This is a genomic window from Streptomyces sp. TLI_185 (assembly GCF_003814765.1).
Taxonomy (GTDB): Bacteria; Actinomycetota; Actinomycetes; order Streptomycetales; family Streptomycetaceae; genus Streptomyces.
The window spans coordinates 4,002,824-4,908,910 of the sequence record NZ_RKRB01000001.1 but is presented as its reverse complement, the minus strand read 5'-3'; the positions used below and the strand labels follow the sequence as shown (position 1 = coordinate 4,908,910).

Sequence of the window (906,087 nt, the reverse complement as noted above, 5' to 3'; positions counted from 1 at the left end):
CCGTCACCGCCACCCACCGCCGCCGCGGCCTGCTCACCCGCATGATGAGCCAGGACCTCACCACCGCCAAGGAGCGCGGCGACATCGTGGCCACGCTCATCGCCGCCGAGTACCCGATCTACGGCCGCTACGGCTTCGGCCCCGCCACCACGGCCGCCGAGTGGACCGTGGACGTCCCGCGCTCAGGCCTCGACCCCCGCTGGTCCCGCCCGGCCGACGGCGGCCGTATCGACCTCGTGGACCCCGAGGACGTCCGCAAACTCGGCCCCGAACTCCACGACCGCGTCCGCCGCGCCACCCCCGGCGCCGTCAGCCGCGGCGACCGGTGGTGGCTGCAGCACACGGGCGCCGTTCGGGTCGACCCGAAGTGGACCGAGCCGTTCTTCGCCGTGTACCGCGCAGCGGACGGCGAGGTCGAGGGCCTGGTCGCCTACGAGGTCGACGACAAGTGGGGCGACGCCAAGCAGCCGCTGGACACGGCGACCGTACGGAGCCTGATCGCGGCGACCCCGGCCGCCGAGCGCGCCCTGTGGAGCTACCTGTGCTCCATCGACTGGGTCACCCAGGTCAAGAGCGGACAACGGGCCCCCGACGACCTGCTCCCCCTCCTCCTCCCCGACCCGAGGGCCGCCCGCATCACCAGCGCCGCGGACTGGCTGTGGGTGCGGATCCTGGATGTCGTACGAGCGCTGGAGTCGCGGACGTACGAGGGTTCGGGTTCCCTGGTGCTGGAGCTCGCCGACCGCGCCGGCCTGGCGGGCGGCCGCTACCGGCTGGAGGCGTCGGCGCAGGGCGCGTCCTGCACGCCGACCACCCAGAGCGCCGAACTCACGCTGGACATCGCTGAGTTGGGGCAGCTGTGGTTGGGCGACGAGTCGGTCGTGCGGCTGGCGGCGCTGGGCCGGGTGCAGGAAGAACGAGCGGGCGCCGCCCGAGTGGCCGACGCCCTGCTGCGTACGTCCAGGCGGCCTTGGTGCCCGGACATGTTCTGAGCCCCTTCCTTCCGAGGACGACTGACGACTCATCCGTAGCTGTGCTCTTCAGTTGTGACCGTTCAGTTGTGACCGTGTTCTCACGGGTGGAGCTGTTCAGTTGTGGCTGTACTGATGGAGCTGTTCAGTTGTCGGTGTTCGGTTGTGGCTGTGCGCTTGGTGCAGACTGACCGGGCTCCCGGCTCCCCTCCGGAGGGGAGCCCGGCCAGCCGGATCCTGGGTCGGCGAACCCGTCAGGTTCGGCCGGGCCGGGCTCAGCCGGACTGGGCGAGCAGCATCACGAGGATGACCGCTCCGATGCCGCTGATCGTGGTGTTCCTGGCCTTGAGTCCGATGGACAGGGCGGCGAAGGCGATGATGCCCATCGGTCCGTACTTCCACTGGACGAGGTTCTCGAATCCGATGGCGAGGGCGGCGACGGCGAGGGCGATGAGCGGCATGACGGTCCCTCCTTCGGGACGGGGAGGCGGACCCCTGGTTGCGGCCAACCCTCCAGAAGTTTGACCATGTTGTTGAAGTTGGCGACCAACTTCTCTGTACTTATCTCCGCTTGGAAGCGGCTTATAACCACCTTCCCTGGAACTGCCCAAAGATGGCGGGAAGTTGTAGTGTTTGGTCGTGGACCCGAAACACGCCTCCGTCAATGGGCGGAAGAGGTCGCAGCGGCCACAGACGTCACAGACGTCACACCGAGACGTGGCAGACGAGCTGCGCGCCCGCATCAGGTCGGGCGAGCTCAAACCGGGTCAACGCATGCCCACGCAGGCGAAACTGGCCGACGAGTTCGGCGTCGAACGCGGCGCGGTACGCCAGGCCCTGCGCATCCTGCAGGCGGAGCACCTGCTGACCAACGTGTCGAAGGGCGCACCCGCGACCGTCGCCCCCGACCTGGGCCTGAGCAGGGCCCTGACCGGCCCCGGAGCCCCGCCGCTGCCGACCACGGTGGCCCTGGCCCCGCGCATAGCGGACGCCTTCGCCGCGCATCACGTGGAGATAGACGCCCTCTGTCTGACCGCGGTCTCGCTGACCCTCGCCATCGGCGAACCGCTGCGCCGGATCCATGCCGGACAGCTGAAACCGGCCAAGCTGGACGTCCGCGTACTGCTGCCGAGCCGCGACATCGATCTGGCGTTCCCGATCCCGGTGGACCCGTCCGCCGACGGCCGGCTGCAGCGCCGCTGGCTGGCCAACCGCAATGCCCAGGGCCAGGTGCTCCAGCACAACCTGCTGGCCCTGCGCGCCACCCACGGCATCGACGTGAACGTCACCTTCCGCGCCCTGCCCTTCACCCCGCCCGTGAAGCTGTACCTGCTCAACGGCATGGAGGCGCTCTTCGCGTACTACACGCTCACGCGGCGCGAGGAGGAGATCGACCACGAGTACCTGGAGATGTACGACGCCGAGGGCACCCAGTCGATGCTGTTCGCCTTCGAACAGGGCCCCGGCCTGCGCGACACCACCTTCGTCGAGCAGTCGCACCTGTGGTTCAACGCACTGTGGGAGACGATCAGTTCGGAGCTTGTGCTCACGAGCTGATGTCTCCCACAGCGACTGAGGCAGCGGCCGAACGGGCCGCGGGCCGCCTTCCGCTCATAGAGCGGGCCCCGCGACCAGCAGGGCGAGCACGACGGCCCCGATGGAGCTGACAGCCGGGTTCTTGGCCTTGATGCCTATGGTGAGCAGCAGCAGACCGATGATGCCGGTGACGCCGTACTTCCACTGAACGGTCTGCTCGATGCCGACGACGAAGACGGCGGAGAGGAGGGCGAGGACGGGCATGGTGGTTCCCCCTTCAGGCTTCGCGGGGCGGGACGGTGCGTGGGGGGTGAGGCGGATCCGAGGAAGTCCAAGTCCAAGGAAGCCCAAGGAAGTCCAAGGAAGCAAAACTTCCGCCAAGTGGACCAAGTTGGCAACCAACTTCAACTAAGTTATCCCCACTTGGCAGCCACTCATAAACAAGTCAGAAACAACTCCCCGTAGATGGATCCGAGTTGTAGCGTTTGGTCGTGACCCAGGAGAACGTGGCAGTGAACGGCAGCAGAAGGCTCTCGCCCCAGGAGATCGCCGACATCCTGCGGGAACGGATCAACAACGGCGACCTCAAGGCCGGAGACCGCCTGCCCACCCAGGCCGAACTGGCAGACGAGTTCGGCGTGGAACGCGGCGCCGTCCGCCAGGCCCTGCGCGCCCTCCAGCAAGACGGGTTGCTCACCAATGTCAGCAAGGGAAGCCCCCCACGGATCGCGGAGCCGCCGGCGCCCGCTCGGGGGGAGCCGCAGCCGACGATGGTGGGGCTGGCGCCGCGCCTCAAAGTAGCTTTCGCGGAACCGCACGTACACATCGACGTCGTGTGCCACACGGCGGAGACACTGATGGTGGCCCTCGGTGAACCGGTCCGCCAGATACACGAGGGGAGCATCCGCCCCGAGACGATCGCCGTGCGCATTCTCGTGCCCTCCCGGAAGATCAACCTCGCCTTTCCGGTGCTGGTCGAGGGCCGCAGTGACGACGACCCGGTCCACCAGCGCTGGCTGTCGATGCGCAATGCCCAGGTGCAGGTGCTCAAGCACAACCTGATGGCCCTGCGGTCCACACACGGCATCGACGTCCAGGTCACCTTCCGGGCCCTGCCTTTCACCCCGCCGATCAAGATGTACGTGCTCAACGGGGAGGAAGTCCTGCTCGGCTACTACGTCCTCACCGAACGCGAGGAGGAGTACGAGAGCCAGACCCTGGAGATGTACGACGCCCTGGGCTCCCAGTCGCTCCTCTTCTCCTTCCTGCAGCGGGCCGGCCAACGCGACGCCGCGTTCGTGGAGGAATCCCAGAAGTGGTTCGACGCCCTCTGGGAAACCATCACGACGGACCTGACACTCTCCTAGTGACTAGTGACACGACGCAGACTGATCCGATGGCGGCACAGACCGAGAGACTGCAGGAGCTGATCGGGCACGCCCGCGTCGTGCTCTGGGACTTCGACGGACCGATCTGCCGGCTGTTCGCCGGGCACTCGGCGGAAGGGGTGGCGACCGACCTGGTGGACTGGCTCGAAGGCCGGGGGCTGCACGATCTCCTCACGGAGGACGAGCGGGACACCGAGGATCCCCATGCCGTGCTGCGCGCGGTCGACCGCCGGCACCCCGCCAGCGACCTGGTGGTGGAGGTGGAGGAACGTCTCACCCAGGAGGAACTGCGGGCGGTCCCCAAGGCCCAGCCGACCCCGTACGCGGACCCGCTGATCCGCACCTGGAAGGCGGTCGGCGCACGCTTGGCGATAGCCACGAACAACTCCCCGAAGGTCGTCCACGCCTACCTGACAGGCCGCGGCCTGCTCGACTGCTTCCTCCCGCACATCTACGGCCGCACCCAGGACCTGCAGTACCTCAAGCCCCACCCCCACTACCTCAACCGCGCCCTGACAGCCATGGGCGTGGCCCCCACCGGCGCCCTGTTCATCGGCGACACCCCGACCGACTGCGAGGCGGCCCGCCAGGCCGGAGTCCCCTTCCTCGGCTACGCGCGTAACGAGCACAAGGAGAAGCTGCTCCAGGTCGCCGGGGCGACGGACATCGTGGGGTCGTTGGAGCCGTTGTTGGAGGCATTGCGGGGATGATTGCCCCGGATCGGTGCGAATAGCCACATTTCGCTCACGTGGAAAGTTGTGAGCTGGAAAGTGATGAGCTCTTTAGTCTGTCCCACAGACGGAGCCGCTAACCTCGCTCCATCATGCCCCCGCAGCCTCACGAAAAGCGCCAATCGCCAGCGCATCGCCTGGCGCATCGCCTCTGGGAGGCCCGGCGCCGCCGAGGCGCGGCTGCTGTGCTCACAGGCCACCACAACACCAACTACGTCCTGCGGGTCGGGCTGATCCTCGCCGTGCTGCTCGGCATCGCGCCCTTCGTGCGGTTCAAGTACCGGGTGCCGTTGAAGACGGTGGAAGTCGTTCCGCGTATCTGGCCCAGTGAGGTCGATGTGCTCAAGGTCGTCTGCCGCCATCTGAGTGAAGTGCCGCGCGGTTTGGCCGTACCGGGCGACCGCTCCCTGCACCGCTATCTCAGGCACAGGCCCTCAGCGAGCGGAATCCCGACGGCCGTATCGACGACGAGCTGATGCGTGAGTTCGCGGCGTTCTTCGTCCGGACTGCTCAGGTGCCGGCCGAGGAACTCCCGGCGCCCCCCGAGGACTGGCCGGCCGACGGCGAGAGCGAGAAATTCCTGCACTGGCTCGTCGACTTCACTGAGAACCGCGTACACCTACCCAACCGCGACCGATTCGGTGACCTCTTCGACGCCGTGGGGATCCCGCTGGACGCGATGACGACGTTCAAGAAGAACCACCGCGGCCTGACTCGCCGCCCCTTCGTCCTCCTGCACACCGACGTCCACCGCGCCAACGTCGTCCTCCACCGCAAGGGGATCCCGGTGATCGACTGGGAGCTGGCGATATACGGCGATCCCCGCCACGACCTGGCGACGCACCTCGTGCGGATGGGGTACAGCGAAGACGAACGGCAGCGGATGATCGCCCTGTGGGCCAAGGCCATGGAGGAGGCCGACCTCGGCCCCCTTACCGAGGGCCTGCGCGAGGACCTCGGCACCTACCTGGATTTCGAATACGCACAATCGGTGTTCCCTGATGTCATGCGGGCCGCGCTGGCCCTGTCGGCCGATGCCGGGGAGCAGCACTTCCGGGCGGCGGGAGAACGGTGAGCCGGGCCATGCACCGGGCCCGTGAGCCCCTGAGGCTCGATCATGTACCGGACCCGATGCAGATCGTGGAAGCCCTGGGGAAGTGGCACAGCATGCACGCGACCCGGCGATGACGATCGCGCTGTCATCGGACGGTGGGACACCGCGCTCCGGCCCCGGCTGATGGCAGTGCGCCTATTAGCCATTCGTTGGTGAACCGGCCTTGATTGGCCGACTGCACGCCTACCCGTCCTGGTAGTTGGCCCGCTCGCCGAGTGGCAGGGCCTGCCAGCTGCTGTCCGGTACTGGCAGCCGAAGTACCACTAGGCAGAGATCATCGGGAGCACGAGGACGAGGAGTACGGCCGCGACGGACAGACAGGTTCCGTTACGGGTCCGGATTCCCACCCCGACAAGGAGCAGGAGCAGCAGTCCGAGTCCGCCGAACTGCGACTGGGCCAGCTGGTCGAGGCCCATGAAGAATATGCCGATCGCCAGTTCAATCATCGTGGTCGTCATCGCCGGTGTTCCCCCTACCTGCAGCTTTCCTAAGAGCGATCAACTTCCAGTCCAATTGGACTGGTTGACTAATCTGGATATGCCCTTGGCTGCTGATCGAGTAACGCAGGCAGGCAAGTTGCGGTACGGTCGCGGTGTGACTGGCAGCACCTCGACCGGTGAGCGGGGCGGCAGGGAGTACGACCGCGTCGCTGCGGAGCTGCGGGCTCGTATCGCCGACGGAACGTATCCGCTGAACGGGCGCCTGCCGACGCAACGGGAACTGGCCAAAGAGCTGAAAGTCTCCCGCGACACCGTGCAGCGGGCACTCAGGGACCTCAAGAACGAGCGCTGGATCGAGTCGCGTCAGGGCAGCGGATCCCGGGTGATCTGGAAGCAGCGCATCCACTCGCCGAGAAGCGAGAAGGAGCCCGGCCACCAGGTCACATTGGGGGAGCTCGTCGCCGAAGCCTTCGAGCAAACCGAAGTGACCCTGGACGTCTTCACGTTGACGGCGGAGTCCCTGAGTGCACACATCCGCACGCAGGCGGAACGGATCCGGGCGGGGCACATCTCGCCGCAGCGGATAGCCCTGCGGGTGCTGCTGCCCTCCGAGTCGGTCGAGATGCCGTATTGGCGCACTGGTAACCCCACCCACGACGAAATCCTGAAGGAACGCTATCTGGACTTCAGGCGTGGGCTCATGGTGACACTGCGCACCCTCTTGAGCGATCTGCAGGTCCGGGAACTGGTCCCCTCGGTGGAGCTCGAGATCCGTCACATTGGACTGGTTCCGTACTCCAAGCTCTACCTAGTCAACAACGTGCAGGCTCTGGAGGGCCCGTACGAGGTGTATATGCGCACCTTCGAACTGGACGGCGGCCTGGAGGTCGAGGGCCTTGACGTGATCGGTCTGGGCGCCGGTCTCACGCACTACGTCAAGGACGACGACCCCTCCTCCCAGGGCACGGAGTTCGTGGAGAAGCAACAGGCCTGGTTCACGTCCGTGTGGGAACTGCTCGGTCGCTGACCGACTCCGCGGAGTGCCCGGCTTCGAAGAGCCTCCTGGCGGCCGCCGTCAACGGCAGGTGCGAGGAGACGACGGCATCCGATCCGTCCCTCTCCATCTCCTTGGCCTGGATCTCGTCCTGCGTCCAGCCGAGGAAACGGGTCCCGGCGGTCCGCGCTGCAGTGAGGTCGGTGAGCTGATCCCCCACCAGCAGGCAGGCCGGGGCGGGGGTGCCAAGGTGGGCGAGGGCGCGGAGGACGCAGTGGGGATCCGGTTTCATGAGCCGGGCGTCATGGGGGTCCCGGCCGAACACCGCCTCGAACTCGGGGGCCATACCCATGCCGTCGAGACACCTCAGGATTGCGCCCTCGGCGTTGTTGCTGACGACGACGAGACGCAGGTGGAGCCTGCGCAGGTGGGCCACCAGCTCCCCGAAGTGTTCCGTGGGAACGGCGTTGGCGGCAGCCGCGCTCTCTGCCTCGGCGACGGTCTTCTCGGCGAACTCGAGCGGACGGCGGCTGGGCCGCCGCTCCGGGGCCTGCTCCTCGTACAGGCGCTCGTACATGCGCCACAACGGCCGGAGGATGTGGTGGGAGTCGTCGCAGGCGCGGACGTCCCGGTCGAGAGGGCCCCAGACTTCTTCCGCTGTTCGTTTGATTTTCCGTGCAATCCCGGCAGTGGACTTGGGAAAGAGCCGGCAGACAGGCCCGTCGAAGTCGAACAGTACGGCGCTTGTGCGGGCGAGCAGGTGCAGTAGCGCTTCCTGGTCGTCGATGGTGTCCGCCATGGGATTCCTCGTCTTCGTCGCGCCCGGGTCTGCCCTCGGGGTGTCGGTTGTCAACGAGACGATCGGTGCGCGGGTACCTGGCCGGCAGCTTCGGGCGTGCGCCGGTTCGCCCATGTCGGGGACCGAAGCTGCTGATATCCGAGTTCGCGGGGCGCTACTCGGGGCCGGTGGAGTAACGTGCGTCCCCTCTTACCCCATGGGCTCCACCGGAACGAGCTGAACCCAGAAATGCCACCCCGAGTTGCCTCCAACACCAAACAACTCGCCGACGAAGTGAGCGGCGGGGAACGGGGTGTGATCAAGGGCCCGCTCAAGGGGTACCACCATGAGACTTATGTGCTTCGGCTGGACGGTGGGACGCAGATCGTCAAGGTCCGTGAGCCGCGTTCCGAGATCCTCTGGTTCGACCGGCGCTGCTTCGAGTCGGAGGAGAAGCTGCTGCGCACCCTGAAGGGGAAGGTCGACCGGATCCCCGAAGTCCTCGATGTCGCGGGCATGGGATTTCAGGGGTTCATCGAGGGGCGCACCCTCCCCACCCGGCGCTGGGCGGGCCGGCGCGTCTCCGACCAGGTCTTCGACCAGATCGTCGAGCTCTTCCGGCAGATGGCAGAGATCAGACCCGACCTGCTCGAAAGGGTGCCGCGGCGTTGCCTGCAGAAGGACCGCGCCGACGACCGTGACACGGACGGATTCCTGGAGCGTCTGATCGTCTTCATAGAGGATCAGGTCTACGAGAAGAACCTGGCGGAGTTCGGGGACCTCTTCGACCAACTCGGCGTGCGCGGTGAATCGTTCACCCGTCTGAAGAAGAAGATGTCCGGTCTGCGGCGGCGCCCTTTCGGCCTGCTGCACGCGGATCTGCACCGTAAGAACTTCGTCGTCGACTCCCGCGGCCAACTCTGGACCATCGACTGGGAGTTGGCGATGCTGGGCGATCCCCTCTACGACCTCGCCACCCATCTGTATCTGATGCGGTACCCGGAGGATCAGCAACGCCGTATGGCCGCGGAATGGAGCCGGGTCGTCGAGAAGGCCAACCCGGGCGGTTCGTACGGCCTGGTGGAGGACCTGGATGTGCTCCTCGACTTCAAGAGAGCGCAGTCGGTCTTCACCGACGTCATTCGCGTGTCGATGTCGCTGGGCGACGGGACCGGATTCAACTGGGCGGTTCTGCCCTGGGCCGCGCGGAAACTGCAGAGAGTCCTGGCCGCCGCGGCCGGGCCGCTCGAACTTGCCGAGGTGCCGAGCCACACGGAGATCATGACGGCCCTCATGCGCCGGCGGCGCGCTGCGGACGCCGGGCACCCGGGCTGATCCCTGACGCAGGTTCCGCCCAGCTCGGGCCCCGCGACGAACCAAGCCATGCGGGGCGTCGGCCGACCTCGGATGCCTCGGTGCCCATCCGGACTTCGACTACGTGCAGTCGGTGTTTCCGGATGTCATGCGGGCCGTGCTCGCCCTCCCGGTCGATGTCGGGGAGCAGCACGTTCTGGACTCGGAGCCGCCCCCTTCCTGACGGTCTGTCCAACCGGGCACCATGAGCAGGCGCGGTTCAAGTCGGCGGCTGGCAGGGGGAATCAGTGTCGGACACAAGGCCGTCCTGGAGCGACAGACTGGCTGCCGGATGGGGACGCGCGGAGTCCACGGTCACGAAGCTCTTCCTGGCCGCCGTCTTCGCACTCGGACTGCTGGCACAGTTCGTGAAACCCATCGGGGACGCGCTGGAGGACAAGGTCTACCTGGGCGGCGCCCTGCTCACTGTGGTGGGCTACCTGCTCTACGCCGAAGTGCAGCGCCTCAACGCGGCGCACACGGCGCAGCGGGAGAACGAGGATGCTCTCGACCAGGTGGTGCGGCGGCTCGACGATGAAGTGCAGCGGCTGAATGCGTTGCTGCGCCCGCGAGCGGGAGAGACGGTCACGCCGAGGGACCTGGAGCGAGAGTTCGAGGAGGCGCTCGCAGCCGGGGGAGAGGTCCGGCTCGCAGCGATGGGATTCACTGGAGAGACGTTCGCCGTCCCGCTGAGGAACGTTCTTCAAGGCCTGGGGAGGGATCCCCTGCGCACCGTGAGCCTACGATTACTGGTACCGGACTTCACCAAGGCGATCGAGGTCCCCGGCCAGGTGGACACCGGTGGCAAGATCTCCGACGCTCCTGATTTCCGCGAACAGCTGAGGCGTCAGATCGCTGAGTACGAGAGCAGTCTGACGTCTCAGATAGCGCGGATGCGCCTTCGGCAGACGGCGAGGCTGACGGTCGAATTCCGCGTGCTGCACATGTCGCCCTCGCTCAAGCTCTACTTCATCAACAACGACGTGGTGTACGAGGGGATCTACGACAGGATCGACTTACGCCCCGACTACTCGTCGAACAGCGCCCCTGAGGCCTGCGACGGCAATCTCCTGGACCTCCTCGGCTACGACTCCATGCTGACCCGCTGGTCCCTGGACAGCGGCGACCACGCACGGGAGATCATCCGGCGCCGCCGGGAGCTCTTCGAGACGCTCTGGAACGTGGCCCACGAACTGACACCGACGCCCAGCCTCCCGGGCCGGCCGGACGCTTCCTGAAGCTGCGCGAAGCGCTGCCCGGGCCAGGTGCGTAGGCTCGCAGCATGACCGAGCCCGGCCTCCGTGAACGCAAGAAACAGCGCATGTACCAAGAGGTCTCCGAGATCGCCATCCGGCTGTTCCTGGAGCGCGGTTTCGACGCCGTGTCCGTCGCCGAGGTCGCCGCCGCTGCCGAGATCTCCAAGCCCACCCTCTTCCGGTACTTCCCGGCGAAGGAGGATCTCGTCCTGCACCGGATCGCCGATCACGAGGGGGAGGCTGCTCGGGTGGTGGCCGGGGAGCCCGCGCCGCTCGTCGCGCTGCGTCGGCACTTTCTCGACGGGCTGGAGCGGGGCGATCCGGTCACCGGGCTGAACGACCATCCGCAGGTTCTCGCCTTCCACTCCCTCCTCTACGGGACCCCCGCCCTCGTCGCCCGCGTGTACGCCTACCAGCAGCGGTCCGAGGCCGCGCTCGCCGAGGCACTCGGCGGTGGGCTGGAGGCACGGCTCGCCGCCGGGCAGATCGTTGCCGTGCAGCGGATTCTCGCGATGGAGAACTGGCGGCGGATCGCCGAGGGGGAGCGGGTGGAGGACGTACGGGCCGATGCCGTGGCTGCGGCGGAGCGGGCGTTCGGGGTGCTGGCGGCCGGGCTGCCGCATCTCGCACAGCCCGATGGGTGAGACGCGGTAAAATATTTAACTCGGTTACGTTAATTCGGTAGTCTCGTCCTCATGACGTCAGCCGACCCCGCCCTCAGGAACGCCCTCCACCGCGAACGCGCCCACCACGACCGCTGCCGCACCGCCCTAGCCGCCATGGTCGACGGCGCTCAGGAGCAGGTCGTCACCGGCGAGGACGTCTCCGCCTCCGGTGCCGACGCCGAAGTGCTCGGGTACCGGCTGCGCAGCAGGGCCAAGGAGATGCGGGAGCTGCCCGAAGGGCCGTTGTTCTTCGGGCGGCTGGACACCGTCGAGCAGTCACTGCACATCGGGCGGCTGCGGATCAGTGAGGACGTCGCCGCCCCGCCACTGGTCGTCGACTGGCGGGCGCCCGTCTCCCGCGCCTTCTACCAGGCGAGCGCCGGCGACCCGCAGGGCGTCGCGGTCCGGCGCCGGTTCGGCTGGGCCCCCGGCAGCCGCGGCGACTCCGCCGACCTCACCGGTCTCGAGGACGAGCACCTCGACCGGGGCGAGTCCCGGGCGAGTGACATCGTCGCCCGGGAGATCGAACGGCCCCGCGTCGGCCCCATGCGTGACATCGCGGCGACCATCCAGCCCGAGCAGGACGATCTCGTACGAGGGGATCTGGGCGTTTCCGTGTGTGTGCAGGGCGCTCCCGGCACCGGCAAGACCGCCGTCGGGCTGCACCGGGCGGCCTACCTCCTCTACACCCACCCGCAGCGCATGAAGCGCGGCGGACTGCTCATCCTCGGGCCCAACCGGACCTTCCTCTCCTACATCTCCCAGGTGCTCCCCGCCCTCGGGGAGACCGGCGTACGGCAGTCGACCCTCCAGGAGGAGATCGCCGCGCACCCGGTGAGGGGGAGGGACAGCGAGCGGGCCGCCGTCGTCAAGCACGACGCCCGGATGGCGGAGGTGCTGCGCCGGGCGCTGTACGCGCATGTCTCCAGCGACGGGGTCGAGCCCCTGTCCGTGGACGACGGTTCGTACCGGTGGCGGGTCGGGGCCGGCGAGCTCGTACGGATCGTCGAGGGTGTGCTGGCCGAGGAGCCGCCCTACGGGATCGGGCGGGAACGGGTGCGGATGCGAGTCGTACGGAGTATCCAGCTGCAGGCCGAGCGGCGGGCCGGGCCGCAGTCGAACGCCTGGGTGCAGAGGATCTCGCGGGCGCGGGCGGTCGGGGCGTATGTCGACACCGTGTGGCCGCGGGTGCGGCCCGAGGAGGTCGTCACCCGACTGCTCACGGAGGAAGGGGTGTTGGCCGTCGCGGCCGACGGGCTGCTGGACGCCGACGAGCAGCGGGCACTGCTGTGGGCCAAGCCCCCGCGGTCGTGGAAGTCGGCTCGCTGGTCGGCCGCCGACCTGGTGCTCCTCGACGAAGTCTCCGGGCTCGTCGAGCACCCCGAGGGGTACGGCCATGTCGTCGTCGACGAGGCGCAGGACCTCTCCCCGATGGAGTGCCGGGCCATCGCGCGGCGCGCACCCTTCGGGTCGCTCACCGTGCTCGGCGACCTGGCGCAGGGGACCACGCCGTGGGCGGCGCGGTCCTGGGGCACGGTCCTGCGGCACCTGGGGAAACCGGACGCGGCCGTGGTGCCGCTGACGACCGGGTTCCGTGTGCCCCGGGCCGTCGTCACGCTCGCCAACCGGCTGCTGGAGCGACTGGACGTGGACGTTCCGGCGGGGCGGTCCCTGCGCAGGGACGGCGAGTTGAGGGTGCGGGAGGCGGGAGCCGATCTGCCGGGTGCGGTCGTGGACGCCGTACGCGATGCGCTCGGTCATGAGGGATCGGTCGGGGTCGTCGCTGCCGACGCCGACGTGGACCGGGTGACGCAGGCGCTCGGCGCGGCCGGGATCAGGACCGCGGGACCGGACGAACTGGGCGCCCGCGTGACCGTCGTACCGGCGGCGCTCGTCAAGGGACTCGAGTACGACCATGTCGTCGCCGTCGAGCCCGCGGCGATCGCGGAGGCGGAGGCGCGCGGGCTGCACCGGCTGTATGTCGTGCTGACCCGCGCCGTCTCGCGGCTGGAGGTGGTGCACGGGCGGCCGCTCCCGTTCTAGCCCGAAGGGCCGAGGTCGACAGCGGCCGCTCGCGGGTCAGGCCGAGGCGTCGAGGAGGGGGATCAACTCCTGCTCCTCGTACGTCAGATGGGCTTCGAGGTCGAGGGTGAGGCGCTCGACCTCGGCGCGTGCCGCGGCCGGGTCCTCGTCGGCCAGCGTGCGGCGCAACTCGGCCACCAGGGCGGCGATCTGCTCGTGCTCCTCGCCCAGGCGCCTGAGCACCGGGTTCGCCTCGGGGTGACGGTCGGCGAGGAACGGGAACATCATCGTGTCCTCGCCGGTGTGGTGGTTGTGCAGGCCCTGGCAGAAGGTCAGGCAGTTGACGCGCAGCTGGGCGCCGAGGGTGCCGTTGCCGGCCGTCATCTCCTTGCGGATCAGGGCGAGTTCACGGCGGAAGGCGTCGTGCACCACCTTGATCGCCTCGCCCGGCGAGGAGGCGTTGATCTTCCCCGGGCCTCCGTTCGTGATCGCGTGCAGGGCGACCACCGGGATGATCCGCTCGGTCTTCTTCTGGTACTCCGCCCAGCCGGGGTCGGCCTCCACCGCGCGCGCCCAGGCCTGCTCCCGCTCCTCGCCGGCCAGTACGACGGCCTGCGCCTCGTATGTGAACACACCGCTTTCCACGGTGACTTGGGGGTTGGCGAGGAGGTTGTGGTACCAGTCCGGGTGCTTGGGGGAGCCGGCCGCGGAGGCGATGACCAGGACGCTCCCCCACTGCTTAAAGGCGTGGGGGGACCCCCAGCCGCCGTCGGGGAGGTAGCCGACGGGAGTGGTGTGCGGGGTGCCGGTGCGGGCGCCGGTGGTGGTCAGCAGGAGCAGCCGGCCACCTGCGAAGGGGCCGCCGGCGCGGCCGTGGTGGGCGCGGAACTCGTCGATGACCTGCTGATTGAAGTCGAGGAACTTCTTGTTGTCGTCGTTGGGCATTCTCTTCTTTCTCTGCAGCTGGTGTCTTCCGAAGGATTCGAAGAACTCGAAGGATTCGAAGGCGGCGCAGAGAAACAGGCGGGCTTCGCGCCCGCCGCGACCTCACTCAGAGGCCGGGCACCCAACTCGCTCACGGCACAAGGCCGACCCGGCAGTCATGCACCGGACGATAACGTCCGACGTATGACTGATGCCACCGAGTTCCGGACCGTCCCCACCACCACCCTCGCCGACCTCCTGGGCCGCGGACAGGTCATGGACATCGGGATCCGCCCCCTGTGGGGACCGCACGGGCGGGTGGCCGGACCGGCCTTCACCGTCAGCTGCCCGCCCGGCGACAACCTGATGCTGCACGCCGCCATCCACCGCGCCGAGCCCGGCTCGGTCGTCGTCGCGGAGTCCGGAGACCTGGACTGGGCGCTCGCGGGCGGCAACGTCTGCGCCGTCGCCCAGCGGCGCGGCGTCGCGGCCTTCGTGCTGGACGGACTGATCCGCGATCTCGCCGAGGTGCGCGAGGCACGGTTCCCGGTGTTCGCCCGGGGTGTCATCCCGATCCCGGGCGCCAAGTCGGTCGTACGGCCGCTGGGCGAGCCGGTGACCTGCGGTGGCGTACGGGTCGAGGCGGGCGACATCGTCGTGGCCGACGAGGAGGGTGTCGTCGCCGTGCCCGCCGCCCGCCGCGACGAGGTGCTCACGGCGGCCCGGGCCAAGCTCGCGAAGGAGGCCGACGAGTCGCTGGACGCATGGGAGGCGGCACACCGGGCACGCATCGACAAGATCCTGGCGGAGCAGGGTTTCGAGGGCTGATGCTGCTCTTCCTCGACATCGACGGCACGCTGATCCCCTTCGGCTCGGCGCACCCGTACCCCTCGTACGAGCCGCGCTTTCCGTTGCCGCAGGCGGCGGTCGCCGGCCGGCCGCTGCTGAACCGCATCGACCCCGGGCTCGGCGCGCGACTGGCGGCGCTGGACTGCGAGCTGGTGTGGGCGACGACCTGGCTGGACGACGCGAACGTGTGTGTCGCGCCCTGGCTCGGCCTGCCCCCGCTGCCGTCGGTGGACTGGCCGGACGAGGACGAGCCGCCGACGCCTCTGCACTGGAAGACCCGGCCGCTCGTGGCCTGGGCGGACGGCCGTCCCTTCGTCTGGGTCGACGACGAGATCACCGCCGCCGACGTCACCTGGGTCGCCGCACACCATCCGGCGCCCGCGCTGCTGCACCGGGTGGACCACCGCCACGGGCTCACCGATGCGGACTTCGCCGTATTGGGGGAGTGGCTCGGGAGAAGCCGAGCCGGGCGGTAGCACGCGGCTGTCACGTTCGAGGGCCCCGCGGTGTCTTCATGCCGGACAGGCAACGTACGCGGACATACTCATACGTACACGGGAGAACACCATGGCGCTACGCGTTCCGAAGGCCGAGATCAGCAGCGAGGTCGTCGACAGCATGGTCGAGCGGTTCGGTGTCGTGCCCGAACCGCTCGAGGCGACCTGGCACAATCCCCCGGTCGCCGAGGCGGCCTCGGAGATGGGGGCCAGGGTGGCCGCCTGGGATGCGGCCGACGAGAGCCTCAAGTCGTTCGCCCACATGGCCGTCGCGGCACAGGTCGGCTGCAACTGGTGCCTCGACATCAACTACTTCCAGGCGCAGAACCTGGACCTGGACCTGGCCAAGGCGAGCCAGGTGCCGCGCTGGCGCGAGTCGGAGGTGTTCACGCCGCTGGAGCGGGACGTCATGGAGTACGCCGAGGCCATGACGAACACCCCGCCGACCGTCACCGACGAGTTGTCCAGGCGTCTGCTGGACCGGCTCGGTCCGGCGGCGCTGGTCGAGATCACCGGGTGCATCGCCTACGCCAACCTCGCGACCAGGAGCAACACGGCGCTCGGGATCGAGTCACAGGGCTTCTCCGCCGCCTGCGAGATCCCGCTGGCCGCGCGTTCATGACCGAGGATCCTCCCCCAGAGGGGGGACCCCCAGTCACCCACCGCCGCCTGCTGTTCACGGTCGCCTACGAGATGCTCGGCTCGGCGGCCGACGCGGAGGACGTGCTGCAGGAGTCCTGGCTGCGGTGGGCCGACGTCGACCGTGCGCAGGTGCGTGACCCGCGGGCGTACCTCGTCCGCACCGTGACCCGGCAGGCGCTCAACCGGCTGCGTTCGTTGTCGCGCAGCCGCGAGGAGTACGTCGGCGAGTGGCTCCCCGAGCCGCTGCTGACCAGCCCGGACGTCGCCGAGGACGTCGAACTCGCGGAGAGCGTCTCGATCGCGATGCTGACCGTCCTCGAAACGCTCGGGCCGACGGAGCGGGCGGTGTTCGTGCTGCGCGAGGTCTTCGAGCTGCCGTACGGGGAGATCGCCGAGGCGACGGGCAAGTCCGCGGCCGCGGTACGGCAGATCGCCCGCCGGGCCCGCGAGCACGTGGCGGCCCGGCGCCCGCGGGTGCAGGTCAGCCGGTCGGAGCAGCAGGCCGTGGTGGAACGGTTCCTGGCCGCGTTGCGGACCGGGCAGCTGCAGGAGCTCCTGGAGGTCCTTGCGCCGGACGTCGTCATGATCGCCGACGGCGGCGGGGTCGTGGCGGCAGCACTGGCTCCGCTCCACGGGGCCGAGGTGGTGGCGAAGCTGCTCGCGGGCGCGAACCGGAAGGTGGCGGCACTCAGGACGACGACCGTATGGCTCAACGGCGCACCCGCCGGCCGTATCGACTTCGACGGCGAACCGTCCACGGTGAGTCTCGCGGTGGAGAACGGCCGGGTCACCCGGATCTATGTGGTGAGAAACCCGCGCAAGCTGACCCGGCTGGACACACCGGCCGAACTGGCCAGGTAGGCCCGCCACCGGTCCGCCACGGTCCCGCTGCGGGCGCCCGCGCGCCCCGCTGCACCCGCCCGAGTGGCGTGGCGCACTATTGCAAGCGGCTGCTTGCAATAGTTAGCGAGGATGGTGCAAGGTGGAGGCATGGCAACGCTCAACGTCGGCAATCTCGGCGAGTACCTGCGCGAACAGCGGCGCACCGCGCAGCTGTCGCTCAGGCAGCTCGCCGACGCCGCCGGGGTGTCCAATCCGTATCTGAGCCAGATCGAGCGCGGGCTGCGCAAGCCGAGCGCGGAGGTGTTGCAGCAGGTCGCCAAGGCGCTGCGGATCTCCGCCGAGACGCTGTACGTCCGCGCCGGCATCCTCGACGCCGAGCGGGACCGGGACGAGGTGGAGACGCGCGCCGTCATCCTCGCCGATCCCACGCTGAACGAGCGGCAGAAGCAGGTGCTGCTCCAGATCTACGAGTCCTTCCGCAAGGAGAACGGGTTCGGGATCGCCGGCGCGGCGGACGAGATGACCGAGGCGGCCCCGGAGGCCGGCGCGGTGGTCCTGAGTGCCGAGCCCGGCCAGGGCGCCACGGACACACGGGACGCTCAGGACACCGACACCGCGATACGCCGTCCCCGCGAGGACGACGGCGAGCAGACCGGTGAGCGCCGCACCCGCAAGACCCGCACGGCCGGCGGACGCAGGTCCGCCACGCGCCGCACCCGCACGTCCGACGGCAACGATGCCGAACCGCACGACCCGCAGCAGCCCACCGGTTGAGCAGACCGGCCACGCTGCCCGCGGCACCCAAAACCCTCAGCTGCAAGCGACCCGGGAGGACCATCACCATGGCCATCACCGACGACCTCCGCAAGACCCTCAGCGACCCGACGCCGCTCTACTTCGCCGCCGGCACCGCCGACCTGGCCCTTCAGCAGGCCAAGAAGGTGCCCGGCATCGTGGAGCAGCTGCGCGCCGAGGCCCCGGCCCGTTTCGAGGCCGTCCGCACCACCGACCCGAAGGCCGTCCAGGAGAAGGCCCAGGCCCGTGCCAAGGAGGCCGGCGCCAAGGTCAAGGAGACCCAGGAGAACCTCCAGGCCAAGGTCACCGAGTTCCTGGCGACCCTCGACGGCGACATCAAGAAGCTCGGCTCCACCCTCGACGCCGACCTCAAGAAGATCGGCGAGTCGGCCCAGGACCTCGCGCTGCGCGGTGTCGGCGTCGCCGCCGAGTACGCAGTGAAGGCCCGCGAGACCTACGAGAAGGTCGCCGAGCACGGCGAGCAGGCCGTGAAGACCTGGCGCGGCGAGGCGGCCGAGGAGATCGAGGAGCTGGCCGTCGCCGTCGAGCCGAAGGCCGAGCCGGTCGAGGCCAAGGAAGGCGCCGCCAAGCCGGCCGAGGCCACGGCCGCCTCCACTCCGGCGAAGAAGACCGCCGCCAAGAAGGCGCCGGCCCGCAAGACCACCACCACCGCCAAGAAGACGACGCCGCCCGCGAAGTAACACGGACGGGTGATCGGTAACGGGTCGGGCACTCCTGGAGCGCCCGGCCCGTTGTGCGGGTAGCCGGTGTTCGGGAACGGGTACGGTGACCGCGTAGGAACAAGCCGAGTCTGGTGGTGGACGTAGTGCTGATGCAGGGATTTGCAGGGTTGATGTGGCTGCTGAGCATGGCCCTGATCCTTTTCAGCGGCTTCGCGCTGATCGACGCGGCCGTCCGCCGAGAGGACGCCTACCGCGCAGTCGGCAAGCAGACCAAGCCGTTCTGGCTGATCATCCTCGCCATCGCCTTCGTGGTGAACATCATCTTCCCGATCCTGTCGTTCCTGCCCGCCATAGGCCTGGTGGCCAGCATCGTCTACATGGTCGACGTCCGCCCGGCCCTACGAGGCCTGGCAGGCGGCGGCCGCAACCGCAGGGGCTCAAGCAGCGACGGCCCGTACGGCCCGTACAACGGCGGCCGCTAGAAGCCGCCGGTCAGGGGAGCGCCTTAAGGGGCCGCGGGGCTGTATCGATGTGCGGCTCCGTCGCGTGGGCGCGACCAGCCCCAACGGACGGGCAGTCGGCATCCGACAGACTCCACAACGGCGGGTTCCCGCTCAGACCCCCCGGTCCAGCAGCAGCACCGCAACGTCATCCGTCAGCTCGCCCCCATTGAGCTCACGAACCTCGTTCACGGCAGCCCGAAGCAAGGCTTCGCCCCGCAACCCCTCGGCCAGCTGCCGCCGCACCATCTCGACCATCCCGTCCTGCCCCAGACGCTCCAGCCCCTCCCCGATCCGGCCCTCGATCAGCCCGTCGGTGTAGAGCATCAGACTCCACTCCCGCCCCAACTCCACCTGCATCCGCGGCCACCGCGCACCCGGCAGCAGCCCGAGGGCGGGCCCGTTGTTGTCGTACGGCAGCAGTTCGGCCGTCCGCCCCGGCCGGGCGACCAGCGGCGACGGATGCCCGGCCAGACACAGCCCGGCCCGCCGCCCGTCCGGTGAAATGTCCACCGTGCAGAGCGTCGCGAAGATCTCGTCGTCGGACCGCTCGTGCTCCAGCACCTGCTGCAGCGTCCCGAGCAGCTCGTCACCGCACAGTCCCGCCAGGGTGAGCGCGCGCCAGGCGATCCGCAGCTCCACGCCGAGCGCCGCCTCGTCCGGGCCGTGCCCGCAGACGTCGCCGATCATGGCGTGCACGGTGCCGTCCGGCGTCCGTACGACGTCGTAGAAGTCACCCCCGAGCAGCGCCCGTGACCGCCCCGGCCGGTAGCGTGCGGCGAACCGCAGCGACGAGCCCTCCAGCAGCGGCGTGGGCAGCAGCCCCCGCTCCAGGCGCCGGTTCTCCTGCGCCCGCACCCGGCCCTCGGCGAGCCGTCGCTCGGCCGTGTCGGAACGCTTCCGTTCCACGGCGTAGCGGATCGCCCGGCTCAGCAGCCGGCCGTCCAGTTCGTCCCGGAAGAGGTAGTCCTGGGCGCCGACCCGCACCGCTTCCGCGCCGCGCTCGGCGTCGCCGGACGCGGTGAGCGCGAGGACGGCGTGCCGGGGCGCGAGCTCCAGTACGTGCTTGAGCACGGCGAGCTCGTCGTCGTCATCGCTGCGGCCGGGGGCCGGCAGCGCGAGGTCCAGCAGGATGCAGTGGACGTCGTCGGTCAGCAGCCGCGCGGCCTCGGTGAGGTTGCGGGCGGTGCGGACGCGGATCGGACGGCCGGCCGAGTCCTGCAGCTCGGGTATGACGGTGGAGCCGCCGGGATCGTCCTCGATCAGCAGCAGCGTCAGGTTTGTGGTGGTGGCGGCGTTCTTGTCGACCGTGGCTTCCTTGCGCGGGGTCTGTTTCGTGGAGGTGCCGCCATCTTGCGCGGCCTGCGCCTGACCACTCTCCGCGGCCGGGATCGCTCTCTGCCGCGGTATGGGTACGGGCATCTTGTTGAGTTCCTTCCCTCCCCCCGAGGGCACGCGGAGCGAGAGATCTCGATCCACCGACGGGGACCATAGCGGGTGCCGGCGCCGTAAAGGAATGGCGTGAGACACGCTGCTTGGCCAGGCGCCACTGTCATATGCCGCGATCTGTACCGCAGTTGGACAGGAGGGACGCGGGGCAGGAATGACGAACGTCACGTCCACCGAGGGTTTGCCGGGGTGTTCGGGGTGCAGTGGGTCACGTGACGGGGTTCACGCGTCCGCCCCACCCGCCCTCATATGTCCCTGAACCGCCCGTCCTCACGCGTCCGGCCGGACCACCCCGAGGATCGGCATCGACCCCGCGCCCGTGATCGTCACCGTCCGCCCGGGCCGTGGGGCGTGCACGATCGCGCCGTCGCCGATGTACATCCCGACATGGCTGGCGTCGTCGAAATAGATGATGAGGTCGCCGGGCCGCATGTCCTTGATGTCGACGTGCTCCAACTGCTTCCACTGCTCCTGCGAGGTGCGCGGAATGGCGTGCCCCGCAGCCGCCCAGGCCTGTGAGGTCAGCCCAGAGCAGTCGTACGTCTTCGGGCCCTCGGCGCCCCATTCGTACGGTTTTCCGATCTGGGCCGTGGCGTATGCGACCGCCTTCTTGCCCAACTCGGACGCCTTGCCGTTGATCTCGTCGAGGATCCCGGAGTCGAGCCAGGCGGTCTGTGCCTCGAGGGCGGCCTCCTGCTCCAGCTTGGCGAGGCGCTCCTTCTCCTTCTTCTCCAGCCGGTTCTCGAGCTTCTCGGCGGCCGCGATCTGTTTCTTGATCTTCTTTCGGGCGGTGTCCTTCGCCTTGCGGTTGGCCTCCAGCCTCTTCCACTGGTCGGCGGCGTCCGCGGCGTACTGCTTCAAGTCCTGCTGGGTGCGGGTCATTTCCGTGATCAGGCCCCTGGTCGCGCGCTCGCCCTGCAGCACCCGGCCCGCCCCGTCGAGGAACTGCTGCGGGTTGTGGCTGAGCAGCAGCTGGGCTTCGTCGGGCAGTCCGCCGGTGCGGTACTGGGCGGCGGCCGCAGCGCCCGCCCGCTGCTTCAACTCGTCCAGCTTCTGCTGCCCCTTGACGATCTTCTGCGCCAGGTCGACGATCGCGGCGGACTGCTGCTTGGCCTTCTCCTCGGCCGCGTTGTACGAGTCCGTGGCGACGGCGGCGTCGTGGTAGAGCTGGTCGAGCTTCTCGCGGATCGCCTCAAGGTCCTTGCCGGCCGCGGAAGTCGCGGAGGCGGACGCGTCCGGAGAGGGAGACGTGCTGGGGGAGGGCGTCCGGCCGGCATTCGCGAACGCCGTCCCCGGCGCTGCCAGCACGGTGACCGCGCAGACCACGGTCACGGCCATCGCGATGAGGCCGCGCTTGCCCGTACCCATACCACTACCCCCAAACCTGATTTACCGTCAGTAACTTACGACGCCTGGGGGATCGTGCCACGCCGACGCGCAAAGCGACAGAGCCGCACGCAAGTCGGATTTCCCCCTCCTCCTCGCCGTAAGCGATCTCCCCGCCTTTGTGACGAACGACTCACGGAGATCGTTCCCCGCAGGTCAGGGGCGGGGGCCGGTCAACCGCGGGGCGCCAACGCCTCCCAGGCCACCGTCACTTCGCCCTGCCGCCACCGCCCGGCCCCGTCCGTCACCGGCCAGTCGGCCGTCAGATCCCGCACCGCACGCATCCAGCGCTGGCGGGCGCCGTAGGAGGCATAGGGCGCGGCGGCGGACCAGGCGCGGTCGAAGTCGCGCAGGAAGGCATGCACCGGTTCGCCGGGAACGTTGCGATGGATGAGCGCCTTGGGCAGCCGCTCGGCGAGGTCCGACGGCCGGCCCAGCGAGCCGAGCCGGGTGGCGAAGGTGACCGTCCGCGGCCCCTCAGGCCCGAGCGCGACCCACACATGCCGACGCCCGATCTCGTCACAGGTCCCCTCGACCAGCAGCCCGCCGCGGGAGTGCTCGGTCGCCGGGGCCAGTCGCGCGCAGAGCCGCTGCCACACCGCGGCGACCTCGGCCTCGTCGTACTGGCGCAGGACATTGGCGGCGCGTACGAGATGAGGCCGCTGGGGAACCGGGATCTCGAACCCGCCGTGCCGGAAGACGAGCCCCTCCCGCTCGTACGGCTTCGCCGCCGTCACCCGGGCCGGTTCGATCTCGACGCCGACCACGCGCGCCCGGGGCGCCGCCGTGCGCAGCCGGGCCAGGAGCTCGACGGCCGTCCAGGGTGCGGCGCCGTAGCCGAGGTCGACGGCGACGGGATCCACGGCACGGCGCAGCTCGCCGCCGTGCATGGCCGCGATCCAGCGATCCATGCGGCGCAGCCGATTGGGATTGGTGGTCCCGCGTGTCACGGTTCCCACCGGACGGACCGTGGCGCGGGATGTCATGCGTACGAGGGTAAAGGGACCCGCATTGGCGCAACTGCGAGCAGGGGACGTGCCGGGGGTGTCCGCCCGCAGCGGCGGGCGTCCGCCGCCGGCACGTCACCGCGCACCGGCAACCGCCCGACCGAGGACGGACACCCCCGGCGCGGCCCCGACCCACGACGAACGAGTAGTGCGCGACGCGCACCCCCACTCACCCGCACAGGCCGCCGCAGGCATCCGCACTCAAGCCCTCAATGCACGCAAGCCCCCAGCGCACCCAAGCCCCCAACGCGCCCAAGCCCCGAACAGTTGAGCGACATCCGGTAATGCCCAGGCAAAAATCCCCGTCCCTGGAATGGGAGCCCTCCCCCCGATGTTGCACCCCCTTGGAGGGCGCCCCACACCCTCCCCCCGGCATGCCCGCACAAGGAGGACCGCCACGTGAGCCAGTACGTCAGCAGGCTCGGGCGACGCTCCCAGGCAACGCCCCCGCGGCTGAGGCTGCACCGCCGCCCCCGCCGCGTCGCCATGCTCTCCGTGCACACCTCACCGCTCCACCAGCCCGGCACGGGCGACGCCGGCGGCATGAACGTCTACATCGTGGAGCTCGCGCAGCGCCTCGCCGCGATCAACATCGAGGTCGAGATCTTCACGCGCGCGACCACGGCCGCCCTCCCCCCGACCGTCGAGCTGGCCCCGGGCGTCCTCGTCCGCCACGTCGACGCGGGCCCGTACGAGGGCCTGGCCAAGGAGGAGCTCCCGGCGCAGCTGTGCGCCTTCACGCACGGGGTGATGCAGGCCTGGGCGGGCCACCGCCCCGGCTACTACGACCTCGTGCACTCCCACTACTGGCTCTCCGGCCACGTCGGCTGGCTCGCCGCTCAGCGCTGGGGCGTCCCCCTGGTCCACGCCATGCACACCATGGCCAAGGTCAAGAACGCCAACCTGGCCGACGGCGACACCCCCGAGCCCGTGGCCCGCGTCATCGGCGAGACCCAGATCGTCGAGGCGGCCGACCGCCTCATCGCGAACACCGCCGAGGAAGCCGACGAGCTCGTACGGCACTACAGCGCCGACCCCGGCAAGGTCGCCGTGGTCCACCCGGGCGTCAACCTCGACCGCTTCCGCCCGGCCGACGGCCGCGCCGCCGCCCGCGCCCGCCTCGACCTCCCGCAGGACGCCCTGATCCCCCTCTTCGCGGGCCGCATCCAGCCCCTGAAGGCGCCGGACATCCTCCTGCGCGCTGTGGCCGTGCTCCTCGACGAGCGCCCGGAGCTCCGCTCCCGCATCGTCGTCCCGATCGTCGGCGGCCCCAGCGGCAGCGGCCTCGCCAAGCCCGAGGGCCTGCAGAAACTGGCGTCCCGCCTGGGCATCGCGGACGTGGTGCGCTTCCGCCCGCCGGTCGGCCAGGACCAGCTCGCGGACTGGTTCCGGGCCGCGTCCGTCCTTGTCATGCCGTCCTACAGCGAGTCCTTCGGCCTGGTCGCCATCGAGGCGCAGGCAGCCGGCACCCCGGTGCTCGCGGCCTCGGTCGGCGGGCTGCCGGTGGCCGTGAGCGACAGGGAGACCGGTTTCCTCGTACGGGGCCACAATCCGGCCGACTACGCGCGCGTGCTGTCCGAGTTCGCCGACGACCCGACGCTCCCGTCCCGCATGGGTGCGGCCGCCGCACGGCACGCGCAGTCCTTCGGCTGGGACACCGCGGCCGCCGCGACGGCGGACGTCTACACGGCCGCGATGCAGTCGTACCGGCGTCGCGTACGCTCCCACCATGGCTGATGCAGAGAAAGCGGCCCAGGTGATCGAGGGCGTCCTCAAGGACGCCGAGCTCGAATGGGAGAGCCCCGCCCCCGGCAACTACGTCGTACAGCTCCCCGGCACCCGGAAGCTCAAGACGACCGTCTCCCTCCTCGTCGGCCGCCACTCCCTCTCCGTCAACGCCTTCGTCATCCGCCACCCCGACGAGAACGAGCCCGGCGTCCACCGCTGGCTCCTGGAACGCAACCTCAAGCTGTACGGCGTGAGTTACGCCGTCGACCAGCTGGGCGACATCTACGTCGCGGGCAAGCTCCCCCTCTCCGCCGTCACCCCCGACGAGATCGACCGCCTCCTCGGCCAGGTCCTGGAGGCGGCGGACGGCAGCTTCAACACGCTCCTGGAACTCGGCTTCGCGTCCGCGATCCGCAAGGAGTACGCGTGGCGGGTGGCCCGGGGGGAGTCGACGCGGAACCTGGACGCGTTCACACATCTGACCCAGCGCTCTGCTGAATAACTCCTGCACACCCCCTTTCCGACCACGGACGCTCGTGGCATGCTCACGGCCGACGCAGATCTGAACGTCGTTCATATCCATGAAGATTCGCATGGAAGGGACGTACGGAATGAGCACGGCACACCAGGGCATGACCAGACGGAGCCTTCTCGCCGGCGCCACGGCTGTGGCCGCCGCCGCGGCGACCGGAACCACCGCCTCCGCCGCCCCGACCGGCAGTGAGGTCCCCGGCATCTGGCGGGAGTTCACCCGCACTCCCTTCACCCATCCGCAGATCCCGTACGTCGGCCGGGCCGGCTGCCTGCGCGGGGCGGCGCGCTTCCCCCGCCGCCCCGTCGTGGCCGACGTACGCGACCACGGCGCCGAGCCGGACGGTTCGACCGACTGCGCCCCCGCGATCAACCGTGCCGTCGCCGCCGCCGGGAAGGCCGGCGGGGGCACGGTCACCATCCCGCCGGGGACCTTCCGCATCGACGGCCTCATCCACATCGGGTACGACAACGTCGTGCTGCGTGGCGCCGGAAGCGGCCGTACGACGCTGTACGCGACGAAGAGCCTCACTGAGCTGATCGGTGTCTACGGTTCCCGGTACGGCGGCACCAAGTCGGCCTGGTCCTGGGCGGGAGGCCTCATATGGCTGGCGCCCACGGCCCGTTGGGACTCACTCGTCGCCGCCATCAGGGCCCAGGCCTGGCCCTTCGAGGGCTGGACCGGCAACAGGCGGGACGAGTGGGAGCCCTTGACGGCCGTGCAGCCCGCGCGACAAGGGGACTGGACGGTGACGGTCGCCGACCCGTCACGCCTGCGCCCCGGCCGCCTGGTCCTCCTGCGCATCGCCGACGACGCCGCCCACACCCTCCTCCAGCACATGTCGGGCGACGGACCCGGCCCGGCGGCGTACTACTGGCAGGACAAGACCAAGCTGCTGTCGTACGTCCCCTACGAGTGGCCGGTCCGGGTGGCCCACGTCCGCGGCCGCAGGGTCACGCTGGAGCGCCCGCTCCCGCTCGACCTGCGTCCCGAATGGAACCCCCAATTCACCACGCACGTAAGGGAGTTGACCGGATCAGGCGTCGAAGGCCTCACCCTCGACGTCATGGACACCCCTCAGTCGCCGCACCTTCTCGACAAGGGCTACAACGGGGTCGCGCTGCAGTGCGCGTACGACTGCTGGGTGGACGACGTGACCGTCCGCAACGTCGACAACGGGTTCGGCCTGGTCGCCGCGTCCTCCTGCACCCTGCGCCGCACAAAGGTCGGCGGCCGCGGCGAACACCACCCCTACTTCTGCCGCGAGGGCTCGCACGACAACCTGATCGAGGACTTCACGATCGAACAGCGCACGGTCCCGGCGCCGGAGGGGACGCAGTTGCACGGCATCAACGTCGAGGGCCTGTCCTCCTACAACGTCTGGTCGCGCGGTGACATGCAGATGGGCACCTTCGACTCCCACCGGGGCCTGCCCTTCGCCGACGTCCGCACCGACATCACCGTCAACAACAACGGCCGTCACGGCGGCGACGCGAACGCGGGTCCGCTCTACGGCGCCCGCTTCACACACTGGAACGTCCGCGTGACGAACCGCAGGGCAGGCCTGGTGAAGATCGACGGACTCGCGCCGTACTCCGCGACCGTCGGCGTCAACGAGGTCACGGAGTTCGACCAGACCGACGTGCCGGACTTCACAGGGGACCTGCATGCGCGGCTGGAGCTGTATCCCACGACGGACAGGATCCGGCCGCGGAACCTGTACGAGGCGCAGCGCGAGCTGTAGTCCGCCTCGGGCTGCTGGTCAGCTCGGGCGGAGGGTGTCGTAGCCGATGAAGTCGAACATGCGCTGCCCGGGGCTCAGGGGCCGGGACTCTCCGGCGAATCGGTGGGCTGCGACGCCGTAGCCGAGGCTGGGGTCGGACACCCACAACCGCTCGAAGTCCCGTTCCTCCAGCCAGGTGCAGATCTGGGGTACCAGGTCGGGCTCGAAGTGCCGGGTGCGGGTCCATACGACCGTGCCGCCGGGTCGGCAGAGTTGCGTGAGGTGGTCGATCGTCCGCTCGACATCGGCGTCGACCAGGTTGCCCAGCACCCCGCAGACGAGCACGAGGTCGGCGGGTACGAGAGGGGCGTAGTGGTCGGTCAACGAGGCGTCCCCGGCGAGGACTTCGACGTCCGGCAGCCCCGCGGCCCGCGCCGCGGCCCGCGCCACCGTGACGTTCCGCTCGTCCAACTCGACCAGCCGGGCGCGGACGTCGGCCCGTCGGGGGTGGTCGTGGAGCACACCGATCAGGTCGCGGCCCTGGCCGGCACAGAGGCTGACCGCGGTGAGCGGGCCGGGCGGGGCCTCGTCGAGGGCGAGCCGGATGCGTTCCTGGACGAGGGCCAGGCGCCGGCCGAGATAGGAGTCGGGTGAGTCGTACGCGTGGTGCCACTCATGCCAGTCCATGAGCCGGAAGATACGGCCGCGAGTGCCGCAAGGATGTCCTTGTCACACCTTCTTCGCATAACGCCCCGGGGTCACCCCCACCAACTTCCGGAAATGCCGGGTGAGATGGGACTGGTCGAAGAACCCGGTGGCGGTCGCGACCTCCCCCGGCGACCGGCCGTCGAGGAGGAGACGGCGGGCGAGGTCGACGCGTCGGGAGTTCAGGTACTGGTGCGGTGCGATGCCGTACGCAGTGCTGAACGCCCGTACCAGGTGGGCGGGATGGGCGTGGACGAGCCCCGCGGCCTCGTCGAGGGTGAGGCCGTCGACGACACGCTCGTCGAGGAGCTCGCGCAGGCGGCGGGCGAGGGTGGGATCGGGCCGGGGGGTGTCGGCCCCGGCGTTCGGCCGCAGCTGGGACCGCAGCCGCTCCCCGATGAACGTCAGCCTGCTCTCGGCCTCCAGCTCGTCCCCGGCGTGCGCGAGGGCGGTGTGCAACTGGCCGACGCGCCGCCGCAGCACGGGATCGCGCAGGTCCGGCTGGTCGACGGCGGCCCCGATGAGGTCCTCGCGCAGGTGCGTGGCGTCGAGATAGAGGACGCGCTTGCGAAAGCCGTGCGGGGTGGCGGGGGAGCCGTTGTGCGGGACGTGCGGCGGGAGGAGGGTGACCGTGTCGTGCGGGGTGCCGTGCTCGTGCCGGTCGAGGTCGTACCGTACGGCGCCGTCGTCCACGATGAGCAGTGTCCACGCCTCGTGGACGTGCATCGGGTAGGCGTACTCGGTGAAGTGCGCGTGGAAGACCTCCACGACGCCGGGTATCCGGGGGCGCCAGGCGGAGACCTCCTGCCGGGGGCGCTGAGCGGCCATGCAAAGAACGTACAAGACGGGGCCGTACGGCGGTCGGCAGTCTCGATGCATGAACGACGACGCACCCATCCGTTTCGACACCAAGATCGCCGTCCTGCTGCGGGAGGACCTGGAGCCCTGGCAGCGGCTGAACGTGACCGCGTTCCTGGTCAGCGGCCTGGGGACGGCGGTTCCCGAGGTGATCGGCGAGCCGTACGAGGACGCGGACGGCGTCCGGTATCTGCCGATGTTCCGCCAGCCGGTGCTGGTCTTCGAGGGGACGAAGGAGACGCTGACGGCGGCGCACGGGCGTGCGCTGTCCCGGGCGCTCCCTCGGGCGATCTTCACGAGCGACCTCTTCGCGACCGGCAACGACCGCGACAACCGGGCGGCGGTACGGGCCGTGGGGACGGGTGAGCTGGACCTGGTGGGGATGGCGGTTCACGGGCCGAAGAACGCTGTGGACAAGGTGCTGAGAGGGGCGCGGATGCATCCGTGACCGAATCTGCACAGTGAATGCGCAACCGCGGCGCGAGTGGGTTCTGTTGATGCGGAGTTGTCCTGTTCGCGGCAGCCGGGGCAATAGCTGTCGTCTTCCTGTGCGGCGCCCGGTGTAGAGAAGCTGCCCCCAATTCGTGTGCATGCCCACACGCTTCGGTGGCGGACCGTTTCAACAGCCCAGCTCCGGGCGCCTTCGCACTGGATGCCGGGCACGCTCCGTGGTTTGATCCTGCGCACCGAGCCCCGCCTTCTGTCCCCCGCGGGGCCGCTCCCCCCTCTGGCACATCCATGCGAAGGGCAGTTTCCCCATGAACTCCGCTCCCCAGGTTCAGACCGTCGAGATCTCCGACGCCGAGCTCGACGGCGTCTCCGGCGGCCTGAGCCCGCAGATCTCCCTCACCGCCGGCTCCACGACCCTCAGCAGCGCGGACGCCCTGGCCGAGCTCGACTCGCTCAAGGCGACGGCCCTGGGCAGCCTCGGCGGCACCCTCGGCGCCCTCCCGCACCAGGTCGGCCTGAGCGCCAGCTTCTGATCGCCCGGCCGGCGACCTGACAGCGCCGGCACCGGTCGACAACCACGGCGACAAGCCCTCCACCGGCACAGAACCGCAGGTGGAGGGCTTTGTCATGCCTTCTCCTACGCCCACACGGGTGGCGCCATGTGCGCCGCATTCGGGTGCTTGTGTGTGCGTCGGTGCTTCTGGCACGGGGGCGGGGCGGCATACCTCCGGCAAGCACACACCTACCGAAGGAGACGCTTATGCGTGCATCTGCCGTGCTGGCCGCCATCGCGCTCGCCGGGGCAGTCCTGCTGGGAGGCGCGGCCCAGGCCCTCGCCGACGGCCCCGACGACGACCCGCTCAACGACGTGGCCAACGTCAAGGGCGACCCCGACTTCGGCAAGTTCGAGGGGACTTTCAACTAGGCTTCCGCGCGCTGAGTGCCGGGCCGTAATTTCTTTCGCCCCACCCCGCCCCACCCCCGTTGCACCCCGCCCCGCACCGTGACGTTCATGGTGTGGGGCGGAGGATTTTCCAGGGGTACCTCCAGAGCGCGCGCAGAACGCCGTTCCTTGACGAGCCCACCGCGGTCGGCTCATTTCTGCCACCGACTGTGATCAATCAACTCCGCACAGGTGATGAAACGGTTGATTGAGGCGCTCGGAATTTTGATTGGCCCCCCGATTCGGCTCGCCGATCAACCCCCTCCCGCCGGAAAGTCGGTTGCATGCCCAACCGGACGGAAGGGAGCAGATGCCCACCTTGAGCGGAACTGCTCAAGCCGCCGGTCCGCCTCGCACCCCACGCTGAGGCGACCGCCGTGCATCACCTGGGTCCCACCCGGCACAGGGAGGACCCGGGCCCCCACATGGCGCCCATGTCCGCGCTGCACGCCAAGTCGTGCTGCCGCACGTCCGGGCAAGCGCAGGACAACGCGGGCACGGTGCGCCATCCCACATCAGGAGAAGCACATGAGTACTGAGATCGCAGTCGGCAGCCCTCTGCGCGGCCGACGCAGGAGAATGACCATAGCTACCGCAGGCGCGGTACTGCTCGCACTGTGCCTGGCCCTGCTCAGCCCCCTCGGTGCCGCGAAAGCCTTCGCGATCGATGACGCGCGTGACGTCACCTGGGACATCAGCCAAGGCCGGTCCGGCTACGCGCAGATGATCAAAGATGTCCGCGGCCGAGTCGAGCAGCAGGCGATCTACGGAAGCGGCTCGTCGGGGACGGTGTATACCACCGACACCAACGCCCAGGACTACTTCCTCGTCAACGTGTTCGACGGGCCCAACCTGCTGACCCGGCTCGTCCTGAACGCCCACAACCTGTATGTGCAGGGCTACTACAATCCCAACGACAGCACCTACCACTACACCGCGACCGCGGACCTCCGGGACGCGAACTGGCTCCCGTCCACGTCGGCGAACCCGCGGATTGCACTCCAGCTCCCGTTCTCGGGCAACTATGGCGGCACGACCAGGTTGCCGGACGGCACAACGGCGCAGGGCCTGACCAACTTCTCCGGCAACTCCAAGACGAGCCCGATATTCGCCACCCGCTATGCCCGCGACAACGCGAACGTGCTCGCCGACACGAACCAAGCAGACAGCAACAGGGCCGGAGCGCTCCTGTGGTTCGTTGAAGCTGTCGCCGAGGGCGCCCGGTTCAACGCCATCTCCGACCGGATCATCAACGGGTGGAACGACGACTGGGGATACAGCTTCGACTGGGCAGACGACGGCCTGACAACCAACTGGCAGGCGATCGGCGACAACTTCCAGCAGCGACTCAACAACCAGAATGTGCAGCCGCCCGCCTCGATCGGCCGGTACAACTTCCAGACAATCGCCAACACCGCGGCCATCTACTTCCTCATGCTGTTGTACAAATCAACCACCTGACAGCCTCTGTGCTCAGCATCAGCGTTCGCGATCCGCGCACTGGACGGCTGATGCGTCGGCCCTCGGACGACCCACCGGAGAACACCGGTGGGTCGTCCGAGGGCTCTTCCGGTGCCCGTAGTCGGCCTGAGTGCTCCCGGTGTCGGGCTCAGACGGCGGCGGCCACGGGAGTGCGGCAGTCATGGCAACGTCCTGGGGTGGGGGAGCGGAAGGCGCGATCGCAGCCGTCGCAGTTTCGCAGCGGGTGCCGGACGGTCGGCGCCGGGGCCGGGGCCCGGAACGGCGGCGGTGGTGGCAGCTGGGCTGCGAGGCGGTGGGCCAGGAGGGCCGCCGGGCGGTGCAGGGGTTCGGGTGGCAGGTCCGCGGTCAGCGCGTGACGTACGGCGGTGGGGCTGACGTCGCGTTCCAGCCAGGCGGCTACGCCCGGCGCGAGGTGGGCCGTATCGCAGGTGGAGAGCAGCAGGCGGGGGTCCTGGCGGCGGAGGTCCGAGAGGAGGTCGGTGGCCTGCTGGAGGAGGGCGGGGGCGGGGCAGACCGGCTGCGGGACGGTGGGGAGGGCCTTCTTGCGGGGTGGCCTGGGCTTCTTCGGGGTCGTGGATCCGTGGTCCTCGGCGGCCCGGCGGTGATGGCCCGGCTGGTTGCAGGAGACCGTGCGGGTGACGATACGGCCGCTGGGGGCGCGGGTGCGTTCGCGGCGCAGGTAGCCGTGGGCTTCGAGTTCGCGCAGGGCGGCGGCGATACGGGTGGCGCCTTCGGGGAAGCGGGCGGCGAGGGTCTTGATGTCGACGCGGGCCCCCTTCGGCAGTGACTGGATGTGGCACGCCAGGCCGATCGCCAGGAGGGAGAGTTCCGCGTGCTGGGTGAGGTGGTTGCCGATCACCGTGAAGCGGGTGGTGTGGCGGGCGTTGTCGTGGGTGAGGCTGCCGCCGGACGGGGAGTCCCGGTGGGGGTGGTTTTTGCCCGGGATACGGGACTGGGCGCGCGCGGGCGCGCTAGGGTTTTCGCTGTCCATCGGGAAGTCCTTACCTTCCTCGGTGGTCAGGCCCCCGCACTGGGATTGCAGTCCCGGCGGGGGCCGTCGCATGTCTGCCGCTGTGCTGTGTCGCGCTGAGCGTAGGGCAGGCAACCGGGCCGAAATCCAGCTGAGTTGGCGTTGTTCACTCGCGAGGGTGAGTGCGCGCCGCGGGCGGGAGGGGTGGGGCTTGGTGGGGTTCTTTCACCGTGGAGTTCCTTGGAAAAGAGCACCCGTCGCACCGCAGCACGGGCGACCGGGTTCCGGTGCCGGTACTGGTTCCGGGAGGGCGACTTCGGCCCAGACGGTCTTGCGCGGATACGGCCCCGGTGCGGCGCCCCAACGGTCGGCCAGCGCGTCGACTAGTACGAGCCCCCGGCCGGACTCGGCGTCACCGGACGGGAGTTGGGCACACGGGGGCCGGTCACCGCGCGTGTCGGTGACCTCGATGCGAAGGGTGCCGCCGACGACGTAGAGCGTGAGGCGGAAGTCGCGTCCCGGTACGCGGCCGTGTGTCGCCGCGTTCGCCGCCAGCTCGGCCACGATGTGCACCGCCGGGTCCAACGGCAGCCCCCAGGAGCGGAGTTGCTCGGTGGCGAGGAGACGGGCGAGGCGGGCTCCGCGGCGCGTCGGGGACAGGAGGACGCTCAAGTTGCGGACAGAGGTGGCGGTTTCTTGATTCACATCACTCAGCGTGGCGGCGTCTGCCTACTGTGAACAGTGACGACGCGGTTGCGTAGAGCGACTGTCCAAGGCTTGTCCAGGCGTGTCCAAGCTGTCGGGACGGTGCGTACGGGTAGGGGCGTCGCGGGCACGGTCGTACGACGGAGGGGTGCGGGATGTCGGTGGACGGCGAGGCGGTACGGCTCAGGACCGAGGCGGACGAGCCGGGTTGGGAGGTGGACCCGGACGACGAGTGGGGCGTGGCCGTCATCGCCACCGTGGGACGGCAGTTGAGGCTGCGGCGGGAGGCGGTGGGGATGCGCGTGCCCGAGTTCGGGGCGGCAGTCGGGTACGGCGATGACCTGGTCTACAAGATCGAGGCGGGAAAGCGGATTCCGCGCCAGGAGTATTTGGACAAGGCCGACGAGGTGCTGGGGGCGGGCGGGCTCATTTCCGCTACCTGGGAGGACGTGAAGAAGGTCCGGTATCCGAAGAAGGTGCGGGACTTGGCCGCCATGGAGGCCAAGGCGGTCGAGCTTCAGCTCTACGACCCCCTGAATGTCCACGGGCTGTTGCAGACGCCGGAGTACGCACGCGGGCTGCTCCTCATGCGGCGCCCTGCGTACACCGTGGACGAGGTGGAGCGGTTCATCGCAGCGCGCGTGGCGCGCAAGGCGGTCTTCGAGCGGGACCCGGCGCCCGAGGTCAGCTTCGTCCTGGAGGAGTGGACGCTGCGACGTCCACTCGGAGGGAAGGCGGCGCTGCGCCGCCAGCTGGAACATCTGTTGGAGACAGGGCAGTTGAGGAATGTCGAGCTTCAAGTGATGCCGATGGATCGCGAGGAGCACGCGGGACTGGCGGGTGGTATTGAGGTGCTGAAGTTCGAGGACGGCTCAGCCGTGGGGCGTTCGCCTGCCGTGGCCAACGGCCGCCCGGTATCCGAACCCAAGCAGCTCCGTATCCTTGAACTGCGGTATGGCATCATCCGGGCTCAGGCGCTCACACCACGTGAGTCGACGGCCTTCATCGAGCAACTGCTGGGGGAAACATGATCCGCAACACCTCGGCTGGGAACGCCTCCGAGCTGGCGTGGTTCAAGAGCAGCTACAGCAGCAGCAGCGAGGGCGACTCCTGCGTCGAAGTCGCGCTGGCCTGGTCCAAGAGCAGCTACAGCAGCAGCGGTGACGGCGAATCCTGCGTGGAGATCGCCATAGCCCCCCGCACCGTCCACATCCGCGACTCCAAGAACATCCATGGCCCCCGCCTCGCCTTGGCCCCCCAGGCCTGGGCCGACTTCGTGACGTACGCCTCCGAAGCCTGACCCCGCCCGGGCGGCAGGCACTGCACCTTCACCCCGCCGCGACCTCCGCCCCGGCGGCGGCCGGAACCGTAGCCGCCGCCCCCTCCGGCGGAAGCTGCCGCATAAGGGCGCCGTACCCAACAGCGGCAACCGTGCCGACGACCGCGCACACCCCCCACAACCACTCGGCCCCGAACCGGTCTATGACGACACCGGACATCAGCGGAGCGACCAGCGCGGCGAGGGACCACGACAGCGTGTACACACCCTGGTAGCGCCCACGCCCGTGCACGGGCGACAACCGCACAACCAACCCCGTCTGCGTCGGCGCGTTGACCATCTCGCCCAGAGTCCACACGCACACGGTGAGCGCGAAGACGCCGACCGACCCGGCGAAGGCGGTGAGCCCGAAGCCGTACCCGGCCAGCAGGGACGAGACCACGAGCAGCCGCCCGGGATCCCGGCGTTCGATGAACCGGGTGACAGGGATCTGCAGCGCAACGATCAGTACGCCGTTCACGGCGATGGCCATGCCGTAGTCGGCAGGAGTGAACCCGGCCTGCCCCATGGCGACGGGCAGTCCCACCGACCCCTGCTGAAACACGAGGGCGACCAGGAACGACAGCCCGACGACACCCATGAACCGCTTGTCGCGGACCACGGTGCCGAGGCCGACGTCCTCCCGCGCCCCCTTGGAGACTCCGGCGACCGGCCGTGACTCGGGCAGCTTCAGGAAGACGACAACCGCACACACCGCCGTCATCCCGGCCTCGATCAGGAACCCGGCGAGATAGCTGAACTCGGCGATGAACCCGGCGGCCATGGAGGAGACGGCGAAGCCGAGGTTGATGGCCCAGTAGTTGAGGGAGAACGCCCGCACCCGGTCCTCGGGCCGCACGATGTCGGCCATCATCGCCTGGACGGCGGGCCTGGAGGCGTTGGACGCCATGCCCACCAGGAACGCGACAGCGGCGATGGCGACGGGATCGTGCACGAACCCGAGGAGCGCGACGGAGACGGCGGTCGACGACTGGGCGATCAGCAGGGTGGGCCGCCGCCCGAGCCGGTCGGTCATGACACCGCCCCCGAGCGAGGAGACGACCCCGCCGAGCCCGTGCAGGGACGCGACGAGACCGGCGTAGGAGGCGGAGTACCCGCGGTCGATCGTCAGGTACAGAGCCATGAAGGTGGCGACGAAGGCGCCGAGCCGGTTGACGAGGGTGCTGGTCCACAGCCACCAGAACTCGCGGGGCAGCCCGGAGACGGTCTCCCGGGCGGCACGTCTCAGACTGGCGACTGACATCGAGAATCCCCCATGGACGTAAGTGGCGCAGACAGCAGGCACAACTTACGCACCAGTCGAGGGGTCGGGCCACTCAATTAACAGATGCCGTCAACTGTCCGCCTGCTGGGCGGGCCTCCTGTGGCCCGAATGCGTGGATTACGCTCTGGGACATGGCCGACGCACCGTACAAGCTGATCCTCCTCCGCCACGGCGAGAGCGAGTGGAACGCGAAGAACCTGTTCACCGGCTGGGTGGACGTCAACCTGAACGAGAAGGGCGAGAAGGAGGCAGTCCGCGGTGGCGAGCTCCTGAAGGACGCCGACCTTCTCCCCGACGTGGTCCACACGTCCCTCCAGAAGCGCGCGATCCGCACGGCGCAGCTCGCGCTGGAGTCCGCGGACCGCCACTGGATCCCGGTCCACCGCAGCTGGCGCCTGAACGAGCGCCACTACGGAGCCCTCCAGGGCAAGGACAAGGCGCAGACCCTCGCGGAGTTCGGCGAGGAGCAGTTCATGCTGTGGCGCCGCTCGTACGACACCCCGCCCCCGCCCCTTGAGGACGGCACGGAGTTCTCCCAGTCGGGCGACCCGCGCTACGCGTCGATCCCGCCGGAGCTCCGCCCCCGCACGGAGTGCCTGAAGGACGTCGTCGTCCGCATGCTCCCGTACTGGTACGACGGCATCGTCCCGGACCTCCTCTCCGGCCGCACGGTCCTTGTCGCCGCCCACGGCAACAGCCTCCGCGCCCTGGTCAAGCACCTGGACGGCATCTCGGACGCGGACATCGCGGGCCTGAACATCCCGACCGGCATCCCGCTGTACTACGAGCTCGACGCCGACTTCAAGCCGGTCACCCCCGGCGGCAAGTACCTCGACCCGGAGGCGGCCGCGGCGGCCATCGAGGCGGTCAAGAACCAGGGCAAGAAGAAGTAACCCGTACTTGTCAAGGCCCCTGCCTGCGGATCTCCCGTAGGTGGGGGCCTTCCTGCTGTGCTGGGGCCATCACGTCTCCGGGCCCCAGCGCTCCGGCCCCACCCCCCGCCAGTCGATCCACGGCGACTCCGCCACGTCCGCCGGATCGATCTCCAGTCCGGCCCGGCGGAGGAACTCCGCGACGTCGGCCACGTTGTGCGCCAGGCCGAGGATCTCGCCGTCCACGCGCACGCGTCGGCCACCCGTGGGCGACGGTGGGTGCACGATCACGCGAATCGGTCCGGACATGCCTTCAGGATCATCCGGGACGTGCGGGCCTGCATTCCAGCGCGTCATCGAGGGAGCCGCTCACTGGCGTTCCCGGGTGATCGTCCCAGGTCACGGAGGTCCCACCAGGCTGCGGGACTTGGGCGCCGGTGCTGCCAGTAGGGGTGGAAGTACAGCTGGGCCGACAGCCGGTGCAGGCGCCGGCGCAGCTCGGTGCGGCCGGGCTGCTCGGCGAGCCGGCGGTAGGTGGCACTCCAGTCCTGCTGCGCCTGGGCGAGGTCGTCGGGGAACGGTCGCATGACCGAATTCAAGCATGTGTTCGATTTTCTGGGCCACCCCGATCGCTGTCGGGTGGATGTAGGCGACTCGTCGGCGGCTGTCGGGCAGATGTAGGTGGCTCGTCGGCGGGGGCTGACACCTTCCAGGGACGGGGCCGCCCGGAGCTCGCCGGACGGCCAGATCCCTGAGGAGCCACCATGAACACACCTGTCACGATCATCGGCGCCGGACTCGGCGGTCTCACGCTCGCCCGCGTTCTGCACGTCCACGGCATCGAGGCCATCGTCTACGAGGCGGAGGCCTCCCCGTCGGCCCGCGCGCAGGGCGGGATGCTCGACATCCACGACTACAACGGGCAGCTCGCCCTCCAGGCCGCCGGTCTGATGGACGAGTTCCGCGCCATCGTCCTGGAGGGCCGCGAGGCGATGCGGGTCCTCGACCCGGACGGGACCGTCCTCTTCGACAAGGACGACGACGGCAACGGCGGACGCCCCGAGGCGATGCGCGGCGAGCTCCGGCAGATGCTGATCGACTCGCTCCCGGCGGGCACCGTCCGGTGGGGGCACAAGGTCAGCGGCACACGTGCCCTCGGCGACAGCCGCCATGAGGTCACCTTCGCCGACGGCACCACCCTGGTCACGAGCCTGCTGGTCGGCGCGGACGGCGCATGGTCACGGGTCCGGCCGTTGCTCTCCGACGCCACACCCACGTACACCGGCACATCGTTCGTCGAGACCTACCTGTACGAGGCGGACACCCGGCACCCCGCCGCCGCGAAGGCGGTCGGCGGCGGGATGCTGATCGCGCCCTCGCCGGGCAGGGAGATCTTCGCGCACCGGGAGAGCGGCGACACCCTGCACGCCTACGTGCACATGTCCAAGGCGCTGGACTGGTTCGCCGACGTCGACTTCACCGATGCCGCCGCGGCGACCGCGCGGATCGCCGCGGAGTTCGAGGGCTGGGCACCGGAGCTCACCGCGCTGATCACCGACAGCGACACCGCGCCGGTTCTGCGGGCCATCCATGCCCTGCCGACCGGACACCGGTGGGACCGGGTGCCGGGCGTGACCCTGCTCGGCGACGCCGCCCACCTCCAGGCCCCCAACGGCGAAGGCGCCAACCTCGCCATGCTCGACGGCGCCGAACTCGCCAAGGCCATAGCCGCGCACCCCGACGACACCGAGGCCGCGCTCGCCGAGTACGAGCAGGCCATGTTCCCCCGCAGCGCCGAAGCCGCCACCTTCGAAGGAGGAGAGATGCCCGGGATCGACTCCGAGGCCAACACCGCCCGCGGCCTGATCGACATGTTCACCGAGATGGGCCAATGAGCCGCCACTCGAGCCGCGAGCCCGAGCTCTCCGGCCGTGGTCCGCAAGGCGTCACTTTCCCCCGAGGAAAGTACGTGCTACTTTCCCTATAGGAAAGTTCGGTAGGTCGCGGGAAGGCAGGAAGCCTGATGAAGCCTGAGGATGCGCAAGCCGCATTGGACGACGTGCAGTTCCGGACCGAGCAGTCCCGCGGTGAGTACCTGCGGTACGGGTACTCCAGCGGCCAGCTTCTGGTCTCGGCACTGGTGTTGTTCATCTCCTTCGCCTCCTTCGACCTGCCGAACCCCTGGGGCGGCGCCGTGCTGTTCCCTGCCGTGGCGCTGCTCGTGACCCAGTTGGTCGTGTACCTGCGCCGAGCGCCCGTCCGTATGCCGCTCGGCAGCCGGGCCGCATTGCTCTCGGCCGCCGCCGGCGCCGCCCTGGTGGGCCTGTTCACGGTGCTGTCGGACGCAGCGGAGGCAGCCGGCGTACCGGTACCGCACACGATCGCCGGCGCCGTGCTGTCAGCGGTGGGCCTGCTGGTCGCGTACCGGGTGCGCGAGGGCAAGCGGCGGGGCGGGGAGTGATGGACAGCGACTTCAACGAGTTCCTTCACGTGCCCGCGCGGCTGACGATCGTGGCGCTGCTGGCGCCGGTGACCTGGGCGGAGTTCGGATTCCTGCGGGATGCCGTGGAGACCAGTGACTCGGCGCTGTCCAAGCAGATCTCCGCGCTGGCCGCCGAGGGATACGTCGACGTCCGCAAGGAGCGGGGTGTGGGTGTGCGGCGCACTCTGGTGCGGCTCAGCCCGGAGGGGCGGGAGGCGTTCCGCCGCCATGCCGCGGCGCTGGAACGCATCGCTGCCACAGCCCGCACCGGTGGACAGACGGACGCCGACGCCTCCTGACCGACGCCCGACCGGGCCCGAATCCCGACCCACGTACCAACGAGCCGGCTCCTGACCGAAGCACGGCTGAAAACGGGGATGCCAAGCATGATCGAAGTGCAACAACTCACCAAGTACTACGGGAGGACACTCGCCGTCGACGCGCTCTCCTTCCGTGTCGAGCCGGGCCGGGTGACCGGATTCCTCGGACCGAACGGCGCGGGGAAGTCGACCACGATGCGCGCCATGATCGGCCTCGACCGGCCGACGTCCGGGCGCGTGCTCGTCGACGGCAGCGGCTACGACGAACTCGCGGACCCCCTGCGCACCGTGGGCGCGCTGCTGGACGCACGCTCCCTGCACGGCAGGCGAACCGTACGCGACCATCTGCTGGGGCTGGCCCGCAGCAACCGTATGCCCGACAGGCGGGTCGACGAGGTGCTGGAGATCGTCGGCATGGCCGCCGCGGCGAACCGGCGCGCCAAGGGACTCTCGCTCGGGATGGCCCAGCGGGTCGGTGTGGCAGCGGCCCTCCTCGGTGATCCGAAGGTGCTCCTGCTGGACGAGCCGGTCAACGGTCTCGACCCCGAAGGGGTGCTGTGGATCCGGCAGTTGATGAAGAGGTTCGCGGCCGAAGGGCGGGCCGTCCTCGTCTCCAGCCATCTGATGAGCGAGATGGCGCTGACGGCCGACCACCTGGTGGTGATCGGGAAGGGCCGCCTCCTGGCGGACTCCTCCGTCGAGGAGTTCATCTCCCGCAACTCCCGTTCCGGCATCGCGGTGCGCACGCCTCAACCGGAGAGGCTGCGCGAGGTGCTGGCGGCCAGGGGCATCCAGGCCCTCGACGGACCCGACGGAACCATCGAGGTCCTCGGTACCGATGTGGAGACCCTGGGCGAGCTGGTGGCCGAGCAGCAGGTCACCGTCCACGAGATCAGCCGCAGGTCGGCCTCCTTGGAAGAAGCGTTCATGCAGTTCACCGCCGATGCCGTCGAGTTCCGCACGCAGCAGGAGGTGCGGTGACCATGACCTGGATCAAGTCCGCCGTGGCCTTCGAGTGGACCAAGGTGCGCACGCTCCGCCCGCTGCTGTGGAGCCTCGTCTGCTATGCCGCCCTGAGCGTGGCCGTCGGCCTGCTCACCGGCGTCTTCGTGGGTCGGACCTACACGCACAAGTCGGAGCTCTCGACGTTCGACCCCATCTCCACCGGCTACAGCGGGCTGCGGCTCGGCATGATCGCGCTGGTCGTCTTCGGGGTGCTGATCGTCAGCAGCGAGTACTCCTCCGGGACGATCCGCAACTCGCTGGCGGCGGTGCCCCGGCGGGGCGTCTTCTACGGCGCCAAGATGATCACCGGTGGGGCGGCGGCCCTGGTGTTCTCGCTCGTCGCCGTGGTGGCCGGCTTCTTCGGCACGCAGGCGACCATGGGCGCGAGGCTGAGCGTGTCCCTCACCGACGAGGGCGTTCTGCGGTCGCTCTTCGGAGCGGTCCTCTACACGACGCTGCTGTGCCTGTTCTGCATGGGGCTCGCCAGTGTGCTGCGGAGCTCGGCGCTCACGATGGGCATCCTGGTGCCGCTGTTCTTCACCGTCTCCACCATCCTGAGCAACATTCCGGGCGTGGAGCGGGTCGCGCAGTTCCTGCCCGATGTGGCGGGCGGTCTCGTGCTCTACCGCGACGTCCCCGGCAACACCGTCCTCAACGCCTGGACCGGACTGGGTGTGCTGGCCCTGTGGACCGTGGCGTCCGTGGCGGTCGGCTACTGGGCGGTGCGGCGCCGAGACGCCTGAGGGAGGTAACCGGGGCGACAGGCCCGGTGCCGTGACCACCGGCCGGGGCGCGAGCCTCGCAGCCGTGTGATCACGTGCACCGGGTCCTCGGCATGCCGCTCGCTAGCCGGCGTGAATGCCGGAGATGCCCACGGCCACGGTCTCGGTATCCGATCCCCGCCCGTACTTGGCCTTGCGCCTGGCCTTCTTGGCGGCCTTCTCGTCCGCCTTGCGGCGGGCGTCGTCCGCCTTCTGCTGGGCGTCCTTGGACTTCTTTCCGAACATGTCGGCTCTCCCCCTTCTCATGAGTCTGCGACTGCTTTTATCTTCCCTTCCCATGTTGCCGCACCGCATGCCCGGTGCGGCTTTTTTCTTTTCCCAGCTGTTTCTTGTTGTACGGCTTCACTGGTTCTTCACAGGGTGGTTTCTAATGCGGTGCCGATATTTGAGGTACCTCAAACAAGTGATCCAGATCACCATGTCTGATGTTGCTCGATGCATTAACGCCATGTAACTTCCAATGCGTTGCCTGACCAGCAACGACCGCACCGTCCTGACCAGCGAGTGCGAATAACGGGGATGTACGTCTGCACTTTTGCAGGCAAGACGTCCGACCATTTTTTGGTCGGAACGGGGGTGAATTACTTATGTCTTTCGACGGTGACGTCTCGCTTCTTGAGGAGATCGCCGAGCAGGACTTCGACGGTGTCGCCTACGGCGCTTGCACCACGAACACGTTCTCGCTCAGCGACGGCCTCGGCAACAACGGCGGTTGGTGCACGCTGACCAAGGAGTGCCAGCCCAACTGCAACTGACCCCTCACTGAGGCCAGTTGTCTGCCGAGCGATCTCTTCAAGGAGGTGAAAAACATGGAGAAGCAGGACTTCCTGGGCGCCTACGACGAGCTGGAGCTCATCGAGCTGGGCGAGGAGGAGGCGCACGGTGGTACCACCGTGCCGTGCTCCCTCGCGGTGTCGGTTGCTGCCAGCACCGCCTTCTGCCCCACCACCAAGTGCACCAAGCAGTGCTGATGCACAGCCGGTGAACCAGGGGCATTAAAAAGCTGATGGAGTGGGGATCGTGCAGTGATCCCCACTCCACCAGCCGACCATGGATTTTCCGTGTCCGCGCCCGACGGAGCATAGAACAATTGAATTCTCAACACAGCTTCTACCCGGAGTTCGACAGCGCGGAAATACGGGAGACGATCGAACCGCTTTCCGCGTTCGATGACGATCTGCTGTCGCATCTCACCATTCCCACACCGGAACCCGTCAGTAGTATATCATCCGCCGCTGTTCAGTGGGCGGCGGAGGACGAGCGCTACCCTTTCCAGCGGGTCATCCGTTCTCTCGCCACAGCCGTGTGCCATCCGGATCCACTGTCCCGGCACATGGAATTGTTTCACGACACTGACGAGATTATTCTTCAGCTGCTCACTCGCGCGGAAACTCGTCTCAAAGACACCTGTACCCGTTCCCTGGTTGCCGCGATCAACAAGGCATCGACCGAGGGTCGGCTGACCGGCGAGACCCCGCACGAGCGCTATATCTCCTTCGTCGGGGGTGACTGGTCCGACACGCTGTCAGACTTCCCTGCACTGCGCTCCGCATTCGGCCATCTGATCCGCAACACGGCCGCGGCCTTCGGGGAGTTGTGCGAGCGCCTGGCGGCAGACCGAGGGCTCATCGCCGATATTTTCGGCATCGCCCGGGACGACGTCGTCACCTCGATCGGACAGGCCGACGGGGACAGCCACGCGCACGGACGCAGCGTCTCCGTCCTGACCTTCGCGTCCGGTGCCCGGCTCGTCTACAAGCCCCGCGACATCTCCTGCGAGGCCGCCTATGAGCAGATCGTCGGATACGTCAACCGCACGGCGCAGACCGATCTGCCCGCGGCCAGGACCCTCGACCGCGGCGGCTACGGGTACGTGGAGTACATCCAGGCCGAGGACGTCTCGGACGTCTCCGCCCGGTTCATGAGGTCCTGCGGTGAACTCGGGGCCGTGCTGTACCTGCTGGACGCCCGGGACATGCACTTCGAGAACATCATCGCCACCCGGCGCGGCCCGGTGCCGGTCGACCTGGAGACGCTGCTGCACCCTGCCCGCGTCCACACCGGTCCCAAGCCGGAAGCGGACGGCAACGCCTACGAGACCATCGCCCGTTCCCTGTACGGCGTCGGCGTGCTGCCCCTTGTCTTCGCCGGGAAGGACGAGAACGCCGGCCATGTGGACCTCGGGTTCCTCGGCGGTGACAACCAGGGCACCGCGCCCTTCAAGGGCCTGACGTTCGAGAACCCCTTCACCGACCGGATCAGGATGGTGCTGGCGGCGCAGGAGGCGAAGCCGCGCAACACCGTCGTCCCCGCGGCCGGCGAGGAGGACATCCACGTCCTCGCCGAGCGGATGGCCGACGGCTTCACCGCGGTCGCCCACGCGGTCCTGCGCGACCAGGACGGCTGGGCCGGGATGCTGAAGCGGTGCGCCGCGCACCTGCGGATCCGCTACGTGCACAATCCGACGGCGCTGTACGCGCAGATCCTGCGGATGACCGCGTCGGCCGCAGCCATGGCCGACCCTGCCACCCAGCTCGCGCTGCTCAAGCGCATCGCCATCGCTTCGAAGACCTCGGACCGGGGCATCATCGTCTCCGAACTGCGGCAGCTGGCCGAGCGCGACGTCCCCTACTTCACCGCTGACGTCACCAGCACGGTGCTGCGGGACGCGGACGGCAACGACACCGGTGCACGCCTCGCCCAGACTCCGTTGGACCGGGCCCTGGCCAAGGCGGCCGGCCTCGACCGGTCCGCCATCGACCAGCAATTGACGCTGTTGTACTCCACCTTCTGCGCGCGCTTCCCGGACAACCACCTCACCAGCGCCAGGACCTGGGACACCGGCGCCGCCACCACCGAGCGGACCGCGCTCGAGGACCTCGCCCGTACGCTGGCCGACGACCTGGTCCGGACGAACCTGCCGGACAAGTTCGGCCACCTGCCGCGCACCTGGATCGGCCCGCTGGCCTCCGCGACGGCGGAGCGGCCCTGGCCGTGCGGTGTGCTCGGCTACGACCTGTACACAGGGCGCAGCGGACCCGCGCTCACTCTCGCGGCCGCCGCGCGGCTGTTCCAGGACGAGCGGTACGCGGAAGTGGCCAGGCAGATCTTCTCCACCAGCGCCGACATCCTGGCCGGCCGCCGGTACGAGCAGCGCAGCGTGCAGCAGACCGGGGCAGGCGCGTACACCGGCATGACCGGTCTGCTGTTCACCCTGCACGCCGCGGGCCTGCTGCTGGACGAGCCCGGCTGGGCCAAGGCCGCACAGGAGGCGGTTCCCCTGGCGGTCGGTCAGCTGGCGGAGAGCGACACGTCGGCCGACGTGATCAGTGGCGTGGCCGGAACAGCGGCGATGATCGCCGCCATCGGCGGTCCGCACGCCGAGGCCGCGGTGCCGGAGCTGGTGGGGCTGCTGTGCCGGATGGTCGAGCGGCCGCAGGCAGCGTGGTTCGAGCAGTCCGGGTTCGCCCACGGTGTCGCCGGAGTCCTGCACGCCCTCAGCGTGCTGCGCCCCGCCCTCATCGGAGAGGTCGTGGACAGGGCCGATACCGCGATCAGCACCCTGCTGGACCGGCTCGAGGCCTTCTACGACCCGACCGAGCAGAACTGGTTCTCCAACATCGCCACGCCGGAACGATTCTCCACCGGCTGGTGCCACGGCGCGGCCGGTATCTCGCTGGCCCTCGCCGCCTGCGCCGAGCACACCGGGCAGGACCGCGCCGAGCACTGGCTGAACCGTGCGGTGTCCAACACGCTCAGGCACGGGTTCGGACGCAACCTGACGTGGTGTCACGGCGACCTCGGCAACCACGACGTGCTGACCACCATCGCCGCCGCGCGTGCGGATCAGGCGCTGACCGCACGGGTCGCGGAGGTCGAGGGCGAGTGGCTGCGGCCCGGCGTGTTCCGGCAGAAGCTGGCCGACCGACGCAGCCGGTACGCGCACACCAACAGCGTCATGGTCGGCACGTCCGGCGTCCTGCTGCACCTGCTGAACCGGCTCTCCCCGGACCTGCGCAGCTCCCCGCTGTCGCTGACGATCGCGGGCCTGTGATGGGACACCGGGTACCGACCGTCACGCAGGTGACCCAGACCGAGTGCGGCCTGTGCTGCTGCGTCTCCGTCATGCGCTACCACGGCCGCAGCGAGGACTTCTTCTCCGTCCGCCAGGATCTGGAGGCGGGGCGGGACGGTCTGGGGGCGAAGCAGCTGGCCGACTTCCTGCGCTCGCGGGGCATGCAGACGAAAGCGTTCCGGGTCAAGGGCATCGACGCCCTGGCCTCCTTCACCGTCCCCGTGATTCTGTACTGGGAGGACTACCACTTCGTCGTCCTGGAGAAGTTCGACGGCCGTACCGCCACGATCATGGATCCGGCGGTGGGCCGCCGCCGGCTGAGCCGTGCTGACCTCCTGGACGGCTTCAGCGACATCGTCATCTGCCCGGAGCCGGGCCCCGGCTTCCGCAAGCAGTCGTTGCCGGCGACGAAGGACTGGCGCAGCATTCCGCTGTTCGCCGAGCAGTCCCGCTCCCGCATGGTGTTCGTGGCCCTGCTGTCGCTCAGCGGCTATCTCGCGGTGCTCGGCGTCCCGGCGCTGACGAAATGGGCGGTGGACCGGCAGGCCCACTGGCGGGACGTCACCGATCTGACCGTCGTGGTCGGCGCGGTGGCGGCGGCAGCAGCCGGGTATCTGCTGTTGTGGCTGGGGCGGGTCGTGGTCCTGTCGTCGCTGATCGCGGTCATGGGCCGCCATCTGATGGGCCACACCTTCCGCAGACTGCTGTCGCTGCCGTACAAGTTCTTCACCACCCGGCAGCCCGGAGAACTGGTGTTCCGGCTGAGCACCGTCAACGCCGTACGCGACCTGCTGTCCTCGCGGATCGCCCAGGGCGTCCTCGACGTCGGCACGCTGATCTGCATCAGCGGATACCTGTTCGTCACCGAGTGGCGCATCGGGCTCGTCGCCGCAGGCCTGTTCGCGGCCAACGCCTGTCATCTGTGGCTCACCCGCGTACGCGTGAAGGAGGTCACCGATGCGGAGATCAGCCAGCTCGCCAAGAGCCAGGTCACCCAGCTCGACGCGATCGTGTCGATTCCCACGATCAAGATGGGCGGCTACGCGGAGCAGTTCGCCGACGAGTGGGAGCAGACGTACCAGGACTCCCTCGATGCGATGCGGGCCCGCATGCGGCTCCAGCAGGGCTGGATCTCCGGCCTGGGGACCACCACCCAGATGTTCGGTCCCCTGGTGATGCTGCTGGCCAGTCTGTACTTCGTCTCCCAGGGCATGGTGTCGCTCGGCTCGGCCATCGCCGTGCAGACCGTCTCCGCCACCTACTTCTCGCTGTCGGCGTCGGTGTTCCAGATGTTCACCGAGTTCTCCGAGGCCTCCCGCTACATGGCGCGGCTCAGCGACATCACCGCGCACGAGCCGGAGCAGCCGGGCGGCAGCGTGCGCACGCTGAACGACACCTCCATCGCCCTGCACGAGGTGGAGTTCCGGTACACCCGGCACAGCAAACCGGTCGTCAGGGACGTCTCACTCGAGATCCCGGCCGGGGCCCGCGTGGCCCTGGTCGGCGCCTCGGGATCGGGCAAGTCCACCCTCGGCCGCCTGATCTGCGGTCTCCATCAGCCGACCAGCGGCCGGATCGATTTCGGCGGCCGGCCGATGAGCGACTACGAAACGGACTTCCTGCGCCGCCAGATCGGCTACATCCCCCAGGAGGTGCATCTGCACAACCGCACCATCCTGGAGAACCTGACTCTCGGTCAGGACATCGATCCGGCGAAGGTCCGCGAGTACTGCGCCTCCGTGGGTGTCCTCGACTTCATCGACGAACTCCCGATGGGCCTGAAGACCCTGGTGTCGGAGATGGGGGCCAACTTCTCCGGGGGCCAGAGGCAGCGACTGGCGATCGTACGGGTCCTGCTCCAGCAGCCCAGGATCATCGTCATGGACGAGGCGACGGCATCGCTGGACACCATCAACGAACGCCGCGTGTCGAAGCTCATCGAAGAGACGGGCGCCACGCAGGTGATCATCGCGCACCGGCTGGCCACCATCAAGAAGGCCGACTACATCTACGTCTTCGGCGACGGTCACGTCATCGAGCACGGCACCCACCACCAGCTCATGGAGAACCAGGCCGCGTACGCCGCCCTGTACGCCGACGCCGACTCCACCACCTTCATAGGCGAGACAGCATGACCGAACCATCCGTATCCATCGAGGCGTTCCTGCCGTTCTACACGCACATCCTCCCCTGGGACCGGTTCCGGCGGTCCCTCGCGCCGGAGGTCCAGGGCGTCGTCGCCGCCGAGGACCACGAGGCGATGGTGCGCCGGCTGTGGGAGGTCGTCGTCGGCACGGTCGAGGGACACTCGTACCGCACGCTGATCGGGGAGTTCCACCAGCACCGTCAGACGCGGGGGCTGCCGCCGACCGCGGACAGCGACACGGCGCTGACGTCGTTCTCCGAACTGCTGCGCGACGAGCGCCGGCGCACGGAGCTCCTGGCCCGGTACCCGGTCCTCGAACGGCGGTTGGACGGCGTCACCCGCAACATGCTCGACTCCTACCGGGAGATGCTCCGCGCGTACCGCGCCGACCGCCATGCGCTGGCCGAGACGTTCGGCCTCACGGCCGGCGAGACGATCACCGCGGTCGAGCCGTCCGGCTCCGACCCGCACAACGACAACCGCAGCGTCATGTTCGTCAGCACCAGCGGCGGCCATCACCTGGTGTTCAAGCCCCGCCCGCTGACCGCGGACGACTTCGCACGCGACCTGTATCGTGCCGCCTCCGCCCACCTGGCCCACTCACTCGAGCGGTGCGTGCCGGACTCGCTGTCCCGCACCGACCACGGATGGCAGCGCTTCACCCGTGCCGAGCCGATGGGCTCCGCCGGCCAACCTGCCCGCTACTTCTATCGGTTCGGTGCTCTGACCTGCCTGTTCAGCGCCATCGGGGCCACCGATCTGCACGACGAGAACCTGCTGGCGCACGGCGAGTACCCCTGCGTGATCGACACCGAGACCCTGCTCAGGGCCGATGCGGGCGTCGACAACGACACCCTGTCGAACACACTGATCAACCACATGAAGAACTCCGTGACGTCGACCATGCTGCTCCCGATGGTCAATCCGGACGCGGTGATCGACGTCATGGTCTCGGGCGTGGGCGTCCTCGGCGAGCAGCAGTCCCAGATGCGCAAGCCGGAAGTGGTCGACGGCACCACCGACGCGATCCGGGTCGAGTGGAACGGCTTCAGCTACAGCCACAGCATCAACGTGCCGAGGCTGGGAGAGACCGAGCTTGCCGTGACGGACTATTTCCCGGACATGATGTCCGGGTACCGGGACGCGCTGGAGTTCCTGCGCGGCGGCGGAACCGACCAGGTGCTGGCCGCCTACCCGGACCTGCCCGTACGGTGCGTACTGCGCACCACGGAGGTGTACGCCCGCTATCTGGACGCCTCCACCCATCCGAAATACCTGGGCTCCCAGTCCGAGACCGACCGGCTGTTCGGGCATCTGCACCGGTTCCCCCGGAAACTCCATGAGGAGCAGGCCGCCTGGTTGAGCCGTTCCGAGAGCGGCGCTCTGGACAGCGGCAACATCCCGTACTTCCTCACCCGCGGGTCCTCGACGGAGCTCGCCACCCACGCCGCCGCCGTCGACGGGTTCTTCAAGGTCTCCGCCCTCGACAACGCGCGCCGCGGGGTGCGCATGGCGCGCGAACGCCACGAGCGCTACCACCAGTTCCTCGTCGAGGAATGCCTCGGTGACCTGACCTCCACCCCGCAGGGCCTGTCGGAACACGGCGTGTTCGCGGGGGAGAAACTCGCGACGGCGGCCCCCGGCACCTGGGGCCTCCGCATCGCCGAGGTGATCGAGGACCTCGCCGTCCACGTCGACCGCCCCGACGGGAGCCAGGCCGGGTGGATCGGCAGCATCGGACCCGATCGCGGCGCGGCGACCATGACGCCCGGCAACTACATCTCCTTCCACGACATGGGGGGCATCCCGCGTCTGTTCCGCACTGCGGCGCGCGCCGACGAGAGGTTCGCACCCCTGCGGGACGCCGCCGACCGGGGCCTGGCCGCGCTGGCGCAGGACTATCCGCACACACTGGCCAACATCCCGGAGTCGGCGTTCTCCGGCCTCGCCTCCGTCCTGCCGGCGCGGCCCCACGCCGTGGACGAGGCCTGGCTGGACGCCCTCGTCCACGAGCTGGAACAGCGGGGCGAGAAGCTGGAGGCCGATGTCGCCAACGGGCCGGCGGGCGTGCTGATGCTGCTGCTGTCCCGAGCCGAGCAGGGGCTGCCCCACCACCGGCGGCACCTCGACGCCGTACGCCGGCTGGCGTTCCGCCCCGACCGCCCGGCACCCGACGGGACGGCGATGGAGCTCGCCCACGGCGAACTCGGCCTGTACTGGGCCAAGGCCCGCACCGGACGTGTCCTCGGGGACGAGCACCTCTCCCGGGAGGCCTTCGACTGGCTGACCGCGCATCTGGAGCAGTACGAGCCTCCGGTGATCGGCTGGTGCAAGGGGGCCGCCGGAGTCCTCCTCGCGGCCGGCGAGATCTGCCGGGCCGCCGGGCGCACCGACTGGCTCGTCGGGGGGCCGCTTCCCGAGCTGGTGCAAGCGGCGACCGCCCTGGAGGAGGGGCCGGTGGAGCTGTCGGTCTGTCACGGCACCAGCGGTGTGGTGCAGGCGCTCCTGGCCGCCGCCGCCTTCACCGGCGACGCCGGGCTCGTCGACCGGGCCCGCCACTACCAGGGCCGGGTCATCGCCCTCGCGCGCCGCCGCGGGTTCTACACCGGTGCCGCGGGCCGCTCTTCACTGCTCGGCTACATGCTCGGCTGGTCCGGCACAGCCGACACCGATCTGATGCTCGCTGCTCCGGGCCTCCCGCACGGGATTCCCGCCGCTCTGACCTGCTAGGAGGAAACCGGCGTGCGCTGCTCGATCGTTCTGCCCATCGCTGTCACCCGGCCCGAACAGGCCGTCCCCTTCGCCAACCTGGTCCGCTGGACCCAGGCCGAACGGCTCTGGCAGGGGCAGTCCCAGACCATCGACAATCATCACCTCGTCAGCTGGCTCGCGGGGTTGGGCATCCGTGTCCCCAGCGGCTTCGGGGTGAACCTGACTCCGCTGAGATCCCCTTACCAGGCGGCGGCGGAAGCGCGATCCACCGCCCTGGCCACCGGCCAACCGGTGCTTGCCGCCTACGGGCCCGGCGGAGTGGAGTTCCAGCGCAATGTCCTCGGCGAGCCGTACCGTAGCCCGTTGACTGCCGTGAGCGAGTACGTCAGTACGGTCCGCGGCCTGGTCCGCGGCGAACTGGTCCACACAGAGGGCGAGCACTACTCGACCACGGCCAGACTGGTCCCGGTGCGGGCACCGGAGGTACGGGTCGGCATCGGCGTACTGCGACCCAGGATGGCCGAACTCGCCGGGCGGGTCGCCGACGACGCGGTGACGTGGCTGTGCCCACCGGACCATCTGCGGGACGTCATCGTCCCGCGGGTACGCAAGGGCAGCGCCGACGCGGGACGGGACCCGGTCCCGGTGACGGCGATCGTCCCCTGCGCGGTCGCGCGGGAGGGACGTGACGCCCGGGAGACCGCGTTCGCCACGTTCGGCATGCATATCCAGGTGGACCACTACCAGGACACTCTGCGGCACGCCGGGATCACGGTGACCGGCGAGAAGGAGGACGCGGACAAGCTCATCGACGCCGGGCTGTTCCTGTACGGAACTCCCTCGGACATCCGTGACGGCCTGCAGCGCTTCGCCCAGGCCGGCGTAGAGGAGGTCGTCCTCAACGTACAAGGTGTGTCGGCCGTCGCCGGTGCCCGCGCCGCCGCGCAGGACCTGGAAGAGATACTGCGGGCTCTGTAGCGAAAGTGGCTGCATCCCGAGGGGGGTGCTGTCCTCCTCGGGATGAGCCGCGTCACACCGACAGCGGCACCGCATGCACCTCGTCCGCCTTGTGACCCGTCCGCTCGTGGATGCGCTGGACCGCCTCCGCCGAGGGGGCCTCCGAGAGGCAGTAGACCGTGCCTGACTCGGGGTCCGCCCAGGCCCTTTCGAAGTGGACGCCCTCGTCCTTCTCTATGGCGAGGTCGGCCTGGTGGGCCTGCAACAGCTGGTCGGCTGTGATGCCCTTCATCCCGTGGTGTACGTCCATGAACTGCGCCATGGCATCGCACCTCCTTCCGATCCTCCCGACGCCGGCTTCTTCGCTCCCCTGCTTCCATGCTGCGCTCGTACGCAGTCCACGGCGACCTCGGCACTCATGACGAAGGACCCCGGCGCTGTCACCGGGGCCCTTCACCTTCGTACGAGTCGTACGGAATCAACCGGAGCGGTCAGCCGCACTGACAGGGATTGCCCGACTGGCACCCGCAGCCGCAGCCCGAGCCGCAGCCGCACGCGCCGAAGAGCGGGAGGCTCTTGATCTCGGCGGGCTGGTCCGTCTCGCGCTCCTGCGTCGGGTCGGGCGTGGTCGGCGCTTCGGCCATGGGTCCTCCTGGAGGCCTAGAGGCTGGTGCCTGTGCCCATTGCATGCCCGCCGTGCTGGGCGCATCAACGGCGCACTGTGGCGTCCACACGCCCTGCCGTCGAGGTTCACGCCCCCCGGGATCCCCTGGCCTTACGCCCCGTCGCCCCCGCCCACCGGCTGGATCTCCGGCTGGACGTCGGCCTGCAGCTCGTCCGCGTGCTCACCCGTCACCAGGAACACCACGCGCTTGGCGACGGCCACCGCGTGGTCGGCGTACCGCTCGTAGTAGCGGCCGAGGAGGGTGACGTCCACCGCCGTCTCGATGCCGTGCTGCCAGCGGTCGTCCAGCAGGTGCTGGAAGAGGGTGCGGTGCAGCAGGTCCATCTCGTCGTCGTCCTGCTCCAGCTGGAGCGCCAGGTCGACGTCCTTCGTGATGATCACCTCGGCCGCCTTGGCCATCAGGCGCTGCGCGAGCTGGCCCATCTCCAGGATGGTCGCGTGCAGGTCGTGCGGGATCGCGCGCTCCGGGAAACGGAGGCGAGCGAGCTTCGCGACATGCTGCGCCAGGTCGCCCGAACGCTCCAGGTCGGCCGACATACGGAGCGAGGTGACGACGATACGGAGATCCGTGGCCACCGGCTGCTGGCGGGCCAGCAGGGCTATGGCCCGGGCCTCCAGGTCGTGCTGGAGGCCGTCGACCTTCTGGTCGCCCTCGATGACGCTCTCGGCCAGCTTGAGGTCGGAGTCGAGGATGGCGGTCGTGGCGCGCCCGATCGCCGACCCGACCAGCCGGGCCATCTCCACCAGACCGTCGCCGATCGAATCCAGTTCCTCGTGGTACGCGTCCCGCATCAGGGATCCCTCTCTTACGTGTCCTTCGGGGCTGCCGGGGCAGGGGCCCGTCCGTCCGTCGGCCGAAAACGGCCGTTCAGAAACGGCGCTTCGCACCCCACGCTCCCACGTTCCGGCCCGTACGCGTCCGTTTCCGTCACCCCAAATGAACCATCACTGGCTCCAAGGTGAACTCTGGGCGACGAGTGTTCGAGCTCGCACCTCGACGGCTGTGGGGATGTCGTACCCCATGCCTAACCTGTTTGCATGGACGTGAACGCGGCGGTCGCCGCAGCGGCAGCGATCGCCGGGGTGCTCACCGGCGTGATCGCCATGCTGGCGTTCCGCTGGAGCGAGCGGGAGCAGAAGCGCCCCACCCGCACCTCCCTGCATACGGACCCGGTGCTTCCACCGGGTGTGGACACCGTCCTCTCCGTGCTCCGCTCCTCGGCCGTCGTCCTCGACGAGGCCGACGCGGTCGTCAAGGCCAGCTCCGCGGCGTACGCCCTGGGCCTGGTCCGCGGCGGCAGGCTCTCCGTGGAACCGATGCTCCAGATGGCCCGGGACACCCGGCGGGACGGGGAGATACGACAGGTGGAGCTGGACCTGCCGCGGCGGGGCACAGGGCGGGGCGGCGAGGCGCTCGCCGTCTCCGCGCGCGTGGCCCCGCTCGGCTCCCGGCTGGTGCTCCTGCTGGTCGAGGACCTCACCGAGGCCCGCCGCATCGAGGCGGTACGACGCGACTTCGTCGCCAACGTGAGCCACGAGCTGAAGACGCCCGTCGGCGCTCTCTCCCTCCTCTCCGAGGCCGTCATGGACGCCTCGGACGACCCGGAGGCGGTGGAGCGCTTCGCCGGCCGTATGCAGATCGAGGCCACCCGGCTCACCAGCCTGGTGCAGGAACTCATCGACCTGTCCCGGGTGCAGAACGACGACCCCCTCGAGGACGCCGAACCCGTCCGCGTGGACGAACTGGTCGCCGAGGCCATCGACCGCTGCCGCCACCAGGCCGGCACCAAGCAGATCACCATGGCCGCCGGCGGCACCGCAGACCTGCACGTCTGGGGCAACAGGGGTCAGCTGGCCGCCGCCCTGGGCAACCTTGTCGAGAACGCCGTCAACTACTCGCCCGCCCGCACCCGTGTGGGCATAGCCGCCCGCCGGGTGACCGCACCCGGCGGTGACCACATCGAGGTCGCCGTGACCGATCAGGGCATCGGCATCTCCGACAAGGACAAGGAGCGCATCTTCGAGCGCTTCTACCGCGTCGACCCCGCCCGCTCCCGTGCCACCGGTGGCACGGGCCTGGGGTTGGCGATCGTCAAGCACGTGGCCGCCTCGCACGGCGGGGAGGTCACGGTGTGGAGCTCCGAGGGTCAGGGCTCCACGTTCACCCTGAGGCTGCCGGAGGCGGGGGCTGCCCGCGACCGCGCGAACCAACACCCCGACCTGGACGATCTCGACGACGAGGCCGACCAGAGCACCCCCCAGTCATCCCCGTACGAACCGCTTCCCGCCCCGGAGGTCCTTCCGTGACCCGTGTGCTCGTCGTCGAGGACGAGGAGTCCTTCTCCGACGCCCTGTCCTACATGCTCCGCAAAGAGGGCTTCGAGGTCGCCATCGCGACCACCGGGCCCGACGGACTCGACGAGTTCGAGCGCAACGGCGCCGACCTCGTCCTCCTCGACCTGATGCTGCCCGGGCTGCCGGGCACCGAGGTCTGCCGTCAGCTGCGCGGCCGCTCCAACGTCCCCGTCATCATGGTGACCGCCAAGGACAGCGAGATCGACAAGGTGGTCGGCCTGGAAATAGGAGCCGATGACTATGTCACCAAGCCGTTCTCCTCGCGCGAGCTGGTCGCCCGCATCCGGGCCGTTCTGCGCCGCCGCGGCGAGCCCGAGGAGGTCACCCCGGCCGCCCTGGAGGCCGGCCCGGTCCGCATGGACGTGGACCGCCATGTGGTCACGGTCTCCGGCTCCAAGGTCGACCTCCCCCTCAAGGAGTTCGACCTCCTGGAGATGCTGCTGCGCAACGCAGGCCGCGTACTGACCCGCATGCAGCTCATCGACCGGGTCTGGGGCGCCGACTACGTCGGCGACACCAAGACCCTGGACGTCCACGTCAAGCGCCTGCGCGCCAAGATCGAGCCGGACCCGGGCGCACCCCGGTACCTGGTGACGGTCCGCGGCCTCGGTTACAAGTTCGAGCCGTAGGCCGACCACGGGCCTTACGACGAAGGGCGGGACCTCTGGAGAGGTCCCGCCCTTCGTCGTACGACTGACTCAATGCCCGGCGGCCGGCTTCGACGCCGACACGCTCGCGGAGGCCGCGTCGGTCGGGGTGGCCGAGGTGGACGGCTTCGACGCCGAGGTGGACGGGTTCGGGGACGCCGTCGTGCTCTTGCTCGGCGTGGGGCTGGTGCTGGGCGCGCCCGTCGGGACCTCGCTCGGACCCCACTTCTTGAAGTAGTTGTCGGACGGGACCACGAAGGCCCGCAGGCTCACTGCGCCGGTCTGGCTGAAGGTGAACGTGATCTTCTGTGCGTTGCCGTCCTGGACGGCCTCGCGGCTGCTGGGCAGGGAGGCCGAGGCGTTGCCCTTGCCGCCGATCACGAGAGAGCCGTGGGCCGGGACGGTCAGCGGACCGCTGCCCTTGGCGGGCTTGAGCTCGGCGGTCTTGCCGGTGCCGGGCAGCGTGATCGAGTCGAGCGTCTGCGCCGTGCTGCCGTTGTTGAACAGGGTCGCGGCGATCGCGGCGGGACCCGTCGACTGCAGGTCGGGCTGGGTGATGATGAGGACGTTCTGGACCTTGAGGTTCCCGACCTTGGCCGCCGCGTTGTCCGGCTTGACCTCCAACGTCTGGGCGTCGCCGCCCGCGCCGCACGCGGCGAGCGAGGCGATCGAGAACGCGATGGCGGCGGCGGCGAGGGCGCCGCGTCGAAGGCTGCTGCTCACGGCGGCGGCAACTCCTTGACTCGAGCGTGGCGACTCATAAAGCCGCCCTAAGTGTCTGTCAGCGGCCTTAGGTTACCGAGCCGTTCCCGAGTCGCCGCACCCGACCCTCCCTCTGGCCCCGGCATGGCTCACCAGGGAGTAGTCCACAGGGGGTAGCCCACGCCCGTCCGGCATTCACATAAGTACCTCCGGCATACCCGTCCGGCGGGGCGCAAAATTTCCGTGAAGGAATGCGCGGCCGCCCCCGGAATTGATCACGACGCGGAACAAGCCACAGAACAACAGGCCACGTAGTCGGGTGCCCGTGATCAATTCCGGAATCGACGCGGAAGCGACTCCCGGCATCGAACGGAGTAGCGGAAGTCGCACACTTGGAACCGGACATATGTGGATGTTCCTCCGCTTGGAGGGGCCTCCGGATGTGTGTAACGTACGCGTTTCACCTCCCCCGGACAGCCGCTCCGACCTGCGAATACCTTCTTCCACTCGGGCCGCGCAGCACGTTCCTGTTGCTGTTGTCAAGCCCCGAGATATGCCCTGACCTGCGAAAACGCCATTCAGAACCCGCGGTTTCCGTGTTACTCTGGATAGCCACGGAAGGGGTACCTGTCACATGACGTTCAAGGTTGGCGACACCGTGGTCTATCCCCATCACGGGGCCGCGCTGATCGAGGCCATCGAAACTCGCCAGATCAAAGGCGTGGACAAGACCTACTTGGTGCTGAAGGTCGCCCAGGGTGACCTGACGGTACGTGTGCCAGCGGACAATGCGGAGTTCGTCGGCGTACGTGATGTGGTCGGTCAGGACGGGCTGGACCGGGTCTTCGAGGTGCTGCGCGCGCCGTATGCCGAGGAGCCCACGAACTGGTCCCGTCGCTACAAGGCAAACCTGGAGAAGCTCGCCTCCGGCGATGTCATCAAGGTCGCGGAAGTGGTGCGTGACCTGTGGCGTCGTGAGCGCGAGCGCGGACTGTCCGCGGGTGAGAAGCGGATGCTCGCCAAGGCCCGCCAGATCCTGGTGAGCGAGCTCGCCCTCGCGGAGAACACGAACGAGGACAAGGCCGAGGCCCTGCTCGACGAGGTTCTCGCGTCCTGAACCTGACAGCAGGCGCAAGCCCGCTTCAGCACTCAGTACATTGAAATGCCGCGGTGCCCGATGACTGTTTTCTGTCGCCGGGCGCTGCGGCATGTCCATACTCAGGCGCGCCTTGCGTACGTCCGCACTGACGGGGAGGTTCCCCCGTGATACTTGGCGTGCCGGGCCCGGGCAGCTGGCTCGACCAGTGTCACGGAAGGGTCCGGTCAAGGCGTCGCGCCCGGCACTTCCCAGGCCATACCCACGCAAGGCCAGCACACAAACCTGACAGGAACCGATGTCTGACGATTCGCGCCCTTCGCCCGCCGGAACCCGCACGGCTGCGGTGATTCCGGCCGCCGGACGGGGCGTACGCCTCGGTCCGGGCGCCCCCAAGGCGCTCCGCGCGCTGGGCGGCACCCCCATGCTCATCCATGCGGTGCGTGCGATGGCCGCGTCCCGCGCGGTCTCCCTGGTCGTCGTCGTGGCCCCGCCCGACGGCGCGCCCGAGGTGAAGTCGCTTCTCGACGCCCATGCGCTGCCCGAGCGGACCGACTTCCTCGTCGTCCCGGGCGGCGAATCGCGCCAGGAGTCCGTGAAACTCGGCCTCGACGCCCTGCCACCCGACTACGACATCGTGCTGGTGCACGACGCGGCACGGCCGCTGGTGCCGGTGGACACGGTGGACGCCGTGATCGAGGCGGTACGGGAGGGGGCGCCGGCCGTCGTACCCGCGCTGCCCCTCGCCGACACCGTCAAGGAGGTCGAACCGGCGGCGGCACCGGGCGACCCGGAGCCCGTGGTGGCCACCCCGGAGCGCTCCCGCCTCCGCGCCGTGCAGACTCCGCAGGGTTTCGACCGGGCCACGCTCATCCGGGCCCACGAGACCGTGACCGACGACGTCACGGACGACGCCAGCATGATCGAACAGCTGGCCCTGCAGGTCGTGGTCGTACCCGGCCACGAGGAGGCCTTCAAGGTCACGCGCCCGCTGGACCTGGTCCTGGCAGAGGCGGTCCTGGCCCGCAGGCGGCTGAACGATGGCTTCTGACTCCTACGGCGGGCCGTTGCCCCAGGTCGGCATCGGCACCGACATCCACGCCTTCGAGGAGGGCCGCGAGCTGTGGTGCGCGGGCCTGAAGTGGGAGGGCGAGGGCCCCGGGCTGGCCGGCCACTCCGACGCGGACGTCGTCGCACACGCCGCGTGCAACGCGCTGTTCTCGGCCGCCGGTCTCGGCGACCTGGGCCGGCACTTCGGCACCGGCCGCCCCGAGTGGTCGGGCGCCTCCGGCGTCACCCTCCTCACGGAGGCCGCCCGCATCGTCCGTGAGGCGGGCTTCCGCATCGGCAACATCGCCGTACAGGTGGTGGGCCCCCGCCCGAAGATCGGCAAGCGCAGGGACGAGGCGCAGAAGCTCCTGTCGGAGGCGGCCGGAGCCCCGGTGTCGGTGTCGGGCGCGACGACGGACGGCCTCGGCTTCCCGGGCAGGGACGAGGGCCTGATGGCGATCGCCACGGCACTCGTGGTGCGGGTGAATTGAGGCGGGTCATCAGCCCGTCCGGCGTTTGAGGACGAGGCCGCTCAGGCCGAAAGCGGGGGTGTGGGGGCGGCAGCCCCCACGGGCGCGCACCCCCCAGACACCCGCACCCCACGGCCAAACCGCCGGACGGCAGCCCGCATCCCCTTCGGCCCACTACCCTAGGTCTCGTGACTATTCGCCTGTACGACACCAACGCCCGGCAGATCCGTGACTTCGTCCCGCTCACAGCGGGCTGTGTCTCGATCTACCTCTGTGGTGCCACCGTGCAGGCGGCCCCGCACATCGGGCACATCCGCTCGGGCCTCAACTTCGACATCATGCGCCGCTGGTTCGAGCACCGTGGCTACGACGTGACGTTCATCAGGAACGTCACGGACATCGACGACAAGATCATCGCGAAGGCGGCCGAGCAGAACCGTCCGTGGTGGTCGATCGGTTACGAGAACGAGCGCGCGTTCAACGACGGTTACACCGCGCTGGGCTGCCTCCCGCCGACGTACGAACCGCGGGCGACCGGCCATGTCACCGAGATGGTCGAGATGATGCAGGGCCTCATCGAGCGCGGACACGCGTACGAGGCCGACGGCAACGTCTACTTCGACGTGCGCTCCTTCCCGGGCTACCTGGAGCTGTCGCGGCAGGAACTCGACAACCTCCAGCAGCCCTCGGGCGTGGGGGAGACCGGCAAGCGCGACCCGCGTGACTTCGCGATGTGGAAGACCGCGAAGCCGGGCGAGCCGACCTGGGCGACGCCGTGGGGCCGCGGCCGTCCCGGCTGGCACCTGGAGTGCTCGGCGATGGCGCACAAGTACCTGGGCAGCGCCTTCGACATCCACGGCGGTGGCCTCGACCTGATCTTCCCGCACCACGAGAACGAGATCGCCCAGGCCAAGGCCTTCGGCGACGAGTTCGCGCGGTACTGGGTGCACAACGCCTGGGTGACCATGGCGGGCGACAAGATGTCGAAGTCGCTGGGCAACAGCGTCCTCGTCTCCGAGATGGTCAAGACCTGGCGGCCGATCGTGCTGCGCTACTACCTCGGCACCCCGCACTACCGCTCGATGATCGAGTACAGCGAGGAGTCGCTGCGCGAGGCCGAGTCGGCGTTCGCGCGCATCGAGGGCTTCGTGCAGCGGGTGGTGGAGAAGGCCGGTCCCGTCGAGCCGTCCGCCGAGGTGCCGCCCGCCTTCGCCGAGGCGATGGACGACGACCTGGGTGTGCCCCAGGCTCTCGCGATCGTGCACACGACGGTCCGGCAGGGCAACTCCGCCCTGGCCGCCGACGACAAGGAAGCTGCCGTGGCCCGCCTCGCCGAGGTGCGCGCCATGCTCGGCGTCCTGGGACTCGACCCGCTCGACGAGCACTGGGCAGGCGAGACCGACCGCGGCGACGACCTGCACGGCGTGGTCGACAGCCTCGTGCGCCTGGTCCTCGACCAGCGCGAGGCGGCCCGCGGTCGCAAGGACTGGGCCACCGCGGACGCCATCCGCGACCAGCTCAACCAGTCGGGTCTGGCCATCGAGGACGGCCCGCAGGGTCCGCGCTGGAGCCTCGGCCCGCGCTGAGCCCGGCAGCTGATCAGAAGATCGATTGTGCCGCCCGGCCGTCCGGGCGGCACACTTCATAGACGTACGAACGCACGCTTCACCCTTTCGAGAGCAGACAGGTAGGTCATGGCAGCCAACAACCGCCGCATGTCCGGCAAGAAGGGCGCGCAGGTCGGCAGTGGCGGCCAGCGGCGCAAGGGCCTGGAAGGCAAGGGTCCGACCCCGCCCGCCGAGATGCGCAAGGGGCACAAGAAGAACCGCATCGCGACCGTCAAGGCCAAGCAGACGCAGCGCCGTCCCGTGCCGCGCGGCCGCGGCGGCAGGTCGTCGTCCGAACTGGTCGTGGGCCGCAACCCGGTGGTCGAGGCGCTGCGCGAGGGCGTACCGGCCTCGACTCTCTACGTCCAGCAGTTCATCGACAACGACGAGCGCGTCCGCGAGGCCCTCCAGCTCGCCGCCGAGCGCGGCGGGATCAACCTCATGGAGGCCCCCCGCCCCGAGCTCGACCGCATGACCAACGGCCTCAACCACCAGGGGCTCGTCCTCCAGGTCCCGCCGTACGAGTACGCCCACCCCGAGGACCTGGCGAGCGCCGCCTACGACGACGGTGAGGACCCGCTGATCGTCGCGCTCGACGGCGTGACCGACCCGCGCAACCTCGGCGCCGTCGTCCGCTCCGTCTCCGCCTTCGGCGGTCACGGCGTCGTCGTCCCCGAGCGGCGCGCGGCCGGCATGACCGCCGGCGCCTGGAAGACCTCGGCCGGTACGGCGGCCCGCACCCCCGTCGCCCGCGCCACCAACCTGACGCGCGCCCTGGAGGCGTACAAGAAGCAGGGCATCGTGGTCGTCGGTCTCGCCGCCGACGGCGAGCACGAGATCGGCGAACTGGAGGCCCTGCAGGGCCCCGTCGTGATCGTGGTCGGCAGCGAGGGCAAGGGCCTGTCCCGGCTCGTCGGCGAAACGTGCGACTTCCGGGTGCGGATTCCGATGCCGGGCGGTGCCGAGTCGCTGAACGCCGGTGTGGCTGCCGGGATCGTGCTGTACGAGGCGGCTCGGCGGCGGGTCTGACGGGCCGAGGCGGCCCGTCGGCGCGAGTGAACACGCGTCCGCACCATCACTCGTACGGGTCAATCTGGGCGTCCCGGACAACGTTGACGCGATCCGGACACATCCGGCGGGTCAAAGCAGTGTCCTAACCACACGTCACTCGGTTAGATGAGTGTGGACACCAGAACACCCCGCACACCCTCGGGGGACGGCCCGTCGGGATTCGATGACGCTCCCGCGCTGAGCATGGTGAAGGTGCCGAGCGACCCGGCGCAGGTCATCGTCAATCATGCGAGCTTCCGTGTGCAGCTCGGCGCCTCGGCCCGCACCCGATCGCCGCGGATCGCACGGCACTTGACCGCCTCCCAGGACGCCGCCCGCACGCCCGTCGCCGGTACCGCCGCGGGCAGAGCGGGCGCGGGCGCCCGCCGCCGGCCGGTCGTCTGGAGCGGCAGGTCGGCCCCCGACGACACCGGCGCGCACCGCCTGCTCCAGGCTGTGCGCGGCGGCAGCGTCCGGCACGGCGACGACCCGTCCGTCGACGCAGGAGCCACCCAGGTCATCCCGCGCGTGGAGGTCGGCGGCTACGACGAGGCCTACGACGAGCTGGAACAGACCGTAGAGACCCCGATCGTCGGCGCCCAGCGCGGCCGCCCCGTCGACGACATCGTCGGCACCCGCCTCCTCCCCGGCATGCGCACCGCCGGCAGCGCATACGACGAGGAACACGCCTACGGCGCCCAGGAGTTCGAGGACTTCGACGAGACGGGCGAGTTCGACGACCCCGAGGGGTTCGACGACTCCGACGAGTTCGGCGAGTTCGACGAGGAGACGGAGGACGCCGACCGGCCCGCCAGGCGCCAGGGCGTCGACCCGGCACGGCACGCCTACTACCCGGGCCGCCGTATGAACCTCGGCGTCGTCCTCCTGCCCCTGCGCATCTTCCTCGGCTTCATCTCCATCTACGCCGGCATGGGCAAGCTGTGCGACCCCGTCTACTTCGACGGCGGCAAGCGCGGCTCCATGGTCAAGTGGCTCAACACCCTGCATCCCTGGGAAGTCGCCGAGCCGCTGCGGCAGTTCGCCCTGCAGCACCCGGTCGGCTCCGGGCTCGTCATCGCCTTCGCACAGGTCGTCGTGGGCGTGCTCACGGTCCTGGGCTGCTGGCAGCGGGTCGCCGCCGTCTTCGGCGCGCTGCTGTCGGCCGCGCTGATCGTCACCGTCAGCTGGAAGACCGTTCCTGCCTACGACGCCCCCGACATCATCTACCTCGCCGCCTGGTCCCCGCTGATCATCGCCGGCGCCCCCGTCTACTCAGTCGACGGCCGCCTCGCCGGCAGCGCCTGGCGGCGCCTGGGACCCTGCTCCGACATCTGGGACCTGCGCGCCTACGTCCTGCGCCGCGGCGCCCTCATCACGGCGATCGTGACCGGCCTCACCCTGCTTGTCGGCTCGCTGCTCGGCGGTGCGGTCCGCGACGCCGACCGGGTGATCGTCCCCGGTCCCGGCGAGGCCCCGCGCAACGAACTGCCGGGGTCCCCCCTCCCGCAGGAGCCGCACAAGCGGCACAGCCAGTCGCCCTCGGCCTCGAATTCGCCGACCCACGGCGCCACCGCCGGTTCCACGCCTTCCGGCGCGGCGACCACGCCGGGCGCCACCACCGCGACGGGCGGCACGCCCAGCCAGACCCAGGGCACCGCGGGCCGGACCCCGCCCCAGCACTCCTCGCCGTCCGGCGGCGCCCCCAGCACCAGCTCCGGCCCCACCTCCGGCGGCGGAGACGGCGGCACAGGCTCCGGCGGCTCCTCCTCCGGCGACCCGGGCCTGGTGGGCGGCCTGCTGGGGTAGCCCCCGGCTGGGAATCGGGTCCGTACGTCCATACGGAGGGGCCCCGCACGAACACCGTGCGGGGCCCCTCCGACGTGGGGAGAACTGCAACGCCCTGCTTTTTAAGGGGCGCGGGGAACTGCGCGACAAGCCCCCACCGGCCCGCGGCCAAAAGACAACCGCACCCCCCGAGCTCTTACCGCCCCAGAGCGGCCAGCTCCTTCGCTGCCTCGGTCAGATCCTTCGCCGTATCGATGGCACGCCAATACGCGCCCTGCGGGATCGGGAAACCGGCCAGCCGCCGCTCACGGGCCAGATGGGGGAAGGTCGTCCGCTCGTGATCGCCCCGCTCCGGGAGCAGATCGGCGAACTCGGGAGAGAAGACGTACACGCCCGCATTGATCTCGAACGTTGACGGCGGCGCCTCGATGAAGTCGGTGATGTGCCCGAACCCGTCCGTCTTCACGGCGCCCCACGGAATGCGGGGGCGGGCAAGTGCCAGAGTCGCGACAGCGTCCCGCTCCGTGTGGAAGTCCGCCATGTCCCGCAGCGAGAAGCGGGTCCAGATGTCGCCGTTGGTGGCGTACCAGGGCTGGTCCGGGTGCGGCAGATGGGCGGCGGCGTACTTCAGTCCGCCGCCCCGCCCGAGCGGTTCCGTCTCGACGACCGTCGTCACCTTCACCGCCAGGTCGGCCGTCTTCAGCCAGTCCTGCAGCACCTCGGCGAGATGGCCGCAGCTGACCACCACGTCGGTCACGCCCTCCTCGGCCAGCCAGGCAAGCTGATGGCCGATGATCGGAGTCCCCGTACCGGGGATCTCGACCATCGGCTTGGGCCGGTCGTCGGTGTAGGGACGCAACCGGGAGCCCTGGCCACCGGCCAGGACGACGGCTTGAACGGGGCGGGACGCGGCGCTCGGATGGGTCATGACCGAACTGTACGGCGCGTCCCGCCCGCGTCCGGAGCCGGCAACCGTTCCTTAATCAGCCGTTACCCTCCTCCGAACTGTCCGTGGTGTCCGCGGCGGAGGAGGGACGGGTCCCAGCTCAGCTGAGCGCGCCCGCGACGCCCGAGGCGAAGGATGTGTCGCAGACCGGGCGGGCGTAGGACTGGGCGCGCGTGGGGCCGTACATGCGCACCGCGGCGCGGCCCAGGGACCGGGCGATGGACACGCAGTGCTTGGCGAGCGACGGGCGCTCGTTCACGGCCTGCTGGAGGTGCGTGAGGACCCTGCCCGGGTCCTCCTCCTGGAGCTCGCCCAGGAGCTTGTCGCGCAGCACGTCCTGCGGGGCGCGATGGGCGGCCTTGGCGTCCGAGGTGATGGCGGACGCGTCCGAGGCGGTGAGGACCGAGTCCGAGGGGTTTCCCGTCCAGTTGACTCGGGTGACCGCGAGGGTCCCGGAAAGCACCAGGACGACGGGCAGGACGAGGGCGAGCGTGCGGCCGATCCGGCGGGCGGGGCCCCGGCCGCGTCGCGTCTGTTGGTTAGTGGAGTGCTTCACGCGAGTGAGAGTAGCGCCAGGTGATGATTTGGCGACATTTAGTAATCAATTCGGGGGACGAAGAGCCGCCTCGAATGGGGCGCGAAGTTGACGCACGCTGCTCGAAATGACCGGTGTGCCGGGGTAAATGTCGACAACAAGAAGGGCCCCGCAGGGGTCTGCGGGGCCCTTCTTCGTCAACCTGGGTGAATTACCCGGGATGGGTGTTTCGGGAGTTGCCGCTCGGCCGAGTGGCCTCAGTCGGTGAGACGCTCGCCGGTGGAGGTCGAGAACACGTGGGTCTCGCCCGGGCGGGGCACCACGTGCAGGGTCGAGCCCTTCTCCGGCACCCGGCGGCCCTCGACACGGACGACCAGGTCCTTGGTCTCGCCGCCGACCTCGGCGGTGCCGTAGACGTAGCCGTCGGCGCCGAGCTCCTCGACGACGTTCACGGAGACCGCGAGACCGGCCGGCTTGTCCTCGGTGGCCTTGGAGAGGGCCGCGGCGGCGCCGCCGTTCTCCTCGACGATGTCGAAGTGCTCGGGGCGGACGCCGACGGTGACGGTGCGGTCGCCCTTGTCGGAGGCGGCCTTCAGGGCGTCACGGTTGACCGGGACGACGCTGTTGCCGAACTTCACACCGCCGTCGGTGATCGGCACCTCGACCAGGTTCATGGCGGGGGAGCCGATGAAGCCGGCGACGAAGAGGTTGGCGGGCCTGTCGTACATGTTGCGCGGCGAGTCGACCTGCTGGAGCAGACCGTCCTTGAGCACGGCCACGCGGTCGCCCATCGTCATGGCCTCGACCTGGTCGTGGGTGACGTAGACGGTGGTGATGCCGAGACGGCGCTGCAGCGACGCGATCTGCGTACGGGTGGAGACACGGAGCTTGGCGTCGAGGTTCGACAGCGGCTCGTCCATGAGGAAGACCTGCGGCTCACGGACGATGGCGCGGCCCATGGCGACACGCTGGCGCTGACCACCGGAGAGGGCCTTCGGCTTGCGGTCCAGGTACTCGCTGAGGTCGAGGATCTTCGCGGCCTCTTCGACCTTCTTGCGGATCTCCGCCTTGTTGACGCCGGCGATCTTGAGCGCGAAGCCCATGTTGTCGGCGACGGTCATGTGCGGGTACAGCGCGTAGTTCTGGAACACCATGGCGATGTCCCGGTCCTTCGGCGGCAGGTGCGTGACGTCGCGGTCACCGATGCGGATGGCGCCGGCGTTCACGTCCTCGAGCCCCGCGAGCATGCGGAGCGAGGTGGACTTGCCGCAGCCGGACGGACCGACGAGGACGAGGAACTCGCCGTCCCCGACTTCGATCTCCAGACCGTCGACGGCGGGCTTCTCGGTGCCCGGGTAGATCCGGGTCGCCTTGTCGAACGTAACAGTGGCCATGGTGATGGGCCCCCTTCTACCGGCAGGAACGTGCCGGACGATCCGTTGTAGGAAGGTGGTGTAGTCCACGACAGTGAACTGGCTCAGGACGCTACCTGGCGTTCGCCTGATCTGTCAGTACCCCCGGAGCTGTGAACTTCGCGGAAATTTTCGACAGGGGCCGCCCGGGACCTGGGTACACTGCACGGGCACGCACGCGAAGCTTGCGTGCAGGCCTCCTTAGCTCAGCTGGTCAGAGCGCCGCTCTTGTAAAGCGAAGGTCGTCGGTTCGAATCCGACAGGGGGCTCCGACAGCAGGCCGCGCTCAGCGCTTGAGCGTGAAGGTGAAGTCGTCGGCGAGCTTGCCGCTCAGCCTGACTGCCGAGACGAGCTTCCCGTCCGTGACGGGTCGCTCGGCCTCGGCCCGCGAGAGGCCGCGGCTTTCGGCGATCAGCCGCACCGGCCGGACCGGGATCCGCGCCGCGAGTCGGACCGAGACGTCGATCACCTCGCGGTCCGGGTGATCCGATCCGCCGGTGTCGAGCCGCCAGGCGTCGTCCCAGTCGAGCGCTGTGCGATTGCGGCGCCGCACGACCGCTCCTGGAGCAGCTCGGCTGCCAGAGCGGGGTCGTTGTCGTGCAGCCGGTCCAGCAGAGGCAATGACGGCGAATGAGCGGCTGAAGCGACCCGGCGCGTTCGGCTGCGGGTGGCGGTGGCGCGGTACGACGCGACCGATGCGGCGGCGGCCGTCGCCCGTGTGGCGGACGCCGGGGTCCGGGTCGTCCACTTCCCCGGGCTCTCCCTCACCGGTATACGAGCACGGCCCCGAACCGACCCTGATCCGCGAGGCGTGCCGGGCGCCGGGCGTGACCGTCGTCGCAGGAGACGGAGCGGTCGTGGCCCCCTGCCGAGTGCCGGGCACCGAGTCCTGCACGCTGACGGTGGTCGGCCGGCGGCCGGCCCTGGGCATCAGCCATGACGCGAGCTCACCCGAGCACGCCCGGGCCGCAGTGCGCTCCGGCGCCGACGCCTGTCTGTGCGGCGGGTTCATCTACGGACCGGACGGCCGCATCCCGGCAGAAGTGGTGCCCGGGAGGCGTAGCTCGTGGTGGCAGACCTCGTCGACGCGGCGCCGGCCGACCGCACGGTGGCACTCCCTGCGGTGAGTGCGTGCGTCGTGTGACTCCGAACAGGGGCAGCCCCGTTGCGGCCGCCCCTGTTCATGCCGTTCACCCGGCGAGATCGTGCGGCGCGAGTTCGCTGGCGCGCTGCTCGCCGGCCACGGTGAGGATGACGTCCCGCAGCCGCTCGACGTACAGCCGCATGTTCTTGTAGGCGATGTCGGTGTCGGGGTAGCGGCAGGTGAACCACAGGCCCTCGTGGAGCCGGTTCAGCCAGATGCACACCTGGTCGCCGTAGGACACCCGCACCAGTCCGTAGGCCGCCAGTTCGTCCCAGCGCTCGGCCCCGGGGATGCCTCGTGCGTCGACGAACGAGACGATCGAGTACAGGTCGGGCGAGGTCGGCCGGAAGTCCTCGCCGAGCAGTCGCAGTACGCGGGCGAGGGGCATGCGTGCCAGCGACCTGTTGGCCTGCAGTTCGGCGCGCACGGCGGTCAGGGCGGTGGGGAAGTCCGGCGCCTCGTCGATGGCGACCTCGATCGGGGCCCCGCCGACGTACCAGCCCACGGAGTCGGACCACTTGGACTTCACCCGCGTGTGGAACGGCACGACGGCGCGGTAGACGGGCTGTTTGCCGATCTCGTGGACGATGAGGCTGGTGGCGGCCAGAACGCCGACGAGGCTGCCGCCGAAGGGCCGGCAGTACGACTCGAACGCCGCGGCGGCGTCCGCGTCGACCAGCATCTCGCGCATCAGCTTCTGCCTGGGCAGGTCGCCGCCGGGCTCAAGCCCCAGGTCGACGGGGAAGTTGGGCAGCTTCCCGTTGCACCGCCGGATGAAGTCCCGCCAGCGGCCGACGATGGCGTGGGTGCCGTCGATCCGGTCCGCGTCCGCCCGCTCGATCTCGCAGAAGTCGACGTAGCTGCCGACCGGTGACTCCTCGACGGGGCGTCCCTCGGCGGCCGCCGTGTAGAGCTCGTTGATCTCGGCGGGCATGCGCTGGATGGAGTAGGAGTCGACATTGCTGTGGTCGAACGCAATGTACAGACTCGCGCTGTCGTCCCTGACGACCGCCGCGTAGAGGAAGTTGGGCCAGCTCAGCGCGCTCGCGGAGGCGTCGAAGCGGTCCTGGAGGTGCTGGACGAGCTGCGCAGCGTCGGGGAAGTCGCCGATGTCCTCCCGGTGGAGGAACACGTCCTCGGTGTCGAGCGTGAATCGGCGCATCTCGTCGCCGTCCCAGCGGAATCCGCTGCGCAGCGTCTCGTGCCGGAGCGTCCAGCTGCGCAGGGCGTCCTGCAGCGCGTCGAGGTCGACCCTGCCCGGGATGTCGAATGCCGTACCGACCCACGTGGGCACGAACAGGCCGTCCTCGTGCACCGATCGGGCGGTCCTGATGTGCGACTCCTGGACGTACGCCGGCGGGCGGGGGTCCTCCGGAAGGCCCGCCGCCACCGTGACGGTCGCCGGACTGAGCGCCCACTCGACGAGCTGTCCGGGCCGGACTTCGCAGCGCTGGATGTCGGTGATTCGCACGGGCGTCTCCTGTCGCAGTTGGAGCCCGAATCGGGCGGACCCGATCAAGGGAATGCCGCGACCGCGAAATGAGATACCCGGAACATGGGGTGTTCCCACTTTTGAGTGGATTGAGTGATCGGCGGATGTGCGCCAATCGGTCTGCGGAACACCGCTATTCACTGCGCCGGGCATTTCAACATACGAACAAGTCGCGTTCAAGAAGCCGGAGTTCACCCCGGCCGGGGGCGAGTAGCCCCCATTCTCGTACGTGGAGAATACGCCCTCCTTCGAACGGACTTTGCGGAAGCCGGAGTTGCCGCGCGTCGAGTGGACACGGGATATCCGGCAGTGTGGAATGCCTAGTTGTTACTGCTAGTGTTCGTCCAGTCACAGTAGGCAATCTGCCTCGACATCCAGGCAATGAAGGACCGAGGGTTTCATGCGCAAGCTTCAACAGGCCATGATCGCAGCAGCAGTGGCGGCTGGCGGTCTCTCCGTCATCGGTGCCGGCGCCGGCACCGCCTACGCCCACGGCCACGGCCATGGCCACGACGCCAAGCCGAAGGTGACCGAGCACTACCGCCCGTACCAGGAGTGCAGCCCGCAGACGGTGGCTGACGGCGACCTCCCGATCGGCGTTCTCGGTCTCTCCGAGACGTTCGACACCACCTGCGGTCAGTTCAACAACGCCTTCACTGGGTGATCGTGGACGACGCTTTCCGCGAGCCCCTCGGGGTCACCCCCCGCAGGGGCCCGTTCACGTGTGGTCGCCCGGAGCGCGAGGCCGCTCCAGTGGCCCGCATGCGTTCGTGATGGCTCTGGAAGTTCCTTCAGCAGATCAGCCCTTCACTTCGTAGGCGAAACGGGCCGGCCCGCGGCGCACGGCGCCCGGGTGCCCCTCACAAAGGAAACGGATCAGATGCTCAGTAGGAAGAAGATCGCGGCCGTCTCGGGGCTTCTGTGCGGCCTCGCCGTGACCTGCGCCGGAGCGACCCAGGCGTATGCCGCAGCGGGCCCGGGAGCCTGCACGGTGAGCGCGTCGGGTGACGTCACCTGTGTCCAGCGGTTCGCGGGCAAGACGTCCGACGGTGAGGACTTCATCGTCCGCCGGGCCAACACCTGCACACCGCAGACGCCCATGGAACTGCCCGTCATCCCCCTGCTGAACAGCGGGAGCACCAAGATCGGGCCCGAGGTGACCTGTTCGCCCAACGATCCGGGGCCGCAGGACAACGACCATCCCTCGGAGTTGCCCGGCGGTCTGCTGGGCTGAGGCCCGCACTTCCGAGCGGCGGACGGCCGGACCGGGGCGACCCGGACCGGCCGTCCGTTTTTTGTATGCCGGTTTTTCTCTGTCCGCGGCAGATGGGTGACTGCCGCACGCTGCCCGTGACTTGAGCCGGGGCAATCGTCGTTTTACGGGAGAGCGCCAAGTGCGCGACCGACCCCGTCATCAACTGCCCATCCCGCAACATCCCTTTCCCTTTCCCTCTCCCAGTCCGCGGCCGAGCGGGCGGAAGGCTGCTTTGGCATAAGCCGACACGGTGCACAGAAGGGCCCTAGATCCCAAATGACTACGTTTCGTGTGTATATGCTCACATTAAGTAGTCAAGCCAGGGCTTCCCGCCCAGCTAGGAAAGGGTCTAATCATGCGCAAGTTTCAGCGGGCCGCAGCAGTAATTGCAGCGGTCGCGGGGCTCTCCGCCCTCGGGGCCGGCGTCAGCAGCGCCACCGACGGCTGGGGAGGCGGGGCCACCGCGGTGGCCTCCTCGCAGGCCAACGCCGTGGCCTACGGGGGCGGCGGGGGATGGGCTCCGCACGACGCCCCGCAGGCGGCTCCGTATGGTGCCGCCCCGCAGGCGGCTCCGTACTTCGCGCCGATGAACGTCAACTTCGCGCCGCCGTCCGCGCCGCAGGCCGCCCCGATGGCCGCACCTCAGCCCGCGCCCCAGTACATCGCCCCCCAGTACATCGCCGCGCCGCAGTACGCGCCCCAGTACGCCGCACCTCAGCCCGCGCCGCAGTATGCCCCGCAGTACGCGCCGCAGTACGCCGCCCCGTACGGCTCCAGGTAAAGAAGCCCCCGGCGCAACGACCTGAACAAAACCCTCAACGGCAAAGGCAGCCCGGACGCGCAGAAAACCCATCAGGGTGCGCGTCCGGGCTGTACCGATATATCGATCAAAGGAACACAGCGCATGTTCAGTCGGCAGAAAATCGCAATCGTCTCGGGGATCCTCGGAAGTCTCGCCGTGATCTGCGTCGGAGCCGTGCAGGCGCAGGCTGATGAGAACCCGCGTGGCTGCAAGACCAACGCCGCAGGGGAAACCGTCTGCGTGCACAAGACCGAGAGCGTCCACAAGAACAAGCGCGGCACGTTTGTCGTCAAGCAGACGCAGAGCTGCTCGACGACGACGCGGCCGCGCCTGGTGCTGCCCGAGGACGGCATGCTCAACAACGGGTCGACGCGCGTCGGGCCGGTGGTGGACTGCACCAACAAGGCGCCGACGCCCAAGGGGTTCAAGCGGCCCCACATCAGGGCGCCGCACATCAGGGCACCCCATGTCACGACGCCGCATTTCAATTTCTGAGGTGCGATCGGCGAGTGCCGGACCGGGGCTGCTCCCGATCCGGCATTTCCGCGTTCCGGCGCCGTGAAAGCCTTGGTGCCCCGGCCGACCGGCCGGGGCACCAAGGACGGTTCTGACTTGCTGAGTTACTTGCCGACGCTGTTGTTGCAGCCCATGTCCGAGCCCAGGTGGGTGTCCTGAGCGCCCGGGTTGCCCTCGCCGTTCAGCAGGTTGCCCGCAGCGCCGTTGAGGATGCCGACCTGGCCGAGGACGTCGACGTTGGCGTCGTGCGAACGGCAGGTGGTGCTCTGCATGATGTTGAAGCCACCGCCGCGATGGCCGCCTTCGCCCGAGCCGAAGCCGCCCTGATCGGCGTGGGCGGCGCCGGCGCTCAGGAGTCCGACGCTGCTGAGGGCAGCGACCAGGACGGCAGCCTTGCGAAGCTTGTGCATGACATCTCCGGTGGAGTGAAGTGGATGCGATCCGTGACGGATCGACTTCGTGCAGTTACGGAGGCTAATAAGAAATACCCGTAAAAGACTGTGCGGCGCGCCGAATTCGAGGTGATCCTCACTGCCCTGGTCGATGCCCGGGAAATACTGCTGCCTTGACAAAAAAGGCGGTCCCGGCACCGAGTCTGGAGCTCGGTGCCGGGACCTGCTTCCCGCTCTCGGCCGTCTATGCGGCCGTCATTCGACTAGAAGGCGCTGTTGTTGCAGCCCATGCTCGAGCCGATGTGGGTGTCCTGGCCGCCGGCGTTGCCCTCGCCGTTGAGCGCGTTGCCGAGCAGGCCGTTGAGGATGCCGACCTGGCCGAGGACGTCGACGTTCAGGTCGTGCGACTTGCAGTTGGAGCTCTGCAGCACGTTGAACTTGTCGCCACCCTTGCCGCCCTTGCCCCCGTCGTCGTGAGCCTGAGCGGTGCCGGCACCGAGGAGTCCGACGGTGCTGAGGGCGGCGACCAGGACGGCAGCCTTGCGAAGCTGGTGCATGTCATCTCCGGTGGAGTGAGTGGGTGCGATCTGTAACAGATCGACTTCTTACAGTTACGGAGAATAATAGGAAATAACCGACAATCACCTAGCGACGCGCCGTGTCCTGTGATCGTGTTGCGGCAGCTCCCTGAAGTCGTCCGGCGATCCCGGTGGGCCTCTGTGGCTCTTAGTGGGCCTTGGCGAGGGCGTTCGCCTGGCTGTTGGCCTGGGTGCAGGCGACGCCCTTGGTCTCGGCGGCGGCGAGCACGGCGACCGGGAGGTTGGCGTTGAGCACGGACTGCGGGCTGCACTCCTGGGCCGGGCGGAAGAGGTTGAACTGGTCGGCGTTGCCGCCGGACTGCGCCGGTGCGGACGGCGAGGAGATGTGCGGGCTGAGCTGCGGGTTCACCTGCGGATTGACCTGCGGGGCAACCTCGGCGGGCTGCGCCGGGGCCGCCTGTCGCTGGGCGGGCCCGCCGGAGGTGTGGGCGGTGGCCTGGGTGGCGGTGAAGGCGCCGGCCATGGCGGGACCCGGGGGCGGAGCGCTATTGCCGTAGGCGACAGGAGCGTCGGCGACACTGGGGCCGACGCCGATGGCGGACAGACCGCCGGCCGCTGCTACGACGAGCGCGACGTGCTGGAACTTGCGCATGGAACCTTCGGCCCTTCATTGACCTGGCATGGAACGTACTGAAATAGCAGATGAGCCAGTGGAGTTGTGGCTGCTCTTGCTGACCTGGGCGGCTGCGGTGGGTGATGGATCATCGCTCTGTCCCCGTGGGGAACGAAGCAAGTTCGGGGCCAGTCACGGCAGTCGGGAAGCAGTCACCCATTTGCCCCCGGCGGGCCGGTAATCCGATCAATGCCAAATGGGTGACGGAATTCTGGATCCCGTGACCGCACAGAAGGAAATGTCGTTGCCAGCAGGGAGAGGGCAGCGACCATGAACCGGTGAGAGGGGCAAGGGGATCCGCTGTCGGCTCCGGCGTGAACATCAGACTGAGCGCACGCAACACAGCACTGAATACAACGGATTTCCCTGCACAGGTATTGAAGGGCCGAGGGTTCCATGCGAAAGATTCACAAGGCCGCGCTCGTCGTAGCAGCGGCCGGCGGTCTGTCCGCCATCGGCGCCGGCGTCAGCCATGCCGACTCGTACCCCGGGTACAGCGGTGGCGCTCCGGCTGCTCCCTACTACCCGGCCCCGGCGCCCCAGTACTACCCGGCGCCCCAGTACGCGGCCCCGGCGCCCGCGTACTACCCGGCCCCCGCACCGCCCCCGCAGTACTACGCGCCCCCGGCCCCGGCTCCCCAGTACTACCCGGCACCCCCGCAGAGCGCTCCGGCGCGGGCCGTTGCCGCGTCCACCGCGGACAGCACCGCGCAGTCCGGTGGGCCGCAGTCGTACTCCCAGCCGGCGCCGCAGTACGCGCCCCCGGCGCCCGCCCCGCAGGCCGCTCCGCAGCCGAGCCAGGCCACCGCCGTCGCCTCGTCGGTGGGTGGTGCGCAGGCCGGTGCACCGGCTTCCGCCCCGCAGTCCGCTCCTCAGCAGCAGCCGCTGGTCCAGCCGCAGGTCGCCCCGCAGTCGTCGCCCGAGGTCATGCCGAAGGTCGCCCCGCAGGTCGCCATGCCGCAGGTCTTCAACCCGGAGCCCGCGCCGCACGTCGCCCCCCAGGTGAACCCGCAGGTGAACCCGCAGGTGAACCCGCTCATCGACCCGCTGGTCTCGCCCGCCAGCGCGGCACCGCAGGTGCCCGGGCTCGGTCTCGGACAGGTCGCGGCGCCTCCCGTCGGGAACCTGGGTCTGCCCCGACTCGGCTGATGGCCTCCCGGTAGTTGTCCATCGTCCCAACTCGATCTGCTGCAGATCACTTCCGCTCGATCAATGGAGAAGAAATGCGCAAGCTTCAGAAGGTCGCCATCGTGGGGGCCGCTGTCCTCGGCAGCATCGGCTCCTTCGGGGTCGGCCCGGCCTTCGCACACGGCGAGCCGGGGCACGACGGCTTCGACATCACGCAGGGCATCGAGTGCCGCTCGCACGACATGAACATCGACGTTCTCGGTGACGTCGGTGCCATCAACGGCCTGCTGGGCGGCGCGCTGAACGGCGAAGGCAACCCGGGTGCCCAGGAGAGCCACCTCGGTGCGGACATGGGCTGCAACAGCAAGGCCCTCTGAGCAGCCGCGCCACACGCTTCTCGCCCAGGTCAGGAGTAATCCGGCCTGGGCTTTCGCACTTCCTGGTGGACGGCTCGGGCGAGTTCGGGGCGGGTCAGGACCTCCGTGCCGTCGACGAACTGATCGACGGAGCCGGCCGTCGGCAGTTCCTTGACCGCCGGGTCGGAGATACGGGCGATCAGCGCCTCGGTGAACCGTGCAGGCGGGCCGGACGGGGCGACCCGGTCCGTCAGTTCGAGCTGGTTGTGCAGGTCCGCGACGCTCTCGTACGCCTGCGCAAGGTGTTTCTCGCGGGTGCGCCAGTCCGTTGCCGCGAGCGTGGCGGTGAGGGCCGGGGTGAGGTGGTGGCTCGCGGAGGTGCGGGCGAAAGCGCTGCCGAGCCACTTGCCGTACGGCGGGTAGCGGCGGTCCATGAGGAGGCACAGGCGCATCAGGTCGCGGACGAGGCGGGCGGCGGAGACCGCGGAGCCGAGTTCGTCGCCGACTTCGCCGCAGCGCGCGACGAAGGGCTCCTCCCGGGAGATGCGCCGCCACTGGCAGGCCAGGACATGGAGCCAGATGTCGTGGGGGTACCAGCGCAGCGCGTGCCGTATCGGGGTGAGTTCGCGCAGGCCGTCGTGGAAGACGGCGCCCGCGGTGACCTCGGCGAGGAGCTGGGTGGGGGTGGCGAGCCAGTCCGCCGGGGTGATGTCCGGGGTGGGCGTGAAGCCGAGCTCGGTGGTGAACCAGGCCGCGATGTGGGTGACTTCGACCTCGTGGCGGACGGGGTGGCCGTGGAAGGTCCTCGGCAGGTGCGCGGCGAGGATGTGTCTGATGCGGCCTGCGTGGCGGGAGACGTCCCGGCGGTGGAGGAAGAGCTGGAGGCGCGGGCCCCGTGCGTGGCCGGCCGGGCGCGGGGTGTCGAAGCCGAGTACTTCGGAGCCGCTGCCCAGCCGGGCGGCCGAGTGGGGGATGCCGGGGGCGGCCTCCTCGAGTAAGGAGCGGACGGCTTCCGTGTAGAAGCGGCGGGAGAGTTCAAGGCCGGGGACGAACGGCGGCATATTCGTAGTGCTCATGCCAGGAAGCCGTGCCCATTCGGTGAGGGGTCATGCGGGGTGCCTTCACACCTTCACGACGTCATCCGCTTCGTGCCGTTTTTCGCCTTCACACAGTCAGTTGGTCTGTCCAGCCAGGTCCTTGAGCGGGCCGTCCGTCAGCCGGTACACCGTCCACTCGTCCTGTGGGCGGGCGCCGAGGGACTCGTAGAAGCCGATGGCCGGGGTGTTCCAGTTCAGGACGGACCATTCGAGACGCTCGTAGCCGCGCTCCACGCAGATGCGGGCCAGTTCGGTGAGGAGGGCCTTGCCGTGGCCGGCGCCTCGGGCGGTGGGGCGGACGTAGAGGTCCTCCAAATAAATGCCGTGGACGCCGCGCCAGGTGGAGAAGTTCAGGAACCAGAGGGCGAAGCCGACGGGGGTGCCGGTGGTGTCGTCGGTCGCGATGTGGGCGTAGGCGGCGGGGCGGTCGCCGAAGAGGGCCTCGTGGAGTTGGGGCTCGGTGGCCCTTGCCTCGTGCGGGGCCTTTTCGTAGGCGGCCAGTTCCTGGATCAGGGTGTGGATGACGGGGATGTCGGCGGGGGTTGCTGTGCGGATCACGTCCGTGAGGTTACGCTCCGCTGGGGGTGCCGAGTGGGGTTGGTTTTTGTCTGCGGCTTCGTCGTGGCTGGTCGCGCTCACGCGGCGGAGCCGCATATCGATACAGCCCCGCGCCCCTTAAGGGGCGCTGCCGGACCGTAGCGGACTTCGCGCTCCCCGCTTAGCGCAGGCACCTGGCGATTTCCAGGCCGTGGGGCTCCGGGACGCGGCCGTCCTCCACGTCCCAGAGGGTGTTCTGGAGGAGTCTGCCCAGGGTCCAGGCACGCGCGCGTGCGCGGTCCAGGCCGAGTACGTCCGTCATCGCGTCGAAGCGCCAGGGGATCTCGTCGGCGTCGAAGCGGTTGGCGAGGGCCGGCCAGAGGTCGAAGCCGGGGTCGCCTGCCAGGGGTTTGGGGTCGATGGCGAGCCAGGGGGCGCGGGCGGAGGCGAGGACGTTCTCGTCGTGCAGGTCCCAGTGGAGGAGGCGGTCGCCCGGTTCGTCCACTACCTCTCGTACGGCGGCCGCGCAGTCCGCGATCAGGCTGCGGGTGTCGGGGTCCGGGATGCGCTTCAACGCCCAAGGGGTCCGGTCCAGCATGGCGTGGGCGATGTCGCCGAGGCGGCGCACGCCTTCCGGGGCCGGGGTGGTGGTCAGGTGGGCGAGCAGACGGGCGATGACCAGGACCGCCTCACGGGTGTCGGGGAGCCGGGAGAGCATGCGGGTGTGGTCGAGGCGTTCCAGGAGCATGGTGTGGGTCGTCCCGTCGTGTGCGAGGAGGCGGACCGCGCCGTCGCCGTCCCACAGGCGCAGGGCCACGGGCTCGCCCTCGCTCTCCTCGTCCAGCAGCTGCAGCTTCAGCACGGCCGGGGTGCCGTCGGAGCGCAGGACCGGGAGGACGAGGGCGGTGACTCCGTGCATGGGGCGGCCGTCGAGCCGTAGCTCCCAGCGATCGAGGAACTCCTGTGCCAGGTGGGGCAGGCCTGCGATGAAGGCCCGTCCCGCCTCGCCGTTGAACTTCTCCTGTGCCGCCGCCAGCTCGCCCGGAATGTCGATCACCCTTGCGACGATACTTACGTGCGTGAATCGCCTCATGCGAATTGACCGGGGGATCGGGAAGCGGGTGTGGGCCTACGTCTGCAGCGCACCTGGCACGTATGTCTGGCTGGCGATCCTGTTCGTCACCACCGTCGCCCTGCACCACATGTCGCCGCAGTTCGAGCAGGAGTTCCTGCGGCAGCGGTCCACGAACATCCATGAGCTGTCGAACGACCCCGGGCGGGTGCTCGTGCAGAGTGCGATGTGGATCGACGGCGGCGACTGGTTTCCGTATGCGTTCCTCTACACCGCCTTCCAGTACACCGTCTTCCATGCGCAGGCCGAGCGGTGGCTGGGCACGCTGCGATGGCTGATGGTGTGCGTGGCCGCGCATGTGCTCGCGACGCTGATCAGCGAGGGTGCGTTGCTGAAGGCGGTGCGGGACGGGATGGTGTCGCACTCCGCCGTCAACTCCCTTGACTTCGGGGTGAGTTATGCGCTGGCGGGGGTGGTGGGGGTGCTGGCCTACCGGATCGCGGCGCCCTGGCGGTATCTGTATCTGGCGGGCGTGTTCTTCGTGTACGGGGCTCCGCTCGCGGACTCGCCGACCTTCACCGACTTCGGGCATTTTGTGTCGGTGCTGATCGGGCTCGCGTGTTATCCGCTGGTCAGGGGGCGGGGGAAGGCCTGGAATCCGAGGGAGACAGTTTCCGCCCTGAGGGGTTAGCTTTCCGGCCATGAGCAGCTCGGTGAGCAGTGTCGTGAACGGCGGTATCTCCTACTGGTACGCGGACGACGGCTTCCCGGCGGTGCGGGAGCCGCTCGGCGGTGACGCGTCCGCCGACGTCGTGATCGTCGGGGGCGGGTACACGGGGCTGTGGACCGCGTACTACCTGAAGAAGGCGGCGCCCTTCCTCCGTATCACCGTCCTGGAGCAGAAGTTCTGCGGGTACGGGGCCTCGGGGCGCAACGGCGGCTGGCTGTACAACGGGATCGCCGGGCGCGACCGGTACGCGAAGCTGCACGGGCGCGAGGCCGCCGTGCGGCTGCAGAAGGCCATGAACGAGACCGTGGACGAGGTCGTCCGGGTCGCGGAAGAGGAAGCCGTCGAGGCCGATGTCCACAAGGGCGGGGTGCTCGAAGTCGCCACCACACCCGCCCAGTTGGCACGGCTCAAGGCCTTTCACGAGCTTGAGCTGTCGTACGGGGAGAAGGACCGTGAGCTGTACGGCGCCGGGGAGACCGCCGAGCGGATCCGGGTCGCGGACGCGGTGGGCTCGACGTGGACTCCGCACGGGGCGCGGCTGCACCCGGTGAAGCTGGTGAAGGGGCTGGCGGCCGCCGTCGAGGCGCTCGGGGTGACGATTCACGAGCTGACGCCCGTGGCGGAGATCCGGCCGAAGCATGCCGTGACGCCGTACGGGACGGTCCGGGCGCCCTACGTCCTGCGCTGCACGGAGGGGTTCACCGCGAGTCTGAAGGGGCAGCGGCGCACCTGGCTGCCCATGAACTCCTCGATGATCGCGACCGAGCCGCTCACCGCCGAGCAGTGGGAGTCGGTGGGGTGGGACGGGCTGGAGACGCTCGGGGACATGGCGCACGCGTACATGTACGCGCAGCGGACCGCCGACGGGCGGATCGCGCTCGGCGGGCGCGGAGTGCCGTACCGCTTCGGATCGAAGACCGACAACGACGGGCGGACGCAGGCGGAGACGGTCGAGGCGCTGCGGGAGATCCTGGTGCGGTTCTTCCCCTCGCTGGCGGGGGTGGGGATCGAACATGCCTGGTCGGGGGTGCTCGGGGTGCCCCGGGACTGGTGCGCGACGGTGACCCTGGACCGGTCGACGGGGCTCGGCTGGGCGGGCGGCTATGTCGGCTCGGGGGTGGCCACCACCAATCTTGCGGCGCGGACCCTCAGGGATCTGGTGCAGTTCGACTCGGGGCAGGGCGGCCGGACCGAGCTGACCGATCTGCCGTGGGTCGGGCACAAGGTGCGCAAGTGGGAGCCGGAGCCGCTGCGGTGGCTCGGGGTGCAGGGGATGTACGCCACCTACCGGGCGGCGGACCGGCGGGAACGCGCCACGTACAGCGCCGAGTCCTCGAAGCTGGCGCAGTTCGCCGATCGGGTGGCGGGGCGGCACTGAGGATTTTTTACCCTTTGATTGCGTTCACAGGAATCTCTCACCGCAGCATTCCCGCCAATGCTGTTGGCCAGCTCGTGTCATGTACGCCACTGCTCCCAGGGGAGGGCACTTCATGGCGGCCAACGGCTGGCGAAGAAGACGGATGTGGGCGGTGCTTGCCACCACTGCCGCGCTGGGCCTGACAGTCACTCAGGCTCAGGCGGCGAACGGTGGCAGAGACCCCTTCGGCGTGCGGGAACTTCACAGACAGGCCCTTCTGCATCAGCAGCAGAAGGGCCTGTCGGCTTTTGCGCAGGCTGGGGACGACGATGACGGGGGAGAGGCACAGGAGGAGGCCGAGCAGGCGGACCAGTACGCCGAGGCGCGCACCTCACCGGGGATCGTGGCGCCGGGCGCGTACGGGGCGGCGTACGACGATCTGGTGGATCTGCCGCACACCAAGGGGAGCTGGAGCGATCTGACGCGGCTCCCCTACGACTCCGACGACCCGCGGTACCGGGACATCAACTCCAACTCCAGCGGCGGGGCCGGGAAGGTGACCGGCCGGGTGACCGGGCTCGCGGCCGACCGGCACGGCTACGTGTACGCCGGTTCGGCCAACGGCGGGGTCTTCCGGTCGCGTTCCGGTGGCGGTCACTGGACGAACATCTCCGACGGGCTGCCCGCACTGTCGACGGGCGATCTGCAGCTCGACGGACGGGGGCGGCTCTGGTACGCCACGGGCGAGGCCAACACCAGCGCGACCTCCTTCCTGGGGACGGGTGTGTACGTCCTCGCCGATCCGCGCAAGGGCACCTTCAGCCCGAGCGACCGGGTCGGCGGCGACGAACTGGAGTCGACGTCCATCAACGCCCTGCGCTTCGCCGGCGACAAGGTGTGGGCCGCGACCACCGAAGGTGTGTGGAGCCACTCCACGAAGACGCTGAAGGGCCACTGGAAGCTGGAGTTCGCGCCCAACCCGGACTATCTGCCGGGTGGTCCGAAGGCGAGCGACCCGTCGGCCGCGTACAAGAACATCACCAGCGACATCGCGATCGACCCGAAGGACCCGGGCAAGGTCGTGCTGGCCGTCGGCTGGCGCGGCGGAGACACCTACAACGGCTTCTACGCCAGGTCCGGCGGCAGCTGGCAGCGGCTGACCGGTCTCGGTGACCTGCCGGGCAACGCCGAGGACGTCGGCAATGTGACCTTCGCACGCAGCGCGGACGGATCGCGGTACTACGCCATCGACCAGTCGCCCGAGCAGACCGCGGAGAACCCGGACAGCGGTCTTGAGGGCATCTTCGTCTCCAAGTCCGGCTCGCCGACCGGCCCCTGGACGAAGATCGCCGACTACAAGCAGCTGCGGGACTCCGGCTCCGCGCTCACCGGTGCCGGATACCAGCCCGGCATCCAGTCCTGGTACGACCAGTTCCTCACGGTCGATCCGAAGAACCCGGACCATGTGTACGCCGGTCTGGAGGAGGTCTTCGAGACCAAGGACGGCGGCACGTCGTGGTCCGTGCCGGGGCCGTACTGGAACTTCGGTTTCCCCTGCTGGTCCATCGACCCGAGCAAGCAGACCGGTGACTGCCACCAGACCGTCCACGCCGACCAGCACTCCGTGGCGATCGGCAGCAACGGGGGAGCGCCGTACGTGATCGTCGGCGACGACGGCGGCACCTTCCGCCGCCCGCTGAACGGCAGCGCCGACGCCTCCGGCCACGCGACCGACTGGGCCTCCCTGAACGACGGCACGATGGACGCCCTGCAGTACTACTCGGTGGGCGTGGGCGCCGATCCGGCCGGGCGGGGTGTGGCCGTCACCGGTGGTCTCCAGGACAACGGGCAGTCCGAACTGCGGCCCGGAGACCGTGTGATGGGCTCCAACTTCGGCGGTGACGGCGGCGACACGATCACCGACCCGGCGAACGGGTGCAACATCGCCCAGGAGTACGTCTACCTCGCGGTGTCCGTCACCAACAACTGCGCGGTGAACGACGGAAGCTGGGTCACCGACCCGTCGAAGGCGACGACGTACTCCGTCGCTCCGCCCGACAACGCGACCGGTGAGGCACGCTTCATCGCCCCGCTGAACGCCGACATCAGGGACCCGAAGGTCTGGGTCGCGGGCGGCCGGCATGTGTGGATCAACACCAAGGGATACGCGATCCGCAGCGGGAGCGAGTGGTTCGGCGCGTTCGACCTGGGTGCGGGGCACACGGCCACGGCGGTGGCCTCCTCCGGCGGCAAGGTGTACGCCGCCTGGTGCGGGCCCTGCAACAACCAGGGCTTCACGCGCGGCATCGCGGTCGGCAACGCCGACGGCACGGGCTGGCACCAGCTGAGCCTGCCGGTCGACGGGACCGTCCCGAACCGCTACCTCTCCGGCCTGGCGATCGACCCGGCCGACTCCGACCACGTCCTGCTCGCCGTCAACGGCTTCTCGCGGAAGTGGACGGAGGGTCCGGGCGCGGGTGTCGGGCACCTCTTCGAGACCCGGGACGGCGGGGTCACCTGGAAGGACGTCTCCGGGAACCTGCCCGACGTACCGGCCAACTCGGTGGCCCTGCTGAAGGGCGGGACGATCGCGCTGGGCACGGATCTCGGGGTGCTGGTGCGGTTGCCTGGCTCGGCGAGCTGGAAGGTTGCCGGGGGTAATTTGCCGACGACTGCGGTGCTGCAGGTTCGGGTTGGGCCGGACGGGCGGTTGTATGCGGCGACGCATGGGCGGGGGATCTGGGCCATCGACGTGCGTCGGTTGCGGTAGCGCTCCGCGCTGGGGGCCGATATGTGGATCCGCCGCGGGGGTGCGAACGGCTCCGCCGCGGGGGTTCGATGAGTTGTCGGTCTGCGGCGTCGTCGTGGCTGGTCGCGCAGTTCCCCGCGCCCCTTCAGGGGCGCGGGGAACCGGCGGTGAATAAGGGGAGGGGCCCGCGGTCCGTGCGGCCCCTCCCCGTTCTTGTGCCCCCCTATGCGACCGGCTCCGGCACCGGTGTCTCGGCGGTTGCCCCGTGCTTCGGGGCCTTTGCCGTGACCATCAGGCCCGCGACCAGACCGGCCAGCAGCATGATTCCGGCGGCCCACCAGATGGCGACCGTGTAGCCGTGGACGACGCCCTCCTTGGCGATCAGGGCCTTCTGGGCGGGGTTGTGGAGGTGGGCGGCGATGTAGGCCGTGCTGCTGGTGGTGGCGATGGTGTTCAGCAGGGCCGTACCGATGGAGCCGCCCACCTGCTGCGAGGTGTTGACGGTCGCCGAGGTCACACCGGAGTCGTGCGGGGCGACGCCCGCGGTCGCGGTGGCGAAGACCGGCATGAAGGTCAGACCCATGCCGAGGCCCATCAGGATCAGCCCGGGCATGACCTCGGTCGCGTACGACGAGTGGGTGGTCATCCGGGTCAGGAGCATCATGCCGCCGGACGCGAGGACCATGCCCGGGACCATCAGCATGCGCGGCGCCACGTGCTGCAGCAGCCGGGCGGAGATCTGCGTGGAGCCGGTGATGATCGCGGCGGTCAGCGGCAGATAGGCCAGGCCGGTCTTCACCGGCGAGTAGTCGAGCACCACCTGCAGGTAGTACGTCATGAACAGGAACAGCCCGAACATGCCGATGACGGCGAGCATCATGGTCAGGAAGCAGCCCGCCCGGTTGCGGTCCTTGACGATGTGGAGCGGGAGCAGGGGCATCGGGGCCCGGTTCTGCCACCACACGAAGGCGACGAGGAGGAGGACGCCGCCCGCGAACAGCGCCAGCACCAGGGGGTCGGTCCAGCCCCGCGGCTCGGCCTCGCTGAAGCCGTAGACGATCGCCACCAGTCCGCCGCAGCCCAGCACCGCACCCGGTACGTCGAGGCGGGCGCCCTTGCGGCCGGGGCGGTCGTGGAGCAGGGCGAGCGCACCGAAGACGGCGATGATCGCGATGGGCACGTTGACGTACAGGCACCAGCGCCAGTTCAGGTACTCGGTGAGCAGCCCGCCGACGATGAACCCGATCGCCGATCCGCTGCCGGCCAGGGCGCCGTAGATGCCGAAGGCCTTTCCGCGCTCCTTCGGGTCGGTGAAGGTCGTGGTGAGGAGGGACAGCGCGGAGGGCGCGAGGACGGCGGCGAAGACTCCCTGCAGCGCGCGGGCGCCGAAGAGCATGCCGGAGCCGGTGGCGGCGCCGCCGAGCGCGGAGGCGGCGGCGAAGCCGATCAGCCCGAAGACGAACGTCCGCTTGCGCCCCACCAGGTCCGCGATACGGCCGCCGAGCAGGAGCAGTCCGCCGAAGGCCAGCGTGTAGGCGGTGATCACCCACTGGCGGTTGCCGTCGGACATGCCCAGGTCGCGCTGTGCGGACGGGAGCGCGATGTTCACGATGGTCGCGTCGAGGACGACCATGAGCTGCGCGAGCGCGATGATCACCAGGCCCCACCAGCGGCGGGGGTCGGCGTCCACGGGCGGAGAGGGCTCGCCTGTACGGGTGACGCTCACTCGGCCAGAAGACCATGAATCGTTGCGTATCGCATCTGCGGATGCCTTGTGCCTGGTCATGGCTCCAATACCACCTTTCCGGTTGTCCTGCGCGTCTCGAGAGCCCGGTGCGCGGCCGCCGCCTCGGCGAGCGGGAAGCGCTGCACGGCGGGAGTGAGCCTGCCTGCGGCCGCTTCGGTGAGGGCGCGCAGTTCCAGGGTCTGTACGGGGTTGGGGCCGCCGGCCTTCCGCATCATCACCGGGCCCAGGACCCGTTCGGAGACGCCGTCCACGAGGTAGGGCTCGCCGCCGCGGATGCCCGCGGCCGACCAGCCGAAGACGAGGTGTCTGCCGCCGGGGCCGAGGAGCTGTGTGCTGTGACGTGCGACCTCGCCGCCCACGCCGTCGAAGACGACGGTGGCGGGACGTCCGCCCAGCTGGGCGCGGACCTTGTCCGGCCATCCCGGTTCCTTGTAGTCGACGGCGAGGTCGGCGCCGTTGGCCGCCACGCGTGCCGTCTTCTCCGGGCCGCCCGCAAGGCCCACGACGGTGGCGCCGGCGTTCTTCGCATACTGCACGAGCAGGGTGCCGATGCCGCCCGCCGCGGCCGGGATCACGGCCACGGCGCCCGGGCCGAGCTCGGCGAACTGCACGACCCCCATCGCCGTACGCCCTGTCCCGATCATGGCGACGGCCGCGGCGAAGTCCAGGTTCGCGGGGATCTCGTGCACGCGGTCGACCTCGGTGACGGCCATCTCGGCGTAGCCTCCGGGGGCGAATCCGAGGTGGGCGACCACGCGCCTGCCGAGCCAGAGCGTGGCGACGCCCTCGCCCAGGGACTCGACGACGCCGGCGACCTCGCGCCCCGGGACGGTGGGCAGCCGTGTCGGCTCGGGCAGCGGCCCCTGTTCGCCCTCCCGGAGGGCGGTGTCGAGCAGGTGTACTCCGGCCGCCGCTACGGCGATACGGACCTGGCCCGGGCCCGGCAGCGGGTCCGCCACCTCCTCGTGGACGAGATTCTCGGCGGGACCGAAGGCATGGAGCCGGATGGCGTGCATGGTGAATCCCCCATTGACGTCGATTGCATCGACATCAATTGCTTTGACATCGATTGCTTGTCAGGAACTCCAGCCTTCGACCTCAAGCATGCTTGAGGTCAAGGGGGCCGGTGGCCCGCCGGCCGAGCGCCAGCGACACCGCGGCCAGGGCGCTGTTGAAGGAGACCTCCGAGAGGACGCCGGGGGCCGCGACCTGGTCGCCGGCCAGGTACACGCCGTCGCCGCGGTCGATGGCGGGGCGGTCGCGCCAGCTGGTGCCCGGCAGGTCGACGGCGCCCGTGCGGCCGTTCGCGACAGCCTCGCGCTGCCAGGTGACGCGTCCGCGCCAGCCCTCGAAGGCCAGGTCGAGGAGCTCCTCGGCGCGGGCGACACCGTCGGCCTTCGTCTCCTGCGGGGCGATGGGGATCTGGCCCTGGATGAGCTGCTCGCCGGCCGGGGCGAGCGAGCGGTCCTGTGCGGTGAACCTTTCCAGCCACCCGGGTTGGTCGAGGTCGCACACGGCGAAGGCGTCCCCGCGCCGGGTCCGCACCGCGAGATCGATGAGCGTCGTACGGCCGCTCGTCCAGGTCAGGGAGTCGTCCCCCAGCAGCCTGCGGGCGGCGTCGAGGGAGGTGGCGACGACGACGGGGCCGCCGGTCGCCGGAAGGGCGTCGAGGGTGTCGACGCGGGACAGGGTCTCCATCCGCACGCCCAGGTTCCATGCCCGGGCGGCCATCCGGTCGATGACGTTCGCCCAGCCGCCGCGCGGATAGTGCGCCTCCGGCGGGAGCTTGGTGGCACGGCGCAGCCGCTCCTGCACGAACGCGGCGGACAGGGCGCCGGGGTCGTGATGGAAGAGGGCGACGGCGGAGTAGTTCGCGGCGGCGCGGGCGGCCTCCTCGCCCGCGATGCCGATGGCCCAGGTCATGAAGTCGACGTCGACCGGCGCCTGTTGGAGGCCGGGGCGCAGCAGCTTGAGCATCGCGAAGGGCGGCGTGCGGCGCAGGCCGCCCTGGTGGCGGAGCCGGAGCCGGGCCGCCTCCAGGGGCGGGATCGGGGCGAGCGGTCCGATCAGGTTCCGCTGCTTGAGCCAGGTCCAGTGCGGGCCGCCGTTGTAGAGGGCGTGCGGTCCGTCGTTCGTCCGGTACGGGCCCTCTGCGGTCTGGGCTCGCCCGCCGAGGGTGTGGTGGGCTTCGAAAACGGTCACCTTGGCGCCGGCCTCGGCAGCGGTGACGGCCGCGGTCAGTCCGGCGAATCCGCCGCCGATGACGGTGATGCGGTGCATGGGTCGGGCCTCTCCCTCGTGTCGGGTCCGCCTTTCTGTGCATACGACGGATCGGGCCCCCGGAATGTGACATGGGCTGCGTTCTGCCTGGTCAGGGTGGTTGTCAGTGGCGGAGTGCACCATGGGGGCATGGCGAGGAGAGAGGCGGGCGGGATGGGCGGTTCCAGCGGTACGGCGGTGAAGGGGGCGCGGCGGCCGGAGGTGCGGCTGCCTGCGCTGGAGCCGTTCGGGGGCGGGGAGTTGGAGCCGGACGGGGACTACGACGGGCTGGAGTTCCGGGAGGCGGACCTCGCGGGGCAGGACGGCGGGGGCGCCCGATTCATGGACTGCGCACTGACGGGGTGCGCGCTGGACGAGACGGGGCTGCAGCACGCCCGGATCCTGGACTCGGTCCTGACGGGGCTGCGCGGGGTCGGCACGAACCTCGCCGAGGCGACCCTGCGGGACGTCGAGGTGGTCGACGCCCGCCTCGGCGGGGTGCAGCTGCACGGGGCGGTCCTGGAGCGGGTGGTGGTCCGCGGCGGCAAGATCGACTACCTGAACCTGCGCGCGGCCAGACTCAAGGACGTCGTCTTCGAGAGCTGTGTGCTGGTGGAGCCGGACTTCGGGGGCGCCCGGCTCGAGCGCGTGGAGTTCGTGGACTGCGTCCTGAAGGAGGCGGACCTCACCGCGGCGGCCCTGAAGGACGTGGACCTGAGAGCGGCGGCCGAGCTCGGCATCGCGCGGGGGGTGGACCGGCTGGCGGGGGCTGTGATCAGTCCGAGTCAGCTGATGGATCTGGCGCCGGTGTTGGCGGCGGAGATGGGGATTCGGGTGGAGGGTTGAGGGGACTTTTCCGCGCCGGTGGGGCTTGATCTTTCAGCCCGTCATGGGGGTCCCCCCGCTCGAGCGAAGCCGAGAGTGGGGGAGTTTGAGGACGAGGCCGTTCCGGCCGAAGCGGGGGTCTGGGGGCGGCAGCCCCCAGCAGACGGCACCGGAGGCTCACGCCACCCGCGGAAACCGGGCCTGCAGCGACCAGATCGCCGGGTTCTCCCCAAGGTCCTCATGGAGGTCGACCAGGTCGGCAATCAGATCGTGCAGAAAGTCCCGAGCCTCACGCCGCAGCTCACTGTGGGAGAAGCTGAGCGGCGGTTCCTCCGCCGGCATCCAGTCGGCCTCCACGTCCACCCACCCGAAGCGCCGCTCGAAGAGCATGCGGTCGGTCGACTCGGTGAAGTCGAGCTCGGCGTGCTGGGGCCGGGACGCGCGGGACCCCGCCGGGTCGCGGTCGATGCGCTCCACGATGTCGCACAGCGCCCATGCGAAGTCGAGCACCGGCACCCATCCCCAGGCTGTGGACAGTTCCCGGTCCGCCTTGGTGTCGGCGAGGTAGACGTCGCCGCAGAACAGGTCGTGCCGCAGCGCATGGACGTCCGCGCGGCGGTAGTCCGTCTGCGGGGGGTCCGGGAAACGGTTGGAGAGGGCATAGCCGATGTCGAGCACGTACGAGATGGTGTCACGCCGCCATAGGATCACCGGCGTGCCCAGACCCGTACCCGTCGCCCCCACAGCCCTCCGCGCTCCCATAGTCCGCCGGACCCCCGCAGTTCTCTGCGCCCTCGCCGTTCTCCTGGCGCCGGCTCTGAGCGCGTGCGGCGGCGGTGTCCATGGCACGCCGGGCGGCTCAGGCCTCCGTGACCCGTACTTCGCGAAGGCGGGCAACGGCGGATACGACGTCAGCCACTACGACCTGAAGCTCGCCTACGACCCCGACGGCGGGCACCGCCTCACCGGCACCGCGACCATCACCGCCCGCGCCACCCAGGACCTCTCCGCCTTCGACCTCGACCTCAAGGGGCTGCACGTCGACGAAGTCACCGTGGAGGGCAGACGCGCCCGCTGGAACCGCACCGGGCAGGAGCTCACCGTCCGCCCGCACGACGACCTCCGCGACGAGGAGACCTTCCGCGTCACCGTCCGCTACTCCGGCAGCCCGGTGACCATCACCGACCCCGACGAGTCCGAGGAGGGCTGGCTGCGCACCGCCGACGGCGCGCTCGCGCTCGGCGAACCCACCGGCTCCATGGCGTGGTTCCCCGGCAACGACCACCCCTCCGACAAGGCGTCGTACAACGTCGACATCACGGTGCCGAAGGGCCTGCAGGCCGTGTCCAACGGGGAGCTGACGGGCGAGACGAGCCGCGCAGGCCGTACGACCTTCACCTGGCACACCGCCGAACCGATGGCCACCTACCTCGCCACCCTCGCCATCGGCCACTACGACATCAGCCGCTACACCATCGGCAGCAAGCACCTGCCCGGGTACGTCGCCGTCGACCCGACCCAGGAGAAGGCGAGCCGGAAGGTGCTCGCGAAGCTCCCCGAGATCATCGAGTGGGAGGAGTACAACTTCGGGCCGTACCCCTTCTCCTCCACCGGAGCGATCGTCGACCGCCCGGACGACGCGGGGTACGCCCTGGAGACCCAGAACCGGCCCGTCTTCCCCGGCGCACCGGACACCGGGACCCTCGTCCACGAACTGGCCCACCAGTGGTACGGCGACTCCGTCACCCCGAAGAGCTGGCGGGACATGTGGCTCAACGAGGGCTTCGCGACGTACGCGGAGTGGCTGTGGGACGAGGACCACGGCGGCGACACCTGCCAGCAGACCTTTGAATCCCGCTACAAGGACGGCGACAAGGAGATCTGGGCGTACCCGCCGGCCGAGCCGAGCAGCGCGGCGCACATCTCCGACAGCCCCGTCTACGAGCGCGGCGCGATGGTCCTGCACAAGATCCGGCAGAGCGTCGGCGACGACACCTTCTACGACATCATCCAGGGCTGGGCCGCCACCCACCGCCACGGAAACGCGGACACGGACGACTTCACCGCGTACGTCGAGAAGAAGGCACCGGACAAGGACTTCAAGGAGATCTGGAAGAACTGGCTCTACGGGGAGGGAAAGCCGGACCACCCCTGAGGAGGCGGTGAGGGGCGGTCCGGCCGTGCAAATCCCCTTGTCCGGACGTCAGTTGACGTTGACTGCCTTCCAGGCCGCAGCCACCGCGTTGTACTCCGCGCTGCCCGCGCCGTACAGGTCGCTCGCCGCCTGGAGGGTGGCGGTGCGGGCGCCCGCGTAGTTGGTCGAGGAGGTGAAGTACGTGCTCAGGGCCTTGTACCAGATCTGGTCGGCCTTGGCGCGGCCGATGCCGGTGACCGTCGACCCGTCGTACGTCGGGGAGTTGTAGTTCACCCCGTTGATGGTCTTCGCTCCGCTGCCCTCGCTCAGCAGGTAGAAGAAGTGGTTCGCGACGCCCGAGGAGTTGTGGACGTCGAGGCGGCCGACGTTGCGCGACCAGTAGTCGGCCGAGCTGCCGTCCTTGCTGGGCTTGTCCATGTAGCGCAGCGGGGTGCCGTCGCCGTTGATGTCGATCTTCTCGCCGATGAGGTAGTCACCGGGGTCGGAGGAGTTGTTCGCGAAGAACTCCACCGAGGTGCCGAAGATGTCGGAGGTGGCCTCGTTGAGCCCGCCGGACTCGCGGCTGTACTTCAGGCCCGCCGTGGCCGCGGTCAGCCCGTGGCTCATCTCGTGGCCGGCGACGTCGAGCGAGGTCAGCGGCTTCACGTTGCCCTGCCCGTCGCCGTACGTCATGCAGAAGCAGTTGTCGCTCCAGAAGGCGTTGACGTACGCGTTGCCGTAGTGGACCCGGGAGTAGGCGGCCTTGCCGTCGCCCGCGATGCCGTTGCGGTTGAAGGCCGACTTGTAGAAGTCCCAGGTGACGGCGGCACCGTAGGCGGCGTCGACGCCGGCGGTCTGGCGGTTGGCCGGGGTGCCGTCGCCCCAGGTGTCGTCGGCGTCGTGGAAGAGGGTGCCGGTGCCGGACGTACCGCCGTTGAGGTCGTATGTCTTGTGGCCGCCGCGGCCGCCGTCGATCAGGTCGTAGCCGCCGGAGGCGGAGGCCGTGGTGCCGAGGGTCACCGTGCCGCTGTACTCGCTGGTGCCCGTACCGGTGTCGATGGCCTGGTACTCGTAGATCTTCTTGCCGGTGGTGGCGTCCGTGATGACGTGCAGCTCGCTCGGGGTGCCGTCGTGCTGCAGGCCCTTGACGACGGACTCGTAGGCGAGGACGGGCTTGGCGCCGGCCGCCCAGACGACCTTGCGGGCGGTGGCCGTCGAGGAGCGGGTGCCCGCGAGAGCGGTCCTCCTCGCGGAGGCGGCGGAGACGGCGGCGTCCGTGGACGCCACGGATATCCGCGCCTTGGTCGCCCTGCTCACACCCTTCAGCGTGCCGCTCTTCGTCACATGGGTGACCAGGTCGCCGCCGAGGACGGGCAGACCGGCGTAGGTGCGCTGGTAGCGGGTGTGGACGGTGCCGTTGGCGTCCTTGACGACGTCCTGGACGACGAGCTTCTCCTGGGCACCGAGCCCGAGCTCCCGGGCCGTGGAACCGGCCGCCTCCTGGGCGGACTTGATGGCGGCGGCGCGAGCCGAGGCGCTGAGGGGGAGCGTGGTGGCGCCGCTGTCGTGGGTGGGGGCCGCGGTGGCGGCACCGTTCTGCAGGGCGAGCACGACCATCGCCGCCGAGCCGATCAGGGCGGCGGTGCGGAGTGCGGTCTTGCGGGAGGTGCGGGTGGCGCGGGTGGCGCGGGTCTGCTGTCTCACTCGGTCTCCTTCGGGCCGGCCTCATGGTGGAGGCACAGACGTGACATAGACGTGGCACAGGTGGGGCACAGAGTTGCGGCGAGCGAGGAGAGGGTGACACCCGAAACGGCCTGTTTGACAGGCCGCCGTCAAGACTTTACGTGTTTGTATCCGAAAGCCGTTGCTGGGGATCCGTTATGCGGACGGGTGGGATCGGGTCAACTCCATGTTCGGTAAGCGCAGTTGAGGGTCAGATCGTCACACCCGGCGTTCAAGATCGGCCCGCATCGCCGCCCGCGCCGCCCAGACGGCCTGGCCGTGCTTGAGTCGTTGCTCCTGGAACTCGGGGGAGTCGAGAGCTGGGGCACCGGAGGCGAAGATTTCCTGCAACTCGCGCAGCGTGCCGTAGACGTCCTCCAGGATGTCCGCCATCTCCTGCGGCGCGCAGATCAGGGCTGATTCGCGGACCTCGTCGCAGCCCGATGTCCGGAACGCCTCCCGTACGGCTGCGTCCAGGGTGTCCTGTCCCTGTTGGGCGAGTGCGGTTGCGTGCATCGCTTCGTACGCCAGCCGGTACTTCGTCAGGCAGGTCACGTAGATGTCCCTGCGTTCCTGACGGCCGCGTTCCGTCGCGTCGCGGCGCCAGCGTGCGCGGTCTGCGAGCAGGGTCGAGCCGACGCCGATGAGCGCGCCGAGTCCGGTGCCTGCCAAGGTCGTCCAGTCCACCTCGGCATAGTGCATGGGCGGGTTGCCGCTCATGCGGGCGGGGTGCGGAGATCGTTCCGCAATACGCGCGGCGGCGAGCATGGGACGACGGTATCCGCAGCATGCGCTGACCTTTGGGAAGATTTCCCGGTAGCCACACCACGATTCCGGGGACGGAAGACGATGACGACACCGCCGCAGCCGCCGTACGGCAGTCAGCCCCAGTACGGTCAGCAGCCACCGCCCCCGCCACCGCACCCACCCGCCGCGGCGCCGGCCGGCTTCGGCCCGCCGCCACCGCAGTACGCCGCCCCGATTCCGGGCGCAGGCGCGTATGCCCCGACTCCGGCTCCGGCGCCACCTCAACCGGCTGCCGAGGGACCGGAGTTCATGGCAGTCGACGTCCACAACTCGATCGTGGTCGACATCGCGGGCGTCGCCTTCGAGGATCACGGTGCGGCCATCGAGTTCTCCTGGCAGGAGATCGGCAGCATCCACTACAAGGCGAGCCCGAACGGCAAGGCGCTGATGGTGGCGGTGGTCCTGCCGAGCGGCCAGTTCTACGAGTGCGTGGTCCAGGCGAAGCCGAGGGCGCAGCTGGGGGAGTGGTTTGCGCAGTTGGCAGCGGTGCTGGGTTATTACCGGCCGATGGGCTGGTAGTGCGGCAGGTCGTCCGTGGAGATCGTCCAGTCGCCGATGGTGACGTCCTCGCCGTAGACGAAGTCCTTGCGGTTGGCGTAGCGGGGGCCGTCGGGGGTGGTGTGGATGTCGGTGAGGACGGCGCCGGTGGCGGTGCGGGGGTCGAAGATCGCGTAGATGGGGATGCCCATCAGGGGATAGTCGCGGACCTTGTCCGCCCAGTCGTTGTCCGGGTTGGAGTTCGAGACGATCTCGATGGCGGCGACGAGGGTGCGGGGGTCGAATGTGCCGTCGCCCTCCATGTCCGCTTCGGCGATCACCATCACGTCGGGACGGCGCAGGATTCCTTCGGACTCGTCCTCGACGTCGGGTTCACCCGTGTGGGCCACGATCTCTTCCGGCATCACCTTCTCCAGGCGCTTCCGGACACGCAGCACGGTCAGCTCGTGCTGCTTCACGGGCGACATCATGTCGTGGACGATCCCTTCCTTGGAGATCTCGAACTTCCCCGGGAGGGAGTCGTCCATCGACTGAACGAAATCCCGCATGGTCCGGTACAGGTGGGAGGCGCCCTGCTGCGCGTTGTCCGGGGCGATGGTCATGGCGCTCGCTCCTCGTCTGTGCCCAGGGGCAAGGATCGTCACGTTCATGCTAGGCGGCCTCCGGAAGATCGCGTCGGCAGTCGAGGCAGCGGCCGGGTTCTGGTGCGCGAAACGCGCGGTCGCAGCCGTCACAGTTCTGTAGTGGGTGGCGGTCGGCAAACGGTGACGCGGGCGCCCGGAAGGGTGGCAGGGGCGGCAGCTGGGCGGTCAGGCGGTGGGCCAGGAGGGCGGCCGGGCGGCACAGGGGCTGCGGCGGGAGGTTTGTGGTCAGGGCTTCTCGTAGGGCCGTGGGTGTCACGTCCCGTTCCAGCCAGGCCGCGACGCCGGGGGCCAGGTGCGCCGCGTCGCGTTCGCTGAGCAGCAGGCGGCGGTCGTGGTGGTGGAGGTCCGCTAGGAGGTCGGTGGCCTGCTGGATGAGGGTGGGGGAGGGGTAGGACGGGCGCGGTACCGGGGGGAGGGGCTTGGGCGGGGTCTTCTTCGGACGCCTGGTCTTGGCGGGGCGCGGAGGGTGGTCGTCCCTGCGGTGTCCCGGCTGGTTGCAGGAGGTCGTGCGGGTGATGATGCGGCCGCTGGGGAGGCGTTCGCGTTCGCGGCGCAGATAGCCGTGGATTTCCAGTTCGCGCAGGGCGGCGGCGATACGGGTCCTGCCCTCGGGGAAGCGGGCGGCGAGGGTCTTGATGTCGACGCAGGACCGGGCCGGGAGGGACTGGATGTAGACGGCCAGTCCGATGGCGAGGCCCGACAGCGAGGGGTGCTGGGCGAGGTGGTTGCCAATCACCGTGAAGCGGGTGGTGTGGCGGGTGTTGTCGTGGACGAGGCCGCCGCCGCTCGCGTGGGGATGGTTTTTGCCCGCGGTACGGGACTGGGCGCGCGTGGACGCGCTAGGGTTTTGGGTGTCCATCGGGAAGCTGTTCTCTTCCTTGGTGGTCAGGCCCTCGCACTGGGATGCCAGTCCCTGCGAGGGCCGTTGCATGTCTGGTGCAGGTGCACGCTGCATGTCTTCGGTTGTGTTGCGGCGAGCGTAGGGCAAGCAACCGGGCCGAAATCCAGCTGAGTTGGCGATGTTCACCCAGGCGGGTGAGGGGCGCGTCGGCGGCGGGAGGAGAGGTGGGGCTTGGTATGGGTCCTTTCACCATCGTGGTTCTTGGGGGAGACGGCCCGTGTCACCGGAGTACGGGTTTCTGACGTCCGGCGGGAGACCGATTTCGGCCCACACCGTCTTGCGCGGCGGCAGGCCCGGCGCGACACCCCACTTGTCGGCGAGCGCGTCCACGAGCACGAGACCGCGGCCTGACTCGGCGTCGAGGGCCGGGAGTTGGGCGTGGGGGACGCGGTCACCTCGCGTGTCCGTCACCTCGATGCGGAGGGTGTCGCCGACGACGTAGAGCGTGAGGCGGAAGTCGCGCCCCGGGACGCGGCCGTGCGTGGCCGCGTTCGCCGCCAGCTCCGCCACGATGTGCTCCGCCGGGTCCAACGGGAGTTCCCAAGTGCGCAGTTGCTCCGTGGCCAGCAGGCGGGCAAGGCGGGCGCCGCGTGGGGTGGAGGAGAGCTGAGCGCTGAAGTTGCGGACGCGGGTGGCGGTTTCTTGATTCACATCACTCAGCGTGGCCGCCTGTGCTTACCGTGAACAGTGACGATCCCGTTGCGTACGGTGACTGTCCGGAGGTTGTCCGGTGGTGTCCGGGCTGTCGAGACCGGCCGTACGGGTAAGGGCGTCGCGGCACGGTCGTACGACGGAGGGGTGCGGGATGTCGGTGGACGAGGCGGACACGGCACGGCTCAAGACCGAGGCAGACGAGCCGGGTTGGGAGGTGGACCCGGACGACGAGTGGGGCGTGGCCGTCATTGCAACCGTCGGGCGGCAGCTGAAGCTGCGGCGGGAGGCCGTGGGGATGCGGGCCGCCGAGTTTGGGGAGGCGGTCGGCTACGGCGAGGACTTGGTGTACAAGATCGAGGGCGGGAAGCGGATTCCTCGGCAGGAGTACCTGTACAAGGCCGACGAGGTCCTGGGGGCGGACGGGCTCATTGCGGCGACGTGGGAGGACGTGAAGACGGTCCGGTATCCGAAGCGGGTTCGGGAGCTGGGCAAGTTGGAGGCGATGGCTGTTGAGATCGGTGTGTACGAGTGCAACAGCATCAACGGCTTGTTGCAGACGCCGGATCATGCAAGGGCTGTGATCTCTGCAGCCCAGCCGCCCTACTCGCCGGACGACGTGGAACGCATGGTGGCTGCTCGCTTGGCTCGACGATCGGTCTTCGAACGCGATCCGGCCCCGTCCATCCACTTCGTGCTGGAAGAGGCCGCACTGCGCCGTCCCATCGGAGGCACAATGGTGTGGCGAGGGCAGCTCGAACATCTCCTGGAGGTGGGGCGGCTGCACAACGTTGTGCTTCAGGTGATGCCGTTGAACTCCGCGGTCCACTCCGGTCTGGACGGAAGGATCGAGGTACTGAAGTTCCCTGACGGTACGGCGGTGGGGCGCTCCGACGGCGCGTTCAACGGCCGTCCGACATCGGACCCGAAGCAGCTGCGCGTCCTTGAACTGCGGTATGGCACCATCCGGGCGCAGGCTCTCTCACCGGGGGAGTCACTGACCCTCATCGAGCAACTGCTGGGAGAAACATGATCCGCAAGTCCGCTGCCGGGGAACTCTCCGAACTGGCGTGGTTCAAGAGCAGCTACAGCAGCGGCAATGACGGCAACTCCTGCGTCGAGATCGCCACCACCCCCGGCACCGTCCACGTCCGCGACTCCAAGAACACCACCGGCCCCCGCCTTGCCTTCGCCCCCTCCGCTTGGACGGCCTTCGTGCCGTACGCCTCCGCGAACTGACCGAACGCCGGAGCCCCCGGCCGCAGCAAACCGCAGCCAGGGGCTCCCGCTCAGTGCAGCGTGTGTCAGACGTTCACGCCGAAGTCCTGCGCGATGCCCACCAGGCCCGAGGCGTAGCCCTGGCCCACCGCGCGGAACTTCCACTCCGCGCCGTTGCGGTACAGCTCGCCGAAGACCATGGCCGTCTCCGTGGCCGCGTCCTCCGACAGGTCGTAGCGGGCGATCTCGGCGCCGCCGGCCTGGTTGAGGATGCGGATGTAGGCGTTGCGGACCTGGCCGAAGTTCTGCGAGCGGTTCTCCGCGTCGTAGATGGAAACCGGGAAGACGATCTTGTCGATGTCGGCCGGGAGGCCCGCCAGGTTGACGTTGATCGCCTCGTCGTCGCCCTCGCCCTCGCCGGTGCGGTTGTCACCGGTGTGGACGATGGTGTTGTCCGGGGTCTGCTTGTTGTTGAAGAAGACGAAGTGGGCGTCCGAGAAGACCTTGCCCTGAGTGTTGACCGCGATCGCGGAGGCGTCGAGGTCGAAGTCCGTGCCGGTGGTGGTGCGGACGTCCCAGCCGAGGCCCACGGTGACGGCGGTCAGGCCCGGAGCCTCCTTGGTGAGCGAGACGTTGCCACCCTTGGACAGGCTTACAGCCATGGTTGGGAGTCCTTTCCCTCGTTTGCGTACGGCGGTACGACGTACGGGCTTGAAGCTACAGCTACCCCTACCAACGCCAAGAGGGGCACCGAAGGTTCCACGTGTCTTTACTTTCTTTACCGAACTTCGGGTGAACGATATTCGCGTGACGTGTGCCGGTCAGCCGCGAGACCATGGTGGGCATGTCCGGTCCCTACCTCATCCGCGGCTCCGTCTCGCTCCCCGAGGCCGAGCTCAGCTGGCGTTTCTCGCGGTCGTCGGGGCCCGGCGGACAGCATGTCAACACCAGTGACTCACAGGTGGAGCTGCGCTTCGACCTGGCGAGGACCGAAGCCCTGCCCGAGGTGTGGAAGCAGCGGGCGCTGGAGCGGCTGGCCGGCCGGCTCGTCGACGGGGTCGTGGTCGTCCGTGCCTCCGAGCACCGGTCCCAGTGGCGTAATCGCGAGACCGCCGCCGTACGTCTTGCCGCCCTTCTCGCCGAGGCCACCGCGCCGCCGCCCAAGCCGCGCCGGGCGACCCGGATTCCCCGGGGGATCAATGAGCGGCGGCTGCGGGAGAAGAAGCAGCGTTCCGATACGAAGCGGGGGCGGTCCGGTCGGGACTGGTCGTAACACGTCGTAAGACCCGGGAAAGCGTTCGTAGAACGTCCTTTGTCACATCGCCCGCGTCCCGTCCGTCAAGTCACTGACAGCCAAGTGGCAGTGACAGTGACTTGACGGACGGGAGTGCGGGAGCTGTGGCGATGAACGAGAGCGAATTTCCGTTGGACGGCGAATTTCTTGCCCGGCGTTTCGAATCGCACCGGTCTCATCTGCGGGCCGTCGCCTACCGAATGCTCGGTTCCAGCGCCGAGGCAGATGACGCGGTACAAGAGGCGTGGTTCCGGCTGAGCCGCAGCGACACCCGGCGGGTGGACAACCTCGGGGGCTGGCTCACGACGGTGGTCGGGCGGGTCTGTCTGGACATGCTGCGCTCCCGCAAATCGCGAGCGGAGGAACCGCTGGAGAGCGGTACGGCCACCGCGCGCGTGGCGGATGCCTTCGCCGCCGACCCGGAGCAGGACGCGCTGCTTGCCGACTCCGTGGGCGTCGCGCTGCTCGTCGTACTCGAGACGTTGACGCCTGCCGAGCGGCTGGCGTTCGTGCTGCACGATCTGTTCGCGGTGTCGTACGAGGAGGTCGGGGACATCGTGGGGCGGAGCCCTGTGGCGGCGCGGCAGTTGGCCAGTCGGGCGCGGCGTCGGGTGCAGGGTGCTGAGGCTCACGATGCCGATCTGGTGCGGCAGCGGGAGGTCGTGGACGCGTTTCTGGCGGCGGCGCGGGAGGGGGACTTCGAGGCGCTGGTCGAGCTGCTGGATCCGGATGTGGTTGCGCGCACGGAGGTCGGTGTGACCACGGGGGCGGAGGCCGTCGCCAAGGGGGCGTCGAGCTTCCGGCACATCGCGGCCGTGTCGCGGCCTGCACTGGTCGACGGTGTCACGGGGCTCGCCGTGTTCATCGACGGGCGGCTGGACCGGACGCTGGCCTTCACCTTTGTGGGGGACCGGATCGCTGTCGTCGACATCGCGCTGGACGCTGCGCGCGTGGCGGAGCAGCGCGTCACCCTCGTGGACTAGGGCGGCCCGGGGCGGGTCCAGCACGCCCACCGTGTGGCCCGGGACGGGTTCAGCCCCCCGCCGCCCCTACCCGTCCCCTCACCAGGGGCTCTGCCCCTTCGACCCCGCCAGGGGCTCCGCCCCTGCACCCCGTTTCGGGGCTCCGCCCCGGACCCCGTCGGCCTGAACGGCCTCGTCCTCAAACGCCGGACGGGCTGAAAGATGCGGGCCGGGGTCCAGAGGGCGGGCCCCTGCGGGTGGCGTCGGCCTTCGAGCGGGCTGAAAGTGCGGGCCTCGGGGGTCGGCCGGGTCGGACTTGAGCGCCCAGGCGCGCCCCACGCGTGCGTGCCGAAGAGTGCGCAGCTCACCCCGGCTGTTCCGCGCTCACCCCAACTGCCGATACCGCCCCCGGAAATACGCCAGCGGCCCCCCGTCCGCGCTCGGGACCCCCGCCGTCAGCACCCGGCCGATCACCAGCGTGTGGTCACCGGCCCGTACCCGTTGTTCCGTGCGGCACTCCAGGGTGGCCAGGGCGCCGCCGACCAGGGGGGCGCCGGTGGCCTCGCCGCGGACGTACGGGATGTCCTCGAAGAGCAGGCGGTCGCTGATGCGGCCCTTCATGGCGAAGCGGCCGGCGATGTGGCGCTGGCTCTCGGAGAGGACCGAGACCCCCCACAGGGGCTGCTCGTCGAGCAGGTCGTCCATGCGGGAGCCCTCGCGCAGGCTGACCAGGACCAGGGGCGGGTCGAGGGAGACGGACATGAAGGCCGTCGCCGTCATGCCGACGTCCTCGCCGCCCGGTGCCGTCGGGTCGTCCGGGTCGAGCGGCGGCTCCTGCGCGGTCACCAGGACCACACCGGCGGCCAGCCGGGACATGGCGGCACGGAACTCCTCGTTGCTCACCCCCTCAGCATGCCCGGAGGCGGGCGGGGCAGTGATCGGGAACGTGGCAGCAGGAGTGTTCGGCACGCCCGAGACGCTAGTGTCCGGCCTGCATTGACCGCATCGGGCCCCAGGCCGATACCGGACCTGGAACGACCTAGGACCACCGACGGAGTTCGCCGACGGGGCGGTTGACTAAATGCCCAGCGAAAAGACAGAAACTCCACTCAATTGTTCATCTTTGGTAGTGACTTGAGTCACAAGAGCCATTAATTGTTGACCCTGTGTACCGAGTGGGCAGCGCGCTGTGATTCAGTGGCTGGGAAGCTGCCAATGACGATACGCCGATGAGAACCCTTGATTCGCTGCGAGGTCTCGGGGGGAGGGCGAGCATGGAGACCGAGTCGGAGCCGTACGTCCGTCTTGCGACCCTGCGACAACTTCACCAGGTCATGGCTGACATGAACACGGCCCGAAGCCTGGCGGACACACTGCAGACCGTCGCCGACGGAGTGGTCAACGGCCTCGGGTACGAACTGGCGTGCGTCAATCTCGTACGTCCGGACGGAGATCTCGTCGTCGCCGCCTTCGCCGGAAACCCGGCGGCCGAGGCGCTCATCACGGGCCGTGTCGGCTCCCGCGAGTCCTGGGAGCGCCGCCTGAGCATGGGCGAGCACTGGGGCGACCTGGTGTTCATACCGCACACCGAGGGCTGGATCCTCGACGACGACGACGTCCCGCAGTGGTACACCGACGGCCCCGCGCCCCGCTTCGAGGACGAGTGGCATCCCTCGGACCGGCTGTTCGCGCCCATGTACACGCCTGCCGCGCCCGGCGGCAGCTGCGGTGAGCTGATCGGCGTCCTGTCCGTGGACCGTCCGCGCAACGGCCGGCTGCCGGGCGCATGGGGTCGCGAAGCGCTCCAGATGTATGCGTTCCAGGCCGCCATCGCAATCAGCAACGCGCGTCTACGTGCGAATATGCAGCGGGCACTGGTCAGGCTCGAAAGGGATCAGCAGGCCCTGCGGGCAAGTGAGGAAAGCTTCAGGCAGGCCTTCGAGTACGCCCCCTCCGGCATGGCGATAGCCGAGATGGGCGGCGACCAGCACGGCCGGATCCTGCGGACCAACGACGCGCTGTGCCGTCTGCTCGGCCGCCCCGCCTCCGCGATGCGCCGCTACGCCTTCTCCGACCTCGTCCACCCCGAGGACATCGGCACCCTGCTCAGGACGTCCGCCGAGGGCGGTCGGGCGGAGCTCCGGCTCGGCCGCCGTGACGGCACGTACGTCTGGGTCAGCCTGCGCAACTCGGTCGTCGCGGACGCCGCCGACGGGCCCCGCTTCCTGCTCACCCACGTCGAGGACATAGAGGATCGCAAGCGCCGCGAGCTGCAGCTCGCCCACCGCGCCTCCCACGACTCGCTCACCGGCCTGCCGAACTCCGCCGAGCTGCGCTCCCGCCTCTCCTCCCGCCTCTGTCAGCGCGCCGACCACCCCGCCCTGGAGTCCCTGGACGCGGCCTACGGCCATCCCGTCTACGACGCCGGCGGCCACGGCTTCGACTTCCGGCCGGGCGGTGCCGTCGAGGTCTTCGACGGCTACGACCACCATGTGCACACCGCCGCCCCCGCGACCGATCACGACGACGGCACCAAGGGGCTCGCGGTCCTCTTCTGCGACCTCGACGGCTTCAAGTCGATCAACGACCGGTTCGGGCACAACGCGGGTGACGCGGTTCTCATCGAGGTCGCCCGGCGGCTGTCACGGGCCGTGCGAGACGGCGACACGGTCGCGCGGCTCGGCGGCGACGAGTTCGTGATCCTCGCGGACGGACTGGGTCGGGCCGACGCCCAGGACCTGGCCGTACGCCTGCGCAACGAGATCATCCAGCCGATCCGGGCCGAGGGGCGCGCCGTGCGGGTGGGGGCCAGCTTCGGCATCGGATGGGCGCACTGCGGCATGACTGCGGACGAAGTGTTGAAGTCCGCCGACGAGCGGATGTACGTAGAGAAACGATCTCGTCCCAAACAGCACAGACGCGCGGGCTGATCTCCAGGTCAGGGGCCGGGTCTGCGGACCGATGCGATCCGAGTCACCCGTTTGGGGCAGCGGAAGCGGGTAGGCTCGCCATTCTGACCCCACGTATCGCGTTCGACCCGCACCGCTGAGGAGTACCACGGAGATGACGTCCGGCAACAACGGCGCCAGCACGCCCGAGGACGACGACCCGTTCGGCTACCTCTATGCCGACGGGCAGGCCAACGGAGCGCAGCCGCCGTCCGGTGGCGGCGGCTACGGCTACCCCGGCTCCGTCAACCGCGTGCGAGCCGTCGGCCAGCGCCAGTACGGCCAGCCGGCCCAGGCCCAGCAGACGGCCGCCTACGGCCAGGTCCCGCAGCAGCAGGGCACGTACGGCCAGCCGAACGCCCACTACGCGGCGCCGGAGACGCAGCCGGGCGGCGGCGTCCCCACGGCCCTGCAGCAGCCGGCGTACGGCGGTGGTGGTGGTCGCCGTGGTCCCAACACCAAGGGGCTGCTGATCGGCGCGGTCGCGGTGGTCGCCGCGGTCGTGATCGGCATCGGCGTGGCGATGATGAACGGCAACTCCAACGACGACAAGGCGAACGGCGGTTCCTCCAGCACGCCGTCCACCGCCCAGAGCTCGAAGCCGAGCCAGTCGGCGAGCAGCAGCGCGTCGGCGGAACTGCCGAAGTCGGATGCGAAGGACCTCACCCTCGGCCCTGGCCTGAGCACGGCATCGGATGTCAAGGGAGCGAAGGCAGCCGGCGGTGTCTACGTGACCGGCTTCAACACTGTTGGTGCCACGGTCACGTGGAGTGTCAGCGACATTCAGAAGGCCGGTTCCTACCGTCTGTACGTGGGTTACGACATTCCCGGTGTGGACGCCAACGCGACGCTCTCGGTCAACGGCAAGGCCAACACCCAGCCGCTGGGCATGAAGAACTTCACCCACATGCCGCAGGGCGACTGGGAGAAGGGCTGGCAGTCCACCTGGGCTCCAGTGACGTTGACCAAGGGCAACAACACACTGGAGATCTCCTGCGGCCAGGGGAACCAGTGCAATGCCTTCCTAGATCAAGTGTGGCTCACGAAGGCCTGAAAAGGGTCACAGACCCGGCACACCGTTCACGCGGCCGTCACCGAGACTGGCGCCAGGAGTTTTTCGTAGGCCGCGCGGTCGAACTCCCCCGCCACCGGCGCCAGCACAGTCGCCGCCGACAGGGCCACCGCGCGTGCCAGGCGGTCCGGCCATGGGAGTTGGTCCGCCAGGCCCGACAGCAGGCCCGCCACCGCCGAGTCCCCCGCGCCCGTCGGGTTGCCGTGGATGCGGGCCGGTGGGGTGGCGCGCCAGCGGCCCTCGGGGGTGACCGCCAGGAGGCCCTCCGTGCCGAGGGACGCGACGACCGAGCGGGCGCCCCGGCGGCGGGCGTCCTGGGCGCTGCGCAGGGGCTCGTGGGAGCCGGTGAGTTCGGCCAGTTCCTCGGCGTTCGGTTTGACGATGTCCGGGCGGGCGGCGACTCCGCGGCGCAGGGGCTCGCCGCTGGTGTCGAGGAGCACGGGCACCCCGGCCGCCTTCGCGAGCCGTATCAGGCCCGCGTACGCGCCCACCGGCACCCCGGGCGGGAGGCTGCCGCACAGGGCCACCGCGGACGCCGGTGCGAGCAGGTCCTCGTAGGCCTCCTGGAAGGCGGACCACTCGGCGGGCGTGATGGTGGGGCCCGGTTCGTTGAGCTGTGTGGTGTCGCCTGTCTGGTCGTCCACCAGCGCGATCGTGCGCCTTGTCGGGCCCGTGACCGGGACGAGGGCGTCCACCAGGCCGGGTGTGGTGGACAGGTGGTCCTGGACGGTGCGGCCCGTGGCGCCGCCCGTGAAGCCGGTGACCGTCACATCGTGGCCGAGGGCCGCGAGCACGCGCGCGACGTTCACGCCCTTGCCGCCGGGCCGTTCGGTCACCTCGGTGATCCGGTGCGAGGCGTGCGGCTTGAGCGCCGGTACGCGGTACGTGAGGTCGAGAGCGGTGTTCAGCGTGACCGTGAGGATCACCTGGGCCGACCTCCCCCGAAGACGAATGCGGAACGCACGCCGAACGGACGGCGGTCGTCATATTTTCGCAGGACAACCGCCGCCCTCAACAGCGGGACAGATCAGCCCAGTTGGGGATCGACCACCCATTCGCCGCGGCGCATCACGCCTTTGAGGGCGAATTGATGGTCAAGAAGTACCAGGTCGGCGTCTTTTCCGGGCTCCAGGGAGCCGATCCGGTCGTACATCCCGAGCAGTCGGGCCGGGTTGGCGGAGATGGCGGTCACCACGTCCTCCACCGGCAGGCCGTCCACCGTCACCGCCCGCTGGAACGCCCGGTCCAGCGTGAGCGTCGACCCCGCGATCGAGCCGCCCTCCACCAGCCGCGCCACCCCCTCGGTGACCTCGACCTCCAGGGGGCCGAGCAGGTAGCGCCCGTCGCCGAAGCCGGCCGCGTCCATCGCGTCCGTGATGAGGGCGACCCGGGCCGCGCCGGCGTGATGGAACGCCAGCTGGAGGGCGGCCGGGTGCAGATGTGTGCCGTCGTTGATCAGCTCGACGGTGATGCGGTCGTCTTCGAGGAGGGCGGTGATCGGGCCGGGTGCCCGGTGGCCGATCTGCGGCATCGCGTTGAACAGGTGGGTCGCGACCGTGGCGCCCGCGTCGATCGCCGCCACCGTCTGCTCGTACGTCGCGTCGGTGTGCCCGATCGCCGCGATGACGCCGTGTTCGGCGAGGAGGCGTACGGAGTCGATGCCGCCGGGGAGTTCGGTGGCGAGGGTGACCATCTTGGCCTTGCCGCGCGCCGCGTCGATCAGTTTGCGCACCTCCGCCGGGTCCGGGTCGCGCAGCAGCTTCTCGGAGTGCGCGCCCTTGCGGCACGGGGAGATGAACGGGCCCTCGAAGTGGATGCCGGCGATGTCGCCCTGCTCGGCGAGCTCGCTCAGCAGGCCCGCTCGTTGGGCGAGGGAGTCCATGTCGTTGGTGACCGTCGATGCGACGAGGGTGGTCGTGCCGTGCAGGCGGTGGGTGTGGATGCCCTTGAGGACGTCCTCGACCGTGCCCGAGGTGAAGGAGGCTCCGCCGCCGCCGTGGTTGTGGATGTCTACGAAACCTGGCACCAGCCAGTGCCCGCTGACATCGACGGACTCGGCGTTCTCCGGAGCCGCGCCGGCGATGCGGGTGCCGTCGACGATGACGCGGCCGTCGTTGACCGTTCCGGTGGGGAGAACCACGTTTGCGCCGGACAGGATGAGGGGCGCTTTGCGGGCTGCGGGCTGCGGGCTGAGTGTGGCTGGTCGCGCAGTTCCCCGCGCCCCTGGGTCGACTGCCATCAGGCCGTTACCTCCGTGCCGTCAGTTGTAGTGAGGAGATCCCAGGCCATGAGCCCGGCACCGAGGCATCCGGCGCTGTCGCCCAGCGCCGCGGGGACGATGGTCGGCAGTTTCTGGAAGGTGACCCGCCCGCGGACCGCCTCCCTCAGCGGTGTGAACAAGGTTTCCCCCGCTTCCGCCAGCCCACCGCCGATGATCAGCGTGCGGGGGTCCAGCAGGGTGAGGGCCGTGACCAGGCCGTCGGCCAGGGCGTTCACCGCGTCTTGCCAGACCCGGACGGCGTTCGGGTCGCCGGACGCGACGGCCTTCGCGCAGTCCGCCGCGTCCGCGTCGGGGTCCCCGCAGGCCGCCGCCCAGGCCTCGCTGACCGCCGCCGCGGAGGCGTAGCGCTCCAGGCAGCCGACCTGACCGCACGGACAGGGGGCGCCCCCCGGCCGTACGACGATGTGGCCGATCTCGCCCGCGAAGCCGTGTGCGCCCGCCTCCACCCGGCCCGCGATGCCGATCGCGCCCGCGATACCGGTGCCGAGGGGCACGAAGAGGAAGCGGTCGGTGCCCTGTCCGGCACCGATGCGGCCCTCCGCCAGCCCGCCGGTGCGTACGTCGTGGCCGAGGGCGACCGGGATGCCCAGCCGCGTTGCGAGCAGATCGCGCAGGGGGACGTCGCGCCAGCCGAGGTTGGCCGCGTAGGTGGCGATGCCCCGGTCGGCGTCGACGATGCCGGGGACGGCGACGCCGGCGGCGGACGCGGGCACCCCGAAGTGTTCGGCGCCGTGCGCACTGAGCTCGGCGGCGAAGTCGAGGATGCTCTCGACGACCGCCTCCGGCCCGCGTTCGCGCCCGGTTGCCCGGCGGGCCTGATGCAGGAGCTCGCCGTCGGACGCGACGAGCGCGGCCTTCATCCCGGTGCCGCCCACATCCAGGGCGATGACATGTCTCACGAGGGACAGTGTGGCCCGAGGACCCGCAAGAGGTCTAGTCCACTTACGTGGTGTAGACCTATCTTGTCCACATGTTGAACAGCGAGACAGTAGGGTTGGGGTCAAAAGCAGTGCAGCGGCGGGGTAGGACAGGAACGATCGCGGCGGTGTCCGCACTGGGCATGACGGCGGTCCTCGGCGGCTGCGGCCTGACCGGCGGCGGCTCGGGGGAGGTCACCCTGAAGCTGATCGCCGCGGACTACGGCGACTCCGCCGACAACAGCTCCCAGAAGTACTGGGACCAGCTGGTCGAGGAGTACGAGAGCAAGCACTCCGGCGTGAAGGTCGACGTCACCGTCTACTCCTGGAACGACGTGGACCGCAAGGTCAAGGAGCTGGTCGACGCGGGCAAGGCGCCCGACATGGCGCAGATAGGCGCGTACGCCGACTACGCGGACAAGGGCCTGCTCTACTCGGCCGACGACATGCTCTCCATCAGCACCCAGGCCGACTTCGCCTCCCAGCTGGCCACCGCCGGGCAGGTGAAGGGCGTGCAGTACGGACTTCCGTTCGCCGCCTCCACGCGGCTGCTCTTCTACAACAAGACCCTCTTCAAGAACGCCGGCCTCACCCCGCCGAAGACCTGGAACGAGCTCGCCGCCGACGCCAAGGCGCTCAAGGCGCGCGGCGTGAAGTATCCGTACGCGCTGCCGCTCGGCCCGGAGGAGGCCCAGGCCGAGACGATGCAGTGGCTGCTGAGCGGCGGCGGCGGTTACACCGACACCGTCGGCACCTACGGCATCGACTCCGCGCAGAACGTCGACACCTTCACCTGGCTCAAGGACGACCTGGTCGACAAGGGCCTCACCGGTCCCGTCGCACCCGGCAGCCTCAACCGCGCCACCGCCTTCGCCGCCTTCGCCAAGGGCGACGTCGGCATGCTCAACGGGCACCCCTCGCTGATGAAGATCGCCGCGAAGAAGGGCGTGAAGTACGGCATGGTGCCGATGCCCGGCAAGGACGGCGAGAGCAAGAACGCCATGGGAGTCGCCGACTGGATGATGGCCTTCAAGAAGAACGGCCACGCCGAGCAGGTCGGCAAGTTCCTCGACTTCGTCTACGACGAGAAGAACGTGCTCGCCTTCTCCCGTGAGTACGACCTGCTGCCGGTCACCACCTCGGCCTCCGACGTCATGAGCACGGACAAGCAGGACACCGCCCTGCAGCCGTTCCTCAAGCAGCTGCCGCTGTCCGAGCTCTACCCCGTCGACAAGACCTCCTGGGCCTCGGTCGCAGTGGCCGTCAAGAAGCGCATAGGCAACGCGGTGACCCCCCGAGGCAACCCCGCCGCCACCCTCGCGCAGCTGGAGTCGACGGCGTCCATGGCGGAGAACGCGCAGTAGTCGCGGGGCGCTGTCAGTGGCGGGGGTTACGGTGCAGGACATGGACCAGGAGCAGGTGGGCGACCGCGAGCCGCTGGGCGACCGCGAGCAGGCCGTCCTCGCCCTCGAACGCCGGGGCTTTCCGGGCCCCGGCGCCAAGGAGCGCGCCATACGCGAGGAGCTGGGCCTGGCCCCCGTCCGCTACTACCAGCTGCTCAACGCCCTGCTGGACGACGAGCGGGCCCTCGCCCACGACCCGGTGACGGTGAACAGGTTGCGCAGGGTGCGGGAGACACGGCGAGCGGAACGCTGACGGCCGGCGCTCCCCTGAGCCATGGGTGCGCCCTGCCCTCCGCGGTTATGGTCACCGTATGGGCACCCATACGGACACGGACTCGACGCACTCCATGGACCCCCTGCCGACGCCCGCCACGCAGGCAGGCCGGGACGGACTCGCCGCGATCCTCGCGAACCCCGGGAAATCGGTGGTCGGCCTCGACTTCGACGGCACCCTCGCCCCGATCGTGCCGGACCCCGAGCAGGCCCGCGCCCACCCGGAGGCGGTGCCCGCGCTCGCCGCCCTCGCCCCGAGGATCGCCTCCGTCGCGGTGGTCACCGGCCGCCCGGCCGGCGTCGCCGTGCGGCACGGCGGCTTCGCCGGGGTCCCCGGCCTGGAGCACCTGGTCGTCCTCGGCCACTACGGCGCCGAACGCTGGGACGCGGTCAGCGGCAACGTCAGCGCGCCCGCGCCCCACCCCGGCGTCGCCGCGGTCCGCGCCGAACTCCCCGGCTTCCTCGACCGCATCGGCGCCTGGCAGGGCACCTGGATCGAGGAGAAGGGCCGCGCCGTCGCGGTCCACACCCGCCGCGCCTCCGACCCCCAGGCCGCCTTCGAGGCCCTGCGCGCCCCCCTCACCGACCTGGCCACCCGCCACGGCCTGATCGTCGAACCCGGCCGCCTGGTCCTCGAACTGCGCCCCCCGGGCACGGACAAGGGAGTGGCCCTCCTGGAGTACGTCCGCGAGATCGACGCGTCGGCGGTCCTTTACGCCGGCGACGACCTCGGCGACCTCCCCGCCTTCGCCGCCGTGGACAAACTCCGCTCCGACGGCGTCCCCGGCCTCCTGGTCTGCAGCGGCAGCGACGAGGTCACGGAACTGCGGGAGCGGGCGGACCTGGTGGTGGACGGCCCGGAGGGGGTCGTGCGGCTGCTGCGAGGCCTGGCGGAACAGCTCGGCTTTTCCAGCCTGTCCGGCGTTTGAGGACGAGGCCCCTTAAGGGCCGAAGCGGGGGTCTGGGGGCGGCAGCCCCCGGGCTCAGGCCTGCAACGCCTCCAGCTGCTCAAGAAACCACTGCGCCGGCGGCAACGCCGTAGCCGCAGCAGCAAGCCGCTTGCTGCGCTCGGCCCGCTCAGCCGCCGGCAGGCACAACGCCTCGTGCAGTGCCCGCGACGTCTCCATCACGTCGTACGGGTTCACGGTGATCGCGTCCTCGCCCAGCTCCGCATGGGCACCCGCCTCCCGCGAGAGCACCAGCGCGCACCCCGCTTCGGAGATCACCGGCACCTCCTTCGCGACGAGGTTCATACCGTCCCGGATGGGGTTCACCAGGGCCACGTCGCCCAGTCGATACGCGGCCAGCGAGCGGGCGAAGTCGTCCTTCAGGTGGAGCACGACCGGGGTCCAATCCGGCGTTCCGTACCGGGAGTTGATGTCCTCCGCGACTCTCTGCACCTCGGCCATGTAGTCCCGGTACACGGCCAGGTCCTGCCGCGACGGATAGGCGAAGGCGACGTGCACGACCCGCTCCCGCCACTCGGGGCGGTCGTCGAGCAGCTGCTTGTACGCCAGCAGCCCGCGCACGATGTTCTTGGACAGCTCGGTGCGGTCGACGCGCACGATCGTCTTCCGGCCCTCGCCGATCTGCGCCCGCAGGGCAGCCATCCGTTCGTCGACGTCCGCCTCCTGCGACCGCTTCCGCAGGAAGTCCGCGTCCGCGCCGAGGCCGTGCACGCCGATCTCCGTGCCCCCGAGGCCGCCCACCACCGCCGTACAGCACGCCGTGAAAGCGTCCGCCCAGCGCCGGGTCAGGAAGCCCAGCCGGTCGGCGCCCAGCATGCCGTGCAGGAGCTGCTCGGCGATGTCGTCCGGCAGCATCCGGAAGTAGTCCACCGGCGCCCACGGGGTGTGCGAGAAGTGCCCGATGCGCAGGTCGGGACGGAGCTCGCGGAGCATGCCCGGCACCAGACACAGGTGGTAGTCCTGCACCAGCACCGCCGCGCCCTCGGCCGCCTCCTGGGCCAGCGCCTCGGCGAAGGCCCGGTTGTAGGTCTCGTACGAGGCCCACTGCCGCCGGAACTCCGCGTCGAAGACCGGCTCCAGCGGCGTCTGGTACAGCATGTGGTGGACGAACCACAGCACCGAGTTCGCGATGCCGTTGTACGCGTCGGCGTGCACGTCGGCCGGGATGTCCAGCATCCGCACACCGTCCTCGCCGGCCCCGCGCCGTACCGCCTCGCGGTCGCCGTCGGACAACGCCGAGCACACCCACAGGGCGTCCGCGTCGGGCCCGATCGCGGACAGGCCGGAGACCAGCCCGCCGCCACCGCGCCTGGCGGCCAGCGAGCCGTCCTCCTGCACCTCGTACGAGACCGGGCCGCGGTTGGACGCGACCAGCACCTGATGACCAACGCCGTGCCTGGAAGCCATACGCCTCAACCTAGCCCGGCCCGGAAACGCTCAAACGTACGCCTGCGCTCTGCGGGTGGACCGTATACACCGCGTACACCGCGTAACGCGCCGCCTCAGGCGACCTTGCGGGACGCGTACTCGGCGATCTCCACCATCGGCGGCCGCTCCTCCGTGTCCACGGAGTAGGTGCGCGGCTCGAAGCCGTCCTCGCCCCGTTCGAACTGGGTGAGGGAGGGACGGATGAGGTGGCCCCGGGCCAGCCGAAGCTGCGCCGTGCGGTAGATCGCGGCGGACATCCGGCCCAGCGCCTGCCCGTCCTGGTGCCGGTGCTTGCGCACCCCGACGTCCACCTGGGCGAGCGCGTCGAGGCCCACCAGGTGCAGGGCGTCGACCAGCATGCCCAGCTCGACGCCGTACCCGACGGGGAACGGCAGCTGTTCCAGCAGGGTGCGCCGGGCCGCGTACTCGCCGCCGAGCGGCTGCACGAAGCCCGCCAGCTGCGGCCAGTGCATGTTGAGCAACGGGCGCGCCATCAGCTCGGTGACCCGGCCGCCCTGTCCCTGGGCTCCGCCCAGCGGACGGTCGTACATGCCCTTGACGAGGTCGATCCCCGGGTCGGTGAGCAGCGGTCCGACGATCCCGGAGACGAAGTCGGAGGAGAACTCCTTCAGGTCGGCGTCGATGAAGCAGACGATGTCCCCGCCGGTGACGAGGAGCGAGCGCCACAGCACCTCGCCCTTGCCGGGGACGGTCGGGATGCGCGGCAGGATGTCGTCACGGTGGACGACCCTGGCCCCGGCCGCCGCGGCGACCTCGGACGTGCGGTCGGTGGACCCGGAGTCGACGACGACGATCTCGTCGACGAGCGGGACCTGCTGCATGAGGTCGTGACGGATGATCGCGACGATGTCGCCGACCGTCTCCTCCTCGTTGAGGGCGGGCAGCACGACGCTGACCGACTGGCCCGTGCGCTGCTTTGCGGCCAGGATCTTGTGCAGCGGGCGATCGGTCAGCGACCAGGAGCGGGTGCTCAGCCAGCGCTCGACTTCTTCCAGCACGTAGGCGGCTCCTCTGCGTTCTCTCGGCGATACCGGATCATCATGTGATCCATCTCGCGGTTCGGACGGCTATCTCAACTGTCCTGGCCTTCGGTTACAGTCTTGAACAACGCTGGTGACCATCGCATGTCGGGGGTCGTCCCGCGTTGAACGAGCTAAACAACCGAATACCGCTCATCCAGAGGGGCAGAGGGATACGGCCCGATGAAGCCCCGGCAACCCTCCAGCCGGTCTCGTAGATCAATGTTGATCATTACGCGAGGCTCCCGGCTAGGGAAGGTGCCAAATCCGTCTCACGGCGAGATGCGTCGTGAGGAAGATGAGGAGAAAGGGCCTCGCCTCACATGGCTGCGCAGACTGTTGCAAGCACCACCGACTCCACGACCGTCGACCTCGGTCCCGCGGCGGCGTTGAGCTGCCGCGAGTGCGGTCATCGGGTACCCCTCGGTCCGGTCTTCGCCTGCGAGGAGTGTTTCGGCCCGCTCGAGATCGCGTACGACTTCTCGGCCTACGACACCGAGGAGCTCCGCAAGCAGATCGAGGCGGGTCCCGCGAACATCTGGCGCTACGCGCCCCTGCTGCCCGTCCCGGCGGACGTGGCGGACAAGCCGAACATCAACCCCGGCTGGACCAAGCTCGTCAAGGCCGACAACCTCGCCCGCGAGCTGGGCGTGACCGGCGGTCTGTACGTCAAGGACGACTCCGGCAACCCGACGCACTCCTTCAAGGACCGGGTCGTCGCCCAGGCCATCGAGGCCGCCCGCGCCTTCAACTTCACCACCCTGTCCTGCTCGTCCACCGGCAACCTGGCCGGTGCGGTGGGTGCCGCGGCCGCCCGCGCCGGCTTCCGTTCCTGCGTGTTCATCCCGCACGACCTGGAGCAGGGCAAGGTCGTCATGGCCGCGGTCTACGGCGGCGAGCTCGTCGGCATCGACGGCAACTACGACGACGTGAACCGCTTCTGCTCCGAGCTGATCGGCGACCCGGCCGGCGAGGGCTGGGGCTTCGTCAACGTCAACCTGCGGCCGTACTACGCGGAGGGCTCCAAGACCCTGGCGTACGAGATCTGCGAGCAGCTCGGCTGGCAGCTGCCGGACCAGCTGGTCGTGCCGATCGCCTCCGGCTCGCAGCTCACGAAGATCGACAAGGGTCTGCAGGAGCTGATCAAGCTCGGCCTCGTCGAGGACAAGCCGTACAAGATCTTCGGGGCGCAGGCGGAGGGGTGTTCGCCGGTGTCGGTGGCCTACAAGGCCGGGCACGACGTGGTGCGGCCGCAGAAGCCGAACACGATCGCCAAGTCGCTGGCGATCGGGAACCCGGCGGATGGGCCCTATGTCCTCGACATTGCTCGCCGTACCGGCGGGGCGGTGGAGGATGTCAACGACGAGCAGATCGTCGATGCGATTCGGCTGCTCGCGCGCACTGAGGGGATCTTTGCGGAGACCGCCGGTGGGGTGACCGTTGGTGTGACGCGCAAGCTGATCGAGAACGGTGTCCTCAATCCGGCCCTGACTACGGTCGTACTCAACACCGGTGACGGTCTCAAGACCCTCGACGCGGTCGCCGGCACCGGGCTCACGGCGACGATTCGCCCCAGCCTTGAGTCGTTCCGTGAGGCTGGGCTCGCCTAAGAGGTAGTTGTCTGTCTGCGGGACTGTGGGGGCCGGTCGCGCTCACGCGGCGGTAGCCGCAAATCCAACACAGCCCCGCGCCCCTATCGGGGCGCTGTACCTGACCGGAGGTCTAAAGCATGAGCGTCAACGTCCGCATCCCCACCATTCTCCGCACCTACACCGGCGGGCAGGCCGAGGTCACCGCCGAAGGTGGGACCCTCGGCGAGGTCATTGCCGATCTGGAGAAGAACCACACCGGTATCGCCGCCCGTGTTCTGGACGACCAGGGCAAGCTGCGGCGGTTCGTCAACGTGTACGTGAACGACGACGACGTGCGGTTCGAGCAGGGGCTGGAGACGGCGACTCCGGACGGGGCGGGCGTCTCGATCATCCCGGCCGTCGCCGGAGGCTGACCGAAACAGGTCGGACGACCGATTATTACCGTCGGTAACGTCGGTTACCAAGAGTTCATCGAATTGCCCCCTCCGTGAGAGAAGCGGAGGGGGCAATTCTGCATGGTTGAGCACGGTACAGTTGGGGAACCTGCTCGACTCCGCTTGCCGGATGCATATGAGTTCTCGCTTCTCGGGCAGCGAGAAGTAGCCAAAGTGTGCAGGTTTTTTGCGTCTTATGCTCCATTTATGGGGCCCGACTTGCCCTGAATTCAGGCGAATTCTCCGTAAAGTCCCGACCGGTCGTGCCCGGAATTCTCGTCCGATTGACCTGTTGCAGACGGCAGTTGGACAGATACATTCAGCCGCGGTCGACGCGTTCCGGCGCACGCCCCCAACCGTGGGGGGTGAGGTCTGACCCGGATCCGCGAAGTGTGGATCTGTGCAAGGGCCAGTAATAGGGGAGTTAGGCATGGCTCAGGGCACCGTCAAGTGGTTCAACGCGGAGAAGGGGTACGGCTTCATCGCGGTCGACGGTGGTGCGGATGTTTTCGTCCACTACAGTGCGATTCAGATGGACGGCTACCGCACCCTGGAAGAGGGTCAGCGGGTCGATTTCGAGATCTCGCAGGGCCAGAAGGGGCCGCAGGCGGACATGGTCCGACTGGCGGCCGGCTGAAGCACGCGCCGGGTTAACTGCAGCGACGTTCTTCTGTTCTTGATCGAAGGGTCCGCACCTGAGGGGGCGGGCCCTTCGGCATGCCCGGAGGACCCGGGGCGTACCCCGGAGGCGCCTGGCCAGTCCCCGAGAGCCGCTTGCACTCGCATGGGTCGAGTGCTAATCATTGGCGTTAGCACTCTGAAGGTGAGAGTGACAAAGATGGACCGGGTCGGTGAGGCCCGCAGGCCAGGTGGGGCAAGGAACCACGAGGTGTGCGAGCCGTCCGTCGCGGGCGCGGGCGCGGTCCGAAGGAATCACCCCCAGTCCTGGAGGGACCACTTCACATGGCCAAGATCATCGCGTTCGACGAGGAGGCGCGGCGCGGCCTCGAGCGCGGCATGAACCAGCTCGCGGACGCCGTGAAGGTGACGCTCGGCCCCAAGGGCCGCAACGTCGTCCTCGAGAAGAAGTGGGGCGCCCCCACGATCACCAACGATGGTGTCTCCATCGCCAAGGAGATCGAGCTCGAGGACCCGTACGAGAAGATCGGCGCCGAGCTGGTCAAGGAAGTCGCCAAGAAGACGGACGACGTCGCCGGTGACGGTACGACCACCGCGACCGTTCTCGCCCAGGCCCTCGTCAAGGAAGGCCTGCGTAACGTAGCCGCCGGCGCCAACCCGATGGCCCTCAAGCGCGGTATCGAGAAGGCCGTCGAGGCCGTCTCCGGTGCCCTGCTCGAGCAGGCCAAGGATGTCGAGACCAAGGAGCAGATCGCTTCCACGGCCTCCATCTCCGCCGCCGACACCCAGATCGGCGAGCTCATCGCCGAGGCCATGGACAAGGTCGGCAAGGAAGGCGTCATCACCGTCGAGGAGTCCCAGACCTTCGGTCTGGAGCTGGAGCTCACCGAGGGTATGCGCTTCGACAAGGGCTACATCTCGGCGTACTTCGCCACCGACATGGAGCGGATGGAGGCGTCGCTCGACGACCCGTACATCCTGATCGCCAACTCCAAGATCGGTTCCGTCAAGGACCTGCTCCCGCTCCTGGAGAAGGTCATGCAGTCGGGCAAGCCGCTGCTGATCATCGCCGAGGACGTCGAGGGCGAGGCCCTTTCGACCCTGGTCGTCAACAAGATCCGCGGCACCTTCAAGTCCGTCGCGGTCAAGGCCCCGGGCTTCGGTGACCGCCGCAAGGCGATGCTGAACGACATCGCCATCCTCACCGGTGGCGAGGTCATCTCCGAGGAGGTCGGTCTCAAGCTCGAGAACACCTCCCTGGACCTCCTGGGCAAGGCCCGCAAGGTCGTCATCACCAAGGACGAGACCACCATCGTCGACGGTGCCGGCTCCTCGGAGCAGGTGCAGGGCCGCGTCAACCAGATCCGCGCCGAGATCGAGAACAGCGACTCGGACTACGACCGCGAGAAGCTGCAGGAGCGCCTGGCGAAGCTCGCCGGTGGCGTCGCCGTCATCAAGGCCGGTGCCGCGACCGAGGTGGAGCTCAAGGAGCGCAAGCACCGCATCGAGGACGCCGTCCGCAACGCGAAGGCCGCCGTCGAGGAGGGCATCGTCGCCGGTGGTGGCGTCGCGCTCATCCAGGCGTCCTCCGTCTTCGAGAAGCTGGACCTCGAGGGTGACGAGGCGACCGGCGCCAACGCCGTGCGCATCGCGCTCGAGGCCCCGCTGAAGCAGATCGCCGTGAACGCCGGCCTCGAGGGTGGCGTCGTGGTGGAGAAGGTCCGCAACCTCACCCCGGGTCACGGCCTCAACGCCGCGACCGGCGAGTACGTCGACCTGGTCAAGGAAGGCATCATCGACCCGGCGAAGGTCACGCGCTCTGCCCTGCAGAACGCCGCCTCCATCGCCGCGCTCTTCCTCACCACCGAGGCCGTCATCGCCGACAAGCCGGAGAAGGCCGCCGCGCCCGCCGGTGGCGGTATGCCGGGCGGTGACATGGACTTCTGATCGGCCACTGGCTGATCCGGGTTCCACCGAGGGCGGCACTCCCTGGAAACAGGGGGTGCCGCCCTCGGGCGTGTTCGAGGTCATAGCAGAGTTGCTTAAGTGGGCGCAATAATGCGTGTGCACATACCAATCGGTTAACGCAGCCCCCGCCCGAGGAGCCCACCCACGTGACCACCGCCCCCTCCCGCGCAGCCGAGATACTTTCCCGGCCCACCGCGATCAACGGCCTGACCGTCCCCAACCGCATCGTGATGGCGCCCATGACGCGCATGTTCTCCCCGGGCGGCGTGCCCGGCGAGGACGTGGTGTCGTACTACGCCCGCCGGGCCGCCGCCGGCGTCGGGCTGATCGTCACCGAGGGCACCTACGTCGGCCACGAGTCGGCCGGCCAGAGCGACCGTGTCCCGCGGTTCCACGGCGAGGACCAGCTCGCCGGCTGGCAGAAGGTCGCCGAGGCGGTGCATACGGCGGGCGGCACGATCGTTCCGCAGCTGTGGCACATCGGCACGGTCCGCAACCAGGGCGAGGCCCCCTACCCGGACGCCCCCTCGCACGGCCCCTCCGGTCTGCGCGTCACGGGCGTCGAGGACGCGACCCCGATGACCCAGGCCGACATCGACGCCGTCATCGGCGCGTTCGTCGAGTCCGCGGTCGCCGCCGAGCGCATCGGCTTCGACGGCATCGAGCTGCACGGCGCGCACGGCTACCTCCTCGACCAGTTCCTGTGGGCCGGCACCAACCGTCGTACGGACGCGTACGGCGGCGACCCCGTGGCCCGTACGAAGTTCGCGGCGGAGATCGTGGCGGCCGTGCGGGAGGCCGTCTCGCCGGAGTTCCCGGTGCTGTTCCGGTACTCGCAGTGGAAGCAGGAGGCGTACGACGCGCGTCTCGCCGAGACGCCGGAGGAGCTGGAGGCCATCCTCGCGCCGCTGGCCGCGGCCGGTGTCGATGCGTTCCATGCCTCTACGCGGCGGTACTGGCTGCCGGAGTTCGAGGGCTCCGACCTCAACCTCGCCGGGTGGACGAAGAAGCTGACGGGCAAGCCGACCATCACCGTCGGGTCGGTCGGGCTCGACGGGGACTTCATCCGGGGGTTTGCCGGTGAGGGGTCGCCGATCCGGGGGATCGATGATCTTCTGGACCGGCTGGAGCGTGAGGAGTACGACTTCGTCGCTGTCGGGCGGGCGTTGCTGCAGGATCCTGAGTGGGCGGCGAAGGTGCTGGCCGGGCGGAGTGATGAGCTGAAGCCGTATGAGGCGAGTGCGCTGCGTTCGCTGAGCTGAGCTGAGGTTCGGTGCGGGGTGGTGGGGGTGCGGCCCTGGGGGCTGCGCCCCCAGACCCCCCATCGGCCTTCGGCCTCGTCCTCAAACGCCGGACGGGCTGAAATGGCGGCCTGACACTCTGGTTGCCGTGGTCAACTACGGCTAGCGTTCTGGGGCGGCTGGTTGTCACAACGGTCCCGCAGCACCCCCCGATCAGGAGTTGATGATGACGACCTCAGTCGTGCGCACCGTCGCCGGAGCCGTGCGTGGGCGCCGCGAGGACGGGCTGACGGTGTTCCGCGGCATTCCGTTCGCCGAACCGCCCGTCGGGAACGACCGGTTCGGGGCGCCGCGTCCGGTGCGGGCGTGGGAGGGGACCCGGGAGGCGTACGCATTCGGGCCGCCGCCCCCGCAGGAGTCCGGCATCCAGGGGCGCAGGGGTGTGGTCAGTGCTGCTGAGGGGGATGAGTGGCTGACCGTCAATGTCTGGACGCCCGAGGCGGATTCGGCGGCTCGACGGCCTGTGATGGTGTGGATCTACGGCGGGGCCTACAAGCTCGGTCACTCCGGGAGTCCCGGTTACGACGCCCAGCGCATCGCGCGTGACGGTGACTTGGTCGTCGTGACGCTCAACTACCGGGTGGGGATCGAGGGGTTCGCGCTCATTGAAGGGGCGCCGGCCAACCGGGGGCTGCTCGATCAGGTGGCTGCCCTGGAGTGGGTGCGGGACAACATCGCGGAGTTCGGCGGCGATCCCGGGCAGGTCACCGTCTTCGGGGAGTCGGCGGGCGCCGGGTCGGTGGCCTCGCTGCTGGCCATGCCGAGCGCGCGGGGGCTGTTCCGGCGGGCGATCGCGCAGAGCGTTCCGGGGACCTACTTCTCCGGCGAGCTGGCCCGTGACATCGCGTCCGCCATCGCCGAGGAGGCGGGGCTGCGGCCGACGACGGCCGATCTCGCGACCGTCGATCCCCGTCAACTGACCTCGGTGGGCGAGGCGTTGAGCGCGAGGATGATGTCGTACGCGGACCGGTGGGGCCAGGTGGCTCCTACGGCCACGCCCTTCTCCCCGGTGGTCGACGGCGAGGTGCTGCCGTGCACTCCCTGGCAGGCGCTGAAGGCGGGCGCGGGGAGGGATGTCGACCTTCTCGTCGGGCACAACCGGGACGAGTTCCGGCTGTTCCTGGTGCTCGGCGGAATGCTGGGCAAGATCGGGGAGGAGCAGGCGGGCTGGGCGCTGCGGACGTTCGGGCCGGGGCCGGACGGAGAGCGGGCGTATCGCGCGGCCTTCCCGGAGGCGACCCCGGGTGAGCTGTTCGAACGCGTTCAGACGGACTGGCTGTTCAACATGCCGTCACTGCACCTGGCCGAGGCGCAGATCCAAGGCGGCGGCCGCGCCCACGTCTACGAGCTGACCTGGCCGGCCCCCGGAGGCGGAGGCGGCCTCGGCGCGTGCCACGGCCTGGACATCCCGCTGCTGTTCGGCACGTTCCAGGCCGACCTGGGGCAGCTGCTGTTCGCGGGTACGGGGGCCACCGCGGAAGGAGAGGCGCTGTCGTCCCGTTTCCGGGCGTCCTGGACGGCGTTCGCGCGGACCGGGGATCCGGGCTGGCCGGCGTTCGAGGCGGAGGAGCGCCTGGCCCAGGTGCTGGATGTGGAGCCGAAGGCGCAGGTCGGGCCGTATCCGGAGGAGGCTTCGCGGCGGCTGTGGGAGGGCTACGAGTTCGCGCCGCTCCCGCTGCTCAAGTAGGACGCTCGTCAAGCAGGACGCGGGCTACAGGTTCCCCAACGGCTCGATGTCGACCTTCACCGGCGTGCCCCAGACGCGCAGCACCTCGTAGTCGGTGAACTCGTGCACCAGGCGGTACGCCATGGCGGGGCGGGGCCCGCGGCGCTGAGCGGCCAGATACAGCTCGGCCTCGCGCCGGTCCCGCCTCGGCGTCCCGCACAGCTGCCACGCCTGTCCGTTCCACGCCTCCGGCAGCCAGCGCTGCTGGGGCTGCGGGCGGTCGGCGCTGACGCCGTAGCGGGAGGGGGCGGTCTCGGTGGCGTGCGGGGGCACGGGGCCGCTGTTGAACTCGGCGCGGCGGGCCGCCCGGCGCCGGGTCTCGCAGAGCAGGCAGAGGTCGTGGGCGTTCTCGTCGACCGGGCCGTTCGGGTGCTCGGGGCAGCGGGTGGCGGGCGCGGCGCCGGTGACGCTCTCGTCGAGCAGGTCCAAGGCGCGGCGGAGGTCGGCCTTGACCTCGTGGAGCTTGGCGCCGGGGGTTTCGGCGGTGAGGGCTTCGCCGTGTTCGCCGAGGAGGCGGAGGGCGCGGCCCAGGGCGGTCAGTTGGGCGTGGTTCATGGGTATCAGTCTGCGTAGTCCTTGAGTTTCTCGGTATCCAGGGTGATGTTCACGGGGGAGGGGATCTCGACTGCGGCTCCGTACGGATACGAGGGACTCTGCCGGTACGTTCCGTTCTTCGGCGTGCTGTACACGATGAGAGTGTCGCTGTCCCGGTCGATGAGAAGGCAGATGGGGATGCCCGCTTCCGCGTCCGTAGGGAAGCTGCTTGACCAGCGTCTTTACGGAGATGTCGGCGCCGTCGGGGAGGCGGTCGAGGTACGCGGCGATGGCGGCTTCGCGGGGTGGGAGGGCGGGTTGAGGCCCTCCCACCATTCCTTGAAAAGGGGGCTCGGGGCTGGCGGCTTGAGCTTCGGGACGGTTCGTCAGGTCGCCCAGTAGTCGCGGTCCGGCAATTCCACCCAGTGGTCCGGCGGGCCGACGACCCCTCGGGCGTCGGTCGGGCGCAGACCGGCGTACGCGAGTGAGTAGGCCACCGCCTGGTTGCAGTACACGTACGAGAACAGGACCTCCTCAGAGCTGTCGCCGACGTCCGGGCCGCCGCCCGGGTGCAGGTCCCAGCCCTCGCAGACGCCGTCGCGGTGGATGCTGCCCTGGTTGCCGCTCTTGGGGTTCGCGTACAGGCCGTAGGAGACGGTGCCCGCGGAGAGGAGGGTGTGTACGCCGGGCATCGAAGGGCCGTATCCCCATGGCTGGGTGACGACGCAGCCGCCCGGCACGGTCGTCACGCCGACGAGCCGCAGGGTCTCGTCCAGGTCGTAGGCGTACGGGTCCTCCTCCAGCTCGGCCATCAGCTCGGGGTCGGCCGGGGTGGCCTCCAGGCGGCGTATCGCCTCCGCGGCGTCGATCCCGGCCACGCACGCCAGCCCCAGGCCGTCGGCGTAGAAGTCGCCGAGGGCCGCGATGAGTCGTCGGCCCTCCTCCGCCACCGTGCGCTCGGGCTCCGTGAGACCGGGCTGAGCCTCGGGCAGGGCGGCGAACAGGTCGGGATCCGGCCCGGCGAGGCCCAGGCGGGCCGGTGTCCAGCCGCCGGGCCCGGCCCACCCCGGGTCGGCGCCGGCGGCGACCAGCGCTCGCGCGTTGTCCGACCGGCCCGCCACCACCGCCTCCCACAGTGCCGTCGTCCCGCCCTCCAGTGCGTCCACGTCCGCCACGCGCCGGGCCAGGTCTGCGACGACCTCGGGCGAGCCGAACAGCGCAGCCCGGTGCAGGGGGCGCGAGCCGCCGACGCCCCACCGCTCGGGATCGGCGCCTGCGTCGAGGCGCCGCCGCACGTCCTCGTGTTCCTGCCAGCCCCGGTAGTCCATGCCCGCCCAGCCGCCACCGTCCGTGCCCGTCATTCCGTGCCCCCTCCAGCCCGTCGGTCTCCGTGCCCACAGCTTCGCAGGCACCACTGACAACGGGTTCGCCGACAGTAACCCGACTTTGTCACTTGACTAAGGCGATCGACCTACTTCAGGATGGTGCCAGCGCAAGGAGCTGTGGATCGAAGGCGGGGAACGCTCGCAAGGCCGTCGGTCCGCGTCTCGCCCCACTCCGCACCGACCAGGAGGAACTCCGATGACCGACATGATCGCCGTCGCGTACCCCAGTGAGAACGTTGCCGAGCAGGCGCTCATCGAACTGCGCGCCCTGCACACCGAACACACGGTGCATGTCGCCGACGCGGTGCTGCTCACCCGTGACCACAACGGTGAGGTGAAGATCCCCGGCAAGCCCCATCCCGCCGCCTCCGGTGCCCTGGGCGGTGCGGTGTGGGGAGGTCTGATCGGGCTGCTGCTCCTGCAGCCGCTTCTGGGCGCCGCCATCGGCGCGGCTGCCGGCGGAGCGGTCGGCGCGACGGCCGAGGACGACGAACGGACCCAGTTCATCAAGAGCCTCGGCCGGCGCCTGGCACCCGGGCACGCCGCAGTGATCGCGGTGATCTACGACGCCACCGCGGACAAGGCGCTGCCGCGTATCGCCCGCTTCGGCGGCGAGGTCCTGCACACCTCACTCAGCCAAGTGGACGAGGACGAGATCCGCTCCGCCCTGCACACCCATCAGGCGGCAACGGTTGGTTAGCGGGCCCGCACGCCCTCGACGAACGCGGCCCATGCCTCGGCAGGGTTGTTCCGCGAGGGCAGGCCGACAGCTGGCCTTGATGAGGCGGCCGCGCTCGGCCGGTTCACACTTGGTGAACTGAACCCATGAAGATCCTCACGCCCCGCCTCCTCCAAGCCCTCGAACGCTTCAACTCCGCCCACCCCTGGGACCACAACGCCCACTACCACCCGTGGCTGCTACGGCAGTTGCCCCGCCGCTTCGGCCGCGCTCTCGACGTCGGCTGCGGGACCGGTGACCTGGTGCGGCTGCTCGCGGGGCGGGCGGAGGAGGTGTGCGGGGTCGACTCGGATCCGGCGATCGTGGCCCGGGCGAGGGAGTTGAGCGGCGAGCGGTACGGCCACGTCACCTTCGCCGTCGCCGACGCGCCGGACGGGCTGCCTCCAGGGTCGTACGACGTCATCACCTGCGTCGCGGTGCTTCATCACCTGCCGCTCGCGGGGGCGCTCACGCGGTTCCGGGAGCAACTCGCGCCCGGCGGCACGCTGTTGGTCGTGGGGCTTGCTCGGGAGGAGACATGCGTCGACCACCTGCTGAGCCTCGCGTCGATTCCTCTCAACGCCGCCACCGGGTGGGTGAAGAACCGCGGGCGTACGGCGCCCCGGCCCGCCTCCATGACCGCCGTGACGCGGCCCGCGGACGCCACCTTCGCCGAGATCGCGCGGGAGGCCCGCCGCGTCCTCCCCGGCGCCCGGCTCGGGCGGCGGCTGTTCTGGCGGTACACGCTCGTCTGGAGGGCTTGAGAGCAGTAAGTACCTTTTCAGCGGGCCGCCGCCGCCAGTGCCGCCCGCAGATGCCCGTCCGAGTCCTCCAGCAGACGCGCCGCCGTGGGACCGTCCACACCGGCCAGGAGGGTGAGGATCGCGTTCTTCACCTCGCCGTCGGTGGCCGCGAGGGCGCGCTCGATCTCGTCGTCCGAGGCGCCCGTGGCGAGGGCGACGATCCGCCGCGACCGGGCGCGCAGCTTCTCGTTCGAGGCGCGTACGTCGACCATCAGGTTCCCGTACGTCTTGCCGAGCCGGATCATCGTGATCGTGGAGAGCATGTTGAGGACGAGCTTCTGCGCCGTGCCCGCCTTGAGACGGGTGGAGCCGGTCAGCAGCTCCGGACCGACGACGACCTCGATGCCGTGCTCGGCGGCCGCCGCGAGCGCGCTGTCCGCGTTGCAGGCGAGGCCGATGGTCAACGCGCCCAGCGTGCGGGCGTGCTGCACGGCGGCGATCGCGTACGGGGTGCGGCCGGAGGCGGAGATGCCGACCACGGTGTCGGCGGCGAGGAGGCGCAGGGCGTCGAGGTCGCTGCGGGCGAGCTCCGCGGAGTCCTCGGCGCCCTCGACGGAGGTGACCATGGCGTCGGGGCCGCCCGCGATCAGGCCCACGACCTGCTCGGGGTCGGTGTTGAAGGTCGGCGGGCACTCGGACGCGTCCAGTACGCCGAGCCGGCCGGCGGTGCCCGCACCGGCATAGATCAGCCGCCCGCCCCGCGCCATCCGCTCGGCGACGGCGTCGATGGCGGCGGCGATGGACGGAAGCTGCCGGGCCACGGCTGCCGGGACGGTGGCGTCCTCGCCGTTCATGAGCCGGGCGATGTCGAGAGTGGGCAGCCGGTCGATGTCGGCGAGCTCGGGGCGGAAGGCCTCGGTGGTCAGCGATTCCAACTCGGCGCGGAGATCACGGGGGTTGGATGTCGATGTCATGGCGGGCGGCTCTTTCAGATGTGCGGTCCGGTCTCTTGTCTGCGACTGCCTGCGACTACCTTCGACTACCTGCGATGCCGATGCGCCAGCGCCTCGTAGGAGGCGGACAGCGCGGGCGCCGCCGTCTCGTACGTCTTCTGCGCGACCCCCACGAACAGGCAGTCCACGACGAGGAGTTGGCTGGTCCGGGAGGACATCGCCGCCGGACGCAACTCGCTCTCCCGTGCGGTGGACGTGGTCAGCACATGGTCGGCGTACTGGGCGACCGCCCCGTCCGGCCGCCCCGTGATCGCCACCGTCGTGGCCCCACGCTCGAAGGCGACCCGCAACGGCTCGATGACGTCCCCGGTGGACCCGGAGTGCGTGATCGCGATGGCGACGTCCCCCGACCGCAGCTGCACCGCGTTCGTCACGGCCAGATGCGGATCACTGTGCGCCTGGGCTATCAGCCCTATCCGCAGCAGCTTCTGCGTGAGGTCCTGGGCGACGAGGCCGGACGCCCCGACCCCGTACACGTCGATGCGTCGCGCGACCGCCGCCGCGGCGACCGCCGCCCCCAGCTGCACCGTGTCCAGCCCCGCCGCCGTGTCGGCGAGCGTCTGCTGCTCGTCGTACGCGAGTTTCGCCACGACATCGGCGATCGGATCGTCGACCGCGATGTCGGTGGTGATGGCGGGCGCCCGCCCCGACTGCTGATGCGCCGCCAGCCCGGCGAGGGCGAGCCGCAGGTCCCGGTATCCCGGATACCCGAGCAGCCGGGCCGTCCGTACGACCGTCGCCTCGCTGGTGCCGGTGAGCTCGGCGAGACCGGTGACCGTGAGGGCCGCGCAGCCGGCCGGATCACCCGCGACGGCCTCCGCGACGCGCTGCATGGAGCGGGTCATGGAGGGCGCGAGCGTGCGCACCTTCGCGGCGAGGGCGGCGGGAGCGGGAGGCGCACTCGCCCGGCCCGCCGAGCCGGCGAAAATTTCCTTCACGTCCTGGGTCACATGTGAAAGATATTTTCGGCTCGGTGTCCCGGTCAAGAGTGCGCACAATGGGGGCATGCACCCCATCAGCCCCCTGGAGCAGGCGCTGCACGCGGCACGCGCCCTCGTACTCGCCGATCTGGCCGCGGGCGAGGTCGCCGCGGCGGACGTGGTGTCCATGGTCGAGGAGTCCGTCGTCCAGCGGCGATGGTGGGTGGAGCAGTGGCCGCAGGGCGTCGAGTACGTCGCCGGGCTGGTCGCGCAGGACGTCCAGGACGCCCTGCTGGAGGCATACGGCCGCTGGCCCCTGTGCCCGGTCTGCGGCGGCGGCGACCCGCACGCCCTCGACGTCGAGCCGGAGCTCGGCCCCGACCCGCACTGGGTCTGCCACAAGGCGGGCGTGAAGGTCGCGGCGGTCGGGACGCTGGGCTCGGCCACGGGCGGGTCGTCGTCCTCGTGACCGTGTACATCGACCCACCGACCTGGCCCGGACACGGGCGCATGTGGTCGCACCTGATCAGTGATGTGTCGTACGACGAACTCCACGCGTTCGCCGAGAAACTGGGCGTGCCCTCACGTGCCTTCGAGAGGGATCACTACGACATTCCGTCGCACCGGTATGCGGATGTGGTGGCGGCGGGGGCCGTGGAGGTCAGCAGCCGCGAGGTGGTCCGGCTGCTGACCGGCTCCGGGCTCCGCAGGCCCAAGGGACGGGCCTGGCCGGGGAGTTGACGGGGGCGGCTGAACCCGCAGCCGCCGCCCGCACAGGCCGCGCCGGCTGAGGTCGCGGTCGGCCGGCCAGGGGACTACGCACTGTGTCGGCGCTCGACCCGGCGCAGTGATGGCCGCCGCCGTACCCGCGCCGCGGCGGGCACGGTCGCGGTCCGCCGAGCGCGCCACAGCCTGCTGCGACGATCGCCCCTGGAGGGCGACCTCAGCGCCCCAGTTCGTAGGCCAGCCCCTCCTCGTCCTCGCCCGCCTTCCTGAAGCCGGCGCGGGTGGCCACCGCCTGGGACGGGACGTTGTCCCGCTCGATCGTTGCGAAGAGTGTGCGGACGTCGTCCCTTGCCAGCGCCCAGTCCGACAGTGCGCGCAGTGCCTCGGTCGCGTAGCCGTTGCCGCGGGCCGCCTCGGTGAGGTCGTAGCCGATCTCGGTGCGGCCCTCCTCGTCGGGGACGCCGTGGAAGCCGATGCCGCCGATTGCGCGGCCGTCCTCGCGGCGTACGAGGGCAAAGACCCCGAACTCCGGGCGGTGCACGCCCCCTTCGTACGCCTTCAGCATGAAGCTCGACGCCTCCCGCGTGCCCTCGAACGGGCCGCCGTCGAGCCACTCGAAGCCGCCGTCGCCGCCCGCCGCCAGGTCGCGCGCGGCCGCGGGCGTGATGCCCTGCAGGGTGAGGCGGTCGGTGGGGAGGACCAGGTTGTTGTTCCAGCGCCACTTGGTGAGGCGGGCACGGCCGGGGAGTTCACCGCGGCCGGTGGCCCACAGGAACGTGCGCCAGTGGTCGGGGCCCGGCTGGACGTGCGGGAAGATGCGGGTGAGGACGGACTCGGCCAGTGCGGCCGGGGGTTCGTACTCCAGGCCCAGGGCGCCCGCGATGTCGTACGTGTGGGCGAGGACCTCGGCGATGCCCATCGCGGCGAAGCCCTCGCGGTTGGCGCTGCGGAACGGGTACGGGTGGAAGCCGCGAGCCTCGCGCGGTGCGGTGCGGACAGCAGCGGCGAGCAGGGCGCCGGTCGCCTCGATCACATGCAGCAGGCCCGTGTTGTCGGTGCCCTCGTCGAGGGTGATCTCGAAGGGGACGTAGTCGTCCTTCGCGCGTCCGGCCAGGTTGGCGGCGTACGCGATGAGGTCCTCCGCGATGTGGAACGCCGTCTCGTGGCAGTTCCACTCCAGCCCGGCCGCCCGCACCTCCGTCCAGTCCCGGTCCACCGCCGGCCGCAGCGCTGCCACGCAGCCCGCCACGGCCTCTGTCACCTGGTCCCCGCCCCATGGATGCATGGGCCGCAGACTATGCGGCCGGGCCCGTCGGAGGCGACAGCATTTCCAGCTCGGAGGTGAGGTTGTAGCGGGCCGTCGCCTCCCACTGCGCCTGTCCGTACGGCGTCCTGAACAGCCTTGGCAGGTCGAGGAGTTGGCGCAGGACCGCGGCCCGGCCCGTGCGGAAGGCATCGCTCGGGACGAAGTGGTACTCCTCGCGTACGGCGGCCGCGTACGCGGCGTACGCGGACGGGGGCGAGGCCAGGATCGCGAGGTCCGCGTCGCACAGGACCTGGCCGTCGCGGTCGTCGTCGGCCGGGTCGTGGCTGACGGTGAGGCGGACCAGGCGCGCCACCTCGGCGGTCTTCGCCTCGGAGACGCCCGCCTCGGGGAGGGCGCGCTCGGCGAGGCGGGCCGAGCGTTCCTCGTTCTCGGAGCGGTCGGGGAAGTAGACCGCGTCGTGGAACCAGGCGGCCAGGCGCACGACGTCCGGGTCGGCCGCGTACTTCTCCAGTACGTCGACGTGGTCGAGGACCGCCGTGAGGTGCGCAAGCGTGTGGTAGTGGCGCTGCGGTTCCTGCCAGCGCGCGAGGAGGTTGTCCGCATACGGGGCCGGGTCGGGACCGGCGGCAGGGGACCGGGCTCCTTCCAGGGCGCGGGTCCAGCGGGTGCGCAGGGCATCGGCATCGGGGCGGGCGTGATCGGCCATGCGGTCATTCTCCCGCCTCTCCGGCGTCTCCGGCCTCTCCCGTCGATCACCCGTCGCCCCTAGCGTGGCCCCCATGACGACAACTGACGATGTACGCGACCCCGAACTGCCCGGACGCCTCCTGGCCGTCGAGCGTGACGCCCTGATCCCGGTCCTCCGCGCCCGCCCGGACGCGGACTTCGCACTGCCGACCACCGCGTGTCCGGGGTGGACGGTCCGGGACGTGCTCGCGCACTGTTCCTCCGCGCTGCTCCGGGTGGTGGAGAGCCGTTTCGAGGAGGGCGTCTTCTCGCCCGCCTCCAACGACCGGGACATCGCCGAGCGCGCCGACTGGACGAACCAGCAGGTCGTGGACGAGCTGGAGCGCGGGATGACCGAGGCGGGACCGGTGATCGGCAAGGCGGGTGGTGTGCTGGACCGGGTCGCGCTGGGGGAGTGGGTGCACGCGGGCGACGTACGGGACGTCTGGGGTGAGCCGGAGGCGTACGGGGGCCCCGGACTCCCGGACGCCCTCGCCCTCCTCGCCCGGATCACCCGCGAGAGGGGCCGTCTGCCGCTGCACGCCGATCTCGACGACGTGGACGAGCCGCTGCTGCTGGGGGAGGCGAGCGGGGAGCGGAACCCGGCGCGCTTCATCGGCGACGCGGCAACCCTCGTACGGCTCTACGCGGGCCGTTCGGTGCCCAAGGGCACGGCGTACGAGCTGGTGGGAGCGGAGCCGGCGGAGCTGAACATGTTCGGCTGACGGACCGCGGATCCCCTCCGCGCCGGACAGGTGGCCGACCGGGTGCCGTGCCCGTCGTGCAGGGTCCGGAGGAAGGCGTCGGCGCGCGCGGCGGTCGCCCCGCCGGCGCCTCGGTGTGAGCAGGGTCGCCGGCCCCGAAGGCGATCGCGGCGGCGTACGTCTCGCCCAGCAGCACCGGCCGGTCGAAGCCGTACGCCACGGCCGCCGCAGTGCCGGACCCGGGGGGCGATCTCGCGGTCGTCCGCCCCGCCGTCGTACCCTGAGATTGGACTAGACCTGTAGTCGCTCCAGGGGAACACCGACGGAAGGGGCCCTATGAGCATGCGTGCAGTCCTGGAGGTGATCGCCCTCGGTGTCGAGGACGCGGTCGCCGCCCAGGCCGGAGGCGCGGACCGGCTGGAGCTGGTCGCCGACATGGCGGCCGACGGGCTGACCCCGCCGGTCGAGACCTTCGCCGGGATCCGGGCCGCCGTCGACATCGACCTGCGCGTGATGCTGCGGCTGGCGGACGGGTTCGCCGCGGGAGACTCCGAGGGTGTCGCGCGGCTGGTCCGGGTCGTCCGGGAGATGCGGGCGGCGGGGGCCGACGAGTTCGTGCTCGGGTTCCTCGACGCGGACGGGCAGGTCGACCTGGACGCCGTGGAGCGGCTCGTGGAGGAACTGGACGGCTGCCGCTGGACCTTCCACCGCGCGATCGACCGGGCCACGGACCGGGACGCACTGCGCAAGCAGCTGGACGGCCTGCCGGGTCACGACACCTACCTCACGGCCGGTTCGGCCACCGGGGTGGACGACGGCCTCCCCACACTGCTCGCCGAGGCGGCGCGGTGCGGGGAGCCCGGCTATGAGCCGCAGATCATGGTGGGCGGGGGGCTGCGGCTGGACCATGTGCCGCAGCTCAAGGCCGCCGGGATCGACGCGTTTCACATCGGCGGGGCTGCTCGGCCGGGGGGTTGGGAGGGGCCGGTCTCGGCGGCGGCCGTGGCGGAGTGGCGGGCGGTGCTGGACGGGACCCCGGGCAATGGGCCCTAGTCCTTCAGGGGGCGCAGGCACATGGGCCCGGTGTGGTCCTTGTTGTACATCGGGCCGACGGGGTGATCCCCGGACGCGCACCCGCCGTCCGGCCAGGCGCGGACGCTGTACTGCGCGGCGGAGGAGTCACAGGACTCGGGCTTGATCTTCTCCGCGGGCCAGGCGGCATCGTTGCGGGCGCACGAGCCGACCGTCAGGGCCGGGTAGTCCCGGGTCGGATAGGCGGAGGCGCCGGTGCTGTCGGTGCGGTCGGTGCCGTGACCCGGCCCGACCACCAGGCCGATGATCAGAAGCAGCGGAATCGCGACCATCACGAGGCCGACCAGGCACAGCGGGATCAGCGCGAGGATGCCCGCCGGCCGCCGGAACACCGGTCTGCCGGGATCCAGCGGCGGCCGGAAGCCCGGCTTGACCGGCTCCGGGATGCGCCGGATGCCGGACAGGGCGCTGAGGTTGCCCAGCAGTGTGAAGGGCGTGATGAGCACCGACAGCGGTCCCCACCAGCCCATCACCATGGTGTCCGCCTGCATGTCCCGGAAGCTCGCCAGCGCGCAGGTACGGCAGAACATCCCCTCCCGCCGCAGGAACCGCATCATCACCACCATGCCCTGGTGGCCACGGATCGTCACCGGCGCGGCGGGCGTCGCCCCGCACACCTGGCAGGCCGCCCCCGGCCCGCCCACCGGTCCCCAGGCTCCGCCGCCGTACTGCTGCGGCCAGGCGGGAGCGGGCGGGTACGCCCCGGAGGGCTGCGGGTACGGACCTGGACCCGGTGTCTGCTGATACGGCCCAGAAGGGTGCTGATACGGCCCCGGAACCGGCTGGTAGGCAGGGTGTGAGGGTGGCGGCGTGCTCAACTGGGGCCTTTCCGAGGGGACATGCCAGAACGGAAGAGCACCCTACTCGGCCAGCTGCGGCGGCAACGGGGCCGCATGCGTCACGATCAGCCCGGACACCGCCCGGGTCAGCGCCACGTACAGGCGGCGCAGGCCCGTCCGCTCGTCGGGCTCGCCGTCCACCACCGCCTGCGGCTCGTCCAGGACCACGTAGTCGTACTCCAGGCCCTTGGCCAGCGAGGCCGGGACCAGGGTGAGGCGGGTCTCGGCGGTCGTCTCCTCACCGGGGGCCAGGTAGGTGATCCCGGCCGCCGTCAGAGCCTGAGCCAGGGCCGGGACGCGGGCGTCGGCCGCGATCAGGCCCGTCGACCCCTCGTTGCGGAGCAACTCCTCGCAGGCGGCGACGACTTCGGCCGCCCCGGAAATCGGGCGGAGGGCGAAGAAACCGGGGTTCTCACGGACCGACGCGACCGGGGTCAGGCCGGGGGCGATGTGCGGCAGCAGGCGGGAGGCGTAGGTGATGACGTCCGTCGGGACGCGGAAACCGGCCGTCAGCTCCTCGATCACGCCGTCCGACTTGCCGAGGTGGGTGAGCGCCTCGTCCCAACTCCTCGTCGCCCAGGGCGTGGTGCCCTGCGCCAGGTCGCCGAGGACGGTCGCCGAACCGGTGGTGCAGCGGCGGCCGACCGCGCGGTACTGCATGGGGGAGAGGTCCTGCGCCTCGTCCAGGACCACATGCCCGAGGGAGTGCGTGCGCTGGACGAGGTCCGTCGTCTCGTCGATCAACACCGCATCGGCGGGAGACCACTTGGCGGACTTCACGCTGCGGACAGGCTTCGCCCAGAGAATCGACTTCTGCTCGTCCTCATCCAGGACTCCGTCCGCGTGTACGGCGAGGAAGTCCGCGTCCGTGAGCAGGCGCAGGACGAGCTTGGCCGGGTCGACGGGCGGCCAGATCGCCTTGACGGCCGCCTTGACCGCCGCGTTGCGGGCCACCGCGTCCTGCACCCGGTCGTCCGGCGCCTCCCCCGACCGCTCCATCTGCACCAGCACGGCGTGCGCGATGCGCTGCGGGAGGGCCTCGCGGGCGGCGCCGTAGCGGATGCCGCGGTCGAGCAGCTCCCGGACGATGTCCTCGAGTTCGTACGCGGGCACCCGCCAGCGGCGTGAGCCGCGCACCACGACGACGGGTTCGGTCGGCATGGTGACGTGGGAGTGGACGGCCCGCCGCAGCACCTCCGCCATCCTCGCGTCGCCCTTGATGACCGCGGCCGCCGCGTCGTCGGTGCCCCGGACCTCGATGCCCTGCGCCACGAGGTCGTCGACGGTGGCCTGCTGCACCGTCAACTCGCCCAGCGCGGGCAGGACTTGCTCGATGTAGTGCAGGAAGGACCTGTTCGGCCCGATGACGAGCGTGCCGGTGCGGGCGAGCCGCTCACGGTGGGCGTACAACAGGTACGCCACCCGGTGCAGGCCGACGGCGGTCTTCCCCGTCCCCGGCCCTCCCTGCACGCACACGGTCCCGCCCAGCCCGCTCCGCACGATCTCGTCCTGCTCGGGCTGGATGGTCGCCACGATGTCCCGCATCGGGCCCACGCGCGGGCGCTCGATCTCCTGCTGGAGCAGTTTGCTGGTGCGGGTGGCCTCTGCCGGGTCGGAGAGGTGCTCGTCCTCGTACGCCGTGATGTCGCCGCGGGTGTACCCGAAGCGGCGGCGCAGCGCGATGTCCAGCGGGTCCTTCTTCGACGCCCGGTAGAACGGCTGGGAGACCGGTGCCCGCCAGTCGATGACCATGGGGTCGCCGTCGTGGTCGTGCACGTGCCGGCGCCCGATGTAGAACCTCTCGCCGTCCGCGCCCTCGGCCTGGTCGGCGCCGGGCGAGTGCAGGTAGTCGAGGCGGCCGAAGAACAGCGGGGTGTCGCTGAGGTCGGCCAGTGCCTTGATGCGCTCGTCGATCTGGCGGGCCAGGACCTCGGCGTTGACCCAGTTCGCGGTGACGTCTCTGATGTCGAGCGACTCGACGTCCTTGCGCATGGCGCGCAGGGCGGCACGGGATTCGGCGAGGTGGGTGCGCTCGCGGGAGAGGGGGTCGTCGAGAGGGGCGGGGTCGTCGACGGGCGTGGACAAGGGGGTGCCTCCGAAGGTGCTGCGGGCTGGGGCTGCGAGGTGCCGACCGGTTTCCGTCCGGGCGGCGGCGCTCCGCGGAGGGAGGCGGGCAAGAGCGGAGATTCTAGGTGAACGGGGAAGACGGAGGCCAACGATTTTTCCTCCCCCTGTCCCCCCCTTGTCCCCCCTGTCCCCTGTCCTCCCTCTGTTCTCCCTCTCAGGACCCCCTAGGGGATCTCCCCGTAATACCAGAGGGGGAGGGCCACGACCGGAGTCGTACGCGGCGACGAAGGAGGTTCGGCCCGCAGGCCGATGCCCTCTTTATGCCTGCCGATCCACCATGGATACATGAGCGCAGCGACCATCACCTCAGCCCCCGGCCGGCCCGGCCCGCCCGGCGCCACCCCCGTCCTCGGCAGTCACCGCCACCGCCTCGGCGACGCCCTGCGCGCCGTGAAGGTGTTCGCGGGCGCCGTCTTCGACGTGGTCGTACTCGGTGAGTACGGCGAGGAAGCGGGCGTACGCCGTAAGTGACGGCACAGGGTCACCGACGCGGCTTCCATGCGGGGGACTTGCTGTGCTCAGCCCTCCGCCAGGATCTCGTCCGCGTCCACGATCCGGTATGCGTAGCCCTGTTCCGCCAGGAAGCGCTGGCGGTGGGCGGCGAAGTCCTGGTCGAGGGTGTCGCGGGCGACGACCGAGTAGAAGTGCGCCTGGTGGCCGTCGGCCTTGGGGCGCAGTACCCGTCCGAGCCGCTGGGCCTCCTCCTGCCGTGATCCGAAGGTGCCCGACACCTGGACGGCGACGGTCGCCTCGGGCAGATCGATGGAGAAGTTCGCGACCTTGGAGACGACGAGGACGCTGATCTCGCCCTCCCGGAAGGCGTCGAAGAGCTTCTCGCGCTGGGCGTTGGAGGTCTCGCCCTTGATGACGGGCGCGTTCAAGTGCTCGCCCAGCTCGTCGAGTTGGTCGATGTACTGCCCGATGACAAGGATCTGCTGGCCTGCGAAACGGCGGACGATCGCCTCGGTGACCTTCCGCTTCGTCTCCGTCGTCGCGCAGTAGCGGTACTTCTCCTCCTGCTCGGCGGTGGCGTAGGCGAGCCGCTCGGAGTCGGTCAGGTTGACCCGGACCTCCACGCAGTCGGCGGGCGCGATGTACCCCTGCGCCTCGATCTCCTTCCACGGCGCGTCGAACCGCTTGGGGCCGATCAGCGAGAACACGTCCGACTCGCGTCCGTCCTCGCGTACGAGGGTCGCGGTCAGACCCAGCCGCCGCCGTGCCTGCAGATCCGCCGTGAACTTGAAGACCGGCGCGGGCAGCAGATGCACCTCGTCGTAGACGATCAGCCCCCAGTCGCGGGAGTCGAAGAGTTCGAGGTGCGGGTAGATGCCCTTCCGCCTGGTGGTCAGCACCTGGTACGTGGCGATGGTGACCGGCCGGATCTCCTTCCGCGTACCGCTGTACTCACCGATCTCTTCCTCGGTGAGGCTCGTGCGCTTCACGAGCTCGTGCTTCCACTGCCGCGCCGAGACGGTGTTGGTGACGAGGATCAGGGTCGTCGACTTCGCCTGCGCCATGGACCCGGCGCCGACGAGCGTCTTGCCCGCACCACAGGGGAGGACGACGACCCCGGAGCCGCCGTGCCAGAAGTTCTCCACGGCCTGCTTCTGGTACGGCCGCAGCGCCCAGCCGTCCTCGTTCAGCTCGATCGGGTGCGCCTCGCCGTCGACGTATCCCGCGAGGTCCTCGGCGGGCCAGCCCAGCTTCAGCAGCGTCTGCTTGATCTGCCCGCGCTCGGACGGATGCACGGCGACGGTGTCCGGGTCGATCCGCGCCCCGACCAGCGGGGCAACCCGCTTCGAGCGCAGGATCTCCTCCAGCACCGGCCGGTCGGTGGTGGTGAGCACCAGCCCGTGCGCGGGGTGCTTGCTGAGGGTCAGCCGCCCGTACCGGTCCATGGTCTCCGCGACGTCGACGAGCAGCGCATGCGGCACGGGGTACCGGCTGTACTGCACGAGTGCGTCCACGACCTGCTCGGCGTCGTGCCCTGCCGCCCGCGCGTTCCACAGCCCCAGCGGCGTCACCCGGTACGTGTGGATGTGCTCGGGCGCCCGCTCCAGCTCCGCGAACACCGCAATGGCCCGACGGCACTCGTCGGCCTGCTCGTGGTCGACCTCGAGGAGCAGGGTCTTGTCGGACTGGACGATGAGTGGACCATTCACGCGGGGCACCCTTTCCGTGGGCCGGACGTCTTGGCCAAACGTCTCGGCCAAACGTCCAGTGTGCCGCATCCGCGGATGATCACGGGCGGTCGTGAATCAGCAGTGGCCGGCCGCGGCCGCTCACTGCCGGTCGAGTTCGGTCGTGGTCAGTCTTCCGCGAGCTCGGCGACCCCGGTGACCCGGTGCAGCGGATACGTCCGCACCTCGTCCGCCGTGTGGTCGTACGCCGTCACGAAGCCGCCCTCGACGCGGATCGGGGCGATGACGCGCTGGCTGGCGGCGCCCTCGGCGTTGACGTAGCCGATCCACAGGGCCTCGCCGGTGAGGACGGCGGCCTGCATGGTGGCGAGGGTCTCGGCGGAGGTGGTGCGGGGGAGGTCGCCGCTCGGACTGGCCGACGAGGTCTGCTTGCGGGGGGTCGTGGAGGCCAGGTCGCCGGCCCGGATCGCGCGGATCGCTGCTGCCAGGAGCGTGGTGTCGGGGGTCGGCGGGCCGTCCGGGACCGGCTCGGGGGCGGTGCGGGGCGGGGTGCGGTAGGAGTCGGCGCGGCTGATCAGGACGTCTCCCTCCGCCGACTCGGCTGCCGGTGCGAAGCCCATCGCGCGCAGCCCCTCGAGGAGGGTCGCCGGGTCGGCCTGGGTGGCGAGGACGGTGGGGGCGAGGCGGCGCAGGCGCAGGGCCGCGGCGCGCTTGTCGGCCATGATCTCGTTGAGCATCGTGTCGTCGTCGCAGCGCACGTACGACGAGGCCGCGCCCACCCGCAGATGCCCGTGTTTGCGGGCCACGTCGTCGATCAGATACGTCAGCGGCTGCGGGACGGGGGTGCGGGAGTGCGCGGTCAGGAACGCGTGCAGGTCGGTGGCTGTGCGGCCCGCGTCCAGGGCGCGCCGTACCGAACCCGGTGTGAAGCGGTAGACCGTGGCCCCTCCCTTCGACTCCACGTCCGCCAGCACGTTCAGCGTGTCGGCCAGTGGGCGCTGCAACGGGCCGGGGGCGACCGCCGTCAGGTCCGCCTGGAGCAGGACGTGGTCCAGGGGCTCGGGGAGGAGAGGGGCGAGGAGACGGACGGCCGCGGCGGAGGCGGTGGCCTGTTCGGTGGGGGAGAGGGGTTCCAGAGCGACCGGCGTGTGGTGGACGGGGAGCTTGTCGCCGGGGCCCTCCTGGGCGGGTTCGGTGTCCTTCGGCGCAGGGGAAGGGGCGGGCGCGGGCGCCCCGAGCAGCGCCCTGCCGTGCGCCGACAGTGCGCCCCGCCCCGTCAGGCCCAGCGTCTCCGCCTCCGACAGCGTCCAGGTGGCGAGCCGTCCGCGCAGGTCGTCGCTCTGCTGGGGGCCGCGCAGGGGCCGTTCCCAGCGCAGCCGGGCGAGGACGGACTCGGCGGACGGGGAGGCACCCTCCGGCAGCCCGGCCAGCAGGCTCAGCACCCGGTGCCGTACCTCCGGGGCCGCGGAGCGGTCGAGGCCCGGTCCGAGCGCCGACAAGGTGCGTTCCTTCGCGTCCCGCCCCCCGACGACGCCCGCGGTCCGCGTCGCCGTCAGCCACGCCTGCGCCAGCTGCGCCCAGCGCTCGGCGGCCGGCAGCTCCAGCCACTCGTCGTAGGCCGGGGTCGCCGCATACCGCTCGTCGGCCTCCCCGTCGGACGCCAGCAGCCCCGCCGCGTACGCGAGCTCGACCCAGAAGGCGGCGACGGGCTCGGACACGTCGAGCGCGACCGCGGTGCGCTTGAGGTCGCGCACGCTGAGACCGCCCGACCGCAGCACGGTGGGCCCGCCCTCGTCCCAGTCCTTCAGCAGCTCCTCCACGGTCGTCAGCGCCGTGTAGGCCTGCCCGGCCGCCGTCGCGTCCACAACCTGTGGACGGTGCGTGGCCGTCACCTCCAGGGCGGGCGGCAGCGGCTCGGCGGCACGATGCGCACGGCCGCCGCGCAGATGCAGGGCCACTTCACGGGGGAGTACGACGGTCCCGGGCGCCGTCGGCAGCAGCAGCCCGCGGTCCAGGAGCCAGCGCAGCCGGGGCGCCGGATCGGCCGTGACCTGCCCGTACGGCGGCCCCCACAGCAGGCGGTCCAGCACCTCCCGGGACTCCGGGGGCGCCTCGGCCAGCAGTGCCGTCATCCGTGCGCGGTTGCCGTACAGGGAGGTCAGCGAGGCCACGGCGGAGACGGAGTCGTGCGTCGAGGGCAGCCCGAGCGCGGTGACGATCTCCTGGATCCGGCCCGGCGACATACCCGCCGTCGCCTCCTGCACCGTAGGCCCGAGCCCCGTCGGCGACGGATGCTGGGGCGACGGCGCGAGCAGCTCACGGGCCGTCCGCACCAGCCGCAGCCGGTCGTCGCCGCCCCACACCAGGGCCTGCTCACGCAGGGTGCCGAGGGCCCGGGGGAGCGCCGCGGCGACCGCGGGATCGCCCCCGTCGCCGCTCATCAGCCCCAGCAGCTCGTCGTACCCGGCCGGATCCGCGGCCACCGCCAGCGCCTCGGCCGTCTGCAGCGCGAAACGGTCCAGCCGCTCCAGCGCCCGCACGACCGACGCGCGCGTGCCGGCCCGGGTCGCCAGCTGGGTGAGGTCGGTGGGGACGGGCGTGATGAGATCGGGACGGGCGCGCAGCAGCTCCGCCAGGGAAGCGTCGTCCCTGAGCCGGAGTGCCTCCGCGAGAGAACGCGGGACCGGGGTGCTCATCTGACTCACGGTAGCGGGTGGGCTCGCGTCCCTGGGGGCTCCGCCCCCAGACCCCCGTCGGCCCGAAAGGCCTCGTCCTCAAACGCCGGACGGGCTGGATTGCGCTAACGGGACGTTGCCCAGATGACCCCCGGATGAACTTCAGCAGGATGATTGCGGCAACGCTGGCCCCACTCGGCACCCACTGGTCACCCTGGGCTCCCTGTCAACTGCACGGCGGTTACAGGCGATTGGGCGTGTGGCGGACACAGGGGGACTGGGGGGCCCGGGGTGAACCTCGACTTCGACAAGTGGGTTGCTCTCATCAGCGTCGGCTTCCCCTTCGCGGCGTTCCTGTGGGAGTTCGCCGTCGTCGGCCGCAAGCGGCTCGGCTACCGCGTGCAGATGGACACGCTCGCCGCGGACGCGACCCAGTCGCCGTACGCCGGAGTGCTGCGGGACATGCAGCAGGACGGCCACCACCTGAAGGATCCTTCCTTCGTCCTGCTGCGGATCGAGAACGCCGGCACCGCCCCGATCGAGGAGGGCGACTACCTCACCCCCGACAGCGACCCGTGCGGCATACGCGTCACCTTCCGGGAACGCCAGGTCGTGGCCCTGGTGGTCACCGAACTGAGCCAGGACGAACTGCGCGACTCCTTCATCCGGGACGGCCAGGCCGTCCCGGGCTTCGGCCACGACAACCACCTGCCCGAACGGCACGGCGTCATCCGGCTGCCGAAGGTGAAGCTTCCGGTGCGGGCCGAGTACAAGGTGCTTGTGGTGCTGGAGCGCTGGCCCGACGACCAGAGCAGGGAGCCCTTCCCGAAGCCCGTCTTCCGCGGTGCCGTCGGTGGCCGCCGCCGCTGGTTCGACCCGGTGCTCCGGTTCTTCCGGTTCAAGGTGGCCAGGACCGAGAGCCATGTCTTCGCGTCCCGGCCGGCCTGGTTCGGCATCGTCCTGCTGGCCCTGGCCGTCATGGTCCAGGCGGGCCTGACCCTGTTCGTACGCGACGAGCCCGCCCCGCTGGACTGCGTCGGCGGTACCCTCCACCTCGGCGGCTCCACCGCCTTCGCGCCCGCGGTGAAGGCCGCCGCCGGCCAGTACGTCAAGCTGTGCGCGGCCAAGGGCGTGCAGATCCCCCTCGACGGCGGCACCTTCCAGGGCAGCGGGAACGGCGTCGCCGCGCTGGAGAAGACCGGCGCGGGCGCCGGGATCTCGGGCGACGAGGGCCTCCGCGACCACATCGCCTTCACCGACGGCCCGGCGGAGGGCAACCACCCCCAGATCCTGCCGCGCCCGGTCGCGTACACGCTGTTCACGCTCGTCGTCAACGACGACGCCAAGGTCCGCAACCTCTCCCTGCAGCAGGTCCGCGACATCTACGCCAGGAAGATCACCAACTGGTCCGAGGTGGGCGGCGCCGACCTCCCCGTCCATCTCGTCGACCGCTACCGCAACTCCGGCACCCGCAACGCCCTCGAGAAGCGCGTCCTCAAGGGCCGACCCGTCCCGGAGGCCGACGTGAACGACTGCACCGCCCTGGACCGGAACAAGCCCGGCGTCTGCGAGGCCGACAGCACCGACAACCTGCTGGACCGCACGGCCACCATCCCGGGCGCCCTCGGCTACAGCGAGGTCAGCAGCGTGCCCACCGGCCGTCTCGTCAAGCTCCGCATCGACGACATGCCGCCCACCCTCGACGGCGTCGAGAACGGCACCTACCCGTACTGGCAGACCGAGTACGCCTACACCTACGGCGAACCGCCCGCCGACTCCATCGCCGCCGCCTTCCTGCGCTACCTCACCGACCAGGGCGGCAAGGACGTCCTGCGCGCGTACGGCAACCGCCCCTGCTCGGAGACGCGATACCCGCTGGTGTGCCGACCGACGTGACCCGCGGCCTGCGCTACCGTCGTCACGGGAAGCACCACGGGAAATCCAACGCACCCACCCCAAAGGGGACTTCGTGGGTATCGAGAGCGACAAGGTCGTCTACGAGTATCTGAGCCGCGTCGGCGACGTGGCGCAGCAGCGGCAACTGCCGTCGGCCGCACGTATGCGCCTGGTGTCGGAGCTGCGGGACGAGATCGACCGCCGCCGGGCGAAGGCCACCGTCGACAGCCCCGCCGCCGTCCGCCGCATCCTCTCCCGGCTCGGCACCCCCGACGAGGTCGTCGCCGCGGCGGGAAGCACCGCCTCGGCACCCCAGTCGCCCCCCACCCATGTGCCGGTGCAGCGGGACGACGAACCGGACGACAGCAGGCGCCTGCCGAAGAGCCTGCGCCGGGTCGTACCGCGCCCGCGCCCCGCCCAGCCGGCCCAGCCCGAGAAGCCCGCCCCCTCCCCGCCGCACATGGCGAGCGCCGAGGAACTCGGCAACAGCGCGACCCAGCCCGACTGGTGGCGGGTCGACAGCACCCCCTTCGGCGAAAGTGTCCCCGGATTCACCGGCGGCGTGGAGATCCCGGACCTGCTCAGGCCGCCGCGCCCGAAGGAACCCGAGAAGGAACCGCCACCGGCCGTCGAGCAGGTCCCGGAAGCCGAGGAGGCGGCCGCACCCGAGGCCCCCGCCCCGCGTCGCCGCCTCGCGCTCCCCGCCGGCGGCTGGAGCAACCCGCTCCTCCTGATCGCCGCCGGACTGCTGGTCGTCGGCGCGATCCTCGGCAACTGGTTCGCCCTGCTGCTCGGCTGGCTCATCGCCTACGCCTCCCGCCGGCTCACCCGCAACGAGTCGAAGTGGGCGGTCATCGGCATGCCCAGCCTCGCCATCACCGCCGGCCTCGTCTGGCTCTGGGGCAGAAACGACGGCCGCTGGGGCACCCCCATAGCCCAGGGCCACATGAACGAGGCGATCGCCCAGACCTGGCCGTGGGTGGTACGGGGGGCGGCGGTGCTGTCGGCACTCTTCATCGCCTGGCGCTCACAGAAGCGCCCTTAAGGGGGCGCCGGCATCGCTGCTGTTCACCGCTTGGCGCCCGCAGCAGCGGCTTTAAGGGGCGCGGGGCTGTGTCGATATGCGGCTCCGCCGCGTGGGCGCGATCAACCCCCACCCACCCGCAGCCGCCACACAACGAGCAGGACCGAGCTACTGGGCACAATGGCCCATATGGCCTACACAACCCCGCTCCCAGCAACCGTCGGCTTCGACCTGGACATGACCCTCATCGACTCCCGCCCCGGCATCCACGCCTGCTACGTCGCACTGTCCGAGCGAACGGGAACGTACATCGACGCCGACCTGGCCATCACCCGGCTGGGGCCACCCCTCGCCGAGGAGCTGATCAACTGGTTCCCGGAAGACCAACTGGCCGAGATGGCAGACCTGTACCGCTCGATGTACCCGACGATCGCCATCGCCGCCACGCCGGCGATGCCGGGCGCCCGCGAGGCCATCGCCGCCGTACAGGCGGCCGGCGGAAGCGCGATCGTCGTGACGGCCAAGTACGAGCCGAACGCCAAGCTGCACCTGGAGCACCTCGGCATCCACCCCGACGAGGTCGTGGGCGACCTGTGGGCGGAGCAGAAGGCGGAGGCGCTGCGCGAGCACGGGGCCGGGGTCTACGTCGGCGACCACATCGGCGACGTGCGCGGCGCACGCAAGGCCGAAGCGCTGTCGGTGGCCGTGGCGACCGGTCCGTGCAGCGCGGAGGAACTGAGCACGGCCGGGGCGGACGTCGTCCTCGCGGACCTCACGGAGTTCCCCGGCTGGCTGGCGGACTACCGCCCGGCGCGCGCCTGACGGCGGCCCGCCGCAATCGACCGCAGCACTCCGGCGCCGGCGATCAGGAAGCCGACCCCCATGAGCATGCTCAGTCCGAACATGTACGTCGGAAATGGCTTCGCGTGGAGGAACAGCGGAGCCACTGTGACGAGTGTGGCCAGTGCACCGAGGAAGAACACGATGGCACCGGCACGGATCAGTCGGTCACCGGGCTCGGCGGAATTCGTTTGGGTTTTGTCACGCACCGGACCAGGGTAGTTCCCTGCGCGAAGGAACAACCCGGCGACGTCTTGTCACCGGCCTGAAGACCATTAGCCTTGGTACCGGCGGGTCCGCGACGACCCGCCCGAGTGCTATCAAGAGCCGTTTCCGAAGCAGTTTTCCGACGAGTACGAGGACGAGGACAGACGTGCCTACCGGCAAGGTCAAGTGGTTCAACAGCGAGAAGGGCTTCGGCTTTCTCTCCCGTGACGACGGCGGCGACGTCTTCGTCCATTCCTCGGTCCTCCCCGCCGGAGTCGAGACGCTCAAGCCGGGCCAGCGAGTGGAGTTCGGCGTCGTCGCCGGACAGCGCGGCGACCAGGCGCTTTCGGTCACCGTCCTGGATCCGACCCCCTCGATCGCGGCCGCCACCCGCAAGAAGCCGGACGAACTGGCCTCCATCGTCCAGGACCTGACGACCCTCCTGGAGAACATCACCCCGATGCTCGAGAAGGGCCGCTACCCCGACAAGGCCTCCGGCGCGAAGATCGCGGGCCTGCTGCGCGCGGTCGCCGACCAGCTGGACGTATAACCCTCGACAACCCCCGTATCCACTACGGGAATTCGAGCGCATCCCGGCCGAGGGGCGGCACCAGCCCCTCGGCCGCCGCGCGTGTGAGCAGCCCGCGTACGGCTGCGTATCCGTCCACGCCGAGGTCGTGGGTGAACTCGTTGACGTACAGGCCGATGTGCTGGTCGGCGACGGCCGGGTCCATCTCCTGGGCGTGCTCCATGACGTACGGGCGGGAGACCTCGGGCCGGTCCCAGGCGGCGCGTACGGACGAGCGGATCGACTCGGCGAGCCCCGTCAGCGCCTCCGCCCCCAGCGACCGCTTCGCGATGATCGCGCCCAGCGGGATCGGCAGCCCGGTGGTGTCCTCCCAGTGCTCGCCCATGTCCGCGAGCTTGTGCAGCCCGTAGTTCTGGTACGTGAAGCGCGCCTCGTGGATGACGAGCCCCGCGTCGACCTTCCCGTCCCGCACGGCGGGCATGATCTCGTGGAACGGCATGACCACGATCTCGCCGACCCCACCGGGAACGGTGTCCGCCGCCCACAGCCGGAACAGCAGATACGCCGTCGACTTCTCGCTCGGGACGGCGACGGTACGGCCCGTCAGATCTCCGGGCCCACGGGTGAGCACCAGTGGCCCGCAGCCCCGCCCCAGCGCACCCCCGCACGGCAGCAGCACGTACTCGTCGAGGACGTACGGCAGCACGGCGTACGACACCTTCAGCACGTCGAACTCGCCGCGCTCGGCCATGCCGTTGGTGATGTCGATGTCCGCGAAGGTCACATCGAGCGCGGGCGCACCGGGGACGCGGCCGTGGGCGAGGGCGTCGAAGACGAAGGTGTCGTTCGGGCAGGGGGAGTACGCGATCTGCAGCGGCTGTGCGGGCTGCACGGGCTGTCCGGGCTCACTGGTCATGCTGCTCATGCTGTTTCCAACTCTCCAGGACGGGCGCAAGCTTCCCGAAGGCCTCCGTCAGCGCCGTGAGGGCGTCGCCGATGCGCCAGGCGGCGCGGTCGCGCGGGCCTACGGGGTTGGAGACCGCGCGTATCTCCAGCACCGGCACACCGTGCGCGGCGGCCGCCTCGGCCACCCCGAAGCCCTCCATGGCCTCGGCGAGGGCGCGGGGGTGGCGGGCGCGCAGGGCGGCGGCGCGCTCGGCGGTGCCGGTCACGGTGGAGACGGTGAGTACGGCGCCGGGACGGGCCCCGGTCGCGGCCGCGAGGTCTCGTACGAGTGCTTCCGGCGGACGATGGGTGACGGTACCGAAGCCGAGCTCCGTCACCGGGACGAAGCCGTCGGGCGTCTGAGCGCCCAGATCGGCCGCGGTGATCTCGTCGGCGATCACGAGGGAGCCGACGGGGGCCTCGGGCTGGAAACCGCCGGCGATCCCGGCGGAGACCACGAGGTGGTAGGGGGCGCCGCTCAGGGCGGCGGTGGTGAGGGCCGTCGCGGTGGAGGCCGCGGCGAGCGCCGGGCCCACACCGGCGGCGATCACGTCGACCGTGAGGGGGCCGCCTCCCGTGAACGCCCGGGCCACCGCGTCCCGTTCGACGGGGACCGCGGTGGCCACGAGGACACGTACGGAAGACACGAAGGACCCGGCGGGCTCGGCAGGCGGGGTCAGTCGTTCTTCTTGAGCTTGAAGGACCACAGACCGGTGACCGCGCTGCCGCTCTTCTTGCCGTCGCCCGCCTTGATGGTGACCAGGGTGGAGTTGCCCTGGGCGCCGTACTGGGCGTTGAAGAAGACGCTGCCCGGGATGGTCCGGTAGGTCTTGTCGCTGTCCTCGGTCAGGGGCTGACCGTTCATCAGGACCGTCCACCGCTTGTCGGCGATCTCGGGGTCGACGCCGAAGCGGACGGTGTCGTCGGGGTCGACCTTGATGGACTTGATGTCCTTGTCCTTCAGGCACTTCGCCAGGTCCGCGGTCTGCAGGGACTTGCCCTCGCCGCCGCAGGTGGCCTCCGAGCTGACGGAGGAGCGGCCGACCGTGATGGTGGACAGCGGCGTCGGCTTGTCGCACGCCGACAGGACGAGCAGTCCGGCAGAAACGGCGCCGGCGGCGGCGACGGCGCGGCGGCGTCGCACAGCGGCGCGGACATTTGCGGCTCCGCCGCGAGGCATCGAGGTCATGGCGGAAGGTTATAGGGCCCGTCCGACGCTCTCTTTACGTGGGGTGCGGCGTGCCCGTGTGTTACGCCACGCGAGGCTTCGGCGCGCCCCCTTGCCGGGCCGAGCCGAGCAGCCCGCGGACGGTGGTGACCCAGCCCAGTGCGATCACCGCGGCGGCCAGGGACAGCCCCGCAGCGCCGTTGAGCGGCATCACGATGCCGATCGCGCCGCCCAGCACCCAGGCCATCTGCAGCATGGTCTCGGAGCGCGCGAACGCCGACGGGCGCACCGTCTCGGGCACGTCCCGCTGGATCAGCGCGTCCAGCGCCAGCTTGGCCAGAGCCTGCGAGAACCCGGCGAACGCGGCGAGGCACGCCACCAGGAACGCGCCGAAGAAGATCGCGGCCGTGATCGCCACGCCGAGCACGATCGGCAGCACCGTCACGACGATGATCTCCGGCGCCCGCTGCCGCAGCCACGCCCCGACCGCCGTACCGAGCGCGTTGCCCACGCCCGCCGAGACGGCCACCAGGCCCAGCGACACCGCCGCGCTCTCGCCGGTCAGCGGATGTTCGCGCAGCAGGAAGGCGAGGAAGAAGGTCAGGAACCCGGACAGCCAGCGCAGGGCCGCGTTGGCGCCGAGCGCGTGGGTGACCGCGATGCCGACCGTCCTGAGCCCCGGCTTCTTGACCGGCTTGAGGTGCGGTCCGTGCAGATGCTGCTCGTCCGCCGCGAGCAGCGCCGTGTCCTCGCCCTTGGCCGAGTCGACCTTCGGCGCCAGCGTGAAGGACAGGAACATGCCCCAGACGTAGATCACGAAGGCGCCGTAGAGCGGCCAGCGCGGACCGATGGCATGCAGCCCCGCCCCGATCGGTGCCGCGACACCGGTGGCAAGGAGACCGCCGAGCGTGACTCTGGAGTTGGCCTTCACCAGGGAGAACTTGGGCGGCAGCAGCCGGGGCACGACCGCGCTTCTGACCACCCCGTACGCCTTCGACGCGACCAGCACGCCCAGCGCGGCCGGATACAGCTCCAGGCTGCCGCTGGCGACGGCCCCGGCGATGATCAGTGCCAGCAGCGCCCGGGCGAGCATCGAGCCCGCCATCGCGGCGCGGCGGCCGTGCGGGAGCCGGTCGAGGAGCGGGCCGACGACGGGGGCGAGGACGGTGAAGGGCGCCATGGTGATGGCGAGGTAGAGCGCGACACGCCCCCGCGCCTCGTCGGTCGGCACGGAGAAGAAGACGGTGGAGGCGAGGGCGACGGTGACCATGACGTCACCGGCACCGTTCACGGCGTGCAGTTCGATCAGCTTGCCCAGGCCGGACTCACCGGCGCCGTGCGCATGCGTGGCCTTTCTGATCCCGCGGGCGGTTCCGGTCACCGGGAAGTGCAGCGCACGGCCGACCGCGCGGACGGACCCGCCGAACCGGCCCGAACCGCCACCACGACTGCTGCCCTTGATCCCACCGACCCCGGTGGCCCCTGGGGGCGTCCTTGCGGCTGCCACTCCGTCATAGTGCCCCGAGAAACCTGTGTGTAGTGCGGTTACCGCGCGTATGGGCGCGTAGTTCCTCTGCTTTTCCCAGGTGCATGCCAGATAGTTGCCGGGCCCGCGGGGGGAAACCCCCCGTCGGTGTAGGCCGAGCGGTCGGGAGAAGGTAGCGTGCGTAGCGCGTCGTGGCGAACGTTCTCGGCCGCGCGCCTCTCAAACATCCCGCAGAATGGATGCATGAGGTGCGCCCGAGTGCGATCGGGCGCGGACGTCGACGCGGTCCCCTGGTCCGCTCCGTCCGCACCCACCGCCTTCAGGCCGGCGCACCCGAGTGACGGCGTAGGAGAGAAGCGATACCTGTGAGCGCAGCGACAACGCGAAGCCGCACCCCCGACCGCCTGTGCGCCGAGGCCGTCGACCTCGCCCGCGCCGCCGCCGAGGAGGCGGCCGCGCCAGGCGTGGTCGGCGAGCATGTCGGGCTGGAGTCCGAGGGCGACCGCGTTGTCACGCACTTCTTCGAGTGCAAGGAACTCGGGTACCGCGGCTGGCGCTGGGCCGTGACGGTCGCCCGCGCCTCCCGCGCCAAGTTCGTCACGCTGGACGAGGTGGTCCTCCTCCCCGGCCCGGACGCGCTGCTCGCGCCGGAGTGGGTGCCGTGGAGCGAGCGCCTGCGCCCCGGCGACATGGGCCCCGGCGACCTGCTCCCGACCGACGCCGAGGACCTCCGCCTGGAGCCCGGCTACGCCGGCGAGGAGGAGCCCGTGCCGAACTCGGCCGTCTCCGAGGAGATGGCGGAGCTGGTGGAGGCGGAGGACGCGGAGGTCACGGCGGGCGCCCCGGCGAGCCTGCCCGTCGTCCCGTCCCGCGGCTCCATCGCGTCGGTCGCCGAGGAACTCGGCATGCGCCGCGCCCGGGTCCTGTCCCGCTACGGCCTGCACGTCGCCGCGGACCGCTGGGAGGAGTCGTACGGCGCCAGGACGCCGATGGCGCAGGCGGCACCGGCGTCCTGCGTGAGCTGCGGCTTCCTGCAGCCGATCGGCGGTTCCCTGGGGCAGGCCTTCGGCGTCTGCGCGAACGAGTTCTCGCCGGCCGACGGCCGCGTGGTCTCTCTGTCCTACGGCTGCGGAGGCCACTCCGAGGCCGCGGTCATGCCGAAGCCACCGCAGCCGGCCCCGCCGGTGATCGACGAGACGAGGGTGGACCCGTTCCCCCTCCGACCGGCCCCGGACTCGGGCTCCGTACCGGTCGTCTCCGACGAGGACGCGGCGGAGCTGGGCCACTCGTAAGCCTGCGGGTGTCTACTGGGGGCTGCCGCCCCCAGACCCCCGCTTCGGCCCTTAAGGGGCCTCGTCCTCAAACGCCGGACGGGCTGAAATACCCTGCCCGGCGGCTCAAACGCACGGCTCGCCGCCATCCGAGGCGGCGCTCGCCATCCCGATCCCCCACCCGCCCGTCAGGGGCGGGTCCTGGGGCTGGGTTTTTGGCGCGGGTGGGCATCTTTCAGCCCGTCCGGCGTCTGAGGCGGCGCTCGCCGTCTCGATTCCCCGCCCGCCCGTCAGCGGTGGGTCCTGGCGCCGGGTTTTTGGCGCGGGTCGGCGTCTCTCAGCCCGTCCGGCGTTTGAGGACGAGGCCGTTCAGGGCGATCGGGGTTCGGGGCGGAGCCCCGGCGGGGTCGAAGGGGGAGCGCCCCTGGGGTCGGGACGGGTAGGGGCGGCGGGGGCGAAGAACAACTCGCGGTACCTTCGAGCTCACGCCGATGAGGGCCGATGAGGAGAGCCAACGTGAGCAAGTTCGTGCGGCCTGCACCCGAGGGCGCGGACCCCTTCGGGACCGCCCGCCTCAGGCGAGGCGTACTCGACGCCTGGGCCACCAGCCCCGCCCGCTTCCGCGAGGACGCCAACGCCGAGGAGGACCTCGTCCTCGGCGGCTACCGGGACCGGCTCGTCGTCGAGCTCGCCCAGAACGCCGCCGACGCCGCAGCCCGCGCAGGCGTCCCCGGCCGCCTCCGCCTCACCCTCCGCGACGGCGTCCTCGTCGCCGCCAACACCGGCGCCCCCCTGGACGCAACGGGCGTCGAGTCGCTCTCCACCCTCCGCGCCTCCGCCAAACGCGACGCCCACGACACGGCCGTCGGCCGCTTCGGCGTCGGCTTCGCCGCCGTACTCGCCGTCACCGACGAACCCGCCCTGGTCGGCCGCCACGGCGGCGTCCGCTGGTCCCTCGCCGAGGCCCGCGAACTGGCCGCCGACACGGCACGGCACAGCCCGGGACTGGGCGATGAGATCCGGCGCCGGGACGGCCACGTCCCGCTCCTCCGCCTCCCCTTCGCCGCCGAGGGCACCGCCCCCGACCCGTACGACACCGCCGTCATCCTCCCCCTGCGCGACACCGCCGCCACCGACCTCGCGGAACGTCTGCTGCACGCCGTCGACGACGCCCTCCTCCTCGCCCTCCCGGGCCTCGAAGAGGTCGTCGTCGAGATCAACGGCGACAGCCCCCGCACCCTCAGCCGCCGCACCAACGGCTCCTTCACCGTCGTCGACGACTCCCTCGGCGGCACCACCCACTGGCGTACGTCCTCCGCCCACGGCCCCCTCACCCCCGACCTCCTCGCCGACCGCCCCGTGGAGGAACGCCTCCGCCCGCACTGGTCCCTCACCTGGGCCGTGCCCGTCGACGCCACCGACAGCGCCCCCGCCCGCCCCCGCACCAGCGCCGTCGTGCACGCCCCCACCCCCAGCGACGAGCCCCTCGGCGTCCCCGCGCTCCTCATCGCCTCCTTCCCTCTCGACACCACCCGCCGGCACGCGGCCCCCGGCCCCCTCACCGACTTCCTCGTCCAGCGCGCGGCGGACGCGTACGCCGAACTCCTCGCCGACTGGCGCCCGGTGACCGAGGGCATCATCGGACTCGTCCCCGGCCCGCTGGGCAAGGGCGAGCTGGACGGCGCCCTGCGCGCGGCCATCATCGACCGGCTCCCGCGGACCTCCTTCCTCCCTCCCGCCGCCGAGCCCCGCGCAGACGACGACGACCTGCCCGAGTCCCTCCGGCCGCGCGACGCGGAGATCGTCGAGGGCGCCGGTGCCGACACCGTGCGGGTCCTCGCCGAGGTGCTCCCGACCCTCCTCCCCGCCGGACTCGAACGGCGCGTGGAACTACGGACGTTGGGCGTCGCGCGGGTGCCCCTCACCGACGCCGTGGACCGGCTGGCCGGCCTGGAGAAGGAACCCGGCTGGTGGCGGCGCCTATACGACAGCCTCGCCGGCGTCGACCCGGACCGGCTGTCCGGCCTTCCCGTGCCGCTCGCCGACGGACGGACGACCATCGGCCCCCGGCAGGTCCTCCTCCCCAGCCCGGATGCCGTTCGTATCGACCCGGAGGTGCTCGCCCGGCTCGGTCTGAAGGTCGCCCACCCGGAGGCGGCCCACCCACTCCTGGAGAAGCTCGGCGCCCTGCCCGCAACTCCCCGCGCCGTCCTCACCACTCCCCAGGTACGGGCAGCCGTAGCCGCCTCCCTGGACGACGAGGGCGGACTGGACTGGGAGCAGGACGTGCCCGACGCGGAGGAACTGGCCGACACCGTCCTCGCGCTCGTACGGGACGCCGGTCTGCAGCCCGGCGACGAGCCGTGGCTCGGCGCCCTCGCCCTCCCCGACGAGGACGGCGAACTCGCCCCCGCCGGCGAACTCGTCCTCCCCGGCAGCCCCTTCCACCAGGTCATGCGGGCGGACGAGCTCGCCACCGTAGACGCCGAGCTGGCCGACAAGTGGGGCGAACAACCACTGGCCGCCTGCGGCGTGCTCGCCAACTTCGCCCTCGTACGGGCCACCGACGTGGTCCTCGACCCGGACGAACTCGAACCCAGGGAAGGCGACTTCGCCGAACCCGACGACGCGGGCCTGCTGGACGCCGTGGACGTGTGGAGCGAGGACGTCCTCGACCGCTTCCCGGACACCCCCGTACCGCCGGTCGCCACCGAACTGGTCGCCGTACGGGACCTGGACCTGGTCGACGACGACAAGTGGCCGCAGGCCCTCGCCCTGCTCGCCCAGCCGCCCCTGCGCGACGCCCTCACCCAGCCGGTACGCATCCTGCTGCCCGACGGCACGCACGAGGTCGTACGGCCCTACACGGCCTGGTGGCTGCGCGGCCACCCGGTCCTCGACGGCCGCCGCCCCGCCGGCCTGCTGGCCTCCGGCGGTGACCCCCTCCTCCGGGGCCTGTACGACGAGGCCGACGCGACGGGCTTCGACGACGAACAGGTACTGCGGGCGCTCGGCGTACGCACGTCGGTGGCGGCGTTGCTCGACGAGCCCGGCGGCGCGGCAGAACTCCTCGACCGCCTCGCCGACCCGGACCGCCCGGTCACCGGCGCCCAACTGCACGCCCTCTACGGTGCGTTGGCAGACCTGGACCCCGAGCAGGTCACCCTCCCCGACGACCTGCGAGCCGTCGTCGACGGCCGGGTCGAGGTAGTGGACGCCGCCGACGCCGTGGTCGTCGACTCCCCGGACCTGCTCCCCTTCACCGAGGGCGTCCCGCTGCTTCCGGTCCGCCCCGCCCGGGCGGCCGAGCTGGCGGAACTGTTCCAGGTGCGGCGCCTGAGCGAGTCCGTCACGGGGTCGGTGGACTCCGAGGGCACGGAACACGACGTACCGGACTCGGTGCAGGTGCTGCTGGGCGCCCGTACCCCTGCGACGTACGTCGAACACGAGGAACTCTTCGTCGACGGCGTTGAGCTGGACTGGCGCCTGACGACCGACGGCGTACTGCACGCGGCCACCCTGGAGGGCGTCGCCGCGGGCCTCGCCTGGGCGTCCGGCCAGTGGCCGCGGCGCTTCGAGGTGGCGGCACTGCTGGAGGATCCTTCGCGGACGGAGGAGCTGGCGCGGGACCGCTGGTTCGACTGACGTGTCTGGTTGAAGGAACACGGCCCGGGCCCCGCGAGGGGGTCCCGGGCCGTTACACGTCGGTGAGCCGCGCCGCAGGAATCCCCAGCAGCCTCGCGAAGGCTTGGGGGCGGCCGTCTTTTCCGATCTTGGCAAGGGGATCGTAATCCCCGTCAAAAATCCCCTTCCGTCGTACAACTTTCCACAACCGCCACGGATCTATCACTCGAGCCAACAGGCTCCATGACCACTTTCTCCACTTGGGGAACACAATGCGCATACGTGCCACCGTGGCCGCCGTCTCCGGCGCCCTGGCCCTCTCCGCCTTCGCCGCGCCCGCCGCTCTCGCGGCCGACGGCCCGAAGGCTCCCGCGGGCGTCGCCGCCGCGAACAAGGCCGCCCACTCCGCCACGTCCGGCCAGACCGCGTTCAGCTCCGCAGTCGCCGCCGCCGGTACGCCGTACAAGCTGAACGCCACCTTCTCCGGCGTGAAGATCAACGCGGGCAAGAACATCGTCGTGGGCGCAACCGCCGTCGTGAAGGCGCCGGTCTCCTTCACGCTGACGCACGGCGCGGAGGTCAACATCCATGCCAGCGACTTCTTCTCTGCCGTCGAGCTGTACCGCGGCGAGTCCTTCGACAACGAGGACGAGTGGATCGACAGCAGCAACGCGAAGTGCACCGACACCTCCGCGACGGTCGCCAACTGCACCGCCACCATCACGCTCGACCCGGCAGCCCTGAAGAACGCCCAGTCCGGCGCCTGGAAGTCCGGCGCCTTCGCGGTCGCGTTCAACGGCGAGGACCCGAGCAACCCGAACCTGGACAACGTCGGCGTCGCCACGAAGGACAACGTCGCCACCACCAAGCTCCAGCGCCTGTCCAAGCTGACGGTCAACGCCACCCCCGAGCCGGTGAAGAAGGGCAAGACCATCACCGTCGTCGGCAAGCTCTCCCGCGCCAACTGGGAGGACAACAAGTACCACGGCTACAGCACCCAGCCGGTGAAGCTGCAGTTCCGCAAGAAGGGCTCCAGCACCTACACCACGCTGAAGACCATCAAGACGAGCACCACGGGTGACCTGAAGACGACGACCACGGCCACGGTCGACGGCTACTACCGCTACTCCTTCGCGGGCACCACGACCACCCCGGCGGTCAACGCCACGGGCGACTTCGTCGACGTTCAGTAAGCAGGCCCAGGCCTAGGCAGGAAAGCGGCGGTCGACCCACGTCCACAGCACCTCCAGGGCGACCGCCGCCACCGCCGCGATGCCGACCGCGACCCACGGCATCGTCTCGCCGACCAGCTTCAGCGCGAAGAAGTGCTGGAGCGACGGCACGATCAGCACGAAGAGGAACGCCACGCCCATCGAGGCCACCAGGGCGATGCGCCACCAGGTGTAGGGGCGGGCGATGATCGCCAGGACCCACATGGAGATCAGGAAGAGCGTCAAAGTCGCCGCGCTGGTCTCCGCGTCCAACTGGCCCGGCCCGGTGTAGTAGTGACGGGCCATCAGGTACGTTGCGAAGGTCGCCACCGCAGCCACCACCCCGCCCGGGATCGAGTACCGCATCACCCGCCGTACGAAGTGGGGTTTCGCCCGTTCCTTGTTGGGGGCCAGGGCGAGGAAGAAGGCCGGGATGCCGATCGTCAAGGTCGACAGGAGCGTCAAGTGGCGCGGCAGGAAGGGATATTCCACCTGCCAGCACACCACCAGCACCGCCAGCAGCACCGAGTAGACCGTCTTCACCAGGAACAGGGTCGCTACGCGCGTGATGTTGCCGATGACCCGCCGGCCCTCCGCGACCACCGAGGGCAGCGTCGCGAAGCTGTTGTTCAGCAGCACGATCTGCGCGACCGCCCGGGTGGCCTCCGAACCCGAGCCCATGGACACGCCGATGTCGGCGTCCTTGAGGGCCAGGACGTCGTTCACGCCGTCGCCGGTCATCGCGACCGTGTGCCCGCGGGACTGCAGGGCACCCACCATGTCCCGCTTCTGCTGCGGGGTGACCCGTCCGAACACGGTGCCCTTGTCGAGGGACTTCGCCATTTCCTCCTGCTCGGAGGGCAGGTGGCGGGCGTCCACGGTCGTGCCGGTCAGGCCCAGCTTGGCGGCCACCGCGCCGACCGACACCGCGTTGTCGCCGGAGATGACCTTGGCGCGGACGTCCTGGTCGTCGAAGTAGCGCAGGGTGTCGGCAGCGTCGGGGCGCAGGCGCTGTTCGAGGACGACGAGGGCGGCGGGCCTGGCTCCGTTCGCGGGCTCGGGATCGTCCAGATCGCGGCCGGCCCGGGCGAGCAGCAGCACCCGTAGACCCTGCTCGTTGAGCCGCCCGGTCTCCTTGAGGGCCGGGTCACCGGCGGCCAGCAGCACGTCGGGCGCCCCCAGCAGCCACGTACTCGACTCGCCGTTGCCCTCGCTGAACGTGGCGCCGCTGTACTTGCGGGCGGAGGAGAAGGGGAGTGATTCGGTGCAGCGCCAGTCCTCTACGTCCGGGTAGGCGTCGATGATCGCCTGGAGCGAGGCGTTCGGCCGTGGGTCGGACTCGCCGAGGGCGCCGAGGACCTTGCGTACGTACGACTCGTCGGCGCCCTGCAGCGGCCTGAGCTCGGTGACGTCCATGCCGCCCTCGGTGAGGGTGCCGGTCTTGTCGAGGCAGACGGTGTCGATGCGGGCGAGGCCCTCGATGGCGGGGAGTTCCTGGACCAGGCACTGTTTTCGGCCAAGTCGTATGACGCCTATCGCGAAGGCGACCGAGGTCAGCAGCACCAGCCCTTCCGGGACCATGGGCACTATGCCGCCGACCGTCCGGGCGACCGAGTCCTTGAGGCCGTGCTGCTTGACGACCAACTGGCTGACGACCAGGCCGATCGCGGTCGGGATCATCATCCACGTCACGTACTTGAGGATCGTCGAGATACCGGTACGCAGCTCGGAGTGGACCAGGGTGAAGCGGGAGGCCTCCTCGGCGAGCTGGGCGGCGTAGGCCTCGCGGCCCACCTTGGTGGCCTTGAAGGCGCCGCCGCCGGCCACCACGAAGCTGCCCGACATGACCTGGTCCCCGGGCTTCTTGACCACCGGGTCGGCCTCGCCGGTGAGCAGCGACTCGTCGATCTCCAGCCCGTCGGCCTCTACGCACACCCCGTCGACCACGGCCTTGTCCCCCGGCCCGAACTCGATCAGGTCGTCGAGCACGATCTCCGACGTACTGATCGCGGCGGCCACCCCGTCCCGCCGCACCGTGGGCCGCGCCTCCCCGATCACCGCGAGCGAATCCAGGGTCTTCTTCGCCCGCCACTCCTGGATGATGCCGATGCCGGTGTTGGCGATGATCACGTACCCGAACAGGCTGTCCTGGAACGGCGCGACGAACAGCATGATCAGCCAGAGCACACCGATGATCGCGTTGAACCGGGTGAAGACGTTCGCCCGGACGATCTCGCCCATCGACCGGCTGCTGCGCACCGGAACGTCGTTGACCTGCCCCCGCGCGACCCGCTCGGCCACCTCGGCCGCGGTCAGCCCCCGCGCCGTCACCGGAACGGGTACGGGGTGCACAGGGTCGAGCTCCGCGCCCGCGTCGATGTGCGTCATGCATTCGACGGTACGTGTGGATTTACGGCTTCACCCGCCGAGTGCCCGGAAGATCCGACCTGGGGAGGAGCCGACTCGTGCGGTGGTTGTAGGCGGGGGAGCAGCAGACGTCGTCCGAACAGGCCCCCGGCGGTGGTGCGGGCCCCGCTGGGGGTGCCGCCCCCCGGACCCCCGCTTCGGCCTGAACGGGCTCGTCCTCAAACGCCGGACGGGCTGGGGGGTGGCGCAGACTCCGCCGCGGTTGCCCTCTTGATAGCCGCGTCCCGCTTCCTCACGAACCAGACGCCGTACAGCCCGAGCACGCCCCCGGCCAGGCACGTCCACAGCCACCACGTGTGCCCGTGGTCGTCGAACCAGCCGTAGAAGGGAAGCTGCACCAGGAAGAGGACGAACCAGAGGATCGTGCCGCCGGTGATGGTGGCGACCACGGGGCCCTCAAGGGGCTCCGGCGCCTCGTGCTGGGGGGTCCACTTCGCCATGCGCACAGCTTACGAGGAGGAGAGGTCTACGCGCGGAGATAGCGCCACCGGATTCATATGTTCATACTGAAACCGTTTGTGCTCGGCGCTGTCTGCTTCTACTCGTAGGAACATCCAATGTCCACCTCGGCCCCCGCCAAGGTCCCCACCCCCGAACAGTCGGGGAAGGCGCCCGTCTCCGGCGCCCTCGACCGCTACTTCAAGATCTCCGAGCGGGGCAGCACCCTGCCGCGCGAGATCCGCGGCGGTTTCGCCACCTTCTTTGCGATGGCCTACATCATCGTGCTGAACCCGATCATCCTGGGCAGCGCGAAGGACATGTACGGGCACCAGCTCGACAACGGCCAGCTGGTCACGGCGACGGCCGTGACAGCGGCGTTCACCACCCTCCTCATGGGTGTCGTCGGCAACGTGCCGATCGCGCTCGCCGCCGGTCTGGGTGTGAACTCGGTTGTCGCGCTCCAGCTCGCTCCCCGGATGTCCTGGCCGGACGCCATGGGCATGGTGGTCCTGGCCGGCTTCATCGTGATGCTGCTGGTCGCCACCGGACTGCGCGAGCGCGTCATGAACGCCGTGCCCTACAGCCTGCGCAAGGCGATCTCCATCGGTATCGGCCTGTTCATCATGCTGATCGGCCTGGTCGACTCGGGCTTCGTCTCGCGTATCCCGGACGTCGCCCAGACCACCGTCCCGCTCCAGCTCGGCGCCACCGGACACCTCAACGGCTGGCCCGTCCTGGTCTTCGTCCTGGGCGCGCTGCTCACCCTCGCGCTGATCGTCCGCAAGGTCTCCGGCGCGATCCTGATCTCGATCGTCACGATGACGGTCCTCGCGCTGATCATCAACGCCGTCGCGAAGATCCCGACCTGGGGTCTGACGACGCCCAAGTGGCCCGGCAACCCGGTCGCCACCCCGGACTTCGGCCTGATCGGAAAGGTCAGTCTGTTCGGCGGCTTCTCCCACGTCGGCGTTCTGACCGGCATCCTCTTCGTCTTCACCGTGCTGCTGTCGTGCTTCTTCGATGCGATGGGCACGATCATGGGCGTCAGCGACGAGGCCAAGCTGACCGACGCCCAGGGCTATATGCCGGGCATCAACAAGGTCCTGTTCATCGACGGCCTCGCGGTCGCGACCGGCGGCGCCAGCTCCTCCTCGGCCACCACCGCGTTCGTGGAGTCCACCGCGGGCGTCGGCGAGGGCGCCCGTACGGGCTTCGCGAACGTCGTCACCGGCGGTCTGTTCGCCGTCGCCCTGTTCCTGACCCCCGTCGCCACGATGGTCCCGTCCCAGGCGGCGACCCCGGCCCTGCTCGCGGTGGGCTTCCTGATCCTGGCCGGCTCCGTCAAGGAGATCGACTGGGCCGACTACACGCTCGCCATCCCCGCCTTCGTGACGATGGTGATGATGCCGTTCACCTACTCGATCACCAACGGCATCGGCATGGGCTTCATCACCTTCGTGGTGCTGCGTCTGGCGGCCGGCCGGGGCCGGGAGGTCCCGGTGGCGATGTACGTCGTCGCGGCAGTGTTCGGCTTCTACTACCTGATGCCCGCGCTGGGTCTCACCTGACCGAAGGGCGTCAGGTGACGCCGTAGAACCTCTCCGTCTCCTCGACGGCGGCCTGGAACCGCTCGTCGAAGTCGTCCCGAATGAGCGTCCGGACCACATAGTCCTGGACGCTCATTCCCCTTTTGGCGGCATGGTCCCGGAGGCGGTCGAGCAGCTCTCCGTCTATCCGCAGGCTGAGCACGTGTGTCCCCATGAACACGAGGTTCGCCGCACCCTGGTGGGCAACGGGTCACTTTCCGGAGCCGACTCACTCATATGAGTGATGTGATGTTTCCTGGCGGTAGGCCCCGGGTCCCCGGGTTCAGTGGCGCGAGTCACGGGCATTCGGCGCGTCGCACCTGGTCCTTAGCGAGAGTAATGAGTTACTCTAAATACATGTCGGACCTCACCCATGGCGACGACGCTGCCGCCGTGAACTCCCTGCGATCAGCTGTCATGCGGCTGTCCCGTCGACTCAAGCACCAGCGGGTCGACGAGTCGCTCAGCCCCACCGAGATGTCGGTGCTGGGCACCCTCTCCAACTGCGGTAGCGCCACACCGGGCGAGCTCGCCCGCAAGGAGCACGTGCAGCCCCCGTCGATGACCCGCATCGTCGCGCTGCTCGAGGCCAAGGGCCTGGTCAGGCTGGAGCCGCACCCCGAGGACCGGCGCCAGAAGGTCGTCACCAAGACCGAACAGGCCGAGGCCATGCTCGCGGAGAGCCGCACCAAGCGGAACGCCTTCCTGGCCAAACTGGTCGACGGCCTCGACGAGGCCGAGTGGGCGAAACTGCGCGCCGCCGCCCCCGTGCTGGAGAAACTCGCGCATCTGTAAGCCACACCGAGGAGGCGAACTCTTTTGAGTACGGGATCCGGAGCAGATTCCGCCCCCGCACCCGCACCTACTACCCCCGCTTCACCCCCGCTTCCCCGCAAGTCCTCGATGTTCAGCTCGCTGAAGGTCAGGAACTACCGCCTGTTCTTCATGGGCCAGGTCGTCTCCAACATAGGCACCTGGATGCAGCGCATCGCCCAGGACTGGCTGGTCCTGAGCCTCACCGGCTCCGCCACGGCCGTCGGCGTCACGACGGCCCTGCAGTTCCTGCCGATGCTGCTCCTCGGCCTCTACGGCGGCGTCCTCGTCGACCGCCTGCCCAAGCGCCGTACGCTGCTCGTCACGCAGACCTCGATGGCCGTCACCGGTATCGCGCTCGCCGCTCTCACCCTCTCCGGCCACGTCCAGGTCTGGCACGTCTACCTCGCCGCCCTCGCCGTCGGCCTCGCCACGGTCGTCGACAACCCGGCCCGCCAGTCCTTCGTCTCCGAGATGGTCGGCCCGGACCAGCTGCAGAACGCGGTCAGCCTCAACTCCGCGAACTTCCAGTCCGCCCGCCTGGTCGGCCCCGCCGTGGCCGGCCTGATGATCACGGGCGTGGGCACCGGCTGGGCGTTCCTCTTCAACGGTCTGTCCTTCGTCGCCCCGGTGGCCGGCCTGCTGCTGATGCGGGCGCGTGAGCTGCACGTCGTCGAGCGGGCACCGCGCGGGAAGGGCCAGCTGCGGGAGGGACTCCACTACGTCGCCGGGCGCCCGGACCTGATCTGGACGATCGTCCTGGTCGGGTTCATCGGCACCTTCGGCTTCAACTTCCCGGTCTACCTCTCGGCCTTCGCGGACGACGTCTTCCACGCGGGTGCCGGCTCCTACAGCGCCTTCAACACGCTGATGGCGGTCGGTTCGCTGGCGGGTGCCCTGCTCGCCGCGCGGCGCGGCACCGCCCGGATGCGCGTCCTGATCGCGGCGGCGGTGGCCTTCGGCGCGATGGAGATCGTCGCCGCAACAGCCCCCTCGCTCTGGCTGTTCGCCCTGCTGATGGCCCCCATCGGCATGTTCGGCATGACGGTCAACGTCACCGCCAACACCAGCATCCAGATGGCCACCGACCCGGCCATGCGCGGCCGGGTCATGGCCCTCTACATGATGGTCTTCCTCGGCGGATCCCCGGTCGGCGCCCCCATCGCGGGCTGGATCACGGACACGTACGGCGTCCGGGCGGGCCTCGCCGTGGGCGGCGCGATCGCCACGGCCGCGGCCGTCACCATCGGCGTGATCCTCGCCCGCATGGGCAATCTGCGCCTGTCGGTCGGCTGGAACCGCGGCCACCCGCATGTGCGGTTCGTGCCACGGGAGCGGCAGGAGGAGCTGGCCGCGGTGGGGTGACCCGTGGGCCGGGGGCTACAGGCGCATCTCCAGCACCTGCCCCGGCCACTGGTGCTCGCCGAGGGTGTAGGCCTCGGTCCGGACGAAGCCGTTGCTCTCGTAGTAGCGGACGAGCTTGCCGTCGTCGCCGGCGTAGGCGTCGACCCGCAGCAGGGAGATACCGGCGCGCCTGGTCTCCTCGGCGGCGTGCGCGAGCAGGGCGCTGCCCACTCCATTGCCCTTGAAACGGCGGTCGGAGGCGAGCCAGTGGATGTAGTGCTCCGGCTCGCCGGGCGGCGGGAGGTGGGACAGGTAGGAGCCGGGCTTGTCGGTGAGGGTGAGGGTCGCGGCCGGCACGCCGTCGACCTCGGCTATGTACGCGGTGCCCTCCTCCATGTACCCGCGGACCGACTCCACCGTCTTCTGCTGCTGCGACAGCGGCTTCGTCCCCCACTGACGGGTACGTCCCTGGCCCACCAGCCACTCCACACAGCTGTCGAGCATGCCGAGCATCACGGGGATGTCGTCCGGCCCGCCTTCTCTGATGCTGATCTCCATGCCCCCATGGTGGCAGGCTGGTGTGCATGAGACTGTTCGCCGCGGTGCTGCCCCCCGAGGGAGTCGTCGATGAACTCGCCGCTGAAGTGGCGGAGTTGAAGAAACTTCCGGGGGCGGGGGCACTCCGCTGGACGGCGCGGGAAGGGTGGCACTTCACGCTCGCGTTCTACGGCGAGGTCGACGAGGACCTCGTACCGGAGCTGTCGGCTCGGCTGGAGCGGACGGCACGGCGGACGCCGCCCTTCGAGCTGGCGGTGCGCGGTGGGGGCCAGTTCGGGCACGGGCGGGCGTTGTGGGTGGGGGCGGAGGGGGAACTGCCGACCCTGCGGCTGCTCGCCGACCGCTCGGAGGCCGCGGCGCGCAAGGCCGGGGTGGCGATGGGGGAGCACCGGCGGTACAAGGCGCATCTGACGGTGGCGCGGAGCCGGGACGCGGTGGACGTACGGCCGTATGTCGCCGCTCTCGGGGAGTTCACGAGCCGTGCGTGGACGGTGGGGGAGCTGGTGCTGGTGCGGAGCGATCTGCCGAGGTCCGGGGTGCCGGGGGAGCAGCCGCGTTACGAGGCGGTCGCCCGTTGGGCGCTCGGGGGTGCCGGTTAGGCTCGGGTACGTGGACCCGAAGACCCGGAACCGGATCATGGCCGGTGCGCTCGTTCTTTTGCTGGTGGTTGTGGCCGTCGCGGCGGCCGTCAGGTAGCCAGGCAGGGGAACTGCGCGCTCGTTGCCGGGTGCGGGCCGCGTATGTGGCTTGTCGCGCCCGCGGGGCGGAGCCGCATATCGACTCCGCCCCGCGCCCCTGTCGGGGCGCTCCTGTTCCCGGCGCTACCAGGCGAAGGCCTCCGGGGACGGCCCCGGGCCCGGGAAGATTTCGTCCAGGCCGGCGAGGAGCTCGTCGCTCAGCTCCAGCTCCGCCGCCCTGATCGCCGACTCCAGCTGCTCGGCCGTGCGCGGGCCCACGATCGGGCCGGTCACGCCGGGGCGGGTCAGGAGCCAGGCCAGGGCGGCCTCCCCCGGTTCCACGCCGTGCTTGTCGAGCAGGTCCTCGTACGCCTGGATCTGGGCGCGGATGGTGGTGTTGGCGAGGGAGTCCGCGGCCCGGCCGCTCGCCCGGCGCCCGCCCTCGACCTCCTTCTTGATCACACCGCCGAGCAGGCCGCCGTGCAGCGGTGACCAGGGGATGACCCCGAGGCCGTACTCCTGCGCGGCCGGAATGACCTCCATCTCGGCGCGGCGCTCGGCGAGGTTGTAGAGGCACTGTTCGCTGACGAGACCGATGGTGCCGCCGCGGCGGGCGGCGATCTCGTTGGCCTGGGCGATCTTGTAGCCGGGGAAGTTCGAGGAGCCGACGTAGAGGATCTTGCCCTGCTGGACCAGGACGTCGATCGCCTGCCAGATCTCCTCGAAGGGGGTGCGGCGGTCGACGTGGTGGAACTGGTAGACGTCGATGTGGTCCGTCTGCAGCCGCTTCAGGCTGGCGTCGACCGCGCGCCGGATGTTCAGCGCGGAGAGCTTGTCGTGGTTGGGCCAGGCGTCACCGTCCGCGGCCATGTTGCCGTACACCTTGGTGGCGAGGACGACCTTGTCGCGGTGGGCTGCGCTCTTGGCGAACCAGTTGCCGATGATCTCTTCCGTACGGCCCTTGTTCTCGCCCCAGCCGTACACGTTGGCGGTGTCGAAGAAGTTGATGCCGGCGTCCAGCGCCGCGTCCATGATCGCGTGGCTGTCGGCCTCGTCCGTCTGCGGTCCGAAGTTCATCGTGCCGAGGACCAGTCGGCTGACCTTGAGTCCCGTGCGTCCGAGCTGCGTGTACTTCATGACCACCTAGCCAACGGCCTGGAGTGCGCTCTATGCAAGGGATCCCCGGAAAATGATCTCTCCCCGGAAATGATCTTCGCCGTGCGAGAAGAACTCAAAAGACAAAATGCTGGACTCTTAACGTATTGAGCACGGACTGGTCGGCTCTCATGACAAACGATCTAGTCGATGTTTTCGTCAAATTGGCCTCACTCGTTTGCCGCGCATCCGGAGGAGGGGACGCGGCGTTAGCGGAATATGGCGAAAGCAAGGTTCCTTAACCCGTACCGTTCCGGAGCGACAGCGGAGGATCTGCCCCCCGCCCGTGCGGTGACAGTGGGGCGCTACACCTTCACGCCCGCCGCGGCGTACTCGGCGGCTGATGCCTGCAGCACCTTGCACGGGGACGGCGCGCGGATCGAACTGCAGGTCACCGGGACCCTGTTCAGTGAATTCCTGGGAATCCTGGACACGGCTCAGGAGGAACTCGGGCGGCGGTGGAACGATCAGGGACGGTCCGGCTGCCACGCGGTTACATGACGGGGGCGGACCTCCATGAACGACGAATACCTGGATCTTTCCTTCACCCCGCACGAACGGTATCCCGGTGACTACCCCACCGGGCTGGCCACCGGCCGCCACCGGGGTCCTGCAGAGGACATGTACGCCACGGGCCCCCTGGTAGAGGGCTGGGACCCGGTCGAGGAACTCACGTCCCTCCTGCAGAACGCCGTGACGGCGGAGCAGGCGGGCACGGTGTCGCCGCCCCGTCGCGAGCCTCCGCCGCCGTCCGACGTCGACTTCACGGGCGAGTCGATGGACAACCTGGCGAGAATCACAGCCGAGTTGCCACCCATCCGGCGCCGTACCGTCCGACATCGGAAAGTGCGGTTCCGGCTGCGCTTCCGCTTCACGTGGTTGCAGACCGTCAGCTTTCTGATCGCCGCGCTCGCCGCTGTGATCGTTTCGATGGTGAGCGTCTTCGGCGGCATGGTGGCCTATGCACCTCTGCGGCACGTCGCATCGGCCACGCAGGGCGGAATACTGACCTGGTGGCCGCTTCTGGTCTACGGCCCCTGGATGGTGGCCTCGCTCTCCATCCTGCGCAGCGCCCTTCACCAACGCAGGGCCGTGCACTCCTGGTTCGTCGTTCTGCTTTTCTCCTTCCTTGCGATGTCACTCTGCGTGGCCGAGGCCGACAGGAGTTTCACCGGTGTCGCCGCAGCGGCCCTGCCGACGCTCGCGTCCCTGGCGTGCTTCCAGCAACTGGTCCGCCAGATCACTCTGACCCGGCCACCGCGGAGAAACATCTCCCGCCACCGTCATCGCCAGACGCCCACAAGTGCCAAATCCCCTGCGTCCAAGAGCGGTTCGGCCACTTCGAAGCCGCGTCCCACCGGTGGCGGCTCGGCGTCCCGAAGCTGAACGGGGATCAGGCCGGCTTCCGGTCGGCCTCCCGCGCCGTACGCTCCAGCCGGTCCCGGTGGTTCTCCCACCAGGCCGCGTCGCCCGAGGGCATGCTGTCGTTGCCCTTCTCCATCCCCACCGCGCCGTCCGTGAGTTCGCGCAGGATGTCGGCGTGCCCGGCGTGCCGGTGCGTGTCGGCGATCACGCGGACCACGGCGTGATGCAACGTCACCTCGTCCCTGCCTTCGGGCCACCACGGCACCCTGCCGACCGCGTCCAGCGGCAGCGCGTCGATCGTCGCGTCCGCGTGCGCCCACACGCGGCGGTAGAGGTCCACGATGTACTCGCGGGACTCGTCGGCGGTGGCCCACATGTCGGCGTTGGGTTCACCGCCCGCTGCCATCCAGGGAAGCGGCCCGCCGGACAACGGCCGCCCGAAGGTGTCGCCGAGGTAGCCCAACTCGGCCCCGGTCGCGTGCTTCACCAGGCCCAGGAGGTTGGTGCCGGTCGGTGTGCGCGGGCGGCGGATGTCGTACTCCGAGAGCCCTTCGAGTTTCCACAGCAGGGCCTCGCGGGCGGACTGCAGGTAGAAGTGGAGGTCGGCCTTGGCGTCAGGGGTGGGGGAGGTCATGGGGGCAGTCTGACGTCGGCACGATCTTCGGGCATCGTCTTTTCCCACCGGCTTTCCGCCGCCTGCGGGAGTGCGCCGGGTTCAGCCGCGGGGGAACTCTTCGGTCTTGAGGGTGAGGCCCACGAGGGTGTTGGTCATATCGACGTCGCCGCCGAAAGCGACGGACAGCTCAACGACGTACTCGCCGTCCTTCGGCTGGGTGTAGAGGTGGCACTTGCCCTGGTAGGGGTCGGTGATGAGGTAGACGGGGATCTCGGCGAGGGCGTAGGCGGTCCTCTTGGGGCCGTAGTCGTTCGGGGCCGTGCCCTTCGAGGTGACCTCGGCGACGAACTCGATGTCCCGGTGGGACCAGAGGCCTTTGGAGTCCTTCTTGGCGCCCTCCCGGATCATCGCCACATCCGGGGCATAACCGTTCAGGATGCCCGGGAAGTCGATGCGAACGTCCGACAGGACATTGACGTCCATGCCGAATTCGTCTTCGAGAGCCCGGACGATCCTGCGGATGATCTTCCAGTGGATATCCCGCTGCGGCGCCATGACGATGGTCCCCTCGACGATCTCGACCTTGTAGCCCTCGGGGGTGGTCCGCTCAAGCGACTCGAACAGGCTGTCCAGAGTCAGCTTGCCGCTGTATTCGGCCATCTCGATCCTGTCTTCAAGGACGGTCATCGTGGCGCTCCTCCCCGGCTGCCCCACGGACGAGCACAGCCGCGCAGTACAACGATACGCACGGTGACCAGGACACGCGGAGGCAAACACATGCCCGATCCCGAGGCCGTCGAGGGTCAGCCCTCGTAGGGCTCCCCGACGTCCCACGCCTGATACATCGCGTCCGCGAACGCCCCCGCGATCTTGTGCTCCCCGCTCGCGTTCGGGTGCGTGCCGTCGTACGTGTCGTGGTGGATGTCGTACGACGGCGGAGGCGAGGCCAGCAGGAGCGGGGAGCGGGGCTCGTCCAGGTCGGCGACCGCCTTGGCCAGGAGTTCGTTGAAGCGGGTCACCTGCGTGGCGAAGGGGCCGTCGTCGGCGGCGCGGACGTTCGGGATCACCGGCAGCACGACCATGCGGATACGTGAGTTGGCCGAGCGGGCCGCCGCCACGAAGCGGTGCACGTTCTCCGCCGTCTGTTCCGCATTCGTGTAGAAGCCCAGGTCGATCAGGCCGAGGGAGACGAGCAGGACGTCCGCGCGGCAGGAGCGCACCGCCTCCCCGATCAGCGGAGCCATGTGCAGCCAGCCCTCGCCCCAGCCCGCCAGATGGGCGCGCGGGAAGTCGGGGTCGGCGTACTCGTACGACACCGGCGCGTCCGTCGCCTTGTCGTACAGCGTCTCGCGCGGGCCGACCAGGGCGAACGGGCCGTCGTACGTCTCGCGCAGGTGCTCCCACATCCGGTAACGCCACGTGTGCTCGCCCGCGCTTCCGATCGTCATGGAGTCGCCGACCGGCATGAACCTAAGCATCCGCTCATGATGGACGATCGGGGAGGGATCAGGGAGGGGCCAATGGGACGGGTGAGGTGTGAGGCCTGCCACGCGCGCCGCCCCGTCAGCCGTCCGTGAACACGGGGCCGGGATGGCAGGCTTGGGGACATGCGCCGACCGTTCGCTCTCCTCGCCGGGGTCCTTCTCGTGGGTGCCTTCGCCGCGCCCGCATCCGCCGCCGACGGCGACGGCAAGGGTGACCAGGGGTTCACCATCAAGGACTCGCGCATCACCGAGTCCAGCGGCCTCGCCGCCTCCCACCAGCACCCCGGCATCTACTGGACCCACAACGACAGCGACGACGGGCCGTACCTCTACGCCGTCGACAGCAGTACGGGCAGGACGGTCGCCCGCGTCACCCTCCGCGGCATCGGCTCACCCCGCGACGTCGAGGCCATCTCCATCGGCCCCGACAACCAGATCTACGTCGGCGACATCGGCGACAACCTCGGCGGCAAGTGGCCGTACGTGTGGATCTACCGGCTGCCCGAGCCGAAGAAACTGGTCGACCAGACCGTGCGGGCCACGCAGTACGTGGTCAAGTACACGGACGGGGCGCGCAACGCCGAGTCGCTCGTCGTCGACCCGAAGACCGGGCGCGCCTACATCATCGACAAGAACGAGAACGGCGGGCACCTGTACGAGGGGCCGGCCAGGCTCTCCGCCTCCGGCACGAACTACTTCAAGCCCGTCGCCACCGTCGACCTCTGGGCCACCGACGCCGCGATCTCCCCGGACGGCAAGCAGCTCGCCGTGCGCGGCTACTTCGGCGGGATCTACTACGACTGGAACGGCGGGAAGATCAAACACAAGGGGCGGCTGAACGTGCCGCTGCAGGGGCAGGGCGAGTCCGTCACCTACTCCGTCGACGGCTCGAAGCTCATGTACGGCAGTGAGGGCGCCGACAGCTCCGTGTCGGCGCAGGACGTGCCGGGCGGGAGCGGTGGCTCCAAGTCGCCTTCGGAGAGCGGGAGTTCGGGTGCGTCGAGCGGGAGCGGCGGCAGTGCGGGCGGCAACCTCAAGATCGGCGCGCTCGCCGTCGCCGTCGCGGCAGCGGTCGTCTTCGGAATCCGGCGGCTGCTGCGCCGCTGACTGACGTCGTAACGCTTGACGTGTTCATGTGATGTGGCTTCCATGGAGGTGCCGGGTTGTGGGAGCGCTCCCACTCGTTCCGGGCCCGCGCCTCCCGAGAGGAAGCAGCGACATGTACCGCAGCCTGCGAAGAGCGCTGTGCGCTGTTGCCGCGGCGCTCCTGTTGCCGCTGGGGGCCGGTGCGCACACCGCACACGCGGCCGCCGTCCCCGGTGCCGGCTACTGGCACACCAGCGGCCGTCAGATCCTGGACGCGGCCGGGCAGCCGGTCCGGATCGCCGGGATCAACTGGTTCGGCTTCGAGACCGGCAACCACGTCGTCCACGGTCTCTGGTCCCGTGACTACAAGTCCATGATCGACCAGATGAAGTCGCTGGGCTACAACACCATCCGACTGCCCTACAGCGACGACATCTTCAAGTCCTCGACCGTCCCCAGCAGCATCGACTTCAGCAGCGGCAAGAACGCCGATCTGCAGGGCCTCAACTCCCTGCAGGTCATGGACAAGCTCGTGGCGTACGCCGGCCAGGACGGCCTCAAGGTCATCCTCGACCGGCACCGGCCGGACTCGGGCGGGCAGTCGGCGCTCTGGTACACGGCGGCCGTCCCCGAGTCGACATGGATCGCCGACCTGAAGGCGCTGGCGGCCCGCTACAAGGGCCAGGACACCGTCATCGGCATCGACCTGCACAACGAGCCCCACGACCCGGCCTGCTGGGGCTGCGGCGACACGGCGACCGACTGGCGGCTGGCCGCCGAGCGGGCCGGCGACGCGGTGCTCTCCGCCAACCCCGACCTGCTGGTCTTCGTCGAGGGCGTGCAGACGTACGGCGGTGTGTCGGGGTGGTGGGGCGGCAACCTGATGGGCGTCGCCCAGTACCCGGTGCGGCTCGACGTGGCGAACCGGGTCGTGTACTCCGCCCACGACTACGCGACCAGCGTGGCCCAGCAGCCCTGGTTCAGCGATCCGTCATTCCCCGCCAACATGCCGGGCGTCTGGGACAAGTACTGGGGCTACATCTTCAAGCAGAACATCGCGCCCGTGTGGGTCGGGGAGTTCGGTACGACGCTGTCCTCGACCGTCGACCAGAAGTGGCTGGCGGCGCTGGTGAGTTATCTGCGGCCGACGTCGACGTACGGGGCCGACTCCTTCCACTGGACGTTCTGGTCCTGGAACCCCAACTCCGGTGACACCGGCGGGATCCTGAAGGACGACTGGGTGAGCGTCGACACGGTGAAGGACGGCTATCTGGCGAGCGTCAAGGCGCCGCTCTTTCCCGGCACCGGTACGGGCGGCGGTGGCGGCGGTGGCGGGAGTACGGCCGCGTGCTCGGCCTCCTACACCGTCAGCAGCGACTGGGGCAGCGGCTTCAACGCCGAGGTGAAGGTGACCAACACCGGTACGAGCGCCATCGGTTCCTGGAAGGTGACCTGGACCTGGGGCGGGTCCCAGCAGGTCACGAACATGTGGAACGCGTCGTACACGCAGACGGGATCGTCGGTCACCGCTGTGAACGCCACTCACAACGGAAGTGTGCCGGTGGGTGGTTCGGTGAGTTTCGGGTTCGGGGGAGCCCCTGGGAGCGGGGGTGCGCCGAGCGTGAGCTGTACGGCTGCGTGAGGGCCGTGAGCGGGGGGCGCCCGGTGTGTGCCGGGCGCCCCCCAGGTCACAGGAATCTCAAATCTTGGGCTCATGTGTTTCTTATGTTCGTCCTTCTCCGAAAAAATCCGGCCAGGATCATTAACCTGCCGATCCTGTCCCAACCCCCCACGTTCTGAGAGAAGTTCATGAAGACAAGCGCAGCTGTGCTGTGCGGCACCGCCGTCGTCCTGGCCGGGACGCTCACGGCCGCTCCCGCCGAGGCCGGCACGACGTCCTCGGCGAACGCCGTCCAGACGGCGAAGGTCACCTGGAAGAAGTGCGCCACGGACGCCTACCCGACCCTCCAGTGCGGGACGGTGAAGGTGCCGCTCGACTACGCCAGGCCGCAGGGGCGGAAGATAACCCTGGCCCTGTCCCGGGTCCCGCACACCGCGAGGAAGTTCCAGGGCCCGCTGCTGGTCAACCCGGGCGGTCCCGGTGGCAGCGGCCTCACGCTCGCCGGATTCGTCGCGTCCACGCTGCCCAAGACGGTCGCGTCCCAGTACGACGTCATCGGCTTCGACCCGCGGGGCGTGGGCAAGAGCAAGCCCGCACTCGACTGCAAGCCGGGTTACTTCAACCCGGTGCGGCCGGCGAGCGTCCCCAGCACCCCGGCCATCGAGAAGGCCAACCTGGAGCGCGCCAAGTCCTTCGCCGCCGCCTGCGGCCGCAAGTACGCGGACGTCCTGCCGTACATCAACACGATCAGCGCCGTGAAGGACATGGACTCGATCCGCAAGTCCCTCGGCGCCAAGAAGATCAACTACTTCGGCTACTCGTACGGCACCTACCTGGGCCAGGTCTACGCCAAGCTCTTCCCGCACCGGGTGCGCCGCCTGGTCCTGGACTCGATCGTCAACCCCGACGGGGTCTGGTACGACGACAACATCGGCCAGGACTACGCCTTCGACGCCCGCCACAAGGCGCTCATGGCCTGGATCGCCAAGTACAACTCAACGTACAAGCTCGGCACCGACCCGGCCGCGATCGAGGCCAAGTGGTACGCGATGCAGGCCGAGCTCGCCAAGAAGCCGGCCGGCGGCAAGGTGGGCGCCGCGGAGCTGGAGGACACCTTCCTGCCCGGCGGCTACTACAACGGCTACTGGCCCCAACTGGCCCAGGCGTTCGCCGCGTACGTCAACGACCACAACCCCGCCCCGCTGGTGAAGGCGTACCAGAGCCTCGCCGCCATCGACGCCTCCGGCGACAACGGCTACAGCATCTACGCCGCCGTGCAGTGCCGGGACGTGGCCTGGCCGCGTGACTGGAAGCAGTGGGAGAAGGACAACTGGGCGGTGTACGCCAAGGCGCCCTTCAACGCCTGGAACAACGCCTGGTACAACGCGCCGTGCGCGTTCTGGCCCACCAAGTCGCTGAAGCCGGTGAACGTCGCGAACTCCCAGCTGCCGCCGGTGCTGCTGTTCCAGGCGACGAACGACGCGGCCACCCCGTACCAGGGCGGCGTCACCGTCCACCGCCTGCTCAAGCACTCCAGCCTGGTGGTCGAGCAGGGCGGCGGCAACCACGGCATCTCGCTGAGCGGCAACGCCTGCCTCGACAAGTACCTGGCGAAGTACCTGACCGACGGCACGGTGCCGCGCGGGCACGGCACGGCCGACGCGGTCTGCCAGAAGACCCCGGACCCGAAGCCGCAGAGCACGGCCAAGTCCGCCATGGCCACCGATCAGTCGGCCGACGCGCCGGGCAGTGACGCCCTGCACCGGATGCTGGGCTTCCGCGGCTGAGCGGTACCTGAGCACGAGAAGGGCGCCCGGCACTGTCGCCGGGCGCCCTTCATCGGCGTAGGAGAAGCAGCGGTTACAGCTTCTCGATCACGTAGTCGATGCACTTCGTCAGCGCCTCGACGTCCGCCGGGTCGATCGCCGGGAACATCGCGACGCGCAGCTGGTTGCGGCCGAGCTTGCGGTAGGGCTCGGTGTCGACGATGCCGTTGGCGCGCAGGGTCTTGGCGACGGCGGCGGCGTCGATCTCGTCCGAGAAGTCGATCGTGCCGATGACCTGCGAGCGCTTGGCCGGGTCGGCGACGAACGGGGTCGCGTACTTGGCCTCCTCCGCCCAGGAGTAGAGGCGGGTCGAGGAGTCCTTCGTGCGGGCCGTGGACCAGGCGAGACCGCCCTGGCCGTTGATCCACTCTAGCTGCTCGTTGAGCAGGAAGAGGGTGGCGAGGGCCGGGGTGTTGTACGTCTGGTTCTTGCGGGAGTTGTCGATCGCCGTCGGCAGGCTGAAGAACTCCGGTACGTGGCGGCCGGACGCGTGCACGCGCTCGGCGCGCTCGATCGCGGCCGGGGAGAAGACGCCGATCCACAGGCCGCCGTCGGAGGCGAAGGACTTCTGCGGGGCGAAGTAGTAGACGTCCGTCTCGGACACGTCCACCGGGAGGCCGCCGGCGCCGGAGGTGGCGTCGACCAGGACCAGTGCGTCCTCGTCGGCGCCGGCCACGCGCCTGATCGGCATGGCGACACCGGTGGAGGTCTCGTTGTGGGTGAAGGCGTAGACGTCGACGCCCGCCTCGGCCTGCGGCTCCGGGTGCGTGCCGGGGTCGCTCGCGATGACGGTCGGCTCGGCCAGCCAGGGGGCCAGCTTGGCCGCCTTGGCGAACTTCGAGGAGAACTCGCCGAAATTGAGGTGCTGCGACTTGTTCTCGATCAGGCCGTGCGTCGCGATGTCCCAGAACGCGGTGGAGCCGCCGTTGCCGAGGACGACCTCGTAGCCCTCGGGGAGGGAGAACAGCTCACTGATGCCCTCGCGCACCTTGCCGACCAGGTTCTTGACCGGGGCCTGACGGTGGGAGGTGCCGAGGAGGGAGGTGCCGGTCGCGGCGAGGGCGTCCAGCGCCTCCGTGCGCACCTTGGAGGGGCCAGCGCCGAATCGACCGTCGGCGGGCTTGATGTCAGCGGGAATCTGGATCTCAGCCACGGAGTGAGACTAGCCGGTGGCGGAAACGTGGGTGAAACGTCGTCCGTCCGGTGAGACGGCGGTGTCGTGACCGTCGGACCTGGGGGCTGCGCCCCCAGACCCCCCTTCGGCCTGAACGGCCTCGTCCTCAAACTCCCCCACTCTCGGCTTCGCTCGAGCGGGGGACCCCCACGACGGGCTGGGTATACCCACCCTGGGCTGATTGGCTGGAGGCATGGCAGATCTCGAGGCACGTTTGCGCGAGGTCGTCCGGGGTGAGGTGCGGTTTGACGTTGCCGCCCGGGCGCTGGTCACGATGGACGCGTCCAACTACCGGCGTGTCCCCCTGGGAGTGGTGGCCCCGCGAGACGTCGACGACGTGGCCGCCGTACTGGAGGTCTGCCGAGCGCACGGCGTGCCCGTCGTGCCGCGCGGCGGCGGCACCTCCATCGCCGGGCAGGCCACCGGCACCGGCATCGTCCTGGACTTCACCCGCCACATGAACCGGATCGTGTCCCTGGACCCCGGGACCCGTACCGCCGTCGTCCAGCCGGGGCTGGTCCTGGACCGGCTTCAGGAGGCCGCCGCCCCGCACGGGCTGCGTTTCGGTCCCGATCCCTCCACGCACAGCCGCTGCACGCTCGGCGGGATGATCGGCAACAACTCGTGCGGTTCGCACTCGGTGGCGTGGGGGACCACCGCGGACAGCGTGCGGGAGCTGGACGTGGTCACCGCGCGCGGGGAGCGGTTGCGGCTGGGGCAGGGGTGGGCCGGCGCGCCGGACGGGTTGCGGGGGCTGGTCGAGGGGGAGTTGGCGCGGCTGCGGACCGGGTTTCCTGAGCTGCCCCGCCGTATCTCCGGGTATGCGGTGGACGCGTTGCTGCCGGAGAAGGGGGCCGATGTCGCTCGTTCCTTCTGCGGGAGCGAGGGCACGCTGGGGGTGCTGACGGAGGCCGTCGTACGGCTCGTCGAGGCGCCACGCGCGCGTGCGCTGGCCGTGCTGGCGTACGCCGACGAGAACGGTGCCGCCGAGGCCGCGGCCGGGCTGCTGCCGTACGGACCGCTGACGGTGGAGGGGATGGCGGCCGATCTGGTGCCGCCCACGGCCGGGCTGCCGCGGGGCGGGGCCTGGCTGTTCGTGGAGATGGGAGGGGAGACCGAGGCGGAGGCACGCGCGCGTGCCGAGGCGGTCGTGCGGGCCGCCGATGTCGTCGACTCGCTCGTCGTCACCGATCCGGGCGGGCAGCGGGCGCTGTGGCGGATCCGGGAGGACGCCAGTGGTACGGCGACCCGGATGCCGGACGGGAGCGAGGCCTGGCCGGGCTGGGAGGACTGCGCGGTGCCGCCCGCGCGGCTCGGTGCCTATCTGCGCGACTTCAGGCAGCTGCTGACCTCCCACGGGCTGCGCGGCACCCCGTACGGGCACTTCGGGGACGGCTGCATCCACGTCCGTATCGACTTCGACCTGCTGAGCGAGGCCGGCGTCGGCCGTTTCCGGCGCTTCTCGGAGGAGCTCGCGGACGTGGTCGTGGCGCACGGCGGATCACTGTCCGGGGAGCACGGGGACGGGCAGGCGCGGGCGGAACTGCTTCCGAAGATGTACGGCGAGGACATGGTCGCCCTCTTCGAGCGGGTGAAGGGCTTCTGGGACCCGGACGACCTCCTCAATCCCGGCATGCTGGTCCGTCCGGCCCCGCTCGACGCGAACCTCCGCTTCTCGGTCCTGCCCCGGCAGCCGGTCGACGTGGCCTTCGGGTACCCGTCGGACGGCGGCGACTTCTCGGCGGCGGTGCGGCGCTGCGTGGGCGTCGCCAAGTGCCGTACGACCTCCGTGTCCGGCGCGTCCGTGATGTGCCCGTCCTTCAGGGCGACCGGCGAGGAGGAGCACTCGACGCGCGGGCGTGCCCGGCTGCTGCACGAGATGCTGGCCGGTGAACTGGTCACCGACGGCTGGCGGTCCACGGAGGTCCGGGACGCGCTCGACCTGTGCCTGTCCTGCAAGGGGTGCCGCTCCGACTGCCCGGTCGAGGTCGACATGGCCACGTACAAGGCGGAGTTCCTGCACCACCACTACGCGGGGCGGCGCCGCCCGGCCGCGCACCACAGCATGGGCCGGCTGCCGGAGTGGCTGCGGCTGGTGGACCGCACACGCACCGCCCGGCTGGTCAACTTCCTTGCTTCGGTGGGCCCGTTGGCGGCCCTCGCCAAGCGGCTGGGCGGGATCGCACCCGAGCGGGAGCTTCCGCGGCTGGCGCCGGAGACGTTCAGCCGCTGGTGGCGCAGGAGGACGATGGAACAGGCCCGGCGGATGCCGGCCGAGTTGAAGGAACAGGGGCGGCTGGGCCGTCGTCCGTGGTTCCGCGTTGCGGACGAGGAGGACGAGGACGAGGCCGTGGGAACCCCGTCCGAGGGTGAGGACGAAGACGAGGAGGAAGACACCGACGCTCAGGACTTCGCGCCCTTTGTCACCCTCTGGCCCGACACCTTCACCGAGTACCTCGCCCCCGATGTCGGCAAGGCGGCCCTGCGGGTGCTGGAGGCGGCCGGGATGTCGGTGGTGCAGACGCCGCAGAGGACGTGGAAGAAGGAAGGGCCCTCCGAGTATCAGGAGTGGGGGTACAGCGCAAACCCCCTGACGAGCCGTCGTGGCCGCGTCTGCTGCGGGCTGACATACATCTCGACCGGCCAGCTCGACCGTGCCCGCCAGGTGTTGCGCCGCACCCTCGACCTGCTGGACCCGTTCCTGGACCCCCGGCTGGGTGAGCACTTCCCGGCCTTCGTCGTCCTGGAGCCGAGCTGCGCCGCGGCCCTGCGCACGGATCTGCCGGAGCTGCTGCACGACGACCCGCGCGCCGCCCGCCTCGCCGCCTCGGTCGTGACCTTCGCGGAGGCGCTGGAGCGGTACGCCCCCGACTGGGTGCCGCCCGCCCTCGACCGCCCGGTCACCGGCCAGACCCACTGCCACCAGCATGCGGTCCTCGGTGACGGTGCGGACCGCCGTCTGCGCGAAGCGGCTGGGCTCACGGGTGAGTTGGAGGGCGGGTGCTGCGGTCTCGCGGGCAACTTCGGCTTTGAGAAGGGTCATTACGAGGTGTCGGTGGCCTGCGCGGGGGAGCAGCTGCTGCCGGCGGTGCGGGGCGCGGCGGAGGGGACGGTCGTACTGGCGGACGGCTTCTCCTGCCGGACGCAGTTGGAGCAGCTGGCGGGGGTGCGGGGGAGGCATCTGGCCCAGGTGCTGGCACAGGGGCTGCAGGAGGGGCCGCAGGAGGGGCCACAGGCGGGGCTGGAGGAGCGCCGCCCATGAGTGCGAATTCTGGGCTGTTTCACAGGGTTCAGGCGTGGCAGGCGCCGTCGTGCGCCTACGACCAGTACGTACCTGCGCCGGTCCCCACCGCCCTCCCCGACGGTCGCCCCCTCTTCCGTGACGAGGAGCCCTGGCCTGGCATCTGAGGCCGCGATGTCCACCATTCAGGACAGCTGCAAAATGTGTTCACACACCTGACCGAGTCCACTACCCTGGACCTGGCAGTGCATCGCGATGAACAAATCGTGAACCCCGAGCCGAGCACCTGGACCGCCCGTGACCAGCCCCAGCCCCAGCACCACCGCACCCTCAACGGTGCACACCGCGACGGCCCCGCACCGCCCGGGCTCCCTCGGCCCGGTCGGCCTGGTCCTGGCCGGCGGTGTGTCGGTGCAGTTCGGCGCCGCGCTGGCGGTGAACCTGATGCCGCGGGCGGGCGCGCTCGGCGTGGTCACCCTCCGCCTCCTCGCCGCGGCCGTCGTCCTGCTACTGGTCTGTCGCCCCAAACTGCGCGGCCACTCGCGCACCGACTGGGGCACGGTGATCGTCTTCGGCATCACCCTGGGCGCGATGAACGGCCTCTTCTACCAGGCGGTCGCCCGCATCCCGCTCGGCCCGGCGGTCACCCTGGAGGTCCTCGGCCCGCTCGCCCTGTCGGTCCTGGCCTCGCGCCGCGCGGTCAACGCCGTCTGGGCCGGACTCGCCCTCACCGGCGTCTTCCTGCTCGGCGGCGGAGGCTTCGACGGCCTCGACCCGCTCGGCGTCGCCTTCGCGCTCGGCGCGGGCGCCATGTGGGCGGCGTACATCGTGTTCAGTGCGCGTACGGGCCGGCGGTTCCCGCAGGCGGACGGGCTGGCGCTGGCCATGGCGGTGGGGGCACTGCTGATGCTGCCGCTGGGGATCGCGGAGTCGGGGGCGAAGCTCGCCGACCCGACGACGATCGCGCTGGGCTCGGCGGTGGCCGTCATGTCCTCGGTGCTCCCGTACACCTTGGAAATCCTGGCCCTGCGCCGCCTGCCCGCGCCCACCTTCGCCATCCTGATGAGCCTGGAGCCGGCCCTCGCCGCGGCCGCCGGCTTCCTCATCCTGGGCCAGTCCCTCTCCGCCTGGCAGGCCGCCGCGATCGCCCTGGTCATCGGGGCGAGCATGGGGGCGGTGCGGACGCAGGTGGGGCGGGGGAAGGTGAAGACGCCAGAGGTGGATTTCTGACGGTTGGTGGGTCGTGGTGGGGTGCGGCGGCATTGGAGTCGGGCTCGTGCCTGGATACCAACACGGAGGTCGAGAAGGGAGCGGCGCATGAGTCTGCAGCACACCGAGGCGTCGGGAGACGCGCCGCTGATCCCGCGGCCCGAGCGCACCCCGGCAGCGTTGCGCGCTGCCTGTGCTGTCGTTGCTCCTCAGCTGGTGGCCGCATACGACCAGGCCAAGGACCAGGCTCTTGCGGAAGCCGTCGCGCATGGCTCGTTGGGGCCCGTTCACGCTTACCTTGCCCATTGGGCGGCCCTGATCGAGATCGAACGCCATCCGGGGGCGGCGAAGGCGTACCACCGCGCCGAGTATCTCGGCCACATCGCCTCAGAGCCGACTGAGGCCCGCGAACACCTGACCATCGCCAGCGGCATCTACCGCGCCGCGGCCGAAGCGGTGCGCGCGGAGTGAGCTGGTGCTGGGAGTACGTCCCGGACGAGGAAACCGGGGCGGCCGGGGCGTTGAACGGCTCGTCGGCCGGGATCGCGACGTCGGGAGGGACGGTCGTACCGTGCGATCTCATCGACGGCATGCTCCAGTAGCCGTCAGGGTTTCTCCCAGACCGACACGTGCTGCCGGCTGTCGCTGGTGAAGGGTTCGCGGGTCCAGCCGTCCCACCGGTCGCGCAGCCGCATCCCGGCCAGCCGGGCCATGAGGTCGAGCTCCGAGGGCCAGACGTAGCGGAAAGGGACGGCGAGATACGAACCATGTCCCTCGCCGTCGACCCGCACATGATGCGAGCTCATCGACTGGGTGGCGACGTCGTACAGATCGAACCCGAGCCGTCCGTCTTCCACCCGGAACGGTACGGCGTTCTGCCCGGGCGGCAGCCGGCGCAGATCGGGGACGCCCACCTCGACGACGAAGCGGCCGCCGGGTTCCAGATGCTCGGCCACATTGCGGAAGCAGTCGACCTGGGCGTCCTGCGAGGTCAGGTTATTGATCGTGTTGAAGACGAGGTACGCCAGCGAGAACCGGCCCTCCGCCTTGGCCGTCGCGAAGTCGCCGATCGTCACGCCGATCGCGTCACCCCCTGGCTTGGCCCGCAGCCGCTCGACCATCGCCCGGGACATGTCGATGCCGTGCACCTCCACGCCGCGCCGCGCGAGCGGCAGAGCCACCCGTCCCGTCCCGATGCCGAGTTCGAGCGCGCGCCCGTTCCCGCTCCCGGCAAGCTCCGCCAGCAGCTCGACCACCGGATCCAGCGTGTCCGCCGCGAACATCTCCGCCGTCGACTCGTCGTACCCCGCCGCGACGGACTCCCCGAAGTAACCGTCCTCATCGATCACCGGAGGACCGTACTGCGGGGGCGGCGGGCGGCGCGCCTCAATTTCAGCGGGTTCGCGTTCAGCAATTCACGTTCAGCAGCTCGCGCTGTAGCGGACACAGCCGGGCGGTGGCGAGTGGTCGTGGGTCCACTCCTGCTTCGCGGCCGTCAGCGCTCCGCCGGCCAGGAGGGCCACCAACAGGTGCGCGACCACGGTCCAGCGGGCACGGAAGACTCCTGCGACCACCGCAAGGACGAGTACGGCGATCAGCAGCTCCCGTAACCGCTCCATGTGCGCGAGACCGGCCGCGTCGACCTGCGCCTGGTCGCCCTGCGCCGCCCATACCTCCAGGCCGTAGCCGTAGATCCAGTCCAGCACGAGCCACCCGGTCTCCAGCAGGAACAGGGGGATCGCGAGGGCGAGGTCCACGCCCAGCCGCGTTCTGCGCGACCAGGGACGCCGGCGGCCCGGGCGTACGAGGGTGTCGGTCATGGGTGCAGCGTGTCGCGCCGGGCGGTGACGCGCATGAGCACCCGTACTCAGCCCGCGAGGGCTCTCGACGGAATTCATGCAAGCACGCTTGCTTGTTTCTGAACCCCCTGCCATGCTCGCCCCATGGCTGACCCGACGCCCGTGATCGACGATCTCTGCGCGGAGAGCGAGGAACTCGACCTGCTCGTGGCCGAGTTGAGCCCGGAGCAGTGGGCGCTCGCGACCCCGGCACCCGGCTGGACCGTCGCCCACCAGATCGCGCATCTCGCCTGGACCGACCATTCCTCCGTGCTGGCCGTGACCGACCAGGGCGCCTTCGCCCGCGAGGTCGAGAAGGCGCTGGCCGCGCCCGGGGACTTCGTGGACAACGGTGCGGAGGAGGGGGCGGGGAAGCCGCACGAGCAGTTGCTCGCGGACTGGAGGGCGGGGCGCAAGGCCCTGGCGGACGCCCTGCGGGCGGCGCCGAAGGGGGCGCGTTTCCCCTGGTACGGCCCTCCGATGTCCGTCGCCTCCATGGCCACCGCCCGCCTCATGGAGACCTGGGCGCACGCCGGGGACGTGGCGGACGCGCTGGACGTGGCACGCACCCCCACCGACCGGCTCCGGCACATCGTCCGCCTCGGCGTCCGCACCCGTGACTTCGCCTTCGGCGTGCACGGACTGACTCCGCCGTTCGAGGAGTTCCGTGTCGAACTGACGGCGCCTTCCGGCGAGTTGTGGGTCTACGGCCCCGAAGACGCCACGGACCGCGTCACCGGCCCCGCCCTCGACTTCTGCCTCCTGGTCACCCAGCGGGCCCACCGCACCGACCTCGCCCTGCGCGCGGAGGGCACCGAGGCCGATCGCTGGCTGGACATCGCCCAGGCCTTCGCGGGCCCACCGGGTGACGGACGCCCGCCGAAGGGCGGCACCGCATGACGACCCTCCGCATCGGCAACGCCTCCGGCTTCTACGGCGACCGTTTCGAGGCCATGCGCGAGATGCTCACCGGCGGCGAACTCGACGTCCTCACCGGCGACTACCTCGCCGAGCTGACCATGCTGATCCTGGGCCGCGACCGTCTGAAGGACCCGGCATCCGGATACGCCCGCACCTTCCTCCGTCAGCTGGAGGAGTGCCTCGGCCTCGCGCACGAGCGCTCAGTCAAGATCGTCACGAATGCCGGTGGTCTCAACCCCGCCGGACTCGCCGACGCCGTACGGCAGTTGGCCGACCGGCTCGGCATTCCTGTCCGCGTCGCCCACGTCGAGGGCGACGATCTCAAGGTCAGCTACCCGGACAGCCTCGCCGCCCACGCCTACCTCGGCGGCTTCGGCATCGCGGACTGCCTCCGGGAGGGCACGGACGTGGTCGTCACCGGGCGCGTGACGGACGCGGCGCTGGTCACCGGGCCCGCCGCCGCGCACTTCGGGTGGGGGCCCAGGGAGTACGACCGGCTCGCGGGAGCCGTCGTCGCCGGGCATGTACTGGAGTGCGGCACGCAGGCGACCGGGGGCAACTACGCCTTCTTCAACGAGCGTGCGGGTGACCTCCGGCACCCCGGATTCCCCCTCGCCGAACTCCACGAGGACGGCACCTGCGTCATCACCAAACATCCCGGCACCGGCGGTTTCGTCGACGTCGGCACGGTCACCGCGCAGCTGTTGTACGAGACGGCCGGCGCCCGGTACGCGGGACCGGACGTGACGGCCCGACTGGACACGATCCGCCTCACCCAGGACGGCCCCGACCGCGTCCGCATCGAGGGCGTGCGCGGCGAGGCCCCGCCCCCCACCCTCAAGGTCGGCCTCAACCGCCTCGGCGGCTTCCGCAACGAGGTCGCCTTCGTCCTCACCGGCCTCGACATCGAAGCCAAGGCGGCCCTTGTGCGGGAACAGATGGAGGCCGCTTTCGCGGAGGCCAAGTCCCGGCCGGGCGAGGCCCGTTGGGATCTCGTCCGCACCGACCGCCCCGATGCGCCGACGGAGGAGACGGCGAGCGCGCTGCTCCGGCTCGTCGTACGGGACCGGGACGAGGCGATGGTCGGTCGCGCCCTGAGCGGAGCCGCCGTAGAACTGGCACTGGCCAGCTACCCCGGCTTCCATGTGCTGGCGCCACCCGGAAAGGGCGCGCCTTATGGGGTCTTCGAGGATGTGTACGTCCCCCATGGTGCCGTCGACCATGTGGCGGTCCTCCACGACGGGCGCCGGGTTCCTGTGGCCCCGGCCCACGACACCCTCGTACTCGAAAACCTCCCGAGCCCTGAGCTGCCCGAACCGCTCCCGGGCGGGGCCACCCGGCGCGCCCCGCTCGGTCTGGTCGCCGGCGCCCGCAGCGGGGACAAGGGCGGAGACGCCAACGTAGGCGTCTGGGTCCGTACGGACGAGGCCTGGCGGTGGCTCGCCCACGAGCTGACGGCGGACCGCTTCCGCGAACTGCTCCCGGAGAGCCGCGACCTGCCCGTCACCCGCCACGTCCTGCCGAACCTCCGCGCCCTCAACTTCGTCGTCGAGGGCATCCTCGGCGCGGGCGTCGCCGCCCAGCACCGTTTCGACCCGCAGGCCAAGGCCCTCGGCGAATGGCTGCGCTCCCGCCACCTGGACATCCCGGAGGCCCTGCTGTGACCGTTCTGCCGACCACCCTGGACACCACCGGGCCGGAGTACCGGGCCAACCGAGAAGCCATGCTCGCCAAGCTCGCCGACCTCGACGCCGAGCACGCCAAGGCCCTCGCGGGCGGCGGCGAGAAGTACGTCGCACGGCACCGCAAGCGCGGCAAGCTGCTCGCCCGCGAGCGCATCGAACTGCTCCTCGACCCGGACACGCCCTTCCTGGAACTGTCACCGCTCGCGGCCTGGGGAAGCGAGTACGCGGTGGGTGCCTCGCTCGTCACCGGCATCGGTGTGGTGGAGGGGGTCGAATGCCTGATCACCGCCAATGATCCGACCGTGCGGGGCGGCGCCAGCAACCCCTGGTCGCTGAAGAAGGCCCTGCGGGCCAACGACATCGCGCTTGCCAACCGCCTCCCCTGCATCAGCCTGGTGGAGTCGGGCGGTGCCGATCTGCCCTCCCAGAAGGAGATCTTCATCCCCGGGGGCGCCATCTTCCGGGACCTGACGAGGCTGTCGGCGGCCGGGATCCCCACCGTCGCCGTCGTGTTCGGGAACTCGACCGCCGGGGGCGCGTACATCCCCGGCATGTCCGACCACGTGATCATGGTCAAGGAACGCGCGAAGGTCTTCCTCGGCGGTCCGCCCCTGGTCAAGATGGCGACCGGCGAGGAGAGCGACGACGAGTCGCTGGGCGGTGCCGAGATGCACGCGCGCGTGTCCGGTCTCGCCGACTACTTCGCCGTCGACGAACCGGACGCACTGCGCCAGGCCCGGCGGGTGGTCGCCCGCCTCAACCACCGCAAGGCCCACGGCGATCCAGGACCGGCCGAACCCCCCAAGTACTCCGCCGACGAGCTGCTGGGCATCGTCCCGGAGGACCTGAAGACCCCCTTCGACCCGCGCGAGGTCATCGCCCGGATCGTCGACGCCTCCGACTTCGACGAGTTCAAGCCGCAGTACGGGACCAGCCTGACGACCGGCTGGGCCACCCTGCACGGCTATCCGCTGGGCGTCCTCGCGAACGCCCAGGGCGTCCTCTTCAGCGAGGAGTCGCAGAAGGCGGCCCAGTTCATCCAGCTGGCCAACCAGCGCGACATCCCGCTCCTCTTCCTGCACAACACCACCGGCTACATGGTCGGCAAGGAGTACGAGCAGGGCGGCATCATCAAGCACGGCGCGATGATGATCAACGCTGTCTCCAACTCGAAGGTGCCTCATCTGTCGGTGCTGATGGGCGCCTCGTACGGCGCCGGTCACTACGGCATGTGCGGCCGCGCCTACGACCCCCGCTTCTTCTTCGCCTGGCCCAGCGCCAAGTCGGCCGTCATGGGCCCGCAGCAGCTCGCCGGCGTCCTCTCCATCGTCGCCCGGCAGTCGGCGGCCGCCAAGGGGCAGCCGTACGACGAGGACGGGGACGCCGCCCTGCGGGCCATGGTGGAGCAGCAGATCGAGTCCGAGTCGCTGCCGATGTTCCTGTCCGGGCGGCTCTACGACGACGGTGTCATCGACCCGCGCGACACCCGCACGGTCCTGGGCCTGTGCCTGTCGGCCATCCACACGGCGCCGTACGAGGGTGCGCGCGGCGGCTTCGGCGTCTTCCGGATGTGAGGCTCATGATTACTTCTGTCCTGGTGGCGAACCGCGGCGAGATCGCCTGCCGTATCTTCCGCACCTGCCGTGAGTTGGGAATCCGGACGGTCGCGGTGCACTCCGACGCCGACCAAAACGCGCTCCACGCGCGCGTGGCCGACACGGCGGTACGGCTGCCCGGCGCGGCGCCCGCGGAGACGTACCTGCGCGGCGACCTGATCGTGAAGGCGGCCGTCGCAGCCGGCGCGGACGCCGTACACCCCGGCTACGGCTTCCTCTCCGAGAACGCCGACTTCGCACGCGCCGTCATCGACGCCGGCCTGACCTGGATCGGACCGCCCCCCGAGGCCATCGAGGCGATGGCGTCCAAGACACGCGCCAAGGAGCTCATGGGGATCGCGTCCCTGGAACGAGGGCGGATCACCGAGGCCGACCTGCCCGTCCTGGTGAAGGCGGCCGCGGGCGGCGGAGGACGCGGCATGCGCATCGTGCGCCGCCTGGAGGATCTCGACGCCGCCCTGGAGGGCGCACGGGCCGAGGCCGCGAGCGCCTTCGGCGACGGCGAGGTCTTCGTCGAGCCCTACCTGGAGCACGGCCGCCACGTCGAGGTCCAGGTCCTCGCGGACACACACGGCACGATCTGGACCCTGGGCACCCGCGACTGCTCCCTCCAGCGCCGCCACCAGAAGGTCATCGAGGAGGCACCGGCGCCCGGCCTCTCGCAGAGTCTCACGGAGGACCTGTACGCGCTGTCCGTGCAGGCCGTGTGCGCCGTCGCCTACGAGGGCGCCGGCACCGTCGAGTTCCTGGTCGCCGACGGCCGCGCGCACTTCCTGGAGATGAACACCCGCCTCCAGGTCGAACACCCCGTCACGGAAGTGGTCTTCGGCATCGACCTCGTGGCCCTGCAGATCCGGGTAGCCGAAGGCCACCGCCTGGAAAACGACCCTCCACGCGCGCGTGGCCATGCGATCGAGGCCCGCCTCTACGCCGAGGACCCGGCGCACGACTGGACCCCGCAGACCGGCACGCTGCACCGCCTGACCGCCCCCGAAGGCATCCGCCTGGACACGGGTTACGGCGACGGAGACGACATCGGCGTCCACTACGACCCGATGCTCGCGAAGGCCGTCGCGCACGCCCCCACGCGCGCGGAGGCCGTCCGCAGACTGGCCGGAGCCCTGGAGCGCACCACGATCCACGGCCCGACCACCAACCGCGACCTGCTCGTCCGCTCCCTGCGCCACAAGCAGTTCACGTCGGCCGACATGGACACGGCCTTCTACGAGCACCACCTCCCCGAACTGACGAGCAGCGGGACGGGCGACCCCTACGCCCCCTTGGCCGCCGCCCTGGCCGACGCCCGATCCCGCCCCTCCCGCTTCGGTGGCTTCCGCAACCTCCCCTCCCAACCGCAGACCAAGCGCTACGCGACGGCAGGCGAGGAACACGAGGTCCGCTACCGCCACACGCGGGAGGGCCTGACGGCCGACGGGGTGCGGGTCGTACACGCGGACGCGAGTCTCGTCGTACTCGAAGTGGACGGCGTACAGCGGAAGTTCGAGGTGGCACGGTACGGCGACGACGTCTACGTGAACACCACCCACCTCACCGCTCTGCCCCGCTTCCCCGATCCCACCACCCAGCACGCACCGGGCTCCCTCCTGGCGCCCATGCCGGGCACGGTCGTGAGGGTGGCCGAGGGATTGACCGTAGGAGCCGCTGTGAAGGTCGGAGAGCCCCTGCTCTGGCTGGAGGCGATGAAGATGCAGCACAAGATCACAGCGCCGGTCACGGGGACGCTCACGGACCTTCCGGTGACCCCGGGACAGCAGGTGACGGTCGGCATGTTGCTTGCGGTTGTACAGCTGACCTAAGGGGCGCGGGGAACTGCGCGACCAGCCACAACCAACCCGCACCCCGAAGGAGCCCTGATGGCCCTCATCGAATCCGAAGAACACAAAGCCCTCCGATCGGCGGTCGCCGCCCTCGGCAAGCGCCACGGCCGCACCTTCGACCGAGAAGCCCTCTGGGCAGAAGCAGCCAAGCTCGGCTACCTCGGCGTCAACCTGCCGGAGGCATACGGCGGCGGAGGCGGCGGCATCGCAGAACTCTCCATCGTCCTGGAGGAGCTCGGCGCCGCAGGCTGCCCCCTCCTCATGATGGTCGTATCCCCGGCGATCTGCGGCACAGTGATCGCGCGCTTCGGAACCGAGGACCAGAAGCGCACATGGCTGCCAGGCCTCGCTGACGGCACCCGAACCATGGCCTTCGGCATCACGGAACCGGACGCCGGCTCCAACAGCCACCGCATCACCACCACGGCCCGCCGCGACCCCGACACCGGCGACTGGCTACTGACCGGCCGCAAGGTCTTCATCTCCGGCGTGGACCTGGCGGACGCGACCCTCATAGTCGGCCGCACCGAGGACGCCCGCACCGGCACCCTCAAGCCCTGCCTCTTCATCGTCCCCCGGGACGTGCCCGGCTTCACCCGCCGCCGGATCGACATGGAACTCCAGGCCGCGGAGAAGCAGTTCGAGCTGACCCTGGACGACGTACGCCTCCCCGCTGACGCCCTCGTGGGCGACGAGGACGCAGGCCTCCTCCAGCTCTTCGCCGGCCTCAACCCCGAACGCATCATGACCGCCGCCTTCGCGATCGGCATGGGCCGCTACGCGCTCGCGCAGGCGATCACATACGCCCGCGACCGCACCGTCTGGAAAACCCCCATCGGCGCCCACCAGGCCATCGCCCACCCCCTCGCCCAGGCGCACATCGACCTCGAACTCGCCCGCCTGATGATGCAGAAAGCGGCATACCTGTACGACGCCGGAGACGACGTCGGCGCAGGTGAGGCCGCCAACATGGCCAAGTACGCGGCCGGGGAGGCCTGCGTGAGAGCCGTCGACCAGGCCGTGCACACCCTCGGCGGAAACGGCCTCACCCGCGAATTCGGACTCGCCTCGTTGATAACAGCCGCACGCGTGGCTCGTATTGCTCCGGTGAGCCGGGAGATGATTCTCAACTACGTCTCCCACCAGACTCTGGGCCTTCCCAAGTCGTACTAGACCGTCGTGGCCGCCTTGGAGGAACCGTGTTCCGCAGCGAGTACGCAGACGTCCCGCCCGTAGAACTCCCCATCCACGAAGCGGTGCTCGGCCGGGCCGCCGAGTACGGGGACGCGCCCGCCCTCATCGACGGAACCGACGGCACCACCCTCACGTACGAACAACTGGACCGCTTCCACCGGCGCATCGCGGCCGCGCTCGCCGAGGCCGGCGTACGCAAGGGCGACGTGCTCGCCCTGCACAGCCCCAACACCGTCGCCTTCCCGACCGCCTTCTACGCGGCCACCCGCGCGGGAGCCTCCGTCACCACCGTGCACCCACTGGCCACCGCCGAGGAGTTCGCCAAGCAGCTGCGGGACTCGGCGACCCGCTGGATCGTCACCGTCTCACCCCTGCTGGAAACGGCACGCAGGGCCGCCGAACTCGCCGGCGGCGTCGAAGAGATCTTCGTCTGCGACAGCGCGCCCGGACACCGTTCCCTGATCGACATGCTGGCCTCCGCCGCCCCCGAGCCGGAGGTCGACATCGACCCCGCAGCGGACGTCGCCGCACTGCCTTACTCCTCGGGCACCACCGGCATCCCCAAGGGCGTCATGCTCACGCACCGCCAGATCGCCACCAACCTCGCCCAGCTCGAACCCGTCATGCCGGCCGGCCCCGGCGAACGCATCCTCGCCGTCCTGCCCTTCTTCCACATCTACGGCCTGACGGCCCTCATGAACGCACCCCTCAGGCAGGGCGCCACGGTCGTCGTCCTCCCGCGCTTCGAACTCGAAACCTTCCTCGCAGCCATCCAGAACCACCGCATCACCAGCCTGTTCGTGGCCCCGCCCATCGTCCTGGCCCTCGCCAAACACCCCCTGGTCGCCCAGTACGACCTGTCGTCCCTGAAACACGTCATCAGCGCCGCCGCCCCCCTGGACGCCGGGCTCGCCGCCGCCTGCTCCCAGCGGCTCGGCCTGCCACCCGTCGGCCAGGCCTACGGCATGACGGAACTGTCACCCGGCACCCACGTCGTCCCCCTCGACGCCATGGACGAGGCGCCCCCCGGAACCGTCGGCAAACTCATCGCAGGCACCGAGATGCGCATCGTCTCCCTCGACGACCCCGACAAGGACCTCGGCATCGGCGAGTCCGGCGAGATCCTCATCCGCGGCCCCCAGATCATGAAGGGCTACCTCGGCCGCCCCGACGACACCGCCGCGATGATCGACCCGGAGGGCTGGCTGCACACCGGAGACGTGGGCCACGTCGACGCCGACGGCTGGCTGTTCGTCGTCGACCGCGTCAAGGAACTCATCAAGTACAAAGGCTTCCAGGTGGCCCCCGCCGAACTCGAAGCCCTCCTCCTCACCCACCCCGGCATCACCGACGCGGCCGTCATCGGCGTCTACAACGACGACAACAACGAAGTCCCGCACGCGTACGTCGTCCGCCGGCCCACCGCCACCGACCTCTCCGAAGGAGAGGTCATGATGTACGTCGCCGAACGCGTCGCCCCCTACAAACGCGTCCGCCGGGTCACCTTCATCGACAGCATCCCGCGGGCCGCCTCCGGCAAGATCCTCCGCCGTGAACTGCGGGAACTGCAGGAGCGCACATGACATTGATCGGACGTGCACGCGCGCGTGGCATCAGAACCCTCAGCCTCGACTCCCCGGCCAACCGCAACGCGCTCTCCGCGGCACTCGTGGGAGAACTGGCCGCCGCACTGACGGACTGCGCCAAGGACACCGACGTACGCGCGATCGTCCTCACCCACACCGGCAACACGTTCTGCGCGGGCGCCGACCTCCGCGACCCGCCGGCCCCGGACGCACTCGTCGGGTTGCTGAGGCAGATCGTCGAGCTGCGCAAACCGGTCGTGGCCCGCGTCACCGGCCACGTACGCGCAGGCGGCCTCGGCCTCCTGGCGGCCTGCGACATCGCAGCAGCATCCGGGGAGGCGACCTTCGCATTCACCGAGGTACGGATCGGCGTGGCCCCGGCGGTCATCTCCCTGCCCCTGCTCCCGCGCACGGACCCCCGAGCCCTCGCCCGCTACTACCTCACCGGCGAACGCCTCGACGCGACCGAGGCGGCCCGAATCGGCCTCCTGACCGTCACCGGCGACGACGTGGATGCCGTACTGGAACCGATCCTGGACGGACTGCGCCGAGCCGCCCCGCAGGGCCTGGCCGAGACGAAAGCGCTGCTCACAGCTAAGGTGCTCGAAACATTCGACCGGGACGCGGCCGACCTCACCGCACTCTCGGCCCGGCTGTTCGCCTCCCCGCAGGCCCGCGAGGGGATGACGGCCTTCCTGGAACGACGGGATCCCCCATGGGTGCTGTGACCACGGACAACAGTGTCGAACGCGCCGACCGCGTGCCCAAACAGGACCGCAGCCGAGCCACCCGGCAGCGCCTCCTGGAAGCCGCCGTGGCCTGCCTCGCCGAACACGGCTGGGCGGGCTCCACGGTCTCCGTCGTCGCCGAACGCGCCGGCGTCTCCCGCGGCGCCGCCCAGCACCACTTCCCGACCCGCGAGGACCTCTTCACCGCAGCCGTCGAATACGTCGCCGAAGAACGCTCGACAGCCCTCCGCGCCCTGTTCCCGCAGGGCGCGGCAGGCGACCGACGGGCAGTCGTGTCGGCCCTCGTCGACCTCTACACCGGCCCCCTCTTCCGCGCCGCCCTCCACCTCTGGGTCGCCGCCTCCAACGAGGACCAGCTCCGCCCCCGCGTCACAGAACTCGAAGCCCGCGTCGGCCGCGAAACCCACCGCATAGCAGTGGACCTCCTCGCCGCCGACGAATCCCGCCCCGGCGTACGCGAAACCGTCCAGGGACTCCTGGACATGGCCCGCGGCCTCGGCCTCGCCAACCTGCTGACGGATGACGGGGGGCGGCGGGAAGGGGTCGTGGCGCAGTGGGCTGCGCTGCTGGACGAGGCACTGGACTGAACCCCAGGGTCCACGCTCCGGCCCGCAGCCGCCCGTGTTCCTGACCGCCCTCTCAGCGGGCGATGCCCTCGTACCCCTCGATCTCCGAAGGAAGCCGCACACCCGGCCCCACATACCGCGCAGACGGCCGCACCAGCCGTCCCGTCCGCTTCTGCTCCAGAATGTGCGCCGACCACCCGGCCGTGCGGGCGCAGGTGAACATCGAGGTGAACATGTGCGCAGGCACCTCGGCGAAGTCGAGAACGATCGCCGCCCAGAACTCGACGTTCGTGGCCAGGACACGGTCCGGACGCCGTGCGTGCAGCTCCTCCAGCGCCGCCTTCTCCAGCGCCTCGGCCACCTCGAACCGCGGAGCGCCCAGCTCACGGGCCGTACGGCGCAGCACGCGCGCGCGTGGATCCTCGGCGCGGTACACGCGGTGCCCGAAGCCCATCAGCCGCTCACCCTTGTCGAGGGCCTGCTTGACGTACGCCTCAGCGTCCCCGGTCCGCTCGATCTCCTCGATCATGCCCAGCACCCGGGAGGGCGCGCCGCCGTGCAGCGGTCCGGACATCGCTCCTACGGCGCCGGAGAGCGCCGCGGCGACATCCGCCCCGGTGGAGGCGATGACGCGGGCCGTGAAGGTGGACGCGTTCATGCCGTGCTCGGCGGCGGAGGTCCAGTAGGCGTCGACGGCGGCGACGTGCTTGGGGTCGGGCTCGCCCCGCCAGCGGATCATGAAGCGCTCGGTGATCGAGTGGGCTTTGTCGATCTCCCGCTGCGGAACCATGGGCCGGCCCTGGCCGCGGGCCGACTGGGCGACGTAGGAGAGCGCCATGACGGCGGCTCGGGCCAGGTCCGCGCGGGCCTGCTCGGCGTCGATGTCGAGGAGGGGCTTGAGACCCCAGACGGGTGCCAGCATGGCCAGCGCCGACTGGACGTCCACCCGGATGTCGCCGGAGTGCACGGGGATCGGGAACGGCTCGGCGGGCGGCAGACCGGGGTTGAAGGCGCCGTCGACGAGCAGCCCCCAGACGTTCCCGAAGGAGACGTGACCGACCAGGTCCTCGATGTCGACGCCCCGATACCGGAGGGCGCCGCCCTCCTTGTCCGGTTCGGCGATCTCCGTCTCGAACGCGACGACTCCCTCGAGTCCGGGTACGAAGTCGGACATCAGGCGGCTCCTCATGATGTGTACGACAGATGTGTACGGCAGAAAAACGGCGGCTCGGCCGTTGGATCCCCGGTCGCTTCGTGCGACTCGTGGTCCTGGGTGGCCACCCTGGTGATGCCCCGTTCGGCTGGTCGCTCAACCAGAACGCACCTGCACGATATCCCCGAGTGCCAACTTTGGGGAGGCTTCGCGGCACTCAGTGCCACAGGTGCTCGCCGCCTGCGACGAGTGCCCATGCCGAAATCATGACGGACGGCATGGCGAACGGCACCTGCACATACGGCAGGATGACGGGGTGACCGACCGAGACGCCGTCCCCCTCGATCCTGCCTCGATGCGCAAGCAGTACCGGGCCGAGGGCCTCGCCGAGTCCGATCTGGCCGCCACTCCGGTGGCGCAGTTCGCGCGCTGGTTCCAGCAGGCCGCGACTCAGGCCCACCTCTTCGAGCCGAACGCCATGGTCGTCTCCACGGCGAACGCCGAAGGCCACCCCACCTCCCGCACCGTACTGCTGAAGCACTTCGACGAGCAGGGCTTCGTCTTCTACACCAACTACGACTCCCGCAAGGCCCGCGACCTCGCCGAGAACCCGTACGTCTCGCTCCTGTTCCCCTGGCATCCGATGGCCCGCCAGGTCATCGTCACGGGCATCGCCCGCCGCACCGGCCGTGACGAGACCGCCGCCTACTTCCGCACCCGTCCGCACGGTTCGCAGCTCGGTGCCTGGGCCAGCGCCCAGTCGAGCGTGATTTCCACCCGCGCCGACCTGGACGCCTCGTACGCCGAACTGGCCGCCCGCTACCCGGAGGGCGAGCAGGTCCCGGTCCCGCCGAACTGGGGTGGTTTCCGGGTCGCCCCGCAGGCGGTGGAGTTCTGGCAGGGCCGTGAGAACCGGCTGCACGACCGCTTGCGGTATGTGGCGGAGGCGGACGGGGGGTGGCGGGTGGAGCGGCTCAGTCCCTGAGAGCGCCGGAACGCAGACGACCCGCGAGCTCTGGTCCCTCCGCCTCGGCGGAGGAGCCGGCCGGACGTACCGGCGAGCTCGCGGGTCGGGTGACTGCTTGGGATTGGGCCGGCTGCACGGTTCTCTCCCGTGCCGGTCCGGCACCGCACTCGGTGTGGTGGCGAGCCGCTAGCCCGCAGTCACCTCACGCGTCCGGTATTCATACATCTGCCGAACCACCTCCCTTCTCGTGTAAGCCACACCCTAAGAACCGGTCGGCGCACGATCAACCACTTTTTTTGATGCGGGCCGGTGACCTAGCTTTCCGACCATGACGGAGCGACGCGCGATCCTCAGTGGATCGACCTTCGAGGAGCAGATCGGTTACGCACGGGCCGTGGTCGACGGGGACTGGGTGCACGTATCCGGGACCACCGGGTTCGACTACTCGACCATGACGATCTCGGACGACGTCGTCGAGCAGGCCGAGCAGTGTGTGCGGAACATCGGGGCGGCGCTCGCGGAGGCGGGGTGCGGGCTGGCCGATGTGGTGCGGGTGCGGTATCTGCTGCCCGAGCGGGAGGACTTCGAGCCGTGCTGGCCGGTGCTGCGGAAGGTGTTCGGTGAGGTGCGGCCTGCGGCGACGATGATGGTGGTCGGGCTTGCGGATCCGCGGATGAGGATCGAGATCGAGGTGTACGCGCGGCGCAGGGGGCTGCGGATCGAGGCCGTGCACGGGGAGAACATGCTGCGGGAGTGGCAGTACGTCCACAACGCGATCGTGCCGCCTGCTGCCATGTCCCTCGACGAGGCGCGGGAGCGGCTGGGGCGTTATCGGCTGGAGAACGCGTATCTGGGGGACCGGCTGGTCGGCTGTTCCACCGTGCGGCCACCGCAGGGGGAGGAGGCGGTGGCGACGGTCATCGCGCGCGTGCTGCCCGAGTATCGGGGGCGGGGGTTCGGGGCTGCCCTGTACGAGCGGGGGCTCGCGCACGCGCGCGTGCTGGGTGCGAAGGGCGTTGAGACGTGCGTTCTGGCGGCCAATGGCGACGGGCTTCGGTTTGCCGAGAAGTATGGGTTCGTCGAGGTCGAGCGGTATGTGCTCGACGGGGAAAGCGATCTGTGGGTTGATCTTCGGCTGAGGGAGGGGTGATCGTGGGGGGTGGAGGTGGCTTACAACGATTCCTTCAATCTTGGGGAACTCGGTGTGTGCTGCGTCACGTTCCAGTTAGATGATTGCGAGTGAGCGAACCGACGCGCCGTACGCGCGGACGCAGCTTGGCAGGGGGTCCAGGTGAGTGCTTCCCGGCGTAGTGGGACCACCGACGAGCTGGGGCCCGATGAGCCCGAGCGGGCTGGTCCGGTGGGGCCTGACGGCTCCGATCTGCTGGCCGCGCTGCTCGACGGGATGGATGCGGCGCTGTGTGCCTTCGACGCGGGCGGGGTCGTAACCCATTGGAATCGTGAGGCCGAGCGGATTCTGGGGTGGACCGCGGCCGAGGCGGTGGGTCGGCACGGGTTCGCGGGGTGGGCCGTGCGTCCTGCGGACGCCGAGGAGGTCGAGGGGCGGCTGATGTCCGCCATGGAGGCCCCGGGGCGGCAGGTGCACGAGTTCGCGCTGCTGACGAAGGACGGCGGGCGGGTGCTGGTGCGGACGCAGTCCGCGGCGGTGCGCGGGCCCGACGGGAAGCCCGCGGGTGTGTACTGCGCCTTCAGTGAGGTGCATGCACAGATCGATCTGGAGCGGTCGATCGCGCTCAGCGAGGCGTTGTTCGAGGACGCGAGCTGGGGTGTCGTGCTGGTCGATGCCGATCTGCGGCCCGCGGTGGTGAATGCGCATGCGGCGCGTGCGCTCGGCATCGGGCGTACGTCGGCTTTGGGGCGGCCGCTGGGGGAGTTGCTCGCCCAGGGTGTGGAGGAGCTGGAGAGTGCGCTCACGCATGTGCTGGCGGAGGGTGCGCCGCCGGCGCCGGCCGAGATCTGGGTGAGTGTGCGTACGCCGGAGGGTGATCAGCGGCGGTGCTGGCGCTGCGGCTTCGTACGGCTGGCGTCGCCGCTCGCGGAGGAGCCGGTGCCGTTGGGTGTCGCGTGGCTCTTCCAGGACGTGACGGAGGGCAAGCAGGGCGAGCAGGAGGCGGCGCTGCTGCGGTTCCGGACCAATCAGCTGCACCGGGCGGCCCGGGCGGCCGCGGAGTGCGAGGACCCGGGTGAGGCGGCGACCGTCCATCTCGACTTCGCGCTCGCCGGGTTCGCCGACCATGCGCTGATCGACCGGGTGGCGGGCGGTGCGGTGGCCGACGGGGCGGCGGAGGGGCCCGTACGGCTGGTGCGGGTCGCTGCGACGCCGTCCGGGGCGCCGGGGCCGAGTCTGCTGACCGGGCAGGCGGGGTTGCCGGTGCGGTACGGGCAGGGGCATCCGGCGTTGCAGTGCGTGGAGCGGACGGGGTCCGTGCGGGCGAGCGTGGGTGCGGTGGCGGCGGAGCAGGCGCGGGAGTGGGCGTTGGCTCGGCAGTGGCCGGAGGATGCGGTGCACGCGTTGTGTGCGGTGTTGCGGAGTCGGGGGCGGACGCTCGGGGTCGTGACGTTCCTGCGGGGGAGTGGGCGGAGTCAGTTCGAGCGGGTGGATGCCGTGTACGCGGAGGACGTTGCTGTTCGGATTGCTGCGGCGTTGGATCTGGCTGGGGTGGTGGGGCGGTAGCGCGGCCGGGCGGCACGAATGCCCTCAGGCTGCGCCGATTCCTACTGCTGGTAGAAGATCCGGTCCCCGTACTCCTCCATGACCCGGCTGTTCCACTCGTGGCCGCCGTCCACGTTCCCGGACCGGAGCAGGGGTGGCTCGATGCCGCGTTCGGCGAGTGTGCCTGCTGCTGTGGCCATGACTGCCTGCAGGATTGCGCTGGTGACGACGGTGGAGGCCGGGGCGAAGGGGGCGGGGATGGTGTCGAGGGTGAGGGTGGCGTCGCCGATGGGGATCTTGGAGTCGAGGACGATGTCGCAGTGGTCGCGCAGATAGGTGCCGGAGGTGTGCCGGGACCGGGTCTCGGTCGCGTACGCCACTGAGGTCACGCCGATCACCTTCACGCCGAGCGTGCGGGCGTGCATGGCCATTTCGACGGGGAGGGCGTTGCGGCCGGAGAGGGAGATGATCACCAGGGTGTCCCCGGCGCGGAGCGGCGAGGAGTCGAGGACGGCGGTTGCGAGGCCGTCGACGCGCTCCAGGGCGGAGCCCAGCGTGGCCGGCATCACGTCGACGCCGACGACGCCCGGTACGGCGAGCAGGTTCATCAGGGCGAGGCCGCCCGCGCGGTAGACGACGTCCTGGGCGGCGAGGGAGGAGTGGCCGGCACCGAAGGCGAAGAGTCGTCCGCCGTCCGCGACGGTGTCGGCGAGCAGGGTGCCGGCCGCGGTGATGGACTGTGCCTCCTCGTCCCGGACCCGTTGCAGGAGGTCGATCGCGGCGTCGAAGAACTGGTCGGCCAGTTTGCCGTCGCTCATGCGGGTCCTTCCGGGGCGGTGTGGGGGTCCGGGCGCGGATGTGTCGCGGATCACCGTGCGGTCTGGACCAGTGCCGTGTCAATACGGGGGTGAGCGGCCCGGCGTAACCCCGTGGTTTCAACGGCGCGGCACGGTTGTCGGTGGTATGCGTCAGAATTGAATCCAGGGCCAGCGCACGCGCCGGGAAGCTGTCGTGCTTCCGGCAGTACTCATCGAGGGGCACGTATGTCCGGACTGATCGACACCACGGAGATGTATCTCCGCACCATCCTCGAGCTGGAGGAGGAAGGTGTGGTCCCCATGCGCGCCCGGATCGCCGAGCGGCTGGACCAGAGCGGGCCGACCGTCAGCCAGACCGTGGCGCGGATGGAGCGGGACGGTCTCGTCTCCGTCGCGACGGACCGCCATCTGGAGCTCACGGACGAGGGCCGCCGGCTGGCGACGCGCGTGATGCGCAAGCACCGGCTCGCCGAGTGTCTGCTGGTCGATGTGATCGGCCTGGAGTGGGAGCAGGTTCACGCGGAGGCGTGCCGCTGGGAGCACGTGATGAGCGAGGCCGTGGAGCGGCGCGTGCTGGAGCTGCTGCGGCACCCGACGGAGTCGCCGTACGGCAACCCGATCCCGGGTCTGGAGGAGCTGGGCGAGAAGGACGGCGCGGACCCGTTCCTGGACGAGGGCATGGTGTCGCTGGCGGACCTCGACCCGGGTGCCGACGGCAAGACGGTCGTGGTGCGCCGTATCGGTGAGCCGATCCAGACGGATGCGCAGCTGATGTACACGCTGCGGCGGGCGGGTGTGCAGCCCGGTTCGGTGGTGAGTGTGACGGAGTCGGCGGGCGGTGTGCTGGTGGGCAGTGGAGGTGAGGCGGCCGAGCTGGAGGCGGACGTCGCCTCCCATGTGTTCGTCGCCAAGCGCTGACCGTCGGCGGCCCAACGGCGCGTAGTGCTCCTCACTCCGTCCCCGGCCTCGTAAGGGTCGTCAACTTCCGTTGTTCCAGGGAGGGTTGAGGCGCCCTGCGGGCCTGTCGTCGATCTCTTCGGCGCCGGAATTCGGTGCGTCGAAATCGCAGCGCTCGGACGTTTCGCGTGCGAGGCTGTCGCGTGAGGCATATGACCTGAGGGGGGTCGGCAGGATGTGCCGCAGTCGTGTGGAGGGCCCCGGCGCCGTGTGGCGCCGGGGCCTGCCCTCCCCTGTGCTGACCCGGAGCCCCGAGCTCTCAGGGTCATCCCCTTCGGACCGTTTTCCCCGAGCGGTCCGCCTCCCGCTGAAGATCTCCCCTCGGCGGCGGCGATCATTCCTCGGACGAGGTCACTCGTACGAGGGGTGTTGCCTGCAGACACAGTATTTTCGAATACCCATTCGATAGCCTTCGGTGACAGGTCACAAGCACAGGTAGCTGCACGGCACGGCAGGACACGGTTCACAGGACCGGCCGGCTCGAGCGGGAGCGAGCGGTCCGAGCGGAGCTAGGGGGGTGCCAGGACCATGGCGCGACGCATCGACGTGACCGGGGCGGGCGGCGTACGCCTCGCGGCCTGGGAGTTCGGCGACCCTCCCAAGAGCGACCCGGCGCAGCCCGCACCCGAGGACACCCCCGGTGTGCTGTTACTGCACGGCCTGATGGGCCGCGCCTCGCACTGGGCGTCCACCGCCCGCTGGCTCTCCGGGCGGCACCGCGCCGTCGCGCTCGACCAGCGCGGACACGGCCAGAGCGACAAGCCCCCGCAGGCCTCCTTCACCCGCGAGGCCTACGTCGAGGACGCCGAGGCCGCGCTCGAGCAGCTCGGCCTCGCCCCGGCCGTTCTCATCGGCCACGCCATGGGCGCGCTGACGGCCTGGCAGCTCGCCGCGAAGCGCCCCGATCTGGTGCGGGGACTGATCATCTGCGATATGCGGGCCTCCGCGCTGGGTGCCGCCTCGCAGCGTGAGTGGGCGGACTGGTTCAAGGCCTGGCCGGTTCCCTTTGCCACGCTTGCCGATGTACGCAAGTGGTTCGGTGAGGACGATCCGTGGGTGGAGCGGCCGAACCCGGCCCGGGGGGAGTTCTACGCCGAGGTGATGCACGAGTCGCCCGACGGCTGGCGCCCCGTCTTCGACTACGAGCAGATGCTCCGCTCCCGTGAGACCTGGGTGTACGACGCGCACTGGGAGGAACTCGCCGCTGTGCAGTGCCCGGCGCTGGTCGTGCGCGGGCTCGACGGGGAGCTGGGGCGGGCCGAGGCGCAGGAGATGGTCCGGGTGCTGCCGCGCGGGGAGTACGCGGAGGTGGCAGATGCGGGGCATCTCGTTCACTACGACCAGCCGGAGGCTTGGCGGGCGGCGATCGAACCGTTCCTGGATGCAGTTCTCACTGCGTGAGGCTGGGCGGGGCGCCTAGTAGCTCGGGGGTCCTGTTTGTTGGCGCGTGCGGGCCGTGTGTGGTTGCTCGCGCCCACGCGGCGGAGCCGCATATCGATACAGCCCCGCGCCCCTTCAGGGCGTTGCAGGCGCCGCCCGCCAAGGCGCCAAGTCAGCCTTTGCTGTAGGGCCCCTGTCAGCCCTTGCTTACCGCCGTCAGGATCTCCGGCAGACGGGCCGCCGTCCGTGGGGCCGCCAGGCGTAGGCCTGCCCAGGTGATCGTGGCGCCGTATGCCGCGCCCACCGGGAGCAGGAGCCAGCCCCAGTCGTCGCCGTCCTTGGCCACGTTCACCCAGATCGTGGCCACGATGACGGGGGCGGACAGCAGGGCCGCCGACACCATGCCGCCGAAGATGGAGATCCAGGCGAGGCCGGCCTGGCCGGGGGCCACGTTCTTGTAGCCCTCCTGGGGGATGGAGTACGGGAAACGGGCGGACGTCCATGCGCCGGTCGCCAGCATCGCGCCGAGCAGGGCGAAGGACAGGCCGAGTACCTCGGGCAGTCGGGGCCAGTCCCCGAGCATCGCGGTGGTCAGGACAGTCACGAGGGTGGCGTACGGGAGGGTGATCACCAGCAGGGCGAGGGCCCGCCCGCGCAGCTCGACGTAGGCGTCGTGCGTGGAGGAGATGGTCGTGGCGACCATCCAGAACGCGGAGGTGTCCTGCCCGAACTGGTTGTACATCTGGATGCCGAGCATCCCCGCGGCGAAGCACGCGAAGTAGATCGAGCCGGTGCCTTGAAGGGCGTTGAACACGGGCACGATCAGGCCGATGGCGAGCGAGGTCACCCAGGCCGCCTTGGTCTTGGGGTCGCGCCAGATGTAGCGCAGGCTGCGTTCCATGACGGTGCCGGTGCGTCCGGCGGGCAGCAGGCGGGCGAGGCCGCCGGTGGTCCGTTCGCGGGCGGCGGGTTCGGCGGCCTGGAGGGTGGAGCCGTCGGGCGAGGTCATCAGCCGGGTCAGATGGCGGGACCACACGGCGAGCAGCAGCATCAACGCGCCTACTGTCAGGGCCAGTTGGAAAGCCGCGACGCCGTACGAGCCGTCGCTCGCCGAGTCCACCGCGCCGACGGCCGACGCGGGCGGCACCCACTTCAGGACGTCCGCCACCGGGTCGAGTTGCGAGAGCCCGGAGGAACCCAGGTGCTGCGCCCCGAAGTTGACGAGCTGCGCCCCGATCGCGATGACCAGGCCGCTCAGCACCGCCAGGTCGCGGCCCTTGCGGCTGGTCAGCAGGCGGATGTTGGCGGCGGCGACGGCCCGCGCCAGGGCCACGCACACCAGCAGCCCGAGGGCGACGGCGACGACGCCGACGGCGTAGGCCGCACCGCCGTGCGCGACCGCGATCACCGACCCGGTCAGCAGAAGCAGCGTGAACAGCGGCCCGATGCCCACCAGCGAGGCCGCGAGCAGCGCCCGCACCAGCGGCCGGGGCCGCAGCGGCAGCATCACCAAGCGCGTCGGGTCGAGCGTCTCGTCGCCGCTCGGAAAGAACAGCGGCATCACCGCCCAGCCCAGCGCCAGTACGGCCACCAGCAGCGCGACCACGGGCAGGGCGTGCGTGTTCCCGTGCAGCGCGATCAGGCCGAGCAGCTGCAGCGCCCCGAACAGCACCACGACGACGGCCGAGACGACATAGGCGGCCCGCCGCCCGGCGGACTGCCTGAGCCCGTTGCGCAGCAGGGACAGCTTCAGCCGTACGAAGACGGGAGTGAGGTTGGCTTCGCCCGTCATCGTGCGCCGCCGCCCAGCCAGTCCAGGTGCGACCCGGTGTCGCGGCCGCCCGCGCCGACGAGTTCGAGGAACGCCTGCTGCAGCGAGGCCGCCTCCCCGCGCACCTCGGCGAGCGTGCCGTGGGCGCGGATACGGCCGGCGGCCATCACGGCCACCCAGTCGCACAGTGACTCGACGAGCTCCATGACATGGGAGGAGAAGACGACGGTGGCGCCCGACGCCGTGTACCGCTCCAGGACCCCGCGGATGGTCTGGGCGGACACCGGGTCGACGCCCTCGAACGGCTCGTCGAGGAAGAGCACTTCGGGGTTGTGGAGCAGCGCTGCCGCGAGGCCGATCTTCTTGCGCATGCCGGTCGAGTAGTCGACGACGAGCTTGTGCTGGGCGCCGGCCAGGTCGAGCACATCGAGAAGCTGTGTGGCCCGCTTGTCGACCTCGGCTCCGGGCAGTCCGCGCAACCGCCCGCTGTACACGAGCAGTTCACGCCCCGACAGCCGCTCGAAGAGCCGCAGCCCCTCCGGCAGCACCCCGATCCGGGCCTTCACCGCCACCGGGTCCCGCCACACGTCGTGCCCGACGACCTCGACACTCCCCTGATCGGGCCGCAGCAACCCGGTCACCATGGACAGGGTCGTGGTCTTCCCCGCTCCGTTCGGCCCCACGAGCCCGATGAACTTCCCCGCAGGCAGTTCCAGATCAATCCCGGCAACGGCAACTTGCTGCCCGAACCGCTTCCACAGTCCCTGTACGCGCACGGCGGCTGACGTCATGGATCAACCCTACGGCGCTGCAGCCGCCCCATAGGGGCGCGGGGAACGGCGCGAGCAACCACACACAACCCGCAGTCGCGAACCTACCGATCCCGCCCACACGCATAGGCAAGCGGCGAAATCAATTCCTCCGCATCCGGCAGCCACCGATTGGCGGGCGTGGGCCGGCAGGCCCACTGCACGGCACCACGGGCCCCGTACCGCGTAGGCGGCGCAGCCACATACGCGCCCTCCCCGAGCGCAACGAGATCCAGCGACGAGGGCGACCAGCCCAACTTCCGCACCAGCTCGGGCATCTTCACCGCCGCACCGGGCAGCACGAAGAAGTGCATCCGGCGATCCGGCGTCAACGTCACAGGACCGAGCGTCAACTCCATGCGCTCCATGCGCGCCAGCGCCAGGAACCCCGCGGTCTCGGCGACCTCGATCGCGTCGAACGTGCGCCCCGTCGGCAGCAGGATCGACGCCGTCGGGTGCTTCTGCCACATCCGGCGGGCGACGGTCGCACTGCCCGTCGCCAGCGCCTCCCAGTCCTCGCCCGCCGGATGCGCGCCGCGCGCGGCGCACGCGGGGTCGCCGCAGGAGCAGTGCCACACCCCGTCGACGGCTTCCAGCCAGGTGCCGGGGAAGACGTCCCAGTGGCGCTCCTCGGCGTAGCGGACGGCGGTCTCCTGCAGCGATTCCCCACGCTGCTTCGGAATCTGAGCGGCTTCGGGGCCGGCGATCGTCTCTTCCACGGTGAACTCAACTCCCGTACCTACCTGGAGTTACGGGGGTAGCGCGCGCGGGGGAGGAGCATTGATTCCGTATCTGGGGCGCATGGATGCACGTGTGGGGGCGCGCGGGAGGAACCTCGGCGTGAGCTGGGTAGCCACGTCTGGGGTCGGCTTACGCCATTACCCCGGCAATCCGCGCAAGCCTCGCATTTTAGGTCTGTCGGCGGGGCATTGATCTTCACGGCCGGATCTTTTCGCTTCAGGGAATTGTTCCCAGGGGGTACGCCATGGCCGCAAGGCCTCTCGTCGCGCGACAGCCGAACGAACGGTTGCAGGCGCTCATCCAGGAGGCGGGGTGCTCGAACGCCGGGCTCGCCCGTCGGGTCAACATGTGCGGCGCCGAGCACGGCCTCGACCTGCGCTACGACAAGACGTCCGTGGCCCGCTGGCTGCGCGGGCAGCAGCCGCGCGGACGCGCCCCGGCGATCATCGCGGAGGCGCTGGGCCGCAAGCTCGGCCGCACGGTCACGATCGACGAGATCGGCATGGCCAACGGCAAGAACCTCGCCTCGGGTGTCGGTCTCCAGTTCTCGCCGACGGTACTGGGGGCCATCGAGCAGGTCTGCGAGCTGTGGCGCAGTGACGTCGGGCGCCGGGACTTCCTGTCCGGCTCGTCCGTCGCCGCGTCCGCCTTGGTCGAGCCGAGCCGGGACTGGCTGATCTCCTCGCCCGACTCGCAGGTGTCGCGCTCGGCGGGACCGCGGGTGGGGCAGTCCGACGTGGCGGCCGTGCGCGCCATGACGCAGGCGCTGGTGGATCTGGACCATCAGTACGGCAGCGGGCATGTGCGGCCGGTCGTCGTGCACTACCTCAACAGCGTCGTCTCGGGGCTGCTGGCGGGGTCGTACCGGGAGGCCGTCGGCCGTGACCTGTTCGCCGCGGTGGCCCGACTGACCGAGCTCGCGGGCTACATGGCCGTCGACACCGGCCAACCGGGCCTGGCCCAGCGGTACTACATCCAGGCGCTGCGGCTCGCGCAGGCGGCGGGCGACCGCGGCTACGGCGGGTACGTCCTCGCCGCCTCCATGAGCCACCTCGCCGCGCAGCTCGGAAACCCGCGTGAGATCGCGCAGTTGGCGCGGGCGGCGCAGGAGGGGGCGCGTGGGCGCGTGACACCGCGCGCGGAGGCGATGTTCTACGCGGCGGAGGCGCGCGGGCACGCGTTGATGGGCGACGCGCGGGCGGCCCAGGTGGCGTCCGGGCGGGCGGTCACGGCGCTGGAGTCCGCCGATTCCGCCTCCGGGGACGACCCGGCGTGGATCACCCACTTCGACGAGGCGTATCTGGCCGACGAGTTGGCGCACTGCCACCGCGACCTCGGGCAGGCCGAGGCGGCGTCGCGGCGCGCGCAGGAGTCCCTGTCCGGGCTCCCCGAGACCAAGGCGCGCAGGCGGGCCATCGGCTACGTGCTGCTGGCCACCGCGCAGGTGCAGCAGCGTGAGATCGAGCAGGCCTGCAACACGGGGCTGAAGGCCGTGGAGCTCCTGGAGTCCCTGCGTTCCAACCGGGGCGCCGAGTACCTGGAGGACTTCCAGCAGCGGCTGGATCCGTACCGGGACGAGCCGGTGGTGCGTGAGTTCGGGGCGCGGCTCGACTTGCAGGCGGCTGCGTGAACCTGCGGGAAACGGCCGGTTGCCGGGCGGGGCGGTCGAATTGGGTGACAGATACAGCGGTCTGTAGAGCGGTTTTGTTACTGCTGTCACAGGGAAGGAGGTTGCGCCCAGAGCTGCGTGGCACCCGGCTCGGGGGACCCGGTAGCGTGAGCCGACGATTCCGAAGGTCCCCCATTCGTAGGAGTCCCGGTGACGCAGAGTGGACAGGGCGAGGAGCCCTCGCCGCGCGAAGCGCGCGAAGGCATCGTGCTGCCCTCCGACGGCGGCGAGCCCCTGCTGCCGGGCATGCTGGGCGCACAGGGCCAGAACGGCCCGCGGTCCGGCCCCTACGCCGGACCGCCTCCCGGTAACTCCGCCGGGCAGCAGGCCGGCCCGTACAACGGCCCGCAGACGGGCTCGTACGGCGGTCAGCAGCCGGGCCCCTACGGCGGCCAGGGCGGCCAGCAGAGCGGCCCGTACGGCGGCCAGCAGGCCCCGGGCGCGGCCCCGCCCGGCGGTCAGGCCTGGGGCACGCCGTGGGGTCCCGAGCAGCAGCAGAGCCCGGCCCCGTCGCCGGGCCAGGGCTGGCCGACGCCGCCGGCCCAGGCGTGGGGAGCACCCGACCAGCAGCAGTCGCCGCCCCCTGACCAGTGGGGTGCGCCCACGTCCGGAGCGCTGCCCCCTGAGGGCACCCCGGCCCCGTCGTACGGCGGGCAGCCCGCGATCTCGCAGCCCCCGGCGAACGCACCCCTGCCGCCCACCGGGCAGGGAGGATCGGCCGCGCCGCTCCCACCCGCCGCCCCCGGCGGCTACGGCTCTGCTGCCGCGCAGGGCGCGGACGCGTACGGTGCCTCGGCATCGGGGGCTGCGTCGCACGGTGGCCCGGCCGCGCCGCTGCCTCCCGCCGCCCCGGGCGGCTACGGCTCTCCCGCCGTTCCCGTGGGCCTCGGTGCTGCTCCTCTTCCACCCGCTGTCGACGAGGGAGCGACTCAGTACATACCGCCCGTCGCTGCCGTTTCCGATACTGAAGGGGCGACGCAGTACATTCCGCCCGTTGCGCCGGGGGCGTTGCCGCCCGAGGTGGGCAGGGGCGGATCGGTCTCGGAGGCGACGCAGTTCCTGGGGCGTGCGCCGCAGGCTGACGGGCCCGACTCCCAGGCCACCCAGTACATACCGCCCGTGACCGGGCAGGCGCCGTACGGCATGCCGCAGGGCGGGGACCGGCAGCCGCCTGCCGAGTTCGACAGCCTGTTCCGCAGCGGGCCGGGCAGCGAGAGCCCCGCTCAGGCCACGCAGCAGATGCCGCGTTTCCAGCAGCCGCCCCCGCAGGCCCCGCAGGGCGCGTACCCCCCGCCCGGCGACGAGGATCATGGCGGCCGATGGGGGTCCCCCCGCTCGAGCGAAGTCGAGAGTGGGGGAAGGTCGCGGGTGCCGCTCATCGCCGCGATCGGTGTCGGCATCGTGGTGCTCGGCATCGGCGCCGGCGCGCTGCTCAACGGTGGCGGCGGCGACAGCAAGGACAAGAACCAGCCCGTCTCCGCCACGGCCCCGGCGACCGACGGCTCCGCCTCGTCGGCCGGGGATCCGGCGAAGCAGCAGGCCGTCGCCCTGGACAAGCTGCTCGCCGACAGCGGTGACAGCCGGGCCTCGGTGATCCGGGCGGTGGCCGCTGTGAAGGGGTGCAAGGACCTCGGCCAGGCCGCCTCCGACCTGCGCGGCGCGGCCAAGCAGCGCACCGAGCTGGTCACCCGGCTGTCCGGCCTGTCCGTCGACAAGCTCCCGAACCACGCCGCGCTCGCCGCCGCACTCACCAGGGCCTGGCAGGCGTCCGCGGCGGCCGACAACCACTACGCGGCCTGGGCCGACCAGGTCGGCGGCAAGAAGGGCTGCAAGAAGGGCCAGGCCCGCCCCACCGGCCAGACCGCGGCCGGCAACCGCGAGAGCGGCACCGCCAGCCAGCAGAAGGTCAAGGCGGCCCAGCTGTGGAACGCCATCGCGAGGACGTACGGCCTGACCCAGCGCCAGCCGACCCAGCTGTGACGTGCACGCGCGGACGTGAGCCTCAGTTCACGTCCGCGCTCTGAAGCGTCTTCGTCACGTCCACGAACCCCTTCTCCGCCGCCACGAGTTGGCCCTGACGCACGACCTGGAGCGTCACGTCGGCGTTGACCAGGCGGGAGAAGCCGATGGCGGCCAGCGGGCTCTCGGAGGACCACTGCAGCGCCGGCGTCAGTCCGCCCGTGTCGACCTTCAGCCCGTCGTCGAGTGCCTTGCGCACCGTGTCGGCGGACACGTCGCCGCTGCCCAGCGACGCGACGACGGACCTGAACACCGTGTATGCGATCCACGTCGTCTGCACCCCGGTGTCCGAGGCGTCGATGCGGTTGTCGCCGAAGGCCTGCTCCTTGATCACCTTCTTCATGGCGTCCCAGCGCGGGTCGCTCGACACCGGGTACCAGCCGGTGACGTACGACCCCTCGTACGGTCCCGACTGCCCGCCGGACTCGTTGATCACCGTCTGGTCGACGCTGTCGAGCGTGGCGGCGGTCTTCACCGCCGGGAAGTCCTCGCGGTCGCGCCGGAAGGAGTCCATGAAGGTGTCGGTGCGGTCCCCGAGCGCGGGGATCACGCACCCCTTCTTCCCCTGGTTCCCGGTCGTGGCCGTCAGCGCCTGCTGCGAGGGCCCCGAGTACTCGGTGGTGTCGTCGGCGGCCCGCTGGTCGATCGCGGGGCGGTGCCCGCCCGTCTTCAGGCCGGAGTCGAGCATGGCGGGCAGTTCGTCGCCCGCGATGCTGTCGGGCCGTATGAGCGCCACCGGGCCGCAGCTGCCGGCGAGTTCCCTGCCCAGGCCGGCCAGCAGGGCGGGCTGGCCCCCGTTGACCGGGTAGGACATGGGGCTGGTGAACTCGGCGGTCGTGACGCCGTAGCCGCCGATGTAGGGGATGCCGGAGCCCTCCAGCTCGGGGAGGTAGGAGTCGCCGTACTGGCTGTAGGAGCCGACGACCGCGACGACGTTCTCCTTGACGGCGAGGCGGGCGCACTTCGCGGCGGCCACGCTGTCGTTGTGCTCGTTGCAGGTCAGGACCTTCAGCTTGCGGCCGTTGATGCCGCCGTGGGCGTTGATCCAGCGGGCGTAGGCCTGCGCGAAGGCCGGCATGCCGGGCTTGTTGGTCGCGTTGGTGTCCGAGGGGGCCCAGGTCATGACGGTGATCGGGGCATCCCCGGAACCCCCCGTGGTACCGGGGATGGCCCCGCAACCGGCGGCGAGCGCGGCACACGCGACCAGCGCCCCCGCCGAGAGGGCGGTGGCTCTGAGAGGCCGGGTGCGTGTGGGGAGGAAGGTGCTGCGATTGCGTCGCCTGCCGGTCATGGGCACACACGTTTCCGCCACACTGCCAACCCGGGGATGACCCTCGGTTATGGATTGGTGACGTCAAGGTGAATTACAGGGGCCGGTGGGACGCCTGAGCAGGAGAACGTACGATCGATGACCGTGCAAGGTTCGGAGAACTCTTCCCGTCGCGGCCGTCGCTCCTCCACCATGGGCGGCATGCCACTGAACGACATGCCGTGGTGGCGCTGGCGCAGCAATGTGCGCTCCGCGCTGCACATGCTCTCCGACCCGGCGTTCCAGCAGAACGTCTGGTTGGCCGGCGTCGACGGATACGGGGACGTGACCGACGCCGTGTACCGCCTGGTCGAGGACACCTGGCTGGACAACTGGTCCGCCGAGAAGTACGTCGGCACGATATTCCGGGACTCCCAGGAGGCGGCCCTCGTCGACACCGCCGTCCTCCGGGTGCTGCGGATCATGCACCAGGTCGGGCCCGACGCCCCGGTCTCGGCGTACGTCGAGAACCAGGCCTGGCCTGAGGCGGTCCGGGCGGCCCGGGACGCCCACGTCCGGATGGCGACAGCCGACGGGGAGGACCCGGACGCGCCGCCGCGCACGCTCGAGGTTCTGCGGATCATGACGAGGTCCGCGTAGCGGACTCCGCTCCGTACCGGGGCTCACTTATGGGACCCTGTCCTGCATGAACGAGCAGTCCACCCGAGCCGCGGCGCCCGACGACCAGTACGTCCTCACGCTCTCCTGCCCCGACAAGCAGGGCATCGTGCACGCCGTGTCGAGCTATCTCTTCATGACCGGCTGCAACATCGAGGACAGCCAGCAGTTCGGCGACCACGACACGGGTCTGTTCTTCATGCGCGTCCACTTCTCCGCCGAGGTACCGGTGACGCTGGACAAGCTGCGGGCGAGCTTCGCGGCGATCGGTGACTCCTTCCACATGGACTGGCAGATCAACCGGGCCGACGAGAAGATGCGCATCGTCCTGATGGTCAGCAAGTTCGGGCACTGCCTGAACGACCTGCTGTTCCGGGCGCGGATCGGTGCGCTGCCGGTGGAGATCGCGGCGGTGGTGTCCAACCACACGGACTTCGCCGAGCTGGTCGGCTCGTACAACATTCCTTTCCACCACATTCCGGTGACGAAGGACACCAAGGCGGAGGCCGAGGCCCGGCTGCTGGAGATCGTCCGCGAGGAGGATGTCGAGTTGGTCGTGCTCGCCCGCTATATGCAGGTCCTCTCCGACGATCTGTGCAAGCAGCTCAGCGGGCGGATCATCAACATCCACCATTCCTTCCTGCCGAGCTTCAAGGGTGCGAAGCCGTATCACCAGGCTCACACCAGGGGCGTCAAGCTGATCGGTGCGACGGCTCACTATGTGACGGCTGATCTGGACGAGGGGCCGATCATCGAGCAGGAGGTCGAGCGGGTGCGGCATGACGTCACGCCGGATCAGCTGGTGGCGGTCGGGCGGGATGTGGAGTGCCAGGCGCTGGCGCGGGCCGTGAAGTGGCATGCCGAGCGGCGCATCTTGCTCAACGGGCGTCGGACGGTTGTGTTCGCCTAGTAGCTCGGGGGCTTCTGCCGTCGGGCGGGTGCGGGTTGTTTGTGGTTGCTCGCGCAGTTCCCCGCGCCCCTTTGGAGGCGCCCGCGGTCGCCGACGAACCCGTAACCCGCCCCTACATCCGGCTCAATGACGCCGCCGCGAACAGCACATCCTTGATGGCCTCCCGGTCACCGACCTGACCCACCGCCGCCTCCGCCGGAGGCACATGCCCTGCTGCCAGGCGGCAGAACTCCGGGCCGTCCAGGGCGATGTGGGCCACCTCGTGCTCGGCGGAGCCCAACGCTGCGGGGGAGTCCAGCGGGATCAGCCACTCGCCGCCGCCCAGCCCCTCGATCTCCAGGCGCAGGCTGCGGCCGGGCTCGCCGGCGACGCCCAGGTGGCGGCCGTGGGCGGGTGACGCGAGGCCCGTCCGGCGCCGCTGAGCCAGCGCGGCGGGAAGGACGCGGGCCGCGAGGTCGATCATGCGGTGCATATGGCGTGGGGCGGGCGGCTCGTACGGGTAGTCGACGGCGTCGGCGATGTCCTCGGCGTGAACCCAGCACTCGAAGGCCCGGTCCAGCATCGCGTCCCGCAGCGGCAGCTCGAAGTCGCCGTAGGAGACGGCCGGCCGGGCCGGTCCCGAGTCGCTGGTGAAGGACACCGTGCGGACGAGGTCGTGGGTCTGTTCGCGCCAGGGGGACCGTACGGAACGGTTGGGCGGGAAGTGCGAGGTGCGCCAGTACGCCTCGGTGCGGGCCCGGGGTGTGGGGCCCGCCGCGGCCAGGTCACCGAGCGGGTCGTCCAGGCCCAGGGCGACCGCGACCAGCCCGTCGACCGACAGCAGGTGGGCGATGACCCCGGCGACCGTCGTACGACGGGTCATCGGGCCCTCGTCCTCGAACCAGCGCAGCCGCACGGGCGCGTGCCACTCGGCGTCCCCGATGTCCTGCAGCAGGGCGTCGAGCCGGGCGGCCTCGGCGTCGTACGGAGCCGCCCAGCCGGGCACCGGGATGCGGGGCGGGCGCCGGTCGAGGCAGCCGTCCAGGACGCGGGTGCGCAGGCCCGGGTCCAGGTCGAGGCTCTCCGGCTGGTGCAGCAGACCGACCGCCTCGCGCAGCCGCAGCGCCTCGTCGGCGCAGGAGCCGCAGTCGCCCAGGTGCTCCTCGACGGCCGCCGTCTCGTCCGGTGCGCAGGCGGCCAGCGCCCATGCGCCGAGCAGCGACTTCAGAACGCGGTGCTCCAGGACCAGCGGGGCGGGCTGCGACGCCGCCTGTGCCAGGTCGTCCAGCGTGGGCAGCGGCCGTCCGCCGTCCTCGACGGAGGTGCGGGGCATCGGTATGCGGGGCGGCTGGTCGGGGCCCTGGCCGGTGTCGTTGCCGTTGTCGTTCGCGGGTCCGCCCGGGATGCCGTACCCCTCCTGCTGCTCGGCCTTGTCCTGCTCGTCGCGTTTGTCGTTCTTGTCCTCGAAGCCGCCCTTGCCCGCCGGGCCGTTCTTGCCGTCGGGGTCGTCCTCGCCGTCGAATCCCCCGTGCTCGAAGCGGTCCGCGCTGCCTGCGTCGTTCACACGGCACCCCCGTAACCGGGCGGTGCCCCGGGCGCGGCGGCGTCGTGGGCGGTGGACAGGAGCTGCAGGCCCAGGCGCAGCCGGCGGCGGGCCTCGTCCTCGGTGACGCCGAGGTCGGCGGCGGTCTGGCGGTAGTCGCGGCGCTGGAAGTAGGCCAGGTCCAGGGCGGCGCGCAGCGGGGCGGGCATGGACGTGACGATGTAGTCGGCGCGGGCGGCGACCGAGGCGCGGCGCACCTTGCGCTCCAGGTCCTCGGCGGAGCCGCCGGAGCCCTGGGCCAGGGCGGCGGTCTCGGTGGCACGCAGCCGCTGCACGGCGAGGCGGTGGGTCAGCGTGGCGACCCAGGAGCGCAGCGGGCCCTGCTTGGGGTCGTACGCCTCGGGGTGTTCCCAGACGTGGGCGAAGACGTCGCGGGTGATGCCGTCGGCCGCGCGCTCGTCCCCGAGGACGCGGTGGGCCAGGCCGTGCACGAGGGAGGCGAACCGGTCGTAGAGCTCGCCGAGGGCGGCCGCCTCACCGCGCGCAAGTCGCTGCTGCATCTTGCGGTCCCAGCGGGGCGGTGCGTCCTTCTTCGTCATACGGCCCCCTCACCCCTGCCCGTTCGTCGGCCCGGCCTGCGTCCATCGTCTCCTCGAATGTAGTCGGCACCTACGACAGTGCACGTCGCTTTGTCGCAATGTGTGCAGCCAGCGTTCTGTGCCTGCCTACCCGCTCGACCTTCGATCAGACCTGATCGAACAGGATCGAAGTCGATTAAAACAAGCCTCTTCCGATCGGTTTCCGTTTTTCGCGTCGTGTTTCAGGGAACGGCCGCTGGGCAGCCGCGCTGCAAGGAAGCGTAGGAACGGCTTCCGTTTTGCGGGGAATCCGGCGAGCGAAGGGCATGGTGGTGGCGTTCTATGTGACCGGCGGCGAGCAGGGCGACTGGACCGTGCTCCGTGTGTCGGGCGAGCTGGACCTGGTGACGTCGCCGGTGCTGCGTCAGCGGGTGCACGACGTGGTGGCCGACGGCCGCCACGGCCTCGTCCTCGACCTCTCCGAGGTCTTCTTCTGCGACTCCAGCGGCGTCGGCGTGCTCATCGCCGCCCGTCGCCTCATCCGCTCCTGCCAGGGCACCCTGCGCCTGATACTTCCGGCACAGGGTGCGGTCGAGGGCTCGCACGTCAACCGCGTCCTGGGCGCCCTGGGCGTGCGCCGATTGTTCGACGTGTACGCCGACGTGGCGTCGGCAGTCGCGGAAGAGGCCGATCCGCTGTCCGCCTGACCTGCTTTCTGCCGGGGGTGCGGGGGCCCGCGGCGGAGCCGCTGATGTCACAGCCCCGGAACAATGCAGTACAGCTCACCTTTGTGTGCCACACAGTTGTCCCGAAATTCCCCCGGTCTTGGCACAACCGCCGCTTTCCCGCGCCCGGACGGCTTCCCGCGTCGTACGCTCCGACGAGAAGCACCCGAGATGACGTAAGGCGGCCCGAAAGACATGGTCAGCAGCGAGTACGAGCGCAGGATCGCCGCCCGGTTCGCCACCTTCGACCAGGACGGCAACGGCTACATCGACCGCGAGGACTTCAGCGGGGCGGCCAAGGCGCTGCTCACCGAGTTCGCCGTCGCGGCCCGCTCCGACAAGGGCCAGGCGCTGTACGGCGGAGCCGAGGCGTTCTGGCAGGGCATGGCCGGCATGGCGGACCGGGACGGCGACCAGCGCATCAACCGCGAGGAGTTCGTGGACGGCGCGGTCAAGCGCCTGCGCGACAACCCCGAGCGGTTCGCCGAGATCGCCCGCCCCTTCCTGCACGCGGCCCTCGACATCGCCGACACCGACGGCGACGGGGCGGCCAGCGTCGAGGACACCGTGCGCGTGCTGAGGATCCTGGGGGTCGACGAGGACATCGTCCACAGCGTCGCCGCCACGCTCGACACCGACGGCGACGGCAAGGTCGGCGAGGCGGAGATCGTCCCGGCGTTCGCCCGCTACTTCACGGTGCCTGAGTAGGGCCCTGCCCCTGGTGGACGGCGCCCTGCGCGTACCGCTCCCGCAGCTTGTACTTGAGCACCTTCCGCAGCGTCTCGCCCCGCGGAAGGGCGTCCACCACCTCCAGCTGCTCGGGCAGCTTGTGCACCGACAGCCCTTCCGCGCGCAGGTACGACGTCACGGCATCCAGGGTCAACTCCTCGGCGCCCTCCGGCTGTTCCACCACCGCGCACACCCGCTCCCCGCGCTCGGCGTCCGGCAGCCCGATCACCGCGGCGTCGCCGACGGCCGGGTGGGCGGCCAGCAGATCCTCGATCTCCTTCGCCGAGATGTTCTCGCCCTTGCGGATGATCACGTCCTTGAGCCGCCCGGTGAGGACGAGATGACCGCTGTCCGTCACGAACCCCAGGTCACCGGTGCGCAGAAACCCCTCCTCGTCGAAGGCCTCCGCGGTCTGCGCCGGATCCAGATACCCCTGGCAGACGGCCTCCCCGCGCAGCCGCACCTCCCCGTCCACGATCCGTATCTCCATCCCCTCCGGCGGCCGTCCCTCCGTGGTCGCCAGGTTCTCCACGGTGTCGTCCGGCGCCCCCATGGTGATCATCGGCACCTCGGTCATGCCGTACCCGTGGGTGAGCTGCACCCCCATCTCCCGTACGACGGCGTGGTACACCTCCGGCGGCTTCGGCGCCCCGCCGCCCGCGAGCAGCCGTAGCGAGGGAATCACCTTCCGGCCGGGCTGCTTGCGCTGCTCGGCCAGGAACATCGAGTAGAACGCCGTCGATCCGCCCGCCACCGTCACCCCGTGCCTGCGGTATCCCTCCAGCGCGCCCGGCAGCGCGAACTGCTCGAACATCACCGCCGGGAAGCCGTACAGGAGGAGCATCACCGTGTAGTCGGGCCCGGCTATATGTGCGTACGGGAAGGCCATCGAGCCCACGTCGTCCGCCGACAGCCGCAGCGCGTGCGCGAGACACGACCCGCCCGCGATCAGCGAACGGTCCGTGTGCAGCACGCCCTTGGGGTCGGAGGTCGTACCCGAGGTCCAGTAGATCCAGCGCACGGAGGTGCCGTCGGAGGGCGGCGGGGGCAGCACCCGCGGATCACCGTCCGGCAGCACGTCGTACGCCTCGAAGACCCCCTTCGCACCGAGCCGCCGCGCCATCCCGGTGTGGTCGAAACCCCGCCACTCACCGGGTACGGCGAAGAACTCGGCCTTGGACTCCCGCAGCGCGAAGCCGACCTCGCGGTCCCGGTAGAAGGGGATGACCGGAGTCTGTACGGCACCCAGGCGGGCCAGGGCGAAGGACAGCAGCGCCGTCTCGATCCGGGTGGGCAGCTGCCAGGCGACCACCGTGCCGGGACGTACGCCCATGTCGTACAGACCGGCCGCGACGCGCTCGGCACGTGCGCGCAGCTCGCCGAAACTCAGGGAGCGGTCGTCCTGGAGGAGGACCGGCCGTTCGGGGGTGAGGTCGGCGCGGCGGGCGACCAGGTCCCAGAGGGTGCGGGATGCGCTCAGTGCATGGGCGGTGTCGTTCACGGCGGCCCCCTCGTGGAGCGGACACGGAGCTGATACCGAACTGACGGGCAGTCAGATCGTGCGCAGAGCGTAGGGCTCGGCGCCTTGTCGGTCCAGAGGGGCGGGGCTAGCCTGCTCGGTGAAGCGGATCTGACGGTCCATCAGATACTGGCGGATTACCGAGTGGGGAACCCATGACCGAACTACCCCGCATCATCAGCGTCGACGACCACGTGATCGAACCCGCACACCTCTTCGACACCTGGCTGCCTCAGAAGTACCGCGACCGGGGCCCGCAGGCCCTGACTGCCGGGATCGGCGAGCTCGCCTACGTCGGCGGCAAGTACCGGATCACGATGGACCCGGAGGGCCAGCCGACCGACTGGTGGATCTACGAGGACCTGAAGTTCCCGTACAAGCGCAATATCGCCGCCGTCGGCTTCGACCGCGACGAGATGACCCTGGAGGGGATCACCAGGGAGGAGATGCGGCGCGGCTGCTGGGACCCGAAGGCCCGGCTGGAGGACATGGACCTCAACCACGTCGAGGCCAGCCTCTGCTTCCCGTCGTTCCCGCGCTTCTGCGGGCAGACCTTCGCCGAGGCACACGACAAGGAGGTCGCGCTGGCCTGTGTGCGCGCCTACAACGACTGGATGGTCGAGGAGTGGTGCGGCGACAGCGGCGGCCGGCTCATCCCGCTCTGCCTGATCCCGCTGTGGGACGTGGAGCTGGCGGTCGCGGAGATCCGGCGCAACGCCTCGCGCGGGGTGAAGGCGGTGACCTTCTCCGAGATCCCCACCTACCTCGGCCTGCCCTCCATCCACTCCGGCTACTGGGACCCCTTCTTCGCGGTCTGCCAGGAGACCGGGACGGTCGTCAACATGCACATCGGCAGCAGCTCCCAGATGCCGGCCGCCTCCCCAGACGCGCCCCCCGCCGTACAGGCGTCACTGAGCTTCAACAACGCCATGGCCTCGATGATGGACTACCTGTTCAGCGGGGTGCTGGTGAAGTTCCCCACCCTCAAACTCGCCTACTCCGAGGGCCAGATGGGCTGGATCCCGTACGCCCTGGAACGCGCCGACGACGTCTGGGAGGAGCACCGCGCCTGGGGCGGGGTGCGCGACCTGATCCCGGAGCCTCCGTCGACGTACTACTACCGGCAGATGTTCTGCTGCTTCTTCCGCGACAAGCACGGGGTCGCCTCGCTGGACGTGGTGGGCCGCGACAACGCCACCTTCGAGACCGACTACCCGCACGTCGACTCGACCTTCCCGCACACCAAGGAGGTCGCCCTCGACCATGTGAAGGGCCTCGACGACGAGACGGTCCACAAGCTGATGCGGGGCAATGCGATCCGCATGCTGGGCCTGGACCTCGACCGCTGATGGACCTGTCGTACACGCCCGAGGAGGAGGAGTTCCGGGCGCGGCTGCGGGAGTGGCTCGGCAAGGTGCTGCCGACACTGCCGCCGAAGCCCTCCCCGGAGGACTGGCCGGGCCGCAGGGCGTACGACCTCGGCTGGCAGCGGATGCTGTACGACGCCGGGTACGCGGACGTCCACTGGGACGCGTCCCCGACCGTCCGGCTGATCTTCCTGGAGGAGACGGAGCTGGCGGGTGCCCCCTACGTGGGCGCGAACTTCGTCGGGCTGCTCCACGCCGGGCCGACGATCGCCGCCGAGGGGACCGACGAGCAGCGGGCGCGCTGGCTGCCGCCGATCCTGCGCGGCGAGGAGGTCTGGTGCCAGGGCTTCAGCGAACCGGACGCCGGCTCCGACCTCGCGGCACTGCGCACGCGCGCGCGTAGGGACGGCGACGAGTACGTGGTGAGCGGGTCCAAGATCTGGACCTCCCATGCCGAAGTGGCCGACTGGTGCGAGCTGTTGGTCCGTACGGATCCGGCGGCACCGAAGCATCGCGGGATCACCTGGCTGGCCATGCCCATGTCCTTGCCGGGCATCACCGTACGGCCGCTGCGGACCCTTGCCGGGTCGGCGGAGTTCGCGGAGGTGTTCCTCGACGAGGTGCGGGTGCCGGTGGCGAACCGGGTCGGGGAGGAGAACGACGGCTGGCGCGTGACCATGGTGACGCTGTCCTTCGAACGCGGCACGGCGTTCGTGGGTGAGGTGGTGGCCTGCCGGCGTGTGCTGGGCGAACTCGCTGCGGAGGCGAGGGCCAATGGCCGCTGGGACGATCCCGTGCTCCGGCGGCGGCTCGGGCGGCTGAACGCCGAGTTCCGGGGGCTGTGGCGGTTGACGCAGTGGAACGTGAGCGAGGCGGAGGCCTCCGGCGGGGTGCCGGGTGTTGGGGGTTCGGTTTTCAAGCTGAGGTATTCGCATGCGCGGCAGGAGCTCTACGACGCTGCCGCCGAGGTTCTGGGGCCGGACTCCCTGGGCCTGGAGCGGTCCTGGATGCTCGACCGGCTGTCGTCGTTGTCGTACACCATCGCGGCCGGTACTTCGCAGATCCAGCAGAACATCGTGGCCGAGCGGATTCTTGGGCTGCCGAAGGGGAGGTGAGCGGTGCGGTTTCAACTGACGGAGGAGCAGCGGGCGTTGCGCGGGGCCGTGCGAGCCGCGATTGGTCGTCGGGCGTCTAACGGTTCGTCGTGGCTGGTCGCGCCCCGCGGCGGAGCCGCTGATTCATACAGCCCCGCGCCCCTGACCGGCGTTACACAGCCCGGCGGTGCGCAGCTACGTCTCGATCGGGCTTTGTGGCAGGGCCTCGGAGAGCTTGGGTTCTTCTCGCTGCGGTTGCCGGAAGCGGACGGCGGAGTCGGACTCGGGTTGCCCGAAGCCGTGTTGGTGTTCGAGGAAGCCGGGCGGGCGTTGGTGCCCGGGCCGCTGGTGGCCACCCATCTTGCGGCCGGGGAGGTGCCCGGTGCGGCCACCGGGGAGACGGTCGTGGCCGCCGCCGACGGCAGGCTCGTGGAGTGGCTGGCGGAGGCGGATGTGGTGCGGCCGGGTGCAGAGGGGGCCGCACCCCTGAAGTCGGTGGATCCGCTGACGCCTCTGCATCGGGTGCCGGCACCCGCCCGCACCGATCCCGTCGCCGTCCTCCTCACCGCCGCCGAGCAGCTCGGCACGGCCACGCGTGTGTGCGAGCTGGCCGTGCAACACGCCCGGACGCGCGAGCAGTTCGGGCAGCCGATCGGGGCCTTCCAGGCGGTCAAGCACCTGTGCGCGCAGATGCTGGTGCGTGCCGAGGTGGCCCGCGCCGCGGTCTACGCGGCCGCCGTCACCGCCGACCGGACCGACATCGCGGCGGCCCGGCTGCTCGCCGACGAGGCCGCCGTGCGCGGCGCCCGCGACTGCCTCCAGGTGCACGGCGGCATGGGCTTCACCTGGGACTCCGAGGTGCATCTGCATCTGAAGCGGGCGTGGGTGCGGGCGCAACGTGGTGGTGGAGTCACGGAGAGTGAGGAGCTGCTTGCGGCCGATCTGGTGGCCTGAACGGCTCCGGCCTGGGATGTCGGGGAAGCCGCCCCCGCAGTTGTCGCGGATTGTGGCATACCGGAATTACGGAGCGTTGATATCGGGTTGTGTCCTATGCGTGACCCGTCACGTCCTGGAGTCGGCGTCCCGCTCCGGTACCTTCTGTGGGATGCGAGTGGTTCCGAGCATGAGCCGTACCGGTGTTGCCCCCGGGGTGATGCCGGAACTGGCCTGTTCGAGTCCCCGCAATGAGCGTCGCACAGTATGCCGCACGGGTACTCCTTCGCGCTGGAATATGCCCGAAGCGCTTGTTGGGGTGACTGTACGTCAACCATGCTGTCTCTTAAGGGATTCACGTTCCGTGACCCTTGCTCTGGGCTCTGCACTGGCTGTTGTTCTGGTCATGCAGAAAATGGCTACGATCGTGGCCCTCGTTGCGGTGCGCGCGTGGCGCGAGGTCATGTGTCCGCCGGTTCGGATGGTGTGAGCGGTGCAGGTGCTTCAGGTGCAGCTGGAAGTCCGGCCCGACCCCGCTGAGGTGGGGCGAGCCCGGCGGTGGGCGCGTTCCCGCCTTGCCGGGTCCGGGATAGAGGCCGACGAGCCGCTCGCCGAGACGCTGATCCTGCTCGTCTCCGAACTGGTCACCAACGCCGTTGTGCACACCGGGTGTCCGGCCGTGCTGCGACTCTCCCTGCCTGGCGTGGCCGCCGAATCGGCCACCGTCCGCCTCGAGGTGGCCGACAGCAGTGACCGCGCCCCCGTGCCCCGGTGCGCCGACGGTGACGCGACCGGCGGCCGCGGCCTCGCCCTCGTCGACGGTCTCGCCGACCGCTGGGGCTGGAGCCCCGAGGGTGCAGGCAAGCGCATCTGGTGCGAACTCGACCGCTGCGCACAGACCCGGCAGAGCGCGGAGGCCTGCGTGGGCGGCGCAACGGCGTACGAGGGGCTGGCCTTCGAGGCGGTGTGACCGCGCACGGCTGCCGAAGATCCGTCAGCTCCGGTGCACGGTCGCAGAAACCGCTCTCACGCCCTGGCCGGCTGAGGCGATGCGCCGGGATGTGCTTCTGTGCGCGCCCGCGACAAATTGGGCTTAAGTAATAAATCCCCGCACGGGTGTTGACGCATCGTGTCCGTTTGATCACGCTTGTGGTCAGCGATTCGCCGTGAGGGGACGACGAGGGCTTCGGTGACGGGAGCCCTCGACGAGTGCGGATCGTGATTCGGCGTCGGCTCCCTCAGGGCCAGGAGGAGCCGATGGGGGTCCCCCCCCCGCTCGAGCGAAGTCGAGAGTGGGGGAGGGTGCGCCGAGTCGGTCGGCGGTGCGTGGTGCCGTGCTCGGGGCGGGAGCACCGCGCCGCCGGTCGGCGAACCTCACAGGATGGCGACGGGGGCCACCGGAGTCCCCGTCGCGCCGACGAAGGGCTCGGGCATCGCGGACAGCAGGAACGCGTACCGGCCGGTTTCTCCACAGGCTGTGGACAACTCTTCGAGATTCCAGTTCTGGCCCTGCAGCATCCCCATCTCCACCAGGTCGAGCGCGTGCACGGGCAGCCACAGGTCCTCGATCTCGGGCGGGAAGATCTCGAACGTGAGGGTGTCGTTCGCGACGGCGGCGACGTCGCGCGCGTGGAACCACTCCGGGGTGCGGATCGACAGGCCCGGGGAGGGATGGCCGTACGCGTGCTTGTCCCCGGCGAGACAGACCTGGATCTGCCCGGTCCGTACGAGCACGACGTCACCGGCACGCACGCGCGTACCGGCCATCTCCTCGGCGGCCTCCAGGTCTTCGGGGGTGACCGCGTGCCCGCCCTCCAGCCGGTCGACGCCACGCGCGCGTGCCACGTCCAGCAGCACCCCGCGCGAGACGACGTGCCGTGCCTTGTCGATGCCGCTGAACTCGGCGCCGCCGTGCGGGGTGATGGTGCCGGCGGGGCGGCCGTTGTAGAGCCGGCCCGAGTGCGAGACATGGGGCAGTGCGTCCCAGTGGGTGGCGGCCTGCAGCCCCATGGTCACGGCGTCGTCGCTGCACGCCACCGACCCCGGGCCGAACAGCTCCTGGTTGATCTGCACCATCGCGTGCAGGGGATTGACCCGCCCCGGGATCATCCCGGTCTGCACACCGTCCTGCTGCAGGGGCAACGCGAGGGGGATGCGGCGGCCCGTGCGGACGGTCGCGGCGGCCTCGCGGACGACCTCGTCGGTGATCAGGTTGAGGGTGCCGATCTCGTCGTCGGCGCCCCAACGGCCCCAGTTGTTCACGCGCTTGGCGATCTCGTCGAACTCGGCGGGCATCGACATCGGCTCTCCCCGGGGCTTGTCTCCAGGTATCTGGCGGGTCATAAAATCTAACGGTCCGTCAGAAACCGCGGGAAGGGGCCGGACGTGGGGAACTTCTTGGCAGGCAAGGTCGTCGCCGTGACGGGCGCCGGACGGGGCATCGGCCGTGCGGTGGCGCTGGCCGCGGCGGCCGAGGGGGCGAAGGTCGTCGTCAACGACTACGGGGTCGCCATTGACGGGGCCTCGCCCACCAGCGAGGTCGCCGAGGGCGTCGTCAAGGAGATCGAGGCGGCGGGCGGGGAAGCCGTCGCGGTGGCCGACGACGTGTCCACGATGGCCGGCGGGCAGCGGGTGGTCGACGTCGCGGTCTCGACGTACGGGCGGCTGGACGGCGTGGTGTGCGTCGCCGGGATCCTGCGCGAGCGGATGCTGTTCAACATGTCCGAGGAGGAGTGGGACCCGGTCGTGGCCACCCATCTGAAGGGCACGTTCACCGTGTTCCGGGCGGCCTCCGCGGTGATGCGGGGGCAGCGGGCGGGCACCTTGATCGGGTTCACCAGCGGCAATCATCAGGGGTCGGTCTCGCAGGCGAACTACAGCGCGGCGAAGGGCGGGATCATCTCGCTCGTGCGGAGCGCTGCGCTGGGCCTGAACAAGTACGGGGTGAGTGCCAATGCGGTGGCGCCCGTCGCTCGTACACGGATGTCGGCGAACGTTCCTGTGGAGCTGACGGAGATCGGGGAGCCGGAGGATGTGGCTGCCCTGGTCGTGTATCTGCTGTCCGACCGTGCGAAGGAGCAGGGGATCACCGGGCAGGTGTACACGATCGCCGGGCCGAAGTTGGCGGTCTGGGCTCAGCCGCGGGAGCTGCGGGCTGCTTATGCCGAGGGTTCTTGGACGCCTGAGCGGGTTGCGGAGGTTTTGCCGGGGGCGGTGGGGGTGGATCCGATGCCGATGCTTGAGCGGTTGGCGGAGATGGAACGCGCCGCCGCGCAGGGCGACAGGCCGAACGCCTAAGAACTCGGGGGACCTGTTGTGTCGCGACTGCGGGTTCGTTGTGGCTGGTCGCGCCCACGCGGCGGAGCCGCAAATCGTCACAGCCCCGCGCCCCTTCGGGGCGCTCACCCGACCGGCGTCATGAGGAGACCCCCCGTGGACTTTGCTTTCACCGCAGAGGATGAGGTGTTTCGGACGGAAGCCCGGGCGTGGCTCTCCGAGCATGCCGATCCCGTGCTCGACCGGCGTTCCTGGGAGCGCGCTCTCGGGAAGGCCGGCTGGATCGGCATCGGGTGGCCCGAAGGGGGATACGGCAACCGGAGCGCCACCCTCACCCAACAGGTCGTCTGGGCCGAGGAGTACGCGCGGTCGGGGGCTCCGGCGAGGTCCGGGCACATAGGGGAGAAATTGCTTGCCCCGACCCTCCTCGCCCATGGAACGAGTGACCAGAAGGCGCGCTTCCTCCCTCCGATCGCCGCCGGCGACGAGCTCTGGTGTCAGGGGTACAGCGAGCCCGGTGCCGGTTCCGATCTGGCGGGGGTTCGGACCGCGGCCGTGCGGGACGGGGCGGGTTATCGGATCAGCGGGCAGAAGATCTGGACCTCGCTGGCGCACGAGGCCGACTGGTGCTTCGTGCTGGCCCGGACCGAACCCGGGTCCCGTCGCCACCATGGGCTCACTTTTCTCCTCGTCCCCATGGACCAGCCGGGGCGGATCGAGGTGCGGCCCATTCGGCAGCTGACCGGGACCAGCGACTTCAACGAGGTCTTCTTCGACGGGGCACGCGCGCGCGTGGAGCACGTCGTGGGGGGTGAAGGGGGCGGCTGGAAGGTCGCCATGAGCCTGCTCGGGTTCGAGCGGGGGGTTTCCACGCTGGCCCAGCAGATCGGGTTCGCCCAGGAGTTGGGGCGGGTGGTGCGGGCCGCCGTGAAAACGGGGGCGGTCGCCGATCCCCTCGTACGGGAGCGGCTGGTGCGGCAGTGGGCCGAGCTGCGGACCATGCGGTGGAACGCCCTGCGGACGCTGGGGGGCTGCCAGGACGCGGGAGCGTCCAGCGTGGCCAAGTTGTTGTGGGGCGGCTGGCATCAGCGGCTCGGGGAGCTGGCGATGCAGGTGCGCGGGGCCGCGGCGGGGGTCGGACCGGTGGACTGGTCGCCGACGGCGCCGTACGAACTGGACTCGTTGCAGCAGCTGTTCCTGTTCTCCCGGGCCGACACGATCTACGGCGGTTCGGACCAGGTCCAGCGCACGATCATCGCCGAGCGGGTGCTCGGCCTGCCCAGGGAGCCCAAGGGGGTCTTCTGATGCGCGGTGTGGTGTTCGACGGCAAGCGGCTCGAGGTCGTGGACGACCTGGAGGTGCGGGAGCCGGGGCCGGGGGAGGTGCAGGTCGCCATCTCGGCAGCCGGGTTGTGCCACAGCGATCTGTCTGTGGTGGACGGGACCATACCCTTCCCCGTTCCTGTGGTGCTCGGGCATGAGGGGGCGGGGGTGGTGGAGGCCGTCGGCGCCGGGGTCACGCATGTGGGGGTGGGTGATCACGTCGCGCTCTCCACGCTGGCCAACTGCGGTACCTGCGCGGAGTGCGACCGGGGGCGGCCGACGATGTGCCGGCAGGCGATCGGGCGTCCCGGGCGGCCGTTCGTGCAGGGCGGGCGGGCCGTCTACCAGTTCGCCTCGAACTCGGCGTTCGCGGAGCGGACCGTGGTGAAGGCCGTGCAGGCGGTCCGGATTCCCAAGGACATCCCCCTGCCGGCCGCCGCGCTGATCGGGTGCGGGGTGCTGACCGGGGTGGGCGCCGTGCTCAACCGGGCGAGGGTGGACCGCGGGGACAGCGTGCTGGTCATCGGCACCGGCGGCATCGGGCTCAACGTCATCCAGGGCGCGCGGATCGCGGGCGCCCTGCGGATCGTCGCCGTCGACGCGAACCCGGCGAAGGAGGCGGTGGCCCGGCAGTTCGGGGCGACGCACTTCCTGACGTCGACGCAGGGGGTGAAGGAGATCCTGCCCACGGGGGCCGACCACGCCTTCGAGTGCGTCGGGCGGGTGGAACTGATCCGGCAGGCGATCGACCTGCTCGACCGGCATGGCCAGGCGGTGCTGCTGGGCGTGCCCGCGGCGACCGCGGAGGCCTCCTTCCTCGTCTCCTCCATGTACCTCGACAAGTCCATCCTGGGCTGCCGGTACGGGTCCTCGCGGCCGCAGCGGGACATCGCCGTCTACGCGGAGTTGTATCGGGCGGGGCGGTTGCTGCTGGACGAGCTGGTGACCGAGACGTACCCGATCGAGGACTTCGAGAAGGCGAAGGCGGATGCGGAGGCGGGACGGGTGGCCAGGGGGGTGCTCACCTTCTAGCTGCTCACCTTCTGGGTCCAGCTGTTCACCTGCTGGTTCTGGCTGCTCACCTTCTCGCCGGTCGGCGCCCCGGCGCGGAACGTACGGCGATACGCGGTCGGGGTGACCCCGAGGACCGTCTGCAGGTGTTGCCGCATCGACTGTGCCGTGCCGAAGCCGGACTCCTGGGACACCTGGTCGACGGACAGGTCGGTGGACTCCAGCAGGTGTCGGGCCCGCTCCACGCGCTGCTGGGTGAGCCACTGGCCGGGGCTGACGCCGACCTCCTCGCGGAAGCGGCGGGTGAAGGTGCGTACCGACATGGACTCCTGCGCGGCCATGTCGCGGAGCTGGATCGGCTCGTGCAGCCGGCCCAGGGCCCAGGCGCGCGCACCCGTCGTGGTCGCCAACTGGGGTTCGGGAAGCGGGCGTTGGATGTACTGCGCCTGACCGCCGTCGCGGTGCGGTGGTACGACGGTGCGGCGGGCGATCTCGTTGGCGACGGCGCTGCCGTGGTCGCGGCGCACCATGTGCAGGCACAGGTCGATGCCGGCCGCGACGCCGGCCGAGGTCAGGATGTCGCCGTCGTCGATGAACAGCACGTTCGGGTCGACGTCGATCTTCGGGAAGAGGCGTTGCAAGTGGTCGGTCTCCGCCCAGTGGGTGGTGGCGGGCCGGCCGTCCAGGTAGCCGGCGGCGGCCAGGACGAACACGCCGTTGCAGATGGAGGCGATCCGGGTGCCGGGGCGGATGAGCGCGAGGGCGATGGCCAGATCGTCGGTGAGGACGCCCTCCTCGAAGACCGGGCCGAGTTCGTACGACGCCGGGACGATGACCGTGTCGGCGGTGGCCAGGGCCTCGGGGCCGTTCTCGATCTGGACGGCGAAGTCGGCGTCGGTCTGCACCGGGCCCGGTGGCCGGGCCGAGCAGGTGACGACCTCGTACAGATGCCGTCCCCGGGCGTCCTTGGGGCGCCCGAAGATGCGGTGCGGGATGCCCAGCTCGAAGGGGAGCAGGCCGTCGAGGGCGAGGACGACCACGCGGTGCGGGCGGAACTCCGGGTCAGCCGGCTCACTGCTCATGGCCCGATCCTAGCGAATGCTGTCCTCCGGGCCAGTGGATGCGCTCGGTTCCGGCCTGGATGCTCTATGTCGTGACCCAGACAACCGAACCCGCAGCAGTCGAAACGGCCCCGGAGACCGGGCGATCCTCGCGCACCCGCATCCACCGGGCGTGGTTCGTCGCCGCCGTCACCTTTGTGACGATCATCGGCGCGGCCGCCTTCCGTTCACTTCCCGGCCTGCTCATCGACCCGCTGCACCAGGAGTTCGGCTGGTCGCGCGGCACGATCGGGGCCGCGGTCTCCGTCAACCTCGCGCTGTACGGGCTCACCGCCCCGTTCGCGGCGGCCCTGATGGACCGCTTCGGCATCCGCAAGGTCGTGGCCGTGGCCCTGACCGTGATCGCGGTCGGCTCGGGCCTGACGGTGTGGATGACGGCCGCCTGGCAGCTGCTGCTGTGCTGGGGTCTGCTGGTCGGCCTGGGGTCCGGGTCGATGGCGCTGGCTTTCGCCGCGACCGTGACCAACCGCTGGTTCACCGAGCGGCGCGGCCTGGTCACCGGCATCCTCACCGCCGCGTCGGCCTCCGGCCAGCTGATCTTCCTGCCGCTGCTGTCCTGGATCGTCGAGAAGCACGACTGGCGCCCGGCGGCCGTCACGGTGGCCCTCGCCGCCCTCGCGGTCGTCCCCTTCGTCTGGCTGCTGCTGCGCGACCACCCGGCGGACGTGGGCCTGAAGCCGTACGGCGCCCAGGAGTTCGTGCCGAAGCCGGAGCCGGCGGTCGGAGCCGCCCGCCGTGCGGTCAAGGTCCTGTTCTCGGCGTCCCGCACCGGCACCTTCTGGCTGCTGGCCGGCACCTTCGCGATCTGCGGCGCCTCCACCAACGGGCTGATCCAGACCCACTTCGTGCCCGCCGCCCACGACCACGGCATGCCCGTCACGGCGGCGGCCTCGCTGCTCGCGGTCATCGGCGTGTTCGACGTGGCCGGCACGATCGCCTCCGGCTGGTTCACGGACCGCTTCGAACCGCGCCGGCTGCTGGCGGTCTATTACGCCCTGCGCGGCATCTCGCTCCTCTTCCTGCCGATGCTCCTGGCCCCGAGCGTCCACCCGCCGATGCTGTTCTTCATCGTCTTCTACGGCCTCGACTGGGTCGCCACCGTCCCGCCGACCGTCGCCCTGTGCCGGGAACAGTACGGCGACGACAGCGCGATCGTCTTCGGCTGGGTCCTCGCCTCCCACCAGGTCGGCGCCGCGCTGGTCGCCTTCCTCGGGGGCCTTGCGCGGGACACCTTCGGCTCGTACGACATGGTCTGGTACGCGTCCGGGGCGCTGTGCGCGGTGGCGGCGCTGATGGCGCTGGTGATCCGGCGCAGGCAGACGGCACCCGTGCTCGCCGTATCCTGAACTCGCTTGGTTCTACTGCAAATACGGCCCGACTCGGCGTCAATCTCCGCCAGCGCCTTGACCAGCAGCTCGGCCCGCTCAGTCAGTCGCATCTGCCGCTCGATCGTCCATGTCGGCACATCCACCATGCGCCTCCCTCACGTTGCGGAACCTACGAGACGCCTTGGGCCGACCATCCCAGAACCCGCGAACCGGCCCGTGGCAGACGATCGCCTGCTGATGATCCCGTCCGCGATGTGCACGAGCGCGTCGATCTCCACCCACACGAGCGGCCCGACGCGCCGCTGCTCCCGTGGTGGCGACGGACCCGTGAGGCGGACGCTCCGCATGCCAGTCAGTCACTTGTAGATCTTGCCGGGCTCGGCCTTGGCCGGAGCGAGCAGCTGGGAGACGGTCACGAAGGTGTAGCCCTGCTTGCTGAGCGCCTTCAGGATGGAAGGCATGGCCGGCACGGTGCCCTTGTGCAGCGGGTGGAGCAGGATGATCCCGTCGCGGCCGGCGCCGTCGAGCACGCGCTTGGTTATCAGCGCGGTGTCGTCCGTCTCGTAGTCCTTCGCGGTAACCGTCCACAGCACCTGCGCCATCCCCAGTTCTTTCGCGACCTTGGAGACGCGGTCGTCGGTGCGGCCCTGGGGCGGCCGCATGAGCGTCGGCTCGCTGCCGGTGATGCCGGAGATGGCCCGTGCCGTGCGGCGCAGCTCGTCGCGGATCTGCGCATCAGAGACATCAGTCAGCACCGCGTGCGTCCAGGTGTGGTCCCCGATCTCGTGGCCGTCCTTGGCGATCCGCCGCACCACATCCGGGAACTTGTGGATGCGCCGGCCCTCAAGGAAGAACGTCGACGGCGCCTTGTACCGCTTCAGAAGGTCCATCAGCCGGTCGGTGGGTTCGCCCGGGTTGCCGTCGAAGGTGAGCGCGATGCACTTGACCTTCCGGCAGTCCGTCTGCCCCGACGGTACGCCTGCTCCAGACGCGGCCCGGTCACGTTCCTCGCGCGGGGAGAGCGTCTCCATCTTGTTCGCCTGGATGACCATGGCGACGGTCACGGTCACGGCCGCCACCACCGCCAGGGTCAGGAGTATGAGCAGGCGAGGCCGCCTCTTCAGGATCTTCACCTCAAGGAGAAGATTCCAGCGACGGAAGGGTTGCCCAGCGACCTCGACTGTTAGATAGAACACGTGTGCGCAGCGCTTTCGAGCGAGCTGCGGTGCGACCTCGGCTGCGATCCGCGTACGAGCGACGTGTGCCGGCTCAGCCGTCAGTCAGTCGCCCGAACCGTCCCCGATGGAAGATGAGAGGCTCGTCGCAGGCAGCGTCGGCGCCGAGGGCCTCCACCCGCCCCACCACGATCAGGTGGTCGCCGCCCGTGTGCACCGCGTGGATCGTGCAGTCGATCCACGCGGCCGCACCGGCCAGCCGCGGTGAGCCGGAGACCGGTGCCGCGTCGTAGGCGACCCCCGCGAACTTGTCCGCGCCGCTCACCGCGAAGCCGCGGCACAGATCGCCCTGGTGGGCGCCGAGCACGTTGACACAGAAGGCGCCCGCGCGGGCGATACGCGGCCAGGTCGTCGACGTACGGCCGACCATGAATGCGACCAGCGGCGGGTCGAGGGAGAGGGACGAGAAGGACTGGCAGGCGAAGCCGGCGGGGGCGTCCTCGCCGTCGGCGGCGGGCGCGGTGACGACGGTGACACCCGTCGCGAAGCTGCCGAGGACGCGCCGGAACTCGGCCTGGTCGACCGGCGCGCGCTCGTCCGCGCCGACGCACCGCAACTCCGGGCGCGGCAGCGCTTCTACGGGTGCCGGGGTCCCGGCCGACCTGAGGTAGCGGACGGCGGCGGCTGCCGCTCCTGCGTGTCCCATCACCCCTCCATTGAAGCTGACGGAGCGTCAGATGGGAAGGTCAGCGGCCCTTGTACTCGGGGCTTCTGCGCTCCACGAAGCTCCGAACGCCTTCCTGGGCGTCCTCGGTCGTCATGTTGATCTCCTGTGCGGCCGCTTCGGCGGCGAAGGCCGTGGCCCGGTCGCTGTCGAGGGAGGCGTTGACGAGCTGCTTGGTGAGGGCCAGGGCGCGCGTGGGGCCGGTGGCGAGACGTGCCGCCCACTCGCGGGCCGTCTTGTCCAACTCGGCATCCGGGACGACACGGTTGACCAGGCCCAGGCGTTCGGCGTCGGCGGCCGTGAGCGCGTCGCCGAAGAACATCAGCTCCTTGGCGCGGTGCGGACCGATCAGGCGGGGGAGGAGATAGGCGCCCCCGCCGTCCGGTACGAGCCCGCGGCGGACGAAGACCTCAATGAACTTCGCGGATTCCGCGGCCAGTACGAGATCGCAGGCGAGCGCGAGATGGGCGCCGAGGCCGGCCGCCGTGCCGTTCACCGCCGCGATCACCGGCTTCTCGCAGTCCAGGACCGCCGCGACGAGGCGCTGGGCGCCGAGGCGGAGGGTGCGGGCGACGTCGCCGGGGAGGCGTTCGGCGGTCACCGCCCCTCCTTTCAGGTCCGCGCCCGCACAGAAGCCGCGCCCGGTCCCGGTGAGGACCACGGCCCGTGTCTCCGGATCGGCCGATGCCTCGGCCAGCAGGTCGATCAGCCGGTCCCGGCCGCCGGGAGTGAGGGCGTTGAGGGCCTCGGGCCGGTTCAGGGTGACGTACGAGACCTGGCCTCGCCTCTCCCGCCGTACCCACGTTTCCTCGCTCACCGGCACACCGCCAGCGCGTCCAGCGCCACGGCGCCCTGCCCCCTGGGCAGCACCATCAGCGGGTTGATGTCGAGCTCGGCGAGGTCGTCCCCGAGTTCCAGCGCCATGCGCTGCACCCGCAGGACGACTTCGACGAGCGCGTCGAGATCGGCCGGGGGGCGCCCCCGGACCCCGTCGAGCAGGGCCCGCCCGCGCAGGTCGGCGAGCATGGCGTGGGCCTGGTCCTCGCCGAAGGGCGGCACGCGTACGGCGACGTCGTGCAGCACCTCGACCAGCACTCCGCCGAGCCCGACGGTCACGGTCGGCCCGAACAGCTCGTCGTGCGTGACGCCGACGACCATCTCCACGCCCCGCTCGACCATCTGGCACACCAGGACGCCGTCCAGGGAGACGCCTTCGTAGCGCGCGATGTCGGTCAGCTCCCGGTAGGCGTCACGGACCTGGCTGGCGGAGGTGAGCTCGATCTTCACCAGCCCCAGCTCGGTCTTGTGGGCGATCTGCGCACCCGACGCCTTCATCACCACCGGGTAGCCCACCAGACCCGCCGCGCGTACGGCCGCTGCCGCGCTGGTCACCAACTGCTCGCGCGGCACGCGGATCCCGTACGCCCGCAGGAGCTGTTTCGCCGCGTGTTCGCTGAGCTGCTGGCCCGGGCGCATCAGTGCCTGCGCCTTGCGGAAGGAGGGCGAGGTGGTGCGGGGGGCCTCGTCGAAGGGGGAGCGGTAGCCGGCGGTGAAGCGGTGGTGGTCGAGGTAGGCGCGGACGGCGGTGATGCAGTTCGCGACGGTGCGGAAGGTGGCCACCCGGGAGGAGCCGAGGAGGACCTCGCGGTAGGCCGGCTCGGTGCCGACCGGGGAGCCCCACACGACGCAGACCAGCTTGTCCGTCCGCTCGGCCGCGTCCACCAGATCCTGGACGAGCTTGTCGCTGAGGGGAGGGAAGGGCCCCGTGATCGGGCAGATCAGGACGCCCACCTCGGGGTCGTCCAGGATCGCGTCGATGATCTTCCGGCCGCGCCAGTCGCCGACCGGATGCCCGCCGTTGTCGACCGGGTTGGCCACGCTCAGGTAGTCCGGTATCCACTCGTGCAGCTCGGCCTGCCTGGCCTCCGAGAGGACCGGCAGCCGCAGTCCCGCCTCGGTCGCCAGGTCGGCGAAGTGCGCGCCCGTGCCGCCCGAGATCGAGTACACGACGACGCCGTCCGCGCGCGGCGGCCGGGAGCGCGCCAACAGGGCCGCGGTGTCCTGGAGTTCGTCGAGCCCGTCCACGCGGATCACGCCGAACTGCCGCATCGCCGCGTCCACCACCGTGTCCGCACCGGTCAGCTTGCCGGTGTGGGAGGCGGCGGTGCGGGCGCCCGTCTCGGTGCGGCCCACCTTGACGGCCACGACCGGCACCCCGCGCCGGGCGGCCCGGTCGGCGGCGAGCAGGAAGGACCGGCCGTCCTTGAGCCCCTCGACGTAGCAGGCGATGGCGCCGACCTCGGGCTGCTCGGCGAAGTAGGAGATGAAGTCGGCGGTCTCCAGGTCGGCCTCGTTGCCGGTGGGCGCCCAGTGGGAGAGCCGGATGCCGAGCTCCTGGAGGGAGAAGACGGGCCGGCCCTGGTGGCCGGACTGGGTGATGAGCGCGATGGCCGGTCCGTCGAGGTCGTTCCGGAACCGCTCGAAGGCGTTGAGGTTGGTGTTGGGTCCGAGCAGCCGCATCCCGGAGCGCCGCACGGCCGCCGTCAGGCGCTCCTGAGCGGCCGCACCCTCCGCACCGGTCTCGGCGAACCCGGAGGCGAAGACGACCGCGAACTTCACCTTGGCCTCGGCCAGTTCCTCGAGCACCGCAAGCGGATCGGCGATCAGCAGTACGGCGAGATCGACCTGCTCGGGCAGGTCGGCGACGGAAGGGGAACAGGGTATGCCGAAGACGGACGGGCGGCTCGGGTGGACGGGGTGCAGCCGTGCCCCGACACGTTCGGCCCAGGCCACCAGCTGTCGGGTGATACCGGTGTTGGGCCGCCCCTCGGTGTCCGAGGCGCCGACCACGGCGACGGACCCGGGCCGGAAGAACCGGTCCAGATCGGGTACGTCGGCGTACAGGGGCAGGCCGCTGACGTCGAGGTCGTCGGCCTCGGCGGGCCTGCCGTGGACGGCGGGCCCGGGTTGCTCGCCACAGGCGATGACCCGGGCCCGGCGGGAGTCGGTGGTGAGGGTGCCGTGGGTTGATCCAAGCATCGGTCCGCCCGCTCCTCTGAGACAGCCAATAACTGACGCACTGTCAGATTACTGAACTGACGCCATGTCAGGAACGGGTGTGCACGCAAAGTTGAACGGGCACGCAAGGCCGGAAGGGAAGCCGATCAGTCCCGGCGGGGCCCCTCACAGCTCTGCGAGCACCTCCTTGGCCACCCGTTCCCCCGACCGCACGGCCCCGTCCATGAAGCCGTTCCAGTACGTCGAGGTCTCGGTGCCCGCCCAGTGGATGCCGCCGACCGGCTTGCGCAGGGCGGCTCCGTACTCGGTCAGGACACCGGGCGGGGCGTAGGCGACCGGGCCACCGCGGGAGAAGCCCTCGTTGTCCCAGCGCTGCAGCACGAAGGAGGTGGGCGACTTGGCCTTGTCGCCGAAGTAGTTGACGTAGTCCTTGAGTACGGCGGCCTTGACCTCGGCGACGCTCGACGCGTCGTACGCCCGCATCTCGTCGGCCTCGATGAAACCCATCAGAGCGCCGTAGGAGGCGTCGGGCGGTGAGTTGTCGAACGTCGAGCGGACCACACCGGAGTCGCTGACGACCTGGCCGTTGAGGCCGTCGGCCCGCCAGAAGGGGGTGTCGTAGACCGCGATCGCCTTGCCGATCGAGCCCATCGGCAGCCGCTGGCTCAGCTGGTCCCGCGAGGCCGGCAGCAGTGGATCGAAGGTGATGCGCGCGGCCAGCGGCGGCGGTACGGCGACCACGACCTTCTTGGCCGTCACCGTCACCCCGTCCGCGGTCACCACGTACTTGCCGCCGGACTGCACGACCGACCGCACCGGCGCGCTCAGCACCACCCGGTCGCCGAGCGTGGCGGCCAGCTTGATCGGCACCTGCTGGGAGCCACCGACGAAGCGGGACTCCTGGGCGCCGTTCGCGGTGTCGGTGAGGCGTTCCAGGGTGCCGGCGTTGGACTCGTTGCCCGCGGCGGCGATGTAGAAGAGCACGAAGAGGAGGGAGAGTTCACGGGGCTGCGCCGAGAAGATCGAGGTGCAGGCCACGTCCAGGAGGAACTTGGCCGACGGGATCACCGCGTTGGCGTTCAGCCAGCTCTCGAAGGTCTGCTTGTCCCACTCGGCGGCCTTCGCTGCCGTCCAGGGCGCGTCGACCGGGACCTTCTTGGCCATGTCGTCCAACGACGCCTGCACGATTGCGGCGTTGGCGAGGCCGGCCGCGTCGACGGGCGGGACCGAGCCGAGGATGCCGTCGGTGGCGTAGGGGGTCCGGTTTCCGTCCTTGTAGAGGAGGTTCTTGCCGGTGTTGTACGTCGTGAAGGTGGCGACACCCAGGGAGTCGGCGAGGGCCTTGATGCGGTCCTGGGTGGGGCCGATGAACTCGCCGCCGCCCTCGGAGAAACCGCCGTTGGCCAGGGACAGATTGACGACCCGGCCGCCCACGCGGTCGCGGGCCTCCAGGACGGTCACGGTCCTGCCTGCCGCCACCAGGTCGCGGGCCGCGGTCAGCCCGGCGAGGCCGCCGCCGACGACGGCGACGTCCACGTCCCGCGTGGTCGCGGCGGACGCCGTACCGGCGGCGGTGGTGGTGAGGGTGACGGCTCCGGCAGCGGCGGCGGCACCGCCGAGCAGGGAACGGCGGGAGAGGGCTTGCGGGTGGTGCTGTCTTTCGCGTGCCACGTGCGTCCTCCGTGTGGAGAGAGTGTGGAGCCAGAAAGTGAGCAGTGTTCAGATTCTGGCCCCGAACAGCGGCACGCTTCAACGCTCCCGTCACATCTGACTCACGCGTAACGAGAGTTCTGAGGAAGGGAGTTGAGGGTTTTGCAGGGGGATGAGAGCTTCTACGTCATCCGGGCAGGCGGGACAGCGCGTCCCCGCCGTTCTTCACGATGGTCTTCGCGATCTTCTCGGAGTCCATCGCCACCTCGCGGAGGGTGCCGCTGATGGGGGTGGTGAAACCGGTGAAGTACAGGCCGGGGGCCTGCTGCGGGGTGCGGGCGCCGTGCGCCACGGGTCTGCCCCGGTCGTCGAGCACGTCGAGGTGGCCGACGAGGCCTTCCAGGGCGCGGACGTATCCGGTGGCGGCGACGACGGCCTCCGGGGAGACGCGGGTGCCGTCGGTGAGGACGACCTTGCCGTCCTCGAAGCCGTCGACGGCGGCGACGACCTCGACCCGCCCCTTGCGGACGGCGTCGATGAGACCGACGTCCTGCACCGGGATCGCGCCCTCCTTGACCCGGCTGTACAGCCCCGTGTCGGGGCGGGGCAGCCCCTGCGCGGAGAGATCGGGGACGCTCAGCTTCGCCATCGGCCGCGCGAGCCGGTCGACGAGCCCGGTCGGCAGCCGCCGTACCAGCACGCCCGTGTACTGGGCGGCCCATCCCGCGGTCGAGCGCCGCACGATGTGCGGAGCCGTCCGCACCGACAGCCGCACCCGCGAGGCGCCGCCCTCCACCAGGTCCACGGCGATCTCGGCGCCGGTGTTGCCGACGCCGACGACGAGGACGTCACGGCCGGCGTAGGGCGCGGGGCTGCGGTACTCGCCGGCGTGGACGAAGTCGCCGGAGTACTTCTCGAGTCCGGCCCAGTCGGGGACGTACGGCGTGTGGTTGTACCCGGTGGCGACGACCACGGCCGCGCCGGTCAGCTCGCGGCCGCCCGTGGCGTGCAGCAGCCAGCCGTCGCCGTCGGGGGTGCGTTCGACGCGGGAGACCTCGACGCCGGTGACGATCTCCAGTGCGTGCACCTCGGCGTACTTCTCCAGGTACCGCACCACGTCGTCGCGGGCCACCCACCGCCCGAACCGGCGCGGCATCGGGAGCCCGGGGAGGGCCGAGAGGCGGCGGGTGGTGTGCAGGTGCAGGCGGTCGTAGTGCCGCCGCCACTGCGCACCCACCTGGTCGGACTTCTCCAGGACGACGGCGCGTATGCCCCGGGCCCGCAGCGCGTACGCGGCGGAGAGCCCGGCCGGGCCGCCGCCGATGACGTAGACGGGGCGGCCGCCGGGCTGCGCCGGTGCCTGGGAGGACGCTGTGGAGTCGGCCATGTGCGCGAGCGTAATCACGCACCGGGTTGATGGGTCTCGGTCAAGAGGGGAATTGGTTGCGGATTGATCACGCGTGTATGAGTAGTGAGTGGGGCTTGTGGCGTAGGCCACGTGGTTGTGGCCGTACGGGGAAGCCCCACCAGCCGCGGGCCCGGTGCCCGCGGGCCTCCTCCTTCGGGCCCTCGCCTGCTTTTCGCGGCCCTGTCTACTTCTTCGGGCCCTTGTAGCCCGTCACCTTGGCGATCCAGGTGATGAAGTCGCCGGGGTCGGTGTTGGCGCCGTGGCCCTCGTCCCAGTAGTAGAGGTGGTTGACCTCGTCGCCCAGGCCGTTCGCGGCGGCGAGGTTGGCGGAGATGACGTGCGAGGTGTCGGAGTCGTTGGTGCCGAGGCGGATCCACCAGTGCTTCGAGCGCCGCCCGTTGACCTTCTCCGCCAGGTGGTACATGGGCTTCATCAGGTGCAGCTTCTCGGGGATGTCTGCGGCGACGCGCTTGCTGCTGAGCCCGGTGGTGTCGTTCTTGGCGCTGTAGGCGGTGAAGTGACGGTTCTCGGTCGTCCCCGCGCCGAACACGTTGTTCTCGCCGGCGGACAGGTCGAAGGCGTCGAAGGTCGGCGTGGTCTTCTTGCGGGCGCCCACATGGGTGACGAAGTCGTCCCAGGTGAAGGTGGCCTTGCCGCCCGACCAGGTGATGAAGGTGGTCTTGGCGAGGTAGGTCGCGCGGTCCGAGTCCGACAGGGCGGTCAGGTACTTGGTCGCCGACGGCTCCAGGTACTGCTTGACCAGGTACTCGTCGTAGTTGCGGGCGGTGAGCGCGTCGAAGCCGGAGCCCTTCAGGCCGCGCAGCCTCAACTTCGCCTGGTATTCGGCGAACTGGGCCCGCAGCTCCTTCGGCACCGACTGGTCGACGACCTTGCACGGCGCTTCCCGGATCGAGTCATCTGACGTACCGTCAGATTCATGGATGCGATCTGGCTCACGGGCGCGGAATGGCTGGCCGTGCTGCGCATAGGACTCGGGCTGTGGTGGCTGGAAAGCTGGCGGCACAAGGACCGGAAGGCCTGGTTCGAGCGCGGGACCGGGATCGCGTGGGCGGCGGGCATCGCGGCGAAGCACCGCTGGAACGCCGTACGGTCCGGCTTCGAGGTCATGGTGGCGCCGCGCCCGCGGGCGATGGCGTACGTCGTGGTGTACGCGGAGTTGGCGGTCGGGCTGGGGCTGGTCGTCGGGTTCCTGAGCCCGGTCGCGCTGGTGGGAGGGCTGCTGCTGAACGTCCTCTACTTCACGCTCATGATCCACGACGTGGCCGAGCAGGGGCAGAACTCGATGATGGCGCTGATGTCGGTGGTCGCTCTGTTCGGGATGTCGTGGCAGACGTGGTCGCTGGACAGCGCGCTGGGGCTGTTCTGATGGGCGGCGCGCGTTTCGACGTACCGGAGGCCGACGCCTTCACGCGGACCTACTGGGACGCGGCCGCCGAGGGCACGCTGCTGATTCGCCGCTGTGGGGCGTGCGGGCGGGCCCACCACTACCCGCGCGAGTTCTGCCCGCACTGCTGGAGCGAGGACGTGGAGTGGGAACGGGCGAGCGGCCGGGCGGTCCTCTACACCTGGTCCGTCGTCCACCGGAACGACCTGCCGCCCTTCGGCGAGCGGACGCCCTACGTGGCCGCGGTCGTCGACCTGGCGGAGGGGCCGCGGATGATGACGGAGGTGGTGGGGTGCGGGGCGGGTGAGCTGCGGGCGGGTGCCGAGCTGGAGGTGGCGTTCCGGGAAGGGACGCCGGTATTCCGGCCGCGCGAGTGAGGCGTACGCGTTTGAATGGGCCGATGAGCTCTGTGGACGCGCAGCAGACCGACCCGGCTTCACCATCCCCTTCTTCGTCCTTCTCCTTCCCTGATCTGTACGGTCACGGCATCCGCCTGCGCCTGTGGGACGCGGACTCGGACGCCGATGTCGAGGCCTGGTTGCGGGGGCTCACGGACCCGGAGTTCCGTCGCTGGAACACACCGCTCAAGCAGGTCGACGATCTCGCCGGCGCGCGCGAGTCGCTGCGGGCCAAGGCGCTGGCCTCGACGGACGGTTCGGGGGCGTCGTACTGCGTGACCGACGCCGCGAGCGGTGCGGTGCTGGGGCACATCGGTGTCAACATGATCGACCTCGTCCTGAGCGTCGCCCGTGTCGGGTACTGGGTGCTGCCCGAGGCCCGGGGGCAGGGGGTCGCCGTCCGCGCCCTGGCCGTGGCCTCCCGCTGGGCGCTGACCGACCTGGGGATACACCGGCTGGAGCTCGGCCATGCCCTCGGCCATGAGGCCTCGTGCCGTATCGCCGAGCGGTGCGGGTTCCGTCATGAGGGGACGTTGCGGGGCGCGATGTGGGAGGCGGGGAGGCAGGACGCGTTCCGGGACGTGCATCTGCACGGGCGGATCGCCACGGACCCGGAGCCGCAGCTCCCGTAATTCGCGCGCGCCGGGCTCGGGCCCTGCGGAATCATGAAGCATGCGGCCCGAAGACTGGCACTTCATCGACGACCTGGACGCCTTCCTCGCGCGCGCCGGGGATTTCCTCCGCTCCCGCCCCGCCTTGCACACCGTCCCGCTGACGGTGACCGAGGGGCTGCGGACGCGTGGGTCGGGCTATTACGGCTCCGAGGCACCCTATTTCGGGGTGCTGGAGTCGGAGGGAACGATCCGCGCCGCCTACTTCCGCACCCCTCCCTACCCGCTGAACGTCACGCCCCTCACTCCCGAGGAGGCCGACTCCCTCGCCGCCCACCTGGCCGGTCTGGGCCGCCCGGTCCCCGGGGTCATCGGCGAGCGCACCACCATCGACGCCCTGGCCCGGTCCTGGGAGGAGTGCACCGGCGCGACGGCAACGCTGCACCAGCGGCAGCGGCTGTACCGGCTCAGCACGCTGACGGTCCCGCAGCCGGTGCCGGAGGGGCAGCCGAGAGTCGCCGGAGAGGCGGACCGGGAGCAACTGGTGCGATGGTACGGCGAGTTCATGGAGGCCATCGGCGAGAGCGGCGCGGAGCGTGCGGAGGGGTGGGCCGACTCGCGCATCTCCTACGGCGGGACGACGTTCTGGGAGGACGCCGACGGGACCCCCGTGGCCATGGCGGGGGTGACACCGATGGTTGCCGGGCAGATCCGGGTCGCCCCCGTCTACACCCCGGCCCACCTGCGCGGCCGCGGATACGCCGGGGCGGTCACGGCCGAGGTGAGCCGCGCCGCGCTCGCAGCGGGCGCGGCCGAGGTGCTGCTGTTCACGGACCTCGCCAACCCGACCAGCAACGCGCTGTACCAGCGGATCGGGTATCGGGCGGTGGCGGACTTCGGGCTGTACGACTTCACGGCATGAGGGTGGCCGCGAGCCTCACGGCCACAGCAGCTCCTTGGCCCAACCCCCGTCCTCCCGACGGTAGTTCAGCCGTACGTGCCGTCTGCGCTCGTCCCCCTGGAAGAACTCCACCTCGTCCGGTCGTAGCCGGTACAGGGTCCAGGACGGCACCGGAGCGTCGGGCTCCTGCTGGGCCCGTTCCCAGGCGGCCTCGGAGGCCCGTGCCAACTCCTCGGCAGAGCCCAGGACTTCACTCTGACGTCCGGTGAGGGCGGCGGCGAGCGCCCCGGTCGAGCGTGCGTGCAGGTCGCCCTGCGACTCCTGGGCCGGCGCGGCGGTGACCGGGCCGCGTACCCGCACCTGGCGGCCCAGCACCGGCCAGTAGAAGGCGAGGGCCGCATACGGCCGGGCCGCCAGCTGCCCGCCCTTGCGGCTGGTCGCATGCGTCGCGAAGGACCAGCCGTCGGCGTCCGCGCCGTGCAGCATCACGATCCGGACGTCCGGCAGACCCGCCGCGTCCGATGTGGCCAGGGACATGGCGTGCGGCTCTCGCTGGCCCGCCGCCACCGCGTCCGCGAACCAGCTCGTGAAGAGGGGCAGCGGTTCGGTCGGGGCGGTCGCCGGGTCGAAGGGGCGCAGCTCCGTGACCTCCGGGTCCCACACCCGCAGTGACCTCAGCAACTCGTGAAGATCGGTTCCCATGAGCCGAGTATCACCTGTCGGCCCAGGGCACTGTGAAGCCTCTGCGCACCCTCGCCGATCAACCCGTACGTCGTCGCCCCGCACAGTCGCTCCCTGCTGCTCAGTGGCAGGGAGCGCTGGATGTACGCCATCCAAGGGTCGGCAGGGTTGGCCTGCATCGGTGCACACTACGGCGGTTGACCGACGGCAACGGCGGCCAGTTCGTGATCCGCCGGCTGGTTGACCACTTGTTAGCGTGCTCGGATGGATGATCTGGGACCCGTTGCTTGGCCGCCTGAGCCGATCAGGACCGAGAGGCTCGTGCTCCGTGAGCCCGAGACCCAGGACCGTGCGGCGTTCATCGAACTGCTCGCCTCGCCGGAGGTGCACACCTACCTCGGCGGCCCCCGGCCGCGTGACGAGCTTGAGCGCGAGACACCTGAGGTGCCGGGGCGGTGGCCCGGGAGCTTCGTCGTTGATCTCGACGGGGCGATGATCGGCCAGATCCTGCTCAGGAGAGCAACGGAGCAGCATTGCCCGGCTGCCGTGGGGAACGTCGAGCTCGGTTACCTGTTCCTGCCGCGGGCCTGGGGATTCGGGTACGCCGCGGAAGCGTGCGCGGCGGCACTCGGCTGGGTCGCCGACGCGCTTCCCGGTGAGCAGGTGGTGCTCGCCACCCAGACCGCCAACATCGGCTCGATGCGTCTCGCGGCGAAGCTGGGTTTCACCGAGGTGGAGCGGTTCGAGGCCTGGGGCGCCGAGCAGTGGCTCGGCATGTGGTTCCCGGTCGCGCCGTCCAGTTGAGCAGCAAGGTCCTCGGCCCCCTCAAGGACAGACGTGCCTCGAAGACTGTCCATGGCGAGCGCTGACGCGGCTGCTCAGTACCCGCGTCGGTCTGCTTGCGGCGTTCGCTACGTGGCGCAGACCGCGCCCCCGGCCATGACGACGAGCACACGCCAAAGGCCCCGTTCACGTACGCCACGCAATGAGGCCCGCGATCACACCCACGAGAACGATCGCACCCCCAGCGATCACGACCAGCGCCGCGAAGAAGCCTTTCCAGCCGGGGTCGTAGTTCGGGTTGTTGTGCGCGACCCCCGCCAGGATCACGTCGCCGAGCCCATAGTGCACTGTCACAACAGCCCGAAGCCCCAGCCGGCGATGGCAAGACCGATCACGAGGATCACCGGCCCGAGAACGTAGTTGCCCACCTTCTTCTGATCGCTGACGTTCCAGAGAGCAACGGTCAGGGCGGCGCCGATGACGACGATCAGGCACCCGGAAACCCCGAGGAGCGCCCAGAAGAAGCCGGTCCAGGTGGCGGGGTGGTCCGGGTTAGGGGTCCATGTGGCCGCAAGTCTCACGTCGCCGACCATGCTCACTCGTCCTTCGCCAGATCCTGGACGTCCGCCTCGATGCCGGAGCCGGCAGCGTAGACGCCCGTGTTCAAGGTGGTTCCCACGGTGTTCTTGAACGCGCTGTCGGCCAGCTCGCCCCGGTCACTGAGGTTCTTGCCGCCGAGACTCCCGTGCTGCTCCAAGGCATGGTTGACGCCGTGGTTCTGGGCGTTCCCGAAGGCACCGGTTGCGGCGTTCGTGAGCGCGTCCTGGCCCATCGTCGAGGCATCCTGGTTGTTGACGATGTCAGTCGTGAGCCCACCGGCCACGTTGCCCGCTGCGCCGTTGACGGTGGTGCCGAGCAGGCCGTCTCCCCTCAGGATGTTGCCGGCCACCCCGGTCAGTCCGGCTGAGTCCGCGAGCGCCGCGCCGCCCCCGGTGAACACGGCTGTTCCGCCGGCGGCCCAAGCGCCGTTGGCGAGGTCGTCTCCGACGGTCACGGGCTGGCCGTGAACGGCCTGGTTGAGCATCGCGCTGCCCGAGTCCGCGACGAAGTTCGTGACGAAGCTCTCGGCGCCCTTCTTGAGGAACTTCGCGGCGAACTCGGCCACCTTCGCCAGCTTCGCCGCCCCCTCCTCGCTGAGCTTGCCGAACCGCTCCAGCAGCGCCGCCACCTTCTCCGCCGCCGACGTGAAGAGCTTCACCAGGTCGACGATCTTGGCGACCCGCGTGGCCACCGCCGTGTTCGCGACGAGGTCGGAGAGGAAACCGGTGAAGAAGGACAGCGCGGCGCCGGCCACCTCCATCTCGGCGATCTCGACGCAGATGTCGATGATCTCCTCGTTGATCTTGTCGATCTCGTCGGCGTACGCCCGCAGCCCGTCGGCCACCTGGTGGAAGTTGTGCGCGATGTCGTCGATGGCGCGCTTCTGCTCCGCCCAGTGCTTCTCGAAGGCATCGCGGGCCTCACCGTGCCAGCCCTGCTTGTCGACGCCCTGGATCTGGATGTCGAGGGCATGCGCGACATCCGTCAGCTCGTTGCCCATGGTGTCCCAGGCGTGGGCGATCGAGCGGAGCGTGTCGCCGTTGCCGCCCGGGAGCTCCACGCCACAGGCCTGGAGGATGTCCAGCACCTTGCCGTCGATCCAGCTGTTGATGCTCACGCCGGGCCTCCTACCGGCCGGGTCGCGGCGCGGAGGTGGTCGATGGCGGTCTGGTCCGAGTTCTTGTAGTTGGTGGCGTTGAGGCGCAGCCGGTCGCCGTCGCTGGTGAAAACCCCGGGCAGCTGTCCGAGCGCCTTGAGGGTGCTGTTCAGCAGCGTCTGGTACTTCTGCGCCGCACCGTCACAGGCGCCGAGCAGGCCGAAGGCCTCTCCGATCTGGGACGCGGTCGCCGCGAAGCCGTCGATCGGCTTCGCCAGGTCCTTGGCCTCCCTGTCGAACTTCCCGGCAAGCTCGTTCAGTGTGTCGGGGTCGACACCGAACTGGCTCATTCCGCTCCCCCGTCGTCGAATGCATGAACAGATCAGCAGTACCGGAGCCGTTGACTCGCCGGGAAGAACTGTTTGCTGGTTCAAAACGACTGTTTGCGGGATCAAGACGGGACGATGACGTGCCCTTGGCCGGATTCCTACGGGGCGCAGCCGGGCCGCTTACCTGGCAGGTCATCGACCCCGCTGCCCCCGCCTGCCACGATCGTCTGCGTACGGAGCCCGACCCCGACCGGAAGGACGCCAACACGCCATGACCGCCTACGCCATAGCTCATCTGCAGGAAGCCGCCCCGCACCCGGAGATCGCCGAGTACATCGAGCGCGTCTCCGGCACCTTCGAGCCGTACGGCGGCCGTTTCCTGGTGCACGCCACGCAGCACGAGGTGAAGGAGGGCAGCTGGCCCGGGCATGTCGTGGTGATCGGTTTTCCCGGGATCGCCGAGGCGCGGGCCTGGTGGGACTCGCCCGAATACCAGGAGATCGCACCCCTGCGCTCGCGGCACATCGAGGGCGACATCATCCTGGTGGACGGCGTTCCCGGGGATTACGACCCTGCCTCCACCGCACGTGCGATGCGGGAGGCGCTGCCTGCCGAGTAGCTGCCGAGCAGCCCTCGTAGCTGATTACCTGCCCAGCACCACCGTCCCGGATGAGCAGAACCATCCCCCGGTGCCGGACGCCACCCCCAGCCGCGGCAACTCCCCGTCCGGCGCCCGAACTTGCCGCGCCCCCGCCTCTCCCCGCAGCTGTCGTACGGCCTCCACCAGCAGGAACAGCCCCCGCATCCCGGGGTGTTGGGCCGACAGCCCGCCCCCGTCCGTGTTCACCGGCAGCTCCCCGCCCTCGACCCTCAACCGCCCCTTCTCCACGAACGCCCCGCCCTCCCCCTTCCCGCAGAATCCGAGATCCTCCAGTGTCACCAGCGTCATGTAGGTGAACGCGTCGTAGAGCTGCGCGAAGTCCATCTCCTCCGCCCGCACCCCCGCCCGCTCGAACGCCAGCCGCCCGCTCACCGCCGCCGGCGACACCGTGAAGTCGGGCCATTCGGACATCGCGGCGTGCGAGACGTGCTCCCCGGTGCCGAGGATCCAGACCGGAGCGGTACGGCAGTCCCGTACGTACTCCTCGGCGGCCAGCAGCACCGCCGCCCCGCCGTCGGAACGCAGGCAGCAGTGCAGCTTGGTGAAGGGATCCGCGATCATCGGGCCGGAGAGGACCTCGTCCACGGTGATCGGGGTGCGGAACATCGCGTCCGGGTTCAGCGCGGCATTCGCCCTCGCCTGCACGGCGACGGACGCCAACTGCTCGATCGTCGTGCCGTGTTCGATCATGTGGCGGCGGGCCGCCATCGCGTATTTGGCGATCAGCGTGTGGCCGTAGGGGACTTCGAATTGCAGTGGGCCGCGAGCGCCGAAGGAAAGGTTGCCGGTGCGGCGGCCCGCCTTGATGTCCGCGCGGGCCGTCGAGCCATAGGCCAGCAGGACGGCGTTCGCGTGCCCGGCCGCTATCGCGTCCGCCGCGTGGGCCGCCATCACCTCCCAGGTCGAGCCTCCGACCGACGTCGAGTCCACCCACGTGGGGCGCAGGCCCAGGTACTCGGCCACCTCTACGGGGGCGAGGGTGCCCAGGCCGGCGGAGGCGAAGCCGTCCACCACCTCACGGTCCAGTCCCGCGTCGGTCAGCGCACGGCGGGCCGCCTGGGCGTGCAGGGTGTACGGAGTCGCCTCGTCCACGCGGCCGCAGTCGGAGAGGGCCACGCCCACCACGGCCACCTTGCGGGTCCCGCCAGTCATGAGAGGGCTCCTCCCCCTGTGCATCTCGCTCCGGCCCTCCTAATATGACGGACCGTCAGATCCGGAGGGAAGGGGTAGCCATGGACGCCGGCTTCACGGCGGAGCAGGACGGGATCCGCCGCACCCTGCGCGAACTGCTCCGCAAACGCTGCGGCCCCGAGGAACTGCGCGCCGCCCTCGACACCCCCGCCGGACACGACCCGGCCCTGTGGACCGCCCTCGCCGACCAGCTCGGCCTGCCCGGACTCGCCCTCCCGGAGGCGTACGGCGGTATCGGCTGCTCGACGACCGAACTCGCCCTGGCGGCGGAGGAGTCGGGCAGGACTCTTGCCCCCTCACCTCTCCTCGCGACCTGTGTGCTCGCCGCCCCCCTGATCCTCGCTCTCGGCACCGACACCCAGCGCGCCGCCCTGCTGCCCCGCATCGCCGACGGCACCCTCACGGCCGCCCTCGCCGTGCCGGGCGCCGCCCTCGCCACCGGCCTCGCCCTCACCGGCACGGGCGACGGCGACTGGGCGGGCGGGGGCCGCGCGGGGGGCGTCCAGGCCAGGCGGGCGGGCGACGGCTGGCGGCTGTACGGCCAGGTCGACCAGGTGCTGGACGGCCACAGCGCGGAGCTCCTGGTGGTCGCCGCCCACACCGGCGGTTTCGCGCGCTCGCGCACCCTCTTCTTCCTCGTGCCGGACGATGCGGCCGGGCTCGTACGCGTACGGCAGACCGCGCTCGATGCGACCCGGCCGCAGGCGCGTGTCCAACTACGGGATGTGGAAGCCGAGCTGCTGGGCGCGGAAGACGGGGACGACGTCCTTGGCGCACTCTCCGCCGTCGGTGACACCGCCGCCGCGGTGCTCGCCTGCGAAGCCGTCGGGGCCGCCGACCACGCACTGGAACGGACCGTCGAATACGTCAAGCAGCGCGAGCAGTTCGGCCGGGCGATCGGCTCCTTCCAGGCCGTGAAGCACCGGCTGGCCGACGTGTACGTCCAGGTCCAGGCGGCACGCTCGGCCGCCTACTACGCCGCCTGGGCCACCGCCCACGGAGAGCGGGTGGGCGGGCTCGCCCTCGCGCAGGCACTGGAGGCGTTGCGCGGTGCCGCCGCCGAAGGGATTCAGCTGCACGGCGGCATCGGTTTCACCTGGGAGCACGAGGCGCATCTGTACTTCAAGCGCGCCGCGGGCGACGAGCTGCTGTTCGGGCCGGTGCACCGGCTGCGGGCGCACGCCGCCGACTCGGCGCACCTATTTGAACAGGGCCTGGAGGTGGCGGTGTGATCGGCGAACGTCTGGTGCAGAAGGTGTCCTCGACGAGGGGCTTCGCGAAGGTGGCGCCGCACGTCGTGCCGAGGCTCGACAAGGCCGTACACCGGCTGACGCGCGGAAAGTACCTGCTCAGTGCGCAGATGCTGCCCGGGGTGATCCTGACGACCACGGGTGCGCGGAGCGGCCTCCCCCGTCGTACGCCCCTCGCCTGCATGCCGGAGGACGGCGGCTGGCTCCTCATCGGCTCCAACTTCGGCCGCACCGGCCATCCCGCCTGGACGCACAACCTCCTCGCCCATCCCGATGCCGAGATCAGCTGGAAGGGCCAGGACATCCCGGTCACGGCCCAGCTGCTGGAAGGTGAGGAGAGGGCGGCGGCCTGGAAGGCGTTGTTGGCCTTCTGGCCGCCGTATGCGACGTATCAGGCTCGGGTGGAGCGGGAGATACGGGTGTTCAGGGTTGTGCAGAGGTAGTTGTGCCTTCAGCGCGACGAGTTCTTGAGGCAGGCCACGTCGTACTGAGAGACCGCGTTGGGGCTGTTGGCGTTCGCCAGGGAATGGGTGTCGTCCTCACCGGCGTACACCTTGCCGGAGACGCCGTCAGGGTTGAAGGCGGAGCCGGGGGCGGTCAGGGCATGCCCAGGGCGGGCGGATACGGGCAGGTCCTCGCAGGATGCGCCGGGCTGGCCGGTTGCGAAGGCCGGGGCAGCCGCGACCCCCGCCACTCCGGTGACCAGCGCAGCCGAAGCCACAGCGACGGCCGCACGCTTCAGGAGGTTCATGATCGCCTCTCCTTTCGCGGAGTACCTGCCCATACCTACGTAAACCGGGCGCCCAGTGTTCAGAGCGTCGCCAACCTCTGCACCAGCAAAAACGCCCCGATCCCCAACATCGCCGCCCCCGACGTCCGCGTCACCGCACGCGCCGCCGACGGCCGCGCGCCGAGCACGGCCCGGGCGCCGAGGCCGACCGCGAGGTAGACCGCGGCGCAGCACGCCATGTGGAGCAGGCCGAGGGTGGCCGTCTGGACGGGGACGGGCAGGCCGCCGGGGCTGGTCAGGAACTGGGGCAGCAGGGAGAGGTAGAGCAGCAGGCCCTTGGGGTTCAGGCCGCTGATCGTCGCGCCGCGGAGGAATACGCGGGTGCGGGAGGCCTCGGCGCGCTCGTCCGTAGCGCCGGGGGTGCCCGGCCGCCGCAGCACCCCCCACCCCAGCCACACCAGATACCCGGCCCCCGCCACCGTCAGTGCGGTCAGCAGCCGCGGCTCGCCCGCCACCAGCACCGCGAGACCGGCCACCGCCAGCACCGTGTGCAGTGCGTACCCGGCGACCAGACCGCCCACCGCCCACCCCACGGAACGGCCGCGCAGACCGGCCGAGATCGCGTACGCCCAGTCGGCACCCGGCACGCACACCAGCAGAAGATCGAGGGCGAGGAAGGAAAGCAGCAGTCCGTTGTCCACGTGAGTGACATTAGGCGCGATTGGCTCGAAAGTGTTCCCGGATTTTGCTCGACATCAGCTCATCCATGGAAGGATCTACCTCATGGACGACGTGGATCGCAAAATCCTTGCCGAGCTGCAGCAGGACGGGCGGCTGACCGTGACCGAGCTGGCCGGGCGGGTGCGGCTGAGTGTCTCGCCGTGTCATCGGCGGCTGCGGGAGCTGGAGCGGTCGGGGGCGATCAGCGGGTACCGGGCGGTGGTGGACCCGGCTGCTGTGGGGCTGACCTTCGAGGCGCTGGTCTTCGTGTCCATGCGGCAGGAGGACCGGGACACGGTCGCCGGGTTCGAGCGGGCGATCGCGGAGATTCCCCATGTGCTGGACGCGCAACGGCTGTTCGGGGAGCCCGACTATCTGCTGCGGGTGGCCACCGCCGACCTCGCCGCCTTCCAGCGGCTGTACGACGAGCGGCTGGCGACGCTGCCGGGAGTGCAGCGGCTGACGTCGACGCTGGTGATGAAGCACGTGGTGCGGGACCGTCCGCTGCCCGCATAGGGGCCGAACAGCGCAGCAGGCGGTGGTTCACCGTCCGGTGAACCACCGCCTGCCAGACAGGACTTGGGCCTGGAAAAAGAGATCTGTGAGGAGATCTGCGAAGAGATCTATTTCGTCGGCTTCTTGCCGGTCACGCCCAGGTGCACCAACAGCGCCAGATTCGGCTTGAGTTCAGCCTGCTTGACGCCCCAGGTCTGGAATCCCTTCTGGTGCGAGGCGACGGCCGCGAGCATCGCGACCAGTGAACCGGCGACCGCCGCCGGGTTCACGTCCTTGTCGACCCTTCCCTTCGACTGCAGTTCGGTGATCGAGTCGGTGAGGGAGTTGTTCACCGAGTTCAGGATCTTCATACGGATCTTGTAGAACCGTTTGTCGCCCTCGGCCGCACCGAGGTCGACGACGCGCAGGATCGCGTCGTTCTTGCGCCAGAACTCGAGGAAACCGTCCACGAGTTCCTGCGCGGTCTGCCAGCCGGCCTTGCCGACCCAGGAGCGGCCCTCGAGAAGCGCGGTCAACTGACCGCCCTCGGTGGCCATTTGCTCGGCGATCTCCAGGACGGCGCCCTCGACGTCCGGGAAGTACTGGTAGAAGGTCGCGGGCGAAGTCCCTGCTTTCCGGGCGACATCGATGACTTTGACGTCCCGGTAGGGGGAGGAGCTGAGCATCTCGCTGAGGCAGTCGAGCAGCTTCTGCCGGGTCGCCTGCCCACGCCGGCCGGCCACGCGGCCGTCGACGGTACGCACTTGTCCTGTCATGTCGTCAGCTTACCGAGGGGTGATGGGAGCGCGATTCGGCCGACTGCAAATGGGGTGCACGAGAGGGCGGAGGCTGGTGTGCCTGGTCCTGCGGGGTGCGTGAGTCGCCGTTAGTTTGGCGGTATGGCCGAAAACAGGGCATCCGCGTACGGAGAGGGCGTCCCGTGCTGGGTGGACGCGCAGCTTCCCGATGTGGAGGCGGGCAAGCGGTTCTACGGCGAGCTCTTCGGGTGGACCTTCGAGGACCGGCCGGAGGTGTCCGGCGGCTCCGTGTGGGCCCGACAGGAGGGGGAGCCGGTTGCCGCGCTCGCGCGCAAGACGGACGGGCGGCTGCCCACCGTGTGGACCGTGTACTTCGCGACGCCGGACGCCGAGGCGCTGGCCGACCGGATCTGGGCGGCCGGCGGGCAGGTCGTCACGGCGCCCACGCCGGTCGCGGAGCTGGGCACGGCCGCGCTGGTCACCGACCCCGAGGGTGCCGTCTTCGGCCTCTGGGAGCCGGGCAGCCACCCGGGCTTCGGCAGGCGGCACGAGCCCGGCACCTTCGCCTGGGCCGAGCTGTACGCCCGGGACGTGGAGGTCGCCAACACCTTCTACGGCGATCTCTTCCACGACGCCCTGTTCGGGCCGGACGCCAGGCCCGACTTCGGGCGCGCGCCCGTCTCGGAGGTCTTTCCGGCCGAGATGCCGCCCCACTTCCTGGTCCACTTCGGCGTCGAGGACTGTGACGCCGCACTCGGGAGGGTGAGCCGTCTCGGAGGTCGGATCTGGGCGCCAGTATTCGAGACGTCGTACGGAAGGGTGGCCGTCGTCACCGACAATCAGGGGGCGTCGTTCGCGGTGCTGGAGCGATCGAAGGAACGACCGATGGAACGACCGCAGCAGAGCGACTGAAAACTGCTGAAATAGACCGACTGAAACAGACCGCGCGGTGAAACATACCGTTTTGGGGTGAGGCATCCCGACTCGTTCCCGGGTTCGCAACCAGTGCCCGGGACAGGAAGAATCAGGGTGCGTGCCGCCATGGCGGTGCGGTGGTGAGACGCTGCACGGGGTCGCGTGAAGATGTGGCCGGCGCGGCCCGTACGGGGAGGTGGCAGGCAAGTGGTGGATCAGCTGACACAGCACGATCCGCGGCGTATCGGTCCGTTCGAGGTGCTGGGGCGGCTCGGTGCCGGCGGCATGGGACTGGTCTATCTCGCGCGCTCGGCGTCCGGCCGGCGCGTGGCGATCAAGACGGTCCGTACGGAGCTCGCCGAGGACCAGCTGTTCCGCGTCCGCTTCTCGCGCGAGGTCGAGGCCGCCCGGGCGGTCTCCGGCTTCTACACGGCGGCCGTGGTCGACGCCGACGCACGTGCCGCCGTGCCGTGGCTGGCCACCGCGTACGTGCCCGCGCCCTCCCTCGAAGAAATAGTGAACGAGTGCGGGCCGCTCCCGGCCCAGGCGGTGCGCTGGCTCGCGGCGGGTGTGGCCGAGGCGCTGCAGTCGATCCACGGCGCCGGTCTGGTGCACCGGGACCTGAAGCCCTCGAACGTCCTCGTCGTCGAGGACGGTCCCCGGGTGATCGACTTCGGTATCGCCTCCGGCGTCTCGAACACGCGTTTGACAATGACGAACGTCGCGGTGGGTACGCCCGCCTATATGTCGCCGGAGCAGGCGAAGGACTCGCGGTCCGTGACCGGCGCGAGCGACGTGTTCTCGCTCGGCTCGATGCTCGTCTTCGCCGCCACCGGGCACCCGCCCTTCCATGGCGCCAACCCCGTCGAAACGGTCTTCATGCTGCTGCGGGAGGGCCCGGACCTGGAGGGTCTCCCGGAGGAGCTGCGCCCGCTGATCGAGTCCCTCATGCAGATGGAGGCCACGGCCCGGCCCAACCCGGCCGACCTCCAGGCCCAGCTGGCCCCCCATCTCTTCGGCTCCGGCTCCGACGACAGCGGTACGGCCTCGGCCTGGCTGCCCGAGCGTGCGGTGAGCCTGATCGAGGCGCGCCGCAACGGCCGTCCGGCGGGGAAGACGGGCCAGGGCGGCGGCCGCAGCGGCGGCGGCGCGCGACCCGCCCCCGTGCCGCCCCCGCCCTCGCACGACCCCGTCGTACCGGCGTCCCCCGTGTCCGTCGGCGCCCCCGACACCGGTCCCGTCCGGCTGGCCGGCGCCCAGGTGCCCATCGGGCCCGGGCCGCGGGTCTCCGACGTCCGCGCCGCCGCCGTGAAGGCGCCTCCTCCGGAGGCCGCCCTGGCCGCCTCCTGGTCCAAGCCGCGCCCCGGAGTCAACGGCGCGGATCCTGCCGTAGGCCCTGTCGTCCCCGCGTCGCTGCCCGCGCCGCCGGAGACCGCGGCAGGCTGGCGCCCCTGGCGTTTCCGCATGTCGAACGATGTGTGGGGCACCCCGTCGGTCTCCGGCGACCTCGTCTACGTCACCTCCTTCGAGGTGCACGCCCTGGACGTGGCCACCGGCCGCCGGCGGTTCAAGACACGGGACGTGGCCTGGTCGATGGCGGTCGCCGACGGCCGTATCCACGCCTCCGACGGGCCGACGCTGTTCGCGCTGGACTGCCGTGAGGGCGCCGACCTGTGGCGGCTGTCCACGGACGCCTGGGTGTACTCCCTCAAGGCCGACCGCGGCACGGTCGTCACCGGCACACGCGGCGGCGGCGTCCAGGCCTGGGAGGCCGCGAACGGCCAGAAGCTGTGGGAACTCACCGGGGCGCAGACCGACTTCGAGTCCCCGGAGGCCGGGCCCGCCGTCCACGAGGGCACGGTCTACGTCTGGCAGGACGCCCGGCTGCGCGCCCTGGACGCCCGCACCGGCAAGGAGCGCTGGTCCTACCCGATCGGCGACGCGGCCTCGTGCGGTGGCGTGCCGGTACGGGTGACGCACGCTCCGGACGGATACGTGTACGTCTGCGCCGGCACTCGGGTCCTGGCGATCGACGTGGCGAGCGGCCATGTGAAGTGGCACTTCGAGGCCCCCGCGGTCTTCCTCTGCCCGCCCACCTTCGCGCCCGGCCCCGCGGTCACCGGCGGCGGCATCTACCTGGTCGACTACCTCGGCACGGTGTACGCCCTCGATGCCACCGACGGCCGCGACCGCTGGCGCATCGCCACCGAGTCCCGGGCGTCGATCGACCCCGTTCTGGTGGCGGCCGGGCATGTCCACGTCGGCAGCGGCAAGGGGCTGTACACCCTGGACGCGGTCACCGGCACACCCAAGTGGCGCTTCCAGGCGGGCGGCGACATCGTGGGCGCCCCCGCGGTGGCGGAGGGCCGCATCCACTTCGGCTCCACGGACCACCTGCTCTACACGCTGAAGGCCGACGACGGCCGGCTGCGCTGGAAACTCGCGACCGGCGGCGAGATCACCGGCTCCCCGGTCGTGAAGGACGGCGTCGTGTACGCGTGCAGCAAGGACCGCTGCGTGTACGCGCTGGACGCGGAGAAGGGGACGGGGACCGCCCGGCCCGCATGAGTTGTTGGTGACGGCCGTCGTACCGATGTCACGGAAGGGTGTGGCCGGCGGCCGTCCACCTAGACGCTACGCCGGGTGCGCGGCGGTCGCCACGCGGTGACATGGTCGTGACAGGCGTTCGCTAGAGTGACCGTGTGAACACACGGGGGCGCACACTCAAGTACACGGCCGTCATCGGGTTCGTGGTCCTGTCGCTGACGGGCTTCTCGGGACGGCACCACGGCATCGGCAAGCACCACCACAGCGGCGGCGGGTGCAGCAGCTCGTCGCAGGACCACGACACGTCGTCGCACACGACGACCACGACCGGCGGCAGCGGTTCGTACTCGTCGCCGTCCACGGCTGCTTCGCCGTCGCCCGCCATGGCGGTCCTGCTGAAGTGCGCGACCGTGAAGCAGCCGTACGCGACCGTTGAGGTCAGCAACCCGAACGACACCGCGGGTACCTTCGAGGTCACCGTCACCTTCCGGGACGCCGAGGGCGCAGCGGCCGGCACCCGGGTCGACATCGCGGACGTGCCCGCGAACGGGACGGCGACCGTGAGGGTGAACGTGGGCGGCAGCAACGCCCTCGTCACCCGCATCAAGCACTGCGAGGTGCAGGATCAGGCACCGGCCGCGAGCTGACGTCCTACCGCGTACGGAACTCCCTCCGCCGCCCGGCGAACAGCTCCGCCTGCCGCTCGCCCGGGAGGTTTCCGAGCGAGACCAGGTGGGCCGCCTGCGCGAACCCCGGTGCGACGGCGCTCTCCCGCGCCGCCCACAGGGCCCGCACGGTCCCCTGGACGCCCTCCGCCGGATACGCGGCGATCACCGTGGCGCACTTAGTTGCGGCCGCCAACGCCCCGCCGGGCTCGGTGAGTTCGGAGACGAGCCCGATGTCGTAGGCCCGTTGCGCGGAGATCCGCTCCGCCGTCCCCATCAGCATCATCCGTGCGACCTCGCCGTACGGCATGCGCTGCGCCATGAGCACGGACTCGTAGGCGCTGACCATGCCGTACGTGGTGTGCGGGTCGAAGAAGGCGGCGGTCGTGTCGGCGACGACGAAGTCCGACTCGCCGAGGAGATAGAAGGCGCCCCCGCAGGCCATTCCCCGTACGGCGGTGATGACCGGCTTCCACAGGTCGTTCGCCTTGGGCCCGACGCGGAGGAGGGGATCGTCGGCCATGTAGGGGGAGTGGGGCTGCGGGACGACGGCGGTCCGGTCGAGGCCCGTGCAGAAGGCGCGCTCACCGGCGCCGGTGAGGACGACGGCCCGTACGGAGTCGTCGAAGCGCAACTCCCGCCAGGTCTCCTGCAGTTCGTCCCGCATGGTCAGGTCGACGGCGTTGAGCCGCTCGGGCCGGTCCAGGGTGACGACCGCGACGCCGGTGTGCTGGTCGACGGCCGTGCGCACGGAGACGGGCGCGGTCATGGGCGCTCCAGAACCCACTGCGGAAGGCCCTCGTCGCTGAACACCACCTGCACCTTGGCGCCGATCCGGATGCGCTCGGCCGGCACCGAGTCGAGCCGCGCACCGGGCTCGGCGACGAGGTTGCCGACGAGACGGATGCGCGGGGCGTCGGTGAGCTCGACGACGACGACGTTGTACGGGGCCTGGTCCGCGTAGTCGGGCAGGAGCGGCGGGTGGGGCACGACATACGACCAGATGCGACCGTGACCGGCGACCTCCCGCCATTCGCTCGCGAAGGACTGGCAGTGCGGGCAGCAGGGCCGGGGCGGGAAGCGGAGTTCGCCGCAGTCGGCGCAGGCCTGGATGCGGAGTTCGCCCTGGCGGGCGTAGCCCCAGAAGGGGGCGCCGTCGGAGTCGATGACGGGATCGAGCATGCTCAGCTCCTCAGCAGCAGGGCGGAGGTCGGTACTCCCTCGCCGGCGGTGACGAGGCAGGTGGCGGCGTCCGGGACCTGGGCGGTGCTGGTGCCGCGGAGCTGCCGTACGCCTTCGGTGATGAGGTTGAACCCGTGGACGTAGGCCTCGCTCAGCCCGCCGCCACTGGTGTTGAGGGGCAGCCGCCCGCCGATCTCCAGGGCCCCCTGCTCGGTGAACGCCCCGCCCTCGCCGCGGCCGCAGAAGCCGTAGCCCTCCAGGGAGAGCGGTATGAGCGCGGTGAACGCGTCGTAGATCTGGGCCACGTCGACGTCCTGGGGCGTGAAGTCCGCGTGCTTCCACAGGTGCCGGGCGGCGGTCCAGGCGGGGCCGGTGAGCGGGTCGTCGTTCCAGTAGTTGACCATGCCGTGGTGCTGGGCGGGCAGTCCCTGGGCGGCGGAGTGGACGTAGACGGGCGCCCGTCTGCAGTCCCGGGCGCGCTCGCGGGAGACGACCACGCACGCCAACGCACCATCTGTTTCAAGGCAGTTGTCGAAGAGGCAGAGCGGCTCGCTGATCCAGCGGGAGGTCATGTACATCTCGCGGGTCAGGGGCCGCTCGTACATCACGGCGGCGGGGTTCTGGTTGGCGCGGTTGCGGCAGGCGAGGGCGACATTGAACAGGTGGTCGCGGGTCGCGCCGTACTCGTGCAGGTAGCGGCGCGTCAGCATGGCGATCTCGTCCGCGGGGCGGAGCAGACCGAAGGGGCGGGTCCACTGTGCGGGGGTGGGCAGTTGGACGGTGGTGTTCTTCCAGGGGCGGGGGCCGGAACCCCGTTTGCGCGAGCGCCAGGCGACGCCGACCGTGGCCTGACCGGAGGCTATGGCGGCCGCGAGGTGGGCGACCGTGGCGCACGAACCGCCGCCCCCGTACCCGACCTTGCTGAAGAACGTGAGGTCACCGAAGCCGACGGCCTTCGCCAGCTCCACCTCGTCGGTCTCCTCCATGGTGTACGAGGCGAGCGCGTCGACCTCGCCGGGCGCGATACCGGCGTCGTCGAGGGCGGCGAGGACGGCACGGCAGGCGAGGGTCCGTTCGTCCTCGTCGAGGCGTTTGGCGAAGGGGGTCTGCCCGATGCCGACGATCGCGGTGGCGTCCTTGATTCCGGCCACGCTGGTGCACCTCCGCATGCTGTCCCGTGAGCTGACAGGGCGTCAGGCTACAGCTAATCTGACGGTCAGTCAGCTAGTAGTAGGGGGCTGTTGTGCGCGGTGACGTGGAGTGGGGCAGCATTCCGGGACTCGTCCGGTCGGCGGCCGAGCGGTACGCGGACTCCGAGGCGGTGGTGGAAGGCCGTACCCGGATCTCGTACGCCGAACTGGGCGCCCGCGTCGAACGGTCGGCGGCGGCCTGTGTCGCGGCGGGCATCTCACCGGGCGACCGGGTCGCGATCTGGGCCCCGAACTCGCCGGCCTGGATCGTGGCGGCACTGGGCGCGGTGTCGGCCGGGGCGGTGCTCGTGCCGATCAACACGCGCTTCAAGGGCGCGGAGGCGGCGGACGTGCTGCGCAGGAGCGGGGCGCGGCTGCTGTTCGTGACGGGGACGTTCCTGGGGACGTCGTACGTGGCCTCGCTGCGGCGGGCTGTCGACCGGGGGCCTGGGCTGCCGCATCTCGAGCAGGTGGTGGTGCTGTCGGACGACGCGCCCGAGGACTTCCGCACATGGAAGGACTTCCTCGCGGGCGGGGACGCGGTCGGGCCGGCCGAAGTGCGGGCGCGCTCGGCGGCGGTGGACGGTTCCTCGCCGTCGGACATCGTCTTCACGTCCGGTACGACGGGCCGCCCCAAGGGCGCGGTGATCACACATGCGCAGACGCTGCGGGCGTACGAGATCTGGTGCGACCTGGCAGGGTTGAGGCAGGGCGACCGCTACCTCATCGTGAACCCCTTCTTCCACACCTTCGGTTACAAGGCCGGAGTCCTGGCCTGTCTGATGCGCGGCGCGACAATGATTCCCCAGCCGGTGTTCAACACCGACACGGCCCTCGCGAACATCGCGGCGGAACGGGTGTCGGTACTGCCCGGCCCGCCGACCCTGCACCAGTCCCTGCTGGACCACCCCGCCCGCGACGCCCACGACCTCTCGGCGCTGCGGCTGGTGGTGACGGGCGCGGCGGTGGTGCCGCTGCAACTCGTGGAGCGGCTGCGCGGGGAACTGGGCGTGGAGACGGTCCTGACGGCGTACGGCCTCTCGGAGGCCAGCGGCATCGTGACGATGTGCCGGCGCGGCGACGCCCCCACGGTGATCGCCTCGACGTCCGGCCGCGCGATACCGGGCACGCAGGTGCGGGTCGAGGCGCCGATCGGCGAGCCCGGCGAGGTCCTGGTCCGCGGCTTCAACGTCATGCGCGGCTACTACGAGGACGAGGCGGGCACGGCGGAGGTCCTGACGGAGGACGGCTGGCTGCGGACCGGCGACGTGGGCGTGCTCGACGGAGACGGGAACCTGCGGATCACCGACCGGATCAAGGACATGTTCATCGTCGGCGGCTTCAACGCCTACCCGGCGGAGATAGAGCAACTGCTGGGCCTGCACCCGGATGTGGCCGACGTCGCGGTGATCGGCGTACCGGATCCGCGGCTGGGCGAGGTCGGGAAGGCGTACGTGGTGCGCCGTCCGGACTCCTCGATGACCTCGGACGACCTGATCGCCTGGGCCCGGCGCGAGATGGCGAACTACAAGGTGCCGAGGTGGGTGGAGTTCGTGGCGGAACTGCCGCGGAACGCGAGCGGGAAGGTGGTCAAGGGGGAGTTGCGCAGATCCTGAGACATGCCTCGGCCGCGGTGGCTCCCCCTCCGAGCCACCGCGGCCGATCCCCGTGCGGAGAAGGCGTGGCCGTCAGGCCTTCTCGTCGGTGATGTGGATGTTGTCCGGGGTCACCTTGGCGGTGTCCTTCGCGGTCACCGTGAGCGGCTCGTCGGTGATGTGGATGTTGTCCGTCGAGTCGCCGGCCGGCTCGTCCGTGATGTGGATGTTGTCCGTGGTGTTCTCGGCGCTCATCGCTTACTCCCCTGAAGTGTTGGACGTTGGATGGACAGGATCCGCCCGGCAACTCCCCCGAGGACTGCCGGACGGATCCTGGAGCCGGATCACCATAAAGGCCCGACTCGACGCCGTTCCGCTTGCCCCCCGACGCGACGGCCCGACACAGGAAAGACTGCCTGACCGCGATAAACGAACGATGAACGCCTCCGTCGCGCCCGCTCAGGCCGCCTGCGTCGGCGTCAGCAGGCTCCGGGCCTCGGCCGCCTCCGGCGCGCCGAGCGACTCGAAGATGTCGAGGGCCTCGCGCCAGCACACCTGCGCCCGGTCCAACTGGCCGATGCCGTTGAGGGCGCGGCCGAGAACGGTGAGGACGTTGCCGCGCCGCCACTCTCCGCCGATGCCCCGCAGCAGGGTCAGCGCCGTCTCCGCGTTCGACGCCGCCTGCGCGGGGCGCCGGTCCTTGAGGTCGAGCTCGGCGAGGCGGAAGACCGTCATGCCCTCCCACAGCCGCTGCCGGCTGTCCCGGAACACCCCGAGAGCCTGCTGCAGGCACTCGGCCGCCTGGGCCAGCTTCCCGCTCTGCGCCAGAGCGAGGCCCAGCGCGTACCGCCCGTTGGCGCCCTTCAGGTCATGCCCCATGTCGTCGTACATGGCCGTGCCCTGCCGGGCCAGTGTCACCGCGCTCTCCGCCCGGCCGGTCGCAAGATGCACGCGCGACAGGTTGCAAAGGGCGCTCGCCTCGCCCGGCCGGTCGCCGAGCACGCGGAAGTGCTCGATGGCGCGGGTGAAGTGCGACTCCGCGTCCTCGTGCCGGTTCTGGTACGCCGCGATCGCGCCGCCGACGTTGGACGACCAGCAGCCGGCCAGCGCGTCGTGGGAGGAGTCGGTCAGCTCGCGGGCCCGGCCGGCCTCCTTGTCGGCGAGGTCGAAGCGGCCGATGAGGCTGTGCGCGTAGGCCAGCGTGATCAGTGCCCGGGCCTCCGCGTACGGGTCCTCGGCCGCCTGCGCCGCCGTGCACAGGGCCACTGCGACCGTCTCGTACTCCCGGGAGTTGGCCCCGGACTCCGCCAGGTCGATCGCTGCCCACAGGACGTCGACGGCGCGCCGGAGCATCCCGGGATGGGCGGACTGCCGCACGCACGCCAGCAGTGAGACCGCCTCGGCGTACAGCCAGTCCTGCGCGGTGTGCCGGTCCTCGAACGGCAGCCCGGGATACTCCGGGGTCGCGAGGTGGTCCACCAGCCGGTCTCCCGGCCGTTCGATCAGGTAGACCGCCGCGGCGGTGGCCAGATAGAAGTCCAGCAGCCGCGACACCGCCGCATCCCGCTCGCTCGGCGGCCATTCGTCCCGCTCCGCGCACGCACGCGCGTAGAGCCGCACCAGGTCGTGGTAGCGGTAGCGGCCGGGAGCCGCCGACTCCAGCAGCGAGGTGTCGACCAGCGACTCCAGCAGATCCTCCGTCTCCTCCAGGGGGAGGTCGAGGACCGCCGCGGCCGCTGCCAGCGACATGTCCGGCCCGTCCGCCAGGCCCAGCAGCCGGAACGCCCGTGCCTGGGCCGGCTCCAGCGCGCCGTAGCCGAGCTCGAACGTGGCCTTGACCGCCAGGTCGCCGGCCTGCAGTTCGTCCAGGCGTCTGCGCTCGTCCGCGAGCTTCGCGGCCAGCACGGAGACCGTCCAGGTGCGGCGGGCCGCCAGCCGGGATGCCGCGATGCGGATCGCCAGCGGCAGGAAGCCGCAGGCCGCCACCACGTCCAGGGCGGCCTCGCGCTCGCTCGCCACCCGCTCCTCGCCCACGATCTTCGTGAAGAGCGACAGCGCCTCGTCGGGGGACATCACGTCCAGGTCCACCAGATGGGCCCCGGCGAGGTCGACCATCCGCACCCGCGAGGTCACCAGCGCCGCACATCCCTCCGTGCCGGGCAGCAGCGGCCGGACCTGCGCCGCGTCCCGTGCGTTGTCGAGCAGGACCAGCACCCGGCGGCCGTCCAGGACGGACCGGTACAGCGCCGCCCGTTCCTCCAGCGAGTCCGGGATCGCCGAGTCGGCCGTGCCCAGGGCCCGCAGGAAGGAGCCCAGAACCGTCTCCGGTTCCGCCGCCCGTGACCCCGCGCCCTGCAGGTCGACGTACAACTGGCCGTCCGGGAAGGACGTGCGTGCCTGATGGGCGACGTGCACGGCCAGCGTCGTCTTGCCGACGCCGCCGATGCCCGCCAGCGCCGACACCGCCATCACGCGTCCCTCGGCCGAGGACAGCACCTCGCTGAGCTCTTGGACGAAGGCCGCCCGCCCGGTGAAGTCGGGGACGGTGGCGGGCAGTTGGGCGGGGCGGACCGGGGCGGCGGCCGGCTCGGCCTGCGGGGACGGCGGCTCCGCCAGACCCGGGTCCGCCCGCAGGATCCGCTGCTGCAGCTCCCGCAGCCCCGGCCGCGGGTCCACGCCCAGCTCGTCCGCCAGCAGGCGGCGGGTGTCCGCGTACACGGCCAGTGCCTCCGCCTGGCGGCCGCTGCGATACAGCGCCAGCATCAGCAGTTCGCGCAGGCGCTCACGCAGCGGGTGGGCCGCGGTGAGGGCGGTCAGCTCCGACACCGCCTCCGCGTGGCAGCCCTGCTCCAGGTCCATGTCCAGGCGGGATTCGAGGAGTTGGAGCCGCCACTCCTCCAGGCGGACCCGCTGTGCCTCCGCGTACGGGCCGGGTACGCCGGCCAGCACCTCGCCGTCCCACAGCGCCAGCGCGCGGCCGAGCACCTCACGGGCGTGGCACAGGTCCCCGGCGTTCCTCGCCTTCTCCGCCTCGGCGGCGAGGTCCTGCGCCACCGCCAGGTCGAGGGCGCCCTCGGCCAGCCCGCGCACCGCGTACCCGCCGGACTCGCTCACCAGGACCCCCGGGTCCAGCACCTTCCGCAGCCGGGAGGCGTACGTCCGCAGCGCTGCGAGGGCCTGCGACGGCGGTTCCTCGCCCCACACGGCGTCGATCAGCTCGCCCGCGGTGGCCGTGCGGCCCTCGCGCAGCAGCAGGGCGGCGAGCAGGGCACGTTGCTGCGGGGAGCCGGTGCTCAGCTGCTCCGTTCCGCGTCGGGCTCGTACCGGACCGAGCACGCCGAAGCTCAGCGGGGCAGGCTCCGCAGAGGAGCCGGCCCGCCTCTGTTCCGGCACTCGCGGTACACCGTCCATCGCCGTCTCCCTAGACACAGTGGGCAACTACGTCAGTCTGCCTTGTTCCTGGCGGATGCGTCAGCTGTGGAGAGCGCTCACACAGACAGACGCGCGGGATATCACAAGGCCCTCACCTGCTCTTCGCACACCTCTTGGCACAGATACCGACAGATCCGAGCAACAAGAAGCGTCCAAGCGTCCGCAACCACATAGCTGACGGACCGTCAGATCGGCGCTACCGTGACCGCCATGGAGACCACGAAGGACTTCCCGGACTTCCCGCTGATCATCTCCGTCGACGACCACACCGTGGAGCCCGCCGACGTCTGGCAGAGCCGCCTGCCGAAGAAGTACCTCGACACCGGCCCCCGTATAGTCCGCGCCCCGCTGAAGGAGATCTCCTTCCTCGGTGGCCGCTTCCGGCCCGTGATGGGTGCCCCCGGCGACGACGGACCCCTCGGCGACTGGTGGCTGTACGAGGGGCTCCAGCGTCCCCTCACCCGCCTCGACACCGCGGTCGGCTACAGCAGGGACGAGATCAAACTCGAGATCATCACCTACGAGCAGATGCGACCGGGCTCGTACGACGTCCCGCAGCGCCTCGCCGACATGGACGTCAACCACGTCCAGTCCTCCGTCTGCTTCCCGAGCTTCCCGCGCTTCTGCGGCCAGACCTTCACCGAGGCCAAGGACCACGAGCTGGCTCTGCTCTGCGTCCAGGCCTACAACGACTGGATGGTGGAGGAATGGTGCGGGCCGCAGGCCCAGGGCCGGCTCATACCCCTCACCCTCATCCCCCTCTGGGACGCCGAGCTCGCGGCGGCGGAGGTCCGGCGCAACGCCGCCCGCGGGGTCCGCGCCGTCGCCTTCTCCGAGATACCCCCGCACCTCGGCCTCCCCTCCGTCCACTCCGACGACTGGGACCCCTTCCTCGCCGCGTGCGACGAGACGGGCACGGTCATCGCCATGCACATCGGCTCCAGCAGCCGTATGCCCTCGACGTCCAAGGACGCCCCGCCCGCCGTGGGTTCCACCATCACCTTCGCCAACTGCTGCTTCTCGATGGTGGACTGGCTGATGAGCGGCAAGTTCGAACGCTTCCCCAACCTCAGGATCATGTATGCGGAAGGCCAGATCGGCTGGATCCCGTACATCCTCGAACGCGCCGACGTCGTCTGGGAGGAGAACCGCGGCTGGGGCGGCGTCGCCGACAAGGTCCACCGCCCGCCGTCCGAACTCTTCGCCGAGCACGTCTACGGCTGCTTCTTCGACGACGCCTTCGGGCTGAAGAACCTCGACGCGATCGGCGTCGGCAACGTCCTCTACGAGACCGACTACCCCCACTCCGACTCCACCTGGCCGAAGTCCAGGCAGGTCGGCGAGGCGCAGATGGGCCACCTCGACCCGGCGGTGGTGGAGCGGATCGTGCGTGGCAACGCCATCGAACTGCTGGGGCTCACCCCTGAGGGGCTCTGGCGGTGAGTGCCCTGACGTACGGGATGCAGCTGCCCGTCCAGTCCCAGAGCACCCTCTACGCCGAGGGCTGGGAGGCAGGCGCCGGCCCCGAGGACCTGGTGGAGATCGCCCGTACCGCCGACCGCGCCGGCTTCGGCTATCTCGCGAGCTGCGACCACGTCGCGATCCCGCGCCGGCTGGCCCCCGCCATGAGCACGGTCTGGTACGACCCCGTCGCCACCCTCGGCTTTCTGGCGGGCGTGACCGAGCGGGTACGGCTGCTCAGCCACGTAGCCGTCGTGGGCCTGCGGCATCCGCTGCTGACGGCCAAGCAGTACGCCACCCTCGACCAGCTGGCGGGCGGCCGCCTGATCCTGGGCGTCGGCGCCGGGCATGTGCGGGAGGAGTTCGAGGTGCTCGGCGTCGACTTCGAACGGCGCGGGGCCGTCCTCGACGAGTCGATCGACGCCCTGCGCGCCGCCCTCGGCCCGGACGAGTTCCCCGAACACCACGGCAAGCTCTACGACTTCGAGGGGCTGGGGCAGCAGCCGCGGCCGGTCCAGGAGAGCATCCCCCTCTGGGTCGGCGGCTCCTCGCCCGCCGCCGTACGCCGGGCCGCTCTCAAGGGCGACGGCTGGCTGCCGCAGGGCGACCCGCGGGACCGGCTGCCCGCACAGATCGAGCGGATACGGCGGCTGCGGGATGAGGCAGCCCGCGGCGGAGCCGCAAATGGATGCAGTGAGGGGACGCCCTTCGTGATCGGCGCCATCACCGAGCCGCTCTACCTCGGCACACCCGCCTGGGACGTCGGCCGCCGCACTCTCACCGGCCCCCCGGACGCGCTCGCCGAGTCCCTGCGGGCGTACCGCGCGATGGGCGTGCACCAGATCCAGGTGCGGTTCCGCAGCCGCAGCCGCACTGAACTCACCGACCAGATGGCGGCCTTCGGCGCCGACGTGGCGCCCACTCTCTGAGGAGTTACGGCATGGGCAAACTGGACGGACGCGTCGTGATCGTCACCGGGGCGGCGCGCGGACAGGGGGAGCAGGAGGCCCGCCTGTTCAGAGCGGAGGGGGCCGAGGTCGTGATCGCCGACGTCCTCGACGAGCAGGGCGGCGCCCTCGCGAAGGAACTGGGCGCGCGCTACGTCCACCTGGACGTGAGCCAGGAGGACCAGTGGCGGTCGGCGGTGAGCGCCGTGAAGAACTCCCTCGGCCGGATAGACGGCCTGGTCAACAACGCCGGCATCCTGCGCTTCAACTCCCTCCTCGACACACCCCTCGACGAGTTCATGCAGGTCGTCCAGGTCAACCAGGTCGGCTGCTTCCTCGGTATCAAGACCGTCGCGCCGGTGATGGAGGACGGCGGCACCATCGTCAACACCGCCTCGTACACGGCCGTGACCGGCATGGCGGCCGTCGGGACGTACGCCGCCACCAAGCACGCCATCCTCGGCCTCACCCGCGTCGCAGCCCTGGAACTCGCCGACCGGCGCATCCGCGTCAACGCCATGTGCCCCGGCGCCATCGACACCGCCATGTCCAACCCGGCCCAGCTGGACCCGACGGCGGACGCGGAGGAGACGGGCCGGGCCCTGGACGAGCTGTACCGCAAGCTCGTGCCGCTCGGCAGGATCGGGAGGCCGGAGGAGGTCGCGCGACTGGCCCTGTTCCTGACCTCCGACGACTCCTCCTACATCACGGGGCAGCCGTTCGTGATCGACGGGGGCTGGCTGGCGGGGGTGTCGGTCTTCTGACCGGTCGACCCGACCCGGTGTATCTGACTGGCCGTCAGCTATTGACGGTGCATGCGGGCGGTGCAACAGTCGGGCGGCAGAGAATCTGACGGTGCGTCAGGAACGTAGGGATGGTGACCCGCCTTGGAATTCGGGCTCTTTGTACAGGGATACGTGGGCAAGCGCGCCGAGACCGACCCGCTCGCCGAGCACAAGGCACTGATGGAGGAGACCGAGTACGTCATCCAGGCGGACAAGTCGGGCTTCAAGTACGCCTGGGCGTCCGAGCACCACTTCCTGGAGGAGTACTCGCACCTCTCCGCCAACGACGTGTTTCTGGGGTATCTGGCGCACGCGACGGAGCGGATTCATCTGGGGTCCGGCATCTTCAACCCGCTCGCCCAGGTCAACCACCCGGTGAAGGTCGCCGAGAAGGTCGCCATGCTCGACCATCTCACCGGCAACCGCTTCGAGTTCGGCAGCGGGCGGGGCGCCGGCTCGCACGAGATCCTCGGGTTCATTCCGGGTGTGACCGACATGAACTACACCAAGGAGATCTGGGAGGAGACGATCGCCGAGTTCCCGAAGATGTGGCTCCAGGACGAGTACGCCGGCTTCCAGGGCAAGCACTGGCAGCTCCCGCCGCGCAAGGTCCTGCCCAAGCCGTACGGGAAGTCGCATCCGGCGATGTGGTACGCCGCCGGGTCGCCGCCCTCGTATGCCATGGCCGCTCGTAAGGGCCTCGGTGTGCTCGGGTTCAGCATCCAGAAGGTCTCCGACATGGAGTGGGTGCTGGAGCAGTACAAGACGGCGATCGTGAACGCGGAGCCGGTCGGGGACTTCGTCAACGACAACGTGATGGTCACGACCACGGCCATCTGCGCGCCCACCCACGACGAGGCGATACGGATCGCCACCAACGGCGGGCTGCACTATCTGCCGTCGCTGGTGTTCCGGTACCACGACACCTTCCCGCGGCCCGAGGGCTTCCCCGTGTGGCCGGTGACGCTGCCGGAGTACACGCCGGAGTTCGTCGAAGTCCTCATCGAGGAAGAGCTGTTGATCTGCGGAGATCCGGACGAGGTGCTCACGCAGTGCAAGCGGTGGGAGCAGGCCGGGGCGGACCAGCTGAGCTTCGGGCTGCCGGTGGGGGTGCCGAAGGAGGAGACGCTGCAGACGATTCGGCTGATCGGGGAGCATGTGATTCCGAAGATCGACACGGATCCTGTGCATCGGACGTCCCGGTTCCGGGCTGCTGCTTGATCGCCGTTGCGGGGTGCGGGTCTGTGGGGGCTGGTCGCGCAGTTCCCCGCGCCCCTAGGGAGGCATGCCCAACGCAACCCAAGGAGTCACCGCATGCTTGATCATGTCATCAAGGGGGCGACCGTCGTCGACGGGACGGGCGCACCCGGCTACGCGGCCGACGTCGGTATCCGGGACGGCCGTATCGCCGTCATCGGGATCATCACTGAGGACGCACGGACGACGGAGGACGCATCCGGGCTGGTCCTGGCGCCCGGCTTCGTCGACCCGCACACGCACTACGACGCCCAGCTGTTCTGGGACCCGTACGCGACCCCGTCCCTCAATCACGGTGTGACGACGGTCGCGGCCGGGAACTGTGGTTTCACGCTCGCGCCTTTGAACCCCTCCCGGCCCGAGGACGCCGACTACACGCGGCGCATGATGTCCAAGGTCGAGGGCATGTCGCTGGTTGCGCTGGAGGAGGGGGCGCCCTGGAGCTGGCACTCCTTCGGTGACTATCTGGACGCCCTCGAAGGGCGGATCGCCGTCAATGCGGGATTCATGGTCGGGCACTGCGCGCTTCGCCGCTATGTGATGGGGCCGGATGCGGTCGGCGGGCAGCCCAGTGAGGAGCAGCTGGCGGAGATCGTGGGGTTGCTGCACGCGGCCATGGACGCCGGGGCCTGGGGTTTCTCCACCACCCAGTCGTCCACCCATTCGGACGGCGACGGGAAGCCGGTCGCCTCCCGGCACGCGAAGCCGGCGGAGCTGCTGGCGCTCTCCCGCGCCGTCGGCGAGCACGAGGGCACGCAGATCGAGGCGATCGTCGCCGGCTGCCTCGACCAGTTCAGTGACGCCGAGATCGACCTGTTCGCGGAGATGAGCGCGGTCGCAGGACGTCCCCTGAACTGGAACGTCCTGACCATCGACGCCTCCGTACCCGAACGTGTGCCCCGGCAGCTGTACGCGAGTGAGCAGGCACGGAAGGCGGGCGGCCGGGTGGTCGCACTGACCATGCCCATCCTGACGCCGATGAACATGTCCCTGGGCACCTTCTGCGCGCTGAACCTGATACCGGGCTGGGGTCCGGTCCTCGGGCTGCCGGTCCCGGAGCGGATCGCCCGGTTGCGCGACCCGGACGTACGCGCGGAGATGCTGGAGCACGCCACGTCCAAGGAGGCCGGCGTCTTCCGGCGGCTCACGAACTTCGGGCGGTACGTCATCGGGGACACGTACAGCAAGGCGAACGAGGGGCTGACGGGCAGGGTCGTCGAGGAGATCGCGGAGGAGCGGGGGCAGGACCCGTTCCAGTGCCTCGTCGAGATCTGCGCGGCCGACGAGCTGCGTACGGTCCTGTGGCCCATGCCCACCGACAACGACCCCGCCTCCTGGGCGCTGCGCGCCGAGACCTGGCAGCACGAGGACGTGCTGCTCGGTGGATCCGACGCCGGTGCGCACCTGGACCGCATGTGCGGAGCCCCGTACACCACCCGTTTCCTGGGTGACTGTCTGCGCCGACGGAAGCTGGTGGGTCTGGAGCAGGCGGTGAAGATGCTGACCGACGACCCGGCCCGGCTCTTCGGGCTGCGTGAGCGGGGCCGGGTGGAGGAGGGCTTCCATGCGGATCTGGTCCTCTTCGACCCGGAGCGGATCGACGCGGGTACGGCCACCCTGGTGCACGACCTGCCGGGTGACAGTCCGCGGCTGGACGCCAAGGCGATCGGGGTGCGGGCCGTGTGGGTCAACGGGGTCGAGGCGATCCGGGACGACGTGGTGAGTGGCGCCGTGCCCGGGAAGGTGCTGCGGTCGGGGCGGGACACCCGGACGGTGAGCACCAGGTGACTCAAGGGGCGGACGGGCAGCGGCTGTTCGTCGGCGGCCGGTGGGTCGAGCCGGACGGCGGCCACTACGAGGTCGTCGACCCGGCGACCGAGGAGACCATCGGGTGGGCTCCGGAGGCCTCGCGGGATCAGGTGCACGCGGCGTGTGCCGCGGCCCGCGAGGCCTTCGGGCCGTGGTCTCGTACGTCGCCGGAGGAACGGGCGGCGGTGCTCGGCCGCACGGCGGACATCATCGGCAGCCGGTTCCTGCCGTACGCCGAACTCGCCCAGGCCGAGACCGGGGCGACGACCGGGACGGCGCGGGCGATGCAGGTCGGAGTGGGCGTGGCCCGGTTCCGGCGGTACGCGCGCGTGGAACCCGCCGAGTGGGCGATTCCGCCGCAGATCAACGAGGCGGGCCCGATGGGGAAGGCGGGCGTGATGGGCGCGCTGGCCGTCCGCCAGCCGGTCGGCGTGGTCACCTGCATCACGTCGTACAACAACCCGTGGGCCAACCCGGCCGGCAAGATCGCCCCGGCCCTGGCCATGGGCAACACGGTGGTGGTGAAGCCGGCCCCGCAGGATCCGTTGTCGGTCTACCGCATGGCGGAGGCGCTGGAGGCGGCAGGAGCCCCGGCGGGTGTGGTGAACGTGGTCTCCGGGCGGGCGGTGGAGGTCGGCGAGGCGGCCGTGGCGTCCCCGGACGTCGACATGGTCAGCTTCACGGGGTCGACGGCGGTCGGGCAGCGCATCGGTGAGGTGTGCGGGCGCGGCATGAAGCGTCAGCTGATGGAACTGGGCGGGAAGGGCGCCGCAGTCGTCTTCGACGACGCGGACGTCGGCTCGGCGGTCGCGGGGATCGGCACCACCTTCTCCTTCTACAGCGGCCAGATCTGCACGGCGCCTACGCGGGTGCTGGCGCAGCGGGGCGTGTACGACCGCTTGGTCGAGCAACTGGCCGCGTACGCAGACCGGTTGAAGGCGGGCGACCCGAGGGAGCCGGGCACGATCGTCGGCCCGGTGATCTCCGCGGCCCACCGGGACCGTGTGGAGTCGTACGTCGAACTGGGCCGCAAGGAGGGCGCGGTGGTGGCGGCGGGCGGTGAACGCCCCGCGATCGACCGCGGCTTCTATGTCGCTCCCACCCTCCTCGCCGACTGCACCAACGACATGCGCGTGGCCCGGGAGGAGATCTTCGGCCCGGTCGTGTCGGTGATCCCCTTCGACGAGGAGGAAGAAGGCATCGCCCTCGCCAACGACAGCGACTACGGGCTCATCGACTACGTGTGGTCCGGGGATGTCGCCCGCGCCTTCCGCGTGGCCCGGCAGCTGCGGGCGGGCGGGGTGGGGGTCAACACCGTCGGCCGCAACATGGAGGCGCCGTTCGGGGGCTTCAAGAAGAGCGGGGTCGGGCGGGACGTCGGCTCGTACGCGCTGCATGCGTACAGCGAGGTGCAGGCGATCGTGTGGCCGGGGTGAGCCGGCCCGGTGGGCGCCTCCGGCTCACCCGTCCAGATCCACCCGCACCGTCAGCTGTCCCACGCCGATCACCCGTACCGCCGCGCTGTTGAGCCGGGGCAGGGCGCGCAGCCGGGCCGCGGTGTCGTCGTCCGGCAGGAGGTGGGCCGTGCCGGTGTGCCAGCGGCCCCGGAGGCGGACCCGTACCCGCGGATCGGCCTTGATGTTGCGGACGTACTGCGAGCGCTCGCCGAACTCGGAAACCAGCCAGAACGAGTCGCCGACCCGGCGCCCGCCGACGGGCGTGCGGCGGGGCAGGCCGGAGGTGCGGCCCGTGGTCTCCAGCAGGGTCTGGAGCGGAAGGCGGCGCATGACCGCGTTGAGCTTGCGCTGGAAGGCCGTGACGGCTCGGTACTTGCTCTCGGCGCGACGGGGCATCGTTTCCGGATCTCCTGTTGGGTGAAGCGGCTCCTCCCGCGGCAGCGGGAGGAGCCGAAGGAGCAGACTCAGCCGCCGCTCTTTCGCCGGAACGACCGCTGACTCGCAGCCGGGCCGTGCGCGCCTCGAATCTTCGACGCGTCGGCGTTCTCGGACAGGGCCGCCGCGGCCTCCTCCTGCTTGCTGCGCTTGCGTGCCAGGGCCTCCCGGAACTTGCCCTTCAGGTCGTACTGGCCGTCCTCGTCGGGCGCCAGGGCAGGGCTCTCGGCCTCATCCGGCTCCGAACCTTCTTGCCGTGGAGACTCTGCAGACATGGTGACCTCCTGGGTTCGGGCAGTGTGAGCACAGCTTGTCATGCCGGGTCCGGCGCTGGACGTCCGCGTCCGGCGTCGAGCAACCTGCAGCCGGCCTCTCACCCCCGCTATGGCGGTGGAGGCCACCAGGCGGTGGCTCAGCCTCAAGTTTCCCCCTTGCTGAGGTGTTCACGGGCCGCGGTCCGCACCCGTTCTGTTGCGATCTTGGACGCCGGCCACACCCGCCCTGGAACGCAAAGGCGATTCCATGAAGCAGCCAAGAGACCGTGAACCGGCTCTGACCGGTTGGACTGTCAACGGCGCACAGCGAGGGGAATCGGGGCATGCACGCACCCGCACAAGCACGGCCGACAAGGCTCACTGTCGCGGCAGCGTTGCTCTGCCTGATCACCGTCTCCTGCGGCGGCAGCGGCAGCACCACGCCAAAGTCACCCGCGTCCCGCACCACCGCCGGACACGGCTACGCAGCGGCGTACGACGCCGGATGGCGTGAAGGCAAACGGCTCTTCGAGGACGGTGGCAAGGGCGCCGCGATTCGCGAGGTGGTGTGGGGAGGCTGCGTCCGCCGGTCGCTTACGGCCCAGCCGCGCAGTGTCGTGGAGAAGGACCGCGGGGCCTGGGTGCTGGGCTGCAAGCAAGGCGTGGGATCGGGAACGAACCGTCATCTGCCGACGAGTCGCGTGACACGCCGCGAATCCGATCCCGACCTCCTGGCCCGGTTCCGGTCCTGGGCCCTGGCGCACGGAGCGAAGCAGCCCGCGCAGCATGTCGGTCGGGTGCTCCTCGTCCACCTCGGGGACCGGGACTACGACGTCGAACTCGCCACCGCCTACACCGACACGAGTGCGAAAGCCGAAGTGAAGCAACTGGCCGACACATTCGCGACCTGGTGGGACGGCGACGACGGTGACAACGCCAGAGCGTGGAACCTCATCGTCTCCACTGGGAACGGCGAGCGCCTCATCACCCGCAACCTCTGAAGTCCGCTCACGTCACTTGGCAAGCCGCCCCAGAAAGACCGGATTTGTAAACCCCGCCATCACCCCCGGCACCGGCCCCACCGCGGCCTCATGCCGCAGCTCCGCCCGCACATACGCCGCGTAACAGGCAGTCGTACGCCACTCCGCCACCCCGGAGCCCGCCACCGGCAGCGGTTCGCTCGTGAACAGGACGCCCTGGTCGGTCACGAGGCGGATCGTGCAGCGCGGGGCGCCGGCCGCTTCCAGGCGTACGGTCACCGGCGTCTCTCGGTCGACCTCCAACCGCTCGCCGGGACCGGCGGCCCGGTCATCGGCGGAGGCCGTGAAGGACAGGGACACGTTCTTCGACTCGGCGACGTACGACCGCCCCGCCCGGATACCGTCCTGGATCGCCTCCCGGGTCAGATCCTCGGCGAGGACCACTGTCTGGGGCATGCCGACCACGTCCGGATTCCGGTGAGCGTCACTGTTGCCCATCGCCGGAATCCAGTCGCGCCCCTCCCGCACGGACGCGACCAGCATGTTGTCCCACTCCGCCAGCGTCACCTCGTCGTCCGGCGTCCACGGCCCGTTCCACACCTCGACCGCGTCCGCTTCCCCGAAGCCGAACTTCCAGCCGCAGCCGACGCAGGTGGCGTGCGGGTGGGCGGGTACGACCAGGCCTCCGGCGCTGTGGATCCGGCGGGCGTATGTGGCCCAGCGGTTGTCCCGGGCCCGGTAGCGCCAGTCGACGAAGGTGCCGGGATCGGTGCCGAGGGCGAGGACGTGGCCGTTCCTCGTCGTCACCTCCTCGCCGAGCATGATCAGCAGGTCGTCGCCCGCCGCCGAGGCCCAATGCGGGTGCGAGGAGTGGGTGTTGTGGTCCGAGGAGTTGATGAAGTCCAGGCCGGCTGCCCGTGCGAGGGCCGCGACCTCGGCCGGAGTGCGGCGGCCGTCGGAGTACCAGGTGTGGAGGTGGCAGTCGCCGCGGTACCAGGCGCGGCCCCGGCCCTTCGCCCGTGTGGGTGGGTACACCGGCTCAGGTGTCTCGCCGGGCTCCCCGTGCGTGAGCGTGACCGTGAGCTCGTACGACAGCCCCTGCGGCGCCACCGTGTACGGGCCCAGCGCGATGTGCCAGGTGCCGGGGCGGATCGGACCGGGGAGGTATCCCGGCGTCGCGTCGTCCGCCCGTACGAAGAACTCCGTACGCGCCCCGCCCGACCACCCCCGGAACCCCTTCCCGCCCAGCTCCGTGCCGCGCTCGTCGAAGAGGCCGATGTCGAGCGCGTTGCCGGGGGTGCCGGGTGGGACGGAGGGGCGGTCGTAGTTGTAGGAGACCCTCAACTCACGTACGCCAGGCGGGACGTCGACGGGTACGTATACGTAGTCCGGGGAGCCGGGCGGCAGCGTGCCGCGCATTGTCGTCACACCCTCAACGTAAGCCGCCTCCAGGGGCGCGGGGAACTGCGCGACCAGCCCCCATGTACCCGCACCCGCCAACGACGGTCGACCAGCCCGCCTGGGGAGTAAATCCCGACCAGTCGGTATGGACATATGGGGCCGCACCCGGTACAGATGACCCATGCGAATCGCCGTCACGATCTTCCTCACCGACGAGACCATCGCGCCCGTCCGGCTCGCCCGTGAGCTGGAGCAGCGGGGTTTCGCCGGCCTGTATCTGCCCGAGCACACGCACATCCCGGTGGAGCGGACCACGCCGTATCCGGCGGGCGGGGACCTGCCGCCCGAGTACGGCCGCACCCTCGACCCCTTCGTCGCGCTCGGCCAGGCGGCCGCCGTGACCGAGCGGCTCGGCCTCGGCACCGGCATCACCCTGGTCGCCCAGCACGACCCGATCGACCTCGCCAAGCAGATCGCGACCCTCGACCACCTCTCCGGCGGCCGTTTCACCCTCGGCCTCGGCTTCGGCTGGAACGTCGAGGAGGCCGCCGACCACGGGGTCGAGTGGCGTACGCGGCGGGAGCTGGTCCGGGACCGGATGGCGTTGATGCGTTCGCTGTGGAGCGACGAACCGGCCGCGTACGAGGGGGAGTTCGGCAGCGTACGGGCTTCGTATGCCCACCCCAAGCCGGTGCAGAAGCCGCGCGGACCGGTCGTCGGCCCGCGCACTCTCGTCGGCGGGGCCGCCGGTCCCAAGCTCTTCTCCCACATCTGCGAGTACGCCGACGGCTGGCTGCCGATCGGCGGCCGCGGGCTGACGGAGTCACTGCCGGTGCTGCGGGCGGCCTGGGCGGACGCGGGCCGCGACCCCTCGGCCCTCCAGGTCGTCCCGTACGCGGTCTTCCCCACTCCCGGCAAGCTCGCACACTATGCCGAGCTGGGCATCGAGGAGGTGGTGGTGCAGCTGCCGCCTGCGGGGGAGGCGGACGTGCTGCGAGTGCTGGACGAGTACGGGGCTCTGCTGGGCTGACACCCGGGTGCTGATCAGCTCGACCGTATGCTCGAAGGATGACGACTTCCGCGACCGGAACCGGCCCCACCGACAACTCCATGCGTCGCGCCCTCAAACGCGCCCGCGACGGCGTCGCCCTGGACGTCACCGAGGCCGCCGTCCTCCTCCAGGCGCGCGGCGAGGCCCTCACCGACCTCGCCGCCTCCGCCGCCCGCGTCCGCGACGCAGGACTCGACGCGGCCGGCCGTCCCGGCGTCATCACGTACTCGAAGAGCGTCTTCATCCCCCTCACCCGGCTGTGCCGGGACAAGTGCCACTACTGCACCTTCGTCACCGTCCCCGGCAAGCTGCGCCGCGCCGGTCACGGGATGTTCATGTCCCCGGACGAGGTCCTCGACATCGCCCGCAAGGGCGCGGCCCTCGGCTGCAAGGAAGCCCTGATCACCCTCGGCGACAAGCCCGAGGACCGCTGGCCCGAGGCGCGCGAATGGCTCGACGCGCACGGCTACGACGACACGATCGCCTACGTCCGCGCCATCTCCATCCGCATCCTGGAGGAGACGGGCCTGCTGCCCCACCTCAACCCCGGCGTGATGTCCTGGACGGACTTCCAGCGGCTGAAGCCGGTCGCCCCGAGCATGGGCATGATGCTGGAGACGACCGCCACCCGCCTGTGGTCGGAACCCGGCGGCCCGCACCACGGCTCCCCGGACAAGGAGCCCGCCATACGCCTGCGGGTGCTGGAGGACGCGGGCCGCTCGTCCGTCCCCTTCACGTCCGGGATCCTGATCGGCATCGGCGAGACGTACGAGGAGCGCGCCGAGTCCCTCTTCGCTCTCCGCAAGATCTCCCGCGCCTACCACGGCATCCAGGAACTGATCATCCAGAACTTCCGCGCCAAGCCGGACACCGCGATGCGCGGCATGCCGGACGCGGAGCTGGACGAACTGGTCGCGACGGTGGCCGTCGCGCGCCACATCATGGGCCCGTCCGCCAACCTCCAGGCCCCGCCCAACCTCGTCGACTCCGAGTACGAGCGGCTGATAGGCGCGGGCATCGACGACTGGGGCGGCGTGTCCCCCCTGACCATCGACCACGTGAACCCGGAACGCCCCTGGCCGCAGATCGAAGAACTCACCGAGCGCTCCCGCGCCGCCGGCTTCGAACTGCGTGAACGCCTCTGCGTCTACCCGGAGTTCGTACAGAGGGGCGAACCCTGGCTGGACCCGCGCCTGCGCCCGCACGTCCGCGCCCTGGCCGACCCGGAGACCGGCCTCGCGCGCTCCGAGGCGCTCCCGGAGGGGCTTCCGTGGCAGGAACCGGAGGAGGCGTTCGTCGCCTCCGGCCGTACGGATCTGCACTCCTCCATCGACACCGAGGGCCGTACGTCCGACCGCCGTGACGACTTCGACGAGGTGTACGGCGACTGGGCCGCCCTGCGCGAGGCGGCCGCCCCCGGCATGCTGCCGGAGCGCATCGACACGGACGTACGGGCGGCGCTGGCGACGGCGGCCGACGACCCGACCCGCCTCACGGACGCGGAGGCCCTCGCCCTCCTGCACGCCGACGGCCCCGCACTGGACGCCCTCACGCGCATCGCGGACGACGTACGGAAGTCGGCCGTCGGCGACGACGTGACCTACATCGTCACCCGCAACATCAACTTCACCAACGTCTGCTACACGGGCTGCCGCTTCTGCGCCTTCGCCCAGCGCAGGACGGACGCCGACGCCTACACCCTCTCCCTTGAGCAGGTCGCGGACCGGGCCCAGCAGGCCTGGGACGTGGGCGCTGTGGAGGTCTGCATGCAGGGCGGCATCCACCCCGACCTGCCCGGGACGGCGTACTTCGACATCGCGAAGGCGGTGAAGTCCCGCGTCCCCGGGATGCATGTGCACGCCTTCTCACCCATGGAGGTCGTGAACGGCGCCACCCGCACCGGCATGTCCATCCGGGAATGGCTGAGCGCGGCCAAGGAGGCGGGCCTGGACACCATCCCCGGCACGGCCGCCGAGATCCTCGACGACGAGGTCCGCTGGATCCTGACCAAGGGCAAGCTGCCGACGGCGACCTGGATCGAGGTCGTCACGACGGCGCACGAGCTGGGCATCCGGTCGAGCTCGACGATGATGTACGGGCATGTGGACCAGCCGCGGCACTGGCTCGGCCACCTGCGGACCCTGTCCCGCATCCAGCAACAGACGGGCGGCTTCACGGAGTTCGTGACGCTCCCCTTCATCCACACCAACGCACCGGTGTACCTGGCGGGCATCGCACGCCCCGGCCCGACGACGAGGGACAACCGCGCGGTGACGGCGATGGCCCGCCTGCTCCTGCACCCGTACATCCCCAACATCCAGACCAGCTGGGTGAAGCTGGGCACGGAGGGCGCGGCCGAGATGCTCCGCTCCGGCGCCAACGACCTGGGCGGCACCCTCATGGAGGAGACGATCTCCCGCATGGCGGGCTCCTCCTACGGCTCGTACAAGTCGGTCAAGGACCTGATCGCGGTGGCGGACGCGGCCGGCCGTCCGGCGAAGCCGCGGACGACGCTGTACGGGGAGGTGCCGGAGGAACGGCAGCGGGCGGCGGCGGTGTCGGACGGGCATCTGCCGGAGCTTTTGCCGGTCCTGGACTGAGTACGATGATCCGACCCCTGTTCCATGAGGACATGGGGATGTGGAGCTGAGGAGATGCGTGCCGTGCCAGCCCCGAAGGTCTGGGTGACCGGTCTTACGGTGGGAGCGATCGCCGCTGTCGTCGTCCTGGCCGTACAGGCCGACAAGGGGCCGAAGCCCCACGCGGTCGCCGCCCGGCCGAGCGCATCGGCGTCGGCGGGCGCGCATCCCACGCCCACGAAGTCCACGGCACCGGCCGCGGTGCCGGACGGCTCCGGGATGGGGCGGCGCGTCGTCTACTCCCTCGGGAAGAAGACGGTTTGGCTGGTCGACGCGAGCGACGCTGCCCGCCGTACGTTCGCGGTGTGGCCGGGGACGGTCAGCCCGGACCCGGGCACGTACACGGTCGGCGCCCGCACCCGGGGCGCCATCACCGGCTCCGACGGCGTGAAGATCGAACACATCGTGTACTTCTCGGTCAAATCCGGCGTGAATGTCGCCTTCTCCAACGCGGTGGACGGCTCGTCCCCGCCGCCCGCGTCGAACACCGCGACGGGCGGCATCCGGATGCGGACGGCGGACGGGGCGGCGCTGTGGACGTTCGCTTCGGCGGGGACGAAGGTGGCGGTGGTCAAGTAGTGAAAGCGGCCCTGTTGTGCCTCGTGGCCGCGGTGGCACTGACCGGCGCCTGCGACTCCGGTGAGCCGACCGACTCGTCGGCACGCACGTCCCGTACGGCCCCGACTTCGGTCGGCCCGGCACCGGACGGCAAGGGCACAAAGGCGATTCTGGACCAGGCGTTCGTGGGCAGAGATGCCCTCGGCAGCGGATATGGCCGCCTGCGGGCACAACTCGGAAACACCCTGCCCGCGATACCCGCAAACGTGCGGAGTGTGACATTCGCCTTTACCTGCACAGGGAAGGGCAAGGCCGTCGTCAAGTTCACCGTCGACGGCAGGTATGTTCCTTCGGCGACGCATACCAGCACATGTGACGGGTCGATCTTCCAGCAGAGTGTGGAGGTGCCCACCTCCGACTCCGGTCCCGGCCCCATCAGCTTCAACGCCGATGCGACCGGTCCGGACGACGGAAGTTTCGCCTACTCCTTTTACGTGGAGAAGAAGCAACAGCCGTAGCTGCAGCTGTATTTCGTGAGGCGGCGACGGTCAGGCAGCCGAGTCGGTCCGCCGGTCTGTCAACTGCACGACGAGCAGCGCGACCCCGGTGAACACGATCACACGGGTCGCTGCCTCCAGCCCGTTCCAGGTCTTCGACTGCCACATGGAGAACCACTCACCGCCGATCGCGATGAACCCGGCGCCGAAGAGCAGCAGGAGCATCAGCAGGCCGTAGGTGGAGATGCTGCGCGCGCGGGCGTAGTCACGCCGGGCCCAGAGCCAGGTGCCGTATATGAGGACGAGGGCGGCGAGGGTCTCCCAGGCGATGATCGCGACGTATGCCGTGTTCTGTAGTCCCTTGCTGGTGACGGCTCTCCACATCAGGTCGTCGTCCTTGAACGTCGTGTCCATGGCCAGCACATGCTGCACGAACGCCTGATTGGTGCCGAAGTCGGTGATGTTGCCGAAGGCCACGAGGGCGATGTAGAGGGCGACACTCGCGGTGAGGAGGGTGGCGGTGAGGTGGAGTGCGCTTCGTGGGGGTGTTGATGCCATGACGGCCATCTTCCCTCACGGGATGGCGTGTTCGAGATCAATCAGCCAGAACCAGAACGAGGAACGGCCCGCAATCCGGGGCACGGCACGGGTCGCTTCCGGCACCCCTCGACGGACGCCGTGGCCGAGATCCGTGCGGTCCTGGAGGCAGCCGAGGCAGACACAGGACTTTGACGGCAGGGGTGCCGACGCCGTCAGCGCGGCAGCCGGATCTCGACCATGGACGAACCGTCGCCGACCAGCAGCCGGCCCGTCGGCGTCAGGACCGCGGCGATGCGTTCCAGGGCGCGGCGGCCCGCTTCGGGGTGGCGGCCGTCCAGGGCTCCCACCCGTACGGCGAAGGCGAGGTCGAAGGATGGCTCGCCCTCCGGGAGGGTGAAGTCCTCCGCGGCCACCTGCTGGAAGGTCAGGCGGCCGGACGCGATCACCGCCTCGGAGCCGGCAACGGCCTGGGCGATCGCGCGGGGTGAGCGGTCGATCGCGTGGACGTGTCCGTCGCCGATCCTGCGGGCGACCTCCCGGGCCGCGGCGCCGGGTCCGCAGCCGATCTCCAGGACCCGCATCCCTTCGCGCAGCGGCAGGGCATCGACGGCGGCGCGGAGCCGCTCGGACAGATCCCGCGTCATTCCCTCAGGGTACGAGTCAGGCGTGGTCGATAACTGGCGACTCGAGACTACTCAGGACTACTCAGGACCACTCCTGTTATGCCTCGCATACCACTACGCCCTCTAAACCGACCGTTCCCCTTCGATTACAGTGCTGAACTGTCATGCGTCGGGCGGAGCCATCGGGGAGGTCTTGGTGAATGCGCCAGCCGGGGCCATATGGGGCCGTGTCGAGCAGCAGGATTTCCGGAGCCGGGTGCGGGGGACGCTGCTCGGGGCCGCCGTGGGAGATGCGCTGGGGGCGCCCGTCGACGGGCTGGATCTCGACGGGATCCGGGAGGCGTACGGGGCCGAGGGCGTCGCGGACTTCGCCTTTGCGTACGGCAGACGCGGTGCCGTCACCCACATCACGCAGCTGACCTTGTTCACCGTCGACGGGCTGATACGGGCGCAGGTGCGCCGCGACACCGGTGCCTGGCATCCGCCGACCGATCTGCACCGGGCGTATCTGCGCTGGGCGGCCACCCAGCGGGACTGGGGGCCCGACGAGCGCCGTAAGGACGACGGCTGGCTGGCGCGGGAGGAATGGCTGTACGCCCGGCGGGACCCGTCGCGTTCACTGCTGCTGGGGTTCGGGGACGAGCACATGGGGACCCTGGACGCGCCCAAGAGCCCCGGTGAGGTCGGACCCGAGGCGACCGTGCGTTCCGCGCCCTTCGGGCTGCTGGTCGGCTGGGAGCCGCAGCTGGTGGTCCAGCTGGCGGTCGAGTGCGCGGCGCAGACCCACGGGCATCCGGTGGCCTATCTGTCGGCGGGTGCGTACGCCGTGATCGTGCACGGTCTGGCCCGCGGCGAGACCCTCGACGCGGCCGTGCAGCGGGCGCTCGCGCTGCTCGCCGCACGGCCGGGGCATCAGCCGGTGTCGGACGCACTGCAGCATGCGCTGGGCGCGGTACGGCAGGGCATGCCCACGCCCGTGCGGGTCGATGAGCTGGCCGGGGACGGGTCGGCGGAGGGCGTACTGGCCGCCGCCGTGTACTGCGCACTGGTGGGGGAGGACTTCCGGCACGGGCTGTGCCTTGCCGTGAACCAGGACGGCCCCTCGGGCGCGACGGCCGCCCTGACCGGCGGCCTCCTCGGCGCCCTGCACGGCGAAACGGCCCTCCCCCCGGCCTGGCTGGCCGAACTGGAAGGCCGCCCGACGCTTCTGGAGCTGGCCGACGACTTCGCCATGGAGATGACCCAGGGGCCCGCACTGCACGGGCCGGCGGGGTCGTCCCCCGGGTGGCTCGCCCGCTATCCGAGGGCCTAGGGCTCATGACGAGGGGCCCAGGGCTCAGGACGAGCGACGAGGCTGCAGCCCCCGGCCGCAACCCCGTCACCACTTCGACCGTCGGCGCTACTCCTTCACCGCGGTGCCCACGGCGTCCTCCGCAGGACCGGCCGGAGCAGGTATCGCCGCCGCGGCCGCGCCGTCGTCGTCCGTGTTGATGCGTTCGATGACGGCGAGGCGCCCCGGGGTGTCCTCCGGCTTCAGGTAGCCGATGAGGATGTAGAGGACCAGGGAGACCGCCAGCGGGATCGAGACCTGGTACTGGAGCGGGACGCCGCCCTTGACGTTCCAGTTGATGGGGTAGTTGACCAGCCAGAAGGCGAGCAGGCCCATCGACCAGCTGGTCAGGGCCGCCGTCGGACCGGAGCGGCGGAACTGGCGCAGCAGACCCAGCATCATCGGGATGGCGATCGGGCCCATCAGGCCCGCCACCCACTTGATGACGACGGTGATGATGTCCTTGAAGGTGGGGGAGTTGACCTGGGTCGCCACCGCCATCGACAGACCGAGGAAGACCACGGTCGTCACCCGGGCCGCGATCAGGCCCGAGCGCGGGCCCCACTCCCGGGCCCGACGGGACAGCACCGGCGCCGCGTCCCGGGTGAAGACGGCCGCGATCGCGTTGGCGTCGGACGAGCACATGGCCATGGTGTGCGAGAAGAAGCCGACGATGACCAGGCCCAACAGGCCGTGCGGCAGCAGCTGTTCGGTCATCAGGCCGTAGGAGTCGGAGCCGTCCGGCTTCTGCGCGTGGACCAGGAGCGGGGACATCCACATGGGGAAGAAGAGGACCACCGGCCAGACCAGCCACAGGGCCGCCGACAGCCGCGCCGAGCGCTCCGCCTCCCGCGCACTGCCCGTCGCCATGTAGCGCTGGGCCTGGTTGAGCATGCCGCCGTTGTACTCGAAGAGCTTGATGAAGAGGAAGGCGAGGAGGAAGACGGTCCCGTACGGACCGACCAGCGGCTTGCCGTGGCCGTGCAGGGCCGGCTCGTCCCAGGCGCCGAAGAAGCCGATGCCCTTGTCGTTCAGCTTCAGTACGACGGCGACGAACATCGAGATGCCCGCCAGCAACTGGATGACGAACTGGCCGAGTTCGGTCAGCGCGTCCGCCCACAGCCCGCCGATGGTGCAGTAGACGGCGGTGATCGCGCCGGTGATGAGGATGCCCTGGTTGAGGGTGATGCCGGTGAAGACGGACAGCAGCGTCGCGATCGCCGCCCACTTGGCGCCCACGTCCACGATCTTCAGCAGCATGCCGGACCAGGCCAGCGCCTGTTGGGTCTTCAGGTCGTAACGGTTCTTCAGGTACTCCAGCGGGGAGGCCACATGGAGCCGGGAGCGCAGCCGGTTGATACGCGGCGCGAACAGTTTCGAGCCGATGGCGATGCCCAGCGCGATCGGGAAGGACCAGGTGACGAAGGAGGTCACACCGTAGGTGTAGGCGATGCCCGCGTAGCCCGTGAACATCACCGCGCTGTAGCCCGACATGTGGTGCGAGATGCCGGACAGCCACCACGGCATCTTTCCGCCGGCCGTGAAGAAGTCGCTGACGTCGTCCACTCGCTTGTGCGACCAGACGCCGATCGCGACCATCACACCGAAGTAGCCGATGAGTACGGCCCAGTCGAGACTGTTCATGTGCCCCCTCCCAGGGTCCGCCTTGTGAACGGCTCGCTCATCCTGGGCGCGCCCACATGGGCACGACAAGCAAGCGTCAGGTCAAAGGAAGGCAAAAATGTTCCTTGTGTTGACCTGCGTTCATGCACATGAACCGCTTTGAATGGACCGTCGTTGGGGTCAGCGCATCAGCTCCCCCGCGTTGACCAGCAGCGACTGCCCCGTGATGGCCCGCGCCCGGTCCGAGGCCAGGAACACCGCGGCGTCCGCCACGTCCCCGTCCGTCGCCAGGTCCGGCAGCGCCATCCGTCCGGTCAGCCGCTGCAGCACGTCGGCCTCCGGCACGCCCTCCGTCTGTGCCGTGAACCGGACGTACGCCTGCACCGGCGGCCCCCACATCCAGCCCGGCAGCACGGTGTTGACCCGGATGCGATGCGGCCCGAGCTCCCGTGCCAGGGAGTACATCGCGCTCGTCAGTGCCCCCTTCGAGGCCGCGTACGCCGCCTGCTTCACCTGTGTGGGGGCCGCCACCGACGACTGCGTCCCGATGAACACCACCGAGCCCCCGCACGCCTTCAGTGCCGGCAGACAGGCCCGAGTCATCCGCAGCGACCCCAGCAGATTCACGTCGATCACCGACTGCCAGGTCAGGAAGTCCGCGTCCTCCAGGCCGCCGAAGTGGCTGTCCAGGGCGGCCACATGGACGACCGCGTCGATCCGCCCGAACCGCTCCCGGGCGAGCGCCGCCAGCGCATCGCACTGCCCCTCGTCCCTGATGTCGGTCGCCCGGTACGCCGTGTGCGTCCCGTCCGGATCGATCTCGGCGGCGCTCTTGGCGAGGTTGGCCTCCGTGCGCGCCCCGAGCACCGCATTGCCGCCGTCGCGCACGACTGCGGCCGCGACCTGGTGACCGAGCCCGGCGCCGACCCCCGACACGACGACGGTCTTGCCCGTGAGCAGTGACATCGGAGCCTCCCGGGTATGGCGATTTATCTGACGGGGCGTCAGAGTATGGGCGACCGGCGGAGGACGGAAGGGGAGCGACGTGAGCGAGGAAGCCCGTAGCGACGTGTACGCCGAGTTGGCCGCCGTGGGGCCGTACGGGGTCCGCCCCGGCCATGCGCTGATCACCATGGTCGAACCGCACCCCGGCCACGAGTACGCGTACAACCGCTGGTACGAGGACGACCACTACTACGCCGGCGCGATGGCCATGCCGTGGATGTACGCCGGGCGCCGCTGGGTGGCGACCCGCGACCTCCAACTCCTGCGCTACCCCGAGAAGTCGGCGATCGCCCAGCCGGTCACCGCGGGCTGCTACATCTCGACGTACTGGATCACGGACGGCCGCTACGACGACCACATGGGGTGGACCGTCGCGATCAACAAGCGCCTCAACCGCGATGCCCGGGTCTACCAGGACCGTACGCACGTCTTCACGGCGTTCCAGGACCACGAGGCGACGGTCTACCGGGACGGGGCCGCCGGGCCCCGCGACTTCCACGCCCTCGACCACCCGTACGCGGGCCTGGTCGTCGAGGTGATCGACGCCGAATCGGCGGAGCAGCGGGCCGAGTTGCTGGAGTGGCTGCGCTCCCGCCACCTGCCCAAGCGGGTGGCGGGCTCACCGGCCGCGATGGTGACCGTCTTCCGCCCGACGCCCCTGCCCGGCGACCGGATGACGTACGTCAAGCAGGTCGAGGGTGTCGGGACGAGGCTGACCCTGCTGTGGTTCCTGGAGGCGGATCCGCGCGAGTGCTGGGAGGCGTATTTCGCGGACCTGGACGGGCCGGTGCAGGAGGCGGGGCTGGGGAGGGTGGAGTTGGTGGCGCCCTTCGTCCCGACGGTGCCGGGGACGGACAAGTACGTCGACAGGCTCAGGTAGGTACGTGGACAGGCTCAGGTAGGTACCTGGGCCGGCTCACGCGGTGGGCACAAGCCGAGCCCCCTCGGCAAGGACGGCGGGCTGGACGAGAGGGCTCTTCAAGTGCTGCTTGTGAAATTGTGGAAGGCGAACGCGGTCGAGGATCAGCAGATCCTCCCCCCTACGCCTTGATCGAGCCGACGAAGGTGTTCCACGCGTCGGCCGGGAAAGCCAGTACGGGACCCTCGGGGACCTTGGAGTCCCGGACGGCCATAGCCGCGCGGACCGGTGACTTGATCTCGACGCACGCGCCGTTGCCAGTGGAGTACGAGGACTTGGTCCAGGTGTCCGTGGCGCCCTGACGAATTGCCATTTTTGCTCCGGAATGCCAGTTGTTGAGTTGCTGTCACCGCACGACGGATTCGACTCCGAACCCACAGCGCGGTTTGCGCCAACCCTTGGTGTGTGGTGGCGTGATCGACGCTACTCGCCAACCTCGACGTACGAAGTGACCATTCACTCGACCGGGTGGCATATTCCAGATGGGTCTTCCAGTCCGACCCGGGGAAGGTGTACCTTACGGCGCTTCAGCGCGCGTACTCCTTCGCGATGTCCGCGATGAACTGCCGTGACTGGTCCGGATTCAGGGCCTGGGCGCGCAGGTGCTCGTACATCACGCTGTATTTCTGCACGTCGTTGGCCTTCTCGAGATACAGGTCGCTGGTGACGCCCTCGATGTAGACCACGCTGGAGTCCGCCGCGTCCGGAAACTCGAGGATCGCGTACTGGCCGTTCAGCCCCGGATGGGCGCCCATGTCGAAGGGGATGACCTGCACGGTGACGTGCGGCAGTTGGGACTGCTCGACGAGGTACTCCAGCTGGTCGCGCATGAGGGAGCGATTGCCCACGACCCGGCGCACGGCCGCCTCGTCCATCACCGTCCACAGCCGGAGCGGGTTCTCCGGGGCGGTGATTCGTTCCTGCCGGCGCAGGCGCACCTGCACGCGCTTCTCGACGTCGGTGGCGGCCGTCTCCGGCAGCGCCCCCGCGATCAGCGCCTCCGCGTACTGCCGGGTCTGCAACAGCCCCGGGACGACCTGGGGGTCGTACACCCGCAGACTCGCCGCATCCGTCTCCAGCCCGATGTAGACGCTGTACGGGATGTCGCCGAAGGAATGCCACCATCCCTGCTGGCGGCTGTCCTTGGCCATCTGCATCAGCGAGTCGACGATCCGGTGGTCCTCCACCTCGTACACCCCGCACAGGTCGCGGACGTCGCGCTGGCTGATGCTGCGCCGCCCGTTCTCCAGCCGGCTGATCTTCGACTGCGAGACCAGCAGCCGCTCGGCGACCTCTTCGGCCGTCATGCCCTTGAGCTCGCGGAGCCGACGCAGCTCCTGGCCCAGCCGGCGTCGCCTGACGGTGGGATTGACATTGGACGCCACGAGACGTGCACCTCCGGCTGCGTGCCTGCGCTAGCTGTACTTTGCCACTTTGCGTATCTGCTGTTGAGCAGACTGCCACCAAGGGACTTGGTACCGCTGGGAAACGGCGTATATGCGCTGCATACATGCCAGTTCATGAGTTCATGGAAAACGGCCGCGCGGGGCAGCGGAACCGTTACGGCATCCGTAGGGACGGATGACGTACGGCCCCGCTGCCCCGCGCGGACCAGCGGCTCCCGTACCGGGTCTCGGGGACTGCCTCTGCAGGCTCGGTGCGGCGCTCGGCGGTGCGTGGTGCTGCGGTGCATCGTGCGGGTACTGCTGCGGTTCGTGCCGCCCGTCGTGGAACTGCGGCTCAGTGGGCCACGACGCGTGCCATGGAACCGCGGTGCGGCTGCATCGGAACGCCACGAGCGGGTTCCGGTGCGGACCTGGCCGGTCCGGCGGCGGCCTGGCGGCCGGCCGGGGCCGGGTTGCGGCGCGGCTGTGCGCCCACGCCGTTCTGGACGTCCATCACGGCGTGCGCGACGAGACCGCCCATGGGGTCGTGCCTGATCAGATCCCGCAGCCGGGAGCGGGACGAACGCCCCTCGTTCCCCGGATACAGGTGCTTGCCGAGGCCGACCGCGTGTGCCAGTGCGGCGAGAGCGGCGGTCCGCGGGTCCGGCGGTACGCCGGTGCGGATCGCCGAATCCAGCCGGGCCCTGATCTCCCGGCTGATCTCGTTGTCCGTCGCCTGATAGCGAGTCGTCGGCAACACCCCGCACATCTGGCCCGCCACGGCATGCACCATGCCGCACCGCTCCAGATGCGAGAGGTAGGTCTGGCGGAGTCCCAGCCGGGGCCCGCCAATCCAGTTCACTGCACGCACGGGAGCGCCACGCCTGCGCAGCAGCTCCAACGCACAGTCCAATGTTGGATCTCCAGTCGGCCGTGGGGCTACCACGGCGATACGATCCCCGTCTGGGGCTATCCGTCCGGCCAGCGCCAGCTCCACTAGCTGTGCTCCGGCCAGACCGAGGTCGAGCGACTGCGGCTGTGCAGTGGTACCCGTGGCCGGGTCCAACGCCAGCAGCAGAAGCTCCTCCGGAAGTGTTCTGCGGCTCCTGCCCATCCATGCCTCCCCGCGTGGATGAAAGACAGGGTGACCCCTCTCACATTGGTCTGTCGAGGGTGCGTGACCTGTTTGTGAGGGAACCAGTAGGTATGTCGTTCTCGTCTACCGCAGGGGTTAAGCCCGCACACAGGACACTGGTACATGGTTCGGACAGCGCGTTTGGGCGGTGTTCGGGCGGCGGTGCACGGTTCGGGTTCACGGTTCGGTAGCCGCACGGAGGGCGTGCGGCATGGAGGAGGCATCGGTGGCGGGCGAGTCCCCCGACAGGTCGAAGAAGCGCGAGTCGTCGGCAGAACCGACGTCGGGGAACACGGGCCCGGTTCCCGAGTCCGGCACCCAGGAGCGCCCGGCGCGCGATCCCCGTCTCTCGGTGGCCCGGGAAACCGGCTCACCGTCCACATCCTCCGATACGCCGGAGGCACGCGGAGGCGTGGACACGGCAACACGGGTGTTCTCGGTACGGGATCTGAAGACCGCGGTCGAGAAGGCCGGGGGGACTGCGGCTGCTGAGGAGCCGGGGACTGCGGAGGCGGAAACCGGGGAGGCCGTGGCGGACAAGCCTGTTGCCGGGGCCGCCGCTGAGGAGCCCGCGGCCACGCGGTCTGGGGCTGAGGGGGCTGAGGCCGAGAAGCCTGCGGCCAAGCGGCCTGGGGCCGAGGGGGCTGCGGCTGTGAAGTCCGGGGCTGCGGAGGCCGAGGCCGGGGAGGCTGTGGCGGATAAGCCTGTGGCCGGGGCTGCGGCTGAGGGGCCTGGGGCCGAGGAGCCTGCGGCTCAGGAGCCGGGGGCCGCGGAGGCGGGCGAGGCTGTTGCCGGGGCCGAGGCTGAGGAGCTCGCGGCCACGCGGTCTGGGGCTGAGGGGGCTGCGGCTGTGACGTCCGGAGCTGCGATGGCGGAAGCCGATGAGCCTGTGGCCGGGGCCGCCGCTGAGGGGGCCGAGGCCGACGAGCCTGGGGCTGAGGAGCCCGAGGGCGGGGAGCCCGGAACCGTGAAGGCGGAGGCCGGAAAGGCGGCCGCTGAGGTGCCCGCCCCGCGGCCCGAGGCCGAGGAGGCCGCGGCTGAGAAGCCGAGGACTGCGGAGGCGAAGTCCGGGGCGGCTGTGGCTGAGGAGCCCGCGGCCACGCGGGCCGGGGCCCGGGGGGCCGCGGGTGAGGAGTCCGGGACTGCGGAGGCGGAGGACTCCGACGTCGAGGGCGCGGCGGCCGGCGGTGCCGGTGCTGCGGATTCCGCCGACGACGCGGTCGCTACCGACGCCGCCGTCGCGACCAAGGGCGACGAGACCGGTGACGCCCGGCTTCGGGCTGCTGTGGCGGCGTGGGTCCGCTCCGGGGACTCCAAGGACTCCGAGGAGCCCGAGAACGCGGAGACGGCCGCTGAGGCCGACCAGGACGCTGCCGCGGAGCCGGAAGCGGAAGCAGGGCCCGACGCCGACACCGATGTCGAGGGCGGGGCTGCTGCCGACTCCGACGAGGCCGAGGCAGAAGCGGAAGAGGGCCCGGAGGACGCTGTCCCCGGGACTGAGGCGGGCGCTGACTCCGCCGCGGATGCCAGCTCCGAAACGGACGTCGAAACGGACGCTGAGTCTGAAACGGACGTCGACTCCGGAACGGATGTCGATGCCCGAACGGACGCCGACGCCGGGACGGGCGACGAGCCCGAAGCCGGCGACGGCCCCGGCACTGGCGACGGGCCCGAAACGGGCGGCGAAGCCGAAAGGGGTGGCGAACCCGTCGCCGACGGCGGACCCGCAGTCGCCGACGGCGAGGGAGCCCCGGAGGGGCCACCCGCAGGTGACGACGAAAGTGGTACGGGTGGTGCGGGTGGGAGCGCCAAGGCCGAAGGCGAGGCCGAAGCAGAGGACCGGCCGGTCGACCAGCCCACCGCCATCTTCAAGCGCCCCACCAAGCTCCAGCTCGACCACCCCACGACCATGCTCAAGCTGGGCGGCAGCCCCAAGGCGCCCAAGACCCCGGAGCCGTCCGAAGCCGAGCGCACCAGCAAATTCGTAGCGCTCAAGCCCCTCGACGAACCGCGCACGCCGCGCCAGCCCGCGGACGCGACCGCCCCCGTCCCCCAGGTCGGCCCCGAGCGCACCGCCCAGCAGCCGCTGCCCCCGAAGCCGCCGCTGGACCTGCTGGCCGAGCTGACCAACACGCCTCCGCCGCCGCAGACCCCGGTCCGCACGATCATCCGCAGGGTCAAGATCTGGACCCCGCTGGTCCTGCTCCTCGCGGTCGTCTTTGCGATCGTGCAGGCCGTGCGCCCTCTGCCCACCCCCACCCTCGCGCTCACCGCCGACGACTCGTACGCCTTCGACGGCACCAAGGCCGGCCTCCCCTGGCCGAACGAGGGTCAGGGCTGGATGGACGTCAACGGCATCGGCACGATGGGGAACTTCGGCAAGCAGACCCCCGTCCCCATCGGCTCCGTGGCCAAGGCCATGACCGCGTACATCGTCCTCAAGGACCACCCGCTGAAGCCGGGCGAAGAGGGCAAGAAGATCACGATCGACGCGCTGGCGGAGAAGGAGGGCGGCTACTACAAGCACAACGAATCCACCCTCAACACCGTCAAGAAGGGCGACGTCCTCACCCAGAAGCAGGCGCTGTCGGCCATCATGATCCCGTCGGCCAACAACATCGCGCGCCTGCTGGCCCGTTGGGACATGGGCTCCGAGGCGGCGTTCATCAAGAAGATGAACGACACCGCCAAGCAACTCGGCATGAAGAACACGACCTACACCGACGCCTCCGGCCTCAAGGAGTCCACCGTCTCCACCGCCGAGGACCAGGTGAAGCTCGGCAACGAGCTGGTGAAGATCCCGGCCCTGATGGACATCACGAAGCTGCCCTACTGGATCGACCCGTCGGGCAAGAAGTGGAAAAACTACAACGATCTGGTCCCCTACAACGGCGCCATCGGCATCAAGACGGGCACGACCACCAAGGCCGGCGGCAATCTCCTCTTCGCCGCCACCAAGGAGGTCGGTGGCGAGACGGTCACCGTGGTCGGCGCGATCCTCGACCAGCAGACGGCGCCGATCATCGACGTCGTCAACGCGGTCAGCAAGACGGCGATGCTCGCCGCCCGGGATGCGCTGACCTCGACGAAGATACTGAAGAAGGGCGACGTCGTCGGGTATGTGGACGACCAGCTCGGAGGGCACACACCGATCGTGCTCACCAAGGACGTCGCCGCCGTCGGCTGGGCGGGCCTGAAGGTGAAGCTGTCCTTCGACGCCGACGACGTGCCGCACACCGCGAAGGCCGGCACCAAGGTGGGCACCCTCACCGTGGGCGACGGCACCAGCGGCGCGGTCAAGGTCCCGGTGGCGCTGCAGAAGGACCTCGCAGAACCCGGCTTCACGGCAAAGCTCAAGCGCCTCGGCTGACAGCAGCCGCGGATGCCCTCGCACCCCGTCGGCGGGCCCACCAGGGAGCCCTCCGGCGGGGTGCGTGCTAGCGTCACGAAACGGGGCAGGCCGCCGCTCACGGGACGCGACCGGGAAACCCCCGGGGATGCAGCCGCGAACCAGCGGACAACGGGACGCGTCCCAGAACAGAAGACGGGACACCACGGGGAGTGCCTTCAGGTGGCCACTGCGGAGCCGACACGCGCCGACGACGCCGATCCGGGACCGGGAACCGGCCCGCGAATACGCGTGCCCGCACCGCGCACGGACGGTATGCCCGGTATGTATGGAAGTGACACCGACCGTCCGCAGGTGAGCGAGCGGGCGAACAGCGACAGCACGTCACGTGCGACGGCCGCCTTCCTCGCCCTGCGCGAGCGTCTGCTGCGCCATCCGGTGCTCTCCCTCACCGCCCTGTCCGGCGTACTCCACATCGTCTGGTTCTTCACCTTCGCGAACAGCGGCGGCGATCTGGCGGCGCAGGACGCATGGGCCGAGTTCGTCGGCCGGCACCCCGACTCGGCGTACAACCTGGCCTGGTACGGCGGTATGCACCCGGTGTCGTACAGCGTGGTGTCGCCGTACCTGATGTCGGTGCTCGGCGTCCGTACGACGATGATGATCGCGGGGACGGTCTCCGCCGGCCTGCTGACGATGATCCTCATCCGCAGCCGGAGCGTGAAGAACCCGCTGTGGGCGTCGCTGGCGGGACTTTTCGCGTTCCTGTGCAACGCGGTCTCGGGCCGGGTGACCTTCGGCCTGGGCACGATGTTCGCGCTGGGCGCGGTCGCCACCGTCTTCTGCTGGCCGTACAAGTGGCGCTACAAGCGATGGGCGAAGGCCCTGTGCACGGCCCCGCTGGCCGCGCTGGCGACGATGTCGTCACCGGTCGCCGGCCTGTTCGTCGGGCTGGTCGCCGTCGCCCTGTTCCTGCAGAAACGCCGTCCCGGCGCCTGGGCCCTGGGGCTCACCCCGGCCGCGGTTGTGGCCGTGTCGGCCTGGCTGTTCCCCTTCTCCGGCACCCAGCCGATGACATTCTGGTCGGTGATCCTGCCGTTCCTGTACGCGGTCCTCGTCCTCGTGCTCGTCCCGAAGGAGTGGACGACGGTCCGGCTGACGTCCGCCGTGTACGGCAGCGCGGTCCTCGCGGTCTGGCTGGTCAGCTCGCAGATCGGCTCCAACATCACCCGGCTGGCGATGCTCTTCGCCGGCGTGGCGCTGGTCGCGGCGCTCCCGTTCACGGTCCCGCGCTCGCGCAAGTGGTACGTCACCGTGCTCGCGTTCCTCGGGTTCACCGGCTGGATCGGCTTCAAGTCGGTGGACGACATCATCCACACGTCGCCCGCCGCGTCCTGGGCCCGCGAACTCGCCCCCCTGGTGAACGAACTCCAGGGCGTCGGCGCCGAGAAGGGCCGCGTCGAGGTCGTCCCCGCCCGCTCCCACCGCGAGGCCTCCGCCCTCGCCCCGTACGTCAACCTGGCCCGCGGCTGGAACCGCCAGGCCGACATGGAGCGCAACCCTCTCTTCTACGACGACACCCTCAACTCGGCGAACTACCACGAGTGGCTGCAGCGCTGGGCCGTCCACTTCGTCGTCCTGCCGAAGGGCGAGCCGGACGGCGACGGCGGGGAGCGCGAGCGGGAACTCGTGCAGCGGGGCATGCCGTATCTGAAGCAGATCTGGGGCGACGCCACCTGGCAGCTGTTCCGCGTCACCGACCCCACCCCGCTCGCCGACCCGCCCGCCACGGTCGACCGCGCGGCCCAGGGCGAGCTGACCATCGAGGTCAAGAAGCCCGGCCGTGTCCTGATCCGCGTCCCCTACTCCCCGTGGCTCGGCCTGGTCGACACCAAGGGCAAGGGCGTCAAACCCCCGCAGGAGACAAACGCCTCCAAGCACCGCGCGGACGGCACGCCCAAGTCGTTCTACAACGTCAACGGCTGTCTGATGCAGACGGCGGAGGACGACAAGGGCGACAAGTGGACCATCCTGCTGGCCCCGAAGGCGGGTACGTACCGGTTGGGCGCGCCGTACCAGTTGCCTCGCGGCACCCCCTGCCCGGACGAGCTGAAATAGCCCGTCCGGCGCCTGAGGACGAGGCCGTGCAGTGTCCTTCAGCCCGTCCGGCGCCTGGGGACGAGGCGGTGCAGTGTCCTTCAGCCCGTCCGGCGCCTGAGGACGAGGCCGTGCAGTGTCCTTCAGCCCGTCCGGCGCCTGGGGACGAGGCGGTTCAGGCCGAAGCGGGGGTCTGGGGGCGCAGCCCCCAGGGACGGGACGGGAAGGGGCGGCGGGGGCGAGGAACCCGGCGCCGCCCCGCAGCCGCTCACCTCACCGGAAACGCCACATCACACACCGCATCCTCCGGCCCCGCCGAAGCCCAGTCCGCGAAGTACACCTCCCGGCACGGCCCCGCCTGCTCAAGCCCCCGCGCCGCGATCCACTGCTCCACCGCCTCGAAGGCGGCACCGATCTGCGGCGCAGCCACCTGCGCCTTGGTGATCCGGGTGTACGCCAGCCGCTGCGCCGCCTCCACCCGCACCTTCGTGTCCCAGCTCCGGCCGTGCCGCTCGGCCCACTCCCGCGCCGCGGCCTCGTCCGCGACCGGCACACAGGTCTCGGCGGGACCGTCGCTCTCCATGGACACCTCGGAGTGGTAGACGACGTAGGGCGCCGCCGCGACACCCCCGCACTCGCCGGCCGCCGGCACCAGCCGGTCCAGCGACGCATCGATCCACGCCGGCAACTCGTCCTGCAGCGTGTGCCGGGACTGGGTGATCACCACCTGCTCGGGCACGTCCACCGTCTCGACCACGAACTTCGCGTACATCTCGGAGCTCCTCCCCGACAGTCGTCCACGGAGGTACTCGACGAGCGTCCGCTGCCCCGCGATGCGCGTCTCGACGTCCGCCCAGTAGGTGGCGATCCGGTCGGCGGCCTCGGCGCCGTCCGCCCCCACCACCTCGGCGATCCGGGCGAGCGGCATGTCGAGCTGCCGTAGCAGTGCCACCAGCCGGGCGCGTTCCACCTGCTCGGCGCGGTAGTAGCGGTAGCCGCTGAGCTCGTCGACGTGCGCGGGTGCGAGCAGGCCGAGGCGGTCGTAGAGCCGTAGTGCCTTGGCCGACAGCCGCGCCCGGGTCGCGAACGCACCGATGGTGAGCAGTTCGTCGTCCACCTGAGCATCCTCCGTCACCGGACGGGTCCTTTCCGCCCGGTGACGGGAACGCTCGTCCTTGCCCCAGGGGCAAGGTCAACGCCCGGCTACGCGAGGGCGCTCTCCACCGCCGCCACGACCTCCGCGGCCTCCGGCTCGGTCTGCGGGGAGAAGCGGGCGACGACCTTGCCGTCCTTGCCGATCAGGAACTTCTCGAAGTTCCAGCGGATGTCACCGCTGTGCCCCTCGGCGTCGGCGAAGCCCGTCAGACGGTCGTAGAGGGGGTGCCGGTTCTCGCCGTTCACCTCGACCTTCTCGGTCAGCGGGAAGGTCACGCCGTAGGTCGCCGAGCAGAACTCGGCGATCTCCTCGGCGCTGCCCGGCTCCTGCCCCAAGAACTGGTTGCAGGGCACGCCGAGGACGGTGAAGCCCTGCTCGGCGTAGCGCTCGTGGAGGCGCTCAAGGCCGGTGTACTGCGGGGTCAGCCCGCACTTGGAGGCCACGTTCACGATGAGGACGGCCTTGCCCTCGTACTGGGAGAGGTCGGCGGATCCGCCCTTGAGGGCGCCGATCTCCACGTCGAGGGGAGCGGCGCCGTTGCTGTCTGCAGTCGTCATAAGCGGATGCTAACTCCGCTACGTGTCGTCCCGGCTCTGGGCCTCCACCAGAACCCCACCGGCCGCCGTCCGTGAGTACAGCACCGACCGGCCCGCCCGCCGCCGCTCCACCAGCCCCGCGTCCAGCAGCACCTTCAGATGCCGGCCGACCGAACCGAGGCCCTGTCCGGTCACGGCCGTGAGCTGGCTCGTGCTCATGGGCGAGGCGAGGAGCACGAGGACTCCGGCGCGGGCGGTTCCGAGGAGCGCGGCCAGGCTCGCGGGGACGGCGGACGGTCGGTCGCCGGCCAGGGCGCCGGTGCACGGGTAGACGAGGGCGTACCGCCGGCGGGTGTCCTCCCAGGAGACCCAGCCGCCCTGGCGCTGCGGGGTCACCGGGACGAAGACGAGTTCGGCGCCGGAGATCTCGCGCGGCGGGTACTCGTGCAGGTTCACCTGCAGCCGGTTGTCGCCGAGCCAGCGCGTCCGCCCGGGGCGCAGCGTGTCCAGCACGGCCGCCCAGCCGCCCTGGCTGACCTGCGCGGTGCGGGCGACGACATCGGCCTCGAGGATGCGCCGGCGCCGGTCCCAGTCCGGCCGTACGGTCTCGTTCCAGACGTAGCAGAAGAGGCCGGCCGCCCGCTCGGGCAGGTCGTCGCGGTCCAGGGCGGCGGGCAGCGGGCCGCCGGCCAGGGAGACGACGAGGTCGGCGCGGGCCCGGTCGGCGGCGGTGGCCCGCACCCGTGCGACCCCCTCCTCGAAGCTCTCCGCGTCGCCGGGGGTGGGCGCGAGGAAGTCGGCGGTCCACACCCGCCCGAGCCCGGCGCGCAGCAGCTGCGCGGTGACGGGATCGGCGGCCAGCTGCTCCCGGTAGCCGGGCAGATGACGGTCCAGCCAGGCCCGCTCGCCCGGGTGCGCGGCCTCGCCCGCGTGCAGCAGCTTCAGGGAGGCGAGGGTTTCGGCCATCGGCGACAGCACGAACCGGCTGCCCGCGAGGGTGTCCGCGTTGATCTGCCACCAGCCCATGGAGCCACCCCCGACCTCCCACGACCTTTCGCGTCGGCGCGAAACAATAACGCGCGGGCTCCGGCCCTCCCGAGACTCCGTGCATGCGCAGCTACCGAGACCTGTTCCGCACCCCGGAGTTCACCCCGTTCTTCCTCGCCTCCGCCGCCCACACCGCGGCCCAGACGATCGGCGCCCTGGCACTCGGCACGCTGGTCTACCGCCTCACCGACTCCCCGCTGCTGTCGGCGGTGAGCATGTTCGGACCGCAACTGGCGCAGGTGCTCGGCGCCACCTTCCTCCTCTCGGGCGCCGACCGGCTGCCGCCGAGGTCGACGCTGGCCGGCATCGGTCTCGCCTTCGCGGCCGGTACGGCCGTCCTCGCCCTGCCCGGGCTGCCGGTCGCGGGCCTCTTCGGCGTCGTCCTCGTCCAGGGCCTGATCGCCTCGCTGGGCGGGGGAGTGCGCTGGGGGCTGCTGAACGAGATCCTCTCCAAGGACGGCTATCTGCTGGGCCGTTCGGTGTTCAACATGCTCTCCGGCCTGATGCAGATCACCGGGTTCGCGACCGGCGGCGCCCTGCTGACGGTCCTGTCCCCGCACGCCTGCCTGCTCATCTCGGCGGCGCTCTACGCCACCGCGGCCCTCGGCACCCGGCTGGGCCTGACCGCCCGCCCGCCGCGCTCCTCGGGCCGGCCGTCCGCCGCGGCGACCTGGCGCACGAACACCCTCCTGTGGTCCTCGCGCCCACGCCGCCTCACCTACCTCGGCCTCTGGCTCCCCAACGGCCTGGTCGTCGGCTGCGAATCCCTCTACGTCTCCTACGACCCGCGGGCGGCCGGCGCGCTGTTCGCCTGCGGGGCGCTGGGCATGTTCGCCGGGGACGTGACCGTCGGCCGCCTCGTACCGGCCTCGCTGCGCCCCCGGTTGGCCACCCCGCTGCTCCTCCTGCTGGCCACGCCGTACCTGCTCTTCGCCCTGCAGCCCGCGCTGCCCTGGTCGGCCGTCCTCGCCGTGATCGCCTCCGCCGGCTTCGGCGCGAGCCTCGTTCAGCAGGAACGCCTGATGGCCCTCACCCCGGACGAACTGAGCGGCCACGCCCTGGGGTTGCACTCGGCCGGAATGCTCACCATGCAGGGCGTGGCCGCGGCCCTGGCGGGTTCGGTGGCCCAACTCACCTCGCCCGCCACGGCGATGACGGTGATGGCGGCCGCGTCGGCTGTCGTGACATCGACGCTGGCGTGGGCGGGACGGCGCACCGAGTCCCCAGCCGGTGGCCGGGCAGCACGGCGTACGGTGGTTTCCCGTCCCTGATGCCTCGGCAACGGGCAGCATTGAAGGGTGCGTTCGTCGAAAGTCCGGGGGAGAGCGCCCATGTCGTACGACCCTGTGAAGTGGCCCGCGCGCGGTCTGCTGGGGGCGGTGTCCCCGCAGGCCCGGCAGGAGTTGCTCGCGCTGGGGGTGGAGACCCGGTTCGAAGCGGGTGACGTGCTGTTGCGGGAGGGCGGGCCCGACCGGCATGTGCTGTTGCTGCTCTCCGGCTTCGCCAAGGTGACCGCCCGGGTGGAGAACGGTGAGGAGTCCCTGCTCGCGGTCCGGGTGGGCGGCGACACCGTCGGAGAGATGGCGGCGCTGGACGGGGCGCCGCGCTCCGCCACGGTGACGGCGTGCGGCCTGGTGACCGCACGGATATGGAAACCCGCCGAGGTGCACTCGCTGTTGGCGCGGCGGCCGGACGTGCACCTGATCCTGACGGGGATCATCGCCCAGCGGCTGCGCTGGGCCAACCGCCGGCGCCTGGACTTCCGCGGATATCCGGCCAAGGTGCGGCTCGCCCGGCTGCTGGTGGAGCTTGCCACGTCCTACGGTCACCCGGTCGAGGGCGGCGTCGTCCTCGGCTGCCGGCTCACCCAGCCGGAGCTCGCCGCGCTCACCGGGGCCGCCGAGACGACGATCCATAAAGGCCTGCGCGAGTTGCGCCAGGAGGGCCTGCTGGAGACCGGATACGGCTCCACGGTGATCCGTGACCTGCCCCGGCTCCGGAAACTGGCGGATCTGGCGCCCGAGGGCCCCGAGGCACCCGAGAGGTGAGAGCACGTGCCGGCGGTGCCGGTGTTCAGGCCAGTACCGGCCGCAACACCACCAGCAGCCCGGCGCTGACGCCCATCACCGCAGTGCACACCACGACGGCGCTCAGGCACCGGTACTTGCGCACGGCCACCTGGGCCAGGAACCGGACCGTCTGCGACAACTCACGGCGTTCCAGGGCAAGGTCGGTGGTGTCCGGTTCCCCGGCGGCCGGCAGGATGTCGGGGCCCGACGCGAGGTGGACGAAGCTGTAACGGTTGGCGCCGGCGGGCCGCAGCACGCGGGGCCGCAGGGTGGCCACCAGGAATCCGGCGCCGCCGAACAGCCCGCACAGGAACAGGGCGAGCAGGGTGCCGGCGAGCACACCAGTGGCACCACCGCGCTCGGCGGCGTGCAGGGCCGGTCCGCTCCAGACGCCGGCCGAGCCGACCAGCGCGGCCTGCGCGGCCGCCAGGATCCCGGCCTTGGTGTCGGCGTGCTGGTGGGTGGTCTGCAGGGCGGTGAACATGTACTGCGCGGGACGGCTGTCCGGCTGGGCGGCAATGGGCGGCATTCGGCTCCTCCTGCGGTCGACGGACGACGCGTCGCTTCCAGGAGACACCGGTCCGGCCGACGCAATCCTGCATTTATCCGGGATCGGACCAAGAACCCCATCCGTCCCAATTCAGGGAATTCGCCTACGACTTGGCCGGATCCCGGTATTTTCTTGCTCCTTTCCGCATCCCGTACTTCGACGGGGTTCACGGCGGCCCGGGCGTGTACCACTGGCCTACCGGCGTCCGCATGTTCGGGGGAGCGGGCGCCGGTGTGTTCCATTCAGGGAGCGGGGAGTTCGACTATGGGAACGTTCGGTCGCAGACTGCTGCTGGCGGTCGATGCGAAGGGTTACGGCGGCGTCGACGTGCTGACGCAGCGCCAGTTGCAGGAGGCCATCCAGCTGCTCCTGGGCGAGTCGGCCGCCGCGGCCGGCCTGGCGCGGGAGCGGTGGGAGACACAGGTGGGCGGGGACTCGGTCTTCGCCGTGCTGCCCGAGGGCGCCTCTGAGCCCGACCTCGTCGACACCTTCATGCGGCACCTGGACGCCGGCCTGCGCGCCTTCAACCACGGCCGGCTGCCCGAGGCCCGGCTGCGGCTGCGGGCGGCCGTGCACTTCGGCACGGCGTCCCCGGCCGCCAACGGCTTCGAGGGCCGCGCCCCGGTCGAGATCGGCCGCATGCTGGACAGCGCGGTCCTGAAGTCGGCCCTGGCGGCCGCCCCCGACGCCTGTCTGGCCCTCGCGGTCTCCTCGACGGTCTTCAACGACGTGATCCGCGAGGCGTACACGACGATCCGGGCGCAAGAGTTCCGCGAGGTGCGGATCGCGGAGAAGGAGTACGCGGGTCGGGCGTGGATCCGGGTGCCCGGGTACGACGTGCATGCGCTCGACCTGAGCGGGGCGGCGGAGGCGCCGTCCGTCGGCGGGACGGCCAGGAGCGGCGCGGATGGTGGTGGGGCGGATGACGGCGCAAGCGGGGGTGGTGAAGCGCCCGACGTGCGCCCCCCGAGTGCGCCAACTGCTCCTGGCGACACGGTAGTTCAGGTGTTCCCCGGAACCGTCCATGCTCCGGGCGCCGTCTTCGGCATCTCCAAGTGACCTCCGAGTGACGGCTGAGAATGGACGAGGAAGAGAGCGCGAAGAGACTCCAGGGCACCCCGGAACCGCCGGACGCCGACGGCGGATCGGAAGCCCCGGACACGCCCCGGGACCCGGGTGACTCACCCGAGGCGGCTCCCCTGCAGGAGCCCCCCGAGGACGACCCGAAGCCCCGCGGCGACCGGCCGGCCGACAACGCCGACACACCCCGGGGAACAGAACAGCCCGACGAGGCCGAACAACCCGCCAGGCCCGACCGGGCGAAACGGGCCGACGAGACGGCCCGGGCACAGAACAACGTCAACCAGTACTTTTACGGCGCCCTCGACGCCCCCGGCGCCATCTTCGGCATCGGCACCGCGGATTCCGCCAATGCCCGGCGCCGCGCCGTCGGCCGCCTGGACGCCGGTGAGGCCGACGCGATCCTGGCGCCGTACGTCGAACCCGACTGCTTCGAGGAAGCCGTACGCGCCCTCCAGCAGGACGGTGTGGTCGTGCTCGTCGGGCCGCCCGGCACGGGCAAACGGTCCGCGGCGGTGGCCCTCGTCGCCAAGGTCGCGGAGGGCACGGAGTACGTGGTGCTCTCGCCCGGCCGCAGCCTGGAGGACCTGGCGGGCGGGCGCCCGGTGTTCGAGAAGGGCGTCGGCTATGTGCTCATCGACCGTATGAACGAAGCCGCCGGCGGGACCGCGGACTTCGACTGGCGGCGGGTGCGCGACACCGTGCGCGAGCAGGGGGCGCATCTCGTGGTCACCACCGTGTACCAGGGCGAGGGCGACGCCCCCGGATCCGTACGCCATATGCCCTGGCAGCCACCGGACCTCACGGCCGTCCTGCGGCTGCGGCTGGTGCGGGCGGGCTGCGGGCAGGACACCGTCGAGCAGGCCGCCTCCCTGATGCCCGCCGGATGCCGGATCGCGGAGGTGGCCGCGGCGGCCGCCAGGATCGCGGACGGTGCGGACCCCGCCGGGGTCTGGCAGGAGTACGGCGCCGCAGCGGCCCAGCCCGTGCGCGACTGGTTCGACGAGCCGCGCTCGCCGCAGGAGTGGACCGAGGTCACGGCACTGGCCTTCGTCACCGGCCTCGGCTACCGCGACTTCGAGACCTGTCAGGAGCGTCTGGAGGAGCATGTGGCGGCCACCTTCCCGGTGCTCGCCAAGGACGAGGAGACGGCCGAGGCCACCCGGCGCGACGCCGACCGCAGGCTGTCGCTGTCCCGCAACAGCCTGGTCGCGGTCGAGGAGCGCAAGGATGGCGCGCTCACCCGGTCCGCCCTGGTCTTCCCGCACTCGCAGTACCGGCGGTGGGTGCTGGAGGAGCTGTGGAGCAAGCGCTCGACGGCGTACTGGGACGGCGTACGGGACTGGCTGACCGAACTCGTGGCCACCCAGCCCGGCCTGGGGCTCCAGTTGTCCGTCGCCTCCGGCCTCGCCCTGCTCACGCGGCCCGCCTTCGACGAGGTCGCGGAGAACTATCTGCACCCCTGGGCGGCCGGCGCGGCGGGCCCGGCCGGCCAGTCCACGGCCACCCTGGTGCTGCACTGCATGTGTCTGGACGAGGGCCTTGCCGCGACCGCACTGTCCGTCGCCCGCGGCTGGGCCCGCTCGCCCGACCCGGAGCTCTCGTCGACGGCGACCGCGGCGTTCAGCGGGGCGCTCGGGGTGTGCTTCCCCACGGACGCGGTCAAGGCGCTGCTGCACCGCACCCTCCGCCGGTTCGACGATCAGGCATTGGAGGCGATGGTCGCCCTCGCCGGTCTCGTCGTCGTCCTCATGGAGTGCGACCAGGACGCGGGTGCCGTGCTGCGTCCGCTCGCCTACCGGCTGAAGGACGAGGGCGGAAAGCTCACCGCACATCAGAAGGACCGCACCCTCGACGCCGCACTGATCGTCGTGGCGCGGCACACGCGCACGGGCCGGATGGTCTGCGCAGCGTTGCCGGCCCGCGACCCCCGGCAGGCCGACCCGATCGGCGAGTTGTGGGCGGGGCTGCTGGCGAACCGGCCGTACCGGCGCCGTGTGCTGCTGTGCCTCCACCTCACCCTGCGCGACCTGTCCGCCGGGACGGACGAGCCGGAGCAGACGGCCGAGCGGCTGGGCCGCTCCCTGGGCGCGGCACTGCCGCCGGACGAACGCCCGCTGCTGGGGCCGTCTCTGCGGCAGGTCGTGGGGCGTTTCGACGAGGCTGCGGCCCCTCTGATCGACATCTTTCTCGACGCTGTACTGAGCACGGAGGACTGACAGGCATGAATGCCAATTACCCGCTCGTGGAGCAGCGGGAATACGGGCGGCCGGAGAAGCGCGGCGGCCTGATGAAGAAGCGCGTGATGCGGGACGAGGGCGAACTGCCCCGGCTCGCCCCGCACCACGTACGGGTCTTCCGGGTCGGCGCGGAGTACGTCGAGGACCACGGGCAGCTGCACGCCGAGGACCCGGTGGTGATCGGTGCCAGCTCCGTCACGGTCGTCGACCGCCGGATCGAGGTGCCGGTCGTCGTGGAGACGAGGATCCCCTCCGCCGAGGCGGGCGACTTCACCGTAAGGGCGACGTTCTACTGCACCGTCACGGACGCGAAGGCGGTCGTGCGTGACGGCATCACGGACGTGGAGGCGCTGCTGCTGAGCCATCTGCGGGAGGTGCCGGGACTCACCGAGGACGGCAGCGACCAGCCGATCATGAACTCCGCCGCCGTACGGGAACGCATCGACGCACGGCTGACCGCGCACCACGAGATGCGCCCGACGGTGCTGTCCGGCCTGCGCGCCCGGCACGGTCTGGTCGAGGTACTCACTCCTGCCGAACTCGCCCAGCACATCGCCCAGTTGGAGAAGGAGCGGTGGGAGCAGCAACAGCAGCAGCGGCGGGAGGAGCGGGAGCAGCAGCTGGCCCTGGACCGGGCCGAGCGGGAGGCCGAGCTGGAACTGAAGCGGGAGCAGATCCGCTTCGTGCGGGAGCAGCGCAGGGAGCGCAACCGGCAGCAGGAGGCGGTGGACAAGGAGCTGGGCCGGCAGGACTACGAGACCCTGCGCGGCGGGTTCGACCGCGAGGCGGGGGCCGAGCAGCAGAAGCACGACCTCACGCAGCGGGCCGAGTTCAACCGGTTCGTCCGCGATCAGGTCCAGGAGGACATGAAGCTGCTCGGCGCCAATCCGCTCGCCGCGGACCTCAGCGCCCGCCACCACGGCGACATCACCTCCGACGAGTACTCCAAGCGCGTACGGGGTTACGACGAGCTGCAGGCCGAACGAGCCCGGCTGGAGCGTGAGTTCCAGGAGAAGCGGGCCGAGCTGGACCGGCAGGAGGAGCGCTGGAAGGTCGAACAGAAGAACCAGCTGGAATCGTCGACCCGCGCGGAAACCCTGCAACGCGAGACGGCCAAGGCCAAGGAGGCGGCCCGTCGCTGGGACGTGGAGCACGCGGAGGAGGTGCGCCAACGCGACGAGGACCGGCAGGACAAGAAGCAGTTGCTGCAGGACCAGCACACCTGGGCCAGGCAGCAGCTGGGCGCCTGGACGGAGCTGACCAAGCAGGCCTTCGACCGCGGCCTGTTCGACGGGCAGCTGAGCGACCCGGGCGCGCAGATCAACCGGGTGGGCGACTTCTCCTTCGAGCGGGGCCCCGCGCAGGACGGCACCGCCCCGAGCGCGGTGACGAACACCCCGCGCGTGAGCATCGTCCAGAAGAGCCAGGACGGCGGCGACGCCCAACTGGGCGACGCCGAACCCGACCTCGGCGGCACGGATTCGGAGGGCAGCCTTGGCCACTGACACACCGCTGCGCCACGCCGACAGCGCCTCCTTCGGCGACGACCCGGGCGCGGCCCGTCCGGTGCCGCGCGCAGGCGGTCCGGCGGTCCGGCTGCGCGGGCTGATCGGCATCGACGAGGGGCTGCTGGCCTGGGTGCCGGAGGAACGCACCCGTTACACCTGGTACGGCGCCCTGGTCGTCAACACGGCCCTGGTGGGCGCCCTCTCGATGACGTTGGCGCTGAGCAGCTTCCGCTCCGACCTGCCCCTCGCCGCCGTGATCGGGGTGGCCGCCGTCTGGTTCTGGGTGGTTCTCGCGATGGACAGCTGGCTGGTGTCCAGCACCCACGGCACGGCGGTCAAGAAGTGGTCGCTTCTCCTCCGCTTCATTCTCTCCGTGCTTCTGGGCCTGTTCATCGCCGAGCCGATCCTCTTTCAGATCTTCGACAAGGAGATACGCCAGGAGATAGCCGTCGGCAACGAGCAGCAGACTGCCGACTACCGCGGCATGCTCGTCTCCTGCAACCCCACCGACGGCGCGTCCACCGCGGACCGCCCCGAATGCCTGAGCTACCAGCTGAAGGTGGCGGGCTCCCCGGCCGAGCTGGCCGAGCAGATCAAGAGCAACACCGCCCGCACCAAGGCCCTGCAGACCCAGGTCGACGCGATCAACAAGACACTCGACGACAAGATGTCCGCCGAGCAGCGCCTGTGCGGCAAGGCCAACTGGATCTGGCGGAACGGGGTGCGGGACGTCACCATCACCTGCGACAGGGCCCGGAAGGACTCCAGCGAGTACCGCAGGACCAGCAAGGTCGACACATACGAGAAGGAGCTCTCGGCGCTGGTCGCCAAGGGCCGCACCCTGGCCGCGAAGAAGGACACCGCCGCCGACGCCTACCAGCCGCTGCTGCAGCGGGCCATCGACGCCAAGACGCGGGCACGGGCCGCCGACCTGGACACCGACGGCATCCTCACCCGGGCCCACGGGCTCAGGAAGGTCGCGGAGTCCGACGGCTTCGCGCTCTTCATCACCCTCGTGCTGCATCTGCTGCTGATCTGTCTGGACGCCATGCCCGTGCTGGCCAAGCTGATGAGCGGCGCCACGATGTACGACCGCATGCTCGGCGCCCGCTTCACGGCGAGCAGCCGGACGTACACCGAGGAGCTCCAGGTGCAGCAGGAGTGCGCACGGATGGAGCACGAGGTGCAGCGCCACGGCGTGGCACAGGACACGGCCGACCGTATGCGGCGTGTGGAACACCACTTCCAACGGGCCCAGGCGGAGCGAGCCGCGGAGGAACGGGCCGAGCTGGAGGAACGGATGGGCCGGATCCTTCGGGCGAGGAAGGCCTGAGCGGGACGGCCGACGGACCGGCGACGGCCCCGCCCCGGGAGGGGCGGACCGCCGCCGGAGCCGAGGTCACGGCTGACGGGTCTCCGGTACGGGAGCCGGACTGGCGGGCGCCATGTTCTGCGCCGCCCGGTCGAAGTACCTGAGCAGCTCCACCGGAAACGGCATCACGAGCGTCGAGTTCTTCTCGGCCGCGACCTCCACGACCGTCTGGAGGAGGCGCAGCTGCATCGCCTCGGGGGTGTCGGACATGATGCGGGAGGCGTTGGCGAGCTGCTGGGCGGCCTGGAACTCGCCGTCCGCGGTGATGACCCGGGCCCGCCGCTCCCGCTCCGCCTCGGCCTGCCGGGACATGGACCGCTTGAGCGACTCCGGCAGCTGTACGTCCTTGATCTCCACGCGGTCGATGTGGACGCCCCAGCCGGCGGCCGGGCTGTCGATCATCAGCGCGAGCCCCTCGTGCAGTCGCTCACGGTCGGACAGCAGGTCGTCCAGATCGCTCTTGCCGATGATGGAGCGCAGCGACGACTGGGCGACCTGGCCGACGGCGAAGTGGTAGTCCTGGACCTCGATGGCCGCCCGGAGCGGATCGGTGACCCGGAAGTAGACGACCGCGTCGACCTTCACCGAGACGTTGTCCTTGGTGATGCCCTCCTGGGTGGGCACCGGCATGGTGATCACCTGCGTGTTCACCTTCCGCATCCGGTCGACGAACGGGATCAGGAACGTCACGCCCGGCTGCCGGTACGACGGCAGGGCCTTGCCCATCCGGAACACGACCCCGCGCTCGACCTGGTTGACCACCCGCATACCGCTGCGCAGCACGAGCAGGGCCGCCACAGCAACCAGCACGACCGCGACCACAGTGCCTTCCATGGCACTCCATTCCTCGAAAGGATTCCCCGTAAGGATTGAGACAAGGAAGAAGACACCGGACGGAGTTGGCCGGATGCGCTCGCCTGCGTCAGGAGATCGTCAAGAAAACGTGCCTGCACACGGCCCCGCACCGAGGGTCCTCGTCGTGGGCGCGGGCTTCGGCGGGATCGCCGTCGCCGCCGAACTCCTGCGGCACGGCCTCGACGACGTGACCCTGCTGGAGGCGGCACCGCAACTGGGCGGCACCTGGCACCACAACCGCTACCCGGGCGCCGCCTGCGACGTGCCGAGCCACCTGTACTCGTACTCCTTCGCCCAACGCGCCTCCTGGGCCCATGTGTTCTCCCACCAGGACGAGATCCTGCGGTACGCACAGGAGACCGCGGACGCGCTCGGGATCACCCCGCGGATCGTCACGGACACGACGGTCACCTCGTGCACCTGGGACGACGGCACGCGTACCTGGACGGTGCGCAGCCGTCGTACGGGATCCGACGGGCCGGAGGAGGAGAGGGTCGCCGATGCCGTCGTGCTCGCCACCGGACAGCTCGACAAGCCGGCCTTCCCGGCCGTGGAGGGGCTGTCCGAGTTCGCCGGGCACAGCTTTCACTCCGCCCGCTGGGACCACGACTACGACGTGCGGGGCAAGCGGGTGGCGGTCATCGGGACGGGCGCGAGCGCAACCCAGCTGGTTCCCGAAATCGCGCCTCTGGTCGCCCACTTGACGGTGTTCCAGCGCACCGGGAACTGGTTCCTGCCACGCCGGGACCGCCCCATGCCGGCGCTCCTGAACCGTGCGATGCGCCGACCCTGGGCGCGCCGCGCCTGGCGTCGGCTCCTCCACCACGGCATCGAGCTGCTCACCCTCTGCATCCGCCACCCCCGAACCGTCGGCCGCATCGGCGCCCTGATCTCCGCCGCCCATATGCGCCGCCAGCTGCCCGACCCCGAACTGCGCCGCAACGCCTGGCCCGACTACCCCTTCGGGTGCAAACGGGTGCTGCTCAGCTCCGACTTCCTGCCCGCGCTGCGCCGCCCGAACGTGGAGCTGGTGACGGACCCGGTCGCCCGTATGACCCCCGAGGGCCCGGTGACGGAGGACGGCCGGCTCCACGAGGTCGACTGCGTGATCCACGCGACCGGCTTCCGTACGAACACCTTCATGCTGCCGATGGAGGTGCGGGGCGCGGGCGGACGCTCGATCAGGGAGGTGTGGGCCGAGGGGGCCCGCGCACACCTCGGCATCATGGTCCCCGGCTTCCCGTCCCTGTTTCTCATGTACGGCCCGAACACCAACACCTCCGGTGGCTCCATCCTGTTCTTCCTGGAGGCCCAGGCCGCCTATGTCCGCCGGGCGCTGGAGCTGGTCCGCCGCGCCGGAGCGGCGGCGCTGGACGTGCGGCCCGAGGTCGAGGAGGCGGGGCTACGGGCCCTGCGGGCACGTTTCGGGGGCACGGCCTGGCAGTCCTGCTCGTCGTGGTACCGCACACCCGACGGCCGCAACGTCGCCAACTGGCCCGGCTACATGGGGGAGTACGCGGCACAGACGCGGCGGGTGACGCCCGCGGACTTCCGTTTCCTTCCGTCCCGGGGGCGATGAACCCACTGGCGCGGGCCGTCATCGGAATTTCATCGCCCCTGCAACGCCTCCCGACACGGTTGCGGGAAACGACCGGCGAAGGGTCGTCCTGCTGACAGGGAGTGCTGGTGACCGAAGCGGAGCTGGTGGCCGCGGCGCTGGCCGCGGGGGCGCGGCTGGGTGGTGCGCGCGGGGCCGTCGTGGGTGACGTGTACCTCGCGCTGCGGGAGACGGTGCGGTGGCGGCTGGCGGGGGACAGGACCGGGGACCACGGGTTCGGGGTGCGGGTGCTGGACGCGCACGAGACGGATCCGGAGGTGTGGGGGAGCAGGCTGGTGGGGGTGCTGACCGGCTCCGGGGTGGTGGAGGACCGGGAGATCCTGGCCGCGGCGCGCATCCTGCTGGGGGCGGAACGGCGGGCCTGCCGGCTCGCGCTGGACACGCGGGGCGTTCGTGCCGACCGCGATCAGGAGGCGCGCTTGCGGCGGACGTAGTCCTCGCGCACGGCGATGACGGTCTGGAACTGCCGCTGCGCCTCGGGCAGGCGGCCCAGCGCCAGGTAGGCCTGGCCCAGACGGCTGCGGATGTCCATCTCCAGCCAGTCGTAGCCGGGTTCGGTGAGCGAAGAAAGCAACTGGAGCTGGAGCAGGGCCTGGTGGTGGAAGGCCAGGGCCGCGGTCGTGCCGCCCTCGCCCTGCACCGCCGTGCCCAGCCGGGTCAGGCTGCGCGCGCAGAAGAAGATGTCCCGGACCTGGTCGACCAGGGGAACCGCTTGGCGGAGCAGTTTCTCGGCCGCTCCGTACTGGCCCAGACGGAGATGGATGTCGGCGGCGCAGCTCAGGATCCTGCCGAGCGCGGACGGTCGGCCGATCGCCTCGGCGTGGGCACGGGCCTCGGCGTAACAGGCCAGCGCCTTCTCGTTCCGTCCCTCGAACTGGTGGGTGAGGCCTTGGGTGAAGAGTGCCATCGCGCAGACCCAGTCGTTGCCCAGATGTCGGGACAGGCTCAGTCCCGCGCTGGTGTGGGAAATGGCCAGGTCGCTCTGGCCCAGTCCCAGATCGACGGTCCCCAGCAGGATGAGTGACCGGGACTCCTCGAGCGGGTGGTGGCGGCGTCTGCCGAGGTCCAGAGCTTCCGTGATCAGGGCCTGGGCCCGCCGGTACCGGCGTTGGTGTACGCCCGTATAGCCGAGACAGTTCCGCAGCGCGATGTCCATACGTCGGTCGGTCGCCTCGTCCACGTGCCCGAGCGCGATCTCCAGAGCCGTCTGGCACTCGTGGTAGCGCCCCTGTCGTACGAGGTAGTCGCACAGCGCCTCGGCGAGCCAACAGGCGTAATCTGCCGCGCCGTTGGCGGCGGCATACCCGACGACATCGACCAGCTCGTTCCCCGCCGAGTCCAGCCAGCCCTCCGCGTCCTGCCAGCCGGCGAAGGGCGTTCGGCCGGGCTCAGGGCCTGTGGGGAATCCGTTGGGACCCCAGTCACTGGCAACCCGCGCCGCGTCCAGGAACAGCCGCAGCGCGGCCGTCCGTGCGACGGCGGCTTCATCTGGGACCGCCTCCGCGAGCCGGCGCGCGTGCACCCGCACCAGGTCGTGCAACCGATAGCGCCCCGGCCGCGGCTCCTGCAGCAGACTCGTGTCGACGAGGCTCTCCAGCATCCGCTCGGTGTCCCGCGCCGACCGGCCCAGCACCGTCGCCGGGGTCAGTACGTCGAACTCGACCGTCGGCACCACTCCCAGGGCCCGGAAGACGCGCTGCTGCTCGGGCACCAGATGGTCGTACGACAGCCGGAAGGCCGCCTCCACGCTGCGGTCCCCGACGCTGAGCTCGCCGAGCCGGTGGTCGTCGCCCGTCATGCGGCCCACCAGGTACTCCACCGTCCAGCCGCGCCGGTTCTGCAGCCGCGACCCGGCGATGCGCAGGGCCAGCGGCAACCCGTCGCACAGGTCCGCCAGTTCGCGCGTTGCGGCGGGCTCCCGGTCCGCACGTTCCGCCCCGACGATGTGCCGCAGCAGCGACACCGCGTCGCCGCTCTCCAGCGGCTCCAGGGTGACGCGCCGTTCCGCGTCCAGTTCTGCCAGCCGCCGCCGGCCGGCCACCAGCACCCTGCTGTCCGCCCCGGCGGGCAGCAGCGGCCGTATCTGGTCGGCGTCCAGGGCGTCGTCCAGCACCAGCAGCAGGCGTAGCGCACTGGTGGCCGCGCGCCAGGCAGCGGTGAGTTCGTCCAGGTCGCTGGGGAGCTCGCCCTTGGCCGCGCCGATCGAGCGCAGCAGCCGCTGCAGGGCCTGCTCCGGCGTCTGGCGGCGCTGGGTGCTGTAGGCGCGCAGGTCCACGAAGAGGCAGCCGTCCGGATGGTCGTCGCTCAGGGCCCGCGCCGCCCGGACCACCAGCGCGGTCTTGCCGACCCCAGCCGGGCCGTCCACGGTCATGACGGACACGGAACCGGTGGCGGCGGGCGGCGCGGTCAACTGGGCGAGTTCGGCTTCACGGCCCACCAACTGCCCGGCTTCCCCCGGCAGTTCGTTGATGCTACGACGGTGGAGCGACGGCCGGACGGAGAGAGGGGCGGGGCCGCCGAGGAGGGCCTCGTCGTCCCGGCGCAGCACCGATTGGTGCACGCGGCGCAGTTCGTCACCGGGGCTGACACCGAGCTCCTCACGCAGGTACTCGCACACGTCCTGATAGACCTTCAACGCCTCCGCCTGCCGTTCACCGCCGTACAGGGCCCGCATGCGCAAGGCGGCCAGGGACTCGTCGTACGGGTCGGACGGCGAAAGAACCGCGAGGTCGTCCAGGGCGTCGGCGTGGCGGCCCAGCGCGAGCAGGCACTCCAGGCGGGCCACCCGGGCCGTGCGTCGGCGCTCCAGCAGCCGGTTCCGTTCGAGCTCGGCGAAGGGACCGGGCAGGCCGGCCAGCGGTTCGCCGCGGAACAGGGCGAGTGCTTCGGTGAACTGGTCGGTCGCGGCGGAAAGTTCGCGGGCCGCCATGGTGCGCCGTGCTTCCTCGACCCGCTCGGCCAGGTCCGCGGTGTCCAGCCACACCGCCTCGGCGACGAGTCGGTACCAGCCCTTGCCGCTGCGGATGACCGACTCCGTGTGCGGGGTGCCGTCCGGGTCGAGCGCCCTGCGCAGGGAGTTGACGTGCGTCGGCAGCACCTTGTGGCCGCCGGACGGGGGCTCCTCGCCCCATACGTCGTCGAGGAGCCGGCCGTGGCTCAGCTCGACGCCCGGACGCAGCGCCAGGGCGGCCAGGACCGCCTGCCGCTTGATGGGGCCCAGATCAAGAGGGGTCGTGCCCCGCCAGGCCCGGGTCGGGCCGAGCACTTCGATCCGGAGCCGTGGCGACGATTCCCGGTGTCCGCCATGTCCCCCGTCCACTGCGCAGCCCTCGCTCTCGCCTCTGCCGCAAGTCACTCGCACGTCACGGGAATTGCAACCGCTTTCGCGAGGGTTTGCAAGTGCAGGCGGGCCCGTTTGCCTACCGGCGTCGAAACGCCCGAGGGCGGCGTCCCGTCTCCGGTGCGCCGCCCTCGGTTGTCGTGCCGGTCCGGTCAGCTCCGGTGGGCGGAGCCGTGGATCAGGAGCTCGGTCACGTCCATGTAGCTGCAGCCCGAGGGGCTCGGGTCCGTAGCGCACTTGGCGCCGTTGTCGGCGGCCTGGTTGCCGAGCATGGTCAGGCGGACGTAGCGGACGTTCTGCCCGGTGCCGGCCTTGAGGGGCACAGCGTTCTCGCGGCCGGTGTCGGCGGGCTTGAAGTGGCCCTCGGCGGCGGTGACCCAGGTGGTGCCGTCCGTCGAGGTCTCGACCCGGTAGTCGCCGAGGGACGCCGTCTTGTCGTCCCCGCAGCCCGACGTCGGGTCGATGCGCAGTTCGGTGACGTCGACGGCCGAGGGCAGCTTGACGGTGTTGTGGACCGGGTCGACCCCGGTGCCGTTGCTGCCGCCCTTGGCGTCCGAGCCCCAGACGGTGCCCGACATGTCGATCAGGCCGTTCGGTCCGCAGCCGAAGTCGGTGTTGTCGGGTCCGGTGAACTCCGTGACCGTGGCGCCGCCGGAGGCGGCGGCCCAGTCGCGGCGCAGCGACCAGTCGGCGCCGCTCCCGGAGCCGACGGAGACCGTGCGGATCTGCGGCTCGTAGCCGTTGCCGCTCGCGTACACCTTCCGGTACGTGCCCTTGGGGACGTTGTGGATCGTGTACGTGCCGTCCGCCCTGGTCACGGCGGAGAAGTCGGCACCGGGGAACCCGGAGGCATGGCCGCTGATGCTGACGCCGACCCCGCCGACGGGGGCGCCGGACGCGTCGTCGGTGACCTTGCCGGTGAGGGTGGTCACCGGGGTGTGCGGGCCGGGCGGCAGCGAGAAGTCCTCGTCGGGCTTGGTGTCGTCGGCGCTCAGCGCGGCGGCGAAGTAGCCCATGCCGCGGTGCGCGAACACCTTCCAGATGCGGTCGTGGGCCCGGCCGCGGTTGACCACGGTGTCGGCCTGCAGGATGGCGTTGCGCTGGTCGAGGAAGGTGGGGTTCGCGGGCGACAGCTCCATCGCGCGGGTCAGCAGCGACTCGGTGAGCCTGCTGCCGAGCCGGTTGCGCAGGTCCCAGAGCGTCTCGCTCCAGATCTCGCCGTCGGCGTGCACCTCGGGGCCGCGGCGCGAGATCTTGCCGTAGTCGCCGTAGGTGTACCCGCCCTTGCCCGCGGCCGCCGTGCCGGGGCACTTGGCGGAGGTGGAGCCGACCGGGCAGTCCAACGGCTGGGAGCGGGAGGGCAGTTCGTCGGTCCAGTGCGGCGGGTCGAGGGCCACCTCACCGTCGACGTGCCGGTTGTCCTTCAGCAGCCCCTTGGTGTTGAGGAAGTCGAGCGCGTACCAGTCGCTCCAGGCCTCGCCCATCGCGCCGCCCTGCTGACCGGTGAGGGCCGAGACCCCCGCCGCGTCGACGACGAGCCGGTTGGACAGGCCGTGCGTGTACTCGTGGTAGACGGTGGCGGCGTCGTCGCCCCAGTTGCCCTGCAGCACCGTGTAGCCGGGCCCGGACCCGGTCAGGTACATCTGCATCGTGGGCGCCTGCCCGTCCGGCGGCGTCCCCATGTTGGCGTTGTTCAGGTGGTTCTCGTCGGGCAGCCCGTGCTCGACCGCGGCGCCGTCGTCGGTCTGCGCGTCCACGGCGTCGCCGTCCCGGCCGTCGAAGTTGCCCGCGGCCCGGGTGAAGCCGATCGGGCCGGCCTCCAGGTGGTCGTGGTAGGTGCCGAGGTAGTAGTAGACCTGCGCGGCGTTCTGCTCCCGGTTGGTCTTCCAGGAGTACGGCGTCTTCTGGTCCCAGGAGCAGGGCAGCGGGACGTCGCAGCCGGGACCGGTGACGGGCTTGAACGGGAAGGAGAACGTCCCGTCGGCCGCCGGGGTGATCTCCTCGCCCGCGTCCACCTTGTTGTTGTCGTCGACATCGCTGAAGACGTGCGCGATACGGCCGTCGAGGGTCTTGGCGCCGACGGGCAGCCAGCCGTGCGCGGCGAGGTGGCGGGTGTGCTGCTTGCCGCCCTTGGGGGCGCCGGGGTACCGGTCCCAGACGAGGACCTTGCCGGTGCGCAGGGGCGTGGCCGCCGAGGAGGACAGGGGCTGTCCGGTGGAGGGCGCCTCCCCGGTCGCCGCGGACAGGTCGTCGGAGAGGTTCTGCCGATACAGAACCCGCCCCGTCGCTGCGTCGACGACGTGCAGCCACATGCCGTGGCCGTCCGGCACGGTCACCGTCTGCCACGCACGCCGTACGGTGCCGCCCGGCGCCGTATAGACGACCTGCTCGGCGGTGTCCGCCTTGCCGAGGCCACCGGCCTCGGCACCGGCGATGTCCCGAACGGCCCTGTGTCTGGCCTGCGTCGAGGTGATCCGCCCCGGCGCCAGCTGCGCGGGCAGCTTCGGCACCGGAGAGCCGAGCACACTGATCAGCCGCCCGTCACGGGCGACGTTCGCCTTGACGCCGTTGCCGAACACCGGCACACCGTCGACAGACTGGACGAACGACAGATGACGGATCCCGGCGACGTCGGTGTACTGCTTCCGCAGGGTCAGATCACGGACCTGACCGGCGGAGAGCCCGAAGACATCGGGATGGTCCCGCAGATAGTCCCGGACGACGTCCTCCGGGCTCTTGCCGCTGTCGCTGCTGTCTGTCAGATCCCCGTCGAGCTTGGCCACCTGCCGTGCAGTGCCGGTGGCCGGGTCCAGTTCGAGCACACCCTGAGCCCCGAGCTGCTTGCGCAACTGCCGTACACCGGGCCGCTGTTCGGCCTTCGCCAGCCTGGCATCGCGACGCACCAGCGTCTGCTGCGAGGGCACGGACGGCGTGGCGGACGGCGTGGGCGACGGACCGTCGGCCGCCGGGCCACCCGGGACCGCGCTAGCGGCGCCGGGCACAAAAGCGACGGCCAGCGTGAGGCCGGCCGCCGCGGTGAGTATGGTCGCGCGTCTTGCGCGCGAGGAGGAGGCTCTCGCCATTTCAACGCCTCGTGGGGGGTGAGGGTCCAACGGCCGTTTTTTACGGCCGAGTTGTACGCCTCGCACCCTTTCAAGGCGACCTGCCCGACAGAAGACCTCAAAGATCAAGTGTCACAGACGTCACACAGGGTCAGTCGGTGGCCATCGACGCTGTGAAGTCCGTCCATGCCTTCGGGGGCAGGCGGAGTATCGGGCCGTCGGGGTCTTTGGAGTCGCGTATGGCGACAGTGGTGGGGATGTTGCGGGCGACCTCGACGCATTCGCCGCTGCCGCTGCTGTAGCTGGACTTCAGGAAGTCGAATCCGGTGGTCAATGCATGCCCTCTCTGATGCTCTCGATCAGGCGGAGCGAGTCCTTGGGGGCCAGGCTCAGCCTCGCGGTGCGGTCGAAGAAAGAGCCGTACATGGTGCTTTCGGACTCGCTTTCGACCCACACCGTAGCCGCGATGCTGTCAACGTGGACTACGTCCACGGCTTGGGCTTCGGCGAAGGAGATGATGTTGAAGGCTCCTGCCATACAGGCGTGGCCGCCTGCACGGGCCCCGGCCTGCGGAGCGTGCTGCCACCAGCCCTTCGCCTTACGGCGCTCCCGGTCCAGCCGGGCCAGGTTCAGCAGCCGTGCCAGGGCTTCGGGGTCGTCCAAGCCGTAGAGCTCGCACAGGGCACGGATTTCGATGTCCCGCATCGGCACCCAGCCACGCTCCATCTTCACGATCTTCGAATTGGTCGCGTTGAGGACATCAGCGGCTTGCTGCTGGGTCTTTCCCGCCGCATCGCGGAGGCGCAGCAGCTCCCCACCGAGTCGGCGTCCCAGGACAGTTGACGCCCGGTTACCAGTTGGCGCGGATCGGTTCACGGGATCAGTCTCGCGCCTCCGCCGCACTCTCAACGGCTGCCGCGTCGGCGTGAGACGACCGACGAGGACCAGTTCGGGCGTGGACTGTTGCTGGTCGGAGCGCTGGCGGACGACTGGGGCGTGGGGCCACGGGTGGGAGTCGGCAAGACCGTCTGGGCGGAATGGGGCCTCGGCCTCCCTCTGCGGCAATCCGCTCGCGCGCACGTGGGAGTGACGGGAATGCCCCTAGCATGGGCCCGTGTCGGAAGGGCGCTGGACGAGCGGAACGGGCGGCCCATGACCACGCCGCACGCGGACGGAAAGGCCCGCTGACTCCCAGGCCCGAGCTGACATTGCCGGCTCTGCGACAGGCCGTGGCGACGGTGGCCCCCCTCCCGCTGCCCGAGTTCTTCGAGGGCCTGCAGAAGGCGTTCGTCCGCGCACCCCGGAGGCGGTGACCCGGCACGCGAGCACCTCATGTCGGTCACTGACCCTCCGGCCCGTCGGCCTCACCCGTCACAGGCCAGGAGAACAGGCAGACGGCTCCAGCAGGCCGTACGCGACGGCTTCGAGTGAGCCTTCGGGCGGGCTACTCATGTCGGGCTGAGTACGTGTCCTCATGTCCGCCGCACCCTCGTGGCGCGAGGATCGGCATTGCGGCAGGGATCACAAGTGCCGTCCCCTCCAAGGCAGTTGCGGAGAACATCATGACTCGAGGTATGGCCCTGTCCGTGGCCGTCGGTGCCGTCGTCCTCGTGGGTGCCGGCGCCTACGCTCTCGCCTACGCCGGGGAGCAGCCTCCGGTGCTGACGCACGCCACCGCCCGCTACAGCGCCCCGGACGGCGGCCGCGACGGCTCGTTGACCTTTGCCACCTTCGTGACGGCGTCCTCCGGCGTCAAGGGCGTGAAGGTGCTGGCATGGCCGCAGAACTCCTCCCTAGCCAAGGCCAATCCGACCGCCAAGGACATGGCCGCCGCGGAGCCGGCCGTCTGCAAGCCTTACAAGAGGCACACCGTGAGCTGCACCTACACCGTCAGGGCCACTTCCCGGGAGGTGGAGGCGTCTCCGCGCGGCGTCTGGCACGTCGCCGTCCTGGCCACCGCCCGCAACGGCACAACCACCTTGAACACCCAGGCCGCCAACTACACCGTCAGGTGACCGAACCCGCCCTGTCTTCAAATGATCTTGAGCGGAGGGCCATGGTCGGCTGATGCGTCGCCATGAACTGTCGTATGCGTAGGGGGAGTTCGTCCGGCCGCCTGCTGCCTGAGTCCTTGCGGGGGCGGAGCCGGTTGGACGACCGCACCGTGCTCAACGGGATCGTGTGGAAGTCCGGACCGGGGTCGCTTGGCGGGATGTGCCTGAGCGGTACGGCCCCTGGGCGACACCGCACACCCGCTTCCGCCGGTGGGCCCTGGACGGAGCTGCGCACCCCAGTTGCCGAGACGCACCGCGCTGACACGCGACCATGGCCACGCGCCGGCGGCACGGCAGAGTGATGGCCGGGGACAGCGTTGAGCCCGAGGCTGCCGGTGCACCAGTGTTACTGCCATGGACTGTGACCGGACCTCCGCGACCTCCTCCTCTTCTTCCTCCTTTCGTCCGACCCGTCGTCAACTCCTCGCCGTCGCAAGCGTCGTGCCGCTCGTGGGCGTGGCCCCGGCGGCGGCCGCACGCCCACGCACCGGCATCCCCTCCCTGTCCTTCACCGGGGCCACCAACGGGTCGGCCACCCTCGCCGGCGATCGCCTGATCGCCGAGGTGCAGGGCACCCTGTGGTCGCTGCCCCGCACCGGCGGCAAGGCACACCCCCTCACCCCGGCCGACCTCGAACCCAACCGGCCCACGCACTCCCCGGACGGCACCCTCGTCGCCTTCTGTGCGTACCGCGGTGGCGGCTTCCACCTCTGGACCATGCGCACCGACGGCTCCGACCTCCGGCAGCGCACCGACGGCCCCTGGGACGACCGCGGCCCGGCCTGGTCGCCCGACGGCACCCGGCTCGCGTTCGCCTCCGAGCGCGGGGGCGACCCCGTCGCCGGAAGCCCGTACCGCATCCACGTTCTTGAGCTGCGCACCGGTCGTATCACCCGCGTCACCGGCCTGACCGGCCAGGACGGCCCCCTCCAGGACGGTCCGTGGGAGGACTTCGACCCCACCTGGTCACCGGACGGCAGCCGCATCCTCTTCGTCCGCGCGAAGACGGTCACCACCGCCCAGGGGCTGACCGTGGAAGCCCGTACGATCGCCGCCGTCCCCGCCGACGGCACCGGCCCGGTCGTCGTGAACCACACCGAGACCGAGGCCGCGCAGGTCATGACCCCCGCCGTCGCCGCCGACGGCCGCCTGGCGTATCTGCGCACCACGGCCGCCCCGAACGCCTCCTGCACCCTGGTCGTCGACGGTCACCCCGTCCCGGTGACAGGCGACATCGCTCCGGTGCCCCCGCGCTGGACACCGGCAGGGCAACTGCTCCTGACCCTCGACGGCGCCTTCACCCTCGTACGACCGGAGAGCCCGGAGCAGCCGCAGACCCTCCCCTTCGAGGGAGTGCTCCCCGTGCAGCGGCCGCGGTACGCGACCAAGAAGTACGACCTCGGGGAGCCGGGCCGGGCCCGTCCCGTGCGGGCCATTCATCTGCCCGCGCTCTCGCCCGACGGGCGTCAGATCGCCTTTGCTGCTCTCAACTCGCTCTGGCTGGCCGGTAGTTCGGGTGGACGTCCGCCCCGGCGGCTGCACACCGCGTCCCGCACCCGGTATCTGCTCGCGCCCGCCTGGGCCCCCGACGGCCGGTCGCTCGTCTACGCCGACGACCGCGACGGTCTCCTCGGTGTGTACCGTCACGATCTCGCCACCGGCGAGGAGACCGCGCTCGCGACCGGCGGCCGGGTCCACCCCGCGCTCTCCCCGGACGGGCAGCGGCTCGCCTGTCTCGACCTGACCGGCCGGCTCCTCGTCCGCGACCTGGCCTCCGGCGAGGAACGCGTCCTCGCCACACCCCTCGGCGGCGGCGGTCTGCCCGGCCGTCCCAGCTGGTCGCCCGACGGCCGCCACCTCGCCCTCTGCGACCGCAACCGGCTCAACTCCCGCTTCCGGGAGGGCTACAACCTAGTCCGGATCGTCGACACGGCGACGGGCGCCGACCGCCTGCATGCGGTGGCGCCCCATACCTCGATCTCCGACCGGTACGACTCCGGGCCCGTCTGGTCGCCCGACGGCCGCTGGATGGCGGTGATCGTCGAGTCGGTGCTGTGCCTGCTGCCCGTCGACCCCGACGGCACCCCGAGCGGCGACCTGCGTACCCTCACCACCGAACCGGCCGACCACCCCTCCTGGTCCGGCGACTCGACGACGTTGCTGTACCTGTCCGGCGGCCGGCTACGGCTCGTCGCCGTCGACGGCGGCCCCGCCCGCACCGTCCGCGTCCCCCTCGACGCCCCCAGACCCACCCCCGCGGACGTGGTGGTGCACGCCGGACGCCTGTGGGACGGCACGGGCGAGACGACCCGCGAGGACGCCGACATCGTCGTAAAGGGCGGACGTATTACGGCAGTTGAGCCGCATCGGTCCGGACAGCGTGCCGCCCAGCGCCGCGTCGACGCCTCCGCGCGCACCGTGATCCCCGGGCTGTGGGACACCCACACCCACCCCTGGCAGACCACCTACGGCGGCCGCCAGACAGCCGGCCAGCTCAGCTACGGCATCACCACGGCCGTCTCCCTCGGCGGCTTCGCGTACGAGCAGGCCCGCATCCGCGAGGCGGTGGCCACGGGACAGCTCGCCGGGCCGCGGCTGCTCACCACCGGCGAGCTCCTCGACGGGGCACGCGTCGCGTACAGCATGGGCCGCGCCCACCGGACCCGGGAGGGTCTGCGCCGCTCCCTGGAACGGGGCGCCGACCTGGACTGGGACTTCGTCAAGACATATGTCCGGGCGCCCGGTTGGATCATGGCGGAGGCCGCCCGCTTCGCCCACGAACGCCTCGGCGTACGCACCGGCGGCCACCTGCTCTCGCCGGGCGTACAGCTCGGCCAGGACCTGACGACCCATCTGCAAGCCACGCAGCGCGCCGAGTTCGGGCACGCCATCACAGCGAGGGGCCGCGCCTACGAGGACGTGACGGAGATCTACGCCGCCCCCGCAGTGCACTTCTCCATGATCGCCACCCCCTTCACCTCCGCACCCCTCCTCGGCGCGGACCCCGCCCTCGCCGACGACCCGCGGGTCACGGTGGTGATGCCCCCGTGGGACACGGCCGCCGTCCGCCAGTCGGCGGGCGTCCCGCCCACCCCGGCCCAACTCGCCACCCTCCGTGCGGAGACCGACATCTACCGGCGCATCCTGGCCGCCGGCGGCCTGGTCGCCCTCGGCACGGACCAGCCGCTCGTCCCGGTCGGCCTTTCCCTCCACCTCGGCCTGCGCGCCCTGCACCGGGGCGGCCTCACCCCTGCTCAGGCCCTGCGCACCGCCACCGTCCTGCCAGCCCGCCTCTTCGGCGTGGACGGCGACCTCGGCACGGTCGAGGAGGGCAGGCTCGCCGACCTGACGGTGATCGACGGCGACCCCTTCACGGACTTCGCCACCCTCGTCCGTACGGTCTCGGTACTCAGGGGCGGAGTGCCGTACACGACTGAGGAGTTGGTCGCCTCCTTCGAGCCGGCCGCCGGGGACGCGACGGCGGCGGCGGAGGACTGGCTGGGGATGGGGCGCCTGATGCGCAGGGACGGCTGCTGCGAGGCGCACGGCGTCTAAGGGGGGTGCGCGAAGGCGGTTACGGTTCGGCAGCGCCCCTTCAGGGGCGCGGGGCTGTGTCGATTTGCGGCTCCGCCGCGTGGGCGCGACAGGCCACGATGGCGCCGCAGACGAAAAGCAGCCACACCCGCACAGCCCGCGGTCAAGCGTCCCGCACCGCAAGCGAAGCCCGTTCCCCCGACCCCCGGACAATCAGCCGCGTGGGCACGGTGATCGTCCGGGCCCGCGACCGGTCCCCGTCGAGCCGCGCCAGCGCGGTCGCCGCGGCCGCCCGGCCGATCTCCTCGGGGTCCTGGGCGACGACGGTCAGGGCCGGTTCGAGCGCCTCGGCGAGCGGGACGTCGTCGAAGGCGACGACGGCGATGTCCTTCCGCCCCCTGCGGGCGAGTTCGGCGACCATGCCGAGCGCGACCATGTTGTTGCCGGCGAACAGGGCCGTGGGCGGATCGGACAGGGCGAGCAGCTGGGCGGTCGCCGTCGCGGCCGCCGGCTGGTCGTGGGCGTTGGTGACCAGCGAGCGGTCGTAGGCGAGATCGGCCTCCTGCAGGGCCGTACGGTATCCGGCCAGACGCTCGCGGCGGGTGTACAGCTTCACGGGCAGGTCGCCGATGAAGCCGATACGGCGGTGGCCGTGGGCGATCAGATGGGCGACACCGTCATGGGTGCCCGCACGGTTGGAGCTGACGATGCTGTCCGTGGACAGGCCGACTCCCGGACGGTCGAGGAAGACCACGGGCAGCCCCGCCGCGCGGTGGCTCTTGAGGTGGGAGTGGTCGGCGCCCACGGACGGCACGATCATCAGGATGCTGACGCGCCGGGCCAGGAACTTGTCCGTGAGGGCCCGTTCCCGGCCGGGGTCGTCCGCGGAGGAGCCCATGAGCAGCGTCAGCCCGCGCTCGCCGACCGTGTCCTCGATGGCGCGGGCCACGGCCCCGAAGAAGGGGTTGGCGAGGTCGGGGATGACCAGACCGATGGTGGTGTCCGGGCCGCCGACGCGGATGTTGCGGGCCATGAGGTTCGGCTGGAAGCCGAGTTCGGCGACGGCGGCGAGGACCTGTTCCCTGGTCCGGGGCGAGACGGGGCCGTCCTCGTTGAGGACCCGGGAAACCGTCTTGGCACTGACACCTACTTCCCGGGCGACGTCGGCCAGGGTGGGGCGGCGGCTCGCAGCCATGGAGGAACGTCTCCTGTCAGCCCCCGGGTTCCGGCCGCGGCCTCGGCCGGAACATGCGGGAGCTGGGTCGTTGGTGTCAGTTGGCCTGGACTCCGGCCGCCTTCGCGGCCTCGGAGTCCGCTACGACGGTACCTCCGGCCGAATCGACGGTGAGCGCGCCGGTCATGATGGCGACGACCTCCGCCATGGAGTAGTCGGACGGCTTGATCACGGCGGCCCGCTTGCCCAGCCGGTGGACGTGGATGCGGTCGGCGATCTCGAAGACGTGCGGCATGTTGTGGCTGATCAGGACCACCGGCAGGCCCTTGTCGCGGACGCGCCGGATCAGGTCCAGGACCTGGCCGGACTCCTTGACGCCGAGCGCGGCGGTCGGTTCGTCCATGACGACGACGCTGCCGGCCCAGGCGACGGACCGGGCGACCGCGACGGCCTGCCGCTGTCCGCCGGAGAGGGTCTCGACGGCCTGGGTCAGCGAGCGCAGGCCGATCTTCAGGTCGGCCATGTGCTCGGAGGCCTCCTCGCGCATGCGCTTCTTGTCGAGCATGCGGAAGACACTGCCGAGGACACCGGGACGGCGCAGCTCGCGCCCGAGGAACATGTTCGAGGCGATGTCCATGGAGGCGGCCACGGCGAGATCCTGGTAGACGGTCTCGATGCCGTGGGCGCGGGCGCTCTGCGGGCCGGAGAAGGTGATGGGCTTGCCGTTGAGCCGTATCTCGCCCGCGTCGGGGACCAGCGCACCGGTGAGCGCCTTGATGAGGCTGGTCTTGCCGGCGCCGTTGTCGCCGATGACGGCAAGGACCTCGCCGGGCAGCAGGTCGAAGTCGGCGCCGTCGATGGCGGTGACTTGGCCGTAGCGCTTGACCAGACCACGGGCCTGCAGCACGGGCGTGGGTGAGGAGGTGGCGGTCATCGTGCCTTCTTCCGGGAGATCTGGTCGACGGTCACCGCGAGGATCACCAGCACGCCGGTGATCAGGGTCTGGTAGATGGAGGCGACGCCCATCAGCTGCAGGCCGTTGCGGAACACACCGACGATCAGGACGCCGATGAAGGTCCCCAGAACCGAGCCGCGACCGCCGAAGAGGCTGGTGCCGCCGAGGACGACGGCGGTGATGCTGTCGAGGTTGTCGGTCTGGCCCGCCTGCGGGTCGCCGACTCCGGTGCGGGAGATGAGCAGCAGGGCGGCGATGCCGTAGAGCAGGCCCGCGACGGTGTAGATGCCGATGGTCAGGCGGGAGGTGCGGATGCCGTTGAGGCGCGCGGCTTCCTGGCTGTTGCCCAGGGCGTAGACGTGCCGGCCCCAGCCGGTGTTGCTCAGCGCGTAGGCGAGCAGCAGGAACAGGGCGATGGTGACCAGCGAGCCGTACGTGATGTCGGTGTGGCCGAGGGGGAAGGTCTGGCCGAGGGCCGTCAGCGGGCCGGGCAGGCTGGTGATGGTCTGTTCGTTGGAGTAGATGTGGGTCAGCGCGAAGGCCACGTTGAGCATGCCGAGCGTGACGATGAACGGCGGCAGCGGGATCTTCTGCACCAACAACCCGTTGAGCAGGCCGAATCCGGCGCATACGGCGATGCCCAGGGCGATGGCGACAAGCGGCGGCAAGGTGCCGTTTGCGGCCATCTTGGCGATCACGATGCTGCCGAACGCCATCACGGCACCGCACGACAGGTCGATGCCCGCGGTGAGGATGATCAGGGTCTGCCCGATGGCGAGGGTGCCCACGACCATGACCTGCTGCACGATCAGCGAGAAGTTCCCGCCGGTGAGGAACTGGTCGGTCGAGAACGAGAAGAAGGCGCAGGCCAGGAGGAGGGCGACCAGGGGGCCGGTGGTCGGTGCCGTGAGCAGCCTGCGCAGCGTGGTCGGCGCCTTGAGTTCGGCATACGGCGAGGACGTGCCCGGGGGCGTGGTCGTGGCAGTCATGCGAAGTCCTTGTCGGAAGACAGAAGTCCTTGTGGGAGGACCAAGGGGGCGGCCGTCCCGGGTCGGGGAGGGGGTGGGGCCGGCCGCCCCGCTGAGGGGAGAGACATTTCCTACGGTGCTGGAGCGCCCCAAAGGGGCGCGGGGCTGTGTCCATTTGCGGCTCCGCCGCGTGGGCGCGACCAGCCACGACGTTGCCGCAGGCGAAAGACGGCACATCGCGGCACAACCCCGCAGCGCTTACCCCCAGCAGTTCTGCAGACCGAACCCGGTGTCCTTGGACGTGACCCCGGCCTGCGCCTTGTCGGTGATCAGGTTGACGCCGGTGTCGGTGTAACCGGACGCCTTCTTGCCGTTCTTGGCGTAGTCCACGACAGCCTGGACGCCCTGGGAGGCCATCTTCAGCGGGTACTGCTGCGAAGTGGCGGCGATCTTGCCGTCCTTGACCGCCTGGGTTCCCGTGCAGCCGCCGTCGACGGAGACGATCAGGACGTCCTTCTCGCGGCCCTTGGCCTTGAGTGCGGTGTACGCGCCCAGCGCCGCGGGCTCGTTGATCGTGTAGACGAGGTTGATGCTCGGGTCCTTCTGGAGACAGTTCTCCATGGCGGTCTGGCCCTTGGCCTGGTCGCCGCCGGTGTCCTGGGCGCAGACGACGTCCTTGTCGGTGGCGCCGAAGCCCTTCAGGAAGCCGTTGTGCCGCAGCACGCCGACGGAGACGCCGGGCGCCAGGTCGAGGGTGGCTATCTTGGCGGACTTGCCCTTCATGGCGGCCTTGGCGTACTCGCCGATCAGCTTGCCGGCGTTGAAGTTGTTGGTGGCGAAGAGGGCGTCGACCGCGCTCTGCGGTTCGGTCGGCGTGTCCAGGGCGATGACCAGGACCCCCTTGGCGCGGGCCTTCTGGACCGCGGGCACGATCGCCTTGGAGTCGCTCGGGGTGATCAGGATGCCCTTCACCCCGGCGGCGACCATGTTCTCGATGGCGGTGACCTGCCCGGCGTTGTCCCCGTCGAACTTGCCCGCGGCGGTCATCAGCTGGACGCCGTCCTGCTTGGCGGCCTTCTCCGCACCCTCCTTCATCTTCACGAAGAACGGGTTGGTGTCGGTCTTGGTGATCAGACCGACCTTGACGGTGCCCGAGCCGGAGCCCGCGGAACCCTTGGAGCCGGATCCGCAGGCCGTCAGGGTGAGGGCCGCGATGCCCGTGACCGCAGCGGCTCTGACGAGGGTGGGGGACAGACGAGTGGTGCGAGACATGAACGACTCCTGCGGGATAGCGAGCGGCGGGGTCGGCATCAGAGCGTGTGCGCATGTTGCCCGGTGTTGCCCGGTGTCATCGTTGACTTATGTCAACGTTGACACCGCATGGCGAGGATGATGGACTCCGGCTCGCGGCAACGTCAATGCCTTGTACTCGTCACAAATCGGCAACGTCCCCCCGCTGCAGGTCCGCAGCCGGAAAGCAGCCGGAAAGAAGGCCAGCCCATGAGCCTGCGTCAGATCACCGTCCTGGGAGAGTGCGTCGCGGACGCCTTCACCGAACCGGCAGCCGCCCCGCACGAGCTCGCCCTGCGCGTGCTGCCGGGCGGCGGACCTGCGAATACGGCGGTGGCGTTGGCGCGTCTTGGCACCCCGGCCCGGTTCCTCGCCCGGCTCTCCGGCGACGTGTTCGGACGCCTGTTCCGGGCTCGTCTTGAGGCCTCCGGAGTGGACCTCTCCCACGCCGTCGCGGCCGCCGAACCCAGCACGCTGGCGGTCGCGGAACTGGACGCCCAGGGGCAGGCCGCGTTCTCCTTCCACGCCCAGAACACGGCCGACTGGCAGTGGACCCCACCGGAACTGGCAAGGGTGGACCTGTCCGACACGGCCTGTCTGCACACCGGTTCCCTTGCGCTGGTGAGCGAGCCCGGTGCCGCGGTCGTGGAGGACTTCCTGGCGGCCGCCGCTCCCCGGACCACCATCAGCATCGACCCCAACGTACGGCCGCTGCTGGTGCGTCCCGAGGTCTACCGCGCCCGGCTGGAGCACTGGTGCAGCCTCGCCGACGTACTGCGGCTGAGCGAGGACGACCTGGCACTCCTCCTGCCGGACACGCCTCCCGAGAAGGCCTGCGACATCTGGCACACCGCCGGAGCGCGGCTCGTCGTGATCACGCGCGGCGCCGACGGGGCCCTGGCCTCCCTCGACGGCGAACGGATCCAGGTGCCCGCAGTCGCGACCCAGGTGGTGGACACGGTCGGGGCGGGGGACTCCTTCACGGCCGGCCTGCTGCACCACCTCGGCGGCCGCGGATTCCTCGGCGGCCGGCTCCCGGGCCTGGACCTGGCCGCCGTCGCCGAAGCCTGTGTGTTCGCCACCCGGGTCGCGGCCCTGACCTGCGCCGTCGCCGGCCCCAACCCGCCGTGGCAGAGCGAGCTGGCCGAGCGCTGATCACCCACCGGACACTCCCCGACAACGCTAAGGAGACACCACAGTGACCAAGACCCTGTTCGCCGAGTTCACCGCCCGCGAGGGAACGGAGGACGAGGTCGCCCGCCTGCTGCGGGAGTACGCCAAGAAGGTCCGGGAGGAGGAAGGCAACCTCGCCTTCGACGCCTACACCAAGTCCTCGAGCCCGCGCGCCTTCTGGATCTTCGAGGTGTACCGCGACGAGGAGGCCTTCCAGGCGCACCTGAAGCAGCCCTACGGCGCCCCCTTCAACGCCGTCCTTGCCCCGCTGATCGAGGAGGACGCCTCCGTACTGACGTTCCTCGACCCGCTGACCTGACCGCACCGGACCACCGCGTCAGGTCTCGACCGAGGCGCCGGGCAGGGGCTGTTCGGTCCAGATGGACTTGCCGGTGCGGGTGTGGCGGGTGCCCCAGCGCCGGCAGAGGGCGGAAACGAGCTGCAGGCCGCGGCCGTCCTCGTCGGTGGCGGAGGTGTGCCGGATGTGCGGCGTGGTCAGGCTGGCGTCGGAGACCTCGCAGATCAGCGCGCGGCTGCGGAGCATGCGCAGCCGGATGGGGCCGACGGCGTGCCGGACGACGTTCCCGACCAGCTCGCTGACCAGAAGCTCGGTGGTCATGACCAGGTCCTCGTCGGCCAGGTCCCAGTCGGCGAGCTGGGCGCGGACCAGCTCGCGGGCCTGGCCCGCCGCCACCGGGTCCTCCGGCAACGGCCACTCGGCGACGTTCTCCGCGCCCAGCGGGTGGGTGCGGGCCAGCAGCAGGGCGGCGTCGTCGGTCAGCGCGCCGTGCGCGGGGAGCAGAGCGGAGGTGATGGCGGCGCAGAGGGCGTCCAGGCCGGACCCGTCCGCCGGTGCGGCCGGCCCGGCGTTCACGGACTCGAAGAGCAGGTCGGCGAGGCGGTTCATGCCGGTGGTGACGTCCCTGTCCTTGCTCTCCACCAGACCGTCGCTGTAGAGAGCGAGCAGGCTGTCCGCGGGCAGCACGGTCTCGAGGGTCTCGAACGGGGGAGTGGCCACGCCCAGCGGCGGGTCCGGGGTCATGGGCAGGAAGGTGACGGTGCCGTCGGGCCGGGCCACCGCCGGCGGCGGCTGACCGGCGCTGGCGTAGGACAGCTGCCGGGTCACCGGGTCGTAGATGCCGTACAGACAGGTGGCGAAGGTGTCGGTGCCCGGTTCACCGACGATGTCGTTGAGGTGGCCGAGGATTTCGTCGGGCGGCAGCTCCAGCTCCGAAAGGGTGCGGACGGCTGTGCGGAGCCCGCCCATGGTGGCAGCCTCTGCCATGCCGTGGCCCATGACGTCGCCGATCACGAGGGCCACCCGGGCCGCGGAGAGCGGGATCACGTCGTACCAGTCGCCGCCGACGTCGGCCCCCTGCTTGGCCGGCTGGTAGCGCGCCGCCACCGTCACCTCGGGCAGCTCGGGCAGCGCCTGCGGCAACAGGCTGCGCTGGAGGGTACGGGCGCGGGTTGTCGCCTCGTCGTAGAGCCCCGCCCGCTCCAGGGCCTGCGCGATCAGTCCGCTGAGCGCGGTCAGCAGTGTCCGTTCGTCGTCGCCCAGCCCGCGCGGCCGGTCGAAGCAGATCACCGCCGCGCCGATCCCGCGCCCGGACACCGCCAGCGGCAGAAAGGCCCACGCCTGCTGGCCGCCCTCCCGGATCAGCGTCCCGGCCTCCGGGTAACGCTCCAGGAACTCCTCCGGGGAGGCGATGTAGAGGGGGGCGCGGGTGTGCAGGGCGTCCCCCACCGGGTTCGTGGTGTCCCGCACGGTCCACTGTCCGTCCAGCAGCCGGGTGCAGCGCTGCGAAACTCCCCGGGAGCCGATCACGGTCAGCCGGTCGCCGACCACGCCCAGCATGATGAGTCCGGCGGCCCCGAGCGGTGTCATCACGCCGTCGGCCAGCGCCGCAATCACATCCTGGGCCGTGACGGCCTCGGCCAGCTCCCGCGTGATCCGCTGCACCAGAGCCGCCCGCTCCGCCGCAGCCCGCTCCGCGGAGGTCCGCTCGACCTCCCGCAGATGCCGCTCGGTGGTGTCGGTGATGTACAGCGTGAGGCCTTCCGGAACCGGCACCAGCCGCAAGTGGTACCAGGACCTCCCGTCCGGCCACGGCACGTCGAAGCCGGCCGGCCGGCCCTCGGCCGCGATGGCCCGGCACCGCTGCTCGAGGCCCGGCACGGCACGCACCGCGGGAACGTTCCAGAGCAGGGCTCCGGCCACGTCTCCGGCGGCGCCGAAGAGCCGCTCGGCGGCCTGGTTGAGAAATCCGATGCGCCAGTCCGTGTCCAGGGCGACGAAGCCGTCGCTCATGTGCCGCAGCGCCCGCCCCACCGACTCGGCGGCGGCATGCGTCTCGTCGCTGTTCCGGAGGGTGCCGATCACCTTCACCGGTGTCCCCTCCTCGTCCGCGATCGTCCGCGCACAGGCCTCGATCCAGAGGTACGTGCCGTCCTGCCGCCGGATCCGGTACTCGCTCTGGAAACCGCCGCGCTGCTGGATGCCCGCGTCGAAGCCGGCCACCGCCCCCGGCAGGTCCTCCGGGTGGATCAGCGCCGCCCACGCCTCGATGCCGTCGCTCAGCACCTGCGGATCGATGTCGCCCAGCACCTCCTCGACGGGCCCTTCGGAGGCCAGCTCGCCGGTGCGCAGATCCCAGGTGTACGTGACGGAGGGCACCCCTTCCCCGTCCTCCACGTCCCGCGGGGAGCCCTCCCGCGGTGCCGGCCCGTTCTCCAGGGCCTGCAGCAGAGTGGGGGACGGATAGAGGGGCCCGGACGACCTGAGCCGCCCGGACATCCAGGCCGCCACCTCGTTCAGAAACGCGTTCTCCGCCACGCCGGGCTCGGCGCCCGGAGCGAAGAGGACGGAGAGCGCACCGCGCCGCCCGCCGCCGCCCGGAATGGGAACGGCCAGGTGACCGATGCCGGCGGGCAGCCCCGAAGGCCACAGCGCCGCCGGATCCCGGCCGGGCACGGGCTCGGGCGGAGCCAGTTCGGGCTGCCAGGTGACGGTGTCGCTGCGGGCGGCCCTGCTGGGCGGCGCCGTGCCCCGTACCGGGATGATCAGCCAGGGCCGGGTCATCGACTCCGGCAGCCCACTGTCGGCGACCAGATAGAGGATGCCGCCCATTCCGCCGCCCGGAAGATGCACCATGCCGCCCAGGCCGTGCACCTCGGCCACCGCCTGCTGGAGCGCGGTCAGCAGCACCTCGACATCGCGCCGGTCCTCGTCCACGGCGCCGAGCAGCCGCATCCGCATCCGCTGCCGCTCCAAGGGCCGCACGGCGCCTCTGGCATTCACCACGCCCGACTGTCGCCTCCGCTCACTGCTCGGATACACGCTGGGCCGCATGCGATCGGGGATCTGCAGTGATCTGCATCCGCGGCATTCATCCTGCCCCGAGCAATTTAGGCGATTTCGTCGACCTTGGGGAGGTTGTGGCAGCTGATCGACGAACCTGACGGGCCGTAGCGGCCCCAGTACGCCAAGGGCCAGAAAGCTGCTGACGGCGCTCCCACGCGGAGAACGCCGAGCATCGCCCGGGTCGCCGGGCTGGGGTTGAAGCGCTACGCCGATGCCGATCACGTCTACCTGAGCCCATCGGCCCTGCTCGAACCGGGCGTACGCACCGGCCGCTACCGACGCGGCACCGACACCCTCCTCGTCGGAGTCGACGGCCGGTCCTGGATCAGCGCCGAGGACCTGGCGGTCGCAGCGGTCGACGAACTCGAGACTCCTGGCCCCGACTCGCTCATCACGGTCGTCCACGACGGCGAACACCCGTCGCCCTGAGCGTCAGGCGAGGACGGTCGCAACCGGCCGGCCGGGCAGCCGAACGGCCCAAGCCGCCTCACGCTCGCGGCACCCGCCGCACGGGTGGTTCCGCGCCGAGGCCCACGACCGCTTCGGCCTCGCGATGCCCTGACGGCACAAGGGACTTGGGCCAGGAGCCGGCCCGATGCCCGTCCTCGTTGATCAGACGATCCGGCGTGCCGACGAGCACATATAGGAAATTTGCGCATTAACCTCCAGTCACCCTAAGACGTGGCGGATCTCGTTCGCGTCCGTTTCAACACCCGGAGAAGACATGCGCAAGCCTCGCAAGACCGTTGTCGTGGCAGTCCTCCTCGGCACCGTCGGCTTCCTCGGCGCCGGCACCGCTTACGCCCACGGGGACGGGCACAAACACGGACACGGACACGCACGCGAGCACCGCGGCCATGAGACCCAGACGATCCGTGTCAACCAGAGCACCACGTGCACGGTGACCGAAGACAACACCGACGTACACGGCGAGACCGCCACGTTCGGCCCGGACGGCCGACCTGCCACGCAGAACACCAACGTCGGCTCGAGCCTGGGCTGCAACAACACCGTCAGTTTCGGCAAGTAGCCCACTCCGGCACACACGAGGAAGGCCCTCCGTGATCTCCACGGAGGGCCTTCCTCATGCTCATGCAGCCCTTGGCCTGGTTTTCTCAGGCAGCCTTGGGCCGCGTCACGCGCGTGTCCGGGGCGGGCTCCTGCGCGTCCTCGGACCGGAAGATCTCGTCTTCTCCGAAGTCCGGGGCCTGGAAGGGTGTCGTCGTCGGAGGCGGCGATGGTGCCGTGGAACGGCGGGGTTGCCCTTCCAGGGGGGTGGAGAACAGCGACGTGGAGTCGATGACAGGTCTGCCTTTCGTTACAGGACCCTGGTGGGGCCTGGCGTGCCGCGACCGGGCACGGCGGCGCTACAGCTTGGTCATCTTGGCGTACGGGCTCAAGATCCGCATCTGCGTCGAGCCGAAATCGACGAGCGCCGCGATCCCGTCCTCGACGCCGATCACCCGGCCGAGGCCGTACATGTCGTGTGTCACTTGGTCGCCCATGGCGAAGTGCTTGGGGGCCGGTGTGACCGGGGCCTTGAAGGGGCTGGTGGGCAAATGACGCTTCGGCGCCGCAGGCTTGGTCATGGCTCAGTATGAGCCCACGTTCCTCCCGCCCGCTGTGGCCGTCGGCACAGATCCACGCGGGGACCTCCGTGCCACGCCACTGACCTGGTACTTCGAGGCGTGGAGAACCCGTAATTCGCCCCCAGTTCCCCTTCGTCGGCGGCTCGCGTCGTCACCCCGTTACAGCGGTGAACCGCTCCGGCACCGATTTCCTCGGGAACCTCTCGCTCGTCGAGCACGAACTGGCGGCCAGTGACACGACGGGTGGTCGTCTTCCAGCCGAGACGACGCGCCGAACCTGGCGACACCACCTCCGCCACCAGCAGCACGTGTCAGGCCGGGCGGGGGTGATGTCGATCGTGTCCGCGCGGTACACGACGACGGCGAAGACCAGACCGCGCCAGTGCATCCCGAGGTGCCGCCTGTGCCGGCCGCCTTCGCCGCGCCGCCTCCACCGGATGCCGGGCGCGGCATGGCCCCGCCGTCCAGCGCGGCCGAGTCCGCTGTACGGCCGTCTGTCTCCCCTGACATGGCGCTGTGTCCGACGTCGCCCCTGCCCGCGGTGGCACACGTCGCGGAAGGGCATGTCCATAACCCTCCCGCAGGCGTCTCCCCGTTGCCCCGTCGGAGGCCGAAAGCGATCTCCCACCTCGTTCTGTAACCGTTCCAGTTCGCCCCGTTGACACCTTGCATATCCACCCTTAACGTCGCGCCAGCATTCCGAACGTATGACGAGATTTCGAACATTCGAAAGGCGATTGCCCTGTGCATCCCCGGAATCAGCACGCACGTGGCCGGAACACCGTGGCGCAGCCTGACGTACGTACAGGAACACACCGGCGACGAGATCGGCGATCTGCGGGACATCGAGGCGCCTGAGCACCGACTCGAGCAACGTGCCGGGCCAACCTGGCCTCAACCGCTTGAGTGAGGCCCGCCGGTTGTTCACTCGCCTTGGAACCGGTTCTCCGACACCCCCGACGACCTCAGTGGCCACGTGCGGATCCATGAGGGCGCAGAACTGATCCGCCCCGGCGCACCGCTCTGTCTGAGTTCGGTCCGTCCAGGGCGCCCGGGCATCTACCCGTACGGCACCCGTCCGCGGGACCTGACTCCGGACCCCCGGGGAGCGGTACGGCGCGTCCGGCTCGCTCGCGACTCGCCTGCCTTGCCCCCCGCTCCGCCGCCCCGTCGACGCCTGACACGCCGTCATCCCTTCAACGACGAGCAGAACAAGGAACGATCACCATGCTCAACCGAAGATCCGCCCTCGCTGGAGCCGCCGGCCTGGCCCTCGCCTTGTCCGCCTGTAACCAGAACGGCGAGAGCAGCTCCGTGCGCAGGTCCGAGCGCGGTACCGTCGGCATCGCCATGCCGACGCGGGCCTCCGAGCGCTGGCTCACCGACGGCAAGAGCCTCGTCGAGGACCTGAAGGGCAGTGGCTACAAGACCAAGCTGGTCTACGGCGACGACGACCCGAAGGCCCAGGTCTCACAGATCGAGAACCTGGTCAAGCAGCACGTCGACGCACTGATCATCGCGGCCATCGACGCCAGGTCGCTGAACGGCGTGCTTCAACAGGCCGCCGATGCGCACATTCCGGTGATCTGCTACGACCGGCTCATCCTCGGCACCAAGAACGTCGACTACTACGTCAGCTTCGACAACGAGATGGTGGGCCTGATCCAGGCCCACCACATCATCAAGAAGCTCGGTCTGGAGCACGGCAAGGGCCCGTTCAACATCGAGCTGTTCGCCGGCTCCCCCGACGACAACAACACCAAATACTTCTTCAACGGTTCGATGACGCTCCTGAAGCCGTTCCTGGACAGCAAGCAGTTGGTCGTCCCGTCCGGCCAGACCGAACTCAGCAAGATCACCACCCTGCGCTGGGACGGGCCGACCGCGCAAAAGCGCATGAGCAGCCTCCTTGCCAAGTGGTACGGCAGCAAGAAGGTCGACGCAGTCCTGTCGCCGTACGACGGCATCTCCAGGGGCGTCCTGTCCGCGCTGAAGCAGGACGGCTACGGCTCCGCCGGCAAGCCCATCCCGGTCATCACTGGTCAGGACGCCGAACTGCCCTCGGTGAGGTCAATCATCGCGGGTCAGCAGTCCCAGACCGTCTTCAAGGACGTCCGCGACCTCGCCAGAGCCGCCGCAGACATGGCCGACGACATCCTCAGCGACAGGGCGCCGTGGGTGGACAACAGAAGTGACTACAACAACGGCGTCAAAGTCGTGCCCGCCCGCTTGCTGCAGCCGACCGGCATCGACAAGACCAACTACGAACTGCTGATCAACGACGGCTATTTCACCGCAGACGAGCTCAAGTAGCGAAGCCTCTGCGTGATGCGCCTGCACGACGCTCGCCACGGCACTGCCCCCCTTGTCCCACCGGTGGCCGGAGTACACGCCGGTCCTGCGGATGAGGGCCGTCGGTGACTGCTCGACCTGTACGAGTCCGTCGAGGCGGGCACGGCTGCCCGGTTCGAGGATGAGGCCGAGGCTTGGGGACCGGTCTCCGAGAGCTGACAGAAGCGTCTGTGCAGGTCTGTCCGGACCCGGGCATACGAGCCCCGGTTCGTGTCCCTCCGCCTCGTACCGGGGTCCTGACCACACGGCGATGATGCGCCGCTCCCACCCTGAGCCGGTCGTACCGCCAGCTTCAGTGTGAGCCGTCGGGCCAGGCATTCAACCCGGGACGTCACCCTTTCGGGTGTGTCTGCGGCAGAAGCCCACCCACTCCTGGTGGATAAAACCTGTCATGGCTGGAGTAGACATTGGCTCGTTGCGGGGTTATGGTTTCGGTCGTAGCCAGGAAGTCGAAGAGGGCACGGCAGACACGAACTGCCGCGCAAGCTGGTTGAGCAGGACGCGACCCCAGGGGGGTCGTGAGCAGTACCCGCGGTATCCAGCAGTACAACCGAGTAACCGAACGAGATAAGGAGCAGACGCCATCAGGATCGCCCGGGCGAGCAAGAAGTCCGGGTACCGCAGACCCCGGATTGGAAGGTGGTCCCCGGTCACGCATCCGCGATCCCCGCAGCCCCGCCCTCCCAGGCGGAACCTGCGGACACACAAGGCCGGCGCAGTCAGCCGGTAGATGGTGTTGAAAGCTCGGGGCCCGGGTGCCGTACGGCACCCGGGCCCCCCGACGCGTCCGCGAAAGAAGAGGTCTATGCCCCCTGCCGATACCCACCCCGTCACCCCGCTCGATGACGATGACTACCCCGCCTACACCATGGGCCGGGCCGCCGAGATGCTCGGCACCACCCCCGCCTTCTTGCGCGCCCTTGGCGAACACCGCCTGATCACCCCCCTGCGGTCCGAGGGCGGGCACCGCCGCTACTCCCGCTACCAGCTGCGCATCGCCGCCCGCGCCCGCGAACTCGTCGACCAGGGCACCCCCATAGAGGCCGCATGCCGCATCGTCATCCTCGAAGACCAGCTCGAAGAAGCCCGGCGCATCAACGAGCAACTGCGCACCCAAGGCCGAGAGCCGCAGTCGAAGTCCCCAGCCTGACCAGAACAGCCTGACCAGAACGCCGGGTCCGAGGTGAAAACCGACCGCAAGGTCGCGTGATCGCCCATCAGGTCAGGTCGGCGTGCGCTCCCTCACCGGATCTGTTGCACCGGGGCCTCGGCCTGCGCCGCTTCGGCCCTGAGAGCGCGTGCCGGTCAACGTCACAACTGTCCCTGCCACCATGGCCGTTGCCGACACACCCGATACCGCAAACCTGCCTCGCGAAGTGCAGCAGCCGACGACTGCGCCGGGGAGCCGCGGACACCGCGGTCCTGATCGTGTGTGAGTTCGGCAGGGTGGCATCGGGGGGAGCCGTGTGTGCCCGTCTTGCCCGATAGGGCCACCGCCCAGGCGCCCGGACGGGCCGGTGCATAGAATCCGATCTCATGCCGAAGCCTGACGAGCTGATCCTTGACATCGCCGCCCTTGTGGAATCGGGGCAGAGCAACCAGATGTCCCTGACCGTGGTCGCCGGTGGCGCTGTCATCACCGGTCGCCTGGCTCCCGAAGCCATGTGGAGGCAGAGGGTGTCGGAGGTGCTGACGGATTCCGACCGACTGGGCGAGTTCTCCGCCGTCTTCGACGCTCCCGCGAAGAAGGACGGGCCGCCCACACATCTGCACTTCCATGTCGCCCGGATCCTTCAGGGCGCGGTGGGCATCCCGGAGACGGGCGGGATGTACCGCGTCGCGATCGAGGACGTCAGTGCCTGGACCGTGGGCGACTTCAGCTACTCCGACCACTGACCCACTGACCCGCCGCGCCGAGAGCGGCATGGCACGCAGTGAGGGCCCTACCGGCGCGCGCCGGTAGGGCCCTCACTGTTCTGTTCGGCTCGTGCCTGTCCTGTCGGCCAGATGTCCTGTCGGTCAGATGGACAGAGGGATGCCAAGCATTACGGAAGCCCGCTGCAACGGGCTTTCGATGAGCGGGGGTGCGGCCTCGGGAAGAGCGCGACAGGTGAAGCCGAGCATGGTCATGGCCCGGACGACTTCGTCGGCGCTGAAATCGCGGCGGTCCTGATGGGTGATGACCTGGCCGACCTGCTTGGCGGGGTAGCGGCGGCGTCCGATGGTCACGGACTCGCCGGTGACTGGTTCGGGCTTGACGCCCTTCATCGATTCCAGCACTCCACTCTTGGTCAGGTCGAACGGGAAGCGGGCGATGACACAGCGCATTGATGCCTCACAGGGGGAAGGAGAGACGGGGACGACCGCCGTGCAGCGGTTCAGCGGGAGAGGGCGAGGACGCCCAGGGCGTTGCCGTGTTCGTCGACCACGGGCAGGGCCCAGAGGCTGCGGCGGCGCATCCCACGCTCGGCTTCGGCCCTCGTGGCCAGCGGCGAGGCGAAGGGCCCGATGACGTCGGCGATGTCACGCAGGCGGAGCCGGTCCGTGTATCCGGAGCTGTCACGAACGGCGGTGAGACGGGCCAGGGTGACGAGGCCGGTGCACAGACCGTCGTCGTCACAGACGACCAGATGACCCGTACCGGCGGCGGCCATCACGGACAGTGCCACCTCCACGGTCATGTCCTCCCAGACCTGCGGTCCGGCCGCGTCCATGGTGTCGGCCACCGTGCCGTGCACGGGGTCGGCGCTCGACAAGCGGGTCTGGCTCGACAAGCGGGTCTGCATCTGCATCAGCGTCAAAGGGTGCCTCCTGCGGAGATGGGCCGGCTTCCTGATCACGAAGGTCCTATGCCGCCGCACCGGCGGTGGACTGCCGTACGGGTGCGCGGCGGGCCGCCGAGGCGGGGCGGCGTCGGCCGCGCGAGGTGGCGCCGCGCTTCTTGGGGCGTTCGACCACCGGTGCGGTGATGACGACGGGGATGCCGGAGGGGGCCTGGGCGCCGGTGATGCGACGCAGGGCCTCTTCGCCGGTGCGGACCTGGGTGGTCTGCGGGACGATGCCGGCCGCTGCCATGAGGCGGGTCATATCGCGGCGCTGGTTCGGGGTGACCAGGGTGACGACGCTGCCGGACTCGCCTGCGCGGGCGGTCCTGCCGCCGCGGTGGAGGTAGTCCTTGTGGTCCGTCGGCGGGTCGACGTTGACGACGAGGTCGAGGTTGTCGACGTGGATGCCGCGCGCCGCGACGTTGGTCGCCACCAGCACGTTGACGTGCCCGGTCTTGAACTGCGTCAGCGTGCGGGTGCGTTGCGGCTGCGACTTCCCGCCGTGCAGGGCGGCGGCCCGTACCCCGCTGTTCAGGAGGTGCTCGGTGAGACGGTCGACGGCGTGCTTGGTGTCGAGGAACATGATCACGCGGCCGTCGCGTGCGGCGATCTCGGTGGTGGCCGTGTGCTTGTCGGCGCCGTGGACATGCAGCACGTGGTGCTCCATCGTCGTGACGGCACCGGCCGCGGGGTCGACGGAGTGCACGACGGGGTCGCTGAGGTAGCGGCGCACGAGCAGGTCGACGTTGCGGTCGAGGGTGGCGGAGAACAGCATGCGCTGGCCGCCGGGACGGACCTGGTCGAGCAGGGCGGTGACCTGCGGCATGAAGCCCATGTCGGCCATCTGGTCGGCCTCGTCGAGGACGGTGATGGCGACCTGGTCCAGCCGGCAGTCGCCGCGGTCGATGAGGTCCTTGAGGCGCCCCGGTGTGGCGACGACGACCTCGGCGCCACCGCGCAGCGCGCTCACCTGCCTGCCGATCGACATCCCGCCCACCACCGTGGCCAGCCGCAGCTTCACGGAGCGGGCGTACGGCGTGAGCGCGTCGGCGACCTGCTGCGCCAGCTCACGCGTCGGTACGAGGATCAGCCCCAGCGGCTGCCTGGCCTCGGCACGCTGACCGGCCGTACGGGCCAGCAGCGCCAGCCCGAAGGCGAGGGTCTTGCCGGAGCCGGTGCGCCCCCGGCCGAGGACGTCCCGGCCGGCGAGGGAGTTGGGCAGGGTCGCAGCCTGGATCGGGAACGGCACGGTCACGCCCTGCGAGCCGAGCGCAGCAAGCAGTGCACCAGGCATGTCGAGATCGGCGAAGCCCTCCACGGCGGGAAACGCGGCGGTGATCGTCTTGGGAAGGGCGAACTCCGCCTGAGCCGCGACGGGCCGGCGGCCATAACCGCCGGAACGGCTCGGCTCGCCGGACCGGCGCGGGGCCGACGAACCGAATCGGCTGCCACCCCTTCCGGAGTCGGCACTGCCGGTACGGGTGCGGGCGAAGCGGTCGTTCGTACGTGTGCGGTTCATGCGGAACCTTCCTCGATACGGCACATATCAAGGAATTCCCACAGCGATGAGCGGCAGGGAGAATTGCAAGAATGGGCCGGTGGAGCGAGACAGCGAATTTCGTCGGCGGGAAATCCGTGCGCGCGTTGGCGTCGAAATGAATGGCGCGGTGTGGACGCAATATTCCGGTGCGGCCGCTGCGATGTGGCTATGAGGGTGCGTCTGCATCCCTGAAAGAGTATCCGTGTGCGGTGAGCCTACGGATTTCCCGGTCGCCGTCCACGGGTGAAAGCACTACGGGGAAATGCGAGCAGCTGGGGCCCGCACCCCGAAGGATGCGGGCCCCAGCTGCAAGTGCGCGTGAGCGTCAGGCGAGAACGATGTTCTCGGCCGTCGGGCCCTTCTGGCCCTGCGCGATGTCGAAGGTCACCTTCTGGCCTTCGAGCAGCTCGCGGAAGCCCTGGGCGGCGATGTTCGAGTAGTGGGCGAACACGTCGGCGCCGCCACCGTCCTGCTCGATGAAGCCGAAGCCCTTTTCCGCGTTGAACCACTTCACGGTACCAGCAGCCATGTCATTTCTCCTTTGGGGCAGTGCCTCGGCGTCCGCACTGCGCGGACCCCGTGTCGCCGCGATGATCACCCCGCCCGGAAAAAGACCGGAAATGCAAAAGTGCTTCCAGCGGTACAGAAACCGACCGAAGAGCACTTGAAGTTTCGGGAACCACAACTGCAACTGAGGTCGACAGTAGCACGCCGCAGTGGCCTGTGTACGGTGAAGAATCCCAGCGTGTTTATCGCGGCAGAGAATCTGTCTGCATGTTCCGTTGAAATCTCAGCTCGCGGGCACAGCTATTGAACCAACCGAAGTGCAAGGTTTCGGGAAGGGCATGGGTGTGCTCCGCGTAAGAGCTGTCCCCAAAGGCAGGGCGTGAGCGTTCTCAGGGGTGCGGGCTTGACCAGGTCGAGTGCTTGATCGGGATGTGACCGGTAGTGATCGACTGTGGCGGCGCGCTCACGACCTCCCGGAGATCACAGCTCCCGAGGTCTCCCGTTGCCGACCGCCCCCACACGGCCCTGTTTCCAGGCCGTGACCATCGGCTCGATCAGTACCACGAACGAGTGATCACGAACCGAGAGGGAAGGGGCTTAGCGCCCTCTCAGACGATCACACACCCAACAACGTGACGACGCCCTGCGGAGGGCGACAGGCATGCCAGTCGGTGAACGATTCTGGAAAGCCGGATGCGGGAGAACCGCATGTACGGTCTGAAAGTGCGGGGACTGGACACGGAGCGGCAGCCACCGCGCCAGTCCCTGACGCTACTAGGCTCGGTTTTGGGCAAGCGCCGGGTTCTGGGTGGGGGTGTCGGTCGGGGCCGGGACGTCCTTCCCGGCGTTCTCCGGCGCGCCGAACCAGGCCACCGCGACGGCGCCCGAGACTGCCAGGACGAAGCCGGTCACCGCCAGCCAGGCGAAGCCGGGGCGTGAGGCGTCCCCCAGCCACCAGACGCCGATCATGCCGGGCAGCACGGTCTCGCCGACCACCAGCGCCGCGGTCGCCCCGTTCACCGAGCCGATCTGCAGCGCGACGGTGTGCAGGTACATGCCGCCGATTCCGGCGACCAGAATGGCGTACAGGGCCGGGTCGGTGAGCAGCGTGCCCAGGTCGAACGGATCGATCCCGTTGAGCACTCGCACGCCCACGCCGAGCGCGCCGAAGCCGAGACCGGAGAGCAGACCGGCCAGGATTGCGGCCCGGGCGCCGAGCAGCCGGACCAGGACCGTGCCGCCCGCCATCAGCAGCAGTGAGATCGTGAGGAGCCACCAGTGGGTGGTGATCGACGTGTGCCCGCTGCCCTCAGGGCCCGCCGCGCTCGCCAGCAGCACCAGCGCCGAGCAGACGACTGCGATCGAGGTCCACTCCGCCCGGGTCAGCCGGATGCCGAGCAGCTTGACGCTCAGGACGGCCGTGATGATGAGGTTGGCGCTGATGACCGTCTGGGAGAGGAACAGCGGCAGCAGACGGGCGGCGAGCGCGCCGAGCCCGAAGCCGACGAAGTCCAGGACCGTGCCGACGACGAACTCCCAGGTCATCGCGGCCTGGGCGGTGGAGGAGAGACTGGGGCCGCCATGCGCGGTGACCTGTCCGGTGGTGTGCCCGGCGGCGGCCGCCTCGCGGCGGGCCGACTTGCGGGAGCCGACGGCCTGGAGGACGGAGCCCGTGCCGTAACAAATCGAGGCCGCAACGGCGGTCAGGAGTCCTATGAGCACCGAGCACTCCGTTCAGGGGGTGGTTCCTGGCTGTTCTCCCTGCCAGACGCGGGATCGACCGCCCGCGTTGCGTGGACCGGGTCTGCGTCGAGATGGACGTGAAGAAGGCCGTCCGGCATCCCGCAGGGGGCGCGGCGTAATGATCAAGCGGAGATGCCCGCTGCGTGTTCACGCTGGAGGCCCTTCCGTCCGTCGGACGGAAGGGCCTCTGGCAAGGCGTTTTGCTGTGCCCGGGCAGGATTCGAACCTGCGACACCCGCTTTAGGAGTGGGATCGAATCCTTGCCGGGGGATGCCTGGCGGTGCCGCGTGGTTCTGTTTCCCCTGGTCAGAACCGCACGGCGAGCCACTTGATCCGGCTCATGCCGCCCTGTATCGGGCCGTCCGCTCACGCATCGCTCACGCGCGGCCGGCTGCTGAGCAGCGCGTGGTCAGATCTGGCCGAGGTCGATCTGCACCGGGAAGGGGGCCACTGCCTTGAGGATGCCGGTGAACATGTCTCCGTCCCGGTAGGTCTTCGTCGCGGGGTCGAGAATGTAGGTGTACACGAGAGGAACGCCTGTCGCGGCCTGCTCGATCCGCCAGTAGAAGCCGATGCCTGCCTTGGCGTACTGGTCGACCTTCACGATCCGGTCTGTGGTCTCCGAGCCTGGCGACACCACCTCCGCGACCAGCAGCACGTGCTCAGGGCGGGTGGGGGTGATGTCGATCGTGTCTGCGCGGTACACGACGACGTCCGGGCGGCGATTGGTGAGCGGGACGTCCTGAAGCCGGATGTCGAAGTCCGTGTCGGCATTCCACTCCGGGCCCGCGGCGGCATCCAGGGCATTCGCCAGAATCCGGGCCAGCCGGTTGTGCCGCTTGGAGGCACTCGGACTCACGACGACCATCCCGTCCACGATCTCGACGCCGGCGCACTGCTCCTCGGACCAGGAGTCGTACTCCTGCGCCGTGATCTGCTCATGCATCCATGCCGGGGCCACCATCTCGGCCGTCATGAAGCACCTCCCGGACGCTGTGCTGCGGGCCTGATCCCGCTGGATTCAGCGTACTGTCTGCCATCAGTCCGGCATGCTCATCTCGCTCACGCCCCTCCCGTCGGCCTGCGCCGGCGCAGCAGCCGAGGCTGCTGAAGAGCGGATGCGGCTCCGGCTCGCCATCGACTTCGGTGTGGCCCGCACGGCCGCTCTCGGCTACAGCGGGCCGGCCCCCGTCTCCGTGGCCCGCTATCTCAACGCGCTCCAGCTGAAGCGGGTGCTGGAGGCTCTCGGCTCGACCGATCTCGCGTTGATCGTCTCCGACCGGGTCTACCAGGACGTGGTCCGGCTCCGAGGCGAGGGCAAGGGACTGGATCCGACCTGGAGGCGGAGGCCGCGTCCGCACCCGCCGGCACAGAGACGACCGACGAACAGGTCGATCACATCCGGCAGTTGCGGGAACGGGGCCTGGCGCAGACCGTCGTCGACGGCCCATCTCAAGGCGAGAGCCTTCGGCAGCGGCGACGCGGCCGGGACGATCTACAAGAACTGCTACCGCACCCCGGCCGTCGACCCTGCCGACGGCCCGGGCTCCGTCGAGTTCGAACCACAGCCGGTTCTTCCGGCCCGCCGACACCTGGGAGACCGTCACCGACACCAGTACCCCCTCGGTCGTACGGCCGACGACCGCCAGGGCGTCCTCCGTCGTGACCGTGACCGTGACGCGGGTCGTGTCGGAGGCGTCTCCGCTCCGGAAGGTCGGGCCGCCCACGCGGGGCCGCTCGGCCACCGTCGTGGTCGTCTCGGCGAGCAGTTCGGCGACCCGGACCCCGGCCACCCATTCGACCAGGTCGAACCAGTGCGACCCGATGTCGGCGAACGCCCGCGAGGCGCCGCCGGCCGCCGGATCCACCCGCCAGCTGGTGCTCTCCGGGGACAGCAGCCAGTCCTGGAGGTACGACCCGTGCAGGAGCTGCCAGGCGCCGAAGTCGCCCGCTGCGACACGGGCCCGCAACTCGCGGACCACGGGGTGGTAGCGGTAGACGAACGGCACGGTGACGATCCGGTCCGCCGACTCGGCCGTTTCCGCGAGGAGTCGGGCATCGGCCGTGGTCGTCGCGACGGGTTTCTCGCACACGACGTGCTTGCCCGCCCGCAGGGCGGCGACCGCCTGGCCGACGTGCAGGTGGTTGGGGGTGCAGACGTGGACGACGTCGATCGTGCCGTCGCTCAACAAGGCGTCGAGGTCCGGGTAGCCGACCTCGACCTGCCACCGCTCGGCCGCCGCGAGGCTGCGCTCCGCGGTGGAGGACAGGACGCCGACGACCTCGGCCCCGCACGCGCGTGCGCTGCGCAGGTGAACGTCGCCGATCATGCCCGCGCCGAGGACGGCGACCCGCAGGCGCGGGGTGCGCCGCGCCCGGCCGGTCGCGGTAGCCGTCACAGGAGTCGGTGCCGAGCGGGCGGGGGCGCCGTCGGTGGAGGGTGTGTGCGGGGGGTGCCCCACGGGAGCCGTCATGCCCGGCCCCGCCTTTCGATGTGTGCGGCGGCACGGTCGCCGACCGCCGGCCACGCCCGGGCCTCCTCCACAACGGCCCTTCCCGCCCGCAGGGCGGCAACGGGATCGGCCGCCTCGTCCAGCTCGATGAGCACGGTGCCCGCGCCGGGCGTAAAGGACATCGCGTCGGCCCATGCCCTCCAGTCCACGATGCCGGTGCCCAGTTCGGTCATGTAGGGCTGCTGCCGGGCGAAGACCGTCTCGTCGATGGTGAGGTGGACGTCGATCGGCTTCACGGCGTCCTTCCAGTGCGCGAGCGCGATGCGCTGGGAGTGGCGGCGCGCGACGGCGACGGGGTCGCCTCCGCCGAGTGCGATATGGCAGGAGTCGGGGCAGAGCCACACGTAGCGCGGATCGGTCAGGGCCATGAACAGGTCGATGTCCCGCTCGTACCAGAGGGTGCTGTGGGACTCCGTGTGGAAGGCGAGCTGCACGCCATGCCGGGAGACGGCCTCTCCGACCACGTGGGCGATGTCGGCCATCCGGGTCATGTACGCGGCGTCCACGAAGAAGGGCGGACGCGTCCCGAACGTGGCCCGCATGGGCAGTGAGGCGACGAGCAGTTCCGCCCCCACCTCGGCGAGGAAGGCGGCGCGTCGCTCGGCGTCGGCGACGATCGCGGGCAGGTTGCCGTCCTGCCGCCAGCCGGGTGCGTCGCTGCCGGCGACGAACGCGCTCACCACGGACAGGCCGCGGGCCGCGAGCTCGTGGCGGAAGGAGGCCGCGCCGCCGAAGGCGCGCAGGGCCGAGTCGATGTCGCCGGGCGCGAAGGTCAGCTCCAGGCCGGTGACCCCGGCCTCCGTCAGCGTGTCCATCACTCGTTCCCAGAAGGCCCCGGGATGGTCGTGGGCCCAGTCGCGCAGGGCCTCTGCGGAGTCCAGTCCCCAGAAGTCCGGGTGGTAGAAGGTGATGACGTCGGTCGCGAAACGCGGTGCCGGCGGTGTCATGCGGTGCCTCCGCGGGCGTTGTAGACCGTGACGCCCTCGGCGTCGACGGCCTCCCGGTAGCCGCGGAACACGGCGAGCGCCTCGTCCCGGAGCACGTCGTGCACGACCTTGATGCCGCGTGCCTCGAACTGCTCGGCCCAGTCCGCGCCCAGCGGCCCCTCGTCGAACGTCGTGATCTCCTCCAGGTCCGGCCCCTCACCCGCGACCACGAGACCACGCACCCCGGACCACATGGTCGCGCCGTAACACTGCACGCACGGACGCCAGTTGACGACCAGCTCGTGCGCCGGCATGCCCTCGCCGCCGAGGTCCCAGCCGCCGGTCGCCGTCTGGGCGAGGCCCAGCGCGACGACCTCGGCGTGCGCGCTGGAGACCCCGGAGGCGAGGACGACGTTCACGCCGACCGAGACGATCCGGCCGGTGTCCTGCTCGGCGACGAGCGCCGCGAACGGGCCGCCGTTGCCCTCCCGCCAGTTGCGGTCGGCAAGGCGGTGCACCAGGCGCATCCGGCCCTCGCGGTCGGGGATGACGGCGGGCACGTCGGCCAGCTCGTCGTCGATCCACACGGGCAGCGCCACGCGGTATTCCTTCGGAATGTCGATCACGGGTTCCGGATTCCTCTCAGTGGGCGGCGGGCGCGGTGACGTGTTCGGCGACGGCGCGCGCGGCCCGTACGGCGGTCACCGCGCCGGCCAGCGTGACGTTGGCGGCCATCGCGGTGGGGATCACGCCGTTGCCTGCGACATACAGGTTGTCGAAGTCCCACACCCGGCCGTCGGGGTCGCACACGCTGGAGCCGTCGTCGGCGATGCCGGCCCGGACGGTGCCGGTCTGGTGCAGCGACGAGCCGGGCGGGAGCAGGGCCAGTTCGGTCTCGGGATCGAGCGTGCCGAACTCCTCGGCGAGCGACCGGACTTCGTCGAGCGCACGGCCGATCAGCGCCCGGTCGGCGTCGGAGTAGCCGAACTCGACCGTGATCCGTGGCATCCCGGCGAGGTCGGTGTCCGACTCCGAGAAGACGAGCCGGTTCTCGGGGCGGGACTCGACGGGTGCGTACAGCGACAGGCCCACCGAGTGTGCGAGAGGGCTGCCGGCTTCATCCACATACGTGCTGTTCATGATCTGGCCGTGGAACGGCTGTGCCGCTCCGTTCTGCGGCAGCCAGAGCGAGTCCGTGGCGAACTCGCCGGGGCGCGGCAGGGGCAGGGCGTCGAGGCCGATGCCGAACCGGTCGAGGTCGAGCAGCACCCGACCGCTGATGAACGCGTGCTCGTTGAGGTGACGCCCCAGTGCCTCGGGCCGTATGCCGGACGCGAACAGCAGCTGCGGGGTGCGCAGCGCGTCGGCGCACACCACCACGGTCTCCGCGCGCAGCTCGTACTCGGCACCATCGGCGACACGACGCAGCCGGGCGCCGGCGACCCGGCTGCCGTCGGTGACGAGGGCCGTGGCGAGGGTGCCGGTGAGGAGCGTGAAGGCCGGGTCCCCGCCCACCGCGATCGGCGGGAAGACCGTGCCCGGAGCCGTGCGCGGCATGGGCCCCGCGGGTGTCGCGGTGACCGCCATCGGCATCGGCTGCGGCCGCCGGTCGTCCGGTCCGACGCCGTCGTAGTGTCGGCTCAGCACGTCAAGTACCCGCTGCCCGACCGGAGTCGGGCCGATGGCGGCGGGCGCGACCGCGAGCAGTCGGCGCGCGGTGTCCAGATCCTTCGCCCAGCGGTCCGGGTCGCCGAAGTCGAACACCTCGTCCCCGGCGGGCCAGGGTGTCGCGGCGGTCCAGTGCACGCCCATGCCGCCCGCATTCCACGCGAGCGCGGCAGCCGGCATCGCCTCGGCGTCCTCGCCGAAGGCGAGTGCGTGGAACATGCCGGGCGTCAGGCCGCTGATGCTGTCGGCGACGTCGCGCACCACCTCGGCGCCCGTGTACAGGCCCTGGACACCGGTTGCGACCTGTTCGTTGTAGCGCGACCACAGCGCCGGGTCGTCGAGGTCGTGCAGGTGCAGGCCCGGGGCCGCGCCGATCGGCCGGCCGCCGTCGACCATGGTGATGTCCAGCGCCGGATCGGTGTCCCGCAGCAGCCGGGCCACGACGGATCCCATGATGCCGCTGCCCACGATGAGAACGCCGGTCCTACTGGTGCCGGTCATGGTCGGACTCCTGTCCTGTGGAACTTGGTGTGAGGGGAGAGTGCGGAAGACGGTGTGCGATCACGCGCTCGGGACGAGCGGGCCGAACAACTCGGTGTCCATGTGGTCGAGCACGAACTTGACGGCGCCGATGAGCGGGCCGTCGGAGCCCAGGGCGGTGGCGCGCAGTTCGACGGCGGGCGTACGGGCACCGCGCATCGCCTCGCGCACCCGGGGCAGCAGTACGTCGGCCGCGTCCTCCAGCCCACCGCCGAGCACGATGAGCGACGGCGCGATGGTCCACGACAGGGTGGTGAGGATCGACGCGATGTTCTCCACGAACTCGTCGACCTCCGCGAGCGCCGCCGCCTCGCCGTCCCGGGCCGCGGCGAAGCGGCCGAGCGCGATCCGCCGTCGGGCCGGATCCGGTGAGGTCAGCCACGCCACGGGGCGGTCCTCCACCGAGCCGGCCCGCAGCGACACCGCCTCGGCGATCTCGCCCGCGGCGCCTTCGAAGCCGCGGTGGACGTCACCGCGTATGAGGATGCCGAGACCGGTCCGGTTGCCGAGCATCGCCCACACGACGTTGTCGTGGTCACCGGCCGCGCCTCGCCAACGCTCGCCGAGCGCACCGAGGTTGGTGTCGTTGTCCGCGAACCACGGCATGGCGACGCGCCGCCCGAGTTCCTTGGGCAGACGCACGCCTTCCCACTGCGTCGTGTACACCAGGCGCCGTACGACGCCGTCGTCGTCGATCGCGCCACCGCTCGCGATCGCACCGGCCCGCAGCCGGTCCTCCGTCCCGCCCGCGTCGCGGAGCGCCTCCAGCACCAGCGCGGCTGCGTCGTCGAGCGTGGCCTCGGGATCCTGGTAGTCACGCAGCGGCCGGTGCGCCCGGCCGACGATGCGGCCGCGCACGTCGGCGACGACCGCGGACCCGTTCAGGGTGGTGATGCGCACCGCCGCCAGCAGCGCGTGGTCGGCCCGCAGCTCGTACCGGCGGGCGGGGCGCCCGGCGGAGCCGCTGACCGGCACCCGGTCGAGTTCGCTCACCCAGCCCGCGTCGACGAGCGAGTCCAGGATGAGTTCGATGGTGCGACGGGACAGGCCGACCCGCTCGGCGAGCTCGGCCAGCGTCATCGGCCCGGCCGACACCGCCAATGCACGAAGGATCACCGAGGTGTTGACCCGCCGCACGGCGCTCTGGTTCATCCCGGGCATCAGCACGCCTCCGCCGTACCGGACCCGGCAGGTACCACCGGGTCGAACACGCCTGTGGTGTCGGCCGTCGGCTCCGCCCCGGGCCCGCCGTACTCGCGGGCGGGGTCGCCGGGCCTCCCGGTCGCCGGCTCCCAGGCCGGCGACCGGCCGTGGACGAACGCCACCAGGTCGGCGTGCATGGCCGTGGCGAGTTCCGCGGGCGGCCGCGTTCCGAGGGCCTCGGCGGTACCCGGCGCGTCGAGCACGTCGAAGAAGAACGGGATGTCGGCACAGTGCACGGCGCCACCGAGTACGGGGGAGGGCCATTCGAAGGAGTACAGCCAGGTGCCGGCGGTGGCGTCGCGACGTGAGGCGGCCGCGCGCGGACAGGCGGCCCGGAACAGGGTGTCCGTCACCCGGGTGCCCGCTGCGCGGGCGGCGGCATTGCGGCTGCCCGGGGCGCCACCGTCGAACTCGTCGCCCGTCGCGCCGAGCAGCAGCGGTACGCCCTGCCCCTGTACGGCCAGTCCATCGGCGACGGGCACCGGAAGGATGTCGTCGCCGACGAACGGACCGAGCACGAGCGGGTCGTCGTCGCCGGCTTCGCCGCGCAGGAGATGGACGCCCTGCTGGACGCGTTCCACCGTGAGGCCGCCGAAACCGGCGCGCGTCGGCGGCACACCGAGCCGGTCGCCGAGCCGTACGACGAAGTCGCGCGCGGCGTCTTCGCGCGACTCGAAGAAACCGCCGGACACACTGACCGCGCGGCGGAAACGACCACTGCCGACGCGCGAGGAGAGCAGCGCGAGCACCGCTCCGCCGCCCGCCGACTGGCCGGCGACGGTGACTCGGTCCGGATCACCGCCGAACGCCGCGATGTTCTCCCGCACCCAGTCGAGCGCGAGCAGCAGGTCGCGCAGCCCGAGGTTCGGGGGTACGCCGTCCAGCGGGGCGAACCCGTCCACGCCGAGCCGGTAGCCGGGCGTCACGGTGACGATTCCGTCGCGGGCGAAGGAGCGGCCGTCGTACCACGGACTGGCCGGGCTGCCCGCGAGGAAGCCGCCGCCGTGGATCCACACCAGCACGGGGCAGGACTCACCGTCCACGGGGGCGACGACACTCAGGTTCAGTACGTCGTCGCCCGGCACCGACGGCTCCGGAATGGTGGTCGTGGCGAACAGCGGCACGCGCTGCGAGGTGGCGCCGTGCCGGGAGGCGTCGAACGGCTGTGTGAACCGGCTGCGTGGCACCGGCGCCGCGAACCGCCGCGCACCGACGGGTGCTTCGGCGAACGGGATGCCGAGGAAGCGCCGTACCCGGCCGGTGCGGCGGCCGATGATCGTGCCGGCGGGAGCCTCCATCACGTCCACCCCCTCCACCGCGGTCACCGCATTCCCGTTCCGGCGACACCCTGCACGAAGTAGCGCTGCAGGAAAAGGAACAGCACCAGCACCGGCAGCATCACGACGATCGCGCCGGCGAGCATCAGGCCGTAGTCGGTGACGTGCGCGGCGGCCTGGCTGGTTGCGGCCAGGCCCACCGGCAGCGTGTAGCTGGAGGTGCTCTGGGCGACGATGAGCGGCCAGATGAAGTTGTTCCACGAGAAGAGGAACGACATGATCGTGATCGTGGCGACGGCAGGTCCCGCCAGCGGCAGGAAGATCCGGAAGAAGATCCGGAACTCGCCCGCCCCGTCGATCCGGGCCGCTTCCAGCAACTCGTCGGGGATCGACAGGGCGTACTGCCGCATGATGAAAACGGACAGCGGCAGCGCCGCACCGGGCAGGGCGATACCGGTGAGGGTGTCCGCCAGGCCCATGTCGACGGTGATCACGAACTGGGTGACGAACACCGTGGTGAACGGCACCATCATCGCCGCCATGACCGCGCCGAACGCGATCCGCTTGCCCGCGAAGTCCAGTTTGGCGAGTGCGTAACCCGCGGCCGACGCCGCCACGATGTTGCCGGCGACGACGATGACCGCGACCACGATGCTGTTGACCAGGAACCGGCCGAAGCCCTCGGTCTGGAACAGCCGTACGAAGTTGTCGAGGGTGACGTGGTGCGGAAGCCAGGCGCCGGGGTCGGAGCGGATCTCGTCGAGGCCGCGCAGCGAGCCGCTGAGCACCCAGACGAACGGCAGCACCGTGAGCAGCGCGCACAGCACGAGCGCGCCGTACAGCAGGGGACGGGCGACGGACCACCGGCGCACCCGCGTCCGTTCCTCTGCCAACTCGGCATTCCGTGGTGCGGCGATGGTGGTCATGCGCGAGGCCTCAGCATTCGGAACTGGACGATGCTCACCAATGTCACGAGCAGGAGCATCACGAAGGACGCCGCCGAGGACATGCCGAACTCGCCGGCCCCGAACTGGTGGTAGGTGTACAGCGCCATCGACTCCGTGGAGCCCAGCGGGCCGCCGCCCGTGAGCAGATACGGCTCGTCGAACACCTGGAGGTAGAACACGGTCAGCAGTACCGACGCCATCAGCGTGGTCGGCATCAGCAACGGCACAGTGATGTGCCTGAGCTGCCGCCACCGGCCGGCCCCGTCGAGGGAGGCGGCCTCGTACACGTCCTGCGGCACCGCCTGCAGACCGGCGAGGAACAGCACCATCGCGATGCCGAAGTTGCGCCAGACACCGAGGGCGATGACCACGGGCATGGCCAGATGCGTGTCGTCCAGCCAGTTCGGCCCGGCGAAACCGACGGCGCCGAGCACCTTGTTGACGGTGCCGTCGGTGTTGAAGGCGTACTGCCAGATCATGGCGACGGCCACGACGTTCGTGACGACCGGCGCGAAGAAGACGGTGCGGAAGGTGCCGCGCAGCCGCCGGATGCCGGAGTTGAGCGCGAGGGCGAGCACGAACCCGAGCACCATCGTCAACGGCACACCGACGGCCACGAACAGGACGGCGTTGAGGATGTCCCGCAGGAAGGTCGGGTCCTCCAGCAGCCGGAGATAGTTCTGGAGTCCGGTGAAGTCGACGGCGAGCGGATGACGCAGGTCCGTGCCCCGAAGATCGGTGAGGCTGAACCCGAGCGCGGCCATGGCGGGTATCGCCGTGTAGAGCAGGAACACCAGGGCGAACGGCGCGAGGAACAACCAGGCGACAGCCGTTCGGCGGGCGCCCCGGGGCCGACGCGCACCGCGCGGCGTCGTCGGCCCGATGGCGGCGGTCATCCGCGGATCACCCCTTGCCCGCGCCGAGGCTCTCGGCGTACGCCTGGACGTTCGCGGCGGCCTTCGCGGCCGTCCCCTTGCCCTTGGCCACGGCTTCCATCTCCTTGCCCAGCCGGGTGGCGACCTGCTGCCAGTTACTCACCTGCGGAAACGCCCGGGTGTTCTTCAGCTGCGTGAGGAAGGCGTCCAGCAGCGGCTGGCCCGCGATGGCAGGATTGGCCCAGGCGGAGGCGACGGCCGGCAGCGAGCTGTACGCCTTGTACTGCGCCACCTGGGTGCTCGGCTTGGAGATGTACCGGATGAGCTTCCAGGCCGCGTCCGCGTTGCCGCTGTCGGCGAGCACACCCCAGCTGCCCCCGGCGGAGAAGGAGACGCTGCCCGACGATCCGGCCGGAAGGGGTGCGGTGGCGACGTGGGACGCCGTCCAGCCGGTCTTCTTCGCGACTGCGTCGAGCTGGCCGATGACCCACGGACCCGTGATCATGCAGGCGGTCCTGCCCGACACGAAGTACGGCTGCGCGTCGAGGAACGTGGGCCCGGCGGTGTCGGCGATACCCGAGGTGAAGAACGACGCGTTGTACTTGATCGCGTCGGCCATCGCCGGCGTGTCGAGCGTCCACTTGCCGCCGGACGAGAGCAGCGAACCACCCGCCTGCCATGCGTACATCGCGACGTCCTGGCCGTTGAAGATGTCCCAGCCGATGTCCGCCCCGAGCGCGTGCCGGGCGCCGGCGCGTTGGAGCGCCTTGAAGAAGGGCACCACCTCGTCCCACGTGGCCGGAGCCTTGACACCCGCCTGCTTGGCGAGGTCGGAGCGGTAGACCAGCGCGTAGGTGTAGGCGTACCAAGGCACCGTGTAGGCGACGTTCTTCATCACACCGGCGTCCCACAGGCTGGGGAAGAAGGACTTCGGGTCGGCCACGCCGTCCGGCACCGGCCGCAGGATCGACGGATCGAGGAACTGCGCCTGCGACTCGGGGAAGAACTGGGCGACATCGGGTCCCTTGCCGGCGGCGATCGCGGCCTGGAGCTTGGTGTAGTAGTCGGCGTTCGGGATCAGTGTGAACTTCACCGTGAGCTTGGGGTTCGCGGCCTTGAAGGGCTTGATGACCTTGTCGAGCACGTCGGCATCGCCCTGGGCGGCCCAGACGTTGACCGTGCCGGTGGCCGGGGAGTCGTCAACGGGTTCGGCGGAGGACGTCGCAGCTTTCGCAGTGCCGCGACCGCAGCCTGCCAGGGCGAAGCTGCCGAGCAGAGCTGTGCCGGCGGTCAGCTGTAGGACACCGCGTCTGGAGGGATTGGACACGCTGGGCTCCTGTCTCATGGGCGCTGAGCACAGTGGAGGAATTTCGGGGGAAGTAGCGATTTTGGTCCGACGGGACCTGATGTCCGAGGGAGCCAGCTGGAGGCGATGGCCCTTTACGGCGTTGCAGCGACGGTATGGGCGACTGGTTGCGGTGACATCGCGTATCCATCACCGTGAAATTTCGGAACTTGTAGCAAAATCTCTGGGGACCGCGCTCGGCCCTGAACGGCCAAGGGCATCACCCGCGTCCGGTGCGCGCCGAAAATCGCATCGCTACTGGTCGCGGCTCTGCACCAGCCGGCAAACCGCCCCACCCCGCCCGGCCCGGTTGCGGCATCCCGCCCTGCTTCCCGGCCTCATGTGTGCTGAATCCGTTTCGCGGCGTGCGGCTCCGCGGACCACGACTGTCAGGCCACGAGCCGCTGCATGCCCGTCAGGCCGCGCTCTCCGGCGCGGCGTTCCGCCGCCAGGATTGCAGGTGTGTAGACCGCAGGCGGCCGCGCCTGCGTCGTAGATCGGGATGTCGCCGACCATGAGGGTGGCGCGGGGGGCGGTGCCGAGGTCGGCGCAGGCTTTGAGGAACAGCTGCGGGTCGGGTTCTTCACGGCCCCGCTCGTAGGAGATGACGCAGGCGGCGGTCAAGGTGTCCAGCCCGTGGTGGGCGAGGTGGGTGCTTAGGTCCCAGGCGAAGTTGCTGACGATGGCGACGGGCAGTCCGCGCTCGCGCAGGGCGCGCAGCACCGGTTCGGTGTCGGGGGTGGGGTGCGCCCGCCCGGCGGTCAGGTCGGACTGACGGTGGGGGCGGGCGGGGTCCAGCGGTGGGTGCGGGGAACGGCAGAGGAGACGCCGTAGTCCCTTTTCAGCTGCTCCGGAATCGCGTAGTGCATGACGCGGCCGCGGGTGAGCGAGGACAGTTCGAAGATCGTGGTGAAGTGGCCGAGGCGGTCCAGGGCCCAGGCACCGAGGGGGAAGCGGTCCTCGATGGTCTCCAGGACGCCGAGCAGGGGCGGGACGGCCTTGACGACGGTGTCCCAGGCAGTGCGCGGGACGTCCAGCCAGTCGGCGCAGGTGTCGCCGATGAGGTGGCGGATCAGGGCGGAGACGATCGGGTCGAACAAGGTGCCCGGGACGACTTCCTCGTACAGATCGATCAGTTGCCGGGTGAGATGCGCGCCTTCCTCGCTCGGCCCCATGTGTCGGGTCATGTACAGGTCCATGAACTGGCGGGCGGACTCCAGGTCCTTGGGTGCCTGGCTCTGATCGACGCCGAGCATGGCGCCGACCACCCGCCAGGCGTAGAAGTACGCTTCCGCCCCGTCGACGCTCATGTGGATGTTCAGCCGGTGCAGGGAGTCCAGCACAAGCAGCGAGAACAACATCTGACCGCCGATCATGTCCTCCTGACAGATCGGCACCCCCAGGCTGTCGACGTCCCAGCGGTTTTCCTGCTTGAGGTGGTGGCGGATGGAAGCGTGCAGCAGGCGGACTTTCTGGGCGGCGGGAATGAAGCTGCTGCCTGCCTCGAATGCCCCAGGTTGCATGAGGTAGACGGTGAACTGCCCGGTCTCCGCCATCCGCTTGGAGGGGTACTTCAGCGAGTGCGTCGCCGACAGCAGCTTCGCCACGTGCGGGACCACGTAGCAGGCGGGCATGGAGGCGAAGGACAGCGCTGTGGAGATGTGCACGTTGTTGTCGACGAAGAACAGCCTGGCCTTCTCCATCTCACCCCAGTCGACCCACGCTGGTGGTGCGCTGGTGGCCTGCAGGTATTCCCGCGCCACCTCGGGAAGACCATCGGGCAGCGGTGCGCCGGCGGTCGACACGTAGCGCATCAGAGTGTTGAACTTTCCCACCTCCCCACGCTCGAAGAGAGTGGCCACTGTTGCGTCGGCGAGTTCGTCACCGCTCTGCCGCAGCGCGTCCATCGACGCATCGGTGTAGGTCATCACAAGCTCCTTGTCCTGAGCGGAACATGCGGGGCCGAACAGGCACCGGGCGCGGCGTCCCTCCGCCGAGGTCAGTGCTGGCGCACGGTTGCGGAACGCGCCAGGCCGGTAAGGGCTCGTGCGGCGTGCGCCGGGATGTCCATGTCGTCAAGAGCGCGGGTGGCTTCCTCGACCCGTGCACCGATCATCTGCTCGATCCGGTCGGGTGCCTTCAGCCGGCTCATCACCGCGCGTACGGCGTCCAGGCCGTCCGCCCCCAGATAGCGCCGGCCCAGCAGCGTGCGCAGTTGCTCCCGCTCGGTCTCGTCGGCCACTCGCCAGGTCTCCGCCAGCAGGGTGGTGGGCCGGTGTGCGCGCAGGTCGTCCATGTTGGTCTTGCCGGTCAGCGCCGGATCCCCGAACAGACCGAGCAGATCGTCTCGCAGCTGGAACGCCTCGCCCAGCGGCAGCCCGTAGCAGGAATAGCCCTCGCGCATCCGCTGCCCGGCGCCGGCCAGCGCACCGCCGATCAGTAAAGGCTGCTCGACGGTGTACTTCGCGGTCTTGTACCGGATCACCTGCAACGACTCCGCCGTGTCCGGCTCTGCACCGGTGCGCAGCACCTCCAGGCACTCACCCGCGATCAGCTCCCGGGCCAAGGCCGCCCACAGGGGACGGGCTCGGGCCAGGTAGGCCGCGGGCAAGCCACTGGTGGCGAACAGCTGACCGGCCAGTGACATCAGCAGATCGCCCACCAGCATCGCCAGCGACCTGGCCGCGGTCGTGGCACGGGGGCGACGACGCAGGGCGGCTCGCAGGGCGACATGTGCGGTGGGCCGGCCGTGCCGCAAAGGGCTGTCGTCGATGATGTCGTCGTGCACGACCGCGGCGGCGTGCACCAGCTCCATGGAAGCCGCCGCCCGCACCAGAGCGTCGCTGTCAGGCTGACCGGCGGCCCGCCAGCCCCAGTAGCAGAACGCCGCCCTCAGCCGCTTGCCATGCGCCACGGCAACCTCGACCTGCTCGGCCACTGGGCCCAGGTCCGTGTCGATCGCCAGCAGTTGATCCGCCTCGTGCGCCACGAACCGGCTCAGCACCTCGTCGACGCGGGACTTGAACACGGCCGCCTCATACCGGTCATCCACAGTCGGCAGCCCGCCGCTCCAGGGCCTTCCGGGCGAGGACCTCCAGATGGGCGGGCGGCACCGCCGCGTACCGGTCCAGCGCAAGCTGCCCGCGAGCCTTCACATCCCGCTCCGCGTCAGCCGCCAGTTCAGCCACGTCCGAGCGGCGCAGCAATCCGCGCACGGTGCCGGTGGCCGAACCGAGAGCACACACCGCCAGGTCGGCAAGGCCCGCCACCAACAGCATTGTCTGCTCGGCCGCATCCCCGCCACGCCCGGCTTCTTGAGTCACGCCATCCCCCCACCAACCGATCAACGAGGTGGCGCGGTCACCCGCCACCGCTCACAGCGTCGCGTCCCCGCGAGGGGAAACCAGGAACAACTCACCATCGGGTGATCACGCCGAAGATGTGTGCGTATCTCCTGTCCCGCCGGCCCGAGCACCTCGTTGCCCCTTGGGTTCGGCGCGGCACGATCCGCATGTGTGCCGCAAGCACAAAGGCCCTCCCGTCCGCCGGACGAAAGAGCCTCTGACCAGGTGCTTCTCTGTGCCCCCGGCAGGATTCGAACCTGCGACACCCGCTTTAGGGGCATGATCATACGTTTTCTGATCCGTCCTCCGTAGGCTTGATATTTCGCTGTTTGTGCAGGTCAGCGGCCTGCTGAGGGCGGCTTGGGTAGTGATCTTCCGTGATCCTTCATGGGGCTTCTTGGTCCTGCTGTTCCCAGCAGGTTCCCAACTGAGGTCGTGGGAACTGCTCTCCGGGAGTCGACAGAAGTGTCTATGCAGGTTTGTGTCCCTCAGTCGGACTCCTTTGAGCACCGCAGATGCTTTGAGGGGAGCAACGGGCTCGGTCCCCTGACCCGGGCTCGGGCCACCGTTCGGACCAGGTCGCACTGCACGCTGTACGGACCCATCATCGCCGCAGTGCCTCCACCGGTTCGATACGGGAGGCCCTCCATGCCGGATAGAGCCCGGCCAGGATGCCGGTGGCGAGCCCCACCAGAGGGGCGGCCGCGACCGTGCCCGGGTGCAGGATGGGAGTCCAGTGGCGAGCCAGGGCCACACCGACCACGGTGAGTACGCCGAGGCTGGTGCCGACGAGTCCGCCGAGTGCCCCCAGCGTTCCTGACTCGGCCAGGAACTGGGCGGTGATGTGGCGGGCGCGAGCGCCCAGGGCGCGCCTCAGGCCGATCTCGCCCGTCCGCTCCAGCACCGCGACGAGGGTGGTGTTGGCGATGCCGACCGCGCCGATGACCAGGCAGATCCCGGCCAGCAGCAGAAACAGCTGACTCAGGTCGGAGCCGACCCCGGAGCGCAGACCGCGCGGGTCCGGCGGCGGTATCGCCTTGAGGTACTCGGGGTGGTCGGGCCGCAGCGCCGTCGGGGCCTCTTCCGCGACCTGTCGGGCGGCACCTAGATCCGTGGCGACCAGCATGCTCGCCTCGGCGGGCCCCGGCCGGCCCCACAGCTCCTCCGCTGAGGTGCGCGGAACCACCACGCTGAGCAGCAGATCGGGCTTGCGCTGCACGTCCTGGACGATGCCGACGACGGTGAACGGCTCGTCCCCGATGAACACCGCCGGATGCGTCTGGAGCGTGGTGATCCCGAGCTGCGCGGCCGTCGCCTCGCCGATGACCGCGACCCGGCCCCGGCGGGCCATTGCGTCGTCGTACAGCCGCCCTTCCGCCAACGTCGGCACGGCTGCCCGGAGCACCCCGGGCGAGGCGGCGACCACATCGATCGACTTCCCTTCAGCTTCGGCAACGGGAGCCGACCTCACGGTGGAGGCCCGGTCGTCGCGCACCGTCCAGAAGACCCCGGCGGCCCGCACCCCGTTGACGCGGCGTATGCGGGTATCGGCGTCCTCGGGGAAGGTGGGCCCGATCAGCCCGTCGGGGTCGTGGACGGCGTCCTGAACGGTCACCTCGGTGGCGGTGAGCGCGTTGAACCGGGAGTCGATCTGGGAGGACGTGGTGGAGGTCAGCCCGAGTATCGCGACGAAGGTGCCGACACCGAGCACGGTGCCGAGGGCGGTCAGCGCCGACCGGGCGGGGCGCTGGAGCATCCCGGCGCCGGCCTCGGAGAACAGGTCGCGCAGCGTGAACGAGGAGCGGTCGATACCCGCCGCTCTGTTCTTGTGCGCAGCTGATGTCATACGGCTGCGGCCTCCCGGCGCTCTGTGAGCACGCCGTCGCGGATGGACACGGTCCGTCCGCCGCGCGCGGCCACCTCCGGATCATGTGTGATCAGTACGACGGTCAGCCCTTCCGCGTGCAGTTCCTCCAGCAGTTCGAGCACGGTGTGGGCGTTGGCCGAGTCCAGGTTCCCGGTCGGCTCGTCGCACAGCAGCAGCGACGGCCCGCCCGCGAGGGCGCGGGCGATGGCGACCCGCTGACGCTCGCCTCCGGACAGCCGGGTGGGCAACGAGTCGACACGGTGTCCGAGCCCGACCCGGATCAGCGCCTGCCGTGCCCGCGCCCCCCGCTCTGCCCGGGCGACGCCGCTGTACATCATGGACATGGCGACGTTGTCCAGTGCCGAGCGGTGCGGCAACAGATGGAAGGCCTGGAAGACAAAACCGATCCTCCTGCCCCGCAGCGCCGTGCGGTCGGCATCGCGCAGTGCTCCGGTGTCGTGCCCGTCCAGCAGATACGTCCCGTGTGTGGGGGCGTCCAGCAGCCCTGCGATGTTCAGGAACGTGGACTTGCCGGAGCCGGAGGGGCCGACGACGGTGACGAAGTCCCCACGCCGCACCGTCAGATCGCAGGGCTTGAGCGCCGCCACCGGCGGCGTTCCGGGATAAGTCAGCCCGACGTGGCGGAACTCGATGACCGGGGGTGACGAGAGGGAATCCGTCACGAACCGCTCCCCTCCCGCTTGATCCCGGTGACCACCTGCTCGCCCTCTGCCAGCCGGGCCGAGCCCACGGGCTCGACGGCCACGAACCCGTCGCCGGCCGTTCCGGTACGCACCTCGACCCGCCGTTGCCGGCCGCCCGCCTCGACGGCGGTGACGGTGGTACGGCCGTCGGCTCCGGCGGTGAGCGCGGTGATCGGCACGACCAGCGCCTTGCCGTCGGTGCGGGCCGCCTCGATGGTCAGTCGGACGTCCTGTCCGACCAGCTTCGGGTCCAACGGCCGGTCCGGGTCGGCCCGGAGCAGATAGCCGCTCTGCCCCTGCTGACCGGAGGCCGTGCTCTGTTCCCCCGACGAACCGCTCTGCCATTCGCCCCCGTCGCCGCCCGGCGCGGTGAACGACTCGGCCAGGTAACCCACCGTCGCACGGGCCTCGGCTCCGGTCACCTCGGAGTAGATGCGCACCCGCTGGCCCTTGTGGACCAGACCCTTCTGATGCTCCTGCAGATAGGCCCGCACCTGCAGGCGGCCGGCCGACACTGTCATCACCGTGCCGTCGACCGGCGCCCCGACCCGCCCTGCCACGGAGTCCACGCGCGCGGGGAACCCCTGAAGGAAGACGACCTCACCGGCGGGCAGCCGCGGCCCCGCCGCGGACTTCGCCGTGGCCAGATCCGCTCGCGCCTCGGCCAGATCGTCCCGGGCGTAGCCGAGGTTGCGCTCCGCGTCCGCGCCGTCGGCCGCCTCGGCTTCAGCCACCGCCCGCTTGGCCTGGGTCACCGCCTTCTCGGCGGCTTTCACCCCTTCCCCGCCGTCGTCGAGGGCGGGCAGCGGATCGTAACCGATGGCGGCATAGAAGGAGTTGAGGGCGGTCTTGGTGCCGGCGCCGAACGTCCCGTCGAGGTCGCTCCCCGTACCGTGGCCGAGGGCACGCAACGCCCGTTGCAGCTGCCTGACGTCGCTGCCCATGGCGCTGGGCTTCAGGTCCCGGTACATCGGAACCTTGCCCGGCAGTACGAACACCGGCCGACCCGACACCTCCAGGACCACCTGCCCTGCTTTGACGGTCGCCCCCTGTTTCACCGGCAGCTTCGTGACGACCGGACTGGCGGCGTCCGCCCCGCCGGACATCTGAGGTGCCACGTCCACGCTCTGACCGGCCACCACCTGCCCGCGGACGATGACCGAAGAGGTCAGGACCCGGTACTCCACCGGCGAGGTGAGCACGCTGCGCTCCGGCGGCCGTGCCTCGGCGGCGGCCTGGGCAGGTGACTTGATCACCGTGGCGGCCAGCATGCCGCCCACGGCGAGCAGGGCGGCCGCGCCGGCGACGGTGGCGGCCCACCGGCCGCGCCGCGAAACTCCGGCGCCGGGGGCCGCCTCCGGTGCTTCGCGGTCGATTCCTCCCGTGCCTCTGTCTGCTCCATGTGAGGTCAGCCGCCGACGATCCCCGGCCCGTCGGCAGGCGAGCACTTGGCCGCCACATCGGCGAAGTCCCGCTTCACCTTTGCGACCAGCTCATCGCTGAGCTTGATCTCCGCGGTCTTCGGGTCGGGGTCCGGGTATTCCGGAACTCCGTTCTTCCGGAAGCAGGCAGTGATCTTCCGGGCTGCCTCGAGCGCGTCGGCGGAGGCCTGGCCCTGAGTGCTTTCGGGTAGCTTGCTCCGACACTCGTCCTCGGCCGCCTGCTGCTTTGCGGCACCTGCCGCGGCAGCCTTGTCCTTGTCGACCCGGAGATGGCCGCTGTCGGTGACCTCCAGGGCCATGCCCTGCTTCTCCAGACACCGGTAGTAGGCCACTTCCTGCGCATCGGCAGCGGATGCGCTCGGCGCCGCACCGTCCTGGGCGTCGCCCGAGGCCGAGCAGCCGGCCGAGAGGACGCCCGCAGCCAGGGCAGCAAGCAGGAGCTGGGTTCTTCGACGGGCAGACGGCATCGCAACTCCAGTTGCCAGACCAGGGGATGGGCGCAGACAGCGCAACAGCGGGGACCGCAACTTACGGCATGACCGTTTTTCGATCAACCGTTTGCAACTCCTTGACGGACCTTCCGACGGATGATCACAATCAGCCATCCCCCCACTGCGCATCCCGAGTTGACTTCTCTCCCAGGAGTGAGGTGAGCAGGACCAACGCAGTGCGTTTTGCCGCCGGGGCCACGCTGGCCGCGACCATGTTCGCCGGTACCGTTCTGACCGGCGCGGGAAGTGCCTACGCCGCCACGAACCTCAACGGCCGCCTCGAGTCCGGCGAATTCGGCCTCTACTACAACTCCGGCGGGCTCGGCTGCGTCCGGGACAGCTACTACGACGACAACACCTTCGTCGGCGACAACTTCAAGGACCCGAACAGCGTCAACTGCGCCGGTGAGGGCCAGACAACCAACGACAACACCGCTTCCTACTGGAACCGGGACGCCTACCAGTGGGAGGTGGACACCGACGCCTACCGGAGCGGCATCAAGGGCTGGATTCCGTCCGGCTACTCGGGTGATGCGTCGTCCAACTTCAAGAACGAGATCTCCTCGAACTACATCGACTGGTGATCTTCCACTGATCTTCCACGGGCGGGATCCGGTTCAGCGCCGGATCCCGCCCGGCCACCCCTGAGGGTCTTTGATGTCCTTGCCTGTCCGCCGCGTTCCGCGGCTCCTCGTCACCCTGTCAGCCGCCGCCGTGGCGGTGACCGGGTGCTCCGTCGGCGGCGGCACCACGCACGGGGCATCGGAGCCCGAGGTCTCAGCCATACCGGTTCTGACAGACTCCGCCGATCTGGCGCTCCCGCTCGATGCGTACGAGGCGACCCCCGAGGAGCGGCAGTTGCTGGTGAAAGCCCAGCAGGTCCTGACCACACGATGCATGGACCGGCTCGGCTTCGACTACCAGCAGCCGCAGCAGTCCGGAGCGGCGAAGGAGTCGCCGAACAGCCGACTCTACGGGGTCACGGACCCGGCGACAGCCGCCCGATACGGCTACCGCAGCCCCGAGGAAACACAGTCCGGCGCCACCAGGGCAAAGGCCGAGCCCCTCAGCAAGGCGGAAGAGACCGCCCTGTTCGGGGCCCCCGATCTACGGCCCGCCGAGTTGCCGAAGAGCCAGCAGGAAGCAGAGCGCGAGAGCGGCGACGGAGGCGTACCCGTAGGTGGGTGCACCAGGGAATCCTTCCTCAAGCTCTACGCCCCGGACCCGAAGAGTGTGGACGTCCTCTACGTCTTCCAGCTCAAGTCCGAAGCACAGACGAGGGCCCGTACCGACTCGCGCACCGAGCAGGTGAACGCACGCTGGTCCGCGTGTATGGCCAAGTCCGGATATCAGGCCAAGGAACCGATGAAGGCGGCCGAAGAGCTCGGCTTCACCGATGCCGAGCTCGCAGGGCCCGAGGCGATCACAGCGGCCACTGTGGACGTGGCCTGCAAGAAGAAAACCAATCTGGTCGGAACTTACTACGCGGTCCAGTCCGCCTACCAGCGACGACTTGTCGAGGAGCATGCCGAGACCTTGAATCTCGCCCGGCAACAACTGCGCGACAGGCTGCGGCTTGCCGCATCCCTTATCTCCTAGCGATGGATTGTCGGTTACGGCCGTGGATATAGCGTGCCGCGGGACGTTCGTGGTGCCAGCGTGGGTGGAACCACTGCGGTCGAAGGCGAAACACCTGGTCGCGAGCGGCTGGCTGCCGGGCCGTTTCACGCTCGCGCAGGGCGTGAGCGGGCCAGTCGGCACTTCTCGGTCCAGGTCATTCCCACCGATCAGAACTGCCCCGGCGGCCAGGGCTCAGCGACTTCTACAACTCCTCGACCAGGACAAGTTCTACGTGGACGTCCTCACGGCCGACGGGAATCTGTACGGGCAGGAGGACACCGAGCCCATCGGACCGATCGCCCCGGTCACCTATCCCACGTGCACGGACAACCGCTCGCCCGCAGTGCAGTCGGTGACGGAGAAGGCACCCCCAACGGACACGTTCTTCGACTACGCACGCATCACCCCGACGACTGGGCCCGGCGGCGGCTCCACCTTCTCGGTCACCCTGCCCGACGGCCGTCGCGGAACGAATACAGCGTGACCCCGTGGAACGGCGGATTCGTCCTGCTCAGCCAGGACAGCACTGAAGCGTTCAGCGGCAAGATCCGCATCTGGTCCAGCTGCAGCAGCCCCTACGGCCCCTTCGGCGCCTGGGTCGGTCACGACGAGGTGTACTGGACCCCCGAAGGGGGCCCTTACGGAAGCTACGCCGACGGAAACGTATTCACGTACAACGCCCATGCCCACCCCACCCTGCAGAACGGGGACACCTGGACGCTGTCGTACAACGTCAACAGCATGGACAACCGCGTCCAACCGGACGCCGCCCACTATCGGGACCCGAGCATCTACAAGCCCCGGTTCGTATCCTTCCGCCTCGTACCGGGCTCCTGACCACACTGCACAACTGACCCGGTGCTCCCGCCCCTTGCGGGGCGGGAGCACCTCCCCCAAGGATGCTTCACATGACCATCAGCGGCGCTTGGGAACGCATCGAAACGTGGCTGCGGAACAACGCCTCGGCAGGCCACGCCTCCCTGCCCGGACCGGCCCCGGTGGCCGAACTACGCATGGCACATACGCAGATCGGTCGCCCTCTCCCGGCCGAGTTGGCCGACTCCCTCCGGTGCCACAACGGATCGGGCAACTTCGTTCTGCCCGTCTACCACCGGTTCAGCGACCTGCACCTGATCGCGCGGGAATACCAGAGCTACCGCCGAGCGGAGGAAGCGATGCGCCGGCGGGCCGAGGAACGGCATCCCAGCGTTCCGAACCAGACTGCCCTTCTGCCCCGAGGCGAGTACTACTACTGGAACCCGGACTGGATCCCCTTCGCCTACGACGAGAGCGGAAACAGCCTGTTCATCAGCCAGGTCGACGACGACACCTTCGGCCGGATCGGCGTGCACGACAAGGAAGACGGACCGTCCTTCAGCGAGAGCCCTGTGTTCACCTCGCTGCCCCACCTCTTGGACGGAGTCGCTCAGGCCTTGAGTGACGGAGTCTTCGAGATCTGGGGAGAGTGGGAGCCCGTCGTCGACGACGATGGCCTTCTGGAGTGGCAGGAGTCGGAACTGGAAGGCGACGTGGTGTGGGATCTGCCACCCCTTCGGCCGGACACTCAAGGCTGATCGAACCATTGTGAGAGGGCGCCCTGCGAAGCGGCGAGCGGGCGTCCCGGGGCAGGCGAGGCCGGCGTGACTACAGATCTTCGGGCAGGAGCCGGAATGCGGGGTGGCCGGTCAGGGGCCTGACCATGCGGAAGTGGTGGTCGGTGGTGAGCAGGGCGTCGGTGCGGTAGGCGGCGGCGAGGGCGACGTTCATGGCGTCGGTGAGGCCGATGCCTTTGCCGCCGTCGGCGTCCGCGTAGCCTTCGGCGACCGCGATCGCCGCGCTCAGGTGAGTGCTGACGGAGGGCACCTCGAAGCGTCGGGTTGCGACGTTGCGTTCGATGAAGCGCGCCGCGGTCAGGGCCTTCTGGGCTCCGGCACGGGTCGAGATCAGGTAGTCCAGTTCGGCCAGGACCATGGGGGAGATGACGAGGTGGCTGGTTGCTGCCAGGGCCTTCTTGTGTTCCTGGTGGCCGGTGAGTTTCGGGTCGAGCAGGCGGTACAGGCCGTTGGTGTCGGCGACGGCGACCAGGCTCACGCGCCCATCCCCTTGAGGGTGTCCTCGATCTCGTCGTCGGTGAGGTCGGGCAGGCCGAGGTCGGGGAGGTCGAGGTCGCCCATGGCGTCGGTCGGGTACGGGGGCACCTCGGTGTCGTTTATCGGGACGACCCGTGCGACGGGGGTGCCGTTCTTGGTGACGGTGACGGTCTCGCCGCGGGCTGCTGCGGCGAGGATCTGGGAGGACTTCTGGTTGAACTCGCGGGCCGTGGTCTCCATGTAGTACATGTTACTATGCGAGTGATGTGCACCGATGGGCACCTCGTGCACATGGAGTGCGGGCCCGAAGCGCGGGACGCCGGGCGGATGCGTCGGAGCGATCGACGTAAAGCTACCTGATGTTACTCATCGTGCCGTTCCCATCAGGTTCCCATTGGGGACAAAAACGCCTCTCCGTGACACTCGCGGAGAGGCGTTATGTCCAATTATATGGCGCTTTGTCGTGCCCCCGGCAGGATTCGAACCTGCGACACCCGCTTTAGGAGCGAGGTGAGGCCAGTGCCGCTCTGACCTGCGAACTGTCCACGTGGGCGGACCAACGGCCGGCTATCCGTCGGCCACCGCCGTTCCCCGTGGCTCCCCGCTGGATCTGGCACGGGTGTGGCACGGGTGTCAACTGATGTTCCTCAACTTGCGTTCGGGGGTTGGCACCTGCGGTGGTGCCCAGCGCGCCACCGCTGAGCAGGGGGAGAGCGATCGGCAACTGTCGTCGCTTGTCAGCGTTGGCCGCTTTCGGACGACCCATAGGCGGCCCGGCCCAGTGCCCGGATGACCCTCTCGCTCGTGGGCCAGATCGCCATCAGGTCGGGGTGTGACCGCCTGCAGCCCTGAGGCGTCTTCTCAGAGCCCGGTGCAGTCCGAATCGAATGTCGTCAATCGTCACAGCCGTCGTCAGGCTGGAGTGCCAACGCTGAAAGAGTCCGAGTAATAAAGGTGCTGTCAGCTTGCTGACTACCCCTCACGAAGGATCGAAGGTAGACCGCTACACCGGGCTGCCGTTCAGGCTAACTCCCTGGCGTAGCATCACAAGATGCACTAAAAGCAAGAATGCGCCAGAGATTAACCCCGGCGCATTCTGTAGATTTGATCACGTCGTTACCGTCTTGGAATAATACACGCTATTGTAGTAGGCGCCGAATTGGATCTTGACGCCCTCGGGGAAGTCCTTGTCGCAGTATCCCCATTTGCCGGCTCCGAGGGTGCTGCCGCACTGGCCCCACCTGCTGCTCCCATTCGACAGTTTCCAGTCGTTGGAAACGCCCTGATTGTCGGCCTTCAAGTCCTTGACGTAGAGGATGTCGCCAGCGGCTTGATAGCAGGCCGTGGTGTTGGGAGTGCTCACGCACACCTGTGTTGCATCCGGGGCGGGGCTGCCAGCCTTTGCGAGATCACCTTCATAATCAGAGGCGGATGCTGTAGTTGTCAGTGGAAGCGTAGCCATAAGAACGGCACCGAGCGTGACAGCTATCCTGAATTTGTTTTTCACAGGTCTCCCCGTTTTTCTGAAATTCAAACACTTGGAGGTCGAAGTTACGCTATCATGTGCCACGTGCTGCGTCTGTCGAATTGTTCCGATCTGGATTTGTCCGCATTGTTGCAATTTGACTCTTTTGGATCGCCTCTGAAATGAACAGGCTGGCTTGATGCCTCGGGGGTATGGCGTCCGCGAAGGCAGCGCGTCTCGCTTCATGGCATGATTGCGTATTTTGACCGCGAATCTGGGCCTTTGTCTGCCACCGCCCTTGTCGTCCTGTCCACGCAGCGGCAAACGTAGATCCAAGTGAACCTGCGACTGCGCCACTGATGGCTGCGATCGCTTTTTGATCCATGGCGCCATCTTGTGCCCGTTCTGAGCGATGCATTCCCTGAGCAACGATTTCGCCCACCACCTACCCCAGCTCCCACCCCGTCCGCCGTCGACCCACGCACCGTGGAGCGGGCGTGGTTCATGGCGTCCAGGTGGAGCGCGCCACTGTACGAACGACCTGGACGCCATGGGCCGCGTCTGCTCGGCTCTGCCTGGGTTGACGGCGGACGGGGTGGGAGCTCCCCACGCACACCACTACGGATCCGCGGCCGCGAATGGCGCCCCCATCCCGGTGCCGGCCGATCCCCCGCCGGAGGCATCGTTCTGACCGTGGCCTGCCCGTCTCGGGCTCTATCGTCCGGGCCGTAACATGCTTGCGGCCCCAGGGGCACGACCCCGGCGCCGTAGGCGCAGAGGGGTCGGGCCCAAGGGGCCAGCCCGCGCTTGCGCGGGCCCTTGATGAGGTAGAGAAACCTGTAACAACTCGCGCTGGCCTACGCGTCGAAGTCGTATTCCAGGATGTAGGAGGCGGCATCGAGCGTCATTTCGTTGATCTCGACGGGGCGCCCTTCGTCCGCGAACGCGGTCCGGCAGATGAGGATGACCGGCGTACCCGCGGAGATGCTCAACTGTCCCGCCTCATGCTTCGTGGGCATGCGTGAGCGGATCTCCTCGCGGAAGTGCACTGGCTTGTGCCCAAGTTCGGCAAGACGGGCATACGTCCCGCCGGGCCCCGTGTCCGCCTGAGTGATCGCAGACCCCGCCACCACCGACGTGGGGAGATAACTCGTCGCGAGCAGAACGGGCTTCCCATCCAGAACGAACCGCCGCCTCCTCACGCACACGGTGTCCTCGTCGCTTAGCTCAAGGACCTGCCGAATGTGTTCCGGTGCTTCCTCTTCGGTCACCGTGACCTGGTCCACGACGAGGGCGCGGTTCTCAATGTCGGCAGACCAGATGGACCGGCCACTACCCCATTGCTCTTGCGCCAGTCGCTGGATGCCTCGGCGCCTGAGAGGGCGGAAAGATCGCACGAAGACACCGGCTCCCTTGCGGGACTCCGCGATGCCTTCGTCTTTCAGCACGCTCAAGGCCTGACGAGCCGTCATGCGGGCCACGCCATGGGTGGCCATGAGGTCGTTTTCTCCCGGAAGTCGATCACCGGGACTGTACTCGCCCGACCGGATCGCCTCACGTAGAGAGTCCGCAATCCGCTGGTACTTCGGCCGACGGTCGTCGTCGGTGGTGGTCATTCGGGAGCCCTCCCTTCTTCTCTAGACAGCCTAGGCCATACATGCGGGCCTTGCCCTCTCGTGTAGCCGCGATCCCGACCCCTCAACATCTCTAGACAGATTCTCTTGACGCCTCTAGAGACGTGTGGCCTACTGGATATGTCTAGAGAGGTCGCGAACGGGCGGCCTCCAAGAACTGAGGGATGGGCTTATGCCGTCGTTCAAGATCGACGTTTCGACCGCTGTGGTGTTCGTGGCGACCGCGCCGGAGCCGAAGATGGTCAACAAGAAGACAGGGGAGCGGGCTGTGGACCGGGAGACCAACGCGAGTCTCTCGACCGTGGGCCTGCTGGTCTCGGACGAGGGGGAGGGGAACCTCTATCAGGTGACCGTGCCGGAGACCGGTCTCCCCGAGGGTCTGGCGCCGGGCATGCCGGTGAAGGTCATCGGCCTGAAGGCCCGTGACTGGGAGAACGAGTTCAACGGCCAGAAGCGGCACGGGATCTCGTTCCGCGCGGTCGCGGTCACCCCAGCGGCCTGATCATGGCCGACCTGACGACGTGGCTTGAGGCCACGGGAGCCGTAGCGGGGGCTGGCGGTGTCGGCTATGCCAAGTACCGCGCCCCCCGCATGTACTGGTCGCTGGTCGGACTGCCCGCCACCTGGGGCCGGTTCACCTTCTCCTACCGCTCGACCATGGATGTGTGCGGGCTGACGGTGCAGCCGTCCGGCCTGCGGGCGTTCATGACGCGCAACGTCGCCCGCCGTGAGGTGCAGCCGGTCGCGCCGAAGATCCGCCGCATGCGGGGCACCATGACCGGACTGCGGGTCACGCTGCGGCTTCCGGCCGGTCTGGAGCCCGCCGACGTGATCGCCTCGACCGAGCGTCTGCGCCACGCCTGGGGTGTGCACGCGGTGCGGGTGAAGGTCACCAAGCCGGGGTTCGTGGAACTGCGGATGACCGGCTACGACGTGCTGCGCCGGGTGCGGATGCCGCGCAAGGCACAGCCTCACGACCTGATCGTGCCGGTCGCGCTGCGGGATGACGGGACCGCGTTCGAGCGGGACTACCGCCAGGTCCCCATGGCGCTGACGTTGGGCGCCAACAACTCCGGCAAGTCCACCTACCAGCGCAACTTGATCAAGGGTCTGGCGCAACTGCCGGTGGCCCTGGTCGGGATGGACTGCAAGCGCGGGGTGGAACAGTCCGCGTACGCGCCGCGCCTGTCGGCGCTGGCGACTAACCCGGACGATGCCGCCTCGCTGGCCGACGTGCTGGTGGCAGAGATGGAAGACCGCTTCGACCTGCTGCAACTGCATGGCGCGTCGGACATCTGGGAGCTGCCGGGCGACTTGCGGCCTGCGCCGATCGTGGTGCTGGTCGACGAGATCGCCGAACTGTTCCTGATCTCCCGCAAGGAGGACGAGGACCGCCGCACGCGCATCGTCACCGCGTTGATCCGGCTGGCGCAGATGGCCCGTGCGGTCGGCATCTACCTGGAGATCTGCGGGCAGCGCTTCGGCTCCGACCTGGGCAAGGGTGCCACCATGCTGCGGGCCCAGCTCACTGGCCGTGTGGTGCATCGGGTCAACGACAAGGAAACGGCCGAGATGGGGCTGAAGGACGTGGCCCCGACTGCGGTGCCGTCCGCGTGCGTGATTCCGGCGGACCGCCCCGGTACGGCCGTGGCCACCGACGCGTCTGGCGGCTGGTGCCGGATCCGTACTCCCGAGATCTCCCGCGAGGAAGTCGCCGCGACCTGCCGGGACTTCGCCCACCTGGTGCCCGACTTGCCGTTCCTGGCACCGTTCCGGCCCGGCGTCTCCGGGCCTACCTCTGACGGCCCCTCGCTGATCAAGCCTGCTCCGGCCGTCGACTGACACCCCCCTGCTTCACCGGTCGGCGCGACCGCATCGCGCCAGGTCCCTACCCCAGCCATGCCGAAAACAAGGAGAAGACGATGTTCCGACGCAACGACACGAACGCCGCTGAGCTGGAAGAGCAGCGTCAGGCCCAGGTCTCCCGCCGCCACGGCGACTACGGCGACTGCGACCCGGTGGGCGCGGAACTGCTCATGCCGGAGGACAGCCCTACCGCGCGATGGGCCGCGCGCCAGGCCGAGCGCCGCTCCGGTCGGTGACCGCCGCCATGAATCCCCGCGCCGAACGCGACGAATACGGCTTCACTCCCGAGGAGCGAGACGACAACGGCCGACTCGGCTACCTCTACGACACCCTCAAGAACGATCTCCACTTCGGGCTGGTCGTGGACGCGTTCGTCACGGTCGTGGCCGGTGCCCTGGAGGCCGAGTGCTTCGCCCTCAACCACGGCCAGTACCCGCCTGCCGGTCACGGCTACCCGCGGCTCGACGAGGACGACTGATCGTCATGGCCGCGACCAAGCCCATCGCGCCCGCCGAACCGGCGAAGTGCCCGACCTGCAAGGGCACCGGCGAGGTCTCCCGCACCGTCCACGTCGGCCGCAAGCGCCGCCCTGTCGGACGACAGACCGGCATCTGCCTTACCTGCCTCGGCTCCGGCGAAGCCACCGACTGAACTTCGAAGGGAGGTACACATCATGAACCGCACGATCCGCCCGGATGCCGTCCTGATTCAGGCCGTCATCGCTGGTGCCTTGTCCTTCGCCCACCTGCACGACCTTGCCGAAGCGGCCGGACAATCCGGCTGGAAGGCCTGGGCCTACCCGATCTCGGTTGACCTGCTGCTGGTCGCCGCGTGGCGCCGACTGCGAACCGCCCGCCGGGATCGCTCCGCCTGGACCTGGTTCGTCATCGCCCTGTCCGCCTCGCTCGGCGCCAACGTCGCCACCGCCGGACTCCTCGACCTGAAGCACGTGCCCGCCTGGCTCTCCATCCTCGTGGCCGGTTGGCCCGCCCTGGCCTTCCTCGGCGGCACCCTCCTCGTCCACGCACCGGACCAACCAGCCGCTCCCGCACAGCCTGTGAACGAGGTGGCCGCGCCGGAAGTCGAGACGCACCGCACCGACAAACCCGCCCCCGTCCCCGTGCCGGAGCTGGCGCCCGCCAAACCTGAGGCACCCCCGGCCGACACCCCGGCCGTTCCGGTCGCACTGCTGGACCACGCCCGGAAGATCGCCGACGCCCACCGCGCCTCCACCGGCACCCCGATGCCCGCCGATGCCCTGTCGGCCCGCCTCCAACTGCCCACCCCGATGGCCAACGCGATCGCCGCACAACTCCAACTCACCTGACCTGAAAGGAAGTTCGCCCGTGACCGCCTACCGCCGCTTCCGTGACCGCCGCCGCATCGGCCCTGTCGAGGTCGCCACCTATCACGACGGCCGCGGCCGCGAGAAGCATGCCGCCGCCTGCACGGCCCCCGGCTGTGGCTTCTCCGGCGACTACGCCGACCGCGCTGGCGCCGAACTCGCCGCCAACACCCACCGCTGCAAGGCCTAGGAGATCCCCGTGGACGTTCCGCTCTGGCTCGCCGTGATCGTCGTCGGATGGCTCGGCGTCAAGCTCACCCGCCCGCCCATGTGGCTGGTCGTCCTGCTCCTGCTCGGCGGCTACCTCATCGCCAGTAGCTTCCTCGGCCCCGTCGTCGGCTCGGTCGTCAAGTAACCCGCACCGAAGGGACATCACCCGTGTTCACCCCGAAGTACCCGCCCCAGGACACCGCCCCGCCGGCCGTTTCGACCGCCCCGGCCCCGGTGCCCGACGCCCAGGTCGCTCATGCCCCGGCACCGGCCCCGATCGCCCCGGCCTCCAACAGGCCCACCGTCCAGCTCACCCCCGGCAGCGCGCTCGCCCTCGCTGCCGGTGGAGGCGCCGTGGTCCTCGTCGTTGGCGCGGTCCTGGTCTCTCTGCTGCTCGCGGTCGCCATCACCGGCATGTCCGTGGCCGTGGTCGCGGTCGTCCTCCGCTCGCTGCTCAAGGACCTCGACAAGCACCGCTGAACGGCCCCCGGGGCGGCTCTCTCGCCAAAGAACCGCCGCCCCGGACGCCTGCACCACTTCCAGATCCAACGGACCCGAAAGGGAAGCCTCATCATGCCTCAGCACGCCTCGAACACGTCCGTCTGCCGCGACTGCGGCGGCTTCGCCTCCGCTGCCATCGACACCGGCACCCGCGACGACGAGGGCTCCCGCGTCACTCTCCACGTCGACTGCCCCTCCTGCCGCGGCACCGGTCACACCGCCCGCACCGCCCGCCTGGCCCGGACGGGGAGGTGAGCGCCGTGGCCGACCTGACCCCGACCCCGGACCGCCCCGGCCTGCACGTCAGCAAGCCGTCCCCGTCCGCTCCCGCCACCGCATCGGCTGTCTGCCACTGCGGCGCCTCCGCCACCGCCACCGGCGACGACCAGGTCAAGGCGCTCGTCGAGGGCTACACCGCCAACCACGGCCCCGCCCACGGCAGGAGGTGACCACGTGACCGACACCGCCACCCTGGCGGGCCTCGATGCGGCCACCCTCACCGACGTGCTGAGGGTGGCCAACTCGGCCGCCTTCGACCGCTGGCAAGAGCAGATCCGCCGCACGGGCGGCTGCTCCGACCCGATCCGCCTCATCGGCGGCACCAAGACCATCGACCCGGCGACCAAGACCGTGCTGCACGCGTACTCCACGGACACCGAGCCGGGCGGCATGCTCCGGATCGCCTGCGGCAACCGGCGAGCCTCCCGGTGCCCGGCCTGCGCCTGGACCTACGCCGGAGACACCTACCACCTGATCCGCGCCGGGCTCGTCGGCGACCCCGCCAAGGGCACCCCGCACACCATCCGCGATCACCCCCGCGTCTTCGCCACCCTCACCGCGCCCTCGTTCGGCCCGGTTCACAACCGGCCCGGCCAGCGGCCCTGCCGCTGCGGGATCCGGCACTCCGAGGACGCGCCCGAACTCGGCACCCCGCTCGACCCCGACACCTACGACTACGCGGGTGCGGTGCTGTGGAACAACCACGCCTCCGAGCTGTGGCGCTACTTCACGATCTACCTCCGGCGTGAGATCGCCAAGCGCGCCGGGCTCACCCAGAAGGCAGCCCGTGAACAGTCCCGCGTCTCCTTCGGCAAGGTCGCCGAGTACCAAAAGCGCGGGGCCGTGCACTTCCATGCCGTGATCCGCTTCGACGGACCGGATGGGCCCGACGATCCGCCCCCGGCCTGGGCCACCCTCGACCTGCTCACCAACGCAATCCGCGCCGCCGCCGAACGCGTCGAGGTCGACGTCCCTCCGGCTCGGTACCAGCCGGACCCGAAGCAACCGGCTATCACCCAACCGGCCCGAACCCTGCACTGGGGCTCTCAGCTCGATGTCCAGCCGATCGGCGCCTTCGGCCACGGCGAGGAGGTCACCGAAGCTGCCGTGGCCTCCTACGTCGCCAAGTACGCCACCAAGGCGGCTGAGACCACCGGCACGGTTGATCGCCGGATCGGCAATAAAGAGGCCCTGGCCCTGCTCGGCGTGCCCGATCACCCCGCCCGGCTCATCGCCGCGTGCCTCGACCTGCACGCGCTCTACCCGGACCGCAAGCTGCGCGACTGGGCTCACATGCTCGGCTTCCGCGGCCACTTCTCCACCAAGTCCCGCCGCTACTCCACCACTCTCGGCGCCCTGCGCCAGGTCCGCGCCGACTACCGCGCCGCCCAACAACGCGAAGCGCTCGGCCTGCCCAACCCCGACGACGACCCGGAGGCAACCACGCTCACCCTCGCCCACTGGACCTACGCCGGACACGGCCACACCCCCGGCGAATCCTGGATCGCCGCCAACATCCACCGCGACATCCAGCACAACCGCGAAACCGCTCGCGAAGCTCTGGCCGACATGCCGGATCACGAGACGGAGGGTGAGTGGTGATGGCTGATCAACTCTTGGACGTCAAGCAGGTCGCCACTCGCCTCGGTACAGGCGTCCGCTTCCCTCGTCGGCTGATCGAGGAACGCCGTATCGCCTTCGTCAAGGTCGGTCGCAACGTCCGAATCTCGGAACGCGTGCTGGACGAGTACATCGCCGTGAACACCGTGCAGCCGGTGACCATCCGTTCTGGCGTGCTCAGGAGGGCTGCCTGATGGCGAACAACCAGGGCAAGCGTCGTCGGTTCGGCTCCGTCCGTCAGCTCAAGTCCGGTCGCTGGCAAGTCCGTTATCGCGATCCGAACACTGGACAGCTCCGTAGCGCAGAGAAGACGTACGCGACCAAGACCGATGCGGAAGTCGCACTGGCCCAGATCGAGGCGGACATCACTCGTGGTCAGTGGGCCGATCCCGACGCGGGCAAGGTCCACTTCGGCGAGTACGCCATGGCATGGCTCCGGGATCGCAAGCTTGAGGAACGGACACGCGAGCGGCATGAGTCGGTCATCCGGCTGCACCTGCTGCCCACCTTCGGCAAGCGTCCGCTGTCCTCGATCACCACGGCACAGGTGCGGGCTTGGCGTACGGAATGGCTCACCCGGACCGGTGAGCCGACCGTGGTCAAGGCGTACCAGATCATGAGGGCGGTCCTCAATACGGCCATCGATGATGAGCTGATCCGGCGCAACCCGTGCCGAATCAAGGGTGCCGACCGCTACGACGTGCCGGAACGGCCGACCCTCAGCGTGGCCGAGGTGTTCGCCGTGGCCGACGCGATGACCCCGCGCTACCGGCTGCTCGTCCTGCTGGCTGCCTTCACCGGGCTGCGCTTCGGGGAGCTGGCTTCGCTGCGCCGACGGGACATCGACACGGAGAACGGCGCGCTCATGGTCCGCCGCTCACAGGCAGAGATGCAGACAGGGGCGCTCTTCGACAAGGCGCCCAAGTCGGCTGCCGGTGTCCGCCCGGTGGCCTTTCCGACCGAACTCCTGGCGGACGTGACAGGACACCTGGAGAGCTTCGCCGGGCCCGGCCGTGACGGTCACGTCTTCGTCGGCCCCCAGGGAGGTCGGCTCCGCCGGAGCAACTTCCGGGACGACTGGATCAACGCGCGGACCAAAGCAGGCATCACGGCAGACGTGCACTTCCACGATCTTCGGCACACCGGGAACACCCTCGCCGCCTCCGGGGCGAGCCTGCGTGAGCTGATGACGAGGATGGGCCACAGCACGCCGCGCGCGGCACTGATCTATCAGCACATGGTCAACGGCCGTGACCGCGAGATCGCCGATCGGCTCGGCTCGATGATCCGCAAGGAACGGGGGGAAGCGGACTCCTAGCGGACCTTGTGGCACCTGTGTGGCACGACCGTGATCATGGCAAAGGGCCAGTTCGAGAGGATCAAGCCTCTGAACTGGCCCTTAGTGCTGTGCCCCCGGCAGGATTCGAACCTGCGACACCCGCTTTAGGAGAGCGGTGCTCTATCCCCTGAGCTACGAAGGCGGAGCTTGACGGAAACCTTGCGGGAAACCCCAGAGGGGTAGCCCAGCCCGGCTCGGCAAGCGTGCTGGTCAGGTGGCGTGCCCATGCTGTGCGGGTGATGCCCTCACGGACACTTTCCCGGGCACATGCCTGGTAGCCGACTGACCGCTGACAGCCTAGCGGATCAGGCTGGGCGTGGTCGCCTGGATTGTCGTGGGAGCGGGTCTTCGGTGAAGACACGGCTGTGACCTGGGGGTTCCGGGCGTCTGGGGCGATGAGTGGGGATGTTGGGGCCAGTGCGGGGGCGCGGATCGGCGGCTGGGGCGTCCGTTCTGTCCTCCTGCCCTCCTTGGCCAGGCGTAAAGGGCGATGGCCGCACTCCTGGGTGGGGGGCGGCCATCGAGGCGGTGGAGAGAAGCCAGGCGACGCGGGGCGCCTGCTGAGGGTGGCTGTGGGCTTCGAGGTGGATCTCGCGGCTGGTGGCGTTCTGGGAGAGGGCGAAACCGAGTACGAAGATCTTCCGACGCTCGACGCCGTAGGCGCTCACGCGCCGGTTCCAGAGGCTGAGGTCGAACTGGCTGTGCACGGACTCGGAGTCGGCGCGGTAGGGGTGGAGGAGCTGGTGGGTCGGGCTGGCCTGGGGGATCTGCTGGAGGTATTCGGCGCGGTGGAAGCCGCGCTCGCTGTCGCTCTTGAGGCGCTGGCCGGTGTCGGCCGAGCGCAGTGCAGGGTCGACGGGGTGGTGGTGATGCCCACGGGACGCGGTAGTCGTGGTCGCCGTGTCGGCGCGGGATCTTGAGGAGGTGGTACCAGCGGCTATTGGTGGGTCCGGCCCGGTGCTCGAGTCTGATGATCGGGACGGGGTGAGGAGGCGGGTGCCGTCGTCGATGCGGATGCTTTCGGCGATGCGCCCCTGGTCGCACCACAGTTCGTGGCCGCTTCGGCAGGGGCTGATGTGCTCGTAGAACCATCCTGGGCATCCCCAACGATCCGGATACCTACGGAACTTGATCAAGCCCTGTCGCCGCACACCTCAGTCACCCTGAGGTGGTCCACGCTGGAGAGCCGGATGATTCCGAGGTCGAATCCGGTGGCACCAGGCGAAACAGTGCATGCCGCGCAGGGCTAAAGATCAAGTTCGGATCGACCTCGGGTGTGCCGGTCGTTTGCCGCTCTGGGAAATGGGCCCCAGGGAATCACGGGGTGAGGAGTTCGCACTCCTTGATGACCAGCACTGTTCCGTCCTCGCTGAAGACCCGACATTCTCCCTTGACGGTGACGGGGACGCCCAGGGGGACGCTTCGCACAATCCTGAATGATTCCTTGATTCGGTGGTCAAACGGCAGCACGAAGATGGCGAGGTGGGGGCCTCCGGGGACATCTGACACATCCACCACCGGCGTACCATATTGGCTTTCGCCCGTCCGGATCGAGACTCCCTCGAGAGTGAGGAATTTCCCATAGTAGGCACGCTCGGCGGCGGCGCGGTCCGCCGTGAATTCGTTGTGGAGGTCTCGAATTTTCATTGGTTGCCGCTTTCTTTAGTGTCGCGTGATCCTGCTGGTCTTTTTCGAGTTGTCGTCGACTAGTGCTCCGCGCTTGAGATCGCCGTCGATGTGGTGCGGAGCTTGGCGTTGAGGTCTTTGACCGAAGTGACACGGCAGCCGCCTGGCGGCGGAAGTGGTGGGGTCGCACCGGGCGCGTGCTGTACACGGTGACGACGCTCGGGCGATCGGCTTCCTGACCGTCGTCTTCGCCAGCAATATGGTGCTGACGCCGTTTCGGCTGAAACCACGTTGAACCGAGGCGGGCGGCATCAGCGCCACGAGACGGGGCTGCGGTAGCCGGCCACGCGCTCGAGGCGGCGCCAGCGGGCCTGCGGGCGGCGGTTGCCATGGGCGAACCGCGGAGTGGTGGCACGCTGCGCGGCGGTGCGAGTCGTCAGAACCGCGATCAGCGCGGCGAGTTCCTCGGGAGTGGGATCGCCGTGGATGATGCGGAGGTCCCCCTGGTCCATCTGCTGCTCCTTCGGTGCGCTCACTGGGGTGGGTTGCCGTGCTTGCGGGCGGGCAGGTCCGCGTGCTTGGTACGGAGCATCTGCAGGGAGCGGATGAGCACCTCGCGGGTGGCGGCGGGGTCGATCACGTCATCGACCAGGCCGCGCTCGGCGGCGTAGTAGGGGTGCATCAGCTCGTCCTTGTACTGCTGCACCATCTCCACGCGCTTGGCCTCCGGATCCGTGGCGGCGGCGATCTCGCGGCGGAAGATGACGTTGGCGGCGCCCTCGGCGCCCATCACGGCGATCTCGTTGGTCGGCCAGGCGAACGCGAGGTCCGCGCCGACGGAGCGTGAGTCCATGACGATGTACGCGCCGCCGTAGGCCTTGCGCAGCACCAGCGAGATCCGCGGCACGGTGGCGTTGCAGTACGCGTACAGCAGCTTGGCGCCGTGGCGGATGATGCCGCCGTGCTCCTGGTCCACGCCCGGCAGGAAACCGGGCACGTCCAGCAGGGTGACCAGCGGGATGTTGAAGGCGTCGCACAGCTGCACGAACCGCGCGGCCTTCTCGCTGGCGTGGATGTCCAGGACACCGGCCAGCGACTGGGGCTGGTTGGCGACGATGCCGACGACCTGCCCGCCCATGCGGGTGAGGGCGCAGATGACGTTGGTGGCCCAGCGCTCGTGGATCTCCATGAACTGGCCCTCGTCGGCCAGCTCCTCGATGACCTTGCGCATGTCGTAGGGGCGGTTGCCGTGGGCCGGGACCAGGTCCAGCAGCGCCTCGCAGCGGCGGTCGGCCGGGTCCTCGGTCATCTCGACCGGCGGGGTCTCGCGGTTGTTCTGCGGCAGCATCGACAGCAGGAACCGGACCTCCTCCAGGCAGGTCCGCTCGTCGTCGTAGGCGAAGTGCGCCACCCCGGACACCTCGGCGTGCACGTCCGCGCCGCCGAGGCCGTTCTGGGAGATCTGCTCGCCGGTGACGGCCTTGACCACGTCCGGGCCGGTGATGAACATCTGCGAGGTCTCGCGGACCATGAACACGAAGTCCGTCAACGCCGGGCTGTAGGCGGCTCCGCCCGCGCACGGGCCGAGCATCACGCTGATCTGCGGGATCACGCCCGAGGCGCGGGTGTTGCGCTGGAAGATGCCGCCGTAGCCGGCGAGCGCGGTGACGCCCTCCTGGATCCGGGCGCCGGCGCCGTCGTTCAACGAGACCAGCGGGGCACCAGCCGCGATGGCCATGTCCATGATCTTGTGGATCTTCTGCGCGTGGGCCTCGCCCAGGGCGCCGCCGAAGATCCGGAAGTCGTGCGCGTACACGAACACGGTGCGGTCGTGGACGGTGCCCCAGCCGGTGATCACACCATCGGTGTAGGGCTTCTTCGCCTCCAGGCCGAAGCCGGTCGCGCGGTGCCGGCGCAGCGGCTCGACCTCGTTGAAGGAGCCCTCGTCCAGCAGCAGCTCGATCCGCTGCCGCGCGGTCAGCTTGCCCTTGGCGTGCTGGGCCTCCGTGGCCGCCACGCTCGGCCCCGCCAGCACCTGCTCACGGATCGCGTGCAGCTCGGCGACACGGCCATGGGCGTCGCTGGTGCTCACGGGGGCTACGGTGAGCGCGGTCATGCCCGGTATTCCCAGCCGGGGTTCCACACGAACAGGCTGCGGACCAGCGCCTCGATCCGCGCACCGCCGAGCAGGCGGTCCAGCGACCACTTGTTCGCGGAGTGCGCGATCAGCAGGATCCGTCGGCCGTCCCAGCGGTCGATCAGACCCAGCTTGGCACGGCCCAGAACCGCTTCTTCAGGCCGATGGTCACCGATGGTGGTCATCACGCTCGCCTTTCTCGCGGCAATTCGGGTGTGCGGTGCTGGGACGGGAGGTGCTGGGAGGTGCGGTCGGAGTCGGTGGCCGGGAGGGACAGCGTGGCCTCCACCTGCCGACGCAGGTCGGGGTCGGTGAACGGGCCCGCCGCGCCGATCACGCCGTCGGGGCGGACCAGGACCGCGTCGGGGGGATGCAGTCCTGGTCCGCGCAGGTCCGCCGGGGGCGGACCCGAGAGCCGGACGACGGGCCCGTCGTCCGGAGCCGTGGGTGCGAGGCCACCGCCGGTGACCGTCGCCGGAGCTTCGGGCGCGCGGTCACGCGACGCTGAGCAGCGCGACCTGGTGGCGAAAGAGAAGGATCTCCGCGTCTTTCCAGGCCGCCGAACGCCGTGGCCGCAGCCACACCGGTATCCGCAGCGTCAGAAGAAACACGGATCGTAGCCACACAGCCGGCCATGCACGGACGGCATTGTCGGCAAGCTCAGGAGGAGTTGGTTCGGCCGCCGCCCTTAGGGTTTCAAGACTGCTTCACCGAGCCTGAGTCGAGCTTCTTCGCTGAACTTCCGTCGAGTTCAGCGAAGGAAGCGGCGGTGACATGCAGGAACGCGCGGCCTGGGGCTGGGCCCAGAGTGAAGATCGTGATTATTCGTGAAAACTCGAAGAAATCACGAATAATCGAGGTTCAGGAATAACCGAGGTCAGCCGGCCGGCGTCTCACTGGTCGAGATGAGCCTGTGGTATTCCTTGGCGTCCAGAATGAGGGTCTCGTCCGACGGGTCGAAGATCATGCCGTAGACGGCGTGAACACCCTGATAGTCCAGCTGGCAGAACTCCAGCGTCTGAGTGACCGGGGCGAGGTACTCGTCGAGGGGCCGTCGGGCGAGGCCTTCCGCGGCGTAGGTCTCCAGAGTGCTGCCGACCGTTACGGCCAGCCAAGCCTTCTTGCCGCTCAGCGCGGAGGCGGAACCGTCGAAGGTGAAGGCGAAACCGTGAACCAGCACCGCGTCGAACCAGGCCTTGAGAAGCGAGGTCACGTTGTACCAGTAGACCGGGAACTGGAGAACGATGGTGTCGTGCTCGCGCAGCAGCTGGTGCTCGCGTGCGACATCGATGTTGAGATCGGGGTAGGTCTGGTAGAGGTCGTGGACGGTGACGTTGTCCAAGTCCTTGATCTCGGCGAGCCGGGCGGCGTTGGCACGGGATTCCGCGAGGTTCGGGTGGGCGACAATGACGAGGGTGCGATTTGTGGTCACTGACTGTTCCATTTCTCATGTAGGACGCAAACCCGTGTGCGTCCTTACCGTCAATACTGGCGGGCAGGTCGGCCGTGGCCGCGGTCATGCGTTCCTCTCGAGCGCTTTGAAAGGGCGATCGCTTTCGGAACTGGCGGCTGCGTCTCTTAGTAAAGGCGGTCGGTGGTCCGAGCGGCGTTTATCACGCAAGATTGACGGACTCGTTCCACCGGCGACCCTCTGGGTGGTGGATGTTCACGCTCACCCCATGCCCTGCGCCGGAATCAGGGCCCACGGGGTCACTGCCCGATGGTGTTGAGTTCGGCGATCGCCTCGTCGGGCAGTTGCAGGTCAGCAGCGGCGATGTTCTCCCGCAGGTGAGCGACGCGGGAGGTGCCGGGGATCAGCACCGTCGACGGCGAGCGCTGCAGCAGCCAGGCGAGCGCCACCTGCTGCTCGGAGGCGCCAAGGCGGCGGGCGACGCCGCGCAGGGTCCGTGACCGCAGTGGGTCGAATCCGCCGCCAAGGGGGAAGAACGCGGCGTAGGCGATGTTCTCCTCGGCGCAGCGATCGACGAGGTCGTCGTCGGCGCGGTCGACCAGGTTGTACCGGTTCTGCACGGTGACCACGGGGGCGATGGCCTGGGCCTGGGTGAGCTGGGCGTCGGTGATCCCGCTGAGGCCGAGGTGACGGATCAGGCCCTGCTCACGCAGGCCGGCCAAGGTGCCGAACGGCTCGGCGACGGAGGACCCGTCACCGTGGAATGCGGCCGTGCGCAGGTTGACCACGTCCAGGGTCTCCAGGCCGAGGTGCTGGAGATTCTCGTAGACCTGGGCCTTGAGGTCGGCGGGGTCCAGGGAGGTGATCCAGCCGCCGGTGGCGCTGCGGCGGACGCCGACCTTGGTGACGATGTGCAGACCGGCCGGGTAGGGGTGCAGGGCCTCCTTGATCAGTTCATTGACGACAGTCGGCCCGTAGAAGTCACTGGTGTCGATGTGGGTGATGCCGGACTCGACCGCTGCGCGCAGCACGGCGATCGCCTGAGTGCGATCCTTGGGCGGTCCGAAGACACCGGGACCGGTCAGCTGCATCGCGCCGTATCCCATCCGAGTGATGCTCAGGTCGTCGGCGAGGGTTAACGTCTGCAGGGCGGGGTTACTCATCGGCAGGCCTCTCGGGTCTGTTCGCGGCATCGTTGCGGATCGCTCGGCGCGTCCATCGGGCAAGTTTCCATATGTGCGGTGGAGGCAGGGACGCAGTCGGGTGGCCAGGGGCGTGAGCCCCTGGCCACCCGACTGGTGGAAGACGAGCGGGCCTGCACGTCACCGCCGCTTCCTTGGCTGCACTCGACGGGAGTTCAGCCGAGGAAGCTCGCCGTGAGGTACGGCGAGCACCCCGCCCGATGCATTCACGGCCGCGCCCGAACCTCCTGATGCAGCATGCAGATACGAGCGGCACACCGGCGGTTCATGCGACGGACGCTGCCGGATTGTTCCCGACAGCCGCCTTGGCGGTGTCATCCTGCGGGGAATTTCGGACCGTCGCAAAGTTGAACGCCTTGTCGCGAATGGTGATTGTCCACGAGAGTCCAGACCTCTCGCCCACGGTAAGTCCCAACACGATGAGCGGCATATGCCACTCGTACTTCACGAGCGTGCCTTGGTCCGCATGGGCGTCCGAGCCGTCGTGCGCCGACACATTGCCGTAGTTGTTGACGGCAAAGACGTCTGGCGTGGCAATCATCTTCCCGATTCTGGCCTGGCCGGCTTCAATGAAGTCTTCTCGCCGCTCGACGCGAGACAGCAGGTCCATCTGCCGCTGCTCCTCGGCGCGATAGTAGTCACGGATCTGGATTCCCGTGCTTTGCTCGATTACGCTTCGCGGCACCGTCAGAAACTGAAGCGAGTTGCCAAGGGGCAGCTTCGGCGAGTAAAGACTGTTCTTGAGGACGAACATGTTCGCGCTGTCGCGGTCAAGAAAATCCACCCTCATTTTTTCCAAAAAGGGTCCGATCTTGACCGGCGAGTCAGAGCCTTCGGAGAACGTTACGGGGAGGTCTTTGCTCGCGCCGGAGGGCGAAGTCTCAGCGGGCGGCAAGAAGTCTGCCAGCTCATCAGCCCGGATCCCCAGCTCTGCGAGGCCTTCGGTGATCTGGAAGCCGTCCTGCCGAGTCTTCAGGGTCCTCATCAGCGCCTGGTGGAATCGGAAGGTCTTGTATCCGTCTTGCAGCGGAAACGGCACGCACGTAAAGATGCCCTGCAGGTGCGGGTCGGAGCGGTACGTGACGGAAGCGAGCAGAAAGCTGTCGTAGTAGCTTTCGTACTTTTCCGCAAGGAGTGCTTGGAAGGACGAGAGGGGGAAATCCTCAGGAGTGTCGAAGGTCAGCTCCACCAGATGGCACTTGGAGAAGAGCGGATTCCCCCGAAAGAAGTGCGTCATGGCCTCCTCGAACTCGGTGAGATCGAAGGCCCTGTCAACCTTGTACGTTGAGAGCGCCGGAAAGAACTGTGACGCATCAATGAACGGGAAGGTGGTCAGGGAGAGCCGAAGGACTTTGTCGGCGATGGAGAGGGGCATTTGGTTACCTCCATTAGCTGGTGTGTGCCGGGAAGCGCCGCCGGCGATTTCTCGTAAAAACGCGCCACATGATGCCCGGGGTGCACAATGCTGTCGGCGGTTCAAGCAAGTACTGGACTTTCAGGAATTTCTCGGTCACGACCATGTCCGTTTCGGCTGCGGCGAGCACCTCGTCCATGTAGGAGTTGATGAGCCGCACGGGAAGTGGCCTCGGGCCTTCGATCTGAGGTAGGGCCAGGTCACTGCCGGTCGCCATCTTCCAGGCGACGCCGATGGGTTTGGCGGCCTTTCGGAAGAATCGCTGGCCGACCTGATCCAGGTCACCACTCAGCGAGTCACGCAGCGCCATTGCCTGGAGCGAGGCCACCGTCATTCCCTGGGCGTAGATGGGGTTGAAGCTGGATATCGCATCGCCCACCACCAGCAGCCTGCGCGGGAATCGGGTCAGCTTCTCATAGCGACGGCGCACGCTCGCCGGGAACCGGTGCGCGGAAATCTCGCTGAGCGGTTCGGCGTCGCGGATCGCCGCGAAGACGTGTTCGGGAACCAACGGCCTGGCGAACTCCACCCACCCGGCCGGGTCGGTCGGCGGATGGTGGTCGCGGTAACCGATCAGCGTCAGGACCCAGCGGCCGTCCTCTTCCTCCAGGAATTCCGCGCCCTTGGGGCTCCCCGGTGCATGCCCGATGATCACGACCTTCTCACGGCCCATCGAACCAGGGACCGGCCGCAGATACCGGCTGGTGTACATGATGTCGACGTCGATACGCTCCTCGAGCGGCGGCTCGTATCCCATCTCGACCAGCCACTTGGTGGTCCGTCCGGACCGGCCGGTCGCGTCCACCACCAGATCGGCGGGGATCACATCCTCAGAGCCGCTGCCCACGTACCTGACACACACACCGGTGACAGCGCTCTTGTCCGAGGTGGTCTCGAGGCCGGTGACCTGGCACTCGTCGATGAGCTTGATCTTCGCAAGATCCCCGATCCGGGCGCGGAGCCGACTCTCCAAATGCGGCCGGCTCGGCTGGTAGGTGCGGGACAGATCGGCGTACTCGCCGTCCATGCACAACAAGTGCCCGCCCAAGCTCATCCGCAGCTCGGCAGGTCCGTCGATGACGGGCGCGCCACCGGCAACGAAGTCGTCGAGTATCCCGGGGAACAGCTCCTCGAAGATCTTCGCACCCTTGGAGAGCAGGCCATGAGCGTGGCGGCCCTGCGGCACACCTCGCCGCTGAGTCCGCTGCCCCTCCGGCAGCTGGTCACGCTCTACCACCGTTACCCGGTCGAATGCCTCGGAGAGCACCCGGGCGGCAAGTAGACCCGAGATACTCGCTCCCAGCACCACCGCATGTTCACCGATACGCTTCACTGGAATTCCTTCTGGTCGGGCAAATGTCTTGTGTGGGATATGTCATGCAAGATATGGGTGATCGCGGCCGATGCTCGGGCGATGGTTTCCGGAATCCCTCGATATGGAAATCGTCGAGGTGTGCGGTGCGCAGCGCACCGTGAACATAAGTGCCCCATAGGTTTGGCCACCGCACGTGGCGCGGTATTGGCCTGTTCGTTCCATCGAGCGCGGCCCGCGTGGCCGAAATTCACGTCGGATGCGAGGCTCCAGCGCACTTCCGACTGCCAGGCCGGCGACACGTGTCCGGGCACGGTGCCGGTCCGGAGCTCCGGGCTGCCGGTAGTAGTAGTCGCGGGCGTCCCTCATATACGCCGGCGTCCCTCATATAGGGGACAGGAGTGCAGGCCGGCGGGCGGGCCACTCCCGGACGGTCGACTGGCCGTCGCCCTGAGCCCCGATCGGTGGATCGGGGCTCAGGCCTCGTAACACGATCATGGTGTCGGCTTGTTGATCCTTCGCCAGTAGATGAGGGCGCCATGCGAGTGAGGCGAGTGAGGCGGATGAGGCGAGTGGGACGAGTGAGTCGTGGAGGTTGAGGCGTACTTCCCAGCGGGTGGCGACGCGCTTGAACCGGTGGAGAGGGGCGAAGGTCCGCTCGATGAGTAGCGGGGCTTGCCGAGGCCGGGATGTCGGGCTCGCCTCAACGGGAGATGACAGGCAGGACCCGATGCCGGGTCAGCTCGCGTCGGACGTGCCGACTGTCGTCACCCTTGTCACCGGGAAGGAACTCGGGCCGCTTGCATGGCCGCCCGGTCGGCCGGCCGCGGACGGGACGCCGTCGACCAGGGCGGGTGCCTGGGTGATGTCGGGGACGTTGCCGCCGGTCGTGATCACTTTCAGCGGCGTGCCGCTGCCGTCGCGGATCAAGTGGTGTTAGCTGCCCGACTTGCCGCGATCGACCGGCGACGGATCAACCCCGGCACCCCCCTTGTCGCCCGCACGTGGGAGGAGTCCACGCAGGCGCGCGTCCAGTCGATCCGCCGGGCCGCGGTCAACTCCGCGAGCAGTGTCCGGTGGACCTGGTCGAACACTCCCGCTTCCGTCCACCGGCACAGCCGGCGCCAGCAGGTCTGCCCCGAGCCGAAGCCCAGTTCAGGCGGCAACTGCTGCCACGTGATGCCCGTGAACAGCACGAACAGGATCCCTTGCAGGCACAGCCGGTCGCCCACCGGTCGCGGTCCCGGGGAGCGCTCCGGCCACGGCGGCAGGACCGGCTCGATCAGCGCCCACAGCTCGTCATCGACCGTCCACGGTGCACTCACACCACCACAACGGACGAATCGTCACACCGGACACGGCCCACCAGCCCACAGCCACAAGATCGTGTCACGAGTGCTCAGGCAGAGTCGCGCCCGCCATGGAGCAGATCCTTCAGACGGTGATACCGGCTGGAATTTTTCGGGCAGACAGCGGTGATCGGCTTCCCGAACCAGCCAGGGTGTGAACAAGATTCCGCCCTACCCGCCGTGCGCGGGATGGGGGGTTCAACAGAAATCTCATGAACCAATGCATGATTGTGCCCTTTCGGCGTCGTCATGACTGGTTGTTTCTGCCTGCCCTTGTGCGCGCGGTGATCCCGCTTTACTTCGGCACTACAGGAAGAGCCAATGGTCGACATCACCGGCACCGCTGAAACCACCGATACGTTTTCGAGGTCCCACAGCGACGCGGAACTGCGAGCGAGCAACCGTGCGATTGTGGAGCAGTACATGAATACCCGCGGGCAGGATCGCCTGCGTCGGCACCTTCTGTTCACCGAAGACGGCACCGGTGGTCTCTGGACGACCGAAACTGGGCAGCCGATCGTCATCACGGGCAGAGACCGACTGGGAGACCACGGCCAATGGTCGCTCAAGTGCTTCCCCGACTGGGTCTGGACGAACATCGAGATCTTCGACACGCAGGACCCCAACCAGTTTTGGGTCGAATGCGACGGTGAGGGAACGATCCGCTTCCCCGACTATCCCGACGGCCACTACCGCAATCACTTCCTGCACTCCTTCCTGTTCGAGAACGGGAAGATCAAGCGTCAGCGCGAATTCATGAACCCCTGCCAGCAGTTCAGGGCTCTGGGCATCGCCGTCCCTGAGGTCAAGCGGGCCGACATACCGACCTGAACGCCGTTCGCCGGGCGTCTTCTTATCAATCAATGGAGAAGGTCGTTTTGGGAAACATCCTTGCCGACATCGATAGGGCTCAGGCGCGCCATCAGCCCGAATGGGACAATCCCTCACAGGTCGAGCTCGTACGAGCGATGCTGTCATCCGTCACACCGCTGGTGACCGCGGCGCAGGTAGAGAACCTCCGCTCCCACCTGGCCCGCGTCGCCACCGGCGAGATGCAGGTGCTACAGGCCGGGGATTGTGCGGAGGACCCAGCCGAGTGCACCGCTGGGCACATTCAAGGCAAGACCGGGCTCATCGATCTGCTCGCCCAGAACCTGGAGACCGCCACCGGCAAGCAGACGCTGCGGGTCGGGCGGATCGCAGGGCAGTTCTCCAAGCCCCGCTCCAGCCAGGTCGAAAAACTCGGCGAGGACGAACTGCCGTCCTTCTTCGGGCACATGATCAACGGGCCGGAGCCCACCCACGAGAGCAGGCGTCCCGACCCACTGCGCATGCTCACGGGCTACATGGCGGCGCGGGAGATCACGACGCAGCTCGGGTGGGTCGGGTCAGCACCTCGGCTGGACGGGCCTTTCGTCTGGACCAGCCATGAAGCGCTGCTCCTGGACTATGAGATGTCGATGCTCCGAGAGCTCGACGGCGGTCGGCACTTGCTCGGCTCCACCCACTGGCCGTGGATCGGCGAGCGGACCCGGCAGATCGACGGCCCGCACGTCGCACTGCTCGCCCAGGTGGCCAACCCGGTCGCCTGCAAGGTCGGCCCGTCAATGACCGCCGGCGAGATCGTCGAGCTGTGCGACCGGTTGGACCCGGAGCGGGAGCCGGGCCGGCTTTCACTCATCGTGCGCATGGGCGCCGACCTCGTCGCTGACAGGCTGCCCCGGCTCGTCGAGGCTGTGCAGTCGGCCGGGCACCCGGTGATCTGGCTCAGCGACCCGATGCACGGGAACACCGATTGCGCGGCTGACGGCACCAAGTACCGGCTCGTGGAAACCGTCGCCCGGGAAGTCCGCGGCTTCCGGCGGGTCCTGGACCTGGCGGGGGTTCCGGCCGGGGGGCTTCACCTCGAGGCGACCCCCGACGACGTGACCGAGTGCGTGCTGGACACGGCCGAGCTGGGGTCGGGCCCCGTCACCAGCCTGTGTGATCCGCGACTCAACACCCCCCAGGCCATCAAGGTGGTCTCGGCGTGGTCCGAGTACTGAGATTCCAAGAGAGGGAGCCTTGTGATGACGGGAATACCGCCGATCGCGCCTTACGGACTGCCGCTGAGGGATGCGCTGCCGGAAAACACCGTGCGCTGGACCGTCGACCCGGATCGGGCGGTGCTCCTCATCCACGACATGCAGAGCTATTTCCTCAAGCCCTTTGAGGACGCCATGCGCAGCGAGTTGGTGAGTAACATCGCCGACCTCAAGAAGCGCTGCGGTGCGCTGGGGGTGCCGGTGGCGTACACCGCCCAGCCCGGCGGGATGACGGACCGGCAACGTGGGCTCCTGAAGGACTTCTGGGGCCCCGGCATGCGCACTGACGAGACCGAACGCGCGGTCGTTCCCGAAATCGAACCCGACGCGGACGACTGGGTGAGCACGAAATGGCGCTACAGCGCGTTCTTCGGGTCGGAGCTGCTGCAGCGCATGCGCGAGCTACGGCGTGACCAGCTGATCATTTGCGGGGTCTACGCGCACATCGGTGTGCTGTCGACAGCTTTGGAGGCGTTCTCCAACGACATCCAGCCCTTCCTGGTCGCCGACGCGCTCGGCGACTTCTCCGAAGACCGCCACAAGATGACCCTCGAATACGCGGCACGGTGCTGCGCCATGGTGGTCCGAACCGAGGACGTGCTCGCATGAGCGCCTTGCTTGAGCAGGTTCTTGCGTTGGACCTGCCCGCCTTCGCGATCATCCACCGTCCCGAAAGCGGCTCCCCCGGCACGCTGGACGTCCTGACCGGTCAGGTGACCGAGTACAAGTCGCTGGACGACATCCCGTTGGCCGACGACTCCGGGCCGGGTCCCGCGCTCGACACGCTGGTGCTCGTCCCCTACCGGCAGCTGGCCGATCGCGGCTTCGCCGCGCGGGACGACGCCACGCCCCTGCTCGCGATGAGCCTCACCGCTCGCGACACAGTGCCGGTCGCCGAAGCGCTCGCCGGCTTCCCGCAGGTCCCGACGGAATTGGCCGACGGACACTTCGACGTGGACGACGACGCCTATGCGCAGATGGTGCGCCAGATCGTCACCGAGGAGATCGGCACCGGCGAGGGTGCCAACTTCGTGATGAAGCGCTCGTTCGTCGCGGACATCGGCGACTACTCGCTGACCAGCGCCCTGTCGTTCTTCCGGCGGCTGTTGGAGCGCGAGGAGAAGGCCTACTGGACCTTCATCATCCACACCGGCCGCAACACTCTCGTCGGTGCGACACCGGAGCGCCACGTCTCGCTCGTCGGCGGCACGGCCGTCATGAACCCGATCAGCGGCACGTACCGGTATCCGTCCGGCGGCCCCACCTTGCAGGGGGTCATGGAGTTCCTCGCCGACACCAAGGAGACCGACGAGCTCTACATGGTCCTCGACGAGGAACTGAAGATGATGGCCCGGCTGTGCGATGACGGGGGGCGCGTCCATGGGCCGTACCTGAAGGAAATGGCGCGGCTCGCGCACACCGAATACCTGATCGAAGGCAGGACCAGCCGCGATGTGCGCGAGGTCCTGCACGAGACGATGTTCGCGCCGACCGTCACCGGAAGCCCGCTGGAGAGCGCCGCCAAGGTCATCTCGCGCTACGAGCCGAAAGGACGCGGCTACTACAGCGGGGTCGCCGCACTGATCGGACGGGACGCGGCCGGACAGCAGACACTTGACTCGGCGATCTTGATCCGGACGGCCGACATCGATCCCGGCGGCCGGATGAACATTTCCGTGGGGGCCACACTGGTGCGCCACTCCGACCCGATGGCTGAGGCCGCCGAGACCCACAGCAAGCTGGCGACCCTGCTCAACGCGCTCAAGTCCGACCGTTCATCCGGCTACGCGGCCAACCCGGAGGTCCGCGCCGCCCTGGAGCGCCGCAACGAGGGGATCGCGGACTTCTGGCTCCGGGACAAGGACAAGGATGACCGCCCGTCGGCCGGGGCCTCGCTGGACGGCATGACGGCACTGGTCGTGGACGCGGAGGACACCTTCACCGCGATGCTCGACCAGCAGTTGCGGTCACTGGGGTTGTCCGTGGAGGTCCGCTGCTTCGACGAGCCGTACGACGTGGCGGCCTACGACCTGACGGTCTTCGGTCCCGGTCCGGGAGATCCGCGGATGACCTCCCACCCCAAGATCGCCAAGCTGCGGCAGTCGATCGACACCGCGCTGGCGAGTCGCCGGCCGATGCTGGCCGTGTGCCTGAGCCATCAGGTGCTCAGCACGAAGCTCGGCTTCGAGCTGCACCGCCGCGAGGTACCCAACCAGGGCGTACAGCGTGAGATCGAACTGTTCGGCGTGCCCGAACGAGTGGGCTTCTACAACACGTTCGCCGCGCACAGCGCGGTGAGCGAGCGAACCGTCGAAGGGATCGGCGTGGTCGAGGTGAGCCGAGACCAGGAGACCGGCGAGGTGAACGCGCTCCGCGGGCCGGGCTTCGCCTCGATGCAGTTCCACGCCGAGTCGGTGCTCACCGTCGACGGCCCGCGCATCATCAGCGAGGCGATACAGGGGGTGCTCGGCCGATGAGAGTGGATGTCGTCTGGTGGGACCTGGCCAGGTCCCACCAGACCGTCGAATCGCTGGAGAAGGATCTTCGTGACGGCTCCGTCGAGCCGTGGCACGAGGTCAAGGGACTGCGCCTGAAGCTGTGGATCGCCGACCGTGAACGCGGCCGTTGGGGCGCGGTCATGTGGTGGGACTCGGACGTTCCGGCGGATCAGCAGCTGCCCCCCAACCGGGCGGCCGAGCTGATCGGGTACGCACCCGACCACCGCGCAAGCTTCGACGTCGCAGCGGTGGCCGAGGGGATCGACTCGCTCGGCCTCGCCTTCTCCGCCGGACCCTCGGTACCGGCACAAGCCCTGGAGCGCGGGTAATGCACCGATACATGGTCGTAGACGCTTTTGCCAGCGAGCCCCTGCTGGGCAACCCGGTCGCCGTCTTCTTCGACAGCGAGGATCTGACCGGTGAGACGATGCAACGCCTCGCGAAGGAGATGAACCTCTCCGAGGTCACCTTCGTGCTGCCGGCCGAGCAGGACGGCGACGCACGGATCAGGATCTTCACCCCGGTGAACGAACTGCCGTTCGCCGGGCACCCGATGCTCGGTACAGCCTTCGCGCTCGGTCGGACCTGGGGACGCGACAGGCTGCTGCTGGAGACCGCGATGGGTGCCATCCCCTTCGAGCTGGGCACCCGCGACGGCGCCGCGTGGGTCCAGATGGAGCAGCCGGTTCCCAGTTCGAAGCCCTACGATCTCGCCACGGAGCTCCTGGCCGCACTCGGGGTCGGGTCATCGACGGCCCCGGTCGAGATCTACCACAACGGGCCGCGTCACGTTTTCGTGGGCTTGAGCGACGTTGAGGCGCTTTCCGCTCTCCACCCGGATCACCGGGCCCTCTCGCGCTTCCCCGACATGGCCGCCAACTGCTTCGCCAAGGCGGACGGGGGTTGGCGGACGCGGATGTTCTCCCCCGCCTACGGCGTGGTCGAGGACGCGGCGACCGGTTCCGCTGCCGGGCCTCTGGCGATTCACCTGGCCAGACACGGGTTCGCCGAGTACGGGCAGGAGATCAAAATCACCCAGGGAGTGGAAATGGGACGCCCGTCGGTCATGAGGGCGACCGCCGAAGGGGTCGGCGAGTCAATCAGCTCGGTCCGCGTCGGCGGGCACGCCGTCATGGTTGCCGAGGGAACAATCAATGTCTAGCGGGGGGCCTTCCATGGACGCCAGTGGATACGAGTCCCTCAGCGGGAAGGTCGGCCTCCCCTTCCCCGAGTACGACAAGCCGCCGGCGGAGCCTCTCCAGCTGGTGCGCAGCTGGCTTTCCCAGGCACGGGAAATCGGAGTCCGCGAGCCCACCGCGCTGGCGCTGGCCACTGCGGACTCCCGCGGCCGCGCCTCCAACCGGGTGGTCGCCATCATCGATGTCACCGACCTCGGTCTGGTGTTCAGCAGCCACAGCTGCAGCCAGAAAGGACGTGAAATCGCTGCTACGGGGTGGGCGTCGGGTTTGCTGTACTGGCGAGAGACCGGTCAGCAGATCATCGTCTCCGGTCCGGTCGAGCTGCTGCCCGACGCCGAGTCGGACGCCCTGTGGTCCGCCCGGCCGATTCCGTTGCACGCCATGTCGACGGTCACCGAGCAGAGCGAGCCGCTGGAGGACGTCGAGGCTCTGCGCGCCAGGGCACGCAGCCTGGAACTGACCGGGCAGCCCCAGCCACGGCCGGAGTTCTTCGTCGGCTACCGGCTGCAGCCCGACGTCGTCGAATTCTGGTCCGCGAGCTCGGACCGGCTGCACCGCAGGCTGCGCTATGACCGCGACTCGCTCGACGAGTGGCGTACGAGCCGGCTGCAACCGTAGGCCCCGCTCCTTCGACAAACCCTCCTGGCGCTCACCGCCTTTCACGGCTACGGCGGCATCGTCGTCGTGCCCGGACACACCCGACCCTTTCCATGAGGAAGAGACAAATGCCTCTTACCGCAGACCAGATCCTGGATCTTCCGTTCGACGTCCAGCCCGATCCGGACGAGTTCATCCGCGCCGCCATGGAGTGGCACTTCAATCCCGAGACCGGCTGCAAGTTCTGGCTGGACCGAGCCGCTACTCTCGGCTTCGATCCGCGAGCCGATGTCAAGACGCACCAGGACCTCCGGCACTTCCCGAACGTGGCCGCGGAGCTTCGTGACGTCCGTGGCGAGGACCTGATTCCCAGGGGATACGGAAACCAGCCCGACGTGGTCGGGTTCTTCGAAAGCGGCGGCACCACCGGCGCTCCGAAGCGGGTCGTTCTGATGCGGGACTGGCTTCACCGCATGGTGAGCTGGAGCAACGCGAACCTGGACCGCCACGGTGTGCCGCGCGGAGGGAACTGGCTGGGAATCATCCCGACCGGGCCGCACGTCGTGGGCACGCTGTTCCGGCAGCACGCCGTGACGCACGGCCGCCACGGCTTCACGATCGACCTCGATCCGCGCTGGGTGAAGCGGCTCATCGCCGACGGTCAGTTCGGGCAGGTCGACGCCTACGGCCAGCACCTCATCGACCAGGCCGCCGAGGTCCTGCGGACGCAGGACATCGGCCTGCTCACCATCACGCCCCCGCTGCTGGAACGGCTGGCCAGGGACGAGAAGCTGGTTGCCCTGGTGAACGAGCGGGTGAAGTGCATCAGGTGGGGAGGCACTCAGATGGACGCCGACTCCCGGCACCTCTTCAAGACCGAGGTGTTCCCCGAGGTCGCGCTGTGCGGCGAGTACGGAAGCACGATGATCATCGGGGTCGCGGGCGAGCGGGCCGGGATCTCCGCCGACGATCCGTGTGTCTTCGACTCGTTCTCCCCCTACGTGACCTTCACGGTCGTCGATCCGAAGAGCCTTGAGCCGGTGCCCTACGGAGAGCGGGGCCGGGTGCTGGTCAACCACGTCAGCAAGTCCTTCCTGCTGCCCAGCAACCTGGAACGTGACCTCGCCACTCGGATTCCTCAGGTGAACGGCCTGGTCGGGGACTCGGTCGCCGACATCTCCACGGTCGCGGTCTTCGAGGACGAGGACGTCATCGAGGGGGTTTACTGATGATCGACCTGCCCGCGCTCGGTGCAACGGGTGCCTACCGCTCCAGGAACATACAGACGGTCACCGATGTGGCAGGCACGGCCCTCGCGGAACTGAGCCTCGTGCCGCCGTTGTACGTCAACCGCACCATGGCGGCGCTGCGCCGCAGCAGCATCATGCCGGCCGACGAACGGGCCGACGCGATGATCCGTGCGGCCAAGCTCTTCGCGACCGCGACGATCGACGGCCTGACCGCCGAGGAGTACCAACACGCTGTCAGCAGGGTCGGTGGCGTCCCGATCTCCTCCGTCGTCACGGCGACCACGACGGTCGCCGAGCGGGTGGCGAAGGCTCATGCGAGCGTTCAGTACGCACGCCCGCGGGGGGCGGTCGACAACTGGCGCGATCCACTGACGCGGACCGGGCGTTCGGTGTGGACCCGGCGCGGAGACGTGTTCGCCGTGCACGCCGCGGGCAACCACCCCGGCACCCACAGCATCTGGCCGGAGGCACTGGCGCTGGGCTACCGCGTCGCGGTCCGCCCGTCGAGCCGCGATCCCTTCACCCCGAACCGGCTCGTGGCGGCACTGCGGAGCGCGGGATTCACGGACGACCAGGTGGTGCTCCTGCCCACCGACCACGCCGGTGCCGACGCCATCCTGCACGGCGCCGACCTGGGGATGGTGTACGGCGGCGAAGAGGTGACCCGCAAGTACGGCGAGGCCGCGACGGTGCTGCCGCAGGGGCCGGGTCGGTCGAAGATCCTCATCACGGCCGACGTGGACTGGCGCGACCACCTGGACGTGATCGTCTCATCCGTGAGCGGCCACGGCGGGACGGGATGCGTGAACACGACAGCCGTCTTCGTGGAGGGCGACCCGACTCCCCTCGCCGAGGCGGTCGCGGCGCGGTTGTCCGCCGCGACCCCCTTGCCGCCCGAGGACGACAAGGCCGTACTCCCCGTACAGCCGGTCGCGGTCGCCAAGGCGATCGAAACGCATCTGCTCAAGAAGGCGGCGGGCGCCCGGCCCTGGCTCGGCGGCGACGGCATCGTGGGCGAACTCGGGGACGGGAGCGCCGCGTTGATGCCGGCCGTCCACCAACTCGACGATCCGGCCGCTCCGCAGGCAGGCGTGGAACTGCCGTTCCCTTGCGTGTGGATCGCGCCGTGGACACCCGAGGCCGGTACGGAGCCGTTGAAGAACACGCTCGTGCTCAACGCGATGACCCACGACACCCAGCTCATCGACCGCCTGCTCGACGAGCCGACCATCAGCAACCTGTACCTGGGAAGCCAGCACACCCACTGGATGGATCCCTCGGTACCGCACGATGGCTACCTGGCCGACTTCCTCATGCGGAACAAGGGTGTCATCCGGAACTGAAAGTGGGTTCGCCACCGGGACGCTCCCTCCCACTCCAACGAGATCGAAAGGGCCATACCTTGTCCCACTCCGTCGAACCGGCCGACGCTCTGATCGTCGGCGGCGGGTCCGCCGGCGCAGTGCTCGCCGCGCGCCTGAGCGAGAACCCCGCCCGGCGCGTCGTGCTGCTCGAGGCCGGGCCGGACTACGGCGCCACCCAGTTCCCCGACGCGCTGCTCGACGCCAACCGCATCGCCGATCTCGATCACGACTGGGGATACACCTCGCGGGGCGGGCGACTGACCCCCTCGATGGTCGCCCTGCGCGGCAAGGTGATGGGCGGGAGTTCCGCCGTCAACGCCGGCGCCGCCCTCCGTGCCCGCGCCCGCGACTTCGCCCGCTGGGCCGAGAACGGGCTCGACGACTGGAGCTTCGCCGACGTCCTGCCGTACTTCCGCGCCCTGGAAAACACCCCCACCGGCGAGGACGAGTTTCACGGGCGAAGCGGGCCGATGCCCGTGCGCCAACTGACCGACTCCGAGCTGACCCCCGCGCATCGTGGCTTCATCGACGCCGCAGTCGCCCTTGGCCACAAGCGGATCACCGACTTCAACGGTGCCGAGCAGGACGGCGTCGGAGCCTTCGCGGTCAACGTCCTCGATGGGATCCGACAGAACACCGCACTGGTCTACCTCACCGCTGAGGTGCGCGCTCGCCCGAACCTCACGGTGCACGGTGCCGTCACCGTCGACCGGGTCCTGTTCCGCGCTGGCAGTGCGACCGGAGTGGTCACCGCCGACGGGACCGTGCACCATGCCGACGAGGTGATCCTCTCTGCCGGGACCTACGGAAGCGCGGCGATCCTGCTGCGCTCCGGCATCGGCCCCGCCGGCGAACTGGCGTCGCTCGGCATCGAGCCCCTCGCCGACCTACCCGTCGGACAACACCTGCAAGACCACCCTTTCTGCCCCGCGGTCCATGCACTCGCCCCGGGGCGAGGGGAGATGGCTCCGGCCCTCGGCGCACTGCTGTGGACCGCCTCCAGCGAGGCCGCGGAGGGTGAACTCGACCTGAACGTCGTCGCCGTGCATCCCAACGGGGCTCCGTTCATGCCCGCCGGCGGCGTCATCGCCCTGTCCACGGCTCTTGTGCTCCCCGAGGCGGAGGGCACGGTGCGCCTCGCCAGCCGCGATCCGCTTGCCCAGCCCTTGATCGACCACAACTACCTCGGCACCGAGCGTGACCGCCGACGCATGCTCGAAGGCGTACGCATTGCCCGTGATCTGGCCCGTGGCCCGGCACTCGCGCCGTCGCTCGCCGGGCTTCTGATGCCGCGCGAACTGCCCGACGACGCCGAGGAACTGACGCGGGTGATCGAATCCAGCCTCTCCATCTACGGTCACCCCACCTCCACCGCGCCCATGGGTGCCGCCGACTCGCCTCAGGCCGTCGTCGACTCCCGCGGAGCCGTGCACGGAATCGCCGCCCTGCGTGTCGTGGACGCCTCGATCATTCCGTACGTGCCTTCCAGCGTCACCAACCTCACCACGATCATGATCGCCGAACGCATCGCCCACCTCGTCTACAACCACGCATGACTCTGGGCTGCCGAGAGGCCGGCCACTCACCTTGATGATTGCGGGGCCGAGCCCCGGGCGCCGCGTTCCTGCACGTCGCCGCCGCTTCCTCTGGCTGAACTCGGCGGGAGTTCAGCCAGGGAAGACCGGCTCCGGGCGTGGCGAGCGCCGCATCCGACGGGTGCGGTGGTTCAGCGCACTTCACGCAGGCCAGGCCACGTCATCAGCTTTCGCACCCTGCTGAAACCCTGGGTTGATCGACTGATGGAGGCTCCGAACCCGCGTCAGGCTGAATTGCTCCGTCTGGGGCTGCTTTGCAGGAACGGACTGCAGGTTTTCAGAGTCCTCTGGACAGGACTTGTTTCGAGCATGCGGATGGAGTCCAGCGCGCTGAGCCTGTCCGCCAGGTAGGCATGCAGTTCACTGGGACTCTTGCACAGGACGAGGGCCACCAGGTTGGTCGGGCCGGTGGTAGAGGCCAGGAAGGCCAGTTCCCTGTGCTGGACCAGGGTGCTCGCTACCTGGTTCAGGTGCGCGGGGGCGACAGACATCCACAGCAGGGCTTGCGTGGTGATGCCGTATACCTCCGCACTGATCTCGACGTCGAAGGTGAGCATGCCGCTGGCCTGCAAAGCAGCGAGTCGGCGCGTAATGGTCGAGGAAGACTGGCCGGTCTCGGCGGCGAGGTCCGTGTAGCTGATGCGGCCGTTGTTCTGCAACGCATCCAGCACGTGCCAGTCCGCCTGGGTCAGGGATGAGCGGAGCTTGGGCTCGTCGGCGTCATCTGACGAGTCGAGTGCTCGGCGTAGGTGTTCCTGCTGCTCGTTGGTGAGAGCGGTAGTGTGCCCCTGCCATGCGGTGGGACCGCCTAAATAGGTATGCAGCAGGCGGTGCGCCGACACCTCGGCGATGTTGGCCACACGAGGGATCTCGCGGAACAACAGCGTATGGTGCGCCGCGGAGTTCATGACGAAGCATATTTCGGTCCCCCCGGACACGAGCCGCACCCAGGTGGTGTCGTCCCGCCGAGCCAGGCTGTACGCGACACTCTGAGCGGTGTTCGGGCTGGCCGTGAGCCTCAGAATCCACTTCCCACCTGACGGTTGCCGCGGGTTCACCACCCCGACAACGCGAAGCGCCAGCTCGCTGCTCAGCCGCCCGTAGCGACGGGCGACTGTTTGCGTGGAGACGCCCAGAACCTCGGCGATCCGGCTGAACGGCGCCCGACCGTCGATACGCAGGGCGTGAATGATGCAGTGGTCCAATTCATCGACTGTGGGGACCATTGGCTCAGAAAAGTCCCCCACCACTGGCCGTTTAGGGCCATGGACGCTCAGCAAGGCTTGCTCAGCAAGGTTTGCGGCATTAGTTCCCCCCGGATAGCCACTGGATTCCCCCGGATTAGCCTAGGACAGGACCTCGTCAATGGACTTGGCTGTCGGCGACGGCGTTTTTCATCACCAGGGCCCCCGCGAGTTCCGTTCCATGGTGATGTCAGCCAGTTATCGAGATCGGTCATGCTTTGCCGCCTTGGCGCGCCGGCATAGGGTCACAATCGTGGTTCAAGGAATGCGTGTTCGGTATTACCGGCCTGCCGGCTGCGAGACCCAGCGGCCTGGCATTCCAAGCGGTCAAAGTCAAACGATTCAGCAATATCGCATGCAGCCGCAGCCACTACACCAGCCCCCCGACCAGCTCCTGAACCACTACGGATCATGACCATCACCACGAAGTGGATGTCAATAGGCCACTAGTTCCCGTCTCCGGGCGAGTGTACAGGTTCTCGCTCTTCCTGGGTATGGCGATCCGTCACAGGGCACCCGTAGCAGGGCCCATGGAGTGAGCCAAAGATCTATGCAAGCGATTACTGCTGCGGTGAGGCGGTCATGACCACCGGTCGGCATTAAGAAGCCGTTGTCGTACCGAACTTGAGCGGTTTGTGTGGGCTCAGGTCAACGGTACTCGGGTGAAGCGGCCCGCCACATGGAGGTCCTGTTCGATGCGGGCCGCTGTGGCTCGGAGCTGGGGCAGGATGTCCCGCTCGCACTCCTCGGGCGTGTGGCGGGCCGCGTGCATGGCCACGTTCAGGGCGGCGACCGCTCGGCCCGTGCGGTCGCGGACCGGGACTGCGATCGAGCGGAGGCCCTCCTCGAGTTCCTCGTCCACCAGGGCGTGGCCCTGGGACCGGACCTCGGTGAGGAGGCGGGCGAGGGCCTCCGGGTCGGTCAGGGTGCGGGGGGTGAGGGGGAGGAGAAGGGTGGGGAGGGGGCGGTCCGCCGGGGGGAGGTCCGACAGCAGTACGCGGCCCATTGACGTCGCGTAGGCCGGCAGTCGTGTGCCCACCGTGATGTTCACGCTCATGATGCGGCTCGTGGCGACTCGGGCCGTGTACTGGATCTCGTCGCCCGACAGCACGGCCAGGGACGTCGACTCGTGGACCCTCTGGGCCAGTTCGGCCATGTGCGGGGCCGCGATCTCGGGGAGGGACGTGCGGGAGAGGGGCGGGAAGCCGAGGGACAGGACGCGTGGGGTCAGCGCGAAGGTGCGGTCCTGTGCGTGGACCAGACCGAGGTGCTCGTATGTGATCAGGGCTCGGCGTGCCGTCGCCCGGGCCAGGCCCGTCGCCTTTGCCACCTCTGTCAGGGTCAGGGCGGCGCGGCCCTCACCGAAGGCCGTCAGGACCGTCAGGCCGCGTGCCAGGGACTCGACGAACTCCCTGCCCAGTTCCTGCTTCGAGGCGCCGGTCCAGGTCGCGAGGCCGGAGGGCGCGGCGGACGGCTGAGGCGGCGGCACCTCGCGCAGGTCGTCCTCCATCGCCCGTACCGCCGTCCGCAGCCGGGGGAGCAGGGTGTCGCGCAGGTCCGCCGCGGTGTGCCGGCTGGTGTGGCTCACCACGTTCGCCGCGCAGGCGATACGGCCGGTGCGGGGGTCCCGTACGGGGACGGACACCGCGACCAGGCCCGGTTCGATCAGCTGGTCGTCCAAGGCCCAGCTGTTCGCGGCCGATTCGGCCACGCGCTGCTCGAAGTCCTCGTCGGGGGCGGCGTGTTGGAGTGGTGGTACGTCCGGGAAGAGCGTTCCGTCCGGGTCCGCCGCCCTGCGCCGCCGCCATTCCCGCCAGTCGTTCTGCGTCCACTCCGTTGCGAACAGGGAACCCGGCGCGGTGCGTTCGGCCGGCAGCAGGTCGCCGATGCGGAAGCTGAGGGACATCGCGCGGCGGCGGGTGGCCTGGTGGATGAAGCGGATGCCGTCGCGGTCGGCGACCGCCAGGGACACGGATTCGTCGAGTTCGTCGGCGAGGGCGTCGGCGCGTGCGTCCAGCAGGGCGGGCAGCCGCAGGGCGGAGAGGTAGGCGTTGCCCAGTTCCATCAGACGGGGGGTCAGGATCACGTCCCGGCCGTCGAGGCGGACGTATCCCATCCGGGCGAGGGTGGCGGTGATCCGGTCGACCGTGGAGCGGGCGAGGCCCGTGGTCCGCTCCAGGGCGCTCGGGCTCAGCGTCCCGCCGGCCTCGGTCAGCCGTCGCAGCACGGCGACCCCACGGATGAGCGGCGCGACCGCCTCGGCCGGTACGCCGGAAGAGCCGGCCGGTACGGCGGCAGAAGCGGTCCGTACGGCGGGAGAAGCGGCGTCGGCGTCCATCGTGGGCTTCGCGGGCATCGGGTCTCCGGTACGGCGGTCGGGGCACGCCTACCGTAATGCGGAGAAGCGGCACCTTCACTCCGGGCTTCTCGCCTGGTCACTCCGGGCGCCTCACCGGATCACTGCGGGCGCCTCATCAGTCCACTGCGGGCTGCTCGTCCACCGCTGGCCGCTCACCGCCGGGTCACCAGCACCCGGTAGCTGCGGGAGCTTCCGGAGCCGGCCGTCCCCGCCACCGTGATCCGGATCCCCCGCTTCGGGTCCTTGAAGACCTCGCCCGGGGTGAAGGGCGCGTCCGAGAGTTCCGCGTGGACGTTGGGGCTGCGGGTGCAGCCGCCGCTGTCGCGCCGGGAGTCGTAGACCTTCACCGGTCCCATGCCGGTGTCCACGCTTGCGTCCACCTTGTAGATCAGTACGCCCGGGCGGCACACGGCCTCGTCGTTGCCCGCGCGGACGCGTACCTCCACGGCGTACCCGGTGCGGCTGCTGAGCGGTACGAAGACCATCTTCGGGCCGCCCGCGCGCTCCAGGGCCGTCAGCGTGTGCTCCGTGGTGCCGTGCCGCGAGGCGCAGCTGACCTGGGACGGGTCCAGCCAGCCGAGCTTCCACTTGTGCCAGCCGAGCAGGTCGTTGTTGGCCCCCCAGTCCTCGCTCATGATGTCCCAGTGCCCGACCGCACCGCCGCCCGCCTGGGTGTAGAGGTCGGGCAGGCCGAAGACATGGCCGTTCTCGTGCGGCAGCACCCGGTAGCCGGTCCTGCCGTAGGAGCCGGAGCCGTCGTCCTGGCGGGAGTAGACGAAGGAGGCGTTGGCGACGGGGACGCCGTCGGCGACCGGCGCCTCCGTGTTGCCGGCGAAGGTCACCGACAGGACCGTGTCCAGGGCGGACGGGCCGGCGTTCGGCGTGACCAGCACGTTCAGGAAGTCGTACTCCTGGAAGTTCACCTTGGGGTCGGCGGCGCTCACGATGTCCTGGACGAGCTCGCGGTAGCCGGAGTCGAAGGGGGCGCCGCGCTCTATGCCGTACGCCTTGAACGGCTTCGGCATGCGGAGCCAGTGCCGGACGGGGGTCTCGGGGCGGTAGTCCAGACGGCCGTAGGAGGCGATGCGGAACCACTGGCGGGTCTTCGGGAAGAACTCGTGGAAGCGGTCGAGGGCGTTGCCGGGGCCGGGTGCGTCGGAGAAGTCGACCATCAGGGTCAGGGCGCGGACGGTGCCCGTGGAGCGGGAGTAGCCGGTGCCGGTCGGGACGCCCTCCGACAGCTGGATGGCGTGACCGCCTCTGATCATGCAGGGGTCGAGCACGGCGCTGCGGGCCGGGGCGATCGGGCCCGCCCCGGCCGTCGTGGACCGCGCCGTCAGATGTCCGGTGCCGGCCGAGGTGCTGACCGCGAAGGTCAGGGCGGTCACGGACGCGAGGGCGGCCGCGCGGCGCGGACGTATCCGACGGCTCAGCTGCATGCACGCGTCCTTCGTCCATGGCAGCCGGCGGCATCGGACTGCGCCCTTTCGATCACCCTGATTCGGGGGCTGCGTGGGCGCGCGCTGGAGGAGCCCGAACGTGGGTTTCGGCGAGAGGCGGGCGGCGAGAGGCGAGACGGGTGGTGATGTGACTCAGGTCACATCAAATCTCTCCGTCAACCTGAAATAAGCGGGGAGCGTCTCCCCGTTTAGTCACGTGTACGAGCGAAACGGGGACCGACTCCCCGGATCGCGGATGTCAGACCAGCCACCCGAGGAGTCCGCCGTGACCGCCACGACGACCGCGAAGCCCCCGCAGCGCAAGGTGGCCCGGCCGCGCGCCGACGCCCTGCGCAACCGGGAGCGGATCGTCGCCGCCGCCCGGGAGATGTTCACCGAGTTCGGCCCCGAGGTGCCGCTCGACGAGATCGCCCGCCGGGCCGGCGTGGGCAATGCCACGGTGTACCGCAACTTCCCCGACCGCGACGCACTCGTCCGCGAGGTCGTCTGCTCCGTCATGGACCGGACGTCGGAGGCGGCCGAGCATGCGCTCGCCGAGACCGGGGACGCCTTCGAGGCGCTCGAGCGCTTTGTGCACACCGCCGCCGACGAGCGGATCAGCGCGCTGTGCCCGATGGTCCAGAGCACCTTCGACAAGAACCATCCCGATCTCGAAGCGGCCCGTGAGCGGGTCGAGCAGACCGTCAAGGAGCTGATGGACCGCGCCAAGGAGGCCGGCCAGCTCCGCCCCGACGTCGCCGTCGGGGACCTCATGATCGTCGTGGCGCAGCTCAGCCGGCCCCCGGCCGGCACCGACTGCCTCGTCAACGACCGCTTCGTACACCGCCATCTGCAGCTGTTCCTGGACGGACTGCGGGCCCCGGCCCGCTCGGTCCTGCCGGGCGCACCCGTGACCGTGGAGGATCTGCGCCGGCCCTGCGATTAGTTCCGCACACCAGACCAGTCACTAGAACCGAACACCGATTCACAGGCCGTCGCCGGAAGCCCGTAGACGAGCCGTCCCCGTAAGACGCCTTTTTTCCGTCACGAAAAAGTCCCGAAGTGGGTATCCCCATGTCTGCAACAGCCTCAAAGGCTCCAGGCGCCGTCGAGAACACCGGCGACGCCAATCGCTGGAAAGCGCTCGTCTTCATAGCGCTCGCCCAGCTGATGGTCGTGCTCGACGCGACCATCGTGAACATCGCCCTGCCGTCCGCCCAGACCGACCTGGGCATCTCGGACGGCAACCGGCAGTGGGTCGTCACGGCCTACGCCCTCGCCTTCGGCGGTCTGCTCCTGTTCGGCGGCCGGATCGCCGACCTGTGGGGCCGCAAGCGTGCCTTCGTCGTCGGTCTCGTCGGCTTCGCCGCCGCCTCCGCGCTCGGCGGTGCAGCGACCTCCGGCGCCATGATGTTCGGCGCCCGTGCCCTGCAGGGCGTCTTCGGTGCCCTGCTCGCGCCCGCCGCGCTCTCCCTGCTCGCCGTGATGTTCACGGACGCCAAGGAGCGCGCCAAGGCGTTCGGCATCTACGGTGCGATCGCCGGTGGCGGTGGCGCCGTCGGCTTCATACTCGGCGGCGTGCTCACCGAGTACATGGACTGGCGCTGGACGTTCTTCGTCAACATCCCGTTCGCCATCGTGGCCGCGCTGGGCGCGTACTTCGTCATCCGTGAGCCGGAGGGCGGCCGCAACCGCAACCCGCTCGACATCCCGGGCGTCCTGCTCTCCACCCTCGGCCTGGTCTCGCTGGTCTACGGCTTCACCCGCGCCGAGTCCGACGGCTGGGGCGACACCACGACCGTCTCCCTGTTCGTCGCGTCCGCGCTCCTGCTGATCGCGTTCGTCATCACCGAGACCAGGGTCAAGGCCCCGCTGCTGCCCCTGCGCGTGGTCACCGACCGCAACCGCGGCGGCATCTACCTCTCCCTCGGCATCGCCATCATCGCGATGTTCGGCACGTTCCTCTTCCTGACCTACTACCTGCAGGTCATCAAGGGCTACTCGCCGATCAACACCGGCTTTGCCTTCCTGCCGATGATCGCGGGCATGATGATCGGCTCGACCCAGATCGGCACCCGTCTGATGACCCGGGTCCCGGCGCGGATGCTGATGGGCCCCGGTTTCCTGGTCGCCGCGATCGGCATGCTGCTGCTGACGCGGCTGGAGATCGGCTCGTCGTACGCCTCGACGGTCCTGCCGGCGATGCTGCTGCTCGGTCTCGGCATGGGTACGGCGTTCATGCCCGCCATGTCCCTGGCCACCCTGGGCGTCGAGCCCCGTGACGCCGGTGTCGCCTCCGCGATGGTCAACACCTCGCAGCAGGTGGGCGGCGCGATCGGTACGGCCCTGCTGAACACGATCGCCGCCTCCGCGACGACGTCGTACATCAAGGACCACATCGCCGGCGCGACCTCCAAGTCGCAGGCGCAGCTGGTCCAGATGCAGGGCGCGGTGCACGGCTACACCAACGCGATCTGGTTCGCCGTCGGCATGCTGGTGCTCGCCGCCGCGATCGTCGTGACCTTCGTGAACGCCGGCCGCCCGGACACCTCCGTCGTGACCGGCTCCGGTTCCGGCGAGGTCGAGGACGAGCTGGCCGTCCCGGTGGTCGCCCACTGACGGCGGCCGTCCGGCCGTACCCCTTCGGAACCATCCGTACGCGAGAGGAAGGGGACGCCTCCCGCGTACGACCCCAGGAACTGCCCTGGCTCCCTGAGTGAGCGGCTCAGCGGAGCCAGGGCAGGTCCGCGCCCGCATCGCTCGGCTGGAGGCCCTCGGCGACGATCTGCATGATCTCGCCGAGGGACTCCTGCTGTTCTGGAGTGAGCCGCTCGAACACCGCCTGCCGTACGGCCGTCACATGGCCCGGCGCGGTCCGCCCCAGCACCTCGGCGCCCGCTTCCGTCAGCACTGCGAACTGCCCCCGCTTGTCGGAGGGGCAGTCCTCGCGCCGCACCCAGCCGTTCTTCTCCAGCCGCGCGATCGCGTGCGAGAGACGGGACCGGGTGATCTTCGACTTCATGGCCAGCTCGGTCATCCGCAGCCGCCGGCTCGGGGCCTCTGCGAGGCCGACCAGCAGCCCGTAGTAGATGTGCGGCATGCCCGCGTCCCGCTGCAGCTGGCGGTCGAGGTGGTCCTCGAGGAGTGTGGTGGCGTGCACGTAGGAGCGCCAGATGCGCTGCTCGTCGTCGGTGAGCCAGCGGGTCTGGTCGGCGGGTTTCGCTGCCGCGGGTGCCTCTTCAGCGGATGTGGGTGCCGTATTCATGTATCCATCGTACGAGAGGTCTCCTTGAACATTAAACAAACGCGGCGTATGCTCTGAAGCAGGGAGTTTGAGAGTTCAAGCATTGGGAGTCACTGCCATGTCCGCCGCCACTCAGGAGCGCATGCCCGCCCTCTATCTCAGCCACGGTGCGCCGCCGCTCGCGGACGACCCGGTCTGGCCCGGCGAACTCGCCGCCTGGTCCGCCGACCTGCCGCGCCCCAAGGCGATCCTCATGGTCTCCGCCCACTGGGAGGAGGCCCCGCTCGCGCTGGGCGCGGTGCAGACGATCCCGCTCGTCTACGACTTCTGGGGCTTCCCCGAGCACTACTACCAGGTGAAGTACGAGGCTCCGGGCGCACCCGAACTCGCCGAGTCCGTACGGAAGTTGCTACGCGCCCCGGGCGCACCCGTGCAGGACATCCCGGACCGCGGCCTCGACCACGGCGCCTATGTCCCGCTCGTCGAGATGTTCCCGGCCGCCGACATCCCGGTCCTGCAGATCTCGATGCCGACCCTCGATCCGGTGAAGCTGATGGAGATCGGCCGCAAGCTCGCGCCGCTGCGCGAGGAGGGCGTGCTGATCGTCGGCTCCGGCTTCTTCACCCACAACCTGGCCGCGCTGCGCCACACGGGCGGGGGAGTGCCGACCTGGTCCTCGGAGTTCGACGACTGGGGGCGGAAGGCACTGGAAGCCCGGGACTGGGACGGCCTGCTCGACTTCCTCCACAAGGCCCCGGCCGGCCGCTACGCCCACCCGCGCACCGAGCACTTCGCCCCGCTGTTCGTCACCATGGGCGCGGCGGACGTCACCGGCGAGCTGGACGCGCAGAAGTCCGTGATCGACGGCTTCTGGATGGGCATGGCGAAGCGGTCGGTGCAGTTCGGCTGAGGCCTCGAGGCCCGTGCGGGCCTGCAGGGCCTACAGGTCCTTCTCGTACCAGGCGACGTCCCAGTACCTGCCGAACTTCCGGCCCACCTCCCGGTACGTGCCGACGTACCGGAACCCGAAGCGTTCATGCAGCCGCGTGGACGCTTCGTTGGGCTGTGCGATGCCCGCGTAGGCGCGGTGCAGGTCCTCGTCCGCCAGGGCCTCGAAGAGCGCCTTGTACAGGAGTGTGCCGATGCCGCGACGGCCCGCGTCCGGGGCTACGTACACCGTGACCTCGACCGACGTCCCGTAGGCCGGCTTCACGCGATAAGGGCTGGATGTGGCGTAGCCCAGAATTTCCTGTGTGTCCGCATCCGTGGCAACCATCAGCCTGTGCGGCCCGTCTACAGGGTGGGAGAGCAGCCAAGGACGGCGCTCTTCCGGAGTGAAGGTGGCGGTATCGAATGTGATGGGCGTCTCACGTACGTAGTGGTTGTAGAGGTCGGTGAGAGCGTCGAGGTCCTCCTCGGCTCCCGGTCTGACCTGCACCTCTGTACGTTCCGACACCATCAGGCCTCCCTCCGTGGCCGGACAGGGTACTGCATGATCAGAAAAATCGGGGTGCGGGTTGGGAATTCTGTCCGGATTCCAGTCGTTGTTTCCATCGGATGCAGGGCACCCGACCAAAGTGCTCAGCGGCACTCGAAGGCGAGTGCCCGGCGTCTGAGAGACCACCCGCCAGCCCACCATCGCAAGGGAGCACGCATGGCAACCCGTGCCGTCGCCCGTCGTAAGTCCGCCACCGGCGAGACGGCCGACGCGGCAAGCAGTGTTCGCGCCCACGCCGGCGAGATCGCCGACCGTGACCTGGTCGGCATGTACCTCGACGAGATCGCGCGCACACCGCTGCTCGACGCCGCCAAGGAGGTCGAGCTGTCCCAGATCATCGAGGCGGGTGTGTTCGCGCGACAGGTTCTCGACGGGTACGAGGAGTCCAAGGCCGAGGCCACCCGCGAGGAGCTGCAGGCCCTCGTCGACGACAGTGAGCGCGCCAAGGACATCTTCATCCGCTCCAACCTCCGCCTGGTCGTGGCCGTGGCGCGCCGTTACCCCCGTAGCGGTCTGCCCCTGCTCGACCTGATCCAGGAGGGCAACGCCGGTCTGGTGCGCGCGGTCGAGAAGTTCGACTACCGCAAGGGCTTCAAGTTCTCGACGTACGCGACCTGGTGGATCCGTCAGGCGATCACCCGCTCGATAGCGGACCAGTCGCGCACCATCCGCCTGCCCGTCCACCTGGTGGAGGAGCTGGGCCGGATCCGCCGTGTGCAGCGGGAGTTCAACCGCGAGCACGGCCGCGACCCGGAGCCCGCGGAGATCGCCGCCGAGCTCGGCTCGAACCCGGACCGTGTGATCGACGTCCTGGACTGGGCCCGCGACCCGGTCTCGCTGAACATGGCGGTGGACGACGCGGGCGAGACCCAGTTCGGCGACCTGCTCGAGGACACCTCCGCGGTCTCCCCCGAGCAGTCCGTCCTCACCCTGCTCCGCAGCGAGGAACTCGACCACCTCATCGGCCGCCTCGACCCGCGCACGGCGTCCATCATCAAGATGCGCTACGGCATCGACGACGGCCGCGAGCGCACCTTGACGGAGGTCGGCAAGGAGCACGGTCTGACCCGCGAGCGGATCCGGCAGATCGAGAAGCACGCCCTGCTGGAGCTGAAGAAGCTGGCACGCAGCACGGGCTTCGAGGCGGCGGCCTGACGAGCGGTCACGGGGCGCGTACGGCACCTGGTGAGTGTGGGGTGGCGTACGACGCCCTGGCCGCGCACGCCGGGTGGCGAAAGACCGCGCAAACATGGCGGTTCAACGCCGCTTCAACCGTCAGAACGCAGGGAACAAGACTTCAGGGCACAGGAGTTCGGCATCATCCCGCCCCCTGAACGACCGGACCACTGCAACCACTGGACCAAGTCCCGACGCACATCCCCCCCCGGCGGCGGGACTCCCCCTGAGCCGGGCTTCGGCGCCCCTCCCCCCGGGCGCCGGGGCCCGGTTCTCTTTCGGGGGCGTGCTGGGATCTCGCCGGGACACACATGACGGCGGGCCACCCCAGACCTGAACACTGGGGTGGCCCGCCGTCATGTGTGCCACAGCGGCACAGCGTCTCTGATTCGCCTGGAGGTCTGAGCGTTGCTCAGGACGGGTGGCCAATCGTCTTCGTGCCCTGGTGCCGAACGGCAGGAGCCGTCAGTCCGGGTGGCACGTCCCTCCGGACGCTGGTCAAACGGGCCGTGCGACCCGATTGCGGAGGGTGCCCGACGTCGCGTGGGCGCCGGACATGCGCGTGACACTCTGCCATATGATCGTCACGTTTCGCTAACCCTCCCAAGGTGAGACGGTCCCCCCTCGCCCCGCCGCTCTCGGTTCCGCAGGCCCTGGAGCACGCCGTGCGTCACACGCTGACGCAGGGGGCAGGGGTCTCCGCCGGCCTCGTGGGAACTGGTCCCGCACCCTGATCCGGTTCACCGAGACTTCGCTCGAGCGGGGGACCCCCATCGCGGCGGAGCCGCAGATTGATACAGCCCCGCGCCCCTTTGGCCGGCCCGGGCGCGCCTCACCCACCCGCGGCCCGCATGAGCCGTCCGCCCAACTCACGTACGCTCTCCGCCAGTTCGGCTGGTTCCCGTACCGTGAACTCGTAGCCCAGTAGGGCCAGCCGTACTGCCAGCCAGTCCGCCGCGTCGCTCGTCCGGCCCCGTAGGCGGCAGGTGCCCTCGTCGATCGGTTCCGGTGTGCCCAGCCAGGACGGGACGCGGGTCGCGACCGTTTCCGCGGGGGCCGTGAAGGTGACCTCGAAGTCGTACGACTCCTGGTGTCGTTGCATCGAGCGGCGCAGGTACTCCGCCGCGCTTCCTGTCGGCAGCTCCCGCGGGGTGAACCGTGCGCCGGTCGCGAAGGGATCGCTCACCCGGTCGACGCGGAACGTGCGCCAGTCGGCGCGGTCGAGGTCGTACGCGACGAGGTACCAGCGGCGGCCGGTCGAGACGAGGCGGTACGGCTCCGTCAGGCGTCGTGACTCGGTGCCGTCGCCGGCGCGGTAGGCGAAGCGCAGGCGCTCGTGCCCGGCCACCGTGGACGCCATGACGGTCAGCGTCTCGGGCGCGATGCTCGCCCCGTCCCCGCTGGTCAGCGGAGTGGTGGCGGCCTGGAGCGTGGAGACTCGGTGACGCAGGCGAGAGGGCAGCACCTGTTCCAGCTTCGCGAGGGCCCGTACGGAGGCCTCGTCCACGCCCTCCAGGGCGTGCCCGGCACCGGCCCGCAGACCGACCGCGATCGCCACCGCCTCCTCGTCGTCGAGGACGAGCGGCGGCATCGCCTTGCCCGCGACCAGGCGGTAGCCGCCCTCGGCACCCAGGGTCGCCTGCACCGGATAGCCGAGCTCGCGCAGCCGGTCGATGTCCCGCCGGACCGTGCGCCGCGACACGCCCAGCCGATCGGCGAGCTCGCCGCCGGGCCATTCCCGGGGAGTCTGGAGGAGGGAGAGGAGTTGGAGGAGTCGGGCCGGGGTGTCCGTCGTCATGGTGAGAGCATGCCGCAGAAGTAGGACATGATCTGACCTAGTAGGGGTCTAGCTTCGGGGTATGACCTCCACCGAGATCCCATCCGTTTCCGTGGGCACCCCGGGTGCCCGGCCCGCCGCGGGCGACCGCAGGCGCTGGTTCGCCCTTGCCATCGTGATGACCGCGGCCTTCATGGACCTCGTCGACGTCACGATCGTCAACATCGCGATCCCGTCGATCCAGCGGGACGCCGGCGCCTCCGTCAGCCAGATCCAGTGGATCACCGCCGGTTACGCGCTCGCCTTCGCCGCGGGGCTGATCACCGGCGGACGCCTCGGCGACATCCACGGCCGCAAGCGGCTGTTCCTCGTCGGCATCGGCGGCTTCACCCTCGCCTCCGCGCTGTGCGGCTTCGCCGCGAACCCGGAGATGCTCGTCGCCTCCCGGATCCTGCAGGGCGGTATGGCGGCGATGATGGTGCCGCAGGTCCTGTCGATCGTGCACGCCACCTTCCCGGCGCACGAGCGGGGCAAGGTGTTCGGGCTGTTCGGCGCGATCGTGGGGCTCGGGGCCGTCTCGGGTCCGCTGCTCGGCGCGCTGCTGACGGAGTGGAACCTGTGGGGTCTTCAGTGGCGGCCCATCTTCCTCATCAATCTCCCGGTCGGCATCGCGGGCCTGGTCCTCGGCAGCCGCTTCATCACCGAGTCGAAGGCACCGCGGGCGCTGAAGCTGGACCTGGTCGGGGTCACCCTCGTCACCCTCGGTCTGACGATGCTGCTCTACCCGCTCACCCGCGGTCGTGAGCTGGGCTGGCCGCTGTGGGGCTACGTCTCGATGGCCGGTGCGCTGGTCGTCTTCGCGGTGCTGGTGGCGTACGAGAGGCGCAAGGCCGTACGGGACGGATCTCCGCTGGTGGAGCTCTCGCTGTTCCGGGTGAAGAGCTTCGCGGCCGGTATCGCCGTGCAGACCGTGTTCGGGATCGCGCTCGGGGTGTTCTTCCTGGTGTGGACGCTGTACATGCAGACCGGCCTGGGCTGGAGCCCACTGCGGGCGGGTCTGACCGGTGTGCCGTTCTCGATCTCCGTCTCCACGGCGGCCGGCCTGTCCGTGCAGAAGCTGGTGCCGCGCTTCGGCCGCAAGGTGCTCCAGGCGGGCGCGCTGCTCATGGCCGCGGGCGTCCTGCTCTACATCTGGGAGTCCGGCCGCTACGGCCTCGCCATCGCCTCCTGGCAGATGGCGTTGCCCCTGATCGTGATGGGCGTGGGCATGGGCCTGATCGTCGCCCCGCTGACGGACGCGGTGCTGTCGGACGTGCCGCGCGAGCACGCCGGCTCGGCGTCGGGGCTCATCAACACCGTGCAGCAGATGGGGAACGCGCTGGGGCTCGGGCTGGTCTCGGTGGTGTTCTTCGGGGAGATCGGCGACCGGCTGACGCGGTCCGAGGTGGGTCCGGCATTCGTGAACGCCTTCCAGCATGCGCTGGGGTGGGTTGCCGCGGTGATGGGGGCCATCTTCGTCTTGATGTTCGCCCTGCCGAAGCGGGCCGAGGAGGCGGGGGTGCCGGTGGAGGAGGCCGATGCCACCGAGCTGCGCACCGGGGGCACGCAGGACGCCCCCGCTCACCAGGAGGATCTCGCTTCAGTCCGGTAGCGCACCTGACACCCTGCCCCGAGTCTGTGCAGGGGCAGGGTGTGCGGACGATTCCACGCACTCCAGCAGGGCTGTGGTGAGGGCTCGGCGATGTACGGGGGGCGCTTTGGGAGGGAGGGCCCGCCGAGGGGAGGGGCTCTGCTCCTTCAGTACCGCTTCGACCAGCCAGATCAGCAAGCCGCGTGCATGAGTGATGCCCGTTTGTGTCTGAGTGGCGCCCGAACCTGTTTACTTTCCGGAAATCGGGGCGTAGCCTCCGGGTGAAACCACAAGTTCGGGCATGAGTCGGAGGCGAACGGACATGTACGCACCGGAGCGGCAGCAGGAGATTCTCCGGCTTGCCCGTGACGGCGGGCGGGTGGACGTGCTGTCGCTGGCCGAGGAGTTCCAGGTGACGGCGGAGACGATCCGCCGGGACCTGAAGGCCCTCGACCGCGCGGGGCTCGTCCGGCGGGTGCACGGCGGTGCCATACCGGCCGGGCGGCTCGACTTCGAGCCGGACCTCGCCGAGCGCGAGGGCACCTCGACCGACGAGAAGGACCGCATCGCAAAGGCCGCCCTCACGGAGCTGCCGAGCGAGGGCACGATGATCCTCGACGCCGGTACGACGGTGGCGAGGCTCGCTGCCGCGCTGCCCCTGGAGGCGTCGCTCACCGTCGTCACGCACAGCCTGCCGATCGCGGCCCGCCTCGCGGACCACCCCGGTATCCAGCTCCACCTGGTCGGAGGGCGTGTACGGCACCGTACACGCGCCGCCGTGGACGCCTGGGCGCTGCGTGCCTACAGCGAGATCCGGGCGGACGTGCTGTTCGTGGCGGCCAACGGCTTCTCCGCCGACCACGGGCTGACCACTCCCGACCTCGCCGAGGCCGCGGTCAAGCGCGCGGCGGTGGCCGCGGCCCGCCGGGTGGTGCTGCTCGCCGACTCGTCCAAGCACGGCCAGGAGCACTTCGCCCGCTTCGGCGATCTGAGCGACGTGGACCTGCTGATCACCGACAGTGGGCTGAGCCCGGAAGACGCCACCGCCATCGAGCGCGGTGGCACTGAAGTGCTGTGTGTTTAGGAAACGAGTGCGCATGATCCTCACCGTCACCCCGAACCCGTCCCTGGACCGTACGTACGAGGTCCCCTCGCTCGACCGTGGCGAGGTCATCCGCGCCACCGGTGAGCGCATGGACCCGGGCGGCAAGGGTGTGAACGTCTCGCGTGCGGTCGCGGCCGCCGGGCAGCGCACGGTAGCGGTGCTGCCCCTGGGCGGCGCGCCGGGCGCGCTCGTCGCCGATCTGCTCGACGCGCAGGGCATCGAGGTCGCGCCGGTCCCGGTCGCCGGGGCCACCCGCTCGAACATCGCGCTCGCGGAGGCGGACGGGGTGCTCACGAAGATCAACGCCCCCGGTCCCGAGCTGTCGGCCCAGGAGCAGGAGCTGCTGCTGAACACCGTGCACCGGCAGTCGCCCGACGCGGACTGGATCGCCTGCTGCGGGAGTCTGCCGCGGGGGCTCGCGCCGGCGTGGTACGCCGATGTCGTCGCCCGGGCGCACGCCGGGGGCGCACGGATCGCCCTGGACACCTCCGGGCCCGCCCTGCTGGCGGCGCTGCGCGAGCGGCCCGATGTGGTGAAGCCGAACGCCGAGGAACTCTCCGAGGCCGTCGGGCGCCCCCTGTTCACCGTGGGTGACGCGGTGAAGGCGGCCGAGGAACTGCGTGAGATGGGCGCGCGCGCCGTCCTCGCGAGCCTGGGCGCCGACGGGCAGCTGCTCGTGGACGCCTCGGGCGTCTGGTTCGGCAGCGCGCGAGTGGACGCCGTACGCAGCAATGTGGGTGCCGGCGATTCCTCCCTGGCAGGTTTCCTGATCGCCGGCGGCAGCGGCCCGGAGGCCCTCGCCTCGGCGGTCGCCCACGGCGCGGCGGCCGTCCAGTTGCCGGGCAGTGTGATGCCGACCCCACGGGATCTGGATCCGGCGGCGGTGACGGTGACGGCCGACGTGCCGGTGGACCTCGTACTCAAGGAGCCGGTGTCATGACGTATCCCGTGCTGTGCGGACCGCCACAGGCCGGCAATCGGCGAGGCTCCCCGTTACTCAGGACGGCAATCGCGATGTCTGCACCGGTCACTCCGGCTGACCTGCTGTTCGGCCGGGGGTCCGGGGGTTGTCCCCCGGGAGAGCGCAGCCCCGGCCCCGCCTCCACCCCCACTGATCCCACCCCCCGCAGCACCCCCGTCCCCACCCCCGCCCACCCCACCCCCCGGGCGATACGCGTGCGAAGGAGCCCGCGATGAGCGACATGATCACCGCGGACCTGGTCGACCTCGACCTGTCCGCCGATACGAAGGAAGCGGCGGCGCGTGCCCTCGCCGAGCGCATGGTGGCCCTGGGCCGGGTGACCGACCTCGACGGCTTCCTCGCCGACGTGGCCGCGCGCGAGGCACAGATGCCCACCGGCCTCGACGGCGGCATCGGCATCCCGCACTGCCGCAGCGAGCACGTCACCGAGCCGACGCTGGCCTTCGGGCGCAGCGCCGCCGGCATCGACTTCGGCGCGGCGGACGGGCCCGCCGACCTGATCTTCCTGATCGCGGCCCCCGCCGGCGCCGACGACGCCCACCTGACGATCCTGTCGTCGCTGGCCCGGCAGCTGATGAACGCCGAGTTCACCGACGCGCTGCGCTCGGCGGGCGACGCGGCGGCCGCGGCAGCACTCATCCGCGGGGACGAGACACCGGCCGAGGCCTCCGCGGCCGCCGGTCCCGAAGACTCCGCTGCGGATTCGAAGGCGGCCTCCTCCGAATCCGCAGCGGCCACCCCCTCCGCCGAGGAGCCGGACGAGCGCCCGTTCCGTATCGTCGCCGTCACCTCCTGTCCGACCGGCATCGCGCACACGTACATGGCGGCCGAGTCGCTGGAGAACGCGGGCCGCGAGGCAGGCGTCGAGGTCGTCGTCGAGACGCAGGGCTCGGCCGGTTTCACCCGGCTCGACCCGGCCGTCATCGCCGCGGCGGACGCCGTGATCTTCGCGCACGACGTGCCCGTACGGGAGAAGGAACGCTTCGCCGGCAAGCCGACCGTCGACGTCGGCGTGAAGGCGGGCATCAACCGGCCCGGCCAGCTGATCACCGAGGTGCGCGGCAAGGCCGAGAGGGGCGAGGTCACCGCGGGGGCCGCGCCCGGCACCCCGGTCGAGCGCGCCGGTGAGTCCGGCGAGGGCTACGGCACCAAGCTGCGCAAGTGGCTGATGTCCGGCGTCAGCTACATGGTCCCGTTCGTCGCGGCCGGCGGTCTGCTGATCGCCCTCGGCTTCGCGATCGGCGGCTACAAGATCAAGTCGGCGCCCTCGGTCATGGACCACTTCGTGTGGACGCAGACCGACAGCTGGGCCGCCCTGATGTTCCAGATCGGCGCCGTGGCCTTCGGCTTCCTGGTCCCGGTCCTGGCGGGCTACATCGCCTACGGCATGGCGGACCGGCCAGGTCTCGTCCCCGGCTTCGTGGGCGGCATGATCGCCTCCACGATCAACGCGGGATTCCTCGGCGGCCTGGTCGCCGGTCTGCTCGCCGGCGGTGTCGTGATGGCGATCCAGAAGATCAACATCCCGGCGGTGCTGCGCGGCATCATGCCGGTGGTGGTGATCCCGCTGATCTCCTCGGCGATCGTCGGGTTCCTGATGTTCGTCGTGGTCGGCAAACCCATCGCCTCCGCCCAGAAGGGCATGACCGACTGGCTGAACGGCCTCTCCGGCTCCAACGCCATCCTGCTCGGCATGCTGCTCGGCCTGATGATGTGCTTCGACCTCGGCGGTCCCGTCAACAAGGTCGCGTACACCTTCGCCACCGCCGGTATCGCGGTCTCCAACCCGAGCGACTCCGCGATGAAGATCATGGCCGCGGTGATGGCCGCCGGCATGGTCCCGCCGCTCGCTATGGCGCTGGCCACCACGGTCCGCGGGAAGCTCTTCACCGTGACCGAGCGCGAGAACGGCAAGGCGGCCTGGGTGCTGGGCGCCTCCTTCATCTCCGAGGGCGCGATCCCGTTCGCCGCGGCCGACCCGCTGCGCGTCATCCCCTCCTCGATGGTGGGCGGCGCGATCACCGGCGCCCTGTCGATGGCCTTCGGCGCCACCCTGCGCGCCCCGCACGGCGGCATCTTCGTGGTCCCGCTGATCGGCAACGCCTTCCTCTACCTGATCGCCATCGCGGTCGGCGTGTGTGTCACCACCACGCTGGTGGTCTTCCTGAAGGGCATGCGCAAGCCGGCACCGGGGGCCGTGAGCCCCGGCACGGCGGACGACACGTCGACGTCGACGGCTCAGGCGAAGCAGCCGGTGGCGGCGTAACCGCCGGGTGCACATGTCCCTTTGGTGGGATACATCACGGTCCGGGACCAAAGTCCCGGACCGTGGTGTCTACTGGTGCGCATGCCCGATGAGCACGTCTCGATCCTCCAGTCGCTGGGCCTGGCCACCCTCGCCTTCGCGGCCGTCGTCTGGGTGCTCGGCCTGGTCGGCCTGGTGCGCCGCGGCCGTTCCGGGGCCGGTCTGTGGCTGACCTGCCGCACCCTGTGGTTCACCGGCCGCACCCCGCTGCGCGCCTTCCCGCACCAGCGGCTGGCCCCTCCCCATCGGGAGTCCGTCGATCTGACCCCGGCGGAGCGGGACGCGTTCGCGGGCCTGGTACGACAGCTGAGCGGCAGGCGCTGAGCGCTTCGCTGGTTGTGTCGACGTGCGGCTCCGCCGCGGGGGCTGTGACGTCGACCGTCTGCGACACCGTCGTGGCTGGTCGCTCCCCCACTCTCGACTTCGCTCAAGCGGGGGGGACCCCCATCGCGGCGGAGCCGCACATCGACACAGCCCTGCGCCCCTGACGGGGCGCTGCCGAACCGCAGCGGACTTAGCCGACCGGCACGGCCGGCTCCAGGGCTCAGGAGACCTGAGCCGCCCGCCGCTCCATCGCGTCCCGGGCCGCGTCCTCGCTGACGTACACCTCGCACATGTGCCGCTCGTCGGGCGTCGCCGTGTGCTCGACCTCCCAGAGGGAGACCTCCGCGCCGTCACGCAGCAGGAACGCGTGCTCGTAGAGCGAGAAGCACAGCCCCGCGCGGCCCGCCCGGCACGGGCGTCCGAAGGCCTGCGTTATCTGGTGCGCGAACGCCGTCGCGAGCAGCGCGGCCGTCTCTGCGCCCGGCCGGTCCGGGTTCTCCGCGCGGCGCAGCAGCCGGCGCGCATGATCCGCGGAGTCGTCCGGCACATACGCGTGCCGCGGCGCGGGGATCGGCGAGAGCTGCACCGTCACGGGAAGCTCGAAGTCCGGTGCGTCCGGCGACAGCGGCAGCCGCGCGGTGGCCGCGCGCAGCTCCTCCTCGTCGACATACACCTCGTGCTGCGCGGCGCTGCCCGGCGCGGTGTTGTGCACGAGCTCCCACAGTGTGAGCGCCGAGCCGTCGACGAGCAGCCAGGTGTGCCGGTACGTCTCGCGGTGCAGCCCCGCGCTGTGGTGCGCGGAGTGCAGCGAACTGTCGTGCGCCAGCGCGCAGTCCAGCCGCTGTATCGTCTCGTCCGGCAGCTCGAAGGAGTTCAGGGCACGGCCGAGGAGTCGCTCGAGATGCTCCTCCGGAGACTCGGGCGACTCGGGTGGTTCGTACGCTGCCGTCTCGTACGGAACGCTCAAGGTTTCTCCCGGCGTTGCTGCATGTCACCTTGTGGGTGCATACCGTAGCCCCTCGGTCGGACATCATGTCCGGGAACCGAGAAAACGTACGCACAGAAAACGCGCGGGCCGTGTGAGGAGTTCCCACACGGCCCGACGATCTGTCAGAAGTTGCTGCTCAGGCGGCGATTACGCGGCGCTCCCCGCCATCCACTCGCTCCACGACATGTTCCAGCCGTTGAGCCCGTTGTCGGGGGAGACCGTCTTGTCCGGGGAGTTCTTGACGATCACGACGTCGCCGATCAGCGAGTTGTCGTAGAACCACTTGGCGTTCGTGGCGCCCTGCGCGCCCTGCACGTCGGCGAGCCCGACGCAGCCGTGGCTGGTGCCCTGGCGGCCGAAGGGCGGATTGCCCCTGTTGTACCAGTAGTTGCCGTGGATGAAGGTGCCGGAGGACGTCAGGCGCATCGCGTGCGGCACGTCCGGGATGTCGTACTCGCCGCCCAGGCCCACCGTCTGGCTGTTCATGCGCGTCTGCACGAACTTCTCGGAGATCACCATCTGCCCGTTGTACGTCGTGTGCTCCGGGCTGCCCGAGGAGATCGGCACCGACTTGAGCGTACTGCCGTCCCGCACGACCGTCATGGTCTGCGTGTTCACATCCACCGTGGAGACCTGCGAGCGCCCGACGGTGAAGGTGACGGTCTTCTTCTGCACCCCGTAGACGCCGTTCGCGCCCTCGACGCCGTCCAGGTCGATCTTCATCGTGACCTTGGAGCCGGCCTTCCAGTACTCCTCGGACCGGAAGTCGAGCCGCTGCGCCCCGAACCAGTGTCCGACCACCTTCTGCCCGCTGCTCGACGTGACCGTGATGTGCGACTGCACGGCCTTCTTGTCGCTGATCACCTTGTCGAAGTCGAACGACACCGGCATGCCCACGCCGACCGTCGTCCCGTTGTCCGGCGTGTACGTCCCGATGAAGCTGTTGGCCGAAGTGACCGTGGTGAAGATGGAGTTGGCGGCCGCCGTACGGCCGCTCCCGTCCTTCGCGGTAGCCGAGATCTGGTACTTCGTCCCGCGCTCCAGCTGCTGCTTGGGCTTCCAGACCCCGCCGTCAGCGGATATCGACCCCGCAACGGCCTGTCCCGACCCGGCCACCGTCATCTTCACGTCGGTCAGCCTGCCGTCGCTGACCTTCACGCCGGTCGTGTTGATCGACGCGTCGGTAGAGCCGTCCTTCGCCGAGATGACGATCTTCGCCCTCGACGCCCCGGCCGAGCCCTTGCCGCCCTTACTGTCGCTCGACGAGCCCGAGGAGTTGGCGTTGGCGTCGCCACCGCAGGCGGTCAGGGTGAGGGCGCCGACCATCAGGGCGGCACAGGCCCCCAGTACGCGTACGCGCCGCGCGGCAATGTCCGGCGTTGTCACGGGCTGCTCCAGGTTCGTGTGATGTGGGTGTTCCGCTCCAGTGCGTGAAGAAGGAGGGCGCCGGTGGCGCGTGAGGTTCCCGCCGTAGCCGGTGAACATCATCGCGTGACAGAACCCGGACAATCGCGGGCAGCCGAAGGCCCCGACGCGGGGCACCCAAGTCGGCGTGAGCGTGCGTCAGTCGGCGTGAGCGTGCGTCAGTCGGCGTGAGCGGGTGTCGTGCCGACGGGCACACCACGTCCGCCCACGCCCGCCGAGTTCCCCAACTCTCCGCGCCCCCGGGGTCAACGCCCCTCGTACAGCTGCCCGTACGACGGCCATGACCCGCCGGGCCCGTCCACCGGCTCGGCGGCGCGCACGGCCCGCACGATCGCCCGCGTCACCAGGTCCGCGCCCGCCGCGAGGATCTCGTTCAGGGCGAGGGGGTGCCCGGCGTCGAGCGGGCGTGCTCCGGTCGCCAGCGCGAACACCGTGTCCCCGTCATTGAGCAGGTGCACCGGCCGCACGGCGCGCGCGATGCCGTCGTGGGCCGTGCCGGCGAGCTTCTGCGCCTGCGCCTTCGACAGGTCCGCGTCGGTGGCGACCACGGCCAGCGTGGTGTTCAGCGGGGGGAGGGCGTTCTTCGCAGCGCTCTCGGCGAGGCGGCCGCGCGCGGCCTCGTGGACGTGCGGCTCGGGGTGGTCCACCCGCCCCTGGAACAACTCCCCGTACAGGACGCCCGTTTCCGGATCCGTCGCCGATCCCGCCGCGTTGGCCACCACCAGGGCAGCCACCGTGATCCCCGAGCCGAGCACCGTGCTCGCGGTGCCGACCCCGCCCTTCATCGGCCCCACGGCCGCGCCCGTACCGGCGCCCACGCACCCTTCCTGCACCCGTGCCCCGGCCTCGCTCGCCGCGGCCGCCTCGACCGCCGCCCGGCCGGTGGCGGCATCGGGCCTGGCCCGGAAGTCGCCGCCCCGCCCGAGGTCGAAGACGCAGGCGGCGGGCACCACCGGCACCACATGGGCCGGGTCCTGCCCGACGCGCACCCCGCGCCCCTGCTCCTCCAGCCAGGCCATCACCCCCGACGCCGCGTCGAGCCCGTAGGCGCTGCCCCCGGTCAGCACGATCGCCTCGACCTTCTGCACGAGGTTGCGCGGGTCGAGCGCGTCGGTCTCCTTGGTGCCGGGCCCGCCGCCGCGCACGTCCACGGCGGCGACGGCGCCGCCTTCCGGGGCGAGGACGACCGTGGTGCCGGTGAGCCAGCCGCCGCCGGTGCGCGTCGCGTGCCCCACCCGCACTCCGGTGACGTCCGTCAATGCGTCAACTGTCATGGAGCCAGTCTCGCCCGGCCCGGCACGACAGCACCCGGTCAGCCCGCCGGACTCGTCGCGCGTTCCCCGCTCGATCCGCTCGCCCCACGCTCCCCGGCGCCCCTGCGCGCCGCCAGCGCCACCCCGCCCGCCACCGCCAGCGCCGACACCAGGCCCGCAGCGAGCACCGCCCAGTCGCCCAGGAAGGTGCAGACGATCACGAGCAACGCCGTGGTCGGCAGCACCAGTTGTTGGGCGATGCCCACCTTGTAGTAACGGGAGTGCAGCGCCCACACGGTGAGCAGATACAACGCCGTCGGCAGGGTCACAGCCGCCGATGCCTCCAGCGTGGAGATGTGCGCCTTGCCGACTGCCTGCTCCACGGCCACCTCCAGGCCCGCCCCGACCGCGGCCGCCGAGGCGAAGATCAGGTAGTGGCCGTAACCCCACAGGAAAGCCTGCCGGTTGGTGCGCAGATGATCGTGGATCGGCACCGCGAAGTAGATCCACCAGGCGGCGAAGACGACCAGCAGCCCGCCCGCCGAGATGGGCAGTAGCTCGCCCAGCGCGTCGTTCTCGTCGATGCCCGACTTCACCGCGACGGTGGCCGCCGCGATGGTCTCGCCGAGCACGATGATCGTGAACAGCCCGTACCGCTCGGAGATGTGGTGCGGATGCCAGGACGTGGGGTGGTCCTTCTCCGCGTACGGCGGCACGCACATCTCCAGGACCGCCATCACCAGGAAGACCCACGGCCGGCCGCCCTCCGGCAGCACCACCAGCCCCAGCCAGCCGACCATGCACAGCGACACACCCGCGGCGTAGCGCCGCCCCATGGTCCGCTCGGCGCCCTCGGTCGACCGCGCCGCGCGCAGCCACTGCGCCGTCATGGCGACCCGCATGATCACATAGCCCAGCCAGACGACCAGGAACTCGTGCTCCTCGAACGCCCGCGAGATCCCGGCCGCCAGCACCAGCACCCCGGCGATCTGAACCAGCGTGACGACCCGGTAGAGCACGTCGTCGTTGTCGTACGCCGAGGCGAACCAGGTGAAGTTCATCCACGCCCACCAGATGGCGAAGAACACCATCCCGTAGTTGAGGATCCCCTCGCCCGCGTGCCCCTCGGTAATGGCGTGCACCAGCTCGGCGCCCGCCTGGGCGACGGCCACGACGAAGCACAGGTCGAAGAAGAGCTCGAGCGGGGAGGCGACGCGGTGCGCCTCCCCACGGCCCCGGGACGCGAGCCTGCGCAGTGGTCGGCGGTTCGCCGGTGTCCCGGAGGACGCGGGCGGCGGAGTCGAGCTGGTCGTCATGGGACCAAGCACAGCAGATAACCGGTGGGAATTCCTTGGCAGCAGGCGCGGACCTGTCCTCACGGCGCAGGGCCCGCAGGCCGGGCGGACCGCCGGCGCGACCCGGCGGTCGCGCACCCCCGGGGCCGTACCCTGGACGCATGACCTCCGCCCCCGCCCCCGAGCCGCGCGCCCCGAAGCCCGCGCTGATCTTCGACGATCCGCTGGACCAGCAGTCCTCGGACGACACCGACCGCGGCTGGGGCGAGCGGCCGGGCTCCGACGGCGACTCCGCGGCCGACCTGAAGCGCTTCCTCGACGAGAAGCCGCCCCACCACCTCTGAGCCGCGCGGGCCGCTGCCGCTACCGCTCGTCGCGCCCGGCCGCACGCTGTGCGACCAGCTCGTCGCGGATCTCCTTCAGCACCTCCAGTTCGGTCACCTCGATCACCTCGTGCGTGCCCTCCCGCGCCTTGCGGCGGGCCTCCACGCGGGCGAGGTACTTCGCCATGGGCAGCACCATCAGGAAGTAGACGACGGCAGCGGTGATCACGAACGTCAGGGTGGCGCCGAGGACTGAGCCCCACAGGAGCTGGATCCCCTTGTCGCCCTTGCACGACTCGCTCAGGCACGCCTTGTAGTTGTCGAGGTTCGTGGTGCCGATCGTCCCGACCAGCGGATTGATGAGCCCCTTCACCACCGAGCTCACGATGTTGGTGAACGCGGCGCCGATGACCACTGCCACCGCCAGATCGACGACGTTCCCGCGCATCAGGAAGGCCTTGAAGCCCTGCCAGACGCTCGGCTCCTTCTTCTCGCTCACCTCGGGTCCTCTTCTCGCACGCACAGGTTGGGGAACAAACAGTTCCGCAACCTACGGCACCGCGGGACCGCCCTGCCCGTTCGGGTGGCTCGACCGACGGACTCGACAGGAATCCGCGCAGGATGCGCACATCGTCGATCAGCACACCGTCACCGCCAGCCGTGCCGTCGCGCTCGCGCCGGCGAGATGCGCCGCGGTGGCACGAGGAACCGAGAGCACGACCAGCGCCCCGCTGTCGGCCCCGCTGTCCAAAGGCTCCGGCACCTTGCTCACCCGCGCCCCGCGCGCGACCACGCGGGTGTCGCCGCCCGTCGCGGTCTCCTGGGCGGCGACGACGTCCACCCGGTCGCCGGGCCGCAGCAGCCGGACCGTGGCCCCGTCGGCGATCCGCACCGGGGCGGCCACCATCTCGACGGCGCGGTGCTTGCGTACGGGATCCGCCATCGGATGCCCGCGCGCCGGGTCGGTGGCCCGTGGCCCGGCCGCCACCAGCGCGGCCGCGGTCACGGCGAGGCCCGCGGCCACGGCCCGCCTCCGGTGCCGTACGAGCCGCCGTAGCTGATAGCGCCCGCCGCGCACCCGCACGGGAGCGAAGTGCGGGACCTCGCAGGTGGCGGGGGCGTCGTCGCCTGGCGGGCGCGGGGCGGAAGGGGAGGGGAAGAAGAGCGGGGGAGGGAGGGACATGCGGATCACCACCTGCGTCGAGGAATCGGCTTGCAGGCCCACGATGAGGCCTCGCGACGATCTCTGCCGACGCCGGTGGACTACCGACGGGTTGTGGACAACTTCCTCACCGGAACGGGGAGTTCCGGAGTCCACGAGTCCTGGAGTCCCGACCCCTTGAGGTTCCTCTCCGGCACCTCGTCACGGCAGCTCGAACCCCGGGTCCATCCCGCCCAGCGCCTTCGTGCACAGACAGTCCCGGTCCTCGTTCGCCGGCAGGGCGGCCACCGCGTCGAACAGCACGCCCCGCAGCCGGTCCACATTCGCCGCGAAAACCTGCAGTACCTCGTCGTGCGAGACGCCCTCACCGGTCTCGGCGCCCGCGTCGAGGTCGGTGACCAGCGTCATCGTCGAGTAGCACAGCTCCAGTTCACGGGCGAGCGCCGCCTCGGGATGGCCCGTCATGCCGACCACCGACCAGCCCTGCGCCTGATGCCACAACGATTCTGCGCGGGTCGAGAAGCGCGGCCCCTCGACCACGACCAGGGTGCCGCCGTCCACCGGCTCCCAGTCCCGGCCGCGCGCGGCCTTCAGAGCGGCAGCCCGTCCGACGGGGCAGTAGGGATCGGCCAGGGAGACGTGCACCACGTTCGGGATGGTGCCGCCGGGCAGCGGCAGCCCGTCGAAGTACGTCCCCACCCGGGACTTCGTACGGTCGACCAGCTGGTCCGGGACGAGCAGTGTGCCCGGCCCGTACTCGGGGCGCAGACCCCCCACCGCGCACGGGCCGAGCACCTGGCGTACGCCGAGCGACCGCAGCGCCCACAGGTTGGCCCGGTAGTTGATCCGGTGCGGCGGCAGGTGGTGGCCGCGTCCGTGGCGGGGCAGGAAGGCGACCCGCCGGCCGGCGATCTCACCGAGGAAGAGGGAGTCGCTGGGCGGCCCGTAAGGGGTGTCCACCTGGACCTCGGTCACGTCGTCGAGGAACGAGTAGAAGCCCGAGCCGCCGATTACACCGATCTCTGCGTTCGCCATGGCGGCACAGTATCCGGCCCCGACGGCGTGCCGAGAGGGGGATCCGGATACGACGAGAACCCTGCCGTCGTACGACGACAGGGTCCCGTGAGCGAGTCCGGTGCGTCCTAAGCGGCGGAGCTGCTGCTGGAGGAGGTGCCGGTGCTCGACGGCTTCGAGTCCGAGGACGACGAAGACGGGGCCGACGACGAGGTGGACGTCGACGACTTCGACGACGACGCCGGTGAGCTGCTCGAAGAGGAGCCGCGGCTGTCGTTCCGGTAGAAACCGGAGCCCTTGAAGACAATGCCGACCGCGGAGAACACCTTCTTCAGGCGGCCACCGCAGTTGGGGCAGTCAGTGAGGGCGTCGTCGGTGAACTTCTGCACCGCCTCGAGGCCCTCGCCGCACTCGGTGCACTGGTACTGGTAGGTGGGCACTGTCTTCCTCCTGGCACTCTCACTCAATGAGTGCTAACGAGCGTCCATACTGACGTATTCCTGAGGATCAGTCCACCGTCACCGGCACGCGGTGACCGACGCCACGTGCGACGGTCAGGCTGCGGGGGCGCGCCACGAGCCGTGACCGAAGGGCCACGAGGGTCGTCAGCGCCAGTACGGTACCGGCCGTCGGCACCAGGAACCCGGCCCCGCCCCAGAAGCGGTCCTCCAGCTGTCCGGCGACCGTGACGGCCGCGGCCTGGCCGAGCGCCACCGCGCCGGTCAGCCAGGTGAAGGCCTCGGTGCGGGCGCCGGCCGGGACCAGGCCCTCGACCAGCGTGTAGCCGGTGATCAGCGCGGGCGCGATGCACATGCCGACGAGCAGGCCGAGGCCGGCCAGCAGGAGCACCGAGTGCGCGGCCCACAGGCCGCAGGCCGCCAGCGCGAGGGCGCCGTACCCGACGACGAGGCGCCGCTGCGGGGCCACCTTCCAGGCGACGGCGCCGCAGACGATGCCGGAGAGCATGTTGCCCGCCGCGAAGACGCCGTAGAGGACGCCGTTCAGGCCGGGCTCGCCGATCGACTCGGTGAACGCGGCCAGCGAGACCTGCATGCCGCCGAAGACGGAGCCGATGCCCAGGAAGGCCACGATCAGAACGCGCACACCAGGGACGCGCAGAGCGGAAGCGTGCTCCACGCGCGCGTGCCCGGCGGCGGTGACCGCGGGCTGCGTGCTCTTCTGTGCCGCGAACAGCAGACCGCCGACGAGCGTCAGCGAGGCCTCGGTCACCAGGCCGGCGGCCGGGGTGACGGCGGTGCACAGGGCGGTGGCAAGGAGCGGGCCGAAGACGAAGGTCAGCTCGTCCGTGACGGACTCGAAGGCGGCCGCGGTGGTCATCAGGGGCGAGCCCTGGAGCTTCACGCCCCAGCGGGCGCGGACCATGGGTCCGACCTGCGGTACCGAGGCGCCCGTCGGCACGGCCGCCGCGAACAGGGCCCACAGCGGCGCGTGGGCCAGCGCGAGTGCGGTGAGGGTCAGGCCCGACAGGGAGTGCAGCAGCACGCCGGGGATCAGCACGGCGCGCTGCCCGTAGCGGTCGGCGAGACGGCCGCTGTAGGGCGCGAACAGGGCCATGGAGACGCCGGTGACGGCAGCTGCGGCGCCCGCCGCGCCGTAGGAGCCGCTGGTGTGCTGCACGAGCAGCACGATGGAGATGGTGAGCATCGCGAACGGCTGGCGTGCCGCGAAGCCGGGGAGCAGGAACGTCCAGGCGCCGCGGGTGCGCAGCAGCTGTCCGTAGCCCGGGCGGGAGGTGACCGTGGATGCCACGGCCCGTGCCTTTCTGCCGCCTGGTAGCGCGGCCCCCTTTTGCGGGCGGCGCCGAGAGCTGTCCTCTTGCGCGGAACTGCGGTAGATACCGGCGGTCCACTGCTCAGGGACGTCCCGGCCGCCATACGGTCGCGCCAGCACTGCGTCAGGCAGAGTTGGTTCGATCTAGGTGCGCCTTCATCGTACAGGGATCAAAGGCTGATGTGCCTGTGAATACGAGCACCATGCGGGCGTTCACCTGCGATTACCCAGAGTGTGAATCGTATGAAACACGCCATTAACGGCCGGCTCCCGCTTCCGCCCCGTTCGTTCCGAGCCATCCGGCCAGTTTGCCGCCGTGCCCGACCGAGCGCAGCCGCCGCTCGGCCGCGTCCCGCACCGGGTCCGTGGCGACGACGAGCAGTTCGTCGCCGCGCCGCAGCACCGTCGTGGGCAGGGGGACAAACGATTTTCCTTCGCGGACGACGAGGGTGACGGCGGCGCCGGCCGGCAGGCGCAGCTCGGCCACCTCGACGCCGTGCATCTTCGATCCCTCGGGGATCGCGACGGACAGCAGATGCCCGCGCAGCCGCTCCAGCGGGGCGGACTCGATGCCGAGGTCGGCGGCCTCGGCTTCCTCGCCCAAGTGCAGCTTGCGGGCGAGCCAGGGCAGCGTCGGCCCCTGGACCAGGGTGTAGACGACGACCAGCACGAAGACGATGTTGAAGATGCGGCGGCTGGCTTCGACGCCCTGCACCATCGGGATCGTCGCCAGGATGATGGGGACCGCGCCGCGCAGCCCGGCCCAGGACATCAGGGTCTGTTCCTGCCACGGCACCCGGAAGGGCACCAGGCACAGCATCACGCTCAGCGGGCGCGCCACCATGGTCAGCACCAGGCCGATGACGAGCGCGGGCACCACGTCGTCGCCGAGCTCGTGCGGGGTGACCAGCAGGCCGAGCAGGACGAACATGCCGATCTGGGCGATCCAGCCGAGTCCGTCGGCGAAGCCGCGGGTGGCGGGCCAGTGGGGCAGTTTCGCGTTGCCCATCATCATCGAGGCGAGGTAGACGCCCAGGAAGCCGCTGCCGTGCGCCAGCGCGCCCCCCGCGTACGCGGTGACGGCGATCGCCATCACGGCGATCGGGTAGAGGCCCGAGGCGGGCAGCGCCACGTGCCGGAGGCCCCAGGAGCCGAGCCAGCCCACCGCGAGCCCGATGGCGGCGCCGATGGCGAGTTCCAGCGCTATCTCGCCCAGCAGCACATACCAGTGGTCGACCGGGCCGGCCGTGGAGAAGGCGACCACCAGGATGACGACCGGGGCGTCGTTGAAGCCGGACTCGGCCTCCAGCGTGCCCGTCACGCGCGCGGGGAGGGGGATCTTCCGCAGCACCGAGAAGACCGCCGCCGCGTCCGTGGAGGAGACCACCGCCCCGACGATGAGCGCCTGCCGCCACTCCAGCCCGATCAGGAAGTGCGCGGCCGATGCCGTGACCCCGACGCTCACCGCGACCCCGCCCAGTGCCAGCGCGGAGGCGGCCGGCAGGGCCGGCTTGATCTCCTTCCACTTCGTGCCCAGACCGCCCTCGGCCAGGATCACGACCAGGGCCGCGTATCCGATGACCTGGGTCAGTTCGGCGTTGTTGAAGTGGATGTTGCCGATGCCGTCCTGCCCCATGAGGACCCCGATCCCCAGGTAAACGAGCAGGCTGGGGAGCCCGCTGCGCGAGGAGATCCGGACCGCTGCCACGGCGACGAGCAGGACGAGCGAGCAGACGAGCAGAAGCTGGTTGAGGTGGTGGACAGTCAGCGGCCGTTCCCTTCCCTGGCTCACACGCATCCCGCGCGGGAGCTCACGTACATAGGACACGAAGCCGAGAAACTCCGCATCCAAGTACTTCGTTACCTTACCTAACTCTTGACGATTTCTTGACGCTCATGGAGGCCGGATCGAACACCGGTCCGCTCTCGTTCCCGACTCCGCGTCAAGGGGCGCAGAGCCCTGCGCCTATGGTTGCTCCAGCGCTCATTCAAAGTCACAGCCCCGCCTGCCGCTCGCGTTAGGACAGCAAGGACAGCGATGCCCCCCAACACCACCGCCACAACGGGTGACAAGCCCGGCAAGTCCGGCAGGAAGAAGGGGCGCAAAGCCCGATTGGTCGTGCTGGTACTGGTCCTGGCCATCATCGGAGGCATCGCCTACGGGGCGTACTGGTCCATCAGCACCGTCCGCGCGTCGTTCCCGCAGACGAAGGGCTCGATCACGCTCGACGGCCTGTCAGGACCCGTCGACGTCAAGCGCGACGGCAACGGCATCCCGCAGATCTACGCCTCCTCCGACGAGGACCTGTTCATGGCGCAGGGCTACGTCCAGGCGCAGGACCGGTTCTACGAGATGGACGTGCGCCGCCACATGACCTCCGGCCGCCTGTCGGAGATGTTCGGCAAGGACCAGGTCAAGGACGACGAGTTCCTGCGCACCCTGGGCTGGGACCGGGTGGCGAAGAAGGAGTACGACACCAAGTTGTCGGCCTCCACCAAGAAGTACCTCCAGGCGTACGCCAAGGGAGTCAACGCCTACCTGCAGGGCAAGGACGGCAAGGACATCTCCCTGGAGTACGCGGCCCTGGGCTTCGTCAACGACTACAAGCCGGCGCAGTGGACCCCGGTCGACTCGGTCTCCTGGCTGAAGGCGATGGCCTGGGACCTGCGCGGCAACATGCAGGACGAGATCGACCGCGCCCTGATGACCAGCCGTCTCGGCCCCAAGCAGATCGCCGACCTGTACCCGGACTACCCGTACAGCCGCAACAAGGCGATCGTCCAGGAGGGCCAGTACAACGCGCTCTCCAAGACGTTCGAGCAGAACGGCAGCTCGTCCACGAGCGGTACGTCCGGTACGGCAGGTACGTCAGGGAGCGGCGCGACGGGCACGTCCTCCTCGGCGTCGACCGGCTCGGCCCTCACGAGCCAGCTGTCGGGTCTCTACAAGGTCCTGGACCACGTGCCCACGGCCGTCGGCGTGAACGGCCAGGGCATCGGCTCCAACTCCTGGGTCGTCGCAGGGGATCACACCATCACCGGCAAGCCGCTGCTGGCCAACGACCCGCACCTGTCGGCCTCGCTGCCGTCCGTCTGGTACCAGATGGGCCTGCACTGCCGCACCGTCTCCAGCAAGTGCCAGTACGACGTGACCGGTTACACCTTCGCGGGCATGCCCGGCGTGGTCATCGGCCACAACCAGAACATCGCCTGGGGCATGACCAACTCCGGGGTCGACGTCACCGACCTGTACCTGGAGAAGGTCTCCGGCGACGGCTACCTCTACGACGGCACGGTGCGGCCGTTCAAGACCCGCGAGGAGACCATCAAGGTCGCCGGCGGCCAGTCCAAGACGATCGTCGTGCGCCAGACCGCCGACGGGATGCCCCTGCTCTCCGACCGCGACGACGAGCTCGTGACGGTCGGCAAGAAGGCCGCCGTCAACACCGCCGCACCCGACCGCGGCGACGGCTACGGCATCGCGCTGCGCTGGACCGCGCTCGACCCCGGCACCTCCATGGACGCCGTCTTCGCCATGGACAGGGCGTCGAACTGGAGCGACTTCCGCTCCGCGGCCGCCCTGTTCGACGTGCCCTCGCAGAACCTCGTCTACGCAGACAAGACCAACATCGGCTACACGCTGCCCGGAAAGATCCCCACGCGCGCGAAGAAGGACGACGGCTCGATCCCCGCGCCCGGCTGGGACTCCAGCTACAAGTGGACCGGGTACATCCCGCAGGACGCGCTGCCGTACGAGTACAACCCCAAGCGCGGCTACATCGTCACCGCCAACCAGGCAGTGGTCGACAAGGACAAGTACCCCTACACACTCACCACCGACTGGGGCTACGGCACCCGCAGCCAGCGCATCACCGACCTGATCGAGTCGAAGATCAGGGGCGGCGGCAAGATCTCCACCGACGACATGCGCCAGATGCAGCTGGACAACAGCAGCGAGATCGCCAAGCTGCTCGTGCCCAAGCTGCTGAAGATCGACATCAAGGACAAGGACGTCCGCAGTGCGAAGGACGTCCGTGAGGCGCAGGAGCTGCTGGAGGGCTGGGACTACACCCAGGACGCCGACTCGGCGGCCGCCGCCTACTTCAACTCGGTCTGGCGCAACATCCTCAAGCTCGCCTTCGGCAACAAGCTGCCCAAGGAGCTGCGGGTCGAGGGCCAGTGCCTGTGGGTCGATCCGGTCAACAGCACCGGGCCGGCGGACGAGACGAACAAGGTGCGCGAGTGCGGTCAGCGCGACGCCGACCAGGCGCAGCCGGACGGCGGCGACCGCTGGTTCGAGGTCGTCCGCAAGCTCATGGACGACCCGAAGAGCGACTGGTGGTCCACGCCCAAGTCGCTCACCCGGCCCGGGGCGAGCGACAACCGCGACGACCTGTTCAAGCGCGCCATGATCGACGCCCGTTGGGAGCTGACGGCCAAGCTCGGCAAGGACATCGACACCTGGAGCTGGGGCCGTCTGCACCGCCTGTTCCTGAAGAACCAGACCCTCGGCACCGACGGCCCCGCCTTCGTGAAGTACATCCTCAACCGCGGCCCCTGGAAGCTCAGTGGCGGCGAGGCGACGGTCAACGCCACCGGCTGGAACGCGGCGGGCGGTTACGGCGTCGTCTGGGTGCCGTCGATGCGGATGGTGGTCAACCTCGACGACCTCGACAAGTCGAAGTGGATCAACCTCACCGGCGCCTCGGGGCACGCCTACAGCGCCCACTACACCGACCAGACGAGCAAGTGGGTCAAGGGCGAACTGCTCGACTGGAACTTCTCGGACAAGGCCGTCGACGAGAACACGAGCGACACCCTGGTCCTGAAGCCATGAGCCACCGGCCCTAGGTCACGGGCCACGGGTCACGGGTCACGGAAAGTGCCCTCCACGCGCGCGTGGAGGGCACTTCTCATGTGAACCGCCGGACCCCCGACGGCGTCACCACCGCATGCACCGGCCGGTCGTGCGCCTCCTCCGGCACGTGCTCGACGACCTCCGAGTCGTACAGCAGCACCACCAGCGCGGGGTGGGCGTCCGCGCGCTCCAGACGCGCGAGGACGCGGTCGTACGACCCTCCGCCGCGCCCCAGCCGCATCCCGCGGGCGTCGACCGCGAGGCCGGGCAGCAGCACGACGTCGGCCCCGGTCACGGCGTCCGGTCCGAGACGTTCGCCGGCGGGCTCGAAGAGAGCCATTTTTCCGCCGTGTTGGATGCGCGCGAGGGAGCCCTCCCCGGCGTAGGCGCCCCAGTCGAGATCGTTGTCCGGGAGAAGGGCGGGAAGCAGGACGCGCACGCCCCGCTCGCGCAGCGCGTCCAGCAGCGCGAGCGTCCCCGGCTCGCTCCCAACGGAGACGTACGCCGCCACCGTGCGCGCATGCGCCAGCTCGGGCAGCTCGAGGGCGCGGCCGGCCAGCGCTTCCGCGGATTCCCGCACGTCATCCGCCGTCAATCTGTTTCTCACCGCGAGGAGCCCTCGCCGCAACATTCGCTTGTCAGCCTCGGTCGCACGCCCGATGTGACTCACAGGTCGCACCCGTACCCTTCCATATGCGCTCATATGAGAGCCAATTAACCGGAGCCACAGATTCCCTGCAAAGGCACCGGATAAGGTTGCCGCCATGACCCAGTCGCACCCCAGGATCACCAAGGCTGTCATCCCTGCAGCAGGCCTTGGCACCCGGTTCCTGCCGGCCACGAAAGCCACTCCCAAGGAGATGCTGCCGGTCGTCGACAAGCCCGCGATCCAGTACGTGGTCGAAGAGGCCGTGTCGGCGGGCCTCGACGACGTCCTCATGATCACGGGCCGCAACAAGCGCCCCCTCGAGGACCACTTCGACCGCAACTACGAGCTCGAGTCCGCCCTCCAGAAGAAGGGCGACGCGGGTCGGCTCGCCAAGGTCCAGGAGTCCAGCGACCTCGCGACCATGCACTACGTGCGTCAGGGTGACCCCAGAGGCCTCGGCCACGCGGTGCTGTGCGCCGCCCCGCACGTCGGCCACGAGCCCTTCGCCGTCCTCCTCGGCGACGACCTGATCGACCCGCGCGACCCGCTCCTCGCGCGCATGGTCGAGGTCCAGGAGCAGCGCGGCGGCAGCGTCATCGCGCTCATGGAGGTCGCGCCCGAGCAGATCCACCTCTACGGCTGTGCGGCCGTCGACCCGACCGGCGACGCCGACGTGGTCAAGGTCCACGACCTGGTCGAGAAGCCGGCCGCCGCCGACGCCCCGTCCAACTACGCGATCATCGGCCGCTACGTCCTCGACCCGCACATCTTCGACATACTGCGCAAGACCGAGCCCGGTCGCGGCGGTGAGATCCAGCTGACCGACGCCCTCCAGCAGCTCGCGGCCGACGAGAAGGTCGGCGGCCCGGTGCACGGCGTCGTCTTCAAGGGCCGCCGCTATGACACCGGCGACCGCGGCGACTACCTGCGTGCCATTGTCAGACTCGCATGCGAACGTGAAGACCTGGGCCCGGACTTCCGGACCTGGCTTCGCAGTTACGTAGCCGAGGAGATGTAGCAACGTTGAGCAGCGCCGCGCCCCGCACCACCGGCCAGGACCACCTCTGGTCGGTGGACGAACACCTGGAGGACATCCTCACGACCGTCCGCCCCCTGGAACCCATCGAGCTGCAACTCCTCGACGCCCAGGGCTGCGTCCTGGTCGAGGACGTCACGGTGCCTGTCTCCCTGCCGCCGTTCGACAACAGCTCCATGGACGGGTACGCGGTGCGGGTCTCGGATGTCGCGGGCGCGAGCGAGGAGTTCCCCGCCGTCCTGGCCGTCGTCGGGGACGTCGCGGCGGGCCAGGCCGACCTGCTCCACGTGGGCCCCGGCCAGGCCGCCCGCATCATGACCGGCGCTCCGCTGCCGCCCGGCGCGGAGACCGTCGTCCCCGTCGAATGGACCGACGGCGGCCTCGGCGAGGGCCCGGCGACCGGCATGCGCGCCCGGGCCCTGGCCCCCGAGGGCGCCGAGGGACACGTGCACGTGTACCGCCCGGCCGAGGCGCGCGCGCACGTACGCGCGAAGGGCAGCGACGTGAAGTCCGGCGACCGCGCCCTCGAGGCCGGCACGGTCCTCGGGCCGCCGCAGATCGCTCTGCTCGCCGCGATCGGCCGTGGCACGGTACGCGTGCGCCCCCGCCCGCGCGTGGTCGTCATGTCCACCGGCAGCGAACTCGTCCAGCCCGACGAGAAGCTGGGCAGCGGCCAGATCTACGACTCGAACAGCTTCGCCCTCACCGCCGCCGCCCGCGATGCCGGCGCCATCGCCTACCGGGTGGGCGCCGTCGCCGACGACGCGGAGACCCTCCGCTCCACCATCGAGGACCAGCTCGTCCGCGCAGACCTGCTGGTCACCACCGGCGGCGTGAGCGTCGGGGCGTACGACGTCGTCAAGGAGGCCCTGTCGTACGTCGGCGACGAGGACGAGCCGGGCAGCGGCATCGACTTCCGCAAGCTCGCCATGCAGCCCGGTAAGCCTCAGGGCTTCGGCTCCATCGGCCCCGACCACACCCCGCTGCTCGCACTCCCCGGCAACCCGGTCTCGTCGTACGTCTCCTTCGAGCTCTTCGTCCGCCCCGCCATCCGCACCCTCATGGGACTCGACGACGTGCACCGGCCGCGCACCCGCGCGACTCTCACCGCCGGCAAGGCGCTGACCTCGCCGAAGGGCCGTAGACAGTTCCTGCGGGGGACGTACGCCGACGGCTCCGTGACCCCGGTCGGCGGCGCCGGATCCCACCTGGTCGCGGCCCTCGCGCACGCCGACGCACTGATCGTCGTCCCCGAGGACGTGGAGTCCGTCGAGCCCGGCACCGAGGTCGAGGTCGTCCTGCTCGGCTGAGTGCTCCCGGCCCGCGGTACCGTGTCGCGCACAACAGACCCACGCGCCGCACCGCGAGGGGCCCGGACCGGGAGCGCCACACAGCCAATGAGTACGGACGATCGACTGACCCATATCGACGACGCGGGCGCCGCCCGCATGGTCGACGTGTCCGGCAAGGACGTGACCGCGCGCACCGCCCGCGCCAGCGGACGTGTCCTCGTCTCGCCCCGAGTGGTCGAGCTGCTGCGCGGCGAGGGGGTCCCCAAGGGTGACGCCCTCGCCACCGCGCGCATCGCGGGCATCATGGGCGCCAAGCGCACCCCGGACCTGATCCCGCTGTGCCACCCGTTGTCGGTGTCCGGTGTGAAACTGGACCTGTCGGTCGCGGACGACGCCGTCGAGATCCTGGCCACCGTCAAGACCACGGACCGCACGGGCGTCGAGATGGAGGCCCTCACCGCCGTCTCCGTCGCCGCCCTCACCGTGATCGACATGGTCAAGGCGGTCGACAAGGGAGCGGTCATCACGGACGTACGGGTGGAGGAGAAGACGGGCGGCAAGTCGGGCGACTGGAGCCGGACATGACGTATCGCGCGCTTGTCGTCACCGCCTCCAACAGGGCGGCCGCCGGGATCTACGAGGACAAGGGCGGCCCGCTGATCGCCGACGGCCTGAAGGGCTTCGGCTTCGCCGTCGACGGACCGCAGGTCGTCCCCGACGGGGACCCGGTGGAGGCCGCCCTGCGCGCCGCCGTCGACGCCGGGTACGACGTGATCGTGACCACCGGAGGCACCGGCATCTCACCGACCGACCGCACCCCCGAGGCCACGCGCAAGGTGATCGACCACGAGGTGCCGGGCATCGCCGAGGCCATCAGGGCGTTCGGACGGGAGAAGGTGCCCACCGCCGCGCTCTCCCGGGGCCTGGCCGGAGTGGCGGGAAGCACACTGATCGTCAATCTGCCGGGCTCCACCGGCGGGGTGAAGGACGGACTTGCCGTCCTGGAACCCGTCCTGGTCCACGCCGTCGACCAGATCCGCGGCGGAGACCACCCCAGACCCGGCTCCACCAGTGGGGGTGCGAGCTGAACAGCCCATCCTGGCCCGTCGTGCTGACGGACGGCGACATCGTCCTGAGGCCGATAAAGCTGCGCGACCAGCGGGCCTGGCGCGAGGTCAACCGGCGCAACCGGGACTGGCTGCGCCCCTGGGAGGCCACCATTCCGCCGCCCACTCCGAGCGGGCCGATCGCGCACCGGCCGACCTACCGCCAGATGGTCCGGCACCTGCGGTCCGAAGCGAACTCCGGCCGGATGCTGCCGTTCGTCATCGAGTACCAGGGGCGTCTGGTCGGGCAGTTGACGGTCGCCGGAATCACCTGGGGCTCCATGTGCTCGGGCCACGTCGGCTACTGGGTGGACGAGTCGGTGGCCGGTCGCGGAGTGATGCCGACCGCCGTGGCGCTTGTCGTGGACCACTGTTTCCGCACCGTCGGACTGCACCGCATCGAGGTCTGCATTCGCCCCGAGAACGGGCCGAGCCGCCGGGTGGTGGAGAAACTCGGATTCCGTGAGGAGGGCCTCAGACCGCGTTATCTCCACATCGACGGAGCCTGGCGCGACCACCTCGTCTTCGCGCTCACCGCGGAAGAGGTCCCCGATGGTTTGCTCAACCGCTGGCAGCGGGCACGTACTCGGGGGAATCCCGCATAGCCGGGAAGCCGGGAAGCCCGGGAAGCCCGGGAAGCCCGGGAAATTGAATATGTGTTCGAAATTGATCGAGAGGCGACCGTCTCAAGGCGCTAAATTCACGCCCTCGGTGGGGTGCTGATCGCATCGGTCACAAAAAAAGTTCGAAATATCAGCCAGATCGTGCGACACACCGGCTCAATTGGCAGATGGCCTCACGCAAACCCCTCTACCGTGTGAGGCGTGAGCAGCAGCGGCCTCATCTACGCAGTCATTGTCGGGGCCTGGGCCGCCTACTTGGTGCCGATGTGGCTCCGTAGGCAGGACGAGCTGAACGAGGCCCGTCCGACGGAACGCTTCAGCACCGCCATCCGGCTGCTGTCCGGACGGGCGGGTATGGAGCGCCGGTACGCCAAGGACCTGCAGGCGCGCTCCACCGAGGAGGGGGAGTCCAGCGCCGGTCGTCCGGACGCCGTCACCGACTCGGTGGACGTCCGGGCCTTCGCCGTGCCTCCGAGCCGGCCCCAGGCGCGCGCGGACGTACCGGTCCAGGCACAGGCGTCCGGGCGCGCACAACCCGCGCGCGAACAGGCGGAAGCCCCGGCGCCCGCACCGGCCCCGACGCCTGCGCCCGCACCGGCGCGGAAGCGGGTGCCCGCGGCCCGGCGTTCTCCTTCGGAGGAAGCGGCCCTGGCGCGCGCCCGGCGTATGAAGGCGCTCGCGCGGCGCCGGCGCACCACCGTGATGCTCTTCATCGCGTTCACGCTCGGCACGGTCGTCGCCGCGGTCGGAGGGCTCGCGTTCCTCTGGGCGCCCGGTGTGCCCGCCGTGCTGCTCAGCGCCTACATCGCGTATCTGCGCTCCCAGGAGCGACGCCGCTTCGCCTACCAGATGGACCGGCGCCGCGCCGAGGACGCCGCCGAGCGGCTCCGTGAGCGGGCCCGCCAGCCGCGCCGCCGCCCGGCCGCCACCGAAGCGGACGCCGACGAATCGGACGAGGGACCGGCGCAGGACACCGACCCGGGGCTGTCCGCACTCGCCGCCGACCGGCGCGCCCTCGTCGAGCAGACCGACCACGCCGAGTGGGTGGACCAGCAGCGCGAGCGGCAGCGGCGGCCCGGGCACGGGGACAGCTGGGACCCGGTGCCGGTGCCGCTGCCGACGTATGTGACCGCTCCGGTCGCTCCGCGGGCCACCGCGGACGTCGACCTCGGGGCGCCGGACACGTGGAGCTCGGCGCGGTCGGGCTCCGTGGCGCGGGGCCAGGAGACGCAGGCCGCCGACGCCGCGGAACCGGGCCCGGCGGCCCCCGCGGAGGACAAGGCGGACGACGACGGGCGCAGTGACGCCCGCCGGGCGGCTTCCGCACGGCGGGCCCGGGAGCGGGGGCGTACGCCGCTGTTCGACCAGTACGAGGACGGCGAGCGGCCGCGGGCCGCCAACGAGTAGCCCCCCGCCCCACCTGTGCCGCTGCCCCGGCGGCGGGCCGGGAACGGATTTCCAAGCACGCGGATCGGGGTGCTAGAGTTTCACTCGTTGCAAGGGCCTGTGGCGCAGTCCGGTAGCGCACCTCGTTCGCATCGAGGGGGCCAGGGGTTCAAATCCCCTCAGGTCCACCGCAACAACTAACCCGAGGAGACTCGGGGGAGTTGGAAAGATCCCGTCCGATCGGTTGATCGGGCGGGATCTTTGCTTTGCTCCTCGTCCGGCGCCACCAGTGCGTCCCCCGGGCCGAGTTGGTGACGCCGGGAAGAGCCGCGAACGGTCAGGAGCCGAGCCGCTTCGCGAAGCAGCGGCTGCTCTCGTAGGACCGGTAGTAGCCGAACTTCTCGCAGGGCTCGTACCCGCTGGACGTGTACAGGGCGATGGCCTCCGGCTGCTTCGTGCCCGTCTCCAGGACCATCCGGAGGCGGCCGGCCGCGCGGGCGTCCTCCTCCAGGGCAGCCAGGATGCGCCGGGCGAGCCCGCGGCCGCGCGCCGCCTCCACCACGTACATCCGTTTGACCTCGGCGTCCCCGTCGAGGTTGCCCTCGCCGTTGGTGTCCTGGGCGCGCCAGCCGCCCGTGGCCACGGGGCTGTCGTTCTCGTCGTACGCGATGAAGTACACGCCGTTCGGCGGCTCGAAGTCCGTCGGGTCCAGGGACGTGGCGTCCCCGCCGTCGCCGTAGCGCACGTGGTACTCCGCCTGGACCTCGTCGTTCAGCTTGACGGCGTCCGGATGATCGAAGGAGACACGGCGTATATTCATGTCGAAGATCGTACACCTATGCATGGAGGGGGTCCGGTCTCGATCCAGTGTGCCGGTATCGTTCCCGCGTGCTCACTGTGACTTCCGTCAATGTCAATGGACTGCGTGCCGCCGCGAAGAAGGGCTTCGTGGAGTGGCTCGCGGGCACCTCCGCCGATGTGCTCTGCCTGCAGGAGGTGCGCGCCGAGCCGCAGCAGCTGCCCGAGCACGTGCGCACGCCCGACGGCTGGCACGTGGTGCACGCACCGGCCGCCGCCAAGGGCCGCGCCGGCGTCTCCCTCTACACCCGCCGCGAGCCCGACCGCATCCAAGTCGGCTTCGGCGCGGCGGAGTTCGATACCAGCGGCCGCTACGTCGAGGTCGACCTGCCGGGTGTCACGGTCGCCTCCCTCTACCTCCCCTCCGGCGAGGTCGGCACCGAGCGCCAGGACGAGAAGATCCGCTTCATGGGCGAGTTCCTGGCGTACCTCAAGGCCCTGCGGGAGCGGGCTGCCGCCGACGGCCGGGAGGTGGTCGTCTGCGGCGACTGGAACATCGCCCACCAGCAGGCCGACCTCAAGAACTGGCGCGGCAACACCAAGAACTCCGGGTTCCTGCCGGAGGAGCGGGAGTGGCTCACGCAGGTCTTTGACGAGGCCGACGGCGGCTATGTGGACGTCGTACGAGCTCTGCATCCGGAGGTGGAGGGGCCGTACACGTGGTGGTCGTATCGGGGGAGGGCCTTCGATGCGGATTCAGGTTGGAGGATCGACCTCGCCGTCGCAACGCCTGGGCTGGCCGCCCGTGCGGTCAAGGCTGTTGTGGAGCGGGCGGCCAGCCATGAGGAGCGGTGGTCGGATCATGCTCCTGTGACGGTGGTCTTCGAGATGTGAGGCGTGTTGACTCGTTCGCCGACTGTGAAGGTCAAGCGAGACGTATCCGGTCCGGCCAGCCGCTTCGGTCCGCCGCCCGACCGCCCCTTGGCTACTGTGACGCGAACGCCGTCCTCGAGGAGTTGCTCCCGCGCCACCTCGCCGTCCACGGCGAACGCCTCGCGGTAGCGCCCGACGGTGTGCTCGTCGAGCCAGTCGGCGCGGATCGCGGCGGGGGCGGGACAGGTCGTGCCCCGGGCAGCAGCGCGGCAGCCGTAGTCGCCGTAGGGATAGGCCTTCCGCGCGGCGAAGTACATGCGGCCACCACACCCGGCGCAGCGCGCGACGCCGGTCAGCAGCGACGTCTCCCGGCGCTTGGGGTGGATGCCGTTCGAGCGGGAGTTGAGGGTGTCCTGGAGGGCCTGGAACTCCTCTTCGGTGAGCAGTGGGGGGCCGATCAGCACGGGTGAGCCCTGAGCGTCACGGACGGTCTTTCCTCTGTGTACCCGGTGGCCCATCAGCGCCGGGGTGCGGAGGATCTTGCACAGACTGCCCGGTGTCCAGCTGAATCGCTCGAAGTCGCGTCCGTGGCGCCGCCCACCTGTGGGACGTCCCTGGAGTTGGGCGTGGCGGTCGCGCGGTACCAGAACGCCCGCGCTTTCGAGTTTGCGGGCGATGGCGACCAGGGACAGTCCCGAGCGCACATCGTCCACAATCGCGCGGACGACGGTGACGGTGTCCGGGTCGGGAGCCAGGCACCAGCCGATGCCGGAGGGATGAGGTGCCTTCTTGTACCCGAACGGTACGAGGCCGCCTCCGTATCGGCCCGTCGCGCGCAGCGCTTCGTGGGCGCCGGTGAGGCGAGCAGATAGGGCGCGGGCCTCCTGTTCGGCGGCGTAGGCCAGATTCATGCAACGGCGAATGGCGTCGCCATCTGCCTGCGGCGTGACCACGAGTGGCTGACGCTCTTCAGACATCCCGAAGACGAGTGTCTTCGCAAGCTGCTGACCCCACTCGATCAACTCGGACATGTGGGCGACGGAACGCACGGCGCGGTCCACATGTGACCACACGATGGCGTCGTAGTCGTCCGGGCGTTGCAGCCACGGCGATAGTGAAGGCCTCTCGAAGGGGGACGTCTTGCGTGCGGATACCCCCAGATCTTCGGCTTCGGCGATCAGAGTGAAGCCCAGTTGCTGGGTGCACTGCTGGATGCAGGCGCGCTGCCTGCCGGGTGAGGTGGTCACTTCGGTCACGTTGCTGAGGCGCACGGCTCCAAGAGCTCGCGGGCTTTCGGTTGGAGTCGAGGTCGGTTGTGAAGGCTGAGGACTACCTTGGGCACGTCGACGCTCCTTGAAAGTGTCGGCCACACCCCGGGGCTGGTGGCACAGCCGCCGGGGCCTTCTCGATCTCACTCTCGGAGTACGAACGCGGTTCCGCCCAGGATTATCCGGAAAGCGCCTCGATGGTGTGAAAGATCAGGAACTACCGGACAAGGGGTGCCTCAGGACGCTAGCCCTGCTTCCGCAACCTCCGGTCCAACGCCAGCGAAAGTTCCGCCTCCACCACGCTGCGGGCCAGTGGGCGCAAGCGCTGGAGGTCCTCCTCGCCGGTGTGGCGGAGGACGAGTTCGGCGAACATCTCTGCCAGGGCGTCGACGTGTTCGCGGACCCGGGCGCCCGCCTTGAGGACCTCGGCCAGGGGGATGCCCTCGCGGACCAGGGCCGAGGAGACGTCCAGGAGGCGGCGGCTGATGTGGACGATCTCGTCGCCGTCGGTGCCGAGGTAGCCGAGGTCGAGGGCGGCGGAGAGGTTCTCGGGGGTGACCTGGCCCTCGAAGCGGGCGGCGAGTTCCTCGGGGGTGAGGCGGACCGGTTCCTCCTCGGTCGGCTCGATGCCCAGGAGGTCGGCGACGTCCCGGCCGTGGTCGAGGGCCTCCGCCAGTTCCGCGATGCCGGTGAGGGTGTGGCCGCGTTCCAGCATCGCCGCGATCGTGTGCAGGCGGGCCAGGTGGTGGTCGTCGTACCAGGCGATACGGCCCTCGCGGCGGGGCGGCGGTATGAGTTTGCGTTCTCGGTAGAAGCGCAGGGTGCGTACGGTGATGCCGGCCAGGCGGGCCAGTTCCTCCATGCGGTACTCGCGCTTCTCGGTCACGAACGCAGCCTATGTTGTACCGCCGGTAACTTCCCTCTTCTCCACCCCTACCCATCGGTACGGAGGTGCTCTACTCTCCCATTGCGCCAGTGTTCACTGGCGGAGTCGCGTGAGGAAGGGCGTCGGCATGGCTGAGCGGGAGCATGTGCGGGTGGCGGTGATCGGGTCCGGGTTCGGCGGGCTCGGGGCCGCCGTGCGGCTGCGGCGCGAGGGAGTCACCGACTTCGTCGTCCTCGAACGGGCCGGCAGCGTGGGGGGCACCTGGCGCGACAACAGTTACCCGGGGTGCGCCTGCGACGTGCCCTCCCACCTCTACTCCTTCTCCTTCGCGCCCAATCCCGACTGGCCGCGCACCTTCTCCGGGCAGGAGCACATCCGTGCCTACCTGGAGCACGTCACGGACGTCTTCCACCTCCGGCCCCACATCCGCTTCGACTCCGAAGTGAAGATGATGACCTGGGACAGCGAGAAGCTGCGGTGGGAGATCGAGACCAGTAGCGGGTCGCTGACCGCGGATGTGGTCGTTTCCGCGACCGGGCCGCTGTCCGATCCCAAGGTGCCCGACGTTCCGGGGCTCGACTCCTTCCCCGGCAAGGTCTTCCACTCCGCCCGCTGGGACCACGACTACGACCTGCGTGGCAAGCGCGTCGCCATGGTGGGGACGGGCGCCTCCGCCATCCAGATCGTGCCCGCCATCCAGCCCGAGGTCGGCAGGCTCACCCTCTTCCAGCGCACCCCGCCGTGGGTCATGCCGCGCGTCGACCGCGCCATCAGCGGAGCCGAGCGGGCCCTGCACCGCACCCTGCCCTTCACCGCGCAGGCCCGCCGCGGACTGCTGTGGGGGATCCGGGAGCTGCAGGTCCAGGCGTTCACCAAGCGTCCCAACGAGCTGGGTTTCGTGGAGCAGCTGGCCAAGCGGAACATGGCACGGGCCATCAAGGACCCGGCCCTGCGCGCCAAGCTCACCCCCGACTACCGCATCGGCTGCAAGCGGATCCTGCTGAGCAGCACCTACTATCCGGCGCTCGCCCGGCCCAATGTCGACGTCGTGGCCAGTGGGCTGAGTGAGATCCGCGGCTCGACCGTCGTCGCTGCCGACGGGAGCGAGGCCGAGGTCGACGCGATCATCTTCGGTACGGGGTTCCATGTCACCGACATGCCGATCGCCGAGCGGGTGGTCGGGGCGGAGGGCAAGACCCTCGCCGAGGCCTGGAAGGGCGGGATGGAGTCGCTGCGGGGCGCCTGCGCTGCCGGGTTCCCCAACTGGATGACGATCATCGGGCCCAACACCGGGCTCGGGAACTCGTCGATGATCCTCATGATCGAGTCGCAGCTCAACTACATGGCCGATTTCGTACGGCAGTTGGACGTCCTCGGCGGCCGTGCCGCCCTCGACGCCCGGCCGAGCGCCGTCGCCGCCTGGAACCGCCGGGTGCAGGAGCGCATGAAGCGGACGGTGTGGAACACCGGCGGCTGCACCAGCTGGTACCTCGATGCGAGCGGTCGTAACACCACCATCTGGCCGGGCACGACGACCGAGTTCCGGCGGGCCACGCGGCAGGTGGATCTCGCCGAGTACGAACTGCTCCGGGCGCCCGCCGAGCAGAAGGCGGAGGTGGACGCGTGAGCCGGCTCATGCACGTCACGTCCGGGCCGTACGCCCCGCCCACCCCCGCCCGCGAAATCGTCGCCGTCTCCGCCGACGGCGCCCGGCTGCACGTGGAGGTGCACGGGCCGAAGAGCGCGCCCGCCGTCGTCCTCGCCCACGGCTGGACCTGCTCCACCGCCTTCTGGGCCGCGCAGATACGGGACCTCGCCGCCGACCACCGCGTCATCGCCTACGACCAGCGCGGCCACGGACGCAGTCCGGCGAGCCCGGCGTGCAGTCCGGACGCCCTCGCCGACGACCTCGAAGCCGTACTGGAGGCGACCCTCGCGCCGGGTGAGAAGGCCGTGATCGCCGGGCACTCCATGGGGGGCATGACGGTGATGGCGGCGGCCACGAGAAAGAGCTTCCGGGAGCATGCGGCGGCCGTACTGCTGTGCAGCACGGGCTCGTCGCGGCTGGTCGCCGAGTCGACCGTCGTACCCCTCGGGCCCGGCCGGCTGCGGACCTGGCTGACCAAGCACATCCTGGGGGCGCGGGCGCCGCTCGGACCGGTCACGCCTCTCGCGCGGCGGATCCTCAAGTACGGGACCATGGGGCCGGGTTCGGCACCGCACATGGTGGAGGCGTGCGCGCGGATCGTGCACGCGTGTCCGCGCAAGGTGCGGTACGCCTGGTCGCAGGTGCTCGCTCTGCTCGATCTCGACCACGGCGTACGGGAGTTGAAGGTGCCGACGGCTGTCGTCGTTGGGACGGCGGACCGGCTCACACCACCCGTGCAGGCGCGGGCGCTGGTGGCCGCGCTGCCGAACTGTGTGGGCAGCACCGAGCTGCCGGGGCTCGGCCACATGACCCCGGTGGAGGCGCCGGAGCTGGTCAGCGGCCGTATCCGGGAGCTTGTGACGACGTACGCAACGATCAAGGAGGGCGCATGAGCAAGGTCAGCCTCGAAGGACAGGTCGCCGTCGTCACGGGCGCCGCGCGCGGTGTCGGCGAGCTGCTTGCCCGCAAGCTGTCGGCGCGCGGCGCCAAGGTGGCCCTGGTCGGGCTGGAGCCGGACGCCCTCAAGCAGGTCTCCGAGCGGCTGCACAGCGACAGCGACCACTGGTACGCCGATGTGACGGACCATCAGGCGATGGCGCGGGTCGCGGGGGAGGTCAAGGAGCGGTTCGGGAAGGTCGACATCGTCGTGGCGAACGCCGGTGTGGCCACCGGCGGTCCCTTCGTCGACTCGGACCCCGAGGCCTGGCGGCGGGTGATCGAGGTGAATCTCATCGGGTCGGCCGTGACTGCCCGTGCCTTCCTGCCGGTTCTGATGGAGAGTCGCGGCTATCTGCTGCAGATTGCGTCCCTCGCGGCGATCACTCCGGCACCGATGATGACGGCGTACTGCGCCTCCAAGTCCGGTGTGGAGGCGTATGCGCACAGTCTGCGGGCCGAGGTCGGGTACAAGGGCGTACGGGTCGGGGTCGGGTATCTGTCGTGGACCGACACCGACATGGTGCGGGGCGCCGACCAGGACGAGGTGATGCGGGAGCTGCGGCAGCGGCTGCCGTGGCCGTCCAACAAGACGTATCCGCTGGGGCCCGCCGTCGACCGGATCGTCGCCGGGATCGAGCGGCGCTCCAGTCATGTGTACGGGCAGTGGTGGCTGCGCGGCATGCAGGGCGTGCGGGGGTATCTGCCGGGGCTCATCGGGACGGTGGGGCAGCGGGAGATGCGGCGGTTCGGGTCACGGTTGGAGGGCATGCGGTCGGGGCTCGTCGGTGCAGGTGGGGCGGCGGACGAGGAAGCCCGCGCTACGCACCGTAGTTGATCGAAATGCGCTCCGTGGTGGGCCGTGTGAATCTGGTCGAGGCCCGGTCAAGGGCCTTCCCCCCACCCACTACGGGAGTGAACCCACATGGGTATGAAGGACAAGTTCCAGGACCAGTCGGAACAGTGGCAGGAGCAGGCCAAGCAGAAGGCCCAGCAGGCCCGCGAGCAGGGCCAGCAGCGCGGCCGGCCGGGCCAGGAGCAGGGTCAGCGGCGTGGCAAGCCGGGCGAGCGCATGCGTGACGAGGAGACGGAGCGGTTGCAGCGGGAAGAGCAGGACCGCTTCGACCAGGACTACGACGTCTAGTCGTCCGGCCTGAGCCGGCAGTGTGGGGTGCCCTGTGGTTTTGGGGCACCCCACACTTGTGCTTCAAGGCCTTGCCCGGGGCGGCAGCTTCGGACGTGAGCGGTCCGGGACGTTGCTGTAATCCGGAGGGGTCGCCGGAGGGTTCGTCTCCAGCAACTCCACCGCCAACTGGACCGCGTCGTCCAGTTGTGCGTGGCGGCCCTCCGCCCAGTCCAGGGGGGTGCGGAGGATTTCCAGGTCCGGGGTGACGCCCTTGTTCTCCACGGTCCAGCCGTAGGCGTCGAACCAGGCCGCGTTCATCGGGACGGTGATGACCGTGCCGTCGCCGAGGCGGTGGCGGCCGGTCATGCCGACCACTCCGCCCCAGGTGCGCTGGCCGATCACGGGGCCGAGCTTGAGGAGCTTGATGGCCGCCGTGATCATGTCGCCGTCGGAGGAGGTCGCCTCGTCGGCCAGGGCCACCACCGGGCCCCTGGGCGCGTTGGACGCGTACGAGACCGGCTGGGCGTCGCGGGTGAGGTCCCAGCCCAGGATCGTGCGGGACAGTTTCTCGACGACCAGTTCGCTGATGTGGCCGCCCGCGTTGCCGCGTACGTCGACGATCAGGGCGGGCCTCGACACCTCCATCCGCAGGTCCCTGTTGAACTGGGCCCAGCCCGAGCCGCCCATGTCCGGGATGTGCAGATAGCCACAGCGGCCGCCGCTCAACTCCCGTACGACAGCGCGGCGTTTGGCCACCCAGTCCTGGTAGCGGAGGGGGCGTTCGTCGATCAGGGGGACCACGGCCACGCGGCGTGAGCGGCCCGCCTCGCCCTCGGCCGCGGTGAAGGTGAGCTCGACCGTGGTGCCGCCCGCACCCGCCAGCAGCGGGTACGGCCCCGTCAGCGGGTCCACGGGGCGGCCGTCGACGTGGGTCAGTACAGCGCCGTCCCTGATGCCGGTGCCCGCCAGCGGTGAGCGGGCCTTGGAGTCCGACGACTCACCCGGGAGGATCCGCTTGACCACCCAACCCTCCTGCCTGCGGACGAGGTTGGCGCCGAGCAGGCCCTGGAGGCGCTGGTAGTGGGGCGGGCCCTCGTTGCGGCGGGCGGCGGTGACGTAGGCGTGGGAGGTGCCCAGCTCGCCGAGGACTTCGCGCAGGAGGTCCGCGAACTCGTCGGGGGACGCGACCCGTTCGACCAGCGGGCGGTACTGGTCGAGCACCGCGTCCCAGTCGATGCCGCACATCCCGGGATCCCAGAAGTACGCGCGGATGAGACGGCCGGCCTCCTCGTACGACTGGCGCCACTCGGCGGCCGGGTCGACCTCGTGCAGGATGCGGCGCAGGTCGATCCAGACCGTCGTGTCGCCGTCGCCGGACTCGGAGGAGGGGACGGCCCGCAGCTCGCCCTCGTCGACCACGACCAGGCGGGTGCCGTCGCCGCTGAGTGCGAACCAGTCGAGGTGCTCCAGGAGTTCGGACTTCTTCGCCTTGCTGATGTTGAAGTGTTCGAGGGTCGGGCGGCCGGTGGTGTCGTCCGGGTTGGCGAACGTCTCGCCGAGCGCCCCCGAGATCGGCCAGCGCAGCCAGACCAGGCCGCCGCCCGCAACCGGGTACAGCGCCGAGTACTTGGAGGCGGTGACCGGGAAGGGGGTGACCCGGTTCTCCAGCCCTTCGATCTCGACGGTGACCGCGCCGTCGCCGCCCTCCTCCTCGTCCTCCACCGGGTCGAGGCCGCCGGCGGCCGGCCGGCCCTCCGGGGTGAGGGCGAAGGGGGAGGGGGTCGCGGAGGACAGGGGGACCAGGTACGGGCGGCAGCCGAGCGGGAAGGACAGGTCCCCGGTGTGGACGTCGTACACCGGGTCGAAGCCGCGCCAGGACAGGAAGGCGAGATAGCGGCCGTCCCTCGTGAACACAGGGTTCTCGTCCTCGAAGCGGCCGTTGGTCACGTCGACGATCAGGTGGTCCTTTATGCGCGCCATCTTGATCTGCCGCAGGGAGCGGCCGATTCCCGGGTGGGACCAGGTCAGCCACGCGCCGTCCGGGGAGAAGGCGAGGTCGCGCACCGGGCCGTTGACCGAGTGGATCAGCTCGGTCACCTCCCCGTTCGAATCCTCCGTTGCGTCGAGGAGCAGCAGGCGGCCGTTGTGCGAGGCGATGGCGAGGCGCTCGCCCTGCGGATCGGCGACGAGTTCCTGGACGCGTCCCAGTTCGCCGGAGGCCAGCCTGCGCGGCTCGCGGTCGCCGGTCGCGCGCGGCAGAGAGGCGATCTCGACGGCGTCCTCGCCCTCCGCGTCCGTCACATAGGCGACCTGGCCGGTCGAGCCGAGCATCTCCGGGAGGCGGACCCGTACGCCGGGGGTGTCGGTGATCGTGCGCGCCGGGCCGTCCCGGTGGGTGAGCCAGTACAGGCTGCCGCGTACGACGACGGCGCTCGCGCGGCCCGTCTCGTCGACCGAGATGCCGTCGACGTGCTGGGCGGCCGGGACCTGGTAGGTGCGCCGGCCCGCGCGCGGCCCGCTCAGCCGTACGTCCAAGGGGCGCGGCCCGGAGTCGGCGGCCAGGTCGTCGACGATCCACAGGTCGCCGGCGCACTGGTACACGACCCGGGTGCCGTCGCTCGAGGCGTGCCGGGCGTAGAAGGCGTCGTGGTCGGTGTGGCGGCGCAGGTCGGAGCCGTCGTAGGCGCAGGAGTAGAGGTTGCCGATGCCTTCGTGGTCGGAGAGGAAGGCGATCCGGCCGCCGACGAACATCGGGGAGTGCAGATGCCCCTCCAGGTCGGCAAGCAGGCGCTCGCCGTGCAGCCAGAGGCGGCCCATGGCGCCGCCGCGGTAGCGCTTCCAGGCGGCGGGTTCGTGGGGCGGGGTGCCGGTCAGGAGGAGGGTCCTGCGCTCTCCTTCGATGTCGGCGACCTGGATGTCGGAGACCGGACCCCAGGGGAGCTTGCGGCCGGGGTCGCCGTCGGGGGAGACCTTGTAGGCCCAGGTGAAGTACGAGAAGGGCTCACCGTGGGAGGCGACGGCGAGGATGGTGCCCCCTCTGTCCCCTTGGGCGGGTGTCCAGCCGCAGACCTGGGTGTCCGCGGAACCCCAGTAGGTGAGCTGCCGGCCCGGGCCGCCGTCCACCGGGACGGTGTGGATCTCGGGGACCAGACTGCGCCAGCTCGTGTACGCGATGGTGCGGCCGTCCGGGGAGAAGCGGGGGTGGCCGACCTTCGTACGGTCGACGGTGAGGCGCCAGGCGCGGCCCGGGCCGTCCAGGGGGGCGAGCCAGAGGTCGTCCTCGGCCACGAAGCACAACAGGTCACCGCTGAGATGGGGCAGGCGCAGATAGCTCACCTCCCCATGCTTTTCCGCCGGATGGGGCCGGGCAACTTGTGGGAACTTACGGATCCTTCACACACGTGAGCCAGCGCACGTACGAAACGGTTTCGTTTCGCAGGCATACAGGGTATCTTCATGAAGGTACGAAGCAGGCGCCAGGACGGCGCATCCCGAGCGGGAAGGTGAGTGGCATGACTGAGGTCGCAACGGCGCGTCGCAGTCGGATCACGCCCGAGCGTGAGGCCGAGTTGTACGAGGCCGTGCTCGACCTGCTCCGGGAAGTGGGCTACGACGCCGTCACCATGGACGCCGTGGCCGCCCGCACCAAGTCCAGCAAGGCGACGCTCTACCGCCAGTGGGGCGGCAAGGCCGAGCTGGTCGCCAAGGCGGTGCGGCACAACAAGCCGGGCGGCCTGGCCCTCGGCGAGATCGACACCGGGTCCCTCCGGGGCGATCTGCACGCCCTCACGATGCGGTCGGACGACTGCGAGATGGAGCAGAACTCCGCGCTGATGCGGGGCCTGGCCATGGCGGTCCACAGCAACCCCGACCTGCTGAAGGCGTTCAAGGAATTTCTCGTCGAGCCCGAGATGGCGGAGTTCCGTCGAGTGGTGCAGCGGGCGATCGACCGGGGTGAGGTCCGTGCCGACAACCCGGCGATCGACTACATGATGCACATGATGCTCGGCGGGTTCGCCGCCCGCACGATGCTCGACGAGCTGCCGCCGACGCAGTCCTTCCTCATTTCGTACATCGACGCCGTGGTCCTCCCCGCTCTCGGCGTCCAGTAGGTCCTCGTCCAGTAGGCCCTCACCCTTCCCCGCAGTTCCCTTTTTCACCTGACGTCACCGCTCAAGTCGTCGGGACGATCACCCCTGCCTCCCCGCCGGGCTGATCACCCCTGCCCTGAAAGACCCCACGACCTGACCGGGAGTACGCCTCCGTGGCCACGTTCCTCTACAAACTCGGCCGGTTCGCCTTCAGGCGACGGCACTTCGTCGCCCTGTTCTGGGTGGCGCTGCTGACCCTCGCGGGGGTCGGCGCGGCCAGCGCCCCCGCTGCGGGCTCCACCTCCTTCTCGATACCCGGCACCGAGGCGCAGAAGGCCTTCGACCTGCTGGAACAGCGCTTCCCCGGGATGAGTGCCGACGGCGCGACCGGACGCGTCGTCTTCAAGGCGCCCGCGGGCGAGAAGATGACCGACGCCGACAACAAGGCGACCGTCGAGAAGACGGTGAAGGAGCTGGCCGACGGCTCCGAGGTGGTCTCCGTCGCCGATCCCTACCAGGCGCACGCTGTCAGCAAGAACGGCACGGTCGCCTACGCGTCCGTGAAGTACAAGGTCTCCGGTATGGAGCTCAAGGACGCCTCCCGGGACGCCCTGAAGGAGGCCGCGCAGGACGCGCGCCACGCCGGGCTGACCGTCGAGATCGGCGGTGACGCGCTGCAGGCCGGGGCCGAGCCGGGAGCGGCCGGTGAGGTCGTGGGCCTCGCGATCGCCGCGGTCGTCCTCGTCATCACCCTGGGCTCACTGGTCGCGGCCGGACTGCCGCTGCTGACGGCGATCATCGGCGTCGGTATCGGTGTCTCCACCATCACCGTTCTGGCCAAGGCACTCGACCTGGGCGACACCGCGTCCACTCTGGCCCTGATGATCGGTCTCGCGGTCGGCATCGACTACGCGCTGTTCATCGTCTCCCGCTACCGCGGCGAACTGGCCGAGGGCCGCGACCGTGAGGAGGCCGTCGGACGCGCGGCCGGGACCGCCGGTTCGGCGGTGGTCTTCGCGGGCCTCACGGTCGTGATCGCACTGGCGGGCCTCTCGGTCGTCAACGTCCCGATGTTGACGAAGATGGGCCTTGCGGCGGCGGGCACGGTCGTGGTGGCCGTCCTCATCGCGCTGACCATGATCCCGGCACTCCTCGGCTACGCGGGCAGGAAGGTCAAGGCGGCGGGTGACAAGCGCCGCAAGAGCGCGGCCGGCACCCCCGAGAAGCCCGGTCTGGGCGCCCGCTGGGCGAGCTTCGTGATCCGCCGTCCGGCCGCCGTGCTGCTGCTCGGTGTGGTCGGTCTGGGGACGATCGCCGTCCCGGCCACCCAGCTGGAGCTGGGGCTGCCCGACGACGGTTCGCAGCCGACGTCCACGACGCAGCGCCGCGCCTACGACCTCCTCTCGGAGGGCTTCGGCCCCGGCTTCAACGGCCCCCTGATGATCGTGGTCGACGCCAAGGACAGCGACGCCCCCAGGGCGGCGGCCGACAAGGTGACCGACGGGATCAAGGGCCTCAAGGACGTCACCACGGTGACCCCGGCGGTGTTCAACAAGGCCGGCGACACCGCGACGATCACCGTGATCCCGGGCTCGAAGCCGTCCTCGGTGCAGACCGAGGACCTGGTGCACGCCATCCGTGACCAGGGTGCCGGCATCAAGGCCGACACGGGTGCGAAGGTGCTGGTCACCGGTACCACCGCGATGAACATCGACTTCTCGCAGAAGCTCAACGACGCCCTGATCCCGTATCTGGGGCTGGTGGTGGGCCTCGCCTTCCTGCTCCTGATCGCGGTCTTCCGCTCCATCCTGGTCCCGCTGAAGGCGGCACTCGGCTTCCTGCTCAGCGTGCTCGCCGCGCTCGGTGCCGTGGTCGCGGTCTTCCAGTGGGGCTGGCTCGGCGGCCTGCTGGGCGTCGAGCAGACCGGCCCGATCATGTCGATGATGCCGATCTTCATGGTGGGTGTGGTGTTCGGTCTCGCGATGGACTACGAGGTGTTCCTCGTGACCCGGATGCGCGAGGCGTACGTCCACGGCGAGACGCCGGGCCAGGCCGTGGTGACCGGCTTCCGGCACAGCGCACGGGTCGTGGCGGCCGCCGCGGCCATCATGATCGCGGTCTTCGGAGGCTTCATCACCTCCAGCGAGTCCATGATTAAGATGATCGGATTCGGCCTCGCGATCGCCGTCTTCTTCGACGCGTTCGTCGTGCGGATGGCGATCGTCCCGGCGGTCCTCGGCCTGCTCGGCAAGAGGGCCTGGTGGCTGCCGAAGTGGCTGGACCGGGCGGTGCCGAACGTGGACGTCGAGGGCGAGGGCCTGAAGACCCTCGGCGACGGCGATGCGAAGGACAGCGACAGCGATCCGGACGAGGAACGGGAGCTGGTGCGGGCCTGAGGCTCCGGCTGGTGGTGGGCGGCCTTCCGACCTGCATGGTGTAGTGCGCTACACCATGGGTTCGGGAGGCCGCTCCCTCGTTGCGGAGGCTGCCCGACGGGATCGTGGATCACGTAACGAGATCCCCTCCCGAAAGGCTCCTCCCATGCAGCACGCCCGCTCCGTCACACACCCCTTCGCCGCCGCCGTCAGGAAGTTCGTCGCGGACCTTCTGCTCTGGAGCTTCTTCGTGGCGGGCCTCGCCGCGAGCACGGCTGCGGGCGCGGTCCTCGACGGCACCGGCAAGAACGTGGCCAGTGGTGTCGGGGTGGTCGTCGCGCTCCTCGCCGGCTCGCGCATCGCGAAGAAGCCGAAGATCAAGGCGTTCCTGGGCCGCCCCGGCACGCTCTGGTTCCTGTTCCTCTTCAACGGCGCCACGGCCGCGGCCATGTACTTCACCATGGACGGCATCAAGGGCATCCTCGCCGCCGCGATGATGGGCCTGGTCTCCCTGGGTGCGGCCGGCGGTCTGGTCGCCGAACGCCGCAAGCGCAGGGCGATTGTCAGTGCCGCCGCCTAACGTGGCGGCATGACCACTCTTCAGGAACGCCCCCACACCGCCCTGCTGGTGATCGACGTCCAGCGGGGCGTCGTGGCGTCCGCGCACGAGCGGGACGCCGTCGTCGCCAACATCGCCGCCCTCGTCGACAAGGCTCGCGCGCAGGACGTGCCGGTCGTCTGGGTGCAGCACTCCGACGAAGGCCTGGCCAAGGGCAGCGAGGGGTGGGAGTACGTCCCCGAGCTGCCGCGCCGTGAGTCCGAGCCGCTGGTGCACAAGAACTACGGCGACTCCTTCGAGGGCACGGACCTGGAGGAGGTCCTCGCCGCGGCCGGAGTCGGCCGTCTCGTCGTGGCGGGTGCGGAGACGGACGCCTGCATACGCTCCACGATCCACGGTGCTTTCGTACGGGGCTACGACGTTACGCTCGTCGCCGACGCGCACACCACGAACGACAACAGCAAGTGGGGCGCCCCGCCTCCGGAGCAGGTCATCGCCCATACGAACCTGTACTGGCAGTACCACTCGGCACCGGGGCGGACGGCGGCGGTGACGGAGGCGAAGGGGGTGACGTTCGCGGACTGAGTCAGGAAAGGGGTCGCTTCCGACGGCGCGGCATCAGGGAACCTGGCGGTAGACATCGCGACGGTTGCCGACGGCCAGGACCCAGACGATCAGCTGGCCGTCCTCGACGGTGTAGACGACGCGGTAGTCGCCGATCCTGAGCCGCCATCGGGCTTCGTGACCCTGCAAGGCCTTGATGTCGAACCCCGTGGTCTCATTCGCGTCCATCGCCTTCTGCAATTCGGCGAGGCGATACAGAATCCGCAGAGCGTCCGGGCGCGGGATTTTTAGCATGTCCCGCTGCGCATGCCGCGTGAACCGCGTGGCATACCCCATGAGGTCAACCCTGGCCGGCGCGGAGCAGGGCGGCCATCTCTTCGAGGGAGACCGAGCCCTGCGTGCCCTCGGACTCGGCCTCGTCGGCCAGCTGGTTGAGCCACGCCTCTTCGGAGTCCTCGGCGATCTTGCGCAGGCGTTGGTATTCGTCGATGTCGATCACGACGGCTTCCTGCTTGCCGCGCCGGGTGATGATCGTCGGAGTGTCCTCCCGGTGGGCACGGTCTATGACGTCGGCAAGGTGATTGCGGACCTCGGCCATGGACTCGACTACCGGCTCACTCATGTAACGAATGTAGCAGATGTACATCTACAGAGTGCACTCCGCCCACACCGTCTTCCGCGGATACGGCCCCACGGCCACGCCCCACCGGTCCGACAGGCTGTCCACCAGGACAAGGCCCCGGCCCGACTCGGCGCCGGACCCTGCCGGGGCGAGGTGGGGGAGGCGGTCGGGGCGGGTGTCGGTCACCTCGATGCGGAGGGTGTCGGCGACGACGTAGAGGGTCAGGCGGAAGTCCCTGCCGGGGACGCGGCCATGCGTTGCCGCGTTGGCCGCCAGGTCGGCGACGATCTGCGTGGCGTTCTCCAACGGGAGCCCCCAGGTGCGGAGTTGCTCCGCGGTGAGGAGGCGGGCGAGGCGGGCGCCGAATGGTGTGGGGGACAGGCGGATGCTGAAGTTGCGGATGGGGGTGTCGAGTTGGCGGTCGGCCTCGGCCGTTTCTTGATTCATGTCACTCAGCGTGGCGGGTTCTGCCTACCGTGAGCGGTGACGGCGCGTGGGCGTTCGGTGACTGTCCGGCGTTTGTCTCGTGTTGTCTCGGCTGTCCGCGGTGCCCTTCGGGTACGTGGCGCGTTGGAGGTGGTCATGAACGAAGGTGTGGACGAGGCCGGTTGGGATGTGGAGCCGGGGGATGAGATCGAGCCGGTCGTGCAGGCCGTGGGGCACCTGCTCAAGGTGTGCCGCGAGGGGGCAGGGATGCGGTCGGCCGACTTCGCCGAAGTCATGGGCTACGGCGAGGACATGATCCGCAAGATGGAGAGGGGACAGCGGATCCCGAGGCCCGAGTTCCTGGACAGGGCGGACACGGTGCTGAAGGCGCAGGGGCATCTGCGTTCCTTCATGGAGGACATGCGCAAGGCGCGGTATCCGAAGAAGGTGCGGAAGATGGCTGAGATGGAGGAGCGGGCGGTCGAGGTGCTCCTCTATCGCAACCACAACCTCCACGGTCTGCTGCAGACGCCGGAGTACGCGAAGGCGCTGTTCGAGACCCACCAACCCGCGCTATCGGCAGACGTGGTCGAACGGGAGACAGCCGCCCGCATGTCCCGTAAGGCGATCTTCGAGCGTGACCCCGCTCCGACGCTCGGATTTGTCCAGGAGCAGGTGACGCTGGAGCGGCCGATTGGCGGGAGGATGGTGTTGCGCCGACAGCTCGAACACCTGCTGGATGTTGCGCAGTTGAGGAACGTCACGTTCCAGGTCATGCCGACCGACCGCGAGGACCACGCGGGTATGCAGGGCCTGATCGACGTGTTGAAGTTCGGTGACGGCACGGCGATCGGACGATCCGACGGCGCGTTCAACGGTCGGCCGGTCTCAAGTCACCGTGATCTTCAGATCCTCGAACTGCGCTATGGGATGATCCGGGCGCAGGCTCTCACGCCGAAAGAGTCGCTAGCGTTCGTCGAGCAAGTGCTGGGGAGATTATGAGCACCTCGGAACTCCGTTGGTTCAAGAGCAGTTACAGCGACAGCAGCGAGCCCGGCGACTGCGTCGAAGTCGCCGTAGCCCCCGCCACCATCCACATCCGCGACTCCAAGACCCCCGAGAACCCCCACCTCACGGTGGCGCCCACCACGTGGACGACGTTCCTCACGCACCTCTCCACACACTGACCCCGCGAAGCTTCTCGCAGGTCTCCTCGTGCTCCCGCTCCGGGCGGGACTGCCGCACCACACCCGCGCCCGCCTGGAGCCAGCACTCGCCGTTCCGCTCGTACACACTGCGGAGCACCAGCGCCGCATCGAGGGTGCCGGACGCGTCGCACGTCAGGACGGAACCGGCGTAGAGGCCCCGGGGGCGGCCTTCGAGAGCGCGGATCAAGGGGTAGGCCGGAGCCTTCGGGATCCCTGTCGCGGTCACCGCCGGGAATAGCGCGGCGAAGGCCTGCCAGGGGCCCAGGCCCGGGCGCAGGCGGCCGACCACACGGGACGCCAGGTGCTGGACCGTGCCCCGCTCCTCGACCGTCATGTACTCGCTGACGTAGGTGTCGTCGCAGACCGCGGTCATCTCCTCCACCGACAGGCGTACGGACACCGCGTGTTCGTGGATCTCCTTCGGGTCGCTCAGGAGCTCGGCACGGAGGCGGGCGTCCTCGACCGGCGAACCCGTACGCGCGCGCGTGCCGGCCAGGGGGCGGGTCCGTACATGGCCGTCCGCCGTCACCTCGACCACCGTCTCCGGGCTGAAGCCGGCCGCGCGGATGCCGCCGAGGTGCAGGAGGAAGGAACGGGCTGGTGTGTTGGCGCGGCGGCCGAGGGCGTACGTGGTGATCAGGTCGACCGGGCCGGGGACCGGCACCCGGCGGGACAGGATGACCTTCTCCAGCGGGCCAGGGCCGTTCAGTTCCACGAGGGCGGCTGCGACGGCGGCGCGGTAGTTGCCGGTGTCGGCGAGGGGGAGGTCGATGGGGGCACGGGGCTCCGGGATCGTTTCTGCGGGGGGTGTGTCGATGAGGGCGACGATGCGGTCCAGGCGGGCCGGGTCCACACAGCGCACCAGCACATCGTCGCCGTACGTCCTGATCTCGTCGGCCGGGACGATCAGGTGGAGGAGATCCACACCGGCCTCGGGCTCCAGGTCGACTCCCGCCAGCGCCGCACCCAGCTCGAACGCGGCCCAGCCGTACGCCCGCCACCCCGTCACCGGCATCGTCGCGAACCGCTGCTCGACCTCCGACAGATCACGGGCGCCGGGGCCCAGCCGGACCGAGGCCAGCGACCCGCCCGCCAGGGACCAGGCGCCGTCGCGCTCGTACACGACGTACGGGTCGAACAGACCGCTGCGAACGAGCCGCACGATCAGGGCGAGGGGGTTCTCGGCGGCGCGGGGCAGGCGGACCTCGCGGTAGCGGAGGTGGGTGGTCGTCATCATGCCGACTCCGAGTCCGTCTCCGGGCGGCGACCTCGGGCGCTGATCAGCGGGTAGGAGTTGACCACGAAGGCCGGGTCCTGCAGCAGGGCCCGGAAGGCGGTGAGTTCGGGGTCCGTGATGCCGTCCGCGCGCAACCGGTCCGCGGTCTGTTCGATGTTGACGCGGTGCAGGTCGATGCCGGGACTGCCGCCCGGCCAGGACTCGGCGTACGTCGACGCCGTGAGGTCCGTGAGTCCGGCGCGGGCCATGGCGCCCAGCACCCGGCGGCCCCACAGCGGGTCGCCTCCCGCCTTCTCCACCTGGGTGTGCAGGGCCCTCACGACGCGCTCGAAGAGGGCGGCCGCCGCCCCGGTGGGGGCCGCGAGGACCGGCGTCCATCCGCAGTCGAACTCCTCCAGCAGCAGCGAGCCGCCTGGGCGGAGGGCCTTCACCAGGCTGTCCAGCACGGGCAGCCGTTCCGGCAGGTGCAGCAGGACCAGGCGGGCGTGGATCAGGTCGTAGTGCGCGGTGGGCAGCGGGTCGGTCACGATGTCGTGCCGCAACAGGCGTACGTGCGGCGGGCGTTGAGGAACCTGCTGCGCCCAGCGCGGGTCGATGTCGGTGATCGTGACCTCGCCGTCCGGGCCGACCCGCTCGCCGAGCCAGTCGCCCAGCGAGCCGCCGCCTCCGCCGACCTCGAGGCATCTCCAGCCCGGCGCCAGGCCGGTCAGCTCCAGCCGACGGCGGGAGACCGCGTCGTAGCAGGTCTCCAGGGCGGAGAAACGGCCGGGGGTCTGTGCGTCGGCGTTGTCGAACAGGTAGCGGGACATGGTGCTTCCTCGTGCTTCCTCCCGGCCGTGCGGCGGTGGGGTCACCATGATCACGGAGTGGGACGGCGCAGCGGCAGGGCGCGCCGGGGCACTCGGACAACTCGGTCGCGTGCCGTACGCACGCAGCGCTAGCGTGCCGTGCATGACGACCGCCGATGCCGCCGAAAGCTCCGGAGCCAACCCCCGTTTCACCGCCGCCCTGAGCGAACTGGGACTCGGCGACCTGCACACCCGTATCCGCCGCTTCCCGGACGCGACCCGCACCGCCGCCGAGGCGGCCGCCGCGATCGGGTGCGAGCTGAGCGAGATCTGCAAGTCGCTGATCTTCGCGGCGGACGGGGTCCCGGTGCTGGTGCTGATGGACGGGGCGTCGCGGGTGGACGTCGAGCGGGTGCGGGAGGAACTCGGCGCCGAGAAGGTGACGCGGGCCAAGGCGGACGTCGTACGGGAGACGACCGGGTACGCGATCGGGGGTGTGCCGCCCTTCGGGCACCGTACGAGGACCCGGGTGCTGGCCGACCGTTCGCTGCTGGAGCACGACGTCGTGTGGGCGGCCGCCGGGAATCCGCACGCCGTGTTCCCCATGGAGCCCAAGGAGCTCGTCACCCGCGCCGGAGCCACCCTGGTGGACGTGCGCGAGCGCAGCTCGTGACGCCGCTGGTCGCCACGGCCGTCCTGTGCGCCGCGGTCACCCACGCCGGCTGGAACGCGATCGCCCACCGCATCACGGACAAGCTGGTCGGGTTCACGCTGATCGCTGGCGGCGGGATGCTGATCGGGCTGGCGATGGTGCCGTTCGTCCCGTTCCCGGCGTCCGGCGCGTGGCCGTACCTCGCCGCCTCCGCCTTCATCCACCTCGCGTACTACGTACTGCTCATGCGGTCCTTCCGGCTCGGCGACTTCGGGCAGGCGTATCCGATCGCCCGCGGCACCGCGCCCCTTGTGGTCACGGTGCTCGCCGCGGTGTTCGCGCACGAGGTGCCGAACGGGTGGGCGGCCGCCGGTATCGCCCTGTCCTGCGCGGGCCTGACCGGTGTCGCGCTGTGGGGGCTGCGCGGCAGCCGGCCCAACTGGGCGGCGATCGGCGCGGCCCTCGCCACCGGGCTGACCATCGCCGCGTACACGGTCGTGGACGGGCTGGGGGTGCGGGCGTCGGGCTCTTCCCTCGGGTACATCGCCTGGCTGATGGCGGTGGAGGGGTTCGCGATCCCGGTGTACGCGCTGACCCGGTGGCGGGGTGAATTCCTCGCCGTTCTCCGGCCGTTCGCGGGCGTGGGTCTCCTGGGCGGCGCCATGTCCGTCGCCGCGTACGGCCTGGTCCTGTGGGCCCAGACCAAGGCCGAACTGGCGCCCATCGCAGCGCTGCGCGAGTCGTCGATCATCGTCGGGGCGGCCATCGGAGCGGTGTTCTTCAAGGAGCGGTTCGGGGCGCCGCGGATCGCGGCGGCGGTGTTGCTGGTGGCGGGGATCGGCTTGATGCTGCGGGCGGGTTGACCAGCACCTGAGCGGGGCGGGGCTGTATCGACATGCGGCTCCGCCGCGATGGGGGTCCCCCGCTCGAGCGAAGTCGAGAGGGGGGGCGATCAGCCACGACAGGCCCGCAGACGACCAACGGCCTGAAACCGGCCCTTCCCGCGGAGCGCGACTTGCCTACGCCTTGACGATCCGTTCCGCGGGAGTTCAACTCTGCGTTTGTGCCTGGGTTGTGTGTTGTCCCTATGGTCCCAGCGGACATCGGGAGAAGGGGGGCCCATGGGGACACTCCACGCAGTTGTGGCTCGCGGGATCACCAAGTGCTTCGGCGACGTCGTCGCACTCGACGGTGTCGACCTGGACGTGACGCAGGGTCAGATCCATGGGCTGGTCGGTCCGAACGGCGCCGGCAAGACGACGCTGCTCGGTCTGCTGCTGGGTCTGGCCGTCGCCGACAGCGGGCGCCTCGAGATCCTCGGTACGCCGGTGGGGCGGGCGTTCGACGCTCCCGAAGGTGTCTCCGGTTTCGTGGACGGGCCGGGCCTCTACCCCTCGCTCACCGCCCGGCAGAACCTCGCCGCGCTGGCCCGGCTCCGCGGGCTCGACGCGGGCTCCGCAGGGATCGACGACGTGCTCGACCAGGTCGGGCTCACCGCCGTCGCCGACGACAAGGCCCGCGGCTTCTCGCTCGGCATGCGGCAGCGGCTCGGGCTCGCAGCCGCCCTGCTCACCAAGCCCCGGCTGCTCGTGCTCGACGAACCCTCCAACGGCCTCGACCCGGCCGGGAAACGGCACGTGCACCGTGTCCTCACCCGGCTCGCCGCGGACGGCACCAGCGTGGTGCTGTCGAGCCACCGTATGGACGACCTCGAGGCGCTGTGCTCCGAGGTCACCATCCTCGCCACCGGACGGGTCGTGTTCTCCGGCCCGCTGGGCAAGCTGGCCGCCGAGAACCGTGAACTCGACTACCGGGTGCGGACCTCCGACCCGCAGGCCGCGCGACGGCTGGCCGACGGCTCGGACGGCATCCGGGTCGTCGACGACGCCGGGATACGGCAGGACGACGAACTCCTCGTCGTGCGCGCCCTGGTGCCCGCCCTTGACGAACTGGTGGCGGGCCTCGTGCGGGCGGGCGTCGCGGTGCGCGAGCTCGCGCCCGTCGTATCGCCGCTGGAGGCCGCGTTCCTCGCCCTCACCGAGCAGGAGCAGGAGGCCGGCCGATGACCGCGACCGTCGCCGCCGACAAGGTTGTCAGGGCCCGCCGGGTCCCCGTTTCGCGCGGCTACCGCTTCGAACTGGTCAAGCTGGTCTCGCAGTGGCGGATCCGGCTGCTGGTGCTTGCCTGTTGGATTGCTCCCGCCCTCTTCGCCGCGGGGGTCAGTCAGCAGAGCACCCTGCCCAGCGACACGCTCTTCGGGCGCTGGATGCACGCCACCGGGTGGGCCGGGCCCCTGGTCATGCTCGGGTTCGCGGGCACCTATGCGCTGCCGTTGCTTGCTTCGGTGGTCGCCGGTGACGTGTTCGCCGCCGAGGACCGGCTCGGTACCTGGCGGCATCTGCTGGTCGCCGTGCGGTCGCCGCGACGGATCTTCGTGGCGAAGTCGCTCGCCAGCCTCACCGTCATCCTGCTGCTGGTGGCCGGGCTGGCCGTGTCCAGCGCGGTCGGCGGGCTGGTGTCGGTCGGCAACCAGCCTCTGGTCGGCCTCGACGGCCACCTGCTGGCACCCTCCGACGCCGCCGTCCGGGTCCTGCTCGCCTGGGTCGCGGCCCTCGCGCCGACGCTGGCCCTCGCCGCGATCGGACTGCTCGGGTCGGTCGCGCTGGGGCGGTCCCCGATGGGGCTGCTGCTGCCCCCGCTCGTCGCGCTCGCGATGTCGGTCGCCCAGATGCTGCCGCTGCCCGTCGCCGTGCGCCTCGCCCTGCCCGGCTACGCCTTCATCGCCTGGAACGGCCTGTTCACCGACCCCACGCAGCTCGGCCCGCTCCTGATCGGCATCACGGTCAGCCTGGTGTGGGCCCTGCTCGCGACCGCGCTGGCGTATCTTCTCTTCCTCCGGCGCGACTTCACCAACCTCGCCTACGACGGTTCCGGGCGCCGCGCGATCACCGTTGGGCTGCTGCCGCCGGCGGCACTGACCGCCCTCACGGTCGCCGTGGTCGCCGTAGCGACCCCCTCGACCGGCTCCGGCATCAAGCAGGACAAGGTCCAGCGGTCGGTGGCCACGGCGTTCGCCCACCTCTACCGCATGCAGACCGAGCAGCTTCACCGTCCCGCCGTCACCGAGGCGCAGCTGCGGGCCTCGGCGGCGTGCACCAAGAGCGACGGCCAGGCTGCCCAGGAGGGGGCGGGCAACGACTGGCGGTGTGTCGTGACCTGGCACCTGCCCGGGGTGCCGGTCGCGGGGACGGCGATCTATCAGCTCGACATCACCTCAGACGGGCGGTTCGTGGCCGACGGCGACGGTCCGAAGGAAGTCAACGGCTACTTCCTGGTGCGGACTTCGACCGGTGACGCCCCGAATCCGCTGTGGCAGTTCGACGGCAACGTCGAGCTGCTCGACACCCACTGAAGGGAACAGCTCCGTGCAGGTAACACGCCAGCGTCGGATCAACGAGAAGGATCAGGTCAACCTCTTCGGCAGACGCGTCGGCCGCCGCGCCCTGCTGGTCACGGCGGGCATCGCGGTCGCCCTCGGCGTCACGGGCACCGCGGTCGCCTCCACGTGGCAGTTCGGCACCCAGCAGGTCGCCGACGAGACCGCGAACGGCCAGGTCATCTCCAGCGACCAGTACATCAAGCCGTACGGCAGCCGCAGCGTCATCAACGACGGCAAGATCATGTCGTCGACGGTCAGCCCGGACGGCAGCCGGCTCGCGGCCTCGGTCGCCGACGGTGACGCCTCGCTGGTCGTCATGGACATCGCCACCGGTCAGGTGATCCAGAAGGTCGGCACCAACGCGGCGGACGACCTGCGCATCAAGAGCGGCTCCGTCGGCCAGGAGGGCCCGACGTACTCGCCCGACGGCACGCAGCTGTGGCTCGGCCAGACCGACGGCTACACCAAGTTCACCGTGGGCGCCGACGGCACCCTCTCCAGCCCGGTGAGCGTCCCGATCCCGGCCGACGGCACCAAGCACGCGCTCGTGGGTGCTGCGGTGTTCTCGGCCGACGGCTCGACCGTGTACTCCGCGGTCAACGGCCAGAACCGGGTCGTCGCCATCGACGCGGCGACCGGAACCGTCAAGCAGAGCTGGGCCGTCGGCAACGCCCCCCGGGGCATCGCCCTGGTCGGCGGCAAGCTCTACGTCAGCAACGAGGGCGGCCGTCCGGCCAAGGACGGCGAGACCACGATCAACTCCTACGGCACCCAGGTGCCCGCCGACCCGGACACCGGCGCCACCACCACCGGCACCGTCAGCGTCATCGACACGGCGGACCCGTCCGCCGCGGTCGGCAGCATCGACGTCGGCCTGCACCCGACCGCGGTGTACGCGAACAAGGGCGCGGTGTTCGTCACCAACACCGCCGACAACAGCGTCTCGGTCATCAGCACGGCCAAGGACAAGGTCGTACAGACCATCGCCACCCAGCCCTGGCCGGAGGCGAAGGTCGGCTACGAGCCGAACGCGGTGACGCTCGCCGACGACGGCCGCCTGCTGGTGACGCTCGGCCGCGCCAACGCGGTCGCCGTCTACCGGTACAAGTCCCCGCAGGAGCCCGCCCGTTACGTCGGTCTGCTCCCGACGGACTACTTCCCCTCGGGGATCGCCACCGTCGGCAAGAACGTCGTCGTCTCCAACACCCGCGGCATCGACGCCCGCCGCCCCACCGCCGCCTCCGGCCACGGCACGCACGACACGACGTCGAGCCTGACCCAGTTCACGCTGCCCGACGACAAGACCGTCAAGGCCCAGACCGCCAAGGTCTTCAAGCAGAACGGCTGGACGCCCGGCTCGGTCACGACGGCCGGCGGCAAGACCTCCGGGAAGGCCCTGCCGGTCCCGCTGCGGCTCGGCGACCCCTCGACGATCAAGCACGTCTTCCTGCTCGTCAAGGAGAACCGGACGTACGACCAGGTCTACGGCGACCTGCCGCAGGGAGACGGGGACCCCTCGCTCACGACGTTCGGCGAGAACGTGACGCCGAACCAGCATGCGCTGGCCGAGCAGTTCGGGCTCTACGACAACTTCTACGACGTCGGCACGAACTCCGCCGAGGGCCACAACTGGCTGATGCAGTCGGACAACCCGGAGTACACCGAGTCCTCAGCCGGCGAGTACCAGCGCAGCTACGACACCGAGAACGACGCCCTCGGCCACCAGAAGTCCGGCTTCATCTGGAGCGGCGCGCAGGCGGCCGGCAGGTCGGTCAAGGACTTCGGCGAGTTCCAGTCGCTGGAGACCAAGCCGGCCGGCGCGAACTGGCAGAACCTGTACTGCGACAGCAAGAACATGGAAGCCACCGGGGCGCAGACCCAGTACCCCATCCAGACCGGCTCGGCGATCCCCTCGCTCAACAAGGTGTCCGTGCAGGGCTTCCCGATGTTCGACCTCGACGTCCCGGACATCTACAAGGAACAGATCTGGAAGCAGGACTTCGAGAAGAACGGTCCCGCGAACCTGAACATGTTCTGGTTCTCCAACGACCACACGGGCGGCCCGGCCAACGCGGCGGCCGAGGTCGCGGACAACGACCTCGCGGTCGGCCGGATGGTCGACGAGATCTCCCACAGCAAGTACTGGAAGGACTCCGCGATCTTCGTCGTCGAGGACGACTCCCAGAACGGCCTCGACCACGTCGACGGCCACCGCGCCCCGGTCCAGATCATCAGCCCCTGGGCCAGGCACGACACCGTCGACAGCCACTACTACTCACAGATCACGATGGTCCGCACCGTCGAGCAGATCCTCGGGATCCACCCGATGAACCAGCTCGACAGCGCGGCCACCCCGATGTACGGGGCGTTCTCCCTGAAGCCGGACAACACGCCGTTCACGGCCGAGCCCAACCGGACCTCGCTGACCCTCGGCGTGAGCCCCCAGCCCACCTGCGGCTCGGACACCCCGGCCCCGCAGGACCGCACCGCGGCGGCCGCTCCGACCTCCGCCACGGTCCCCGAGGCCAAGCAGGATCTCGCGGCCGAGTGGAAGACCTGGGCCTCGCACCAGCGGCTGACCGGCCCGCACGCCGTGCCCGACTACGCCAACAACGAGCAGATGAACCGCTACACCTGGTACCAGACCCACAACTGGACCAAGCCGTACCCCGGCGACAAGAAGGTCTACGCGCCCGCCGACGTGCCGGGTGCCTACCTCCCGTCGGCTGAGAACGACGGCTGATGCAGCCCTCTCGCGCCGACAGACCCCGGGCCGACATCAGTGTCGGCCCGGGGTCTGCGTGCATCCGCGGGCCCGTAGGAGCACTCTGGAAGCAGGTCTTCCGGAGGTGATCGTCATGATGCACACCGCAGTGGGATGGCACGTCGAGCTGGAGTTCCAGGAGGACGAAACGCACACGCGGGCGGTCGCGCTGGTGCGCCTGTCCGACGGGACCGAGGTAAAGGGCCACGGCCACGCGAGCCGCCACCACACCGACGCGAATCAGCCACGGGTGGGTGAGGAGATCGCCGGCGCGCGGGCGCTGAACGAACTCGCCATGCAGCTGCTGACGAAGGCGCATGGGGAGATCGACTCGGCGTCCGGGCGGACGTCGCACTCGATCAACGTCTGAGGCTGCGCGCCCCGGGGTGCCGGGATGCGTCGGTCGGCGTCTGCGGGGCCGTCGTGGTTGCTCGCGCCCACGCGGCGGAGCCGCACATCGACACAGCCCCGCGCCCCTTCAGGGCGCGGCCGCCCGCACCGCCCGGACCAAGGCCTGCGCCCGTGGGTCCGCTGTCACGGACTTGCGGAAGCCGTTCGTCACATAGCCGAAGGCGATGCCCGAGTCGGGGTCGGCGAAGCCCAGGGCGCCGCCGCGGCCCGGGTGGCCGAAGGAGGTGGGGGACAGGAGCGGGGATGCCGCACCGTGGAGCATGTAGCCGAGGCCGAACCGGGTGTGCACGACCAGCACGCGGTCCGGCCCCGCGCTGCGTTCGGTGCGGGCCAGCTCCACGGTCTCCGGTGTGAACAGCCTTGTTCCGCCGTCCACTTCGCCGATCAGGGAGGAGTAGAAGCGCGCCAGGCCCTCCGCCGTCGCGATGCCGTTGGAGGCGGGCAGGGCCGCGGCGCGATAGGCGGGGTCGTTCTCGTCGGGCAGCGGGGTGATCGCGGCGAAGGCGCGGCGGGTGAGGGAGCCGGGGTCGGCATAGGCCTCGGAGACCGCGCGCTTGGGGCGCGTCCGCAGACCGTGCGGGTCCGCCGGGGGGTCGACCTGGGCCACCCGGCCCACGCGCGCCTGCTCACCCGACGGCAGCCCGAGCCACAGGTCCGCCCCGACCGGCCCGGCCATCTCGTCCGCGATCCACTCGCCGACGGTGCGTCCCGTGATCCGCCGCACCAGCTCGCCGGTCAGCCAGCTGTACGTCTGCGCGTGATACCCGTGGTCGGTGCCCGGCTCCCAGGCCGGTGCCTGCGCCGCGACCGCCTCGGCGCCGAGGTCCGGGTCCGCGGCCTGGGCGGGTGTGAGCGGGCGGTCGAGGACGGGCACTCCGGCGCGGTGGGCGAGCAGGTGCCACACCCGCGTCCGCTCCTTGCCCGCCGCCTTGAACTCCGGCCAGTACTCGCCGACCGGCGCGTCCAGGTCCAGCTCCCCGCGCTGCTGCAGCAGCAGGAGTACGGCGGCGGCGACCCCCTTGGTCGCCGAGCGCACGATCTGGGCGGTGCCGTGCTCCCAGGGGGCCGTGCCGTCGACGTCCTTTGTGCCGCCCCACAGGTCGACGACCTTGTGCCCGTCGCGGTAGACGGTGACGGCCGCGCCCCGGTCCCCGAGCACCTCGAAGTTCCGTACGAACGCTTCCCTGACCGGCTCGAAGCCCTCGGCCACTGTGCCGTTCACGTCCACGCCCGTGCTCCTCCTGCCTGTGTGTACTCCCTACTCACCCAAGCAGAATCGTCACGTCGATGTTCCCGCGGGTCGCGTTCGAGTACGGGCAGACCTCGTGCGCCGCGTCCACCAGCTTCGCCGCGACGTCCTGGTCCAGCACCGGGAGCGAGACGCTGAGGGCGACCGCGAGGCCGTAACCGCGCTGCTTGTTGGGGCCGATGCCGACCTTCGCGGCGACCGTGGAACCGGTGAGGTCGAGGCCGGCACGGCGGCCGACCAGCACCAGTGCGTTGTGGAAGCAGGAGCTGTAGCCGGCCGCGAACAGCTGCTCGGGGTTGGTGCCGTCGCCGTCGCCGCCCAGCTCCGGCGGCATCGCGACCTTGACCTCGATCTGCCCGTCCTGGCTGGTGACGTAGCCCTCCCGGCCGCCGTGTGCGGTCGCCTCGGCGACGTACATGATTTTCGTCGGTCGGGTGTCGACGTCGGTGAGTTCGTCACCCATGGCGCTCATGGTTGGCCCCCCAGAACGAGTGCGCGCAAGTACATCGTGCACAAGGTACTGGCTGGTAGTTCAGCAGGCGTTACCAGGGGGTAGCAACCGGGGGTAACCCGAGATCAGCGATTCGTGGCTGCTTCGGCCCTCGCCGCCAGCCGCCAGAGCTCCTCGCGCAGCCGTGCGACCTCCGGTGCGTCGAGCCCCGTCGCCGCGAGCAGCGCGCCCGGTACGCACGCCGCGCGCTCCCGCAGTTCCTCCCCGCGCCCCGTGCATGCGACCAGCACCGAGCGCTCGTCGTGCGCCGCGCGCTCGCGGCGCACCAGGCCCGCCGCCTCCAGCCGCTTCAACAGGGGCGAGACCGTGCCGTAGTCGAGCCGCAGCGCCGTCGCCAGCTCCTTGACCGGGATCTCGCCGCGCTCCCACAGGACGAGCAGGACCAGGTACTGCGGGTAGGTGAGGCCGAGTTCGTCGAGGAGCGGGCGGTAGGAGGACGTCACCGCGCGCTGGGCCGCGTACAGCGCGAAACACAGCTGGTCGTCGAGCAGCAGCGAGCCCTCGGGGCCGGTCGCCGTATGGTCCTCGTTCGTCACGCGCCCATTGTCACGGACCGCGGGTCGAAACCGAAGGGCAGCTCCAGCCGGTGGGCGCGCATCAGGTCCTCGTCCGAGAGCAGCTCGGCCGTCTTGCCGTCCGCCGCGATCACGCCCTCGCTGAGGATCAGGGAGCGCGGGCACAGTTCCAGGGCGTAGGGCAGGTCGTGCGTGACCATGAGGACGGTGACGTCCAACGAGCGCAGGATGTCGGCCAGTTCGCGCCGGGAGGCCGGGTCGAGGTTGGAGGACGGCTCGTCCAGGACGAGGATCTCCGGCTCCATGGCGAGGACGGTCGCCACGGCCACCCGGCGCCGCTGTCCGAAGGAGAGGTGGTGCGGGGGGCGGTCCTTGAACTCCGCCATGCCGACCTGCGTGAGCGCCCGGTCGACGCGCTCCTCCAGCTCCGGCCCCTTCAGTCCGGCCGCCGCAGGCCCGAAGGCCACGTCCTCGCGGACCGTCGGCATGAACAGCTGGTCGTCCGGGTCCTGGAAGACGATGCCGACCCTTCGGCGGATCTCCGCCATGTGCTGCTTGCCGACGGGCAGCCCGGCGACCGTGACCGAGCCCGCGCCGCCGGTCAGGATGCCGTTGAGGTGCAGCACGAGGGTCGTCTTGCCGGCACCGTTCGGACCGAGCAGCGCGACCCGCTCGCCGCGCCCGATGGAGAAGTCGACGCCGAACAGGGCCTGGTGGCCGTCGGGGTAGGCGAAGGCGAGGCCGGAGACCTCGAGAGAAGGAGTACTCACAGGGTCCATCCCAGCAGGCAGACGACGAGGGCGGCGAAGGGGAGCGCGAGGGCGTACGACCACTGCGCCCGGGACGCGGTCACCTCGTCGATCACCGGCATCGAACCGGCGTAACCGCGGCTGACCATGGCCAGGTGGACGCGCTCCCCGCGCTCGTAGGAGCGGATGAACAGGGCGCCGGCCGACTTCGCGAGCACGCCCCAGTGCCGCACGCCCCGTGCCTCGAAGCCCCGGGACTCCCGCGCGATCCGCATCCGCCGCATCTCGTCCGTGATGACGTCGCCGTAGCGGATCATGAAGGACGCGATCTGGACCAGGAGTGGCGGGAGCTTCAACCGCTGCAGGCCGAGGAGGAGTTCGCGCAGTTCGGTCGTGGAGGCCAGCAGGACGGACGCGGCGACACCCAGCGTGCCCTTCGCGAGCACGTTCCAGGCGCCCCACAGGCCGTTCACGCTCAGCGAGAGGCCCAGGACGTCCACCCGCTCGCCCTCCGCCACGAACGGCATCAGCACCGCGAACGCGACGAACGGCACCTCGATCAGCAGCCGCTTGAGCAGGAACCCGGCGGGCACGCGCGCGAGCTGCGCGACGACCGCGAGCAGCACGGCGTAGGCGCCGAACGCCCACACCGCCTCCCGCGGCGTCGACACCACGACCACCACGAACGCGAAGGCGGCGGCGAGCTTGGTGTGCGGCGGCAGGGCGTGCACGGGGGAGTGCCCGTGCCGGTAGAGCCTGTGTGCGTGCCCGGCGCCCATGTCAGACGCCCCTGCCGACAGGAGAGGCGTCGGTCGTACGACGCCTGCGCACCACCCAGAACACCGTGCTGCCCGCGACGACGGTCACGCCGACGCCGATCACCCCCGCGAGGCCTCCGGAGAGGCGGGCGTCCGCCACGTCCTTGACGCCGTAACCGGCGAGCGGGGAGCCGTCAGAGGCGTGCTTCTGGGCCCTGCTGTCGATGCCCTTGTCGTGGGCGACCTTCTCCAGGCCGTCGGGGTTCGAGGAGGCGTAGAAGCTGACGAAGCCCGCCAGGACGAGGGAGGAGACCAGGCCGGTGATCCACAGGGCGCGGCGGGACGTGCGCGCCGCGACGGGCGCCGGGCGCGCTGGGGCGTCCACGAGTTCGCCGTTCACACGCAGCTTGAGTTTCTGCTCCAGGCCGCGCGCGCCGTACACGAGATCCGGGCGTACGGCGATCACCGCGCCCACCGTCAGCCCCGTGATCGCCGCCTCGCCGATCCCGATCAGCACGTGTACGCCGATCATCGCGGTGGCGACCTTGCCGAGGGAGACGTCCGTGGTGCCGCCGACGGCGTAGATCAGCGTGAAGGCGAGCGCTGCGGCCGGGACCGACAGGAGCGCGGCGACGAAGGAGGCGACCGTGATCGAGCGGCGCCTGCGCGGGAGCACCTTCACCAGGCCGCGGAAGACGGCGTATCCGACGACCGTCGTGACGATCGCCATGTCCGTGATGTTCACGCCGAGCGCGGTCAGGCCGCCGTCCGCGAAGAGGATGCCCTGCATCAGCAGGACGACGGACACGCACAGGACGCCGGTGAAGGGGCCGACGAGGATCGCGGCGAGCGCACCGCCGAGCAGATGGCCGCTGGTCCCTGCCGCGACGGGGAAGTTCAGCATCTGCACCGCGAAGATGAACGCCGCCACCAGTCCCGCCAGTGGCGCCGTCCGCTCGTCCAGCTCGCGGCGGGCGCCGCGCAGGCTCACCGCGACGGCGCCCGCGGCGAGGACGCCGGTCGCGGCGGAGACGGGGGCGTCGATGAATCCGTCAGGCACATGCACCGTTCGATGATAGTGCCTTGTTGCGAACCACTTGCAAGAGCGACTTGCTCGTCCGTGGTGCACAGTTCCCTGCGCATGAGTTCCCTGTGCATGTGAACTGTCCGACGCCAAGGGGCGTGCTCGGGAAAATATGGGACATTAGGAGGGGGTGGACGCACAGGTTCCACACAGGACACGCAGCGTGAGAGGGCCGTCACGATGTCTGTAGTCGAGCAGTACGCACGAGCCCACATAGTCACGGATGCGGCGGTACCGGAGGACGAGACCGTCCCGGTGGTCCTGCGCTACGACCCCGAGGTCGACCCGCGTGAGGTGCGGGTCGGGTTGCCCGGGGTGGACGAGTGGAGCTTCTCGCGTTCCCTGCTGGAACAGGGGCTGCGGGCGCCTGCCGGCAGCGGAGAGGTGCGGGTGTGGCCTTGCGGCCGAGTGCAGGCGGTTGTCGAGTTTCACTCGGCGCAGGGCGTTTCGGTCGTGCAGTTCGAGTCGAAGACTCTGCTGCGGTTCCTGCGTCGCACGTATATGGCTGCGGCGCCTGTTGGTCGCTGAGTGTTCGTCTGCCGCGCCATTGTGGCTGGTCGCGCCCACGCGGCGGAGCCGCATATCGATACAGCCCCGCGCCCCTTAATGCCGCTGATCAGCCGCCCAGCTTCAGAAGTGCCGCCACGATGGGCCCTGCCGTGTCGCCTCCGTGGCCGCCCGCCTGGACGACACCCGACGCGGCCAGGTCGCCGCAGTAGGCGGTGAACCAGCCGTTCGGCTTCTTCTGGCCGTCGACCTCGGCCGAGCCCGTCTTGGCGCCGCAGCCCGACATGCCCGCCATCGCCTTGGCCGCCGTGCCGTAGGAGGCCGTGTAGGACATGACCTCCTTCAGCTCGGCCTGCGTCTTCGACGACATCGTGCGCGAGGCCTTCGCCAGTGTGCGGTGGTCCACCGACGGGGCGACCAGGTACGGCTGGTGGAAGGTGCCGGTCGCCACCGTCGACGACACCGACGCCATGTTGAGCGGGTTCATCCGCACCCCGCCCTGCCCGATCAGCGAGGCGCCCATCTGTGCGCCGCTCATCACGGGGACCGAGCCGTCGAAGGTCGGGACGCCGATGGCCCAGTTGTTCAGGCCGAGGCCGTAGACCTGCTGGGCCTCCTGCGTCAGGTCACTGTTGGACAGCTTCGGCGCGAAGTTGATGAAGGCGTTGTTGCAGGAGGCCCCGAAGGCCAGCTTGAACGAGCCCTGCTTGATCTCGGAGTTGTCGTCGTTGTGGAACGTCCAGCCCGCGAGCTTGTACGTCTTGGGACAGGGGTGCGACTGGTCGGGGTGGACGAGGTTCTTCTCGAACAGCATCGTCGAGGTCACGATCTTCATCGTGGAGCCGGGGGCCAGAGAGCCCTGGAACGCCACGTTGAAGCTGGGGCTGTGGTTCGCGACGGCGAGGATCTCGCCGGTCGACGGGCGCATGACGACGACCGAGGACCTGTCCTTCGCGGCGACCTGCTTCTCGGCCGCGGCCTGGAAGACCGGGCTCAGCGTCGTGTTCACCTTGCCCGGTGTGCCCTTGGTCAGGGTCAGCAGCGTCTTGTCGGACAGCTTGGCCTTCTGCGAGGCCTTGCCGCGCACCACGTCCAGCTCGACGCCCGCCTTGCCGCCGGCGGTCTTGCCGTACTTCTCCCGCAGACCGTCCAGGACCGGGCCGAGCGAGGGGTACTTGGCGGTCGTCAGCTCGCCGCCGTGGCGGTCGTACGCCTTGACCGGCGGCGTCCCGGACTCGCCGGTGACCAGGGTGTCGCCGTCCTTCAGGTCGGGGTGGACGACGGAGGAGTGCCAGTCGACGTACGGCTTGCCGTCCTCCTTCTTGCGCACGACCGTCAGCGCACTCTGGTACGAGAGCGGCAGCTTGGTGCCCTTGTAGGAGACCGTGCCCTTGACGGTGAAGGGGACCTTGTCGCCGGTGCGGGTGCCCTCGGTGAGGGTGGCGCCCGTGATGTGGGCGTCCCTGGTGAAGCCGGTCAGCAGGGTGGTGGCCGCCGCCGGGTCGTTCGTGGCGGCGGCGGCCTGCGTCACCTTGCCCTGCTGCCAGCCCGTGAGGAACCGCTCGGCCGCGGTCTGCACCTCGGTCGCGGACAGCGGACCGGTCTTGACCTTGGGCTTGTCGTCGGTGGACGAGGACGTCGCTGTCGACCGGTCGTCGGCCGCCGAGCCGCCGGTCAGCGCGTAGACGCCGACTCCGGCGCCGACGACCACCACGGCGATCATCCCGCCGACCACGGCGGGTTTGGTCTTCCGTCGCTCGGCGACGCGCCTTCTGTTGCCCACTGTTCCCGTTCCTCCGAGAGATCCCCAGGGTCCCCGTTGCCCACATCCATCCCAACCAACGACGGCAACAGCCTAGAGTCCCGTCCTCAACGGGTGACTTCAGGAGCCGGTCCGTAGCACAGCTGCGACAATCGGCCCGGCCGCCGTGCCGCCGTGGCCGCCCTCCTCGGTCATGGCCGCCGCCGCGAGGTCCCCGCTGAAGCCCGTGAACCAGCTGTTGGACACGGCCTGTCCGTCGACCTCCGCGGAGCCGGTCTTCGCGCCGATGTCCCCGTGCAGTCCGGCCATCGCTTCCATCGCGGTGCCCTGGGTCGCGGTGAGATGCATCATCTGCTTGAGCTGCGCGGCGGTGCTCGCGGGCAGGCCCTTCGCGGTGGCCAGTTGACGGTCGTCGAGCTTCGGGGAGACCAGATACGGCTGCCGGAACGCGCCGGTGATGGCGGTCGCGGTGACCGATGCCATGTTCAGCGGGCTCATCTGGACCTGGCCCTGGCCGATGGCGTTCGCCGCCCGGTCCGGGCCGCTGACCGCGGGGACCTTGCCGTCGAAGGAGACGATGCCGGTCTTCCAGTTGTCCTGGCCGAGCCCGAACCGGTCCTGGGCCTCCGCCGTCAGCGAGGAGTCCGTGAGCGGCTTCTCGTCGATGAGTTTGATGAACGCCGTGTTGCAGGAGCGCAGGAAGCTGTTGGCGAGGGTGGCGTTCTCGTTGGGCTTCATGTTCTTGAGGTTCTTGAAGGTCTGTCCCTGCCATACGGCGTCCGGAGTGCAGGGTGCCGGGCCGTTCATCGAGGTCACGCCGTTGTCGATGAGCATCGCGGCGGTGATGATCTTCATGGTGGAGCCGGGCGCCACCTCGCCCTGGAAGGCCGCGTTGAACTGGTCCTTGCGGTGGTTGGCCACCGCAAGGACCTCACCGGTGCTGGGCTTGACGGCCACCACCGAGGACTGGGCGAACTTCTTCACCGCGGTTTCGGCCGCCGCCTGCGCACTCGCGCTGATCGTGGTCTGCAGCTTGCCGGCCCTGCCCTTGGCGAGGGTGAGCAGCGAGGTGTCGCCCGCGTCCGGGGACTGGTGCTTGATCGCCAGCTCGACGCCGGGGGTGCCGCCCGCCTTGTCGCCGTACCGTTCGCGCAGGGTGTCCAGGACCGGGCCGAGCGAGGGGTACTTCTCCTTCGTCAGTACGGCCCCGTTCCGGTCCACGGCCTCGATCGGCGGGTTCGCCGCCTCGCCGGTGAACAGGGTGTCGCCCTTCTGCAGCTGCGGATGGACCACGGACGGCCGCCAGTCGACCAGCGCGCGCCCGGTGGTCTTCCCGCGCACGACGGTCAGCTCGCTCTTGTAGGTCAGGGGCTTGGACTTGCCCTCGTAGGACACCGTGGCCCTGACCGTGTAGGGGACCGTCGCGCCGTTCGCCGTACCGGGCGTGATCTTCACGCCGGTGATGTGCGCGGCGTCGCTGTAGGAGGTCAGCAGCGGTTCGGCCGCCGCGTCGTTGTTCGTGTACGTCGCCGCCTGGGCCGCCCGGCCCTTCTCCCAGGCCGCGAAGAACTTGGCCGAGGTCTCCTTGATCTCGTCGCTGCTCGGCGGACCGGTCTTCACGGACCCCGATCCGTCCGACCCCCCGTCGCCGTTCAGCGCGGACACGATGTTGTACGCGCCGTATCCGGCGCCGCCCACCATCACAGCGAAGACGCTGCTGATGACGGCGACCTTTACCCCCTTGGCCATGAAGGGTCCCCTCCCCGTTCCCCGTTGGTGCTCGCACTGTATGTGGCGTGAGGGGGAGCTGTGAGGGGTGTTTCCGTATGTTGTCCGATCGGAGACGCAGAAGGGACTCAGAAGGTCCGCTATACCCAGGTATCCAGCCACATACGTGAACGCCAGTCGTCGATCGGGATGGCGGTCCCGGTGTACAGCGGCCAGAAGTAGATGAAGTTCCAGGCGATCAGCAGGACCAGGACGCCCGCTCCCGTCGCTCCCGCGACCCGGCGGGTGTCGCTCGACCCCGGTGGCCCGATGACCGCGCCCAGCAGCATCGCCACCGCCAGACAGAGGAACGGCACGAAGACGACGGCGTAGAAGAAGAAGATCGTCCGCTCCTGGTACAGGAACCAGGGCAGATAACCGGCCGCGATGCCGCAGGCGATGGCGCCCGCCCGCCAGTCGCGGCGCAGCAGCCAGCGCCACAGGATGTACAGGACCGCGAAGCACGCCACCCACCACAGCAGCGGGGTGCCGATCGCCAGGACCTCGCGGGCGCACTTCTGGCCCGCGTCGACGGGGCAGCCGTCCTTGCCGGGCGAGGGGGACTCGTAGAAGTACGAGACCGGGCGGCCGTCGACGATCCAGCTCCAGGGGTTGGACATGTAGGTGTGCGGCGAGTGCAGGTTGCGGTGGAACTCGTAGACCTCGTGCTCGTAGTGCCACAGGCTGCGCCACCAGTCGGGGAACAGCCAGGTCCAGTTGCCGCCCTTGCCGTCGGTGGCGGCCCAGTTGCGGAAGTAGCCGCCCTTGCCGTTGGTGGGGGAGAGGATCCAGCCGGTCCAGGAGACCAGGTAGGTGACGAGCGCGACCGGGACCGTGGCCACGAACGTGACGGCCGCGTCCGGCAACACGGCCTTGTAGGGGTTCCCGGCGCCCGCCACCTTGCGGGAGCCGATGTCCCACAGGACCGCCATCAGGAAGAACGCGACCATGATGTACAGGCCGTTCCACTTGGTGCCGATGGCCAGGCCCAGCATCAGGCCCGCCAGCCAGCGCCACGGACGCCAGCCGAGACGGGTGGTCTCGGCGATGTGCGCGTCCGGGCGGACACGGCCGTCGGCGTCGGGCCGGAGGGCGGCCGCGAGTTTCTCGCGCGCCTTGTCACGGTCGATGACCAGGCAGCCGAACGCGGCCAGCACGAAGAACATCAGCACGCCGTCGAGCAGCGAGGTGCGGGCCATCACGAAGGCCAGCCCGTCGACCGCCATCAGCCCGCCCGCGAGGCAGCCGAGGAAGGTCGAGCGGAAGATACGGCGGCCGATGCGGCACAGCATCAGGACCGACAGCGTGCCCAGCAGCGCCGTCATGAAGCGCCAGCCGAACGGGTTGAACCCGAAGAGCAGTTCCCCGAGCCCGATGACGTACTTGCCGACCGGCGGGTGCACGACGTACGCCGCGTCCGTCGGGATCGTGACGTGCCCGTTCAGCGCCAGGATCTGGTCGTTGGCGTTCTTGTCCCAGTTGACCTCGAAGCCGCGGTGGACGAGCGCCCAGGCGTCCTTGGCGTAGTACGTCTCGTCGAATATCACTGCCTTCGGGCTGCCCAGGTGCCAGAACCGCATCACGCCTGCCATCAGCGTGACCAGCAGCGGACCGCCCCAGGCCGACCAGCGCGTGATCCGCTCGGCGAGCGCCGGCGGCGCCCCGAGGACCTGCCACACCCGCGGACCGGGCTGCACGTACGGCGGCACCAGACGCTCGCGGACGTCGCTTCTCGGCCCGGCCGTGTAGCCGAAACGGCGCAGCCGCTGCTGCCACGACGGCCGCTGGTCCTGCGGGCTCTGGCCTTGCCGGGTGTCCGGGGAGGACGCGGTACTGGTCACCGCGCCATCGTAGGGAACCGTTCTGTGTGAGTCCCGTGCATGGGCCCTGCCGTGACATTCACGTCGTCCGCCCGCGGGGCAGGCGGGAATGTCACGGCAGGGCCCCGGGCGGTAAGGGCTCGGATGCGTCCCCATCGGTGTGCCCCTGGGAGGATGGGGGCGTGACCGGAACCCTCGTACTCGCAGGCACCCCTATCGGCGACATCGCGGACGCGCCGCCCCGGCTGGCAGAGGAGCTGGCGGGGGCCGATGTCGTCGCCGCCGAGGACACGCGGCGGCTCAGGCGGCTGACGCAGGCGCTGGGCGTCACGCCCAAGGGGCGGATCGTGTCGTACTTCGAGGGCAACGAGACCGCCCGTACGCCCGAACTCGTCGAGGAACTCGTCGGCGGTGCGCGTGTGCTGCTCGTCACGGACGCCGGGATGCCGTCCGTGTCCGACCCCGGGTACCGGCTGGTCGCCGCCGCCGTCGAGAAGGACATCCGGGTCACCGCCGTGCCCGGTCCCTCCGCCGTGCTCACCGCGCTCGCGCTGTCCGGGCTGCCCGTGGACCGCTTCTGCTTCGAGGGGTTCCTGCCGCGCAAGGCGGGGGAGCGGCTGACGCGCCTGAAGGAGGTCGCCGAGGAGCGCCGGACCCTCGTCTACTTCGAGGCCCCGCACCGCCTCGACGACACCCTCGCCGCCATGGCCGAGGTCTTCGGGGCCGAGCGGCGCGCCGCGGTCTGCCGGGAGCTCACCAAGACGTACGAGGAGGTCAGGCGGGGCGGGCTCGGCGAGCTGGCCGCCTGGGCCGCCGAGGGTGTGCGCGGTGAGATCACCGTGGTCGTCGAGGGCGCGCCGGAGAAGGGGCCCGGGGAACTCGACGCCGCCGAGCTGGTGCGCAGGGTGCGTGTGCGGGAGGAGGCAGGGGAGCGGCGAAAAGAAGCCATTGCGGCGGTTGCGGCGGAGGCCGGGCTGCCCAAAAGGCAGGTGTTCGACGCGGTTGTGGCCGCGAAGAATGCCAATTCGGCAAGTGGTTCGTGAGATTTTCGTGAAGTGGGCCACACCCCCTCTGAGCAGGGCGCATCTCGCCTGAGCAAGCGCCCCACAAACAGGCAAAGCAAGGTCGTGAAAAGCAAAGCCCAGACCCCCTGACCGGGGTCGCTGTGGCAAGGAAAATCCAAATCGGGTCCAACAGTCGACAGGGCTGATGCATTCGCTCCGCCGGAAGCGTCCACTGGTTGAAGGGACGCACCCGTCCCTTGGTCCAGCAGATCAAGAGGAGCTGGCATGAGCGAGATCGCAGGGCAGTCCGGCCTCCGCGGCGCGGCCACCGCAGTCGTCCACGAGTCGTACTCCTTCGCCTGCATGCGCTGCGGGCACGGCTGGGAGCAGTCGTACGAGATAGAGCACCACAACGACGCCGAGGGCCACGAGTTCGTGATGTACGTGGCCGAGGGGCAGGTCGTGCCGTCTCCGCTGTCCAAGCCCACCTGCCAGAACTGCGACAGTCACGTCGTACGGATCATGCGACCCGGGCAGGTCTCGTCGGTGCGCGACGCGGTGCACAAGCAGCAGCGGCGGACACCGCAGACCGAGGCCCAGGAGGCCGCGGCCGAGGGCGCCGGGGCCGGCGAGCGGGGGGACCACCACTGGCATCTCTCCGATCTCCTGCACCCCTTCCACCGCAAGGCGAGCTGACAGCTCCGGCGGCGGGGCGGGCATGCCCCTTTCGTAGGATCGGAGCATGCCCTCCTCCAGCTCCAGTGAGAAGACCGCCGAGAAGCAGGCGCCGCCGCTCCCGGAACCCCTCCGGGTGGCCGTCGCCGACTCCCACACCCACCTCGACATGCAGTCCGGCACGGTCGAGGAGGGCCTCGCGAAGGCCGCTTCGGTGGGCGTGACGACGGTCGTGCAGGTCGGCTGCGACGTGGCCGGCTCGCAGTGGGCCGCGAAGGCGGCGGGGCTGTACGAGGCCGTCCACGCGACGGTCGCCCTGCACCCCAACGAGGCGCCGCGCATCGTCCACGGAGACCCCGACGGCTGGTCCCGGCAGGGCGCGCGCGAGCCGGGGGGCACGGCGGCGCTCGACGAGGCGCTCGGGCAGATCGACGCGCTGGCCGGACTCACCCAGGTCAAGGGCGTCGGCGAGACGGGCCTCGACTACTTCCGCACCGGCCCCGAGGGCAAGGAGGCGCAGGAGGCCTCCTTCCGCGCCCACATCGAGATCGCCAAGCGGCACGGCAAGGCCCTCGTCATCCACGACCGCGACGCCCACGCCGATGTGCTGCGCATCCTCAAGGAGGAGGGCGCCCCCGAACGTACGGTGTTCCACTGCTACTCCGGGGGCGCGGACATGGCTCAGGTGTGTGCCCGCGCCGGGTACTTCATGTCCTTCGCCGGCAATGTCACCTTCAAGAACGCCCAGCAGCTGCGGGACGCGCTCGCCGTGGCACCCCTGGAGCTGGTCCTGGTGGAGACCGACGCGCCCTTCCTGACACCGGCGCCGTACCGCGGACGGCCCAACGCCCCGTATCTCATTCCGGTCACGGTGCGCGCCATGGCCGCCGTGCGCGGCATCGACGAGGACACGCTGGCGACGGCCCTCGCGGCGAACACGGCCCGCGCCTTCGACTACTGACCGTAGTCGTTCATAACCCTCCGGTAACGCCGGTGAGGGATCGGCTTCTCGTCGATCGTGACTTTCTGTGATCACGCCGCTTTGGAGAGTGATACGGGCTCCGCTAGGTTCTGGTGCCCGATCCGGACCCCTCTGGACCCCTACGGCCCCTGGAGCGTGTCGGCGTGAGCAACTCGCAGTACTCGCAGTACTCGCAGTACGGGACGCATGAGGCGTACGACCCGGCGTATCCGCCGGCGTACGCCTACGACGTGCACAGCGCGCAGACCCTGGCCTACGGGGTGCCCGGGGCGTACGAGGACACGTACCGGCCCGCCTACGAGGCGGCCCAGGTACCCGAGCCGCCGCTTCCGCGGCAGGTGGGGAGCGCGGCGGGCGAGGAAGTGCCCGCGCCCGCCGCGCGCGCCGGAACGGGACGCAGGCGCCGGGCCGCACGCCGGCGCAGGGCGCGGCCCATCGAGCTCCCGGACGGCTCGATGCGCCGGCTGCTGCCGCAGGCGCTGGTCGTCGCCTTCCTGGCCGGCGGCACCACCGCCTTCGTCGCCAAGGACAAGGCCATCGAGCTGAACGTCGACGGCAAGCCGCGCACCCTGCACACCTTCGCCGACGACGTGACCGAACTGCTCGCACAGGAGAGCGTCGACGTGGGGGCGCACGACGTGGTCGCGCCCGCCCCCGGCACGGCGATCAGCAGCGGTGACGAGATCGTGGTGCAGTACGGGCGCCCCGTACGGCTCACCATCGACGGGCACCGGCGCGAGGTGTGGACGACGGCGCACACGGTGCAGGAGGCGCTCGAGGAGATGGGGGTGCGGGCGCAGGGCGCGTATCTGTCCGCCGCGCGCTCCCGGCACATCGGACGCGCCGGGCTCTCGCTCGACGTGCGGACCGAGCGCTCCGTGACCGTCATGGCCGACGGTCACGCTCGCATGGTCCGTACGAACGCGGCGACCGTGCAGGAGGTCGTCGAGGAGGCCGGGATCTCCCTGCACGGCGAGGACACCACCTCCGTCCCGGCGGACAGCTTCCCGCGCGACGGGCAGACCGTCACCGTGCTGCGGGTCACCGGCACCAAGGAGGTCCGTGAGGAGGAGATCCCGTTCAAGGTGCAGCGGGAGGAGGACCCCGGGCTGTTCAAGGGGACGGAGGTCGTCGACCGGGTGGGGCAGCCGGGGCTGCGGCGGATCACGTACTCCCTGCGCATCGTCAACGGCGTCAGGCAGAAGCCCCGCCTGGCCGGCTCCGAGGTGGTGCGCGAGCCGCAGCCGCAGATCGTGAAGGTGGGCACGAAGCCGCTCCCGACGTCCGTGCGCGGCGCCGACGACCTCAACTGGAAGGGCCTCGCGGCCTGCGAGTCGGGCGGCCGCCCGCACGCCGTCGACCCCTCGGGAACCTACGGCGGCCTCTACCAGCTGGAGGAACGCACCTGGCAGAGCCTCGGCGGCAGCGGCCGCCCGCAGGACGCGTCCCCGGCGGAGCAGACGGCCCGCGCGAAGAAGCTGTACGTCCGCCGCGGGGCCAGCCCCTGGCCGCACTGCGGGGCCCGGCTGCACGGGTGAGGGGGCGCTGCCGCTGTTGGCTGCGGGGCGCGTCGGCACATACGCCGTCCGTAGCTGCGGGCCGGTGGGGGCTGGTCGCGCAGCGCCCCAAAGGGGCGCGGGGCTGTTGTCGATATGCGGCTCCGCCGCGCGGGCGCGACAAGCCACGACGGGCCCGCAGGCGATCAACGGCCAAACGCGGCACCGAGCGAACCGCTTGGTTGCCGCCACGTACCCTTGTCGCCGTGAGCAGCAGCCCCACCCCCGACGCCCTCCTGGGCCCCGCCGACATCCGCGAACTGGCGGCAGCCCTCGGCGTCCGCCCCACCAAGCAGCGCGGTCAGAACTTCGTGATCGACGCCAACACGGTCCGCCGTATCGTCCGCACCGCCGGGGTCCGCCCGGACGACGTGGTCGTCGAGGTCGGCCCGGGGCTCGGCTCCCTCACCCTCGCTCTGCTGGAGGTCGCGGACCGCGTCACCGCCGTCGAGATCGACGACGTACTGGCCGGGGCCCTGCCCGCCACCATCGCGGCCCGCATGCCCGAGCGCGCCGACCGTTTCGCGCTCGTCCACTCGGACGCGATGCACGTGACCGAGCTGCCGGGCCCCGCCCCGACCGCGCTCGTCGCGAACCTCCCCTACAACGTCGCCGTCCCCGTCCTCCTGCACATGCTCGAGACCTTCCCGAGCATCGAACGCACCCTGGTGATGGTCCAGTCGGAGGTCGCCGACCGCCTCGCCGCCGCACCCGGCTCGAAGGTGTACGGCGTCCCGTCCGTGAAGGCCAACTGGTACGCCGAGGTCAAGCGGGCCGGCGCCATCGGACGCAACGTCTTCTGGCCTGCGCCGAACGTCGACAGCGGCCTCGTCTCGCTGGTCCGCCGCACCGAGCCGCTCAAGACCACCGCCTCGCGGCGCGAGGTGTTCGCCGTGGTCGACGCGGCGTTCGCCCAGCGGCGCAAGACGCTGCGGGCCGCGCTGGCGGGATGGGCCGGGTCGCCCGCGGCGGCGGAGGCGGCGCTCGTCGCCGCCGGGGTGTCGCCGCAGGCGCGCGGGGAGGCACTGACGGTCGAGGAGTTCGCGCGCATCGCCGAGCACGCCGAGCGCCCCGGAGGCGCCGGGGGCGCGAAGCCGGGCGAGCGCACCGGGCGCGCCGGGTCTTCCGAGCCCGCCGGGAGCGCCGGGTCTCCTGGGCCCGCCGGGTCTTCCGAGGCCGCCCCGTCTGCCAAGCCCGCCGACACCCCGGCGGCCGCCCAGCACGCCGTACACAAGGAGCCCGGTCAGAAGTGAGCGTCACCGTCCGCGTCCCCGCCAAGGTCAACGTCCAGCTCGCGGTGGGTGCGGCCCGCCCCGACGGCTTCCACGACCTGGCCAACGTCTTCCTGGCGGTCGGCCTCTACGACGAGGTCACCGTGACGCCCGCCGACGAGCTGCGCATCACATGTGAGGGACCGGACGCCGACCAGGTGCCCCTGGACGAGACGAACCTGGCGGCGCGCGCGGCCCTCGTGCTCGCCCGGCGGCGGGGCATCGAACCGGCCGTGCACATCCACATCGCCAAGGACATCCCGGTCGCCGGGGGCATGGCGGGCGGCAGCGCGGACGGCGCGGGTGCGCTGCTGGCCTGCAACACGCTGTGGCAGGCGGGCGCCTCCCGGACCGAACTCCTCGCCATCTGCGCCGAGTTGGGCAGCGATGTGCCGTTCAGCCTGGTGGGCGGCGCGGCACTGGGCACCGGGCGCGGCGAGCAGCTGCGCACGCTGGAGGTCGGCGGCACCTTCCACTGGGTGTTCGCGATGGCCGGCCGCGGGCTGTCCACCCCGGCCGTCTTCCGCGAGTTCGACCGGCTGGCGGCGGGGCTCGAGATCCCCGAGCCCGTCGCCTCCGAGGAACTTCTGCGCGCCCTCGCCAAGGGCGACCCGGATGCTCTCGCCGCGGCCGTCTCCAACGACCTGCAGCCCGCCGCCCTCTCCCTCTTCCCCGAACTCGCCGACACCCTCGCCGCGGGCACCGCCGCGGGCGCCCTCGCCGCGCTGGTCTCCGGCTCGGGCCCGACCACGGCCTTCCTCGCCCGGGACCCGGAGTCGGCGGCCGAGGTGGCCGAGACGCTGCGCAGTTCGGGCACCTGCCGGACGGTACGCACGGCGTCGGGACCCGCAGCCGGGGCGACGGTACTCAACGGCTGACCGCCGATCGCCGCCCGACCGACCCTCAACCGATGGGGCGCCTTACCGCAGGATGCGGGCCCGCATGCCCGGCGGGTGAAACGCGCGGAGCGCGGGCCGGGGCCGGCCCGCCCGCGCCGGCCCGCCCGCGCCTCCGCGCCGATCACGCGCCACCAAAGGAGCGGCGCCGGTGCGTGACGCAGAGGGGCGGGGCCCGACGCGGCACCGCGACGCCGTACGCGATCTTCGCCCGATCTCCACACGAACGTGCCGGATTTCCACGTGGATGTACTGCAATCGCAGTACTGACGGGGCCGGTGGGGCCAATAGGGTCGGTTGAGCTTTCAAGCGCCCGGTGTGGCGCGTCTACGCCAACTGCACAGCCGAAGGGTCACGCACGTGTCCGAATCCCCCACGCCCACCCCTGCCCACCGTAGGAAGCGCTCTCTGTCCCGTCGTGGTGTGATCGGTGCCGCCGCGGCCGTGGCCGGCGCGGCCGCCGTGACCCCGGCGGTCTTCGCGGCCACGGACTCCGGCTCCGCTGACGGTGACGGCACCGGCTCCGGCTCCGGAACCGGTGGCTCCGGTACGACCCCGGAGAAGTTCCCCGCCACCCGGACCGAGGCCGCCACCGGTACCGGCGAGGCCACCACCGCCTTCGCCGCCTCGTACGTCGGTGTGCGCTGGTCCGGTGCCAAGGAAGGCGCCGCGATCCGCCTCGCGGACGGTGGCTGGCAGACCGTGACCGCGGGCTGCTCGGCCGTCGAGGACGGGGGCAGCGCGCTGGTAGCGGCCCAGAACGCCACCGCCTACGAGGTGAAGGCGTCGGGCGGAGTGTCCGACGTGTCCTCGCTGGCGATCGACGTCACCGACGGCCCCGGCCGCACCTTCCACGTGCCCAGCGAGCCGACACGCGTACGTGGTGTGCGCTACCTCTCCCGCCCGGCCTGGGGCGCCGACGAGTCCAAGCGGTACAAGGACGGCAAGGTCAACTCGCCCGAGAAGTACTACCCGTTGCAGATCATCACGGTCCACCACACCGCCACGCCGAACAACGATCCCGACCCGGCCGCGACGGTACGCGCGATCTATGAGCTCCACGCGATCACCAACGACTGGGGCGACATCGGCTACCACTTCCTCATCGACGAGTCCGGCACCGTCTACGAGGGCCGTTACTCCGGCGACGACGGCATCCCCGCCTTCAACCCGGACGGCGACCTTGTCACCGGCTTCCACTCCGTGGGCTACAACTCCGGCGCCCTCGGCATCGCCCTCATCGGCACACTCACGGAGAACGGCCCCACGGACGCGGCCAAGGAGTCCCTGATCCGGCTGATCAAGGTGATCTGCCGCTTCAAGGGCCTCGACCCCCAGGCGAGGGTCACCTATGTGAACCCCGTCAACGGCACGAAGAAGGACACGAACACCATCGGCGGGCACCGCGACTACTTCGCCACCGAGTGCCCCGGCCAGGTGATGTACGACCTCCTCGGCGAGATCCGCGCAGCCGCAGCTCGCTGATCTGCGGTGATCCGCCGTGGGATCGGTCACCGACCGGCGCACATTAGGCTGGGAGGCTGACCCCCGCGGCGGAGCCGCATGTCGAACAGCCCTCTGGGCAGGAGCGTAATGGCCGTCAATCTGGTCAATGTCGAGAACGTCAGCAAGGTGTACGGCACTCGTGCCCTCCTCGACGGCGTGTCCCTCGGCGTCTCCGAAGGCGACCGGATCGGGGTGGTGGGGCGTAACGGCGACGGCAAGACCACCCTGATCCGGATGCTGGCCAAGCTGGAGGACGCCGACACCGGGCGGGTCACCCACTCCGGCGGGCTCCGCCTCGGCGTCCTCACCCAGCACGACTCCCTCGACCCGAACGCCACCGTGCGCCACGAGGTCATCCGGGACATGCAAGACCACGAGTGGGCGGGCAACGCGAAGATCCGTGACGTGCTCACCGGTCTGTTCGGCGGCCTCGACCTGCCCGGCTTCCCGCAGGGGCTCGACACCGTCATCGCACCGCTCTCCGGCGGCGAGCGGCGCCGTATCGCGCTCGCCAAGCTGCTCATCGAGGAACAGGACCTGATCGTCCTCGACGAGCCCACCAACCACCTCGACGTCGAGGGCATCGCCTGGCTCGCCCGCCATCTGCGCGAGCGCCGCTCCGCCCTCGTGTGCGTGACGCACGACCGGTGGTTCCTCGACCAGGTCTGCACGCGCATGTGGGACGTGCAGAGGGGCGTCGTCCACGAGTACGAGGGCGGCTACTCCGACTACGTCTTCGCCCGTGCCGAGCGCGAGCGCATCGCCGCCACCGAGGAGGTCAAGCGGCAGAACCTGGTCCGCAAGGAGCTGGCCTGGCTGCGCCGCGGTGCCCCCGCCCGTACGTCGAAGCCCCGCTTCCGCGTCGAGGCCGCCAACGAGCTCATCAAGGACGTACCGCCGCCCCGGGACACCAGCGAGCTGATGAAGTTCGCCTCCACCCGGCTCGGGAAGACGGTCTTCGACCTGGAAGACGTCACCGTGCAGGCCGGTCCCAAGGTGCTGCTCAAGCACGTCACCTGGCAGCTCGGCCCCGGCGACCGCATCGGCCTGGTCGGCGTCAACGGCGCCGGCAAGACCTCCCTGCTGCGGGCCATGGCCGAGGCGGCACGCACCGAGGGCGAGGCGCAGCCCGTCGGCGGGCGGGTCGCCGTCGGCAAGACCGTCAAGCTCGCCTACCTCTCCCAGGAGGTCGCCGAACTCAACCCGAATCTGCGGGTCCTGGAGGCCGTGCAGCAGGTGCGCGAGCGCGTCGACCTCGGCAAGGGGCGGGAGATGACCGCCGGACAGCTGTGCGAGACGTTCGGCTTCAACAAGGAGAAGCAGTGGACGCCCGTCGGCGACCTGTCCGGCGGTGAGCGCCGCCGCCTGCAGCTGCTGCGCCTGCTCATGGACGAGCCCAACGTCCTCTTCCTCGACGAGCCCACCAACGACCTCGACATCGAGACCCTGACCCAGCTCGAGGACGTCCTCGACGGCTGGCCCGGCTCGATGATCGTCATCTCCCACGACCGGTTCTTCGTCGAGCGCACCACCGACCGCGTGTTCGCACTGCTCGGCGACGCCACCCTGCGGATGCTGCCGCGCGGCATCGACGAGTACCTGGAGCGGCGGCAGAAGATGGAGGAGGCGGTCGCGGCCGCCTCGCCCGTCGCGGCCCGGCCCGCCACCGAGAAGAGCGCCGCCGACCAGCGCGCCGCGAAGAAGGAACTCCAGAAGATCGAGCGGCAGTTGGACAAGGTCTCCGAGCGGGAGACCAAGCTGCACGCCCAGATCGCCGAGAACGCCACCGACTTCGCCAAGGTGGCCGAACTCGACGCCCAGCTGCGGGACTTGGCGGGCGAGCGCGATGACCTGGAGCTGCGCTGGCTGGAACTCGCCGAAGACGCGTGAAGGGTGCGTGAAGGCGCGCTGCGTCTTCCCGGGGGACAACCCCCGGACCCCCAGCAGAAAGGCAGGTCGGCCGAGATCAGCGGCGCGGACATCACGAGGCGAAGCTGAATAACGACGGCATCACGGGCCGGTTCTCCCTTGGGAACAGGGGCTGAACCGGCCCGGTGCGCTGTCAGTCGTGAGTGATACAAAGAGCCGTCTGAGTACGACTCTGAGTCCCTTGCGCACCTCAGGGCGTGGCTAAAAATCAGTGACTGAACGGGGGAACGCGCTGATGACCCAGCCGCCCAACCAGCCGCCGCAGGGCGGATTCGGGGCCCCGCCGCCCCCACCACCCCAGGGCCCGCCGCCCCCACCGCAGCCCGGCTACGGCTACCCCCAGGCACCGCAGGCGCCTCAGGCACCTCAGCAGCCGGGCCCGTACGGGCAGCCGGTCGCCCATCCCCAACAGCCCGGCCCCTACGGCCAACCCGGCCCCTACGGCCAGCCCGGCCCGTACGGTCAGCCGCAGCAGCCCGGCCCGTACGGCGCGCAGCCCGGTTACGGCTATCCGCCGCAGCCCCAGTACCCCGGCGCGCCCGGCACCCCGCCGCCCGGCTCCGGCAACCCCTTCAAGGGGAAGCCGGGCCTCGTGGTCGCGGCGGCCGTGGCCGCGCTGGCCGTCATCGGCGGCACCGTCTACGCCGTGACGAGCGGGGACGACGACAAGAAGCCGGTCGCCGAGCAGAGCGGCGACGCCAAGCCCACCGCGTCCGGCTCGGGCGGCTCCGGTGGCAGCGGGGGCGGTTCCGACCCGGAGGGCTTCAACTCGGGCCGCAAGACGGGCGAGGCGAAGGTGCTCTGGTACAAGTCGCCCCCGGACGCGCCCGGTGCGGGCGCCGAGGCTCCCGGCATGTGGATCACCGACAAGGCGGCCGTGAAGGCGGCGTACAAGCAGGTCTTCGCCTACGACGTGGCCGACGGCAGTGCGGCCTGGGACACCGTCACCTTCCCGCAGAAGATCTGCGCGGTCACCCCGCAGAAGTCGGCCGACGACAAGATCGTGGTGGCGTACGAGAGCGGCACCGGCCAGCGCGCCAAGTGCAACCAGCTCCAGCAACTCGACCTGGGCACCGGCGCCAAGGGCTGGAGCGGCACGCTCGCCGACGGCGCGCTGTTCGACAGCACCCTCAACATCTCGCTGTCCATCACCGGGCGGACGGTGCTGGTGGGCCGCTCGCAGTCCGCGGTGGCGTACGACATCGACAGCGGAAAGAAGCTGTTCGACAAGAAGAAGTACGGCAGTGCCTGCTTCCCGACCGCGTTCGCCGGCGGCAGCAGGATGATCTCCGTCGCGACCTGCGAGGCAAGCGAGCCGAACGAGCACGACGAGATCCAGGAGCTGGACCCGGCGACCGGCAGGGTCAAGTGGACGCAGAAGTTCGACAAGGGCTGGTCGGTCGCGCGGACGTACTCCGTCGACCCGCTCGTCGTCTACAGCACCAACCAGGACAAGAAGGCCTGGAACATCTCGACCTTCGACGCGCACGGCAAGTTCCGCTCCCAGGTCGGCTTCGACGAGAACTTCGCCCCCCAGTGCGGCTGGGCGCTCCTCGAACGTGACCTGCAGGGCTGCAAGGGCGTGACGGCCGACGCGAACACCCTCTACCTGCCGACCGATGCGACCACCGGGCCGAACGAGATCGTCGCGATCAACCTCGCGAGCGGCAAGGAGAAGTGGCGCGTCAAGTCCCCGGCGGACGAGTCGATGCTGCCGATCAAGGTGGAGGGCGGCAGGCTCATCGCCTATGTGCAGCCGTCGTACGACGCAGGCGGCCAGGTCGTGTCGATCGCGACGGGCGGCTCGAGCCACACGCCGGTGAAGCTGCTGCAGAACCCGCAGAGCACGGCGGGCCTGGAGAGCGCCGTCTTCACCAAGGCCTTCGACTGGGTCGACGGACGCTTCTACCTCTCGCCCACCCGGATCAGCGGAAACGACGACTCGAAGGGCAAGTTGATGCTCGCCTACGGCAAGTGACCTCTCCCCAGGACCCGTCGTCCCCGCCGCGCGCTCACGAGGTACCCACGCCATGACCCAGCCCCCGCCGCCCCAACAGCCCCCGCAGCAGGGCGGCTTCGGCCCGCCCCAGGACCAGCCGCCCCCGCAGCAGCCGGGATACGGCTATCCCCAGGCACCGCAGGCTCCGCAGCAGCCCGGGTACGGCTACCCGCAGGCGCCTCAACCGCCCCAGGCACCCCAGGGCCTGCCGCCACAGCAGCCCAACCCCTACGCTCAGCCCACGCCGCCCTACGGGCAGCCGCCGAACCCCTACGGCCAGCAGCCCGGTTACGGCTACCCGCAGCCGCCCGCGCCGCCGTACGCGCAGACCGGGCAGCCCGGCGGCGGGCGCAAGGGCAGCGCGCAGGCGGTGATCATCCTCGCGGCGGTCCTCGCCGTCGCGCTGCTGGTCGCCGGCGGAGTCTGGTACGCCTCGTCCGGCAAGGACGACGGCAAGAACGACACTGCGAGCTCCAGTGGCGGCACCGGCGGCGGCGACACCGGGGGCACCGGCGGCAGCACGGCCAAGGGTGACGAGAAGGTGCCCGCCCACACCGGCTCGCAGCTGCTGTTCAAGGTCCCGATGCCCAAGGTCGACGACACCACCGTCGTCTCCGGTTCGTGGCTCACGGACAAGGCGTATGTGAAGAGCGGCGTCGCCGAGATCATCGCGTACGACCGCGACAAGGGCAGCAAGCTGTGGACGGTCAAGCTGCCCGGCCCGGTCTGCACGGTCAGCCGGCACACCACCGACGACGGCAGGACGGCCGTCGTCTTCCAGCCCAGGATGCCGGCGAAGGGCAGGTCGGAGGGGTGCAGCCAGGTCGCTGCGCTCGACCTGGACGCGGGCAGGAAGCTGTGGACGAAGTCGCTCGGCTCCGGCGGCCGGGCGATGACCTTCGAGAACGTCACCGTCAGCGCGAACACGGTCGCCGCGGGCGGCGACTACGGAGGCGTCGCCTTCGACCTCTCCAGCGGCCGGCAGCTGTGGGCCCCGAAGCCCAAGGACACCTGCATCGACGCCGGGTACGGCGGCGGCGAGAAGCTGGTCGCGGTGCTCAAGTGCGGCTCGTTCAACGATCCGCAGCTGCACATCCAGACCATCGACCCGCAGTCGGGGCAGACGATCTCGGAGTACAAGCTGGCCACGGGCATCGAGTACGCCTCCGTCGTGTCGACGAACCCGCTGGTCGTGGCGGCCGACGTCGGCCACAGCGCGGGTGACGGCAGTGAGATCTCGGACTTCTTCTCCATCGACAACAAGACCGGCAAGCTCATCACCCGGATCTCGGCGCCGGGCAAGGAATACGCAGCCAAATGCGACGCGATCTCGGAGCTCGAGCACTGCACCGGTGTCGCGGTCGGCAACGGCAGGCTGTACCTGCCCACCGAGGAGCACGACGGCACCGAGAACTACAGCCAGACCAACGAGATCGTCGCGTTCGACCTGGCCACCGGCAAACAGAACGGCCAGCGCGCCGACGCCGGCGACGGCTACACGATCACCCCGCTGCGCATGGACGGCGGCAACGTGATCGCGTACAAGCACCCTCCGTACAACAAGGGCGGCCAGGTCGTCAGCATCGACGGCGGCTCCTTCAAGGAGACCAAGCTGCTGGAGAACCCGGCGGCGGGGTCGGTGCGGGATGTGGAGGGCACCATGTCGCCCGACTACTCCGAGATCCTCTACTCGCAGGGCCATCTGTACCTGGCCGGCAAGTTCGCCGACAAGCTGACGAGTTCGGTCTCGGGGGAGAGGGTCCTGGCGCTCGCGCTCGGCGCCGGCGGCTGAACCACTGCCCGGCGGCCACGGCCCCGTCCCAGCTCAGGGGCGGGGCCGTGCGCGTACCGCCCATCACCCTCGAATGCGCGGAAAGCCAGAAATTCCGTCGATCAGGGGCAGTTCTCACCGGTAGGGGGAGCGCAATGTCGAACAAGCGTGTAGCTTCCGGGGGCATGAAGAGCGGGGGAGCCGGGAGGGGGCTCCTGTCCGCGCGGACCGGTGGGCATCCATAGTGCGGCATTCATGGGGATCCATCGGGGGGACTGGGGGGTTGCTCGATGGGAGTGCGGCTCATGGTGGTCGACGACCACCGACTGCTCGCCGAGGCGCTGGCCTCGGCATTGAAGCTGCGGGGGCACCGGGTGCTCGCCGCGGCGGCGCCTGCCGCCGGCGCGGCGGAGCTGGTGATCACCCGTGCGCCGGAGGTGTGCCTCCTGGGTACGGCCACACCGGCCGAGCCGGGCATCTTCGACCCGGTGGTGAAGATCAAACGGGAGCGTCCGCAGGTGGCGGTCCTGGTCCTGGGCCCGGTGCCGAGCCCGCGCGGCATAGCCGCCGCCTTCGCCGCCGGTGCCTCGGGCTACGTACGCCATGACGAGCGCATAGAGGGCGTCGAGCGCGCCATCATGAAGGCGAGGGCGGGCGAGGCGGCGGTGGCCCCACAGCTACTGCAAGGAGCCTTCAACGAGCTCCTGAATCCCGCCGCCCAACCGGACGACGAGGGCCAGCGCCTGCTGCAGATGCTCACCCCGAGGGAGGTCGAGGTCCTGGTCCGGGTCGCCGACGGCGAGGACACCCGCCTGATCGCGGCCGGCATGGGCATCGCCCCGAGCACCGCGCGCACCCATGTGCAGAGGGTGCTGATGAAACTGGGCGTGGGCTCCCGCCTGGAGGCAGCGGCCCTGGCGGCACGGACGGGGCTACTGGACCGAGCGGGGCCGGTGAACTCGGCCCCGGAGCAGCCGTCCTAAGCGGGGTGCGCGAACTCCGCTGCGGTTTGACCGCGCCCGAAGGGGCGCGGGGCTGTATCAATATGCGGCTCCGCCGCGCGGGCGCGACCGGCCCCCACGTGCCCGCGTGCGGCAGGTGTCCTACACCAGGCCAGGCGAAGTCCTCTGCGGTTCAGCCGCGCCCCAAAGGGACGCGGGGCTGTGTCGATATGCGGCTCCGCCGCGTGGGCGCGACCAGCCACGATGGTGCCGAATTCGGCAGACGACCGCAGGTCCAACGGCGCTACTCCGCCTGCCCGTCCCCCTCCGGAGGAACCGGCGGCGGAGTCGGCCGCAACTTCAGCCACACCAGGAAGAAGACACCGAGCAGCAGCATCCCGATCCCGGTCCACAGATTGATGTTGACGCCCTGCGCCTTGTCGATGGCGGCCTGATCATCGGTGATCCCCGCGATCGTCACGATGACGCCGTACAACACGAACAGCCCGCCGATGATGCGCCGCAGGTCAAAAATGCGGGCCGCGGTAGCGGACTGCGACTGCAGCTCCGTGACCTCGCGCTGGACGTCCTTCTCGGAATAACCGGAGTACTCAGACATGACTCTTCAATCCTCCCGCGTTCAGAACGAGAACGGGATGTAGCAGGCGGCAGCGAGGACGACCGCACCCCAGCCCAGCAGGGCCGGCCTGCGGTACCAGGCGTCGTCGCCGGCGGCGGGCGGCTCGGACATGCCGGGCGAGGTGGTGCCGTAGACCAGGCCCTGGAGTTCCTCGGCCGGCTTGGGCCGGGTGAACAGGGACACGGCCACCATCACCACCGCGCCGGCGACGAAGCCGACGATCGCGGAGACGAAGTTGGCGCCCTGGTCGGAGGGGATGTCGATGATGCCCCTCTTGTAGATCACGAAGTAGTTCACCATCGCGGCCACGGTGCCGGCGAGCAGGCCCCAGAAGCCGGATTTCGCGGACGCGCGCTTCCAGAACATGCCGACGATGAAGACGACGAACATCGGCACGTTGAAGAAGGAGAACAGCGTCTGGAGGTAGCTCATGATGTTCGAGAACGACGAGGCCAGGAAGGCCGTGCCGACCGAGGCGCAGACGCCGATCACCGTGATCAGGCGGCCGAAGCGGACGTAGTATGCGTCCTCGCGGCCCTTGACCACGTACCGGGCCCAGATGTCGTTGGTGAACACGGTGTTGAAGGACGACACGTTGGCCGCCATGCCCGCCATGAAGGCGGCGAGCAGTCCGGTCACGGCGATGCCGAGGACGCCGTTGGGCAGCAGTTCCTGCATCAGGTAGGGGATGGCGTCGTTGTACTGGTAGCCCGACTTGGTGGTGCCGAAGCCGGGGACGATCGCGGCGGCGACCAGGCCCGGGATCATCACCAGGAACACGATGAAGATCTTCGGGTACGCGGCGATCAGCGGGGTGCGCTGCCCGGCGGAGAGGTTCTTCGCGGACAGGGCGCGCTGCACCTCGGCGAAGTTCGTCGTCCAGTAGCCGAAGGACAGCACGAAGCCGAGGCCGAGCACGATGGTCAGCCAGTTGGCGCCGAGCGGGTTGCTGCTGCCGATGCCGGTGCCTCCCCACGCCGTGGTGAAGTTCGCGCCGTGGCTCGCGGTGAGCTTGTCGGTCAGTCCGCCCCAGCCGCCGACCTTCTTCAGGCCCAGCACCACGATCGGGATCAGTGCCGCGAGGATCACGAAGAACTGCAGCACCTCGTTGTAGATCGCCGACGACAGGCCGCCGAGCGTGATGTACGCCAGCACGAAGGCGCCGGCGACCACGATCGCCACCCACTGCGGCCAGCCCAGCAGCGCCTCGACGACGATGGCGAGGGCGTAGAGGTTCACACCGGCGATCAGGATGGCGGCAAACGCGAACAGGATCGAACTGAGCAGATGTGCCCACTTGTCGAAACGGAGCAGCAGCATCTCGGGGACCGAGCGCACCTTGCTTCCGTAGTAGAAGGGCATCATCACCAGGCCGAGGAAGACCATGGCGGGGATGGCGCCGATCCAGTACCAGTGCACGGTGTAGGCGCCGTACTGCGCGCTGTTCGCGGCCATGCCCAGGATCTCGGTGGCGGCCAGGTTGGCCGAGATGAACGCGAGACCGGTGATCCAGGCGGGCAGGGAGCGCCCCGAGAGGAAGAAGTCGAGGCTGGTCTTCACCGATCTGCGGGCGGCGAATCCGATGCCGAGGACCACGGCGAAGTAGATGGCGAGGATCGCGTAGTCGAGCCCGTTCGTGGGGAGTCGTAGCTCGGCGGCCAGGTTCATGGCCTGGTATGTGGGGGTTTGCATAAGTACTCGCTTCGTCGCGTGAACTGATACAGAGCGGAACCTACGCCTCCGTGTTCAATATCTGAACACTTCTGTTGATGCTCTTTGTTGGATTGTGATGTTGACGGATGTGAGGGGGCGATGTTCCAATGTGTTTGGTTCTGTTTGATGATTGATGTGGCTCGAATAGGGAGTCCGCAGTGAAGAAGACCTCGACCCGCCTGGCCGACGGTCGCGAGTTGATCTACTACGACCTGCGCGACGACAACGTGCGCGACGCGGTGGACCACCGGCCGCTGGAGCGGACCGTCACGACCTCCGAGATCCGCCGTGACCCGCTGCTCGGCGACGCGATCGCCGTCGCCTCGCACCGCCAGGGCCGCACCTACCACCCGCCGGCCGACGAGTGCCCGCTGTGCCCCTCCCGGGACGGCAGACTGAGCGAGATCCCGGACTCGTCGTACGACGTGGTCGTCTTCGAGAACCGCTTCCCCTCCCTGGCCGGCGACTCGGGCCGCTGCGAGGTCGTCTGCTTCACCTCCGACCACAACGCGTCCTTCGCCGACCTCACCGAGGAGCAGGCGGCGCTGGTCCTGGAGGCATGGACGGACCGTACGTCCGAGCTGTCGCATCTCCCCTCCGTGGAGCAGGTGTTCTGCTTCGAGAACCGGGGCGCGGAGATCGGCGTGACGCTCGGACATCCGCACGGCCAGATCTACGCGTACCCGTTCACGACGCCCCGCACCGCCCTGATGCTGCGCCAGGTCGCCCAGCACAAGGAGGCGACGGGCGGGGAGAACCTCTTCGACCACGTCCTGCAGAGCGAACTCGCCGGTGAGCGTGTCGTCCTGGAGAGTGAACACTGGCTGGCGTTCGTGCCGTACGCGGCGCACTGGCCGTACGAGGTGCACCTGTACCCCAAGCGCCGCGTGCCCGACCTGCTCGGTCTGGACGAGGAGGCGCGCACAGAGTTCCCCAAGGTCTATCTGGAACTCTTGAGGCGCTTCGATCGGATCTTCGGCGAAGGTGAACCGCCCACGCCCTACATCGCGGCCTGGCACCAGGCCCCGTTCGGTGCGCTGGAGGAGTTCGAGGGCGTCAACCGTGACGACTTCGCGCTCCACCTCGAGCTTTTCACCATCCGCCGAACCTCCGGCAAGCTGAAGTTCCTCGCGGGTTCCGAGTCCGGCATGAGTGTGTTCATCAACGACGTGCCGCCGGAGCGCGCGGCCGAGCGACTGCGAGAGGTAGCGAGTTGATGAGCGGTAAGTACCTGGTCACCGGGGGCGCGGGCTATGTGGGCAGCGTGGTCGCCCAGCATCTGCTGGAGGCGGGCCACGAGGTCACGGTCCTGGACAACCTGACGACCGGCTTCCGCGAGGGGGTCCCGGCGGGCGCCGCCTTCATCGAGGGCGACATCCGCGACGCCGCCAAATGGCTGGACTCCTCCTACGACGCGGTCCTGCACTTCGCCGCGTTCTCGCAGGTCGGCGAGTCGGTCGTGAAGCCCGAGAAGTACTGGGACAACAACGTCGCCGGCACCATGGCGCTGCTCGGCGCGATGCGCGAGGCGGGCGTCCGCAAGCTGGTCTTCTCCTCCACGGCCGCCACGTACGGCGAGCCGGAGGAGGTCCCGATCGTCGAGTCGGCGCCCACCTCGCCGACCAACCCCTACGGCGCCTCGAAGCTCGCCGTCGACCACATGATCACGGGCGAGGCGGCGGCCCACGGCCTGGGCGCGGTCTCGCTGCGCTACTTCAACGTGGCGGGCGCCTACGGCAAGCAGGGCGAGCGCCACGACCCCGAGTCGCACCTGATCCCGCTGGTGCTGCAGGTCGCGCAGGGCAGGCGGGACGCGATCTCCGTCTTCGGCGACGACTACCCGACCCCGGACGGCACCTGCGTCCGTGACTACATCCACGTCGCGGACCTCGCCGACGCCCACCTGCTCGCGCTGCAGGCCGCCACCCCCGGCGAGCACCTCATCTGCAACCTGGGCAACGGCGAGGGCTTCTCGGTCCGCCAGGTCATCGAGACGGTCCGGCAGGTCACCGGCCACCCGATCCCGGAGGTCGTGGCCCCGCGCCGCGGCGGTGACCCGGCGGTCCTGGTGGCCTCGGCCGCCACGGCCCGCGAGAAGCTGGGCTGGAACCCGTCCCGCGCGGACCTCGCGGGAATCGTCGCGGATGCGTGGGAGTTCGCGCAGTACATCGCAAGGGAGCAGTAGTGCAGGCACAGCAGGTGCGGGACGGTTTCGTGGAGCTCTACGCAGCCGCGCCCGAAGGTGTCTGGTCGGCGCCGGGCCGCGTCAACCTCATCGGTGAGCACACCGACTACAACGACGGCTTCGTGATGCCCTTCGCGCTGCCGCACACGGCGGTGGCGGCGGTCTCGCGCCGCACGGACGGCGTCCTGCGCCTGCACTCGGCGGACGTCGAGGGCGAGGTCGTGGAGCTGCGCCTCGACGAGCTGACCCCGGAGTCGGACCGCAACTGGACGGCCTACCCGGCGGGTGTCGTCTGGGCCCTGCGCGAGGCCGGCCACGCGGTCACCGGCGCGGACATCCACCTGTCGTCGACGGTCCCGTCCGGCGCGGGCCTGTCCTCCTCGGCGGCGCTCGAGGTGGTCGTGGCCCTCGCGCTGAACGACCTCTTCGAACTGGGCCTGCAGCGCTGGCAGTTGGCCCGCCTGTGCCAGCGCGCCGAGAACGTCTACGTCGGCGCCCCCACCGGCATCATGGACCAGACGGCCTCCGCCTGCTGCGAGGAGGGCCACGCACTCTTCCTCGACACCCGCGACCTCTCCCAGAAGCAGATCCCCTTCGACCTGGCCGCGGAGGGCATGCGGCTGCTGGTCGTGGACACCCGCGTCAAGCACGCCCACAGCGACGGCGAGTACGGCAAGCGCCGCGCGGGCTGCGAGCGGGGCGCGGCGCTGCTGGGCGTCGACGCGCTGCGGGACGTCCCCTACGCCGACCTGGACGCGGCCCTCGCCCGTCTCGGCGACGACGAGGAGGCGGTCCGCCTGGTCCGCCACATCGTCACCGAGGACGAGCGGGTGGAGAAGGTCGTCTCCCTGCTGGAGGCGGGCCAGACCCGGGCGATCGGCCCCGTTCTGATCGCCGGCCACGCGTCTCTGCGCGACGACTTCCGGATCTCCTGCCCCGAACTGGACCTGGTCGTCGACACGGCCCTCGCCTCCGGCGCCCTCGGCGCCCGCATGACCGGCGGCGGCTTCGGCGGCTCGGCGATCGTCCTGGCGGAGGCGTCCGACGTGGACACCATCACCAAGGCGGTCGAGGAGGCATTTGCCTCCGGCGGTTACACGGCTCCGAGGGTGTTCGAGGCGGTGCCTTCGGCAGGTGCGCGGCGCTTGAGCTGAGGCCTCTCTGGGGGCTGCCGCCCCCAGACCCCTGCTTCGGCCTGAACGGCCTCGTCCTCAAACTCCCCCACTCTCGGCTTCGCTCGGGCGGGGGGACCCCCACGACGGGCTGATTGGTGTCACCCCAGCTGCTTCGTCAAGGTGTACTCCGTGATCCCCGGCGGATAGTCGGGGATCACGCACACCACCTCGTACCCCCGCTTCTTGTAGAACCCCGGCGCCTGGAAGTCCCAGGTCTCCAGCCGGGCCGACGTGCAGCCCCGCTCGTCGTGGGCGATCCGTTCCGCCTCCGCCAGCAGCCGTGAGCCCAGACCCGCGCCCCGCCATCGCTCGTCCACCCACAGGTAGGCGACGTGCAGCCACGTCGTCCAGGTGTGGCCCACCAGGCCCGCGGCCAGCTCGTCCCGCTCGTCCAACACCCAGACGTGGAGCGGACGTTCACGTTCGGCCGGGGTGCCGCGCAGCGCGCGCAGCACGGGGGAGGCCTTCGTGTTGGTGTCCCGCAGCCGGGAACGGAGAAGATCGCGCCGGGTCCTGTCGACTTCTGTCTCAAGACGAAACATGCGGCTCACGATAAACGCGCCGGCCAGCCAGTTCTGCAAATTACCTTCCGCTCCTGGCCCCCGGCCGTACCCTGATGAACAGCACCGGTGGGGGCCGGTGCCGATCAGGGGGCGAGACAGTCGGGTACGACGCCCGAAGTGGGGGTAGCAGTTCCGCACGGCGGCGGCCGTGCGGTGTGCCGTTCCGGTCCCAGGTGGTCACAGACGACCTGGGATGCTTCGGGCGCCGTACCTGCGCCCGTGCCGTCTCCCGACAATGGGGTATCCCCTGCTCTTGGAGAGCTTGGGGAAGGGGGTTTCGTGGTTCGCATCCGAGTCCTGGTCGTCGACGACCATCGCATCTTCGCCGAGTCGCTCGCCGCCGCTCTTGCGGCCGAGCCCGATGTCGACGTCTCCGCGGCCGGCAGCGGTCCCGCCGCGCTGCGCAGTCTGGAGCGTGCGGCAGCCGAGGGCCGCCGGTTCGACGTGCTGCTCGTCGACTCCGACCTGGGGGGCAATGTGCCGGGCGTACGGCCCGCCGTGCCCGTCCAGGAAGGCAATGAGGACGGGCTCGTCGACGGGATCTCCCTGGTCGCCGGCGTGCGGTCCGGGCAGCCCGGCGTGCGGATCGTCGTCCTCGCCGAGAAGGACGATCCGCGGCGCGCCGCGCTCGCCCTGCAGGCCGGGGCCTCCGGCTGGGTCGCCAAGGACTGCTCGCTGTCCCGGCTGCTCAATGTCATCCGGGGCGTCCTGCGCGACGAGACACATCTGCCGCCCGCCCTGCTGACGGGCGTCCTCAGGGAGTTGACGGCCGCGCGCAAGCACCGCACCGAGAGCGAGCGGCTGGTGGAGTCCCTCACGCCGAGGGAGCGGGAAGTTCTGAGGTGCATGGTCGCCGGGCTGGGGCGCAAGGCCGTCGCCGAGCGCCTGTTCCTCTCCCCGCACACCGTCCGCACCCATATGCAGAACGTTCTGGGCAAGCTGGGCGTCCACTCGACGCTGGCAGCCGTCGCCCTCGCGCGCCGCGCAGGCGTGGGACCGGTCGACCTGGCCGGGGACGTTGTCGAGCGGGGCGGTCAACTGGCGTAGGGGAGCAACGGCGCCTGATCAACGTCCGTGGGCAGCCACGCCGTAAAGGGGCGCGGGCCTGTGTCGATGTGCGGCTACCGCCGCGTGGGCGCGACCAGCCACAGCGGCGCCGCAGCCGAACGACGACCTGCCGCGGCACTGCCCAAACGGCCCTCCCAGCGGAGCGCCTAGCCGGGGATGTTGTCGAACGGGGCGGTCAGCTGGCGTAGCAACCCCGCGAGTTCACCGCGCTGGGCACGCGACAGCTCGGCGAGGATCGCGCGCTCCTGGTCGAGCAGTCCGGCCAGGGCCTGGTCCGCGCGGTCCCGGCCCTCGTCCGTCAGCCGCACCAGCACACCGCGGCGGTCGCTCGGGTCGGGCAGCCGCTCCACCAGGCCCTTCTTCGCCAGGCGGTCGATGCGGTTCGTCATCGTGCCCGAGGTGACCAGGGTCTGCGTCAGCAGCTGCCCCGGTGAGAGCTGGTACGGCGTGCCCGCGCGCCTGAGCGCCGTCAGCACGTCGAACTCCCAGGGCTCCAGGCTGTGCTCGGCGAAGGCCAGCCGGCGCGCCCGGTCCAGGTGCCGGGCCAGTCTGCTCACCCGGCTGAGCACCTCGAGCGGTTCCACGTCGAGGTCCGGACGCTCCCGGCGCCACGCTGAGACCAGTCGATCGACCTCGTCCTCCATGACGATCAGTGTAGTGGTTGTGTCGATGTGAAGTCTCTTGATGTCAAGTCTCTTGACATCAAGAGAAGTGCGCGGGGAAGGTAGGAGACATGAGCACCCCCACCTGGGACCCCACCCAGTACCTCCGCCACGCCGACCACCGCGCCCGCCCCTTCGCCGACCTCCTCGCCCGCATCGCGGCCCTGCCCACCGACCCACCCCGCATCGCCGACCTCGGCTGCGGCCCCGGCAACGTCACCGTCCTGATCGCGGACCGCTGGCCCGCCGCCCACATCACCGGCTACGACAACTCGCCCGAGATGCTCGACAAGGCGCACGTCGACCACGCCGGCCCCACCCCCGGCGGAGGCCGCCTCGACTTCGCCCCCGCCGACGCACGCACCTGGGCGCCCGCACAGCCGTACGACCTGATCGTCAGCAACGCCACCCTCCAGTGGGTCCCCGGCCACGCACAGCGCTTCGGGGAGTGGATCGCGGGCCTGAAGCCCGGCGGCACCTTCGCCTTCCAGGTCCCCGGCAACTTCGGCGCCCCCAGCCACCGGCTCATGCGCGAACTCGCCCACTCCGCCCGCTGGAAGGACCGCCTCGCCGACACCCTCCGCCACGACGACGCCGTCCTCGCGCCCGAGAGGTACCTGGAGCAGCTGACCGCCCTCGGCTGCACGGCCGACGTCTGGGAGACGACGTACGTCCACCTCCTGACCGGCGAGGACCCGGTGCTCGACTGGGTGAAGGGCACCGGCCTGAGACCGGTCCTCACCGCCCTGGCCGACGACCCGGCGGCCCGGCAGGCCTTCCTGGACGAGTACCGGACGGCCCTGCGCGAGGCCTATCCGGCCGGACCGCACGGTACGGCGTTCCCCTTCCGCCGGATCTTCGCCGTCGCCCGCAAGGAGGCGTGAACATGATCACCGCTGTCGACCATGTCCAGCTCGCCGCACCGCCCGGCTCCGAGGACCGGCTGCGGGCGTACTACGTCGACGTCCTCGGGATGACCGAGATCCCCAAGCCGCATGCGCTCGCGGCGCGGGGCGGGTGCTGGTTCCAGGCAGGAGTCGTGCAGCTCCACCTGGGAATCGAGGCTGCCCCCGCCGGAGGCGGAAAATGTCACTGTCGGCCCGCGAAGAAGGCACATCCCGGGCTGCGGGTGGAGGGCATCGACACGTACGCCGCCCGGCTCGAGGCGCATGGGGCTGCGGTGACCTGGGACGACAACCTGCCGGGGTACCGGCGCTTCTACTCCGAGGACCCCGTCGGAAACCGGCTGGAGTTCCTCGAGCCGGGGCGATGACCCGGGTTTGCGCCGCACCGGGACGGTTACTCGCCGTGGTGACACCGAAGTCCAACCTGACCGGGAGTGATCGACGGTGGCGAAGGACCAGAAGGCCAAGGGGAAGAAAGAGCAGGCCAAGGGAAAGGCCAGGGAAACGATGGGCCGCGCCGTCGGCAACGAGAGCATGACGGCCAAGGGCAAGGGCGAGCAGGCCAAGGGCGACGCACGCCAGGCCAAGGAGAAGACGAAGGACGTCTTCAAGCACTGAAAGCACTGACGGGTGGGAACGAGCGGCGGGATCTCGCATCGGGTCCCGCCGCCCGTCTGTCTCAGCTCTTCCGGCGCCCGATCAGGTGCGGCTTGGCCTCCAGCCCGTCAAGGCCGTGCCACGCCAGGTTCACCAGATGCGCCGCGACCTCCGCCTTCTTCGGACGGCGCACGTCCAGCCACCACTGGCCGGTCAGGGCGACCATGCCGACCAGCGCCTGCGCGTACAGCGGGGCCAGCTTCGGGTCGAAGCCGCGGGACTTGAACTCGCGGCCCAGGATGTCCTCCACCTGGGTGGCGATGTCCGAGATCAACGAGGCGAAGGAACCCGTCGACTGCGGGATGGGCGAGTCACGGACCAGGATGCGGAAACCGTCCGTGTACTCCTCGATGTAGTCCAGGAGCGCGAACGCCGCCTGCTCGCACAGCTCACGGGGGTGGCCGGCCGTCAGGGAACTGGTCACCATGTCCAGCAGGCGCCGCATCTCACGGTCCACCACCACCGCGTACAGCCCCTCCTTGCCGCCGAAGTGCTCGTACACCACCGGCTTGGACACCCCGGCCTTCGCCGCGATCTCCTCCACCGACGTGCCCTCGAAGCCCTTGGCGGCAAACAGGGTGCGACCGATCTCGAGCAGCTGCTGACGGCGCTCGGCCCCCGTCATCCGGGTGCGCCGCGCTCGCCGCGGCTTCTCATTCGTCGGGGTGCTGCTGGAGTCGGTCGCCACGGCGTCAATCATGCCGCCTTCGCCGACTCCTTCCGGGGCTGAGAGCCGTCCTGGCCGGTGTTACGGCGTGAATCGATACGCGAGCGTGACGGCCAGCGCACGTCGTACGCCCAACCGAACGCCTCGAACCAGCTGATGATGCGCGCCGAGGAGTCCAGCTGGCCGCGCATCACACCGTGCCGCGCCGAGGTCGGATCGGCGTGGTGCAGGTTGTGCCAGGACTCGCCGCAGGACAGCACCGCGAGCCACCACACGTTGCCCGAGCGGTCGCGCGACTTGAAGGGCCGCTTGCCGACCGCATGGCAGATCGAGTTGATCGACCAGGTCACATGGTGCAGCAGAGCCACCCGAACGAGTGAGCCCCAGAAGAAGCCGGTGAACGCACCCCACCAGGACATCGTCACCAGACCGCCGATCAGCGCCGGCAGGGCCAGGGACAGCGCCGTCCAGAGGATGAACTGGCGGGAGATCGCACGGATCGCCGGGTCCTTGATCAGATCCGGCGCGTACTTGTCCTGAGGGGTCCGCTCCTCGTCGAACATCCAGCCGATGTGTGCCCACCACAGGCCCTTCATCAGCGCCGGAAGCGTCTCGCCGAAGCGCCACGGGGAGTGCGGGTCGCCCTCCGCGTCGGAGAACTTGTGGTGCTTGCGGTGGTCGGCGACCCAGCGCACCAGCGGGCCCTCCACCGCCAGCGAACCTGCGATGGCGAGTGCGATGCGCAGCGGGCGCTTCGCCTTGAAGGAGCCGTGGGTGAAATAGCGGTGGTAGCCGATCGTCACACCGTGGCAGCCGAGGAAGTAGAAGAAGACCATCAGGCCGAGGTCGAGCCCGCTCACGCCCCAGCCCCAGGCCAGCGGGACCGCCGCGAGGAGCGCCAGGAAGGGGACGACGATGAAGAGGAGAAGTGCGAGCTGCTCGACTGACCCTTTCTTTTCGCCGCCGAGGGTTGCCGAGAGCGGGGTGTTGTTCGCTTTCGGGGCGTCGTCGATCACATCGGAGCTTGTGGTCATGGGGCGTCCCCTGTGGGGTCGAGGGTTGTGAGAGTGATGCCGGGTCGGCCAACGGAACCGTGCCCGGATTCCGTTACGACGGTCCCTACGGTTCCGTAACCTACGGCGTCGTAAGTATGGCAGCGAGTCGCCCGGCGGCAAGAGCCCGAAATCATGCGCGTCCGCATGGACACCTATCCTGGAGTCGGTCGGACAGCGCGGTCCGCTCTGATTCCTTTCCCGGATGTTCAGGGCCGTATGCGGCGCCCGCCGCGCGGCCCAGGCACCGGGTTCCCCTCCCGGACGAGCTTCAACACTGCAAGGAGCCGCACCTGTGAGCAGTGCCGACGACCAGACCACGACGACGAGCAACGAACTGCGCGCCGACATCCGGCGGCTGGGAGACCTCCTCGGCGAGACCCTCGTGAGGCAGGAGGGCCCCGAGCTGCTGGAACTCGTCGAAAAGGTCCGCCGCCTCACCCGCGAGGACGGAGAGGCCGCCGCCGAACTGCTGCGCGGCACCGAACTGGAAACCGCGGCCAAGCTGGTCCGCGCCTTCTCCACCTACTTCCACCTGGCCAACGTCACCGAGCAGGTCCACCGCGGCCGCGAACTGCGCGAACGGCGCGCCGCCGAGGGCGGCCTGCTGGCCCGTACCGCCGACCGGCTGAAGGACGCCGACCCCGAACACCTGCGCCAGACGGTCCGCCACCTCAACGTCCGCCCCGTGTTCACGGCGCACCCCACCGAGGCCGCGCGCCGGTCGGTCCTCAACAAGCTCCGGCGCATCGCAGCACTCCTGGAGACCCCGGTCATCGAGGCCGACCGCCGCCGCTACGACACCCGTCTGGCCGAGAACATCGACCTCGTATGGCAGACGGACGAGCTGCGCGTCGTACGCCCCGAGCCCGCCGACGAGGCCCGCAACGCCATCTACTACCTCGACGAGCTCCACGCCGGCGCGGTCGGCGACGTCCTCGAAGACCTCACCGCAGAACTGGAGCGAGTGGGAGTCAAGCTCCCCCACGACACCCGCCCCCTCACCTTCGGCACCTGGATCGGCGGCGACCGCGACGGCAACCCGAACGTCACCCCCCAGGTCACCTGGGACGTCCTGATCCTCCAGCACGAGCACGGCATCAACGACGCCCTGGAGCTCATCGACGAACTGCGCGGCTTCCTGTCGAACTCCATCCGCTACACCGGCGCCACCCAAGAACTCCTCGACTCCCTCCAGGCCGACCTGGAACGCCTCCCCGAGATCAGCCCCCGCTACAAGCGCCTCAACGCCGAGGAGCCCTACCGCCTCAAGGCCACCTGCATCCGGCAGAAGCTGGAGAACACCAAGCAGCGCCTCGCCAAGGGCACCCCGCACGAGACGGGCCGCGACTACCTCGGCACCAGCGAGCTCCTGACGGACCTCACCCTCATCCAGACCTCCCTGCGCGAGCACCGCGGCGGCCTCTTCGCCGACGGCCGCATGAACCGCACCATCCGCACCCTCGCCGCCTTCGGCCTCCAGCTCGCCACCATGGACGTACGCGAACACGCGGACGCCCACCACCACGCCCTCGGCCAGCTCTTCGACCGCCTCGGCGAGGAGTCCTGGCGCTACGCCGACATGCCCCGCGACTACCGCGCCAAGCTCCTCGCCAAGGAGCTCAGGTCGAGGCGGCCGCTGGCCCCCACCCCGGCGCCCGTGGACGCACCCGGCGAGAAGACCCTCGGCGTCTTCCAGACAGTCAAGCGTGCCCTGGAGGTCTTCGGACCCGAGGTCGTCGAGTCGTACATCATCTCCATGTGCCAGGGCGCCGACGACGTCTTCGCCGCCGCCGTCCTCGCCCGCGAGGCCGGACTGATCGACCTGCACGCCGGCTGGGCCAAGATCGGCATCGTGCCGCTCCTGGAGACCACCGACGAGCTCAAGGCCGCCGACACCATCCTCGAGGACATGCTCTCCGACCCGTCCTACCGGCGCCTGGTCGCGCTCCGGGGCGACGTCCAGGAGGTCATGCTCGGCTACTCCGACTCCTCCAAGTTCGGCGGCATCACCACCAGCCAGTGGGAGATCCACCGCGCCCAGCGCCGACTGCGCGACGTCGCCCACCGCTACGGCGTACGACTGCGGCTCTTCCACGGCCGCGGCGGCACCGTCGGACGCGGCGGCGGCCCCTCCCACGACGCGATCCTCGCCCAGCCCTGGGGCACCCTCGAAGGCGAGATCAAGGTCACCGAACAGGGCGAGGTCATCTCCGACAAGTACCTCATCCCCTCCCTGGCCAGGGAGAACCTGGAACTGACGGTCGCCGCCACCCTGCAGGCCTCCGCCCTGCACACCGCGCCCCGCCAGTCCGACGAGGCTCTCGCCCGCTGGGACGCGGCCATGGACGTCATCTCCGACGCCGCCCACGCCGCCTACCGCTCCCTCGTCGAGGACCCGGACCTGCCGACGTACTTCCTCGCGTCGACGCCGGTGGACCAGCTCGCCGACCTGCACCTGGGCTCCCGGCCCTCCCGCCGCCCCGGCTCCGGCGTCTCGCTCGACGGCCTCCGCGCCATCCCCTGGGTCTTCGGCTGGACCCAGTCCCGGCAGATCGTCCCCGGCTGGTACGGCGTCGGATCGGGCCTGAAGGCACTGCGCGAGGCGGGCCTGACTGCAACATTGGGAGGAGAGGGCGTGCTCGACGAGATGCACGAACAGTGGCACTTCTTCCGCAACTTCATCTCCAACGTCGAGATGACCCTCGCCAAGACCGACCTGCGCATCGCCGCCCACTACGTCGACACCCTCGTCCCCGACGAACTCAAGCACGTCTTCGAGACCATCAAGGCCGAGCACGAACTCACCGTGCGCGAGGTGCTCAAGGTGACCGGGGAGAACGAACTCCTCGACGCCGCCCCCGTGCTGAAGCAGACCTTCACCATCCGCGACGCCTACCTGGACCCCATCTCCTACCTCCAGGTCACCCTCCTCAAGCGCCAGCGCGACGCCGCGGCCGCCGGCGAACAGCCCGACCCGCTGCTCGCCCGCGCCCTGCTGCTCACCGTCAACGGCGTGGCAGCCGGCCTGCGCAACACCGGCTGACCCCACGCACCCGGACATGAGGGTGCCCCCGGGCTCGTACGAAGCCCGGGGGCACCCTCATGCCGTACGTCAGGCCTTGCGGCGACGCACCACCAGGTAACCGCCACCGGCCACCAGCGCGGCGGCGACACCCGAGAGCAGACCCACCGGAGCGCCGTTACCCGTCTCGGCCAGATCGCCGCCGGAACCGCCCTGCGGCGACGCGGAAGCAGACCCGGACGAAGACGAAGACCCGGGCGACGACGGGGACGAAGAGGAAGACGGAGACGCAGACGCCGAGGAAGACGCCGACGGGGAAGGCGTCGAACCGCTGCCGCCGCCCTCCGAGTCCTCGCAGTCCGTCCAGAACACCTTGTGCTTGGCGGCACCCTTCTCACCGTCGAAGTTCCAGAACAGCTTGTAGTGCCCGTCGGGCAGCGACAGGTTCTCCGTACGGCCATGACCCTCGGAGTCGAGCGTGATGGCGCCGGTCTTCACCGTCTCGCCCTTCACATCGGCCGTCGGAGCCCAGGCCTCGATGTGCCAGTCGACCTGCTGGACCGCGTCAAAACCGAACGCGTCCAGATAGAACGTGCAGACGTGAGGCTCGTTCCGCTTCAGCTCCTCGCCGGTGGTGGCGTCATGGATCTTCACAGTCCCGTTGTCACCGGGAACAGTGGCGTGAGCGGCAACAGGCGCCGAGAACAGCGCCGCCGCGGCGACGGCGGTCAGAGCGCCGGCGCGGGAGAGGGTACGCATGGGGCAGTCCATCTTCGAGTTACGGACGGGAAGATGTGGAGGGGGCGGCTCAGCATCCAGCCAGACCTGACCCAAGGTCAATCACGAACACACAACGTTCGGATTCTCCACAAGAAGGAGAACGGGAAAAGCCGTCAGATAGTCACGAAAGCTGCCGTCAGCAACACGACTCCCGACCCCGCCATGACCCACCCGGCCCGCGTCCGCCCCAGCCCCCCGGCCACCACCACCGAAGCCAGCAGCAACGCCCCACCGAACGGAACCCACGCATAAAGGATCCCCGCCGGCCCCGACCGCACGACCTCATCGCTGCCCGGCTTCACCACCACCGTGTACGTCTGCCCCTTCCGCACCGCGACCGTCTTCTCGATGAAGACCCGGTCCCGAACGGAAGAACCCTGCGAAATCGGCGTATAGCGACCCGTACACGAATCGTCCCCGCACCGCGCCACCTCGATCGTGCCGCGCTCCCGCCCCTTCGTGAGCATCACATACGGAGCCGTCCGCCATGACGCCCACACCCCGGCGATCAGAATCAGCACCGCAACCACACCCATCGCCGCAAACCGCCCGAACCGCAACGCGGCAACCGAGGCCCGGCGCGAAACCTGACGGGACGAGGCGGCAGTGGCAGACATGGCCGGGATCATTGGCCATGCCCCCACACCAGGTCAACTCCGGTGGGGGACAAGTCAGGAGTTGTACGTGCTTTGCGCCCGCTCCAACCCCTCGATCACCAGACACTCCACCGCATCCGCCGCCCGGTCCACGAAGTAGTCCAACTCCTTGCGCTCGGCAGAGGAGAAATCCTTCAGCACAAAATCAGCAACCTGCATACGACCCGGAGGCCGCCCGATCCCGAACCGCACCCGGTGATAATCCGCCCCGGACGCCTTCGTCATCGACTTCAACCCGTTGTGCCCGTTGTCCCCACCACCGAGCTTGAGACGAAGAGCGCCGTAGTCGATGTCCAACTCGTCATGCACAGCCACCACGTTCGCCACCGGCACCTTGTAGAAGTCCCGCAGAGCATTGACCGGGCCGCCGGAGAGATTCATGTACGACATCGGCTTCGCCAGAATCACCCGCCGGTTCGCCGGCCCCGGAGGCCCGATCCGCCCCTCCACGACCTGCGCCTGCGCCTTGCCCGCCCGCTTGAACCTCCCCCCGATCCGCTCGGCCAGCAGATCGGCCACCATGAACCCGACATTGTGCCGGTTCATGGCGTACTCGGGCCCAGGATTCCCGAGGCCCACAACAAGCCAGGGGCCATTGGCAGGGCTGGTCACGTCCATCTCTCCTTGATACGCGCCAGCCGCTGCCCCGTACGGGAACAGCGGCTGACAAACGGTCGAACGGGGTGAGGATCAGGCCTCGGCGACCTCTTCGCCCGCGGCCTCCTCGCCCTCAGCAGCCTCCTCCGCCTGCGCGGCCAGAACCTGCAGGACGACAGCGTCCTCCTCGACGGCCAGCGTCGTGCCCTTCGGCAGCGTGATGTCCTTCGCCAGGACGGAGGCACCCGCCGCCAGACCCTCGACGGACACCGTGACGGACTCCGGGATGTGCGTGGCCTCGGCCTCGACCGGCAGCGCGTTCAGCACGTGCTCCAGCAGGTTGCCACCCGGCGCCAGCTCGCCCTCGGTGTGCACCGGGATCTCGACCGTGACGGTCTCGCCGCGCTTCACCAGCTGCAGGTCGACGTGCTCCAGGAAGCCCTTGATCGGGTCACGCTGAACCGACTTCGGGATCGCCAGCTCGTTCGTCTTGCCGTCGATGTCCAGAGCGATCAGGACGTTCGGCGTACGCAGCGCAAGCAGCAGCTCGTGACCAGGAAGGGTCAGGTGCAGCGGGTCCGAACCGTGGCCGTACAGGACACCGGGAACTTTGCTGTCACGACGGATACGACGGGCCGCACCCTTACCGAACTCGGTACGGGACTCAGCGGAGATCTTGACCTCGGACATGATCACTCCTCGTGGAAAACAGAAACGGACGTGGTCACCCGGCCACGAACGGCCTGCTACGAAGAGCGCGTCGATAACGGACAGCCATACCCCGCCAAAAACGGGTACGGCCTCCCTCGCCGAGCAACTGCAGCAGTCTACTCGGCCAAGGAGGCCACACCCAAAACGATCTCCGCCAGAGGCAACGCCCCCGGCGCAGAACCCTTACTGCTCGTCGAACAGGCTCGTCACCGAACCATCCTCGAACACCTCACGCACCGCACTCGCAATCGTCGGCGCAATCGACAACACCGTGATCTTGTCCAGGTCCCGGCCCAGCTCAGCCGGCGTCGGCAGCGTATTCGTGAACACGAACTCACTCACCCGCGAGTTCTTCAACCGGTCCGCGGCAGGGCCCGAGAGCACGCCGTGCGTCGCCGTCACGATGACATCCTCCGCGCCGTGCGCGAACAGCGCATCAGCCGCCGCACAGATGGTGCCACCCGTGTCGATCATGTCGTCGACCAGCACACACACCCGACCCTTCACCTCACCCACGACCTCGTGGACGGTGACCTGGTTCGCGACGTCCTTGTCACGCCGCTTGTGCACGATCGCCAGCGGCGCACCCAAACGGTCACACCACCGGTCCGCCACCCGCACCCGACCCGCATCCGGCGAGACCACCGTCAACTTGTCCCGGTCGACCTTCCGGCCCACGTAGTCCGCAAGCAGCGGAAGAGCGAAGAGATGGTCCACAGGCCCGTCGAAGAAGCCCTGAATCTGGTCCGTGTGCAGATCCACAGTCAGGATCCGGTCCGCACCCGCCGTCTTCATCAGATCAGCCACCAGCCGCGCCGAAATCGGTTCACGACCACGGTGCTTCTTGTCCTGCCGCGCGTAACCGTAGAACGGCACGATCACCGTGATGGAGCGGGCCGACGCACGCTTCAGCGCGTCGATCATGATCAACTGCTCCATGATCCACTGGTTGATCGGAGCAGTATGGCTCTGGATCACAAAACAGTCCGCGCCACGCGCCGACTCCTGATAGCGGACGTAGATCTCACCGTTCGCGAAGTCGAAAGCCTTCGTCGGGACGACGCCGACCCCCAGCTGCTGGGCGACCTCCTCGGCAAGCTCGGGGTGGGCGCGGCCGGAGAAGAACATCATCTTCTTCTCGCCGGTCGTCTTGATCCCGGTCACAGCTGTCTCCTCAGAGGTGTCTCAACTGGGTGTGCATCTATCACGGTACGCCGTGTCCGGCGCACCCGTTTCCGGTCAGTCTTCGCTCTCGACCTGCCGAGACGCCGCCTCGGCCGCCTGCGCCGCCGCACTCCCCGGACGCTTACGAACCACCCAACCCTCGATATTCCGCTGCTGACCACGGGCCACAGCCAACGAACCGGCCGGCACATCCTTCGTGATCACGGACCCCGCGGCGGTGTACGAGCCATCCCCGACAGTGACAGGAGCCACAAACATATTGTCCGCACCCGTCCGGCAATGCGACCCGACAGTCGAGTGGTGCTTCTCCTGACCGTCGTAGTTCACGAACACGCTGGCAGCACCGATGTTGGTGTAGTCACCGATCGTCGCGTCACCGACGTAGGAGAGATGGGGGATCTTCGTCCCCTCGCCGATCGAGGCGTTCTTCGTCTCCACGTACGTACCGATCTTGCCCTTCGCACCCAGACGCGTCCCCGGACGGAGATAAGCGAACGGGCCCACCTTCGCCTGCGGCCCCACATGAGCACCGTCGGCCACCGTGTTGTCGACACGAGCCCCGGCATCCACCCGAGTGTCGGTGAGACGAGAGTTGGGCCCGACCTCCGCACCCTCACCGACATGCGTGGAGCCGTGCAGCTGCGTACCCGGGTGGACGACGGCGTCCTGCTCGAAGGTGACGGTGACGTCGACCCACGTCGTCGCCGGATCGATGACAGTGACGCCGGCGAGCATGGCGCTGGTCAGCAGCCGGTCGTTCAGGATGCGGCGGGCCTCACTCAGCTGCACACGGTTGTTGATCCCGGCGATCTCACGGTGATCGGCAGTCACGGAAGCCCCGACACGATGACCGGCCTCACGGAGAATCCCGAGGACGTCGGTCAGGTACTCCTCGCCCTGGCTGTTGTCCGTACGAACCTTCTTCAGCGCATCGGCCAGGAGCAGACCGTCGAACGCGAACACCCCGGAGTTGATCTCACGGATCGCGCGCTGCGTCTCGGTGGCGTCCTTGTGCTCGACGATCTCGGTGACGGCACCGGTCGCCTCGTCGCGCAGGATCCGGCCGTAACCGGTGGCGTCCGGGACCTCGGCGGTCAGCACGGTGACGGCGTTGGAGTCGGCGGAATGGGTGGCGGCGAGCTGCTGGAGCGTCTCACCGGTGAGCAGGGGGGTGTCGCCGCACACGACGACAACAGTCCCGTCGACACTGCCGCCGAGCTCGTCCAGGGCGATACGTACGGCGTGACCCGTGCCGTTCTGCTGCGCCTGCACGGTGGTGCGTACGGCGGGGTCGGTCTCGGCGAGGTGGGCGGTGACCTTCTCACGGGCGTGCCCGACCACGACGACGAGGTTCTCGGGCTCCAACTCACGGGCGGCGGTGAGCACATGCCCCACGAGGCTGCGGCCGCAGAGCTCGTGCAGGACCTTGGGTGTGGCCGACTTCATACGGGTGCCCTCACCCGCTGCGAGAACGACGACGGCTGCCGGGCGAATGGCGCTCACGGGGTTGCCCTTCGGCTGTGGAGTGGGTGGGGACAACCGCAGGATACCGGGGCGTTTCTTGGGGGACATGGGAGCGGGCCCTGACGGTGCTGTCACCGGTCAGGACCCGAGCCTAGTTAAGCTCCCCCGCCAGGACTTGAACCCGGACAGATGGCACCAAAAGCCACAGTGCTGCCAATTACACCACGGGGGAATAAACTCGACCAAACCGGACATTTAGTCAGGCTGCCGAGCGGCGCCTCCTACTATGCCGTACCAGGCGCCTTCCATGCGACGGTATAGGTCAGCGCTCTGCCGGACGTAGATCACGAGGCAGCCGCGGTAGGTATCGCCGGTGTTCTTGCGGACCGTCCGAGGGTTGTGCTTCTTCAGGGTGGCCTTGCTGAACGCCGTCACGTCGACGCCCACGATGTCGGCCCAGAACTGCTCTGCGGCCTCCACGTCTGCGGTCTCGTGGATGCTGACCCGAAGGGTCAAGCGGTCTCGTTTCACCTCCAGGAGCTCAAGCCAGCGCAGGAAGAGCTTGATGACGTTGGGGTCGCTATTGATGAACTGCAGGACCTCGGTGCGGCGGTGCGGCTTGTCTTTGGCGCCCTCGGCCCAATAGAGGGCGACGCCTGCGATGAACAACTCGCGATCCGACAGCTTGCCCACTGCTGCTGCCGCGGCCGACTTGGTCGCCTGGCGTTCTTGGTCTCGGCCCGCGTGTAGCCGTGCCAGTCCCTCGTTCATGCGCGCTCGTTGTTCCTCTGGCGTGCACTTGGGCTCTGGGTGCGGCAGATCTCGCACCCAGAGCGATACCGAACTCTTGGAACAGCCCAACTCCGCCTGGATCTGGTTATACGTCCAACCTTGCTGTCGTAGTTCGCGAGCCCTCTCGCGCAGTTCGTCCTTCGCGCGCGGCCGCTTCGTCCATTCCGGAGGCGGCTCGCCCTCGACGAGGCGCTGAAGTGTCTCCTTGTTGTGGACCTGAAGCGCGTCCCGAATCTGCCGAAGGCTGTAGCCCTGCCGTCGCAGCGCAACCGCCTGCTCCCGCAGCCCCTCGAAGTCGGCGTATTTGCCATTTGAATGTGCCATGGGCATACCGTCCAGGGCGGAATGATCGGTTCCGGGGTCGAACGGTGAGCGATTCAGCAGTTCGAGGGAAAGTGGGTGGTTTCGTGCCTGCTCGGTCACGGAGTGTGGTGTAGACCCATCACGGAAACTCGCCGGAAAACGGGGCGCGGACGCGCTTAGGCTGGAGGCATGACCACGACGGGGGAAGAGGACGCCAGGGCCCGGGGAGGGCCGTGGTGGTGGGCCAGGTGGCGCAGTGCGGCCTTGGATGTCGGTCTGGCGGTGGCGTCGGCGCTGGAGTGTGCGTTCGAGGGGGTTCGGTTCGCGCGGGACGCGGGGATTCCGGTGGCCGCGGGGGTTGTGTTCGGGGTGTTGGCGGGCTCGGCGCTGCTTGTGAGGCGGCAGTGGCCGATTGCTGTTGTGCTGGTTTCGATCGCGATCACTCCGGCCCAGATGGGCTATCTGATGGGGATCGTCGGGCTGTACACGCTCGCCGCTTCCGAGTTGCCGCGGCGGATCATCGGTTCGCTGGCGGGGATGTCGCTGGTCGGCATGTTGATCGTGATGTTCGTGCGGGTGCGGCAGGACATGGCGCGGGGGACGTGGGATCTGGGGGACTGGTTCGTTCCGTTTGCTGCGATCACGACGGCGATCGGGATGACTGCGCCGCCTCTGCTGCTGGGTTTGTATGTGGGGGCTCGGCGGCGGTTGATGGAGAGTCTCCGGGAGCGGGCCGACAGTCTTGAGCGGGAGTTGCAGTTGCTCGCCGAGCGGGCTGAGGAGCGGGCCGAGTGGGCGCGGAACGAGGAGCGGACTCGGATTGCGCGGGAGATGCATGACGTGGTGGCCCATCGGGTGAGCCTGATGGTTGTGCATGCTGCCGCCTTGCAGGCCGTCGCTCGCAAAGACCCCGAAAAGGCCGTGAAGAACGCTGCGCTCGTCGGGGACATGGGGCGGCAGGCGTTGACCGAGTTGCGGGAGATGCTCGGAGTGCTGCGGAGTGGGGACGGGGCGCGGCGGGCCGAGCGGTCCGTTCCGTTGGCGGCGGTGGGAGTGGCCGCTGCTGTGGCGGCTTCGAAGGCGGCCGATGAGGGGGAGGGGCCCTGCCTGGAGGAGTTGGAGGAACTCGTCGGGCAGTCGGCGGCTGCGGGCATGGTGGTGGATCTGTCCGTGGAGGGGGATGTGCGGTCGTATGCCGCTGAGGTGGAGCAGACCGCGTATCGCGTGGTGCAGGAGGCGTTGACGAACGTCCACAAGCATGCGGCGGGTGCGAAGACGTATGTGCGGCTTGCGCATCGGGTGTCGGAGATTGCGATGCAGGTGGAGAACGAGCCGCCGCCGGAGGTGGGTTCGGCGTCGTCGGCGCGGTTGCCGTCCGGGGGGAACGGGCTGGTGGGGATGAAGGAGCGGGTGACCGCGCTGGGTGGGGTGTTTGTGTCGGGGCCGACGGATGTGGGGGGTTTCCGGGTGTCGGCGGTGATTCCGGCGGCGTAGGGCCGCTGTCCGTTTTCGGCGTTCAGCCCGCGGTGAGTCGTACTGGCTCGATGCCTGAGATGAGGCTGCCGAGGGCTTGGTCGATGTCGGGGCCGAGGTACCAGTCGCCTGTGTGATCGAGGGCGTAGATGCGGCCCTCGGTGTCGACGGCGATGAGGGAGTGGGTGTCTGTCTCGGTGCCGAGGGGGCTGACTTCGGTGTCGAGGGCGCGGCCGAGGTCGTTGAGGGTGCGGGCCATGTGGAGGCCGTGCAGGGGGTCGAGGTGGAGGGCTGCGGGGGCGATCTGGCGGCCGGGGCCGGTGGGGGTGATGTGGAGGCCGCCGAATTCGGCCCAGGCTTCTACGGCGGCGGGGAAGACGGCGTGGCGGTGGCCTGCGGGTGAGGTGTGGTCGCGGAGGGCGTCGGCCCAGATTTCGGCCTGTTTTATGTCCCAGCGTCCGGGTTGCCAGCCGGCGGCGCGGAGGGCGGCGTCGACGGGTACGGGGAAGCGCGTGGTCGAGGTGCGGTCGGGGTGCATCTGCCCTTCGATCGTCGAGGTCATGGGTCGGCGCGGGGCCGTCTTGCGTGTGGTGGGGGTCAGTCGTCTGTTGCGGGGTTGACGATGCGGACGCCGTAGTGGGCGCTGAGGGCGGTGCAGGCGCGGCAGGGGGTGGCGAAGCTGCCGTGGAGGGGGTCGCCGTCCTCGCGGATGCGGCGGGCGGTGAGTTTGGCCTGTTTGAGGGCTTTGCGGGCTTCGCTGTGGGTCATGGGTTTGCGGGTGGCGCGTTTGCTGCGGGCGGCGTCCGCGGCGGCTATGTGGCGGGAGATGAGGATGGTTTCGGCGCAGCGGCCGGTGAAGCGGTCGCGTTGGGCGCTGGTGAGGGTGTCGAGGAAGTCCTGGACGAGTGGGTGCAGGGGTGGGGGCTGGTCGCCGCGGGCGGCGGTGCCGGTGAGGGTGGCGCCGCGGACGGAGAGGGCGGCGGCGACGGTGGGGAGTATGCCGTCGCGGCGGTGGAGCAGGGTGGGTGCGTGGGGGGTTTCGGTGGCGCTCCAGCCGATGCGGGGGTCGCCGGACGGCCCGGTGTGCGGGGCCGTGTGTGGTCCCGTCTGCGTCGCGTTCATGATCGTCATCCCCTCCCGAGCCTCCCCCGGACGTCACAGAGTGCCAAATGCCGTGGCTGGTGCGGAAGCTGGGGCGGTGCGACACGCCCGGGTTTGGGCGGGCTGTCACGGCGGGGTGACGGCTGGTCACGGAAGCGGAGGGCGGCTGACCGGTGCCCGGTGACCGGTCCGGTCGTACCGCATAGGCTGTCGGCACCGCGATGTGTGCGGTCGGCGCGTGGTGACACGCGCGGTGACGGTCGAGACGGAAGTCGAGACGGACGAGACAGTCGATACGGGGCGTGGCGGGCGGTTTGGGCCGGTCGTTGCGGGTCGTACCAGAGTGCCGCAGGGGGCAACCGCCATGACGACAGGTCGGCTCGGGCTGGGGGCACCGCCCAGCGGCCAGGCTGGGGGGCAGGCCGCGCCGCCGAACGCGGCCTATGCCGGGCAGGTCGTGCATTTCCCGGATCCGGTCCGGGCCGCACGTCACCCGAGAGGGGTACGGGTCGACGAGCGTGGTTACCCCGATTTCTCGGTCTATGCGCGTGCTGTTGCGGAGATTGCGGAGCCGCCGGAGGGTTTCGGTGTCGATGAGCTGCGGCTGACGGACTATGTGTCGGCGAATGCGGCGCTTGCGGCGACGGGGCACGAGTTGTGGGACACGGTGCCGGCGGTGGCGACGCCGCATGGCTGGACGTGGCATCACGTGGTGGGTTCGCGGCGGCTGGAGTTGGTGCCGGTCGAGGTGAAGGCGTTGCTGCGGCATCACGGTGGGATCGCGACGGCGGCGGTGGATCAGGGCAAGCGGGGGACGCGGCCGTTGCAGGAGACGCGGCCGGCGCATTTCGGGTTGCCGAAGTCGGGTGTGGCGGTGACGGAGTTGCAGGTGCAGGGGGTCGAGGAGGACCTCGGGTATCGGCTGCCGGGTGCGTACCGTTCGTTTCTGAAGGCGGCGGGTGGGTGTGCGCCGGTGGGTGCGGCGCTGGATGCCGAGTTGGGGCTGCTGATCGACCAGCCGTTCTTCACGGTGCGGGAGGAGGCGGCGGTCAATGATCTGGTCTACGTCAACAAGTGTCTGCGTGACCATCTGACCAAGGATTACTTGGGTGTTGGGTTTGTGCAGGGCGGGTTGCTGGCGGTGAAGGTGAAGGGCGAGCGGCTCGGTTCGGTGTGGTTCTGTGCGTATGACGACGCTCGGGACGTGGATCCTTCGTGGGCGCCGGCGGACCGGGTGGAGCGGTTGCTGTTGCCGTGCGGTGAGGACTTCGACGCGTTCTTGTCGCGGCTTGCGGGCAATCCGCCGGAGTTGGAGACGGTGGCGAATCTGATGGTGGACGGCGGGTTCGCGCATTCCGTTCCGGTCTCTTCCGTCTCTTCGGTGGGGGAGTGAGCGTTGCGATGGTGACCTTTGCGCAGGCGCAGGAGCGCGCCGAGGAGTGGATCAACGGGGATGTGCCGTCGTATCAGCATCGTGAGGTGCGGGTGCGGGAGTTCGGTCTCGGGTTCGTGGTGTGGGCCGAGGACCGGGCGGAGGGGCCGCGTTCGGACGGGGGTCTGCAGCGGCTGGTGATCGCCCGGGACAGCGGTGAGGCGACGTTGTGGCCGTCGTTGCCGGTGGGTGAGGTGATTCGCCGGTACGAGGAGGAGTACGGCCGTCGCGACGAGGCTGCGGAGCCGGTGCCTGCGGCTTCGGCGCGGGTGGATCTGAATCAGACGTCGTTCCTGCTGAGTCCTCCGGAGTGGTTGCAGGAGGCGGCGGACAAGTTGGGGATCGCGGATCGGCGGGGTGCCGGTGCGGCTGCGGCTGGTTCGTCGGGTGAGGGTGCGGGGTGGCCGGAGGCCGGGGCGGGTGGTGATGCGCCGGGTACGCCGGGTGCGCCCGCCGGGGCGACTCCTTGGGCCGGGACGGACACCAACGGCGGCGGCGAGGACCTTTCGGTCCCGCTGCCCGCGACCGTGTTCGCGCCGCCGCTGAACGATGCGGGCGAGGAAACGCCGCCGGACGCCGAGACGGCGCTGATGTCTGGCGGCAGCCGGCTTCCGCGGACTGCGGTGGAACCGGCGGTGGATGAGCCGGGGGCTCAGGGCGGTACGCCTGCGTCGCCTCCGGGCTATGGGTATCCGCAGGGTGCCGGCGCGGTGCCGGGTGGTACGCCTGCGCCGCCTCCGGGGTACGGGTATCCGCAGGGGGCGCCGCCTCCGCCTCCGCCTCCGTCGTACGGCTATCCGCAGGCGCCGGGTGCTGGGGCTCCGTCTGTGCCGCCCGCGCCTTCTTACGGTTACCCGCAGGCGCCGGGCGCCCCTGGGCGGCCGCTCGCGCCGAACGCCGGGGACATCGCGGACGCCGCGACGAGCAAGGCGGCTCCGCCGCGCCGGAGTTCGTCCACGCCGCCTCCGCCGAGTGCTCCGGGGACGCCGGGTGCCCGGCCGGGGAGCGCGCCTCCGCCTCCGCCGGGGCCCGGTGCGGGCGGGTACGTTCCGACGCAGTTGGTGTCGGCGCTCGGTCCCGACGGGCCTGAGGGTGCTGCGGGGCCCGGCGCTCCGCAGGCGCCGGCGGCTCCGGGAGGTGCCCCGAATCCGCCGGGGGCGCCGAACCCACCGGGCGTCCCCCACCCGCCCGGCGCGCCGAACGCGCCCGGCGGTACGCCTCCGGCCAACGTCCACCAAGCCGCCACGATGCTCGCCGACCCCGGTCGGATGGGGCCGGGTGCGCCGCAGCCTCCGACTCCTCCGGGGGTTCCCGGTGCGCCGCAGCCTCCGGGTCCTCCGGGGGTTCCGGGTGCGCCCGGCGCGCAGGCATTTTCCGGCACCCCGGGTGCACCGAGCGCGCCCGGCGCTCCCTTCGCGCAGGGTGCTCCTGGCATGAGTGGCCCGCCCCAGCCTCCTGCGGCTCCGGGTGCGCCTGGTGCGCCTGGTGTTCCGCAGGCCCCGGGTACGCCTGGCGCTCCCGGAGGCCCTGGCTTCCCGCAGCCTCCGAGTGCTCCGGGTGGTCCCGGTGGCCCTCAGCCTTCCGGTGCTCCGGGTGGTCCTGGCTTCCCGCAGCCTTCCGGTGCTCCGGGTGGCTCTGGCTTCCCGCAGCCTTCCGGTGCCCCTGGCGGCCTCGGTGGCCCGCAGCCTCCCGCTGCTCCGGGTGGTCCTGGCTTCCCGCAGCCTTCCGGTGCTCCGGGTGGCTCTGGCTTCCCTCAGCCTTCCGGTGCTCCGGGTGGCCCTGGCACCCCGCAGCCCCCGGGCGCTCCCGGTACTCCTGGCTTCCCGCAGCCTGCCGGTGCCCCTGGGGGCCCCGGTGGCCCGCAGGCTCCCGGTGCTCTGGGTACCCCTGGCGCTACCGGAGGTCCTGGCGTCCCCCAGCCTCCCGGTGCTCCGGGCGGTCCTGGCTTCCCGCAGCCTGCCGGTGCCCCTGGCGGCCTCGGTGGCCCGCAGCCTCCCGCTGCTCCGGGTACCCCTGCCGCCCCGCAGCCGCCGAGCGCCCCGGGCGCACCCGGTGCCCCCGGCACCCCGCCGCCCCCCGGCATGCCCGGCGCCCCAGGTGCTCCTGGCAGTGCTGCCGGTGGCCGAGGTGCCGTACACCATGCGGAGACCGTGTTGTCCGGGCCTCCCGTGGGCGCGCCCGGCGCGCCCCCGGCGCCGGGAGCCGGTATGGCGCCCGGCCCGGTGCCGCCGCCCGGCGCGCCGCAGTCGGCCTCGTACGGGTACCCGCCGCAGCAGGGGCAGCCGACGGTGGGGCCCGGTTACCAGGCCGTTCTTCGGTACCGTGCGCAGGACGGGTCCGAGCAGCAGTTGATCCGGCGGTCGGCGCCGGGTATGCCGCATCCGGAGTGGCAGATCTTCCACGAGCTGCGCGGTATGAACGTGCCGCCGGACCAGGTGCTGGAGCTGCACACGGAGCTGGAGTCGTGCGAGCTGCCGGGTGCGTACTGTGCGCGGATGATCCGGGAGCAGTGGCCGCAGGCGCGGATCACGTCCATCGCGCCGTACGGGACGGATCACGCGAGCCGGCAGCAGGGCATGCAGCAACTGCTCGCGCACCAGGGCGAGTTGCACCAGGTGGCGGACGGGCCGGCCCGACCTGCGCCGGTGCGGGCGCCGTTGCCGCCGGTGCAGTCGGCGCCGCCGATTCCGCCGGAAGCGGTCGGGCAGGAGCTGGCGGGTGCGTTCGGGCCGGGTGTGTTCCGGTTCGAGCAGGCTGCCGTGTCCCGGCAGGGTGTGCCGCCGGTCGTGGCGCACTCGCTGGTGGCTGCGGGGCTGCCGACGGACATGGGTCCGTTCTTCTGGGCGCAGGCCCAGCCGGGGCGGCCGGTGCCGACGCTCGCCGAGCTCGCGCAGGAGCGCGGTGTGCAGCCGGCCCCGGACGCGGGCTCGTATCTCGTCATGGGCAGTGACTTCGGCCGTGCGGTGTGTGTGCAGTACGGCACCGCGAACATCGTGGCCGTGCCGGTGGAGGCGGGGCCCGGTGGTGCGCCCGTGCCGCCGCAGTTCGTGAACACCGGGCTGCCCGAGTTCCAGCGGTGTCTGGCGCTGCTGGGCCGGATGTGGCGGCTCAGGTTCGGGCTGAACCAGGAGCAGGCGGGCCGTTGGACCGTCGACTTCCAGGCCCAGCTGGCCTCTGTCGACCCGGCGGCACTCGGTTCGCCGGAGAGCTGGTGGTCGGTGCTGCTGGAGCAGATGTGGGACGGGTTGCTGTGATGTGTCACAGCTGATGTGAGCTGTTTGGTGCGGGGCCGGGCCGGTCGTTATGACCGGCCCGGCCCTTTGCGTTCGTACCCCGATCGCAATCCGCCTACGGAGTGTCGCGTTATGAACACTTCTGCCCGATATATCAAGATGTGCGCGAAATCATCATTGCGCGCCCGTACGGCGGAGAGTTCGGCGGAGAGGGGTTCCAGGATGAGCAGCACACCGATCTCGCCCCATGGCTTCGGGGCCGTACGGGGGCGTGGTTACTGTCCCGAACAGGTCGAAGTGTTCGCCGAGGCGCTCTCCCTGGACCGGGACGCCGCCTGGGAGCGGGCGGCCCGGCTCACCGTCCTCGCCAAGGACATGGAGGCGGAGGCCGCGCTGCTGCAGGAGACCGTGTCGCAGCTGTCCCCGCAGACGTACGAGGCGCTCGGGGAGGGCGCCCGAGACCTGTTCCGGCATGTGCAGGAGGAGGCCGCGGCCGTACGGGAGCGGGCCCGGCAGGAGGCGCAGCGCCTGGTGGAGGCCGCCCAGGCGCACGCGAGCGGCGTGCTCGACGCCGCCCAGGCGCACGCCGAGTCCGTACTCGCCGACGCCGAGGAGCACGCCAGTCAGCGGCTGCTCGTGGCGCGTGCCGAGGCCGACGAGATCCGCATCGGCGCCCGGCGTGCGCTGAAGGAGGGCAGGGGTGAGGTGCTGTGCGTGCTCAGGGAGGCACGGCAGCGCGCCACCGTGAAACTCGCCGAGCAGGCCAAGGAGTTCGCCGAGCGGTGGGACGAGGTGGAGCGGGCCGAGGCCGAGCGCGCGGCGGCGATCGATGCGCGGGAGGCCGGGCGGATGGCTCGTGCGGAGGCCGAGCTGGCCGAGGCGAGGCGGGAGTTCATGGACGCGGAGGAGTACGCCCACCGCTGCCAGGACGAGGCGAGCGCCCGCGCCGCGGAGATCCTCGCGGCGGCGCGGATGCAGGAGGAGCAGATCGGCCGGGAGACGGAGCAGGTGCTGCAGCAGCACAGCGAGCAGTCGGACGAGATGCAGGTGCAGATGGACAACGTACGCAACAGTCTTACGGCGTTGACGGGTTCGGCGTCGGGGGAGTGACGGGCGGGACGGAGGCGCCCGGCGTCGGCCGCGCCTCCGTCCCGCCGACCACGGCCGGCGCTGCTTGTGTGCCGCTGGCCGTCACCCGCTCCTGCGTACCGCCCCCGCCAGAATCCAGCCCTCCACGGCCTCGTACTGGCGTCGCTGTTCCTCCGACGCCCGGCGGCCGGAGGCCACCGTGCCGAGCCAGCCGAAGGCGAAGCCCAGGGGGATCGTCACCAGGCCGGTGGTCGTGAACGGGAACCAGTTGAAGTCGGCGCCGGGGAAGGCGGAGACGGGGGAGCCGGAGACCAGGTTGGTGCCCGGCATGACGAGCAGGACCGCGAGCGTGCCGCCGATGAGGGTGCACAGCAGGCCCATGCGGGTGTAGCGGCGCCAGAAGAGGCTGTAGACCAGGGCGGGGGCGATCGCGGAGGCGCCCAGGCAGAAGGACAGGGTCACCAGGGGTTGCAGGCTGTGGTGCTGGACCAGGGTGGCCAGCAGGATCGCCGGGATGCCCACAGCGAGCGCCGAGACCCGGGCCAGCAGCATCTCGCGGCGCTCCGGCATCTCCTGCACACGGGTGGCGAAGACGTCGTGGGCGAGCGAGTTGGCGCAGGCGAGGATCATCCCGGCGACCGAGGCGAGCAGGGTCAGGAAGATCGCCGTGGTGACCGTGGTGAACAGGAACGTCTCCGACGCCGACACGTCCGTACCGAACGCCGCCCGCGAGCCGAGCAGGTAGGCCGTGTTGCCCTGGGGGTCGGCCTGCGCGATGACCGCCCGTCCGATCAGGGCCGTGGCGCCGAACCCGACGACCGTCATGATCAGGACGAACAGCACCACCGACGACACCGCCCACGACATCGAGCGCCGCACCTGACGGGCGCTGCGCGCGGTGTACATGCGCATGGTGACGTGCGGCAGGCAGGCGCCGCCGAGGACGATCGTGAGCTCCGAAGTGATCATGTCCAGGCGGGGGTTGGAGCTGCCCGCGAACTCGACGCCGGAGTGCAGGAAGGCGGAACCGACGCCGCTCTGCGCGGCCGCGGCGTTGAACAGCGCTCCCGGATCCCAGTCGAAGCGCCGCAGCACCAGCAGGGCGACCACGGCGCCCGAGCCGAGCAGCATCACGATCTTCAGGATCTGGATGAGGGCGGTGCCCTTCATGCCGCCGATCGCCGCGTAGCTGATCATCAGGGCGCCGAGCCCGATGATGCAGCCGGTCTGCAGAGAGTTGCCGGAGAAGCCGAGGATGAACGCCAACAGCTGTCCCGTGCCTGCCAGTTGGACCAGCATCAGGGGCAGCAGCGCGGCGATGGTGACCACGCAGGCGGTGATACGCACCCCCCGGCCCGGCATACGGCGGGTCAGCGCGTCCCCCATCGTGAACCGGCCTGCGTTGCGCAGGGGTTCGGCCAGCAGGAACATCAGCAGCATCAGCGACAGGGCGGTGCTCAGGGCGAGCGCGATCCCGTCGTAGCCGCACAGGGCGATCACGCCGCCCGTGCCCAGCACGCTCGCCGCGGAGATGTAGTCGCCGGCGATCGCGAGGCCGTTGCGCATGGGGGAGAGGGAACCGTAGCCGGTGTAGAACTCGTCGAGGTCGTCGCCGTCCGGGCCGGTCATCACGCACAGCAGCAGGGTGATCGCGGCGACGGTGGAGAAGGCGACGAGGGACATGGCCTGGGCGTTTCCGCTGAACCCGGTGGTCATCGTGCCGCCTCCCGCTTGGCGTCCAGTTCGGCCTGCTTGCGGATGCGGTCCGCGATCGGGTCGACGTAGCGGCGGGCCGTGTGCTCGTACAGCGCGATCGCCAGCAAGGTGACGGGTATCTGGAGCAGGGCGAGCAGCAGCCCTGTCGGCAGTCCGTCGGTGACGGTGGTCGTCATGAGCGACGGCGCGAACGCCGAGAGGATCAGGAACAGCGTGAAGTAGCCGAGCGCGGTGAGGGTGGCGGTGCGCCGCTGCCAGCGGTGCGCGCTGCGCAGGATCCTCAGGTCGCTGTGGTGCCCGAGAGCGGGCTGCGCAGGGCGGCGCCGTCCGGCCGGTTCGGTCGGCGGGGTGGGCGGCATCCACGGATACGTGGTCTCGTACGGCAGGGACGTGTTCTCGGGTGCATGGCGGTACGGGGACGACGGGGACCGGTCGTAGGACATCCCGGTGCTCCTTGCGTGGCTCGGGTCCTGTGCGGGGACCGCAGGGAGGGAGGGGGGCGTGCGGAGCCACGCACGCTACTCGCCGGTTTCCGGCCGCGCGGCGTTTTCACCAAACTGGCTGGTCGGTATGCGCTTACTACGCTGACCTGCGGTGTTACCCGCGTTAACTCAGACTTTTTCGGCCCGGGGGCCGCAGATCTCCCGCCGTGGACCGTCAGTCCTTGAGCACCGGGAAGCGGCGGGGGGCCAGGAACAGCAGCACCAGGAAGGCCGCGGCGGCCGCGCACCCGGCGCCCAGATACACCGCGTGCACCGCGTCCGCGATCGCCCGCCGGGTGGCGTCCGGCACCTGACCCGCGTCCAGTCCCCGGGTCACCGAGTCGAGATCGCTCGCCCCGCCCAGCCTGTCGGCGAGCACCCCGTTGGCCACCGCGCCGAACACCGACGCCCCGATCGTCTGGCCGGTCTGACGGCAGAACAGCACCGACGCCGTCGTCGTGCCGCGTTCCGCCCACCCCACCGTCGACTGCACGCCCACGATCAGCGGGAGCTGGAACAGACCCAGGGCCGCGCCGAGGAGCAGCATCAGCAGGGCCGGCTGCCAGGCCCGGCCCGGGTAGGGCAGGAACGGGAACGCGAACAGGATCAGCGCCGCCGCCCCGATGCCGAGCATCGCGGTGTTGCGGAAGCCGATCCGCCGGTACACGTGCTGGCTCAGGGCCGCCGAGACCGGCCAGCTCAGCGTCCACACCGACAGCACGAAGCCGGCCGCCACCGGGGCCAGGCCCAGCACCGACTGCGCGTACGTCGGCAGGAACACACTCGGCGCCACCATCAGCAGCCCCAGCGCACCCAGGGCGAGATTGACCGCCGCGATCGTACGGCGCCGCCACACCCAGCCGGGGATGATCGGCTCGGCTGCCCGGCGTTCGACCAGAACCACCACCGCCGCCAGCACAAGTCCCGTACCGAACAAGGCCATTGACGGCCCCGACAGCCACGGCCAGGCCACCCCGCCCTGCACCAGGGCCGTCAGCAGGACACCCCCGCACGCGAACACCGCCAGGGCGCCCGCCCAGTCGATACGGGGACGCTCGGCCGGCTTCCGCTGCGGCTCGTGCAGATGACGGACGATCAGCCACAACGCCACCGCGCCGATCGGGAGGTTGACCAGGAAGATCCAGCGCCAGTCGGCGTAGGCCGCAAGGACGCCTCCCACACCCGGGCCGGCCACCGCCGACACCGCCCACACCGTGGACAGCTTGGACTGGATCTTCGGGCGGTCCTTGAGCGGGTAGAGGTCGGCGGCGAGCGTCTGCACCGTGCCCTGGAGCGCCCCGCCGCCCAGGCCCTGGAGGATGCGGAAAGCGATCAACGCCCCCATGCTCCAGGCCACCGCACACAGCAGCGAACCGGCCAGGAACACCGACGCGCCCGCTATCAGGACCGGCTTGCGGCCGAAGGTGTCCGACAGCTTGCCGTACACCGGGAGCGTCACCGTCACGGCGAGCAGATAGCCCGAGAACAGCCAGGAGAAGACCGAGAAGCCGCCCAGGTCACCGACGATCTGCGGGACGGCCGTCGAGACGATCGTGGCGTCGAGGGCGGCCAGCGCCATGGCGAGCATGAGCGCGGCGACCACGGCGCGGCGTCGGCGCGTGTCCTGTGGCCGGTCCGTCGCGGCCGTCCGTATCCCGGTGTCCCCCTGGTCCACAGGATTCCTTCCCCTTGCATCTATCCGCCGCCGAACAGCTTCCCACTTGACCCTGACGCGACGGGAGGGTGGAAGCTCAGTGGCCCGGAGGGTGGAGCGGAACCCCGAGAAGGTCTCCACCCGTCGGTGGACTGCCCCTAGGGGTTCCTCCGTACTACGGCCCGGGGAGGGTTCGTACTGCCGGAGGAGGAGAGCGGCCCGGGGCGTCCTTAACCTGGTCTTACTCGGCTTCGCCGCACGGTGTGCGCGTAGGCCGCCCCTGCAGACCTGCTTTTCTGCCGGGGGTCCGGGGGTTGTCCCCCGGAATGATGCAGTACGTCGCTGGGGAGCCGGTGAGGGGTGGTTGACCGAACCGGCGGGGGTGGGGTTTTCCCCAGCACAAGAGGGTGCCGAGCACCAGCGCGCCGGATGCCTCTCCGACGCCAGACTCATCCACGTAACCAGCACAGCACGACCGGCAGGACCGGGCCGACGCAGCACTCGTGCGTCACCTTCGTAACCGACATAGGAGACTTACCATGACTTCGGCCGTGACCATTCCCAGGCACGGGGGCACTGGAGGGCGTACGGCCGTTGCCGCGCGGGCGCGACAGGTCGTCAAGGCGTACGGGGCCGGCGAGACCCGTGTCGTCGCCCTCGACCACGTGGATGTGGACATCGCCCGCGGGCAGTTCACCGCGATCATGGGCCCCTCGGGGTCCGGCAAGTCCACCCTCATGCACTGCCTGGCCGGGCTCGACACCGTCTCGTCGGGGCAGATCTACCTCGACGAGACCGAGATCACCGGGCTCAAGGACAAGAAGCTCACACAGCTGCGCCGGGACCGGATCGGGTTCATCTTCCAGGCGTTCAACCTGCTGCCGACGCTGAACGCGCTCGAGAACATCACGCTGCCCATGGACATCGCCGGGCGCAAGCCCGACAAGCAGTGGCTCGCGCGGGTCGTCGACACCGTCGGGCTGAGCGACCGGCTCAAGCACCGGCCCACCCAGCTCTCCGGCGGTCAGCAGCAGCGCGTCGCCGTGGCCCGTGCGCTGGCCGCCCGGCCCGAGATCATCTTCGGTGACGAGCCGACCGGAAACCTCGACTCCCGTGCGGGAGCAGAGGTGTTGGGCTTCCTGCGGCGGTCGGTCGACGAGCTCGGGCAGACCATCGTGATGGTGACGCACGACCCGGTTGCGGCCTCGTACGCGGACCGTGTGCTGTATCTCGCCGACGGCCGGATCGTCGACGAGATGTACAAGCCGACCGCGGACGCCGTCCTCGACCGTATGAAGGACTTCGACGCCCGGGGGCGTACGTCATGACCGTGCTGAAGACTTCGATGCGCAACTTCTTTGCGCACAAGGGGCGCATGGCCCTGTCGGCGATCGCCGTGCTGCTGTCGGTGGCCTTCGTCTGCGGGACGCTCGTCTTCACCGACACCATGAACACCACCTTCGACAAGCTGTTCCAGGCGACCTCGTCCGATGTGACGGTGAGCGCCAAGGGCGCCTCGGACAGCGGCGAGACGACCTCCGGCAACGGCAGGCCGCCGGTCATGCCGGCCTCCGTGGTCGCCAAGGTGCGCGGGGCACAGGGTGTCAAGTCGGCGGAGGGAACCGTCTTCTCCACCTCCGTGACCGTCGTGGACGCCGAGAAGGACAGCCTGTCGCCGTCCAGCGGCGCCCCGACCATCGTCGGCGGCTGGAACGGCAACGACGCCCGCACCATGAAGATCACCTCCGGTACGGCGCCCAAGGGCCCGGACCAGGTGATGGTGGACCGCGACACCGCCGACAAGCACCACCTCGAGCTCGGTGACGACATCGGCGTGATCAGCGCGGTCGGCACGCACCACGCGAAGATCTCCGGCATCGCCGACTTCCAGGTCACCAACCCCGGTGCGGCGATCTTCTACCTCGACACGAAGACCGCACAGCAGACGCTCGTCGGGAAGACCGGCGTCTTCACCAACGTCAACGTCACGGCCGCCTCCGGGGTGACCGACCCGCAGCTGAAGAAGAACGTCGTCGCGGCGCTCGGCACCGGCTACAAGGTGCAGACCGCCAAGGAGACCGCCGACGCCAACCAGAAGGACGTCGAGGGCTTCATGAACGTCATGAAGTACGCGATGCTCGGCTTCGCCGGGATCGCCTTCCTCGTCGGCATCTTCCTGATCATCAACACCTTCTCGATGCTGGTCGCCCAGCGGACCCGCGAGATCGGCCTGATGCGGGCCATCGGGTCCAGCCGCAAGCAGGTCAACCGGTCGGTGCTGGCCGAGGCACTGCTGCTGGGTGTGTTCGGCTCGGTGCTGGGGGTCGGCGCAGGTGTCGGCCTCGCGGTCGGCCTGATGAAGCTCATGGGCCAGATGGGCATGCACCTGTCGACCAGTGATCTGACGGTCGCCTGGACGACCCCGGTGGTCGGCCTCCTGCTCGGCGTCGTCGTCACCGTCCTCGCCGCCTACCTGCCCGCCCGCCGGGCCGGCAAGGTCTCCCCGATGGCCGCACTGCGCGACGCCGGCGCCCCCGCCGACGCCAAGGCGGGCCGCATACGGGCCCTGGTGGGCCTGGTGCTCACCGGCGCCGGCGGCTACAGCCTCTACCTGGCCGCCAACGTCGACAAGGCCCGCGACGGTTCGCTCTGGCTCGGCCTGGGCGTGGTGCTCTCCCTGATCGGGTTCGTCGTCATCGGCCCGCTGCTCGCGGGCGGCGTGGTGCGCGTCCTGGGCGCCGTACTGCTGCGGGCCTTCGGACCGGTCGGACGGATGGCCGAACGCAACGCGCTGCGCAACCCGCGCCGCACGGGTGCCACGGGCGCCGCCCTGATGATCGGCCTCGCCCTGGTCGCCTGTCTGTCCGTGGTGGGCTCGTCGATGGTCGCCTCCGCGACCGACCAGCTCGACAAGACCGTCGGCACCGACTTCATCATCCAGTCCGACAGCGGCCAGCTGGTCACGCCGCAGGCGGTCAAGGCCGTGAAGGACACCCCGGGGCTGGCGCGGGTCACCGAGTACCGGACGGCCGAGGCCGACTACACCACCCCCGACGGCAAGACCCTCAAGGACACCGACATCACGGCGGCCGACCCGACGTACGCGACCGACCTGCGCAAGAAGACCGTCGCGGGGAACCTCAAGGACGCCTACCTTCCGGACTCGATGTCCGTGCACGAGAAGTTCGCCAAGGCCCACGGCATCCACCTCGGCTCGAAGATCGACGTCAGGTTCAAGGACAGCGCCACCACCGCACACCTGACGGTGCGCGCGATCACCACCAGCGACGACGTGATCGACCAGGGCGCGAAGTACACCTCCATCGCCACGCTCGCCAAGTACGTGCCGGCCGACAAGATGCCCTTGGACCAGCTGGTCTTCGCCACCGCCAGGGACGGCCGGCAGGACGCCGCGTACAAGTCGCTGAAGTCCGCGCTGCACGACTACCCGCAGTACAAGGTGCGCGACCAGACCGACTACAAGCAGGCGCTGAAGGACCAGATCGGCCAGCTGCTGAACATGATCTACGGCCTGCTGGCCCTCGCGATCATCGTCGCGATCCTCGGTGTCGTGAACACCCTGGCGCTGTCGGTGGTCGAGCGGACCAGGGAGATCGGCCTGATGCGGGCCATCGGCCTGTCGCGGCGGCAGCTGCGCAGGATGATCCGCATGGAGTCCGTGGTGATCGCCCTGTTCGGCGCCCTGCTGGGCCTCGGGCTGGGCATGGGCTGGGGCGCGACGGCCCAGCAGCTGCTCGCCCTGGAGGGCCTGAAGGTCCTCGAGATCCCGTGGCCGACCCTGATCGCCGTCTTCCTCGGCTCGGCCTTCGTGGGCCTGTTCGCAGCACTGATCCCGGCCTTCCGGGCAGGCCGCATGAACGTACTGAACGCCATCGCCACCGAATAGCCACCGCACACGGGGGTTGCGGGGGAGCGCCCGGTGCCGGTGAGTCCTGGGGGACTCACCGGCACCGGGCAGTTGCCTGTTTCTTTCTCGGTGCCGGCCAGTGTCCTTCAGCCCGTCCGGTGTTCGAGGACGAGGCCGTCCAGGCCGAAAGCGGGGGGCTGCGGGCGCAGCCCCCAGGACGGGACGGGCAGGGGCGGCGGGGGCGAAACCCACAGCCCCCGACACCCGCCCGAGCATCGACGTACGCTGGAGACCCCCCGGCCGGTCACCGCGTCGGGCGATTCGCGTTGCCCACCCCCGGACGAAAGCCGCCCCGAATGAGCCTGCACGGTCTGCTCGACGCCGTCGTCAAGGACACCGCCCTCGCAGAAGCCGTCAAGGCGGCCACAGACGGCAACCGCATGCACATCGACCTCGTCGGTCCCCCCGCCGCCCGCCCCTTCGCGATCGCCGCACTCGCCCGCGAGACCGGCCGCCCCGTGCTGGCGGTGACGGCGACAGGACGCGAGGCGGAGGACCTTGCCGCCGCCCTTCGCTCGCTGCTCCCGTCGGACGGCGTCGTGGACTACCCGTCCTGGGAGACGCTCCCGCACGAGCGGCTGAGCCCCCGCAGCGACACCGTCGGACGACGCCTCGCCGTCCTGCGCCGCCTGGCCCACCCCCGCCCCGACGACCCCGAGACCGGCCCGGTCTCCGTCGTCGTGGCCCCCGTACGGTCCGTGCTGCAACCGCAGGTCAAGGGCCTCGGAGACCTGGAACCGGTGGCTCTGCGCACCGGCCAGACCGCCGACCTGAACGAGATCGTGGAGGCCCTCGCCGCCGCCGCGTACGCGCGCGTGGAGCTCGTCGAGAAGCGCGGCGAGTTCGCCGTACGAGGCGGCATCCTGGATGTCTTCCCGCCCACCGAGGAACACCCCCTGCGCGTGGAGTTCTGGGGCGACGACGTCGAGGAGATCCGCTACTTCAAGGTCGCCGACCAGCGCTCCCTCGAAGTCGCCGACCACGGCCTGTGGGCCCCGCCCTGCCGTGAACTCCTGCTCACGGACGACGTACGTGCGCGTGCGCGTGCCCTCGCAGAGCAGCACCCGGAGCTGGGCGAACTGCTCGGCAGGATCGCCGAGGGCATCGCGGTCGAGGGCATGGAGTCCCTCGCGCCCGTCCTGGTCGACGACATGGAGCTGCTGATCGACGTCCTGCCCAAGGGCGCCATGGCCGTCGTGTGTGATCCGGAGCGGGTACGCACGCGTGCCGCCGATCTGGTGGCGACCTCGCAGGAGTTCCTGCAGGCGTCCTGGGCGGCCACCGCGGGCGGTGGCGAGGCCCCCATCGACGTCGGCGCGGCCTCCCTCTGGTCCATCGCGGACGTCCGCGACCGGGCCCGCGAGCTGGACATGATGTGGTGGTCGGTCTCCCCCTTCGCCGCCGACGAGGACCTTGACGCAGACACCCTCAAGCTCGGCATGAACGCCCCCGAGACCTACCGCGGCGACACCGCCAAGGCCCTCGCCGACACCAAGGGCTGGCTCGCCGAAGGCTGGCGCACGGTGTACGTCACCGAGGCGCACGGCCCGGCGGCCCGCACCGTCGAGGTGCTCGGCGGCGAGGGCATCGCGGCCCGCCTCGACGTGGAACTCGGGGCGATCTCCCCGTCCGTCGTCCACGTGGCGTGCGGCTCGATCGACTACGGCTTCATCGATACGACGCTGAAGCTCGCCGTCCTGACCGAGACCGACCTGTCCGGCCAGAAGGCGGCGGGCAAGGACGGCGCCCGGATGCCGGCCCGCCGCCGCAAGACCATCGACCCGCTCACCCTGGAGGCGGGCGACTACATCGTCCACGAGCAGCACGGCGTCGGCCGCTACATCGAGATGGTGCAGCGCACGGTCCAGGGCGCCACCCGCGAGTACCTGGTCGTCGAGTACGCCCCCGCCAAGCGCGGCCAGCCCGGCGACCGGCTCTACATCCCCACCGACCAGCTGGAGCAGATCACCAAGTACGTCGGTGGCGAGGCCCCCACCCTGCACCGCCTGGGCGGCGCCGACTGGACCAAGACCAAGGCACGCGCGAAGAAGGCCGTCAAGGAGATCGCGGCCGACCTCATCAGGCTGTACAGCGCGCGCATGGCGGCCCCCGGCCACACCTTCGGCCCGGACACCCCCTGGCAGCGCGAGCTGGAGGACGCCTTCCCGTACGCGGAGACGCCCGACCAGCTCACCACCATCGCCGAGGTCAAGGAAGACATGGAGAAGTCGGTCCCCATGGACCGCCTGATCTGCGGCGACGTCGGCTACGGCAAGACGGAGATCGCGGTCCGGGCCGCCTTCAAGGCCGTACAGGACGGAAAGCAGGTGGCGGTCCTGGTCCCCACCACCCTCCTGGTCCAGCAGCACTTCGGAACGTTCTCCGAGCGCTATTCCCAATTCCCCGTCAACGTGAGGGCGTTGAGCCGCTTCCAGACGGACACCGAGGCGAAGACGACCCTGGAGGGGCTGCGGGAGGGCTCGGTGGACGTCGTCATCGGCACCCACCGCCTCTTCTCCTCGGAGACGAAGTTCAAGGACCTCGGCCTGGTCATCGTCGACGAGGAGCAGCGCTTCGGCGTCGAGCACAAGGAGCAGCTGAAGAAGCTGCGCGCGAACGTCGACGTACTGACGATGTCCGCGACCCCCATCCCCAGGACGCTGGAAATGGCCGTGACCGGCATCCGTGAGATGTCCACGATCACGACACCCCCGGAGGAGCGCCACCCCGTCCTGACTTTCGTCGGGCCGTACGAGGAGAAGCAGATCGGCGCCGCGATCCGACGTGAACTGCTGCGCGAGGGCCAGGTCTTCTACATCCACAACCGGGTGGAGTCGATCGACCGGGCGGCCTCCCGCCTGCGCGAGATCGTCCCCGAGGCGCGGATCGCGACGGCCCATGGCCAGATGTCCGAGTCGACCCTCGAGCAGGTCGTCGTCGACTTCTGGGAGAAGAAGTACGACGTCCTCGTCTCGACCACCATCGTCGAGTCCGGCATCGACATCTCCAACGCCAACACCCTGATCGTGGAGCGCGGCGACAACTTCGGCCTCTCCCAGCTGCACCAGCTGCGCGGCCGGGTGGGCCGTGGCCGTGAGCGCGGGTACGCGTACTTCCTGTACCCGCCGGAGAAGCCGCTGACGGAGACCGCCCACGAGCGCCTGGCGACGATCGCCCAGCACACCGAGATGGGCGCGGGCATGTACGTCGCGATGAAGGACCTGGAGATCCGAGGAGCCGGCAACCTCCTCGGCGGTGAACAGTCCGGCCACATCGCGGGCGTCGGCTTCGATCTGTACGTCCGCATGGTCGGCGAGGCGGTCGCGGACTACCGGGCCTCCCTGGAGGGCGGGGTGGAGGAGGAGCCGCCCCTGGAGGTCAAGATCGAGCTCCCCGTCGACGCGCACGTCCCGCACGACTACGCCCCCGGCGAGCGCCTGCGCCTCCAGGCCTACCGTGCCATCGCCTCCGCCAACACGGAGGAGGACATCAAGTCCGTACGCGAGGAACTCGTCGACCGCTACGGCAAGTTGCCCGAACCGGTGGAGAACCTGCTGCTGGTGGCGGGCCTGCGCATGCTCGCCCGCGCCTGCTCGGTCGGCGAGATCGTCCTGCAGGGCACCAACATCCGCTTCGCGCCGGTGGAGTTGAGGGAGTCCCAGGAGCTCAGGCTCAAGCGCCTGTACCCGGGCACCGTCATCAAGCCGGCCGTCCACCAGGTGCTGGTGCCACGCCCGAAGACGGCGAAGGTGGGCGGAAAGCCGTTGGTCGGGCGGGAGTTGCTGGGCTGGGTGGGCGAGTTCCTGGCGTCGATTCTCGGTTCGTAGCCGTTCTGCCGAACACCTGCTGCACATACAGAGCCGTCCGCGGGAGGCGGATTCCGCGGACGGCTTTGTATGCGGCCTCAAGGCTGCTGCGCTGTGGCCTTATGGCTGTTCGGGCCTGTCGCGATCCATGCCGAGCTGTCCCTCGATGCGCTGCTGGGCGTCGTCGACCTGGTTCTCGTACTTGTTGCCCGTTCTCTCGTTGACCTTCCGTTCCCCCGCGTCGGACATGTCCTTGGCCTTGTCCTGCATCTGGCGGTTGCTCTTGAACCTGTCGAAGATGCCCATCCAGAGCTCCTTCCGCAGACGACTCGGGAACGGCGAGACTCAGGAAAGACGAGACTCAGGAACGACGATACGGCCGTTAAGGGTGGAATGCCCACTTTAGAGCGGTCGCGGTCTGGACCTCCTGAGTACCACCGTGCGCCCTGTCGCTACGGTGTGCGCAAACTCGTACGAGGGAAGACCGTCCGTGCGGGGGCGGACTGCTCAGGCAAGGGGAGGGGCGCACCGTGAGGCGTCTTGGGGGCGGGGCCGTGGCCGCCGTCGTGCTGGTGTTGGCCGTGGCCGGGTGCAAGGCGGAGACCAAGACGGGATCCGGCGGGCCGCAGGAGACCGGGGGCGGGGGCGGGGGCGCGGGCGCGGCCCTCACGGCCGCCGAGCAACTGACCGTGAAGGGGCGCGCCCCGAAGACGGGTTACGCCCGCGACAGGTTCGGCGTCGCCTGGGCGGACACCGACTCCAACAGTTGCGACACCCGTGACGACATCCTCAAACGGGACCTGGACGACGTGAAGTTCAGCGACGGCAAGTGCAAGGTGTCGTACGGCGTCCTGGAGTCGGACCCGTACTCCGGCCAGAAGGTGACCTACCGGCGCGGCCGCAGCCTCGTCGACATCGACCACCTGGTCGCCCTCTCCGACGCCTGGCAGAAGGGCGCCAAGTACTGGGACGCGAGCAAGCGCATAGCCCTCGCCAACGACCCGCTCAACCTCCTCGCCGTCGGCGCGAGCCCCAACCGGTCCAAGGGCGACGGCGACACCGCGACCTGGGTGCCGCCCAAGGCCTACCGGTGCACCTACGTCGCCGCCCAGGTCGCGGTGAAGAAGAAGTACGGGCTGTGGGTGACCGCCGCGGAGAAGGCTGCGATGGAAAAGGTCCTCAGGACCTGCCCGGGGCAGAAACTCCCCTCCGGGGGCAACCCGACCCAGGCGCCGGCCCGGTTCCACGCGGACTGACGGGACGGGCAGGGCCCGGCTACGCCTGCTTCTTCAGCGCCGCGAGGACCGTCGTCGTCACCTTCTTCGCGGACGCGGCTCCGTTGTCGCTGCCCGCCGTGGACAGCACGGTGACCACCGAGTTGCCGGAGCGGGCCGCGATCAGCGTGGTGCCGTTCTCCCAGGTGCCGCTCGTCAGCGTCATCGTGTAGGCCTCGTCCCCGAGCCCGGCCGTGGACTTGCCGGTGAGCTTCACCTTGGCGTGCGCGTCGGTGTCCGTGAACGTGGCGCACTCGGTGGCGACGGTCTGCAGGGCCTTCATCACCGAGGCGGCCGTGGTGCCCTGGAAGCTGTCGATCTCCTGGGCGACCTCCTGCGTCTTGTCCTTGCTCGCGTAGTCGTTCTGCGCGAACGACACGCCCCCCTTGTAGCCGCTCACCTGGATCCAGGACGTGGCTTCCAGCCTGGTGCAGTCCGGCTTCGCGGTCTTCCTGGCGGACGGGGAGAGGAACGTGCCGCCGGTGTCCGAGGAGCCGTCGGCCTCGATGGTGAGCCCGACGGGGAAGGCAGACGCGGGCGCCAGCGCCTTCTTCAGCTGCGTTCCGGTGGGCAGACCGGCGTTGGGGTCCTTCGCCTTGGCCGCGGCGCCCTTGGCGGAGGAAGCCGTGCCCCCGTCGTCGGAGGAGGAACCGGACGAGCAGGCGGTGAGGGCCAAGGGAAGTGCTGCGACGGCGAGCAGGGTGGCGACACGAGGCGTGAGACGCATGACAGTCCTTCAGAGGATGGTGTTGACGGGGGGAGTGCACGGCATGCCGTACGCGGGCCGGAAGCGGCCCGGGGCGTGGGGAGTGGGACCGCCCGTGGAAGCCGGTGGAACGGCTCTGTGAGCAGCGAGCGGTAATGGTAGGCGTGGGGTCGGGGCGGCCGAACCCCAGGTGGGGGCCGGGCGGCCGGGGACGCGGCGCCGCGCCGGGTGCCCGGGCCGCGCCCCGGCGGTCACGGGACGGACCGGGTCAGGCCGCCTTCTTCCAGTCGCCGCAGCCGGTGGTCTTGAAGTAGGCGTCGCCCGGGCTGATGGTGACGACGGCCGTGCCGGTCACGTTGTTGTTCGTGATGATCGAGTGGAGCGAGTGGTCGGCGTCCCTGGTCCGCTCCCAGTAGCAGGAGTCGTCCTTGTTGCCGGTGGACCTGTAGGTGCCGGGGGCGATGTCGGAGCCGACTCCGAACATCCCGCCGTCACCGGACATCCTGGCGGCGGGCGTGCCCTTCGCCTTGGTGTCGACGGCCTCCCAGTCCTTGCAGCCGTTCGACTTGAAGAGCTTGTCCGTTGCCTTGACGGTGACGTAACTGGTGCCGCTCACATTGTCGTTGGCCAGGATCGAGTCCGTCTCGCCCTTGGCGTCCTTGGCGCGCTCCCAGTAGCACATGCCGTCGGTGTTGCCGGTGGTGCGGTAGGTGCCGGGCTTGACGTCCGAGCCGACCCGGAAGTCGCCGTCGCCCGCGAACGCGGTCTTCTTCTTCTCGGCGGCCTGTGCCTTACCGCCTCCGGAGCCGTGCTGCGCGGAGGCCGAGGAGTGCTCGCCGGAGTTCGAGCCGGAGGCGGAGCCGCTTGTGTTGTCGCCTGCGTTCGCCGAGACGACGCCGATGACCACCACCCCCACGACGGCGCCCAGCGCGATCTTGCCCTTCATGCCCATGGCGATGTCCCCCCTCGGACGTTCGGATGTGGCGAACCGCCGCTGTCCGGCGGTTGCGGTGCACGGTGTTCGCTGGGTCAATAAGAGCAGATGCTGTGAACCGAGTCAACACAGTTCACGAAGATAAGTGTGTACACGCCGTGAATGCATGGATCTTGCGTACGTCGGTATGCTCGGCGTCACACTGCGACAACGAGGGGAGCCGGCGGGTGCAGGACAACGCGACAGAGGTGACCGCCGCCGGGATCGCCCGGCTGGCCGGCGTCGGCCGCGCCGCCGTCAGCAACTGGCGCCGCCGCCACGCCGACTTCCCCAAGCCCGTCGGCGGCACCGAGACGAGCCCGTCCTTCGCCCTCGCCGAGGTCGAAGCCTGGCTGCGCAAGCAGGGCAAACTCGCCGAGGTCCCACTCCGCGAACGCGTCTGGCAGCAGCTCGCCGGGCATCCCGAGGGTCCCGTCACCGCGTTGACCCACGCCGGCTGCGCCCTTCTGCTCATCCATGACCGGCCGACGGTCTGGCTGGAGGCGAGCGCGGGATCGGACGAGCGGCTGGCGGCGATGTTGACGGGCGCGTTGGAGGAAGTCCTGGTGCCGCGCTTCGGGGCGCCGGTTCGAGGGCGCGGTGTTCACAGCGGATCGACCGGAGGTACGGCGGCGGGTGTGAACTCCACCCTTGCTGTGAACTCCCCGCTTGCCGTGAACACCCCCACCTCAGCCCACGCTCCCGCCTCCGCCCCCACACCACCCGCCGTGCAAGCCCCCTCCGGCCCCCAACTCCTCCCCTCCGCCCCCCTCCTGCGCGGTGTCGCCGAACTCGCCGCCGAATCGGGTGCCCGCCAGACCTTCGAGTTCCTGCTCGGCCGGCACCTCGACGCCAACCCCCGCCAGTACACGCTCACCCCCACCGAACTCGCCGGCCTGATGGCCGACCTGGCAGGTCCCGCCCGCACCCTCCTCGACCCCGCCTGCGGCACCGGAGCCCTCCTGCGCGCCGTCGCCTCCCGCCCCGACCAGGAGCTCTACGCCCAGGACAGCGCCCCCGACCTCGCCGCGCTCACCGCTCTTCGCCTCGCCCTGCATACACAGGCGACCGTGCGCGGCGCCGCGGGCGACACCCTGCGCGCCGACGCCTACCCCGAGCTGCGGGCCGACGCCGTGCTGTGCCACCCGCCGTTCAACGAACGCAACTGGGGCCACGACGAACTCGCCTACGACCCCCGCTGGGAGTACGGCTTCCCGGCCCGCAACGAATCCGAGCTGGCCTGGGCCCAGCACGCGCTCGCCCGCCTGCGCGACGGCGGTACCGCTGTCCTGCTCATGCCGCCCGCCGCCGCCTCCCGCCGTTCCGGCCGCCGTATCCGCGCCGACCTGCTGCGCCGCGGCGCGCTGCGCGCCGTCGTCGCCCTGCCCCTCGGTGCTGCACCCCCGTACAACATCCCGCTCCACCTGTGGGTGCTGCGCCACCCCGACAAGGCGCCCGCGCAGCCCGAGGTGCTGCTCGCCGACACCGGGCAGTACGCCACCGAGGGACGCGGCGGGCCCGACTGGCGTGCCGTGCGCGAGACCGTGCTCGACGCCTGGGGCGCCTTCGACCGCGCCGGAACGCTCGACGAACGCCCGGGCCTGGCGCGGTCCCTGCCCGTCATCGACCTCCTCGACGACGACGTGGACCTCGCCCCGGCCCGCCATCTGCCGCCCCCGGCCGCGACGGACGGCGCCGGCGCGCTCACCGCCGTACGCGAACGACTCGGCGAGACCCTGCGGCTGACCGCCGACCTCACCCCGCCGCCCGCGGACCACGCACAGCCCGCGCCCCGCTGGCCGTTCACCACCGTCGGTGAACTCGCGCGCGGGGGAGCCCTGGTGCTGCGCACCGGCGGAAACGGCGGTCACGCGCGCGTGCCCGTCCTCACCGACCACGACGTCTTCGCCGGAACCGCCCCCTCCGGCGCCCTCCCCGAGAGCGACGAGGAGGCCGTGCTGACGCAGCCGGGCGACGTCGTCGTGCCGGTGCTCGGCGGCGGCTCGGTGGCGCGCGTGATCGACGACGAGACCGCGGGCGCAGCCCTGGGGCGCAACCTCGCCCTCCTGCGCCCCGATCCCGCGGCCCTCGACCCCTGGTTCCTCGCCGGCTTCCTGCGCGGCACCGCCAACAACCGCCAGGCCAGCAGCTACGCCTCCACAGCAACCCGCCTCGACGTGCGCCGCCTCCAACTGCCCCGCCTGCCCCTGGACGAACAGCGGCGCTACGGCGAACGCTTCCGCGCCCTAGACGACTTCGAGCGCGCCCTGAGGCACGCGGGCCGCCTCGGGGAGCAACTCGTGCGCGGGATGTACGACGGGCTGACGGACGGGACGGTCGCACCGGACTGACACGTTCCCCGTCGTGGCAGGTGCCCGGCACGACAACGGTTCGGTGCAACCCGGGACCGGTTGTCCTTGTCGGCCTATACGCTCGGACGCGGTACTTACGTTCGTCCCATCAGGTCTCCAGGAGCAGCCATGCAGGGCCACGGCTACGCCCCGCCCCAGCCGCGTCGACCCTCGACCGCGGTGTTGGTGCTGCTTCGCGTGGTCTTCGTGGCGGTGGCGATCCTCAGCATCGGCTTTCTGGCGTGGGTGGCGACGCTGCGGGCGGCGATCGTGACCCGCAGGCGGACCGACTGGTTGATCTTCGGCGGATCGCTGGCGGTCCTCGGCATCAGTTTCGGGTTCCTCGCCACCGACCACACCGACGACTTCAGCACGCCGAACGGCAACGCGGGCATGATCATCCTGCTGCTCAACGCCGCGGCCTGTGCCGGCTACTACCTGTACGCGGACATACGCCACTTCGCGCCGTATCCCACCGGCTATGCGATGCCCCCGGCCCCTGGCATGGGCTACGGCTACCCGCAGCCCCCGTCGCCGTACGCGGCCACCCAGCCGCAGACGCCCGTGGTGGCCGCGCCGCCCGTCCCCGTACCGCCGCCCCCGCCGCAGCGACCCGCGCCCGCCCGTATCGACCAGGTGCGTGCCGAACTCGACGAGCTCAGCGACTATCTGCGCCGGCACCCCGGCCACAGCGACGGCAACCACGAGGGCGGAAGGTGACCGTGGCGGCAGGACGGGTCGTCGCCGGCCGCTATGCGCTGTCCACGCTCATCGGGCAGGGCGGCATGGGCCAGGTCTGGACGGCGTACGACCAAAGGCTCGACCGGCGTGTGGCGGTGAAGCTGCTGCGACCCGACAAGGTCGCCGGGCAGGAGGCCGACGAACTGCGCCGCCGCTTCGTGCGCGAGTGCCGGGTGACCGCGCAGGTCGACCACCCCGGGCTGGTCACCGTGCACGACGCGGGCAGCGAGGGCGAGGAGCTGTTCCTCGTCATGCAGTACGTCGACGGCGCCGACCTCTCCGACCACCTCGCCGAGCACGACCCCTACCCCTGGCAGTGGGCGGTCGCGGTCGCCGCGCAACTGTGCGCCGTACTGAGCGCCGTGCACGCCGTGCCGATCGTCCACCGCGACCTCAAGCCGCGCAATGTGATGGTGAAGCAGGACGGCACGGTCACCGTCCTCGACCTCGGCGTCGCCTCCGTGATGGACGCCGACACCACCCGCCTCACCCACACCGGCACCCCCATCGGCTCGCCCGCCTACATGGCCCCCGAGCAGGCGATGGGCGGCGCGGTCGGCCCGTACACCGACCTGTACGCGCTCGGTGTGCTGCTGCACGAACTCCTCAGCGGTGACGTCCCGTTCGCGGGCTCCACGGCACTCGGTGTACTGCACCGGCACCTGTACGAGCCGCCGGTGCCCGTGCGTCGTATCCGCCCCGAGGTCCCCGAGGCCCTCGAAGCCCTGGTGCTGCGCCTGCTCGCCAAGGACCCGCAGCACCGCCCCGCCTCCGCGCAGGAGGTCTACGAACATCTGGCGCTGCTCCTGCCCGCGCGCGGGACGCCCACCGGGGCGCCCCTCGATCCCACCCGCCCCTTCCTCCGCCCGCACGCCCCCTGGCCGGACCGGGCCCGCACCCCCGCGCCCCAGCCGGCCCCGGTCACCCCGGCGGTCGAGAAGGCGGAGAAACCGGACGTCGCCCGCGCCGTCGACGAGGTCAAGCGCCTCCTCGGCGAGGGCCGCATCACCCAGGCCGTCGACATCCTCGGCGCGATCCTGCCCGCCGCCGCCGAACAGCACGGCGAGCACTCCCCGGTCGTCCGCACCCTGCGCAAGCAGTACGCGGCCACCCTCATGGACGACGGCCAGTACCGGCGCGCACTGCCCGAACTGCGCCGCCTCGCCGACGAACGCGCCGCCGAGGCGGGCCAGGCGGACCCGCAGTCGCTGCGCTTCCGCTACGAGGCCGCCCAGTGCCTGGAGTCCCTCGGCGAACCGGCCGCCGCACTCGCCGAGTACCGCGCACTGCTGCCGTACTACGAGAACCAGTACGTGGCCGGTGACCCCGAACTCGCCCACGACGTCCGCCGCCGCATCGGCCACCTCCTTCTCGCCCTCGGCGACCGCGCCGCCGCCCACGACACACTCGCCCGGCTCCTGCTCGACGTGGAGCGCCTGCGCGGCCCCGGCCACCCGCTCGCGGCCGAAATCCGCCGCACCCTGGGGTGGTTGGGGCAGGTGCGCGGCTAGATTTTGCCGAGTCCTGGGAGATTCTTGTGATCTCCGGGGGCTTACGTTGCCCGAACGCATGAGCGGCGCCGGATAGGTTGCCGTTCGCTTTACGCCGGGCAACGCAGAACCGGGCGAGGCACAACCAGGGGTGGGGTACACATGGCCGGCCATCGGCAGTCCAAGAAGCGCAGATACATCACCTGGGCCGCCGCCGGTGCCGCCGTGGTCGCGGGAGCCGGCCTCGCCGCGCAGAGCTCCATGGCCGCCACGACCTGGCCCGCGCAGAAGACGTACACCGGACGCGCCTTCGACACCTGCGCCGCGCCCTCCCTCTCCGCGATGAAGGCCTGGCACACCGGCTTCTACGGCGCCGCAGCCGTCTACGTCGGCGGCAGGAACCGCGGCTGCGCCCAGCCCAACCTCACCGCCTCCTGGGTGAAGTCGGTCAGCACGGTCGGCTGGAAGCTCATCCCGCTCTACGTCGGCGCCCAGCCGCCCTGCCAGTCCGGCTCCAGCCCCGAGAAGATCACCGCCACCACGGCCGCCTCCCTCGGCAGGACCGACGCGGACGACGCCGTCGCCAAGTCCTCCGCGCTCGGCATGAAGGCCGGCAGCCCGATCTACCTGGACATGGAGTCGTACGACATCACGAACACGTCGTGCAACAACGCCGTGCTCACCTACGTCCGCGCCTTCGACAAGGAACTGCGCGCCAAGGTGTACCGCGCCGGTTACTACGGCTTCACCAGCTCCAGCGCGAAGGCGATCGCGAACGCCACCGACAAGACCGACCTGCCGGGCAACCTCTGGTACGCCCTGTGGGACAAGCAGAACACCACGACCGCGGACTGGCCCTTCGGCTCGACCCAGTTCACCGGTCACAGCCGCGGTCACCAGTACCTGGTCAACAGCAAGGAGACGCGGAACGGCTACACGATCACCGTGGACCGCGACGCGTGGGACGCCCCGGTGGCCATCACCGGCTGACCACCGGCACCTGCGGAGGCGCGGCGGTGCCCGAAGTCGTGGTGAATCGTTGGTCGAATGGGTTGGCCACAGCCGACCCACTGCCTACCATCGATCACCGCAAGACCTTGTGCACCGTCGCACAATCTCCTCGGGAGGCTTCCTTGCACCGCCGCCGTCGCACCGCGCTCGTCCTCACCGCCGCGATCGCCGCCGCGGCCCCCCTCCTGACCGCCTGCGGCAGCGATGCGCACCCCGGTGCGGCAGCCGTCGTCGGCGGCCAGCGGATCACCGTGGCGCAGCTCGAGACCCGGGTGAACGAGGTGCGCACGGCGCAGCGGGCGGCCGTGAAGGACGACGCGCAGTACAAGCAGGCCGTCTCGCAGACCGCCGGCCTCACCCGCGACACCCTGCACGGGATGGTCATCGACCGGGTGCTGCACCGCGCCGCCCAGGACGCGGGCGTGAGCGTCACGCCCAAGGAGGTCCAGCAGATGCGCACCGGCCTGGAACGGCAGGTCGGCGGCTCCAAGGCACTGCAGACGGCCTGGCTCCAGCAGTACGGCGTCGCCCCGCAGCGCCTGGACGAGAACCTGCGCCTCCAGCTCGAGGCCCAGAAGCTGGCCCAGGCCCTCGGCGCCGACACCAGCAAGCCGGCCTTCTGGAACGCCCTGTCCAAGGCGTCCAAGGAACTCCACGTCGACCTCAACCCCCGCTACGGCACCTGGGACGTTCAGAAGAGCAGCCGCGTCGACGCGAAGACCCCGTGGGTGCGAGAGGTCACGGCGACCGGTACACAGCAGACGGCGTAACGGTCCTCCAGGGCCGCCGGCCCTGTGGACGGCGGCCCTGCGGACCACAGCCCTGTGGACAACTTCTGGGGCTGTCGGCGGTGTGCGTTACGTTCGGATCGTGAACGCAACCAGCTCCGAACAGGCCCCCGGCCGCATCGTCCTGCTCACCACCAGCCACCGCGTCGCGCCCGGCCTGCTGTCCTGGCCCGCCTGGCAGGCCCTGCACGCCGCCGACCGTGTGCTGTGCTCGGACGGCGCCCACCCGCAGCTGCCGTATCTGCGGGAGGCGGGCATACGGGTCGGCGAGGCCGCCCCCACCGCCGAGGAACTGGTCGACGAGTGCGCGGGCGGCCGCACGGTCGTCGTGGTCGCGACCGGGGAGGGCGAGCCGGCCCTGACCGACGGCCTGGCCCGCCTCGCCGGCTCCGGGCGCGTGCAGATGCCGGACCTGGAGCTGCTCCCCGCCTCCTACGACCTCCCGGGCGCCCGCCTCCTGGACCTCGTCCAGGTCATGGACCGCATCCGTGCCGAGTGCCCGTGGTCGTCCCAGCAGACCCACAAGGGCCTGGCGAAGTACGGCATCGAGGAGGCGTACGAACTCGTCGAGGCGATCGAGGAGGGCGACCGCGACGAACTGCGCGAGGAACTGGGCGACGTCCTGCTCCAGGTGGTCTTCCACGCCCGGATAGCCGAGGAGGACCCGGACGCCCCCTTCTCCGTCGACGACGTGGCCGCCGGCATCGTCACCAAGCTCATCCACCGCCACCCGCACGTCTTCGGTGACGAGACCGCCGCCACGCCCGAGGAGGTCAAGGAGCACTGGCTGCGCACCAAGGCGGTCGAGAAGCAGCGCACCTCGGTGACGGAGGGCATCCCGCTGGGCCAGCCGGGCCTGGCCCTCGCGGCGAAGCTGGCGTCGCGGGTGCGGACGGCGGGCCTGGAGGTTCCGCTGCCCCAACTCGAGGGCGTCGGTTACGAGTTGCTCGCGCTGGCGGTGCGCGCCGAGGCGGCGGGCGTGGACCCGGAGGCCGCGCTGCGGGCGGCGGCCCGGGCCTACCGGGACGCGATCAAGGAGACGGAGGGCCGCAGCCGGTCAGGCGGCGGTGAACCGCACGGGCAGGTCTCGTAGTCCGCGCATGATGAGCCCGCCCCGCCAGCGCAGATCGGCGGGGTCTGCGGCGAGCTCGAGGTCGGGGAGGCGGCGCAGCAGGGTCTCCAGGGCGGTGCGGCCTTCGAGACGGGCCAGGGGGGCGCCGAGACAGTAGTGGATGCCGTGGCCGTATCCGAGGTGCTGGTTGTCCCGGCGGGAGAGGTCGAGTGTGTCGGGCTCCGTGAAGCGGGCGGGGTCGCGGTCCGCCGCGGCCAGGACGACCAGGACGGGGTCGCCGGTGGCGATGCGCTGCCCGCCGATGGTGAGCGGCTCGGTGGCGAAGCGCCAGGTGGCCAGTTCCACGGGGCCGTCGTAACGGAGCAGCTCCTCCATACCGGTGTCGAGCAGTGCGCTCTCACCGCGCCCGATCGACTCCTGGAGCCGCTGCCGCTGCCCGGGATTGCGCAACAGCGCGTAGGTCCCGTTGCCGATCAGGTTGATGGTGGTTTCGAAGCCGGCGAAGAGAAGCACGAAGCACATCGCGGCGGCTTCGTTCTCGGTGAGGTGTTCGCCGTGGTCGGAGGCGCGGATGAGGCCCGAGATCAGGTCCTCGCCGAGGTCGCTCCGCTTGCGGTGGATGAGCTCGGCGAGATAACCGCGGATCTTCTTCACCGAGCGGGCGACGCCGCCGCGCGGGCCTCCGCCGTGCCGGATCATCATCCCCGCCCAGTCGCGGAAGTCGTCCTGGTCCTCGCGCGGGACCCCGAGCAGATCGCAGATCGCATAGATGGGGAGGGGGAACGCGAAGTCGTGGATCAGATCGGCCTCGCCGTGCGGCGCAAACCGGTCGATCAGCCCGTCCGTCAACTCCTGCACGCGCGGCGCGAATTCGGCCACGCGGCGGGGGGTGAACGCCTTGGAGACCAGGCGGCGCAGCCGGGTGTGGTCGGGCGGATCGATATTGAGCAGATGCGTCATCAGATTGGCGCTGCGCTCACCCGGAATACCGGTCCTGCTCTTGCCCTGCGCGTCCTCGGCGTGATGCTCGGGGTTCTTCGAGAGCCGCCCGTCTGCGAGTGCCTGACGTGCGTCGGCGTAGCGGGTCACCAGCCATGCCTCGACCCCGCTGGGAAGTTTCGTCCAGTGGACGGGGGAGTGCTCGCGCAGCCAGGCGTAGGCCGGATACGGGTCGCCGGCGAATTCCCAGGTGAAGAGTTCGGGAGCGGTGTTCGGGACGTTCACAGGGACGACCGTATCGGGAGCCGCCGGTGAACGCGCCGTCGTGGCGAACCGGTCAAAGATGACACGCATTCGAGTCTGTGATCTTCACGTGATCTACGCGGCATTAACTTGTGACAAGTGATCGGCAGCGGTTAGGTTCACGGACCAGCGCGGTGGTCTCGAACGCCTGTCGGTGTCATGCGCCGCGCGGTCACTGCTGTCTTGCGAAAGGTCTCCGCATGCTCTCCGGGAACGGTCGACACCGTCGCCCCCGTCAGGCTCCGGCTCTCCTCGTCGCGGCCGGAGTGACCGGCTCCGCCATCGCGATCCCGCTCTTCGCCGCGGGCGGCGCCAGCGCAGCCGACGGCACCACGTGGGACAAGGTGGCCCAGTGCGAGACGGGCGGCTCCTGGAGCGAGAACAGCGGCAACGGGTTCTACGGCGGGCTCAAGTTGACCCAGGAGAACTGGGAGAAGTACGGCGGCCTCGACTACGCGCCCAGTGCCGACCTCGCCAGCCGCAATCAGCAGATAGCCGTCGCCGAGAAGCTCCTGGACGACCAGGGCGTCGGCGCCTTCCATACCTGCGGACTGACCTCCGGGCTGACCAAGGACTCCGGTTCGGCCGACATTGACACCGGTGTACTGGACGGCGGTTCCGGTTCGTCCGATTCCTCCGGAGCATCCGGCTCAACTGGTCTGTCCAACTCCTCGGGCAGCGCTTCCGATGAGTCCTCTTCGTCGGATTCGTCCTCCGGCTCGTCCTCCAGTGCCTCCCCTTCGTCCTCCGCGAGTACGACGGACAACTCCACCGAATCCGGCACATCTGCCTCGCCGTCCACCTCTCCGTCCAAGAAGGCGACGGGCAACTCGCAGGGCGGCGACAGCTCGTCCACGGGCAAGGTGAAGGGTGGCGACTCGGACAATTCCGAGCCGCCGGCGGCCACTTGGAACCTCGTCGACACCGGCGCGATCGGCACCGGCCGCCACCGTGGCGCCAGCGCCGACGAGGCCGCCGACAGGACGAAGACCGACAGCCGCACGGACGACACGTACACCGTCCACGCCGGCGACACCCTCGCCTCCATCGCCGACTCCCTTGACCTGGACGGCGGGTGGCGGGCGCTCTACGCCGAGAACAAGAAGGCCATCGGCACCGACCCGAATCACATCTTCGCCGGTCAGACCCTGAAACTCGGTACCGAATAGGGCGAAAAACAACGGGAGTTCACGTCACATTTCGCCACTGAATGTCCGGTTTGGTGAAAGTGTGGGATGAGTCTCAGAAGCCCTGATCGTCTTTGAAATTCGACGGATCGCGTGTCTACCGTCGTCACCGCTCGTCAACACGAGCCCCGGCTGCCGCAACGCCGAATCCTGCCAGCGGCCGTACGGGAACAGTCGTCGCTTAACAGCGCCGTAGGCAGGAGCGGGGGACCCAAGGTAAGTGCCTGCCCGGGCAGTTGACGGGCGGCTAGGGGTGTAGCCGTGTCTCGTGAAAGCGAGGGCACGGCCGGGCAACTCAACCGGCCCGAACCCGACAGCTCACCTCGCAGGCGTCGGTGAGGGGATCGAACCATGCTGTTTTCCGGTAAGGGCAAGCACCGTCGTCCGTCCAAGGCCACCCGCGCCGCCGCGCTGGCCGGCGTCACCGGTGTCGCCATCGCCGCTCCGCTGATGGCGGCCGGCAACGCCTCCGCCGCCACCGCCTCCGAGTGGGACAAGGTCGCCCAGTGCGAGTCCGGCGGCAACTGGTCCATCAACACCGGGAACGGCTACTACGGCGGCCTGCAGTTCTCCGCCTCCACCTGGGCCGCGTACGGCGGCACGCAGTACGCCGCGCAGGCCAACCAGGCCAGCAAGTCCCAGCAGATAGCCGTCGCCGAGAAGGTCCTCGCCGCGCAGGGCAAGGGTGCCTGGCCGGTCTGCGGCACCGGCCTGTCCGGCGCCGCCTACAACGGCGGCAGCGCCTCCGGCAGCTCCAGCAGCTCGTCCTCCAGCAGCAGCCACTCCTCCGAGCAGAGCGCCTCCCGCTCCACCGAGCGCCCGACGGTCAAGAAGTCGACGAAGACCGTCACCACCCCGACCGGCAAGAAGGTCAAGAAGGGCGACGGCGAGTACAAGGTCGTCAAGGGCGACACCCTCAGCTCGATCGCCGAGAAGCACGGCGTCAAGGGCGGCTGGCAGAAGCTGTTCAAGCTGAACAAGGACATCGTCTCGGACGCCGACCTCATCTACCCGGGCCAGCAGCTGCACCTGAAGTGACACAGGGCTGACGGCCGGCTGAACCACAGCGCCCTCACAGCCGTGTCCCCCATCATGGCGGACACGTGAGGGTCACCCCCGTCCCCCACGGGCTCCCCGCTCCGGTGCGTGTTCCCCCGTACGCACCGGGGCGGGGTTCTTTTTGCTCCCGCTCTTTGTTCCGTTCGGAAACAATTTACTCTCGGTTCTGCCCAAGAGGTGGTCGGCAACGTGGCCGATCGGCCTCAGGCGGTTAGGCTCATCCCGCAGAGCCACCGCGCTACTGCCGTAGCCGTGTCACATCCAAGAAGGAGATGCTCGTGCCGTCCATCGACGTCGTCGTAGCCCGGGAAATCCTGGACTCCCGAGGCAACCCCACGGTCGAGGTCGAGGTCGGCCTCGACGACGGCAGCACGGGTCGTGCCGCCGTCCCGTCCGGCGCCTCCACGGGTGCCTTCGAGGCCATCGAGCTCCGCGACGGTGACCCCAACCGCTACCAGGGCAAGGGTGTCGAGAAGGCCGTCCTCGCCGTCATCGAGCAGATCGGCCCGGAGCTGGTCGGCTACGACGCCACCGAGCAGCGCCTGATCGACCAGGCCATGTTCGACCTGGACGCCACCGACAACAAGGGCTCCCTCGGCGCCAACGCCATCCTCGGCGTCTCCCTCGCCGTCGCCCACGCGGCCTCCGAGGCCAGCGACCTGCCGCTCTTCCGCTACCTGGGCGGCCCGAACGCGCACCTGCTGCCGGTGCCGATGATGAACATCCTGAACGGCGGCTCGCACGCCGACTCCAACGTGGACATCCAGGAGTTCATGATCGCCCCGATCGGCGCGGAGTCCTTCTCCGAGGCCCTGCGCTGGGGCGCCGAGGTCTACCACACCCTCAAGAAGGTGCTGAAGACCAAGGGCCTGTCCACCGGCCTCGGCGACGAGGGCGGCTTCGCCCCGAACCTGGAGTCCAACCGCGCCGCGCTCGACCTCATCATCGAGGCCATCAAGCAGGCCGGCTACGTCCCCGGCGAGCAGATCGCGCTCGCGCTCGACGTCGCCGCGTCCGAGTTCTACAAGGACGGCAAGTACGAGTTCGAGGGCAAGTCCCGCTCGGCCGCCGAGATGACCGAGTACTACGAGGAGCTCGTGGCGGCCTACCCGCTCGTCTCCATCGAGGACCCGCTGTTCGAGGACGACTGGGCCGGCTGGAAGGTCATCACCGACAAGCTGGGCGACAAGGTCCAGATCGTCGGCGACGACCTGTTCGTCACCAACCCGGAGCGCCTGGCCCGCGGCATCGAGGAGGGCACCGCCAACGCCCTGCTCGTCAAGGTGAACCAGATCGGCTCGCTGACCGAGACCCTGGACGCCGTCGAGATGGCCCAGCGCAACGGCTTCAAGTGCATGATGTCCCACCGCTCCGGCGAGACCGAGGACGTCACCATCGCCGACCTCGCCGTCGCGGTGAACTGCGGCCAGATCAAGACCGGCGCCCCGGCCCGCTCGGACCGCGTCGCCAAGTACAACCAGCTGCTGCGCATCGAGGAGATCCTCGACGACGCCGCGGAGTACGCGGGCCGCAGCGCCTTCCCCCGCTTCAAGGGCTGACCCAAGGCTCAACGGCTGCCCCACTCTGGGCTAAGCCTTAGCCAGTCGTACGTACGTCCCCGTACCGGTCCCGTACCGTGTGCGGGGACGTACGCGCGTGTGACGGGAGGCGGGGAAACATGGCCGTGAAGGACCGGGACCGGTTCTCCACCGCGACCAGGATCAGGCTGCTCGGCGAGCAGACGGCGGCCCGGGTCTACCGCTCCCAGACCAAGCGGCAGGCCCGCCGGTCGCGGCTGACCGGCAGGGCGGCGCTGCTCGCCCTGGTGCTGTGCTCGATGGTGGTGGCCCTCGCGTACCCCATAAGGCAGTACGTCTCCCAGCGCTCCCAGATCGCCGATCTCCAGCGGCAGAAGGAGCAGGCCAGGGCGCGGGTCGAGCAGCTGCGCGACCTGAAGGCGCGCTGGCAGGACGACGAGTACGCCGAGCAGCAGATCCGGCTGCGGCTGCACTACGTGCTGCCCGGGGAGACCAGTTACGTCGTGATCGACCCGAGCACGGCCAAGCAGTCGCGCTTCGAGCAGGGCGCGGGCCACCGCCCCTGGTACACGAACGTCTGGGACGGGGTCGACAAGTCGGACGCCTCCGACCAGTGATCAGACCCTCCGACCAGTGAACCGACAGAGGAATTCAGTACAGGCATGGATACGCCCCCGCCGCCCACCCCGCGCACCGAGCCCACCGACGCCGACGTCGAGGCCTTCAAGCAGCAGCTCGGGCGGCCGCCGCGCGGGCTGCGCGCCATCGCGCACCGCTGCCCCTGCGGCCAGCCGGACGTCGTGGAGACGGCCCCCCGCCTGCCGGACGGCACGCCCTTCCCGACGACGTACTACCTGACGTGCCCGCGCGCCGCCTCGGCGATCGGCACGCTGGAGGCGAACGGCGTCATGAAGGAGATGACGGAGCGGCTCGGGACCGACCCGGAACTCGCCGCCGCCTACCGCGCCGCACACGAGGACTACATCGCGCGCCGTGACGCCATCGAGGTCCTGGAGGGCTTCCCGAGCGCGGGCGGCATGCCCGACCGGGTGAAGTGCCTGCATGTGCTGGTGGGCCACTCGCTGGCCGCGGGCCCCGGCGTCAACCCGCTGGGCGACGAGGCGATCGCGATGCTGCCGGAGTGGTGGCTGAAGGGACCGTGCGTGCAGCCGTTGGTGGCCCCCGACCCGGCGGACGAGCTCCCCGGCGAGGAGGGCGAGGTCACCGACCCCACCGAGGCCCGCAGCGGCTTCTTCGCGCACGCCCCCCTCGTCCCCGCCGGCTTCAGTCGGGTCGCCGCCGTCGACTGCGGTACGAACTCCATCCGGCTGCTGGTCGCGGACGTGAACCCGGCGACGGGCGAACTGCTGGAGCTCGACCGGCGCATGACCATCGTGCGGCTCGGACAGGACGTGGACCGGACCGGCCGACTGGCCCCCGAGGCCCTGGAGCGGACGTTCGCGGCGTGCCGCGACTATGCCGAGGTGATCCGCGAACTCGGCGCCGAGAAGGTGCGGTTCGTGGCCACGTCGGCCTCCCGGGACGCCTCGAACCGCGACGACTTCGTACGGGGCGTCGTGGACATCCTGGGTGTCGAGCCCGAGGTCATCTCCGGCGAGCAGGAGGCCGAGTTCTCCTTCACCGGGGCGACCAAGGAACTGAAGGGGCGTGACGACCTCGACCGTCCCTACCTGGTGGTCGACATCGGCGGCGGCTCCACCGAGTTCGTCGTCGGCGAGGAGCATGTGCGCGCGGCGCGCTCCGTCGACGTCGGGTGCGTGCGGATGACCGAGCGGCACCTCGTCCGGGACGGCTCCGTCACCGACCCGCCCACCGAGGAGCAGATCGCGGCCATGCGCGCTGACATCGAGCGGGCCCTCGACCTCGCCGAGGAGACGGTCCCGCTGCGCGAGGCGCGCACGCTGGTCGGGCTCGCCGGATCCGTGACGACCGTGTCGGCGATCGCGCAGGAGCTGCCCGAGTACGACTCGGAGCGCATCCACCACTCCCGGATCTCCCGCGACAAGGTCCGCGAGATCACCCAGTGGCTGCTGCACTCCACCCACGCCGAGCGCGCGGCCGTCCCCTCCATGCACCCGGGGCGCGTCGACGTCATCGCCGCGGGGGCCCTCGTACTGCTCTCGATCATGGAGCGGACCGGGGCCGAGGAGGTCGTCGTGAGCGAGCACGACATCCTCGACGGCATCGCCTGGTCGGTGGCGTAGCTCTCTCTTATTACCGATCGGTAGCTCTCGGACGAGCAGGTCGGATAGCGTATGAGCGTGTCCAGGGGGCCGTTCGGGGCCCCTTGGCGACACGCCGCCAGGAAAGTTCGTGAAGTTCTTCACAAGGAATTCCGCCCTGTGGAAGCACGAAAAGGGGCCGGTTGGGCCTTCCGGGGTCCCAACAGGCCCTTGAACGTGTTCAGAAGGGGTAGGAGAAGCTGCCCTGGAGGGCGCTCACGAGGGGGTGTCACGGAGGGCTCACGACGCCTCCGATGACACGGAGAGGCAGCTCACGCGGCATTGACAACGGGACGTACCGCCCCGCCGGGTCCGCGCCGTGACATGGCCCGCGACAGCGAGTCGCGGAGGATAACACACCCCCTGCAAGAGCTTGTGAAGGGGCGCACGAGCGACCCCCCTGGGGCAGGTGGATACTCGATGGCATGAGCACCACGGAGCGTCCCAGGATCCTCGTAGTAGGCGGTGGGTACGTAGGCCTGTACGCAGCTCGGCGCATCCTCAAGAAGATGCGCTACGGCGAGGCGACCGTCACGGTCGTCGACCCCCGGTCGTACATGACCTACCAGCCCTTCCTCCCCGAAGCCGCCGCCGGCAACATCTCCCCGCGCCACGTCGTCGTCCCGCTGCGACGCGTGCTGCCGAAGGCGGAGGTTCTCACCGGCCGGGTCACCACCATCGACCAGGACCGCAAGGTCGCCACGATCTCGCCGCTGGTCGGCGAGGCGTACGAGCTGCCTTTCGACTACCTGGTGATCGCGCTCGGCGCGGTCTCCCGCACCTTCCCGATCCCCGGCCTCGCCGAGCAGGGCATCGGCATGAAGGGCATCGAGGAGGCCATCGGCCTGCGCAACCACGTCCTCGAGCAGCTGGACAAGGCCGACTCCACGAACGACGAGGAGATCCGCCGCAAGGCGCTCACCTTCGTCTTCGTCGGCGGCGGCTTCGCCGGTGCCGAGACCATCGGTGAGGTCGAGGACCTGGCCCGCGACGCGGCCAAGTACTACAAGAACGTGTCCCGCGAGGACATGCGCTTCATCCTCGTCGACGCCGCCGACAAGATCCTTCCCGAGGTCGGCCCCAAGCTGGGCACCTACGGCAAGGAGCACCTGGAGAGCCGCGGTGTGGAGATCTACCTCTCCACCTCGATGGACTCCTGCGTCGACGGGCACGTCGTGCTGAAGAACGGCCTCGAGGTCGACTCCAACACCATCGTCTGGACCGCCGGCGTCAAGCCGAACCCGGTCCTGTCCCGCTACGGCCTGCCGCTCGGCCCCCGCGGTCACGTCGACTGCGCCCCGACCCTCCAGGTCCAGGGCACCGACTACATCTGGGCCGCCGGCGACAACGCCCAGGTCCCGGACCTCGTCGGCCGCAAGGCCGGCAACGAGAACGCCTGGTGCCCGCCGAACGCGCAGCACGCGCTGCGTCAGGCCAAGGTCCTCGGCGACAACGTGATCTCCGGTATGCGGGGCTTCCCGCAGAAGGACTACAGCCACGGCAACAAGGGCGCGGTTGCGGGTCTCGGCCTGCACAAGGGCGTCGCGATGATCGTCATGGGCAAGATGAAGATCAAGCTCAAGGGCCGTCTCGCCTGGTACATGCACCGCGGCTACCACGGTCTGGCCATGCCGACCTGGAACCGCAAGGTCCGCGTCTTCGCCGACTGGACCCTCGGCATGTTCCTCAAGCGCGAGGTCGTCTCCCTCGGTGCGATGGAGCATCCTCGCGAGGAGTTCTACGAGGCCGCCAAGCCGGCCCCGGTCGCTGCCGCGCCCAAGGAGAAGACCGAGGCCAAGGCCTCCTGACCGGCTGCGGTCGCTGAACCGTCCGAAGGACCTCCCGCCATCCGTGGTGCGGGAGGTTCTTCGGCGTTTCCGGGGCTGTGACGGGCTGAAAGACAACCGCCCGCCGGACTGAAAACGCACAGCTGTAACGCGCACGGGGGACTGTGCAGACACTCCTTTTTGTTTATACGTGGTGTTGGACATTCCGGGAGTGCTGTCACGGAGGTGTGCGCCATGGCCGACGCCGCACTGCGGCTGAAGAGCCTCGTCGAACAGTTGCTGGGGGTCCCGCTCCCGGTGCGCATCCGCGCCTGGGACGGTTCGCAGGCAGGGCCGCCGGGCGCACCGGCGCTGGTCGTGCGGAATCGGCGGGCGGTACGGCGGCTGCTGTTCAAGCCGGGGGAGCTGGGGCTCGCACGCGCCTGGGTCGCCGGGGACCTGGACATCGAGGGGGATCTCTACGCCGCCCTCGACCTGATGTCGGAGCTCGTGTGGGAGCGCGGGGAGGACGCCAGGAGCCTGTTGCAGATGGTGCGCGACCCGGAGGTGCGCGCCGCCGCCCGCGGCCTCGTGAAGGTCGCCGGTCTCCCGCTGCCGCCCGCCCCGCCCCGCGAGGAGGTCCGCAGAGCCCGCACCCATCTGCACACCAAGCGCAGCGACCGGCGCGCCATCAGCCACCACTACGACGTCGGCAACGACTTCTACGAGATCGTCCTCGGCCCGTCGATGGTCTACTCGTGCGCCTACTGGCCCACCCCGGACGCCACCCTTGAGGACGCCCAGCGCGACAAGCTCGAACTCATCTGCCGCAAGCTCGATCTGACAGCCGGTCAGCGGCTGCTCGACGTCGGCTGCGGCTGGGGCTCGCTGGCCATCCACGCCGCCCGCGAGTACGGCGTGAGCGTCGTCGGCGTCACGCTGTCGCAGGAGCAGGCCGCGTACGCCCGTAAGCGCGTCGCGGGCGAGGGGCTGACCGACCGGGTCGAGATCCGGGTGCAGGACTACCGGGACGTCCCCGACGGGCCCTACGACGCCATCGCCTCCGTCGGCATGGCAGAACATGTGGGCGCCGAAAGGTACCTGGAGTACGCCGAGGACCTGTACCGCCTCCTGAAGCCCGGTGGACGGCTGCTCAACCACCAGATCGCGCGTCGGCCGCAGCGCGACGAATCCTCGTACAGCGTCGACGAGTTCATCGACGCCTATGTCTTCCCCGACGGTGAGCTCGCCCCCCTCGGCAGCACCGTCGGGCAACTGGAGCGCGCCGGGTTCGAGGTGCGGGACGTGGAGGCGATCCGCGAGCACTACGGCCTCACCCTGCGCCGCTGGGTGGCCAACCTCGAGGCCGACTGGGCCCGGGCGATGCGGCTGGCCGGGCCCGGCCGCGCCCGCGTCTGGCGGCTGTACATGGCCGCCTGCGCCCTCGCCTTCGAGCGCAACCGCATCGGCGTCAACCAGGTGCTGGCCGTGCGGACACCGGAGGGCGGCGACTCCGGGATGCCGCTGCGCGCCCGTACCTGGGGGGCGTGAGTCCCGTACGTACGAAGGGGCCCCGTTCGGCGAGCGAACGGGGCCCCGACTCGGGTACGGCTACTCGGACTTGATCGCCGTCAGCATGTTCAGCCGCGCCGCCCGGCGGGCCGGCCACAGGGCCGCCAGGACGCCGACCGTCGCCGCCAGCAGAAGGAAGACGGCCATCCGAGCCCAGGGCAGGACCAGTTCGTACGTCGCCATCTTCGTGCCGAGGAGTTCGCCGGCCGCCCAGCCGAAGAACACGCCCAGGCCGATGCCGAGCACCCCGCCGAAGAGCGAGATGACGAGCGACTCCAGACGGACCATCCGCTTGATGCTCTTGCGGTCCAGGCCGATGGCGCGGAGCATGCCGATCTCCTGCGAGCGCTCGAAGACCGACATGGCCAGGGTGTTGATGACACCGAGGACCGCGACGATCACCGCCATGGCGAGCAGGCCGTAGAGCATGTTCAGCATCAGGGTGAACATCTTCGCGATGTCGTCGGACAGGTCCTGCTTGCTCTGGACCTTGATGGCCGGGTTGGTGCCGAGGGCCTTCTCCAGGGTGTCCTTGGTCGCGTCCGAGGCGCCGCCCGCCGTCTTGACCAGGACCCGCATGTCGCCGGGGTCGGTCATGTGCGGGGTGACGACGTTCTTGTCGAGCAGGATGCCCTGGATCAGGTCGTTGCCCTCGTAGATGCCGGAGACCGTCAGACGGGAGGACTTGCCGTCCTCGTAGTGCGCGGTGAAGGCCGAACCTGCCTTCCAGCCATGGGACTTGGCGGTGTCCTCGTCGACGACGACCTGCGTGCCGCCCACCTTGAAGGTGCCGCCCGCGACCTTGAGGTCGGTCAGGCCGGCGATCGCCGGGCCGGTCACTCCGGTCAGGGACTCGCCCGTGCCGTCGATGCGCGAATAGACGTTGCGCAGAGGGCTGGTGGCGGTCACTCCGTCAGTGGTGTTCAGCTTGTTGTCGACGTCCGGGGAGAGCTCGTTGCCGTTCGCCATGGAGACGACGTAGTCGGCCTTGATGGCGGACGAAGCCATCTTGTCGATCGACTTCTGCAGGCTGCCCGCCATCACCGTCATGCCGGTGATGAGGGTGAGCCCGATCATGAGCGCGGAGGCGGTGGCGGCCGTGCGGCGCGGGTTGCGCACCGAGTTCTGGCGGGCCAGCTTGCCCGAGACGCCGAAGATCCTGAGGACCGGTGCCGCGGCCGCGATCAGCGGGCGGGACAGCAACGGCGTGAGGATGAAGACACCGATGATGAGCAGGACCGCGCCGAGACCCATCGGGCCCTGGCCGTCCGAGCCGTCCATCGTCGTGGCCGCCAGGACGGTCGCGACGCCCGCGGCGCTGAACAGCGCGCCCAGCGTGTTGCGCAGCACCAGCGACTTGGTGGTCGCCTTCGCGTGGACGCTGCTCATCGCGGCGACCGGCGGGATCTTCGCGGCCCGGCGGCCGGGCAGCCAGGCGGCCAGCATGGTGATGACGACGCCCACCGCGAGGGCGGTCCCGACCGTGCCGGGCGTGATGACCAGCGGCCCGTCCGGGACCGTGGCGCCCAGCGTGTTCATCAGGGAGCGCAGTCCGGCGCCGATGCCGATGCCCGCGACCAGTCCGGTCACGCCGGCGACCACGCCGACCACGAAGGCCTCGATCAGCACGGAGCGGGTGACCTGGCGGCGGGAGGCACCGACGGCACGCAGCAGGGCCAGTTCCTTGGTGCGCTGGGCGACCAGCATGGTGAAGGTGTTGGCGATGATGAACGTGCCGACGAACAGCGCGATACCCGCGAACACCAGCAGGCCCTGCTTCAGCCCGCTCATCGACGAGGAGATCTGCTCGGCCTGGTCGTCTGCGAGCTTCTTGCCCGTGGTGGTCTCGACGAGCTTCGTCCCGAGGGCGTTGTCCAGTCCGGCCTTCAGCGCGGTCTGGGAGGTGCCGGAGGCGGCCTTCACATCGATCTCGTCGTACGTGCCGGGCTTGCCGAACAGCTTCTGGGCGGTGGCCGTGTCGTAGAGGGCGAGGCTGCCGCCCGCGGCGACGTTGCCGTCGTCGGTGGTGAAGATGCCGCTGATGGTCGGGGTCAGGACCGGGCCGTTCACGGACAGGCGGACCTTGTCGCCGACCTTGTACCCGGCGCGCTCGGCCGTCTTCGCGTCGATGGCGACCTGGTTCGCGCCGTGCGGCGCACTGCCGGACTTCAGCGGGTACCGGGCGTCCTTGTCCCCCCAGTAGTTGCCGCCCTGGGACTGGAAGCCGCCGCCGATGAGCTTGCCGTCCTTGTCGGCGAGGGCGGTGAAGCCGTTGACGACGCCGACCGCGGACGCGACCCCCGGTACCTTCGCGCTCTTGTCGAGCATGGCCTGGGTCAGCTCGGGCGTCTTGCTGATCGTGTTGCCCTCGTCCTCCTGGGACTTGGCGGACACGGCCACGTCGACCCGGTCGAAGCCCTTGGCCGAACTGTTCTGGTAGGCATCCGAGATGGTGTTGGTGAAGACCAGGGTTCCCGACACGAACGCGACGCCGAGCATCACGGCGAGCACGGTCATCAGCAGCCTGGCCTTGTGCGCGAGTACGTTGCGCAGGGCGGTGCGGAACATCAGCTGGTACGGCCCTTCGCGTCGAACTGCTTCATGAAGTCGAGGACCGTCTCGGCCGTCGGGCCGTACATGTGGTCGACGATCCGCCCGTCCGCCAGGAAGACCACCCGGTCCGCGTACGCAGCCGCCACCGGGTCGTGGGTCACCATGACCACCGTCTGCCCCAACTCCCGTACGGAGTTGCGCAGGAAGCCCAGTACCTCGGCGCCGGAGCGGGAGTCGAGGTTTCCGGTCGGCTCGTCGCCGAAGATGATGTCGGGCCGGGAGGCGAGCGCGCGGGCCACGGCGACGCGCTGCTGCTGGCCGCCGGAGAGCTGGGCCGGGCGGTGACCGAGACGGTCCCGCAGCCCCACCATGTCGATGACCCTCTCCAGCCACTGCTTGTCGGGCTTGCGGCCCGCGATGTCCATCGGGAGGGTGATGTTCTCCAGGGCCGTCAGCGTCGGCAGCAGGTTGAACGCCTGGAAGATGAAGCCGATCTTGTCCCGGCGCAACTTGGTGAGCTGCTTGTCCTTGAGCGAGCCCAGCTCGGTCTCGCCGATGCGTACGGAGCCGGAGGAGAAGGTGTCGAGACCGGCCACACAGTGCATCAGCGTGGACTTGCCCGATCCGGAGGGGCCCATGATCGCGGTGAACTCGGCCTGCCGGAAGTCGACGGAGACCCGGTCGAGGGCGACCACCTGGGTCTCGCCCTGTCCGTAGATCTTCGAGAGATCCGTGGCTCGTGCGGCCACGGTGCTGGTGGACCGGTCGGCGACGGGTGTGGTGGTCACGGAAAGGAACTCCTCGTGGGACGACGTCTTGAAGGGGACGTGTTCCATCGTGGTGGCCGGAGTCTGCCGTGTAGTCAGCCGCTGTTCCGGTTCCCGGGGGCGACTTCGGAGGGACCCGGGTCCGCCGTGTCATACCTGGGGATGACGGGGACCCCTGACGCCCGTGCGTCGGCGGCCCCGACAAGCGCTTGCGTCGAGAACCGGTGGAGCACCCTCGTTCGGGCGGTGAAATTCCGTCATTCCGCATGCACCGCCGACCGTCGCACGCAAGGCTATTGGCAAGTGCGGATGGCCCGTTCCATGGGCTGATGCACCCTCAGACGTCAATAAAATAAGACAACATCGGTCCCCCGTTCGGCTGTTCGGGGGATGTATCCCGATAGGCTCGGAACCTCGACGCGGAGCCCATGGCCTGCCCGGATGGTGGAATGCAGACACGGCGAGCTTAAACCTCGCTGCCCCTACGCGGGCGTGCCGGTTCAAGTCCGGCTCCGGGCACCACCATGTCGTCGATGCGTGGCGATCCCTGCACCCTGCATTGAAGACTTCACCGCGCGACCCGTTGACATCGGGCGTGAGCGGACGGAAACTCACGACAGGAAATTGGTGAAGTAAATTTCACTGGACGAACTCGCTTGACGCCATCACGACGCCGCGACGATCAAAGGATGCAGGGATGCGCACCACCGTCGGCATCATCGGAGCCGGCCCCGCCGGCCTCCTCCTCGCCCGGCTGCTCCACAACGCCGGCATCGACTCGGTCGTGCTCGAGAGCCGCGACCGCGCCTACGTCGAGCAGCGCCAGCGCGCCGGGATCCTGGAGCAGGGCACGGTGGACGTGCTGCGCGCGGCCGGCGCCGCGGAGCGCATGGACCGCGAGGGGCTGCGTCACGACGGCATCGAGCTGCGGTACGCGAAAAAGCGCCACCGGGTGGACTTCCCCGCCCTCACCGGCGGCCGGTCCGTGATGGTGTACGCCCAGACCGAGGTGTGCAAGGACCTCATCGCCCTGCAGCTCAAGGAGGGCGGCCCGCTGCTGTTCGAGGCGGAGGCGCTGGCCGTCGAGGACGCGGACGGCGACAGGCCGCGCGTCCGGTTCCGGCACGAGGGCCGCGAGTCCGTCCTGGAGTGCGACTACGTCGTCGGCTGCGACGGCTTCTGGGGCGTGGCCCGGCAGGCGGTCCCCGTCTCGCTCTCCCGTGTCTTCGAGCGGACGTACCCCTTCGGCTGGCTCGGCATCCTCGCCGACGTGCCGCCCTCGCACGACGAGCTCGTCTACGCCCGCCACGACCGCGGCTTCGCCCTCCTGTCCATGCGCTCCCCGTCCGTCTCCCGCCTCTACCTCCAGGTGCCCGAGGGCACGGACGCCGAGAGCTGGAGCGACGAGGAGATCTGGGCCGAGCTGGAGCGCCGATTCGAGACCGAGGACGGGTGGCGGCTGGAGCGCGGGCCGATCACCCAGAAGTCCGTGACCCCCATGCGGTCGTACGTCCATGAGCCCATGCGGTACGGCCGGCTCTTCCTCGCTGGCGACGCGGCGCACATCGTGCCGCCGACCGGGGCGAAGGGGCTGAACCTGGCCGTGGGGGACGTCGTGACGTTCGCGCGGGCGCTGACGCACCAGAAGGACACCGGTTCGGCGGAGCTGCTCGACGCCTACTCCGAGACCTGTCTGGGCCGGGTCTGGCAGGCCGAGCGGTTCTCGTACGACATGACGACCCTGCTGCACCGTGCCCCGGACGCCACCCCCTTCGAGGACCGGCTGCAGCTCGCCCGGCTGGAGCGCATCGCCTCCTCGCGGGCGGCCGAGACCGACCTCGCCGAGGGGTACACGGGCTTCCCGCTCCACTGACGTACGGACGGCCGCGTACGGATGGCGTAAGCAGCTGATCTCCGACGGGTTCCGGCCATGTCGCAGCTTGGTCATGAATGGGGCCCCGCGGTGAGGGGAATCACGGATCCGCGTAGCGTGTTGCGCACCACGACGAGGGAAAGATCCTCCCCAAGCACTAGGGTCAATCCTTTGCCTACCCATTACCCTTGATGCTCAAGGCCGCGCACGGCGGCCATGGAGGAGTGCAATGAGGAGCAGAAACCCGGTCTTCTCGCGACGGGGGTTCAGCCGCGACAACGGCTACGCGGGCTTCAACGCCGCGCCGCAGGCCGGGGGACCCGCCGTCACCACGCAGGGCACCCCGTACGCCCAGCCGACCGGCAACCCGTACGCCCAGAACCCCTACGCCCAGCAGGACCTGCAGCAGGGCGCCCCGCCGCAGGCGCCGGCCACCACCGGCCGGATGACGATGGACGACGTCGTCCTGCGCACGGCGACGACGCTCGGCACGCTGATCGTGACGGCCGCGCTCGCCTGGGCGCTGCTGCCGGTCGACGACGCCAACATCAGCCGGTCCTACGGCATCGGCATCGGCGCCGCGCTGATCGGCATGGTCCTGGCGTTCGTCCAGTCCTTCAAGCGCACGGCCTCGCCGGCGCTGATCCTTTCGTACGCGGCGTTCGAGGGTGTCTTCCTCGGCGTCGTCTCCAGCATCGTCGACAACCGCATCGCGAGCGGCGCGGCCATGCAGGCCGTGATCGGCACGATGGCGGTCTTCGCCGCGGTGCTGGTCGCCTACAAGGCCGGCTGGATCCGCGTCAACCGCCGCTTCTACGGCTTCGTGATGGCGGCCGCGCTCGGCTTCGTGCTGCTGATGATGGTGAACATGCTGTTCGCCGTCTTCGGCGGCGGTGACGGCCTCGGCTTCCGCAGCGGCGGGCTCGGCATCTTCTTCGGCGTCATCGGCGTCATCCTCGGCGCCTGCTTCCTCGCCCTGGACTTCAAGCAGGTCGAGGACGGCATCGCCTACGGCGCGCCGAAGGGCGAGGCGTGGCTGGCGGCCTTCGGCCTGACGCTGACGCTGGTGTGGATCTACATGGAGTTCCTGCGGATCATCGCGATCCTCAACAGCAACGACTAGCCGTACGGCTGGTTCGGCTGACATGAGAAGGGCCCCGGGCTGTCACATTATGCGGCTTCCGCCGCGTGGTACCCGGGGCCCTTCTCCGTCGTCCAGACAGTGCGCGCCTAGAGGAATTTGCGCGCGGCCCTCCTCAGGTCGTACTCATGAACAATCGCCTTGGCGTGGCCGTACGCCAGATTGTGCTCGTGGCGGAGCCAGCTGACCTTCTCCTCGAAGTTGAAGAGAGCCGGGCCATCTTCGACGGCGCGAAGCCAGTCGGAGACTTCACGGCCGGTGCAGTGGGGGATGCGGGCGAGCAGGTTGCGATGGGTCTCCTCGGAGAAGACTTGGGACATCGGCGCCTCCGGACGCAAAGGGGTTGTAAGCCGGTCCTTCAGGTCACCGTGCCTGAGCGTTCGCCCGTTGGCAACAGTCGGGATGCGACGCGTACGCTCCACTCCGTGGTTGATACGACGCCCTTGACTCGTGCCGTTGATCACTTTGCCGACCGTTTGAGGGCCGCACCTCAGAGTCGGCTGCAGCGGGGCGCTGCCGCCGAGGCCCTGCAATTGGCGAGGGAGATGGCCCGGCGGGCCCAGGCCGTGGAGGAACCCGGCGTGGAGCCGCGGGAGATGCCCGACGCCGGGATGTTCGCCGCCGCCGACCAAATCACCGTCGCCGTGCATGACTTGGCCCTCGTGCTCAGTGACGAGGGCCAGGTGGAAGAAGCTGTGCGGTTGGTGGAGGAGGCGCAGAAACGCGCCGGGGTGTGATCCCTAGAGGGACGCTATGACCCTGTCCGCCAGGATGTAGACGTTCTCCTCGCCGCACTCGAACGTCAGCGTGTACGCGCCCGAGATGCCCGAACCGCCCAGCAGGACCGGGGTTTCGCCCGCCCGCAGGGCCGCGGCGAGGCGTTCTGCCGTTTCGCGGTGGCCCGGGGTCATGCAGAGGGTGGTGCCGTCGGCGAAGACGTAGACGTCGAGGGTGCCCAGGGGGCCCGGGCGGACATCGGCCAGTTCCACGCGGGAGGCGGCGAGTTCCTCGAGGGTGGACACCGTGCGCTCGTGGTCGTTCACGACCGGTGACTGGACCGGGACGAAGTCCGGGTGGGAGGGGTGGCGGCGGCGGGCCGCGGCCAGTTCGGGAGAGTCCCCCGCGAACTCGTCGGCGTCCGCGGTCGGCTCGCTCACCGGCTCCAGACCCATGAAATCGGCCTGCCGGGGCAGGAACAGCTCGCTGTCCGCCAGGCCCAGCAGCGAGGGCGCGTCGGAGGCGTCACGGGCCTCCTGCGCGGCCCAGAAGGCGCGTGCCTCGGCCAGTTCGCGCTCACGCTCCTCGGCGAGCGCCTCGGCCACCGCGGCGCGTATGTCGTCGGCCTCCGAGGAGGGGCGGGCGGCCGGCACGAGACCGCGCGCGGTGCGGTGCTCGGCGAGCTGGATGTGCAGTGCCGCGACCTCACGGCGCAACACCATGAGCGTCCGCAGGACGGCGACACCCACGGCGCCCGTGGCGGCCGTGATGACCAGCAAGGTGATCGGCATGGCGCTCACTGACGTACTCCCGGTTCAAAGTCGACCCCCGACTTCCTACATCAGCTTGAAGGGCGGACTAACCAGCTGTCAGTGCGTAACGTCACGAAACGGGCAGGACTTTGGGTCCGGGGTTTAGTGGCGCAGCGGCCTTGACCTGCGTAAATCCCCCTTCTAAGGGAGATAGGTCACATCCTGGGGGAGATTGGATCACAAAATGGCCCGGAGGGCCGGGGTTTCCCGGACTCCGGGCCATCTGCTCACGGTGGGTGCCGTGTTGACTACCGAGAGGTTGGGGTTGGAGGGGTCAGAGGTTCAGCTGAGGCGCTCGATGACCATCGCCATGCCCTGGCCGCCGCCGACGCACATCGTCTCCAGACCGAACTGCTTGTCGTGGAACTGGAGGGAGTTGATGAGCGTGCCGGTGATGCGGGCGCCGGTCATGCCGAAGGGGTGGCCGACGGCGATGGCGCCGCCGTTGACGTTCAGCTTGTCGAGGTCGATGCCGAGGTCGCGGTAGGAGGGGATCACCTGGGCGGCGAACGCCTCGTTGATCTCGACCAGGTCGATGTCGTCGATGGTGAGGCCGGCCAGGCGCAGGGCCCGCTGCGAGGCCTCGACCGGGCCGAGGCCCATGATCTCCGGGGAGAGGCCGGAGACGCCGGTCGACACGATGCGGGCGAGCGGGGTCAGGCCCAGCTCGCGGGCCTTGGTGTCGGACATGATGACGACCGCGGCGGCGCCGTCGTTGAGGGGACAGCAGTTGGCGGCGGTGACCAGGCCGTCCGGGCGGAAGACCGGCTTGAGGCCCTGGACGCCCTCCATGGTCACGCCCGGGCGGGGGCCGTCGTCCTTGGAGATGACGGTGCCGTCGGGGAGGGTGACCGGGGTGATCTCGCGCTCCCAGAAGCCGTTCTTGATGGCTTCCTCGGCGAGGTTCTGGGAGCGGACGCCGAACTCGTCCATGTCCTGGCGGGTCACGCCCTTGATGCGGGCCAGGTTCTCGGCGGTCTGGCCCATGGCGATGTAGGGGTCGGGGACGAGGCCGTCCTCGCGCGGGTCGTGCCAGGTGGTGCCCTCCTGCTGGGCGACGGCCTCGGTGCGGGCCTCGGCCTCGGCGAACAGCGGGTTGTGCGTGTCCGGGAGGCTGTCGGAGTTGCCCTTGGTGTAGCGGGAGACCATCTCGACGCCGGCCGAGATGAAGACGTCGCCCTCGCCGGCCTTGATGGCGTGCAGGGCCATGCGGCTCGTCTGGAGGGAGGAGGAGCAGTAGCGGGTGACGGTGCAGCCCGGGAGGTGGTCCATGCCCATCTGTACGGCGACGATGCGGCCGAGGTTGTTGCCCTGCTCGCCGCCGGGGAGGCCGCAGCCGAGGTGGAGGTCGTCGATGTCGCGGGGGTCCAGCTCGGGGATCTTGGCCAGGGCCGCCTGGATGATGGTGGCGGTGAGGTCGTCGGGGCGCAGGTCTTTGAGCGAGCCCTTGAAGGCGCGGCCGATGGGGGAGCGGGCGGTCGAGACGATCACGGCTTCAGGCATCACGGCTCCATTGGCGTACGGGGGTGTTCTTCCTGGCAGGGCTGGTTGGGAAGTTACCCGTACGTATGGCCTGGGTCACGGGTGTCGCTGTGTGACCCTGACCGCAATTTTCTAAGCGCTTGCTTTTTTTCGCCCCCGCCGCCCCTACCCGTCCCGTACCTGGGGGCTGCGCCCCCAGACCCCCGCTTCGGCCTGGACGGCCTCGTCCTCAAACGCCGGACGGGCTGAAAAGATCAAACCCCGGCCGGCGAAGATCAGCCCCAGTCCGCAAAATCCAGCCCCTCCGGCGTTTGAGGAGCGGGGGCCCGGGGGCTGGCCCCCGGTACGGGACGGGTAGGGGCGGCGGGGGCGAGATCACTGTGACGGCTGTTGCACCGGGGCCCGTTCCGGTTCCGGTACGCGGTGCCTGCGCCTTCGTTTGAGGAGGGCCCAGGGGGCCCGGGGGCCTGTGGGCATGGCTGCTGTGACCTCTGTGCCTGCCTCCGAGGCGGCCTCTGCGGCCGCCTTGGCCACCGGCAGGAAGCCTTCGCGGCGGGTGACGTCGGGGCGTTCCTCCTCGGCCGGCCACAGTTCCAGGGCCGCGCAGACCGTCGGCAGCACTGCCATTGCCGCTGTGGCATAGCCCTCGGCCGAGGGGTGGTAGTTGTCGGGGCCGAAGAGTTCGCGGGGGTTCGCCTCGAATTCGGGGCCGAGCAGGTCGCCCAGCGACACCGTGCGGCCGCCCTGTTCCACGGTGCCGATCGTCTGGGCCGCGGCCAGTTGGCGGGAGGCCCGGCGGGCCAGCCAGCGCAGGGGTTGCTGGACCCGTTCCACCGTGCCCAGGTCGGGGCAGGTGCCGACCACCACCTCCGCGCCGGCGGTCCGCAGCCGCCGTACCGTCGACGAGAGGTGGCGGACCGAGCGGGTCGGCGGCATGCGGTGGGTGACGTCGTTCGCGCCGATCATGATCACGCAGATGTCCGGCACCCGCGCGGGGTTCGCCAGGACCAGGGCCACCTGGCGGTCCAGGTCGTCGGACGTGGCCCCCGGGAGGGCCACGTTGTGGAGTTCCACCGGGCGTTCCGCCACCGCGGACAGCCCGGAGGCCAGGAGAGCGCCCGGTGTCTGTCCCGCCCGGTGCACGCCCTGCCCCGCGGCCGTGGAGTCACCGAGCATCGTCAGGCGCAGGGGCGGTTCGTCGGGGGTGGCGTAGGTGGTGCCGTAGAGGCCGTCCGCCACGGGGACCCGGCCGCCCGAGCCGTTGCCCACATGGCGTCTGGCCATCCGGACCTCCGCCAGCAGCAGACCGACGGCGGCCGCGCCGGCCAGCCCGATCCCGCCACCGCCGTATGCCGCGCCGGCCGCGATCCGCCGGGCCACCCTCGCCCTCGACATGCTCGTCATACGTCGACGCCACCTCCTCGAAGCCGTTCATCCACTCCTTGCCCCGTACCGACCGTTCGCCAATCTCAACGACAAGTGAACGGCCCTCCCGAGCCGTAGGCTGGCTCCACCATCACGATCACTTCTTTTGCAAGCATCCGGAGACAACGGTGCATTTCCACGACTCGATGATCAGTCTCGTCGGCAACACCCCGCTGGTGAGGCTCAACAACGTGACCAAGGGCATCCGGGCCACCGTCCTGGCCAAGGTCGAGTACTTCAACCCCGGCGGCTCCGTGAAGGACCGCATCGCCCTGCGCATGATCGAGGCGGCGGAGGAGAGCGGCGCGCTCAAGCCCGGCGGGACGATCGTGGAGCCGACCAGCGGGAACACCGGCGTCGGCCTGGCCATCGTGGCGCAGCAGAAGGGGTACAAGTGCATCTTCGTGTGCCCCGACAAGGTGAGCACGGACAAGATCAATGTGCTGCGGGCGTACGGCGCGGAGGTCGTCGTCTGCCCGACGGCCGTCGATCCCGAGCACCCGGACTCGTACTACAACGTCTCCGACCGGCTCGTGCGTGAGACCCCGGGAGCGTGGAAGCCCGACCAGTACTCCAACCCCAACAACCCCCTCTCCCACTACCACTCCACCGGCCCCGAGCTGTGGGAGCAGACGGAGGGGAAGATCACCCACTTCGTGGCGGGTGTGGGGACCGGCGGCACCATCTCCGGCACCGGGCGGTACCTCAAGGACGTGAGCGACGGCGGCGTCCAGGTCGTGGGCGCCGACCCCGAGGGGTCCGTGTACTCCGGTGGTTCCGGGCGGCCGTATCTCGTCGAGGGCGTGGGCGAGGACTTCTGGCCCACCGCCTACGACCGGACCGTCGCCGACGAGATCGTCGCCGTCTCCGACAAGGACTCCTTCCAGATGACCCGCCGGCTCGCCAAGGAGGAGGGGCTGCTCGTCGGCGGCTCCTGCGGCATGGCGGTCGTGGCGGCCCTGCGGGTCGCCGAGCGGCTGGACGAGAACGGCGTCGTGGTGGTGCTCCTGCCGGACAGCGGGCGCGGGTACCTCAGCAAGATCTTCAACGACGAGTGGATGGCCGACTACGGCTTCCTCGAGGACGAGGGCCCGAGCGCGCGCGTCGGCGACGTCCTGAGCGACAAGGAGCACGGCGCGATCCCGTCCCTCGTCCACATGCACCCGGACGAGACCGTCGGCGAGGCCATCGAGGTGCTGCGCGAGTACGGCGTCTCGCAGATGCCGATCGTGAAGCCCGGTGCCGGTCACCCCGACGTCATGGCCGCCGAGGTGGTGGGCTCGGTCGTGGAGCGCGAGCTGCTCGACGCCCTGTTCACCAAGCGGGCCTCGCTCGACGACCCGCTGGAGAAGCACATGTCCGCCCCGCTGCCCCAGGTCGGCTCCGGCGAACCGGTCGGCGACCTGATGTCCGTGCTCGGTGCCGCGGACGCCGCGATCGTCCTCGTCGAGGGCAAGCCGACCGGTGTGGTCAGCCGGCAGGACCTGCTGGCCTTCCTTGCCAAGGGCGGGAAGTAGCGGCAAACGTCCGGTGAACCGCGGGTGCCGGAGGCGAACTTCCGTTTGCCTACCGAAGCGGTGGACTTCGTCGAAGTGGTACGAGCGCGTCACGTCCACGCAGCACCGGCTTAACACGGGTCCGGCACATTAGTGGGTGTCGGCAGGGCGGGAGCGGCTCCCCGCCCCGGCCGGCACCGAAACGTCCAAGGACCTCCGGAGCGGCTCCCGGACCTCCATGGACGCCCGGACGTAGACCTGGCCTGACCCGGTCGACGTCCCTCGCGGGGACCGCCGTCGTCCCGCCCCCCGGTAACGGGGGTGCGGCGGTCCCCGCGCATATCTTTTTCGGCGGGGCTATGCGCTCGTACTGGTCCAACTCCCCAGCAGGGCAAGCCTTTCCGCCGTCTCCGAGCCCGGCTCCGGTGTGTACGCCACGATCGTCTGGTCCGGTTCCGACGGGAGGGACAGGGACTCGTACGGGAGGGTCAGCAGGCCCGCGACCGGGTGGCGGACGCGCTTGACGCCGTACATGCACGCCTTGACCTGGTGGTCGGCCCACAGGCGGCGGAAGTCCTCGCTCTTGAGGGAGAGTTCGCCGACCAGTTCGCGCAGGCCGGGGTCGTCGGGGCGGGCGCCCGCGTTCAGCCGCAGATGGGCCACGGTCTGGGCGGCGACCGCGGCCCAGTCGGGGTAGACGTTGCGGCCGTCGGGGTCCAGGAACAGGTGGCGGACGACGTTGCGCCGGGCGGGCGGCATCCGGCTGAAGCCGCTCAGGGCGTCCGCGAGCGCGTTCCAGGCCAGGACGTCCATGGCGGGCCCGAGGACGAACGCCGGGATGTGCGCCATGCCGTCGAGCAGCACCTGGATGCCGGGGCGGACCCGGGGCGCGGGTCGGCGCCGCTCGCGCTTCTTCTGCGGGCGGGCCACCGCGTACAGGTACGCGTGCTCCTCGTCGTCCAGCCGCAGTACGCGCGAGATGGCGTCCAGTACCGCGTCCGAAACGCTCGGGCCGCGGCCCTGTTCGAGGCGGACGTAGTAGTCCACGCTCACTCCGGCCAACTGCGCCACCTCCTCCCGGCGCAGGCCGGGCACGCGGCGCCGCCCGTGTGACGCCAGCCCCACCTCCTCGGGCTGGATGCGGGCGCGGCGCGAGCGCAGAAAATCTCCGAGGTCCCCGTCCATGGGTTCGATCGTAGGGGAGGGGCGGCGTTCGAACCTGGTACTGGCAGACCCAGGAAAAGCTCATCCCTGGGTAGGGCCCGCCGGGTGGCGCAGGGTGGTCGGTGTCGCCGGGAAACACCCGGGCGACTTCCTTGCGGAGGAGCACTCATGTCGTACGAGAACCTGGCCGGCCGTACCGCTGTCGTCACCGGGGCCGCGAGCGGGATCGGCGAGGCCGTTGCCGTGCTGCTGGCCGCGCAGGGCGCCAGGGTCGCGCTGCTGGCCCGGCGCCGGGAGCGGCTGGACGGGATCGTGGAGAAGATCCGGGCGAACGGCGGGCAGGCGCTCGCCGTGGTCACCGACGTGACCGACGGCGGGTCGGTGGACGCGGCCGTCGAGCGGATCCACGCCGCCTACGGGACCGTCGACCTGGTCGTGAACTCGGCCGGCGTCATGTTGCCGAACCCCGTCGACGACGGGCGGGCCGACGAGTGGCAGCGGATGCTCGACACCAACGTCAGCGGTGTGCTGCGGGTGATCCGCGCCTTCACCGGTGACCTGGTGGGCGCGGCCGCGGACGGCCGTACCGCGGACCTCGTGAACATCTCGTCCATCGGCGCGCACATCACGTTCCCCAACTACGCGGTGTACGGGGCGACCAAGGCCGCCGTCACCTATCTCTCGCAGTCCCTGCGGGGCGAGTTCGGACCGCGCGACGTGCGCGTCACCAACATCGAGCCCGGGCTGACCGAGACCGAGCTGGCGCAGCACATCGACAGCGACTCGCTGCAGGAGCAGGTGGCGGGGATGGTCGAGGCGCTCGGCTCGCTGTCGGCCGAGGAGGTCGCCGATGTCGTGGCCTACGTCAGCAGCCGTCCCCGGCACGTCAACCTGCGGCAGATCATGGTGCTGCCGACCCGGCAGGCGTGAGGTCAGTCCTCCCAGCGGTCCTCGTCCTTGCCGGAACGGCGACGGCGGCCGAAGAGGTTCGGGTTGACGCGGGCGGCCGAGAAGGCGTTCACACCGACGATGCCGGCCCAGGTGATGAACAGGCCGGCCAGATGACCGATGCCGCCGCCGATCGCGGACAGCGGGATCGCCAGGACCAGCGAGACAATGCCGAAGCCGAAGCGCTCGCCCCAGGAGTCCGTCGGCGGCTTCGGCGCCCGGGAGCCCCGGGCCACCACCATCTGCTGCTCGGCGAGCTGCCTGCGCACCCGGCGCTCGACCGCGCCGTCGATGCGCTGGTCGACCTTCTCCAGGAACGAGTCGACCAGCGCCGACTCGTACTCCTCGCCCAGTTCCCTGCGCGCCTGCAGGGTGGCGTTGAGTTCCTTCTTGACCTCGGCGTCCCGCGCGTCCATCCCCGTCTCCATTCCCGTCATGGGAACCCACGTTAGGGAGCCGGGGCGCTCACCGCACTGGGGATAGCCCCCCTGTCGGGGCTGGGGTTCACCGGGAGGACGCCGAACGACTCCAGGACCCTGCGGTGGGCCGGGCAGACGCCGCTGATGCTCGCCTCGATGCCGCGGGCACGCAGTTTCGCGTGCCGGTCCTGCGGATTCGTTGGTCACGCGGACCGGAACGGCTCCCGCAACATCCGCGCCGGTGCGTGGGAGTTGTGGCGACGCGGGGCCCCGTCAACGGCCCCCGCCCCACCACCGGAGCACACGCGCCGGGGTGGGGCTGGACGCAAACGCAGCATCACAGCCAGTGATGCCCGTTGTGCAAGCCCGGCGCTTAACGCCGGGTAGTTGACGGCAGCAGGGAGACCAGCCCGGTGTCCAGGTCGAAGCGTGCCGCGGTGATGTGCGCCGAAGTGAAGGCCGGGTCGGCGCGGATCGCGTCCCGTACCCAGACCGTGTTGGCCCGCATGGTGTGTTCGGCCCAGTCGCCGGGCAGGCCCCGGGTGCGCAGGGCGGCCGGGGCGATCTCGTCCACCAGCAGCTCCAGATGGCCGGGGACCGGGGCGCCGGTTCGCAGATGGTCCAGGGTCGCCGCGACCGCCCCGCAGCGCTCGTGCCCGAGCACCAGCACCAGCGGGATGTGCAGTTCCTGGACGCCGTACTGGATGGAGGCGAGCACCGCCTCGTCCAGCACCTGGCCGGCCGTCCTTATGCAGATCAGGTCCCCGAGGCCCTGGTCGAAGACGAGTTCCGGCGGTACGCGGGAGTCGATGCAGCCGACGACCACCGCGAACGGGTGCTGCCCGGCCGCCAGCGCGTGCCGCCGCCCGTTGCCCTCGTGCGGGTGGCGGGATCCACCGTTGGCGTAGCGCCGGTTGCCGGCGAGCAGTTCGGCGAGGGCGGAGCGGGCGGTGACGGGTGGGCGGGGCCGGGCGTCGGGGTCGGCGGAGGCCGCCGACGCGGGGGCGGCGGCCAGCGCGCCGACGGCGGTGGCGGTGAGAAAGGCCCTGCGGTTCGAGGCCATGACGCATCCTCAGGTGTTGTGCTGATAACGCGTATTCACCGTATGCATGCGATCAGTCACCCTGAGTGCCCGTTTAATGACACTTGGTTGATTCGTCGTCAGATCATCGCCGCCGGGATACCCCCTCTTGATCCCTCGGTCTCCTGATCAGGCGAGCCCGTGCTGCTTCGCGTACGCGTCGGCCACGTCCTCCGGGTCCTTCTTGTCGTTGTCGACCTGGCTGTTGAGCTGGGTGAGCTGGGCGGTGGTCAGGACGTTGCCGAGCCTGGCGAGGGCCTTGCGGACCTTGTCGTCGGCCTTGCGGTCGGCGATGAGCGGGACGATGTGCTGGCTGGGGATGAGGTTCTTCGGGTCGGACAGCACCACCCAGTCGTTGGCGGCGATGTCCGTGTCGGTGGTGAAGAGGTTCGCCACGTCCACGTCGCCCTTCTTCAGGGCGCCCTTGACCAGCGGGCCGTCGGAGTCGAGCGACTTGAACTCCTTGAACTCCACGCCGTAGACGTCCTTCAGACCGATCGCGCCCACCCGGCGCTTCTTCACCTCGGGTGCGGCACCGATGACCAGCTTTCCGTTCTGCTTCGCCAGGTCGGCGAGGGTGGTCAGGCCGTACTTCCGGGCCGTCTGCCGGGTGACCACGAAACAGTCGGAGTCGGCTGCCTGGCCGTACGGCAGGACCTGGAGGCCGTTGGGCATCGCCAGGGTGAGCGCGTTCTGCATGGTGCCGGGCTCCGCCGAATTGTCCTTCGGGGCGAGGTAGTTGAGGAGGGCGCCCTGGTACTCGGGGAGAAGGTCGATGTCGCCGCTCTTCAGGGCGGGGATCACGATCTCGCGGGTGCCGAGGTTGGGGCGGACCTTCACCTTCACACCGGCCTGCTGGAGCACGGCCGCGTAGAGGTAGCCCAGCACCTGGTTCTCGGTGAAGTTGGCGGTGCCGATGGTGACTCCGCCCTTGCTGGAGCCGCCGCCACCGGAGGCGGAGCCCTGGCTGTCGAGGGAGGTGATGCCGCTCGCGCAGGCGGAGAGGGCGGGGACGGAGGCCGCGGCGAAGAGGCCGCCGAGGAGGGTGCGTCGGTTCATCGGAGAGTCCCTAGGCGGTGCGGTGGCGGAAGAGGAAGCGCTGGAGGGTGCTCAGCAGCAGGTCGAGGAGGACGGCGACCACGGCGACCAGCACCGCGCCGCCCAGCACCTGGACGAGGTCGCGCTGGGCGAGGCCGTCGAAGACGTAGCGTCCGAGGCCGCCGAAGGAGACGTACGCGGCGATCGTGGCGGTGGCGACGACCTGGATCAGCGCCAGGCGCAGGCCCGTCATGATCAGGGGGAGCGCCAGGGGCAGCTCGACCTGGAACAGGACCTGGTGGCCGCGCATGCCCTGGCCGCGGGCGGCGTCGCGGACGTCCGGGTCGACGGCCGTCATCCCGGCGTAGGTGTTGGTGACGATCGCCGGGACCGCGAGCGCGACCAGCGCGACGTACACCGGGAGCATCGACAGGCCGCCGGCCAGGAAGACCAGCACGACCAGGCCGACGGTCGGCAGCGCGCGGCCGAAGGACGACAGGTTGATCGCGAGGAAGGCGCCCTTGCCGGTGTGGCCGATCAGCAGGCCGAGGGGGAGGCCGATCGCGGCCGCGATGAGGGTCGCGAGGAGGGAGTACTGGAGGTGCTCGGCGAGGCGGTGGGCGATGCCGTCGGGGCCGGTCCACTGTGATCCGCTGGTCAGCCAGCTGCCGAGGTTCTTGAAGAGTTCGTACATCTCAGGCTCGCCGCCTCTTCCACGGGGTGAGGGCGTACTGGAGGGCCACCAGCAGCGCGTCCGCGATCACCGCGAGGAGGATCGTGAGGACCACGCCCACGATCACCGGGGTCGGGAAGTTGCGCTGGAAGCCGTCGGTGAAGAGCTGGCCGAGGCCGCCGTCGCCGATGTAGGTCGCGACGGAGACCAGGGAGATCGACATGACCGTCGCGATACGGACGCCCGCCATGATCACGGGGAGTGCGAGCGGGAACTCGACGGTGAGGAGCGTGCGCAGCGGGCGCGTGCCCATCGCCTTCGCTGCCTCCTTGGTCCTGGCGGGGACCGAGTCGAGGCCCTCGACCGTGTTCCGCAGCAGGACGACCAGGGTGTAGACGGTCAGGCCGATGACGGTGGTGGTGCGGGTCAGGCCGCTGATCGGCAGCAGGAGCACGAAGATCGCGATCGACGGGATCGTGAACAGGACGTTCGAGAAGCCGAGCAGGAAGCCGCGCAGGGGGCGGATCCGGTGCGCGACCACCGCGAGCGGCAGTGAGATCAGGACGCCGAAGAAGACGGCGGTCAGGGCGGCCTGGAGGTGGGAGACCGTGAGGCTGGTGAGGTCGTCGGTGTGGTCGCCTATCCACGACCAGTCGATGGTCATGCGGCCACCCGGGCTTCCGTGTGCGCCTGGCCGGCGTGCTGGTGGATGTCGTCGCGGGACGAGACGCCGGTCAGGACGCCGTCCGCGTCGACGCGGGCGATCAGGCCGGTGGGGGAGGCGACCGACTCGTTGAGGGCCGACAGCAGGGAGTCGGTGTCCTTGAGCGGGCGTACGGGGAGTTCGGCGTCCTTGCCGGCCCAGTGCAGGGGCTTGCGTGCCTCGTCCAGTACGAGGGCCCAGGCGCCGCCCTCGGGGGCCGGGCCCTGCGGGACGTCCGCGAGAGTCGTCAGCGAGAGCAGCTTCAGGCCGCGCTCGGCGCCGAGGAAGTCGGCCACGAAGTCGTCGGCCGGGCGGGCGAGGAGCTCGGCGGGTGCCGCGCACTGCACCAGGTGGCCGCCGGTGCGGAAGATCGCGATCTGGTCGCCGAGCCGCACGGCCTCGTCGACGTCATGGGTGACGAAGACGATGGTCTTGTTCAGCTCCTTCTGCAGGCGCAGGAGTTCGTCCTGGAGCTGGGTGCGCACCACCGGGTCGACCGCGCCGAAGGGCTCGTCCATCAGCAGGACGGGCGGGTCGGCGGCCAGGGCGCGGGCCACGCCCACACGCTGCTGCTGGCCGCCGGAGAGCTGGTGCGGGTAGCGCCTGCCGGCGTCGGCGGCGAGGCCGACGGTCTCCAGCAGCTCGGCGGCCCGGGTGCGGGCCTTCCTGCGGCCCCAGCCGAGCAGGAGCGGCACGGTGGCGATGTTGTCCAGCACCGTGCGGTGCGGGAAGAGGCCCGACTGCTGGATGACGTACCCGATGGAGCGGCGCAGCCCGGCGGCGTCCTGCTGCGTGACGTCCTTGCCGCCGACCCGGATGGTTCCGGAGGTCGGCTCCACCATGCGGTTGATCATCCGCAGGGTGGTCGTCTTGCCGCAACCGGAAGATCCGACGAGGACCGTCACGCCCCCTTCCGGTATTTCCAGGGAGAGGTCGTGGACTGCTGTCGTGCCGTTGGGGAAGCGCTTGTGGACCGCGTCGAACTGGATCATGAGTTGTCCCTTGCCCGGCTGTATAACGTCATGCAGAGTTCTTGGTAGCTGAATAGGTTGTCAACGGGTTGGTGTTAATCCGAGGTAACGGATGACCGAAGAGCAAGATCGAGTGTCCGTATTGAGGGGAGATTGGGGCCTTATGTCGTCTCGGATCGTGGACACGCCGCCGACGGCGTTCTCCGGCGGCACCGGTCTCGTCGTCCTCGACGGGGTCGGTCTCGGCGTCGCGGACGTCGTGCGCCTCGCCGACGGGGCTGCGCGGCCCGTCCCCGGGAGCGAGGCGATGCGGCGCGTCGAGGAGTCCTGGGACGCCGCCCGGCAGATCGCCGCGACCGGACGCGTCTACGGCCGCTCCACCGGAGTGGGCGCCAACCGGAACGAGGACGTGCCCACCGAGGCGGCCGCCGAGCACGGGCTGAGGCTGCTGCGCAGCCATGCCGGCGCGATCGGCGAGGAACTGCCCGCGCGGGAGGTGCGGGCGATGCTCGCCGTCCGCGCCAACCAGCTCCTCGCGGGCGGCGCCGGGCTCAGGCCCACCGTCGTCACGGCGCTGTGCGAGGCGCTGGAGAGCGGGGCGCATCCGGTCGTCAACGAGTTCGGCTCGGTCGGCACCGGCGACATCGCGGCCCTCGCCCAGGCGGGCCTCGCGCTCGCCGGGGAGCACCCCTGGCGGGGGCCGGGCGCGCCCAAGCCGCAGCAGCTCGACAACAACGACGCGCTGGCCTTCATCAGCAGCAACGCCCTCACCCTCGGCCAGGCCGCCCTCGCCCTGCACGAACTGCGCGGGCTCGTGGAGGCCACCCAGGTCGTCGGCGCGCTCTCGCTGCTGGCCGTGGACGGCTCGCACGAGGCATACGCCGCGCCCGTGCACGCCGCCCGCCCGCACCGCGGGTCCAGTGAAGTCGCCCGCCGCATGCGGGAGTTCATCGGCGCGGCGGACCGGCCCACTCCTCCGCTCGGCCGGATCCAGGACCCGTACGGCTTCCGCTGTCTGCCCCAGATCCACGGCCCCGCACTGGACGCGGCGGACGACCTGGAGGAGGTCGTCGCGATCGAGATCAACGCGGCCGCCGAGAACCCGCTGATCTCGGCCGAGGACATGGCCGCCTACCACCACGGCGGCTTCTACCAGGCCCAGCTCGCCCTCGCGCTGGACCACTTCAGGCTGTCCCTCACCCAGGTGGCCCGCCTGTCGACCTCCCGCCTCTCCACGCTCAACGAGCCCGCCTTCACCCGCCTGCGGCCTTTCCTCGCCGACGAGGTGCCCGCCTCCTCCGGCGTGATGATCCTCGAGTACGCCGCCGGGGCCGCCCTCGGTGATCTGCGGGCCTTCTCCGCTCCCGCCTCGCTCGGGCACGCTGTACTCTCCCGGGGCGTCGAGGAACAGGCCAGCTTCGCCTCGCTCGCCGCACGTCAGACGCTGCGTGCCTGCCGCGCGTACCGTCTCGTCGTGGGCTGCGAACTGGTCGCCGCGGTACGGGCCTTGCGCCAGCGCGACCTGCGGCCCGAACCGGGCCTCCCGGTGGGCCGGGCGCTGGAGCTCGCCGAGTCGGTACTGGTGGCCGACCAGGCCGACCGGCCGCTCACGGAGGACGTGACGGCGGCGGCCGCACTGCTGGACCGGTTCACGGACATCTGGAGGGGGAGCGGGTCATGAGCACGGAGAGGGACTTGAGCGTGGTGGACAGTCCGGCGGGGCGGCTGCAGGCGCTCTTCGAGGGGCACCGGCTGACGCCGACCCAGCGGCGCATCGCGCACAGCATGGTGCGGCGGGCCGCCGACGTGCCGTTCCTGTCCAGCGTGGAGCTGGCCGAACTGGCCGGGGTCAGCCAGCCGTCCGTGACCCGCTTCGCCGTCGCCCTCGGCTTCGACGGCTACCCGGCGCTGCGCAAGCACCTGCGCGAGGTCGCCCCCGCCGAACAGGCCGCGGACGCCGGCTCGTACAACGAGTACCAGCAGGCCGTGGAGGCCGAGATCGAGAACCTCAGGCACCTCGCCGAACTGCTGGCCGACCCCCGGCCCGTGCAGAAGGCGGGCCGTCTGCTGGCGGCATCCCGGCCGCTGCCCGTCCTCGGGCTGCGCGCCGCCGCCTCCCAGGCCTACGGCTTCGGCTACTTCGCCGCCAAGGTCCACCCGGACGTACGGCTCCTCCATGAGGGCGGCACCATGATCCATGACCGCATCGAGGCCGCCGTACGGGCCGGTGCGACGGCGCTGCTGTGCTTCGCGCTGCCCCGGCATCCCCGCGAGGTCGTGGACACGCTGGCCTTCGCGAAGGAGGCCGGCCTGACGGTCGTCACGGTCGCCGACTCGGCCTTCGCGCCCGTCGCCAAGGTCTCCGACCTGCTCCTGCCCGCCGCCGTCGGCACGGGTCTCGCCTTCGACACCGCCTGCGCGCCGATGCTGCTCGGCCGCGTCCTGCTGGAGGCGATGTGCGACGACCTGCCGGACGCCCAGGCCCGCCTGGAGGAGTTCGACGCACGGGCGGCCGCGCGGGGGCTGTTCGTGGAGTGAGACCGGTTTCTCGTGGAGTGACACGGCCTTGTCGCGGAGTGCCGCGCTTTAAGGCTCGTCTCACCTTCGCTCACTAGCCTGCGCCGCCGTAGGAGTGTGCCTTTACGGCAAGGAGGCGGAACGTGGCACGCGGAGAGGGCAGAGCCCAGGGTCTGGCCCGGGTGGCTGTGGTCATACGGGCCGGAGCCGCACCCCTTTGGTGGGCCGGGGTGTTCGCGGCGGGTGCAGGGGTGCTGGTGCCGGGGGTCACGGGCCGGCGGATCGGGGTCATGGCCGGAGCGGCGTTGTTCGTCGTCGCGGCGGCCGTCGTCTCGTACGCCCGCCGCAGGCGGTACGCCGGGCTCGCCCGGGCGGCCGCCCGCGCCGGCAAGCACGACGTACTCCAGGACCGCGCGGTGAGCGTGCGCAACTGGCGCCGCGGGCACCGCTGGTGGCTGCTGCTCGCGTTCGCGGCGGCCGTGGCCAGCGCGTTCGCGGTGCCTGCCGCCGGGGGCATGCTGCTCGCCGGATGCGGCACCGGGCTGCGGCTGAAGGCCGCCTGGCTCGGACGGCGCGAACGGGCCGACGACGTCCTGTTGTGGGTACGGGTCGACTGGCTCGCCGCGAACGGCGGCCGCCCGGCCGGCAAGGCCGTCAAGGCGTACCGCAGCACGGGCATCGCGGCGGGCGACGCGGCTCCGGGCGGAGCGCGGCGCCGCACCGCGGCGCTCGTCTGAACTCGGACTGCTGAACTCGGACTCCTGAACTCAGACTTCGAGATCCTCCTCGATCTTCTTCAGCTGGTGGCGGGCCATCGCCAGGTTGGACCTCTTGGCGTCGAGCACCAGATACAGGAAGAGACCGTTGCCGCCGCGGCCGCTGATCAGGCGGAGCAGATGGTACTGGTCGCTCAGCGTGATCAGGATGTCCTCGATCTGCCCCTTGAGCCCGAGGTGCTCCATGGTGCGCATCTTGGCGCGGACGACATCGGTGTTGCCGGCGGCGGCGACATTCAGGTCGAAGCCCTTGCTGCCGCCCATCGTGCCCAGCGCCATGCCGCTGGTGTAGTCGACGAGCGCGACGCCGGTGGCGCCCTCGATGGAGGCGAGCGCCTCTTTCAGTGCGGTTTCGGTGTTGGCCATGACTGTGCTCCTCGGTCCTCTCAACTTTCCGTGGTGGTGCGCGCGTTGGTGTTGGTGGTCGTGGTGCGTGGTGCGCGCGGGGTTCTGGTCCGTGTGGCGGCCGGTTTGGGGCCGGGCTTGGGGTCGGGCTTGGGGGCGGATCCGGGTTCGGGTTTGGCCGCCTTGGCTTCCCTGGCCGGTCGGGTCTGGTTCGCGGGTGTCGTACGCCTGTCGTCGAGCTCGCCGATGCGGGCGGCCGCCCGGCGGCCCTCCAGGAGGAGCCGGCCGAGGTTCACGCGGTCCTGGGCGAGCAGCGTCAGCACGGCTGCGCCGCCCGCCGCGTACGCCGCCACGTAGCCGTACACACCCCGCACGAGCAGTTCGCGGAACTCGCCCTGTCCCGTCGCGTCCGCCAGCTTCCCGGCTGCACCGTGCGCGGTCTCGACGAGCGCGGCCATGCCGTTCGGCTCGACGCCCGGGGTGTCGTGGGCGAGGACGCGCCCGTCGAGGCCGGTCGCGAGGGCGCCGGTGAGCTGGGGGACGCGGGCTCTCAGACGGCGCAGCTCTTCGAGGATGTGGGGGTCGGCAGCCATCCGGTGTCTCCTCTCGAACCAGTCAAAGGGCCTCCAGCGCATCCCTGAGCCTCTTCAGCAAGATGGTGTGGGGATCGGGCGGCAGCTGTTCGGGGCCGGTCGGCGGCGGCTCGCCGCGGGCGGTCGAGGACTGTGGTGGCTTCGGCTGTGCCGGCCGGGGCAGGAGGGGTGATACGACCCCTGCCGCCATCAGCCGCCGCACGTCCACCAGCGTGTGGAAGGCCGGGCGGCCCAGTTCGCGGGCGATGTCCGGTGCCGTGCGCACGCCGTTCACCCGGTCCAGCACCGTCTGCTGGCGGCGGGTGAGGGCAGGGGCGGCCACGGGGTCCGCGCGGATCAGGGGAGCCTCGTCCGTCCTCGGATCGGGCCAGATGCGGTGGAGGAGGTCACGGCGGCGCAGCGTCTCGTGCTCCAGGGCGGCCACCGGGACCGGGCGGATGGGGCCGAGCCGGTGTGCGGGGCCGTAGCGGAAGCGGCCGGGCGTGCTGCTGGGGGCGAGGGCGAAGTACGCGGCGTCGTACAGCGCCGTCAGCTGGCACAACTCCAGTGCGCCGGGGGCGAGATGACCGCCGTTGACGAGGTGGCTGCCGACGCCGTGACCGTCGTCCGCCTTCGTGAGCGCTTGCTGCCAGGCGTCGGGGGCGAGTGTGCCGTGGGCCGTGAGGAGTGTGTCCAGGCCGGGGGCGGACGGGCTCTCGGCGTGCACGACCAGGCCCTCGGCCAGGTGCAGTGTGCCGCGCTCGCGGACCAGGACGCCGGTGGCCCGCTCGGCGGCGAGCCGGGTCAGCATCGGGGAGACACCGCCCCACCCCCGTTCGCCGGCCGCGGTCTTGCTGCGCACGGGCAGACGCGGGGGTTCGGCCGTCCGGACCGCGGTCATGCCAGCACCAGCCGTTCGGCCATCTCGCCCAGCCGGATGCGGGCCAGCGCGAGGTTGCCCTCCGCGCGGGCCAGCCACAGGTGCAGGAACACACTGCCGTCGAAGGAGGCCCCCACGAACCGCAGCACGTGATAGCTGTCCCGGTTGCTGACGATCAGGTCCTCGACCGGCGGATCCGCGTCGGCGGCCGCCCCGTCGTCGGGATCGTCGTCCGGCGCGAACGCGTGCTGCTCGGCGGCAAGCCGCGCGATCTCGGCGGCCTCCACGGCGGCCGTCTCCTGGTCGCCGCCGGGGGACTCGCCCACGGTGCCCAAGGCCAGCCCGCTGGTCCAGTCGATCAGCGCGGCGCCCCGGGCACCGGGCAGTCGCATCGCTTCCAGCAGGCACTCGTCGATTCCGGGCACCGTGATTCCCCTCCCGCCTGGGGTTCGGCTGAGTGACGCCGAAGTTACGCAACGTGTGTGCGACGAGCGAGGGTTCTGGCATTTTCCGGTGGAACATGCGGCGAGGGACTAAGGTGGGTCAACTTGCCGTGATTCACCGGCAGTTGTTCATCAGATCCATCGGCTTGCGTCAACGGTGGTCAGGCGCCCGGAGGGTGGTGAGCGCGTCGGTGTGCGCCCCTCCCGACTCGGCCACGATCTCGTCGAGGCTCTGCGGCTCCCGGACGGTTGCGAAGGCGATGCCCCCGGCCCCGTCCGGCGTGAAGCCGTAGATCCCGGGCCGGGCAAGGGAGTTGTACGCGTAGTGGTGCGCGAAGTAGTACGCCCCCGTGTCCAGCGCCGCGGCATGGTCCCCCTGTTCCAGCAGCGGCAGCGCCCGCCCCTCCGCCAGCAGGTCGCCCGAGAAGCAGGCCGGCCCCGCGACGTCCTGCACGACCGCCGGGCCCTCCTTGGGGCGCCCCTTGCCGTCGTAGGCGGCGATCCGCAGGGGCCATGCCCCCGGCGCGTACACCGTCCGCGTCGCCACCTGCACGCCCGCGTGCGTGACCGCGACCGGCCGCCCGCCCGCGCTCTTGGCGTACTCCACCCGGGCCACCACCGTGCCGTGCTTGGCCAGCAGCGACCGCCCGAACTCGGTGACCAGCCCGTACCGCCCGTCGAACAGCCCCGGCACCGCCTCGCTCAGCAGCCGCGCGTACTGCGCGTACGTCGGTGTCGTGGCGTCCGAGCCGAAGTTCACCGGCAGTCCGCCGCCGATGTCCAGCGTGTCGATCTGCGGGCGCCCGAGCCGCCGGTTGATCTCCTCGGCGAGCGCATACGTCTCGGCCACGCCCTGCACCATGAGTGAGAGCGGAATGCCCTGGGATCCGGTGTGCGCATGCAGCCGCCTCAGCCACGGTCGGTCGGCGTACGCCCGTACGACCCATTCGCGCGCCCCCTCGTCGCGCAGTGCCACCCCGAACTTCGAGGTCGCCGTCGCGGTCGACGTCGCCTCGATGGAACCCCCGCCTATTTGCGGGTTCACCCGGATCCCGAGCGGGGAACGGCTGGTCGCCGACCGCATCAGGGCGTCGATGCGGTCCAGTTCCTGCGGATTGTCCGCGTTGACGGCGATGCCCAGCGCCAGCGCCTCCCGCAGCTCGGCCGGGGTCTTCGCGGGAGAGTCCAGGACCGTGCGGTTCGGCGGCACGCCCGCCGCCCGCGCCAGCGCCAGCTCGCCCGGGCTCGCCACCTCCGCGCCGATCCCCTCCGTGTGCAGCAGTCGCAGCACCGGCACCAGCGGGGTCGCCTTCACCGCGAAGGCGTGCAGCACCGGCGTGCCGGGCGCCGTGACCGCGTCGAACGCCGCCCGCAGCTCGGCGGCGGCCTCCCGGATGCCGGTGACGTCGAGCAGCCCCACGATGGGGGTGCCGGGCCCGAGCAGCCCCTGCTCCACGGCGGCCCGCACCGCGTCGTCCCGCCGGGCCGCCCGCTCGGCCCCGTCCCCGTCCCTGCTGTACCTGCCGTCCATGCCATCCCCCGTTCCTCGCCGTCCGTGCCTGTGCTTCCAGCCAAACATCTGCGGCGGGCCCACGCTGGCCCGCGGATGTATTGACTAGTTCTATTCAGGGCGTCAGGATGTGAATAAGAGCAGCAACAATCCGCTAGGAGGCAGACCATGTCAGGACCCCGCCCCGTCCGAGCGCCGCGCGGTACGGAACTGAGCGCCCTGGGATGGCAGCAGGAAGCCGCCCTGCGGATGCTGCAGAACAACCTCGACCCGGAGGTCGCCGAGCACCCCGACAAGCTCGTCGTCTACGGCGGCACGGGCAAGGCGGCCCGTGACTGGCGCTCCTTCGACGCGATGGTGCGGACGCTGCAGACCCTGAAGCAGGACGAGACCATGCTGGTCCAGTCCGGCCGCCCGGTCGGCGTCATGCAGACCCACGAGTGGGCCCCGCGCGTCCTCATCGCCAACTCCAACCTCGTCGGCGACTGGGCCAACTGGGAGGAGTTCCGCCGCCTCGAGGCCCTCGGCCTGACCATGTACGGGCAGATGACCGCCGGCTCCTGGATCTACATCGGCACCCAGGGCATCCTGCAGGGCACCTACGAGACCTTCGCCGCCGTCGCCGCGAAGAAGTTCAACGGCACCCTCGCCGGGACCATCACGCTGACGGCCGGACTCGGCGGCATGGGCGGCGCCCAGCCCCTCGCCGTGACCATGAACGACGGCGTCGCCATCTGCATCGACTGCGACCCGCGTGCCATCGAGCGCCGCATCGAGCACCGGTACCTGGACGTGAAGGCCGACAACCTGGAGCACGCCCTCCAGCTCGCGGTCGAGGCCCGCGACGCCCGCCGCCCGCTCTCCATCGGCCTGCTGGGCAACGCCGCCGAACTGCTGCCCCGCATGCTCGCCGAGGGCGCCCCCATCGACATCGTCACCGACCAGACCTCCGCCCACGACCCGCTGTCGTACCTGCCGCTGGGTATCGACTTCGACGACATGGCGGACGCGGCGGCGAAGGACCCGGCCGGGTTCACGGTGCGCGCGCGGGAGTCGATGGCCAAGCATGTCGAGGCGATGGTCGGCTTCATGGACGCCGGTGCGGAGGTCTTCGACTACGGCAACTCGATCCGCGGCGAGGCCCAACTCGCCGGGTATGAGCGGGCGTTCGCGTTCCCGGGCTTCGTCCCCGCCTACATCCGGCCGCTGTTCTCCGAGGGCAAGGGCCCCTTCCGCTGGGCCGCCCTGTCCGGCGAGGCCTCCGACATCGCCAAGACCGACAAGGCGATCCTGGACCTGTTCCCGGAGAACGAGTCCCTCGCCCGCTGGATCAAGATGGCAGGGGAGCGGGTCCACTTCCAGGGCCTGCCCGCGCGTATCTGCTGGCTGGGTTACGGCGAGCGGGACAAGGCGGGCGAGCGGTTCAACGACATGGTCGCGAGCGGCGAGCTGGCGGCTCCGCTGGCCATCGGGCGCGATCACCTCGACAGTGGTTCCGTGGCGTCCCCCTACCGCGAGACCGAGGCCATGCTCGACGGGTCCGACGCGATCGCGGACTGGCCGCTGCTGAACGCCATGGTCAACGTGGCTTCCGGTGCGTCGTGGGTGTCCATTCACCATGGCGGTGGTGTCGGTATGGGGCGGTCCATTCACGCTGGGCAGGTCTCTGTTGCCGACGGCACGAAGCTGGCCGGGGAGAAGCTCCGCCGTGTGCTCACGAACGACCCCGGCATGGGTGTCATCCGGCACGTCGACGCCGGCTACGAGATTGCCGAGACCGTCGCCGACGAGCGGGGTGTGCGGGTTCCCATGCGCGAGGGTGACGACGCGTGACCCTTCCGGGAGATGAGCGGCGCGGCAACCGTCCGGTGGGGGCTGAGGCTTCGTCGCCGACTGCGGGTTCGGCTGTGCCCACCCGTTCCGCCCTGCGGAACGACTGCCCACAGCCTGGACGGGCTGACGGTCTGCAGTCTGGGCGGGCCGACGGCCCGCAGTCTGGGCGGGGCACGTCCGTCGATGGGTCGGAGGCTGGGCGGGGTGCGGCTGGCGGTGGGTCGCGGTCTGGCGGGGGCGGCGGCTCGTTCCACTCCATGTGGCGTGAGCTGCTTCCCATCGGGCGGCACGCCGAGTCCCGTGGATACCGCCGCTTCGCCTGGACCGGTGCCGATGTCGAGTGCCGGGCCTGGTTCAAGGAGCAGGCCCGGGTGCGTGGGTTGGCGTACGAGGTCGACCGGAACGGGAATCAGTGGGCCTGGGTCGGGGATCCGGGGGCCGGGGACGCCGTCGTCACGGGGTCGCACCTCGACTCCGTGCCCGACGGGGGTGCCTTCGACGGGCCCCTGGGCGTCGTGTCCTCCTTTGCCGCTCTCGACGAACTCCGCGGGAGGGGAGTGGAGTTCGCCAAGCCGCTCGCCATCGTCAACTTCGGTGACGAGGAGGGCGCCCGGTTCGGGCTGGCCTGTGTCGGGTCGCGGCTCACCGCAGGGCAGCTCACCGTCGAGAACGCCCACAAGCTGACCGACGGCGACGGGATCAGCCTCCCGCGTGCCATGGAGGCCGCCGGATACGACCCCGACGCCATCGGGGCGGACCCGGAGCGGCTGGCGCGCATCGGCGCCTTCGTCGAACTGCACGTCGAGCAGGGACGGGCGCTGGACCTGTCCGGCGACCGCGTCGGCATCGCCAGTGCCATCTGGCCGCACGGGCGCTGGCGGTTCGACTTCCGGGGCGAGGCCAACCACGCCGGCACGACCCGTCTCGTCGACCGGCGCGACCCCATGCTGTCGTACGCCGAGACCGTGCTCGCCGCCCGCCGGGAGGCCGAACTCGCCGGTGCCGTCGCCACCTTCGGCAAGATCGCCGTCGAGCCGAACGGCGTCAACGCCATCCCCTCGCTCGTGCGCGGCTGGCTCGACTCCCGCGCCGAGGACCAGGAGCGCCTGGACGCCGTGGTCGGCGGGATCGAGAACGCCGCCCGCGAGTACGCCGCGGCACACGGCGTCGACCTCGACGTCGTCCGGGAGTCCTTCACGCCCGTCGTCGAGTTCGACCACGCCCTGCGCGACGAACTGGCCCGCATCCTCGGCAAGGACACCGACATCACGGTCCCCGTCCTGGGTACCGGTGCCGGACACGACGCCGGAATCCTCTCCGGGAGCATCCCGACCGCCATGCTGTTCGTGCGCAACCCCACGGGTGTCTCGCACTCGCCGGCCGAGTTCGCCGCCGAGGACGACTGCGTGGCCGGGGTGCTCGCACTCGCCGACGTACTGGAAGGGCTGGCCTGCAGGTGACGCACCCCCACACGCGGACGTACTGGCTGGAGCACGCCTGGCTCGACACCCACGTCGAGCCGGGAGTCGCCCTCGACGTGAGCGACGGCCGCATCACCGCCGTCCGCACGGACGTGCCCACCCCGCCCCCCGGCGCCGAGATCCTGCACGGACTGACGCTCCCGGGGCTGGCGAACGCCCACTCGCACGCCTTCCACCGCGCCCTGCGCTCCACCGTCCAGGTCGGCTCCGGCACCTTCTGGACCTGGCGCGAGGTCATGTACTCCTTCGCCGACAGGCTGACCCCGGAGACCTACCACGCGCTCGCCCGCGCCGTGTACGCCGAGATGGCGCTCGCGGGCGTCACCTCCGTCGGCGAGTTCCACTACGTCCACCACGCACGCGGCGGCACCCCCTACGCCGACCCCAACGCCATGGGCGAGGCCCTCATCGCGGCCGCCGCCGACGCCGGCATCCGCATCACCCTCCTCGACACCCTCTACCTCTCCTCCGGCCTCTCGAACCGGCCCGGCGGCGAGCCGCCCAACACCCACCAGCTGCGCTTCTCCGACGGCAGCGCGGAAGCCTGGGCCGAACGCTGTTCAGTTCTCAAGGAACGGGATCACGCGCGGATCGGGGCGGCGATCCACTCCGTACGGGCCGTGCCCGCCGACCAGTTGGCGACCGTGGCGCGGTGGGCCGAGGAGCGGCGGGCGCCGCTCCATGTGCACCTGTCGGAGCAGACCGCCGAGAACGAGGCCTGCCTGGAAGTCCACGGGTGCACCCCGACCCAGCTCCTGGCCCTGCACGGCGTGCTCGGCCCGCGCACCACCGGCGTCCACAACACCCACCTCACCGCCGAGGACATCTCCCTCATCGGCGGCTCCGGCACCGGCACCTGCATGTGCCCGACGACCGAGCGGGACCTCGCGGACGGCATCGGACCGGCCGTCGCCCTGCAGAACGAGGGCTCCCCGCTCTCCCTCGGCTCCGACAGCCACGCCGTCATCGACCTGCTCGAAGAGGCACGCGCCATGGAGCTCGACGAGCGCCTGCGCACCCGCAGCCGCGGCCACTGGACCGCCGCCGCACTGCTGCGCGCGGCTTCGGCCGACGGTCACACGGCCCTCGGCTGGGACGAGGCGGGCAGGATCGAACAGGGCGCCCTCGCCGACCTCACCACGATCGCGCTCGACTCGGTCAGAACAGCGGGGCCGCTGCCCAGGCTCGGCGCCGAGACCGCCGTATTCGCCGCGACCGCAGCGGACGTACGGCACACGATCGTGGGCGGCCGGCACGTCGTACGCGACGGCGCGCACGCGCTCGTACCGGATGTGCCGCAGGCCCTCGCGCAGGCCGTCGAAGACCTGCGCGGCTGACCACCGTCCCCCGCCCGGCCACCCACGAGGACACCATGAGCAGCACCGCCATCACCAACATCGCCACGCTGGTCACCAACGACCCCTCCCTCGGTGACGGCTCCCCCCTCGGCCTGATCCAGGACGCGGCGCTCGTCATCGACGGCGACCGCATCGCGTGGACCGGTGAATCAAGCAAAGCACCCGCCACTGACAACCGGGTCGACGCCGGCGGCCGTGCGGTCCTCCCCGGCTTCGTCGACTCGCACTCCCACCTGGTCTTCGCGGGCGACCGGACGCAGGAGTTCAACGCCCGGATGTCCGGGCGCTCGTACAGCGCGGGCGGCATCCGCACCACCGTCGCCGCCACCCGCGCCGCGAGCGACGAGGAGCTGGAGGCCAACCTCACGCGCTACCTCGCCGAGGCGCTCCGCCAGGGCACCACGACCTTCGAGACGAAGTCCGGCTACGGCCTGACCACGGAAGACGAATCCCGCGCCCTGCGCATCGCCGCCGCCCACACCGACGAGGTCACCTACCTCGGCGCCCACATCGTCTCCCCCGACTACGCCGACGACCCCGCCGGCTACGTCGCCCTGGTCACCGGCGAGATGCTCGACGCCTGTGCGCCGTACGCCCGTTGGATCGACGTCTTCTGCGAGAAGGGCGCCTTCGACGGCGACCAGGCCCGCGCGATCCTCACCGCCGGAAAGGCCAGGGGCCTGCACCCGCGCATCCACGCCAACCAGCTCTCCTACGGTCCCGGAGTGCAGTTGGCCGTCGAGCTCGACGCCGCAAGTGCCGACCACTGCACCCATCTCACGGACGCGGACGTGGACGCCCTGGCCAACAGCCGTACGGTCGCCACCCTCCTGCCCGGCGCCGAGTTCTCCACCCGCGCGGAGTGGCCGAACGCCCGCCGTCTCCTGGACGCGGGCGCCACCGTCGCCCTCTCCACCGACTGCAACCCCGGCTCGTCCTTCACCTCCTCCGTCCCCTTCTGTATCGCCCTCGCGGTACGGGACATGGGGATGACCCCGGACGAGGCGGTCTGGTCGGCCACCGCGGGCGGCGCCCGGGCCCTGCGCCGGGACGACATCGGCCGCCTGAGCCCCGGCGCCCGCGCGGACCTCATCACCCTCGACGCCCCGAGCCACGTACACCTCGCGTACCGGCCGGGCGTGCCGCTGGTCACCGGGGTGTGGCGCCGGGGCGTCCAGGAGGCCTGATCGGGCCTTCTCCGGTCAGGAGGCCCCCGCCCGCCAGCGCTGCTCGGCGCCCCCGTCCAGTGGTCGCAGCGACAGCCCGTCGCCCCCGTACGGAGTCAGCGCCGTCTCGATGGCGATCGCGGGCCGGATCACGCCGTCGGCATCCACCGTGAACCGCAGGTTCTGGCCGTTGCCGCCGTAGACCGAACTGCACTCCCAGATGCCCACGCCCCTGTCCACGTCCCCGCGGCTGTCCAGGCAGTAGTCCGGGTCGGCGGCCGACTGCACCAGCCCGCGCGCGGAGTCGACGCGCCAGCGCTGTGTGCGGGACGAGGAGCAGGGGGCCGTGATGACGTCCGTGCCCTTCTCGAAGTCGCCGTCGCGGACGTCCAGGCACCGCCCGGTGGCGACGTTCACGATCTGCGCGAACGCGCCGTTCGGGGCGTGGGTGGGGGAGGGGGAGGGTTTCGGAGACTTCGAAGGCGACTTCGAGGGCCGCTTGGAGGGGGAGGAACTCCGCGTCGGTGACGGCGACTTGCTCTTCGCCGACGGTGACGGCGAAGGGACGGCGGAGACCGTCGCCGTCACCGTGACCTGCGTCGAAATCGTCGGCGTACCCACCGCGCCCGCCGCCTCCTGGGGCGGCGAGGACGGTGAGGCGGCCTGGGAGAGCAGGAAGACGAGCAGGGGCGCCAGGGCCACGCCGACGGCGATCGAGGTCAGCAGCAGGCGCCGGGAGGGCGGCCAGGGCGTCGCGTCCGCGTGGGCCTTGGGGTGCGGTGCCTCGGGCGTCGTGACATACGCCCTGCCCGCCCAGGGCAGCAGCCCCTCGGCCAGTGCGGTGCGCGGCGCGTCGCGCAGGGCCGACAGCTCCTCGTAGGCCGCCGTGCAGTGGGCGCAGTGCACCATGTGGGCCCGCAGGTCGGCGCTGGTACGCGGGCTGTCGGGCCGCACCGACTCCTCGATGAGCCGGCCGAAGTTGCCGCAGCGCGGGTCGGCCGAGGCGGCCAGACGCGAGCGCAGACACGCCTGACCCATGGCCTGGAGGGCGGAGGCGGTCCCGTGGCCCACGTCCTCGCGGGTCAGGCCGAGGAAGGCGGCCGTCCTGTCCTCCGACTCCTGCTCCACGATGCCGTACCAGACGAGGCCCTGGGCGCGGGAGGGAAGGGACCGGAAGGCGGTGAGCATGGGCGGTACGGGGACGTCGGAGCCCGCCGTGGTCAGGACGAGCAGCAGGCCCGGCTCGAGACCGCCGGCCCGCTCGTCGGCCGCCCAGGAGGCCGCCAGGTGCCCGGTCAGCAGCAGGAGGTGAAGACGGAGGGGGACCAGGGGTTCGGTGCCGCGTGCCGTCTGCCGGGCCGCCAGGGTGAACGCCTGCGCGGCCAGTTGCCGTGCGGCGGACTCGCTCGCCGTGCACAGCCGGGCGTAGGCGAGGACCGAGGGCTGATGGCGGGCGCGGAGTTCCTGCAGGGCCGGATAGACGGTGGGGGTGCTGGTGCGCAGCAGTTCGGTCAGCCGCGCGTCGGACGCGCCCGCATGCACCCCTTCCTGGGGGATACCCCCGGACCCCCGGCCGCTCCCGGTCTCGACTCCGTCGTCGGTCCCGTCGGCCCGAGCCATCCGCCCGCCTCCTTGCGCCCTTGCCGCCCGCCGGGATATTGACCTACCGGCGGGTATGGGGGCCCATAGTGATGGATGGAAACCTCTGGGGAAAGAGTTTCTGTGGGTAACCCAGGGAACGCCTGAGCGCGGCCCGCCCGGGAACCGGACGGACCGCGCTCGGAAAGAGGCGTCACAAGGGATTGTTCACAGGGAGGTCCCACAAGGGGACCGTCACTCCTCGAGCGTCAGGCCCTTGCGCAACCGCATCAGCGTCCGCGACAGCAGCCGAGACACATGCATCTGTGAGATGCCGAGCTCCTCGCCTATCTCCGACTGGGTCAGGCCCGCGACGAAACGCAGGGAGAGGATCTGCCGGTCCCGGGGCGGGAGTTCGGCGATCAGCGGTTTCAACGACTCGACGTACTCGATGCCTTCGAGTCCGTGGTCCTCGTATCCGATCCGGTCCGCGAGCGCACCCTCGGCGTCGTCCTCCTCGGGCTGGGCGTCCAGCGAGGAGGCGGTGTACGCGTTCGACGCCGCCATACCCTCGACGACCTCGTCCTTCGTCAGCTCCAGGCGCTCCGCGAGCTCGGCCACCGTCGGCGCCCGGTCGAGCTTCTGGGCCAGCTCGTCGCCGGCCTTGGCCAGGTCGAGCCGGAGCTCCTGCAGCCTGCGCGGTACGCGCACGGACCACGAGGTGTCGCGGAAGAAGCGCTTGATCTCGCCGACGATGGTCGGCATGGCGAACGTGGGGAACTCGACGCCCCGTGCCAGTTCGAACCGGTCGATCGCCTTGATCAGGCCGATCGTGCCGACCTGGATGATGTCCTCCATCGGCTCGCTCCGTGAGCGGAAGCGGGAGGCGGCGAACTTGACCAGCGCGAGGTTGAGCTCGACGAGGGTGTTACGGACGTACGAGTATTCGTGCGTGCCTTCCTCGAGGGACTCAAGGCGCTCGAAGAGGGTCTTGGAGAGCGCTCGTGCGTCTACCGGTCCCACTTCGTCGTACGGGGGGATCTCCGGAAGGCCTGCCAGCCCGGGGAGCCCGGCAAGCGTGTCTGGGTCGTTGCTCTCGATGCTCTCGATGGGATCCAGATGTTCCGGAGGGGATGCCGACGTCGCCTCCTGGGTATGCGATGCGTCGAGCCGGGGTGACATGATGTCCTCCATCGTTCTCGGCATATGGCTGCCGAAGCCAGTGCGTGCACTGCGGTGTGCGGCGCCTCCAAAGCCGGCCGTGTCGGTTTGCGTATCCCTACTAGCCCTACCCGCTTTCCCGCGCCCGCCGCAAGTGCGTTCTGTGGGGATATGTCCGTTTACGTGCGGTTGTTCGGGTGTCGGAGAGTGTGAGGAAGGCGTAGTGTTCGAGGGCGTGAGTCAGCAGCCACGACGTCGGGAGAAAGACGGCATGGACCGTGGGACGGTCGGCAGCGCACAGTCTGGCCGGCTACTGGTGGAGGTCAGGGAAGAGGGCTCCAGCGCCGTCGTGACGCCGGTGGGTGAGTTGGATCACCACACCGCCGATCTGTTGCGTGAGCCACTCGAGGAATGCCTCGCCAAGGGTTTCAGCCGGCTGGTGGTGGATTGCTCGCGTCTGGAGTTCTGCGACTCCACCGGACTCAATGTGCTGCTCGGCGCGCGCCTCAAGGCGGAGGCCGCAGGGGGCGGGGTGCATCTCGCGGGGATGCAGCCCGTGGTGGCGCGCGTCTTCGAGATCACCGGGGCGGAAGCGGTCTTCACCGTCCATGACACGCTCGAGGCGGCCCTGGCCGATGAAGCCGGCTGAGGCCGGCTGATCCCGGCCGCCGCGCCCGACGCTGTGTCCTGCCCCACTCACCCCCGTGTGACCGGCACTTTCCGGGCGCCACGCGCTCCGGGCCGAATAGGGGGGTGTTCTGCCGGTTCGGTCGGGCAGGAGACATCCTGTCGGCAGGGACATCCTGAACATGTCGGCAGCAACATGTCGACGGCACAGCGACGGATCCACCGTCGAGGTACGTATGACTCTTGAATCGTGAACTGGTGAATCGGTGAATCGGTGAGGTGAAGCGCTGATGAGCACCACCCGGCCTTACTCGCCGGGCGACCGCGGCCCGGAGGCCAGCGGCGCTTCCGGGGTGTCCGAGGGCGACGAGGCCTCGTCGTCGGCTGCGCCCGCGTCGTCCGCGGGCGGCGGCCAGGTCCGCAGGCTGAACTTCGACGGCGAGAGCGGCGTCGTGCCGCTCGCCCGCGACTTCACCCGCCAGGCGCTGTACGCGTGGGGCTGGCTGCCGGCCGCCACGGCCGACCAGCGGGCCGCCGCCGAGGACGTGCTGCTCGTCGTCTCCGAGCTGGTCACCAACGCCTGTCTGCACGCTGAGGGCCCGGACGAGCTGTGGATCGCCTGCGACAACAAGGTGATCCGCATCGAGGTCTCGGACAGGGGCCCGGGCCAGCCGGCCCCCCGCACCCCGCACCGCGCGGGCCGCCCCGGCGGGCACGGCATGTTCATCGTGCAGCGGCTCTGTCTGGACTGGGGCGTCGCACGGACGCCGGGAGTGGCAGGCAAGACCGTGTGGGCGGAGCTGGGCGCCCCGGCGTAATTCGTTTCCGCTGGTCGGGCGTGCCCCCTACGCTCGTCTGCAACGCGCTGACGGAGACAAGTAGCCGAGGTCCACGCGAGCCGAGAGAGCCGCCCGCAGGTGTGAGGGCGGCCTCGCGTTCCCAGGCGAATCCACTCCTGAGTGCGGGGAGGAAATGCCCCGCCGGCCGGCCCCCGTCATCAGGCCGCAACGAGCTGGCGCCGAGGAGTTGGTCGCCGGACTCGGCCTGCACCACCGCATCACCAAACTTGCGGCCGGGGACACCAGCCCCGCCCAGGCCAAGACGTACGACGTGGAGGTCTGGCTGCCGAGCCTGGGTGCGTACGCCGAGGTCAGCTCGGTGTCGAACGCCCGCGACTACCAGGCGCGGCGCGGGGCCATGCTCCCCCATTCTCGGCTTCGCTCGAACGGGGGGACCCCCATCGCCCGGCCGGCGGCGGCAGACCGGTCCACCTCCACACCCTCAACGCCTCGGGCCTCGCCACCAGCCGCCTGCTGCCCGCCCTCCTGGAACAGCACCAGCGGGCGGACGGCACGGTGGCCGTGCCGGAGGTGGTGCGGCGGTGGGGTGTGCCGGACGTCCTGCGAGTGCACTAGCTCGGGGTTACCCACGGTCACTCCCTCCACCCGAACCCCCTCCCGTGCGCGCCGGATCCCCACAACTCCGGCGCGCACCTTCTCTTCCCTCCTCAAGACGCCGGGCGTACCTTGACGGCCGAATCTGATATGCCGTCAGGAAGTGGCAGAGGAACCCGAGGATCTCGAAGAGGGAGCGGAACCGTGTCGTACCGGAATCGAACCGCCGCGCTCGCGTCCGCCGCGGCCCTGGCCGGCTCGGCGGTGCTGCTCGCCGCCCCCGCAGCCGAGGCCAACGTGGTCGACGTCAACTACCAGTGCAAGACGCCGATCGGCAACAAGAGCGCCGTCTCGCCCATCGACATCAAGGGCGTCAAGAGCGGCAGCGGCTACAGGCTCACCATGTCGTGGCAGAAGGGCGTCTCCTCCAGCCCGGTCGAACTGGGCAAGGGCGCGATGAACCCGAGCGCCACCATCAAGCTGGGCGGCGCCGACAGCGGCACGGTGTCCGTCTCCGGACCCGCCAACCAGGCCGCGATCCCCGCCAACACCCCCATCAAGATCAACGACTTGACGGGCACGTACTCGCCGAAGAAGACCGGCAAGGTCACCTTCACCCCGGGCATCCTCACCATCAAGGCGCTCGGCACGACGACCACGTGCACGCCGTCGAACAACCCGGGGCCGGCGCTCACCCTCGACGTGACGGCCGCGGGTGGCTCCGCCGGGAACAGCCAGAGCGGTACGGACTCTGGCGGCTCCCTGCCGCAGACCGGGCCCGAGGACTCGGCGATCGCGCTGGGGACGCTCGGCGGCACTGTGCTCCTGGCCGGAACGGCGGGGGCGTTGTGGGTGACTCGGCGGAATCAGGTGGCACGGCGGTAAGGGTTCGTCGGCTGTGCCGCGATGTGCCGTCGGTCGTCTGCGGCTTCATCGTGGCTGGTCGCGCAGTTCCCCGCGCCCCTTTTGGGGCGCTGCCGTTCCGCGGACTTCATCCGCCCCGTCGAGACCCCCGCCGCACGACCGCTGGAGCCGCTGGATGCCATCTGCTGTCCGTGTCCTGTTCGTGTCCCTTCTGTTCGTGCTGACCGCTGCGCCTGCGGCTTCCGGCGCTGACGGGTGGTCATTGGTGCCCTCGGGTGGCGGGCGGCCCTCCGTCTATGCCGAAGGTGCGCCCGGAGCGGTTCTGCAGGACACGGTGTCCGTGGTCAACCGGAGTGGGCGGGCGGTCACGGTGCGGCTGAGCGGCAGCGGTGTTCCGGTCACCTTTGCCGCCGACCGGGTGCGGGTGCCCGCCCGCACCCGCGCCGACGTGCCGTTCACGGTGAGTGCGCGCGACGACCGCCGCGGCGACATCGTCGCCCGTGACCAGGACGGCCGCCGGGCCGCGGTTCCGGTCCGGCTGCGGCTGGGCGGACCGGCGCTGTCCGCGCTGACCGTCGAGCGTGTCGCCGTGCGCGGTGGCCGCATCACGTATGACCTGGTCAATCGCGGCACCACGGTCCTCGTACCGAGCCTCGCCGTGCACGCCGACGGCGTCTTCGGGCCGGTCCTCGACCGTGCCCCGCGCACCCTGCCCGTCCGCCTGCGCCCCGGCCACCGTCTCCGTCTCGCCGAACCCTGGCCCGACCGCCCCGCCCTGGACTCGGTCGACGTCCGGCTGACCGTGACGGCGGCGGGCGGCGCACACGACTCGGCCGGCGCGTCGGCGCGGTTCGTGCCGTGGGGAGCGGTGACAGGGATCGCGGGTGCGGTGGCGGCAGGGGGCGCGCTGTTTCTCGTACGAGGCCTACGACGTCGCAGGCGTCGTACGGCCGACGACGAGGCGCTTGAACCCCCGCGTACGGAAGTCGAGTTGACGGGAGCGCTGACGTGAACGGCAAGCTGCGGATCACGGCGCTGGTGGCGGTGCTCGCGCTGCTCCTGCTGCCGCTGGCGGGCACGGCTGCGGCGGACGGGCCGGCCGTCAGGCTCTCCAAGTCCCAGGCCGGTACCGGAGGTTCGATCACCGTCAGCGGCAGCGGCTGGCGTGCGCACGCGCTGCTGATGATGCTGGTCTGCGGACAGTCGACGCCGTCCCGGGGCGTCATCGGCGGCACCAACGCCTGCGCCAACTCGGACGGAAGGGCCGTCACCACCGACGCCAAGGGCTCCTTCAGCAAGAAGCTGCCGGTCGCGGAGCCGCCGGTGCCGTGCCCGTGCGTGGTGCACGTGGCGACGGTCGAGGGCGCGAAGGCGCAGGCGGACGCGGTCCTCCAGGTGGCCGGGCACGCCGTCGAACCGCTGCCCTCCGAGCCGTCCGGCGGACGTCTGTCGGTCCTCACCGACACCCGGCTCAACGGGTCGAGCGGCCTGCTCACCTGGTTCGGCGCGCCGCCCTCACGCACCCTCGTCTTCACCGTCGGCAACGCCGGTACCACCGCGATCAAGAACCCCGTCTTCCAACTCGGCACCTCTCACGGCGTGTTCGCCCCGCAGTGGGAGGACCAGGAGTGGCGCGGGACCATCGCACCCGGCAGGAAGGCGCAGATCAAGCTCCCGGTCGAGCTGACGGCGGGAGCGCACGGCGACTACACCGTCTCCCTCAAGTACGGCGGCAAGGTCCTCGCCGAGCAGCCCTGGGGCGTGGGCCGCCCGTGGGGCGTGACCCTGTTCTGGCTGCTGGTCTGCGTGGTCGTGCCGGCCGCGGTGTTCCGCGCCGGGATGGCGGTCGTGGACCGGGTACGGCCGCGCCGCGCGGGCGGCCTCCGGCACCGGGGCCTCCGCCTGCCCGAACTGTCCCTGCACATGCCGAAGTTCACCGCCAAGGCGGCGGCTCAGGAACCCCCCTCGAACTCGACCCTGCCGTGGTTCACCCCGGACTCCGATCCGGGCACGGCCGGTCGGCTCTCCGCACCGCACCACGACGACAGCCCGACGAGTCCTACGACTCCCACCAGGAAGGGACCCCCGTGAGAAAACGCAGGAGAGTCACACCGGTCGGCAGCGGGAGAGCGGGTGCGGCGGGCACCGCCCTGGTACTGGGCTCGGCAGGCATCCTGCTGGGCCTGGCCGCCGGGCCCGCGCAGGCCGCGGAGGTGTCGTTCGCGACGCACTGCGTGCCGCCCGCGGGCATCACCCCCGTCGACGGCACCACGAAGGTCGAGATCACCGCGCCGGCCACGGCGAAGGTGGGCGACACGGTGGACGTCGTATGGAAGTTCGTCCAGGCTGCCTCGAAGAACCCGGACATCATCGACCTTCCCGCCAACTCGGTCCAGCCGTCCGGGGTGCTGAAGGCGGCCGGCGCGCAGGCAGCCGACATCGCGATGCAGGGCACGCGCACGAACCCGGCCATCCCCAAGGGCGGCGCCATGGTGCTGTCCGACATGAAGGGCACCCTGAAGCTGACGGCGCCGGGCGAGGTGACGCTGACGCCGGACGCGTACACCGTCAACGCCATGTCGACGGACACCAAGTGCACGCCGAAGGAGACGGTGCAGAAGGCGGCGACGATCGAGGTGTCGCCGGGCGGCGGAAGCTCGTCGAGCACGACACCGGAGCCGACGGACTCGGCCTCCCAGTCGTCCTCACCGTCCGCGTCGGCCTCCGCCAGTGACGGCACCGGCAGCGACCAGACCGACTTCACCGGCAAGGAGGTCGAGATCCCGTACACCTGCCAGTCGCCCATCGGCGAGAAGAAGGCGACCTCGCCCATCCAAATCAACGCCAAGAAGAACGGCGGGAGTTTCGACCTCACCGTGCAGTTCAAGAAGTCCGTGATGGACAGTCCGGCCGACATCCCCAAGGGCTCGGTGAAGCCGTCGATGGAGGCGGTCCTGGGCGGCGCGGACAAGGGCACGGTGCACGTCGAGGGCCCGACGAACTCCAAGGACATCAAGTCCGGCGAGCCCATCGAGATCCCCGACCTGACGGGCACCTACAAGCCGGGCGCGGACGGCAAGTCGACCCTGTCCCCGGGCGTCCTCACGATCAACGCCCTGGGCACGACCACGACCTGCAAGCCCGACAAGACCGAGGTCTCCCTGACCCTGGACACGACGCAGCAGGCCAGCGGCGCGTCGGGCGGCTCATCGACGTCCGGCGGTTCGTCGTCCGGCGGATCGTCGAGCGGCGGCTTGGCCGAGACGGGTTCCAGCGACCACGGCGCCCTGAAGGCCTTGGGCCTGGTGGCCGGCACGGCGGTCCTGCTGGGCGGCGCGGTGTTCACGTTCATGCCGCGGCGAAACCCGCACTGACCTGCCGTTCCATGCTTCCTCAAGTCTTGCCCGGATCCACTGGATGCGTTTGCTCCCTCGGTCGGCCGAAGGCCACGTCGTCGTGCAAGAAGTCCGCGTTCCTGTGGGGTGCCTGGAAGAACCCTGGTGAGAAGTCGACGGTGATGTGCGCATTCCGTAGCTTCACCCGGTCCTGGTCGGTCGAGACGAAGTGACCGACGGGCGCAACCGCTGAGGGCCGCCGCACATGATGTGCGGCGGCCCTCAGCCGTTTGTACGGCGGTGCGTCAGTGCACGTCACCCATCAGCGCCTTGACCTTCCGGCGGTACATCCACACCGCAAAGCCGGCGAAGGCCGCGAGGGCAGCCTCCCCGAACACGGCTCCCGTGCCGCCGAGGTCGACTCCGGCGATGGCCGGGTTGGACAGCAGGCCGGTGATGGAGTCGCCCGCGGTGACCGCGAGGAACCACACGCCCATCATCTGGCTGGCGTACTTGGCCGGCGCCATCTTCGTTGTCACCGACAGGCCCACCGGCGACAGGCACAGCTCACCCACGGTCTGGATGAAGTAGATGCCCACCAGCCACATCGGGCTGACCGCGGTGCCGTTCGCCGCCATGGCGAGCGGGATCAGGAAGAAGAAGAACGAGACGCCGATCAGGACCAGGCCCATCGAGAACTTCACGATGGTGCTGGGCTCCTGGCCCTTTCGGTTCAGCCACACCCAGACCCAGGCGAAGACCGGGGCCAGCGCCATGATGAACAGCGGGTTCAGCGACTGGTACCAGGAGGTCGGGAAGTCGAAGCCGAGCATCGAGTGGGCGGCCTTGCCCTCGCCGAACGCCTGGACGGTGGACGCGCCCTGGTCGTAGATCATCCAGAACACGGCGGCCGCGACGAAGAACCAGATGTAGCCGGTCATCTTCGACTGCTCGGTGGCGTTGAGCTCCTTGTCCCGCTTGATGCGCAGCAGTACACCGGCCGGGATGACCAGACCGATGACGGTGAGCGGGATCATCGCCCAGTTCAGGGTGAAGTGGCCGGTGAACCCGACGACGCCGTAGAAGACGGTCGCGGCGATCAGCCAGAGCAGGCCCTTGCGCAGCCAGGCAGCGCGCTCCTCGGCCGCCAGGGGCTTGGGGACGACGCTGCTCTTCGGGCTCAGGTTGCGGGTGCCGAGCAGGAACGCGGCCAGGCCGATCGCCATGCCGACCGCGGCCATGCCGAAGCCCAGGTGCCAGCTGACCTCCTGGCCGACGGTGCCGATGGCCAACGGAGCGAAGAACGCACCGGCGTTGATGCCCATGTAGAAGATCGTGAAGCCGCCGTCACGGCGCGGGTCGTCCGGGCCGTCGTAGAGGTGGCCCACCATCGTGGAGATGTTGGCCTTGAGCAGACCGGAGCCGGCCGCGACCAGCGCCAGACCCGCGAAGAACGGTGCCTGGCCGCCGGGCAGCGCCAGCGTGATGTGGCCGGCCATGATCGTGACGGCCGCGATGGTCACCGTCTTGCGCGGGCCCCAGACGCGGTCGCCGAGCCAGCCGCCGGGCATGGCGAGCAGGTAGACCATCGCCGAGTAGACGGAGACGATCACCGTGGTGGTGGCCACGTCCATGGCCAGGCCGCCGCCCATGCTCCCCTTGCCGGCGCCGGGGCCGCCGGAGAGCAGGTAGACGGTGAGCAGGGCCTTCATGCCGTAGTAGGAGAACCGCTCCCACATCTCGGTCATGAAGAGGGTGGCCAGTCCGCGGGGGTGGCCGAAGAAGGTCTTCTCGGAGCCGGGGGTGTCCGGGCGGACCGAGTCCTTCGTCAGGCTGGACGCCATGGTCGTTCCTTGCTGTGCTGGTGGGGGTTTACCGCACACAAAAGAGACCTTCGGCGTCAAATGGTGGCCAAAGGTCCCCGCAGTGCTACAGGCGTTGTTTCACCATACGGCAGGACACTGCCGGATATGGAAGGACTTGAGACACGGATCACAGGTGGAGGTGGAACCATACACACCTTTTCCAAGGTCTCTTCCGTGATCACACCGCACAGACACAGGTTCTTACCGACCCGCCCAAAGGTAAGAATCACGCCTGCCGATCACACCCCAGCACCTGTCAAGAGCGGACTACCATCACCTCATGACCCGTGTACTGCTCGCCGAGGACGACGCGTCCATCTCGGAGCCGCTGGCCCGCGCCCTGCGCCGGGAAGGTTACGAGGTCGAGGTGCGCGAGGACGGACCCACCGCGCTCGACGCCGGAAACGCCGGCGGCATCGACCTGGTCGTGCTGGACCTCGGTCTGCCCGGCATGGACGGCCTCGAGGTCGCCCGCCGGCTGCGGGCCGAAGGCCACACCGTGCCGATCCTCATCCTGACCGCGCGTGCCGACGAGGTGGACACCGTCGTCGGTCTCGACGCCGGCGCCGACGACTACGTCACCAAGCCCTTCCGGCTCGCCGAACTGCTCGCCCGTGTCCGGGCCCTGCTGCGGCGCGGTGCGGCCGAGCCGGCGCAGCCGCCCGCCACGCACGGCGTGCGGATCGACGTCGAGTCGCACCGGGCGTGGATGGGCGACGAGGAACTCCAGCTCACCGCCAAGGAGTTCGACCTGCTGCGGGTGCTGGTGCGAGACGCCGGCCGGGTGGTGACCCGGGACCAGTTGATGCGAGAGGTCTGGGACACGACGTGGTGGTCGTCGACCAAGACGCTCGACATGCACATCTCGTGGCTGCGTAAGAAGTTGGGCGACGATGCGGCGAACCCGCGGTACATCGCCACCGTGCGCGGTGTGGGTTTTCGGTTCGAGAAGAGTTAGCCGGTTACGCGCGTTGCGCCGGCGTGGCTTGTGTGGGTTCGCGGCTGCCGGCCGTATGTGGCCGGTCGCGCCCGCGCGGCGGAGCCGCACACGTCACAGCCCCGCGCCCCTTTGGGGCACGCCCACACCGGTGTTGTAGAGCCACTGTCCGGAGGGCCTCGTGCGTCGTCGTCTCATCCAGTCCACGCTTGCCGTCGTGCTCGTGGTCATCGCCGTCTTCGGCGTGTCTCTCGTCATCGTCGAGACGCGGACCATCAGCAACAGCGCCCAGGAGCGGGTGAGCTCCGAGGCGCAGCGGCTGGCCAGCATCGTGGACAGCCGGCTCATCGGGGCCGGGGCCGTCAGCGCGGAGGTGCTGAAGGGACAGGTCACGGGGGAGCGGTACGCCGTGATCGAGATCCCGGGGCAGTCGGCCATCGCGGTCGGGACCAAGCCCGAGGGTGAGGTCATCCGCGGGCGGGCGACGGGCGAGGAGGGCGAGCGGGTCGTCGTCGAGGAGCCGCGTTCGACCGTGAGCCGGGAGGTCGGCCGGACGCTGCTGATCATCGGGCTGGTCGCGCTGCTCGCCGTGGTGGCCGCCGTACTGCTGGCGATCCGGCAGGCCAACCGGCTCGCCTCCCCGCTCACCGACCTCGCGGAGACCGCCGAGCGGCTGGGCTCCGGCGACCCCCGGCCCCGCCACAAGCGGTACGGCGTTCCCGAGCTGGACCGGGTGGCGGACGTCCTCGACTCCTCCGCCGAGCGCATCGGCCGCATGCTCACCGCCGAGCGGCGCCTGGCCGCCGACGCCTCCCACCAGCTGCGTACGCCGCTGACCGCGCTGTCGATGCGGCTCGAGGAGATCACCCTCACCGACGACCCGGACACGGTGAAGGAGGAGGCCAACGTCGCCCTCACCCAGGTCGAGCGGCTGACGGACGTGGTGGAGCGGCTGCTGACCAACGCCCGCGACCCCCGGACCGGCAGCGCCGTCTCCTTCGACCTCGACGAGGTCATTCAGCAGCAGCTCGCCGAGTGGCGGCCCGCCTACCGCCAGGCCGGGCGGGCGATCGTGAGCTCCGGCAAACGGCATCTGCAGGCGGTCGGCACGCCGGGCGCGGTCGCGCAGGTGCTGGCGGCGCTGATCGAGAACTCGCTGATGCACGGCGGGGGCACGGTGGCGCTGCGGACCCGGGTGACCGGCAACCAGGCGGTCGTGGAGGTCACCGACGATGGGCCGGGCGTGCCCGCCGACCTCGGTGCGCGGATCTTCGAGCGCACGATCAGCGGACGGAACTCGACGGGCATCGGGCTGGCGGTGGCGCGGGACCTGGCGGAGGCGGACGGCGGCCGTCTGGAGATGCTGCAGACCCAGCCGCCGGTCTTCGGCCTGTTCCTGTCGCGTACGCCGCTGAAGCGGCCGCCGGCGGAGGACGAGGAGCCGATGGTCCGCTGAGCGCTTAGGCGCTCAGCGCGCTGTGTCGATTTGCGGCTCCGCCGGGGGGCCGCGATGTGCCGTCGTACGACTGCGGCGCCATCGTGGCTGGTCGCGCCCGCGCGGCGGAGCCGCACATGTCGCAGCCCCGCGCCCCTTTGGGGGCGCTCAGCTGACGCGGGCCTCGGGCTTCGGGCGGTCGGCCTCGGCGGCCTGGGCCTCCAGGAACGATTCGGCACCTGCGACGGCCTCGTGGGCGGGCAGGGCCTTGAACACCCACGTGCGGTACGACCAGAACCGGAACAGCGTGCCGAGCCCGATGCCGACGACCTTGAAGATGTTGCGCTCCAGCGAGCTGTCCCAGCCGAAGCCGTAGATGGCCGCGTACAGGATGCCGTTCTCGATCACCAGGCCGACCGCGCTGAAGGCCAGGAAGAGCGAGAGCTCCTTGGTCCGGGCGCTCTTGTCGCGGTCACGGTAGGTGAAGTAGCGGAAGCCCAGGTAGTTGACGCCGATCGCGACCACGGTGGCGATCACGTTGGCGCGTACGGCCTGCAGGCTCGTGAGGTGCCAGAGCAGATTGGAGACACCGAAGTTCACGACGGTGCCCAGGGCACCCACCGCACCGAACTTGGCAACCTCGTGTGCGAGCCTTCGCAGCCCGGCGGAACCATGTCCCATGGCCGTGCAGGCCCCCATTCGGTCGGTTTCGTCAACTCAGCCATGCTAACCACCCCCCTTCTCAAACGCTTGTGGTTGTGTTCACAGGTCGGATACAGGTCGGATAGAGGTCGGGAAGAGGACCGGAAAAGCCCGGAAAGGCGGGGGTAAGAGGTTCCGGAAACGGCCGGAAACCGGCCCGTGTGGCGCGGCCGATACCCTAGGGGTGTGACGTTCCCGGTAGTCGGCATGGTCGGCGGAGGCCAGCTCGCTCGTATGACACACGAGGCAGGCATCCCGCTCGGCATCAGGTTCAAGCTCCTCAGTGACACCCCTCAGGACTCCGCGGCGCAGGTCGTCAGCGATGTCGTCATCGGCGACTATCGCGACCTCGACACGCTGCGTGAGTTCGCGAGGGGCTGCGATGTGATCACTTTCGATCACGAACACGTACCCACCGAGCACCTCAGGGCGCTGGAGGCGGACGGCATCCCCGTGCGCCCGGGCCCCGACGCGCTCGTGCACGCCCAGGACAAGGGCGTGATGCGCGCGCGGCTCGACGCGATCGGGGTGCCGTGCCCGCGGCACCGGATCGTGGCCGACCCGGCCGACGTGGTGGCCTTCGCGGCGGAGGGCGACGGCTTCCCGGTCGTCCTCAAGACCGTCCGCGGCGGCTACGACGGCAAGGGCGTGTGGGTCGTCGAGTCCGCGGAGGAGGCTGCGGACCCGTTCCGCGCGGGCGTCCCGGTCCTCGCCGAGGAGAAGGTCGACTACGTACGGGAGCTGGCGGCGAACGTCGTGCGCTCCCCGCACGGCCAGGCGGTCGCGTACCCGGTCGTCGAGTCCCGGCAGGTGAACGGCGTGTGCGACACCGTGATCGCGCCCGCGCCCGACCTCGACGAGGTCCTCGCCCTGCAGGCGGAGGAGATGGCGCTGCGCATCGCCAAGGAACTGGACGTCGTCGGCCACCTCGCCGTCGAGCTGTTCCAGACCCGCGACGGCCGCATCCTCGTCAACGAGCTCGCGATGCGCCCGCACAACTCCGGCCACTGGACCCAGGACGGCGCGATCACCTCGCAGTTCGCCAACCACGTCCGCGCGGTCCTCGACCTCCCGCTCGGCGACCCGCGTCCGCGCACCAAGTGGACCGTGATGGTCAACGTCCTCGGCGGGGACTACCCGGACATGTACTCCGCGTACCTGCACTGCATGGCCCGCGACCCCCAGCTGAAGATCCACATGTACGGCAAGGACGTGAAGCCCGGCCGCAAGGTGGGCCACGTCAACACCTACGGCGACGACCTGGACGACGTCCTCGAGCGCGCACGTCACGCAGCCGGTTACCTGAGAGGCACGATCACCGAATGAGTACTGCTGCCGGCCCGGTCGTGGGCATCGTCATGGGTTCGGACTCCGACTGGCCCGTCATGGAGGCCGCCGCCCAGGCCCTCGACGAGTTCGAGATCGACTACGAGGTCGACGTCGTCTCCGCGCACCGCATGCCGCGCGAGATGATCACGTACGGCGAGCAGGCCGCCGAGCGGGGGCTCAAGGTGATCATCGCGGGCGCCGGGGGCGCCGCCCACCTCCCCGGGATGCTTGCCTCCGTCACCCCGCTGCCGGTCATCGGCGTCCCGGTGCCGCTGAAGTACCTGGACGGCATGGACTCCCTCCTCTCGATCGTGCAGATGCCGGCCGGCGTTCCGGTCGCCACCGTCTCCGTCGCCGGTGCCCGCAACGCGGGCCTGCTCGCGACCCGCATCCTGGCCACGCAGGACGACGAACTCCTCGGCCGCATGCGGGAGTTCCAGCAGGAACTGAACGACCAGGCCACCGAGAAGGGCAAGCGCCTGCGCGCCAAGGTCGAGGGGTCGAACGGCTTCGGCTTCGGCTCGCGGAAGTGACGGCGATGACCTCCGCCTCGGCGGCGGCGGCCCGGGAGCTCCTGCGCGAGTTCCCGGTCGTCGACGGCCACAACGACCTGCCCTGGGCGCTGCGCAAGCAGGTCCGCTACGACCTCGACGCCCGCGACATCGCCGTACACCAGAACGCACATCTGCACACCGACATCCCGCGCCTGCGCGAGGGCGGCGTCGGTGCGCAGTACTGGTCGGTGTACGTCCGCTCGGACCTGCCGGACGCGGTGCCCGCGACGCTCGAACAGATCGACTGCGTACGGCAGTTGCTGGCGCGCTACCCCGCGGACCTGGCGCCCGCGCTGACGGCCGCCGACATGGAGAGGGCGCGCGGTGAGGGCCGTATCGCCTCCCTCATGGGAGCGGAGGGCGGTCACTCCATCGCCTGCTCGCTCGGCACGCTGCGCGGTCTGTACGGGCTGGGCGTCCGCTACATGACGCTCACCCACAACGACAACAACCCGTGGGCGGACTCGGCGACCGACGAGCCGAACGTCGGCGGTCTGTCGGCCTTCGGCCGCGAGGTGGTCCGGGAGATGAACCGCCTCGGCATGCTGGTCGACCTGTCGCACGTGGCGGCGACGACGATGAGGGACGCGCTGGACGCCACGTCCGCGCCGGTGATCTTCTCCCACTCCTCGTCGCGTGCCGTGTGCGACCACCCGCGCAACATCCCGGACGACGTCCTCGAACGCCTGCCGGGCAACGGCGGCGTGGCGATGGTGACCTTCGTGCCGAAGTTCGTGCTCCAGGCGGCCGTGGACTGGACGGCTGCGGCGGACGAGAACCTGCGTTCCCACGGCTTCCACCACCTGGACACCAGCCCGGAGGCGATGAAGCTCCACCGCGCCTTCGAGGAGCGCACCCCGCGCCCGGTCGCCACGGTCTCGACGGTCGCCGACCACCTGGACCACATGCGCGAGGTCGCCGGCATCGACCACCTCGGCATCGGCGGCGACTACGACGGCACGGCCTTCACCCCGGACGGCCTGAACGACGTCTCGGGCTACCCGAACCTGATCGCCGAACTCCTGGACAGAGGCTGGTCGAAGCCGGACCTGGCCAAGCTGACCTGGCAGAACTCGGTACGGGTACTGGGCGCGGCGGAGGACGTGGCGCGCGAGCTTCAGGCGACCCGCCCGGCGTCCAACGCGACGATCGAGTCGCTGGACGGCTGACCGTCCAGGGCGGGGTAGTCGGTGTAGCCGTCCGCCCCGCCCACGTACATCAGGTACCGGTCTCGCACCGGGTTGAGCGGGGCGCCCAGGCGCAGCCGCGTCACGAGGTCCGGGTTGGCGAGGAACGGCCTGCCGAGCGCGACCAGGTCGGCCCCGGCGGTCAGCATGCGGGTGGCTGCCCGGGTGACGGCCTCGGTGGTGAGCGCGGGCAGCACCGGATTGCCGATGAGGACGCCGGGCCATTCCGCACGGATCCGCCGGTACACGGCCGTGCCGGGGTCGGCGTGCACGACGTGCAGATAGGCCGGTTCCAGGCCCTTCAAACGGTCCACCAGGAGCGGATAGAGGACGTCCGTGTCGTCCTCCTCGATGCCGTTGACCTTGCTCCCCGGCGAGATCCGCACCCCCACCCGGTCGGCACCGACCGCGTCGGCGACCGCCTCGGTCACCTCCGCCGTGAACCGGACCCGCCGCTCCACCGGCCCGCCGTATCCGTCCGTCCTGCGATTGGTGTTCCCGGCGAGGAACTGGTGCAGCAGATGCCCGTTGGCCGAGTGCACCTCGACGCCTTCGAAGCCCGCGTCGAGGGCCCGGCGGGCAGCCGCCGCGAAGTCCGCGGCGGTGGCCCGGATGTCGGTCACGGTCATCTCCCTCGGAACCACGGCCGGTCGGTGGCCGTGCGGGGTGAAGATCGTCTCCGGCAGTGGTACGGGAGAGGGTGCGAGGGGCGTCAGCCCGGTGGTCGCCGGGTGACTGACCCGGCCGCCGTGCTGGAGCTGCAGGAACATCCGCCCGCCGGCCGCCCGCACGGCCTCGGTCACCCGCCGCCACCCGTCCGTATGCCGGTCGGTGTGGATCGCGGTGATGTTCGGATACGTCTGCCCCACCGCGTTCGGCGTCGAGGCCTCGCCGATGATCAGGCCGGCCGTGGCACGCTGCACATAGTGGGTGACCATCAGGTCCGTCGGGGTGCCGTCCGCCTCCGCGCGGTTGCGGGTCAGCGGGGCCATCACCAGGTGGTGGGGGAGTTCGAGCCGGCCGAGCCGGGCCGGTGCCAGGAAATCCGTCGTCTGCGTCATGGCCGTACGCTAGAACCTCACACCGATGTCAGATTCAAGCCCGCACCAGCGGAGGTCGGCATGCGGATCGGCGAACTCGCCCGGCGCACGGGCGTCAGCGAGCGGTCGCTGCGCTACTACGAGGAACAGGGGCTGCTCGCCGCGGAGCGCACCCCGGGCGGCCACCGGGACTACCCGGAGCGGGCCGTGGACCGGGTGATCCGGATCCAGGAGCTGTACGCGGCCGGACTGCACAGCGAGAAGATCCGGCAGCTGCTGCCCTGCATGCGCGACCAGGACGGCGGGCCCTCGGTGATCGCCACCCCGCGCCTGGTCGCCGACCTCACCGCGGAACGCGACCGCATCGACCGCATGATCGCCGACCTGGTCCGCTCCCGGGACACCCTGGACGAGGTCATCCAGGCGGCTCAGGAGCGCTGAGCCGGGTCCGGTACCCCCGAACGCCCCGCTCACCAGGAAGCGCCCCGCGCCTCCGTGCGACGGTGACCGTACCCCTTGGGGACGATTCACGACGTACGGAGCCCGCCATGGCAGACCTCCAGGACGACGAACTGCACACCATCGGGGAGCTTGACGGCATCGGCCTGCCGGAAGCCTTCCAGGCCGGGCCGTACAAGCCCGTCTCCGATCCGGGCGCCGCCCCGATGGACCGCGCCCACGCCATCCTCGCCGTCCATCCCGTCGCCGACGGCTACAGCGGGCTCCCATGGGCCCTTCGGCATCTGTCCTGGTACGACCTGGAGCTCGGCGAGAGCGACGTCGACACGGACGTGCCGCGGCTGCAGGAGGGGCACGTGGGCATGCTCTTCTGCTCGCTGCATCTGCCGGAAGGCATCACCGGGGAGCAGATCGTCGTCGAGACCCTGGAACAGCTGGACCTGGTGAACACCGTGATGCGGGCCCACCCCGACGGGCTGCGCATCGTCTGCACCGCCGGGCAGGCCACCGACGCCCACAAGTGCGGCCGTATCGCCCTCCTCCTCGGCCCCGCCGAAGCCGCGGCGCTCGGCGACTCCCTCGGCATCCTGCGCGCCCTGTACACCCTGGGCCTGCGCATCCTCACGCTGTCCGGGGTGTCCTGGGCGAGCGAGGCCGGGCTCACCCGGTTCGGCGAGGAAGTCGTGCGGGAGATGAACCGGCTCGGTGTGCTCGCCGACCTCTCCGGTGCCGGCGCCGACACCGTCGACCGCACCCTGGCGGTCTCCAGGGCGCCGGTCCTGTTCACCCGCTCCGCCGCCGGCACCCTGCGCCCCCACCCGGCCAACCTCTCCGACGACCTGCTCACCCGGGTGGGCACCGCCAAGGGCCTGTGCATGGTGCCGCTGACGCCGGAACAGACCGGCCCCTCCGTCAACGACGTCGCCGACCACCTCGACCATGTGCGCGAGGTGGCGGGCCCGGAGTGCGTCGGCCTGTCCGGCACCTACGACGCCGGCACCGCCCACCCCCAGGACCTGGGCGACGCCTCCTGCTACCCGCACCTCATCGCCGAGCTCCTGCACCGCGGCTGGTCAGAGCCCGACATTGCCCTGCTGACCTGGGGAAACGTACAGCGCGTCCTGCGCACTGCCGACTTCACGGCCCGCGCGCTCCAGCAGCGCCGGGAGCCCTCGACAGCGACGATCGCGGAACTCGACGGCCGGTCTACGGCTCGCTGATCCGGCACAGACAGAACGGATGCCCGGCCGGGTCGGCGTACACCTGGAAGTCCTTCTTCTCCCGGTCCTCCAGGTCCAGCGGCCGCGCCCCCAGCGCCAGCACCTTGTCGTGCGCCGCGTCGATCTCCTCCCACGTCGACCCGGCGTCGAAGTCGAGGTGGAACTGCTGCGAGTTGCGGTCCGCGCGCGGCCACTCGGGCGGGGTGAGGCCCTCCGCCCGCTGGAAGGCGAGCCGGGGCCCGCCGGGGACGTGCAGGACGACCCAGTCGGGGTCCTCCTCCTCGGGCGTACCGCCCGCGACACCCGCGTAGAAGCGGGCGAGGGCGCGCGGGTCGGGGCAGTCGAGGACGACGGAGCGGAAGCGGGCCACTGGCATGGTGTCCTCCCGGTTCAGCAGGCGCAGAGACAGAACGGGTGCCCGGCCGGATCCGCGTAAACCCGCCAGGTCCGCGAGCGGTCGTCGGCGTCCAGCGGCTTGGCGCCGAGCGCCAGCACACCTGCCTCGGCCGCGTCCAGGTCGTCGACGGTCAGGTCCAGGTGGAACTGCTGCGAGTGGTCGGGCGCGGGCCACTCGGGGGCGACGAAACCGGGGGAGGCCTGGAAGGCCAGCGCCCGGCCGTCGGGGGTGGTGAGGTCCGCCCAGCCGTCCTCCGCCTCGACGGTGCCGCCCAGCACCTCGGCGTAGAACCCGGCCAGCGCGCTCGGGTCGGGACAGTCCAGGACGACGACGCCCAGTTTGGCGAGAGCCATGACTTCCTCCTGCGTTACCTCTAGATGTGGTCAACCAGTAACGGTTACTGCATGCTGCCTCATTGGAGGTAACGTCGCAAGCATGAGTGAGAGATCGGCCGCGCCGGGGAGCCTGGTCCTCGTCGAGTCCCTGGTGAACACGCTGGACATCGAGTCCGGCGCCGACGCGCTGGACACGGCGGACGGCCGGGAGCGGTTCGGGCTCTCGGAGGCCGAGGTGGCGGGCGCGCGTGAGCTGCGCGAGTCACTGCGCGCCGTGCTGCTCGCCCACGCCGGTCATCCGCCGCACGCCAGGGTGACGCCCCTGGGCGAGCTGCTGGCCTCGGCGCCCCTGCACCTGACCGTCGACGCCGCGGACGGCTCGGCGGCCCTCACTCCTGCCGACGCGGACCCCCTGCTCTCCCGGGTCGCCGCCGCCGTCGCCGAATCGCTCGTCGCCGGTACCTGGCTGCGCCTGAAGGCCTGCGAGTCGGTCACCTGCCACTGGGCGTACTACGACCGCAGCCCGGCCGGCCGCGGCCGCTGGTGCTCCATGCAGGTGTGCGGGGCGCGGGCGAAGATGCGCCGGTACCGGGCGAAGTAGTTCACCGCCGCGCCGGGGGACCGGTGGTGCAGAATGCAACAAGACGCCGGTTCGGCCGACTGAGCCTCGGCCGAACCGGCGTCGCCTTGCACAAGTCCCGTAAGAGAGATCAGGCCGTGGGGCGCCCCATCGCCCGGTACGTCCAGCCCGCCTTGCGCCACAGCTCCGGGTCGAGGGCGTTGCGCCCGTCCAGGATCACCCGGGCCGCCGTGACCTCGCCGAGCGCCGCGGGGTCCAGCTCGCGGAACTCCCGCCACTCCGTCAGATGCAGCACCACGTCGGCGCCCCGCACGGCCTCCAGCGCCGTGTCGGCGTAGCCGAGCGTCGGGAAGACCTTGCGGGCGTTGTCCATGCCCTTCGGGTCGTAGACGGTGACCTGGCCGCCCTGGAGGTGGATCTGACCGGCGACGTTCAGCGCGGGGGAGTCGCGTACGTCGTCCGAGTCGGGCTTGAACGTGGCGCCGAGCACCGCGACCCGCTTGCCCAGGAAGGGCCCGCCGCCGAGTGCCTGCCGCGCCAGCTCCACCATCTGCCCGCGCTGCCGCATGTTGATCGAGTCGATCTCGCGCAGGAAGGTCAGCGCCTGGTCGGCGCCGAGCTCACCGGCGCGCGCCATGAAGGCCCGGATGTCCTTGGGCAGACAGCCGCCGCCGAACCCGATCCCGGCCCGCAGGAACTTCTTGCCGATCCGGTCGTCGTACCCGATGGCCTCCGCCAGCTTGGTGACGTCGCCGCCGGAGGCCTCGCACATCTCCGCCATCGCGTTGATGAAGGAGATCTTGGTGGCGAGGAAGGAGTTCGCGGACGTCTTCACCAGCTCGGCGGTCGGGAAGTCGGTGACGACGAACGGCGTCCCCTCGGACAGCGGTGTCGCGTACACCTCGCGCAGCAGCTTCTCCGCCCGCTCGCTCCGCACGCCGACCACGATCCGGTCGGGGTGCAGGGTGTCGTCCACGGCGAACCCCTCGCGCAGGAACTCGGGATTCCAGGCCAGCTCGGCGTCCTCGCCCGCCGGGGAGTTCTCGACGAGGAAGCGGGCCAGCCGGTCGGCGGACCCGACCGGCACGGTCGACTTGCCGACGACCAGGGCGGGCCCGGTCAGATGCGGGGCGAGGGAGGCGAAGGCGGAGTCGACGTACGACATGTCGCAGGCGTACTCGCCGTGCTTCTGCGGGGTGTTGATGCACAGGAAGTGGACGTCGCCGAAGGCCCCCACCTCGGCCCAGTCCATGGTGACGCGGAGCCGCCCGGTGGACCCCTCGATCCCGGCGACATGCCTGCGCAGCAGCTCGTCGAGGCCGGGCTCGAACATCGGGGCCTCGCCCCGCGCCAGCTTCTCGATCTTCTCCGGTACGACATCCAGGGCGAGCACCTCGAAGCCCAGCTCGGCCATCGCGGCGGCGTGTGTCGCGCCGAGATAGCCGGTGCCGATCACGGTGATCTTGAGGGCCATGAGTGCTCCAGAAGAGGGACGTGGGCAGTGCGGAGCCGAGCATAGTCGGGCGGTTCCACGGGCAGCTTTCCCGCTGTCGCCAAGCTCACGTATCACTCCCGTGGGCCGCCCCCTAAAATTTGAGTTACTTAACGGTAATTAGCGCCATCACCACAGTGCGTCAGAAGCGTCCTTGGAGCGTGAGAAACCTTGGCCGGATCGGCTGATTTCGACCTGTACCGCCCGTCCGAGGAGCACGACATGCTCCGCGACGCGATCCGTTCACTGGCCGAGGCGAAGATCGCGCCGTACGCCGCCGTCGTGGACGAGGAGGCCCGCTTCCCGCAGGAGGCCCTGGAGGCCCTGGTCGCGAACGACCTGCACGCGGTGCACGTCCCCGAGGAGTACGGCGGCGCGGGCGCCGACGCGCTGGCGACGGTCATCGTGATCGAGGAGGTCGCGCGCGTGTGCGTCTCCTCGTCCCTGATCCCGGCCGTGAACAAGCTGGGCTCGCTCCCCGTGATCCTCTCCGGCTCCGAGGAGCTGAAGAAGAAGTACATGAGCCCGCTCGCCAAGGGCGACGCGATGTTCTCGTACTGCCTCTCCGAGCCGGACGCGGGCTCCGACGCGGCCGGCATGAAGACGAAGGCCGTCCGTGACGGCGACCACTGGGTGCTCAACGGCGTGAAGCGCTGGATCACCAACGCGGGCGTCTCCGAGTACTACACGGTGATGGCGGTGACGGACCCCTCGAAGCGCTCGAAGGGCATATCGGCCTTCGTCGTCGAGAAGTCGGACGAGGGTGTCTCCTTCGGCGCCCCGGAGAAGAAGCTCGGCATCAAGGGCTCCCCGACCCGCGAGGTCTACCTCGACAACGTCCGCATCCCCGCCGACCGCATGATCGGCGAGGAGGGCACCGGCTTCGCCACGGCGATGCAGACGCTCGACCACACCCGCATCACCATCGCCGCGCAGGCCCTCGGCGTCGCCCAGGGCGCCCTCGACTACGCCAAGGGCTATGTCCAGGAGCGCAAGCAGTTCGGCAAGCCGATCGCCGACTTCCAGGGCATCCAGTTCATGCTGGCCGACATGGCCATGAAGGTCTCCGCCGCCCGCGCCCTCACCTACCAGGCCGCGGCCGCCTCGGAGCGCGGTGACAAGGACCTGACCTTCCAGGGCGCCGCCGCCAAGTGCTTCGCGTCGGACGTGGCCATGGAGGTCACCACGGACGCGGTGCAGCTGCTGGGCGGTTACGGCTACACCCGTGACTACCCGGTGGAGCGCATGATGCGCGACGCGAAGATCACCCAGATCTACGAGGGCACCAACCAGGTCCAGCGGATCGTGATGGCGCGGAACCTGCCGTAGCACCCCCTGCGCACACGACGGCCCCCGGCGTCTGCCGGGGGCCGTCCTGCGTTCCGGACGCGGTCCTGCGTGTCCGGCTCAGTCGTCGAGCCCCTCCGCCGCCCGCTTCTCCCGCAGCTCCACGATCGCCCGCCGCCGCGCCAGGCGGTGGGTGCGGCGGATCTGGGCCTCCTGGTAGCGGCGCCGGTCCTTCTCCGTCTCCGGCAGCACCGGCGGCACCCGGCGGGGCTTGCCGTCGGCGTCCACCGCGGCGAAGACCAGGTAGGCGGAGCCGACCTGGGTGGGCGGGGTCGACTCGTTCCAGCGCTCGGCCAGGACCCGGACCCCGACCTCCATCGACGTCCGGCCGGTCCAGTTGACCTGGGCCTTCACATGGACCAGGTCGCCGACGCGGACCGGCTCCAGGAACGCCATCTCGTCCATCGACGCCGTGACGGCGGGGCCGCCGCTGTGCCGGCCGGCCACCGCTCCCGCCGCGTCGTCCACCAGCTTCATGATCACGCCACCGTGCACCGTGCCCAGAAGGTTCGTGTCGTTGTGCGTCATGATGTGACTGAGCGTGGTCCGGGACGCCGAGGTGGGCTTGCCAGGGACCTCCGGTATATCCGGAGTGTCTGATTCCGTGGCGGGGGCCTGGTCTGTCATGGCCTCCACCTTATGCCGAGGCGACATCAGCGGACTTTGTGTTGGCTTCGCAACAGCCGTGCCCTGATTTTCCTACGACTCTTGTGAAGGGCATGGCTGCTCCCTGCACACTGGGCCCCATGAACGATTGGCCCGAGGCATGGTCCGACGACAACCGCAACCGGTACGGACGCGGCAGCGCGAGCGCACACCCTGAGGGTGCCCGCGCGATGCGGCAGGTCCGCCGGCCTGCCTCGGGCGCGTACGGGGGCTCCGGCCCGTCCGCCCAGCCGTACGGCGGCGGGGTGCCCCAGCAGCCCTCGTACGTCAACGGCCAGGGGTACGGCGGCGCCGACACCGCGAACGACGGCTACGACAGCGGCTACAACACCGGCCACGTCTACGGCTCGCCCGGCGGCGGAGGGCCGGGCGGTCCCGGTGACCAGGGCGAGTACCGGCCGCGGCCGAACTGGCGGCGCCGTATCAAGTGGACGGCGATAACCCTGGTCACGGCGCTGGCCGTGACGTCGGTCGCCACGTACTTCTGGGCCGACGGCAAGCTGCACCGTGACGTCGACCTGTCCACGGTCATCGACCGGCCGGCGTCGGGCGACGGCACGAACTACCTGATCGTCGGCTCCGACAGCCGGGCCGGGCTGTCCTCCGAACAGAAGAAGCAGCTGCACACCGGGTCCGCGGAGGGCAAGCGGACCGACTCGATGATGATCCTGCACGTCGGCGACAGCGGCGACACGCTCATATCGCTGCCCCGCGACTCGAACGTGACGATCCCCTCGTACAAGGGGTCGACCTCCGGCAAGACCTACCCGGCCAGGGGCCGGCAGACGAAGCTGAACGCGGCCTACGCGGAGGACGGGCCGACGCTGCTCGTCCGCACGGTCGAGGCCAACATGGGCCTGCACATCGACCACTACGTGGAGATCGGCTTCGCAGGCTTCGCGAACATCGTGGACGCGGTCGGCGGTGTCACGATCAACATCGACAAGGGCTTCAAGGACAAGTACTCGGGTGCCGACTTCAAGTCGGGCGAGCAGACGCTGAACGGCGAGCAGGCCCTGGCCTTCGTCCGTACCCGGCACGCCTTCGCCGCCTCCGACCTGCAGCGCACCAAGAACCAGCAGAAGTTCCTCTCCGCCCTGGCCCACCAGGTGGCCACCCCGTCGACGGTCCTGAACCCCTTCAAGCTGTACCCCACCATGGGCGCGGGCCTGGACTCGCTCACCGTCGACAAGGACATGAGCCTGTGGGACCTGGCGTCCATGTTCTGGGCGATGAAGGGCGTCAGCGGCGGTGACGGCACGTCGATGAACATGCCGATCTCCGGCTCCACCGGCGGCAACCTCGTCTGGGACAAGGCGAAGGTCAAGACGTTGGTGGACGAGCTGAACAACGACCAGAAGGTCACGGTCGCGGGTGACTGAGCGGCCTGGCAGAGCACCGTTCGACGCGGTGCTCTGCGACGTGGACAACGTGATCCGGTCCTACGACCCCTCCGGGCTGCACGCCCTGGAGCGGGCCGCCGGGCTCGCCGAGGGCACCACCGCGAAGGTCGCCTTCGCGCCGGAGACCGGTCTGCCGGTGCTGCTGGGCCGGGTCGACCTGCAGGAGTGGGTGCAGGCGATCGCCGAGGGCCTGTCCGGGCTGGTCCCGGACGCCACGGCCTGGGACCTGGGCACGGCCCTGCTGGAGTCGCCCTTCGCGGCCGACGAGACGGTCGTCTCGCTGCTGCGCCGGGCGCGCACCCGGGTGCCGCTCGTCCTCGTCAGCAACGCCACCGTCCGCCTCGAGGACGACCTCACCGCGCTCGGCCTCGCCGACCTCGCGGACGAGGTCGTCAACAGCGCCCGCGTCGGCCTCGCCAAGCCGGACCCACGCATCTACCGCCTCGCGGCCGACCTGGCGGGCGTACGCCCTGAACGCTGCCTGTTCGTCGACGACACCGAGGAAAACACCGAGGCGGCTGCCGCCCTGGGAATGCAGCCGGTGCACTTCCGCACGGCGCAGGACCTGGAGCGCGCCCTGGAATCCCTGTTCACGTAACAGCCCCAGCCTGCGGCCAGCCGCGCCGCCGTAGCCCCGTAGCCTGCGAGCATGCGTGCCGCCGTAGCCTGCGGGCATTCGTACCGCTAGGGCGGCACGGGTGGGCGCAGGCGGCACCCCGTAAGCGCCGGGCTGCGCACCCGCCTCCGGCCTGCACCAACGCCGGGCACCGTGCACCGTAATGCCCCGCCCATGACCAAGGGCACCCAGCGCGCAGGTGCCCTTGATCCACGCTCAGCCGGTCGTCACATCGTGGCGCCCGACATCGCCCGACACATCTCGGCACAGCGGCGACACGCCTCCGCACACCGCATCATCTGCTTGTCGTCCGGCATGGACATACACGCCTCGGCGCACATGTCGCACGCCTTGGCGCACATCGCGCACATCTCGGCCGACATGGGCGAGCGGCGCATCATCATGTCCGCGCACATCCGGGTCGTCTCGGAGCAGTCCATGAGCGCACGCATGATCTGCATCTGGGCCTGGCCGCCCATCTGCATGCAGGAGCTCATGGTCTCCTCGCAGACGGTGTGGCAGGACATGCACGCCTGGACGCAGTCCTGCATCTCCTTGCTCATGGCGGTCATGGTTCCGGGCTGGGTCATGGCTCCTCCTGAGAGGCAGAGGGGCCCGGGGGTGGGCCCCGTGCCCTTCTGTTCCTACGCCTGCCGGGCGCCACGCGCCATCGGGCGGAAGCCAACAATCCGCACCTTTGCCGCACAGCGCACGACCCCCGACATTCCGTCAGGGGTCGCGGCACAGGTCCGTTCGGGTTACGAGCACATCTCCTGGTCCCCCGTCATCACCCCGGGCTCCCCCTGGTCCGCGGCCTCCGCCCGCACCCGCCGCACCTGCTTGAAGTCGGCCCCCGCGATCACCTTCAACGTCGGCCCGAGCCCCTGCACCTCCCGCAGCTCGCTCCCGGGCAGGGCGGTGGCCAGCGCCTTCGCGGACCGGTCCCACCCGGGGTCGTAGACGATGACCGTCCGCTTCACGCTGTGGTCCTCCGCGTCCGCCGGCATCCGGGTCGTGCGGAAGCCCGTCGCCGCCAGGGCGGCGTCCACGCGCTTGCCGAGCCCCTCCGTGGGCGTGCCGTTCTCGACCTGGACGTGGATCTGCTGCGGGTCCACCTCGACCGGCACCGGCTGGGGGCGGGACGGGCGAACGGCCAGCGGCTTGTCGTCGCGCAGCGACTGGAAGAGCCGGTCGGCCTTTGAGGTGTCCCATTTCAGCGTCTCGCCGATGCCGGGCACGACGTACCCCATATCCCCGATGGGCACCGTCGTGAACTCCGAGGACGAGGGGGAGAAGTTACGCATCGCCCGCCCGAGGTCGAGCAACTCGTCCGTGCCGAAACCTTTGTCCGCACGCACCGACCCCAGCACGGCCCGCGTCACGTCCCGGAACTTCATCGGGTTCAGCAGGATCCCGGAGGACGTGGCGCGCTCGATGAGCGCCGCCAGGAACCGCTGCTGGCGCTTCATCCGGCCGAGGTCGGAGGCCGCGTCGAGATGTCTGGCGCGGACGAACTGCAGGGCCTGTCCGCCGTTGAGGACGTGCGTCCCGGCGGGGAGGTCGAGTCCGGTGTACGTGTCCTTCAGGGGGAAGGCGGTGCAGACGGAGACTCCGCCGAGTACGTCCACCGTCTTCATGAAGCTGGTGAAATCGACCTCCAGATAGTGGTCGATCTTCACATGGGTCATGTCCTCGACGGTCTGGACGGTGAGGTTCGGGCCGCCTTCGGCGTACGCCGCGTTGATCTTGATGGGGTGGCCGGGGATCCGTTTCCCGCTCTTGTCGTCGGTGTGCGCGGGCGTCATGGCGTACGAGTCGCGCGGCAGGCTCACGACGGTCGCCCGCTCCCGGTCCGCCGAGATGTGCACGATCATGATCGTGTCGGTGCAGTGGCAGGGTTCGCCGCCCAGGTGGTAGCGGTGGCGCTCCTCCTCGCTGATCCGGTCGCGGCCGTCGGTGCCGACCAGGAGGACGTTCATGCCGTGACCGGCCTTGGGGCGGTTCTTCATGTCCTTGAACGGGTCGACCCGGGCGATGCCCGCATCCAGGCTGGTGACCACGGCATGCCCGATCCCGGCGGAGGCGAGGACGACCACGGACAGGGTCGTCGCCGCCCGCATCACCCAGCGCGGCTTCCTCCGCGGTACGGGAGGCCGCGGCCCGCGCGGCGGTGGGGTGCGCGCGGGCTGGGAGCGGCGCTGCGGAGGGGCGGGCGCGGCGGACCGAGGCTGCGTGGGCAAGGGGGACACCTCCGGGCGACGGCCGTACGTGGGACCGTGAGCACCGTAGGCCGATACGATCTGTGGCCCGGGCCACCGCCCCGGCGGGGCGCAAAGCTGTCCCCCGTTCGCGGTAACGTAACGGGCGATGAACGCCAACCCCGACGCGCCGCTGCCCGCCGTTTCTGTGATCATGCCTGTCCTCGATGAGGAGCGGCATCTGCGCGGAGCCGTCCAAGCGATCCTCGCGCAGGAGTACGCCGGCGAGATGGAGGTCGTCCTCGCCCTCGGTCCGTCCTCGGACCGCACGGACGAGATCGCCGCCGAGCTCGTGGCAGCAGACCCGCGCGTCCACACCGTCCCCAATCCGGCCGGCCGTACGCCCGCCGCCCTCAACGCCGCGATCAAGGCCTCCCGGCACCCGATCGTCGTCCGCGTCGACGGGCACGGCATGCTCTCGCCGAACTACATCGCGACGGCCGTACGGCTCCTGGAGGAGACCGGCGCGCAGAACGTCGGCGGCATCATGCATGCCGAGGGCGAGAACGACTGGGAGCACGCGGTCGCCGCCGCCATGACCTCGAAGATCGGCGTCGGCAACGCCGCCTTCCACACCGGTGGCGAGGCCCAGGCGGCCGAGACCGTCTACCTCGGGGTGTTCCGGCGCGAGGCGCTGGAGCAGCAGGGCGGGTACAACGAGGAGTTCATCCGCGCCCAGGACTGGGAGCTGAACTTCCGGATCCGCGAGGCCGGCGGGCTGATCTGGTTCTCGCCGGAGCTGAAGGTGTCGTACCGGCCGCGGCCGTCGGTCAAAGCCCTTGCCAAGCAGTACAAGGACTACGGCCGCTGGCGGCACGTCGTCGCCCGCTACCACGAGGGCTCCATCAACCTGCGCTACCTCGCGCCGCCGACGGCGGTCCTGGCGATCGCGGCCGGTCTCGTGGTGGGTGTGGCGCTGACGCCCTGGGGTCTGGTGATTCCCGGCGGCTACCTCGCCGCCATAGCCCTCGGGTCCGTCCCGGCGGGCAAGGGCCTGCCCCTGAAGGCGCGGCTGCAGATCCCCGTGGCTCTCGCCACCATGCACATGTCGTGGGGCTGGGGCTTCCTGACCAGCCCGAAGGCGCTGGCGAGGAAGGTCATCGCCTCCCGGCGCCCCGCGGTGCTCGCCTCCAACTGAGCACCGGGGGCCGTCGTCCCTGTTGAACCCGGGCTACCAGGTGTAGGCCGGGTTACTGCATTGTTCCGGGGGCTGTGACATCAGCGGCTCCGCCGCGGGCCCCCGGACCCCCAGCAGAAAAGCAGGCCAGTCGGGATGACCGGTGCGCGGATTGCGAGGCAATCCTGAGTCACCCGGACCAATCGGCCGACTACCACGTGTAGCCCGGGTTGACGTGCATGCACTGCTTCTTGTCCGAGCCGTTGATGACCTGGGCGGATGTCGGCGTCTTGTCGTCGTCCTCCGGGGCCGTGTACGTCGTTCCGGAGCGCCAGTCGGCGCCGACGACCAGCGTGACCCCGGAGACCTCGGTCGACTTCTTCACCGAACTCAGCGCAATCCCGAGCGACTTGGCGACCCGCTGGGCGTCTCCCTCCAGGTCCGCGCTCGGATAGCGGATCACCGTCCTCTCCTCGCTGAGGACCGTCGTGGTGTCCGCCACCGCCTCGGTGAACCCCTTGCCGACGAGCAGCTGGGCGATCGTACGCGCCCGTCCGGTGACCGCGAGCTGCGTGCCGGACCTGGTGCCGTTCTGCACCTGTACGGCGATCCGGTCGTCCGCCGCGGCCGGGTCCGAGGACGCCTTCGTGCCGGCGGACTTCTTCTTGTCCTTGCCGTCCAGCGCGATGTCCTCGCGGACGAGCCGGAACAGCTTCGCCGCGTCACCCGGCTTCGGCACGACCCGGCCGCTGTTCGTCGTGGAGTACTGCCAGGGCATCGTCGTCATGGTGATGCGCTTGGTGGGGACCTTCCTGAGCTCCTTGCTCAGGTCGTACAGCTTCGCCACGGTGCCGAGGCCGTCGTCGACGGTCAGCGCCTTGGTGGCCGTCTCGGCGAGCTTGCGGAGCTCGTTCGGGTTGCCGAGCGTGGCGTTCTCGCGCAGCTGGCGGACCATCGCGTTCATGTACTGGTGCTGGGCCTTGGCCCGGGCGATGTCCGTGTTGTCCTCGAAGCCGTACCGTGTGCGCAGCCACTGCAGGGCCTGGATGCCCTTGACGTACGTGGTGCCCTCCTTCAGCTTCAGGCCCGAGCCGTGGCCGTCGGAGGACCTGGAGTGGATGTTGGCGTCCACACAGACCGGTACGCCGCCGATGGCGTCCGCCATGGACACCACGCCCGCGAAGTCGATCATCATGAAGTGGTCGATGTGGATGTCGGTCAGCTTCTCCCAGGTCGCCACCGTGCAGCCGGGGCCGCCGCGGCCCAGGGAGTCGTTGGTGATCGTCGAGGTGAGCGCCCCGTAGACCTTGCCGTTGTCGGGATCCGTGCACTTGGGGATGTTCACGAGCGTGTCGCGCGGCATGCTGACGACCGACATGTTGGTGCGGTCCGCCGAGACGTGCAGCAGCATCTGGACGTCGGCGCGCGGCGCGGTGTTGAAGGTGTCCTTGGCGCCGCCGAGCTTCTGGTTCTCCTTGGAGTCCCGGGCGTCCGAGCCGATCAGCAGGATGTTCAGCGGCGTCTGACCGGCCGCGTTGGCCTTCGACCTGGCCGCCCTGTCCTTCTCGTCGCCGATGTTGAGGGCATCCTTTTTGAGATTGGCGTTGAGGTGCTGGTAGTAGAGATAGCCGGCCCCCGCCGTGCCGAGTATCACCACCGCCAGGACCATCGCCGCCCAGCGCAGGACACGCCGTCTGCGGCGCTTCCTGTCGCCGTCCGGGCCCTTTCTGCGTCTGCCGCCGCCGTGCCGGCCGTGCTCGGTCGTCGCGTCCCGGTCCCGCGGTGTCAGGGACATCGTGTCCTCGACCGCGGGAACCTCTCCGCGCACACTGCTTCGCGCCAACTCCCTGCCCTCCCACCCCTGGACATGCCGGACCTCCCCGCTGCCCGTCCCCCCGGATCAGGCGAATGAGAGGGCGCGCCGCCCCCCTGAAACCCCTCGGACGTGAGCGCGCCTCATCATTGTGCAGTCAGTTGGGAGTTCGCTGTGGGGATCGGTGAAGATCAGCTCCAGCGGTAGAACGCGTACACGTCCATGCACTGGCTCTTGTCCGAGCCGTTGATGGCGTCGGCGTTGCCGGGCAGCTCGCCGGCCTTGGGCTTGGACTGCTTCGGATACGCCGTGCCGGTGCGCCAGTCGGCGCCGACCACGACGGTGACCCCGGAGACGTCCGTCGACCTCTGCACCGAACTCAGCGGAATCCCCAGCGACTTGGCGATGCGCTGGGCGTCGCCCTCCAGCTCCGCGCTCGGGTAGCGCACGACGGTCCGGTCCGCGGAGAGCCCCGCCGTCGAGTCCTTGGACGCCTTGGTGAACCCCTTCTGTACGAGCTCCTGGGCGACCGTGCCCGCGCGTCCGACGACCGGGCCGAGGGTGGAGGTCCCGGTGGCGTTCTGCACCACGACGCCGATGCCGCCGTCCGGCGCCGAAGGGGCCTTCGTCGGCGCCTCCTTGGCGGTCGTCTTCTTCGCGTCCGAGGCCTTGCCCTTGTTGTCGAGGGGTACGTCGTCGCGGAGCATCTCCCAGAGCTTCGCGGCGCCCGTGCTGTCCGGCACGACGTGGTCGGAGTTCTGCGGGTCCGGCACGTTCGGCATCGTCACCGAGGTGATGCGGTCCGTGGGCACCGACTTGAGCTGCATGCCCAGGTCGTACAGCTTCTTGACGGTGCCGATCTCCTCGGAGACCTTCAGGGACTTCGTGGCCGCCTCGGCGAGGTCGGTCAGCCGCCCGGTGTCGGTGAAGACGTTCTGGTTCTTCAGCGTGCGGATCATCGAGTTGAGGTACATGTGCTGGGCCCTGGCCCGCATCAGGTCGCTGCCCCAGGCGTGCCGGGTACGCAGCCACTGCAGGGCCTGCTTGCCCTCGACCTTGTGGGTGCCGGCCGTCAGCTTCAGGCCGGAACCGCCGGGCACGCGGGCCGTCGGGTGGTCCCACACGTTCTGCCTGACACAGACGTCGACGCCGCCGATGGCGTCGGCCATCCGCACCACACCGGAGAAGTCGATCGTCATCCAGTGGTCGATGTAGACCCCGGTGAGCTTCTCCCAGGTGGCCAGCGTGCAGCCGGCGCCGCCGCGGGCCAGCGACTCATTGATGATCTTGGTGGTCTCGGGATACGTCTTGCCGGTCTTCGGGTCCCGGCACTGGGGGATGTCGACCCGGGTGTCACGCGGAATGCTCACCATGGCGGCGCTCTTGCGGTCCGCGGAGAGGTGGATCAGCATCTGCACATCGCCCAGCGGCGGGGTGCCGCGGTCGTACTTGGCGCCGCCGAGCTTCACGTTCTCGTCGGAGTTACGGCTGTCCGAGCCGATCAGCAGGATGTTCAGCGGCGTCTGCCCCGCCGCGTTCGGCGCGGTCTTCTGCGCCTTGGCGTCGCCGCTGCTGCGCTCGCCCTTCTGGATGTTGCCGTTGAGGTGCTGGTAGTACAGGTATCCGGCGCCGGCCGTGCCGAGTATCAGCACCGAGAGCGTGGTCGCGGACCATCTGAGCACCCGGCGCCCCCGCCGGGGCCCGCGACTGCCCCGTCTGCCGTGCAGGCCGCCGCCCCGCCCGCCGCCGCCCCGCCGGCCGTCCCTCTCGGGTTCACGCGTGTGCGGAACGCCCCGGAACGTCCCTTCCCCCTGCACGCTGCTCTGCGCCATCTCCCCGTCCTCCCCACCCTGCGCCCATGCATCAGGCCTGCCGTACGCCCTGTTAGACGTACGACAGGCCTGTCAGGTCACTACTTGGCGCACTCAACCTTGTCGGCCGTGGTCTTGTCCACGTCCGGCGCCTTGCTCGCCGCGGTGAAGGAATCGCCCGCGCCCGGGAAGTCCTTGCCGAGCGTCAGCGTGATGGCGGGCAGGCCCTGGTCGTTGACCACGCTCTTGCCGGGCTTCATCGCCGAGCCCGACAGGCCCAGGATGGCGGCCAGCCGGCGCGCCTGGTCGGCCTGGTCCGGGCCGTACTCGAGCGTCGTCCTGCTGAGCTGAGCGTCCGCGTTGCCGTCGTTCGAGGACTTCAGCACGCCCGCGTCGTTCTGCAGATACTCGAGCTCCGCCTGCGCGCTGCCGGGCCGGGCGCCGCCGTTCAGGATGCGCACCCGCACCTCGGAGGCGGCCGACTTGCTGCCCTTGAGGCGGGCGGCGACCGCGGCCGCCTCCTTCTTCTTTTTCTCCTTCACCGCGGTGAAGGAGACGTCGTTCTTGATCGCGTCGAAGACCGGCTGGGCCGCGCCCGGCTTGAGGACGACGGTCGCGTGCACCTTCTCGGCCGGGTTGTCGATCACCGGCACCGTGGTGAACGTCAGGTTCTTCGGGTTGAGCTTGCCCAGCTCCAGACCCAGGTCCTTCAGCTTGCCGATGCTGTCGAGGTTGGCGTCGACGGTCAGCGCCTTGGTGCCCGCCTCGGCGATCTTGATCATCTTCGTGGGGTCGGTGAGCGTGTCGTTCGACTTCAGCTTGCGCATCAGCGCGCTGAGGAACTGCTGCTGCAGCGTGATCCGGCTCAGGTCACCGCCGAAGCCCACCGCGTGCCGGGTGCGCACGAAGGCGAGCGCGGTCTCGCCCTCGATGTGCCGCGTACCCTTCTTCAGGTTCAGATGCGAGTCCGGGTCGTTGATGTCCTTGCCCAGACAGACGTCGACACCGCCCACCGCGCTGGTCAGCGTCTTGACCGCGTTGAAGTCGGCCACCATGAAGTTGTCCGGCTTGATGCCGGTCAGCTCGGTGACCGTGCGCGCGACGCAGCTGGGCGTGCGATCGTCCTGGCCGAGGCTGGTGTTGAAGCGGACGTTGCTGGTGCCCGTGATGACCTTCTGGGAGCCGTCGGCCTGGGTGGTCGGGCAGTCCGGGATGTCGGTGATCAGGTCCCGGGGGATGCTCAGCGCCGTCGCGTTCGAGCGGTCCTTGGAGAGGTGCAGCAGGATCGTGGTGTCGGCGTGACCGACGCTGTTCCTGTCGCCGTACTTCTCGTTGCCCTTGCCGGTGCGCTTGTCGGTGCCGATCAGCAGGATGTTGATCGCCTTGCCCTTGCTGAAGCCACCGGTGCTCGCGCCGTCGTCGGAGACGGACGTGATGTTGTCGTTGAGGTGCTTGATGTAGAGGTACCCGGCGCCGGCCGCGGCGACCAGCACGAACGCCATGGTGCCGCCGGTCCACAGCAGGACCTTCTTCGCCTTCGACTTCTTCGGCACCGGCCGCCGGCCGCGCCGCCCCGGCAGCGGCTCCTCGGGCGCGCCACGGCGGCGCCTTTGCGGCGGCACCCCGCGGCCCGGGGCCTGCGGAGTCGCCGTACGGCCGCGCGCCGCGCCGTTCGCCCCACGGGGGGCGGATCTGCGCGGCCGGGGAACCGCCGATTGCGGTGCGGAAGGAGTCAGTCGCAGTTCGTATTCGCCGGTGTTCGGATTGAGCACCCACTGGTCTGCGGGGTCGATGTTCTCCGCCCGCCCACGGCTTTGCGCGTCCACGGTTTCCGAATCCTCCGTTTGGGCCACGCGGCGCCTTCCCCCTCAAAGACGCTCGGGTCTCGGTCACACAGTGCGCGACCCCAGGAAGGACCTGGCGGACCGGTGCACCGGATCGCTCACACTATCCGGCCAGTTCAGCGTGGAGCGACGTCGGTGACAAATTCCACGTCCCTACAACTGGGCAATCCGCCCATTTCCTTGGGTTTTCTTGGGACGGCTGTTCGTCGCGTTGATGTTCGCCCTACCTGCAGCCGTCCTCGTCGGCGGTGTTCCCGCGGAACGTCGGTGCGGGCGAACTGGACGCCGAGGCCCCGTCGTACCGCTTTCCGCCTGACTTCCCGTCGCCGTGCACGTACGCGCCGTAGTCGTGCGACTGCTCATACGAATCCCCGCCCGAATATCCGTACGAGTTATCCACGCCACGCGTGGCCGAATTGCGACTCTTTGAGTCGGAATCCCGTGGAACTTCCGCCGCGACCGCCAACGGCGCGTCCTTGCGCAGCCGTTCGAACAACTTCTCCGCCTCCGGCTCCACGAGCTGGTCGCGATTGGCGTCGTAGACGTACGACTCCCGCGGAACCGTGAGGAATTGCACCGCTTTCGTGGGGATGTCGCGCAGTCCGCGCACGAGTTGGTACAGCCCGCGCAGACTCGCCAGCCCCGGGTCGGTGGTGAGCGACGAGGTGGCGGCGTCCAGCACGGGATAGAGCTTCACCGGATTCAGCAGTACGTCGTTGCTCTGGACCTTGTTGACAAGCGCCCCGAGGAACCGCTGCTGGCGGTCCATCCGGTCGGTGTCGCTGCCGTCGCCGAGCGTCTTGCGGGCGCGCACGTAGCCGAGGGCCTGCTCGCCGTCGAGCGTGACCCGTCCGGCGGGCAGCCTCAGCTTCGCGGCCTTGTCGTCGATCGGCTTCGCCAGGCACACCTGGACGCCGTCGACCGCGTCGACCATCTCCTTGAAGCCGTGGAAGTCGACGACGATGTGGTGGTCGACACGGATGTTCGTCAGCTTTTCCACGGTCCGGATGGTGCAGGCCGAACCACCCGTCTCGAAGGCGGAGTTGAACATCGCGAACATCGGCTCGGAGCGGTTCCCGTCGGACCGCAGACAGGCGGGGATGTCCACCATCAGGTCACGGGGCAGCGAGATCGCGGTGGCGGTGTGCCGCCCGGCGGAGAGATGCAGCAGGATCGTCGTGTCGGACCGCTCGGTTCCCGAGTCCCGCCCGTACTGCGCGTTCCCGTCGCCGGACCGTGTGTCCGACCCGATCAGCAGGATGTTCTGGGCGCCCTTGACGAGCGAGGTGGGCCGCTCCTTCTCGTACCGGGCGAGCTCCCGGGCCGCCGCATCGTCGGCCCTGATGTTCCCGTCGAGCTTCGCGTACACCACCCACCCGCCCGCGACGGCTCCCACCCCCACGGCAGCAACCGCAAGCCCCCCGTACCGCACCCACCGCCTCCGACGCCGCCGTACCAGCCCTTTCACGCGCGGCTCCACCCCTCATGGCGCAGGAACATGCAGTCCTTACGAGCATGGCGTGGAGAGGCGGGTGGAAGCGTCCGGTGCTGATCCATCCGGGTGACTGCACCGCCTTGAGGGGTGCGGGGCTGTGTCGATATGCGGCTCCGCCGCGTGGGCACGACCAGCCACGACGGACCTGCACCGGAAAAGCAACCCCTCAGCGGCGCACCACACTCACCCGCTCACTCTCGATCCGCGCGGCCAGCGCATCCTCCCCCAACTGCTCCAGATGCCGGCACAACACCACAGACCCCCCGGTGGCAAGCGGCCCGTACAACCCGGCATGCAGACCCTCCCAGGTGTCGTACGGCAACCCGGACAGGATCCGCGACCCCGGCCCGGCGAGGCCCAGCCCCGCCGCCTCCGCCCGAGCCCGCTCGACAACCTCCGCCCCACTGAACTCCCGCCCGGCCACGATCAGCCCGGCCTCGTCAGGATCCACCGGCGCGAACGGTACAAACCGATCCCCCTGACCCGGCACCTCCACGGCGTAATCGGCGAAGCCGTCCGGCACCTGTGGGAAGCGACCACCCAGCGGCCGCAAGGCGAGCGCAACCCGCTCCCCCCGGCAGGCCCTCGCGGCGGACAGCGTGTCCGGCCCGCTCACCACCACGTCGGCCGCCGCCGGATCCCCGCCGACATCGGCGACCGCGCCCACCGACGCACACGCCAGCAGCCACACCGCGGTCTGCCAGTGCGCGGGCAGCAGCAGCGCGACCCGGTCGCCGGGGGCCGCGGAGAGGTCGCCCTGGAGGAGATTGGCGGTCTTGGCCACCCAATTGGCGAAGGTGGCCACAGACAGTTCGACGCGCTCGCCCGTGGCGTCGTCGTAGAAGGTCACCAGGGGGCGTGCGGGGTCCGCGGCGAGCGCGGAACGCAGCAGGTCGGCAGGGGTGCGGTCGGTGGCGTTCACCCGCGCAAGGGTACGCGGGCGACCGCTCGCGCACCCTTGCGCGGGGCCACCGGTTCGGAGGAACGAAAACCGACGGTCCGTCAATTCCGGGATGGACAGATATGTATGACTATGTCCAACATCAGGAGCATGCGTGGATTCCTTGCCTCCTCGATCGCCTCCTCGATCGGCGTCGCCTGCGCGGCCGCCCTCGCCCTTCCGCTGACTCTGCCCGTCCCCGTGGCGACGGCGAGGGCCGCGCTCGCCGGCGCAGGATCCGCGCCGGCGCCAGCCCGGCCCGACATCCGTGGCAGCACCCAGTCGCTGCCGCTCGCCCCGCTGACGCCCCTCACCCGCGCCCTCGGCTCCACGGCCTCCACGGGCCTCGCGGAGCAGGGCCTGACCCGCCGGGACGTACGGCGCTTCTCGATGGTCGGCGTCATCTGGGACAACCCGGACACCGAACTGCACGGCCATGTCCAGGTCCGCACCCGCGCGACCGGCAACGGCGCCTGGTCCGGCTGGCGCGGCCTCGAGACGCACAACGACGACGGGGCCGACCCCGGCTCCGCCGAGCGCACCTCGGGCCGCGTCCGCGGCTCCACCGCACCGCTGTGGGTGGGCGACTCGGACGCCGTGGAGGTCCGGGTCCAGCCCGAGGGCGGACGCCGTACCGAAGGCCACACCCCGAGCACCCGCGCCGTCCCGGCAGCCTCCGCCCTCCCCTCGGGTCTGCGTCTGGAACTCGTGGACCCGGGCGATCCGGACGACGGGGGCGACGAGGTCCCGATGCGGGGTACGGCACCGCTCGTGCCGCACGGCAGCCAGGCCGGGCCCCCCGTCACCGGGCCCGGCAACTCCGAGTCGGCCGAGGCCCTGGCCTCGTCCACCGCCAACGCCGATCTCGTCCCGCTCGGCGCCACCGTGATCCCCGCGCTGAGCCGGTCCGCGACCGAGCGGGAGATGCGGACGCTGCGCGGGCACGAGTTGACGGCGGGTCAGCGCAAGAAGCCGCGCATCGGCCCCCGCCCCCGCATCGTCACCCGCCGGGGCTGGGGCGCGGACGAGGACCTGCGCGAGCGGGGGTTCGCCTACACGAAGAAGGTCAAGGCGGCGTTCGTGCACCACACGTCGTCCGGCAACACCTACCGCTGTTCGCAGGCCGCCTCAGTCATCCGTGCCATCTACCGCTACCACGTTGTGAGCATGGGCTGGCGCGACATCGGCTACAACTTCCTCGTCGACAAGTGCGGAACCATCTACGAGGGTCGCGCCGGGGGAGCGGCGAAGGCGGTCAGGGGCGCCCACACCCTCGGTTTCAACAACAACAGCATGGGCATCGCCGTCATCGGCAACTTCAGCAAGAACAAGCCGCCGGCGGCCGCCCTGAAGGCCATCGCCCGGCTCACGGCCTGGAAACTGGGCCTCTACGGTGCCAATCCGCGCGGAAAGACATATCTGAAGTCGAGCGGTGGCAATCTCTACCGAAAGGGTAAGAACGTCCGAATGAATGTGATCTCCGGCCACCGTGACGGTTACCCCACGGCATGCCCGGGCTGGCAGCTCTACCGAAAGCTCGGCACCGTCCGCTCCACCGCGGCGCGCTACCAGGGCCGCCGTTGAGCGACCGCCGGACCCCGCAAGGGAGTTGGGCACGGAGGCGCATTCACACCACGGGGGGGGCACCGGATGGAACCGCGGAACGCCGCACGGCCGTCGAAATCGCCACACGACGGTCTGCATAAACTGGCCGGCCGAAAGACAGTTCGGCCGGTCCCGGCAGGAAGCAGAGACGACAGGTGACAGAAGCGATCCTCCTGGTCGGCGGCAAGGGCACGCGGTTGCGCCCGCTCACGGTCCACACGCCGAAGCCCATGGTCCGTGCGGCGGGCGTCCCGTTCCTCACCCACCAACTGGCGAGAGCGAGAGCGGCGGGCGTCGACCACATCGTCCTGGCCACGTCCTATCTGGCCGAGGTCTTCGAGCCGTACTTCGGCGACGGCTCGTCCCTGGGCCTGCACATCGAGTACGTGACGGAGGAGGAGCCCCTCGGCACGGGCGGCGCCATCCGCAACGTCGCGTCCCGACTGCACTCGAGCCCCGACGACCCGGTCCTCATCTTCAACGGTGACATCCTCACCGGCCTGAACATCCGCGCCCTGGTCGACACCCACCAGGAGACGGGCGCCGACGTCTCCCTCCACCTCACCAAGGTCACGGACCCGCGCGCCTACGGCCTGGTCCCCACGGACGAGACCGGCCGTGTCCTCGCCTTCCTGGAGAAGCCGCAGACCCCCGAGGAGATCGTCACCGACCAGATCAACGCGGGGGCCTACGTATTCCGCCGCTCGGTCATCGACACGATCCCCGCGGGCCGCCCGGTCTCGGTCGAACGCGAGACCTTCCCCGACCTCCTCTCGGCCGGAGCCCACTTGCAGGGCATGGTCGACTCGACGTACTGGCTGGACCTCGGCACCCCGGCGGCCTTCGTCCGCGGCTCCGCCGACCTGGTCCTCGGCCGCGCGCCGTCCCCCGCGGTCCCCGGCCGCTGCGGCGACCGCCTGATCCTGCCGACGGCGAGGGTCGCCCCGGACGCCAAGCTGACGGGCGGCACGGTGGTGGGCGAGGGCGCGTTCGTGGCGGAGGGCGCGCGGGTCTTCGGCTCGACCATCCTTCCCGGCGCCGTCATCGAACCTGGCGCCGTCATCACCGACTCCCTCATCGGCACCCGCGCCCGCGTCGGCGAACGCTCCGTCCTCACCGGCACGGTCATCGGCGACGGCGCCGTCATCGGCGCCGACAACGAACTGCGCGACGGCGTACGGGTGTGGTGCGACGCGCAGATCCCCGCGGGGTCGGTGCGGTTCTCCTCGGACCAGTAGTCCCGCTCCAGGGGGCGCCCCGCCCGGGTCTCACACGCGCGGCGCCCCCGTCACCGACATCACCAGCGAGTACAGCGAGGTGGTGGCCGTGATGAACAGGCGGTTGTTCTTCGGGCCGCCGAAGGCGATGTTGGAGACCGGCTCGGGCACGCGGAGCCGGCCGATGAGGGTGCCCTCGGGGTCGTGGCAGTGCACCCCGTCGTGCAGCGCGGCGGCCCACAACCGGCCCTCGTCGTCGAAGCGGATGTTGTCGTAGTGGACGCCCTCGGAGGCCGTGGCGAAGACCTTCCCGCCGGACAGCGTGCCGTCGCCGCCGACGTCGAAGACGCGGATACGGGCGGCCCGGGGGTCGGAAACGTACAGCCGCCGCTCGTCCGGGGAGAGGATCAGGTTCACCGGGGCGCAGGCCGGCGTCAGAGCCGTCCGATGTCGGTCTTGGGCATCTTCGGCATCCGCCGCGCCGGCGTACGCCCACTCAGCAGGATGATCCGCGCGGCGCGATGCCGCTGCCCCGCATACGGCTCCAGCAACTCCAGCATCGCCGCGTCGTCCGCATCCCGGTCCCCGGCGAGCGCCCACCCCACAATGCCCGGCAGATGCAGATCCCCGACGGTCACCGCATCCGGCGCCCCATGACTGCGCTGCACGGTCTCCGCCGACGTCCACGGCCCGATCCCCGGCACGACCTCCAACCGCGCCTGCGCGGCCGCCGGCTCCATCCTCACCGCCTCCTCCAGGCGGGCGGCGACCCGCACGGCACGCAGGATGGTCGAGGCCCGCTTGTTGTCGACCCCGGCCCGGTGCCACTCCCAGGACGGGATCAGCGCCCACGTCCGCGGGGCAGGCATCACCCACAGCCGTCCGCCGGCCGCGGGTCCCGGCGCCGGCTCCCCGTACTTCCGCACCAGCAGCCGCCACGCCCGGTACGCCTCGCCGGTCGTGACCTTCTGCTCCAGAACCGACGGAATCAGCGACTCCAGCACCAGCCCGGTCCGCGTCAGCCGCAGCCCCGGCCGGCGATGCGCCGTGTGCGCCACCAACCGGTGCCGCGGCACGAACGCATCGGGCTCGTCCGCGCCTCCGAGCAGCTCCGGCAACCGCTCCAGCAACCACTCGGCCCCGGGCCCCCAGGCCTCCCCGCGCACCTCGCCTCCACAGACGGAGACCCGCAGCGTCCCGGGCCCACCGGGGGTCAGACTGGCCCGCCAAACGGACCCGTCGGGCATGGCCCGAAACGTCGGATCCCCTCCACCACGCCGAAGCGGTCCCAACACAAGACCAAGATCAAGCGGCCCGTCCGGTACGACCACCCGCACCCGCCCGGGCGCCACGGCCTGCGGCGGCACACCCCCGCGCGCAGGCACGGCAACATGCCCACCGCGCACGGTCGTACGGGTGGGCCGGGGAGCAAATCGTCCTGCCACGGCTGAGTTCCTGGGGGTGTTGGGGATGCCCTAAGAGACTAGGTGGTACTTACCGGCTGCCGGGTGCGCACAAGTTTTTCAGGGGCGCGGGGCTGTGTCCGACAGGCGGCTCCGCCGCATAGGGAGCGACAAGCCCCCACTCACCCGCAGCCGCCCACGAAACCCAGACCCCCAACAGGCCAGAGGCACTCGGCGCACCCCAGCGGAGCGTCACCGCACCTCGACGAACGCGGCAGCATCCCGCTCAGCCCGAGCCCGCGGCTCCTCCGCCGCATGCCCGACCGCCACCGCCCCCATCGGATCCCACTCCTCCGGCAGCCCCAGCACACCCCGCACGACATCCCGGCAGAACATCGTCGAAGAAACCCACGCGGAGCCCAACCGTTCTCCGGCCAGCGCAACCAGGAAGTTCTGCACCCCCGCCCCCGCGGCGACCACGAACATCTCCCGCTCCGCCCCGTCCCGCCGCGCGTCCCCATAGGCGTGGGACCCGTCCATCACCAGACACGGCACCACCAGATACGGCGCATTCCGCAGTACGTCCCCGCGCCGCACCCGCTTGGCGATGGACTCCTCGCTCTTCCCGTCCCGCCGCAGATCGGCGATCCAGGCGTCGCGCATGGCGTCCAGCAACCGGGTCCGCGCGTCCTGCGACTCCAGCAGCACGAACCGCCACGGCGTCGTGTGATGCGGCGCCGGCGCGGTCACGGCCGCGGCGACCGCCCGCCGTACGGCACCGGGGTCGACGGGCTCGTCGGTGAAGGCCCGCACGGTACGCCGCTGGGTCACGGCTGTCCGTATCGCCTCGGACGTCCCCAGCCGGAACATGTCGTCTCGCCCACCGCGCACCATGGCCCGCGCTCCCTCGCCGTCGTCCTCGGCCACCACGTGCGACAGCCCGCGCACGACGGCGACGGGCAGCCCGGCGGCCTTGCCCTTGACCAGATCGCCGGCGGCGGCCAGCTCGTCCGCCGTCGCCACGACCGTCGCGCTGAGCGGATTGCCGTACGCGTCCGTGCCCCCGCGCAGATCGTCGAGTACGTGCACGCCGGCGGCGCCGATCGCGACGTCCGTGAGCCCCGAGCGCCAGGGCCGCCCGAAGGTGTCGGTGACGACGACCCCGACGGTGACGCCGAGGGCGTCCCGCAGCCCCTCCCGGATCGCCCGGGCGGACGCGTCCGGATCCTCGGGCAGCAGCAGCACCGTGCCGGACGGAGTATTGGAGGCGTCGACCCCGGCCGCGGCCATCACCAGCCCCTGCCGGTTCTCGACGATCCGCAGGGCCCCTCGCCGTGCCACGACCCGCACGGTCTCGGCATCGATCGCGGCCTCCCGGTCGGCCGCCTCGACGACCCGCCCCTCCGCCTTGGACACGATCTTCGAGGTGACGAGCAACACGTCCCCGTCGACCAGCCCGGGCTCGGCGGCAGCGATCAACTTGGCGAGGTCGTCCCCCGGCACCACCTCAGGAATCCCGTCCACAGCCCAGACCCGGTACCCACCCGCGCTGTCCCCGCCGCCGCGCGCGGCCGTGCCCTCGGACATCCCGTCGCTCAAGGCACCCGCACCTCCTCCGCCAGTGCCAGCGCCTCACGTGCCATCCGGGCGGTCGCGTCGAGGTCGGTCATCATCAGTGGTACGGCCCGGCACCGGATCCCGGCGGCCTCCACCCGGTCCACGACGCCCGCGTCCACGGTGTCGACGAGCCAGCCGTCGAGCAGACCGGAGCCGTAGTGCTCGGCCACCGCCGCGGCCGTCGACTCCACGCCGACCGCCGCGAGCACCTTGTCGGCCATGCCCCGCACGGGCGCGTCCCCGACGATGGGGGAGAGGCCGACGACGGGCACCCCCGCATCGGCGATCGCCTCACGGATGCCGGGCACGGCGAGGATCGTGCCGACGGAGACAACCGGGTTCGAGGGCGGGAACAGCACCACGTCCGCCTCCGCGATCGCCTCCAGCACACCCGGCGCCGGCTTGGCCTGTTCCGCCCCGACGGGCACGACCGCCTCGGCCGGCACCGAGGCCCGCAGCCGCACCCAGTACTCCTGGAAGTGCACCGCCCTGCGCTCACCGTCACGTTGTCCATCAGCGGCTCCGCCGCGGGCGACGACCACATGCGTCTCGACCCGGTCGTCCGTCATGGGAATCAGCCGCACGCCCGGCTTCCACCGGTCGCACAACGCCTCCGTCACCGCGCTCAGCGGATACCCGGCGCCGATCATCTGCGTCCGCACGATGTGCGTGGCGAAGTCCCGGTCGCCGAGCCCGAACCACTCCGGCCCCACGCCGTACGCCGCGAGCTCCTCCTTGAGATGGAACGTCTCGTCGGCCCGCCCCCAGCCCTGCTCCTCGTTGATGCCGCCGCCGAGCGTGTACATCACCGTGTCGAGGTCCGGGCAGACCTTCAGTCCGAAGAGGTGGATGTCGTCCCCGGTGTTGCCGATGACGGTGATGTCCGCGTCCGGCACGGCCTTCTTCAGACCGCGCAGGAACCGGGCACCACCGATGCCGCCTGCCAGAACCACAATGCGCATGGGCCAAGTCTTACAGGCGGGTACGACAACACGTCAGGCGGTTACGACGTCCACCTCGTCGTACGTCGCCGGGGCGGCCGTGCACGTCATGGGGGTCCCCCCGGTCGAACGAAGCTGAGACTGGGGGAGCATCGGCATCTCCGTCAGCCCCGGGTAGTAGACGTGCAGGCTGACCGCCGGCTCCAGCGCGTCGTTGACGACCTCGTGCACATATCCCGGCGCGAACACCCGCTGCGCGCCCGCGCCCAACGCGCGCGTGCCCCGCTCGGTCCGCTCGGTCAGCGTGCCCTCCAGGACGGTCAGCACACCGGAGGAGGGGCCGTGGTCGTGCAGCCCGCTGCCCTGACCGGGCACCCAGGACAGCAGCCACACCTCGTAGCCCGGCCCGGTGCGCAGCCGGTGGTACCAGCGTGTCGTCGCGTCGTACTCGACGAGGTGCTCCCACTGGGAGCGGTCGGCGGCGATGGAGCGGGCCAGGCCCACGAACTCGGCGACGGTGGCCGGGTGCTCCCGCGGGGGCTGCAGCAGGTGCTGGACTTCGAGGATGTCGCCGGCGATCTGGAGGTCGTTGTCGCTGTTCATAAGGGGTGCGTGGTTCCTCAGTGAAAGAAGGTCAGAGGGGAACGGGAGCCCCGTCACGGACGACAGGGCCTACAGCCGGAGCAGGTGTGGCTCAACAGCTGGAACAGCAACAACAGCTACAGCGAGCGCGGGCAGCACCGTGGGACCCGGCGGTGCGGGTCGAGGTGGGCGCCAAGTTCGCGAGCATGCCCACAAGGACAGCGGTTCACACCTTCACTGTCAACTCGACGCCCGGTATGTGGGACATGGTTCACCTCATCCGGTTCATGTCCGAGGCGAAAGGTTTGTGCATGCGCCGCTCCGGACACATGGCGCTCAAACCTCGTTGCGGTCCTGTGATCCGACTGTGATCCGGTTTGCTTCGAGGTGCGCGTGGAACGAGATCGGATCTGCGGGCGTCCTTCCCCGTACAGGCTCTGCGCGGGGTCGAAGGCCCGTCCGGGCCTCGTCTGCATGTCAAGGTTTATGCCGATTTGAACACTTTCCGCATGGCCTTGGTTCCGCAGAGTGAATAAGGGGCTCAATAGCAGATCTCGGCTTGACTCGCCCGGAGCAGCACACTTGTAATTTCACTCGTGTCGTTCAGCCGGAATCGGTAACGGCTACATCACGGGGACGCGAAAGACAGACGAGGGGCGCACATGACCGAGCTGGTGCAGCAACTGCTGGTCGACGACGCGGACGAGGAACTCGGCTGGCAGGAGCGCGCGCTGTGCGCCCAGACCGACCCCGAGTCCTTCTTCCCCGAGAAGGGCGGCTCCACCCGTGAGGCCAAGAAGGTCTGCCTGGCCTGTGAAGTCCGCTCCGAGTGCCTCGAATACGCCCTCGCCAACGACGAGCGCTTCGGCATCTGGGGCGGGCTGTCCGAGCGTGAACGACGCCGTCTGAAGAAGGCCGCAATCTGACCGGGCGGCCGCCGCCCCGACACAACCGAAACAGATTCGAACGGCCCGTCGCAGGTGGGGTTATCCACAGGCGGCGGGCCGCCGTGATGCCCAGCCGATAGTGTGGTCGCTCGTCCGAGACGCCTCGCTGCCCCCAGAGGGCACAGACGTCCACCGCAGTCCATCGAACCGGGGCCCGTACCTCGATGTCCGCGCACAGCCACACGGCAGCCCACCAAGACCTCGCTGCCACACCAGAGTTTCCGCGTCACGTGGTGACGGCGGTCGTCGTCTCCCACGACGGCGCCCGCTGGCTGCCCGACGCGCTCGCCGGGCTGCTCGGTCAGGAGCGCCCCGTTCAGTACGCCGTGGCAGCCGACACCGGCAGCGCGGACGACTCCGCCCAGCTGGTCACCGATGTCCTCGGCGCCGACCGCGTGCTGCACCTCGCCCGGCGCACCGGCTTCGGCCAGGCCGTCGAGGAGGCGGAACGCAGCGCGCCCGTCCTGACCCCGGACGAGCTGCCCTATCTGAAGCGGCCCAGCGGCTGGGACCCGGTCACCCGCACCTGGCGCGACGACGCGTACGACATGCCGGAGCTCCCGCACGGCGAGCCGGTCCAGTGGCTGTGGCTGCTGCACGACGACTGCGCCCCCGAACCCGACGCCCTGGCCCAGCTGCTGCGCGTCGTGGAGAACGAACTGGAGCTCGGCCGCGACGACGTGGCCGTCGTGGGCCCCAAGCTCCGCGGCTGGTACGACAGCCGCCAGCTCCTGGAGGTCGGCGTCACCATCGCCAACTCCGGCCGCCGCTGGACCGGCCTGGACCGCCGCGAACAGGACCAGGGACAGCACGACCACGTCCGGACCGTGCTGTCCGTGTCCACCGCCGGCATGCTGATCAGGCGCGACGTCTTCGAGCAGCTCGGCGGCTTCGACAACCGACTGCCGCTGATGCGTGACGACGTCGACCTGTGCTGGCGCGCCACCGCCGCCGGCCACCGCGTCCTCGTCGCCCCCGAGGCGGTCGTACGACACGCCGAGGCCGCCTCCCGCGAGCGCCGCACCGTCGACTGCTCGGGCCGCACCGTCGCCTCCCCGCACAAGGTGGACAAGGCCGGCGCCGTCTACACCCTGCTGGTCAACACGCGTACGGCCGCGCTGCCCTGGGTGCTGGTGCGCCTCGTGCTCGGCACGCTCCTGCGGACCGTCGCCTACCTCGTCGGCAAGGTTCCCGGGCAGGCCGTCGACGAGATCCGCGGCCTGCTGGGCACGCTGCTGCGCCCCGAGCGGATCATCGCCGGACGGCGCCGGCGCGGCAGCCCGCAGATCGACAAGGGGGAACTGCGCGCCCTGTTCCCGCCGCCCGGCGCGACCATACGAGCCACCGTCGAACAGGCCGCGGGCGACCTCGTCGGCCGCTCCGACCCCGAAGCGACCTCCGGCGCCGGCCGGCACGGCGGCGCGGTCGAGTCCGGGCCAGGCGGCGACGACGCGGACTTCCTGGAGATCGAGCAGTTCGCCCGCCTCAAGCGCATCGGCCGCAAGCCCGGCCCGATGCTCTTCCTGGTGCTGCTGTTCGTCTCGCTGGTCGCCTGCCGTGCACTGCTCGGCGGCGGCGCGCTCGCGGGCGGCGCCCTGCTGCCCGCTCCGGCCGACTCCAGTGAGCTGTGGTCGCGCTACCTCGACTCCTGGCACGCCGTGGGCGCGGGCGGCACCCCGTCCGCGCCGCCGTACCTCGCGATCGTGGCGATGCTCGCCTCCGTGCTGTTCGGCTCGACCGGGCTCGCGGTCACGGTCCTGCTCGTGTGCTCGGTGCCGCTGGCCGGCGTCACCGCGTACTTCGCCTCCCGACCGCTCGTCGAGTCGCGTCTGCTGCGCGCGTGGGCCGCCGTCGTCTACGCCTTCCTGCCGGCCGCCACGGGCGCGCTCGCAGGCGGCCGCATCGGCACCGCCGTACTGGCCGTGCTGTTGCCGCTCATCGCGCGCGCGGGCATCGCCGCCAGCGGCCTCGCAAACGAGTCGGGCACGCCCGGCAGCTGGCGCGCCACCTGGGCGTACACGCTGCTGCTGACGATCACCACGGCGTTCACGCCGATCGTCTGGCCCGTCGCGCTGGTTCTCGGCCTCGCGCTGCTGGCCGTGCGGCGCGCCGCCATCACCGCCCACGGCCTGCGCTTCCTGGCCCAGCTCGGCACGCCCCTGCTGGTCCTCGCACCCTGGTCGCTGTCGCTGTTCCCGTTCGGCTTCTTCAAGGAGGCCGGGCTCGACTACGGCCCCTCGGCCGCCTCCGCCCTCGACCTGCTCGGCGTGAGCCCCGGCGGCCCGGGCACGGTCAGCGGGCTGATGCTCATCGGCGTCGTCCTGGCCGCGCTGGCCGCCCTGCTGCGCTCGGAGCGCCAGTTCGGAATCTGGACGGCCTGGGCGGTCGCCCTGGTGGGCCTCGTCTTCGCGGTCCTGTCCAACAGCTCGACCTGGGCAGGCCCGGCCACCCTCGTCTACGGCCTCGCCCTTCTGACCGCCGCCGTCCTCGGCGCCGACGGTGCACGCGCGCGTGTGGCCGAGCAGAGTTTCGGCTGGCGCCAGCCGGTGGCCGCACTCATAGCCTTCGCCGCGCTCGCGGGCCCGCTGGTCATCGCCTTCGGCTGGATGATCCGCGGCGCCGACGGACCGGTCGAGAGGCAGGACCCCGTGCAGGTCCCCGCGTTCGTCGCCGAGGAGAGCGGCACCCGCGACCAGGCACGCACGCTGGTGCTCGACAGCGACTCCACGGCCCGTGTCGGCTACACCCTGGTCCGCGGCTCCGGCGCCCGGCTCGGCGACTCCGAGAGCGCCGCGGCCGACGGCGAGAACGCCAGACTCGACAAGGTCGTCGCCAACCTCGTCGCCGGCTCCGGCGCCGACCAGACCGACCAGCTCGGCAAGTTCGCCGTCCGCTACGTCCTCATCCACAAGGGCGCGCCCCGCGAGGTCACCCGCGTCCTGGACGCCACCCCCGGCCTCTCCCGATTGAGCCAGCAGGGCGGCGGCGCCCTGTGGCGGGTCGACCAGGAGGTCGCGCGCGCCACCATCGTCCCCGCCTCCGGCTCGGGGGCGGCGCAGCCCGTCGCCGCCGGACCCGTCGAGATCCACACCACGGTCCCCTCCGGCTCCGGCGGCCGCGTCCTGCGCCTCGCCGACACCGCCGCCGAGGGCTGGACGGCCACCCTGGACGGCAGGCCGCTCACCCGCACGACGCTCGACGGCTGGGCCCAGGGCTTCCAGCTCCCCGCCTCAGGCGGAAAGTTGGACGTCACCTTCGACGACCCGATCACACACACCGCCTGGCTGTGGACGCAGGGCTTCCTGGCCGTCGTCCTCGTCGTCCTGGCCCTGCCCGGCCGGCGCCGCGACGTCGACGACGACCTCCCCGAGGAGCCGGCCGTACCCGCCGAGGCCGTCGCAGGCGAGGGCCGCCGCGCCCGCCGCCTGCGCGCCCAGGCGGAGGCCGAGGCCGAAGAGGCGGGCCGGAGCGAGGAGTTCCCGTCTCCTCCTGCGGAGGAGACACCGGTGGCGGTCCCCCAGCAGCACGCGTACGGCGAGTGGGATGCGGCGGGCCACCAGGGCGCCGACTACGGCAGTTACGGCAACGAGCAGTACCAGGGCACCCAGCAGTACCCGGCGGGCACGTACGACCAGACGTACCAGGCGGACCCCTACCAGGGCGGCCAGTACGACCCGTACGCGTACGGCGGCTCCTCCCAGGGGTCGTACGACCACACCGCGTACGACCCGTCGTACCAGCAGGGTTACGACCCGACGTACGACCCTGCGCAGCCGCCCCCGCACGCCCCTGAGCGCCCCGACGGGAGTCAGCAGTGAACCGCACCACCATCTCCCTGATCGCCGGCACGGCCGCGCTCGCCGCCATCACGGGCTTCGCCTCGCTCACCGCGCCTGGCGCCTCCGGCGCGGGCACCGCCAAGGCGGCCGCCGAACTGCCCGTGGAACGCACCACCTTGCTGTGCCCGCAGCCCAGCACCTCCGACCTCGCCGACACGTCGTACACGTCCTTCACGCCCGTCACGAAGGGCACGGGAGGCGACGGCACGGCCCAACTCCGGTCCGCCACCGAGCAGTCGGCAGACGGAACGGGCGACAGCGGCAAGACGGACGGCAAGAAGAGCGGCAAGAAGAAGGCCGGCAAGCCGAAGACCGACAAGCCGGTCCTCACGCCCAAGGAGCCCGGCAAGCCCGTCACGGGCGACACCTCCGGTTCCGGCACGCCCGCGCTCGTCGGCACCGCCGAGGGCAGGTTCGCGCCCGGCTGGGCGGTGCAGGAGACCACCGAGGTCGCCGCGGGCACCGGACGCGGCCTCCAGGGCGTCAACTGCACCGCGCCGGACACCGAGTTCTGGTTCCCGGGCGCCAGCACGGACGCCGCCCGCACCGACTACGTCCACCTCACCAACCCGGACGACTCCGCCGCCGTCGTCGACATCGAGCTCTACGGCAAGGACGGCGCGCTCAAGTCGACCGTGGGGGAGGGCATCACCGTCGCGCCGCACTCCAGCGACCCGGTCCTGCTGTCCACGCTCACCGACGAGAAGCAGACCAACCTCACGGTGCACGTGAACGTCCGCAGCGGACGCGTGGGCGCCGCCGTGCAGGCTCTCGACGACAAGGTCGGCGGCGACTGGCTGGCCGCGTCCACGGACCCGGCGGGCAGCCTCGTCCTGCCCGGCATCCCCAAGGACGCCACGTCCGTGCGCCTGATCGCCTTCACGCCCGGCGACGCGGACGCCGACCTCAAGGTGCGGCTCGCCTCCCCGTCCGGGCAGATCACCCCCGCCGGGAACGAGACGCTGCACGTGAAGGCCGGCATGACGACCGCCGTCGACCTCGGCGCCGTCACCCGTGGCGAGGCGGGCTCCCTGGTCCTCACCCCCACCGACAAGTCCGTGCCGGTGGTCGCCGCGCTGCGCGTCGTACGGGGCAAGGGCGACAAGCAGGAGACGGCGTTCATCCCGGCCACCAGCCCGGTGGGCACGCGCGCGACGTCCGCCGACAACAGCGGAAAGGGCACCACGCTGTCCCTTGCGGCACCCACCCGCACCGCTCAGGTGAAGGTCACGGCGTCCGCGGGCAGCGACGGCGGCACCGCGGTCTCGAAGACGTACACGATCAAGGCCGGCACCACCCAGGACATCGCCGCACCCGTCCCGAGCGGCCTGCGGGGCACCTACGCCCTGACGGTCGAGCCCCTGTCCGGCGGCCCGGTGTACGCGGCACGCACACTGGCGGCGACGGAGGAGGGAGTCCCGGGCTTCACGGTCCAGACACTGCCGGACGACCGGGGGACGGTGGCGGTACCGGAGGCGGACCAGGACTTGTCGGTACTGCAGAGGTAGCGGCACTTTGAGGCGCCGGCCTGCGCTTGATCTTCCAGCCCGGCCGGGGCTTGATCTTTCAGCCCGTCCGGCGTTTGAGGACGAGGCCGTTCAGGCCGAACGCGGGGGTCTGGGGGCGGCAGCCCCCAGAGGGCAACACCAGCGCCTGCTGGGTGACCCCGGCTCAGTCCTCGCCGTACCGCGGATCCACTGTCTCCGGAGTAAGCCCCAGCAACTCGGCGACCTGCTCGACAACGATCTCGTGCACCAGAGCCGCCCGCTCGTCGCGCCCCTTCGTACGGATCTCCACAGGCCGCCGGTACACGACCACCCGTGCCGGCTGCCCCTCCCGGGAGGGAATCGTGCCGCCCAGCGGCACCGCCTCGTCGCTCCAGGCCTCGGCCGGGCCGTCCAGACGCGGCACCTCGAGGACGAGGAAATCGATCTCGGCGAGCTGCGGCCACCGCCGTTCCAGCCGCTCCACGGAGTCCTGCACCAGATCCGCGAACGCCTCTGCACGGCTCGCGGCGAGCGGTACCTGGGGCGGCGCGATCGGGCCGCGCATGCCCCTGCCGTGGCGATCACGACGGCGGGGCCCGGGGCGGGCGGCACGGGGCGGTACGGGGTTGTCCATCACTGGTGAAGCGTAGTCCCCGCCGGGACCGCACGCCGTGCCCCACGCGGCCGGCCCAAGTGCCTCGGAGCCCCCTGGACGGCTTGTCGCAGGATGACCATTCCAGCCAAGGTTGGGCTCGTTTCCGTATCTCTCCGAGACCGACGATCTTGGGGCAATTGACGGTGTTTGTACGGTGTGTTGATCGGGCGAAGAGGTGCGCGAGGCCGTGTGAATGCGCGTCCGTGCAGGTCATCGTGGTGTTCCGCGGGAGGTGTGTGGGGTGTTTCACAGTACGACACGGTGGGGTGACCTGGGGGAGAGTCGTCGCGGCCCGCTCAAGAGTGCGGTACCGTCCAACGTCGTGAGCCCTGTACGTCGCTGTTCGCGCACCGCTTGCGGCCGTCCCGCCGTCGCGACGCTGACGTACGTCTACGCCGACTCGACCGCGGTCCTCGGCCCGCTCGCCACCTACGCCGAACCCCACTGCTACGACCTGTGCGCCGAGCACTCCGAGCGCCTCACCGCCCCGCGCGGCTGGGAGGTCGTCCGACTGCTCGACGGTTCCGCTCCGGCCCGCCCCAGCGGCGACGACCTGGAAGCGCTTGCCAACGCGGTGCGCGAGGCGGCCCGCCCCCAGGAGCGGGCGGCAGGTGGCGGCGGTGGCGGGGCGCGCACGGCGGACCCGATGGAGGTCGCGCGGCGCGGGCATCTGCGGGTACTGCGGTCTCCGGACAACTGAGCGCCTCCGTCCGCCCCCCGTTCCGCCCACTGATGCACACCCATTGACGCCCCCTTGTCGCGGACACGACCATTCCGGTGATGCCACCGGCGGGAAATCGCTTTCCGCATGCCGGAATCCGGGGAGGCGCCCGTGTACGTCCAGGAACTGGAACCCGTCGCCGACTCGCTCGGCCTGTCCGCCCTCGTCGCAGCCCTGCCCCTGCTGATCGTCCTGATCCTGCTCGGCGGAGTGCGCATGAAAGCGCATCTGGCGGGCCTGGCAGGGCTTCTCGCGGCCGTTCTGGTCGCCTGGCTCGCCTACCGCATGCCGCTCGGCCAAACGCTCTCCAGCGCCGCCCAGGGGGCCGTCTTCGGCCTCTTCCCCATCCTGTGGATCGTGATCAACGCGCTGTGGGTGTACCGCATGACGGTCCGCACCCGGCACTTCGACATCCTGCGCCGCTCCTTCGGGCGGCTGTCGGACGACCCGCGCATCCAGGCGCTCGTGGTCGCGTTCTGCTTCGGCGCGCTCCTGGAGGCCCTCGCCGGATTCGGTGCGCCGGTCGCGATCTGCTCCGTCATGCTCGTCGCCCTCGGCTTCGACCCCGTGCGCGCCGCAGTCGTCGCGCTCGTCGCCAACACAGCCCCCGTGGCCTTCGGGGCGATGGGCACACCGGTCGTGACCCTCGCGCAGGTGACGGGGCTGCCGCTGGACTCCGTGGCCTCTGTGGTGGGGCGTCAGACGCCGCTGCTGGCACTGGTGGTGCCGCTCGTCCTGGTCTGGCTCGTGGACGGGCGGCGCGGCCTGCGCCAGACCTGGGTGCCCGCCCTGGTGTGCGGAGTCGCCTTCGCCGTCGCCCAGTTCGCCGCCTCCAACTACGTCTCCGCACAACTGGCCGACATCGGCGCCTCCTTGGCGGGCGCGGGTGCCCTGGTCGCCGTACCGCACGCGCGCGTGCCCGCCACCGAGTCGGTACGCACGTCCGTGCTGACCGGCGTACGCAGCGAGGAGCTGGACGAGGAGGACCCGCGGCGCGAAGTCCTGCGCGCCTACGCCCCATACGCGCTCATCGTCGCGATCTTCTCGGTCGCGCAGATCCCGGCGGTCAAGGACCGGCTGGCCGCGGCGACGCAGACGTACGACTGGCCGTTCCTGGATGTCGCGGGGCCGGACGGGAAGCCGGTCGGCGGCAATGTCTTCACCTGGCCGATCGTGTCGACGGGCGGCACGCTCGTGCTGCTCGCCGGAGTGTGCACGGCGGTCGTACTCGGCGTGCACGCGCGCGGGGCCGTCAAGGAGTGGCTGGCGACCGTGCACGAGCTGAGGTTCGCGATCCTGACCGTGACGTCCGTGCTGGCGCTCGCGTACGTCATGAACCTCTCCGGACAGGCGGGCACCATCGGCCACTTCGTGGCGGCGGCGGGAGCCGGACTGCCCTTCCTGTCACCCGTCCTGGGCTGGTTCGGGGTGGCGGTCTCCGGCTCGGACACCTCGGCCAACGCGCTCTTCGGAGCCCTGCAGGTGACCGCGGCCCGCGAATCCGGCCTGTCGCCCGAACTCCTGGCCGCAGCCAACAGTTCGGGCGGCGTGCTCGGGAAGATGATCTCGCCGCAGAACCTCACCATCGCGTGCGCGGCCGTGGGCCTCGCGGGCCGCGAGGGGGACCTGCTGCGCAAGGTGCTGCCCTGGAGCGTGGGCCTGCTGCTGGTGATGTGCCTGATCGTGGTGGGCCAGAGCTCACCGGTCCTGGACTGGATGCTGCCCTGACTCGTCGCGGACCCTGTTCCGCTCTTCCCGGATCCTGGCCCGGTTCTTCCCGGTTTCTCACCCTGCTCTGACCTGAGGTTACGGCTGGGAGTCCACTCGGAGTCCGCACAGCGCACGGCCGGCCGGTACGGGTAGTTTGAGGCGACCGATAGGACTTCAGGAGGGTTGGCCGTGGCTGCTGATCTGTCGCAGATCGTGAAGGCGTACGACGTACGCGGGGTGGTCCCGGACCAATGGGACGAGTCGCTGGCCGAGCTCTTCGGGGCGGCCTTCGTCCAGGTGACCGGGGCGGACGCGATCGTGACCGGCCACGACATGCGGCCCTCGTCGCCGGGCCTGTCGCGTGCCTTCGCGCGCGGGGCGGCCGCACAGGGCGTCGACGTGACCGAGATCGGCCTGTGCTCGACCGACCAGCTCTACTACGCCTCGGGCGCCCTGAACCTGCCGGGCGCGATGTTCACGGCCTCGCACAATCCGGCGCAGTACAACGGCATCAAGCTGTGCCGCGCGGGCGCGGCGCCGGTGGGCCAGGACACGGGCCTGTCCCGGATCCGCGAACTGGCCGAGCAGTGGAGCGAGTCGGGCGCCCCCGAGCCGGTCGCCGAGCCGGGAACCGTCACCTCGCGCGACACGTTGTCGGACTACGCGGCCCACCTCCGCTCCCTCGTCGACCTGACCTCCGTCCGCCCCCTGAAGGTCGTCGTCGACGCGGGCAACGGCATGGGCGGCCACACCGTCCCCACGGTCTTCGCGGGCCTGCCCCTGACCGTCGTACCCATGTACTTCGAACTCGACGGCACGTTCCCGAACCACGAGGCGAACCCGCTGGACCCGGCGAACCTCGTCGACCTGCAGCAGCGCGTGCGCGAGGAGTCCGCCGACCTGGGCATCGCCTTCGACGGCGACGCGGACCGCTGCTTCGTCGTCGACGAGCACGGCGACCCGGTCCCGCCGTCCGCCATCACGGCCCTGGTGGCCGCGCGCGAGCTGGCCAGGAACGGCGGCAAGGGCGTGATCATCCACAACCTGATCACCTCCTGGTCGGTCCCCGAGGTGGTGCGCGAACACGGCGGCACCCCGGCCCGTACCCGAGTCGGCCACTCCTTCATCAAGGCCGAAATGGCGAAGTCGGGCGCGATCTTCGGCGGCGAGCACTCGGCGCACTACTACTTCAAGGACTTCTGGAACGCCGACACGGGCATGCTGGCCGCCCTCCACGTCCTCGCGGCCCTCGGTGGCCAGGACGGCCCGCTTTCCGAACTGGTCGCCGAGTACGACCGCTACGTCGGCTCCGGCGAGATCAACTCCACGGTCGCCGACCAGGCCGACCGCCTGGCGGCCATCAAGGCGGCGTACGGCGCCCGCGAGGACATCGCCCTCGACGAACTCGACGGCCTGACGGTCACCTCCACCGACTGGTGGTTCAACGTCCGCCCCTCCAACACGGAACCCCTGCTCCGGCTGAACGCGGAGGCGAGGGACGAGGCGACGATGACGAAGATCCGGGACGAGGCTCTGGCGATCATCCGAGGGTGACCCGCTCAGCCCGTCCGGTCTCTGGTTTTTCAGCCCGTCCGGCGTTTGAGGACGAAGCCGTTCAGGCCGATGGGGGTCCAGGGGGCGGAGCCCCCTGGCGGGGCCGCAGGGGCAGCGCCCCTGGGACGGGACGGGTAGGGGCGGCGGGGGCGATCCCCTCCCACAGCCACCCGACCCGACTCCGGACCAACCCCGGCACCCCGCCCCCCACGGCGGTACGCTGACCAGGCACATCCGCACACGCACACGCGCGCACCCCCCGAAGGGACACACCCATGCCGCTCGAAGCCGGCCTCCTGGAGATCCTCGCCTGCCCGGCCTGCCATGCCCCGCTCAAGGAGCAGGAAACCGAGGGGCAGGAGACCAAGGAGCAGGAAACCGAGCTGATCTGCACGGGCAAGGACTGCGGCCTGGCCTACCCCATCCGCGACGGCATCCCCGTCCTGCTCGTCGACGAGGCCCGCCGCCCCGCGTAACGCCGAGCCCGGCCACCCGCGCAAGAAGGCGCCCGCAAAAAGGCACCCGCGCAGGAAGCCCCCGCCGCGCGTACGATCCCGGCGCGCACACAAAGAACCCCCGGCGATCGGAGGCTGCCGCCCATGCTCGACGAATCGCTGCTCGACACTCCCGAAGCCCTCTCGGAGGCCGACCGCCGCGCCCTGCTCCGCGGCGCCGCCGAGGCAGGCGCCCGCGTCCGCACGGCCGCCCGGCACGCCGCAGAGGCCGGCGTGGCCGACCTCAAGCCCGACGGCCGCCCCCGCGCGGTCCTCATCGCGGGCCCCGGCGCCGCAGCGATCTGCGTCGCCGATCTCCTCGGCACCCTCGCCGGCCCCGGCAGTCCCGTCATCCGGCTCGCCCCCACCGGCGTCGCCCCCGCCGCCGGCGCCCTGCGCTGGGAACTCCCGGGCTGGGCCGGCAGCGTCGACCTGCTTCTGATCACCACCCCGGACGGCACCGAACCGGGCCTGTCCCTGCTCGCCGACGCCGCCTACCGCCGCGGCTGCACGGTCGTCGCCGTCGCCCCCGCCCGCACCCCGCTCACCGAGGCGGTGGAAAGCGCCCACGGCCTCTTCGTGCCGATGGCCACAGCCCCCTACGAGGAGGAAGACCAGGAGCTCGCCGCCTCCGCCCCCGGCGTCTTGTGGGCCCTGCTCACGCCCCTCCTCGCCCTCCTCGACCGCACCGGCCTGGTCACCGCCCCGCCGGAGGCCGTCGAGAAGATCGCCGACCGTCTCGACCACATCGCCGAACGCTGCGGCCCCGCCATCGCGACCTACAGCAACCCCGCCAAGACGCTCGCCGCCGAACTCGCCGACACGCTGCCCGTCGTATGGACCGAGGGCGTCTCGGCAGGCCCCGCGGGACGGCGCTTCGCGGCCGCCCTCGCCGAACTCGCGGGCCGCCCGGCGGTCGTCGCCGAACTCCCCGAGGCACTCGCCGCACACGGCGCCCTGCTGGCCGGTCCGCTCGCCGCCAGCGCCGACCCCGACGACTTCTTCCGCGACCGCGTAGAGGAAGCGCCCGCCCTGCACGCGCGCGTGGTGCTGCTCCGCGACCGCCCGATCGAAGGCCTCACCGCCGCCCCCGCCGCTCGTGACCTGGCCCTCAGCCACGACACGCCGATCAGCGAACTGGAACCGGAACCCGGCGGCGAACTGGAGACCCTCGCCGAACTGATCGCCATCACGGATTTCGCCGCCGTTTACCTGGCGCTTGCCTCGGGGGCCTGACGTTGACCCGCGCAACCCGCGCCTACTGACCAGCGCCCGCCGAGCGCGGCGTACGTACGGAGACGAAGACACAGATGGACCGCCTCGACAACACCGTCCGCCCCTACGCCTGGGGTTCGACCACCGCGATCCCGCACCTGCTCGGTGTCGAACCGAGCGGGGAACCGCAGGCGGAGATGTGGATGGGCGCCCACCCCGGCGCCCCCTCGCGCACCGGACGCGGCACGCTCGTCGAGGTCGTCGACGCGGACCCGGAGAAGGAACTCGGCCCGGCCGCCGTCGCCAAGTTCGGCCCCCGCCTGCCCTTCCTCCTCAAGATCCTCGCCGCCGGCGCCCCGCTCTCCCTCCAGGTGCACCCCAACCTGGCGCAGGCGAAGGCGGGTTATGAGGACGAGGAGCGCCGGAACATCCCCGTCGACGCCCCGCACCGCAACTACAAGGACGCCAACCACAAGCCCGAACTGATCTGCGCGCTCACCGAGTTCGACGGACTGTGCGGCTTCCGCGACCCGCTCCAGGCCGCAGACCTGCTGGACGGCCTGGGTGTCGACTCCCTCAAGCCGTACGTCGACCTGCTGCACGCCCACCCCGAGGACGCCGCCCTGCGCGAGGTCCTCACGGCGATCCTCACCGCCGACCCCGAGGAGATGCACCACACGGTCGCCGAAGCCGCGGCCGCCTGCACCCGCCTCGGCGGCGACCACGCGCCCTACGCGGACATCGCCCACCACTATCCCGGCGACCCGGGCGTCATCGCCGCCATGCTCCTCAACTACGTCCGCCTGCAGCCCGGCGAGGCCCTTTTCCTCGGCGCCGGCATCCCGCACGCCTACCTCAACGGTCTCGGCGTCGAGATCATGGCCAACTCCGACAACGTTCTGCGCTGCGGCCTGACCCCCAAGCACGTCGACGTCCCCGAACTCCTGCGCATCGTCCGCTTCGAGGCCAGTGACCCCGGCGTGCTGCGCCCCGAGGCGTCCCCGGACGGCGAAGAGGTCTACGAGACCCCGATCGACGAATTCCGGCTGTCGCGCTACGTCCTCCCCGAGGGCGGCGCCGCCCACGACCTCACCCGCGCCACCCCGCAGATCCTGCTCTGCACGGCCGGTTTTGTGCATGCGGGCGAACACGAACTGCGCCCCGGCCAGTCGGTCTTCGTCCCGGCGGGCGAGAAGGCCGAGGTGTCCGGAGCGGGTACGGTCTTCCGGGCCACTGTGATCGTATGACCGGGGTTGTGGATACCTGACGCGCCGTCGTCGGGCAGGGCTGCAAGAATGGCCCACCGGCAAAGGACGGGCAAAGCCGCGACGAGGCGGGGCCCCGCACGGCGTACGTACGAAGGCGAAGGGACAACGCGGACAGATGAGCGCGTCAGGCGGCACCAGGGCGATCGTGGCGGCACTCGGCGCCAACCTCGCGATTGCGGCATCGAAGTTCGTGGCGTTCGCGTTCAGCGGTTCGTCGTCGATGCTCGCCGAGGGCGTCCACTCGCTCGCCGACTCGGGCAACCAGTTCCTGCTGCTGATCGGCGGCAAGAAGGCCCAGCGCGAGGCCACCCCGCAGCACCCCTTCGGGTACGGCCGCGAGCGGTACATCTACGCCTTCCTCGTCTCCATCGTCCTCTTCTCGGTCGGCGGCATGTTCGCCATCTACGAGGGCTACGAGAAGATCCGCCACCCGCACGAAGTGGAGCACTGGTACTGGCCGGTGGGCGTCCTCGTCTTCGCGATCATCGCCGAGGGCTTCTCCTTCAAGACGGCCATCAAGGAGTCGAACGAACTGCGCGGCAAGCTGTCCTGGTCGCAGTTCATCCGCCGCGCCAAGGCGCCCGAGCTGCCCGTGGTCCTCCTGGAGGACTTCGGCGCCCTGATCGGTCTGGTCCTGGCACTCGGCGGTGTCGGCCTCGCCCTGCTCACCGGCGACGGCGTCTGGGACGGCATCGGCACGGTGTGCATCGGCATCCTGCTCGTCCTGATCGCCCTGGTCCTCGCCGCCGAGACCAAGTCCCTCCTCCTCGGTGAGGCCGCCGGGATCGACGAGGTCAAGCAGATCGAGGCGGCCATCGTCGACGGCGACACCGTCACCGGCATCATCCACATGCGCACGCTCCACCTCGGCCCCGAGGAACTGCTGATCGCAGCCAAGATCGCCGTCCAGCACGACGACACGGCCGCCGAGGTCGCCTCCGCCATCAACGCCGCCGAGGCCCGCATCCGCGCCGCGGTCCCCATCGCCCGTGTCATCTACCTCGAGCCGGACATCTACAGCGAGGCGGAGGCGGCGAAGGGCCCCGACCGCGAGGCCACGCCCGGCGGACCGGCACCGCACCCTGCCGGCCACTGACACCACTGCGCCGTACGGCACTTCGCCGTACGACGACGGGGCCCGCCGAACGCTCGGCGGGCCCCGTCGTCATACCTGCACGGCCCAGGGCGCAGGCGGGGGCACTACGACCCGCTTCCGCACGGCCACGGCCGCGATCCCCAGGCCGAGTCCCGTGAGCGCCATCAAGCCCCCCACCAGCGCGGCCACCCCGAGCAGGGCCAGCCCGGTGTAGTCGTCCGTCACACGGCCGTGGACCGCGCTCACCGGGACGGTGCCTCCGTGATCGTCGGGAAAGGCTCGCGAGTCCCGCGAGTTCGACCGGTGATCACCGAGCAGAAAGAGCCGGCCCTCGGGCACCTTCACGGCGTACTCGTGGTGCATCCCGTCGGCGATGCCGCCTGCCAGGTACGGCTCGTCGAGCGGTTTGCCGTTCACGAGGAGCCGCTCGCCCTCGCCCTCCCCCGTGCAGCAGACGAGGTGATCGCCGCCGACACCGATGACGCGCTGCATGACGACGGCGCCCTGGTAGCGCTCCGGCGCCGAGTAGAGCACGACGTCGCCCCGCCGCACCCCGGTCCCGTCCATGCGCTCGTACACCAGCTGCTGCCCCTGTGTGTACGTCGGCGACATGCTGTCGCTGGCCACCGTGGTGCCGTGGTAGCCCGTCCACAGGCTCACCAGCGCCACAACCACCAGGACGACCCCCAGCGGCCCCAGCACCCCGGCCCAGATCCCGAGCTTCCGCGCCCTGCTCATCGCCACTCCCTCCCCACGCGGAACATCCGCGCCGCGCAGAGGGTAGCCGCCCGCTGTGAACCGGCTGTGCGGGCCCGCGCGCTCGACGGGCGCGGGCCCTGGGCCGGCTACCGGATCTCGCTCAGCACACCGAGGACCGCCCGCTCGTCCCGGGCCGCCGTCAGCCGCTCCCGGAACCCGGCGTCCGTCAACTTCCGCGACAGCAACGCCAGAATCCGCAGATGCTCATCACCCGCGGCCGCCTCGGGTACGGCGATCATGAACACCAGCCGCGCCTTCGTACCGTCCATCGAGCCCCACTCGACGCCCTCGTCGGAGCGGGCGAACCCGACCACCGGAGCCGTCACCGCGTCCGTCTTGGCATGCGGAATTGCGATCTCCTCGCCGAGCCCGGTGGTGCCCTGCTCCTCGCGCCGCAGCGCCGTCCGCACGAGCTCGTCCACGTCCGCCACCTCGCCGCTCCCGGCCAGCAGGTCCGCCATCTCCCGGATGGCGGCCTCCTTCTCCTGCGCGTCGAGCCCGACCTTGACCGTCTGCTCGGTGAGATAGCCGGAGAGGACATCGCCACAGGGTTCGGCGGCACCGGCAGGGTCGGCCTCGGGCGCTGAGCCCGGGCCCCCCGAACCGGAAGCGGACGGCGCGGTTCCATGTTCGGCCCGCGGCGCTACGACGGCATGCTCGCCCGAACCCGACGCCACGCCGGCGCCGACCGGGACCAGCGCGGGCTCGGCATCCGCCACCCCCGCACCGACCGCCGCCGCACCGCTCCGCCTGCGCTCAGCGATGTCGACCAGCGTCACCGTGGTCAGCGCCGTGACCACCGTGCCGATCACCACGGCCACGAAGAACATCGGTACGCCGCTCACCGCGCCCAGCAGGGCCACGATCGGCCCACCGTGGGGAACCGCGTCCTTCACTCCCGCGATCCCGGCGACCGCACCGGCCACCGCGCCGCCGAGCATGTTGGCCGGAATGACCTGCGCGGGCCGCGCCGCCGCGAACGGGATCGCACCCTCCGAGATACCGAAACAGCCCATGAACAGGGACGCAAGACCGGTCTCCCGCTCCTGCTCGGTGTAGAGCCGCTGCCGTATCAGCGTCGCCAGCCCCTGCCCCAGCGGCATGACCGGGATCGCGGCCGCGCACATCCCCATGACCGTCTGGTTGCCGGTCGCGATGAGCCCGGCGCCGAACAGGAACGCCGTCTTGTTCACCGGCCCACCCATGTCGAACGCGATCATGAGCCCCAGAATCGCGCCGAGCAGAACCGCACTCGTACCCGTCATTCCACTGAGCCGGCTGGTCAGATGCTCGAACACCCACGAGATCGGCTTCCCGATGACGTAGATGAAGAACATCCCGAGCACCGTCGTCGCCACAATCGGGATCACGATGATCGGCATGATCGGCTGTACGAACTTCGGGACCCTGGCCTTCTTGATCCACAGCACCAGATACCCGGCGAGAAACCCGGTCACGATCGCCCCGATGAACCCGGCACCGGCCTTGGAGTCGTACAACGACCCGGTGTTGGCGATCCAGCCACCGATCATGCCCGGCACGAGTGCAGGCCGATCACCGATGGCGTACGCGATGTACCCGGACAGAATCGGCACCATCAGCGTGAAGCCGATGACCCCGACGTTGTTCAGGTCCATCCAGAAGGAGCCCTTCGGGATGACCAGACCACCTGAGGGGTCCGTGTGCCCACCGAGTGAGAGCGAGACGGCGATCAGCAACCCGCCGACCACCACAAACGGGATCATGTAACTGACCCCGTTCATCAGCGCCTTGTATGTGACGCTCCGCTCCCTGCCACCGGCGGCGCTGGGGGACGCCGCCCCGGGCCGGTGGACCGGCGCCGCCCGCACCTGCTCGATCAGCCGCTCGGGGTGGTGAATCCCCTCGGCCACTCCGACCTTGAGAACCCGCTTGCCCGCGAAACGACTCAGATCCACATCCTTGTCCGCGGCCACGATGACGCCGTCCGCGGTTCTGACATCGTTGTCGCTCAGGACGTTTTCAGCCCCGATGGACCCCTGCGTCTCCACCTTCATGTCGATGCCACGGCTCTCGGCAGCCTGCGCGAGCTTCTCCGCGGCCATATATGTGTGTGCGATGCCGGTCGGGCATGCGGTGACCGCGAGCAGCTTCAGCCGCCTCTGCTCGCCGTTGCCGCCGCCCGTGGGGGGAGGGCCGGCCGGATTCGTCACATCGATCTCCTAACGCCTTCGTCGCGCGAAACGCCGTCCCGGGCGCCCCGCAAGATCGATCAGTGGTTCCCGATCTTCTGGCATCCTGCAACATCCACTGCCCTGCTCAAAGGCGCGAAAGTCCCTGTTCGACCTGGTCTGCTGCCTCCTGTTCTCCCGTTCGTAGGTGTCCTGTTATCGCTCTCCCGACCCTCGCGGCCGGCACCCGCCGAACGCTCGATCGGCGCGATGTGTTCGAAGGCGGACTGGGGTCGCCGGGGCGGCCGGTGTAGCTTGGAACCGAGCCAGACGTCGCTGCTGATGGCGGTCGGGCGGTCCCACCGCGGACCGACCGAGGGAGAGAGGGCCTCCGACGGACTGCGCTGCGCGCACGCGGGCATGCCTGTGTCCTCTTCGGGCACCCCTGTGTCCGCCGCCGCGCAGACCAGCCGTACCCACCTCGCCCCAACCCCGAGGAGCAGCTCGCAATGACGACTGTCGAGAACCGACAGGACTTCAAGGTCGCCGACCTCTCCCTGGCCGTCTTCGGCCGCAAGGAGATCACCCTCGCCGAGCACGAGATGCCCGGCCTGATGGCGATCCGCAAGGAATACGCCGAGACCCAGCCCCTGGCCGGCGCCCGTGTCACCGGCTCTCTGCACATGACCGTGCAGACCGCCGTGCTCATCGAGACCCTGGTCGCCCTGGGCGCGCAGGTCCGCTGGGCGTCCTGCAACATCTTCTCCACCCAGGACCACGCGGCCGCCGCCATCGCCGTCGGCCCGAACGGCACGCCCGAGAACCCGCAGGGCGTCCCGGTCTTCGCCTGGAAGGGCGAGACCCTGGAGGAGTACTGGTGGTGCACGGAGCAGGCGCTGACCTGGCCGGACAGCCCCACCGGCGGCCCCAACATGATCCTCGACGACGGCGGTGACGCCACCCTCCTCGTCCACAAGGGCGTGGAGTACGAGAAGGACGGCAAGGTCCCCTCCGTCGACACCGCCGAGTCCGACGAGCACCGCGTCATCCTCGAGCTCCTGCACCGCACCATCACCAACGGCTCGCAGAAGTGGACCCAGCTCGCCTCGGAGATCCGTGGGGTGACCGAGGAGACCACCACCGGCGTGCACCGTCTGTACGAGATGCAGCGCGACGGTGTCCTTCTGTTCCCGGCGATCAACGTCAACGACGCCGTCACCAAGTCGAAGTTCGACAACAAGTACGGCTGCCGCCACTCCCTGATCGACGGCATCAACCGCGCCACCGACGTCCTCATCGGCGGCAAGACCGCGGTCGTGTGCGGCTACGGCGACGTGGGCAAGGGCTGTGCGGAGTCCCTGCGCGGGCAGGGTGCCCGCGTCATCGTGACCGAGATCGACCCGATCTGCGCCCTGCAGGCGGCGATGGACGGCTACCAGGTCACGACGCTGGACGAGGTCGTCGACAAGGCCGACATCTTCGTCACCACGACCGGCAACAAGGACATCATCATGGCCTCGGACATGGCCAAGATGAAGCACCAGGCGATCGTCGGCAACATCGGCCACTTCGACAACGAGATCGACATGGCCGGCCTCGCCAGGATCCCGGGCATCGTCAAGGACGAGGTCAAGCCGCAGGTCCACACCTGGACCTTCCCCGACGGCAAGGTGATCATCATCCTGTCCGAGGGTCGTCTGCTGAACCTGGGCAACGCCACCGGCCACCCGTCGTTCGTGATGTCCAACTCCTTCGCGGACCAGACCCTGGCCCAGATCGAGCTGTTCACCAAGCCCGACGAGTACCCGACCGGCGTGTACACGCTGCCCAAGCACCTCGACGAGAAGGTCGCCCGTCTCCACCTGGACTCGCTCGGCGTGAAGCTGACCACGCTCCGCCCCGAGCAGGCCGCGTACATCGGCGTCCAGGTCGAGGGCCCGTACAAGTCGGACCACTACCGCTACTGAGCGGCTCGGCGCAGCCGCTGGTGAGCGTGTCGGTGCGCTGACGCGCTCACCAGTAGCAGTTCCTCCGAGGCAGGCCCCCGCACCCCCGTGCCGGGGGCCTGCCCCTTTGGCTCTGCGGCCCGTCGGCCGGACCAGCCCGTCAAGACCCAGGACCCCCATGCCCCGCGGCCGTTATTCGCTCCACGATCCGCACGATCACATCCCCCTCGCAGAAGAGCACTTCCACTGCGCCCCTGGACCCTCCGGCTGGCGCTACGTCTCCCAACTCACCACCCCCGCCGGCGAACACCGGGGCTCCGTCGACCTCGCCCTCGATGAGCTGGGGCGACCCATCCGCCTCGAGCTGCACGCCGCGGGCTGGCAGGTCCGCGGTGCCGCCCTCGACGGCGTCACCTGGGTCCGGACAGACCCGACCGGAACACATGCCACCGAAGGCAACGTGCGCGCCCACGCCTTCACCGGCACATCCCCCGCGTTCCTCATCGCCACCAGCCGTCTCCTGCGCCTCACCCCCTCCGCCACAGCAACCCGCGTACGCCTCGTCGCCTTCACCGACCCCGTCCTCGCCCCGCGCACCGTGGACCAGTCCTGGGCCTTGGTGAACAGAGAAACACACGCCACTGACAACGCCCCGCTGACCGTGGACGAATACCAGGTCACAGCCCTGGACACGGGTGAGCAGCACGCCGTACACATCGCCGGTGACGTGGTGCTCGCCGCGCCCGGCATCGAGCTCGAAGACCTCGAATCGCCGCCGTCCACATTCACCTGAGCATTCGCCTGAGCGAGACGTTCGCGGAAGCGTTGCAGGGGGAGACGCGCGGACACAGCCGCCTGGGCCGGGCGGCTCATACGGCGGCCGCCAAGGGCCTACGCCGGTGGCACGAACCCGGTGGACTCGGTGGTTCCGCCCGCGCCGGCGGCTGGACGGTCGCTCGACGGCGCATCCTGCTGCGCGGACTGCGCGGTCTGCGTCGTCTCGTGTGCAGGAGCTTCCTGTGACGGCGCCTCAGCCTGCCATCCGACGGCAGCCGTCTGCGCCGCATGAGCAGCCGGCGGTGCCGTCACCGGGGGGAATCCGGCCGGAGGTTCGTAGGAGCCAGGCGCACCAGCCGGGCGCAGTGCACCCGCAGGCCCCCCACTCGCAGCCGGGCTCCCGACCGCGGATCCATTCGCGAACGCTCGTCGTGCCTCCCGGGCCTGCCGCTCCTGCACCACAGCCGCCAGATACGCCGCCGGCGGAACCCCCTGCGGCACCGGCGTACCCGTACGCGCCGCGAGATCCGAGGCGAGCCGCTCCGCCATCGCCCCGCCGACCTGCGGGTCCAGCTGCTGCATGCGCGACAGATACTGACGGACGGCGAGCCACAACCCGTCGGGAACCGCAGACAGATCAAGCTCAGAGAACCTCCCGGCCAGCCAGGGCGGCGGCGGAGGCAAGAAGCCCGTCCGCACCGCAGGCACCCTTTCCCGAACGACGAGAGTCCCGGCGAACACGTCGCCGAGCCGACGCCCCCGAGCCGACACAAGGGATGCGATGCAGGCGACGACCCCGAACGTCAGCAGGATCTCGACCACACCGATCCCACCCCGAACCAGCGCATGCCGGAACCGGATCGGCCCCCCGTCGTCCCGCACCACCCGCAGCCCGCACGCCAACTTTCCGAGCGACCGCCCATGGCTGAGCGTCTCGACCGCGATCGGCCCGCCCACCAGCACCAGAACGAAGGTCGCGATCGACACCGCGATCTGTGCCGCGTCGTCCAGTGAAGCGGTGGCAGCGACCAGAGCGATGGTCAGGACCACGTAGACGACCATGGCCACGACCAGGTCGAGCAAGACTGCAAGCGCCCTGCTGGGCAGCCTCGCGGGGCGCAACTCCAGCGCCACCGCCTCGCCCGTCACAAGCTCACTCACGCCCGTAGTCCTTCCCCTGGCCTGCCCCGTGAACGGTCAGTCTGCCAAGCTGAGGGCGCATCGCGCCGCAGTACGAAAAGCTGACCCCACGACGAGCCGCCGACGAACAGCCGAGGAGCAGGCAAACCGATGGACCTCGACGTCTTCGTCACTGCCCACCGAGCCGAATGGGATCGCCTCGACGCCCTCCTCAGGCGTCAACGCCGTCTCACCGGCGCGGAGGCCGACGAACTCGTCGCGCTCTACCAGCGCACGGCCACCCACCTCTCTCTGATCCAATCCAGCGCCCCGGACCCCCAGCTGACCGGACGCCTCAGCCAGCTCGTGGCACGCGCGCGTAGCGCAGTGACAGGCACCCGACGCGCCTCCTGGCGAGACGTCACCCGCTTCCTGACGCAGGGATTCCCTGCTGCGGTCTACAGATCGCGACGCTGGTGGGTCCCCACAGCGCTTCTGTCCACCCTCGTCGCCGTCCTTCTGGGCTGGTGGATAGGCACCCACCCAGAGGTGCAGGCCACGATTGCGGCCCCCAGCGAGCTGCGTGAACTCACCCGCCCAGGGGGACAGTACGAGACGTACTACTCGAGCCACCCTGCGGCGTCCTTCGCCGCCCAGGTCTGGACGAACAACGCCTGGGCCGCCGCCCAGTGCCTGATCCTGGGCGTCTTCCTCGGCCTGCCCGTCCTCTGGATCCTCCTCCAGAACATGCTCAACCTCGGGGTCGGCTTCGGGCTGATGTCCTCGGCCGGCAGGCTCGACACCTTCCTCGGCCTCGTCCTCCCACACGGCCTGCTCGAACTGACCGCTGTCTTCGTGGCCGCCGGCACCGGCCTCCGCCTCGGTTGGACCCTCATAGACCCGGGCCCCCGCTCCCGACGCACGGCCCTCGCCGAGGAGGGCCGCGCCGCCGTGGGCATGGCGATCGGTCTCGCGCTCGTCCTCTTCGTCTCAGGAGCCATCGAAGGCTTCGTCACCCCGTCGGGCCTGCCCACGTGGGCTCGAATAGGCATCGGGGTCGCTGTAGAGCTCGCCTTCCTCATGTACGTCTTCGTCCTGGGCGGCCGAGCGGTCCGTGCCGGAGAGACGGGTGACGTCGATACAGCCGAGCGCAGCGCCACGGTGCCGACGGCCGCCTGATGTGCGGCCGCACCTCCTGACCTGTTAGTCTCTCCTTCGCCCCGCAGGAGCCGTTGACACGGACCGAGTGGGGAGGTAGATTCGAACAGTTGCCTGGAACTGGATCTAGTCCGGTCGGCAGCAGTGAGTGTCTGTCTGCTTCTCGGAAACATCGATTTCGAAGAAGCCACTCCCGATGAATCGGAAATGAGCGGCCGGTCAGTCCGGCTCGAAACTTCTGATAAAGTCGGAGCCGCCGGAAAGGGAAACGCGAAAGCGGGAACCTGGAAAGCACCGAGGAAATCGGGTCGGGAAACGGTCTGATAGAGTCGGAAACGCAAGACCGAAGGGAAACTGCCCGGAGGAAAGCCCGAGAGGGTGAGTACAAAGGAAGCGTCCGTTCCTTGAGAACTCAACAGCGTGCCAAAAATCAACGCCAGATATGTTGATACCCCGTTCTCGGCCGTCATGGCCGGGGCGAGGTTCCTTTGAAAAAAACACAGCGAGGACGCTGTGAACGGCCGGGCTTATTCCGCCTGGCTGTTCCGCTCTCGTGATGTGTGCACCCGATCACGGGTAAACATTCACGGAGAGTTTGATCCTGGCTCAGGACGAACGCTGGCGGCGTGCTTAACACATGCAAGTCGAACGATGAAGCCCTTCGGGGTGGATTAGTGGCGAACGGGTGAGTAACACGTGGGCAATCTGCCCTTCACTCTGGGACAAGCCCTGGAAACGGGGTCTAATACCGGATATGAGCCTGGGAGGCATCTCCCGGGTTGTAAAGCTCCGGCGGTGAAGGATGAGCCCGCGGCCTATCAGCTTGTTGGTGAGGTAACGGCTCACCAAGGCGACGACGGGTAGCCGGCCTGAGAGGGCGACCGGCCACACTGGGACTGAGACACGGCCCAGACTCCTACGGGAGGCAGCAGTGGGGAATATTGCACAATGGGCGAAAGCCTGATGCAGCGACGCCGCGTGAGGGATGACGGCCTTCGGGTTGTAAACCTCTTTCAGCAGGGAAGAAGCGCAAGTGACGGTACCTGCAGAAGAAGCGCCGGCTAACTACGTGCCAGCAGCCGCGGTAATACGTAGGGCGCAAGCGTTGTCCGGAATTATTGGGCGTAAAGAGCTCGTAGGCGGCTTGTCACGTCGGGTGTGAAAGCCCGGGGCTTAACCCCGGGTCTGCATTCGATACGGGCAGGCTAGAGTGTGGTAGGGGAGATCGGAATTCCTGGTGTAGCGGTGAAATGCGCAGATATCAGGAGGAACACCGGTGGCGAAGGCGGATCTCTGGGCCATTACTGACGCTGAGGAGCGAAAGCGTGGGGAGCGAACAGGATTAGATACCCTGGTAGTCCACGCCGTAAACGGTGGGAACTAGGTGTTGGCGACATTCCACGTCGTCGGTGCCGCAGCTAACGCATTAAGTTCCCCGCCTGGGGAGTACGGCCGCAAGGCTAAAACTCAAAGGAATTGACGGGGGCCCGCACAAGCAGCGGAGCATGTGGCTTAATTCGACGCAACGCGAAGAACCTTACCAAGGCTTGACATACACCGGAAACATCCAGAGATGGGTGCCCCCTTGTGGTCGGTGTACAGGTGGTGCATGGCTGTCGTCAGCTCGTGTCGTGAGATGTTGGGTTAAGTCCCGCAACGAGCGCAACCCTTGTCCCGTGTTGCCAGCATGCCCTTCGGGGTGATGGGGACTCACGGGAGACCGCCGGGGTCAACTCGGAGGAAGGTGGGGACGACGTCAAGTCATCATGCCCCTTATGTCTTGGGCTGCACACGTGCTACAATGGCCGGTACAATGAGCTGCGATACCGTGAGGTGGAGCGAATCTCAAAAAGCCGGTCTCAGTTCGGATTGGGGTCTGCAACTCGACCCCATGAAGTCGGAGTTGCTAGTAATCGCAGATCAGCAGTGCTGCGGTGAATACGTTCCCGGGCCTTGTACACACCGCCCGTCACGTCACGAAAGTCGGTAACACCCGAAGCCGGTGGCCCAACCCCTTGTGGGAGGGAGCTGTCGAAGGTGGGACTGGCGATTGGGACGAAGTCGTAACAAGGTAGCCGTACCGGAAGGTGCGGCTGGATCACCTCCTTTCTAAGGAGCATCTAGCTGCCGCAAGGCAGCCAGAGCCACTACGCAGGCAAACGTCCTGCGGTGGTCAGCTCATGGGTGGAACGTTGATTATTCGGCACTTTCAGTCATCTTGGGCTGCCAGTACTGCTCTTCGGAGCGTGGAACGCTGATCACGAGTGGCGGGAGTGCCGGGCACGTTGTTGGGTGTCTGAGGGCACGGCCGTGAGGCTGCCTTCAGTTGCCGGTCCCAGTGAACTCCAGCTTTTGGTTGGGGGTGATGGGTGGCTGGTCGTTGTTTGAGAACTGCACAGTGGACGCGAGCATCTGTGGCCAAGTTTTTAAGGGCGCACGGTGGATGCCTTGGCACCAGGAACCGATGAAGGACGTGGGAGGCCACGATAGGCCCCGGGGAGTCGTCAACCAGGCTTTGATCCGGGGGTGTCCGAATGGGGAAACCCGGCAGTCGTCATGGGCTGTCACCCTTGCCTGAACACATAGGGCAAGTGGAGGGAACGCGGGGAAGTGAAACATCTCAGTACCCGCAGGAAGAGAAAACAACCGTGATTCCGGGAGTAGTGGCGAGCGAAACCGGATGAGGCCAAACCTACGACGTGTGAGACCCGGCAGGGGTTGCGTCGTGGGGGTTGTGGGATCTCTCTTCTGTCGTCTGCCGGCGACAGGACGAGTCAGAAACCGTTGATGTAGGCGAAGGACATGCGAAAGGTCCGGCGTAGAGGGTAAGACCCCCGTAGTCGAAACGTCAGCGGCTCGTTGGAGAGACACCCAAGTAGCACGGGGCCCGAGAAATCCCGTGTGAATCTGGCGGGACCACCCGCTAAGCCTAAATATTCCCTGGTGACCGATAGCGGATAGTACCGTGAGGGAATGGTGAAAAGTACCGCGGGAGCGGAGTGAAATAGTACCTGAAACCGTGTGCCTACAAGCCGTGGGAGCGTCGGACATCAAGCTTGCTTGGTGTCTCGTGACTGCGTGCCTTTTGAAGAATGAGCCTGCGAGTTTGCGGTGTGTTGCGAGGTTAACCCGGGTGGGGTAGCCGTAGCGAAAGCGAGTCCGAATAGGGCGTTTTAGTAGCACGCTCAAGACCCGAAGCGGAGTGATCTAGCCATGGGCAGGTTGAAGCGGAGGTAAGACTTCGTGGAGGACCGAACCCACCAGGGTTGAAAACCTGGGGGATGACCTGTGGTTAGGGGTGAAAGGCCAATCAAACTCCGTGATAGCTGGTTCTCCCCGAAATGCATTTAGGTGCAGCGTCGTGTGTTTCTTGCCGGAGGTAGAGCACTGGATAGGCGATGGGCCCTACCGGGTTACTGACCTTAGCCAAACTCCGAATGCCGGTAAGTGAGAGCGCGGCAGTGAGACTGTGGGGGATAAGCTCCATGGTCGAGAGGGAAACAGCCCAGAGCATCGACTAAGGCCCCTAAGCGTACGCTAAGTGGGAAAGGATGTGGAGTCGCACAGACAACCAGGAGGTTGGCTTAGAAGCAGCCACCCTTGAAAGAGTGCGTAATAGCTCACTGGTCTAGTGATTCCGCGCCGACAATGTAGCGGGGCTCAAGCGTACCGCCGAAGTCGTGTCATTGCAGTAATACTCCCAACGGAGGCTGTGATGGGTAGGGGAGCGTCGTGTGCCGGGTGAAGCAGCGCCGGAAGGCAGTTGTGGACGGTTCACGAGTGAGAATGCAGGCATGAGTAGCGATTCACACGTGAGAAACGTGTGCGCCGATTGACTAAGGGTTCCTGGGTCAAGCTGATCTGCCCAGGGTAAGTCGGGACCTAAGGCGAGGCCGACAGGCGTAGTCGATGGATAACCGGTTGATATTCCGGTACCCGCTGTGAAGCGTCAAACATCGAACCAGGCGATGCTAAGTCCGTGAAGCCGCCCCGGAGCCTTCGGGCAAAGGGGAGTGGTGGAGCCGACGGACCAGACCTGTAGTAGGTGAGTGATGGGGTGACGCAGGAAGGTAGTCCAGCCCGGGCGGTGGTTGTCCCGGGGTAAGGGTGTAGCCCGAGTGGTAGGCAAATCCGCCACTCATATGGGGTGAGACCTGATGCCGAGCCGATTGTGGTGAAGTGGATGATCCTATGCTGTCGAGAAAAGCCTCTAGCGAGTTTCATGGCGGCCCGTACCCTAAACCGACTCAGGTGGTCAGGTAGAGAATACCGAGGCGTTCGGGTGAACTATGGTTAAGGAACTCGGCAAAATGCCCCCGTAACTTCGGGAGAAGGGGGGCCACACCTGGTGATGGGCTTTACGTCCTGAGCTGGGGGTGGCCGCAGAGACCAGCGAGAAGCGACTGTTTACTAAAAACACAGGTCCGTGCGAAGCCGTAAGGCGATGTATACGGACTGACGCCTGCCCGGTGCTGGAACGTTAAGGGGACCGGTTAGCTCCATTTCGGTGGGGCGAAGCTGAGAACTTAAGCGCCAGTAAACGGCGGTGGTAACTATAACCATCCTAAGGTAGCGAAATTCCTTGTCGGGTAAGTTCCGACCTGCACGAATGGCGTAACGACTTCTCGACTGTCTCAACCATAGGCCCGGTGAAATTGCACTACGAGTAAAGATGCTCGTTTCGCGCAGCAGGACGGAAAGACCCCGGGACCTTTACTACAGTTTGATATTGGTGTTCGGTTCGGCTTGTGTAGGATAGCTGGGAGACTGTGAAGCTTGGACGCCAGTTCAGGTGGAGTCGTCGTTGAAATACCAGTCTGGTCGTGCTGGATGTCTAACCTGGGTCCGTGATCCGGATCAGGGACAGTGTCTGATGGGTAGTTTAACTGGGGCGGTTGCCTCCTAAAGAGTAACGGAGGCGCCCAAAGGTTCCCTCAGCCTGGTTGGCAATCAGGTGTTGAGTGTAAGTGCACAAGGGAGCTTGACTGTGAGACCGACGGGTCGAGCAGGGACGAAAGTCGGGACTAGTGATCCGGCGGTGGCTTGTGGAAGCGCCGTCGCTCAACGGATAAAAGGTACCCCGGGGATAACAGGCTGATCTTCCCCAAGAGTCCATATCGACGGGATGGTTTGGCACCTCGATGTCGGCTCGTCGCATCCTGGGGCTGGAGTCGGTCCCAAGGGTTGGGCTGTTCGCCCATTAAAGCGGTACGCGAGCTGGGTTTAGAACGTCGTGAGACAGTTCGGTCCCTATCCGCTGTGCGCGCAGGAGTCTTGAGAAGGGCTGTCCCTAGTACGAGAGGACCGGGACGGACGAACCTCTGGTGTGCCAGTTGTCCTGCCAAGGGCATGGCTGGTTGGCTACGTTCGGGAGGGATAACCGCTGAAAGCATCTAAGCGGGAAGCCTGCTTCGAGATGAGGACTCCCACCCACTTGATGGGGTAAGGCTCCCAGTAGACGACTGGGTTGATAGGCCGGATCTGGAAGCACCGCAAGGTGTGGAGGTGACCGGTACTAATAGGCCGAGGGCTTGTCCTCAGTTGCTCGCGTCCACTGTGTTGGTTCTGAAACCACGAACGGCCCCGCGTCCGGTCACGGCGTGGTGCGGCAGACGTTCGACAGTTTCATAGTGTTTCGGTGGTTATAGCGTGAGGGAAACGCCCGGTTACATTCCGAACCCGGAAGCTAAGCCTTACAGCGCCGATGGTACTGCAGGGGGGACCCTGTGGGAGAGTAGGACGCCGCCGAACAAATTTTGAGAAAACCCCCGTACCGATAACCGGTACGGGGGTTTTCTGCGTTTCAGGGCTTAGGTCTCGGGCCCTTCAAAGAGGGCCCTTGTCTTACAGACGACCTGCCGCCTTCAGGGCCAGATACGCATCCGCCAGTGCCGGCGCCAGTTCTTCGGGAGTCTCGTCGACGACCGTGACTCCATGACGGCGGAGCTGCTCCGCGGTGCGGTGGCGTTCACTTTGGGCCTGGGCAGCGGCTGCAGCTTCGTAGACGGCCTCGGTGTTTCCACGAGCATTCGCCATACGAGCGATGTATGGATCCGCTACCGATGCCATCAGAATTGTGTGGCGCTGGGTGAGTTGAGAGAGCACCGGAAGCAGACCTTCCTCCACGGGGGCCGCATCGAGGCTTGTGAGCAGCACGATGAGTGAGCGGCGGGGGGCCGTGCGGAGTGCGGTCGCTGTCAGGCCTCGGGCATCCAGTTCGACCAGTTCGGGTTCGAGCGTGGCCATCGCGTTGACCAGGGACGGGAGGACGTCGCGTGCTGTGCGGCCCTGGACGAGGGTGCGTACCCGGCGGTCGTAGGCGAGCAGGTCCACTCGGTCGCCGGCGCGTGAAGCGAGTGCTGCCAGGAGCAGGGCCGCGTCCATGGAGGCGTCGAGGCGGGGGGCGTCCCCCACGCGGCCTGCTGAGGTGCGGCCGGTGTCCAGGACGATCAGGATGTGACGGTCGCGTTCGGGACGCCACGTGCGCACGGCAACCGCGGACTGGCGGGCCGTCGCACGCCAGTCGATGGAGCGGGTGTCGTCCCCTGGTACGTACTCGCGCAGGCTGTCGAATTCTGTCCCCTCGCCGCGAGTGAGCACGCTGGTGCGGCCGTCCAGCTCGCGGAGGCGTGCGAGTTTCGACGGCAGGTGCTTGCGGCTGGTGAAGGGAGGCAGGACGCGTACTGTCCAAGGGACCTGGTGGCTGCCTTGGCGTGAGAACAGACCGAGCGGGCCGTAGGAGCGGATCGTCACGCGGTCTGCCTGACGGTCGCCGCGGCGGCTGGGGCGTAGACGGGTGGTGGCGCGGCGGCGTTCGCCTGCAGGCACGGTCAGGCGGTGGCGGGACGCCGCGAACTCTGTGCCGGGCTGCCAACTGCTGGGGGGCCAGGCGTCGCGCAGGCGGGCCCGGACGAGGCGGCGCGATGGATTGGTGACGGTGAGGGTCACGTCGGCGGCCTCGCCCAGGCGGACGGACGTGTCCCCGGAGCGGGTCAGGCCTAGGCGCCGTACCGGTGCCGCGAGGGCGAAGTCGCAGGCGCAGGCCAAGGCCAGGGGACCGTTCACGGCGAGGATGCCCGTCCAGCTGGGGTCCCAGATTCCGACGGGGAGGGAGCCGAGGGCTGCGAGGAGCGCGGCGCGTCCGGTGAGTGCCATCAGCGGGGGACGGGGACGTGGGCGAGGATTGCGTTGATGACGGAGTCGGCCGTGACGCCTTCCATCTCTGCCTCGGGGCGGAGTTGCACGCGGTGTCGGAGGGTGGGGAGCGCCAGGGCCTTGACGTCGTCAGGGATGACGTAGTCACGGCCCGTGAGCCATGCCCATGCGCGCGAGGTGGCGAGGAGGGCCGTGGCGCCGCGTGGGGAGACGCCCAGGGCGAGGGACGGCGACTCGCGGGTTGCCCGGCAGATGTCCACCACGTAGGCGGTGATTTCCGGGGAGATGGCTGTCTTGGCGACCGCGGCGCGGGCGGCCTCCAAGTCGGCCCCGCCGGCCACGGGGCGTAGGCCGGCGGCGCGGAGGTCGCGCGGATTGAAGCCCTCGGCGTGTCGGGTGAGGACGTCGATCTCGTCCTGGCGGGAGGGGAGAGGGACCGTCAGTTTGAGGAGGAAACGGTCGAGTTGGGCTTCGGGGAGGGGGTATGTGCCCTCGTATTCGACCGGGTTCTGGGTTGCGGCGACCAGGAAGGGGTCGGGGAGCGGGCGCGGGGTGCCGTCGACCGTGACCTGGCGTTCTTCCATGGCTTCCAGGAGGGACGACTGGGTCTTCGGGGGCGTGCGGTTGATCTCGTCGGCCAGGAGGAGGTTGGTGAAGACCGGTCCGGGCTGGAACGAGAACTCGGCGGTGCGAGTGTCGTAGACCAGCGAGCCCGTGACATCGCTCGGCATCAGGTCGGGGGTGAACTGTACGCGCTTCGTGTCGAGTTCGAGTGCGGAGGCGAGGGCGCGTACGAGCAACGTTTTGGCGACCCCGGGGACTCCTTCTAGTAGTACATGTCCGCGGCAGAGGAGGGCGACGACGAGGCCGGTCACGGCGGGGTCCTGGCCGACCACGGCTTTGGCGATCTCGGCGCGCAGGGCTTCCAGGGAGGCTCGGGCTTTGCCCGGGTCCCCGGTGTGCCCGGCGTTGTCAGTGGTCGGGTCCATCATGGACGGCGTACCTCTCTTTCGAGGGCGTCGAGTTGGTCGGCGAGGGCGATGAGAGCCGCGTCGTCGCTGGGCGGCGGGCCGAAGAGGAGGGAGTTCAGGGCCTGTCCGTCGCCGTGGAGGTGGGCGGACAGGGCGGGGAGCAGGGCCTCGGGCGCGTGCGCCTGGGCGGCGGGGACGCCGACGAGGGGGGCGAGGCGGGTGCGGGTGGTGGAGCGAAGAGCGGCGGCCGCGCGGTCGCGGGCGTTCGCCTTGCGGTAGAGACGAGCGCGGCCTTCGACGGTTTCGGAGGCGCGGATCGCCACGGGGAGTTTTTCGTGCACGAGGGGGCCCAGTCGGCGTGCACGCCAGAAGGCTGCGAGGGCTGCCGCGACGAAGAGTTGCAGTGTGGCCCAGAGCCAGCCGGAAGGAACCAGGTCGAAGAAGCCCTTTTCGTCGCCGGTGTCGGTGGCGGAGCTGTCGGAAAGCGTGGGGAGGTACCAGACCAGATGGGGGCGGGAGCCGAGGAGTTGGAGGGCGAGCGAGGCGTTGCCCTCCTTGTCGAGGCGGTCGTTGAAGAGGATGTCGGGCGCGCCGAGGACGACGGTGTCGCCGTCTCCGGAGGTCTCCGGGATGCGCAGGAGGGTGGCCAGGCGCTCGCTGCGGTAGCACTCGTCGGCGCCGAGGCGTGTGGTGGTGTAGCGGATGCCGCCCGTGTCTGCGGTGCCCGCGCGGCGGGCGGCGGGCAGTTGGCAGTCGGGGGAGAGCGTCGAGTCGAAGCTGGTGGCGGGGTCCGCGGTGACGCCGGGGGCAAGCTTCTCGACGGACGAGCTGCCTGGGGCGACGAGGAGGGTGCGGCCACCGGAGTGTGCGGTCGCGGAGTGCAACCGGGTCTGTTGACGGTGTGTCAACAGATCGGGGAGGGCGACCAGGAGGGTTGTGTCCGGGGCGGCTGCGGCGCGCGCCCCGTCCAGAGTGGTGACCACGCGCGTGGACACGCCGCGGTCGGCGAGGAGTTCGGCAACGGCGCGGCTGCCGTAGGGGTCGACGGAGCGTGGGTTGAGTTCGCCGTGCCGGGTGTCGGAGCGGATCACGGCGATCACGACGGCCGCTGCCAGGAGGAGCACGACGCCGAGTGCGATGCCGCGTGCGCGGGTCCACACCTGGCGTGCGGTGGGCGAGGCCGAGGTGGACGGGAGCATGACCTCGGTCGTCATCCGGCGGCTCCCTGGCGGGCGTTGTGGGCTGTGCTGGGCCCGCTGCTCGCGAGCTGGGGCCTGGTGCGTTCGAGATCGCGGTCGAGTTCGGCCATGCGGTGGTACGACTGCTCGCTCGCCCTTCGGCCGCCGTATGTCACATCGTCGAAGTCCCGGGCGGCTGTGTGCAGCCGGTCTTGGTGGTCGGGTAGTGCGCGGCCTGCTTCTGCGGCTGCCTCGTCCGCGGTGCGGCCGGGGCGGATGTCGAGGAGTGCGCGTTCCTCGAGGGAGCGGACGATGCCACGCATGCGTTCTTGGACGGCTTGGTTCCAGTGGCCCTGGGCGGCGTGTGCCTCGGCGGCCGCGCGGTGTTCGGTGGCGCTGCGGGGACGATCGTCGAACAGGGTGGCGGACGAGGCGGGTTCGCGTCGTGGTGTGCCCAACCGCCACCACAGCGCGCCCAGCAACGCGAGGACGGCCACGATGACGACGACCAGGCCGAGTGTGCCTCCGGGCGTCGCGGTCGCCGCCGAGCCGAACAGCTTGTCGACCCAGTCCCAGAAGGCGTTCAGGGCGCGCTGGAACAGGCTGGGGTCGTTCTCGTGGTACATGCGCTTCGACAGCTCGCGACGGGCTGCCTCACGTGCAGGATCCCGAGGGATCGTCACCGGCGGTTCGTCGCCGGAGTGCGCCAGTGACAACACGGATGTGTTGCCGGCGCGCAGCAGCGTTCGTACGGCCGATGCTGCGGCGCGCGGCAGGACCGTCGGCACCGCTGTGAGAACTCCCCCCGTCACGCTCACGGCATCAGCCCCCCGAGCCGGCGTCGGCGCCGTAGCCCTGGACGCCGGCGGCGCGGGCCAACTCGAGATCCAGGGCTTCGCGGCGGATGCGTTGGTCGATGTACAGGAGCACGGTGACGCCGGCGTTGATCGGAAAAGTGATCATGGAGCCGATCACCGAGCCGACACCGCTGATGATGAGGAAGGTCCAGCCGAGGTTGTTGCCCTCACCGTTGAGGAAGCCGACGACGCCGTCGCCGCCGAGCGCTGCGGCGAGGAAAGTGAAGGGGATGACGACGATCGCCGAGATGATGTTCGCGATGATTCCGGCGAGCAACTGGATGCCGAAGACACGCCACCAGGAGCCTCGGACGAGCTTCGCGGATCGGTTCATCGACTTCAGAACGCCCTGTTTCTCCAGCATCAGTGCGGGCGACGCAAGGGAGAAGCGGATCATCAGCCACAGGGCGACGACGCCGGCGGCGAGGCCGCCCAGGACGGCGAGTGCGACACCCCCGTCGGCGTTCCCGAAGACCGCCACGAGGATGCCGGGCAGTGCGCCGCCGAAGACAATCGTGGCGGCGATGAGAGGCAACAGCAGGATCAGGCCGAACAGCTTCAGGACCTGAGGGCGGGCGTCGCGCCAGGCTTCGCCGGTGGTCACCGGGCGGCCGAGGACCGCACGGCTGGTGACGGTGGTGAGCAGGGCGGTCGCGGCGACTGTGGCGATCAGAGAGATCAGGAAGACCGCACCGGAGCTGAGCATGACCTCGCCCATGGCGCGGGTCAGTTCGCCGGCGGTGGCGCTCGGGTCGTCGAGGGCCGCGGTGCTGGTGTCGTTGAGCACCAGGCCCTGGAGCAGGATGACGAGGACCTCGGTAATCACCGCGACGGTCAGGGAGATGCCCAGCACGGTGCGCCAGTAGGTGCGCATGGTGGAGACGGCGCCGTCGAGGATCTCGCCCACGCCGAGCGGGCGGAGCGGAATGACACCGGGCTTGGCGGCCGGTGGGGGGCCGCCCCAGCCGCCGCCCCATGCGGGGTATCCGGGAGTGCCGTAGGCCTGGAAGCCGCCCGGACCGTGGCCACTTGGGCCAGGCGGAGGCTGGGTGCCCCAGCCGGGGCTGGGCGGTGGGGGTGGCGGAGCAGGCCGGCCGGAATCGGCGGAGCCGGCGGGCGCGGACCACTGGCCGGGTGGCGGCTGCTGCTTGGACCACTGCGAGCCGGGGCCCTGCGGGTCAGGAGTGTCCTGCGGGTCGGGACCGGACTGGTCCGCGGGCTCCGCGGGGCCGGGTCGGTCGGTGGGCCCGGCAGGGCCGGACGCGCCGGGCTCCTGCCCGTCGGACGGGGCAGATCCGGGCGAGGCCCAGCCCGGAGTGTCTTTCATCGTTGCTCCTTCACGGTGCCCGTCCGCGGTCGCGGCGGCAGGTTGGCAGCCATCGTGCCATGGGGTGGTCGCCGAGGTACCGGCCGCGGTATGGGCTGCACACCTTCAATTGTCTGCCGGATAAGGGGCAGACTGACCGCATGGCTGATCAGTACGCGCAATCCGGCGAAGACAGCAGTCCGAACGAGATACCGGCGATCCGCTGGGAGGAGCCACCAGAAGGGCCCGTACTGGTACTTCTCGACCAGACGAGGCTGCCGGCCGAGGAGGTCGAGCGGGTTTGCACGGACGCGCCCGCGCTGGTGGAGGCGATCCGTTCACTGGCTGTGCGCGGGGCGCCGCTGCTCGGCATCGCGGGAGCGTACGGTGTCGCGCTCGCCGCCGCGCGCGGCTTCGACGTGGACGACGCCGCAACCGCGCTGGCGGGTGCCCGGCCCACTGCGGTGAATCTCGCTGTCGGTGTGCGCAGGGCCCAGGCCGCCTACTGGGCCGAGTTCGCCAGCAGTGGCGATGCCGGGCAGGCTGCGGCGGCGGCGCTTGCCGCGGCGCGTCGGCTGCACAAGGAGGATGCCGAGGCCAGTGCCCGTATGGCCGAGTGCGGGCTGACACTTCTGGACGAGCTGCTGCCTGGTGGCGGGCACCGGATCCTCACCCACTGCAACACCGGGGCGCTGGTGTCGGGCGGGGAGGGGACTGCGTTCGCGGTGGCGCTCGCGGCGCACCGCGCGGGGAGGTTGCGGCGGCTGTGGGTGGACGAAACGCGTCCGTTGCTGCAGGGCGCTCGCCTGACCGCTTATGAGGCGGCGCGCAACGGTATGGCGTACACCTTGCTCACGGACAACGCGGCGGGCTCGCTCTTCGCGGCCGGCGAGGTGGACGCGGTGCTGATCGGGGCGGACCGGATTGCGGCCGACGGTTCCGTGGCGAACAAGGTGGGGAGCTATCCGCTTGCGGTGCTCGCGCGGTACCACCATGTGCCGTTCATCGTGGTGGCACCGCTGACGACGGTGGATCCGGACACCCCCGACGGGGCCTCCATCGAGGTCGAGCAGCGGCCCGGCCACGAGGTGACTGAGGTCACAGCACCTCAGGTGCCGATGGCGGGAGCGGAAGCAGGAGGCGGGGTTCCGGTGGCGCCCCTGGGGACCCAGGCTTACAACCCGGCGTTCGATGTGACGCCGCCCGAGCTGGTGACCGCGATCGTCACGGAAGAGGGTGCCGTTTCGCCCGTGACCGCTGAGGCTCTTGCGGAACTCTGTGCGAGGTCGCGCGAGGTGACGATCAGCTAACCGGTGCTCGGCCCGGGCGATGCGAACGACCCTCCACCTGCCCGGGCGGGCGCCCTCGGGGTCGCCGCGCGACGGCCGCGCGCCTTGGGGTGCAATGTGCCCGGTAGAGGTTCGAGGCCGGCACAAGGGGTGGCCCGTCCGTGAAGCGAGACGTGCTCGGTCGGCTTCGAAATAGGTCTGCCCTGAATTGCCCGTCCGTCAGTCAATAGGTTCGGGGCGGGCATGCCAAGTCGTCACGGCGTCGTCGCAGCCCGGCCAGGAGCCGCCGGGCCGACCGTATGGTCAGGCTGCGCCTACCCTGGGTAGCTGACATCCGTGTCTGACATCGACGTCGCGGGACAGGGGCAGACAGTGACGGCCGAGTACGACTATCGTCACGGGCCAGTGACGCTGCTCACCTGCACCTTCGCCACCGTTATGAGAATGGGATGATGTCGTTTATGAAGGGACGAGTCCTTGTCGTCGACGACGACACGGCACTGGCCGAGATGCTCGGCATTGTGCTGCGTGGTGAAGGTTTTGAGCCGTCTTTCGTAGCGGACGGCGACAAGGCGCTGGCCGCATTCCGTGAGAGCAAACCCGACCTGGTGCTGCTCGACCTGATGCTGCCCGGGCGGGACGGCATCGAGGTGTGCCGCCTGATCAGGGCGGAGTCGGGTGTGCCGATCGTGATGCTCACGGCCAAGAGCGACACCGTCGACGTGGTGGTCGGGCTGGAGTCGGGCGCCGACGACTACATCGTGAAGCCGTTCAAGCCGAAGGAGCTGGTCGCCCGGATCCGGGCGCGGCTGCGGAGGTCGGAGGAGCCGGCGCCGGAACAGCTGGCCATAGGTGACCTCGTCATCGACGTGGCCGGTCACTCCGTGAAGCGGGACGGACAGTCGATCGCGCTGACGCCGCTGGAGTTCGACCTGCTGGTGGCACTGGCCCGCAAGCCGTGGCAGGTGTTCACGCGTGAGGTGCTGCTCGAGCAGGTGTGGGGATACCGGCACGCTGCGGACACCCGGCTGGTGAATGTTCACGTGCAGCGGCTGCGCTCCAAGGTCGAGAAGGACCCGGAGCGGCCGGAGATCGTGGTGACGGTCAGGGGCGTCGGTTACAAGGCAGGGCCCAGCTGACATGTCCGGTGACAGTGCCGCTTCGGCGCCGGGGCCGGACAGGGCCAGCGCGGGGCGGCCTGTCGGCCGGAAGACGACAGGGTCGCGCTGGGGCCGGCTGCTGGAGGGTGGGCTGCTGCAGGGCGGAGTCCAGGGCAGCCCGGTGCTCCGCTTGTTCATGCGCTGGGTCCGGCGGCCGTTGCTGCCCGTCATGCGGCTGTGGCGGCGGAACATCCAGCTCAAGGTCGTCGTCACCACGCTGCTGATGTCATTGGGTGTGGTGCTGCTGCTCGGATTCGTCGTCATCGGTCAGGTGCGCAACGGGCTGCTGGACGCCAAGGTGAAGGCCTCGCAGAGTCAGGCCACCGGTGGGTTCGCGGTGGCCAAGCAGAAGGCCGACGAGGCAGCGGCCGGGACCAGCGACGACGGCACGGCGGCGGACGGGCGGCAGTCGCAGAACCTCACCTCGTGGATGAGCGACCTCGTGGAGTCCCTGTCCAGCGGTGGCCAGGGTGCCTTCGAAGTGGTGACCCTGCCCGCGGGCGACGACAACAGCGGCGGCGGGCGCGGGCCGCGAGGCTCCGGATACGTCGATCCGACGGCCAGCGTGCCCGAGGACCTGCGCGCGCGGATCAACGACGACACGACGGCCGCGCAGAGCTACACCCGCATCCTTTACAGCAACAACCAGGAATCCCAGCCGGCACTCGTCATCGGCAAGCAGGTCAACGACCCGAGCGGCGCCCCGTACCAGCTGTACTACCTCTTCCCGCTCACCCAGGAGGAGAAGTCACTGAGCCTGGTCAAGGGCACGCTGGCGACCGCGGGGCTCTTCGTCGTCGTACTGCTCGGGGCCATTGCCTGGCTGGTGGTGCGGCAGGTCGTCACGCCCGTGCGGATGGCCGCGGGGATCGCCGAGCGGCTGTCCGCCGGGCGGCTGCAGGAACGTATGAAGGTCACCGGCGAGGACGACATCGCCCGCCTCGGCGAGGCCTTCAACAAGATGGCGCAGAACCTGCAGTTGAAGATCCAGCAGCTGGAGGACCTGTCGCGGATGCAGCGGCGGTTCGTGTCGGACGTGTCGCACGAGCTACGGACACCGCTGACGACCGTTCGGATGGCGGCGGACGTCATCCACGAGGCGCGGGAGGACTTCGACCCGGTGACCGCGCGGTCGGCGGAGCTGCTCGCGGACCAGCTGGACCGGTTCGAGTCGCTGCTCGCGGACCTGCTGGAGATCAGCCGGTTCGACGCGGGCGCGGCAGCGCTGGAGGCGGAGCCGATAGACCTCAGGGAGGTCGTACGGCGCGTCGTCAGCGGGGCCGAGCCGCTCGCCGAGCGCAAGGGCACGCACATACGCGTCCTGGGCGACCAGCAGCCCGTCGTCGCCGAAGCGGACGCGCGGCGCGTGGAGCGGGTGCTGCGCAACCTCGTCGTCAACGCCGTGGAGCACGGCGAGGGCAAGGACGTCCTCGTCAAGCTCGCCGCGGCCGGCGGAGCGGTCGCCGTCGCGGTGCGCGACTACGGCGTCGGACTCAAGCCCGGCGAGGCCACGCGCGTGTTCAGCCGCTTCTGGCGAGCGGACCCGGCACGCGCGCGTACCACCGGAGGTACGGGCCTGGGGCTGTCCATCGCCCTGGAGGACGCGCGGCTGCACGGCGGCTGGCTGCAGGCCTGGGGTGAGCCCGGCGGCGGCTCGCAGTTCCGGCTGACGCTGCCGCGGACGGCGGACGAGCCGCTGCGGGGCTCGCCGATACCTCTGGAGCCCAAGGACTCGCGGCGCAACCGAGGACTCAACGACGCCGGACTGCCGCGCGGGGACAAAGCCGCCACCGTGCCCGCGCAGCCGGTCGCGGACCAGATACCGCCGATAGCCCCGAGACTGGCCGGTTCGGCCCCCACAGCCGACCCGACGGCACTGCCCGGGAACGGCGCGCGCGTGGTCCCCCGTCCTACTTCCGGAGCCAGACGACAGAACGAAACGCCGGGTGAGGCCGGGGCTGAGACCTCGAGCCGTCCGGACACCGGGCCGGAGGAGTCGAAGAATCAAGGGGAGGCATTTCGTGGGCGCTGACCGCGACGGGGGCGCCAGGCGCAGACCGATGCGCGCGGCGACGTATGCAGCCTGTGGCGCCGTACTGCTGGCGGGATGCGCCTCGATGCCCGACAGCGGCGACCTGCGCGGGGTCGACTCCACACCGCGGCAGGACACCCAGGTGCGGGTCTTCGCCATGCCGCCCCAGGACGACGCCCAGCCCTCGGACATCGTCTCCGGTTTCCTCGAGGCACTGACCAGCGACGATCCGAACTATTCGACGGCGCGGCAATACCTGACCAAGACGGCGTCACAGACCTGGAAACCGGGGCTGTCCAGTACGGTCCTCGCCGACGGACCCGGCATGGGCCCCAACCGCCTGGGCGGCCGGGAGGGCGCCGACGACCTCTCGTTCACACTGACCGGCACGCAGGTCGCGAAAGTGGACGAGCAGCAGGCGTACTCGCCCGCCGACGGGCCCTACGACGCGCCGGTGCATCTCACGCGCGACAAGAAGACCAAGCAGTGGCGCATCGACCGGCTCCCGCAGGGCGTCGTCATGGGCAAGTCGGACTTCCAGCGCAACTACATGTCCGTCAACAAGTACTACTTCGCCTCGAACGCCGCGGCCGGGACAACGACGCAGCCGGCGGCCGTCGCCGATCCCGTGTACGTCCGCCGGCGCGTGGACCCCATGACGCAGATGGTCCGCTCGCTGCTCAACGGGCCCACGAACTGGCTCGATCACGTCGTGCGGACGAGCTTCCCGACGGGTACGGCGCTGAAGGACGGCGTCACCACGCTGGCGCCCGACGACCAGAACAAGCTGACCGTGCCGCTGAACGAGAAAGCCCGCCGGGTCGGTCAGGGCCAGTGCAACGAGATGGCTGCCCAGCTCCTGTTCACCCTGCAGAACCTCACCCCCGCGGTGGACCAGGTCGAGCTGCAGTCCGGCAACTCGCGGCTGTGCTCGCTCGGTGAGGCTGAAGCCGCCACCGCGCGCGGCTCCGTGCAGCAGCCCGGTTACCTGTACTTCATCGACAACAAGAACCGGCTCGTACGGATGGGGGCCGGTAACAACAGCAGCCCCAAGGCCGAACCGGTGGCCGGGGCGTTCGGCGAGGGAGACAAGGAGCTGCGCTCGGTCGCCGTGTCGCACGACGAGGACAAAGCGGCCGCCGTCTCCGGCGACGGCAAGGAGCTGTACGTCGCGTCGCTGGTGTCCGGCGATTCACTCGGGACCCCCGTACTGACCAGCCACGCCAAGCCGGAACAGGAGCGGCTGACGGCGCCGAGCTGGGATGTCCACGGCGACCTCTGGGTGGCCGACCGCGACCCCGGCAACCCCCGGCTGCTCCTGCTGGAACAAGGCAAGGGCGAGCCGCTCGCGGTGAAGGTCCCCGAGCTGGACGGCCGCATCCGGGACGTCCGGGTGGCCGCCGACGGGGTGCGCATAGCGCTCGTGGTGGCGAAGGGCAGCAAGAAGTCGTCCCTGCTCATCGGGCGGATCGAGCGGCGGCAGGAGACAGCGGAGGGTCGGCCCACGGTCTCGGTGCTCGGACTGCACTCCGCAACACCGGAGTTGGAGGACGTCACGGCCATGTCGTGGGCCGGGGACAGCCGGCTCGTGGTGGTCGGGCGGGAACAGGGTGGACTGCAGACCATGCGGTACGCGCAGGTCGACGGCTCCGCACCCGAGGGACAGGCACCCGCGGCCCTGTCCGGGATCAAGGAGATCACCGCGGCCGAGTCCGACCGGCTGCCGTTGGTGGCGGACTCGGAGGACGGGATCGTACGACTGCCGTCCGGCGGCCAGTGGCAGAAGGTCACGGACGGGGTGGCGCCGGTTTATCCGGGGTGATGCTGTCGTGCGGGGGAGCCGGTGAGGTTGTCCGGGGGCGGTCGTTTCCGGCCGCGTCTAGGGGGCGGTTTGCACGCCGGACGACTTGTCCACAGGGAGTTATCCACAGGGCTGGCCGGGGGGCTCGGGCGTTGGCAGAGTGGTGGGCATGCGGGGGTGGTGGCAGGACCTCACCGACCTGGTGCTGCCGGCCGAGTGCGGAGGCTGCGGGAGGCCTCGCACGGTGCTCTGCCCGGAGTGCCGTGCCGTCCTGAGCGGGACCGCACCGAGCCGGGTGCGACCGGTGCCGGAGCCGCCCGGGCTGCCCGTGGTGCACGCGGCCGCCCGGTACGCCGACGAGGTGCGAGCCACGCTGCTGGCCCACAAGGAACGGGGCGCGCTGGCCCTCGCAGCACCACTCGGCACGGCACTGGCAGGGGCCGTGCGGGCGGGGCTCAGGGAGACGGCCGGTCCTGCGGCTGCGGGCGGTGGAGTGCCCGTACTGCTCGTTCCCGTTCCGTCCGCGCGAGCGGCGGTGCGGGCGCGGGGCCACGACCCGGCACGGCGGATCGCGCTCGCGGCAGCGGGTGAGCTACGGCGGACCGGGACCGCGGTCCGCGTCCTCGCCGTGCTGCGGCAGCGGCGCGCCGTGGCTGACCAGTCGGGGCTCAACTCCCGGCAGCGGCTGGACAATCTCGCGGGCGCCCTTGCGGTGGCTCCCGGCGGAGACCGGCTGCTTCGCGGCGGTTCGGTCGTGCTCGTCGACGACCTGATGACCACCGGCGCATCCCTGGCCGAAGCGGCGCGCGCCGTGCGGGCGGCGACGGAGCCGGAAGAATGGGCGGGCGCGCACGAGACGGGAGAACAAGAGGCGGTTGCGCAACGGCACTTCTCGGGGATGGTTTTGTACGACGGAGCAACTAGGGCTGTGTACACGGCAGCTGCTCGGGAAGGCACAGGAGAACGGATCGCCGGCTCGGCGGGCGAGGCGCCCGGTCGTATGCACTCAGTGCCAGGAATGGCGGGTGCGGGCGGCGCAGGTGACGTGATCTGCGCAGCCGTGGTCGCCGCGCCGCCAGATTCTTTCGAAATAAACCGGAACTGACTGCCAACTTGCATCGTTGCAGGTAATGAGAGGGTCAATTCACCTGAACGGAGGTACGCCGCGGTAGAGGGTGACGACATCCGTCCGGGCGAGATATGTTCGGTTGTGAGAGAAAGGCGCAGGCCATCGCTCTCGTACCCGAATGCCGTGCTGCGGGTTTTTCACAATCACCCGTCGCGGTGGAGTGGAGATCTTGTCCGCGGGGGAGGAGGTGGAAGTCACCGAGTCCATAGGTTCCGGAGCTCGCCGGAGCCTGGTGCAAAAGGGAGATGCTCCGCCAGTGGAGCGGAGTGATCCGGGAACGGAGTTCTGCGTGGACATCGTCGTCAAGGGCCGCAAGACCGAGGTGCCCGAGCGGTTCCGCAAGCACGTGGCCGAGAAGCTGAAGCTGGAGAAGATCCAGAAGCTCGATGGCAAGGTGATCAGCCTCGACGTCGAGGTGTCCAAGGAGCCCAACCCCCGACAGGCCGACCGTTGTGACCGAGTGGAGATCACACTCCGCTCCCGCGGTCCGGTGATCCGGGCGGAGGCAGCGGCCAGCGACCCGTACGCGGCGCTGGACCTGGCGGCGGAGAAGCTGGATGCCCGGCTGCGCAAGCAGCACGACAAGCGGTTCTCGCGCCGCGGCGCGCGCAGGATCTCGGCCGCCGAGGTCCCCGACCACGTCCCGGGCGCGGCGACGCTCAACGGGAACGGCCACCCCGTCCACGAGGAAGACCAGGACGGAGTGCCCACCAAGAAGATCGGCTCCCTGGAGGTCAAGGGCGAAGGCCCCCTCATCGTCCGCGAGAAGACCCACGTCGCCTCCCCGATGACCCTCGACCAGGCCCTCTACGAGATGGAACTGGTCGGACACGACTTCTACCTGTTCGTCGACTCCGAGACGAAGGAGCCCAGTGTCGTCTACCGGCGGCACGCCTACGACTACGGCGTCATCCACCTCAGCACCGATCCGATGGTTGCCCAGGCGCAGTCTCCCGCGCCGGGCGGCACGCTGGGTGGCTGACCCGCGCGGCTGACGGCTGAGCCGGTGCCCCTGGAGCGCCTGTGCGCCCCCAGGGGCACCGGTGTGACCCCTTCATGAACCGCTCTGTCACCGCGTTGTCGCCCAGGCATGGAATCATGGCGGCAATGGCCCAACCGGTGGGTCATTGCCTTGGGTTGGCGATGGCACAGCACCACAGGCCACAGCCTTCAGGGGGAGGAACGATGGCGGACAGCTTCGGACCGATGCATGACGAGGATGCCGACGGCGGCGTCGTCGGCATGGGCCCGGACGCGGGCTCTCCACGCAAGGAGCCGATCAGAGTCCTTGTCGTGGACGACCACGCCCTCTTCCGCCGGGGCCTGGAGATCGTGCTCGCGGCCGAGGAGGACATCCAGGTCGTCGGGGAGGCCGGGGACGGTGCGGAGGCCGTCGACAAGGCGGCCGACCTGCTGCCGGACATCGTCCTGATGGACGTACGGATGCCGAAGCGGGGCGGGATCGAGGCCTGCACCTCCATCAAGGAGGTCGCCCCCAGCGCCAAGATCATCATGCTGACGATCAGCGACGAGGAGGCCGACCTCTACGACGCGATCAAGGCGGGCGCGACCGGTTATCTCCTCAAGGAAATCTCCACGGACGAGGTGGCCACCGCCATTCGCGCGGTGGCCGACGGGCAGTCCCAGATCAGCCCGTCCATGGCGTCGAAGCTGCTCACCGAGTTCAAGTCGATGATCCAGCGGACCGACGAGCGCCGGCTCGTGCCCGCGCCGCGGCTGACGGACCGCGAGCTGGAGGTCCTCAAACTCGTCGCCACCGGGATGAACAACCGGGACATCGCCAAAGAACTGTTCATCTCCGAGAACACCGTGAAGAACCACGTCCGCAACATCCTGGAGAAGCTGCAGCTGCACTCCAGGATGGAAGCGGTGGTGTACGCGATGCGGGAGAAGATCCTCGAGATCCGCTGACGGGACGGCGACCCAGGTCAGCGCAGTGCCGCGATGAGTGCGCGGGTCACCTCCTTGGTGAGCGGCCCGTGCAGCTCCGGGGCGTCCACGCGCTCCACGCGGACGCTGGTGCAGTTCACCCAGCTCGCTGCTTCGACCAGAGCCTCCGCCACGGCTGGGACCACCTTGGGACCGTCCAGGGTGACCTGCTTGGCGACCAGCGTGGCGCCGTCGCGGGCCGGGTCCACCCGGCCGACGAGGCGGCCGCCGGCGAGGACCGGCATCGCGAAGTAGCCGTACACCCGCTTCGGCTTCGGGACGTAGGCCTCCAGGCGGTGGGTGAAGCCGAAGATCCGCTCCGTACGCGCCCTCTCCCAGATCAGGGAGTCGAAGGGTGACAGGAGAGTAGTGCGGTGGCGGCCGCGCGGCGGCGTGTCCAGGGCCGCCGGGTCGGCCCAGGCCGGTTTGGACCAGCCCTCGACCGTGACCGGGACCAGGCCCGAGTCGGCGATCACCGCGTCGACCTGCTCGCCCTTGAGACGGTGGTAGTCGGCGATGTCCGCGCGCGTGCCGACGCCCAGGGACTGGCCTGCCAGGCGGACCAGTCGGCGCAGGCACTCCGTGTCATCCAGCTCGTCGTGCAGCAGCGCGTCCGGGATCGCGCGCTCGGCGAGGTCGTACACCCGCTTCCAGCCGCGGCGCTCCACGCACACCACCTCCCCGTACATCAGCGCACGCTCCACGGCGACCTTGGCGCCTGACCAGTCCCACCACTCGCTGGTGCGCTTCGCACCGCCCAACTCCGTCGCCGTGAGGGGGCCTTCGGCACGGAGCTGCTTGATGACCTGCTCGTAAGCGCCGTCCGGGAGGGCGTGGTTCCAGTGCGGGCGGCTTCGGTAGGCGCGGCGGCGGAAGGCGAAGTGGGGCCACTCCTCGACGGGGAGGATGCACGCGGCGTGCGACCAGTACTCGAAGGCGTGCGGGGCGGCGGACGACGCCTTCCAGTACGCGTCCTCCACCTTTCCGCGGCCCACCGCGCCGAGGCGGGCGTACGGGATGAGCTCATGGGAGCGCGCCAGCACCGAGATCGTGTCCAGCTGGACCGCGCCGAGATGGCGGAGGACGCCGCGGACGCCGGCTCTGCGGTCGGGCGTGCCGAGGAAGCCCTGGGCGCGGAGGGCGATGCGGCGGGCTTCGTCTGCCGAGAGGTCGGTGGCGGGGCGCGGGGTCGTCATGCTCCGCACGATAGAAGGCGGCACTGACAATGCGGGGTGACCTGCGAATTCGTCACTGGACGCCCGGTGTTGAGGCGGGTGCCGGGAGATACGGCGCCGTCGACGCCAGCCCCAGGTCCGAGGGCAGCAGGGCACCCACCCAGGAGTCCCGGCGTACGCCCTGGTGGATGATCGCGGAGCGCAGGACGCCCTCGATGACGAAGCCCGCGCGCTCCGCCACCGCGCGGGAGGCGCTGTTGCCGACTTCCGCACGCCATTCCACGCGGTCGACCGACAGGTGGGTGAAGGCCCAGCGGGAGACCTCGACGACGGCCTCGGTGACATAGCCGTTGCCGCGGTGCTCCTTCGTGCCCCAGAAGCCGATCTCGGCCATGCTCAGAGAATGCATGGTGAGGCTGAGCATGCCCACGAGTTCCTCCCCTTCGGGGACGAACAGAGCGAAGGTGAGTATGGAACCGTTCGCCCAGCCCTTGGGGGCGAGTTCCTCGGTGAAAGTCCGGGCGTGCTCGGCGAGGTAGGGCGACGGAATCGCCGTCCAGCGCTGGATGTCGGGATCCTGGGCCGCGGCGTACACCGCGTCGGTGTCCTCGGGGCCGACCGTACGCAGGAGCAGCCGGGAGGTCGTGAGCGTGACGGGTTCCATCGGCTGATTGTCCTCGGAGGCCCGACACGGACGCCATCCTTTTGCCGTGCGTGAGCGCGCGATCACAATTCGCGCAATTCGTGGGCGTGATGCGGCACCATCCGCAGGGCCCGTCCGTTGTCCCCTTTGAAGGAGATTTGAAGCGGTGCGCGAAGCCTTCGGCGGTCGTCGTACCGGCAGGCCTCCCGGCTTGGTGGGGTCCTCGCATACGATGGCCGTTGCTCAGCAAGTCAAATGGAAACCGACCGTCCCAGGCCCGACCGGCAAGGAGACCAACCCCCGTGTCCGTCCTCTCGAAGATCATGCGTGCAGGCGAAGGAAAAATCCTGCGCAAGCTGCACCGCATCGCGGACCAGGTCAGCTCCATCGAAGAGGACTTCGTCGACCTCTCCGACGCCGAGCTGCGGGCCCTCACCGATGAGTACAAGCAGCGCTACGCCGACGGCGAGAGTCTGGACGACCTGCTCCCCGAAGCGTTCGCCACCGTGCGCGAGGCCGCCAAGCGCGTCCTCGGGCAGCGTCACTACGACGTCCAGATGATGGGTGGCGCCGCCCTCCACCTCGGCTATGTCGCCGAGATGAAGACCGGTGAGGGCAAGACCCTGGTGGGCACGCTGCCCGCGTATCTGAACGCCCTCTCCGGGAAGGGCGTTCACCTGATCACGGTGAACGACTACCTGGCCGAGCGCGACTCCGAAATGATGGGCCGCGTCCACAAGTTCCTGGGCCTGAGTGTCGGCTGCATCCTCGCCAACATGACGCCGGCCGAGCGCCGCCAGCAGTACGAGTGCGACATCACGTACGGCACGAACAACGAGTTCGGCTTCGACTACCTGCGCGACAACATGGCGTGGTCGAAGGACGAACTGGTGCAGCGCGGCCACAACTTCGCCATCGTCGACGAGGTCGACTCCATCCTCGTCGACGAGGCCCGTACGCCGCTGATCATCTCCGGCCCGGCCGACCAGGCCACCAAGTGGTACGGCGACTTCGCCAAGCTGGTCACGCGCCTGAAGAAGGGCGAGGCGGGCAACCCGCTCAAGGGCGTCGAGGAGACCGGCGACTACGACGTCGACGAGAAGAAGCGCACGGTCGCCATCCATGAGCCGGGCGTCAGCAAGGTCGAGGACTGGCTGGGCATCGACAACCTCTACGAGTCGGTGAACACCCCGCTGGTGGGCTACCTGAACAACGCCATCAAGGCCAAGGAGCTCTTCAAGAAGGACAAGGACTACGTCGTCATCGACGGCGAGGTCATGATCGTCGACGAGCACACCGGCCGTATCCTCGCCGGCCGCCGTTACAACGAGGGCATGCACCAGGCGATCGAGGCGAAGGAAGGGGTGGACATCAAGGACGAGAACCAGACGCTCGCCACGATCACCCTGCAGAACTTCTTCCGCCTCTACAAGAAGCTCTCCGGCATGACTGGTACGGCGATGACCGAGGCTGCCGAGTTCCACCAGATCTACAAGCTCGGCGTCGTCCCGATCCCGACCAACAAGCCGATGATCCGCATGGACCAGTCGGACCTGATCTACCGCACCGAGGTCGCGAAGTTCGAGGCGGTCGTCGACGACATCGCCGAGAAGCACGAGAAGGGCCAGCCGATCCTCGTCGGTACGACGTCGGTCGAGAAGTCCGAATACCTCTCGCAGCAGCTCTCCAAGCGCGGCATCCAGCACGAGGTGCTGAACGCCAAGCAGCACGACCGTGAGGCGACGATCGTCGCCCAGGCCGGACGCAAGGGCGCCGTGACCGTCGCCACCAACATGGCCGGCCGTGGTACGGACATCAAGCTCGGCGGCAACCCCGACGACCTCGCCGAGGCGGAGCTGCGTCAGCGCGGCCTCGACCCCGAGGAGCACATCGAGGAGTGGGCCCACTTCCTGCCGGACGCCCTGGAGCGTGCCGAGAAGGCCGTGAAGGCGGAGTTCGAAGAGGTCAAGGAGCTCGGCGGTCTCTACGTCCTGGGCACGGAGCGGCACGAGTCGCGGCGTATCGACAACCAGCTGCGCGGTCGTTCCGGCCGTCAGGGCGACCCGGGCGAGTCCCGCTTCTACCTCTCGCTCGGCGACGACCTGATGAGGCTCTTCAAGGCCCAGATGGTCGAGCGCGTGATGTCGATGGCGAACGTCCCGGACGACGTGCCGATCGAGAACAAGATGGTCACGCGCGCGATCGCGTCCGCCCAGTCGCAGGTCGAGCAGCAGAACTTCGAGACCCGTAAGAACGTCCTGAAGTACGACGAGGTCCTCAACCGCCAGCGCGAGGTCATCTACGGCGAGCGGCGCCGCGTCCTGGAGGGCGAGGACCTGCAGGAGCAGGTCGTGCACTTCATGGACGACACGATCGACGCGTACATCGCCGCGGAGACCGCCGAGGGCTTCGCGGAGGACTGGGACCTCGACCGGCTGTGGGGTGCCTTCAGGCAGCTCTACCCGGTGAAGGTGACCGTCGAGGAGCTGGAGGAGGCGGCCGGCGACCGGGCCGGTCTGACCGCCGAGTTCATCTCCGAGTCCATCAAGGACGACATCCACGAGCAGTACGAGTCGCGCGAGGCGCAGCTCGGCTCCGAGATCATGCGTGAGCTGGAGCGCCGGGTCGTGCTGTCGGTCCTGGACCGCAAGTGGCGCGAGCACCTCTACGAGATGGACTACCTCCAGGAGGGCATCGGCCTGCGCGCGATGGCGCAGAAGGACCCGCTGGTCGAGTACCAGCGCGAGGGCTTCGACATGTTCACCGCCATGATGGAGGGCATCAAGGAGGAGTCCGTCGGCTACCTGTTCAACCTGGAGGTCCAGGTCGAGCAGCAGGTCGAGGAGGTCCCGGTCGAGGACGCCGCGCCTGTCGACATGGAGAAGCAGGACGTGGTGCCGGCGCAGGCGGGCGGCCGCCCGGAGATCCGCGCCAAGGGGCTGGACGCTCCGCAGCGCCGGAACCTGCACTTCTCCGCGCCCACCGTGGACGGCGAGGGCGGCACCATCGAGGGCGACTTCGTCGGTGACGAGGAGCCGGTGCGCTCGGAGGCCGACGGTCTCACGCGCGCGGAGCGGCGCAAGCAGTCCCGGAGCGGGCGCCGCCGTAAGAAGTGAGCAGCGCGTCGTAGCGGCTTGAAGGGCCGGGTCACCTCGGGGTGGCCCGGCCCTTCGGCGTACGGCGGTGTGCCTGCCGGGCCGGGCTGGGCCGACGGCCCCTCCGGTCGTCTAGTCGTCGCCGGTGGGGCGCGGCGGGCGCGGGCCGCCGAGTTCCACCGCCGTGCAGCGCCAGCGCAGGTCCTGGCCGCGTTCCAGGCGGAAGGCCATGGCCCGCAGCTGGTCGCCCGCGCCGATGCGGGCGAAGGCCTCGACGGCGCCGGGACGGGCTTCGTAGTAGCCGATGTCGCGGACGACGGGGCGTGTTCCGCGGGTGCGCAGGGGGCCGCGTTCGGCGAGCCAGGCCAGCTCGTCGTAGGCCCGGCCCGCGGTGTGCCGCAGCATCGAGTGCACGGGGCGCTGACCGCTCAGCACGGCGAGGAGAAGGTCGGCGAAGACGTCGGTGGGGCGGGGCTGGGGGACCGGTCGGGCGGGGCCGGCGGGGCAGGGCTGCTGGGCGGCTGTGCTCCCGGAGGCAAGGTCGGTTTCCCCTGGGGCGGGAGTCCTGTCGGGCGGGGCTGGGGCGGTGGTGCGGGCCGTGGCGGCGGTACGCGCGCCCGGAGCCGCCGTGGTGGTCGCGGTGTCCCTCGGCGGGGAGGCCGGGCCCGGCGGGCTGACCGGCCCCATGAGGGCGCCGGTCGTGTTCCTGGCCGTGGTGGCAGAAGGTGTCGGCGGGCGGTTGTCGGCAGGCCCTGTGCTCGGTGAGAGGCCCTCGGCCCGGGAGCCCGGTGGGCGGCCGCCGGGGGAGGTGCGGGTCGTGGTTCCGCCCGGGGTGCGGGGCGGGGTGCCGCCGGGACGGCGGGAGTCGCGGCGGCCGGGAGGGCGGCCGCCCGGCTGGTGCTGTGCCCTGGTCATGATCTTGTGCATGCGCGTCCCCGTTCGGTGAGCCGGACTGATACCGGTCGGTAACTTGCTGTCGGGGATCTTGTACGGGGCAAAGGGCGGCGGCAGCAAGGAAGCGGGGGGTCGGGCCAGGGCGGTCGGAATCTTCACCTATCAGGGTGATGGGGAGGGTGTGGAACCCCGTGATCACGGGGTTCCACCAGGTGAATTCCGAGGCCTGAAGTGGACGCCTCCGGGCCTGTGGGCAGGGACTCGAAAGGGGACTCCCGCACGTATCCTGAAGGCCCTCCAGGAGGCGCGTGAGCGCGCCCAGCCACCGACCACGAAAGCGGCCAGCCATGCGCGTCTACGTCCCCCTGACCCTCTCCGGTCTCGCCGAGGCGTACAAGACGGGAGAGCTGGGGGCAGGGCCGCTCGTGGCGTACGCCGTCACTCCCGCTCTGCGCGAGTGGTACCTCTCCGACGACATCGAGGAACTGGAGTACGCGGCCCTCAACCGTGCCGCGCTGGCCTCGCTCCGGCTGCTGGCCGCGGATCCCGGGGCGGTACGGCGCCGGGTCGTGGTCGCGGTCGACGTGCCCGACGGCGCCGCGTCCGCCGACCCCGACCGGGGCCTCGACCCGGCCGCGCTCGGCGAGGTACGGGTGACCGGGACCGTGGCGCTGGCCAAGGCCGCCGCCGTTCACGTCGACCTCGACGACGCTGAGGCGGACGTGGCCGCCGCGGCCGAGGCGCTCGAGGCGGCGGACCGCGGGGACGACGACGCCCAGTTCGTGGTGGACGGAGCCGAGGACCACGAACTGCTGTGGTACGCGACGCAGGAGATCCCCAACCTGGTCGGGCTCGGGGACTGAGCCGTCCCGCGTCTGCGCTCTCCAACGCTGGATCAACGGCCTCTGACCTGCGGCGCTCTTGATTGTCAGTGGCGGCGGGTACGTTTTTGGCATGGGGAAGCAGACAGGGGCGCACATTGTCTGGGACTGGAACGGGACGCTGTTCCACGACAATGACGCGATCATCGGGGCGACGAACGCGGCGTTCGCCGAGCTGGGTCTTGAGCCGATCACGATGGAGCAGTACCGGGCGCTGTACTGCGTGCCGGTGCCGAAGTTCTACGAACGGCTCTTGGGCCGGCTGCCGACGGACGCCGAATGGGAGGTCATGGACGAGACCTTCCACCGGTACTACTCCGAGCACCGGGTCGGCTGCGGGCTGACCGAGGGGGCGACGGAACTGCTCGCCGGATGGCGGTCGGCGGGACGCAGTCAGTCGATCCTGAGCATGTACACGCACGACGAACTCGTCCCGTTGGTGCGGGGGTTCGGGATAGAGGCGCACTTCATACGCGTCGATGGGCGGACCGGGCCCTCGGGGGGCAGCAAGGCGGAGCACATGGTGCGACACCTTGCCTCACTGGTCGGTGTGGAGCCGGCTCGTACGGTGGTGATCGGCGACGCTGCCGATGATGCGGTGGCCGCGCTGCATGTGGGGGCGCGGGCCGTGCTGTACACCGGCGGGTCGCATGGTCGGGCCAGCCTTGAGGAGGTGGGGGTGCCGGTGGTGGACACGCTGAGGGACGCTGTTGCTGAGGCGGAGCGGTTGGCTGCGTAGGGGGTTTCTGCCGGGCTGGGCGGGTTTCGTGGCGCCCGGCGCCGGGGCTGGGCGGGGGTGGGTTCGCTTGCCCGCGCCGGCGGGGTGCCGCCTGCGCCCACCCGTGCCGCCCCAGCGGCACGACTGCCCGCAGGCGGCACGGCCGGGCACGACTGCCCGCAGACGGCACGGCGGTGCACTGCCGGAGCGCGGCACGGCTACGTCAGGTCACCGGGGCCTTTGCTCGCAGTACCGTCAGGAACTCGCGCATCCATGCGGGGTGGTCAGGCCAGGCGCGGGATGAGACCAAAGTGCCGTCGACTACCGCCTCGGTGTCCTGGAAGGTGGCGCCGGCGGCCTGCATGTCGGGTTCCAGGGCGGGGTACGCCGTGACGCGTCGGCCGCTCAGGCCGTCGACGGCGGCGGTGAGCAGGGGACCGTGGCAGATCTGGGCGACCGGCTTGTCCGCGTCGAAGAAGGACTTGAGGATCTTGCGGAGTTCGGGGTCGTTGCGGAGGTACTCGGGGGCGCGGCCGCCCGGGATGACAAGGGCGGCGTACTGGCCGGGGTCGACCTCGGCGAAGGCGAGATCGGCGGGCCAGGTGTAGCCGGGCTTCTCGGTGTAGGTGTCGAAACCGGGTTCGAAGTCGTGGACGACGAACTGGAGCTTCTTGCGGGCGGGGGCCGCGATATGGACGTCGTAGCCCTCCTCGCGGAGGCGCTGGTAGGGGTACAGGACCTCCAGTGACTCTGCTGCGTCGCCGGTGACGATGAGGATTTTCGCAGTCATGTCGGGCGGCTCCCCTCGGGCGGGCGTGCGCTGTCATGGGCAACGTGCCTCCTGGGGGGTGGCCTTGCCAAGGGGTCCGGTCGTTTTCGAGCAAGGGGGATCAGATGAGGGGTTGGTTTCGTCGGACCGCACGACCGTGGGGCCTTTGCCGCTGTGCAGAGTGTCAAAGTTCCACCCCCGGTTTTGTACACATACGGCTCATGACGGGCCCCCCGTACTGAGCGATAGCCTTATGGCGTGATCAGCGCGATAGCTCGCGGGGGCACTGTTGCCCCTGCCCTGCGCCCGGCGAGCACGGACCATCTCCGTGACCGGGCGGCAGTCGCTGGTCTTCGCGGGCAGGAGGGGGCCGGAAGGGCTCCCGGGATGCCATTCACCCCCTGGACGCGGGCGCTGCGGAGAGCAGTGTCACACCCTCGGGGCAGCTCAAATATGGCTCATATCTTCCCGCTCATCTCACCTTGCGGCATAGCGTCGGAGCAGACCGGAGAACCCGGGCCGTGGCGTCGAGCCGCAGGGGAAGAGACCGTACTTCCTTCTACGTCACGCAACGGCGCGCGACAGGAGCCAGAGGACAATGCAGACCAAGCTGGACGAAGCCAAGGCCGAGCTGCTCGAGAGGGCCGCCCGGGTAGCTGAGAACAGCCCGGTCGGGGGGCACCTACCGACCGGGACGACGGACGAGAGCACCCCAGACCGGGACACCGTGCTCGCGTTCCTCCAGCGCTACTACCTGCACACCGCCCCGGAGGACCTGAACGGCCGCGACCCGGTCGACATCTTCGGAGCCGCGCTCTCGCACTACCGGCTGGCCGAGAACCGCCCCCAGGGCACGGCCAACGTACGGGTCCACACGCCCACGGTGGAGGAGAACGGGTGGACGTGCAGCCACTCCGTCGTCGAGGTCGTCACCGACGACATGCCCTTCCTGGTCGACTCCGTCACCAATGAGCTGACGCGACAGGGACGCGGTATCCACGTCGTCATCCACCCGCAGATCATCGTCCGCCGGGATGTCACCGGCAAGCTCATCGAGGTGCTCGGCGCGCAGCCCGGCGGCGAGCCGGCGCACGACGCGCACACCGAGTCCTGGATCCACGTCGAGATCGACCGCGAGACCGACCGTGGCGACCTCAAGCAGATCACCGCCGACCTGCTGCGCGTACTGTCCGACGTCCGCGAGGCCGTCGAGGACTGGGACAAGATGCGGGACGCGGCGCTGCGCATGGCCGACGAACTGCCCGAGGAGCCCGTCGCCACCGACCTGCGCGAGCAGGACATCGAGGAGGCCCGCGAGCTGCTGCGCTGGCTGTCCACCGATCACTTCACCTTCCTCGGCTACCGCGAGTACCAGCTGCGCGAGGACGACTCGCTGGCCGCCGTGCCCGGCACGGGCCTCGGCATCCTGCGCTCCGACCCGCACCACGCCGGGGACGACAGCCACCCGGTGAGCCCGTCCTTCGAGCGGCTGCCCGCCGACGCTCGCGCCAAGGCCCGCGAGCACAAGCTCCTCGTCCTGACCAAGGCGAACAGCCGGGCCACCGTGCACCGGCCGTCGTACCTGGACTACATCGGCGTCAAGAAGTTCGACGCGGACGGCAACGTCGTCGGCGAGCGCCGCTTCCTCGGTCTGTTCTCCTCCGCCGCCTACACCGAGTCGGTGCGCCGGGTCCCGGTCATCCGCCGCAAGGTCGAGGAGGTCCTGGAGCGCGCCGGCTTCTCGCCCAACAGCCACGACGGGCGCGACCTGCTGCAGATCCTGGAGACGTACCCGCGCGACGAGCTCTTCCAGACCCCGGCCGACGAGCTCGAGTCCATCGCCACGTCCGTCCTGTATCTGCAGGAGCGGCGGCGACTGCGGCTCTACCTGCGCCAGGACGAGTATGGGCGTTATTACTCCGCCCTCGTCTACCTGCCGCGCGACCGCTACACCACCGGTGTGCGCCTGAGGATCATCGACATCCTGAAGGAGGAACTCGGCGGCACCAGCGTCGACTTCACGGCCTGGAACACCGAGTCGATCCTGTCCCGGCTGCACTTCGTGGTCCGTGTCCCCCAGGGCACCGAGCTGCCGCAGCTGTCCGACGCCGACAAGGAGCGCATCGAGGCCCGCCTGGTGGAGGCCGCCCGCTCCTGGGCCGACGGCTTCGCCGAGGCGCTGAACGCCGAATGCGGCGAGGAGCGCGCCGCCGAACTGCTGCGCCGCTACAACAACGCCTTCCCCGAGGGCTACAAGGCCGACCACAACCCGCGTGCCGCGGTCGCCGACCTCGTCCACCTCGAGCAGCTCAGCGAGGCGCAGGCCCACAGCGGCCAGGACTTCTCGCTCAGCCTGTACGAGCCCGTCGGCGCCGCCCCCGAGGAGCGCCGGTTCAAGATCTACCGCAAGGGTGAGGCCGTCTCCCTGTCCGCCGTGCTGCCGGTCCTCAGCCGGCTCGGTGTCGAGGTGACGGACGAGCGGCCGTACGAGCTGCGCTGCTCGGACCGCACCACTGCGTGGATCTACGACTTCGGCCTGCGCATGCCCAAGGTGCAGAACGGCAGCGGCGACTACCTCGGCGACGACGCCCGCGAGCGCGTTCAGGAGGCCTTCGCCGCCACCTGGACCGGCAAGGCGGAGAACGACGGATTCAACGCCCTGGTCCTGAGCGCCGGACTGACCTGGCGACAGGCGATGGTGCTGCGGGCGTACGCCAAGTACCTGCGCCAGGCCGGTTCCACCTTCAGCCAGGACTACATGGAGGACACCCTCCGCAACAACGTCCACACCACCCGGCTGCTCGTCTCGCTGTTCGAGGCGAGGATGTCGCCGGACCGGCAGCGGGCCGGACACGAGATCGTCGACGCGCTCCTCGAAGAGGTCGACGCGGCCCTCGACCAGGTGGCCTCCCTCGACGAGGACCGGATCCTGCGGTCCTTCCTGACCGTCATCAAGGCGACCCTCCGGACGAACTTCTTCCAGGAGGCGGCGGGCGGCAAGCCGCACGCGTACGTGTCCATGAAGTTCGACCCGCAGGCGATCCCCGATCTGCCGGCGCCGCGCCCGGCGTACGAGATCTGGGTGTACTCGCCGCGCGTCGAGGGCGTGCACCTGCGCTTCGGCAAGGTCGCCCGAGGCGGTCTGCGCTGGTCCGACCGGCGTGAGGACTTCCGGACCGAGATCCTCGGCCTGGTCAAGGCGCAGATGGTGAAGAACACCGTCATCGTGCCGGTCGGCGCGAAGGGCGGCTTCGTTGCCAAGCAGTTGCCGGACCCGAGCGTGGACCGGGACGCGTGGCTGGCCGAGGGCATCGCCAGCTACAAGACGTTCATCTCGGCGCTGCTCGACATCACCGACAACATGGTGGCCGGCGAGGTCGTGCCCCCGGCCGACGTCGTGCGGCACGACGAGGACGACACCTACCTCGTGGTCGCCGCCGACAAGGGCACCGCGACGTTCTCGGACATCGCCAACGGGGTCGCGGAGACGTACAACTTCTGGCTCGGCGACGCCTTCGCCTCCGGTGGCTCGGCCGGCTACGACCACAAGGGCATGGGCATCACCGCCCGCGGTGCCTGGGAGTCCGTCAAGCGGCACTTCCGGGAGCTGGGCGTCGACACGCAGAGCGAGGACTTCACCGTCGTCGGCATCGGCGACATGTCCGGTGACGTGTTCGGCAACGGCATGCTGCTGAGCGAGCACATCCGCCTGGTCGCCGCCTTCGACCACCGGCACATCTTCATCGACCCGAACCCGGACGCGGCCACTTCGTACGCCGAGCGTCGCCGCATCTTCGAGCTGCCGCGCTCCAGCTGGGCCGACTACAACACCGAGCTCATCTCCGCCGGTGGCGGCGTGTTCCCGCGTACCGCCAAGGCCATCCAGCTCAACTCGCACATCCGCGAGGCCCTCGGCATCGAGGGCAAGGTCTCCAAGATGACCCCGGCCGACCTGATGAAGGCCATCCTCCAGGCCCCGGTGGACCTGCTGTGGAACGGCGGCATCGGTACGTATGTGAAGGCCAGCACGGAGAGCCAGGCGGACGTCGGCGACAAGGCCAACGACCCGATCCGGGTCGACGGAGCCGACCTGCGGGTCAAGGTCGTCGGCGAGGGCGGCAACCTGGGTCTGACCCAGCTCGGCCGGATCGAGTTCGCACGGCACGGCGGCAAGATCAACACGGATGCGATCGACAACAGCGCGGGCGTGGACACCTCCGACCACGAGGTGAACATCAAGATCCTGCTGAACGGCCTGGTCGCCGACGGCGACATGACCGTCAAGCAGCGCAACAAGCTGCTCGCCGAGATGACCGACGAGGTCGGCGCGCTGGTCCTGCGCAACAACTACGCGCAGAACACGGCGCTCGCCAACGCGCTGGCCCAGTCCAAGGACATGCTCCACGCCCAGCAGCGGTTCATCCGCCACCTGGTGCGCGAGGGCCACCTGGACCGGGCGCTGGAGTTCCTCCCCGCCGACCGCCAGATCCGCGAGCGCCTCGGCGCCGGCCAGGGCCTCACCAGCCCGGAGACGGCCGTCCTGCTGGCGTACACGAAGATCACGGTCGCGGACGAGCTGCTGCACACCTCGCTGCCGGACGACCCGTATCTGAGCGGTCTGCTGCACGCGTACTTCCCGTCGGCCCTGCGCGAGAAGTTCGCCGACCGCATCGACGGGCACCCGCTGCACCGCGAGATCACCACGACCGTCCTGGTCAACGACACGGTCAACACGGGCGGTACGACCTATCTGCACCGCCTGCGTGAGGAGACCGGTGCCTCCCTGGAGGAGATCGTGCGGGCGCAGACCGCGGCCCGGGCGATCTTCTGCTCGGCCCCGGTGTGGGACGCGGTCGAGGGCCTGGACAACCAGGTCGAGGCCGCCGTCCAGACCCGTATCCGGCTGCACTCGCGCCGACTGGTGGAGCGCGGCACGCGCTGGCTGCTCAACAACCGGCCGCAGCCGCTGCAGCTCGCCGAGACGGTCGACTTCTTCGCCGAGCGTGTCGAGCAGGTCTGGCAGCAGCTCACCAAGCTGCTGCGCGGCGCGGACCTCGAGTGGTGGCAGCAGATCTACGACGAGCTGACCGGCGCCGGCGTCCCGGACGTGCTCGCCACCCGCGTGGCCGGGTTCTCCTCCGCCTTCCCGGCGCTCGACATCGTCTCGGTGGCCGACCGCATGGGCAAGGAGCCGCTGGACGTCGCCGAGGTCTACTACGACCTCGCCGACCGTCTGCACATCACCCAGCTCATGGACCGCATCATCGAGCTGCCGCGCGCCGACCGCTGGCAGTCCATGGCCCGCGCCTCCATCCGTGAGGACCTGTACGCGGCCCACGCGGCGCTGACCGCGGACGTCCTGGCGGTGGGCAACGGCACCTCGACTCCCGAGCAGCGCTTCAAGGCCTGGGAGGAGAAGAACGCGGCGATCCTGGGCCGGGCGCGCACGACCCTGGAGGAGATCCAGAGCTCGGAGACGTTCGACCTCGCCAACCTGTCGGTGGCGATGCGCACGATGCGGACACTGCTGCGGACGCATTCGTAACTGCTACGACGACGGGGCGCCCCGAGCTCATCGGCTCGGGGCGCCCCGTCGTCGTCAGAGGGCCAAGGGCAGGGACTCAGGAGGCGGCGACCGCGACCTTGGGCTGTGCCTTCGGCTTGTCCTTGTCGGCGCCGCCGGTGAACTCCTCGTACGCCGCCATGACTTCCTCGGTCGGGCCGTCCATGCGCAGTTCGCCGCGCTCCAGCCACAGCACGCGTTCGCAGGTGTCGCGGATGGACTTGTTGTTGTGGCTGACCAGGAACACCGTGCCCGCCTGCTGGCGCAGTTCGCGGATGCGTCCCTCGGAGCGCTTCTGGAAGGACCGGTCGCCGGTGGCGAGTGCCTCGTCGATGAGGAGCACGTCGTGGTCCTTGGCTGCGGCGATGGAGAAGCGCAGGCGGGCGCCCATGCCGGAGGAGTACGTCCGCATGGGGAGGGTGATGAAGTCGCCCTTCTCGTTGATGCCGGAGAAGTCGACGATGCTCTCGTAGCGCTCCTTGATCTCCTCGCGGGACATGCCCATGGCGAGGCCGCCGAGGTAGACGTTCTTCTCGCCGGTCAGGTCGCCCATCAGGGCCGCGTTGACGCCGAGGAGGGAGGGCTGGCCGTCGGTGTAGATATGGCCGTTCTCGACCGGCAGCAGGCCCGCGATCGCCTTCAGCAGGGTCGACTTGCCGGAGCCGTTGGTGCCGATCAGGCCGACCGCCTCGCCCTTGTACGCGACGAAGGACACGTTCTTGACGGCGTGCACCGTGCGTACGCCGGCCGCCTTCTCGGCCTGCTGGCGGCGCAGCATGCGGTTGAGGGCGGCGGTCGCGGAGCCGCGTCCGGCGCCGGTGCCGTTGACCCGGTAGACGATGTCGACGCCGTCGACGACGACGGTGGGGATGCGTTCGATGGTGTCAGCCACGGCCGTACGTCTCCTCAGCCTTCCAGAAGTAGATGAAGCCGCCGACTCCGGCGAGCAGGGCCCAGCCGGCTGCGAACGCCCACACATGGGGCGGCAGCTGGTGGGCGTGGAAGCTGTCGATCAGGGCGTAGCGCATCAGGTCGATGTAGACCGCGGCCGGCTGGGCCTGGAGCACCGGCTCCACCCAGCTCGGCAGGTTGCTGTGCTTGCCGGCCAGCTTGTCGATGCTCCACATCACGCCGGACACATACATCCAGGTGCGCAGGACGAAAGGCATCAGCTGGGCGATGTCCGGGGTTTTGGCGCCCATCCGGGCCATGATCATCGAGATGCCGGTGTTGAAGGTGAACTGCAGGACCAGCACTGGGAACGCCAGCAACCAGGAGAACGCGAGCGGCACGCCGAAGCAGAGCAGGATGACGACCAGCGCGGCCATCGAGAACAGCAGCTGCTGCAGCTGCTGGAGGCAGAAGGAGATCGGCAGCGCGGCCCGCGGGAAGTGCAGTGCCCGGACCAGGCCGAGGTTGCCGGAGATCGCGCGGGTGCCCGCCATGATCGAGCTCTGGGTGAACGTCCAGATGAACACGCCCGTGACCAGGAACGGGATGTAGTCCGGCACGTGCCGCTTGGTGCCGAGCAGGACACCGAAGATGAAGTAGTAGACCGCCGCGTTCAGCAGCGGGGTCATGACCTGCCAGACCTGGCCGAGCTTCGCCTGGCTGTACTGGGCGGTGAGCTTGGCGGTGGCGAAGGCGGTGATGAAGTGGCGTCGGGCCCACAGCTGCCGGACGTACTCGGGCAGGGAGGGGCGGGCGCCGCTGACCGAGAGGCCGTGGCGGGCGGCGAGGGCCGCGAGGTCGTCGTCGGCCGGGGCCGGCGTCGGGGGCGGTGTGTCGAGGACCTGGCTCACATCCGCTGCTTTCACTCGGGGGGAGGGGGTGCTGGCGTCGTCCGGCCCGTCGGCCGGACGGCCCGTTGCCCGGCGTTTCCTTACGCTTCTCTTCACGTTCTCTTACGTCGGGACGGGACCGTATCGTCGCAACGTGAGCGTAGGACGAATTGGCGTCGGAACGCAACCGTTTCGTCGTAACGTGTTCGTAGGCAAGGCCGTCGGGACGCCACCGTTTCGTCGCAACGCCTCCCGCGTCAGGACGCAACCGTTTCGTCGCAACGCCCTATGCTGGTCCGCATGACGACGAACGCCGACGAGCCCCAGACGCGTCCGCGCCGCCGGACCCCCGCCGGGGCGGCCGTACTCCGGGAGGATGTGACGGAAGCCATCCGTGCGGCCGTCTTCGAGGAGCTCGCGGCCGTCGGCTATGCGCGGATGTCCATCGAGGGGATCGCGCGCCGCGCGGGCGTCGGCAAGACCGCGGTCTACCGCCGCTGGCGCTCCAAGCTGCACCTGGTCCTCGACGTCGTATCGGCGATCGCGGTGCTGGGCCTGCCGACGCCGGACACGGGTTCCCTGGAGGGCGATCTGCGGCTGCTGTACGAGGTCACCTCGCGCGCCCTGCGGCACCCGGTGGCCTCGCAGATCATCCCGGACCTGCAGGCCGAGGCGGCCCGCAACCCGGAGATCGCCGAGGCCATGCAGAAGACCCTGCGCGAGGGGCAGGAAGGTGTGGCCCTCAAGATCATCGTGGCGGCGGCGCAGCGAGGTGAGATCAACGGGGAGCTGGACGAGGATCTGGCGCTCGACCTGATCTCCGGGCCCCTCTACTGGCGCTCGGTGGTGATCCGCAGCCCGAAGCTGCCGAAGGACTACCTGGCGGCGCTGGCGCGGGCCACCGCGGAGGCCCTCAAGGCGCTCTGAGTATGCTGCGGTCGCCGGCCGCCGGTGGCCGAGAGCGAGTCGCCGCCCGCGGTGGCCGGAGTTGAGGCGGAACTGCCGTGAGAGTCGTGATCGCCGAGGACAACGCCCTGCTGCGCGAGGGCCTCGTCCTCCTGCTGACGTCCGCCGGGCACGAGGTCGTGGCCGTCGCCGGCACCGGGCCCGAAGTCCTGCCCGCACTCCTGGAGCACCGTCCCGACGCCGCCGTGCTCGATGTGCGCATGCCGCCCGGCTTCCGTGACGAGGGCCTGCGCGCGGCGCTCGAGGCACGCGCACAGCTCCCCGGGCTGCCGGTGCTGGTGCTCTCGCAGTACGTCGAGGAGTCGTATGCCGCCGAACTGCTGACCGGGGGCGCGAGCGGGCTCGGCTATCTGCTCAAGGACCGGGTCGGCCGGGTCGACGAGTTCCTCGACGCACTGGAGCGGGTTGCCACCGGCGGTACGGCGCTCGACCCCGAGGTCGTCACCGAACTCCTCACCCGCCGCAAGGACTCGCCGCTCGACTCCCTCACCCCGCGCGAGCGCGAGGTGCTGAAACTGATGGCCGAGGGCCACGACAACGCGACGATCGCCAAGACCCTCGTCGTCACCGAACGCGCGGTCCACAAACACATCGGCAACGTCTTCCTCAAACTGGGCCTGCCCCCGAGCGACAGCGGACATCGCCGGGTGCTGGCCGTACTGACGTACCTGAACAACCGGTAGCTCAGACTTCCCGGCCGTGCAGCCACCGTGCGAGGGTCGTCAACTCCGGGGTGCGCAGGACCCGTCCGCCGAAGCCGGGCAGGGGTACGTGCAGCGGGGCGGTCCAGCGTTCGGGTATCGCGCTCATGCCGTACACGGCTCCCGCGAGCCCGCCGGTCACTGCGGCGACGGTGTCCGTGTCGCCGCCCAGGTCGATGGCGGCGCGTACGGCGGACTCGTAGGACCGGGTGGTGCGCAGGGCCCAGACGGCGGAGGCGAGGCAGGGCCAGACGGCTCCGTTGAATTCCGTCGCTAGGTCGGGGTGCCAGTCGTGGGCGAGTACGGCGGCATAGCGGGCCCGGTGGTCGGCGTGGACCGCCGCGAGCGTGTCGGGGACGGCGGCGATCGGGTCGCCGCCGGCCAGGGCGACACGCACCAACTCGTGGAAGACCGCGGTGCCCTCCCAGGCCGCCCGGTCCCCGTGGGTGAGAGCCGCGAGGCGGCGGGCGGCGTCCATCGTGGCGTCCCGGCCCGCGTCCGCGAAGTACACGGCGGAGGTGGCCGCCCGCATCAAGGCCCCGTTGCCGGCGGCTCGTTGGCTGGCCTGGAAGTGCAGGGCAGCGGCCAGGTCCCAAGGGTCGCCGCTGCTCAGTACGGCTTCTGTCTGCAGGCCGATGTCCTTCGGGTCGGCAGCCGCCCAGCGCCGGAATCTGCCGAAGACGTCCGGGAGTTCGAGGCCGCCGTGCTCCAGCAGCGACTCGGCGACGAGGACCGCCATCTGCGTGTCGTCGGTCGCCTCGCCGGGGTCCCAGCCACCGCCCCCGCACATCTCGCCGCCCTGTCCCGGCTCGGGAAAGCGGGCTGAGAAGGCTCCCTCCGGGCCGAACTCGAACGGGGCGCCCAGGGCGTCACCCACGGCGGAGCCGATGACGGTGCCCAGGGCGCGGTCGGTAGCGGTGATCACCCGGGCAGGCTAGCCCCGCGCCGCCTCCGGATGTACCCGTACCCAGCCCTCCCAGGCCGACGTGATCATGTCTTCGACGTCGTGCTTGGCCTTCCAGCCCAGTTCGGTGGCGGCGCGGTCGGCGGAGGCGACTACCCGGGCCGGGTCGCCCGGGCGGCGGGGGGTGGTCGTCGGGGGGCGGTCGTAGCCGGTGATGGCGTTGATGCGGTCGATCATTTCGCGGACGGAGACGCCCTCGCCGCGGCCGATGTTGAGGGTGAGGTGGCGGCCCGGTGAGGACTGGAGCGTGCGGGCGGCCGCTACGTGGGCTTCGGCCAGGTCCACTACGTGGATGTAGTCGCGGACGCAGGTCCCGTCAGGGGTTTCGTAGTCGTCGCCGAAGATGCGCGGGGGTGCGTTGTCGGTGAGCTTCTCGAAGACCATCGGGATCAGGTTGTAGACGCCGGTGTCCGCGAGTTCGGGGGTCGCGGCGCCCGCCACGTTGAAGTAGCGCAGGGAGGCCGTGGAGAGGCCTGTCGCGCGGGCCGTCGCGCGGACCAGCCACTCGCCGACCAGCTTCGTCTCGCCGTACGGCGACATGGGCAGGCAGGGCGTTTCCTCCGTCACCAGCTCCACGTCCGGCATGCCGTACACCGCCGCTGAGGACGAGAAGACGAAGGACGGGACGCCGGCTGCCGCCACCGCCTCCAGGAGGACGCGCAGGCCCTCGACGTTCTCCCGGTAGTAGTGCAGCGGCAGGTCCACGGACTCGCCCACCTGCTTCTTCGCCGCCAGGTGGATGACCCCGCTGACGTCGTGGACCGTGAGGGCGCGGGCGACGCGCTCGCCGTCCAGCGTCGACCCCACCACCAGCTGCACACCCCGCGGCACGCGCTCGGCGATGCCCGTCGACAGGTCGTCGTACACCACGGTCCGCTCGCCCGCCTCGATCATCGCCCGGACGACGTGCGCCCCGATGTATCCGGCGCCGCCGGTGATCAGCCAGGTCATGTGCGGCCGTCCCCTTCGTCAGTTGGCCCGTGGTGGTGCGGTATCAGTGAAGCAGGCGGTGGAGTCCCGCGCCGTCGGCACCTTCTATGCCCCGGAGTGCTGGGGAAGGCGGCGGGTGACCGGGTCCGGTTCGCGCGTGGGTGCGGGAGTCGCGGGTGCGGGGCGGGTGGAGCGCCACAGCCGGACGAGGGACAGTACGGCGGCCGCGGCGAGCAGCCCGTTGCGGGCGAGCATCAGCGCGCAGCCCGGCCAGGTGCAGGCGATGACCTGGCCGTAGAAGAGCGGATAGGCGACGGCGCTGAGCGCGGTCGCGGCCAGCACCAGGGCGGCCACCGGGCGCTGCACGGTGTGCCGCGAGGTCAGGCACACGGCGGCCAGGCCCAGCAGCCAGATCATGTACTGCGGACTGATCACCCGGCTGGTGACGGTGAACAGCAGGACGGCGCTCAGTGCGGCGTCGTACGGCGTCGCGGGCGTCCAGCGTCGGGCCCGCAGCCGCCACAGGAGCAGCAGCCCGAAGGCGACCGCCGTGAGCGCGAGGGACACCTGCGCGACGGTCCGCACGTACGGGCCCGTGAACTCCATGGCGCCGTACTGGTAGCGCACCTTCCCCGGCCACCCGGCGTGTGTCGCGAAGGCGAGCGCCGTGCCGCCGAGCGACTCGATCTGCACGCCCCGCCCGCCCTGCTGGCGCAGGAAGGCGAAGGGGTTGGCGAACAGCGCCGCGAGGACCGCGAGCGACCCGGCCCCGGTGACGGCGGCCCACGCCCACGCCGAACGCGTCGTACGCCCCCTCGGTGTGCCCAGCAGCACCAGCGCCGGCCACACCTTCACCAGGGCGCCGAGCGCCGCGAACACCCCGCACGCGCGCGTGGAGCGCGGCAACGTCAACAGGGAGATGACGGCGAGGGCGGTGACCTGCACGTCGTAGCGGGCGAGCGGGAGGTGCAGGAGGAGAGGGAGGCCGCCCACCCACATCGTGGCCCCGAGGAGCGTGCGGCCGGGGCGGTTGCCCGCGAGGGCCAGCGCCAGCGTGATCGCCGCGTCGGCGGCGAGGGTGAGGACGACGAACGCCTGGAAGTACGTCAGGCCCGGCAGCAGCGCGGGCGACAGCAGCACCGCGCCGGCCCCCGGTGGGTACTGCCACAGCGGGTCGTGCGCGGGAAAGGCGCCGTGCGCGAGGATGCCGTACCAGTCGTGGTAAAGGTGCCACACCTCCCGTGCGACCGAGCCCCTGCCGAGCCGGGGCGCCGCGTTGTGTGCGAGCAGCCACAGCATCAGAGCCCGGGTGGCGAGCCAGGCGGCGGTAACGGCGAGGAGCCGGCGTGTTCCGGCGGTGGTTGTCACGGCTTTCGTCACGGCGTTCATCACGGCGGATCGTAAGCCGGGCGAATGGTGTATGACTGCTAATACACCGTCAATCCTCGGTAAGAGCCCGCCTACCGCACAAAATCAGCCGTGTGCTGAGCGAGGACGAGGGGCGGGCGAACCGTCGGTGGGTGCGTGCGGAGATCGTGGCCGTGGCGGTGCCCGCCGTCGTCATACTCGTGATCGGTCTCTGGGGGCTCGACCGCGGCGGCATGTGGGGTGACGAGAGCGTCACCTTCCTGGTCGGGCGGCGCACGGTGCCGCAGATCTGGCAGCTGCTGCACGGCCTGGACGCCGTGCACGGCCTGTACTACCTGTTCATGCACGTCGTCCTCGCCGTCCACCCCGGTGAGGTCGTCCTCCGGCTCCCGTCCGTGTTCGGGGCCGCCGCGACCGCCGGCCTGGTCGCGGCTCTCGGTGTACGGCTGGTCCGGCCGCGGGTCGGGCTGTGGGCCGGTCTGCTGTACGCGGTCACCCCGCTGACCGGCCACTACGCACAGGAAGGGCGCTCGTACGCACTCGTCGCGGCGGGCGTGGCGGCGGCGACACTGCTGCTGGTGCGCACGGTGGAGGGACGGTCGCGGCGCGGTTGGTGGTGGTACGGCGGCGTCCTCGCCGTGACCTCTCTGCTGCACGAACTGGTCGTCCTGGTGCTGTGCGCGCATGCGCTGACGCTGGCGCTCATGCGGGTGCCCAGGGCCGTATGGCTGGGCTGGGGGCGGGCGGCGGGGCTGGTGGGGGCCGTTCTGCTGCCCTTGGTGTGGGTGTCGCAGGAGCAGTCGGGGCAGGTGGGGTGGCTGGTGACACCCGGGTGGGACCAGGCCGGGCTGCTGGTGCGGGACTTCGTCGTCGCCCCGGACGGGGTGGTGTTCTGGGTGGCCGTCGCGCTGATGGTGCTGGGGCTCTGGGCGGGCCGACTGGCGGCGGTCGCGCTCCCGCTGCTCGTGCTGCCCCCGGCGCTCCTGATCGCCGTGTCGCAGATCCGGCCGCTGTACCACGAACGGTATGTGCTGTACGCGCTGGCGGGGGCGCCGCTGCTGGCCGCCGCCGGCGCCGACCGGCTGGCCGCGGCCCTGGCGCACCTGTGGCTCAAGCAGGCACGGCGAAGTTCGCTGGGGTGCGGCAGCGCCCCTAAGGGGCGCGGGGCCCCGCCGCGGGAGCGGCTAATGTCACGGCCGATGAGCGGCTCCGCCGCGGGGCGCGACCAGCCAAGACGGCGCCGCAGACAAAGCACGACCCATCCCGGCCCTTCCCGCGGAGCGCTGGGCACCCTCACCGGTGTCCTCGCCGTCGCCCTCGCCTTCGTCCAGTGCCTACCGCTCTACCGCCAGGACCGCTCCCCGGCGCACCGCCCCGAGAACCTCGGTGCCGTCGCCGCGCGGGCCGCCCGCGACATCCGTCCCGGCGATCCGGTGCTGTTCCTGCCGTCGAACTGGCGACTGACGGCGCTGACCTATCCGAAGGCGTTCCGCAAGGCCCGGGACATCGCGTTGCGGGAGTCCGGGCCCCGGTCCGGGACGCTGAGCGGCATCGAGACCACGCCGGAGGAGCTGCGGCACAAACTGGCCGGTGTGGACCGGATCTGGGTCGTCGGCCAGTCGAGGCTCCTGAGCTCGGGGCTGCTGCCCGCGAACCCGACCGAGCGCGTCAAACTCGCGGTCGTGGAGGAGCAGTTCATCGCCCGGGAGAGATACGTCAGCGGCCGGGTGACCTTCCTCCTCTACGTCCGCCGCCCCGCCGTCTCCGCCTCCGCCGCGGTGGCCGCGTCCAGCGCCGAGGTGAGCTCGTCGAGCCGGGACCGCAGCTGACGGATCTCGTCCACGTCGAAGCCCGTGGCCGCGACGATCCGGCGCGGTACCTGAACAGCCTGATCGCGCAGGGCGGCGCCCTCCTCGGTCAGCCGCACCTCCACCGAGCGTTCGTCGCGGGCGCTGCGTTCCCGCCGTACCAGACCGGCCGCCTCCAGCCGCTTGAGCAGCGGGGACAGGGTGCCGGAGTCCAGTCGCAGGTGTTCGCCCAGCTTCTTGACCGGCAGATCGCCGTGCTCCCACAGCAGCAGCATCACCAGGTACTGCGGGTAGGTGATTCCGAGGTCCTTGAGGATCACCCGGTAGACGCCGCCGAAGGCACGCGAGGCGGCGTTCAGGGAGAAGCAGATCTGCTGGTCGAGGCGGAGCCAGTCGGTGGTCGGGGTGTCGGGCGCGGTGGTCATGCATCCAGGATAGCTCTTGCGAGCCATTTAGTTGTGCGCAATTGAATTGTGTGCTCTACTTGTGGTCGTGAGGCGGCCTCCAGAAGCCGCCGGAACATGACTCCGAGAGGGATGGTCATCCATGGACGCGCTCTACACCGCTGTCGCCACCGCCACCCACGGCCGCGACGGTCGCGCCTTCACCAACGACGGCAAGGTCGACGTCAAGCTGGCCCCGCCGGTGGAGCTGGGCGGCAACGGCGAGGGCACCAACCCCGAGCAGCTGTTCGCCGCCGGTTACGCGGCCTGCTTCGGCAGCGCCCTCGGCCTCGTCGGCCGCCAGGCGAAGGTCGACGTCAGCGACGCCGCGGTGACCGCCGAGGTGGGCATAGGCAAGCAGGGCGAGGGCTTCGGACTCAAGGTCACCCTCCGCATCGAGCTGCCGGACACCGTGGACGAGGCGACCGGCCGCAAGCTGGTCGAGACCGCCCACCAGGTGTGCCCCTACTCCAACGCGACCCGCGGGAACGTCGACGTCGACCTCGTCATCGAGTAACCCTCAGCTCAGCGAGTGAGCCCGCTCCGCCGCAGGAGCGGGCACCACAGGGGCCGCCTGCGGCGCCGGCGTCTTCTCGCCCAGCAGCACCGTCCGTACGACCCGCTCGGCGGCCCGTCCGTCGTCGAACTCGCAGAACTGCTGCCGGAAGGCGGCCCTGAGGCCCGCGGACTCCTCGTCCCGCCAGGTGTCCGAGGCGAACAGCCAGGCCAGCTCCCGGTAGGAGCGTGACACATGGCCCGGCGCCTCGGCGGTGATGTCGAAGTAGGCGCCCCGGCTCGCCGCGTACGCACCCCAGTCGTCGGCGTGGATCACGATCGGCCGATCCAGGTTGGCGTAGTCGAACATCAGGGCCGAATAGTCGGTGACCAGCACGTCGGAGGCGAGCATCAGGTCCTCGACGTGCGGCTCGTCCGTCGCGTCGACGAGCACACCGCGCGCGTGCAGATCGGCGAGGCCGAGCCCGCGCGCCGTGCCGGTGGCGAGGGTCGGGTGCAGACGTACGACGAGGGTGTGCCCGGCACCGAGGTCCGCGGCGAACCGGGCCAGGTCGATCCGGTCGACGTGCCCGCCCCGGCGGTACTCGCGGCGGGTCGGCGCATACAGTACGACGGTGTTCCCGGCGGGGATGCCGAGCCGCGCCCGCACGGCCTCGGCGTGCTCCGCAGGCGGAGCGACCAGCACGTCGTTGCGCGGACTGCCCGACCGCAGCGAGGTGAAGTGGCAGGGGTACGCCCGGTCCCACACCAGCTCGGAGTGCCGGTTGGCGACCAGGCTCAGATCCCAGCGGTCGGCGCGGTGCAGCATCTTCGGCACGCTGAAACCGTGCCGGGCACCCGGCTTGGTCAGCAGGTCGGCACCCATGTACTTGAGCGGTGTGCCCTGGTGGGTGTGCACATGGACCTGGCCGGGGCGTTTGACCAGGGAGCCCGGCCAGTTGACGTTGTTCACCCAGTACGTGGCCCGCGCCATGACCGCGTGGTACTCCCGCGAGCCCGGCGTCACAAAGTCGGTGCCGGGCGGCAGCGACTCCACCGCGTCCTCCCGGACCACCCACACCCCGCGGATGTGCGGCGCGAGTTCGCAGGCCTTGGCGTGGATCGCGGCCGGGTCGCCGTGCACGCCCGCGTGGTGGGTGGCCGAGTAGACGGCCAGGCGCGGATCGAGGGGGAGCCTCGACTGGGCTGCGTACCAGGTGCGTTGGGCCGCCGCCGATGCCTTGCCGACCGTACGCCGTTTGCCCGCCCCGGCGATCCTGCGCAGACCGCGGACCCCGCGCAGTGCCGCGTACGAGACGTACGGCGAGCTCGCCAGGAGCCGCATCTCGGTGCCGCGCGGGCCGTCCGGCGGGATGAAGTCCTCAGGGCAGTGACGGCGGTGGAAGGAGCGCATCTCGCGGTAGAAGGCGGAGCGGTCCGAAGGGGTCACCCGGTCCTCGCGGGCGATCACGAACAGCATGTGGTCCAGGGCCCGTTCGAAGAGAAGGGGCCGCGCCCAGGCGAGGTCCTCGCGCTCCTCCAGGAACGCGAACAGCCCCTCGTACTGCGGAAAGATGTCGAAGTGCCTGCGCCCCGGCGTCTTGGTGATCGCGCCCTGCCGGCGCTGCCGGTACTCGACGCCGATCCGGTTGAGGCAGGCGATACGGTCGGCCAGCACCATCGAGCGGTAGGTGACCGGCGCGTCCTCGTACAGGCCCGGCGCGTACTGCAGACCGTGCTCCTGGAAGAAGGAACGCCGGTACGCCTTGTTCCAGGCGACCAGGAACAGATGGGCGTACTGCGGGCTCTCACGGAGGCTGAAGACGTCCTGGCCCGCGGCGGCCAGCAGCTCGGAGGCGTCGCTCGGGCCGCCCCGGCCCCACCAGTGGGTGCGTACGTGGTCGAAGACCAGGATGTCGGGGTCCTCGGCCGACTTCAGCCGGTCGGCGACCGCGCCGAGGAGGCCCGGCGTGTAGTGGTCGTCGCTGTCGAGGAAGAGGACGTAGTCGCCGCGCGCCTCGGCCAGCCCGGCGTTGCGGGCCCGGCCGAGACCGACGTTCTCGGGCAGGTGCAGCACCCGCACCCGCGCGTCGCGTGCCGCGTACTCGTCGAGGATCGCGCCGCAGCCGTCGGGCGAGCGGTCGTCGACGGCGATCACCTCGAAGTCGGGATACGACTGTCCGAGCACCGAGTCGATGCACTCGCGCAGGAAGCCCTGCACCTTGAAGACGGGGACGATGATGCTGAAGCGGGGCACGGGTTTCAGTTCCTCACAAGGGCGGGGACCGGGGCCGGGGTGCGCTCGGCGAGCGGGATCACGGGCGGGATCGACTCGGGCGGCTCGCCCAGCAGCACCCGGCGCACGACCCGCTCGGCGGCGCGTCCGTCGTCGAACTGGCAGAACCGCTCACGGAAGGCGGCCCGTGCCGCCGTCGACTCCTCTCCCGCCCAGGAGCCGTCACGAAAGACCCGGGCCAGCTCCTCGGGCGTGCGGGCCACCGGCCCCGGCGGGTGGTCCATCAGGTCGAAGTAGACGCCACGGGTCTCCCGGTAGACGTCCCAGTCGTCGGCGTACACCACGACGGGCCGGTCCAGGTTGGCGTAGTCGAACATGATCGACGAGTAGTCGGTGATCAGCGCGTCCGCGGCCAGGCACACGTCCTCGGAGGAGCGGTGCGCGGTCACGTCGATGATCCGGCCGGTGCTCCGCGCCTTGCCCTGGTCGTAGAAGTAGTGGGCGCGCAGCAGGACGACCACGTCCTCGCCGGCCTCCTCGCAGAAGGCCTCCAGGTCCAGGCCCGTCTCGAAGCCCGTGTGGTAGTCGCGATGGGTGGGCGCGTACAGGACGGCCGTCCTGCCCTCGGGGACCCCGAGCTCCCGCCGGACACGGGCCACGTCGTCCGCGGTCGCCGTGTAGTACACGTCGTTGCGCGGATAGCCGTACTCGAGCGTCTCGTGCGCGGCGGGGTAGGCCCGCTCCCACATCTCGGTGGAATGGCGGTTGGAGGTGAGGTTGTAGTCCCAGCGGTCGATACGGGCGAGCAGCTTGGCGAAGCTGCCGGTCGCCGAGGCCACGACGGGATAGGTCGCCTGGTCGACGCCCATCTTCTTCAGCGGGGTGCCGTGCTGGGTCGACAGGTGGACGCTGCCCGGGCGCTTGACGACGGCGTCCGCGAAGTTGGCGTTGTTGACGAGGTACTTGGCGGCGGCCAGCACGTCCCAGTACTTCGTGCTGCCGATGACCGCGTACTCGATGCCCTCCGGCATGGTGTGTTCCTGGCCCGGTTCGACGAGGAACACCGAGCGCAGGTGCGGGGCGAGTTCGCGGGCCTTGGCGTGGATCGCGGCCGGGTTGCAGGCATAGCCGCGGCCCCAATAGGCGCAGTAGACGACGAGGTTGGGGTCCAGCGGGCGGCGCAGGTTCCGCGCGTACCGCAGGCGTGTGCGCACCATGTGGGGCCGCGGCAGGCGCTCGGCCGCCTTCACCGCCGCCTGGTTGGCCTCCCGCAGGGCACGGAACGCCGTGTACGCCCCGGCCGCCAGCAGCCGGTGCTGCAGGCCGAGGCTGCCGGGCGGCGTCCGGTGGCCGACGGGGCGGTGCCGGCGGTACAGCCTGCTCGCCAGCCGGAAGAAGGCGCGGCGTCTGCCGGACAGCCGCCTGGGGTGCGCGGCGGTCTTCAGCACGGCCGCGAAGAGCTGCTCGAACAGCGGGGCCGACCGTTCGCAGGGCAGGTCCAGTTCCGCGGCGCGGGTGAGCACCAGGTCGGTCTGGGCGAGGAGTTCGAGGTGGTGCTCCCCGGGGAGGGCGAGCCGGCTGCCCTGTCTGCGCGCCAGGTGCCGTACGACGACCTGGCGCAGCACCGCGGCCTTCTCCGCTGCCAGCGTGACCAGGCCGCCGAAGCCCACATCGGTGAAGTGGCCGTCCGGGAAGCCGATGCGCTGCTCGACCAGGAAGGCCCGGCGGTAGGCCGCGCTCCACGCCGGGAGCTGCACGCCCGTCAGCTGCGGCACCTCCTCGGGGGAGAAGGCGCCCGCCGGAGTCTTCGGCAGGAGCAGCGCGGCCGGGTTGGTCGGCTCGCCCTCCCACCAGGGCACGCGCTCGTGCTCCATGTACAGGACGTCCACGTCACCCGTCTCGGCCAGGCGGGCGTCCACGGCCGCCAGGGCGCCGGGGACGAGGGCGTCGTCGCAGTCGAGGAACAGCAGATACGTGCCGGTCGCCGCCCGCATCCCGGCGTTGCGCGCCCCGGACAGACCGGCCGTGGGGGGCGAGTGCACCGTGGTCATCCGGGAGTCCCGCTCGGCGTACCCGTCGACGACGTCCGCCGCGGGCGTGCCGGGGCCGTCGCAGACCGGGATCAGCTCGAAGTCGCCGAAGGACTGTGCGAGCACGGAGTCCAGCGCCTGGGACAGCCGGCCTGCCACCCCATGGGACGGGACGATGATGCTGAAGCGGGGCATGCTGCTCTTTCTGTCGTTTCTGCCGATGTTCTTGCGGGGCCCGGATACGGCTCAGCGGAGGCGTCCCGGCCGGCCTGTGGGACGCCAGGTGGACGGCCGGCTCGGTGTGGGCCGCGACGGGCTGGAGGGCATGCGAACTCCCCGGAGTGAGAACGGCATTCAGAGGCTGTCGGTGACGGTCAGCGGGCCGCCGGGTTGCGGCACGGTCGCCTGCGGGGAGCGCGCGAGGGTCGCGGCCGCGGAGGGCACGGGGTGGCGCTCGGCGAGCGGGATCACCGGCGGCAGGTCGGTCTGGCCCAGGACGACACGGCGTACGACACGCTCGGCGGCGCGTCCGTCGTCGTACGGGCAGAACCGCTCGCGGAACGCGGCCCGCAACTGGGCCGAGCGGGAGCCGCGCCAGTGGCCGGTGGCGAAGATGTCGATCAGCTCGTCCTCGCTGCGGGCGACCGCGCCCGGCGGGAAGGCGCGCACGTCGAAGTAGGTGCCGCGAGCCGCCTCGTACGCCGCCCGGTCGTCGTCGGCGGAGTGGAGCACGATCGGGCGGTCCAGGCCCGCGTAGTCGAACATCAGGGACGAGTAGTCCGTGAGCAGGGCGTCCGAGGCCAGGCAGAGGGACTCGACGCCGGGGTGGCCGCTCACGTCGATGATCCTGGCACTCTGCGGGACGGGGCTCTCGGTGCGGGCGAGGACGACGTAGCGGGGGCCCAGGCGGCGCAGGACGCGTTCCAGGTCCAGGGGGGAGCGCTGGGTGCGGCGGTAGTCGCGGTGGGCGGGGGCGTAGAGGATAGCGACGCTGTCCTCGGGGATGCCGAGGGACTCACGCAGGCGGATGACGTCGTTCGACGTGGCCTTCTGGAACACGTCGCCCCGCGGGGAGCCGTATTCGAGCGTGGTGTAGCTGCCCGGGTAGACCCGCTCCCAGGTGAGGGTGGAGTGGCGGTTCGCCGACAGGACGTAGTCCCATTTGTCGACGTCGTCGAGAAGCCCTTCGAAGTCCAGGTCACGCGCCGCGGCCGGGCGTTCCTGCAGGTCGAGGCCCGTGTGTCCGAGCGGGGTGCCCTCCAGGGTCTGGACCAGGACCTGCCGGCGGCGCTTGACCAGGCGGGGCTCGAAGCGGGTGTCGCTGACGAGGTACTTGGAGCGGGCCAGGGCCGTCCAGTAGGCGGCCGTGCCGGGGCGGGCGAGCCAGGACGTGCGGACGTGCGGCGCGAAGGCGCGGAAGGCCTCCTCCAGGGCGCCCGGGTTGCAGCCGTGCTCGCGGCCGTCGTACGTGGTGAAGACGGCGCGGTCGGCGCGCAGGGGCAGCCGGAGCTGGATGCGGTAGTGCACACGCAGCGCCGTCGCCCTTGCGGTGCGCAGGAGTTTGACGCACAGCTTGACCGTCCTGCGGCGCAGGGCCGCCGCCAGCTGCAGTGAGCGGTAGGTGCGGTGCAGGCCCCAGCGGATCAGGGTGTGGCGGAGGCGGGAGCCCAGCGGGACGGGCGGGCCGGGCACGCGGTAACGGCGGTAGTGGGCGCGGGCCTTGCGCAGGAAATCGGCGCGGGAACCTCGGGGGAGGCGTTCGCGGTGGGAGAACACCTTCGTCAGGTGGTTGACCATACGGCGGAACAACAGCGGCCGCCAGCGGGCGAGTTCGGGGCGCTCGTCGAGGAACGCGAAGACACGGTCGTACTGTTCGAAGAGGTCGAAGTGCTTACGGCTGGTGGTGGAGAGGATGTTGCCCTGGCGGCGCTGCCGGTAGTGCACGCACACCCGGTCGAGGGTCGTGATGGACTCCGCGGCCATCAGCACCGGGAACGTCCACGGGGTGTCCTCGTAGTAGCCGGGCGGGAAGGTGAAGCCCTCGCGCTCGATGAACTCCCGCCGGTACGCCTTGTTCCAGGCCACCATCAGCAGCTTCAGCAGGCCCGGGCGGTCCTCCAGGCGGAAGGGGGCCGCGCCCTGCTCGGTGAGCTGGTCGGCGACGACGTTGCGGACGGTCTCGCCCGACCAGAACGTGCGCGCGTAGTCGTAGACGACGACGTCCGGTTCGCCCGTCTCCTTCAGACGGTCGGCGATGGCGCGCAGTGCATGCGGGGTGAGCGCGTCGTCCCCGTCCAGGAAGACCAGGTAGTCGCCGCTCGCCCGCTCCAGGCCCGCGTTGCGGGCGCGGCCCAGGCCCTGGTTCTCGGTCAGGTGCACGGGGTGGACGCGCGGGTCGCGGGCCGCGAACTCGTCGATGATCGCGCCGCTTCCGTCCGGCGAGCAGTCGTCGACCGCGATCAGTTCGAGATCGGGATACGACTGCGACAGCACCGATTCCAGGCATTCGTGCAGATACGCCTGAACCTGGTACGCGGGGACGATGACACTGAACCTGGGCAAGGCACATCCATGGGGTCGGCGCGGACGACGGGGCCTTGCCCGGGAACGGCCGATGGAGTGACTTGGTTACGGTGCCTGCGGCATACGGGGGATCCTGGGTGAACGGAAGGGGGCGGGACCGTAACGTCCCGCCCCCTCCAGCACGTTGTCCTCCAGGGCTATTTGACGGCTCCCGCCATGACCCCGGAGACGAACTGCCGCTGGAACGCGAAGAACACGACCAGCGGGATCACCATCGAGATGAACGCGCCGGGTGCCAGGACGTCGACGTTGTTGCCGAACTGGCGTACCTGCGTCTGCAGGGCGACCGTGATCGGCTGGCTGTCGGCGTTGGTGAACACCAACGCCACCAGCATGTCGTTCCACACCCACAGGAACTGGAAGATCGCCAAGCTCGCGATCGCCGGACCGCCGAGCGGCATCACGACCCGGAAGAACAGGCGCAGTTCGCCCGCGCCGTCCAGGCGGGCCGCCTCCAGCAGCTCTCTCGGGATCTCCGCGAAGAAGTTCCGCAGCAGGAACACCGCGAACGGCAGACCGAAGCCGACGTGGAAAAGGATCACCCCGAAGATGGACCCGAACAGGCCGATCTTGCCGAACAGTTCGGCGATCGGAATCAGCGCCACCTGCACCGGCACAACGAGCAGGCCGACCACGCCCAGGAACCACCAGTCGCGGCCGGGGAACTCCATCCAGGCGAACGCATAGCCCGCGAGGGAGCCGATCACGACCACGAGAATCGTCGCCGGCAGCGTGATCAGCGCCGTGTTCACCAGGGAGTTGGTGATGTCGCTGTTCTCCAGCAGCTTCTGGTAGCTGTCGAAGGTGAGTGAGGAGGGCTTGGAGAAGACGTTCCACCAGCCGTTCGCGCCGATGTCCTCCGGGGCCCGCAGCGAGGAGACGAGCAGACCGAAGGTCGGCACCAGCCAGAACAGGCCGACGATGATGAGGAACACCCGCAGCAGACCACCGCTGACCCCCTCGGTGAGCCGCGAGCCCAGGGACCTCTTCGCCCTGACGGCCGTGACGGGCGGCGCCGCCTTCCTGAGACTTCCGGCATGCGTCGTCATCGCCGTACCTCCCGCTTCAGCCGGCGAACGTTGAACCACATCACCGGAATCACCAGCAACAGCAGGAACACGGCGATGGCGCTCGCGATGCCCGGCTGGTCCTCGGAGAAGCCCTTGCGGTACAGCTCCAGGGCGAGCACGTTCGCGTCGTCCTGGGAGGAGTTCGGGGCGATGATGAAGACCAGGTCGAAGATCTTCAGCACATTGATCATCAGGGTGACCGTGACGACCGCGAGGACGGGTGCCAGCAGCGGCACCGTGACCCTTCTGAACACCTGCCACTCGCTCGCCCCGTCGACGCGGGCGGCCTCCAGGAGTTCACGCGGCATCCCCGCGAGCCCGGCCGCGATCAGCACCATCGCGAAGCCCGCCCACATCCAGATGTACGACCCGATGATGGCCGGCGTGACCAGCGACGGGCCCAGCCAGTCCAGGCCGTTGTACGGCTCCTTGAAGTTGCTCGCCGGCAGCCGCAGCTGTGCTCCGTCGGCCTTGGCGGGCAGCGTGAACGTGCCGTCGCCGGCGGCCTTGGCGGACGCGACCACCTTGCCGTCCTTGACGGCCTCGACCCGCATGCCGGAGTAGCCCAGCTCGGACGGGTCGACCCCGCCGAGCTTGCCGACGCCCTTGCCGCGCGTGAAGTCCTGCCAGGCCGTGCCGGTGATCTTCCCCGGATCCGGCTTCGCCTGTACGGCCTTCTTGGCGCTGCCGGGCATCTGGTCGGGGGCGACGCCGACAAGGGGAAGGGCGACCGAATCCCCGGTGTGGACCGTCGTCCTGGTGATGAAGCCGCCGCCCTGAGCCGTCAGCGGCGACTGGCGGCCCGGGTGCGCCTTGGGGAACGCCGAGGACTCGGCGAACGTGTCGTGGACGCCCACCCACACCGCGTTGGCGACCCCCTTCTCCGGGTCCTGGTCGTACACCAGGCGGAAGATGATGCCCGCCGCCAGCATCGAGATCGCCATCGGCATGAAGACGACCAGCTTGAACGCCGTGCCCCAGCGCACGCGTTCGGTCAGCACCGCGAAGATCAGGCCCAGCGCGGTCGAGATCGTCGGCGCGAACACCACCCAGATGATGTTGTTCTTCAGGGCGGTGCGGATGCCGTCGTCGGTGAACAGGGCCTTGTAGTTGTCGAAACCGGCGAAACCGTCGCCGGAGGAGTTGTAGAAGCTGCGGACGATCGAGTACCCGATCGGGTAGACCACGAGCGCGCCGAGCAGCACCAGCGCGGGCAGCAGGAACATCGCTGCCACGGTCTTCCGGGTGCCGGTCACGCTCTTGCGCTTCGGGGCAGCAGGGGTGGGTGGCACCCCTGCCGCCGTGGCCGACGTCATGGCCGGATCAGCTCCCGCTGCCGTATGCCGCCGCCGCGTCCTTCTCCAACTTCGCCTGCGTGCCCGCGACGTCCGTCGGGTTCTTCAGGAAGTCCTGGAGGTCCTTCCACTCGCCCTTGCCCGGCGTGCCGCCGAAGGCCTGCGGGGCCTGGTCGGACATGTCGAAGCGGAAGTTGTCGCCCGAGTCGATCAGCGCCTTGGCGATCGTCTGCTGGACCTGGTTCGGATACGCCGAGTTCGGCACGTTCTTGTTCGGCGAGAGGTAGCCGCCCAGCTTCGCCTGGATGGTCGCTGCGTCCTCGGAGGCCAGGAACTTCGTCAGTGCCTGCGCGCCCTTGGAGTCCTTGAAGATCACCGCCGCGTCACCGCCGGTCACCACCGGTGCGGTGGCACCGACGGTCGGGAACGGGAACACCTTCGCGTCCGTGCCGATCTTCGCCTTGGTCTGCGCGATGTTGACCTGGACGAAGTCGCCCTCGTACACCATCGCCGACTTCGGCTGGTCGCCACCGGTGAAGGTGTTGGTGACGGAGTCGGTGAACGAGGTCTGCAGCGCACCGCTCGGGCCGCCCGCGACGTAGTCCTTCTTGCCCCAGATCTGGGCGAGAGTGGTGAGCGCCTGCTTGACGGACGGATCCGTCCACTTGATCTTGTGCTGGGCGAGCTGGTCGTACTTCTCCGGTCCGGCCTGCGACAGATAGACGTTCTCGAACCAGTCGGTGCCCGGCCAGCCGTCGGCGCCGGCCACGGAGAAGGGGGTGACGCCGGAGTCGTAGACCGTCTGCGCGGTGGTCAGCAGGTCCTTCCAGGTCTTGGGCTCCTTCGCGCCCGCGTTCGCGAAGACCTTGGCGTTGTACCAGATCAGCGACTTGTTGGCGGCCTTGTAGTAGACGCCGTACTGCTTGCCGCCCACCTTCCCGATGTCCTGCCAGCCCTGTGAGTAGTTCTTGGCCAGCTCCGACTGGACGTCGGCGTTCACCGGCTTTGCCCAGCTCTTGTCCACCGCCTGCTTGATGGCGCCGGGCTGCGGAAGCATCGCGACGTCCGGCGGCTTGCCGCCCGCGATCTTCGAACCGAGGAAGTTGATGATCGGGTCCTGAGCCGGCACGAAGGTGACCTTGGCCCCCGTGCGCTTCTCGAACTCCGAGAGCACCGCCTTGAAGTTCTTCTGCTCGGCGCCGGTCCACACGGCGGCGACCTCGAGACTTACGCCGTTCAGTTTGGGGAGCGTGACGGTGGCGCCGGTCTCCTTGCCGCCTCCTCCGCCGTTGTCCTTCTTGTCGTTGCCGCCGCAGCCCGTGAGTGCCAGCGCGAGTGCCGCCGCCAGGAGGGCGGCTGCGGATTTGGCGGCCCTGCGTGTCCGGTAGTTGCTGCTCGTGCTGCGCATCACTGCCCCGTTCTGCGATCTTCGTCGAACGTTGAGCGCTGTCCCGTGTGATCTGGTCTACGCCCGTGGGGTGGGGTCGGCAAGTGTGCGTCCGCTGTCAACCGGGGATTCGTGACCGCCTCGTGACCGGGCGTTCGGTGTAGGTGTGACTCTTGCTGGGGGCTGCCGCCCCCAGACCCCCGCTTCGGCCTGAGCGGCCTCGTCCTCAAGCGCCGGACGGGCTGGGTTGCTCTGGACGTGGGCTGAAATGTGCCGAGCCCGAAACGCGGCCTGGCCGCGCGAAGCGAGGCCTAAAGAAGCGAAGGAACCTCCGTCGCCGCGACCTCTCGCGCCGCTCGCTCCAATGCGCTGGCCAGCAGGGCCAGGTCCGTCGGGCCGTTGCCCAGTTCTCGTACGGGTCGGCGGGTCGGGGGGTCGCCCATGCGCTGCCAGTCCAGGGGGACGACCGTGGGGCGGAGGGTGGCCGTGCGGGGGATGCGGCCCGTGACGCGGCCGCCCTGGAAGAGGGTCGTCCGGCCGTCGGGGCGAGTCAGGCTGCCGCGGCCCGGTGCCGGGTCGTCAGGGCCGCTGCCCGGGGCGTCGAGGGTCACCCGGAGGGTGGCCTTCCGGGCCGGTTCCGTGTCCGCCGTACGGCCGCCGGGGGCGGTCGCGGCCACCAGGTGGACGCCGAGTCGCTCGCCCTCGCGGGCCACCGCCTCCAGCGCCCGCATGACGGAACCCGCGGCCGGTCGGCCCGGTGAGCCGAGTGCGGGGGAGACCAGGGCGTCCAGGTCGTCCACGACCACCACCAGCCGGGGGAGGGGCGGTGCGGCCTCTGTCTGCCGGCGCGCCGCTCCCGGACGCAGCCGTATCGTCGAGCTGGGCGGGGAGTCCAGGTCGCCGGTTGCGTTCGTGCCGGTCGCCCGCTGGGTCACCATGCGGCCCGACAGCTCCCGGCCCGTGTGCCACTCGGCGAAGGTGGAGCGGCCCAGCAGCTCGGCCCGGCGTTTCAGCTCGGCGCTCAGGGATTGGGCGAACTCCCGCATGCGGACGGGGTCGTTGGCGGTGAGGTGGGTCGTGACGTGCGGGACGTCCGTGCAGACCCGTAGGCCGTCGCCGCTTGCGGAGGGCGCACCCCCGGTGCCCACGCTGTCCCGGCCGTCCATCAGGACGATGCCCAGCCGGTCGGGGCGCTCGGCCGCGGCCAGCGAGGCGACCACGGCCCGCAGCAGCTCCGTACGCCCGCTGCCTGCAGGGCCCTCGATCAGCAGGTGCGGGCCGTCGGCGGCGAGGTCCGCGCTGACCGGGCCGCGCGGACCGGCGCCGAGCACGGCCCAGGCACGCCCGCCGAGCGACTCCGCGTCGTCCGCCGCATCCGCCCAACGCGCCATCAGCGACGCCGGGGTGGCCCTCGCAAGCCCCAACTCGTCCAGCAGCCGCGCCGCTTGCGGCAACGGCACGGACACCCGTGCCTGCCGCTCGGTGCCGGAACCGTCCGTCCTGAGCGGTGCCAGCGCCCGCGCGAACCGCTCGGCCCAGGCGAGGGAGACGGCGTCCACGGCGGCCACCGTGCCGGGGCCTATGGGGCCGGGGTGCGGATGTGCGGTGCCACCTGTGGGCGGGGCGGTCGCCGGGGTTATGGGCACGGGCCTGGGCATGGTGTGGGTGTCGGCCGGTGACGCCGGTTCCGTGCGGTCGGCCGGGTCCACCGGCGTCGGCGGGCGTTCCGCCGCCCCGCTTCCGGGCGCTCCCGGACCGGTGCGCGCCACCCGCATCAGCCGCAGTGCCGTCGCCACGTCCCCGCTCAGCAGGGCGACCGCGCCGCAGTCCCGGAAGGCCGGTGCCACCGCGCACGCCGCCTCGTACGTCTCCGTCACCGGCGACGCGGGCGAGGCCGACACCGTCTCGGCGAGGCAGACGACATGTATCCCGGCCCGCGGTCCCTCCAGGGCCAGCCGCGCCACCGCCTCCCGCACCGCGGCGCCCCCGGGGTCGCCGTCCACGACGACCACGGTGTACGGCCCGGCGAAGCCGTCCGGCTCCGCCGCACCGTCGTCGGCATGCGCCCAGGAGGGCCTGCGGGCGGCACTGCGGGTCTGGGAATGGACGTCGGAGGTACGTGGTGCCGGCCGTGTTCCGTGCCGTGCCTCCGTCTGCTGGTCCTCCAGGCGCCGCAGCAGCTCGTCGGTGCGGGCCGTGGCCTGTTCGCGGTCGTAGGCGAGGAGGAGGCGGCAGTCCTGGCCGTGGCCGGGGCGGAGGTGGGGGAGCCAGCCGAGCCAGGACCATTCCGCGGTGCGCTCCTCCAGCGGGCGGGAGCGGTCCGCGGCGATCAGGACGATCTCCAGGGCTTCGGGGGAGTGCAGCGCGGCCAGCTGGGCGAGCACCGCACGGGCCAGCCCGGACAGCCGGGTGCGGGGGCCGGCCAGGCCCAGCGCGCCGGCCTCGCGCAGGTCCGCGGTCACCGGCACCGCGGGCAGCAGCCCGGAGCCGTCGGGCGCCGCCCGGTCCGCCGTGCCGAGCCGCACCGTGAGCGCCTCCGGGTGCCCCGGCCCGCGCTCCCACAGCCGTGGGCCGGGCCCGAGCGCCGTCAGCAGCAGCGCGGCCGGGTCGGGCCAGGCCTCCGGGAGCTGGGGGCCGGTGCGGGGGGCGGGCCCCACCGTCGTGTCGGGGGCGCCGTCCTCGTCGTACGCGTCAAGCTCGGCCGCGGCCTGCTCGCTGCGGCCGCCGGCCAGCCGTCGTGCCCACGCGGAGAGCCCCCCGCGCCTGCGCAGGCCCGGGGGCACGTCGGTCCCGCGGAGCGGGGTTCCCTTGCGCCGGCCGGTCTCGGGGGCGTCCGTGCCGTCCGGTGAGTCCCATACGACCGCACCGAAGCGGCCCGCGTGCGTGTTACTCAGGTCTGCCTGGTGATGCCCGCGCCGGTCGTCCCCGCCGACCTGCTTGTCTGCCGTGGGTCCGGGGGTTGTTCCCGGGGAAGGCGTGGTGCCGCCCGCTGCGGATGTTCCTGCGGCCCTCATCTCCATCCGCGGTGCGCCGCCCTGCTCGGGAACCAGCGGGGGTTCGGCGGAGCCGTGTCCCTGGGCGGAGGGCATGCCGCGCGAGGGGGTGGCGGAGGGATCGCCGCCGTCGGCCACGCGCGCGTGGGGCGTCGCTTCGGGTGCCGGGGTGCCGCTCCCAGGGGCCGCCGGTGTCCCGTCGGCGGCCTCCGGCTCGCGCTCGCCCACGGACGTCACCCGGACATGCCCTTCCCCGTCCGGAGCCGTAGGCACCCGAGCCCCCGGTCCCCCGGCCGGAGCAACCCGCAGCGCCGACTCTCCGATGCGGAGCAGGGCGCCCGGTGTGAAGCGCACCGGGCGGGTGCTCAGGCGGGTGCCGTCCAAGGTCGTGCCGTTCGTCGAGTCGAGGTCGGCGACCGAGACCTGGCCGTCCGCGGCGACCGTGACCGCGCAGTGGAGGCGGGAGACATCCGGGTCGTCGAGCGGGACGTCGGCGTCGGCGGAGCGGCCGATGCGGATCTCGCCGCCGTGCAGGAGGTGGACGCCGCCCGCGTCCGGACCTGCGATCACATGCAGCTGGGTCGGGGCGTCGTCCAGCTCCGGGTGCGGTTCCGGCTCGGCGGGGGCGCCCAGGGAGAGCACCGCGCCGTCGATCAACGGGGGCTCGCCGAGCGTGCTGCGGCGGTCGTCCAGACGCTCCGCGCCCGCGTACAGCACCACCGCGCCGCCGGAGGCCGAGGCGCTCGCCTCGCCCGCGACCGCCGAGGCCAGGGCCGACGCCACCGCGGCCAGGGCCGTACCGGCGGGCGCCGTCACCAGCACGTCGCAGCTCGCGGTGCGGCCCCGCGCGCGGTCGGGCGGGCCCAGGGGGTCTACGACGGTCAGCCGGATCTGCATCGCCGTCAGCGGTCCCTTCTGCGCGGGTCTGCGCGGGCGCGGACTACCCCCCACCCCACACGAGCACATCGGCCAGTACTGGTACTCAAGGCATCCTCGCACCTGCCACTGACAACGCGCCCGTCCCTCAGGGGCAAGTGATCTTGAATGGTCGGCTCTGCCCGCAAAAGTGCCTGACAGATGACACAGCGCAGACCGCTTGAGATCGGTCACGCCCGCTTCGGGCAACCGGCGGACCAAGTCGAGCGTCTTTCCTTCGAACATGCACGGGGAGGCGTACGTAAGACGCTGGGACGGCGACAGGTCGGTGCCGCGCACAGCGGCACTACAGTGGGTCGGAACGGTAAGCAAGCAGCAGGGAGCACATGACGTGCGGCCGGTAGGCAGCAAGTATCTGCTCGAGGAGCCGCTCGGTCGCGGCGCCACGGGCACCGTCTGGCGGGCCCGCCAGCGAGAGACCGCGGGGGCCGAGGCCGCCGTGGCCGGTCAGCCCGGCGAGACCGTCGCGATCAAGGTCCTGAAGGAAGAACTCGCGAACGACGCGGACATCGTGATGCGCTTCCTCAGGGAGCGCTCCGTGCTGCTGCGTCTGACCCACCCGAACATCGTCCGGGTCCGCGACCTCGTCGTAGAGGGCGATCTGCTGGCACTGGTCATGGACCTCGTCGAGGGCCCCGACCTGCACCGCTACCTGCGCGAGAACGGCCCCTTCAGCCCCGTGGCCGCGGCCCTGCTCACCGCCCAGATCGCCGACGCGCTCGCCGCCAGCCACGCCGACGGCGTCGTGCACCGCGACCTGAAGCCCGCCAACGTCCTGCTCAAGCAGGACGGCGGCCAGATGCACCCCATGCTCACCGACTTCGGCATCGCGCGCCTGGCCGACTCCCCGGGCCTGACCCGCACCCACGAGTTCGTCGGCACGCCCGCGTACGTCGCACCGGAGTCCGCCGAGGGCCGCCCGCAGACCTCCGCCGTCGACATCTACGGCGCGGGCATCCTGATGTACGAGCTGGTCACCGGCCGTCCCCCGTTCGGCGGCGGCTCGGCCCTGGAAGTACTGCACCAGCACCTGAGCGCCGAGCCGCGCCGCCCGTCCACGATTCCGGACCCGCTCTGGACGGTCATAGAGCGCTGTCTGAGCAAGAACCCGGACGAAAGGCCCAGCGCCGAGAACCTCGCGCGCGCCCTGCGCGTCGTCGCCGAGGGCGTCGGTGTGCACGCGAACGCCGCGCAGATCGCCGCCGCGGAGGCCGTCGGCACCCTGCTGGCCCCCGACCCGATGCCGGCCGCCGTCCCCGGCTCGGCCGACCCCACGCAGGTCCTGCAGCACGGAGCGGGCGCGTACGACCCGAACGCGGCGACCAGCTTCCTGCCCCACACCGGAGGACCGGGCCCGGCGGGCGCCGCCGACCCGACCGCCGTACTCCCGAACACCGGGGCCGCGGACCCGACCGCCGTCATGCCGCCGGTGCCCCAGGGGCAGCCGGGGCAGCAGCCCGAGCAGCCGCACCCCTGGCAGAACCAGCTGCGCGCCGCCCGCGACCGCAACGAGCAGACGCAGGTCCAGCAGTACCTCGACCCGAACGAGGACCCGCTGCGCCGCCGCCCCCAGCGGCAGGTCGCCCGCCCGCAGCAGCAGCGACCCCAGCAGCAGCGACCTCAGCAGGCGTACGGCTATCCGCAGCAGCAACAGCCGCAGCAGTACGCCCCGCCGCAGCCCCAGCAGCCTCAGCGGCACGCGCCCCCGCAGGAGCCGCAGCGGCCCGCGCGTGAGCCTCGCCGGTCGCGAGAGCCCAGCCCCAACCGGATGAAGATCCCCGGGCTCGGCTGTCTGAAGGGCTGCCTGTTCACGATCGTCATCCTGTTCGTCGCGGGCTGGCTGGTCTGGGAGCTCAGCCCGCTGCAGGACTGGCTCCACACGTCCAGGGGCTACTGGCAGCAGCTGAGCCACATGTACGACGTCGCGAGCGGCTGGATCGGGAAACTGGGCGACCTGGTCGGCAGCAAAGGCGGCAACTGAGCAGCGAGCTTGGTGATTTGTCGACACCTGGCGGGTGATTTCCGTCTCTGCGGTGAAGGTTGGCTCCTCGGGCGCGTAGTTTTGGCGACACACGCGTCCCGTAGGAGCAGTCTTGGCACGGAAGATCGGCAGCCGGTACACCGCGAACCAGATTCTGGGGCGGGGCAGCGCCGGCACGGTGTGGCTGGGTGAGGGGCCCGAGGGACCCGTCGCCATCAAGCTGCTGCGCGAGGATCTCGCGTCCGACCAGGAACTCGTCGGCCGCTTCGTGCAGGAACGCACGGCGCTGCTCGGTCTCGACCACCCGAACGTCGTCTCCGTACGCGATCTGGTGGTGGACGGCAACGACCTCGCGCTGGTCATGGACCTCGTACGCGGCACCGACCTGCGCACCCGCCTCGACCGCGAACGCCGGCTGGCGCCCGCGGCGGCGGTGGCGATCGTGGCCGACGTCGCGGACGGGCTCGCGGCCGCGCACGCCGCAGGGGTCGTGCACCGCGACGTCAAGCCGGAGAACGTGCTCCTCGACATGCAGGGCCCCCTGGGCCCCGGCGGCTCCCACCCCGCCCTCCTGACCGACTTCGGCGTCGCGAAGCTCATCGACTCCCCGCGCCGCACCCGCGCGACGAAGATCATCGGCACCCCGGACTACCTGGCCCCGGAGATCGTCGAGGGCCTGCCCCCGCGCGCGGCGGTCGACATCTACGCCCTCGCGACCGTCCTCTACGAGCTGCTGGCGGGCTTCACCCCGTTCGGCGGCGGACACCCCGGCGCCGTGCTGCGCCGTCACGTCACGGAGACGGTGGTCCCGCTCCCGGGGATCCCGGACGAGCTCTGGCAGCTCCTCGTGCAGTGCCTGGCCAAGGCGCCGGCCTCCCGGCTGCGCGCCTCGGAGCTGGGCGCCCGGCTGCGGGAACTGCTGCCGCTGGTCGCGGGGATGCCGCCGCTGGACGTGGACGAGCCGGACACGGAGCCGACGGAGGAGCCGGAGACGACGGCCGGGGAGGCCGCGGCCCCGGCCCGCGAACGGGTACGGCGTGGCGCGGTCCCTCTGGTACCGGGCGCGAAGCCGGCCGACTCCAACCGGGACACCCATACGTCGATGAGGGTCCCGGCGCCGGACGAGCTGGCCGGCGGCGCCCGCGGCACGGCCCGGGTGCCTCGGCCGACGGGCGCACCGCGGCCGGGTTCCGCACGGCACCGCGCCGTGACGCGTCGGCGGCGGATGGTGCTGGGGACGGCCGCGGCACTGCTGGTGGCGGCGGCCGGGGTGGGGACGTGGCTGGCCACCTCGGGGGACGACGCAGGGGCGACTCCGCAGGACTCGAAGCACTCGGCACCGGCTTCACCCTGAGCTCTCCAGTGCCGGTCCGCATCATTCAGCCCGTCCGGCGTTTGAGGACGAGGCCGTTCAGGCCGAAAGCGGGGGGTCTGGGGGCGGCAGCCCCAGCTCGACGGCCACGACAGCGCCGGGTACTGCCAGGCTGCGACTGCCCGACACGGCTCACCCGGCGGAGCCGTTACGCTGGAGGCGTGGCAGTCGTCGATGTATCCGAAGAGCTCAAGTCCCTCTCCTCGACCATGGAGTCGATCGAGGCCGTTCTGGACCTCGACAAGCTGAGGGCAGACATCGCCGTGCTCGAGGAGCAGGCGGCCGCGCCGTCCCTGTGGGACAACCCGGACGAGGCGCAGAAGATCACCAGCAAGCTGAGCCACCTGCAGGCCGAGGTCAGGAAGGCCGAGGCGCTGCGCGGGCGGATCGACGATCTCGCCGTGCTCTTCGAGATGGCCGAGGAGGAGGACGACCCGGACACCCGCGCCGAGGCCGAGTCCGAGCTCACCTCCGTCAAGAAGGCGCTGGACGAGATGGAGGTCCGGACGCTCCTGAGCGGCGAGTACGACTCCCGTGAGGCGCTCGTCAACATCCGCGCCGAGGCCGGTGGCGTCGACGCCGCCGACTTCGCCGAGAAGCTGCAGCGGATGTATCTGCGCTGGGCGGAGCAGAAGGGCTACAAGACCGAGCTCATCGAGACGTCGTACGCGGAAGAGGCCGGCATCAAGTCGACCACCTTCGCCGTGCAGGTGCCGTACGCCTACGGCACACTCTCGGTCGAGCAGGGCACCCACCGGCTCGTACGTATCTCGCCCTTCGACAACCAGGGGCGGCGCCAGACCTCCTTCGCGGGCGTCGAGGTGCTCCCCGTGGTCGAGCAGACCGACCACATCGAGATCGACGAGTCCGAGCTGCGCGTGGACGTGTACCGCTCCTCGGGCCCCGGCGGCCAGGGCGTCAACACCACCGACTCCGCGGTGCGCCTCACCCACCTCCCCACCGGCATCGTCGTCTCCTGTCAGAACGAGCGGTCGCAGATCCAGAACAAGGCCACCGCGATGAACGTCCTCCAGGCCAAGCTCCTTGAGCGCCGCCGCCAGGAGGAGCAGGCCAAGATGGACGCCCTGAAGGGCGACGGCGGCAACTCCTGGGGCAACCAGATGCGTTCGTACGTCCTGCACCCGTACCAGATGGTCAAGGACCTGCGCACCGAGTTCGAAGTCGGCAACCCCGAGGCCGTGTTCAACGGTGAGATCGATGGGTTCCTCGAGGCGGGTATTCGCTGGCGCAAGCAGCAAGAGAAGTAACTTTGTCGACTTGCCAACTGCCGCCCATCGGGCGGCAGTTGCTGTTTGTCTGGGTTTTACATCACACTCACAGGTTCCAACTCGATGTAAACAAGACGCAAGTGGACATTGCGCCCGCAACGCCCTTGACGTTGCTTTGAAAAATGGGAAGGGTAAAGCGCGGCATGCGTATCTCTGGGGCGCATGTGAACCGGGGGAATTTTGCATCGCAGTCACCTCCGTCGATCACGGCCCCCGAGCGCCGCCCAACTGACGAGCAGCTACTGGGGGTAGCAAACACATGACGAACAAGACGCGGATCCGTGTCGCGCGGATCGCGGCCGGTGCGGTGATCGCCGCCGGCGCCTCGCTGACCGCTGCGGGTGTCGCATCCGCCGACGACTGCGGTCTTCTGGGCATCTGCATCACGCCGGTGCCGACCGACCCGGTGCCGACGGACCCGGCTCCGACCGGTCTGCCGACGGACCCGCCGACGGACCTTCCGACCGACCCGACGGAGCCCACCGGCGACCCGACCGAGCCGACGGAGGAGCCGCCCACCACTCCGCCCACGGACAACCCGACCTCCGAGCCGACCAACCCGGGCAACGGCAACGGCAACGGCAATGGCAACGGGAACGGGAACGGCAACGGCAACGGGAACAACGGTGGTGGCAACTCCAACACCAACCCCGACGGCAACTCCGGCACCTCTGCCCAGGACGAGGGCTCCTCGGCCCTGACCGACACCGGTTCGGACACCTCGACGCAGACCCAGGGCAACGGTCAGCAGCTCGCCGAGACCGGCGCCGGCCAGACGACCTTCCTGATCATCGGTGCGGCCACCATGATCGCCGGTGGCGTCGGCTTCCGCATTCTGCCGCGCCTCGTGGGCGGCCGTGGCGGTGCGGCTGCCTGACGGTAGCTGGGCACACACGCAACGTGTGTGACGACGTACGACGAGGGGCCCGGAGCTTGCATCGCTCCGGGCCCCTCGGGCGTCTCAGTGCCCCTGTGCCGCGCCCTACGCGGTCTGGTGGGCCAGCAGCGCCACCGCCGCGATCAGCACTGCGAGCAGTGCGATCAGCGCCATGGGGTTGAGCCCCGCGAAGAAGTTCTCCTGCTGCAGCCGCTCGCGGTTCGCGCGGCACACGGGGCACCGGCCCTCGCTCACGGGCGCCGCGCAGTTTGCGCACACCAGCCGGTCGTACGTCATGCGCTCGCCCTCCTTGCCAGTACGTTCCACTGGGAGAACGGTTCCGGGTTGCTGAACGTTCCCCTCTCTACTGTGCCAGGTTCCTCCGGAGGGTGCGCGGGGGTCGCTCTCAGGGGGTACGTGGGGGTTGTCACGCGGCTGCGGGTCGGTGGGGGCTGGTCGCGCCCCGCGGCGGAGCCGCTAATCGATACAGCCCCGCGCCCCTTACGGGGCGCTGCCGCCCGGGCCCCTTACAAAGCCCCGTACAAAAGGGCACAAGTCGTTCTCAAGCGCAACCGCTGCCTGCGCTTGTGCACCCGACTCGCGTATGGTCACGCTCATCTACCCCCGGCGACCCGTGGTGCATCCGTGATCCGATTCGACAACGTCTCCAAGGTCTACCCCAAGCAGACCCGTCCTGCACTCAGGGATGTGTCCCTGGAAGTGGAGAAGGGCGAGTTCGTGTTCCTCGTGGGGTCCTCGGGCTCCGGAAAGTCCACCTTTCTGCGGCTGATCCTCCGCGAGGAGCGGTGCAGTCACGGTCAGGTGCACGTTCTGGGCAAGGACCTCGCGCGCCTGTCCAACTGGAAGGTGCCGCAGATGCGGCGCCAGTTGGGGACGGTGTTCCAGGACTTCCGGCTGCTGCCGAACAAGACGGTGGCGGAGAACGTCGCCTTCGCGCAGGAGGTCATCGGCAAGTCGAAGGGCGAGATCCGCAAGTCCGTGCCGCAGGTGCTCGACCTCGTCGGGCTCGGCGGCAAGGAGGACCGGATGCCCGGCGAGCTGTCCGGTGGTGAGCAGCAGCGAGTGGCGATTGCGCGCGCGTTCGTCAACCGGCCCAAACTGCTCATCGCCGACGAACCCACCGGCAACCTCGACCCGCAGACCTCCGTCGGCATCATGAAGCTGCTCGACCGGATCAACCGGACCGGCACCACTGTGGTGATGGCGACGCACGACCAGAACATCGTGGACCAGATGCGCAAGCGCGTCATCGAGCTGGAGAAGGGCCGCCTCGTCCGCGACCAGGCACGCGGCGTCTACGGCTACCAGCACTGACCGCCACGTCCACGGAAAGGCTCAACCAGTCGCCATGCGCGCACAGTTCGTTCTCTCCGAGATCGGTGTCGGTCTCCGCCGCAACCTGACCATGACCTTCGCGGTCATCGTCTCCGTCGCCCTGTCCCTGGCCCTGTTCGGCGGGTCGCTCCTCATGAGCGACCAGGTCAGCACCATGAAGGGCTACTGGTACGACAAGGTCAACGTCTCGATCTTCCTCTGCAACAAGAGCGACGCCGAGTCCGACCCCAACTGCGCCAAGGGTGCGGTCACCGACGACCAGAAGAAGCAGATCCTCTCCGACCTGGACAAGATGACCACGGTCGTCCAGAAGGTCACGTACGAGTCGCAGGACGCGGCGTACAAGCACTACAAGGAGCAGTTCGGCGACTCCCCGCTGGCCAGTTCCCTCACGCCGGACCAGATGCAGGAGTCGTACCGGATCAAGCTGAAGGACCCGGAGAAGTACCAGGTCATCGCGACCGCCTTCGACGGGCGTGACGGTGTGCAGTCCGTGCAGGATCAAAAGGGCATTCTGGACAATCTGTTCGGGTTGCTCAACGGTATGAACTGGGCCGCGCGGGCCGTGATGGCGCTGATGCTCGTGGTCGCGCTGATGCTGATCGTCAACACCGTGCGGGTGTCCGCGTTCAGCCGACGGCGCGAGACCGGGATCATGCGCCTGGTCGGTGCCTCGGGCTTCTACATCCAGGCGCCGTTCATCATGGAGGCGGCGGTCGCCGGGCTCATCGGCGGGACGGTCGCCTGCGGATTCCTGGTGGTCGCGCGGTACTTCATCATCGACCACGGTCTGGCCCTGTCCCAGAAGCTGAATCTGATCAACTTCATCGGCTGGGACGCCGTGCTTACCAAGCTGCCGCTCATCCTCGCCACGAGTCTGCTGATGCCCGCGCTGGCCGCGTTCTTCGCGCTGCGCAAGTACCTGAAGGTGTGACGCATGCCAAGAGGGCCGTACGGTCAACCGGCCGTGCGGCCCTTCTTGTTGTCCTAGACTCACCGGCATGTCAGGTCGTGACCTGTTCTGCCAGCCCCGCCGCATTCGCCGCGGGGCCGTCCTGACATTGGTCTTCGCGAGCGTGCTCGTCGCGGGCGCGGCGACCGGCTCCTTCTCCGAGGGCGACCGGAAATCCCCGTCCGGAGCGGCCCGTTCGGCCGTGCCCGCCGGCCATCACGAGGACGTGGCGAAGGCGGCCGAGCAGGCCATGGCCGACGGCAAGTCCCCGATGGAAGCCGCCGAACGCGCGGTCAGCCGCAGCGGGGACCGCTGGGGCGCCGTCTACTCCGAGGGCGAGTACCAGGAGTTCGAGGAGGCCCTCGACGGCCAGTACACCGGCGTCGGCCTGTGGGCCAGGCGCGAGCGGGACGGCCGTATCGAGGTGACCAAGGTGGCCGTCGGCTCGCCCGCGGCCGCCGCCGGGATCCGCAAGGGCGACCGGCTGCGCAGCATCGACGGCCAGAAGGTCGACGGGCAGCCCGTCACCGAGGTCGTGTCGTTACTGCGCGGCGACGCCACCGACGCGGCCGCCGGTACGGCGGTGCGGCTCGGCCTGCAGCGCGGCACGCGCGCGTGGACCGAGACCCTGCGCCGGGCCCGCCTGTCCACCGACTCGGTCGCCCTTCGAAAGCTCGCCGACGGGGTCACCGTGATCAGGATCGCCGCGTTCACCAAGGGTTCCGGTGACGTCGTCCGCACCGCGGTACGGCAGGCCCCCGCCGGCGCCGGGATCATCCTCGACCTGCGCGGCAACTCCGGCGGCCTGGTCACCGAGGCCGTCACCACCGCCTCCGCCTTCCTCGACGGCGGCCTCGTCGCCACGTACGACGTCAACGGCGAGCAGCAGGCCCTGCACGCGGACCCCGGTGGCGACACCACCAGACCCCTGGTCGTGCTCGTCGACGGCGGCACGATGAGCGCGGCCGAGCTCCTCACCGGCGCCCTCCAGGACCGCGGCCGTGCGGTCGTCGTGGGCTCCCGCACCTTCGGCAAGGGCTCGGTCCAGATGCCGAGGCAGCTCCCCGGTGGTTCCGTCGCCGAACTGACCGTCGGGCACTACCGCACCCCCTCCGGCCGCAGCGTCGACGGCCGGGGCATCACCCCCGACCTGGACGTCACCTCGCCGGGCCAGGCGGCCGTGGAGCGGGCGGAGACGGTGCTCGGCGGACTGGGCGACGCCGAGTAGACGCCGGAGACGCCGGTTAAAGGACTGGCCCGGACACCCCTGCGTAGTGCGAAAATGGACGGCACTATGAGCAAGGGAATGTACGTACCGAAGGAGTCCCAGCCCAAGCAGGGCGGGGCGGCCGCGAAGGCCAGGGACGGCGAGAAGGGCGGCAAGCGCAAGATCGTCGCCCAGAACAAGAAGGCCCGGCACGACTACGCGATCGTCGACACCTACGAGGCCGGCCTCGTGCTGACCGGCACCGAGGTCAAGTCGCTGCGCGAGGGACGGACCTCGCTGACCGACGGGTTCGTCCAGATCGACCGGGGCGAGGCGTGGCTGCACAACGCCCACATCCCGGAGTACCACCAGGGCAGCTGGACCAACCACTCCGCGCGCCGCAAGCGCAAGCTGCTGCTGCACCGCGAGGAGATCGACAAGCTGGAGTCCAAGGCCCAGGAGACGGGTCACACGATCGTGCCCCTCGCCCTGTACTTCAGGGACGGCCGCGCGAAGGCCGAGATCGCCCTCGCGCGAGGCAAGAAGGAGTACGACAAGCGCCAGACCCTGCGTGAGAAGCAGGACCGGCGGGAGTCGGACCGGGCCATCGCGGCGGCGAAGCGGAAGCAGCGGGGCGCGTAGCCGGCCTGGCGGCCGGGAATACGGTGGCATCGTCGCGCGTTGTTCACGTACGATGGCACTGCACTCCACAGCGGGTGCCTGCCCTCTTCGGAGGGGCCCTCTCCGGAGGGATTGAAAACACAACATGGGGATGATCGGTTTCGACAGCGGCTGTCGAAGCAGGGGAAGCGTGTCGAGGAAGCGGCAATGATCTCGTAAACCATATGTCGCAAAAAATAATCGCCAATTCCAAGAGCGATTCTCCCGAGCTTTTCGCTCTCGCTGCCTGATCAGGTAGTGATCGAATAGCTCCTTAATGGGAGTGTCAGCCCGGGGCTGTTCCCGACCCGGATCCTGGCATCAGCTAGGGGACTAAACCTTGATCCCGGTCACGGGGTGAAGAGGGAAATCAAACAGTGACTGGGCCCGTCGGCGACTTGTTCGCGTGATCGCCGGGGCCGAGAAAATCGCAGCGAACTGCACACGGAGAAGCCCTGATTCCGCACCGTTGGACGCGGGTTCGATTCCCGCCATCTCCACTCACCCCCTTCCGGGGGGTCCCCATGTGGCCAAGGCCTCGTCGCTTCCGAGCGGCGGGGCCTTTGTCGTGCACACCTTCACAGATCCTGCACAGGTGGCATAAGGTGATCGCCGCGCCCGGCGGAGCCCGACCACTCCGCCCTCGTGCGCGTCGACCTGCGACCGGGGGGGACCAGATCGTGCGGGACCAGCCCGGCCCCTACTTCGAGAAGTACGACTCCGATTTCGGGCTCAGCGGCCTGACCGAGTCGTTCGCGCTGTCGACGCCCCCCGGGACGGCGGAGGCGGCACTCGGACTCGTCATGGAGAAGCTCGCCGCATACGAGGGTGATATGGCCGTCGACATGTCGGGCATCGAGCGGCTCGGCGAGGACGAACGCCACATCCTGGGGTACGACGTGTTCCACGACGACTTCGGGTATGCCGAGGAGCTCCGCCGGGACCTGGGCAAGCTCCTGGACTCCCCGCTGTCCGACGAGGTGCTCGGTGCCGTGTGGCTCGCCGCCACGGGAGGCGTGTGGGATCCGCAGGCGCACGGAATCGGCGTGCGTGACTGGCTGGCGCGGCTGGACGCGACCTGCGCGGCCCGTCCGCCCCGGGCGGTGATGGGCCGTGCACCGGGCCCGTCGTGGTCGTTCTGGCGTCTGCCGGCTGTCGAAACCGTCCGGGAGCCGATCCTGGCGGAGATCCGGGCGTCCGCCGGCGAACTTCCCGGCCTCACCCCCGCTCTCGAGGAGGTCGCCACCCGGGCCGACCTGGATCTCGGGTTCCGGCTCTACCTGCGCGCGCTCAAGACGGCGGGCGTGCCGGTCCCGGAGGAGCGCTGCAACAGGTTCGGCGACCTCGGTGAACCGTTCGGGTATCACCTCCAGGTCGTCTACGAGGGACTCACCGTCGTGTGGCGGCCCCTGGAGGTCGCACGGCGTCTCTTCGACGGAGACTTCGGGTTCTCCGGGCTCGCCGGGGAGTTCCACCCGCAGTGGGAGCGGGACGTGCCGGCGCCCGAACTCCTGCACCGGACCGTCATCGCCGACGGCTATCGCATCCCCGGCGTCCAGGCACTCGTGCTGTGGGAGGACACCGTCCGGCTGCTTCGGTCCCCGCTGTCCGGCGACACCCTCACCACGCTCTGGGTCGCCGCGTCGAACACGGACCCCGGACGCTTCGGAACCGACGGGCCGGGCTGGCTGCGCCGGATCGCCGAGGCGTGCCGGGCGCGGCTGGCCGAGGTCGCCGCCGAGCACACCCCCGCCCTGCCCCCGGTCCGCGCCGACCTGGCGGACCCGGTCCTGCGCGAACTCCGGGAAGCCGCGCCCCTGCTGGAGCCCGAGCACGTGACCGCCCTGGAGCAGGTCGTCGCCCGGGTCGACCCCGATCTCGGATTCCGGCTGCTGCTGAGAGTCCTGCACACGGTGTCCGGGCCACTCACCGAGCGGCAGTACGGCCGCTGCCGGGACCTCGGCGAACACTTCAGCTACGGCGAGGACCACGTGTCCCACGCGATTGAGCACCTCGCCCAGGACGAGTGACCGCCCGGCACGCCCCGCACCGCTGCACGGCCGCACCGCCTCGTCCCTCCCGCACGACCTCACCCCACCCGACGAAGGACCCACCCACGCATGCTCCTGATCCGTCTCCTGCCCAAGCTGCCCCGCGAGATCTGCCTCGCCGTCATCGGGCTCATCGGCGGTGTCTTCCTCGCCGGCCACGGCATCGTCCAGGCCCACGCCGAACTCACCGGCATGCCCGGGACCGTCCAGGTCACCGGCTGCCACCGCGCCACCGGAGCGTGGAGCGACCTCTGGGAGGACGGATGGTCCTGTGACGGGTCGTTCGAGTCCGACGACCACAGCGTGCGGATCGCCGCCGTCGGGATCGACGGCATCATGGCGTCCCCTCCCGACAAGCCCCTCGCCGCCCGCGTCGCCGGAGCCTCGGCCGACACCGTGACCCAGGACAGCTCCGGCCGGTGGAAGTGGCCCGCCCTCACCGGCGTCGTCGTGCTCGCCTTCACCGCCTGGCGGATCCGCTCCGTCCGCGGCCTTCTGCGCGAGCGCCGGGCCGACGGAGCCGGAAGCCCCGTCCCGGCCTGAGGGCCCGTCACCGCGTCCACAACCACGGCGCCCGATGTGGTGCCCCACCACATGTCGACGGACCGTTCACGCTTCTACGGTCCGTCCCCATGACCCAGACCAGAGCCGCACGTCACCTCACCGTCCTCGCGACCCTCCTGGTCGCTCTGATCGCCGCCTTCCTCACCCCGGGCAGAGCATCCGCCGCCTCCCTTCAGGAAGTCACCGGCTTCGGCACCAACCCCGGCGCCCTGCGCATGTTCCGGTACGTCCCCGACGGGCTGCCCGCCGGGCGCCCCGTCGTCGTCGCCCTGCACGGGTGCACGCAGGACGCGTCCGGCTACGGCACCGGCAGCGGTTGGCTCCAGCTCGCCGACCGGTGGGGGTTCTCCGTCGTGCTGCCGCAGCAGCAGAGTGCCAACAACGCCTCGAACTGCTTCGACTGGTTCCAGAGCGGGGACATCGAGCGGGGGCAGGGCGAGGCCGCGAGCGTCGCGCAGATGGTGGACCGGCAGCTCGCCGACGTCGGCGGCGACACCTCGCGCGTGTACGTCACCGGGCTGTCCGCCGGCGGTGGCATGACCGCCGTGATGATGGCGGACTACCCGGAGAAGTTCGCCGCGGGCGGGATCGTCGCCGGGCTGCCGTACGGATGCGCGCAGGCCGCCGGATCGCCGTATGTGTGCATGTACGTCGGTGCCACGCAGACGGCGAAGCAGTGGGGCGACCGGGTGCGTGCCGCCCGGCCCGGGTACGGCGGCCCCTGGCCCGCGCTCACCGTCTTCCAGGGAACGGCCGACTACACCGTCAAGCCCGTCAACATGACCGACCTGATGAAGCAGTGGACCGATGTGCACGGCGCCGACCAGACGGCGGACGTCGGCGACACCGTCGCCGGTTATCCCCACCAGATCTTCCGGGACCCGGCAGGGAACACCGCCGTCGAGACGTACAGCATCACCGGCATGGGGCACGGGCAACCTGTCGACCCCGGCAGCGGCACCGCGCAGTGCGGTGCCGCCGGGGCCTACCTCCTCGATGTGAACCTGTGCGCCGCCTACCGGCTCGGGCTCGCCTGGGGCCTCAGCGCAGGGTGAACGTCGACAGGCGTACGCCCTTGCTCAGGACCAGGTAGACGTCCGTACGGCCCTTCGCCGCGCCCGACAGCTTCGCGGTCACCGTCGCGTAGTCGTACGGCGACGACGTGCCCGCGAAGTGCGCGGTGCCGACGACGGTGCCGGTCGGTGAGCCGAGGCGCACCTCCACCGTCCCGGACGACGTACCGGCGACGCGTGCGCTGAACTCGCCTGCGCCTGCCGCCAGTTGGGTGTCCGCGAACTTCAGCCACGCCTCGTCGGAGGCCGCCGACACTGCCGTACCGCTCGCCTTGGACTCGTCGACGAGGTGGACGGCGGAGTAGTCGTCGAAGTTCTCGGCGCGGGTGGTCTTCGAGAGGTTGCGGGGCGGGATCGTCTCGCCCTTCATCTGCCAGGCCGTCCGGGCACGGATGTCGGAGGACGACGAGCCCACCAGGACGTCGTAAGTGCCGCTTTCCACCACCCACTTGGAGCGGGTGACGTCCCAGTGCGCCAGGTCCGACGGCCGTACCTTCAGCCGGACCGTCCTCGTCTCACCCGGCTTCAGCGACACCCGCTGGAAGGACTTGAGCTGCTTGAGCGGCTGTTTGTCGCGGGAGGTGCGATGGTGGGTGTAGAGCTGGACGACCTCCGCGCCCGCCCGGCTGCCGGTGTTGGTGACCTTCACCTCGTAGCCGTCGCGCACCCGCTGCAGACCGGAGTACGCGTACGTCGTGTACGAGAGGCCGTAGCCGAAGGGATAGAGCGCCTGCCCCTTGAAGTACTGGTACGTGCGGTCCGACTTGATGATGTCGTAGTCGAGGATCGACGGGAGGTCCGAGTCCGACCGGTACCAGGTCTGGGTGAGGCGGCCCGACGGGTTCGCGTCGCCGTAGAGGAGGTCGGCGAGGGCGTTGCCCGTCTCCTGGCCCGCGTGGGTGGTCCACAGCAGCGCGGGGACCTCCTTCTGCAACGACCCCAGCGTGGTCGGGTAGCTGTTCTCGACGATCACGACCGTGTGCGGGTTGGCCGCACGCACCGCCTTGACCAGGGCCTCCTGTGCCGGTGCCAGGGCCAGGTCAGTGCGGTCGTGGGCCTCGCGGCCGTTGATGGAGGGGTCCGAGCCGACCACCACGACGGCCTGGTCCTTGCCCTTGACCGCGGCGACCGCCTCGTCGACACCGCTGCGGACCACGTCCTTGGTGTAGTGGCCCGCTTGGTCCTTGGCGACCAGGCCGAGGGTGCCGTCCGTGCCGGTCGGGCCCAGGTAGACCGGGTTCGACCACCAGGACTCGGAGGTCTCGTAGCCGGCGTAGCGGAGCAGGTACGTGCCGTCGTCCTGGTGCTCCAGCTTGAACTGCTGCTGTACGAACCAACCGTTGGGCTGTGCCTGGTCGTTGACGAAGTTCGACCAGTTGTAGCCGACGTACTTGCCGTTCGCCGCGGAGCGCAGGGTCACGATGCCGGAGCCCCAGTCGAAGACGTCGAACTGTGCGCCCGTACCGGAATCCACCGTCTCCTTCAGGGGTGCGCCCGCCTCGCCCGTGCCCGCCGTCACGTACTTGCCGGTCGCCGTGTCCTTCAGCGCGATCCGGTCCACGCCCTCGCTGCTTGCGACCGGGGTGCCGAGCTTCGACTCGACGCCGTCCTTCGGGGTGACGGCGTAGGGGAGGGTGCCGGAGTACCAGTCGGTGTAGAGGGCGTCGGCGAGCGGGCCGACGACGGCGGCACTGCCCGTCTTCTTCAGGGGCAGCGCACCGTCGTTCTTCAGCAGGACCGCCGACTCGGTGGCCGCCTTGCGGGCCAGGGCGCGGTGGGCGGGGCTGTCGATGACGGAGGCGTCGATGGAGCCGTACTTGCCGCCGCCGGGGTCGAACTCGCCGAGGCGGACGCGGATGCTCAGCACATGCCCCGCGGCCTTGTCGACGTCCGACTCCTTCAACAGGCCTGTGGACAGAGCCGACTTGACCGCCGTGGTCGTGGGGCCGGAGTTCGCGTCGTTGTCGGTGAAGCTGTCGACGCCCGCCTTGAGCGCTGCCGCGTCGGCCTCGGTCTGGGTGCCGTAGTAGGCCTGGCTGCCGACCAGGTTCCCGGGCGCCGCGGCGTCCGTCACGTTCAGCAGGTCCTTCGAGGTCCAGCTGCGGACGGTGTCGTCGAGGGCCGGATTCACCGTGTTCGGGCGGCCGTTGACCAGGTTGTACGAGGTCATCACGCCCGTCGCCGCGTCCGCCTCGATCGCGGGCCTGAAGGCCTGCTCGTCGTACTCCTTCAGTACGCGCGGGCGCAGTTCGGAGCTCGTGGTGTCGCGGTGCACCTCGTTGTTGTTGGCGAGGAAGTGCTTCGCTGTCGGGGCCGTCTTGAGGTGGTCCGGGTCGCCTCCCGTCAGGCCCGTGCCGTACGCCGTGGAGATCGCGCCGGTCAGATACGGGTCCTCGGAGTAGCCCTCCTCGTTGCGGCCCCAGCGCGGGTCGCGCAGCAGGTTGACCACGGGGGCCCACAGGTTCAGGCCCCAGCCGGCCGGGCGCTGCTGCTGGAAGCCGCGTGCCTCGTCGCCGACCGCCGAACCGACCTGGCGGAGCAGGGACGGGTCCCAGGTGGAGGCAAGGCCGACGGCCTGCGGAAACACGGTCGTCCTGCCGAGCCAGGCCACGCCGTGCAGGGCCTCGGTGCCGGTGCGGAAGGACTGGATGCCGAGGCGCGGGATGGCAGGCTCGTACTGGTGGAGGAGGGAGATCTTCTCGTCGAGGGTGAGGCGGGAGAGGAGGTCGGAGACGCGGGCGTCCACCGGGAGACCCGGGTCGCGGAAGGGGTAGGCGGGGTCGCCGGCGTGGGCGGGGACGGTGGCGCCCAGACCCGCGATCAGGGTCAGGGCCGCCAGCAGCGTGGTTCTCTGCTTTCTGCGCTTGCCTTTCATGTCACGGCTCCTTCGAGTAGGGCCTTGCACAAAGGGGTTGGTCAGGCGTTGCGCGGCGCGGTGCTCGCCCGCTCCGTCAGCCGCGGCGGCAGCAGGGTCGCCTCGGGTACGGCGCTGCCGCCCAGCTTCTTCATCAGGAGCTCCACCGCCCGCTCGCCCACCTCGGCGGACGGCAGGGCGACGGAGGTGACCGGTACGCGGACGGACTCGGCGAGTTCGTCGGGGCAGATGGCGGTGACGGAGAGGTCGCCGGGGACGCGCAGGCCGAGCCGCTCGAAGGCCACGATGAGCGGTTCGAGGAGCGGCTCGTTGTGGACGACCACTCCCGTCAACGCCGGGTGTTCGCGCAGGAGTTGTTCGGCCACCAGACGGGCGGCCGCGGGCGAGGCCTCGCAGGGGTGCACGGAGGAGGACAACCCGCTGCGGTCGGCGGCGGCCGTGAAGCCCTGCACCACCCGCTGGGCGAACGCGGTCTGCCGTACGTACACCTCCGGCGGCGACCCGACCAGCGCCACCACCCGGTGCCCGAGCCGCGCCAGATGCTCCACGCATGCCTCACCGGCCGCCTTGAAGTCGAGGTCGATGCAGGTCAGGCCCTCGGAGTCGGCCGGGAAACCGATCAGCACGGACGGCCGTTCCAGCGAGCGCAGCAACGGCAGCCGCGGCTCACGGAGCTGGACGTCCATCACGATCAGCGCATCCACCAGCGCCGTGTCCGCCACCCGCCGCAGCCCGTCCTCGCCCTCCTCCTGCGTCAGCAGCAGTACGTCGTGGTCGTGCTTGCGGGCCGTCGTCACCACCGACACCGCGAACTGCATCACCACCGGGACGTGGATGCCGGCCCGTAAGGGGATCACCAGTGCCAGGACGTTCGACCTGCTGCTGGCCAGGGCGCGGGCGCCCGCATGCGGCCGGTAGCCCAGCTCGCGGATGGCCTCCTCGACCCGCTGCCGGGTCTCCTCGGAGATCGGACGCTTGCCGCTGAGCGCGTAGGAGACGGTGCTGGGGGAGACCCCGGCGTGCCGCGCCACATCGGTGATCTTCACCATCAGCCCAGCTCCAGGGAGAGGAATCCGGTACCCGCCCGCGCCCGCGCCGTCCGCTCCCCGGCGGCCAGACCCCACTCCGCCACCGGCTCACTGCACGAGGCCCGCAGCGTGTCCCCTTCGCGTACGACGGTGAAGGTCACGGCCCCCACCGGCACCGTCACCCGCGCGCCCCGTTCCAGGCCGTAGGCCCGCAGGGTGACCCCGTCGGCATGGTCGTAGTCGGGCCGGTCGGCCACCGCGCCCACCGGGATCACCGCACCCGGCCGTACCAGCAGGGGCACGCTCAGGAAGCCGTGCCGCTCGCGCACCCAGCGCGGTCCGGTCACCGTCTGCCCGCTCAGGAAGTGCGTCCAGGTGCCCTCGGGCACGTAGTAGGACACATCCCCCTCGTCGCCGAACACCGGCGCGACCAGCAGATCCGGCCCCAGCATGTACTGCCGCTCCAGATGCGCGCACCCCGGATCGTCCGGGAACTCCAGCACCATCGCCCGCATCATCGGCACGCCTTCGGTGTGCGCGGTGCGCGCGGCCTCGTACAGATACGGCATGAGCTGCAGCTTCAGCCGGGTGAACTGGCGCAGCACGTCAACGGATTCCTCGTCGAACAGCCAGGGCACGCGGTAGGAGGAGCTGCCGTGCAGCCGGCTGTGGGAGGACAGCAGTCCGAAGGCCAGCCACCGCTTGAACAGTGCGGGTGTCGGGGTCCCCTCGAAGCCGCCGATGTCATGGCTCCAGTAGCCGAAGCCGGACAGCCCGAGGGAGAGCCCGCCCCTGAGCGACTCCGCCATCGACTCGTACGTCGCCTCGCAGTCGCCGCCCCAGTGCACCGGGAACTTCTGGCTGCCGGCCGTCGCCGAACGTGCGAAGAGCACGGCCTCGCCCTCGCCGCGGTGCTTGCGCAGCACGTCGAAGACGGTGCGGTTGTAGAGGTACGTGTAGTAGTTGTGCATCCGCTCCGGGTCGGAGCCGTCGGACCACGCCACGTCGACGGGCACCCGCTCGCCGAAGTCGGTCTTGAAGCAGTCGACGCCCTGCGCGAGCAGTGCCTCCAGCTTCGAGGCGTACCAGTCGCGGGCGGCCGGGCTGGTGAAGTCGACCAGCGCCATGCCCGGCTGCCACATGTCCCACTGCCAGACGCTGCCGTCGGGCCGCTTCAGCAGATGACCGAGCGCCTTGCCCTCCGCGAACAGGGGCGAGCGCTGGGCGATGTACGGGTTGATCCAGACGCAGACGTGCAGCCCGCGCGCCTTGAGCCGGGCGAGCATGCCCTCCGGGTCGGGGAAGACCCGCGGGTCCCACTGGAAGTCGCACCAGTTGAACTCGCGCATCCAGAAGCAGTCGAAGTGGAAGACGGAGAGCGGGAGTTCACGCTCCCGCATGCCCTCGATGAAGGACGTCACCGTCTCCTCGTCGTACGAGGTCGTGAAGGACGTCGACAGCCACAGGCCGAACGACCAGGCCGGCGGCAGGGCCGGCCGGCCGGTGAGGGCCGTGTACTTGCGGAGGATGTCCTTGGGGCTGGGCCCGTAGATGACGTAGTACGTCAACTCCTGGGTCTCCGCGCTGAACTGGACCCGGGACACCGCCTCCGAGCCGACCTCGAAGGACACCTTGCCCGGGTGGTCGACGAAGACGCCGTAGCCCGCGTCCGTCAGATAGAACGGGACGTTCTTGTAGGCCTGTTCGGTGGCCGTGCCGCCGTCGGCGTTCCAGATGTCGACGACCTGGCCGTTCTTGACCAGCGGGCCGAAGCGTTCGCCGAGGCCGTAGACGGAGTGGCCGACCCCGAGGCCCAGCTGCTCCCGCAGGTAGTGCTTCCCCTCCGCGTTGCGCAGGATGCCCATGCTCTTGGGGCCGCTGGAGGTGAGGATGCGGCCGTCCGCGAGGAAGTCGACGTGCCAGGAGCCGGTGCGGGCCACCCGCACTGACAGGGCGCCGGAGGTGAGGGTCGCGTGTTCGTCGTCGTAGGAGACGTGCGGGGCGAACTCCTGCTCGGAAAGGTCGAATTCGGGGCCCCGCGGCTGCTCGCCCTCGAAGTGGGTGAAGGTGAGGCCGATGACGTCGGGCATCGGGGTGTGCGCGCTGATCGTCACGACCGGTCCCTTCAGCAGGTCGCCGCGGTGGCGGATCGGCTGGGTCGGCGCGTGGATCTCCAGCGTGCCGTCCGTGGCGGTGACGTCGAGGACCTCGACGGGGTGGGCCGCGGTGACGCCCTCGCGCAGCAGCCAGTAACCATCGGTGAACTTCACGTGGGGGGTTCCTTACTTCACAGCACCGACGGCGATGCCGCGGGTGAGGGTCCGTTGGAAGACGAGGAAGAACACGATCGCCGGGAGGACGCCCAGCAGGGCCGCCGCATTGGTCATCGTGGCGTCCATCAGGCGCTGGCCCTGGAGGACGCCGAGGGCCACCGACACCGTCTGGTTGTCGTTGGAGATCAGCATGACCAGGGGGAGCAGGAACTCGTTCCAGGTCCAGATGAAGAAGAAGACCAGGAGCACGCCGATCGTCGGCCGGCTGACCGGGACGACGATCCGCCACAGCACCTGCCACTTGTTCGCACCGTCGATGCGGGCCGCCTCGATGATCTCTCGGGGGAACTGGCCCAGGACCGACGAGAGCAGATACGTGCCGAAGGCGGCCTGGATCACCGTGAAGACGATGATCACGCTCAGCCTGGTGTCGTACAGGCCGACCTGCTTGCTCAGGTAGTAGACCGGATAGACCAGCGCTTCCTGCGGCAGCATGTTGGCGAGGACGAAGAACGCCAGGACCCAGGTGCGGCCCTTGATCCGGCCGATCCCGATGGCGTACGCGTTGAGGACGGAGAGGATCACCGCGAGCACGGCCACCGAGCCGCTGATCAGCACCGAGTTGACCAGCTTCTGGCCGAAGTCGACGCGTTCCCAGAAGCTCTTGAGGCCGTCCAGATAGAGGCCCTCGGGGAGGCTGAGCGGACCGTTCTGGGAGTACTCGGCCGGCGACTTGAACGCGTTGACCGCGACGATCAGGAACGGGACCACCATGAACAGGGCGGCGATGCACAGGGCGATCAGCACCGGGTAGCGGCGCAGGGCGGTCGTCATGTGCGGTCCCCTTCCTCGTCGCGGGTCTGGAGTTTCAGGAGGACGAGGGAGAGCGCCAGGATGATCACCGTGAGGACCGTGGAGATCGCGGCGCCGTAGCCGACCTGGGTCTTCTCGAAGAAGGTGGAGAAGGAGAAGTACGACGGGACGTCGGTCGCGCCGCCGGGGCCGCCCTTGGTCAGCACGTACACCGCGCCGAACACCTTGAGCGCGGCGATCGTGCACCAGGTCAGGACGACGTAGATCTCCGGCCGGATCTGCGGCAGCGTGATGTGCCAGAAGCGGCGCCACCAGCCCGCGCCGTCCAGCTCGGCGGCCTCGTACAGCTGCGGGTCGACGCGCTGCAGGCCCGCCATGAACACCACCAGCGGGAAGCCGATCTGCACCCAGACCATCACGCCCATCACGCTGTACAGCGCGATGTCGGGGTCACCGAGCCAGTCCTGCTGCCAGGAGCCCAGCCCCACTGCCTTCAGCAGCTCGTTCAGGGAGCCGTTGTCGGGGGCGAGGATCCAGCTCCAGACGATGCCGGCCACCGCGATCGGCAGCACCTGCGGGAGGTAGAAGCAGGCGCGCAGCACCGCGGCCCACCGGGATCCGAAGTGCTTGCCGATGTAGTCGAACAGCGCGGCCGCCAGAACGAGGCCGATCATCGTCGGTACGGCGGCCATGGCGACGACCATGAACAGGCTGTGCCGGAACGACGCCCAGAACTCCGAGTCGTCCATCAGCTCGCGGTAGTTGGCGAGCCCGGTCCACTTGGGGCTGCCGATGCCCTGCCACTCCGTGAAGCTCACGCCCGTGTTCATCAGGAACGGGACGACGATGATCGCCGTGAAGGCCAGGATGCCGGGGAGCAGGAACAGGGCGTACGAGTCGCGGGTACGGGGGCGGCGCGGGCCGGCGTCCGGGTGCTTGCCGGCAGCCCGCGCACCCCGTTCGACGGTGACCGTCATTTCGTCGGCGCGCCCTTGTCGTACGCCTGCTGCAGAGCGCTGAGGTAGGCGTCCGGTTTCGCGCTGCCCGTCATCAGCTTCTGCGTCTCGGAGATGAGGACGTCGTAGAAGCCGTTCACCGGCCAGTCCGGGTAGAAGGCCAGGCTGTCACGCCCGCTGAGGGTGTTGAAGTTGGCGATGAGCTGCTTGGACTTCGGGTCCGTGATGGCGGAGGCGTCGGCCGCGACCGGAACGCCGCCCTTGTTGCCGAGCAGGTTCTGGATCTTCTTCGACATGGTGATGTCGATGAAGTCGTAGGCCAGGTCCTTGTTCTTGGCGTTCTTGGGGACCACCCAGATGTTCCCGCCGGAGCCCGGGGTCAGATTCGAGCCGGGCCACAGGGTGGTGTCCCAGTCGAACTTGGCCTCCCGCTGGAAGCGGCCGTACCACCAGCTGCCGGAGAAGAGGATCGGCGCCTTGCCCTGGAGCCAGGACACGCCCGCGTCCTCGGATTTGGTGCTGGTGGAGTTCTTGCTGATGTAGCCCTTCTTCACCCAGTCGGCGAAGGTTGTGGCCCCGTACGTCCAGGCCTGGTCGTGGAAGTCGGTCTTGCCCTTGTACAGCTGGTACTTGTCGACCCAGGAGCGGTCGGCCTTGGAGAGGGCCAGCTGGTAGAGGTACTGCTGGGCCATGTACTCGGCGCCCGCGTTGGCCAGCGGGGTGATGCCCTTCGCGACGAACTTGTCCATGGCGGCGGTCAGTTCGTCGAACGTCTTCGGCTCGGTGATCCCGTACTTCTTGAAGAGGTCCTTGTTGTAGTAGACCATCGTGTACTCGGCGTAGTTGGGCACGCCGTACCACTTGCCGGAGCCCATGACCCCGTTCGTGTCGTACATGCTGGTCGTACGGACGCCCGCGCTGAGCTTCTTGTCCCAGCCGTGCTTGGTCGCCTCGGCCGTCAGATCGGTCAGCAGGCCCTGCTTCGCGAGGGTGCCCGCGGTCGCGTTGCCCTTGCTGTACTCCATGACGTCGGGCACGTCGGAGGAGTTCAGGATCATGGGCGCCGTCTTCTGGATCTGTTCGAAGCCCTTCTCCTCGAACTTCACCTTGACGCCCGGATGCTTCGCCTCGAACTCCTTGATCGCCTCGTTCCAGGCCACGCCCATCGCACTGTCGGGGCCCTCGAAGTGCCAGAGCTTGAGTGTCTTGGCGTCGGAGGACCCGCTGTCCGAGCCGCCGCATGCCGTCACCAGCAGCGATCCGCCGAGGAGCGCGGCCGTGACCGTCATCACACGCCTTCGTGCCGTCAACATCCCGTGCCTCCAGGAGAGCCGGATGGGGTTTCGGGGCGTCACGCACCGATGATCGATTCATCGAATCGATTCGATGCGTGGCGTCGAAGCGCTTCGACGGGTGAAGGTATGTGTGGGCTGTGGGCGCGTCAATGGATCGGACGGGAAATCTGCGGAGCGCTCCGCGGGATGTGCGGTGACGCTTGTCTCGCGGCTGCGGGCCGTGTGTGGTTGCTCGCGCAGTTCCCCGCGCCCCTTTAGCGCGCGGTTGCGAGCGCGATCATCAGTGCCGCAGCCGCTGCCGTCACCGGTACTCCGAATCCCGCCGTTGGGGACAGGTAGTCCACCAGCCAGCCGCCGGTTGCGGAGCCGCAGGCGATTCCGCCGAGGAGGCCCGTCACCGCGAGGGTCATGCCCTCATTGAGGCGGCCCTCGGGGGTGCGCTGCTGCACCAGCGTCATGGTGGTGACCATGGTCGGGGCGGTCGCCATGCCTGTGACCAGCAGGGCGGCCGCCAGGAGCAGGAGCGAGCCGGTCAGGGAGGCGGCGAGGAGGGGGAGGGGCATCAGGGTCGTCATCGCTGCGATGCACCAGGGCAGGCGGGCGCCCGCGGGACCGCTCGGTTTGACGGCTCCGTACAGCAGCCCCGCACCGCACGAACCGGCCGCCTGCAGCGCGAGCACGACGCCCGCCGCCGAACGGTGCCCCTGTGCGTCCGCGAACGCGATCGTGACGACCTCCATGGAGCCGAACACCGCGCCCATCGCCAGGCAGACGGCGAGCAGCGGGGGCATTCCGGGCGCGCGGAACGGGGACCTGGTGTGACCTTGCCTCTGCACCGGCGGCTCGGTCGAGCGCTGCGCGGCGAACAGCAGCATGCCGGTCAGCAGCAGCACGGCCCCGACCAGCGTGCCCGCCTCCGGGAAGAACGTCCCGCACAGGAAGGCCGCGAGCACCGGGCCCAGCATGAAGCAGAGCTCGTCTGCGGCCTGTTCGAAGGAGTTCGCGGTGTGCAGCGCGCCCTCGTCGCCCTTCAGCAGGTGGGCCCAGCGGGCGCGGGACATGCCGCCGGTGTTCGGGGTCGTCGCGGTGGCGGCGTAGGAGGCGAAGAGGGTCCAGGCGGGGGCGCCGAAGTGCACGCAGAGCAGGAGGGCGAGGGAACCGAGGGCCGCGATCACCGTGGCGGGTACGGCGATCCGGGCCTGGCCGTACCGGTCGACGAGCCGCGCGGTCCACGGGGCCACCACGGCCGTCGTCGCGAGGCCGGTCGCGGTGACGGCACCGGCGAGGGCGTACGAGCCGCGCGCACCGGCGATCATCACGACCGCGCTCACGCTGAACATGCCCATGGGGAGCCGGGCCAGCAGGTTCCCGAGGGTGAAGGCGCGGGCGCCGGGGGTGGCGAAGAGGCGGCGGTAGGGCCTGCCTTTCGGATCAGGTCGGCTGCACGAAACGGTGTCTGCCCACCGCCCCGAGCGGGGTCTGGTGCGTGCAGCGGCAAGACGGAGGAGGGCGTCGACGCGGAGCGTCGGCAACCGACGACAACGCCGCAGATGTGCGTGCCAGGCCCCGCGACGCCGAGCTGATCCGAAAGGCAGGCCCTGAGGCCCGGGAGGGCGGTCGATGGTACGGCGGTTGAAGTCGACGGCGACGAGGGTGTCGGCGGTGACGGTGAACAGCGGGGCTTTGCGGGGAGTCGGCTGCGGCATGGGCACTACGGTCGCCCGTAGGTGATCAAGGGGTCCAACACCTTCTCTGCGCCGATTCACGCACCTGTGTTGTAAGTCCTGCTGTAGGTTCGCCGGATGCCAGCGCCCAGCCATCTCGACCCCCGCCTCCTGCGTGCCTTCCTCGCCGTCGCCGAGGAACTGCACTTCACGCGCGCCGCCGCCCGGCTCTACGTCGCCCAGCAGGCGCTCAGCCGGGATGTGCGGCGGCTGGAGCGGGAGTTGGGGGCCGAGCTGTTCGTGCGCAGCACCCGGCAGGTGACGCTCACGGCCGACGGTGAGCTGCTGGTGCCGTACGCCCGCCGGGTGCTGCAGGCGCAGGATGAGCTGCTGGCCGCGTTCGGGCAGGCCAGGCCCCTGCTGGTCGACCTCAACTACCGGGGCGCGGCCACCGCGCGCCGTGTCCTGCACCGGGCCCGCGAACTCGCCCCCGACCACGAGCTGATGGCGCGTTACGAGAGCGGGCTGACCGGCGCGGCGGAAGAGCTGCTCGCCGGGCGGCTCGACGTGTCGTTCGGCCGGTTCGCAGGCCTGGATCCGGTGCTGCGGGCCCGGCTCGGGCACCAGCCCGTGCGCTACGAGCCGATGGCGGTCGTGCTGCCCGAGGACCACCGGCTGGCGGCGCTGGACGCGGTGCCGCTCGCCGCGCTGGCGGGGGAGACGGTGTACGCGGGGGCCGGGAATCCCCGTACGCCGGAGTGGACGGATCTCGCCCGCCGGCTGTTCGACGGGCGGGGCATCGAGATCGCGCCGCCCGTTCCGCTGGCCGTCGGTGAGGAGGAGTTCGAGCGGATCATGGCCAAGATGCGCACCCCGATTCTCGCCGTGGTGGATTTTCCGGCCATGCCTCGAACGGTGCTGCGGCCCTTGATCGATCCTGTGCCTTTGTCACCTGTGTCACTTGTGTGGCGGAAGGGACTGGTACACCCCGGATTCGACGCGCTTCGACGCGCGGCGGCCGAACTGTCGGTGGAGGAGGCGTGGCTGAAGGTGCCTGCCGATGGGTGGGTGCCAGTCATCGATTCGGACGCCATTCGAGCCCGCAACTGACACCACCAAGTCCTACGGCCTCACCGGCATCTTCCACGACAGGCTCAAGGTCTCCACTCCCTTCGACATCGAGATCGACCTGACCGCCGTCGACCGCCGCGGTCGGTGACGTACGCGGTGGGCAGGCCACCCCTGGAGGTCGTCACCTTCACAGGGAGCCGCTCCCATGACGGGAGCCGTTCGTAACGTACCGACGCACTACCTCTCATCCCCCGTCCGCCCGGGGTGAGAGCAAAGTTCCCTTCCGGTCACCCAGTGGCACAGGCCGGAAACGCCGCCTCCCTACCTTCGGGACTCATCACCGCTCATCTGCCCCCGAGCACGACCGAGCCCCGGAAGCACCGTGGAGGCGTCATGACAGCCCCTAGCACAGCCCCCGCACCCAGCAGGGGAGGCCGCTGGATCCAGCAGTGGGATCCCGAGGACGAGACCTTCTGGAACGAGACCGGAGAGAAGATCGCCAAGCGGAACCTCCTCTTCTCCGTCCTCTCCGAGCACATCGGGTTCTCGATCTGGACCCTGTGGTCCGTGCTGGTGCTCTTCATGGGCCCCGAGTACGGCCTGACCCCGGCCGACAAGTTCATGCTGACCTCGATGGTCACGCTGGTGGGCGCCGTCGTCCGCGTCCCCTACACCTTCGCCGTCGCCATCTTCGGCGGCCGGAACTGGACGATCATCTCGGCCAGCCTCCTGCTCGTCCCGGCGGTCGCCGCGTTCGCGGTGATGAAGCCGGGGACGTCCTTCTCCACCTTCCTGCTGATCGGCCTGCTGGCCGGCGTCGGCGGCGGTAACTTCGCCTCCTCCATGACCAACATCAACGCCTTCTTCCCGCTGCGGAAGAAGGGGTGGGCCCTGGGTCTGAATGCCGGTGGCGGCAACATCGGCGTGCCCGTCATCCAGCTGGCCGCCCTGGCCGTCATCGGTGCCAGCGGCGGGCCGCGGGTGCTGCTCGGGATCTACATCCCGCTGATCGTCGTCGCCGCCGTCCTCGCCGCGCTCTTCATGGACAACATCGAGAACGTGAAGAACGACACCGGTGCCGCCAAGGACGCCGCGAAGGACGCCCACACCTGGATCATGTCCTTCCTCTACATCGGCACCTTCGGCTCGTTCATCGGCTACAGCTTCGCCTTCGGCCAGGTGCTGACGAACCAGTTCGGCCGTACGCCGCTGCAGGCCGCGTACGTCACCTTCATCGGCCCGCTGCTCGGCTCGCTGATCCGTCCCGTCGGCGGCTGGCTCGCCGACCGTTACGGCGGCGCGAAGATCACCCTCTGGAACTACGTCGGCATGGGCGTCGCGACCGCGGTTCTGATCGCCGCCTCCATGCAGAAGTCGCTGGCCCTGTTCACCGTCGCCTTCGTGGTGCTGTTCGTGCTCACCGGGCTCGGAAACGGCTCGACGTACAAGATGATCCCCGGCATCTTCCAGACGAAGGCCCTCGCCAAGGGCCTCGAGGGTGAGGAAGCGGCCAAGTACGGACGCCGGCTCTCCGGTGCCTCGATGGGCCTCATCGGTGCGGTCGGTGCACTCGGCGGCGTCGGCATCAACCTCGCCTTCCGCCAGTCCTTCCTCTCCTACGGATCCGGTACCGGCGCGTTCGTCGCCTTCCTCGCCTTCTACGCCCTCTGCTTCGCCGTGACCTGGGTCGTATACCTTCGTCGCCCGGCCGCGGCCACGCAGTCCGAGGCCGCCGCAGAGACGAAGCCGCAGCTCAGCTACGCCGAGGTGTGACGTAACACCAGCGACATGAAGCCGAACCGAGCCTGTCATGCACCGTTGACAGGCTCGATCGGCATGCAGGCAGTACTGCCGTACTGCAGGTACGACGACTCTTCGGGACGAGAGCCATGTACGACGAACAGCAGCGACCAGACCGGGGCCAACAGAGCCCCCTGGCCGGATTCACCGTGGGCGTGACCGCCGCCCGCAGGGCCGACGAGCTGGGCGCGCTGCTGCAGCGACGGGGAGCCGCCGTCCTGCATGCACCCGCCCTGCGCATCGTGCAGCTCGCCGACGACAGCGAACTGCTGGCGGCGACGAAGGACCTGATCGACCAGGCGCCGGACGTGGTGGTGGCGACGACCGCCATCGGGTTCCGGGGGTGGGTCGAGGCCGCCGAGGGGTGGGGGCTCGGCGAACCGCTCCTCGACCGGCTGCGGCACGTCGAGCTGCTGGCGCGCGGGCCCAAGGTCAAGGGCGCGATACGGGCAGCCGGGCTGACCGAGGAGTGGTCGCCGTCGAGCGAGTCCATGGCCGAGGTGCTGGACCGGTTGCTGGAGCAGGGCGTCGACGGGCGCCGTATTGCCGTGCAGCTGCACGGTGAGCCGCTGCCGGGCTTCGTGGAGTCGCTGCGGGCCGCCGGAGGGGAGGTCGTCGGGGTTCCGGTGTACCGGTGGATGCCGCCGGAGGACCTGGCGCCGTTGGACCGGCTGCTGGATGCCGCCGTCTCCCGGGGGCTGGACGCGATCACCTTCACCAGCGCGCCCGCCGCCGTGTCGCTGCTCAACCGGGCCGAGGAGCGCGGGCTGCTGCCCGAGCTGCTCGCCGCCCTCCACCACGACGTCCTGCCGGCCTGCGTCGGCCCGGTCACCGCGCTGCCGCTGCAGGCCCACGGCGTCGACACGGTCCAGCCCGAACGCTTCCGGCTCGGTCCCCTGGTCCAGTTGCTCTGCCAGGAGCTTCCGAACCGGGCGCGTTCCCTGCCCATCGCCGGGCACCGGGTGGAGATCCGTGGCCACGCGGTCCTCGTCGACGGCGACCTCAAGCCCGTACCGCCCGCCGGGATGTCGCTGCTGCGGGCGCTGTCGCGGCGGCCGGGGTGGGTGGTGGCCCGGGCCGAGTTGTTGCGGGCGCTGCCCGGGGCCGGGCGCGACGAGCATGCGGTGGAGACCGCGATGGCTCGGCTGCGGACTGCTCTCGGTGCGCCGAAGTTGATCCAGACGGTGGTGAAGCGGGGGTATCGGCTGGCGTTGGATCCCGCCGCTGACGCCAAGTACTCGGACGCGTAGTGCTGGGGGCTCCGCCCCCAGACCCCCGTATCGGCCTGAACGGCCTCGTCCTCAAACGCCGGACGGGCTGATTTGCTCCGACCGGCGCTGAGAAGTGCTGCTCGTGACCCGGCCGTATTGAACCAGCGCCCGCGCCAGACACGCGAGCGCCACCGTCGACAGCACCGCCCGTACGACGTTCCACGCCACCCACGGATCCTCGAAATGCTCCCGCGCCGCCGTCGGGTCGGTCATGTACGCCAGGTCGTTGTTCAGCGGGATGTTGAAGGCCATGGTGGTCAGGAAGCCGAGCGCGTAGGCCGCCAGGGCCGCCCACACCCACCAGCGGTACGGCTGCCCGCGCAGTTGCCATGAGGACACCGCCGTCAGCAGCAGCGCTCCCATGAAGCTGAGGAAGAACACCGGGTTCTGGATCACGTCGTTGATGTTCCGCATGACCTCGACGTAGACCCGGTCGTCGCTGCGGGCCAGCGCCGGCATCACGCAGCACGCGAAGATGTAGTAGACCCCGGCGATCAGGCCCATCGCGACCGTGGCCGCACCCAGTACGAATCCCGTGCTCCTGCTGTGGGTTGTCATGCCCTCCAGTCAACGGACGGCGGCACGGCCGGAACATCGCCGAGAAGCGCAGCCGCATAAGCGCGCGTCCACCCGCCACCTCCTGCACCGCCGGTACGAGGGGTTCCGGCCGCGCGAGCGGGAAGGCACTGTAAGAGGGATCGGTTGCTTCAGCCCTCAGCTTCCCGAGCCAGGCGGTGACAGGCACATGGCACTGGGTACGGCCACGGTCGCGTACGAGCTGCGGTTCGACGCCGGTCGGATCTGTCTCGACCTCCTCGCCACCAACCACCCCGAGGAACGGTTCGACTCCCTCGAGGTGCTGTGCGCCTGGATCACCGGGGCAGGACTGGTCCCCGAGACCACCCCGCTGACCCACGCCGACCGGTCGTGGCTGGTCGGCTTCCGTGAACTTCGCGGACAGATCGGGCAGTTGGTGCACGGAGGACTTACGCCGACAGTGCTCCGGCCGTCGTACGACATCGCGCTCGCCCGCGTGAACGAGACGGCCCTGGTCTCGCCTCCCGCCCCACGCGCCGTGCGGGGCGAGGACGGCTCGCTCGTGCGCGAGCTGGACGGTCCGCCCGAGTGCGCGGCGCTGCTCGGTGCGATCGCGCGGGATGCCGTGGAGCTCCTCACCGACCCCGTCGCGCGGGCCGGTCTGCGGCAGTGCGAAGGGGACAACTGCCCGATCGTTTACGTGGATTCGTCCCGGGGGCGCAGGAGGCGCTGGTGCTCCAGTGAGGTCTGTGGGAACCGCGAAAGGGTGGCCAGGCACCGTCGGCGGGCGGCTCTGGCGCGCGCCTGACGTCCGGTATGCGGCTTCTGTGAACGGGCTGTCGAAGTGATTTCGATTACACACCGTTTACCTCATCCGTGACATGGGCAGCGGTTGCGATCTCGCCAATGTGGCGGAAATGTAAAGATCACGAGGTGGGAATGTGCACCCATGTCCCCCTCGTCACGTCACCCAGAAGAAAACTGTCATCCCGCCTTGAACATGACGCGGCCCACATCCGTACCCGTGGACGAGCGACCGACTGGGGGAACCCCGGGACATCGGAGGTGGGCGTGCGCAAGGATTCCGTCGTGGCCAATGAACGTGGATCGAGGGCCCGACATCGCATGTCCCAGCCCTCGGAACCTGATGAGGAGCTGATGCGTGCGCTCTATCGCGAGCACGCCGGACCTCTCCTTGCATACGTACTGCGCCTGGTCGCCGGAGACCGGCAGCGCGCCGAGGACGTGGTCCAGGAGACGCTAATCCGTGCCTGGAAGAACGCCGGTCAGCTCAATCGGGCGACCGGATCTGTACGCCCCTGGCTGGTGACGGTCGCGCGCCGCATCGTCATCGACGGCCACCGCAGCCGGCAGGCCCGGCCGCAGGAGGTCGATCCGTCGCCGCTGGAGGTCATCCCCGCGGAGGACGAGATCGACAAGGCGCTGTGGTTGATGACGCTGTCGGACGCGCTGGACGACCTGACCCCGGCCCACCGGGAGGTGCTCGTCGAGACGTATTTCAAGGGGCGTACCGTCAACGAGGCCGCCGAGACGCTGGGCATTCCCAGTGGCACCGTGCGGTCCCGGGTGTTCTATGCCCTGCGGTCGATGAAGCTCGCACTGGAGGAGCGGGGGGTGACGGCGTGATGAGTGTTTACGGGGGAAACCAGGGATTCGGTACAGGTGGTTCGGGTATGTCTGGCTCCATGATGGGATCTCCGGGCCCGAGCGAGCACGAAACGGTCGGCGCCTACGCTCTCGGCATCCTCGACGACGCCGAGGCAACCGCTTTCGAGGCGCACCTCGCCACCTGCGAGTGGTGTGCCCAGCAGCTCGACGAGCTGGCCGGGATGGAACCGATGCTCGCCGCCCTCGCGGACCTGCCGGGGACCGGTTCGCCCGCGATCGGGGAGTCCCTGTCCGCCAGGCCCAGCCCGCGGCTCGCGGAGAAGCTGGTCGACGAGGTCTCAGAGCGCCGGGCGCAGAAGCGCCGCAAGGGCTTCTACCTGGTGGCGGCCGCGGCCGCGCTGATCATCGGCGGTCCGCTCACGGTCATGGCCGTCAACGGCGGCGGCGACTCGGGTACGACCGCCACACCGCTGGCGGCCACCGGAGCCAAGGCGGCCTTCGGCACCATCTCCGAGAAGGTCTCGGCCACGGACGCGTCCACCAAGGTCAAGGCGACCGTGGCGATGGAGCAGAAGGACTGGGGCACCTGGGGTGTCGTCGAGCTCAGCAACGTCAAGGGCCCGCTGAAGTGCTCGCTCATCGCCGTCGGCAAGAACGGCGAGCGCGAGACCATGTCCTCCTGGTCGGTCCCGAAGTGGGGTTACGGCATCCCGAACGCCAAGACCGAGGATGCGAAGGAACCGCTCTATGCCCAGGGTGGCGCGGCCTTCAAGCCCAATGAGATCGATCACTTCGAGGTCATGACCTTCCAGGGCAAGAAGCTCGTCGAGATCGACGCGTAGTTCTCGTAGAGATCGACGCGCAGCTTACGTAGCTTTGCCGGGTCCCCTTCGCGTACGGTTGACGGCTGCCATGCACGTCAGAAGGGGGCCCGGTGGCCGCTCAGGCTCAACAGGAAACCGCCGTCGGCTCGGATCACGACTCAGTACGCGACCGAGAGATCAGCGTCGAACAGGAACACCTCGACCGGGTGTACCGGCGTCTCGAGGAGAAGATCCACGAGGCCGAGTTCCTGATGAACGACGCGGCCAAGCGCGGTCAGGTCGGCACGCCCGGCGCCCTCGCCGAGCGGGACGCACAGGTCTTCCGGGCGGGAATCCATCTCAACCGGCTCAACAACGAGTTCGAGGACTTCCTCTTCGGAAGGATCGACCTGCTGCTCGGAAAGGACGGCAAGAAGGGGCCCGACGGCGCCTACACCGCTGTGGAGCCCGCTGAGGGCGCCGTGCGGGACGACGACACCGCCGACATCGCCGAGACCCTGCACATCGGCCGGATCGGTGTCCTGGACTCCGAGTACGCGCCGCTCGTCATCGACTGGCGGGCGCCCGCCGCCGCCCCCTTCTACCGCTCCACCCCCGTCGACCCCGGCCGGGTCGTGCGTCGCCGTGTCATCCGCTCCAAGGGCCGCAAGGTGCTCGGCGTCGAGGACGACCTGATGCGCCCCGAGCTCAAGGCCTTCCTCGACGGCGACGAGCTGCCCGTCATCGGCGACGGCGCCCTGATGGCCGCCCTCGGCCAGGCCCGCAGCCACACCATGCGGGACATCGTCGCCTCCATCCAGGCCGAACAGGACCTGGTCATCCGCGCCCCCGCCGCCTCGGTGACGTATGTCGAGGGCGGGCCGGGCACGGGCAAGACGGCCGTGGCACTCCACCGCGCCGCCTACCTCCTGTACCAGGACCGGCGCCGGTACGCGGGCGGCATCCTGATCGTCTCCCCGACCCCCCTGCTCGTCGCCTACACCGAGGGTGTCCTGCCCTCCCTCGGCGAGGAGGGCCAGGTCGCCATCCGTGCGATCGGCTCGCTCGTCGACGGCGCCGAGGCCACGCTGTACGACTCCCCGTCCACGGCCCGCGCCAAGGGCTCGTACCGCATGCTCAAGGTTCTGCGGAAGGCGGCGCGCGGAGCACTGGAGCTGGGGTCGGGCGGCGGCGCCCGCTCGACCGCCGATTCCGGACGCGCAGCCTCCGCCTCCGGTCAGCTCGCCTTCGGCGAGGACGACACGGACGGGTCCGCCGACGCTCCGACCGGCCCGCCCACCCGTCTCCGCGTGGTCGCCTTCGGCCGCCGTCTCGAACTGGAGGCCGCCGAGCTGGGCCGTATCCGCCAGGCCGTGCTCAGCGGCACCGCGCCCGTGAACCTGCTGCGCCCCCGCGCCCGCAAGCTGCTCCTCGACGCCCTGTGGGCGAAGTCGGGCGCGGCGGGCCGGCACACCGATCCGGAGCTGGCGGCCGAACTGCGCTCCTCCTTCGACGAGGACGTGTCGAGCGAGGACGTCTTCCTCACCTTCCTGGACGCCTGGTGGCCCGAGCTCACGCCCAGGGCCGTCCTCGCCGCCATGTCCGACGAGCGCCGCCTCGGCCGCTGGGCCCGCCGGATCCTCAACCCCGGCGAGGTCCGCAAAGTCGCCCGCTCACTCAGACGCGACGGCTGCTCCGTGCACGACATCGCCATGCTCGACGAGCTCCAGTCGATCCTCGGCACCCCGGCCCGCCCGAGGAAGAAGCGCGACCTGGACCCGCTCGACCAGCTCACCGGTCTGGAGGAGCTGATGCCGATGCGCGAGGAGTCGCAGCGCGAGCGCGCCGAGCGACTCGCCCAGGAGCGCACCGAGTACGCCCACGTCATCGTCGACGAGGCCCAGGACCTCACGCCGATGCAGTGGCGCATGGTCGGCCGCCGTGGCCGGCACGCCACCTGGACGGTCGTCGGCGACCCGGCCCAGTCCTCCTGGTCCGACGTCGACGAGGCGGCCGAGGCCAGGGACGAGGCCCTCGGCACCCGCCCCCGCCGCCGCTTCGAGCTCACCGTCAACTACCGCAACCCGGCCGAGATCGCCGAGCTCGCCTCCAAGGTGCTGGCCCTCGCCATGCCGGGCGCCAAGTCCCCGTCGGCCGTACGGTCGACCGGCGTGAAGCCCCGCTTCTCCGTCGTACGGGACTCCCTCGCGCAGTCCGTCCGCGAGGAGGCCGCCCGTCTCCTCGACCGCGTCGACGGCACGGTCGGCGTCGTCGTCGCCATGCAGCGCCGCGAGGAGGCCGCCCGCTGGCTCGCCGGGCTCGGCGACCGGGTGGTGGCCCTCGGCAGTCTGGAGGCGAAGGGCCTGGAGTACGACGCGACGGTCGTCGTCTCGCCCGCGGAGATCGCCGACGAGTCCCCGGCCGGCCTGCGCGTGCTGTACGTCGCCCTCACCCGCGCGACCCAGCAGCTGACCATCGTCTCGTCCGACCGGGACGAGCCGGACGCGAACGCCGTGCCCGACCTGCTCCGGGACTAGCCCCTGCTCCATCGAAGTTAAGAACCGGATGAACTCTCGGTACGGGAATGGCCTTACGGGATCTGTTTGTTAGCCTGGGTGTGGCACCGGCCCGATCCAAGCCCCCGGGCCCAACCTTCGTCGCTACGAGCGACCACTTGCCGCGAGGCGAGCATGGCGGGTCGGTGCCACTGAACGTCCGAGAGGCCCGCGTCACTATGTGACGCGGGCCTCTTCGCTGTGAACAAAACGATCGCAATCCGGAGCGGCTAACGCCTACTCGGCAGTAGGTGCGACCATCGGACGGCATACCCAGCGTCACGGTGAAAGCAGAGGAAGTCGGCCATGGCAACGGCGCCCAGCGTCTCCTACTCCATTACGGTCCGGTTGGAGGTGCCCGCGAGCGGAACCGCGGTCTCCCAGATCACCACGGCCGTAGAGTCCCACGGAGGCTCGGTGACCGGCCTCGACGTGACCGCCTCCGGCCACGAGAAACTCCGCATCGACGTCACCATCGCGGCGAGCTCCACCGCCCACGCCGACGAGATCGTCACGCAGCTGCGCGGCATCGAGGGCGTCACCCTCGGCAAGGTCTCCGACCGTACGTTCCTGATGCACCTCGGCGGCAAGATCGAGATGGCGTCGAAGCACCCCATCCGCAACCGTGACGACCTCTCCATGATCTACACGCCGGGCGTGGCCCGCGTCTGCATGGCGATCGCCGAGAACCCCGAGGACGCCCGCCGCCTCACCATCAAGCGCAACTCCGTTGCGGTCGTGACGGACGGCTCGGCCGTGCTGGGCCTCGGCAACATCGGCCCGAAGGCCGCCCTCCCGGTCATGGAGGGCAAGGCGGCCCTCTTCAAGCGGTTCGCCGGCATCGACGCCTGGCCGCTCTGCCTCGACACCCAGGACACCGACGCGATCGTCGAGATCGTGAAGGCCATCGCCCCGGGCTTCGCCGGCATCAACCTCGAGGACATCTCGGCGCCCCGCTGCTTCGAGATCGAGGCGCGGCTGCGCGAGGCCCTCGACATCCCCGTCTTCCACGACGACCAGCACGGCACCGCGATCGTCGTCCTCGCCGCCCTGACGAACGCACTTCGCGTCACCGGCAAGGCAATTGAGAACATCCGGGTCGTCATGTCCGGCGCCGGCGCGGCCGGTACGGCCATTCTCAAGCTGCTGCTCGCCGCGGGCGTCAAGAACGCCGTCGTCGCCGACATCCACGGCGTGGTGCACACCGGCCGCGAGGACCTTCGGGAGGCCGCGGCCGATTCGCCCCTGCGCTGGATCGCCGACAACACCAACCCCGAGGGCCTGACCGGCACCCTCAAGGAGGCCGTGCGCGGCGCCGACGTCTTCATCGGCGTCTCCGCCCCGAACGTCCTCGACGGCGACGACGTGGCCGCCATGGCCGACGGCGCCATCGTCTTCGCGCTCGCGAACCCCGACCCCGAGGTGGACCCGGCAATCGCCCGCCAGACGGCGGCCGTTGTGGCCACCGGCCGCTCCGACTTCCCGAACCAGATCAACAACGTGCTGGTCTTCCCGGGCGTCTTCCGCGGTCTGCTGGACGCCCAGTCCCGCACGGTCAACACCGAGATGATGCTGGCCGCCGCGACCGCCCTCGCGGACGTGGTGACCGAGGACGAGCTGAACCCGAACTACATCATCCCGAGCGTCTTCAACGACAAGGTCGCGGGCGCGGTGGCCGGTGCGGTGCGGGAAGCGGCGAAGGCTGCGGCAGCGTCGTAAGTGCTTGCAAGGCCTTTTTCGTAGGCTGTGAGGATCGCCACGGCAAGGCCTTGCATCGGCGCGTCGTGGAACCTGACCCTCCTGGTCGGCGTTTATCGTGTCGGCCAGGCTCAGGCCCTCTTTTCGTGTGACTCCCAAGGGTGTTCTCACGACTCCTGCGGGTGCCGGATTGGCTTTCGCGCCGCAGGTAGGGGCAGGATGCGTCCCTGGGCGCGAGGGGTCTGACCACGGACCCGGGCCCGGGGCCTCTCCGAGGACCCTGGCAGCATCGGCTTCACCGTGCCCGATATGCGGCTCCGCCGCGTGGCACGCCTCAAACGGCAAGAAGAACACGGGAGTAACAACATGAACCGCAGTGAGCTGGTGGCCGCGCTGGCCGACCGCGCCGAGGTGACCCGCAAGGACGCCGACGCCGTGCTGGCCGCGTTCGCCGAGACCGTCGGCGAGATCGTCGCCAAGGGCGACGAGAAGGTCACCATCCCCGGCTTCCTGACCTTCGAGCGCACCCACCGTGCCGCTCGCACCGCGCGCAACCCGCAGACCGGTGACCCGATCCAGATCCCGGCCGGCTACAGCGTCAAGGTCTCCGCGGGCAGCAAGCTGAAGGAAGCCGCGAAGGGCAAGTAAGCGCTCCGCTTCGAGCGCTGGTGGCTGAGGGCCGTCTCTCGGCTGACGGGACGGCCGTGGCTGGTCGCGCCCGCGCGGCGGAGCCGCATGTCGATACGGCCCCGCGCCCCTTTCGGGCGCTCGCCACAACGCCGATGGGGCGGTCACCCGGACTCGGGTGACCGCCCCATCAACGTTCGTACGGCTGCTGCGGTTATCCCAGCGCCTTGCCCGGAAGCTCGACCTTCGCGCCGAGCTCGACGAGCTTCTCCATGCTGTTTCTATCCGGGGGATAACCCCCGGACCCCCAGCCGGAGGGCGTTGCAGCCGGCCGGGGTCGAGGGCGGGTCGTCAGCCGAGCGCCTTGCCCGGAAGCTCGACCTTCGCGCCGAGCTCGACGAGCTTCTCCATGCTGTTTCTATCCGGGGGATAACCCCCGGACCCCCAGCCGGAGGGCGTTGCAGCCGGCCGGGGTCGAGGGCGGGTCGTCAGCCGAGCGCCTTGCCCGGAAGCTCGACCTTCGCGCCGAGCTCGACGAGCTTCTCCATGAAGTTCTCGTAGCCGCGGTTGATGAGGTCGATGCCGTGGACGCGGGACGTGCCCTGGGCCGCCAGGGCGGCGATGAGGTACGAGAAGCCGCCGCGGAGGTCCGGGATGACCAGGTCGGCGCCCTGGAGCTTCGTCGGGCCGGAGACGACGGCCGAGTGGAGGAAGTTGCGCTGGCCGAAGCGGCAGTTCGAGCCGCCCAGGCACTCGCGGTACAGCTGGATGTGAGCGCCCATCTGGTTCAGCGCGGACGTGAAGCCGAGGCGGGACTCGTAGACCGTCTCGTGGATGATCGACAGGCCCGTCGCCTGCGTCAGCGCGACCACCAGCGGCTGCTGCCAGTCCGTCTGGAAGCCCGGGTGCACGTCCGTTTCGAGCGCGATGGACTTCAACTGGCCGCCGGGGTGCCAGAAACGGATGCCCTCGTCGTCGATCTCGAAGGCACCGCCCACCTTCCGGTAGGTGTTCAGGAACGTCATCATCGAGCGCTGCTGCGCGCCGCGGACGTAGATGTTGCCCTCGGTCGCCAGCGCCGCGGACGCCCAGGAGGCGGCCTCCAGGCGGTCGGGCAGGGCGCGGTGGTTGTAACCGCTGAGCCGGTCCACACCCGTGACGCGGATGGTCCGGTCGGTGTCCATCGCGATGATGGCGCCCATCTTCTGCAGGACGCAGATCAGGTCCTCGATCTCCGGCTCCACGGCCGCGTTCGAGAGCTCCGTGACGCCCTCCGCGAGGACGGCCGTCAGCAGCACCTGCTCGGTCGCACCCACGGACGGGTACGGCAGCCGGATCTTCGTGCCGCGCAGCCGCTGCGGCGCCTCCAGGTACTGCCCGTCCGCCCGCTTCTCGATGCGCGCGCCGAACTGCCGCAGCACCTCGAAGTGGAAGTCGATCGGCCGGCCGCCGATGTCGCAGCCGCCGAGACCCGGGATGAACGCGTGCCCGAGGCGGTGCAGCAGCGGACCGCAGAACAGGATCGGGATACGGCTGGAACCCGCGTGCGCGTCGATGTCCGCGACGTTCGCACTCTCCACGTGGGACGGGTCCATCACCAGCTCGCCCGGCTCCTCACCCGGACGGACCGTCACGCCGTGCAGCTGCAGCAGTCCGCGTACGACACGGACGTCCCGGATGTCCGGAACGTTGCGCAGTCGACTCGGTTCACTGCCCAGCAGGGCGGCGACCATTGCCTTCGGTACGAGGTTCTTCGCACCGCGGACACGGATCTCGCCCTCCAGCGGGGTTCCGCCGTGGACAAGCAGGACATCGTCGTTGACGGTCATGTATCTCGCGTTCCGATGAGTGGGGCAGGGGCCAGAAGGGAAAGGGTAATCGCCGCCCACCCCCCTTCTGTAAGCCCAAGGACGGCCCAGCTACGTCATAGCTGTGTCACAACACGAACCGTTCCCTGGCGGGCACATGGGGTCACCGGCCCTCTCGCGCCCCCAGGGTGCTTCATTCCTCCCTGAGCTGCATTCACCCGCTAACCGCCATTGCCTCCCCACGCGGAGGCAAGATGCGGGATCATGTCTGCCATGACCGAGGTGTCCTCGCTCACAGGGCGGTTGCTCGTGGCAACGCCCGCCCTGGCGGACCCGAACTTCGACCGTGCGGTGGTGCTCCTTCTCGACCACGACGAGGAGGGCTCCCTCGGTGTCGTCCTCAACCGTCCCACCCCGGTGGACGTCGGCGACATCCTGGAGGGCTGGGCGGATCTCGCGGGTGAACCCGGCGTCGTCTTCCAGGGCGGCCCGGTGTCACTGGACTCGGCCCTGGGGGTCGCCGTCATCCCTGGCGGCGCGACCGTCGACGGGTCGCCGCTGGGCTGGCGCAGAGTGCACGGCGCGATCGGTCTGGTCGACCTGGAGGCACCGCCCGAGCTGCTGGCCTCGGCTCTCGGGTCCCTGAGGATCTTCGCCGGATACGCCGGCTGGGGCCCCGGCCAGCTGGAGGACGAGCTGGTCGAGGGCGCCTGGTACGTCGTCGAGTCCGAACCCGGAGACGTCTCCTCGCCGTCCCCGGAAAGACTCTGGCGCGAGGTGCTGCGCCGCCAGCGCAACGAACTGGCGATGGTGGCCACATATCCGGACGACCCGTCGCTCAACTGATCCGTGTGACCTTCAGTACCCTTGGCATTTATGAGCACTCTTGAGCCCGAGCGCGGGACTGGTACGGGGACCCTCGTAGAGCCGACGCCACAGGTGTCCCACGGCGACGGCGACCACGAGCGCTTCGCCCACTACGTCCAGAAGGACAAGATCATGGCCAGCGCCCTTGACGGGACCCCCGTCGTGGCGCTGTGCGGCAAGGTGTGGGTGCCCGGCCGCGACCCGAAGAAGTACCCCGTGTGTCCCATGTGCAAGGAGATCTACGAGTCCATGGGCGCCGGCGGCGACAAGGGCAAGGACGGCGACAAGTAGTCCTGCCTGCGGCCCGAGGCTGGTGATCCCGCCTCCGGCTTGAGCTTGGCGAGGCCCCGGGCGCGTTTCGGCGCGTCTTCGGGGCCTCGGTCGTGTGCAGAGGCGCCGACGGCCCGGACCGAGGCGTGGAACCTGCGACAGCAGCGGCGTTCCGCTTCCGCGATGATGACGATTCCGGTGCTGGTGTTCTTCGTACGCGCACAGCGACGGCTGGTCTCCGGGCCGGGCGGAGCGGTAAAGGACTGGCGTGACTTCAGAGACGGAACTGATTCCGGCGCCCCGCAGCGTCGTCGTCGCCGCTGCCGGCGAGGTGCGGCTGACGGCGCACTCCCGGCTCTGTGCCGGTACGGCGACGGAGGGCGTCGGCCGCTGGCTGCGCACCGTCCTGTGGCAGGCCACCGGACTGCCGTTGCGGGAGGGCCGGGAACGCGACGAGACCGACGGCGACGGCATCGCGCTCCGGCTCGACCCAGAGCTCGGTCCCGAGGAGTACCGCCTCGTCAGCGACCGGAACGGCGTCCTCATCGAGGGCGGCAGCGCGGCCGGTGTCTTCTGGGGCGCCCAGACCCTGAGGCAGCTCCTCGGCCCCGACGCCCACCGCAGGGCCCCGCTCGACCGCGACCGCACCTGGGTCGTGCCGCACCTCACGATCGAGGACGCTCCCCGCTTCCGCTGGCGCGGCCTCATGCTCGACGTCGCCCGGCACTTCATGCCGAAGGAAGGCGTCCTGCGCCACCTCGACCTGATGGCCGCGCACAAACTCAACGTCTTCCACTTCCACTTGACGGACGACCAGGGCTGGCGCGTCGAGATCAAGAGGTACCCGCGGCTGACCGAGGTCGGCTCATGGCGGGCGCGCACGAAATCCGGCCACCGGGCCTCACCGCTGTGGGAGGAGAAGCCGCACGGTGGCTTCTACACCCAGGACGACATCCGCGAGATCGTCGCCTACGCCGCCGAGCGGCATATCACCGTCGTCCCCGAGATCGACGTACCCGGCCATTCGCAGGCCGCCATCGCCGCATACCCGGAACTCGGCAACACCGACGTCATCACTGCATCCGTCAAGGGGGGCACCGCCCTCTCCGTCTGGGACAACTGGGGGATCTCTGCCAACGTACTGGCCCCCACTGACAACACCCTGCGTTTCTACGAGGGGGTGTTCGAGGAAGTCCTCGGCCTGTTCCCGTCGGAGTTCATCCACGTCGGCGGTGACGAATGCCTCAAGGACCAGTGGCGGCAGTCGCCGACCGCGCAGGCCCGCATCAAGGAGCTCGGGCTCGCGGACGAGGACGAGCTGCAGGCGTGGTTCATCGGCCACTTCGACACATGGCTGACCGCGCGCGGGCGCAGGCTCATCGGCTGGGACGAGATCCTGGAGGGCGGGCTGGCGAAGGGCGCGGCCGTGTCCTCGTGGCGCGGGTACGAGGGCGGGGTCGCCGCGGCCCGGGCCGGTCACGACGTGGTCATGTGCCCCGAGCAGTACGTGTACTTGGACCACCGCCAGGCGGCGGGCGAGGACGAGCCGGTACCGATCGGCTATGTGCGCACCCTGAAGGACGTCTACCGGTTCGAGCCCGTTCCACCGGAGTTGACCCCGAGCCAGGCCGCACACGTGCTCGGCACACAGGCCAACGTGTGGACCGAGGTGATGGAGGACCCCGCACGGGTGGACTACCAGACGTACCCGCGGCTTTCGGCCTTCTCGGAGGTGGCCTGGAGTGCGCTTCCCGCCCCGGCGGAACGGGACTTCGCCGACTTCGAGCGGCGGATGACCGCCCACTACCGGCGACTTGACGCCCTGGGAGTGGGCTACCGGCCGCCGACCGGGCCCCTGCCGTGGCAGAAGCGTCCCGGCGTGCTCGGGCGGCCGCTGGACGGGGCGCCCCCGAACAGGTAAGTGAGCTCCCGAACAGGTAAGGCAAAAACGTCGTAAGCATCACCGAAGAGTGGCAATTCGCGCGCACCGGTGATGCCGTACGAAAACGGACCATCTCCCTGGTGAAGTGGGCGAATGCCTCCTAGCGGACCCCCGTCTTCGGGCCTTGCGAAGATGTGCCAGAGTTGCCACGTCCGCCCTGTCAGCACGTACCGTACGGCAACACAGGTGGGACCAGGTGGGGCAGCGGGAAGGGGCAGCCGGTTTGACCACGCACGCACCGCAGGCGGCGCAGGCCGTCACGCTGCCCACGACACTGGACGAGGCCGTGGCGGCACTCACCGCCGTGCCCGCCGCCGTCCCGGTGGCCGGCGGCACCGACCTCATGGCCGCCGTCAACTCGGGGCAGCTCAGGCCCGCCGCACTGGTCGGTCTCGGCAGGATCAGCGAGATCCGCGGCTGGCAGTACCAGGACGGACACGCTCTGCTCGGCGCCGGGCTCACGCACGCGCGCATGGGGCGCCCGGACTTCGCGGCCCTGATCCCGGCGCTCGCCGCCGCCGCGCGCGCGGCGGGCCCGCCGCAGATCCGCAACGCGGGCACCCTGGGCGGCAACATCGCCTCGGCGTCCCCCACCGGGGACGCGCTGCCGGTGCTGGCCGCCCTGGAGGCGACACTGATCATCGCGGGCCCGGGCGGAGTCCGCCGGGAGATCCCGGTGTCGCACCTGCTGGCCGCGGTCGACATGCTGCGCGCCGGCGAACTCATCGGGTACGTGCGCGTGCCGCTGCTGCATGCGCCGCAGGTCTTCCTGAAGGCGACCGGCCGGACCGGCCCCGGACGCGCGGTCGCGTCCGTCGCGCTCGTCCTCGACCCCGCCCGGCGCGGAGTCAGGTGCGCCGTCGGTGCCATAGCGCCGATGCCGCTCAGGCCTCTGGACGCCGAGCAGTGGGTCGCCCGGCTCATCGACTGGGACAACGGCCGGACGATCGTCCCGGAGGCGCTGACCGCCTTCGGGGAGTACGTCGCGGCGGCCTGCATCCCCGACCCCGTTCCCGAACCGGACGGCACCGTCCAGCAGCTTCCGCCCGCCGTACTGCACCTGCGGCGCACCGTCGCCGCGCTGGCCCGACGAGCACTGGGGAGGGCGCTGTCGTGACCGACGACCAGCACGGAGAGGGCACCCCCCACGGCGGCGGCCGCTGGGACCCGCTGCCCCAGGGTGACTACGACGACGGCGCCACCGCCTTCGTCAAACTCCCCGAAGGGGGCATCGACGCCCTCCTGGCCTCCGCCGACAGTCCCCTTGCGGCGCCCGGCCACGGCTATGTGCCGCCGCCGATAACGGCCGACCCCGGCTCGGCCGCGGGGACCGACCCGGCGGCGACCGGGAACTGGGCCGTGCCCGCCGACGGCGCCCAGTGGCCCGACCCCAACGCCGTGCCGCAGGACACCACGGGCGACCGGTTCACGTACAACCCCGCGGCCACCCAGCAGTGGAACTTCGGGGAGACGGCGCCCCAGGAATCCGCCCCCGCGCCGGGTCACGATGTGACCGGGCAGTGGTCGATCCCCGTGGCCGGGGGCGACCTTCCGGACGAATCGGGCGAGTTCACCACGTCGTCCCTGGTGCAGCAGTGGGGTGGCACGCCGCCGGCCACGCTCCCGGGCGGCGCCCCCGCCCCCTGGGCGACGGAGGCCGCGGGGCAGCCCTGGGGGCAGCCGCAGACCGAGGAGCCGACGGCGCCCGAGGACGGCTCCGGGCTCGCGCGCGAACACGGCGCCGAGACTCCGGCCGGTGCGGGGCACGCGTACGAACAGCCTCCGGCCCACACCGACGGCCGGTCTGCCGAGCACGCCGCCGCCCATGCGCCCGTGGAGCAGGACCCCGCCGCACACGAGCCCGAGGCCGCGCGGGCGCACACCGCCGAGCACCCCCGCCCTCAGACCGACGAGTACGGGGCTCCGACCGCCGACGCCTATGCGGAGACGCCCGCCGAATCCGCCGCAGCCGCCTCACAGCCCGCGCACGAGCCCGATGAGGCCGCCGGGGCGGCAGAGAGTGCCGAGGGGGCTGCAGGGGCGCCTGAGGGGGCCGTGGAGCCGCTCCCGGAGCCCGCGGCGGATGCCGGGCCGGACGGCACCGCACCGTCCGCGCGGACGCCGGCCGGACCCGACGCCTCCAACGCGCCCGACTCTCCGGACACTTCGGACACTCCGGTCGCCCCGGACGCGTCCGACGGTTCCGACACCGAAGCCGCCGACGAGGCCCCGCCGCCCCCCGGCGAGGAGCACCCCCTCGCCTCCTACGTCCTGCGCGTCAACGGCGTGGAACGCCCCGTCTCGGACGCCTGGATCGGCGAGTCGCTGCTCTACGTGCTGCGCGAGCGGCTCGGTCTCGCGGGCGCCAAGGACGGCTGCTCCCAGGGCGAGTGCGGGGCCTGCAACGTCCAGGTCGACGGACGCCTCGTGGCTTCCTGCCTGGTGCCCGCCGTGACCGCCGCCGGCAGCGAGGTCCGTACGGTCGAGGGCCTCGCCGTCGACGGGCAGCCCTCGGACGTGCAGCGCGCGCTCGCCCGGTGCGGCGCCGTGCAGTGCGGTTTCTGCGTGCCCGGCATGGCGATGACCGTGCACGACCTGCTGGAGGGCAACCCGGCGCCCACCGAGCTGGAGACCCGCCAGGCCCTGTGCGGCAACCTGTGCCGCTGCTCCGGCTACCGGGGCGTCGTGGAGGCCGTTCAGGAGGTCGTCGCCGAACGCGAGGCGCACTCCGAAGGCGACGCTTCCGAACATGACGGCGACGAGGCACGTATCCCTCACCAGGCGGGCCCTGGAGCCGGGGGTGTCAACGCGTCGGCGTTCGAGTCACCCGGGTTCCCCGCGCCGCAGGGACCGCATGACCAGGCGTACGGACAGGACGGAGGCCAGGCGTGAGCAACGAAGCCGCCACCGCGACCACCGCCGCGGAGGCAGCACCCGCCCCCGAGCAGCTGCCGCACGGCCTCGGCGCCTCCCTGCCGGCCGCCAACACCCGCGCCAAGACCGAGGGCACGTTCCCGTACGCGGCGGACCTGTGGGCCGAGGGCCTGCTGTGGGCCGCCGTACTGCGCTCCCCGCACCCGCACGCGCGCATTGTGTCCATCGACACGTCCCACGCGCGCGAGATGCCCGGTGTACGGGCCGTCGTCACGCACGAGGACGTGCCGGGCACCGCCCGCCACGGCCGCCGCAACGCCGACCGGCCCGTGTTCGCCTCCGAGGTCGTACGCCACCACGGCGAGCCCATCGCCGCCGTCGCCGCCGACCACCCGGACACCGCGCGCATGGCCGCCGCGGCCGTCATCGTCGAGTACGAGGTACTCGACCCGGTGACCGACCCCGAGCAGGCCTTCGAGGCCGAGCCGCTGCACCCCGACGGCAACCTGATCCGGCACATCCCGCTGCGCCACGGCGACCCGGACGCGGCCGGCGAGATCGTCGTCGAGGGCCAGTACCGCATCGGCCGCCAGGACCCGGCCCCCATCGGCGCCGAGGCCGGCCTCGCGGTGCCCCGCCCCGACGGCGGCGTCGAGCTGTACCTCGCCTCCACCGACCCGCACGCGGACCGCGACACCGCTGCCGCCTGCTACGGCCTCGAACCCGAACGCGTCAAGATCGTCGTCACCGGGGTCCCCGGCGCGACCGCCGACCGTGAGGACCAGGGCTTCCAACTCCCGCTGGGCCTGCTGGCGTTGAAGACCGGCTGCCCGGTGAAACTCACCGCCACGCGCGAAGAGTCCTTCCTGGGGCACACCCACCGTCACCCGACCCTCCTTCGCTACCGCCACCACGCCGACGCCGAGGGCAGGCTGGTGAAGGTCGAGGCGCAGATCCTCCTCGACGCGGGCGCGTACTCCGACACGTCCTCCGAGGCCCTCGCGGCCGCCGTCGGCTTCGCCTGCGGCCCCTATGTCGTCCCGAACGCCTTCATCGAGGGCTGGGCCGTACGCACCAACAACCCGCCCTCCGGCCATGTGCGCGGCGAGGGCGCGATGCAGGTCTGCGCCGCGTACGAGGCCCAGATGGACAAGCTGGCGAAGAAGCTGGGCATGGACCCGGCCGAACTGCGCCTGCGCAACGCCATGGCCACCGGGGACGTACTCCCGACGGGCCAGACGGTGACCTGCCCGGCCCCGGTGGCGGAGCTGTTGCAGGCCGTCCGCGACTTCCCGCTCCCCGCGCTGCCCAAGGACACCCCCGAGGACGAGTGGCTGCTGCCAGGCGGCCCCGAGGGCGCGGGCGAACCGGGCGCGGTGCGGCGGGGCGTGGGCTACGGCCTGGGCATGGTGCACATGCTCGGAGCGGAGGGCGCCGACGAGGTCTCCACCGCGACCGTCAAGGTCCACGACGGCGTCGCGACCGTGCTCTGCGCGGCCGTCGAGACCGGTCAGGGATTCACCACGCTGGCCCGCCAGATCGTCCAGGAGACCCTCGGCATCGACGAGGTGCACGTGGCGCCCGTCGACACCGACCAGCCGCCGGCCGGCGCGGGCTGCCGCGGCCGGCACACGTGGGTGTCCGGCGGCGCAGTGGAACGGGCGGCCAAGATGGTCCGCACGCAGCTACTGCAGCCCCTGGCCCACAAGTTCGGCATGTCGACCGAGCTGCTCCAGATCACCGACGGCAAGATCACCTCGTACGACGGTGTCCTGTCGACCACCGTCACCGAGGCGATGGACGGCAAGGAACTGTGGGCCACGGCCCAGTGCAGACCGCACCCCACGGAGCCGCTGAACGAGGCCGGCCAGGGCGACGCCTTCGTCGGCATGGCGTTCTGCGCGATCCGCGCGGTCGTCGACGTCGACATCGAGCTCGGTTCGGTACGGGTCGTGGAACTGGCCCTCGCCCAGGACGTCGGCCGGGTCCTCAACCCGGCCCAGCTGGCCGCCCGTATCGAGGCGGGCGTCACCCAGGGCGTGGGCATCGCGCTGACGGAGAACCTGCGCACCGCGCGCGGGCTGATCCGCCACCCCGACCTGACGGGTTACGCCCTGCCGACCGCCCTGGACGCGCCCGACATCCGGATCGTCAAGCTCGTCGAGGAACGCGACGTGGTCGCCCCCTTCGGCGCGAAGGCGGTCAGCGCGGTGCCGGTGGTGACGTCCCCGGCGGCCATCGCCTCCGCCGTAAGGGCAGCCACGGGTCGCCCGGTGAACCGGCTGCCGATAAGACCACAGGCCGCAGTGGTGACCTCCCAGTGACGGCCCAGGAGACCGGGCCCGAGGACGAGCAGCGGTACGAACCGGTGCCCGGCGTCGGCAAGTTGCTGGTGTGGGTGCTGGTGTTCATGGTGGCGGCGCTGGCGGTCGTGCTGGGTGGCGTGTACTTCACGTAGACCGTGAGGCGTGACTTGTGATGCGCGGCGTGGTGCTGATCACCGGCGTGATGGCGGCCGGGAAGTCCACGGTCGCGCAGGCGCTGGCCATGGGGGTCCCCCCACGTCCTTGAGGCAGTGGGGGAGGCTGCCTCGTGCGGCGCATGTCCGCGGTGATGTCTTCCGGCGGATGATCGTGTCCGGGCGGGAGGAGTACGTCCCAGGGGCCGGCGGCGAGGGCGAGGCCCAGCTCCGGTTGCGGTAGCGACTGTCGGCGGCGACGGCGGACACGTACGCGGAGGCCGGGTTCACGGCGGTGGTCCAGGACGTGGTGCTGGGGGACGACCTGAGCTCGTACGTCAGCTGGTGCGTTCTCGTCCCCTCTTCGTCGTCGTACTGGCTCCAAGTCCTGAGGCCGTGGCGGCGCGGGAGGCGGGGCGGGCGAAGAGCGGGTACGGGGCTTGGTCGGTCGAGGACCTGGACGGGGCGCTGCGCGCGGGCACCCCCCCGGCTCGGGCTGTGGCTGGACAGCTCGGAGCTGACGGTGGGGGAGACGGTGGACGCGATCCTCGCGGGGCGGGAACGGGCGAGGGTGTGCTGAGCGTCCTGTGGTCCGCGGCGTTGTCAGTGGCGGGGCGTAGTGTTCTGGGCAGTGGGGAACGGCTGCCGGAGTCGTACGGCACAGCGGCACATGCCCGGCCGCGCCCTGCACGGGGACTGTGAGCAGACACATGCGCCGAGGCACATGTGACGAAGCACATGCGGGGGATGCAATGAGCACGACCAGTGCCGCCACGGCGGTGATCACACTGACCGAGGACCAACTCGATCCGTACGTCACGCACGCGGCGTCGCGCCGCTGGCTGACGGGGCCCGGACTGCCGGGCGACAGCGGCCTGTTCACCTTCGAGGAGCTGTGCCGGGAGGGCCTGCGGACGGTCGGGGACTCCACCGGCGACCCCGACGGCCGCCTGGCGGCGGAGCTGCGGGACCAGCTGGTCATAGGGGCGCTGCTGGACCCCCGGGGCCTGGAGACGGAGTCGGTGCTGCTCGACGGCGCGACGGGGGAGATCGCGACGACGTACTTCCTGCACGACCGCCCCGACCTGATGGACAGCCGCCCGCTCGCACCGTCGCTCGGCACCCTGGTGCGGTTCGCGACGGCGGCGGACGAACTGGCAGGGCTGCGCGGCCAGTTCGCGTCCTACGCCGGCCGTTTCGGACCGAAGGCCGCGGCGGAGGCGTCACGCCACCTGCTGGCGGTGTTCGAGGAGGGTACGGACGGCGGGGTGCCGCCGTTCTGGAAGATGGCGGCCCTGATCCGCCCCCTGTCCCTGGTGGCGGGTCCGGGAACGGGCTGCGGACTCGCTCTCGACCTCCCCACCCGCCTGCTGGACCGGGAGTTCGGCCACGGCAAGGTCTGGCGCTTCGAGGACGTCGACTTCCCCTCGACTCTCACGCACGAGCCGACCCGCCGTTTCCTGCGCGATACGGGTCTGCCTGAGGACGGCGTGCTCTTCCACCTCGACACGGACGTCCCCCTGCCGACCCTGGCCGAGCACTACGCCTACCAGGGCCCCCACGGCCTCGATCCCGCCCGGCTCCCGCACAGGGCCTCCCACTTGATACGGCTGGGCAACCTCATCGAGGACAACAGCCTGGTCATCGACGGCGAAACAGGCGCGGTCCTCAACTGGAGCGAGCCCGAGGCCACCCTGTACCCGCTGAACACGGACGTCTCCACCCTGGCCTTCACTCTCTGGCTCCTGCACCGCGAGAAGGCCATCGACGAGGACCTGGCGGGAGAGCTGACGACCGACGCCCACGACCAGCTGGCCACGACGATGATCCACACCCTGTCGAGCATCGACCCGACCGCCCTCACGACGGAGCCGGGCCGGCACTACTGGACGGAGGCGTTCCAGGACGAGGCGGGCGGCGTCCTGTGACACGGTGAGGGCGGCACCCTCAGCGGATGCCGCCCTTTCGTTGCCTGGTGAAGGCCATGGAGGCCGTGGCGGGAATTGAACCCACGTACCTCGCTTTGCAGGCGAGTCCCTAAGCCACTCGGGCACACGGCCGTGTCGGGGTGGAGGCTGGGGCTCCGTTCCGAACTCGGTGAAACGACCGTACGGCGGGGCCGGGAGGGGGCTCAAGGGAAACACGGGGGCTGCAACGGGACTGCCATACGGCGTTCATGAATGGGCGGCGGCAGGCTTGGGTGAGTACGCGATTGCAGGCAATCCGTCCGGTACCAAAGTGGCCCCAATAGTGGTACCGTCATGGTATGGCTATGAACCTTCGTCTGCGCGACGACCAGCAGGAGGCGCTCAAGCTGCGTGCCGAGGAGGAGGGGCGCAGCATGCACGCCATAGTGCTTCAAGCGATCGACCGGTATCTGGAGCAGGAAGCGGACCGCGCCACCGTCCGTCGGCTGGGGGCGAAGTACGCGGCGAGTCACGCGGATCTGCTGCGGAGGCTGGGGGAGTAGATGAAGTACCTCACGGTCCAGGAAGTCCTGGACCTGGCGGAGCTGGCGTGCGGAGGGCAGACACAGGTTGCCGTGCGTGATCTGGGTCTGCTCACCTCGGCCGTCCATCGTCCCCAGTCGCAGATGTTCGGCGTGGAGGCGTACACGGACCTCTTCGAGAAGGCTGCGGCACTGCTTCAGTCGCTGGTCCTGAACCATCCGCTGGTGGACGGCAACAAGCGCATGGGGTGGATGTGCACCGTCGTCTTTCTCGACGTCAACGGCACCGAGATGCTGGACGTTGACCAGGACGAGGCGTACAAGCTCGTGATCGAGGTGGCGTCCGGCGGCCTGGAGGACGTGGCGCTGATCGCTCTCCGTTTGAGGGCACTCCACGGCGCGATGTGACGTGAGTCCCACCCGTGGGCGTCGCGGCCTCGTCCGCGCGTTGACCCGGTCGGCCCGCCGGTAGGGTGGCCCGGTTGTCATACCCAGCCGAGCCGCCCGACCACCCACACGGAGACCGTGACTACCACCGCCGCCAGCTCTGCCTCGCACTCCCACCACCTCTCTCCCGCCTTCCCCGGCCGCGCCCCCTGGGGCACCGCCAGCAAGCTGCGTGCCTGGCAGCAGGGGGCGATGGAGAAGTATGTCCAGGAGCAGCCGCGTGATTTCCTCGCCGTGGCCACCCCCGGCGCCGGCAAGACGACCTTCGCGCTGACGCTCGCCTCCTGGCTGCTGCACCATCACGTCGTGCAGCAGGTGACCGTGGTCGCGCCGACCGAGCACCTGAAGAAGCAGTGGGCGGAAGCGGCCGCGCGGATAGGCATCAAGCTCGATCCCGAGTACAGCGCGGGCCCGCTCGGCAAGGACTATCAGGGCGTCGCAGTGACGTATGCCGGTGTCGGTGTGCGGCCCATGCTGCACCGCAACCGCGTCGAGCAGCGCAAGACGCTCGTCATCCTCGACGAGATCCACCACGCCGGTGACTCCAAGTCCTGGGGCGAGGCCTGTCTGGAGGCCTTCGAGCCGGCCACGCGGCGGCTCGCGCTCACCGGCACTCCGTTCCGGTCCGACACCAACCCCATCCCCTTCGTCACGTACGAGGAAGGAAACGACGGGATCCGGCGGTCCGCCGCCGACTACACCTACGGCTACGGGAACGCGCTCGCCGACCACGTCGTGCGGCCCGTCATCTTCCTCTCCTACAGCGGCAATATGCGCTGGCGCACGAAGGCCGGTGACGAGATCGCCGCCCGGCTCGGCGAGCCCATGACCAAGGACGCGATCAGCCAGGCCTGGCGGACCGCCCTGGACCCGCGCGGCGAGTGGATGCCCAGCGTGCTGCGCGCCGCCGACCAGCGGCTGTCCGAGGTCAGGAAGGCCATCCCGGACGCGGGCGCCCTCGTCATCGCCTCCGACCAGGACTCCGCACGGGCCTACGCCAAGCTGATCCGCGAGATCACCGGCAACAAGGCGACCCTCGTCCTCTCCGACGACGCCGGCGCCTCGAAGCGGATCGACGAGTTCAGCGAGAGCAACGACCGGTGGATGGTCGCCGTGCGGATGGTGTCCGAGGGCGTCGACGTGCCCCGGCTCGCCGTCGGCGTGTACGCCACGACCATCTCCACTCCCCTCTTCTTCGCCCAGGCTGTCGGCCGCTTCGTGCGGTCTCGGCGGCGCGGCGAGACCGCCTCCGTCTTCCTCCCGACCGTCCCTGACCTCCTCACCTTCGCCAACGAGATGGAGGTCGAGCGCGACCACGCCCTCGACAAGCCGAAGAAGGAGGGCGAGGAGGACCCGTACGCCGAATCCGAGAAGGAGATGGAGGAGGCGAACAAGGAGCAGGACGAGGACACCGGTGAGCAGGAGGAGTTCTCCTTCGAGGCGCTGGAGTCCGACGCCGTCTTCGACCGGGTGCTCTACGACGGCGCCGAGTTCGGTATGCAGGCTCACCCGGGAAGCGAGGAGGAGCAGGACTACCTCGGTATTCCGGGGCTCCTCGAACCCGATCAGGTGCAGCTCCTCCTCCAGAAGCGGCAGGCCCGGCAGATCGCGCACAGCCGCAAGAAGCCGGACGCCGAGGCGGACCTGCTGGAGCTGCCCGCCGAGCGGCGCCCGGTTGTCTCGCACAAGGAGATGATGGAGCTGCGCAAGCAGCTCAACACGATGGTCAGCGCGTACGTCCACCAGAGCGGCAAGCCCCACGGCGTCATCCACACCGAACTGCGCCGCACCTGCGGCGGCCCGCCGAGCGCCGAGGCCACGGCGGGACAGCTGCGGCAGCGGATCGCCAAGGTGCAGGAGTGGGCCACGCGCATGAAGTGACGGGCGTTGCGCGCCGGACCTTTCACGCCGTACGTATCGGGACATACGGAGGTACTCCCTCCCCGTATGTGCCCGGATTCTGGACGGAGCCTTCCGCTCAGCGAACTCCCTTCGCTACTGTCCGGCTACGCACACGCCCCGTGGCAGCGCCGCCGCGGAGCGCAGCCGTGAAGCGACGCGGCCCGGCACAGGCCGGGCCGCCGGCCGATCGGCGGCCTCTGTTGCGCGTCGTCGACGGGACTCGGTGACGCACCGCCGCGCGGAGGTCGCCGACCTCACCACTTGGAGGAGTGGGCGTCGTGACCGCGGAGACCTCTCAGACGCTCGACCGAGGACTGCGTGTCCTCAAGCTGCTGGCCGATACGGACCACGGGCTGACCGTCACCGAGCTTTCCAACAAACTGGGCGTGAACCGGACCGTGGTGTACCGGTTGCTGGCCACGCTGGAACAGCATGCCCTCGTACGGCGTGACTTGGGCGGCCGCGCCCGGGTCGGGCTGGGTGTGCTCAGGCTCGGCCGGCAGGTGCATCCGCTGGTGCGGGAGGCCGCGTTGCCGGCGCTCCGGTCACTGGCCGAGGACATAGGCGCGACGGCCCATCTGACGCTGGTGGACGGGGCGGATGCACTGGCCGTGGCCGTCGTCGAGCCGACGTGGACGGACTATCACGTGGCCTATCGGGCCGGGTTCAGACACCCCTTGGACCGGGGGGCCGCGGGCAAGGCGATTCTTGCTGCGCGGGCCAAGCCGGTGGGCGAGCCCGGGTACACGCTGACCCATGGGGAGTTGGAGGCCGGGGCCAGTGGGGCCGCGGCGCCGCTGCTCGGTGTTACGGGGGTCGAGGGCAGCGTGGGTGTCGTGATGCTGGCCGATGCGGTGCCCGAGCGGGTCGGGCCGCGGGTGGTTGACGCCGCGCGGGAGGTTGCCGAAGCCCTGCGTTGAGCTGCCGGCCGAGGGGGGCCGGCCAGGGCGGTGCGCAGCTCGGCGCGGCGGGGTGCCGCCTCTCTTTGGGACGGGAGCCGCCCTAGGCGGCACGATTGCCCGCAGGCTGCGGCGGACGTGTACCCACGGGGTGTGGCGGCGGGGACCTGTCCACGACTGCGGTGGCGGGCGTCTGTGAGGAGCGCGTCAGGAAGTGGGTGCTCTGAGCCCCGCCAGCGTCCTCAACTGAAGCCACAGCACCAGCCGTTCGTCGGGGTCTTCGAGGTCGATCCCGACGTGCTGCTGGGCCTGCTTCAGGCGGTAGCGGCAGGTGTTCGGGTGCACGGCGAGCAGCTTCGCCGCGCCCGCCATGTCGCAGCCCGCGTCGAACCAGCTGACCAGGGTGCGCGCGTAGTCGGTGCCGTGCTGCTCGTCGTACGCCAGTACTCTCCGCCACGCTCCCGCGCTCAGCTCCCGCCGCTCGCCGAGCACTTCGGTCAGCCGCAGCAGCGTCACCCGCGGGCGCACCTCGTCCACCGTCGCCACCGGCAGGTCCGGGCCGAGCACCCGCAGCACCAGCTCGGCGTCCTCCCGCGACCCCACGACCTCCGCCGGCCCGGCCACCACCTCGCCCAGCGCCGCCCGCACGGGCACCCGCAGCGCCTGCCCGGCCCGCACCACGATGTCCTCGGCCAGCCGCTTGTGACGCGCTCCCGGACCGGGAAGGACCGCATACACCACCCCGTCGACCAGCACGCACGCGTGCCGCCCGTAACGCGCCTCGCACTGCAGCCGTACGACGTCCAGCAGGCGTAGGGCGGTCTGCTCGGCGTCCGGGAGGCTCGCGGCGTCCAGTACGAAGGCGGCCACCCGGACCGCGCCCTCAAGTCCCAGGCGGTCGAAGGCGGTTGACGGGTCCGCCGTGCCGTCGAGCAGGCGGCGCAGCAGGTCGCTGTTCTGGTGGCGGGCCAGCTCCTGCGCTGCCCGGGCCCGCAGCAGGAGCAGTGCCGCCGTGGACGCGCCCTGCGCGAGGGTCTCCTCGGCGTCGGGTGCGAGCGTGCCGTCGTCGACCACCCAGACCGAGCCGAGCGTCTCGCCGCCCGCACGGACGGCGACCGCGAGGCGCGGCAGGTCGCCGTCCCGGAGCGCGGGCATCCGTACCGGCCCCGGGGCCGCGAACAGCACCCGGTACTGCTCGGTGTTGGGCGTGCTGGCCGGTACCTGGAGGCCGAGGATGCTCTGCCGCCGGTCCTCGTCGACCGGCTGGCCCGGGACCGTGGAGTAGGCGAGGATCCGCTGGCGCGGGTCCTCCACGGCCGTCGCACCGCCGGTCGCCGCGGCGACCGCGTCCGCGAGCGCGAACAGGTCACCGAGACCCCCGGCCGATGGTGCGGGGCGGGCGCCGATCGCCGAGGACAGCAGCAGGTGGACGTGGTGCCAGGCCGCGTCCTCGTCGACCGACAGCAGCGCGACGCCGTGCGCCTGAGCCTCCCCGGCCGGCCCGTCCGGGCCGCGTACGACGAGCCCGGTCATCCCGGCCTCCGCGGCCGCCCGGACGAGGGGACCGGCGGCCGCCGCCCGCACGCCCACGGCCAGCAGCAGCGCGCCCGGTGCAGGCGGCATCGGGGCGTGGGCGTCGTACAGCAGTACCTCGGTGACCGGGGCGGCGAGCCCGGCGGGGGCCGTGTGCAGGCGCAGGGCGTGGCCGCCGACGACGTCCAGGACGTCGCCGAGGGTGCAGGCGTCCATGTGGCTCCTCAAGGGCGGGGGCTGCGGCCGAGCAGGCATGATTGGCCGATCCCGAAACGAACGTACGCAGCCGTTGTGCAGACGCACAACCCGGCGGGGCCTGGCTGCCTCGAAACTCGACCCATGACCCTCGACCGCCCGCCTGGAGTGAGCATCCGCACCGTCCACGACGTCGCCGGTCTCGCCGCCGTCAGCGACTACTTCAGCGAGGTCTGGCAGACCCCGCGCAGCGCCCCGCCCTACCCGGCCGAAGTGCTGCACAGCCTCGTCCACGCGGGCGGCGCCGTGCACGCCGCGTACGACGGGACGCGGCTCGCGGGAGCGTCGGTCGCGGTGTTCGGGCCGCACGGGGACGCGTACTCCCTGGTCGCCGCCGCCGACCGGGGGCTCGGGTACGCCGTGAAGCAGACCCAGCGTGCCTGGGCCCTCGACCTCGGTGCCCGCACCATGCGCTGGACCTTCGACCCGCTGGTCGGCCGCAACGCCCGTTTCAACCTGGCGAAACTGGGCGCCACCGGCACCGAGTACCTCGTCGACTTCTACGGCCCCATGGCGGACGGCGTGAACGACGGCGACGAGAGCGACCGGCTGACGGTGACGTGGGAGCTGGCGGCGCCGACCCCTTCGTACGAGACCACGGACCGGGACACCGCCCCCGGCACCCGCACGGCCCCCGGCACCCACACCGCCCCCGACGGCGCGACGCTCGCCCGCCGGGACCTCGCCGGCCGTCACATCTGGTGCCGTGTACCGGACGACATCGTCCGGCTCCGCGCCGCCGACCCGGAGCTCGCCCTGCGCTGGCGGTATGCCGTCCGTGAGGTGTTCACGGAGGCCTTTGCGCAGGGGTTCAGGGCGACGGGTATGTCCCGTGACGGCTGGTACACCCTTTCGAGAGAGGCAACGGCATGAAGCTGGAACGCGTGGAGATCGTCCATGTGGCGATCCCGCTCGTCACCCCGTTCCGTACGTCCTTCGGCACGATGACGACCAAGGACACCTTCCTGCTCCATGTCGTGACCGACGCGGCCGAGGGCTGGTCCGAGTTCGCCGCCGACCCCGAACCGCGGTACTGCTCGGAGTTCGTGGCCGGAGCGGAGATCGTGCTGCGGGACTTCCTGCTGCCGCGTGTCGCCGCCCTGCCGCAGCTCACCGCGGCCGCGCTCGCCCCCGCCACGGCGAAGACCAAGGGCCACGAGCTGGCGAAGGCGGCCCTGGAGACGGCGGTCCTGGACGCGGAGCTGCGGTCCTACGGCATGCCGCTCGCCACCTACCTGGGCGCGGTGCGCGACCGGGTCCCCGCGGGGGTGTCCGTCGGCATCAAGGATTCCGTCCCCGACCTGCTGGACGACGTCGAGCGCTACCTCGCCGAGGGCTACGTCCGCATCAAGCTGAAGATCGAGCCGGGCTGGGACGTGGAACCGGTCCGGGCCGTCCGCGAGCGCTTCGGGGACGCGCTGCCGCTCCAGGTCGACGCCAACACGGCATACACCCTGGCCGACGCCGAGCACCTGCGGCGCCTGGACTCCTTCGGGCTGCTGCTGATCGAGGAGCCGCTGGAGGAGAACAACCTGTACGCCCACGCACAGCTCCAGAGGCGTCTGCAGACGCCCGTCTGCCTCGACGAGTCCCTCCACAACGCCCGTGACACCGCCTCCGCGATCGCGATGGAGGCGTGCCGGGTCGTCAATGTGAAGCCCGCGCGCGTGGGCGGCTATCTGGAGGCCCGCCGCATCCACGACGTGGCGCACGCGCACGGAGTGCCGGTGTGGTGCGGCGGCATGCTGGAGACGGGAATCGGCCGCGCCCCCAACCTCGCCCTGGCCGCCCTTCCGGGCTTCACCCTCCCCGGGGACACCTCGGCGTCCGCGCGCTACTTCGCCGAGGACATCACCGAGCCGTTCGTCCTCAAGGACGGCCACCTGCCCGTCCCCACCGCGCCCGGGATCGGTGTCGAACCGCTGCCGGACGTACTCCGGCGGTTCACGAGGGAGCGGCGAGACTTGTACGTGAGCTGACCGGCACCTGGCCGGAAGTGACCGTCACGTTAGATTGATCCCGTGCTCTCTCGCCTCACACGTCCCCAGGCCCTCGCCGTCTGCGCCCTGCCCGTCGTGGCGCTGGTCGCCACCGCGGTCTTCGCGCCGCTGCCGTTCTCGCTGGCGCAGCCCGGGCTGACTGCGAACGTGCTCGGGGACAACAAGGGCACCCCGGTGATCACGATCTCGGGGGCGAAGACCCGGCAGACGAGCGGGCAGCTGCGGATGACGACGATCGAGGCGACCAACCCGGACGCGCATGTCTCGCTGGGCGATGTGCTCAGTGCCTGGTTCGCCACGGACCGCGCCGTCATGCCGCACGACTCGGTGTATCCGAGCGGCCAGTCCACCAAGGAGATCGAGGAGCACAACAGCGCGCAGATGAAGCAGTCCCAGAACGCGGCGACCCGGGCCGCCCTGGACTATCTGCACCTCAGCGACAAGAAGGTCAAGGTCACGCTGAAGCTCGCCGACGTGGGCGGCCCCAGCGCCGGGCTCCTGTTCACCCTCGGCATCATCGACAAGCTGGACGGGAACGGCAGCGGCGGCGACCTCACGGCCGGGCGCACCATCGCCGGTACGGGGACCATCGACGGCGACGGGACGGTCGGTGCGGTCGGGGGGGTGGCCCTGAAGACACAGGCCGCGCGCCGGGACGGCGCGACCGTCTTCCTCGTCCCGAAGGCCGAGTGCTCCGACGCCAAGTCCGAGCTGCCCAAGGGCCTGCGGCTGATTCCGGTGACCACGCTCAAGGGCGCGGTGAACTCGCTGGTGGCGCTGGAGTCGGGGAAGGGTTCCGTACCGAGCTGCTGACCCGGCTCCTTGGAGGCGGGACCGGCTCAGCGGGTCCGCGGGGTGGGTCAGTCTGCTTCCAGGGGGTGCTGCCAGCGCAGGCCGGGGAAGCGGGCGAAACCGCGGTCGGCGGAGTAGAGGGTGGCGCCGTGCTCTATGGCGAGGGCGGCGAAGTAGGCGTCCGGGACGAGGTTGCCGCGAGCCCCGGCCTTGAGGCACAGGCGCTCGAAGATGTCCCAGTGGCGGGGCCCTTCCTGGACGGGGGCGGAGACCGGCGCGTTGCGCACGTCCTGGAGAAACGCGAACGCCGTCTCCGGCTCACTCGGCGGCTGATAGATCCGCTGGTGGGTGACGATCCGCAGAAAGCCGCTGTCGATCACGCTGTTGTATCCGACGGGCTCGTCACCCCGCAGCCGCTCGATGAGCCACGCGTGGTAGCGATCGTGGTCCTTGGCGTCCTCGCGGAAGGCATACACGAGGACGTTCACGTCGCAGAGGATCATTCGAGGCCGTCCATGAGGTCGCGCACGGAGGCGTTGTCGTCAAGGTTGACGCCGGGGCGCAGTCCACGTCCGCCGGGGTCGGTGGTCAATTTCGCGATGTTCGTCGCCGCAGCCACATCCCGCGCGAACGACGCCCGCAACGCATCCTCTATCACCGCACTGAAGGTGACGCGCCTCCGCGCGGCCCGCAGCTTGGCTTCCTGGATCAGGTCCTCGGAGAGGTCGACTGTTGTCCTCATGCACCCGAGTGTAGGCACTCTGCATCATGATGCGCCAGGGTGAATCAATGATGTGCGAAATTGACCTCTCCGCTTTCCTGGCCCCGCGACGAGCCCCTACTTCACGAACCCCTCCGCCTTCATCCAGTCCAACGCCACCTGATGCGGATCCTCCCCGTCCACGTCCACCTTCGCGTTCAGCGTCCGCGCCACCGTGTTGTTCAGCTTCTTCGTCACCGGGTCCAGGACCTCGGCGATCGCCGGCCACTTCTTCAAAGCCTTGGTGTTGATCTCCGGCGCCACGTTGTAGTTCGGGAAGAACTTCTTGTCGTCCTCCATCACCGCCAGGTTCATGGACTTGATGCGGCCGTCGGTGGTGAACACCTCGCCGTAGGTGCAGCTCCCCTTCTTCACCTGGGTGTAGATGATCCCGGTGTCCATCTGCGTGACGTTCTTCGCGGGCACGCTCATCCCGTACGCCTTCTCCATGCCCGGCAGTCCGTCCGCGCGGTTGGCGAACTCGCCCTCCACGCACAGGGTCACGGCACCCGGGTTCTTCTTGGCCAGCGCGGCCACGTCGGACAGGGTCTTCGTCCCGTACTTCTTGAAGTTCGCCTGGTTCATGGCCAGCGCGTAGGTGTTGTTGAGCCGTGAGGGCGGCAGCCAGGTCAGGCCGTTCTTGAGGTCCGCGTCGTGCACCGCCTGCCACTGCTTCTGCGGGTCGGGGATCGGCTTGCTGTTGCCCTGGTACGTGATCCAGGCGGTGCCCGTGTACTCGTACATGCCGTCCGCGTCACCGGACTTGACGGCTTCCCGCGCACCGATGGAGCCCTGGATGCCCGTGCGGTCGAGGACGTCCGCGCCGGCCGCCTGGAAGGCGATGCCCATCATCGCGCCGAGGATGAGCTGCTCGGTGAACTCCTTGGAGGTGACGGTGAGATGGGCGCCCTTGAGGGGCTCGCCCTGGGCAATGGAGCCGGGCTTGACGTCGTCGACCATGGGGGAGCCGCTCTGCAGACCGCAGCCCGAGGCGGCGATGAGCACCGCGGTCGGCAGCAGACACGTACGCCCTCTCACGTCCCCACCTCCAACCCCCGTGGCCGCAGCAGGAGTTCCGCCAGCGAGGCCAGCCAGTCCACCAGCAGCGCCAGGGCGACCGTGAGGATCGAACCCAGCATCAGCACCGGCATCCGCTGTGTGGTGATGCCGGTCGTGATCAGCACGCCCAGGCCGCCGCCCCCGCCGAATGTCGCCAGGGTCGCCGTGCCGACGTTCAGGACCAGTGCCGTACGGACGCCCGCGAGGATCAGCGGTACGGCCAGCGGGAGTTCGACCCTGGCCAGCACCCCCAGCGGGGACATGCCGATGCCGCGGGCCGCCTCCAGCAGGGTCGGGTCGTTGGCCTTCAGGCCGGCGATGGTGTTGGAGAGGACCGGGAGCACGGCGTAGATGATGATGCCGATCAGGGCCGCCTTCGTGCCGGTGCCGAGCCAGATCACCAGCAGGGCCAGCAGGCCGATCGCCGGGGTCGCCTGGCCCATGTTGGCGATCGCCATCGCCACCGGGGTGCCTCTGCGGAACGCCCTGCGGGTGAGCAGGATGCCCAGCGGGATCGCGATGATCAGCACGAAGAAGGTGGAGATCGCGACGAGCTTGATCTGCTGCCAGAGGGCCTTCGACACCTGGCCGCCCGAGAGCGCGTTCTCGGAGATCGTGTCCAGGTCGGCCTGACGGAACCACAGCCAGGTCGCGAGCAGGACGGCGGTGATCACGGCGGGCAGGAAGGTCAGCTTCTGCCAGGTGATGCGTGATTTCGGGGGACCCGGCGCCGGCGGCGGGGGCTCGGCCTCCTGCGGGGCCTCCGCCTCCTGCAGAGCCTCCTGTTCCGCCGGCCCGGGTTCCTCCAGCTCGGGCGTGGTCATGCCTTGGTCACCCCGCCGGGGCCCTCCTGCTCGGCGTGTGTCTGGGCGGCCCGTAGCTCCTCCAGTTCGTGCTGGGCCTCCAGCGCCTCCAGCCGGTCCGCCTCCAGCAGATCGTGCACGGAGTTCATGAGCGTCTCCATGTCTACGACGCCCTCGTACTCGCCGCGCCGACCGGTGACCGGGACCCGCCCTGCGTTGTCGGTCAGGACCGCCTCCAGGGCGTCCCGGAGCGTGGCGTCCTTGGTCACCGTGTCGTTGACCAGCGTGCCCGCCCGGGCGAGCGAGCCCCGCGCGCGCAGGAGGTCGCCGCGCCTGAGCCACTTGTAGGGGCGGCCGCGCTTGTCGAGCAGCAGGATCTCGTTGGTCCCGCTGCCACGGAGCCGGTTGAAGATCTCCTGGAGCGGGTCGTCGAGGGTGACGGTCGGGTAGTCGGTGATCTCGACGTCCCGTACGCGCGTGAGGTTCAGCCGCTTCAGGGCGGCCCCCGCGCCCACGAACCCGGACACGAAGTCGTCCGCCGGGTTGGTGAGGATCGCCTCCGGGGTGTCGAACTGCGCGATGTGCGAGCGTTCACGCAGCACGGCGATGCGGTCGCCGAGCTTGATCGCCTCGTCGAAGTCGTGCGTGACGAACACGATCGTCTTGTGCAGCTCCTGCTGCAGCCTGATCAGCTCGTCCTGGAGATGGTCGCGGGTGATCGGGTCGACCGCACCGAACGGCTCGTCCATCAGCAGGACCGGCGGATCGGCGGCCAACGCCCGCGCCACGCCCACGCGTTGCTGCTGTCCGCCCGACAGCTGCCGCGGATAGCGGGCGCGGAACTCGACCGGGTCGAGACCGACCAGGTCGAGCAGCTCCTCCACCCGGGACCGGATCCGCGCCTTGGACCAGCCGATCATCTTCGGCACGAGGGCGATGTTCTGGGCGACCGTCATGTGCGGGAACAGCCCCGCCGACTGGATCGCATAGCCCACCTTGCGGCGCAGCTTGACCGGATCAATGTCGGTCACGTCCTCACCGTTGATCCGGATGCGGCCACCGGTCGGCTCGATCAACCTGTTGATCATCTTGAGCGTCGTCGACTTACCGCATCCGGACGGGCCGACGAAGATGACGAGCTCGCCCGCCTTGATCTCCATGTTGACGTTGTCGACGGCCGGGCTGGGGTTGCCCGGATACCGCTTGGAGAGGTTCTCCAGCTCGATCGTCGCCCCATGGGTGGCATCAGGCACGGATCCCCCTGGGAATGGTCAGCCGTCCGATCAGGACGTACGCGGCGTCGAACAGCAGCGCGAGGACGATGATCCCGAGGGTGCCCGCGAGGACCTGGTTGAGCGCGTTCTTGCTGCCCAGCGAGCCGATGCCACGGAAGATCTCGTTGCCGAGGCCCGGCCCGGAGGCGTACGCGGCGATCGCGGCGATGCCCATCAGCATCTGCGTCGAGACCCGGATCCCGGTCAGGATCGGCGGCCAGGCCAGCGGCAGCTCGACCCGCACCAGCCGCATCAGCCGTGACATCCCGATGCCCCGCGCCGCGTCCACCAGCGACGGGTCTACCCCACGCAGTCCCACGATCGAGTTCCGCACGATCGGCAGCAGCCCGTACAGCGTCAGAGCGATCACCGTGGGCGGGACGCCCAGGCCCACCATCGGGATGAGCAGACCGATCATGGCGAGCGAGGGAATGGTCAGGATGGTCGAGGTGGTCGTGGTCGCGAGGCTGCCGGCCCAGTCGCTGCGGTAGGTGACGATCCCGATCAGCACGCCGATCACGGTCGCCACGACCATGCACTGGAACACCGCGCTGGCGTGTTGGTAGGTGTCCGTGAGCAGCTGCTGGTGCCGGTTGCCCAAGTACTCCCAGAAGCTCACGCCCTCACCCCCGGCCGTCGGCTAGGTCCTCTCGACGTCCTGTGCCGCCTGTTCCACCAGCGGGATGATCCGCAGCGGAACGGGGTTCTCCATCACGATCGCGGTGGCGGCCCGGACAATGCCATCAAAACCGACAACCAGGTCGATGACCCGCTGGAGATCGGCATTGGAGCGGGCCACCAGCCGGCACAGCATGTCCCCGCTGCCGGTGGTGGTGTGCAGCTCAAGCACCTCGGGCACGGTCGCCAAGTGCGCCCGGACGTCGGCCCCTTGGCCCTGCCGGATCTGGAGGGTGGCGAAGGCGGTGACGGGGTACCCGAGGGCGGCAGGGTCCACCTGCGGTCCGAACCCGCGGATGACGCCATTCGACTGAAGGCGGTCCAGCCGTGCCTGCACCGTGCCGCGTGCCACGCCGAGTCGCCGGGACATCTCCAGCACCCCGATCCGCGGCTCCCGCGCCAGCAGCACGATGATCCGGCCGTCCAGATGGTCGATCGCCACAGCAGCCTCCCTGGTGTGGTGGTCATCCTGTACAGAAGTCCGGGAAATCCGGGCCACCGACTGAACAGATTGCCCAGCAGAAAAAGAAACTATTGCGCACCTTGCCGTATGAGGATGAGGCTGCCGCTATGACGCAGACCACACACCACACTCCCGACACCGCCCGGCAGGCCGACCCCTTCCCGGTCAAGGGAATGGACGCGGTCGTCTTCGCCGTGGGCAACGCCAAGCAGGCGGCGCACTACTACTCCACCGCCTTCGGCATGAAGCTGGTCGCCTACTCCGGACCGGAGAACGGCAGCCGCGAGACCGCGAGCTACGTCCTCGAGAACGGCTCCGCCCGCTTCGTCCTCACCTCCGTCATCAAGCCCGCCACCACCTGGGGCCACTTCCTCGCCCGGCATGTGGCCGAGCACGGCGACGGCGTCGTCGACCTCGCCATCGAGGTCCCGGACGCCCGCCGCGCGTACGCCTACGCCATCGAGCACGGCGCCCGCTCGGTCGCGGAGCCGTACGAGCTGAAGGACGAGCACGGCACCGTCGTCCTCGCCGCGATCGCCACCTACGGCGAGACCCGCCACACTCTCGTCGACCGCTCCGGCTACGACGGCCCCTACCTCCCCGGCTTCGTCACCGCCGCCCCCATGGTCGAACCGCCCGCCCAGCGCACCTTCCAGGCCATCGACCACTGCGTGGGCAACGTCGAGCTCGGCAGGATGAACGAGTGGGTGGCCTTCTACAACAAGGTCATGGGCTTCACGAACATGAAGGAGTTCGTGGGCGACGACATCGCCACCGAGTACAGCGCGCTGATGTCGAAGGTGGTCGCCGACGGCACCCTCAAGGTCAAGTTCCCGATCAACGAGCCTGCCATCGCCAAGAAGAAGTCCCAGATCGACGAGTACCTGGAGTTCTACGGCGGCGCAGGCGTGCAGCACATCGCGCTCAACACGAACGACATCGTGCAGACGGTCCGCACCATGCGCGCGGCCGGCGTGGAGTTCCTGAACACCCCGGACTCGTACTACGACACCCTCGGCGAGTGGGTCGGCGACACCCGCGTGCCGATCGACACGCTGCGCGAGCTGAAGATCCTCGCCGACCGCGACGAGGACGGCTATCTGCTGCAGATCTTCACCAAGCCGGTCCAGGACCGTCCGACCGTCTTCTTCGAGATCATCGAGCGGCACGGCTCGATGGGCTTCGGCAAGGGCAACTTCAAGGCCCTGTTCGAGGCGATCGAGCGGGAGCAGGAGAAGCGCGGCAACCTGTGAGGCCTGCGCGGCTCCCGTGAGTGGGCAGGCCGTGAATCCGTAGGCTGTGAATCCATAGCGCCGTAGTCTGGCCGCATGGCCAGGATCAACGACGTGGGCGGCACGGAGGGCTTCGGCGCCGTCGACGTCACCGACGACGCCGAGCCCTTCCACGCGGACTGGGAGGCCCGTGTCGCAGGGCTCCTCGGCGCCCTGCGCGCGCAGGGGATCTTCAACACGAACGAGTTCCGGGACGCCATCGAGTCGATGCCGCCGAGGGAGTACCTGGCGGCGTCGTACTACGAGCGCTGGTTCGAGGCGATCTGCACCCTGCTGGAACGCAAGGGTGTCATCAAGCCGGGTGAGCTGGATGAGCTCGATGGCTGACGGCGACCGTTTCCCGCCGGGCACGGCCGTCCGCACCTTCCACCACGACCCGCCGCACCACACCCGCCTGCCGCGGTACGCACGCGGCAAGCGGGGCGTCGTGGTCGAGCCGGAGGGGCGGGCGGAACTGGCCGACGTCAGCGCGCAGGGGCGCGGGGACGCGCCGGTCGAGCAGGTCTACGCGGTCCGGTTCGCGGCCCGTGACCTGTGGGGCGAGGGCGACCACCACGTCGTACTGGACCTGTGGGAGAGCTACTTGGAAGCGGACGAGGAAGGTGCGGCCCGATGAGCGGTGACCACTCCGACGCGACGATCGCGCAGCGGGTGCGGCGCCTGGAGACCCTGCTGGAGGAGAAGGGGGTCCTGTCGGGCGCCAGGCTGGACGAGATCATCGACGCGTCCCTGACCGGGGCCTCGCCCGCGAACGGCGCGCGGGTCGTCGCCCGCGCCTGGACCGACGCCGACTTCCGGGCGCGGCTGCTGGCGGACGGCACCGCGGCGGTCCGCGAACTCGGCTTCATGGAGGGCTCGTACCAGCGCCTGCGGGTCGTCGAGAACACGGAGACCACCCACAACGTCATCGTCTGCACCCTCTGCTCCTGCTACCCGCTGCGCCTGCTCGGCCCGTCCCCGAGCTGGTACAAGTCCGAGGCCTACCGCTCCCGAGTGGTCCGCGAACCCCGGGCCGTACTGGCCGAGTTCGGCCTGGAGCTGCCCGCCGGCACGGAGATCACGGTGTGGGACTCCAGCGCGGAGACGCGCTACATGGTGCTGCCGCGCCGCCCCGAGGGCACGGCCAAGCTGGGCGAGGAACAGCTCGCGGCCCTGGTCACACGCAACGCACTGATCGGAACCGCGGCCGTCTGACCTTCCGGCGGCCGTGGACGTCCTAGTCGTCCTCGGCGCCCGGGCTGCCCTTCGGCAGCGGCTCGTCCGGCGGGTCACCCAGCGCCGCCAGCGCCTGCTTCGCCAGCGGCACCCTCAGCGGCGAGAAGTACGGATTGATCCGCAACGCCTCCTGCAGATGCCGCCGCGCGGGCCAGGCCAGCTCCAGCTCCTGCTCGATCATGCCCCGGTGGTACGCGTACAGCGCACTGCGTACGGCGCCCCCGTGCACCTTGTCCGTCGCCGCCATGGCGAACTTCAGCGCCCCCTTGTCGTCCCCGGCCATGTGCAGCGCCCACCCCAGCGCATCCGCCACCTCGGTCCCCGGCTGCCGCCGCCACTCGGCACGCAGCAGCCGCACGGCCGCCCGCGGATCCCCGTGGTCCGCCTCGAACACACCGCGCACCAGGTCGTCGTCCACACCGCCCGTCACCTCGTCCTGCACCCGGGCGCCCAGCACGTCGTACTCCGCCCGGGCGGCATCCGCCATCCCCAGCGACTCGTACAACTCGCCCAGTTCCAGGGCGTATTGGGGACAGGGCTGCTTGTCGAGCGCCACCCGGTACGCGTTCAGCGCCTCCGTCGTGCGGCCCAGTGCCGCCAGCGTCCTGCCCTGCCCGGCCTGCGCGGCCCGCTGGTCGGGGTCGAGCCGCACCGCCGCCTGGAAGCGCCTGAGCGCCTCCTCCAGGTCACCCCGCTCGAAGGCCAGCTGCCCGGACCGCTCCAGCCATGCCGCCTGCTCGGCCGGTGTGCCCGCTGCCGCCGCCGCGTCGGACAGGGCGGCCGCGGCGTCCTCCCGCCAGCCCCGGTCGCGGTAGAGGGCCGCGGCCCGCGCCCGCACGGCGGCCGCCCCGGGGTGCAGCTCCAGCAGCCGGTCCAGCGTCTTCTTGGCCGCCTTGTAGTCGCCGAGCCCGGTGTAGGCGTCGATCAGCAGCGGATACGTCGACCACCGCTTCGGCGCGAGCTTCAGCGCCGCACGGCCCCAGGTCCGCGCCGACCGGAAGTCCCGGCGGGCGTTCGCCAGCGCCGCCATACCGTCCAGCGCCGCCGCGTTCCCCTTCTCCCGGACCTTCAGCGAGGTCCGCAGCGCCTTCTCGGCCCGCGGATAGTTCGTCGCGTCCGCCGTGCGCCGCCCCTGCTCCACGTAGGCCGTCCCGAGCACCGCCCACGACTGCGCATCCTTCGGGTGCGCCCGCACCCGGGCCTCGCGTCCGGCGATCAGCATCGCCAGGTCGGGCAGCGCGGCCGGCACCCCGGAGGTGACCGCCGTCAGCGCCTGCGCGCCCGGAGCCGGCGCCACCGGCCGGGGCGCAGCGGGCCGCTCCCAGGGCCACAGCGCCAGCGCCCCGCCGAGCACGGCACACCCGGCGACGGCGGCGATCAGCACCCGCCGGACCGCCCGCGGACGGCGGCCCTCCGCTTGCTTCTCCATGGCGATCACTGTGCGTCATTGCCGTCCATACGACGAGCACATCCCGGCATACGTCCAGTGCCGTAGACGGGGTTCACACCGATGGCCCCGGGTGCGACGCTGTGATCATGAGCCGTATCGAAGCGCCTCGCGACGAAGCGACCGGAAACCTCGTCGACCGCCTGCTGGGCGGTCTGCCCGCCGAGGCCGTCCTGACCGACCCGGACGTCACGGCCTCCTACGCCAACGACATGGCCAGCTTCTGCCCGGCCGGCACCCCCGCGGTGGTCGTGCTGCCCCGCACGGTCGAAGAAGTCCAGCACGTCATGCGTATCGCCACCGAACTGCGTGTCCCGGTCGTCCCGCAGGGCGCCCGCACGGGCCTGTCGGGCGGCGCCAACGCCTCCGACGGCTGCATCGTGCTGTCCCTGACGAAGATGGACCGCATCCTGGAGATCAATCCCGTCGACCGCATCGCCGTGGTCGAGCCGGGCGTCATCAACGCGACGCTCTCCCGTGCGGTCGGCGAACACGGCCTGTACTACCCGCCGGACCCGTCCAGCTGGGAGATGTGCACGATCGGCGGCAACATCGGGACGGCCTCGGGCGGTCTGTGCTGTGTGAAGTACGGGGTCACGGCCGAGTACGTGCTCGGCCTGGAAGTGGTGCTGGCCGACGGGCGGCTCATGTCCACCGGCCGCCGTACGGCCAAGGGCGTCGCCGGTTACGACCTCACCCGGCTCTTCGTCGGCTCCGAGGGCTCGCTCGGCATCGTCGTACGGGCGATCCTGGCCCTCAGGCCGCAGCCGCCACAGCAGCTCGTACTGGCGGCCGAGTTCGCGTCCGGCGCCGCCGCCTGCGACGCCGTGTGCCGGATCATGGAGGGCGGCCACGTCCCGTCGCTCCTCGAACTCATGGACCGTACGACGGTCAAGGCGGTCAACGACCTCGCACACATGGGCCTCCCGGACACCACGGAAGCCCTGCTCCTGGCCGCCTTCGACACCCCGGACCCCGCCGCCGACCTCGCCGCCCTCGGCGCGCTGTGCGAGGCGGCGGGCGCCACCCAGGTCGTCCCGGCCGACGACTTCGCCGAGTCCGAACTCCTGCTCCAGGCGCGGCGGTTGTCGCTCACCGCGCTCGAAGCCGTCAGCGGCACGACGATGATCGACGACGTGTGCGTGCCCCGGTCCAGGCTCGGCGAGATGCTCGAAGGCACCGAGCGGATCGCCGAGAAGTACCAGCTCACCATCGGGGTCGTCGCCCACGCCGGGGACGGCAACACGCACCCGACCGTCTGCTTCGACGCCGCCGACCCCGACGAGTCCCGGCGCGCCCGCGAGTCCTTCGACGAGATCATGGCGCTGGGCCTGGAACTCGGCGGCACGATCACCGGCGAGCACGGCGTGGGCGTCCTGAAGAAGGAGTGGCTGGCGCGCGAGATCGGCCCGGTGGGGGTGGAGATGCAGCGGGCGGTCAAGCAGGTCTTCGACCCGCTGGGCATCCTGAACCCGGGCAAGCTGTTCTGATCCCGTTCCGCCGGGATCGCCGGGGTCACTGGGCGAGCAGCTGGTCGAGCGCGTCGTCGATCCCCAGCTGTTCGCCCTCAGTCCCCGGGGGAACCACCCGCAGCGTCCGCTCCAGCCAGGCCGACACCTGAGCGGCCGGCGCCTCAAGGAGGGCGTCACCGTCGGGTGAACTCAGCGCCATCAGAACGACGCTGCGGCCCTCCGACTTGGTCGGCCACACCCGCACGTCCCCGTGCCCGCAGGCCCGGAACACGCCCTCCACCAGGAGGTCGCGGGAGAACGTCCAGTACACGGGGTTCTCGGAGTTGATGTGGAAGGTGATGTGGACGGCGTACGGGTCGTCGGTGCGGTAGCTCAGCCGGGCCGGAACCGGAATGCTGCGCTCCGGCGACAGGATGAGTCTGAGCTCCAGTTCGCGCTCCACCACGGTGTAGTGCATGTCGTGCGGTTCCTCTCTCGGGCAGGTGTACGGGGCCCTGCGGGTGGGCCCGTACACGTGGAGAGAGGAGCGGGGCGCGAGCATTACGCGGGTTCGGAGAATTTTTTTTCCGGACGTGTGAGGACGGTGCACGGCGTTGCCCGGAAAGGGGTGGGAGTGGCGGGACTGTCGGTGGGGGTTGCGTGGGTCTGGCTGTGTCTTTCCGGGGGCCAACCCCCGGACCCCCGGCCGAAAGATTCGTGCCCCCGCGGGTTCCGCTCGTGTGAAGTACATGTACGAGGGTGCCCGGATAGGGGTGGGACTGGCGGGACTGTCGGTGGGGGTTGCGTGGGTCTGATAGATGTGGAGGCCCCCATATTCACCCCCGAGCAGATACGGGACGACGGACATGAGCGCCCCAACCCCGGCCCCCGGTGACAACAGGCCCCGCGAAGGGTATTACCCGGACCCGTCCATTCCTGGATATGTCCGGTACTGGAACGGTGCGTCCTGGGTACCGGGCACCAGCCGTCCGGCTCCGACGGACGGCGAGTCGCTCGCCCCGCCGCCCGGCAGCGACCCGGCTCCGGTCGAGGAGACGGGACCGCACTTCTTCGACGAGGACCCCGCGGCGCAGTCGGCCCCGGCCCAGCACGGGAGCCGGTCCGAACCCGCGACCGCCTGGGGCGCCGACAGCTCCCAGCAGTCCGGCTTCGGCGGCGACCAGGACCGCCGGGTGTCCTGGGGCAACCCGCAGTCCGCGGACCCGCGCCTCGCCGACGGTGCCCCGGCCCGGCCGGACGGCCAGGCGTCCCGCACCGACGGCACGGCGACGATCCCGCCGGCGGACTCGGACGCGGACGACCCGGCCTCCGGCGGCACCTTCGTGTTCCGCAGGCCGACGGCGCAGACCGGGGAGACGGAGCCCCCGGCAGCGGCCGGCCACGGCATCCCCAGCCCCGGGGGCCCCGCCGCCGACGAGGGCACCATGACGTTCCGTGCGCTGTCCCAGCGCACGGGCAGGCAGGGCGGGGCGCAGAACGGCAGCACGGGGGCGCCCGGCTTCGGCGCGGGCAAGGCGGCCGCCGACCGCGCCGCCGCGGCGCAGGGGCAGCCCGCCCCTTCGGGCCCTCAGCAGGCCACCCCGGTGATCCCGCCGCAGGGCGGCGGCGCCCGGCCCGCAGCGGCCGCCCAGCCCCCCGCCGCGCAGCCGCCCGCCCCCGTCGCCACCCCCATGACCAGCGGCCCCGGCGGCGGTCAGCACTCCTGGGCGCAGCAGGTGCACCGGCTCGCGGGCGCCGACGAGGACCAGCCCGTCGCCCCCTGGAAGCCGCCGGTCGAGGACATCTTCCAGGCGGCCGCCATGCGCCAGGCGGCGGCCCGGCCCGCGGCCCTCGGCAAGCGGCTGGCCGCCCGGCTGCTGGACACCGTCGTCCTCGCGGCCGTCACGGGCGTGGCCGCCGTACCGCTCGGCACCAAGGCGGTCGACCACGTCAACGAGAAGATCGACGAGGCCAGGCTCTCCGGCCAGACCGTGACCGTCTGGCTGCTGGACGGCACGACGTCGCTGTACCTGGGCATCATCCTGGCCGTCCTGCTCGTCTTCGGCGTCCTCTACGAGGTGCTGCCCACCGCCAAGTGGGGCCGCACCCTCGGCAAGAAGCTGCTGGGGCTGGAGGTGCGGGACATCGAGGCGCACGAGCCGCCGTCGTTCGGCGGGGCGCTGCGCCGCTGGCTCGTGTACAGCGTGCCCGGCCTGCTCGGGGTCGGTGTCGTGGGCGTCGTGTGGTGCGTGTTCGACCGTCCGTGGCGCCAGTGCTTGCACGACAAGGCCGCGGGTACGTTCGTCGCGGGCTGACCGCATACGACGGATGCACCAGCCGATTCGGTACTCCGGACGGCCGTTCGCCGGATGCGGAGCCGGGAGGTTCGCGGTCCACTCGGGCCATGAGCAGCGAACCGCCCCCCGGATCCGGCGGACCGCCGGAGGACGACCCGTTCAGGAAGCAGCCCCCTCCTGGCCAGGGACAGGGCTCACCGTACGACGCAGCCGGTGGCGGCGGGCAACCCCCGCCGTACGGCGGCGGTGACCCCCACGGCGGCGGCCAGTACCCCACCGACCCGCTCGCCGGTATGCCCCCGCTCGCCGACAGCGGCAGGCGCACGCTCGCCCGGATCATCGACCTGATCCTCGTGGGCATCGTCGTCTGGCTGCTCACCTGGGCGTTCAACGTCCACGAGTACGACGTGAACGGCAACAACCTCTCCTACGGCAAGTCCTTCGCGCAGTCGCTGATCGCCGCCGTGCTCTACATCGGCTACGACACGTATCTGATCAGCAAGACGGGACAGACGCTCGGCAAGAAGTGGCTGAGCATGCGCGTGGCGAACCTCGAGAACGGCTCCACCCCCTCCGTACAGACCTCACTGGTCCGCTCGGCGGTCCTGTGGATCCCGTTCGCGTTCTGCTGCGCCTGCATCTGGACCGCGATCTCGGGCGGCTGGAGCTACTTCGACAGGCCCTACAAACAGGGCTTGCACGACAAGGCCGCGAAGACGGTCGTGGTCAGCACAAGTTGAGCCGGGCGGCCCTGCTGAAGCCGGCTGCGGTGCGGCAGCGCCCCAAAGGGGCGCGGGGCTGCATCGATATGCGGCTCCGCCGCGGGGCGAGACCAGCCACGATGCTGCCGCAGACGCGCGACGGCAGATCGTGGCACGTCCCGTGGAGCGCCTCGTTCAGGATGCAGCGCGCTCGTGCACCGGCTCGGGTGCCGCCGCTGCGACCGCGGCCCGTACGGGCATTTCCTCCGCGACCGCCGGAGGCTGCTGCACCGCGACGACCCTCGGCTTCGGCAGAGGAACCGTCATGGCGACCAGGAGCCCGAGGGCGAGTGCCGCGAAGGCGATGACCGCGATCCCCACGCCCGAACTCGTCTGCGACAGCAGCAGCATGGCGAGCGTCGAGAAGATCACGGTGCACGAACCGTAGACGAGCTGGGCGGGCGTCGGACGAGGCATGGCAATCGTGTCCTCGGAAGTGGGGGTCCACGGGGGAGTCGGCCTGGGTTTCTGCCGATTTCCGGGCAGTCCGCCAACCGACTCTAATCGCGTGCATGCCCGAGTGGAACGAACGGTAAGCGTGACCTAACCAACAGTGCCGGTGCACAGGGGGCGCACGGAGTCATGGCGTCCATCAAGTGGACGTTCGAACGCGCCGGTCGGGGTGTCCGTAAAGCGGACTTCAACTCCGCATAGTGCAATTGTTGTGTCCAAGTCAAGGTCTGTTCTTTCTCGCCGACCTCTAGTCAAATTGCGTCACTTGACTTGCCACCTTGACCAAGAGGAACTCAAGTGACCCCAAAACCCTGGACGTTCAGAGCAACCGCGGTCGGTGTCGCGCTCGCGGCGGCCACCGCCACGTTCTCGACGTTCGCCGTGGCCCAGGCCGCCGACCCGGCCGCGACGGCCACCCGTGACCGCCATGACCCGGCGGCGGTCAGGAGCATGGAGCAGGACGACCTCGACGGTCCGCTCTCCAAGACCCAGGATGCCCAGCGCCAGGAGGCCCTGAACCAGGTCATATCCGGCCAGGCCCAGGTCAAGGACCGGGGCGGTTCGCAGGTCGTCCAGCTGAAGAGCAAGAAGGGCGACCGCAAGTACGTAGAACTGGGCCGGGAGAAGACCGACAAGATCTTCACGATCCTGGTCGAGTTCGGCGACAAGATCGACAGCACGTACGGCGGCACGGTGGGCCCCGCGCACAACCGGATAGCCCAGCCCGACCGGGCGAAGGACAACTCGACCGCCTGGCAGGCGGACTACAACCGGCAGCACTTCCAGGACCTCTACTTCGGGTCCGGCACCGCCTCCATGAAGTCCTTCTACGAGAAGCAGTCCTCGGGCCGCTACTCGGTGGACGGCGAGGTCGCCGACTGGGTCAAGGTCCCCTACAACGAGGCCCGCTACGGCAACAACGCCTGCGGCTCCACCAACTGCCCCAGCGTGTGGAACGTCGTCAGCGACGGCGTCACCGCGTGGGTCGCCCAGCAGAAGGCGGTCGGCAAGTCCGACGCCGACATCAGGACGGACCTGGCGAAGTTCGACCAGTGGGACCGCTACGACTACGACCACGACGGCAACTTCAACGAGCCCGACGGCTACATCGACCACTTCCAGATCGTGCACGCCGGAGAGGACGAGTCCGCGGGCGGCGGCGTCCAGGGCAAGGACGCGATCTGGGCGCACCGCTGGTACGCGTTCGGCAGCGACTCCGGCAGCACCGGCCCCACGGGCAACAAGCTGGGTGGCGCGCAGATCGGCGACACCGGCATCTGGGTCGGCGACTACACCATCCAGCCGGAGAACGGCGGACTCGGCGTCTTCGCCCACGAGTACGGCCACGACCTGGGCCTGCCGGACCACTACGACACCACCAACGCCGGTGAGAACTCGACGGGTTTCTGGACGCTGATGTCCAACGGGTCCTGGCTCGGCACCGGCAAGGACGCCATCGGTGACCTGCCGGGCAACTTCAACGCCTGGGACAAGCTGCAGCTGGGCTGGCTGAACTACGACACGGCGAAGGCCGCGACGAAGTCGAAGCACAAGCTGGGTGTCGCCGAGTACAACACCAGGAACAAGCAGGCGCTGGTGGTCTCGCTGCCCGACAAGGCAGTCACCACCGACGTGGTCACCCCGGCGCAGGGCTCGACCCAGTGGTGGAGCGGCAGCGGCAACGATCTCAAGAACACGCTGACCCGGTCGGTCGACCTCACCGGCAAGTCCAAGGCCACCCTCACCCTGGACGGCTACTACGACACCGAGGCGGGCTTCGACTACCTCTACACCGAGGCATCGACCGACGACGGCGCCAACTGGACCCCGCTGGACGGCACGGTGGACGGCCAGGCCATCCCGCGCGACGGCAGCGGCAAGCCGGCGCTGACGGGCACGGTCGACGGCTACAAGAAGCTGTCGTACTCGCTGGACGCCTACGCGGGCAAGAAGATCGGCCTGCGCTTCCGCTACCAGACCGACAGCGGTGTGGCGCAGAAGGGCTTCGCTGCCGACGAGATCACGGTGACCGCGGACGGCACGGCGCTGTTCACCGACAACGCCGAGAGCGCGGACCCGGGTTGGACCGCCACCGGCTTCTCCCGCATCGGCGCGTCCTTCACCAAGGACTACAAGCAGTACTACATCGCCGAGAACCGCCAGTACGTGTCGTACGACAAGACCCTGAAGGTCGGTCCGTACAACTTCGGCTTCTCGGCGAGCCGTCCGGACTGGGTGGAGCACTACCCGTACCAGAACGGCCTGTTGATCTGGAAGTGGGACACCTCGCAGCAGGACAACAACACCAGCCAGCACCCCGGTGTCGGCCTGGTCCTGCCGGTCGACTCGCACCCGACGGCGCTGAAGTGGTCCGACGGCACGCTGATGCGCAGCCGTATCCAGTCCTACGACTCGCCGTTCAGCCTGTATCGCACGGACGGCATCACGCTGCACAACGCGGACGTCGTGACGAAGCTCCCGTCGACGAAGGGCGTGCCGGTCTTCGACGACCACACGAGCACGTACTACGACGACTCGACCCCCTTCGCCGGTGTCAAGATCACTGACACCAACACCAAGATCAGGATCGTCAAGGAGGCCAAGGACGGCTCGACGATCAAGGTCGAGGTGGGCCCCGCGGTGAAGTAGTCGGTATTTGCGCAGGTCAGAAGCGTATCGGCGGTGACCCCCTGGCGGGTCGCCGCCGATCGTGTTTAGGTGCGTCCTGTGCTTCCCTTATTGACACCGGTAACGACATCGACTCGCACGGGGGTGTGACTGCATGGCCGCAGGAGGTTTCTGCAAGCTGCCGACAGGCAGCGTGGTGGTGGCGCTGAACCTGCCCAGCCCCACCGCCGACGGCACGGGCTGCATACGCTTCCTCGTGCACGCCCAGAACCGGGCGCGCGCCCTGACCAGGCTGCGCAACCTGGGCATCCGGGCGGTGTACCTGCGCGGCAACGCCGCCCCGCCGACCCCCGACGAGATCACCGCGGTCCTGCACCACCCCGACGGCCTCATATGGCGCACGGCACCTGACAACGGTGTCGTGCACGGCCCGGAGCTCCCCCAGGAGCTGTGGCACCCGGTCAGGGCCCTGCTGAGGCAGCGTCCCGAAGGGGCGCGGGGCGGCGTTGAATCTGCGGCTACCGCCGCGCGGGCGCGACCAGCCGCAATGGACCTGTAGACGCCCGACAACCCATCGCGGCACATCGGACCGCGCAAGCTCAGGCAACCACGGGCTTCCCGGAGAGCTCCACGCCCGCCGAGCGCAGCTCCTCCAACGCGCGCTCGGTGGTCTCCGCCGCCACCCCGGCCGTCAGGTCCAGCAGAACCTGGGTCCGAAACCCTTCCCGCGCGGCATCCAGGGCGGTAGCCCGCACGCAGTGGTCGGTGGCGATCCCGACGACGTCGACCTCGTCGACCTCCCGGGCGCGCAGCCAGTCGGCGAGCTTCACGCCGTTCTCGTCGGCCCCTTCGAACCCGCTGTACGCCGCCGCGTACGCCCCCTTGTCGAAGACGGCGTCGACCGCCCCGGAGGCGACGGCGGGCGCGAAGTTCGGGTGGAAGCCGACACCCTCGGTGCCCGCGACGCAGTGCGCGGGCCAGGAGTGCTGGAAGTCGGGGTTGTCGGCGAAGTGGCCGCCGGGTGCGATGTGGTGGTCGCGGGTGGCCACCACGTGCCGGTAACCGGAGCCGCCCGCCTGTCCGATCAGCTCGGTGACGGCGGCGGCCACGTCGGCCCCTCCGGCCACGGCGAGGCTGCCCCCCTCACAGAAGTCGTTCTGCACGTCAACGACGATCAAGGCGCGGCGCATGGTGGGTGTCCTTCTCGACGATGGGGTCGGGGGAGGGGTGCGGGCCCGGCCATTGAACTTCCGAGCGTATTGAGTTCCCGTCCGGTAGGGGAGGGGGCGTTACGGGGCGTATCCGGCGGCACCTGCTTTAGCTACCCGAGCGCCCGTGCACGTACTCCGTCGGAATGACCGGTTCCCCGCGCGAGAGCTGGGTCGCGGACAGCGGCAGGTTGGCGCGCGCGGCCGTGTGCCGGTCGCGTACGACGTCCAGCGGCTCGCGCGCCACCACGTCACCGCCCTTGACGAGCTCGACCAGCAGCTGCCGGTCCGCCAGCTCGGCCGGGACGGTGCCGGTGCCGACGACCTCGGCCTCCGCGACGCCGTCCGCGCCCGGCCTCCGCGCGGCCCACTTGCGGCCGCCGATGGACGTCTTGCCGCCGCTGGACTTCTTCGCCACCGGCACCAGCGGCGCCTTCGGGTCGGCGGACTCGGCGCGGGCGACCAGCTTGTACACCATCGAGCAGGTCGGATGCCCGGACCCGGTCACCAGCTGCGTACCGACGCCGTACGCGTCCACGGGCGCCGCGGCCAGCGAAGCGATGGCGTACTCGTCGAGGTCCGAGGTCACGATGATCTTCGTCGCCGTCGCGCCCAGCTCGTCCAGCTGCTGCCGCACCCGGTGCGCGACCAGCAGCAGGTCGCCGGAGTCGATGCGCACGGCGCCCAGCTCCGGCCCGGCGATCTCGACGGCCGTCCGGACGGCCTCGGCGACGTCGTACGTGTCCACGAGCAGGGTGGTGTTCCGGCCGAGCGAGTTCACCTGGGCCTGGAAGGCGTCACGCTCGCGGTCGTGCAGGAGGGTGAAGGCGTGCGCGGAGGTGCCGACGGTCGGGATGTTGTAGCGGAAGCCGGCCGCGAGGTCCGAGGTGGAGGCGAAGCCGCCCACGTACGCGGCGCGGGAGGCGGCGACGGCGGCGAGCTCGTGCGTTCGCCGGGCGCCCATCTCGATCAGCGGGCGCTGCCCGGCGGCCGAGGACATCCGGGAGGCGGCCGCGGCGATCGCGGAGTCGTGGTTGAGGATGGAGAGGATCACCGTCTCCAGCAGCACGCACTCGGCGAACGAGCCCTCGACCCGCATGATCGGCGAGCCCGGGAAGTACACCTCGCCCTCCGGATAGCCCCACACGTCACCGGAGAAGCGGTAGGAGGCGAGCCACTCGAGGGTCGCCTCGTCGACGATGTTCCGCTCGCGCAGGAAGCCCAGGACGCCCGCGTCGAAACGGAAGTTCTCGACGGCGTCCAGGACCCGCCCGGTGCCGGCCACGACGCCGTAGCGCCGCCCCTCCGGCAGCCGCCGGGTGAAGACCTCGAAGACGCTTCGCCGTTCGGCCGTACCGGCCCTGAGGGCGGCCTGCAGCATCGTGAGCTCGTACTGGTCCGTGAAGAGCGCCGTCGAGGGAACGTCCACCGGCAGCCCAAGGTCCGCTACATCCACGAAAGCTCTCCTAGCTATGACTCTCCGGGCACCCCCAGGTCGGCCGGGGGTCCGGGGGTTGTCCCCCGGTGTGTGCAGCATGACGACAGATGGTACACCCCCTTTGTGTCAGTGTGACGATTTGTGGGGCCCGTGGCAGCATGGGCTGTGTGACGTCACCCGCTCCCCTTGAGATCGAACGGACCGAATCTGCGGAGGAGGTCTTCGCCGTACCCGAGCCGGACGTCCCCTGGGTCACGATCGTCCACAACGACCCGGTCAACCTCATGAGCTATGTGACGTACGTCTTCCAGACGTACTTCGGCTACACCAAGGACAAGGCCACCAAGCTCATGCTCGATGTCCACCACAAGGGCCGGGCGGTCGTCTCCAGCGGCACTCGCGAGGAGATGGAACGCGACGTGCAGGCGATGCACGGCTACGGACTGTGGGCCACCCTCCAGCAGGACCGGAAGTAGCGACTCAACCTGATGCCAGGAACCTTCGAACCGCTCCCCGGCGGCGGCGCGGCCGTCGCGCTCGACGACGTCGAGATCTCCATCATCCGGTCGCTGGCCGTCCAGCTCCTGGAGCTCATCGGACCCGGCCCCGGCGAGGACGCCCCCGACGACCCGCTGGCCGAGCTCTTCGCCGAGGGCCCGAGCGAGCCCCCGAAGGACCCCGTGCTCAAGCGGCTCTTCCCGGACGCCTACAGCGACCCGGAGGGCACCCCCGGGCCCAAGGAGGCCGAGGAACAGCAGGCGTACTCCGCCGAGTTCCGCCGTTTCACGGAGAACGACCTGCGCGCCGCCAAGCGCGAGAGCGCCCTCGTCGTGATCCGCTCCCTGGACGCGCTCACGCCGGCCGGAGACGGCGGCGCGATCCTCAAGCTGTCCGCCGAGGAGTCCCGCCAGTGGCTCGGCGCCCTCAACGACCTGCGCCTGGCGATCGGCTCCCGGCTGGAGATCACCGACGAGGATGACACCGACCTCCTCTACCGCCTCCCGGACGAGGACCCGCGCAAGCCGATGGTGATGGCGTATCTGTGGCTGGGCGGCCTCCAGGAGACACTCGTCTCGACCCTGATGCCCTGAGATGTGACGCTTTTGCGTTCGCTCAGAGGACGCTCAAATCCGGATAACGATGAGGTCACCAGGGCCGCCTTCTATGCGCCCGTGGGGTGCCCTTTGTCCGGTTCTCCCTGTGGCGTGCGCCACATCTCGCCCGGATGATCAAGGTTGCGGCCGTGATAAATCTTCACGACCGCCCGGCGAACACCACCCATGTTCGTCCGGGTGCGCCACCGAGCCGGCGGATCGCCGGCCAGGCACGGGCGGGTCCGCAAAACCCGCTCCACTCCATCAATCCGGGGGGATCGAGACCCGATCCGGGGCCGACGAGAGGCCCGGGGTCGGAATGGAGAAAGGCGCACCACCACATGACCTCCGCTCAGGTCGGTACGGACAACGCCCCCGACGGGGCCGAAGAAGGGTACGAGCGCGGACTGGGCAGCCGTCAGGTCCAGATGATCGCGATCGGCGGCGCCATCGGCGTCGGCCTCTTCCTGGGTGCCGGGGCGAACATCGCCAAGGCCGGCCCCAGCCTCATCTTCATGTACGCCCTCGCGGGCGTGATCATCTTCTTCATCATGCGGGCGCTCGGCGAGCTGCTCCTCTACCGCCCGGTCTCGGGCTCCTTCGCGGAGTACTCCCGCGAGTTCCTCGGCCCGTTCTTCGGCTACTTCACCGCCTGGACGTACTGGCTGATGTGGGTCGTGACCGGCATGGCCGAGCTGACGGCCGCCGCGATCTACGTCCACTACTGGTTCCCGCGCGTCCCGCAATGGACGACCGCCCTGGTCTTCCTGGTGATCCTCTTCGGGGTCAACCTGATCTCCGTGAAGCTCTTCGGCGAGCTGGAGTTCTGGTTCTCGATGGTCAAGGTCACCGCCCTGATCGGCATGATCGTGATCGGCCTCGGCGTCCTCACCTTCGGCTTCAGCGCCGCCGGTGACACCGCCTCCGTCGCCAACCTCTGGCAGTTCGACGGCTTCTTCCCCAAGGGCGTCGGCTCGTCCCTGATGACCCTGCAGGGCGTCATGTTCGCCTACCTCGCCGTCGAGCTGGTCGGCGTCACGGCCGGCGAGTCCGAGAACCCGGAGAAGACCCTCCCCAAGGCGATCAACACCCTGCCCTGGCGCATCGCGCTCTTCTACGTCGGCGCGCTCACCGTCATCCTCTGTGTCGTCAAGTGGACCGAGTTCGCGGACGGCGTCAGCCCCTTCGTGAAGGCGTTCGCGCTGATCGGCATCCCGGCCGGCGCGGGCATCGTCAACTTCGTCGTCCTGACCGCGGCCCTGTCCTCCTGCAACTCGGGCATGTACTCCACGGGTCGCATGCTGCGCACGCTGGCCGACAACGGCGAGGCCCCGCGCGCCTTCTCCAAGCTGTCGGCCTCCAAGACGCCGGCCCTCGGCATCACGGTCTCCGTGGCCTTCATGGGCATCGGCGTGGTCCTCAACTACATCGTCCCGGAGAAGGCCTTCGGCTACGTCACCTCGGTGGCCACCGCGGCCGGCATCTGGACCTGGCTGATGATCCTGATCAGCCACGTCCTCTACCGCCGCGCGGTCGTCGCGGGCCGGCTGCCCGCCTCGTCCTTCCCGGCGCCGGGCGGCGCGGTGTGCTCGTACATCGCCATCGTGTTCCTGCTCTTCGTCACCGGCCTGATCGCCTACGACGCCGACTCCCGCGTCTGCCTCTATGTGATGGCGGGCTGGGCGGTCGTCCTCGGCATCGGCTGGGCGATCCTCAGCGCGAGCAACCCGGAGGTCACCCGGCGGCGCGAGCCGGAGCTGGAGAAGGTCGGCTGATCTCGGCCCCTCCGTTCGGCATCCGGGCCGTCCCGTACCACCCATCGGTACGGGGCGGCCCGTCTGCTTACCCCGACGGGCCTTCTGCTTATTCTGGCGAACATGCTGACCATCACCCAGGCCCTCGTCGACCAGATCGTCGCGCACGCGCGCAAGGACCACCCCGACGAGGCGTGCGGCGTCGTCGCGGGTCCGGCCGGTTCGGACCGCCCCGAGCGGTTCATCCCGATGCTGAACGCGGCCATGTCGCCCACGTTCTACGAGTTCGACTCCGGCGACCTGCTCAAGCTCTACCGCGAGATGGACGACCGCGACGAGGAGCCGGTGGTCATCTACCACTCCCACACCGCGACCGAGGCCTACCCGTCCCGCACCGACATCTCCTACGCCAACGAGCCCGGCGCCCACTACGTCCTGGTCTCCACCGCGGACACCGACGGCCTCGGCGACTTCCAGTTCCGCTCGTACCGGATCGTGGAGGGCGAGGTCACGGAGGAGGAGGTCACGGTCGTGGAGGCCTACTGATCTCGCGGTTCGGTCAGAATTCGTCCAGTATGCGAGATCACACTCCGGGACCCGGACCGGGAATCGATACGATGACCCCATGGTTTTCCACGACGTGAGCGACAAGACGCCGGGCATGCTGCTCGTGGCGCGGCTGCACGTCGACCTGTGCAGGCTGCAGAGCGCCATCTGTACGCGCTGATTCCTGCCGCCGTACGGCCGTGAGCCGCGGCGCCTCATGTACCCACATGCTGTACTGCGCTGCCGCGCGCCCACCGACTGACTACTCCCGACAGGAGCCCTGAGCCATGGCCATCGAGGTCCGCATCCCCACCATCCTTCGCACCTACACCGACGGCCAGAAGGCGGTGGAGGGCAACGGGGACACCCTCGCCGAGCTCTTCGCCGACCTCGAGACCCGGCATGCGGGCATCCAGGCCCGCATCGTGGACAACGGCGAGCTGCGCCGCTTCGTCAACGTCTATCTGAACGACGAGGACGTCCGCTTCCTCGAGGGCATCAACACCAAGGTCGCCGACGGCGACAACGTGACGATCCTGCCGGCCGTGGCCGGCGGCATGGCCTGATCCGCATGCGCTACGACTCCCCGCTGGCCGCGGTGGGCAACACCCCTCTGGTGCGCCTGCCGCGGTTGTCGCCGTCCGAGGACGTCCGCATCTGGGCCAAGCTGGAGGACCGCAACCCCACCGGCTCGGTCAAGGACCGCCCGGCCCTGCACATGATCGAACAGGCGGAGAAGGACGGCCGCCTGACCCCCGGCTGCACGATCCTGGAGCCGACCAGCGGCAACACCGGCATCTCGCTCGCCATGGCCGCGAAGCTCAAGGGCTACCGCATCGTGTGCGTGATGCCCGAGAACACCTCGCAGGAGCGCCGCGACCTGCTCGGCATGTGGGGCGCGGAGATCATCTCCTCCCCGGCCGCGGGCGGTTCCAACACCGCGGTGCGGGTGGCCAAGGAACTCTCGGCCGAGCACCCGGACTGGGTGATGCTCTACCAGTACGGCAACCCGGACAACGCGGGCGCGCACTACGCGACGACCGGCCCCGAGATCCTCGCCGACCTCCCCTCGGTCACCCACTTCGTGGCGGGCCTCGGGACGACGGGGACGCTGATGGGCGTCGGCCGCTTCCTGCGCGAGAACAAGCCGGACGTCAGGATCGTCGCCGCCGAACCGCGCTACGACGACCTGGTGTACGGACTCAGGAACCTCGACGAGGGCTTCGTACCGGAGCTGTACGACGCCTCCGTCCTGACGACCCGCTTCTCCGTCGGCTCGGCGGACGCCGTCACCCGCACCCGTGAACTCCTCCAGCAGGAGGGCATCTTCGCGGGCGTCTCCACCGGCGCGGCCCTGCACGCGGCGATCGGCGTCGGCAACAAGGCGGTCAAGGCCGGCGAGAGCGCGGACATCGTGTTCGTCGTGGCCGACGGCGGCTGGAAGTACCTGTCGACGGGCGTCTACACGGCGGCCACGACGGAAGAAGCGATCGAGACGCTGCAGGGACAGCTCTGGGCGTAGTCGTTCCATGAGCCTGCTCGATTCGTGAGCCTGCTCGACGGGCTTACGTAGCCAGGTGACGGACCTGGTCCCAAAGGACCGGGTCCACCACACCCACCCGTCGCCGGAACTCCCACACCGGCACCTCGCGCAGCTCGTCCGTCTCCAGGAAGCTCGCGCGCCCCTGCGCATCGCCCACGGCCCCCGGGGGCAACGGGATCACCCCGGCCCGCTCGTCGTGGTACTTGCTGGTGATCTTCGCGACGACCGCCTGCTCCCCGTGCACCACCAGCACCAGACAGGGTCGGTCCTTGTTGCCCGGCCGGTCCTCGTAGGGAACGTTCGCCCACCAGATCTCCGCGGGCTTGGGCCGGCCGCCCCCACCCCGCACACCCGGCCGGCCCGGCGGCCGTGTCCGGCGCCCCGCGGGCCGCCGCCCCCGCCCCCAGCCGTCGACGAGCGTGGCGACCAGCGCGAGCAGTATCACCGCCGCGAGCGCGAGCCACCATGACGTGTCCATACGAAGACGTTACCGGCGCACGATCAGCGCCGCGCGCCCTCTGCGCAAGCCGTGCTCGCCCTCTCACGCCTCACGCGCCCCGCTTCCAGCCGAACCGGTGACACCACAGGTGAGTTCGCCCACAACAGCCCTTGCTTGAGGAGCGACCCGACGTTTTGCGCCTTACGCTCGACGGACCGCACGACCCCCGTTCTCCTTCCCAGAAAAGTTCCCGCCAGCGGAGGTTTCTGCTTCATGAAGCTCACCGTCGTCGGTTGCTCGGGGTCGTTCCCGTCCGCGGAATCGGCCTGCTCGAGCTACCTCGTAGAGGCCGACGGCTTCCGGCTGCTTCTCGACATGGGCAACGGTGCCCTTGGCGAGCTGCAGCGCCACTGCGGTCTCTACGACCTCGACGCGATCTTCCTCAGCCATCTGCACGCCGACCACTGCATCGACATGTGCGCGTACTTCGTCGCGCGCTACTACCGCCACGACGGCGGCCGCTGCGACCCGATCCCCGTCTACGGACCCGAGGGCACGGAACACCGGCTGACCACCGCCTACGCGGACACCCCCACCGCCTCCTCCATGAGCGAGGTCTTCGACTTCCACACGGTCAAGCCGTCCACGTTCGAGATCGGCCCGTTCACGGTGCACACGGAACGCGTGGCCCATCCCGTGGAGGCGTACGGCATCCGCGTCGAACACGGCGGGACGTCCCTGACGTACTCCGGCGACACCGGAATCAGCCCCGCCCTGGACGAACTCGCCCGCGACACCGACCTGTTCCTGTGCGAGGCCGCTTTCACGCACGGCAAGGAGAGCATCCCCGACCTGCACCTCAACGGCCGCGAGGCGGGCGAGGCGGCGGCCCGGGCGGGCGCCCGGCGCCTGGTCCTGACCCACATCCCGCCGTGGACCGACCCGCAGGTCAACCTGGCCGACGCCCGCGCGGTGTTCGACGGCCCGGTGGACCTGGCGGCGCCGAGGCAGACGTACGAGATCTGACGCAGTCGTAGGAGATCCAGCGCACCGAACATGCGGAAGGCTCCCGGAACCGAGGGGTTCCGGGAGCCTTCGTGCACGTCGGCGCGGGGCTACTTGGCCTCCGCCTTCTGCAGCTCCGCCAGTTCCTCGTCGGACTCACGGCCCGGCGTCGGCAGGTTGAACCTGATGATCGCGAAGCGGAAGATCACGTAGTAGAGGACACCGAAGCACAGGCCCACCAGCATCAGACCCCACGGGTTGGTCGCGATGCCCAGGTTCAGCCCGAAGTCCACCACGCCCGCCGAGAAGCCGAAGCCGTCCTTCATGCCGAGCGCCCAGGTCAGCGCCAGCGAGACACCGGTGAGGACCGCGTGGATGGCGTACAGGACCGGCGCGATGAACATGAAGGTGAACTCGATCGGCTCGGTCACACCCGTCACGAACGACGTCAGTGCGATCGAGAACATCATGCCGCCGACCACCTTGCGGCGCTCCGGACGGGCGCAGTGCACGATCGCCAGACAGGCCGCCGGCAGACCGAACATCATGATCGGGAAGAAGCCGGTCATGAACTGGCCCGCGCTCGGGTCACCGGCCAGGAAGCGCGCGATGTCACCGCTCTTGCCGTGGTAGTCGCCCGCCTGGAACCACGGGAACGAGTTCAGCAGGTGGTGCATGCCGATCGGGATCAGCGCACGGTTGGCCACACCGAAGATGCCCGCGCCGACCGCGCCAGACTTGACCAGCCACTCGCCGAAGTTGTGCAGACCTGTGCCGAGGACCGGCCAGATGTAGCCGAAGACGATGCCGATGACCAGGCCCGCGAAGGCGGAGAGGATCGGTACGAGCCGGCGGCCGCCGAAGAAGCCCGCCCAGTCCGGCAGCTTGGTGCGGTAGAAGCGCTGGTAGAGCAGCGCGACCACGAGCCCCATCACCACACCGCCGAGCACCTTGGCGTCGACCGGCGCGTTCACCATGACGACCTTGCCGTCGACGGCCGTCGCGACCTTCGGCAGGTTCTTGTCCGTGAACGTGGCCAGCACGTTCTTGAAGACCAGGTAGCCGACGACCGCGGCGAGCGCCGTCGAACCGTCCGACTTCTTGGCGAAGCCGATCGCGATGCCCACGGCGAACAGCAGCGCCATGTTGTCGAGGATCGCGTTGCCGCCCGCCGCCATGAACCCCGCGATCTTCGTGAGGAACGTGGGGAAGGACGGGCGTCCCAGCATGTCCGTGTTGCCCAGCCGCACCAGGAGGGCGGCGGCGGGCAGGACGGCCACCGGGAGCATCAGGCTGCGGCCGATACGCTGGAGCACAGCCATCGCGCCGGAGCCCTTCTTCTTCTCGGCCGCGGGAGCGGCGCTGGCCGTGGTCACAACTTCCTCCAGGGGGCAGAGCGCCGCCCGGGGACAGGGGAAGAGGACGGCGGCGTCGCTGGTCTGTACCACTCAGTGGTGTAGACCTGTGGTGTAGACCTGTTGTAGCACGGTGAAGGCCGGATAAGGAACCCACTGTTTTCTGGTGAGCTGTCAGGCCCTCCGTCACCGCCGGGCGGGGAAGATCTCCATGGGGGCACCCATGGGTTGGCCACCGCCCCCCAGGTGGTGTAGACCAGTTACGGGCTCGCGAAGCCGAGCCGACCGCGCGTGAGGAGACTGACATGGCCAGCAAGGCTGAGAAGATCGTTGCCGGGCTCGGCGGCATCGACAACATCGAGGAGATCGAGGGCTGCATCACTCGGCTGCGCACCGAGGTCAGCGACGCCTCGCTGGTCGACGAGACCGCCCTCAAGGCCGCCGGCGCCCACGGCGTCGTCAAGATGGGCACCGCGATCCAGGTCGTCATCGGCACCGACGCCGACCCCATCGCCGCGGAGATCGAAGACATGATGTGAACACATGTGAGCTGAGCCACGGCCGACCCGGCCCGCACTCACTCATTGGGGCCCCTTCCCACCGCGGGAGGGGCCCTTTCCGCTCGTACGGCTAGGCTCGTCGCCATGTCTCGAATCGACGGCCGCACCCCCGAACAACTCCGCCCGATCACCATCGAACGCGGCTGGAGCAAGCACGCCGAGGGCTCCGTCCTCATCGCCTTCGGCGACACCAAGGTCTTCTGCACCGCCTCCGTCACCGAAGGCGTCCCCCGCTGGCGCAAGGGCAGCGGCGAGGGCTGGGTCACCGCCGAGTACTCCATGCTGCCCCGCGCCACCAACACCCGCGGCGACCGCGAGTCCGTACGCGGCAAGATCGGCGGCCGCACCCACGAGATCAGCCGCCTCATCGGCCGCTCCCTGCGCGCGGTCATCGACTACAAGGCACTCGGCGAGAACACCATCGTCCTCGACTGCGACGTCCTGCAGGCCGACGGCGGCACGCGTACGGCGGCCATCACCGGCGCGTACGTGGCGCTCGCCGACGCCGTCGCCTGGGCCCAGGGCAAGAAGCTGATCAAGGCCGGCCGCCAGCCGCTCACCGGCACCGTCTCGGCGGTCTCGGTCGGCATCGTCGGCGGCATCCCCCTCCTCGACCTCTGCTACGAGGAGGACGTGCGGGCCGACACCGACATGAACGTCGTCTGCACCGGCGACGGCCGCTTCGTCGAGGTCCAGGGCACCGCGGAGGCCGAGCCGTTCGCCCGCGAGGAGCTCAACTCCCTTCTGGACCTGGCGGTTTCCGGCTGCTCGGAACTCGCTGTCCTTCAGCGCAAGGCACTTGATACGGTCCTCGAAAAGTAAAGGACGCGCCAAGCGGAACGGCGCCCCGGGGCAACCCCGACGCCCGTCCCAGCGTCCCTACGGATGCGGGCGCACGGCACACCACCGTGCGCCCGGCCAGTACGGGGGGCCCGCCCACGGGCCTGGACAACGGAGGGACCACAGTCATGGCCGCGAGCCGAGGCCGCCGCATCACCGTCACCATCGCAGCACTGGCAGCCATGGGGCTGACCGCAGGCCTCACCACCGGCTGCGACGCCGTCAACAAGGCCCTGGACTGCGTCCAGACCGCCGACACCATCGCGGACAGCGTCACCGACCTCCAGCAGGCCGTGGAAAACGCCTCGAACGACCCGACCCAGCTCGACGAGTCGCTCGCCTCCATAGACAAGAACCTCGACAAGATCGGTGACAAGACCGACAACGCCGACGTCAACAAGGCGGTCGACGACCTGAACAAGGCCGTCTCGAACGTCCGCACCGCCATCAAGAACGGCGACAAGACCCCGGACGTCAGCCCCGTGACGGACGCGGCGGGCGAACTGACGAAGGTCTGCACGTCATAACGGGCGGGGCGGGAGAGCGGCGGGAGCCGGAATACTGTTCGGCATGACCCGCTTGATCCTCGCCACCCGCAACGCCGGAAAAATCACCGAGCTCAGGGCGATCCTCGCCGACGCAGGCCTGAACCATGAACTGGTCGGGGCGGAGGCCTACCCCGACGTCCCCGACGTCAAGGAAACGGGCGTCACCTTCGCCGAGAACGCCCTGTTGAAAGCCCACGCGCTGGCCCAGGCGACGGGCCTTCCGGCCGTCGCCGACGACTCGGGCCTGTGCGTCGACGTCCTGAACGGCGCCCCCGGCATCTTCTCCGCCCGCTGGGCCGGCAAGCACGGCGACGACCGCGCCAACCTGGAACTGCTCCTGGCCCAGCTCGGCGACATCGCGGACGAACACCGCGGCGCCCACTTCGCCTGCGCGGCGGCGCTGGCACTGCCCGACGGGCGCGAGCGGGTGGTCGAGGGCCAGCTGCGGGGGCTACTGCGCCACACCCCGGTGGGCACGAACGGCTTCGGCTACGACCCGATCCTCCAGCCGGAGGGGGAGACGCGCACGTGCGCGGAACTGAGCCCCGAGGAGAAGAACGCGATCAGCCATCGGGGGAAGGCGTTCAGGGCGTTGGTGCCGGTGGTGCGGGAGTTGTTGGGCTGAGACATGGGAGAGGGGTCGCCTGACTGGGCGACCCCTCTGTTCGTGTGCGGTCGGTGGGACTCGAACCCACACGGGATTTCTCCCACGGGCACCTAAAACCCGCGCGTATCGCCTATTTCGCCACGACCGCCCCAAAACGGACTATTTACTCGTAGGCCGTTTTGCCTCGCCCAGTGTACGGGGCTGCGTCTTCGGGCGTCGGCCGCCTCGGCACCAGGTGCTCGTGATCGCGTGGCAGTTGGGGCACAGTAGCCGCAGATTCTCCAGCCGGTCGTCGCTCCAGTCCCCGTTGATGTGATCGATCTCCAGCGCCATGGGCTTACCGAGCCATTCAGGGCCGACGCCACACTCGGCGCACTCCTCGGACACTCCCACTTCGCGAAGCGCGCGACGTAACAGATGGGTCCTTGTCCGGCGCTCGCAGTCGTGCCGCGCCAGGACCTCCTCGGCGCGTTTGACGGGGGTCGTGCCCGGTTTCCCGCGTTGATGCGCCTGCCCCAGGAAGTGGGAGGTGTCGAGACCGTCCTCGGCCACCCACAGAGGGAACTCGGTGCGCAGTCGGCTGCGGTATGGATCCATACCCAGCGCGCGCAGAGCACCGGCGACGGACGTCGCCTCACCAACGGCGCACCGCAGTTCCTCGGCGGTTGGCCTGCATGGCAGCTGGGCCCGCCTGCGTCGTGGCATGTGGGAGACGTCGATCCCGAAGTGATCGAACCGCCCGAGCCGCCTCCTCCAGCCGCTCCTTGGTGTACGCACTGGCCCCCATGAGTCCCCTCCGTTCCGGCCGCGCGTTCGCAGCCCGTACGGAGTAACGAACCGTTTATCGGACAGTCACGCCCGAAACGTAAAACGGCCCGTACCGGAACCGTCCGGTACGGGCCGTCGAGCAGCAGAAACGTGTCCTCGGATCCTCAGATCCCCAGATCCTTGATGATCTTTGCCACGTGACCCGTCGCGCGGACGTTGTACAGCGCCCGCTCGACCTTGCCCTCCTCGTCCACGACGATCGTCGAGCGGATGACGCCCATGTACGTCTTGCCGTAGTTCTTCTTCTCGCCGTACGCGCCGTACGCCTCGGTGACCGTCTTCTCCGGGTCGGCCGCCAGCGTGATCTTCAGGGACTCCTTCTCGCGGAACTTCGCCAGCTTCTCCGGCTTGTCCGGCGAGATGCCGATGACGTCGTAGCCGGCGCCGGCCAGGAGTTCCAGGTTGTCCGTGAAGTCGCAGGCCTGCTTGGTGCAGCCGGGCGTCAGGGCCGCGGGGTAGAAGTAGACGATGACCTTGCGGCCCTTGTGGGCCGAGAGGGACACGTCGTTGCCGTCGGCGTCGGGGAGGGTGAAGTCGGGGGCCACGTCCCCCGGCTGGAGTCGCTCGCTCATCGAACCAGCGTAACCGGGGGTCCTGACAGTGCACGGGCGGGCGGAACTGACAGACTGTCCAGAACAAGCAGCAGCAAGCAGTGACAAGTAGCAGCAAGCAGCAGCAGGCATCAGCTGACTTCGGAGGCCTTACGGTGGCGGACACGTCGGACACCAGAACCCCGGCGCAGATCGAGGCGGACATCAGGCGCCGCCGCGAAGTGCTGGCCGAGACGCTCGACGAGATCGGGGTGCGGGTGCATCCGAAGACGATCGTCGGGGATGCCAAGGCCAAGGTCGTGTCGAACATCGATCAGACCCTGGGGCGGGCCTATGTCGGGGTCAACAAGGTCGTGAGCGATGTGAAGGCGCAGTTCGTGGACGAGGAGGGCGCGCCACGGCTGGAGCGGATCGTGCCGATCGCGGTCGTCGCCGTCGGACTGGTGGGTCTGCTCGCGCTCGGGACCAGGCGGCGCAGGGGCTGAGCAAGCGCCGACCCGGCGGCGTACGGACTCCGCAAAGGCAGGTAGGTTCAAGGCGTGAGCGCCAAGAGAAACGAGCACAGCACCCAGCACGACAAGCTGCCCATCCGGATGCTGCACGACCGGGTCCTGGTCAAGCAGGAGAGCGGCGAGGGCGAGCGGCGGTCGGGCGGGGGCATCCTGATTCCCGCCACCGCGGCCGTCGGGCGGCGGCTGGCCTGGGCCGAGGTCGTAGCGGTGGGCCAGAACGTACGGACCGTGGAGCCGGGAGACCGGGTGCTGTACGACCCGGAGGACCGGGCCGAGGTCGAGGTGCGGGGTGTGGCCTACGTGCTCATGCGTGAGCGTGACCTGCATGCCGTGGCCGCGGACCGGTTCGAGGGGTCCGAGGACACGACGGGCCTGTACCTGTAGAACAGCGACGAAGAGGGCTGGTGACCATGGTCACCAGCCCTCTTCGTCGCTTCAGGTCGGTGGGCCGCCCGGGCCCGCAGACGTACCCACGTCCGTGCCGGCCGTCGTGCCGCCGTCGGTCGTGCCTCCGGTGTCCGTGCCGGCCGTCGTCCCGCCGTCCGTCGTGTCGCCGGTCGTCCCGCCCGTCGTGGTGTTTCCGCCGTCCGTGGTGCCACCGGTCGTGTTGTCGCCCGTGGTTCCGCCGTTCGTGGTGCTGCCCGTGGTGTTGGTCCCGCCGTCGGTCGTGCCGCCGTTGTTCTGGCCCTGGGTCTGGCCCTGGTTGTTCTGGCCGTTCGTGGCGGGCGTGGGGCCGGTGGTGCCGCCCGTGGTGGGCTGCTGCGGGGGTTCGGTGGTGGCGGGCGGCTCGGTCTCTTCGGCGCCCGCCTGGAGCTGGAGGTCGAAGTCCGTGACCGGCTTCCCCTTCAGGGCGGCCTTCGTGTACTGCGCCCAGATCTCGGCGGGCGGGCCGCCGCCGTTGACCCGCGGCAGGCCCATCGCGCCGTACAGGGACTTGTGGGCGGCCGTCACCGGGTCCTGCCCCATGACGGAGACGACGGTCGCGAGGTCGGGCGTGTAACCGGCGAACCAGGCGGCCGTGTCCTCCTCCGCGGTGCCCGTCTTGCCGGCGGCGGGACGGTCCGCGCCCTGGGCCTCGGTCGCGGTGCCGTTCTCGACGACGCTCTGCAGGATGGACGTGGTGGTGTCGGCGGCCTCGCGGCTGACGGCCTTCGTGGTGGTGCCCTTCGGCAGGTCCACGACGTCCTTGCCGTCCTTGGTGATCGAGTCGATCATCGTGTACGCGCTGTGCTCGCCGTGGTTGGCGAGGGTCGCGTAGGCCTCCGCCATGTCGAGGACGCTGGCGGTGTTCACGCCGAGCGCGATGGAGGGGGTTCCGGTCAGGTCGGGGGTGTCGGACGGGATGCCGAGGGCGACCGCCGTGTCCTTCACCTTGTCGGGGCCCACGTCCACGGCCATCTGCGCGTACACCGAGTTGACGGACTTGTCGGTGGCGGTGCGCACGGTGATGTCGCCGTAGGAGCGGTCGTCCTCGTTCGCGGGGGAGTAGCTGCCGCCGGACCAGCCCTGTACGGGGCGCTGGTCGGTGCCGTCGTAGTAGGTGTTCGGGGTGATGGTCTCGCCGTCCTGCGTCATGGAGTTGTGCTGGACGGCCGAGGTGAAGACGAAGGGCTTGAAGGTGGAGCCGACCTGGAAGTCGCCTCGGGTCGCGCCGTTCGTGTACTGCTTGACGTAGTCGATGCCGCCGTACATCGCGACGACCTTGCCGGTCTTCGGGTCGACGGAGGCGCCGCCCGCGCGGACGTAGTTGTCGACCTTGTTGTTCTTCTTGTCGAGCTTGGACATCACCTTGTCGTTGACGGCCTTCACGAAGGCGTTCTGCCTGCTCTTCTGCAGGGTGGTGGTGATGCGGTAGCCGCCGGCCTCGAGGTCGTCCGTGGTGACGATCTTGTTCTTGGTGAGGTAGTCCCTGATCGCGGTGACGATGTAGCCGCGCTGCCCGGACATGCCGGTGGAGGCGGTCTGTTCCTTCGGCATCGGGAACTTGAGGCCGGACCGCTCGGCCTCGCTCAGCCAGCCCTTCTTGACCATGCCGTCCAGGACGTAGTTCCAGCGGGCCACGGCCGCCGCCTTGTTCTCGGGGTGCGCGATCACGTCGTACTCGCTGGGGGCGTTGACGAGCGCGGCGAGGTAGGCGGCGTGGGCCGGGTCGAGGTTGGTGGCGTTCCGGCCGTAGTAGGCCTGGGCGGCGGCCTGGATGCCGTAGGCGTTGCGGCCGAAGTAGCTGGTGTTGAGGTAGCCCTCGAGGATCTTGTCCTTGGGCTGCTCCCGGTCCAGCTTGATCGAGATGAAGAACTCCCTGGCCTTGCGGGTGAGGGTCTGCTCCTGCGCGAGGTAGTAGTTCTTCACGTACTGCTGGGTGATCGTCGAGCCGGACTGCTTGCCCTTGCCGGTGGCGGTGTTCCAGGCCGCGCGCAGCATCGCCTTGGGGTCGATGGCGGACTCGGAGTAGAAGTCGCGGTCCTCGGCGGCCAGGACGGCGTGCTGGGCGTCCTTGGAGACCTGGGCGAGCGTCACGTTCTCCCGGTTGATGTCGCCGTCGCGGGCGATCTGGGAGCCGTCCGCGTAGAGGTAGACGTTGGCCTGCTTGGTGGCGAGGGCGTTGGCCGGCGGGATCTTCACCAGTGAGTAGCCGAGGAAGAACAGGCCGATCAGCAGCAGTGTCCCGATGACGAAGGTGCCGAGCACCATCCGCCAGGTCGGGATGAGCCGGCGCCAGCCGGTGCGCCTCGGCCGCTTCGGTTTCGCGCCGCCCGGTTCGGGAGCGCCCGGCTCGGCAGCGCCTTGCGGCTCTCTCGGTGCCCAGCCCTGGTTCGGTTGCTGCGGCTGCGGCTCGTCGCTCATCTCGTGCACGGACTCCTGTTTCGCGTCGTACGTTCCCGTACGCCCTCGTACGCCATCTGCGTCCCCTCTTGAAGACTCTCGCACCATGCGTTCCGTTCCCGGATCACGGCACGCGTCCCCTCGGGAAAATGCGTGGCGTACGTCACTGCCTGCGGACTAGGCTCCTGCGCTTCGGTGTCGGGCGGTCCGGGAGGTTGACTGACGTGGGCTCGGGACGGTTGTACGCGGCCGTCGTGGCGGGCGGTTTCAGACGTTACGCGACGTATCGGGCAGCCACTGCGGCAGGGGTGTTCACCAACACCGTCTTCGGGCTGATCCTCGTCTACACGTATCTGGCGCTGTGGGACGAGAAACCGCACCTCGGAGGGTACGACCAGGCGCAGGCCGTCACCTATGTGTGGCTGGGGCAGGCGATCTTCGCGGCGATGGCGATCGGGGGCGGCGGGGTCGAGGGCGAGTTGATGGAACGGATCCGTACGGGGGACGTCGCGATCGACCTGTACCGGCCCGCCGATCTTCAACTGTGGTGGCTGGCGGCCGATGTGGGGCGTGCGCTGTTCCAACTGCTCGGACGGGGCGTGATCCCGTTCGTCTTCGGTGCGCTGTTCTTCCCGGTGGCGCTGCCGGGGGATCCGGCGACCTGGGGTGCGTTCGTGGTGACCCTGGTGCTGGCCGTGGTGGTCGGTTTCGGTATCCGGTACCTGATCGCGCTGTTGACGTTCTGGCTGATGGACGGCACCGGCATGACGCACATGACCATGCTCGCCGGGTTCTTCTGCTCGGGGATGATGCTGCCGCTCAATGTGTTCCCGGGCGCGCTCGGCGATGTCGTACGGGAGTTGCCGTGGTCGGCGCTGCTGCAGAAGCCGGCGGACGTGCTGCTCGGGGAGGCCGATCCGTGGGGGACGTTCGCCTTCCAGGGCGCGTGGGCGGTGGTGCTGCTGGGGACCGGGCGGCTGCTGCAGTCGGTGGCGACGCGGAGGGTGGTCGTTCAGGGTGGCTGAGGCGGGCCGGGTGGTGGACGGGCTGCGGGCCTACCGCCTGATCGGCGGGATGTGGATCCGTTCCACGATGGCGTACCGAGCGTCCTTCGCGATGACCACGTTCGCGAACTTCGCGGTGACCGCGCTGGACTTCGTGGGGATCCTGCTGATGTTCTCGCGGGTGAAGGTGCTGGGCGGCTGGCCGCTGCCCGAAGTCGCCTTCCTGTACGGCCTGTCGAGTGTCGCCTTCGGGTTCGCGGATCTGGCGATCGGCTCGATGGAGCGGCTGGGGCGGCGGGTGCGCGACGGCACGCTGGACACGCTGCTGGTGCGTCCGGCGCCGGTGCTGGCGCAGGTCGCGGCCGACCGTTTCGCGCTGCGCCGGCTGGGCCGGATCATGCAGGGTGCGCTGGTGCTCGGGTATGCGCTGACCGCCGTCGACATCGACTGGACGCCGCTGAAGGTGGTGTTGATGCCGGTGATGATGCTGAGCGGTGCGGGGATCTTCTGCGCGGTGTTCGTGGCGGGCGCGGCCTTCCAGTTCGTGGCGCAGGACGCCTCCGAGGTGCAGAACGCGTTCACGTACGGCGGCGCGACGCTGCTGCAGTATCCGCCGACGGTGTTCGGCAGGGAGCTGGTGCGCGGGGTCACGTTCCTGCTGCCGCTGGCCTTCGTCACCTGGCTGCCCGCTGCCTATGTGCTGGGGCGGCCGATCCCGCTCGGGCTGCCGCAGTGGGTGGCCTTCGCGCCGCCCCTGGTGGCGGCGGCGTGCCTTGCGCTGTCCGGTCTGGCGTGGCGGGCCGGGCTCAGGTCGTATCGGAGTACGGGGAGTTAAGGGAGTCTGCAGGGTGACGATGGACGCCTTCATTGAACTGGACCGCGTCGAGAAGGTCTTCGACGTACGCAAGAAGACCGGCTTCCTCAAGCGTGAGCGGCGGCAGGTGCGCGCCGTCGACGGCATCTCCTTCACGGTGGCGCGCGGCGAGATGGTCGGCTACATCGGCCCGAACGGCGCCGGGAAGTCGACGACGATCAAGATGCTGACGGGGATTCTGACCCCTTCCGGTGGCCGGCTGCGGGTCGCGGGCATCGACCCCTCGCGCGAGCGGACACGGCTCGCGCACCGCATCGGGGTGGTGTTCGGGCAGCGTACGACGCTGTGGTGGGACCTGCCGCTGATCGACTCGTACAGGCTGATGCACCGCATGTACCGGATCCCGGACGCCCGTTACCGCGAGAACCTCGACCGCTGTGTCGAACTCCTCGAACTGGGCGAGCTGTTGGACGTTCCGGTACGGCAGCTGTCGCTCGGGCAGCGGATGCGCGGGGACATCGCGGCGGCCCTGCTGCACGATCCGGAGGTGCTGTACCTCGACGAGCCGACGATCGGTCTGGACGTCATCTCCAAGGCCAAGGTGCGGGGCTTCCTGCGGGAGTTGAACACCGAGCGGGGCACCACGGTGCTCCTGACGACTCACGACCTCCAGGACATCGAGCAGCTGTGCTCGCGGGTGATGGTCATCGACCACGGGCGGCTCATGTACGACGGTGCGCTCGCGGGTCTGCACGAGGTGGGGGAGAGCGAACGCACCCTGGTGGTGGACCTGGAACGGGAGACGGCGCCGATCGACGCGGCGCCCGCCCGGGTGGTGAGGGTGGAGGGACCGCGGCAGTGGCTGGCGTTTCCGGCGGGGGAGTCGGCGGCGGCTCTGGTGGCGCGGATCGCGGCGGAGTATCCGCTGGCGGATCTGTCGGTGCGGGAGCCGGACATCGAGGATGTCATCGCCAAAATGTATGCAGGTTCGACCCCGGGGCACACCGAGAAAGCGGTCTCGTAGCCGCGGGGCGGGCGAACTCGTAGGCTGCCTTGTATGACCGACGACGCCGCAGTCCCGGAGCTTCGCGCATCCGACGCCGATCGTGAACGAGTCGCCGAGGTCCTGCGGGACGCCCTCGCGGAGGGGCGTCTCGACATGGAGGAGTTCGAGGAGCGGCTGGAGGCAACCTACAAGGCGCGGACGTACGGCGAACTGACGCCGATCACCCGTGATCTGCCGGTCGCCGGGGTCACCCCGCCGCCTCCCGTGTCGCTGGTCAAGGAGCCCGTGCAGAGCGGGAGTTGGGCGGGGCGGATCGTCGGCGGCGAGGGGTCGTCCTCGTGGGCCGTCGCCGTGATGTCGGGATTCCAGCGCAAGGGGCGCTGGACCGTGCCGAAGGTGTTCAACTGCTTCGCCTTCTGGGGCGGCGGGGAGATCGATCTGCGCGAGGCGAACTTCGCGGACCACGAGGTCGAGATCAACTGCGTTGCGATCATGGGCGGGATGAACATCATCGTGCCGCCGGGGGTCGAGGTCGTGGTGCGCGGCATCGGGATCATGGGCGGGTTCGACCACAGCGAGGAAGGCGTGCCGGGGGAGCCGGGCGCTCCGCGGGTGATCGTGAACGGGTTTGCCTTCTGGGGCGGGGTCGGGATCGAGCGGAAGCTGACGCGGGGGGAGCGGCGGCGGCTGAAGGAGGAGCGGCGGCAGGAGAAGCTGGAGCGCGGGGGCGCGCATCAGCTGGGGGAGGGGTTTGCGGATCATCGCCGGATGCTGGAGGGGCATCGGGAGTGGCGGCGGGAGATGCATGAGGAGCGGCGGGAGCGGCATCGGGAGCGGCGGGATCGGCGGCGGAACGGGGAGTACTGAACCGGCGGTTGGGTTGGGGTGGCGGCGGCACGATTGCCCGCAGGCTAGGGCAGGCAGGGTCCCGCTAAAGCTGTGCCGGTGCCGAGCCCTTCAATTCATCCAGGTCGAAGGTCTGGGCCATCCTTGCGAAGCCCTTGTCCGTTGGGTGGAGATGGTCGCCCGAGTCGTAGTCGGAGCGGAGGCGGCGCGGGTTGTACGGGTCGCGCAGGGCCTTGTCGAAGTCGACGACCGCGTCGTAGATGCGGCCCGAGCGGATCTCCGCGTTGATCTGGTCCCGTACCGCCTCGCGGGCCGGGGTGTAGCCGCGGTGGCCCTGGAAGGGCATGAGGGTGGCGCCGATGACCTTGATGCCGTGGGAGTGGGCCTGGCGGACCAGGGTGCGCAGGCCGTCGAGGATCTTGTCCGGGTCGGCGAGGCGGGGGTTGCGCAGGATGTCGTTGACGCCGAGGGCGATGACGATGACCTTGACGTTCGTACGGGCGAGGGCGTCACGGGAGAAGCGGCCCAGGCCGCTCTGGTTGTCGGCGGGGCGGCCCAGGCCGCTCGCGAGGACCTGGTTGCCGCTGATGCCCTGGTTGACGACGCTGTAGCGGGGCAGGTCCTGGCCGGACCTGATCGCCGTGCGCAGCCGCTCCGAAAGGACGTCCGTCCAGCGGTGGTTGGCGTTCTGCGTGGACGTTATGCCGTCGGTGAGGGAGTCGCCGAACGCGACGACGGTGCCGTCCGACTCGTTGCTCAGCACGTCCAGCGCGGTGAGGTAACGCCAGAACGGCGTCTGCTCGGTGTAGCCGGTGCCGGTCACGTCCTCGGTGAGGTCGCCCTCGGCGACGTAGGAGATCTGACGTGCGCGCGGGTGGTAGGTGACCGGGCCCGAGGGGCTCGGGGAGTACGTGGTGACCAGGACGTCGCTGCCCTCGGGGATCACGATGCGGACGTCGTCGCTGAGGACCTGCTGTCCGGCCGGGATGACGACCGTGGTGCTGCCGCCGAAGGTCAGCCGCCGCATGGTGTCCGCGGACGCCGCCGCGGTGTCGGAGGCGACGGCCACGGCGATCGAGGCGTGCGTGACGGTCAGCGCCGTCTGGCCGTAGAGGTTGGAGAGGGTGATACGGGCACTCGTACCGCCCACGCTCGTGTGCACGACGTTGCGGACCGAGCGGCCCGCCATGCCGAACGTCTCGGTGCCGGGCTCGGCGCCGGCCGGGGAGGCCGACCAGGAGCCGACCCAGATGCCGGTCGAGGCGGGGGCGGCGGGGTTGCGAGCGGCGCCTCCCCTGCCGAGTGCGTTGGTGCCGGCGGTGCCGTCGTCGGCTGCGACCCCGACGTATATGGCGGTTGAAAGGCCCACGATCACGGCGATGATCGCGGAAAGCAGGGCATAACCGTGACGCTTGGTCATGCGGTGCGGGTCTCCTCGGGCAAGTGGAGCCCGAGGCTCCGAAGTGATCACCCCCATGATGCGGGATGGGGTGAGGGGTGGCCGAACAGGACCCCCCTTTGGGCCACCGGAGTTCACGAAGAGCCTCCCCCTCCTGACAGACGCCGGGAACTCTCGTTCCGTTCCAGTAGTCGGTCAGGAAGGGACAATATGTGCAGGGGATCACGAACGGGTGGAGTGTATGGAGCGCACGAATCCGGTGGAGAAGGGTGTCACCGCCCGCGCGATGACGACGTTCAGTGCCGCCGACGAGGAGAAGCAGCGAGGGGTGCGGCGCATGAAGCTCACCGCGGCCGGGCTGCTGCTCTTCGTGGCGCTGGTGTACGTCCTCGCCATGTGGGCGGACAACTCCGGGGCGGGCCCCTGGGCGGGCTATGTCGCCGCGGCCTCCGAGGCGGGCATGGTGGGCGCGCTCGCCGACTGGTTCGCGGTCACCGCCCTCTTCCGGCACCCGCTGGGTCTGCCGATCCCGCACACGGCGATCATCCCGACCAAGAAGGACCAGCTCGGGGTGTCCCTGGGCGAGTTCGTCGGCGAGAACTTCCTCTCCCAGGACGTCGTACGACAGCGGCTGCGCGCCGTCGGCATCGGCAGCCGGCTGGGCGCGTGGCTCGCCGACCCCGAGCACGCGGACCGGGTGACGGCCGAGCTGTCGGCGGCGCTGCGGGGTGCGCTGACGGTGCTGCGCGACTCGGACGTGCAGGCGGTCGTCGGCGAGGCGATCACGCGGCGCGCGGACGCCCAGGAGATCGCACCCGGCATCGGGAAGATGCTGGAGAAGGTCGTCGCGGACGGCGGCCACAAACGGGTCGTCGACCTGATCGTGACACGGGCGCACGACTGGCTGGTCTGGCACGACACCGAGATCATGGAGGCCGTCCAGGGCGGCGCCCCCGGCTGGACGCCCCGTTTCGTGGACAAGAGGGTCGGCGAGCGCGTCTACAAGGAACTCCTCCGCTTCGTCACCGAGATGCGCGACATGCCCACCCACCCGGCGCGGGGGGCGCTGGACCGGTTTCTGACGGACTTCGCCTCCGACCTGCAGTCCGACACGGACACCCGGGCGCGTGTGGAGCGCCTCAAGGGCGAGGTGCTGGGCCGCGGAGAGGTGCAGGACCTGATCGCGTCCGCCTGGACCGCCGTACGGTCGATGATCGTGTCGGCGGCGGAGGACGAGCGCAGCGAGCTGCGGCTGCGCGTGCGGGCCTCGCTGCTGTCGCTGGGCGCGCGGATGGCCGTGGAACCCAAGCTGCAGGCGAAGGTCGACGGCTGGGTGGAGGGCGCGGCTGTGTACGTGGTCACCACCTACCGCAAGGAGATCACCTCCTTGATCACCGACACGGTGGCCGGCTGGGACGCTGAGCACACCACCCGCAAGATCGAGGCCCACATCGGCCGTGACCTGCAGTTCATCCGGATCAACGGCACGGTGGTGGGCTCGCTGGCGGGGCTGTTGATCTACACGGTGTCGCGGGCGCTGGGGGCGTAAGGGGGCGGCGTACGGGCACCCGGCCGGGGTTCCGCTCAGTGAGGAGGGAGCCCATGACCATCGCGGAGGCCGCCACCGGCCACACCGTGACCACCGACATCCCCGCCCGTCTCGACCGTCTCCCATGGTCGCGCTGGCACTGGACGATCGTCATCGGCCTCGGCACCGTCTGGATCCTCGACGGCCTGGAGGTCACGGTCGTCGGCAACATCGCCGGCCGGCTGTCCGAGTCCGGCAGCGGCCTGCCGATCTCCTCGGGCCAGGTCACCGGCATCGCGGCCGCCCTGTATGTGGCGGGAGCGTGTGCCGGTGCCCTGTTCTGGGGTCGGCTGACCGACAAGTGGGGCCGGAAGAAGCTCTTCATGATCACCCTGGCCGTGTATCTCGCGGCCACCGCACTGACCGCCGTCTCCTACTCGAGCTGGTGGTTCTTCGCCTTCCGCTTCCTGACCGGCTTCGGTATCGGCGGCGAGTACGCGGCGATCAACTCGGCGATCGACGAGCTCATCCCGGCGTTCTACCGCGGCCGCGTCGACCTGATCATCAACGGCAGCTTCTGGCTCGGCGCGGTGGGCGGCTCACTGCTGTCGATCGTCGCGCTGAACACCGACATCCTGCCGAAGAACGTGGGCTGGCGACTGACGTTCGCCCTCGGCGCGCTCCTGGCGTTCGTGATCCTTCTCGTACGACGGCACGTCCCGGAGAGTCCACGGTGGCTGCTGATCCACGGCAGGGACCGTGAGGCGGAAGAGATCGTGACATCGATCGAGGAACGGGTGGAGGCGGAGAAGGGACAGCCGCTGGAGCGCCCCGAAGGCGAGATCACGATCCACCAGCGCCGCAGCGTGAGCTTCGTGGAGATCGCCCGCACGCTGTTCTCCGACTACCGCCGGCGCTCGGTCCTCGGCTTCTCGCTCTTCATCGGCCAGGCCTTCCTCTACAACGCGATCACCTTCGGCTTCGGCGCGATCCTGACGACTTTCTTCGACGTCCCGACCGGCGACACCGGCTACTACTTCGCGGTGATCGCGATCGGCAACTTCTGCGGTCCGCTGCTGCTCGGCAAGCTCTTCGACACGGTCGGCCGCCGGGTGATGATCTCGTCGACGTACCTGATCTCGGGCCTGCTGCTGTTCGGCACGGCATGGCTGTTCGACCGGGGCTCGCTGAACGCGGGCACGCTCACGGCCTGCTGGTGCGCGGTCCTGTTCTTCGCGTCGGCCGGCGCGTCCAGCGCCTACCTGACGGTCTCCGAGGTCTTCCCGATGGAGACCCGCGCGATGGCCATCGCCTTCTTCTACGCCCTCGGCACCGCGGCCGGCGGCATCAGCGGCCCGCTGCTGTTCGCCGACCTCACCGGCACGGGCAAGGTCGGCGACACGGTCCTCGCCTTCCAGATCGGCGCGGCCCTGATGTGCGCGGCGGGCCTGGTCGCGGCGTTCCTGGCGGTACGAGCGGAACGCCGCTCCCTGGAAGACATTGCGAAGCCGCTCACGGCGGCGGCATCGACGGTGACCGGGAAGGCCCGGTCGGCGGCGGAGGGGCGGGGGAGGTCACGACCGGCCACGGCGTAGGACTGTGGCGTAGGGCTATGACCTGGGACGCCGAAGGGATACGGCCTGGGGTCACCGAGCGTCGCCCTGACGGGCCCGGTCACGGCGCCGCAGCAGGAGCAGTCCGCCCGCGAGGGCGGTGATCCCCGTGGCGGCAGCCCAACCGATGGCGTCATCGGAGCCGGTGGCGGCGAGGTCGCCACCGGCGGCGGGCGAGGCGGACGCGGTGGCCGCCGTCTGAGGCCGCGGGGCGGAGGCGGCGCCCGAGGCCGAGGCCGATGCGGCGGGCCTCGGTGCGGCCTTGGTGTCCGCCGCCCTGTCCCGCGTGAACGCCAGCGTGCCGAAGCCGAGCTGGTCGAACCCGCCGCTGTTGGGCCCGTAGTCCCCACCGCCGCCCTCGGGCGCGGCCTTGGCGGCGATCTGCGTGAGGTAGGTGGCGGACAGCCCGCGCCGCTTGGTGTAGTGGTTGGCGATCATGGCCCAGACCGGCCGCACCTGCGTCGGGCTGGTGGGGGCGACGTTGGTGGGCATCTGGATCCCCGGCCGACGGTCCAGTTGGGCGTAGGGCGTGTACGGCACGCTTCCGCCCAGGCTCCACTTGGCCACGTACTGAGCGCCCTTGAGGAAGCGGTTGTCGTCGTAGCCGTACAGGTCGATGCCCTGGTTCCAGGCCATCTCGCAGACGGTGCCCATCAGGCCGACGCCCATCAGCGAGTGCCCCTGGTCGCGCCCGGCTTCCATCCACTCGGCGAGCCCGTCGTCGTACACGACCGGGATGGCGTGCTTGATCGAGCCCATGCCGGCGCCGTGCTTGAAGTACTCGACGGCCCGCTCGACCTTGTCCTGGTCGTCGCAGAAGATGCCCGTGGCCAGCGCGCAGGCCATGTTGCACAGGTCCCAGTTGGGCCAGTAGTGAGGGGCGGCGGTGCCGTTGTTGTGGTTGACGAGGAAATCCTCACTCACCGAGTAGAAGACGTCGACCAGCATCTTCTGGAATCTCTCGAGTTGGAAGTCCTTGTGGTCGCGGACGAGTTCGGCCGCGTTGGCGGCCTGGTAGCCGTATATCCCCGCGGCCAGGAACCGGTCGGCGCTGCCCGAGACTTTCGTCAGCTTCGCCGACCAGGCGTTGAGGATCGCGACGGCGGTGTCGGCGTGGGCGCTGTCGCCACTGACGTGGTAGCGCAGGGCGTTCTGGTACGCGGCGTGGATGTCGTTGTAGAGGGCCCCGTAGTTCTGCGGCCACGTGCTGGGGGGGCGCGCTTCCCAGCCCCGGTACACGATGGTCTGCGGATTGGGCGTCCAGTCGCTCTGCGCATGCCGGTTGGCGGTCAGCTTCGCGTACCCGGCGGTGTAGGGGGAGGCGCCGGCCTTCACTTTGGCGGCCATACGGGCGAGGTCGGCACCGGTGTGCAGCAGTCCGGGGTGTGCGTAGGTCGTACCTGCGGCCGCAGCGGGGCCCACGCCGACGCCCGCCCCGATCCCGACGGCTCCGGCGGCGGCACCGGTGGCCTTGAGCATGGTCCGGCGGCTGATCTGTCGTGTCACATGCATGGCATGGAGACGGGCGGGGGCGGGCCCGATAACGAAAAGTGGTCGGGCAGCTGCGGCAGGCGGAGCCGGGCTGCGCTCTCAAGGGGCCGCGGGGGACCGCGCGACGAAGCCCACGTGGGGTCAGACCTGCCGCGACCTGGACATCAGCCCACGCTGGACCCGCCCCGGGCAGCCGCAGGCCAACGGAAAGGTTGGGCGTGGCGTGCCGCCCTGAGCGCCATACCTCTCGACTCGGCATGTTCGGGTCAAAGAATCGACCAGGTATCCGCAAAAGACCGTCCGCCGCCGCCCGTGCTCATCCTCCCGACCCTAAAGTCGCTGACCGGGCGAAGTCGGGGGGACCTGTCGGTGGATGTGTACGCACAGCCTCACCCCGCGCTGCGAGAACTGGTTCAAGGCGCCTATCACGCGGGAGTGGAGACCCTCTCCCCCGGCGAGGTCATCGCGGTGCCGGCGAGTCTGTCGGTGTCGTTGAACCTGAACTTCGGTGAGCTCCCGCCGGGCCTGCCTGCCGCCTACGCGGCCGGACCCGGTTTCCTCTACCGGTACGGCGGGGGCGAAACGTCCTCGGTGCAGGTGGCCTGGATCGGGCTGCGGCTTACGCCGCTCGGCGCCTGTCGGCTGCTCGACGTGCCGCCGAGCGACCTGGCCGGGCACGTCGTCGACCTGGCCGAGGTGTTCGGGACCCAGGGGCGCGTGCTGGCCGAGCGGTGCCGAGCCGCGCGCAGTCACTCGGAGCGGTTCGCCCTGCTCGACGCGTTCCTCCTGCGCCGCTCCGCAGAAGGGCTGCGGCCCAGTGCGGAGATCGTACGGTCGTGGCAGTTGCTCTCCCGCTCCGCCGGGCGGGTTCGGATCGCGGAGCTCGCGGCGGACGTGGGGTGGAGCGGTGACCACCTCGGGCGGGTGTTCCGGCGACAGGTGGGGTTGCCGCCCAAGACAGTGGCACGGCTGATGCGGCTGATGAACCTGCTCACGTGCGTCGACGCGGAGCGGACGCGCTGGCCCGAGCTCGCGGCCGACCACGGATACAGCGACCAGTCCCACTTCAACCGCGACATGCGGGAGTTCACCGGCATGTCCCCTTCGGAGTACCTCTCCCGGCTCCGGCCGTGCGGCTGCCTGGATGCGGTGCCAAAGCCCCCGGGCCGGTCCGGGTGGGCCGCGAGCGGCGCATCGGATTCGTTCAAGACGGCGGAAGTGGCGCGTTCGTAATCTGCGACGGAGATTCCGCTCCCCACAGAGGACGCCATGCATTTCGCACACATCAGCCCGCCGCTGCGCAGGTGGGGCATAGCAGTGACCGCCCTGTTCACCCTGGCCTTCTACTTCGCCGCACCGGCTCCGCCGGCCCACGCGGACATCGTGCTGGGAGACGTCCAGACCATCGCCGACATCGCGCGCGGCCAGACTCACCGCTTCGAGAGCCTCGGGGAGCCGGGACGGGTCTGCGATCCCGGATATCTGACGAGTTGCCGCGGCAACAAGGGAAGGGGGGAGTACTGGTGTTCCGACTTCGCCAGGTGGGTGTGGGACCGGGCCGGCTTCCACACCGAGTATCTCGACCCCCGCGCCCGCAGCTTCAAGGAACAGCGGGGCAGATACGGCGGTGAGCACTCCGCGCCGCAGGTCGGCGACGCGGCCCTGTTCCACGACATCGCCGGAGGCGCGCAGGGTGTGGTCCACCACGTGGCCGTCGTGGTCGCGGTCGACGGCGGTTCGGTGACCATCGTCAGTGGTGACGTGGGCGGCGAGGAGAACGTCTCAGCCCCCGAGGGCAACGAAGAAGCCCACTACGCGCACACCGCGAAGGTCCGTGAGGACACGCTCGGCTCCGCACCGGGGACGATGTTCGGAAACTCCGAGGCGATCGACGGCTACGTCAGCCCCGTGCCCAAGAGCCAGCCGCTGAACGGCGGCGGGGGCTCGGGAGGCGGCGGTGCCAGTGGTGGCGGGGGCGGCGGCTCCGACAAGCTCTGGATGAACACCTTCGCCACGGCCACCGGACGCGATCACGGCGGAAAGCTGTACGCCGGGCGCAACTACGTGTTCTGCCGCGCGTGGGGCACCCAGGTGGGTTCGGGCAGCGCGTACAACCACTGGTGGCTGTACACCGACATGGACACCGGCGGCCGGGACTTCGTCTCCGCGTACTACCTCAGCGGCCAGGGCAACGACGTCGCCGAGGACGAGAACGGCAACGACCTGCCGACCTGCGACGGCACCACCACCGGCACGGGCCGCAGCGGCGGACACGTCTGGGTCAGGACCTTCGCCGCCGCCAAGGGGCTCAACGACGGGGGCACTCTCAACGCGGGGCGCAACTACGTCTTCTGCAAGATCTGGGGCGACAAGGTCGGCTCCGACAGCGCCTACAACCACTGGTGGCTCTCCACCGACATGGACACCGGCGGCAAGGACTTCGTCTCCGCGTACTACCTCAGCGGCCAGGGCAACGACGTCGCCAAGGACGAGAACGGCGACGACATTCCCGAGTGCGCCTCCGGGGACGACGCCGGCGGCAAGGTGTGGGTGAAGACCTTCACCACCGCCTCCGGACGCGACCACGGCGGCGCCCTCTACGCGGGCACCAACTACGTGTACTGCAAGGTCTGGGGCGCGCAGGTGGGCTCCGGCAGCGCGTACAACCACTGGTGGCTGTACACCGACATGGACACCGGCGGCCGGGACTACGTCTCCGCGTACTACCTGAGCGGCCAGGGCAACGACGTAGCCAAGGACGTCAACGGGCAGGACATCCATACCTGCTGACGCAGGCCCCGGAGCACTGAGGTTCTTCGAGGTGGCCACCTGGCCGTCGATCAGGTGATGGTCCACAAAGCGCAACGGGCGAGGCCCCGGGGTTGTTGGTCGAGATGTCTGATGTCTCAATCACGTTGCTCGGGGGCCTCGTTGGTCATCCGTCCAGCCGCACTTCCTGGCCCTCACCGGCATCGCCTGCACCCTCATATGCTGTCGCAGACTCACCGCACGAGATGACTTCTGACTCGGGCCGTCTACCGAGTCGTCCGCAGGACATGCTCGTCGACAAGGGCAAACGTGGCCTCCGGCTGCTCGATCTGCGGCAGATGCCCGGCCTTGGGGACGACCTCGAGCCGCCCGTTCCCGAAGGCGGCGGCGTACGCGGCCCCATAGGCGGGCGTCACGATCCGGTCGCTCTCGCCCCATACCAACAGCGCAGGCGTCTGCACACGCCCCAGCCGCCGCAGCAGCTTCGGATCGTGCATGTACGGCTCGCCCGCGAGCGTGCGCATGGTGGCCATGTTGGCCTGGCGGACGGCGAGTTGATCAGCGGGCAGCGCGGCAGGGTCGATGTAGTAGCGGTCCGGGTCGTGCCAGGAGAGCTCCGCCGCCGCACGGGGATCGAGGGCGAAGTAGTCCGCGATCGGCTCGGACTCGACGTACACACCGACCGCGTCGATCAGCACCAGCCCGCCGATGCGCTGCCCGGCGTCCCGTACGGCCATCTCGGCCGCGATCCACCCCCCGAGGGAGGACCCGACGACCAGGACGTCGTGCAGGTCGTGGTCCTGGAGGAGCTGGAGGTAGGAGAGGGCGAGGTCGTCGACCCCGGTGCACCAGTCGGGGCGGGGAGTGCCGTCCCAGCCGGGATGTACGGGGGCCAGGACGCGAGCGGCACCGGACAGGTGCTGGGCGATCCCGGCGACGGTGGCGGGGCCTCCGCCGCCGTGGAGGACAAGGACGGGACGGCCGGAGCTGTGATCTGAAGTCATGCCCGAGAGCTTAACTAAAGATGCTTATATAAGCTAGCTTAGTTTTCGGCTAGACTCCCTCCATGCACGCTGACCTGCAACTGCAACTCCTCGGCCGGGCGGTCAAACAAGCCCAGTACCGCCAACACCGCGCACTGGACAGCGCCTTGACCACGGTCGGCACCACCCTCGCCCAGTGGGACGCGCTCCGCGCGATCGCCCGCACGCCCGGCGCATCGGCACGCGAACTGGCCGCGGCCACCTTCCAGACCGAGCAGGCCTTCGGCGCCCTGGTGGGCCGTCTGACCGCACAGGACCTGGTCGAGCGCCGCCCGGGACACGGCCGCCGCATCGAACACCACCTCACACCGGCAGGCGAACGGATCCTGAAGGCCGGACACAAGGTGGCCGACGAGGTGCTGGCCGAGGCCTTCGCACCGCTGCCCGAGCCGGACCGGGCGACGCTGCTGGAACTGCTGCAACGCCTGAACGGAACGGCCGGGAACCCCTGACCGAGCGGCGCTGCGACCCGTTCAGTCGAATGAGTTGCCGAATGAGCTATCGTGCCTCTTCGATCTCCCTCGTTCTCTCTCGTTCGCGAATGGGAAGCACAGAAGGAGAGGTCGGAAGGGGATTCAGAAGGAGACACGGTGTCCGATCTTGGGCGGCTCGTCGCCGGCCGGTATCTGCTGGTCGAGCGGGTGGGCAGCGGCGGCATGGGCACCGTGTGGCGTGCCGAGGACAAGCTGCTCGGCCGCCATGTCGCCGTGAAGAAACTGCACATCCCGCCGCACCTGCACGACGACGAGGTCCGTACCCTCCACGAGCGCACCCGGCGCGAGGCCCGCAGCGCCGCCCGTATCACCCACCCCAATGTGATCGTGGTGCATGACGTCGTCGACGACGAGGGCCTGCCGTGCATCGTCATGGAGTACATCCCTTCGGCCACCCTGAGCGACGTCCTGAAGCGCCGGGGCGCGCTGCCGCCCCATGAGGCCGCCCGGATCGGCCGCGCCATGGCCGCCGCACTGCGCGCCGCCCACAACGCCGGAGTCCTGCACCGGGACGTCAAACCCGCCAACGTCCTGCTCGCCGACGACGGCCGGATCGTCCTCACCGACTTCGGGATCGCCATGGAGTCGGGCACGTCCTCGCTCACCAAGTCCGGCGAACTGATCGGCTCCATCCGCTACCTGGCGCCCGAGCGCCTCAGGGCCTCGAGCACCGGTCCCGGACCCGCCAGCGACCTGTGGGCCCTGGGCGCAACGCTCTACCAGGTGGTCGAGGGCCGCCACCCGTTCCAGCGCGCCACCCCCATCGAAACTGCGTACGCCATTGCAACCGATGCGTACGAGCCCCTGCGCAACGCCGGTGACCTGGCCCCGGTGATCGAGGGCCTGCTCCTCAAGGAGCCGGAACAGCGCATGGACGTACACGAGGTCGAACGCCGCCTCGGCGACGTGACGGTCACCCGAACCGCTCCCCTCGATCCACCCACGCGCCCGGAACCTCTCAGCACCGTCGAGACTCCCTCTCGAAAGGGAGCCGGCAACCGCCGTCGTACGGCGCTGCTGACGGTCTCGGCGGTGGCGCTCGCCGCCTTTGTGGCGGGCGGCGCACTGTGGTGGTTCAAGGGCGGCGCGGATGCCCAGGGCGGCCACGCCTCCCGGGCGACTGCCTCGACCGCGTCTCCGTCTCCGAGTACGAGCCCCACAGTCCCCGCCGTGCCCACCGGCTACCACCTGGTGAAGGCGGACACCGGCATCTCCGTACCCGTGCGGGACGGCTGGACCCGTAAGACGCTGCCCGGCGGCGAGGTCGGCTACATAGACCAGTCCGGCCTGGTGGGCCTGAGGGTCAACGTCGTCCGGTTCGCGGGCGCCGACCCCGTGCAGCACTGGAGCGAGACGGAAGAGGACCAGACCCGTCGGGACAACCCCGGCTACGAACGCGTGCGGATGACCAAGACCACGTTCCGCGGACTGCCCGCCGGGTACTGGGAGTTCACCTTCGACGGCAGAGCCCGCAAGTTCCGCGCGGCGGAACTGGCCTTCGCCGGCGCCGACGGCACGCAGTACGTGATCTACCTCTCCGCTCCGAATGCCCAATGGGGCGAGTACCGGCCGGTGTTCGACACCGCGGCTAACGGGGTCCGGCTGACTTCCGCTGGGTGACGATCGGGTACGGACCCCGGGTGTGGGTCCCAGGGCCGCGCCGCGCTCAGCTCAGGATTCGGACCCGGCTGCGAAAAGGGCAGATCAACAGCCCCTGGTCGCCCGGTAGTTCGTGGCAGGATCCGCCACCATGGAATTCTCCGAGGTGGTCCGTCGTCGTCGTATGATCCGGCACTACTCCGACGAGCCCCTGGCGCCGGAGGTGATCGAGCGCATCCTCGCCTCCGCGCTCCGGGCGCCCTCGGCCGGCTTCTCGCAAGGCTGGGCATTCCTCGCCCTGACCGCCCCCGCCGACCGCGCCCGCTTCTGGCCGTTCGTGCCGACCCGCGTCGAGAACACACCCACCATGCAGGACGCTCCGCTGGTCGTCGTACCCCTGGCCCACAAGGCCGCGTACCTGGAGCGCTATGCCGAACCCGACAAGGGCTGGGAGGACCGCGCCGAGGCTCGCTGGCCCGCACCGTACTGGCACATCGACACCGGCATGGCGGCCCTCCTCATGCTGCTGACCGCGGTCGACGAAGGGCTCGGCGCCTGCTTCTTCGGCATCATGCCGGAGCATCTGCAGCCGTTCCGGGAGGAGTTCGGGGTGCCCGAGGAGTACGCCCCCATCGGCGGGATCACGGTCGGTTACCGAGCCGACGAACTGCCTCCGCAGAGCAACCGCATCGCGGAACGCCGACGCAGCGCGGACGACGTCATTCACCGGGGGCAATGGGGGCGGCACGCCTGAGGAAACCGTTCAGGACAGCGGGATCTCCTGCACCCCGGAGCTGCCCGGGCGGTAGTCGCTGTGGCGCCCCCAGTCCGGCCGGACCCGGACGTAGACGATGTCCGGCCACGCCGCCCGCTCCCGCCCGCTCGGAAACTGCTCGTAGTACGCGGCCACGTCCGGGTCGTCCTGCGTGATCTCGGCTGCCACGCCCTCGAGTTGGACGGTCTGCTCGTCTCCCCAGTCGAACCCGATGACCAGGGCCACGCGCGGCTGCCTGCAGAGGTTGGCGAACTTACGGGAGCCCCGCGTCGTATCGAAGACGAGATCGCCCGTGTCGGTCGCCGCGATCCCGACCACCGCGGCCTGCGGACGGCCGTCGGCCGCAGTGGTGGCCAGGACGGCCAGTCGGCGGGCGCGGGCGAATTGGACGAGGGCGTTTCGGTCCATTCGCCCAAAATATCGGCACGAGGCCCCGTACGGGGCTCAGTACTGGGACCCGTACTGGCTCAGTCGAAGAGCGCGACCCTCGGGGCCACCGTGCCCTTGGCCTGCGGGTTGACGACGGTGAGCCGGTAGACCTGGGTCACGGTCTCGCCCGCGTGCAGCGTGCGACCGTCAAGGCGAAGACCGCCGACCCGGTGGACGCCATGATCCGCATCCACGTCAAGCAGACCGCCCCCGACCTGCGGTCCAACAAGGATCTGGCCTCCATGGTGAAGAAGGGCGACCTGGCCGTGGTCAGCGCCTACTACTCCCTGGACACGGGCCGGGTGGAGGTCCTTACGGGGGCGCCGTCGGCCTGACGAGCTTCCTGCGCTCGCCTGCGCTCGAAGTAACGTCAGGGTGCATGGTGTTACTCCTCACAATCTTCGGCCCGCTCCCGATCACGGTCCTCCTCTTCGCCGTCGGGTCATTCCCGTACTCGTTGTGGGTCACCAGGAGGAAGCCCTCGCGGTCGGCCCGCTGGGCTGTGATCGGGACAGCGGCAACGATCGCCGCCTACGGGGCCGGAACCGTCTACGGGCTCGCCTTCACGAACCCGTTCGACGTATGCGCGGACAGAACCGGCGACGGCGTGTACATGGATGCCGGACGGGACTACCGCCTCACATCGGTGAGCGTGGACAGCTTCCCTCCGTCCATCAACTGCCACTGGGCCAGCGGCCACAGCACCGACATGGTGTGGTTCTGGGTCGCACCCCTGCTGTACGCAGGCCTGGCCTGCGCTGTCGTCTGCTCCGCCCTGCTTCTCATCAACCGCGACGACAAGCACGGAAAGGCTCGGCGCGGCAATGAGATTGATGCGTAGGCGGCTCCTCCGCGTCGGCGACGCGGGCCGAGCTGAACCCCGATCCGTACGCCCGTGCCCGCAGCCTCTACCTCGACCTGGTGCAACTCACCGTCGGACGGGAAGCGGAACCGCCCTGCACGCACGCTACTCGGCCCGCACGGAGGGCCACGTGCTCATGACACGAGATCCGGTATCGTCTCTGGTCAGAAGGCCTGGATCGCCACGGGGGTGTTCGGCCGTTCAGACCAGGGGGCGGTGAGCATGTCCGGTGCGGGCTCGGACGGCTACAGGATCCAAGCGAGCGGCATGGACGGCGAGGCCGGAACGCTCGACCGGGCAGGCGACGACGTCGGCGCCATCCGCAAGGCCGTGGAAGACCACATGTGTTACTCACCGGACGCCCTCGGCGGCTCCGACTCCGGCCCCGCGTACGACAACTTCGCCGCCGCCTGGCAGGCCGAGGCGAAGACGCTGGAAGCCGCGCTGCACGAACTCGCGGACAAGGTCGGCATCTCCAAGCAGAACTACGTGAACGCCGACCACGACACCATCCTCGCGCTGCAGTCCACCGGCGCCGACGACGGCCTGACGACCATGCCCGCACCCGCCGCTGCCCACCCGGGGACGACCACGGGCCTCACCCCGGGCACGCGCCCCGCCGCCCTCGGCGGGCCGCCCATCGGCACCCAGCCTGCCCCGGGCGCGCGTCCGCCGAGCCTCGCCGACTTCGACTGACGGACCGGCACACACCACACAGACCGACACACCCGGCGGCCGCGCGCACCCGGCCGACGTGTGTGCTTCCACCTGGCACCTGACACCTGAGCAAGGACAGCGGGGCTCTCACCACATGGCTGACGCAGGCGAATCCACCACCGACCGCAAGGAAAAGATCGACCGTTACACGGGAGACCTCGCGACGGCGGACAGCAAGAACGAGGTCCTTGAGGCCATCGGCAACCTCCTCGGTGTCTCGTCGCCAGTCGGTTCCCCGAGCACCCTGGACGCCATCGCCCAGCGCTACAAGAGCCAGGCCGACAATGCCGCGGACGTACAGCACCGGGTCGAGAAGGTCGCCGCGTCAGGGCTTCCGTCGGTGTGGGTGGGCAGCACCGGCGCCAAGGCGGCCGAGGTGGTGGCAGCAGCCGGCCGTTCCGCCGAGCAGATGGCCGAGGCGTTCCGTAAGGCGTCCAAGACCCTCTACGACCTCTGTGACGCGCTCACCTCCGCCCAGTCCAAGGACGGCGACGGCCGCGAGCAGCTGCGCAAGGCCCGCACGATGCTGGGCGGCGACGACGGCTTCTTCGACGACATGGTCGAGACGGACGACGAGGAAGCCGACCGCAAGCGGGCCCAGGACGTCGCGGGAACGGGGGCCAACCTGCTCTACGCCGCCGCGCAGGAGGCGGACGACGCGGCGCGGACGGCGGCGCGGGAGCTCAACAAGTACGCGGCCGAGGCCCGTGCCGGGCACATGCACACCGACAACATCTCCGCCGCCGACCGCCTCGTCCTCGCCGACGTCGGCGTGTTCGGCGGCCCGCAGGAGCAGAACGAACTCCTCACAGCGGGCGACCTCGAACGCTCCGGCCGCTTCATGGAGAAGATGAACCCGCAGGACCAGGCCCGCTTCGAGCAGATGCTCGCGGACGCCAAGACGCCGCAGGAGCGGGCGTACCTGGTCAAGGCGCTGGCCGCGGGCTATGACGTGGACCAGGTCGGCCAGTTCCGCGACAAGATCCACGGCAAGGACCCGTACTGGCTTCAGCAGCACCTCAGCCCGATCGTCACGGCCGGCGACAGCAAGGCGGACGAGGGGCTCAACCCGGACGGGTCGAACCGGAACACCGACTACCAGTGGTTCGGCGACGAGAAGTGGTCCCAGGAGGGCAACACCTGTGTGCCGTCGAGCACCGTGACCGCCCGCGCCATGGTCGATCCCCTCTACGCACTGGAGTTGACCGGCGGACCGTCCGGTCAGGAGAACGACCCCGACGCCTTCCGCCACCGTCTCCACGACGAACAGCTGCGCCTGCATGAGGAAGGCGACGGCGACTACCTGCACTGGTGGTCCGACGTTCCGGACGGAATGGACAGCGACGGGCAGAACGAGATCGCCAACGACGAGATCAGCCCGCACACCGGCAGCAAGTACGAGTACCAGCAGGTCCGCGGCGCGGACGAGCGCCGTGACGTACTGCCGGACATCGAGAAGTCCGTCGCCGAGGGCAAGCCCGTCCCCTTCGAGGTGGAGGGGCACGAGAAGGACGGCAGCCGGGTCGGACACCAGATGATGGTGATCGGCCAGGAGGGCGACATGCTGGAGATCTACAACCCGTGGGGCCAGACGACCTGGGTCAGCGAGGACGACTTCGTCAACGGCCACATGGACAAGGCCTCCGACTCCCGCATGCCCGACGCATACGCCGTCCACCTGCCCGCCGACCGATGACCGACCGCCAGCCGACCGACAAGTGAGCGTCATGACCAGCGCCCTGCGCCGACTCGCCCTTCCCGCCCTGCTGATGACCGTGCTCGCGGGCTGCGGCAGGACCGGGCCGGACACCTACGAACTGGGTGACAAGAACATCCAGGTCGATGCGGGGAAGGAGTTCAGGCTGTCCGTTCCGGTCGACACCGCGATGGGGGAGTGGTGGTACCTGACATCGCCGAAGCCCGACCCCGACGTCGTCCGCAGGACGGGCAAGCAGGAGGAGATCAAGGCCGACGACGACGCCGTCGGCAGCGGGAGCGGCACGGATTCCTTCGACTTCAAGGCCGTCGGGCCGGGCACCACGAAGATCCGGCTCATCCAGTGCCCGGTCGGTGCCTGCGCCGGCGGCGGCGATGCCGGCGGTCCCGTCACCCCGTCTCCGGTCCCCAGCGGCAGCCCCACCCCTCAGAAGAAGTACCGAGCCACCATCCACACGTACACCGTCACCGTGAGGAAGCCATGACCTCCGCGCCGCAGACCCCGCCCCCCGGCCGGACCGACGACGAACTCGCGCAGTCGGACATCCCGGCGATGCTGCGCTACGGCCTCTCCTTCGCCGGACCGCACCGCACCGCCCTCTTCGGCGACGGCGCGGTGGGCGCCGCCGTCCTGCTGGACCGGCTCGGCATCCAGCCGCGGGCGGTGGCCTTCCTCGCCAAGGTGGTACGCAGCGGGGGCGTCCGGTACGCGGCCGAACTGCCCGAACCGGTGCCGGGCGAGGAGGCGGTGTCCATGGTGCGCGCATGGCTGGAGTCCGCGGCCACCGCCGCCAACGGGATCGACGGCGACGAGGAGACCGCCCGCTGGATGGAGGCCGTCGCCGAACTCCTCGGCCTCCGGCACGCCCACCGCGCTCGGGCGGCCGGGGCGAGTAGTTCATGAAGCGTGCGTCTGCCGCTTGGGCCGCCCTGGCTGCGGGTATCGCTTTGGCGGGATGCACCGGTCACCCGGCAGACCAAGCCACCGCTGGTGCTCACCCGCGCACGACGGCCAAGCCGACCCATACGGCATCGGCTCCGCTTGTGACCGCCTCCGGGACAGGGCTGCGCCTTGTCGCCGGTACCCCCGTCCACTTCGGTGCCGACAGCACGCCGGGAGTGGCCGGGAAGCTCGTCTTGACGTGCCAGGGTGAGGGGCTGTTTCGTCTCCAGCCATCCGAGGGGCAGGCCTCAGACGTACAGTGCGGCGGCTCTTTGGAGTTGCAGACCGATCCCGGCGGCACCATGTTCACGGCCTCCACCACGAGCAAGTCAGCAATGACGCTGGACTGGACTCTTGAGCCGATGGCGCGTTGATTCCCTGGCTCCAGCATTTGATCGTCTGGCGTGAAGCAGGCTGAACGGAGCACCAGTCCCGGCTACTTGAAGCCGGGCCCTTGCCCACAGCCCCTGGGCAACCACTCCCTTGACACTAACTGGAAGTTAGTGCTTTCCTGTGGAAAGTTTTAGCTTGAAGTTTCAATATTCAGCCTCACGGGAGCCCCCATGCCCACCACCACGCCTGTCCGCAGGGCGCTTGTCGCCGTAGTCGCATCGGCCGCCCTGCTCGGCGCGGCCGCCGTACCGGCAGTCGCGGCACCGCACACCGCCTCCGCCGGTCGCGCCGGTTCCTTCGACCACGGCGACTCCGCCCGCCTCGCCTACCAGAAGGCGGTCGCCGTACGGGTGTTGAAGGGCGTCTTCGAGAAGGGAGACGTCAGCGTCGTCGACCGGTACGTACGGTCCGACTACATCCAGCACAACCCGGGGGCGGCGGACGGCGCGGAGGTGCTGAAGAACCTCGGCACGGCCGTGCACAAGCAGTTCCCCGAGGCCAGGTACGAGGTCGAGCGGGTCATCTCCGAGGGCGACCTCGTGCTCGTGCACTCCCACGTGGTGCTGACGCCCGGCAGCCGGGGCTCCGCGGTCTTCGACATCTTCCGCTTCCAGGACGGGAAGATCGCCGAGCACTGGGACACCGGCCAGCAGGTGCCGGAGAAGACGGCCAACGGCAACGACATGTTCTCGACGGTGAGCTGGCCGCGGACGCAGCAGCCGACACAGCACTTCCTCACCGAGTACAACAAGAAGCTGGTCGTGAAGGCCTTCGACCAGCTCCTCGTCGACAAGGACGTCTCTGCGATCGACCGGTACTGGGGGCCCGAGTACCAGCAGCACAGCACGAACATCCCGAACGGGGTGGACGGCGTGAAGGCCGGGCTGGGGGCCTACTTCAAGGCGTTCCCCCAGCTGGAGGTGGAGCCCAAGCGGGTCATCGCCGAGGGTGACCTCGTGGCCGTCCACAGCCACTACATTCCGGCGCCGGGGGAGCGGGGTCAGGCGATCGTGGATCTGTTCCGGGTGCGCTGCGGGAAGATCGTGGAGCACTGGGATGTGATCCAGGACGTGCCGGCCACCTCGGCGAACGACAACACGATGTTCTAGAGCCTCGCCTCTCCCTCTCCGTCGAGGAGTGGGCCTTGATCGCGAAGCCTACGGAAGCCCTGCTTGATGCAGGCTGAACGGAGCGCACGCCCCGGCTACTCGGAGCCGGGGCGTTGCCGTTCGATCAGAAGAGGCACGGCCACCCCTCAATGTCATGCTGCGAGTGGCGTCGTGGGTTCGCTCTACCACTTCGTGCCCGTTCGCCAGTGGCCTGGTCCAGCGACGACGGTTGCCCGAAGCGCCGGAAAACCGGTGGAGCCGTCGGGTGGTGGGGCTGCCCGTCCCCTTCACCGCGCTCTTCTACTGCATGTCGGGCGGCATGCCGCGCGACCTCCTGCGGATGGCGCGCGCCGCCGTCTCCTACGTCACCTACGTCTCGCCGCAGCAGGCCCACACCCTTGCCGACGTTGCCGTCAGCCTGGTGAACCGCGAACTGGACCGCGTAGCCAACGCCGCCGGCGGCCCCGCGGAGCCGACGGAGCTCGCACAGTTCTTTCGCGCGGACGTGATCGCCGAACACGGCGGACTCGGCGGACTGGGTCGCGTGATCCACGAGCAGGCCGGGACGACCGGCGACCGCGCCCGCATGGGCGCGACGCTGGCCAACCGCGCCTACCACCTGGACACGGTGCTGAGGTTCTTCACGACGGACCTCGACCGAGACCGGATCACCAGGGCCTCGGCCCCCGCTTTCTCCGGTTCCTTCTCGGCCCTCGCGCGAGCCCATCGCGAGATCGGCACGGCCGACACGCTGGCCCGGTCCACACTTCGACGGTTCAGAGAGGCTTGGTCGTTGCCGTTACCGCCTGCCATACCTCCCGTCTAAGTGAGGAGACTCGTGGGACGGAGACTCGCGGGACTCGGCGGAAGGGGCGATGGTACGGCGGTCACCGTGCCCTTCCTCCACGGTCGGCCGCAGCCCCTGCGCAGAGATCGGACAACGTAATCCTGCCCGTGATCAGGACATCGTGATTCGCAAAGAGAGCGGTGAGTACAAAACGGCGATGAATGTACGCCGTCCACGTGGCGCCCCGCAGGTCGGTGTAAGCGCTGACCATCCGGGCGCGGCTCGCCTGGGTGAGGATCCAACGGGCCTGTTCCCCATCGCTGCATTCGCATCGGATGCGGCGCTGTAGTCACCCCTGGAACGGGCATTCGTCCTGCGGACGCAAATACCGAGGCATGTACCACACGCCTGCGCTGCGCTTGGTTCCGCTGGAAGTTCTGTAAGGCTGTAACTCCGGTGCCTTGAGTGAGGGCCACGCCCAACCGACCTACGCCTGCTCCTTGTACACGGCTTCGATGTTGTTGCCGTCCGGGTCGTCCACGAACGCGCAATAGGCGCGGTACTCAGGCCAAAGCCGGGGTTCGTACCGGGACGTGCCACCAGCGGTCAGGGCGGCCTCATAGAAGGCGTCAACCGAGGCTCGGTCGCGTGCGGTGAACGCGATGTGTGCGCCCCGGGTCACCGTGGCGTCGCCCGCGGGGTACAGACCGAAGGATGGAGTGTCCAGCTCCTCTTCCCAGAACTCCGCTCCGCCGTCAGCCGCTTCCCCGACAACACCGAGAGGCTTGAGCGCGGCAGTGTAGAAGCGGGTGCTCGCCTCGAGGTCCGAGGCGATGAAGGTGACGTGGTGAATGAAGGGCCATCGTTGTGTCATGACCGCGCAGTCTACGAGTGCCGACGTCAAGGTCTGGCGCCGGGCTTGATGTAGCACCGCGTACGTCGACCCTGGCGGCGGCCGGCATTCTCGGGGGACGGAATGCAAGCCCGAGTCTGGTCCAACCTTGCGATGCAGGCTCGCCTCCTCAACCGCGACAGGGAGGCCTTACGGATCGGCCGTGCGGCGGTCGAAACGCGTCAGGCGAGGACCGATCCGTGGTTGATGTCCCTGCTCCACTGCCGTCAGGCGGTCGGCCATGCGCGAACCGGAGACCGCACGCGTGCTCAGCGTTCCCTTGCTCGCGCCGAGACGGCTTACGAGCGAACCCAAGGCCAGCCCGTTGCATGGCTGTCCTTCCTCACCCCTGCAGAACTGACGGGTCTGGCAGGGGCAGCGCATCGGGCCCTCGGACAGCACCGGCGAGCCGAACACCTCACGGCTTCTGCGCTCCAGATGCTTGAACCGCGTTTTGAGCGCAATCGGGTCTACTACACAGCCCAACACGCTCAGGCTCTCCTCGGCGACGGAGACGTCGAGCACGCTGCTGATCGAGCGGGCGAAGCCGTCGCCTCGGCAGGACGAGTTCAAAGCGAGCGCATCCGGGACAAGCTCGGCGACTTGCGGCGGCACCTCCAGCGGGACGAGTTTCTCCCAGGCGCCCTGGCAACTCCTTGCCTCCCAGAATGGTGTTCCTGCTGTGCTGGTCTCCTCCGGGTACGTGCGGTGCAGCTGCGCGGCGAAAACATCCTTGACCGGGGTGGCGATCTTCAGTTCGCGGACCACTTCGGGGACACGGGCGACGGTGACATGCGGAAGTCGACCAACGGGTGCTTCGACCGTGTCGATCGTGTAGACAGGTTCTTCGTCGTCAGAGTCGTACAGGCGTGCCCGTGTGATCCGCCCGTCTTCCGTAGTCAGCCAGTACGCGCTCACTGGCACCGACTCGGCGGGAAAGAGCACCACGGCACCTGCCGCCTGGGCGAAGGCGGACGCCAACTCGCGTTCGTCGGGCTGTGGTTGCACGGAGTCTTGGACATAGATGTCCAGAGACGTGGACACGTCGCCGAGCACTGTCTTCTTCTCGCAGAGCACCAGCGCGTCCCAGTTACGCAGCTGCTGGTCGGTGTCCTCGTCGGCGACATCCACATCCTGCTCGCGCACATGCAGGCACTGCGCGAGTACCGCAGTGACGGCGTTGAGGCCCAGAGGCTCCACGGTGAGGAGGTTGTACGTCATGGTCGATAGGTCCCGTTGTAGATGTCCAGGGCCTTCTGCACGATCCCTGGGTTGTTTGTGAAGCGCGGGTCGCGAGTCACCTGGGGTGCTGCACTGATGTCGCCGTTGGCCTTGGAGATCTGCTGGAGGGCGGCGTACTCGTTCCGGTCGAGCTTGGCGATGCCGTTGCGGCTGTCGGGGAACACCCTGCCCGAGGGTTCGACTTCATACAGGCGCCCTTCCCACTTCAGGCGCCGTCACGAGAAGATGCAGCCATGAATCTCGGTTTGACGTGGACTTGGAATAGCGAAATTAGAACATCTGACATTGTCGCAATCGTGGCACTGGTGCTAGCGATCACCACAGCCAGCTTTGCATATCGCCAGCTCAGGGTGGCCAGGGTCAACATCGAAAACGTGCGCAAGCAACTGTCTGAGACCTCCCGCACAAACAGGGCCAGATTCTTGTTTGACGTCGTAAAGTGGTATCTGGACGATAAAAGTCTACGCGAGATGTTTTATCGCCTAGACTACGGGCAATGGGTATTTGACCCTCGCACGTTCCCTATGAGCGACGAGGAACCCGTGATCGATCATTTGCTCTTCGTGTACGACATTGTCGGCTACTATGCGGAGGCAGGTGTGATCGACGAAGAAGAGCTACCACTCATTAGATTTGAAGCTAGCCAAGTCCTCCGTAACGCAGAAATCGTAAAGTATCTCACTTGGCTTGACTCCGAATATGAGAAGGTTGGAGTGGCCGGCGAGGCATACGCACATGCGCGGAAACTGTCCGGAAGGATCACGCATTCGTGACGCGAATGGAAGGGCCATGAGACACTAGGCGGGCACGGGGCAATCCAAGCACCGGAAAGCTCGAGGGGTGCCGCCTGAGGTTGTGGTGCTTGCCTCGAACTCAGAGAAGCCGCCGCTCCCGTTGCGATACACCACGCCAATCCCGTGTTCGGCCAGCAGGTTACGGAGGTCCTCGCGGGGGAGCTCGGGCGTGAGGACCATCAGGTGGAGTGGCTGGCTGTGAGCGATGCTTCGCAAGTGGTGGCGTGCTAGGAGGAGTTGAGCCATGGCATCGGCTATCGACTCGCTGGCTGCACTCCCTGTCGGTTCGTAGACCGTGTTACTCGTTGGGTTGTAGAGCTCGAGCATGAGTTGAGACGTTGCGTCGCGCATGGACACCTCTAGCTGGCCGATCGTTTCCCCTGCAGCTATAGAGCTCTCTTCGAAGGTGTCCGCCAGGTCATCGCGAGCAGCAGCCACGTGGTCAACGTCGGACAACTGGCCCCGCTGACGTTTCTGACGTCGGTAGGTGCGGGTGAGCTTGGCCGCGGTGCGGTTGAACCGGGAGCGGGGATGAGTGGCGCGGGGGAGGGTGTCCTCATCCCGCCGGATGTACAGGCCGGTGGGGCGTAAGCGGAAGACGATTACGTTGCGATCTGCGCCTAATTCATCCTTTGCTTCCCGTATTTCGAACGGCTTGCGCTCATCGACCTTGAATTCCCCTATGTATCTATGTGTCCGGGTATCGCTTCCGCGGACCTTGCCCACGGCGATGAATAGGTGCAGGGTGCGACCCTTGTCGATGTGCTCCAGGATCGACTTGTTGCCGCCCTCTAACGCTTGATCTCCGCGCTTTCCGACTCCGGTATAGGTGAATATGGGGCCGATGTCGTCATCCTCGGCCAGCCACCCATCGCGGTACCCGAAGCGCTCGCCGACCTTGCTGTCGGAGAAGATGAGGACGTTCCTCTTCTCGACTGCTGGGCAGATTCCGGCGAAGCCGGCCCCGCCAAGTACGGGATGTATTTCTGCGCGCGTGAGGATCTGGCCGGGGCGAAACCCGGACGTGTGGGTCGTCATGATCCGAGGCTAGTCGTTTCACTGGGCACAGAGTGGCAGATCTGACGCACGTTGCTCGTGATGGCGTTGTGATGGCGTACGGCCCAGGTGAGGATGGTGCCATGGGTGACGCGACGGCGACGGTCTTAGCAGCTGGCATCGGTCTCATAGCAGCAGCCATCGGGGCTGTGATCGCGGGGAGGTATGCCGAGCGGGGAGCAAAGGTCGGTGGGCGCAAGGCTGTTGAGGCTGCGCTCGCACAGGTTCACGGGGAAGCGGCAGCAGAGCACTGGCAATGGGTGCGTAGCCAGCGGTACCAGTCCTTCGCCTCTCTCCTTGCGGCCTACACGGCCCTTGATGAAGTGCTCGCACGCATCACACCTGAGGTCAGGGATGGAGCCCCACTTGATGTCGCAACTAGAGATGAATTGCGTCGGGCCGCGCTGGAAATGCAAGACAAGACAAGCCTATTGGCGTTATGGGGACCGGATGAGGCAAGGGCGCTGGCATACGCCTTGACGCGGAAGTCAGTTACAGCGGTCAGTTCCATGCTTCAAGGGGGGCGAGCAACTTCCGCAGGCCAGAGCCGCGACTGGTCGAACTATGAAGAGGCGAGAAGTGGCATGACCGAGGCCTATGCCACCTTCCTCCAGAGGGCCGGTGAAATAATTCGCGATCCTATGCAGACTGTTAGTTAATTCGACCTGCTGTCTGGGCAATTGTGCCTATGAAGTTCTTCCAGGTGGCCGCACTGAGCGTGAGGTGCGGCCCCGAGATGATCTTCGAGTCGCGCACTGCAATGACCCCGGCGAGCGCGGCCATCTCCAGGCACTCACCCCCCATGCCGTTGCTATAGCTGCTCCTGCGCCATGGGGTGCTCGACGACGGCATCATCGGGAGTGCTCCTCCAAGAGTTTCGTGATCAGCCAGACTGATCGTTGCGGGCTGAGAGCCAAGGCCCTGAGGTGGTCGAACGCCTTCGTGTAGAGGGTCACGTCCTTGGGTTCTTCGAGGTAGACCGAGTCGGTCAGTCCCTCTCGGTAGACCACGTCTGGGTCCTCCTGCTCTGGAAAGCCGAGGATCGTGAACGACCCCGTGGTGGGATAGGCGCCCGCGTCGAACGGCAGGACCTGGACGGTCACGTTCCTCAACTTCTGGATTTCCAGCATACGTTCGAGCTGGCGGGTCATGACCTGGCGGCTGCCGACCGTGTGCAACAGCGCACTCTCGTGGACGACTGCCCATAGATCAGGGGCGGTCTCGCTGGTGAGGAGCTCTTGTCGCCGCATCCGGACGTCGACCATGCGCTCAATGTCCTCGGGGGTGTGATCGACCCATGCGCGGCTCAGCTCGGATGCGTACTCGTCCGTCTGTAGTAGGCCGGGGATGAACTCGGCTTGATAGGTGTGCAGCTCGGAAACGGCCTGTTCGAGGCCGACGTACACAGAGAACCAGGCAGGGATCGCATCGCTGTGCCCGTGCCACCACCCCTTCGTCTTGGACTCCTTGGCCAGCGACTTCAGGAGATCACGCAGTTCGTCGGCAGTCCCGTAGAAGCGGCACAGGGCGTCGACATCCGAAGGTTGGACGCGCCCTTGTCCCGTCTCCATGCGGTTGACCTTGGAGCTGCTCCAGTCCAGCTCCTTGCCTACCTGGCTGCAGGTCAGCCGGCTCTCTTCGCGTAGTCGCTTGAGCTCGATTGCAAGACGGCGACGGCGAGCGGTAGGCGATCCAGCCATGGCAACTCCTCGCGAGGTAGCGGAAGTTCCATCCCATCGGAAGGGGCGCGAAAGGCCAATCACCCTATAGGGGGAATCCCGTCGTGCACGTTGCACGACGGGACAAGCGCTGCAACTCTGTTACTGAGAGTCATTGGTTGGAGCACCGTGCGCTACAAAGCGCGGGAAAGGTGGTCGAAGATGATCTACGTAGGCCGTGGCGTCGGGCGAGAGTCCTGGGTGCACACGTTCGTTGCCCAGCCAGGTGAACTCTCTGAATTACGGAGGACCTTGAAGCTCCGCCTCATCCTGTGGGGGTTCTCCGATCATGTAGACGCGGCACAGATCTGCGTATCAGAGCTGGTAACCAACGTCATCCAGCACGTCGGGGAGGGAGTGCCCACCACGCTCCGTATGGCGCTCAACGAGCCGTATCTGCGCTTGGAAGTTGAGGATCCCGATACGCGGGCATTGCCCACCCTGCTCTCTGCCAGTAATGCGCTGGAGTCGGGACGAGGAGTAGCGCTCGTCGACACCCTGACGGATCACCGCTGGGGCGTGTTCCTCCGAGGGAACTCGAAGGTGGTGTGGTGTGAGCTCGCTACGGACACTTCCGTCGCCTGTGGTTCGACGAACGGCCCTCGTGTCTCACGGGCCGGGGCGATTCTCGACCTGTACGGATCGTGGCAACTGCCCCATGGGAGAGCCATGTCCCACGGGAGCAGCGTGCTCGGCGTGGCGGCGGCAGAGGAGGCCGCCATCGGGGTCATGGCCGACGTACTGCACTGGCTGCATGCACACGGGCATGACCCCGATGATGTACTCGACCGGGCGCAGACTCACTTCGAGGCTGAGATCGGTGAGCCGGTGTGAGGGCTGAGTTGGCTAGCCCGCCGTGATACCCGAGTACGACCACACATCCGCTGGCAGCTGTTCATGCAGCTGCCAGGTGATGGCCATGGGCTTGCTGCCCTCGTGCCGGACATACGTCGCCGGGCCAAGCAGCATCCACGGTTGGGCCTTGCCGATGTCGGTGTCTTTATAGCGCCGCATGAACAGCAGGACGTGGCTTCCGCGCTGCTTGTGCTGCTGGTAGCGCAGACCTGTGGGAGACGTGGCTGCGGTCGTGCTCTGTGACTCCCAGTGGAAGAGGGAAGGGCTCAACGCGTAGTCCTTGTACCGGACGGTGGGGGAGAAGTCCTTCTCGTTCTTCTCGAGGGTGATCAGTAGTGCGTCCGTTTGGTTCGGCTCGTCCCACAGGACGCCCTGTGCAAAGGATGCGGGCATCTGACCGCCGAGGCGGGCGACACCAAGCGCCGCCAGGATCTCCGAGCGGTTGTATGCGCTGTGGATCTTCAGGGGGATGTGGGCGTGCGGACCCTCCAGAGGGAGGGGGAAGTGGTCGGCTTGCCCGATGACATGGTCGAGTACCTGTCGCAGTTCGCTACGGAAGGCTCGCTGCTCGCGGAGCGATTCAAGCCCTTCCGCGTAGGAGTTGAACCCTCCGGCCTTGTCCCAGAGGTTGAAGAACAGCATGCGCGCGTACGTTTGGTCCTTCGCGCTCAGCGAGTCGTACGTCGGCGCGTCATCGCGCAACAAGCGCATGTATGCATCGGCGCGTTCGCGGTCGTCGACGTGCAAGAACGCGTGCACACGCTTCAACAGGTCCTCTTCCCCGGCCTGTTCAGGAAGGTCAGCCAGTCCAGCGCGGCGTAGGACTGTCGTCCATGAATTGCTCGACTTATACAGCTCCCGGATTTCACGCCGACTCTCCTTGAGGTAGTCGGCGAGGACCGGGGTGTCGAAGGCCCTCACTTCCTTGGCGAGGGTCTGGACGGTCGCCTTGATCTGGGTGCGAATGTTGTCCAGCACCAACTGCTTGGACTTGCCCTCAAGGATGATCTGGCAGCCGGAAGGCAACAGAGGGAAGTCGTGCTCGGCGTGCTCAAGGAGCCGGTTGCGCGACAGGTTGGTCATCGCGCGGAACTGCTCTTCGAACCGGAACTCGGCACGATGCTGGCCGATGAAGTCGAGCACAGTGAGTACGGGCTTGTCCGGGGTCCGGCGCAGACCTCGACCGAGTTGCTGAAGGAAGACAGTGGCGCTGTTCGTGGGGCGCAGGAGGAGGATCGTATCGACGTCGGGGATATCCAAGCCCTCGTTGAAGAGGTCTACGGAGAAGATGACTTGAATCTCTCCCGCCTTGAGCTGGGATAGAACGTGGTCACGGACCTCAGGCTTGGACGCGCTGTCCAAGGCTTCCGCCTTGATGCCTGCGTCCTGGAAGCACTTCGCCATGAAGTGAGCATGTTTCCTGCTGACGCAGAAGCCGAGTGCTCGCATGTTCGTCGGGTCGGACACTTTGTCTCGCACCTGCTTGATGACGATACGGGCGCGCGCAAGGTCCCCGGAGAACAAGTTGCCGAGCTGGCTCTGGTCGTACGTACCCGAGCGCCAATTGAGGCGGGTGAGGTCCGTGCCGTCGGGCACACCGAAGTAGTGGAACGGGCAGAGGAGGTCGTTGTCGAGGGCCTCCCACAGCCGCATCTCGGCGGCGATTCGGCCATCGAAGAACTCGTCCTGCACATTCAGGCCGTCTGCCCGCTCGGGAGTCGCGGTCAGGCCGAGGAGCTGCTTCGGCTTGAAGTGGTTGAGAACGCGGCGATACGTCGCAGCCGTAGCGTGATGGAACTCGTCGATGACGATGATGTCGAAGTGTTCCGGGTCGAACTGGTCGAGTCGCTGATCGGTGAGCGACTGAACGCTGGCGAAGACGTGCTTCCAGTCACGTGGTAGCGCGCCGCTGAAGAGCACTTCGCCGAAGGACGCATCGTCGAGCACTTCGCGGTACATACGGAGCGACTGCCTCAGGATCTCCTTGCGGTGTGCCACGAAGAGAAGCCGTGGGTACTCCCTGACGCCCCATTCCTTGTGCAGGTTGCGGTAATCGAGGGCGGCCATGACCGTCTTACCCGTACCGGTCGCAGCGACAAGCAAGTTGTGGTGGTGACCGCGTAGCTCACGCTCGACTCGTAGTCGCTCCAGCATGTCGGCTTGGTGCGGGTGTGGGCGAACCTCAAGGCCCGAGAGGCTGATCTTGGCGTCTTGGCTGGACGGCGAACCGCCCGCAACGATCAAGGCGTCATCCAACTTGCGGGCGTCGCGATCGGGGTCGTACGACTCGAAAGCGATGTCATTCCAGTACGCGTCGAAGGTGGCCTCGAATTTGTTGAGCACGACTGGAGTGGCCACGGATGACAGGCGTACGTTCCACTCCAGGCCGTCGAGCAGTGCGGCCTTCGAGAGGTTGGAGCTGCCTACGTACGCCGTGTCGAAACCGCTCTTCCGTCGAAACAGCCAGGCCTTCGCGTGGAGGCGGGTCGAGCGCGTCTCGTAGTTGACCTTTACCTCGGCGCCGAAGTCGCGGACGAGCCGGTCGAGTGCGTGGCGGTCGGTTGCGCCGATGTAGGTGGTTGTGATGACTCGGATGGGGACGCCGCGTTCCGCGGCGGCACGGAGAGAATCTTCGAGAACGCGCAGGCCGTACCACTTCACGAAAGCGCAGAGGAGATCAATGCGGTCTGCTGTCGCTAGCTCAGCGCGCAGCTCACTGCCGAGGCTCGGATCCTCGGGGGAGTTGGTGATGAGCGCGGTTTCCGATAGCGGCGTGAGTGGGCGTACCGCGTAGACACCGGGGGCTTCCCGCTCGGCGAGTGCCAACAGTTGCCGGGGTCCATCGGTAATGGTGCCTATGACTTCGTCCACATCCGGGTCTGGTGCGTGAGCGGCCAATGACTGCAGGATCTGGTTGGCAACGGTCACCCGCTTGTCCTGGGGCAGTTGACTGAGCCTGCGCCCCACGGCCTCGCTGATGTGGCGTGCCAGCACGTGGGGCGCGGACTCTTCGCTGACCTCTTCGTCGATTGCCTTCCAGCCCGCGGCTTCGAATCGCTCCATCCGGTCATGCAGAGTCCGCGTGATGAGTTGCTCGTAGACACCTGCGACCGGCTGCGCCGGGTCCCCCGATTCCGCCACGACTGCTCCTTCGATCCCTTGCGCTTGATCTCTCGCGTCGGTGTGGATCTGTTCTAACAGGAGTCACTGACAATCGGAGCGCTTCTGCTGAAAGGTGATCGTTTTCAGGCAGGCACCGCACGTCTTACTGCCGCGACCCCCTCTAGCAGGCGTGTTGCGGGCACGTCAACCTCGGTTGTTCAGGCTGGCCGCACCTAATTCCCGCAGCCGAGACTTCAGGCATCGACCACAAGAGCCTCAGGGCTTCCAAGGGGGAGCAGAAGACGATGCGCATGAACAAGAAGGTCGCGGCCACGGTCTCGGCGTTGGTGATGACCACAGGGCTGCTGGCCATGTCCGGAGCCACCACCGCCAGCGCCGCGGACGGCTGCAACACGGACGTGGTGTCCGGGACCGCCCGCTCGGCGACCGGGGGCAGGGGCCAGCTCTTCGAGCTGAGGTACAACGGCTCCGGGACCAATACTTGTGCCTGGGGCCGTGTCACCAACGGCTCTCCCGGCATGCACGTCTGGGTGGACCGCAGCAGCGACGGCGGCCGTACCTGGGAGCCGCAGCTTGGCTGGCGGGAGATCGACGCCGGAACCAGCGTCCACACCGAAGCCTGGCGTGACAGCAACGGCAAGCTGATGCGGGCCTGCGGCGACTCCGGCTACAACACGCCCATCACCTGCACCGGCTGGTACTAGGGTCTGTCGGGAATGTGCTGGTCACGACCCTCATTGAGGGCTGTGACCAGCACCGTCGCCTCGTAGCGAACGGCGAGGTTGATGCCTGTCTCGTGGCCACGGCCCGGTGACGATTGAGGCGATGGATCCCGCACTTGACTGCCTGGCGCTCTATCGCTGCCGCCGGATCCACACCAGCGTCTGGTCCGGCTTGATGCCCCGCGCAGCTCTACGCCCCGTGACACCCCTCATAAACCCGCCCCGACCCGCACCAGCACGACGCCCCCCTCTGCGGCGGCCACTCCACAGCCCGCCCCCGAGCCGCCAGCGTCGTCGCATACTGCGGCAACAACTCCGCCTCCCCCGGCGAAGCCATCTCCGAAGCCGCGAACGCCTCGTACGACGGCACCGTCCCCGTCACGATCCCCAGATTCGGCGTGCCACTCGCCGCCAACTCCCGGAGCGACCCCTCTATCGTCGCCAGGTGCTCCTCATGCGACGGGTACTCCGCCGCCAGAGCCGGATACGCCTCCACCAGTTCCGTCAGCTCTCCCGCCGGCCAGTGCAGCACCGCCACCGGGAACGGGCGCGACAAGGCCTCCCGATACGTCCCCAACTCCGCCCGCAGACGTGAGATCTCAGCCGCCAGTTCCGCCGGGTTGTCCGAGCCCAGGGACCACACCCGCTTCGGGTCGTGGAGTTCGTCCAGCGAGACGGGGGACGAGTGGAGCAGGTCCGCCACGGTGTCCCACTCGTCGTGGGCGACGCCCAGCATGCGGCGTACGCGGTGGCGGCCGAACAGGAGCGGGTGCGTCGAGTACGGGGGTTCCTCCACGTCCGTCAGGAGGAGGCGGGCGCCTTCCGTGAACGTCTCCTGGGCCGCCTCCAGCTCGTCGTGGGCCTCCAGGGACTCCGCCACGATCACCCAGGGGGCCGGGTCGCGCGGGGACGCCGCTCGGATGCCGTCGATGATCGCTCGGGCCTCGGCCTCGTGGCCGTACTCCCACAGGTTCGAGGCCTTGAGGGCTCGTACCAGGTAGGGGTTCTCCAGGCCCGCCTGGGAGGACAGCAGGCGGTCGTAGAGCGTGGTCGCGGCGGGGCGGTCGCCGGACAGTTCCAGGTGGGCCGCGGCCTGGATGAGCAGGGCTTCGGCGTCCTCGGGGTACAGGCCGGCGGTTCGCTCCAGGCGGGCCGCTTCGGCGGTGTGGTCGACGTTCTCGGCAGGCGTGTCGGGGCGCATGAGGGAAACCGTACTGCCCATCCGCGGCGAAGAAGAGGTATGTGCTGGTCAAAGGGTGGGGATCACGCGACCTGCTCGGGACGCCCGCTCGACGCCCACACCATCGTCCCCAGTCCCGCCGCCACGATGCCCGCCCCTACGTACAGCGGAGCCGTATAGCCAAGCCCCGCGCTGATCGCGACCCCGCCCAGCCACGCCCCCACCGCGTTGCCGACATTCGACGCCGATACGTTCGCGCTCGCCGCCAGCGGGACTCCTTGGGCGGCGTCCGTGACGCGGGTGATCATGCCGGGGACCTGGGCGAAACCGAAGACGCCCGTGAGGAAGACCAGCACGACGGAGGCGGCCGGGCTGTCCGCCAGCAGGCCGAACAGCGTGAGGGTGGCCCCCAGCGCCGCCAGGGAGATGATCAGCGTGAGGTCGCGGTTGTGGTCCGCGGCGCGGCCGCCGGCCAGGTTGCCGAGGACCAGGCCGCTGCCGTAGACGACCAGCAGCCAGGCCACGTCCGTGTCCGAGAAGCCGGTGACCTCGGTGAAGGTGTAGGCGAGGTAGCTGAAGGCACCGAACATGCCGCCGTAGCCGAGGGCGGTCGCGGCCAGGGTCAGCCAGACCTGGCGGGAGCGCATGGCCCGTAGCTGCCCTGTCAGGGATCCCTGCGCGGCGGCCGACTTTCCCGCCCATCCCGGTACCAGCGCCGCAATCGCCACCGCCGCCGCCACCCCGATCCCCGTGATCGCCCAGAACGTCGCGCGCCAGCCCCAGCGCTCGCCGACCAGCGCGCCGAAGGGGACCCCCAGTACGTTCGCCACCGTCAGTCCCGCGAACATCACCGCCACCGCCCGCGATGCCCGTTCCGGTGGGACCAGGCGGCGGGCGACGAGGGAGCCGATGCCGAAGAACGAGCCGTGGCACAGGGCGGCGACGATGCGGCCGAGCAGCATCACCGGGTAGTTCGGGGCGAGGGCGGAGAGGAGGTTGCCGAGGACGAAGAGGACGACCAGGCCGGTGAGGACCGGCTTGCGGGGCAACCCCGCCGTCGCGGCCGTCAGCGCTGTCGCGCCCACCGCGACGGTCAGGGCGTAACCGGAGATCAGCCAGCCCGCCGCGGCCTCCGACACGGCGAGGCTCCGGCCCACCTGCGGCAGGAGCCCCGCGATCACGAACTCCGTCAGGCCGATCCCGAACCCGCCGAGCGCGAGCGCCACCAGCCCGGCCGGCATCCGCGACGAGGCGGACGAGGGAGACAAGGCAGACGAGGCATCAGAAGCAGCGGGGGCCCCAGCGGCCTCGTGTGGAGACGTCAGATCGTCACCCCGTCTATCTGCAAGGTCTGCACCGCCTTCCCCGCCAGCGACACCGAGACCGACTTCCCGCTCAGGAACGTGTCCGAGTACGACTTGTACTTGTCGCCGCCCGTCGTCACCGTGTTCCAGCGCGGGACCAGGCCGCCCGAACCGCCCGTCACCGTGGTGAAGTTGGAGAGGTTGAAGGTGAAGGTCTGGGCCGACGTCGAGGTATTCAGCGCCACGATCACCAGGCGCTTCGCGCTCGAGTCGTAGGCCGCGACCGCGTTGCTCACGCCCGTGTCGAGGATCTTCATGCCGGGGCGGATGTGCCGGCTGAACTGCGCCATCGTGTAGTACTTCGTCTGCACCGCGCCCGCCTGCAGCGTGCTCGCGTCGTACGCGATCATCGCCCAGTTCGAGGACGGGTCCATGACCTGCCAGTAGACCCAGGCGGTGGGGTGCAGCCAGCGGAAGTCGTAGAGGAGGTTGAAGGCGAGGGTGTAGCCCGTGCCGTCGTTGTCGCCGGTCTCGGAGTTCCAGAGGGCCTTGCCCGCCGTCGTCACCACGTCCGTGTAGAGCAGGTCGCGGCGGCCGCCCGAGCCCTGGTAGCCGTGGACGTTGACGCGGTTCACATAGCCCTTCGTCGTCGACGAGAAGGAGTTCCACGTGGTGCGGGCGAGGTCGTAGCTCGTCTCGTCCGAGGCCGAGATCTTCGTGCTCGTCAGGCCCCGCTTGTCCAACTCGCTGCGGACGTACGGCAGTACGGCGGACTGGACCGCCGAGTCGATGTGGCAGCCCTCCTGGGTGCCGGTAGCCGTCCACCAGTTGGAGCTGGGCTCGTTGAAGGCCTCGACCGTCGCGAAGTTCACGCCCCAGTTGTTCTTCGCGTAGAGGGCCACCGCCGCCAGGTGGGAGGCGTGCTGGCGGTAGTTCCAGGACTGGAGGTTGTTGCCGCCGTCGGAGGCGCCGGACGGGTTGTGGTTCAGGCACATCCACCACATGGGGGAGTTGGCGAACAGCTCGGTGGTCGCCCCGCGCGCCGTCGCCTTCACCAGCATCGCGCGCTGGGTGGCGTCGGCCGTCCACTTCCAGGCCGAGGACGTCGGGTCCTCGTTGTTCCAGTCCTGCCAGTAGCCCTCGATCTGCTTGAACGCAGGGATGTTGGGGGAGGCGACCATGCTCGCGCCGCTCACGGTGTTCGAGCTGCACGCGCCCAGGTTGTAACGGGCGATGTTCAGGCCCAGGCCGGGGAGCGAAGTGCCGTTGTACGTCGTCGACTTGGTGGTGAAGAAGATGTCGGCGAAGTCGTCCCGCGCGCCGAAGACATTGGCCCACCAGGCCAGGGAGGTGCCCCAGCCCTCCCAAGTGCCGTACGAGGTACCGGGGTTGACGGCGATGGTGGCATCCGCGCGTGCGGTGCCGGTCGCGAGAGCGCTTCCGAGGAGGGTGCCGCCGGCTGCGGTCAGCAGGGTTCTGCGTCGGATCATGGCTTCTCCGCCTTCGCTGGGCGACCTGGCCCGTCAGGTCACTGGAGGGAAGCATCGGGTGTGACGGGTGGGGTTGTCGAGGGTTGTGCCAGCCCTTTCTAAAACCTATGTACGAAGTCCCGAACAGTCCCTGTCGTAAGGCCGTCGCCGTGCGGGTCTGGTGACTTCCACCTCCGGCCCCTATCGTGCGGGCGGCCCGGTGAAGGAGGCGTACGGATGCGCGTTCCGGTCGTGCAGCACACCACCCGGCGGCAGCGCGCGCGCCGCCGACGTGTGCTGTGGACCGGCGGCGAACTCCTCGTCACCGCAGGCCTCGTGCTTCTGCTGCTCGTCGTCCACCAGCTGTGGTGGACCAACCGGGAGGCCAGGCGCGGCGCCGAGCGCAAGGTGGAGGCGCTGGAGCGGGAGTGGGGTGGCGGTGCCACCGACAAAGGCGACGACTCCGGTACGTCCGGCCCGGCGGCGACGCCCCAGCCGCGCACCGGCACCAGCACCGGCACCCGTACCCGCCGACAGACCACCGCCACCGCCGCGCAGCCCCGCCCCTCCTGGTCCCAGGCCTACGCCATCCTCACCATCCCCCGCCTGGGCCTGCGCGTCCCGGTCGCCGAGGGCGTCAGCAAACAGAACGTCCTCAACCAGGGGTACGTCGGCCACTACCGCGGCACCGGGCAGCCCGGCCAGGCGGGCAACTTCGCGCTCGCGGGGCATCGGAACACGCACGGCGAGCCGTTCCGGTACATCAACCGCCTGCGGGCGAAGGACGTCGTGGAGGTCGAGACGAAGACCGCGACCTACACGTACGCCGTCGACAAGACGCTGCCGCAGACCTCGGCTCGCGACTCGGGGGTCGTACGCCCGATTCCACGCTCGATCGTCAAGCCCGGGTACGGGTATTCCGGGCCGGGCTACTACATCACGCTGACGACCTGCACTCCGGAGTACACCTCCAGGTACCGGCTGGTCGTCTGGGGCAAGCTCGTTTCCATGCGCCCCCGTTGAGCCCCCGTGGAGTGACGCCCGGACCGGTCACGCCGGACCGGTCACGCCGGACCGGTCACGCCCGGACCGTCCGCTCGCGCAGCACCAGCACGGCCACGGCCGCCAGCAGGGCCAGACCCGCCGACACCAGCAGCGCGATGTTCGCTCCGTGCCCCAGACCCCCGCCCGACGACGTCACGATCGCGATCGTCAGGGCGACGCCGGCGCAGGAGCCGATGTAGCGGAACGTCTGCTGGGCCCCGGAGCCCATGGCCGCGCGGGCCGCCGGTACCGACTCCACCGACAGCAGGGGCAGGGCGGCGTTCAGCAGGCCGCTGCCGATGCCGCCCAGGATCAGGCCGGGCAGGAGGCGCTGCCAGGAATCCGAGTCGATCGCGCCGAGCATCGCCAGGACGCCCGCCGCGTGCAGGGCGAAGCCGACGGCGAGCTGGTGGCGGGGCGGGACGCGGCCCGCGAGGCGTTTCGCCTGGAGCGCCACTGTGAAGGACAGGCCGGACCAGAGCAGGAACAGCCAGGCCGTGTCCATGGGGGACAGGCCGAGCACCTGCTGGAACAGGACCGGCAGGAAGCTGAAGAGGCCGATCACCGCGAGGCCCGTGAACAGCCCGCCCGCGGACGAGGCCAGGAAGCCGGGTCGGCGCAACAGGCCCAGGTCGATCATCGGGGTCGCGGTGCGGTGCTCCACCAGCACGAACACGGCCACCAGCACCACGGCCGCCAGGAACAGCAGGCCCACCTCGGCGCGTAGCCAGCCGTCCCGGCCGAGCGTGAGGGCGGCGACCAGGGACACCAGTGCCAGGCCGAAGGTCAGTGCGCCCAGGATGTCCGGACGGCCGCCCCTCGGTGAGCGGGATTCCGTCAACGTGCGCGTCCCCAGGGCCGCCACGATCACCGCCGCCGCGCCCAGCACGCCGTACGCCACCCGCCAGTCGGGCATCGCGCCCGCGAGGAGTGGCCCCGCCGCGATGCCGCCGCTCACGAAGGCTCCCCATACGCCGGTCGCGTGGAGCCGGCCTCGCGGGGTCGGGAAGGCGTGCACCAGCAGGCCCAGGCTGCTCGCCAGGATCGCCGCGCTCGCGGCGCCCTGCGCTATGCGGGCCAGCGTGAACTGCAGTGTGGAGGAGGCCAGGGCGCCGAGGGCCGTGGTGATGCCGAGGGCGAGGGTGCCGATGAGGAAGATCCGGCGGCGGCCGTAGTCGTCGGCCAGGCTGCCGGCGACCAGGAGGAGCGCGGCGAGGCCCAGTGGGGTGCCGTTGATGAGCCAGGCCTGTGCGGAGAGCGGGGTGTGCAGGGCGACGGCCGTGTCCCGGAGCGTGACCACCGGGGCGGTGTAGGTCATCAGGGTCACGGCTGTTGCCGCGCTGGTCAGGGCGAGGGTGGCGCGGGGATGAGGAGGCGCCTCCGTGTGCGGGGCGGGCTGCTCCGGGCGCGGGGCGGGCGGCTTTGCGTGCGGTGCGCCGCCGACCGCCTCCTGCGCCGCGGCCCTGTCGGCTCCCGTAAGAGTTCGGTCATTGAACCTAGTCATGTCCTGAACCGTAACACCCTAGGTTCGGTCACTGAACCAAGCTCGCGAAAAATGGTTACAGTGGACGCCATGGCACTCGGCAAGGACTACGCGACACAGGAGTGCTCCATCGCCCGCGCGCTGGAGATCATCGGCGAGCGGTGGACGCTGCTCGTCATCCGCGACGCGCTCTACGGCGTGCGCCGCTACAACGACTTCCTCGTCCACCTCGGCATCCCGCGCGCGGTCCTCGCCGCCCGCCTCCAGGCGCTGACGGCGGAGGGGATCCTGGAGAAGCGGCGCTACCAGGAGTCGCCGCCGCGGGACGAGTACGTCATCACCGAGCGCGGCATCGCCCTGTGGCCGGCCCTCCGCTCCCTCGGCCTCTGGGGCCGCGAGCACTACACCAAGACCCAGCTGCGCTACTTCCGGCACGCCACCTGCGGAACCGAACTCGGGCCGTACGGAGAATGCCCCGCCTGCGCAACCGTCGTACCCGTCGAGGACGTCCTCATGGAGCCGGGACCCGGACTCGATCCGGACCCGGCGGATCCGGTCAGCCGGGCGCTGCTCAGGCCGCGGAGGCTGTTGCAGCCCCTGGAGCTGCCCGTCGAGAGCGGTCAGGCGTAGCGGTCAGGTATAACCGAGGCAGACGAACAGAACAGACGAGTGGCAATACGCACGCGTATGAGGGGGGCAGTCATGATCCGCAGCCGGACGTCGCTGCGTCCCGTCGCCGTACTGCTGCTCCCGCTCCTCGTCCTCCAGGTCGCGCTGCTCGACACCGGCAGCCTCACCGCCACCGTCGCGCTCGCCGCGACCGCCGCCGCCGGCTCCGCACTCGCCGCCTGCGCCCTGCTCACCGCGCGCTGCGCACCCGCGGTGCCGCCCACGCGCGTGCGCACCGCCATCCGCGACCGTGCCCGCCGTACGGCGTTCCTGCCGCAACGCGACCCCGACGCCAAGGGGCGCACCCGGCCCCGAGCCCCCGGATCCGCCCTTCCGGCGACCGCCGCGTAGGGCTCACCGCACGTAGCCGGCCCCGCGCGGGTCGTCATGCCGCCCTGTCCCAGTACCGGCACGACGAGACCCCCGGAGGGCTCACCCATGTCCGTTTTCTCTTTGTTCGCCGACCTGGTCGGACACTTCGCCGACCTGCTCCAGCCGCTCTTCGGCGCCTCGGCGGCGGCCGCCGCCATCGTCCTGTTCACCGCTCTCGTACGACTGCTCGTACACCCCCTGTCCCGGGCCGCCGCCCGTGGGCAGAAGGCCCGGACCGCGCTGCAGCCGAAGATCGCCGAGCTGCGGAAACAGCACAAGAAGGAACCCGAGAAGCTCCAGAAGGCGGTGCTGGAACTGCACGCCGAGGAGAAGGTGTCGCCGGTGTCCGGGTGCCTGCCGTCGCTGCTGCAGCTGCCGGCGTTCTTCCTGCTGTACCACCTGTTCTCCAGCACGAGCATCGGCGGGCAGGCGAACGAACTGCTCACGCATCAGCTGCTTGCCGCTCCGCTGGGTGGGCGGTGGGCGGATGCCCTCGGGGGCGGTGGGGTGTTCGGGGGTGCGGGGCTGGTCTATCTCGCGCTGTTCGCCCTGGTCGCTGTTGTTGCTGTCTTCAACTACAGGCGCACGAAGCGGATGATGGCCGCCAACAACCCCCTCCCGGTGCAGGAGGGCGAGTCGGTTCCGGGACTCGGTGCCGTCAGCAAGGTCATGCCGTTCATGTCCTTCTTCACGTTGTTCACGGTGGCGGTGGTACCGCTGGCCGCCGCGCTGTACGTGGTCACCAGCACGGCGTGGAGCGCTGTGGAGCGGGCGGCCCTCAACTCCTGATCCAGTGGTTACGGTCCAGTCCGTGAACCGGGTATTGCGGACTGGACCGTGACCTTGGAGGATCGACCAGTCCTCCGATGGCTGCACCCATCGGTCGGGCGCCCCGCGATCGAGGGAGATTGTGATCATGAAGCTGCTGCGAGTCGGTACGGCGGGATCGGAGACGCCTGCGCTGCTCGACGCCGACGGGGTTCTGCGGGATCTGTCCGGTGTCGTGACCGACATCGACGGGACGTTGCTCGCCGACGACGAGGCGCTCGGCCGGATCCGCGCCGCCGCCGACGCCGGCGAGCTGCCCGCACTGGATGCCACCGGGCTGCGTGTCGGGCCGCCCCTCGCACGGATCGGCAAGATCGTGTGCATCGGGCTGAACTACCACGACCACGCCCGCGAGACCGGGGCCGAGCCGCCCGCCGAGCCGGTGGTCTTCTTCAAGGCCGCGGACACGGTGGTCGGGCCGTACGACACGGTGCTGGTCCCTCGCCGGTCGGTGAAGACGGACTGGGAGGTCGAGCTCGCCGTCGTCATCGGGCGCACGGCCCGGTATCTGTCGGACGACGAGGATCCGCTGGCGTACGTCGCCGGATACGCGGTCGCGCACGACGTGTCCGAGCGGGAGTTCCAGATCGAGCGGGGCGGGACCTGGGACAAGGGCAAGAACTGCGAGACGTTCAATCCGCTGGGGCCATGGCTGGTGACGGCGGATGACGTTCCCGATCCGCAGGATCTGTCGTTGAAGCTGTGGGTCAACGGGGAGTTGAAGCAGAACGGGACCACGGCTGAGCAGATCTTTTCCGTGGGGGAGGTTGTGCGGTACGTCAGCCAGTTCATGACCTTGTACCCGGGAGATGTGATCAATACCGGGACGCCGGCGGGGGTTGCCATGGGGGCGCCTGAGCCGAAGCCGTATCTGCGGGGCGGGGATGTGGTGGAGCTCGAGATTTCGGGGCTTGGGCGGCAGCGGCAGGAGTTCAAGGACGCGTAGGCGCTCCGCTGGGAGAGCCGGGGAACTGCGCTGGTTCGTCGCCTGCGGGCCGTCTGTGGCCGGTCGCGCAGTTCCCCGCGCCCCTGAAAGATGCGCAGTTCCCCGCGCCCCTGAAAGGTCACCCCTTGTGCAGGAACTCCTCCAGGGCCTCCACCACGAAGCGGTGATCGGCAAGTTGGGGCAGGCCTGAGACCGTGACCGCGCCGATCACGCCCACGCCCAGGACGTTGATCGGGAAGGAGCCGCCGTGGGCCGCGTACTCGTCCGGGTCCAGGCGGGAGGAGTCCTCGAAGGTGCTGCCCTTGGCGCGGAAGCGGGCGCCGACCAGGTAGGAGGCGGAGCCGAAGCGTTCGACCACCCGGCGCTTGCGGGCGATCCAGGCGTCGTTGTCCGGGGTCGAGCCGGGCAGCGCCGCGTGGAAGAGCTGCTGGCCCCCGCGGTGGATGTCGATCGCGACCGGGGCCTGGCGCTCGCGGGCCATCTCCACGAGCAGGGAACCCAGCGCCCAGGCGTCGTCGTAGGTGAACTGGCTGAAGACCAGGTGCCGTTCCTGCGCCTCCAGTTCCTCCAGGGGCGGGGTGAGTTCCGGGTGGAACTTCGGGGTGATCTCCTGGTTGTGCGTCACAGCGCCACCGCCACTCCGTCGCGGGCCGAACGGCGGGCCGCCTCGAGTACGTCGAGAGCGGCGGCCGCCTCGAGAGCGGTCACCGGGTTGGGACCGTCGTCGTTGAGGGCCCTGGTCACGGCCGCATAGTAGGCCGGATAGTCGCCGGGGAGGGTGGGTTCGGGGCGGCCTCCTCCGGTCGGCGGGGACTCGCCGGAGCCCACACGGCCCCACAGGGACTCGGGTTCCGTGCCCCAGTCGGCGGTCGTCCGCGGGCGCCTGCCCTCCCGCAGGGCCGCCTCCTGGGGGTCGAGGCCGTACTTGACGTAACCCGCCTGCGAGCCCAGCACCCGGAAACGCGGGCCGAGTTGGGCGGTCGTCGCGGAGACGTACAGGTGGGAGCGGACACCGCTCGTGTGCGTGAGGGCGATGAACGTGTCGTCGTCCGTCTCGGCGCCCGGACGGCGGATGTCCGACTCGGCGTAGACCTGTGCCGCCGGGCCGAAGAGGACCAGCGCCTGGTCGACGACATGGCTGCCGAGGTCGTAGAGCAGACCTCCGATCTCTGCGGGGTCGCCGGACTCGCGCCAGCCGCCCTTCGGCTGCGGACGCCAGCGCTCGAAGCGGGACTCGAAGCGCCACACGTCGCCCAACTCGCCCTCGGCCAGCAGCTTGCGGAGGGTCAGGAAGTCGTTGTCCCAGCGGCGGTTCTGGTAGACGGAGAGCAGCAGGCCGCGGTCCTCGGCGAGGGCGGCGAGCTCGCGTGCCTCGGCCGCCGTGCCCGCGACGGGCTTGTCCACGACCACCGGGAGTCCGGCCTTCAGGGCGGTGGTCGCCAGCGGGACATGCGTCTTGTTCGGGGACGCGATGACGATCAGGTCCAGCTCGGCGGCGCGGTCGAACAGTTCGTCGGGGGTGGCCGCGATCCGTACGTCCGGGAACTCGGCGCGGGCCTGCTGCTGCCGCTCCGGGTTCGAGGTGACCACCGTGTCGAGGGTGAGGCCCTCGGTGGCGGTGATCAGCGGGGCGTGGAAGACGGAGCCCGCGAGGCCGTAGCCGACGAGGCCCACGCGCAGAGGAGTACCAGTCATGCTCCCTACTTTGGCAACGCTGTTGCCAAAGTGCAAGCGGGGGAGAATGGAGGCGTGGACAGGACCAACGCAGGGGCGGCGGCAGGAGCAGGGGCCGGACGGGCGGGGATGGCGGGCTCCGCCGGCGTCAATCTGCCGGTGCTGCGCAGCCACAACACGGCGCTCGTGCTCGATCTGCTGCGCACGGCCGGGGCGGAGGGCATCAGCCGGCTGGAACTCGCCGAGCGGACCGGGCTGACCCCGCAGGCCGTCAGCAAGATCACCGGACGGCTGCGGGACGAGGGACTGGCGACGGAGGCGGGCCGCAGGGCCTCGACGGGGGGCAAGCCCCGTACGGTGCTGCGGCTGGTGCCCGAGGCGGGCCACGCCGTCGGGCTGCACCTGGACCGCGACGAACTGCGCGCGGTACTGGTCGACCTCACGGGGACCGTGGTGGGGGAGCGGCGCACCTCGCTGGACCTGGGGGCGGGGGCCGAGGCCGTCGTCGCCGCGGTGGCGGAGGAGGCGGGCGCGCTGATGGTGGGGGCCTCGGGCGCCGGTTCCGTCCTCGGCGTCGGTGTCGCGCTCCCCGGTCCGCTCGACCACACCCGGGGTGTCCTGCACCGCGTGACCGGGTTCCCCGAGTGGGACGGCTACCCCCTGCGGGACGCGCTCGCGCGGCGGCTCGGGGGGCCGGTCGTCGTCGACAAGGACACCAACGCGGCCGCGCTGGGACTCGCCGTCGGGGGCGAGAGCGGGTCCTTCGCCTATCTGCATCTCGGTACGGGGCTCGGCGCCGGGCTGGTCATCGGCGGCGCCGTGCACCGGGGCGCCCGTACCGGCGCCGGGGAGTTCGGACACCAGGTCGTCCAACTGGACGGACCGCCGTGCGGCTGCGGCAACCGCGGCTGCATCGAGGCGCTGTGCCTGGCCGCGGTGGCCCGCGGCGCGTTCGACGAGGCGGCGCACGTCCTCGGCATCGGCGCCGGCAACCTGGTCGCACTGCTCGACATCGACCTCGTACTCCTCGGCGGCCGCACCATCACCGCCGCCCCGGACGCCTTCCTACGAGGGGTGCGCACTGTCCTCGTCGAACGCGCCGGCCGCCTCGGCGAGGTCCCGGTACCGGTCCGACTCACCTCCGGCGGCGTCGCCGAGGGAGCGGCACAGCTGATACTGGCAGGGCTCTTCAGCCCGTCCGCCGTTTGAGGGCGGGGCGTTTGCCGTCCTCGTCCCCACGCGCCCGCTGGGGGCCACCCAGCCCGTCCGGCGTTTGAGGACGAGGCCGTTCAGGCCGAAAGCGGGGGTCTGGGGGCGCAGCCCCCAGGGTCGGGACGGGAAGGGGCGGAGGGGGCGAAACACGCACGTGCGGACGGCGGCAGCCCACGCACCCATGCGCTGAACGAGCGGACCTGACGGCCCGTACGGAGCGGCACCGCTCCTCGCCCACCGGCACCCGGCAGAGTCACGTGTCCATGCGACCCTGCACGCCCGTCTCCCTCTGCCTGGCGGCAGCCGCCCTGTTCCCCGCGGCACCCCCGGCGCACGCGGCCCCCCTTCCCAGCTGCGCCGCCCCCGACGACCGCCGCTTCCCCCTCACCACCCGCATCCACGGTGGCCCCGACACCTACGAAGCGGGCGGCGGATACGGCATCTGGTATCTCGACCTCACCAACACCACCACCCGGACCTGCGGAAACATCCACCCGGTCGTCGTGCTCGTCGATGACAAGCACGCGCTGAAGCCCTCGCAGCCCCGCCTGGAGTTCTACGACGGCGCACAGCCGCACCCCGTCCAGTTCGAGACCACGGACGAGGACGAACTGGTCGGCGCCTTCGACGACGGCTTCCCCGGGTTCACCGTCGGCCCCGGACAGACCGTCACCGTGAAGATCCGCCTCGCGCTCACCTCGGACGCCGCACCCAACGAGGTCACCGCCGACGCCGCCGTCGTCCAGCGGCGGGGCGCCGACGGCGACTGGGTCGGACAGTCCAACGACTACGCCTTCCGCATCCACAACGACGCGAGCCCCACGCCCGGCCCCACCACCACGGGAACCGGCACCACCCCGCCCAGCCGCGCCCCTCGCCTCCCCTTCGCCGACGAACTCGCCCGCACCGGACTGGGCACGCCCGGCGTCGCGCTCGCCACCGCCGCGGTCCTCGTCACCGGCGGCGCGCTGCTGCTGGCCCGAAGGCAGCGCAGGCGCCGCTGAGACGCCCATTCCCCAAGATCCGGCTAGTGTCTACGCTGGGGGCGCACGCAGCACCGCGTACATGCGTACGGCAGGAGATCCCGCACATGGCAGACCGCAGGCCCATCGAGTCGTGGCTCACCGACATGGACGGTGTGCTCATCCACGAGGGCGTACCGATCCCCGGCGCCGACGACTTCCTCAAGAAGCTGCGCGAGTCCGGCAAGCCCTTCCTGGTCCTCACCAACAACTCGATCTACACCCCGCGCGACCTGCACGCCCGGTTGCGCCGCATGGGACTGGACGTGCCGGTCGAGTCCATCTGGACCTCTGCCCTGGCCACCGCCCAGTTCCTGGACGACCAGCGGCCGGGCGGCTCGGCCTACGTCATCGGCGAGGCAGGGCTCACCACCGCCCTGCACGACATCGGGTACATCCTCACCGACCACGAGCCGGACTACGTCGTCCTCGGCGAGACCCGGACGTACTCCTTCGAGGCCATGACCAAGGCCGTACGGCTGATCAACGACGGCGCCCGCTTCATCTGCACCAACCCCGACGAGACCGGCCCCTCCACCGAGGGCCCGCTGCCCGCCACCGGCGCGGTCGCCGCACTGATCACCAAGGCGACCGGCAAGAAGCCGTACTTCGCGGGCAAGCCCAACCCGCTCATGATGCGGACCGGTCTCAACGCCATCGGGGCGCACTCCGAGACCAGCGCGATGATCGGCGACCGCATGGACACCGACGTACTGGCCGGCATGGAGGCCGGAATGCAGACGTTCCTGGTGCTCACGGGGCTGACCCGGCCCGAGCAGGTCGAGAACTTCCCGTACCGGCCGTCCAAGGTCGTCGACTCCATCGCGGACCTCGTCGACCGGATCTGAAACCCTGCTTGACCCATTCGGAGCAATGCGGCCCCGCTGAGGATGCGGGGCACGGGCCCGCGGGGGAGTCTCCAGATATCTGGAGGTTTCACGATGGGTTCACTACGTCTCACTCTCTGTACAGGGGTCCTGGCCGTCTGCGCCCTCACCCCACCGGTGTACGCCGCCGACACGAGCGGAGCCGGCATCTCGGTGAGCCCCTCGTCCCCCGCTCCCGGGACGGACGTCGCGCTCCGGGTGACCGGCTGCTCCGCGAAGACGGCGAGCGCCGCGTCCAGGGCGTTCGTCGCGGACGTACGACTCGCGGCCGCCGACGGCACCTTCACGGGGAACACCCGCGTCCGCGCCTCCGCCGAGCCCGGCTCCTACGACGTGAAGGTCACCTGCGCCGGCTCCGTGACCACGGCCAAGATCACCGTCGTCCCCCAGTCCCAGTCCCAGTCGCAGCCGGCCTCGCACCTCCCGGCGTCCCCCGTCGCCCCCGTCCATGCGGGCGGCGGTGGCACCGCGCACTTCGCCACCGTGGATGTCCGCGAGGCCGGACCCGGCACGGGGCAGGAGGTCACCGGGCTGGTGCTCGTGGGCGCGGCCGTGGCCGCGGTGGCGCTCCTGAGCGCGCGCCGGAGCCGCGGAACGGACTGATCCCATGTCCGACGACGAACACTCCTCCGGCTCCGGGCGTCTCCTGATGGGTCTGACCTGGGCGGTGCTGCTGCTCGCGCTGTGGCAGTGGGGGCGGCAGGTGACCGAGGTACGGCAGGACCTGTCCGCGCCCGCCACCGGTGACATGGCCGCGGTCGGACGGCCGCCGGACACGGAACTCCCGCCCGCCGCCCGCCCGTTGGGGGACGCGCTGCCGCAGCGCATCGACATTCCCGACCTGGGCGTCCGGGCGCCCGTGGTGCCCCGCGGCCTGGACCGGCAGGGGGCGATCGATCCGCCGTCCTTCGACCAGGCGGACACCGTCGGGTGGTACGCGGGCGGGGTAAGACCGGGCGCCGCCGGTGCCGCGCTGATGGTGGGTCACGTCGACACCGAGACCCGGCCCGCCGTCTTCTACAAGCTGAGCTCCCTGCGGCCCGGCGAGACCGTCCGCGTCATCCGCGACGACGGCAGGGTCGCCGAGTTCACCGTCGACGACGTCCAGGTCCAGAACCGCGACCGCTTCGACGCCCGGCAGGCCTACGGCCAGCACCGGCCGGGACGCGCCGAGCTGCGGCTGATCACCTGCGGGGGCACCTTCGACCAGGACAGCGGCAGCTACACGGCGAACGTGATCGTCTCGGCGTACCTCACGGGAACCGGTCACTGACCCGCCCTCACCGGGACCGCCCCCACCTGGCCCGGCCGACGGCCTGCTCCCCCCGAAGCCGCCGACCGGGCTGGTCCTCAACCGCGCGCGCTCGGGCTGCGGGAGTAACCCGGCGACCGGCACGGGAGGTTCAGTGGGCCACAGTGGCAAGGACCGGCCGGGACTGGGGCCGTCTGAGACGACTCTAGAACGGATGAGCGCCAGAGCCTAGAGGCTGAATGACGCCAGGTTCCGTCACGGTGGCTCTCCGTCATACACGCTGTGACCGACGGTCCGCCGAGGGTCCCACGACGACCCTCCGGACCACCCCTGGGCTTCCCGGCGCAGCTCGTCGTCGTCCGCCCCGCTCGATCATCACCGCCTGCGCGACCCGGTTCAGCGGCAGTCGGCGCCGGCGTGGGGCCCATGACCCCCGCTGTCGGCGGTTGCCGGGAACCGTTCCTGGCAGCCGACCTGATCCGCCGTATGGGCCCTGAGCAGGTCTGCCGAAGTCCGCTGCGGTTCGGCAGCGCCCCAAAGGGGCGCGGGGCCCCGCGGCGCCAGCGGCTGATGTCACAGTCGATTTCCGGCTCCGCCGCCTGGGCGCGACCAGCCACGACAACGCCGCAGACGGCAGACGGCAAACGGCACATCGCCGCACATCTCGCGGAGCGCTCAGCGCCGTCGCCGGCCGGAGTTCCCGCGTGGCGCGGTGCATGACCGCGGACTCCCCTTTCCCCTTGCCGCTCGCCTTTGTTGAAGCGCGTGCCCACCCCCGCCATGGGGCTGTAACAGCTCGCCGACAAGGTTCGGGCGACCTCGTGGGCGAGGCGGGCCGTATGTCAGGATTGAGCCTTGGACCGGTGCACCCAAGGGGGAGTTGGATGTACGGCATGAGGGGGACCGGAATCAGGGCTTCCGCGGCGGTGCTGGGGGTGGCGCTGCTGGTCGCGGGGTGTTCCTCCGGGGGCGGCGACGACAAGGACGCCGGCGCGAAGATCACCCAACAGCCCAAGGACAGCGACCCGTTCTGGGTCAACCCGGACGGCAACGCGGCACGTCAGGTCGCCGCCTACGCCAAGTCCGGCAAGGACTCCGAAGCCGAGCAGATCCGCAAGATCGCCGAGCAGCCGACGGGCGAGTGGATCGGCCCGGAGAACCCCGAGCAGGAGGCCCAGGGCTTCACGGAGGCCGCCGACAAGGCCGGCCGCACGGCCCTTCTGGTCCTCTACAACATCCCGCACCGCGACTGCGGCCAGTACTCCCAGGGCGGCGCGGCCGACGGCGACGCCTACCGCTCCTGGATCGACGGGGTGGCCGCGGGCATCGGGGACCGCGCGGCCATGGTGATCCTCGAGCCGGACGCCGTACTGCACCTGGTGGACGGCTGCACCCCGTCCCAGTTCCAGGAGGAGCGCTACAGCCTCCTCAACTACGCCGTCACCAAACTCAAGTCCCTGAAGAGCACCAAGGTCTACCTGGACGCGGGCAACGCCGGCTGGGGCCACCCCGACCAGATCTTCCAGCCCCTCCAGCGCGCGGGCGTCGCCCAGGCCGACGGCTTCTCGGTCAACGTCTCCAACTTCTACACCACCCAGGACTCCATCGCGTACGGCAAGCAGCTGTCCGCAAAGGTCGGCGACAAGCACTTCGTCATCGACACCAGCCGCAACGGCAACGGCCCGTACACGGCAGGCAAGGCCGACGAGAACTGGTGCAATCCCCCCGGCCGCAAACTGGGCGAGACCCCGACCACGAAGACGGCGGACCCGCTGGTGGACGCGTACCTGTGGGTCAAACGCCCCGGCGAGTCCGACGGAACATGCAAGGGCGGCCCGAAGGCCGGGGAATGGTGGCCGACCTACGCTTTGAAGCTGGCGGCGGGGGCAGGTAGTTAGGGGCGCGGGGCTGTGACATTTGCGGCTCCGCCGCGTGGGCGCGACAAGCCACAGCGCTCCCGCACCCGACAAACAAACCCGCGGGAGCGCTACGGCACCTTCACCCACTGCGCCTTACTCGGCGTCCCCTGATCGTCATCGACAAACAGCATGTACCACCCGGACGTCACCAGATTCCGATTCTTCGGCACAGTAACCGTGATCTTGTCACCGGAAACCTTGTAGTCCAGCGCAATGGACCGTTGATCCACGTCCGTGACGTGGGTGGACGCACTGGGCCGAATCAACCGCACCTTCTTGATCGCTGAAGCCTGCGGAGACGTGAACGTCCCCGACCCGCCCCGAGCGATGGTCTGCGGTCCCCCGGACAGCGACGGCCGCGAATCCCGATAGAGATAGGGCGGGGTGTAAATCTCGATCCGCTGCTCGAACTTCCCCGGCTTGGTGTTCGCCTTGTCGCCGTACAGCGAGTCCGACCCGAAGAACATCACCCGCCCGTCCGGCAGCAGAATCGACCCGGAGTGGTAGTTGCGCCCCACCTCGGGATCGGCGACCTTTTTGAACGTACTGGTGTCCGGGTGATACAGCCGGGCCTGCAGGATGTTGGAGTCGCTGCGCCCGCGATAGTCCTCCGACCCGCCGGACACCAGCACCGTGTCGTCGGGCAGCACCGAGGACTGCGGGTACCGCGTCCCCTTCTCCAGCGTCGGCCCGTCCACGAACTTCGGGTTCTTGTCCTTCAGGTCGATCAGCCGTGTCCTGTTGCTGGACAGCTTGGACTCGCCGACCCCGCCACCGCCGATCACCATGTACTTCTCGTTCTGCGCCGGAGGCAGCAGCACCGTGCCGGACGTCTCCATCTTGCCCGCGTCGCTCAGCCCGGGCAGCTTGCTGAACTTGTTCGTATCGACGTCCCAAATACCCGGAATGCGGCCGACGTTGTCCGGCCCGTATCCCGCATTCGACCCCGAGTAGAAGATCTTGCCGTTCTGCATCAGGAACAGCGCCGGGTACGTCGGGAACTGCCGGATCGTCGACGTGTACGTCCACTTCTTGGTCTTCGGATCGAAGACCTCGTTCTTGCCCGGCACCAGCTGCCCGATGTCGTCGAGCCCGGACACACTGAGGATCTTGCCGTCGGACAGAGTCGTCAGCGTCGGATACCAGCGCGCCTCGTTCATCGGGTCGACCTTGATGTACTTCTCGGCGACCGGGTCGAACTCGAAGGCGTCCCGGATCCCCTGGAAGTCCTTCTTGTCGAGGGCGAGCTTCTGCGCGATGCCGTACGTGTTGCGTGCGTCGGTGCCGGTCAGGCCCTGGATCCGGTAGTTGTCCTGCGTACCGGTCTCGTACTTCGTACCGCTCTTCTTCGCCTCGACGTAAATGCGCCCCAGACCGGGGTCGTTGCGCAGGAACTTGCCGGTCTTCGGGTCGAAGACCTTCTTCGCGCGCGGCACGAGCACCGGGTCCTTGGACACGAAGGTCTTGCCGTTCTCCTTGCCCGTGAACTTCGTCCCCGCGGGCAGAGTTATCGGCTTGTCCGGGTTCTCGTTGTGCACCACCATCAGGCCGCCGGCCTTGGTGACGTCACCCTTCAGCTTCTCGTACCGCTTCGTCCCGCCCGCGATCAGCAGATTGCCGTTCGCCAACTGCGTGTGGCCGGTGCAGAACAGGTCCTTCGGCGTCGGGATCTTCTTGATCGTGCCCTTGAGCGGGTCCCAGATCCGGGTGTCGAACTTCTTCGCGTTGAAGTTGTCCTGGTTGTTGCCCGAGCCCGCGATCAGCAGCACCTTGCCGGTGCGCAGCAGCGCCGCATGGATGGTGTCCTGGCGGTATTCCGGCGGGAACTCGATGATGTCCCAGTGCCCGTTGTCCGCCTTGTACTCGGGTCTGTTGATCTTGTACTGGTGGTATTTCTCGGAGCCGACGCGGTAGAGCCACGGCCCGTTCATCCCGGCCAGCGCGAGCACCACCGCCGTGCCGATCGCGAGTCGACGGGCGCGGCGGCGGCCTGCACGGTCGTTCATTCCTTACGTCCCCCAAATCCACCGAGAGCGATCTGCATCGTCTGGTCGTTGCCTGCGCCCGGGCCCCCGCCGGAGGCGGCCCAGGTGGGCTTGTGCCCCGAGCCGTGCGGCGAGTGCGGCGCGTGCTGCCCGGGCAGCGGCTTCGGCTGGTACGCCGTCGCGGGCGCCGCCGAGTCCTGCGGCTCCTCGTAGAGCGGCGCGGGCGGCTGCTTCTTCGCCTGCCTGAGGCCGTACCGCCAGGCGAAGATCGGCGACGCGGTGATCAGCAGGGCGAACGTCGCCCAGATGATCATTGCCGGGTGCGAGTGCCCGAGTGTGAAACCGGCGGCGATCGAGCCGCCGAAGACCAGGATGAAGAACAGGTGGATCCGGAAGGTCCCGAACAGCGTGTCCGGGCTGGCCGATTCGCCCTTGGGTGTCACCACGAACTTGCTCTTGCGGCGCAGCACGGTGTCCATCAGGGAGCGTGCGTAGATCGGCGCCGAGAGAGCCGACATCACCATGCCCGCCACGCCGCCGGAGCCCTCGGGCTCGTGCGGGGAGACGTTGTGCCGGCGGTTCCAGACGTACAGGCCGATCTGCAGCGCGGACGCGTTGCCGTACAGCATCAGCCAGACCGTCGGGTCGATGTTCACACCCGAGGCGCCCAGGCCCAGGAACAGCGCACAACTCAGCGCCGCCAGGATCCAGTTGAGGGCCGACATCGGGTAGAAGATGATCATCATCGTGTAGTTGAAGAGCTTGCCCGGAGGCAGTGAGAACCAGCCCTTCCAGTACTGCTTCAGGATCGTCTCGTACGTGCCCCGGGACCAGCGCAGCTGCTGTGTGAAGAAGTCCGTCCAGGCACCCGGGCCCTCGCCCACCGCGAGCACGTCCGGCGTGTACACCGACCGCCACTTCTTCCCCGTCGCGGGGTTCCTGTGCCGGTGGATCTCGAAGCCGGTGGCCATGTCCTCGGTGATCGAGTCGTACAGGCCGCCGATCTGCTTGAGCGCCTTGATGCGTACGGCGTTCGACGTACCGACGAACATCGGGGCGCCGTAGCGGTTTCCGGCCCGCTGGATGAGGGCGTGGAAGAGGAACTGCTGGGATTCCGCCGCCTTGGTGATGGGGTTGTCGTAGTTGCCGTACACCTGCGGGCCGATGACGAAGCCGACGTCCGGGTCGCGGAAGAAGCCGAGCATCCGCTCCAGGTAGTTCGGCAGCGGCACGTGGTCGGTGTCCACGGAGGCGAAGAAGTCGTAGTCGTCGCCGTGCGCTTCGAGCCAGGCGTTGTAGTTGCCGTGCTTGGTCTTGGCGCGGTGCGGGCCCTTCTTCTGGTTCCACTTCTCGACGCCCTTGCGGGAGAAGTGGTGCACGCCGAGGCGCTCGCAGACCGCCTTCACCTCGGCGTCGTCGCCCTCGTCAAGCAGCCAGATGTGCAGAAGCCCCCGGTGGCGCAGCCGCACGGCCGCCTCCAGGGTCTTCGTCACCATCTCCAGGGGTTCCTTGCCGGGCACGTACGTCGTGATGAACGCGACTCTGGTGCCGGTCTCGGGCACCACCGGGATCGGGTCGCGGGCGACCAGCGTGGCGTGCGCGTTCGACAGCACGTTCATGCAGCGGAAGAACTCGATCAGACCGATCGAGACGAGCATCACGACGTCCAGCGCCGGCAGGAAGCTGAAGGCGGGGTACTCACGTTCGGTCCAGTGCTCCGGCTGCAGCAGCCAGCCGAGCAGGATCAGCGAGAGCAGCGGCGCCGCGCCCAGCATCAGGGCGGCGCGCAGCCGGTGCGGCTCCTGCGAGAGCAGCGAGCGGTACTGCACCTTGTACGGCTTGTTCGGGTCGGGCTGGGTGAGGGGACCGGCCAGCCGGCTGTAGTGCTCGTAGTCGTATCTCGGCAGTGTCTTCTTGATGCGGCGGAACTGGCCCGTCTGGCTGTTCCGCTGCGATGGCATCCTCAGCTGGGTGGTTTCTGACGGGTCGAAGTTTTGCCGGGCGCCCGTCGGCGTCGACGTCATGAGTCATCCCCCCACACGCAGGTCAACCGCGTGTTGTGTTGGTTCCTTCCGCCCGCGGTCGAGTCCCCCTCGACTCGCCACGGACGTATCAGTGACCGGCCGCAGTCACCACACTTTCCACACCCAGAGACATGGAACCGCGACCTTCCGGTTGCATGATGCCCCCCTCGGCATCCGCTCGTGAACGGGGCCCCCTATCCCCGCGAACCCGGCAACCGCTTACTTGTCCCCCAACTGCCGCTTATCCGCAGCATCTTGGAAAACAGGGTTCTACGGCGTTCATCATGATCGCAAGATGCGAAACGCGGTGTTTACCGGTCATACGCGTTCATTGTGGCGCGTGTGGGGGTCCTGTGGACCAGTTGTGGACAGCCGGGTGCGGATGTTGCCGAAGTGCTTTCTTATCGCCTCCTCCGCCCGTACCGAGTCGCCCGACCGCACCGCGTCGAGGATGTCCCGGTGCTGCCTGCAGGTGATCTGGTGGTCGGGTGGTGCGCCGCCCAGATCCGTCTGTACGCGGTGGAAGGCGTCCCAGAACGCCTCCAGGACCTCGCCGAGGAGCACGTTGTCCAGCCCCCGGTACAGGGTGGCGTGAAAGGCGCGGTCGGTGTCCGCGAGGCCGGCGCCTCCTTGCGCGGCCTGGTGTTCCATACGGTTCACGAGGGCGTCGAGTTCAATGAGGTCCGGCTCCGGGATCCGCCCCGCGAGCCGGGAGACGAGCCCTGTCTCGACCGCCTCGCGCAGCTCGAGCAACTGGAGCAGGGAGTCCTCTCCCCGGTAGTGCCCGGCGACCGTGCGGAAGGCGAGGCCCTCGATCATCGGGGCCAGCGACATCGGGCCGACGTACGTGCCGAAGCCGTGCCGGATCTCCACGATGCCCATCGCCTGCAGCGCCTTCAGTGCCTCGCGCACCGAGTTCCGGCTCGCGCCGAGGAACTCCATCAGCTCGGGCTCGGTCGGCAGCGGGGCCCCGGAGGGCAGCCTGCGGTCGATGATCAGCTTCTTGATCCGCTCCTGGAGGTCACGCGCTGCCATGGCCAGAGGGTATCCGGCCAAGCGCTCCGCGGAAGTGGCTCGATGGGCCGTCGAACGCCTGCGGCGCCGTCGTGACTGTCCGCGCCCACGCGGCGGAGCCGCCGCTTGCCACAGCCCCGCGCCCTCAGGGACTCTCGCTTCCGCCGAGGGCCTTTGCTGTCTTTGTGCCGCCGGGGACTCGACCCCCGGCCCCGCTGCTGGTCCATTTCCCGGGGCTGACTCCCGGGCCCCCAGCCGCCTGTGTGGCGTCGGGAGGAATCCGGCGTGCTGGGGTGGAGCCCAATGGCGAAGGCCCCGGCGCTTGCGGAGGGCCTTGCTGTCTCTGTGCCGCCGGGGACTCGAGCCCCGGACCTGCTGATGCTGCGTCTCCCGGGGGCTGCCCCCGCGGGCCCCCAGCCGCCTGTGTGGCGCCGGGAGGAATCCGGCGTGCTGGGGTGGAGCCCGACCCAATGGCGAAGGCCCCCCGCGCTTGCGGAGGGCCTTGCTGTCTGTGCGCCGCCAGGGACTCGAACCCCGGACCCGCTGATTAAGAGTCAGCTGCTCTAACCAACTGAGCTAGCGGCGCCTGCTGACGTTGTAACTCTACCGGACGGCCGGGGGTGCTCCGGACCACCCGCCCCCCTGGCCCCCCGGGTCACGGACGGCCCTTGTACATCATTCGGACCGTCAACATGCGCGTCGGGAAGAGGGTTGGGAAACTGATCATCGTGGACAGGCGCGGTCATTTTCATCTGGAGTGTGAGGGGAATCGCATGGCGACTCCGGTATTCGAGGAATTCGATCCGGCAAGCGACTGCGACTGCCCGGGATGTGCGCACTGGCGGAGTGTTCTGCCGTTTTCGCGGGCGGGCCGGCACCCGGCGGCCCGCAGGGCAGTGATCGTGGCGGCCGCCGCGTCCGCGGCCCTCGGCGCGGGGCACGTGGCACCGGCGTTCGCCGCCCCGCAGGTGCCGCCCGGACCGGGCGTTTCCGCAGGCAGCGAGGTTGCCACCCCGCAGGGGCCCCGGGCCCGGCTGCACGGCCGCAGCGGGCCGCCCATCGAGCCCGCGAGTGAGGTCAGGGCGCCCCAGACCACCCGCGCGGAGATCATCACCCGGGCCAAGAAATGGGTCGACGCGAAGGTGCCGTACAGCATGGAGGCCTACTGGTCCGACGGTTACCGGCAGGACTGCTCGGGCTATGTCTCGATGGCCTGGGGGCTGCCCGGAAACGAATGGACGGGCACCCTCGGCCAGTTCGGGGAGCGCGTCAGCAAGGAGGAACTGCAGCCCGGCGACATTCTGCTGTTCCACAATCCGCAGAACCCGGAGAGAGGCTCGCACGTCGTCATTTTCGGCGGCTGGAAGGACTACACGCACACCTCGTACCTCGCCTACGAGCAGCGGCCCCCGCGGGCCCGCCGGAAGGACACCCCGTACGCCTACTGGAACCAGTCGAACCGCTATGTCCCCTACCGCTACAAGGGGCTCAAGGAGGACGCGGCGGCGGGTCCGGACAAGCCGAAGCCGCCGGCCGCCGCGACGCCGTACCCGGGAGCGGCGTATTTCGGCCCCGGCGCGAACAACAAGTACGTGACCCAGCTCGGGCAGATGCTCATCGCGCGCGGTGCCGGGCCGTTCTACACGTTGGGCCCCGGCCCGCGCTGGTCGGACGCGGACCGCCGGGCCACCGGGGCCTTCCAGCTGGCCCAGGGCTGGAAGGGCGCCGAGGCCCGCGGGTTGCCGGGGCCGCTGACCTGGGAGCTGCTGGCGTCGGGCGAGGGCAAGGACATCGCTGCGGTCGAGGCGCCGGATCCGCAGGTGCCTTCGTCCCACGGGGTGCCGGGCTACCCGGGACGGGCGATGTTCCGCCCGGGCGCCTCCAACCCGTACGTCACCCAGCTGGGGGAGCAGCTGGTGAAGAAGGGGTTCGACAAGTACTACACGGCCGAGCCGGGGCCGGCGTGGGACGAGGAGGACCGGCGCAACGTGGAGGGCTTCCAGCGCTCCCAGGGCTGGCGGGGCGGCGCGGCGGACGGTGTCCCGGGCCCGGAGACCTGGCGGCGGCTCTTCTCCTGAGCGGTTCCGCCGGTACCGGCTCCCTGTCTTCCCGGCGGTTTGAGCGGTTTGTTTCGACCCATCTGTTGTGACGCATCTGGCGCGGAGGCTGGAGGCACGCATGAGTACGACGACCACTTCACAGACGCCCGAGTCCGAGGGGCCGGGCAGACCCGGTCGCCTCATCCAGAACGAGGCGACCACCGAGATCCCCGTCCATCTTCTGTTCCGCGACGAAGCGGCCCCGGTGTCCGTGCCGCTCAGGCCGACAGTGGTCGGCCGACGGCAGGGGACGGGCGAACAGCCGCGGTTCCGGCGCCCCATGCCGGCGACGCCACGAGCCGCGCCCGAGGTCGACCCCGACCTGGGAGAGCGGCCCGCCAGGGTGCTGCCCGCGACGGCGGGCGTGCTCGCCGGGGCCTGCGGAGCGGCCGGCTGCGTGGCGACCTCCTGGTGGGCCGGGGTCCTGCCGTCCCTCGCGGTGACGGCGCTACGGCTGCCGGCGGAACCGGGCGCCGGGCTCGGCCCCGCGCAGTGGGCGGCCTACGCGGGCGCCGCAGTGCTGGGCTTCTTCGGGTTCGGCGGCCTCGCGCGCGGCCGGACCGGACGGGCCTGGGTGCTCGGGCTGTACGGCCGCTACCGGGGCACCGTCCGGCGCACGGGCCTGATGTGGGTCAACCCGCTGCTGCTGCGCCGCCGGGTCGACGTACGGCTGCGGCACTGGCGCAGCGAGGAGATGCCCGCGGCCGACGGCAACGGGGTCGCGCTGCGCGTGGTGGTGCTGGTGGTGTGGCGGGTGCGGGACACCGCACGGGCGGTGCTGGGCATCGAGGACCACGAGACCTATCTGCGCGAGTGCGTGGAGGCGGCCCTCGCGCGGGTCGCGGTGGAGGCGCCCGGTGCGTCGAAGGGGTCGGTGGAGGTGGTCACGGAGGCGCTGACGCGGCTGACGGCGGCGGACGCGGCGCCGGTCGGGCTCGAGGTGTTCTCGGTGCAGCCGGTCCGGGTCGAGTACGCCCCCGAGGTCGCCGCCGCGATGCAGCGCCGCCGTATCGCGGCGCTGGACGCGGAGCAGCGAGCGACCGTGCTCACCTCGGTCGTCGACTCGGTGGAGGACACCGTGACCCGGCTGACCGTGCGCGGCCTGGTGGAACTGGACGACTACGAACGCAAGGCGCTGGTCAAGGACTTGACGGTGGCGTTCTGCGCGGGGCGGGGAGAACCCGGCACGTGATGGGCATGGGCTTGGGCTTGGGCATGGGCATGGGCATGCCTTTCATATGGACACAGCCAAGTAGTGGCAATAATCTGAGACTTGGTCTAGACCTGCACGCCTCATGGAACTTCCCCCACGTTCTTCAGGAGCGGCAGCATGCGCAAAAAGGCCAAGTGGTACGCCGCCGCGCTCGGACTCACCACGGCAGGAGCCTTCGTGCTCTCCGCCGGAGGCGCGAGCGGCCACGGCTACACCGACCTCCCCGTCAGCAGGCAGAAGCTCTGCCAGAACGGCACCGTGACCAACTGCGGTGAGATCCAGTACGAGCCGCAGAGCGTCGAGGGCCCCAAGGGCTTCCCCGCCGCCGGACCGGCCGACGGCGCCATCTGCTCCGGCGGCAACTCCCGCTTCTCCCAGCTCGACAGCCCGAAGACCCCCTCGGGCGGCGCCTGGCCCACCACCAGGGTGACGGGCGGGCAGAGCTACACGTTCCGCTGGCAGTTCACCGCCATGCACGCCACCACCGACTTCAAGTACTACGTCACCCGGCAGGGCTGGAACCAGAACCACAACCTGGGCCGCTCCGACCTCAACACGACACCGTTCCTGACGGTGCCGTACAACGGGCAGCGTCCCCCGGCCACCCTCTCCCACAGCGGCACGCTGCCGTCCGGGCTGAGCGGCCACCACGTCATCGTCGCCGTATGGACGATCGCGGACACGGGCAACGCGTTCTACGCCTGCTCGGACGTCACCTTCTGACCCCGAACGCCGCCCTACGGGGTCCCTCGGATCTCTGAGCCTTTCTTGAGCGAAACCCGCACTACCCGCGGGTACGTTCCTGGCACGCCGACCGAACGGTGGCGGCGTACCCAGACCGGGGGACCTCATGGACGTGTTCTTCTACCTCGTACCCAGCCTCATGATCGCCATCGCGCTCACTGCCCTGATCGGCCTGATGCGCCGCGCCCGGCGCATCCACAGCGCCTGGAACAGTGGGCTCACCGCCGAGGCGCGCTGCCTGAACACGTACACGACGACCAGCGGGGGCGGCGGCGACACCTCCGTGAGCACGACCCTCCACCACGTCTACGAGTTCACGACCCGCGAGGGCCGCGCGGTCCGGTTCGAGGAGAGCAACGGGCCGCGGACGATCGTCACCGGCGACATCGTCACGGTGCGCTACGTGGCCGAGCATCCGGAACAGGCCACGGCGAGGCCGCCCCAGCCCGGCCGGCTCCTGGCCGAGCAGGGCTGCATGCTGGCCTTCTTCGGCGTGTTCATCGCCTTCTGTGTCTTCTTCATGCTTGCGTTCAACCTGATGTCGGACGGCTTCGACTCTCCCTTCGGCTTCGGCGACGGCGACGGCGTGGACGACACCACCAACACCGTCGTCGTGGACGGCGTCACGATGACCCCGTGACCCTCCACATCTGACGGCCCATCAACTACCGTGCGCCGTCATGGAGTCCAGGGAGCCCACCAGGCGTACGGTCGCGGAACTCGTAGCCGAGCGGTGGGGCGACCACCGCCCCGGCCTGTGGTGCGAGGACCTGGTCCTCACCCATCACGAGGTGGCCGCCGGCGCCGCGGCCCGCGCGGCCCTGCTGGCCGACCTGCTGCCGCCCGGCGCCGAGCCGCATGTGGGTGTGCTGCTCGACAACACCCCTGAGTACCCGCTGTGGCTGGGCGCGGCAGCGCTCGCGGGAGCGGCGGTCGCCGGGATCAACCCCACCCGCCGGGGCCCGGAGCTGGCCCGCGACATCCTGCACACGGAGTGCCGGACGGTCATCACCGAGCGCGGCCACCTCCCGCTCCTCACTGGCCTCGAACTCCCCGGCGTACGCCTCCTGTTGACCGACAGCGAGGAGTACGACGACCTGCTCGCGTCGTATACGGACGCCGAACCGGACGCCTCCCGGGCCACCCCCGACGACCGCCTCCTCCTCTACTTCACCTCGGGCTCGACCGGTGCCCCGAAGGCCGCGATCTGCACCCAGGGGCGCCTGGCCGCCGCGGGAGCCTCGCTGGTCGGCCAGTTCGGGGTGCGCCCCGACGACGTGCACTACATCTGCATGCCGATGTTCCACGGCAACGCGGTGATCGCCGACTGGGCGCCCGCGCTGGTGGCCGGCGCGGGCGTGGCGCTGCGGCGGCGCTTCTCGGCGTCGGGGTTCCTGGCGGACGTACGGCAGTACGGGGCGACGTACTTCACGTATGTGGGGCGGGCCGTGCAGTACATCCTGGCCACCGAGGAGCGCGCGGACGACCGGGACAATTCCCTGCGGCTGGGCTTCGGCACGGAGGCGGGCACCGTGGACGCGGCGGCCTTCGAGCGGCGGTTCGGGGTGCGGCTGGTGGAGGGGTACGGGTCGTCCGAGGGCGGGGCGGCCGTGCAGTGGTCGCCGGGCACGCCGCCGGGTGCGGTCGGGCGGGCGGCGCCCGGGCTCGTCGTACTCGATCCGGAAACACGCAAGGAGTGCCCGCCCGCCGTGTTCGACGCGGCCGGGCGGCTGCTGAACGGGGACGAGGCCATAGGGGAGCTGGTGAACCAGGGGTCGAACCCCTTCGAGGGGTACTGGCGCAACCCCGCGGCGGAGGCCGAGCGGCTCCGCGACGGCTGGTACTGGACCGGCGACCTCTTCTACCGGGACACCGACGGCTATCTCTACTTCGCCGGCCGCACCGACGACCGCCTCCGCGTCGACAGCGAGAACCTGGCCGCCGCGATGATCGAGAACATCCTCGCCCGGTACGAGGGCGCCGACGCCGTCGCCGTGTACGCGGTGCCCGATCCGGTGACCGGGGACCAGGTGATGGCGACGATCGCCGGAAGCTTCGACCCGGCCGGTTTCGCCGGCTTCCTGGCCGCCCAGCCGGACCTCGGGACGAAGATGGCGCCCCGGTTCGTGCGGGTCGTGGAGCGCATGCCGGTCACGGCCACGAACAAGATCCACCGGGCCCAGCTCAGAAGGGAGGGCTTCCGCTGCGCCGACCCGGTGTGGTGGCGCCCGCCCGGCGAGCAGACGTCCCCCTACCGAAGGCTGACCAGAAAAGACCGGGAAGCCACCGAAGGGCCTCTCGCCCCCACGAGAGACCCCGCCTGAGGGCGCGTGGGCGGCGAAGCCCCCACCGCGCGCGGTGTCACAGCCGTGGGCTGACTTCTTCACCCTGCGGCCACGACAGCAGCCGGTGTAAGGGGATGTGGGTGGCGCAGCCCCCACAACGCGCGGCGAAGCCGCGCAAAAACAACGATGGCGAGGCCGGTTCGCGCTTTCCGCGAACACGCCTCGCCATCGCCATCGTGCGCCGCCAGGGACTCGAACCCCGGACCCGTTGATGCTGCACCCCCTGGGGGGTAACCCCCAGACCCCCAGCCCCCTGCAAGCCCCGGGGGGACCTGCCCCAAAGGCGAAGGCCCCCCGCACTCGCGAGAGGCCTTCACCGTTTGTGCGCCGCCAGGGACTCGAACCCCGGACCCGTTGATGCTGCATCCCCTGGGGGGTAACCCCCAGACCCCCAGCCCCCTGCAAGCCCCGGGGGGACCTGCCCCAAAGGCGAAGGCCCCCCGCACTCGCGAGAGGCCTTCACCGTTTGTGCGCCGCCAGGGACTCGAACCCCGGACCCGTTGATGCTGCATCCCCTGGGGGGTAACCCCCAGACCCCCAGCCCCCTGCAAGCCCCGGGGGGACCTGCCCCAAAGGCGAAGGCCCCCCGCACTCGCGAGAGGCCTTCACCGTTTGTGCGCCGCCAGGGACTCGAACCCCGGACCCGTTGATGCTGCATCCCCTGGGGGGTAACCCCCAGACCCCCAGCCCCCTGCAGGCCCCGGGGGGGCCTGCCCCAAAGGCGAAGGCCCCCCGCACTCGCGAGAGGCCTTCACCGTTTGTGCGCCGCCAGGGACTCGAACCCCGGACCCGCTGATTAAGAGTCAGCTGCTCTAACCAACTGAGCTAGCGGCGCATGACTCACGCCAGCCGCGTTCGCACGTTTCCGTGTCTCGCGGGTGGCGACGAAGAAAATACTACCTGGTCCGGAGGGGTGCTTCGGACCACCGGTGGGTGTCGTCCGGATCGCCCTAGATCGCCAGGGACAGCAGGACCGGCGCCGCGTTCCGGTTCAGGGTGTCCGCGGCCTGGCGGAGGCGGTGGGCATCCTCGAGGGGGAGGGAGAGGGCCAGGCAGCCGACCGAGGAGCCGGCGCTGATCGGGACGGCCGCGCAGACCGTGCCGACCGCGTACTCCTGGAGGTCCAGGTGGGGCACGGTGGGCGGCTGGGACTCCAGGCGGGAGAGCAGGAGCCGGTCGCTGGTGATCGTGCGCGAGGTGAGGCGGGCCAGCTTGTGGCGGGAGAGGTGGTCGCGCCGGCTGTTGTGGTCGAGCTGGCCGAGGAGGCTCTTGCCGATCGCGGTGGCGTGGGCGGAGTACCGGAAGTCGACCCACTCGTTGACCACCGGGGTGGTCGGGCCGTCGGCGTACTGGGTGATCTTGACCTCGCCGTCCACGTACCGGCTCAGGTACACGGCCGCGCCCACCGAGTCGCGCAGCCGGTCCAGGGTGCGCTGGAGCTTTTCGCGCAGCGCCTGCTCGCGGCCCTCTGCGGAGCCGAGGCGGGTGAGGGCGTCGCCCGTGACGTAGGCCCCGTCGGTGATCTGCTCGACGTAGCCCTCGCGGCGCAGCATCCTCAGGAGGGTGGTCAGCCGCTCCGGGGTGAGGCCGGTGAGCCTGGCGAGTTCGGTGTCGGTGACTCCGGTGGTGTGCCGTGCCACGGTCTCCAGGACGCGCAGGGCGTCCTGGGCCGAGTGGTACGGCGCGGTCGGCTCGTGCTTCAGCGCCACGGTGGTCCCCCTGCGCTCGCTCTACAACTGGGCCGTATTGCGGACAGCGAATCTCTTCCACGATAACGGTCAAGCGGCTTGTTGTGAGCGGTTGTTGACGAGATTAAGACCCCGGCGCACGGCTCTCAGCAGGGGCGCAGGCACTCTGGCATATGCCACTGCCATGACCCGGCGCCGGGACCTCGCAGATTGACCGACGTTCAACTCCTGACGTCAGAGCACTGCGCTCAGAAATTCCCGGGTCCGGTCCTTCTCGGGGTCGCTGAAAATCTTCTCCGGCGGGCCGGCTTCGATGACCCGGCCGGAGTCGAACATCAGCACCTGGTCCGAGATGTCCCTTGCGAAGTTCATCTCGTGAGTCACGCAGAGCATGGTGATGTCGGTGGTGCGGGCGATGTCCCGCAGCACGTCGAGCACGCCCGCGACCAGCTCCGGGTCGAGCGCGGAGGTCACCTCGTCCAGGAGCAGCACCTGCGGCCGCATCGCCAGTGCCCGGGCGATCGCCACCCGCTGCTGCTGGCCGCCCGAGAGCTGGGTCGGACGGGCGCCCGCCTTGTCGGCGAGGCCCACCAGGTCGAGGAGTCCGCGCGCCCGCTCCTCCGCCTCGTCCTTGGACAGGCCGAGGACCGTGACCGGGGCCTCGGTGATGTTCCGCAGCACCGACATGTTCGGGAAGAGATTGAACTGCTGGAACACCATCCCGATCTTCTTGCGGACCTCACGGATCTGCTTCTCGGGAGCCGGGAAGAGCTGCTGGCCGTCGACGGTGATCGTGCCCTCCTCCGGCTTGGTCAGCGTCATCAGCAGCCTGAGGATCGTCGTCTTGCCGGAGCCGGACGGGCCGATCAGCGTGACGTGCTTGCCGGAGTTCACGGAGAAGTCGAGCCGGTCGAGGACCGTGTTCGAACCGAACCGCTTGGTGACGTGGTCGAAGCGGATCAGTTCGCTGCCGTCCACCGGCGGGTTGGCGCTCGCGTCGGGTTCTTTCATCAGAGGGGTGTCAGCGGACAAGGCGTCGCTCCAGGGCTCGTACGAGAAGGGAGGCCGGATAGGCGATGAAGATGAAGGCCACACCGATGACCGTCAGGGGCTCGGTGAACTGGAAGTGCTCCTGGGAGAACAGGCGCGCCTCGCCGAGCATGTCCATGACGGTGATCGTCATCAGGATCGGTGTGTCCTTGAGCATCGCGATGACGTAGTTGCCGAGGGCCGGGACGACCCGGCGGATCGCCTGCGGCAGCACCACGGCGGTCCAGGTGTGCCGCACCGGCAGGTTCAGCGCGGTGGCCGCCTCCCACTGGCCGGCCGGGACCGCCTCGATGCCGGCCCGGTAGACCTGCATCGTGTACGTCGAGTAGTGCAGCCCGATCGCGCAGATACCCGTGGTCAGCGCCGAGAACGTCACGCCCCACTCGGGCAGCACGTAGAAGAAGAAGAACAGCTGCACCAGCAGCGGGGTGTTGCGGATGAACTCCGTGACCACCCCGACCGGCCAGCGCACGAAGCGGCTCGGCGTGCGCATCAGCAGCGCCCACACCAGGCCCAGCGCGAACGAGATCAGCGAGCCGAGGGCCAGGATCTGCAGGGTGACCAGCAGTCCGTCCCAGAACTTCGGCATGAAGTCGGCGACAGCGCCCCAGTCCCATTTCATCCGAGCGAACCTCCCGCGCCCACGCCGGTCGTCTCAGGACGACGCAGCTCCTGCTCGGGCGTGCGCCCGACCGGCTTGCCCAGCCCTGCCTTGAGCTTGCGTTCCAGTCCCCGCATCCCTCGCGTCAGCAGGAACGCGATGACGAAGTAGATCAGCAGGACATACGTGTAGATCTCCGCGCTCTGCTGCAGCGCCAGGCGCACCAGGTTGGCGCTGAACGCCAGGTCGCCCATGCCCGTGACGGACACCAGCGCGGTGCCCTTGAGCAGCTCGATCAGCAGGTTGGAGAACGGCGGGATCATCTCCGGCACCGCCTGCGGCAGCAGGACCAGCCGCATCCGCTGCCAGGGCGTGAAGCTGAGCGCGATCCCGCCCTCCTTCTGCGCCGGGTCGACCGAGTTCAGCGCGCCGCGCACGATCTCGGCGCCGTACGCCCCGTAGGTCAGCCCGAGGGCGAGCGTGCCGGCCCACAGCGGGACCAGCTGCCAGCCGAACGCGACCGGCAGCACGAAGAACACCCAGAAGATCATGATCAGGGCGGAGGTCCCGCGGAACACCTCGGTGTAGAGGCCCGCGAGGAAGCGGACGATCCACAGCCGGTGGGTGCGGGCCATACCGACCCCGAAGGCGACCGCCGCGGCCACCAGTCCGCTCAGGACCAGCAGCTGGACGGTGATCCAGATTCCGTGAAGTACGAGTTCCCAGAGTCCCGAGGTCATCCGCCGCACAGCTCCTTCGCGGTCAGATCGGTCATCTCGGCCTTGGTGAAGCCGAACGGCCGCAGAATGCGGAAGAGTTCGCCGCTCTTCTTCAGCTTGTGCAGCTCGACGTTGAAGGCGTCGCGCAGCTTGGTCTCGGTCGGCCGGAAGGCGAAGGCGCCGCCGTCGACATGGGGCTTGCTCTTGACGAGCGGCGCGAAGGCCTTGGTCGCCTCGGCCTTGGCGGACTTCTTGACGACTTCCCGGGTGGTGAGCGCCGTACCGGCGAACACGTCGACGCGCCCGGCCTCGACGGCGTTCAGCCCCGCCACCTGGTCCGGCACGATCAGGATGTCGCTCTCCTTGTAGCCCGCCTCGACGGCGTACTGGATCTCCGCATATCCGGTCCCGGTGGCGAACTTGGCCTTCTTGGCGACGATGTCCTTGTAGTCGTGCAGCCCCTTCGGGTTCCCCTTCCGCACGATGAAGGAATCGAGCATCTGGTAGTCCGGGTCGGCGAAGATGACCTGCTGGCAGCGCTCGGGATTGACGTACATCCCGGCCGCCACGACATCGAACTGCTGCGAGTTCAGCCCCGGAATCAGCGACCCGAACTCGGTCGGCACGGGCTGCACCTTGTCCACGCCCAGCCGTTTGAAGATGACCTTGGCCAACTCCGGCGCCTCGCCGGTCAGTTCGCCGTTCTTGTCGATGTACCCGAAGGGGATCTCACCCGCGATGCCCAGCCGTACGACACCTGCCGCCTTCAGCCGGTCGAGCAGATCCCCGCCCTCCGTCGTCGAGGCGGTCGCCACACGACTGCAGCCCGCAGCTCCCAGCACACCGAGCGCCGCCACCCCCGCGAGCAGCGACCGGCGTGTGGTCCCGGGCGTTTCTCTGTCGTTCTCGTTCCCAATTGGTGGAGCCATGGCGGCGCGGCTACCCGAGAGCATGCGATGTATGCACCATGGGATGCATGGCTGACCGCTACATCGAAGTCTCGCTGGTCAAGCGCGGAATCTCCTGCACGGCAAAACTGCTGGACGACCGCGCCCCCGTCACCTGCGCGGCCGTGTGGGACGCCCTTCCCCTGGGCAGCGACGTCTACCACGCGAAATACGCCCGCAACGAGATCTACGCCCTGTTCCCACCATTCGCGACAACCGAGCCACCCCTGGAAAATCCGACAGTCACCCCGATTCCCGGAGATCTCTGCTATTTCTCCTTCGCGGGAACGGAACTCGGCACCAAGGCATACGGCTACGACCGCGAGGTCCGCGCCGGTACGACCGTCGTCGACCTCGCCCTCTTCTACGAACGCAACAACCTGCTGCTGAACGCCGACGTCGGCTGGGTGCCGGGCATCGTGTGGGGCCAGATCGTCGAGGGCCTCGCGGAGATGGCTGAGGGGTGCAACGACCTGTGGCGGTCGGGGGCGGCAGGGGAGACGCTCAGCTTCCGGCGGCACCCGGGATAGAAACAGCCGATCCTCGTGCAGACTTGGGCCATGTCGAACACGATCGCCGGCCTGCTCGGTGGTGTCGTCGGAGCGCTGATCTCGGCCCTCGCCATGTTCCTCGGACCGTTGGCCCATCAGCGGCAGGCGGCTCGGCACGAGAGGGACCGGGCGGGTCGTGAGGAGATCCGGATCCAGCTGCAGCGGGTCGCCCGGGTGCGTACGGCGATGCGCGACTGGCACGACTTCCTCAACAACGTCCTCGCCGACCTGGACGCCGGCCGCTCCGTGGACGCGGAGCGGTTCGTCTCGGAGTCCAAAGCCATGAAGAAGGAGGCGAGAGCGGCTTCCGACGAGCTTCTGGGCGGCGGACTCTGGCTCGGATCACAACAGTTCGGCGCCTTCGACCAGGTGACGGGCGTGCTGCGCACCTTCACCAGCGGGATCACCGACAGGGACGGTCACACGCTGCGCGCCGATGAGCTGCCGCGTGAGCGGGTGCACGGCTGGAGAGAGAGCCTCTTCAGCTCAAGGGCAGAGCTGAACGAAAGACTCCTGGCCTATGTCGACCGGCTGCAGGGCACGCCGGTCGACATGATCGACACCGCAGGGCCGGTCAGGCGGCCGGGGGAGTGATCCCCGCCTCGTACAGCGCATGCGCCGCCCGCAGCACCAGACCGTCGCGGTGCCGCGCCCCCACGAGCTGCAGACCGATCGGCAGACCGTCCCCGTCCGTCCCGACCGGGACGGTCGCCGCCGGCTGCTGGGTCATGTTGAAGGGGTAGGTGAACGGGGTCCACCCGGTCCAGCGCCGGTGGCCGGAGCCCTTCGGCACCTCGGCGCCCGCCTCGAACGCGGTGATCGGGAGCGTCGGGGTGACGAGGAGGTCGTAGGACTCGTGGAAGCGGCCCATGCGGCGGCCGAGTTCCATGCGGACGTCGACCGCGGCGAGGTAGTCGAGGGCGGAGAGGCGGGCGCCCGTCGCGCAGATCTCCCTCAAACCAGGGTCGAGCAGCTTGCGCTGTTCGGGGCCCAGTTGCTGGGTCACCCGGGCCGCCCCGGAGAACCACAGGGCGTGGAAGGCGTCCACCGGGTCGGTGAAGTCGGGGTCGGCCTCGGTGACGTACGCGCCGAGTTCGGCCAGCCGCTCCACCGCCCGGCGTACCGCGGCCGCCACCGCGGGCTGCACCGCCACCTGGCCGCCGAGGGACGGCGAGTAGGCGATCCGCAGGCCCTTCACCCCGCCGGACAGTCCGGCGACGAAGGAGTCCGGCGCGGCGGGCAGCGCCGACCAGTCGCGGTGGTCGGGCACCCCGATCACGTCCAGGAGCAGCGCCGCGTCCGCCGCGTCCCGGGTCATCGGGCCGACGTGGGCCAGGGTGCCGAAGGCGCTCGCCGGGTAGAGCGGGACGCGGCCGTACGTCGGCTTCAGGGCGAAGATGCCGCAGAAGGCCGCCGGGATACGGACGCTGCCGCCGCCGTCCGTGCCCAGCGCCAGGGGCCCCGCGCCCAGCGCCACGGCCGCCGCCGCGCCGCCGCTGGAGCCGCCCGCGGTGCGGGTCGGATCGTACGGATTGCGGGTGACCCCGGACCGCGGCGAGTCCGTGACGCCCTTCCAGCCGAACTCGGGGGTCGTGGTCTTGCCGATGAACACGGCTCCCTGCCCGCGGAGGCGGGCGACGGAGGGGGCGTCCTCGCCCCAACCACCGCGCTCGGAAATCGTCTTGGAGCCCTTGAGGGTGGGGGCGCCGCGCAGCAGGATGATGTCCTTGACCGTGGTCGGGACCCCGTCCACCAGCCCCCTCGGTTCGCCGCGCCGCCATCGCTCCGTCGACTCCCGGGCCTGCGCGAGGGCCTCGTCGGCGAGCAGCCGCACGAAGGCGTTCACCTCCGGCTGGATCCGCTCGGCCCGCTCCAGCGCGGCCCGTGTGACCTCCTCCGGACTGAACTCGCCCTTGCGGTAGCCCTCGACGATCCGTACGGCGGTCAGCTCGGTGAGGTCGAGGTCGAGGTCCGTCATCTGCCCTCCATCGCTCGGCGGTTCAGCGTCCTGGTACGTACCCGCGCTTCTTGTCCACCACGTTCAGCAGAGGTCTGCCCGCCTCCCAGCGCTCGTACAACTCCACGAACTGAGTGCCGAGTTGATCACGCCAGCCGATCGTGTCACCGCTCATGTGCGGGGACACGATCAGGCCCGGGCACTCCCACAACGGGCTGTCGGGGGTGAGGGGTTCGTGCTCGAAGACATCCAGCGCGGCGCCCGCGATCCACCGCTTGGCCAGCGCCTGGGCGAGCGCGTCCTCGACGACCAGACCGCCGCGCCCGATGTTGATGAAGCGCGCGGAGGGCTGCATCACCCCGAAGCGGCGCGCGTCGAACATGCCGTGCGTCTGCTCGGTGAGCGGGGCGGCCGCGATCACCCAGTCGGCGCGGGCGATCAGCCGGTCGAGGTCGTTCGGGCCGTAGATGCCGGTGTGCGGAGTGCGCCCGACGATCGCCGTCGTCATGTCGAGCGCCTTGAGGGTGCGGGCGATCGTACGGCCGATGGGCCCGGAACCGACGACGCACGCGCGCGTGCCCGCGACCCGCTGCGTCTCGCGGTGCCGCCAGGTCCGCTCCCGCTGCAGCTCCCAGGTCCGCGGCAGGTCCTTGGCCATGGTGAGGACGAGCGCGGCGACGTACTCGGCGATGGGCTGGTCGAAGACACCGCGCGCATTGGTGACCACGGTGTCGGAGGCGGCGAGTTCCGGGCACATCAGATGATCCACGCCCGCGCTCGCCGTGTGCACCCAGCGCGGCCGCGGGCCCTCGCCCGGCCACGCGGAACGTACGGCCCGGGAGGCGAAGTCCCAGACGAGCAGGACGTCCGCGTGCGGCAGGCGCTCGGCGAGGGTCGACTCGTCCGCGTGCTCGATCCGCGCGCGGCCGGTGAGTCTGCCGAGGCGGGGCAGTGGGTCGGTGTCCAGGACGAGAAGCGTCGGGGTGGTCATGCGGAAAGCCGTTTCTACGGGAGGTTGCGGCCGTCTGACATGCGAGGTTTGACCACGCTCGCACCCGAACCTACCTTCGTCAACACGGGTGCGATGGGGGGTCCGTTGCTCCGCTGTTTCTCACCGTGAGGCGGTGGTCGCCATGGGCGCCATGGACGTTTCCTTCCTCGGTGGACCACTGCCCCAGCGCGGTGTGGGTGTGGTCGCCCCCTTCGACTTCGCTCTGGACCGCGAGCTGTGGCGCTGGGTCCCGGACGAAGTCTCGCTGCATCTGACGCGAACGCCGTTCGTGCCGGTCGAGGTGAGCCTCGACCTGGCCCGGCTGGTCAGCGAGCACGAGACGCTGGACGACGCGGTCCGCACGCTGAACGCGGTCGCGCCGGAGGTCGTCGCGTACGCCTGCACCTCCGGCAGCTTCGTCGGCGGAATCGCCGGGGAGCGCGCGATGTGCGCGGCGATGACCCGTGCCGGTGCGATCCCGTCCGTCACCACCTCGGGCGCCCTGCTGGAGGCCCTGGTGGCGCTCGGCGCCCGGCGGGTGGCACTGGTGACGCCGTACACCGTGTCGGTGACGCGCGCACTGGAGGAGTACGTCGCCGAGGCCGGCATCAAGGTCACCGGACGCGCGTACATGGGCCTGACCCGGCACATCTGGAAGGTCCCGTACCGCGATGTGGTCGCCATGGCCCACAAGGCCGTACGACGGCCGGCCGACGTCCTGTTCATCAGCTGCACCAACCTCCCGACCTACGACGTCATCCCGCAACTGGAGGCCGAACTGCGCATCCCGGTGATCTCGGCCAACCAGGTGACGATGTGGGCTGCGCTGTCCCGACTGGGTACCCGGGCGGTGGGACCGTATCAGGCGCTGATCGATCCGGCGGCGCGCTCCGGACCCGTACTGCCACAGCTCCCGGACGGTGAACAGCAGCAGGAAGGCAGGTCATGACGGCACTCGGATTCCTCTATCCCGGCCACTCCGCCGAGGACGAATACCCACGCATCGAGCAGTTGCTCGGCAGCAACATCCGCCTCGACGTCGTCCACACCGACATCGGCGAGGACGCCCACCGGGTGGACGCGTTGCGGGAGATGGGCTCGGCCGAGCGGCTCGCGGCGGGGGTCGAGGAGCTGCGCATGGGGGGCGCGGAGTCGGTGGTGTGGGCATGCACCAGCGGGAGCTTCGTCTACGGCTGGGAGGGCGCCCAGGAGCAGGTGCGCGCCCTGGCCCGGGCGGCCGGGCTGCCGGCTTCGTCGACGTCCTTCGCCTTCGTGCACGCGCTGCATGAGGTCGGGGCGCGGCGGGTGGCGGTCGGGGCGACGTACCCCGAGGACGTGGCCGGACTGTTCGCGGACTTTCTGCGGGCGGGGGGTGCGGAGGTGACGTCCGTGCGCGGTGCCGGGATCATCACGGCGGCGGAGGTCGGGACGTGGGGGGAGGCGGAGGTGTTGCTGCTGGCTCGCGAGGCCGATAGGGCGGATGCGGAGGCGGTTCTGCTGCCGGATACGGCGCTGCACACTGCTGCGCACATTCCGGCGCTGGAGAAGGAGCTGGGGAAGCCGGTTCTCACCGCCAACCAGGTCACTGTGTGGGAGGCGTTGCGGCTGGCGGATCGGCGGGTGAATGCGCCGATGCTGGGGGCGTTGTTCACTCGGGAGCCGATCGTGCAGGTCTGAGGGTTCCCGCCCCCACCGCCCCTACCGGTCCCGTACCGGGGGCCGGCCCCCGGGCCTCCGCTCCTCAAACGCCGGAGGGGCTGGATGGGGCGGCCCCCGGGGAATAAACGGAGAGTGCCTCCTGTTAAGGGCTTGCGGATACGACGTCGCAGCTAACAGGAGGCATCCACCGTGACGGCAGACGAGATCCGGGGCACCGCGCAGGGCACTGCGCCCGTACCCCTCTCCGTACTGGACCTGGTGACCGTCGGCGCGGGCCGGACCGCCGGCGACGCCCTGCGCACGAGCGTCGCCCTGTCCCGTCTCGCGGAGGCCCGTGGCTTCCACCGGTACTGGGTCGCCGAGCACCACTCCATGCCGGGTGTCGCCTCCTCGTCCCCCGCCGTGATCCTCGCCCACCTCGCCGCCCACACCGAACGCATCCGGCTCGGTTCCGGCGGTGTCATGCTCCCCAACCACGCGCCGCTCGTCATCGCCGAGCAGTTCGGCACGCTGGAGGCCATGGCTCCGGGCCGCATCGACCTGGGCCTCGGCCGCGCCCCCGGCACGGACGGCGCCACCGCCGCGGCCCTGCGCCGCACGGACCGCCTGAACGAGGGCGCCGACGACTTCCCCGAGCAGCTGGCGGAGCTCACCCGCTTCCTGGACGACGACTTCCCGGACGGTCACCCGTACCGCCGTATCCACGCCGTGCCCGGCCCGATCCAGTCGACCTCCCCCGGCGGTGTCCAGTCCCCCCACCGCCCGCCGCTGTGGCTGCTCGGCTCCTCCGGCTTCAGCGCCCGCCTGGCCGGCGTCCTCGGCCTGCCCTTCGCCTTCGCGCACCACTTCTCGGCGCAGAACACCATCCCGGCGCTGGACCTGTACCGCGAGTCCTTCCGGCCCTCCGCCGTCCTGGACGCCCCCTACGCCCTCATCGGCGTCTCCGCGCTCGCCACCGACGACGAGAGGGAGGCCCGCCGCCAGGTCCTGGCCGCCGCCCTCAACATGGTCCGCCTGCGCACCGGCCGCCCCGGCCTCGTCCCGACCCCCGAGGAGGCCGAGGCCTACGAATTCAGCCCGATGGAGAGGGAGTTCGTCGACTCCTGGAACGCCAACGTCATCCACGGCACCCCGGACGAGGTCCGCACCGGCCTCGACGACCTCCAGAAGCGCACCGGCGCCGACGAGTTGATGATCACAGGCAACGCCCACAGCGGAGACGTACGACTGCGCTCGTACGAACTCATCGCGCAGGCTTACGGCTTCCCGACCGCCTGATCCCGCACGTGACTGCGGGGCCGAGTGGTCCGGCGCCGTGATCCGGGCGGGATGCCTGGGTGGAGGGCCGGGGGGACGGATTGGCCTGCGCTCGTGTGACCTGCCGGCGTCATGTCTTCGGGGAGTCGTCCGTTTGATGTTGGGCGCGCGGCCGGGAGTGGGCCGGTTCGGTGGTGTGGTCCGGCGACTGGTCTGGCTGAGGGGCCGGGGGATTGGCGTGCGTTCGCGTGACCTGCCGGCGCCAGGTCTTCGGGTCGTCGTCCGCTTGATGTTGGGCGCGTGACTGCGGGGCCGAGTGGTCCGGCGCCGTGATCCGGGCGGGATGCCTGGGTGGAGGGCCGGGGGGGCGGATTGGCCTGCGTTCGTGTGAACTGCTGGCGTGTGTCTTCGGGTTGTCGGCCGTGCGATGTTCGGTTGCGCGGGCGGGGCGAGAGGTTCGCGGATGCGGTTCGGTGGGATGGCCGGGCGTGGGGGTCGGGGGCGGTCGGGACGGCGCTTGCGCGAACTTGCCTTACGGGGCTACGAGTTGCCGATCAGGGGTTCCTCGGCCCGTGGCCGGGGGCCGAGCAGTTCCGAGATGCGGTCCGGTGACACCGGTCGTGAATACAGCCACCCCTGGCCGGTGTCGCAGCCGATGCGTCGCAGGCGGGATGCCTGTGCCGATGTCTCCACGCACTCCGCGGTGACCGTGATGCCCAGGCGGTGGGCGAGCTGGATCATCGCCTCGACGACGACCTCGTCGGCCGGGTTCGGCGGGACGGCGCCCTCCTTGTCGCTCTCGTACTGGAAGCCCCGTACGAAGGAGCCGTCCAGCTTCAGGACCGACACCGGCAGTCGGCTGAGGTACGCCAGGTTCGAGTAGCCCGTGCCGAAGTCGTCGATCGCGATGCCGACGCCCATGCCGCTGAGGGCCTGGAGGGCTTGCAGGGGGCGGCCCGCCGAGCCCATCACTGCGGACTCCGTGAGCTCCAGCTGGAGCAGATGGGGCGCGAGCCCGGTCTCGGCGAGCGTCTCGGCCACGTCGGCCACCAGATCCGAGTCCCAGACCTGACGCACCGCCACATTGACGCTCACGAACAACGGCGGCTCCTCCGGGTGGTCCACCTGCCAGCGACGCGCCTGCCGGCAGGCGGTGCGCAGGATCCAGCGGCCCAGCGGCACGATCGAGCCGTCTTCCTCCGCCAATCCGATGAACCGATTCGGCGTCAGCATGCCGAACTGAGGATGGTTCCAACGGACCAGGGCTTCGACACCGCGCAGCCGCCCGTCCTCCATCCCCACCAACGGCTGGTATTTGAGAACGAATTCGTCGCGTTCAATGGCGGGACGGAGTGTTGAGGCGAGGGCCTGGCGGGTCATGCGGTGGGCGTTGCGCTCAGGGTCGAAGAGCGTCCAGCGGGCCTTTCCGTCGGCCTTCGCCCAGTAGAGCGTGGTGTCGGCCGCCTGCATCAGGGCGGTGGCGGTGGTGTCGGCCGCGCGCCGCTCCACCACACCGATCGACGCCGACACCGACACCCGCTGCCCGGCGAGGTCGAACGGCGCCTGCACCGCCTCCAGCACCGCCTCCGCCAGATCGGCGAGTTGCTCCGTGCCTGTGGAGTCCTCCACCAGCAGGGCGAACTCGTCACCGCCGAGTCTCGCCACCAGCGGGGCGCTCGTTCTGCCGTAACCCGCCTCGTCGGCGCAGCGCGTGAGGCGTTCGGCCACGGCGGCCAGCAGCCGGTCGCCGACGCGATGGCCGAGCGTGTCGTTGACGGCCTTGAAGCCGTCCAGGTCGAGATAGCACAGCCCGATCCGCCCGGTGCCGCTCTCCTCGTACGACTCCGCCTCCAGCGTGGCCGTCAGCCGCTCGAAGAACAGGGTGCGGTTGGGCAGCCGGGTCACCGGATCGTGCATCTGCAAGTGCCGCAACCGGCCCTGGAGTTCACGGTTGGCGCTGATGTCGGTGAGGCACACCAGGACGCACCCGTCCTGACCGAGGGGGGTGACGGAGACCTGCACCCACACCGAATGCCCGTCGGGGTGCTTCAGTCGGCGCGTGCAGCGCAGTCTGGCCTCGCGGCCGCGCAGCACCTCGCGGTACGCGTGCCAGGTGCGGGCGTCGGACGCCAGGTCCACCAGGTCGGCGGCGAGGCGGCCGGCCAACTCCTCGGGCGCGCTGCCGAACAGGGCGCCGAACCCGTCGTTGGCGCTGACCACCAGCCCCTCGCGGTCGACGACCGCCATGGCCAGCGGCGCAGCCGTGAAGACCGAGCGGTACGCAGGCGACTCCGTGCGAGTCGTCAGCGGCTCGGTACGAGGAGACGCATAGTTGTTACTCTCTGTTACAGCGCCCCGGTCGAGGTCTGCCGCGGGCGCCGGCCCTTCGGACGTTCCGCTCACCGCTCGCTCCCGCAGTGCACTCGATCTCTGTCCGTGCCGGAAAGTGTGCCGATCATAGAGGCAGACCCAAGGGCCTTCCACCCCACGCCCAGTGTCCCGGATCGAGCGGCACTTCTGACAGATCGTTTCTGCCCGCGGCTGGACGGGTCGTTGGGGCGCCTGACCGCTTGTGACGTTCCGTGAGCGTTTCGGGGGTGTCGGCTCTGATCGGGCCTCGTGACCGAGTCACTCTTCTGGGGCAGGCGAACAGGGCGTAATACGACAAACTGACACAGGCTGGGTGCGGTGTCCCGAGTACCGCCCCCGGAGGTCCCTGTGCCGTGTCAGTCCCCCCTCAAGGATTTCAGGGGTTCCCGACTGCGCAGCACTGCCGCCGTGTTCACCACCCTGTCGGCGCTCGCCGCGACCTCGCTGGTGACCGGGCCGTCGATCGCCGAACCGTTCTCGGCGGTCCCGTGCGCACTGCAGCGCACCGACGCCCATCACTCGGAGGGACTCGACACCTGGAACGCCGCATATCCGCGGCCGACCCGCGCGCTGAACGCCGTGATGATCTTCCTGTCCTTCCCGGACGCCGTCCCGCGGACCACGCCCGCCCAGCTGACCGCCGACCACTTCCCGGCCACCAGCCGCTACTTCGAACGAGCCTCCTACGGCAGGTTCACCCTCCATCCGCATCCGCTGCGGCACTGGATCCGGATGCCGAAGCCGTCCACGGCGTACGCCATGAAGCGGGACTGGAACGCCGAGCACCGGTCCGCGTACCTGCACGACGCGCTCGCCGTCGCCGACCCGCAGGTCGACTTCTCCCGCTACGACATCGTCTACTTCGTCGCCGACCCGGACGCGCCCGGCGTGGACTCGGACGCGACGAAGGTCGTCAACCTGGACACTCCGCTCAGGGCCGACGGCACGGACATCCGCCGGGTCGTGACGGTGTTCGAGAAGCACCCGCCGGACCGGCTCGTGCTGGCCCACGAGACCGGACATGTCTTCGACCTGCCGGATCTGTACCACCGGCCCGACGACGGCAAGGGCGACTGGGACACCTATGTCGGGGACTGGGATCTGATGGGCAGCCAGTTCGGGCTGGCGCCTGACCTGTTCGGCTGGCACAAGTGGAAGCTGGGGTGGCTGGCGCCGCGGCAGGTGGTGTGTGTGCGGGAGGCGGGTGTCACGCGGCTGACGCTGGAGCCGCTGGGTGCCTCGCCGGGGGCTGCGGTCAGGGGGGTGGCGGGGCCGCCGGCCTTCGGGCTCGGGCGCGGCGTGAAGCTCGCGGTGGTGCGGACCGGCCACGACAGCGTGCTCGCCTTCGAGGCGCGCGGGCCGGTCGGCAACGATACGGCGGCCTGCCGGTCGGGGGTCCTCGTGTACCGGGTGCGCGGCGGTGCGCAGTCCGGCGGCGGCCCGATCGAGGTGATCGACGCCCACCCGCACACGGAGGCGTGCTGGGAGAACTCCGTCTACCCACCCCTCGCGGACGCCCCGGTCGCCCTGGGCGAGACCTTCACAGTTCCGGGGGAGGGGATCCGGGTGGACGTGGAGGGGCGGACGGTTTCGGGGGCCTGGACGGTGAAGATCACGGCCGGCGGCTGACTTCTTCGCCCGGCGACCACGCCGGCCGGCTGGTTTCTCGGGCCTGCGGCGGCGTCCGGCGGGCTTCTTCGGCGTGCGGTTACGGTAGCCGCCGGTGAAGGGGGGTGGGTGGCGGAGCCCTCGCCGCGCGTGGTCTCACGGTCGGGGGCTGGCTTCTTCACCCTGCGGCCACGACAGCAGCCGGTGTAAGGGGGGTGTGGGTGGCGAAGCCCCCACCGCGTGCGGCGAAGCCGCGCAAAAACAACGATGGCGAGGCCGGTTCGCGCTTTCCGCGAACACGCCTCGCCATCGCCATCGTGCGCCGCCAGGGACTCGAACCCCGGACCCGCTGATTAAGAGTCAGCTGCTCTAACCAACTGAGCTAGCGGCGCCTGCTGACGTCGTAGACCTTAGCATCCTGATCGGCAGGAGGAAAAATCGATATGCGCACCGCCGCGCGGGCCGCCCGTACGGCGGCCCAGAGCAGGATCTCGGGGCCCGGCAGCCAGGGGTGACGGGTGTCCGGGGCGACCAGCCAGCGGGAGTCGGGGGAGGTCGGCGGGGTGGTCGCGAGCAGGGGTGGGACGGTCACCGCGTCGCCGTTGCCGTGGCACAGCAGCGGCGGGATCGCTCCCGTGCGGCCGAACTCCTCCCAGCGCAGCAGCGAGGGCAGCCGCTGGGCCGTGCCGGGCGCGGCGAACAGGAGCATCCGGCCCCGGAAGGACGCCACCGGACCGGAGCCCGGCCCCTCGTCCCACAACCGGTCGACCATCCGGCGCGCGAAGACCGCGGGCGCACTGACGACGTCGAAGGCCGTGCCGCACGGGAGCACCACCGGGGCGTCGGCGTGCTCCTTCCAGAGGGCGAGCGTGCTGCGCGGGTACGCCCCTGCCGAGGCGAGCCAGGCGGCTCCGTCCGCGGTGACTCCGCTGATGTCGTAGCGGTCGGAGAACAGGTCGGTGCGTTCGCTGCTCATGACATCTATGTCTACCGGCTGTGAACGCACCGCTCCCCACGGTTGCCGGAAACCGGGACAGGTGGGAGAAGGGAGGAGTATCTTGCCCGCCTGGCATATGCCAAAGCGAAGTGGACCGTGTTCACACCGGGTCCGCGGAGCCCCGCCCTTCGGCCCCGCTCATCAGGTCCCGTCCGTACTCGACCATCTTCTTGGCATAGTCCTCGGTCCACTCGGCGCGTTCCGCGATGTCCGCCGGCGTCAGCCGGTCGAACCGCCGCGGGTCCGCCAGCTGCGCGGCCGCCATCGCCTGGAACTCCACCGCCCGGTCGGCCGCGGCGCGGAACGCCTGCGCCAGCTCCGTGGAGCGGGCCAGCAGCGCCCGCGGATCGTCGATCGACTCCAGGTCGAAGAAGTGCTCAGGGTCGGAGGCCGCCTCCGCGGGCTCGAAGAGCAGGGGCGCGGGGCGTAGCCGCGGTTCGTTCCGACGCGGCGTGGGCTCCGCCATGTCTTCTCCTCCTCGTACGTCGCAATCGACCCGTCCGGGGATGGGGCCACCGTCCATTGTCCCGCGGCCACGCAAGTGGGCCCGGGACCCCGGGTCTCTCAAGGTCTGAACGCCACCCGATGTTCCCCGAGCCGCGCCGGCACCGCGGTCACTGCTGCCGGCTCACCCGGTGCTCGGCCGGCCGTGCCGACACCGCCTGGTGGGCCTCCCAGCCGTCCGGGGCTGTATCCGTTGGCCGCCTCGGACGGCGTGCCGGCCTCCGGTCGGCGGGTACGTGGGGCGGGGCCTGATGGGAGTAGCGCGGTTTCCGGTGTTTCGGTCATGGCTGCCAGCTCACCCGGTGCTCGGCCAGCCGTGCCAGCACCGCGTGGTTGGCCTCCCAGCCGTCCGGGAACTTCACCAGCGTTCCCAGCTGCACCGGCTCCGTGGACGGGTAGTCGTCCAGGAGCTCGCTCACCCCCGCCCGGCAGACCACGATGCATGCGTGGCGGTGGCGGGAGGCGAGGACGCACAGGCGGCCTGTTTCCAGGTGGAAGGCGGTGGCGTCGGGGCGGCCGGAGAGGGGGTGGAGGACCACCGTGACGTCGTATTCGCGGCCTTGGAGGCGGTTCGCCGTATCGACCGTGACGTCCGTGACGCCCAGCTCCGCGAGTGCCGCGCGGACGGCCGCCGCCTGGTCGCGGTGGGCCGTGCCGACGGCGATCCGGTCGGCGGTCAGCGGCGCGGGCTCCTCGGGTGCGCGCTCCGAGGTCGCCGCACCGCCTCGGTCCAGCAGCCGGCGTACGACGGTCGCCACCGCCCGCACCGCCTCAGGGTCGGTGCGCGGGGTGTGCCGGGCGGGCAGCTCCAGCAGGCCCCAGCCCGACTCGGCCGCCTCGTCGATCACCCGGTCGGGGCCGGAGCCGTCGGACGGGACGGCGAAGGAGAGGCCGCGGTCGCCGTGGTCCGTGCCGCTGCGGAAGCGCGTGTACGGGTAGAAGGCGTCCGAGACCAGGGGAGCCGCTGAGGCCGGGAGGCGCCAGGACACCGGCAGGCGGTGCTGCGGCAGGTCGGGGTTGTGGGCCAGGAGGGTGGTAACGGCGGAGGCCGAGGGGTCGTACGACAGCCCCGCCCACTGCTCGCTGCCCACGATGGAGAAGGGGTCGAGCTGGCCCGGGTCGCCCACGAAGAGTGCCCGCTCGAACAGCCCCGCCACGGCGAGCAGCGCGTCCGAGCGCATCTGGTACGCCTCGTCCACGATGGCGTGCCGCCACGGCTCGTCGACCTTCACATGTGCCCACTTCGCGGCCGTGGAGACGACGACCGAGAGGCCGGTCAGGTCGCCCGCCTTCGCCGACTTGCGGACGTTCGGCAGGTCGTCGAGTGCCTTGTCGTAGGGGTCCGTGTCGCTGCTGTGGAGACGGCCGACCGGGAGTTCCCCGTTCTTCTCCGCGAGCCGCAGCACGAGGTCGTCGACCTGGGCGTTCGTCTGGGCGACGATCATCAACGGGCGTCCCGCATCGGCCAGTTCGAGGGCCGCACGGACGACGAGCGTGGACTTTCCGGCGCCCGGCGGGGAGTCGACGACCACGCCCCGGTGGGTGCCGTGCAGGGTGTCGCGGAGGATGGCGTCGGTGGCCTCGGCGGCCAGGGCGCCGGGGTCGAAGGCGGTGGTGGTCACAGGACGTCCTCCGCGGTCAGGGGATCGGCGGCCTCCGCGGCGGCCTCGCCCGGCGGTCCGCCGTGCGTCCACGGAGTCTCCTCCGGGTCGGGCAGCTTCGGGCCGCCGCGCTGCTCGTGCTCGAAGAGCGTGAAGCACAGCCGGTCGCCCTTCTCGGGCACCGAGCCTGCCTCGGGCTCCTTGCCGCGGCCCATCTTGTCGACGACGCGCAGCACGAGCAGATCCTCCGCCTCACGCCCGACGAACTCCGCCGCCTGCGGCTTGCCGCCCAGCGAGCGGTACACCTTGACCCGCTCGCCCAGGTGCGGACGGTCCTCCGTCCGTACGGTGACCAGCGGGCGGGGGCTGGGCCGCTTGCCCTCGCTGTACGCCATCACGACGTCCGTCACCTCCCCTGCGAACGCCTCCCCGGACAGCCGCCGCCCCGCCATCACCAGCGGATCGTCGAGCGCCTCCTGGGCCTCCAGCCGGGCCTGTTCGCGCTCGCGCGCGGCGAGCTTGTTGGCGGCGGTGACCGCGTCGTCACGGCGCGGCTGCGGCGGCTCACCCGCGACGATCCGGTCACGGTGGCCGGTGAACGACCAGCGGTCGCGCGTCCACCGCTCCTCGACGTGCGCCCCGTCGGGCAGCGCCCGCATCAGGTCGAGGCCGTGCCAGACCTTCTCCCAGGTGGGCAGGGTGCGGCTCAGCACCAGCTCGCGGATCTCCCGCTCGGCGGCGGTCAGTTCACCGAGCCGGTCGTCCGCCTCCAGACCGTCCTCGGCGGCGGCGAAAGCCGTACGCGCGCGGTCGTAGCGCTCGATCGCGGGCGCGAGCAGCTTGTTGTCGAACGCCGGGTCGGTGGCCGGTCCGGCGGGCGGGCAGAGCAGCTGGCCCTTGGCGTCGCGGGCCAGCTCGGCGTGCAGGGCGGCCTCGGCGCCCGTCGAGCCGTCCGGAGGATCGATCCAGGCGAGCAGGGCGCCCAGGTGCTGGTCCTCCAGCGTGGACTGACCGGTCGCCCAGTGCCGGGACAGGACGTCCGTCATCGCCAGCAGGAGGGAGGAGCCGGGAACGCGGGCACGCTCCCCGAAGTGCGTCAGCCAGCGGCCGAGCAGCGGCACGCGCGGGGGAGCGGGATACGGGGTCTCCGGGTCCTGTTCCGCCGTACGCCTGAAGCGCATGGAGCGGCCCAGCAGCCGTACGAAGTCGACACCCGCGCGGCTCGGCACGATCAGCTGCGGGGCGTCCGCGCACAGTTCGACCTCGACCTTGACCCGCTTGCCGGTCTCCGGGTCGGTCTCGTTCCGCTCGGCGGCCTCCACGTCCTGCGCGTACGCGTCGAGATACGGCAGGACGACATCGGCCAGCTCGGCCAGGAACGCGAACCTGAGGTCACGGTCGCGCGGTTGCGGCACGGCCAGCAGGCGCGGCGCGTCCCGGTCGGTGCCCACCAGCGCGCCGAGCGGGGCGCCGGCCTCGCCCGCCGTGGTGAGCGGCACGAAGACGAGGGGCCGCTCGGACAGATGCCGGTGCCGGACGGTGGCGGCGGGCTGGGCGCGGCCGGTGCGACAGGCTTCCAGCCGGGCGAGCGTCGTGATCAGCGACACGGGGGCTCCTCCGAACAGGGGGCCGGGACCAGGTCGTGGGGGCTCGGGGCGCGGTGGGGCGGCGCCAGAACGGCCGGAGGTGGGGACGCCGTCAACACCCGGTCCCTCCTGTCGTGGCATCCGCCGGGACCTGCGGCCCGCAGTTCTGCAGCGCCTCGGCGCGCAGCCGGGCCGCCCTCCGCAATGCCATCACCGCTGGATCCTCCGGGTCTCCGGTTTCTTCCCGAGCCGCGGACAGGACCTCCTCGACCGTCGTCAGGCCGCCCAGTTCGGCGCGGACCGAGCGGCCCAGGGACGTCACCGCGCCGGCCGCGCGGGAGCGGTCGCGGCAGTGGAAGGCCAGCTCGCAGGCGGAGAGGCACTCGGGTGCGTATGTCGCCGGGACCGACTCCACGGCCGAGGTCAGCTCTTCGGCGGGCAGCTCCGGGGAGAAGCAGGTGCCCTCGGGGAGCGTGTCGGCGATGTCCTCGATACGGGTGAGACGGGCCAGCTGGCGGCCGGTGACCGCGCGCTGCTTGCGCACGTCGACGGCCGAGGCGGTCGGGAGGTTGGAGAAGTCCTTGGGGCAGACCAGGAGGATCCGGTGCCGTACCTCGGGGGCGGGGTCGAGGCGGGCGGCGACCTCTTCCAGTGCCAGCACGTACACCGCTGCCTGGCGTGCCGCCGCGCCCACCTTCGCCGGGTCCGCGGAACCGTCCAGCATCGGGAAGGACTTGATCTCCACGACCGTCCAGCTGCCGTCGGGGTGCACCACCACGGCGTCCGGCTCCAGGAACGCGGGGGAGCCCGCCACGTCGAGCGCGAGCATCGGGTGGTCGAGGAGCGTCCAGTTGCCGGCGGCCGCGGTGGCCTCGCGCAGCGCCAGCGCCGTACGCGCCGCGCGACCCTCGGGGCCGGGCGCGGAGAGGTCCGGCACCTGCGCGTCGGCGGGCGGCTCCGCGCGCCGGTCCAGCTTCTCGTGCACCAGCCTGAGCAGCTCCGCGCCGCCGTCCGCCTTGACCTTCGCCTCGAACGCGTTGCCCCGCGTGAACGCGAACTGCGACTGTCCGAAGACCGAAGGGGAGCCCAGCGCGCTCGCCACCGCCGCCTTGTTCACCCCGGCGCCGTCCAGGATCGCGCGCCGTCTGCAACCGGGGTTGGCGGCGAGGGCGGCCAGGGCGCGCGCGTCCAGCGCCTTGGCCGGTACGTCGGGACCGCGCAGCTCAGCGAGCCGCTGCCGGAGCGCCTTCCCCCGCGTCCGTGGGAGAGGCACCCGGCTCGGCTCCGGATCCGATCCGGGACTCGCGCTGCCGTGGAATTCGCTCACCCGCGGAAGTCTGGCATCCGGCACTGACAATTGAGGAACCTGCGACCTGAGCGCCCCCTGCGCCGAGGGACAACCGCTGCCTGAACAGCCGCTCCCTGATCGCGTCCGCGCCCTGCATGACGTACGGCGTCAGGAACAGCCCGACGCCCATCACTGCCACACCCGCGACCGCGTCGAGGAAGTAGTGGTTGGCGGTGCCCATGACCACGATCGTGGTGAGCAACGGGTAGGCGACGGCGGCGACCTTCGTCGTACGCGTCCTGCCGTACCGCCACAGCATGACCCCGCACCACAGCGCCCAGCCCACATGCAGGCTCGGCATGGCCGCGTACTGGTTCGTCATCCCTCCAAGACCGCGCGGGGCACTGGCCTCGCCGCCCCACCAGCCGTACGAGCTGTACTGGGCCATCGTGTCGACGAAGCCGTGGCCCGCGGAGAGGAGGCGCGGCGGGCAGGTCGGCAGCAGGGTGAAGCCGATCAGACCGAAGAAGGTGGATGTCATCAGCCAGGTGCGGGCCGCGCGGTAGTGCACGGCGCGCGATCTGAACAGCCAGACCAGGATCGCCGGCGTGACCACGTAGTGCAGCGACGCGTACCAGAAGTCCGCCGGGACGCCGAGCCACGCCTCGCGCGTGAAGAGCCGGTTGAGCGGGTGCTCGGCGTTGATGTGCAGGAACTTCTCGATGTGCAGGATCGTCACGCCGTGGTCGACGGCGTTCGAGGTGTCACCGCGTGCGAGGAGGCGGCCGGCCGAGTAGCAGGCGTACACCAGCAGGATCAGCGGCAGCTCGGTCCACCAGCGCAGACGGGTCGGCGGGGTTGCTGCCTCGATGCCCGGTGTCGTCTCGGTCCTCGGCATCCGATCGCCTCCCCCTTCATTCTCGCGCGGCGCCCGGCGGGCCGGTCGTGCCACTTTACGGCGTACGTGCGCACCCGCTTCGGGCGCCCCGGTCCTCAAAGACGCAGAGATCGCCCACCGGGTTGCCCGCCCCCAGCGTGCGCGATGATGGACTGGTCCCGCCTGCGATTTCTCCCGGAAGGTTTCTCAGCTCATGGCACCGCGCATTCTGCTGGCCCGGCACGGACAGACCGCGTGGTCGCTGTCCGGCAAGCACACCGGCAGGACCGACGTGCCGCTCCTGGAGGAGGGGCGGCGTGGTGCAAAGCTGCTCGGGGAGCGGCTGCAGCGGGCGCCGTTCGAGGGGCTTCCCGGGGTCGCCGTCCGCACCAGTCCGTTGGCACGCGCGCGTGAGACGTGCGAGCTTGCCGGGTTCGCGGAGCGGGCGGTCGCGTGGGACACGTTGATGGAGTGGGACTACGGGGCGTACGAGGGGATGACGCCCGAGGAGATTCAGGGCGTGCGGCCGGGGTGGCTGATCTGGCGGGACGGGGTTCCGGAGGGGGAGTCGCTTGCCGAGGTGGCGACTCGGGCCGATGAGGTTGTGGCTTGGGCGCGGGGGGAGGAGCGGGATGTGCTGGTGTTTGCGCACGGGCACATTTTGCGGTCGATCGGGGCTCGGTGGTTGGGGCTGCCGCTGGACTTTGCCGCGCGGATTCGACTGAATCCGACGTCGCTGTCGGTGCTGGGGTGGGCTTATGGCGAGCCGGCTATTGAGAGCTGGAACGACTTGGGGCACTTGACCGGGGTGTGAGCTGTGCTCGGGGGTGGCGGCGGGCGGGGGTGTCGCTGGCCGGCGCTTGCCGGGTGCCGCTCTCTTTGGGACGGGTGCCGCCCTTAGCGGCACGATTGCCCGCAGCTACGCGCGGCTGCCCGCAGCTACGGCGGCTGTCTCAAGCCATCCGTGGCTGGGATGCATGGCGTTCCAGGAAGCCTGATACTCCTGACGCCCGGCGGTGGGGGAGCAGGACCCTCGCCGTTCCTGCCAGCATGGTCTGGACTCGGGACGACTGGACCTGGTCCAGAAGGTCCAGTACTCGCATGCCTGCTGCCGCTGCCTCGTCCGGGCGGCCGCCTCTGGCCAGGTCGTCTGCCAGTTCCGCCGTGTACAGGGCGATGTTGCGGGTGAAGTGCGGGTTCTGGAGCTGGGCCGCGCGGCGCGCGTGGCGGGCGGCGCGCGGCCAGTCGCCCAGCGTCGACCAGCACTGCGCCTCCAGGCCCTCCAGCTCTGCCTCCCCGTAGAAGCTCATCCACTCGGGGTCGGCGTCCGAGGGGCCTCGCTCGAAGAGGGTCTGCGCGCGGACAAGTGCCTGTTCGCAGGCGGTGCGGTCGGCGAGCCCCGCCCAGCCGCCCGCCTCGCGCAGCGCGAGCAGCGACATCAGCCGGACGGAGCCCAGGGGGCGCGCGACGCGTTGTGCGGCCTGCGCGGCCCGGACCGCCTCGCGGGGGCGTCCGGCGTCGCGCGCGAGGAACGCCGTGTTGCAGAAGCCGTGCGCCTCCAGGGCGTCGTCGCCGGTCATCCGGGCGGTCGCGAGCGCCTCCGCGTAGTGCGAACGGGCATCGTCGAACCGCCCCGAGTCGTGCGCCAGCCAGCCCACGGAGATGGCGAGTTCACCGGCGCCCGAGTGGAGCCGGTCGGCGGTCGTCTGCCGGGTCGCCCCGGCGTCCAGGAGCGCATAGGCGGCGCGCAACGGAGCCGACGCGCGCCGGTAGAGCCCGTCCGCGCCGTGCCGGTCGTCGAGCAGCCGGATTCTGCGTACGGCCTCTTCGAGCGCGTACGCGTCGTTCGCGCCGGGGCGGCGGACGGGACGTCCCGCTGCCGCGGCGTCGAAGGCGAGCCCGATCGGGCCCAGCGAGGCGGCGGCCACCGTGGCGCCACCGCCGGTCATGAATGCGCGACGCAGCACGTCGCTCTCCTCGTAGTTCTCGTGAAGCGCATGGCTCTCGTGATGCCCATGCGGGTCGTAAGGGACTTGCGGGTTGTAAAGGACCTGCGGGTCCGGGTTGTCCTGCGTTTCATACGGCTCGTACGCCCCCTGCGTCTCACCGGTGGTGTGCGCCCGGCGTCCGCGTACGGACGAGCGGGACGCGAAGCCCAGGTCGGTGAGGGTGCGGCCGGGGAACATGTGCAGGAACACCCGTTCGTATGCGTAGTTGGGGCAGCGGATCTCGCCCGCCTCGACCCGGCCGATGTAGCGCGCGTCGCAGCTGACCCGCTCCCCGATCTCGCGCGCGGCCCGACGCACCGCGGCGGCGAACTCGGCCGGAGAGCGCTGTCCGCGCAACTGCCGGAAGACGAGGTTCGGCCGCGGTGGCCTGGGGGGCGTGGGCTGGGACGAGGTCAGTTGTGACGACGCCATGGCCGGGTCCTCTCGTGCGAACCGTCGAACCATGCCGGATTCAGGGTGGGTTGTCCGTGTAGAGCCCTGTCTCCAGCGGGGAAGAACGTACCTGCTGTGCCGGACCACTCACGCTGTGTTTGGCTACAAACCGGATATCTCATACGGGATCTGCCATGAACTGCCATCCTTTGTGGCTGACTTCCGCCGTAGCCGTTGACGCGGCGCCGCGTTGAACTCTGCGGACCGGGAGCCGCCCGACTCCCGACCCGCTTCGTTCAAGGAGGGGTTCCGTGGTGGAGGCCGGGATGGAGACCAGCCGGAGAGTCGTTTCTCGTACGCCGCCCGCGACCGTGGCGCACGCCCCGGCCCCGGAGCGCGGCGAGCCGCCCCTCCCCGACGGCGCGTGCGACCTCGTCACCGTGCCCACCCGGCAGGGACTGGAGGCCGTCGACATCCTGCGGCGCGGCGCGGGCGACGCGGTCGGCCCCGTCCTGCACGACGACGACTGCAACACCCTGGGCTTCGTGGTGCCGCCCGGTACGGCCGCCGCCTGGGACGTCCCGGGCAGCACCTGTACGGAGACCAACGGCCGCGGTCTGAGACTGAACCCCGAGCCCCCCGTGGAGGGCTCGGACTGGCTGCTCCCGCCCGGCGAGGCCGACCTCGCGACCGACCCGGCGGTCCTGCGCGCCGCCCTGGGCGAGGCGGCACGGATCATCGAGGCCGCGGACAACTGCCGCTGACCTGGTCGCTCGTACCACCCTGCGCAGGCGTGGCCGCTCAGGGCTGCCGATAATGGCGCAATGGGAAAGTCCAGGAACCCCCGGCGCGGAAGCGGCGGCGCCGAAGCCGTCGTCGAGGCCGTCGACGGCGGGCTCGCCGAACTCATGCCTGACCGGGACCGGGCGCGGGCCTGGACGCTGCTGATCGACGGGGCGCCGCAGTCGCACGTCGATCTCGACGACCCCTCCTACCTCTCCTTCGAGTACCAGCGCCGGCTCGGGCACGTCATCGACCTCGTCGCACCGGCCGGGAAGCCCGTGCACGCCGTGCACCTCGGCGGCGGAGCCCTCACCCTCGCCCGCTACGTCGCCGCCACCCGCCCCCGCTCCACCCAGCAGGCCGTCGAGCGGGACGCCGCGCTCGTCCAACTGGTCCGCCGTGAGCTGCCGTTGGACCCGAACGCCCGGATCAGGGTGCGTTCCGTCGACGCCCGCGAAGGGCTCTCCAAGGTGCTCGACGGCTGGGCCGACCTCGTCATCGCCGATGTGTTCAGCGGGGCCCGCACGCCCGCCCACCTCACCTCGACCGAGTTCCTCGACGACGTCCGCCGGGTCCTGAAGCCGAGCGGTTGCTACGCCGCCAACGTCGCCGACGGGCCGCCGCTCGCCCACCTGCGCGGCCAGATCGCCACCGCGGCCGCCCGTTTCCCCGAACTCGCGCTGGTCGCCGACCCGGCCGTGCTGCGCGGCAAGCGCTTCGGCAACGCGGTCCTCGTCGCCTCCGACACCCCGCTGCCGGTCGCGGAACTGACCCGCCGGGCCGCCTCCGACCCGCACCCCGGCCGGGTTGAACACGGCCGCGCGCTCCTGGACTTCACCGGCGGGGCGACCCCGGTGACGGACGAGGCGGCGATCGCCTCACCGGCGCCGCCGCCCTCGGTGTTCCGCTGAGTGAGCGCTCCGCTGGGTGTGCCGAATTGCGGCTCCGCCGCGGGGCCGTGATTGGCTGTCGATCGCCTGCGGGTCCGTCGTGGTTGGTCGCGCAGTTCCCCGCGCCCCTTTGGGGCGCCGCCGAACCGTAGCGGACTGCGCCGGACCCTCTTAATAGTTGCCGACTTCCACATGCGGCGGTCCGTCGTGCCAGGTGCAGATCACCGAGACCTTGTTCGTGCCCGAGGTGAACTCCACCCGGATCCAGGTTTCCGTCTTCCACGTCTGCATCGACCAGCCGGTGTCCGGGGTCGCCATGACGAGCGTCGCCGCGGTCCTGCCGAGGTCGAAGACCACTCGCCCGCCGTCGGTGTCGTAGCTCTTGACCTGGCCGGATGCGGTGGGCGTCGGGGTAGGGCTCGGTGTCGACGGCCTGGGCTTCGGGGAGGGCGTGCGCGACGCGCTCCTGGACGGTGACGGCGACGGCCGTTTCGTCGACGACGCCAGCGGCTTCGACTCCTGTGTGGTCGCGTCCGCCGCCGTGATCGGCAGGGCGCGCGGCGGGTCGTACGCCGTGCCCGCCATCACCGTGTGGACGCCCCACCACGACAGCGTGACCGCCGCGCCCGTGGCGAGCGACCAAGCCAGTACGTGTACGAGTCCTCTGCGCATCGCGGGCCATACTGCCTCACGTGTCCCACGGGTGTCCCGTCCGTTGTCCACAACCGAAGAGTTGTCCACAGGCTCCGATGTGCCTCTTTCGCATGGCGTACGGTGCCGCGCATGGCAAGTGTGCTCGTGGTCGAGGACGACCAGTTCGTACGCTCGGCGCTGATCCGGCACCTGACCGATGCCGCGCACACCGTGCGCAGTGTCGGGACGGCGCTGGAGGCGCTGCGCGAGGTCGCCCATTTCCGTTTCGACGTGGTGATTCTGGACCTGGGACTGCCCGATCTGGACGGGTCCGAGGCCCTGAAGATGCTGCGCGGCATCACCGACGTGCCTGTGATCATCGCCACCGCGCGGGACGACGAGACGGAGATCGTCCGGCTGCTCAACGCAGGCGCCGACGACTACCTGACCAAGCCCTTCTCCGTCGAGCACCTCTCCGCCCGGATGTCCGCGGTCCTGCGACGGTCCCGGTCCGCCCCCTCGGACGCCCCGCCGTCCACCGTCCTGCGGGTCGGCGGCCTCACCGTCGACCCGCTGCGCCGCCAGGCCGAGCTGGACGGCGTCCGCCTCGACCTCACCCGCCGCGAGTTCGACCTGCTCGCCTTCCTGGCCGGCCGGCCGGGCGTCGTCGTCCCCCGCAAGGAACTCCTCGCCGAGGTGTGGCAGCAGTCGTACGGCGACGACCAGACCATCGACGTCCATCTGTCCTGGCTGCGGCGGAAGCTGGGCGAGACCGCCGCGCAGCCGCGCTATCTGCACACCCTGCGGGGCGTCGGCGTGAAGCTGGAGCCGCCCGCCGCGGAGTCCGAGGGATCGGGGCCGCCGCGATGAGATGGGCACTGGTCAAGGTCTGTCTGGCGGTCACCGCCATGGTCGTGGTCGCCTTCGCGGTGCCGCTCGGGCTCGTCATCAAGGAGATGGCCCGCGACCGCGCCTTCTCCAACGCCGAGCGGCAGGCGGCCGCGGTCGCCCCGGCGCTGTCCATCACCACCGAGCGCGACCAGTTGGAGCGGGTCGTCGCCTCCGCGGGCTCGGACTCCGGGATGGCCGTGCACATACCCGCGGCCGCCGGACAGCCCGCCGTCGACATCGGGCGGCAGCGCGCCGCCCGCGAGGACATCGCGACCGTGCGCAAGCTGGGCCGCGCCTCCACCACCGCGGTCTCCGGCGGCTCCACACTGCTCCAGCCGGTCGCGTTGAGCACCGGCGCGATAGCCGTCGTCGAGGTGTACGTCCCGGAGTCAGAGGTCAGCAACGGCGTCGCTACGGCGTGGGCGGTGCTCGCGGGTGTCGGGATCGCCCTGATCGTCGGATCCGTCGCGGTCGCCGACCGGCTGGGCGTACGGATGGTGCAGCCCGCGCAGAAGCTGGTCGAGAGCGCACACGAGCTGGGGGAGGGGAAGCTGGGAGCGCGGGTGCCGGAGGAAGGGCCGACCGAACTGCGGCTGGCGGCGGTGGCGTTCAACTCCATGGCCGACCAGGTCGTACAACTCCTGGCGAACGAGCGGGAGTTGGCGGCGGACCTGTCCCACCGACTGCGCACCCCGCTGACCGTGCTCCGCCTCAACGCGGCCTCGCTCGGCGACGGACCGGCCGCCGAGCAGACCCGGGCCGCAGTCGCCCAGCTGGAGCGCGAGGTCGACACCATCATCCGCACCGCCCGGGACGCCAAACCGCAGACCGCGGCCGCCGGTCCGGGCGCCGGATGCGACGCGGCCGAGGTGGTCCGCGAGCGGATGGCGTTCTGGTCGGCACTCGCCGAGGACGAGGGCCGCAAGTGGCGGATGGCCGGCGCCGACCGGCCGGTGCGCATACCCGTGGCCCGGGCGGACCTCGCCGCCGCACTGGACGCCCTGCTCGGCAACGTGTTCCGGCACACCGCCGAGGGCACGGCCTTCGCGGTCGACCTGCACAACGGCGAGGACGCGGTGATCGTGCTGGTCTCCGACGCCGGTCCCGGGATCCTGGATCCCGAGGCCGCCATGGCGCGCGGGCAGGGCTCCGGCAGCGACGGATCCACCGGACTCGGCCTGGACATCGTGCGCCGGCTCGCCGAGTCGACCGGCGGCGACGTACGGATCGGGGCCTCGGTGCTGGGCGGGACCGAGGTGCGGATCTGGATCCAGCTGGACGGGCGGGAGCGGACGCCAGGACGGGGCCACCGCTCCGTACGGCGACGCCGACAGAAGAAATTGGTCTCTACCTTTAACCGTCCCCGATCCCTTCCTTAAGCGCACCCTAAGATCCTCAACCCCCGTCCGGATCAGGCACTTTGCCCGATTCCAGCTCGCTAGCGTGCTGCCGCACCCACCCCCGGGAAACCCCGTGAATCCCCGCGAACAGCGAAGGCAGGCACGCGCATGAGCACGCACCGGCGCAGGATCAGTGGCAGAAACAAGGCGATCGGCGGAGCTGTCGCCGCGGCTGTGATCGGTGGCGGCGCGCTCCTGCTCACCGGTACCGCACAGGCGGCCGGCGTGGGCGCCGCGTACACGAAGACCAGCGACTGGTCGACGGGTTACACCGCTCAGTACGTCGTCACGAACAACACCGGCCAGACGGAGAAGAGCTGGAAGCTGGAGTTCGACCTGCCGTCCGGCGCCAGGCTGAGCTCGCTGTGGAACGCCGAGTCCAGCGTGAGCGGACAGCATGTCACCGTGACACCGGCCAAGTGGGACACCGACGGCCTAGCGCCCGGCAAGTCCGTCACCGTCGGCTTCGTCGTCAACGGCACCGGAGACCCGAACAGTTGTCTCGTCGACGGCGCCAAGTGCTCCGCGGACGACGGCCCGACGCCCGAACCGAGCGGCCGCCCGACACAGTCCGCGACACCGACGCCCACTCCCACCGCCACCAGAACGTCGACCCCCACGGCCACCCCCACACCGTCCCAGAGCTCCGGCACCGGCACCAAGGCAAGCACCGGCTTCGCCCCCTATGTCGACACCTCCCTCTACCCCGCCTTCGACCTCCTCGCGAGCGCCGACGCGACCGGCGTGAAGAACTACAACCTCGCCTTCATCACCGACGGCGGCGGCTGCACGCCCAAGTGGGGCGGTGTGACCGACCTCGGCAGTGACGGGGTCGCATCACAGATCGGCGCGCTCCGCGCCAAGGGCGGCGACGTCCGCGTCTCCTTCGGCGGCGCCTCCGGTTCCGAACTGGCGACGACGTGCTCCTCGGCGGACGCGCTGGCCACGGCGTACGGCAAGGTCGTGGACCAGTTCAAGCTGACCAAGGTCGACTTCGACGTCGAGGGCGGCGCGCTCCCGAACACCACGGCGAACACGAACCGCGCGAAGGCGATAGCCAAGCTCCAGGCGGCCCACCCCGACCTGGACGTCTCCTTCACCCTCCCGGTCATGCCCGAGGGCCTCACCCAGGACGGAGTGAACCTCCTCTCCAACGCCAAGTCCAACGGCGCGAAGATCAACACCGTCAACATCATGGCCATGGACTACGGCGCCTCCTACAGCGGCGACATGGGCACCTACGCCGAGCAGGCGGCCACCGCCACGCAGGCGCAGGTCAAGAGCGTGCTCGGCCTCTCCGACGCCGCCGCGTGGAAGGCGGTCGCGGTCACCCCGATGATCGGCGTCAACGACGTCTCGTCCGAGATCTTCAAGGTCGACGACGCCACCCGGCTGACGGCCTTCGCCAAGTCCAAGGGCCTCGGCGGTCTCTCCATGTGGTCGGCGACCCGCGACAAGCAGTGCGACGGCGGCACCAAGCCCACGGCCGACGCCACCTGCAGCTCGGTCGTCCAGGACAAGTTCGCCTTCTCGAAGGCGTTCGGGGCCTTCAACTGACCACAGGCACAACCGACCACCGCACAACGGGGGTCGATGCGCCCCGGCCGGACCTCCCCCCACCCGGCCGGGGCGCTGCTCAGTCGGCCTCCACCGCAGGCAACGTCCCCGTCCGCGCCGCCTGCCCGTACCAGAGGGCGCTCGACTTGGGCGTACGAGTGAGGGTGGCGTAGTCGACATACACCGCCCCGAAGCGCTTCTCGTAGCCGTACGCCCACTCGAAGTTGTCCATCAGGGACCACAGGTAGTAGCCGCGCACGTCCGCCCCGTCGGTGATCGCACGGCGCACCGCCGCGAGATGCTTCTCCAGGTAGGCGATGCGCTCGGGGTCGTGGACGCGGCCGTCGGGGTCGGGCTTGTCGTCGTAGGCCGCGCCGTTCTCGGTGATGTACAGCGGCAGTCCGGGCGCCTCCCGCGAGTACCGCATGATCAGCTCGTGCAGGCCCGTCGGGTCGATCGTCCAGCCCATCTCGGTGCGCTCGCCCGGGGTCTGGTGGAAGGCGACGTCGTCCGCGCCCGGCCAGGGGGAGTGGTCGCTGGCGCCGTGGCCGTCGGCGCGCGGACCGCTCGGGTCCGCCTCGGCCGCCGAGACCAGCGCGGGCGTGTAGTAGTTGAGGCCCAGCGCGTCCAGCGGCTGGTTGATGGCGGGCAGGTCGCCGTCGAGGACGTACGACCAGTCGGTGATCAGCTCGGTCGCCGAGAACAGGGACTCCGGGTACGCCCCGTGCAGGATCGGGCCGTGGAAGACGCCGTTGGCCAGGTCGTCGATCTTCCGCACCGCCGCCAGATCCGCCGGGTCGTGCGGCGAAAGGGGCCTGACCACCGAGGAGTTGAGGCTGAGCGCGACCGAGTTGCGGGCCGGCATCACCGACCGCAGCGCCGAGGTGCCGAGCCCGTGCGCCAGGTTCAGGTGGTGCGCGGCCCGCAGCGAGGCCTCCGGGTCCGTCCGGCCCGGCGCGTGCACCCCGGAGCCGTAGCCCAGAAACGCGCTGCACCACGGCTCGTTGAGCGTGATCCACTGCTCCACGCGGTCGCCCAGCGCCTCGCCCACGATCTGCGCGTACTCGGCGAACCTGAGTGCCGTGTCCCGCTCCGGCCAGCCGCCCGCGTCCTCCAGCTCCTGCGGCAGGTCCCAGTGGTAGAGGGTGACGGCCGGCTTGATGCCGTGCTCGAGCAGCTCGTCGACCAGCCGCCGGTAGAAGTCCAGGCCGACCTGCACCGCAGGCCCCCGGCCCGTCGGCTGCACCCGCGACCAGGAGATCGAGAAGCGGTAGGCGGTCAGGCCCAGCTCGGCCATGAGCGCGACGTCTTCGCGGTACCGGTGGTAGTGGTCGACAGCGATGTCACCGTGCTCGCCGCCGGCGGTCCTGCCCGGCGTATGACTGAAGGTGTCCCAGATCGAGGGCGTACGACCGCCCTCCCGCACCGCCCCCTCGATCTGGTACGCGGATGTCGCGGCGCCCCAGAGGAAGGCGGGGGGAAAGGTCACCGGGGTCGCCGGCTGTGCGGACTCAGGCATGGAAGCGCTCCCATAAGTGGTCGTCGAGACCGAAGGTTGGAGGGGAGGGGTGGGGGAGGGACAGGAGGAGGAGAGGGGCCGAGGCGGCGCTGACCCGGCCCCGGGGGCGTACAACGACGTACGGCAGCACCGGATGACGAGGCGTTCAGCCCTTGATCGCGCCCTGCATGATGCCGCCCACGATCTGCTTGCCGAACAGGATGAACGCGATCAGCAGCGGCAGCGTGCCCAGCAGCGCGCCCGCCATGATCACCGCCTGGTCGGGGACGTAACCGGTGCCGAGCGAGTTGAGGGCGACCTGCACGGTCGGGTTCTGCTGGTTGAGGGCGATGATCGGCCACAGGAAGTCGTTCCAGGCGAACACGAAGGTCAGCAGGCCGAGGACCGCCATCGCGGGCCGTGCGGCAGGGAAGACCACGTGCCAGACGACTCTCAGGCTGCTCGCCCCGTCCACCCGGGCCGCCTCGATCAGCTCGGTGGGCAGCGCCTGCACCAGGTACTGCCGCATGAAGAACGTGCCGAAGGCGCTGACCAGGGTGGGCAGGATGACCGTCTGCAGCTGATTGGACCAGCCCAGGTCCGCCATCCATAGATACAGGGGTACGACGGCCAGTTGCGGCGGGATCATCATCGTGCCGATGGTCAGCAGCAGCAGGGTGCTCGAGAACCTGAACCGCAGCTTGGCGAAGGCGAACCCGGCGAGCGTGGAGAACAGGACCGTACCGAGGGTGATGGTCCCGGCGACGATCGTGGAATTGACCATCGCGGTGCCGAGTCCGGCCTGGTCCCAAGCGGCCTGCAGGTTCTTGAACAGGTTCGCGCCGAACCACAGTGGCGGCGGTGACTGCGCGAGCCGTTCGTTGTTGCGTGACGCCGCGACGGCCGTCCAGACCAGCGGGGCCAGCGAGATCAGTGCGAAGAGCGTCAGGACGATGTAGGTGACCGGACCCGCGTGCATCTGCTTGCCCGCGCCGAGCACCCGGCGGCGTCCGGGGCCACGGCCCCCGCCCTTCACCTTTGCCTGAGGGAGTGTCAGTTCACCGGTCGTCATGGGACTTCCTCAACCGTCGGGTGATCAGCAGGTTGACCGCGGCGACGATCAGCAGGATCAGGAACATCGTCCAGGCGATCGCAGAGGCCTTGCCGAGGTTGCCGATGCCCCAGCCCTGGTCGTACATGTACAGGCCGAGCGTCTGGTACTGGTGCGCGGAACCGCCCTTCGAGCCGCTGACCCCGCCGAACAGGAGCGGCTCACCGAACAGCTGTGTCGCGCCGATCGTGGAGACGACCACCGTGAACAGGATCGTCGGCCGCAGCATCGGGATCGTCACATGGCGGAACTGCTGCCAGCGGCCCGCGCCGTCGATCGCCGCCGACTCGTACAGGTCGGAGGGGATCGCCTGCATGGCCGCGAGGTAGATCAGCGCGTTGTAGCCCGTCCACCGCCAGATCACGATCGTGGAGACGGCGAACTGCCCGCCCCAGTCGGACTCGCGCCAGTTGATCGGGTGGACCCCCACGAAATGGAGCAACCAGTTGATCATGCCGCCGTCCCACGAGTACAGCAGCGTGAAGACCAGCGTCGCCGCCGCCACCGAGGTGGCGTACGGGGTGAGCATCACGACCCGCCACAGGGTCGAGCCGCGCAGCCGGTAGTTGAGCAGATGCGCGATCCCGATCGCCATCAGCAACTGCGGAACCGTGGAGATCACGCCGATGCTGAACGTGTTCTCCAGGGCGTTCCAGAAGAACTCCGAGGACAGCAGGTTCTTGTAGTTGTCCAGCCCGGCCCAGGTCTGGTGGTCCAGACCGGACAGCTGCACGTTGTGCAGCGAGTACCAGGCCGTATAGAGGAGCGGGACGAGCCCGAAGGCCCCGAAGATGATGAAGAAGGGGGCGATGAACGCGTACGGGGACGCCTTCATGTCCCAGCGGTACAGCCGGCTGCGCCATGAGTCGGGGCCCGGCGGTGTACCGCGACCGTGAGCGCCCCGGGCCGCGCCCGGCGGGATGCCGGGCGCGGCCTCGGCGCTCGACGCGGAATGCGCGAGAGCCTGCTTGGAGCTGGTCACTGGCCGAGCACGTCCTTGACCTCGTTCTTGGCCGCGTCCCAGCCCTGTGTCGGGCTCTTGCCCTTCTGCTCGACCTGGAGGATGCCGACGTCGGTGATCGCCGTGTTGATCGGCTGGTCCTTGATGCCGAAGTACTGGACCGGGATGGTCTTCGCCGAGTCGGCGAAGATCTGCGTGATCGGCGCGTTCGAGAAGTAGGCCAGGGTGTCCGCGGCCGGCTTCAGGGTCGAGTACGCCGACGGGGTCGACGGGAAGCTCGCCTGCTTGGCGAAGACCTTCGCCTGCTGCTCGGGCGCGGTCAGCCACTTCGCCAGGGCGACGGCCTCCTTCTGGTGCTTGCCCGCCGTCGGCACGCCGAGGAAGGAGCCGCCCCAGTTGGACGCGGTCGGGGCCGCCGCCACGTCCCAGTTGCCCTTGCCGGAGGCACCGGACTTCTGCTCGATGTAGCCGATCATCCACGCCGGGCAGGCCACCGTCGCGAAGGTGCCCTTGGCGTAGCCCTGGTCCCAGGTCGGGTCGAACTGCTTCAGCTTCGCCGACATGTCGCTGGTCGCCACGGACATGGAGACGTCCCAGGCCTTCTTCACGCCGTCGGACTTGTCCCAGACGACGTTGCCGTCCTTGTCGTAGTAGCGCTCGGTCCCGCCGCCGAGGGCGGCGTTGTAGACGGAGGAGGCCGAGTCCACGAACTTGGTGCCCTTCGGCGCCTTCCTCATGTACTCCTTGCCCACGTCCACGTACTTCGCCCAGTCGCCCTTCCACTGCGCGGCGAGCTTGGTGCGGTCCGTCTCCAGGCCGGCCTTCTTGAAGAGGTCCTTGCGGTAACAGATCGCCATCGGGCCGACGTCCGTGCCGAGGCCGATCAGCTTGCCGTCCTTGGTGGTGGCCTGGGCGTTCTTCCAGTCCAGCCACTGCGACTTGTCGACGTCCTTGCCGAGGTCGACGAACTTGCTGCCCTGCGTCTGCACGGCCTCGGTGACGTTGCCGACCTCGATCGCCTGGATGTCGTCGGTGCCGGAGCCCGCCTGCAGCCGGGTGAGGACCTTCGGCCAGTACACGTCGGTACGGGTGGTGACGTTCTCCTTGATGCTGATGTCCGGGTGCAGCTTCATGTACTCGTCGTAGAGCCCGGCCTGCTTGTAGCCGAACACACCGAAGGTGCCGATGGTCAGTGTGGTCTTGCCCTTGGCGTTGCCGCCGCCGTCGTTCGACGAGCTGTCGTCCGAGTCCTTGGAGCAGCCGGCCAGCAGCCCCGTGGTCAGCGCGGCGACGGCCGCGAGGGCCATCAGCCTGCGGGACCGTCGGGTACTCGTGCCCATTTGCGTCCTCCTGTTGCCTGACGTGCCGACCCCCCGGCCAACTGCATTGTTGGGCCCGTTCATTCTCGCTGCGGCTCGGGCGGGGAACGTGCGGGATGTGTATGTGTCAGGTACTGTGGGAGCGCTCCCACAAGTGATGTGTTGAAGGTTCGTCGGTTCGAGCGGGGGTGTCAAGGGAGTCGGCGTGGCGAGATGTGTTCAGTTATCGGGCTGTTAACTGGACGAAAGGAATCCGGTACCGGTCGGGTTTTCCGGCCCGCCCGGCGTCTGATGGCGAGGCTGCCAGGCCGAACGGGGGTCCGGGGGCGGAGCCCCAGGGACGGCCACTGATCCCCCGGGACTGTTAGATTCCAGGCCAGCTGCAATAACGGCGGAAAGGGCGTAGCCATGTCGCGGAGCCGGAGCGGTGGTCGGCCCACCCTCGAAGAGGTCGCCGCGCGCGCGGGCGTGGGCCGCGGCACGGTCTCCCGGGTGATCAACGGCTCGCCCCGGGTCAGCGACGCGACCCGCGCGGCGGTCGAGGCGGCGGTGGCCGAACTCGGCTACGTCCCCAACACCGCGGCCCGCGCTCTCGCCGCCAACCGTACGGATGCGATCGCCCTGGTCGTCCCCGAGCCGGAGACCCGCTTCTTCGCGGAGCCGTACTTCTCGGACATGCTGAAAGGCGTCGGCGCCGAGATCTCCGACACGGAGATGCAGCTCCTGCTGATCTTCGCGGGCAGCGACCGCGAGCGCCGCCGGCTGGCCCAGTACCTCGCCGCCCACCGTGTGGACGGCGTCCTGCTGGTCTCGGTGCACGCGGACGACCCGCTCCCCGACCTGCTGGCCCAGCTGGAGATCCCCGCGGTGATCAGCGGCCCCCGGTCCGCCGCCGAGACCCTGACCTCGGTGGACTCGGACAACTACGGCGGCGGCCGCTCGGCGGTCGAGCACCTGCTCTCCCGGGGCCGCCGCAAGATAGCCCACATCACCGGCCGCCTCGACGTCTACGGCGCCCAGCGCCGCGTCGACGGCTACCGCGACGCCCTGAGCGAGGCGGGCCAGGAGGTCGACGAACTCCTCATCGAAACCGGCGACTTCACCGAGGAGGGCGGCCGCCGGGCGATGACGAAGCTGCTCGCCCGCTGCCCCGACCTGGACGCGGTCTTCGCGGGCTCCGACGTGATGGCGGCCGGCGCCCGCCAGGTCCTGCGCGAGGAGGGCCGCCGCATCCCCGACGACGTGGCACTGGTCGGTTACGACGACTCGGCCATCGCCCGCCACATGGACCCGCCCCTCACCAGCGTCCGCCAGCCCATCGAGGAGATGGGCCGCCGCATGATCGACCTCCTCCTCGGCGAGATCGCCGACCGCCGCCCGGCCGTCTCCCGCGACCTGGAACGCCGCCAGGTGGTCCTGGCGACGGAACTGGTGCCGCGTACGTCTTCCTGACCGAGGTTCGGTCATACGCCGTCACAGCCCCGTTCCGCCAGGTCGAACGCCGCATCGGCCGCAGCCACGGGATCCCCGGAGGCGGCGCGCCTGCGCATGGAAGTGGGCCGACGAGCCGTGAGCGCCGCGCATGTGTCCGCGGGTGCCTGTGGGGTCGCGTTCCGGGGCCTGGTTCCGTGTCGTTGCGACGGGGCCGCCGCCGTGTGGGTGTTCAGGTGCTCGTGGCCGACCGGGGCGACAGGACCGGCGGGGGCTTGCCGAGGTGGTGTGCCTGCGGGGTGAGGTGGGGCGGCGAGTGGTGAGTGCGGCGCTTGTGCGTGGGGGTGCTTGTGGGGTCGCGTGACGGGCCTGGTTCCGTGTCGCTGCGGACCGGGGTGCCGTCATGTCGGTGGCCAGGTGCTCGGAATCAACGGCCTCCGACCGTCCGGGAACGCATGCTGGCTCCCATGACTCCCCATCCCCTGCTGGACGCCCACGATGTTCCTGCCGTCGAGCCGTACCTCCGTACGGTGGGCGAGGTGTTCCGTGCCTTTCGCGAGCAGGACTCGGGCTGTGTGTCGTACGGGGTTCTCCTCCCGGACGGCCGGCGCTGGTTCGTCAAGGAGGCGGTGACGGACCGGGCCCAGCGGTCCCTGGACCGGGCCTGGGCCTTCCACCGGGTGTTACGCCACCCGGTGGTCGTCCCCCAGCTCCACCGCATCGCCGTACGAGGAAGCAGTCGTACGGCGACGGTGATGCCCTGGTGCAAGGGCGAACCTCTCTACGGCGCCACCGCCCGCTCCCGCTTCCGCGCCCTCCCGGTCCCCCGCGTCCTGCACGCCCTGGACCGCATCCTCGACGCCCACCTGGCCGTGGAGGCGGCGGGCCACGTCGCGGTCGACCTCTACGACGGCGCCTTCCTCTTCGACTTCGACGCCGATGAACTCCACCTCATCGACCTCGACGAATACCGCCCGGGTCCCTTCGTCCTGACGGAGGCCCGGCTCCCCGGGTCCCGCCGCTTCATGGCCCCGGAGGAGTGGAGGCGGGGTTCGGTGATCGACACCCGTACGACCGTCCATGTCCTTGCCCGTACGGCCCGTCTCCTCCTGGACGCCGATGACGACGAGCGCGCCTGGCGGGGTACGGCGGCACAGCTGGCGGTGGTGGAGCGGGGGACGCGGTCGGATCCGGGCGAACGGTTCGCGGGCGTACGGGAGTTGGCGGCGGCGTGGCGGGCGGCGACGTCAGCGGGGTAGCGAGAGCCGCCACCGCTGCTCGCCGTCCTGCGCCTCGCCCGTCGGGACGAGCCCGGCCGCCCGGGCCACGGCTGCGGAGGCGAGGTGCTCGGGACGGATGTGCGCGAGGACCGTACGCACGGACTGCTGCCGCAGCCGGCCGACGAGCCCGCGCGCCGCCTCCGAGGCGAAGCCGCGCCCCTGCCACGGGGTGCCGACGACCCAGGCGATCTCCGCGACCGTCCCGACGACCGTTGCCTGGACGGTCCCCACCAGCCGGGACTCCTCCCTCTCCCGCAGCACCCAGTTGCACCAGGAGACGGCGGGATCGGGGGAGCCGGCGACGAGGCGTTCGTAGCGGACGCGCAGGGCCGCGGGGGAGTACGGGCTGCCGCCGATGAAGGTGTGCAGTGCCGGGTCGGAGAGGACGTCGGCCATCTCGTCGGCGTGCGAGACGCGGAGGGGGAGCAGGTCGAGGCGCGGGGTGCTGATGGTGTCGGCGTACACGGCGGCCTCTCGGTGAACGAATCAGCCGGGAAACGAATCAGCCGGTGACCCTGTTCCCAGGGTCACCGGCTGATTACTCAGGGTGAGTGACGGGACTCGAACCCGCGACATCCTGGACCACAACCAGGTGCTCTACCAGCTGAGCTACACCCACCACGACCGGCGGTCTACTTCGTGGTTTTCCGACCGGCCGAGAAAAAGTGTACAGGGTCCGAAGGGGTGCTCGCGCACGCCTTTTGCGGTGCCCCCTCGGGGTCCTTACTCCGCAGGAAGGACGTGCTTCGCGGCGATCGACCTGGCGGTGTCGGAGTCGGGGCCGGGCTGCGGCACGAAGATCGCCTCGCGGTAGTAGCGCAGTTCCGCGATGGACTCGCGGATGTCGGCGAGGGCGCGGTGGTTGCCGTTCTTCTCGGGGCTGTTGAAGTAGGCCCGCGGGTACCAGCGGCGGGCGAGCTCCTTGACGCTCGACACGTCGACGATCCGGTAGTGCAGATAGTCCTCGAGCGTCGGCATGTCGCGGAGCAGGAAGCCGCGGTCGGTGCCGACCGAGTTGCCGCACAGCGGGGCCTTGCCGGGTTCCTTGACGTGTTCGCGGACGTAGGCGAGGACCTGTTCCTCCGCGTCGGACAGTGTCGTGCCACCGGCGAGTTCGTCCAGCAGCCCGGACGCGGTGTGCATCTGACGCACCACCTCCGGCATCGTCTCCAGTGCCTTGGACGGCGGACGGATGACGATGTCCACACCCTCACCGAGGATGTTCAGCTCGGAGTCGGTGACGAGGGCGGCCACCTCGATGAGAGCGTCGTCGGACAGCGAGAGGCCGGTCATCTCGCAGTCGATCCACACCATGCGATCGTTCATGCGACCACCCTAAGGCTGGCGCCCGCAAAATCGGCCCCTCTGGTGTTCGAGGAGCAGGGGTACGGGGAGGAGGGGGCGGGTGGCCTCGGCCACCCGCCCCCTCTCCGCCGTCACGTACCGCTGCGCTGCCCCGGCAGGCTCGCCCGGCTCGTCACATAGGCCTCGCGGCCGTTCTCCGCCGCGGCTGCGGCGGAAAGCGACGCACCCGACCCGACGGCACTCGCCGCAGCGCGCCGGCTCTGCAGCGGAACCGGCCCCTCCGGATGCAGCAGGGGTGCAGGCCCCGGCGCCCCTGCCGCACCCTCCATGTCGGCCGGCTTGTCGCCCTGCGGACGGCGAGCGCGGTACGCGGCACGGTAGGCGGCGGGAGACGACCCCAGCTGACGGCGGAAGTGTCCGCGCAGGGCCACCGGCGAGCGGAAGCCGCAGCGGCCCGCGACCTCGTCCACCGAGTAGTCCGACGTCTCGAGCAGGCGCTGCGCCTGCAGCACCCGCTGGGTGATCAGCCACTGCAGCGGGGCGCTGCCGGTGAGCGAGCGGAACCGGCGGTCGAAGGTGCGCCGGCTCATGTACGCACGCGCGGCGAGGGTCTCCACGTCGAACTGCTCGTGGAGGTGCTCCAGCGCCCAGGCGACGACCTCCGCGAGCGGGTCGGCACCGATCTCCTCCGGTAAAGACCGATCGAGGTAGCGCTCCTGACCGCCCGAGCGGCGCGGCGGTACGACCAGACGCCGGGCCAGTGCGCCCGCCGCCTCGTTGCCGTGGTCCGTCCGCACGATGTGGAGACAGAGATCGATTCCGGCCGCCGTACCGGCGGAGGTGAGCACGTCGCCGTCGTCGACGAAGAGCTCTCTCGGATCGACGTGCACCGACGGGTAGCGCTTGGCCAGCGTCGGTGCGTACATCCAGTGTGTGGTCGCGGGGCGGCCGTCCAGCAGGCCCGCCGCCGCCAGCACGAAGGCGCCGGTGCACAGCCCGACTATGCGGGCGCCCTCCTCGTGCGCCCGGCGCAGTGCGTCGAGCGCTTCCTCCGGCGGCGGAGACGTGATCGAGCGCCAGGCCGGCACGACGACCGTGCCGGCGCGCGATATCGCCTCCAGGCCATGTGGCGCGGTGAGTTCCAGGCCCCCTGTGGTCCGCAGTGGGCCTTCCTCGCCGCCGCACACCAGCAGTCGGTAGCGCGGCACGCCGGCGTCCTGGCGGTCGATCCCGAACACCGACAGCGGTATGGAACTCTCGAAGATGGGGCCGCCGCTGAACAGCAGCACCGCGACGATCTCCTTGCGGCGTCGCCCGGAAAGCTTCCGGGCCGCGGCTTCCGGCGCGGCAGTGGAGTCGTGGCTCATACTGCTAAGCCCCCCTCGGTGGTCGCGGCTCCTCGGTTGTGTCGCTCCTGCACGTTTCCCCTCGGTCCTGCACGAGTCCCCCGCCGTAAGACGTCAAGATCGAATCTACTGTGTCGCGTGGTGCCGGTGTGAGCCAGTTCGGCAACCGGCACATTGTCGACTTGGCAACTTGGCGTGAAGCATTCGATCACGAAGCGTTGCACTCGCGGGCCGTGCAGGGAAGTGCGCCTTGTCGCAGTGGCCAATCCACGTAGGGTGCGTGGGGTCCCCGAGCCCCTTTCTCTGCAGGTGGAACGGGGGTTGGGGGGTGGTCGGGGCAAGGGATGCGCAGTGTCCGGAAGTTGGCTGAAAAGCGTCGGACGCGTGCGCGGAAACCGGTCAGCCGACCGGTGTACTTCCCCCAGTGTGACGCCTGCCTCTGTGAGCACCCGTGCCGCTTCTGTGATGGCGGCCCCGGCGGGACGTGTGATCCTCGCTCGGCGGGCGGGCCGCCACGCGCTCGGACTGGCGCAGCAGCAGTCGGCACACCGCGGTGACGGCGGCGAGACCGAGCGCCGTGCCCGCGGCGCCGGCGAGCGAGGTGCCGTACCAGAGAAGGACCACGGGGACGAGGACGCAGCTGAACGCCGCCCAGCGGACGACATCGGTCGCGGTGTCCTGGGGCGGGGCGGTCGCGCGGGGAGTCTCGGTGGTGGGGTGCGGTCCGGACATGCGTGCTCCCTGGGGCCTGGGTCTCGGTGTTCAACGCGTGTTCGACCGGGCGGTCACTGTACGCCGGTCGCCGCCGGCCCCCGGGGGCAAGTGAACCCTGTGCAAACCGCCTGTACAGCGCAGCAACCATTGCGTTACGGGCGCACCCTCGTGCATGCTCCCTGGAACCCCCACGACGGGGGTCCCCCTGCTCGGGCGAAGCCGAGAGTGGGGGAGTGGGCGGGATCTGGGCTAAGGAGGCGTGCCGCCGTACCCTTGGGGGTATGGGGTTGGGAAGATGATTCCCGGACACAGCTCCGCCGCACATGCTGCATTCGTCAGCGAGCTCCGCTCGCGGGCCCTCCCATAAAGGATCAAAACGCCGAGACAGCCATGGCCGGTCACGAATTCTTCGAACCCGCGGACCGCAAGCGCCCCGTCGCCGACCCCACGGCGGCCGAGCCCCAGGCGGCCGAAGAGCCACGCCATTCCTGCGATCCAGCCTTCAAGCACGGCGTGGTCGTCGGCTTCGACGGCTCCACGTCCAGTGAGCGCGCCCTCGCCTACGCGATCGGCATGGCCCACCGTTCCGGATCGGCCCTGATCATCGTGCACGTCGCCAACCGGCTGCCCACCACCGTGTGGGCCGGCTGTGAGCCACCGGTCTTCGTCGACGTGCCGGACCACCGCACCGAGGTGCTGGGGCTCGAGCTCGCCTGTGCGGACTATCTGGCCGAGGTGCCCTGGATCCTGGTCGAGCGCGGCGGCGACATCTGCCACGAACTCGAAGAGGTGGGGCGGGAGTACGAGGCGGACGCGATCGTCGTCGGCTCCACGCACGGCATCGTGGGGCGGATTTTCGGCTCCGTCGCGGGGCGGCTCGCCAAGCGGGCGAAGCGGCCCGTCGTTGTCATTCCGTAACTCCTCGTTCTCCCAGGTGAGATGCGATCCGGGAACGGTCTCCCTCCTTTGTGCAGCGCGCAAATCTACTGGCGCGTAGAGGTGTTTGTGCCTTTGTGAAGGGCATATATCGGTCACCGCACAACTGCACATGCATGAAGGGAGCCCGCCGTGGACAACGACGTCTCCGCGGGAAGCGGAACCACTACCGTGGTCGGCCGACTCGCCCTGGGTATCACCCTGTTGGCGTTCGGACTCGGATACACCGACGTGATCAATGGCGTGTCGGCCGCTGACGCCGTCTCACTGGCCCACTACGTAGGCGGCGTTGCGCTCTTCGTCGCCGGACTTCTCGCCTTCCGCGACGGTGACTCCGTCAACGGGACGGCGTACTCGGCGCTCGGCGCCCTCTGGTTCACCTGGGCCGTGACGGCCGGCAACTCGATGTCCGCCAACGCGGCGGGGCTGTTCCTGGCCCTGTTCGCCCTCGTGGCCCTGACGTTGACCCTCGCGGGCGGGGATCAACTCACGCAGGGTACGTACGGGTTGTTCTTCGTCTCCCTGGTGCTTCTCGCCATCGCGCAGTTCGCGACGAGCGGGTCGCTTGCGAAGGTGGGCGGTTGGTTTGCCGTGGCCGCCGGGGCGGTTGCCTGGTATGCGGCTACTGCGGCGCTGGCTCACTGGCCGACGGTGCTTCCGCGGCGTGCTGCCGGTCGGGGCGTGACGGCTACCGGCTAGCTGCGCAGGCTGGGGGGTTGGGCGGCTCCCCGGCGATAGAGACGGACCCCCCGTGCTTGGTGGCAGCACGTGGGGGTCCGTCATGTTGTTTGGCCTCTGCAGACCCGCAGTTCCCCGCGCCCCTAAAAGCCGTTCCCCGCACTCCCGACAGCCGGAAGGTGAAGGCTGCTACTCGACCGTTACCGACTTTGCCAGGTTCCTGGGCTTGTCGATGTCCCGCCCGAGGGCCAAAGCCGTGTGGTAGGCGAGGAGTTGGAGGGGGATGCCCATCAGGATGGGGTCCAGTTCGTCCTCGTTCTTCGGGACGACGATCGTCTCGTCGGCCTTCTCCTCGTGCTGGTGGGCCACCGCGAGGATGCGGCCGCTGCGGGCCTTGATCTCCTCCATGGCGGCGCGGTTCTTCTCCAGGAGGTCGTCGTCGGGGACGATCGCGACCGTGGGGAGGGCCGGCTCGATGAGGGCCAGGGGGCCGTGCTTGAGCTCGGAGGCCGGGTAGGCCTCGGCGTGGATGTACGAGACCTCCTTGAGCTTGAGGGAGGCCTCGCGGGCCACCGGGTAGCCCCGGACACGGCCGATGAAGAGCATCGAGCGGGCGTCGGCGTACTGCTCGGCCAGCTTCTTGATCTCCTCCTCCTGCGCCAGGATCTCGGTGATCTGGGCGGGGAGCTTGCGCAGCCCCTCGATGATCCGCTTGCCGTCGCGGACCGAGAGGTCGCGGGTGCGGCCCAGGTGCAGGGCGAGCAGGGCGAAGGCGACCGTGGTGTTGGTGAAGCACTTCGTCGACACGACGCAGACCTCGGGGCCCGCGTGGACGTAGATACCCGCGTCCGCCTCGCGGGCGATCGCCGAGCCGACCACGTTCACGATGCCGAAGACCCGCGCGCCCTTGCGCTTCAGCTCCTGGACGGCCGCGAGGACGTCGTAGGTCTCGCCGGACTGGGAGACGGCCACGTAGAGGGTGTCGGGGTCCACGACCGCATTGCGGTAGCGGAATTCGGATGCCGGCTCGGCGTCCGCGGGGATGCGGGCCAGCTCCTCGATCATCTGGGCGCCGATCATGCCCGCGTGGTACGAGGTGCCGCAGCCGAGGATCTTCACCCGGCGGATCTGGCGGGCCTCCCGGGCGTCCAGGTTGAGGCCGCCGAGGTGGACGGTGGAGAACCGGTCGTCGATGCGGCCGCGCAGCACGCGGTCCACGGCGTCGGCCTGCTCGTGGACCTCCTTGTGCATGTACGTGTCGTGGCCGCCCATGTCGTACGAGGCGGCCTCCCACTCCACGGTGGTGGGCTCCGCCGTGGTGCGGGTGCCCTCCGTCGTGTAGGTGCGGAAGTCGTCGGCCTTGAGGGTGGCCATCTCGCCGTCGCCGAGAGTCACTATCTGCCGCGTGTGGGCGACCAAAGCGGCGATGTCCGAGGCGACGAACATCTCCTTCTCGCCGATGCCGAGGACCACCGGGGAGCCGTTTCGGGCCACCACGATCCGGTCCGGGAAGTCGGAGTGCATCACGGCGATGCCGTACGTGCCCTCGATGACCCGGAGGGTCTCGCGGACCTTCTCCTCCAGGGTCTCGGCCTGGGAGCGGGCGATGAGGTGGACGAGGACCTCGGTGTCCGTCTCGGAGAGGAACTCGACGCCGTCCGCCTCCAGCTTGCGGCGCAGGTCGGAGGCGTTGTCGATGATGCCGTTGTGGACGACGGCGACCTTGCCCTCGGCGTCCAGGTGCGGGTGCGCGTTCACGTCGGAGGGGGCGCCGTGGGTGGCCCAGCGGGTGTGGGCGATGCCGGTCGTGCCCTTGAAGCGGGCCGGGACCTTGGCCTCCAGGTCGCGGACCCGGCCCTTGGCCTTGACCAGCTTCAGGCCGGCCGTCTTGGGGGACGTCACGACGATGCCGGCCGAGTCGTAGCCGCGGTATTCGAGCCGCTGCAGGCCCTCCAGCAGGAGGGGGGCCACATCACGTTTCCCGATGTATCCGACGATTCCGCACATGTATATACGTAGTCCTAGCCGTAGACGATGCGGCGCAACTGCCTGAGCGTAAGCTCCGGCGGCGCGACCGCCCGGTATTTCAGGTCCGCCTCGATCCGTTCGAAGATCTCCGCGTTCACCAGGCCCTCGGCCTGCAGCTCGCGGTGGCGGCGACGGACGTACTCCACGGTCGTCTCGTCGAAGTAGGCGAGCACGTCCTGGATCACCCGCAGTGCCTCGCCCCTGCTGAGGGGCGTGGACCGCGTCAGATGATCAACAAGTTCGTCGTGCACCCGGTAGATCCTGAGGCACCGGAGGCCGTTTCGCAAGAATCCTGCCCGATATCGGGCAAGTGGCTGTTGATGCTCTTGTGAACCTCTGTTCGCAGGCTGTCCATCCTGAGTCTTGCGCCGCGTTGCTCAAGTCGACGAGTTTCAGACGCCATGGACATACCTCGTATGGGAGTACCGGAGCAGCTCGCCGAGCGCATGAGCATGGCCGAGCAGCACGAGTACCTGCGGGCGAGATTCTCGCGGCGCAACCTGATGAGAGGCGGTGCCGTGACGATCGGCGCCGTCACCGGCGGCGCGTTCGTGCCGGGTGCCGTGGCCCAGGCCGCCGTTCCCACGCAGCGCACCGCCCCCGCCACCGAGACGGTCGACGGCTCGCTCGTCGCCCCGTTCGGCCGCCACCTCGCCTACGGCAGCGACGCCGGCACCGAGATGACCGTCTCCTGGCAGGTGCCGGTCGCGGTGAAGAAGCCCTTCATCCGCATCGGCGCCCACCCCTGGGACCTCTCCCGCAAGATCGAGGCCGAGGTCCGCAGCCTCTACACCCCGGCCGGCGTCGGCGCCAGCGGCGACCACACGCAGTACTACCTCCACGCCAAGCTCACCCACCTGCGCCCGGGCAGGACGTACTACTACGGCGTCGGCCACCAGGGCTTCGACCCGGCCGAGCCGCACCTGCTCGGCACCCTGGGCACCTTCACCACCGCGCCCTCGCACAAGAAGCCGTTCACCTTCACGGCCTTCGGCGACCAGGGCGTCAGCTACCACGGTCTGGCCAACGACAGCCTGATCCTCGGCCAGAACCCGTCCTTCCACCTGCACGCGGGCGACATCGCCTACGCCGACCCGGCCGGCGCGGGCAAGACCGCCGACACCGGCTTCGACTCGCGGGTGTGGGACCAGTTCCTGTACCAGACCGAGTCGGTCGCCAAGTCCGTGCCGTGGATGGTGAGTTACGGCAACCACGACATGGAGGCCTGGTACTCGCCCAACGGCTACGGCGGCGAGGAGGCCCGCTTCACGCTCCCCGACAACGGGCCGGACAAGGCGAACCTGCCGGGCGTCTACTCCTTCGTCCACGGCAACACGGCGATCATCTCGCTCGACCCGAACGACGTGTCGTACGAGATCCCCGCCAACCTCGGCATCTCCGGCGGCACCCAGACCAAGTGGTTCGAGGCGCAGCTGAAGAAGTACCGGGCGTCGAAGGACATCGACTTCATCGTCGTGTTCTTCCACCACTGCGCCTACTGCACCTCCACCGCGCACGCCTCGGAGGGGGGCGTGCGCCAGGAGTGGGTGCCGCTGTTCGAGAAGTACACGGTGGACCTGGTCATCAACGGCCACAACCACCAGTACGAGCGCACCGACGTCATCAAGGGCAACGCGGTCGCCAAGAAGCTGCCGATCGGCGGGACGGCGTACCCCGAGACCGAGGGTGTCGTCTACGTGACGGCGGGCGCCGCGGGCCGCAGCCTGTACGCGTTCTCCGCGCCGGACTCCTACGAGGGGCACCTGAACGAGCGCGACTCCGTGGCCTCGTTCATCAACACCAAGGACGGCAAGGTCAACGAGACCGTCGCCTGGTCCCGGGTGCGCTATCTCAACTACTCCTTCCTGCGCGTGGACGTCGAGCCCGCGTCGAAGGGCCACTACGCCAGGCTGAAGGTGTCGGGCATCGCCGAGACCGGTGACCGCATCGACCACTTCACGGTGGCGCGCAAGGCCAAGTAGGCATCCATCCGCGGCCTCCGGCCGCGGGCGCCCGGAAGGCAGGGCGTAGATCTCACCCGCAGGCGGTCCTCACATTCTCTTGAGGACCGCCTGTTTGGCCATCGTGAACTCCTCGTCCGTCAGGACGCCCGTGCGGTGCAGCTCGCCGAGTTCGCGCAGCCGTCGCAGCAGCGCGTCGTGGTCGTCCTCGTGCCGGCCTGCGGGCGCCAGCTGCTTCGGGGGTTCCTGCGGCGGTACGTCCAGTACGGCCGCCGCCGCGGGGTGCGGCAGCCGGGCCTGCACGGCCGCCGCGACCAGCGCCATCAGCGGGTCCTTCTTGAAGCCCCACAGCTCCACGGAGTTGGGGTCGTACTTGGGCGGCGCCTTGGTGGCCGCGGCTCGTACGGTGAACCGCAGATGCCCGTTCTCCAGGCCGACCGCGGGCTGCCACTCCACGGCGACGACATCGGTGACGGCCAGCGTGCGGGCGCCGGCGGCGGCCTTGGCGTCCTCCGTCTTCCAGTTCCACTCCAGGCGGATCTGCTCGCCGTCGAAGCTCGCGGTGCCGTCCCCGGCGGAGACGGAGAGCGGGACGGACGGGCCGGGGAGCAGGTATGCGTCCACCGGGTCGGACGGGACCTCGTCGAGCAGCAGGGCGTTGCGTACCTCGTCCGTGAAGTACTCCGCGACGCCGTACCGGTCCGACTCGACGAGCAGCTGGTAGGGGTCGTTCGGCTCGATGAGCCGTCCCCCGGAGGCGTGCAGCAGCGGGTCGGCGCCGTCGCGCAGCCGCAGCCTCAGCCGCCCCGACTTCTTGCCCTGCTCGAAGGAGATCCCCGCCAACGCACCCAAAGGGACGACGAGTTCACCCAGTGTCCGGCGGAGCAGGCTGACGTTCCTGTCCCGCCCGGGCGTCAGCCGAAGGGCGTCGCCGTCGAAGGCCCACGTGCCGTCCTTCTGGATGATTTCCGCCATGGGGGGATTGTTTCATCGGATCTGCGAGAGAGTGGTCTCTACCAATCCTGAAGGGAGTGCATGTGAGACGGCACAGAACGACTCCCCGTATGGCTCGTGTTCTCGGATGTCTGCTGCTCGTGGCGGCGGCGGGCGCGTTCACGGTGGCCGCGGCACCGGCGCCGAAGGCCACCCCGCTCGACCGGGTGGTCCCTGCCCCGGCATCGGTCACTCCGGGCGGCTCCCCGTACCGCATCACGCGCGGCACCCGTATCCGCGTGGACGACACCCGCGAGGCCCGCCGGATCGGCGAGTACCTCGCGGGCATCCTGCGCCCGTCCACCGGCTACCTCCTGCCCCTGGTGACACACGGCGGGGGAGGTATCCAACTCCGGCTGTCCAAGGGCCCGTTCGGTGCGGAGGGCTACCGCCTCGACAGCGGCCGCGACGGCGTCACCATCACCGCCGCCGAACCCGCCGGTCTCTTCCACGGCGTCCAGACCCTGCGCCAGCTGCTGCCGCCCGCAGTGGAGAAGAAGTCCGTACAGCCCGGCCCCTGGCTGGTCTCCGGCGGCACGATCACGGACAGCCCGCGCTACGCCTACCGCGGCGCGATGCTCGACGTCTCCCGGCACTTCTTCACGGTCGCCCAGGTCAAGCGCTACATCGACGAGCTCGCCCTCTACAAGGTCAACAAGCTGCACCTGCACCTCAGCGACGACCAGGGCTGGCGTATCGCCATCGACTCCTGGCCGCGGCTCGCGGCCTACGGCGGCTCGACGGAGGTGGGCGGCGGCCAGGGCGGTCACTACACCAAGGCCGACTACCAGGAGATCGTCCGGTACGCCGCCTCCCGCTATCTGGAGATCGTCCCCGAGATCGACATGCCCGGCCACACCAACGCGGCCCTCGCCTCGTACGCCGACCTGAACTGCAACGGCACGGCGCCTCCGCTCTACACCGGCACCGACGTCGGCTTCAGCTCGTTGTGCGTCGACAAGGACGTCACGTACGACTTCGTGGACGACGTCATCCGTGAGCTGGCGGCGATCACTCCGGGCCGTTATCTCCACATCGGCGGCGACGAGGCGCACTCCACCAGCCACGAGGACTACGTGAAGTTCATGGACCGGGTGCAGCCGGTCGTCGCCAAGTACGGCAAGACGGTGATCGCCTGGCACCAGATCACCGGCGCGCACCCGGCCAAGGGGGCGATCGCGCAGTACTGGGGCCTGGACGACACCGACGCGGCGGAGAAGGCGCAGGTCGCGAAGGCCGCGCAGAACGGCACCGGGCTGATCCTCTCGCCCGCCGACCGGATCTACCTGGACATGAAGTACACCTTGGACACCCCGCTCGGGCAGGACTGGGCCGGACTGGTGGAGGTGAAGCGGTCGTACGACTGGGATCCGGGCAACTACCTTGCCGGGGCGCCCGGTTCGGCGATCAGGGGCGTCGAGGCGCCGCTGTGGACCGAGACGATCGTGACGGACGCCGACATCGACTACATGACCTTCCCGAGGCTGCCCGGAGTCGCCGAGCTCGGCTGGTCGCCCGCGTCCACGCATGACTGGGACGCCTACAAGGTGCGGCTTGCTGCGCAGGCTCCGCGGTGGGAGGCGTTGGGGATCGGGTACTACCGGTCGCCGCAGGTTCCTTGGTGATTCGTCTGACTGTCCGTGGGGGCTGGTCGCGCAGTTCCCCGCGCCCCTAAAGGGGCGCCCGTCCAGCTGATCAGAACCCTGCGACGGGATTTTTGAGGGTTCCGATCAGTTGGAGGGCGCCTGACGGATCCGCCAGGTCGACCATCTGCCTGTTGTTGCGCAGCTGCAGCCGGTTGAGGCAGGACAGCGCGAACTCCGGGGCGAACATGTCGTACCGCTCGAACTTCTCGGTGAGTTCGGGCACCGACGCCTGGTACTCGCGGGTGACCTCCGCGACCGTCCGCCAGAAGTCGTCCTCCTCCAGGATCCCCTCGCCGGCGAGGTTCGCCGCGAGGAAGCGGAAGAAGCAGTCGAAGACGTCCGTGAAGACCGACAGGAGTTTCTTGTCCTCCGGGACCTCGACGCGCAGCCGCTCGACCGTCGGCGGCAGCACCGCGTCCGGGTCCATGACGGCGATCTCCTCGGCGATGTCCTTGTAGATCGCGCGCTGCACGACCCCGTCCTTCAGCACCAGGATCACGTTCTCGCCGTGCGGCATGTAGACCAGGTCGTAGGCGTAGAAGCTGTGCAGGAGGGGCGTGAAGTACGCCCGCAGGTAGTGCCGCAGCCACTGAGTCGGCGCCAGGCCCGACCGCTCGATCAGCGCGCCCGCGAAGGACGCGCCCTCGTGGTCGACGTGGAGGAGGGAGGCCATGGTGGCGAGCGACTCGCCGTCCCGCAGGCCCTGGACCGGGCTCTCGCGCCACAGGGCCGCGAGCATCTTGCGGTACGGCGAGTAGCGGTCCGTCGCCTTCTCGTACTCCAGGTGCCGGTAGCCGACGGCAGCCCGCTCGCGGATGATCGACAGGCCGGTGGACTTGAGCACCGGGTCGCCCTCGATGAGCTGGGCCAGCCAGTCGTTGATGGCGGGGGTGGCCTCCATGTAGGCGGCCGACAGTCCGCGCATGAAGCCCATGTTGAGGACGGACAGGGCCGTCTTCACATAGTGCTTCTCGGGGTGCGAGCTGTTGAAGAACGTGCGGATGGACTGCTGGGCCAGGTACTCGTCGTCACCCTCGCCGAGGCACACCAGGTGCCGGCGGGCGATCTCGGCGGCGAAGGTGACGGTGAGCTTGTTCCACCACTGCCAGGGGTGGGCGGGGATGAGGAGGTAGTCGGCGGGGTCCAGGTCCTGCTCGCGCAGGATGCCGTGGAACCGCTCGACGGTCTGCTCGCCCAGCTCCTCCCGTACGAAGGTCTCGTACTCGATCCCGGCACCCGTCGTGAAGGCAGCGCGCGACCGGTGCGCGGCCAGCCACACCAGACGGACCGGGCTCGCCGTCTCGGGGGCGTACGAGAGGTACTCGTGGATGCCGAAGCCGAGCCGTCCGTTGTTGGCGACGAAGCAGGGGTGGCCCTCGGTCATACCGGTCTCGACGGCCTGGAAGCCGGATCGCGCCAGCTCGGCGGCCGGGATCTGCGGCTTGGTGAGCTTGTAGCAGGTCCCGGAGAGGGTGGAGGAGATCTCCTCCAGGTAGACCGGGAGGATCTCGTCGCTCAGGCCCAGCGCCGACCTCAGCTCGATGAAGAAGTCCAGGGCCGCGAGGGGGAGTTCGGTGCCGTCGCGGTGGCGGGTGATCGAGTCGGCGTCTATGTGCCAGTGGTCGAGGGCTCGGACCACTGCCGTGAAGGTGTACCGGGTCAGGCCGTCGTCGCTGCGGACGACGTATGCGGCGTCCTGCTTCTCCGGTGTGATCAGGCGCTCGTGCGCGAACTCGGCGAGGGCCTTGCGGACCAGGAGGCGGTTGGCCTGCTCCCAGCGTTCGGGGGAGAGGTGGGCCACGGTGTCGGCGAGGGTCATGCCGGCACCCCCGTCGTGGCGAAGAACTGCTCGCGGGTGCAGAAGCTCAGCAGGGCCTTCTTCTCCGGCTTCTGGATCTCGCGTTCGGGCACGAACCCGACGGCCTCGTTCAGGGCGTGGACGGCCGTGTTGGAGACGTCCGGCTCGACGACGACGCGTCGCACCGCCGGGTCCTCGAAGAGGCGTGCCATCACAGCGGTGATGACGGCCCGGGTGAAGCCGTGCACGGGCGTGTCGGTGGCGGGGGTCAGGAAGTGCATGCCGATGTCGCCCGGCTGCGGCTCGTAGAGGCCGGTCAGCTCGCGGTGGGCGGGGTCGTAGTACTCCATCAGGAAAGCGGGTTCGCCGTCCCTGTCGAGCCCGAGCAGCGCGTGATGATGCTCGTCGGCCGCGATCTCCATGTAGGCGCGCTCGACGTCCTCCAGTTTCGCGTCCTGCATCATCCAGAACGCGGCCTTGGGGTGGGTGACCCAGCCGTGCAGGAGTTCGGCGTCGGTCAGCGGGTCGAGGGAGCGGAAGGCGAAGGTCGTGGGGCTCATGCGGTGAACTCCTGGAACGCGATGGTCTTCTCGACCGGGTAGTACTCGGTGCCGAGCAGCTCGCGGATGATGTAGCTGTTGCGGTAGGCGCCCATGCCCAGGTCGGGGCTGGTGATGCTGTGGGTGTGCACGCCGGCGTTCTGCAGGAAGACGCCCCGCCCGGTGGTGTCGATGGCGTAGTTGCGGGCGACGTCGAAGTTGCCGTGCGAGTCGTAGAGCAGCCGGTCGCGTACGGGCTTCAGGAACTCCGGCTCGGCGTACCTGTAGCCGGTGGCCAGGACCAGCCCCTCGGACTCGATCTCGTAGTCCTTCTCCTGCTCCTCCTGACGGAAGGAGAGGGTGTACGCGCCGTTCTCGTAACGTGCGCTGTTCAGCGCAGAGTTGGTGAGCAGACGGGTGGGCACGGGGCCGCCGAGGTTCTTCTGGTAGAGCAGGTCGAAGATCTCGTTGATCAGGTCGCCGTCGATGCCCTTGAACAGGCCCTTCTGCTCGGCCGTGAGCCGGTAGCGGGTGGCTTCCGGCAGCTCCCGGTAGTAGTCGATGTACTCCGGGGAGGTCATCTCCAGCGTGAGCTTGGTGTATTCGAGGGGGAAGAAACGCGGGGAGCGGGTGACCCAGTTCAGCCGGTAGCCGTGGACGTCGATCTCGCTGAGCAGGTCGTAGTAGATCTCGGCGGCGGACTGGCCGCTGCCGACCAGCGTGATCGACTCCTTGCGCTGCAGCTCCGCCTTGTGCTGCAGATAGCGGGAGTTGTGGATGAAGTCGCCGCCCAGGCCCTGGCAGGACTCGGGGATGTACGGCGGGGTGCCCGTGCCGAGGACGAGGCGGCGGGCGCGGTACACGTCTCCGGCCTCGGTGCGGACCAGGTAGTGCTCGGACCCTTCGTCGTACGTCACCTCGGTGACCGTCGTACTGAAGCGGACGCTGCTCAGGTTGTTCGCGGCCCAGCGGCAGTAGTCGTCGTACTCGACGCGAAGAGGGTAGAAGTTCTCCCGGATGTAGAACGAGTACAGCCGGCCCTTCTCCTTCAGGTAGTTGAGGAAGGAGTACGGAGAGGTCGGGTCGGCGAGGGTGACCAGGTCCGACATGAACGGCGTCTGGAGGTGGGCGCCGTCCAGGAACATGCCCGCGTGCCACTCGAAGTCCGGCTTCGACTCCAGGAAGACCCCGTCGAGCTCGGCGATCGGCTCGGTCAGACAGGCCAGGCCGAGGTTGAACGGGCCGAGCCCGATCCCCACGAAGTCATGGGTTCTGGACGGGTTTTCAGGACGCGCGGTCAAGGGACTCTCCCAGGTACTGCTCGGCGTGGCCGGCTATCAGGTCCAGGACGGCGACGATGTCTTCGGTCGTCGTCTCGGGGTTGAGCAGGGTGAACTTCAGGTAGTGGCGGCCGCCCACCTTGGTGCCCGCGACCACCGCGTCACCGGAGGCGAACAGGGCCTTGCGGGCGTACAGGTTGGCGCGGTCGACCTCCGCCGGGTCGGTGACGGCGGCCGGGATGAAACGGAAGACGAGGGTGGAGAGGGTGGGCTCCACGACGACGTCGAAACGCGGGTCGGCGGCGAGCAGCTTCCAGCCCTCGGCGGCCAACTCGCACACCTCGTCGAAGAGCTGACCGATGCCGTCGGCGCCCATCACGCGCAGCGTCATCCACAGCTTGAGGGCGTCGAAGCGGCGGGTGGTCTGCAGGGACTTGTCGACCTGGTTGGGGATGCGTTCCTGCACCATGCGGCGCGGGTTGAGGTACTCCGCGTGGTACGTGGCGTGGCGCAGGGTCGAGGCGTCCCGCACCAGTACGGCGGACGAACTCACCGGCTGGAAGAAGGACTTGTGGTAGTCGACCGTGACCGAGTCGGCACGCTCGATGCCGTCGATGCGGTCCCGGTACTTGAGCGAGGCGAGCAGTCCGCAGCCGTACGCGGCGTCCACGTGCAGCCAGGCGCCGAACTGGGCACACAGCTCGGCGATCTCGGGCAGCGGGTCGATGGAGCCGAAGTCGGTGGTGCCCGCGGTGGCGACGACGGCCATGGGGACCAGGCCGTCCTTCCTGCAGCGCTCCAGCTCACGGGCGAGGGCGACGGTCTGCATCCGCTTGTCGTGGTCGACGGGGACGGAGACCACCGCGTCCTGGCCGAGGCCCAGCAGTTTCGCGGACTTCTTCACGCTGAAGTGGCTGACCTCGGAGGCGAAGACACGCAGTTTGGCAAGGGTGTCCGTCTTGGCCTCCTCCCGGGCCAGCAGCAGCGCCTGCAGATTCGACTGGGTGCCGCCGGAGGTGAACACACCGTCCGCGGCGGGGCCGAGGCCGATACGGGCGGTCGTCCAGTCGATGAGCCTGCGCTCGATCAGGGTGCCGCCGGCCGACTGGTCCCAGGTGTCCAGGGAGGAGTTGACGGCGGACAGGACGGCCTCACCGAGCACCGCCGGGATGACGACCGGGCAGTTGAGGTGGGCGAGGTAGCGGGGGTGGTGGAAGTAGACCGCGTCGCGGAGGTAGACGTCCTCCAGCTCGTCCAGGACGGCGCCGGTGTCGCCGAGCGGCCGGTCGAGGTCGATGGCGTCGATGCGGGGAGCGAGGGCGTCGACGGTGACACCGGTGAACGGACGGTCGGTGGTGGCGAGTTTGGCCGCCACCCGCTCGACTCCTTCGGTCACGGAGCGGCGGTAGTGCTCCGCGGTCAGGCCATTGAGCAGGTGCGAGCGCATTGGGGGTCCTCCGGTGGGGACAGTCCGTGCGGGCGGGGGAGGGGCGAAGCGGCCCGATTAACTTAGGTAAGCCTAACCTAAGTCACTTGGGTCTGATCCCGCCCCTCCCGTGACCGCCGTCACTCCTGCTCGCGCAACTGCTCCTCGCTCAGGCCCTGTCGCCAGTACCCGACGAAGGTGACCCGCCGCCGGTCGATGCCGCGCTCCCCGACGAGGTGCCGCCGCAGCTGCTTCACGCATCCGCTCTCGCCCGCGATCCAGGCGTACGGGTGCTCGGTGGGCGGGAGTTGAGCGGTGCGCAGGGCGTCGAGGGCCATGGGGGACCCCTCGACGCGGCCTGCGTCCCGGACCAGCCAGGTGATCTCGGCGTCGGCCTCGGTCACCAGGTCCTGGATGTCCCCGGCGTCGTGCACCTCCAGCCAGACCCGGGCACGGGTACCGGTCGGCAGCGACTCGAGGATCGCCGAGACGGCCGGAACAGCGGTCTCGTCCCCCCAGATCAGCGTCAGATCGGTGTCCGCGGGCGGCCGGAAGCGGATCGCACGGTTGTCCGCGACGGCGGGCCCGAGCAACACGACACGATCACCGGCAGCGGCCTTCGCGGCCCATCGCGAGGCGGGACCGGCCGGGGTGTGCAGGACGAAGTCGATGTCGATCTCGTCGGGATCGCGGCGCAGGCTCCGCAGTGTGTACGACCGCATCACGGCCCGTACCCCGTCGGGCAGTTCACGCCAGCCCTGCCACCAGCCGTCGCCGAGTTCGTACGGCACGGCCGGCTCGCTCTGGCCGGGATGCGGCAGGAAGAGGGACAGGGACTGATCCCGTCCATGGGAGGCGAAGTGCTTCAAGTCCTCCCCGACGAAGGTCACCCGGACCAAAGACGGCCCGAGCCGCCTCGTCCGTACGACCTGGAGGGAGAAGAAACGGAACGGGGCGGCGACGGTGGTGGTCACATGTGCTCCCTGAGTTGACGCGCCCCATAGGGGCGCGGGGAACTGCGCGACCAGCCACGACGGACCCGCAGTTCATCACGGTGTGGTGGGCCTACGGCGCTGAACCGGCTCTTCCGGCGGAGCGCCTAGCTGACTTTCTTGGCGTTCTCCAACGCCTCGGCCAAGTTCGCGAGCAGCGGCGTGCACTTGTCGTAGGACAAGATCGGCTCGGGCGACCGAGAGATGACCTGCCCCGCCTTCACCGCCGGCAGCTTCTTCCACGTGGCCTTGGTGATGTCGGCCGGCTGGATGGTCGAGGACCGATCGTCCATCATGATGATGTCGGCCTGGTACTTGTCGACGTTCTCCCAGCTCAGCGACTCGAACCAGCCGCCGCCCTTGGCCTTCGCCTTCTCCGGCGGCTCGACGAAGTTCACGCCGAGCGCCTTGAAGTACTCCAGGTCGATCGAGAGGTTCGTGCCGGAGACGTAGAAGAGCGCGTCGCTCGCGGAACCCGCCATCACCTTGATGTCGGGCTTGGCCTTCGCGGCCTTGCGCAGCCGGGCGGCGGCCGCCTCGAACTTCTTCTTCGCCTCGGTGGCCTTGGCCGCCTTCATGTCCGCGCCGAGCGACTCCGCGAGCGCCCACATGCGCTGCAACGGCTCGGTCAGCTGGCGGTCGTAGACGGAGATGGCGACACTGGGAGCCAGCTTGGCGATCTTGTCCTTGGAGGCCTCAGGGACGTACCAGAGCGTGCCGGCGTCGTCGAACATCGTGGAGATGAGCACGTCGGGCGCGAGGGCCGCGTACTTCTCGACGTTGAATTGGTCCCAGACGTTGCCGAGGATCGTGACCTTGCTGATGTCCATGTCGCCGGCCTGGACGTCGGGCTTTCCGTCCGCGGTCCTGGTCGGGCCGAAGACGCCCTTGACGCTGATGCCGTAGTCGTGGAGCGCGGCGGCGACACCCGTGAACGCCACGATGTTCGCGGGCGCTTCGTCGAGCTTCACCGTCGTGCCGCGGTCGTCCTTGAAGGACCAGGGGCCGGACTTGGCGGCGGTCGTCCCGTCGCCGGAGCCCCCGCTTTTCGCGTCGTCGTCCCCGCAGGCCGCGAGCACGGCCCCGAGGCCGAGGGCGCCGCCCGCGGCGAGGATGCCGCGTCGGGTCGGATGGGTGGCTCTGGCGTTGGACATGCTGTGGCTGCTTTCGAACGGGGCGGAACGCCCGCCGGACGATTTCGAACGTAGGTTAGCCTAACCTCACTCGATGTCCAGGGGTGCGGGCGTTCCGGGCCCGAACCTGTCAGCAGCCTGTGAGCCGGAGCCGTGCTGTCATGGCTGCGGTCAGCCTGCCAGTCCCAACTCCCGTGCAATCAGCATCCGTTGGACCTCGCTGGTGCCCTCACCGATCTCCAGGATCTTGGAGTCGCGCCACATACGGGCCACCGGGTACTCGTTCATGAAGCCGTAGCCGCCGTGGATCTGGGTGGCCTCGCGCGCGTTGTCGACGGCGACGGTGGAGGAGTGGAGCTTGGCGAGCGCGGCCTCCTTCTTGAAGGGGGCGCCGCTCACCAGCCGGGCGGCCGCGTCACGCCAGGCGAGCCGGGCCGTGTGGGCCTTCATCTCCATGTCGGCGATCTTGAACTGGATCGCCTGGTTCGCGCCGATCGGGCGGCCGAAGGCGTGCCGTTCCTTCGCGTACTTCACCGACTCGTCCACACAGCCCTGGGCCAGCCCGGTCGCGAGAGCCGCGATGGCGATCCGGCCCTCGTCGAGGATGCGCAGGAACTGGGCGTAACCGCGGCCCTTCTCACCCAGCAGGTTGGCGGCCGGGACGCGGACGTCGGAGAAGTGCAGCTCACGGGTGTCCGAGGCGTTCCAGCCGACCTTCGAGTACGGGGCCGCCACCGTGAAGCCCGGGGTGCCGGACGGGACGATGATCGAGGAGATCAGCGGCTTGCCGTCGGGCTTGCGGCCGGTCACCGCCGTGACCGTGACCAAGCCTGTGATGTCCGTGCCCGAGTTGGTGATGAAGCACTTGGTGCCGTTGATCACCCACTCGTTCGTCTCCTCGTCCAGCCGGGCCGTCGTACGGGTGGCTCCGGCGTCGCTGCCGCCGTCCGGCTCCGTGAGGCCGAAGGCGCCGAGGATCTCGCCGGAGCAGAGGCGGGGCAGCCACTGCTGCTTCTGCTCCTCCGTGCCGAAGAGGTGGATCGGCATGGCGCCCAGGGAGACACCGGCCTCCAGGGTGATGGCCACGGACGAGTCCACGCGGGCCAGCTCCTCCAGCGCCACGCCCAGCGCCAGATAGTCGCCGCCCATACCGCCGTACTCCTCCGGGAACGGCAGCCCGAACAGGCCCATGCGGCCCATCTCGCGGACGATCTCGTACGGGAACTCGTGGTGCTCGTAGAACTCGCCGATCTTGGGCGCCACGACGTCGTGCGCGAACTCCTCGACGGTGCGGCGGAGTTCCTCCAGCTCGGGTGAGAGTCGGTAGTCCATGGCTGTGATCACTGCTCCTGGTGGGAGAGGGCTCGGACGGTGCGGGACGGGCTGGGTCGGCCCAGTTGTTCGGCCATCCACACGCTGGTGGCGACGAGGCGGCCGAGGTCGACTCCGGTGTCGATGCCGAGACCCTGAAGCATCCACACGAGGTCTTCGGTGGCGAGATTGCCGGTGGCGGACTTGGCGTACGGGCAGCCCCCGAGTCCACCGGCGGAAGCGTCGACGGTGGTGACGCCGTGCTGGAGGGCGGCCAGGGTGTTGGCGAGGGCCTGGCCGTAGGTGTCGTGGAAGTGGACGCCCACCTGCTCGGCGGGTACGTCCAGTTCGGTCAGCAGGGCGCGTACGTGGCCCGGTGTCGCGACCCCGATCGTGTCGCCCAGGCTCAGCTCGTCGCAGCCCATGTCCAGCAGGGCCCTGGCGACGCGGACGACCTGGGGGATCGGGACCGCACCCTCCCAGGGGTCGCCGAAGCACATGGAGAGATAGCCGCGGACATGGACCTGCTGGGACTTGGCGCGGGCCACCACCGGCTCGAACATGGCCAGCGCCTCGTCCACCGTGCGGTTGAGGTTGGCCTTGGCGAAGGACTCGGTGGCGCTGGCGAACACCGCGACGCGACCGGCGCCGAGCGCCAGCGCGCGATCCAGGCCGCGTTCGTTGGGGACGAGAACCGGGAGGTCCACCGGGAGATCGCTGATCTGCGGGAACAGCTGCTCCGCGTCGGCGAGTTGGGGCACCCACTTGGGGTGGACAAAGCTCGTCGCCTCGATCGTCGTGAGCCCCGCCTCGGCCAGGCGGCGGACGAACTCCGCCTTCACCTCCGTCGGCACCGTCGACTTCTCGTTCTGCAGGCCGTCACGGGCGCCGACCTCGTGGATGCGGACGCGGGCCGGCAGACCGGGGGCCGGTACGGCCATGGGCAGCGTCATTTCTCCTCCTCCGCCGAGTTCTCGACCGGCGTGATGACGGCGAGCACCTGGTCCATGGCGACCGTCGTGCCCGGCGTGACGTCCAGTTCGGCGACGGTGCCGGCGTGCGGGGCGGAGATGACGTGCTCCATCTTCATCGCCTCGACGACCAGCAGGCTCTGGCCGGCGCTCACCTCGTCACCGACGGCGACCTTCACCACCGTGACCGTGCCGGGCATCGGTGCGGTGAGCGAGTCCGCGCCCGCGTGCCGTGCGCCCGTGAGGGACGCGGCGACCGGGTCGTGGTCGCGCACGTGCCAGGCGTCGCCGTCGCGGCCGATCCAGTCGGCGGCGCGGTGGAAGGTGTGGCGGACTCCGTCGAGGGTGACGGAGACGGTGTCGGCGGTGAGGGTGTGGCTGCCGCGCGGCACGTACTCCACGGGGTCCTGCACCCGGAGGTGGAAGCCGGCGGGCTTCGGCGACCCGCCCAGACGCCAGCCGCTCGGCACGGAGAACGGGTCGGTCCAGCCTTCTCCGCGAGGCTCCAGGGCCTTCAGCCGTACGGCCGCCGCCGCCTCGTACACCTCCTCCGGTACGTCCGTGGAGACGAGGCCGTCCACCTCCCGCTCCACCAGCCCGGTGTCCAGCTCGCCCGCGACGACGGCCGGATGGGCCAGCAGCCGCCGCAGGAACCCGGCGTTGGTCTGCACGCCCAGCGTCACCGTCTCCGCAAGGGCGGCCCGCAGCTTGCGGATCGCCGTCTCCCGGTCCGGCCCGTACGCGATCACCTTGGACAGCATCGGGTCGTACAGCGAACCGACCTCCGTGCCCTCGCTGAGCCCGGAATCGGTGCGGACACCGTCGCCCTGGGGCTCGTGGAGCCGCAGCACCGTGCCGCCGGAGGGGAGGAACCCACGCGCCGGGTCCTCCGCGCACACCCGCGCCTCGATCGCGTGCCCGGTCAGCGTGATGTCGCCCTGCTTGTACGGCAGTTGCTCACCGGCCGCCACCCGCAACTGCCACTCCACCAGGTCGAGGCCTGTGATCAGCTCGGTGACCGGGTGCTCCACCTGGAGCCGGGTGTTCATCTCCATGAAGTAGTACGAGGACGGGTCACCGCCCGGAACGATGAACTCCACCGTGCCCGCGCCCCGGTACCCGCACGAGCGGGCCGCCTGGACCGCAGCCTCGCCCATCGCGGCCCGGGTCTCCTCGTCGAGGAGCACGCTGGGCGCCTCCTCGATGATCTTCTGGTGCCGGCGCTGCAGCGAGCACTCGCGCTCGCCGAGATGCACCACGTTCCCGTGGCCGTCCGCCAGCACCTGGATCTCGATGTGCCGGGGCCGGTCCACCCACCGCTCCACGAGGAGCGTGTCGTCGCCGAAGGAGGCGCGGGCCTCGCGGCGGGCGGCGGCGATCTCGTCCGCCAGCCTCTCCGCGTCCCGCACCAGCCGCATGCCCTTGCCGCCACCGCCGGCCGACGGCTTCAGCAGTACCGGCATGCCGATCTCCCGTGCAGCTTCGGCGAGTTGGGCGTCGGAGAGCCCGCTGCCGCTGGACCCGGGGACGACCGGCACCCCGGCCGCCTTCACCGTCTCCTTGGCGCGGATCTTGTCGCCCATGAGGGAGATGGCCTCCGCGGGCGGCCCGATGAAGACGAGCCCCGCGTCGGCGCACGCGCGCGCGAAGCCGGCGTTCTCCGCGAGGAAGCCGTAGCCGGGGTGGACGGCCTGGGCGCCGGTGCGGGCGGCGGCCTCCAGCAGCCGCTCCACCGAGAGGTAGCTCTCGGCCGCCGGGGCGGGGCCGATCCGTACCGCCGTGTCTGCCTCCCGGACGTGCCGTGCGTCGGCGTCGGCGTCGGAGAAGACGGCCACCGAGCGCACGCCCAGCGAGCGGAGCGTACGGATCACGCGGACGGCGATCTCGCCCCGGTTGGCCACGAGCACTGTGTCGAACATGGGTCCCCTCCTCACATCCGGAAGACGCCGAACTGGGGCTCACCCAGCGGCGCGTTGGCACAGGCGGTCAGCGCGAGTCCCAGCACCTGGCGGGTCTCCAGCGGGTCGATCACGCCGTCGTCCCAGAGGCGGGCGGTGGCGTAGTAGGCGTTGCCCTGGCGCTCGTACTGCTGCCGGATCGGCGCCTTGAAGGCCTCCTCGTCCTCCGTGGGCCACTCCTCGCCCCGCGCCTCCAGCTGGTCCCGCTTGACGGTCGCGAGGACGGAGGCGGCCTGCTCGCCGCCCATGACGGAGATCTTGGCGCCGGGCCACATCCACAGGAAGCGGGGGGAGTAGGCCCGCCCGCACATCGAGTAGTTGCCCGCGCCGTACGAGCCGCCGACCACGACCGTCAGCTTCGGCACGCGGGTGCAGGCCACGGCCGTCACCATCTTCGCGCCGTGCTTGGCGATGCCGCCCGCCTCGTAGTCCCTGCCGACCATGAAGCCCGAGATGTTCTGCAGGAACACCAGCGGGATCCCCCGCTGGTCGCACAGCTCGATGAAGTGGGCGCCCTTCTGTGCGGACTCGGAGAACAGGATGCCGTTGTTGGCGACGATCCCGACCGGATGGCCGTGGATCCGCGCGAAGCCGGTGACGAGGGTCTGCCCGAACTCCGCCTTGAACTCGGCGAAACGGGAGCCGTCCACCACGCGCGCGATGATCTCGCGGACGTCGTACGGGGTGCGGGGATCGACCGGCACCGCGCCGTAGAGGCCGTACGGATCCACCTTGGGCTCCGCGACCGTCGCGACCTCCCAGGGCAGCGACCCGCGCGCGGGGAGCGTGGCGGCGATGTTCCGCACGATCCTGAGCGC

At 70.0% G+C, this 906,087-nt stretch carries 821 protein-coding genes, 11 tRNA genes, 3 rRNA genes, 1 other RNA gene, 11 pseudogenes and 2 riboswitches (2 of these 849 only partly in view); of the genes and pseudogenes, 465 read left to right on the top strand and 382 right to left on the bottom strand.

Features of this window, described 5'->3' with window-relative positions; translation table 11 throughout:
* Positions 1-992: the 3' portion of a GNAT family N-acetyltransferase gene (locus EDD92_RS22530; RefSeq protein ID WP_123966002.1), read on the top strand. Its footprint begins 265 nt before the window's first position; 992 of the gene's 1,257 nt are visible here — the last part of the coding sequence; the start codon falls outside the window, past its left edge; the stop codon is at positions 990-992.
* Between the two features lie 254 nt (positions 993-1,246).
* On the opposite strand, the gene EDD92_RS22525 is transcribed toward EDD92_RS22530, so the two are convergent.
* Positions 1,247-1,432 carry a hypothetical protein gene (locus EDD92_RS22525; protein WP_030941508.1) on the bottom strand — a complete coding sequence of 62 codons (186 nt, stop codon included), beginning with the start codon at positions 1,430-1,432 and terminating at the stop codon, positions 1,247-1,249.
* Between the two features lie 172 nt (positions 1,433-1,604).
* On the opposite strand from EDD92_RS22525, the gene EDD92_RS22520 reads away from it, so the two are divergent.
* The gene (locus EDD92_RS22520) at positions 1,605-2,528 is read left to right on the top strand and encodes a GntR family transcriptional regulator (RefSeq protein ID WP_123966001.1); all 924 of its coding nucleotides are present in this window, start codon (positions 1,605-1,607) and stop codon (positions 2,526-2,528) included.
* A gap of 54 nt (positions 2,529-2,582) precedes the next feature.
* On the opposite strand, the gene EDD92_RS22515 is transcribed toward EDD92_RS22520, so the two are convergent.
* Positions 2,583-2,771, bottom strand: a complete 189-nt coding sequence (locus EDD92_RS22515) for a hypothetical protein (RefSeq protein WP_030941504.1) — start codon at positions 2,769-2,771, stop codon at positions 2,583-2,585.
* Positions 2,772-2,992: 221 nt separating this feature from the next.
* Between EDD92_RS22515 and EDD92_RS22510 the strand changes: the two genes are divergently transcribed.
* The 4 genes from EDD92_RS22510 (at position 2,993) to EDD92_RS51240 (ending at position 5,701) form a co-directional block, all read left to right on the top strand.
* Positions 2,993-3,874, top strand: coding sequence for a FadR/GntR family transcriptional regulator (locus EDD92_RS22510; protein WP_123966000.1), 882 nt, complete (start codon positions 2,993-2,995; stop codon positions 3,872-3,874).
* The gene (locus EDD92_RS22505; RefSeq protein WP_399183692.1) at positions 3,823-4,605 is read left to right on the top strand and encodes an HAD family hydrolase; all 783 of its coding nucleotides are present in this window, start codon (positions 3,823-3,825) and stop codon (positions 4,603-4,605) included. The genes EDD92_RS22510 and EDD92_RS22505 overlap by 52 nt, the downstream gene beginning before the upstream one ends.
* Positions 4,606-4,811: 206 nt before the next feature.
* Entirely contained in the window at positions 4,812-5,102 is a 291-nt protein-coding gene (locus EDD92_RS51245; protein WP_260326687.1) for a hypothetical protein, read from the top strand.
* Complete coding sequence (locus EDD92_RS51240; RefSeq protein WP_260326686.1) at positions 5,102-5,701, top strand: aminoglycoside phosphotransferase family protein; 600 nt, start codon at positions 5,102-5,104, stop codon at positions 5,699-5,701. Before EDD92_RS51245 ends, EDD92_RS51240 begins: the two co-directional genes overlap by 1 nt.
* 302 nt (positions 5,702-6,003) lie before the next feature.
* Here the strand turns inward: EDD92_RS51240 and EDD92_RS22495 are convergent, their stop codons facing one another.
* Positions 6,004-6,198 (bottom strand): hypothetical protein, encoded by a 195-nt coding sequence (locus EDD92_RS22495; protein WP_260326684.1) that lies wholly within the window; start codon positions 6,196-6,198, stop codon positions 6,004-6,006.
* Positions 6,199-6,334: 136 nt separating this feature from the next.
* On the opposite strand from EDD92_RS22495, the gene EDD92_RS22490 reads away from it, so the two are divergent.
* On the top strand, positions 6,335-7,207 hold the full coding sequence (locus EDD92_RS22490) for a GntR family transcriptional regulator (RefSeq protein WP_260326683.1): 873 nt from the start codon (positions 6,335-6,337) through the stop codon (positions 7,205-7,207).
* Here EDD92_RS22490 and EDD92_RS22485 read toward each other — a convergent pair.
* On the bottom strand, positions 7,176-7,973 hold the full coding sequence (locus EDD92_RS22485) for an HAD family hydrolase (protein ID WP_123965998.1): 798 nt from the start codon (positions 7,971-7,973) through the stop codon (positions 7,176-7,178). The genes EDD92_RS22490 and EDD92_RS22485 overlap by 32 nt on opposite strands.
* A gap of 228 nt (positions 7,974-8,201) precedes the next feature.
* Here EDD92_RS22485 and EDD92_RS22480 point away from each other — a divergent pair, with 228 nt between their 5' ends.
* The 4 genes from EDD92_RS22480 (at position 8,202) to EDD92_RS22465 (ending at position 13,269) form a co-directional block, all read left to right on the top strand.
* Positions 8,202-9,287, top strand: coding sequence for an aminoglycoside phosphotransferase family protein (locus EDD92_RS22480; RefSeq protein WP_123965997.1), 1,086 nt, complete (start codon positions 8,202-8,204; stop codon positions 9,285-9,287).
* Positions 9,288-9,553: 266 nt separating this feature from the next.
* Complete coding sequence (locus EDD92_RS22475) at positions 9,554-10,543, top strand: ATP/GTP-binding protein (protein WP_123965996.1); 990 nt, start codon at positions 9,554-9,556, stop codon at positions 10,541-10,543.
* Positions 10,544-10,587: 44 nt separating this feature from the next.
* On the top strand, positions 10,588-11,205 hold the full coding sequence (locus tag EDD92_RS22470; protein ID WP_123965995.1) for a TetR family transcriptional regulator: 618 nt from the start codon (positions 10,588-10,590) through the stop codon (positions 11,203-11,205).
* Positions 11,206-11,256: 51 nt separating this feature from the next.
* Positions 11,257-13,269, top strand: a complete 2,013-nt coding sequence (locus EDD92_RS22465; protein WP_123965994.1) for an AAA family ATPase — start codon at positions 11,257-11,259, stop codon at positions 13,267-13,269.
* 36 nt (positions 13,270-13,305) lie between these two features.
* On the opposite strand, the gene EDD92_RS22460 is transcribed toward EDD92_RS22465, so the two are convergent.
* Positions 13,306-14,193, bottom strand: a complete 888-nt coding sequence (locus EDD92_RS22460; protein ID WP_123965993.1) for a nitroreductase/quinone reductase family protein — start codon at positions 14,191-14,193, stop codon at positions 13,306-13,308.
* Between the two features lie 183 nt (positions 14,194-14,376).
* On the opposite strand from EDD92_RS22460, the gene EDD92_RS22455 reads away from it, so the two are divergent.
* The 7 genes from EDD92_RS22455 (at position 14,377) to EDD92_RS22425 (ending at position 18,963) form a co-directional block, all read left to right on the top strand.
* Positions 14,377-15,000: an RraA family protein gene (locus EDD92_RS22455; RefSeq protein ID WP_123965992.1), complete on the top strand. Its 624-nt coding sequence runs from the start codon at positions 14,377-14,379 to the stop codon at positions 14,998-15,000.
* A complete protein-coding gene (locus EDD92_RS22450) occupies positions 15,000-15,497 on the top strand; it encodes an HAD domain-containing protein (RefSeq protein ID WP_123965991.1) in 498 nt (165 codons plus the stop codon). Before EDD92_RS22455 ends, EDD92_RS22450 begins: the two co-directional genes overlap by 1 nt.
* Before the next feature lie 91 nt (positions 15,498-15,588).
* Positions 15,589-16,140, top strand: coding sequence for a carboxymuconolactone decarboxylase family protein (locus EDD92_RS22445; protein ID WP_123965990.1), 552 nt, complete (start codon positions 15,589-15,591; stop codon positions 16,138-16,140).
* Positions 16,137-17,021 (top strand): RNA polymerase sigma-70 factor, encoded by an 885-nt coding sequence (locus EDD92_RS22440; protein ID WP_123965989.1) that lies wholly within the window; start codon positions 16,137-16,139, stop codon positions 17,019-17,021. Before EDD92_RS22445 ends, EDD92_RS22440 begins: the two co-directional genes overlap by 4 nt.
* A 129-nt stretch (positions 17,022-17,150) precedes the next feature.
* The gene (locus EDD92_RS22435; RefSeq protein WP_123965988.1) at positions 17,151-17,777 is read left to right on the top strand and encodes a helix-turn-helix domain-containing protein; all 627 of its coding nucleotides are present in this window, start codon (positions 17,151-17,153) and stop codon (positions 17,775-17,777) included.
* Positions 17,778-17,845: 68 nt separating this feature from the next.
* Positions 17,846-18,499, top strand: a complete 654-nt coding sequence (locus EDD92_RS22430; protein WP_123965987.1) for a hypothetical protein — start codon at positions 17,846-17,848, stop codon at positions 18,497-18,499.
* A gap of 131 nt (positions 18,500-18,630) precedes the next feature.
* Positions 18,631-18,963 carry a DUF2516 family protein gene (locus tag EDD92_RS22425; RefSeq protein WP_030941470.1) on the top strand — a complete coding sequence of 111 codons (333 nt, stop codon included), beginning with the start codon at positions 18,631-18,633 and terminating at the stop codon, positions 18,961-18,963.
* Between the two features lie 132 nt (positions 18,964-19,095).
* Here EDD92_RS22425 and EDD92_RS22420 read toward each other — a convergent pair whose 3' ends face one another.
* The 3 genes from EDD92_RS22420 to EDD92_RS22410 form a co-directional block, all read right to left on the bottom strand.
* On the bottom strand, positions 19,096-20,403 hold the full coding sequence (locus EDD92_RS22420) for a PP2C family protein-serine/threonine phosphatase (protein WP_123965986.1): 1,308 nt from the start codon (positions 20,401-20,403) through the stop codon (positions 19,096-19,098).
* A 297-nt stretch (positions 20,404-20,700) separates the two neighbouring features.
* A complete protein-coding gene (locus EDD92_RS22415) occupies positions 20,701-21,798 on the bottom strand; it encodes a C40 family peptidase (RefSeq protein ID WP_123965985.1) in 1,098 nt (365 codons plus the stop codon).
* 191 nt (positions 21,799-21,989) lie between these two features.
* The gene (locus EDD92_RS22410) at positions 21,990-22,802 is read right to left on the bottom strand and encodes a class I SAM-dependent methyltransferase (protein ID WP_123965984.1); all 813 of its coding nucleotides are present in this window, start codon (positions 22,800-22,802) and stop codon (positions 21,990-21,992) included.
* 420 nt (positions 22,803-23,222) lie between these two features.
* Here EDD92_RS22410 and mshA point away from each other — a divergent pair, with 420 nt between their 5' ends.
* The 3 genes from mshA (at position 23,223) to EDD92_RS22395 (ending at position 26,827) form a co-directional block, all read left to right on the top strand.
* The gene (gene mshA, locus EDD92_RS22405; RefSeq protein WP_123965983.1) at positions 23,223-24,560 is read left to right on the top strand and encodes a D-inositol-3-phosphate glycosyltransferase; all 1,338 of its coding nucleotides are present in this window, start codon (positions 23,223-23,225) and stop codon (positions 24,558-24,560) included.
* Entirely contained in the window at positions 24,553-25,053 is a 501-nt protein-coding gene (locus tag EDD92_RS22400; RefSeq protein ID WP_123965982.1) for a YbjN domain-containing protein, read from the top strand. Before mshA ends, EDD92_RS22400 begins: the two co-directional genes overlap by 8 nt.
* 109 nt (positions 25,054-25,162) lie before the next feature.
* The gene (locus EDD92_RS22395) at positions 25,163-26,827 is read left to right on the top strand and encodes a glycosyl hydrolase family 28-related protein (protein WP_123965981.1); all 1,665 of its coding nucleotides are present in this window, start codon (positions 25,163-25,165) and stop codon (positions 26,825-26,827) included.
* Positions 26,828-26,845: 18 nt separating this feature from the next.
* Here the strand turns inward: EDD92_RS22395 and EDD92_RS22390 are convergent, their stop codons facing one another.
* Positions 26,846-27,493, bottom strand: coding sequence for a class I SAM-dependent methyltransferase (locus tag EDD92_RS22390; protein WP_123965980.1), 648 nt, complete (start codon positions 27,491-27,493; stop codon positions 26,846-26,848).
* 42 nt (positions 27,494-27,535) lie between these two features.
* Complete coding sequence (locus EDD92_RS22385) at positions 27,536-28,339, bottom strand: AraC family transcriptional regulator (RefSeq protein WP_123965979.1); 804 nt, start codon at positions 28,337-28,339, stop codon at positions 27,536-27,538.
* On the opposite strand from EDD92_RS22385, the gene EDD92_RS22380 reads away from it, so the two are divergent.
* From EDD92_RS22380 to EDD92_RS22370, 4 genes are all read left to right on the top strand, one after another.
* Positions 28,338-28,817, top strand: a complete 480-nt coding sequence (locus EDD92_RS22380; RefSeq protein ID WP_123965978.1) for a DUF2000 domain-containing protein — start codon at positions 28,338-28,340, stop codon at positions 28,815-28,817. The genes EDD92_RS22385 and EDD92_RS22380 overlap by 2 nt on opposite strands.
* A gap of 310 nt (positions 28,818-29,127) precedes the next feature.
* A complete protein-coding gene (locus tag EDD92_RS22375) occupies positions 29,128-29,352 on the top strand; it encodes a hypothetical protein (protein ID WP_123965977.1) in 225 nt (74 codons plus the stop codon).
* 227 nt (positions 29,353-29,579) lie between these two features.
* The gene (locus EDD92_RS49940) at positions 29,580-29,744 is read left to right on the top strand and encodes a hypothetical protein (protein WP_185124097.1); all 165 of its coding nucleotides are present in this window, start codon (positions 29,580-29,582) and stop codon (positions 29,742-29,744) included.
* 546 nt (positions 29,745-30,290) lie between these two features.
* Positions 30,291-31,223 (top strand): ribosome-inactivating family protein, encoded by a 933-nt coding sequence (locus EDD92_RS22370; RefSeq protein WP_181922415.1) that lies wholly within the window; start codon positions 30,291-30,293, stop codon positions 31,221-31,223.
* 148 nt (positions 31,224-31,371) lie between these two features.
* On the opposite strand, the gene EDD92_RS22365 is transcribed toward EDD92_RS22370, so the two are convergent.
* Complete coding sequence (locus tag EDD92_RS22365; protein WP_123965975.1) at positions 31,372-32,235, bottom strand: helix-turn-helix domain-containing protein; 864 nt, start codon at positions 32,233-32,235, stop codon at positions 31,372-31,374.
* 204 nt (positions 32,236-32,439) lie between these two features.
* Complete coding sequence (locus EDD92_RS22360; protein WP_185124096.1) at positions 32,440-32,919, bottom strand: ATP-binding protein; 480 nt, start codon at positions 32,917-32,919, stop codon at positions 32,440-32,442.
* 155 nt (positions 32,920-33,074) lie between these two features.
* Here EDD92_RS22360 and EDD92_RS22355 point away from each other — a divergent pair, with 155 nt between their 5' ends.
* Both EDD92_RS22355 and EDD92_RS22350 read left to right on the top strand, forming a co-directional pair.
* The gene (locus EDD92_RS22355) at positions 33,075-33,950 is read left to right on the top strand and encodes a helix-turn-helix transcriptional regulator (protein WP_123965973.1); all 876 of its coding nucleotides are present in this window, start codon (positions 33,075-33,077) and stop codon (positions 33,948-33,950) included.
* Positions 33,947-34,219, top strand: coding sequence for a DUF397 domain-containing protein (locus EDD92_RS22350; protein ID WP_123965972.1), 273 nt, complete (start codon positions 33,947-33,949; stop codon positions 34,217-34,219). The genes EDD92_RS22355 and EDD92_RS22350 overlap by 4 nt, the downstream gene beginning before the upstream one ends.
* A gap of 28 nt (positions 34,220-34,247) precedes the next feature.
* Here EDD92_RS22350 and EDD92_RS22345 read toward each other — a convergent pair whose 3' ends face one another.
* Positions 34,248-35,501, bottom strand: coding sequence for an MFS transporter (locus EDD92_RS22345; protein ID WP_123965971.1), 1,254 nt, complete (start codon positions 35,499-35,501; stop codon positions 34,248-34,250).
* 152 nt (positions 35,502-35,653) lie between these two features.
* Between EDD92_RS22345 and EDD92_RS22340 the strand changes: the two genes are divergently transcribed.
* On the top strand, positions 35,654-36,415 hold the full coding sequence (locus EDD92_RS22340; protein WP_123965970.1) for a phosphoglyceromutase: 762 nt from the start codon (positions 35,654-35,656) through the stop codon (positions 36,413-36,415).
* A 69-nt stretch (positions 36,416-36,484) separates the two neighbouring features.
* Here the strand turns inward: EDD92_RS22340 and EDD92_RS22335 are convergent, their stop codons facing one another.
* Both EDD92_RS22335 and EDD92_RS22330 read right to left on the bottom strand, forming a co-directional pair.
* A complete protein-coding gene (locus EDD92_RS22335) occupies positions 36,485-36,703 on the bottom strand; it encodes a hypothetical protein (protein WP_123965969.1) in 219 nt (72 codons plus the stop codon).
* 44 nt (positions 36,704-36,747) lie between these two features.
* Positions 36,748-36,981 carry a hypothetical protein gene (locus tag EDD92_RS22330; RefSeq protein WP_123965968.1) on the bottom strand — a complete coding sequence of 78 codons (234 nt, stop codon included), beginning with the start codon at positions 36,979-36,981 and terminating at the stop codon, positions 36,748-36,750.
* Positions 36,982-37,158: 177 nt separating this feature from the next.
* Here EDD92_RS22330 and EDD92_RS22325 point away from each other — a divergent pair, with 177 nt between their 5' ends.
* The 5 genes from EDD92_RS22325 (at position 37,159) to EDD92_RS22305 (ending at position 40,944) form a co-directional block, all read left to right on the top strand.
* Positions 37,159-38,289 (top strand): NAD(P)/FAD-dependent oxidoreductase, encoded by a 1,131-nt coding sequence (locus EDD92_RS22325; protein ID WP_123965967.1) that lies wholly within the window; start codon positions 37,159-37,161, stop codon positions 38,287-38,289.
* 128 nt (positions 38,290-38,417) lie between these two features.
* Positions 38,418-38,855, top strand: a complete 438-nt coding sequence (locus tag EDD92_RS22320; protein WP_123965966.1) for a hypothetical protein — start codon at positions 38,418-38,420, stop codon at positions 38,853-38,855.
* Complete coding sequence (locus tag EDD92_RS22315) at positions 38,855-39,175, top strand: transcriptional regulator (RefSeq protein ID WP_123965965.1); 321 nt, start codon at positions 38,855-38,857, stop codon at positions 39,173-39,175. The genes EDD92_RS22320 and EDD92_RS22315 overlap by 1 nt, the downstream gene beginning before the upstream one ends.
* Before the next feature lie 87 nt (positions 39,176-39,262).
* Positions 39,263-40,177, top strand: a complete 915-nt coding sequence (locus EDD92_RS22310) for an ATP-binding cassette domain-containing protein (protein ID WP_123965964.1) — start codon at positions 39,263-39,265, stop codon at positions 40,175-40,177.
* A 2-nt stretch (positions 40,178-40,179) separates the two neighbouring features.
* Positions 40,180-40,944 carry an ABC transporter permease subunit gene (locus EDD92_RS22305; RefSeq protein WP_123965963.1) on the top strand — a complete coding sequence of 255 codons (765 nt, stop codon included), beginning with the start codon at positions 40,180-40,182 and terminating at the stop codon, positions 40,942-40,944.
* A 102-nt stretch (positions 40,945-41,046) separates the two neighbouring features.
* Here EDD92_RS22305 and EDD92_RS49935 read toward each other — a convergent pair whose 3' ends face one another.
* Complete coding sequence (locus EDD92_RS49935; RefSeq protein ID WP_185124095.1) at positions 41,047-41,208, bottom strand: hypothetical protein; 162 nt, start codon at positions 41,206-41,208, stop codon at positions 41,047-41,049.
* Positions 41,209-41,570: 362 nt separating this feature from the next.
* Here EDD92_RS49935 and EDD92_RS22300 point away from each other — a divergent pair, with 362 nt between their 5' ends.
* From EDD92_RS22300 to EDD92_RS22280, 6 genes are all read left to right on the top strand, one after another.
* The gene (locus EDD92_RS22300) at positions 41,571-41,738 is read left to right on the top strand and encodes a plantaricin C family lantibiotic (protein ID WP_123965962.1); all 168 of its coding nucleotides are present in this window, start codon (positions 41,571-41,573) and stop codon (positions 41,736-41,738) included.
* 54 nt (positions 41,739-41,792) lie between these two features.
* The gene (locus EDD92_RS49930) at positions 41,793-41,954 is read left to right on the top strand and encodes a class II lanthipeptide, LchA2/BrtA2 family (RefSeq protein ID WP_185124094.1); all 162 of its coding nucleotides are present in this window, start codon (positions 41,793-41,795) and stop codon (positions 41,952-41,954) included.
* A gap of 362 nt (positions 41,955-42,316) precedes the next feature.
* Positions 42,317-45,037, top strand: a complete 2,721-nt coding sequence (locus EDD92_RS22295) for a type 2 lanthipeptide synthetase LanM family protein (protein ID WP_260326681.1) — start codon at positions 42,317-42,319, stop codon at positions 45,035-45,037.
* Positions 45,037-47,193, top strand: coding sequence for a peptidase domain-containing ABC transporter (locus EDD92_RS22290; RefSeq protein WP_123965960.1), 2,157 nt, complete (start codon positions 45,037-45,039; stop codon positions 47,191-47,193). The genes EDD92_RS22295 and EDD92_RS22290 overlap by 1 nt, the downstream gene beginning before the upstream one ends.
* Complete coding sequence (lanM, locus tag EDD92_RS22285; RefSeq protein ID WP_123965959.1) at positions 47,190-49,934, top strand: type 2 lanthipeptide synthetase LanM; 2,745 nt, start codon at positions 47,190-47,192, stop codon at positions 49,932-49,934. Before EDD92_RS22290 ends, lanM begins: the two co-directional genes overlap by 4 nt.
* Before the next feature lie 12 nt (positions 49,935-49,946).
* On the top strand, positions 49,947-50,894 hold the full coding sequence (locus EDD92_RS22280) for an LLM class flavin-dependent oxidoreductase (RefSeq protein WP_185124093.1): 948 nt from the start codon (positions 49,947-49,949) through the stop codon (positions 50,892-50,894).
* A 52-nt stretch (positions 50,895-50,946) separates the two neighbouring features.
* Here the strand turns inward: EDD92_RS22280 and EDD92_RS22275 are convergent, their stop codons facing one another.
* The 3 genes from EDD92_RS22275 to phoU form a co-directional block, all read right to left on the bottom strand.
* The gene (locus tag EDD92_RS22275; RefSeq protein WP_030941423.1) at positions 50,947-51,195 is read right to left on the bottom strand and encodes an SCO4226 family nickel-binding protein; all 249 of its coding nucleotides are present in this window, start codon (positions 51,193-51,195) and stop codon (positions 50,947-50,949) included.
* Positions 51,196-51,364: 169 nt separating this feature from the next.
* The gene (locus EDD92_RS49925; protein ID WP_185124092.1) at positions 51,365-51,517 is read right to left on the bottom strand and encodes a hypothetical protein; all 153 of its coding nucleotides are present in this window, start codon (positions 51,515-51,517) and stop codon (positions 51,365-51,367) included.
* A gap of 131 nt (positions 51,518-51,648) precedes the next feature.
* Positions 51,649-52,350, bottom strand: a complete 702-nt coding sequence (gene phoU / locus EDD92_RS22270) for a phosphate signaling complex protein PhoU (protein WP_123965958.1) — start codon at positions 52,348-52,350, stop codon at positions 51,649-51,651.
* 246 nt (positions 52,351-52,596) lie between these two features.
* Between phoU and EDD92_RS22265 the strand changes: the two genes are divergently transcribed.
* Positions 52,597-53,865 (top strand): cell wall metabolism sensor histidine kinase WalK, encoded by a 1,269-nt coding sequence (locus EDD92_RS22265; RefSeq protein WP_123965957.1) that lies wholly within the window; start codon positions 52,597-52,599, stop codon positions 53,863-53,865.
* Positions 53,862-54,542: a response regulator transcription factor gene (locus EDD92_RS22260; protein WP_009340348.1), complete on the top strand. Its 681-nt coding sequence runs from the start codon at positions 53,862-53,864 to the stop codon at positions 54,540-54,542. The genes EDD92_RS22265 and EDD92_RS22260 overlap by 4 nt, the downstream gene beginning before the upstream one ends.
* Positions 54,543-54,611: 69 nt before the next feature.
* Here EDD92_RS22260 and EDD92_RS22255 read toward each other — a convergent pair whose 3' ends face one another.
* Positions 54,612-55,283, bottom strand: coding sequence for a DUF461 domain-containing protein (locus tag EDD92_RS22255; RefSeq protein WP_123965956.1), 672 nt, complete (start codon positions 55,281-55,283; stop codon positions 54,612-54,614).
* A gap of 613 nt (positions 55,284-55,896) precedes the next feature.
* On the opposite strand from EDD92_RS22255, the gene EDD92_RS22245 reads away from it, so the two are divergent.
* The 6 genes from EDD92_RS22245 to EDD92_RS22215 all read left to right on the top strand — a co-directional run bounded on the left by EDD92_RS22245 (position 55,897) and on the right by EDD92_RS22215 (position 62,341).
* Positions 55,897-56,379 (top strand): CarD family transcriptional regulator, encoded by a 483-nt coding sequence (locus EDD92_RS22245; RefSeq protein WP_003953493.1) that lies wholly within the window; start codon positions 55,897-55,899, stop codon positions 56,377-56,379.
* A gap of 277 nt (positions 56,380-56,656) precedes the next feature.
* Complete coding sequence (gene ispD / locus EDD92_RS22235; protein WP_123965954.1) at positions 56,657-57,409, top strand: 2-C-methyl-D-erythritol 4-phosphate cytidylyltransferase; 753 nt, start codon at positions 56,657-56,659, stop codon at positions 57,407-57,409.
* Positions 57,399-57,899 carry a 2-C-methyl-D-erythritol 2,4-cyclodiphosphate synthase gene (gene ispF / locus EDD92_RS22230; RefSeq protein ID WP_123965953.1) on the top strand — a complete coding sequence of 167 codons (501 nt, stop codon included), beginning with the start codon at positions 57,399-57,401 and terminating at the stop codon, positions 57,897-57,899. The genes ispD and ispF overlap by 11 nt, the downstream gene beginning before the upstream one ends.
* Positions 57,900-58,066: 167 nt before the next feature.
* Positions 58,067-59,464, top strand: coding sequence for a cysteine--tRNA ligase (gene cysS, locus EDD92_RS22225; protein WP_123965952.1), 1,398 nt, complete (start codon positions 58,067-58,069; stop codon positions 59,462-59,464).
* Between the two features lie 108 nt (positions 59,465-59,572).
* Positions 59,573-60,514: a 23S rRNA (guanosine(2251)-2'-O)-methyltransferase RlmB gene (gene rlmB / locus EDD92_RS22220; protein ID WP_123965951.1), complete on the top strand. Its 942-nt coding sequence runs from the start codon at positions 59,573-59,575 to the stop codon at positions 60,512-60,514.
* Positions 60,515-60,661: 147 nt separating this feature from the next.
* Positions 60,662-62,341: a DoxX family membrane protein gene (locus EDD92_RS22215; protein WP_185124091.1), complete on the top strand. Its 1,680-nt coding sequence runs from the start codon at positions 60,662-60,664 to the stop codon at positions 62,339-62,341.
* Positions 62,342-62,516: 175 nt separating this feature from the next.
* On the opposite strand, the gene EDD92_RS22210 is transcribed toward EDD92_RS22215, so the two are convergent.
* From EDD92_RS22210 to EDD92_RS22200, 3 genes are all read right to left on the bottom strand, one after another.
* The gene (locus tag EDD92_RS22210; RefSeq protein WP_123965950.1) at positions 62,517-63,248 is read right to left on the bottom strand and encodes a nucleotidyltransferase family protein; all 732 of its coding nucleotides are present in this window, start codon (positions 63,246-63,248) and stop codon (positions 62,517-62,519) included.
* Between the two features lie 118 nt (positions 63,249-63,366).
* Positions 63,367-63,822: a hypothetical protein gene (locus EDD92_RS22205; RefSeq protein ID WP_123965949.1), complete on the bottom strand. Its 456-nt coding sequence runs from the start codon at positions 63,820-63,822 to the stop codon at positions 63,367-63,369.
* A 236-nt stretch (positions 63,823-64,058) separates the two neighbouring features.
* Positions 64,059-65,195 carry an ABC transporter ATP-binding protein gene (locus EDD92_RS22200; protein WP_123965948.1) on the bottom strand — a complete coding sequence of 379 codons (1,137 nt, stop codon included), beginning with the start codon at positions 65,193-65,195 and terminating at the stop codon, positions 64,059-64,061.
* Between the two features lie 213 nt (positions 65,196-65,408).
* On the opposite strand from EDD92_RS22200, the gene EDD92_RS22195 reads away from it, so the two are divergent.
* Positions 65,409-65,482 (top strand) — tRNA-Thr (locus EDD92_RS22195).
* Positions 65,483-65,499: 17 nt separating this feature from the next.
* On the opposite strand, the pseudogene EDD92_RS22190 reads toward EDD92_RS22195, so the two are convergent.
* Both EDD92_RS22190 and EDD92_RS22185 read right to left on the bottom strand, forming a co-directional pair.
* A pseudogene (locus tag EDD92_RS22190) lies at positions 65,500-65,828 on the bottom strand (DUF1062 domain-containing protein); the annotation flags it as partial.
* A gap of 575 nt (positions 65,829-66,403) precedes the next feature.
* Positions 66,404-67,828, bottom strand: a complete 1,425-nt coding sequence (locus EDD92_RS22185; protein WP_123965947.1) for a condensation domain-containing protein — start codon at positions 67,826-67,828, stop codon at positions 66,404-66,406.
* 421 nt (positions 67,829-68,249) lie between these two features.
* Between EDD92_RS22185 and EDD92_RS22180 the strand changes: the two genes are divergently transcribed.
* From EDD92_RS22180 to EDD92_RS22165, 4 genes are all read left to right on the top strand, one after another.
* Complete coding sequence (locus tag EDD92_RS22180; RefSeq protein WP_099929751.1) at positions 68,250-68,513, top strand: hypothetical protein; 264 nt, start codon at positions 68,250-68,252, stop codon at positions 68,511-68,513.
* Between the two features lie 216 nt (positions 68,514-68,729).
* Complete coding sequence (locus EDD92_RS22175) at positions 68,730-69,083, top strand: hypothetical protein (protein ID WP_123965946.1); 354 nt, start codon at positions 68,730-68,732, stop codon at positions 69,081-69,083.
* A gap of 376 nt (positions 69,084-69,459) precedes the next feature.
* Positions 69,460-69,885: a hypothetical protein gene (locus tag EDD92_RS22170; protein ID WP_123965945.1), complete on the top strand. Its 426-nt coding sequence runs from the start codon at positions 69,460-69,462 to the stop codon at positions 69,883-69,885.
* A gap of 123 nt (positions 69,886-70,008) precedes the next feature.
* Entirely contained in the window at positions 70,009-70,401 is a 393-nt protein-coding gene (locus tag EDD92_RS22165; RefSeq protein WP_260326675.1) for a hypothetical protein, read from the top strand.
* Positions 70,402-70,526: 125 nt separating this feature from the next.
* Here EDD92_RS22165 and EDD92_RS22160 read toward each other — a convergent pair whose 3' ends face one another.
* The 3 genes from EDD92_RS22160 to EDD92_RS22150 form a co-directional block, all read right to left on the bottom strand.
* A complete protein-coding gene (locus EDD92_RS22160; protein WP_123965944.1) occupies positions 70,527-70,832 on the bottom strand; it encodes a hypothetical protein in 306 nt (101 codons plus the stop codon).
* Positions 70,833-71,077: 245 nt separating this feature from the next.
* Positions 71,078-71,371: a hypothetical protein gene (locus EDD92_RS22155; RefSeq protein ID WP_030941334.1), complete on the bottom strand. Its 294-nt coding sequence runs from the start codon at positions 71,369-71,371 to the stop codon at positions 71,078-71,080.
* 169 nt (positions 71,372-71,540) lie between these two features.
* On the bottom strand, positions 71,541-72,005 hold the full coding sequence (locus EDD92_RS22150; RefSeq protein ID WP_123965943.1) for a hypothetical protein: 465 nt from the start codon (positions 72,003-72,005) through the stop codon (positions 71,541-71,543).
* Between the two features lie 417 nt (positions 72,006-72,422).
* Here EDD92_RS22150 and EDD92_RS22145 point away from each other — a divergent pair, with 417 nt between their 5' ends.
* Entirely contained in the window at positions 72,423-73,175 is a 753-nt protein-coding gene (locus EDD92_RS22145; RefSeq protein ID WP_123965942.1) for a hypothetical protein, read from the top strand.
* Positions 73,176-73,249: 74 nt separating this feature from the next.
* Positions 73,250-73,531 carry a hypothetical protein gene (locus tag EDD92_RS22140; RefSeq protein ID WP_099929745.1) on the top strand — a complete coding sequence of 94 codons (282 nt, stop codon included), beginning with the start codon at positions 73,250-73,252 and terminating at the stop codon, positions 73,529-73,531.
* Positions 73,532-73,560: 29 nt separating this feature from the next.
* On the opposite strand, the gene EDD92_RS22135 is transcribed toward EDD92_RS22140, so the two are convergent.
* The 3 genes from EDD92_RS22135 to EDD92_RS22125 all read right to left on the bottom strand — a co-directional run bounded on the left by EDD92_RS22135 (position 73,561) and on the right by EDD92_RS22125 (position 76,237).
* Positions 73,561-74,586, bottom strand: a complete 1,026-nt coding sequence (locus EDD92_RS22135) for a DUF4037 domain-containing protein (protein ID WP_260326673.1) — start codon at positions 74,584-74,586, stop codon at positions 73,561-73,563.
* Between the two features lie 96 nt (positions 74,587-74,682).
* Positions 74,683-75,165: a GNAT family N-acetyltransferase gene (locus EDD92_RS22130; protein WP_123965941.1), complete on the bottom strand. Its 483-nt coding sequence runs from the start codon at positions 75,163-75,165 to the stop codon at positions 74,683-74,685.
* 160 nt (positions 75,166-75,325) lie between these two features.
* On the bottom strand, positions 75,326-76,237 hold the full coding sequence (locus EDD92_RS22125) for an aminoglycoside phosphotransferase family protein (RefSeq protein ID WP_123965940.1): 912 nt from the start codon (positions 76,235-76,237) through the stop codon (positions 75,326-75,328).
* On the opposite strand from EDD92_RS22125, the gene EDD92_RS22120 reads away from it, so the two are divergent.
* The 3 genes from EDD92_RS22120 to EDD92_RS22110 all read left to right on the top strand — a co-directional run bounded on the left by EDD92_RS22120 (position 76,236) and on the right by EDD92_RS22110 (position 81,073).
* Positions 76,236-76,907: a rhomboid-like protein gene (locus EDD92_RS22120; RefSeq protein ID WP_185124090.1), complete on the top strand. Its 672-nt coding sequence runs from the start codon at positions 76,236-76,238 to the stop codon at positions 76,905-76,907. The two genes, EDD92_RS22125 and EDD92_RS22120, sit on opposite strands and share 2 nt — an antisense overlap.
* A gap of 10 nt (positions 76,908-76,917) precedes the next feature.
* Positions 76,918-78,324: an FAD-binding oxidoreductase gene (locus tag EDD92_RS22115; protein ID WP_185124089.1), complete on the top strand. Its 1,407-nt coding sequence runs from the start codon at positions 76,918-76,920 to the stop codon at positions 78,322-78,324.
* Between the two features lie 112 nt (positions 78,325-78,436).
* The gene (locus EDD92_RS22110; RefSeq protein WP_123965939.1) at positions 78,437-81,073 is read left to right on the top strand and encodes a glycosyl hydrolase; all 2,637 of its coding nucleotides are present in this window, start codon (positions 78,437-78,439) and stop codon (positions 81,071-81,073) included.
* A 202-nt stretch (positions 81,074-81,275) separates the two neighbouring features.
* Here EDD92_RS22110 and EDD92_RS22105 read toward each other — a convergent pair whose 3' ends face one another.
* The 3 genes from EDD92_RS22105 to EDD92_RS22095 all read right to left on the bottom strand — a co-directional run bounded on the left by EDD92_RS22105 (position 81,276) and on the right by EDD92_RS22095 (position 85,079).
* The gene (locus tag EDD92_RS22105) at positions 81,276-82,778 is read right to left on the bottom strand and encodes an MFS transporter (protein WP_260326671.1); all 1,503 of its coding nucleotides are present in this window, start codon (positions 82,776-82,778) and stop codon (positions 81,276-81,278) included.
* 56 nt (positions 82,779-82,834) lie between these two features.
* Positions 82,835-83,815 carry a zinc-binding dehydrogenase gene (locus EDD92_RS22100; protein ID WP_123965937.1) on the bottom strand — a complete coding sequence of 327 codons (981 nt, stop codon included), beginning with the start codon at positions 83,813-83,815 and terminating at the stop codon, positions 82,835-82,837.
* 82 nt (positions 83,816-83,897) lie between these two features.
* On the bottom strand, positions 83,898-85,079 hold the full coding sequence (locus tag EDD92_RS22095; RefSeq protein ID WP_123965936.1) for an NAD(P)-binding protein: 1,182 nt from the start codon (positions 85,077-85,079) through the stop codon (positions 83,898-83,900).
* Between the two features lie 129 nt (positions 85,080-85,208).
* Here EDD92_RS22095 and EDD92_RS52140 point away from each other — a divergent pair, with 129 nt between their 5' ends.
* On the top strand, positions 85,209-85,904 hold the full coding sequence (locus EDD92_RS52140; protein ID WP_123965935.1) for a pentapeptide repeat-containing protein: 696 nt from the start codon (positions 85,209-85,211) through the stop codon (positions 85,902-85,904).
* 156 nt (positions 85,905-86,060) lie between these two features.
* Here the strand turns inward: EDD92_RS52140 and EDD92_RS22085 are convergent, their stop codons facing one another.
* Positions 86,061-86,561: a hypothetical protein gene (locus tag EDD92_RS22085; RefSeq protein ID WP_123965934.1), complete on the bottom strand. Its 501-nt coding sequence runs from the start codon at positions 86,559-86,561 to the stop codon at positions 86,061-86,063.
* Between the two features lie 37 nt (positions 86,562-86,598).
* On the opposite strand from EDD92_RS22085, the gene EDD92_RS22080 reads away from it, so the two are divergent.
* Complete coding sequence (locus EDD92_RS22080) at positions 86,599-88,038, top strand: M1 family metallopeptidase (RefSeq protein ID WP_399183638.1); 1,440 nt, start codon at positions 86,599-86,601, stop codon at positions 88,036-88,038.
* Positions 88,039-88,086: 48 nt separating this feature from the next.
* Here EDD92_RS22080 and EDD92_RS22075 read toward each other — a convergent pair whose 3' ends face one another.
* On the bottom strand, positions 88,087-89,721 hold the full coding sequence (locus tag EDD92_RS22075) for a M4 family metallopeptidase (RefSeq protein WP_399183635.1): 1,635 nt from the start codon (positions 89,719-89,721) through the stop codon (positions 88,087-88,089).
* Positions 89,722-89,958: 237 nt separating this feature from the next.
* A complete protein-coding gene (locus EDD92_RS22070; protein WP_123965933.1) occupies positions 89,959-90,507 on the bottom strand; it encodes a hypothetical protein in 549 nt (182 codons plus the stop codon).
* A 288-nt stretch (positions 90,508-90,795) separates the two neighbouring features.
* On the opposite strand from EDD92_RS22070, the gene EDD92_RS52135 reads away from it, so the two are divergent.
* On the top strand, positions 90,796-91,065 hold the full coding sequence (locus tag EDD92_RS52135) for a hypothetical protein (RefSeq protein WP_311736773.1): 270 nt from the start codon (positions 90,796-90,798) through the stop codon (positions 91,063-91,065).
* On the opposite strand, the gene EDD92_RS22060 is transcribed toward EDD92_RS52135, so the two are convergent.
* The 3 genes from EDD92_RS22060 to EDD92_RS22050 form a co-directional block, all read right to left on the bottom strand.
* Positions 91,044-91,646, bottom strand: coding sequence for a Uma2 family endonuclease (locus tag EDD92_RS22060; RefSeq protein ID WP_123965931.1), 603 nt, complete (start codon positions 91,644-91,646; stop codon positions 91,044-91,046). The genes EDD92_RS52135 and EDD92_RS22060 overlap by 22 nt on opposite strands.
* Positions 91,647-91,695: 49 nt before the next feature.
* On the bottom strand, positions 91,696-92,547 hold the full coding sequence (locus EDD92_RS22055) for a helix-turn-helix domain-containing protein (protein ID WP_123970484.1): 852 nt from the start codon (positions 92,545-92,547) through the stop codon (positions 91,696-91,698).
* A 228-nt stretch (positions 92,548-92,775) separates the two neighbouring features.
* Positions 92,776-93,240: an ATP-binding protein gene (locus EDD92_RS22050; protein WP_123965930.1), complete on the bottom strand. Its 465-nt coding sequence runs from the start codon at positions 93,238-93,240 to the stop codon at positions 92,776-92,778.
* Between the two features lie 154 nt (positions 93,241-93,394).
* Here EDD92_RS22050 and EDD92_RS22045 point away from each other — a divergent pair, with 154 nt between their 5' ends.
* Together EDD92_RS22045 and EDD92_RS22040 are read left to right on the top strand one after the other, a co-directional pair.
* Complete coding sequence (locus tag EDD92_RS22045) at positions 93,395-94,273, top strand: helix-turn-helix transcriptional regulator (RefSeq protein WP_123965929.1); 879 nt, start codon at positions 93,395-93,397, stop codon at positions 94,271-94,273.
* Positions 94,270-94,479, top strand: a complete 210-nt coding sequence (locus EDD92_RS22040) for a DUF397 domain-containing protein (RefSeq protein ID WP_123965928.1) — start codon at positions 94,270-94,272, stop codon at positions 94,477-94,479. The genes EDD92_RS22045 and EDD92_RS22040 overlap by 4 nt, the downstream gene beginning before the upstream one ends.
* A gap of 65 nt (positions 94,480-94,544) precedes the next feature.
* Here EDD92_RS22040 and EDD92_RS22035 read toward each other — a convergent pair whose 3' ends face one another.
* Positions 94,545-95,120, bottom strand: coding sequence for a TerD family protein (locus EDD92_RS22035; RefSeq protein ID WP_123965927.1), 576 nt, complete (start codon positions 95,118-95,120; stop codon positions 94,545-94,547).
* A 173-nt stretch (positions 95,121-95,293) separates the two neighbouring features.
* Here EDD92_RS22035 and arfB point away from each other — a divergent pair, with 173 nt between their 5' ends.
* A complete protein-coding gene (gene arfB / locus EDD92_RS22030) occupies positions 95,294-95,731 on the top strand; it encodes an alternative ribosome rescue aminoacyl-tRNA hydrolase ArfB (protein ID WP_123970483.1) in 438 nt (145 codons plus the stop codon).
* Between the two features lie 131 nt (positions 95,732-95,862).
* The gene (locus EDD92_RS22025) at positions 95,863-96,735 is read left to right on the top strand and encodes a sigma-70 family RNA polymerase sigma factor (RefSeq protein ID WP_123970482.1); all 873 of its coding nucleotides are present in this window, start codon (positions 95,863-95,865) and stop codon (positions 96,733-96,735) included.
* Positions 96,736-97,098: 363 nt separating this feature from the next.
* Here the strand turns inward: EDD92_RS22025 and EDD92_RS22020 are convergent, their stop codons facing one another.
* Positions 97,099-97,683, bottom strand: a complete 585-nt coding sequence (locus EDD92_RS22020; protein ID WP_123965926.1) for a flavin reductase family protein — start codon at positions 97,681-97,683, stop codon at positions 97,099-97,101.
* Positions 97,684-97,988: 305 nt separating this feature from the next.
* Here EDD92_RS22020 and cdgB point away from each other — a divergent pair, with 305 nt between their 5' ends.
* Positions 97,989-99,644 carry a diguanylate cyclase CdgB gene (gene cdgB, locus EDD92_RS22015; RefSeq protein ID WP_123965925.1) on the top strand — a complete coding sequence of 552 codons (1,656 nt, stop codon included), beginning with the start codon at positions 97,989-97,991 and terminating at the stop codon, positions 99,642-99,644.
* A 133-nt stretch (positions 99,645-99,777) separates the two neighbouring features.
* Positions 99,778-100,716 carry a CBM35 domain-containing protein gene (locus EDD92_RS22010; RefSeq protein WP_123965924.1) on the top strand — a complete coding sequence of 313 codons (939 nt, stop codon included), beginning with the start codon at positions 99,778-99,780 and terminating at the stop codon, positions 100,714-100,716.
* A 26-nt stretch (positions 100,717-100,742) separates the two neighbouring features.
* Here EDD92_RS22010 and EDD92_RS22005 read toward each other — a convergent pair whose 3' ends face one another.
* The 3 genes from EDD92_RS22005 to EDD92_RS21995 form a co-directional block, all read right to left on the bottom strand.
* Positions 100,743-101,660, bottom strand: a complete 918-nt coding sequence (locus EDD92_RS22005; protein WP_123965923.1) for a 1-phosphofructokinase family hexose kinase — start codon at positions 101,658-101,660, stop codon at positions 100,743-100,745.
* Positions 101,661-101,761: 101 nt separating this feature from the next.
* Positions 101,762-102,973, bottom strand: a complete 1,212-nt coding sequence (gene nagA, locus EDD92_RS22000) for an N-acetylglucosamine-6-phosphate deacetylase (protein WP_123965922.1) — start codon at positions 102,971-102,973, stop codon at positions 101,762-101,764.
* Positions 102,973-103,914, bottom strand: a complete 942-nt coding sequence (locus tag EDD92_RS21995) for an ROK family protein (RefSeq protein WP_123965921.1) — start codon at positions 103,912-103,914, stop codon at positions 102,973-102,975. Before EDD92_RS21995 ends, nagA begins: the two co-directional genes overlap by 1 nt.
* Before the next feature lie 161 nt (positions 103,915-104,075).
* Between EDD92_RS21995 and EDD92_RS21990 the strand changes: the two genes are divergently transcribed.
* From EDD92_RS21990 to otsB, 3 genes are read left to right on the top strand one after another with little or no spacing between them, the layout of a single operon-like run.
* Positions 104,076-105,296: an ABC transporter substrate-binding protein gene (locus EDD92_RS21990; protein WP_123970481.1), complete on the top strand. Its 1,221-nt coding sequence runs from the start codon at positions 104,076-104,078 to the stop codon at positions 105,294-105,296.
* Positions 105,297-105,336: 40 nt separating this feature from the next.
* Positions 105,337-105,588 carry a DUF3263 domain-containing protein gene (locus tag EDD92_RS21985; protein ID WP_123965920.1) on the top strand — a complete coding sequence of 84 codons (252 nt, stop codon included), beginning with the start codon at positions 105,337-105,339 and terminating at the stop codon, positions 105,586-105,588.
* A 58-nt stretch (positions 105,589-105,646) separates the two neighbouring features.
* A complete protein-coding gene (gene otsB, locus EDD92_RS21980; protein ID WP_123965919.1) occupies positions 105,647-106,537 on the top strand; it encodes a trehalose-phosphatase in 891 nt (296 codons plus the stop codon).
* A gap of 54 nt (positions 106,538-106,591) precedes the next feature.
* Here otsB and EDD92_RS21975 read toward each other — a convergent pair whose 3' ends face one another.
* Both EDD92_RS21975 and EDD92_RS21970 read right to left on the bottom strand, forming a co-directional pair.
* A complete protein-coding gene (locus EDD92_RS21975; RefSeq protein ID WP_123965918.1) occupies positions 106,592-107,983 on the bottom strand; it encodes a trehalose-6-phosphate synthase in 1,392 nt (463 codons plus the stop codon).
* Between the two features lie 95 nt (positions 107,984-108,078).
* A complete protein-coding gene (locus EDD92_RS21970; protein ID WP_123965917.1) occupies positions 108,079-109,023 on the bottom strand; it encodes a glucosyl-3-phosphoglycerate synthase in 945 nt (314 codons plus the stop codon).
* 171 nt (positions 109,024-109,194) lie between these two features.
* Positions 109,195-109,349, top strand: a riboswitch (SAM riboswitch).
* Between the two features lie 18 nt (positions 109,350-109,367).
* Here EDD92_RS21970 and thrC point away from each other — a divergent pair.
* The 6 genes from thrC (at position 109,368) to EDD92_RS21940 (ending at position 116,665) form a co-directional block, all read left to right on the top strand.
* Positions 109,368-110,654 (top strand): threonine synthase, encoded by a 1,287-nt coding sequence (gene thrC / locus EDD92_RS21965; RefSeq protein ID WP_123965916.1) that lies wholly within the window; start codon positions 109,368-109,370, stop codon positions 110,652-110,654.
* A 119-nt stretch (positions 110,655-110,773) separates the two neighbouring features.
* The gene (locus EDD92_RS21960) at positions 110,774-111,049 is read left to right on the top strand and encodes a MoaD/ThiS family protein (RefSeq protein ID WP_030941262.1); all 276 of its coding nucleotides are present in this window, start codon (positions 110,774-110,776) and stop codon (positions 111,047-111,049) included.
* A 451-nt stretch (positions 111,050-111,500) separates the two neighbouring features.
* Entirely contained in the window at positions 111,501-111,707 is a 207-nt protein-coding gene (locus EDD92_RS21955) for a cold-shock protein (protein WP_016436693.1), read from the top strand.
* Between the two features lie 326 nt (positions 111,708-112,033).
* Positions 112,034-113,656 (top strand): chaperonin GroEL, encoded by a 1,623-nt coding sequence (gene groL, locus EDD92_RS21950; RefSeq protein WP_123965915.1) that lies wholly within the window; start codon positions 112,034-112,036, stop codon positions 113,654-113,656.
* 167 nt (positions 113,657-113,823) lie between these two features.
* Positions 113,824-114,939: an NADH:flavin oxidoreductase gene (locus EDD92_RS21945; RefSeq protein ID WP_123965914.1), complete on the top strand. Its 1,116-nt coding sequence runs from the start codon at positions 113,824-113,826 to the stop codon at positions 114,937-114,939.
* A gap of 205 nt (positions 114,940-115,144) precedes the next feature.
* The gene (locus tag EDD92_RS21940; RefSeq protein WP_123965913.1) at positions 115,145-116,665 is read left to right on the top strand and encodes a carboxylesterase/lipase family protein; all 1,521 of its coding nucleotides are present in this window, start codon (positions 115,145-115,147) and stop codon (positions 116,663-116,665) included.
* 24 nt (positions 116,666-116,689) lie between these two features.
* Here the strand turns inward: EDD92_RS21940 and EDD92_RS21935 are convergent, their stop codons facing one another.
* The 3 genes from EDD92_RS21935 to EDD92_RS21930 form a co-directional block, all read right to left on the bottom strand.
* Positions 116,690-117,259 (bottom strand): hypothetical protein, encoded by a 570-nt coding sequence (locus EDD92_RS21935; protein WP_123970480.1) that lies wholly within the window; start codon positions 117,257-117,259, stop codon positions 116,690-116,692.
* Positions 117,260-117,264: 5 nt separating this feature from the next.
* Positions 117,265-117,393, bottom strand: a complete 129-nt coding sequence (locus tag EDD92_RS51225) for a hypothetical protein (protein WP_311736825.1) — start codon at positions 117,391-117,393, stop codon at positions 117,265-117,267.
* Positions 117,394-117,624: 231 nt separating this feature from the next.
* The gene (locus EDD92_RS21930; protein WP_123965912.1) at positions 117,625-118,599 is read right to left on the bottom strand and encodes an ankyrin repeat domain-containing protein; all 975 of its coding nucleotides are present in this window, start codon (positions 118,597-118,599) and stop codon (positions 117,625-117,627) included.
* Between the two features lie 220 nt (positions 118,600-118,819).
* On the opposite strand from EDD92_RS21930, the gene EDD92_RS21925 reads away from it, so the two are divergent.
* Entirely contained in the window at positions 118,820-119,323 is a 504-nt protein-coding gene (locus EDD92_RS21925) for a DUF1269 domain-containing protein (protein ID WP_123965911.1), read from the top strand.
* Between the two features lie 125 nt (positions 119,324-119,448).
* Positions 119,449-120,105, top strand: coding sequence for a bifunctional 2-polyprenyl-6-hydroxyphenol methylase/3-demethylubiquinol 3-O-methyltransferase UbiG (locus EDD92_RS21920; RefSeq protein ID WP_123965910.1), 657 nt, complete (start codon positions 119,449-119,451; stop codon positions 120,103-120,105).
* Positions 120,106-120,122: 17 nt separating this feature from the next.
* On the opposite strand, the gene murQ is transcribed toward EDD92_RS21920, so the two are convergent.
* The gene (murQ, locus tag EDD92_RS21915) at positions 120,123-121,058 is read right to left on the bottom strand and encodes an N-acetylmuramic acid 6-phosphate etherase (protein WP_123965909.1); all 936 of its coding nucleotides are present in this window, start codon (positions 121,056-121,058) and stop codon (positions 120,123-120,125) included.
* Between the two features lie 65 nt (positions 121,059-121,123).
* Positions 121,124-122,047, bottom strand: a complete 924-nt coding sequence (locus tag EDD92_RS21910; RefSeq protein ID WP_123965908.1) for a MurR/RpiR family transcriptional regulator — start codon at positions 122,045-122,047, stop codon at positions 121,124-121,126.
* Between the two features lie 55 nt (positions 122,048-122,102).
* On the opposite strand from EDD92_RS21910, the gene EDD92_RS21905 reads away from it, so the two are divergent.
* Entirely contained in the window at positions 122,103-122,486 is a 384-nt protein-coding gene (locus EDD92_RS21905; RefSeq protein ID WP_123965907.1) for a hypothetical protein, read from the top strand.
* Positions 122,483-122,758 carry a DUF4031 domain-containing protein gene (locus tag EDD92_RS21900; RefSeq protein ID WP_123965906.1) on the top strand — a complete coding sequence of 92 codons (276 nt, stop codon included), beginning with the start codon at positions 122,483-122,485 and terminating at the stop codon, positions 122,756-122,758. Before EDD92_RS21905 ends, EDD92_RS21900 begins: the two co-directional genes overlap by 4 nt.
* Positions 122,759-122,960: 202 nt before the next feature.
* Here EDD92_RS21900 and EDD92_RS21895 read toward each other — a convergent pair whose 3' ends face one another.
* Together EDD92_RS21895 and EDD92_RS21890 are read right to left on the bottom strand one after the other, a co-directional pair.
* The gene (locus EDD92_RS21895) at positions 122,961-124,028 is read right to left on the bottom strand and encodes a GNAT family N-acetyltransferase (RefSeq protein WP_123965905.1); all 1,068 of its coding nucleotides are present in this window, start codon (positions 124,026-124,028) and stop codon (positions 122,961-122,963) included.
* Between the two features lie 10 nt (positions 124,029-124,038).
* Positions 124,039-124,716 (bottom strand): hypothetical protein, encoded by a 678-nt coding sequence (locus EDD92_RS21890; protein ID WP_123965904.1) that lies wholly within the window; start codon positions 124,714-124,716, stop codon positions 124,039-124,041.
* A gap of 73 nt (positions 124,717-124,789) precedes the next feature.
* On the opposite strand from EDD92_RS21890, the gene EDD92_RS21885 reads away from it, so the two are divergent.
* Both EDD92_RS21885 and EDD92_RS21880 read left to right on the top strand, forming a co-directional pair.
* Positions 124,790-125,461, top strand: a complete 672-nt coding sequence (locus tag EDD92_RS21885) for a maleylpyruvate isomerase family mycothiol-dependent enzyme (RefSeq protein WP_123965903.1) — start codon at positions 124,790-124,792, stop codon at positions 125,459-125,461.
* Between the two features lie 315 nt (positions 125,462-125,776).
* Positions 125,777-126,493 carry a copper homeostasis protein CutC gene (locus tag EDD92_RS21880; protein ID WP_123965902.1) on the top strand — a complete coding sequence of 239 codons (717 nt, stop codon included), beginning with the start codon at positions 125,777-125,779 and terminating at the stop codon, positions 126,491-126,493.
* On the opposite strand, the gene EDD92_RS21875 is transcribed toward EDD92_RS21880, so the two are convergent.
* A complete protein-coding gene (locus EDD92_RS21875; protein ID WP_260326669.1) occupies positions 126,490-127,023 on the bottom strand; it encodes a hypothetical protein in 534 nt (177 codons plus the stop codon). The two genes, EDD92_RS21880 and EDD92_RS21875, sit on opposite strands and share 4 nt — an antisense overlap.
* On the opposite strand from EDD92_RS21875, the gene EDD92_RS21870 reads away from it, so the two are divergent.
* The gene (locus tag EDD92_RS21870) at positions 127,022-127,276 is read left to right on the top strand and encodes a hypothetical protein (RefSeq protein WP_185124511.1); all 255 of its coding nucleotides are present in this window, start codon (positions 127,022-127,024) and stop codon (positions 127,274-127,276) included. The two genes, EDD92_RS21875 and EDD92_RS21870, sit on opposite strands and share 2 nt — an antisense overlap.
* 116 nt (positions 127,277-127,392) lie before the next feature.
* Here the strand turns inward: EDD92_RS21870 and EDD92_RS21865 are convergent, their stop codons facing one another.
* Positions 127,393-129,456 (bottom strand): UvrD-helicase domain-containing protein, encoded by a 2,064-nt coding sequence (locus tag EDD92_RS21865; protein WP_123965899.1) that lies wholly within the window; start codon positions 129,454-129,456, stop codon positions 127,393-127,395.
* 327 nt (positions 129,457-129,783) lie between these two features.
* On the opposite strand from EDD92_RS21865, the gene EDD92_RS21860 reads away from it, so the two are divergent.
* Positions 129,784-129,969 carry a hypothetical protein gene (locus EDD92_RS21860; RefSeq protein ID WP_185124088.1) on the top strand — a complete coding sequence of 62 codons (186 nt, stop codon included), beginning with the start codon at positions 129,784-129,786 and terminating at the stop codon, positions 129,967-129,969.
* A gap of 47 nt (positions 129,970-130,016) precedes the next feature.
* Here the strand turns inward: EDD92_RS21860 and EDD92_RS21855 are convergent, their stop codons facing one another.
* Entirely contained in the window at positions 130,017-131,660 is a 1,644-nt protein-coding gene (locus EDD92_RS21855; protein ID WP_123965897.1) for a DNA repair helicase XPB, read from the bottom strand.
* 146 nt (positions 131,661-131,806) lie between these two features.
* Positions 131,807-134,335: a helicase C-terminal domain-containing protein gene (locus EDD92_RS21850; protein WP_123965896.1), complete on the bottom strand. Its 2,529-nt coding sequence runs from the start codon at positions 134,333-134,335 to the stop codon at positions 131,807-131,809.
* A gap of 270 nt (positions 134,336-134,605) precedes the next feature.
* Between EDD92_RS21850 and EDD92_RS21845 the strand changes: the two genes are divergently transcribed.
* The 3 genes from EDD92_RS21845 (at position 134,606) to EDD92_RS21835 (ending at position 138,056) form a co-directional block, all read left to right on the top strand.
* A complete protein-coding gene (locus EDD92_RS21845) occupies positions 134,606-136,210 on the top strand; it encodes a PstS family phosphate ABC transporter substrate-binding protein (protein WP_123965895.1) in 1,605 nt (534 codons plus the stop codon).
* A 73-nt stretch (positions 136,211-136,283) separates the two neighbouring features.
* Complete coding sequence (locus tag EDD92_RS21840) at positions 136,284-137,255, top strand: hypothetical protein (RefSeq protein WP_123965894.1); 972 nt, start codon at positions 136,284-136,286, stop codon at positions 137,253-137,255.
* 168 nt (positions 137,256-137,423) lie between these two features.
* Entirely contained in the window at positions 137,424-138,056 is a 633-nt protein-coding gene (locus EDD92_RS21835) for an HAD family hydrolase (protein WP_399183608.1), read from the top strand.
* Here the strand turns inward: EDD92_RS21835 and EDD92_RS21830 are convergent.
* Positions 138,035-138,283: a hypothetical protein gene (locus EDD92_RS21830; protein ID WP_030941140.1), complete on the bottom strand. Its 249-nt coding sequence runs from the start codon at positions 138,281-138,283 to the stop codon at positions 138,035-138,037. The two genes, EDD92_RS21835 and EDD92_RS21830, sit on opposite strands and share 22 nt — an antisense overlap.
* Positions 138,284-138,447: 164 nt before the next feature.
* Here EDD92_RS21830 and EDD92_RS52130 point away from each other — a divergent pair, with 164 nt between their 5' ends.
* Positions 138,448-138,831 carry a cold-shock protein gene (locus tag EDD92_RS52130; RefSeq protein ID WP_030941138.1) on the top strand — a complete coding sequence of 128 codons (384 nt, stop codon included), beginning with the start codon at positions 138,448-138,450 and terminating at the stop codon, positions 138,829-138,831.
* Positions 138,832-138,853: 22 nt separating this feature from the next.
* Here EDD92_RS52130 and EDD92_RS21820 read toward each other — a convergent pair whose 3' ends face one another.
* From EDD92_RS21820 to EDD92_RS21805, 4 genes are all read right to left on the bottom strand, one after another.
* Complete coding sequence (locus tag EDD92_RS21820; protein WP_123965892.1) at positions 138,854-139,726, bottom strand: 1,4-dihydroxy-6-naphthoate synthase; 873 nt, start codon at positions 139,724-139,726, stop codon at positions 138,854-138,856.
* Entirely contained in the window at positions 139,716-140,402 is a 687-nt protein-coding gene (locus tag EDD92_RS21815; protein WP_123965891.1) for a futalosine hydrolase, read from the bottom strand. Before EDD92_RS21815 ends, EDD92_RS21820 begins: the two co-directional genes overlap by 11 nt.
* A 29-nt stretch (positions 140,403-140,431) precedes the next feature.
* Entirely contained in the window at positions 140,432-140,944 is a 513-nt protein-coding gene (locus EDD92_RS21810; protein WP_123965890.1) for a DUF2771 domain-containing protein, read from the bottom strand.
* Positions 140,945-141,005: 61 nt separating this feature from the next.
* Positions 141,006-142,430 carry an MFS transporter gene (locus EDD92_RS21805; protein WP_123965889.1) on the bottom strand — a complete coding sequence of 475 codons (1,425 nt, stop codon included), beginning with the start codon at positions 142,428-142,430 and terminating at the stop codon, positions 141,006-141,008.
* 344 nt (positions 142,431-142,774) lie between these two features.
* Here EDD92_RS21805 and EDD92_RS21795 point away from each other — a divergent pair, with 344 nt between their 5' ends.
* The 3 genes from EDD92_RS21795 (at position 142,775) to EDD92_RS21780 (ending at position 148,497) form a co-directional block, all read left to right on the top strand.
* Positions 142,775-143,701, top strand: coding sequence for a DUF3027 domain-containing protein (locus EDD92_RS21795; protein ID WP_123965888.1), 927 nt, complete (start codon positions 142,775-142,777; stop codon positions 143,699-143,701).
* A 495-nt stretch (positions 143,702-144,196) separates the two neighbouring features.
* Positions 144,197-147,325, top strand: coding sequence for a sacsin N-terminal ATP-binding-like domain-containing protein (locus EDD92_RS21785; protein WP_123965886.1), 3,129 nt, complete (start codon positions 144,197-144,199; stop codon positions 147,323-147,325).
* A gap of 251 nt (positions 147,326-147,576) precedes the next feature.
* Entirely contained in the window at positions 147,577-148,497 is a 921-nt protein-coding gene (locus EDD92_RS21780; protein ID WP_123965885.1) for a hypothetical protein, read from the top strand.
* Positions 148,498-148,509: 12 nt separating this feature from the next.
* Here EDD92_RS21780 and EDD92_RS21775 read toward each other — a convergent pair whose 3' ends face one another.
* Positions 148,510-150,903 (bottom strand): HAD-IC family P-type ATPase, encoded by a 2,394-nt coding sequence (locus EDD92_RS21775; RefSeq protein WP_123965884.1) that lies wholly within the window; start codon positions 150,901-150,903, stop codon positions 148,510-148,512.
* A 197-nt stretch (positions 150,904-151,100) separates the two neighbouring features.
* Positions 151,101-151,382, bottom strand: coding sequence for a DUF2530 domain-containing protein (locus EDD92_RS21770; protein ID WP_123965883.1), 282 nt, complete (start codon positions 151,380-151,382; stop codon positions 151,101-151,103).
* Between the two features lie 117 nt (positions 151,383-151,499).
* Here EDD92_RS21770 and EDD92_RS21765 point away from each other — a divergent pair, with 117 nt between their 5' ends.
* A complete protein-coding gene (locus EDD92_RS21765) occupies positions 151,500-152,951 on the top strand; it encodes an NCS2 family permease (RefSeq protein ID WP_123965882.1) in 1,452 nt (483 codons plus the stop codon).
* A gap of 10 nt (positions 152,952-152,961) precedes the next feature.
* Here the strand turns inward: EDD92_RS21765 and EDD92_RS21760 are convergent, their stop codons facing one another.
* Entirely contained in the window at positions 152,962-153,150 is a 189-nt protein-coding gene (locus tag EDD92_RS21760; protein WP_123965881.1) for a ribbon-helix-helix protein, CopG family, read from the bottom strand.
* Between the two features lie 176 nt (positions 153,151-153,326).
* Between EDD92_RS21760 and EDD92_RS21755 the strand changes: the two genes are divergently transcribed.
* Positions 153,327-153,764 (top strand): MarR family winged helix-turn-helix transcriptional regulator, encoded by a 438-nt coding sequence (locus tag EDD92_RS21755; protein WP_123965880.1) that lies wholly within the window; start codon positions 153,327-153,329, stop codon positions 153,762-153,764.
* A gap of 24 nt (positions 153,765-153,788) precedes the next feature.
* Positions 153,789-155,147: an MFS transporter gene (locus EDD92_RS21750; RefSeq protein ID WP_123965879.1), complete on the top strand. Its 1,359-nt coding sequence runs from the start codon at positions 153,789-153,791 to the stop codon at positions 155,145-155,147.
* Positions 155,148-155,162: 15 nt separating this feature from the next.
* Here EDD92_RS21750 and EDD92_RS21745 read toward each other — a convergent pair whose 3' ends face one another.
* Entirely contained in the window at positions 155,163-155,684 is a 522-nt protein-coding gene (locus tag EDD92_RS21745) for a GNAT family N-acetyltransferase (RefSeq protein WP_123965878.1), read from the bottom strand.
* Positions 155,685-155,710: 26 nt separating this feature from the next.
* On the opposite strand from EDD92_RS21745, the gene thpR reads away from it, so the two are divergent.
* Positions 155,711-156,283: an RNA 2',3'-cyclic phosphodiesterase gene (gene thpR, locus EDD92_RS21740; RefSeq protein WP_123965877.1), complete on the top strand. Its 573-nt coding sequence runs from the start codon at positions 155,711-155,713 to the stop codon at positions 156,281-156,283.
* A gap of 222 nt (positions 156,284-156,505) precedes the next feature.
* Here the strand turns inward: thpR and EDD92_RS21735 are convergent, their stop codons facing one another.
* Entirely contained in the window at positions 156,506-157,498 is a 993-nt protein-coding gene (locus tag EDD92_RS21735; RefSeq protein ID WP_123965876.1) for an aldo/keto reductase, read from the bottom strand.
* Between the two features lie 534 nt (positions 157,499-158,032).
* On the opposite strand from EDD92_RS21735, the gene EDD92_RS21730 reads away from it, so the two are divergent.
* Complete coding sequence (locus tag EDD92_RS21730) at positions 158,033-158,902, top strand: DUF2637 domain-containing protein (protein ID WP_123965875.1); 870 nt, start codon at positions 158,033-158,035, stop codon at positions 158,900-158,902.
* A 7-nt stretch (positions 158,903-158,909) separates the two neighbouring features.
* On the opposite strand, the gene EDD92_RS21725 is transcribed toward EDD92_RS21730, so the two are convergent.
* The 3 genes from EDD92_RS21725 to EDD92_RS21715 form a co-directional block, all read right to left on the bottom strand.
* Positions 158,910-159,515 carry a DinB family protein gene (locus EDD92_RS21725; RefSeq protein ID WP_123965874.1) on the bottom strand — a complete coding sequence of 202 codons (606 nt, stop codon included), beginning with the start codon at positions 159,513-159,515 and terminating at the stop codon, positions 158,910-158,912.
* Between the two features lie 81 nt (positions 159,516-159,596).
* A complete protein-coding gene (locus tag EDD92_RS21720; protein WP_123965873.1) occupies positions 159,597-160,184 on the bottom strand; it encodes a Uma2 family endonuclease in 588 nt (195 codons plus the stop codon).
* Positions 160,185-160,300: 116 nt separating this feature from the next.
* Complete coding sequence (locus EDD92_RS21715; protein WP_123965872.1) at positions 160,301-160,975, bottom strand: GDSL-type esterase/lipase family protein; 675 nt, start codon at positions 160,973-160,975, stop codon at positions 160,301-160,303.
* 129 nt (positions 160,976-161,104) lie between these two features.
* Between EDD92_RS21715 and EDD92_RS21710 the strand changes: the two genes are divergently transcribed.
* From EDD92_RS21710 to EDD92_RS21700, 3 genes are all read left to right on the top strand, one after another.
* Positions 161,105-162,088: a WD40 repeat domain-containing protein gene (locus EDD92_RS21710; RefSeq protein WP_123965871.1), complete on the top strand. Its 984-nt coding sequence runs from the start codon at positions 161,105-161,107 to the stop codon at positions 162,086-162,088.
* 112 nt (positions 162,089-162,200) lie between these two features.
* Positions 162,201-163,709 carry a cellulase family glycosylhydrolase gene (locus EDD92_RS21705; protein ID WP_123965870.1) on the top strand — a complete coding sequence of 503 codons (1,509 nt, stop codon included), beginning with the start codon at positions 162,201-162,203 and terminating at the stop codon, positions 163,707-163,709.
* 167 nt (positions 163,710-163,876) lie between these two features.
* Positions 163,877-165,475, top strand: coding sequence for an alpha/beta hydrolase (locus tag EDD92_RS21700; RefSeq protein ID WP_123965869.1), 1,599 nt, complete (start codon positions 163,877-163,879; stop codon positions 165,473-165,475).
* Positions 165,476-165,548: 73 nt separating this feature from the next.
* Here the strand turns inward: EDD92_RS21700 and serC are convergent, their stop codons facing one another.
* Positions 165,549-166,667, bottom strand: coding sequence for a phosphoserine transaminase (gene serC / locus EDD92_RS21695; protein ID WP_123965868.1), 1,119 nt, complete (start codon positions 166,665-166,667; stop codon positions 165,549-165,551).
* A 214-nt stretch (positions 166,668-166,881) separates the two neighbouring features.
* Between serC and EDD92_RS21690 the strand changes: the two genes are divergently transcribed.
* The 3 genes from EDD92_RS21690 (at position 166,882) to EDD92_RS21680 (ending at position 171,609) form a co-directional block, all read left to right on the top strand.
* Positions 166,882-169,950, top strand: a complete 3,069-nt coding sequence (locus tag EDD92_RS21690; RefSeq protein ID WP_123965867.1) for an FAD-binding and (Fe-S)-binding domain-containing protein — start codon at positions 166,882-166,884, stop codon at positions 169,948-169,950.
* Positions 169,951-170,226: 276 nt separating this feature from the next.
* Positions 170,227-171,159 carry a DMT family transporter gene (locus EDD92_RS21685; RefSeq protein WP_123965866.1) on the top strand — a complete coding sequence of 311 codons (933 nt, stop codon included), beginning with the start codon at positions 170,227-170,229 and terminating at the stop codon, positions 171,157-171,159.
* Between the two features lie 87 nt (positions 171,160-171,246).
* The gene (locus EDD92_RS21680) at positions 171,247-171,609 is read left to right on the top strand and encodes a DUF6247 family protein (RefSeq protein WP_123965865.1); all 363 of its coding nucleotides are present in this window, start codon (positions 171,247-171,249) and stop codon (positions 171,607-171,609) included.
* A 134-nt stretch (positions 171,610-171,743) separates the two neighbouring features.
* On the opposite strand, the gene EDD92_RS21675 is transcribed toward EDD92_RS21680, so the two are convergent.
* A complete protein-coding gene (locus EDD92_RS21675) occupies positions 171,744-172,487 on the bottom strand; it encodes a class I SAM-dependent methyltransferase (protein WP_123965864.1) in 744 nt (247 codons plus the stop codon).
* Between the two features lie 72 nt (positions 172,488-172,559).
* Complete coding sequence (locus EDD92_RS21670; RefSeq protein WP_260326666.1) at positions 172,560-172,958, bottom strand: DUF6234 family protein; 399 nt, start codon at positions 172,956-172,958, stop codon at positions 172,560-172,562.
* Positions 172,959-173,081: 123 nt separating this feature from the next.
* Here EDD92_RS21670 and EDD92_RS21665 point away from each other — a divergent pair, with 123 nt between their 5' ends.
* From EDD92_RS21665 to EDD92_RS21630, 8 genes are read left to right on the top strand one after another with little or no spacing between them, the layout of a single operon-like run.
* Complete coding sequence (locus EDD92_RS21665; RefSeq protein WP_123965863.1) at positions 173,082-173,876, top strand: TIGR03084 family metal-binding protein; 795 nt, start codon at positions 173,082-173,084, stop codon at positions 173,874-173,876.
* Complete coding sequence (locus EDD92_RS21660; protein ID WP_123965862.1) at positions 173,873-175,561, top strand: acyclic terpene utilization AtuA family protein; 1,689 nt, start codon at positions 173,873-173,875, stop codon at positions 175,559-175,561. The genes EDD92_RS21665 and EDD92_RS21660 overlap by 4 nt, the downstream gene beginning before the upstream one ends.
* Positions 175,558-177,156 (top strand): acyl-CoA carboxylase subunit beta, encoded by a 1,599-nt coding sequence (locus tag EDD92_RS21655; protein WP_123965861.1) that lies wholly within the window; start codon positions 175,558-175,560, stop codon positions 177,154-177,156. Before EDD92_RS21660 ends, EDD92_RS21655 begins: the two co-directional genes overlap by 4 nt.
* A 5-nt stretch (positions 177,157-177,161) precedes the next feature.
* The gene (locus EDD92_RS21650; protein ID WP_123965860.1) at positions 177,162-179,015 is read left to right on the top strand and encodes a biotin carboxylase N-terminal domain-containing protein; all 1,854 of its coding nucleotides are present in this window, start codon (positions 177,162-177,164) and stop codon (positions 179,013-179,015) included.
* Between the two features lie 57 nt (positions 179,016-179,072).
* The gene (locus tag EDD92_RS21645) at positions 179,073-180,209 is read left to right on the top strand and encodes an acyl-CoA dehydrogenase family protein (protein ID WP_123965859.1); all 1,137 of its coding nucleotides are present in this window, start codon (positions 179,073-179,075) and stop codon (positions 180,207-180,209) included.
* Between the two features lie 26 nt (positions 180,210-180,235).
* Positions 180,236-181,813 (top strand): 4-coumarate--CoA ligase family protein, encoded by a 1,578-nt coding sequence (locus EDD92_RS21640; protein WP_123965858.1) that lies wholly within the window; start codon positions 180,236-180,238, stop codon positions 181,811-181,813.
* Entirely contained in the window at positions 181,810-182,544 is a 735-nt protein-coding gene (locus tag EDD92_RS21635; protein ID WP_123965857.1) for an enoyl-CoA hydratase family protein, read from the top strand. The genes EDD92_RS21640 and EDD92_RS21635 overlap by 4 nt, the downstream gene beginning before the upstream one ends.
* Complete coding sequence (locus EDD92_RS21630) at positions 182,532-183,152, top strand: TetR/AcrR family transcriptional regulator (RefSeq protein ID WP_123965856.1); 621 nt, start codon at positions 182,532-182,534, stop codon at positions 183,150-183,152. The genes EDD92_RS21635 and EDD92_RS21630 overlap by 13 nt, the downstream gene beginning before the upstream one ends.
* Before the next feature lie 52 nt (positions 183,153-183,204).
* On the opposite strand, the gene EDD92_RS21625 is transcribed toward EDD92_RS21630, so the two are convergent.
* A complete protein-coding gene (locus EDD92_RS21625) occupies positions 183,205-184,305 on the bottom strand; it encodes a citrate synthase 2 (protein ID WP_123965855.1) in 1,101 nt (366 codons plus the stop codon).
* A gap of 295 nt (positions 184,306-184,600) precedes the next feature.
* Between EDD92_RS21625 and pdxH the strand changes: the two genes are divergently transcribed.
* From pdxH to EDD92_RS21610, 3 genes are all read left to right on the top strand, one after another.
* Positions 184,601-185,269: a pyridoxamine 5'-phosphate oxidase gene (gene pdxH / locus EDD92_RS21620; protein ID WP_123965854.1), complete on the top strand. Its 669-nt coding sequence runs from the start codon at positions 184,601-184,603 to the stop codon at positions 185,267-185,269.
* A gap of 310 nt (positions 185,270-185,579) precedes the next feature.
* Complete coding sequence (locus EDD92_RS21615; RefSeq protein ID WP_123965853.1) at positions 185,580-186,401, top strand: GNAT family N-acetyltransferase; 822 nt, start codon at positions 185,580-185,582, stop codon at positions 186,399-186,401.
* Between the two features lie 141 nt (positions 186,402-186,542).
* On the top strand, positions 186,543-187,946 hold the full coding sequence (locus EDD92_RS21610) for a PAS domain-containing protein (protein ID WP_123965852.1): 1,404 nt from the start codon (positions 186,543-186,545) through the stop codon (positions 187,944-187,946).
* A 41-nt stretch (positions 187,947-187,987) separates the two neighbouring features.
* Here EDD92_RS21610 and EDD92_RS21605 read toward each other — a convergent pair whose 3' ends face one another.
* Positions 187,988-188,743 carry an SIS domain-containing protein gene (locus tag EDD92_RS21605; protein ID WP_123965851.1) on the bottom strand — a complete coding sequence of 252 codons (756 nt, stop codon included), beginning with the start codon at positions 188,741-188,743 and terminating at the stop codon, positions 187,988-187,990.
* Between the two features lie 225 nt (positions 188,744-188,968).
* On the opposite strand from EDD92_RS21605, the gene EDD92_RS21600 reads away from it, so the two are divergent.
* Positions 188,969-189,661 (top strand): metal-dependent transcriptional regulator, encoded by a 693-nt coding sequence (locus EDD92_RS21600; RefSeq protein ID WP_030941023.1) that lies wholly within the window; start codon positions 188,969-188,971, stop codon positions 189,659-189,661.
* Positions 189,662-190,228: 567 nt separating this feature from the next.
* Positions 190,229-191,101: an alpha/beta fold hydrolase gene (locus tag EDD92_RS21595; protein ID WP_123965850.1), complete on the top strand. Its 873-nt coding sequence runs from the start codon at positions 190,229-190,231 to the stop codon at positions 191,099-191,101.
* Positions 191,102-191,276: 175 nt separating this feature from the next.
* Here EDD92_RS21595 and EDD92_RS21590 read toward each other — a convergent pair whose 3' ends face one another.
* The 3 genes from EDD92_RS21590 to EDD92_RS21580 all read right to left on the bottom strand — a co-directional run bounded on the left by EDD92_RS21590 (position 191,277) and on the right by EDD92_RS21580 (position 194,379).
* Positions 191,277-192,872, bottom strand: a complete 1,596-nt coding sequence (locus EDD92_RS21590) for a transporter (protein ID WP_123965849.1) — start codon at positions 192,870-192,872, stop codon at positions 191,277-191,279.
* Positions 192,869-193,642, bottom strand: a complete 774-nt coding sequence (locus tag EDD92_RS21585; RefSeq protein WP_123965848.1) for an ABC transporter ATP-binding protein — start codon at positions 193,640-193,642, stop codon at positions 192,869-192,871. Before EDD92_RS21585 ends, EDD92_RS21590 begins: the two co-directional genes overlap by 4 nt.
* Before the next feature lie 83 nt (positions 193,643-193,725).
* A complete protein-coding gene (locus EDD92_RS21580) occupies positions 193,726-194,379 on the bottom strand; it encodes a bifunctional DNA primase/polymerase (protein ID WP_123965847.1) in 654 nt (217 codons plus the stop codon).
* A gap of 266 nt (positions 194,380-194,645) precedes the next feature.
* Here EDD92_RS21580 and EDD92_RS21575 point away from each other — a divergent pair, with 266 nt between their 5' ends.
* Positions 194,646-196,031 (top strand): transcriptional regulator, encoded by a 1,386-nt coding sequence (locus EDD92_RS21575; RefSeq protein WP_123965846.1) that lies wholly within the window; start codon positions 194,646-194,648, stop codon positions 196,029-196,031.
* 189 nt (positions 196,032-196,220) lie between these two features.
* Positions 196,221-198,050, top strand: a complete 1,830-nt coding sequence (locus EDD92_RS21570; protein ID WP_123965845.1) for a hypothetical protein — start codon at positions 196,221-196,223, stop codon at positions 198,048-198,050.
* Between the two features lie 22 nt (positions 198,051-198,072).
* On the opposite strand, the gene EDD92_RS21565 is transcribed toward EDD92_RS21570, so the two are convergent.
* Complete coding sequence (locus tag EDD92_RS21565; RefSeq protein ID WP_123965844.1) at positions 198,073-199,380, bottom strand: ABC transporter substrate-binding protein; 1,308 nt, start codon at positions 199,378-199,380, stop codon at positions 198,073-198,075.
* Between the two features lie 117 nt (positions 199,381-199,497).
* Here EDD92_RS21565 and EDD92_RS21560 point away from each other — a divergent pair, with 117 nt between their 5' ends.
* Both EDD92_RS21560 and purU read left to right on the top strand, forming a co-directional pair.
* Entirely contained in the window at positions 199,498-199,998 is a 501-nt protein-coding gene (locus EDD92_RS21560) for an SCO4402 family protein (protein ID WP_115907499.1), read from the top strand.
* Positions 199,999-200,044: 46 nt separating this feature from the next.
* Positions 200,045-200,926, top strand: a complete 882-nt coding sequence (purU, locus tag EDD92_RS21555; RefSeq protein WP_123965843.1) for a formyltetrahydrofolate deformylase — start codon at positions 200,045-200,047, stop codon at positions 200,924-200,926.
* Between the two features lie 112 nt (positions 200,927-201,038).
* On the opposite strand, the gene EDD92_RS21550 is transcribed toward purU, so the two are convergent.
* Together EDD92_RS21550 and EDD92_RS21545 are read right to left on the bottom strand one after the other, a co-directional pair.
* Positions 201,039-202,310 (bottom strand): maleylpyruvate isomerase N-terminal domain-containing protein, encoded by a 1,272-nt coding sequence (locus EDD92_RS21550; RefSeq protein WP_399185444.1) that lies wholly within the window; start codon positions 202,308-202,310, stop codon positions 201,039-201,041.
* Positions 202,311-202,465: 155 nt separating this feature from the next.
* Complete coding sequence (locus EDD92_RS21545; protein WP_123965841.1) at positions 202,466-203,047, bottom strand: sigma-70 family RNA polymerase sigma factor; 582 nt, start codon at positions 203,045-203,047, stop codon at positions 202,466-202,468.
* Positions 203,048-203,352: 305 nt separating this feature from the next.
* On the opposite strand from EDD92_RS21545, the gene EDD92_RS21540 reads away from it, so the two are divergent.
* A complete protein-coding gene (locus tag EDD92_RS21540; protein WP_030940995.1) occupies positions 203,353-203,733 on the top strand; it encodes an STAS domain-containing protein in 381 nt (126 codons plus the stop codon).
* Positions 203,734-203,946: 213 nt separating this feature from the next.
* Positions 203,947-204,459 (top strand): EF-hand domain-containing protein, encoded by a 513-nt coding sequence (locus EDD92_RS21535; protein WP_123965840.1) that lies wholly within the window; start codon positions 203,947-203,949, stop codon positions 204,457-204,459.
* On the opposite strand, the gene EDD92_RS21530 is transcribed toward EDD92_RS21535, so the two are convergent.
* Entirely contained in the window at positions 204,443-205,981 is a 1,539-nt protein-coding gene (locus EDD92_RS21530) for a class I adenylate-forming enzyme family protein (RefSeq protein ID WP_123965839.1), read from the bottom strand. The genes EDD92_RS21535 and EDD92_RS21530 overlap by 17 nt on opposite strands.
* Before the next feature lie 173 nt (positions 205,982-206,154).
* Between EDD92_RS21530 and EDD92_RS21525 the strand changes: the two genes are divergently transcribed.
* From EDD92_RS21525 to EDD92_RS21510, 4 genes are all read left to right on the top strand, one after another.
* Positions 206,155-207,348: an amidohydrolase family protein gene (locus EDD92_RS21525; RefSeq protein WP_123965838.1), complete on the top strand. Its 1,194-nt coding sequence runs from the start codon at positions 206,155-206,157 to the stop codon at positions 207,346-207,348.
* Positions 207,348-208,481 carry an acyl-CoA dehydrogenase family protein gene (locus EDD92_RS21520; RefSeq protein ID WP_123965837.1) on the top strand — a complete coding sequence of 378 codons (1,134 nt, stop codon included), beginning with the start codon at positions 207,348-207,350 and terminating at the stop codon, positions 208,479-208,481. Before EDD92_RS21525 ends, EDD92_RS21520 begins: the two co-directional genes overlap by 1 nt.
* A gap of 3 nt (positions 208,482-208,484) precedes the next feature.
* Complete coding sequence (locus EDD92_RS21515; protein WP_123965836.1) at positions 208,485-209,414, top strand: acyl-CoA dehydrogenase; 930 nt, start codon at positions 208,485-208,487, stop codon at positions 209,412-209,414.
* Between the two features lie 487 nt (positions 209,415-209,901).
* A complete protein-coding gene (locus EDD92_RS21510; protein WP_123965835.1) occupies positions 209,902-210,363 on the top strand; it encodes an ATP-binding protein in 462 nt (153 codons plus the stop codon).
* Positions 210,364-210,767: 404 nt separating this feature from the next.
* On the opposite strand, the gene EDD92_RS21505 is transcribed toward EDD92_RS21510, so the two are convergent.
* A complete protein-coding gene (locus EDD92_RS21505; RefSeq protein WP_123965834.1) occupies positions 210,768-211,694 on the bottom strand; it encodes a cyclase family protein in 927 nt (308 codons plus the stop codon).
* A gap of 84 nt (positions 211,695-211,778) precedes the next feature.
* Here EDD92_RS21505 and EDD92_RS21500 point away from each other — a divergent pair, with 84 nt between their 5' ends.
* The 3 genes from EDD92_RS21500 to EDD92_RS21490 all read left to right on the top strand — a co-directional run bounded on the left by EDD92_RS21500 (position 211,779) and on the right by EDD92_RS21490 (position 215,023).
* Positions 211,779-212,690 (top strand): SDR family oxidoreductase, encoded by a 912-nt coding sequence (locus EDD92_RS21500; RefSeq protein ID WP_123965833.1) that lies wholly within the window; start codon positions 211,779-211,781, stop codon positions 212,688-212,690.
* A 135-nt stretch (positions 212,691-212,825) separates the two neighbouring features.
* Complete coding sequence (locus EDD92_RS21495; protein WP_123965832.1) at positions 212,826-213,974, top strand: acyl-CoA dehydrogenase family protein; 1,149 nt, start codon at positions 212,826-212,828, stop codon at positions 213,972-213,974.
* Positions 213,974-215,023 carry a Zn-dependent alcohol dehydrogenase gene (locus EDD92_RS21490; protein ID WP_123965831.1) on the top strand — a complete coding sequence of 350 codons (1,050 nt, stop codon included), beginning with the start codon at positions 213,974-213,976 and terminating at the stop codon, positions 215,021-215,023. Before EDD92_RS21495 ends, EDD92_RS21490 begins: the two co-directional genes overlap by 1 nt.
* Here EDD92_RS21490 and EDD92_RS21485 read toward each other — a convergent pair.
* Positions 215,020-216,084: a GlxA family transcriptional regulator gene (locus EDD92_RS21485; RefSeq protein WP_123965830.1), complete on the bottom strand. Its 1,065-nt coding sequence runs from the start codon at positions 216,082-216,084 to the stop codon at positions 215,020-215,022. The genes EDD92_RS21490 and EDD92_RS21485 overlap by 4 nt on opposite strands.
* A gap of 59 nt (positions 216,085-216,143) precedes the next feature.
* On the opposite strand from EDD92_RS21485, the gene EDD92_RS21480 reads away from it, so the two are divergent.
* Positions 216,144-217,469: an MFS transporter gene (locus EDD92_RS21480; RefSeq protein WP_399185442.1), complete on the top strand. Its 1,326-nt coding sequence runs from the start codon at positions 216,144-216,146 to the stop codon at positions 217,467-217,469.
* Positions 217,470-217,807: 338 nt separating this feature from the next.
* On the opposite strand, the gene EDD92_RS21475 is transcribed toward EDD92_RS21480, so the two are convergent.
* The 7 genes from EDD92_RS21475 to EDD92_RS21445 form a co-directional block, all read right to left on the bottom strand.
* A complete protein-coding gene (locus tag EDD92_RS21475) occupies positions 217,808-218,584 on the bottom strand; it encodes a polysaccharide deacetylase family protein (protein WP_123965828.1) in 777 nt (258 codons plus the stop codon).
* A gap of 136 nt (positions 218,585-218,720) precedes the next feature.
* Positions 218,721-219,332: a flavin reductase family protein gene (locus EDD92_RS21470; protein ID WP_123965827.1), complete on the bottom strand. Its 612-nt coding sequence runs from the start codon at positions 219,330-219,332 to the stop codon at positions 218,721-218,723.
* A gap of 40 nt (positions 219,333-219,372) precedes the next feature.
* Positions 219,373-220,173 carry an enoyl-CoA hydratase-related protein gene (locus EDD92_RS21465; protein ID WP_185124087.1) on the bottom strand — a complete coding sequence of 267 codons (801 nt, stop codon included), beginning with the start codon at positions 220,171-220,173 and terminating at the stop codon, positions 219,373-219,375.
* Complete coding sequence (locus tag EDD92_RS21460) at positions 220,164-222,389, bottom strand: acetate--CoA ligase family protein (RefSeq protein ID WP_123965825.1); 2,226 nt, start codon at positions 222,387-222,389, stop codon at positions 220,164-220,166. Before EDD92_RS21460 ends, EDD92_RS21465 begins: the two co-directional genes overlap by 10 nt.
* Before the next feature lie 144 nt (positions 222,390-222,533).
* Positions 222,534-224,039, bottom strand: coding sequence for an FAD-dependent oxidoreductase (locus tag EDD92_RS21455; RefSeq protein ID WP_123965824.1), 1,506 nt, complete (start codon positions 224,037-224,039; stop codon positions 222,534-222,536).
* Positions 224,040-224,205: 166 nt separating this feature from the next.
* Entirely contained in the window at positions 224,206-225,405 is a 1,200-nt protein-coding gene (locus EDD92_RS21450) for an NAD(P)/FAD-dependent oxidoreductase (protein ID WP_123965823.1), read from the bottom strand.
* A 205-nt stretch (positions 225,406-225,610) separates the two neighbouring features.
* Entirely contained in the window at positions 225,611-226,300 is a 690-nt protein-coding gene (locus EDD92_RS21445) for a hypothetical protein (RefSeq protein WP_311736772.1), read from the bottom strand.
* Between the two features lie 63 nt (positions 226,301-226,363).
* Here EDD92_RS21445 and EDD92_RS21440 point away from each other — a divergent pair, with 63 nt between their 5' ends.
* The 4 genes from EDD92_RS21440 to EDD92_RS21425 are packed head-to-tail and all read left to right on the top strand — an operon-like array spanning position 226,364 to position 228,762.
* Complete coding sequence (locus tag EDD92_RS21440) at positions 226,364-226,813, top strand: DoxX family protein (protein ID WP_123965822.1); 450 nt, start codon at positions 226,364-226,366, stop codon at positions 226,811-226,813.
* Positions 226,813-227,208 (top strand): Zn-ribbon domain-containing OB-fold protein, encoded by a 396-nt coding sequence (locus EDD92_RS21435; RefSeq protein ID WP_123965821.1) that lies wholly within the window; start codon positions 226,813-226,815, stop codon positions 227,206-227,208. Before EDD92_RS21440 ends, EDD92_RS21435 begins: the two co-directional genes overlap by 1 nt.
* A 23-nt stretch (positions 227,209-227,231) precedes the next feature.
* Complete coding sequence (locus tag EDD92_RS21430; protein WP_123965820.1) at positions 227,232-227,861, top strand: GNAT family N-acetyltransferase; 630 nt, start codon at positions 227,232-227,234, stop codon at positions 227,859-227,861.
* Positions 227,862-227,901: 40 nt separating this feature from the next.
* Positions 227,902-228,762 (top strand): GNAT family N-acetyltransferase, encoded by an 861-nt coding sequence (locus EDD92_RS21425; RefSeq protein ID WP_123965819.1) that lies wholly within the window; start codon positions 227,902-227,904, stop codon positions 228,760-228,762.
* Between the two features lie 15 nt (positions 228,763-228,777).
* On the opposite strand, the gene EDD92_RS21420 is transcribed toward EDD92_RS21425, so the two are convergent.
* Complete coding sequence (locus tag EDD92_RS21420; RefSeq protein ID WP_123965818.1) at positions 228,778-229,443, bottom strand: pyridoxal 5'-phosphate synthase; 666 nt, start codon at positions 229,441-229,443, stop codon at positions 228,778-228,780.
* A gap of 243 nt (positions 229,444-229,686) precedes the next feature.
* On the opposite strand from EDD92_RS21420, the gene EDD92_RS21415 reads away from it, so the two are divergent.
* Positions 229,687-230,226 carry a GNAT family N-acetyltransferase gene (locus tag EDD92_RS21415; protein WP_123965817.1) on the top strand — a complete coding sequence of 180 codons (540 nt, stop codon included), beginning with the start codon at positions 229,687-229,689 and terminating at the stop codon, positions 230,224-230,226.
* A 165-nt stretch (positions 230,227-230,391) separates the two neighbouring features.
* On the opposite strand, the gene EDD92_RS49920 is transcribed toward EDD92_RS21415, so the two are convergent.
* The 4 genes from EDD92_RS49920 to EDD92_RS21400 are packed head-to-tail and all read right to left on the bottom strand — an operon-like array spanning position 230,392 to position 232,251.
* Positions 230,392-230,559, bottom strand: a complete 168-nt coding sequence (locus EDD92_RS49920) for a hypothetical protein (RefSeq protein ID WP_185124086.1) — start codon at positions 230,557-230,559, stop codon at positions 230,392-230,394.
* Positions 230,556-230,798, bottom strand: a complete 243-nt coding sequence (locus tag EDD92_RS21410) for a hypothetical protein (protein ID WP_123965816.1) — start codon at positions 230,796-230,798, stop codon at positions 230,556-230,558. Before EDD92_RS21410 ends, EDD92_RS49920 begins: the two co-directional genes overlap by 4 nt.
* Positions 230,799-230,800: 2 nt before the next feature.
* Positions 230,801-231,922: a WXG100 family type VII secretion target gene (locus EDD92_RS21405; RefSeq protein ID WP_123965815.1), complete on the bottom strand. Its 1,122-nt coding sequence runs from the start codon at positions 231,920-231,922 to the stop codon at positions 230,801-230,803.
* Positions 231,919-232,251 (bottom strand): type VII secretion target, encoded by a 333-nt coding sequence (locus tag EDD92_RS21400; protein ID WP_123965814.1) that lies wholly within the window; start codon positions 232,249-232,251, stop codon positions 231,919-231,921. The genes EDD92_RS21405 and EDD92_RS21400 overlap by 4 nt, the downstream gene beginning before the upstream one ends.
* 250 nt (positions 232,252-232,501) lie before the next feature.
* Between EDD92_RS21400 and EDD92_RS21395 the strand changes: the two genes are divergently transcribed.
* A complete protein-coding gene (locus EDD92_RS21395; protein WP_123965813.1) occupies positions 232,502-232,849 on the top strand; it encodes a DUF1330 domain-containing protein in 348 nt (115 codons plus the stop codon).
* A 24-nt stretch (positions 232,850-232,873) separates the two neighbouring features.
* Here the strand turns inward: EDD92_RS21395 and EDD92_RS21390 are convergent, their stop codons facing one another.
* Positions 232,874-234,043, bottom strand: coding sequence for a thiolase C-terminal domain-containing protein (locus EDD92_RS21390; protein WP_123965812.1), 1,170 nt, complete (start codon positions 234,041-234,043; stop codon positions 232,874-232,876).
* Between the two features lie 80 nt (positions 234,044-234,123).
* Here EDD92_RS21390 and EDD92_RS21385 point away from each other — a divergent pair, with 80 nt between their 5' ends.
* Together EDD92_RS21385 and EDD92_RS21380 are read left to right on the top strand one after the other, a co-directional pair.
* Positions 234,124-235,314 (top strand): acyl-CoA dehydrogenase family protein, encoded by a 1,191-nt coding sequence (locus EDD92_RS21385; protein ID WP_123965811.1) that lies wholly within the window; start codon positions 234,124-234,126, stop codon positions 235,312-235,314.
* On the top strand, positions 235,311-235,775 hold the full coding sequence (locus EDD92_RS21380; RefSeq protein WP_123965810.1) for a nitroreductase family deazaflavin-dependent oxidoreductase: 465 nt from the start codon (positions 235,311-235,313) through the stop codon (positions 235,773-235,775). Before EDD92_RS21385 ends, EDD92_RS21380 begins: the two co-directional genes overlap by 4 nt.
* An 8-nt stretch (positions 235,776-235,783) precedes the next feature.
* On the opposite strand, the gene EDD92_RS21375 is transcribed toward EDD92_RS21380, so the two are convergent.
* Both EDD92_RS21375 and EDD92_RS21370 read right to left on the bottom strand, forming a co-directional pair.
* The gene (locus EDD92_RS21375; RefSeq protein WP_123965809.1) at positions 235,784-236,083 is read right to left on the bottom strand and encodes a hypothetical protein; all 300 of its coding nucleotides are present in this window, start codon (positions 236,081-236,083) and stop codon (positions 235,784-235,786) included.
* Positions 236,084-236,142: 59 nt separating this feature from the next.
* On the bottom strand, positions 236,143-236,763 hold the full coding sequence (locus EDD92_RS21370; RefSeq protein ID WP_123965808.1) for a LysE family translocator: 621 nt from the start codon (positions 236,761-236,763) through the stop codon (positions 236,143-236,145).
* Between the two features lie 82 nt (positions 236,764-236,845).
* On the opposite strand from EDD92_RS21370, the gene EDD92_RS21365 reads away from it, so the two are divergent.
* Positions 236,846-237,298: an Lrp/AsnC family transcriptional regulator gene (locus EDD92_RS21365; RefSeq protein ID WP_123965807.1), complete on the top strand. Its 453-nt coding sequence runs from the start codon at positions 236,846-236,848 to the stop codon at positions 237,296-237,298.
* Positions 237,299-237,405: 107 nt separating this feature from the next.
* On the opposite strand, the gene EDD92_RS21360 is transcribed toward EDD92_RS21365, so the two are convergent.
* On the bottom strand, positions 237,406-238,041 hold the full coding sequence (locus EDD92_RS21360; RefSeq protein ID WP_123970478.1) for a TetR family transcriptional regulator: 636 nt from the start codon (positions 238,039-238,041) through the stop codon (positions 237,406-237,408).
* 135 nt (positions 238,042-238,176) lie between these two features.
* Between EDD92_RS21360 and EDD92_RS21355 the strand changes: the two genes are divergently transcribed.
* The 3 genes from EDD92_RS21355 (at position 238,177) to EDD92_RS21345 (ending at position 242,144) form a co-directional block, all read left to right on the top strand.
* Positions 238,177-238,947: a VOC family protein gene (locus EDD92_RS21355; protein ID WP_123965806.1), complete on the top strand. Its 771-nt coding sequence runs from the start codon at positions 238,177-238,179 to the stop codon at positions 238,945-238,947.
* Between the two features lie 210 nt (positions 238,948-239,157).
* A complete protein-coding gene (locus tag EDD92_RS21350) occupies positions 239,158-241,518 on the top strand; it encodes a PQQ-binding-like beta-propeller repeat protein (RefSeq protein WP_123965805.1) in 2,361 nt (786 codons plus the stop codon).
* A gap of 134 nt (positions 241,519-241,652) precedes the next feature.
* Positions 241,653-242,144: a hypothetical protein gene (locus EDD92_RS21345; protein ID WP_123965804.1), complete on the top strand. Its 492-nt coding sequence runs from the start codon at positions 241,653-241,655 to the stop codon at positions 242,142-242,144.
* 4 nt (positions 242,145-242,148) lie between these two features.
* On the opposite strand, the gene EDD92_RS21340 is transcribed toward EDD92_RS21345, so the two are convergent.
* From EDD92_RS21340 to EDD92_RS21330, 3 genes are read right to left on the bottom strand one after another with little or no spacing between them, the layout of a single operon-like run.
* Positions 242,149-242,931, bottom strand: a complete 783-nt coding sequence (locus EDD92_RS21340; protein WP_123965803.1) for an enoyl-CoA hydratase/isomerase family protein — start codon at positions 242,929-242,931, stop codon at positions 242,149-242,151.
* Positions 242,928-243,344 (bottom strand): Zn-ribbon domain-containing OB-fold protein, encoded by a 417-nt coding sequence (locus EDD92_RS21335; RefSeq protein WP_123965802.1) that lies wholly within the window; start codon positions 243,342-243,344, stop codon positions 242,928-242,930. The genes EDD92_RS21340 and EDD92_RS21335 overlap by 4 nt, the downstream gene beginning before the upstream one ends.
* 2 nt (positions 243,345-243,346) lie before the next feature.
* On the bottom strand, positions 243,347-244,513 hold the full coding sequence (locus tag EDD92_RS21330) for a lipid-transfer protein (RefSeq protein WP_123965801.1): 1,167 nt from the start codon (positions 244,511-244,513) through the stop codon (positions 243,347-243,349).
* 74 nt (positions 244,514-244,587) lie between these two features.
* Between EDD92_RS21330 and EDD92_RS21325 the strand changes: the two genes are divergently transcribed.
* On the top strand, positions 244,588-246,150 hold the full coding sequence (locus EDD92_RS21325) for a FadD3 family acyl-CoA ligase (RefSeq protein WP_260326661.1): 1,563 nt from the start codon (positions 244,588-244,590) through the stop codon (positions 246,148-246,150).
* 72 nt (positions 246,151-246,222) lie between these two features.
* On the opposite strand, the gene EDD92_RS49915 is transcribed toward EDD92_RS21325, so the two are convergent.
* A complete protein-coding gene (locus EDD92_RS49915; RefSeq protein ID WP_185124085.1) occupies positions 246,223-246,384 on the bottom strand; it encodes a hypothetical protein in 162 nt (53 codons plus the stop codon).
* A 204-nt stretch (positions 246,385-246,588) separates the two neighbouring features.
* Positions 246,589-249,540, bottom strand: a complete 2,952-nt coding sequence (locus EDD92_RS21320; RefSeq protein WP_123965800.1) for a BTAD domain-containing putative transcriptional regulator — start codon at positions 249,538-249,540, stop codon at positions 246,589-246,591.
* Between the two features lie 231 nt (positions 249,541-249,771).
* On the opposite strand from EDD92_RS21320, the gene EDD92_RS21315 reads away from it, so the two are divergent.
* The 6 genes from EDD92_RS21315 to EDD92_RS21290 all read left to right on the top strand — a co-directional run bounded on the left by EDD92_RS21315 (position 249,772) and on the right by EDD92_RS21290 (position 257,256).
* Positions 249,772-251,004: an amidohydrolase family protein gene (locus EDD92_RS21315; protein WP_185124084.1), complete on the top strand. Its 1,233-nt coding sequence runs from the start codon at positions 249,772-249,774 to the stop codon at positions 251,002-251,004.
* A gap of 17 nt (positions 251,005-251,021) precedes the next feature.
* The gene (locus EDD92_RS21310) at positions 251,022-251,951 is read left to right on the top strand and encodes an LLM class F420-dependent oxidoreductase (protein WP_123970476.1); all 930 of its coding nucleotides are present in this window, start codon (positions 251,022-251,024) and stop codon (positions 251,949-251,951) included.
* Between the two features lie 11 nt (positions 251,952-251,962).
* The gene (locus EDD92_RS21305) at positions 251,963-252,733 is read left to right on the top strand and encodes an SDR family NAD(P)-dependent oxidoreductase (protein WP_123965798.1); all 771 of its coding nucleotides are present in this window, start codon (positions 251,963-251,965) and stop codon (positions 252,731-252,733) included.
* Positions 252,734-252,856: 123 nt separating this feature from the next.
* Positions 252,857-253,975 (top strand): LLM class flavin-dependent oxidoreductase, encoded by a 1,119-nt coding sequence (locus EDD92_RS21300; RefSeq protein WP_123965797.1) that lies wholly within the window; start codon positions 252,857-252,859, stop codon positions 253,973-253,975.
* Positions 253,976-253,981: 6 nt separating this feature from the next.
* Entirely contained in the window at positions 253,982-255,799 is a 1,818-nt protein-coding gene (locus tag EDD92_RS21295; RefSeq protein ID WP_260326660.1) for an amidohydrolase family protein, read from the top strand.
* Positions 255,796-257,256: an aldehyde dehydrogenase family protein gene (locus EDD92_RS21290; RefSeq protein WP_123965795.1), complete on the top strand. Its 1,461-nt coding sequence runs from the start codon at positions 255,796-255,798 to the stop codon at positions 257,254-257,256. Before EDD92_RS21295 ends, EDD92_RS21290 begins: the two co-directional genes overlap by 4 nt.
* A gap of 24 nt (positions 257,257-257,280) precedes the next feature.
* On the opposite strand, the gene EDD92_RS21285 is transcribed toward EDD92_RS21290, so the two are convergent.
* On the bottom strand, positions 257,281-257,673 hold the full coding sequence (locus EDD92_RS21285; RefSeq protein ID WP_123965794.1) for a nitroreductase/quinone reductase family protein: 393 nt from the start codon (positions 257,671-257,673) through the stop codon (positions 257,281-257,283).
* Positions 257,674-257,741: 68 nt separating this feature from the next.
* Complete coding sequence (locus tag EDD92_RS21280) at positions 257,742-257,987, bottom strand: DUF5302 domain-containing protein (protein WP_123965793.1); 246 nt, start codon at positions 257,985-257,987, stop codon at positions 257,742-257,744.
* A 323-nt stretch (positions 257,988-258,310) separates the two neighbouring features.
* Between EDD92_RS21280 and EDD92_RS21275 the strand changes: the two genes are divergently transcribed.
* Positions 258,311-258,967 carry a hypothetical protein gene (locus tag EDD92_RS21275; RefSeq protein WP_123965792.1) on the top strand — a complete coding sequence of 219 codons (657 nt, stop codon included), beginning with the start codon at positions 258,311-258,313 and terminating at the stop codon, positions 258,965-258,967.
* Between the two features lie 12 nt (positions 258,968-258,979).
* Here EDD92_RS21275 and EDD92_RS21270 read toward each other — a convergent pair whose 3' ends face one another.
* Positions 258,980-260,500, bottom strand: a complete 1,521-nt coding sequence (locus EDD92_RS21270; RefSeq protein ID WP_123965791.1) for a CehA/McbA family metallohydrolase — start codon at positions 260,498-260,500, stop codon at positions 258,980-258,982.
* Between the two features lie 28 nt (positions 260,501-260,528).
* Here EDD92_RS21270 and EDD92_RS21265 point away from each other — a divergent pair, with 28 nt between their 5' ends.
* From EDD92_RS21265 to EDD92_RS21250, 4 genes are read left to right on the top strand one after another with little or no spacing between them, the layout of a single operon-like run.
* On the top strand, positions 260,529-261,377 hold the full coding sequence (locus EDD92_RS21265; RefSeq protein WP_123965790.1) for an LLM class F420-dependent oxidoreductase: 849 nt from the start codon (positions 260,529-260,531) through the stop codon (positions 261,375-261,377).
* 38 nt (positions 261,378-261,415) lie between these two features.
* A complete protein-coding gene (locus EDD92_RS21260; RefSeq protein WP_123965789.1) occupies positions 261,416-263,998 on the top strand; it encodes a bifunctional FO biosynthesis protein CofGH in 2,583 nt (860 codons plus the stop codon).
* Between the two features lie 54 nt (positions 263,999-264,052).
* A complete protein-coding gene (locus EDD92_RS21255; protein ID WP_123965788.1) occupies positions 264,053-264,616 on the top strand; it encodes a hypothetical protein in 564 nt (187 codons plus the stop codon).
* Positions 264,616-265,113, top strand: coding sequence for a hypothetical protein (locus tag EDD92_RS21250; RefSeq protein ID WP_260326659.1), 498 nt, complete (start codon positions 264,616-264,618; stop codon positions 265,111-265,113). Before EDD92_RS21255 ends, EDD92_RS21250 begins: the two co-directional genes overlap by 1 nt.
* 30 nt (positions 265,114-265,143) lie before the next feature.
* Here the strand turns inward: EDD92_RS21250 and EDD92_RS21245 are convergent, their stop codons facing one another.
* Both EDD92_RS21245 and EDD92_RS21240 read right to left on the bottom strand, forming a co-directional pair.
* A complete protein-coding gene (locus EDD92_RS21245) occupies positions 265,144-265,650 on the bottom strand; it encodes a DUF2165 domain-containing protein (RefSeq protein WP_123965787.1) in 507 nt (168 codons plus the stop codon).
* 194 nt (positions 265,651-265,844) lie between these two features.
* Positions 265,845-266,276, bottom strand: coding sequence for a cyclopropane-fatty-acyl-phospholipid synthase family protein (locus EDD92_RS21240; RefSeq protein WP_123965786.1), 432 nt, complete (start codon positions 266,274-266,276; stop codon positions 265,845-265,847).
* 175 nt (positions 266,277-266,451) lie between these two features.
* On the opposite strand from EDD92_RS21240, the gene EDD92_RS21235 reads away from it, so the two are divergent.
* Positions 266,452-267,567: an ADP-ribosylglycohydrolase family protein gene (locus EDD92_RS21235; RefSeq protein WP_123965785.1), complete on the top strand. Its 1,116-nt coding sequence runs from the start codon at positions 266,452-266,454 to the stop codon at positions 267,565-267,567.
* Between the two features lie 87 nt (positions 267,568-267,654).
* Here the strand turns inward: EDD92_RS21235 and EDD92_RS21230 are convergent, their stop codons facing one another.
* Together EDD92_RS21230 and EDD92_RS21225 are read right to left on the bottom strand one after the other, a co-directional pair.
* Positions 267,655-269,229, bottom strand: a complete 1,575-nt coding sequence (locus tag EDD92_RS21230; protein WP_123965784.1) for a sodium:solute symporter family protein — start codon at positions 269,227-269,229, stop codon at positions 267,655-267,657.
* A gap of 159 nt (positions 269,230-269,388) precedes the next feature.
* On the bottom strand, positions 269,389-270,174 hold the full coding sequence (locus tag EDD92_RS21225) for an SDR family oxidoreductase (RefSeq protein ID WP_123965783.1): 786 nt from the start codon (positions 270,172-270,174) through the stop codon (positions 269,389-269,391).
* Positions 270,175-270,253: 79 nt separating this feature from the next.
* Here EDD92_RS21225 and EDD92_RS21220 point away from each other — a divergent pair, with 79 nt between their 5' ends.
* A complete protein-coding gene (locus tag EDD92_RS21220; protein WP_123965782.1) occupies positions 270,254-271,093 on the top strand; it encodes a hypothetical protein in 840 nt (279 codons plus the stop codon).
* Between the two features lie 160 nt (positions 271,094-271,253).
* On the opposite strand, the gene EDD92_RS21215 is transcribed toward EDD92_RS21220, so the two are convergent.
* The 3 genes from EDD92_RS21215 to EDD92_RS21205 form a co-directional block, all read right to left on the bottom strand.
* On the bottom strand, positions 271,254-271,445 hold the full coding sequence (locus tag EDD92_RS21215; RefSeq protein ID WP_078912651.1) for a DUF397 domain-containing protein: 192 nt from the start codon (positions 271,443-271,445) through the stop codon (positions 271,254-271,256).
* Between the two features lie 214 nt (positions 271,446-271,659).
* Positions 271,660-272,517, bottom strand: a complete 858-nt coding sequence (locus tag EDD92_RS21210) for a helix-turn-helix transcriptional regulator (protein ID WP_030940853.1) — start codon at positions 272,515-272,517, stop codon at positions 271,660-271,662.
* Positions 272,518-272,872: 355 nt separating this feature from the next.
* Positions 272,873-273,631 carry a GPP34 family phosphoprotein gene (locus tag EDD92_RS21205; protein ID WP_123965781.1) on the bottom strand — a complete coding sequence of 253 codons (759 nt, stop codon included), beginning with the start codon at positions 273,629-273,631 and terminating at the stop codon, positions 272,873-272,875.
* Positions 273,632-274,520: 889 nt separating this feature from the next.
* Between EDD92_RS21205 and EDD92_RS21200 the strand changes: the two genes are divergently transcribed.
* Together EDD92_RS21200 and EDD92_RS21195 are read left to right on the top strand one after the other, a co-directional pair.
* Positions 274,521-277,022, top strand: coding sequence for a D-alanyl-D-alanine carboxypeptidase (locus EDD92_RS21200; protein WP_311736771.1), 2,502 nt, complete (start codon positions 274,521-274,523; stop codon positions 277,020-277,022).
* A 201-nt stretch (positions 277,023-277,223) separates the two neighbouring features.
* Positions 277,224-279,119, top strand: a complete 1,896-nt coding sequence (locus tag EDD92_RS21195; RefSeq protein ID WP_123965779.1) for an MFS transporter — start codon at positions 277,224-277,226, stop codon at positions 279,117-279,119.
* A 247-nt stretch (positions 279,120-279,366) separates the two neighbouring features.
* On the opposite strand, the gene EDD92_RS21190 is transcribed toward EDD92_RS21195, so the two are convergent.
* The 3 genes from EDD92_RS21190 to EDD92_RS21180 all read right to left on the bottom strand — a co-directional run bounded on the left by EDD92_RS21190 (position 279,367) and on the right by EDD92_RS21180 (position 281,816).
* On the bottom strand, positions 279,367-280,233 hold the full coding sequence (locus tag EDD92_RS21190; protein WP_123965778.1) for a MerR family transcriptional regulator: 867 nt from the start codon (positions 280,231-280,233) through the stop codon (positions 279,367-279,369).
* Between the two features lie 68 nt (positions 280,234-280,301).
* A complete protein-coding gene (locus EDD92_RS21185) occupies positions 280,302-280,811 on the bottom strand; it encodes a glutathione peroxidase (protein ID WP_030940842.1) in 510 nt (169 codons plus the stop codon).
* An 18-nt stretch (positions 280,812-280,829) separates the two neighbouring features.
* On the bottom strand, positions 280,830-281,816 hold the full coding sequence (locus tag EDD92_RS21180) for a helix-turn-helix transcriptional regulator (RefSeq protein WP_123965777.1): 987 nt from the start codon (positions 281,814-281,816) through the stop codon (positions 280,830-280,832).
* Between the two features lie 83 nt (positions 281,817-281,899).
* On the opposite strand from EDD92_RS21180, the gene EDD92_RS21175 reads away from it, so the two are divergent.
* Positions 281,900-283,108 (top strand): MFS transporter, encoded by a 1,209-nt coding sequence (locus tag EDD92_RS21175; protein WP_123965776.1) that lies wholly within the window; start codon positions 281,900-281,902, stop codon positions 283,106-283,108.
* A 60-nt stretch (positions 283,109-283,168) separates the two neighbouring features.
* Positions 283,169-283,885, top strand: coding sequence for a Crp/Fnr family transcriptional regulator (locus EDD92_RS21170; protein ID WP_123965775.1), 717 nt, complete (start codon positions 283,169-283,171; stop codon positions 283,883-283,885).
* 25 nt (positions 283,886-283,910) lie between these two features.
* On the opposite strand, the gene EDD92_RS21165 is transcribed toward EDD92_RS21170, so the two are convergent.
* Positions 283,911-284,435 (bottom strand): Pycsar system effector family protein, encoded by a 525-nt coding sequence (locus EDD92_RS21165; RefSeq protein WP_123965774.1) that lies wholly within the window; start codon positions 284,433-284,435, stop codon positions 283,911-283,913.
* Positions 284,436-284,720: 285 nt separating this feature from the next.
* On the opposite strand from EDD92_RS21165, the gene EDD92_RS21160 reads away from it, so the two are divergent.
* Genes EDD92_RS21160 through EDD92_RS21145 form a run of 4 tightly spaced genes read left to right on the top strand, consistent with a single transcriptional unit; the run spans position 284,721 to position 290,617 of the window.
* The gene (locus tag EDD92_RS21160) at positions 284,721-285,515 is read left to right on the top strand and encodes a hypothetical protein (RefSeq protein WP_123965773.1); all 795 of its coding nucleotides are present in this window, start codon (positions 284,721-284,723) and stop codon (positions 285,513-285,515) included.
* A gap of 20 nt (positions 285,516-285,535) precedes the next feature.
* Entirely contained in the window at positions 285,536-287,755 is a 2,220-nt protein-coding gene (locus EDD92_RS49910) for a hypothetical protein (protein ID WP_185124083.1), read from the top strand.
* A gap of 5 nt (positions 287,756-287,760) precedes the next feature.
* Positions 287,761-289,281 carry a hypothetical protein gene (locus tag EDD92_RS21150; protein WP_123965772.1) on the top strand — a complete coding sequence of 507 codons (1,521 nt, stop codon included), beginning with the start codon at positions 287,761-287,763 and terminating at the stop codon, positions 289,279-289,281.
* Positions 289,271-290,617: a DUF4407 domain-containing protein gene (locus EDD92_RS21145; RefSeq protein WP_123965771.1), complete on the top strand. Its 1,347-nt coding sequence runs from the start codon at positions 289,271-289,273 to the stop codon at positions 290,615-290,617. Before EDD92_RS21150 ends, EDD92_RS21145 begins: the two co-directional genes overlap by 11 nt.
* A 66-nt stretch (positions 290,618-290,683) precedes the next feature.
* Here the strand turns inward: EDD92_RS21145 and EDD92_RS21140 are convergent, their stop codons facing one another.
* The gene (locus tag EDD92_RS21140) at positions 290,684-291,490 is read right to left on the bottom strand and encodes a slipin family protein (RefSeq protein ID WP_051833788.1); all 807 of its coding nucleotides are present in this window, start codon (positions 291,488-291,490) and stop codon (positions 290,684-290,686) included.
* A gap of 109 nt (positions 291,491-291,599) precedes the next feature.
* On the opposite strand from EDD92_RS21140, the gene EDD92_RS21135 reads away from it, so the two are divergent.
* Both EDD92_RS21135 and EDD92_RS21130 read left to right on the top strand, forming a co-directional pair.
* Positions 291,600-293,090: an NAD(P)/FAD-dependent oxidoreductase gene (locus tag EDD92_RS21135; RefSeq protein ID WP_221268115.1), complete on the top strand. Its 1,491-nt coding sequence runs from the start codon at positions 291,600-291,602 to the stop codon at positions 293,088-293,090.
* Positions 293,091-293,197: 107 nt separating this feature from the next.
* Entirely contained in the window at positions 293,198-293,563 is a 366-nt protein-coding gene (locus EDD92_RS21130) for a hypothetical protein (RefSeq protein WP_123965769.1), read from the top strand.
* Here the strand turns inward: EDD92_RS21130 and EDD92_RS21125 are convergent.
* From EDD92_RS21125 to EDD92_RS21110, 4 genes are all read right to left on the bottom strand, one after another.
* Positions 293,536-296,394, bottom strand: a complete 2,859-nt coding sequence (locus EDD92_RS21125; protein ID WP_123965768.1) for a BTAD domain-containing putative transcriptional regulator — start codon at positions 296,392-296,394, stop codon at positions 293,536-293,538. The genes EDD92_RS21130 and EDD92_RS21125 overlap by 28 nt on opposite strands.
* Before the next feature lie 227 nt (positions 296,395-296,621).
* Positions 296,622-299,552, bottom strand: coding sequence for a M36 family metallopeptidase (locus EDD92_RS21120; protein ID WP_123965767.1), 2,931 nt, complete (start codon positions 299,550-299,552; stop codon positions 296,622-296,624).
* A 130-nt stretch (positions 299,553-299,682) separates the two neighbouring features.
* On the bottom strand, positions 299,683-299,865 hold the full coding sequence (locus EDD92_RS21115; protein WP_123965766.1) for a DUF397 domain-containing protein: 183 nt from the start codon (positions 299,863-299,865) through the stop codon (positions 299,683-299,685).
* Positions 299,862-300,407, bottom strand: coding sequence for a helix-turn-helix domain-containing protein (locus tag EDD92_RS21110; RefSeq protein ID WP_260326656.1), 546 nt, complete (start codon positions 300,405-300,407; stop codon positions 299,862-299,864). Before EDD92_RS21110 ends, EDD92_RS21115 begins: the two co-directional genes overlap by 4 nt.
* Positions 300,408-301,093: 686 nt before the next feature.
* Here EDD92_RS21110 and EDD92_RS21100 point away from each other — a divergent pair.
* The 3 genes and pseudogenes from EDD92_RS21100 to EDD92_RS21090 all read left to right on the top strand — a co-directional run bounded on the left by EDD92_RS21100 (position 301,094) and on the right by EDD92_RS21090 (position 305,140).
* Complete coding sequence (locus tag EDD92_RS21100) at positions 301,094-301,546, top strand: DUF5707 domain-containing protein (RefSeq protein WP_123965765.1); 453 nt, start codon at positions 301,094-301,096, stop codon at positions 301,544-301,546.
* A 119-nt stretch (positions 301,547-301,665) separates the two neighbouring features.
* Positions 301,666-301,811 (top strand): annotated as a pseudogene (locus tag EDD92_RS51210) (transposase); the annotation flags it as partial.
* Positions 301,812-301,939: 128 nt separating this feature from the next.
* Positions 301,940-305,140 (top strand): amidohydrolase family protein, encoded by a 3,201-nt coding sequence (locus EDD92_RS21090; protein WP_123965763.1) that lies wholly within the window; start codon positions 301,940-301,942, stop codon positions 305,138-305,140.
* 142 nt (positions 305,141-305,282) lie between these two features.
* Here EDD92_RS21090 and EDD92_RS21085 read toward each other — a convergent pair whose 3' ends face one another.
* The 4 genes from EDD92_RS21085 to EDD92_RS21070 all read right to left on the bottom strand — a co-directional run bounded on the left by EDD92_RS21085 (position 305,283) and on the right by EDD92_RS21070 (position 309,488).
* Positions 305,283-306,314, bottom strand: coding sequence for a LacI family DNA-binding transcriptional regulator (locus EDD92_RS21085; protein WP_123965762.1), 1,032 nt, complete (start codon positions 306,312-306,314; stop codon positions 305,283-305,285).
* 76 nt (positions 306,315-306,390) lie between these two features.
* Complete coding sequence (locus tag EDD92_RS21080; protein ID WP_123965761.1) at positions 306,391-307,227, bottom strand: ATP-binding cassette domain-containing protein; 837 nt, start codon at positions 307,225-307,227, stop codon at positions 306,391-306,393.
* Entirely contained in the window at positions 307,224-308,237 is a 1,014-nt protein-coding gene (locus EDD92_RS21075; protein WP_123965760.1) for an ABC transporter permease, read from the bottom strand. Before EDD92_RS21075 ends, EDD92_RS21080 begins: the two co-directional genes overlap by 4 nt.
* Positions 308,238-308,474: 237 nt before the next feature.
* Positions 308,475-309,488 carry a sugar ABC transporter substrate-binding protein gene (locus EDD92_RS21070; protein WP_123965759.1) on the bottom strand — a complete coding sequence of 338 codons (1,014 nt, stop codon included), beginning with the start codon at positions 309,486-309,488 and terminating at the stop codon, positions 308,475-308,477.
* Positions 309,489-309,716: 228 nt separating this feature from the next.
* Between EDD92_RS21070 and EDD92_RS21065 the strand changes: the two genes are divergently transcribed.
* Together EDD92_RS21065 and EDD92_RS21060 are read left to right on the top strand one after the other, a co-directional pair.
* Positions 309,717-310,661, top strand: a complete 945-nt coding sequence (locus tag EDD92_RS21065; RefSeq protein WP_123965758.1) for a carbohydrate kinase — start codon at positions 309,717-309,719, stop codon at positions 310,659-310,661.
* Positions 310,662-310,704: 43 nt separating this feature from the next.
* Positions 310,705-310,998, top strand: a complete 294-nt coding sequence (locus tag EDD92_RS21060; RefSeq protein ID WP_123965757.1) for a putative quinol monooxygenase — start codon at positions 310,705-310,707, stop codon at positions 310,996-310,998.
* 18 nt (positions 310,999-311,016) lie between these two features.
* Here the strand turns inward: EDD92_RS21060 and EDD92_RS21055 are convergent, their stop codons facing one another.
* Positions 311,017-313,983: a SpoIIE family protein phosphatase gene (locus EDD92_RS21055; RefSeq protein ID WP_260326653.1), complete on the bottom strand. Its 2,967-nt coding sequence runs from the start codon at positions 313,981-313,983 to the stop codon at positions 311,017-311,019.
* A 267-nt stretch (positions 313,984-314,250) separates the two neighbouring features.
* Here EDD92_RS21055 and EDD92_RS21050 point away from each other — a divergent pair.
* Positions 314,251-314,472, top strand: a pseudogene (locus tag EDD92_RS21050) (hypothetical protein); the annotation flags it as partial.
* Between the two features lie 295 nt (positions 314,473-314,767).
* Positions 314,768-315,073, top strand: a complete 306-nt coding sequence (locus EDD92_RS21045; RefSeq protein WP_123965756.1) for a hypothetical protein — start codon at positions 314,768-314,770, stop codon at positions 315,071-315,073.
* A 337-nt stretch (positions 315,074-315,410) separates the two neighbouring features.
* Here the strand turns inward: EDD92_RS21045 and EDD92_RS21035 are convergent, their stop codons facing one another.
* Entirely contained in the window at positions 315,411-315,632 is a 222-nt protein-coding gene (locus EDD92_RS21035) for a hypothetical protein (RefSeq protein ID WP_099929528.1), read from the bottom strand.
* Between the two features lie 1,227 nt (positions 315,633-316,859).
* Here EDD92_RS21035 and chvE point away from each other — a divergent pair.
* The 3 genes from chvE to EDD92_RS21010 all read left to right on the top strand — a co-directional run bounded on the left by chvE (position 316,860) and on the right by EDD92_RS21010 (position 319,880).
* Complete coding sequence (chvE, locus tag EDD92_RS21020; RefSeq protein ID WP_123965753.1) at positions 316,860-317,945, top strand: multiple monosaccharide ABC transporter substrate-binding protein; 1,086 nt, start codon at positions 316,860-316,862, stop codon at positions 317,943-317,945.
* 844 nt (positions 317,946-318,789) lie between these two features.
* A complete protein-coding gene (locus tag EDD92_RS21015) occupies positions 318,790-319,134 on the top strand; it encodes a MerR family transcriptional regulator (RefSeq protein WP_123965752.1) in 345 nt (114 codons plus the stop codon).
* 386 nt (positions 319,135-319,520) lie between these two features.
* Entirely contained in the window at positions 319,521-319,880 is a 360-nt protein-coding gene (locus EDD92_RS21010) for a hypothetical protein (RefSeq protein ID WP_123965751.1), read from the top strand.
* 123 nt (positions 319,881-320,003) lie between these two features.
* Here the strand turns inward: EDD92_RS21010 and EDD92_RS21005 are convergent, their stop codons facing one another.
* From EDD92_RS21005 to EDD92_RS20890, 23 genes are all read right to left on the bottom strand, one after another.
* Positions 320,004-320,312, bottom strand: coding sequence for an SCO5918 family protein (locus EDD92_RS21005; protein ID WP_123965750.1), 309 nt, complete (start codon positions 320,310-320,312; stop codon positions 320,004-320,006).
* Positions 320,313-320,362: 50 nt separating this feature from the next.
* Positions 320,363-320,770, bottom strand: a complete 408-nt coding sequence (locus tag EDD92_RS21000; RefSeq protein ID WP_123965749.1) for a CBS domain-containing protein — start codon at positions 320,768-320,770, stop codon at positions 320,363-320,365.
* A 61-nt stretch (positions 320,771-320,831) separates the two neighbouring features.
* On the bottom strand, positions 320,832-322,328 hold the full coding sequence (locus EDD92_RS20995; RefSeq protein ID WP_123965748.1) for a DEAD/DEAH box helicase: 1,497 nt from the start codon (positions 322,326-322,328) through the stop codon (positions 320,832-320,834).
* Between the two features lie 346 nt (positions 322,329-322,674).
* Positions 322,675-322,878, bottom strand: coding sequence for a cold-shock protein (locus EDD92_RS20990; RefSeq protein WP_014145516.1), 204 nt, complete (start codon positions 322,876-322,878; stop codon positions 322,675-322,677).
* 752 nt (positions 322,879-323,630) lie between these two features.
* Entirely contained in the window at positions 323,631-324,578 is a 948-nt protein-coding gene (locus EDD92_RS20985) for a hypothetical protein (RefSeq protein WP_123965747.1), read from the bottom strand.
* 430 nt (positions 324,579-325,008) lie between these two features.
* Complete coding sequence (locus tag EDD92_RS20980) at positions 325,009-325,575, bottom strand: Uma2 family endonuclease (RefSeq protein ID WP_123965746.1); 567 nt, start codon at positions 325,573-325,575, stop codon at positions 325,009-325,011.
* Positions 325,538-327,073, bottom strand: a complete 1,536-nt coding sequence (locus EDD92_RS51205) for a Gfo/Idh/MocA family protein (protein ID WP_260326649.1) — start codon at positions 327,071-327,073, stop codon at positions 325,538-325,540. The genes EDD92_RS20980 and EDD92_RS51205 overlap by 38 nt, the downstream gene beginning before the upstream one ends.
* Positions 327,070-328,059 (bottom strand): sugar phosphate isomerase/epimerase, encoded by a 990-nt coding sequence (locus EDD92_RS20965; protein WP_123965745.1) that lies wholly within the window; start codon positions 328,057-328,059, stop codon positions 327,070-327,072. Before EDD92_RS20965 ends, EDD92_RS51205 begins: the two co-directional genes overlap by 4 nt.
* Positions 328,056-328,664: a nucleoside deaminase gene (locus EDD92_RS20960; RefSeq protein ID WP_123965744.1), complete on the bottom strand. Its 609-nt coding sequence runs from the start codon at positions 328,662-328,664 to the stop codon at positions 328,056-328,058. The genes EDD92_RS20965 and EDD92_RS20960 overlap by 4 nt, the downstream gene beginning before the upstream one ends.
* 16 nt (positions 328,665-328,680) lie before the next feature.
* Entirely contained in the window at positions 328,681-330,207 is a 1,527-nt protein-coding gene (locus EDD92_RS20955) for a GMC oxidoreductase (protein WP_123965743.1), read from the bottom strand.
* Positions 330,208-330,267: 60 nt separating this feature from the next.
* The gene (locus tag EDD92_RS20950; RefSeq protein ID WP_185124430.1) at positions 330,268-331,398 is read right to left on the bottom strand and encodes an ROK family transcriptional regulator; all 1,131 of its coding nucleotides are present in this window, start codon (positions 331,396-331,398) and stop codon (positions 330,268-330,270) included.
* Positions 331,399-331,406: 8 nt separating this feature from the next.
* The gene (locus tag EDD92_RS20945; protein WP_260326647.1) at positions 331,407-332,774 is read right to left on the bottom strand and encodes a carboxylesterase family protein; all 1,368 of its coding nucleotides are present in this window, start codon (positions 332,772-332,774) and stop codon (positions 331,407-331,409) included.
* The gene (locus EDD92_RS20940) at positions 332,771-333,652 is read right to left on the bottom strand and encodes a carbohydrate ABC transporter permease (RefSeq protein ID WP_123965741.1); all 882 of its coding nucleotides are present in this window, start codon (positions 333,650-333,652) and stop codon (positions 332,771-332,773) included. Before EDD92_RS20940 ends, EDD92_RS20945 begins: the two co-directional genes overlap by 4 nt.
* On the bottom strand, positions 333,649-334,569 hold the full coding sequence (locus EDD92_RS20935) for a carbohydrate ABC transporter permease (protein WP_123965740.1): 921 nt from the start codon (positions 334,567-334,569) through the stop codon (positions 333,649-333,651). The genes EDD92_RS20940 and EDD92_RS20935 overlap by 4 nt, the downstream gene beginning before the upstream one ends.
* Before the next feature lie 7 nt (positions 334,570-334,576).
* A complete protein-coding gene (locus EDD92_RS20930; protein ID WP_123965739.1) occupies positions 334,577-335,875 on the bottom strand; it encodes an extracellular solute-binding protein in 1,299 nt (432 codons plus the stop codon).
* Between the two features lie 273 nt (positions 335,876-336,148).
* Positions 336,149-336,616, bottom strand: coding sequence for an HAD family hydrolase (locus tag EDD92_RS20925; protein ID WP_185124081.1), 468 nt, complete (start codon positions 336,614-336,616; stop codon positions 336,149-336,151).
* A gap of 38 nt (positions 336,617-336,654) precedes the next feature.
* Positions 336,655-337,821 (bottom strand): oxygenase MpaB family protein, encoded by a 1,167-nt coding sequence (locus tag EDD92_RS20920; protein WP_123965737.1) that lies wholly within the window; start codon positions 337,819-337,821, stop codon positions 336,655-336,657.
* 71 nt (positions 337,822-337,892) lie between these two features.
* Positions 337,893-338,921 carry a polyprenyl synthetase family protein gene (locus tag EDD92_RS20915; protein WP_399183509.1) on the bottom strand — a complete coding sequence of 343 codons (1,029 nt, stop codon included), beginning with the start codon at positions 338,919-338,921 and terminating at the stop codon, positions 337,893-337,895.
* Positions 338,922-338,937: 16 nt separating this feature from the next.
* Positions 338,938-339,216, bottom strand: coding sequence for a polyprenyl synthetase (locus tag EDD92_RS20910; protein ID WP_123965735.1), 279 nt, complete (start codon positions 339,214-339,216; stop codon positions 338,938-338,940).
* A 625-nt stretch (positions 339,217-339,841) separates the two neighbouring features.
* A complete protein-coding gene (locus EDD92_RS20905; protein WP_123965734.1) occupies positions 339,842-341,083 on the bottom strand; it encodes an ABC transporter permease in 1,242 nt (413 codons plus the stop codon).
* Positions 341,080-341,787, bottom strand: a complete 708-nt coding sequence (locus EDD92_RS20900) for an ABC transporter ATP-binding protein (RefSeq protein ID WP_123965733.1) — start codon at positions 341,785-341,787, stop codon at positions 341,080-341,082. The genes EDD92_RS20905 and EDD92_RS20900 overlap by 4 nt, the downstream gene beginning before the upstream one ends.
* On the bottom strand, positions 341,784-343,079 hold the full coding sequence (locus EDD92_RS20895; RefSeq protein ID WP_123970470.1) for a peptidoglycan-binding protein: 1,296 nt from the start codon (positions 343,077-343,079) through the stop codon (positions 341,784-341,786). Before EDD92_RS20895 ends, EDD92_RS20900 begins: the two co-directional genes overlap by 4 nt.
* Before the next feature lie 137 nt (positions 343,080-343,216).
* Positions 343,217-343,717 carry a hypothetical protein gene (locus EDD92_RS20890; RefSeq protein ID WP_123965732.1) on the bottom strand — a complete coding sequence of 167 codons (501 nt, stop codon included), beginning with the start codon at positions 343,715-343,717 and terminating at the stop codon, positions 343,217-343,219.
* Between the two features lie 182 nt (positions 343,718-343,899).
* Between EDD92_RS20890 and EDD92_RS20885 the strand changes: the two genes are divergently transcribed.
* From EDD92_RS20885 to EDD92_RS20865, 5 genes are all read left to right on the top strand, one after another.
* Positions 343,900-344,325 (top strand): hypothetical protein, encoded by a 426-nt coding sequence (locus tag EDD92_RS20885; RefSeq protein WP_123965731.1) that lies wholly within the window; start codon positions 343,900-343,902, stop codon positions 344,323-344,325.
* 73 nt (positions 344,326-344,398) lie between these two features.
* On the top strand, positions 344,399-345,340 hold the full coding sequence (locus EDD92_RS20880) for a hypothetical protein (RefSeq protein ID WP_123965730.1): 942 nt from the start codon (positions 344,399-344,401) through the stop codon (positions 345,338-345,340).
* Between the two features lie 253 nt (positions 345,341-345,593).
* A complete protein-coding gene (locus EDD92_RS49905; RefSeq protein ID WP_185124080.1) occupies positions 345,594-345,845 on the top strand; it encodes a hypothetical protein in 252 nt (83 codons plus the stop codon).
* Entirely contained in the window at positions 345,842-346,198 is a 357-nt protein-coding gene (locus EDD92_RS20870) for a hypothetical protein (protein ID WP_123965728.1), read from the top strand. Before EDD92_RS49905 ends, EDD92_RS20870 begins: the two co-directional genes overlap by 4 nt.
* 71 nt (positions 346,199-346,269) lie before the next feature.
* Positions 346,270-346,935, top strand: coding sequence for an SMI1/KNR4 family protein (locus tag EDD92_RS20865; RefSeq protein WP_185124079.1), 666 nt, complete (start codon positions 346,270-346,272; stop codon positions 346,933-346,935).
* Positions 346,936-347,005: 70 nt separating this feature from the next.
* Here the strand turns inward: EDD92_RS20865 and EDD92_RS20860 are convergent, their stop codons facing one another.
* The 4 genes from EDD92_RS20860 to EDD92_RS20845 all read right to left on the bottom strand — a co-directional run bounded on the left by EDD92_RS20860 (position 347,006) and on the right by EDD92_RS20845 (position 350,532).
* Entirely contained in the window at positions 347,006-347,452 is a 447-nt protein-coding gene (locus EDD92_RS20860) for a PIN domain-containing protein (RefSeq protein ID WP_123965726.1), read from the bottom strand.
* Positions 347,449-347,691: a type II toxin-antitoxin system Phd/YefM family antitoxin gene (locus tag EDD92_RS20855; protein ID WP_073757835.1), complete on the bottom strand. Its 243-nt coding sequence runs from the start codon at positions 347,689-347,691 to the stop codon at positions 347,449-347,451. Before EDD92_RS20855 ends, EDD92_RS20860 begins: the two co-directional genes overlap by 4 nt.
* Positions 347,692-348,559: 868 nt before the next feature.
* Positions 348,560-348,814 (bottom strand): hypothetical protein, encoded by a 255-nt coding sequence (locus EDD92_RS20850; protein ID WP_123965725.1) that lies wholly within the window; start codon positions 348,812-348,814, stop codon positions 348,560-348,562.
* Positions 348,815-349,773: 959 nt separating this feature from the next.
* Positions 349,774-350,532, bottom strand: coding sequence for a GntR family transcriptional regulator (locus EDD92_RS20845; RefSeq protein ID WP_123965724.1), 759 nt, complete (start codon positions 350,530-350,532; stop codon positions 349,774-349,776).
* Between the two features lie 190 nt (positions 350,533-350,722).
* Here EDD92_RS20845 and EDD92_RS20840 point away from each other — a divergent pair, with 190 nt between their 5' ends.
* From EDD92_RS20840 to EDD92_RS20785, 14 genes are all read left to right on the top strand, one after another.
* Positions 350,723-351,052: a hypothetical protein gene (locus EDD92_RS20840; RefSeq protein ID WP_123965723.1), complete on the top strand. Its 330-nt coding sequence runs from the start codon at positions 350,723-350,725 to the stop codon at positions 351,050-351,052.
* 2 nt (positions 351,053-351,054) lie between these two features.
* Positions 351,055-352,392 carry an FtsK/SpoIIIE domain-containing protein gene (locus EDD92_RS20835; RefSeq protein WP_123965722.1) on the top strand — a complete coding sequence of 446 codons (1,338 nt, stop codon included), beginning with the start codon at positions 351,055-351,057 and terminating at the stop codon, positions 352,390-352,392.
* 80 nt (positions 352,393-352,472) lie between these two features.
* Positions 352,473-352,652, top strand: a complete 180-nt coding sequence (locus tag EDD92_RS20830; protein ID WP_123965721.1) for a hypothetical protein — start codon at positions 352,473-352,475, stop codon at positions 352,650-352,652.
* Positions 352,649-352,894 carry a hypothetical protein gene (locus EDD92_RS20825; RefSeq protein WP_123965720.1) on the top strand — a complete coding sequence of 82 codons (246 nt, stop codon included), beginning with the start codon at positions 352,649-352,651 and terminating at the stop codon, positions 352,892-352,894. The genes EDD92_RS20830 and EDD92_RS20825 overlap by 4 nt, the downstream gene beginning before the upstream one ends.
* Positions 352,895-352,899: 5 nt before the next feature.
* On the top strand, positions 352,900-353,067 hold the full coding sequence (locus EDD92_RS49900) for a hypothetical protein (protein ID WP_185124078.1): 168 nt from the start codon (positions 352,900-352,902) through the stop codon (positions 353,065-353,067).
* A 22-nt stretch (positions 353,068-353,089) separates the two neighbouring features.
* A complete protein-coding gene (locus tag EDD92_RS20820; RefSeq protein WP_123965719.1) occupies positions 353,090-353,743 on the top strand; it encodes a DUF2637 domain-containing protein in 654 nt (217 codons plus the stop codon).
* A 19-nt stretch (positions 353,744-353,762) separates the two neighbouring features.
* Positions 353,763-353,951, top strand: coding sequence for a mobile element transfer protein (locus tag EDD92_RS20815; RefSeq protein WP_123965718.1), 189 nt, complete (start codon positions 353,763-353,765; stop codon positions 353,949-353,951).
* Between the two features lie 9 nt (positions 353,952-353,960).
* Positions 353,961-354,116, top strand: a complete 156-nt coding sequence (locus tag EDD92_RS49895) for a hypothetical protein (RefSeq protein ID WP_185124077.1) — start codon at positions 353,961-353,963, stop codon at positions 354,114-354,116.
* A gap of 23 nt (positions 354,117-354,139) precedes the next feature.
* The gene (locus EDD92_RS20810; RefSeq protein ID WP_123965717.1) at positions 354,140-354,451 is read left to right on the top strand and encodes a SpdD protein; all 312 of its coding nucleotides are present in this window, start codon (positions 354,140-354,142) and stop codon (positions 354,449-354,451) included.
* Positions 354,452-354,544: 93 nt separating this feature from the next.
* Complete coding sequence (locus tag EDD92_RS20805; RefSeq protein WP_123965716.1) at positions 354,545-354,727, top strand: hypothetical protein; 183 nt, start codon at positions 354,545-354,547, stop codon at positions 354,725-354,727.
* 5 nt (positions 354,728-354,732) lie between these two features.
* Positions 354,733-354,921 carry a hypothetical protein gene (locus EDD92_RS20800; RefSeq protein ID WP_123965715.1) on the top strand — a complete coding sequence of 63 codons (189 nt, stop codon included), beginning with the start codon at positions 354,733-354,735 and terminating at the stop codon, positions 354,919-354,921.
* Between the two features lie 4 nt (positions 354,922-354,925).
* A complete protein-coding gene (repSA, locus tag EDD92_RS20795) occupies positions 354,926-356,353 on the top strand; it encodes a replication initiator protein RepSA (RefSeq protein ID WP_123965714.1) in 1,428 nt (475 codons plus the stop codon).
* The gene (locus EDD92_RS20790; RefSeq protein WP_123965713.1) at positions 356,353-356,565 is read left to right on the top strand and encodes an excisionase family DNA-binding protein; all 213 of its coding nucleotides are present in this window, start codon (positions 356,353-356,355) and stop codon (positions 356,563-356,565) included. The genes repSA and EDD92_RS20790 overlap by 1 nt, the downstream gene beginning before the upstream one ends.
* Positions 356,565-357,689 (top strand): tyrosine-type recombinase/integrase, encoded by a 1,125-nt coding sequence (locus EDD92_RS20785; RefSeq protein ID WP_123965712.1) that lies wholly within the window; start codon positions 356,565-356,567, stop codon positions 357,687-357,689. The genes EDD92_RS20790 and EDD92_RS20785 overlap by 1 nt, the downstream gene beginning before the upstream one ends.
* A gap of 90 nt (positions 357,690-357,779) precedes the next feature.
* Here EDD92_RS20785 and EDD92_RS20780 read toward each other — a convergent pair.
* A tRNA-Arg gene (locus EDD92_RS20780) sits at positions 357,780-357,852 on the bottom strand.
* Positions 357,853-358,276: 424 nt separating this feature from the next.
* Here EDD92_RS20780 and EDD92_RS20775 point away from each other — a divergent pair.
* Positions 358,277-358,630, top strand: a complete 354-nt coding sequence (locus tag EDD92_RS20775) for a hypothetical protein (protein ID WP_185124076.1) — start codon at positions 358,277-358,279, stop codon at positions 358,628-358,630.
* Between the two features lie 397 nt (positions 358,631-359,027).
* On the opposite strand, the gene EDD92_RS20770 is transcribed toward EDD92_RS20775, so the two are convergent.
* The 9 genes and pseudogenes from EDD92_RS20770 to EDD92_RS20730 all read right to left on the bottom strand — a co-directional run.
* Complete coding sequence (locus EDD92_RS20770) at positions 359,028-359,357, bottom strand: OB-fold protein (RefSeq protein WP_123965710.1); 330 nt, start codon at positions 359,355-359,357, stop codon at positions 359,028-359,030.
* A gap of 290 nt (positions 359,358-359,647) precedes the next feature.
* The gene (locus EDD92_RS20765; protein ID WP_123965709.1) at positions 359,648-359,848 is read right to left on the bottom strand and encodes an acyl-CoA carboxylase subunit epsilon; all 201 of its coding nucleotides are present in this window, start codon (positions 359,846-359,848) and stop codon (positions 359,648-359,650) included.
* Positions 359,849-359,868: 20 nt separating this feature from the next.
* Entirely contained in the window at positions 359,869-361,452 is a 1,584-nt protein-coding gene (locus tag EDD92_RS20760) for an acyl-CoA carboxylase subunit beta (protein WP_123965708.1), read from the bottom strand.
* On the bottom strand, positions 361,449-361,658 hold the full coding sequence (locus EDD92_RS20755) for a hypothetical protein (protein ID WP_260326636.1): 210 nt from the start codon (positions 361,656-361,658) through the stop codon (positions 361,449-361,451). Before EDD92_RS20755 ends, EDD92_RS20760 begins: the two co-directional genes overlap by 4 nt.
* 692 nt (positions 361,659-362,350) lie before the next feature.
* Positions 362,351-362,905, bottom strand: a complete 555-nt coding sequence (locus tag EDD92_RS20750) for an NAD(P)H-dependent oxidoreductase (protein ID WP_185124075.1) — start codon at positions 362,903-362,905, stop codon at positions 362,351-362,353.
* Positions 362,906-363,183: 278 nt separating this feature from the next.
* Complete coding sequence (locus EDD92_RS20745) at positions 363,184-364,047, bottom strand: oxidoreductase (RefSeq protein ID WP_123965706.1); 864 nt, start codon at positions 364,045-364,047, stop codon at positions 363,184-363,186.
* 304 nt (positions 364,048-364,351) lie between these two features.
* Entirely contained in the window at positions 364,352-365,461 is a 1,110-nt protein-coding gene (locus tag EDD92_RS20740; RefSeq protein WP_123965705.1) for a hypothetical protein, read from the bottom strand.
* A gap of 13 nt (positions 365,462-365,474) precedes the next feature.
* Positions 365,475-366,833, bottom strand: a complete 1,359-nt coding sequence (locus tag EDD92_RS20735; RefSeq protein WP_123965704.1) for an NAD(P)/FAD-dependent oxidoreductase — start codon at positions 366,831-366,833, stop codon at positions 365,475-365,477.
* Between the two features lie 546 nt (positions 366,834-367,379).
* Positions 367,380-368,137: pseudogene (locus EDD92_RS20730) on the bottom strand (IS5 family transposase); the annotation flags it as partial.
* Between the two features lie 345 nt (positions 368,138-368,482).
* On the opposite strand from EDD92_RS20730, the gene EDD92_RS20725 reads away from it, so the two are divergent.
* From EDD92_RS20725 to EDD92_RS20680, 10 genes are all read left to right on the top strand, one after another.
* Positions 368,483-368,992: a PhzA/PhzB family protein gene (locus EDD92_RS20725; protein WP_185124074.1), complete on the top strand. Its 510-nt coding sequence runs from the start codon at positions 368,483-368,485 to the stop codon at positions 368,990-368,992.
* Positions 368,993-369,039: 47 nt separating this feature from the next.
* On the top strand, positions 369,040-370,206 hold the full coding sequence (locus EDD92_RS20720; RefSeq protein ID WP_221268263.1) for a 3-deoxy-7-phosphoheptulonate synthase: 1,167 nt from the start codon (positions 369,040-369,042) through the stop codon (positions 370,204-370,206).
* Positions 370,207-370,230: 24 nt separating this feature from the next.
* On the top strand, positions 370,231-370,854 hold the full coding sequence (locus EDD92_RS20715) for an isochorismatase family protein (protein ID WP_123965702.1): 624 nt from the start codon (positions 370,231-370,233) through the stop codon (positions 370,852-370,854).
* Positions 370,851-372,722: an anthranilate synthase family protein gene (locus EDD92_RS20710; RefSeq protein ID WP_123965701.1), complete on the top strand. Its 1,872-nt coding sequence runs from the start codon at positions 370,851-370,853 to the stop codon at positions 372,720-372,722. The genes EDD92_RS20715 and EDD92_RS20710 overlap by 4 nt, the downstream gene beginning before the upstream one ends.
* On the top strand, positions 372,719-373,072 hold the full coding sequence (locus tag EDD92_RS20705; protein WP_123965700.1) for a hypothetical protein: 354 nt from the start codon (positions 372,719-372,721) through the stop codon (positions 373,070-373,072). The genes EDD92_RS20710 and EDD92_RS20705 overlap by 4 nt, the downstream gene beginning before the upstream one ends.
* A complete protein-coding gene (locus EDD92_RS20700) occupies positions 373,072-373,905 on the top strand; it encodes a PhzF family phenazine biosynthesis protein (protein ID WP_123965699.1) in 834 nt (277 codons plus the stop codon). The genes EDD92_RS20705 and EDD92_RS20700 overlap by 1 nt, the downstream gene beginning before the upstream one ends.
* A gap of 13 nt (positions 373,906-373,918) precedes the next feature.
* Positions 373,919-374,560, top strand: coding sequence for a phenazine biosynthesis FMN-dependent oxidase PhzG (gene phzG / locus EDD92_RS20695; protein WP_123965698.1), 642 nt, complete (start codon positions 373,919-373,921; stop codon positions 374,558-374,560).
* A 107-nt stretch (positions 374,561-374,667) separates the two neighbouring features.
* Positions 374,668-375,768, top strand: coding sequence for an AMP-binding protein (locus EDD92_RS20690; protein ID WP_123965697.1), 1,101 nt, complete (start codon positions 374,668-374,670; stop codon positions 375,766-375,768).
* A complete protein-coding gene (locus EDD92_RS20685; RefSeq protein ID WP_123965696.1) occupies positions 375,768-377,132 on the top strand; it encodes an aldehyde dehydrogenase family protein in 1,365 nt (454 codons plus the stop codon). Before EDD92_RS20690 ends, EDD92_RS20685 begins: the two co-directional genes overlap by 1 nt.
* Before the next feature lie 59 nt (positions 377,133-377,191).
* Complete coding sequence (locus EDD92_RS20680) at positions 377,192-378,709, top strand: GMC family oxidoreductase (protein ID WP_123965695.1); 1,518 nt, start codon at positions 377,192-377,194, stop codon at positions 378,707-378,709.
* Positions 378,710-378,972: 263 nt separating this feature from the next.
* Here the strand turns inward: EDD92_RS20680 and EDD92_RS20675 are convergent, their stop codons facing one another.
* The 3 genes from EDD92_RS20675 to EDD92_RS20665 form a co-directional block, all read right to left on the bottom strand.
* Positions 378,973-379,953, bottom strand: coding sequence for an Lrp/AsnC family transcriptional regulator (locus EDD92_RS20675; RefSeq protein WP_260326633.1), 981 nt, complete (start codon positions 379,951-379,953; stop codon positions 378,973-378,975).
* 682 nt (positions 379,954-380,635) lie between these two features.
* Positions 380,636-382,348, bottom strand: coding sequence for an IclR family transcriptional regulator C-terminal domain-containing protein (locus EDD92_RS20670; protein ID WP_123965693.1), 1,713 nt, complete (start codon positions 382,346-382,348; stop codon positions 380,636-380,638).
* Positions 382,349-382,503: 155 nt separating this feature from the next.
* A complete protein-coding gene (locus tag EDD92_RS20665; RefSeq protein WP_123965692.1) occupies positions 382,504-383,790 on the bottom strand; it encodes a M6 family metalloprotease domain-containing protein in 1,287 nt (428 codons plus the stop codon).
* Between the two features lie 256 nt (positions 383,791-384,046).
* Between EDD92_RS20665 and EDD92_RS20660 the strand changes: the two genes are divergently transcribed.
* Together EDD92_RS20660 and EDD92_RS20655 are read left to right on the top strand one after the other, a co-directional pair.
* The gene (locus EDD92_RS20660; protein WP_123965691.1) at positions 384,047-384,736 is read left to right on the top strand and encodes a TetR/AcrR family transcriptional regulator; all 690 of its coding nucleotides are present in this window, start codon (positions 384,047-384,049) and stop codon (positions 384,734-384,736) included.
* Positions 384,737-384,864: 128 nt separating this feature from the next.
* Entirely contained in the window at positions 384,865-386,409 is a 1,545-nt protein-coding gene (locus EDD92_RS20655) for an MFS transporter (protein WP_123965690.1), read from the top strand.
* 106 nt (positions 386,410-386,515) lie between these two features.
* Here the strand turns inward: EDD92_RS20655 and EDD92_RS20650 are convergent, their stop codons facing one another.
* On the bottom strand, positions 386,516-387,055 hold the full coding sequence (locus EDD92_RS20650) for a MarR family winged helix-turn-helix transcriptional regulator (RefSeq protein ID WP_123965689.1): 540 nt from the start codon (positions 387,053-387,055) through the stop codon (positions 386,516-386,518).
* Positions 387,056-387,152: 97 nt separating this feature from the next.
* On the opposite strand from EDD92_RS20650, the gene EDD92_RS20645 reads away from it, so the two are divergent.
* Complete coding sequence (locus EDD92_RS20645) at positions 387,153-387,944, top strand: dioxygenase (RefSeq protein WP_123965688.1); 792 nt, start codon at positions 387,153-387,155, stop codon at positions 387,942-387,944.
* A gap of 30 nt (positions 387,945-387,974) precedes the next feature.
* Here EDD92_RS20645 and EDD92_RS20640 read toward each other — a convergent pair whose 3' ends face one another.
* Positions 387,975-388,493, bottom strand: coding sequence for a GNAT family N-acetyltransferase (locus EDD92_RS20640; RefSeq protein ID WP_123965687.1), 519 nt, complete (start codon positions 388,491-388,493; stop codon positions 387,975-387,977).
* Between the two features lie 195 nt (positions 388,494-388,688).
* Between EDD92_RS20640 and EDD92_RS20635 the strand changes: the two genes are divergently transcribed.
* Complete coding sequence (locus EDD92_RS20635) at positions 388,689-389,687, top strand: RNA polymerase sigma factor RpoD/SigA (RefSeq protein WP_123965686.1); 999 nt, start codon at positions 388,689-388,691, stop codon at positions 389,685-389,687.
* Positions 389,688-390,331: 644 nt separating this feature from the next.
* A pseudogene (locus tag EDD92_RS52440) lies at positions 390,332-390,462 on the top strand (TetR family transcriptional regulator); the annotation flags it as partial.
* Between the two features lie 78 nt (positions 390,463-390,540).
* On the opposite strand, the gene EDD92_RS20625 reads toward EDD92_RS52440, so the two are convergent.
* Complete coding sequence (locus EDD92_RS20625; protein ID WP_123965685.1) at positions 390,541-391,506, bottom strand: YafY family protein; 966 nt, start codon at positions 391,504-391,506, stop codon at positions 390,541-390,543.
* Positions 391,507-391,567: 61 nt separating this feature from the next.
* On the opposite strand from EDD92_RS20625, the gene EDD92_RS20620 reads away from it, so the two are divergent.
* The 5 genes from EDD92_RS20620 to EDD92_RS20595 all read left to right on the top strand — a co-directional run bounded on the left by EDD92_RS20620 (position 391,568) and on the right by EDD92_RS20595 (position 397,831).
* On the top strand, positions 391,568-393,136 hold the full coding sequence (locus EDD92_RS20620; RefSeq protein ID WP_123965684.1) for an MFS transporter: 1,569 nt from the start codon (positions 391,568-391,570) through the stop codon (positions 393,134-393,136).
* A gap of 301 nt (positions 393,137-393,437) precedes the next feature.
* The gene (locus EDD92_RS20615; RefSeq protein ID WP_123970468.1) at positions 393,438-394,199 is read left to right on the top strand and encodes a DeoR/GlpR family DNA-binding transcription regulator; all 762 of its coding nucleotides are present in this window, start codon (positions 393,438-393,440) and stop codon (positions 394,197-394,199) included.
* Positions 394,200-394,212: 13 nt separating this feature from the next.
* Positions 394,213-395,160: a 1-phosphofructokinase gene (gene pfkB / locus EDD92_RS20610; protein WP_123965683.1), complete on the top strand. Its 948-nt coding sequence runs from the start codon at positions 394,213-394,215 to the stop codon at positions 395,158-395,160.
* A gap of 253 nt (positions 395,161-395,413) precedes the next feature.
* The gene (locus EDD92_RS20600; RefSeq protein ID WP_123965682.1) at positions 395,414-397,468 is read left to right on the top strand and encodes a fructose-specific PTS transporter subunit EIIC; all 2,055 of its coding nucleotides are present in this window, start codon (positions 395,414-395,416) and stop codon (positions 397,466-397,468) included.
* An 81-nt stretch (positions 397,469-397,549) separates the two neighbouring features.
* Positions 397,550-397,831: a hypothetical protein gene (locus EDD92_RS20595; protein WP_123965681.1), complete on the top strand. Its 282-nt coding sequence runs from the start codon at positions 397,550-397,552 to the stop codon at positions 397,829-397,831.
* Between the two features lie 220 nt (positions 397,832-398,051).
* Here EDD92_RS20595 and EDD92_RS20590 read toward each other — a convergent pair whose 3' ends face one another.
* From EDD92_RS20590 to EDD92_RS20575, 4 genes are all read right to left on the bottom strand, one after another.
* Complete coding sequence (locus EDD92_RS20590; RefSeq protein ID WP_123965680.1) at positions 398,052-398,798, bottom strand: DUF6227 family protein; 747 nt, start codon at positions 398,796-398,798, stop codon at positions 398,052-398,054.
* A gap of 168 nt (positions 398,799-398,966) precedes the next feature.
* Positions 398,967-400,205 carry an Ig-like domain-containing protein gene (locus EDD92_RS20585; RefSeq protein WP_123965679.1) on the bottom strand — a complete coding sequence of 413 codons (1,239 nt, stop codon included), beginning with the start codon at positions 400,203-400,205 and terminating at the stop codon, positions 398,967-398,969.
* A 284-nt stretch (positions 400,206-400,489) separates the two neighbouring features.
* Positions 400,490-401,518 (bottom strand): P1 family peptidase, encoded by a 1,029-nt coding sequence (locus EDD92_RS20580; RefSeq protein ID WP_123965678.1) that lies wholly within the window; start codon positions 401,516-401,518, stop codon positions 400,490-400,492.
* A gap of 38 nt (positions 401,519-401,556) precedes the next feature.
* Positions 401,557-402,813, bottom strand: coding sequence for a low temperature requirement protein A (locus EDD92_RS20575; protein WP_123965677.1), 1,257 nt, complete (start codon positions 402,811-402,813; stop codon positions 401,557-401,559).
* 140 nt (positions 402,814-402,953) lie between these two features.
* Here EDD92_RS20575 and EDD92_RS20570 point away from each other — a divergent pair, with 140 nt between their 5' ends.
* Complete coding sequence (locus EDD92_RS20570) at positions 402,954-403,136, top strand: hypothetical protein (protein ID WP_030942012.1); 183 nt, start codon at positions 402,954-402,956, stop codon at positions 403,134-403,136.
* A gap of 19 nt (positions 403,137-403,155) precedes the next feature.
* On the opposite strand, the gene mscL is transcribed toward EDD92_RS20570, so the two are convergent.
* The 6 genes from mscL to EDD92_RS20535 form a co-directional block, all read right to left on the bottom strand.
* Positions 403,156-403,614, bottom strand: coding sequence for a large conductance mechanosensitive channel protein MscL (gene mscL, locus EDD92_RS20565; RefSeq protein WP_123965676.1), 459 nt, complete (start codon positions 403,612-403,614; stop codon positions 403,156-403,158).
* A gap of 138 nt (positions 403,615-403,752) precedes the next feature.
* Positions 403,753-404,298 carry a hypothetical protein gene (locus tag EDD92_RS20560; protein ID WP_123965675.1) on the bottom strand — a complete coding sequence of 182 codons (546 nt, stop codon included), beginning with the start codon at positions 404,296-404,298 and terminating at the stop codon, positions 403,753-403,755.
* Positions 404,299-404,478: 180 nt separating this feature from the next.
* Complete coding sequence (locus tag EDD92_RS20555; protein ID WP_123965674.1) at positions 404,479-405,312, bottom strand: S-methyl-5'-thioadenosine phosphorylase; 834 nt, start codon at positions 405,310-405,312, stop codon at positions 404,479-404,481.
* Between the two features lie 107 nt (positions 405,313-405,419).
* Complete coding sequence (locus EDD92_RS20550; protein WP_030942005.1) at positions 405,420-405,731, bottom strand: FmdB family zinc ribbon protein; 312 nt, start codon at positions 405,729-405,731, stop codon at positions 405,420-405,422.
* A 67-nt stretch (positions 405,732-405,798) separates the two neighbouring features.
* A complete protein-coding gene (locus EDD92_RS20545; protein WP_123965673.1) occupies positions 405,799-407,061 on the bottom strand; it encodes an MFS transporter in 1,263 nt (420 codons plus the stop codon).
* A gap of 277 nt (positions 407,062-407,338) precedes the next feature.
* Positions 407,339-408,880: a potassium/proton antiporter gene (locus EDD92_RS20535; protein ID WP_123970467.1), complete on the bottom strand. Its 1,542-nt coding sequence runs from the start codon at positions 408,878-408,880 to the stop codon at positions 407,339-407,341.
* 240 nt (positions 408,881-409,120) lie between these two features.
* On the opposite strand from EDD92_RS20535, the gene EDD92_RS20530 reads away from it, so the two are divergent.
* Positions 409,121-411,919 (top strand): penicillin acylase family protein, encoded by a 2,799-nt coding sequence (locus EDD92_RS20530; protein ID WP_123965672.1) that lies wholly within the window; start codon positions 409,121-409,123, stop codon positions 411,917-411,919.
* A gap of 76 nt (positions 411,920-411,995) precedes the next feature.
* Here the strand turns inward: EDD92_RS20530 and EDD92_RS20525 are convergent, their stop codons facing one another.
* Entirely contained in the window at positions 411,996-412,571 is a 576-nt protein-coding gene (locus tag EDD92_RS20525) for a 5-formyltetrahydrofolate cyclo-ligase (protein ID WP_078912699.1), read from the bottom strand.
* Between the two features lie 133 nt (positions 412,572-412,704).
* Here EDD92_RS20525 and galU point away from each other — a divergent pair, with 133 nt between their 5' ends.
* From galU to EDD92_RS20490, 7 genes are all read left to right on the top strand, one after another.
* A complete protein-coding gene (galU, locus tag EDD92_RS20520; RefSeq protein ID WP_123965671.1) occupies positions 412,705-413,607 on the top strand; it encodes a UTP--glucose-1-phosphate uridylyltransferase GalU in 903 nt (300 codons plus the stop codon).
* Positions 413,608-413,612: 5 nt separating this feature from the next.
* A complete protein-coding gene (gene glp / locus EDD92_RS20515) occupies positions 413,613-414,935 on the top strand; it encodes a gephyrin-like molybdotransferase Glp (RefSeq protein ID WP_123965670.1) in 1,323 nt (440 codons plus the stop codon).
* A gap of 87 nt (positions 414,936-415,022) precedes the next feature.
* Positions 415,023-415,502, top strand: a complete 480-nt coding sequence (moaC, locus tag EDD92_RS20510; protein ID WP_030941990.1) for a cyclic pyranopterin monophosphate synthase MoaC — start codon at positions 415,023-415,025, stop codon at positions 415,500-415,502.
* Complete coding sequence (locus EDD92_RS20505) at positions 415,499-416,005, top strand: molybdenum cofactor biosynthesis protein B (RefSeq protein ID WP_123965669.1); 507 nt, start codon at positions 415,499-415,501, stop codon at positions 416,003-416,005. Before moaC ends, EDD92_RS20505 begins: the two co-directional genes overlap by 4 nt.
* 20 nt (positions 416,006-416,025) lie before the next feature.
* Complete coding sequence (locus tag EDD92_RS20500; RefSeq protein ID WP_185124073.1) at positions 416,026-416,628, top strand: GNAT family N-acetyltransferase; 603 nt, start codon at positions 416,026-416,028, stop codon at positions 416,626-416,628.
* A 219-nt stretch (positions 416,629-416,847) separates the two neighbouring features.
* Positions 416,848-418,053: a gephyrin-like molybdotransferase receptor GlpR gene (glpR, locus tag EDD92_RS20495; protein WP_123965667.1), complete on the top strand. Its 1,206-nt coding sequence runs from the start codon at positions 416,848-416,850 to the stop codon at positions 418,051-418,053.
* Positions 418,054-418,146: 93 nt separating this feature from the next.
* Positions 418,147-418,220, top strand: a tRNA-Ala gene (locus tag EDD92_RS20490).
* A 149-nt stretch (positions 418,221-418,369) separates the two neighbouring features.
* Here EDD92_RS20490 and EDD92_RS20485 read toward each other — a convergent pair.
* Positions 418,370-418,852 carry a GNAT family N-acetyltransferase gene (locus tag EDD92_RS20485; RefSeq protein ID WP_123965666.1) on the bottom strand — a complete coding sequence of 161 codons (483 nt, stop codon included), beginning with the start codon at positions 418,850-418,852 and terminating at the stop codon, positions 418,370-418,372.
* A 47-nt stretch (positions 418,853-418,899) separates the two neighbouring features.
* Here EDD92_RS20485 and EDD92_RS20480 point away from each other — a divergent pair, with 47 nt between their 5' ends.
* On the top strand, positions 418,900-419,724 hold the full coding sequence (locus EDD92_RS20480; RefSeq protein WP_123965665.1) for an exodeoxyribonuclease III: 825 nt from the start codon (positions 418,900-418,902) through the stop codon (positions 419,722-419,724).
* Here the strand turns inward: EDD92_RS20480 and EDD92_RS20475 are convergent.
* Together EDD92_RS20475 and EDD92_RS20470 are read right to left on the bottom strand one after the other, a co-directional pair.
* Positions 419,691-421,073, bottom strand: coding sequence for a recombinase family protein (locus EDD92_RS20475; RefSeq protein ID WP_260326624.1), 1,383 nt, complete (start codon positions 421,071-421,073; stop codon positions 419,691-419,693). The two genes, EDD92_RS20480 and EDD92_RS20475, sit on opposite strands and share 34 nt — an antisense overlap.
* A 142-nt stretch (positions 421,074-421,215) precedes the next feature.
* Complete coding sequence (locus EDD92_RS20470) at positions 421,216-421,857, bottom strand: MerR family transcriptional regulator (protein ID WP_123965663.1); 642 nt, start codon at positions 421,855-421,857, stop codon at positions 421,216-421,218.
* Between the two features lie 127 nt (positions 421,858-421,984).
* On the opposite strand from EDD92_RS20470, the gene EDD92_RS20465 reads away from it, so the two are divergent.
* From EDD92_RS20465 to EDD92_RS20450, 4 genes are all read left to right on the top strand, one after another.
* Positions 421,985-423,484 carry an NAD(P)/FAD-dependent oxidoreductase gene (locus EDD92_RS20465; RefSeq protein ID WP_123965662.1) on the top strand — a complete coding sequence of 500 codons (1,500 nt, stop codon included), beginning with the start codon at positions 421,985-421,987 and terminating at the stop codon, positions 423,482-423,484.
* The gene (locus EDD92_RS20460) at positions 423,481-424,398 is read left to right on the top strand and encodes an alpha/beta fold hydrolase (RefSeq protein WP_123965661.1); all 918 of its coding nucleotides are present in this window, start codon (positions 423,481-423,483) and stop codon (positions 424,396-424,398) included. Before EDD92_RS20465 ends, EDD92_RS20460 begins: the two co-directional genes overlap by 4 nt.
* Positions 424,395-425,279 (top strand): SDR family oxidoreductase, encoded by an 885-nt coding sequence (locus EDD92_RS20455; protein WP_123965660.1) that lies wholly within the window; start codon positions 424,395-424,397, stop codon positions 425,277-425,279. The genes EDD92_RS20460 and EDD92_RS20455 overlap by 4 nt, the downstream gene beginning before the upstream one ends.
* Before the next feature lie 87 nt (positions 425,280-425,366).
* The gene (locus EDD92_RS20450; RefSeq protein ID WP_123965659.1) at positions 425,367-425,585 is read left to right on the top strand and encodes a hypothetical protein; all 219 of its coding nucleotides are present in this window, start codon (positions 425,367-425,369) and stop codon (positions 425,583-425,585) included.
* A 63-nt stretch (positions 425,586-425,648) separates the two neighbouring features.
* On the opposite strand, the gene EDD92_RS20445 is transcribed toward EDD92_RS20450, so the two are convergent.
* Positions 425,649-428,903 carry a S41 family peptidase gene (locus EDD92_RS20445; protein WP_123965658.1) on the bottom strand — a complete coding sequence of 1,085 codons (3,255 nt, stop codon included), beginning with the start codon at positions 428,901-428,903 and terminating at the stop codon, positions 425,649-425,651.
* A 176-nt stretch (positions 428,904-429,079) separates the two neighbouring features.
* On the opposite strand from EDD92_RS20445, the gene EDD92_RS20440 reads away from it, so the two are divergent.
* The 4 genes from EDD92_RS20440 to EDD92_RS20425 all read left to right on the top strand — a co-directional run bounded on the left by EDD92_RS20440 (position 429,080) and on the right by EDD92_RS20425 (position 433,177).
* Positions 429,080-429,679: a TetR/AcrR family transcriptional regulator gene (locus EDD92_RS20440; protein WP_123965657.1), complete on the top strand. Its 600-nt coding sequence runs from the start codon at positions 429,080-429,082 to the stop codon at positions 429,677-429,679.
* A 152-nt stretch (positions 429,680-429,831) separates the two neighbouring features.
* Positions 429,832-432,054 carry an MMPL family transporter gene (locus EDD92_RS20435; RefSeq protein ID WP_123965656.1) on the top strand — a complete coding sequence of 741 codons (2,223 nt, stop codon included), beginning with the start codon at positions 429,832-429,834 and terminating at the stop codon, positions 432,052-432,054.
* Between the two features lie 145 nt (positions 432,055-432,199).
* Positions 432,200-432,613, top strand: a complete 414-nt coding sequence (locus EDD92_RS20430; RefSeq protein ID WP_123965655.1) for a hypothetical protein — start codon at positions 432,200-432,202, stop codon at positions 432,611-432,613.
* Between the two features lie 9 nt (positions 432,614-432,622).
* Positions 432,623-433,177, top strand: a complete 555-nt coding sequence (locus tag EDD92_RS20425) for a cysteine hydrolase family protein (protein WP_099929429.1) — start codon at positions 432,623-432,625, stop codon at positions 433,175-433,177.
* A 33-nt stretch (positions 433,178-433,210) separates the two neighbouring features.
* Here the strand turns inward: EDD92_RS20425 and EDD92_RS20420 are convergent, their stop codons facing one another.
* The 3 genes from EDD92_RS20420 to EDD92_RS20410 are packed head-to-tail and all read right to left on the bottom strand — an operon-like array spanning position 433,211 to position 434,225.
* A complete protein-coding gene (locus EDD92_RS20420) occupies positions 433,211-433,492 on the bottom strand; it encodes a type II toxin-antitoxin system RelE/ParE family toxin (protein ID WP_123965654.1) in 282 nt (93 codons plus the stop codon).
* A 4-nt stretch (positions 433,493-433,496) separates the two neighbouring features.
* A complete protein-coding gene (locus EDD92_RS20415) occupies positions 433,497-433,778 on the bottom strand; it encodes a type II toxin-antitoxin system Phd/YefM family antitoxin (protein WP_260326623.1) in 282 nt (93 codons plus the stop codon).
* A gap of 24 nt (positions 433,779-433,802) precedes the next feature.
* The gene (locus EDD92_RS20410; protein ID WP_123965653.1) at positions 433,803-434,225 is read right to left on the bottom strand and encodes an ATP-binding protein; all 423 of its coding nucleotides are present in this window, start codon (positions 434,223-434,225) and stop codon (positions 433,803-433,805) included.
* Between the two features lie 135 nt (positions 434,226-434,360).
* Here EDD92_RS20410 and EDD92_RS20405 point away from each other — a divergent pair, with 135 nt between their 5' ends.
* Entirely contained in the window at positions 434,361-435,206 is an 846-nt protein-coding gene (locus tag EDD92_RS20405) for a helix-turn-helix transcriptional regulator (RefSeq protein ID WP_123965652.1), read from the top strand.
* Complete coding sequence (locus EDD92_RS20400) at positions 435,203-435,391, top strand: DUF397 domain-containing protein (RefSeq protein ID WP_123965651.1); 189 nt, start codon at positions 435,203-435,205, stop codon at positions 435,389-435,391. Before EDD92_RS20405 ends, EDD92_RS20400 begins: the two co-directional genes overlap by 4 nt.
* On the opposite strand, the gene EDD92_RS20395 is transcribed toward EDD92_RS20400, so the two are convergent.
* Positions 435,369-436,649 carry a salicylate synthase gene (locus EDD92_RS20395; RefSeq protein WP_123965650.1) on the bottom strand — a complete coding sequence of 427 codons (1,281 nt, stop codon included), beginning with the start codon at positions 436,647-436,649 and terminating at the stop codon, positions 435,369-435,371. The two genes, EDD92_RS20400 and EDD92_RS20395, sit on opposite strands and share 23 nt — an antisense overlap.
* A complete protein-coding gene (locus EDD92_RS20390) occupies positions 436,646-437,458 on the bottom strand; it encodes a class I SAM-dependent methyltransferase (protein WP_123965649.1) in 813 nt (270 codons plus the stop codon). Before EDD92_RS20390 ends, EDD92_RS20395 begins: the two co-directional genes overlap by 4 nt.
* 142 nt (positions 437,459-437,600) lie before the next feature.
* Here EDD92_RS20390 and EDD92_RS20385 point away from each other — a divergent pair, with 142 nt between their 5' ends.
* From EDD92_RS20385 to EDD92_RS20360, 6 genes are all read left to right on the top strand, one after another.
* Entirely contained in the window at positions 437,601-438,110 is a 510-nt protein-coding gene (locus EDD92_RS20385; RefSeq protein ID WP_123965648.1) for a YbaK/EbsC family protein, read from the top strand.
* The gene (locus EDD92_RS20380) at positions 438,107-438,952 is read left to right on the top strand and encodes an EamA family transporter (RefSeq protein WP_123965647.1); all 846 of its coding nucleotides are present in this window, start codon (positions 438,107-438,109) and stop codon (positions 438,950-438,952) included. The genes EDD92_RS20385 and EDD92_RS20380 overlap by 4 nt, the downstream gene beginning before the upstream one ends.
* A 258-nt stretch (positions 438,953-439,210) precedes the next feature.
* Positions 439,211-440,155 (top strand): ABC transporter ATP-binding protein, encoded by a 945-nt coding sequence (locus EDD92_RS20375; protein WP_123965646.1) that lies wholly within the window; start codon positions 439,211-439,213, stop codon positions 440,153-440,155.
* On the top strand, positions 440,152-441,501 hold the full coding sequence (locus EDD92_RS20370; protein ID WP_123965645.1) for an ABC transporter permease: 1,350 nt from the start codon (positions 440,152-440,154) through the stop codon (positions 441,499-441,501). Before EDD92_RS20375 ends, EDD92_RS20370 begins: the two co-directional genes overlap by 4 nt.
* A 13-nt stretch (positions 441,502-441,514) precedes the next feature.
* Positions 441,515-444,271 carry a bifunctional YncE family protein/alkaline phosphatase family protein gene (locus EDD92_RS20365; protein ID WP_123965644.1) on the top strand — a complete coding sequence of 919 codons (2,757 nt, stop codon included), beginning with the start codon at positions 441,515-441,517 and terminating at the stop codon, positions 444,269-444,271.
* A gap of 115 nt (positions 444,272-444,386) precedes the next feature.
* On the top strand, positions 444,387-444,662 hold the full coding sequence (locus EDD92_RS20360) for a DUF1876 domain-containing protein (RefSeq protein ID WP_123965643.1): 276 nt from the start codon (positions 444,387-444,389) through the stop codon (positions 444,660-444,662).
* A gap of 108 nt (positions 444,663-444,770) precedes the next feature.
* On the opposite strand, the gene EDD92_RS20355 is transcribed toward EDD92_RS20360, so the two are convergent.
* From EDD92_RS20355 to EDD92_RS20330, 6 genes are all read right to left on the bottom strand, one after another.
* Positions 444,771-445,931 carry a serine hydrolase domain-containing protein gene (locus tag EDD92_RS20355; RefSeq protein ID WP_123965642.1) on the bottom strand — a complete coding sequence of 387 codons (1,161 nt, stop codon included), beginning with the start codon at positions 445,929-445,931 and terminating at the stop codon, positions 444,771-444,773.
* A 34-nt stretch (positions 445,932-445,965) separates the two neighbouring features.
* The gene (locus EDD92_RS20350) at positions 445,966-446,415 is read right to left on the bottom strand and encodes an organic hydroperoxide resistance protein (RefSeq protein WP_123965641.1); all 450 of its coding nucleotides are present in this window, start codon (positions 446,413-446,415) and stop codon (positions 445,966-445,968) included.
* 113 nt (positions 446,416-446,528) lie between these two features.
* Entirely contained in the window at positions 446,529-446,999 is a 471-nt protein-coding gene (locus EDD92_RS20345; RefSeq protein WP_123965640.1) for a MarR family winged helix-turn-helix transcriptional regulator, read from the bottom strand.
* Positions 446,996-447,757, bottom strand: coding sequence for an energy-coupling factor ABC transporter ATP-binding protein (locus EDD92_RS20340; RefSeq protein ID WP_123965639.1), 762 nt, complete (start codon positions 447,755-447,757; stop codon positions 446,996-446,998). The genes EDD92_RS20345 and EDD92_RS20340 overlap by 4 nt, the downstream gene beginning before the upstream one ends.
* Entirely contained in the window at positions 447,745-448,506 is a 762-nt protein-coding gene (gene cbiQ, locus EDD92_RS20335) for a cobalt ECF transporter T component CbiQ (RefSeq protein WP_123965638.1), read from the bottom strand. Before cbiQ ends, EDD92_RS20340 begins: the two co-directional genes overlap by 13 nt.
* 1 nt (position 448,507) lies before the next feature.
* Positions 448,508-449,551, bottom strand: coding sequence for an energy-coupling factor ABC transporter permease (locus tag EDD92_RS20330; RefSeq protein ID WP_123965637.1), 1,044 nt, complete (start codon positions 449,549-449,551; stop codon positions 448,508-448,510).
* A gap of 198 nt (positions 449,552-449,749) precedes the next feature.
* On the opposite strand from EDD92_RS20330, the gene EDD92_RS20325 reads away from it, so the two are divergent.
* A complete protein-coding gene (locus EDD92_RS20325; RefSeq protein ID WP_030941924.1) occupies positions 449,750-450,097 on the top strand; it encodes an SsgA family sporulation/cell division regulator in 348 nt (115 codons plus the stop codon).
* Between the two features lie 88 nt (positions 450,098-450,185).
* Here the strand turns inward: EDD92_RS20325 and EDD92_RS20320 are convergent, their stop codons facing one another.
* From EDD92_RS20320 to EDD92_RS20310, 3 genes are all read right to left on the bottom strand, one after another.
* Entirely contained in the window at positions 450,186-451,859 is a 1,674-nt protein-coding gene (locus EDD92_RS20320) for a penicillin-binding transpeptidase domain-containing protein (protein WP_123965636.1), read from the bottom strand.
* A gap of 99 nt (positions 451,860-451,958) precedes the next feature.
* Positions 451,959-453,587, bottom strand: a complete 1,629-nt coding sequence (locus EDD92_RS20315) for a penicillin-binding transpeptidase domain-containing protein (protein WP_123965635.1) — start codon at positions 453,585-453,587, stop codon at positions 451,959-451,961.
* Positions 453,588-453,706: 119 nt separating this feature from the next.
* On the bottom strand, positions 453,707-455,446 hold the full coding sequence (locus EDD92_RS20310; protein WP_123965634.1) for a dolichyl-phosphate-mannose--protein mannosyltransferase: 1,740 nt from the start codon (positions 455,444-455,446) through the stop codon (positions 453,707-453,709).
* A gap of 161 nt (positions 455,447-455,607) precedes the next feature.
* Here EDD92_RS20310 and rsmI point away from each other — a divergent pair, with 161 nt between their 5' ends.
* The 11 genes from rsmI to EDD92_RS20255 all read left to right on the top strand — a co-directional run bounded on the left by rsmI (position 455,608) and on the right by EDD92_RS20255 (position 469,997).
* Positions 455,608-456,468: a 16S rRNA (cytidine(1402)-2'-O)-methyltransferase gene (rsmI, locus tag EDD92_RS20305; protein ID WP_123965633.1), complete on the top strand. Its 861-nt coding sequence runs from the start codon at positions 455,608-455,610 to the stop codon at positions 456,466-456,468.
* Positions 456,469-456,714: 246 nt separating this feature from the next.
* Entirely contained in the window at positions 456,715-457,125 is a 411-nt protein-coding gene (locus tag EDD92_RS20300) for a hypothetical protein (protein WP_123965632.1), read from the top strand.
* 46 nt (positions 457,126-457,171) lie between these two features.
* Complete coding sequence (locus EDD92_RS20295) at positions 457,172-458,065, top strand: TatD family hydrolase (RefSeq protein ID WP_123965631.1); 894 nt, start codon at positions 457,172-457,174, stop codon at positions 458,063-458,065.
* Positions 458,066-458,229: 164 nt separating this feature from the next.
* Positions 458,230-459,624, top strand: coding sequence for a resuscitation-promoting factor (locus EDD92_RS20290; RefSeq protein WP_123965630.1), 1,395 nt, complete (start codon positions 458,230-458,232; stop codon positions 459,622-459,624).
* Positions 459,625-459,848: 224 nt separating this feature from the next.
* Entirely contained in the window at positions 459,849-460,895 is a 1,047-nt protein-coding gene (gene rsmA / locus EDD92_RS20285) for a 16S rRNA (adenine(1518)-N(6)/adenine(1519)-N(6))-dimethyltransferase RsmA (protein ID WP_260326622.1), read from the top strand.
* Positions 460,892-461,791, top strand: coding sequence for a 4-(cytidine 5'-diphospho)-2-C-methyl-D-erythritol kinase (locus EDD92_RS20280; RefSeq protein WP_123965629.1), 900 nt, complete (start codon positions 460,892-460,894; stop codon positions 461,789-461,791). The genes rsmA and EDD92_RS20280 overlap by 4 nt, the downstream gene beginning before the upstream one ends.
* 441 nt (positions 461,792-462,232) lie before the next feature.
* Positions 462,233-463,294 (top strand): peptidoglycan recognition family protein, encoded by a 1,062-nt coding sequence (locus tag EDD92_RS20275; RefSeq protein ID WP_123965628.1) that lies wholly within the window; start codon positions 462,233-462,235, stop codon positions 463,292-463,294.
* A gap of 108 nt (positions 463,295-463,402) precedes the next feature.
* Complete coding sequence (locus tag EDD92_RS20270) at positions 463,403-465,205, top strand: ABC-F family ATP-binding cassette domain-containing protein (RefSeq protein ID WP_123965627.1); 1,803 nt, start codon at positions 463,403-463,405, stop codon at positions 465,203-465,205.
* Between the two features lie 274 nt (positions 465,206-465,479).
* The gene (locus tag EDD92_RS20265; protein ID WP_123965626.1) at positions 465,480-467,222 is read left to right on the top strand and encodes a PQQ-binding-like beta-propeller repeat protein; all 1,743 of its coding nucleotides are present in this window, start codon (positions 465,480-465,482) and stop codon (positions 467,220-467,222) included.
* Positions 467,223-467,274: 52 nt separating this feature from the next.
* Positions 467,275-469,035, top strand: a complete 1,761-nt coding sequence (locus tag EDD92_RS20260; RefSeq protein WP_123965625.1) for a PQQ-binding-like beta-propeller repeat protein — start codon at positions 467,275-467,277, stop codon at positions 469,033-469,035.
* Positions 469,036-469,304: 269 nt separating this feature from the next.
* Positions 469,305-469,997, top strand: coding sequence for a response regulator transcription factor (locus EDD92_RS20255; protein WP_123965624.1), 693 nt, complete (start codon positions 469,305-469,307; stop codon positions 469,995-469,997).
* A gap of 262 nt (positions 469,998-470,259) precedes the next feature.
* On the opposite strand, the gene EDD92_RS20250 is transcribed toward EDD92_RS20255, so the two are convergent.
* Together EDD92_RS20250 and EDD92_RS20245 are read right to left on the bottom strand one after the other, a co-directional pair.
* Positions 470,260-470,574 (bottom strand): hypothetical protein, encoded by a 315-nt coding sequence (locus EDD92_RS20250; protein WP_123965623.1) that lies wholly within the window; start codon positions 470,572-470,574, stop codon positions 470,260-470,262.
* Positions 470,575-470,595: 21 nt separating this feature from the next.
* Positions 470,596-472,287, bottom strand: coding sequence for a sodium:solute symporter family protein (locus tag EDD92_RS20245; protein WP_123965622.1), 1,692 nt, complete (start codon positions 472,285-472,287; stop codon positions 470,596-470,598).
* 179 nt (positions 472,288-472,466) lie between these two features.
* On the opposite strand from EDD92_RS20245, the gene galT reads away from it, so the two are divergent.
* The 3 genes from galT to galK are packed head-to-tail and all read left to right on the top strand — an operon-like array spanning position 472,467 to position 475,647.
* Positions 472,467-473,525, top strand: coding sequence for a galactose-1-phosphate uridylyltransferase (gene galT / locus EDD92_RS20240; protein ID WP_123965621.1), 1,059 nt, complete (start codon positions 472,467-472,469; stop codon positions 473,523-473,525).
* Positions 473,525-474,493, top strand: a complete 969-nt coding sequence (galE, locus tag EDD92_RS20235; RefSeq protein ID WP_123965620.1) for a UDP-glucose 4-epimerase GalE — start codon at positions 473,525-473,527, stop codon at positions 474,491-474,493. The genes galT and galE (EDD92_RS20235) overlap by 1 nt, the downstream gene beginning before the upstream one ends.
* Positions 474,493-475,647 carry a galactokinase gene (gene galK, locus EDD92_RS20230; protein ID WP_123965619.1) on the top strand — a complete coding sequence of 385 codons (1,155 nt, stop codon included), beginning with the start codon at positions 474,493-474,495 and terminating at the stop codon, positions 475,645-475,647. The genes galE (EDD92_RS20235) and galK overlap by 1 nt, the downstream gene beginning before the upstream one ends.
* A gap of 119 nt (positions 475,648-475,766) precedes the next feature.
* Here galK and EDD92_RS20225 read toward each other — a convergent pair whose 3' ends face one another.
* Complete coding sequence (locus EDD92_RS20225; RefSeq protein ID WP_123970466.1) at positions 475,767-476,222, bottom strand: N-acetyltransferase; 456 nt, start codon at positions 476,220-476,222, stop codon at positions 475,767-475,769.
* A gap of 288 nt (positions 476,223-476,510) precedes the next feature.
* Here EDD92_RS20225 and EDD92_RS20220 point away from each other — a divergent pair, with 288 nt between their 5' ends.
* Positions 476,511-477,278 (top strand): response regulator transcription factor, encoded by a 768-nt coding sequence (locus EDD92_RS20220; protein ID WP_030941880.1) that lies wholly within the window; start codon positions 476,511-476,513, stop codon positions 477,276-477,278.
* A gap of 167 nt (positions 477,279-477,445) precedes the next feature.
* Here EDD92_RS20220 and tamR read toward each other — a convergent pair whose 3' ends face one another.
* Entirely contained in the window at positions 477,446-477,943 is a 498-nt protein-coding gene (tamR, locus tag EDD92_RS20215) for a MarR family transcriptional regulator TamR (protein ID WP_123965618.1), read from the bottom strand.
* An 89-nt stretch (positions 477,944-478,032) separates the two neighbouring features.
* On the opposite strand from tamR, the gene EDD92_RS20210 reads away from it, so the two are divergent.
* The 3 genes from EDD92_RS20210 to EDD92_RS20200 all read left to right on the top strand — a co-directional run bounded on the left by EDD92_RS20210 (position 478,033) and on the right by EDD92_RS20200 (position 479,484).
* On the top strand, positions 478,033-478,845 hold the full coding sequence (locus EDD92_RS20210) for a trans-aconitate 2-methyltransferase (RefSeq protein WP_123965617.1): 813 nt from the start codon (positions 478,033-478,035) through the stop codon (positions 478,843-478,845).
* Between the two features lie 2 nt (positions 478,846-478,847).
* A complete protein-coding gene (locus EDD92_RS20205; protein WP_123965616.1) occupies positions 478,848-479,234 on the top strand; it encodes a VOC family protein in 387 nt (128 codons plus the stop codon).
* 76 nt (positions 479,235-479,310) lie between these two features.
* A complete protein-coding gene (locus EDD92_RS20200) occupies positions 479,311-479,484 on the top strand; it encodes a CsbD family protein (RefSeq protein ID WP_123965615.1) in 174 nt (57 codons plus the stop codon).
* Positions 479,485-479,545: 61 nt separating this feature from the next.
* Here the strand turns inward: EDD92_RS20200 and EDD92_RS20195 are convergent, their stop codons facing one another.
* Both EDD92_RS20195 and EDD92_RS20190 read right to left on the bottom strand, forming a co-directional pair.
* Positions 479,546-480,223, bottom strand: a complete 678-nt coding sequence (locus EDD92_RS20195) for a TetR/AcrR family transcriptional regulator (protein WP_030941872.1) — start codon at positions 480,221-480,223, stop codon at positions 479,546-479,548.
* Positions 480,220-481,224 carry a fatty acid desaturase gene (locus EDD92_RS20190; RefSeq protein ID WP_123965614.1) on the bottom strand — a complete coding sequence of 335 codons (1,005 nt, stop codon included), beginning with the start codon at positions 481,222-481,224 and terminating at the stop codon, positions 480,220-480,222. Before EDD92_RS20190 ends, EDD92_RS20195 begins: the two co-directional genes overlap by 4 nt.
* 313 nt (positions 481,225-481,537) lie before the next feature.
* On the opposite strand from EDD92_RS20190, the gene ppc reads away from it, so the two are divergent.
* Complete coding sequence (gene ppc / locus EDD92_RS20185; protein ID WP_123965613.1) at positions 481,538-484,288, top strand: phosphoenolpyruvate carboxylase; 2,751 nt, start codon at positions 481,538-481,540, stop codon at positions 484,286-484,288.
* A 69-nt stretch (positions 484,289-484,357) separates the two neighbouring features.
* Here ppc and EDD92_RS20180 read toward each other — a convergent pair whose 3' ends face one another.
* The 8 genes from EDD92_RS20180 to EDD92_RS20145 form a co-directional block, all read right to left on the bottom strand.
* Positions 484,358-485,026 carry an LPXTG cell wall anchor domain-containing protein gene (locus EDD92_RS20180; protein WP_123965612.1) on the bottom strand — a complete coding sequence of 223 codons (669 nt, stop codon included), beginning with the start codon at positions 485,024-485,026 and terminating at the stop codon, positions 484,358-484,360.
* A 134-nt stretch (positions 485,027-485,160) separates the two neighbouring features.
* Positions 485,161-485,676, bottom strand: a complete 516-nt coding sequence (locus tag EDD92_RS20175) for a hypothetical protein (protein WP_123965611.1) — start codon at positions 485,674-485,676, stop codon at positions 485,161-485,163.
* A gap of 42 nt (positions 485,677-485,718) precedes the next feature.
* Complete coding sequence (pth, locus tag EDD92_RS20170; RefSeq protein WP_123965610.1) at positions 485,719-486,321, bottom strand: aminoacyl-tRNA hydrolase; 603 nt, start codon at positions 486,319-486,321, stop codon at positions 485,719-485,721.
* Positions 486,322-486,393: 72 nt separating this feature from the next.
* On the bottom strand, positions 486,394-486,990 hold the full coding sequence (locus EDD92_RS20165) for a 50S ribosomal protein L25/general stress protein Ctc (protein ID WP_123965609.1): 597 nt from the start codon (positions 486,988-486,990) through the stop codon (positions 486,394-486,396).
* A gap of 204 nt (positions 486,991-487,194) precedes the next feature.
* Positions 487,195-488,175 carry a ribose-phosphate diphosphokinase gene (locus EDD92_RS20160; RefSeq protein ID WP_030941859.1) on the bottom strand — a complete coding sequence of 327 codons (981 nt, stop codon included), beginning with the start codon at positions 488,173-488,175 and terminating at the stop codon, positions 487,195-487,197.
* Between the two features lie 75 nt (positions 488,176-488,250).
* Positions 488,251-489,699 (bottom strand): bifunctional UDP-N-acetylglucosamine diphosphorylase/glucosamine-1-phosphate N-acetyltransferase GlmU, encoded by a 1,449-nt coding sequence (glmU, locus tag EDD92_RS20155; RefSeq protein ID WP_123965608.1) that lies wholly within the window; start codon positions 489,697-489,699, stop codon positions 488,251-488,253.
* 121 nt (positions 489,700-489,820) lie between these two features.
* A tRNA-Gln gene (locus EDD92_RS20150) sits at positions 489,821-489,892 on the bottom strand.
* Between the two features lie 23 nt (positions 489,893-489,915).
* Positions 489,916-490,776: a hypothetical protein gene (locus EDD92_RS20145; protein ID WP_123970465.1), complete on the bottom strand. Its 861-nt coding sequence runs from the start codon at positions 490,774-490,776 to the stop codon at positions 489,916-489,918.
* A 168-nt stretch (positions 490,777-490,944) separates the two neighbouring features.
* On the opposite strand from EDD92_RS20145, the gene EDD92_RS20140 reads away from it, so the two are divergent.
* The gene (locus tag EDD92_RS20140; protein WP_123965607.1) at positions 490,945-492,249 is read left to right on the top strand and encodes a sensor histidine kinase; all 1,305 of its coding nucleotides are present in this window, start codon (positions 490,945-490,947) and stop codon (positions 492,247-492,249) included.
* Between the two features lie 22 nt (positions 492,250-492,271).
* Here the strand turns inward: EDD92_RS20140 and EDD92_RS20135 are convergent, their stop codons facing one another.
* Both EDD92_RS20135 and EDD92_RS20130 read right to left on the bottom strand, forming a co-directional pair.
* Entirely contained in the window at positions 492,272-492,766 is a 495-nt protein-coding gene (locus EDD92_RS20135; protein ID WP_123970464.1) for an SUKH-3 domain-containing protein, read from the bottom strand.
* A 59-nt stretch (positions 492,767-492,825) separates the two neighbouring features.
* Complete coding sequence (locus EDD92_RS20130) at positions 492,826-493,359, bottom strand: YwqJ-related putative deaminase (RefSeq protein WP_123965606.1); 534 nt, start codon at positions 493,357-493,359, stop codon at positions 492,826-492,828.
* 334 nt (positions 493,360-493,693) lie between these two features.
* Here EDD92_RS20130 and EDD92_RS52125 point away from each other — a divergent pair, with 334 nt between their 5' ends.
* The 3 genes from EDD92_RS52125 (at position 493,694) to EDD92_RS20115 (ending at position 499,104) form a co-directional block, all read left to right on the top strand.
* Positions 493,694-494,722: an SMI1/KNR4 family protein gene (locus tag EDD92_RS52125; protein WP_123970463.1), complete on the top strand. Its 1,029-nt coding sequence runs from the start codon at positions 493,694-493,696 to the stop codon at positions 494,720-494,722.
* Positions 494,723-495,666: 944 nt separating this feature from the next.
* Complete coding sequence (locus tag EDD92_RS20120) at positions 495,667-498,015, top strand: SUKH-4 family immunity protein (protein WP_399185437.1); 2,349 nt, start codon at positions 495,667-495,669, stop codon at positions 498,013-498,015.
* Between the two features lie 201 nt (positions 498,016-498,216).
* The gene (locus EDD92_RS20115; protein ID WP_123965604.1) at positions 498,217-499,104 is read left to right on the top strand and encodes a cellulose-binding protein; all 888 of its coding nucleotides are present in this window, start codon (positions 498,217-498,219) and stop codon (positions 499,102-499,104) included.
* 81 nt (positions 499,105-499,185) lie between these two features.
* Here EDD92_RS20115 and EDD92_RS20110 read toward each other — a convergent pair whose 3' ends face one another.
* The 3 genes from EDD92_RS20110 to EDD92_RS20100 all read right to left on the bottom strand — a co-directional run bounded on the left by EDD92_RS20110 (position 499,186) and on the right by EDD92_RS20100 (position 502,869).
* A complete protein-coding gene (locus EDD92_RS20110; protein WP_123965603.1) occupies positions 499,186-500,799 on the bottom strand; it encodes a cation acetate symporter in 1,614 nt (537 codons plus the stop codon).
* The gene (locus tag EDD92_RS20105) at positions 500,796-501,242 is read right to left on the bottom strand and encodes a DUF485 domain-containing protein (protein WP_123965602.1); all 447 of its coding nucleotides are present in this window, start codon (positions 501,240-501,242) and stop codon (positions 500,796-500,798) included. The genes EDD92_RS20110 and EDD92_RS20105 overlap by 4 nt, the downstream gene beginning before the upstream one ends.
* 214 nt (positions 501,243-501,456) lie before the next feature.
* Positions 501,457-502,869 carry an MFS transporter gene (locus EDD92_RS20100; protein WP_399185435.1) on the bottom strand — a complete coding sequence of 471 codons (1,413 nt, stop codon included), beginning with the start codon at positions 502,867-502,869 and terminating at the stop codon, positions 501,457-501,459.
* A 605-nt stretch (positions 502,870-503,474) separates the two neighbouring features.
* Here EDD92_RS20100 and EDD92_RS20095 point away from each other — a divergent pair.
* The 3 genes from EDD92_RS20095 to mfd all read left to right on the top strand — a co-directional run bounded on the left by EDD92_RS20095 (position 503,475) and on the right by mfd (position 510,690).
* Positions 503,475-504,263 carry an ABC transporter ATP-binding protein gene (locus EDD92_RS20095; RefSeq protein ID WP_123965601.1) on the top strand — a complete coding sequence of 263 codons (789 nt, stop codon included), beginning with the start codon at positions 503,475-503,477 and terminating at the stop codon, positions 504,261-504,263.
* Positions 504,260-506,842: an ABC transporter permease gene (locus EDD92_RS20090; RefSeq protein ID WP_123965600.1), complete on the top strand. Its 2,583-nt coding sequence runs from the start codon at positions 504,260-504,262 to the stop codon at positions 506,840-506,842. The genes EDD92_RS20095 and EDD92_RS20090 overlap by 4 nt, the downstream gene beginning before the upstream one ends.
* Positions 506,843-507,159: 317 nt before the next feature.
* Entirely contained in the window at positions 507,160-510,690 is a 3,531-nt protein-coding gene (gene mfd / locus EDD92_RS20085) for a transcription-repair coupling factor (RefSeq protein ID WP_123965599.1), read from the top strand.
* Between the two features lie 99 nt (positions 510,691-510,789).
* On the opposite strand, the gene EDD92_RS20080 is transcribed toward mfd, so the two are convergent.
* On the bottom strand, positions 510,790-510,975 hold the full coding sequence (locus EDD92_RS20080; RefSeq protein WP_123965598.1) for an antitoxin: 186 nt from the start codon (positions 510,973-510,975) through the stop codon (positions 510,790-510,792).
* A gap of 224 nt (positions 510,976-511,199) precedes the next feature.
* On the opposite strand from EDD92_RS20080, the gene EDD92_RS20075 reads away from it, so the two are divergent.
* On the top strand, positions 511,200-511,925 hold the full coding sequence (locus tag EDD92_RS20075) for an HNH endonuclease family protein (RefSeq protein ID WP_123965597.1): 726 nt from the start codon (positions 511,200-511,202) through the stop codon (positions 511,923-511,925).
* A 19-nt stretch (positions 511,926-511,944) separates the two neighbouring features.
* Here EDD92_RS20075 and EDD92_RS20070 read toward each other — a convergent pair whose 3' ends face one another.
* Both EDD92_RS20070 and EDD92_RS20065 read right to left on the bottom strand, forming a co-directional pair.
* Positions 511,945-512,670 (bottom strand): hypothetical protein, encoded by a 726-nt coding sequence (locus tag EDD92_RS20070; RefSeq protein WP_123965596.1) that lies wholly within the window; start codon positions 512,668-512,670, stop codon positions 511,945-511,947.
* Between the two features lie 247 nt (positions 512,671-512,917).
* The gene (locus EDD92_RS20065) at positions 512,918-513,601 is read right to left on the bottom strand and encodes a hypothetical protein (protein WP_123965595.1); all 684 of its coding nucleotides are present in this window, start codon (positions 513,599-513,601) and stop codon (positions 512,918-512,920) included.
* A gap of 209 nt (positions 513,602-513,810) precedes the next feature.
* Here EDD92_RS20065 and EDD92_RS20060 point away from each other — a divergent pair, with 209 nt between their 5' ends.
* The 6 genes from EDD92_RS20060 (at position 513,811) to EDD92_RS20035 (ending at position 521,096) form a co-directional block, all read left to right on the top strand.
* On the top strand, positions 513,811-515,973 hold the full coding sequence (locus EDD92_RS20060; RefSeq protein ID WP_123965594.1) for an N-6 DNA methylase: 2,163 nt from the start codon (positions 513,811-513,813) through the stop codon (positions 515,971-515,973).
* A 129-nt stretch (positions 515,974-516,102) separates the two neighbouring features.
* Positions 516,103-516,693 (top strand): hypothetical protein, encoded by a 591-nt coding sequence (locus tag EDD92_RS20055; RefSeq protein ID WP_123965593.1) that lies wholly within the window; start codon positions 516,103-516,105, stop codon positions 516,691-516,693.
* Positions 516,694-516,731: 38 nt separating this feature from the next.
* Positions 516,732-518,225, top strand: a complete 1,494-nt coding sequence (locus EDD92_RS20050) for a serine/threonine-protein kinase (RefSeq protein WP_260327318.1) — start codon at positions 516,732-516,734, stop codon at positions 518,223-518,225.
* A 141-nt stretch (positions 518,226-518,366) separates the two neighbouring features.
* Entirely contained in the window at positions 518,367-519,194 is an 828-nt protein-coding gene (locus tag EDD92_RS20045) for a glycoside hydrolase domain-containing protein (protein ID WP_123965591.1), read from the top strand.
* 143 nt (positions 519,195-519,337) lie between these two features.
* A complete protein-coding gene (locus tag EDD92_RS20040; protein ID WP_123965590.1) occupies positions 519,338-519,985 on the top strand; it encodes a SurA N-terminal domain-containing protein in 648 nt (215 codons plus the stop codon).
* A 100-nt stretch (positions 519,986-520,085) separates the two neighbouring features.
* Complete coding sequence (locus EDD92_RS20035) at positions 520,086-521,096, top strand: nucleoside triphosphate pyrophosphohydrolase (protein WP_123965589.1); 1,011 nt, start codon at positions 520,086-520,088, stop codon at positions 521,094-521,096.
* Here the strand turns inward: EDD92_RS20035 and EDD92_RS20030 are convergent.
* Positions 521,061-522,299, bottom strand: coding sequence for a cytochrome P450 (locus EDD92_RS20030; protein ID WP_123965588.1), 1,239 nt, complete (start codon positions 522,297-522,299; stop codon positions 521,061-521,063). The genes EDD92_RS20035 and EDD92_RS20030 overlap by 36 nt on opposite strands.
* Before the next feature lie 218 nt (positions 522,300-522,517).
* Between EDD92_RS20030 and EDD92_RS20025 the strand changes: the two genes are divergently transcribed.
* The 8 genes and pseudogenes from EDD92_RS20025 (at position 522,518) to EDD92_RS19995 (ending at position 531,661) form a co-directional block, all read left to right on the top strand.
* Positions 522,518-523,486 (top strand): transglycosylase family protein, encoded by a 969-nt coding sequence (locus tag EDD92_RS20025; protein WP_123965587.1) that lies wholly within the window; start codon positions 522,518-522,520, stop codon positions 523,484-523,486.
* 196 nt (positions 523,487-523,682) lie between these two features.
* A riboswitch (cyclic di-AMP (ydaO/yuaA leader) is annotated at positions 523,683-523,851 on the top strand.
* Between the two features lie 4 nt (positions 523,852-523,855).
* Positions 523,856-524,542: a transglycosylase family protein gene (locus tag EDD92_RS20020; RefSeq protein ID WP_123965586.1), complete on the top strand. Its 687-nt coding sequence runs from the start codon at positions 523,856-523,858 to the stop codon at positions 524,540-524,542.
* A 293-nt stretch (positions 524,543-524,835) separates the two neighbouring features.
* A complete protein-coding gene (gene eno / locus EDD92_RS20015) occupies positions 524,836-526,122 on the top strand; it encodes a phosphopyruvate hydratase (RefSeq protein ID WP_099929354.1) in 1,287 nt (428 codons plus the stop codon).
* Positions 526,123-526,241: 119 nt separating this feature from the next.
* Positions 526,242-526,718, top strand: coding sequence for a septum formation initiator family protein (locus EDD92_RS20010; RefSeq protein ID WP_123965585.1), 477 nt, complete (start codon positions 526,242-526,244; stop codon positions 526,716-526,718).
* A gap of 45 nt (positions 526,719-526,763) precedes the next feature.
* Positions 526,764-527,165: pseudogene (locus EDD92_RS51185) on the top strand (DUF501 domain-containing protein); the annotation flags it as partial.
* Between the two features lie 258 nt (positions 527,166-527,423).
* Entirely contained in the window at positions 527,424-528,326 is a 903-nt protein-coding gene (locus tag EDD92_RS51180; protein ID WP_260327317.1) for a Ppx/GppA phosphatase family protein, read from the top strand.
* A 443-nt stretch (positions 528,327-528,769) separates the two neighbouring features.
* On the top strand, positions 528,770-530,152 hold the full coding sequence (locus EDD92_RS20000) for an NAD(P)/FAD-dependent oxidoreductase (protein ID WP_123965583.1): 1,383 nt from the start codon (positions 528,770-528,772) through the stop codon (positions 530,150-530,152).
* Positions 530,153-530,365: 213 nt separating this feature from the next.
* The gene (locus EDD92_RS19995; protein ID WP_123965582.1) at positions 530,366-531,661 is read left to right on the top strand and encodes a cyclopropane-fatty-acyl-phospholipid synthase family protein; all 1,296 of its coding nucleotides are present in this window, start codon (positions 530,366-530,368) and stop codon (positions 531,659-531,661) included.
* Between the two features lie 60 nt (positions 531,662-531,721).
* Here EDD92_RS19995 and EDD92_RS19990 read toward each other — a convergent pair whose 3' ends face one another.
* Positions 531,722-534,250 (bottom strand): ABC transporter permease, encoded by a 2,529-nt coding sequence (locus EDD92_RS19990; RefSeq protein WP_123965581.1) that lies wholly within the window; start codon positions 534,248-534,250, stop codon positions 531,722-531,724.
* Positions 534,250-535,023, bottom strand: a complete 774-nt coding sequence (locus EDD92_RS19985; protein ID WP_123965580.1) for an ABC transporter ATP-binding protein — start codon at positions 535,021-535,023, stop codon at positions 534,250-534,252. Before EDD92_RS19985 ends, EDD92_RS19990 begins: the two co-directional genes overlap by 1 nt.
* A gap of 414 nt (positions 535,024-535,437) precedes the next feature.
* Here EDD92_RS19985 and EDD92_RS19975 point away from each other — a divergent pair.
* From EDD92_RS19975 to EDD92_RS19965, 3 genes are all read left to right on the top strand, one after another.
* Positions 535,438-535,524 (top strand) — tRNA-Leu (locus EDD92_RS19975).
* A 175-nt stretch (positions 535,525-535,699) separates the two neighbouring features.
* A complete protein-coding gene (locus tag EDD92_RS19970) occupies positions 535,700-536,875 on the top strand; it encodes a 4-hydroxybenzoate 3-monooxygenase (RefSeq protein WP_123965578.1) in 1,176 nt (391 codons plus the stop codon).
* Positions 536,876-537,104: 229 nt separating this feature from the next.
* Positions 537,105-537,998 carry a Bax inhibitor-1/YccA family protein gene (locus tag EDD92_RS19965; RefSeq protein ID WP_123965577.1) on the top strand — a complete coding sequence of 298 codons (894 nt, stop codon included), beginning with the start codon at positions 537,105-537,107 and terminating at the stop codon, positions 537,996-537,998.
* Between the two features lie 107 nt (positions 537,999-538,105).
* Here EDD92_RS19965 and EDD92_RS19960 read toward each other — a convergent pair whose 3' ends face one another.
* Complete coding sequence (locus EDD92_RS19960; RefSeq protein WP_030941790.1) at positions 538,106-538,336, bottom strand: DUF4287 domain-containing protein; 231 nt, start codon at positions 538,334-538,336, stop codon at positions 538,106-538,108.
* Between the two features lie 105 nt (positions 538,337-538,441).
* Here EDD92_RS19960 and EDD92_RS19955 point away from each other — a divergent pair, with 105 nt between their 5' ends.
* Entirely contained in the window at positions 538,442-538,753 is a 312-nt protein-coding gene (locus EDD92_RS19955; RefSeq protein ID WP_185124071.1) for a hypothetical protein, read from the top strand.
* Positions 538,754-538,756: 3 nt separating this feature from the next.
* On the opposite strand, the gene EDD92_RS19950 is transcribed toward EDD92_RS19955, so the two are convergent.
* The 3 genes from EDD92_RS19950 to EDD92_RS19935 all read right to left on the bottom strand — a co-directional run bounded on the left by EDD92_RS19950 (position 538,757) and on the right by EDD92_RS19935 (position 542,431).
* Positions 538,757-539,533, bottom strand: a complete 777-nt coding sequence (locus EDD92_RS19950; protein WP_123965576.1) for a hypothetical protein — start codon at positions 539,531-539,533, stop codon at positions 538,757-538,759.
* A 294-nt stretch (positions 539,534-539,827) separates the two neighbouring features.
* A complete protein-coding gene (locus EDD92_RS19945) occupies positions 539,828-541,048 on the bottom strand; it encodes an acetyl-CoA C-acetyltransferase (RefSeq protein WP_123965575.1) in 1,221 nt (406 codons plus the stop codon).
* Positions 541,049-541,402: 354 nt separating this feature from the next.
* On the bottom strand, positions 541,403-542,431 hold the full coding sequence (locus EDD92_RS19935) for an SGNH/GDSL hydrolase family protein (protein WP_185124070.1): 1,029 nt from the start codon (positions 542,429-542,431) through the stop codon (positions 541,403-541,405).
* A 149-nt stretch (positions 542,432-542,580) separates the two neighbouring features.
* Here EDD92_RS19935 and EDD92_RS19930 point away from each other — a divergent pair, with 149 nt between their 5' ends.
* Positions 542,581-543,969, top strand: a complete 1,389-nt coding sequence (locus tag EDD92_RS19930) for a cystathionine beta-synthase (RefSeq protein ID WP_030941780.1) — start codon at positions 542,581-542,583, stop codon at positions 543,967-543,969.
* Positions 543,970-544,305: 336 nt separating this feature from the next.
* On the opposite strand, the gene EDD92_RS19925 is transcribed toward EDD92_RS19930, so the two are convergent.
* Positions 544,306-545,133 carry a helix-turn-helix transcriptional regulator gene (locus EDD92_RS19925; protein ID WP_123965574.1) on the bottom strand — a complete coding sequence of 276 codons (828 nt, stop codon included), beginning with the start codon at positions 545,131-545,133 and terminating at the stop codon, positions 544,306-544,308.
* A 147-nt stretch (positions 545,134-545,280) separates the two neighbouring features.
* Here EDD92_RS19925 and EDD92_RS19920 point away from each other — a divergent pair, with 147 nt between their 5' ends.
* Positions 545,281-546,042 carry an SDR family oxidoreductase gene (locus EDD92_RS19920; protein WP_123965573.1) on the top strand — a complete coding sequence of 254 codons (762 nt, stop codon included), beginning with the start codon at positions 545,281-545,283 and terminating at the stop codon, positions 546,040-546,042.
* 2 nt (positions 546,043-546,044) lie between these two features.
* Here EDD92_RS19920 and EDD92_RS19915 read toward each other — a convergent pair whose 3' ends face one another.
* The 6 genes from EDD92_RS19915 to EDD92_RS19885 form a co-directional block, all read right to left on the bottom strand.
* Entirely contained in the window at positions 546,045-546,476 is a 432-nt protein-coding gene (locus EDD92_RS19915; protein ID WP_185124426.1) for a hypothetical protein, read from the bottom strand.
* 376 nt (positions 546,477-546,852) lie between these two features.
* A complete protein-coding gene (locus EDD92_RS19905; RefSeq protein WP_123965571.1) occupies positions 546,853-547,542 on the bottom strand; it encodes a carbonic anhydrase in 690 nt (229 codons plus the stop codon).
* 147 nt (positions 547,543-547,689) lie between these two features.
* Entirely contained in the window at positions 547,690-548,619 is a 930-nt protein-coding gene (locus EDD92_RS19900; RefSeq protein WP_123965570.1) for an ABC transporter substrate-binding protein, read from the bottom strand.
* Positions 548,620-548,629: 10 nt separating this feature from the next.
* On the bottom strand, positions 548,630-549,292 hold the full coding sequence (locus EDD92_RS19895) for an ABC transporter permease (RefSeq protein ID WP_123965569.1): 663 nt from the start codon (positions 549,290-549,292) through the stop codon (positions 548,630-548,632).
* 1 nt (position 549,293) lies between these two features.
* Positions 549,294-549,935 carry an ABC transporter permease gene (locus EDD92_RS19890; protein WP_123965568.1) on the bottom strand — a complete coding sequence of 214 codons (642 nt, stop codon included), beginning with the start codon at positions 549,933-549,935 and terminating at the stop codon, positions 549,294-549,296.
* Positions 549,932-550,966 carry an ABC transporter ATP-binding protein gene (locus EDD92_RS19885; protein ID WP_123965567.1) on the bottom strand — a complete coding sequence of 345 codons (1,035 nt, stop codon included), beginning with the start codon at positions 550,964-550,966 and terminating at the stop codon, positions 549,932-549,934. Before EDD92_RS19885 ends, EDD92_RS19890 begins: the two co-directional genes overlap by 4 nt.
* A gap of 142 nt (positions 550,967-551,108) precedes the next feature.
* Here EDD92_RS19885 and EDD92_RS19880 point away from each other — a divergent pair, with 142 nt between their 5' ends.
* From EDD92_RS19880 to EDD92_RS19870, 3 genes are all read left to right on the top strand, one after another.
* The gene (locus tag EDD92_RS19880) at positions 551,109-552,626 is read left to right on the top strand and encodes an aromatic amino acid ammonia-lyase (protein ID WP_123965566.1); all 1,518 of its coding nucleotides are present in this window, start codon (positions 551,109-551,111) and stop codon (positions 552,624-552,626) included.
* Positions 552,623-553,483, top strand: a complete 861-nt coding sequence (locus tag EDD92_RS19875; protein WP_123965565.1) for a MurR/RpiR family transcriptional regulator — start codon at positions 552,623-552,625, stop codon at positions 553,481-553,483. Before EDD92_RS19880 ends, EDD92_RS19875 begins: the two co-directional genes overlap by 4 nt.
* A 122-nt stretch (positions 553,484-553,605) precedes the next feature.
* Positions 553,606-554,199, top strand: a complete 594-nt coding sequence (locus EDD92_RS19870; RefSeq protein ID WP_123965564.1) for a hypothetical protein — start codon at positions 553,606-553,608, stop codon at positions 554,197-554,199.
* A 30-nt stretch (positions 554,200-554,229) separates the two neighbouring features.
* Here the strand turns inward: EDD92_RS19870 and EDD92_RS19865 are convergent, their stop codons facing one another.
* The 5 genes from EDD92_RS19865 to EDD92_RS19845 form a co-directional block, all read right to left on the bottom strand.
* A complete protein-coding gene (locus EDD92_RS19865; RefSeq protein ID WP_123965563.1) occupies positions 554,230-554,604 on the bottom strand; it encodes a hypothetical protein in 375 nt (124 codons plus the stop codon).
* A gap of 20 nt (positions 554,605-554,624) precedes the next feature.
* Entirely contained in the window at positions 554,625-555,176 is a 552-nt protein-coding gene (locus tag EDD92_RS19860) for a roadblock/LC7 domain-containing protein (protein WP_123965562.1), read from the bottom strand.
* 22 nt (positions 555,177-555,198) lie between these two features.
* Complete coding sequence (locus EDD92_RS19855; RefSeq protein WP_123965561.1) at positions 555,199-556,056, bottom strand: transcriptional regulator; 858 nt, start codon at positions 556,054-556,056, stop codon at positions 555,199-555,201.
* Complete coding sequence (locus EDD92_RS19850; protein ID WP_030941746.1) at positions 556,053-556,460, bottom strand: hypothetical protein; 408 nt, start codon at positions 556,458-556,460, stop codon at positions 556,053-556,055. Before EDD92_RS19850 ends, EDD92_RS19855 begins: the two co-directional genes overlap by 4 nt.
* 169 nt (positions 556,461-556,629) lie before the next feature.
* A complete protein-coding gene (locus tag EDD92_RS19845) occupies positions 556,630-558,009 on the bottom strand; it encodes a diaminopimelate decarboxylase (protein WP_123965560.1) in 1,380 nt (459 codons plus the stop codon).
* Positions 558,010-558,156: 147 nt separating this feature from the next.
* On the opposite strand from EDD92_RS19845, the gene hutU reads away from it, so the two are divergent.
* Genes hutU through hutI form a run of 4 tightly spaced genes read left to right on the top strand, consistent with a single transcriptional unit; the run spans position 558,157 to position 563,847 of the window.
* On the top strand, positions 558,157-559,821 hold the full coding sequence (gene hutU, locus EDD92_RS19840; protein ID WP_123965559.1) for a urocanate hydratase: 1,665 nt from the start codon (positions 558,157-558,159) through the stop codon (positions 559,819-559,821).
* Complete coding sequence (locus tag EDD92_RS19835; RefSeq protein ID WP_399183399.1) at positions 559,818-561,281, top strand: allantoate amidohydrolase; 1,464 nt, start codon at positions 559,818-559,820, stop codon at positions 561,279-561,281. The genes hutU and EDD92_RS19835 overlap by 4 nt, the downstream gene beginning before the upstream one ends.
* Positions 561,278-562,639, top strand: coding sequence for a formimidoylglutamate deiminase (locus EDD92_RS19830; protein WP_123965557.1), 1,362 nt, complete (start codon positions 561,278-561,280; stop codon positions 562,637-562,639). Before EDD92_RS19835 ends, EDD92_RS19830 begins: the two co-directional genes overlap by 4 nt.
* 35 nt (positions 562,640-562,674) lie before the next feature.
* The gene (gene hutI, locus EDD92_RS19825; protein ID WP_123965556.1) at positions 562,675-563,847 is read left to right on the top strand and encodes an imidazolonepropionase; all 1,173 of its coding nucleotides are present in this window, start codon (positions 562,675-562,677) and stop codon (positions 563,845-563,847) included.
* Positions 563,848-563,862: 15 nt separating this feature from the next.
* Here hutI and EDD92_RS19820 read toward each other — a convergent pair whose 3' ends face one another.
* On the bottom strand, positions 563,863-565,446 hold the full coding sequence (locus EDD92_RS19820; RefSeq protein ID WP_123965555.1) for an RICIN domain-containing protein: 1,584 nt from the start codon (positions 565,444-565,446) through the stop codon (positions 563,863-563,865).
* Between the two features lie 213 nt (positions 565,447-565,659).
* Entirely contained in the window at positions 565,660-566,598 is a 939-nt protein-coding gene (locus tag EDD92_RS19815; RefSeq protein ID WP_185124069.1) for an RNA polymerase sigma factor SigF, read from the bottom strand.
* Between the two features lie 238 nt (positions 566,599-566,836).
* On the opposite strand from EDD92_RS19815, the gene EDD92_RS19810 reads away from it, so the two are divergent.
* The 6 genes from EDD92_RS19810 to EDD92_RS19775 all read left to right on the top strand — a co-directional run bounded on the left by EDD92_RS19810 (position 566,837) and on the right by EDD92_RS19775 (position 572,824).
* Complete coding sequence (locus EDD92_RS19810) at positions 566,837-567,214, top strand: STAS domain-containing protein (RefSeq protein WP_030941730.1); 378 nt, start codon at positions 566,837-566,839, stop codon at positions 567,212-567,214.
* A 268-nt stretch (positions 567,215-567,482) separates the two neighbouring features.
* Complete coding sequence (locus tag EDD92_RS19805) at positions 567,483-568,010, top strand: ATP-binding protein (RefSeq protein WP_123965553.1); 528 nt, start codon at positions 567,483-567,485, stop codon at positions 568,008-568,010.
* A gap of 780 nt (positions 568,011-568,790) precedes the next feature.
* Positions 568,791-569,471, top strand: a complete 681-nt coding sequence (locus tag EDD92_RS19795) for an LPXTG cell wall anchor domain-containing protein (protein WP_123965552.1) — start codon at positions 568,791-568,793, stop codon at positions 569,469-569,471.
* A gap of 154 nt (positions 569,472-569,625) precedes the next feature.
* Entirely contained in the window at positions 569,626-570,462 is an 837-nt protein-coding gene (locus tag EDD92_RS19785; protein ID WP_123965551.1) for a hypothetical protein, read from the top strand.
* The gene (locus EDD92_RS19780; RefSeq protein WP_123965550.1) at positions 570,459-571,541 is read left to right on the top strand and encodes a hypothetical protein; all 1,083 of its coding nucleotides are present in this window, start codon (positions 570,459-570,461) and stop codon (positions 571,539-571,541) included. The genes EDD92_RS19785 and EDD92_RS19780 overlap by 4 nt, the downstream gene beginning before the upstream one ends.
* Entirely contained in the window at positions 571,538-572,824 is a 1,287-nt protein-coding gene (locus tag EDD92_RS19775) for a hypothetical protein (RefSeq protein ID WP_123965549.1), read from the top strand. The genes EDD92_RS19780 and EDD92_RS19775 overlap by 4 nt, the downstream gene beginning before the upstream one ends.
* Positions 572,825-573,090: 266 nt before the next feature.
* On the opposite strand, the gene EDD92_RS19770 is transcribed toward EDD92_RS19775, so the two are convergent.
* A complete protein-coding gene (locus EDD92_RS19770) occupies positions 573,091-574,629 on the bottom strand; it encodes a peptide MFS transporter (protein WP_030941721.1) in 1,539 nt (512 codons plus the stop codon).
* Between the two features lie 301 nt (positions 574,630-574,930).
* Between EDD92_RS19770 and EDD92_RS19765 the strand changes: the two genes are divergently transcribed.
* Entirely contained in the window at positions 574,931-575,608 is a 678-nt protein-coding gene (locus tag EDD92_RS19765; RefSeq protein WP_030941720.1) for a response regulator transcription factor, read from the top strand.
* 160 nt (positions 575,609-575,768) lie between these two features.
* Positions 575,769-577,043: an ATP-binding protein gene (locus EDD92_RS19760; RefSeq protein WP_123965548.1), complete on the top strand. Its 1,275-nt coding sequence runs from the start codon at positions 575,769-575,771 to the stop codon at positions 577,041-577,043.
* A gap of 147 nt (positions 577,044-577,190) precedes the next feature.
* Here the strand turns inward: EDD92_RS19760 and EDD92_RS19755 are convergent, their stop codons facing one another.
* Positions 577,191-577,703 (bottom strand): GtrA family protein, encoded by a 513-nt coding sequence (locus tag EDD92_RS19755; RefSeq protein WP_123965547.1) that lies wholly within the window; start codon positions 577,701-577,703, stop codon positions 577,191-577,193.
* 207 nt (positions 577,704-577,910) lie between these two features.
* Here EDD92_RS19755 and EDD92_RS19750 point away from each other — a divergent pair, with 207 nt between their 5' ends.
* The 3 genes from EDD92_RS19750 to EDD92_RS19740 are packed head-to-tail and all read left to right on the top strand — an operon-like array spanning position 577,911 to position 580,776.
* Positions 577,911-579,050, top strand: a complete 1,140-nt coding sequence (locus EDD92_RS19750; RefSeq protein WP_123965546.1) for a 5-(carboxyamino)imidazole ribonucleotide synthase — start codon at positions 577,911-577,913, stop codon at positions 579,048-579,050.
* Positions 579,047-579,586 carry a 5-(carboxyamino)imidazole ribonucleotide mutase gene (purE, locus tag EDD92_RS19745; protein ID WP_185124068.1) on the top strand — a complete coding sequence of 180 codons (540 nt, stop codon included), beginning with the start codon at positions 579,047-579,049 and terminating at the stop codon, positions 579,584-579,586. The genes EDD92_RS19750 and purE overlap by 4 nt, the downstream gene beginning before the upstream one ends.
* A 5-nt stretch (positions 579,587-579,591) precedes the next feature.
* On the top strand, positions 579,592-580,776 hold the full coding sequence (locus tag EDD92_RS19740; protein ID WP_123970458.1) for a dipeptidase: 1,185 nt from the start codon (positions 579,592-579,594) through the stop codon (positions 580,774-580,776).
* On the opposite strand, the gene EDD92_RS19735 is transcribed toward EDD92_RS19740, so the two are convergent.
* Positions 580,725-581,855 carry an alkene reductase gene (locus EDD92_RS19735; RefSeq protein ID WP_123965545.1) on the bottom strand — a complete coding sequence of 377 codons (1,131 nt, stop codon included), beginning with the start codon at positions 581,853-581,855 and terminating at the stop codon, positions 580,725-580,727. The two genes, EDD92_RS19740 and EDD92_RS19735, sit on opposite strands and share 52 nt — an antisense overlap.
* A gap of 60 nt (positions 581,856-581,915) precedes the next feature.
* Between EDD92_RS19735 and EDD92_RS19730 the strand changes: the two genes are divergently transcribed.
* Both EDD92_RS19730 and EDD92_RS19725 read left to right on the top strand, forming a co-directional pair.
* A complete protein-coding gene (locus tag EDD92_RS19730) occupies positions 581,916-582,275 on the top strand; it encodes a MerR family transcriptional regulator (protein WP_123965544.1) in 360 nt (119 codons plus the stop codon).
* A 107-nt stretch (positions 582,276-582,382) separates the two neighbouring features.
* A complete protein-coding gene (locus EDD92_RS19725) occupies positions 582,383-583,513 on the top strand; it encodes a dipeptidase (RefSeq protein ID WP_123965543.1) in 1,131 nt (376 codons plus the stop codon).
* Here the strand turns inward: EDD92_RS19725 and EDD92_RS19720 are convergent.
* Both EDD92_RS19720 and EDD92_RS19715 read right to left on the bottom strand, forming a co-directional pair.
* The gene (locus EDD92_RS19720) at positions 583,500-583,889 is read right to left on the bottom strand and encodes a VOC family protein (protein ID WP_123965542.1); all 390 of its coding nucleotides are present in this window, start codon (positions 583,887-583,889) and stop codon (positions 583,500-583,502) included. The genes EDD92_RS19725 and EDD92_RS19720 overlap by 14 nt on opposite strands.
* A gap of 14 nt (positions 583,890-583,903) precedes the next feature.
* Positions 583,904-584,263 carry a VOC family protein gene (locus EDD92_RS19715; protein WP_123965541.1) on the bottom strand — a complete coding sequence of 120 codons (360 nt, stop codon included), beginning with the start codon at positions 584,261-584,263 and terminating at the stop codon, positions 583,904-583,906.
* Between the two features lie 82 nt (positions 584,264-584,345).
* Between EDD92_RS19715 and EDD92_RS19710 the strand changes: the two genes are divergently transcribed.
* Complete coding sequence (locus tag EDD92_RS19710; protein WP_123965540.1) at positions 584,346-584,846, top strand: CGNR zinc finger domain-containing protein; 501 nt, start codon at positions 584,346-584,348, stop codon at positions 584,844-584,846.
* A 109-nt stretch (positions 584,847-584,955) separates the two neighbouring features.
* On the opposite strand, the gene EDD92_RS19705 is transcribed toward EDD92_RS19710, so the two are convergent.
* Positions 584,956-586,299: a UDP-glucose/GDP-mannose dehydrogenase family protein gene (locus EDD92_RS19705; protein ID WP_123965539.1), complete on the bottom strand. Its 1,344-nt coding sequence runs from the start codon at positions 586,297-586,299 to the stop codon at positions 584,956-584,958.
* A 189-nt stretch (positions 586,300-586,488) separates the two neighbouring features.
* Here EDD92_RS19705 and EDD92_RS19700 point away from each other — a divergent pair, with 189 nt between their 5' ends.
* On the top strand, positions 586,489-587,646 hold the full coding sequence (locus tag EDD92_RS19700) for an acyl-CoA dehydrogenase (protein WP_123965538.1): 1,158 nt from the start codon (positions 586,489-586,491) through the stop codon (positions 587,644-587,646).
* A 78-nt stretch (positions 587,647-587,724) separates the two neighbouring features.
* On the opposite strand, the gene EDD92_RS19695 is transcribed toward EDD92_RS19700, so the two are convergent.
* On the bottom strand, positions 587,725-588,318 hold the full coding sequence (locus EDD92_RS19695) for an acyl-CoA thioesterase (protein WP_123965537.1): 594 nt from the start codon (positions 588,316-588,318) through the stop codon (positions 587,725-587,727).
* 92 nt (positions 588,319-588,410) lie between these two features.
* Between EDD92_RS19695 and EDD92_RS19690 the strand changes: the two genes are divergently transcribed.
* On the top strand, positions 588,411-589,712 hold the full coding sequence (locus tag EDD92_RS19690) for an LCP family protein (protein ID WP_123965536.1): 1,302 nt from the start codon (positions 588,411-588,413) through the stop codon (positions 589,710-589,712).
* The gene (locus EDD92_RS19685) at positions 589,705-590,331 is read left to right on the top strand and encodes an HAD family hydrolase (RefSeq protein WP_123965535.1); all 627 of its coding nucleotides are present in this window, start codon (positions 589,705-589,707) and stop codon (positions 590,329-590,331) included. Before EDD92_RS19690 ends, EDD92_RS19685 begins: the two co-directional genes overlap by 8 nt.
* Positions 590,332-590,576: 245 nt before the next feature.
* On the opposite strand, the gene EDD92_RS19680 is transcribed toward EDD92_RS19685, so the two are convergent.
* Positions 590,577-590,939, bottom strand: a complete 363-nt coding sequence (locus EDD92_RS19680; protein WP_123965534.1) for a four-helix bundle copper-binding protein — start codon at positions 590,937-590,939, stop codon at positions 590,577-590,579.
* Positions 590,940-591,107: 168 nt separating this feature from the next.
* Entirely contained in the window at positions 591,108-592,469 is a 1,362-nt protein-coding gene (locus EDD92_RS19675; protein ID WP_185124424.1) for an LCP family protein, read from the bottom strand.
* 247 nt (positions 592,470-592,716) lie between these two features.
* Between EDD92_RS19675 and EDD92_RS19670 the strand changes: the two genes are divergently transcribed.
* Positions 592,717-593,745, top strand: a complete 1,029-nt coding sequence (locus EDD92_RS19670; RefSeq protein ID WP_123965532.1) for a glycosyltransferase family 2 protein — start codon at positions 592,717-592,719, stop codon at positions 593,743-593,745.
* 190 nt (positions 593,746-593,935) lie between these two features.
* Here EDD92_RS19670 and EDD92_RS19665 read toward each other — a convergent pair whose 3' ends face one another.
* The 5 genes from EDD92_RS19665 to EDD92_RS19645 form a co-directional block, all read right to left on the bottom strand.
* The gene (locus EDD92_RS19665) at positions 593,936-595,519 is read right to left on the bottom strand and encodes an LCP family protein (protein WP_185124066.1); all 1,584 of its coding nucleotides are present in this window, start codon (positions 595,517-595,519) and stop codon (positions 593,936-593,938) included.
* A gap of 209 nt (positions 595,520-595,728) precedes the next feature.
* On the bottom strand, positions 595,729-597,369 hold the full coding sequence (locus tag EDD92_RS19660) for an LCP family protein (protein ID WP_123965530.1): 1,641 nt from the start codon (positions 597,367-597,369) through the stop codon (positions 595,729-595,731).
* Positions 597,370-597,449: 80 nt separating this feature from the next.
* Positions 597,450-599,174 carry an LCP family protein gene (locus tag EDD92_RS19655; RefSeq protein WP_123965529.1) on the bottom strand — a complete coding sequence of 575 codons (1,725 nt, stop codon included), beginning with the start codon at positions 599,172-599,174 and terminating at the stop codon, positions 597,450-597,452.
* 241 nt (positions 599,175-599,415) lie between these two features.
* On the bottom strand, positions 599,416-600,651 hold the full coding sequence (locus tag EDD92_RS19650) for an LCP family protein (RefSeq protein ID WP_399185431.1): 1,236 nt from the start codon (positions 600,649-600,651) through the stop codon (positions 599,416-599,418).
* A gap of 202 nt (positions 600,652-600,853) precedes the next feature.
* Positions 600,854-601,609, bottom strand: coding sequence for a TIGR03089 family protein (locus EDD92_RS19645; RefSeq protein ID WP_123965527.1), 756 nt, complete (start codon positions 601,607-601,609; stop codon positions 600,854-600,856).
* 129 nt (positions 601,610-601,738) lie between these two features.
* Between EDD92_RS19645 and EDD92_RS19640 the strand changes: the two genes are divergently transcribed.
* Positions 601,739-603,211: a peptidoglycan recognition protein gene (locus tag EDD92_RS19640; RefSeq protein WP_123965526.1), complete on the top strand. Its 1,473-nt coding sequence runs from the start codon at positions 601,739-601,741 to the stop codon at positions 603,209-603,211.
* Between the two features lie 176 nt (positions 603,212-603,387).
* Positions 603,388-604,470, top strand: a complete 1,083-nt coding sequence (locus EDD92_RS19635; RefSeq protein ID WP_123965525.1) for an NDP-sugar synthase — start codon at positions 603,388-603,390, stop codon at positions 604,468-604,470.
* 30 nt (positions 604,471-604,500) lie between these two features.
* Here the strand turns inward: EDD92_RS19635 and EDD92_RS19630 are convergent.
* The 5 genes and pseudogenes from EDD92_RS19630 to EDD92_RS19610 form a co-directional block, all read right to left on the bottom strand.
* Positions 604,501-604,869 (bottom strand): annotated as a pseudogene (locus EDD92_RS19630) (SMP-30/gluconolactonase/LRE family protein); the annotation flags it as partial.
* Between the two features lie 14 nt (positions 604,870-604,883).
* Positions 604,884-605,894, bottom strand: a complete 1,011-nt coding sequence (locus EDD92_RS19625; protein WP_185124065.1) for a DNA-3-methyladenine glycosylase — start codon at positions 605,892-605,894, stop codon at positions 604,884-604,886.
* A gap of 210 nt (positions 605,895-606,104) precedes the next feature.
* The gene (locus tag EDD92_RS19620) at positions 606,105-607,439 is read right to left on the bottom strand and encodes a coenzyme F420-0:L-glutamate ligase (RefSeq protein WP_123970456.1); all 1,335 of its coding nucleotides are present in this window, start codon (positions 607,437-607,439) and stop codon (positions 606,105-606,107) included.
* A gap of 8 nt (positions 607,440-607,447) precedes the next feature.
* A complete protein-coding gene (cofD, locus tag EDD92_RS19615) occupies positions 607,448-608,431 on the bottom strand; it encodes a 2-phospho-L-lactate transferase (protein WP_123965524.1) in 984 nt (327 codons plus the stop codon).
* 33 nt (positions 608,432-608,464) lie between these two features.
* Positions 608,465-609,013 carry a cysteine dioxygenase family protein gene (locus EDD92_RS19610; RefSeq protein WP_123965523.1) on the bottom strand — a complete coding sequence of 183 codons (549 nt, stop codon included), beginning with the start codon at positions 609,011-609,013 and terminating at the stop codon, positions 608,465-608,467.
* 641 nt (positions 609,014-609,654) lie between these two features.
* Here EDD92_RS19610 and EDD92_RS19600 point away from each other — a divergent pair.
* The 3 genes from EDD92_RS19600 to EDD92_RS19590 all read left to right on the top strand — a co-directional run bounded on the left by EDD92_RS19600 (position 609,655) and on the right by EDD92_RS19590 (position 615,286).
* Positions 609,655-609,918, top strand: a complete 264-nt coding sequence (locus tag EDD92_RS19600; protein WP_010986447.1) for a WhiB family transcriptional regulator — start codon at positions 609,655-609,657, stop codon at positions 609,916-609,918.
* Between the two features lie 185 nt (positions 609,919-610,103).
* Complete coding sequence (locus EDD92_RS19595) at positions 610,104-613,757, top strand: glycosyltransferase family 2 protein (protein ID WP_123965522.1); 3,654 nt, start codon at positions 610,104-610,106, stop codon at positions 613,755-613,757.
* Positions 613,754-615,286 carry a DUF5719 family protein gene (locus tag EDD92_RS19590; protein ID WP_123965521.1) on the top strand — a complete coding sequence of 511 codons (1,533 nt, stop codon included), beginning with the start codon at positions 613,754-613,756 and terminating at the stop codon, positions 615,284-615,286. Before EDD92_RS19595 ends, EDD92_RS19590 begins: the two co-directional genes overlap by 4 nt.
* Positions 615,287-615,449: 163 nt before the next feature.
* On the opposite strand, the gene EDD92_RS19585 is transcribed toward EDD92_RS19590, so the two are convergent.
* Positions 615,450-615,899: a metallopeptidase family protein gene (locus EDD92_RS19585; protein ID WP_123970454.1), complete on the bottom strand. Its 450-nt coding sequence runs from the start codon at positions 615,897-615,899 to the stop codon at positions 615,450-615,452.
* 343 nt (positions 615,900-616,242) lie between these two features.
* Here EDD92_RS19585 and EDD92_RS19580 point away from each other — a divergent pair, with 343 nt between their 5' ends.
* The 7 genes from EDD92_RS19580 (at position 616,243) to EDD92_RS19550 (ending at position 623,978) form a co-directional block, all read left to right on the top strand.
* The gene (locus EDD92_RS19580) at positions 616,243-616,620 is read left to right on the top strand and encodes a DUF3499 domain-containing protein (protein WP_260326617.1); all 378 of its coding nucleotides are present in this window, start codon (positions 616,243-616,245) and stop codon (positions 616,618-616,620) included.
* 132 nt (positions 616,621-616,752) lie between these two features.
* The gene (locus EDD92_RS19575) at positions 616,753-618,369 is read left to right on the top strand and encodes an L-lactate permease (protein WP_123970452.1); all 1,617 of its coding nucleotides are present in this window, start codon (positions 616,753-616,755) and stop codon (positions 618,367-618,369) included.
* A gap of 171 nt (positions 618,370-618,540) precedes the next feature.
* On the top strand, positions 618,541-619,905 hold the full coding sequence (locus EDD92_RS19570; protein WP_123965520.1) for a phosphomannomutase/phosphoglucomutase: 1,365 nt from the start codon (positions 618,541-618,543) through the stop codon (positions 619,903-619,905).
* Between the two features lie 275 nt (positions 619,906-620,180).
* Complete coding sequence (locus EDD92_RS19565) at positions 620,181-620,381, top strand: Trm112 family protein (RefSeq protein WP_123965519.1); 201 nt, start codon at positions 620,181-620,183, stop codon at positions 620,379-620,381.
* A gap of 123 nt (positions 620,382-620,504) precedes the next feature.
* Entirely contained in the window at positions 620,505-621,635 is a 1,131-nt protein-coding gene (locus tag EDD92_RS19560; protein ID WP_123965518.1) for an SIS domain-containing protein, read from the top strand.
* 74 nt (positions 621,636-621,709) lie between these two features.
* Complete coding sequence (gene manA / locus EDD92_RS19555) at positions 621,710-622,861, top strand: mannose-6-phosphate isomerase, class I (RefSeq protein WP_123965517.1); 1,152 nt, start codon at positions 621,710-621,712, stop codon at positions 622,859-622,861.
* Positions 622,862-622,997: 136 nt separating this feature from the next.
* On the top strand, positions 622,998-623,978 hold the full coding sequence (locus EDD92_RS19550; protein ID WP_123965516.1) for a cation diffusion facilitator family transporter: 981 nt from the start codon (positions 622,998-623,000) through the stop codon (positions 623,976-623,978).
* A gap of 69 nt (positions 623,979-624,047) precedes the next feature.
* Here the strand turns inward: EDD92_RS19550 and lepB are convergent, their stop codons facing one another.
* Positions 624,048-624,716: a signal peptidase I gene (gene lepB / locus EDD92_RS19545; RefSeq protein ID WP_123965515.1), complete on the bottom strand. Its 669-nt coding sequence runs from the start codon at positions 624,714-624,716 to the stop codon at positions 624,048-624,050.
* Positions 624,717-624,823: 107 nt separating this feature from the next.
* Positions 624,824-626,929 (bottom strand): fructose-specific PTS transporter subunit EIIC, encoded by a 2,106-nt coding sequence (locus tag EDD92_RS19540; RefSeq protein ID WP_123965514.1) that lies wholly within the window; start codon positions 626,927-626,929, stop codon positions 624,824-624,826.
* Between the two features lie 467 nt (positions 626,930-627,396).
* Between EDD92_RS19540 and ahcY the strand changes: the two genes are divergently transcribed.
* Positions 627,397-628,854, top strand: coding sequence for an adenosylhomocysteinase (gene ahcY, locus EDD92_RS19530; protein ID WP_123965513.1), 1,458 nt, complete (start codon positions 627,397-627,399; stop codon positions 628,852-628,854).
* A gap of 157 nt (positions 628,855-629,011) precedes the next feature.
* The gene (locus EDD92_RS19525; protein ID WP_123965512.1) at positions 629,012-629,626 is read left to right on the top strand and encodes a hypothetical protein; all 615 of its coding nucleotides are present in this window, start codon (positions 629,012-629,014) and stop codon (positions 629,624-629,626) included.
* A gap of 98 nt (positions 629,627-629,724) precedes the next feature.
* Here EDD92_RS19525 and EDD92_RS19520 read toward each other — a convergent pair whose 3' ends face one another.
* A complete protein-coding gene (locus EDD92_RS19520) occupies positions 629,725-630,771 on the bottom strand; it encodes an RDD family protein (protein ID WP_123965511.1) in 1,047 nt (348 codons plus the stop codon).
* 129 nt (positions 630,772-630,900) lie between these two features.
* Between EDD92_RS19520 and EDD92_RS19515 the strand changes: the two genes are divergently transcribed.
* From EDD92_RS19515 to rrf, 4 genes are all read left to right on the top strand, one after another.
* A complete protein-coding gene (locus EDD92_RS19515) occupies positions 630,901-631,908 on the top strand; it encodes a stage II sporulation protein M (RefSeq protein WP_123965510.1) in 1,008 nt (335 codons plus the stop codon).
* Positions 631,909-632,470: 562 nt separating this feature from the next.
* A 16S ribosomal RNA gene (locus tag EDD92_RS19505) occupies positions 632,471-633,996 on the top strand.
* A 307-nt stretch (positions 633,997-634,303) separates the two neighbouring features.
* Positions 634,304-637,426 (top strand): 23S ribosomal RNA (locus EDD92_RS19500).
* A gap of 95 nt (positions 637,427-637,521) precedes the next feature.
* Positions 637,522-637,638 (top strand): 5S ribosomal RNA (rrf, locus tag EDD92_RS19495).
* Together the 16S, 23S and 5S rRNA genes form the textbook arrangement of a ribosomal RNA operon.
* A gap of 93 nt (positions 637,639-637,731) precedes the next feature.
* Here the strand turns inward: rrf and EDD92_RS19490 are convergent.
* The 5 genes from EDD92_RS19490 to EDD92_RS19470 are packed head-to-tail and all read right to left on the bottom strand — an operon-like array spanning position 637,732 to position 643,375.
* Positions 637,732-639,042 (bottom strand): DUF58 domain-containing protein, encoded by a 1,311-nt coding sequence (locus tag EDD92_RS19490; protein ID WP_123965509.1) that lies wholly within the window; start codon positions 639,040-639,042, stop codon positions 637,732-637,734.
* Complete coding sequence (locus EDD92_RS19485; protein WP_123965508.1) at positions 639,042-640,031, bottom strand: MoxR family ATPase; 990 nt, start codon at positions 640,029-640,031, stop codon at positions 639,042-639,044. Before EDD92_RS19485 ends, EDD92_RS19490 begins: the two co-directional genes overlap by 1 nt.
* The gene (locus tag EDD92_RS19480) at positions 640,031-641,227 is read right to left on the bottom strand and encodes a DUF4350 domain-containing protein (protein ID WP_123965507.1); all 1,197 of its coding nucleotides are present in this window, start codon (positions 641,225-641,227) and stop codon (positions 640,031-640,033) included. The genes EDD92_RS19485 and EDD92_RS19480 overlap by 1 nt, the downstream gene beginning before the upstream one ends.
* A complete protein-coding gene (locus EDD92_RS19475) occupies positions 641,224-641,979 on the bottom strand; it encodes a DUF4129 domain-containing protein (RefSeq protein ID WP_260326616.1) in 756 nt (251 codons plus the stop codon). Before EDD92_RS19475 ends, EDD92_RS19480 begins: the two co-directional genes overlap by 4 nt.
* A gap of 34 nt (positions 641,980-642,013) precedes the next feature.
* Positions 642,014-643,375 (bottom strand): proline-rich domain-containing protein, encoded by a 1,362-nt coding sequence (locus EDD92_RS19470; protein WP_123965505.1) that lies wholly within the window; start codon positions 643,373-643,375, stop codon positions 642,014-642,016.
* A 140-nt stretch (positions 643,376-643,515) separates the two neighbouring features.
* Here EDD92_RS19470 and mtnA point away from each other — a divergent pair, with 140 nt between their 5' ends.
* From mtnA to EDD92_RS19435, 7 genes are all read left to right on the top strand, one after another.
* Positions 643,516-644,664: an S-methyl-5-thioribose-1-phosphate isomerase gene (mtnA, locus tag EDD92_RS19465; protein ID WP_123965504.1), complete on the top strand. Its 1,149-nt coding sequence runs from the start codon at positions 643,516-643,518 to the stop codon at positions 644,662-644,664.
* Positions 644,665-645,092: 428 nt separating this feature from the next.
* Positions 645,093-645,782, top strand: a complete 690-nt coding sequence (gene mtrA / locus EDD92_RS19460; protein WP_187284748.1) for a two-component system response regulator MtrA — start codon at positions 645,093-645,095, stop codon at positions 645,780-645,782.
* 1 nt (position 645,783) lies between these two features.
* A complete protein-coding gene (gene mtrB / locus EDD92_RS19455) occupies positions 645,784-647,835 on the top strand; it encodes an MtrAB system histidine kinase MtrB (RefSeq protein WP_123965503.1) in 2,052 nt (683 codons plus the stop codon).
* Entirely contained in the window at positions 647,825-649,657 is a 1,833-nt protein-coding gene (locus tag EDD92_RS19450; RefSeq protein ID WP_123965502.1) for an LpqB family beta-propeller domain-containing protein, read from the top strand. Before mtrB ends, EDD92_RS19450 begins: the two co-directional genes overlap by 11 nt.
* A gap of 148 nt (positions 649,658-649,805) precedes the next feature.
* The gene (locus EDD92_RS19445; RefSeq protein WP_123965501.1) at positions 649,806-650,741 is read left to right on the top strand and encodes a ComF family protein; all 936 of its coding nucleotides are present in this window, start codon (positions 649,806-649,808) and stop codon (positions 650,739-650,741) included.
* A 313-nt stretch (positions 650,742-651,054) separates the two neighbouring features.
* The gene (gene hpf / locus EDD92_RS19440) at positions 651,055-651,747 is read left to right on the top strand and encodes a ribosome hibernation-promoting factor, HPF/YfiA family (RefSeq protein ID WP_260326615.1); all 693 of its coding nucleotides are present in this window, start codon (positions 651,055-651,057) and stop codon (positions 651,745-651,747) included.
* A 203-nt stretch (positions 651,748-651,950) separates the two neighbouring features.
* Complete coding sequence (locus tag EDD92_RS19435; protein WP_099929264.1) at positions 651,951-652,697, top strand: response regulator transcription factor; 747 nt, start codon at positions 651,951-651,953, stop codon at positions 652,695-652,697.
* A 17-nt stretch (positions 652,698-652,714) separates the two neighbouring features.
* Here the strand turns inward: EDD92_RS19435 and EDD92_RS19430 are convergent, their stop codons facing one another.
* Both EDD92_RS19430 and EDD92_RS19425 read right to left on the bottom strand, forming a co-directional pair.
* Positions 652,715-653,911, bottom strand: coding sequence for a winged helix-turn-helix domain-containing protein (locus EDD92_RS19430; RefSeq protein ID WP_123965500.1), 1,197 nt, complete (start codon positions 653,909-653,911; stop codon positions 652,715-652,717).
* Positions 653,912-653,963: 52 nt separating this feature from the next.
* Positions 653,964-654,554 carry a GNAT family N-acetyltransferase gene (locus EDD92_RS19425; protein ID WP_123965499.1) on the bottom strand — a complete coding sequence of 197 codons (591 nt, stop codon included), beginning with the start codon at positions 654,552-654,554 and terminating at the stop codon, positions 653,964-653,966.
* 281 nt (positions 654,555-654,835) lie between these two features.
* On the opposite strand from EDD92_RS19425, the gene secA reads away from it, so the two are divergent.
* Positions 654,836-657,649 carry a preprotein translocase subunit SecA gene (gene secA, locus EDD92_RS19420; RefSeq protein ID WP_123965498.1) on the top strand — a complete coding sequence of 938 codons (2,814 nt, stop codon included), beginning with the start codon at positions 654,836-654,838 and terminating at the stop codon, positions 657,647-657,649.
* 111 nt (positions 657,650-657,760) lie between these two features.
* On the opposite strand, the gene EDD92_RS19415 is transcribed toward secA, so the two are convergent.
* Positions 657,761-658,555, bottom strand: coding sequence for an Rv3235 family protein (locus tag EDD92_RS19415; RefSeq protein ID WP_123965497.1), 795 nt, complete (start codon positions 658,553-658,555; stop codon positions 657,761-657,763).
* Between the two features lie 314 nt (positions 658,556-658,869).
* On the opposite strand from EDD92_RS19415, the gene EDD92_RS19410 reads away from it, so the two are divergent.
* Both EDD92_RS19410 and EDD92_RS19405 read left to right on the top strand, forming a co-directional pair.
* Positions 658,870-659,385, top strand: a complete 516-nt coding sequence (locus EDD92_RS19410) for a DUF6912 family protein (RefSeq protein ID WP_123965496.1) — start codon at positions 658,870-658,872, stop codon at positions 659,383-659,385.
* 91 nt (positions 659,386-659,476) lie between these two features.
* Positions 659,477-660,142, top strand: a complete 666-nt coding sequence (locus tag EDD92_RS19405) for an HAD family hydrolase (protein ID WP_123965495.1) — start codon at positions 659,477-659,479, stop codon at positions 660,140-660,142.
* Positions 660,143-660,344: 202 nt separating this feature from the next.
* Here EDD92_RS19405 and EDD92_RS19400 read toward each other — a convergent pair whose 3' ends face one another.
* A complete protein-coding gene (locus tag EDD92_RS19400) occupies positions 660,345-660,911 on the bottom strand; it encodes a DJ-1/PfpI family protein (protein ID WP_123965494.1) in 567 nt (188 codons plus the stop codon).
* 577 nt (positions 660,912-661,488) lie between these two features.
* Between EDD92_RS19400 and EDD92_RS19395 the strand changes: the two genes are divergently transcribed.
* Complete coding sequence (locus EDD92_RS19395) at positions 661,489-666,435, top strand: NAD-glutamate dehydrogenase (protein ID WP_123965493.1); 4,947 nt, start codon at positions 661,489-661,491, stop codon at positions 666,433-666,435.
* 76 nt (positions 666,436-666,511) lie between these two features.
* Here EDD92_RS19395 and EDD92_RS19390 read toward each other — a convergent pair whose 3' ends face one another.
* The gene (locus tag EDD92_RS19390) at positions 666,512-667,363 is read right to left on the bottom strand and encodes an ABC transporter ATP-binding protein (protein ID WP_399185428.1); all 852 of its coding nucleotides are present in this window, start codon (positions 667,361-667,363) and stop codon (positions 666,512-666,514) included.
* Positions 667,338-668,255 (bottom strand): ABC transporter permease, encoded by a 918-nt coding sequence (locus EDD92_RS19385; protein WP_123965491.1) that lies wholly within the window; start codon positions 668,253-668,255, stop codon positions 667,338-667,340. The genes EDD92_RS19390 and EDD92_RS19385 overlap by 26 nt, the downstream gene beginning before the upstream one ends.
* A gap of 279 nt (positions 668,256-668,534) precedes the next feature.
* Here EDD92_RS19385 and EDD92_RS19380 point away from each other — a divergent pair, with 279 nt between their 5' ends.
* On the top strand, positions 668,535-669,161 hold the full coding sequence (locus tag EDD92_RS19380; protein ID WP_123965490.1) for a TetR/AcrR family transcriptional regulator: 627 nt from the start codon (positions 668,535-668,537) through the stop codon (positions 669,159-669,161).
* 77 nt (positions 669,162-669,238) lie between these two features.
* Positions 669,239-669,883 carry a response regulator transcription factor gene (locus EDD92_RS19375; RefSeq protein ID WP_123965489.1) on the top strand — a complete coding sequence of 215 codons (645 nt, stop codon included), beginning with the start codon at positions 669,239-669,241 and terminating at the stop codon, positions 669,881-669,883.
* A gap of 1 nt (position 669,884) precedes the next feature.
* Here the strand turns inward: EDD92_RS19375 and EDD92_RS19370 are convergent, their stop codons facing one another.
* The 3 genes from EDD92_RS19370 to EDD92_RS19360 all read right to left on the bottom strand — a co-directional run bounded on the left by EDD92_RS19370 (position 669,885) and on the right by EDD92_RS19360 (position 673,184).
* On the bottom strand, positions 669,885-670,826 hold the full coding sequence (locus tag EDD92_RS19370; protein ID WP_185124064.1) for an ADP-ribosylglycohydrolase family protein: 942 nt from the start codon (positions 670,824-670,826) through the stop codon (positions 669,885-669,887).
* A gap of 9 nt (positions 670,827-670,835) precedes the next feature.
* Positions 670,836-671,816: a UDP-glucose 4-epimerase GalE gene (gene galE / locus EDD92_RS19365; RefSeq protein WP_123965488.1), complete on the bottom strand. Its 981-nt coding sequence runs from the start codon at positions 671,814-671,816 to the stop codon at positions 670,836-670,838.
* 84 nt (positions 671,817-671,900) lie between these two features.
* Positions 671,901-673,184 carry a glycosyltransferase family 87 protein gene (locus EDD92_RS19360; RefSeq protein ID WP_123965487.1) on the bottom strand — a complete coding sequence of 428 codons (1,284 nt, stop codon included), beginning with the start codon at positions 673,182-673,184 and terminating at the stop codon, positions 671,901-671,903.
* A 212-nt stretch (positions 673,185-673,396) separates the two neighbouring features.
* On the opposite strand from EDD92_RS19360, the gene EDD92_RS51170 reads away from it, so the two are divergent.
* On the top strand, positions 673,397-674,992 hold the full coding sequence (locus EDD92_RS51170) for a glycosyltransferase family 39 protein (protein WP_260327316.1): 1,596 nt from the start codon (positions 673,397-673,399) through the stop codon (positions 674,990-674,992).
* Here EDD92_RS51170 and EDD92_RS19345 read toward each other — a convergent pair.
* Positions 674,905-675,396 (bottom strand): MarR family winged helix-turn-helix transcriptional regulator, encoded by a 492-nt coding sequence (locus tag EDD92_RS19345; protein WP_123965486.1) that lies wholly within the window; start codon positions 675,394-675,396, stop codon positions 674,905-674,907. The genes EDD92_RS51170 and EDD92_RS19345 overlap by 88 nt on opposite strands.
* Positions 675,397-675,517: 121 nt before the next feature.
* Between EDD92_RS19345 and EDD92_RS19340 the strand changes: the two genes are divergently transcribed.
* Positions 675,518-675,931 (top strand): organic hydroperoxide resistance protein, encoded by a 414-nt coding sequence (locus tag EDD92_RS19340; protein WP_123965485.1) that lies wholly within the window; start codon positions 675,518-675,520, stop codon positions 675,929-675,931.
* A gap of 3 nt (positions 675,932-675,934) precedes the next feature.
* Here the strand turns inward: EDD92_RS19340 and EDD92_RS19335 are convergent, their stop codons facing one another.
* The 7 genes from EDD92_RS19335 to EDD92_RS19305 all read right to left on the bottom strand — a co-directional run bounded on the left by EDD92_RS19335 (position 675,935) and on the right by EDD92_RS19305 (position 690,400).
* Positions 675,935-678,166 carry a bifunctional glycosyltransferase family 2 protein/CDP-glycerol:glycerophosphate glycerophosphotransferase gene (locus tag EDD92_RS19335; protein ID WP_123965484.1) on the bottom strand — a complete coding sequence of 744 codons (2,232 nt, stop codon included), beginning with the start codon at positions 678,164-678,166 and terminating at the stop codon, positions 675,935-675,937.
* A 5-nt stretch (positions 678,167-678,171) separates the two neighbouring features.
* Positions 678,172-680,370: a CDP-glycerol glycerophosphotransferase family protein gene (locus tag EDD92_RS19330; RefSeq protein ID WP_123965483.1), complete on the bottom strand. Its 2,199-nt coding sequence runs from the start codon at positions 680,368-680,370 to the stop codon at positions 678,172-678,174.
* Positions 680,371-680,529: 159 nt separating this feature from the next.
* Complete coding sequence (locus EDD92_RS19325; protein WP_123965482.1) at positions 680,530-682,737, bottom strand: bifunctional glycosyltransferase family 2 protein/CDP-glycerol:glycerophosphate glycerophosphotransferase; 2,208 nt, start codon at positions 682,735-682,737, stop codon at positions 680,530-680,532.
* Between the two features lie 158 nt (positions 682,738-682,895).
* Positions 682,896-683,807, bottom strand: coding sequence for a carbohydrate ABC transporter permease (locus EDD92_RS19320; protein ID WP_123965481.1), 912 nt, complete (start codon positions 683,805-683,807; stop codon positions 682,896-682,898).
* The gene (locus EDD92_RS19315) at positions 683,804-685,144 is read right to left on the bottom strand and encodes a carbohydrate ABC transporter permease (protein ID WP_123965480.1); all 1,341 of its coding nucleotides are present in this window, start codon (positions 685,142-685,144) and stop codon (positions 683,804-683,806) included. The genes EDD92_RS19320 and EDD92_RS19315 overlap by 4 nt, the downstream gene beginning before the upstream one ends.
* 7 nt (positions 685,145-685,151) lie before the next feature.
* Complete coding sequence (locus EDD92_RS19310; RefSeq protein WP_123965479.1) at positions 685,152-686,531, bottom strand: ABC transporter substrate-binding protein; 1,380 nt, start codon at positions 686,529-686,531, stop codon at positions 685,152-685,154.
* 290 nt (positions 686,532-686,821) lie between these two features.
* Positions 686,822-690,400, bottom strand: coding sequence for an FHA domain-containing protein (locus tag EDD92_RS19305; RefSeq protein ID WP_123965478.1), 3,579 nt, complete (start codon positions 690,398-690,400; stop codon positions 686,822-686,824).
* Between the two features lie 370 nt (positions 690,401-690,770).
* Here EDD92_RS19305 and EDD92_RS19300 point away from each other — a divergent pair, with 370 nt between their 5' ends.
* The 4 genes from EDD92_RS19300 to EDD92_RS19285 all read left to right on the top strand — a co-directional run bounded on the left by EDD92_RS19300 (position 690,771) and on the right by EDD92_RS19285 (position 695,958).
* Positions 690,771-692,420 carry a serine/threonine-protein kinase gene (locus EDD92_RS19300; protein WP_123965477.1) on the top strand — a complete coding sequence of 550 codons (1,650 nt, stop codon included), beginning with the start codon at positions 690,771-690,773 and terminating at the stop codon, positions 692,418-692,420.
* Positions 692,421-692,532: 112 nt separating this feature from the next.
* Positions 692,533-693,774, top strand: a complete 1,242-nt coding sequence (locus EDD92_RS19295) for a serine/threonine-protein kinase (protein WP_123965476.1) — start codon at positions 692,533-692,535, stop codon at positions 693,772-693,774.
* A gap of 179 nt (positions 693,775-693,953) precedes the next feature.
* Entirely contained in the window at positions 693,954-695,060 is a 1,107-nt protein-coding gene (gene prfB, locus EDD92_RS19290) for a peptide chain release factor 2 (RefSeq protein ID WP_123965475.1), read from the top strand.
* Between the two features lie 280 nt (positions 695,061-695,340).
* On the top strand, positions 695,341-695,958 hold the full coding sequence (locus tag EDD92_RS19285) for a hypothetical protein (RefSeq protein WP_123965474.1): 618 nt from the start codon (positions 695,341-695,343) through the stop codon (positions 695,956-695,958).
* A 105-nt stretch (positions 695,959-696,063) separates the two neighbouring features.
* Here EDD92_RS19285 and EDD92_RS19280 read toward each other — a convergent pair whose 3' ends face one another.
* Positions 696,064-696,255 carry a hypothetical protein gene (locus EDD92_RS19280; protein WP_016438128.1) on the bottom strand — a complete coding sequence of 64 codons (192 nt, stop codon included), beginning with the start codon at positions 696,253-696,255 and terminating at the stop codon, positions 696,064-696,066.
* 348 nt (positions 696,256-696,603) lie between these two features.
* Here EDD92_RS19280 and ftsE point away from each other — a divergent pair, with 348 nt between their 5' ends.
* The 8 genes from ftsE to EDD92_RS19235 all read left to right on the top strand — a co-directional run bounded on the left by ftsE (position 696,604) and on the right by EDD92_RS19235 (position 703,803).
* Positions 696,604-697,293 (top strand): cell division ATP-binding protein FtsE, encoded by a 690-nt coding sequence (gene ftsE, locus EDD92_RS19270; protein WP_030943440.1) that lies wholly within the window; start codon positions 696,604-696,606, stop codon positions 697,291-697,293.
* Positions 697,294-697,327: 34 nt separating this feature from the next.
* Positions 697,328-698,248 (top strand): permease-like cell division protein FtsX, encoded by a 921-nt coding sequence (gene ftsX, locus EDD92_RS19265; RefSeq protein WP_099929241.1) that lies wholly within the window; start codon positions 697,328-697,330, stop codon positions 698,246-698,248.
* Positions 698,249-698,315: 67 nt separating this feature from the next.
* Positions 698,316-699,494, top strand: a complete 1,179-nt coding sequence (locus EDD92_RS19260) for a S41 family peptidase (RefSeq protein ID WP_123965473.1) — start codon at positions 698,316-698,318, stop codon at positions 699,492-699,494.
* A gap of 78 nt (positions 699,495-699,572) precedes the next feature.
* Complete coding sequence (smpB, locus tag EDD92_RS19255) at positions 699,573-700,115, top strand: SsrA-binding protein SmpB (protein WP_030943448.1); 543 nt, start codon at positions 699,573-699,575, stop codon at positions 700,113-700,115.
* 126 nt (positions 700,116-700,241) lie between these two features.
* Positions 700,242-700,636: a transfer-messenger RNA gene (ssrA, locus tag EDD92_RS19250) on the top strand.
* Positions 700,637-700,813: 177 nt separating this feature from the next.
* Complete coding sequence (locus EDD92_RS19245; protein WP_123965472.1) at positions 700,814-702,163, top strand: hypothetical protein; 1,350 nt, start codon at positions 700,814-700,816, stop codon at positions 702,161-702,163.
* A 90-nt stretch (positions 702,164-702,253) separates the two neighbouring features.
* Positions 702,254-702,727 (top strand): hypothetical protein, encoded by a 474-nt coding sequence (locus tag EDD92_RS19240; RefSeq protein ID WP_123965471.1) that lies wholly within the window; start codon positions 702,254-702,256, stop codon positions 702,725-702,727.
* An 89-nt stretch (positions 702,728-702,816) separates the two neighbouring features.
* Positions 702,817-703,803, top strand: a complete 987-nt coding sequence (locus tag EDD92_RS19235; protein ID WP_123965470.1) for a PHB depolymerase family esterase — start codon at positions 702,817-702,819, stop codon at positions 703,801-703,803.
* On the opposite strand, the gene EDD92_RS19230 is transcribed toward EDD92_RS19235, so the two are convergent.
* From EDD92_RS19230 to EDD92_RS19200, 7 genes are all read right to left on the bottom strand, one after another.
* Entirely contained in the window at positions 703,790-706,696 is a 2,907-nt protein-coding gene (locus tag EDD92_RS19230) for a glycoside hydrolase family 3 protein (protein ID WP_123965469.1), read from the bottom strand. The two genes, EDD92_RS19235 and EDD92_RS19230, sit on opposite strands and share 14 nt — an antisense overlap.
* A 41-nt stretch (positions 706,697-706,737) precedes the next feature.
* Positions 706,738-707,745 carry a LacI family DNA-binding transcriptional regulator gene (locus EDD92_RS19225; RefSeq protein WP_123965468.1) on the bottom strand — a complete coding sequence of 336 codons (1,008 nt, stop codon included), beginning with the start codon at positions 707,743-707,745 and terminating at the stop codon, positions 706,738-706,740.
* Positions 707,745-709,994 carry an alpha-xylosidase gene (yicI, locus tag EDD92_RS19220; protein ID WP_123965467.1) on the bottom strand — a complete coding sequence of 750 codons (2,250 nt, stop codon included), beginning with the start codon at positions 709,992-709,994 and terminating at the stop codon, positions 707,745-707,747. The genes EDD92_RS19225 and yicI overlap by 1 nt, the downstream gene beginning before the upstream one ends.
* Before the next feature lie 12 nt (positions 709,995-710,006).
* Positions 710,007-710,831: a carbohydrate ABC transporter permease gene (locus EDD92_RS19215; protein ID WP_123965466.1), complete on the bottom strand. Its 825-nt coding sequence runs from the start codon at positions 710,829-710,831 to the stop codon at positions 710,007-710,009.
* On the bottom strand, positions 710,828-711,787 hold the full coding sequence (locus EDD92_RS19210; RefSeq protein WP_123965465.1) for a carbohydrate ABC transporter permease: 960 nt from the start codon (positions 711,785-711,787) through the stop codon (positions 710,828-710,830). Before EDD92_RS19210 ends, EDD92_RS19215 begins: the two co-directional genes overlap by 4 nt.
* A complete protein-coding gene (locus EDD92_RS19205) occupies positions 711,784-713,079 on the bottom strand; it encodes an ABC transporter substrate-binding protein (RefSeq protein ID WP_123965464.1) in 1,296 nt (431 codons plus the stop codon). The genes EDD92_RS19210 and EDD92_RS19205 overlap by 4 nt, the downstream gene beginning before the upstream one ends.
* Before the next feature lie 236 nt (positions 713,080-713,315).
* Positions 713,316-714,767 (bottom strand): MFS transporter, encoded by a 1,452-nt coding sequence (locus EDD92_RS19200; protein ID WP_260326613.1) that lies wholly within the window; start codon positions 714,765-714,767, stop codon positions 713,316-713,318.
* A 96-nt stretch (positions 714,768-714,863) separates the two neighbouring features.
* Between EDD92_RS19200 and EDD92_RS19190 the strand changes: the two genes are divergently transcribed.
* From EDD92_RS19190 to EDD92_RS19175, 3 genes are all read left to right on the top strand, one after another.
* The gene (locus EDD92_RS19190) at positions 714,864-715,835 is read left to right on the top strand and encodes a LysR family transcriptional regulator (RefSeq protein WP_123965463.1); all 972 of its coding nucleotides are present in this window, start codon (positions 714,864-714,866) and stop codon (positions 715,833-715,835) included.
* Between the two features lie 354 nt (positions 715,836-716,189).
* Positions 716,190-717,569: a NarK/NasA family nitrate transporter gene (locus tag EDD92_RS19180; RefSeq protein ID WP_123965462.1), complete on the top strand. Its 1,380-nt coding sequence runs from the start codon at positions 716,190-716,192 to the stop codon at positions 717,567-717,569.
* A 116-nt stretch (positions 717,570-717,685) separates the two neighbouring features.
* Positions 717,686-718,846, top strand: a complete 1,161-nt coding sequence (locus EDD92_RS19175) for a uroporphyrinogen-III synthase (protein WP_123965461.1) — start codon at positions 717,686-717,688, stop codon at positions 718,844-718,846.
* 51 nt (positions 718,847-718,897) lie between these two features.
* Here the strand turns inward: EDD92_RS19175 and EDD92_RS19170 are convergent, their stop codons facing one another.
* Positions 718,898-719,425 (bottom strand): DUF1772 domain-containing protein, encoded by a 528-nt coding sequence (locus EDD92_RS19170; protein WP_123965460.1) that lies wholly within the window; start codon positions 719,423-719,425, stop codon positions 718,898-718,900.
* A gap of 187 nt (positions 719,426-719,612) precedes the next feature.
* Between EDD92_RS19170 and EDD92_RS19165 the strand changes: the two genes are divergently transcribed.
* The 6 genes from EDD92_RS19165 (at position 719,613) to EDD92_RS19140 (ending at position 726,737) form a co-directional block, all read left to right on the top strand.
* On the top strand, positions 719,613-720,212 hold the full coding sequence (locus EDD92_RS19165) for an ABATE domain-containing protein (protein ID WP_123965459.1): 600 nt from the start codon (positions 719,613-719,615) through the stop codon (positions 720,210-720,212).
* A 317-nt stretch (positions 720,213-720,529) separates the two neighbouring features.
* Positions 720,530-721,051, top strand: coding sequence for a sigma-70 family RNA polymerase sigma factor (locus EDD92_RS19160; protein ID WP_010039908.1), 522 nt, complete (start codon positions 720,530-720,532; stop codon positions 721,049-721,051).
* Positions 721,052-721,110: 59 nt separating this feature from the next.
* On the top strand, positions 721,111-721,875 hold the full coding sequence (locus tag EDD92_RS19155) for an anti-sigma factor (protein WP_185124063.1): 765 nt from the start codon (positions 721,111-721,113) through the stop codon (positions 721,873-721,875).
* Between the two features lie 92 nt (positions 721,876-721,967).
* Positions 721,968-724,373: a UvrD-helicase domain-containing protein gene (locus EDD92_RS19150; RefSeq protein ID WP_185124062.1), complete on the top strand. Its 2,406-nt coding sequence runs from the start codon at positions 721,968-721,970 to the stop codon at positions 724,371-724,373.
* Between the two features lie 324 nt (positions 724,374-724,697).
* Positions 724,698-726,110: an NAD-dependent malic enzyme gene (locus EDD92_RS19145; protein ID WP_099929218.1), complete on the top strand. Its 1,413-nt coding sequence runs from the start codon at positions 724,698-724,700 to the stop codon at positions 726,108-726,110.
* Positions 726,111-726,455: 345 nt separating this feature from the next.
* Positions 726,456-726,737 (top strand): HU family DNA-binding protein, encoded by a 282-nt coding sequence (locus EDD92_RS19140; RefSeq protein ID WP_007382399.1) that lies wholly within the window; start codon positions 726,456-726,458, stop codon positions 726,735-726,737.
* Between the two features lie 467 nt (positions 726,738-727,204).
* Here the strand turns inward: EDD92_RS19140 and murA are convergent, their stop codons facing one another.
* Positions 727,205-728,545 carry a UDP-N-acetylglucosamine 1-carboxyvinyltransferase gene (gene murA / locus EDD92_RS19135; protein ID WP_123965456.1) on the bottom strand — a complete coding sequence of 447 codons (1,341 nt, stop codon included), beginning with the start codon at positions 728,543-728,545 and terminating at the stop codon, positions 727,205-727,207.
* 252 nt (positions 728,546-728,797) lie between these two features.
* Here murA and EDD92_RS19130 point away from each other — a divergent pair, with 252 nt between their 5' ends.
* From EDD92_RS19130 to EDD92_RS19095, 10 genes and pseudogenes are all read left to right on the top strand, one after another.
* On the top strand, positions 728,798-729,370 hold the full coding sequence (locus EDD92_RS19130; protein ID WP_123970450.1) for a YqgE/AlgH family protein: 573 nt from the start codon (positions 728,798-728,800) through the stop codon (positions 729,368-729,370).
* 30 nt (positions 729,371-729,400) lie between these two features.
* The gene (locus EDD92_RS19125; protein ID WP_078912757.1) at positions 729,401-729,682 is read left to right on the top strand and encodes a DUF3039 domain-containing protein; all 282 of its coding nucleotides are present in this window, start codon (positions 729,401-729,403) and stop codon (positions 729,680-729,682) included.
* 150 nt (positions 729,683-729,832) lie between these two features.
* A pseudogene (locus tag EDD92_RS52435) lies at positions 729,833-729,925 on the top strand (carbohydrate ABC transporter permease); the annotation flags it as partial.
* A 4-nt stretch (positions 729,926-729,929) separates the two neighbouring features.
* Positions 729,930-731,582, top strand: coding sequence for a beta-N-acetylhexosaminidase (locus tag EDD92_RS19120; RefSeq protein ID WP_123965455.1), 1,653 nt, complete (start codon positions 729,930-729,932; stop codon positions 731,580-731,582).
* Positions 731,583-731,826: 244 nt separating this feature from the next.
* Positions 731,827-732,720, top strand: coding sequence for a xanthine dehydrogenase family protein subunit M (locus EDD92_RS19115; protein WP_123965454.1), 894 nt, complete (start codon positions 731,827-731,829; stop codon positions 732,718-732,720).
* Positions 732,717-734,495, top strand: coding sequence for a 2Fe-2S iron-sulfur cluster-binding protein (locus EDD92_RS19110; RefSeq protein WP_123965453.1), 1,779 nt, complete (start codon positions 732,717-732,719; stop codon positions 734,493-734,495). Before EDD92_RS19115 ends, EDD92_RS19110 begins: the two co-directional genes overlap by 4 nt.
* Complete coding sequence (locus tag EDD92_RS19105; RefSeq protein ID WP_123965452.1) at positions 734,492-736,801, top strand: xanthine dehydrogenase family protein molybdopterin-binding subunit; 2,310 nt, start codon at positions 734,492-734,494, stop codon at positions 736,799-736,801. The genes EDD92_RS19110 and EDD92_RS19105 overlap by 4 nt, the downstream gene beginning before the upstream one ends.
* Entirely contained in the window at positions 736,798-736,935 is a 138-nt protein-coding gene (locus EDD92_RS49890; RefSeq protein WP_185124061.1) for a hypothetical protein, read from the top strand. Before EDD92_RS19105 ends, EDD92_RS49890 begins: the two co-directional genes overlap by 4 nt.
* A gap of 20 nt (positions 736,936-736,955) precedes the next feature.
* Positions 736,956-737,515, top strand: a pseudogene (locus EDD92_RS51160) (phosphotransferase).
* Positions 737,516-737,687: 172 nt separating this feature from the next.
* Entirely contained in the window at positions 737,688-738,863 is a 1,176-nt protein-coding gene (locus tag EDD92_RS19095; protein WP_123965451.1) for an SUKH-4 family immunity protein, read from the top strand.
* A gap of 57 nt (positions 738,864-738,920) precedes the next feature.
* Here EDD92_RS19095 and EDD92_RS19090 read toward each other — a convergent pair.
* Positions 738,921-738,995, bottom strand: a tRNA-Cys gene (locus tag EDD92_RS19090).
* Positions 738,996-739,207: 212 nt separating this feature from the next.
* Here EDD92_RS19090 and EDD92_RS19085 point away from each other — a divergent pair.
* The 4 genes from EDD92_RS19085 (at position 739,208) to EDD92_RS19070 (ending at position 742,653) form a co-directional block, all read left to right on the top strand.
* On the top strand, positions 739,208-739,405 hold the full coding sequence (locus tag EDD92_RS19085) for an Arc family DNA-binding protein (protein ID WP_123970449.1): 198 nt from the start codon (positions 739,208-739,210) through the stop codon (positions 739,403-739,405).
* The gene (locus EDD92_RS19080) at positions 739,406-739,792 is read left to right on the top strand and encodes a type II toxin-antitoxin system death-on-curing family toxin (protein ID WP_123965450.1); all 387 of its coding nucleotides are present in this window, start codon (positions 739,406-739,408) and stop codon (positions 739,790-739,792) included.
* A 117-nt stretch (positions 739,793-739,909) separates the two neighbouring features.
* The gene (locus tag EDD92_RS19075; RefSeq protein WP_123965449.1) at positions 739,910-741,712 is read left to right on the top strand and encodes a DEAD/DEAH box helicase; all 1,803 of its coding nucleotides are present in this window, start codon (positions 739,910-739,912) and stop codon (positions 741,710-741,712) included.
* Between the two features lie 299 nt (positions 741,713-742,011).
* Complete coding sequence (locus EDD92_RS19070) at positions 742,012-742,653, top strand: IclR family transcriptional regulator (RefSeq protein WP_030943546.1); 642 nt, start codon at positions 742,012-742,014, stop codon at positions 742,651-742,653.
* Between the two features lie 186 nt (positions 742,654-742,839).
* Here EDD92_RS19070 and EDD92_RS19065 read toward each other — a convergent pair whose 3' ends face one another.
* Positions 742,840-744,381, bottom strand: coding sequence for a CdaR family transcriptional regulator (locus EDD92_RS19065; RefSeq protein WP_123965448.1), 1,542 nt, complete (start codon positions 744,379-744,381; stop codon positions 742,840-742,842).
* Between the two features lie 123 nt (positions 744,382-744,504).
* Between EDD92_RS19065 and EDD92_RS19060 the strand changes: the two genes are divergently transcribed.
* The 3 genes from EDD92_RS19060 to EDD92_RS19050 are packed head-to-tail and all read left to right on the top strand — an operon-like array spanning position 744,505 to position 747,233.
* Complete coding sequence (locus tag EDD92_RS19060; protein ID WP_123965447.1) at positions 744,505-745,293, top strand: chorismate synthase; 789 nt, start codon at positions 744,505-744,507, stop codon at positions 745,291-745,293.
* A complete protein-coding gene (menC, locus tag EDD92_RS19055) occupies positions 745,290-746,399 on the top strand; it encodes an o-succinylbenzoate synthase (protein WP_123965446.1) in 1,110 nt (369 codons plus the stop codon). Before EDD92_RS19060 ends, menC begins: the two co-directional genes overlap by 4 nt.
* 42 nt (positions 746,400-746,441) lie before the next feature.
* Positions 746,442-747,233 (top strand): PDZ domain-containing protein, encoded by a 792-nt coding sequence (locus EDD92_RS19050; protein ID WP_123965445.1) that lies wholly within the window; start codon positions 746,442-746,444, stop codon positions 747,231-747,233.
* Positions 747,234-747,280: 47 nt separating this feature from the next.
* Here EDD92_RS19050 and EDD92_RS19045 read toward each other — a convergent pair whose 3' ends face one another.
* From EDD92_RS19045 to EDD92_RS19015, 7 genes are all read right to left on the bottom strand, one after another.
* The gene (locus tag EDD92_RS19045) at positions 747,281-747,700 is read right to left on the bottom strand and encodes a type II toxin-antitoxin system VapC family toxin (protein WP_221268112.1); all 420 of its coding nucleotides are present in this window, start codon (positions 747,698-747,700) and stop codon (positions 747,281-747,283) included.
* Positions 747,701-747,711: 11 nt separating this feature from the next.
* On the bottom strand, positions 747,712-747,954 hold the full coding sequence (locus EDD92_RS19040) for a CopG family transcriptional regulator (protein ID WP_099929203.1): 243 nt from the start codon (positions 747,952-747,954) through the stop codon (positions 747,712-747,714).
* 96 nt (positions 747,955-748,050) lie between these two features.
* Positions 748,051-748,932 carry a glycine betaine ABC transporter substrate-binding protein gene (locus tag EDD92_RS19035; RefSeq protein WP_260327315.1) on the bottom strand — a complete coding sequence of 294 codons (882 nt, stop codon included), beginning with the start codon at positions 748,930-748,932 and terminating at the stop codon, positions 748,051-748,053.
* A gap of 74 nt (positions 748,933-749,006) precedes the next feature.
* Positions 749,007-749,855 carry an ABC transporter permease gene (locus EDD92_RS19030; RefSeq protein WP_123965442.1) on the bottom strand — a complete coding sequence of 283 codons (849 nt, stop codon included), beginning with the start codon at positions 749,853-749,855 and terminating at the stop codon, positions 749,007-749,009.
* Positions 749,852-751,087, bottom strand: a complete 1,236-nt coding sequence (locus tag EDD92_RS19025; protein ID WP_123965441.1) for a betaine/proline/choline family ABC transporter ATP-binding protein — start codon at positions 751,085-751,087, stop codon at positions 749,852-749,854. Before EDD92_RS19025 ends, EDD92_RS19030 begins: the two co-directional genes overlap by 4 nt.
* A complete protein-coding gene (locus EDD92_RS19020; RefSeq protein WP_123965440.1) occupies positions 751,080-751,727 on the bottom strand; it encodes an ABC transporter permease in 648 nt (215 codons plus the stop codon). Before EDD92_RS19020 ends, EDD92_RS19025 begins: the two co-directional genes overlap by 8 nt.
* A 21-nt stretch (positions 751,728-751,748) precedes the next feature.
* Positions 751,749-752,228: an Lrp/AsnC family transcriptional regulator gene (locus EDD92_RS19015; protein ID WP_115907901.1), complete on the bottom strand. Its 480-nt coding sequence runs from the start codon at positions 752,226-752,228 to the stop codon at positions 751,749-751,751.
* 128 nt (positions 752,229-752,356) lie between these two features.
* Here EDD92_RS19015 and hppD point away from each other — a divergent pair, with 128 nt between their 5' ends.
* From hppD to nthA, 4 genes are all read left to right on the top strand, one after another.
* A complete protein-coding gene (gene hppD / locus EDD92_RS19010; RefSeq protein ID WP_030943578.1) occupies positions 752,357-753,502 on the top strand; it encodes a 4-hydroxyphenylpyruvate dioxygenase in 1,146 nt (381 codons plus the stop codon).
* A gap of 75 nt (positions 753,503-753,577) precedes the next feature.
* Positions 753,578-753,868, top strand: a complete 291-nt coding sequence (locus EDD92_RS19005) for an SH3-like domain-containing protein (protein WP_123965439.1) — start codon at positions 753,578-753,580, stop codon at positions 753,866-753,868.
* Positions 753,852-754,157, top strand: a complete 306-nt coding sequence (locus EDD92_RS19000; protein WP_260326602.1) for a nitrile hydratase subunit beta — start codon at positions 753,852-753,854, stop codon at positions 754,155-754,157. Before EDD92_RS19005 ends, EDD92_RS19000 begins: the two co-directional genes overlap by 17 nt.
* A complete protein-coding gene (nthA, locus tag EDD92_RS18995; protein WP_123965438.1) occupies positions 754,154-754,735 on the top strand; it encodes a nitrile hydratase subunit alpha in 582 nt (193 codons plus the stop codon). The genes EDD92_RS19000 and nthA overlap by 4 nt, the downstream gene beginning before the upstream one ends.
* 22 nt (positions 754,736-754,757) lie before the next feature.
* Here nthA and EDD92_RS18990 read toward each other — a convergent pair whose 3' ends face one another.
* The gene (locus tag EDD92_RS18990; RefSeq protein ID WP_123965437.1) at positions 754,758-756,185 is read right to left on the bottom strand and encodes a lipopolysaccharide assembly protein LapB; all 1,428 of its coding nucleotides are present in this window, start codon (positions 756,183-756,185) and stop codon (positions 754,758-754,760) included.
* Positions 756,186-756,286: 101 nt separating this feature from the next.
* Between EDD92_RS18990 and EDD92_RS18985 the strand changes: the two genes are divergently transcribed.
* The gene (locus EDD92_RS18985; protein WP_123965436.1) at positions 756,287-757,693 is read left to right on the top strand and encodes an FAD-binding oxidoreductase; all 1,407 of its coding nucleotides are present in this window, start codon (positions 756,287-756,289) and stop codon (positions 757,691-757,693) included.
* 25 nt (positions 757,694-757,718) lie between these two features.
* Here the strand turns inward: EDD92_RS18985 and EDD92_RS18980 are convergent, their stop codons facing one another.
* Positions 757,719-758,132 (bottom strand): SsgA family sporulation/cell division regulator, encoded by a 414-nt coding sequence (locus EDD92_RS18980; RefSeq protein ID WP_030943602.1) that lies wholly within the window; start codon positions 758,130-758,132, stop codon positions 757,719-757,721.
* A gap of 388 nt (positions 758,133-758,520) precedes the next feature.
* Here EDD92_RS18980 and EDD92_RS18975 point away from each other — a divergent pair, with 388 nt between their 5' ends.
* Together EDD92_RS18975 and EDD92_RS18970 are read left to right on the top strand one after the other, a co-directional pair.
* Complete coding sequence (locus tag EDD92_RS18975) at positions 758,521-759,969, top strand: RDD family protein (RefSeq protein ID WP_123965435.1); 1,449 nt, start codon at positions 758,521-758,523, stop codon at positions 759,967-759,969.
* Positions 759,970-760,058: 89 nt separating this feature from the next.
* Positions 760,059-760,691: an RDD family protein gene (locus tag EDD92_RS18970; protein WP_123965434.1), complete on the top strand. Its 633-nt coding sequence runs from the start codon at positions 760,059-760,061 to the stop codon at positions 760,689-760,691.
* A gap of 156 nt (positions 760,692-760,847) precedes the next feature.
* Here the strand turns inward: EDD92_RS18970 and EDD92_RS18965 are convergent, their stop codons facing one another.
* Complete coding sequence (locus EDD92_RS18965) at positions 760,848-761,129, bottom strand: hypothetical protein (protein WP_030943611.1); 282 nt, start codon at positions 761,127-761,129, stop codon at positions 760,848-760,850.
* Positions 761,130-761,462: 333 nt separating this feature from the next.
* On the opposite strand from EDD92_RS18965, the gene EDD92_RS18960 reads away from it, so the two are divergent.
* A complete protein-coding gene (locus EDD92_RS18960; protein ID WP_123965433.1) occupies positions 761,463-763,814 on the top strand; it encodes an immune inhibitor A domain-containing protein in 2,352 nt (783 codons plus the stop codon).
* A 133-nt stretch (positions 763,815-763,947) separates the two neighbouring features.
* Positions 763,948-764,352, top strand: coding sequence for a hypothetical protein (locus EDD92_RS18955; protein ID WP_260326600.1), 405 nt, complete (start codon positions 763,948-763,950; stop codon positions 764,350-764,352).
* A 40-nt stretch (positions 764,353-764,392) separates the two neighbouring features.
* Here EDD92_RS18955 and EDD92_RS18950 read toward each other — a convergent pair whose 3' ends face one another.
* Both EDD92_RS18950 and EDD92_RS18945 read right to left on the bottom strand, forming a co-directional pair.
* On the bottom strand, positions 764,393-764,983 hold the full coding sequence (locus tag EDD92_RS18950) for an isochorismatase family protein (protein WP_123965432.1): 591 nt from the start codon (positions 764,981-764,983) through the stop codon (positions 764,393-764,395).
* A 127-nt stretch (positions 764,984-765,110) separates the two neighbouring features.
* Positions 765,111-766,457 carry a nicotinate phosphoribosyltransferase gene (locus tag EDD92_RS18945; RefSeq protein ID WP_123965431.1) on the bottom strand — a complete coding sequence of 449 codons (1,347 nt, stop codon included), beginning with the start codon at positions 766,455-766,457 and terminating at the stop codon, positions 765,111-765,113.
* 140 nt (positions 766,458-766,597) lie between these two features.
* Between EDD92_RS18945 and clpS the strand changes: the two genes are divergently transcribed.
* The 7 genes from clpS (at position 766,598) to EDD92_RS18910 (ending at position 771,355) form a co-directional block, all read left to right on the top strand.
* Positions 766,598-766,915, top strand: coding sequence for an ATP-dependent Clp protease adapter ClpS (gene clpS / locus EDD92_RS18940; protein WP_030943626.1), 318 nt, complete (start codon positions 766,598-766,600; stop codon positions 766,913-766,915).
* A gap of 12 nt (positions 766,916-766,927) precedes the next feature.
* Entirely contained in the window at positions 766,928-767,530 is a 603-nt protein-coding gene (locus EDD92_RS18935) for a DUF2017 domain-containing protein (RefSeq protein WP_123965430.1), read from the top strand.
* 344 nt (positions 767,531-767,874) lie between these two features.
* Positions 767,875-769,308 (top strand): amino acid permease, encoded by a 1,434-nt coding sequence (locus tag EDD92_RS18925; protein WP_123965429.1) that lies wholly within the window; start codon positions 767,875-767,877, stop codon positions 769,306-769,308.
* 102 nt (positions 769,309-769,410) lie between these two features.
* On the top strand, positions 769,411-769,833 hold the full coding sequence (locus EDD92_RS18920) for a Mov34/MPN/PAD-1 family protein (RefSeq protein ID WP_037710631.1): 423 nt from the start codon (positions 769,411-769,413) through the stop codon (positions 769,831-769,833).
* A 79-nt stretch (positions 769,834-769,912) separates the two neighbouring features.
* Positions 769,913-770,014, top strand: a complete 102-nt coding sequence (locus EDD92_RS52120) for a putative leader peptide (RefSeq protein WP_311736770.1) — start codon at positions 769,913-769,915, stop codon at positions 770,012-770,014.
* Positions 770,015-770,120: 106 nt separating this feature from the next.
* Positions 770,121-770,399, top strand: coding sequence for a MoaD/ThiS family protein (locus EDD92_RS18915; protein WP_030943634.1), 279 nt, complete (start codon positions 770,121-770,123; stop codon positions 770,397-770,399).
* Positions 770,400-770,404: 5 nt separating this feature from the next.
* Positions 770,405-771,355: a PLP-dependent cysteine synthase family protein gene (locus EDD92_RS18910; protein ID WP_123965428.1), complete on the top strand. Its 951-nt coding sequence runs from the start codon at positions 770,405-770,407 to the stop codon at positions 771,353-771,355.
* A gap of 43 nt (positions 771,356-771,398) precedes the next feature.
* On the opposite strand, the gene EDD92_RS18905 is transcribed toward EDD92_RS18910, so the two are convergent.
* A complete protein-coding gene (locus EDD92_RS18905; protein ID WP_123965427.1) occupies positions 771,399-771,854 on the bottom strand; it encodes a type II toxin-antitoxin system PemK/MazF family toxin in 456 nt (151 codons plus the stop codon).
* 234 nt (positions 771,855-772,088) lie between these two features.
* On the opposite strand from EDD92_RS18905, the gene EDD92_RS18900 reads away from it, so the two are divergent.
* Positions 772,089-772,841: an MBL fold metallo-hydrolase gene (locus EDD92_RS18900; RefSeq protein WP_123965426.1), complete on the top strand. Its 753-nt coding sequence runs from the start codon at positions 772,089-772,091 to the stop codon at positions 772,839-772,841.
* 89 nt (positions 772,842-772,930) lie between these two features.
* Here EDD92_RS18900 and EDD92_RS18895 read toward each other — a convergent pair whose 3' ends face one another.
* A complete protein-coding gene (locus EDD92_RS18895) occupies positions 772,931-774,196 on the bottom strand; it encodes a PTS transporter subunit EIIC (protein ID WP_123965425.1) in 1,266 nt (421 codons plus the stop codon).
* 257 nt (positions 774,197-774,453) lie between these two features.
* Between EDD92_RS18895 and EDD92_RS18890 the strand changes: the two are divergent.
* From EDD92_RS18890 to rdgB, 4 genes and pseudogenes are all read left to right on the top strand, one after another.
* Positions 774,454-774,714, top strand: a pseudogene (locus EDD92_RS18890) (glucose PTS transporter subunit EIIB); the annotation flags it as partial.
* Between the two features lie 105 nt (positions 774,715-774,819).
* Positions 774,820-775,557 carry a ribonuclease PH gene (gene rph / locus EDD92_RS18885; RefSeq protein WP_030943652.1) on the top strand — a complete coding sequence of 246 codons (738 nt, stop codon included), beginning with the start codon at positions 774,820-774,822 and terminating at the stop codon, positions 775,555-775,557.
* Between the two features lie 146 nt (positions 775,558-775,703).
* Positions 775,704-776,102: a hypothetical protein gene (locus EDD92_RS18880; protein ID WP_123965424.1), complete on the top strand. Its 399-nt coding sequence runs from the start codon at positions 775,704-775,706 to the stop codon at positions 776,100-776,102.
* Between the two features lie 43 nt (positions 776,103-776,145).
* The gene (gene rdgB / locus EDD92_RS18875; protein WP_123965423.1) at positions 776,146-776,748 is read left to right on the top strand and encodes an RdgB/HAM1 family non-canonical purine NTP pyrophosphatase; all 603 of its coding nucleotides are present in this window, start codon (positions 776,146-776,148) and stop codon (positions 776,746-776,748) included.
* A 45-nt stretch (positions 776,749-776,793) separates the two neighbouring features.
* Here the strand turns inward: rdgB and EDD92_RS18870 are convergent.
* The 3 genes from EDD92_RS18870 to bcp form a co-directional block, all read right to left on the bottom strand.
* Positions 776,794-776,878 (bottom strand) — tRNA-Leu (locus EDD92_RS18870).
* An 11-nt stretch (positions 776,879-776,889) separates the two neighbouring features.
* On the bottom strand, positions 776,890-777,435 hold the full coding sequence (locus tag EDD92_RS18865; protein ID WP_123965422.1) for an HNH endonuclease signature motif containing protein: 546 nt from the start codon (positions 777,433-777,435) through the stop codon (positions 776,890-776,892).
* 227 nt (positions 777,436-777,662) lie between these two features.
* Complete coding sequence (gene bcp, locus EDD92_RS18860; protein ID WP_099929176.1) at positions 777,663-778,130, bottom strand: thioredoxin-dependent thiol peroxidase; 468 nt, start codon at positions 778,128-778,130, stop codon at positions 777,663-777,665.
* Between the two features lie 134 nt (positions 778,131-778,264).
* Here bcp and EDD92_RS18855 point away from each other — a divergent pair, with 134 nt between their 5' ends.
* Together EDD92_RS18855 and EDD92_RS18850 are read left to right on the top strand one after the other, a co-directional pair.
* On the top strand, positions 778,265-778,594 hold the full coding sequence (locus EDD92_RS18855; RefSeq protein WP_123965421.1) for a DUF3618 domain-containing protein: 330 nt from the start codon (positions 778,265-778,267) through the stop codon (positions 778,592-778,594).
* A gap of 54 nt (positions 778,595-778,648) precedes the next feature.
* Positions 778,649-779,005 (top strand): co-chaperone GroES, encoded by a 357-nt coding sequence (locus EDD92_RS18850; RefSeq protein ID WP_030943670.1) that lies wholly within the window; start codon positions 778,649-778,651, stop codon positions 779,003-779,005.
* Positions 779,006-779,056: 51 nt separating this feature from the next.
* On the opposite strand, the gene EDD92_RS18845 is transcribed toward EDD92_RS18850, so the two are convergent.
* Positions 779,057-781,465, bottom strand: coding sequence for a transglycosylase domain-containing protein (locus EDD92_RS18845; protein ID WP_123965420.1), 2,409 nt, complete (start codon positions 781,463-781,465; stop codon positions 779,057-779,059).
* A gap of 203 nt (positions 781,466-781,668) precedes the next feature.
* Between EDD92_RS18845 and EDD92_RS18840 the strand changes: the two genes are divergently transcribed.
* From EDD92_RS18840 to EDD92_RS18825, 4 genes are read left to right on the top strand one after another with little or no spacing between them, the layout of a single operon-like run.
* On the top strand, positions 781,669-782,469 hold the full coding sequence (locus EDD92_RS18840; protein ID WP_185124060.1) for an ABC-2 family transporter protein: 801 nt from the start codon (positions 781,669-781,671) through the stop codon (positions 782,467-782,469).
* A gap of 49 nt (positions 782,470-782,518) precedes the next feature.
* Entirely contained in the window at positions 782,519-783,283 is a 765-nt protein-coding gene (locus tag EDD92_RS18835; protein ID WP_185124422.1) for an ABC transporter permease, read from the top strand.
* A 19-nt stretch (positions 783,284-783,302) separates the two neighbouring features.
* Complete coding sequence (locus EDD92_RS18830) at positions 783,303-784,286, top strand: ATP-binding cassette domain-containing protein (RefSeq protein ID WP_185124059.1); 984 nt, start codon at positions 783,303-783,305, stop codon at positions 784,284-784,286.
* A 33-nt stretch (positions 784,287-784,319) separates the two neighbouring features.
* Positions 784,320-785,135 (top strand): DUF1707 domain-containing protein, encoded by an 816-nt coding sequence (locus tag EDD92_RS18825; RefSeq protein WP_123965417.1) that lies wholly within the window; start codon positions 784,320-784,322, stop codon positions 785,133-785,135.
* A 64-nt stretch (positions 785,136-785,199) separates the two neighbouring features.
* On the opposite strand, the gene EDD92_RS18820 is transcribed toward EDD92_RS18825, so the two are convergent.
* Positions 785,200-786,534: an SGNH/GDSL hydrolase family protein gene (locus EDD92_RS18820; protein WP_123965416.1), complete on the bottom strand. Its 1,335-nt coding sequence runs from the start codon at positions 786,532-786,534 to the stop codon at positions 785,200-785,202.
* 220 nt (positions 786,535-786,754) lie between these two features.
* Here EDD92_RS18820 and EDD92_RS18815 point away from each other — a divergent pair, with 220 nt between their 5' ends.
* Both EDD92_RS18815 and EDD92_RS18810 read left to right on the top strand, forming a co-directional pair.
* The gene (locus tag EDD92_RS18815; RefSeq protein WP_260326596.1) at positions 786,755-788,062 is read left to right on the top strand and encodes a DUF445 domain-containing protein; all 1,308 of its coding nucleotides are present in this window, start codon (positions 786,755-786,757) and stop codon (positions 788,060-788,062) included.
* A 53-nt stretch (positions 788,063-788,115) separates the two neighbouring features.
* Entirely contained in the window at positions 788,116-789,636 is a 1,521-nt protein-coding gene (locus EDD92_RS18810; RefSeq protein ID WP_123965415.1) for an MFS transporter, read from the top strand.
* Between the two features lie 51 nt (positions 789,637-789,687).
* Here EDD92_RS18810 and EDD92_RS18805 read toward each other — a convergent pair whose 3' ends face one another.
* A complete protein-coding gene (locus tag EDD92_RS18805) occupies positions 789,688-791,166 on the bottom strand; it encodes an alginate lyase family protein (RefSeq protein WP_260326595.1) in 1,479 nt (492 codons plus the stop codon).
* 103 nt (positions 791,167-791,269) lie between these two features.
* On the opposite strand from EDD92_RS18805, the pseudogene EDD92_RS18800 reads away from it, so the two are divergent.
* From EDD92_RS18800 to EDD92_RS52430, 3 genes and pseudogenes are all read left to right on the top strand, one after another.
* Positions 791,270-791,365 (top strand): annotated as a pseudogene (locus EDD92_RS18800) (IS481 family transposase); the annotation flags it as partial.
* A gap of 215 nt (positions 791,366-791,580) precedes the next feature.
* Positions 791,581-792,378 carry an AraC family transcriptional regulator gene (locus EDD92_RS49885; protein WP_185124058.1) on the top strand — a complete coding sequence of 266 codons (798 nt, stop codon included), beginning with the start codon at positions 791,581-791,583 and terminating at the stop codon, positions 792,376-792,378.
* A 36-nt stretch (positions 792,379-792,414) separates the two neighbouring features.
* Positions 792,415-793,935: a CHAP domain-containing protein gene (locus EDD92_RS52430; RefSeq protein ID WP_123965414.1), complete on the top strand. Its 1,521-nt coding sequence runs from the start codon at positions 792,415-792,417 to the stop codon at positions 793,933-793,935.
* 245 nt (positions 793,936-794,180) lie between these two features.
* Here the strand turns inward: EDD92_RS52430 and EDD92_RS18790 are convergent, their stop codons facing one another.
* The gene (locus tag EDD92_RS18790) at positions 794,181-794,918 is read right to left on the bottom strand and encodes an alpha/beta fold hydrolase (RefSeq protein WP_123965413.1); all 738 of its coding nucleotides are present in this window, start codon (positions 794,916-794,918) and stop codon (positions 794,181-794,183) included.
* Positions 794,919-794,980: 62 nt separating this feature from the next.
* Here EDD92_RS18790 and EDD92_RS18785 point away from each other — a divergent pair, with 62 nt between their 5' ends.
* The 3 genes from EDD92_RS18785 to EDD92_RS18775 all read left to right on the top strand — a co-directional run bounded on the left by EDD92_RS18785 (position 794,981) and on the right by EDD92_RS18775 (position 797,804).
* Positions 794,981-795,409: a MarR family winged helix-turn-helix transcriptional regulator gene (locus tag EDD92_RS18785; protein WP_123965412.1), complete on the top strand. Its 429-nt coding sequence runs from the start codon at positions 794,981-794,983 to the stop codon at positions 795,407-795,409.
* Positions 795,410-795,547: 138 nt separating this feature from the next.
* On the top strand, positions 795,548-797,071 hold the full coding sequence (locus tag EDD92_RS18780; RefSeq protein WP_123965411.1) for a serine/threonine-protein kinase: 1,524 nt from the start codon (positions 795,548-795,550) through the stop codon (positions 797,069-797,071).
* A gap of 130 nt (positions 797,072-797,201) precedes the next feature.
* Positions 797,202-797,804: a nitroreductase family protein gene (locus tag EDD92_RS18775; RefSeq protein WP_123965410.1), complete on the top strand. Its 603-nt coding sequence runs from the start codon at positions 797,202-797,204 to the stop codon at positions 797,802-797,804.
* A 9-nt stretch (positions 797,805-797,813) separates the two neighbouring features.
* On the opposite strand, the gene EDD92_RS18770 is transcribed toward EDD92_RS18775, so the two are convergent.
* Positions 797,814-798,233, bottom strand: a complete 420-nt coding sequence (locus EDD92_RS18770) for a pyridoxamine 5'-phosphate oxidase family protein (protein ID WP_123965409.1) — start codon at positions 798,231-798,233, stop codon at positions 797,814-797,816.
* A 152-nt stretch (positions 798,234-798,385) separates the two neighbouring features.
* On the opposite strand from EDD92_RS18770, the gene EDD92_RS18760 reads away from it, so the two are divergent.
* The 8 genes from EDD92_RS18760 (at position 798,386) to EDD92_RS18725 (ending at position 804,820) form a co-directional block, all read left to right on the top strand.
* A complete protein-coding gene (locus EDD92_RS18760) occupies positions 798,386-798,589 on the top strand; it encodes a hypothetical protein (RefSeq protein WP_260326592.1) in 204 nt (67 codons plus the stop codon).
* 44 nt (positions 798,590-798,633) lie between these two features.
* On the top strand, positions 798,634-799,095 hold the full coding sequence (locus EDD92_RS18755) for a hypothetical protein (protein ID WP_123965408.1): 462 nt from the start codon (positions 798,634-798,636) through the stop codon (positions 799,093-799,095).
* Between the two features lie 243 nt (positions 799,096-799,338).
* The gene (locus tag EDD92_RS18750) at positions 799,339-799,812 is read left to right on the top strand and encodes a hypothetical protein (RefSeq protein ID WP_123965407.1); all 474 of its coding nucleotides are present in this window, start codon (positions 799,339-799,341) and stop codon (positions 799,810-799,812) included.
* 115 nt (positions 799,813-799,927) lie between these two features.
* Positions 799,928-801,529, top strand: a complete 1,602-nt coding sequence (locus EDD92_RS18745) for a peptidoglycan-binding protein (RefSeq protein WP_123965406.1) — start codon at positions 799,928-799,930, stop codon at positions 801,527-801,529.
* A gap of 31 nt (positions 801,530-801,560) precedes the next feature.
* The gene (locus EDD92_RS18740) at positions 801,561-802,034 is read left to right on the top strand and encodes a protease inhibitor I42 family protein (protein WP_123965405.1); all 474 of its coding nucleotides are present in this window, start codon (positions 801,561-801,563) and stop codon (positions 802,032-802,034) included.
* Positions 802,031-802,453 (top strand): hypothetical protein, encoded by a 423-nt coding sequence (locus EDD92_RS18735; RefSeq protein WP_123965404.1) that lies wholly within the window; start codon positions 802,031-802,033, stop codon positions 802,451-802,453. Before EDD92_RS18740 ends, EDD92_RS18735 begins: the two co-directional genes overlap by 4 nt.
* A 602-nt stretch (positions 802,454-803,055) precedes the next feature.
* On the top strand, positions 803,056-803,994 hold the full coding sequence (locus EDD92_RS18730; protein ID WP_123965403.1) for a nuclear transport factor 2 family protein: 939 nt from the start codon (positions 803,056-803,058) through the stop codon (positions 803,992-803,994).
* 265 nt (positions 803,995-804,259) lie between these two features.
* Entirely contained in the window at positions 804,260-804,820 is a 561-nt protein-coding gene (locus tag EDD92_RS18725; RefSeq protein ID WP_123965402.1) for a hypothetical protein, read from the top strand.
* A gap of 448 nt (positions 804,821-805,268) precedes the next feature.
* Here the strand turns inward: EDD92_RS18725 and EDD92_RS18715 are convergent, their stop codons facing one another.
* The 3 genes from EDD92_RS18715 to EDD92_RS18705 all read right to left on the bottom strand — a co-directional run bounded on the left by EDD92_RS18715 (position 805,269) and on the right by EDD92_RS18705 (position 807,079).
* Positions 805,269-805,655, bottom strand: a complete 387-nt coding sequence (locus EDD92_RS18715) for a VOC family protein (protein ID WP_123965401.1) — start codon at positions 805,653-805,655, stop codon at positions 805,269-805,271.
* A gap of 168 nt (positions 805,656-805,823) precedes the next feature.
* Positions 805,824-806,894 (bottom strand): hypothetical protein, encoded by a 1,071-nt coding sequence (locus tag EDD92_RS49880; protein ID WP_185124057.1) that lies wholly within the window; start codon positions 806,892-806,894, stop codon positions 805,824-805,826.
* Positions 806,891-807,079 carry a hypothetical protein gene (locus EDD92_RS18705; RefSeq protein ID WP_123965400.1) on the bottom strand — a complete coding sequence of 63 codons (189 nt, stop codon included), beginning with the start codon at positions 807,077-807,079 and terminating at the stop codon, positions 806,891-806,893. The genes EDD92_RS49880 and EDD92_RS18705 overlap by 4 nt, the downstream gene beginning before the upstream one ends.
* A 69-nt stretch (positions 807,080-807,148) precedes the next feature.
* Here EDD92_RS18705 and EDD92_RS18700 point away from each other — a divergent pair, with 69 nt between their 5' ends.
* Positions 807,149-807,688, top strand: a complete 540-nt coding sequence (locus tag EDD92_RS18700) for a hypothetical protein (protein ID WP_123965399.1) — start codon at positions 807,149-807,151, stop codon at positions 807,686-807,688.
* 24 nt (positions 807,689-807,712) lie between these two features.
* On the opposite strand, the gene EDD92_RS18695 is transcribed toward EDD92_RS18700, so the two are convergent.
* Positions 807,713-808,747, bottom strand: coding sequence for a hypothetical protein (locus EDD92_RS18695; RefSeq protein WP_123965398.1), 1,035 nt, complete (start codon positions 808,745-808,747; stop codon positions 807,713-807,715).
* 101 nt (positions 808,748-808,848) lie between these two features.
* Here EDD92_RS18695 and EDD92_RS18690 point away from each other — a divergent pair, with 101 nt between their 5' ends.
* Positions 808,849-809,424 (top strand): hypothetical protein, encoded by a 576-nt coding sequence (locus EDD92_RS18690; protein ID WP_123965397.1) that lies wholly within the window; start codon positions 808,849-808,851, stop codon positions 809,422-809,424.
* On the opposite strand, the gene EDD92_RS18685 is transcribed toward EDD92_RS18690, so the two are convergent.
* Entirely contained in the window at positions 809,417-809,617 is a 201-nt protein-coding gene (locus EDD92_RS18685; protein ID WP_260327314.1) for a DUF397 domain-containing protein, read from the bottom strand. The genes EDD92_RS18690 and EDD92_RS18685 overlap by 8 nt on opposite strands.
* Complete coding sequence (locus tag EDD92_RS18680) at positions 809,617-810,465, bottom strand: helix-turn-helix transcriptional regulator (protein WP_123965395.1); 849 nt, start codon at positions 810,463-810,465, stop codon at positions 809,617-809,619. The genes EDD92_RS18685 and EDD92_RS18680 overlap by 1 nt, the downstream gene beginning before the upstream one ends.
* A 180-nt stretch (positions 810,466-810,645) precedes the next feature.
* Here EDD92_RS18680 and EDD92_RS18675 point away from each other — a divergent pair, with 180 nt between their 5' ends.
* Positions 810,646-811,317 (top strand): ATP-binding protein, encoded by a 672-nt coding sequence (locus tag EDD92_RS18675; protein ID WP_123965394.1) that lies wholly within the window; start codon positions 810,646-810,648, stop codon positions 811,315-811,317.
* 12 nt (positions 811,318-811,329) lie between these two features.
* Here EDD92_RS18675 and EDD92_RS18670 read toward each other — a convergent pair whose 3' ends face one another.
* A complete protein-coding gene (locus EDD92_RS18670; protein WP_399185424.1) occupies positions 811,330-814,401 on the bottom strand; it encodes a DUF3427 domain-containing protein in 3,072 nt (1,023 codons plus the stop codon).
* Between the two features lie 344 nt (positions 814,402-814,745).
* Here EDD92_RS18670 and EDD92_RS18660 point away from each other — a divergent pair, with 344 nt between their 5' ends.
* A complete protein-coding gene (locus EDD92_RS18660) occupies positions 814,746-815,165 on the top strand; it encodes a hypothetical protein (protein ID WP_030943778.1) in 420 nt (139 codons plus the stop codon).
* A gap of 208 nt (positions 815,166-815,373) precedes the next feature.
* Here EDD92_RS18660 and EDD92_RS18655 read toward each other — a convergent pair whose 3' ends face one another.
* The 3 genes from EDD92_RS18655 to EDD92_RS18645 form a co-directional block, all read right to left on the bottom strand.
* Complete coding sequence (locus EDD92_RS18655; protein ID WP_123965393.1) at positions 815,374-816,384, bottom strand: YecA family protein; 1,011 nt, start codon at positions 816,382-816,384, stop codon at positions 815,374-815,376.
* A 62-nt stretch (positions 816,385-816,446) separates the two neighbouring features.
* On the bottom strand, positions 816,447-817,604 hold the full coding sequence (locus EDD92_RS18650) for an MFS transporter (RefSeq protein ID WP_123970444.1): 1,158 nt from the start codon (positions 817,602-817,604) through the stop codon (positions 816,447-816,449).
* Positions 817,605-817,684: 80 nt separating this feature from the next.
* Positions 817,685-819,157 (bottom strand): beta-1,6-galactanase, encoded by a 1,473-nt coding sequence (locus EDD92_RS18645; RefSeq protein ID WP_123965392.1) that lies wholly within the window; start codon positions 819,155-819,157, stop codon positions 817,685-817,687.
* Between the two features lie 216 nt (positions 819,158-819,373).
* On the opposite strand from EDD92_RS18645, the gene EDD92_RS18640 reads away from it, so the two are divergent.
* The gene (locus EDD92_RS18640; protein WP_123965391.1) at positions 819,374-820,159 is read left to right on the top strand and encodes a class E sortase; all 786 of its coding nucleotides are present in this window, start codon (positions 819,374-819,376) and stop codon (positions 820,157-820,159) included.
* A gap of 55 nt (positions 820,160-820,214) precedes the next feature.
* Here the strand turns inward: EDD92_RS18640 and EDD92_RS18635 are convergent, their stop codons facing one another.
* A complete protein-coding gene (locus EDD92_RS18635) occupies positions 820,215-821,684 on the bottom strand; it encodes an MFS transporter (protein ID WP_123965390.1) in 1,470 nt (489 codons plus the stop codon).
* 69 nt (positions 821,685-821,753) lie between these two features.
* On the opposite strand from EDD92_RS18635, the gene EDD92_RS18630 reads away from it, so the two are divergent.
* The 4 genes from EDD92_RS18630 to EDD92_RS18615 all read left to right on the top strand — a co-directional run bounded on the left by EDD92_RS18630 (position 821,754) and on the right by EDD92_RS18615 (position 824,478).
* Positions 821,754-822,293: a helix-turn-helix domain-containing protein gene (locus tag EDD92_RS18630; protein WP_123965389.1), complete on the top strand. Its 540-nt coding sequence runs from the start codon at positions 821,754-821,756 to the stop codon at positions 822,291-822,293.
* A gap of 72 nt (positions 822,294-822,365) precedes the next feature.
* Positions 822,366-822,683 carry a DUF6412 domain-containing protein gene (locus EDD92_RS18625; RefSeq protein ID WP_123965388.1) on the top strand — a complete coding sequence of 106 codons (318 nt, stop codon included), beginning with the start codon at positions 822,366-822,368 and terminating at the stop codon, positions 822,681-822,683.
* An 87-nt stretch (positions 822,684-822,770) separates the two neighbouring features.
* The gene (locus tag EDD92_RS18620; RefSeq protein ID WP_123965387.1) at positions 822,771-823,493 is read left to right on the top strand and encodes a YidC/Oxa1 family membrane protein insertase; all 723 of its coding nucleotides are present in this window, start codon (positions 822,771-822,773) and stop codon (positions 823,491-823,493) included.
* Between the two features lie 127 nt (positions 823,494-823,620).
* Positions 823,621-824,478 (top strand): fumarylacetoacetate hydrolase family protein, encoded by an 858-nt coding sequence (locus EDD92_RS18615; protein ID WP_123965386.1) that lies wholly within the window; start codon positions 823,621-823,623, stop codon positions 824,476-824,478.
* 118 nt (positions 824,479-824,596) lie between these two features.
* Here the strand turns inward: EDD92_RS18615 and EDD92_RS18610 are convergent, their stop codons facing one another.
* Both EDD92_RS18610 and EDD92_RS18605 read right to left on the bottom strand, forming a co-directional pair.
* The gene (locus EDD92_RS18610; RefSeq protein WP_123965385.1) at positions 824,597-825,103 is read right to left on the bottom strand and encodes a heme-degrading domain-containing protein; all 507 of its coding nucleotides are present in this window, start codon (positions 825,101-825,103) and stop codon (positions 824,597-824,599) included.
* On the bottom strand, positions 825,100-826,173 hold the full coding sequence (locus EDD92_RS18605) for a Gfo/Idh/MocA family oxidoreductase (RefSeq protein ID WP_123965384.1): 1,074 nt from the start codon (positions 826,171-826,173) through the stop codon (positions 825,100-825,102). Before EDD92_RS18605 ends, EDD92_RS18610 begins: the two co-directional genes overlap by 4 nt.
* 108 nt (positions 826,174-826,281) lie before the next feature.
* Here EDD92_RS18605 and EDD92_RS18600 point away from each other — a divergent pair, with 108 nt between their 5' ends.
* The 6 genes from EDD92_RS18600 (at position 826,282) to EDD92_RS18575 (ending at position 832,423) form a co-directional block, all read left to right on the top strand.
* Positions 826,282-827,361 (top strand): ROK family transcriptional regulator, encoded by a 1,080-nt coding sequence (locus EDD92_RS18600; RefSeq protein WP_123970443.1) that lies wholly within the window; start codon positions 826,282-826,284, stop codon positions 827,359-827,361.
* A gap of 266 nt (positions 827,362-827,627) precedes the next feature.
* Positions 827,628-828,368: a hypothetical protein gene (locus EDD92_RS18595; RefSeq protein WP_123965383.1), complete on the top strand. Its 741-nt coding sequence runs from the start codon at positions 827,628-827,630 to the stop codon at positions 828,366-828,368.
* An 86-nt stretch (positions 828,369-828,454) separates the two neighbouring features.
* A complete protein-coding gene (locus EDD92_RS18590) occupies positions 828,455-829,234 on the top strand; it encodes an HAD-IIA family hydrolase (protein ID WP_123965382.1) in 780 nt (259 codons plus the stop codon).
* 93 nt (positions 829,235-829,327) lie between these two features.
* A complete protein-coding gene (locus EDD92_RS18585; RefSeq protein ID WP_123965381.1) occupies positions 829,328-829,876 on the top strand; it encodes a hypothetical protein in 549 nt (182 codons plus the stop codon).
* Between the two features lie 4 nt (positions 829,877-829,880).
* A complete protein-coding gene (locus tag EDD92_RS18580; RefSeq protein WP_123965380.1) occupies positions 829,881-830,546 on the top strand; it encodes a class F sortase in 666 nt (221 codons plus the stop codon).
* 863 nt (positions 830,547-831,409) lie between these two features.
* Positions 831,410-832,423 carry a glycoside hydrolase family 6 protein gene (locus tag EDD92_RS18575; RefSeq protein ID WP_123965379.1) on the top strand — a complete coding sequence of 338 codons (1,014 nt, stop codon included), beginning with the start codon at positions 831,410-831,412 and terminating at the stop codon, positions 832,421-832,423.
* An 89-nt stretch (positions 832,424-832,512) separates the two neighbouring features.
* Here the strand turns inward: EDD92_RS18575 and EDD92_RS18570 are convergent, their stop codons facing one another.
* The 4 genes from EDD92_RS18570 to EDD92_RS18555 all read right to left on the bottom strand — a co-directional run bounded on the left by EDD92_RS18570 (position 832,513) and on the right by EDD92_RS18555 (position 838,053).
* A complete protein-coding gene (locus tag EDD92_RS18570) occupies positions 832,513-834,450 on the bottom strand; it encodes a galactose oxidase-like domain-containing protein (protein ID WP_123965378.1) in 1,938 nt (645 codons plus the stop codon).
* On the bottom strand, positions 834,447-836,453 hold the full coding sequence (locus tag EDD92_RS18565; RefSeq protein WP_123965377.1) for a glycosyltransferase family 2 protein: 2,007 nt from the start codon (positions 836,451-836,453) through the stop codon (positions 834,447-834,449). Before EDD92_RS18565 ends, EDD92_RS18570 begins: the two co-directional genes overlap by 4 nt.
* Before the next feature lie 318 nt (positions 836,454-836,771).
* Positions 836,772-837,488, bottom strand: a complete 717-nt coding sequence (locus EDD92_RS18560) for a FadR/GntR family transcriptional regulator (RefSeq protein ID WP_123965376.1) — start codon at positions 837,486-837,488, stop codon at positions 836,772-836,774.
* A gap of 491 nt (positions 837,489-837,979) precedes the next feature.
* Positions 837,980-838,053 (bottom strand) — tRNA-Lys (locus tag EDD92_RS18555).
* Positions 838,054-838,240: 187 nt separating this feature from the next.
* Here EDD92_RS18555 and EDD92_RS18550 point away from each other — a divergent pair.
* The 5 genes from EDD92_RS18550 (at position 838,241) to EDD92_RS18530 (ending at position 843,847) form a co-directional block, all read left to right on the top strand.
* Complete coding sequence (locus EDD92_RS18550) at positions 838,241-839,545, top strand: peptidoglycan-binding protein (protein WP_123965375.1); 1,305 nt, start codon at positions 838,241-838,243, stop codon at positions 839,543-839,545.
* Positions 839,546-839,645: 100 nt separating this feature from the next.
* A complete protein-coding gene (locus EDD92_RS18545; protein WP_123965374.1) occupies positions 839,646-840,758 on the top strand; it encodes an SPFH domain-containing protein in 1,113 nt (370 codons plus the stop codon).
* 138 nt (positions 840,759-840,896) lie between these two features.
* Entirely contained in the window at positions 840,897-841,502 is a 606-nt protein-coding gene (locus EDD92_RS18540; RefSeq protein ID WP_123965373.1) for a lytic polysaccharide monooxygenase, read from the top strand.
* A gap of 127 nt (positions 841,503-841,629) precedes the next feature.
* Positions 841,630-842,163 (top strand): DUF3592 domain-containing protein, encoded by a 534-nt coding sequence (locus tag EDD92_RS18535; RefSeq protein WP_123965372.1) that lies wholly within the window; start codon positions 841,630-841,632, stop codon positions 842,161-842,163.
* Positions 842,164-842,203: 40 nt separating this feature from the next.
* Complete coding sequence (locus tag EDD92_RS18530; protein ID WP_123965371.1) at positions 842,204-843,847, top strand: long-chain-fatty-acid--CoA ligase; 1,644 nt, start codon at positions 842,204-842,206, stop codon at positions 843,845-843,847.
* Positions 843,848-844,629: 782 nt separating this feature from the next.
* On the opposite strand, the gene EDD92_RS18525 is transcribed toward EDD92_RS18530, so the two are convergent.
* The 6 genes from EDD92_RS18525 to ehuB all read right to left on the bottom strand — a co-directional run bounded on the left by EDD92_RS18525 (position 844,630) and on the right by ehuB (position 848,855).
* Positions 844,630-844,703, bottom strand: a tRNA-Lys gene (locus EDD92_RS18525).
* 115 nt (positions 844,704-844,818) lie between these two features.
* Positions 844,819-845,577, bottom strand: a complete 759-nt coding sequence (locus tag EDD92_RS18520) for an IclR family transcriptional regulator (RefSeq protein ID WP_123965370.1) — start codon at positions 845,575-845,577, stop codon at positions 844,819-844,821.
* A gap of 213 nt (positions 845,578-845,790) precedes the next feature.
* Positions 845,791-846,567 carry an ectoine/hydroxyectoine ABC transporter ATP-binding protein EhuA gene (gene ehuA / locus EDD92_RS18515; RefSeq protein ID WP_123965369.1) on the bottom strand — a complete coding sequence of 259 codons (777 nt, stop codon included), beginning with the start codon at positions 846,565-846,567 and terminating at the stop codon, positions 845,791-845,793.
* A 10-nt stretch (positions 846,568-846,577) separates the two neighbouring features.
* Positions 846,578-847,228 carry an ectoine/hydroxyectoine ABC transporter permease subunit EhuD gene (ehuD, locus tag EDD92_RS18510; RefSeq protein WP_123965368.1) on the bottom strand — a complete coding sequence of 217 codons (651 nt, stop codon included), beginning with the start codon at positions 847,226-847,228 and terminating at the stop codon, positions 846,578-846,580.
* Positions 847,225-847,947: an ectoine/hydroxyectoine ABC transporter permease subunit EhuC gene (gene ehuC / locus EDD92_RS18505; protein WP_123965367.1), complete on the bottom strand. Its 723-nt coding sequence runs from the start codon at positions 847,945-847,947 to the stop codon at positions 847,225-847,227. The genes ehuD and ehuC overlap by 4 nt, the downstream gene beginning before the upstream one ends.
* Positions 847,944-848,855, bottom strand: a complete 912-nt coding sequence (gene ehuB, locus EDD92_RS18500) for an ectoine/hydroxyectoine ABC transporter substrate-binding protein EhuB (RefSeq protein WP_185124055.1) — start codon at positions 848,853-848,855, stop codon at positions 847,944-847,946. The genes ehuC and ehuB overlap by 4 nt, the downstream gene beginning before the upstream one ends.
* Positions 848,856-848,902: 47 nt before the next feature.
* Here ehuB and EDD92_RS18495 point away from each other — a divergent pair, with 47 nt between their 5' ends.
* A complete protein-coding gene (locus EDD92_RS18495) occupies positions 848,903-849,403 on the top strand; it encodes a DUF3830 family protein (RefSeq protein WP_185124054.1) in 501 nt (166 codons plus the stop codon).
* Between the two features lie 30 nt (positions 849,404-849,433).
* Positions 849,434-850,018 (top strand): hypothetical protein, encoded by a 585-nt coding sequence (locus EDD92_RS18490; protein WP_123965365.1) that lies wholly within the window; start codon positions 849,434-849,436, stop codon positions 850,016-850,018.
* Here the strand turns inward: EDD92_RS18490 and EDD92_RS18485 are convergent.
* Both EDD92_RS18485 and EDD92_RS18480 read right to left on the bottom strand, forming a co-directional pair.
* Entirely contained in the window at positions 849,999-851,402 is a 1,404-nt protein-coding gene (locus EDD92_RS18485) for an amidase (protein WP_123965364.1), read from the bottom strand. The two genes, EDD92_RS18490 and EDD92_RS18485, sit on opposite strands and share 20 nt — an antisense overlap.
* A gap of 22 nt (positions 851,403-851,424) precedes the next feature.
* Positions 851,425-852,372, bottom strand: a complete 948-nt coding sequence (locus EDD92_RS18480; RefSeq protein WP_123965363.1) for a D-2-hydroxyacid dehydrogenase — start codon at positions 852,370-852,372, stop codon at positions 851,425-851,427.
* Between the two features lie 151 nt (positions 852,373-852,523).
* Between EDD92_RS18480 and EDD92_RS18475 the strand changes: the two genes are divergently transcribed.
* The 3 genes from EDD92_RS18475 (at position 852,524) to EDD92_RS18465 (ending at position 855,309) form a co-directional block, all read left to right on the top strand.
* Complete coding sequence (locus tag EDD92_RS18475) at positions 852,524-853,321, top strand: aspartate/glutamate racemase family protein (RefSeq protein ID WP_123965362.1); 798 nt, start codon at positions 852,524-852,526, stop codon at positions 853,319-853,321.
* The gene (locus EDD92_RS18470; RefSeq protein ID WP_123965361.1) at positions 853,318-854,049 is read left to right on the top strand and encodes an aspartate/glutamate racemase family protein; all 732 of its coding nucleotides are present in this window, start codon (positions 853,318-853,320) and stop codon (positions 854,047-854,049) included. The genes EDD92_RS18475 and EDD92_RS18470 overlap by 4 nt, the downstream gene beginning before the upstream one ends.
* 171 nt (positions 854,050-854,220) lie before the next feature.
* On the top strand, positions 854,221-855,309 hold the full coding sequence (locus tag EDD92_RS18465; protein WP_123965360.1) for an LLM class flavin-dependent oxidoreductase: 1,089 nt from the start codon (positions 854,221-854,223) through the stop codon (positions 855,307-855,309).
* 519 nt (positions 855,310-855,828) lie between these two features.
* Here EDD92_RS18465 and EDD92_RS18460 read toward each other — a convergent pair.
* The gene (locus EDD92_RS18460; protein WP_123965359.1) at positions 855,829-857,691 is read right to left on the bottom strand and encodes a bifunctional diguanylate cyclase/phosphodiesterase; all 1,863 of its coding nucleotides are present in this window, start codon (positions 857,689-857,691) and stop codon (positions 855,829-855,831) included.
* 315 nt (positions 857,692-858,006) lie between these two features.
* On the opposite strand from EDD92_RS18460, the gene EDD92_RS18455 reads away from it, so the two are divergent.
* Positions 858,007-859,287, top strand: a complete 1,281-nt coding sequence (locus tag EDD92_RS18455) for a M6 family metalloprotease domain-containing protein (protein WP_399183268.1) — start codon at positions 858,007-858,009, stop codon at positions 859,285-859,287.
* A gap of 297 nt (positions 859,288-859,584) precedes the next feature.
* On the opposite strand, the gene EDD92_RS18450 is transcribed toward EDD92_RS18455, so the two are convergent.
* From EDD92_RS18450 to EDD92_RS18420, 7 genes are all read right to left on the bottom strand, one after another.
* A tRNA-Lys gene (locus EDD92_RS18450) sits at positions 859,585-859,658 on the bottom strand.
* Complete coding sequence (locus tag EDD92_RS18445; protein ID WP_123965357.1) at positions 859,649-860,242, bottom strand: bifunctional DNA primase/polymerase; 594 nt, start codon at positions 860,240-860,242, stop codon at positions 859,649-859,651. Before EDD92_RS18445 ends, EDD92_RS18450 begins: the two co-directional genes overlap by 10 nt.
* A 121-nt stretch (positions 860,243-860,363) precedes the next feature.
* Positions 860,364-860,729 carry a hypothetical protein gene (locus EDD92_RS18440; RefSeq protein ID WP_030943902.1) on the bottom strand — a complete coding sequence of 122 codons (366 nt, stop codon included), beginning with the start codon at positions 860,727-860,729 and terminating at the stop codon, positions 860,364-860,366.
* Between the two features lie 319 nt (positions 860,730-861,048).
* Complete coding sequence (locus tag EDD92_RS18435) at positions 861,049-862,389, bottom strand: AAA domain-containing protein (RefSeq protein WP_123965356.1); 1,341 nt, start codon at positions 862,387-862,389, stop codon at positions 861,049-861,051.
* A complete protein-coding gene (locus EDD92_RS18430; RefSeq protein WP_123965355.1) occupies positions 862,386-863,975 on the bottom strand; it encodes a hypothetical protein in 1,590 nt (529 codons plus the stop codon). The genes EDD92_RS18435 and EDD92_RS18430 overlap by 4 nt, the downstream gene beginning before the upstream one ends.
* Before the next feature lie 91 nt (positions 863,976-864,066).
* Positions 864,067-865,227 carry a hypothetical protein gene (locus tag EDD92_RS18425; protein ID WP_123965354.1) on the bottom strand — a complete coding sequence of 387 codons (1,161 nt, stop codon included), beginning with the start codon at positions 865,225-865,227 and terminating at the stop codon, positions 864,067-864,069.
* Positions 865,178-866,140, bottom strand: a complete 963-nt coding sequence (locus tag EDD92_RS18420) for a phosphatase PAP2 family protein (protein ID WP_123965353.1) — start codon at positions 866,138-866,140, stop codon at positions 865,178-865,180. Before EDD92_RS18420 ends, EDD92_RS18425 begins: the two co-directional genes overlap by 50 nt.
* A 193-nt stretch (positions 866,141-866,333) precedes the next feature.
* Between EDD92_RS18420 and EDD92_RS18415 the strand changes: the two genes are divergently transcribed.
* Positions 866,334-866,933, top strand: a complete 600-nt coding sequence (locus tag EDD92_RS18415) for a histidine phosphatase family protein (protein WP_123965352.1) — start codon at positions 866,334-866,336, stop codon at positions 866,931-866,933.
* A gap of 139 nt (positions 866,934-867,072) precedes the next feature.
* Here the strand turns inward: EDD92_RS18415 and EDD92_RS18410 are convergent, their stop codons facing one another.
* Positions 867,073-868,539 (bottom strand): hypothetical protein, encoded by a 1,467-nt coding sequence (locus tag EDD92_RS18410; RefSeq protein WP_123965351.1) that lies wholly within the window; start codon positions 868,537-868,539, stop codon positions 867,073-867,075.
* 272 nt (positions 868,540-868,811) lie between these two features.
* On the opposite strand from EDD92_RS18410, the gene EDD92_RS18405 reads away from it, so the two are divergent.
* Both EDD92_RS18405 and EDD92_RS18400 read left to right on the top strand, forming a co-directional pair.
* The gene (locus tag EDD92_RS18405) at positions 868,812-869,264 is read left to right on the top strand and encodes a hypothetical protein (protein ID WP_399183261.1); all 453 of its coding nucleotides are present in this window, start codon (positions 868,812-868,814) and stop codon (positions 869,262-869,264) included.
* A gap of 60 nt (positions 869,265-869,324) precedes the next feature.
* Positions 869,325-870,194, top strand: a complete 870-nt coding sequence (locus tag EDD92_RS18400) for a spermidine synthase (RefSeq protein WP_123965350.1) — start codon at positions 869,325-869,327, stop codon at positions 870,192-870,194.
* A gap of 150 nt (positions 870,195-870,344) precedes the next feature.
* On the opposite strand, the gene EDD92_RS18395 is transcribed toward EDD92_RS18400, so the two are convergent.
* A complete protein-coding gene (locus EDD92_RS18395; RefSeq protein WP_123965349.1) occupies positions 870,345-870,845 on the bottom strand; it encodes a hypothetical protein in 501 nt (166 codons plus the stop codon).
* Positions 870,846-870,956: 111 nt separating this feature from the next.
* Between EDD92_RS18395 and EDD92_RS18390 the strand changes: the two genes are divergently transcribed.
* The 3 genes from EDD92_RS18390 (at position 870,957) to EDD92_RS18380 (ending at position 874,654) form a co-directional block, all read left to right on the top strand.
* The gene (locus tag EDD92_RS18390; protein ID WP_123965348.1) at positions 870,957-871,676 is read left to right on the top strand and encodes a response regulator transcription factor; all 720 of its coding nucleotides are present in this window, start codon (positions 870,957-870,959) and stop codon (positions 871,674-871,676) included.
* A complete protein-coding gene (locus tag EDD92_RS18385; protein ID WP_123965347.1) occupies positions 871,673-873,076 on the top strand; it encodes a HAMP domain-containing sensor histidine kinase in 1,404 nt (467 codons plus the stop codon). Before EDD92_RS18390 ends, EDD92_RS18385 begins: the two co-directional genes overlap by 4 nt.
* A gap of 129 nt (positions 873,077-873,205) precedes the next feature.
* On the top strand, positions 873,206-874,654 hold the full coding sequence (locus tag EDD92_RS18380) for a cellulose binding domain-containing protein (protein ID WP_123965346.1): 1,449 nt from the start codon (positions 873,206-873,208) through the stop codon (positions 874,652-874,654).
* 79 nt (positions 874,655-874,733) lie between these two features.
* Here the strand turns inward: EDD92_RS18380 and EDD92_RS18375 are convergent, their stop codons facing one another.
* The 4 genes from EDD92_RS18375 to EDD92_RS18360 all read right to left on the bottom strand — a co-directional run bounded on the left by EDD92_RS18375 (position 874,734) and on the right by EDD92_RS18360 (position 879,564).
* Positions 874,734-876,173, bottom strand: coding sequence for a GH1 family beta-glucosidase (locus EDD92_RS18375; protein WP_123965345.1), 1,440 nt, complete (start codon positions 876,171-876,173; stop codon positions 874,734-874,736).
* Between the two features lie 145 nt (positions 876,174-876,318).
* Positions 876,319-877,224, bottom strand: a complete 906-nt coding sequence (locus EDD92_RS18370; protein WP_123965344.1) for a carbohydrate ABC transporter permease — start codon at positions 877,222-877,224, stop codon at positions 876,319-876,321.
* Positions 877,211-878,245 (bottom strand): carbohydrate ABC transporter permease, encoded by a 1,035-nt coding sequence (locus EDD92_RS18365; RefSeq protein WP_123965343.1) that lies wholly within the window; start codon positions 878,243-878,245, stop codon positions 877,211-877,213. The genes EDD92_RS18370 and EDD92_RS18365 overlap by 14 nt, the downstream gene beginning before the upstream one ends.
* Positions 878,242-879,564, bottom strand: coding sequence for an ABC transporter substrate-binding protein (locus tag EDD92_RS18360; RefSeq protein ID WP_123965342.1), 1,323 nt, complete (start codon positions 879,562-879,564; stop codon positions 878,242-878,244). Before EDD92_RS18360 ends, EDD92_RS18365 begins: the two co-directional genes overlap by 4 nt.
* Positions 879,565-879,951: 387 nt before the next feature.
* Between EDD92_RS18360 and EDD92_RS18355 the strand changes: the two genes are divergently transcribed.
* Together EDD92_RS18355 and EDD92_RS18350 are read left to right on the top strand one after the other, a co-directional pair.
* Positions 879,952-880,995 carry a LacI family DNA-binding transcriptional regulator gene (locus EDD92_RS18355; protein ID WP_123965341.1) on the top strand — a complete coding sequence of 348 codons (1,044 nt, stop codon included), beginning with the start codon at positions 879,952-879,954 and terminating at the stop codon, positions 880,993-880,995.
* Between the two features lie 446 nt (positions 880,996-881,441).
* On the top strand, positions 881,442-882,233 hold the full coding sequence (locus EDD92_RS18350) for a serine/threonine-protein kinase (protein WP_123965340.1): 792 nt from the start codon (positions 881,442-881,444) through the stop codon (positions 882,231-882,233).
* Here EDD92_RS18350 and EDD92_RS18345 read toward each other — a convergent pair.
* The 5 genes from EDD92_RS18345 to EDD92_RS18325 form a co-directional block, all read right to left on the bottom strand.
* The gene (locus EDD92_RS18345; protein ID WP_185124053.1) at positions 882,222-882,719 is read right to left on the bottom strand and encodes a GNAT family N-acetyltransferase; all 498 of its coding nucleotides are present in this window, start codon (positions 882,717-882,719) and stop codon (positions 882,222-882,224) included. The two genes, EDD92_RS18350 and EDD92_RS18345, sit on opposite strands and share 12 nt — an antisense overlap.
* An 81-nt stretch (positions 882,720-882,800) precedes the next feature.
* Positions 882,801-882,873, bottom strand: a tRNA-His gene (locus EDD92_RS18340).
* A gap of 104 nt (positions 882,874-882,977) precedes the next feature.
* Positions 882,978-883,580 carry an oligoribonuclease gene (gene orn, locus EDD92_RS18335; protein ID WP_037885792.1) on the bottom strand — a complete coding sequence of 201 codons (603 nt, stop codon included), beginning with the start codon at positions 883,578-883,580 and terminating at the stop codon, positions 882,978-882,980.
* Between the two features lie 110 nt (positions 883,581-883,690).
* Positions 883,691-884,926: a helix-turn-helix domain-containing protein gene (locus EDD92_RS18330; protein WP_123965339.1), complete on the bottom strand. Its 1,236-nt coding sequence runs from the start codon at positions 884,924-884,926 to the stop codon at positions 883,691-883,693.
* 378 nt (positions 884,927-885,304) lie between these two features.
* The gene (locus tag EDD92_RS18325; RefSeq protein WP_123965338.1) at positions 885,305-885,637 is read right to left on the bottom strand and encodes a hypothetical protein; all 333 of its coding nucleotides are present in this window, start codon (positions 885,635-885,637) and stop codon (positions 885,305-885,307) included.
* Between the two features lie 372 nt (positions 885,638-886,009).
* Here EDD92_RS18325 and EDD92_RS18320 point away from each other — a divergent pair, with 372 nt between their 5' ends.
* Together EDD92_RS18320 and EDD92_RS18315 are read left to right on the top strand one after the other, a co-directional pair.
* Positions 886,010-886,537 carry a universal stress protein gene (locus EDD92_RS18320; RefSeq protein ID WP_030943951.1) on the top strand — a complete coding sequence of 176 codons (528 nt, stop codon included), beginning with the start codon at positions 886,010-886,012 and terminating at the stop codon, positions 886,535-886,537.
* 150 nt (positions 886,538-886,687) lie between these two features.
* On the top strand, positions 886,688-887,254 hold the full coding sequence (locus tag EDD92_RS18315; RefSeq protein ID WP_123965337.1) for a GPR1/FUN34/YaaH family transporter: 567 nt from the start codon (positions 886,688-886,690) through the stop codon (positions 887,252-887,254).
* A 168-nt stretch (positions 887,255-887,422) separates the two neighbouring features.
* Here the strand turns inward: EDD92_RS18315 and glmS are convergent, their stop codons facing one another.
* A complete protein-coding gene (gene glmS, locus EDD92_RS18310; RefSeq protein ID WP_123965336.1) occupies positions 887,423-889,240 on the bottom strand; it encodes a glutamine--fructose-6-phosphate transaminase (isomerizing) in 1,818 nt (605 codons plus the stop codon).
* 14 nt (positions 889,241-889,254) lie between these two features.
* Positions 889,255-889,512: a hypothetical protein gene (locus EDD92_RS18305; protein WP_123965335.1), complete on the bottom strand. Its 258-nt coding sequence runs from the start codon at positions 889,510-889,512 to the stop codon at positions 889,255-889,257.
* A gap of 165 nt (positions 889,513-889,677) precedes the next feature.
* On the opposite strand from EDD92_RS18305, the gene EDD92_RS18300 reads away from it, so the two are divergent.
* Positions 889,678-891,243 carry a metallophosphoesterase family protein gene (locus EDD92_RS18300; protein ID WP_123965334.1) on the top strand — a complete coding sequence of 522 codons (1,566 nt, stop codon included), beginning with the start codon at positions 889,678-889,680 and terminating at the stop codon, positions 891,241-891,243.
* Between the two features lie 69 nt (positions 891,244-891,312).
* Here EDD92_RS18300 and EDD92_RS18295 read toward each other — a convergent pair whose 3' ends face one another.
* Positions 891,313-892,197, bottom strand: a complete 885-nt coding sequence (locus EDD92_RS18295; protein WP_123965333.1) for a DUF4429 domain-containing protein — start codon at positions 892,195-892,197, stop codon at positions 891,313-891,315.
* An 89-nt stretch (positions 892,198-892,286) separates the two neighbouring features.
* On the opposite strand from EDD92_RS18295, the gene EDD92_RS18290 reads away from it, so the two are divergent.
* A complete protein-coding gene (locus tag EDD92_RS18290; protein ID WP_123965332.1) occupies positions 892,287-893,840 on the top strand; it encodes a beta-N-acetylhexosaminidase in 1,554 nt (517 codons plus the stop codon).
* 70 nt (positions 893,841-893,910) lie between these two features.
* Here EDD92_RS18290 and EDD92_RS18285 read toward each other — a convergent pair whose 3' ends face one another.
* The 10 genes from EDD92_RS18285 to EDD92_RS18240 form a co-directional block, all read right to left on the bottom strand.
* Positions 893,911-895,680, bottom strand: a complete 1,770-nt coding sequence (locus EDD92_RS18285) for an IucA/IucC family siderophore biosynthesis protein (protein WP_123965331.1) — start codon at positions 895,678-895,680, stop codon at positions 893,911-893,913.
* Positions 895,677-896,219, bottom strand: coding sequence for a GNAT family N-acetyltransferase (locus EDD92_RS18280; RefSeq protein WP_123965330.1), 543 nt, complete (start codon positions 896,217-896,219; stop codon positions 895,677-895,679). Before EDD92_RS18280 ends, EDD92_RS18285 begins: the two co-directional genes overlap by 4 nt.
* Positions 896,216-897,499, bottom strand: coding sequence for a lysine N(6)-hydroxylase/L-ornithine N(5)-oxygenase family protein (locus EDD92_RS18275; protein ID WP_123965329.1), 1,284 nt, complete (start codon positions 897,497-897,499; stop codon positions 896,216-896,218). Before EDD92_RS18275 ends, EDD92_RS18280 begins: the two co-directional genes overlap by 4 nt.
* Positions 897,483-898,925 (bottom strand): lysine decarboxylase DesA, encoded by a 1,443-nt coding sequence (desA, locus tag EDD92_RS18270; RefSeq protein WP_123965328.1) that lies wholly within the window; start codon positions 898,923-898,925, stop codon positions 897,483-897,485. The genes EDD92_RS18275 and desA overlap by 17 nt, the downstream gene beginning before the upstream one ends.
* Before the next feature lie 119 nt (positions 898,926-899,044).
* Positions 899,045-899,878 (bottom strand): siderophore-interacting protein, encoded by an 834-nt coding sequence (locus EDD92_RS18265; RefSeq protein ID WP_123965327.1) that lies wholly within the window; start codon positions 899,876-899,878, stop codon positions 899,045-899,047.
* A 125-nt stretch (positions 899,879-900,003) separates the two neighbouring features.
* Positions 900,004-901,050, bottom strand: a complete 1,047-nt coding sequence (locus tag EDD92_RS18260; RefSeq protein WP_123965326.1) for an ABC transporter substrate-binding protein — start codon at positions 901,048-901,050, stop codon at positions 900,004-900,006.
* Positions 901,051-901,200: 150 nt separating this feature from the next.
* Positions 901,201-902,361, bottom strand: a complete 1,161-nt coding sequence (locus EDD92_RS18255; RefSeq protein WP_123965325.1) for an acyl-CoA dehydrogenase family protein — start codon at positions 902,359-902,361, stop codon at positions 901,201-901,203.
* An 8-nt stretch (positions 902,362-902,369) separates the two neighbouring features.
* Entirely contained in the window at positions 902,370-903,293 is a 924-nt protein-coding gene (locus EDD92_RS18250; protein WP_123965324.1) for a hydroxymethylglutaryl-CoA lyase, read from the bottom strand.
* Positions 903,290-905,230, bottom strand: a complete 1,941-nt coding sequence (locus tag EDD92_RS18245) for an acetyl/propionyl/methylcrotonyl-CoA carboxylase subunit alpha (protein ID WP_123965323.1) — start codon at positions 905,228-905,230, stop codon at positions 903,290-903,292. The genes EDD92_RS18250 and EDD92_RS18245 overlap by 4 nt, the downstream gene beginning before the upstream one ends.
* A gap of 11 nt (positions 905,231-905,241) precedes the next feature.
* Positions 905,242-906,087, bottom strand: the 3' portion of a protein-coding gene (locus EDD92_RS18240) for a carboxyl transferase domain-containing protein (protein WP_123965322.1). The gene runs 771 nt beyond the window's last position; 846 of the gene's 1,617 nt are visible here — the last part of the coding sequence; its start codon lies off the right edge, out of view — the gene reads right to left on this strand; its stop codon occupies positions 905,242-905,244.

Coding starts and splice junctions, on each gene's coding strand:
- EDD92_RS22525 (WP_030941508.1), bottom strand. CDS start 1,432: ATGCCGCTCATCGCCCTCGCCGTCGCCGCCCTCGCCATCGGATTCGAG.
- EDD92_RS22515 (WP_030941504.1), bottom strand. CDS start 2,771: ATGCCCGTCCTCGCCCTCCTCTCCGCCGTCTTCGTCGTCGGCATCGAG.
- EDD92_RS51240 (WP_260326686.1), top strand. CDS start 5,102: ATGCGTGAGTTCGCGGCGTTCTTCGTCCGGACTGCTCAGGTGCCGGCC.
- EDD92_RS22495 (WP_260326684.1), bottom strand. CDS start 6,198: ATGACGACCACGATGATTGAACTGGCGATCGGCATATTCTTCATGGGC.
- EDD92_RS22485 (WP_123965998.1), bottom strand. CDS start 7,973: ATGGCGGACACCATCGACGACCAGGAAGCGCTACTGCACCTGCTCGCC.
- EDD92_RS22480 (WP_123965997.1), top strand. CDS start 8,202: ATGCCACCCCGAGTTGCCTCCAACACCAAACAACTCGCCGACGAAGTG.
- EDD92_RS22470 (WP_123965995.1), top strand. CDS start 10,588: ATGACCGAGCCCGGCCTCCGTGAACGCAAGAAACAGCGCATGTACCAA.
- EDD92_RS22465 (WP_123965994.1), top strand. CDS start 11,257: ATGACGTCAGCCGACCCCGCCCTCAGGAACGCCCTCCACCGCGAACGC.
- EDD92_RS22460 (WP_123965993.1), bottom strand. CDS start 14,193: ATGCCCAACGACGACAACAAGAAGTTCCTCGACTTCAATCAGCAGGTC.
- EDD92_RS22455 (WP_123965992.1), top strand. CDS start 14,377: ATGACTGATGCCACCGAGTTCCGGACCGTCCCCACCACCACCCTCGCC.
- EDD92_RS22450 (WP_123965991.1), top strand. CDS start 15,000: ATGCTGCTCTTCCTCGACATCGACGGCACGCTGATCCCCTTCGGCTCG.
- EDD92_RS22445 (WP_123965990.1), top strand. CDS start 15,589: ATGGCGCTACGCGTTCCGAAGGCCGAGATCAGCAGCGAGGTCGTCGAC.
- EDD92_RS22440 (WP_123965989.1), top strand. CDS start 16,137: ATGACCGAGGATCCTCCCCCAGAGGGGGGACCCCCAGTCACCCACCGC.
- EDD92_RS22435 (WP_123965988.1), top strand. CDS start 17,151: ATGGCAACGCTCAACGTCGGCAATCTCGGCGAGTACCTGCGCGAACAG.
- EDD92_RS22430 (WP_123965987.1), top strand. CDS start 17,846: ATGGCCATCACCGACGACCTCCGCAAGACCCTCAGCGACCCGACGCCG.
- EDD92_RS22425 (WP_030941470.1), top strand. CDS start 18,631: ATGCAGGGATTTGCAGGGTTGATGTGGCTGCTGAGCATGGCCCTGATC.
- EDD92_RS22420 (WP_123965986.1), bottom strand. CDS start 20,403: ATGCCCGTACCCATACCGCGGCAGAGAGCGATCCCGGCCGCGGAGAGT.
- EDD92_RS22415 (WP_123965985.1), bottom strand. CDS start 21,798: ATGGGTACGGGCAAGCGCGGCCTCATCGCGATGGCCGTGACCGTGGTC.
- EDD92_RS22410 (WP_123965984.1), bottom strand. CDS start 22,802: ATGACATCCCGCGCCACGGTCCGTCCGGTGGGAACCGTGACACGCGGG.
- EDD92_RS22400 (WP_123965982.1), top strand. CDS start 24,553: ATGGCTGATGCAGAGAAAGCGGCCCAGGTGATCGAGGGCGTCCTCAAG.
- EDD92_RS22395 (WP_123965981.1), top strand. CDS start 25,163: ATGAGCACGGCACACCAGGGCATGACCAGACGGAGCCTTCTCGCCGGC.
- EDD92_RS22390 (WP_123965980.1), bottom strand. CDS start 27,493: ATGGACTGGCATGAGTGGCACCACGCGTACGACTCACCCGACTCCTAT.
- EDD92_RS22380 (WP_123965978.1), top strand. CDS start 28,338: ATGCAAAGAACGTACAAGACGGGGCCGTACGGCGGTCGGCAGTCTCGA.
- EDD92_RS22385 (WP_123965979.1), bottom strand. CDS start 28,339: ATGGCCGCTCAGCGCCCCCGGCAGGAGGTCTCCGCCTGGCGCCCCCGG.
- EDD92_RS22375 (WP_123965977.1), top strand. CDS start 29,128: ATGAACTCCGCTCCCCAGGTTCAGACCGTCGAGATCTCCGACGCCGAG.
- EDD92_RS49940 (WP_185124097.1), top strand. CDS start 29,580: ATGCGTGCATCTGCCGTGCTGGCCGCCATCGCGCTCGCCGGGGCAGTC.
- EDD92_RS22370 (WP_181922415.1), top strand. CDS start 30,291: ATGAGTACTGAGATCGCAGTCGGCAGCCCTCTGCGCGGCCGACGCAGG.
- EDD92_RS22365 (WP_123965975.1), bottom strand. CDS start 32,235: ATGGACAGCGAAAACCCTAGCGCGCCCGCGCGCGCCCAGTCCCGTATC.
- EDD92_RS22355 (WP_123965973.1), top strand. CDS start 33,075: ATGTCGGTGGACGGCGAGGCGGTACGGCTCAGGACCGAGGCGGACGAG.
- EDD92_RS22350 (WP_123965972.1), top strand. CDS start 33,947: ATGATCCGCAACACCTCGGCTGGGAACGCCTCCGAGCTGGCGTGGTTC.
- EDD92_RS22345 (WP_123965971.1), bottom strand. CDS start 35,501: ATGTCAGTCGCCAGTCTGAGACGTGCCGCCCGGGAGACCGTCTCCGGG.
- EDD92_RS22340 (WP_123965970.1), top strand. CDS start 35,654: ATGGCCGACGCACCGTACAAGCTGATCCTCCTCCGCCACGGCGAGAGC.
- EDD92_RS22335 (WP_123965969.1), bottom strand. CDS start 36,703: ATGTCCGGACCGATTCGCGTGATCGTGCACCCACCGTCGCCCACGGGT.
- EDD92_RS22330 (WP_123965968.1), bottom strand. CDS start 36,981: ATGCGACCGTTCCCCGACGACCTCGCCCAGGCGCAGCAGGACTGGAGT.
- EDD92_RS22325 (WP_123965967.1), top strand. CDS start 37,159: ATGAACACACCTGTCACGATCATCGGCGCCGGACTCGGCGGTCTCACG.
- EDD92_RS22320 (WP_123965966.1), top strand. CDS start 38,418: ATGAAGCCTGAGGATGCGCAAGCCGCATTGGACGACGTGCAGTTCCGG.
- EDD92_RS22315 (WP_123965965.1), top strand. CDS start 38,855: ATGGACAGCGACTTCAACGAGTTCCTTCACGTGCCCGCGCGGCTGACG.
- EDD92_RS22310 (WP_123965964.1), top strand. CDS start 39,263: ATGATCGAAGTGCAACAACTCACCAAGTACTACGGGAGGACACTCGCC.
- EDD92_RS22305 (WP_123965963.1), top strand. CDS start 40,180: ATGACCTGGATCAAGTCCGCCGTGGCCTTCGAGTGGACCAAGGTGCGC.
- EDD92_RS49935 (WP_185124095.1), bottom strand. CDS start 41,208: ATGTTCGGAAAGAAGTCCAAGGACGCCCAGCAGAAGGCGGACGACGCC.
- EDD92_RS22300 (WP_123965962.1), top strand. CDS start 41,571: ATGTCTTTCGACGGTGACGTCTCGCTTCTTGAGGAGATCGCCGAGCAG.
- EDD92_RS49930 (WP_185124094.1), top strand. CDS start 41,793: ATGGAGAAGCAGGACTTCCTGGGCGCCTACGACGAGCTGGAGCTCATC.
- EDD92_RS22295 (WP_260326681.1), top strand. CDS start 42,317: ATGGAATTGTTTCACGACACTGACGAGATTATTCTTCAGCTGCTCACT.
- EDD92_RS22290 (WP_123965960.1), top strand. CDS start 45,037: ATGGGACACCGGGTACCGACCGTCACGCAGGTGACCCAGACCGAGTGC.
- lanM (WP_123965959.1), top strand. CDS start 47,190: ATGACCGAACCATCCGTATCCATCGAGGCGTTCCTGCCGTTCTACACG.
- EDD92_RS22275 (WP_030941423.1), bottom strand. CDS start 51,195: ATGGCGCAGTTCATGGACGTACACCACGGGATGAAGGGCATCACAGCC.
- EDD92_RS49925 (WP_185124092.1), bottom strand. CDS start 51,517: ATGGCCGAAGCGCCGACCACGCCCGACCCGACGCAGGAGCGCGAGACG.
- phoU (WP_123965958.1), bottom strand. CDS start 52,350: ATGCGGGACGCGTACCACGAGGAACTGGATTCGATCGGCGACGGTCTG.
- EDD92_RS22265 (WP_123965957.1), top strand. CDS start 52,597: ATGGACGTGAACGCGGCGGTCGCCGCAGCGGCAGCGATCGCCGGGGTG.
- EDD92_RS22245 (WP_003953493.1), top strand. CDS start 55,897: ATGACGTTCAAGGTTGGCGACACCGTGGTCTATCCCCATCACGGGGCC.
- ispD (WP_123965954.1), top strand. CDS start 56,657: ATGTCTGACGATTCGCGCCCTTCGCCCGCCGGAACCCGCACGGCTGCG.
- ispF (WP_123965953.1), top strand. CDS start 57,399: ATGGCTTCTGACTCCTACGGCGGGCCGTTGCCCCAGGTCGGCATCGGC.
- rlmB (WP_123965951.1), top strand. CDS start 59,573: ATGGCAGCCAACAACCGCCGCATGTCCGGCAAGAAGGGCGCGCAGGTC.
- EDD92_RS22215 (WP_185124091.1), top strand. CDS start 60,662: ATGAGTGTGGACACCAGAACACCCCGCACACCCTCGGGGGACGGCCCG.
- EDD92_RS22210 (WP_123965950.1), bottom strand. CDS start 63,248: ATGACCCATCCGAGCGCCGCGTCCCGCCCCGTTCAAGCCGTCGTCCTG.
- EDD92_RS22200 (WP_123965948.1), bottom strand. CDS start 65,195: ATGGCCACTGTTACGTTCGACAAGGCGACCCGGATCTACCCGGGCACC.
- EDD92_RS22180 (WP_099929751.1), top strand. CDS start 68,250: ATGCGCAAGCTTCAACAGGCCATGATCGCAGCAGCAGTGGCGGCTGGC.
- EDD92_RS22175 (WP_123965946.1), top strand. CDS start 68,730: ATGCTCAGTAGGAAGAAGATCGCGGCCGTCTCGGGGCTTCTGTGCGGC.
- EDD92_RS22170 (WP_123965945.1), top strand. CDS start 69,460: ATGCGCAAGTTTCAGCGGGCCGCAGCAGTAATTGCAGCGGTCGCGGGG.
- EDD92_RS22165 (WP_260326675.1), top strand. CDS start 70,009: ATGTTCAGTCGGCAGAAAATCGCAATCGTCTCGGGGATCCTCGGAAGT.
- EDD92_RS22160 (WP_123965944.1), bottom strand. CDS start 70,832: ATGCACAAGCTTCGCAAGGCTGCCGTCCTGGTCGCTGCCCTCAGCAGC.
- EDD92_RS22155 (WP_030941334.1), bottom strand. CDS start 71,371: ATGCACCAGCTTCGCAAGGCTGCCGTCCTGGTCGCCGCCCTCAGCACC.
- EDD92_RS22150 (WP_123965943.1), bottom strand. CDS start 72,005: ATGCGCAAGTTCCAGCACGTCGCGCTCGTCGTAGCAGCGGCCGGCGGT.
- EDD92_RS22145 (WP_123965942.1), top strand. CDS start 72,423: ATGCGAAAGATTCACAAGGCCGCGCTCGTCGTAGCAGCGGCCGGCGGT.
- EDD92_RS22140 (WP_099929745.1), top strand. CDS start 73,250: ATGCGCAAGCTTCAGAAGGTCGCCATCGTGGGGGCCGCTGTCCTCGGC.
- EDD92_RS22135 (WP_260326673.1), bottom strand. CDS start 74,586: ATGAGCACTACGAATATGCCGCCGTTCGTCCCCGGCCTTGAACTCTCC.
- EDD92_RS22120 (WP_185124090.1), top strand. CDS start 76,236: ATGCGAATTGACCGGGGGATCGGGAAGCGGGTGTGGGCCTACGTCTGC.
- EDD92_RS22125 (WP_123965940.1), bottom strand. CDS start 76,237: ATGAGGCGATTCACGCACGTAAGTATCGTCGCAAGGGTGATCGACATT.
- EDD92_RS22115 (WP_185124089.1), top strand. CDS start 76,918: ATGAGCAGCTCGGTGAGCAGTGTCGTGAACGGCGGTATCTCCTACTGG.
- EDD92_RS22110 (WP_123965939.1), top strand. CDS start 78,437: ATGGCGGCCAACGGCTGGCGAAGAAGACGGATGTGGGCGGTGCTTGCC.
- EDD92_RS22100 (WP_123965937.1), bottom strand. CDS start 83,815: ATGCACGCCATCCGGCTCCATGCCTTCGGTCCCGCCGAGAATCTCGTC.
- EDD92_RS22095 (WP_123965936.1), bottom strand. CDS start 85,079: ATGCACCGCATCACCGTCATCGGCGGCGGATTCGCCGGACTGACCGCG.
- EDD92_RS52140 (WP_123965935.1), top strand. CDS start 85,209: ATGGCGAGGAGAGAGGCGGGCGGGATGGGCGGTTCCAGCGGTACGGCG.
- EDD92_RS22070 (WP_123965933.1), bottom strand. CDS start 90,507: ATGCTCGCCGCCGCGCGTATTGCGGAACGATCTCCGCACCCCGCCCGC.
- EDD92_RS52135 (WP_311736773.1), top strand. CDS start 90,796: ATGGCAGTCGACGTCCACAACTCGATCGTGGTCGACATCGCGGGCGTC.
- EDD92_RS22060 (WP_123965931.1), bottom strand. CDS start 91,646: ATGACCATCGCCCCGGACAACGCGCAGCAGGGCGCCTCCCACCTGTAC.
- EDD92_RS22055 (WP_123970484.1), bottom strand. CDS start 92,547: ATGGACACCCAAAACCCTAGCGCGTCCACGCGCGCCCAGTCCCGTACC.
- EDD92_RS22045 (WP_123965929.1), top strand. CDS start 93,395: ATGTCGGTGGACGAGGCGGACACGGCACGGCTCAAGACCGAGGCAGAC.
- EDD92_RS22040 (WP_123965928.1), top strand. CDS start 94,270: ATGATCCGCAAGTCCGCTGCCGGGGAACTCTCCGAACTGGCGTGGTTC.
- EDD92_RS22035 (WP_123965927.1), bottom strand. CDS start 95,120: ATGGCTGTAAGCCTGTCCAAGGGTGGCAACGTCTCGCTCACCAAGGAG.
- arfB (WP_123970483.1), top strand. CDS start 95,294: ATGGTGGGCATGTCCGGTCCCTACCTCATCCGCGGCTCCGTCTCGCTC.
- EDD92_RS22025 (WP_123970482.1), top strand. CDS start 95,863: ATGAACGAGAGCGAATTTCCGTTGGACGGCGAATTTCTTGCCCGGCGT.
- cdgB (WP_123965925.1), top strand. CDS start 97,989: ATGGAGACCGAGTCGGAGCCGTACGTCCGTCTTGCGACCCTGCGACAA.
- EDD92_RS22010 (WP_123965924.1), top strand. CDS start 99,778: ATGACGTCCGGCAACAACGGCGCCAGCACGCCCGAGGACGACGACCCG.
- nagA (WP_123965922.1), bottom strand. CDS start 102,973: ATGGCAGTCGACCCAGGGGCGCGGGGAACTGCGCGACCAGCCACACTC.
- EDD92_RS21990 (WP_123970481.1), top strand. CDS start 104,076: ATGACGGCGGTCCTCGGCGGCTGCGGCCTGACCGGCGGCGGCTCGGGG.
- EDD92_RS21985 (WP_123965920.1), top strand. CDS start 105,337: ATGGACCAGGAGCAGGTGGGCGACCGCGAGCCGCTGGGCGACCGCGAG.
- otsB (WP_123965919.1), top strand. CDS start 105,647: ATGGGCACCCATACGGACACGGACTCGACGCACTCCATGGACCCCCTG.
- EDD92_RS21975 (WP_123965918.1), bottom strand. CDS start 107,983: ATGGCTTCCAGGCACGGCGTTGGTCATCAGGTGCTGGTCGCGTCCAAC.
- thrC (WP_123965916.1), top strand. CDS start 109,368: ATGGCTGCGCAGACTGTTGCAAGCACCACCGACTCCACGACCGTCGAC.
- EDD92_RS21960 (WP_030941262.1), top strand. CDS start 110,774: ATGAGCGTCAACGTCCGCATCCCCACCATTCTCCGCACCTACACCGGC.
- EDD92_RS21955 (WP_016436693.1), top strand. CDS start 111,501: ATGGCTCAGGGCACCGTCAAGTGGTTCAACGCGGAGAAGGGGTACGGC.
- groL (WP_123965915.1), top strand. CDS start 112,034: ATGGCCAAGATCATCGCGTTCGACGAGGAGGCGCGGCGCGGCCTCGAG.
- EDD92_RS21940 (WP_123965913.1), top strand. CDS start 115,145: ATGACGACCTCAGTCGTGCGCACCGTCGCCGGAGCCGTGCGTGGGCGC.
- EDD92_RS21935 (WP_123970480.1), bottom strand. CDS start 117,259: ATGAACCACGCCCAACTGACCGCCCTGGGCCGCGCCCTCCGCCTCCTC.
- EDD92_RS21930 (WP_123965912.1), bottom strand. CDS start 118,599: ATGACGGGCACGGACGGTGGCGGCTGGGCGGGCATGGACTACCGGGGC.
- EDD92_RS21925 (WP_123965911.1), top strand. CDS start 118,820: ATGACCGACATGATCGCCGTCGCGTACCCCAGTGAGAACGTTGCCGAG.
- EDD92_RS21920 (WP_123965910.1), top strand. CDS start 119,449: ATGAAGATCCTCACGCCCCGCCTCCTCCAAGCCCTCGAACGCTTCAAC.
- murQ (WP_123965909.1), bottom strand. CDS start 121,058: ATGACATCGACATCCAACCCCCGTGATCTCCGCGCCGAGTTGGAATCG.
- EDD92_RS21905 (WP_123965907.1), top strand. CDS start 122,103: ATGCACCCCATCAGCCCCCTGGAGCAGGCGCTGCACGCGGCACGCGCC.
- EDD92_RS21895 (WP_123965905.1), bottom strand. CDS start 124,028: ATGCATCCATGGGGCGGGGACCAGGTGACAGAGGCCGTGGCGGGCTGC.
- EDD92_RS21890 (WP_123965904.1), bottom strand. CDS start 124,716: ATGGCCGATCACGCCCGCCCCGATGCCGATGCCCTGCGCACCCGCTGG.
- EDD92_RS21885 (WP_123965903.1), top strand. CDS start 124,790: ATGACGACAACTGACGATGTACGCGACCCCGAACTGCCCGGACGCCTC.
- EDD92_RS21880 (WP_123965902.1), top strand. CDS start 125,777: ATGAGCATGCGTGCAGTCCTGGAGGTGATCGCCCTCGGTGTCGAGGAC.
- EDD92_RS21870 (WP_185124511.1), top strand. CDS start 127,022: ATGTCCCGGAAGCTCGCCAGCGCGCAGGTACGGCAGAACATCCCCTCC.
- EDD92_RS21875 (WP_260326669.1), bottom strand. CDS start 127,023: ATGCAGGCGGACACCATGGTGATGGGCTGGTGGGGACCGCTGTCGGTG.
- EDD92_RS21860 (WP_185124088.1), top strand. CDS start 129,784: ATGAGCGCAGCGACCATCACCTCAGCCCCCGGCCGGCCCGGCCCGCCC.
- EDD92_RS21850 (WP_123965896.1), bottom strand. CDS start 134,335: ATGAGCACCCCGGTCCCGCGTTCTCTCGCGGAGGCACTCCGGCTCAGG.
- EDD92_RS21835 (WP_399183608.1), top strand. CDS start 137,424: ATGGCCTACACAACCCCGCTCCCAGCAACCGTCGGCTTCGACCTGGAC.
- EDD92_RS21820 (WP_123965892.1), bottom strand. CDS start 139,726: ATGACCAGTGAGCCCGGACAGCCCGTGCAGCCCGCACAGCCGCTGCAG.
- EDD92_RS21810 (WP_123965890.1), bottom strand. CDS start 140,944: ATGACCTCGATGCCTCGCGGCGGAGCCGCAAATGTCCGCGCCGCTGTG.
- EDD92_RS21780 (WP_123965885.1), top strand. CDS start 147,577: ATGCGCATACGTGCCACCGTGGCCGCCGTCTCCGGCGCCCTGGCCCTC.
- EDD92_RS21775 (WP_123965884.1), bottom strand. CDS start 150,903: ATGACGCACATCGACGCGGGCGCGGAGCTCGACCCTGTGCACCCCGTA.
- EDD92_RS21770 (WP_123965883.1), bottom strand. CDS start 151,382: ATGGCGAAGTGGACCCCCCAGCACGAGGCGCCGGAGCCCCTTGAGGGC.
- EDD92_RS21765 (WP_123965882.1), top strand. CDS start 151,500: ATGTCCACCTCGGCCCCCGCCAAGGTCCCCACCCCCGAACAGTCGGGG.
- EDD92_RS21755 (WP_123965880.1), top strand. CDS start 153,327: ATGTCGGACCTCACCCATGGCGACGACGCTGCCGCCGTGAACTCCCTG.
- EDD92_RS21745 (WP_123965878.1), bottom strand. CDS start 155,684: ATGGAGATCAGCATCAGAGAAGGCGGGCCGGACGACATCCCCGTGATG.
- thpR (WP_123965877.1), top strand. CDS start 155,711: ATGAGACTGTTCGCCGCGGTGCTGCCCCCCGAGGGAGTCGTCGATGAA.
- EDD92_RS21735 (WP_123965876.1), bottom strand. CDS start 157,498: ATGAAGTACACGCAGCTCGGACGCACGGGACTCAAGGTCAGCCGACTG.
- EDD92_RS21730 (WP_123965875.1), top strand. CDS start 158,033: ATGAACGACGAATACCTGGATCTTTCCTTCACCCCGCACGAACGGTAT.
- EDD92_RS21725 (WP_123965874.1), bottom strand. CDS start 159,515: ATGACCTCCCCCACCCCTGACGCCAAGGCCGACCTCCACTTCTACCTG.
- EDD92_RS21720 (WP_123965873.1), bottom strand. CDS start 160,184: ATGACCGTCCTTGAAGACAGGATCGAGATGGCCGAATACAGCGGCAAG.
- EDD92_RS21715 (WP_123965872.1), bottom strand. CDS start 160,975: ATGCTTAGGTTCATGCCGGTCGGCGACTCCATGACGATCGGAAGCGCG.
- EDD92_RS21710 (WP_123965871.1), top strand. CDS start 161,105: ATGCGCCGACCGTTCGCTCTCCTCGCCGGGGTCCTTCTCGTGGGTGCC.
- EDD92_RS21705 (WP_123965870.1), top strand. CDS start 162,201: ATGTACCGCAGCCTGCGAAGAGCGCTGTGCGCTGTTGCCGCGGCGCTC.
- EDD92_RS21700 (WP_123965869.1), top strand. CDS start 163,877: ATGAAGACAAGCGCAGCTGTGCTGTGCGGCACCGCCGTCGTCCTGGCC.
- EDD92_RS21690 (WP_123965867.1), top strand. CDS start 166,882: ATGGCAGATCTCGAGGCACGTTTGCGCGAGGTCGTCCGGGGTGAGGTG.
- EDD92_RS21680 (WP_123965865.1), top strand. CDS start 171,247: ATGAGTCTGCAGCACACCGAGGCGTCGGGAGACGCGCCGCTGATCCCG.
- EDD92_RS21670 (WP_260326666.1), bottom strand. CDS start 172,958: ATGACCGACACCCTCGTACGCCCGGGCCGCCGGCGTCCCTGGTCGCGC.
- EDD92_RS21665 (WP_123965863.1), top strand. CDS start 173,082: ATGGCTGACCCGACGCCCGTGATCGACGATCTCTGCGCGGAGAGCGAG.
- EDD92_RS21660 (WP_123965862.1), top strand. CDS start 173,873: ATGACGACCCTCCGCATCGGCAACGCCTCCGGCTTCTACGGCGACCGT.
- EDD92_RS21650 (WP_123965860.1), top strand. CDS start 177,162: ATGATTACTTCTGTCCTGGTGGCGAACCGCGGCGAGATCGCCTGCCGT.
- EDD92_RS21645 (WP_123965859.1), top strand. CDS start 179,073: ATGGCCCTCATCGAATCCGAAGAACACAAAGCCCTCCGATCGGCGGTC.
- EDD92_RS21635 (WP_123965857.1), top strand. CDS start 181,810: ATGACATTGATCGGACGTGCACGCGCGCGTGGCATCAGAACCCTCAGC.
- EDD92_RS21630 (WP_123965856.1), top strand. CDS start 182,532: ATGGGTGCTGTGACCACGGACAACAGTGTCGAACGCGCCGACCGCGTG.
- EDD92_RS21625 (WP_123965855.1), bottom strand. CDS start 184,305: ATGTCCGACTTCGTACCCGGACTCGAGGGAGTCGTCGCGTTCGAGACG.
- EDD92_RS21615 (WP_123965853.1), top strand. CDS start 185,580: ATGACGGAGCGACGCGCGATCCTCAGTGGATCGACCTTCGAGGAGCAG.
- EDD92_RS21605 (WP_123965851.1), bottom strand. CDS start 188,743: ATGAGCGACGGCAAACTGGCCGACCAGTTCTTCGACGCCGCGATCGAC.
- EDD92_RS21600 (WP_030941023.1), top strand. CDS start 188,969: ATGTCCGGACTGATCGACACCACGGAGATGTATCTCCGCACCATCCTC.
- EDD92_RS21595 (WP_123965850.1), top strand. CDS start 190,229: ATGGCGCGACGCATCGACGTGACCGGGGCGGGCGGCGTACGCCTCGCG.
- EDD92_RS21590 (WP_123965849.1), bottom strand. CDS start 192,872: ATGACGGGCGAAGCCAACCTCACTCCCGTCTTCGTACGGCTGAAGCTG.
- EDD92_RS21585 (WP_123965848.1), bottom strand. CDS start 193,642: ATGACGTCAGCCGCCGTGCGCGTACAGGGACTGTGGAAGCGGTTCGGG.
- EDD92_RS21575 (WP_123965846.1), top strand. CDS start 194,646: ATGGCCGCAAGGCCTCTCGTCGCGCGACAGCCGAACGAACGGTTGCAG.
- EDD92_RS21565 (WP_123965844.1), bottom strand. CDS start 199,380: ATGACCGGCAGGCGACGCAATCGCAGCACCTTCCTCCCCACACGCACC.
- EDD92_RS21560 (WP_115907499.1), top strand. CDS start 199,498: ATGACCGTGCAAGGTTCGGAGAACTCTTCCCGTCGCGGCCGTCGCTCC.
- purU (WP_123965843.1), top strand. CDS start 200,045: ATGAACGAGCAGTCCACCCGAGCCGCGGCGCCCGACGACCAGTACGTC.
- EDD92_RS21545 (WP_123965841.1), bottom strand. CDS start 203,047: ATGACGAAGAAGGACGCACCGCCCCGCTGGGACCGCAAGATGCAGCAG.
- EDD92_RS21540 (WP_030940995.1), top strand. CDS start 203,353: ATGGTGGTGGCGTTCTATGTGACCGGCGGCGAGCAGGGCGACTGGACC.
- EDD92_RS21535 (WP_123965840.1), top strand. CDS start 203,947: ATGGTCAGCAGCGAGTACGAGCGCAGGATCGCCGCCCGGTTCGCCACC.
- EDD92_RS21525 (WP_123965838.1), top strand. CDS start 206,155: ATGACCGAACTACCCCGCATCATCAGCGTCGACGACCACGTGATCGAA.
- EDD92_RS21520 (WP_123965837.1), top strand. CDS start 207,348: ATGGACCTGTCGTACACGCCCGAGGAGGAGGAGTTCCGGGCGCGGCTG.
- EDD92_RS21505 (WP_123965834.1), bottom strand. CDS start 211,694: ATGTCGATGCCCGCCGAGTTCGACGAGATCGCCAAGCGCGTGAACAAC.
- EDD92_RS21490 (WP_123965831.1), top strand. CDS start 213,974: ATGCGCGGTGTGGTGTTCGACGGCAAGCGGCTCGAGGTCGTGGACGAC.
- EDD92_RS21485 (WP_123965830.1), bottom strand. CDS start 216,084: ATGAGCAGTGAGCCGGCTGACCCGGAGTTCCGCCCGCACCGCGTGGTC.
- EDD92_RS21480 (WP_399185442.1), top strand. CDS start 216,144: ATGCTCTATGTCGTGACCCAGACAACCGAACCCGCAGCAGTCGAAACG.
- EDD92_RS21470 (WP_123965827.1), bottom strand. CDS start 219,332: ATGGGACACGCAGGAGCGGCAGCCGCCGCCGTCCGCTACCTCAGGTCG.
- EDD92_RS21460 (WP_123965825.1), bottom strand. CDS start 222,389: ATGCTTGGATCAACCCACGGCACCCTCACCACCGACTCCCGCCGGGCC.
- EDD92_RS21450 (WP_123965823.1), bottom strand. CDS start 225,405: ATGGCCGACTCCACAGCGTCCTCCCAGGCACCGGCGCAGCCCGGCGGC.
- EDD92_RS21440 (WP_123965822.1), top strand. CDS start 226,364: ATGGATGCGATCTGGCTCACGGGCGCGGAATGGCTGGCCGTGCTGCGC.
- EDD92_RS21435 (WP_123965821.1), top strand. CDS start 226,813: ATGGGCGGCGCGCGTTTCGACGTACCGGAGGCCGACGCCTTCACGCGG.
- EDD92_RS21430 (WP_123965820.1), top strand. CDS start 227,232: ATGAGCTCTGTGGACGCGCAGCAGACCGACCCGGCTTCACCATCCCCT.
- EDD92_RS21425 (WP_123965819.1), top strand. CDS start 227,902: ATGCGGCCCGAAGACTGGCACTTCATCGACGACCTGGACGCCTTCCTC.
- EDD92_RS21420 (WP_123965818.1), bottom strand. CDS start 229,443: ATGGGAACCGATCTTCACGAGTTGCTGAGGTCACTGCGGGTGTGGGAC.
- EDD92_RS21415 (WP_123965817.1), top strand. CDS start 229,687: ATGGATGATCTGGGACCCGTTGCTTGGCCGCCTGAGCCGATCAGGACC.
- EDD92_RS21410 (WP_123965816.1), bottom strand. CDS start 230,798: ATGGTCGGCGACGTGAGACTTGCGGCCACATGGACCCCTAACCCGGAC.
- EDD92_RS21400 (WP_123965814.1), bottom strand. CDS start 232,251: ATGAGCCAGTTCGGTGTCGACCCCGACACACTGAACGAGCTTGCCGGG.
- EDD92_RS21395 (WP_123965813.1), top strand. CDS start 232,502: ATGACCGCCTACGCCATAGCTCATCTGCAGGAAGCCGCCCCGCACCCG.
- EDD92_RS21390 (WP_123965812.1), bottom strand. CDS start 234,043: ATGACTGGCGGGACCCGCAAGGTGGCCGTGGTGGGCGTGGCCCTCTCC.
- EDD92_RS21385 (WP_123965811.1), top strand. CDS start 234,124: ATGGACGCCGGCTTCACGGCGGAGCAGGACGGGATCCGCCGCACCCTG.
- EDD92_RS21375 (WP_123965809.1), bottom strand. CDS start 236,083: ATGAACCTCCTGAAGCGTGCGGCCGTCGCTGTGGCTTCGGCTGCGCTG.
- EDD92_RS21365 (WP_123965807.1), top strand. CDS start 236,846: ATGGACGACGTGGATCGCAAAATCCTTGCCGAGCTGCAGCAGGACGGG.
- EDD92_RS21355 (WP_123965806.1), top strand. CDS start 238,177: ATGGCCGAAAACAGGGCATCCGCGTACGGAGAGGGCGTCCCGTGCTGG.
- EDD92_RS21340 (WP_123965803.1), bottom strand. CDS start 242,931: ATGACCGCGCCCGTCTCCGTGCGCACGGCCGTCGACCAGCACACCGGC.
- EDD92_RS21335 (WP_123965802.1), bottom strand. CDS start 243,344: ATGCTCGATCCCGTCATCGACTCCGACGGCGCCCCCTTCTGGGGCTAC.
- EDD92_RS21330 (WP_123965801.1), bottom strand. CDS start 244,513: ATGCGGAGGTGCACCAGCGTGGCCGGAATCAAGGACGCCACCGCGATC.
- EDD92_RS49915 (WP_185124085.1), bottom strand. CDS start 246,384: ATGAGCGCCGAGAACACCACGGACAACATCCACATCACGGACGAGCCG.
- EDD92_RS21320 (WP_123965800.1), bottom strand. CDS start 249,540: ATGGACGGTGTACCGCGAGTGCCGGAACAGAGGCGGGCCGGCTCCTCT.
- EDD92_RS21315 (WP_185124084.1), top strand. CDS start 249,772: ATGGAGACCACGAAGGACTTCCCGGACTTCCCGCTGATCATCTCCGTC.
- EDD92_RS21310 (WP_123970476.1), top strand. CDS start 251,022: ATGCAGCTGCCCGTCCAGTCCCAGAGCACCCTCTACGCCGAGGGCTGG.
- EDD92_RS21305 (WP_123965798.1), top strand. CDS start 251,963: ATGGGCAAACTGGACGGACGCGTCGTGATCGTCACCGGGGCGGCGCGC.
- EDD92_RS21285 (WP_123965794.1), bottom strand. CDS start 257,673: ATGCCCCGTCGCGCCGAGAGCAAGTACCGAGCCGTCACGGCCTTCCAG.
- EDD92_RS21280 (WP_123965793.1), bottom strand. CDS start 257,987: ATGTCTGCAGAGTCTCCACGGCAAGAAGGTTCGGAGCCGGATGAGGCC.
- EDD92_RS21275 (WP_123965792.1), top strand. CDS start 258,311: ATGCACGCACCCGCACAAGCACGGCCGACAAGGCTCACTGTCGCGGCA.
- EDD92_RS21270 (WP_123965791.1), bottom strand. CDS start 260,500: ATGTCCATACCGACTGGTCGGGATTTACTCCCCAGGCGGGCTGGTCGA.
- EDD92_RS21265 (WP_123965790.1), top strand. CDS start 260,529: ATGCGAATCGCCGTCACGATCTTCCTCACCGACGAGACCATCGCGCCC.
- EDD92_RS21260 (WP_123965789.1), top strand. CDS start 261,416: ATGACGACTTCCGCGACCGGAACCGGCCCCACCGACAACTCCATGCGT.
- EDD92_RS21255 (WP_123965788.1), top strand. CDS start 264,053: ATGCGTGCCGTGCCAGCCCCGAAGGTCTGGGTGACCGGTCTTACGGTG.
- EDD92_RS21245 (WP_123965787.1), bottom strand. CDS start 265,650: ATGGCATCAACACCCCCACGAAGCGCACTCCACCTCACCGCCACCCTC.
- EDD92_RS21240 (WP_123965786.1), bottom strand. CDS start 266,276: ATGACGCGGGATCTGTCCGAGCGGCTCCGCGCCGCCGTCGATGCCCTG.
- EDD92_RS21230 (WP_123965784.1), bottom strand. CDS start 269,229: ATGAACAGTCTCGACTGGGCCGTACTCATCGGCTACTTCGGTGTGATG.
- EDD92_RS21225 (WP_123965783.1), bottom strand. CDS start 270,174: ATGTCACTGCTCACGGGCAAGACCGTCGTCGTGTCGGGGGTCGGCGCC.
- EDD92_RS21215 (WP_078912651.1), bottom strand. CDS start 271,445: ATGGCAATTCGTCAGGGCGCCACGGACACCTGGACCAAGTCCTCGTAC.
- EDD92_RS21205 (WP_123965781.1), bottom strand. CDS start 273,631: ATGGGCAGGAGCCGCAGAACACTTCCGGAGGAGCTTCTGCTGCTGGCG.
- EDD92_RS21200 (WP_311736771.1), top strand. CDS start 274,521: ATGGCGGAAGCCGATGAGCCTGTGGCCGGGGCCGCCGCTGAGGGGGCC.
- EDD92_RS21185 (WP_030940842.1), bottom strand. CDS start 280,811: ATGACGACTGCAGACAGCAACGGCGCCGCTCCCCTCGACGTGGAGATC.
- EDD92_RS21180 (WP_123965777.1), bottom strand. CDS start 281,816: ATGGGCTGGTGGCAGATCAACGCGGACACCCTCGCGGGCAGCCGGTTC.
- EDD92_RS21175 (WP_123965776.1), top strand. CDS start 281,900: ATGCGCAGCTACCGAGACCTGTTCCGCACCCCGGAGTTCACCCCGTTC.
- EDD92_RS21170 (WP_123965775.1), top strand. CDS start 283,169: ATGTCGTACGACCCTGTGAAGTGGCCCGCGCGCGGTCTGCTGGGGGCG.
- EDD92_RS21165 (WP_123965774.1), bottom strand. CDS start 284,435: ATGCCGCCCATTGCCGCCCAGCCGGACAGCCGTCCCGCGCAGTACATG.
- EDD92_RS21160 (WP_123965773.1), top strand. CDS start 284,721: ATGGGAACGTTCGGTCGCAGACTGCTGCTGGCGGTCGATGCGAAGGGT.
- EDD92_RS49910 (WP_185124083.1), top strand. CDS start 285,536: ATGGACGAGGAAGAGAGCGCGAAGAGACTCCAGGGCACCCCGGAACCG.
- EDD92_RS21150 (WP_123965772.1), top strand. CDS start 287,761: ATGAATGCCAATTACCCGCTCGTGGAGCAGCGGGAATACGGGCGGCCG.
- EDD92_RS21140 (WP_051833788.1), bottom strand. CDS start 291,490: ATGGAAGGCACTGTGGTCGCGGTCGTGCTGGTTGCTGTGGCGGCCCTG.
- EDD92_RS21120 (WP_123965767.1), bottom strand. CDS start 299,552: ATGGCGAGAGCCTCCTCCTCGCGCGCAAGACGCGCGACCATACTCACC.
- EDD92_RS21100 (WP_123965765.1), top strand. CDS start 301,094: ATGACTCGAGGTATGGCCCTGTCCGTGGCCGTCGGTGCCGTCGTCCTC.
- EDD92_RS21090 (WP_123965763.1), top strand. CDS start 301,940: ATGGACTGTGACCGGACCTCCGCGACCTCCTCCTCTTCTTCCTCCTTT.
- EDD92_RS21085 (WP_123965762.1), bottom strand. CDS start 306,314: ATGGCTGCGAGCCGCCGCCCCACCCTGGCCGACGTCGCCCGGGAAGTA.
- EDD92_RS21080 (WP_123965761.1), bottom strand. CDS start 307,227: ATGACCGCCACCTCCTCACCCACGCCCGTGCTGCAGGCCCGTGGTCTG.
- EDD92_RS21075 (WP_123965760.1), bottom strand. CDS start 308,237: ATGACTGCCACGACCACGCCCCCGGGCACGTCCTCGCCGTATGCCGAA.
- EDD92_RS21070 (WP_123965759.1), bottom strand. CDS start 309,488: ATGTCTCGCACCACTCGTCTGTCCCCCACCCTCGTCAGAGCCGCTGCG.
- EDD92_RS21065 (WP_123965758.1), top strand. CDS start 309,717: ATGAGCCTGCGTCAGATCACCGTCCTGGGAGAGTGCGTCGCGGACGCC.
- EDD92_RS21045 (WP_123965756.1), top strand. CDS start 314,768: ATGCGCAAGCCTCGCAAGACCGTTGTCGTGGCAGTCCTCCTCGGCACC.
- EDD92_RS21035 (WP_099929528.1), bottom strand. CDS start 315,632: ATGACCAAGCCTGCGGCGCCGAAGCGTCATTTGCCCACCAGCCCCTTC.
- chvE (WP_123965753.1), top strand. CDS start 316,860: ATGCTCAACCGAAGATCCGCCCTCGCTGGAGCCGCCGGCCTGGCCCTC.
- EDD92_RS21015 (WP_123965752.1), top strand. CDS start 318,790: ATGCCCCCTGCCGATACCCACCCCGTCACCCCGCTCGATGACGATGAC.
- EDD92_RS21010 (WP_123965751.1), top strand. CDS start 319,521: ATGCCGAAGCCTGACGAGCTGATCCTTGACATCGCCGCCCTTGTGGAA.
- EDD92_RS21005 (WP_123965750.1), bottom strand. CDS start 320,312: ATGCGCTGTGTCATCGCCCGCTTCCCGTTCGACCTGACCAAGAGTGGA.
- EDD92_RS21000 (WP_123965749.1), bottom strand. CDS start 320,770: ATGCAGACCCGCTTGTCGAGCCAGACCCGCTTGTCGAGCGCCGACCCC.
- EDD92_RS20995 (WP_123965748.1), bottom strand. CDS start 322,328: ATGAACCGCACACGTACGAACGACCGCTTCGCCCGCACCCGTACCGGC.
- EDD92_RS20990 (WP_014145516.1), bottom strand. CDS start 322,878: ATGGCTGCTGGTACCGTGAAGTGGTTCAACGCGGAAAAGGGCTTCGGC.
- EDD92_RS20980 (WP_123965746.1), bottom strand. CDS start 325,575: ATGACGGCCGAGATGGTGGCCCCGGCATGGATGCATGAGCAGATCACG.
- EDD92_RS51205 (WP_260326649.1), bottom strand. CDS start 327,073: ATGACGGCTCCCGTGGGGCACCCCCCGCACACACCCTCCACCGACGGC.
- EDD92_RS20965 (WP_123965745.1), bottom strand. CDS start 328,059: ATGACACCGCCGGCACCGCGTTTCGCGACCGACGTCATCACCTTCTAC.
- EDD92_RS20955 (WP_123965743.1), bottom strand. CDS start 330,207: ATGACCGGCACCAGTAGGACCGGCGTTCTCATCGTGGGCAGCGGCATC.
- EDD92_RS20950 (WP_185124430.1), bottom strand. CDS start 331,398: ATGAACCAGAGCGCCGTGCGGCGGGTCAACACCTCGGTGATCCTTCGT.
- EDD92_RS20940 (WP_123965741.1), bottom strand. CDS start 333,652: ATGACCACCATCGCCGCACCACGGAATGCCGAGTTGGCAGAGGAACGG.
- EDD92_RS20935 (WP_123965740.1), bottom strand. CDS start 334,569: ATGACCGCCGCCATCGGGCCGACGACGCCGCGCGGTGCGCGTCGGCCC.
- EDD92_RS20920 (WP_123965737.1), bottom strand. CDS start 337,821: ATGACCTACACCGATGCGTCGATGGACGCGCTGCGGCAGAGCGGTGAC.
- EDD92_RS20905 (WP_123965734.1), bottom strand. CDS start 341,083: ATGACATCAGCTGCGCACAAGAACAGAGCGGCGGGTATCGACCGCTCC.
- EDD92_RS20895 (WP_123970470.1), bottom strand. CDS start 343,079: ATGCTGGCCGCCACGGTGATCAAGTCACCTGCCCAGGCCGCCGCCGAG.
- EDD92_RS20890 (WP_123965732.1), bottom strand. CDS start 343,717: ATGCCGTCTGCCCGTCGAAGAACCCAGCTCCTGCTTGCTGCCCTGGCT.
- EDD92_RS20880 (WP_123965730.1), top strand. CDS start 344,399: ATGTCCTTGCCTGTCCGCCGCGTTCCGCGGCTCCTCGTCACCCTGTCA.
- EDD92_RS20865 (WP_185124079.1), top strand. CDS start 346,270: ATGACCATCAGCGGCGCTTGGGAACGCATCGAAACGTGGCTGCGGAAC.
- EDD92_RS20855 (WP_073757835.1), bottom strand. CDS start 347,691: ATGGAGACCACGGCCCGCGAGTTCAACCAGAAGTCCTCCCAGATCCTC.
- EDD92_RS20845 (WP_123965724.1), bottom strand. CDS start 350,532: ATGACCACCACCGACGACGACCGTCGGCCGAAGTACCAGCGGATTGCG.
- EDD92_RS20840 (WP_123965723.1), top strand. CDS start 350,723: ATGCCGTCGTTCAAGATCGACGTTTCGACCGCTGTGGTGTTCGTGGCG.
- EDD92_RS20835 (WP_123965722.1), top strand. CDS start 351,055: ATGGCCGACCTGACGACGTGGCTTGAGGCCACGGGAGCCGTAGCGGGG.
- EDD92_RS20830 (WP_123965721.1), top strand. CDS start 352,473: ATGTTCCGACGCAACGACACGAACGCCGCTGAGCTGGAAGAGCAGCGT.
- EDD92_RS49900 (WP_185124078.1), top strand. CDS start 352,900: ATGGCCGCGACCAAGCCCATCGCGCCCGCCGAACCGGCGAAGTGCCCG.
- EDD92_RS20820 (WP_123965719.1), top strand. CDS start 353,090: ATGAACCGCACGATCCGCCCGGATGCCGTCCTGATTCAGGCCGTCATC.
- EDD92_RS20805 (WP_123965716.1), top strand. CDS start 354,545: ATGCCTCAGCACGCCTCGAACACGTCCGTCTGCCGCGACTGCGGCGGC.
- EDD92_RS20790 (WP_123965713.1), top strand. CDS start 356,353: ATGGCTGATCAACTCTTGGACGTCAAGCAGGTCGCCACTCGCCTCGGT.
- EDD92_RS20785 (WP_123965712.1), top strand. CDS start 356,565: ATGGCGAACAACCAGGGCAAGCGTCGTCGGTTCGGCTCCGTCCGTCAG.
- EDD92_RS20770 (WP_123965710.1), bottom strand. CDS start 359,357: ATGAAAATTCGAGACCTCCACAACGAATTCACGGCGGACCGCGCCGCC.
- EDD92_RS20765 (WP_123965709.1), bottom strand. CDS start 359,848: ATGGACCAGGGGGACCTCCGCATCATCCACGGCGATCCCACTCCCGAG.
- EDD92_RS20760 (WP_123965708.1), bottom strand. CDS start 361,452: ATGACCGCGCTCACCGTAGCCCCCGTGAGCACCAGCGACGCCCATGGC.
- EDD92_RS20755 (WP_260326636.1), bottom strand. CDS start 361,658: ATGACCACCATCGGTGACCATCGGCCTGAAGAAGCGGTTCTGGGCCGT.
- EDD92_RS20745 (WP_123965706.1), bottom strand. CDS start 364,047: ATGAGTAACCCCGCCCTGCAGACGTTAACCCTCGCCGACGACCTGAGC.
- EDD92_RS20740 (WP_123965705.1), bottom strand. CDS start 365,461: ATGCCCCTCTCCATCGCCGACAAAGTCCTTCGGCTCTCCCTGACCACC.
- EDD92_RS20725 (WP_185124074.1), top strand. CDS start 368,483: ATGGTCGACATCACCGGCACCGCTGAAACCACCGATACGTTTTCGAGG.
- EDD92_RS20715 (WP_123965702.1), top strand. CDS start 370,231: ATGACGGGAATACCGCCGATCGCGCCTTACGGACTGCCGCTGAGGGAT.
- EDD92_RS20710 (WP_123965701.1), top strand. CDS start 370,851: ATGAGCGCCTTGCTTGAGCAGGTTCTTGCGTTGGACCTGCCCGCCTTC.
- EDD92_RS20705 (WP_123965700.1), top strand. CDS start 372,719: ATGAGAGTGGATGTCGTCTGGTGGGACCTGGCCAGGTCCCACCAGACC.
- EDD92_RS20700 (WP_123965699.1), top strand. CDS start 373,072: ATGCACCGATACATGGTCGTAGACGCTTTTGCCAGCGAGCCCCTGCTG.
- phzG (WP_123965698.1), top strand. CDS start 373,919: ATGGACGCCAGTGGATACGAGTCCCTCAGCGGGAAGGTCGGCCTCCCC.
- EDD92_RS20690 (WP_123965697.1), top strand. CDS start 374,668: ATGCCTCTTACCGCAGACCAGATCCTGGATCTTCCGTTCGACGTCCAG.
- EDD92_RS20685 (WP_123965696.1), top strand. CDS start 375,768: ATGATCGACCTGCCCGCGCTCGGTGCAACGGGTGCCTACCGCTCCAGG.
- EDD92_RS20670 (WP_123965693.1), bottom strand. CDS start 382,348: ATGCCCGCGAAGCCCACGATGGACGCCGACGCCGCTTCTCCCGCCGTA.
- EDD92_RS20665 (WP_123965692.1), bottom strand. CDS start 383,790: ATGCAGCTGAGCCGTCGGATACGTCCGCGCCGCGCGGCCGCCCTCGCG.
- EDD92_RS20660 (WP_123965691.1), top strand. CDS start 384,047: ATGTCAGACCAGCCACCCGAGGAGTCCGCCGTGACCGCCACGACGACC.
- EDD92_RS20655 (WP_123965690.1), top strand. CDS start 384,865: ATGTCTGCAACAGCCTCAAAGGCTCCAGGCGCCGTCGAGAACACCGGC.
- EDD92_RS20650 (WP_123965689.1), bottom strand. CDS start 387,055: ATGAATACGGCACCCACATCCGCTGAAGAGGCACCCGCGGCAGCGAAA.
- EDD92_RS20645 (WP_123965688.1), top strand. CDS start 387,153: ATGTCCGCCGCCACTCAGGAGCGCATGCCCGCCCTCTATCTCAGCCAC.
- EDD92_RS20640 (WP_123965687.1), bottom strand. CDS start 388,493: ATGGTGTCGGAACGTACAGAGGTGCAGGTCAGACCGGGAGCCGAGGAG.
- EDD92_RS20635 (WP_123965686.1), top strand. CDS start 388,689: ATGGCAACCCGTGCCGTCGCCCGTCGTAAGTCCGCCACCGGCGAGACG.
- EDD92_RS20625 (WP_123965685.1), bottom strand. CDS start 391,506: ATGACGACGGACACCCCGGCCCGACTCCTCCAACTCCTCTCCCTCCTC.
- EDD92_RS20620 (WP_123965684.1), top strand. CDS start 391,568: ATGACCTCCACCGAGATCCCATCCGTTTCCGTGGGCACCCCGGGTGCC.
- EDD92_RS20615 (WP_123970468.1), top strand. CDS start 393,438: ATGTACGCACCGGAGCGGCAGCAGGAGATTCTCCGGCTTGCCCGTGAC.
- pfkB (WP_123965683.1), top strand. CDS start 394,213: ATGATCCTCACCGTCACCCCGAACCCGTCCCTGGACCGTACGTACGAG.
- EDD92_RS20600 (WP_123965682.1), top strand. CDS start 395,414: ATGAGCGACATGATCACCGCGGACCTGGTCGACCTCGACCTGTCCGCC.
- EDD92_RS20595 (WP_123965681.1), top strand. CDS start 397,550: ATGCCCGATGAGCACGTCTCGATCCTCCAGTCGCTGGGCCTGGCCACC.
- EDD92_RS20580 (WP_123965678.1), bottom strand. CDS start 401,518: ATGACAGTTGACGCATTGACGGACGTCACCGGAGTGCGGGTGGGGCAC.
- EDD92_RS20575 (WP_123965677.1), bottom strand. CDS start 402,813: ATGACGACCAGCTCGACTCCGCCGCCCGCGTCCTCCGGGACACCGGCG.
- EDD92_RS20570 (WP_030942012.1), top strand. CDS start 402,954: ATGACCTCCGCCCCCGCCCCCGAGCCGCGCGCCCCGAAGCCCGCGCTG.
- EDD92_RS20560 (WP_123965675.1), bottom strand. CDS start 404,298: ATGTCCCTCCCTCCCCCGCTCTTCTTCCCCTCCCCTTCCGCCCCGCGC.
- EDD92_RS20555 (WP_123965674.1), bottom strand. CDS start 405,312: ATGGCGAACGCAGAGATCGGTGTAATCGGCGGCTCGGGCTTCTACTCG.
- EDD92_RS20535 (WP_123970467.1), bottom strand. CDS start 408,880: ATGCGTGTGAGCCAGGGAAGGGAACGGCCGCTGACTGTCCACCACCTC.
- EDD92_RS20530 (WP_123965672.1), top strand. CDS start 409,121: ATGCCCCCCAACACCACCGCCACAACGGGTGACAAGCCCGGCAAGTCC.
- EDD92_RS20525 (WP_078912699.1), bottom strand. CDS start 412,571: ATGTTGCGGCGAGGGCTCCTCGCGGTGAGAAACAGATTGACGGCGGAT.
- galU (WP_123965671.1), top strand. CDS start 412,705: ATGACCCAGTCGCACCCCAGGATCACCAAGGCTGTCATCCCTGCAGCA.
- moaC (WP_030941990.1), top strand. CDS start 415,023: ATGAGTACGGACGATCGACTGACCCATATCGACGACGCGGGCGCCGCC.
- EDD92_RS20505 (WP_123965669.1), top strand. CDS start 415,499: ATGACGTATCGCGCGCTTGTCGTCACCGCCTCCAACAGGGCGGCCGCC.
- EDD92_RS20485 (WP_123965666.1), bottom strand. CDS start 418,852: ATGAATATACGCCGTGTCTCCTTCGATCATCCGGACGCCGTCAAGCTG.
- EDD92_RS20465 (WP_123965662.1), top strand. CDS start 421,985: ATGGCTGAGCGGGAGCATGTGCGGGTGGCGGTGATCGGGTCCGGGTTC.
- EDD92_RS20455 (WP_123965660.1), top strand. CDS start 424,395: ATGAGCAAGGTCAGCCTCGAAGGACAGGTCGCCGTCGTCACGGGCGCC.
- EDD92_RS20450 (WP_123965659.1), top strand. CDS start 425,367: ATGGGTATGAAGGACAAGTTCCAGGACCAGTCGGAACAGTGGCAGGAG.
- EDD92_RS20440 (WP_123965657.1), top strand. CDS start 429,080: ATGACTGAGGTCGCAACGGCGCGTCGCAGTCGGATCACGCCCGAGCGT.
- EDD92_RS20430 (WP_123965655.1), top strand. CDS start 432,200: ATGCAGCACGCCCGCTCCGTCACACACCCCTTCGCCGCCGCCGTCAGG.
- EDD92_RS20425 (WP_099929429.1), top strand. CDS start 432,623: ATGACCACTCTTCAGGAACGCCCCCACACCGCCCTGCTGGTGATCGAC.
- EDD92_RS20420 (WP_123965654.1), bottom strand. CDS start 433,492: ATGGGGTATGCCACGCGGTTCACGCGGCATGCGCAGCGGGACATGCTA.
- EDD92_RS20415 (WP_260326623.1), bottom strand. CDS start 433,778: ATGAGTGAGCCGGTAGTCGAGTCCATGGCCGAGGTCCGCAATCACCTT.
- EDD92_RS20410 (WP_123965653.1), bottom strand. CDS start 434,225: ATGAATCAAGAAACGGCCGAGGCCGACCGCCAACTCGACACCCCCATC.
- EDD92_RS20405 (WP_123965652.1), top strand. CDS start 434,361: ATGAACGAAGGTGTGGACGAGGCCGGTTGGGATGTGGAGCCGGGGGAT.
- EDD92_RS20400 (WP_123965651.1), top strand. CDS start 435,203: ATGAGCACCTCGGAACTCCGTTGGTTCAAGAGCAGTTACAGCGACAGC.
- EDD92_RS20395 (WP_123965650.1), bottom strand. CDS start 436,649: ATGATGACGACCACCCACCTCCGCTACCGCGAGGTCCGCCTGCCCCGC.
- EDD92_RS20390 (WP_123965649.1), bottom strand. CDS start 437,458: ATGTCCCGCTACCTGTTCGACAACGCCGACGCACAGACCCCCGGCCGT.
- EDD92_RS20385 (WP_123965648.1), top strand. CDS start 437,601: ATGACGACCGCCGATGCCGCCGAAAGCTCCGGAGCCAACCCCCGTTTC.
- EDD92_RS20375 (WP_123965646.1), top strand. CDS start 439,211: ATGGGGACACTCCACGCAGTTGTGGCTCGCGGGATCACCAAGTGCTTC.
- EDD92_RS20370 (WP_123965645.1), top strand. CDS start 440,152: ATGACCGCGACCGTCGCCGCCGACAAGGTTGTCAGGGCCCGCCGGGTC.
- EDD92_RS20360 (WP_123965643.1), top strand. CDS start 444,387: ATGATGCACACCGCAGTGGGATGGCACGTCGAGCTGGAGTTCCAGGAG.
- EDD92_RS20350 (WP_123965641.1), bottom strand. CDS start 446,415: ATGGGTGACGAACTCACCGACGTCGACACCCGACCGACGAAAATCATG.
- EDD92_RS20340 (WP_123965639.1), bottom strand. CDS start 447,757: ATGGACCCTGTGAGTACTCCTTCTCTCGAGGTCTCCGGCCTCGCCTTC.
- cbiQ (WP_123965638.1), bottom strand. CDS start 448,506: ATGGGCGCCGGGCACGCACACAGGCTCTACCGGCACGGGCACTCCCCC.
- EDD92_RS20325 (WP_030941924.1), top strand. CDS start 449,750: ATGTCTGTAGTCGAGCAGTACGCACGAGCCCACATAGTCACGGATGCG.
- EDD92_RS20315 (WP_123965635.1), bottom strand. CDS start 453,587: ATGGCCAAGGGGGTAAAGGTCGCCGTCATCAGCAGCGTCTTCGCTGTG.
- EDD92_RS20300 (WP_123965632.1), top strand. CDS start 456,715: ATGAGCGAGATCGCAGGGCAGTCCGGCCTCCGCGGCGCGGCCACCGCA.
- EDD92_RS20295 (WP_123965631.1), top strand. CDS start 457,172: ATGCCCTCCTCCAGCTCCAGTGAGAAGACCGCCGAGAAGCAGGCGCCG.
- EDD92_RS20270 (WP_123965627.1), top strand. CDS start 463,403: ATGGCCGTCAATCTGGTCAATGTCGAGAACGTCAGCAAGGTGTACGGC.
- EDD92_RS20265 (WP_123965626.1), top strand. CDS start 465,480: ATGACCCAGCCGCCCAACCAGCCGCCGCAGGGCGGATTCGGGGCCCCG.
- EDD92_RS20260 (WP_123965625.1), top strand. CDS start 467,275: ATGACCCAGCCCCCGCCGCCCCAACAGCCCCCGCAGCAGGGCGGCTTC.
- EDD92_RS20255 (WP_123965624.1), top strand. CDS start 469,305: ATGGGAGTGCGGCTCATGGTGGTCGACGACCACCGACTGCTCGCCGAG.
- EDD92_RS20250 (WP_123965623.1), bottom strand. CDS start 470,574: ATGTCTGAGTACTCCGGTTATTCCGAGAAGGACGTCCAGCGCGAGGTC.
- EDD92_RS20245 (WP_123965622.1), bottom strand. CDS start 472,287: ATGCAAACCCCCACATACCAGGCCATGAACCTGGCCGCCGAGCTACGA.
- galE (WP_123965620.1), top strand. CDS start 473,525: ATGAGCGGTAAGTACCTGGTCACCGGGGGCGCGGGCTATGTGGGCAGC.
- tamR (WP_123965618.1), bottom strand. CDS start 477,943: ATGGAGGACGAGGTCGATCGACTGGTCTCAGCGTGGCGCCGGGAGCGT.
- EDD92_RS20210 (WP_123965617.1), top strand. CDS start 478,033: ATGAGCACCCCCACCTGGGACCCCACCCAGTACCTCCGCCACGCCGAC.
- EDD92_RS20205 (WP_123965616.1), top strand. CDS start 478,848: ATGATCACCGCTGTCGACCATGTCCAGCTCGCCGCACCGCCCGGCTCC.
- EDD92_RS20195 (WP_030941872.1), bottom strand. CDS start 480,223: ATGATTGACGCCGTGGCGACCGACTCCAGCAGCACCCCGACGAATGAG.
- EDD92_RS20190 (WP_123965614.1), bottom strand. CDS start 481,224: ATGACCACAAGCTCCGATGTGATCGACGACGCCCCGAAAGCGAACAAC.
- EDD92_RS20180 (WP_123965612.1), bottom strand. CDS start 485,026: ATGCGTACCCTCTCCCGCGCCGGCGCTCTGACCGCCGTCGCCGCGGCG.
- EDD92_RS20175 (WP_123965611.1), bottom strand. CDS start 485,676: ATGATCCCGGCCATGTCTGCCACTGCCGCCTCGTCCCGTCAGGTTTCG.
- pth (WP_123965610.1), bottom strand. CDS start 486,321: ATGGACGTGACCAGCCCTGCCAATGGCCCCTGGCTTGTTGTGGGCCTC.
- EDD92_RS20165 (WP_123965609.1), bottom strand. CDS start 486,990: ATGTCCGAGGTCAAGATCTCCGCTGAGTCCCGTACCGAGTTCGGTAAG.
- EDD92_RS20145 (WP_123970465.1), bottom strand. CDS start 490,776: ATGGCACATTCAAATGGCAAATACGCCGACTTCGAGGGGCTGCGGGAG.
- EDD92_RS20140 (WP_123965607.1), top strand. CDS start 490,945: ATGACCACGACGGGGGAAGAGGACGCCAGGGCCCGGGGAGGGCCGTGG.
- EDD92_RS20135 (WP_123970464.1), bottom strand. CDS start 492,766: ATGCACCCCGACCGCACCTCGACCACGCGCTTCCCCGTACCCGTCGAC.
- EDD92_RS20130 (WP_123965606.1), bottom strand. CDS start 493,359: ATGACGATCATGAACGCGACGCAGACGGGACCACACACGGCCCCGCAC.
- EDD92_RS52125 (WP_123970463.1), top strand. CDS start 493,694: ATGACGACAGGTCGGCTCGGGCTGGGGGCACCGCCCAGCGGCCAGGCT.
- EDD92_RS20115 (WP_123965604.1), top strand. CDS start 498,217: ATGAGCAGCACACCGATCTCGCCCCATGGCTTCGGGGCCGTACGGGGG.
- EDD92_RS20110 (WP_123965603.1), bottom strand. CDS start 500,799: ATGACCACCGGGTTCAGCGGAAACGCCCAGGCCATGTCCCTCGTCGCC.
- EDD92_RS20105 (WP_123965602.1), bottom strand. CDS start 501,242: ATGTCCTACGACCGGTCCCCGTCGTCCCCGTACCGCCATGCACCCGAG.
- EDD92_RS20100 (WP_399185435.1), bottom strand. CDS start 502,869: ATGCTCGCCATGGCGCTGGCCGCCCTCGACGCCACGATCGTCTCGACG.
- EDD92_RS20095 (WP_123965601.1), top strand. CDS start 503,475: ATGACTTCGGCCGTGACCATTCCCAGGCACGGGGGCACTGGAGGGCGT.
- EDD92_RS20090 (WP_123965600.1), top strand. CDS start 504,260: ATGACCGTGCTGAAGACTTCGATGCGCAACTTCTTTGCGCACAAGGGG.
- mfd (WP_123965599.1), top strand. CDS start 507,160: ATGAGCCTGCACGGTCTGCTCGACGCCGTCGTCAAGGACACCGCCCTC.
- EDD92_RS20080 (WP_123965598.1), bottom strand. CDS start 510,975: ATGGGCATCTTCGACAGGTTCAAGAGCAACCGCCAGATGCAGGACAAG.
- EDD92_RS20070 (WP_123965596.1), bottom strand. CDS start 512,670: ATGCGTCTCACGCCTCGTGTCGCCACCCTGCTCGCCGTCGCAGCACTT.
- EDD92_RS20065 (WP_123965595.1), bottom strand. CDS start 513,601: ATGGGCATGAAGGGCAAGATCGCGCTGGGCGCCGTCGTGGGGGTGGTG.
- EDD92_RS20055 (WP_123965593.1), top strand. CDS start 516,103: ATGCAGGGCCACGGCTACGCCCCGCCCCAGCCGCGTCGACCCTCGACC.
- EDD92_RS20045 (WP_123965591.1), top strand. CDS start 518,367: ATGGCCGGCCATCGGCAGTCCAAGAAGCGCAGATACATCACCTGGGCC.
- EDD92_RS20025 (WP_123965587.1), top strand. CDS start 522,518: ATGCTCTCCGGGAACGGTCGACACCGTCGCCCCCGTCAGGCTCCGGCT.
- EDD92_RS20020 (WP_123965586.1), top strand. CDS start 523,856: ATGCTGTTTTCCGGTAAGGGCAAGCACCGTCGTCCGTCCAAGGCCACC.
- eno (WP_099929354.1), top strand. CDS start 524,836: ATGCTCGTGCCGTCCATCGACGTCGTCGTAGCCCGGGAAATCCTGGAC.
- EDD92_RS20010 (WP_123965585.1), top strand. CDS start 526,242: ATGGCCGTGAAGGACCGGGACCGGTTCTCCACCGCGACCAGGATCAGG.
- EDD92_RS20000 (WP_123965583.1), top strand. CDS start 528,770: ATGAGCACCACGGAGCGTCCCAGGATCCTCGTAGTAGGCGGTGGGTAC.
- EDD92_RS19995 (WP_123965582.1), top strand. CDS start 530,366: ATGGCCGACGCCGCACTGCGGCTGAAGAGCCTCGTCGAACAGTTGCTG.
- EDD92_RS19990 (WP_123965581.1), bottom strand. CDS start 534,250: ATGTTCCGCACCGCCCTGCGCAACGTACTCGCGCACAAGGCCAGGCTG.
- EDD92_RS19970 (WP_123965578.1), top strand. CDS start 535,700: ATGCGCACCACCGTCGGCATCATCGGAGCCGGCCCCGCCGGCCTCCTC.
- EDD92_RS19965 (WP_123965577.1), top strand. CDS start 537,105: ATGAGGAGCAGAAACCCGGTCTTCTCGCGACGGGGGTTCAGCCGCGAC.
- EDD92_RS19960 (WP_030941790.1), bottom strand. CDS start 538,336: ATGTCCCAAGTCTTCTCCGAGGAGACCCATCGCAACCTGCTCGCCCGC.
- EDD92_RS19945 (WP_123965575.1), bottom strand. CDS start 541,048: ATGCCTGAAGCCGTGATCGTCTCGACCGCCCGCTCCCCCATCGGCCGC.
- EDD92_RS19935 (WP_185124070.1), bottom strand. CDS start 542,431: ATGACGAGCATGTCGAGGGCGAGGGTGGCCCGGCGGATCGCGGCCGGC.
- EDD92_RS19925 (WP_123965574.1), bottom strand. CDS start 545,133: ATGGACGGGGACCTCGGAGATTTTCTGCGCTCGCGCCGCGCCCGCATC.
- EDD92_RS19920 (WP_123965573.1), top strand. CDS start 545,281: ATGTCGTACGAGAACCTGGCCGGCCGTACCGCTGTCGTCACCGGGGCC.
- EDD92_RS19915 (WP_185124426.1), bottom strand. CDS start 546,476: ATGGACGCGCGGGACGCCGAGGTCAAGAAGGAACTCAACGCCACCCTG.
- EDD92_RS19905 (WP_123965571.1), bottom strand. CDS start 547,542: ATGGCCTCGAACCGCAGGGCCTTTCTCACCGCCACCGCCGTCGGCGCG.
- EDD92_RS19900 (WP_123965570.1), bottom strand. CDS start 548,619: ATGAACCGACGCACCCTCCTCGGCGGCCTCTTCGCCGCGGCCTCCGTC.
- EDD92_RS19895 (WP_123965569.1), bottom strand. CDS start 549,292: ATGTACGAACTCTTCAAGAACCTCGGCAGCTGGCTGACCAGCGGATCA.
- EDD92_RS19890 (WP_123965568.1), bottom strand. CDS start 549,935: ATGACCATCGACTGGTCGTGGATAGGCGACCACACCGACGACCTCACC.
- EDD92_RS19885 (WP_123965567.1), bottom strand. CDS start 550,966: ATGATCCAGTTCGACGCGGTCCACAAGCGCTTCCCCAACGGCACGACA.
- EDD92_RS19880 (WP_123965566.1), top strand. CDS start 551,109: ATGTCGTCTCGGATCGTGGACACGCCGCCGACGGCGTTCTCCGGCGGC.
- EDD92_RS19875 (WP_123965565.1), top strand. CDS start 552,623: ATGAGCACGGAGAGGGACTTGAGCGTGGTGGACAGTCCGGCGGGGCGG.
- EDD92_RS19865 (WP_123965563.1), bottom strand. CDS start 554,604: ATGGCCAACACCGAAACCGCACTGAAAGAGGCGCTCGCCTCCATCGAG.
- EDD92_RS19860 (WP_123965562.1), bottom strand. CDS start 555,176: ATGGCTGCCGACCCCCACATCCTCGAAGAGCTGCGCCGTCTGAGAGCC.
- EDD92_RS19855 (WP_123965561.1), bottom strand. CDS start 556,056: ATGACCGCGGTCCGGACGGCCGAACCCCCGCGTCTGCCCGTGCGCAGC.
- EDD92_RS19845 (WP_123965560.1), bottom strand. CDS start 558,009: ATGGACGGCAGGTACAGCAGGGACGGGGACGGGGCCGAGCGGGCGGCC.
- hutU (WP_123965559.1), top strand. CDS start 558,157: ATGTCAGGACCCCGCCCCGTCCGAGCGCCGCGCGGTACGGAACTGAGC.
- hutI (WP_123965556.1), top strand. CDS start 562,675: ATGAGCAGCACCGCCATCACCAACATCGCCACGCTGGTCACCAACGAC.
- EDD92_RS19820 (WP_123965555.1), bottom strand. CDS start 565,446: ATGGCTCGGGCCGACGGGACCGACGACGGAGTCGAGACCGGGAGCGGC.
- EDD92_RS19815 (WP_185124069.1), bottom strand. CDS start 566,598: ATGGAGGACATCATGTCACCCCGGCTCGACGCATCGCATACCCAGGAG.
- EDD92_RS19810 (WP_030941730.1), top strand. CDS start 566,837: ATGGACCGTGGGACGGTCGGCAGCGCACAGTCTGGCCGGCTACTGGTG.
- EDD92_RS19805 (WP_123965553.1), top strand. CDS start 567,483: ATGAGCACCACCCGGCCTTACTCGCCGGGCGACCGCGGCCCGGAGGCC.
- EDD92_RS19785 (WP_123965551.1), top strand. CDS start 569,626: ATGCCATCTGCTGTCCGTGTCCTGTTCGTGTCCCTTCTGTTCGTGCTG.
- EDD92_RS19770 (WP_030941721.1), bottom strand. CDS start 574,629: ATGGCGTCCAGCCTGACGAAGGACTCGGTCCGCCCGGACACCCCCGGC.
- EDD92_RS19765 (WP_030941720.1), top strand. CDS start 574,931: ATGACCCGTGTACTGCTCGCCGAGGACGACGCGTCCATCTCGGAGCCG.
- EDD92_RS19755 (WP_123965547.1), bottom strand. CDS start 577,703: ATGGGACATGGTTCCGCCGGGCTGCGAAGGCTCGCACACGAGGTTGCC.
- purE (WP_185124068.1), top strand. CDS start 579,047: ATGAGTACTGCTGCCGGCCCGGTCGTGGGCATCGTCATGGGTTCGGAC.
- EDD92_RS19740 (WP_123970458.1), top strand. CDS start 579,592: ATGACCTCCGCCTCGGCGGCGGCGGCCCGGGAGCTCCTGCGCGAGTTC.
- EDD92_RS19735 (WP_123965545.1), bottom strand. CDS start 581,855: ATGACGCAGACGACGGATTTCCTGGCACCGGCCCGGCTCGGCCGGCTC.
- EDD92_RS19730 (WP_123965544.1), top strand. CDS start 581,916: ATGCGGATCGGCGAACTCGCCCGGCGCACGGGCGTCAGCGAGCGGTCG.
- EDD92_RS19725 (WP_123965543.1), top strand. CDS start 582,383: ATGGCAGACCTCCAGGACGACGAACTGCACACCATCGGGGAGCTTGAC.
- EDD92_RS19720 (WP_123965542.1), bottom strand. CDS start 583,889: ATGCCAGTGGCCCGCTTCCGCTCCGTCGTCCTCGACTGCCCCGACCCG.
- EDD92_RS19715 (WP_123965541.1), bottom strand. CDS start 584,263: ATGGCTCTCGCCAAACTGGGCGTCGTCGTCCTGGACTGTCCCGACCCG.
- EDD92_RS19710 (WP_123965540.1), top strand. CDS start 584,346: ATGAGTGAGAGATCGGCCGCGCCGGGGAGCCTGGTCCTCGTCGAGTCC.
- EDD92_RS19705 (WP_123965539.1), bottom strand. CDS start 586,299: ATGGCCCTCAAGATCACCGTGATCGGCACCGGCTATCTCGGCGCGACA.
- EDD92_RS19695 (WP_123965537.1), bottom strand. CDS start 588,318: ATGTCGCCTCGGCATAAGGTGGAGGCCATGACAGACCAGGCCCCCGCC.
- EDD92_RS19690 (WP_123965536.1), top strand. CDS start 588,411: ATGAACGATTGGCCCGAGGCATGGTCCGACGACAACCGCAACCGGTAC.
- EDD92_RS19680 (WP_123965534.1), bottom strand. CDS start 590,939: ATGACCCAGCCCGGAACCATGACCGCCATGAGCAAGGAGATGCAGGAC.
- EDD92_RS19675 (WP_185124424.1), bottom strand. CDS start 592,469: ATGCGGGCGGCGACGACCCTGTCCGTGGTCGTCCTCGCCTCCGCCGGG.
- EDD92_RS19670 (WP_123965532.1), top strand. CDS start 592,717: ATGAACGCCAACCCCGACGCGCCGCTGCCCGCCGTTTCTGTGATCATG.
- EDD92_RS19665 (WP_185124066.1), bottom strand. CDS start 595,519: ATGTCCCTGACACCGCGGGACCGGGACGCGACGACCGAGCACGGCCGG.
- EDD92_RS19660 (WP_123965530.1), bottom strand. CDS start 597,369: ATGGCGCAGAGCAGCGTGCAGGGGGAAGGGACGTTCCGGGGCGTTCCG.
- EDD92_RS19640 (WP_123965526.1), top strand. CDS start 601,739: ATGCGTGGATTCCTTGCCTCCTCGATCGCCTCCTCGATCGGCGTCGCC.
- EDD92_RS19620 (WP_123970456.1), bottom strand. CDS start 607,439: ATGTCCGAGGGCACGGCCGCGCGCGGCGGCGGGGACAGCGCGGGTGGG.
- cofD (WP_123965524.1), bottom strand. CDS start 608,431: ATGCGCATTGTGGTTCTGGCAGGCGGCATCGGTGGTGCCCGGTTCCTG.
- EDD92_RS19610 (WP_123965523.1), bottom strand. CDS start 609,013: ATGAACAGCGACAACGACCTCCAGATCGCCGGCGACATCCTCGAAGTC.
- EDD92_RS19600 (WP_010986447.1), top strand. CDS start 609,655: ATGACCGAGCTGGTGCAGCAACTGCTGGTCGACGACGCGGACGAGGAA.
- EDD92_RS19595 (WP_123965522.1), top strand. CDS start 610,104: ATGTCCGCGCACAGCCACACGGCAGCCCACCAAGACCTCGCTGCCACA.
- EDD92_RS19585 (WP_123970454.1), bottom strand. CDS start 615,899: ATGGACAACCCCGTACCGCCCCGTGCCGCCCGCCCCGGGCCCCGCCGT.
- EDD92_RS19565 (WP_123965519.1), top strand. CDS start 620,181: ATGCCGCTCGAAGCCGGCCTCCTGGAGATCCTCGCCTGCCCGGCCTGC.
- EDD92_RS19560 (WP_123965518.1), top strand. CDS start 620,505: ATGCTCGACGAATCGCTGCTCGACACTCCCGAAGCCCTCTCGGAGGCC.
- manA (WP_123965517.1), top strand. CDS start 621,710: ATGGACCGCCTCGACAACACCGTCCGCCCCTACGCCTGGGGTTCGACC.
- EDD92_RS19550 (WP_123965516.1), top strand. CDS start 622,998: ATGAGCGCGTCAGGCGGCACCAGGGCGATCGTGGCGGCACTCGGCGCC.
- lepB (WP_123965515.1), bottom strand. CDS start 624,716: ATGAGCAGGGCGCGGAAGCTCGGGATCTGGGCCGGGGTGCTGGGGCCG.
- ahcY (WP_123965513.1), top strand. CDS start 627,397: ATGACGACTGTCGAGAACCGACAGGACTTCAAGGTCGCCGACCTCTCC.
- EDD92_RS19525 (WP_123965512.1), top strand. CDS start 629,012: ATGCCCCGCGGCCGTTATTCGCTCCACGATCCGCACGATCACATCCCC.
- EDD92_RS19515 (WP_123965510.1), top strand. CDS start 630,901: ATGGACCTCGACGTCTTCGTCACTGCCCACCGAGCCGAATGGGATCGC.
- EDD92_RS19490 (WP_123965509.1), bottom strand. CDS start 639,042: ATGGCACTCACCGGACGCGCCGCGCTCCTCGCAGCCCTCGGCTCCCTC.
- EDD92_RS19485 (WP_123965508.1), bottom strand. CDS start 640,031: ATGGACCCGACCACTGACAACGCCGGGCACACCGGGGACCCGGGCAAA.
- EDD92_RS19480 (WP_123965507.1), bottom strand. CDS start 641,227: ATGACGACCGAGGTCATGCTCCCGTCCACCTCGGCCTCGCCCACCGCA.
- EDD92_RS19470 (WP_123965505.1), bottom strand. CDS start 643,375: ATGAAAGACACTCCGGGCTGGGCCTCGCCCGGATCTGCCCCGTCCGAC.
- mtnA (WP_123965504.1), top strand. CDS start 643,516: ATGGCTGATCAGTACGCGCAATCCGGCGAAGACAGCAGTCCGAACGAG.
- mtrA (WP_187284748.1), top strand. CDS start 645,093: ATGATGTCGTTTATGAAGGGACGAGTCCTTGTCGTCGACGACGACACG.
- mtrB (WP_123965503.1), top strand. CDS start 645,784: ATGTCCGGTGACAGTGCCGCTTCGGCGCCGGGGCCGGACAGGGCCAGC.
- EDD92_RS19445 (WP_123965501.1), top strand. CDS start 649,806: ATGCGGGGGTGGTGGCAGGACCTCACCGACCTGGTGCTGCCGGCCGAG.
- EDD92_RS19435 (WP_099929264.1), top strand. CDS start 651,951: ATGGCGGACAGCTTCGGACCGATGCATGACGAGGATGCCGACGGCGGC.
- EDD92_RS19430 (WP_123965500.1), bottom strand. CDS start 653,911: ATGACGACCCCGCGCCCCGCCACCGACCTCTCGGCAGACGAAGCCCGC.
- EDD92_RS19425 (WP_123965499.1), bottom strand. CDS start 654,554: ATGGAACCCGTCACGCTCACGACCTCCCGGCTGCTCCTGCGTACGGTC.
- EDD92_RS19415 (WP_123965497.1), bottom strand. CDS start 658,555: ATGCACAAGATCATGACCAGGGCACAGCACCAGCCGGGCGGCCGCCCT.
- EDD92_RS19410 (WP_123965496.1), top strand. CDS start 658,870: ATGCGCGTCTACGTCCCCCTGACCCTCTCCGGTCTCGCCGAGGCGTAC.
- EDD92_RS19405 (WP_123965495.1), top strand. CDS start 659,477: ATGGGGAAGCAGACAGGGGCGCACATTGTCTGGGACTGGAACGGGACG.
- EDD92_RS19400 (WP_123965494.1), bottom strand. CDS start 660,911: ATGACTGCGAAAATCCTCATCGTCACCGGCGACGCAGCAGAGTCACTG.
- EDD92_RS19395 (WP_123965493.1), top strand. CDS start 661,489: ATGCAGACCAAGCTGGACGAAGCCAAGGCCGAGCTGCTCGAGAGGGCC.
- EDD92_RS19380 (WP_123965490.1), top strand. CDS start 668,535: ATGACGACGAACGCCGACGAGCCCCAGACGCGTCCGCGCCGCCGGACC.
- galE (WP_123965488.1), bottom strand. CDS start 671,816: ATGACCTGGCTGATCACCGGCGGCGCCGGATACATCGGGGCGCACGTC.
- EDD92_RS19360 (WP_123965487.1), bottom strand. CDS start 673,184: ATGAACGCCGTGACGAAAGCCGTGACAACCACCGCCGGAACACGCCGG.
- EDD92_RS51170 (WP_260327316.1), top strand. CDS start 673,397: ATGTGGGGTGACGAGAGCGTCACCTTCCTGGTCGGGCGGCGCACGGTG.
- EDD92_RS19345 (WP_123965486.1), bottom strand. CDS start 675,396: ATGACCACCGCGCCCGACACCCCGACCACCGACTGGCTCCGCCTCGAC.
- EDD92_RS19340 (WP_123965485.1), top strand. CDS start 675,518: ATGGACGCGCTCTACACCGCTGTCGCCACCGCCACCCACGGCCGCGAC.
- EDD92_RS19330 (WP_123965483.1), bottom strand. CDS start 680,370: ATGCCCCGCTTCAGCATCATCGTCCCGTCCCATGGGGTGGCAGGCCGG.
- EDD92_RS19320 (WP_123965481.1), bottom strand. CDS start 683,807: ATGACGACGCATGCCGGAAGTCTCAGGAAGGCGGCGCCGCCCGTCACG.
- EDD92_RS19315 (WP_123965480.1), bottom strand. CDS start 685,144: ATGACGTCGGCCACGGCGGCAGGGGTGCCACCCACCCCTGCTGCCCCG.
- EDD92_RS19310 (WP_123965479.1), bottom strand. CDS start 686,531: ATGCGCAGCACGAGCAGCAACTACCGGACACGCAGGGCCGCCAAATCC.
- EDD92_RS19305 (WP_123965478.1), bottom strand. CDS start 690,400: ATGCAGATCCGGCTGACCGTCGTAGACCCCCTGGGCCCGCCCGACCGC.
- EDD92_RS19285 (WP_123965474.1), top strand. CDS start 695,341: ATGACGAACAAGACGCGGATCCGTGTCGCGCGGATCGCGGCCGGTGCG.
- EDD92_RS19280 (WP_016438128.1), bottom strand. CDS start 696,255: ATGACGTACGACCGGCTGGTGTGCGCAAACTGCGCGGCGCCCGTGAGC.
- ftsX (WP_099929241.1), top strand. CDS start 697,328: ATGCGCGCACAGTTCGTTCTCTCCGAGATCGGTGTCGGTCTCCGCCGC.
- EDD92_RS19260 (WP_123965473.1), top strand. CDS start 698,316: ATGTCAGGTCGTGACCTGTTCTGCCAGCCCCGCCGCATTCGCCGCGGG.
- smpB (WP_030943448.1), top strand. CDS start 699,573: ATGTACGTACCGAAGGAGTCCCAGCCCAAGCAGGGCGGGGCGGCCGCG.
- EDD92_RS19240 (WP_123965471.1), top strand. CDS start 702,254: ATGCTCCTGATCCGTCTCCTGCCCAAGCTGCCCCGCGAGATCTGCCTC.
- EDD92_RS19235 (WP_123965470.1), top strand. CDS start 702,817: ATGACCCAGACCAGAGCCGCACGTCACCTCACCGTCCTCGCGACCCTC.
- EDD92_RS19230 (WP_123965469.1), bottom strand. CDS start 706,696: ATGAAAGGCAAGCGCAGAAAGCAGAGAACCACGCTGCTGGCGGCCCTG.
- EDD92_RS19225 (WP_123965468.1), bottom strand. CDS start 707,745: ATGGTGAAGATCACCGATGTGGCGCGGCACGCCGGGGTCTCCCCCAGC.
- EDD92_RS19215 (WP_123965466.1), bottom strand. CDS start 710,831: ATGACGACCGCCCTGCGCCGCTACCCGGTGCTGATCGCCCTGTGCATC.
- EDD92_RS19210 (WP_123965465.1), bottom strand. CDS start 711,787: ATGACGGTCACCGTCGAACGGGGTGCGCGGGCTGCCGGCAAGCACCCG.
- EDD92_RS19205 (WP_123965464.1), bottom strand. CDS start 713,079: ATGTTGACGGCACGAAGGCGTGTGATGACGGTCACGGCCGCGCTCCTC.
- EDD92_RS19200 (WP_260326613.1), bottom strand. CDS start 714,767: ATGCCGCAGCCGACTCCCCGCAAAGCCCCGCTGTTCACCGTCACCGCC.
- EDD92_RS19190 (WP_123965463.1), top strand. CDS start 714,864: ATGCCAGCGCCCAGCCATCTCGACCCCCGCCTCCTGCGTGCCTTCCTC.
- EDD92_RS19180 (WP_123965462.1), top strand. CDS start 716,190: ATGACAGCCCCTAGCACAGCCCCCGCACCCAGCAGGGGAGGCCGCTGG.
- EDD92_RS19175 (WP_123965461.1), top strand. CDS start 717,686: ATGTACGACGAACAGCAGCGACCAGACCGGGGCCAACAGAGCCCCCTG.
- EDD92_RS19170 (WP_123965460.1), bottom strand. CDS start 719,425: ATGACAACCCACAGCAGGAGCACGGGATTCGTACTGGGTGCGGCCACG.
- EDD92_RS19165 (WP_123965459.1), top strand. CDS start 719,613: ATGGCACTGGGTACGGCCACGGTCGCGTACGAGCTGCGGTTCGACGCC.
- EDD92_RS19160 (WP_010039908.1), top strand. CDS start 720,530: ATGTCCCAGCCCTCGGAACCTGATGAGGAGCTGATGCGTGCGCTCTAT.
- EDD92_RS19155 (WP_185124063.1), top strand. CDS start 721,111: ATGATGGGATCTCCGGGCCCGAGCGAGCACGAAACGGTCGGCGCCTAC.
- EDD92_RS19145 (WP_099929218.1), top strand. CDS start 724,698: ATGGCAACGGCGCCCAGCGTCTCCTACTCCATTACGGTCCGGTTGGAG.
- EDD92_RS19140 (WP_007382399.1), top strand. CDS start 726,456: ATGAACCGCAGTGAGCTGGTGGCCGCGCTGGCCGACCGCGCCGAGGTG.
- murA (WP_123965456.1), bottom strand. CDS start 728,545: ATGACCGTCAACGACGATGTCCTGCTTGTCCACGGCGGAACCCCGCTG.
- EDD92_RS19130 (WP_123970450.1), top strand. CDS start 728,798: ATGACCGAGGTGTCCTCGCTCACAGGGCGGTTGCTCGTGGCAACGCCC.
- EDD92_RS19125 (WP_078912757.1), top strand. CDS start 729,401: ATGAGCACTCTTGAGCCCGAGCGCGGGACTGGTACGGGGACCCTCGTA.
- EDD92_RS19095 (WP_123965451.1), top strand. CDS start 737,688: ATGAGCACGACCAGTGCCGCCACGGCGGTGATCACACTGACCGAGGAC.
- EDD92_RS19085 (WP_123970449.1), top strand. CDS start 739,208: ATGAACCTTCGTCTGCGCGACGACCAGCAGGAGGCGCTCAAGCTGCGT.
- EDD92_RS19080 (WP_123965450.1), top strand. CDS start 739,406: ATGAAGTACCTCACGGTCCAGGAAGTCCTGGACCTGGCGGAGCTGGCG.
- EDD92_RS19065 (WP_123965448.1), bottom strand. CDS start 744,381: ATGGACGCCTGCACCCTCGGCGACGTCCTGGACGTCGTCGGCGGCCAC.
- EDD92_RS19060 (WP_123965447.1), top strand. CDS start 744,505: ATGACCCTCGACCGCCCGCCTGGAGTGAGCATCCGCACCGTCCACGAC.
- menC (WP_123965446.1), top strand. CDS start 745,290: ATGAAGCTGGAACGCGTGGAGATCGTCCATGTGGCGATCCCGCTCGTC.
- EDD92_RS19040 (WP_099929203.1), bottom strand. CDS start 747,954: ATGAGGACAACAGTCGACCTCTCCGAGGACCTGATCCAGGAAGCCAAG.
- EDD92_RS19035 (WP_260327315.1), bottom strand. CDS start 748,932: ATGGTCGACGACGTCAAGCCCGGCTCCATTGCCCAGGGCGAGCCCCTC.
- EDD92_RS19030 (WP_123965442.1), bottom strand. CDS start 749,855: ATGACCACGCCCGAGCTGGAGGAACCCGGGCCGGCGGAACAGGAGGCT.
- hppD (WP_030943578.1), top strand. CDS start 752,357: ATGACGCAGACCACACACCACACTCCCGACACCGCCCGGCAGGCCGAC.
- EDD92_RS19005 (WP_123965439.1), top strand. CDS start 753,578: ATGGCCAGGATCAACGACGTGGGCGGCACGGAGGGCTTCGGCGCCGTC.
- EDD92_RS19000 (WP_260326602.1), top strand. CDS start 753,852: ATGAGCTCGATGGCTGACGGCGACCGTTTCCCGCCGGGCACGGCCGTC.
- nthA (WP_123965438.1), top strand. CDS start 754,154: ATGAGCGGTGACCACTCCGACGCGACGATCGCGCAGCGGGTGCGGCGC.
- EDD92_RS18990 (WP_123965437.1), bottom strand. CDS start 756,185: ATGGAGAAGCAAGCGGAGGGCCGCCGTCCGCGGGCGGTCCGGCGGGTG.
- EDD92_RS18980 (WP_030943602.1), bottom strand. CDS start 758,132: ATGCACTACACCGTGGTGGAGCGCGAACTGGAGCTCAGACTCATCCTG.
- EDD92_RS18975 (WP_123965435.1), top strand. CDS start 758,521: ATGAGCGCCCCAACCCCGGCCCCCGGTGACAACAGGCCCCGCGAAGGG.
- EDD92_RS18970 (WP_123965434.1), top strand. CDS start 760,059: ATGAGCAGCGAACCGCCCCCCGGATCCGGCGGACCGCCGGAGGACGAC.
- EDD92_RS18965 (WP_030943611.1), bottom strand. CDS start 761,129: ATGCCTCGTCCGACGCCCGCCCAGCTCGTCTACGGTTCGTGCACCGTG.
- EDD92_RS18955 (WP_260326600.1), top strand. CDS start 763,948: ATGGCCGCAGGAGGTTTCTGCAAGCTGCCGACAGGCAGCGTGGTGGTG.
- EDD92_RS18950 (WP_123965432.1), bottom strand. CDS start 764,983: ATGCGCCGCGCCTTGATCGTCGTTGACGTGCAGAACGACTTCTGTGAG.
- clpS (WP_030943626.1), top strand. CDS start 766,598: ATGGGCTGTGTGACGTCACCCGCTCCCCTTGAGATCGAACGGACCGAA.
- EDD92_RS18935 (WP_123965430.1), top strand. CDS start 766,928: ATGCCAGGAACCTTCGAACCGCTCCCCGGCGGCGGCGCGGCCGTCGCG.
- EDD92_RS18925 (WP_123965429.1), top strand. CDS start 767,875: ATGACCTCCGCTCAGGTCGGTACGGACAACGCCCCCGACGGGGCCGAA.
- EDD92_RS18920 (WP_037710631.1), top strand. CDS start 769,411: ATGCTGACCATCACCCAGGCCCTCGTCGACCAGATCGTCGCGCACGCG.
- EDD92_RS52120 (WP_311736770.1), top strand. CDS start 769,913: ATGGTTTTCCACGACGTGAGCGACAAGACGCCGGGCATGCTGCTCGTG.
- EDD92_RS18915 (WP_030943634.1), top strand. CDS start 770,121: ATGGCCATCGAGGTCCGCATCCCCACCATCCTTCGCACCTACACCGAC.
- EDD92_RS18910 (WP_123965428.1), top strand. CDS start 770,405: ATGCGCTACGACTCCCCGCTGGCCGCGGTGGGCAACACCCCTCTGGTG.
- EDD92_RS18905 (WP_123965427.1), bottom strand. CDS start 771,854: ATGGACACGTCATGGTGGCTCGCGCTCGCGGCGGTGATACTGCTCGCG.
- EDD92_RS18900 (WP_123965426.1), top strand. CDS start 772,089: ATGAAGCTCACCGTCGTCGGTTGCTCGGGGTCGTTCCCGTCCGCGGAA.
- rph (WP_030943652.1), top strand. CDS start 774,820: ATGTCTCGAATCGACGGCCGCACCCCCGAACAACTCCGCCCGATCACC.
- EDD92_RS18880 (WP_123965424.1), top strand. CDS start 775,704: ATGGCCGCGAGCCGAGGCCGCCGCATCACCGTCACCATCGCAGCACTG.
- rdgB (WP_123965423.1), top strand. CDS start 776,146: ATGACCCGCTTGATCCTCGCCACCCGCAACGCCGGAAAAATCACCGAG.
- EDD92_RS18865 (WP_123965422.1), bottom strand. CDS start 777,435: ATGCCACGACGCAGGCGGGCCCAGCTGCCATGCAGGCCAACCGCCGAG.
- bcp (WP_099929176.1), bottom strand. CDS start 778,130: ATGAGCGAGCGACTCCAGCCGGGGGACGTGGCCCCCGACTTCACCCTC.
- EDD92_RS18845 (WP_123965420.1), bottom strand. CDS start 781,465: ATGAGCGACGAGCCGCAGCCGCAGCAACCGAACCAGGGCTGGGCACCG.
- EDD92_RS18835 (WP_185124422.1), top strand. CDS start 782,519: ATGTGGATCCGTTCCACGATGGCGTACCGAGCGTCCTTCGCGATGACC.
- EDD92_RS18830 (WP_185124059.1), top strand. CDS start 783,303: ATGGACGCCTTCATTGAACTGGACCGCGTCGAGAAGGTCTTCGACGTA.
- EDD92_RS18825 (WP_123965417.1), top strand. CDS start 784,320: ATGACCGACGACGCCGCAGTCCCGGAGCTTCGCGCATCCGACGCCGAT.
- EDD92_RS18820 (WP_123965416.1), bottom strand. CDS start 786,534: ATGACCAAGCGTCACGGTTATGCCCTGCTTTCCGCGATCATCGCCGTG.
- EDD92_RS18815 (WP_260326596.1), top strand. CDS start 786,755: ATGGAGCGCACGAATCCGGTGGAGAAGGGTGTCACCGCCCGCGCGATG.
- EDD92_RS18810 (WP_123965415.1), top strand. CDS start 788,116: ATGACCATCGCGGAGGCCGCCACCGGCCACACCGTGACCACCGACATC.
- EDD92_RS18805 (WP_260326595.1), bottom strand. CDS start 791,166: ATGCATGTGACACGACAGATCAGCCGCCGGACCATGCTCAAGGCCACC.
- EDD92_RS52430 (WP_123965414.1), top strand. CDS start 792,415: ATGCATTTCGCACACATCAGCCCGCCGCTGCGCAGGTGGGGCATAGCA.
- EDD92_RS18790 (WP_123965413.1), bottom strand. CDS start 794,918: ATGACTTCAGATCACAGCTCCGGCCGTCCCGTCCTTGTCCTCCACGGC.
- EDD92_RS18785 (WP_123965412.1), top strand. CDS start 794,981: ATGCACGCTGACCTGCAACTGCAACTCCTCGGCCGGGCGGTCAAACAA.
- EDD92_RS18775 (WP_123965410.1), top strand. CDS start 797,202: ATGGAATTCTCCGAGGTGGTCCGTCGTCGTCGTATGATCCGGCACTAC.
- EDD92_RS18770 (WP_123965409.1), bottom strand. CDS start 798,233: ATGGACCGAAACGCCCTCGTCCAATTCGCCCGCGCCCGCCGACTGGCC.
- EDD92_RS18755 (WP_123965408.1), top strand. CDS start 798,634: ATGGTGTTACTCCTCACAATCTTCGGCCCGCTCCCGATCACGGTCCTC.
- EDD92_RS18750 (WP_123965407.1), top strand. CDS start 799,339: ATGTCCGGTGCGGGCTCGGACGGCTACAGGATCCAAGCGAGCGGCATG.
- EDD92_RS18745 (WP_123965406.1), top strand. CDS start 799,928: ATGGCTGACGCAGGCGAATCCACCACCGACCGCAAGGAAAAGATCGAC.
- EDD92_RS18740 (WP_123965405.1), top strand. CDS start 801,561: ATGACCAGCGCCCTGCGCCGACTCGCCCTTCCCGCCCTGCTGATGACC.
- EDD92_RS18735 (WP_123965404.1), top strand. CDS start 802,031: ATGACCTCCGCGCCGCAGACCCCGCCCCCCGGCCGGACCGACGACGAA.
- EDD92_RS18730 (WP_123965403.1), top strand. CDS start 803,056: ATGCCCACCACCACGCCTGTCCGCAGGGCGCTTGTCGCCGTAGTCGCA.
- EDD92_RS18715 (WP_123965401.1), bottom strand. CDS start 805,655: ATGACACAACGATGGCCCTTCATTCACCACGTCACCTTCATCGCCTCG.
- EDD92_RS49880 (WP_185124057.1), bottom strand. CDS start 806,894: ATGACGTACAACCTCCTCACCGTGGAGCCTCTGGGCCTCAACGCCGTC.
- EDD92_RS18700 (WP_123965399.1), top strand. CDS start 807,149: ATGAATCTCGGTTTGACGTGGACTTGGAATAGCGAAATTAGAACATCT.
- EDD92_RS18695 (WP_123965398.1), bottom strand. CDS start 808,747: ATGACGACCCACACGTCCGGGTTTCGCCCCGGCCAGATCCTCACGCGC.
- EDD92_RS18690 (WP_123965397.1), top strand. CDS start 808,849: ATGGGTGACGCGACGGCGACGGTCTTAGCAGCTGGCATCGGTCTCATA.
- EDD92_RS18685 (WP_260327314.1), bottom strand. CDS start 809,617: ATGCCGTCGTCGAGCACCCCATGGCGCAGGAGCAGCTATAGCAACGGC.
- EDD92_RS18680 (WP_123965395.1), bottom strand. CDS start 810,465: ATGGCTGGATCGCCTACCGCTCGCCGTCGCCGTCTTGCAATCGAGCTC.
- EDD92_RS18675 (WP_123965394.1), top strand. CDS start 810,646: ATGATCTACGTAGGCCGTGGCGTCGGGCGAGAGTCCTGGGTGCACACG.
- EDD92_RS18670 (WP_399185424.1), bottom strand. CDS start 814,401: ATGGAGCGATTCGAAGCCGCGGGCTGGAAGGCAATCGACGAAGAGGTC.
- EDD92_RS18660 (WP_030943778.1), top strand. CDS start 814,746: ATGCGCATGAACAAGAAGGTCGCGGCCACGGTCTCGGCGTTGGTGATG.
- EDD92_RS18655 (WP_123965393.1), bottom strand. CDS start 816,384: ATGCGCCCCGACACGCCTGCCGAGAACGTCGACCACACCGCCGAAGCG.
- EDD92_RS18650 (WP_123970444.1), bottom strand. CDS start 817,604: ATGCCGGCCGGGCTGGTGGCGCTCGCGCTCGGCGGGTTCGGGATCGGC.
- EDD92_RS18645 (WP_123965392.1), bottom strand. CDS start 819,157: ATGATCCGACGCAGAACCCTGCTGACCGCAGCCGGCGGCACCCTCCTC.
- EDD92_RS18640 (WP_123965391.1), top strand. CDS start 819,374: ATGCGCGTTCCGGTCGTGCAGCACACCACCCGGCGGCAGCGCGCGCGC.
- EDD92_RS18635 (WP_123965390.1), bottom strand. CDS start 821,684: ATGACTAGGTTCAATGACCGAACTCTTACGGGAGCCGACAGGGCCGCG.
- EDD92_RS18630 (WP_123965389.1), top strand. CDS start 821,754: ATGGCACTCGGCAAGGACTACGCGACACAGGAGTGCTCCATCGCCCGC.
- EDD92_RS18625 (WP_123965388.1), top strand. CDS start 822,366: ATGATCCGCAGCCGGACGTCGCTGCGTCCCGTCGCCGTACTGCTGCTC.
- EDD92_RS18620 (WP_123965387.1), top strand. CDS start 822,771: ATGTCCGTTTTCTCTTTGTTCGCCGACCTGGTCGGACACTTCGCCGAC.
- EDD92_RS18615 (WP_123965386.1), top strand. CDS start 823,621: ATGAAGCTGCTGCGAGTCGGTACGGCGGGATCGGAGACGCCTGCGCTG.
- EDD92_RS18605 (WP_123965384.1), bottom strand. CDS start 826,173: ATGACTGGTACTCCTCTGCGCGTGGGCCTCGTCGGCTACGGCCTCGCG.
- EDD92_RS18600 (WP_123970443.1), top strand. CDS start 826,282: ATGGCGGGCTCCGCCGGCGTCAATCTGCCGGTGCTGCGCAGCCACAAC.
- EDD92_RS18595 (WP_123965383.1), top strand. CDS start 827,628: ATGCGACCCTGCACGCCCGTCTCCCTCTGCCTGGCGGCAGCCGCCCTG.
- EDD92_RS18590 (WP_123965382.1), top strand. CDS start 828,455: ATGGCAGACCGCAGGCCCATCGAGTCGTGGCTCACCGACATGGACGGT.
- EDD92_RS18585 (WP_123965381.1), top strand. CDS start 829,328: ATGGGTTCACTACGTCTCACTCTCTGTACAGGGGTCCTGGCCGTCTGC.
- EDD92_RS18580 (WP_123965380.1), top strand. CDS start 829,881: ATGTCCGACGACGAACACTCCTCCGGCTCCGGGCGTCTCCTGATGGGT.
- EDD92_RS18575 (WP_123965379.1), top strand. CDS start 831,410: ATGTACGGCATGAGGGGGACCGGAATCAGGGCTTCCGCGGCGGTGCTG.
- EDD92_RS18570 (WP_123965378.1), bottom strand. CDS start 834,450: ATGAACGACCGTGCAGGCCGCCGCCGCGCCCGTCGACTCGCGATCGGC.
- EDD92_RS18565 (WP_123965377.1), bottom strand. CDS start 836,453: ATGACGTCGACGCCGACGGGCGCCCGGCAAAACTTCGACCCGTCAGAA.
- EDD92_RS18560 (WP_123965376.1), bottom strand. CDS start 837,488: ATGGCAGCGCGTGACCTCCAGGAGCGGATCAAGAAGCTGATCATCGAC.
- EDD92_RS18550 (WP_123965375.1), top strand. CDS start 838,241: ATGGCGACTCCGGTATTCGAGGAATTCGATCCGGCAAGCGACTGCGAC.
- EDD92_RS18545 (WP_123965374.1), top strand. CDS start 839,646: ATGAGTACGACGACCACTTCACAGACGCCCGAGTCCGAGGGGCCGGGC.
- EDD92_RS18540 (WP_123965373.1), top strand. CDS start 840,897: ATGCGCAAAAAGGCCAAGTGGTACGCCGCCGCGCTCGGACTCACCACG.
- EDD92_RS18535 (WP_123965372.1), top strand. CDS start 841,630: ATGGACGTGTTCTTCTACCTCGTACCCAGCCTCATGATCGCCATCGCG.
- EDD92_RS18530 (WP_123965371.1), top strand. CDS start 842,204: ATGGAGTCCAGGGAGCCCACCAGGCGTACGGTCGCGGAACTCGTAGCC.
- ehuA (WP_123965369.1), bottom strand. CDS start 846,567: ATGAAAGAACCCGACGCGAGCGCCAACCCGCCGGTGGACGGCAGCGAA.
- ehuD (WP_123965368.1), bottom strand. CDS start 847,228: ATGAAATGGGACTGGGGCGCTGTCGCCGACTTCATGCCGAAGTTCTGG.
- ehuC (WP_123965367.1), bottom strand. CDS start 847,947: ATGACCTCGGGACTCTGGGAACTCGTACTTCACGGAATCTGGATCACC.
- ehuB (WP_185124055.1), bottom strand. CDS start 848,855: ATGGCTCCACCAATTGGGAACGAGAACGACAGAGAAACGCCCGGGACC.
- EDD92_RS18495 (WP_185124054.1), top strand. CDS start 848,903: ATGGCTGACCGCTACATCGAAGTCTCGCTGGTCAAGCGCGGAATCTCC.
- EDD92_RS18490 (WP_123965365.1), top strand. CDS start 849,434: ATGTCGAACACGATCGCCGGCCTGCTCGGTGGTGTCGTCGGAGCGCTG.
- EDD92_RS18485 (WP_123965364.1), bottom strand. CDS start 851,402: ATGACGGACCTCGACCTCGACCTCACCGAGCTGACCGCCGTACGGATC.
- EDD92_RS18480 (WP_123965363.1), bottom strand. CDS start 852,372: ATGACCACCCCGACGCTTCTCGTCCTGGACACCGACCCACTGCCCCGC.
- EDD92_RS18475 (WP_123965362.1), top strand. CDS start 852,524: ATGGACGTTTCCTTCCTCGGTGGACCACTGCCCCAGCGCGGTGTGGGT.
- EDD92_RS18470 (WP_123965361.1), top strand. CDS start 853,318: ATGACGGCACTCGGATTCCTCTATCCCGGCCACTCCGCCGAGGACGAA.
- EDD92_RS18445 (WP_123965357.1), bottom strand. CDS start 860,242: ATGAGCAGCGAACGCACCGACCTGTTCTCCGACCGCTACGACATCAGC.
- EDD92_RS18440 (WP_030943902.1), bottom strand. CDS start 860,729: ATGGCGGAGCCCACGCCGCGTCGGAACGAACCGCGGCTACGCCCCGCG.
- EDD92_RS18420 (WP_123965353.1), bottom strand. CDS start 866,140: ATGCCGAGGACCGAGACGACACCGGGCATCGAGGCAGCAACCCCGCCG.
- EDD92_RS18415 (WP_123965352.1), top strand. CDS start 866,334: ATGGCACCGCGCATTCTGCTGGCCCGGCACGGACAGACCGCGTGGTCG.
- EDD92_RS18410 (WP_123965351.1), bottom strand. CDS start 868,539: ATGGCGTCGTCACAACTGACCTCGTCCCAGCCCACGCCCCCCAGGCCA.
- EDD92_RS18400 (WP_123965350.1), top strand. CDS start 869,325: ATGGGAAAGTCCAGGAACCCCCGGCGCGGAAGCGGCGGCGCCGAAGCC.
- EDD92_RS18395 (WP_123965349.1), bottom strand. CDS start 870,845: ATGCGCAGAGGACTCGTACACGTACTGGCTTGGTCGCTCGCCACGGGC.
- EDD92_RS18390 (WP_123965348.1), top strand. CDS start 870,957: ATGGCAAGTGTGCTCGTGGTCGAGGACGACCAGTTCGTACGCTCGGCG.
- EDD92_RS18385 (WP_123965347.1), top strand. CDS start 871,673: ATGAGATGGGCACTGGTCAAGGTCTGTCTGGCGGTCACCGCCATGGTC.
- EDD92_RS18380 (WP_123965346.1), top strand. CDS start 873,206: ATGAGCACGCACCGGCGCAGGATCAGTGGCAGAAACAAGGCGATCGGC.
- EDD92_RS18375 (WP_123965345.1), bottom strand. CDS start 876,173: ATGCCTGAGTCCGCACAGCCGGCGACCCCGGTGACCTTTCCCCCCGCC.
- EDD92_RS18370 (WP_123965344.1), bottom strand. CDS start 877,224: ATGACGACCGGTGAACTGACACTCCCTCAGGCAAAGGTGAAGGGCGGG.
- EDD92_RS18360 (WP_123965342.1), bottom strand. CDS start 879,564: ATGGGCACGAGTACCCGACGGTCCCGCAGGCTGATGGCCCTCGCGGCC.
- EDD92_RS18355 (WP_123965341.1), top strand. CDS start 879,952: ATGTCGCGGAGCCGGAGCGGTGGTCGGCCCACCCTCGAAGAGGTCGCC.
- EDD92_RS18350 (WP_123965340.1), top strand. CDS start 881,442: ATGACTCCCCATCCCCTGCTGGACGCCCACGATGTTCCTGCCGTCGAG.
- orn (WP_037885792.1), bottom strand. CDS start 883,580: ATGAACGATCGCATGGTGTGGATCGACTGCGAGATGACCGGCCTCTCG.
- EDD92_RS18330 (WP_123965339.1), bottom strand. CDS start 884,926: ATGAGCCACGACTCCACTGCCGCGCCGGAAGCCGCGGCCCGGAAGCTT.
- EDD92_RS18325 (WP_123965338.1), bottom strand. CDS start 885,637: ATGTCCGGACCGCACCCCACCACCGAGACTCCCCGCGCGACCGCCCCG.
- EDD92_RS18320 (WP_030943951.1), top strand. CDS start 886,010: ATGGCCGGTCACGAATTCTTCGAACCCGCGGACCGCAAGCGCCCCGTC.
- glmS (WP_123965336.1), bottom strand. CDS start 889,240: ATGTGCGGAATCGTCGGATACATCGGGAAACGTGATGTGGCCCCCCTC.
- EDD92_RS18300 (WP_123965334.1), top strand. CDS start 889,678: ATGGGAGTACCGGAGCAGCTCGCCGAGCGCATGAGCATGGCCGAGCAG.
- EDD92_RS18295 (WP_123965333.1), bottom strand. CDS start 892,197: ATGGCGGAAATCATCCAGAAGGACGGCACGTGGGCCTTCGACGGCGAC.
- EDD92_RS18290 (WP_123965332.1), top strand. CDS start 892,287: ATGGCTCGTGTTCTCGGATGTCTGCTGCTCGTGGCGGCGGCGGGCGCG.
- EDD92_RS18285 (WP_123965331.1), bottom strand. CDS start 895,680: ATGACCCTCGCCGACACCGTGGCCCACCTCTCCCCCGAACGCTGGGAG.
- EDD92_RS18280 (WP_123965330.1), bottom strand. CDS start 896,219: ATGAGCCCCACGACCTTCGCCTTCCGCTCCCTCGACCCGCTGACCGAC.
- desA (WP_123965328.1), bottom strand. CDS start 898,925: ATGCGCTCGCACCTGCTCAATGGCCTGACCGCGGAGCACTACCGCCGC.
- EDD92_RS18260 (WP_123965326.1), bottom strand. CDS start 901,050: ATGTCCAACGCCAGAGCCACCCATCCGACCCGACGCGGCATCCTCGCC.
- EDD92_RS18255 (WP_123965325.1), bottom strand. CDS start 902,361: ATGGACTACCGACTCTCACCCGAGCTGGAGGAACTCCGCCGCACCGTC.
- EDD92_RS18250 (WP_123965324.1), bottom strand. CDS start 903,293: ATGACGCTGCCCATGGCCGTACCGGCCCCCGGTCTGCCGGCCCGCGTC.
- EDD92_RS18245 (WP_123965323.1), bottom strand. CDS start 905,230: ATGTTCGACACAGTGCTCGTGGCCAACCGGGGCGAGATCGCCGTCCGC.